This window comes from Paenibacillus sp. TSM33 (genome assembly GCF_056099025.1).
Genome location: NZ_JBLZXB010000017.1, coordinates 115344 through 1038089, shown reverse-complemented (window position 1 = coordinate 1038089; position 922746 = coordinate 115344). Strand labels below are relative to the sequence as shown.

817 protein-coding genes, 3 tRNA genes, 1 other RNA gene, 21 pseudogenes, 5 riboswitches and 3 other annotated features (2 of these 850 running past the window's edge) are annotated in these 922746 nt (G+C 45.0%); of the genes and pseudogenes, 674 read left to right on the top strand and 168 right to left on the bottom strand.

The annotated features are described in order from the left end of the window. The 10 genes from dcuR to ACN6NF_RS16505 form a co-directional block, all read left to right on the top strand. Nucleotides 1-220, top strand: partial view of a two-component system response regulator DcuR gene (dcuR, locus tag ACN6NF_RS16550; protein ID WP_474318645.1) — the end only. The gene continues 488 nt to the left of window position 1, outside the view; only the last 220 of its 708 coding nucleotides appear in the window; its start codon lies beyond the left edge, outside the window; its stop codon occupies nt 218-220. A gap of 120 nt (nt 221-340) precedes the next feature. Next, nucleotides 341-1687, top strand: a complete 1347-nt coding sequence (locus ACN6NF_RS16545; protein ID WP_474318644.1) for a 2-hydroxycarboxylate transporter family protein — start codon at nt 341-343, stop codon at nt 1685-1687. Between the two features lie 62 nt (nt 1688-1749). Then, nucleotides 1750-2946, top strand: a complete 1197-nt coding sequence (locus ACN6NF_RS16540; protein WP_474318642.1) for an NAD(P)-dependent malic enzyme — start codon at nt 1750-1752, stop codon at nt 2944-2946. A 182-nt stretch (nt 2947-3128) separates the two neighbouring features. After that, nucleotides 3129-3503, top strand: a complete 375-nt coding sequence (locus ACN6NF_RS16535; RefSeq protein WP_013372169.1) for a hypothetical protein — start codon at nt 3129-3131, stop codon at nt 3501-3503. A gap of 24 nt (nt 3504-3527) precedes the next feature. Further along, on the top strand, nt 3528-3713 hold the full coding sequence (locus ACN6NF_RS16530) for a YfhD family protein (protein ID WP_474318641.1): 186 nt from the start codon (nt 3528-3530) through the stop codon (nt 3711-3713). A 230-nt stretch (nt 3714-3943) separates the two neighbouring features. Continuing rightward, nucleotides 3944-4909 (top strand): 50S ribosomal protein L11 methyltransferase, encoded by a 966-nt coding sequence (gene prmA, locus ACN6NF_RS16525; protein ID WP_474318640.1) that lies wholly within the window; start codon nt 3944-3946, stop codon nt 4907-4909. A gap of 2 nt (nt 4910-4911) precedes the next feature. Beyond that, entirely contained in the window at nt 4912-5604 is a 693-nt protein-coding gene (locus ACN6NF_RS16520; protein ID WP_474318639.1) for a site-2 protease family protein, read from the top strand. Nucleotides 5605-5762: 158 nt separating this feature from the next. Next, a complete protein-coding gene (locus ACN6NF_RS16515) occupies nt 5763-6527 on the top strand; it encodes a 16S rRNA (uracil(1498)-N(3))-methyltransferase (RefSeq protein WP_474318638.1) in 765 nt (254 codons plus the stop codon). 1 nt (nt 6528) lies between these two features. Further along, nucleotides 6529-7872, top strand: coding sequence for a tRNA (N(6)-L-threonylcarbamoyladenosine(37)-C(2))-methylthiotransferase MtaB (mtaB, locus tag ACN6NF_RS16510; RefSeq protein WP_474318637.1), 1344 nt, complete (start codon nt 6529-6531; stop codon nt 7870-7872). Nucleotides 7873-7976: 104 nt separating this feature from the next. Then, complete coding sequence (locus ACN6NF_RS16505) at nt 7977-8411, top strand: NUDIX hydrolase (RefSeq protein WP_474318636.1); 435 nt, start codon at nt 7977-7979, stop codon at nt 8409-8411. Here the strand turns inward: ACN6NF_RS16505 and ACN6NF_RS16500 are convergent. Further along, on the bottom strand, nt 8401-9423 hold the full coding sequence (locus ACN6NF_RS16500) for a Na/Pi cotransporter family protein (protein ID WP_474318635.1): 1023 nt from the start codon (nt 9421-9423) through the stop codon (nt 8401-8403). The genes ACN6NF_RS16505 and ACN6NF_RS16500 overlap by 11 nt on opposite strands. Nucleotides 9424-9714: 291 nt before the next feature. Here ACN6NF_RS16500 and ACN6NF_RS16495 point away from each other — a divergent pair, with 291 nt between their 5' ends. The 21 genes from ACN6NF_RS16495 (at nt 9715) to era (ending at nt 39444) form a co-directional block, all read left to right on the top strand. Then, nucleotides 9715-11094 (top strand): class I SAM-dependent rRNA methyltransferase, encoded by a 1380-nt coding sequence (locus ACN6NF_RS16495; RefSeq protein WP_474318634.1) that lies wholly within the window; start codon nt 9715-9717, stop codon nt 11092-11094. Nucleotides 11095-11333: 239 nt separating this feature from the next. Then, complete coding sequence (gene addB, locus ACN6NF_RS16490; protein ID WP_474318633.1) at nt 11334-14900, top strand: helicase-exonuclease AddAB subunit AddB; 3567 nt, start codon at nt 11334-11336, stop codon at nt 14898-14900. Then, nucleotides 14897-18916 carry a helicase-exonuclease AddAB subunit AddA gene (gene addA, locus ACN6NF_RS16485; protein ID WP_474318632.1) on the top strand — a complete coding sequence of 1340 codons (4020 nt, stop codon included), beginning with the start codon at nt 14897-14899 and terminating at the stop codon, nt 18914-18916. Before addB ends, addA begins: the two co-directional genes overlap by 4 nt. A 28-nt stretch (nt 18917-18944) precedes the next feature. Further along, nucleotides 18945-20129, top strand: a complete 1185-nt coding sequence (locus ACN6NF_RS16480; RefSeq protein WP_474318631.1) for an exonuclease SbcCD subunit D — start codon at nt 18945-18947, stop codon at nt 20127-20129. Beyond that, the gene (locus ACN6NF_RS16475) at nt 20126-23521 is read left to right on the top strand and encodes an AAA family ATPase (protein ID WP_474318630.1); all 3396 of its coding nucleotides are present in this window, start codon (nt 20126-20128) and stop codon (nt 23519-23521) included. The genes ACN6NF_RS16480 and ACN6NF_RS16475 overlap by 4 nt, the downstream gene beginning before the upstream one ends. 262 nt (nt 23522-23783) lie before the next feature. After that, on the top strand, nt 23784-24194 hold the full coding sequence (locus ACN6NF_RS16470; RefSeq protein WP_474318629.1) for a hypothetical protein: 411 nt from the start codon (nt 23784-23786) through the stop codon (nt 24192-24194). Between the two features lie 350 nt (nt 24195-24544). Next, entirely contained in the window at nt 24545-25888 is a 1344-nt protein-coding gene (locus ACN6NF_RS16465) for an aminotransferase-like domain-containing protein (RefSeq protein WP_474318628.1), read from the top strand. A 162-nt stretch (nt 25889-26050) separates the two neighbouring features. After that, nucleotides 26051-26410 (top strand): histidine triad nucleotide-binding protein, encoded by a 360-nt coding sequence (locus ACN6NF_RS16460; RefSeq protein WP_013372152.1) that lies wholly within the window; start codon nt 26051-26053, stop codon nt 26408-26410. Between the two features lie 170 nt (nt 26411-26580). Next, entirely contained in the window at nt 26581-26754 is a 174-nt protein-coding gene (gene rpsU, locus ACN6NF_RS16455) for a 30S ribosomal protein S21 (protein ID WP_005547957.1), read from the top strand. Nucleotides 26755-26770: 16 nt separating this feature from the next. Beyond that, nucleotides 26771-27214, top strand: coding sequence for a GatB/YqeY domain-containing protein (locus tag ACN6NF_RS16450; RefSeq protein ID WP_013372151.1), 444 nt, complete (start codon nt 26771-26773; stop codon nt 27212-27214). 280 nt (nt 27215-27494) lie between these two features. Next, on the top strand, nt 27495-28862 hold the full coding sequence (locus ACN6NF_RS16445; protein ID WP_474318627.1) for an NfeD family protein: 1368 nt from the start codon (nt 27495-27497) through the stop codon (nt 28860-28862). Nucleotides 28863-28905: 43 nt separating this feature from the next. Beyond that, complete coding sequence (gene floA / locus ACN6NF_RS16440; RefSeq protein ID WP_474318626.1) at nt 28906-29907, top strand: flotillin-like protein FloA; 1002 nt, start codon at nt 28906-28908, stop codon at nt 29905-29907. Nucleotides 29908-29951: 44 nt separating this feature from the next. Next, complete coding sequence (locus ACN6NF_RS16435) at nt 29952-30530, top strand: hypothetical protein (protein WP_474318625.1); 579 nt, start codon at nt 29952-29954, stop codon at nt 30528-30530. A 419-nt stretch (nt 30531-30949) separates the two neighbouring features. After that, a complete protein-coding gene (locus tag ACN6NF_RS16430) occupies nt 30950-32359 on the top strand; it encodes an amino acid permease (RefSeq protein ID WP_474318624.1) in 1410 nt (469 codons plus the stop codon). 400 nt (nt 32360-32759) lie between these two features. Then, nucleotides 32760-33053 (top strand): sporulation protein YqfC, encoded by a 294-nt coding sequence (gene yqfC, locus ACN6NF_RS16425; RefSeq protein ID WP_474318623.1) that lies wholly within the window; start codon nt 32760-32762, stop codon nt 33051-33053. Further along, the gene (gene yqfD / locus ACN6NF_RS16420) at nt 33050-34243 is read left to right on the top strand and encodes a sporulation protein YqfD (RefSeq protein ID WP_474318622.1); all 1194 of its coding nucleotides are present in this window, start codon (nt 33050-33052) and stop codon (nt 34241-34243) included. Before yqfC ends, yqfD begins: the two co-directional genes overlap by 4 nt. Before the next feature lie 6 nt (nt 34244-34249). Then, a complete protein-coding gene (locus ACN6NF_RS16415; RefSeq protein ID WP_474318621.1) occupies nt 34250-35221 on the top strand; it encodes a PhoH family protein in 972 nt (323 codons plus the stop codon). A gap of 95 nt (nt 35222-35316) precedes the next feature. Continuing rightward, nucleotides 35317-37563 (top strand): HD family phosphohydrolase, encoded by a 2247-nt coding sequence (locus tag ACN6NF_RS16410; RefSeq protein ID WP_474318620.1) that lies wholly within the window; start codon nt 35317-35319, stop codon nt 37561-37563. Nucleotides 37564-37618: 55 nt separating this feature from the next. Next, on the top strand, nt 37619-38116 hold the full coding sequence (ybeY, locus tag ACN6NF_RS16405; protein ID WP_474318619.1) for an rRNA maturation RNase YbeY: 498 nt from the start codon (nt 37619-37621) through the stop codon (nt 38114-38116). Next, nucleotides 38116-38490 (top strand): diacylglycerol kinase family protein, encoded by a 375-nt coding sequence (locus tag ACN6NF_RS16400; RefSeq protein ID WP_474318617.1) that lies wholly within the window; start codon nt 38116-38118, stop codon nt 38488-38490. Before ybeY ends, ACN6NF_RS16400 begins: the two co-directional genes overlap by 1 nt. Nucleotides 38491-38541: 51 nt before the next feature. After that, entirely contained in the window at nt 38542-39444 is a 903-nt protein-coding gene (era, locus tag ACN6NF_RS16395; RefSeq protein ID WP_017428155.1) for a GTPase Era, read from the top strand. Between the two features lie 237 nt (nt 39445-39681). On the opposite strand, the gene ACN6NF_RS16390 is transcribed toward era, so the two are convergent. Next, nucleotides 39682-39807, bottom strand: coding sequence for a hypothetical protein (locus tag ACN6NF_RS16390; protein WP_474318616.1), 126 nt, complete (start codon nt 39805-39807; stop codon nt 39682-39684). A 91-nt stretch (nt 39808-39898) separates the two neighbouring features. Between ACN6NF_RS16390 and ACN6NF_RS16385 the strand changes: the two genes are divergently transcribed. The 12 genes from ACN6NF_RS16385 to rnpB all read left to right on the top strand — a co-directional run bounded on the left by ACN6NF_RS16385 (nt 39899) and on the right by rnpB (nt 51717). Further along, a complete protein-coding gene (locus tag ACN6NF_RS16385) occupies nt 39899-40036 on the top strand; it encodes a YqzL family protein (protein ID WP_474318615.1) in 138 nt (45 codons plus the stop codon). Nucleotides 40037-40078: 42 nt separating this feature from the next. After that, nucleotides 40079-40831 carry a DNA repair protein RecO gene (recO, locus tag ACN6NF_RS16380; RefSeq protein ID WP_474318614.1) on the top strand — a complete coding sequence of 251 codons (753 nt, stop codon included), beginning with the start codon at nt 40079-40081 and terminating at the stop codon, nt 40829-40831. A 405-nt stretch (nt 40832-41236) separates the two neighbouring features. Beyond that, nucleotides 41237-42124 (top strand): glycine--tRNA ligase subunit alpha, encoded by an 888-nt coding sequence (glyQ, locus tag ACN6NF_RS16375; protein ID WP_013372135.1) that lies wholly within the window; start codon nt 41237-41239, stop codon nt 42122-42124. Then, nucleotides 42117-44192 carry a glycine--tRNA ligase subunit beta gene (gene glyS / locus ACN6NF_RS16370; protein WP_474318613.1) on the top strand — a complete coding sequence of 692 codons (2076 nt, stop codon included), beginning with the start codon at nt 42117-42119 and terminating at the stop codon, nt 44190-44192. Before glyQ ends, glyS begins: the two co-directional genes overlap by 8 nt. Nucleotides 44193-44314: 122 nt before the next feature. Next, nucleotides 44315-44791 carry a YaiI/YqxD family protein gene (locus tag ACN6NF_RS16365; RefSeq protein WP_013372133.1) on the top strand — a complete coding sequence of 159 codons (477 nt, stop codon included), beginning with the start codon at nt 44315-44317 and terminating at the stop codon, nt 44789-44791. Then, a complete protein-coding gene (gene dnaG / locus ACN6NF_RS16360) occupies nt 44784-46658 on the top strand; it encodes a DNA primase (RefSeq protein WP_474318612.1) in 1875 nt (624 codons plus the stop codon). Before ACN6NF_RS16365 ends, dnaG begins: the two co-directional genes overlap by 8 nt. A 42-nt stretch (nt 46659-46700) precedes the next feature. Next, on the top strand, nt 46701-47834 hold the full coding sequence (rpoD, locus tag ACN6NF_RS16355; RefSeq protein ID WP_007431230.1) for an RNA polymerase sigma factor RpoD: 1134 nt from the start codon (nt 46701-46703) through the stop codon (nt 47832-47834). A gap of 87 nt (nt 47835-47921) precedes the next feature. Next, a complete protein-coding gene (locus ACN6NF_RS16350; RefSeq protein ID WP_474318611.1) occupies nt 47922-48761 on the top strand; it encodes a hypothetical protein in 840 nt (279 codons plus the stop codon). Next, nucleotides 48758-49519 (top strand): tRNA (adenine(22)-N(1))-methyltransferase, encoded by a 762-nt coding sequence (locus tag ACN6NF_RS16345; RefSeq protein ID WP_165079582.1) that lies wholly within the window; start codon nt 48758-48760, stop codon nt 49517-49519. The genes ACN6NF_RS16350 and ACN6NF_RS16345 overlap by 4 nt, the downstream gene beginning before the upstream one ends. After that, complete coding sequence (locus tag ACN6NF_RS16340) at nt 49495-50610, top strand: Nif3-like dinuclear metal center hexameric protein (RefSeq protein ID WP_474318610.1); 1116 nt, start codon at nt 49495-49497, stop codon at nt 50608-50610. The genes ACN6NF_RS16345 and ACN6NF_RS16340 overlap by 25 nt, the downstream gene beginning before the upstream one ends. A gap of 62 nt (nt 50611-50672) precedes the next feature. Further along, nucleotides 50673-51239 carry a flavin reductase family protein gene (locus ACN6NF_RS16335; protein ID WP_474318609.1) on the top strand — a complete coding sequence of 189 codons (567 nt, stop codon included), beginning with the start codon at nt 50673-50675 and terminating at the stop codon, nt 51237-51239. 79 nt (nt 51240-51318) lie between these two features. Further along, nucleotides 51319-51717, top strand: an RNA gene (gene rnpB / locus ACN6NF_RS16330) — RNase P RNA component class A. A 276-nt stretch (nt 51718-51993) separates the two neighbouring features. Here the strand turns inward: rnpB and ACN6NF_RS16325 are convergent. Continuing rightward, nucleotides 51994-53214 (bottom strand): aminotransferase-like domain-containing protein, encoded by a 1221-nt coding sequence (locus ACN6NF_RS16325; RefSeq protein WP_474318608.1) that lies wholly within the window; start codon nt 53212-53214, stop codon nt 51994-51996. Nucleotides 53215-53330: 116 nt separating this feature from the next. Here ACN6NF_RS16325 and pdxR point away from each other — a divergent pair, with 116 nt between their 5' ends. Then, nucleotides 53331-54806 (top strand): MocR-like pyridoxine biosynthesis transcription factor PdxR, encoded by a 1476-nt coding sequence (pdxR, locus tag ACN6NF_RS16320; RefSeq protein WP_474318606.1) that lies wholly within the window; start codon nt 53331-53333, stop codon nt 54804-54806. Between the two features lie 88 nt (nt 54807-54894). Next, entirely contained in the window at nt 54895-55125 is a 231-nt protein-coding gene (locus tag ACN6NF_RS16315; protein WP_013372124.1) for a hypothetical protein, read from the top strand. 58 nt (nt 55126-55183) lie between these two features. Here the strand turns inward: ACN6NF_RS16315 and ACN6NF_RS16310 are convergent, their stop codons facing one another. Then, entirely contained in the window at nt 55184-57064 is a 1881-nt protein-coding gene (locus tag ACN6NF_RS16310; protein WP_474318605.1) for a S8 family peptidase, read from the bottom strand. Nucleotides 57065-57249: 185 nt separating this feature from the next. Between ACN6NF_RS16310 and ACN6NF_RS16305 the strand changes: the two genes are divergently transcribed. The 6 genes from ACN6NF_RS16305 to thiI all read left to right on the top strand — a co-directional run bounded on the left by ACN6NF_RS16305 (nt 57250) and on the right by thiI (nt 62002). Further along, nucleotides 57250-57756 (top strand): YpuI family protein, encoded by a 507-nt coding sequence (locus ACN6NF_RS16305; RefSeq protein ID WP_474318604.1) that lies wholly within the window; start codon nt 57250-57252, stop codon nt 57754-57756. Between the two features lie 188 nt (nt 57757-57944). Next, nucleotides 57945-58172, top strand: a complete 228-nt coding sequence (locus ACN6NF_RS16300; protein WP_025365350.1) for a DUF1540 domain-containing protein — start codon at nt 57945-57947, stop codon at nt 58170-58172. 41 nt (nt 58173-58213) lie between these two features. Further along, nucleotides 58214-58609, top strand: coding sequence for a hypothetical protein (locus ACN6NF_RS16295; protein ID WP_474318603.1), 396 nt, complete (start codon nt 58214-58216; stop codon nt 58607-58609). A gap of 162 nt (nt 58610-58771) precedes the next feature. Then, nucleotides 58772-59470: a lytic transglycosylase domain-containing protein gene (locus ACN6NF_RS16290; protein WP_474318602.1), complete on the top strand. Its 699-nt coding sequence runs from the start codon at nt 58772-58774 to the stop codon at nt 59468-59470. 155 nt (nt 59471-59625) lie between these two features. Further along, nucleotides 59626-60774 carry a cysteine desulfurase family protein gene (locus ACN6NF_RS16285; RefSeq protein WP_474318601.1) on the top strand — a complete coding sequence of 383 codons (1149 nt, stop codon included), beginning with the start codon at nt 59626-59628 and terminating at the stop codon, nt 60772-60774. Between the two features lies 1 nt (nt 60775). Continuing rightward, a complete protein-coding gene (thiI, locus tag ACN6NF_RS16280) occupies nt 60776-62002 on the top strand; it encodes a tRNA uracil 4-sulfurtransferase ThiI (protein WP_474318600.1) in 1227 nt (408 codons plus the stop codon). A gap of 68 nt (nt 62003-62070) precedes the next feature. Here thiI and ACN6NF_RS16275 read toward each other — a convergent pair whose 3' ends face one another. After that, the gene (locus ACN6NF_RS16275) at nt 62071-62766 is read right to left on the bottom strand and encodes a TerC family protein (RefSeq protein ID WP_474318599.1); all 696 of its coding nucleotides are present in this window, start codon (nt 62764-62766) and stop codon (nt 62071-62073) included. Nucleotides 62767-62983: 217 nt separating this feature from the next. On the opposite strand from ACN6NF_RS16275, the gene ACN6NF_RS16270 reads away from it, so the two are divergent. From ACN6NF_RS16270 to ACN6NF_RS16250, 5 genes are all read left to right on the top strand, one after another. After that, nucleotides 62984-63643 carry a TerC family protein gene (locus ACN6NF_RS16270; protein ID WP_474318598.1) on the top strand — a complete coding sequence of 220 codons (660 nt, stop codon included), beginning with the start codon at nt 62984-62986 and terminating at the stop codon, nt 63641-63643. 162 nt (nt 63644-63805) lie between these two features. Beyond that, on the top strand, nt 63806-64297 hold the full coding sequence (locus tag ACN6NF_RS16265; RefSeq protein WP_474318597.1) for a hypothetical protein: 492 nt from the start codon (nt 63806-63808) through the stop codon (nt 64295-64297). 293 nt (nt 64298-64590) lie between these two features. Next, a complete protein-coding gene (gene typA, locus ACN6NF_RS16260; RefSeq protein ID WP_290409422.1) occupies nt 64591-66432 on the top strand; it encodes a translational GTPase TypA in 1842 nt (613 codons plus the stop codon). 125 nt (nt 66433-66557) lie between these two features. Further along, nucleotides 66558-67619 (top strand): LCP family protein, encoded by a 1062-nt coding sequence (locus tag ACN6NF_RS16255; RefSeq protein ID WP_474318596.1) that lies wholly within the window; start codon nt 66558-66560, stop codon nt 67617-67619. Nucleotides 67620-67920: 301 nt separating this feature from the next. Next, a complete protein-coding gene (locus tag ACN6NF_RS16250; RefSeq protein WP_474318595.1) occupies nt 67921-69252 on the top strand; it encodes a PhoH family protein in 1332 nt (443 codons plus the stop codon). 99 nt (nt 69253-69351) lie between these two features. Here ACN6NF_RS16250 and ACN6NF_RS16245 read toward each other — a convergent pair whose 3' ends face one another. Continuing rightward, the gene (locus ACN6NF_RS16245; RefSeq protein ID WP_474318594.1) at nt 69352-70437 is read right to left on the bottom strand and encodes a hypothetical protein; all 1086 of its coding nucleotides are present in this window, start codon (nt 70435-70437) and stop codon (nt 69352-69354) included. Between the two features lie 296 nt (nt 70438-70733). Here ACN6NF_RS16245 and ACN6NF_RS16240 point away from each other — a divergent pair, with 296 nt between their 5' ends. The 37 genes from ACN6NF_RS16240 (at nt 70734) to ACN6NF_RS16060 (ending at nt 112195) form a co-directional block, all read left to right on the top strand. Next, nucleotides 70734-71384, top strand: coding sequence for an RsfA family transcriptional regulator (locus ACN6NF_RS16240; protein WP_016821557.1), 651 nt, complete (start codon nt 70734-70736; stop codon nt 71382-71384). 103 nt (nt 71385-71487) lie between these two features. Next, the gene (locus ACN6NF_RS16235) at nt 71488-72468 is read left to right on the top strand and encodes a ketopantoate reductase family protein (protein WP_474318593.1); all 981 of its coding nucleotides are present in this window, start codon (nt 71488-71490) and stop codon (nt 72466-72468) included. A gap of 4 nt (nt 72469-72472) precedes the next feature. After that, nucleotides 72473-72862, top strand: coding sequence for a DUF3397 domain-containing protein (locus tag ACN6NF_RS16230; protein WP_013372105.1), 390 nt, complete (start codon nt 72473-72475; stop codon nt 72860-72862). 153 nt (nt 72863-73015) lie between these two features. After that, entirely contained in the window at nt 73016-74716 is a 1701-nt protein-coding gene (locus ACN6NF_RS16225; RefSeq protein ID WP_474318592.1) for a peptide ABC transporter substrate-binding protein, read from the top strand. Nucleotides 74717-74913: 197 nt separating this feature from the next. Then, nucleotides 74914-75846 carry an ABC transporter permease gene (locus ACN6NF_RS16220; RefSeq protein ID WP_016821554.1) on the top strand — a complete coding sequence of 311 codons (933 nt, stop codon included), beginning with the start codon at nt 74914-74916 and terminating at the stop codon, nt 75844-75846. A 4-nt stretch (nt 75847-75850) separates the two neighbouring features. Continuing rightward, nucleotides 75851-76801, top strand: coding sequence for an ABC transporter permease (locus tag ACN6NF_RS16215; RefSeq protein ID WP_016821553.1), 951 nt, complete (start codon nt 75851-75853; stop codon nt 76799-76801). An 11-nt stretch (nt 76802-76812) separates the two neighbouring features. Then, nucleotides 76813-77751 carry an ABC transporter ATP-binding protein gene (locus ACN6NF_RS16210; RefSeq protein ID WP_016821552.1) on the top strand — a complete coding sequence of 313 codons (939 nt, stop codon included), beginning with the start codon at nt 76813-76815 and terminating at the stop codon, nt 77749-77751. A gap of 121 nt (nt 77752-77872) precedes the next feature. Next, the gene (gene bshC / locus ACN6NF_RS16205) at nt 77873-79504 is read left to right on the top strand and encodes a bacillithiol biosynthesis cysteine-adding enzyme BshC (protein ID WP_474318591.1); all 1632 of its coding nucleotides are present in this window, start codon (nt 77873-77875) and stop codon (nt 79502-79504) included. A gap of 43 nt (nt 79505-79547) precedes the next feature. Further along, entirely contained in the window at nt 79548-80813 is a 1266-nt protein-coding gene (locus tag ACN6NF_RS16200) for an adenosylhomocysteinase (RefSeq protein WP_017428137.1), read from the top strand. A 330-nt stretch (nt 80814-81143) separates the two neighbouring features. Beyond that, nucleotides 81144-81581 (top strand): division/cell wall cluster transcriptional repressor MraZ, encoded by a 438-nt coding sequence (mraZ, locus tag ACN6NF_RS16195; RefSeq protein ID WP_013311099.1) that lies wholly within the window; start codon nt 81144-81146, stop codon nt 81579-81581. Nucleotides 81582-81598: 17 nt separating this feature from the next. Next, nucleotides 81599-82549, top strand: coding sequence for a 16S rRNA (cytosine(1402)-N(4))-methyltransferase RsmH (gene rsmH / locus ACN6NF_RS16190; protein WP_474318589.1), 951 nt, complete (start codon nt 81599-81601; stop codon nt 82547-82549). A gap of 24 nt (nt 82550-82573) precedes the next feature. Continuing rightward, nucleotides 82574-82954, top strand: a complete 381-nt coding sequence (locus ACN6NF_RS16185) for a hypothetical protein (protein ID WP_474318587.1) — start codon at nt 82574-82576, stop codon at nt 82952-82954. A 60-nt stretch (nt 82955-83014) separates the two neighbouring features. Next, nucleotides 83015-85369: a penicillin-binding transpeptidase domain-containing protein gene (locus ACN6NF_RS16180; protein WP_474318586.1), complete on the top strand. Its 2355-nt coding sequence runs from the start codon at nt 83015-83017 to the stop codon at nt 85367-85369. 81 nt (nt 85370-85450) lie between these two features. Next, the gene (locus tag ACN6NF_RS16175; protein ID WP_474318585.1) at nt 85451-87367 is read left to right on the top strand and encodes a stage V sporulation protein D; all 1917 of its coding nucleotides are present in this window, start codon (nt 85451-85453) and stop codon (nt 87365-87367) included. A 55-nt stretch (nt 87368-87422) separates the two neighbouring features. After that, nucleotides 87423-88910 carry a UDP-N-acetylmuramoyl-L-alanyl-D-glutamate--2,6-diaminopimelate ligase gene (locus ACN6NF_RS16170; RefSeq protein ID WP_474318584.1) on the top strand — a complete coding sequence of 496 codons (1488 nt, stop codon included), beginning with the start codon at nt 87423-87425 and terminating at the stop codon, nt 88908-88910. Then, the gene (locus tag ACN6NF_RS16165) at nt 88910-90313 is read left to right on the top strand and encodes a UDP-N-acetylmuramoyl-tripeptide--D-alanyl-D-alanine ligase (protein ID WP_474319071.1); all 1404 of its coding nucleotides are present in this window, start codon (nt 88910-88912) and stop codon (nt 90311-90313) included. The genes ACN6NF_RS16170 and ACN6NF_RS16165 overlap by 1 nt, the downstream gene beginning before the upstream one ends. Before the next feature lie 22 nt (nt 90314-90335). Beyond that, nucleotides 90336-91304 (top strand): phospho-N-acetylmuramoyl-pentapeptide-transferase, encoded by a 969-nt coding sequence (mraY, locus tag ACN6NF_RS16160; RefSeq protein WP_013372092.1) that lies wholly within the window; start codon nt 90336-90338, stop codon nt 91302-91304. Nucleotides 91305-91308: 4 nt separating this feature from the next. After that, nucleotides 91309-92730: a UDP-N-acetylmuramoyl-L-alanine--D-glutamate ligase gene (gene murD / locus ACN6NF_RS16155; protein WP_474318583.1), complete on the top strand. Its 1422-nt coding sequence runs from the start codon at nt 91309-91311 to the stop codon at nt 92728-92730. 49 nt (nt 92731-92779) lie between these two features. Then, complete coding sequence (spoVE, locus tag ACN6NF_RS16150; RefSeq protein ID WP_031461775.1) at nt 92780-93877, top strand: stage V sporulation protein E; 1098 nt, start codon at nt 92780-92782, stop codon at nt 93875-93877. A gap of 6 nt (nt 93878-93883) precedes the next feature. Beyond that, on the top strand, nt 93884-94993 hold the full coding sequence (gene murG, locus ACN6NF_RS16145) for an undecaprenyldiphospho-muramoylpentapeptide beta-N-acetylglucosaminyltransferase (protein WP_474318582.1): 1110 nt from the start codon (nt 93884-93886) through the stop codon (nt 94991-94993). A 146-nt stretch (nt 94994-95139) separates the two neighbouring features. Beyond that, nucleotides 95140-96045, top strand: coding sequence for a UDP-N-acetylmuramate dehydrogenase (gene murB / locus ACN6NF_RS16140; RefSeq protein ID WP_474318581.1), 906 nt, complete (start codon nt 95140-95142; stop codon nt 96043-96045). Then, the gene (gene murA / locus ACN6NF_RS16135; RefSeq protein WP_474318580.1) at nt 96035-97345 is read left to right on the top strand and encodes a UDP-N-acetylglucosamine 1-carboxyvinyltransferase; all 1311 of its coding nucleotides are present in this window, start codon (nt 96035-96037) and stop codon (nt 97343-97345) included. The genes murB and murA overlap by 11 nt, the downstream gene beginning before the upstream one ends. Nucleotides 97346-97401: 56 nt before the next feature. Continuing rightward, complete coding sequence (locus ACN6NF_RS16130) at nt 97402-98166, top strand: cell division protein FtsQ/DivIB (RefSeq protein ID WP_017428129.1); 765 nt, start codon at nt 97402-97404, stop codon at nt 98164-98166. 199 nt (nt 98167-98365) lie between these two features. Beyond that, entirely contained in the window at nt 98366-99637 is a 1272-nt protein-coding gene (ftsA, locus tag ACN6NF_RS16125; protein WP_474318579.1) for a cell division protein FtsA, read from the top strand. 67 nt (nt 99638-99704) lie between these two features. After that, on the top strand, nt 99705-100829 hold the full coding sequence (gene ftsZ, locus ACN6NF_RS16120; RefSeq protein WP_019688024.1) for a cell division protein FtsZ: 1125 nt from the start codon (nt 99705-99707) through the stop codon (nt 100827-100829). A gap of 191 nt (nt 100830-101020) precedes the next feature. Beyond that, nucleotides 101021-101998, top strand: coding sequence for a sigma-E processing peptidase SpoIIGA (gene spoIIGA, locus ACN6NF_RS16115; protein WP_474318578.1), 978 nt, complete (start codon nt 101021-101023; stop codon nt 101996-101998). A 113-nt stretch (nt 101999-102111) separates the two neighbouring features. Then, entirely contained in the window at nt 102112-102852 is a 741-nt protein-coding gene (gene sigE, locus ACN6NF_RS16110; RefSeq protein ID WP_044785336.1) for an RNA polymerase sporulation sigma factor SigE, read from the top strand. 96 nt (nt 102853-102948) lie between these two features. Further along, nucleotides 102949-103731 carry an RNA polymerase sporulation sigma factor SigG gene (gene sigG, locus ACN6NF_RS16105; RefSeq protein WP_474318577.1) on the top strand — a complete coding sequence of 261 codons (783 nt, stop codon included), beginning with the start codon at nt 102949-102951 and terminating at the stop codon, nt 103729-103731. Between the two features lie 112 nt (nt 103732-103843). Then, a complete protein-coding gene (locus ACN6NF_RS16100; RefSeq protein ID WP_474319070.1) occupies nt 103844-104188 on the top strand; it encodes a YlmC/YmxH family sporulation protein in 345 nt (114 codons plus the stop codon). A gap of 82 nt (nt 104189-104270) precedes the next feature. After that, nucleotides 104271-105155: a peptidoglycan editing factor PgeF gene (gene pgeF, locus ACN6NF_RS16095; RefSeq protein WP_474318576.1), complete on the top strand. Its 885-nt coding sequence runs from the start codon at nt 104271-104273 to the stop codon at nt 105153-105155. Nucleotides 105156-105163: 8 nt separating this feature from the next. Further along, complete coding sequence (locus tag ACN6NF_RS16090; RefSeq protein WP_474318575.1) at nt 105164-105859, top strand: YggS family pyridoxal phosphate-dependent enzyme; 696 nt, start codon at nt 105164-105166, stop codon at nt 105857-105859. Beyond that, nucleotides 105856-106308, top strand: coding sequence for a cell division protein SepF (locus ACN6NF_RS16085; RefSeq protein WP_474318574.1), 453 nt, complete (start codon nt 105856-105858; stop codon nt 106306-106308). The genes ACN6NF_RS16090 and ACN6NF_RS16085 overlap by 4 nt, the downstream gene beginning before the upstream one ends. Nucleotides 106309-106315: 7 nt before the next feature. After that, nucleotides 106316-106573, top strand: coding sequence for a YggT family protein (locus ACN6NF_RS16080; protein WP_013372075.1), 258 nt, complete (start codon nt 106316-106318; stop codon nt 106571-106573). A gap of 8 nt (nt 106574-106581) precedes the next feature. Continuing rightward, nucleotides 106582-107364: a YlmH family RNA-binding protein gene (locus ACN6NF_RS16075; RefSeq protein WP_474318573.1), complete on the top strand. Its 783-nt coding sequence runs from the start codon at nt 106582-106584 to the stop codon at nt 107362-107364. A 172-nt stretch (nt 107365-107536) separates the two neighbouring features. After that, on the top strand, nt 107537-108046 hold the full coding sequence (locus ACN6NF_RS16070) for a DivIVA domain-containing protein (protein ID WP_474318572.1): 510 nt from the start codon (nt 107537-107539) through the stop codon (nt 108044-108046). A gap of 169 nt (nt 108047-108215) precedes the next feature. Beyond that, nucleotides 108216-108495: a binding site (T-box leader), on the top strand. Nucleotides 108496-108572: 77 nt separating this feature from the next. Beyond that, nucleotides 108573-111662 (top strand): isoleucine--tRNA ligase, encoded by a 3090-nt coding sequence (ileS, locus tag ACN6NF_RS16065; protein WP_474318571.1) that lies wholly within the window; start codon nt 108573-108575, stop codon nt 111660-111662. A gap of 140 nt (nt 111663-111802) precedes the next feature. Then, nucleotides 111803-112195: a DUF5665 domain-containing protein gene (locus ACN6NF_RS16060; RefSeq protein WP_026065489.1), complete on the top strand. Its 393-nt coding sequence runs from the start codon at nt 111803-111805 to the stop codon at nt 112193-112195. A 12-nt stretch (nt 112196-112207) separates the two neighbouring features. On the opposite strand, the gene ACN6NF_RS16055 is transcribed toward ACN6NF_RS16060, so the two are convergent. Further along, nucleotides 112208-112948, bottom strand: a complete 741-nt coding sequence (locus ACN6NF_RS16055; RefSeq protein ID WP_474318570.1) for a TraR/DksA C4-type zinc finger protein — start codon at nt 112946-112948, stop codon at nt 112208-112210. 234 nt (nt 112949-113182) lie between these two features. Here ACN6NF_RS16055 and lspA point away from each other — a divergent pair, with 234 nt between their 5' ends. From lspA to ACN6NF_RS15995, 12 genes are all read left to right on the top strand, one after another. After that, the gene (gene lspA / locus ACN6NF_RS16050) at nt 113183-113674 is read left to right on the top strand and encodes a signal peptidase II (RefSeq protein WP_013372070.1); all 492 of its coding nucleotides are present in this window, start codon (nt 113183-113185) and stop codon (nt 113672-113674) included. 1 nt (nt 113675) lies between these two features. Then, nucleotides 113676-114647 (top strand): RluA family pseudouridine synthase, encoded by a 972-nt coding sequence (locus ACN6NF_RS16045; RefSeq protein WP_016821530.1) that lies wholly within the window; start codon nt 113676-113678, stop codon nt 114645-114647. A gap of 509 nt (nt 114648-115156) precedes the next feature. Continuing rightward, the gene (gene pyrR / locus ACN6NF_RS16040) at nt 115157-115717 is read left to right on the top strand and encodes a bifunctional pyr operon transcriptional regulator/uracil phosphoribosyltransferase PyrR (protein ID WP_474318569.1); all 561 of its coding nucleotides are present in this window, start codon (nt 115157-115159) and stop codon (nt 115715-115717) included. Between the two features lie 2 nt (nt 115718-115719). Further along, a complete protein-coding gene (locus tag ACN6NF_RS16035) occupies nt 115720-116634 on the top strand; it encodes an aspartate carbamoyltransferase catalytic subunit (protein WP_474318568.1) in 915 nt (304 codons plus the stop codon). Between the two features lie 60 nt (nt 116635-116694). Next, nucleotides 116695-118032 (top strand): dihydroorotase, encoded by a 1338-nt coding sequence (locus tag ACN6NF_RS16030; RefSeq protein WP_474318567.1) that lies wholly within the window; start codon nt 116695-116697, stop codon nt 118030-118032. A 46-nt stretch (nt 118033-118078) separates the two neighbouring features. Then, the gene (gene carA, locus ACN6NF_RS16025; RefSeq protein ID WP_016821526.1) at nt 118079-119215 is read left to right on the top strand and encodes a glutamine-hydrolyzing carbamoyl-phosphate synthase small subunit; all 1137 of its coding nucleotides are present in this window, start codon (nt 118079-118081) and stop codon (nt 119213-119215) included. A 1-nt stretch (nt 119216) separates the two neighbouring features. After that, complete coding sequence (gene carB / locus ACN6NF_RS16020; RefSeq protein WP_474318565.1) at nt 119217-122432, top strand: carbamoyl-phosphate synthase large subunit; 3216 nt, start codon at nt 119217-119219, stop codon at nt 122430-122432. A gap of 64 nt (nt 122433-122496) precedes the next feature. Next, nucleotides 122497-123291 (top strand): orotidine-5'-phosphate decarboxylase, encoded by a 795-nt coding sequence (gene pyrF / locus ACN6NF_RS16015; RefSeq protein ID WP_474318563.1) that lies wholly within the window; start codon nt 122497-122499, stop codon nt 123289-123291. Beyond that, nucleotides 123288-123929 carry an orotate phosphoribosyltransferase gene (gene pyrE, locus ACN6NF_RS16010; protein WP_040103340.1) on the top strand — a complete coding sequence of 214 codons (642 nt, stop codon included), beginning with the start codon at nt 123288-123290 and terminating at the stop codon, nt 123927-123929. Before pyrF ends, pyrE begins: the two co-directional genes overlap by 4 nt. 149 nt (nt 123930-124078) lie before the next feature. Then, nucleotides 124079-124243 (top strand): hypothetical protein, encoded by a 165-nt coding sequence (locus ACN6NF_RS16005; protein ID WP_010345444.1) that lies wholly within the window; start codon nt 124079-124081, stop codon nt 124241-124243. A 122-nt stretch (nt 124244-124365) separates the two neighbouring features. Next, nucleotides 124366-124439 (top strand) — tRNA-Ile (locus tag ACN6NF_RS16000). A 337-nt stretch (nt 124440-124776) separates the two neighbouring features. Beyond that, nucleotides 124777-125880 carry a fibronectin type III domain-containing protein gene (locus tag ACN6NF_RS15995; protein WP_474318562.1) on the top strand — a complete coding sequence of 368 codons (1104 nt, stop codon included), beginning with the start codon at nt 124777-124779 and terminating at the stop codon, nt 125878-125880. A 102-nt stretch (nt 125881-125982) separates the two neighbouring features. Here the strand turns inward: ACN6NF_RS15995 and ACN6NF_RS15990 are convergent, their stop codons facing one another. Together ACN6NF_RS15990 and ACN6NF_RS15985 are read right to left on the bottom strand one after the other, a co-directional pair. After that, a complete protein-coding gene (locus ACN6NF_RS15990) occupies nt 125983-126315 on the bottom strand; it encodes a hypothetical protein (protein ID WP_474318561.1) in 333 nt (110 codons plus the stop codon). A 288-nt stretch (nt 126316-126603) separates the two neighbouring features. After that, nucleotides 126604-128100, bottom strand: coding sequence for a GDSL-type esterase/lipase family protein (locus ACN6NF_RS15985; protein ID WP_474318560.1), 1497 nt, complete (start codon nt 128098-128100; stop codon nt 126604-126606). A 165-nt stretch (nt 128101-128265) separates the two neighbouring features. On the opposite strand from ACN6NF_RS15985, the gene ACN6NF_RS15980 reads away from it, so the two are divergent. Then, complete coding sequence (locus ACN6NF_RS15980) at nt 128266-130527, top strand: helix-turn-helix transcriptional regulator (protein WP_474318559.1); 2262 nt, start codon at nt 128266-128268, stop codon at nt 130525-130527. On the opposite strand, the gene ACN6NF_RS15975 is transcribed toward ACN6NF_RS15980, so the two are convergent. Beyond that, nucleotides 130524-131423, bottom strand: a complete 900-nt coding sequence (locus ACN6NF_RS15975; RefSeq protein WP_474318558.1) for a carbohydrate ABC transporter permease — start codon at nt 131421-131423, stop codon at nt 130524-130526. The two genes, ACN6NF_RS15980 and ACN6NF_RS15975, sit on opposite strands and share 4 nt — an antisense overlap. A gap of 269 nt (nt 131424-131692) precedes the next feature. On the opposite strand from ACN6NF_RS15975, the gene ACN6NF_RS15970 reads away from it, so the two are divergent. From ACN6NF_RS15970 to ACN6NF_RS15940, 7 genes are all read left to right on the top strand, one after another. Beyond that, the gene (locus tag ACN6NF_RS15970) at nt 131693-132658 is read left to right on the top strand and encodes an ABC transporter permease (RefSeq protein WP_430185114.1); all 966 of its coding nucleotides are present in this window, start codon (nt 131693-131695) and stop codon (nt 132656-132658) included. A gap of 21 nt (nt 132659-132679) precedes the next feature. Further along, nucleotides 132680-133303, top strand: a complete 624-nt coding sequence (locus tag ACN6NF_RS15965) for a YesL family protein (RefSeq protein ID WP_474318557.1) — start codon at nt 132680-132682, stop codon at nt 133301-133303. Between the two features lie 28 nt (nt 133304-133331). Beyond that, nucleotides 133332-134852 (top strand): extracellular solute-binding protein, encoded by a 1521-nt coding sequence (locus tag ACN6NF_RS15960; RefSeq protein ID WP_474318556.1) that lies wholly within the window; start codon nt 133332-133334, stop codon nt 134850-134852. Nucleotides 134853-134985: 133 nt separating this feature from the next. Beyond that, nucleotides 134986-136347, top strand: a complete 1362-nt coding sequence (locus ACN6NF_RS15955; RefSeq protein ID WP_474318555.1) for a glycoside hydrolase family 28 protein — start codon at nt 134986-134988, stop codon at nt 136345-136347. Between the two features lie 24 nt (nt 136348-136371). Continuing rightward, nucleotides 136372-137256, top strand: a complete 885-nt coding sequence (locus ACN6NF_RS15950) for a dienelactone hydrolase family protein (protein ID WP_474318554.1) — start codon at nt 136372-136374, stop codon at nt 137254-137256. A 25-nt stretch (nt 137257-137281) separates the two neighbouring features. After that, nucleotides 137282-138259 carry a pectinesterase family protein gene (locus tag ACN6NF_RS15945; protein WP_474318553.1) on the top strand — a complete coding sequence of 326 codons (978 nt, stop codon included), beginning with the start codon at nt 137282-137284 and terminating at the stop codon, nt 138257-138259. Then, nucleotides 138256-139833: a glycoside hydrolase family 43 protein gene (locus ACN6NF_RS15940; protein ID WP_474318552.1), complete on the top strand. Its 1578-nt coding sequence runs from the start codon at nt 138256-138258 to the stop codon at nt 139831-139833. The genes ACN6NF_RS15945 and ACN6NF_RS15940 overlap by 4 nt, the downstream gene beginning before the upstream one ends. 31 nt (nt 139834-139864) lie before the next feature. On the opposite strand, the gene ACN6NF_RS15935 is transcribed toward ACN6NF_RS15940, so the two are convergent. Continuing rightward, a complete protein-coding gene (locus ACN6NF_RS15935; RefSeq protein ID WP_474318551.1) occupies nt 139865-140776 on the bottom strand; it encodes a LysR family transcriptional regulator in 912 nt (303 codons plus the stop codon). Between the two features lie 118 nt (nt 140777-140894). Between ACN6NF_RS15935 and ACN6NF_RS15930 the strand changes: the two genes are divergently transcribed. Further along, the gene (locus ACN6NF_RS15930; protein ID WP_474318550.1) at nt 140895-141920 is read left to right on the top strand and encodes a YeiH family protein; all 1026 of its coding nucleotides are present in this window, start codon (nt 140895-140897) and stop codon (nt 141918-141920) included. Nucleotides 141921-142156: 236 nt separating this feature from the next. Further along, complete coding sequence (locus ACN6NF_RS15925; protein ID WP_474318549.1) at nt 142157-143704, top strand: GH25 family lysozyme; 1548 nt, start codon at nt 142157-142159, stop codon at nt 143702-143704. Between the two features lie 71 nt (nt 143705-143775). Here ACN6NF_RS15925 and ACN6NF_RS15920 read toward each other — a convergent pair whose 3' ends face one another. Next, nucleotides 143776-144042 (bottom strand): DUF2642 domain-containing protein, encoded by a 267-nt coding sequence (locus ACN6NF_RS15920; RefSeq protein ID WP_474318548.1) that lies wholly within the window; start codon nt 144040-144042, stop codon nt 143776-143778. Between the two features lie 169 nt (nt 144043-144211). Between ACN6NF_RS15920 and ACN6NF_RS15915 the strand changes: the two genes are divergently transcribed. Then, the gene (locus ACN6NF_RS15915) at nt 144212-144340 is read left to right on the top strand and encodes a hypothetical protein (protein ID WP_016821506.1); all 129 of its coding nucleotides are present in this window, start codon (nt 144212-144214) and stop codon (nt 144338-144340) included. A 190-nt stretch (nt 144341-144530) separates the two neighbouring features. Here the strand turns inward: ACN6NF_RS15915 and ACN6NF_RS15910 are convergent, their stop codons facing one another. Then, nucleotides 144531-144758, bottom strand: a complete 228-nt coding sequence (locus tag ACN6NF_RS15910) for a hypothetical protein (protein WP_474318547.1) — start codon at nt 144756-144758, stop codon at nt 144531-144533. Nucleotides 144759-144873: 115 nt separating this feature from the next. Then, nucleotides 144874-145539: a cupin domain-containing protein gene (locus tag ACN6NF_RS15905; RefSeq protein ID WP_474318546.1), complete on the bottom strand. Its 666-nt coding sequence runs from the start codon at nt 145537-145539 to the stop codon at nt 144874-144876. Nucleotides 145540-145993: 454 nt separating this feature from the next. Here ACN6NF_RS15905 and ACN6NF_RS15900 point away from each other — a divergent pair, with 454 nt between their 5' ends. The 6 genes from ACN6NF_RS15900 to ACN6NF_RS15875 all read left to right on the top strand — a co-directional run bounded on the left by ACN6NF_RS15900 (nt 145994) and on the right by ACN6NF_RS15875 (nt 150589). Beyond that, complete coding sequence (locus ACN6NF_RS15900; RefSeq protein ID WP_474318545.1) at nt 145994-146647, top strand: cell wall hydrolase; 654 nt, start codon at nt 145994-145996, stop codon at nt 146645-146647. A gap of 185 nt (nt 146648-146832) precedes the next feature. Then, complete coding sequence (locus ACN6NF_RS15895; protein ID WP_016821502.1) at nt 146833-147183, top strand: hypothetical protein; 351 nt, start codon at nt 146833-146835, stop codon at nt 147181-147183. A gap of 31 nt (nt 147184-147214) precedes the next feature. Then, nucleotides 147215-148201 (top strand): ketoacyl-ACP synthase III, encoded by a 987-nt coding sequence (locus ACN6NF_RS15890; protein ID WP_474318544.1) that lies wholly within the window; start codon nt 147215-147217, stop codon nt 148199-148201. A gap of 216 nt (nt 148202-148417) precedes the next feature. Continuing rightward, nucleotides 148418-148951, top strand: coding sequence for a GNAT family N-acetyltransferase (locus ACN6NF_RS15885; RefSeq protein WP_474318543.1), 534 nt, complete (start codon nt 148418-148420; stop codon nt 148949-148951). Nucleotides 148952-149084: 133 nt separating this feature from the next. After that, nucleotides 149085-150185 carry a glycerol dehydrogenase gene (locus tag ACN6NF_RS15880; RefSeq protein WP_474318542.1) on the top strand — a complete coding sequence of 367 codons (1101 nt, stop codon included), beginning with the start codon at nt 149085-149087 and terminating at the stop codon, nt 150183-150185. Between the two features lie 188 nt (nt 150186-150373). Further along, nucleotides 150374-150589, top strand: coding sequence for a hypothetical protein (locus ACN6NF_RS15875; RefSeq protein ID WP_474318541.1), 216 nt, complete (start codon nt 150374-150376; stop codon nt 150587-150589). Between the two features lie 71 nt (nt 150590-150660). On the opposite strand, the gene ACN6NF_RS15870 is transcribed toward ACN6NF_RS15875, so the two are convergent. After that, entirely contained in the window at nt 150661-151692 is a 1032-nt protein-coding gene (locus ACN6NF_RS15870) for a glycosyl hydrolase (RefSeq protein ID WP_474318539.1), read from the bottom strand. 662 nt (nt 151693-152354) lie between these two features. On the opposite strand from ACN6NF_RS15870, the gene ACN6NF_RS15865 reads away from it, so the two are divergent. The 3 genes from ACN6NF_RS15865 (at nt 152355) to ACN6NF_RS15855 (ending at nt 153155) form a co-directional block, all read left to right on the top strand. Beyond that, nucleotides 152355-152537 (top strand): hypothetical protein, encoded by a 183-nt coding sequence (locus ACN6NF_RS15865; protein ID WP_430185152.1) that lies wholly within the window; start codon nt 152355-152357, stop codon nt 152535-152537. Between the two features lie 43 nt (nt 152538-152580). Further along, entirely contained in the window at nt 152581-152907 is a 327-nt protein-coding gene (locus ACN6NF_RS15860; protein WP_474318538.1) for a YnfA family protein, read from the top strand. 95 nt (nt 152908-153002) lie between these two features. Then, on the top strand, nt 153003-153155 hold the full coding sequence (locus ACN6NF_RS15855) for a hypothetical protein (RefSeq protein ID WP_019688000.1): 153 nt from the start codon (nt 153003-153005) through the stop codon (nt 153153-153155). 32 nt (nt 153156-153187) lie between these two features. Here the strand turns inward: ACN6NF_RS15855 and ACN6NF_RS15850 are convergent. Together ACN6NF_RS15850 and ACN6NF_RS15845 are read right to left on the bottom strand one after the other, a co-directional pair. Further along, a pseudogene (locus ACN6NF_RS15850) lies at nt 153188-153379 on the bottom strand (hypothetical protein). Between the two features lie 126 nt (nt 153380-153505). Beyond that, entirely contained in the window at nt 153506-153664 is a 159-nt protein-coding gene (locus ACN6NF_RS15845; RefSeq protein WP_013311032.1) for a hypothetical protein, read from the bottom strand. Nucleotides 153665-153912: 248 nt separating this feature from the next. Between ACN6NF_RS15845 and ACN6NF_RS15840 the strand changes: the two genes are divergently transcribed. After that, nucleotides 153913-153998: transfer RNA gene (locus ACN6NF_RS15840), tRNA-Leu, on the top strand. A gap of 75 nt (nt 153999-154073) precedes the next feature. Here ACN6NF_RS15840 and ACN6NF_RS15835 read toward each other — a convergent pair. The 3 genes from ACN6NF_RS15835 to ACN6NF_RS15825 all read right to left on the bottom strand — a co-directional run bounded on the left by ACN6NF_RS15835 (nt 154074) and on the right by ACN6NF_RS15825 (nt 156320). Continuing rightward, entirely contained in the window at nt 154074-155384 is a 1311-nt protein-coding gene (locus ACN6NF_RS15835) for a tyrosine-type recombinase/integrase (RefSeq protein WP_474318537.1), read from the bottom strand. Between the two features lie 75 nt (nt 155385-155459). Continuing rightward, nucleotides 155460-155873, bottom strand: coding sequence for an ImmA/IrrE family metallo-endopeptidase (locus tag ACN6NF_RS15830; protein ID WP_474318536.1), 414 nt, complete (start codon nt 155871-155873; stop codon nt 155460-155462). An 18-nt stretch (nt 155874-155891) separates the two neighbouring features. Beyond that, complete coding sequence (locus ACN6NF_RS15825) at nt 155892-156320, bottom strand: helix-turn-helix domain-containing protein (RefSeq protein ID WP_474318535.1); 429 nt, start codon at nt 156318-156320, stop codon at nt 155892-155894. A 77-nt stretch (nt 156321-156397) separates the two neighbouring features. Here ACN6NF_RS15825 and ACN6NF_RS15820 point away from each other — a divergent pair, with 77 nt between their 5' ends. From ACN6NF_RS15820 to ACN6NF_RS15780, 9 genes are all read left to right on the top strand, one after another. Then, complete coding sequence (locus ACN6NF_RS15820; protein ID WP_474318534.1) at nt 156398-156619, top strand: hypothetical protein; 222 nt, start codon at nt 156398-156400, stop codon at nt 156617-156619. Continuing rightward, nucleotides 156594-157091: a phage holin family protein gene (locus tag ACN6NF_RS15815; protein WP_474318533.1), complete on the top strand. Its 498-nt coding sequence runs from the start codon at nt 156594-156596 to the stop codon at nt 157089-157091. The genes ACN6NF_RS15820 and ACN6NF_RS15815 overlap by 26 nt, the downstream gene beginning before the upstream one ends. Beyond that, nucleotides 157060-157836: a M15 family metallopeptidase gene (locus ACN6NF_RS15810; protein ID WP_474318532.1), complete on the top strand. Its 777-nt coding sequence runs from the start codon at nt 157060-157062 to the stop codon at nt 157834-157836. Before ACN6NF_RS15815 ends, ACN6NF_RS15810 begins: the two co-directional genes overlap by 32 nt. A gap of 2 nt (nt 157837-157838) precedes the next feature. Continuing rightward, on the top strand, nt 157839-158393 hold the full coding sequence (locus tag ACN6NF_RS15805) for a phage holin, LLH family (RefSeq protein ID WP_474318531.1): 555 nt from the start codon (nt 157839-157841) through the stop codon (nt 158391-158393). A 339-nt stretch (nt 158394-158732) separates the two neighbouring features. Then, entirely contained in the window at nt 158733-159941 is a 1209-nt protein-coding gene (locus ACN6NF_RS15800; protein WP_474318530.1) for a hypothetical protein, read from the top strand. Beyond that, entirely contained in the window at nt 159910-160566 is a 657-nt protein-coding gene (locus tag ACN6NF_RS15795) for a hypothetical protein (protein WP_474318529.1), read from the top strand. The genes ACN6NF_RS15800 and ACN6NF_RS15795 overlap by 32 nt, the downstream gene beginning before the upstream one ends. Further along, nucleotides 160559-161065, top strand: coding sequence for an SLATT domain-containing protein (locus tag ACN6NF_RS15790; protein ID WP_474318528.1), 507 nt, complete (start codon nt 160559-160561; stop codon nt 161063-161065). Before ACN6NF_RS15795 ends, ACN6NF_RS15790 begins: the two co-directional genes overlap by 8 nt. Before the next feature lie 293 nt (nt 161066-161358). After that, nucleotides 161359-161667 carry a DUF2500 family protein gene (locus ACN6NF_RS15785; protein WP_474318527.1) on the top strand — a complete coding sequence of 103 codons (309 nt, stop codon included), beginning with the start codon at nt 161359-161361 and terminating at the stop codon, nt 161665-161667. Nucleotides 161668-161795: 128 nt separating this feature from the next. Beyond that, nucleotides 161796-162245: a NucA/NucB deoxyribonuclease domain-containing protein gene (locus ACN6NF_RS15780; protein ID WP_474318526.1), complete on the top strand. Its 450-nt coding sequence runs from the start codon at nt 161796-161798 to the stop codon at nt 162243-162245. 140 nt (nt 162246-162385) lie between these two features. Here ACN6NF_RS15780 and ACN6NF_RS15775 read toward each other — a convergent pair whose 3' ends face one another. Further along, complete coding sequence (locus tag ACN6NF_RS15775; RefSeq protein WP_016822009.1) at nt 162386-162550, bottom strand: hypothetical protein; 165 nt, start codon at nt 162548-162550, stop codon at nt 162386-162388. A gap of 22 nt (nt 162551-162572) precedes the next feature. Continuing rightward, the gene (locus tag ACN6NF_RS15770) at nt 162573-163181 is read right to left on the bottom strand and encodes a hypothetical protein (protein WP_474318525.1); all 609 of its coding nucleotides are present in this window, start codon (nt 163179-163181) and stop codon (nt 162573-162575) included. A gap of 273 nt (nt 163182-163454) precedes the next feature. On the opposite strand from ACN6NF_RS15770, the pseudogene ACN6NF_RS15765 reads away from it, so the two are divergent. Next, nucleotides 163455-164869, top strand: a pseudogene (locus ACN6NF_RS15765) (helix-turn-helix domain-containing protein). Nucleotides 164870-165047: 178 nt separating this feature from the next. Further along, nucleotides 165048-165281, top strand: coding sequence for a hypothetical protein (locus tag ACN6NF_RS15760; protein ID WP_474318524.1), 234 nt, complete (start codon nt 165048-165050; stop codon nt 165279-165281). Between the two features lie 22 nt (nt 165282-165303). On the opposite strand, the gene ACN6NF_RS15755 is transcribed toward ACN6NF_RS15760, so the two are convergent. Beyond that, nucleotides 165304-166179, bottom strand: coding sequence for a hypothetical protein (locus ACN6NF_RS15755; RefSeq protein WP_474318522.1), 876 nt, complete (start codon nt 166177-166179; stop codon nt 165304-165306). A 200-nt stretch (nt 166180-166379) separates the two neighbouring features. Between ACN6NF_RS15755 and ACN6NF_RS15750 the strand changes: the two genes are divergently transcribed. The 7 genes from ACN6NF_RS15750 (at nt 166380) to ACN6NF_RS15720 (ending at nt 172812) form a co-directional block, all read left to right on the top strand. Beyond that, nucleotides 166380-166805, top strand: a complete 426-nt coding sequence (locus ACN6NF_RS15750) for a NucA/NucB deoxyribonuclease domain-containing protein (protein ID WP_474319069.1) — start codon at nt 166380-166382, stop codon at nt 166803-166805. Nucleotides 166806-166980: 175 nt separating this feature from the next. After that, nucleotides 166981-168114 (top strand): fibronectin type III domain-containing protein, encoded by a 1134-nt coding sequence (locus ACN6NF_RS15745; protein WP_474318521.1) that lies wholly within the window; start codon nt 166981-166983, stop codon nt 168112-168114. Between the two features lie 466 nt (nt 168115-168580). Next, nucleotides 168581-170275, top strand: coding sequence for a DNA/RNA helicase domain-containing protein (locus ACN6NF_RS15740; RefSeq protein ID WP_474318520.1), 1695 nt, complete (start codon nt 168581-168583; stop codon nt 170273-170275). 246 nt (nt 170276-170521) lie between these two features. Next, nucleotides 170522-170782: a hypothetical protein gene (locus tag ACN6NF_RS15735; protein WP_474318519.1), complete on the top strand. Its 261-nt coding sequence runs from the start codon at nt 170522-170524 to the stop codon at nt 170780-170782. A 296-nt stretch (nt 170783-171078) separates the two neighbouring features. Beyond that, on the top strand, nt 171079-172221 hold the full coding sequence (locus tag ACN6NF_RS15730) for a hypothetical protein (protein WP_474318518.1): 1143 nt from the start codon (nt 171079-171081) through the stop codon (nt 172219-172221). A gap of 14 nt (nt 172222-172235) precedes the next feature. Continuing rightward, nucleotides 172236-172625, top strand: coding sequence for a hypothetical protein (locus tag ACN6NF_RS15725; protein WP_474318517.1), 390 nt, complete (start codon nt 172236-172238; stop codon nt 172623-172625). 103 nt (nt 172626-172728) lie between these two features. After that, complete coding sequence (locus tag ACN6NF_RS15720; RefSeq protein WP_223822117.1) at nt 172729-172812, top strand: putative holin-like toxin; 84 nt, start codon at nt 172729-172731, stop codon at nt 172810-172812. A 215-nt stretch (nt 172813-173027) separates the two neighbouring features. Here the strand turns inward: ACN6NF_RS15720 and ACN6NF_RS15715 are convergent, their stop codons facing one another. Then, complete coding sequence (locus tag ACN6NF_RS15715) at nt 173028-173630, bottom strand: bZIP transcription factor (protein WP_474318516.1); 603 nt, start codon at nt 173628-173630, stop codon at nt 173028-173030. A gap of 152 nt (nt 173631-173782) precedes the next feature. Here ACN6NF_RS15715 and ACN6NF_RS15710 point away from each other — a divergent pair, with 152 nt between their 5' ends. From ACN6NF_RS15710 to ACN6NF_RS15695, 4 genes are all read left to right on the top strand, one after another. Further along, entirely contained in the window at nt 173783-174118 is a 336-nt protein-coding gene (locus tag ACN6NF_RS15710) for a YolD-like family protein (protein WP_474318515.1), read from the top strand. A 113-nt stretch (nt 174119-174231) separates the two neighbouring features. After that, entirely contained in the window at nt 174232-175287 is a 1056-nt protein-coding gene (locus ACN6NF_RS15705; RefSeq protein WP_474318514.1) for a thermonuclease family protein, read from the top strand. Between the two features lie 26 nt (nt 175288-175313). Next, the gene (locus tag ACN6NF_RS15700; protein WP_474318513.1) at nt 175314-176786 is read left to right on the top strand and encodes an NUDIX domain-containing protein; all 1473 of its coding nucleotides are present in this window, start codon (nt 175314-175316) and stop codon (nt 176784-176786) included. A 20-nt stretch (nt 176787-176806) separates the two neighbouring features. Then, nucleotides 176807-177541 carry a hypothetical protein gene (locus ACN6NF_RS15695; RefSeq protein WP_474318512.1) on the top strand — a complete coding sequence of 245 codons (735 nt, stop codon included), beginning with the start codon at nt 176807-176809 and terminating at the stop codon, nt 177539-177541. Between the two features lie 759 nt (nt 177542-178300). Here the strand turns inward: ACN6NF_RS15695 and ACN6NF_RS15690 are convergent. Beyond that, nucleotides 178301-178777, bottom strand: coding sequence for a carbohydrate binding domain-containing protein (locus ACN6NF_RS15690; RefSeq protein WP_474318511.1), 477 nt, complete (start codon nt 178775-178777; stop codon nt 178301-178303). A 545-nt stretch (nt 178778-179322) separates the two neighbouring features. Here ACN6NF_RS15690 and ACN6NF_RS15685 point away from each other — a divergent pair. The 20 genes and pseudogenes from ACN6NF_RS15685 to ACN6NF_RS15590 all read left to right on the top strand — a co-directional run bounded on the left by ACN6NF_RS15685 (nt 179323) and on the right by ACN6NF_RS15590 (nt 250075). Beyond that, nucleotides 179323-179958 carry an MBL fold metallo-hydrolase gene (locus tag ACN6NF_RS15685; RefSeq protein WP_474318510.1) on the top strand — a complete coding sequence of 212 codons (636 nt, stop codon included), beginning with the start codon at nt 179323-179325 and terminating at the stop codon, nt 179956-179958. A 327-nt stretch (nt 179959-180285) separates the two neighbouring features. Further along, on the top strand, nt 180286-180807 hold the full coding sequence (gene loaP, locus ACN6NF_RS15680) for an antiterminator LoaP (protein WP_474318508.1): 522 nt from the start codon (nt 180286-180288) through the stop codon (nt 180805-180807). 133 nt (nt 180808-180940) lie between these two features. Beyond that, nucleotides 180941-181702: a 4'-phosphopantetheinyl transferase family protein gene (locus tag ACN6NF_RS15675; protein WP_474318507.1), complete on the top strand. Its 762-nt coding sequence runs from the start codon at nt 180941-180943 to the stop codon at nt 181700-181702. Between the two features lie 25 nt (nt 181703-181727). Then, nucleotides 181728-181967 (top strand): acyl carrier protein, encoded by a 240-nt coding sequence (locus ACN6NF_RS15670; RefSeq protein ID WP_474318506.1) that lies wholly within the window; start codon nt 181728-181730, stop codon nt 181965-181967. After that, nucleotides 181945-183192, top strand: a complete 1248-nt coding sequence (locus ACN6NF_RS15665; RefSeq protein WP_474318505.1) for a beta-ketoacyl synthase N-terminal-like domain-containing protein — start codon at nt 181945-181947, stop codon at nt 183190-183192. The genes ACN6NF_RS15670 and ACN6NF_RS15665 overlap by 23 nt, the downstream gene beginning before the upstream one ends. A 15-nt stretch (nt 183193-183207) precedes the next feature. Next, nucleotides 183208-184470 (top strand): hydroxymethylglutaryl-CoA synthase family protein, encoded by a 1263-nt coding sequence (locus ACN6NF_RS15660; RefSeq protein WP_474318504.1) that lies wholly within the window; start codon nt 183208-183210, stop codon nt 184468-184470. Next, nucleotides 184467-185228 (top strand): enoyl-CoA hydratase/isomerase, encoded by a 762-nt coding sequence (locus ACN6NF_RS15655; RefSeq protein ID WP_474318503.1) that lies wholly within the window; start codon nt 184467-184469, stop codon nt 185226-185228. The genes ACN6NF_RS15660 and ACN6NF_RS15655 overlap by 4 nt, the downstream gene beginning before the upstream one ends. Nucleotides 185229-185274: 46 nt before the next feature. Then, nucleotides 185275-186024: a polyketide synthase gene (locus ACN6NF_RS15650; RefSeq protein WP_474318502.1), complete on the top strand. Its 750-nt coding sequence runs from the start codon at nt 185275-185277 to the stop codon at nt 186022-186024. Nucleotides 186025-186257: 233 nt separating this feature from the next. After that, nucleotides 186258-197393, top strand: coding sequence for an amino acid adenylation domain-containing protein (locus ACN6NF_RS15645; protein WP_474318501.1), 11136 nt, complete (start codon nt 186258-186260; stop codon nt 197391-197393). Continuing rightward, nucleotides 197377-217140 carry an SDR family NAD(P)-dependent oxidoreductase gene (locus tag ACN6NF_RS15640; RefSeq protein ID WP_474318500.1) on the top strand — a complete coding sequence of 6588 codons (19764 nt, stop codon included), beginning with the start codon at nt 197377-197379 and terminating at the stop codon, nt 217138-217140. The genes ACN6NF_RS15645 and ACN6NF_RS15640 overlap by 17 nt, the downstream gene beginning before the upstream one ends. A gap of 50 nt (nt 217141-217190) precedes the next feature. Then, the gene (locus tag ACN6NF_RS15635) at nt 217191-230588 is read left to right on the top strand and encodes an SDR family NAD(P)-dependent oxidoreductase (RefSeq protein ID WP_474318498.1); all 13398 of its coding nucleotides are present in this window, start codon (nt 217191-217193) and stop codon (nt 230586-230588) included. Between the two features lie 31 nt (nt 230589-230619). Beyond that, nucleotides 230620-239544 carry an SDR family NAD(P)-dependent oxidoreductase gene (locus ACN6NF_RS15630; protein ID WP_474318497.1) on the top strand — a complete coding sequence of 2975 codons (8925 nt, stop codon included), beginning with the start codon at nt 230620-230622 and terminating at the stop codon, nt 239542-239544. Nucleotides 239545-239603: 59 nt separating this feature from the next. Then, a complete protein-coding gene (locus tag ACN6NF_RS15625; RefSeq protein WP_016822429.1) occupies nt 239604-240479 on the top strand; it encodes an SDR family NAD(P)-dependent oxidoreductase in 876 nt (291 codons plus the stop codon). Between the two features lie 62 nt (nt 240480-240541). Then, entirely contained in the window at nt 240542-241495 is a 954-nt protein-coding gene (locus tag ACN6NF_RS15620) for an acyltransferase domain-containing protein (protein WP_474318495.1), read from the top strand. A 31-nt stretch (nt 241496-241526) separates the two neighbouring features. Next, complete coding sequence (gene fabD, locus ACN6NF_RS15615; protein ID WP_474318494.1) at nt 241527-243878, top strand: ACP S-malonyltransferase; 2352 nt, start codon at nt 241527-241529, stop codon at nt 243876-243878. Between the two features lie 166 nt (nt 243879-244044). After that, nucleotides 244045-245814 (top strand): aspartate--tRNA ligase, encoded by a 1770-nt coding sequence (gene aspS / locus ACN6NF_RS15610; protein WP_474318493.1) that lies wholly within the window; start codon nt 244045-244047, stop codon nt 245812-245814. 225 nt (nt 245815-246039) lie between these two features. After that, nucleotides 246040-246701 (top strand): annotated as a pseudogene (locus ACN6NF_RS15605) (S-layer homology domain-containing protein). Nucleotides 246702-246960: 259 nt separating this feature from the next. Continuing rightward, a complete protein-coding gene (locus ACN6NF_RS15600; RefSeq protein WP_474318492.1) occupies nt 246961-247629 on the top strand; it encodes a uracil-DNA glycosylase in 669 nt (222 codons plus the stop codon). A gap of 16 nt (nt 247630-247645) precedes the next feature. Beyond that, the gene (locus ACN6NF_RS15595) at nt 247646-248068 is read left to right on the top strand and encodes a YolD-like family protein (protein ID WP_474318491.1); all 423 of its coding nucleotides are present in this window, start codon (nt 247646-247648) and stop codon (nt 248066-248068) included. 120 nt (nt 248069-248188) lie between these two features. Then, nucleotides 248189-250075 carry an Ig-like domain-containing protein gene (locus ACN6NF_RS15590; protein WP_474318490.1) on the top strand — a complete coding sequence of 629 codons (1887 nt, stop codon included), beginning with the start codon at nt 248189-248191 and terminating at the stop codon, nt 250073-250075. A gap of 77 nt (nt 250076-250152) precedes the next feature. Here the strand turns inward: ACN6NF_RS15590 and ACN6NF_RS15585 are convergent, their stop codons facing one another. Both ACN6NF_RS15585 and ACN6NF_RS15580 read right to left on the bottom strand, forming a co-directional pair. After that, on the bottom strand, nt 250153-250455 hold the full coding sequence (locus tag ACN6NF_RS15585) for a hypothetical protein (protein ID WP_013371923.1): 303 nt from the start codon (nt 250453-250455) through the stop codon (nt 250153-250155). A gap of 385 nt (nt 250456-250840) precedes the next feature. Then, nucleotides 250841-251035 carry a hypothetical protein gene (locus tag ACN6NF_RS15580; protein WP_016822421.1) on the bottom strand — a complete coding sequence of 65 codons (195 nt, stop codon included), beginning with the start codon at nt 251033-251035 and terminating at the stop codon, nt 250841-250843. Nucleotides 251036-251176: 141 nt separating this feature from the next. Between ACN6NF_RS15580 and ACN6NF_RS15575 the strand changes: the two genes are divergently transcribed. Beyond that, on the top strand, nt 251177-251614 hold the full coding sequence (locus ACN6NF_RS15575) for a NucA/NucB deoxyribonuclease domain-containing protein (RefSeq protein WP_474318489.1): 438 nt from the start codon (nt 251177-251179) through the stop codon (nt 251612-251614). On the opposite strand, the gene ACN6NF_RS15570 is transcribed toward ACN6NF_RS15575, so the two are convergent. Then, nucleotides 251607-251783: a hypothetical protein gene (locus ACN6NF_RS15570; protein ID WP_474318488.1), complete on the bottom strand. Its 177-nt coding sequence runs from the start codon at nt 251781-251783 to the stop codon at nt 251607-251609. The two genes, ACN6NF_RS15575 and ACN6NF_RS15570, sit on opposite strands and share 8 nt — an antisense overlap. Nucleotides 251784-251897: 114 nt before the next feature. On the opposite strand from ACN6NF_RS15570, the pseudogene ACN6NF_RS15565 reads away from it, so the two are divergent. The 7 genes and pseudogenes from ACN6NF_RS15565 (at nt 251898) to ACN6NF_RS15535 (ending at nt 262375) form a co-directional block, all read left to right on the top strand. Beyond that, nucleotides 251898-253719 (top strand): annotated as a pseudogene (locus ACN6NF_RS15565) (sensor histidine kinase). Further along, nucleotides 253694-255319: a response regulator transcription factor gene (locus ACN6NF_RS15560; RefSeq protein ID WP_474318487.1), complete on the top strand. Its 1626-nt coding sequence runs from the start codon at nt 253694-253696 to the stop codon at nt 255317-255319. The pseudogene ACN6NF_RS15565 and the gene ACN6NF_RS15560 overlap by 26 nt, the downstream one beginning before the upstream one ends. A 120-nt stretch (nt 255320-255439) precedes the next feature. Beyond that, the gene (locus tag ACN6NF_RS15555) at nt 255440-257122 is read left to right on the top strand and encodes a type 2 periplasmic-binding domain-containing protein (protein ID WP_044785295.1); all 1683 of its coding nucleotides are present in this window, start codon (nt 255440-255442) and stop codon (nt 257120-257122) included. A gap of 189 nt (nt 257123-257311) precedes the next feature. After that, nucleotides 257312-258202, top strand: coding sequence for an ABC transporter permease (locus tag ACN6NF_RS15550; RefSeq protein ID WP_016822416.1), 891 nt, complete (start codon nt 257312-257314; stop codon nt 258200-258202). 27 nt (nt 258203-258229) lie between these two features. Further along, entirely contained in the window at nt 258230-259108 is an 879-nt protein-coding gene (locus tag ACN6NF_RS15545; RefSeq protein ID WP_016822415.1) for a carbohydrate ABC transporter permease, read from the top strand. A gap of 28 nt (nt 259109-259136) precedes the next feature. Continuing rightward, nucleotides 259137-261224, top strand: a complete 2088-nt coding sequence (locus tag ACN6NF_RS15540; protein ID WP_474318486.1) for a beta-galactosidase — start codon at nt 259137-259139, stop codon at nt 261222-261224. Between the two features lie 98 nt (nt 261225-261322). Further along, nucleotides 261323-262375 carry a glycoside hydrolase family 53 protein gene (locus ACN6NF_RS15535; protein ID WP_474318485.1) on the top strand — a complete coding sequence of 351 codons (1053 nt, stop codon included), beginning with the start codon at nt 261323-261325 and terminating at the stop codon, nt 262373-262375. A 95-nt stretch (nt 262376-262470) separates the two neighbouring features. On the opposite strand, the gene ACN6NF_RS15530 is transcribed toward ACN6NF_RS15535, so the two are convergent. The 4 genes from ACN6NF_RS15530 to ACN6NF_RS15515 all read right to left on the bottom strand — a co-directional run bounded on the left by ACN6NF_RS15530 (nt 262471) and on the right by ACN6NF_RS15515 (nt 268959). Then, complete coding sequence (locus ACN6NF_RS15530) at nt 262471-264234, bottom strand: methyl-accepting chemotaxis protein (protein WP_474318484.1); 1764 nt, start codon at nt 264232-264234, stop codon at nt 262471-262473. A 325-nt stretch (nt 264235-264559) separates the two neighbouring features. Continuing rightward, the gene (locus ACN6NF_RS15525; protein WP_016822411.1) at nt 264560-265519 is read right to left on the bottom strand and encodes an AEC family transporter; all 960 of its coding nucleotides are present in this window, start codon (nt 265517-265519) and stop codon (nt 264560-264562) included. Between the two features lie 100 nt (nt 265520-265619). Next, nucleotides 265620-267338 carry an NAD-dependent malic enzyme gene (locus ACN6NF_RS15520; protein ID WP_474318483.1) on the bottom strand — a complete coding sequence of 573 codons (1719 nt, stop codon included), beginning with the start codon at nt 267336-267338 and terminating at the stop codon, nt 265620-265622. 379 nt (nt 267339-267717) lie between these two features. Beyond that, complete coding sequence (locus ACN6NF_RS15515) at nt 267718-268959, bottom strand: nitrate/nitrite transporter (RefSeq protein WP_474318482.1); 1242 nt, start codon at nt 268957-268959, stop codon at nt 267718-267720. Between the two features lie 430 nt (nt 268960-269389). Here ACN6NF_RS15515 and nirB (ACN6NF_RS15510) point away from each other — a divergent pair, with 430 nt between their 5' ends. Continuing rightward, nucleotides 269390-271570, top strand: coding sequence for a nitrite reductase large subunit NirB (gene nirB, locus ACN6NF_RS15510; protein WP_474318481.1), 2181 nt, complete (start codon nt 269390-269392; stop codon nt 271568-271570). 81 nt (nt 271571-271651) lie between these two features. Next, a complete protein-coding gene (nasC, locus tag ACN6NF_RS15505; RefSeq protein ID WP_474318480.1) occupies nt 271652-273832 on the top strand; it encodes an assimilatory nitrate reductase catalytic subunit NasC in 2181 nt (726 codons plus the stop codon). A 134-nt stretch (nt 273833-273966) separates the two neighbouring features. On the opposite strand, the pseudogene ACN6NF_RS15500 reads toward nasC, so the two are convergent. Continuing rightward, nucleotides 273967-275042 (bottom strand): annotated as a pseudogene (locus tag ACN6NF_RS15500) (anthranilate phosphoribosyltransferase). A 19-nt stretch (nt 275043-275061) separates the two neighbouring features. Next, on the bottom strand, nt 275062-275664 hold the full coding sequence (locus ACN6NF_RS15495; RefSeq protein WP_474318479.1) for an ANTAR domain-containing response regulator: 603 nt from the start codon (nt 275662-275664) through the stop codon (nt 275062-275064). Nucleotides 275665-276110: 446 nt separating this feature from the next. Here ACN6NF_RS15495 and nirB (ACN6NF_RS15490) point away from each other — a divergent pair, with 446 nt between their 5' ends. Together nirB (ACN6NF_RS15490) and nirD are read left to right on the top strand one after the other, a co-directional pair. After that, nucleotides 276111-278543: a nitrite reductase large subunit NirB gene (nirB, locus tag ACN6NF_RS15490; RefSeq protein WP_474318477.1), complete on the top strand. Its 2433-nt coding sequence runs from the start codon at nt 276111-276113 to the stop codon at nt 278541-278543. A 12-nt stretch (nt 278544-278555) separates the two neighbouring features. Further along, the gene (gene nirD / locus ACN6NF_RS15485; protein WP_474318476.1) at nt 278556-278885 is read left to right on the top strand and encodes a nitrite reductase small subunit NirD; all 330 of its coding nucleotides are present in this window, start codon (nt 278556-278558) and stop codon (nt 278883-278885) included. Between the two features lie 277 nt (nt 278886-279162). Here the strand turns inward: nirD and ACN6NF_RS15480 are convergent. Beyond that, nucleotides 279163-279234 (bottom strand) — tRNA-Val (locus ACN6NF_RS15480). A 140-nt stretch (nt 279235-279374) separates the two neighbouring features. Here ACN6NF_RS15480 and ACN6NF_RS15475 point away from each other — a divergent pair. Further along, the gene (locus tag ACN6NF_RS15475; protein ID WP_474318475.1) at nt 279375-279818 is read left to right on the top strand and encodes a GNAT family N-acetyltransferase; all 444 of its coding nucleotides are present in this window, start codon (nt 279375-279377) and stop codon (nt 279816-279818) included. Nucleotides 279819-279903: 85 nt separating this feature from the next. Then, nucleotides 279904-280140: a DUF3892 domain-containing protein gene (locus ACN6NF_RS15470; RefSeq protein WP_013371899.1), complete on the top strand. Its 237-nt coding sequence runs from the start codon at nt 279904-279906 to the stop codon at nt 280138-280140. Nucleotides 280141-280268: 128 nt separating this feature from the next. Here ACN6NF_RS15470 and ACN6NF_RS15465 read toward each other — a convergent pair whose 3' ends face one another. Continuing rightward, entirely contained in the window at nt 280269-281027 is a 759-nt protein-coding gene (locus tag ACN6NF_RS15465) for an MBL fold metallo-hydrolase (protein ID WP_474318473.1), read from the bottom strand. 200 nt (nt 281028-281227) lie between these two features. On the opposite strand from ACN6NF_RS15465, the gene ACN6NF_RS15460 reads away from it, so the two are divergent. Both ACN6NF_RS15460 and ACN6NF_RS15455 read left to right on the top strand, forming a co-directional pair. Continuing rightward, nucleotides 281228-281785 (top strand): hypothetical protein, encoded by a 558-nt coding sequence (locus tag ACN6NF_RS15460; RefSeq protein WP_013371897.1) that lies wholly within the window; start codon nt 281228-281230, stop codon nt 281783-281785. 79 nt (nt 281786-281864) lie between these two features. Further along, nucleotides 281865-282170: a DUF1292 domain-containing protein gene (locus ACN6NF_RS15455; protein WP_007431055.1), complete on the top strand. Its 306-nt coding sequence runs from the start codon at nt 281865-281867 to the stop codon at nt 282168-282170. 114 nt (nt 282171-282284) lie between these two features. Here ACN6NF_RS15455 and ACN6NF_RS15450 read toward each other — a convergent pair whose 3' ends face one another. Then, nucleotides 282285-283760, bottom strand: a complete 1476-nt coding sequence (locus ACN6NF_RS15450; protein WP_016822391.1) for an aminotransferase class I/II-fold pyridoxal phosphate-dependent enzyme — start codon at nt 283758-283760, stop codon at nt 282285-282287. A 187-nt stretch (nt 283761-283947) separates the two neighbouring features. On the opposite strand from ACN6NF_RS15450, the gene ACN6NF_RS15445 reads away from it, so the two are divergent. Further along, nucleotides 283948-285234: an MFS transporter gene (locus ACN6NF_RS15445; protein WP_474318472.1), complete on the top strand. Its 1287-nt coding sequence runs from the start codon at nt 283948-283950 to the stop codon at nt 285232-285234. 39 nt (nt 285235-285273) lie between these two features. Here the strand turns inward: ACN6NF_RS15445 and ACN6NF_RS15440 are convergent, their stop codons facing one another. Beyond that, nucleotides 285274-285906 (bottom strand): YktB family protein, encoded by a 633-nt coding sequence (locus tag ACN6NF_RS15440; protein WP_474318471.1) that lies wholly within the window; start codon nt 285904-285906, stop codon nt 285274-285276. A 279-nt stretch (nt 285907-286185) separates the two neighbouring features. Here ACN6NF_RS15440 and ACN6NF_RS15435 point away from each other — a divergent pair, with 279 nt between their 5' ends. Together ACN6NF_RS15435 and gndA are read left to right on the top strand one after the other, a co-directional pair. Further along, nucleotides 286186-286785 (top strand): hypothetical protein, encoded by a 600-nt coding sequence (locus tag ACN6NF_RS15435; protein ID WP_474318469.1) that lies wholly within the window; start codon nt 286186-286188, stop codon nt 286783-286785. A 173-nt stretch (nt 286786-286958) separates the two neighbouring features. Next, a complete protein-coding gene (gndA, locus tag ACN6NF_RS15430; protein WP_474318468.1) occupies nt 286959-288365 on the top strand; it encodes an NADP-dependent phosphogluconate dehydrogenase in 1407 nt (468 codons plus the stop codon). A 244-nt stretch (nt 288366-288609) separates the two neighbouring features. On the opposite strand, the gene ACN6NF_RS15425 is transcribed toward gndA, so the two are convergent. Beyond that, the gene (locus ACN6NF_RS15425; protein ID WP_474318467.1) at nt 288610-288915 is read right to left on the bottom strand and encodes a rhodanese-like domain-containing protein; all 306 of its coding nucleotides are present in this window, start codon (nt 288913-288915) and stop codon (nt 288610-288612) included. A gap of 267 nt (nt 288916-289182) precedes the next feature. Here ACN6NF_RS15425 and aroA point away from each other — a divergent pair, with 267 nt between their 5' ends. The 4 genes from aroA (at nt 289183) to ptsP (ending at nt 294868) form a co-directional block, all read left to right on the top strand. Beyond that, on the top strand, nt 289183-290475 hold the full coding sequence (gene aroA, locus ACN6NF_RS15420; protein ID WP_474318466.1) for a 3-phosphoshikimate 1-carboxyvinyltransferase: 1293 nt from the start codon (nt 289183-289185) through the stop codon (nt 290473-290475). 33 nt (nt 290476-290508) lie between these two features. After that, nucleotides 290509-290943 carry a CoA-binding protein gene (locus ACN6NF_RS15415; protein WP_474318465.1) on the top strand — a complete coding sequence of 145 codons (435 nt, stop codon included), beginning with the start codon at nt 290509-290511 and terminating at the stop codon, nt 290941-290943. A gap of 299 nt (nt 290944-291242) precedes the next feature. Beyond that, nucleotides 291243-293126, top strand: coding sequence for a glucose PTS transporter subunit IIA (locus ACN6NF_RS15410; RefSeq protein WP_013371886.1), 1884 nt, complete (start codon nt 291243-291245; stop codon nt 293124-293126). After that, nucleotides 293123-294868, top strand: coding sequence for a phosphoenolpyruvate--protein phosphotransferase (gene ptsP / locus ACN6NF_RS15405; RefSeq protein ID WP_474318464.1), 1746 nt, complete (start codon nt 293123-293125; stop codon nt 294866-294868). Before ACN6NF_RS15410 ends, ptsP begins: the two co-directional genes overlap by 4 nt. Before the next feature lie 140 nt (nt 294869-295008). On the opposite strand, the gene ACN6NF_RS15400 is transcribed toward ptsP, so the two are convergent. Next, the gene (locus ACN6NF_RS15400) at nt 295009-295545 is read right to left on the bottom strand and encodes a type 1 glutamine amidotransferase domain-containing protein (RefSeq protein WP_474318463.1); all 537 of its coding nucleotides are present in this window, start codon (nt 295543-295545) and stop codon (nt 295009-295011) included. A 336-nt stretch (nt 295546-295881) separates the two neighbouring features. Between ACN6NF_RS15400 and ACN6NF_RS15395 the strand changes: the two genes are divergently transcribed. The 4 genes from ACN6NF_RS15395 (at nt 295882) to ACN6NF_RS15380 (ending at nt 298699) form a co-directional block, all read left to right on the top strand. Next, the gene (locus ACN6NF_RS15395) at nt 295882-296328 is read left to right on the top strand and encodes a hypothetical protein (RefSeq protein ID WP_474318461.1); all 447 of its coding nucleotides are present in this window, start codon (nt 295882-295884) and stop codon (nt 296326-296328) included. A 101-nt stretch (nt 296329-296429) separates the two neighbouring features. Continuing rightward, nucleotides 296430-296771, top strand: a complete 342-nt coding sequence (gene ytxJ, locus ACN6NF_RS15390) for a bacillithiol system redox-active protein YtxJ (protein WP_474318460.1) — start codon at nt 296430-296432, stop codon at nt 296769-296771. Between the two features lie 107 nt (nt 296772-296878). Next, nucleotides 296879-297886 carry a catabolite control protein A gene (gene ccpA, locus ACN6NF_RS15385; protein WP_013371881.1) on the top strand — a complete coding sequence of 336 codons (1008 nt, stop codon included), beginning with the start codon at nt 296879-296881 and terminating at the stop codon, nt 297884-297886. Between the two features lie 114 nt (nt 297887-298000). Further along, the gene (locus ACN6NF_RS15380; RefSeq protein ID WP_474318459.1) at nt 298001-298699 is read left to right on the top strand and encodes a 5'-methylthioadenosine/adenosylhomocysteine nucleosidase; all 699 of its coding nucleotides are present in this window, start codon (nt 298001-298003) and stop codon (nt 298697-298699) included. A 13-nt stretch (nt 298700-298712) separates the two neighbouring features. On the opposite strand, the gene ACN6NF_RS15375 is transcribed toward ACN6NF_RS15380, so the two are convergent. Continuing rightward, nucleotides 298713-299345, bottom strand: coding sequence for a GNAT family N-acetyltransferase (locus ACN6NF_RS15375; protein ID WP_016822378.1), 633 nt, complete (start codon nt 299343-299345; stop codon nt 298713-298715). Between the two features lie 245 nt (nt 299346-299590). Between ACN6NF_RS15375 and acsA the strand changes: the two genes are divergently transcribed. Beyond that, complete coding sequence (gene acsA / locus ACN6NF_RS15370; protein WP_474318458.1) at nt 299591-301306, top strand: acetate--CoA ligase; 1716 nt, start codon at nt 299591-299593, stop codon at nt 301304-301306. A 122-nt stretch (nt 301307-301428) separates the two neighbouring features. On the opposite strand, the gene ACN6NF_RS15365 is transcribed toward acsA, so the two are convergent. After that, on the bottom strand, nt 301429-304452 hold the full coding sequence (locus ACN6NF_RS15365; protein WP_474318456.1) for a transglycosylase domain-containing protein: 3024 nt from the start codon (nt 304450-304452) through the stop codon (nt 301429-301431). A gap of 135 nt (nt 304453-304587) precedes the next feature. Next, nucleotides 304588-304855: a binding site (T-box leader), on the top strand. Nucleotides 304856-304919: 64 nt separating this feature from the next. Between ACN6NF_RS15365 and tyrS the strand changes: the two genes are divergently transcribed. Then, on the top strand, nt 304920-306173 hold the full coding sequence (gene tyrS / locus ACN6NF_RS15360; protein WP_474318455.1) for a tyrosine--tRNA ligase: 1254 nt from the start codon (nt 304920-304922) through the stop codon (nt 306171-306173). A 195-nt stretch (nt 306174-306368) separates the two neighbouring features. Then, on the top strand, nt 306369-307235 hold the full coding sequence (locus tag ACN6NF_RS15355) for an AraC family transcriptional regulator (RefSeq protein WP_474318453.1): 867 nt from the start codon (nt 306369-306371) through the stop codon (nt 307233-307235). 78 nt (nt 307236-307313) lie between these two features. On the opposite strand, the gene rpsD is transcribed toward ACN6NF_RS15355, so the two are convergent. Beyond that, nucleotides 307314-307913 (bottom strand): 30S ribosomal protein S4, encoded by a 600-nt coding sequence (rpsD, locus tag ACN6NF_RS15350; RefSeq protein ID WP_031461729.1) that lies wholly within the window; start codon nt 307911-307913, stop codon nt 307314-307316. Nucleotides 307914-308349: 436 nt separating this feature from the next. On the opposite strand from rpsD, the gene ACN6NF_RS15345 reads away from it, so the two are divergent. The 5 genes from ACN6NF_RS15345 (at nt 308350) to ACN6NF_RS15325 (ending at nt 313286) form a co-directional block, all read left to right on the top strand. After that, on the top strand, nt 308350-310335 hold the full coding sequence (locus ACN6NF_RS15345; protein ID WP_474318452.1) for a sensor domain-containing diguanylate cyclase: 1986 nt from the start codon (nt 308350-308352) through the stop codon (nt 310333-310335). Nucleotides 310336-310504: 169 nt separating this feature from the next. Continuing rightward, nucleotides 310505-311329, top strand: coding sequence for a hypothetical protein (locus tag ACN6NF_RS15340; RefSeq protein ID WP_474319068.1), 825 nt, complete (start codon nt 310505-310507; stop codon nt 311327-311329). A 76-nt stretch (nt 311330-311405) separates the two neighbouring features. Further along, nucleotides 311406-312521: an aminopeptidase gene (locus ACN6NF_RS15335; protein ID WP_013371870.1), complete on the top strand. Its 1116-nt coding sequence runs from the start codon at nt 311406-311408 to the stop codon at nt 312519-312521. Nucleotides 312522-312612: 91 nt separating this feature from the next. Beyond that, nucleotides 312613-312855 (top strand): HPr family phosphocarrier protein, encoded by a 243-nt coding sequence (locus ACN6NF_RS15330; RefSeq protein ID WP_474319067.1) that lies wholly within the window; start codon nt 312613-312615, stop codon nt 312853-312855. Nucleotides 312856-312995: 140 nt separating this feature from the next. Next, a complete protein-coding gene (locus ACN6NF_RS15325) occupies nt 312996-313286 on the top strand; it encodes an Fpa/YlaN family protein (RefSeq protein WP_007431028.1) in 291 nt (96 codons plus the stop codon). Between the two features lie 231 nt (nt 313287-313517). Here ACN6NF_RS15325 and cax read toward each other — a convergent pair whose 3' ends face one another. Then, entirely contained in the window at nt 313518-314588 is a 1071-nt protein-coding gene (cax, locus tag ACN6NF_RS15320) for a calcium/proton exchanger (protein WP_474318451.1), read from the bottom strand. 192 nt (nt 314589-314780) lie between these two features. Here cax and ACN6NF_RS15315 point away from each other — a divergent pair, with 192 nt between their 5' ends. Beyond that, nucleotides 314781-315146, top strand: coding sequence for an Asp23/Gls24 family envelope stress response protein (locus tag ACN6NF_RS15315; RefSeq protein ID WP_013310912.1), 366 nt, complete (start codon nt 314781-314783; stop codon nt 315144-315146). Between the two features lie 226 nt (nt 315147-315372). On the opposite strand, the gene ftsW is transcribed toward ACN6NF_RS15315, so the two are convergent. Beyond that, entirely contained in the window at nt 315373-316635 is a 1263-nt protein-coding gene (gene ftsW / locus ACN6NF_RS15310; protein ID WP_474318450.1) for a putative lipid II flippase FtsW, read from the bottom strand. Nucleotides 316636-316882: 247 nt separating this feature from the next. Here ftsW and ACN6NF_RS15305 point away from each other — a divergent pair, with 247 nt between their 5' ends. The 9 genes from ACN6NF_RS15305 to ACN6NF_RS15265 all read left to right on the top strand — a co-directional run bounded on the left by ACN6NF_RS15305 (nt 316883) and on the right by ACN6NF_RS15265 (nt 326118). Beyond that, nucleotides 316883-318088 carry a M20 family metallopeptidase gene (locus ACN6NF_RS15305; protein WP_474318449.1) on the top strand — a complete coding sequence of 402 codons (1206 nt, stop codon included), beginning with the start codon at nt 316883-316885 and terminating at the stop codon, nt 318086-318088. 84 nt (nt 318089-318172) lie between these two features. Beyond that, complete coding sequence (locus tag ACN6NF_RS15300; RefSeq protein WP_474318448.1) at nt 318173-318601, top strand: CBS domain-containing protein; 429 nt, start codon at nt 318173-318175, stop codon at nt 318599-318601. Between the two features lie 160 nt (nt 318602-318761). Beyond that, nucleotides 318762-320585, top strand: a complete 1824-nt coding sequence (locus tag ACN6NF_RS15295; RefSeq protein ID WP_474318447.1) for a DNA repair helicase XPB — start codon at nt 318762-318764, stop codon at nt 320583-320585. A 6-nt stretch (nt 320586-320591) separates the two neighbouring features. After that, on the top strand, nt 320592-322577 hold the full coding sequence (locus ACN6NF_RS15290) for a helicase-associated domain-containing protein (protein ID WP_474318446.1): 1986 nt from the start codon (nt 320592-320594) through the stop codon (nt 322575-322577). Between the two features lie 107 nt (nt 322578-322684). After that, on the top strand, nt 322685-323125 hold the full coding sequence (locus ACN6NF_RS15285) for a YlbF/YmcA family competence regulator (RefSeq protein WP_474318445.1): 441 nt from the start codon (nt 322685-322687) through the stop codon (nt 323123-323125). 34 nt (nt 323126-323159) lie between these two features. Beyond that, the gene (locus ACN6NF_RS15280) at nt 323160-323420 is read left to right on the top strand and encodes a YlbG family protein (RefSeq protein ID WP_017427798.1); all 261 of its coding nucleotides are present in this window, start codon (nt 323160-323162) and stop codon (nt 323418-323420) included. 229 nt (nt 323421-323649) lie between these two features. After that, nucleotides 323650-324087, top strand: coding sequence for a hypothetical protein (locus tag ACN6NF_RS15275; RefSeq protein ID WP_013371860.1), 438 nt, complete (start codon nt 323650-323652; stop codon nt 324085-324087). Nucleotides 324088-324290: 203 nt separating this feature from the next. Continuing rightward, nucleotides 324291-325247: a selenium metabolism-associated LysR family transcriptional regulator gene (locus ACN6NF_RS15270; protein ID WP_474318444.1), complete on the top strand. Its 957-nt coding sequence runs from the start codon at nt 324291-324293 to the stop codon at nt 325245-325247. 1 nt (nt 325248) lies between these two features. Next, complete coding sequence (locus ACN6NF_RS15265; RefSeq protein ID WP_474318443.1) at nt 325249-326118, top strand: PHP domain-containing protein; 870 nt, start codon at nt 325249-325251, stop codon at nt 326116-326118. A 93-nt stretch (nt 326119-326211) separates the two neighbouring features. Here the strand turns inward: ACN6NF_RS15265 and ACN6NF_RS15260 are convergent, their stop codons facing one another. Beyond that, nucleotides 326212-327960: an Rqc2 family fibronectin-binding protein gene (locus tag ACN6NF_RS15260; RefSeq protein WP_474318442.1), complete on the bottom strand. Its 1749-nt coding sequence runs from the start codon at nt 327958-327960 to the stop codon at nt 326212-326214. 230 nt (nt 327961-328190) lie between these two features. On the opposite strand from ACN6NF_RS15260, the gene ACN6NF_RS15255 reads away from it, so the two are divergent. The 20 genes from ACN6NF_RS15255 (at nt 328191) to spoVM (ending at nt 350762) form a co-directional block, all read left to right on the top strand. Continuing rightward, complete coding sequence (locus ACN6NF_RS15255) at nt 328191-330989, top strand: calcium-translocating P-type ATPase, SERCA-type (RefSeq protein ID WP_474319066.1); 2799 nt, start codon at nt 328191-328193, stop codon at nt 330987-330989. 109 nt (nt 330990-331098) lie between these two features. Next, the gene (gene dapF, locus ACN6NF_RS15250) at nt 331099-331932 is read left to right on the top strand and encodes a diaminopimelate epimerase (protein ID WP_016822359.1); all 834 of its coding nucleotides are present in this window, start codon (nt 331099-331101) and stop codon (nt 331930-331932) included. A 205-nt stretch (nt 331933-332137) separates the two neighbouring features. Next, nucleotides 332138-333163, top strand: coding sequence for a hypothetical protein (locus ACN6NF_RS15245; RefSeq protein ID WP_474318441.1), 1026 nt, complete (start codon nt 332138-332140; stop codon nt 333161-333163). Nucleotides 333164-333319: 156 nt separating this feature from the next. Further along, nucleotides 333320-335206 (top strand): bifunctional homocysteine S-methyltransferase/methylenetetrahydrofolate reductase, encoded by a 1887-nt coding sequence (locus tag ACN6NF_RS15240; RefSeq protein ID WP_474318440.1) that lies wholly within the window; start codon nt 333320-333322, stop codon nt 335204-335206. A gap of 35 nt (nt 335207-335241) precedes the next feature. Next, entirely contained in the window at nt 335242-336129 is an 888-nt protein-coding gene (locus ACN6NF_RS15235; protein WP_318300558.1) for a YicC/YloC family endoribonuclease, read from the top strand. Nucleotides 336130-336185: 56 nt separating this feature from the next. Continuing rightward, nucleotides 336186-336446, top strand: coding sequence for an extracellular matrix/biofilm regulator RemA (gene remA / locus ACN6NF_RS15230; RefSeq protein WP_005548256.1), 261 nt, complete (start codon nt 336186-336188; stop codon nt 336444-336446). Nucleotides 336447-336460: 14 nt separating this feature from the next. Continuing rightward, nucleotides 336461-337033, top strand: a complete 573-nt coding sequence (gene gmk, locus ACN6NF_RS15225) for a guanylate kinase (protein ID WP_013371851.1) — start codon at nt 336461-336463, stop codon at nt 337031-337033. Between the two features lie 125 nt (nt 337034-337158). Next, a complete protein-coding gene (gene rpoZ / locus ACN6NF_RS15220; RefSeq protein ID WP_013371850.1) occupies nt 337159-337362 on the top strand; it encodes a DNA-directed RNA polymerase subunit omega in 204 nt (67 codons plus the stop codon). Between the two features lie 90 nt (nt 337363-337452). Beyond that, entirely contained in the window at nt 337453-338757 is a 1305-nt protein-coding gene (coaBC, locus tag ACN6NF_RS15215; protein WP_474318439.1) for a bifunctional phosphopantothenoylcysteine decarboxylase/phosphopantothenate--cysteine ligase CoaBC, read from the top strand. Beyond that, entirely contained in the window at nt 338757-341333 is a 2577-nt protein-coding gene (priA, locus tag ACN6NF_RS15210) for a primosomal protein N' (RefSeq protein WP_474318437.1), read from the top strand. The genes coaBC and priA overlap by 1 nt, the downstream gene beginning before the upstream one ends. A 132-nt stretch (nt 341334-341465) precedes the next feature. Continuing rightward, nucleotides 341466-341963 carry a peptide deformylase gene (gene def, locus ACN6NF_RS15205; protein WP_474318435.1) on the top strand — a complete coding sequence of 166 codons (498 nt, stop codon included), beginning with the start codon at nt 341466-341468 and terminating at the stop codon, nt 341961-341963. A gap of 6 nt (nt 341964-341969) precedes the next feature. Continuing rightward, the gene (fmt, locus tag ACN6NF_RS15200) at nt 341970-342929 is read left to right on the top strand and encodes a methionyl-tRNA formyltransferase (protein WP_474318434.1); all 960 of its coding nucleotides are present in this window, start codon (nt 341970-341972) and stop codon (nt 342927-342929) included. Then, complete coding sequence (gene rsmB / locus ACN6NF_RS15195; protein WP_474318432.1) at nt 342926-344341, top strand: 16S rRNA (cytosine(967)-C(5))-methyltransferase RsmB; 1416 nt, start codon at nt 342926-342928, stop codon at nt 344339-344341. Before fmt ends, rsmB begins: the two co-directional genes overlap by 4 nt. A 186-nt stretch (nt 344342-344527) precedes the next feature. Beyond that, complete coding sequence (gene rlmN / locus ACN6NF_RS15190) at nt 344528-345568, top strand: dual-specificity RNA methyltransferase RlmN (RefSeq protein ID WP_025675760.1); 1041 nt, start codon at nt 344528-344530, stop codon at nt 345566-345568. Nucleotides 345569-345574: 6 nt separating this feature from the next. After that, nucleotides 345575-346351 (top strand): Stp1/IreP family PP2C-type Ser/Thr phosphatase, encoded by a 777-nt coding sequence (locus ACN6NF_RS15185; protein WP_016822348.1) that lies wholly within the window; start codon nt 345575-345577, stop codon nt 346349-346351. Then, nucleotides 346348-348627 carry a Stk1 family PASTA domain-containing Ser/Thr kinase gene (pknB, locus tag ACN6NF_RS15180; RefSeq protein ID WP_474318429.1) on the top strand — a complete coding sequence of 760 codons (2280 nt, stop codon included), beginning with the start codon at nt 346348-346350 and terminating at the stop codon, nt 348625-348627. The genes ACN6NF_RS15185 and pknB overlap by 4 nt, the downstream gene beginning before the upstream one ends. Before the next feature lie 73 nt (nt 348628-348700). Next, a complete protein-coding gene (gene rsgA, locus ACN6NF_RS15175) occupies nt 348701-349618 on the top strand; it encodes a ribosome small subunit-dependent GTPase A (protein ID WP_474319065.1) in 918 nt (305 codons plus the stop codon). 4 nt (nt 349619-349622) lie between these two features. After that, the gene (rpe, locus tag ACN6NF_RS15170) at nt 349623-350291 is read left to right on the top strand and encodes a ribulose-phosphate 3-epimerase (protein WP_474318427.1); all 669 of its coding nucleotides are present in this window, start codon (nt 349623-349625) and stop codon (nt 350289-350291) included. 20 nt (nt 350292-350311) lie between these two features. Continuing rightward, nucleotides 350312-350539 carry a hypothetical protein gene (locus ACN6NF_RS15165; protein WP_474318425.1) on the top strand — a complete coding sequence of 76 codons (228 nt, stop codon included), beginning with the start codon at nt 350312-350314 and terminating at the stop codon, nt 350537-350539. Nucleotides 350540-350681: 142 nt separating this feature from the next. Then, complete coding sequence (gene spoVM / locus ACN6NF_RS15160) at nt 350682-350762, top strand: stage V sporulation protein SpoVM (protein ID WP_010345573.1); 81 nt, start codon at nt 350682-350684, stop codon at nt 350760-350762. A gap of 222 nt (nt 350763-350984) precedes the next feature. On the opposite strand, the gene rpmB is transcribed toward spoVM, so the two are convergent. After that, complete coding sequence (rpmB, locus tag ACN6NF_RS15155) at nt 350985-351173, bottom strand: 50S ribosomal protein L28 (RefSeq protein WP_013310881.1); 189 nt, start codon at nt 351171-351173, stop codon at nt 350985-350987. 498 nt (nt 351174-351671) lie between these two features. Between rpmB and ACN6NF_RS15150 the strand changes: the two genes are divergently transcribed. From ACN6NF_RS15150 to ACN6NF_RS15135, 4 genes are all read left to right on the top strand, one after another. Beyond that, the gene (locus ACN6NF_RS15150; RefSeq protein ID WP_474318423.1) at nt 351672-353456 is read left to right on the top strand and encodes a DAK2 domain-containing protein; all 1785 of its coding nucleotides are present in this window, start codon (nt 351672-351674) and stop codon (nt 353454-353456) included. Between the two features lie 48 nt (nt 353457-353504). After that, entirely contained in the window at nt 353505-354371 is an 867-nt protein-coding gene (locus ACN6NF_RS15145) for a DegV family protein (protein WP_474318421.1), read from the top strand. A 1-nt stretch (nt 354372) separates the two neighbouring features. Beyond that, a complete protein-coding gene (gene recG, locus ACN6NF_RS15140) occupies nt 354373-356421 on the top strand; it encodes an ATP-dependent DNA helicase RecG (protein ID WP_474318419.1) in 2049 nt (682 codons plus the stop codon). 111 nt (nt 356422-356532) lie between these two features. Continuing rightward, nucleotides 356533-356820 carry a stage VI sporulation protein F gene (locus ACN6NF_RS15135; protein ID WP_013371835.1) on the top strand — a complete coding sequence of 96 codons (288 nt, stop codon included), beginning with the start codon at nt 356533-356535 and terminating at the stop codon, nt 356818-356820. 379 nt (nt 356821-357199) lie between these two features. Here ACN6NF_RS15135 and ACN6NF_RS15130 read toward each other — a convergent pair whose 3' ends face one another. After that, nucleotides 357200-358564 (bottom strand): glycoside-pentoside-hexuronide (GPH):cation symporter, encoded by a 1365-nt coding sequence (locus tag ACN6NF_RS15130; RefSeq protein ID WP_474318417.1) that lies wholly within the window; start codon nt 358562-358564, stop codon nt 357200-357202. A 288-nt stretch (nt 358565-358852) separates the two neighbouring features. Between ACN6NF_RS15130 and ACN6NF_RS15125 the strand changes: the two genes are divergently transcribed. Together ACN6NF_RS15125 and ACN6NF_RS15120 are read left to right on the top strand one after the other, a co-directional pair. Further along, nucleotides 358853-359692 carry an AraC family transcriptional regulator gene (locus ACN6NF_RS15125; RefSeq protein WP_474318415.1) on the top strand — a complete coding sequence of 280 codons (840 nt, stop codon included), beginning with the start codon at nt 358853-358855 and terminating at the stop codon, nt 359690-359692. Nucleotides 359693-359828: 136 nt separating this feature from the next. Next, a complete protein-coding gene (locus ACN6NF_RS15120; protein WP_474318413.1) occupies nt 359829-360686 on the top strand; it encodes a GRP family sugar transporter in 858 nt (285 codons plus the stop codon). Nucleotides 360687-360688: 2 nt separating this feature from the next. Here the strand turns inward: ACN6NF_RS15120 and ACN6NF_RS15115 are convergent, their stop codons facing one another. The 3 genes from ACN6NF_RS15115 to ACN6NF_RS15105 all read right to left on the bottom strand — a co-directional run bounded on the left by ACN6NF_RS15115 (nt 360689) and on the right by ACN6NF_RS15105 (nt 361820). Next, the gene (locus ACN6NF_RS15115) at nt 360689-361060 is read right to left on the bottom strand and encodes a hypothetical protein (RefSeq protein WP_474318411.1); all 372 of its coding nucleotides are present in this window, start codon (nt 361058-361060) and stop codon (nt 360689-360691) included. Nucleotides 361061-361341: 281 nt separating this feature from the next. Beyond that, nucleotides 361342-361497, bottom strand: coding sequence for a helix-turn-helix domain-containing protein (locus tag ACN6NF_RS15110; RefSeq protein WP_474319064.1), 156 nt, complete (start codon nt 361495-361497; stop codon nt 361342-361344). Further along, the gene (locus tag ACN6NF_RS15105) at nt 361470-361820 is read right to left on the bottom strand and encodes a hypothetical protein (RefSeq protein WP_474318409.1); all 351 of its coding nucleotides are present in this window, start codon (nt 361818-361820) and stop codon (nt 361470-361472) included. Before ACN6NF_RS15105 ends, ACN6NF_RS15110 begins: the two co-directional genes overlap by 28 nt. Before the next feature lie 155 nt (nt 361821-361975). Here ACN6NF_RS15105 and ACN6NF_RS15100 point away from each other — a divergent pair, with 155 nt between their 5' ends. The 4 genes from ACN6NF_RS15100 (at nt 361976) to ACN6NF_RS15085 (ending at nt 365828) form a co-directional block, all read left to right on the top strand. After that, nucleotides 361976-362146, top strand: a complete 171-nt coding sequence (locus ACN6NF_RS15100) for a hypothetical protein (protein WP_474318407.1) — start codon at nt 361976-361978, stop codon at nt 362144-362146. After that, nucleotides 362124-362675, top strand: coding sequence for an SDR family NAD(P)-dependent oxidoreductase (locus ACN6NF_RS15095; RefSeq protein WP_474318405.1), 552 nt, complete (start codon nt 362124-362126; stop codon nt 362673-362675). Before ACN6NF_RS15100 ends, ACN6NF_RS15095 begins: the two co-directional genes overlap by 23 nt. 317 nt (nt 362676-362992) lie before the next feature. Continuing rightward, nucleotides 362993-363748 carry an NAD(P)-dependent alcohol dehydrogenase gene (locus tag ACN6NF_RS15090; RefSeq protein WP_474318403.1) on the top strand — a complete coding sequence of 252 codons (756 nt, stop codon included), beginning with the start codon at nt 362993-362995 and terminating at the stop codon, nt 363746-363748. Between the two features lie 811 nt (nt 363749-364559). Further along, the gene (locus ACN6NF_RS15085) at nt 364560-365828 is read left to right on the top strand and encodes a DNA polymerase IV (protein ID WP_474318401.1); all 1269 of its coding nucleotides are present in this window, start codon (nt 364560-364562) and stop codon (nt 365826-365828) included. A gap of 935 nt (nt 365829-366763) precedes the next feature. On the opposite strand, the gene ACN6NF_RS15080 is transcribed toward ACN6NF_RS15085, so the two are convergent. From ACN6NF_RS15080 to ACN6NF_RS15045, 8 genes and pseudogenes are all read right to left on the bottom strand, one after another. Next, nucleotides 366764-367372 carry a TetR/AcrR family transcriptional regulator gene (locus ACN6NF_RS15080; protein ID WP_061830913.1) on the bottom strand — a complete coding sequence of 203 codons (609 nt, stop codon included), beginning with the start codon at nt 367370-367372 and terminating at the stop codon, nt 366764-366766. 160 nt (nt 367373-367532) lie between these two features. Continuing rightward, nucleotides 367533-367724, bottom strand: a complete 192-nt coding sequence (locus ACN6NF_RS15075; protein WP_029515917.1) for a hypothetical protein — start codon at nt 367722-367724, stop codon at nt 367533-367535. Nucleotides 367725-367753: 29 nt separating this feature from the next. Further along, nucleotides 367754-369142, bottom strand: coding sequence for an amidase (locus ACN6NF_RS15070; protein ID WP_474318399.1), 1389 nt, complete (start codon nt 369140-369142; stop codon nt 367754-367756). A 45-nt stretch (nt 369143-369187) separates the two neighbouring features. After that, nucleotides 369188-369760 carry an MFS transporter gene (locus tag ACN6NF_RS15065; protein ID WP_474318397.1) on the bottom strand — a complete coding sequence of 191 codons (573 nt, stop codon included), beginning with the start codon at nt 369758-369760 and terminating at the stop codon, nt 369188-369190. A gap of 24 nt (nt 369761-369784) precedes the next feature. Next, nucleotides 369785-370510: an MFS transporter gene (locus tag ACN6NF_RS15060; RefSeq protein ID WP_474318395.1), complete on the bottom strand. Its 726-nt coding sequence runs from the start codon at nt 370508-370510 to the stop codon at nt 369785-369787. 14 nt (nt 370511-370524) lie between these two features. Next, nucleotides 370525-371283: a quorum-quenching N-acyl homoserine lactonase AiiA gene (aiiA, locus tag ACN6NF_RS15055; protein ID WP_474318393.1), complete on the bottom strand. Its 759-nt coding sequence runs from the start codon at nt 371281-371283 to the stop codon at nt 370525-370527. 454 nt (nt 371284-371737) lie between these two features. Next, complete coding sequence (locus tag ACN6NF_RS15050) at nt 371738-371899, bottom strand: hypothetical protein (protein WP_474318392.1); 162 nt, start codon at nt 371897-371899, stop codon at nt 371738-371740. Between the two features lie 219 nt (nt 371900-372118). After that, nucleotides 372119-372540: pseudogene (locus tag ACN6NF_RS15045) on the bottom strand (Y-family DNA polymerase); the annotation flags it as partial. A 180-nt stretch (nt 372541-372720) separates the two neighbouring features. Between ACN6NF_RS15045 and ACN6NF_RS15040 the strand changes: the two are divergent. After that, complete coding sequence (locus tag ACN6NF_RS15040) at nt 372721-375246, top strand: transglycosylase domain-containing protein (protein ID WP_474318390.1); 2526 nt, start codon at nt 372721-372723, stop codon at nt 375244-375246. A gap of 96 nt (nt 375247-375342) precedes the next feature. Here the strand turns inward: ACN6NF_RS15040 and ACN6NF_RS15035 are convergent, their stop codons facing one another. Together ACN6NF_RS15035 and ACN6NF_RS15030 are read right to left on the bottom strand one after the other, a co-directional pair. After that, the gene (locus ACN6NF_RS15035; RefSeq protein ID WP_474318388.1) at nt 375343-375630 is read right to left on the bottom strand and encodes a hypothetical protein; all 288 of its coding nucleotides are present in this window, start codon (nt 375628-375630) and stop codon (nt 375343-375345) included. Nucleotides 375631-375744: 114 nt separating this feature from the next. After that, nucleotides 375745-376146: a YhjD family protein gene (locus tag ACN6NF_RS15030; protein ID WP_474318386.1), complete on the bottom strand. Its 402-nt coding sequence runs from the start codon at nt 376144-376146 to the stop codon at nt 375745-375747. A gap of 303 nt (nt 376147-376449) precedes the next feature. On the opposite strand from ACN6NF_RS15030, the gene ACN6NF_RS15025 reads away from it, so the two are divergent. Next, a complete protein-coding gene (locus ACN6NF_RS15025; RefSeq protein WP_474318384.1) occupies nt 376450-377376 on the top strand; it encodes a DMT family transporter in 927 nt (308 codons plus the stop codon). Between the two features lie 422 nt (nt 377377-377798). Beyond that, complete coding sequence (locus ACN6NF_RS15020) at nt 377799-378503, top strand: YitT family protein (protein ID WP_474318382.1); 705 nt, start codon at nt 377799-377801, stop codon at nt 378501-378503. Between the two features lie 189 nt (nt 378504-378692). Here ACN6NF_RS15020 and ACN6NF_RS15015 read toward each other — a convergent pair whose 3' ends face one another. Continuing rightward, a complete protein-coding gene (locus tag ACN6NF_RS15015; protein ID WP_404301997.1) occupies nt 378693-378881 on the bottom strand; it encodes a DUF2188 domain-containing protein in 189 nt (62 codons plus the stop codon). 151 nt (nt 378882-379032) lie between these two features. Between ACN6NF_RS15015 and ACN6NF_RS15010 the strand changes: the two genes are divergently transcribed. Then, complete coding sequence (locus ACN6NF_RS15010; protein ID WP_474318380.1) at nt 379033-379836, top strand: lipid II flippase Amj family protein; 804 nt, start codon at nt 379033-379035, stop codon at nt 379834-379836. Between the two features lie 94 nt (nt 379837-379930). Here ACN6NF_RS15010 and msrA read toward each other — a convergent pair whose 3' ends face one another. After that, nucleotides 379931-380902, bottom strand: coding sequence for a peptide-methionine (S)-S-oxide reductase MsrA (gene msrA, locus ACN6NF_RS15005; RefSeq protein WP_474318378.1), 972 nt, complete (start codon nt 380900-380902; stop codon nt 379931-379933). A 179-nt stretch (nt 380903-381081) separates the two neighbouring features. Beyond that, nucleotides 381082-381699, bottom strand: a complete 618-nt coding sequence (locus ACN6NF_RS15000) for a TVP38/TMEM64 family protein (protein ID WP_474318376.1) — start codon at nt 381697-381699, stop codon at nt 381082-381084. Nucleotides 381700-382051: 352 nt separating this feature from the next. Here ACN6NF_RS15000 and ACN6NF_RS14995 point away from each other — a divergent pair, with 352 nt between their 5' ends. From ACN6NF_RS14995 to ACN6NF_RS14975, 5 genes are all read left to right on the top strand, one after another. Further along, nucleotides 382052-382741, top strand: a complete 690-nt coding sequence (locus tag ACN6NF_RS14995) for a TerC family protein (RefSeq protein ID WP_090890093.1) — start codon at nt 382052-382054, stop codon at nt 382739-382741. 163 nt (nt 382742-382904) lie between these two features. After that, nucleotides 382905-383849 carry a Gfo/Idh/MocA family protein gene (locus tag ACN6NF_RS14990; protein ID WP_474318374.1) on the top strand — a complete coding sequence of 315 codons (945 nt, stop codon included), beginning with the start codon at nt 382905-382907 and terminating at the stop codon, nt 383847-383849. A gap of 55 nt (nt 383850-383904) precedes the next feature. Beyond that, entirely contained in the window at nt 383905-384225 is a 321-nt protein-coding gene (locus ACN6NF_RS14985; RefSeq protein WP_474318372.1) for a hypothetical protein, read from the top strand. 96 nt (nt 384226-384321) lie between these two features. Further along, the gene (locus tag ACN6NF_RS14980) at nt 384322-384600 is read left to right on the top strand and encodes a DUF6171 family protein (protein WP_474318370.1); all 279 of its coding nucleotides are present in this window, start codon (nt 384322-384324) and stop codon (nt 384598-384600) included. Nucleotides 384601-384937: 337 nt separating this feature from the next. Next, nucleotides 384938-386422, top strand: coding sequence for an alpha-N-arabinofuranosidase (locus tag ACN6NF_RS14975; protein ID WP_474318368.1), 1485 nt, complete (start codon nt 384938-384940; stop codon nt 386420-386422). An 80-nt stretch (nt 386423-386502) separates the two neighbouring features. On the opposite strand, the gene ACN6NF_RS14970 is transcribed toward ACN6NF_RS14975, so the two are convergent. Further along, nucleotides 386503-387321: an AraC family transcriptional regulator gene (locus ACN6NF_RS14970; protein WP_013371816.1), complete on the bottom strand. Its 819-nt coding sequence runs from the start codon at nt 387319-387321 to the stop codon at nt 386503-386505. Between the two features lie 307 nt (nt 387322-387628). Here ACN6NF_RS14970 and ACN6NF_RS14965 point away from each other — a divergent pair, with 307 nt between their 5' ends. The 6 genes from ACN6NF_RS14965 to ACN6NF_RS14940 all read left to right on the top strand — a co-directional run bounded on the left by ACN6NF_RS14965 (nt 387629) and on the right by ACN6NF_RS14940 (nt 392037). After that, entirely contained in the window at nt 387629-387817 is a 189-nt protein-coding gene (locus tag ACN6NF_RS14965; RefSeq protein ID WP_474318366.1) for a hypothetical protein, read from the top strand. Next, nucleotides 387810-388577 carry a sugar phosphate isomerase/epimerase family protein gene (locus tag ACN6NF_RS14960; RefSeq protein WP_474318364.1) on the top strand — a complete coding sequence of 256 codons (768 nt, stop codon included), beginning with the start codon at nt 387810-387812 and terminating at the stop codon, nt 388575-388577. The genes ACN6NF_RS14965 and ACN6NF_RS14960 overlap by 8 nt, the downstream gene beginning before the upstream one ends. Beyond that, nucleotides 388570-389652 (top strand): Gfo/Idh/MocA family protein, encoded by a 1083-nt coding sequence (locus ACN6NF_RS14955; protein WP_474318362.1) that lies wholly within the window; start codon nt 388570-388572, stop codon nt 389650-389652. Before ACN6NF_RS14960 ends, ACN6NF_RS14955 begins: the two co-directional genes overlap by 8 nt. A gap of 77 nt (nt 389653-389729) precedes the next feature. Beyond that, entirely contained in the window at nt 389730-390698 is a 969-nt protein-coding gene (locus tag ACN6NF_RS14950; RefSeq protein WP_474318360.1) for a sugar phosphate isomerase/epimerase family protein, read from the top strand. 20 nt (nt 390699-390718) lie between these two features. Further along, complete coding sequence (locus ACN6NF_RS14945) at nt 390719-391450, top strand: ThuA domain-containing protein (RefSeq protein ID WP_474318358.1); 732 nt, start codon at nt 390719-390721, stop codon at nt 391448-391450. Between the two features lie 242 nt (nt 391451-391692). Continuing rightward, nucleotides 391693-392037, top strand: coding sequence for a winged helix-turn-helix transcriptional regulator (locus ACN6NF_RS14940; RefSeq protein WP_013371810.1), 345 nt, complete (start codon nt 391693-391695; stop codon nt 392035-392037). An 88-nt stretch (nt 392038-392125) separates the two neighbouring features. Here ACN6NF_RS14940 and ACN6NF_RS14935 read toward each other — a convergent pair whose 3' ends face one another. Continuing rightward, a complete protein-coding gene (locus ACN6NF_RS14935; RefSeq protein WP_474318356.1) occupies nt 392126-392362 on the bottom strand; it encodes a hypothetical protein in 237 nt (78 codons plus the stop codon). A gap of 380 nt (nt 392363-392742) precedes the next feature. Between ACN6NF_RS14935 and ACN6NF_RS14930 the strand changes: the two are divergent. Next, nucleotides 392743-393177: pseudogene (locus tag ACN6NF_RS14930) on the top strand (dioxygenase family protein). A gap of 42 nt (nt 393178-393219) precedes the next feature. On the opposite strand, the gene ACN6NF_RS14925 reads toward ACN6NF_RS14930, so the two are convergent. After that, entirely contained in the window at nt 393220-393936 is a 717-nt protein-coding gene (locus ACN6NF_RS14925; protein ID WP_014599995.1) for a Crp/Fnr family transcriptional regulator, read from the bottom strand. 259 nt (nt 393937-394195) lie between these two features. Here ACN6NF_RS14925 and adhE point away from each other — a divergent pair, with 259 nt between their 5' ends. The 8 genes from adhE (at nt 394196) to ACN6NF_RS14885 (ending at nt 407016) form a co-directional block, all read left to right on the top strand. Next, nucleotides 394196-396808 carry a bifunctional acetaldehyde-CoA/alcohol dehydrogenase gene (gene adhE / locus ACN6NF_RS14920; protein WP_474318354.1) on the top strand — a complete coding sequence of 871 codons (2613 nt, stop codon included), beginning with the start codon at nt 394196-394198 and terminating at the stop codon, nt 396806-396808. Nucleotides 396809-397135: 327 nt separating this feature from the next. Next, nucleotides 397136-399397 (top strand): formate C-acetyltransferase, encoded by a 2262-nt coding sequence (gene pflB, locus ACN6NF_RS14915; RefSeq protein ID WP_016822312.1) that lies wholly within the window; start codon nt 397136-397138, stop codon nt 399395-399397. Between the two features lie 64 nt (nt 399398-399461). Continuing rightward, nucleotides 399462-400220 carry a pyruvate formate-lyase-activating protein gene (gene pflA, locus ACN6NF_RS14910; RefSeq protein WP_474318352.1) on the top strand — a complete coding sequence of 253 codons (759 nt, stop codon included), beginning with the start codon at nt 399462-399464 and terminating at the stop codon, nt 400218-400220. 218 nt (nt 400221-400438) lie between these two features. After that, on the top strand, nt 400439-402658 hold the full coding sequence (locus ACN6NF_RS14905) for a copper amine oxidase N-terminal domain-containing protein (protein WP_474318350.1): 2220 nt from the start codon (nt 400439-400441) through the stop codon (nt 402656-402658). 255 nt (nt 402659-402913) lie between these two features. Beyond that, the gene (locus ACN6NF_RS14900; protein ID WP_165079678.1) at nt 402914-403405 is read left to right on the top strand and encodes a Fur family transcriptional regulator; all 492 of its coding nucleotides are present in this window, start codon (nt 402914-402916) and stop codon (nt 403403-403405) included. Nucleotide 403406: 1 nt separating this feature from the next. After that, nucleotides 403407-403697, top strand: coding sequence for a membrane protein insertion efficiency factor YidD (gene yidD, locus ACN6NF_RS14895; protein WP_474318348.1), 291 nt, complete (start codon nt 403407-403409; stop codon nt 403695-403697). A 415-nt stretch (nt 403698-404112) separates the two neighbouring features. Continuing rightward, a complete protein-coding gene (gene metG / locus ACN6NF_RS14890; RefSeq protein ID WP_474318346.1) occupies nt 404113-406131 on the top strand; it encodes a methionine--tRNA ligase in 2019 nt (672 codons plus the stop codon). 168 nt (nt 406132-406299) lie between these two features. Continuing rightward, the gene (locus ACN6NF_RS14885; protein ID WP_474318344.1) at nt 406300-407016 is read left to right on the top strand and encodes a cytochrome c biogenesis CcdA family protein; all 717 of its coding nucleotides are present in this window, start codon (nt 406300-406302) and stop codon (nt 407014-407016) included. Here ACN6NF_RS14885 and splB read toward each other — a convergent pair. Further along, a complete protein-coding gene (gene splB / locus ACN6NF_RS14880; RefSeq protein WP_474318343.1) occupies nt 407009-408073 on the bottom strand; it encodes a spore photoproduct lyase in 1065 nt (354 codons plus the stop codon). The genes ACN6NF_RS14885 and splB overlap by 8 nt on opposite strands. 252 nt (nt 408074-408325) lie before the next feature. Between splB and mntR the strand changes: the two genes are divergently transcribed. The 3 genes from mntR (at nt 408326) to ACN6NF_RS14865 (ending at nt 411715) form a co-directional block, all read left to right on the top strand. Continuing rightward, a complete protein-coding gene (gene mntR, locus ACN6NF_RS14875; RefSeq protein ID WP_044647270.1) occupies nt 408326-408751 on the top strand; it encodes a transcriptional regulator MntR in 426 nt (141 codons plus the stop codon). A gap of 137 nt (nt 408752-408888) precedes the next feature. After that, complete coding sequence (locus ACN6NF_RS14870) at nt 408889-410631, top strand: family 10 glycosylhydrolase (protein WP_474318342.1); 1743 nt, start codon at nt 408889-408891, stop codon at nt 410629-410631. Between the two features lie 94 nt (nt 410632-410725). After that, on the top strand, nt 410726-411715 hold the full coding sequence (locus ACN6NF_RS14865) for a patatin-like phospholipase family protein (RefSeq protein WP_090890111.1): 990 nt from the start codon (nt 410726-410728) through the stop codon (nt 411713-411715). A 118-nt stretch (nt 411716-411833) separates the two neighbouring features. Here ACN6NF_RS14865 and ACN6NF_RS14860 read toward each other — a convergent pair whose 3' ends face one another. The 3 genes from ACN6NF_RS14860 to ACN6NF_RS14850 form a co-directional block, all read right to left on the bottom strand. Continuing rightward, nucleotides 411834-412154, bottom strand: a complete 321-nt coding sequence (locus ACN6NF_RS14860) for a hypothetical protein (RefSeq protein WP_170973184.1) — start codon at nt 412152-412154, stop codon at nt 411834-411836. Between the two features lie 7 nt (nt 412155-412161). Further along, nucleotides 412162-413154, bottom strand: coding sequence for a DUF1385 domain-containing protein (locus tag ACN6NF_RS14855; RefSeq protein ID WP_013371793.1), 993 nt, complete (start codon nt 413152-413154; stop codon nt 412162-412164). A 269-nt stretch (nt 413155-413423) separates the two neighbouring features. Next, on the bottom strand, nt 413424-414425 hold the full coding sequence (locus ACN6NF_RS14850) for an ABC transporter substrate-binding protein (RefSeq protein ID WP_474318341.1): 1002 nt from the start codon (nt 414423-414425) through the stop codon (nt 413424-413426). A gap of 262 nt (nt 414426-414687) precedes the next feature. Between ACN6NF_RS14850 and ACN6NF_RS14845 the strand changes: the two genes are divergently transcribed. The 33 genes from ACN6NF_RS14845 (at nt 414688) to ACN6NF_RS14685 (ending at nt 444782) form a co-directional block, all read left to right on the top strand. After that, nucleotides 414688-415278 carry a YqhR family membrane protein gene (locus ACN6NF_RS14845; RefSeq protein WP_474318340.1) on the top strand — a complete coding sequence of 197 codons (591 nt, stop codon included), beginning with the start codon at nt 414688-414690 and terminating at the stop codon, nt 415276-415278. A 74-nt stretch (nt 415279-415352) separates the two neighbouring features. Continuing rightward, nucleotides 415353-416426, top strand: coding sequence for a M24 family metallopeptidase (locus tag ACN6NF_RS14840; RefSeq protein WP_040103444.1), 1074 nt, complete (start codon nt 415353-415355; stop codon nt 416424-416426). 33 nt (nt 416427-416459) lie between these two features. Further along, nucleotides 416460-417017: an elongation factor P gene (gene efp, locus ACN6NF_RS14835; protein ID WP_013371789.1), complete on the top strand. Its 558-nt coding sequence runs from the start codon at nt 416460-416462 to the stop codon at nt 417015-417017. A gap of 196 nt (nt 417018-417213) precedes the next feature. Further along, nucleotides 417214-418467: an aspartate kinase gene (locus ACN6NF_RS14830; RefSeq protein ID WP_013371788.1), complete on the top strand. Its 1254-nt coding sequence runs from the start codon at nt 417214-417216 to the stop codon at nt 418465-418467. A 391-nt stretch (nt 418468-418858) separates the two neighbouring features. After that, complete coding sequence (gene spoIIIAA / locus ACN6NF_RS14825; protein ID WP_474318339.1) at nt 418859-419854, top strand: stage III sporulation protein AA; 996 nt, start codon at nt 418859-418861, stop codon at nt 419852-419854. Then, a complete protein-coding gene (gene spoIIIAB / locus ACN6NF_RS14820) occupies nt 419847-420365 on the top strand; it encodes a stage III sporulation protein SpoIIIAB (RefSeq protein WP_474318338.1) in 519 nt (172 codons plus the stop codon). The genes spoIIIAA and spoIIIAB overlap by 8 nt, the downstream gene beginning before the upstream one ends. 12 nt (nt 420366-420377) lie before the next feature. Then, nucleotides 420378-420581, top strand: a complete 204-nt coding sequence (spoIIIAC, locus tag ACN6NF_RS14815; protein ID WP_010345636.1) for a stage III sporulation protein AC — start codon at nt 420378-420380, stop codon at nt 420579-420581. A gap of 8 nt (nt 420582-420589) precedes the next feature. Continuing rightward, nucleotides 420590-420979, top strand: coding sequence for a stage III sporulation protein AD (spoIIIAD, locus tag ACN6NF_RS14810; protein ID WP_013371785.1), 390 nt, complete (start codon nt 420590-420592; stop codon nt 420977-420979). A gap of 12 nt (nt 420980-420991) precedes the next feature. Then, on the top strand, nt 420992-422182 hold the full coding sequence (gene spoIIIAE, locus ACN6NF_RS14805; RefSeq protein ID WP_017427498.1) for a stage III sporulation protein AE: 1191 nt from the start codon (nt 420992-420994) through the stop codon (nt 422180-422182). 38 nt (nt 422183-422220) lie between these two features. Then, complete coding sequence (locus tag ACN6NF_RS14800; protein WP_474318337.1) at nt 422221-422988, top strand: stage III sporulation protein AF; 768 nt, start codon at nt 422221-422223, stop codon at nt 422986-422988. Between the two features lie 16 nt (nt 422989-423004). Then, nucleotides 423005-423646 (top strand): stage III sporulation protein AG, encoded by a 642-nt coding sequence (spoIIIAG, locus tag ACN6NF_RS14795; protein WP_264215815.1) that lies wholly within the window; start codon nt 423005-423007, stop codon nt 423644-423646. Nucleotides 423647-423708: 62 nt separating this feature from the next. Next, complete coding sequence (locus ACN6NF_RS14790; RefSeq protein WP_474318336.1) at nt 423709-424530, top strand: SpoIIIAH-like family protein; 822 nt, start codon at nt 423709-423711, stop codon at nt 424528-424530. A gap of 138 nt (nt 424531-424668) precedes the next feature. Next, nucleotides 424669-425160, top strand: coding sequence for an acetyl-CoA carboxylase biotin carboxyl carrier protein (gene accB / locus ACN6NF_RS14785; protein ID WP_016822291.1), 492 nt, complete (start codon nt 424669-424671; stop codon nt 425158-425160). Nucleotides 425161-425221: 61 nt separating this feature from the next. Further along, the gene (gene accC, locus ACN6NF_RS14780; protein WP_474318334.1) at nt 425222-426565 is read left to right on the top strand and encodes an acetyl-CoA carboxylase biotin carboxylase subunit; all 1344 of its coding nucleotides are present in this window, start codon (nt 425222-425224) and stop codon (nt 426563-426565) included. Nucleotides 426566-426690: 125 nt separating this feature from the next. Beyond that, the gene (locus ACN6NF_RS14775; protein ID WP_013310820.1) at nt 426691-427104 is read left to right on the top strand and encodes an Asp23/Gls24 family envelope stress response protein; all 414 of its coding nucleotides are present in this window, start codon (nt 426691-426693) and stop codon (nt 427102-427104) included. 73 nt (nt 427105-427177) lie between these two features. Further along, nucleotides 427178-427717: an alkaline shock response membrane anchor protein AmaP gene (gene amaP, locus ACN6NF_RS14770; protein ID WP_013371778.1), complete on the top strand. Its 540-nt coding sequence runs from the start codon at nt 427178-427180 to the stop codon at nt 427715-427717. A 15-nt stretch (nt 427718-427732) separates the two neighbouring features. Then, nucleotides 427733-427966, top strand: coding sequence for a DUF2273 domain-containing protein (locus ACN6NF_RS14765; protein WP_013371777.1), 234 nt, complete (start codon nt 427733-427735; stop codon nt 427964-427966). Nucleotides 427967-428101: 135 nt separating this feature from the next. Continuing rightward, nucleotides 428102-428551 (top strand): transcription antitermination factor NusB, encoded by a 450-nt coding sequence (gene nusB, locus ACN6NF_RS14760; protein WP_474318333.1) that lies wholly within the window; start codon nt 428102-428104, stop codon nt 428549-428551. A 37-nt stretch (nt 428552-428588) separates the two neighbouring features. Further along, nucleotides 428589-429446, top strand: coding sequence for a bifunctional methylenetetrahydrofolate dehydrogenase/methenyltetrahydrofolate cyclohydrolase FolD (gene folD / locus ACN6NF_RS14755; RefSeq protein WP_474318332.1), 858 nt, complete (start codon nt 428589-428591; stop codon nt 429444-429446). A 66-nt stretch (nt 429447-429512) separates the two neighbouring features. Beyond that, entirely contained in the window at nt 429513-430826 is a 1314-nt protein-coding gene (gene xseA / locus ACN6NF_RS14750; protein ID WP_474319063.1) for an exodeoxyribonuclease VII large subunit, read from the top strand. After that, nucleotides 430816-431076, top strand: a complete 261-nt coding sequence (gene xseB, locus ACN6NF_RS14745; RefSeq protein ID WP_013371773.1) for an exodeoxyribonuclease VII small subunit — start codon at nt 430816-430818, stop codon at nt 431074-431076. The genes xseA and xseB overlap by 11 nt, the downstream gene beginning before the upstream one ends. Continuing rightward, nucleotides 431048-431971: a polyprenyl synthetase family protein gene (locus ACN6NF_RS14740; protein ID WP_474318331.1), complete on the top strand. Its 924-nt coding sequence runs from the start codon at nt 431048-431050 to the stop codon at nt 431969-431971. The genes xseB and ACN6NF_RS14740 overlap by 29 nt, the downstream gene beginning before the upstream one ends. 107 nt (nt 431972-432078) lie before the next feature. Beyond that, nucleotides 432079-433977 carry a 1-deoxy-D-xylulose-5-phosphate synthase gene (dxs, locus tag ACN6NF_RS14735; protein ID WP_474318330.1) on the top strand — a complete coding sequence of 633 codons (1899 nt, stop codon included), beginning with the start codon at nt 432079-432081 and terminating at the stop codon, nt 433975-433977. A gap of 75 nt (nt 433978-434052) precedes the next feature. Then, nucleotides 434053-434904 carry a TlyA family RNA methyltransferase gene (locus ACN6NF_RS14730; protein ID WP_474318329.1) on the top strand — a complete coding sequence of 284 codons (852 nt, stop codon included), beginning with the start codon at nt 434053-434055 and terminating at the stop codon, nt 434902-434904. 154 nt (nt 434905-435058) lie between these two features. Further along, entirely contained in the window at nt 435059-435535 is a 477-nt protein-coding gene (locus tag ACN6NF_RS14725; protein WP_474318328.1) for a hypothetical protein, read from the top strand. Nucleotides 435536-435551: 16 nt separating this feature from the next. Further along, nucleotides 435552-436001 (top strand): transcriptional regulator AhrC/ArgR, encoded by a 450-nt coding sequence (ahrC, locus tag ACN6NF_RS14720; RefSeq protein ID WP_013371768.1) that lies wholly within the window; start codon nt 435552-435554, stop codon nt 435999-436001. 58 nt (nt 436002-436059) lie between these two features. Continuing rightward, a complete protein-coding gene (recN, locus tag ACN6NF_RS14715) occupies nt 436060-437778 on the top strand; it encodes a DNA repair protein RecN (RefSeq protein WP_474318327.1) in 1719 nt (572 codons plus the stop codon). Nucleotides 437779-437901: 123 nt separating this feature from the next. After that, a complete protein-coding gene (gene spoIVB / locus ACN6NF_RS14710; RefSeq protein ID WP_474318326.1) occupies nt 437902-439062 on the top strand; it encodes a SpoIVB peptidase in 1161 nt (386 codons plus the stop codon). A gap of 216 nt (nt 439063-439278) precedes the next feature. Further along, nucleotides 439279-440082 carry a sporulation transcription factor Spo0A gene (gene spo0A, locus ACN6NF_RS14705; protein ID WP_013371763.1) on the top strand — a complete coding sequence of 268 codons (804 nt, stop codon included), beginning with the start codon at nt 439279-439281 and terminating at the stop codon, nt 440080-440082. Nucleotides 440083-440645: 563 nt separating this feature from the next. Then, nucleotides 440646-441395 (top strand): class I SAM-dependent methyltransferase, encoded by a 750-nt coding sequence (locus ACN6NF_RS14700; protein ID WP_474318325.1) that lies wholly within the window; start codon nt 440646-440648, stop codon nt 441393-441395. A gap of 248 nt (nt 441396-441643) precedes the next feature. Beyond that, nucleotides 441644-443344, top strand: coding sequence for a methyl-accepting chemotaxis protein (locus tag ACN6NF_RS14695; RefSeq protein ID WP_474318324.1), 1701 nt, complete (start codon nt 441644-441646; stop codon nt 443342-443344). Nucleotides 443345-443514: 170 nt separating this feature from the next. After that, complete coding sequence (locus ACN6NF_RS14690) at nt 443515-444018, top strand: hypothetical protein (RefSeq protein ID WP_474318323.1); 504 nt, start codon at nt 443515-443517, stop codon at nt 444016-444018. 359 nt (nt 444019-444377) lie between these two features. After that, complete coding sequence (locus ACN6NF_RS14685; protein ID WP_474318322.1) at nt 444378-444782, top strand: hypothetical protein; 405 nt, start codon at nt 444378-444380, stop codon at nt 444780-444782. 121 nt (nt 444783-444903) lie between these two features. On the opposite strand, the gene ACN6NF_RS14680 is transcribed toward ACN6NF_RS14685, so the two are convergent. Both ACN6NF_RS14680 and ACN6NF_RS14675 read right to left on the bottom strand, forming a co-directional pair. Continuing rightward, nucleotides 444904-445680 (bottom strand): sporulation protein, encoded by a 777-nt coding sequence (locus ACN6NF_RS14680; protein ID WP_474318321.1) that lies wholly within the window; start codon nt 445678-445680, stop codon nt 444904-444906. 167 nt (nt 445681-445847) lie between these two features. Then, nucleotides 445848-446444, bottom strand: a complete 597-nt coding sequence (locus ACN6NF_RS14675; protein WP_185156523.1) for a thymidine kinase — start codon at nt 446442-446444, stop codon at nt 445848-445850. A 207-nt stretch (nt 446445-446651) separates the two neighbouring features. Here ACN6NF_RS14675 and ACN6NF_RS14670 point away from each other — a divergent pair, with 207 nt between their 5' ends. The 6 genes from ACN6NF_RS14670 to lipB all read left to right on the top strand — a co-directional run bounded on the left by ACN6NF_RS14670 (nt 446652) and on the right by lipB (nt 452801). Beyond that, complete coding sequence (locus ACN6NF_RS14670) at nt 446652-446885, top strand: hypothetical protein (protein ID WP_474318320.1); 234 nt, start codon at nt 446652-446654, stop codon at nt 446883-446885. A 121-nt stretch (nt 446886-447006) separates the two neighbouring features. Beyond that, nucleotides 447007-448428 carry a dihydrolipoyl dehydrogenase gene (gene lpdA, locus ACN6NF_RS14665; protein ID WP_474318319.1) on the top strand — a complete coding sequence of 474 codons (1422 nt, stop codon included), beginning with the start codon at nt 447007-447009 and terminating at the stop codon, nt 448426-448428. 140 nt (nt 448429-448568) lie between these two features. Then, on the top strand, nt 448569-449597 hold the full coding sequence (locus ACN6NF_RS14660) for a thiamine pyrophosphate-dependent dehydrogenase E1 component subunit alpha (RefSeq protein WP_013371751.1): 1029 nt from the start codon (nt 448569-448571) through the stop codon (nt 449595-449597). Nucleotides 449598-449599: 2 nt separating this feature from the next. Beyond that, entirely contained in the window at nt 449600-450586 is a 987-nt protein-coding gene (locus ACN6NF_RS14655) for an alpha-ketoacid dehydrogenase subunit beta (protein WP_016822271.1), read from the top strand. An 88-nt stretch (nt 450587-450674) separates the two neighbouring features. Next, nucleotides 450675-452057, top strand: coding sequence for a dihydrolipoamide acetyltransferase family protein (locus tag ACN6NF_RS14650; protein ID WP_474318318.1), 1383 nt, complete (start codon nt 450675-450677; stop codon nt 452055-452057). Between the two features lie 45 nt (nt 452058-452102). After that, nucleotides 452103-452801, top strand: a complete 699-nt coding sequence (gene lipB, locus ACN6NF_RS14645) for a lipoyl(octanoyl) transferase LipB (RefSeq protein WP_474318317.1) — start codon at nt 452103-452105, stop codon at nt 452799-452801. Between the two features lie 123 nt (nt 452802-452924). On the opposite strand, the gene prli42 is transcribed toward lipB, so the two are convergent. Continuing rightward, a complete protein-coding gene (gene prli42 / locus ACN6NF_RS14640) occupies nt 452925-453029 on the bottom strand; it encodes a stressosome-associated protein Prli42 (protein ID WP_016822268.1) in 105 nt (34 codons plus the stop codon). Nucleotides 453030-453114: 85 nt separating this feature from the next. Here prli42 and ACN6NF_RS14635 point away from each other — a divergent pair, with 85 nt between their 5' ends. Continuing rightward, nucleotides 453115-454248 carry a tripeptidase T gene (locus ACN6NF_RS14635; protein WP_474318316.1) on the top strand — a complete coding sequence of 378 codons (1134 nt, stop codon included), beginning with the start codon at nt 453115-453117 and terminating at the stop codon, nt 454246-454248. Nucleotides 454249-454316: 68 nt separating this feature from the next. Here ACN6NF_RS14635 and mciZ read toward each other — a convergent pair whose 3' ends face one another. Continuing rightward, a complete protein-coding gene (mciZ, locus tag ACN6NF_RS14630; RefSeq protein WP_474318315.1) occupies nt 454317-454460 on the bottom strand; it encodes a Z-ring formation inhibitor MciZ in 144 nt (47 codons plus the stop codon). Nucleotides 454461-454593: 133 nt separating this feature from the next. Between mciZ and ACN6NF_RS14625 the strand changes: the two genes are divergently transcribed. The 7 genes from ACN6NF_RS14625 to ACN6NF_RS14595 all read left to right on the top strand — a co-directional run bounded on the left by ACN6NF_RS14625 (nt 454594) and on the right by ACN6NF_RS14595 (nt 460216). Further along, nucleotides 454594-455205 (top strand): NUDIX domain-containing protein, encoded by a 612-nt coding sequence (locus tag ACN6NF_RS14625; RefSeq protein ID WP_474318314.1) that lies wholly within the window; start codon nt 454594-454596, stop codon nt 455203-455205. A 4-nt stretch (nt 455206-455209) separates the two neighbouring features. Continuing rightward, nucleotides 455210-456406 (top strand): endonuclease Q family protein, encoded by a 1197-nt coding sequence (locus tag ACN6NF_RS14620; protein ID WP_474319062.1) that lies wholly within the window; start codon nt 455210-455212, stop codon nt 456404-456406. 201 nt (nt 456407-456607) lie between these two features. Beyond that, nucleotides 456608-457261 carry a stage II sporulation protein M gene (gene spoIIM, locus ACN6NF_RS14615; RefSeq protein WP_474318313.1) on the top strand — a complete coding sequence of 218 codons (654 nt, stop codon included), beginning with the start codon at nt 456608-456610 and terminating at the stop codon, nt 457259-457261. Nucleotides 457262-457362: 101 nt separating this feature from the next. Further along, a complete protein-coding gene (gene fur, locus ACN6NF_RS14610) occupies nt 457363-457860 on the top strand; it encodes a ferric iron uptake transcriptional regulator (RefSeq protein ID WP_016822262.1) in 498 nt (165 codons plus the stop codon). 167 nt (nt 457861-458027) lie between these two features. Then, on the top strand, nt 458028-458270 hold the full coding sequence (locus ACN6NF_RS14605; RefSeq protein ID WP_474318312.1) for a YqzK family protein: 243 nt from the start codon (nt 458028-458030) through the stop codon (nt 458268-458270). Between the two features lie 104 nt (nt 458271-458374). Beyond that, a complete protein-coding gene (xerD, locus tag ACN6NF_RS14600; RefSeq protein WP_474318311.1) occupies nt 458375-459319 on the top strand; it encodes a site-specific tyrosine recombinase XerD in 945 nt (314 codons plus the stop codon). Between the two features lie 72 nt (nt 459320-459391). Next, nucleotides 459392-460216 (top strand): purine-nucleoside phosphorylase, encoded by an 825-nt coding sequence (locus tag ACN6NF_RS14595; protein WP_474318310.1) that lies wholly within the window; start codon nt 459392-459394, stop codon nt 460214-460216. Nucleotides 460217-460360: 144 nt separating this feature from the next. Here the strand turns inward: ACN6NF_RS14595 and ACN6NF_RS14590 are convergent, their stop codons facing one another. Then, nucleotides 460361-461551, bottom strand: coding sequence for an O-antigen ligase family protein (locus ACN6NF_RS14590; RefSeq protein WP_474318309.1), 1191 nt, complete (start codon nt 461549-461551; stop codon nt 460361-460363). Between the two features lie 202 nt (nt 461552-461753). On the opposite strand from ACN6NF_RS14590, the gene ACN6NF_RS14585 reads away from it, so the two are divergent. From ACN6NF_RS14585 to ytfJ, 20 genes are all read left to right on the top strand, one after another. Then, complete coding sequence (locus ACN6NF_RS14585) at nt 461754-463394, top strand: glycosyl hydrolase family 28-related protein (protein ID WP_474318308.1); 1641 nt, start codon at nt 461754-461756, stop codon at nt 463392-463394. 221 nt (nt 463395-463615) lie between these two features. Next, a complete protein-coding gene (locus ACN6NF_RS14580; protein WP_474318307.1) occupies nt 463616-464809 on the top strand; it encodes a D-alanyl-D-alanine carboxypeptidase family protein in 1194 nt (397 codons plus the stop codon). A 96-nt stretch (nt 464810-464905) separates the two neighbouring features. Further along, nucleotides 464906-465259, top strand: a complete 354-nt coding sequence (spoIIAA, locus tag ACN6NF_RS14575) for an anti-sigma F factor antagonist (RefSeq protein WP_016822255.1) — start codon at nt 464906-464908, stop codon at nt 465257-465259. After that, the gene (gene spoIIAB, locus ACN6NF_RS14570) at nt 465256-465711 is read left to right on the top strand and encodes an anti-sigma F factor (protein WP_013310781.1); all 456 of its coding nucleotides are present in this window, start codon (nt 465256-465258) and stop codon (nt 465709-465711) included. The genes spoIIAA and spoIIAB overlap by 4 nt, the downstream gene beginning before the upstream one ends. An 11-nt stretch (nt 465712-465722) precedes the next feature. Further along, entirely contained in the window at nt 465723-466478 is a 756-nt protein-coding gene (gene sigF, locus ACN6NF_RS14565; RefSeq protein WP_107733408.1) for an RNA polymerase sporulation sigma factor SigF, read from the top strand. 180 nt (nt 466479-466658) lie between these two features. Further along, a complete protein-coding gene (locus ACN6NF_RS14560; RefSeq protein WP_474318306.1) occupies nt 466659-467312 on the top strand; it encodes a stage V sporulation protein AA in 654 nt (217 codons plus the stop codon). Continuing rightward, the gene (locus ACN6NF_RS14555; RefSeq protein WP_474318305.1) at nt 467309-467731 is read left to right on the top strand and encodes a stage V sporulation protein AB; all 423 of its coding nucleotides are present in this window, start codon (nt 467309-467311) and stop codon (nt 467729-467731) included. The genes ACN6NF_RS14560 and ACN6NF_RS14555 overlap by 4 nt, the downstream gene beginning before the upstream one ends. A 26-nt stretch (nt 467732-467757) precedes the next feature. Then, the gene (locus ACN6NF_RS14550; protein WP_474318304.1) at nt 467758-469452 is read left to right on the top strand and encodes a spore germination protein; all 1695 of its coding nucleotides are present in this window, start codon (nt 467758-467760) and stop codon (nt 469450-469452) included. 110 nt (nt 469453-469562) lie between these two features. Next, the gene (lysA, locus tag ACN6NF_RS14545; RefSeq protein ID WP_474318303.1) at nt 469563-470930 is read left to right on the top strand and encodes a diaminopimelate decarboxylase; all 1368 of its coding nucleotides are present in this window, start codon (nt 469563-469565) and stop codon (nt 470928-470930) included. A 162-nt stretch (nt 470931-471092) separates the two neighbouring features. Further along, entirely contained in the window at nt 471093-471527 is a 435-nt protein-coding gene (locus tag ACN6NF_RS14540; protein WP_013310775.1) for a peptidylprolyl isomerase, read from the top strand. 255 nt (nt 471528-471782) lie between these two features. Continuing rightward, entirely contained in the window at nt 471783-472796 is a 1014-nt protein-coding gene (locus ACN6NF_RS14535; RefSeq protein ID WP_474318301.1) for a 2-oxoacid:acceptor oxidoreductase family protein, read from the top strand. Continuing rightward, on the top strand, nt 472796-475084 hold the full coding sequence (locus tag ACN6NF_RS14530; protein WP_474318300.1) for a thiamine pyrophosphate-dependent enzyme: 2289 nt from the start codon (nt 472796-472798) through the stop codon (nt 475082-475084). The genes ACN6NF_RS14535 and ACN6NF_RS14530 overlap by 1 nt, the downstream gene beginning before the upstream one ends. A gap of 218 nt (nt 475085-475302) precedes the next feature. Beyond that, nucleotides 475303-475770 (top strand): IDEAL domain-containing protein, encoded by a 468-nt coding sequence (locus tag ACN6NF_RS14525; protein WP_474318299.1) that lies wholly within the window; start codon nt 475303-475305, stop codon nt 475768-475770. A 68-nt stretch (nt 475771-475838) separates the two neighbouring features. Then, nucleotides 475839-476011: riboswitch (FMN riboswitch) on the top strand. Nucleotides 476012-476343: 332 nt separating this feature from the next. Next, entirely contained in the window at nt 476344-477009 is a 666-nt protein-coding gene (gene ribE / locus ACN6NF_RS14520; RefSeq protein WP_474318298.1) for a riboflavin synthase, read from the top strand. Nucleotides 477010-477083: 74 nt separating this feature from the next. Continuing rightward, on the top strand, nt 477084-477767 hold the full coding sequence (ribB, locus tag ACN6NF_RS14515) for a 3,4-dihydroxy-2-butanone-4-phosphate synthase (RefSeq protein ID WP_474318297.1): 684 nt from the start codon (nt 477084-477086) through the stop codon (nt 477765-477767). A 29-nt stretch (nt 477768-477796) separates the two neighbouring features. Next, the gene (gene ribH, locus ACN6NF_RS14510) at nt 477797-478261 is read left to right on the top strand and encodes a 6,7-dimethyl-8-ribityllumazine synthase (protein ID WP_025366264.1); all 465 of its coding nucleotides are present in this window, start codon (nt 477797-477799) and stop codon (nt 478259-478261) included. Nucleotides 478262-478434: 173 nt separating this feature from the next. Beyond that, the gene (locus ACN6NF_RS14505) at nt 478435-479229 is read left to right on the top strand and encodes a segregation and condensation protein A (protein ID WP_474318296.1); all 795 of its coding nucleotides are present in this window, start codon (nt 478435-478437) and stop codon (nt 479227-479229) included. After that, nucleotides 479198-479806 carry an SMC-Scp complex subunit ScpB gene (gene scpB / locus ACN6NF_RS14500; RefSeq protein ID WP_013371722.1) on the top strand — a complete coding sequence of 203 codons (609 nt, stop codon included), beginning with the start codon at nt 479198-479200 and terminating at the stop codon, nt 479804-479806. The genes ACN6NF_RS14505 and scpB overlap by 32 nt, the downstream gene beginning before the upstream one ends. 150 nt (nt 479807-479956) lie before the next feature. Continuing rightward, a complete protein-coding gene (locus ACN6NF_RS14495; protein WP_447249036.1) occupies nt 479957-480670 on the top strand; it encodes a DUF2953 domain-containing protein in 714 nt (237 codons plus the stop codon). 98 nt (nt 480671-480768) lie between these two features. Then, nucleotides 480769-481257 (top strand): GerW family sporulation protein, encoded by a 489-nt coding sequence (gene ytfJ / locus ACN6NF_RS14490; protein WP_016822238.1) that lies wholly within the window; start codon nt 480769-480771, stop codon nt 481255-481257. A gap of 90 nt (nt 481258-481347) precedes the next feature. Here ytfJ and ACN6NF_RS14485 read toward each other — a convergent pair whose 3' ends face one another. Beyond that, nucleotides 481348-482070 carry a protein-glutamine gamma-glutamyltransferase gene (locus ACN6NF_RS14485; RefSeq protein ID WP_474318295.1) on the bottom strand — a complete coding sequence of 241 codons (723 nt, stop codon included), beginning with the start codon at nt 482068-482070 and terminating at the stop codon, nt 481348-481350. Nucleotides 482071-482280: 210 nt separating this feature from the next. Here ACN6NF_RS14485 and ACN6NF_RS14480 point away from each other — a divergent pair, with 210 nt between their 5' ends. From ACN6NF_RS14480 to ACN6NF_RS14455, 6 genes are all read left to right on the top strand, one after another. After that, nucleotides 482281-483543, top strand: coding sequence for a serine hydrolase (locus ACN6NF_RS14480; RefSeq protein WP_447249034.1), 1263 nt, complete (start codon nt 482281-482283; stop codon nt 483541-483543). 63 nt (nt 483544-483606) lie between these two features. After that, complete coding sequence (locus tag ACN6NF_RS14475) at nt 483607-484350, top strand: nucleoside recognition domain-containing protein (RefSeq protein ID WP_447249033.1); 744 nt, start codon at nt 483607-483609, stop codon at nt 484348-484350. A gap of 7 nt (nt 484351-484357) precedes the next feature. Next, entirely contained in the window at nt 484358-484888 is a 531-nt protein-coding gene (locus tag ACN6NF_RS14470) for a spore maturation protein (RefSeq protein ID WP_447249032.1), read from the top strand. Nucleotides 484889-484966: 78 nt separating this feature from the next. Further along, nucleotides 484967-485725, top strand: coding sequence for a pseudouridine synthase (locus ACN6NF_RS14465; protein WP_013371714.1), 759 nt, complete (start codon nt 484967-484969; stop codon nt 485723-485725). A gap of 109 nt (nt 485726-485834) precedes the next feature. Then, nucleotides 485835-486551 (top strand): response regulator transcription factor, encoded by a 717-nt coding sequence (locus tag ACN6NF_RS14460; protein WP_013371713.1) that lies wholly within the window; start codon nt 485835-485837, stop codon nt 486549-486551. Between the two features lies 1 nt (nt 486552). Continuing rightward, entirely contained in the window at nt 486553-488007 is a 1455-nt protein-coding gene (locus tag ACN6NF_RS14455) for an ATP-binding protein (protein ID WP_447249031.1), read from the top strand. Between the two features lie 204 nt (nt 488008-488211). On the opposite strand, the gene serA is transcribed toward ACN6NF_RS14455, so the two are convergent. Next, the gene (gene serA, locus ACN6NF_RS14450) at nt 488212-489804 is read right to left on the bottom strand and encodes a phosphoglycerate dehydrogenase (RefSeq protein ID WP_447249030.1); all 1593 of its coding nucleotides are present in this window, start codon (nt 489802-489804) and stop codon (nt 488212-488214) included. 261 nt (nt 489805-490065) lie between these two features. Continuing rightward, nucleotides 490066-490316, bottom strand: a binding site (T-box leader). Nucleotides 490317-490502: 186 nt separating this feature from the next. Between serA and ACN6NF_RS14445 the strand changes: the two genes are divergently transcribed. Together ACN6NF_RS14445 and ACN6NF_RS14440 are read left to right on the top strand one after the other, a co-directional pair. Next, the gene (locus ACN6NF_RS14445) at nt 490503-491090 is read left to right on the top strand and encodes a CPBP family glutamic-type intramembrane protease (protein ID WP_447249029.1); all 588 of its coding nucleotides are present in this window, start codon (nt 490503-490505) and stop codon (nt 491088-491090) included. After that, complete coding sequence (locus ACN6NF_RS14440) at nt 491087-491428, top strand: hypothetical protein (RefSeq protein WP_474318294.1); 342 nt, start codon at nt 491087-491089, stop codon at nt 491426-491428. Before ACN6NF_RS14445 ends, ACN6NF_RS14440 begins: the two co-directional genes overlap by 4 nt. A gap of 134 nt (nt 491429-491562) precedes the next feature. On the opposite strand, the gene ACN6NF_RS14435 is transcribed toward ACN6NF_RS14440, so the two are convergent. Then, on the bottom strand, nt 491563-492456 hold the full coding sequence (locus ACN6NF_RS14435; protein ID WP_447249027.1) for a polysaccharide deacetylase family protein: 894 nt from the start codon (nt 492454-492456) through the stop codon (nt 491563-491565). A 93-nt stretch (nt 492457-492549) separates the two neighbouring features. Here ACN6NF_RS14435 and ACN6NF_RS14430 point away from each other — a divergent pair, with 93 nt between their 5' ends. The 21 genes from ACN6NF_RS14430 (at nt 492550) to ACN6NF_RS14330 (ending at nt 510834) form a co-directional block, all read left to right on the top strand. Next, nucleotides 492550-492927 carry a hypothetical protein gene (locus ACN6NF_RS14430; RefSeq protein WP_013371707.1) on the top strand — a complete coding sequence of 126 codons (378 nt, stop codon included), beginning with the start codon at nt 492550-492552 and terminating at the stop codon, nt 492925-492927. 196 nt (nt 492928-493123) lie between these two features. Beyond that, entirely contained in the window at nt 493124-493738 is a 615-nt protein-coding gene (locus ACN6NF_RS14425) for a genetic competence negative regulator (RefSeq protein WP_474318293.1), read from the top strand. Nucleotides 493739-493823: 85 nt separating this feature from the next. After that, the gene (gene prsW, locus ACN6NF_RS14420) at nt 493824-494519 is read left to right on the top strand and encodes a glutamic-type intramembrane protease PrsW (RefSeq protein ID WP_474318291.1); all 696 of its coding nucleotides are present in this window, start codon (nt 493824-493826) and stop codon (nt 494517-494519) included. 263 nt (nt 494520-494782) lie between these two features. Then, nucleotides 494783-496168, top strand: a complete 1386-nt coding sequence (gene ypeB, locus ACN6NF_RS14415; protein WP_474318290.1) for a germination protein YpeB — start codon at nt 494783-494785, stop codon at nt 496166-496168. A 165-nt stretch (nt 496169-496333) separates the two neighbouring features. Next, complete coding sequence (locus ACN6NF_RS14410; protein WP_474318289.1) at nt 496334-496993, top strand: flagellar brake protein; 660 nt, start codon at nt 496334-496336, stop codon at nt 496991-496993. A 129-nt stretch (nt 496994-497122) separates the two neighbouring features. Then, entirely contained in the window at nt 497123-497830 is a 708-nt protein-coding gene (gene cmk / locus ACN6NF_RS14405) for a (d)CMP kinase (protein ID WP_474318288.1), read from the top strand. Continuing rightward, complete coding sequence (locus tag ACN6NF_RS14400) at nt 497827-498420, top strand: lysophospholipid acyltransferase family protein (protein WP_474318287.1); 594 nt, start codon at nt 497827-497829, stop codon at nt 498418-498420. Before cmk ends, ACN6NF_RS14400 begins: the two co-directional genes overlap by 4 nt. 119 nt (nt 498421-498539) lie before the next feature. Further along, nucleotides 498540-499766 (top strand): 30S ribosomal protein S1, encoded by a 1227-nt coding sequence (gene rpsA / locus ACN6NF_RS14395; protein ID WP_474318286.1) that lies wholly within the window; start codon nt 498540-498542, stop codon nt 499764-499766. A 147-nt stretch (nt 499767-499913) separates the two neighbouring features. After that, the gene (gene der, locus ACN6NF_RS14390; protein WP_013371698.1) at nt 499914-501236 is read left to right on the top strand and encodes a ribosome biogenesis GTPase Der; all 1323 of its coding nucleotides are present in this window, start codon (nt 499914-499916) and stop codon (nt 501234-501236) included. A gap of 11 nt (nt 501237-501247) precedes the next feature. Beyond that, nucleotides 501248-501856, top strand: a complete 609-nt coding sequence (gene plsY, locus ACN6NF_RS14385; RefSeq protein ID WP_016822223.1) for a glycerol-3-phosphate 1-O-acyltransferase PlsY — start codon at nt 501248-501250, stop codon at nt 501854-501856. After that, nucleotides 501849-502889 carry an NAD(P)H-dependent glycerol-3-phosphate dehydrogenase gene (locus ACN6NF_RS14380; protein WP_474318285.1) on the top strand — a complete coding sequence of 347 codons (1041 nt, stop codon included), beginning with the start codon at nt 501849-501851 and terminating at the stop codon, nt 502887-502889. Before plsY ends, ACN6NF_RS14380 begins: the two co-directional genes overlap by 8 nt. Before the next feature lie 167 nt (nt 502890-503056). Next, nucleotides 503057-503332, top strand: coding sequence for a stage VI sporulation protein F (locus tag ACN6NF_RS14375; protein WP_474318284.1), 276 nt, complete (start codon nt 503057-503059; stop codon nt 503330-503332). A gap of 177 nt (nt 503333-503509) precedes the next feature. Further along, the gene (locus ACN6NF_RS14370) at nt 503510-504160 is read left to right on the top strand and encodes a hypothetical protein (protein ID WP_474318283.1); all 651 of its coding nucleotides are present in this window, start codon (nt 503510-503512) and stop codon (nt 504158-504160) included. 42 nt (nt 504161-504202) lie between these two features. Then, complete coding sequence (locus ACN6NF_RS14365; RefSeq protein WP_017427539.1) at nt 504203-504553, top strand: 2Fe-2S iron-sulfur cluster-binding protein; 351 nt, start codon at nt 504203-504205, stop codon at nt 504551-504553. A 248-nt stretch (nt 504554-504801) separates the two neighbouring features. Next, the gene (locus ACN6NF_RS14360) at nt 504802-504939 is read left to right on the top strand and encodes a hypothetical protein (RefSeq protein ID WP_013371690.1); all 138 of its coding nucleotides are present in this window, start codon (nt 504802-504804) and stop codon (nt 504937-504939) included. 38 nt (nt 504940-504977) lie between these two features. Beyond that, nucleotides 504978-506456, top strand: coding sequence for a stage IV sporulation protein A (gene spoIVA, locus ACN6NF_RS14355; RefSeq protein ID WP_017427540.1), 1479 nt, complete (start codon nt 504978-504980; stop codon nt 506454-506456). Between the two features lie 168 nt (nt 506457-506624). After that, complete coding sequence (locus ACN6NF_RS14350; RefSeq protein WP_474318282.1) at nt 506625-507740, top strand: sugar ABC transporter substrate-binding protein; 1116 nt, start codon at nt 506625-506627, stop codon at nt 507738-507740. A gap of 72 nt (nt 507741-507812) precedes the next feature. Further along, nucleotides 507813-509330 carry a sugar ABC transporter ATP-binding protein gene (locus ACN6NF_RS14345; RefSeq protein WP_474318281.1) on the top strand — a complete coding sequence of 506 codons (1518 nt, stop codon included), beginning with the start codon at nt 507813-507815 and terminating at the stop codon, nt 509328-509330. After that, complete coding sequence (locus ACN6NF_RS14340; RefSeq protein ID WP_474318280.1) at nt 509327-510313, top strand: ABC transporter permease; 987 nt, start codon at nt 509327-509329, stop codon at nt 510311-510313. Before ACN6NF_RS14345 ends, ACN6NF_RS14340 begins: the two co-directional genes overlap by 4 nt. A gap of 76 nt (nt 510314-510389) precedes the next feature. Further along, nucleotides 510390-510521: a hypothetical protein gene (locus tag ACN6NF_RS14335; RefSeq protein ID WP_258013985.1), complete on the top strand. Its 132-nt coding sequence runs from the start codon at nt 510390-510392 to the stop codon at nt 510519-510521. A 40-nt stretch (nt 510522-510561) separates the two neighbouring features. After that, nucleotides 510562-510834, top strand: coding sequence for an HU family DNA-binding protein (locus ACN6NF_RS14330; protein WP_014599981.1), 273 nt, complete (start codon nt 510562-510564; stop codon nt 510832-510834). A 71-nt stretch (nt 510835-510905) separates the two neighbouring features. Here ACN6NF_RS14330 and ACN6NF_RS14325 read toward each other — a convergent pair whose 3' ends face one another. Further along, nucleotides 510906-511115, bottom strand: coding sequence for a hypothetical protein (locus ACN6NF_RS14325; protein WP_474318279.1), 210 nt, complete (start codon nt 511113-511115; stop codon nt 510906-510908). A gap of 120 nt (nt 511116-511235) precedes the next feature. Here ACN6NF_RS14325 and mtrB point away from each other — a divergent pair, with 120 nt between their 5' ends. The 21 genes from mtrB to ACN6NF_RS14220 all read left to right on the top strand — a co-directional run bounded on the left by mtrB (nt 511236) and on the right by ACN6NF_RS14220 (nt 530172). After that, nucleotides 511236-511466, top strand: a complete 231-nt coding sequence (gene mtrB / locus ACN6NF_RS14320; protein WP_013371682.1) for a trp RNA-binding attenuation protein MtrB — start codon at nt 511236-511238, stop codon at nt 511464-511466. Between the two features lie 98 nt (nt 511467-511564). Beyond that, on the top strand, nt 511565-512116 hold the full coding sequence (locus ACN6NF_RS14315) for a hypothetical protein (protein WP_474318278.1): 552 nt from the start codon (nt 511565-511567) through the stop codon (nt 512114-512116). A gap of 116 nt (nt 512117-512232) precedes the next feature. After that, nucleotides 512233-513102: a heptaprenyl diphosphate synthase component 1 gene (locus tag ACN6NF_RS14310; RefSeq protein WP_474318276.1), complete on the top strand. Its 870-nt coding sequence runs from the start codon at nt 512233-512235 to the stop codon at nt 513100-513102. Between the two features lie 9 nt (nt 513103-513111). Then, on the top strand, nt 513112-513840 hold the full coding sequence (locus ACN6NF_RS14305; protein WP_447249021.1) for a demethylmenaquinone methyltransferase: 729 nt from the start codon (nt 513112-513114) through the stop codon (nt 513838-513840). After that, entirely contained in the window at nt 513833-514705 is an 873-nt protein-coding gene (locus ACN6NF_RS14300) for a UbiA-like polyprenyltransferase (protein WP_474318275.1), read from the top strand. Before ACN6NF_RS14305 ends, ACN6NF_RS14300 begins: the two co-directional genes overlap by 8 nt. Further along, nucleotides 514705-515364 carry a UbiX family flavin prenyltransferase gene (locus ACN6NF_RS14295; protein ID WP_474318274.1) on the top strand — a complete coding sequence of 220 codons (660 nt, stop codon included), beginning with the start codon at nt 514705-514707 and terminating at the stop codon, nt 515362-515364. Before ACN6NF_RS14300 ends, ACN6NF_RS14295 begins: the two co-directional genes overlap by 1 nt. Next, complete coding sequence (locus ACN6NF_RS14290; RefSeq protein ID WP_474318273.1) at nt 515321-516187, top strand: menaquinone biosynthetic enzyme MqnA/MqnD family protein; 867 nt, start codon at nt 515321-515323, stop codon at nt 516185-516187. Before ACN6NF_RS14295 ends, ACN6NF_RS14290 begins: the two co-directional genes overlap by 44 nt. Next, nucleotides 516184-517158, top strand: a complete 975-nt coding sequence (locus ACN6NF_RS14285; protein WP_474318272.1) for a polyprenyl synthetase family protein — start codon at nt 516184-516186, stop codon at nt 517156-517158. The genes ACN6NF_RS14290 and ACN6NF_RS14285 overlap by 4 nt, the downstream gene beginning before the upstream one ends. A 110-nt stretch (nt 517159-517268) precedes the next feature. Then, a complete protein-coding gene (gene ndk / locus ACN6NF_RS14280) occupies nt 517269-517712 on the top strand; it encodes a nucleoside-diphosphate kinase (protein ID WP_013371674.1) in 444 nt (147 codons plus the stop codon). Between the two features lie 30 nt (nt 517713-517742). Continuing rightward, the gene (locus ACN6NF_RS14275; protein WP_013371673.1) at nt 517743-518543 is read left to right on the top strand and encodes a CheR family methyltransferase; all 801 of its coding nucleotides are present in this window, start codon (nt 517743-517745) and stop codon (nt 518541-518543) included. A 232-nt stretch (nt 518544-518775) separates the two neighbouring features. Further along, nucleotides 518776-519945, top strand: coding sequence for a chorismate synthase (gene aroC, locus ACN6NF_RS14270; RefSeq protein ID WP_474318271.1), 1170 nt, complete (start codon nt 518776-518778; stop codon nt 519943-519945). A gap of 1 nt (nt 519946) precedes the next feature. Then, nucleotides 519947-521041 (top strand): 3-dehydroquinate synthase, encoded by a 1095-nt coding sequence (gene aroB, locus ACN6NF_RS14265; protein WP_474318270.1) that lies wholly within the window; start codon nt 519947-519949, stop codon nt 521039-521041. Between the two features lie 2 nt (nt 521042-521043). After that, nucleotides 521044-521418, top strand: a complete 375-nt coding sequence (aroH, locus tag ACN6NF_RS14260) for a chorismate mutase (protein WP_016822205.1) — start codon at nt 521044-521046, stop codon at nt 521416-521418. A gap of 384 nt (nt 521419-521802) precedes the next feature. Continuing rightward, nucleotides 521803-523353, top strand: a complete 1551-nt coding sequence (gene trpE, locus ACN6NF_RS14255; RefSeq protein ID WP_474318269.1) for an anthranilate synthase component I — start codon at nt 521803-521805, stop codon at nt 523351-523353. Between the two features lie 34 nt (nt 523354-523387). After that, nucleotides 523388-524434, top strand: a complete 1047-nt coding sequence (gene trpD / locus ACN6NF_RS14250; RefSeq protein ID WP_474318268.1) for an anthranilate phosphoribosyltransferase — start codon at nt 523388-523390, stop codon at nt 524432-524434. Beyond that, nucleotides 524424-525218 carry an indole-3-glycerol phosphate synthase TrpC gene (gene trpC, locus ACN6NF_RS14245; protein WP_474318267.1) on the top strand — a complete coding sequence of 265 codons (795 nt, stop codon included), beginning with the start codon at nt 524424-524426 and terminating at the stop codon, nt 525216-525218. Before trpD ends, trpC begins: the two co-directional genes overlap by 11 nt. Next, complete coding sequence (locus ACN6NF_RS14240) at nt 525215-525901, top strand: phosphoribosylanthranilate isomerase (RefSeq protein ID WP_474318266.1); 687 nt, start codon at nt 525215-525217, stop codon at nt 525899-525901. The genes trpC and ACN6NF_RS14240 overlap by 4 nt, the downstream gene beginning before the upstream one ends. Beyond that, complete coding sequence (gene trpB, locus ACN6NF_RS14235) at nt 525898-527094, top strand: tryptophan synthase subunit beta (RefSeq protein WP_013371665.1); 1197 nt, start codon at nt 525898-525900, stop codon at nt 527092-527094. The genes ACN6NF_RS14240 and trpB overlap by 4 nt, the downstream gene beginning before the upstream one ends. After that, nucleotides 527091-527897 carry a tryptophan synthase subunit alpha gene (gene trpA / locus ACN6NF_RS14230; protein WP_474318265.1) on the top strand — a complete coding sequence of 269 codons (807 nt, stop codon included), beginning with the start codon at nt 527091-527093 and terminating at the stop codon, nt 527895-527897. Before trpB ends, trpA begins: the two co-directional genes overlap by 4 nt. 56 nt (nt 527898-527953) lie before the next feature. Beyond that, entirely contained in the window at nt 527954-529057 is a 1104-nt protein-coding gene (gene hisC / locus ACN6NF_RS14225) for a histidinol-phosphate transaminase (RefSeq protein ID WP_474318264.1), read from the top strand. 26 nt (nt 529058-529083) lie between these two features. Beyond that, nucleotides 529084-530172, top strand: coding sequence for a prephenate dehydrogenase (locus tag ACN6NF_RS14220; RefSeq protein WP_474318263.1), 1089 nt, complete (start codon nt 529084-529086; stop codon nt 530170-530172). Nucleotides 530173-530458: 286 nt separating this feature from the next. Here ACN6NF_RS14220 and ACN6NF_RS14215 read toward each other — a convergent pair whose 3' ends face one another. Next, on the bottom strand, nt 530459-531073 hold the full coding sequence (locus ACN6NF_RS14215; RefSeq protein WP_474318262.1) for a class I SAM-dependent methyltransferase: 615 nt from the start codon (nt 531071-531073) through the stop codon (nt 530459-530461). Nucleotides 531074-531749: 676 nt separating this feature from the next. Here ACN6NF_RS14215 and ACN6NF_RS14210 point away from each other — a divergent pair. The 8 genes from ACN6NF_RS14210 to ACN6NF_RS14175 all read left to right on the top strand — a co-directional run bounded on the left by ACN6NF_RS14210 (nt 531750) and on the right by ACN6NF_RS14175 (nt 537482). Next, a complete protein-coding gene (locus tag ACN6NF_RS14210) occupies nt 531750-532346 on the top strand; it encodes an RNA polymerase sigma factor (RefSeq protein WP_013310707.1) in 597 nt (198 codons plus the stop codon). Next, the gene (locus tag ACN6NF_RS14205) at nt 532343-532969 is read left to right on the top strand and encodes an anti-sigma factor (protein WP_474318261.1); all 627 of its coding nucleotides are present in this window, start codon (nt 532343-532345) and stop codon (nt 532967-532969) included. The genes ACN6NF_RS14210 and ACN6NF_RS14205 overlap by 4 nt, the downstream gene beginning before the upstream one ends. A 69-nt stretch (nt 532970-533038) precedes the next feature. Next, on the top strand, nt 533039-533623 hold the full coding sequence (locus tag ACN6NF_RS14200) for a histidine phosphatase family protein (RefSeq protein WP_474318260.1): 585 nt from the start codon (nt 533039-533041) through the stop codon (nt 533621-533623). 183 nt (nt 533624-533806) lie between these two features. Then, nucleotides 533807-534916, top strand: coding sequence for a hypothetical protein (locus ACN6NF_RS14195; RefSeq protein ID WP_474318259.1), 1110 nt, complete (start codon nt 533807-533809; stop codon nt 534914-534916). A gap of 54 nt (nt 534917-534970) precedes the next feature. Beyond that, nucleotides 534971-535477, top strand: coding sequence for a gamma carbonic anhydrase family protein (locus tag ACN6NF_RS14190; RefSeq protein ID WP_474318258.1), 507 nt, complete (start codon nt 534971-534973; stop codon nt 535475-535477). A gap of 22 nt (nt 535478-535499) precedes the next feature. After that, entirely contained in the window at nt 535500-535679 is a 180-nt protein-coding gene (locus tag ACN6NF_RS14185; protein ID WP_013371655.1) for an IDEAL domain-containing protein, read from the top strand. Nucleotides 535680-535853: 174 nt separating this feature from the next. After that, nucleotides 535854-536504: a DUF1405 domain-containing protein gene (locus ACN6NF_RS14180; protein WP_474318257.1), complete on the top strand. Its 651-nt coding sequence runs from the start codon at nt 535854-535856 to the stop codon at nt 536502-536504. A 132-nt stretch (nt 536505-536636) separates the two neighbouring features. Further along, nucleotides 536637-537482, top strand: a complete 846-nt coding sequence (locus tag ACN6NF_RS14175; protein WP_474318256.1) for a sporulation protein YpjB — start codon at nt 536637-536639, stop codon at nt 537480-537482. Nucleotides 537483-537558: 76 nt separating this feature from the next. On the opposite strand, the gene ACN6NF_RS14170 is transcribed toward ACN6NF_RS14175, so the two are convergent. Beyond that, entirely contained in the window at nt 537559-538428 is an 870-nt protein-coding gene (locus ACN6NF_RS14170) for a YitT family protein (RefSeq protein WP_474318255.1), read from the bottom strand. A gap of 216 nt (nt 538429-538644) precedes the next feature. Here ACN6NF_RS14170 and ACN6NF_RS14165 point away from each other — a divergent pair, with 216 nt between their 5' ends. The 27 genes from ACN6NF_RS14165 to ACN6NF_RS14035 all read left to right on the top strand — a co-directional run bounded on the left by ACN6NF_RS14165 (nt 538645) and on the right by ACN6NF_RS14035 (nt 565043). Next, nucleotides 538645-538974, top strand: coding sequence for a nucleotide pyrophosphohydrolase (locus ACN6NF_RS14165; protein ID WP_007430805.1), 330 nt, complete (start codon nt 538645-538647; stop codon nt 538972-538974). Between the two features lie 50 nt (nt 538975-539024). Beyond that, nucleotides 539025-539543 (top strand): tetratricopeptide repeat protein, encoded by a 519-nt coding sequence (locus tag ACN6NF_RS14160; protein ID WP_016822188.1) that lies wholly within the window; start codon nt 539025-539027, stop codon nt 539541-539543. A 31-nt stretch (nt 539544-539574) separates the two neighbouring features. Next, nucleotides 539575-540378 carry a 4-hydroxy-tetrahydrodipicolinate reductase gene (gene dapB, locus ACN6NF_RS14155; protein WP_474318254.1) on the top strand — a complete coding sequence of 268 codons (804 nt, stop codon included), beginning with the start codon at nt 539575-539577 and terminating at the stop codon, nt 540376-540378. Nucleotides 540379-540434: 56 nt separating this feature from the next. Then, nucleotides 540435-540872, top strand: a complete 438-nt coding sequence (mgsA, locus tag ACN6NF_RS14150) for a methylglyoxal synthase (protein WP_013371648.1) — start codon at nt 540435-540437, stop codon at nt 540870-540872. Further along, entirely contained in the window at nt 540869-541561 is a 693-nt protein-coding gene (bshB1, locus tag ACN6NF_RS14145) for a bacillithiol biosynthesis deacetylase BshB1 (protein WP_474318253.1), read from the top strand. Before mgsA ends, bshB1 begins: the two co-directional genes overlap by 4 nt. A gap of 85 nt (nt 541562-541646) precedes the next feature. Further along, a complete protein-coding gene (gene bshA, locus ACN6NF_RS14140; RefSeq protein WP_474318252.1) occupies nt 541647-542810 on the top strand; it encodes an N-acetyl-alpha-D-glucosaminyl L-malate synthase BshA in 1164 nt (387 codons plus the stop codon). 53 nt (nt 542811-542863) lie between these two features. Continuing rightward, on the top strand, nt 542864-544186 hold the full coding sequence (locus tag ACN6NF_RS14135) for a CCA tRNA nucleotidyltransferase (RefSeq protein WP_474318251.1): 1323 nt from the start codon (nt 542864-542866) through the stop codon (nt 544184-544186). Beyond that, nucleotides 544179-545153, top strand: coding sequence for a biotin--[acetyl-CoA-carboxylase] ligase (locus tag ACN6NF_RS14130; RefSeq protein ID WP_474318250.1), 975 nt, complete (start codon nt 544179-544181; stop codon nt 545151-545153). The genes ACN6NF_RS14135 and ACN6NF_RS14130 overlap by 8 nt, the downstream gene beginning before the upstream one ends. Nucleotides 545154-545498: 345 nt before the next feature. Continuing rightward, complete coding sequence (gene panB, locus ACN6NF_RS14125) at nt 545499-546407, top strand: 3-methyl-2-oxobutanoate hydroxymethyltransferase (protein WP_016822182.1); 909 nt, start codon at nt 545499-545501, stop codon at nt 546405-546407. Continuing rightward, nucleotides 546404-547342 carry a pantoate--beta-alanine ligase gene (gene panC / locus ACN6NF_RS14120; RefSeq protein ID WP_474318249.1) on the top strand — a complete coding sequence of 313 codons (939 nt, stop codon included), beginning with the start codon at nt 546404-546406 and terminating at the stop codon, nt 547340-547342. Before panB ends, panC begins: the two co-directional genes overlap by 4 nt. Beyond that, nucleotides 547335-547718: an aspartate 1-decarboxylase gene (gene panD, locus ACN6NF_RS14115; protein ID WP_013371641.1), complete on the top strand. Its 384-nt coding sequence runs from the start codon at nt 547335-547337 to the stop codon at nt 547716-547718. The genes panC and panD overlap by 8 nt, the downstream gene beginning before the upstream one ends. An 82-nt stretch (nt 547719-547800) precedes the next feature. Continuing rightward, the gene (locus tag ACN6NF_RS14110; RefSeq protein WP_474318248.1) at nt 547801-548433 is read left to right on the top strand and encodes a tetratricopeptide repeat protein; all 633 of its coding nucleotides are present in this window, start codon (nt 547801-547803) and stop codon (nt 548431-548433) included. Nucleotides 548434-548592: 159 nt separating this feature from the next. After that, complete coding sequence (dinG, locus tag ACN6NF_RS14105) at nt 548593-551475, top strand: ATP-dependent DNA helicase DinG (protein WP_474318246.1); 2883 nt, start codon at nt 548593-548595, stop codon at nt 551473-551475. A 27-nt stretch (nt 551476-551502) separates the two neighbouring features. After that, on the top strand, nt 551503-552156 hold the full coding sequence (locus ACN6NF_RS14100) for a redox-sensing transcriptional repressor Rex (protein WP_257125975.1): 654 nt from the start codon (nt 551503-551505) through the stop codon (nt 552154-552156). After that, the gene (locus ACN6NF_RS14095; RefSeq protein WP_090890206.1) at nt 552143-553444 is read left to right on the top strand and encodes an amidohydrolase; all 1302 of its coding nucleotides are present in this window, start codon (nt 552143-552145) and stop codon (nt 553442-553444) included. Before ACN6NF_RS14100 ends, ACN6NF_RS14095 begins: the two co-directional genes overlap by 14 nt. A gap of 37 nt (nt 553445-553481) precedes the next feature. Further along, nucleotides 553482-554006, top strand: coding sequence for a cell wall elongation regulator TseB-like domain-containing protein (locus tag ACN6NF_RS14090; protein WP_474318245.1), 525 nt, complete (start codon nt 553482-553484; stop codon nt 554004-554006). Nucleotides 554007-554476: 470 nt separating this feature from the next. Next, the gene (locus ACN6NF_RS14085; RefSeq protein ID WP_013371633.1) at nt 554477-555010 is read left to right on the top strand and encodes a hypothetical protein; all 534 of its coding nucleotides are present in this window, start codon (nt 554477-554479) and stop codon (nt 555008-555010) included. Continuing rightward, complete coding sequence (locus ACN6NF_RS14080; RefSeq protein ID WP_474318244.1) at nt 555003-556505, top strand: AAA family ATPase; 1503 nt, start codon at nt 555003-555005, stop codon at nt 556503-556505. Before ACN6NF_RS14085 ends, ACN6NF_RS14080 begins: the two co-directional genes overlap by 8 nt. Nucleotides 556506-556641: 136 nt before the next feature. Then, complete coding sequence (locus tag ACN6NF_RS14075; RefSeq protein ID WP_013371631.1) at nt 556642-557514, top strand: 3-hydroxyacyl-CoA dehydrogenase family protein; 873 nt, start codon at nt 556642-556644, stop codon at nt 557512-557514. Further along, entirely contained in the window at nt 557511-558707 is a 1197-nt protein-coding gene (locus ACN6NF_RS14070) for an acetate/propionate family kinase (RefSeq protein WP_013371630.1), read from the top strand. Before ACN6NF_RS14075 ends, ACN6NF_RS14070 begins: the two co-directional genes overlap by 4 nt. Before the next feature lie 132 nt (nt 558708-558839). After that, on the top strand, nt 558840-560135 hold the full coding sequence (gene asnS, locus ACN6NF_RS14065) for an asparagine--tRNA ligase (RefSeq protein ID WP_016822173.1): 1296 nt from the start codon (nt 558840-558842) through the stop codon (nt 560133-560135). Nucleotides 560136-560138: 3 nt separating this feature from the next. Continuing rightward, nucleotides 560139-560867, top strand: a complete 729-nt coding sequence (locus ACN6NF_RS14060) for a DnaD domain protein (protein WP_474318243.1) — start codon at nt 560139-560141, stop codon at nt 560865-560867. Between the two features lie 169 nt (nt 560868-561036). Beyond that, nucleotides 561037-561669: an RNA polymerase sigma factor gene (locus tag ACN6NF_RS14055; protein WP_474318242.1), complete on the top strand. Its 633-nt coding sequence runs from the start codon at nt 561037-561039 to the stop codon at nt 561667-561669. Further along, nucleotides 561666-562136 (top strand): hypothetical protein, encoded by a 471-nt coding sequence (locus tag ACN6NF_RS14050; RefSeq protein WP_474318240.1) that lies wholly within the window; start codon nt 561666-561668, stop codon nt 562134-562136. Before ACN6NF_RS14055 ends, ACN6NF_RS14050 begins: the two co-directional genes overlap by 4 nt. Nucleotides 562137-562218: 82 nt before the next feature. After that, nucleotides 562219-563484: a multi-tm2 domain protein gene (locus ACN6NF_RS14045; RefSeq protein WP_474318239.1), complete on the top strand. Its 1266-nt coding sequence runs from the start codon at nt 562219-562221 to the stop codon at nt 563482-563484. Between the two features lies 1 nt (nt 563485). Continuing rightward, on the top strand, nt 563486-564268 hold the full coding sequence (locus ACN6NF_RS14040; RefSeq protein WP_474318238.1) for a hypothetical protein: 783 nt from the start codon (nt 563486-563488) through the stop codon (nt 564266-564268). A gap of 163 nt (nt 564269-564431) precedes the next feature. Continuing rightward, nucleotides 564432-565043, top strand: a complete 612-nt coding sequence (locus ACN6NF_RS14035; RefSeq protein ID WP_474318237.1) for a flavin reductase family protein — start codon at nt 564432-564434, stop codon at nt 565041-565043. 515 nt (nt 565044-565558) lie between these two features. Here ACN6NF_RS14035 and ACN6NF_RS14030 read toward each other — a convergent pair. From ACN6NF_RS14030 to ACN6NF_RS14000, 7 genes are all read right to left on the bottom strand, one after another. Next, the gene (locus ACN6NF_RS14030; protein ID WP_474318236.1) at nt 565559-566215 is read right to left on the bottom strand and encodes a methylthioribulose 1-phosphate dehydratase; all 657 of its coding nucleotides are present in this window, start codon (nt 566213-566215) and stop codon (nt 565559-565561) included. Further along, nucleotides 566215-566892, bottom strand: a complete 678-nt coding sequence (locus ACN6NF_RS14025) for a 2-hydroxy-3-keto-5-methylthiopentenyl-1-phosphate phosphatase (RefSeq protein WP_474318235.1) — start codon at nt 566890-566892, stop codon at nt 566215-566217. The genes ACN6NF_RS14030 and ACN6NF_RS14025 overlap by 1 nt, the downstream gene beginning before the upstream one ends. Further along, on the bottom strand, nt 566889-568100 hold the full coding sequence (locus tag ACN6NF_RS14020; protein ID WP_090890212.1) for a 2,3-diketo-5-methylthiopentyl-1-phosphate enolase: 1212 nt from the start codon (nt 568098-568100) through the stop codon (nt 566889-566891). Before ACN6NF_RS14020 ends, ACN6NF_RS14025 begins: the two co-directional genes overlap by 4 nt. After that, nucleotides 568097-568963, bottom strand: coding sequence for a pyrroline-5-carboxylate reductase (gene proC, locus ACN6NF_RS14015; RefSeq protein WP_474318234.1), 867 nt, complete (start codon nt 568961-568963; stop codon nt 568097-568099). The genes ACN6NF_RS14020 and proC overlap by 4 nt, the downstream gene beginning before the upstream one ends. A 38-nt stretch (nt 568964-569001) precedes the next feature. Then, entirely contained in the window at nt 569002-570294 is a 1293-nt protein-coding gene (locus ACN6NF_RS14010; protein WP_474318233.1) for a glutamate-5-semialdehyde dehydrogenase, read from the bottom strand. A gap of 12 nt (nt 570295-570306) precedes the next feature. Continuing rightward, nucleotides 570307-571512: a glutamate 5-kinase gene (proB, locus tag ACN6NF_RS14005; RefSeq protein ID WP_474318232.1), complete on the bottom strand. Its 1206-nt coding sequence runs from the start codon at nt 571510-571512 to the stop codon at nt 570307-570309. 241 nt (nt 571513-571753) lie between these two features. Next, nucleotides 571754-572935: an aminotransferase class I/II-fold pyridoxal phosphate-dependent enzyme gene (locus tag ACN6NF_RS14000; protein WP_474318231.1), complete on the bottom strand. Its 1182-nt coding sequence runs from the start codon at nt 572933-572935 to the stop codon at nt 571754-571756. 176 nt (nt 572936-573111) lie between these two features. Between ACN6NF_RS14000 and ACN6NF_RS13995 the strand changes: the two genes are divergently transcribed. The 5 genes from ACN6NF_RS13995 to ACN6NF_RS13975 all read left to right on the top strand — a co-directional run bounded on the left by ACN6NF_RS13995 (nt 573112) and on the right by ACN6NF_RS13975 (nt 576978). Next, nucleotides 573112-573930 carry a carbon-nitrogen family hydrolase gene (locus tag ACN6NF_RS13995; protein WP_474318230.1) on the top strand — a complete coding sequence of 273 codons (819 nt, stop codon included), beginning with the start codon at nt 573112-573114 and terminating at the stop codon, nt 573928-573930. Between the two features lie 21 nt (nt 573931-573951). Continuing rightward, nucleotides 573952-575232, top strand: a complete 1281-nt coding sequence (locus ACN6NF_RS13990) for a helix-turn-helix domain-containing protein (protein ID WP_474318229.1) — start codon at nt 573952-573954, stop codon at nt 575230-575232. Nucleotides 575233-575467: 235 nt separating this feature from the next. After that, nucleotides 575468-575887, top strand: a complete 420-nt coding sequence (locus ACN6NF_RS13985) for a hypothetical protein (RefSeq protein ID WP_474318228.1) — start codon at nt 575468-575470, stop codon at nt 575885-575887. Nucleotides 575888-575959: 72 nt separating this feature from the next. Continuing rightward, nucleotides 575960-576796: a hypothetical protein gene (locus tag ACN6NF_RS13980; protein ID WP_474318227.1), complete on the top strand. Its 837-nt coding sequence runs from the start codon at nt 575960-575962 to the stop codon at nt 576794-576796. A gap of 41 nt (nt 576797-576837) precedes the next feature. Further along, nucleotides 576838-576978, top strand: a complete 141-nt coding sequence (locus ACN6NF_RS13975; protein WP_474318226.1) for a hypothetical protein — start codon at nt 576838-576840, stop codon at nt 576976-576978. A gap of 336 nt (nt 576979-577314) precedes the next feature. Here the strand turns inward: ACN6NF_RS13975 and ACN6NF_RS13970 are convergent, their stop codons facing one another. Beyond that, a complete protein-coding gene (locus ACN6NF_RS13970) occupies nt 577315-578232 on the bottom strand; it encodes a LysR family transcriptional regulator (RefSeq protein WP_017427573.1) in 918 nt (305 codons plus the stop codon). Nucleotides 578233-578471: 239 nt separating this feature from the next. Here ACN6NF_RS13970 and ACN6NF_RS13965 point away from each other — a divergent pair, with 239 nt between their 5' ends. From ACN6NF_RS13965 to hydG, 3 genes are all read left to right on the top strand, one after another. Next, a complete protein-coding gene (locus ACN6NF_RS13965; protein ID WP_474318225.1) occupies nt 578472-580088 on the top strand; it encodes an alkaline phosphatase in 1617 nt (538 codons plus the stop codon). Nucleotides 580089-580341: 253 nt separating this feature from the next. Continuing rightward, complete coding sequence (gene hydE, locus ACN6NF_RS13960) at nt 580342-581394, top strand: [FeFe] hydrogenase H-cluster radical SAM maturase HydE (RefSeq protein WP_474319061.1); 1053 nt, start codon at nt 580342-580344, stop codon at nt 581392-581394. A gap of 49 nt (nt 581395-581443) precedes the next feature. Then, the gene (hydG, locus tag ACN6NF_RS13955) at nt 581444-582856 is read left to right on the top strand and encodes a [FeFe] hydrogenase H-cluster radical SAM maturase HydG (RefSeq protein ID WP_474318224.1); all 1413 of its coding nucleotides are present in this window, start codon (nt 581444-581446) and stop codon (nt 582854-582856) included. Nucleotides 582857-583007: 151 nt separating this feature from the next. Here the strand turns inward: hydG and hydF are convergent, their stop codons facing one another. The 7 genes from hydF to ACN6NF_RS13920 form a co-directional block, all read right to left on the bottom strand. Next, nucleotides 583008-584261 (bottom strand): [FeFe] hydrogenase H-cluster maturation GTPase HydF, encoded by a 1254-nt coding sequence (gene hydF / locus ACN6NF_RS13950; protein ID WP_474318223.1) that lies wholly within the window; start codon nt 584259-584261, stop codon nt 583008-583010. Continuing rightward, a complete protein-coding gene (locus ACN6NF_RS13945; protein ID WP_474318222.1) occupies nt 584248-585696 on the bottom strand; it encodes an aspartate ammonia-lyase in 1449 nt (482 codons plus the stop codon). Before ACN6NF_RS13945 ends, hydF begins: the two co-directional genes overlap by 14 nt. 1 nt (nt 585697) lies before the next feature. After that, a complete protein-coding gene (locus ACN6NF_RS13940; RefSeq protein WP_474318220.1) occupies nt 585698-586288 on the bottom strand; it encodes a 4Fe-4S dicluster domain-containing protein in 591 nt (196 codons plus the stop codon). 70 nt (nt 586289-586358) lie between these two features. After that, nucleotides 586359-587825 carry a [FeFe] hydrogenase, group A gene (locus ACN6NF_RS13935; RefSeq protein ID WP_474318219.1) on the bottom strand — a complete coding sequence of 489 codons (1467 nt, stop codon included), beginning with the start codon at nt 587823-587825 and terminating at the stop codon, nt 586359-586361. Between the two features lie 68 nt (nt 587826-587893). Then, complete coding sequence (locus ACN6NF_RS13930; RefSeq protein WP_474319060.1) at nt 587894-588277, bottom strand: 4Fe-4S dicluster domain-containing protein; 384 nt, start codon at nt 588275-588277, stop codon at nt 587894-587896. 242 nt (nt 588278-588519) lie between these two features. Next, nucleotides 588520-590682 carry a formate dehydrogenase subunit alpha gene (gene fdhF, locus ACN6NF_RS13925; protein ID WP_474318217.1) on the bottom strand — a complete coding sequence of 721 codons (2163 nt, stop codon included), beginning with the start codon at nt 590680-590682 and terminating at the stop codon, nt 588520-588522. Between the two features lie 128 nt (nt 590683-590810). Beyond that, entirely contained in the window at nt 590811-591347 is a 537-nt protein-coding gene (locus ACN6NF_RS13920; protein ID WP_474318216.1) for a hypothetical protein, read from the bottom strand. Nucleotides 591348-591738: 391 nt separating this feature from the next. On the opposite strand from ACN6NF_RS13920, the gene ACN6NF_RS13915 reads away from it, so the two are divergent. The 24 genes from ACN6NF_RS13915 (at nt 591739) to ACN6NF_RS13800 (ending at nt 625247) form a co-directional block, all read left to right on the top strand. Then, nucleotides 591739-594588 (top strand): alpha-amylase family glycosyl hydrolase, encoded by a 2850-nt coding sequence (locus tag ACN6NF_RS13915; protein ID WP_474318215.1) that lies wholly within the window; start codon nt 591739-591741, stop codon nt 594586-594588. A gap of 301 nt (nt 594589-594889) precedes the next feature. Beyond that, entirely contained in the window at nt 594890-596314 is a 1425-nt protein-coding gene (leuC, locus tag ACN6NF_RS13910) for a 3-isopropylmalate dehydratase large subunit (RefSeq protein WP_474318214.1), read from the top strand. A gap of 21 nt (nt 596315-596335) precedes the next feature. Then, nucleotides 596336-596938 carry a 3-isopropylmalate dehydratase small subunit gene (gene leuD, locus ACN6NF_RS13905; protein ID WP_474318213.1) on the top strand — a complete coding sequence of 201 codons (603 nt, stop codon included), beginning with the start codon at nt 596336-596338 and terminating at the stop codon, nt 596936-596938. Between the two features lie 231 nt (nt 596939-597169). Next, nucleotides 597170-598744 (top strand): N-acetylmuramoyl-L-alanine amidase, encoded by a 1575-nt coding sequence (locus tag ACN6NF_RS13900; protein ID WP_474318212.1) that lies wholly within the window; start codon nt 597170-597172, stop codon nt 598742-598744. Between the two features lie 295 nt (nt 598745-599039). Further along, nucleotides 599040-600539, top strand: coding sequence for an N-acetylmuramoyl-L-alanine amidase family protein (locus tag ACN6NF_RS13895; protein ID WP_025678589.1), 1500 nt, complete (start codon nt 599040-599042; stop codon nt 600537-600539). A 49-nt stretch (nt 600540-600588) separates the two neighbouring features. After that, nucleotides 600589-601239, top strand: a complete 651-nt coding sequence (locus tag ACN6NF_RS13890) for a GerMN domain-containing protein (RefSeq protein ID WP_474318210.1) — start codon at nt 600589-600591, stop codon at nt 601237-601239. Between the two features lie 213 nt (nt 601240-601452). After that, the gene (gene nth, locus ACN6NF_RS13885; RefSeq protein ID WP_474318209.1) at nt 601453-602127 is read left to right on the top strand and encodes an endonuclease III; all 675 of its coding nucleotides are present in this window, start codon (nt 601453-601455) and stop codon (nt 602125-602127) included. Nucleotides 602128-602194: 67 nt separating this feature from the next. Next, nucleotides 602195-602467, top strand: coding sequence for a hypothetical protein (locus ACN6NF_RS13880; RefSeq protein ID WP_013310628.1), 273 nt, complete (start codon nt 602195-602197; stop codon nt 602465-602467). 177 nt (nt 602468-602644) lie between these two features. Then, complete coding sequence (locus ACN6NF_RS13875; protein WP_474318208.1) at nt 602645-603190, top strand: glutathione peroxidase; 546 nt, start codon at nt 602645-602647, stop codon at nt 603188-603190. 180 nt (nt 603191-603370) lie between these two features. Continuing rightward, complete coding sequence (locus tag ACN6NF_RS13870; protein WP_474318207.1) at nt 603371-607039, top strand: dynamin family protein; 3669 nt, start codon at nt 603371-603373, stop codon at nt 607037-607039. A 256-nt stretch (nt 607040-607295) separates the two neighbouring features. Continuing rightward, on the top strand, nt 607296-609071 hold the full coding sequence (locus ACN6NF_RS13865) for an ABC transporter ATP-binding protein (protein WP_474318206.1): 1776 nt from the start codon (nt 607296-607298) through the stop codon (nt 609069-609071). Continuing rightward, the gene (locus tag ACN6NF_RS13860) at nt 609068-610906 is read left to right on the top strand and encodes an ABC transporter ATP-binding protein (protein WP_474318205.1); all 1839 of its coding nucleotides are present in this window, start codon (nt 609068-609070) and stop codon (nt 610904-610906) included. The genes ACN6NF_RS13865 and ACN6NF_RS13860 overlap by 4 nt, the downstream gene beginning before the upstream one ends. A 129-nt stretch (nt 610907-611035) precedes the next feature. After that, the gene (purT, locus tag ACN6NF_RS13855; protein WP_474318204.1) at nt 611036-612220 is read left to right on the top strand and encodes a formate-dependent phosphoribosylglycinamide formyltransferase; all 1185 of its coding nucleotides are present in this window, start codon (nt 611036-611038) and stop codon (nt 612218-612220) included. Further along, nucleotides 612213-612674 carry a GNAT family N-acetyltransferase gene (locus tag ACN6NF_RS13850; protein WP_013371586.1) on the top strand — a complete coding sequence of 154 codons (462 nt, stop codon included), beginning with the start codon at nt 612213-612215 and terminating at the stop codon, nt 612672-612674. Before purT ends, ACN6NF_RS13850 begins: the two co-directional genes overlap by 8 nt. A 205-nt stretch (nt 612675-612879) precedes the next feature. Then, nucleotides 612880-613617 carry a CAP domain-containing protein gene (locus ACN6NF_RS13845; RefSeq protein WP_474318203.1) on the top strand — a complete coding sequence of 246 codons (738 nt, stop codon included), beginning with the start codon at nt 612880-612882 and terminating at the stop codon, nt 613615-613617. A 226-nt stretch (nt 613618-613843) separates the two neighbouring features. Continuing rightward, nucleotides 613844-614524, top strand: coding sequence for a TIGR00266 family protein (locus tag ACN6NF_RS13840; protein ID WP_474318202.1), 681 nt, complete (start codon nt 613844-613846; stop codon nt 614522-614524). Nucleotides 614525-614699: 175 nt separating this feature from the next. Beyond that, on the top strand, nt 614700-615647 hold the full coding sequence (locus tag ACN6NF_RS13835; RefSeq protein ID WP_474318201.1) for a GDSL-type esterase/lipase family protein: 948 nt from the start codon (nt 614700-614702) through the stop codon (nt 615645-615647). Next, nucleotides 615647-616723 (top strand): ABC transporter ATP-binding protein, encoded by a 1077-nt coding sequence (locus ACN6NF_RS13830; RefSeq protein ID WP_474318199.1) that lies wholly within the window; start codon nt 615647-615649, stop codon nt 616721-616723. The genes ACN6NF_RS13835 and ACN6NF_RS13830 overlap by 1 nt, the downstream gene beginning before the upstream one ends. Continuing rightward, a complete protein-coding gene (locus ACN6NF_RS13825) occupies nt 616716-617705 on the top strand; it encodes an ABC transporter permease (RefSeq protein ID WP_474318198.1) in 990 nt (329 codons plus the stop codon). The genes ACN6NF_RS13830 and ACN6NF_RS13825 overlap by 8 nt, the downstream gene beginning before the upstream one ends. Before the next feature lie 98 nt (nt 617706-617803). Next, a complete protein-coding gene (parE, locus tag ACN6NF_RS13820) occupies nt 617804-619783 on the top strand; it encodes a DNA topoisomerase IV subunit B (protein WP_474318197.1) in 1980 nt (659 codons plus the stop codon). 22 nt (nt 619784-619805) lie between these two features. Then, nucleotides 619806-622268, top strand: coding sequence for a DNA gyrase subunit A (gyrA, locus tag ACN6NF_RS13815; RefSeq protein WP_474318196.1), 2463 nt, complete (start codon nt 619806-619808; stop codon nt 622266-622268). Between the two features lie 275 nt (nt 622269-622543). Next, nucleotides 622544-623014 carry a MarR family winged helix-turn-helix transcriptional regulator gene (locus tag ACN6NF_RS13810; protein WP_474318195.1) on the top strand — a complete coding sequence of 157 codons (471 nt, stop codon included), beginning with the start codon at nt 622544-622546 and terminating at the stop codon, nt 623012-623014. A 261-nt stretch (nt 623015-623275) separates the two neighbouring features. After that, on the top strand, nt 623276-623761 hold the full coding sequence (locus ACN6NF_RS13805; protein WP_474318194.1) for a MarR family winged helix-turn-helix transcriptional regulator: 486 nt from the start codon (nt 623276-623278) through the stop codon (nt 623759-623761). Next, the gene (locus ACN6NF_RS13800; RefSeq protein WP_474318193.1) at nt 623745-625247 is read left to right on the top strand and encodes a DHA2 family efflux MFS transporter permease subunit; all 1503 of its coding nucleotides are present in this window, start codon (nt 623745-623747) and stop codon (nt 625245-625247) included. Before ACN6NF_RS13805 ends, ACN6NF_RS13800 begins: the two co-directional genes overlap by 17 nt. Nucleotides 625248-625339: 92 nt before the next feature. Here the strand turns inward: ACN6NF_RS13800 and ACN6NF_RS13795 are convergent, their stop codons facing one another. Then, nucleotides 625340-626086 (bottom strand): RluA family pseudouridine synthase, encoded by a 747-nt coding sequence (locus tag ACN6NF_RS13795; protein ID WP_474318192.1) that lies wholly within the window; start codon nt 626084-626086, stop codon nt 625340-625342. Between the two features lie 8 nt (nt 626087-626094). Continuing rightward, a complete protein-coding gene (locus ACN6NF_RS13790; RefSeq protein WP_013371574.1) occupies nt 626095-626958 on the bottom strand; it encodes a class I SAM-dependent methyltransferase in 864 nt (287 codons plus the stop codon). A gap of 448 nt (nt 626959-627406) precedes the next feature. Here ACN6NF_RS13790 and ACN6NF_RS13785 point away from each other — a divergent pair, with 448 nt between their 5' ends. From ACN6NF_RS13785 to ACN6NF_RS13740, 10 genes are all read left to right on the top strand, one after another. After that, the gene (locus ACN6NF_RS13785) at nt 627407-627865 is read left to right on the top strand and encodes a flavodoxin (protein ID WP_016822119.1); all 459 of its coding nucleotides are present in this window, start codon (nt 627407-627409) and stop codon (nt 627863-627865) included. A 20-nt stretch (nt 627866-627885) separates the two neighbouring features. Then, nucleotides 627886-628698, top strand: a complete 813-nt coding sequence (locus ACN6NF_RS13780) for a hypothetical protein (protein ID WP_017427599.1) — start codon at nt 627886-627888, stop codon at nt 628696-628698. 357 nt (nt 628699-629055) lie between these two features. Then, a complete protein-coding gene (locus ACN6NF_RS13775) occupies nt 629056-629709 on the top strand; it encodes an HlyD family secretion protein (RefSeq protein ID WP_474318191.1) in 654 nt (217 codons plus the stop codon). Between the two features lie 15 nt (nt 629710-629724). Continuing rightward, on the top strand, nt 629725-631242 hold the full coding sequence (locus ACN6NF_RS13770; protein WP_474318190.1) for a DHA2 family efflux MFS transporter permease subunit: 1518 nt from the start codon (nt 629725-629727) through the stop codon (nt 631240-631242). 71 nt (nt 631243-631313) lie between these two features. Further along, entirely contained in the window at nt 631314-632780 is a 1467-nt protein-coding gene (locus tag ACN6NF_RS13765) for an efflux RND transporter periplasmic adaptor subunit (protein WP_474318189.1), read from the top strand. A 223-nt stretch (nt 632781-633003) separates the two neighbouring features. Further along, nucleotides 633004-633846 (top strand): STM4015 family protein, encoded by an 843-nt coding sequence (locus tag ACN6NF_RS13760; protein ID WP_474318188.1) that lies wholly within the window; start codon nt 633004-633006, stop codon nt 633844-633846. A gap of 68 nt (nt 633847-633914) precedes the next feature. After that, entirely contained in the window at nt 633915-635249 is a 1335-nt protein-coding gene (locus ACN6NF_RS13755; RefSeq protein ID WP_474319059.1) for an STM4014 family protein, read from the top strand. Further along, a complete protein-coding gene (locus ACN6NF_RS13750) occupies nt 635249-636031 on the top strand; it encodes an STM4013/SEN3800 family hydrolase (protein ID WP_474318187.1) in 783 nt (260 codons plus the stop codon). Before ACN6NF_RS13755 ends, ACN6NF_RS13750 begins: the two co-directional genes overlap by 1 nt. A 70-nt stretch (nt 636032-636101) precedes the next feature. Then, complete coding sequence (locus tag ACN6NF_RS13745) at nt 636102-637529, top strand: STM4012 family radical SAM protein (RefSeq protein ID WP_474318186.1); 1428 nt, start codon at nt 636102-636104, stop codon at nt 637527-637529. Next, the gene (locus tag ACN6NF_RS13740; RefSeq protein ID WP_474318185.1) at nt 637526-638395 is read left to right on the top strand and encodes an STM4011 family radical SAM protein; all 870 of its coding nucleotides are present in this window, start codon (nt 637526-637528) and stop codon (nt 638393-638395) included. The genes ACN6NF_RS13745 and ACN6NF_RS13740 overlap by 4 nt, the downstream gene beginning before the upstream one ends. Nucleotides 638396-638492: 97 nt before the next feature. Here the strand turns inward: ACN6NF_RS13740 and ACN6NF_RS13735 are convergent, their stop codons facing one another. The 4 genes from ACN6NF_RS13735 to ACN6NF_RS13720 form a co-directional block, all read right to left on the bottom strand. Further along, complete coding sequence (locus ACN6NF_RS13735; RefSeq protein ID WP_017427605.1) at nt 638493-638771, bottom strand: YxcD family protein; 279 nt, start codon at nt 638769-638771, stop codon at nt 638493-638495. A 3-nt stretch (nt 638772-638774) separates the two neighbouring features. Next, a complete protein-coding gene (locus tag ACN6NF_RS13730) occupies nt 638775-639230 on the bottom strand; it encodes a hypothetical protein (protein ID WP_013371562.1) in 456 nt (151 codons plus the stop codon). A 160-nt stretch (nt 639231-639390) separates the two neighbouring features. Then, nucleotides 639391-639957, bottom strand: coding sequence for a PadR family transcriptional regulator (locus ACN6NF_RS13725; RefSeq protein WP_474318184.1), 567 nt, complete (start codon nt 639955-639957; stop codon nt 639391-639393). Nucleotides 639958-640199: 242 nt separating this feature from the next. Further along, nucleotides 640200-640763 carry a beta-class carbonic anhydrase gene (locus ACN6NF_RS13720; protein ID WP_016822107.1) on the bottom strand — a complete coding sequence of 188 codons (564 nt, stop codon included), beginning with the start codon at nt 640761-640763 and terminating at the stop codon, nt 640200-640202. Nucleotides 640764-640936: 173 nt separating this feature from the next. Here ACN6NF_RS13720 and ACN6NF_RS13715 point away from each other — a divergent pair, with 173 nt between their 5' ends. From ACN6NF_RS13715 to ACN6NF_RS13695, 5 genes are all read left to right on the top strand, one after another. Next, nucleotides 640937-642454, top strand: coding sequence for a carboxypeptidase M32 (locus ACN6NF_RS13715; RefSeq protein ID WP_474318183.1), 1518 nt, complete (start codon nt 640937-640939; stop codon nt 642452-642454). 142 nt (nt 642455-642596) lie between these two features. Then, a complete protein-coding gene (locus ACN6NF_RS13710; RefSeq protein WP_474318182.1) occupies nt 642597-643685 on the top strand; it encodes an ABC transporter substrate-binding protein in 1089 nt (362 codons plus the stop codon). After that, on the top strand, nt 643682-644494 hold the full coding sequence (locus ACN6NF_RS13705) for an ABC transporter ATP-binding protein (RefSeq protein WP_474318181.1): 813 nt from the start codon (nt 643682-643684) through the stop codon (nt 644492-644494). The genes ACN6NF_RS13710 and ACN6NF_RS13705 overlap by 4 nt, the downstream gene beginning before the upstream one ends. Nucleotides 644495-644502: 8 nt before the next feature. After that, nucleotides 644503-645336, top strand: a complete 834-nt coding sequence (locus ACN6NF_RS13700) for an ABC transporter permease (RefSeq protein WP_474318180.1) — start codon at nt 644503-644505, stop codon at nt 645334-645336. A 116-nt stretch (nt 645337-645452) separates the two neighbouring features. After that, a complete protein-coding gene (locus ACN6NF_RS13695) occupies nt 645453-646409 on the top strand; it encodes an aromatic acid exporter family protein (RefSeq protein ID WP_474318179.1) in 957 nt (318 codons plus the stop codon). Between the two features lie 21 nt (nt 646410-646430). On the opposite strand, the gene ACN6NF_RS13690 is transcribed toward ACN6NF_RS13695, so the two are convergent. After that, a complete protein-coding gene (locus tag ACN6NF_RS13690; RefSeq protein ID WP_474318178.1) occupies nt 646431-647747 on the bottom strand; it encodes an amino acid permease in 1317 nt (438 codons plus the stop codon). A 115-nt stretch (nt 647748-647862) separates the two neighbouring features. On the opposite strand from ACN6NF_RS13690, the gene ACN6NF_RS13685 reads away from it, so the two are divergent. The 16 genes from ACN6NF_RS13685 to glnA all read left to right on the top strand — a co-directional run bounded on the left by ACN6NF_RS13685 (nt 647863) and on the right by glnA (nt 668145). Continuing rightward, nucleotides 647863-648759 carry a LysR family transcriptional regulator gene (locus tag ACN6NF_RS13685; RefSeq protein ID WP_474319058.1) on the top strand — a complete coding sequence of 299 codons (897 nt, stop codon included), beginning with the start codon at nt 647863-647865 and terminating at the stop codon, nt 648757-648759. A gap of 126 nt (nt 648760-648885) precedes the next feature. Continuing rightward, the gene (locus ACN6NF_RS13680; protein ID WP_013371552.1) at nt 648886-649443 is read left to right on the top strand and encodes an outer spore coat protein CotE; all 558 of its coding nucleotides are present in this window, start codon (nt 648886-648888) and stop codon (nt 649441-649443) included. 125 nt (nt 649444-649568) lie between these two features. Then, the gene (locus tag ACN6NF_RS13675; RefSeq protein ID WP_474318177.1) at nt 649569-650804 is read left to right on the top strand and encodes a putative amidoligase domain-containing protein; all 1236 of its coding nucleotides are present in this window, start codon (nt 649569-649571) and stop codon (nt 650802-650804) included. Between the two features lie 109 nt (nt 650805-650913). After that, nucleotides 650914-653733 (top strand): DNA mismatch repair protein MutS, encoded by a 2820-nt coding sequence (gene mutS / locus ACN6NF_RS13670; protein ID WP_474318176.1) that lies wholly within the window; start codon nt 650914-650916, stop codon nt 653731-653733. Between the two features lie 77 nt (nt 653734-653810). Beyond that, nucleotides 653811-655985, top strand: coding sequence for a DNA mismatch repair endonuclease MutL (mutL, locus tag ACN6NF_RS13665; RefSeq protein ID WP_474318175.1), 2175 nt, complete (start codon nt 653811-653813; stop codon nt 655983-655985). Between the two features lie 11 nt (nt 655986-655996). Then, on the top strand, nt 655997-656848 hold the full coding sequence (locus ACN6NF_RS13660) for a class I SAM-dependent methyltransferase (RefSeq protein ID WP_474318174.1): 852 nt from the start codon (nt 655997-655999) through the stop codon (nt 656846-656848). Then, the gene (gene miaA, locus ACN6NF_RS13655; protein WP_474318173.1) at nt 656832-657812 is read left to right on the top strand and encodes a tRNA (adenosine(37)-N6)-dimethylallyltransferase MiaA; all 981 of its coding nucleotides are present in this window, start codon (nt 656832-656834) and stop codon (nt 657810-657812) included. The genes ACN6NF_RS13660 and miaA overlap by 17 nt, the downstream gene beginning before the upstream one ends. A gap of 20 nt (nt 657813-657832) precedes the next feature. Further along, nucleotides 657833-658075, top strand: coding sequence for an RNA chaperone Hfq (gene hfq, locus ACN6NF_RS13650; RefSeq protein ID WP_474318172.1), 243 nt, complete (start codon nt 657833-657835; stop codon nt 658073-658075). A 190-nt stretch (nt 658076-658265) separates the two neighbouring features. After that, nucleotides 658266-660926: a PBP1A family penicillin-binding protein gene (locus ACN6NF_RS13645; protein WP_474318171.1), complete on the top strand. Its 2661-nt coding sequence runs from the start codon at nt 658266-658268 to the stop codon at nt 660924-660926. Nucleotides 660927-661091: 165 nt separating this feature from the next. Next, nucleotides 661092-661649 (top strand): ribonuclease FAU-1 family protein, encoded by a 558-nt coding sequence (locus tag ACN6NF_RS13640; protein ID WP_013371544.1) that lies wholly within the window; start codon nt 661092-661094, stop codon nt 661647-661649. After that, nucleotides 661646-662341: a YdcF family protein gene (locus ACN6NF_RS13635; RefSeq protein ID WP_474318170.1), complete on the top strand. Its 696-nt coding sequence runs from the start codon at nt 661646-661648 to the stop codon at nt 662339-662341. The genes ACN6NF_RS13640 and ACN6NF_RS13635 overlap by 4 nt, the downstream gene beginning before the upstream one ends. Before the next feature lie 114 nt (nt 662342-662455). Continuing rightward, a complete protein-coding gene (locus ACN6NF_RS13630) occupies nt 662456-663439 on the top strand; it encodes an AAA family ATPase (protein WP_016822094.1) in 984 nt (327 codons plus the stop codon). Nucleotides 663440-663551: 112 nt separating this feature from the next. Continuing rightward, a complete protein-coding gene (gene hflX / locus ACN6NF_RS13625; RefSeq protein ID WP_013371541.1) occupies nt 663552-664838 on the top strand; it encodes a GTPase HflX in 1287 nt (428 codons plus the stop codon). Between the two features lie 111 nt (nt 664839-664949). Beyond that, a complete protein-coding gene (locus ACN6NF_RS13620; protein WP_019687521.1) occupies nt 664950-666203 on the top strand; it encodes a methionine gamma-lyase family protein in 1254 nt (417 codons plus the stop codon). Nucleotides 666204-666286: 83 nt separating this feature from the next. Beyond that, nucleotides 666287-666700 (top strand): MerR family transcriptional regulator, encoded by a 414-nt coding sequence (locus tag ACN6NF_RS13615; RefSeq protein ID WP_007430683.1) that lies wholly within the window; start codon nt 666287-666289, stop codon nt 666698-666700. A gap of 116 nt (nt 666701-666816) precedes the next feature. Next, entirely contained in the window at nt 666817-668145 is a 1329-nt protein-coding gene (gene glnA, locus ACN6NF_RS13610) for a type I glutamate--ammonia ligase (RefSeq protein WP_013371539.1), read from the top strand. A 325-nt stretch (nt 668146-668470) separates the two neighbouring features. Here glnA and ACN6NF_RS13605 read toward each other — a convergent pair whose 3' ends face one another. Then, entirely contained in the window at nt 668471-668692 is a 222-nt protein-coding gene (locus ACN6NF_RS13605) for a DUF6199 family natural product biosynthesis protein (protein WP_474318169.1), read from the bottom strand. Between the two features lie 118 nt (nt 668693-668810). Further along, nucleotides 668811-669245 (bottom strand): hypothetical protein, encoded by a 435-nt coding sequence (locus ACN6NF_RS13600; protein WP_474318168.1) that lies wholly within the window; start codon nt 669243-669245, stop codon nt 668811-668813. Between the two features lie 822 nt (nt 669246-670067). On the opposite strand from ACN6NF_RS13600, the pseudogene ACN6NF_RS13595 reads away from it, so the two are divergent. After that, nucleotides 670068-670513 (top strand): annotated as a pseudogene (locus ACN6NF_RS13595) (MerR family transcriptional regulator). Nucleotides 670514-670831: 318 nt separating this feature from the next. On the opposite strand, the pseudogene ACN6NF_RS13590 reads toward ACN6NF_RS13595, so the two are convergent. From ACN6NF_RS13590 to ACN6NF_RS13580, 3 genes and pseudogenes are all read right to left on the bottom strand, one after another. Continuing rightward, a pseudogene (locus tag ACN6NF_RS13590) lies at nt 670832-671098 on the bottom strand (DMT family transporter); the annotation flags it as partial. Nucleotide 671099: 1 nt separating this feature from the next. Next, nucleotides 671100-671288, bottom strand: coding sequence for a DMT family transporter (locus tag ACN6NF_RS13585; RefSeq protein WP_474318167.1), 189 nt, complete (start codon nt 671286-671288; stop codon nt 671100-671102). A 12-nt stretch (nt 671289-671300) separates the two neighbouring features. Beyond that, a complete protein-coding gene (locus tag ACN6NF_RS13580) occupies nt 671301-671711 on the bottom strand; it encodes a DMT family transporter (protein ID WP_474319057.1) in 411 nt (136 codons plus the stop codon). 165 nt (nt 671712-671876) lie between these two features. Here ACN6NF_RS13580 and ACN6NF_RS13575 point away from each other — a divergent pair, with 165 nt between their 5' ends. The 9 genes and pseudogenes from ACN6NF_RS13575 (at nt 671877) to ACN6NF_RS13535 (ending at nt 678112) form a co-directional block, all read left to right on the top strand. Next, on the top strand, nt 671877-672827 hold the full coding sequence (locus ACN6NF_RS13575; RefSeq protein ID WP_474318166.1) for an AraC family transcriptional regulator: 951 nt from the start codon (nt 671877-671879) through the stop codon (nt 672825-672827). A gap of 349 nt (nt 672828-673176) precedes the next feature. After that, the gene (locus tag ACN6NF_RS13570) at nt 673177-674130 is read left to right on the top strand and encodes a FecCD family ABC transporter permease (RefSeq protein WP_474318165.1); all 954 of its coding nucleotides are present in this window, start codon (nt 673177-673179) and stop codon (nt 674128-674130) included. Further along, complete coding sequence (locus ACN6NF_RS13565) at nt 674130-674585, top strand: iron chelate uptake ABC transporter family permease subunit (RefSeq protein ID WP_474318164.1); 456 nt, start codon at nt 674130-674132, stop codon at nt 674583-674585. The genes ACN6NF_RS13570 and ACN6NF_RS13565 overlap by 1 nt, the downstream gene beginning before the upstream one ends. Beyond that, nucleotides 674578-675060, top strand: a complete 483-nt coding sequence (locus ACN6NF_RS13560; RefSeq protein ID WP_474318163.1) for a FecCD family ABC transporter permease — start codon at nt 674578-674580, stop codon at nt 675058-675060. The genes ACN6NF_RS13565 and ACN6NF_RS13560 overlap by 8 nt, the downstream gene beginning before the upstream one ends. Nucleotides 675061-675088: 28 nt before the next feature. After that, nucleotides 675089-675550, top strand: a complete 462-nt coding sequence (locus ACN6NF_RS13555; protein ID WP_474318162.1) for an ABC transporter substrate-binding protein — start codon at nt 675089-675091, stop codon at nt 675548-675550. A gap of 458 nt (nt 675551-676008) precedes the next feature. After that, a complete protein-coding gene (locus ACN6NF_RS13550) occupies nt 676009-676425 on the top strand; it encodes a hypothetical protein (protein WP_474318161.1) in 417 nt (138 codons plus the stop codon). Nucleotides 676426-676722: 297 nt separating this feature from the next. After that, nucleotides 676723-677224, top strand: a pseudogene (locus tag ACN6NF_RS13545) (phage holin family protein). Next, nucleotides 677202-677607, top strand: a pseudogene (locus ACN6NF_RS13540) (glycoside hydrolase family 25 protein); the annotation flags it as partial. The pseudogenes ACN6NF_RS13545 and ACN6NF_RS13540, both read left to right, overlap by 23 nt. A 298-nt stretch (nt 677608-677905) precedes the next feature. Then, nucleotides 677906-678112 (top strand): hypothetical protein, encoded by a 207-nt coding sequence (locus ACN6NF_RS13535; protein WP_474318160.1) that lies wholly within the window; start codon nt 677906-677908, stop codon nt 678110-678112. Between the two features lie 48 nt (nt 678113-678160). Here ACN6NF_RS13535 and ACN6NF_RS13530 read toward each other — a convergent pair whose 3' ends face one another. Further along, complete coding sequence (locus ACN6NF_RS13530; RefSeq protein WP_474318159.1) at nt 678161-679027, bottom strand: hypothetical protein; 867 nt, start codon at nt 679025-679027, stop codon at nt 678161-678163. A gap of 308 nt (nt 679028-679335) precedes the next feature. Here ACN6NF_RS13530 and ACN6NF_RS13525 point away from each other — a divergent pair. Beyond that, a pseudogene (locus ACN6NF_RS13525) lies at nt 679336-679652 on the top strand (NucA/NucB deoxyribonuclease domain-containing protein); the annotation flags it as partial. A 322-nt stretch (nt 679653-679974) separates the two neighbouring features. Here ACN6NF_RS13525 and ACN6NF_RS13520 read toward each other — a convergent pair. Further along, complete coding sequence (locus ACN6NF_RS13520; protein WP_474318158.1) at nt 679975-680466, bottom strand: hypothetical protein; 492 nt, start codon at nt 680464-680466, stop codon at nt 679975-679977. 337 nt (nt 680467-680803) lie between these two features. Here ACN6NF_RS13520 and ACN6NF_RS13515 point away from each other — a divergent pair. The 3 genes and pseudogenes from ACN6NF_RS13515 (at nt 680804) to ACN6NF_RS13505 (ending at nt 683729) form a co-directional block, all read left to right on the top strand. After that, nucleotides 680804-682221, top strand: a pseudogene (locus ACN6NF_RS13515) (transcriptional regulator). Next, nucleotides 682184-682306 (top strand): hypothetical protein, encoded by a 123-nt coding sequence (locus ACN6NF_RS13510; protein WP_260846422.1) that lies wholly within the window; start codon nt 682184-682186, stop codon nt 682304-682306. The pseudogene ACN6NF_RS13515 and the gene ACN6NF_RS13510 overlap by 38 nt, the downstream one beginning before the upstream one ends. A gap of 382 nt (nt 682307-682688) precedes the next feature. Then, nucleotides 682689-682861: riboswitch (M-box (ykoK) riboswitch) on the top strand. Nucleotides 682862-683174: 313 nt separating this feature from the next. Next, the gene (locus ACN6NF_RS13505; RefSeq protein WP_474318157.1) at nt 683175-683729 is read left to right on the top strand and encodes a DUF1003 domain-containing protein; all 555 of its coding nucleotides are present in this window, start codon (nt 683175-683177) and stop codon (nt 683727-683729) included. A gap of 151 nt (nt 683730-683880) precedes the next feature. Here the strand turns inward: ACN6NF_RS13505 and ACN6NF_RS13500 are convergent, their stop codons facing one another. Next, complete coding sequence (locus tag ACN6NF_RS13500; protein ID WP_474318156.1) at nt 683881-684093, bottom strand: galactose oxidase; 213 nt, start codon at nt 684091-684093, stop codon at nt 683881-683883. A 662-nt stretch (nt 684094-684755) separates the two neighbouring features. Here ACN6NF_RS13500 and ACN6NF_RS13495 point away from each other — a divergent pair. From ACN6NF_RS13495 to ACN6NF_RS13480, 4 genes are all read left to right on the top strand, one after another. Beyond that, complete coding sequence (locus tag ACN6NF_RS13495; RefSeq protein ID WP_474318155.1) at nt 684756-684980, top strand: hypothetical protein; 225 nt, start codon at nt 684756-684758, stop codon at nt 684978-684980. A 209-nt stretch (nt 684981-685189) separates the two neighbouring features. Further along, a complete protein-coding gene (locus ACN6NF_RS13490; protein ID WP_474318154.1) occupies nt 685190-686107 on the top strand; it encodes a prenyltransferase/squalene oxidase repeat-containing protein in 918 nt (305 codons plus the stop codon). 462 nt (nt 686108-686569) lie between these two features. Next, a complete protein-coding gene (locus ACN6NF_RS13485) occupies nt 686570-687532 on the top strand; it encodes an ABC transporter substrate-binding protein (RefSeq protein ID WP_474318153.1) in 963 nt (320 codons plus the stop codon). 105 nt (nt 687533-687637) lie between these two features. Beyond that, complete coding sequence (locus tag ACN6NF_RS13480; protein ID WP_474318152.1) at nt 687638-689305, top strand: AraC family transcriptional regulator; 1668 nt, start codon at nt 687638-687640, stop codon at nt 689303-689305. Between the two features lie 340 nt (nt 689306-689645). Here the strand turns inward: ACN6NF_RS13480 and ACN6NF_RS13475 are convergent, their stop codons facing one another. Then, a complete protein-coding gene (locus ACN6NF_RS13475; RefSeq protein ID WP_474318151.1) occupies nt 689646-690209 on the bottom strand; it encodes a TetR/AcrR family transcriptional regulator in 564 nt (187 codons plus the stop codon). A 154-nt stretch (nt 690210-690363) separates the two neighbouring features. Between ACN6NF_RS13475 and ACN6NF_RS13470 the strand changes: the two genes are divergently transcribed. Beyond that, nucleotides 690364-691044, top strand: a complete 681-nt coding sequence (locus tag ACN6NF_RS13470; protein WP_474318150.1) for an SDR family NAD(P)-dependent oxidoreductase — start codon at nt 690364-690366, stop codon at nt 691042-691044. Between the two features lie 305 nt (nt 691045-691349). On the opposite strand, the gene abc-f is transcribed toward ACN6NF_RS13470, so the two are convergent. Next, nucleotides 691350-692837, bottom strand: a complete 1488-nt coding sequence (abc-f, locus tag ACN6NF_RS13465; RefSeq protein WP_474318149.1) for a ribosomal protection-like ABC-F family protein — start codon at nt 692835-692837, stop codon at nt 691350-691352. A 603-nt stretch (nt 692838-693440) separates the two neighbouring features. Here abc-f and ACN6NF_RS13460 point away from each other — a divergent pair. Both ACN6NF_RS13460 and ACN6NF_RS13455 read left to right on the top strand, forming a co-directional pair. Continuing rightward, the gene (locus tag ACN6NF_RS13460) at nt 693441-693623 is read left to right on the top strand and encodes a hypothetical protein (protein ID WP_474319086.1); all 183 of its coding nucleotides are present in this window, start codon (nt 693441-693443) and stop codon (nt 693621-693623) included. After that, nucleotides 693598-693749, top strand: a pseudogene (locus tag ACN6NF_RS13455) (phage holin family protein). The gene ACN6NF_RS13460 and the pseudogene ACN6NF_RS13455 overlap by 26 nt, the downstream one beginning before the upstream one ends. Before the next feature lie 453 nt (nt 693750-694202). Here ACN6NF_RS13455 and ACN6NF_RS13450 read toward each other — a convergent pair. Then, a complete protein-coding gene (locus tag ACN6NF_RS13450; RefSeq protein WP_474318148.1) occupies nt 694203-694655 on the bottom strand; it encodes a hypothetical protein in 453 nt (150 codons plus the stop codon). A 266-nt stretch (nt 694656-694921) separates the two neighbouring features. Here ACN6NF_RS13450 and ACN6NF_RS13445 point away from each other — a divergent pair, with 266 nt between their 5' ends. The 4 genes and pseudogenes from ACN6NF_RS13445 to ACN6NF_RS13430 all read left to right on the top strand — a co-directional run bounded on the left by ACN6NF_RS13445 (nt 694922) and on the right by ACN6NF_RS13430 (nt 697411). Then, nucleotides 694922-696316, top strand: coding sequence for a helix-turn-helix domain-containing protein (locus ACN6NF_RS13445; RefSeq protein WP_474318147.1), 1395 nt, complete (start codon nt 694922-694924; stop codon nt 696314-696316). Between the two features lie 182 nt (nt 696317-696498). Then, entirely contained in the window at nt 696499-696621 is a 123-nt protein-coding gene (locus ACN6NF_RS13440; RefSeq protein ID WP_474318146.1) for a hypothetical protein, read from the top strand. 93 nt (nt 696622-696714) lie between these two features. Next, nucleotides 696715-696943 (top strand): annotated as a pseudogene (locus tag ACN6NF_RS13435) (hypothetical protein). A 48-nt stretch (nt 696944-696991) separates the two neighbouring features. After that, complete coding sequence (locus tag ACN6NF_RS13430; protein WP_474318145.1) at nt 696992-697411, top strand: hypothetical protein; 420 nt, start codon at nt 696992-696994, stop codon at nt 697409-697411. A gap of 119 nt (nt 697412-697530) precedes the next feature. On the opposite strand, the pseudogene ACN6NF_RS13425 reads toward ACN6NF_RS13430, so the two are convergent. Then, nucleotides 697531-697836 (bottom strand): annotated as a pseudogene (locus ACN6NF_RS13425) (SPRY domain-containing protein); the annotation flags it as partial. 461 nt (nt 697837-698297) lie between these two features. Here ACN6NF_RS13425 and ACN6NF_RS13420 point away from each other — a divergent pair. Further along, a complete protein-coding gene (locus ACN6NF_RS13420; RefSeq protein ID WP_474318144.1) occupies nt 698298-699101 on the top strand; it encodes a discoidin domain-containing protein in 804 nt (267 codons plus the stop codon). Between the two features lie 50 nt (nt 699102-699151). On the opposite strand, the gene ACN6NF_RS13415 is transcribed toward ACN6NF_RS13420, so the two are convergent. Continuing rightward, the gene (locus tag ACN6NF_RS13415; RefSeq protein ID WP_474318143.1) at nt 699152-699364 is read right to left on the bottom strand and encodes a hypothetical protein; all 213 of its coding nucleotides are present in this window, start codon (nt 699362-699364) and stop codon (nt 699152-699154) included. Nucleotides 699365-699571: 207 nt separating this feature from the next. Here ACN6NF_RS13415 and ACN6NF_RS13410 point away from each other — a divergent pair, with 207 nt between their 5' ends. Next, entirely contained in the window at nt 699572-700117 is a 546-nt protein-coding gene (locus ACN6NF_RS13410) for a GNAT family N-acetyltransferase (RefSeq protein ID WP_474318142.1), read from the top strand. A 268-nt stretch (nt 700118-700385) separates the two neighbouring features. Next, nucleotides 700386-700810, top strand: a pseudogene (locus ACN6NF_RS13405) (transcriptional regulator); the annotation flags it as partial. A 68-nt stretch (nt 700811-700878) separates the two neighbouring features. On the opposite strand, the gene ACN6NF_RS13400 reads toward ACN6NF_RS13405, so the two are convergent. Next, a complete protein-coding gene (locus tag ACN6NF_RS13400; protein WP_474318141.1) occupies nt 700879-701199 on the bottom strand; it encodes a hypothetical protein in 321 nt (106 codons plus the stop codon). Nucleotides 701200-701756: 557 nt separating this feature from the next. Between ACN6NF_RS13400 and ACN6NF_RS13395 the strand changes: the two genes are divergently transcribed. Then, nucleotides 701757-702140, top strand: coding sequence for a hypothetical protein (locus tag ACN6NF_RS13395; protein WP_474318140.1), 384 nt, complete (start codon nt 701757-701759; stop codon nt 702138-702140). Between the two features lie 284 nt (nt 702141-702424). On the opposite strand, the gene ACN6NF_RS13390 is transcribed toward ACN6NF_RS13395, so the two are convergent. Then, the gene (locus ACN6NF_RS13390) at nt 702425-702739 is read right to left on the bottom strand and encodes a DMT family transporter (protein WP_474318139.1); all 315 of its coding nucleotides are present in this window, start codon (nt 702737-702739) and stop codon (nt 702425-702427) included. Beyond that, on the bottom strand, nt 702736-703074 hold the full coding sequence (locus tag ACN6NF_RS13385; protein WP_474318138.1) for a DMT family transporter: 339 nt from the start codon (nt 703072-703074) through the stop codon (nt 702736-702738). The genes ACN6NF_RS13390 and ACN6NF_RS13385 overlap by 4 nt, the downstream gene beginning before the upstream one ends. Before the next feature lie 86 nt (nt 703075-703160). Then, nucleotides 703161-703261, bottom strand: a riboswitch (guanidine-I (ykkC/yxkD leader). A 215-nt stretch (nt 703262-703476) separates the two neighbouring features. On the opposite strand from ACN6NF_RS13385, the gene ACN6NF_RS13380 reads away from it, so the two are divergent. Both ACN6NF_RS13380 and ACN6NF_RS13375 read left to right on the top strand, forming a co-directional pair. Beyond that, nucleotides 703477-703572, top strand: coding sequence for a hypothetical protein (locus ACN6NF_RS13380; protein ID WP_016821962.1), 96 nt, complete (start codon nt 703477-703479; stop codon nt 703570-703572). 463 nt (nt 703573-704035) lie between these two features. After that, nucleotides 704036-704140 carry a YjcZ family sporulation protein gene (locus ACN6NF_RS13375; protein WP_430208195.1) on the top strand — a complete coding sequence of 35 codons (105 nt, stop codon included), beginning with the start codon at nt 704036-704038 and terminating at the stop codon, nt 704138-704140. A gap of 199 nt (nt 704141-704339) precedes the next feature. Here ACN6NF_RS13375 and ACN6NF_RS13370 read toward each other — a convergent pair whose 3' ends face one another. Further along, entirely contained in the window at nt 704340-705803 is a 1464-nt protein-coding gene (locus ACN6NF_RS13370) for an FAD-binding protein (protein WP_474318137.1), read from the bottom strand. A gap of 572 nt (nt 705804-706375) precedes the next feature. Here ACN6NF_RS13370 and ACN6NF_RS13365 point away from each other — a divergent pair. The 3 genes from ACN6NF_RS13365 (at nt 706376) to ACN6NF_RS13355 (ending at nt 709254) form a co-directional block, all read left to right on the top strand. Further along, nucleotides 706376-707257, top strand: coding sequence for a glycosyltransferase family 2 protein (locus ACN6NF_RS13365; protein ID WP_474318136.1), 882 nt, complete (start codon nt 706376-706378; stop codon nt 707255-707257). 77 nt (nt 707258-707334) lie between these two features. After that, a complete protein-coding gene (locus ACN6NF_RS13360; protein ID WP_474319056.1) occupies nt 707335-707409 on the top strand; it encodes a YjcZ family sporulation protein in 75 nt (24 codons plus the stop codon). 432 nt (nt 707410-707841) lie between these two features. Then, on the top strand, nt 707842-709254 hold the full coding sequence (locus ACN6NF_RS13355; RefSeq protein WP_474318135.1) for a helix-turn-helix domain-containing protein: 1413 nt from the start codon (nt 707842-707844) through the stop codon (nt 709252-709254). An 843-nt stretch (nt 709255-710097) separates the two neighbouring features. On the opposite strand, the gene ACN6NF_RS13350 is transcribed toward ACN6NF_RS13355, so the two are convergent. Continuing rightward, nucleotides 710098-710976, bottom strand: a complete 879-nt coding sequence (locus ACN6NF_RS13350) for an SDR family NAD(P)-dependent oxidoreductase (RefSeq protein WP_474318134.1) — start codon at nt 710974-710976, stop codon at nt 710098-710100. A gap of 153 nt (nt 710977-711129) precedes the next feature. Here ACN6NF_RS13350 and ACN6NF_RS13345 point away from each other — a divergent pair, with 153 nt between their 5' ends. Then, the gene (locus ACN6NF_RS13345; protein ID WP_474318133.1) at nt 711130-711585 is read left to right on the top strand and encodes a MarR family winged helix-turn-helix transcriptional regulator; all 456 of its coding nucleotides are present in this window, start codon (nt 711130-711132) and stop codon (nt 711583-711585) included. Nucleotides 711586-711840: 255 nt separating this feature from the next. Then, complete coding sequence (locus ACN6NF_RS13340) at nt 711841-712341, top strand: DUF2798 domain-containing protein (RefSeq protein WP_474318132.1); 501 nt, start codon at nt 711841-711843, stop codon at nt 712339-712341. Nucleotides 712342-712525: 184 nt separating this feature from the next. Here ACN6NF_RS13340 and ACN6NF_RS13335 read toward each other — a convergent pair whose 3' ends face one another. From ACN6NF_RS13335 to lexA, 3 genes are all read right to left on the bottom strand, one after another. Continuing rightward, a complete protein-coding gene (locus ACN6NF_RS13335) occupies nt 712526-712666 on the bottom strand; it encodes a hypothetical protein (protein ID WP_430189867.1) in 141 nt (46 codons plus the stop codon). 41 nt (nt 712667-712707) lie between these two features. After that, complete coding sequence (locus tag ACN6NF_RS13330) at nt 712708-712872, bottom strand: hypothetical protein (RefSeq protein WP_016821950.1); 165 nt, start codon at nt 712870-712872, stop codon at nt 712708-712710. Between the two features lie 422 nt (nt 712873-713294). Further along, nucleotides 713295-713921: a transcriptional repressor LexA gene (gene lexA, locus ACN6NF_RS13325; RefSeq protein ID WP_013310545.1), complete on the bottom strand. Its 627-nt coding sequence runs from the start codon at nt 713919-713921 to the stop codon at nt 713295-713297. A gap of 189 nt (nt 713922-714110) precedes the next feature. Between lexA and ACN6NF_RS13320 the strand changes: the two genes are divergently transcribed. The 4 genes from ACN6NF_RS13320 to ACN6NF_RS13305 all read left to right on the top strand — a co-directional run bounded on the left by ACN6NF_RS13320 (nt 714111) and on the right by ACN6NF_RS13305 (nt 716372). Beyond that, nucleotides 714111-714479: a LysM peptidoglycan-binding domain-containing protein gene (locus ACN6NF_RS13320; RefSeq protein ID WP_474318131.1), complete on the top strand. Its 369-nt coding sequence runs from the start codon at nt 714111-714113 to the stop codon at nt 714477-714479. A gap of 108 nt (nt 714480-714587) precedes the next feature. Continuing rightward, a complete protein-coding gene (locus tag ACN6NF_RS13315; protein ID WP_474318130.1) occupies nt 714588-714794 on the top strand; it encodes a DUF896 domain-containing protein in 207 nt (68 codons plus the stop codon). A 117-nt stretch (nt 714795-714911) separates the two neighbouring features. Then, complete coding sequence (locus ACN6NF_RS13310) at nt 714912-715421, top strand: hypothetical protein (protein ID WP_013371492.1); 510 nt, start codon at nt 714912-714914, stop codon at nt 715419-715421. A gap of 156 nt (nt 715422-715577) precedes the next feature. Next, nucleotides 715578-716372 carry an HAD family hydrolase gene (locus ACN6NF_RS13305; RefSeq protein WP_474319055.1) on the top strand — a complete coding sequence of 265 codons (795 nt, stop codon included), beginning with the start codon at nt 715578-715580 and terminating at the stop codon, nt 716370-716372. A gap of 97 nt (nt 716373-716469) precedes the next feature. Here the strand turns inward: ACN6NF_RS13305 and ACN6NF_RS13300 are convergent, their stop codons facing one another. Continuing rightward, on the bottom strand, nt 716470-717012 hold the full coding sequence (locus ACN6NF_RS13300) for a cupin domain-containing protein (protein ID WP_474318129.1): 543 nt from the start codon (nt 717010-717012) through the stop codon (nt 716470-716472). 281 nt (nt 717013-717293) lie between these two features. On the opposite strand from ACN6NF_RS13300, the gene metH reads away from it, so the two are divergent. From metH to ACN6NF_RS13170, 26 genes and pseudogenes are all read left to right on the top strand, one after another. Further along, complete coding sequence (gene metH / locus ACN6NF_RS13295; RefSeq protein WP_474318128.1) at nt 717294-720734, top strand: methionine synthase; 3441 nt, start codon at nt 717294-717296, stop codon at nt 720732-720734. A 79-nt stretch (nt 720735-720813) separates the two neighbouring features. Then, nucleotides 720814-721746, top strand: a complete 933-nt coding sequence (gene rnz, locus ACN6NF_RS13290) for a ribonuclease Z (protein WP_474318127.1) — start codon at nt 720814-720816, stop codon at nt 721744-721746. A 502-nt stretch (nt 721747-722248) separates the two neighbouring features. After that, the gene (locus tag ACN6NF_RS13285; protein ID WP_474318126.1) at nt 722249-723058 is read left to right on the top strand and encodes a TIGR01457 family HAD-type hydrolase; all 810 of its coding nucleotides are present in this window, start codon (nt 722249-722251) and stop codon (nt 723056-723058) included. A gap of 66 nt (nt 723059-723124) precedes the next feature. Next, nucleotides 723125-723943, top strand: coding sequence for an Fpg/Nei family DNA glycosylase (locus ACN6NF_RS13280; RefSeq protein ID WP_474318125.1), 819 nt, complete (start codon nt 723125-723127; stop codon nt 723941-723943). Further along, on the top strand, nt 723933-724781 hold the full coding sequence (locus ACN6NF_RS13275) for a deoxyribonuclease IV (protein WP_474318124.1): 849 nt from the start codon (nt 723933-723935) through the stop codon (nt 724779-724781). The genes ACN6NF_RS13280 and ACN6NF_RS13275 overlap by 11 nt, the downstream gene beginning before the upstream one ends. A 72-nt stretch (nt 724782-724853) precedes the next feature. Further along, nucleotides 724854-725192: a cyclic-phosphate processing receiver domain-containing protein gene (locus tag ACN6NF_RS13270; RefSeq protein WP_474318123.1), complete on the top strand. Its 339-nt coding sequence runs from the start codon at nt 724854-724856 to the stop codon at nt 725190-725192. After that, the gene (locus tag ACN6NF_RS13265) at nt 725189-725503 is read left to right on the top strand and encodes a thioredoxin family protein (RefSeq protein WP_474318122.1); all 315 of its coding nucleotides are present in this window, start codon (nt 725189-725191) and stop codon (nt 725501-725503) included. Before ACN6NF_RS13270 ends, ACN6NF_RS13265 begins: the two co-directional genes overlap by 4 nt. Continuing rightward, nucleotides 725500-726273 carry an ABC transporter ATP-binding protein gene (locus tag ACN6NF_RS13260; protein WP_474318121.1) on the top strand — a complete coding sequence of 258 codons (774 nt, stop codon included), beginning with the start codon at nt 725500-725502 and terminating at the stop codon, nt 726271-726273. Before ACN6NF_RS13265 ends, ACN6NF_RS13260 begins: the two co-directional genes overlap by 4 nt. A gap of 22 nt (nt 726274-726295) precedes the next feature. After that, on the top strand, nt 726296-727354 hold the full coding sequence (locus ACN6NF_RS13255; protein WP_474319054.1) for a 23S rRNA (cytidine(2498)-2'-O)-methyltransferase RlmM: 1059 nt from the start codon (nt 726296-726298) through the stop codon (nt 727352-727354). A 180-nt stretch (nt 727355-727534) separates the two neighbouring features. Continuing rightward, nucleotides 727535-729025 (top strand): serine/threonine protein kinase, encoded by a 1491-nt coding sequence (locus ACN6NF_RS13250; protein ID WP_474318120.1) that lies wholly within the window; start codon nt 727535-727537, stop codon nt 729023-729025. Between the two features lie 41 nt (nt 729026-729066). Continuing rightward, entirely contained in the window at nt 729067-730026 is a 960-nt protein-coding gene (locus ACN6NF_RS13245; protein WP_474318119.1) for an SAF domain-containing protein, read from the top strand. Nucleotides 730027-730064: 38 nt separating this feature from the next. After that, a complete protein-coding gene (locus tag ACN6NF_RS13240; RefSeq protein ID WP_474318118.1) occupies nt 730065-730778 on the top strand; it encodes a hypothetical protein in 714 nt (237 codons plus the stop codon). Then, nucleotides 730775-731632 (top strand): hypothetical protein, encoded by an 858-nt coding sequence (locus tag ACN6NF_RS13235; RefSeq protein ID WP_474318117.1) that lies wholly within the window; start codon nt 730775-730777, stop codon nt 731630-731632. Before ACN6NF_RS13240 ends, ACN6NF_RS13235 begins: the two co-directional genes overlap by 4 nt. Next, complete coding sequence (locus ACN6NF_RS13230) at nt 731632-733467, top strand: pilus assembly protein CpaF (RefSeq protein ID WP_474318116.1); 1836 nt, start codon at nt 731632-731634, stop codon at nt 733465-733467. The genes ACN6NF_RS13235 and ACN6NF_RS13230 overlap by 1 nt, the downstream gene beginning before the upstream one ends. After that, nucleotides 733457-735541 carry a hypothetical protein gene (locus tag ACN6NF_RS13225; RefSeq protein WP_474318115.1) on the top strand — a complete coding sequence of 695 codons (2085 nt, stop codon included), beginning with the start codon at nt 733457-733459 and terminating at the stop codon, nt 735539-735541. Before ACN6NF_RS13230 ends, ACN6NF_RS13225 begins: the two co-directional genes overlap by 11 nt. A gap of 49 nt (nt 735542-735590) precedes the next feature. Further along, the gene (locus ACN6NF_RS13220) at nt 735591-736070 is read left to right on the top strand and encodes a hypothetical protein (RefSeq protein WP_016821930.1); all 480 of its coding nucleotides are present in this window, start codon (nt 735591-735593) and stop codon (nt 736068-736070) included. Between the two features lie 40 nt (nt 736071-736110). Then, on the top strand, nt 736111-736506 hold the full coding sequence (locus tag ACN6NF_RS13215) for a hypothetical protein (RefSeq protein ID WP_474318114.1): 396 nt from the start codon (nt 736111-736113) through the stop codon (nt 736504-736506). 1 nt (nt 736507) lies between these two features. Beyond that, nucleotides 736508-737062, top strand: a complete 555-nt coding sequence (locus tag ACN6NF_RS13210) for a hypothetical protein (protein WP_474318113.1) — start codon at nt 736508-736510, stop codon at nt 737060-737062. After that, nucleotides 737049-738038: a hypothetical protein gene (locus ACN6NF_RS13205; protein WP_474318112.1), complete on the top strand. Its 990-nt coding sequence runs from the start codon at nt 737049-737051 to the stop codon at nt 738036-738038. The genes ACN6NF_RS13210 and ACN6NF_RS13205 overlap by 14 nt, the downstream gene beginning before the upstream one ends. A 183-nt stretch (nt 738039-738221) precedes the next feature. Further along, nucleotides 738222-739775, top strand: coding sequence for an ABC-F family ATP-binding cassette domain-containing protein (locus ACN6NF_RS13200; RefSeq protein WP_013371468.1), 1554 nt, complete (start codon nt 738222-738224; stop codon nt 739773-739775). Between the two features lie 85 nt (nt 739776-739860). Next, nucleotides 739861-739969: riboswitch (TPP riboswitch) on the top strand. A gap of 326 nt (nt 739970-740295) precedes the next feature. Beyond that, a pseudogene (locus ACN6NF_RS13195) lies at nt 740296-740883 on the top strand (thiamine phosphate synthase); the annotation flags it as partial. A gap of 62 nt (nt 740884-740945) precedes the next feature. Beyond that, nucleotides 740946-742094 (top strand): glycine oxidase ThiO, encoded by a 1149-nt coding sequence (gene thiO, locus ACN6NF_RS13190; protein WP_474318111.1) that lies wholly within the window; start codon nt 740946-740948, stop codon nt 742092-742094. Beyond that, complete coding sequence (gene thiS / locus ACN6NF_RS13185; RefSeq protein WP_013371465.1) at nt 742091-742294, top strand: sulfur carrier protein ThiS; 204 nt, start codon at nt 742091-742093, stop codon at nt 742292-742294. The genes thiO and thiS overlap by 4 nt, the downstream gene beginning before the upstream one ends. A 2-nt stretch (nt 742295-742296) precedes the next feature. After that, entirely contained in the window at nt 742297-743064 is a 768-nt protein-coding gene (locus ACN6NF_RS13180) for a thiazole synthase (RefSeq protein WP_474318110.1), read from the top strand. Next, entirely contained in the window at nt 743061-744122 is a 1062-nt protein-coding gene (locus ACN6NF_RS13175; RefSeq protein ID WP_474318109.1) for a ThiF family adenylyltransferase, read from the top strand. Before ACN6NF_RS13180 ends, ACN6NF_RS13175 begins: the two co-directional genes overlap by 4 nt. Before the next feature lie 147 nt (nt 744123-744269). Continuing rightward, on the top strand, nt 744270-744962 hold the full coding sequence (locus ACN6NF_RS13170) for a response regulator transcription factor (RefSeq protein ID WP_474318108.1): 693 nt from the start codon (nt 744270-744272) through the stop codon (nt 744960-744962). A gap of 65 nt (nt 744963-745027) precedes the next feature. Here the strand turns inward: ACN6NF_RS13170 and ACN6NF_RS13165 are convergent, their stop codons facing one another. Next, nucleotides 745028-745528: a C40 family peptidase gene (locus ACN6NF_RS13165; protein WP_474318107.1), complete on the bottom strand. Its 501-nt coding sequence runs from the start codon at nt 745526-745528 to the stop codon at nt 745028-745030. Nucleotides 745529-745808: 280 nt separating this feature from the next. Beyond that, the gene (locus ACN6NF_RS13160) at nt 745809-746450 is read right to left on the bottom strand and encodes a thiamine diphosphokinase (RefSeq protein WP_474318106.1); all 642 of its coding nucleotides are present in this window, start codon (nt 746448-746450) and stop codon (nt 745809-745811) included. Nucleotides 746451-746596: 146 nt separating this feature from the next. Here ACN6NF_RS13160 and ACN6NF_RS13155 point away from each other — a divergent pair, with 146 nt between their 5' ends. Next, nucleotides 746597-747061 carry a low molecular weight protein-tyrosine-phosphatase gene (locus tag ACN6NF_RS13155; RefSeq protein WP_474318105.1) on the top strand — a complete coding sequence of 155 codons (465 nt, stop codon included), beginning with the start codon at nt 746597-746599 and terminating at the stop codon, nt 747059-747061. A gap of 143 nt (nt 747062-747204) precedes the next feature. Here ACN6NF_RS13155 and ACN6NF_RS13150 read toward each other — a convergent pair whose 3' ends face one another. Next, on the bottom strand, nt 747205-747939 hold the full coding sequence (locus tag ACN6NF_RS13150; RefSeq protein WP_016821912.1) for an alpha/beta hydrolase: 735 nt from the start codon (nt 747937-747939) through the stop codon (nt 747205-747207). A gap of 255 nt (nt 747940-748194) precedes the next feature. Here ACN6NF_RS13150 and pdhA point away from each other — a divergent pair, with 255 nt between their 5' ends. The 8 genes from pdhA to ACN6NF_RS13110 all read left to right on the top strand — a co-directional run bounded on the left by pdhA (nt 748195) and on the right by ACN6NF_RS13110 (nt 759648). After that, nucleotides 748195-749262 (top strand): pyruvate dehydrogenase (acetyl-transferring) E1 component subunit alpha, encoded by a 1068-nt coding sequence (gene pdhA / locus ACN6NF_RS13145; protein ID WP_474318104.1) that lies wholly within the window; start codon nt 748195-748197, stop codon nt 749260-749262. Nucleotides 749263-749363: 101 nt separating this feature from the next. Continuing rightward, nucleotides 749364-750344, top strand: a complete 981-nt coding sequence (locus ACN6NF_RS13140) for an alpha-ketoacid dehydrogenase subunit beta (RefSeq protein WP_017427718.1) — start codon at nt 749364-749366, stop codon at nt 750342-750344. A gap of 34 nt (nt 750345-750378) precedes the next feature. Further along, nucleotides 750379-751992: a 2-oxo acid dehydrogenase subunit E2 gene (locus tag ACN6NF_RS13135; protein WP_474318103.1), complete on the top strand. Its 1614-nt coding sequence runs from the start codon at nt 750379-750381 to the stop codon at nt 751990-751992. 3 nt (nt 751993-751995) lie between these two features. After that, nucleotides 751996-753417: a dihydrolipoyl dehydrogenase gene (lpdA, locus tag ACN6NF_RS13130; protein WP_016820706.1), complete on the top strand. Its 1422-nt coding sequence runs from the start codon at nt 751996-751998 to the stop codon at nt 753415-753417. A gap of 250 nt (nt 753418-753667) precedes the next feature. Then, entirely contained in the window at nt 753668-754462 is a 795-nt protein-coding gene (gene thyA / locus ACN6NF_RS13125) for a thymidylate synthase (RefSeq protein ID WP_474318102.1), read from the top strand. Nucleotides 754463-754479: 17 nt separating this feature from the next. Beyond that, complete coding sequence (locus tag ACN6NF_RS13120) at nt 754480-754968, top strand: dihydrofolate reductase (RefSeq protein WP_474318101.1); 489 nt, start codon at nt 754480-754482, stop codon at nt 754966-754968. 237 nt (nt 754969-755205) lie between these two features. Then, nucleotides 755206-756693 (top strand): glutamate synthase subunit beta, encoded by a 1488-nt coding sequence (locus tag ACN6NF_RS13115; protein WP_474318100.1) that lies wholly within the window; start codon nt 755206-755208, stop codon nt 756691-756693. 603 nt (nt 756694-757296) lie between these two features. Beyond that, nucleotides 757297-759648, top strand: a complete 2352-nt coding sequence (locus ACN6NF_RS13110) for a type IA DNA topoisomerase (protein ID WP_474318099.1) — start codon at nt 757297-757299, stop codon at nt 759646-759648. 26 nt (nt 759649-759674) lie between these two features. Here the strand turns inward: ACN6NF_RS13110 and ACN6NF_RS13105 are convergent, their stop codons facing one another. Further along, nucleotides 759675-760439 carry an HAD family hydrolase gene (locus ACN6NF_RS13105; RefSeq protein WP_474318098.1) on the bottom strand — a complete coding sequence of 255 codons (765 nt, stop codon included), beginning with the start codon at nt 760437-760439 and terminating at the stop codon, nt 759675-759677. Between the two features lie 66 nt (nt 760440-760505). Beyond that, nucleotides 760506-761423 carry an ArsR family transcriptional regulator gene (locus ACN6NF_RS13100; RefSeq protein ID WP_474318097.1) on the bottom strand — a complete coding sequence of 306 codons (918 nt, stop codon included), beginning with the start codon at nt 761421-761423 and terminating at the stop codon, nt 760506-760508. Between the two features lie 454 nt (nt 761424-761877). Here ACN6NF_RS13100 and ACN6NF_RS13095 point away from each other — a divergent pair, with 454 nt between their 5' ends. From ACN6NF_RS13095 to ACN6NF_RS13075, 5 genes are all read left to right on the top strand, one after another. Further along, nucleotides 761878-763035, top strand: a complete 1158-nt coding sequence (locus ACN6NF_RS13095; RefSeq protein WP_039276071.1) for an MFS transporter — start codon at nt 761878-761880, stop codon at nt 763033-763035. An 81-nt stretch (nt 763036-763116) separates the two neighbouring features. Beyond that, entirely contained in the window at nt 763117-763842 is a 726-nt protein-coding gene (locus tag ACN6NF_RS13090; protein WP_025365016.1) for a phosphonate ABC transporter ATP-binding protein, read from the top strand. Beyond that, on the top strand, nt 763839-765173 hold the full coding sequence (locus tag ACN6NF_RS13085; RefSeq protein ID WP_165080702.1) for a hypothetical protein: 1335 nt from the start codon (nt 763839-763841) through the stop codon (nt 765171-765173). Before ACN6NF_RS13090 ends, ACN6NF_RS13085 begins: the two co-directional genes overlap by 4 nt. 1 nt (nt 765174) lies before the next feature. After that, nucleotides 765175-765873: a response regulator transcription factor gene (locus ACN6NF_RS13080; protein ID WP_016820715.1), complete on the top strand. Its 699-nt coding sequence runs from the start codon at nt 765175-765177 to the stop codon at nt 765871-765873. Beyond that, the gene (locus ACN6NF_RS13075; RefSeq protein WP_165081196.1) at nt 765870-767300 is read left to right on the top strand and encodes a sensor histidine kinase; all 1431 of its coding nucleotides are present in this window, start codon (nt 765870-765872) and stop codon (nt 767298-767300) included. The genes ACN6NF_RS13080 and ACN6NF_RS13075 overlap by 4 nt, the downstream gene beginning before the upstream one ends. Nucleotides 767301-767379: 79 nt before the next feature. Here the strand turns inward: ACN6NF_RS13075 and ACN6NF_RS13070 are convergent, their stop codons facing one another. Then, entirely contained in the window at nt 767380-768606 is a 1227-nt protein-coding gene (locus tag ACN6NF_RS13070; protein ID WP_165080700.1) for a glucose-1-phosphate adenylyltransferase, read from the bottom strand. A 235-nt stretch (nt 768607-768841) separates the two neighbouring features. Here ACN6NF_RS13070 and glgB point away from each other — a divergent pair, with 235 nt between their 5' ends. Then, nucleotides 768842-770767 (top strand): 1,4-alpha-glucan branching protein GlgB, encoded by a 1926-nt coding sequence (gene glgB, locus ACN6NF_RS13065; protein ID WP_474318096.1) that lies wholly within the window; start codon nt 768842-768844, stop codon nt 770765-770767. A 21-nt stretch (nt 770768-770788) separates the two neighbouring features. Beyond that, nucleotides 770789-772231 (top strand): glycogen synthase GlgA, encoded by a 1443-nt coding sequence (gene glgA, locus ACN6NF_RS13060; protein WP_474318095.1) that lies wholly within the window; start codon nt 770789-770791, stop codon nt 772229-772231. A gap of 84 nt (nt 772232-772315) precedes the next feature. Here glgA and ACN6NF_RS13055 read toward each other — a convergent pair whose 3' ends face one another. Together ACN6NF_RS13055 and ACN6NF_RS13050 are read right to left on the bottom strand one after the other, a co-directional pair. Further along, complete coding sequence (locus ACN6NF_RS13055) at nt 772316-773386, bottom strand: glycine-rich domain-containing protein (RefSeq protein ID WP_165080695.1); 1071 nt, start codon at nt 773384-773386, stop codon at nt 772316-772318. Nucleotides 773387-773424: 38 nt separating this feature from the next. Continuing rightward, nucleotides 773425-774603, bottom strand: a complete 1179-nt coding sequence (locus tag ACN6NF_RS13050) for a M20 family metallopeptidase (protein ID WP_474318094.1) — start codon at nt 774601-774603, stop codon at nt 773425-773427. 149 nt (nt 774604-774752) lie between these two features. Here ACN6NF_RS13050 and ACN6NF_RS13045 point away from each other — a divergent pair, with 149 nt between their 5' ends. From ACN6NF_RS13045 to ACN6NF_RS13035, 3 genes are all read left to right on the top strand, one after another. Beyond that, the gene (locus ACN6NF_RS13045) at nt 774753-776216 is read left to right on the top strand and encodes an ABC transporter substrate-binding protein/permease (protein ID WP_474318093.1); all 1464 of its coding nucleotides are present in this window, start codon (nt 774753-774755) and stop codon (nt 776214-776216) included. Continuing rightward, nucleotides 776203-776925, top strand: a complete 723-nt coding sequence (locus ACN6NF_RS13040; protein ID WP_013371435.1) for an amino acid ABC transporter ATP-binding protein — start codon at nt 776203-776205, stop codon at nt 776923-776925. The genes ACN6NF_RS13045 and ACN6NF_RS13040 overlap by 14 nt, the downstream gene beginning before the upstream one ends. 243 nt (nt 776926-777168) lie before the next feature. Further along, a riboswitch (cyclic di-AMP (ydaO/yuaA leader) is annotated at nt 777169-777337 on the top strand. 6 nt (nt 777338-777343) lie between these two features. Continuing rightward, nucleotides 777344-778012: a 3D domain-containing protein gene (locus ACN6NF_RS13035; RefSeq protein WP_474318092.1), complete on the top strand. Its 669-nt coding sequence runs from the start codon at nt 777344-777346 to the stop codon at nt 778010-778012. 201 nt (nt 778013-778213) lie between these two features. Here the strand turns inward: ACN6NF_RS13035 and ACN6NF_RS13030 are convergent, their stop codons facing one another. Then, entirely contained in the window at nt 778214-779020 is an 807-nt protein-coding gene (locus ACN6NF_RS13030) for a polysaccharide deacetylase family protein (protein WP_474318091.1), read from the bottom strand. Nucleotides 779021-779322: 302 nt separating this feature from the next. Between ACN6NF_RS13030 and ACN6NF_RS13025 the strand changes: the two genes are divergently transcribed. From ACN6NF_RS13025 to ACN6NF_RS13005, 5 genes are all read left to right on the top strand, one after another. Next, the gene (locus ACN6NF_RS13025; protein WP_474318090.1) at nt 779323-780345 is read left to right on the top strand and encodes an NADH:flavin oxidoreductase/NADH oxidase; all 1023 of its coding nucleotides are present in this window, start codon (nt 779323-779325) and stop codon (nt 780343-780345) included. An 86-nt stretch (nt 780346-780431) separates the two neighbouring features. Beyond that, entirely contained in the window at nt 780432-781100 is a 669-nt protein-coding gene (locus ACN6NF_RS13020; protein WP_474318089.1) for a PspA/IM30 family protein, read from the top strand. A gap of 129 nt (nt 781101-781229) precedes the next feature. After that, nucleotides 781230-781637: a DUF350 domain-containing protein gene (locus tag ACN6NF_RS13015; protein WP_013371429.1), complete on the top strand. Its 408-nt coding sequence runs from the start codon at nt 781230-781232 to the stop codon at nt 781635-781637. 24 nt (nt 781638-781661) lie between these two features. Next, complete coding sequence (locus ACN6NF_RS13010; protein WP_017427734.1) at nt 781662-782168, top strand: DUF4178 domain-containing protein; 507 nt, start codon at nt 781662-781664, stop codon at nt 782166-782168. A 13-nt stretch (nt 782169-782181) separates the two neighbouring features. Then, nucleotides 782182-782937 carry a DUF4247 domain-containing protein gene (locus tag ACN6NF_RS13005; RefSeq protein ID WP_474318088.1) on the top strand — a complete coding sequence of 252 codons (756 nt, stop codon included), beginning with the start codon at nt 782182-782184 and terminating at the stop codon, nt 782935-782937. A gap of 194 nt (nt 782938-783131) precedes the next feature. On the opposite strand, the gene ACN6NF_RS13000 is transcribed toward ACN6NF_RS13005, so the two are convergent. Beyond that, nucleotides 783132-783365, bottom strand: a complete 234-nt coding sequence (locus ACN6NF_RS13000) for a helix-turn-helix transcriptional regulator (RefSeq protein ID WP_474318087.1) — start codon at nt 783363-783365, stop codon at nt 783132-783134. Between the two features lie 263 nt (nt 783366-783628). Between ACN6NF_RS13000 and ACN6NF_RS12995 the strand changes: the two genes are divergently transcribed. Genes ACN6NF_RS12995 through ACN6NF_RS12980 form a run of 4 tightly spaced genes read left to right on the top strand, consistent with a single transcriptional unit; the run spans nt 783629 to nt 785685 of the window. Beyond that, the gene (locus ACN6NF_RS12995) at nt 783629-784342 is read left to right on the top strand and encodes a hypothetical protein (protein WP_474318086.1); all 714 of its coding nucleotides are present in this window, start codon (nt 783629-783631) and stop codon (nt 784340-784342) included. Next, nucleotides 784293-784841: an accessory gene regulator ArgB-like protein gene (locus ACN6NF_RS12990; protein ID WP_474318085.1), complete on the top strand. Its 549-nt coding sequence runs from the start codon at nt 784293-784295 to the stop codon at nt 784839-784841. Before ACN6NF_RS12995 ends, ACN6NF_RS12990 begins: the two co-directional genes overlap by 50 nt. Next, nucleotides 784814-784945, top strand: coding sequence for a hypothetical protein (locus tag ACN6NF_RS12985; protein WP_474318084.1), 132 nt, complete (start codon nt 784814-784816; stop codon nt 784943-784945). The genes ACN6NF_RS12990 and ACN6NF_RS12985 overlap by 28 nt, the downstream gene beginning before the upstream one ends. A gap of 5 nt (nt 784946-784950) precedes the next feature. After that, nucleotides 784951-785685, top strand: coding sequence for a hypothetical protein (locus ACN6NF_RS12980; protein WP_474318083.1), 735 nt, complete (start codon nt 784951-784953; stop codon nt 785683-785685). A 269-nt stretch (nt 785686-785954) separates the two neighbouring features. Here ACN6NF_RS12980 and ACN6NF_RS12975 read toward each other — a convergent pair whose 3' ends face one another. Further along, entirely contained in the window at nt 785955-786170 is a 216-nt protein-coding gene (locus ACN6NF_RS12975; RefSeq protein ID WP_474318082.1) for a helix-turn-helix transcriptional regulator, read from the bottom strand. Between the two features lie 523 nt (nt 786171-786693). On the opposite strand from ACN6NF_RS12975, the gene ACN6NF_RS12970 reads away from it, so the two are divergent. Together ACN6NF_RS12970 and mobB are read left to right on the top strand one after the other, a co-directional pair. After that, nucleotides 786694-787971, top strand: coding sequence for a molybdopterin molybdotransferase MoeA (locus ACN6NF_RS12970; protein ID WP_474318081.1), 1278 nt, complete (start codon nt 786694-786696; stop codon nt 787969-787971). Further along, on the top strand, nt 787968-788513 hold the full coding sequence (gene mobB, locus ACN6NF_RS12965) for a molybdopterin-guanine dinucleotide biosynthesis protein B (RefSeq protein ID WP_474318080.1): 546 nt from the start codon (nt 787968-787970) through the stop codon (nt 788511-788513). Before ACN6NF_RS12970 ends, mobB begins: the two co-directional genes overlap by 4 nt. Before the next feature lie 14 nt (nt 788514-788527). Here the strand turns inward: mobB and xerS are convergent, their stop codons facing one another. Then, nucleotides 788528-789628, bottom strand: a complete 1101-nt coding sequence (gene xerS, locus ACN6NF_RS12960; RefSeq protein ID WP_474318079.1) for a tyrosine recombinase XerS — start codon at nt 789626-789628, stop codon at nt 788528-788530. A gap of 111 nt (nt 789629-789739) precedes the next feature. On the opposite strand from xerS, the gene ACN6NF_RS12955 reads away from it, so the two are divergent. The 3 genes from ACN6NF_RS12955 to ACN6NF_RS12945 all read left to right on the top strand — a co-directional run bounded on the left by ACN6NF_RS12955 (nt 789740) and on the right by ACN6NF_RS12945 (nt 795190). Continuing rightward, nucleotides 789740-790252 carry a GNAT family N-acetyltransferase gene (locus tag ACN6NF_RS12955; protein WP_474318078.1) on the top strand — a complete coding sequence of 171 codons (513 nt, stop codon included), beginning with the start codon at nt 789740-789742 and terminating at the stop codon, nt 790250-790252. 228 nt (nt 790253-790480) lie between these two features. Then, nucleotides 790481-791653 (top strand): M20 metallopeptidase family protein, encoded by a 1173-nt coding sequence (locus tag ACN6NF_RS12950; RefSeq protein WP_474318077.1) that lies wholly within the window; start codon nt 790481-790483, stop codon nt 791651-791653. A 465-nt stretch (nt 791654-792118) separates the two neighbouring features. Beyond that, nucleotides 792119-795190: a X2-like carbohydrate binding domain-containing protein gene (locus ACN6NF_RS12945; protein ID WP_474318076.1), complete on the top strand. Its 3072-nt coding sequence runs from the start codon at nt 792119-792121 to the stop codon at nt 795188-795190. 284 nt (nt 795191-795474) lie between these two features. On the opposite strand, the gene ACN6NF_RS12940 is transcribed toward ACN6NF_RS12945, so the two are convergent. Then, nucleotides 795475-796392: an AEC family transporter gene (locus tag ACN6NF_RS12940; RefSeq protein ID WP_474318075.1), complete on the bottom strand. Its 918-nt coding sequence runs from the start codon at nt 796390-796392 to the stop codon at nt 795475-795477. A 237-nt stretch (nt 796393-796629) separates the two neighbouring features. On the opposite strand from ACN6NF_RS12940, the gene ACN6NF_RS12935 reads away from it, so the two are divergent. Beyond that, nucleotides 796630-797541 (top strand): copper amine oxidase N-terminal domain-containing protein, encoded by a 912-nt coding sequence (locus tag ACN6NF_RS12935; protein WP_474318074.1) that lies wholly within the window; start codon nt 796630-796632, stop codon nt 797539-797541. A 155-nt stretch (nt 797542-797696) separates the two neighbouring features. Continuing rightward, a complete protein-coding gene (locus ACN6NF_RS12930; protein ID WP_474318073.1) occupies nt 797697-798485 on the top strand; it encodes an SDR family oxidoreductase in 789 nt (262 codons plus the stop codon). Nucleotides 798486-798574: 89 nt separating this feature from the next. Here ACN6NF_RS12930 and ACN6NF_RS12925 read toward each other — a convergent pair whose 3' ends face one another. Further along, entirely contained in the window at nt 798575-799303 is a 729-nt protein-coding gene (locus tag ACN6NF_RS12925) for a DsbA family oxidoreductase (RefSeq protein WP_474318072.1), read from the bottom strand. Nucleotides 799304-799513: 210 nt separating this feature from the next. On the opposite strand from ACN6NF_RS12925, the gene ACN6NF_RS12920 reads away from it, so the two are divergent. The 11 genes from ACN6NF_RS12920 (at nt 799514) to ACN6NF_RS12870 (ending at nt 811620) form a co-directional block, all read left to right on the top strand. After that, complete coding sequence (locus ACN6NF_RS12920) at nt 799514-800542, top strand: LacI family DNA-binding transcriptional regulator (RefSeq protein WP_474318071.1); 1029 nt, start codon at nt 799514-799516, stop codon at nt 800540-800542. After that, a complete protein-coding gene (rbsK, locus tag ACN6NF_RS12915) occupies nt 800535-801413 on the top strand; it encodes a ribokinase (protein WP_474318070.1) in 879 nt (292 codons plus the stop codon). The genes ACN6NF_RS12920 and rbsK overlap by 8 nt, the downstream gene beginning before the upstream one ends. Then, nucleotides 801413-801847 carry a D-ribose pyranase gene (gene rbsD, locus ACN6NF_RS12910; protein ID WP_474318069.1) on the top strand — a complete coding sequence of 145 codons (435 nt, stop codon included), beginning with the start codon at nt 801413-801415 and terminating at the stop codon, nt 801845-801847. The genes rbsK and rbsD overlap by 1 nt, the downstream gene beginning before the upstream one ends. Before the next feature lie 30 nt (nt 801848-801877). Continuing rightward, entirely contained in the window at nt 801878-803359 is a 1482-nt protein-coding gene (locus ACN6NF_RS12905) for a sugar ABC transporter ATP-binding protein (RefSeq protein WP_474318068.1), read from the top strand. Between the two features lies 1 nt (nt 803360). Next, nucleotides 803361-804329: a ribose ABC transporter permease RbsC gene (gene rbsC / locus ACN6NF_RS12900; protein WP_263560369.1), complete on the top strand. Its 969-nt coding sequence runs from the start codon at nt 803361-803363 to the stop codon at nt 804327-804329. 34 nt (nt 804330-804363) lie between these two features. Continuing rightward, entirely contained in the window at nt 804364-805284 is a 921-nt protein-coding gene (gene rbsB, locus ACN6NF_RS12895; RefSeq protein ID WP_017427750.1) for a ribose ABC transporter substrate-binding protein RbsB, read from the top strand. A 221-nt stretch (nt 805285-805505) separates the two neighbouring features. Then, on the top strand, nt 805506-806513 hold the full coding sequence (locus tag ACN6NF_RS12890; RefSeq protein WP_474318067.1) for an ABC transporter substrate-binding protein: 1008 nt from the start codon (nt 805506-805508) through the stop codon (nt 806511-806513). Between the two features lie 31 nt (nt 806514-806544). Beyond that, nucleotides 806545-808260 carry an ABC transporter ATP-binding protein gene (locus tag ACN6NF_RS12885; RefSeq protein WP_474318066.1) on the top strand — a complete coding sequence of 572 codons (1716 nt, stop codon included), beginning with the start codon at nt 806545-806547 and terminating at the stop codon, nt 808258-808260. Nucleotides 808261-808297: 37 nt separating this feature from the next. Continuing rightward, nucleotides 808298-809275, top strand: a complete 978-nt coding sequence (locus tag ACN6NF_RS12880; RefSeq protein ID WP_474318065.1) for an ABC transporter substrate-binding protein — start codon at nt 808298-808300, stop codon at nt 809273-809275. 232 nt (nt 809276-809507) lie between these two features. Next, the gene (locus ACN6NF_RS12875) at nt 809508-810572 is read left to right on the top strand and encodes a FecCD family ABC transporter permease (RefSeq protein ID WP_474318064.1); all 1065 of its coding nucleotides are present in this window, start codon (nt 809508-809510) and stop codon (nt 810570-810572) included. 1 nt (nt 810573) lies between these two features. Then, nucleotides 810574-811620, top strand: a complete 1047-nt coding sequence (locus ACN6NF_RS12870; protein WP_016820754.1) for a FecCD family ABC transporter permease — start codon at nt 810574-810576, stop codon at nt 811618-811620. Nucleotides 811621-811699: 79 nt separating this feature from the next. Here ACN6NF_RS12870 and ACN6NF_RS12865 read toward each other — a convergent pair whose 3' ends face one another. Continuing rightward, nucleotides 811700-811867, bottom strand: a complete 168-nt coding sequence (locus ACN6NF_RS12865) for a hypothetical protein (RefSeq protein ID WP_474318063.1) — start codon at nt 811865-811867, stop codon at nt 811700-811702. A gap of 449 nt (nt 811868-812316) precedes the next feature. Then, nucleotides 812317-813072, bottom strand: coding sequence for a quorum-quenching N-acyl homoserine lactonase AiiA (aiiA, locus tag ACN6NF_RS12860; protein WP_474318062.1), 756 nt, complete (start codon nt 813070-813072; stop codon nt 812317-812319). 469 nt (nt 813073-813541) lie between these two features. Here aiiA (ACN6NF_RS12860) and ACN6NF_RS12855 point away from each other — a divergent pair, with 469 nt between their 5' ends. The 6 genes from ACN6NF_RS12855 (at nt 813542) to ACN6NF_RS12830 (ending at nt 819346) form a co-directional block, all read left to right on the top strand. Further along, nucleotides 813542-814498 (top strand): tyrosine-type recombinase/integrase, encoded by a 957-nt coding sequence (locus ACN6NF_RS12855; RefSeq protein ID WP_474318061.1) that lies wholly within the window; start codon nt 813542-813544, stop codon nt 814496-814498. Nucleotides 814499-814741: 243 nt separating this feature from the next. Further along, complete coding sequence (locus ACN6NF_RS12850) at nt 814742-815743, top strand: ROK family protein (protein ID WP_474318060.1); 1002 nt, start codon at nt 814742-814744, stop codon at nt 815741-815743. Between the two features lie 33 nt (nt 815744-815776). Then, a complete protein-coding gene (locus tag ACN6NF_RS12845) occupies nt 815777-816997 on the top strand; it encodes an MFS transporter (RefSeq protein WP_474318059.1) in 1221 nt (406 codons plus the stop codon). A 351-nt stretch (nt 816998-817348) separates the two neighbouring features. Further along, nucleotides 817349-817516 (top strand): hypothetical protein, encoded by a 168-nt coding sequence (locus tag ACN6NF_RS12840; RefSeq protein WP_474318058.1) that lies wholly within the window; start codon nt 817349-817351, stop codon nt 817514-817516. A 48-nt stretch (nt 817517-817564) separates the two neighbouring features. After that, a complete protein-coding gene (locus tag ACN6NF_RS12835; RefSeq protein ID WP_474318057.1) occupies nt 817565-818371 on the top strand; it encodes an HAD-IIB family hydrolase in 807 nt (268 codons plus the stop codon). A gap of 81 nt (nt 818372-818452) precedes the next feature. Beyond that, a complete protein-coding gene (locus ACN6NF_RS12830; RefSeq protein WP_474319053.1) occupies nt 818453-819346 on the top strand; it encodes an ROK family protein in 894 nt (297 codons plus the stop codon). A 144-nt stretch (nt 819347-819490) separates the two neighbouring features. Here ACN6NF_RS12830 and ACN6NF_RS12825 read toward each other — a convergent pair whose 3' ends face one another. Further along, nucleotides 819491-821452 carry an endonuclease MutS2 gene (locus tag ACN6NF_RS12825; protein ID WP_474318056.1) on the bottom strand — a complete coding sequence of 654 codons (1962 nt, stop codon included), beginning with the start codon at nt 821450-821452 and terminating at the stop codon, nt 819491-819493. 717 nt (nt 821453-822169) lie between these two features. Then, nucleotides 822170-823384, bottom strand: coding sequence for an MFS transporter (locus ACN6NF_RS12820; RefSeq protein WP_474318055.1), 1215 nt, complete (start codon nt 823382-823384; stop codon nt 822170-822172). A 331-nt stretch (nt 823385-823715) separates the two neighbouring features. Here ACN6NF_RS12820 and ACN6NF_RS12815 point away from each other — a divergent pair, with 331 nt between their 5' ends. After that, nucleotides 823716-824819, top strand: coding sequence for a DUF3900 domain-containing protein (locus ACN6NF_RS12815; RefSeq protein WP_474318054.1), 1104 nt, complete (start codon nt 823716-823718; stop codon nt 824817-824819). Between the two features lie 122 nt (nt 824820-824941). On the opposite strand, the gene ACN6NF_RS12810 is transcribed toward ACN6NF_RS12815, so the two are convergent. Then, nucleotides 824942-825871 (bottom strand): L-lactate dehydrogenase, encoded by a 930-nt coding sequence (locus tag ACN6NF_RS12810; RefSeq protein WP_474318053.1) that lies wholly within the window; start codon nt 825869-825871, stop codon nt 824942-824944. Between the two features lie 232 nt (nt 825872-826103). On the opposite strand from ACN6NF_RS12810, the gene ACN6NF_RS12805 reads away from it, so the two are divergent. The 11 genes from ACN6NF_RS12805 (at nt 826104) to ACN6NF_RS12755 (ending at nt 836459) form a co-directional block, all read left to right on the top strand. Then, nucleotides 826104-827495: an amino acid permease gene (locus ACN6NF_RS12805; RefSeq protein WP_474318052.1), complete on the top strand. Its 1392-nt coding sequence runs from the start codon at nt 826104-826106 to the stop codon at nt 827493-827495. A 163-nt stretch (nt 827496-827658) separates the two neighbouring features. Continuing rightward, a complete protein-coding gene (locus ACN6NF_RS12800) occupies nt 827659-828909 on the top strand; it encodes a YCF48-related protein (RefSeq protein ID WP_474318051.1) in 1251 nt (416 codons plus the stop codon). Nucleotides 828910-829061: 152 nt separating this feature from the next. After that, nucleotides 829062-829244 (top strand): hypothetical protein, encoded by a 183-nt coding sequence (locus tag ACN6NF_RS12795; RefSeq protein WP_013371387.1) that lies wholly within the window; start codon nt 829062-829064, stop codon nt 829242-829244. Nucleotides 829245-829432: 188 nt separating this feature from the next. Further along, nucleotides 829433-829828 carry a DUF2500 domain-containing protein gene (locus ACN6NF_RS12790; protein ID WP_013371386.1) on the top strand — a complete coding sequence of 132 codons (396 nt, stop codon included), beginning with the start codon at nt 829433-829435 and terminating at the stop codon, nt 829826-829828. Between the two features lie 132 nt (nt 829829-829960). Then, on the top strand, nt 829961-830710 hold the full coding sequence (locus tag ACN6NF_RS12785; protein WP_474318050.1) for an SDR family NAD(P)-dependent oxidoreductase: 750 nt from the start codon (nt 829961-829963) through the stop codon (nt 830708-830710). Between the two features lie 118 nt (nt 830711-830828). Beyond that, a complete protein-coding gene (locus ACN6NF_RS12780; RefSeq protein ID WP_474318049.1) occupies nt 830829-831251 on the top strand; it encodes a cell wall hydrolase in 423 nt (140 codons plus the stop codon). A gap of 56 nt (nt 831252-831307) precedes the next feature. Next, nucleotides 831308-831787: a spore coat protein GerQ gene (gerQ, locus tag ACN6NF_RS12775; protein ID WP_474318048.1), complete on the top strand. Its 480-nt coding sequence runs from the start codon at nt 831308-831310 to the stop codon at nt 831785-831787. Between the two features lie 387 nt (nt 831788-832174). Continuing rightward, nucleotides 832175-833476 (top strand): hemolysin family protein, encoded by a 1302-nt coding sequence (locus tag ACN6NF_RS12770; protein WP_474318047.1) that lies wholly within the window; start codon nt 832175-832177, stop codon nt 833474-833476. Nucleotides 833477-833673: 197 nt separating this feature from the next. Further along, complete coding sequence (gene bioB, locus ACN6NF_RS12765) at nt 833674-834681, top strand: biotin synthase BioB (RefSeq protein ID WP_474318046.1); 1008 nt, start codon at nt 833674-833676, stop codon at nt 834679-834681. A 36-nt stretch (nt 834682-834717) separates the two neighbouring features. Then, complete coding sequence (locus ACN6NF_RS12760) at nt 834718-835836, top strand: glycerol dehydrogenase (RefSeq protein WP_474318045.1); 1119 nt, start codon at nt 834718-834720, stop codon at nt 835834-835836. A gap of 131 nt (nt 835837-835967) precedes the next feature. Continuing rightward, nucleotides 835968-836459, top strand: a complete 492-nt coding sequence (locus ACN6NF_RS12755; protein WP_123797261.1) for a hypothetical protein — start codon at nt 835968-835970, stop codon at nt 836457-836459. 75 nt (nt 836460-836534) lie between these two features. Here ACN6NF_RS12755 and ACN6NF_RS12750 read toward each other — a convergent pair whose 3' ends face one another. Beyond that, entirely contained in the window at nt 836535-837767 is a 1233-nt protein-coding gene (locus tag ACN6NF_RS12750; protein ID WP_474318044.1) for an aminopeptidase, read from the bottom strand. Nucleotides 837768-837931: 164 nt separating this feature from the next. Here ACN6NF_RS12750 and ACN6NF_RS12745 point away from each other — a divergent pair, with 164 nt between their 5' ends. From ACN6NF_RS12745 to ACN6NF_RS12700, 10 genes are all read left to right on the top strand, one after another. After that, nucleotides 837932-838228, top strand: a complete 297-nt coding sequence (locus tag ACN6NF_RS12745) for a hypothetical protein (RefSeq protein WP_013371376.1) — start codon at nt 837932-837934, stop codon at nt 838226-838228. A 126-nt stretch (nt 838229-838354) separates the two neighbouring features. After that, the gene (locus ACN6NF_RS12740; protein WP_474318043.1) at nt 838355-839158 is read left to right on the top strand and encodes an MBL fold metallo-hydrolase; all 804 of its coding nucleotides are present in this window, start codon (nt 838355-838357) and stop codon (nt 839156-839158) included. Between the two features lie 136 nt (nt 839159-839294). After that, entirely contained in the window at nt 839295-840314 is a 1020-nt protein-coding gene (locus ACN6NF_RS12735) for an aldose epimerase family protein (protein WP_474318042.1), read from the top strand. Between the two features lie 156 nt (nt 840315-840470). After that, on the top strand, nt 840471-841181 hold the full coding sequence (locus ACN6NF_RS12730) for a FadR/GntR family transcriptional regulator (protein ID WP_474318041.1): 711 nt from the start codon (nt 840471-840473) through the stop codon (nt 841179-841181). 99 nt (nt 841182-841280) lie between these two features. Next, nucleotides 841281-842825, top strand: a complete 1545-nt coding sequence (locus ACN6NF_RS12725) for a 2-isopropylmalate synthase (RefSeq protein ID WP_474318040.1) — start codon at nt 841281-841283, stop codon at nt 842823-842825. A 163-nt stretch (nt 842826-842988) separates the two neighbouring features. Further along, nucleotides 842989-844377: a class II fumarate hydratase gene (gene fumC / locus ACN6NF_RS12720; RefSeq protein ID WP_474318039.1), complete on the top strand. Its 1389-nt coding sequence runs from the start codon at nt 842989-842991 to the stop codon at nt 844375-844377. Nucleotides 844378-844576: 199 nt separating this feature from the next. After that, a complete protein-coding gene (locus tag ACN6NF_RS12715; protein ID WP_474318038.1) occupies nt 844577-846043 on the top strand; it encodes a potassium/proton antiporter in 1467 nt (488 codons plus the stop codon). 221 nt (nt 846044-846264) lie between these two features. Continuing rightward, nucleotides 846265-847386, top strand: coding sequence for a phosphodiester glycosidase family protein (locus ACN6NF_RS12710; RefSeq protein WP_474318037.1), 1122 nt, complete (start codon nt 846265-846267; stop codon nt 847384-847386). Nucleotides 847387-847427: 41 nt separating this feature from the next. Then, nucleotides 847428-847826, top strand: coding sequence for a stalk domain-containing protein (locus ACN6NF_RS12705; protein ID WP_474318036.1), 399 nt, complete (start codon nt 847428-847430; stop codon nt 847824-847826). Between the two features lie 13 nt (nt 847827-847839). Continuing rightward, nucleotides 847840-848433, top strand: a complete 594-nt coding sequence (locus ACN6NF_RS12700) for a hypothetical protein (RefSeq protein ID WP_474318035.1) — start codon at nt 847840-847842, stop codon at nt 848431-848433. 117 nt (nt 848434-848550) lie between these two features. Here ACN6NF_RS12700 and ACN6NF_RS12695 read toward each other — a convergent pair whose 3' ends face one another. After that, nucleotides 848551-849090 (bottom strand): helix-turn-helix domain-containing protein, encoded by a 540-nt coding sequence (locus ACN6NF_RS12695; protein WP_474318034.1) that lies wholly within the window; start codon nt 849088-849090, stop codon nt 848551-848553. A gap of 269 nt (nt 849091-849359) precedes the next feature. Here ACN6NF_RS12695 and ACN6NF_RS12690 point away from each other — a divergent pair, with 269 nt between their 5' ends. Both ACN6NF_RS12690 and ACN6NF_RS12685 read left to right on the top strand, forming a co-directional pair. Beyond that, nucleotides 849360-849773 (top strand): DoxX family protein, encoded by a 414-nt coding sequence (locus tag ACN6NF_RS12690; protein WP_058830848.1) that lies wholly within the window; start codon nt 849360-849362, stop codon nt 849771-849773. Nucleotides 849774-849823: 50 nt separating this feature from the next. Further along, on the top strand, nt 849824-850690 hold the full coding sequence (locus tag ACN6NF_RS12685; protein ID WP_474318033.1) for a VOC family protein: 867 nt from the start codon (nt 849824-849826) through the stop codon (nt 850688-850690). Between the two features lie 70 nt (nt 850691-850760). On the opposite strand, the gene glsA is transcribed toward ACN6NF_RS12685, so the two are convergent. Beyond that, nucleotides 850761-851699 (bottom strand): glutaminase A, encoded by a 939-nt coding sequence (gene glsA, locus ACN6NF_RS12680; RefSeq protein ID WP_474318032.1) that lies wholly within the window; start codon nt 851697-851699, stop codon nt 850761-850763. 176 nt (nt 851700-851875) lie between these two features. Between glsA and ACN6NF_RS12675 the strand changes: the two genes are divergently transcribed. Next, the gene (locus ACN6NF_RS12675) at nt 851876-852085 is read left to right on the top strand and encodes a hypothetical protein (protein ID WP_474318031.1); all 210 of its coding nucleotides are present in this window, start codon (nt 851876-851878) and stop codon (nt 852083-852085) included. A 109-nt stretch (nt 852086-852194) separates the two neighbouring features. Here the strand turns inward: ACN6NF_RS12675 and ACN6NF_RS12670 are convergent, their stop codons facing one another. Beyond that, complete coding sequence (locus tag ACN6NF_RS12670) at nt 852195-852515, bottom strand: hypothetical protein (protein ID WP_474318030.1); 321 nt, start codon at nt 852513-852515, stop codon at nt 852195-852197. A 291-nt stretch (nt 852516-852806) separates the two neighbouring features. Between ACN6NF_RS12670 and ACN6NF_RS12665 the strand changes: the two genes are divergently transcribed. The 5 genes from ACN6NF_RS12665 to katA all read left to right on the top strand — a co-directional run bounded on the left by ACN6NF_RS12665 (nt 852807) and on the right by katA (nt 857528). Beyond that, entirely contained in the window at nt 852807-853712 is a 906-nt protein-coding gene (locus ACN6NF_RS12665; protein ID WP_474318029.1) for an NUDIX hydrolase, read from the top strand. A gap of 30 nt (nt 853713-853742) precedes the next feature. After that, the gene (locus ACN6NF_RS12660; protein ID WP_016820795.1) at nt 853743-854225 is read left to right on the top strand and encodes an NADAR family protein; all 483 of its coding nucleotides are present in this window, start codon (nt 853743-853745) and stop codon (nt 854223-854225) included. A 5-nt stretch (nt 854226-854230) separates the two neighbouring features. Further along, the gene (locus ACN6NF_RS12655) at nt 854231-855130 is read left to right on the top strand and encodes a TIGR02452 family protein (protein WP_474318028.1); all 900 of its coding nucleotides are present in this window, start codon (nt 854231-854233) and stop codon (nt 855128-855130) included. Between the two features lie 49 nt (nt 855131-855179). Beyond that, nucleotides 855180-855782, top strand: coding sequence for an adenylyl-sulfate kinase (cysC, locus tag ACN6NF_RS12650; protein WP_474318027.1), 603 nt, complete (start codon nt 855180-855182; stop codon nt 855780-855782). 288 nt (nt 855783-856070) lie between these two features. Further along, the gene (gene katA / locus ACN6NF_RS12645) at nt 856071-857528 is read left to right on the top strand and encodes a catalase KatA (RefSeq protein WP_474318026.1); all 1458 of its coding nucleotides are present in this window, start codon (nt 856071-856073) and stop codon (nt 857526-857528) included. A 121-nt stretch (nt 857529-857649) separates the two neighbouring features. On the opposite strand, the gene ACN6NF_RS12640 is transcribed toward katA, so the two are convergent. The 7 genes from ACN6NF_RS12640 to ACN6NF_RS12610 form a co-directional block, all read right to left on the bottom strand. Then, entirely contained in the window at nt 857650-858960 is a 1311-nt protein-coding gene (locus ACN6NF_RS12640; protein ID WP_058830840.1) for an MATE family efflux transporter, read from the bottom strand. Beyond that, the gene (locus tag ACN6NF_RS12635) at nt 858927-859769 is read right to left on the bottom strand and encodes an ABC transporter ATP-binding protein (protein ID WP_474318025.1); all 843 of its coding nucleotides are present in this window, start codon (nt 859767-859769) and stop codon (nt 858927-858929) included. The genes ACN6NF_RS12640 and ACN6NF_RS12635 overlap by 34 nt, the downstream gene beginning before the upstream one ends. Continuing rightward, on the bottom strand, nt 859762-860598 hold the full coding sequence (locus ACN6NF_RS12630) for an ATP-binding cassette domain-containing protein (protein WP_474318024.1): 837 nt from the start codon (nt 860596-860598) through the stop codon (nt 859762-859764). The genes ACN6NF_RS12635 and ACN6NF_RS12630 overlap by 8 nt, the downstream gene beginning before the upstream one ends. A 7-nt stretch (nt 860599-860605) precedes the next feature. Then, the gene (gene nikC, locus ACN6NF_RS12625) at nt 860606-861460 is read right to left on the bottom strand and encodes a nickel transporter permease (protein ID WP_474318023.1); all 855 of its coding nucleotides are present in this window, start codon (nt 861458-861460) and stop codon (nt 860606-860608) included. Further along, nucleotides 861457-862401: a nickel ABC transporter permease gene (gene nikB / locus ACN6NF_RS12620; protein WP_474318022.1), complete on the bottom strand. Its 945-nt coding sequence runs from the start codon at nt 862399-862401 to the stop codon at nt 861457-861459. The genes nikC and nikB overlap by 4 nt, the downstream gene beginning before the upstream one ends. A 1-nt stretch (nt 862402) precedes the next feature. Further along, the gene (nikA, locus tag ACN6NF_RS12615) at nt 862403-863938 is read right to left on the bottom strand and encodes a nickel ABC transporter substrate-binding protein (protein ID WP_474318021.1); all 1536 of its coding nucleotides are present in this window, start codon (nt 863936-863938) and stop codon (nt 862403-862405) included. A 203-nt stretch (nt 863939-864141) separates the two neighbouring features. Beyond that, the gene (locus ACN6NF_RS12610; RefSeq protein ID WP_474319052.1) at nt 864142-865605 is read right to left on the bottom strand and encodes a DHA2 family efflux MFS transporter permease subunit; all 1464 of its coding nucleotides are present in this window, start codon (nt 865603-865605) and stop codon (nt 864142-864144) included. A 137-nt stretch (nt 865606-865742) separates the two neighbouring features. Between ACN6NF_RS12610 and ACN6NF_RS12605 the strand changes: the two genes are divergently transcribed. The 3 genes from ACN6NF_RS12605 to ACN6NF_RS12595 all read left to right on the top strand — a co-directional run bounded on the left by ACN6NF_RS12605 (nt 865743) and on the right by ACN6NF_RS12595 (nt 867003). Further along, complete coding sequence (locus ACN6NF_RS12605) at nt 865743-866312, top strand: TetR/AcrR family transcriptional regulator (RefSeq protein WP_025364963.1); 570 nt, start codon at nt 865743-865745, stop codon at nt 866310-866312. Nucleotides 866313-866507: 195 nt separating this feature from the next. Further along, nucleotides 866508-866759: a YolD-like family protein gene (locus tag ACN6NF_RS12600; protein WP_025364962.1), complete on the top strand. Its 252-nt coding sequence runs from the start codon at nt 866508-866510 to the stop codon at nt 866757-866759. A gap of 37 nt (nt 866760-866796) precedes the next feature. After that, the gene (locus ACN6NF_RS12595) at nt 866797-867003 is read left to right on the top strand and encodes a hypothetical protein (protein WP_017427005.1); all 207 of its coding nucleotides are present in this window, start codon (nt 866797-866799) and stop codon (nt 867001-867003) included. A gap of 126 nt (nt 867004-867129) precedes the next feature. Here ACN6NF_RS12595 and ACN6NF_RS12590 read toward each other — a convergent pair whose 3' ends face one another. Then, nucleotides 867130-867459: a DUF3817 domain-containing protein gene (locus tag ACN6NF_RS12590; protein ID WP_016820809.1), complete on the bottom strand. Its 330-nt coding sequence runs from the start codon at nt 867457-867459 to the stop codon at nt 867130-867132. Nucleotides 867460-867789: 330 nt separating this feature from the next. On the opposite strand from ACN6NF_RS12590, the gene ACN6NF_RS12585 reads away from it, so the two are divergent. Next, nucleotides 867790-869829 (top strand): fibronectin type III domain-containing protein, encoded by a 2040-nt coding sequence (locus ACN6NF_RS12585; RefSeq protein WP_474318020.1) that lies wholly within the window; start codon nt 867790-867792, stop codon nt 869827-869829. Between the two features lie 110 nt (nt 869830-869939). Here ACN6NF_RS12585 and ACN6NF_RS12580 read toward each other — a convergent pair whose 3' ends face one another. Continuing rightward, nucleotides 869940-870695 (bottom strand): AraC family transcriptional regulator, encoded by a 756-nt coding sequence (locus ACN6NF_RS12580; RefSeq protein ID WP_474319051.1) that lies wholly within the window; start codon nt 870693-870695, stop codon nt 869940-869942. Nucleotides 870696-871007: 312 nt separating this feature from the next. Between ACN6NF_RS12580 and ACN6NF_RS12575 the strand changes: the two genes are divergently transcribed. Together ACN6NF_RS12575 and ACN6NF_RS12570 are read left to right on the top strand one after the other, a co-directional pair. Beyond that, nucleotides 871008-872039 (top strand): quercetin 2,3-dioxygenase, encoded by a 1032-nt coding sequence (locus tag ACN6NF_RS12575; RefSeq protein WP_474318019.1) that lies wholly within the window; start codon nt 871008-871010, stop codon nt 872037-872039. Nucleotides 872040-872049: 10 nt separating this feature from the next. After that, the gene (locus tag ACN6NF_RS12570; protein ID WP_474318018.1) at nt 872050-873387 is read left to right on the top strand and encodes an MFS transporter; all 1338 of its coding nucleotides are present in this window, start codon (nt 872050-872052) and stop codon (nt 873385-873387) included. Between the two features lie 222 nt (nt 873388-873609). Here the strand turns inward: ACN6NF_RS12570 and ACN6NF_RS12565 are convergent, their stop codons facing one another. The 5 genes from ACN6NF_RS12565 to ACN6NF_RS12545 are packed head-to-tail and all read right to left on the bottom strand — an operon-like array spanning nt 873610 to nt 877886. Beyond that, complete coding sequence (locus ACN6NF_RS12565; protein ID WP_474318017.1) at nt 873610-874998, bottom strand: HAMP domain-containing sensor histidine kinase; 1389 nt, start codon at nt 874996-874998, stop codon at nt 873610-873612. Then, entirely contained in the window at nt 874989-875648 is a 660-nt protein-coding gene (locus ACN6NF_RS12560; protein ID WP_019687345.1) for a response regulator transcription factor, read from the bottom strand. Before ACN6NF_RS12560 ends, ACN6NF_RS12565 begins: the two co-directional genes overlap by 10 nt. Before the next feature lie 37 nt (nt 875649-875685). After that, nucleotides 875686-876444, bottom strand: a complete 759-nt coding sequence (locus ACN6NF_RS12555; RefSeq protein WP_474318016.1) for a lantibiotic immunity ABC transporter MutG family permease subunit — start codon at nt 876442-876444, stop codon at nt 875686-875688. A gap of 1 nt (nt 876445) precedes the next feature. Next, on the bottom strand, nt 876446-877177 hold the full coding sequence (locus tag ACN6NF_RS12550) for a lantibiotic immunity ABC transporter MutE/EpiE family permease subunit (RefSeq protein ID WP_474318015.1): 732 nt from the start codon (nt 877175-877177) through the stop codon (nt 876446-876448). A 1-nt stretch (nt 877178) separates the two neighbouring features. Next, nucleotides 877179-877886: a lantibiotic protection ABC transporter ATP-binding protein gene (locus tag ACN6NF_RS12545; RefSeq protein WP_474318014.1), complete on the bottom strand. Its 708-nt coding sequence runs from the start codon at nt 877884-877886 to the stop codon at nt 877179-877181. A gap of 150 nt (nt 877887-878036) precedes the next feature. Between ACN6NF_RS12545 and ACN6NF_RS12540 the strand changes: the two genes are divergently transcribed. Then, on the top strand, nt 878037-879164 hold the full coding sequence (locus ACN6NF_RS12540) for an NAD(P)/FAD-dependent oxidoreductase (protein ID WP_474318013.1): 1128 nt from the start codon (nt 878037-878039) through the stop codon (nt 879162-879164). Nucleotides 879165-879278: 114 nt separating this feature from the next. Here ACN6NF_RS12540 and ACN6NF_RS12535 read toward each other — a convergent pair whose 3' ends face one another. Next, on the bottom strand, nt 879279-880442 hold the full coding sequence (locus tag ACN6NF_RS12535; RefSeq protein WP_474318012.1) for an MFS transporter: 1164 nt from the start codon (nt 880440-880442) through the stop codon (nt 879279-879281). Nucleotides 880443-880553: 111 nt separating this feature from the next. Between ACN6NF_RS12535 and ACN6NF_RS12530 the strand changes: the two genes are divergently transcribed. Continuing rightward, entirely contained in the window at nt 880554-880859 is a 306-nt protein-coding gene (locus ACN6NF_RS12530) for an ArsR/SmtB family transcription factor (protein WP_474318011.1), read from the top strand. A gap of 109 nt (nt 880860-880968) precedes the next feature. Here the strand turns inward: ACN6NF_RS12530 and ACN6NF_RS12525 are convergent, their stop codons facing one another. Continuing rightward, nucleotides 880969-881835: a MurR/RpiR family transcriptional regulator gene (locus ACN6NF_RS12525; RefSeq protein WP_474318010.1), complete on the bottom strand. Its 867-nt coding sequence runs from the start codon at nt 881833-881835 to the stop codon at nt 880969-880971. 180 nt (nt 881836-882015) lie between these two features. Here ACN6NF_RS12525 and ACN6NF_RS12520 point away from each other — a divergent pair, with 180 nt between their 5' ends. The 3 genes from ACN6NF_RS12520 (at nt 882016) to ACN6NF_RS12510 (ending at nt 884289) form a co-directional block, all read left to right on the top strand. Continuing rightward, a complete protein-coding gene (locus tag ACN6NF_RS12520) occupies nt 882016-883035 on the top strand; it encodes a Gfo/Idh/MocA family oxidoreductase (protein WP_474318009.1) in 1020 nt (339 codons plus the stop codon). A 1-nt stretch (nt 883036) separates the two neighbouring features. Next, complete coding sequence (locus tag ACN6NF_RS12515) at nt 883037-884032, top strand: Gfo/Idh/MocA family protein (protein WP_474318008.1); 996 nt, start codon at nt 883037-883039, stop codon at nt 884030-884032. A gap of 134 nt (nt 884033-884166) precedes the next feature. Continuing rightward, entirely contained in the window at nt 884167-884289 is a 123-nt protein-coding gene (locus ACN6NF_RS12510; protein ID WP_474318007.1) for a hypothetical protein, read from the top strand. A 138-nt stretch (nt 884290-884427) separates the two neighbouring features. Here ACN6NF_RS12510 and ACN6NF_RS12505 read toward each other — a convergent pair. After that, nucleotides 884428-884925 (bottom strand): annotated as a pseudogene (locus ACN6NF_RS12505) (AraC family transcriptional regulator); the annotation flags it as partial. A 113-nt stretch (nt 884926-885038) separates the two neighbouring features. Between ACN6NF_RS12505 and ACN6NF_RS12500 the strand changes: the two are divergent. Beyond that, nucleotides 885039-885173, top strand: coding sequence for a hypothetical protein (locus ACN6NF_RS12500; protein WP_474318006.1), 135 nt, complete (start codon nt 885039-885041; stop codon nt 885171-885173). Nucleotides 885174-885303: 130 nt separating this feature from the next. Here ACN6NF_RS12500 and ACN6NF_RS12495 read toward each other — a convergent pair whose 3' ends face one another. After that, nucleotides 885304-887538, bottom strand: coding sequence for an alpha-galactosidase (locus ACN6NF_RS12495; RefSeq protein WP_474318005.1), 2235 nt, complete (start codon nt 887536-887538; stop codon nt 885304-885306). Between the two features lie 540 nt (nt 887539-888078). On the opposite strand from ACN6NF_RS12495, the gene ACN6NF_RS12490 reads away from it, so the two are divergent. The 19 genes and pseudogenes from ACN6NF_RS12490 (at nt 888079) to ACN6NF_RS12400 (ending at nt 907617) form a co-directional block, all read left to right on the top strand. Continuing rightward, nucleotides 888079-888936 carry a GRP family sugar transporter gene (locus ACN6NF_RS12490; RefSeq protein WP_474318004.1) on the top strand — a complete coding sequence of 286 codons (858 nt, stop codon included), beginning with the start codon at nt 888079-888081 and terminating at the stop codon, nt 888934-888936. Nucleotides 888937-889039: 103 nt separating this feature from the next. Further along, nucleotides 889040-890101, top strand: coding sequence for a LacI family DNA-binding transcriptional regulator (locus tag ACN6NF_RS12485; protein WP_474318003.1), 1062 nt, complete (start codon nt 889040-889042; stop codon nt 890099-890101). 52 nt (nt 890102-890153) lie between these two features. After that, the gene (locus ACN6NF_RS12480) at nt 890154-891326 is read left to right on the top strand and encodes a Gfo/Idh/MocA family protein (protein ID WP_474318002.1); all 1173 of its coding nucleotides are present in this window, start codon (nt 890154-890156) and stop codon (nt 891324-891326) included. Between the two features lie 36 nt (nt 891327-891362). Beyond that, nucleotides 891363-892091, top strand: a complete 729-nt coding sequence (locus ACN6NF_RS12475) for a ThuA domain-containing protein (RefSeq protein ID WP_474319050.1) — start codon at nt 891363-891365, stop codon at nt 892089-892091. 72 nt (nt 892092-892163) lie between these two features. Continuing rightward, on the top strand, nt 892164-893270 hold the full coding sequence (locus ACN6NF_RS12470) for a Gfo/Idh/MocA family protein (protein ID WP_474318001.1): 1107 nt from the start codon (nt 892164-892166) through the stop codon (nt 893268-893270). A gap of 358 nt (nt 893271-893628) precedes the next feature. Continuing rightward, nucleotides 893629-894000 carry a hypothetical protein gene (locus ACN6NF_RS12465; protein WP_474318000.1) on the top strand — a complete coding sequence of 124 codons (372 nt, stop codon included), beginning with the start codon at nt 893629-893631 and terminating at the stop codon, nt 893998-894000. A gap of 58 nt (nt 894001-894058) precedes the next feature. Beyond that, nucleotides 894059-895240 carry a DUF4272 domain-containing protein gene (locus ACN6NF_RS12460; RefSeq protein ID WP_474317999.1) on the top strand — a complete coding sequence of 394 codons (1182 nt, stop codon included), beginning with the start codon at nt 894059-894061 and terminating at the stop codon, nt 895238-895240. 703 nt (nt 895241-895943) lie between these two features. Then, nucleotides 895944-898334 (top strand): cellulase family glycosylhydrolase, encoded by a 2391-nt coding sequence (locus ACN6NF_RS12455; RefSeq protein ID WP_474317998.1) that lies wholly within the window; start codon nt 895944-895946, stop codon nt 898332-898334. 568 nt (nt 898335-898902) lie between these two features. Beyond that, nucleotides 898903-899352 carry an RrF2 family transcriptional regulator gene (locus tag ACN6NF_RS12450; RefSeq protein ID WP_474317997.1) on the top strand — a complete coding sequence of 150 codons (450 nt, stop codon included), beginning with the start codon at nt 898903-898905 and terminating at the stop codon, nt 899350-899352. Nucleotides 899353-899623: 271 nt separating this feature from the next. Beyond that, nucleotides 899624-900283, top strand: a complete 660-nt coding sequence (locus tag ACN6NF_RS12445; protein WP_474317996.1) for a nitroreductase family protein — start codon at nt 899624-899626, stop codon at nt 900281-900283. Between the two features lie 102 nt (nt 900284-900385). Next, nucleotides 900386-900496, top strand: coding sequence for a DUF6254 family protein (locus ACN6NF_RS12440; RefSeq protein WP_014599788.1), 111 nt, complete (start codon nt 900386-900388; stop codon nt 900494-900496). A gap of 170 nt (nt 900497-900666) precedes the next feature. Beyond that, nucleotides 900667-902196: a right-handed parallel beta-helix repeat-containing protein gene (locus ACN6NF_RS12435; RefSeq protein ID WP_474317995.1), complete on the top strand. Its 1530-nt coding sequence runs from the start codon at nt 900667-900669 to the stop codon at nt 902194-902196. Nucleotides 902197-902579: 383 nt separating this feature from the next. Continuing rightward, nucleotides 902580-903542 (top strand): zinc-binding dehydrogenase, encoded by a 963-nt coding sequence (locus ACN6NF_RS12430; protein ID WP_474317994.1) that lies wholly within the window; start codon nt 902580-902582, stop codon nt 903540-903542. Nucleotides 903543-903659: 117 nt separating this feature from the next. Beyond that, complete coding sequence (gene trxA, locus ACN6NF_RS12425; RefSeq protein WP_474317993.1) at nt 903660-903977, top strand: thioredoxin; 318 nt, start codon at nt 903660-903662, stop codon at nt 903975-903977. Nucleotides 903978-904152: 175 nt separating this feature from the next. Next, complete coding sequence (locus tag ACN6NF_RS12420; protein ID WP_474317992.1) at nt 904153-905259, top strand: flavin monoamine oxidase family protein; 1107 nt, start codon at nt 904153-904155, stop codon at nt 905257-905259. Between the two features lie 230 nt (nt 905260-905489). After that, nucleotides 905490-905964 (top strand): annotated as a pseudogene (locus tag ACN6NF_RS12415) (rhodanese-like domain-containing protein). Between the two features lie 28 nt (nt 905965-905992). Beyond that, nucleotides 905993-906319 carry a thioredoxin family protein gene (locus ACN6NF_RS12410; protein ID WP_474317991.1) on the top strand — a complete coding sequence of 109 codons (327 nt, stop codon included), beginning with the start codon at nt 905993-905995 and terminating at the stop codon, nt 906317-906319. 333 nt (nt 906320-906652) lie between these two features. Further along, entirely contained in the window at nt 906653-906940 is a 288-nt protein-coding gene (locus tag ACN6NF_RS12405; protein ID WP_474317990.1) for a hypothetical protein, read from the top strand. A 191-nt stretch (nt 906941-907131) separates the two neighbouring features. Beyond that, the gene (locus ACN6NF_RS12400) at nt 907132-907617 is read left to right on the top strand and encodes an OsmC family protein (RefSeq protein WP_474317989.1); all 486 of its coding nucleotides are present in this window, start codon (nt 907132-907134) and stop codon (nt 907615-907617) included. A 172-nt stretch (nt 907618-907789) separates the two neighbouring features. Here the strand turns inward: ACN6NF_RS12400 and ACN6NF_RS12395 are convergent, their stop codons facing one another. Further along, a complete protein-coding gene (locus ACN6NF_RS12395) occupies nt 907790-908452 on the bottom strand; it encodes an ArsR/SmtB family transcription factor (protein WP_474317988.1) in 663 nt (220 codons plus the stop codon). 649 nt (nt 908453-909101) lie between these two features. Here ACN6NF_RS12395 and ACN6NF_RS12390 point away from each other — a divergent pair. From ACN6NF_RS12390 to ppsA, 10 genes and pseudogenes are all read left to right on the top strand, one after another. Further along, nucleotides 909102-910808: a sensor histidine kinase gene (locus ACN6NF_RS12390; RefSeq protein WP_474317987.1), complete on the top strand. Its 1707-nt coding sequence runs from the start codon at nt 909102-909104 to the stop codon at nt 910806-910808. Between the two features lie 2 nt (nt 910809-910810). Then, a complete protein-coding gene (locus ACN6NF_RS12385) occupies nt 910811-912241 on the top strand; it encodes a response regulator transcription factor (protein WP_474317986.1) in 1431 nt (476 codons plus the stop codon). A 23-nt stretch (nt 912242-912264) separates the two neighbouring features. After that, nucleotides 912265-913923: an extracellular solute-binding protein gene (locus ACN6NF_RS12380; RefSeq protein WP_474317985.1), complete on the top strand. Its 1659-nt coding sequence runs from the start codon at nt 912265-912267 to the stop codon at nt 913921-913923. 324 nt (nt 913924-914247) lie between these two features. Further along, entirely contained in the window at nt 914248-915984 is a 1737-nt protein-coding gene (locus ACN6NF_RS12375; protein WP_474319049.1) for a type 2 periplasmic-binding domain-containing protein, read from the top strand. Nucleotides 915985-916047: 63 nt separating this feature from the next. After that, nucleotides 916048-916962, top strand: coding sequence for an ABC transporter permease (locus ACN6NF_RS12370; protein WP_474317984.1), 915 nt, complete (start codon nt 916048-916050; stop codon nt 916960-916962). Between the two features lie 13 nt (nt 916963-916975). After that, on the top strand, nt 916976-917869 hold the full coding sequence (locus ACN6NF_RS12365; protein ID WP_474317983.1) for a carbohydrate ABC transporter permease: 894 nt from the start codon (nt 916976-916978) through the stop codon (nt 917867-917869). 64 nt (nt 917870-917933) lie between these two features. Further along, nucleotides 917934-919571 (top strand): glycoside hydrolase family 13 protein, encoded by a 1638-nt coding sequence (locus ACN6NF_RS12360; protein ID WP_474317982.1) that lies wholly within the window; start codon nt 917934-917936, stop codon nt 919569-919571. 588 nt (nt 919572-920159) lie between these two features. After that, nucleotides 920160-920303 (top strand): annotated as a pseudogene (locus ACN6NF_RS12355) (carbohydrate ABC transporter permease); the annotation flags it as partial. A gap of 288 nt (nt 920304-920591) precedes the next feature. After that, nucleotides 920592-921299 (top strand): alpha/beta fold hydrolase, encoded by a 708-nt coding sequence (locus tag ACN6NF_RS12350; protein WP_474317981.1) that lies wholly within the window; start codon nt 920592-920594, stop codon nt 921297-921299. Between the two features lie 730 nt (nt 921300-922029). Then, nucleotides 922030-922746, top strand: partial view of a phosphoenolpyruvate synthase gene (gene ppsA / locus ACN6NF_RS12345; protein ID WP_474317980.1) — the 5' end (the start) only. It continues 1902 nt past the right edge of the window; 717 of the gene's 2619 nt are visible here — the first part of the coding sequence; it begins with the start codon at nt 922030-922032; its stop codon lies off the right edge, out of view.

The window sequence follows — 922746 nt, the reverse complement described above, 5'->3', positions numbered from 1 at the left end:
GATATGGAGTTGTATCCAGCAGCATCATAAGGCTCTATTTTCCACCGAGGATATTGCGGAGAGTGCAGGGATCTCCAGGGTATCTATGCGCAAGTATCTGGCTTTTATGACAGAGATTGAAGTCCTTTCTATGGAAACCATATATGGCACCATTGGACGTCCTGTTTACCAGTACCAGGTTTTGCCGCAGGCAGAAGCAATCATGAACAGTTATATTTAACCTTCCTTCTGATTACTTTAGTTACAAAAGTTGGTTCTTAGTTTTAAAACCAAATAAAGCGTTTTCCATAGTGTAGAATGGGAACATGATCATCATTCTTCACTTTATGGAGGGAGATTTATGGAAAATGCTACGAACCAGCCTGTCATGCAAAAGGAGCGAAGTTGGAGTAAAAATACGGTAGACGGGTTTAGGATGCTGGGCAAGGTAAAGGTGGGAGTGATTCCTCTTCCGCTGTATGTTGTGATCGCGCTGATTGTTTATGCGGCAGCAATTACAGAAAGACTTCCGAACGATCTGTTGGGCGGGTTTGCCGTCATCATGATTTTAGGTATACTGCTCAGTGATCTGGGGGTCAAACTTCCATTACTCAAACATATAGGCGGGCCAGCCATTCTATCCCTTATGGTTCCTTCGTTAATGGTATTTTGGAATATGTTCAGTCCCTCTGCCGTGGGGGCTGTGCATACGCTTATGAAAACCTCGAATTTTCTTTATTTCTACATCGCATGTCTCGTAACAGGAAGCATTCTTGGTATGGATCGCAAAATGCTGCTGAATGGAATTGTCAAAATTTTTGCCCCCATTATTATAGGATCTATTGCTGCGGTTGCCGTTGGTATGGTGGTGGGGATGACTTTTGGCTATAGTGCTTATCATACATTTTTTTTCATCATCATTCCTATTATTTCCGGTGGGATTGGAGAAGGCATTTTACCGTTATCCATTTCGTATGGAATGGTACTGGGCAAGGATTCTGCGGTGTTCGTATCCCAGTTTATTCCGGCTGCCATTATCGGTAACATTGTTGCAATTATAGGTGCAGGCGTCTTGAAGAGACTAGCGGAGAAAAAACCAAAAACTTCTGGTAACGGGAGGTTGTTAAAACTAGAAAATTACGAAGACAAGTTAGGTCCGGTAAATTTGGGGCAATCCGTTTCTTTTCCATTAATGGGTGGTGGTCTGTTATTGGCCTGTACTTTCTTTATTGTGGGTAAGCTGCTGGAGCCATATCTCCATATTCCAGGACCGATTCTCATGATTCTGGCGGCAGCATTAATTAAGTGCATTCAGGTCATGCCGAACTCATTGGAGCAGGGAGCTTTTCATTTGTACAAATGTATAACCGCTAGTTTGACGTGGCCCTTGATGGTGGGGTTAGGCATTTTGTATGTGCCATTAGATAGTGTAGTTGGGATTCTAACGCTACCCTATGCGATCACCTGTGCATCTGTAGTGGTTGCATTGATTGTTACTGGCTACTTCACAGGAAAATGGATTCACATGTATCCCGTAGAAGCTGCTTTGGTGACTAGTTGTCGCGGCGGGTTAGGGGGCACGGGCGATGTAGCCATTCTGTCTGCATCCAACCGAATGGAGCTAATGCCTTTTGCCCAAATTGCAACACGGATTGGCGGGGCGGGTACGGTCATTTTAGCCACCTTGTTACTCCAATTATGGAGCTAATGAGTTTTAGACCAAGCTATAAAATTCATATCATATACAGTCATGAAAGGATGGAGAAATATATGAGCAGTTTAAGAGATGAAATCAGAGAATTACACGAAGGTGGGAAAATGGAGACCTTACCCAAGAAGCGAATTGAAACGATGGAGGGATTGTCCAAAGTTTATACGCCGGGTGTGGCTCAAATTTGCATGGAAATTGCCAATGATCCAGCCAAAGCGTTTCAATTAACGATCAAAAAAAATACAGTAGCAGTCGTTTCAGATGGAACAGCGGTACTTGGATTGGGAGATATCGGGCCGGAGGCAGCTATGCCTGTGATGGAGGGGAAGGCAGTACTGTTCAAACAATTTGCAGGTGTTGACGCATTTCCCATCTGTCTCAATACGAAGGACCCTGATGATATTGTTCAAATTGTCAAGATGATCGCTCCTGCCTTTGGTGGCATTAATTTGGAAGATATATCTTCGCCACGCTGTTTTGAGATCGAGAGACGGTTGAAGCAGGAACTCGACATTCCAGTATTTCATGATGATCAGCATGGTACGGCAGTCGTGGTATTAGCGGGTTTGGTCAATGCACTCAAGGTATGTGGCAAAAAAATGGAAGATGTCAAAGTAGTTTTTGCCGGGATCGGTGCGGCGGGTATGGCCTGCTCGCGTATGCTGCTCAAGGCAGGGGTACGCAATCTGATTGGCGTGGATCGGCAAGGAGCCATTCACCGAGATGTGGAATACAGTAACCCGCATTGGACAGAGTATGCGAACATGACTAACCCGCATAATCTAAGGGGGAGTTTATCCGAGGTGATTGTGGGAGCTGATGTGTTCATCGGTGTGTCGGGTCCAGATATACTGACTGTGGAAGACATACAGAGCATGGCAACTGATCCCATAGTGTTCGCCATGGCGAATCCGAAGCCAGAAATTGATCCGGCTATAGCCTCACCTTATGTACGTGTGCTTGCTACCGGTCGCTCCGATTTTCCTAATCAGATTAATAACGTGTTGTGCTTCCCGGGAATTTTTCGGGGCGCTCTGGATTGCCATGCGAAGACGATTAACGAGGAGATGAAACTGGCTGCCGGGCTTGCCATCGCTGATGCAATTTGCCCTGAGGAGCTAAGTGAAACTTATATCATACCGAATGTTTTTAATCCAAAGGTGGTTCAAAAGGTACGGGATGCTGTTATTCGCGCAGCCTGGGAGACAGGAGTAGCCATGTCAGGTGAAGCTCCAGCTGCTACTTTACATCCGTAAAAGTTATGTTCTTCACAAACTTTAGTTCACAGTCTTGCCCTGCTGTTCTCGATAACGCCTGTATCCGTTTAGCCTTTCGTGGAGAATATAATGTCTTGCCAATGAGCAGGCTATAGCAAAGCGTAACGATCCATATTCTCAAACAAGAGTTGCGCTCAATTACTACACAGGGGGATTTTGGAATGGGCGAAAAAAATATTTTGGCGTATTTCAAAAGTCCTGAGGAAGCACAGGGAGCCGCGAGAAAGCTGGAAGCTCTCCGGGTAACGGATATGTCGATAGATCGTTTTAGCCGGTATCCGCGGCAGTCTACGGGTAACGCCGGACTGCCTGTGTTTTCGGGACAGATTAACAGCTTGTCTTCACTAACGCAGGGAGTGGAATTTACAGATCGCAGTCCGGCGATACTGGCTGCAGCTGATCCTGCTGCCAGCGGTATGAGTGATGGAGGACAAGGTGGACCGACCGGCCGCGATATTTTGTTGACTGCGGTGGTAGATGAATCCATTCATCATCAGGCAATGTCCATTGTGGAACAAGCGGGTGGAATGCTGTGACAAGTTTGGAAGGAGCAGTGACCGATGTCTAAAAACAAACGGTTCGATAAAGTGCTGACCAAAACCGAGAAAATCAAACGCATGCAATCTGCCAAAAACGAGGATGTTGAGTTCTCGGCAGAGCTTGCAGATGCTGAGGATCTGGAAGCGATCCGGCGTAGTGAAGTAGCTGACCGCCGTCAGCAGCGTATCATAAACGACAGCGAGTAGAATACAATAAGGCGGGTATCCCACCTATAAAGGTGATTTTTGGGATAACCCGTCTTATTTGTGTTTGTCCCTTGTTCTATTCATTAGTGGATTTATATCATGATGATAGGTGTAACAATACTAGCATTATAATCTAATACTGTCTTTGTCATACTGGCTTTTTTGAACTCCTATGCGAGTATATAGTACAATGTAATGTATGCATGTGAAATGAGGAGGAAATGTAAACCATGTTGTGGAATGAAATTACAATACATACAAGCGAGGAAGCCGTCGAAATGATTTCGAATTTTCTGCACGAAGCAGGTGCGGGAGGGGTTTCCATTGAAGAATCCGGTTCGCTCAACAAACCGCGGGATACGTCTTATGGACAATGGTACGATCGCCCTTTGAACGATATTCCTGAAGGACAAGCGGTCATCAAAGGCTATTTTGCCGAAGAAGTAGACATGGACGGCGTGCGTGCACAAATTGAGCCGCGGGTTGAACAATTGAGAACATTTGATATTGATCCTGGCGAGGTACGGTATGAGCTGAAAACGGTCAACGAGGATGATTGGGCTAATGCTTGGAAACAATATTTCAAGCCTTTACGTGTATCGGATCGTTTGACCATCAAACCGACTTGGGAAGAGTATGAGCCTGCGAGCGAAGCTGAAAAAATCATTGAGCTCGATCCAGGTATGGCCTTCGGCACTGGAACACATCCGACGACATCTCTTTGCCTAAGAACGCTGGAATCCGTGATTCAGGGTGGAGAAGAAGTCATTGATGTTGGTACAGGCTCCGGTATCTTAGCCATTGGAGCGGTAAAGCTGGGAGCAAAGCATGTACTTGCCCTGGATCTTGACCCGGTGGCGGTATCGAGTGCGCGTGAAAATACGCGCTTGAACGGGCTGGAGAAACGCATCACCATTAAAGAAAGCGACTTGCTCTCTGTGCTCAATGCAAGCGATCCAACACTGGGGATTCAGCTGCCGGTCAAGCTGGTGGTAGCTAATATTTTAGCCGAGATCATTTTGCTGTTCATTGATGATGTATATAATGCCCTAGAGCCAGGTGGTATTTATATTGCTTCAGGGATCTGGAAGAACAAAGAAGAGGCTGTCGAATCTGCGTTGAAAGCAGCTGGCTTTGAAATTGCTGAAATCAACCGAGATGAAGATTGGCTGGCGTTTGTGGCGAGAAAGAGGTAAGCATGGATTTTTTACAAAGTATTTTTCGTGTAAATTTAAATGTCCTTCCATTTTACTTGTTGGCTGTGATCATATCGTTTACGGTGCATGAATTTGCGCATGCGCATTATGCCAATAAATTTGGCGACCCTACTGCCAAGCTACTGGGGCGCGTGACTTTAAATCCGGCAGTGCATATTGATCTGTTGGGTACACTATTACTGTTGATCGGAGGCTTTGGCTGGGCCAAGCCCGTCCCGGTCAATCGTGACAATTTTAGCCGCCCGCGCCTCATGGGTATTATTGTATCGGCTGCTGGTCCGCTGAGCAATCTGCTGCTTGCATTTGTGACTACGCTGATCTATGCTGTGCTCCTTCATTTTCAGGTATTGCCGGGAATGGAGAACCAGCGAGTGGCTCAGGCAATCTATTTGTTTATTAATGCGCTGATCAATTTGAATCTGTTTTTGTTTATCTTTAATTTGATCCCACTGCCTCCACTTGATGGCTATCGGATTGTGGAGGATGTGGCCCCCACTCCTGTGCGCCGCAAGCTGCAGCAGTTTGAGCAATGGTCGATCTTTATTTTTTTGCTTATTCTGATCATTCCGCAGGTACGAGCTGTAACGATTGAACCTCTTTATACACTGTCTCAGATGATTTATATACAGTTTTTGCAGTTCTCTTTTTACATTACCGGATTGTTCGGAGCCTAAGGGCTCCTTTTTTTACGAGAATTAGTATAACGTGAACGGAAGAGGGAACAGACTGGTCATACAGGCGCAAAAGATGATATGATGGTGCTTGGTGATTTCATCGGATTTTGTACGGAACGTTAGTGGATAATAGTTATTTTTAGAATAGGTGTGAGAGAATGCAGCGTTATTTTATTCCGGCAGAGCAATTTCTAGAAGATCACGTCATTGTTACGGGTGAGGACGCGCGACATATCGCCAAAGTCATGCGGGGTCGTAGTGGTGACAAAATTATAGTCAGTGACGGGGTATCCAGGGAAGCGCTGGCTGCATTGGATACGATTGAGCAGGACCATGTGAAAGCGACGATTATCGAACCGCTGGAGATGTCCTCTGAACCGCATGTTCAGATCACCATCGCGCAGAGTCTTCCTAAAGGGGACAAGATGGAGACGGTGATGCAAAAATGTACAGAAATCGGAGCTACCGGGTTCGTACCGTTTTTATCCGAGCGTACGGTTGTACAGTATGATGCCAAAAAGGAAGGCAAGCGACTGGAGCGTTGGCGCAAGATTGTGAAGGAAGCGGCTGAGCAAAGCCATCGTAACCGGATTCCGGAAATTAGCGCACCCCTGACGTGGAAAGAACTTCTGGCTTCTTTTGCTGGGTATGATTTGATATGTTATTGTTATGAAAAAGAGCAGGGTCGGCAGCTACGGGACGTAATTCGACCTTTCGCAGTACAATGGGCTTCCACAGACAAGCCGCGTGTGCTGGTAGTGGTGGGTCCGGAAGGCGGCTTTACTGAAGCGGAAAGCCTGGAGGCCGAGCAGGCCGGGGCACAGTCTACAGGACTGGGAAGACGTATTTTGCGTGCTGAGACCGCAGGTATGGTTGCATTGGCATGCATTTTATATGAGACAGGAGAAATGGGAGGGGTTTAATATGCCATCAGTGGCATTTTACACATTAGGTTGTAAGGTAAACTTTTATGATACAGAAGCGATCTGGCAACTGTTCAAAAAAGAAGGTTATGAGCAGGTGGATTTTGATGAGCAGACTGCTGATGTCTATCTGATTAATACATGCACAGTAACGAATACCGGTGACAAAAAGAGCCGTCAGATCATTCGTCGCGCGATTCGCCGAAATCCAGATGCCATTGTGGCAGTGACGGGCTGCTACGCTCAAACTTCTCCAGCTGAAATTATGGATATTCCAGGTGTTGATCTTGTTATTGGTACGCAGGATCGGGATAAGATTATTCCGTTTGTGAAGGAGATCCAAGAGTCGCGCCAACCCGTAAACGCTGTGCGTAATATAATGAAGACGCGTGTATTCGAGGAAATGGATGTGCCTGATTTTGCGCATCATACCCGTGCGTTTCTAAAAATTCAGGATGGCTGCAATAACTTCTGCACCTTCTGCATTATCCCGTGGTCACGCGGTTTATCTCGTAGCCGTGATGCCGCGAGCATTATTGCACAGGCTCGTCAATTGGTACATGCAGGCTACAAGGAAATTGTACTCACAGGTATCCATACGGGTGGTTATGGTGACGATATGGATAACTATGACCTGTCCGATTTGTTATGGGATCTGGAGAAAGTGGAAGGGCTTGAACGTATTCGGATCAGCTCGATTGAAGCCAGCCAGATTGATGAAAAAATGCTTGACGTGCTGAAACGCTCCAATAAGCTGGTTCGCCATTTCCACATACCGCTTCAAGCAGGGGATGACACTGTGTTGAAACGGATGCGCCGCAAGTACACGACAGAAGAATTTTATAACAAAATGCTTATGATTCGGAAAGCGATGCCGGATGTAGCGATTACGACAGATATAATTGTCGGATTCCCTGGGGAAACGGACGAAATGTACCGCAATGGCTATGAGCTGATGAAAAAAATCGGTTTTTCGGAAATGCACGTGTTCCCATATTCCAAGCGTACTGGAACGCCTGCAGCACGTATGGAGGATCAGGTTGACGAGGACGTGAAAAATGCGCGTGTGCGTGAGCTGATTGAGCTGTCGGAGCAAATGCAGTTGGCGTATGCTGAGAAGTTTGTTGGTGAGGTGCTGGAGGTTATTCCGGAAGTAGCCCCTAAAGGGACTGAAGATAGCGGTATACTTTACGGTTATAGTGACAATTACATTCAACTGGTGTTTGAAGGTAATAAGGATCTGGTTGGCAAGGTGTGCCGCGTGAAGCTGACAAAGGCCGGCGTTAATGAAAGTGAAGGTCAATTGGTCCGTGTATTGGAAAATGGACTACAAACAGCTTTGTAAAAATAAAAAGAGCCTGAACAGGCAATAGCGATGGCCAACAAGGATTTCGCCTTTCCTTACAGAGAGGACGGAATCCTTGTTGCGCAAGGAAAGGAGATTACAGGATGGCAGCAAAAAAGGAAATTTCCGCAGGTGGCGTTGTGTTTCGCAAACAGGGGGAACAGCTTGAAATCCAACTGATTACTGACCGATACGGCAAGATATCTTTGGCTAAAGGCAAAATGGAGCCGGGTGAAACGATCGAACAAACCGCTCTACGTGAAATTCTTGAGGAAACAGGGCTGAACGGCCGGATTATTCAGCATGTGGATATGATTGCTTACACGTACCAGCACCCAGAATATGGAGAAGTGGACAAGGAAGTTCATTATTATCTTGTAGAGGCACTGGATGGAGATTTACAAGCACAGATTGAAGAAATCAAAGGCGTCGCCTGGTATACGCCCGATGAAGCATGGCGTCTTCAGCGCCAAGGTGGATATGATAACAACGATGTCATTCTGAGCAAGGCGCTGTCCATGCTAGGAATTAACGTTTGATTATATGGAGAGACATATGCTTCTCCAAACGTGTCCATACAGGTAAATAGCAAATGGGCAGGGCAAGCAGAGAGCTGATGACGTTAAACAGGGTTTGGGCATGGGCTACCTTGGCACCGGGCTCGGTAGATATCCAGGTAGCTGCCACTTCTAGTCCGGGGATCAACGGCATAAAGAGCAAGGCCCCACCTACGTTCAGCAGCACGTGGGACCAGGCCACAAATTTGCCGGATACGCTGCCGCCAACAGCGGCAATCAGAGCAGTCACGCAGGTGCCCACATTGGAGCCGATGACGATGGCGATCCCCACATCGACTGGCAAGGCACCTGCAGCAGCAAGGCTAATCGCCATACCAATGACGGCTGCGCTGCTGTGTACCAGTGCGGTCAGGCAGGCTCCGGCAGCAAAGGCCCACCACATGTTGGCTGCAGCGTGGTCAAGAAACCAGCGGAATAGTCCGGCCTGCTCAATCCAGGGGCCGACGGCTTGCATCACGCGGATACCTGCCAGAATCAGCGAAAATCCGGCAAAGACGAGGCTGATAAATTGTACAGCCTGTGGGCGGCTGAGTCCATTGGAGCTGGGTGAAGCTCCGGCAGATGCATACTGATGGCCAGCGACAGTTTCCCCCCACAAAACGGCAGTGCCCCAGCATAGTAGTGATCCACATAGCAGTGGAACAGCCAGCTTGCCGAGCTGGAGGCCCATCAGCTCGGTCGTCAGGCAGGTGCCAATATTGGTGCCAAGGATGATGCCAAGCGTGCGACCGTAGGTCAACAGCCCGGCGTTGACCAGTCCGATCGTTAGCACCGTTACGGCGGTGCTGCTTTGTAGTAGGGCGGTAATGCCTGAACTAAACAGCATACCCCGCCAAGGGGAAACCGTAGCCCGGTTCAGCCAGCGGGTAAGGAAGGGGCCAGCCAAATGCCGGAGGGCAGCTTCCATCAGCTTCATTCCGCCCAAAAAAATAAGCAGCCCACCGCACAGCGGCAATATAACATGTATAAACACGGCTTTAGCCCCCTTTTTCTAGGTGAAAATACTTATGTAACAGCCTATGATCTATCGAGGACAGCCATGACAAGCATGGCGGTGCTCTTTTTTTACGAAACGATAATTTTGTAGTATTCTCACAAGCTTTAAAAGTGTGACGTTCGATATACAGGTGGGCAATAGCGAAGCGGTTCATTTGAATCTGGAGAAGCGCCAGCGATCGTAAGATTAAATGAATCGTGGACCGCGCCCCTATCGAACTAAACGTTTTTACCACTTTGAGTAATCCAAGAATAGGAGTGAAGGATTTTGCCTTCAGTAATATTAGAACGCAGCCGTAAAAAAAGGCTGGAGCAAGCACACCCTTGGGTGTTTAAAAATGAAATAGCTAAGGTTGAGGGGAATCCGGAAGCCGGTGATTTGGTCAGCATCCTTAATCATCAGGGGCGCTATTTGGCGACAGGCTACTATAATCCAGCTTCACAAATTACAGTGCGTGTGATGTCCTATGAGCCGCTGGAAGTGATGGACCAAAGCTTCTTTGCCCAACGTTTCCGCAATTGCCTGGAGCATCGCGAACGCTTTGTGACCGGGGGGAACGCTTATCGTTTGGTGTACGGCGAGGCTGATTTTTTGCCTGGGCTGATTGTAGACCGTTTTGGTGATGTGTTGGTCGTTCAGCTGTTAACGCTTGGCATGGATCGGCGCAGGGAAGAAATCAGAGATGCACTTGTTGAAGTAATGGGACCAGTTGGTATATATGAGCGTAGTGATGTATCCATCCGCGAGCTGGAAGGGTTGGAACAGACGAAGGGGTCTTTGTACGGCGATTGCCCACGCCATGTGGTGGTGACGGAAAATGGCTTACAAATCAAGGTCGATATCGAAGAGGGTCAAAAGACAGGTTATTTCTTTGATCAGCGTGAAAATCGCGCGGCCATCGCGCCGTTGATGACAGGTTGGGGAGCGCGTAGCGGAATTACGTTACAAGAAGTAGCTGCAAACCCAGGTGATGATGGTACAACGATCATGAAGCCTGTGAATAAAAGTGGTAAGGTGGTTGAATTCCCGTTCTGGGACGGTGCAACTGTTTTGGAATGTTTTTCACATACAGGTAGCTTTACACTCAACGCGTGTAAACATGGTGCGAAAAAAGTAACTTGTCTGGATATTTCTGAACATGCGATTGAAAGTGCTCGGGATAATGTCAAGCTGAACGGTTTTGAGGATCGCGTCGAGTTTGTCGTCGACGATGCTTTTCAATATTTACGTAATCAGGTTAAGGGTGTAGAGGAACGCACCGCGCGAGCGGGGGGCAAAGGAGATACATCTAAGCCGCTGACTGCGGGTGGCGGACGCACCTTTGACGTAGTTATTCTGGATCCGCCGGCTTTTGCCAAAACGAAGAGTGCTGTCAAAGGAGCTACACGTGGATATAAAGATATCAACCTTCATGGGATGAAGCTCGTCAATGAGGGCGGTTATTTGGTAACGGCGAGTTGTTCATTCCATATGCGGCCGGAGCTGTTTTTGGACACGATTAAGGAAGCAGCGGCAGATGCTGGCAAAATCCTTCGACTGGTAGATTGGAGAGCAGCAGGAAAGGACCATCCTCAAATTTTAGGTGTAGAGGAAGGCCATTATTTGAAATTTGCCATCTTTGAGGTGCGTAGCCGAACACAGCTGTAAGATTTCATCCCCATGTCAAGGTTAATCGACTTATAGGCGATAAAGATAATAGGTGAAACAAACTCATTTTTAGTATAAATCAGTCCTGTAGAGAAGGCTTACACCAAGCCATCTGCGGGACTGTTTGTTTTTGAGAAGAGCTCAATTGCTACAACATGGCAAACGTACGTTCTTTTCTCCTTTGCCTGATATGCTATACTGTTTAATAGAATGTTGTTGGTTGGAAAGGAGGCCGCATCATGTCGGTCCGCTTATTGATTGGCCGCTCTGGTAGTGGTAAGAGTACGTTAATCCGTAATGAAATGACCTCTATGTTACGCGAGGAGCCGCTAGGTAAGCCTATGCTGTTACTTGTGCCTGAGCAATCGTCATTTGCTTCAGAACATGCGTTGCTTACAGAAGACGGAAACGGTATTCAGGGGTCGGTGCGCGCCCAGGTGATGGGATTCCATCGTCTTGCCTATTTAGTCATGCAGGAAACAGGGGGTTCAGCACTGGTGCCTGTAACGGAAGAAGGCAAGAAGATGCTTTTATATAAAATTATTCGTCGTCGCAAGGATGAACTGAGTTTGTTTAAGGATTCGGGAGATCAACTCGGTTTTGTAGATCGGTTGAATACGTTGTTTACAGAGCTAAAGCAGTACGGAAATGATGCTCACTCTGTACCAGAGCAACTGGAAAGAATGCATGCTGCGGGGCAGTCCGCTCCGATATTAAGAGGCAAGCTCAAAGATATCAGTCTAATCTATGAGGATTTTGAACGGGAACTGACGCTTAAATATATCGATGGTGAAGATACGCTTCGTATGCTGACAGAACAGATTGCTGAGTCTTCACTTGTGCGCGGAGCAGACATTTGGATGGATGGCTACCGAAGGTTTACACCGCATGAATATAAGGTGGTGGAGCAGCTTATGCTGCACGCCTCCTCGCTGACAGTGGCGCTGACCTGTAACCGCAGCTACGATAGCGGACAGCTTCCACATGAGCTGGATTTGTTTCATCCTTCAGCGGCTACCTACGTCAAGCTTAAAGGAATGGCAGAGGAGCTGATGATTGAAACGCAGACACAGTTATTACGCCCCGATCCGATGCCTAGGTTTAAGGAACGTCCAGCGTTGGCGTATTTGGAGGCTAATTTCGAACATCGCACAGGGCTGCGGAATCAGGAACAACGGCTGCGGCTACAGCAACTGCGAGAACAATGGACAGATACACGACCGGAGGGCATAAAACTGTATGCTGCGGCAAATCGCCGCGCCGAGCTGGAAGGAGCCGTACGCGAAATGCGCCGCCTGGCCCGCGAAGAGGGCGCGCGTTATCGGGAGATGGCCCTGTTTGTGCGTCATATTGAAGATTATGAGCCATGGGTGGAACCGATATTCAAGCAATATGAAGTTCCGGTATTTTTGGATCAGCGGAGAAGTATACTTCATCATCCCTTGGTGGAATTGATTCGAGCTTCACTGGATATCGTGCAGCGACGCTGGCGATACGAGGATGTATTTCGTGCGGTCAAAACAGACCTTCTATTGCCGCTGGACGGTCGAGTGAGCCGCGAGCAGATGGACCGTCTGGAAAACTATGTGCTGGCCTGCGGAATACAAGGTAGCCGTTGGACAGATGGCCGGGCATGGCAGGCTGTGCCCAGTTTGTCGCTGGAGCTGGAGGAACAGGAACGTAACCGTCAACGGGATGAAACGCTGGATTTGATGGAGTTGTGCCGAGATGTGATTGTGACGCCTTTGCATGCGTTTGAGAAGCGTATAGGTAAGGCACGAACGGCGCTTGAGAAGAGCGAAGCCGTATATCTGTTGCTGGAGGATGCAGAAATCGGTCACAAGCTGGACGCCTTCATTCATCAGGCAGAAGAAGCTGGAAATCCCGAGCAGGCGAAGGAGCACCGTCAGGTATGGGATGCGGTGCTTGAATTGCTGGATCAAATCGTCGAAATGATGGGTGATGAGCGACTGGACACTGCTTTGTTTGCGGGTGTGCTGGAAACGGGATTGGCTGAGTTCCGTATGGGGCTTGTTCCACCGGCTCTGGATCAGGTGCTGATCGGAAATACGGACCGTACACGTGTATCCGGCATTCAACATGCCTTTGTGCTAGGGATGAACGAAGGAGTAATGCCGGCTGTGTTCCATGAGGATGGTGTGCTGAATGAGCAGGAGCGTACGGCATTAAACGAACAAGGCGTAGAGCTGGCGCCAGATATGACAAGACGTCTGTTGGACGAACGGTTTCTCGCTTATACGGCCCTGACCTCAGCCGGTAAAAGCCTATGGATAAGCTATGCGGTGACTGATGAAGAAGGCAAGCCATTGCTGCCGTCAGAGTTAGTGCGACATGTGCGGCAACTGCTTCCTGGTCTGGATGAACGTCCACTGGCTGGATACCCTTTGCCTGAAGACACTTGGACATCGCAATGGGAGTATGCTTCCCATCCGTCTGAGGCATTGCCGCAGCTCATTGCGCAATTACGGCATTGGCGGCGTGGCGGTGATATTTTATCTCCCTGGTGGGAGGTATATAACTGGTATGCCAGCCAGCGGGGACGTGAGAAGGATAAGCTGCGTCAGCTGTTGACCTCACTTTTTTACGAAAATCATGCTGAAATGCAGAAGGAAACGAGCCGCCGTCTGTACGGCAGTAAGCTGCGTACCAGTGTATCTCGTATGGAACGCTTTGTCGCATGTCCATTCTCTCACTTTGCCTCTCACGGTCTTCGTTTGAAGGAACGTCAAATGTATCGTCTGAAGGCTCCAGATATCGGACAATTGTTCCACGCGGCGCTTGGTGAGATGGCGATCAATCTGCGTGAACGCAATGTCAGCTGGGGAAGTCTCAGCACCGAGGAATGCCGCCAAGAGGCGGAAAGTACGGTGGAGCGTTTGGCTCCACGCCTGCAAGGCGAGATTTTAATGAGCTCCAAGCGCTATGGCTATATTTTGCGCAAGTTAAAAGACATCGTGAGCCGTGCTTCATTAATTTTGGGTGAGCATGCACGGAGAGGCAGCTTTGAGCCAATTGGGCTGGAGTTGGACTTTGGACCGGGTCAGCCGCTTCCTCCATTAAGCTTCCGGTTAGATAACGGCGTTGTGATGGAAATTGTCGGACGGATCGACCGTGTGGATGTGGCAGAAGGAGAAAAAGGATTGCTTTTGCGTGTCATTGATTACAAGTCCAGCCAAAAGGATCTTAAGCTGCATGAGGTGTATTATGGCTTATCTCTGCAAATGCTCACGTACCTGGACGTGCTGCTGAATGCGGCGGAGGAATGGTTGGGTGAGACTGCTTATCCGGCGGGTACACTGTATTTCCACGTTCACAATCCGATGCTGCAATCGCCTAACGGTCTTAGCGCAGAACAGGCGCGTCAAGAGCTTTTGAAACGGTTTAAGATGAAGGGATTGTTGCTCGCGGATCGGGATGTGGTTGGGCAAATGGATACAGCTTTGGACAAAGGATATTCCTCTATTTTACCTGTTGCGGTGAAAGCAGACGGCAGTTTTTATAGCAGTGCTTCCGTTGCTTCGCCTGAACAGTGGGATAGCCTGTTAACTTCGGTGCGCAACAATATTCGGACGATTGGCACACGGATGACAGAGGGCGATGTTGCCATTGAACCTTATCGCATCCAGCAAGAAACGGCATGTACCTTCTGTTCTTTTAAGCCTGTTTGTCAATTTGACGACAGTCTGGAAGGCAGTGGTTACAACCAATGGGGGAAACCGGGCAAGGATCAAGTCTGGGATCTGCTCAGCCATACACAGGAAGGGAAAGGAGGAATGAAGCAATGATAGGCACGTCAAACATTAAAGGTTTGCCGAAGCCAGAAGGAAGTATGTGGAGTGATGACCAGTGGCGTGCCATTTCGCAATCCGGTAACAACATGCTGGTTGCGGCAGCGGCGGGGTCTGGTAAAACAGCGGTGCTCGTAGAGCGTATTATTCGCAAAATTGTCGATCCTCAGCTCGGCTTCAGTGTGGATCGGTTACTGGTAGCCACCTTTACGAAGGCTGCAGCCGCTGAAATGCGTCAACGGATACGCGAAGCGCTGGAACGTGTGCTGGAACAGGAACCGGAAAGTGAACATGTACGCCGCCAGCTATCGTTGCTGAATCGGGCCTCGATTACGACGCTTCACTCTTTTTGTATGGAGGTCATCCGCAGGCATTATCAGGCCATTCCTCTTGATCCCGGCTTTCGGATTATGAATGAGCATGAAACAGAATTGCTGCGCCAAGAGCTATTAGAAGAACTGTTTGAGGAGAAATATGAGGCCCATGATGAAGGCAGCACATTTCGTAGACTGGTCGACTGGTTTAGTGGGGAACGCACCGATGATGCCATGTATGTGCTTGTTCAGCGGTTGTATGATTTTTCGCAAAGTCATCCTTGGCCAGAGCATTGGCTACGGGAGACGGCAGCAGCATTTCGTGTACAGGATGTAGCGGCTTTGGGGGAGACTCCCTGGGTTCGCAGTATTTTAACAGATGCTGCCCTTTCGTTGCGTGGAGCAGCGAGTTTGCTGGAACAGGCGCATGAAACAGCCATGCAGCCTGGCGGTCCTGCACCCTATGCCATGACATTGCAAGAGGATACGGCGATGGTGAATGAATTGCTGCAGGAGCTGGAGACACAACCGTGGGCATCCTTGTATGATCATTTTCAGGCTGCGTCCTTTGGTAAGCTCAAGCCAGTCAAAAAAGATCAAACCGAGCCTGCATTGCAGGAACGGGTTAAGACGCTACGCGAGGCTGCCAAGAAAATGATTACAGATATGAAAGCCTCTCTGTTCGGTAGGAGAGCAGAAGCTTATTTAGAGGAACTGCATGCGGCGGCTCCTCTGATGGATGAACTGGTGGAGACCGTGATTACCTTCGGGGAACGATTTCAACAGCACAAGCAGTCAAAAGGACTGGTGGATTTCGGGGATTTGGAGCATTATTGTCTGAAAATATTAAGACACCCTGACTCTACTCCGTACAAGCTGCTACCTTCCGATGCTGCACTTGAATACAAGGCGCAGTTCGACGAGGTGCTGCTGGATGAGTATCAAGATACGAATACCGTACAGGAAGATATCGTTAGACTGGTATCGCGCGAGGAACCGGGTAACCGTTTTATGGTGGGAGACGTGAAACAGAGTATTTATCGGTTTCGGCTGGCAGAGCCAGGGCTGTTTTTGAATAAGTATCAACGGTACGGCATGCAGGAGCAGGAAGATGGCTTTTTGATTGATCTGGCGCGTAATTTCCGCAGTCGGGAGGAAGTTGTCGATGCGGTCAATTTGGTGTTCCGCCAGATTATGAGTGTGGATGTAGCGGAAATTGAGTACGATGAACGAGCGTGGCTGGTACATGGTGCATCCTATCCGGAGAAGGCAGAGAAGGGTGCTACATCTGCATACGCACCTGAGCTGCTGCTAGTCGATAAAGGCGGGCGCGGTCTTTCCGAGACTCCGGAGCTGTCTGAATTAGGGGACGAATCGGCTTTACAGGAAAGTGAGCTGGCTGAGCTTGCGGAGCTCGAAACGGCACAGTTAGAGGCTCGTGCGATTGCGCAGCGGATTAAGGAGCTGACTGGAGATACTGGACAACCACTGTTGATTTACGACAGAGGTTTAAAAGCGATGCGTCCAGCAGTCTACGGTGACATTGTCATTTTGCTTCGTTCAGCAAGCGTATGGGCTCCCTTAATTGTCGAGGAACTGCGGCTTGAGGGCATTCCAGCCTCTGGAGAGCAGACGACAGGCTTTTTTAAAGCAACGGAAGTTGAGGTGATGTTGTCCCTGCTGCACATTATTGATAATCCGCAGCAGGACATCCCGCTTGCATCCGTGCTTCGTTCGCCAATTGTTGGCTTGAGCGAAGATGAATTGGCACAAATTCGTCTAGAGAAGCCGGATGGAATGTTTTATGATGCATTGCTGGCGGCGGCACAGACTGAACAAGTTGAGGAGAGTTTAAAAGAGACCTCTGCTGATGTTATGGAGATGGATCTTTTCACTGAGGACCCGCTATCTTCACCTGACCCAGTTCATAGGAATGATGGGAACACGTTGTCTGCCCGACTACGTTCATTTTTGCGTATTTTGGAGGCATGGCGACAGGAAGCCAGACAAGGCAACTTAAGTGAATTGATATGGAATGTACTGGAGGAAACAGGATATCTGGATTGGGTGGGTGGATTGCCTGGCGGCTCACAGCGTCAAAGCAACCTAAGGGCCTTATATGACCGAGCGAGACAGTATGAGACTTCTACGTCCAACCGAGGCTTGTTCCGATTCCTGACTTTTATTTCCCGTCTGCGGGAGCGAGGCGGTGATTTAGGAGCGATCAGCGGTGGGGCTGAACCGGATCAGGCTGTCCGCATTATGACCATTCATAAAAGTAAAGGACTTGAATTTCCTGTCGTGTTTATTGCGGGGACGGCAAAAATGTTCAATCAGCAGGATCTGAATGCGCCATTTCTGATGCACAAGGAGTTGGGATTTGGTCCTAAATATGTGGAGGAACAAAACCGCGTTAGCTACCCTACGCTGCCTAATTTAGCGATCCGTCGACGCTCACAGCTGGAGCTTTTGGCTGAAGAAATGCGGGTGCTATACGTGGCGCTTACGCGTCCGCGTGAAAAGCTGATTATGACCGGAACCGTGAAGGATCTCGCTTCCCGCGCAGCAGGTTGGGCACGTGCCAAGGAACATGCGGAAACAGTATTACCAGACTATATGCTGGCGGCAGGTCGTAGCTATCTGGACTGGGTAGGTCCTGCATTGATTCGGCATCCTTCTGCAATTTCGCTGAGGGAAGCGGCAGGGGATCAGGATGGGTATTATCACAGGCTGGAACACATGCCGGGGGCAGACTGGTTATTTAAAATCGTAGCCTCTGAAACACTTTCTGGCTCTCGTGTGAACTCGGATCGTGAAGAAGAGGTATCAGCCGAAGAACGACAAAAGAAAACAGAAGCGCTGAGAAATGTCGAGCCGATCGAATTGAACGAAGAGAGTGAAACGGATATTGCTGCGGCTCTTTCCTGGACCTACCCGTATGAACGGGCGGGCAAGACAGCAGCCAATACATCGGTCACAGAGATGAAAAGATGGCTGGAGATGCAGGAGATTGGCTCCGACGATTGGCTCAACCTATCTTCTATCTCCCAACAAGCAGGCTTAACGAAGGATCGCGAAGATTCTGACACTGGGGGCAGTCAATTACACTTGCGCAGACCTAAGTTTATGGGGAATCAGCGACTAACTCCTACGGAACGAGGGACGATCTATCATACGTTGATGCTGCATTTGCCCCTAGATGGAGTCATGAGCGCTGAGGTTATTGAGGAAACAAAGGCTCGTTTGCTAAATCAACGCATTTTGCTGGATGTTCATGCAAAGGCGCTGGATACGGATAAAATATTAAGATTTTTCTCTAGTGAGCTGGGGATCAGAATGCTGGGTTCATCCCGTATTCTGCGTGAGCTTCCGTTTACTTATACCATGCGGGCAACCGATTACTGGAACCACAGTTTACCTAAGATGCTGCCAGAACAGAAGACAGTTACGGAAGGCGGGCAGGACGATAAAGTGCTGATGAACGGGATCATTGACTGTTTGTTTGAAACTCCCGAAGGGCTTGTGCTGCTGGATTATAAAACAGATCGGATCTCCGAATATCGTACGCTGTCACACTTAACGGACCAATATCGTTTTCAATTGGAGCTGTATGCCCGTGTGATTGAAGAGATTACAGGCAAAAAGGTTGCTGAGAAATGGTTGTATTTTATAGAAGCTGGAGAGAGTGTGCAGCTGTAGTGATATAGATAGGGAGAGGGGGAATAGCATGCGGATTTTGCATACAGGTGATTGGCATTTGGGCCGCACGTTGGAAGGGCGAAGCCGCCTGAAGGAGCAGGAGGCGTTTTTGGAAGAATTGGTGAAAATGGCCGACGACCAGCAGGCTGATTTGATTATGATGGCTGGGGATGTGTACGACTCAGTCAATCCTTCGGCCGCCGCAGAGCAATTGTTTTATGAAGCATCTGCGCGTCTTACAGCTGAGGGAAGACCGCTCGTCGTCATTGCCGGCAATCATGATCAGCCAGAAAGGGTATCCTCGGTCACCCCGCTGGTGAGCGGACGCGGAATTACATTGCTGGGACTGCCTCATGGGGAAGCTGTGCGCGTTCGTACACCGCGAACGGGCGATATGGCATGTATTGCTGCCTTGCCATATCCCTCTGAGTCTCGTCTGAATGAGCTATTGTCTGAAGACGGGGATGAAACCATATTACGCGAGGCATATAGCCGTCGTGTAGGGATGCTAATGTCACAGCTGGGTACAGCGTTTCGGCCCGATACTGTTAATTTGTCGATGAGCCATATATATGTGCTTGGCGGGCTGGAGTCGGATTCGGAACGCCCCATTCAGGTCGGGGGAGCCTATACCGTAGATCCGTCTGCTTTGAGCATTGGAGCGCAGTATACAGCCCTGGGACATTTGCATCGTCCCCAATATGTGAAGGGCGATGGGCTGATGCGTTATAGCGGCTCTCCGCTGGCTTATAGCTTTTCCGAAGCTGGACAAGCCAAATCAGTTACGTTAATTGACGTGATTGCTGGCAAGCCAGCACAGGTTGAGGAACTGTATATTACCAGTGGACGCCCATTAGTGAGATGGCGCGCACGGGGAGGTCTGGAGGAGGTATATCGCTGGCTGGATGAAGGACTGGATGCTGATGCTTTTATTGACCTGGAAATTACGCTGGATGAAGCGATGTCGATGGGAGATATTCAACGGCTGCGCAAAAGCCGTGAAGGCATCATTCATATTCGTCCCGTGTACCCAGAAATGGCTGCGGCACAGTTGGAACACCAACGTTCAGAATTGCCGGTTCATGAGCTGTTCCGGGCGTTCTATCAACGACAGACGGGCGGAGCACAGCCGGATGACGGATTAGTACAGTTATTTCTGGAACTGGTAGAACAGGATGATGCAAGAGACCACGCTGAGGAGGATGAAGTATGAAACCGATCCTTCTGAAACTGGCGGGGTTGCAAAGCTACCGGGAGTCGCAGGAAATTCGCTTTGACGATCTGACCGAAACGGGACTGTTCGGAATTTTTGGTCCAACGGGTAGTGGTAAATCAACGTTGCTGGATGCTATTACGTTGGCCATGTACGGTAAAGTGGAGCGGGCGGTGAATGGTACACAAGGCATTATGAATCATGCCGAGGACACGTTGTCTGTAGCATTTACGTTTGAATTAATGTCAGCTCAAGGACCTCGCCGTTACCGTGTAGAACGACGTTTCAAACGCGCAGGAGGCGTATCGGTTAATAATACGCTTAGCCGTTTTATTGCATATACAGAAGACGGCGAGGAAGTGCTTGCTGACAAGGTTCAGGATGTGACACGCTGTGTGGAAGAGTATATCGGCCTGAAAATGGACGATTTTACCCGCGCGGTCGTATTACCGCAGGGAAAGTTTGCGGAATTTTTGTCTTTAAAGGGCAGTGAGCGCAGACAGATGCTTCAGCGTTTGTTCCATCTGGAGAAGTACGGAGATCAACTTGCTCAGAAGCTGAGCCGCCGTGTGAAGGACAACGACATCGCCCTGAAATCGTTGGAAGCGGAGCAGCAAGGGCTGGGGGATGCGAGTGCTGAAGCGCTTGAGCTTGTAAAGCTGCGCCTCCAAGAAGCGATTGACCATGCAGAGGCCTCGCGCCGCGAGCTAGAGCGTGTTTCGCGGGAAGCGGAGACGCTGAACAAAACACGGGAACTGGTCATCGAGCTTAGCCAAAGAGTGAATGAGTTGGAGGAGATAGCAAGACAGGAACCAGGCATTGCTTTGCTGGAGCGCAAGCTGCGACAAGCATCTGCAGCGGAGGCGTTGTTGCCTGCACTGACGGATTGGAAGGAAGCCGTTGCCGAAGCAGAAAAACGGCAAAAGAATGCTGAACAAATGGCAGTCCTGGCTACCTCCGCAGCGGAGGCGGCGCTTGTATCTGTGCAAGCAGACGAGCAGGCCCGGCAAGCACTCAGTGCCGAAGAACCAAAGCTATTGCTTCGGATCGATCAACTGGAGCAGGCACTTCAACTGGAACGTGATACGGAAGTGCTGCGGACTGAACGGGAACGTTTGGCGGCCGAACTGGCGCATAGCGAACAAACCCTTGCAGAGCATGCCGCAGGTCTCGCAAAGGAACAAGAGTTACAGACACGAGGTTTAAAGCGGCAGCAGGAGCTTCAGCAGGAGTTGAAGCAAAATGAAGTGCGTGCAGATGAGCGGGGTATGCTGCAGGAGGCTGTGCAGCGGCTACAACAGCTGGAGACAGCGCATGAGCAATGGCGTGAAGCTGAACAGGAGTATTTGGCTCAGGAGAAACGGCTTGCACTAGCAGACGAACGTCTAAAGCTAATGGAGCAGGAGACACAGGAGACGGAGGCACGGCGTTCTGTCTTTGCTGCACAGGTGGCTGAAGGCATTGAGGCGTTGCTGGCGCTGGATGCGGAAATTACAGCCGATGTGTCGGCACTGGTTACCGAGGAGGAGCAGCTGCGTCACGAGCTCCGTGCCGATGAGCTCGCGCGTCTCGCACAGCATCTTGCTGCCGAGCTGCGTGAAGGAGAGCCATGCGCAGTGTGTGGCTCTCTGCATCACCCCGCACCAGCCGCTGGTGCGGCCCATGGCGCGGATTCAGCCGCGCCAGATGAGCTGCACCGCCTGCGGCTCGGCTTACAGGAGCTGCGTCTCACGCTGCGCCAGCAGTTGCACGAGCAGCGCAGCCTGCTGGCGCAGCCCGCAGCCACAGACAGCGGCGCTGCCGCCACGGGCGAGCCTTTTACGCCTTCTGCTGCGGCTGCTGTGCCACGCGGTGTCGCCGAATGGGCGGAGCGCTGTACAGCGCTGGAGCATGCTGCGGCTGAGCTGGCAGCTCGTGCGCATACGCTGCCTGCCGAGGCACAGGCACTGCGCGAGGCAGACGCCGCAGGACAGCAACGCCGTATCCGTGCAGCCGCCGAGCAGGAGGCGGCGGTTGCAGCACTGGCGCAAGCGCGGAACAAGCGCGAGGCATGTACCACGCGCAGCGAGGGGCTGCGAGCCGAATGGGCGGTACAGCTGCCAGATGTCGGCCCGGACCAAGCTGCCGAGCGTTATCGCGCTATGCAAGAGCGTGACCGACGTGCGGAGGAGCTGCGATCCCGCCTGGAGACGAGCGTGACCTTCCTCGAAGAAAAGGCAGCGCGTGTACAGCAGATACAGCAAAGCATCATCGAGGAAGACAAAATCATTATTGCCCGTCGTACAGGGCTTCAGAGCAGAGATGATTTGCTGCGTGAAAAGCTGGAACAGCTCCGAAAGTGGGTTGGAGAAGGCCAAGCAGCCTCATTGCTGGAAGAAGCGACCTCACGCTTGTTGGGACTGAAAAACGGAGCCGAAGCCGCTGCACGCCGCCGTACCGAAGCGGAAGAACGCAAGCAGCAGGCTGTTCATGCTTCACTAATAGCGCGGCAGGCCTCCGACTCGGCAGAAGAAAGACGGCAGACGGCAGAATCCCGTTGGAGCAACCGTCTGGAAGCTTCCTCTTTTGCTACGGAGGCAGAGGTCATGGAATGCTGCTTGGAACCAGAAGAAGCCGCACGCTATGAACGTGAAGTGAATTTGCACCGAGAACGGGAGAAGGAGCTGTCTTCGCGCTTAAAACATGTCCAAGAGCAGCTGAATGGAGCAACACTAACAGAGGAACAGTGGGAAACGATCACTGCGAGGTTGCGTGATTGCCGTGCACGCGATGAAGAGGCGCTTCAGAATCGCGCCAAGGCTGAGCGTGATTTAGAGGACTTGCAGCGTCGGCATGTCCGCTGGATGGAGCTGGAGTCCAATCGTTTACATCTGCGTAGCGAGGCAGAAAAAATGTCCAAGCTCCAGTCTGTTTTTCGAGGCAATGCCTTCGTTGAATATATTGCCGAGGAGCAGCTCATGCAGGTCAGCCAATCCGCTTCACGCCGCCTGCGTTTTCTGACTAAGCAGCGTTATGCGCTAGAAGTAGATTCCAGTGGTGGTTTTGTCATTAGTGATGATGCCAACGGTGGTGTCAAACGTCCGGTATCGACCTTGTCCGGCGGCGAAACGTTCCTGACCTCTTTGTCGCTTGCGCTTGCGCTGTCGGCTCAAATTCAATTGCGGGGCCAATACCCTCTACAATTTTTCTTTCTGGATGAAGGTTTTGGAACATTGGACCCTGAACTGCTTGACACAGTGATTACCTCGTTAGAAAAGCTGCATCACGATCAATTATCTGTTGGTGTGATTAGCCATGTACCCGAGTTGCGGGCCCGGCTCCCACGCAAGCTGGTCGTTCTTCCCGCAGAGCAGGCTGGTGGGGGTTCTCGTGTAGTTATGGAAACATTTTGAAACAATGTGATACGGATCACAGATACAGTTTCAAACTATTGTTATAATACAGCTAAGCCGACAAGTTAATCATACAGCACCCCGGCGGACGTATGCTGCGGAAGAAATCTTCCCGTCATACGTCCGTTCAGAGGGGCTCTGCCAAGAGCTCCCGGGGTGCTTCTTTTTTTTTGCAATCCGGAATTCGCCCAATTTGATGTAGCACATAGCCCGTTTTTGAATAACATACGGTATACATGTAAGAGCCTAGGAGGAAACGACCATGGAAAAAAGCATGACAACCGAAAATGTTGCAGCACCGAAACAGATGGATGCTAAAACACTATGTCAACAGCATATGCATCGTTATGTATGCGTATGGGTGAAGGACGGGACAATGTATGACGGAATTGTAGAGCATGTGGATGATGAAAAGATATACTTAGCCGTTCCTATGGGTGGAGAAGAAATGGAAAATGTTAATCTCCCATATCCGCCCAACAATTGTGGATGTGGCTCCCGTGCTTATAGCGGTTATGCATCTTATCCTCCATACCCTTATCCGTACCCTTACCCTTACCCAGTCCCAGTACCCGCCTATGCGTACGGATTTCCATACGGACGTCGCCGCTTTAATCGTTTGATTCTGCCACTTGCTGCGTTGACAGCGATTAGCTTACTGCCTTACTACTAATCCGATCTCCTTCGTTGCCTGACCATCGTTCTACTCTCTCCCGCCTACAGCTCTTGTACAGTACAAGTGGCTATATAGGCGTATCCATACATCATCACTAAGTAAGGCTGCTTCTTCCAGCATGAAGAAACAGCCTCTTTTTCACATCTACCGTCTCAATATGTAAATGAGCTATAAGGTTACAGCCTTCGGTGAGGTTACAATGATTTATGGATGACAACTGTATGGGTACAGTTTAATGAAAAGAGGTATCCTGTTTATCTATAAACCATGTTAACATCAACCTTGTACAGAAATATAAGAATGAATAAGCGTATAAAGAGGATGTACAGAACAGGCAGGAGGGTGTCGTGAAAAAATATGTTTCGGTTTTATTAGATATAGAGCTTAAAATTCGCGAGGGACAATATAGATCTGGTTACAAGCTGCCATCGGTCCGTGATGCTTCGGAGCTATACAAGTGCAGTAAAAGCACAATTCTGCGAGCTTATGCTGAGCTTGAAAGAAAGCATGCCATTTATTCCATACCGCAAAGCGGATACTATGTAGTGGAAAACCCCAGCGATGTACACCATAGCCATATTTCAGACTACGTTGATTTTGCTTCAGCATCCCCGGATTTAAACGTATTTCCATATCTGGATTTTCAGCATTGTCTAAATCAGGCTATTGATACCTACAAATATCATCTGTTCACTTACGGGGATTCGCAAGGATTGGAAACATTACGACATACGCTCGTCTCTCATTTGGCTGATACTCAGGTGTTTGCAAAAACAGATCGAATTATCGTTACCTCAGGTGTTCAACAGGCATTAGAGATACTCGCAAAAATGCCGTTTCCCAATGGCAAAGAAAAAATTTTGGTCGAACAGCCCAGCTACGATATATATTTGCGTTTTTTGGAGGAAGAGAGCATACCCGTCAATGCAATTGCACGGACAGCGGAAGGTCTGGATTTTCATGAGTTGGAGAACCAATTTAAGCGGGAGAATATCAAATTTTTTTATACCATGTCAAGGCATCATAATCCTCTGGGTATCTCATATAACACGGAGGAACGAAAAACGATAGCTGCCTTGGCTGCCAAATATGATGTGTACATCGTAGAAGATGACTATATGGCTGATTTGGGAGTTGATCATCTTGTTGATCCCATTTATGCATACGATCAGACAGAGCACACTATTTACTTGAAAAGCTTCTCAAAAATCATTTTCCCTGGCTTGCGATTAGGGGTTGCGGTACTGCCAGAAATGCTATTAAAGACGTTCAGTACCTATAAAAGATATGTTGACACATCCATTTTGTCTCAGGCAGCACTTGATATCTATATTAAAAATGGAATGTATGAACGTCACAAACACACGATATCCAAACTGTATTCGGAGCGCGTTCGTATTCTGAACAAGGCGGTGGAACGATACAATCAGTCCGGGTACATTCAAACTCCAGCTGTAACCTCAGGTGTTTATACGCAGTTTAAGCTGCCCAGGACGGTAAATTTGGAACGTTTGATACACAGTCTTAACGCGAGTAACATCCAAGTTGTAGCGGGTAAAGGCTTTTATTTATCAAGCTACAGGGAACAAGAGAAATTTTTGCGCATAAGTATTTCGCGTGCACAGCCAGATCTAATTGATAGAGGAGTTAAATCTATAATAGAAGAAGTTAGTAAGGGAAACTGGTATTAAGCCCCATTTTCCGTTATGATGTATATAGAAACATAGGTATAACCAATCATGATTGAATATGTTTCTGTTTGGTGTGGAAAATACATAACTTTGAATGCCGAGAGCAAGGACTGCTTGTGTTTAATTGCTTATGATCGGCTCACTGCCAAAGGAGGGTTTTGAATGGACGATCTGTTTTTGAAAATTGTGGATGGAAGCATCCCCAGTAAAAAGGTGTTGGAAACCGACAATGTGCTCGCATTTCATGACATCCAGCCTGCGGCGCCAGTACACGTGCTCATTATTCCAAAAAAATACATTCCTTCAATGAATGCTGTAACGGAGGAGGATCTTCCTCTTATTGCGGAGATTCATCGTGTTGCGGTTGAGGTTGCGAAAAAGTTGGGAATCGCTGAGTCTGGTTATCGGTTGATTAACAACTGCGGTCCGGATAGTGGACAAGCGGTAGGGCATCTGCATTATCATTTGCTGGGCGGCGCCAAATTAGGTGCCCTGACAGGTATTTCGGACTCGCATTCTTAAAAATGACAGAGCTAGTCTTTTCAGTAATGCGGAAGTGACGGGAAAAAAAGTTTCTTCTATGTACTCATTTTTTCTTATAGGTTGACACCTGGTTTCTGTTTCACCTATAATAAAATTTGATGAACCGTGTTATTGCTCTTGGACGGTCTGGTCGGAGGGAGGGAAAACTGGTGTCTGAAACTAAAGTTCGCAAAAACGAGACAATTGATGCTGCACTTCGTCGCTTTAAACGTTCCATTGCTAAGGATGGCGTATTGGCTGAGGTGAAGAAACGCAAGCATTATGAAAAGCCAAGCGTAAAGCGCAAGAAAAAGTCCGAGGCTGCTCGTAAGAGAAAGTTCTAGGAGGATCTAAGTAATCATGAATTTGAGCGAACGATTGAACGAAGATATGAAGCAAGCAATGAAGAGTAAGGACAAGTTCAAACTCTCCACCATTCGAATGGTTCGTTCTACGATTAAAAATCTTGAAATAGATTTGAAACGGAATTTGGACGACAACGAAGTGCTTGATATTCTGAGTCGTGAGATCAAACAGCGAAAAGATGCCCTCCATGAGTTTGAAAAAGCCGGTCGTGATGAACTTGCGACAAGCACTAAAGCAGAAATAGAGATCATCGCTCAGTACCTTCCTGAACAACTTTCTGAAGAAGAAATTAAAGTTATTGTACAGCAGACCATCCAGGAAACCGGTGCTTCTTCAAAAGCCGAGATGGGGAAAGTAATGACGGCCTTAATGCCTAAGGTAAAAGGTCGTGCTGACGGTAAGCTCGTGAACCAGGCGGTTCAGCAATTTCTGCAATAAACCCTGCGACAAACAGGAAAACACAACACCCTCTGTTTACAGAGGGTGTTATTTCTATATGTGTGATGCCTGCCATAAAAGATAATGGTGAAAAACGCCTTCATGAAAGTGCTTCCCATAATTGTGTGAAACGTGATGTCCATTAGGGGCGTAAAGTATTTGACAGGCGTCAGGATTAGCAATATACCCAATAATTTCACATTAAATCCTGAAAACTGTATAGTTTGTCTAACGAAGTTTGGTATGCTGTAACAAGGAAAGATCGAAAGGGGGGGATGAAATGCATAGAGAACATCACCACTCCAGCCGCAAATTGGTCTTTTTAACGTTGTGGATTATGATATCCGTTCTGTTGTTACCCTTAGTTCATTCTGGATCGGCGACGGCTCAAACAAAGGGTGGAGCTGTGTTTGTTATACCAATTGATCAGGAAATTGAACAGGGTCTGGGCAAATTTATGGAGCGTGGATTTGCAGAAGCAGTTGATTCCAAAGCAGGTCTGATTTTACTGGATATTAACACTCCCGGCGGACGGGTAGATACAGCGGAGAAGCTGGGCAAACTGATTAAAGACAGTCCCATTCCGACCGTAGCCTATATAAAGGGCGAAGCGGCCTCAGCGGGTAGCTATATTGCGTTGAGTGCTAACAAGATTGCTATGAAACCGGGGAGTATTATCGGAGCAGCAGCGTTAGTAGACGGCAGGGGGAATGCTATTACAGACCCAAAAACGATAGCTTGGTGGAAGAGTAGCATGGCATCTGCCGCAGAAGCTGGCGGGCGCAATCCGGATATTGCTAGAGGCATGGTCGATTCCAAAACGACTGTATCTATCCCGGAGATGAACTTTAATAAGGAAAATGGCCAGATCATTTCTTTAACCAGTGAGGAAGCGCTGAAATTGGGGTATGCGGATCACATCGCGTCTTCGGAACAAGAAGTTATCCAGTGGATGGGCTACAGTACGGATGATGTAATCCATGTAGAGCGCACATGGGGTGAAAAAGCAGCCGAAATATTGACCAATCCGATCGTGCAGACCTTGCTTTTATTTATTGGTATCGCGGGTCTAGTTGTTGAACTGCTTGTACCTGGCTTTGGTGTGCCGGGAATTTTAGGTGTACTTGGATTTGGTTTGTATTTCTTTGGTAATTATATCGCTGGCTTTGCAGGTTCGGAGACGTGGCTGTTGTTCATTATCGGTCTGGCACTGCTTGTACTTGAAATGTTTATTCCAAGCTTTGGCATTCTGGGTATTTTAGGTTCCATCAGCCTTGTCGCGGGTGTAGTCCGTGCTGCATACAACATGCAGCATGCGTTTATATCGTTGGGGATTGCTTTTGCAGCGGCTGTTGCCGTGGTGGCGATCATCGCGGTTGTCTTTAAGGACCGAGGGATATGGAACCGTTTTATACTTCAGGAACGTTTAACGGCTGACCAAGGGTTTTCTTCGGTTGTGAATCGGGAAACGTTACTAGGTCAGAGGGGTGTCAGTCTGACCCCATTACGTCCAGCTGGAACGGTGCTAATCGCTGACGAGCGAGTGGATGTCGTAACGAATGGGGAGTTTATCGCCCCGGATATGCCGATTATCGTATCCAAAGTAGAAGGCGGGCGAATTGTAGTCAAAGCAGACGCAAGTGTCTAATCAAGCAAACAACGAAGAATCAGATTAATGGAGGATGATGCGAGTGTTCGAATCGGGTATTGTCAGCATTTTGCTGATTGCCGTAGTAGTGATTATTGTATTGAGTGTGTTTTTCAGTTTCTTCCCGGTAATGCTGTGGATTTCGGCGTTGGCTTCAGGTGTGCGGATCGGTATCATTACGCTGGTAGCTATGCGATTGCGGCGCGTCACGCCAAGCCGAATTGTCAATCCCCTCATTAAGGCTACCAAAGCTGGTCTAGGCTTGAATATCAATCAGTTGGAAAGTCATTTTCTCGCAGGGGGGAATGTAGACCGAGTGATCAATGCGTTGATTGCCGCGCAGCGCGCTAACATTCCGCTTGAATTTGAACGTGCGGCTGCGATTGATCTGGCGGGACGGGATGTCCTGCAAGCGGTCCAAATGAGCGTTAATCCGCGTGTTATTGAGACGCCTATTGTTGCTGCGGTCGCCAAGGATGGTATCGAAGTGAAGGTTAAAGCTCGTGTTACGGTGCGTGCCAACATTGATCGACTCGTCGGCGGTGCTGGAGAAGAAACGATTATTGCTCGGGTTGGTGAAGGTATCGTAACAACGGTTGGTTCCAGTAACTCGCATAAAGATGTGCTGGAAAATCCAGATTCCATTTCGAGAACCGTATTGTCCAAAGGTTTGGATGCAGGGACAGCATTTGAGATTCTATCGATTGATATTGCAGACGTTGATGTAGGTAAAAATATCGGTGCCTTCCTGCAAACAGAGCAGGCGGAAGCAGACAAACGTATTGCGCAGGCAAAAGCCGAAGAGCGGCGTGCGATGGCTGTAGCGCAGGAGCAGGAAATGAAGGCGCGTGTTGTAGAAATGAGAGCACGCGTGGTGGAATCCGAATCCGAAGTGCCTCTGGCAATGGCTGAAGCGCTGCGTAGCGGTAAACTTGGCGTTATGGACTATATGAATTTAAAAAATATTGAGGCAGATACGCAAATGCGTAGTTCCTTAGGCAAACCGAATGAGAACTCGGGGAATGATAACAAGAGCCGGGATTAACTGACGGGACGTAGCCAATGAATTAGGCGGTTAGGCGGTGAGTGATGAACTTTATCAGCTGGATCTTTGACCATTTGTATATCTTGATCGTGATTGGCTTTGCGCTGGTGTCCTTCTTGGGGAAAAGCATTCAAGGCGGAGGACGGAAATCTCCCCCGCGGCAAGGTATGCCTACCTTTGGTGGTGATCATGGTTCTCGCGGGTCCTCGACGTCGTCCAGACCTTTCACAACGGAACCTGAGCAAGAGCAACGTCGACAGGAGATTACTGGGGAACTGCAACGTCAATTTCCGAATGAACGACGGGCGGTAATGGAAGCTCGTCGCATAGAAGAAGTGGAAGAAGGGCTGGAAACGGAAAAACCGATGAACCGGGATGTATTAGATAACGGTTCGACTCTAGAGGATCGGATTCGTACTATGGAAGAAGAGCGGAGGATGGTTTTAGCCCGTCTCGATCGTATATCCAATGCGAGAGATTCGGGGGAAATCACAGATGGACTAGATCAAACTTCGCAAGAGCGTGGTACAGTGAATGCGGCTGACCTGCGTAGAGGTGTAATCTGGGCAGAGATATTAGGGCCTCCGCGTTCCAAGCGTTCCATGGGTGGAGGAAGACGTTAGAATGATAGTGATCCGTCACGGCTTTGGCTGTGGCGGATCTTTTTTTACGATGTTTTTAGCGATATAAACGTGCTGGAATAAAAAAAGACTTAACGACAAATGCTCTAATTACCTGACAACGAATGTGATGATCTCATATACACTACATATTTCTTACATTTGCTGTCATCTAAAAAGACGGCATATTGTCTAATTTGGAATCTCATTTGTGAAAATACGTATGTGAAAAATGATCAAATGTAACAATATGAACGAAGCTTTCCGAAAGTTGTTTTCATTATTTCTTTTTTATATATAATGTTCTCAACGATAGAACTTATGAAAATTTACTCCATATTTAGCTAAAATTTGATTTATATCGAGGTGATATTACAGGGGTATACAAAAAATAAAAATTTATGTTTAGGAGGATGGGGTGGATGGGGAATAGCTTGTTCAGAAAGAAGAACATTGATCAACTGATCGCTGCTACACATGGAGAAAAAGCACTTAAAAGGGAATTGGGTGCATTTGATTTAACAATGCTTGGGATTGGAGCGATTATCGGAACGGGAATTTTTGTTTTGACAGGTACGGGAGCAGTTACGGCTGGTCCGGGTTTGGTAATGTCTTTTGTGATTGCAGGGCTCGCTTGTTTGTTTGCAGCATTGGCTTATGCCGAGTTTGCTTCCACCGTTCCAGTATCCGGTTCGGTTTACACTTTTACTTATGCTACGATGGGAGAGCTATTGGCTTTTATTATCGGATGGGATTTAATTTTGGAATATATGTTGGCCGCCAGCGCCGTTTCTGCAGGTTGGTCGGGTTATTTCGTATCCTTTTTGAAAGGAATTGGTCTTCATATTCCGGTTGAATTCACTGCTGCGCCAGGAGCTTTAAAAGACCAAACTACTTATTTTAACCTTCCAGCTTTTTTAATTTTAATGGCTATCACATTCTTGCTTTATTTTGGGATAAAAGAATCAAAACGAATTAACAACATCATGGTTATTGTTAAAATTGTTGTTGTTTTACTGTTTATCATTGTTGCTGTTAAATATGTAAAGCCAGACAACTGGACACCATTTATGCCGTTTGGGTTCAGTGGGGTGTTTGGAGCCGCAGCCCTTGTGTTCTTTGCTTTCATTGGCTTTGATGCCGTTTCATCAGCCGCTGAAGAAACCAAAAATCCAGCTCGTGATTTACCGCGTGGCATTATTTTTTCACTTGCTATTTGTACGCTTTTGTACGTGATTGTTAGCGCGATTATGACAGGTATTGTACCGTTTATGCAATTTGATGGTATCTCCCATCCAGTGTCATTAGTTTTGCAGGTTGCCGGTCAGAATTGGGTGGCGGGTATTGTAGATATCGGAGCCATCTTAGGGATGACAACGGTCATGCTGGTAATGCTATATGGTCAAACCCGTATTATGTTCGCGATGTCACGTGACGGATTAGTCCCTAAAGTATTATCGAAGGTTCATTCCAAATATAAAACACCCTATATTAACACATTGTTTTTTGGTACTTTATCTGCATTAATGGGCGGGGTGATTCCGCTGGATGAGTTAGCAAGCTTGGTGAACATTGGAACCTTATCAGCATTTATTCTAATTTCGGTCGCTGTCATAGTGATGAGAAAAACACAACCCGATTTACCAAGAGCCTTCCGATGTCCTGGTGTTCCATTTATTCCAATTCTGGCTATCATTTCATGTGGGGTGCTTATACTTAATTTGAATGGTCAAACGTTTATTCGTTTTATCATTTGGCTTGTTATTGGTATGGCTATTTACTTTGTGTACTCCCGAAAAAACTCTCTTTTGAATCAGGATTCCGAAAACTAACCATTGCATACTGTGAAACTAAAAAGACAACCTTGTTTTGATATGAAAACGAGGTTGTCTTTTTTTATGTGAATTTTTAGAGAGTTATGGTCTTTTCCTCTTTAATATCGCAGTTGCTACGATTTGTAAGTTTAGCCTCATAAATGCGATGACTGGATCATAAAATGTACAGTACAGATATCTGTGACGCTGGTGTAACAGCGTTCAGGTTGATCGAGACATAGGATGAAACCGAATGGTAATAACAAGCGATAAAAAAGCAGTGTAGCTGCCGTCAAACAACTATGGAGTGCTTAATGGTAATAACAAGAGATTAAAAAAAGCAGCATAGCTGCCATTAAAACAACTATTAGCCGTTGGATAACAGTTGTTTTAATGACAGGAAAGGAGATTTCGCCGTATGAGCCGGATGAGCCGCAAACTGCGAAAGTGGGCCAGCGAAACATTGGAGCTTCCGCAGGACATTCTATTTGACCTGCCGCGGTTAACCCTCATCGGCAGCCGCCAGCTTTATGTAGAGAATCACCGGGGTGTGGTGGATTTCACGCCAGACCAGCTCGTACTTGCACTTGCGCAAGGCAGGCTAAGAGTATCAGGCCATGATCTAATCATTACGTCTATCCTGTCAGACCAGGTAAGTGTAGAGGGACATATTACGGATATTCAATTGGAAGGAACGGAGGAAGGCTCGTGAAACATCCCGCTTTAGCAAAGCTGCGTGGCACGGTTACCCTAGCTGTCGAGGGCGAAAGTGTGGAAGCTTTCATTAATTTACTCACTGATCACCATATACCTGTTTGGAACGTGCGGCCAATGGGTACTAGACTTGCAGAAATGAACCTTCTGCTGCCGCACGTCTTCCTGTTGCGTCCGTTTTTGAGAAGGACAGGCTGCAAAATGCATGTTCTCAAACGTCAAGGACTTCCCTTCACTGCAGTACGACTCGCCAAACGCAAATTTTTTCTCGCAGGACTGGCCTTGTTCTGGATAGGCCTCCTGCTGATGTCATCGCTCATCTGGGACATTGAAGTGAAGGGGAATGACAAGCTTCCAACGGAATCTGTTCTGAAAGCAGCCCGACAGGAGGGGCTTTATCCGTTTCAATGGAGCTTTCGTCTTTCCAGTCAGGACAAGCTTTCACGCGCACTCATGCAGAAACTGCCAGAGGCATCCTGGATCGGTGTGGAAAGGCAGGGGACCTTGGTGACAATTCAGGTCGTTGAAGCTTCACAGCCTACTCCCCCGCCGCTCTACAGTCCACGTCATCTCATCAGTAAGGCGGACGCGGTGGTCACTGAAATTTTTGCCGAGCAGGGTCGTCCTGTTGTGCATAAAAATACGCGGGTTAAAAAAGGAGATATTCTGATTTCAGGAACGCTTGGAGATGAGGAGAATCAGCAACAGGTTGTAGCCAAAGGGGAGATTAAAGGGCTTGTGTGGCATGAATATGAAATTAGTAGTCCCATGGTACGACGCAGCAGCACATATACGGGTAATAGTCATGATCGCTTGTATCTGGTGCTAGGCAATCATGCGATACAATTATGGGGATACGGGAAAATACCTTATTCTACACATAAAACAACCGTTGAGCATGATCCGCTAACATGGCGTTCTTACAAACTTCCGATGGGCTGGATGAATGAAAGTGTAAGGGAGACCAAGATACAAGAGCAGAAGTTAACGGAAACAGAAGCCAAAATGTCAGGTATAGAAGGCGCACGCGCGGATATTTTAGCTAAATACGGCAAAGGAACGAAAATAATGAGCCAAAAAATTTTGCATGAGAAGAGAGAGAATGGTAAAGTTTATATGAAAGTACTGTTTGAAGTGGAACAGGATATTGCGGAAGAACTTCCGTTAGTTCATAACCAAGGAGAATGAGGCTATTTGGCAGAACAACAACGCAGCATACAAATTGCATTGAACAGTGCGGGAGAAGGTCAGGCGTTATTCGGCCCGCAGGATTCCTTTTTAAAATTGATTGAAGCAGCTATTCCTGCAAAAATAGCATCTCGTGAGGCAGAAGTTAATGTTTTTGGTGATGCTCACGAAGTGGAAATGCTCGAACAATTGTTCGATGTTTTGCTCCAGTTAATTCGTAATGGGTATATACTGACCGAAAGGGACGTCCATTATGCGATTGAGCTGGCAAAAGATCTGCGCGCTGATCAGTTGCTTGATTTGTTCAAGGGAGAAATTACGACGACGTTTCGCGGCAAACCGATTCGTGTCAAAACGATTGGACAGAAGCACTATGTAACCACGATTAAGAAACGCGATATTGTATTTGGGATTGGCCCGGCGGGTACTGGTAAAACCTATCTGGCTGTAGTACTAGCCGTAGCTGCTCTGAAAGAAGGTTCAGTCAAGCGTATTGTGCTGACTCGTCCTGCGGTAGAAGCTGGTGAGAACTTGGGCTTTTTGCCTGGGGATTTACAGGAAAAGGTTGATCCGTATTTACGCCCGTTGTATGATGCTCTATACGATGTGATGGGGCCAGAGCAGACGGCAAAAGCGTTGGAGCGCGGGTTGATAGAAATTGCTCCACTGGCTTATATGCGGGGTCGTACGCTGGATGATTCATTTATTATTTTGGATGAAGCCCAAAACACTACACCAGAGCAAATGAAAATGTTTTTGACTCGACTTGGCTTCGGTTCCAAAATGGTTATTACCGGCGATGTTACGCAAATTGATTTACCTCGTGGCAAAAAATCCGGTCTGATTGAAGCGAATGCGATTTTAAAAGGGATTGAGGAAATAGGCTTTGTCCAGTTTGCGGAAGAGGATGTTGTCCGTCATTCCCTGGTTCAAAAAATCATTGTCGCTTATGACCGTGTTGCTGAAAATCAAGCATAAGACCCTAAGCACAAGTATAGTGTGTATGATCAGAAAATGAATAAAATGAGCAGCATAGCTGCCTTGAAAAAGATGATGGAGAGGGATTGTTTTAGATGACCTCGAAGGAATTATCTAAAGGAAAAACGTTCCAGCATAGAATGAATGGATGGAAGTATAGCGTGGCGACACGCTATCTTCTGTTTTTATTTTTGGTGGTTCTTTTTTATGTGGGTTTTGCGTCCAAGCTGCTTCCCGAACGCTATGACATCCGGGTGAATCAACCGAGTGAAAAGGAAATTGTCGCTCCAATGCAGCTTCCTAACAGCAAGGCGACTTTGAAGGCCCAAGAGGAATCTGCTGAGCGCGTACAGCCCATGTATACCATTGTACCGATCCGCAATGATAACCTGATTACTGGTATTTTGGACCGAATTGAACGGCTTAATCAGGATGATCAGGTATCTAGAGCGGACAAGATTTCGATTTATAAGGATGAGATTCCACAACGTGCACGGGAATTCGTGCAAAATTTTGTGAATAACAGCCGCAATGCAGATGCCTATCCAGATAAGCTGCTGGATGAGGTGCTGGAAAAAACGAAAGAGCAAACGTACCGAATCCCAGAAGAGACATACATCAAAATTCCGCGACTTACTTCTGAGGATATTGCCGAAATGCGGCCCGTAGCCCGTGAGATTGTGACAGGATTGATGAATGATCAAATTACGGATGCCCAGACGGCCCGAGCCAAGGTAGCTGAACGGGTGAGTACAAGCTCTCTTACTAAACGTACCTCCCGGGAGGTTGTTCAGGAACTTGCAAGGCTTGTGATTACAGCCAACAAGTTTTATGATGATACAGCTACGAAGGACGCTAAAGTACAGGCTCGTGAAGATACACCGACAGTTTACATTAAACAGGGTGAAGTACTCGTTAAAAAGGGTGAGATTATTACCCAGGAAATCTATACCCTACTTGATGAGAACGAGCTACTCAAAGATAAAATCAACTATTGGCCACAATTCGGCCTGCTGATGTTGTCTATGATGCTGGCATTGGGTCTGTTTATGTATATTCGTCAATTTCAATCACGAACACGAAACTTCAAGTATAATAATGCACAGTTGCTCATGTTGGTGTTAATCTTTGTGATTACAGTGGGGGCCATGCTGTTAATTTCTATACTGCAGACTAGTGAACGATCCTACCTCGGCTATCTGGCGCCTATCGCACTTGGAGCTATGCTTGTAACGTTGTTGCTTGATATGTCGCTGGCATTCGTATGTGCCATTATATTCAGTATATTGGCAAGTGTTATTTTGAATGTCCGTCAGGGACAGATTTTTGATTTTAATTTTGGTTTTTTTGCCCTTGTGGTCTGTCTGGCGTCGATTTTTTCTACCCACCGGGCCAGCCAGCGTTCAACGCTGTTCAAGGGATCTATTATGGTATGCCTGTTCGGGGCTCTGGCTGTTTTTTCTCTGGCGCTGATTGACCAAGGAAATTGGACTCAAACAACGACACTGTATGGGGTAGCCTTTGCTTTTGCAGGCGGTCTGGTTACAGCGATCCTTGTTATAGGGCTAATGCCATTTTTTGAATCCACCTTTGGCATCTTGTCGGCACTGAAGCTTGTCGAATTGTCAAATCCCAATCATCCATTGCTCCGCAAGCTGCTTACTGAGACTCCCGGCACATATCATCATAGTGTAATGGTAGGTAATCTGTCGGAGGCCGCAGCGGAGGCTATAGGAGCAAATGGGTTGTTGTGCCGGGTTGGTTCGTATTATCATGACATTGGTAAAACCAAAAGGCCTTCGTACTTCATTGAAAATCAAAATGGGATGGAAAATCCGCATGATACAATAGAGCCCAAGCTGAGTAAATCCATTATTATAGCCCATGCTCGTGACGGTGTGGAAATGCAATTGGATTACAAGCTACCCAAGCCGATTCGTGATATAGCCGAACAACACCACGGAACGACATTCCTGCACTATTTTTACCATAAGGCATTGCGTGAGGCGGAAGAACGGGGAGTGGAGCCTGACTTCACAGAGGATGATTTCCGTTATCCGGGACCGAAGGCTCAGTCCAAAGAGGCTGCTGTAGTAGGAATTGCTGATAGCGTGGAAGCAGCCGTTCGTTCCTTGCGAAAACCTACGGTGGAGCAGGTAGAATCCATGATTGAAAAAATTATTAAGAGCCGTCTTGATGATCACCAGTTTAACGACTGTGAACTGACCATGAGGGAGCTTGATATCGTGGCCCAAACTCTTAAGGAAACAGTAATGGGAATTTTTCATTCCCGTATTGAATATCCAGAGGAAAGACCTAAGCCCGAAAGTGGAAAAGCTTAGTATTACTTGTGCATGAAGCACAGCTAAAGCATTAGAATTAAAAGGAGCGGTTGGCATGGGCCTTCAATTAGCTTGGAATAATGAACAAAACGATATGGTAATTAACGAATCGTTGATCACACTACTGAACACCTTATTAGAGGAGGCTGGCAAAGCGGAAGGGGTTACAGGCGGTGAGGTTGCTCTTACTTTCGTTAATGATGATCAAATTCATGAGTTGAACAGGGATTATCGCGGGATTGATCGTCCTACTGATGTGTTGTCTTTTGCTATGAAGGAAACACTGGATGAAGAGCTTGAAATTATCTACGAACCAACGGAAGAAAATCCTTTAAATGATGTACCGGATGTTCTGGGGGATATTATTATCTCTGTACAAACAGCCCAATCTCAGAGCGAAGAATATGGACATTCAATTGAGCGCGAAATTGGATTTTTGTTTGTTCACGGTTTTCTGCATCTGTTAGGCTATGATCATCAGGACGATGCAAGCGAAGCGGAAATGATGGGTAAGCAGGAAGCTGTGCTGGCTCAAGTGGGGTTGACACGGTAATGAGACGTCAGCCTTGGAGAATGACCTTTCGCTATGCCGCAGAAGGCGTGATATACGCTCTGCGTACGCAAATAAATATGCGGATACATGCGGTCGTGGCGCTCCTTGTCATTGTGGCAGGGTTAATTCTGCACATCTCCCGGCTGGACTGGTTATTCGTGTGCATGGCCATTGCCATAGTCATGGTAGCCGAACTGATCAACACCGCTGTTGAAGCAGCGGTGGATCTGATCTCACCTGATATTCATCCGCTGGCCAAAGCGGCTAAAGACACCGCCGCCGGAGCCGTGCTCCTGGCAGCGGTTTTTGCTGTAATTATTGGCATATTTGTATTTTATAGACCTTTGTTGACGTTAATGAGTCAGCTGCTTTAATGAAAAGAGCAAAATAAAAATTAGGTGCTTAATCGCACTGGAGGAAATAAAATGGCTAAGAAACACTTTAAATCCGGCTTTGTTGCAATTGTGGGCAGACCCAATGTCGGAAAATCAACATTGATGAACCATGTCATTGGGCAGAAGATTGCCATCATGTCAGACAAACCCCAAACGACACGGAATAAAATTCACGGTGTATATACCACAGAGGACACACAAATTGTATTTTTGGATACACCGGGGATTCACAAGCGGCAGTCAAAACTAGGCGATTATATGAATCAGACCGCTTTTAATACGTTGGGTGAAGTAGAAGCGGTACTTTTTCTGATTGACGCTGCTGAAGGTTTAGGCGGAGGCGACCGTTTTATTGCGGAACAGCTTAAACAAGTAAAAACACCCGTTATATTGGTATTGAATAAAATTGACCGCATTGAGCCGGAAGCATTGTTGCCCCTGATTGAGCAGTATCGCAAGTTATATGACTTTGCGGAAATTGTGCCGATTTCAGCTAAAATGGGCAATAATGTAAACACCCTATTGGATCAGATTCAAAAATATTTGCCAGAAGGTCCGCAATATTACCCTGATGACCAAATTACCGACCATCCAGAGCAGTTTGTCATTGCTGAGCTGGTACGGGAAAAGATTTTGCACATGACACGTGAAGAAGTACCTCATTCTATTGCGGTTATGATTGAAGACATGAAGGTGCAGGATAATGGTGTGGTGCATATTATGGCTGTTATTTTTGTAGAGCGTGATTCCCAGAAGGGGATCATTATCGGCAAACAAGGAGCTATGCTCAAAGAGGTAGGCAAACAAGCTCGTCAAGATATCCAAAACTTACTAGGCTCCAAAATTTTCTTGGAACTTTGGGTTAAAGTCAAAAAAGACTGGCGCAATCAAGAACGTGTCCTTCGTGACCTGGGCTTTCATCGCGACGCCTAAAAACCGATATCGATATCTACGATCACTTTGGTCGTCAAAGGTTTATTGAGGTTAAATTGATATTAAATAATATGTATAGTTGTTGTAAGTATCATAAAAAAAGCCGTCTCGACCTCTACCACTGACATAAGTATTAAGTCTTTCGGTCACTCCAAGCGCCGCGCATAAGCGGCGCTTAACTTCTTGCTATCCCACCCTTTTCTTCCAGTAATGAATTAAGGAGTGCTTTTAAAAGAGTTACTGTAACTGTATGCACGTTGGAGCGGAGCGAAGAATTTGAACCTGAAGAAGCGTCAGCGTTCGTAAGATCAAATCATTTGCGAAGCGGTATTCCAGACCGCATACAGCAGTCTTTTTCAACATAATCCATTAATTTCATCGCATACTTCTTCCCTCTTCGCACCATCCTAATTTTGAGATGCAGACGTCATTTCCGAAGAAAGGATGAATACGATTGCGAGATTTTTCGTGGAAGTATTTTGCGATGACTGGAGATGTCGGTGCGTATCTGTTATACAGGGAGAGCGCCGTGATAGGGGAGCAAGACACGGATGAAGGAGAGTCGGACGAGCATGAAGAAGCCCGTGAATAGTGCAAACCACTGGCTTCTTCGCGAATGTTTGGGGGAAGAAGCATGCTTTACAGGATGGAAGGAATCGTCATCCGCAGCATGGATTACGGTGAAGGGAACAAAATTATTACGCTTTGCACCGAAAGCGGCGGTAAAGTAGGCGTTCTGGTCAGAGGCGCGAAAAAATCCAAAAGCCGTCATGCTGCTTTAACGCAGCCGTTTACGTACGGTGAATTTGTTTTTTTTCGTAACACAGGCTTAGGCACACTGAATGCCGGTGAAATTATCCAATCCCACCATACACTGCGCGAGGATATTACAAAGGCTGCTTACGCTTCCTATGCTTGTGAACTGCTCGATCGGGTGTTACAGGATGAGGAAACAGGTGCGTTTTGGTTTAAGCAGCTTAAAGCCTGTTTGGAGGCACTGGAGAGTGGCAAAGATCCGCTGATCGTCATGAGTATTTATGAATTTAAAATATTGCAGGCGGCCGGATATGCACCTCAGCTTGATGCTTGTATTTCAAGCGGTCAACAATGTGCTGATGAAGATATGTTTATCAGTCCAAGGCTAGGCGGGGTTTTGTGTCGGGGCTACAAGCATTTTGATCCAGCTGCATTGAGTGTTGCTCCACGTACGTTGAAGTTGCTGCGCTTGTTCGCTCAAATGGATTTGAATCGACTCGGCAATATCGACGTGAAGGAATCCACCAAGCTGGAGATCAAACATGTCATGCGTCAGTTCATGGATATGCAGTTGGAGGTCAAGCTGAAATCCCGTAATTTCCTGGATCAGCTTGATAAGTACGACATGTGAAAATACAGTGTTCTCTTGACTGCATCCCTCAAAACGTGTAATATCCTACTATATATCTCCTTTAGGAGCAGATGCATTGAACGAGAAAGTAACGGGATGTATTCTCTGTAATTAGCGAGTTGGGGACGGTGTAAGCCCAGCGGGAATTGTTCGTGAACATGGCACTCGGGAGCGTCTGAATGGACACGGAAAAGCGGATTACGATCTGACTGGTGATGTAGGATCTTAATCAAGTAGGGTGGAACCGCGGGAGTCAGCTCTCGTCCCTACGTCTGTACAGGCGTAGAGGCGGGGGCTTTTTGCTGTCTCTAGCAAGGCTTATGGGATAAATTAGCCCTGTACATATGAGTTTAATGGTTAGAAATCACCAACATTTTATGAAAATTGGAAAGGAAGCGTGTACCCATGAATTTTCAGCAGATGATTTTAACGCTGCAACAATTTTGGTCTGAACACAACTGTATTATTGTACAGCCTTATGATACGGAAAAAGGGGCAGGTACAATGAACCCAATGACGTATTTACGTTCAATTGGACCTGAGCCATGGAACGTAGCTTATGTTGAGCCTTCTCGCCGTCCGTCTGACGGACGTTATGGTGAAAACCCGAACCGCCTGTATCAGCATCATCAGTTTCAAGTGGTTTTGAAGCCTTCGCCTGATAACATTCAGGAATTGTATCTGGAGAGTTTGAGCCGTTTGGGCATTAACCCACTGGAGCATGATATTCGTTTCGTGGAAGACAACTGGGAAGCACCGACGCTGGGAGCCTGGGGGTTAGGTTGGGAAGTATGGCTGGACGGTATGGAAATTACCCAATTCACGTACTTCCAGCAAGTGGGTGGTATTGATGCCAGTCCGGTTGCGGTTGAAATTACGTATGGTATGGAGCGTCTTGCTTCCTACATCCAAGACAAGGAGAATGTGTTTGATTTGGAGTGGGTCAATGGAATATCGTATGGTGATGTTTTCCACCAACCTGAATTTGAGCATTCCAAATATACGTTCGAAGTATCTGATGTCAAAATGCTATTTACTCTTTTTAATATGTATGAAGAAGAGGCGAATAAAGCAATGGCGCAGCATCTTGTATTCCCAGCCTATGATTATGTGCTGAAATGTTCTCACACGTTCAACTTGCTGGACGCTCGCGGAGCAATCAGCGTAACGGAACGGACTGGCTTTATTATACGAGTACGCAATTTGGCGCGCCAGGTCGCTGCGACCTATCTAGAGGAGCGCGAGAAGCTAGGCTTCCCGCTGTTGAAGAAAGGAGGTGCGGCAAATGTCTAAGGATTTATTATTTGAAATCGGATTGGAAGAAGTGCCTGCACGTTTTATCCCGAATGCGATTCAGCAGTTGAAGGAACGTATGACAGCGTGGCTCGACAGCTCGCGTATTGCTTACAGTGCTGTAGAGGCTTACGCTACACCTCGTCGTTTGGCAGTACTTGTTAAGGAAGTAGCGGAGAAGCAGGAAGATATCAACGAAGAAGTTAAAGGACCTTCCCGCAAAATCGCACTTGATGAAGCTGGTAACTGGAGTAAGGCTGCTCTAGGCTTTGCCCGTAGCCAAGGTGTTGATCCTGAACAGTTCACGTTCAAAGAACTTGGAGGCGTGGAATATATTTACGCGACCAAGAGCAGCATAGGTGTACCAACGGCAGATGTGCTGTCCGAAGGTTTACTACACATTTTACATGCCATGACATTCCCTAAATTTATGCGCTGGGCGAGTTATGACTTTAAATTTGTTCGTCCAATCCGCTGGTTGGTAGCCTTGTTTGGTAGCGATATTGTTAATTTGGAGATTGCTGGCGTACAGTCAGGGAATGTGACAAGAGGACATCGCTTCCTTGGACAGGAGGCCGTTGTAAAAAGTCCAGCTGACTATGTCGAAGTACTTCGCAAGCAGCATGTCATTGTGGACATTGAGGAACGTCAGTCGCTTATTGTGAAGCAGATTGAAGCACTTGCAGCCGAAAAAGATTGGACGATTGCGGTCAAGGATGATTTGCTGGAAGAAGTGCTGTATTTGGTGGAAACTCCAACAGTACTGTTCGGAGGTTTTGACCCTGCGTTTTTGAACATTCCGAAGGATGTATTGATTACTTCCATGCGTGAACACCAACGCTATTTCCCAGTGCTGGATCGCACAGGAAAGCTGCTGCCATACTTTGTTACGGTACGTAATGGTGGCAGTCAATCGCTGGAAGTCATTGCAAAAGGAAACGAAAAAGTATTACGCGCGCGGCTGTCTGATGCCAAATTCTTCTATGAAGAAGATCAGAAGCTGGAAATTAAGGATGCACTCTCCAAGCTGGAAAGTATCGTTTTCCACGAAGAGCTGGGAACAGTTGGAGACAAAGTGCGCCGAATTCGCCGCATTGCCGATGCTCTGGCAGAGAAGCTTCGTGTTTCCCCAGATACTCAGGAATCGGTTAGCCGAGCAGCAGATATTTGTAAATTTGACCTTGTAACACAAATGGTCTATGAGTTTCCGGAACTGCAAGGTGTTATGGGTGAGGATTATGCTCGTAAGGCTGGAGAGAAGGAAGAAGTGGCAAGAGCGGTGTTTGAGCATTACCAGCCACGATTTGCAGGAGAAACGGTTCCTTCAACGAACGCTGGAGCGATTGTGAGTATCGCAGACAAAATAGATACCATTACAGGCTGCTTCTCCATCGGTATTATTCCGACAGGTTCACAGGACCCTTACGCGCTTCGTCGCCAGGCAGCGGGTATCGTGCAGATCCTGTTGGATCGTAAGCTTTCGGCTACGTTGTCTGATGTGTTTAATATCGCGCTCGATGTGCACAGCAACTTTGGAAATATGAAACGTTCCGCAGATGAAATACGTAAAGAATTACATGAGTTTTTCGGATTGCGTGTGAAGAAACTATTGTCCGAGACACTTCGTTATGACGTAGTGGATGCTGTGCTTTCAGCTGGATATGACGATGTTGCTTCCGTTGTTAACCGCGGAGCTGCGTTAATGACTGCTGTACAAACGGGTGATGTCTTCAAGGCAACAGTTGAGTCTTTTAATCGCGTAGGTAATCTGGCTGCTAAAGCAGTTCATAAGTCAGTGAATACGGGTGAATTTACGGAACAGGGCGAGAAAAACCTATACGAAGCATGGTATGGCGCCTATGAGTCTTATTGTACAGCTTTACAGGAAGGTGATGCGACACTAGCATTGACGCTTGCTTCATCTATTACGCCTGCGGTGACGGCGTTCTTTGACTCCGTTATGGTTATGGCTGAGGATGATGCTGTACGTAATAATCGTTTGGCATTGCTGGCTGCTATTGACTCAGAATTGAAGCGTTTTGCTGATTTTTCCAAGCTAGTAGTTTAAACGTCAGTTGTGGTAGTATGAACAACTTGAAAAAATGGGTATAAATATACGGAACGGTGTAAGAGTGATCTTGCAACCGTTCCGTATTTTACTCGAATACGGATGCGAGATGGGGGATGCTCATGGGAGGGTCCGGAAATTTCCCGGATGTACGGATCGTTGTTGACGGGGACGCTTGTCCTGTTAAAAGTGAAATTGCAGAGACAGCTTCCCGTTTTCATATTGACGTTATTATGGTATCTTCGTATGATCATCTCATTCAGGGCAGTAAAGGCGTAAGCGTTGTTAAAGTAGACCGAAGCGACCAGAGTGCCGATCTCTATATTGCCAATCATATCCGCCGCGGAGATATTGTAACAACCAATGATTATGGTCTTGCTGCACTTGCCTTGGCAAAAGGTTGTGAAGTGATGTCTTTTCGCGGAACGATGTATCGAAACGATTCGATAGACTTCATGCTGGACCGACGCCACACTTCTGCCAAAGAAAGGAAAAAAGGACGTTATGGAAAAGGTCCTAAACCGTTTACATTAGAGGATCGTGAAGTTTTTCAACATAAACTGACAAAACTTTTACTTCGCTTGCAGGAGAATGAGTAATGGTATCGAATTATATTTACGTGCTAAAGAGATGAAGGTGGTTAATATGAGTGCCGGACAAGGTAACATACCGGACGATATCATCGAGTCAGTTTTACAACATCATGATATTGTTGATACGGTAAGCAAGTACGTGCATTTGACCAAGCAGGGGAAATATATGAAAGGCCTCTGTCCTTTTCATTCCGAAAAAACCCCTTCATTCACCGTGACACCGGATCGTCAGATTTTTTACTGCTACGGCTGCGGCGCGGGAGGCAATGCCATCAAGTTTATGATGGAAATCGAAGGACTATCCTTTCCCGAAGCTGTCAGGACAATGGCAGAAGAAAGTCATATTCCGCTCGGCGAATGGCAGGGACGTGATTCATCGCATCAGCATCCTGAGTTGGACAGGCTGTTGCAAGCGTATGAACTAACTTCTAAGATGTACCATTTTTTGCTTAAAAATACGGAGCACGGCAAACCAGCAATGGAATATCTACGTTCACGGGGATTCAGTGACAAGATCATTGATCAATTCCAAATTGGCTATGCACCCAATCGATGGGATACGATCGTTCAGTTTCTAGAGAAGCGTTCTTTTGATCCTGTCGAGATGGAAAAGGGAGGGCTCATTTCTCCCCGACATGAGGGTGACGGATATGTAGATCGATTCAGAGATCGTATCATGTTTCCCATTTGGAATCGAAACGGAAAAGTTATTGCCTTTGCAGGCCGTATACTTGGCGAGGGGCAGCCGAAGTATTTGAACTCACCGGAGACCAAGCTATTTAACAAAAGCCGAACGCTGTATAATCTCCATCATGCTAAAACCTCAATTCGCAAGCTTCGTCAAAGTGTTCTTTTTGAAGGCTATGGCGATGTCATCTCGGCATGGGAAGCTGGCGTACAAAATGGAGTGGCCGCCATGGGGACTGCTCTAACAGAGCATCATGCTACGATGTTAAAGGGACTGTGCGACGAGGTTATTATTTGTTATGATGGTGACCGGGCAGGACAAGCGGCAGCGCTTAAAAATTTTCCACTGTTGGAAAATGCGGGACTTCACGTAAAAGTAGCGTTGGTTAGCGACGGTATGGACCCGGATGATTTTATCCGGCAATACGGCGCCGAACGATTTCAACGCCAAATTATCGAAAGTGCTGTTTCAACGGTGAAATTTAAGCTTATATATCTGAAAAAAAACCATATACTGCAAGAGGAAGAAGGAAGAATCGCGTATTCCCGCGAAGCATTAAATGTCATTGCACCTCTGTCATCCCCGACTGAGCGGGAAGTGTATCTGCGCGAAGTATCGGCCGAAGTCAAGGTGGATTTTGAAACCTTAAAGCAAGAATGCAATTTACTCCGCCAAACCCTGCAAAAAAAACAGAACTTTGGGGATAATAACGAAAATGGGTGGAATAATGGTAGGCATAAAAAAGGGCAGGTATCTACGCCCAATCTGTTGCCTGCTTACCATGTGGCTGAACGCAGGCTGCTTCACTGGATGATGCAGGATCTAGAAGCTGCAGAGTATGTAGAAAAGCATCTGGGGGACGCCTTTAATATTGAGGATCATGCAGCAATTGCTGCTTATCTATATGCCTATTACGCGCAAGGGAAGTTACCGGATACAAGCCGTTTTATTTCATCTTTGCAAGACGACCGACTGGAGAAGAACGTAAGTTCGATCATGATGATGGATGCTCCAGGCGTATGGGCACCGCACATTTTGGATGATTATATTCGTCAAGTGCGAAAATTTCCATTGCAGGAGCAACTGGATTTGAAGAGGGAAGAAATGAGAACCGCTGAGCGCTCAGGTGATTTTTTGCGTGCAGCACAAATTGCAAGCGAGATTATAGCCCTAGAGAGACAATGAACACACAGAGGTCGGATGTTTCTAGGAGGAGGGAGTCGAAAGATGGCGAATGATCAGCATACTGAACTGGAGACGGAATTAACACTGGATCAGGTTAAAGATCAACTGATTGAGTTGGGTAAAAAAAGTTCCTCTCTGAACTACAAAGATATCATGGAAAAACTGTCGCCGTTTGATCAGGACCCCGAGCAAATGGATGAGTTTTATGAGCAGCTGGGTGACTTGGGGATTGAGGTTGTGAATGATAACGACGAAGAAGTTACCAGATTGCGTCAAAATGACGACCCGGAAAACAATGACGGGGATGATTTTAATTTCGATGACGATCTGAGCCTGCCTCCCGGTATTAAAATTAATGACCCGGTCCGGATGTACTTGAAGGAAATTGGTCGTGTACCGCTGCTTTCTGCTGATGATGAGGTGGAGCTTGCCAAACGGATCAATAACGGCGATGAAGAAGCTAAGCGTCGGTTGGCTGAAGCTAACTTGCGTCTGGTTGTAAGTATTGCCAAACGTTATGTTGGTCGCGGCATGCTTTTCCTGGATCTAATTCAAGAAGGTAATATGGGTTTGATTAAGGCAGTAGAAAAATTTGATTACGAAAAAGGGTTTAAATTCAGTACCTATGCAACCTGGTGGATTCGTCAGGCGATTACACGCGCAATTGCCGATCAGGCGAGAACGATCCGTATTCCAGTGCATATGGTGGAAACGATCAACAAGCTGATTCGCGTATCGCGTCAACTGTTGCAAGAGCTGGGGCGTGAACCTACGCCGGAAGAAGTGGCTGCCGAGATGGAGCTGAGCGTGGAAAAAGTACGGGAAATTATGAAAATTGCCCAAGAACCGGTTTCATTGGAAACACCAATTGGTGAAGAGGATGACTCACATCTGGGGGATTTCATTGAGGATCAGGAAGCATTGGCGCCTGCAGATGCAGCTGCCTATGAGCTTCTGAAGGAACAACTCGAGGATGTACTGGATACGTTGACCGAACGGGAAGAGAATGTTTTGCGTCTCCGTTTTGGTTTGGACGACGGAAGAACCAGAACTCTTGAAGAAGTGGGAAAAGTGTTCGGTGTTACACGTGAACGTATTCGTCAGATTGAGGCCAAAGCGCTGCGTAAGTTGCGCCATCCAAGCCGCAGTAAGCGACTGAAGGATTTCCTCGAATAGAAGCGTAACATTGCGGACCTTCTGCGGCTTGAAGCGCGCAGAAGGTCTTTTTTTATCTCATGGCAGCCTTGGTGGAGGGGAAGAAGCTTGGACCAGGAGAAAAAACGGACAATACTGTTACATGAAATTGAGCATTGGCGGCAAAGTCGACTGCTCCCTGAGCAATATTGCGATTTTCTATCCAATCTGTATCGGGACGATGAAAATCCGGCACAAAGCCAGAACCGTAACAACACCGGGCTGCTTACATATCTTAGACACGGGCATGGGATCGCCTGGCTTCTTGGTTTTGTCATTATTTCCTGCATTTGTTTGATCGGTTTTTATTTTACCGCTTTTCCGTTGGCAATGCAAATATGCTCGGCAAGTGCAGCTACTGCGATTTGCTATGGAATGGCTGCGGTTTGGCGGTCTTCCGAAAAGAGTATGAGTGCAATGTTGAGCACTTTAGGCAGTGTAATTATGCTAGGTTCAGGTGTATGGATCATTCAGCTTCATCAAGGTGAAGCTAAGGTTTGGTTTTTAGTGCTGGTGGGTCTATGTGGTTTGATATGGTGTCTCGTAGGATTAACTTTGCGCATCAGCTTGCTTCATTACTGTGGTCTTGCTGGGCTGCTTTTAGTGTATGCGGTGCTTATAGGCCGCTATTGGCCTACAGCTACTTTAGTGATGCTTGAGGTATTTTGGATTTTACACGCAGTGTTGTTGATTGGATTAAGCTGGTGGGTACATCGCCGCTTTCCACGTCTTGCGTTGGTTTATTTTGCTATAGGCATAACCCTTGTGTTTATGGCGGAAGCAGACACGGTCGTCCTGCGCCATCAAGCAGCAGGGGAAGTGATGTTTTTTAGCATACTGAAGTTGGCTATTGTCGTAGGGATTTTATTTTGGACTCGAAAAAAATGGATTACGTGGGTGACGTCATGAAACTTTCTCAGCGATTACAATATATTTTGGAACAAATTCCTGCCGGTAGCAGATTGGCTGATATTGGCTCGGATCACGGACTACTCCCTGTGGCTGCAGTGCGCTCCGGCAGAGTATCGCAAGCTGTAGCGGGTGAGGTCAACGATGGACCATTGCGTGCGGCTCAAAAGCAGGTGGCTGAAGCAGGCCTTACAGATCGCATTGCGGTTAGAAAAGGGGATGGCTTGGCTGTAGTTAAGGTCAATGAGGTAGATGTTATTACGATAGCGGGTATGGGTGGTGCCTTGATTGCTTCCATTTTGGAACAAGGGAAAGACAAGCTTGCTTCAGTGAAACAGCTTGTTTTACAGCCCAACGTGGGCGAGGATATTTTACGACGCTGGCTAATTAAGCATCAATGGGTATTAAAAAATGAACATATTATGGAGGAAGACGGTAAAATATATGAAGTTCTGACGGCAGTACCTGCTTCTGAAAGCTCACTGAAACAGGATGAGCTGTATCGGGCATGGGAACTTCCTGGTAGTTCGCTGGTACTGACAGAGGACTTGTTAATGCAACTCGGACCGTTATTGGTCAAAGCACCAAATGAAACCTTTTTTTCGAAATGGCAATTGGAGATTCGCAAGCTTCAGGATGTACTGGCGCAAGTGGCACGGTCAGATCAGGAATCAGCGCAGCATAAGCAGGAGCAATTGCGCAAGCAAATTGAGCAGCTGGAGGAGGTACTTGCATGTTTGCCAAAGGACAGACAGTAACTAGCTATATGGAGCAGCTGGCCCCGAAATACTTGGCAGTTCCAGACGATAGAATTGGCCTTCAACTGGGTAGCCTACAAAAGGAAATCAAAAGCATATTAGTAGCCCTGGATGTCAATGATGAGGTTGTTGAAGAAGCGATCCGCATAAAAGCTGACCTCATTATTGCACATCATGCGATTATATTTCGCCCACTTAAAGCTTTGAACACGGACCAGCCTGCGGGCAGATTGTATGAAAAGCTGATCAAGAATGATATTGCTGTCTACATCAGTCATACGAATCTGGATACGGCTGAGGACGGCATGAATGATTGGATGGCAGAAGCACTGGGTATTCAAAGTGAAGATACGCTAGAGAATGTTCACACCGAGCAATTATTCAAGCTTGTCGTTTTCGTACCCAAAACACATCATCAACGTGTTCTGGATGCCGTACTGAATGCGGGAGCTGGACATATCGGCAACTACAGCCATTGCAGCTTTAATATTGATGGCTATGGAACTTTCGTACCAGGTGAAGGCACACAGCCATTTTTGGGTGAGCCAGGTAAAATGGAACGTAGTGAAGAGGTTCGTATTGAGACTATTGTACCGCAGGGGGTACGCAATAAAGTTGTCCAAGCGATGCTGAAGGTTCATCCTTATGAAGAGGTGGCTTATGACCTATACCCTATGGATTTGAAAGGCCGTACCTTTGGTTTGGGACGAGTGGGTAAGCTCAAGGAAGCCCGCACGTTACGGGAGTTTGTAGATGTTGTGAAAAACGGTCTCAACGTTAAGCATGTACGTGTGGTGGGTGACTTGGACCGTATGATCAAAAAAGCAGCCGTGCTTGGAGGCTCTGGCAGTCGCTATGTGAATAAATCGCTTTTCAAAGGCGCTGACGTATTAGTGACGGGGGATATTGACTATCACACGGCTCACGATGCCCTGATGGCAGGCATTGCTATTATTGACCCTGGACATAACGCAGAAAAGATTATGAAGCCTAAAACCGCAGAATGGATGCGCAAACGCTTGGCAGAAGGTCGATACTCAACGGAAGTATATGTATCTGAAGTGGACACCGAACCTTTTCGATTTTTGTAAAACCTGCACATCTATGAGAAAATAAAGGTGTACTAATACATTTTTTCGTAGGGAGAGGTTGTATGCGAACGTTGATAGCCGATTCTGCGATTCATGCCTATCCGGGCATGGTTGCAATTGTTACTTCCCGTTATGAGGGAGTAAATAATGTAATGGCCTCAGGCTGGCATACATATATCGGATCATCACCGGGCATGTATGGCATTTCATTGAGGAAGGAAACGTATTCTCAAGGACTGATTAAGAAAAGCGGAGGCTTTGGTGTTCAGTTTCTGCCTGCGCACAGATCGGAATGGATTCAGGCTGTAGGTACCTTTAGTGGTAGAGATGTAGATAAGTTTCAGCAGTTTGGGATTGCATATGAAGACGGGATTTCAGTGGATGTGCCTATATTGCTGGAAGCGTATCTCGCTTATGAGTGTAAAGTAGTGGATATTCATACCTACGGAGATCATGACTGGATTGTTGGCGAAATACAGCAGACCTACCGGGATGATGATCTATTCCTAGATGAGGACGTTCCTGATTTTAGTAAGCTTTCAATTCCGTTATACGTGGGAAGGTCTGCTTATTACGTGGCAGATGATTCATTACAGAGAAAGGTACATCCGTTTTATGTGAGCAAGTAAAAAGAGTGCTCTATAATTTACAATATTTACAGGGTTGTATCATGCACGCGTTCCCTGTATACTATGTAATGTTGTTCGGAAAGTTTAACAGACAATCGCTGGTGGCGTAAGCCACGAGAGGAAAGTCCGGGCTCCATAGGGCAGGATGCTGGATAACGTCCAGTCAGCGCGAGTTGAAGGATAGTGCCACAGAAATGGACCGCCGATGGCCGCTTGCGGCACAGGCAAGGATGGAACCGAGGTGTAAGAGACCCCGAGGAACGCTGGTGACTTCGTTCCTGGTAAACCCCATCTGGAGCAAGACCTAAAGGGACACAGCTTCTTCGCGAAGCAGCCTTAGCCCGAGGCGTGTCTAGGTTGGTCGCTGGAGCTGGATAGCAATGTTCGGCCTAGATAGATGATTGTCGCTTTTAGTGGGAGGGTAGTTCCCGTCTGTACCACGAATAGCACAGAACCCGGCTTACGGAAAACTTTCCCCACTGCAACACCTTAAAATGTATGAATCTATTTTATTAATGACCTGTTTGCATGAGAAATCTTTAATCCAAATGTATTTATTGCATTAAAAAGGGTGCGTCATATTCCTGTTGGAATGATGAAGCACCCTTTTTAATGTACAGCCGGATTACGCAAAATCCGTACATTTATAGAATGAAGCCCCCAGCATAGCACTGGAGGCTTCATTCTGTTTTTTTGACTTACAAATCCTGTGTCGTATAAACGTGCGAGGATGAGGTGTGCAATCAGCACTCTATTAACGCGCGTTTCTTACTACATTTTCCTCCATATACATCTTCAACGCCCGATCCAATCGGTCAACTGCTTTTGGAAGCAGGCTAGGATCGGTATGCGTGAAGTTGATTCGCATATGGTTGCTGCCGCTCAGGTCAGCATAGAAAACTTGTCCAGGCACAAATGCGACTCCTTCCTGAATCGCGAGTTGCAGCAACTGCTCAGAACGGAAACCTTCAGGTAAGGTAACCCACATAAACATGCCACCAAGTGCATCATTCCAAGTGATTCCTTCCCATTGGCGTTCTTTCATTAACGATGTAAGACGCAGCATACGAGTGTGATACTCAGCGGACACGGTACGTATATGTCCCTCCAAATCAAAGAAGTCCAACAGTTCATTCAAAGCACGCTGGTCAATACTGCTGGAGTGCAAATCAGCAGATTGTTTGGCATTCGCGGTTTTAACGACGATCGCTTGATCGGCCACCAACCATCCAGAGCGAACACCTGGAGCGACAGTTTTAGAGAATGTAGAAGTGTACATAACATGACCGTCGCCACCTAGCTGTTGATCAATAGAAAATAGGGATGGGAAGTTAAGGTTCTCATCAAATTTGAGTCGCCCGTAAGGATCGTCTTCAAAAATTAAAGTTCCGTATTTACGGCATAGCTCAACAACGCCTGTTCTGCGTTCCATACTCCATACACTTCCTGCTGGGTTAGAGAAGGTAGGGATGACATACACAAATTTTGGCTGATGCTGTTTGATCTTGGCCTCAAGATCATCTAATTGCATACCGTTAGCGTCTGTATTTACACTTACAATGTTAGCGCCATAGGAATTGAATACCTGAAGAGCTGCCAAATAAGTAGGGGACTCCACCAATACAGTATCCTGTGGATCAAGCAACACACGTGAAACTAGATCAATGGTCTGCTGCGAGCCTGTAGTCATGAGGATGTTATCTCTGGTGACGGAGATGCCTTGGGATGACATGATTGCTGCCAAACGTTCCCGTAGAGGAATGTATCCCTCGGTTAGGCCGTATTGAAGTGCGGTAGTACCGTCGAGGCGGAATACCCGCTCATAGGCTTTAGCAACTGCTTCGACGGGAAAGAAGGCATCGGCCGGAAGGCCACCTGCGAGAGATAATACATCTGTTCCCTGTGTCAGCTTCAAAATGTCCCTTACCATGGACGAGCCCTGAGTACGAGCCATACCCGAAAATTTGTATTCCAATCCAATCATCTCCTGTGTTCTATACTGTGCTAAGAAATTTGTTGTATTATATCGATAATGAAGTATAACAGTAAACGTCTAAATGTAACAGTTGATTTTTGGAGGGAAGGGTTCCGATGCATATTGATCTCAGCCGTAACAGCAGTGTCAAATTATATTTACAGATTACCAAAACATTAGCGGATCGCATTCAGTCAGGGCTACTACCTCAAGGCACCAAGCTTCCCTCTATCCGTCATCTGTCCAGTCTGCTTGCGGTGAGTCCTGTAACTGTAAGCAAAGCGTATGCCGAGCTGGAGTCCATGAATCTGGTTACGTGTACACAGGGAAAAGGTTGCTATGTGGCGGAAGCTTCAGTACCGATTTATCGTGAGCGGACGCAGGATTTGTCTTGGCAGATGTCGCTCATCGATTATTTGCCGCGCGCGCAGTTATGGAGAAACTTTAATCATAGCCGAAAGGCTATCTATTCTTTTCATATAGCCGCAATACAGCCGGAGCTTCTTCCGACGCGCGAAATTATTGCAGATACCCAACGTTTATCCTCTGAACATTCCGATGTAATGGCTGCATATGGGACTTTTGAAGGTGATTTAGAACTAAGAGAAGTGTTCGCAGACCACCTGAGTGAACGCGGTATACGTATAGTGGCAGAGCAACTGCTTGTGACCAGCGGAGCTCAACAGGGAATTGACCTGGTGGCGCGTACGTTTGTTGGTCCAGGAGATGTGGTCTACATGGAAGCCCCTACCTATACTGGGGCCATTGATGTGTTCACTAGTCGTGGTGCCAAAGTAATTATGATTCCTATGGACGAGGAGGGGATGCGGATTGATATTTTGACACGTCTCTGTGATACCCATCCCCCAAAATTAATCTATACGATACCTACCTTTCATAATCCTACTGGTGTAACTTTGACGATGGCCAGACGCACACAATTACTAGATCTGGCTCAAAGTTATCACTGTCTCATTGTTGAGGATGATCCATTTTCCGACCTGTATTACAAAACAAAACCACCGCTTTCTATCAAGGCGCATGATCAATCCGGGCATGTTGTCTATATCAAAAGCTTCAGCAAAACTGTTGCTCCCGGCTGCCGTATAGCTTGTGTAGCGGCAACTGGGAGTGTAATGGATCGTTTAGTGGCTGCCAAGTCAACTACGGATTTGGGAAGCCCTCTATTAACGCAAAAAGCACTGCTACCCTTTATCAGAAATCGATTTGATCAGCATCTTGTCTCATTGCGGGAACATATTCGCGATCGTCTGACAGTCACATTGAATACGCTCCAGCGCTATGCTCCACCCGAGGTTGCCTGGTATGCCCCTGAAGGCGGTCTCAATCTATGGATTAAACTTCCCTCTACGGTGGATATTCCAGAATTGGAGCGAATGGCTGACCGTGAAGGCATTTCCTTTTTACCTGGGGCGGTGTGCTATGCAGGTGGTATGGACAGTAATCATATCCGTATTTCTTTTTCGTATGCAGAGAAGGAAACACTTAAATCAGGTTTGCGCAAGCTATGTCGTATGTTGGGCGAAATTCTTGATCATTCGGTCATTGTGGAACGAAAGCCTATTTTATAAGGGATAAATGTATTAGGGGGTAAACATCCAAGCACAGCATACGCCTTCTTAATATGCTGTACTAATTCACCGAAAGGAGTTGCACATCATGAGTCATTGCCATTACGACCCAGTCGTGTGCCCGCCGATCCAATTTGTAAATCATCAATTTTACCCACAGGTGGTGCCTGTTGTTCATCCGATTGAAATCATCAATCAGGCGCATGTTATACCTGTGCCCCACCACGTATTTCCGGTGGTTGTTAAGGACCCTGGTGATCCATGCTGTCATACTCGCAGTCATGGAAAGCGGCCTGTCCGTACCAGTTCCAAGCGTTAAGAAAGCCCAAAAAGGCAGCCATGGAGCAACATGGCTGCTTTTTCCAAAAGGAGGTATCCTAGGCTTCCAGTTTCTTTAATATGGATTTCAACTTGTCACTGAAATGCTGTGGATAGAATTGCAGGGGAACATAGGGACGTTGTGCTGCTTTCAATGCTTTATACACGTCGATTTGACCATATCCAAAATATTTGTCATGCCCTGGTGTGCCCAAATCAATTACGCTGTCTCTCATTAAATCCATTACCTCTTTATTGGTTAGATCAGGGTTAACGGATCGAATCAGGGCAGCTAACGCTGATACATGTGGACTGGCCATTGAAGTACCCGACAGCGCAGCATATTGATTCCCAGGATACGTACTGGCAATACTTGCACCTGGAGCCATGACGTCCACATAATCGCCGTAGTTAGAAAAGGATGCACGGTGCATAGAAGAATCTGTAGCGGAAACGGCAAATACTTCAGGGTACGCTGCTGGATAACCAGGTCGCTCTGTATTATCATTGCCTGTGGCTGCAACTAATACAACATCTTTGTCATAGGCATATTTGATCGCATCATGCAAAAATGAAGCTTGTGCATAGTTACCCAAACTCAAATTGATGACTTTGGCCCCGTGATCAGCTGCCCATATAATACCTTCTGCAACCGAGTAAGTTGTACCGGAGCCAGATTGGTCAAGTACCTTGATCGGCATGACCTTGTTGTACCACGTCATACCGGCGACTCCCTCACCATTATTTACGAGCGCAGAAATGATGCCCGCGACATGCGTTCCGTGACCGACGTCATCATAAGGCTTTTCGGACGGGTTTACCACGTTATACCCAGAAAGAATTTGGCCTTTTAGATCAGGGTGATCCAAATCGACTCCCGTATCTACAACCGCGACAATTACATCCTTGCTGCCTTTGCTTAGTTTCCAACCTCTGTTGGTTTCGGTAGCAGGTAGGTTCCATTGATAACGAGAAAAAAGCAGATCATTGGGTACAGAGCTGTCTGCATCGGCCGTCGTTTTCTCATTGGTTAGATACATATAGTGTGGCTCAGCATAAAGCGGGTTCCACTTTCGTGAAAAGTATTGTTTTAGCTCTTTAAAGTTCATCTTATCCGAATGAAATACATAAGTATAACCAAGCTTGCGACCTGGCTCACATTGCAAGTCTGCTGCAATTTCCTGTAGTTGTCGTGAATCAGGATTGTGACGGAAGCGAACGACAATTTCATTTTCAAAATAATGGCTTGCATTTTCGTTGTCGTGTCCCGTTTTGACCGTGATATCGTGCAATGTGTCGGGATGTACGGATTCGATTTTGTAGCTACCCTCTTTTGGATAGGGAATTAAACGCAAATTTTTTCGCTGGTGCTTCTCCACGTCACGCAATACTTGTTGACTGACTAGGGCAGCAACACCGCATGTTCCGTCAGCCGATGGTTCAGCCATGACGAAATATTTACCGCCCTCCACCTGAAAAGCAGCGGATTCATAGGATTTATTTTGCATGACGGAACGACGAGCTGCAGCCAAGCTGCTTTGGATTTGAGGATGAGCCAGCAGATTTGTCTGTGCTTTGTTGCCTGTGTAGGTGTTAGTCTTTCCGTCTCTAATGTGAATCCACTGGAGCGTATGAAGATGACTATGTGATTGCTGCAATGTATGGGTGAACTGTCTTTTCTGATCGGCAGTTTTACCATTTAGCTCCCGCATTACGTATTGAATATCCTGTCTTGCGTCCATCCGTGTGAGAGTATCCGTAGCGGACAGGTCCAAAGCCAACATTCCTTTTTTAAGCTGCTTCTCCTGCTGTGGTACCATCTTGGTCGTATATTCGGGCTGTGGTGTGTGGCGATGATCGCGTGAAGGCAGCATCAGTGTGATCAGAAGCACCCCGGCAGCTGCTCCGAGCAGGGGTTTTAACCATTTTCGCCGAGACATGGAACCGTCCTCCTTGAGTATTCATAATTTTATGGTTTAGCGTGAGGAGGTTGGCATGTTTTTATACCTTTCAATGCTTATTTGTGGTAGGATAAATACTGAAAATTACAGCTCTTTCGGTTAGAAGGGACTATTTTCGGGTAACCAATTGATGAACAAGCAACAAATAAGGGGGAGCTGCCTTGATGTCAGCAGTCAACGTACAAAAATTATGTGAGTCGGCGCAGGAGAGACTGAAAACTGCCGTAAAACGTGTGGAAACATTCCTCAATGAGCATGCTCTGCCGCAACTGGCTGTGGATGGTAATGAGGAGTCTATACTTTTTTACAAAGGTTTTTTGTCGGATCTCCGCCATGTCCTTGTTTTTTCCGAAGTATCCTATGAAAAGCTGGGTGTGGCTTTGCGCCGTGCCAACTTTGACGTCGATTTTGCGGAAAAGGCATTGTATAACGTATACCATGACTGCGTGAACAGCTTTTTTTATCCCAAAAATGAATCTTACGCAGAGGACGGACGCTATGCTTATACGGGACAAGATGCTATCCGCTTCCGTAAAACGCCAGTGCCAGCCGCACGCGAAGTGATCATGGACATTACGAAAAACTTTGAAGAATTGCGTGATGATCTGACTTATTATGAAAGTGATTATTTGACACAGCGCCGGATGCAGACTCGCCGTACTCATGCCTAAAGCATTCAAACAAGAAATTCATTTCTAATCAAAAACTAAAACAAGACAAGCAAGCCGTTTTCTACTTGTTTCCTGCCAGTTTGGAGGAGGCGAAGGGAAGCGGCTTTTTTCGTATGTCACCAACTGCCATATGCCATGAACGCATAGGTGCAGACGTGCGGGGGGACAATGAATCCGAGGTGATGATCATGAGCCAAGAGGCCAAACCAATCGTAAAGTGCAGCGTAGCCAATTGCCATTATTGGGGAGAAAACAACTTTTGCAAGGCAGATTTGATTATGATTGAAGTAGATGGTCATGCCGGGAAAAAATTTAAAGAAGAATACGCGGGCGAAAGCTTTAGTTCAGAAGAACGTGATAAGGCTGCAACGTCTGCCGCAACTTGTTGCCACACCTTTAAGCCGAAGTCTCTGTAAATTTATAACGCGATTCATTTCCATTTGGAGGTGCAGGAATTATGGAAGATCAGGAAAACGATAAGCATAAAAATAAAGAGCATGTTAGCCGTGAACGTGTAGATTATCCCCGTCACATTCAGGAACGCTCTGCCAAGCGCCGCCATCATCGTGAGGAATATGCAGCAGAGGTTGCTCCTGGCTCGCCAGCTGTGACCAGACATGAGAATAAGGGTGAAGAGCAGGTTATTAACAATAGTGGTCGTATTTCCGGCTATATTGGGCTGGCTGCTGGTATCGCATCATTGTTTATGTGGTCTATTGTGCTTGGACCCATTGCGGCAGTTTTAGGATTTTTTGCTTATGTAAATGGCAGTAAAACAACCGGTATTTGGTCGATTGGTCTTGGCGCACTGGCAACATTGAGTTATTTTGCTTTTATCCCGTTTGTGCGCTAATCCTGTTGGGTAACGGTTCCGTATCTTAGCTCCGCTGTCTTTTCGACAGAAACGGAGCTTTTTTTCATTAAAAAGTATGGAAGTACATAGTAAAAAGTTGTATCATAGCAATAACCACAAGCTATTTGGGATATAACAACTATAGAAAGTTGGGAACACCACATGCAAATTGATCCGCGCGTGTCCAAATCCATGTTAGACATGCAGCTGTTAAATAATATGAGTGCTACGACCCAGACGGGTACAGCGGATGCTTTTTCTGGATTGCTGGAACAAGTAGGTCAGCTGGAAACGGATGATGCTGTCACTCAAGAAAATTCAGGTGATGTTACCAGAGATGAAAACGGATTGCTCTGGCTTCAATTGGGACCTTCGAGGGGAACGGCATCACCATTGGCAGTCTATCCTGCTTCTTCCAATACGGCAACGGATGGACCTACAAAAGCTACAGCGTATGATAGTTTGATTAATGAGGCTAGTCAGAAGTACGGCGTTCCGGTAGCTTTGATTAAAGCAGTTATTGATACAGAATCTTCGTTTAATCCATCGGTTACTTCTTCGGCCGGAGCCAAAGGACTTATGCAGTTGATGGACGCTACAGCTCAAGGTTTGGGAGTTAGTGACCCCTATGATCCTGCACAAAATATAGATGCTGGCGTACGCTATTTGTCTTACCAGATTAAACGTTTTAACGGACAGGAAAATATGGCGTTGGCTGCCTACAATGCAGGTCCCGGACGGGTACAGCGGCTTGGTGTAAGTAATGATGAGCAGTTGATGTCAGTACTGGACAAGCTCCCTGTAGAAACGCAAAGATATATTACCAAAATTCAGAATGCACGTGAAAAATATACCATCTAAGCCCTATAGCTTATAGCATAAAAGTGCGTAATTTCAATTCGATTAGGTCCGCAGACAGGATCAATATGGGGAAAGGATGTCGCTGTAATGAAGCGGCCTTTCCCTGTTTTGGTCTTTTTTTGTTGTAGCAGTTGTGGGGCAGAAAGGGGAGTTTAATGAAATATTTTGATTATGCCGCGACAACTCCGCCTTTTGAAGAGGTGATTACAACCGTTGCCGAGGTAATGAGGCGCCATTATGGCAATCCGTCTTCCATGCATCGGTATGGAGAGGACGCGGATAAGTTGATTAAGCGCTCGCGCGAAGTATGCGCTGCAGCTTTGGGAGTATCTCCTTCGGAGATTGTCTTCACATCCGGGGCAACGGAAAGTAATAATCTTGCCGTTAAGGGAGCGGCTTTGCAGTATCAGACCAGAGGCAAACATATCGTTACTGTATCGACAGAGCACCCGTCTGTGTATGAAGCTTGCAAACAGCTAACAAATTTAGGTTTTGAGGTTACTTTTTTACCTGTGGATGAGGAAGGTCATGTGAGTGCCGAACAGGTTTGTGCAGCTGTTCGTAAAGATACGATTTTAGTCAGTATTATGCATGTCAATAATGAGACGGGAAGAGTGCAACCGTTGCATGATATCGGAGCTGCGCTGAAGAAACAGTTCCCTCGTGTCCTATTTCATATTGATGGTGTACAGGGGTTTGGAAAGCTGCCGGTTGATATCCGGGGGTGGCAGGCTGATCTGTATAGCCTTTCAGCGCATAAGCTACGTGGACCCAAAGGTGTGGGGTTGCTATTCGTTCGAGAAGGTGTAGAGCTTTTCCCACTGCTTAGTGGTGGCTCTCAGGAGCAGGGGGTTCGTGCGGGTACCGAAAATGTACCATCGCTTGTCGGTATGTCCAAGGCGGTACGGCTGGCGGGCGAACGACAAGCAGAGACAGCACAGCGCATGATTGAGTGGAGAGAACGGGTGGCTGAAGAATTGAAAACAATCCCACAACTGCGGCTGAACAGTGGGAAAGAAGCGCCGCATATTGTCCACTTTTCGTATCCGGGCATGAAGGCCGAGGTACTGCTTCATACGCTGGAGCAATTGGGTGTGGCAGTGTCCACCAAATCGGCTTGCTCTTCAAAATTAGCCGAGCCTAGCCGGGTACTGCTGGCGATGGGCCGCAATGAGTCAGAAGCAGCCGGCGGCATTCGTATCAGCTTTGGTGATGAACATACGGAACAGGATATCGACGAGCTCATACTCGCACTTCGACAGGCTGTAGCCAAGCTGGAATCCCTTGAAAGGTGGAAACGTTAAAATGCACTATGATATGCTGTTACTTCGCTTCGGCGAATTTACATTAAAAGGGAAAAATCGTGCTCGTTTTGAAAAGGCTGTACTGAAACACGTAAAGCTGTTGCTTAAGCCTTTTCCAAGTGCTTCTTTGCGCAAGGAATTTGGACGGATTTATGTGGTTCTCGGAGGAGAGCCTTATGAACAGATCATTCAAGTGTTGCAGAAGGTGTTTGGCATCACGACGATTAGCCCTGTCAAAATGGCGCCTGTTGAGTTAGATGCTATCATTGAGACGGCTGTAGCTTTAATGCATGAGCTGAACGTAGATGAGGGAACGACATTCAAGGTAAATGCCCGCAGAGTATGGAAGGGGTTTCCCCATTCTTCACAAGAGATGAATCATTTAATTGGATCTCCTATATTGCGGAATTTTCCGGCGCTGAGGGTCGATGTACGTCAACCTAATATTGAGCTGCGTGTGGAGGTAAGAGAGCAGGCGGCATATATTTTTAGTGATGTCATTATGGCTGTCGGGGGCTTTCCGTTAGGAACGAACGGCAAAGCTATGCTGCTGCTGTCCGGTGGAATTGACAGTCCGGTAGCAGGATGGTCATCCATGCGTAGAGGCTTGGAAATCGAATGTGTACATTTTTATAGCTATCCATTTACAAGTGAGCGTGCGAAAGAAAAGGTTATTGATTTGGCAAAAGTATTAGCAGGCTACGCGGGCCGCATCAAAATTCACCTTGTACCGTTCACAGAGGTGCAGACGGCCTTTACTCGCACTGGGCAGGATAATTTGATTATTACGCTAATGAGGCGGTCTATGCTGCGAATTGCAACGATGCTGGCAGAGCGTGAAGGAGCATTGGCACTCGTGACGGGCGACAGTCTGGGTCAAGTTGCTAGTCAAACGCTATCCAGCATGAATGTGATTGGTCGTTCGACGGAACTCCCCTTGCTGCGACCTCTCGTCATGATGGATAAGCAGGAGATCACAGAAATCGCTAAGCAAATTGGCACCTACGATTTATCCATTCTCCCGTATGAGGATTGCTGTACATTGTTTGTTCCCAAATCTCCCACGACCAATCCGAATTTGTGGGTAGTGCAGAAGATTGAAGCTTCTATTCGGGATTTAAATGCTTTAATCGATCAGGCTGTAGCTACAACGGAGACGGTTGTCCTTGAGGCAGGCGGAGCTATAGAGGGGCGTAAAGAGGAAGTTATACAGGAAGATTGGTTTTAATAAAAAGGGCAGACCCACAACAGTGTTGGGTCTGCCTTTTTATTTGGGTTGTGCTCTTGAAAACTCTTTTAGACGGCTTTTTCTCGACGGGCTACTGCTCTGCGATTTTGAAGATATCCTGTGAGCAAGATCCCAGCCATAACGGTGGCAATAAACAAGATACGCAGCGCCGGATGCTCCGTAAAATATGGTGCCAGCTTACGTTCTTCAGTGATCATATTAGAGGCTGTATAACCAAGCACAGCCGATCCTAAATAGATAATCCAAGGGAATTTGTTGATCAGCTTGATAAAAAGAGTGCTTCCCCATACAACAATCGGTACACTGATTAACAGGCCCAGCACTACAAGTATCAAATGCTGCTGGGCCGCGCCAGCAACAGCAATCACGTTGTCCAGACCCATTGCCGCATCGGCGACAATAATGGTGCGGATAGCACCCCATAGCGTTGTTCCTGCTTTAACTTCGGCATGGTCCTCTTGGTCCACGAGCAGCTTATACGCGATCCAGACTAGCATCACACCCCCGATGAGTAACAACCACGGTACTTGAAGCAACCAAAGTACCACAATAGTAGCTGCTATGCGGATGAGCAGGGCGCCCCCAGTACCGTATAGAATCGCTTTTTTTTGCGTTGCAGGAGGCAGCTTTCTGGCGGCAAGTCCAATGACAATCGCATTATCTCCTGCGAGCAGAAGGTCAATAAATATCACATTAAGCAGTAGCCAAAAGAACTGAATTACAGACATGTCAATCGTTCTCATCTCCCTGATTAAACATCCTCAAAAACATTGCATGTTGTTTATGTTAATACCCGTTTTTCGGAAATACGATTCATTATATTGCTGTTTGTTATTGAATTCAAGGTTTATACTCAACAAATTGGATATCAGTTATTAACAAATGATGACTTATTTGAAATGCGTGCAAGCATAGCCTCGTCCGATTTCGCATACATGTAGGATGGGGGTGTTTGTACATATGGAGCATATCATTTTGCTATTGAAAATATTAATGATTAATCTGGTGCTAAGCGGTGATAATGCAGTTGTTATAGCCATGGCGAGCAAAAACTTGCCTGCAAGGCAGCGAAGTCAAGCGATATGGTGGGGGGCAGTCGGTGCGGTCCTTCTGCGCTGTGTGTTGACTTTTGTAGCTGTCATTTTGCTAGGTATACCTTTTATTCAGGCGGCGGGAGGGTTACTTCTGTTATGGATTGCATTTAAGCTGCTATATGAAAATGATGATCATGTAGGAGTAAGAGCGGAAACAACCATATGGAAGGCAATACAAGTGATACTAGTAGCAGACTTTGTGATGAGTCTAGATAACGTATTAGCTATTGCAGCTCTAGCCAATGGGGATATTGCTATTATAGTCATTGGTATTGCAATTAGTATTCCGATTGTCGTCTGGGGCAGCAATGTGATAGCAATCTGGCTTCATCGGTTCCCGATCCTTGTTCTGCTGGGATCTGCCATTCTGGCCTTTACGGCAGGAGAAATGCTACTGCGTGATCCCAAATTGGGTATATGGTTAGCAGACATGGGTGAGCTTATACATGCATGGTTACCAGTCTTGTTGGCCGCAGCAGTAGTCATTGCAGGAATATATCGGCAGCTACGAGCCCGTCATATTTGAACGTGGTTTTTTTGGAAAACATCGGCTAAACTAGACATAGGGTTTTGCAGATGCCGGGGAGTCTGCTCGGTTTTTGTAAAAACTCTATATTCATAAAAGTGTACAAAAAAACAACTACATTTAATGACTCAAAAACAAATCCAGCAAACAAAGGAGACCACGATGAATTCCGGAAAAGAGCGTATGATCGGAGTAGGCATTGTTGCCGTAGGACTGATTATTTTGTTGGGGAAATTGGGGACGTTCTCCTTCTTGGGACGCAACCTTTGGCCCTTGCTGATTTTAATACCTGGAATCGTGCTGCATGCAATGTATATGATGCGCAAAGTATCACCCTTTATGTTGCTGCCGGCAGGGATTTTGTCGGTATACGGCTTCCTCTTTTTTCTCTGCAATACTTGGGGATGGCATTTAATGGTCTACTTATGGCCTATGTTCCTTCTAGGTGTGGCGGTTGGATTATGGGAGTATGCCATTAATGATATTTCGCTTTCTCGTAATGTATATACAGGGGGCCTGTTATTAGGCTTGATATCGGTGCTATTATTGATTATTACCTTGCTAAGTACAGGCATCATGTATATTATTGCCGTTTTACTGATCGGAGCTGGAATCTGGTTGGTCATAAACAACCGTAGCAAACGCAACTGGTAAACCGACAAGCTGTGCAGATTTCATGGCGGTAAATTACGGAACAGGCAATAATGTCTTGCTTTATGACATATTTCTACTATAATATAATGGATATGAAAAGAGCGTCGGAATGATTTCTGACGCTTATTTTAAGGTTTTCACGCGAATCGGAGAGAGAAGCTGTCTGTATAAAGCCTGAAACATATAGAAGGCTGGCAGGGAGTGGGCCTAAAGAACGATTGTTAGCCTTGAATGAGCATTGCTTCAGGATAGAGACACTATTTTGATATACGGAAAGGATATGGATACAAACCATGCATGCAAGAGAGAACATTCGCAATATTGCGATTATTGCCCACGTCGACCACGGAAAAACGACACTTGTCGATAAGCTGCTTCAACAGTCTGGAACATTTAGAGAACACGAGGCTGTTCAGGAGCGCGCCATGGACTCCAACGATCTGGAACGTGAACGCGGTATTACGATTTTGGCTAAAAATACAGCTATCACTTACAAAGATTACCTGATTAACATTGTAGATACACCGGGACACGCCGACTTTGGTGGTGAAGTGGAACGGATTATGAAAATGGTTGACGGCGTTTTGCTCGTCGTTGATGCTTACGAAGGCTGCATGCCGCAAACGAAATTCGTACTGCGTAAAGCGCTGGAACAAAATCTGACGCCTATCGTTGTAGTCAATAAAATTGACCGTCCGGCAGCTCGTCCGGCAGAAGTCATTGACGAAGTACTGGATTTGTTCATCGAGCTGGGTGCAAATGATGATCAATTAGAATTCCCTGTTGTGTACGCTTCGGCACTGAACGGAACCTCCAGCTTGGATGCTGAAAAGCAAGATGACAACATGCAAGCATTGTACGAAACAGTAGTAGAGCATATTCCATCTCCAACTGAGAAAGTAGATGAGCCTCTTCAATTCCTCGTAACACTGATGGACTATAACGAATACCTGGGCCGAATTGCAGTAGGTCGGGTGAACCGCGGTATCATCAAGCAGGGACAAGCGGTCACAGTTATCCAACGTGATGGCAGCAGTAAATCAGCGCGCATTGAGAAGTTGTTCGGCTTCCAAGGACTGAAACGGATTGAAACCGATCAAGCAGGTGCTGGTGACATTGTGGCGATCGCGGGGATTAAGGACATCAACATTGGTGAAACCATTGCCGATCCAAATCATCCTGAAGCGTTGCCTGTACTGAAAATTGATGAGCCTACACTGCAAATGACCTTTTTGGTTAACAACAGTCCATTCGCAGGTCGCGATGGTAAGTGGGTAACATCCCGTAAATTGCGTGAGCGTCTTCTGAAAGAACTCGAAACAGATGTCAGCTTGCGTGTTGATGAAACCGATAGCCCGGATGCCTTTATTGTATCTGGACGTGGTGAATTGCATTTGGGAATTCTGATTGAAAACATGCGTCGTGAAGGTTACGAACTGCAAGTGTCCAAACCGGAAGTTATCGTTAAGGAAATTGATGGTAAAAAAATGGAGCCAATCGAACGTCTCCTCATTGATATTCCGGAAGAAAGCATGGGCGCAGTTATGGAAAGCCTGGGCTCCCGTAAAGCCGAAATGGTCAACATGATTAATAACGGTACTGGACAGGTTCGCTTGGAATTCCTGATCCCTGCACGTGGTTTGATCGGTTACACTACAAACTTCCTGACTTTGACTCGTGGCTACGGTGTAATGAACCATGCATTTGACAGCTATGGACCATTTGTTGGCGGTCAAGTAGGTGGACGTCATCAAGGTGTACTCGTATCCACGGAAAACGGCACCTCTACATTTTATGGTATGCTGGGCGTAGAAGATCGCGGTATTTTGTTCTTGGAGCCAGGGACTGAAATTTACGAGGGTATGATCGTTGGTGAGCACACACGTGATAACGACATTGTCGTTAACATCTGTAAGGAAAAACAATTGACAAACGTTCGCTCCGCAACAAAAGATGATACAGTTAAATTGAAAACACCTGTTATCTTCTCTTTGGAGCAGGCGCTTGAATACCTGAATGATGATGAGTATTGTGAAATCACTCCTAAATCCATTCGTTTGCGTAAAAAGATCTTGAACAAAGGTGAGCGCGAGCGTGCGGAGAAACAACGTAAAACAGCGCAAGCAAATATGTAATTCATAGGATTGGTCTTCGGCCACAGCGGCGACGCCCGGAAACGGGATGCGCCGCTGTATGTGTTTTAGGATTGTAAACTTGGAGAAAGCTGTATTTCTCAAAACGCAGGAAAAGGTGTTGAAGCATGAGTAATCTTTCGAATGGATTGCCTCCCCGTACACAAAACGGGAAAAAATCCGCCAAACCGAAAAAAACGAAAAAGAAAAAAAACTTTTTCAGATCGTTTATGAAGTTTGTCTTATTTCTACTCATTATAGGTATCTTGGCAGCAGGGGGTTATACCTACTATATTTACAATCAGGTAGAGGAAGTTTTGGATACTGGAATCAACAAGGAAGTGCCCAAAACGCAATTGGCTGAGGCTAAGCCTTTGACTATCTTATTGCTTGGAACCGACTATCGCCCTGACCATCCGACGTATTTGTCAGATGTTATTATGGTAGCTACATTGAACCCTAGTACAAAATCGTCTACCATTGTGTCCTTGCCTCGTGATACGCGTCTAGAAATGGATGGGTATAAACCACGCAAGCTGAATGAGTATTATCCGGTGTTTAAGGCTAGAGAGAAAGAATCTGGTGAAGTTGCTGAAGAGCAAATGAAGAAGATGATCGGCAAATATTTAAACATTAATATTGATTATGTAACGGTTATTAACTTCCAAGGCTTTAGAGATGTTGTAGATAATCTAGGTGGCGTAGATGTGACGGTTGATAAAAATATGTGTTATCGAGACCGTGCTGATGGCACCGATATTAACTTGACAGCTGGGGCCAAGCATTTGAACGGTGACCAAGCTCTTGATTTTGTTCGCTATCGCAAGTCGAATTGTCGTCCGAGAACGGCAGAATCTGATGACTTTGATCGCAATCGTCGACAAAATCAGGTGCTTCATTCCCTAATTGACCAAATGCAATCCTTTAACGCTTTGACTAAGTTTAGTGCAATTATTAAATCGGTTGATAAAAATATGATGACTGATATCGAGTCACAGCAAATGAAAAATATCGTACAAACCTATTGGAATATTTCCAAGCAAAATGTAAAATACAATCCTGTATCAGGAACGTGGCGTAGCCCTTATGTGTACATTGATGAGCAACAGCTTGATTTGGCCAAACAAGCACTACAAGAGGAATTAGCCAAAAAAGCAAGCGACAGCACTGAAGCTTCTTCCAATTCCTGAGTATGTATCTTTTTCCCCGCTTATGTTATACTCGCAGCGAATAAAGCTCTTATATAGCATAAGGGGGTTGAGGTATGTCTAAATTTAAAGTGAGACCAGTTTAGGTCCAGTGAGCAATCACTGGGCCTTTTGTGTCTAATTTTAAAAATGTACAGGCTCTGAGGCTATCTTCAGCTACACTTTTCGTTGCATTATGCTGTTTTGGGGTTCTTTTTTCAGGGAATCAGCAAGTATTGGGTAGCTGGTGAATAGGTATAGGTATGAAACATGAGATTGTCCACGCCGCTTTGGAGGGGATTTAATGAAGAAAATTTTTGTGCTGGATACGAATGTGCTACTGCATGATCCGAAAGCCATTTTTACCTTCAAAGAACATGAAGTTGTTATTCCAGCTGTTGTTCTGGAAGAAATCGACTCCAAAAAACGCAACGCGGATGAGATTGGACGGAATGCCCGTAATGTATCGCGATTGTTGGACGGGTTGAGAGAAGTGGGGCATCTTCACAGTGGCGTTCCACTTCCCCAGGGTGGAAGGCTTAAGGTTGAGTTAAACCACCGGAGTTTTTTGAAAGTTCAGGAGATGTTCGGGGAAGTTTCGAACGACAACCGGATTTTGGCAGTCGCCTTAAATTATCATTTGGAAGAACAGGAGCAATCTGAACCGCGTTCAGTGGTGTTGGTTAGTAAAGACGTATTAGTCAGAATCAAGGCAGATGTATTGGGGCTGCTGACTGAAGACTACCTATCCGATAGAACAGGCGATCCAAGTGAGTTGTACCCCGGATACTCGGCGATACAGGTGCATCCGTCCATCATAGATGAATTTTACTCTAACCGTTTTTTACCAATCAAACCACTGAAACTACCTTATACGCTGTATCCACATGAATTTGTTATTTTGAAAGATGAAATGGGCACTGGAAAATCAGCACTGCTGAAAGTAAATCAGGAGGCAGAGCGATTAGAACCTTTGTACTTAAGTAACGAATCGGTGTGGGGAATCAGCGCGCGTAATGCTCAGCAACGGATGGCTTTGGAGCTTTTGCTTAATGATGATATTCCTCTTGTGACGATTACTGGAAAAGCAGGTACAGGCAAAACGTTGCTGGCACTGGCGGCGGGGTTACTTAAAGTAGAGGATGAGCATCGATTTAAGAAATTGTTAATTGCTCGACCTGTTGTTCCTATGGGCAAGGATATCGGTTATTTACCGGGAGAAAAGGAAGAAAAGCTTCGCCCCTGGATGCAACCAATCTACGACAATCTGGAATATCTGTTTGATGCCAAAAAATCAGGCGATATCGACAAAATTTTGATGGGCTTGGGCAGTATTCAGGTGGAGGCGCTCACTTATATTCGTGGACGTTCGATACCTGGGCAATTTATTATTGTCGATGAGGCGCAAAATTTATCTCGACATGAGATCAAAACGATTGTGTCTCGGGTAGGTGAGGGAAGTAAAATCATTCTGATGGGAGATCCGGAACAGATTGATCACCCTTACCTGGATGCAGCCAGTAATGGCTTGACCTATGTGGTGGAACGGTTTAAGCAAGAAGGGATTAGCGGGCATATTATGCTGGAAAAAGGAGAACGCTCCAAGCTCGCGCAGTTGGCAGCTGATCTGTTATAACTCCTGATTGTAATTACAAATAATGAAGACCTCGGGATCATCCCGAGGTCTTTTGTTTTGTTCATATCAAAAATCAGAACAATGTAGGTGAGCGTAAACTTACTTAAAGCTTAATTCGAGCTTAACTTCAAGAATACCTTTTAAAGCATGTACATCTGTGGCTTTGACATATGAAATAAGCTGCTGTGGATAGAAGCCGAGATCAAAATCTTCTTCCAGCTTGTTGCGAGTCGTGTCCGGCAATTCCAGTCCGTTAAATACCAGTCGATCTACATGAAATAGAATTGCATTTTTCGGTTCATTCTCTACCGTATAGTGACCTTCTACCCTCAATTTCATCGTTCCTTGCTGACCTTCTACCACAATCCGATCCTGCACGAAGGAGAAGTTGAAGCGATTAAACAATTCATTCTCTGACTTTAAAAAACGATTAAATTCCTCTTCACGAATGCTTATCGTAATGATTTTTCCATTTGTAATCATAGCACCTTGCTGTTGTTGAATGAATTGGGGTAAATCCTGCATCGCTTGAGCTAATGCTTTAAAGTGTTTATTTACCTCGTATACGCCTACATTCTCCCAATAAGCTGTCATTTCGCCAATTAGCTTACGTAGGATTTCAGGGTTATCGCTGGCGTTAACGCCGTCATCTACACGCGACTGGAGTTGGAGAATCCGTTTACGTTGCGCCAGTAGGTTTGTTTTAACCGCCTCCAATTTCGTCGTGGCTTGGGCGATTTGCTGCTCTGTTTTGCGCATAAATTGATAATTGGATTCGTATTCCTGAAGCACATCCTGATCGTGACTAATTAATAATAAGTAATAATCGTACAAAGAGAGCAGTTGCTTTATACTTTTAGCCCCTAGCACTACACTCAGCAACTTGTCCCTTTCTCCCATATAGTAAGATCGCAGCACAGAACCTGCACGCTTACGTTGTAGGTTCATTTGCTCCTGTTGATCAGCTAGACTACTACGCAGTTCCTGCTGACGCTGTAAAAGAGCCTGCTGCTCCTGACTAATTCGCTCGATTTCATGGTCGATCTCCACGATTGACAGACTATCTTGTAGAATTTGATTTTCTTCAGGAGAAGGAGCGGCCAAAGTAGGAAGTACATATATGGAAGTCAACATCATAATGAGGGCCAGCAGGGTGCAGATTGCGATTTTTATTCGTTTATTCATTTAGTTTCCCCTTTTATGTATTCCAGAAAAAGACTAATGGTAATGTATATGATCCTTTTTTATTCTTTAACCATTCATTTTATTGTACAGCAGTCAGAGCATGCTTGAAACCCGAAACTGTTTACTTCACGTATGAGTTCTGGCAGAAATGGAAATACAATTTAGTATCAAATAGATTCTATGAACTCTACGAGAGGCATAGGAATGAATAAACAGCTTTTATACCCTATTCAAATACCGGCAAGATCGGTTCATGAAGACGGTTATTTCAGGATGTTGTTAGGAGGGCTAGAGGCATGACTGCAATAAGACAAGATGCATGGAGTGCGGAAGATGACTTGATATTGGCGGAGGTGACATTGCGGCATATCCGGGAAGGTGGAACGCAGCTCGCTGCGTTTGAGGAAGTTGGACAAAAAATAGGTAGAACCTCTGCAGCATGCGGCTTTCGTTGGAATAGCTGCGTGCGCAAACGTTACGATGAAGCGATTAGCATTGCCAAAGCACAGCGCCAGAAGCGTAGTTATATTCGCAAGCAGAGCCCGGTAGGTGTATCGCAGGTAGCGGCCTTTGCCACACTCGATACAGTCGAAGGGGGATACAGAACAGATGGAACGAGTGAAGATACGTTATCTATTGATGCAGTAATTCGCTTCTTGCGTCAATGGAAGGGATCTGTGCAGGAGACTAATCGGCAGATTAAGATGCTGGAGAAAGATTTGCGGGAAAAGGAAGAAGAATTAAATCAGCTTCGCTCCATTAATGACCGGCTGTCCAAAGAAGTGAATGATGTACAGACCGACTATCGTGTTGTAAATGATGATTATAAAGCTCTGATTCAGATTATGGACCGTGCCCGGCGTTTGGCTTTAATCACTGAAGATGAGGAAGAGCTTAAATCCAGGTTTAAAATGGACGCTAATGGGAATCTGGAGCGCATTGAGTAGCAAGATTACAATAGCTATCTAAATAAAACGTCAACTATCGCTTGGTCGTAGTTGGCGTTTTTTGTTATTTCATTGGAGTGCATATGATATAGTAGAAAAAAAGATGGAAGCGAGACGATACAAAGTGATTGATATTATTGGAGCGGGTTCGCTGGGATTGCTGTTTGCCGGGAGATTGTCGGCCTCGGGTGCTACAGTAAGGCTATGGACACGAACACTTGAACAGGCACGCGTCATTGCTCGTGAAGGGATTACTGTGCTTGACAAGGAGGGGCAGGTGGCTGTTCATGTGGCGGGGGACCTATTAAAAGTAGCGCCATTGGCAGATTGGCAACGGTTAAATTCACAGGCTCCGGCACGGTGGATCATGTTTTTGACCAAACAGGGGGCGATAGAAGAAGTATTGGAACAGATTCAGCCTGTGGCTCAAACGGAAACAGGTACAGGGATTATTTGTTTGCAGAATGGAATCGGTCATATAGAACGCATCAGGCAGGCGTGGCCTAAAGCTATAGTATATCCTGCTGTGACAACCGAAGGAGCCAAGAAACAAGGCGTAGCAACAATTGTGCATGCAGGATCGGGCGTGACTGAAATTGGATATTCGGAGGAAGGAGAGGGAGGGCACAACACTGATTTCAAACAATATGTGCTAAATCGGCTGCTTGCAGCAGGATTTGACGTTTGCTTGTCGAAAGAAATCGAGAAAGGGATATATCGCAAGTTGTTAATTAACGCTGTGATCAATCCACTAACGGCCGTATGGCGAGTTCGGAATGGCGAGCTGCTATCGGAGCCTGTTCGAATACATATGATGCGTAAGCTGTACGATGAAGGCATTCAAGTGTATGAAGCTAATGGTATCCGCTGCGAAAGCGCATGGTGGGATCAAATTCTGGATGTTTGCCGGGCAACGGCAGAGAATCACTCGTCAATGCTAGCTGATGTACTTGCACAGTCCGTGACCGAAGTTGCTTCCATTAACGGGCAACTGGTGCAGATGGCAAAGCGAGCTGGGATTAGTGCGCCAACTCATGAGGTATTGTGGCAATTAATTGAAGGAATGCGGCTAAAAGAGGGGTGATCAGTTGAGTCTTATTCAAGGTACTATTATCACTTTCAGTATTCTTCCCTTTTTTCCGTTTTTGATCGTGTTTGCGGTTTGTCGCTACATTCTTAAAATGGAAAAGAAGAAATCATTGCTTACTTCTATGGATATTACCACTTTTTTTCTGATATTTTCCGTCGCAGCACTCTTTAATGTCCTATTTACATCCCGATTCGGTTTTTATTTGATTCTACTGCTCTTGTTACTGGCATTGGGTTTAATTGGAGGAGCTCAAAACCGAATAAAAGGAAAGGTTGATGGTAAAAGATTATGTAGAGCGGTCTGGAGATTAACTTTTATGGCGATGACATTGGCGTATACTTTGTTGACTGTTGTTGGTATATTTAAAAATATATTCAATTCTATGTGATGAAATATGACATGAAATGATGAAAAAATATGAATTAATCATGTTTTTTTGAAAAAAAAGCTCAATTTGAAGAAATGTAATGTAGATTTTTTTGACCGCTGGTTGTATAATCTATAAACATATACCACTTTAGAACTAGGGGGAAAACGCTAGATGAAAAGGAAAAGCTTTTTAGTCCTTTTGACACTCGTTCTTGCAGTTGGCGCACTGCTCGCAGGTTGCGGCGGCAAGAATGATACCAATGGTAAGGGCGCACAAGAAAACACCTCGACTACGCCGGCCCCGGCCGACAAGCAAATTTTGCGCGTTAACCTTTCTTCCGAGCCGCCAACCTTCGATCCGGCACAAGCTCAGGATAGTCAAACCAACGCGGTTCTGAAAACTTTGTATGAAGGTCTCGTACGTATGGGTCCTGACGGCAAAGAAATCCCTGGCGTTGCTGAATCTTGGAAAATCTCCGATGACGGCAAAACCTACACGTTCAAGCTTCGTGATACTGCAAAATGGAGTAATGGCGACCCAGTCAAAGCAAGTGACTTCGTATTCGCTTGGCAACGGGTATTGGACCCTTCGACGGCTCCTGCACCTCCATATGCTTACCAATTGTACTATATCAAAAATGCTGAGGGCTACAACCTGAGCACTTCGAAATCTTATAAAGGAACAAAAATTACAGACTTCAAAGATGTAGGTGTCAAAGCTGTTGATGACCATACATTGCAAGTAGAACTGGAACACCCAACTCCTTACTTCTTGGGATTGACTTCTTTCTACACTTTCTATCCTGTAAACCCTTCTATTAAAGGTAATGACAAGTGGGCAGTTCAGAAAGATAGCATGATTACTAACGGACCTTTCACATTAACGGCTTGGGATAGCGGTCAAAAGATCGAAGTTTCCAAGAACGAAAACTATTGGGGTAAAGACGAAATCAAGTTGAGCAAAATCACAATGTCCCTTGTAAACAGTGGTGCAACTGAACTGGCTTCGTACAGAAGTGGACAACTTGATTATTCAGGTATGCCAACGGGTGAAATTCCTACTGACCAAATTACGGCTGTGAAAAACGAATTGCCTAATGAATTTAAGGCTAAAGGAATTGCAAGTACGTACTACTATCTGTTTAATGTAACAGAAAAACCATTTAACAATGCTAAAATCCGTAAAGCGTTTGCGATGGCTATTCAACGCCAACCGATCGTTGAACGTGTAACAATGGGTGGTCAAATTCCTGCTTATGGCTTTGTACCTCCAGGTATCAAAGGAGTTTCTCAAGAATTCCGTAGTGAACATAAAGATGATTTCTTCAAAGAAGATTTCACTGAAGCGAAAAAATTGCTTCAAGAAGGTATGAAAGAAGAAGGCATCACTACGCTTCCTACAATAACTATGCTGTACAACTCCAGTGAAAGTCACCAAAAGATTGCTTTGGCAGTAGCTGATATGTGGAAGAAAAATCTTGGTGTAGATGTTAAAACACAAAACCAAGAGTGGGGCGTATTTATCCAAACACGTAACAAGCTGAATTTCCAAATCGCTCGTGGTGGTTGGTCTGCTGACTATAATGATCCGATGACATTCCTGGATATGTGGACAACAGGCAATGGTAACAACAACTCAGGTTATGCTAACCCTGCGTATGATGAATTGATTAAAGCTGCCAAAACAGAAACTGATCCAGCTAAACGCATGGAAGATTTTGCGAAAGCAGAGAAAATTTTGGTTCAAGATGATATGGTAATGCTTCCGATCTATTACTATTCAAATGTTTCTTTAACGAAACAGAATGTAAAAGACATCGCGCTTGACTTTAGTGGAGCAATTGATTTCACAAGAGCGTATATTACACAGTAACTGAAGCTTAATTCTGAAGTTTGATAGTTACTTCGGGATATATATGTGGATTGAACCATATATATCCCGTTTTTTTTGTGTGTCCTAGTCTTTTCCATCATCATGTAACCATGCAAATAAGTAGATTGGACAGTCCAATTCTATTTCGATAAAATCGAATGGTGTCGAAAATAATTTATGGGGGGTGTAAACGGGCAATGACGCGTTATTTGATCAGTAAATTTTTCTATATGTTGCTGTCTTTGTTCATTCTGATCTCTGCGACGTTTTTTCTCATGAAAGCAATTCCGGGTAACCCCTTCATGAGTGAAAAAGCGACTTCTCCTGAGATTCAAGCCCGGTTAATGGAGCAATATGGGCTGGATAAGCCTGTATATGTCCAATATTTTAAATACTTAGGTGATATTGCTTCAGGTGATTTTGGTATCTCTATGAAAAAACTGAATCAAAGTGTAACTGACATTATCGGACAAACGTTTACGGTTTCCCTCAAACTCGGTTTTGTTGCCATAATCGTGTCGATAATTGTCGGTATCTTGCTAGGAATGCTGGCAGCTTTGTATCATCGTAGGCTCATAGATAACGTCGCTATGGTATTAGCTATCATGGGGATTGCGGTTCCCAGCTTCGTTTTGGCATCGTTAATTCAATTTTTCTTTGCTCAACAGTTAGGCTGGTTTAATGTTATGGGCTTTGAAGGCCCGATGGATTACTTCTTGCCCGTTGCAGCTCTATCTGCTTCACCAATTGCGTTTATCGCTCGACTAACGCGTTCCAGTATGCTGGAAGTGCTTCATGCGGATTACATTAAGACTGCCAAGGCTAAAGGTTTGAAATCCATTACAATTATGTTCAAACACGTTATACGTAATGCCATTTTGCCAGTTGTTACCTATGTAGGACCAATGACAGCCAATATTATAACGGGTTCGGTTGTTATTGAACGAATCTTCGGGATTGGCGGTATCGGTAAGGTGTTCGTAGATAGTATTACAACCCGTGATTATACGATGATTATGGGAGTTACTATTTTTTACGGTATTTTGTTGATGGTGGCACGTTTTATTACGGATATTGCATATGGATTTATTGATCCGCGGATTAAGCTTACTGGCGGGAAGGAGGGATAACTTTATGTCTGTTAAAGATAATGCTGTGAACTTGGATAAACTTCAGGTGAAACCGGAAGATTTCCAGAGGGTCGGAGCGGATGAAAAGCAGTCTGAAGTTATTCAGCGTGAAAGCTTATCCGCTTGGCGAGATGCTTGGGAGCGTCTTCGTAAAAATAAATTGGCAATGACGAGCCTAAGCGTTTTGGTTCTCATTGTGCTTGCTTCAATTATTGGTCCGATGCTGTCGCCATACGATGACCGCACGAATGATTTGTTGAGCACCAATCTTCCTCCATCGGCGGAACATTGGTTCGGAACAGATGATCTGGGGCGTGATATGTTTGTACGTACTTGGATGGGCGCTCGGATTTCATTGATTATTGGTTTGGCTGCTGCAATGATTGACTTGATGATTGGTGTAATTTATGGTGGAATTATGGGTTACTTTGGTGGCCGCGTTGATGAAATCATGAATAAATTTTCTGAAATCTTGTATTCCATTCCTTATTTGCTTGTTACAATCCTGTTGCTGGTTGTATTGGAGCCAAGTATCACCACCATTATTATCGCGCTCTGTGTAACCGGGTGGATTAACATGTCGTGGATTGTACGTGGTGAAATGCTGCAACTTAAAAACCGAGAATTCGTACTTGCTTCCCGTTCAATGGGAGCTGGTGCAGGCCGCTTGTTGTTCCGTCACTTGTTGCCTAACGCGGTAGGACCAATCATCGTCACATTGACCTTGACGGTTCCAAGTGCTATTTTCTCCGAGGCATTCCTGAGCTTCCTTGGATTAGGGGTACAGGCTCCTCAGGCGTCGCTGGGTTCAATGATTGAATCAGCTCTGACCGGGTGGATGTATTATCCGTGGCGGATGCTTTTCCCAGCAGGTTTGATCAGTTTGATTATGCTTGCGTTCAACCTTTTTGGCGACGGCTTGCGTGATGCGCTTGATCCGAAGTTGAAGAAATAGGAGGTGAGATCATGGTGAGTAGCAACAATTTAATTGAGGTTGAAGGTCTTAAAAAGTATTTTAATGTTGGCAAAAACCGTGTACTCAAAGCGGTGGATAACCTGAATTTCTACATTCGTGAGGGTGAAACGCTGGGTATGGTTGGCGAATCCGGTTGTGGTAAATCTACAGCGGGTCGTACTATTTTGCGGTTATATGAGCCTACTGCAGGTAGCGTACGTTTTAACGGCACAGATATTTACAAATTATCGCCGGGTAAAATGAAAGCAATGCGTCGTGATATGCAGATGATCTTTCAAGATCCGTATGCATCATTGAACCCGCGTTTTACCGTGTCTGATATTATTGGTGAGGCACTGGATATTCACAATATGGCTGGTAGCCGTGCAGAACGTAAGAAACGGATTGAGGAGTTACTCGATCTGGTTGGTTTGAACCCTGACCATGCAACGCGCTATCCGCATGAGTTTTCTGGTGGCCAACGTCAGCGGATCGGTATTGCCCGTGCATTGGCTGTTAATCCTAAGTTCATCATTTGTGATGAGCCGATTTCAGCGCTTGACGTATCTATTCAGGCTCAAGTTGTCAACTTGTTGAAAGAGCTTCAAGAACGCCTTGGCCTGACGTACCTGTTCATTGCGCATGATCTGTCGATGGTCAAGCACATCAGTGATCGGGTAGCTGTAATGTATAGAGGCAGAATGGTGGAGCTTGCTGAAAGCTCTGAATTATATGCCAATCCGATTCATCCGTATACGAAAATGCTTTTGTCGGCGATTCCACTTCCTGACCCGGAAGTCGAAGCCAACAAAAAGCGAATTATTATGCCTGACGATCAAGGCGGACCGATTCATAATGCGTCCGATAATAAGGCAGGGGCTTATAACCTGGAAAATGCCACGCTTATCGAAGTGTCCAAAGGGCATTTTGTAGCTGAACCTTACGCTTGATTTTGTTCTATACACCAACCGCCGAGTTATTCGGCGGTTTTTTTGTAGGAAGCTTTGACGTGGACATGGGCTTTCGGTACAATCAAGCAGTAAGGTTTTGGTGGAGACAGGAGGCAGACCCATGAAAATAGTTCCGGAAACGCTTCGCGGAGGGTCGGCTTTGGCAGAAGACTACATACAGGGTACAGGGCGCGCAAGCGATTTGTATGAATATGATATTCTGCACGCCGATGCTTATGCCCAACGGGCGAAGTGGCTGGATAAGACGGAGCATCTGCGATTAAACCGTAAGGATGTCGTAGCATGTCTTCGTATATACAATGAGCAACACAATTCGCATGAGGCGGTTCATACTTCTCTGGACCGTTTGGAAAATCCAGATGCTTTAGTAGTCGTTGGCGGGCAGCAAAGCGGACTGTTCACAGGTCCGATGCTGGTCATTTACAAAGCCGCTACGATTATTAAAGCAGCTAGAGAAGCTGAGGAACGGCTTGGACGTCCGGTTATTCCGGTCTTCTGGATTGCTGGTGAAGATCATGATTGGGACGAGGTCAATCATACATATGTAATGGCAAAAGACCCGCAAGCAGTTAAAATCAAGCTGAATAAGCAGCCTGAACGTCGTTCTTCAGTTAGTGCTATTAAAGTGGATACGGTTGAATGGAAGCAAGCGATGGTGGATATAGAGCAATGCTTGCCAGATTCAGAGCATAAGACCGATATTATGCGCATGATTGAGCAAGGTTTGACAGAGTCATATGGACTAAGTGATGCCTTTGCCAAGCTGATGGGCCGTTTGTTTGGTACCTATGGATTGGTGCTCATGGATTCTGCAGATCCTTTGCTGCGCAAGCTAGAGGCATCCGTTTTTAGACAGTTGGTTCAGCACAATGATGAGTTGGAGACAGCGTACAGGACAACTGCTACGCGGATCGTGAACTATGGTTATCATTTACAAGCAGATGTGCATGAAGGTGGTGCGAACCTTTTTTACATTCATGAAGAGGAACGCCTACTGCTTTTCAAAAAAGGTGGATTATTCACAGATCGACGCGGTTTGGTGGCATTTACAGCGGATGAACTGCTTGAAGAGATAGATAGACACCCCGAACGGTTTAGTAACAATGTACTAACTCGTCCGCTCATGCAGGATTCGCTGTTCCCGGTACTGGGGTCTGTGCTGGGTCTAGGAGAAATTGCCTACTGGGCAATTACACGAGATGCTTTCGGAGTGCTCGGGATGCAGATGCCGATACTGCTGCCCCGTATGTCTTTTACATTACTGGAGCCGGGCGTGGAAAAGCATATGCTTAAGTACGAACTAACTTTTGGTCAAGTTAGAGACGGGCTTGAGGAACGAAAAAAGCAATGGATCGCCACTCAAGATCAGCTTGGAATGCAGGATCAGTTTTCCGAGGCTAAGGATGCTTTTGTCCGTATGTATAAACCGCTTATACAGCAGACAGGAATGATAGAAAAAGGTTTGCTACAGCTCGGAAAAACCAACTGCGAGAAAATTCTGGGGCAGATCGCCTATCTGGAGGCAAAGGTGGAGGAAGCGCTGCTTCGGCAAAACGGAACAGCACTTCGGCATTGGGACCATATCGAATGGTCGCTTTTCCCATTTGGACAGCCGCAGGAGCGTGCATATACGATCTATCATTTTCTGAATCGTTATGGTCTCGACCTGATGAATATGATTATGAACGTACCATTGGATCTGTCGGGAACGCATCGTGTGATTTATGTATAATGATCATAAACGAATTTAACTAATATTTAGGAGGCAATAACGTATGACTTCCCATTCTCTGCAAAATAGCATTATTCACGATCTTAACTTGGCCCCTGAAGGTCATTTGAAAATTGATTGGGTAGAAGCCCATATGCCGGTATTGAACCGTATACGTCAACAATTCGAGCAAGAGCAGCCTTTTGCTGGTCTGAAGGTAACGATTTGTTTACATCTGGAGGCCAAAACGGCTTATCTGGCTAAAGTGGTACAAGCAGGTGGAGCACAGGTCACCATTACGGGTAGTAACCCTTTGTCAACACAAGATGATGTTTGCGCCGCATTAGTTGAAGATGGCGTTACGGTATTAGCTAAATACAATCCAGATCCAGAGGAATTCAAGAATTTGCAAATCAAGGCACTGGAAACTAAGCCAGATCTCATTATAGATGATGGTGGTGACCTGGTTACTCTGTTGCAATCTGAACGGCCTGATCTGATTTCTACGATTCGTGGAGGAGCAGAGGAGACCACTACAGGGATTATTCGTTTGAAAGCCTTGGAAAAAGAAGGACAGCTTCACTTTCCGATGGTGGCTGTAAATGATGCATACTGTAAATATTTGTTCGACAACCGCTATGGTACGGGCCAGTCAGCTTTTGACGGTATTATTCGTACGACTAATCTGGTTGTGGCAGGAAGTACAGTGGTTGTGGTGGGTTATGGATGGTGCGGCAAGGGGGTTGCAATGCGTGCGAAAGGGCTGGGAGCCAACGTGGTTGTCACGGAAGTTGATCCAATCAAGGCTGTAGAAGCCCATATGGATGGTTTTCATGTATTGCCAATGGTGGAAGCTGCTAAACTGGGCGACTTCTTCATTACAGTAACTGGAAATAAAGCTGTAATTACAGGGGAACACTTTGATGTTATGAAGGATGGAGCTGTGCTGTGTAACGCAGGGCATTTTGATGTGGAGGTTAGCAAGCCTGAGCTTGCCAAACGCTCCGAATCCATTCGCACGGTGCGTCGCAATATCGAGGAATACCGCTTTAAAGATGGACGTAAAATGTATTTGCTCGCAGAAGGGCGTCTCGTGAATCTAGCTGCCGCTGACGGTCATCCGGCAGAGATTATGGATACGACATTTGCTCTTCAGGCACTTGGCTTGAAATATGTGAATGATCGTTACAACGAGCTGGGTAAAGCTGTGATTAATGTACCTTATGAAATTGATGAGCAAGTGGCTCGATTCAAGCTTGATAGTCTGGGAATCAAGATTGATACATTAACAGAAGACCAAAAGGTCTATCTGGACAGCTGGAACGCCTAATCTATTTTCGGTCACGATGTCCGCTGCAGAAATGGTGCATTTTTAAGCAAGTGCTTGTATAGGTTGACATAATGGATAGAGAATAAGCCCTTTATTCCGTGTTGTTTCGAAACCTGATGCATATTGTCGGGGGTTCGACTTCATGGGATAAGGGGCTTTTTGGCATCATGTGACGCGGGGCTACAATAACAGACACTATGCACTGAATCTAGAGTTTTTCACTTTTTCGTAATGAAAAAGAGGTCTTTGATTTTTTAAAGCGAATCTATTATGCTTAGGTGGTGGAAAGTGGGCCAAAGTGGGAGAATGGGGTAAGGGGTGACGAAACCAATGTTTATGGGGGAGTTCCAACATAGCATTGATGAGAAGGGTCGGCTTACTGTCCCGGCCAAGTTTCGTGAACTTCTCGGTGCCTCGTTCGTGGTTACCCGCGGGCTGGATCAATGCCTCTTCGTGTATCCTATGGATGAGTGGGCTGTCATGGAGAAAAAACTTAAAGCACTGCCTTTGATGAAGGCTGATGCGCGTGCGTTTACCCGGTTTTTTTTCTCGGGAGCGACTGAATGCGAATTGGACAAACAGGGCAGGGTAAATTTACCGGGGAATTTGTGCGAATACGCCAAGCTTACAAAAGAGTGCGTCGTATTGGGAGTGTCCACCCGGGTAGAGATTTGGAGCAAGCACACATGGGAGCAATATTTCAACCAATCAGAAGAAGCATTTAACGACATTGCTGAGAAATTGGTTGATTTCAACTTTGAATTGTAATTTAGGAGGTCAGCCGTTTGTTTCACCACATTACCGTACTCAAGGAAGAAGCAACACAGGCACTAAACATCAGGCAGGACGGGATTTATGTGGACTGCACGTTGGGAGGGGCAGGACACAGTTCCGTCATTGCATCACAGCTTGGCCCTGAGGGGAGGCTTATTGCCTTTGATCAGGACGACTGGGCATTGAACAATGCACGAGAGAAGCTGTCAGCCTATGAAGGAAAGATTTCACTAGTGAAATCCAACTTCCGCCACTTGCAGGACAAGCTGGCCGAATTGGGATTGCCCGAAAAAGACGGCGTCCCGCAGGTCCAGGGTATTTTGTTCGACCTGGGTGTATCCTCGCCCCAGTTCGATGAGGGGGAGCGGGGATTCAGTTACAATCATGATGCACCGCTAGATATGCGGATGGATCAGAGTAGCTTGCTTACGGCTTATGAAATTGTTAATGAATGGCCGGAAGCGGAGATTGCGCGAATCCTGTTTCAATATGGAGAAGAGAAGTTCTCCAGGCGGATCGCGAAGGTCATGGTTGAACGTAGAACGAACAAGCCTATTCACACAACGGGGGAACTTGTCGATATTATCAAAGAAGGAATTCCGGCTGCGGCACGCAGAACCGGGGGACATCCGGCTAAACGCAGTTTTCAGGCTTTGCGGATTGCTGTGAATGATGAGTTGGGTGCACTGGAAGATACTTTGCATCAGGCAGTAAGATGTCTGGCTCCAGGGGGCAGAATTTCGGTTATTACGTTTCATTCCTTGGAGGATCGGATCTGCAAGCATATTTTCAAGGAGTATTTGGCAAAAAGCATCTATCCGTCTGATTTGCCGATTCTGGATGACAAAATGGTAGGCGATCTAAAGCTGGTGAATCGTAAGCCGATTGTGGCATCAGAACAGGAATTGGAGCTAAATCCACGATCCCGGTCAGCCAAGCTGAGAGTTGTCGAAAAATTGTAAATTTAACGGAGAAGGAGAGGCGACATGGCTTATACACGCGGTAATTTGGCTGTAAAAGAAAGAGCCCGTCAGGAACAGGTTCAGCAACAACGGTATCGTGAGACCACCAAAGTCGTTACACGACGCAGAGAGCTGCCGATTCGAGAAAAGCTGCTGTATCTATTGACACTTGTAGCATGCATTGTCATTGCGGGGACGTTGATTGGCAGATATGCTCACATTTATCAAATTAATTATGCGATTAATACAGCCAGCAAGGACATTTCCAAATTACAGACCAATATCGCCCAATTGAAGATTCAGAAGGAACGTCTGGAGAATCAGATTGTGCCGACTGCGAAGGAACAGGGATATATCGAACCAACAAGAGAACCCATTCGTGTGGAAAAGCAGGTTGTTAAATAGTTAAGAGCATAGCATCAAGCTATGCTCTGACGTATATTTTTTTGCAGAGAGGTTTGAGCTATGGTCAAAAGAATAAAGCTTCGCACACTGCTGATAGGGGGATGTATTACCCTCTTTTTTCTTGTTCTGCTACTTAAAGTATTTTGGATTCAAGTTGTGAGTGGGGAATACTGGCATAATCAGGTAGTTACACAGATAGAAAGAGACCAGGTGATTCAGCCCAAGCGTGGAACCATAATGGACCGTAAAGGGAATGTACTAGCTACGGATGCACCGGCTTACACAGTGGTTGTCAACCCAGGCATCATTCAGGAGTATGACCTGGAGAATGAGGTTGTAGCCAAGCTGCATCAGCTACTCAAAACGCCTGAGGATGAGCTGAGAAGGCATCTATCTGCAAAGGATAAAGCGGGCAAATACTTAAAAAACCGTGAGATTCGTAATGGAGGCTGGAAGGTAGACCCTGAGGTGAAGGCACAGGTAGATACATTCAAAGAGTATTTGAAGGATAAGTATGAGGTAGTTGGAGCTGTGGACACTGTTCAGGAATCCAAACGGTATTATCCAGAAAATAAGTTGGCTTCTCATGTCCTTGGCTATTTGCGAAAAGATGGTACAGCAGGTATGGGGTTGGAAGCTTATTATAATAAAGAACTTTCGGGCACAGCTGGAAAGCTTCTATATCAGCGGGACCGAAAGGGAGTTCCTCTTCAGGGATCGGAAAGTGTCTATGAGCCGGCACAAAATGGTAAAAATTTAAAGCTGACGATTGATGATTCGATTCAGTATTATATAGAGGATGCCATGCAGGAAGCTATCGCAAAGTATAATCCCAAAACGATGACTGTGGTAGCAGCTGATCCCAAAACGATGGATGTTCTCGGTTTGGCGACTTATCCGAATTTTAATCCCAATACATATGGGAGTACACCTTTGGAAAATTTCCGTAATAATGCTACTCAGTCTATCTACGAACCGGGCTCCACGTTTAAGATAGTAACCTTGGCTGCTGCAGTTCAAGAAAAGGTATTTAATCCGAATGAGACCTACCAATCTGGTATGATTCGCGTCGGAGGCTGGGATATTCGTGACGTAAGCCGTAGCTGGGGAACGTTAACCTATCTTCAAGGGGTCAAGCGTTCAAGTAACGTCGGTTTTGTTCATTTGGGGCTGGATAAGCTGGGTGGCGAGAGGCTGAAGAGATATATCAATAACTTTGGATTTGGTGTCAAAACAGGTATTGACCTTCCGAGTGAGTCTACTGGTGCTATCACATTCCATACCCAGTACAAATCCGAAGTCGCGACGGCTTCATATGGACACGGACGTGTTCAGGTAACGCCAATTCAGCAGGTGGCAGCGATCTCGGCGATTGCTAACGGTGGGAAGTTGATGCAGCCTCATCTGGTGAAGGAAATTATAAACCCAGATACAGGCGAAGTGCAGACGATTCAACCGAAGGAAGTCCGCCAAGTGATTACTCAGGAATCTGCAACTCAGACAAGCAGCTATCTGGAGCAGGTCGTCTCTGACCAGGAAATTGGTACGGGACGTCTAGCTTATATTGACGGATATCGTGTTGCTGGTAAAACAGGGACAGCGACGAAAGTCGTCGGAAAAGTTTACGATCATTCGAAGGATGTCGTGTCTTTTATTGGTTTTGCACCAGTAAATGATCCGAAAATAGCTGTCTTGGTAGTTATGGATGAACCTAACAAATCGGTAGGCGGCGGTACAGCAGCAGCACCTGTGTTTAAAAAAATCGTGTCCCAATCGCTGCAATATATGGGGATTCCCAAAACGGGAACTAAAACGAATAAATCAGGTGGGGCTGCAGTAAAAACGGTGAATTTGCCAACGGTACCACAATTAACAGGCCAAGTGAAGAAGGATGCGCAAAACGCATTGCTCAAACAGGGAATTGCTTACGAAACAGTAGGCAAAGGCTCCAAAATTGTTCGTCAGTATCCTGAAGCAGGCGTCAAAATGAAACCGGGACAGCGCATTTATTTGCTGACTGAGGATAGTGCCAACATGACGATTCCCGATTTTACAGGTGTCTCGTTGCGTGACACACTTCAAGTTCTGACGCTTATGAAGGTTGGTGTTCAGGTAAGCGGTGAAGGGTATGTTGTCTCTCAAAAGGCACAAATGGTAAATGGCAAGCGGACCGTCAGTGTGACGCTTCAGCCGGCCAAAGAAACAGTGACCGGAGTCAAGCCGGAGGAAACACAAGACTCGACCACTGGAGTTGCAGCTAACGAGACAGGCAATGCAACGAAAACGGAGACCGATTCTAAAACCAAAACCGATACCACTGCGGATGCTGAAACAAATACGGGAACTCCTAAGGTAGGAATATCTGCTGTAGCAGATGAGAAAAGTGCTGCCGCGATAAAAGGCGAAGATAACTGATAGCTTGTTCTAATGTCCGTTCTTTTGAATATTCATGAGGTAAGACATGTCATGAGTATTTGAGGAACGGAGGGGGCGCGTTTGAAAAAATCTAACGTGACCATGCGGCGTAGGCTGGTATGGGGGCTACTGGGATTGTTTGTACTGTTTGTGGCTTTGACGATCCGGCTCGCCTATGTTCAATTAGGTAAAGGAGGCGAGCTTTCAGCCAAGGCTGAGGATTCGTGGCGCCGCAATATTCCTTTTGCCGCCAAGCGTGGCGAAATTTTGGATCGACAGGGTACTGCGCTGACCTATAATGTCAGTTCGCCGACTGTCATGGCGATACCAGTACAGATTAAGGAGCCGGAAGAAACGGCTCGCAGGCTGGCGCCGTTGCTAGATATGAGTGAGGATAAAGTGCTCAAGCTGATTACCAAACGAACAGCAAGCCAAAAACTTCAGCCCGGCGGACGAAAAATTACGATGGAGAAAGCCCAGAAAATTCGTGATTTGAAGCTGCCGGGTATCGTTGTTGCTGAAGACAACAAACGTTATTATCCTTATGGTGATCTAGCGGCTCATATTCTTGGATTTACCGGAATTGACAATCAAGGGCTGACAGGCGTAGAGAAGCAGCAAAACAGTAAGCTTCGGGGAATCGATGGAAGCATCGCGTATTTATCAGACGCAGGTGGCCGCCTGATGCCTGGTTCTTCCGAAAAGTACATTGAACCGAAGGATGGACTGAATTTACAATTAACCATTGATAAATCGGTGCAATCCATTATGGAACGGGAGCTTGACCAAGCCATGGTCAAATTTCAGGCGAAGTCCGCGCTGTCTATTGCGATGAACCCCAAGACGGGTGAAATATTAGGCATGGCTGGACGACCAAGCTATGAGCCAGCGCTTTACAAGCAATATGCGCCTGAAATTTATAATCGCAATCTGCCGATTTGGATGACATATGAACCTGGGTCTACTTTTAAAATTATTACACTGGCCGCTGCCTTGGAAGAAAAGAAGGTCAATCTCAAAAATGACCGTTTTTTTGATCCGGGATATATTGAAGTTGGTGGAGCACGTCTGCGTTGTTGGAAAAAAGGCGGGCATGGCAGCCAAACCTTTCTTCAAGTGGTGGAAAATTCATGCAATCCCGGTTTTGTAACGTTGGGACAACGTCTGGGCAAAGAAACACTGTTCAAGTACATTCGCAATTTCGGCTTCGGCAGCAAAACAGGAATTGACATGATTGGTGAGGGCAATGGCATTTTGTTCAAGCTACCTCAGGTCGGACCTGTAGAGCTGGCTACTACGGCTTTTGGTCAAGGGGTATCTGTCACTCCGATTCAGCAGGTTACGGCTGTGTCGGCAGCAATCAATGGCGGCAATCTTTATAAGCCTCACATTACAAAAGGCTGGATTCAGCCCGGAACCGGAAAGGTTCTAGAAAAAGTGGAGCCGCAACTGGTGCGCAGAGTTGTTTCAGAGGAAACCTCTCGACAGGTAAGGGAAGCGCTGGAAAGTGTCGTCGCTAAAGGTACAGGTCGTCCTGCCTTTATTGAGGGTTACCGGGTTGGAGGTAAAACGGGTACAGCACAAAAGGTGATTAACGGACGTTATTCTTCCTCGGAGCATATTGTATCCTTTATTGGTTTTGCCCCGGCGGATGATCCGCAAATCGTCGTCTATACTGCTGTCGATAACCCGAAAGGGATTCAATTCGGCGGTGTGGTTGCTGCGCCAATCGTGCAAAACATTTTAAAAGATGCACTGATTGCTTTGAAAATACCACCTCGTACCAATCAAATTGCCAAAGAGTACAAGTATGGCGAAAATCCGATTGAAACGGTGCCTGATCTGGTAGGTGCCACTGCAGCTGATTTATATGAAGATATGAATATGAACTTTATGCTCGTGAAATCTGGGTCAGGCAAGACGGTCGTAAGTCAGGCACCGAAGCCAGGCTCTCGATTGGAACGAGGATCAACGATCCGTATATATATGGGGGATTGATAGGTTCTTTTTATACCATACTATGAATAACGAGAGAGCAATGGAGGAATGTAAGATGCAGCTTCAACAATTGGCTTCACTGCTGGCCGTTTCCCGAGTGGTGGGTGACGGTACAGTGGATTGCCGAGGAATCGGGGCGGATTCACGTCGTGTCCAGCCGGGAGACTTATTTCTATGCTTGCCTGGTTTTACAGTGGACGGACATGATTATGCTGGGCAGGCCGTTGCGTCCGGGGCGGCGGCTTTGGTCGTAGAGAGGGAACTGGATGTGCCTGTTCCGCAGCTTATTGTCAAGGATGCGCGACATGCCATGGCGGTTTTGGCGGATTACATGTTTGATTCACCAAGCCGCCGCATGCGCATGATCGGCATAACCGGAACGAACGGGAAAACAACGATAACATACCTGATTGAAAAAATTATGAAGGACGCCGGGGTGAACACCGGGCTGATTGGTACGATTCAAATGCGTTATAACGGCCAGTCTTACCCTATGTCCGGCACGACACCCGAAGCAGTAGAATTGCAACGTTATCTCGGGAATATGGCAGAGCAGGGGGTTCAATGCTGTGTCATGGAGGTATCCTCACATGCTTTGGAGCAGGGCCGGGTCAAAGGAACAGATTTTCGTACCGCTATATTTACAAACCTGACGCAGGACCATCTGGACTATCACAACACGATGGAGGAGTACCGCGCTGCCAAGGGACTTTTGTTTTCCAGACTGGGAAATGCCTTCTCGCGTGATACATCCAATAGTAAATATGCTGTTCTGAATGCAGATGATCCGGCCTCTTCCTATTTGCAGGCTCAAACTGCAGCCCAAGTGATTACATACGGTGTGGAGAAGGATTCGGATGTGCAAGCGTCTCGCATCACTATAAGTGCCAAGGGAACCTCCTTCCATGTATCCACTTTTAAAGGAGAAACTGACATTGAGCTTCGAATGGTAGGCAAGTTTAATGTGTACAACGCACTGGCGGCCATTTCAGCTGCTTTGCTGGAAGGAATCTCGCTGGTGGATATCAAGCGGAGCCTGGAATCTATCGCAGGCGTGGATGGGCGCGTAGAGCCTGTTGATGCGGGTCAACCCTTTGCTGTAATTGTTGATTATGCCCATACGCCAGACGGATTGGAAAATGTCCTTCGCACCGTAAAGGAATTTGCGACTGGTAAAGTATGGTGTGTGTTTGGTTGCGGCGGAGATCGAGATCGTACAAAACGTCCGTTGATGGGGAAAATTGCTGCACAATACAGCGATCATTCGTTTATTACTTCCGATAATCCGCGAACTGAAGACCCGCTAGTGATTTTGAAAGACATCGAACAAGGGTTGATTGATGAAGGCGTACCTGCTGAACGTTATGAACTGATCGTGGATCGCAGAACTGCAATTCATAAAGCTGTTGAAATGGCAAGCCCTGACGATGTAGTATTGATTGCGGGAAAAGGTCATGAGACTTACCAGTTGATCGGAAAAACGGTGCATGAATTCGATGATCGCATCGTAGCCAAAGAAGCGATAAGGGGTTTATCCAAGTGATGAAAAGAACAATCGGTCAGATTGCATCCATGTGTGGAGGAACAATTCACGCTGAGGCGGATGCCGAACGGATGGTTGAGGGCGTTTTTACAGACTCACGCAGGCCGCAGAGCCTGGGACTGTTTGTTCCACTCGCGGGCGAACGATTTGATGGACATCATTATGTTCAGCAAATCGTAAGCGAGGGAGGGGCAACAGCATATTTATGGCAAAAGGATCATGGAGCACCTCCGACCGTCAATGCTATTGAGGTCGAGGAAACGTTAGAAGCCCTTCAGCATCTAGCGGCCGCATACTTGCGCGAAACTGACGTTTCTGTCGTCGGAATCACGGGAAGCAACGGCAAGACGACGACGAAAGATATTGTAAATGCTCTATTGGGCACGACTTTTAAAGTACACAAAACCGAAGGAAATTATAACAATCATATCGGGTTGCCTTTAACAGTCCTGTCCATGCCGCAAGATACAGATATCCTGATTTTGGAGATGGGCATGAGTGGGCGCGGAGAAATCCGTCTGCTGGCTAATATTGCCCAACCAGATGTAGCTGTCATAACTAACATTGGCGAATCGCATTTACTCCAGCTTGGTTCTCGCACTGAAATTGCTCGTGCAAAGCTGGAAATCGCAAGTGGGATTAAACCCGGTGGATTGCTGATCTACAATGGGGATGAACCACTACTTCCACAAGTGTTGGCGGAGCCTGAAACGGTCAAGCCTGAAGGATTAGAGTTATTCACGTTCGGGTTAGCTACGGACAATGATGATTATCCAACCGAAATTACTTCGGATGAAGAAGGTAGCTTATTCACAACAGCCCAATCCGGCCAAGAGGCTTTCCGGCTTCCCTTGCTTGGACAGCACAATGTTGTAAACGGATTGGCAGCGCTGGCGGTAGCACGTCATTTCAATGTGGATGCAGACCATATACGTAAAGGGTTGTCGTCTTTAAAGCTGACGGGCATGCGCATTGAGGTCGTGAAGTGTTCGGATGGACTTACCGTGCTAAATGACGCTTACAATGCCAGCCCTGCTTCAATGAAGGCTGCAATTCAGACGTTGTCTGCATATCAAACGGGTGGACGTAAAATTGCCGTGCTTGGTGATATGCTGGAGCTGGGCGCTGAGGAAAAGCAATTTCATGAGGGAATTGGGCGTTTTGCTGCAAAGCATAACATAGAGGCACTGTTTACCTATGGTGCGTTAGGCGCTTCGATTGCGCAGGGTGCGCAAGGGACAATGCCAACTGCTACCGTACACGCTTATACAGATAAGCAAAAGCTGATCCAGCATTTGCGGTCTTATCTCCATGCCGATGATATTGTGCTGGTTAAGGCATCCAGAGGGATGCGATTAGAAGAAATTGTGGATGCGCTGAAAAACGGTCCGCTACAGAACTGATGTTGACGAGAGGGAGACTCCCATGGATATTCAATTATTACTGCTGACGATCGTCGTATCGTTTATACTGGCGGTCATTGCCGCTCCACTGCTCATTCCGCTGCTGCGGCGAATGAAATTCGGCCAGCAGGTCCGGGATGACGGGCCACAAAGCCATCTTAAAAAGATAGGTACGCCTACAATGGGCGGTATCGTAATCCTGCTGGCTTTTACGCTGACCTTTCTTAAGTTTTCAGCTATCAAAAATACGGACTTTTACGTTCTACTGGTTGCTACGCTCGGTTTTGGGCTGATCGGCTTTTTGGACGACTATATTAAAATCGTATTCAAACGCTCGCTCGGTCTGACGGCGCGTCAAAAGCTGTTCGGGCAGCTATTGTTTGGCGCGATTATGTGCTGGCTTCTGATTAGCAATGATCACAGCACGGCAATCGGCATACCGGGCACTTCATGGTCATTTGATTGGGGCGGCTGGTTCTATTATCCGTTCATTATTATCATGATGCTAGCGATCAGCAACGCTGTCAATTTTACAGATGGGCTGGACGGGCTGCTGTCAGGTACAAGTGCAATTGCATTTGCTGCTTATGCCATTGTGGCGATTCAAGCAACCTCGCTTCCGGCTGCAGTTTGCGCAGCGGCCATGATTGGCGCTGTACTTGGTTTTCTCGTATATAATGCTCATCCTGCTAAGGTCTTTATGGGTGACACAGGCTCGCTGGGAATCGGCGGTGCCATTGGTGCCATTGCCATCGTTACGAAAAGCGAAATTTTGTTCCTCATTATCGGTGGTGTATTCGTAATTGAAATGCTGTCCGTGGTCTTGCAGGTAGCTTCCTTTAAAACCCGTGGCAAGCGTATTTTCAAAATGAGCCCGATTCATCATCATTTCGAGCTGTCCGGCTGGTCCGAATGGCGCGTGGTTATTACATTCTGGGCTGTAGGACTGCTATTGGCAGGACTCGGACTTTATCTCAACAAGGGGTTGTAGACAAATGAATCATCCAGACGCATACCGAGATCAGCAAGTCGTTATTATCGGTCTGGCCAAAAGTGGCGTACAAGTGGCCAAGGTGCTACATCAGGCCGGGGCCAAGCTCACAGTCAATGATAAAAAAGATAGGGAACAATGTCCCGAAGCTTCTGAATTAGAGGCTTTGGGAATTTCCGTTTTATGCGGGGGTCACCCGGAAGGACTGATTCATCCTGGAGTGAAGTTGGTTGTCAAAAATCCAGGAATTCCTTACACGGCCCCTCCTGTACAGAAAGCTGTCGAGCTCGGCATTGAGGTCGTGACCGAGGTTGAGGTCGCCTACCATCTGTGTAAAGCTCCGATTATCGGAATTACTGGCTCCAACGGAAAGACGACCACGACCACTTGGGTGGGCACGTTGTTGGAGGCATCCGGCATGATTCCGATCGTGGCTGGGAATATCGGTACGCCATTATGCGAGGCGGCTGTGGACGCCAAGTCGGACGAGTGGATGGTTGTGGAGCTGAGCAGCTTTCAGTTAAAAGGAACAAAGGATTTCAGGCCCGCTGTAGCATGCTTGCTTAATGTAGCTGAGACCCATTTGGACTACCACGGAGGCATGGAGGACTATGTTGCATCCAAGGCACGCCTATTTGCCAATCAAACAGCGTCGGATACCGCGGTGGTGAACTGGGATGATCCCGTCTGCCGTGAGCTTGTGCCCTATATTCAAGCGAAGCTGCTTCCTTTCTCAATGACGGAACGTTTGCAGGAAGGGTTGTTCGCTGACCCGCCATACATACCGGATGTGACGGATGATATTGAAAGAAGCATCGTATACCGTGATGGAAATGGGGTACTGCATCCCATTATAAGCGTGACTGATATTGGACTTCCGGGTCGTTTTAACGTAGAAAATGCTCTAGCTGCTTGCGCAATCGCCATAGCCGCAGGTGCAGAACCAGCAAAATTGCTGGAACCATTAAGCTCTTTTCGCGGTGTAGAACATCGGCTTGAATATGTTTTAGAACACGGTGGAGTAGCTTATTACAACAATTCCAAAGCAACCAACTCCAAAGCGACCATGATGGCCTTATCTTCCTTTAAGCAGCCCATCGTACTCATTGCCGGAGGATTGGATCGTGGCTCTGATTATGCGGAGCTTGTACCGTCCTTGCAGGATGGTGTGAAAGCCGTTGTGCTCTTGGGTGAGACACGGCATAAGCTGGCAGATCGGGCTCGTCAGGCTGGAATAGAGCATGTCAAGGTCGTCGATAATGGGGAGGATGCCGCCGCTACGCTCGTGGAGGCTGTGAACAAGGCAGCTGAATTTGCTGAGACGGGAGATGTGGTATTACTCTCACCCGCCTGTGCAAGTTGGGATATGTTCCAATCCTATGAAGAGCGTGGACGTATTTTTAAAGAGGCGGCGCATAAATTGTAAGTAGGGGGGTTGGATAAGCCCCTACTTTTATGCAAGGGGTGGCCTCCTGATGAAGCAATCTCGTCCGGCGCCAGATATATGGCTTTTCGTCTGTATTGTAAGCTTGTTAGCCATCGGCATGGTTATGGTATACAGCGCGGGCGCCGTCCTCGCTTTTCACGAGTACGGGGACTCCTACTATTTTGTTAAACGACAATTGCTGTTTGCGGGGCTCGGCCTTGTAGCCATGTACTTTACTGCCAGAACGGACTATCGGATTTGGCGGAAATATGCCAAGGTCGTATTGTTGATCTGTCTGGCTCTACTGGTTGCCGTTTTAATTCCTGGCATTGGTGTAGTAAGAGGAGGAGCACGAAGCTGGCTCGGTATTAGCTCTTTCGGCATTCAGCCTTCCGAGTTTATGAAGCTGGGAATGATTCTTTTTCTCTCTCAATGGCTCAGTCGTCCTGACTATGATATCAGCTCTTTTACGCGTGGGCTGCTGCCTCCGCTTGGGCTCATGGGACTGGCCTTTGGGCTCATTATGCTCCAGCCTGATTTGGGCACAGGCACGGTTATGATGGGAGCCTCCATGCTAATCGTATTTACGGCAGGCGCGCGCATGAAACATCTGGGTCTACTAGCCTTGTCGGGGGCAGCGGGTTTTGCTGCATTGATTGCGGCTGCCCCTTATCGACTCCAGCGTATTACCGCGTTTCTGGACCCATGGTCTGATCCGCTTGGCGCGGGTTATCAAATTATTCAATCGCTATATGCTATTGGTCCTGGCGGATTAGCGGGGCTGGGGCTCGGCATGAGCCGGCAAAAATACAGCTACGTTCCTGAGCCACAGACGGACTTTATCTTTTCTATACTGGCGGAGGAGCTTGGTTTTATCGGTGGAATGACGGTGCTGGGGCTTTTTTTGGTCCTTGTTTGGAGAGGGATGCGGGTCGCTATTACCATCCCGGATACCTATGGCAGTTTGCTTGCGGTCGGTATTGTCGGAATGGTGGCGGTACAGGTCGTTATTAATATTGGTGTTGTTATCGGTTTAATGCCAGTGACAGGAATAACACTGCCCTTAATCAGCTATGGAGGTTCTTCACTGACCTTAATGTTAACTGCTCTGGGCATTTTATTAAATTTATCACGTTATGCGAGGTGAACGTTTATGCGCGTCGTGTTGAGCGGCGGCGGTACTGGAGGGCATATATATCCAGCACTGGCCGTAGCCAGACAGTGCGAAGAGATAGATCCAGACGCTGAATTTTTATACATTGGCGGTCAACGAGGACTTGAAAGTAAATTGGTTCCTCAGGAAAAAATTCCATTTGAGGCTATTGATATCACAGGATTTCGTCGCAGCTTGTCTGTGGAAAATATAAAAACGATCATGCGCTTTCTCAAAGGTGTTCGCAGGTCCAAAGCATTATTAAAGAAATTTAAGCCAGATATCGTTATTGGCACCGGGGGATATGTATGCGGACCTGTCGTTTATGCAGCTTCCAAGTTGGGAATACCCAGCATTATTCATGAACAAAATGCAATTCCTGGGTTGACCAATGCATTTTTGAGTCGCTATGTGGATACAGTGGCTGTTAGCTTTGAAGGCTCGGAAGGAGCTTTTCCTAAAGCTAAAAATGTACTATACACTGGGAACCCGCGTGCTACAACAGTTCGTTTGGCTAACCGGGATCGGGGATTTGCAACTATAGGGGTTCCTATGAACAGCTCTGTGGTCCTGGTGGTTGGCGGCAGCAGAGGGGCGAAGGCCATTAACGATGCCATGATTGCAATGGTTCCGCAACTTTCGCAACTGAAAGACGTCCATTTTGTATATGTGACCGGCGAATCTTACTATGAGCAAACGCTGGACAGCATACGAAATCAGATCGGCTCATTGCCCAATCATCTACACGTGCTCCCTTATATTCACAATATGCCTGAGGTGCTGGCTTGTACCTCTTTAATTGTTAATCGTGCAGGTGCCTCCTTCTTGGCAGAGATTACATCGCTCGGCATTCCGTCCATTCTGATTCCATCACCGAATGTAACGAATAACCATCAGGAGGCTAATGCTCGTACACTTGAAAAGGCAGGGGCTTCTGTCATGATCACAGAAAAGGAATTAAGTGGCCCGGCTCTGTTTCAATCTATAGCGGAAATTATGAAGGATGAGGCAAGGCGGAGCCGCATGGCGGAGTTGGCATCTGCGCTTGGCAAGCCTGACTCAGCAGATATTTTAGTAAAAGAAATGGAGCGTCTTGCCCATAAAAGGTAGTCCGCAGCGCAGATTTGGGCGGTTGTCACACACCGGACGGTATTTACATAGGATACCCTATAGATTGTGACCATCACCCAGGCTGCCGGTTGTTAGGTGAGAGCCTTATAACGATGCGGGGCAAGCAATAAGGAGGTTTCAGTACAATGCAGCAATGGATGCCATTATTAGCGGAGCATGATATCGGAAAAGTGCTGAAGCATGAGCCGCTGTCCAAATATACGACCTGGAAGATCGGAGGCCCTGCGGATGCTCTTGTGATCCCGGACACCAAAGAGCAGTTGGCAAGGATTTTGAAGCTGGCTAGCGAGCACGGAATTCCCTGGATGCAGTTGGGGCGGGGCTCTAACATGCTCGTCTCTGACAAAGGGATTCGGGGACTGGTGATCAAGCTGGGACCAGGATTTGATTATGTTCGTTTCGAAGATGAACAGATCGTTGCTGGTGGAGGCGTTTCACTGGTCAAACTATGTGTTATGGCTAGCAAGCAGGGTCTGTCAGGCCTTGAGTTTGCTGGTGGTATTCCAGGATCGGTCGGTGGGGCTGTCTACATGAACGCCGGTGCCCACGGGTCTGATGTGTCACAAATATTCCAGTCCGCTGAGATTGTGCTGGATACAGGGGAATTGGCAGTGTACAATGCCGAGGAAATGCATTTTAGCTATCGTCACTCCGTGCTGCATGAGCAACGTGGAATGGTGACAGAGGCAGTGTTCCAAATGAAGCGGGGGGACCGAGAGCAAATCTCAGCAGCGCTTGCGGCTTTTAAAGACCGCCGTAGGCTGACCCAGCCGCTACAGTTAGCTTGTGCAGGAAGTGTGTTCCGTAATCCACCAGGAGACTATGCTGCCCGGCTTATTGAAAGCGCAGGTCTCAAAGGCTTGAAGGCGGGAGGCGCTGAGGTATCTGTACAGCATGCTAATTTCATTGTAAATACCGGTCAAGCGACAGCAGAGGACGTGCTTACCCTAATGAAGCATATTCAAAGTACAATATCATCTCAAACCGGCATCGAGCTAGTTCCGGAGGTTTTCGTAGTGGGTGAGCGGTAAACTCGGAGGTGATACATTGGACAAATTGGTGATTGAGGGAGGCCGTCCCCTGTCAGGCACCATACGTATCCATGGGGCAAAAAATGCGGCGCTACCTATTCTTGCAGCAAGTTTGCTTGCACAAGGTAAGGTGGAAATTCGGAATGTCCCCCATCTTTTAGACATTAAGGTCATGCTGCACATCCTTGAAAGACTTGGTTGCACATGCCGACATGAAGAGGAAACGGTATATGTGGATACATCGTCCGTCCGAACGTTCCAAATTCCTGAGGATTTGATGAAGCAAATGCGGTCATCTATCTTTCTAATGGGACCGTTGCTCGCTAGATATGGAGAAGTTTCCATTTACCAGCCCGGAGGCTGCGCCATAGGCGAGCGCAAAATTGATCTTCACCTGGAGGGCCTAAAAGCTCTGGGTGCAGAGATCGAGGAGAAAGACGAGCAAATTACGTTTCGTGCCCGCAAGCTGATTGGCTCGGACATTCACATGGATTTTCCGAGCGTAGGGGCAACAGAAAATATTATGATGGCTGCCGCGCTGGCCGAAGGACGAACAACGATTACCAATGCAGCGAGGGAACCAGAGATTCAGGATCTTCAAAACTTTCTGAACGCCATGGGAGCCCATATTATAGGTGCTGGAACAGACACCATTACAATCGTGGGGGTCAGCCAACTCAATCCATGTACGTATGAGGTCATTCCTGACCGCATAGTAGCTGGAACGGTTATGATCGCAGCGGCAGCTACACGAGGCAGTGTGTCGTTGACACACTGCAATCCTTCCCACTTGTCTGCTTTGATTCATGTCCTCAGGCGGGCTGGTGTTCAAATCGGCATCTTGAATGATATAATGACCGTAAGTTGTATGAGCCGTCCCAAAGCAGTAGAGAGGATCGTTACCTCACCTTATCCGTCATTTCCGACGGATTTGCAATCTCAGGTCATGGTTCTATTATCTTTGGCGGACGGCTTCAGTGTCATGAAAGAGACTGTCTTCGAAAGCCGATTTAAACATGTAGATGAACTAAATGTAATGGGTGCTGATATTACGGTCGATGCGAATGCTGCTTTTATAAGAGGGGTTTCTCGTCTGTACGGGGCTACAGTAGAGGCTACCGATCTGCGGGCAGGGGCTGCACTGGTTATAGCCGGTCTAGCCGCTCAGGGACGTACCATTGTCGAGCAGGTTCATCACATTGACAGAGGATATGACCGGATCGAACGTCTTTTCCAGGGATTGGGTGCCCGAATGAGCCGTCAGTCTCCGGTGCCCGAGCAGCTGGATTTCGTAAATTAATGCCTATAATGTCCCTCCGTTAACGGGGGGACAAAGGGCTTTTGTGGAGAGAAGCTATGCCAAATGCTCAAATACCTGTTCTTAAAAAGAACAGGACGAAAAAAAGAACAAGCCGGAAGATTGCTATTCTTCTCATTTTGTTGTTTATTGTACTGCTCGCTGTTCTCTTTTTCCGTTCTTCGTTGAGTCAGGTTTCTGAAATTCGTTTTGATGGTAATGTATTTTCGACCCGGGAGCAACTTCTCAATCGAAGTGGTCTCGCTGTCGGAGATCAATATTTCGGAGTCAGTGCTTCCGACGTCTCTGAGAAGCTGCGGGAAATTCAGTCGATTCAGCAAGTCACAGTGGACAAGCAGTTTCCGGGCATCATTACGATTCACATTAAGGAGTTTGCTACAGTAGCTTACGAGTTGCAAAGTGACGGTAGCCTGCGTGCTATTCTAGCAAATGGGACAAGCGTGGGCGTAGGAAGCAGTGGGATAGCGGTTGAAAAGCCTATTTTGACTAAATGGAAATCAGATGATCCCTACAAAGCGAAGCTGTGTGATGCTTTATCACGCATTCCGGGCGAATGGACAGCTGATATCTCGGAAATCATTCCCGCGCCGATTCCTTCTTTTCCAGACCGTATAAAAATGTACACGCGTTCCCAGTTTGAGGTTATTACAACCGTTTCACTGTTGAACTCTAAAATCAGCTATCTGAACCAGGTGCTGGAAACAGAAGAGCCTGGTGTGATCACAATGCTGGAGGCGGATTCCTACGTTCCATTCAAACCCGATACGAGCGAAGAGGGTCAAGAAAAAGATACTACTCAGTGATGTGAAAAAATGCTAGAATTGATTTTATGGGTAATAGACTTGCCTCCTTCTTTTTTCTTCAAATTTTTATGTGACTGCAACCATAAATTGGCTTCTAAAAAATTTGTAGAAAAAAGAGGGAAAGCATGGAGTATGTTGAATATGTACAGAGTGTGTTTAAAGAACGAAATTCATTTTGGAGTCAGGAGGTGCCACAGACTTGAGCAACAATGACATCATTGTTAGTTTGGACATCGGTACATCCAAAGTTCGGGCTATTATTGGGGAAATGAATAATGGAACCTTTAATATTATTGGAGTTGGATCTGCCGACTCGGAAGGGATTCGCAAAGGTGCAATTGTAGACATTGATCAAACCGTGCAATCAATCCGTAACGCCGTGGATCACGCAGAACGCATGGTTGGTATTCAAATAACAGAAGTGTATGTGGGGATCTCAGGCAACCATATTGGTCTGCAAAATAGTCATGGCGTAGTAGCCGTGTCCAACGAGGACCGCGAAATCGGTGAGGAGGACATTGAACGTGTACTGAAGGCAGCAGAAGTAATTGCCGTACCACCGGAGAGAGAAATCATTGACGTGGTAGCCAAGCAGTATGTCGTGGATGGCCTTGAAGGAATTCAGGACCCTCGTGGTATGATCGGTGTTCGTCTCGAAGTAGAGGCTACGATTGTTACTGGAGGCAAGACCCCAATACATAATCTGTTGCGCTGCGTTGAGAAAGCTGGCTTGAGGATTAAAGATCTCGTCTTGTTGCCTCTCGGAGCTGGACAGTTGTCTCTTTCGAAGGATGAAAAGGTGATGGGTTCCGTGCTGGTGGATATTGGTGCAGGTTCTACGAATGTGGCCATTTTCCAGGAAGGAACGATTGTTGCCACATCAACACTCCCAATCGGCGGAGAATTTGTAACCAATGATATTGCCTACGGACTGAGAACCCTTACCGATCAAGCCGAAAAAGTTAAACTCAAATACGGCTGCGCTTGGTATGATGATGCAGCAGCCGATGTCGTCTTTAAAGTGACTCGTATCGGCAGTAATGTAGATAAGGAGTTCAACCAACAGGATTTGGCTGCTATTATTGAACCGAGAGTACAGGAAATTTTTCAACTCATTCAGGCGGAAGTTAAGCGCTTGGGTTACACAGAGCTTCCGGGGGGTTATATACTTACCGGAGGCACCGTCTCCATGCCTGGTGTACTTCAGGTGGCACAAAGCGAACTGGCCGCTTCCGTAAGGATCGCTGTACCTGATTTTATCGGTGTAAGGGATCCGGGATACACGAGCGGAGTTGGTATCTTGCATAATGCTATTCGTTACTATCGCGGGAGATCGGCTAGTGTTAGCAACAGTGGCGGTAGTACCAAGAAGCCGACTAACCGAACCAAAAGCAGCAGTCCCGTTGCGGAAGGCGAGCAGAAGCAGGGGTTGATTGAACGCTTAAAAAATATGTTCAGTGAATTTATATAACGTTCATTGCTAATTATGCCAATCATGGACGGGCCATCCATGCACATTGAGGGGGAGATGGAATAGTATGTTGGAATTTGATTTTGAAATGGAGAGCTTGGCTCAAATTAAAGTGATCGGCGTCGGAGGCGGCGGCAGCAATGCAGTTAACCGAATGATCGAAAATGGAGTTCAGGGTGTAGAGTTCATAACTGTCAATACAGATGCCCAGGCGCTTCACTTGGCGAAGTCTGAGCATAAGCTTCAAATTGGCGATAAGCTGACTCGCGGTCTGGGTGCCGGGGCTAACCCTGATGTGGGTAAAAAAGCGGCTGAAGAGTCGCGTGAACTCATTATGAATACGCTCAAAGGCGCGGATATGGTATTTGTAACTGCGGGAATGGGTGGCGGTACAGGAACCGGAGCGGCTCCTGTCATTGCTGAAATTGCTAAGGAATGCGGTGCGCTGACTGTAGGCGTGGTAACTCGACCATTCACATTTGAAGGACGTAAACGTTCCAATCAAGCTGAACTTGGCATTGAGGGATTGAAAGAAAAAGTAGACACCTTGATTGTAATCCCGAATGATCGCTTGCTTGAAATTGTAGACAAGAAAACTCCGATGCTGGAAGCATTCCGTGAAGCGGATAATGTTCTGCGTCAGGCCGTACAAGGTATTTCGGATTTGATCGCTGTACCGGGTCTGATCAATCTTGACTTCGCTGACGTAAAAACGATCATGACAGAGCGTGGCTCCGCGTTAATGGGGATTGGCGAAGCTACAGGTGAAAATCGTGCGGCTGAAGCAGCGCGCAAGGCTATCATGAGTCCGTTGCTGGAGACATCCATAGAAGGTGCGCGTGGTGTCATTATGAACATCACTGGCGGCACCAATTTGTCTCTATATGAGGTCAATGAGGCGGCTGAAATTGTAACATCAGCTTCCGATCCGGAAGTGAACATGATTTTCGGTGCTATCATTGATGAAGACTTGAAAGAAGAGATTAAGGTTACCGTGATCGCCACTGGTTTTGAAGGTAAGCCGAGCCAGCCAGCACCGGGACGTAGACCGGCAGCTAACCCAGCGGCTTCCGAAGCAACGGAAAAGTCCTCTCCTAACCTGCGTCCATTCGGTAACTCTCAAAGCAGTGACCAATTGGATATTCCGACATTCTTACGTAACCGTTCACGCAATAATAATAACGATAACTAGTTTATATCTAGACAGCCCGCATTCTCCTTGGAGATGCGGGCTTCTTTCTGTTTTCTCCGCATCCCGTACGGCCAGTGCTTCTCCTCTTTCCGACAAAATTAGTCGGACACCGTCCCCACCGTTAGACAGACTTTGAACCGTATGGCTACTATACTTAATCCTATCCTGCAAAATGCTGGGCGGGTGAATCCTTGGTTGTTTATATCGATTTGATTTTCTTGGCCAATTTGTTCATTGATGCTGTGTTACTAATGGTCACTGCCTGGATGAGAAAGATCCGTCCAGTGTGGTGGCGATTGATGACTTCAGCTGGAATTGGCGCAATGTATGTGGTCATGATGTTTGTGCCGGAACTGTCATTTTTATTTACATTTCTAATCAAGCTAGCCTTATCGGTCATTATGCTGCTGGTGGCTTTTGGTTTTGGCAGCATGCAAAAGTATCTTCGTACAATGGGTGCCTTTTACATGATCAATTTTGTAGCAGCAGGTGGCATTTTGGGGATCCATTATTTTCTCCAAAATACGGGGGAATTGTTTAATGGCATCTGGTATACCGCATCAGGTGGAATGTCTTTTGAATTAAAAATCGCATTCTGGTTTATTTTATGCGCATTTGGCGGAGTGATGCTTTTCTTTCGTATTGTACAGTCCTCGAAGCAACGAACAGAAAGAATGAGCGGCTTTTTGGGGCAAGTACAGGTGTGGATTGGGCAGGATCATATTGAGTGTACAGGCTTATTGGATACAGGCAACCAACTGCATGATCCTTTAACCCGGACCCCAGTGATGGTCATGGAGGCTGCCTTGTGGGGATCGTATTTACCCGCCTCCTGGCTCCAAAAGTGTTCTGAAGGTAATGCGGATCAACTAGTGATGGATCTGGGGGAGGAATCGTTCAGCTGGCAGGATCGTGTTCGTCTCGTCCCCTATCGTGGGATTAATCGAAGTCATTCCTTTATGCTCGCACTCAAACCAGATCGAGTAGAGGTGGTGATGAATGGGATTCATTATGTACATCATCGAGTGCTGATTGGCTTGGACGGGGGAAAGTTGTCGGCAGAGGGCAAATACCGTGCCATCATCCATCCAGATGTGACGGCACACGAAGAAGGGAAAGCTGATTCAAGCCTAAAGCGAGAAACATATGCTAGTGATCATTTTACATGATCAGGATGATGGAGAAGAGTCAGGACAAGGTTTACAGACGAGGAGAAACTTTCGATGCTGAAATGGATGGAGCCCAGTAAGACTTGTACTATTTTCAAAAGGGGGAGAATGATATGAGGGAACAGATGAATTTAAAAATGAAATTTAGGCTGGCATTGCAACTGCAATATTATCGTATTTTATTTTTATTCGGGCTGAAAAGTGAAGAAATTTATTATATTGGCGGTAGCGAGGCGCTCCCCCCTCCGTTGACAAGAGACGAGGAAGAGTATTTGCTAGGAAAGCTTTCTTCTGGAGATGCAGCAGTGCGGTCGATGCTAATCGAGAGGAATTTGCGGTTAGTCGTGTATATTGCCCGTAAATTTGAGAATACGGGAATCAACATTGAGGATCTCGTATCCATCGGTGCTATTGGGCTGATTAAAGCGGTGAACACTTTTGATCCAGAGAAGAAAATCAAACTTGCCACCTATGCATCTCGATGCATTGAGAATGAGATTTTAATGTATTTGCGTCGTAATAGTAAAACGAGAACGGAGGTTTCTTTTGATGAGCCTCTGAATATTGATTGGGATGGTAATGAGTTGTTGCTTTCTGATGTGATGGGCACGGAAAATGATACCATTTATCGTAATATTGAGGAGCAGGTGGATCGTAAATTATTGCATAAGGCACTGGATAAGTTGACGGATCGAGAGCGTTTGATTATGGAGTTGCGCTTCGGCTTACAAGACGGAGAAGAGAAGACACAGAAGGATGTTGCTGACCTGTTGGGTATATCGCAATCGTATATTTCGCGTCTGGAAAAACGAATTATAAAGCGCTTACGAAAAGAATTCAATAAAATGGTATGATGCTTGGGGATATCCGGAAGCGATGGAAACGGCGAATAAAAAAATGCCCTCAGGAGATAATGTACATTAATGTTGCTCCTTGGGAGGTAAGACACGATGACCCGAAACAAAGTGGAAATTTGCGGTGTGGATACCGCCAAACTGCCGGTATTAACCAATGCAGAAATGCGCGAGCTGTTCACATCACTTCAGCAAAAAAATGAACGATCAGCCAGAGAAAAATTGGTCAACGGCAATCTCCGGCTCGTCCTGAGTGTAATTCAGCGTTTTAACAATCGGGGGGAGTTTGTGGACGATTTGTTCCAGGTAGGATGCATCGGCCTGATGAAGGCGATTGATAATTTTGACCTTTCGCAAAACGTAAAGTTCTCCACTTATGCGGTGCCGATGATCATTGGAGAGATCCGCCGTTATTTGCGGGATAACAATCCGATTCGTGTGTCCCGTTCGTTGCGGGATATTGCATATAAGGCGCTTCAGGTGCGGGACAGTCTGACAAATCTGAACTCGCGGGAACCAACGATTTTTGAAATATCAGAGGTGCTGAATGTGCCTAAAGAAGATGTTGTGTTCGCATTGGATGCGATTCAGGATCCAGTTTCGCTGTTCGAGCCGATATATCACGACGGGGGCGACCCAATCTATGTGATGGATCAGATCAGTGATGACAGAAATAAAGACGTCTCATGGATTGAGGAAATCGCTCTCCGGGAAGCGATGCATCGCCTGGGCCAGCGTGAAAAGATGATATTGTCTATGCGTTTTTATGAAGGAAAGACGCAAATGGAGGTTGCCGACGAAATCGGTATCTCTCAAGCCCAGGTTTCGAGATTAGAAAAGTCAGCTATCCAGCAAATGCAAAAACATGTAAAGTCCTGAATGAAATGAAAGCTTGATTGATCAGTGATAAAAACGATCCCGTGTGGATCGTTTTTGCGTTTGCAGGACATTTTTTGGGCTCTTCCACTCATATAGTGAAATAAAGGATGTGATGCGTGTGAGTGCACCGGAAACGTCAGTAAGAGCCATGAAAATTTCTGAGTTTCAAACCAAGGATGTCATTAACATTGTAGATGGACGACGTCTGGGACAAATCAGTGATCTGGAGATTGACGTACGTCAAGGGAAAATTGAAGCTATTGTGGTTCCGGGCAGCAGCCGATTCATGGGCTGGTTTGGAGGGGGAAGCGAATTGGTTATTCCGTGGCGCAACATTGTGAAAATTGGTTCGGATGTTGTGCTTGTTCGACTGGAGGGATTGCATGAGCCACTGGATGAGAGGGAGGAAAAGTCTTATATCGAACGTCAGGAGCGGAATGACCGACGGGGCTTTTGAACAGCAGGTACACGTAATTTAGTATGTTGTGAAGACACAGCGGCGGCTTTTTGGTACACTGGGCAGTAGAGGTGAGAACGAAATGGAACCGTTTATAGTGAATACCGAGGCTAGAGGGACTACGCCCATGCAAGATGGCGGACGTCCCGTGCCAGAGTTGTTATATATCCAATCTTGGGAGCGGCAGGTTCACGGATTAACAGTGGGGTTTACAGGGCGTCATGGCGGTGTCAGCGAAGCGCCATACAATAGTCTGAACTGTGCGTTTCATGTAGGGGATGACTCTGAGAAAGTCATTCGCAATCGCCAATTAATTGCTGAGCAGCTTGGTTTCGCTGCTGAAGCGTGGACGTGCGGCGAACAGGTCCACGGTAATCATGTTGCTGTTGTCCACGCTGCTGATCGTGGGCGAGGCTTTATGGATCGTGCATCAGCTTTTCAGGACACAGATGGACTTGTGACGAATATACCAGGTATTTTGCTGACGTCCTTTTATGCGGACTGTGTACCCTTATATTTTTGTGATCCCGTTCATCGTGTGATTGGGTTGGCGCATGCAGGCTGGAAAGGGACAGTTGCGGAGATTGCGTTGAAAATGGTACAGAGCATGCAAACTGAATATGGGTCTCAGCCGTCCGATATACTAGCAGCTATTGGTCCTTCTATTGGTCCTGAATCCTATGAGGTAGATGAGCATGTGATGAACCAAATTCGGGTTTTAGAGCATGATTGCCCGGGTAATGATAAATGGGAAGGTTCTGTTTATTTCCCCTTAACCGGCGGAAAAACACTACTCGACTTGAAACAATGTAATCGACACATTATGATGAAAGCAGGAATATTGCCGAGCCATATCGAATGTACTACCTTGTGCACGAGTAGCCGTAGCGATTTGTTTTTTTCATATCGCAAGGAAGGCGGCGTTACAGGAAGAATGGCGAGCTGGATAGGTCTGGAAGAGAGGTGAGTCCTCCCGTGTCTTTGGAGGAACGAATTAAAGAAGTCAACGCCCGTATCGAAGCGGCATGTGCCCGTAGCGGACGTTCACGTGATGAAGTAAATGTGATCGCTGTCACGAAATATGTTTCGGCGGCGGCAATGGCATCGGTATTGCATAACGATTTGGAGCATGTGGGCGAAAATCGCTGGCAGGATGCTGCGGATAAATGGAGCAAGTTGGGTGATCGGGGAACGTGGCATTTTATTGGTCATCTCCAAACGAATAAGGTTAAAGATGTAATTGGAAAGTTTAAATTTATACATTCGCTTGATCGCTTATCGCTTGCTCAGGAATTGGACAAGAAGGCAGCCGCTTTGGGACTGCGAGTCAAAGCTTTTGTGCAAGTCAATATTTCTGGAGAAATTTCAAAATACGGCTTATCCTCCGAGGCGGTTGCCCCTTTCCTGGAACAAATTCGCGAGTTGGAACATGTGGACGTAATCGGCTTGATGACCATGGCACCTCATGAGGAAAACCCGGAACATACTCGACCTGTGTTTCGGGGATTGCGTGAACTGCGTGATCGGTTAAATGGACAAGCCTTGACTAGAGAACCTATCGTTCACTTGTCTATGGGAATGTCTAATGATTTTGAAGTGGCGGTTGAAGAAGGAGCGACCTGGTTGCGGCTCGGTTCCGTACTGGTCGGACGAGAGGAGGATTTTCATTGAGCGTAATGAATAAGTTCATGAACTTTCTGGGGCTTCAGGAAGAAGAGGAAGTTATAGAGCGAGAGATTATGAATACGCCGGAAGATCAAGAAATTGAAACCCCAAGCTTCGATAAACGTAAGAACCAGAAGGGCACGAATGTTGTCAGCATCCATTCACAGAAAAATGTTAAAGTTGTTCTGTATGAGCCGCGTTCTTACGACGAAGCACAGGAAATCGCCGACCATATCCGTTCCCACCGCACCGTTGTGGTTAACTTGCAACGAATTCGCAAGGATCAGGCGCTACGTATCATTGATTTTTTGAGTGGCACTGTGTATGCACTGAGTGGTGGCATTTCCAAGGTCGGTAACAATATTTTTCTGTGTACACCGGATACGGTTGAAATTCAAGGCTCCATTACGGAGATACTAGCTGACACTGAACAAGAACTTAACAGAATGAGGTGAGCTTTTCTTGATCGAGGTAATTTACTGGTTATTTCAGATTTATTCGTACATGATCATTGCATATGTCCTGCTGTCATGGCTTCCTAATGCAAGAGAGAGTGTGATCGGTGACTTACTTGCCAGGTTTGTGGAGCCGTATTTGTCTCCTTTCCGCAGGTTTATACCGCCCATCTTCGGAATGATTGATATTTCACCTATCGTAGCGCTGATTGCTCTGCGTTTTGCATCGTACGGTTTGATTTCTTTAATTGGCAATTTCGTCTAGGAGGATTTATGCGAACTGAGATTTATGAGCATTTTCACCCGGATGAACGGGATTATGTGGATCGTGCTTCCGAATGGATCAGTCATGCGGGAGCTTATCATGAACAGAAGCTGACTGATTTTTTGGATCCGCGACAACAGTACATATTGGAGACACTTGCTTCGAAGGAAGACAAGGTCACGATTAGGATAGATGGCGGATACACAGCTTCGGAACGAAAGCGGGCGTTGATTGCGCCCGATTATTCGTATTTGGACGATGAAGAAATGGGAATTCAGGTCCTCTCCATCACATCTGATGACCATAAACTCAATACCCTTGAGCACGGTGATTATCTAGGTGCCATATTGGGACTTGGAATCAAGCGTGGAAAAATCGGGGACATTCACGTGCTGGATGATGGGTGTCATGTATTGGTGGCGTCAGAGATTGGAGATTTTATGACCATGCATCTGCAGCAGGTACATCGTGTTCATGTATGGACAGAACTGTTGCCAGTAGCAAGTCTCCGAACGAAGGAAGTTGCATTAGAGGCGATGGATCTGACGGTGGCTTCTTTGCGCCTGGACGGGATTGCTAGTGATGTCTACAAATTGAGTCGCAGTAAAATATTAACACCGATTCGAGCGGGACGATGTCGGGTAAACTGGAAGGTGGAGGAGAATCCATCCACTTCACTTAAGGTAGGGGACGTTATTTCCATGCAGGGATTTGGGCGTTTCAAAGTGCTTGAAACAGACGGGATGACAAAAAAGGGTAGATTCCGTGTCAAAATTGGGAAGTTTGTATAGCTGTAGGCAGGATTCATGAACTTTCTGTCGAAAGAATAAACCTATAGCGAAGAACTGGAACGATTTTGCTCTGTACAGTATTCACAAAACGGGGTATGATGACCGATAGATGATAATGAGCGTCGTGACGCGGAAAATGAATTTTTTGTCAATCTTATAGGAGGTGGACGGCATGCCATTAACGCCATTGGATATACATAATAAGGAATTTGCCCGCCGGCTTCGCGGTTATGATGAGGATCAGGTTAATGAATTTTTGGATCAGGTGATCAAGGATTACGAGGCCGTTATTCGTGAAAATAAAGAACTGAGCACCCAGTTGTTGAACGTACAGGAGAAGCTCGATCATTTTGCGACGATTGAGGATACACTGAGTAAGACAATTATTGTCGCGCAGGAAGCAGCTGATGAAGTCCGCAACAACGCCAAGAAAGAATCTCAACTGATCGTGAAGGAAGCGGAAAAAAATGCGGATCGTATTGTGAACGAAGCATTGTCCAAATCCCGCAAAATTGCGTTGGAGGTTGAAGAACTGAAGAAACAGGCTTCAATTTACCGAGCACGGTTTCGTACATTGGTGGAAGCACAGCTCGACTTGTTGAGCCAAGATGGCTGGGAAGCACTTGAAAACCGGGAACGTGAAGTGCTGGAGCGCGAGCGTGAAATGAAAGAAATTTACTAATTCTGATTTCTGACAAGCTTTTATTAGTTCTTGTTAGGGTTGACTTTTATCTTTAAACAGGCTATAACTGTAAATACTATACTGAATTCAATGATTATCCGTCTATCGGTTGATGGTTGCTATTCAAAGCAACGATGTTGCTGATTTAAAATTCGATGAATTTAACATGTTTAATTCGTTGATGGGAACGAGTACGTCATGATTTGTCCCTCAGAGAGTTGGCCTTCCGGTGCAAGCCAACGTTCAGAACATGACTGAAGATCCTCCCGGAGAAGTGAGCTGAAGCGCTTAAATTTATGGCGTGTGTAAGCAATCACCGTTTGCCATGCGTTATAATGGCGCCCTGCTGAAGTGGAGTAGGGCTCAGAGAGTCGTGACAAGATCGTCTTTTTTAGATTGGTCTGTTAACGGAATCAGGGTGGTAACGCGAGCACAGTCTCGTCCCTTATATAGGGATGGGGCTTTTTTTGTTGTTTTTTAAGTGCGCTAGAACAATCAATGATGAGCAGAAAGGAAGTATGACGTTATGAACAGAGTGGATGTTAAAGAAAAAGCACGGTCACGTGACCTACGTATCCTGAGCAAATGGAAACAGGAGGACACATTCCGTAAATCCATTACCAATCGTGAAGGAAAGCCTAATTTTGTGTTTTATGAAGGCCCACCAACAGCAAACGGCAAACCACACATCGGTCATGTGCTGGGCCGTGTAATTAAGGATTTTGTCGGCCGCTATCAGACTATGAAGGGATATCGTGTCGTACGGAAGGCGGGTTGGGATACGCATGGCCTCCCGGTGGAACTAGGTGTGCAAAAGCAACTGGGGATCTCCCACAAACCTGAAATTGAAGAATATGGCGTTGAGAAGTTTATTAAAAAATGTAAAGCGAGCGTGTTTGAGTACGAGCAGCAATGGCGCGATTTAACCGAAGCGATCGGATACTGGACAGACCTCGATCACCCTTACATTACCTTGGACAATAACTATATCGAGAGCGTATGGAACATTTTGGCGACGATTCATGAGAAAGACCTGCTGTATCGTGGTCATCGTGTGAGTCCGTATTGCCCGGATTGTCAGACGACGCTAAGTTCTCATGAAGTAGCACAGGGCTACAAAGATGTAAAGGATCTGAGTGCCACGGCCAAATTCAAGCTGCATAGCAGTGGTGAATATGTACTGGCCTGGACGACAACACCTTGGACCTTGCCGAGTCACGTGGCGCTCGCCGTTAACCCTGAACTGGAATACGCACGTGTCAAGCAGGAAGACGGTGTATATATCGTTGCTAAAAATCTGGTTGAGACCGTAATTAAAGGTGATTATGAAGTGATTGGCAAGTTATCAGGTTCTGAACTGGTAGGTCAAACCTATACCCCGCCATTTACTTATTTTCAGGTGGAGAAGGGTAACCAAATTCTGGGTGCGAAGTTCGTAACAGACTCCAGTGGTACAGGTATCGTTCATATGGCTCCGGCACATGGTGAGGATGACTATCGCGTATGCCGTGAAAATGGCGTTGGGTTTATCAACGTGGTGGATCTCCAAGGTAACTATGTAAAGGAAATCACTGACTTTGCAGGTCGTTTTGTGAAAGATTGCGATGTAGATATTGTTAGAATGCTGTCCGAAAAAGGTTTGCTGTACGGCAAGGAAAAATATGAGCATAGCTATCCGTTCTGCTGGCGCTGCGATACTCCATTATTGTACTACGCTATGGACAGCTGGTTTATCAAAACAACTGCAATCAAGGACCAACTGATTGCTAACAACAGCGAGGTTGAATGGTATCCGGGTCATGTACGCGAAGGACGCTTTGGCAAGTTTTTGGAGGAACTGGTGGACTGGAACATCAGTCGCGATCGCTATTGGGGTACTCCGCTCAATATCTGGGTTTGTGAGGAAACTGGAGAACAGTTCGCACCTCATAGTATTGCTGAATTGAGAGAACGTGCGATTGGGGACGTACCAGCAGATATCGATCTGCATAAACCATATGTAGATGATATCAAGGTTCGTAGCCAATGTGGTAAATACGAAATGACTCGCACACCAGAAGTCATCGACGTATGGTTCGATAGCGGTTCTATGCCGTTTGCACAGCATCATTACCCATTTGAGAATAAAGAAACGTTCGAGCAGCAATTTCCGGCAGACATGATCTGTGAAGGGATTGACCAGACTCGGGGCTGGTTCTATAGCTTGCTTGCGGTTTCGACGATGCTGACTGGCAAAGCTCCATACAAAGCTGTCATGGCAACAGGCCATGTACTGGATGAACAGGGGCAGAAAATGTCCAAATCGAAGGGGAATGTGATCGATCCGTGGGAAGTAATTGACGAGTACGGCACAGATGCTTTCCGCTGGGCATTGCTCTCCGATAGCGCACCATGGAATAGCAAACGTTTTTCCAAAGGCATTGTAGGCGAGGCTAAATCGAAGCTGGTAGATACGCTTGTGAATACACACGCATTTCTGACCTTGTATGCGGATATTGACGGATTTGATCCGGCACAGTACCCGTTCAAGCCATCGGCACACAAGTTGGATCGCTGGATTTTGTCCCGTCTGAACAGCCTGATTTTGGTCGTGGACAAAGCATTGTCTGCGAATGACTTCCTGAACTCCTCCAAAGCGATTGAGTCGTTTGTGGATGAGCTGAGTAACTGGTATATCCGTCGTTCACGCGATCGATTCTGGGGCAACGGGCTTACAGAAGATAAGCTGGATGCGTACCGAACACTGACGGAGGTGCTGTTAACGACGGCGAAGCTGCTTGCACCGTTTACACCGCTGCTTGCTGAGGATATTTACCTCAACCTGAGCAATGGGGAAAGTGTTCATCTGGATGACTATCCGTCTGCCAATGAATCCTTAATTGATCTCGAACTGGAGCGAGACATGGAAACGGCACGTCGTGTCGTTGAATTAGCACGTAATGTCCGTAACGAAACGGGTTTGAAAACGCGTCAACCGTTGTCTGAGTTGATTCTGTCTATGGATCAGGATTTTGACCTGAGCGGCTATGAAGAAATCATCAAAGATGAGATCAATGTGAAGCATATTCATGTTGAGACGGACGATAGCGGATTTGTAGATTTTACATTGAAGCTGAATTTGAAAGTGGCAGGCAAGAAATACGGCAAAAATGTCGGATTCCTACAAAATCTTTTCAAGGGAATGTCTGCTGAAGAAACTCGTTCTGTTGTAGAAAAAGGGGTACTGAACGTGGCTTCTCCAGAAGGAGAAGAGTTGCAAGTTACAGCTGAGGAATTGCTGGTGGAGAAAAAAGCGAAAGAAGGCTTCGCTTCTGCTTCTGGCTATGGCTTAACGGTAGCGTTGAACACAGACATTACACCGGAGCTTGAGCAAGAGGGCTGGGTACGTGAAGTGGTTCGTGCGGTACAAGACTACCGCAAAAAGCTGGATCTGCCGATTGAAAAGTATGTAGCATTGACGTTGGATGTAGACAACGATTTGCGTCAGGCGATCGAAAGCTTCGACTCTGTGTTGCGTGAGAACGTATTGGTAACCACGGTGACATTTGGTCAAGCCGAACCAGCGGAACATGTAGAAGTGAATGGCAAAACGATCGGCGTTCATATTGGGGAATAATTACAAGCCCCCTGTCCCATAATACAATAACAGGCAGCATATAAAAACGAGCCTAAGCATCGGAAACGGGTTTCCTCCGTTACGTGCTTCGGCTCGTTTGCTGCTTTCGGGGCAGCCATGGGAAAAGGGGGATTGTGCATATGACAGCACGGTCAAGGCGCAGACTGGGCAGGAGTCTCCGAGGGATGAACGGAGAAGGGGCCGCCATAGCCTCAGATAAGGGAATAGCAGGTGACCAGGCAGAGAAACTAAGTCGTGTGGAAAAGCTGGTGCAAGCTGTATCAGAGCAGATGGAACGAACACGTATTGCAGATTACGCTTTGCTGCTGAATAAGCCTTGGCGATTACTTTGGCTAAACCTAATATCAGGTGTTTCCCGTGGAATCGGCATTGCGCTAGGGTTTACTTTTTTTGCCGCTACCATAATTTATGTGCTGCAAGTGCTCGGAGCGCTGAATTTGCCGATTATCGGTGATTATATCGCTGATATTGTACGGATCGTACAGCGACAATTAGAGCTTACTACCTACTAGGGCGTTTCACTTTTAAGATTCCGATTCGTCCTCGTGCAAATCTGGCTCCAGCAGACCTTCACCCTCGCCATCTTCTATATAACGCTGATAAATAGAACTGCGGACAATGGATACATTTCTGCCATAAATGTCAGTAGCGACAAAGCTTTCATATGGCTCTACGAAGCCCATATTATCATCGCCAGCTTCAATTTCCATATCATCATAGCGGTGGATTTCACCACTTTCCGCCATGGCCGGGGTGTTAGAGGTTCCCCAATTTTCAACGATCTGCCAAGCATCTTCACCGTCAAAGCCGTTTTGTTCTTCACGCTCATCCAGGCTTGTTCTACCGAACGCGGGAGCGAGAAATTCTTCCTCCACCGGACGGTTGTTGGATACTTCTGTCTCAGGACTGTATTCTTTGCAATAAATGGTATAGGGAACAGCCAACAGGCGTTCATAGGGGATGGGTTTGCCGCTGGCGGCGCAAATGCCATAGGTTCCCTTATCCATAGCCATCAAGGCTGATTTGATACGTTCCAATTGAAACTCGTCATGCTCCAGTAAGGAAATATCTTTGGCTCGCTCATAGGTTTCGGTAGCTAGATCGCCTGGATGGTTATCGATGGGAGAAAGCTCACCGGTTTGGTCGCGTTGAGAATCGCCGAGTCCATAATGGTCGTTGTTTTGCAAACGATGCTCAATTTCCTTTTTGCGTTCCAGCAGTTCGTTACGCAAGCCCTGCAATTGTTGCTCCGTCAATGGGGACATGGAATCCTCTCCTTGTTCTAGATTTACATGCATGCAATGTGTCAGGTATGCTCCTTGTAGTGTGCACCGGGAAGACCTCTTTTACATAGGAAATTCTAATCAAATGTGATTGAGTTCATTCCATTTAAGGACTATGCTCGATAGCTTGCAGGACTCGTGGACGATCTGAGAAGGCTTATGCTACAATAAATGGGTTCGACAACGGATATAAGCGGATCGGAGTGACGAAGGACTGTGATTTATTTTGGTATTGCGCTAATTATTTTTTTGATTGATCAGGGTGTCAAATATTTGGTGGCTACGCGGATGGAATTGTACGAGCAAATACCAGTCATCGGCAATTTCTTTTTAATCACCTCTCATCGTAATCGCGGAGCCGCTTTTGGGATTTTGGAAGGGCAACGCTGGCTTTTTATCGTGATTACAATTGTAGTTGTGATCGGTATCGTATGGTACCTGAGAAAAACGGTCAGAGCTGGGCAAAAACTACTTCCTGTTGCGCTAAGTTTGGTGCTTGGGGGAGCGGTTGGTAATTTTTTGGATCGAGCTATTTCTGGAGAAGTAGTTGATTTTGCACAGTTCAATTTTGGAAGCTACACATTCCCGATTTTTAATGTGGCAGACTCGGCAATTGTCATCGGTGTTGCACTGATTATTTTGGATACATTGCTGGAATCGCGTCGGGAAAAAGGGAATGGCAATGATAGCGTTGAAGGGAAGTCATAGCATGAACGAAGTGAATGAAAACGGCGAAGCCATAGGTCTGTCTTATGAGGACGAACTGGAGGGTGAATCTCTGGAATGGACAGCGGATTCAGAGGATGTCAAAACACGTATAGATAAATACATCGCCGAAGAAATGAAGGAAGTGTCTCGTTCCCAGATCCAGCTGTGGATCGGGAATGGTCGGGTACTGGTGAACGGTGCGGCGGTCAAAGCGAACTACAAGCTGGCTGAAGGAGATCATATCGTACTATCGGTACCTGAACCAGAAAGTGTAGATATTATGCCGGAAAATATTCCGCTAGATGTCGTATACGAGGATTCGGACGTTATTGTCATTAACAAGCAACGTGGTCTAGTTGTGCATCCTGCACCAGGACACTCCTCGGGAACACTGGTCAACGCACTGATGTACCACTGCCATGACCTTTCCGGCATTAACGGGGAATTACGTCCCGGTATTGTTCACCGTATTGATAAGGATACATCAGGACTGCTGATGGCAGCTAAAAATGATCAGGCCCACGCATCACTTGCAGCACAGCTGAAGGATCATAGCGTGACTCGGAAATATATAGCATTGGTCCACGGTCATTTGAGTCACGATCAGGGAACCGTAGATGCTCCGATTGGTCGTGATTCAGGTGACCGTAAATTGTTCACGGTTACGGAACGCAACAGCAAGCATGCAGTTACCCATTTTCTCGTCATTGAACGGTTAGGTGATTATACCCTGCTTGAACTTCAATTGGAGACAGGACGGACACACCAAATTCGTGTTCACATGAAATTTATTGGACATCCATTGGTTGGCGACCCTATGTATGGACGCAGTAAAGGGGTTCGTATGGATGGCCAAGCGCTGCATGCAGCGGTTCTGGGATTTAAGCATCCAACTACTGGAGAGTACTTAGAATTTAGCAGACCGATCCCTCCTGATATGGAGGACGTATTAACGTCCTTGCGTAGTCGCTAAAATAATGATGATTTGCTCTGCTTTCCTATTCAAAAACTTGAATAAATTATTAAGTATAACCGCCTAAATGGCGGTTTTTTTATTGTCTGAATAGGAATGGGTAAAAACAACTATGGATAATTATACAATTATGATGTATAATTATTAAAGTGCTTCCGGTGGTTCCGGTTGAACGGGTGTTGACACGAGATTTTCAATCTGTCATACTTCTTGTAGTTGCGATGGACTTTGTCCGAGAGATGGTTAACCATCTCACACTATGAGAAACAGGACAAAGGAAATCCTGAATAGCACCTTTAAATCAGTCCCGTGAGGCTGGCAAGGTAACGTGAATGGATCACTGATCAGTGCATCCGCTGCGGCGGTATGTCTTCAGTGTGTCCGACAGATCGGAGAACAGTGGAAGACTGTTCATACGAGACTCCTTGCCAAACTTGGGCAAGGAGTCTTTTTTGTATCCGAACACGGGACCAGGTCTGAAGGGAACATCACCTGAGGAGGCTGGAAGCATGAGTAGTGAAACACATGTACTGATGGATGAAATTGCGATTCGTCGGGCATTAACGCGGATTGCACATGAAATTTTGGAGAAAAACAAGGGTATTGACGATTGCGTACTCGTAGGTATTCGAACACGCGGAGTTCATCTGGCGCAGCGCTTGGCTGAAAAAATTGCTGAAATTGAAGGCGCACCAATTCCATGGGGAGAGCTAGATGTCACAGCCTACCGGGATGACCGGAGCAGCGTTGCCGAGGCTAAAGGAAATGGAAAAGAGCTTTTGATGAATCCCGCTGACGTATCGGTTCATGATAAGAAAGTCATTCTCTTTGACGATGTGCTGTACACAGGCCGCACTATTCGCGCGGCGATGGATGCATTGATGGACTGCGGACGACCGCAAATGATCCAGCTGGCTGTGCTAGCAGATCGCGGACACCGTGAGCTTCCGATTCGTCCGGATTACATCGGCAAGAACATCCCGACCTCCAAATCTGAGGAAATCGTAGTTGCACTTCAGGAGACGGACGGTAAGGACGAAGTGACGATCATTCAGAACCGGGGGGAATAGGTATGATCACAACAGCCAGTCAACTTAGAGAACGTAGCCTGCTCGGATTAAAAGAACTTAGCCGAAATGAAATTGAGTCGATTCTGGATCGTGCTCAGTATTGGGAATCACAATCACAAAAGTTGATTCCAGTCCTACAGTCACGCTTCGCGGCCAACATGTTTTTTGAAAATAGTACACGCACACGCTTTTCTTTTGAAATGGCGGAAAAGCGGCTCGGCGCTCAGGTTTTGAACTTTTCCGCTGCGGCTTCCAGTGTGGAAAAAGGGGAGTCCATTTACGATACTGTGCGTACGCTTGAATCCATGGGCATTGATGCTGGAGTCATCCGCTTAAAGCCAGCCGGAGTGCTGCAAGAACTTGCTGAGAAGGTCAGTGTTCCGCTGGTTAATGCGGGAGACGGCAACAATGAGCATCCAACGCAGGCTTTGCTGGACCTCTACACCATGCGCAAAACTTTCGGTGAGCTTAAAGGCTTGAGAGTATCCATCATAGGAGACATTTTGCACAGCCGTGTAGCTCGCTCGAATCTGTGGGCCTTGCAAAAATTCGGAGCCAAGATTAGCTTCTGTGCACCGGACAATATGCAGGCACCTGATCTTGCAACGTACGCGCCTTATGTACCGATGCAAGAAGCTTTGCAGGCAGACGTAGTCATGATGCTGCGGGTCCAGCTGGAACGGCATGCCGAAGGAATGTTGCGCTCAGCGGATGAGTACCGAGAGCAGTACGGTTTGACAGAAGAAAGAGCAGCAAGCCTTAAGTCCGGAACAATTATCATGCACCCGGCTCCAGTGAATCGAAACGTGGAGATCGACAGTGCAGTTGTGGAAAGCGAGCAATCGCGAATTTTTCCGCAAATGGCCAACGGGGTTCCGATCCGCATGGCGGTTATGGAACGGGCAATGAAGCTGTAGAAGCTGTCAGCAGGATCGTAGGAAAAAGTTGCAAAAAACCTGAGCGGAGGAATATTTCAGATGAAACAATTAATTATGAATGCAAGCGTATTGAACGAGCAGGGCGAGGCTGAATTGAAATCCATCCTTATTGCCGATGGGAAAATTTTAGCTATCGCCAATGCGGATGCCGGAGTTAGCCTACTTGTGGAAGAAGGGGCATCTGGGCAAGAGCTCGATGTCGAAAAAATCGACGCCCAGGGAAAGCTGGTCATCCCCGGTCTAATCGACATGCATGTGCATCTGAGAGAACCTGGCTTTGAATATAAAGAAACCATTGAAACAGGTAGCCGCGCTGCGGTGAAAGGTGGATTTACCACGATTGCCTGCATGCCGAACACACGTCCGGTTACGGACAATGTAGACACGGTTCAGCTGGTGCTGAAAAAGGGGCAAGAGGCTGGGCTGGCCAAGGTACTTCCTTACGCAGCCATCACGAAAAACGAACTGGGACGAGAACTGACGGATTTTGAAGCGCTCAAAGCAGCAGGTGCAATCGGCTTTACTGATGACGGAGTCGGAGTGCAGAGTGCGCAAATGATGAAAGATGCCATGTCACGAGCCAAAGCGCTGGATATGCCAGTCATTGCACATTGTGAAGATAACACACTTGTTGTAGGAGCAGCGGTGACGGACGGTGAATTTGCCAAGCGTCACGGACTCAAAGGTATCCCCAATGAATCCGAGGCGATTCATGTTGGGCGTGACATCCTGCTATCCGAGGCAACCGGGGCACATTATCATGTATGCCATGTCAGCACAGAGCAATCGGTGCGGTTGATTCGCCATGCAAAATCTTTTGGCATCAAAGTCACTGCTGAGGTATGCCCGCATCACTTGGTACTGTCCGATGAGGACATTCCTGGGCTGGATGCCAACTGGAAAATGAATCCTCCACTACGTTCCCCGCGTGATGTACAGGCATGCATCGAGGGGCTGGAGGACGGAACGATTGATATCATCGTAACTGACCATGCAGCACACAGTGAGGAAGAGAAGGCAAAAGGGTTGGAGCTGGCGCCATTTGGAATCGTCGGATTTGAAACGGCCTTTCCACTGCTGTACACCAAATTCGTAGCTACCGGGAAATGGACGCTGGACTTTCTGGTGCGCCGTATGACGACTGACCCAGCGCGTGTCTTCCGCCTTGATACAGGACGTCTGGAAGAGGGAGCACCCGCTGATCTGACCATGATTGATCTGGAGCAGGAACAGGCAGTTGATCCACAAACGTTTGCCAGCAAAGGACGCAACACTCCTTTTACAGGCTGGAAACTCAAAGGCTGGCCGGTAAAAACTTGGGTAGACGGCAAACTGGTATGGTCGCTGACGAAGCAAAATAATACACAACTACTTTAAAAAATAGAACCTTATAGCAGGAAACAAAATAGAGGAGTGAGACGGGATGCAGGCAAGATTGTTACTTCAGGACGGCACGCTGTTTACAGGCACATCATTTGGTGCGGAAGGTGAAAAAACAGGCGAGGTCGTTTTCAACACAGGGATTACAGGCTATCAAGAGGTGCTGACGGATCCCTCTTATTGCGGACAAATCGTAACCATGACTTACCCGCTGATTGGTAATTATGGAATTACTCGTGATGATTTTGAATCGGTACGGCCTTATGTTCATGGCTTTGCTGTTCGACATTACGAGCCGGCGCCAAGTAACTGGCGTGCTCAATACAGCGTGGGCGATTTGCTGAAGGAATATGGCATCATTGGCATTAGCGACATCGACACCCGCATGCTCACCCGGATTATTCGCCATCACGGCACAATGAAGGGCATTTTGACGACTGGTTCCCAGCCGGTGGAAGAACTAAAAGAAATGATGTCCGACATGACCATAGAAGAACTGCGCAATCAGGTTCCTTTGACTTCTACACCTCATCCGTACAGCAGCCCTGGCAACGGAGAACGGATCGTATTGATTGACTATGGTGCCAAGAGCGGCATCCTGCGCGAACTGAATAAACGGGACTGCGATGTGGTTGTCGTTCCGCATGATACGACGGCCGAAGAAATTCGTCGCTTAGATCCAGACGGTATACAGCTGTCCAACGGTCCTGGAGATCCGAAAGACGTACCACATGCTGTCCGTACGGTGGCTGAACTGCTAGGAGAATACCCTATTTTCGGGATTTGCTTGGGACACCAGTTGTTTGCCTTAGCTTCGGGAGCGGATACGGAAAAGCTGAAATTTGGACATCGCGGTGGTAACCATCCGGTAAAAGAACTGGAGAGCGGCCGTTGCTTCATTACATCACAAAATCACGGGTACACAGTGAATGAGGATTCGATCCAAGGAACTGAGCTTGAAGTGACGCATATTAATAACAACGATAAAACGATCGAGGGTCTTAAACATACTAAATATCCTGCGTTTTCGGTGCAATATCACCCAGAGGCTGCACCTGGCCCTTACGATAATGGCTACCTGTTTGACCGCTTTCTGGATATGATTCGTGAACACAAAAGAAATCAACCAAAGCAACCGCGTCAGGCTGCTATCGCCGCCGCAGTGAGAGGAGAGCGCTAATATGCCGAAAAATACAGAACTTAAAAAAATACTCGTGATCGGTTCCGGCCCTATCGTTATTGGTCAGGCAGCAGAATTCGATTACGCTGGTACACAAGCTTGTCAAGCGCTCAAAGAAGAAGGCGTCGAGGTAGTACTGATTAACAGTAACCCGGCAACCATCATGACAGACACCAATATGGCAGACAAAGTATATATCGAGCCGATTACACTGGATTTTGTAACACAGATTATCCGTCAGGAGCGTCCAGATGGTCTACTTCCTACACTGGGAGGACAGACAGGTCTGAATATGGCAGTGGAACTGGCTCGCGCAGGGGTGTTGGAGCGCGAAAACGTTAAGCTGCTGGGAACTCAACTGAATTCAATTGAAAAAGCCGAAGACCGGGACTTGTTCCGCGACCTGATGCGTGAGTTGGAACAGCCCGTGCCGGAGAGTGTAATTGTAACGACATTGGAAGAATCGCTGGAATTTGCTAACGAAATCGGTTATCCCATTATCGTTCGCCCGGCTTATACGCTGGGAGGTACAGGCGGTGGGATCTGCGCCACAGAAGAAGAATTGCGTGAAACAGTAAGCTCTGGCTTGCGTTACAGTCCAATCGGACAATGCTTAGTGGAAAAAAGTATCGCAGGTATGAAGGAAGTCGAATATGAAGTCATGCGTGACGGTAATGACAACTGTATCGTGGTCTGCAATATGGAAAACTTCGATCCGGTCGGCGTGCACACTGGTGACAGTATCGTCGTAGCGCCGAGCCAGACGCTGTCAGATCGTGAGTATCAGATGCTGCGCTCCGCTTCTCTCAAAATTATCCGCGCCCTCAATATCGAAGGCGGCTGTAATGTACAGTTTGCACTGGATCCGCACAGCTATCAATACTACGTGATTGAGGTCAACCCACGGGTGAGTCGTTCCTCGGCACTGGCTTCCAAGGCGACCGGATATCCGATTGCCAAAATGGCGGCCAAAATTGCACTAGGCTACACACTGGATGAAATTGTGAATCCGGTAACGGGACAAACGTATGCTTGCTTTGAGCCGACATTGGATTACATCGTGAGTAAAATACCACGCTGGCCATTTGACAAGTTCATTTCTGCCAACCGCAAACTTGGCACACAAATGAAAGCAACCGGTGAAGTCATGGCCATCGGACGTACATTTGAAGAGTCAATCCATAAAGCGGTTCGTTCTCTGGAAATTGGTGTACATCGCCTGCATCTAAAGGGTGCCGATCAACTATCTGATGAGGTGCTTAAGGATCGTCTGAGTAAAGCAGATGACGAACGCTTGTTCTTGGTAGCCGAGGCATTCCGTCGCGGCTGGAAGCAACAAGATATTCAGGATATAACTAAAATTGATTGGTGGTTCCTCGACAAGGTAGAGGGAATTGTCAAATTTGAATCCACTATCGCAGAAGAGTCTGAGTTGACTTATGAAACACTCTATCAGGCCAAACGAAAAGGATTTACTGACCGCTCCATTGCTGAGATTCGCAGTATGGGTCAACGCAAGAGTATGACAACCGAACCCGAGGTTCGTGAATTCCGTCTAAATCAAAACCTGCGTCCTGTCTACAAAATGGTAGATACGTGTGCGGCCGAGTTTGAAGCCACAACTCCGTACTACTACTCCTCTTATGAGGTGGAAAACGAAGTGATTCCATCTAACAAAGAGAAAGTCATCGTACTCGGCTCAGGACCGATTCGGATCGGTCAAGGGATTGAATTTGACTACTCCACCGTACATGCGGTATGGGCTATTCAAAAAGCAGGTTACGAAGCGGTAATTATTAATAACAATCCAGAGACCGTCTCTACAGACTTCAACACGTCTGACCGTCTCTACTTTGAGCCACTTTTCTTCGAGGATGTAATGAATGTCATCGAACAGGAAAAACCGATTGGTGTCATCGTCCAGTTCGGCGGCCAAACGGCAATTAACCTCGCAGCTCCACTTAGTGCGGCAGGCGTAAATATTTTGGGTACGAGTCTGGAAAGTATCGATGAAGCAGAAGACCGGAAAAAGTTCGAACAGCTGCTGTCTCGCCTTGCTATCGCCCAGCCTAAAGGCAATACGGTCACGTCGGTAGATGAAGCGGTAGGAACTGCCCAATCATTGGGGTACCCAGTTCTGGTACGTCCATCCTACGTCCTGGGCGGACGCGCTATGGAAATTGTGTACTCGGATACGGAATTGCTGCGGTATATGGAAGAAGCGGTTAAAATCAATCCGGAACATCCTGTGCTCATCGACCGTTATATGCTGGGCAAAGAAGTTGAGGTTGACGCCATCTGTGACGGCGAAACGGTCCTGGTACCAGGGATTATGGAACATGTGGAACGGGCAGGGGTTCACTCAGGTGACTCGATCGCAGTATATCCGCCACAACACTTGTCTGACGAGCTGAAGCAAAAAGTCGTGGACATTACGATCAGCATCGCCAAGGAATTGAAAACGATTGGTCTGGTAAACATTCAGTTTGTCATTCATCAAGATGAGGTGTATGTCATCGAGGTTAACCCTCGTTCCTCACGGACGGTTCCTTTCCTGAGTAAAGTAACGAATATTCCGATGGCGAACCTGGCGACACAGGCCATTTTGGGCGGTAAGCTCAAAGATGCAGGCTATACAGAAGGGCTATGGCCTGAAAGTAATTATGTCTCGGTTAAGGTTCCTGTATTCTCCTTTGCCAAGCTGCGTCGTGTAGAACCGACACTGGGGCCTGAAATGAAATCTACAGGTGAAGTTATGGGACGCGATATCCAGTATGCGAAAGCATTGTACAAAGGACTCGTAGGCGCAGGTATGAAAATTCCATCTACTGGGGCGATCATCATCACGGTAGCGGATAAGGATAAAGAAGAAGCTGTCGAGCTGATGCAGGGCTTTTATAGATTAGGCTACAAAATTATTGCTACAGGTGGAACGGCAGCAGCCTTGGAACAGGCTAACATTCCAGTGAACACTGTTAACAAGCTAAGTGAGGGCAATCCGAATATTCTAGATATGATCCGCACAGGTGAAGCCAACTTCGTCTTCAACACGCTGACCAAAGGCAAAACGCCAGAGCGTGACGGATTCCGCATCCGCCGCGAAGCAGTTGAAAACGGCATTGTCTGCATGACCTCGCTGGATACAGTGCGTGCCCTGTTAAAAATGCTGGAGACGATTAACTTCACATCCGAATCGATGCCAGTTCTGAGCAACTAATGAGTTATGAAGATGAGCGTAATAAGTGGTAATGGGAAGGACATTCATCAGCTTTTGCTGACGGATGTCCTTTATCACGGGCAAATATACCCGAATTGATGTGAAAAGGGGCGGTAGAACGGTGAACGAAGCATTTCAGCAGATGGCAGGACGGCTGATGGTTGCGCTAGATTACCCGGATGCACAACAAGCAGAGCAGTTAATTCGGCAGCTGGAGGGAATTCCTTGTTATATAAAAGTGGGTATGCAGTTGTTTTATAGCGCAGGGCCAGCTTTTGTAGAACAATTAAAATCAAGAGGATACTCCGTATTTCTGGATTTGAAAATGCATGATATCCCTAACACGGTACGGGGAGGGGCAGAGAGCATTACCCGTCTAGGGGTGGATATGTTTAACGTACACGCTGCTGGAGGCCGCAGTATGATGTCGGCCGCCAGAGCCGGAGCTGAAGCAGCGATTTCAGCAGACAGCTCACTTGCCATGCCGCTAATTATTGCAGTTACACAGCTGACCAGCACGGATCAAACGACTATGAATACGGAGTTAGGCATTCCTGGCACAGTCCAGGATGCTGTCGTTCGTTATGCACAATTGACGCGTGAGGCTGGACTGGACGGTGTGGTCGCATCCCCATTAGAAGTGCCTGCGATTCGTGCGGTATGCGGATCTGACTTTAAAACTATAACCCCTGGCATACGTCCGGCAGGCAGCGCTACAGGTGATCAGTCGCGTGTGCTAACACCTGGACAAGCCATTGCCCAAGGTAGCAGCTACATTGTCGTTGGACGGCCGATCACGGCAGCATCAGACCCACGCGCCGCAGCGAAACATATTATTGAGGAGATGATACAAGTATGACTACACTAAACAATATCCCAGAGCAAATTGCATCCCATCTGTTACGCATTCAGGCAGTGGCATTGCGCCCACAGCAGCCTTTCACATGGACATCCGGTATTAAATCCCCTATCTACTGTGACAATCGCCTGACCATGTCTTACCCAGAGGTGCGTGAACTAATCGCAGATTCTTTTGCGGCTCTCATCCGTGAACAATACCCTGAAACCGAGGTCATTGCTGGTACAGCCACAGCAGGGATTCCTCATGCCGCCTGGGTGGCACAAAAGCTAAATCTGCCAATGGCTTATGTCAGAGACAAAGCTAAAGGACACGGGAAAGAGAATCAAATCGAAGGCCGCATCAGCGCCGGACAAAAGGTTATGGTTATCGAAGACCTCATCTCTACCGGGGGAAGCTCCATTAAAGCAGCACAGGCCGTAGAGCAAGCAGGCGCTCAGCCGTTAGCTGTACTGGCTATTTTCAGCTACCAGCTGGACAAAGCCACTCAAGCTTTTGAAGAAGCAGGTGTGAAGCTGCAAACCTTGTCTAATTACACCGCCTTGATGGAGGTTGCCTTGCGTGAAGGAACCATTCAGGAGGAAGAGATGGAACTGCTGCGTTCCTGGCGTCAGGACCCGGCTTCTTTTGGCAAATAAGGCTGAGTATTAGAGAGACAACGGAGCCAATAAGTAGTGCGCCACAGACTCATTGCCATCCAGTCCAGATTGTTAGAAATCAAGCTGTGTAAATCGAATTCGATCCGGTTACACTAACTCCTACCATCATGTGAAAAGAGGGAGTTCGGATGTATTGGGTTTACTATGGCAGACTGTACACGACTAAATTTCAGGCAGGATGTTTGGCAAAAAGGCTTGAGCATGACGGCTGGATGTATGGCTACAATGATCCCCGCGCAGTGGAGGTGTACCGCTCGCGCAAAGGTCGTTATGGTGTCCGATTTATTCCATAGGTGTACAAAAATAATTTTTAAAAAGAAATTTATAAAAACTATTGACGAAACACAAGAAAATGTTGTATATTAATTAACGTTGCTGTTACGGATATGTAACGTGAATATACATGTTTTTTTGAGGGCCCTTAGCTCAGTTGGTTAGAGCGGTCGGCTCATAACCGATTGGTCGGGGGTTCGAGTCCCTCAGGGCCCATTTCCTCAAAAACCCTTGCTAAGCAAGGGTTTTTTTGTCGTCTTTTTTTCTGTACTATAAGAGATGGAGAGTAGTTGCCTAAACTTAATTGCTTACATTTTAGTCATGTTGCTTTCTTTATAGAGACCGAGACCCTATGTAACTTTGTTCTAGCTTATGTAGGTTATTAAAACTGTTTCCTATTTTACTGAGTCTTATCGTTATTAGTATCCAATAAAAAATATTTATTCTAATATATGGATAATATTTATAAGTCAGTAAGTTTATGTTTAGATAATTTTTGAAGAACATGTTACCTTAGTGTCTGTACAAGAGATAGATTACTGGGGGAATATTTATGAAAAAGAATCTCATTAAGAAAACTTTTATATTGTTCAGCGCATCATTGTTTTTACTAATCGTATTTTCAAATTTAAGAACGTATGCAGCAGCATCAGTTGGTCAGGCATTACCTACTCCAGAGAGTGGGTGGCAACGATATGAAGAACTTGCACCTGGTTTCATCTTTGAAGGAAATGGATGGCAAACGCCAACTGCGGGAAGCTATTCTGGAGGAAGTGAAAAGTTTACACTTAATTCATCTCTACATACTGTTAAATTTCAATTTTGGGGTACGGATCTAAGATTAATTAGTTATAGAGGCGGAGATAGACAAACATCTATTCAAGTAAATATTGATGGTGTGAATTATAGTTACTCAGCAAATGGTCAAGCACAAGTGACTACCCTTTTATTTGAAAAAAGGAACTTAGAAAATAAATTACATTCCGTAGAAGTAAGTGCAAGCAACTCAAACGTTTATAATCTGTTCGAATTTGATGCTTTAGATATCAACGAGACTGGATATTTAGTAAATCCTAAAATCAGTGCTCCTTCAAATCTATCTGCAAAGGCAGAAGACGCCAAGGTAGATTTAAGCTGGACAGCAAGCCCCGATAAAACAGAATATACTATAAAACGAAGCACTACTTCTGCAGGACCGTATGATACAATTGCTTCCAACGTCAAAACTCCATCGTATTCTGATACATCTGTGGTCAATGGAACAACATACTATTACGTAGTTACAGCAGTAAGTAATAATGGCGAAAGTGAATTTTCTAAAGAGGTATCAGCTACTCCACAAGGAGAAAAGCAAACAGATTCCGATACAGAAAATCCATCTCAACCTAATCCTGAACCATCTGAGCCAGCTCAACCGACAGGTGATCGAGCAATTCTTGTAGTAACTATGACAAATGGCTTTGAGAAGGAATTTGATTTAAGTATGAAAGAAGTTAACAACTTTATAGCGTGGTATGATGCAAAAGATGCCGGCCGTGGTCAATCATATTATAAAATCGATAAACACAATAACAACAAAGGTCCATTCAGCAGTCGGAAAGATTATGTAATCTTTGATAAGATTCTAACATTTGAAGTAAGTGAATACTCTAAATAAATTGAAATCCCCTGCTATAACGGCAGGGGACTTTTCAGAAAATGCAATTATATTCTTGCTAATCATTGAACAAGTGTGCCAAGACCTTTGTCAGCTAAATAGTTAGTTTACCTTAACGGTATACACCATTCTCAATTTACCGTTACCGGCGTAAATCTCAACTCTTGCATTCGTTGCAGTGGTGGTGGTTACCACGCCGGAAGCAGAAACGGTGACATTTCCGCTGGCCACTTTATAAGTATCCCCAGGGTAATTTGACAACGCATAGGAATAATTACGTGGCAATGTAGCCGTTCTGTAGTATACTCCGTTTACTTGTACAACAGATGTAATTTCTGGAGAAGGGCCTACTGCTGCGGACGCACTAGGGACAATAATACTCCCAATGAGTCCCAAAGACATAGCTGTTGATAATAATATTTTCTTAGTATTCATAAAAAAATCCTCCTTATGTATGATATGAGCTCCTAAAATATACCATGTAAAATGGTTGCTTTCACTTCATTCGACAAATGTTGTCAAAATAATACAATAAAACAATTCTAAAGTCCTATAAGATACAAAATAATTAAAATATGACAATTAAAGAAATTTATTTAATATACTGTATTTTTGAGCTATTCTCTATAGCTAGGCCATCTTTGCACAACACAAAATAAAAACGGACGTCGGAGTGATTCGCCCGAGATCCGTTTTTCGTATGTGCATGTTTGGCACTTGATATCAGTTGACAAGTTGATGTGCAAGCTTCTTGCTACTATCTAGATTTCTTTCGACCATGCGTTGTTCTAATGCAGACAGCTCCGTATTTTGACGAATCGCTTCTGCTACCAGCTGGGCAATTTGCCTTGCTCCTTCGTCAGAAAAATGGGTATTATCTGCTACACCAGCTGGGTAATTAGGGTGCGTTTTTTCAGGCAAATGCATAAATAGAAGCTGGGACTCTTTTTCACCCATGGAACGATAAAGCTGCTGTGATGCTTCGAAAATATCGAGCAGCGGCGTCTGAGTTTCCATGGCTACTTGTCTCATGGCAGCAGGATAGGCACCTACGGCCAGCGGGTCAGGTTCACCGTTTGCGGTAAAGCGGCGGCGGCTGACCGAGGTCAATAGCACTGGAATTCCGCCACGTTCCCGAGCGGACTGAATGTATTGAATTAAGTTTAGACGGTACTCTCCATCAGGATCGGTGTAGCGCATGGGATCTTCTTTTTTCTCATCATTGTGTCCAAATTGAATAAACAGATAATCGCCAGCTTGAATATCTTTTTCAATATCAGCTAATCGCCCTTCTGCTATAAAAGATTTGGTGCTTCGTCCGTTGACGGCACGATTGTCCACATGAACAGTAGAGTCCAAATGAGCTTGCAAATGTTCGCCCCAGCCTGTCATCGGTTTTTCGGTTGCTCCTTTTTGAGCTGCAGTAGAGTCCCCTGCGATAAACAGTCGAGTTGTCATTTGCTGTCTTGCCTGCGCATATCCATGTTTTTGTAACCATTTTTCCGCCAGGTCGAGCCATTGCCTGCATTCAAGGTTGTCCTCAGACAGTCCCAATCCATGTCGTCCTTCCTCAAATACATGCAGTTCAAACGGAATACGCTCTCTGGATAATGAGAAAGCGAATAACAGGCTATTTTCTACCGGTACAGCGCCATCATTGGCCGTTGTCCACATAAAAGTCGGAGGTGTCTGTGCGGTCACTTGCCGATCGGATGAAAAGGCTTGAAGCTGCTCCGGGGCCGGCTGTTCACCTAAAAAATGCGTACGGCTTCCAATATGCGTATAAGGCTCATGAAATGAAATGACAGGGTATCCCAACATCAGAAGATTTGGCTTTTCCGCTCCAATCGTGGACACAATGGAGGCCAGGTGACCGCCTGCTGAAAAACCGATGAGACCCACTTGATCAGGGAACACTAGCCAGTCATGCGGTGTTTGGCGAACCCATTGCAGGGCATGTTGTACATCCTCCAGCAAGGAGGTAACCTCGAAATCGCCGACCTGATACTCCAGCACACCCGCATGAATACCTAGATCATTTAACCACCGGGCGATTGGCTCTCCTTCATGTGAGGCCAAATGCTCGTAGCCACCGCCAGGTAACACCAATACAAAAGGACGAGCTTCACTAGCTACTACGAGATAGAGGGAGAGAAAGGAAGTGTCTAACGGAAATTCTTCTTTTACAATCTGTTCTTTAGAACTAACGACATGTAACATAAGAGACCTCCAAATTTCTTTTTAACTGCCGCAAACCAAATAAAATCAACTTAAATTGGAATGATACGGATGTAAAAAATAATGCACACGTAAAAAAAATGATTTAAACCTTGTTATGAAAGCGCTATAATTTGGTGTGATACCAAGAACCAAAGGGGGAGCGCAATGAAAAAAGGAAGAATGTTCTACACTATTTTTATTACGATTCTGGTTTTGGGAATAGGATTGGTGGCCAGCTTTGGCAGCTACATCTATTTTACAACAATTAGCTCCGTTGTGGAGAGAGTTTCCAATACCAAGCAAAGCTACATGGCGCAGATGAGAAATAGCCTAGAACAGAAAATCCAAACGATTGAATACGCTTTTAATACGTATAGCACGACCAGTTCCTTTAATGAAGTTGTCAAAAATCCCATTACAGAAAAAGATTTTGTAGCGTATCGGAATGTGAATACCCAGCTCAACTATATTGCTACGATGGGATTAGAAGGAACGGAATATTCACTGATCAGTCTAAATCAGAATTGGAGAATTTCCAATGGAAGCCTGTCTTATTTAACGAAATCGGAACGAGAAAAGCTGATTAGTACCTATATCGACCACCAGGATAAGGGACTATTCTGGATTAAAACAGATAAAGGAATCCGTTTTGTGAATACCTTGCCTGTGTTTTCCAAAAAGAAGCAGTCCATTGCACTGTCTGATATTTCGTCGCAGACGTTAAGTCATACCATTCAAACAGAGGATCATATGCCTGTGTTTATTTTGAATAACAAAGGCGACTTAATGTACGAAACTGAGCCTGCTACTCCCTTATTGTCTACTCAGCAGCTTCAGCACATTTCAGAGGTTACTGCTAAATCAAACAACACGGGCATGCTGACATTGGAGAAAACGGAGCATCAGCCAGCACGGCAAATCATTTATGCTAAATCTGCTTACAACAATTGGACTTACTTAACGGTATTAGATAAAAAAGAGATTGCAAACGCGTTTCAAACGACCAAATTCGGGATTATCATGATGGGCCTTGTATTAACGCTTTTAATGGTGGTGGTGGCCTACATCATTGCCATTTACTTTACCAAGCCATTTCAGCAAATAAAACGCAGCTTGCCGAAAAATCCTAATTTCGCTATCAAAAATGAACCTTCTAAAAATGAAATTGAGTGGATTATTAATTCCATCGACAACATTGTAACGGAGAAGGAAAGCTTGGAAAGTCTCATTCAGTCCGAAATGCCACAGTTGGAAACGCAATTGATTCTCAACCTGTTTCGCAAACGTATTTCCGCAGAGGAATTGGCACGAAAAATGCCACGCTTGGGCTACAAGCAGATCGAATATCAAATGTATATTACTTTGCTAGTTCAACTGGATAATCTAGGAGATCGAGAACCTTCGGATAAAGATGTTTTACTGCTGGCTATTAACAAAATCGTAGAAGAAACGATTCCAGAGCAGCAGCGTATGCTTCCCATCATTTTGAACGATAACACCCAGGCTACCATATTAATTTTGGCAGGTAAGAGTGCACAGGAAATGAGAAAGCAAGTGCTGGATCATGCGACTCTTTTGATTCAGAATGTAAAAGAGTATTTGAATGTATCCATCAGCATCGGTATCAGCACAGTATATGATAACTTATTAGAAAGCAAAGAAGCCTGTGAGATGAGCAAGCAAGCATTGCATCACCGTTTAAATCTTGGTAAAGAGTCGATTATTTTTTATGAGGATATTTCCATGGTCATTTCAGGTCCGGTGCTGCTGCATTATCCTGCGGAATTGGAATCCAAACTGTTCGATGCCATCCGCATAGGGGATGAAGAGCAGGTATATCATACCGTGCACTCTTTATTGGCGGAAATGATGACAAAGAACAATCATTCCATGAACTTTGAAGTGCTGCTGGTACGCTTTGTCAATAATCTCATCCAATTAGAGCAGCTATTAGGGATTGAAGTACTCCTGACGCAAGACAATCATGCCTTGTATCATCGTTTGCTGGATATCCGTAACCCGGAGGAGATAGAACGCATGCTGTTGGAACAGGTTATTTTCCCCATGGTAAAAAGCATGAAGGAGAAGACCAACCAGCAATTCCGCTGTCTCTCTGAGAAAATTGCCGCGATTATTCGTGCTGAATATGACCATGAATTATCATTAGAAATCATTGGAGATCGACTGCATTACAATCCAAATTATTTAAGCAGTATTTTCAAAAAAGAATACGGAACGACGTTTAGTGAATATCTGATGGGCTATCGCTTGCAAATGAGCAAGAAGTGGCTCGTTGAGACAGATATGACGATTAAAGAAATCGCCGAGCGACTGCAATATCATAATTCGCAAAACTTTATCCGCTCTTTTCGAAAGAAGGAACAGGTTACGCCAGGGGCTTATCGAAAGATGAAGCAAGCCAATTAACCTTTAACCGCTCCCAACAAAGCTCCTTTGACAAAGTGCTTTTGCACAAATGGATACACGATTAGCATCGGAACGGTCGCTATAACAATGACCGCCATCTTAATCGTCTGCGCAGGCGGGATGACATCTACCGCAGTTCCTTCTGCCTGCATACCACTGGAGACGATAACAATTTGGCGAAGTAAGACTTGAATTGGCCATTTGGCAGAGTCATTGATATAGAGAATGGCGTGCATATACGTATTCCAATAGGCAACAGCGTAAAATAAAGAAATGGTTGCAATAGAAGGCAGGGCTAATGGCAACATAATTTTAAAAAAGATACCAAAATCGTTACACCCGTCCATCTTAGCCGATTCTTCCAAATCGTCCGGCAATGCCTGAAAAAAGTTACGCATGATAATCAGGTTAAATGCATTAATAGCCACGGGCAGAATCAAGGACCAATAAGAATTGATCAGCCCCATGCTTTTGACAACGAGGAATGTCGGAATCATCCCTCCGCTAAACAACATAGAAAACACAACAATGAAGTTAATCGTATTGCGGCCAAGCAGATATTTTCGGGATAATCCATAAGCCATAAAAGCGGTAAAAATCATACTTACAACTGTACCCACGATCGTTACTCCGACCGAAACCCCAAGTCCTCTAAAAATCGTTGGAGTGGATAAGATATAGCGATAAGCATCCAGTGAGAAAGTTACAGGGAATAAAATGAACTTCTTGGCCACTACTTCCTCAGTTGAAGCAAATGAGCTGGCGATGATATTCAAAAAAGGCAAGAGACAAGTGAGGGCAATGAGAATCAAAAGTGTACTGTTTACAATGTTGAAAATACGACTGCCCAGCGATTCTTTTTTTCGTGATTTTGGTTTGAGTAATGGTTGTTCCAATGTGGGTGACCTCCTTGTAATCGTTTACATGTAAACCTTATCAAGAGGAAAGAATTCCGTATATAATCATAACTTGAGGTGTTCTCTAAGGGTGGAAACAAGAGGATGATCATTAAGTTGTGTAGTAATCATTAGCTAAGGTGAAGAGGCTATAAAGTAGGCTATTAGCTCATTTTTGTAAACGCTATCATTTGATGATTATATGCGGAATGCCGAAAATAACGTACTCTTGAAAGCGTATACAGGAACGTTTGAAGGAGGTCGAACTAATGAAAGTTTCAAGTGTCCCCGCACCAAATATGAAGATGAAGATGAAAAAGAACAAAAGAACGACGGAAAGCCTTTTACGAATGCAGAAACACAAGCTGCTCTATCTGATGGTTTTACCCGGATTGGTGTACTTCATTATCTTCAAGTATTTCCCTATGGGGGGATTGGTAATTGCATTTCAGGATTATCAAGCCTTTCAGGGAATTACAGGCAGTCCATGGGTAGGAATGAAGCATTTTATTCGTTTGTTTACCGAGCCTACGTTTTTTATGTTGCTTCGCAATACGCTGGTTTTATTTGCACTGAATATTGTAATCTTTTTTCCATTGCCTATCATATTGGCGCTCATGCTGAATGAGGTTAGGAAGATGTTTTTCAAAAACATTATTCAAACCATTATCTACATCCCGCACTTTATGTCATGGGTCATCATCGTTTCGATTTCTTATGTATTCCTGACGGTGGACGGCGGTGTGCTGAATGAAATGATTGCCGCACTGGGCGGTGAGAAGATCAGCTTCTTGACATCTCCGCAGTGGCTGCGAACGGTCTATATCGGGCAAGTGATTTGGAAGGAACTTGGCTGGTCTACCATCATTTATTTATCTGCAATTACAGTGGTGGATACGCAATTGTATGAGGCAGCAGAGATGGACGGCGCCGGACGTTTGAGAAAGACATGGCACGTGACGTTGCCAGCGATCCGCCCGGTTATTATTACTTTGTTAATTTTGAAAATCGGCAGCACGCTGGATTTGGGCTTTGAGCATATGTATCTGCTATTGAACTCATTAAACCGCGAGGTTGCCGAAATCTTTGACACCTATATTTATACTGCAGGCTTAAAGAATGGACAATTAAGTTTCAGTACGACAGTAGGACTTTTTAAAGGCGTAGTAGGCTTAATTCTGATTATGTTCTCCAATCGACTCGCTAAGAAATTTGGTGAGGACGGCGTTTATTAATGACGACGGGAAGGATGCAAAATGGTACGTTTTGTAGAAAACATGAACAAATGGTGCATGCGCCTGCTACGCCTGGTCTACCTTAACTTGCTGTGGACGATTGCAACCATCCTGGGCTTGGGTTTTATAGGTGTAGGGCCTGCAACCGTTGCTATGCTTAGTATTTTAAGGCAGTGGATTCGGGGCAATGAGGAAGTCGCCATTTTCTCGACGTTTGTTCGTTACTTTAAAGAAAGCTTTAAGGAAGCAGCCATCATTGGCGGGCTATACAGCCTTGTGGGTTACGTGCTCTACGTGGATATCGTCAACATCTCATCCTGGTATGTTCGTGTGGTGACACTGATGGGTGCCTTTTTGTATCTGATCTCTTTGGCATACATTTTTCCGTTGCTGGCTCACTATGATTGGAAAGGCATCAAGCTGAAGATCAAGATGTCGATCATAATTGGATTTTCGTATTTACAATATACACTTGTTCTTTTTGTAGCCATTGTCGTGCTTTATGCATTGATTCTAGGCTTGTACCCAGGAATTCTAACTTTTGCCGGAGCGAGCATCATCGGTTATCTCGTGATGTGGATGACGCATCAGGTATTCAGCAAAATAGAACGAGAGGTTCTGGTGAAAGAGGAAGATATGGCATGAATATACAAACGAAAAAGGAGCAAACACGATGAAAAAAAGAACCGCGATGAAAAAGGGAGTGTCAGGTCTTCTTGCCGGACTTATGGTCATGAGTGTTTTTCTAACTGCTTGTGGTGACAAGGGGACTGAGGAGCAAGGCAGCCAAACCTATGATCCCAAATCCAAACTGGAATTTACCTGGCTAAACGTATTGCATACAGCCTCTCCGCCTACAGAAACGATTAAAAGCAAAATCGAAGAATACACCAATTCCAAAATTACGTTCAACTGGGTGCCGGATGCTTCCAAGGAAGAGAGAATTACCACCGCACTGGCTTCTGGTGAATTGGCAGACATGGTGACTTTGACGATGATGACAAATTCATCAGTGCGTAGTTCATTGAAATCAGGACTATTCTGGGATGTAGGCAAATACTTGGATGATTATGAAAATTTGAAGAAGATCCCGCCTGAAGTGCGCGAAGCTGCTTCTATTGAAGGGGTACTGTATGGTGTTCCGTTCCAGAAAAATCTGGCTCGGGCGGGTCTGGTCATTCGTCAGGATTGGCTCGATCGCTTAGGGCTGAAGGTGCCGACCACACTGGATGAGTTGTATGAAGTTGCGAGAGCGTTTACAGAAGATGATCCAGATGGCAATGGAAAAAATGATACGACTGGGTTTGTGGACAGATCGGATCTGCGCTATAGCAGCTTCAAAACGTTAAGTTCCTACTTTGGGACACCTAATGGCTGGAAAGTAGATGAAAACGGCAAGTTTACGCCGGAATTTGATACTCCTCAATATATGGAGACCTTAAAGTATTCCAATAAATTATACAAAAATGGATATCTCTCCAAAGACTTTGCCGTAACCGCTAAAACGGACCAGCAACAACAATTTGCACAAGGTAAAGCAGGGATTTATACAGGCATGATCGATATCTCTAACCTTCGAACCTTGTCTCAAGGCTTACAAAAAGGGCTGAAGCTGGTACCGGTTAACAAGATTTCGAATGGAGATGGCCAATACCACGTATGGTCTGAAGGAAGCGGGGTAGGAGGCTTGCTGGCATTTCCGAAATCTGAAGTAAAGACGGAAGCTGAGTTGAAGAGACTGCTGCAATTTGTAGATGATTTAATTGACAAAGATGTATATATGTACATGACCGGTGGTATTGAAGGTACTCATTATAAAATCGAAAAAGATGGTTCTTTCAAAATTACGAATACTGATTTGTGGCAAGCAGACGTTCAGCCATTTTCAAGCTCCAGACCAAGTGAAGTGACCTATAACTTAAAGGATGCCAATCCAGAAAAGGAAATGGCTAATGAATTAGTGCGAGAAAATAATAAATTTGCTGTGCTGGACCCGACAGTGCCGCTGGATTCAGCCACCGCTAATGAACAAGGAACAGAGCTGGAGAAAATTATTACCGACGCCTCCTTCAAATTTATTATGGGTGAACTTGATGAAGCCGGATTTAAAGCAGCTGTAGAAAACTGGAAAAAGTCAGGCGGAGCACGAATTACCACTGAGTATGAAGAAGCGTATAAGAAAACGAAAAAATAAAGATATAGGCTGAACATTAGTGTACATGAATTGCCACTACGCAGGCGGATGGTGCTTATCATCGTTGACATTGTCCAGCACCATTCCGCCTACTGCGTTTTATTCACAAAAAATAAAGACAGGAGAGAACGAAATGCAATTGTATAACATTGTAGATTATGGAGCAGTCCAGGATGGTACGACGATGGCGACAGAGGCCATTGCGGCTGCCATTGAAGCAGCAAGTAATGCTGGGGGAGGAACCGTTTTTGTTCCGTCTGGAACATACCTGACGGGTGCTATTATTCTGAAAAGTAACATTGAGCTGCATTTAAGCCCCGGCGCAATTCTTTCCTTCAGTACGGAACTGGCAGATTACCCTGTAGTAGAATCCAGATGGGAAGGCGTTCAGCGGGAAGTACATGCATCGTGCATTTATGGAGAGAACCTTGAGAATATTTCGATTACAGGCAGCGGAACACTGGACGGAAATGGTCAACCGTGGTGGGAAAAGCATCGGAATTACCCTGAAGAGCTGCAGTATCCAAGACCCAAATTAATCAGCTTTGACCGCTGTCAACGGGTGACCATTAAAGATCTCATGTTAAAAAATTCCCCCAGTTGGACTGTAAACCCCATTGCTTGCTATAACGTTACGATTGACAATTTGTCCATTCTTAACCCGGCAGACTCTCCCAATACGGATGGTATTAATCCCGAATCCTGTTCCAATGTTCGCATTAGCAACTGCAATATTGATGTAGGTGATGATTGTATTGCGATCAAAGCAGGAACCGAAGATACCCATGAGCGGATTCCTTGTGAAAATATTACGATTACCAACTGTACAATGGTGCATGGTCATGGTGCTGTCGTACTGGGAAGCGAAATGAGCGGAGATATTCGTAATGTTACGATCAGCAATTGCGTGTTCAAGCAAACGGATCGGGGCATACGTCTGAAATCAAGACGGGGACGCGGTGGAATCATCGAGGATATTCGTATCAGCAACATTGTGATGGAGGAGGTCATTTGTCCATTTATTCTAAACCTGTATTATTTCTGCGGACCTCGGGGCAAGGACAAATATGTGTGGGATAAAAATCCCTATCCAATTACTGATGAAACTCCGTGCTTTAGAAGAATCCATTTTTCCGATATCACGGCACGTCAGGTTCATGCGGCGGCTGGTTTCTTATACGGACTTGCAGAACAATATATTACTGAAATTACATTTTCCAATATAGATATTTCCATGGCTGAAAATGCGATTCCCGGTCGTCCGGCCATGATGACAGGGATTGAAGATATGAACAACCGTGGTTTTTATCTAGGTAATGTGAGGGATATTCGTTTTCAACAAGTTACGATTGAGAATCATGAAGGTCCTGCCTTTTACATTGAAAATGGGGAAGATGTTGAAATCAATCGTTGTCATTCGAAGAATACAGTTCAGCCTGAAAAGCTGATAGAACAAGTAACGATACAACCTTCTGAACAAAATGTTGTGAAATAGGAGGGGATGAGAGGAGCATAAAACGTGGATAAGTTGCAAGCATTGTTGGGAGACCTTCCGGCAGATCGCCCTATAACGGCAACTCTACTGAATCAAGAAGAGCGGGAGGGTTATCGACTGGAGTGTCTCCTGCTGGACTTGAACGGGATCGAGCTTGTACCCGCTTATGTAGCTACACCCTTACAAGGGGACGGTCCGTTCCCATTGGTCGTATTTAACCATTCGCATGGGGGCAACTATACGAATGGACGTAAGGAACTGCTTCATAGCAGTTCTTACCTACAGCAGCCCTCGTTTGCTACAGCTCTGACAGACATGGGGTATTGCGTATGCTGTATCGACATGTGGGGCTTCAATGAACGTGGGGGCAAAACCGAGAGCGAGCTGGTAAAAGAAATGCTCTGGCAGGGCCAGGTGCTGTGGGGGATGATGCTGTATGATAACCGTCGTTTGGTAGATTATATGTGCCAGCGCGAGGACATTGATGCTTCCCGTATCGCAACGATCGGCATGTCGATGGGTGGACTTATGGCATGGTGGATGGCTGCTTTAGATGAACGGATACAGGTCACGGTTGATATATGCGGACAGGTAGATGCCCACACGCTGATCGCCAAAAGGGGATTGGATCATCATGGCTTCTATTCCTATGTCCCCGGCTTGTTGAAGCATTTCACCACGCTGGATATTCAAAAGCGGATCGTACCTCGTCCACGGATGAGTATAACAGGTCAAAATGATCGGATGTGTCCTATAGAAGGAGTCGAGCATTTGGCCAAGGGGTTATTGGAAGCTTATCAGAAAGCAGGTCACCCTGAACATTGGCAGCCTGTGATTGCGGGCGGTGGCCATATGGAGACATTGGAAATGCGAACGGCTTGGCAGTCATTTTTAGCTGAACACTTGTAAATCAAATGAAAGGATTGGGGTAACCATGCTAGTCGGAAAAGAATCCTTTTGTGATTTCCACACCATTCAGGAGGCGATTCATGTATTGGAGCAATCGCCTTCCAACGAAATGGAAACGTTAACTATTTTATCGGGTACCTATGAGGAAGAAGTGCGGATTTACCGTTCAAATCTACATATCATAGGCATCGGGCAGGTAGAGATTCGTATGGACCGGTATGCCAAGGAGCGGAATGAAGCAGGTGAGGAAATAGGAACCTTTGCGACACCGACTTTATTTATAGGCGGCAGCCATCTGATCTTGGAAAATCTCATCATTTCCAACACGGCCGGACAGGGAGAACACATTGGGCAGGCCGTTGCGGTATACGCTCATTGTGATCAAACCGTCTTTAGAAACTGCACCTTTAAAGGGTACCAGGACACGTTATTTACAGGCCCTCTGCCTCCTGCACCCAAAGAACGATTAAAGTTTGGTGGAATTCCTTTGAAAGAACACCATGCACACTATCGCCAGCTTTATCAGCATTGTTACATCGAGGGTACGATAGATTTCATTTTTGGCGGGGCTACCGCTTACTTTGAAGATTGCGAGATTCGTAGTTTGCGTCATCATAAGAACCATACAAGCTACGTTACAGCCGCCTCTACACCGCAAGGACAAACGTACGGCTATGTATTCGATCATTGCTATTTAACCGCAGAGCCTGATATTACTCCTGTTTTTTTGGGCCGTCCATGGCGGGAATATGCCAAAACCGTATTTGTCGATTGTAAAATGGGCGACCATATCGACCCGCGCGGCTGGGACAATTGGGACAATGTCGCGAATGAGAAAACCGTCTGCTATCAGGAGTATGGCGGATCTGATGAAATAGCTTTATTACGTAAGCAGCGTGTTCCGTGGGCGGATTGCTTTGAAGCGAGGACAGAAGCATGGAGCAAGGAGCAGGTTTTTGAGGGAGTCACATTTTGGAAAGCAAGGAGAAGTGATGTCTCATGATGATCCAAAACCCTATATTAAAAGGCTTTAATCCCGATCCGTGTATTACGCGAGTCGAAGATACTTACTATATTGTAGTGTCATCATTTGAGTGGCTGCCTGGAGTACGGGTGTATCAGTCCAAAGATTTGGCTCATTGGGAGCACTGCACGGATATTTTGACTGACCAGGTTGATTTGAGAGGGAACCCGAAAAATTGCAGCATTTGGGCACCGCAATTGAGCTATGCGGATAACCTATTTTATCTGCTCTATACGGATGTGAAAAGCACCAAGCGTCCGTTCAAGGACGTTCATAATTTTGTGATAACGGCACCTACGATTCACGGACCGTGGTCGGAGCCCGTTTATCTGAATAGTAGTGGATTTGATCCATCTTTATTTCATGATGAGGATGGACGCAAATGGCTGCTAAACGCGTTATGGGATTACCGCATGTTGGAAAGCAATAAGTCATCGGGTATCGTTATGCAGGAGTATGACAGCGGTCAACAGCAGCTTGTTGGCGAGCCTGTTAAAATTTTTGATTGCACTCCATTGAAGAAGACAGAAGCGCCCCACATCTACAGGCAGAACGGTTATTACTATCTTGTTACAGCGGAAGGCGGAACGGGTACGGGGCATGCAGTTACCGTAGCACGCTCCAAGCAAATATCCGGCCCGTATGAAGTGGACCCGCATAATCCGATGCTTACGTCCCGTAATCAGCTGAATTTCCCGTTGCAATGCGCAGGACATGGCAGTCTTGTGCAAACACCGGACGGAGAATGGTATATGGCTCATTTATGTACACGTCCAGTGGAGGGGAAATACGCTATTTTAGGGCGCGAGACAGCTTTGCAGCAAGTATATTGGAATGATGAAGGCTGGCTGCGATTAACCGCCGGGGGCCATACACCCCAATTGGAGGTGCCTGCGCCTCAAGGAACAATCTTGGTTCAGCAAGAGCAGCAGAAGTATATTTTCGAAGACTTTTTCGAGGGTCCCACCCTTGACAAAACGTGGAACACATTGCGTATCCTGGCAGACGATAGCTGGTGTTCATTAAGTCAGCGCCCGGGCTACCTTCGAATCCATGCTGGAGAATCCATACAAAGTCTGTTCCAGCATCACGTGCTTGCCATTCGGCAAACGGATCATCATTTCCGGGTAGAAACAGCACTGGAGTATCAGCCAACCAGCTATTTGCAAATGGCTGGACTTATGCTGTATCTCAATGAAGAAGACTATTTATATGCGTATGTTAGCTATGAAGAGGGAGTGGGAAAAGTACTGCGCATGATGCGATGTGAAGCTAATTCATTTACGTTAGTTCCGCAAGTGATTGCGCTTCAGAATGATCTTACCGTACATTTGGCTGTAGAGGTTCATGCCTCTCATGCACAATTTTATTATGGAGTAGGAGATGGGCCTTCCTGGACGCGACTTTTTGAAATACAGGATATCAGCTTTTTGTCCGGAGGATTTACAGGGAATTTTGTAGGTATTGCAGCTCATGATATGCAACAATTCCAAGGGAGCTATGCTGATTTTTCCCATTTCTTATACCATGGTAAGGATCATCTCTCCTCATAAAAAATATCATACTGATTATATTGCAAGCACCTTAAGGGGTGCTTTTTTTCTGCACATTATCCTTCACATTATAGTCTCGCAAAATCTCCAAAAAAGCGGTGGTTGCTTTCGTCTCAAATACCGCAGAAGGGGTCAGAAAAGAAAATTTCCGAATAAACGGGAGATTGAGAATATCCAATACTTCTAATGTTCCCAAAGCAAGTTCCTTTTGAATTACCCATTGGGACAGCAAAGAAATCCCCAAGCCTGCTTCTACAGACTCTTTGATAATCTGTGTACTGCCAAAATTCATCATATGAGAAGGATAAAATCGAAGCTGTGCAAACATCTTTTCAGCCGCCTCCCGGGTTCCAGAGCCTTCTTCCCGCAGAATCCAGATGTCCTCATGCAATTCATTTATATCCACTTGAGATTTACCAGCCAAACGATGATTTTGCGGAACGACAATAACCATTTCATCATCGGCAAAGGATTCAATGTGTAAATGGTCATGCTGAAATTCTCCTTCGATAATGCCCACATCCAGTTGATTATGGATCACGAGCTTTTCAATTTCCAATGTATTGCCGATGGTAATGGAGGGCTGAATGAGTGGGTACTGAATTCTCATTTGCGCAATTACATGTGGTAATACATATTCACCATACGTGTAGCTTGCACCAATAGACAGGTTACCCTTTGCCGTATGCATTAGCTCATCTACCAAGTACTGCATACGTGTATGGAGTCGGATAATCTCCTGGGCATGATGATACACAATTTCACCTGCTTTAGTTAAGCGCACATATTTATTACTTCGCTCCAGGAGCCGGGTTCCTACACTGCGTTCCAGTGTTTGAATATATTGACTTACCGCAGGTTGGGTCATATGTAGTGCCTCAGCAGCTCGTGTAAAATTTTGTTTCTCCGCAACCCTAACAAAAACGACTAAAGATTGATCCAATGCTTATTCCTCCAATTTAATCATGCCTGTTTACTTATTATCATTATTATAATGATTTATTTTTCTTATGACAAAATACATATTAAGCTGTATGCATGTAGAATTGGAGGGAATCAGCATGAAAAGTCATAATCAACACAGCAAACTTTTATTGAACAAAGGTCGATTGTTTCGGTTTTTATTCGGCGTTCTGCTAACGATGATCTTTGCACTGGCAGGATACGTCCTGAATGAAGTACCAGGCTTTCATTATGTAGGTCCATTGGCATGTGCGATGTTTCTCGCTATACTATACCGACAATTGTGGGGATACCCTGAAGCTATACGCTCAGGAATTGAGTTTTCAGCCAAGAAAATACTGCGCGGAGCTATTGTGTTATATGGACTGAAGCTGAATATGGATGTTGTTATTCATCAGGGGCTGGGGTTGCTTTTACGTGATGTAGGCACTGTGGTGTTCGCCATTTTTTTTACGGTTTGGCTGGCCAAACGATGTAAGGCAGATGCTTCGCTTTCGCTACTTCTAGGGATTGGAACAGGAGTTTGCGGTGCAGCAGCGATTGCAGCTGTTTCTCCCTTGTTAAAGTCCGACGATGAGGATACAGCCATAGGAGTTGGACTCATTGCCTTGGTCGGAACGGTATTTTCCATTTTGTTTACAGTGCTTCGACCTTGGCTTCCTCTGACGGATATGCAATATGGAATCTGGTCGGGCATCAGCTTACATGAAATTGCACATGTGGCCTTAGCAGCAGCACCTGCCGGACAGGATGCTCTTGCCATGGGTTTATTAGCCAAACTGGGGCGTGTCTTCTTACTCATACCGCTTAGCTTTATTTTAATGTATTGGATGAAACGAACCGGAAAGATTCGTACAGATGCTAAAGTGGGATTCCCCTGGTTCCTCATCGGCTTTATTGCGGCAAGTATTTTGGGAAGTTATGTATTTGGAAAATATATTGTAATTCCACCTAATCTAATGAACGAACTTTCTCAGCTCACCACCTTTATGTTAACGATGGCTATGGTAGGCATGGGCCTGAATGTGAGCTTTAAGACTTTAAGAGAGAAAGCAATGCTGCCCTTACTTGTACTGTCTGTTACTTCAATCCTACTTGTAGGACTAACATTTGTAACTGTATGAATAGAAAGCATGTGGTTGTGATGAGCTAGCTGGCAATTGAGATTAGTAAAACTGGAAAGAGCTCTGCTTGCGTATAGCTGGCAGAGTTTTTTAGTGCTTTCGTATTATAAGGCTGAAATATATAATGAATGAATCGTAACTTTTTACATAGGAGTCGCGTCTATCCAAATGGAGGCTTCAGAGGGGCATGGAATGTAAAATTTCATAGTGAAAAATTAGAGATTGGTAGGGTACATATGAAGAAAATTAGTTTATTTGCTTTTTTGTTTCTGTTTCTACTAGCATTTCCAGGAGAAAGTCACGCTGCGTCTTCAAATTCACATATTCAGCTGGACGGTAAAGATATAAGTGTTAGCAAGGGGGCGCAGATTCAGGAAGTAAAGGGGAATGTGCTGGTTCCACTCCGTCTTATTGTAGAGGAATTGGGTTATCGTGTGAATTGGGAGTCTAAGACAGGGACCATAACTATACATAAGCAAAATCTCAACCTGAGCCTTCAGGTCAACAATCCTATTGCCTCAGTTAATGATCAACCGATGGGGTTGGCTGTAGCTCCTTTGCTTAACGGGGGGACGACTTATGTTCCGCTTCGCTTTGTATCTGAACAGACAGGAATGGAAGTGTCATGGAACAACGAACTTAAAACCGTATTTTTGACGACTCCGCCTGCTTCAAGCGGAAACAGCGTAACCACCAATGATCATTCTGCTACTCAAGCTGCTGCAAGTGATGCTACAGCCAGCGAACGTACGGCTATCAATCAAATTAGCTTCAATAATCACCAATTGATGATAACGGTAGATGGAAAGGTAAGCCCCAAAGTAACCACATTGACTCAACCAGATCGTATTGTTGTAGATATACCTGATTCGAAGTTTGGCGAGGAATTTTCAGCATCGCAATCTATTAACAATGGTGGACAAGGAAGTTTTTCGATTGCAGAGGATGCGGATGCTTCCAAGGTAAGATACTCCATGTTTAGCACAAACCCAGCCTCGGCACGTATTGTGGTAGATCTTGATCACAGCACACCCTTTCATCTAATCAATGCAGATGATGGTAAAGTGGTCATAGCGTTGGATCAGGCTTCGGAGGAGTCAGCATCTACCGATACTGTTATATCTACTATACCTGTTGAGCCTACGATTTCTTCTGATGGACACGCGCAGGGGATTGACGTCTCGCACCATAATGGCAATATTGATTGGCAGCAGGTGGCGGCGGCAGGCAAGACATTTGCTTTTATTAAAGCTACAGAGGGCACCAAGTATCAAGATAATCAATTTTTAGCAAATGTTCAGGGGGCCAGAGATGCTAACATCCTGGTTGGCGCTTACCACTTTTTGAACGCAACTACCGTGGATGGAGCTCGCCAGGAAGCAGCTAATTTTGCCAGAGCTATAGATTCGGCAGGAGGGCGGCTGGATCTGCCCCCTGTGATGGATTATGAAAATAATCCTAAAGGCCTTACTCCCGCACAGATCAATGAAGTGGCTCATGCATTTTTAGATGAAATGGAGAAGCTTACCGGGCGTGAGCCGATCGTATACACGGGAAACGTCTTTGCTTCCAAGTTTGATCCTACGTTTTCTATGTATAAATTGTGGGTAGCGCGTTACAGCACTACGCAAAAGCCGACCGCAGTTCCAGCTTGGAATAGCTGGTGGGCTTGGCAATACAGTAGCACAGGCAGTGTTCCAGGTATTAGCGGCCAAGTCGATCTAGATGAGTACAATGGAACGATAGATCAACTTCGTGCTTCACTGGCAGGCTCGCTTGATTAGCAGGTTCATGTCATGAATAATCCTCGCGAATCCGAATTAGGATCTGCGAGGATTTTTAATGTCTGATTTGTTTAGTTGGGCATGATCCATACGATTTCGCTGATTCGAACAAAGAATTTTTTTCCGTATACATCCAAGATGACATGGTCAGGCTTAGTATCCACTACACATCCATCAATTCTGCCACGTGTTGTTTCAAGTACAACGTACTTGCCGATCACCGATTTTAATGTCTCTACAACATACGGATCTACGGGGTGTACCACGACATGGTGGGAGGTAGGATGGTGAGGAAAAGGTTGATTAACGTTATAATTGAACATTTGATTTGAATTCAATTGCTTCACTCCTTCAGGATTAGTTGTGATATCCTATGCTCCTGCCTATGAAAGGTGTAGGCTAACGCCCATCAGCGAAAATATTCATAACATTGCCAAAAAGCCCGGTCCATAGGAGAGCTCAATACATAAGCTATGTTGTACCTTGAAATAAAGGAGGCAATGATCCATGAGTGAATGTGAAAGAGGTTGCGGTGGCGGTTCGGTAGGGGGCTACCCAGGCGTTTGGACATCGACAGGAGCTATTCTGGTATTGTTCATTCTGCTCGTTATCATTACTAAGTCTTTTTGGATCTAAATTAAATTGAGTAGCTTAACCCCCCATTGGTATATTACCGGTGGGGGGTTAAGTGTTCTAGAGAATGGATTGTATGATAATAAAACACCTCAAATAACAGCGTACAAGCCCTACACAAACTGTGCCGGGCTGGGCAGCTGTCAAATGAGGTGCTTTGGCATTTATAGATAGGAACAGAATGGAGTGGGGATTAAATTAAAGCAATCGCCAACAGGGTAAACAGGCTCAAAGTTAGGATTTGATCACCATACCCGTAAGGATAAAAGGCAGACGTTTGTACACGTCCGTTCCGTTCGGTTTTTAAGTACACATTTTTACGATCCACATCCGTAATAGTTCCTTCGTACTGTTTTCCGTCAATGGTGAGAATACGCACCTTTTTATTCATACAGCTCAAACAGTTGTAGTAAGCGTCCATTCAATCACCCCCTCTTATACACATTGGCATTTTATGAGAGGGAAAGTCTTATGGTAACGGCGAACATACAGCGAAGGGGGATTCTGTCGTATTTCAGTTCTGACTAAGGTTAATCTTATTCTTGATAGGGATTAAAGGAAAAACCAGGGTATCCATGAGCATAGGTGTAACCTCTTTGGGGGGCGACCTGACGATGTGATGAAGTATCGTTTAGCCTTACATGAATCCCTGGTTTTCGAGGTGGCTGCTGCTTGCAGTCATTGGGAGGACCGATGATCACAGGTTTTTTAATAGGGGCGAGCGCTTCCTGAACCTTTTTCTCATCCAGGCAGTAAGTATGAGCCATAATGTTACTTGGCGTTAGCCGCAAAACATCGGAGCCTAAAATGAATTCAGGGACTGGAGCGTTAAAAATCGCCAACAAGTGAGTGTTGTCCACCGTGGCGACTAGATAATGCCACCATCCCTGGGGGACGTTAGCCACCTGTCCAGGTGTAATCGGAAAATGTCGTAACTCGCGGGTAAAGGGATTGATCAGTGACACGGTCACTGCGCCAGAGATACAGTATATTAGTTCTGTGGCATTTTGGTGGTAGTGAGGCTCTACAACATTAGCCGTGCTGAGACGGATATCCAGTAGCGATACATTTGCTAATGTATTCAGCTGCTGGATCGACAGCTCGTGGATTGAGTTCTGAGCATCTTTCTGAAATAAAATATTGTCGCTTAAATCGTAGGTGAACTGTACAGTGGGAGAGGTGTAATCCATATATGAATTCACGTGTCCTTTCCTGCCTTTCTGTTACTCGAAATGAATGATCGTACGCTACCCTATGCATTCGCCTATATATATGTGCACAAAATGTGGTTTGAAAAAGCAAATGTAGGTTCAGGTCCTGGGTAGATTGAATCGAAAAATAGCGAAAAAAGTCACGTATTCAAGTGTAGTCAATATGTGACCGATTGCTTTTCATACACGTCAGCCCCTTAGGAATGGTGTTTTATTAGCTTGGGTATTCTTAGGACCAGAGCCGGATGATACGTAAATGCGGCTTATGGTATACTGCAACGGACGTGTGAACGCATTAATGTCCGATTCCATATGTAGCCACGTCTCATTTCTGCAGCTAGTCATAAGTTATGGCATAAGAAGCATCATCGGATAAACGTCCCTGGGTTGTACAGGCCGGAATGGTTGCACCGGACAGAACATGAAAGAGGAGGTTGTCTGGAATATGAAAAAATTATCTATTTTAATCCTGTCCTGCGCATGCATGTTAGGTACTGTATTGTCAGTTGCACCAGGACAAGCACAGGCACAATCGTCAACTTTAAAGAAAGGGATTCAAAGCGAACAGGTGCTGGAGCTTCAACAGCAGCTTCATTCACTCGGTTACTTCAAAGCTGGTTTTACGGGGTACTATGGCTCTTTAACTAGCAAAGCAGTGGCTCGTTTTCAGCGGGATCACGGTCTGACGCCTGATGGTATAGCCGGAGCGGCAACACAGACCAAGCTGGATTCATTCGGAAAGGTTCGTGTAACCGCGTTGGATCAATTGGCACGTATCATTTATTCCGAGGCGCGTGGAGAATCGTTTGAAGGACAAGTAGCTGTAGGCGCTGTCGTATTAAACCGTGTGCAGTCCGGCGAGTTTCCAAGCTCGATTCCGGACGTTATTTTACAACCGGGTCAATTCACCGCTGTACAGGATGGTCAATACCGCCTGAAGCCCAACAAGACTGCGTACCGAGCAGCCAGACAGGCACTTAATGGTGCTGATCCGACCAATGGGTCCTTGTTTTATTACAACCCAGCTATTGCCACAGCCAAATGGAGTAAAAGTCGTCCGGCTGTCATCTCACTGGGTCGTCATACATTTACGAATTAATTTCATATGAGCATTTGTAATTTTTTCAGCCGTCAGTAGCTTCTTGGAGAAGTGTGACGGCTTTTTGTGTATTCACAAATTTGTAATATATTAGGGATGATGTATCTCGGTTCATATTAAAAATTCTACCTATTATTCCGATACTCTTAATAGACAAAAAATGAAATCAAAGGAGTCTTTCTAAAATGAGTCAACATCCTTATACCATCGAAGTGGATCAAGTCATTAAAACGGTACATATGGCAGTGAATGGCGTTTTTAGCCAAGAGGAGTATGACAGCTTTGTAAAGGATTATATCGCCAAAACTTCATCTATTCAGGCATCGAGTTTTACACTCAAGGTAGACTGCACCCAAATGGCACTTTTGGGACCAGGTGAAGTAGAGAAACTGAAGGGCTCTTTTGCACGTTATAAAGAAACTGGATTTGCCAAAATAATTTTTGTTATCAGCCTCCAGCAAACGATTATCAAAATGCAGCTTGGTCGCGTAGCACGTGAAGCAGGATTAAACAACGTAGATATTGTAGTACAATAATGCGCTGACGTATGAGTAAGGGGGAAACCTGATGAGCCATATCAGAATAAAAGCACTGGGAGTGCATCATCCGTCCCATTCGTTGGATAACGAATATTATGTTCGCCATTTTGACGAGCAGGGAAAAGATATTCGACGCTTCATGGAGCATATGGGTAGAAAACAGCGTTATATCATTGATGACCCGAACGAAAACGGTCTAACCATGGGATTAGCAGCTGCGCAAAAAGCTCTGGAACAAGCCGGTATGACAGGTCGTGATGTAGATATGATCGTGTTCTCCACTCAAGTTCCTGAGTCGCTGTTTCCGATGAATGCCTTGTTTGTTCACCAGGCGATTGGGGCTAGACACGACGTGGCAGTGATGGATTCCAATGCGAATTGTGCAGGGATGACAGTAGCTGTCGATCAAGCCAGTCGGTCAATGTTATCTAATCCCGATGTGCGGACAGCGCTTATTATCGGCTCAGATTATAATTCGCTCATTTCCGATCCTGCAGATGAGATTACTTATGCGAACTATGGGGATGCTGCGTGCGCAGTTATTTTGGAGCGCACTGAAGAGGATACTGGATTCATAGATTCCCTGTATTATACGGACCCCGTCAATATAGATAAAATTTTGTACCCGGCTCAGGGGTTAGCGGCGACACTCCAAAGGAACGCACCCGGAAAATATATTCAGTGGCTTCCGTTCGACGCCAATATGGCCCTGCCTCCAACATTTGAGCTGCTTGAACGCATTATAAAAAAGAATGGGCTGACGCCTCAGGATGTACGGGCTTATTGTCTGTCTCAGTTTTCATTGGCTAATGTGTTGAAGATCCAGGAACATTTGGAGCTAGAGGATGACCAAATGATTTATGTGGGTGATCGTTATGGTTATACAGGCACCAGCAGCCCGTTTATTGCTCTATATGAAGGCATTGGATCGGGGCGTATCCGGCGCGGTGATTATGTGCTATTCTGGACGATCGGAGCTGGATATCAACTGGTTGCTATGTTGTTTAAATATTAGGAATACGAAGACCTTGCAGCTGCAAGGTCTTTTTGTATTTCCCACCATGATAATTGTAATGATTTGGTTGTGTTAGGTGTGATTATTTTGTAAAATTTAAACATTGAATTCATAAGGGAGATCTCATATTGCGGACATTGGCTAGCCTGACAATGATGACGGAAAACATCGTACACAATTCATAATAGGAGCTGAAGGGTCATTAAAATCGAAAATTTGTTTTACGGGGAACGAATAAAACTGGCGGCAGTGAGGGAAGAAGATGCTGAACTGATGTTCAAATGGGGTGAGGATGCGAAGTATTTGCGCAATGTGGATACGGATTTGGCACTCCCCTACACGTTGAAACAGATGGAATCGGAAGGATCTCCTAGCTCTAACGAGGTCTATTTTCGGTTAAGAACATTGGCAGACGATGTCTTGATCGGGTTTGTTGCTATTCATGGGATTGAGTGGAATAATCGCTGCGGTCAGCTGGCAGTAGGTATAGGGAATACAGACTACCGTGGCAAGGGTTTTGGAGCGGAAGCTATACGTCTCATTCTTCGTTATGCGTTTTATGAGCTGAATTTAAATCGGGTTGGCTTGGATGTGATTGAGTACAATACACAAGCGATCCGTACCTATGAGAAGGCAGGATTCCAGCTTGAGGGTAGAGTTCGTTCCGCTGTTCTCCGTGATGGCAACAGCTATGATCGTATTATGATGGGCATCCTGTACTCTGAATGGATTTCGACTCTTAAAGTATAATAGATACACAATTTGTTCATAAAATATTCCATAATAAGCCTTTTAATAATGTGAAAAGAGGTTTATAGTTAAGGGGTCACATGCCCAAATCATTATTAATTTGAGTATGAGTCAAAGCTGAGGAGGAATTTACATGGCAAACGTTGTAAGGTCCGTTACTTCACCCAAGAAATTTATTTCTGGACAAAATCTACTCTCGTCGTTAAATGACTACATCAAGGATTATGGCGATAAGGCTTATGTTATTTGCGATGAGTTTATCCTTGAAAGAGCCCAAAAGGAGGCAGGTGCTTCGATTGAAGCAGCTGGTAACCAGGTGGTCTTTGAGAAATTCCAATATGAATGTACAAAAGAAGAGATTGATCGTAACCGTGAATTAGTACGCAAACATGGTTCGAACATCATTATAGGGATTGGCGGGGGAAAAACGCTGGATACCGCCAAGGCAACAGCATATTATGAAAAGTTGCCGGTCGTTATTTTTCCAACCATTGCTTCTACAGATGCTCCTTGTACCGCGCTTGCGGTTATTTACAAGAAGGATGGTTCCTTTGATGAATATTTGTTCCTGCCTACGAATCCAGATGTAGTACTTGCTGATACAGGTATTTTGGCAGCGGCGCCTGCACGTTTCTTTGCAGCAGGAATTGGTGATGCACTGGCAACTTATTTTGAAGCTCGTGCCTGCTATCAGGCCAATGGGGACAATCTGGTGCTGAACAAGCCTTCCACTACAGGTCTGGGGCTTGCTCGCCTTTGTTATGATACATTGCTGGAGAATGCTGTGAAGGCCAAGCTTGCGGTGGATCGTAAAGTGTATACTCGTGCGGTTGAGGATACGATTGAAGCAACTATTTATCTGAGTGGTGTGGGAGCAGAATCAGGTGGATTGGCAGCGGCACATGCTATTCATAATGGTATGACGGCTGTTCCTTCGCTTCACAAAGCACAGCATGGTGAGAAAGTTACTTTTGGCTTGTTAACTCAGCTGGTGTTGGAAAACGCGCCAAAAGAAGAGCTGGAGACTGTGATTAAGCTGGTTAAGGATGTAGGGCTTCCATTAACTCTTCGTGACCTAGGTGTAGAGGAATTTGTTGAGGCTGAATGGCGCCAGGTAGCTGAAGCTGCTTGTGCAGCAAATGATACGATGATCAACATGCCGTTCCCGGTTAGTCCTGATGATGTGTATAATGCAATCATCGCAGCCAATGCGATTGCAGAATCCTATCAATAATAGTTTCTTTCTAATTCGAAAAGTGAATTTACAAAGACGGGTCTGTCATAACAATGACAGGCCCGTTTCGTTTACGTGCACTACCCAGTGAAACGAAGGAAGGGACCAGGGACTTATATCCTATCTTGTTCTGACCGATATAGATATAACAGGGAAATTAGGTTGGTCACACAGCAGGAGGAGATTTGATGTTGGTACATGGTAAAACACGTAGGGGCAGCTTGTACATCCATATGTCCAGCGGTTTTCACAAGATTGGGGATTTTCGGGAAGAATATTCCGTAGCACCAGGTGATCGGCTGATGTCAAGATTAACCAGGCGGATCTACACCATTGTATCTGTACATCTTGGTGAAGAGGCGTATGCCGATCTTGATCTTGAAGAGGTAATCAGAAATAGTTAGAGAGTTTCATTTGACTGGGTATGAAAAAAGCTTGTATTTCGCTCTAGGAGCAAAGTACAAGCTTTTTTCTTTCAGCGGAGGGACTCATGGAGAAGATCTCGTGTGATAATATTATTTTGGTTCATAAAATGTCTAATGGTTGCCTGCGAATTAGTTGCCGACAGTTCCTTTCCCCATGTCATAGCATAAGCCCAGGCTGGCTGATTCTGTAGCACTTTCGCACTCGGCAGAATATCACTTTCTCCGATTCCCATAGGCTTGCCCTGCGCAAGCTTTAGCAATTCAGTGTAGTAGGAGGATTTGTAATCATTATTATAGATATCGGCTGCAAGCACATCTACCCGGTTAATGCCTGGGAAAGACAGATTATAGGGAGTGCTATATGCGTTCGGGGCATTGGGACTCCAGACCCACAACAGGTTATCTAAATGATGGACGTGTACGAACCGATCATACATTAGGTCCCACAGCTTAGCGTAATTTTGTTTGTTCCCCCACCAAAACCAGTTGCCGTTCATTTCATGATAGGGTCTCCATAAAACTGGCACATCTGCGTCTCGTAAGGTCTTAAGGGACAGAGCCACCTCGTCCAAATCAGCGATGAGCTGTTTATATTGCGGGGTACCGGGCGTGATATAACGATTAAATTCAGCTTGAGTAATTTTTGCTTGTACGTTTTTCCATGTTTTTGGCTTGCCCGGTAACGCCTGATGAAAGGTGATAGCTACGATTCCGCCGTCCTGGCTCCATTCAATAGCACTATTCACAACACGCTGACGTTGCTCTCGTAAGGCAGTACGGGATTGATTAGCCAACCCTCCAAACTCATAGCCGTGAAGCCCTGCGTATTGCCCGCTGATTTGTTGCAGTTTGTTATTTTGTTCATCCGGTGCCTCTAAGTAATCATGCTGGCCGGAAATTAGCATACCATCCGGTACATTAGTTAGGTAGGCAAGTAATTGCCTGGCTTTGGCAGAGGCATGAGCATTAATTGGCGGGGCGGCATCGGCAACAATGAACGATTGTTGAGAGCCACTAAAAAGTAAAACAAGCATTAGCAGTAGCACCCTCTGTAACCAAAAGCGTGTTGAGTGAGATTTCATGGCGCTCCTCCTTTGATGCTGGTAATGGGTTAGTATTTTTCTTTTTGTTTTCTAAGTTGTATGTAGGCGCTAATTATGATTAATACCAGACTAATCAAGGTCCACCCATTGAGTTCCTGCAAGTGTATCCAATTGTCCCACACAAGGAAGCCTGATATAAAAACAAGCAAACCCACTGTAAGGTACATTTTAGTTTGTGCTGGACGCTTGGTATGTTTAGAAAACCAATGTATGATGCCCAAAATGATCGCTGACTGAAATAAAAATATGCCCATTATCATTAAACTAGCTATAAAATAGGGGACATCCGTATCCTCCTCCTAGGTCTACAAACAGAATATGCAGGTTGTAACCGCAGATGTGGATTCTTAGATGCAAGTTTTATGACAGGGTGAGCAACTGTTGTGCTCTGGTTATGATCTTGAACAAGTTGACTAAATTATACCATAACTACCGTCCTGCAATGAAAGGCGTCTAAATACCTACTCTACCTTGATTCGCCATCATACTTTATATTCAGTGAAATATCGACATATGGTTTGTACACTACATACATATGAAGCTCCTTTCGGAAAATGGCGGTAAAGTATAAGTATAAACTCAACGCGAAATCGACGGAAAAGTTTGGTATGATTAAATTGGATTACAAAGGAGGTTTTCATATGAATGAAGAAAACAGACCATTTTCTAGTCCAGCAGATGCTGAGGGAACCAAAGCAAACTTTGATGCCAATCAGCGGAAGCTTCACTCCGAGGGAGCACCAAGCCTTTGGCGTCAGGTCAGTAATCTGCTTATTCTGGTTGGCGTAATTGCATTGATTATTATTATAGGTCGATTACTTTAATGAGATGACTGAAAAGTCAAAAGGATTAGGGATGTGAAATGGTGTGTTAAAGGCAGCTTTACTTTTTATTTTGGCTGGCGTCGCTGAAATCGGAGGTGGATATTTGATCTGGCAGTGGCTGCGAGAAGGCAAGACATGGTATGTCGGACTTTGCGGCGGAGTGATTTTAGCTATCTATGGAGTCATTGCCACTTTTCAGGTCTTCTCCTCCTTTGGGCGTGTATATGCAGCATACGGAGGTGTCTTTATTGTTCTTTCCATTGCATGGGGCTGGTGGATTGATAAAAAGACACCTGACTTGTACGATTTCATTGGTGGATTGATTTGTTTGGTAGGTATAGCTGTAATTCTGTTGCCGCGCTCAGGGTAATAGGACAAAAAACCCTTTTTTATTTTTAAAAACATGACTATAGGTCTACAAAAATAAGCTTCATATTCCGAAATAGAACTTAAGGAGGGGGTTCTATGAACTGGAATCAAATGAAGCTTAGATTGAAATTTGGCAGTGCTATGCCGAAGAGTGAAGGTAATTTCTCTTTTGGTCTCTTGTGTGGACTCTTCATCAGCATTGTGCTTTGGATCTCGATTATTGGTTGGATCATGCTTATCTTCAAGTGATACTTAGCAGCCCGTGACCTATCATTCATGCTTTATTTTGTAAAATCATTACGTAGTTTGTCTATTCCACGTCCTACCGCTTCATCAATCATATCGGTAGCTGCAGGTTAATCGGCATCAGGGTCAGGAATCCGATCAAATCCTGGTTCACGCTTATCCAGAGATTGTTTATATTCGATTTGATCGTCAGTAGGACTCTTTTTTTCGGAGTTGTATTTTTTCATTGCGCATAACACGCTCCTTCTTAGGAATGATCAGTTCTACACTTTACATAAACGCTTATGCTCCATATTAAACGCTTATAAAATAAAACCGGGAAGGATAAATCCCGCCCGGTACTCTCCAAATAACTAGCGATGCTCAATTAAATCAATCGCTCCCAGAACAACATGAGCCAGTCCGAAACCGAGAATGCCTGTAGCTGCAAGTTTGTACTTACTGCTCAGCAACACAGCGCCTGAAGCCGATACTACCGTCCCAAGAACAGCTGGAATCATACCTTCACGCATTCGTAACACCCCTTCTGGTGGTTTGGAAAGACGTTTATTAGTGTAGTTCAAATGTGCACAAGTTATACAAAAAGAGAATTTTTATTATTTTTTTAAAAAAAACTTTACATTTTGATAAAAATATCGTATTATAAGTTGGTGCCCGGTTGAACGACATTTACATAGCGAGAACACTTCTTAGTAAGTAAGCTTCTCAGATACTTGTAAGACAAGGACAAGTAAGTGTAAAATAGCGTTCCCAAATGCTTGCCGGGGTGGCGGAATTGGCAGACGCACAGGACTTAAAATCCTGCGGTAGGTGACTACCGTACCGGTTCGATCCCGGTCCTCGGCATACTAGTTTATTGCATGAAGCCCTTGATACTCAAGGGTTTTTTGTTTTTTTAGGGGATGAGATCTAAAACCCATATCACAAGGGACGAGCGCCTTTTTTACTTTTGGGGACGGATTGGGGACGAACTTTAGGATCGAAGACGTCAAGGTGTGCTGTCGTTTTACGACTGAGCTTCTTGGTGACGTGAGCATAGGTATCTGAAGTCACCTGAGATGTGGAATGTCGCAATCGATGTTGAATCTCCTTGATAGATGCTCCCTGGCCAAGCAAATACGTTGCATTTGTATGGCGTAGACCATGAAGTGATACATTACGGAAACCGTGCCGCTCACACCAGTTTTTCCACTGCTGGGACGGTGTTGTATGGTAATAGGGTTTCCCTGTGCCTGAATGAAAAACAAAGTTGCGATTCCCGCCTTTCCATGTCCCATTTGCCTTTGCCTCAAACCTTAGTTTACGCATGCTTTTAACATGGACGTCCAGTTCCTCCATGTACCATTGTGGCATATCTACATAATCGTTAGATGCTTCATTCTTGGTATCTGAAATGTCCGCTTGTCCATTTTTGGTGCTTGAAATGCTCTCGTCAATCCTTAATCTGCTATTTTCAAAGTCGCAATCGTCTTCGTCTAAAGCAATTAACTCACCGCGTCGGAATCCTCCCATTATCGCCCCCAAGAAAAAAAGTCTCCATTTAGAATCTGTATAAAGTAATTTATCTATTACCTCGACTGCCTCATCTTCTTCAAAGTAATTTTTGCGATCTTTCCGGGCCTTTTTATCCTCTTTGCTAATTTGTGGACGTTTAACGCCTTCCAGGGGATTTTTGGTCAGTACACGCCATTCTAAGGCTCGTTGGAATATGCTATTTGTTACATCGTAAGCATACTGGATTGTACGCGATGCAAGAGTGGTCTTTTTACCTCTTTTATCAACACGGGCACCGGGCTTTCTCATATCAGCGAACAATTTTACTAACATCATGGTTGTAATTTCATCAATAGGCATATGACCAATTTTCGGCAGAACGTGATTATTGATTTTGGAGCAGTGAGATTCCAAGGTGGTTCCGTTCTTTAATTCTATTACGGCGTACTTCGGAATCCATTCATTTTCATAAAAGTTTTTAAACGTCAGCTTGCTGGGTTTGATGTAGTTACCGCTTAATACTTCACTTTTAAAAGCAGCTAATTGATCGTCCAGGTAATCCTTAAGTTTCCGTGTTGCGTCTTTGTACTTCGGACAGTTCTCAGAAAGCTTCATCAGGGGTGGGTCATCGATTTCATGGACCTTATTAGGCCGGTTTCGACTACCGTCAGCGTGATACCCAAGATCAACCCGAAGCCTCCATGTATACTTTCCTCTTTTTTCAATACTTCCTTTCAAAATAATCCCTCCTATAAAACATATGTTCGATATTTATTTATAATTAAACAGCCTTGCGGCTGGAAAGCGCAAAGTTTAATAAAAAATATGAAATATTTCAGGAATCCCACATCTAAGTAGAAATTGTTGTTTCGTCTCGCCTTGTTCCGGCGCATTAAAACCGATTAGCAGGTGTACAGCTAATCGATGCGCTTGCCGTTCCAACTTGTCCACTGAATAAAAAGTGTTGCTTCTAAGGAACGGCGTATTTATACCTGGGTGAAGAATTGCATGTCCAAGCTCATGCGCACTTGTGTAAATGGCTTGTTCTCGACTAAGTCGATTGTTGATGTGTATGACAGGTATGCGATTAGTATTAGAATAATACCCCCATGTGTGTTTCCCTAAATGTTCAAAAAGAACCACAATTTTTCTCTCAGTTGCAATCTCTAAAGGTGAATTGGTTCCGTGGGTTAGAATGAGTTCGCGAGCTTTTTTCTTTTCTATCATCTCGGTTCCCCCGGAAGTTCATTTTCTATATTTTTTTGGTGTGAATTTCTTCTTCGCCATCTCACGCGACATACGAAGAGTATTCTCTAAAGAAATTCGAAGCAGCTCTCGATCCTCTTCGTCCATTGGTTCCCCCATAAAAGATAACGACGAATCAGAATCAAGGTCGTTCATCATTGCCTCAAGTTTTTTAGCGACGTCACGTTCGTCTTTGTCTGTTAGAGCGTAATACGGATCGCCCTTTACGTCATTTGTCCTACCCAACAAATAGTCTGTTGTCGTATCGAGGATATCCGCAATCTTTTGAAGATCTGCACTTGAAGGTGTAACTCTGTCATTTTCTATGTGACCGAAGTTCGAGCTCCCCATCTCTAATTGATCTGCAATTTGTTTTTGAGTCAATTTTGCCTGTTTACGTAAGGCTTTTATTCTTTGACCAAGTAACAAAACCAATTTAAGATATAAGTATGAAAGCCTCTGATAAAAAGGGGCTTATTTTGCGTCTTGAGGGGGTGACGAAACCCATGGCAAAGATAAAATCTACATTGGATATACAACTGGATCTAACCAGACCTGTTGAAGAATTGACTGAGGTTATTTCTGCTGTAATTGCTTCACAGCCACATAAACGTAAAGAAATACTTGAGGAAATGGATATAGCAGTAGGAAATGCATTAGCAGAGATACAGACCCAAGAGGAAAAGGATCAGAAAACAGACGATGATAGCTCAGGAAAAGTTTCCTGAGCGAAGAGACGGGGGAAGCATGGTGGATAAGTGGGAGGTTTTTAAGTTCAGCACTGCTTTAGGGAGCAGCGCTGTGACGTATTTTTACGGTGGGTGGTCAGGAGTATTGGGGGCGTTGCTTGCTCTGGTCATTATTGACTACGTAACTGGATTATTCGCGGCTGGCGCTGAAGGTAAGAAGGGAACTGGACCAGGTTTAAAAAGCAAGATCGGCCTTATCGGAATCGCTCGAAAAGTATTTATTTTCGCAATGGTAGCAGTATCCCATCTCATTGATGGTGTCTTAGGCGATTCGCATCTTTTCAGAGATGCGGTCGCTTATTTTTATATGGCAAATGAGCTGCTTTCGATTCTTGAGAATGGAGGCAGGCTTGGAGCGCCAATACCACCAGTGATCCGGCAAGCAGTAGAGGTTCTTAAAGGTAAAGGGGGTAACAGTAATGACAATAACACTGGAGTTGGTAAAGAGTAAATCTGCCACGCGTTTACAGGGTCTTTTGCCAGTCATTCGTACAGCCGCGGAGCGCCTTATAGAGCGCTCCTATTCTTTGGGAATACCGATAGTCATTACGCAAGGTTTACGGACCATAGCGGAGCAGGACGCGCTGTACGCGCAGGGGCGAAATGGAGATAAGCGTCCCAAAGTAACCAAAGCACAGGGCGGGTACAGCTACCACAATTTTGGTGTAGCCGTGGATTTTGCCCTGTTGTTGCCAGACGGGCGATCCGTAAGCTGGGATACCAGACGGGACGGCAACTCTGACCATAAAGCCGACTGGATGCAAGTTGTGTCTATCGCTAAGGATTTGGGATTCGAGTGGGGCGGAGATTGGCGAACGTTTACGGATTTACCACATTTGCAAATGGTGTTTGGCTTAAGCACAGCGCAGTATCGGGCTGGTAAGCGCCCAAGTCGGGCGCAGCTTAACGTAGTTTTAGCAAAGATTAAAAAAATGGAGGATGATGAACCAATGACGGCAGAGGAAAAAGCAGCGTTTAAGGAGTTACAAACAACAGTACAAAAGCAGGCTGACCGCATCAAGACATTGGAGGCGGCAGCTAAGTTGCATGAAGTGCCCGCGTGGGCTGAGCAAGCTTGCATCAATGCCAAGGCCGTTGGGGTACTGGACACGGCGAATGACAGTAGCTACGACTTTTACCGTATGGTCACACTGCTTGATCGATCCGGGATTTTCAAAACGAAAGGGGATAAATAATCATGCAAACAATTATCGAAACCGTACAACCATATGTAAGTACCATTGTCACAGCCGCTGCGGGTGTGCTTACAGCGTTTGTTTTAGGAGGTCTGAACAAACTCAAAACTAAGGTTAACGTGTGGCTAGAAGCGCGTACCACGGCGGCACAGAGGGAAGTAATCCATAAAATTGCTGGGGAGGGCTTTGCTTTTGCTCAAACAGCATTTAAAGAAGCTGGAGGAGAACGTAAGCTTCAGGAGGCTTTGCAGTATGCTTCACTTACTCTTTCCAGGCAAGGTATCGTAGTATCCAAAGTAGAGTTAAAGTCTGCAATTGAGAAGGCATATCTGGAGTATAAGGCAAAGACAAAAGCGATACTCGCTACTGAAGCACAGCCGGACGAGGATGCAGCACAGGCTGCTGCTAAAGAAGCTGTATCGGGTCTGGCTGCAAAGTTGAATGATTTCTTAGCGCAGGCAACGGCTGAAGTAGAACCTGTTGTTCCTGCTCAGGTGCAACCTGAGCCTATTAAAGCACCGATAGAAGCAACACAAACACCTATAACTACTGGATAAGAAAATGGAAGTAAAGTCCCTACTAGCATATGTTAGTAGGGTTATTTATTTGATTGATATACGAACGTTTGTTCTGTATAATATTTTTATAAATTCTAATGCAATGTTGATTTATGTTGTCAATAAGAAAAAAGAGCAATTTTTCTGTGTAAATACTACCAAAATTCAACAAAATAACCTAGAATAAAGGACAGACATGAAGGAGGCTGGAATGTCTGTTGAAATTAAGTGTTTTTCTTTCTCCATATACTCAAACCGATATATGGCTTGTTATGTCAGGAAAATAGGTTTCAATTTAGACAGGACCCTCATTGCTATTTAATAATAGGGGGAGAGAAAGTGGTCGTAGAAAGAACACTAAAGAATATTCATATACAAGATTTTTATGAATTTTTCAAAAAACATGAGGTTCCTAGAAGATCTATAAGGATACAAGCTGGAAGTACTCCGGTAAAGTACACTAAGATTCTGGAGATCATAGAGCAGGAACTTGCCCCAAATGATGGAAGCTTTACGAATGAAGATTTAGATGATTTTTTATTTGAACAATTATATTACAATAACAATGACCATCACTATTTGTACAATTTAAATGATATATTTCTTACTGACGAGTTAATGGACAAAGATGGGATCATTAATCATTTTAGCAGTAATCCTTCATTAAAATACAACCAAAGTTTATCTGATTGGGAGGACAATACAGACACTATTAATTTATGTACATCTCGACTTGAATTTAATGAAAATAACGAACTTGAAAAAATACACCTTCTGTTAAGGATAGGAGTTATAACAGGGGAGAATGGTAGAACTAATGTATTTTGTGGGGTAGTTATTTGTGTGAGTGCCAACACAGTTGTACTAAAATTTCGTCAAGGTCACATTCAAGAAATGAACGAAAGTCAAATTATAATAAACAAATCCATTATTAGTTCATTAAGTGGTGAAGGTAAAGATGGGGTACAATTTAGAGATTTAGGGCTTTACATCACTACTTTAAATGAAAATAGTGTTGAGGCAATGATATATAAATTATTCGCTGAATTAAGTAAAGAAGCTGAAAATAAACTTAACAGTGAACTTGATGATTCTGTAGAGTCTAAAATTGAGGACTTTTTAGAAAAGGAATTAAATATAGTGAAAAGTGAAGAAAATTTTGAAGATTACATCGAACAAATAAAAGCCGTTGTTTTCCAAGATATAAGTAGCAGAATGACTCATACATTATTTAAAAAGGGTTGGGTTTTTAAATTTGTATTTAGAGAAGGAGATCATAGTAGGGCATCTTCAAATGCTGAAAAAAGATCTCCTGTCTATAGTTATAAATCTTTCTGGCAACTCAAAGAGTTAATTCATTCCCTCGGCGAACTTCAGGAGGCTGGATTTCACTGGAACTTAAACGAAGTTGAAAGTGACAGTAAATTTGTAGATGTAAGATTTGAATCTAGAAGCGGAACTATGTTAATGCACTATTATTATAAAACTCGCTCAGGCAGAAAGGAGAAGGAGGAATATGTTATACAAAAAATTACAGGAAATTTATGATCAAAGTGATTGTAATAAATTTTTTCATAGATCATTGTTAATAAATTTAAATGATTTAATAGTCTGGAGTCTGAAAAGAAATAGGAGAAATCTAAGCCCTTTTAAATTCGCTAATTTGAGTAATATCGAGACACGAGAAGCCATTAAATTCTTTATGTACTTTTCTTCGATACCACATGGAGTGTTTGAATTGGAATTCTTTTTTGAGTGTACTAATCATAGGTGCGACAAAAGGATATACCTAGAAAATAGCGATCTCACTAAGAATAGCAATGTTATTACGTGTGAAGAATGTAAGAAAAGTTACCTTGTTGGAGAGATCAGGGAATTTATTAAAGTGTACTTTAGGTTGAAAGATGATATGGTGATTCTTGCTAGTAAATCTAACGTAGTGGAAAAACAAAGAACTGACCCGAACTCGACGTTTGATGCTCTAATTGGGATGTCTGATAGTTTAAAGCCCCACTCCCCTTCATCTTTAAGTAATACAAATATTAGATTGGATGAAGGAGATGCTGACTCTTCAGTAGATTTGAATATAATTGTAGATATTGACAAACATGCGTCTAATCCTATTTTTAATGAGGGTTTATTAGCATCTGTGATGGAATATATGCATGACTAACAGAGAGGTAGAGCAAAACATTCCTGATGTGAATGAGCACAAGCAAGCACTCGCTAAACTGAGTAGATTAAATGGGTTTATCGAGATGGAGATGAAGGGGAGCAAAAAATCAGGCGTTAGTTTAAAGAAGAAAGCTCGACGACATGAAATTTGGGTGATCTGTTTATCAGCTATAGTTACAATATTGCTTGGGATAGATTTGAGCGAACACAAACTAATAACACCTTGGATAAAAAATGCTGCTGTAATATTCAGTGCCACAGTTACAGCATTCCATACTTGGAATGCTTTTGCTAATTACAATGCAAGATCTGTCCAAGAACAAATGATGGTTAATAAGTTGTCTTTACTGTATAAGGATATAGTTCTATATACTGAAGGAAATAGCATATGTACAATATCCGATTATGAATTATTTAAAGATCGTTATGATAAGGTTATGGAAGAATATTTACAAGAGAGAACTCCTAATGACAAGGAGAAAGAAAAGAGTGAGTAAGATCGCTTTTTTTGAATTGAATAGAGAAATCTGTTCGTTATTTATCATTGGATTTCTCTATTCATAAGCTAGTTATCTGTTTCAGGTGATAGTGATGATCTTACATATAAATTATAAAAGTAATTCTAATACATACGGAAGCACCGTTATGCAATCCGAAAGCATCGGTGATACCCTGCTGGCATACGCTGGTGGGGTGTTTTTTTATATTCATTTTTCATTGGCTATCAAAATAAACAGTTGAAAAGCCGATATCTTAATTACCAACGAATGAATATTTAGGAGGATTATAGATGGTCTTTTGGATTCTTTCAGCTTTGGTAGTGGGACTTATTCTTTCAGTGGTCATAGGTGCAGATATTACAGCCAGAAAAAATCGTAAGCAACCGAAAATAGAACGGATAGGTGAAGTGGTTGATAAACGAGTTAATTGGACCGAAGGATCGTCTTCAAAAACATTCTATATAACCTGCGAGTTTGAAAACAATGAGCGAAAAGAAATTATAGTTAGGGAAGATAAATACGGTCTTTTTGTTGTAGGAGATAAAATAAAAGTAACAAGTCAAGGTACTTGGGACTGGGTAGAACGTGTAGTAGCGTAAGGTCATCAGGATATTTACAGAATCAACCAAGCGGTATATACTTTCTATATAAATTCGAAAGCATCGGTAGCACTCCGCTGGCTCAAGCCGGTGGGGTGCTTTTCTGTTTTATAGGGGGAGGAATACATATGTTTAAATGGATATTCACCGTACTCATTACAATCCTATTAGCTGGATGCAGTGTACAAGAGACAGCCAAGACGAAGACAACAAAACACGAATCGGTACCCGTAGCTGTAACACAGGTATCTGCCGATACGGTCAAGCTGGAATTTCCGTCAGACCGCTATCCTGAAACAGCACTGCACATTAAAGAGGCCATTGCAGCCGGAAAGTCACCAGTGTGCACCATAGACCGTGAAGGAGCCGACCATAACCGTGAACTATCTCTGAAAGGTGTGCCCACTAAAAAGGGCAAGGATCGCGACGAATGGCCTATGGCGATGTGCTCTGAAGGTGGAGAGGGTGCAGACATTAAGTACATATCACCCAAAGATAATCGTGGAGCTGGATCGTGGGTAGGTCACAAGCTGGACGAGTACGCTGACGGAACAAAAGTTGAATTTATCGTGAAATAGAAACTCTCCGCTAACCTTAATCGGTCGGCGGGGGAGTCTTTTTGTCATTGCTCATATGGGATTTACACCAAAAGATTTGGTATGTAATATAAAAGCCCTCCATTAAAGGAAGGCTATATAAAAATCATAAAATTGTTTGATTATAAATATGAACTAACCAAAGCGATTGCTAAAATAACAAGAATAACCATAAAAAATATTTTATAACCAGGTTGTCCGTGTGTATTTTTTTTCTTCTTAATGTAGTAGACAGCCATATAACTTATTCCCCAAATAATCACTAAAACAGCTAAAATACTGGTCATAGAGTCTCCTTACTGTGTCGTATTACAAAGGTTCAACATCAAACACTGCCGCCCATGAAACAGAAACATAAACTCCGTTACCATTGTTATTAGCACTCATACGTGCAGCAAACAATGCAAAGTATCCTGCGACTGATCCTGAAATACCTGAAACAGGAGGATACCAAGCCGTTGCCCCTGAAATGAGTGTGCCGCCACCTGCCACAGTATTATAGTAATCTATCGCTTGTTTAGTTTGATAGTCAGTGAATTTCCGATCATATCCCCACCAGTGGTAAGTCCAAGATCCGTATTCTGCATTAAGCGAGATGGTATTGTCCTTTATGCTTAAATCGCTATTAACAGTAATTTTACCTGATTTTGATAACTCATTTAATTCATCAAAATGCTTTTGCAAATCCGATAAATTATACTGGTTATAAATACTTTCAGGAACGTCTTTTAGGGACAATACCCCATCCTTAACTTGTACATAGGGTTTTACTGCCTCAACTGCACTCTTTTGAGTTACACTTGAACTTGAATTTTGTGTGATTTGTTCTGTGGATGATTCAGCAGATGCTGCAATTGGAGCAACTGCTGTAAGAGCCAATACACCTGAAAGAATGATTGCTGTGTTCTTTAACTTCATCCAAAACCGTCCTCTCGAAATGGTATTATTTTGAACTACCAATCCAGTGTACCACAAAATAAGGAATAATTTGTGTGTTTTAAATAGTTAAATGGAAAATGACACTATAGAACTATTTGTCTTACAGTAGTCGACAATATTCAAAAAATATAATTTAGTCGAATATCGAATGACAAAAATTTCAAAACTTATTGACAACTGTTAAATTATGAACAACAATAGAATGCAATAATATATAAAGTTTGGAATTTCTGTATGAAGGGTGGATATGATATGAAGCATACACCTACGATTAGAGCAGAATTAGACAGATATCTAGAACAAAAGGGTTTGAGCTTAGCGCAATTTGGACAACTTGCAGGCATGAATAGGGGGATAATAAGTGCTATTGTGACAGGGAATAAGTCAATGTCTGTTAACCAGCTTGACCGAATCACTGAGGCTATGGGTTTACCAGAGGGAGAATTTTACGATCTATTTATAGAAAACTTCATCATCGACCATCCCCCGAATATGAGGCGAATCGAGCCGTTTTTGTTTCGCTGTGCGGAGTTGGACAGTTAGATGCGATCCGTCGAGTGGTAGGAGCCATCATGGACAATCTACTGTATTCACCCAAGCTATTCGAAATTGCAGAAGAATTATTGTCGCAGGGACGAAATGAGGCTGCTTTGCTGCTTTATGAGGGTGTAGCTGAAACGGAGAGGTATCAACATTCTGAACGCTTGGCAGTCTGCCAATATCGCATATTCACGATTCAGATTGGAGACGATCAGAGCCAGAATCTCAAGGCAGCCACATTATTTGAACCCTTCGTGGAACGTCTGGATGAGAAAGACCAGCTTGACGCATTAAAGGATCTAGCTAACGTGTACAGGTCTTTGCGTAAATGGGACAAGGTTGACGAAATGGCGAGGAAAATGAGGGCCAAAGCGGAAATCCAATATTCAATGAAACATGAACAACGGGGTCGAGAGCGGGATGAGTCTGTCAATAAGCTAAGTCGCCCGTTGTTTGTATATATTTCCTATGCTGACCTATTGTGTGCTAGTGTCTGTGAAGCCCAAGGCGATTACCACCAAGCTCTACAATATACATACGCCTATGCTGATTTAGATTGGGTTAAAGAGACGGACGAAGATACCCAACACTGGATTGGTTTGTTTAAGCACTGGGCAGAAGCTAATATTATTGTCAATAAGCTTTTATCCGGAGACATAAAGGTGCTGCAAGAATATATTGAATACATCGATGCAGCGAAGGATACAACTCAAGAAGATCGGATTATTCAACTACTGAACATTATGATAACGGCTAACCGATATGATATCGACGTTAGTGATATAATTAAACGATTTGAAACTGACATTGTATCATTATCACAACACTCATCAAGTGATATATATACTCAACAAGTGGTACCAGATTATTTTGCGTGGTGTGGTTATGAGTTGGCCCATTATTATTTACATCGAAGTTCTTACGATGATGGTTTTAAACATTTGATGTATTCTATGGTAAGTTATCATACACTAAATAATGAGACTTATTTCATAAATTGTATGGGGCTCTTTTTACATTTTCGAGAACATGCGAGTCTTGAAACCAAAGCAAATTTTTTAAATCTTATTGAAAAGGTGTGGATGAACAATGTTAAAAAAAATGGCACTGGTGATCGTCGCGGCTAGCTTTTTGTTAATTGTTACTGTACCTATTCATTCGCATGGCATAGAGCCTCAAGTACAGCACGGAGGGGCTTAAACGTAAGTAAAGCAAATTCCCGCTAACCTTAACTGGTTGACGGGGATTTTTTTTATTGAAGGAATTACTACAACGTTCAGCGAAAGAATTATCGAGGTGATCAGCATGAACCATACATATAAAGTGTTAAAGTCGGATATCGAACTATTTGCTGCTGCATTAAGCCAGGTAAGAGTGTACGTTGTTCAGTCGTTGAGAGAGGATATAGTGTCGGTTGTAGATTATGGTGGCACTATAGAAAAGTTTTCGCCTGATTCGGTCAAGATTGCCGGAGCTTATTACATACGGAATCAATTTGAATTTAGAGTAGATGTGAAAAAGGACTCCGCTGGTATGTAACCAGTATGGAGTCCTTTGTCGTTTATTTAGCTGAATACTCACTTACTTCAAACGTAAGGATTTTGTTGAAGATTACGTAGTCTTTACGGTTACTGAATGGACCTTTGTTATTATTGTGCTTATCAATGGCAAAGAATGAAGGGCCTCTGCCAGCATCTTTAGCGTCATACCAAGCAATGAAAGCATTCAATTCTTTTTTACTCAAATCGAATTCTTTATCAAAACCATTGTCCATTGTTACAGTCAGAATAGCACGGTCACCGGTAGGTTGTGATGGTTCAGTTGGCTCCGTAGGTTCAGAAGGATTAGGCTCAGGACTTGGTGTTGGATTTGGCGTTGGTGTTGGTTCAGGCGTCGGTGTTGGTTCAGGTGTCGGTTTAGGATCTGGTGTTGGAGAAGGTTCGGGTGCTGGTACTATGTCTTTACTGTTAAAAAAGTCGAGTTCGCTTATATTTATGTCTTCACCACTCATAGTGTATAAAGTGATGAATCTTACATTACGTACTATTTTTTCCTTAGGAAGCGTTTTGAGATTTCCATCACCTACATTGGTTTCAAATGCATCTTCATAACCTGTACTTCGATTATAAAAGTTTATTCTCATAGGCTTTAAATCGCCTTTAAGTTTATATGAATCAATTGTTCTATCTGTACCTAAATCAATCATAATCATCTTATTTTTAGGAAGTAGGTAGCTTGTTTCTTCATTGTTATCTGTTACAAGTGTTGTACTCGTTGTGCTTGCATGGGATCTCCCTATAAAATATATATCAGGGATCATTGCATCAACACTTTTTCCGTTGGCATAACCTCCAGTATAGGCACTCACTGAGGAGAGTGGGATAAAAATAGTGATAAGTAAGGTGAAGCATAAAATTAGATTGAGCTTTCTTTTCATGTATAAATCCCCTTTTTGTTATATTTGCTCAGTAATCATACAAAAACAAAATAGGAATGTTTAAACATTTATGTCTATATATTCAAAATAAAGTTTAATGGTGGATTTTAATTTTTATTATGCGACAAGCTATGCGATACTTCGACATGTCTCCCAATATAGTATTGAGAAGATTTGAAATACTATGGAGGTGTCGTATGATAAAAGGATTTGTAAGAGGACTAGTTGTATTTTTACTAGCTGCTATTTTCTCGGTACAAGGCGTTTATGCTGAACCAGCAGCAATCAGCCAACAAGCAGCAGCTGGGTATACGTTGGAGTTCCCAAGTTCACGTTACCCTGAAACTGGAGCACACATTAGAGATGCAATAGCATCCGGACATTCTGCTGTATGTACCATTGATCGGGATGGGGCAGAGGAGAATAGGAAGGAATCTTTAAAGGGTTATCCGACTAAAAAAGGATATGACCGCGACGAGTGGCCAATGGCAATGTGTGCAGAAGGTGGCGCAGGCGCTGATATCAGATACATAACCCCTAGTGATAACCGGGGAGCAGGATCATGGGTAAGCCACCAGTTAGATAAGTATGCTGATGGTACAAAGGTAAAATTTATAGTGAAATAAAAACAAGGACTCAACTAGTATGAAAGCTAGTATGAGTCCTTTTTAATGCCCAATAAAAAATAAATATGCAAATATTTAGATTATATTTATAGATTAGCAAGTTTATGTTTAGACAATATGTGAGTGTCAATCTATCTTTATAGATATACAAGATATTCATAGGGGGCTAATAATCATGTCAAAGAAATTTTTGACTACCGTTCTAACTTTTTTTCTAATTAGCATCATGTTACTACCATCAGCTACACATGCAGCAACATTGAATAAAACAGTTGAGGGAATGCTAGGATTCTCACCTCCAACAGGTACTACAGTAAAAGGAAGTACCACTTGGTACAATTTAGTCGCAAGCAATGCAATAGACGGAAGTATTAAAACAACATGGAATGCCGGAGGGGAAAATGGAAATATTGAGTTAAGATTCCCTAGCCCAGTCGAAATAAATTTTATTCATATCTCTACTAATGCTACGCCACCACGAGATATAAAATATACAATTTACGGATTCGTTGAAGGAGAATGGAAAAAAATAAGCGAACAAGTTACTCAATCTTTATCTGCTACAAATACAATAACGCCGCCTATTAAAGTTCAACAGGGTACATATGATGGTATCAAAGTTGACGCTTTGGGAGGTGCGTCTTGGTTGGCAATTAACGAGATAACACTTGGCATCAATGAACCAATCGATCTTAAAGGTCAACCACTTGATTCATCAGCAAAGTTGAATTGGAATCCAATTAAAGATGCTGCTAAGTATAAGATCAATTACGGCACGCAATCGGGTAAATATTCAGAGTCTATTACAGTAACCAAGGATGTGGATGGCAATTATGTGGTCCCGAATCTGACTAATGGAACAGTATATTATTTTCAGGTTATAGCTATTATTAACGGAGCTGAGATGGTTATCTCTAATGAAGTTGCAGTTACACCAAATGAACCTAAAACAACTGAGCCGACAACTCCTGACAATCCTTCTACAGGAGAGCCAAGTAATCCGAGCGAACCTGGTACAACAAATCCTGGTGAACCATCGACTGGTGAGCCTACTAATCCTCAATCACCATCAGGCAACCGCGCAATCCTTGTAGTTACTATGACAACTGGCTTAGAAAAAGAATTTGACCTAAGCATAAAAGAGGTCAATGACTTTATCTCATGGTACAACGGCAAACAGGCTGGTTCTGGATCGGCTTCATTCGCAATCAATAAGCATGATAACAATAAAGGTCCATTTAGCAGTCGCAAGGACTACATGCTGTATGATCGTATCCTTACGTTTGAAGTAAGTGAATACTCTAAATAAAGCAATCCCCGCCGGCCAGTTAATCGTTAAATAGTGAAAAGCCCAGCTAATCCCATTAAGGTTAGCTGGGCTTTTGCTAGACAATAAGTATGGCATCATTGCTCCGTAAATAAAGAACATATTTAGTAACAATTTTCGGCGGGTGTGCTGAAGCTATATGACTTGATGCTCTCTGAGGTGCGACAGTGGGTGGGTTTAGATCAAAACCCGTTAAACTAACGATATAGTTAAATCTTTGGGTTGCGAAATTGTTTCCAATTTCGTTCATCTCTGAATTGAACTACTTTTGACATTAAATCTTTTATCTGATCTTCGTAGGGTGACATAGCTCTTTCTCCGCTCCCTGTTTTATTTGCTGAACTCTATTGACATCAACCGTAATAATCACAAATAATTAATTTAGATTTACTAACATTGTAATATAAATAGATACAGAAATGAGTAGATGTCTTTGAAATACGGAATAATGAATCTGCCTCTATACGTAAATAGTAGCAGCACAAACCAAAATTGTATTCATGATCTCTGTCAAAGTGAACAAGATATATTAGATAAAGGCTTTGTCACTTATATCTACTATAATCTAAAGAAAAAAACAGTATACATAGGCGAAACAAAGCATTTTTGGGTACGTCACGACCAGCACATTCATGATAGCCATTTCAATGATGGCGAATTTACCAATTGCTTAATTGTTTACAATGCAAGCTTCTTTACCGAGTCCCATATCAAAGATTTGGAGTTCATGATAATTAACCATATGCTTGCGGAAACAGACGAAACGAAGTTCAAGATATATAACCGAAATAATGGACAACCTCAACCGCAATACAACGAGCATCACAAAGTGGAGCAAGAAGTATTTGTGAAGCTGTGGGGAAACGAATTATATAATCAAGGATTAGTACATACAAACGATCTAGAAAGAATTAGGCAGAAGATTATTTTCAAATACTCCCCTTTCACTCAACTGAGTAAACAACAATCTGATATTGAGGAAAGAGTAATTCAAGATCCTCGTAATAAGTATCTAATTGAGGGTGGAGCTGGAACTGGAAAAACAGTTCTCATGATGTCGCTTATGTATAGGTTGATCAACAAATATCCAGATATGAAGATAGGTTTGATCACTACAAGCAACCTACTCGACAAGTTTAATCGAATTTTAAAGCAATTGAATTTGAAAAATAAACTTACCTTTGTTCGAGCTGGCAAGGCTATTGAGGAAGCACGCAAGAGTAATAGTCACTACGATATCATCTTAGTTGACGAAGCACATCGTTTGCAAAGATACTACCCCAAAGGACACCCAGAATCTAAAAAACATTTCGACAAGAGTCAGCCTGAGATTAACGAAATCCACATGCTTCAAGAAATCACAGATGGACTTGTTCTCTTCTATGACCAGTTCCAGAGCATACGTCCACAAGATGTTCTTAGGGCTAACTTCATCAAGCTCACCCAAGGATATGTAAAAGAATCTCTAAGTCAACAATATCGAATTAAGGGTGACGGTTCCTTTAGTGGCAACGATTTTCTCAATGGCATCCTGTATGCTTTAGACATTGTAGATGAAATTGAATTTAATCCTAATGTCTTCGCATATCGCAACAAGGACTCTTATTTTGGAATCGTTGATTCCATTCAAGACCTATTTAAATACATTGGAGAAATTGAACTCCGTCATGCCAATACTACAAATCGTGTTATTGCTGGTTATACTAGAGAGTGGATTTCAAACCCAAAATCATCGCGAAATAAAGGAATAGACAAGTTTAATCTGCCTTATGATTGGGTTGAGAATGAATGCAAGTGGCGATGGAATAGCCAGTATGAAAAATGGGTTGAGATTGAAAGTAGTAAGAATGAAATAGGCTCTATCCATGCCATTCAAGGCGCGGATATTGACCATGTCGGAATTATTATCGGCAAAGATATCGCTGTTGGTGAAAACGGAAAACTTAGAGCTATAAAAGGGAACTATAAAGATACTGGTGGTACTCCACTACTGAACGAATACAATGAACAAGAACTTACTAGTTTCATACTGAATATATATTACGTGCTCCTCACTAGAGGAATTAGTGGATGTAGGGTTTACTTTGAAGACTCTAAAGTAAGAGAATATTTTGAAGAGAAATTATCGTCTAAATTCATTTAATTGTTGATATACTGCCGATCTTTAAGGTCGGCTGTTTGGACTACATCTGTTCTTGGGTTTAGCAATGGTGTGTAATCCTGATGCATGGAGGGTTCTTGATACGGGCTACACTTGTAGGGAACACCTGGACATTGCCCGTTAACCTAGCTAATGAAAATAAGAAAATTTTAAATATCTCTCTCATGGAAGAACAGAAAAAAGAAATTAAAGAACAAAATTGGGTGAAATCTGTGCGTCCACAATCTAATGACACATCACTTCAAGAGGTTTGTAACAGAAACGAATCTTAAAAAAGAGACGGTAACCATTGATACTAAAACAGGGCTCCCGGTAAAGAGAGAGGTCTTTGTGAAAGATAAAGAGGGGAATTGGACAGAAGACTCTGTTAGGGTCGAGGAATACAAATATTTAGACTCCATGCCAATGAACTTGCAAAAAATGAATAATGAAGTGGAGATCAAAGAAATTAATGCTCCGATTAGAGAAGATAAGTTATTAAAAGGATAATCCGAACAGTATAAGAACAAAAAGTGAACAACAATAGTAAGAGGAAAAAGTAGTACTTAAAAAGCTCTGCTAACCTTAATCGGTCGGCAGAGCTTTTATCGTTTCTAACAGGTCCGTGTTAGCTGGTTTATATTTCGTTTTAGCTTCTTCATATAATTTTCCGAGGTTACGAAACTCTATTGTCGTCCTTTACCATGTTGAAAATATGTTTACTATTTAATATTTTTCGTATATATTAATATTTGGAAATTAGTTTTTAACAAATATTCCCTACAAAACTAGAGGAGATTATTACAATGAGCATTTCATTAAGAATAGAACGCAAATCCGGTGGGGAACCAATCGAGTTTGTAAAAGGTGAGGTCATTGGCTTTACTTATAAGAATAATAGTTCCATAAACCTTTCAGCTAAGTCTCCAAACTTAACTCATTCGCTACATATTCGAAGCAAAATTCCGCTTCATTCGCTTCCTTCAGTTATAGACAATGCGGATAAATCCAACATGCTGTATACATGGGCAAACACAGAATATAAACCTGATAGTGAGGATTACTATCGCAAATGTAATATCCAAATCGTTAGAAATGAAAACACAATCCGAGATATTACGTTTACACACGCTTATGTAGATGAGTATCAAGAACAGATTGATACCAGCAAAGAGGTTCTTGAGTTTGAACTTGTTTTAAAACAAAAAGAAGATCAATTGGGAAAAATTCAATACAGTCCTCAGTTAGAACCTAAGGAAACAAGGGAAAAGGATCAGTCTGATGTCTCGCAAAAAGTACTGGAAGGCGCATATAGTAAGAATATGTTAGTGTATGCAGGGAATAATACTTTTCCGTTTGAAAATCCGATGGTAGAACTAGAAAAGACTTGGGTGCGAGGCGTAGAGAAGGTAAAGAATTCAACAGATACTGTAATACATTATCCTGATCGTAAAGCATTTGCATTAGTAGCTGTTCCTATAGCTCGAAAGAAGTACGGGGACATTACAGCCAATTTACTTCAACATTCACTTGATTACAACCCAGGAAATTTACACTTTAACGAATGGTCATATGAGGCGCAGCAAATTAAAAAATCTAAAGAACACATCGCAATAGTTAATGATGAAGTCAAAAAAGCTAATGCTAATAAAGCTAAAAGTTTTTCAAATAATGAATCTAAGGGATTAGAAAGTGATAAAGATTTATATAATGCTTTTCACAAGATGTATTATAAAATAAATGGAAACTACGTTGACGGGCAATGGAAAATTACTACAATATATTATGATAAATATAATTTTGAGTATAATTTTAAACAAATGTTTACTGGGAACAACAAACTTGGTTGGGCTGCAGCAAACCTAACAAATTTAATGGAATCATGGGGAACACTAAATGAGTATACGTCTTATGTAACAGTAGCTGATACAAGAAAAGCTTGGAAGTGAGGTGTGAATTGCGGATGAAGCGTAGATATATCTTTATTTTGATCTTGCTCTCTCTACTAGTTATAACAACTACTATAATTTTTTTAGTGAATTTGGGGGATGATACGAAGTATAAATACCCATCAGGCAAAGATACCGTAGAATATTTTGGTGACGGGACTTTTCAAATTTTTAGAGGGGGGCCGGACGACCCTTTAATACTTTATAATCATCTTGCTGATCCAACGGAAAATACTGTTGATAATGTTGTGTCATATAAGATAAAAAACAATATCGTATATGTGGTTGGTGAAAATAGCTTCATTAAGCTGGATTCAAGTACCAACACATACAAGCAAAAGAAACGGATTTCCGACTTTACTTCCGAAGATAGAGAAATATTTAATGAATTAATGGAAAAATAAAAGTAAAGCCTCCAGACTTACCTAGAGCTTTGTATAATCTGGATTGTGCGACAAAACGGCTATAAAGGGCGATCGGCTAATCTCCCGGAAGGGAGGTGACGCCATGGAAGTTAAAGACACGCTGATGTTGATGATTCAATTCGCAACGTTGGTGATTCTGATACTTTCTTTCCATAAACGGAAATAGACCGCCCTGGCGAGGATACGGTCTATTTCTGGATCAAACCTCAGTTGCTGACCGCTCTTATAGCGGTAAGTCGTGCAGGGGACGGTGGCTGCCGTTCCCTTTTTCTATTCTTATGTTATCATATTCATTTTATTCAGGCAATGGAATTACCTTTGTTGACAATAGTCATAATGGTTATAGAAATACTAAAACCCCGGATTGCTCCGGGGCTTTTTTTATCTGATCGTATATTCGTAAACTTTATCCCGAATCTTTATCTCTGCTTTTAATGGCTTCTCACTTTTAGCCACCTCATTGGGTATCTCTGAAAGATAGTACAGTGTTCCCGTTTTAAGTGGGTCAACGCTGGTTATGTTGGTGTAAGTAAAGTCTTCACCACCACGTTCCTCAATAGTGCTGAATGTATCATAATCATATTTGTTATCGAATTTTAGGTTTACTTCCGCTATTTTATCTGCTTTAATTGCTTCTGCCCCAAGATTTTTGGCTTTAATGATTAGAGCAAAGAAGGTGGAGTCTGTTTCTTTGGATTCGTATAGTGTGTGGAAGTCTCCCGGTTTAGAGGGTTCGATTTTTTTCGAAATCTTATTTCCCGTTACTGTTATATCAGCGAAATCTTGTATTGTAACTGTCTCGCCCTTTTTAATAGGTGTAACCGTATCTTCTTGCTTTTGTTCCACTGGTTCTGCTGGTGTAGTAGAAGTCGTTGCCGTAGAAGTAGCTTGTTTGGTGTCATTTGTTGTGGCAGATTGTTTAGGTGAGCAAGCTGCAAGCGTTAGAAACGCGGCAGCCACCAATATACCTGTTACAAATTTCATATTATCCCCCTGAATTTGTATTTTCGTTTAGTCTATCAGACCTAGGAATATTTTTCTAGCATAAAAGTTTTAGATCCAGGAGGCAAAAAGTCTTGTCTAGAACGTATGTTCGGAATATAATTTCTACATAAATACATCAGGAGGCTACATACATGTCGAAAAAATTAGAAGGTAACGGCTTATGGGAAAGCAGCCGGATTATCATACCAGAACACAAGGAAGCATACTTAAAACTCATGAAAGACCGTCAGCGGAGAGGCAAGCCGGAACTTGATGATCAGGAAGTCCGGTTGATCGAGCAAGCGCTTATAGAGTCCTACAACACACGTCAACCTATAACACTGGTGGTTTTTAGCCCGTTCGATGACGAAGAACTCACAGGTGTAATCACTTCTATAAATACTGCTCGCAGGGAAGTAAAACTGTTTCGTGGCGAGGATGATTTTAGTTGGATCAAGTTGGAGGATATCATTTCAGCAAGTTTCTAGCGGATAAATCTAGAGAATAGCAAAATAATCGTGCGATTTTTGTGATAAAAGTATATATATTGGAAAATGTTCATGGTATATTTATCCTAGAACTAAATACCTAGGAGGATATCATGAGAAGTAATGGAAAGGGAAAGATCATAGGAATTATCTTTGCATTAATTGTAGTTGTTGCGATTATTAAATATTTAGGATTGCTGATTATCGCGGGAGGGCTTGGTTACTGGGGTTATAAAAAATATCAGAATGCTAAGAGAGAAAATCAGAAAAGTAAACTAGCAATAGTTTTATTTTCACTTGCCGGGATTTTCTTTTTAGCGTTCATCGGGAATCTAACGAATGTTAAGCAGCAGGAATTAGTGAATAAAGCACCAGCTGTTCCAGCTAAAGTAGAACAAACTTCTGTGGTACCTACTACAACTAAATCTGAGCAAACTTCAAACATTGTTTCTACCTCAGCATCTAACGAAAAGGCGGATTCTGAACAACCAAAACGTATTCCTATAACTTTAATAGCAGGAACGGATGGAGATACATTTAAAGCATCAGTTCAAGGGAAAGAGGAAAAGATTCGACTACTCCTAGTGGATACACCTGAAAGTGTAAAACAGGGTACACCGGTTCAACCGTTTGCAAAAGAAGCTTCTGCTTTTACTCTAAAGCAATTAAAGCAGGGTAATCTTTCCCTAGAGCTTGATGTTTCAGAACGAGATAAGTATGGTCGTCTACTTGGTTATGTATGGGTTGGAGATAAGATGTTAAATGAAATGTTGATCGAGAAAGGATATGCTCGGGTGGCCTACATAAATCCTCCAAACGTTAAATATGTCGATCAATTCAAAGAGATTCAAGCCACTGCTCAAAAAAGTGGAACAGGTATCTGGAGTATTGAAAACTATGCACAAGAAGATGGATTCAATCAGAAGGCAACTGCAAAGACTGAATCTAAAAGTAATGATTCAAGTGTAAAAGAATCTAAGCCTAAAGTAGTTACTCCTAAAAAGGAAGTCGTCCAAACTTATTCTGAACCAAGAGAATCAACAAGCAATGTATACTATAAAAACTGCTCTGCGGTTCGTGCTGCTGGCGCCGATCCAATTTATGAAGGTGAACCAGGTTATAGTAGGAAACTGGACCGTGATGGTGACGGAGTGGGATGTGAAAGATAAGAATTTTAGTTAATGGAGAGTGTTATATGTCAAGAATTCAACAAGCTATAAACTTTGTTATCCGCGAAGTGGAGGCGCCTGCCCTAGATCATCCTGAACTTGAAAAAGAGTTTAAAAACAAAGTTATACGTTCTAGAACTGTCGTTCGAAATATGAAACGAGTGGGCGATCTTAAAAGATATCTTCAACGTTTCGAAATTGTACAACCTTCAAGATCACCAGGAACAGCGCTATATGAACGGTTTAAAAACCTTGGCTTAGAAACGTATGAAGATCTATATCCTCGTTTTTGTGAAGAATTTAAGGATGAACTAGATGATGTTACCGTTCTTAACGATTTCGTGATCGGGGCTGACTATACCTCATGGGATATATCCATACTTGCTCGTACTTATGACCCACAGTCAGGTATTTATCTTATTGGCAATAATGATAGATTACAGGCTATCTTCATAAAATCAACTTTCTCAGATGGAAAGTATCCGAATGAATGGATTGTAGAGGATGAAAAGATAAAATATTATTTCTACAGCTTAAGAGGCAATTTCGATCCAAATTACAAATATAATGCTTCAATAATTAACTCCGCTCAAAACAAGACACCAATATACTTGTTTACCAAAGATGGAACTGTTCTTAATTTGAATGGCTTATATGAGTTTGAATCACACCATTACAACTCTGAAGATGGTTCAAGATGGTTTATCCTGAATAAGTTAAATTCCTTAAATATGCAGAGTTCGGTAACTACAAAAGAATATTTACATGAAGTTGATAAGCAAGTTAAGAAAGCCAAAAGATCCACTGATCAGGATCGTAAAGCTAGGTTAAATAATGCTCCTAAAAAACCCGAAAGTGTACCTGTTATCACAACAGCATATAAAAGGAATCCGGATGTAATTGTTGAAGTTTTAAAGCGAGCTAATGGTATTTGTGAAATATGCTACCAACCTGCGCCATTTCTTAGAGCGAGCGATTTATCTCCATATTTAGAAGTACATCATAAAGTCCCTTTGGCAGACGGAGGAGACGATACAGTAGAGAATGCATTTGCTGTTTGCCCCAACTGTCACAGAGAAGAACACTTTGGTGTACAAGCAAAAATTGTTACTGCTGCTCTTATAGTAGATAGAGGAAAGATACTTATCGCTAAGCGAGGAAAAGGTATGAAACTTGAGGGGAAATGGGAGTTCCCTGGCGGAAAGCTTGAAGCTGGAGAAAGCTTTGAAGAGTGTTTAAAAAGAGAAATTTATGAGGAATTAGGAATGCATATTGATGTAATTCATCATTTTGATAACAGCATTTACAAGTACTCTGACGGTGTTATTAAATTAATTGCCTACTGGGCAAAATGGAGTGGTGGAGAAATTGTTGTAAATGAACATAGCGAGATTAAATGGATTGATTTTGCAGACTTAGGTTTGTATGATTTTTCACCTGCTGATATACCTTTTATAGGCTCCTTACGTAATTATAATAATTTTTTTACTACTGAATAGAAAAGAAAGTAGGGTAATTTGTGAACAATGAAGATTTTGGTGCATTAACAGATGGTTTATTAAGACGTTTAGAAGCTTTGGATTTTTATACTGAAGGTTTCCTTAAAGGGAAGTATATAGAAGCGGGAGAGAAAATAAATGATATTGAAAAAATAGTAAGCAGAGCGAAAGATTTAATACGAAGGCTAGAGGCAGCAACTCAAATGCTTACACAACATATAGAATCTGATGAGACCAAAAAAATATTACCTGAAGAGTATATTGTATCACATATTGATGAAACAGTTCTGAAAATGCAGAATTCAACTATAGAAATTAAAAGAAAAGTTGCAGAATTTAATGATTTTCTAAGAATTCAAGAGACTCTACCCGATTATAAAATTCATAATTATACTATTTATATTTATATTGTATCCATTTATGAAGTATATCTTCAAAGAGTTATAGGAAAAAAAGATAATTTAGAAAAACTTATTAAACATATGCCAAATAACATTGAATGGAATTTATGGAAAAAGTCTGCTAATGAAATTAGAAGCATTAGAAATGTTATTGTACACAATGAAGGTGTTAATGATAAGGAGTATATTAAGGATAAATGGACAATTGGTGAAGAGATAAAGCTAATCAGAAGAATCCATATGAATGATTTGAAAAAAAACATTAACAAATTTATAGAGTTATTTTCAGGACAAAAAGGTTATGAATATGACTTAAAGTACGCCCTGACGAGGATACGGTCTGCTTCCGAATAAACCTCAATTGCTGACCGCTCTTTTAGCGGTAAGTTGTGCAGGGGGCGGCGGAGCCGTTCCCTTTTTCTAATTATGTTAATCAAAACATGTTTATTCATGGCAATTGGATTGCTTTCAATATGGAATTGCCAGCAGAAGTTGGAACGGAGTCCCCTAATCCGTGTATCATTTTTTTAATTCCGGAATAATTATCACGGTTCATAATAAACTGGCTTTTTCCCAGGATGCGTTGGAGGATAGAAATTAGATTAAGATACAATAAACGATAATAGTGGCATAGAGGTAGGACAACACATACGGCAAAAGTGTAGATGGAAAAAAGAGCAGTAAGGAATTAATCCTTCTGCTCTTTTTATTGGGGACAAATTGGGGACAGACTGTAGTATTTTGTGTAGAATACAGTTCAAATGAGAACATATACGAACACATAAAAGCCTTGAGGATACTGGATTTTGGAACTGTATGCTACTATAGTATATTAAAAACTCATGTCTTAAAATCCTGCGGTAGGTGACTACCGTACCGGTTCGATCCCGGTCCTCGGCATATTAGATTTATCACGGTCACATCAGCTTAAATGAACGAAAATAACGCGAGGTCCTGTGTAGCTGTAACGGAGCAATCCGCAGGTACACTGGACCAACGAAGCGCCTCACCGTTAATATGCGGAGAGGCGCTTTTATTTTGGGGAAATTTCATACTATAAAGTTCAGTTTAGTTTTGTATTTTGTAATGATAATTCTGCTGCCAAATGATTCATTATCTTAATCTGGATATAGATACATCATCCAAAAGAATGGTGGCAAAAGCATCCTGTGCTGTAACGCGGAACACTAAATCTCTGGAGACTGTCCCTGAATTCCCTGAGATTGAGAAGGTACGGGAGACTCTCTCATATTGTGATGAAGGTAGCGAGTTAAGCTGAATCGTGTAGGTTTGCTCTCCTAAACTAATTTGAAGCCGACCACCGAAAGGCCTGATCAAATTACGTACCCAGAAGGTCACACGGTATCTTCTTCCTCTTCTCAGATCGGAAATCGTCTGTCTAAGCGAGACGCTGTGCCCCGGGTTAGCTGAGATTCTGACGGCTTGACTGCCACTATGCGGGTTGGTTCTGGTTATAAAGATTTGACCTGTCACGTTGCTGACGTTTGCAATCCAAGGTGTTAAATCCTGATCTTCAAAGCCACCATTTCTAACAACAGCCTGAGTAGGCAAAATTCTTTTTTTCTTCAATGCGTGAGGTTGTATGGGGGATCTATTTTTCCCTCTACGGACAGCAGTTGTACTTTCTCCAGTTTTTTTAGGTTTCATTTTCATATAGGCAACTCTCTTTCTGTAAAAAATGTATTTTATATTAGTAGTTTATGAAAGTGTGAATAATAGTGTTCATATTAAAAGAAACCAAAAATACCGTCGTATGACGGTATTTTTGGTTACATAATTACAGCGAAGAAAGGGTTTTGCGACTGTATAGAGCAAAATCTTGTAACAGAGAGTCGAAGCCTTTCTATTGCATAAGTTGGTATAATCATTGGTACAGCAACTTTTGACAGAAAGACATCGGAGACGAGGATTATCCCGAAAAGTGCAGGAAGGCTTGTTATTCAGGAACTCTTAGTAAAGATTGAAGCATAGCAAACGCATAGTGATGTAGACCAATTCAGCCGCATTTGAACAGTGAATTTGACGCACAAATTTGGATTTGGCCATAGAAAGGTGGGTTCAGTGAAGCTGATATGAGTCTGACATACCAAATGGAACAGTTAAGAGTCCGTTTTATGAATTTTATTAACTATGTATATATTGTAATGGATAAGAAAACAGGAGACATTGCTATTGTCGATCCGTCATGGGATTTATCGAAAATAGAGTCATATCTTCGACAGTTGAATGGTAATCTCAGAGCCATACTATTAACCCATTCACATCTAGACCATGTTAATTTGGTAAATCCACTCTTGGAAAAGTATAGACCGCACGTATTCATGTCAATACAAGAAATCGATTATTACCATTTTAGATGTAAAAATTTACATCCTATTAAAGATGGGGACTTGATCAAACTTGGAGAAACAGAAATTAGAAGTCTTTTGACTCCAGGACATACCTTGGGTAGTGTATGCTATCTTTTTTCCGGTCACTTATTCACAGGGGATACCATTTTCATTGAAGGTTGTGGCTTTTGTGATCCGAATGGAGGAGATCCGAAAGACTTATATCATAGCGTTCAAAAAATAAAACGAGAGGTTGATAGCTCCATTCAAATTTATCCTGCTCATTCATATGGTAAAGTACCTGGGTTCCCACTCAGTCACCTTCTGGATGAAAATATTTATTTTCAATTTACGAGTATGAAGCCGTTTATTAATTTCAGAATGCGTCCCAACCAAAAAGGTTTATTCAATTTCAAATGAGTTGGTAGAAGGGGGCAGTTCTAAAGGGTGATGGGGCCTCTACCCCCTTAAAGATAGACTGGGTTGTTGCCAAAATGGCAATTGACACTGTTTGAGCAGAGGATTATAATGGAAATATACTATTCCAATTATATCTTTATATGAAAAATAAAGGAACTTGTTTGCGGTTAATCGCTGGCGGGTCACGTTAACCACTGATGAGGGACATATCGTGAGAGAATGTAGCTTATCAAGCAGGATAAGTGAAAGGGCGAAGCTATGCATACACTGGCTGCAGACATTATAGGAATTGATTTTGGCAGTATGTTTTGTTAGGAGATGAGCGGAATGAATTGGTACGTGCTTTTTGTGCGAACGGGTAAGGAAGAAAGGGTTAAACAACTTTTTAATAAGTGGTTTGATTCTGAAGTTTACAAACCATTTATACCGCTCCAAGAGAGACTTTTTAAAGTAGCAGGAACAGTCAAGAAAGAATTAGCCCCTCTGTTCCCCAGTTATGTATTTATTGAGTCGAACTTACCTGACTTGCAGTTCGTAACAAGTACAAATTCAATGATTTATACTTCCAGTGATATCATTCGTTTATTGAGATATTCGAAGTTAGAAGCTTCCATGCGAGATTGCGAGAGACAAGTTTTAGAGAGTTTGTGCAATGATAGATATTGTATAGAATGCTCAACTGGAATTATTGAAGGAGACAATATACGTATTATAGAAGGACCGCTTCAAGGAAGAAACAGCATAGTTAAGAAGATAGACAGACATAAAAGACAGGCGGTTATTCAGCTAGAATTTATGGGTGACATCAGACTAGTGAACGTAGCTTTGGAGATTATTAGTAAAGTTTAAATAGAACAATCTTGGGGATATTCTTCTCCATGTGGAAGCTTTCAGAGCCCTTAAGGGATTTGAAGGTTTTTTTTGGTTTGAACGTTTGATCCCATATTGGTAAGAAGCTGTCTACTCATAGGGGGATATGTACGTGGTCTTGTATACGGAACAGCTCATGTTGAAGCGGGAAGATACCGTGCTGGAGGCGGCTGTCAGTTTTTTACATGCAGTTTGCCGTGACGATGCTGCTCTCGATCCGGAGATTTTTCATTCAGATGAGTGTAGCTACTTTGAGAGCCTGCTATTCCAGCGCCGAAAATCCAACTTTCTGCTCGGCAGGCTAAGTGCAAAACAAGCAGCATCCGTGCTGTTAAGGGAGCAGAACCTACGCAACATAAGCGTGGAGACAGGTGTTTTCGGCCAGCCCTTGCTTCGAACTACCGGAGTCCCTGGCTACCAAGTGAGCATCGCCCACTGTGATGATATCGGGACCGCTGTTGTTTTTCCAGAAGCGCATCCTATGGGGATTGATATTGAGAGGATAAGTCCTAACCGAAATAAGACTATGGAAAGCCAATTGACGACGGAAGAAAGGGAAAAAATCGCAGCCGTGCGAGGAGTAGAGGAATACTCTGTTTTATTGACGGTTTCTTGGACGGTAAAGGAGGCGATTTCAAAAATATTGCGCACAGGCTTTACCGCATCGTTGCAAGTGCTTGAAATTAACGAGATCAGATTTAAAAGTGGATGCTTTCAGAGTACATTTTCGCATTTTCCACAATATGCCGCCCAGTCGTATCGGTTGGGTAACTACATCTTTACTATTGCAGCGCCAAGGAAGACGGAATGGAGTATCAATATGTCTCAATTGTATGAGCAATTTAATCCGATTTTCCATCCAAGCTGTTTGTAAATAACCCAATTTTAGGAGGATATATATGCGTAAAGAAGAAGTATTCGAAATCGTTAAAGGTTGTATTTGTGAAGTTCTACCGGAATTAAACGATCACCAGTTTCAGTATGACGATCGCTTGGTAGATTTGGGTGCGGATTCGGTAGATCGAGCCGATATTGTAATGAAGACTATGGAAGCATTATCTCTTAATATTCCGCGCGTTGAGTTATCTGGCGTGAAAAATGTAGGAGAGTTGGCAGATGCGCTCTATGCCAAATTATAAAGAGCCTGAGTTAGTTATTACGGGAGTTGGTGTTACTTCGTCGATTGGGCAAGGGAAGACTGCCTTTGCTTCGGCGCTGTTCAAAGGGCAACATGCATTTGGAGTTATGCAACGTCCAGGCAGAAAGGGAGAAGCTTCATTTATAGGTGCGGAGCTGCCATCTCTGTCTTATCCAGAGACCATTTCCAAACGAATGTTAAGAACCGCATCATTATCGGGCCAGGTGGCAATGGTTACCCTTCAAGAGGCCTGGGATGATGCTCAATTGGATGACGTCGACCCTAGCCGCATAGGACTGGTGATTGGAGGCTCCAATTTTCAGCAACGGGAATTATTTCAAACCTATGAGGCTTATCGGGAAAAAAAGCATTTTGTACCTCCAACCTATGGGCTTTCCTTTATGGATACTGATTTGTGCGGATTATGCACCGAGCAATTCGGTATTCAAGGGTTAGCGTATACTGTCGGCGGGGCTTCCGCGAGCGGACAAGTCGCCATCATTCAAGCGATTGAGGCGATTCAAGCGAATCGGGTTGATGTATGCATTGCAATGGGGGCGTTGATGGATATTTCGTATTTGGAATGCCAGGCATTGCGGTCCTTGGGAGCCATGGGAAGCGACCGATACGCCGATGAACCGGCAAAGGCTTGTCGCCCTTTTGATCAGATGCGCGACGGGTTCATATATGGGGAATCTTGCGGAGCTATTGTCATAGAACGGTCGGATTTTGCAATGAAGCGTCAGGGGAAACCTTATGCAAAGCTTACAGGTTGGGATATAGGGATGGATCGGAACCGGAACCCCAATCCTTCTTATGAGGGCGAGGTTCGAGTGATTAAAAGGGCCTTGGAGAAAGCGAAACTGTCGCCGGAAAAAATTGATTATATTAATCCCCATGGGACAGGCTCTGTAATTGGGGACGAGATCGAAATAAAGGCCATACAGGATTGCCAATTATCACATGCTTACATCAATGCAACCAAATCCATTATCGGGCATGGTCTGAGCGCAGCCGGGACGGTTGAAATTATTGCTACTCTTCTACAAATGAAAGAGTCGATACTTCATCCTACCCGCAATTTGGAGGAGCCGATCAGAGTGGATTGCAACTGGGTGAAAAATGAGTCCATCCCAGCGGTTATTCACAATACTATGAATTTGAGCATGGGGTTTGGCGGGATCAATACGGCCATCTGTATGCAAAAGTATGAGTCGGGCATTTAAGAAAGGGGGAGCATTATGGTATTGGTAGGAATTGAAGCAATGAACGTTTTTGGGGGCTCAGCCTATCTAGATGTCATGCAATTAGCGCAGCACAGACAGTTGGACCCTGCGAGATTTGAAAATTTATTAATGAAAGAAAAGGCTGTTGCCCTGCCCTATGAAGATCCGGTTACCTTCGGAGTCAATGCGGCAAAACCGCTGGTGGACGCCCTCTCTGAAGCGGAAAAGAACCGCATCGAAATGCTCATCACCTGTACAGAATCAGGAATTGATTTTGGCAAATCAATCAGTACATATATTCACCACTATTTGGGACTGAATCGGAATTGCAGGCTATTTGAACTCAAGCAAGCCTGCTATTCAGGTACTGCCGGACTCCAAATGGCGGTGAATTTTATTTTATCCCAAGTCTCGCCAGGGGCCAAAGCGCTTGTTATTGCCAGTGATATCTCACGATTTATTGCCGCTGAAGGCGGGGATGTTCTGAGTGAGGATTGGTCTTACGCTGAACCAAGCGGAGGGGCAGGGGCTGTGGCCATGCTGATTAGTGAAAATCCTCATATATTCCAAGTCGATGCGGGCGCTAATGGATATTATGGCTATGAGGTGATGGATACTTGCCGTCCGATACCAGATAGCGAGGCCGGAGATGCGGACTTGTCTTTAATGTCCTATCTGGATTGCTGCGAGCAAGCATTTTTGGAATACCAGAAACGGGTACAAGGAGTGGACTATAAAGATACCTTCCAGTATCTTTCCTTCCATACTCCATTCGGTGGAATGGTAAAAGGAGCGCATCGCACGATGATGCGAAGGATTACTCAGGCCAAGCCCAATGAGATTGAGGCGGATTATGTACAACGTGTCAAGCCAGGATTGGAGTATTGCCAACGAGTCGGCAATATTATGGGCGCGACCTTGTACCTTTCCTTGGCTGGTACGATTGATAAGGGCACATTTGATTCTCCGAAGCGGATTGGTTGCTTTTCCTATGGATCAGGCTGCTGCTCGGAATTTTATAGCGGGGTAGTGATGCCCCAAAGCCAGGAATATCTGCGTCGGTTTGAGATCGAGCGTAATTTGAATGAGCGCTACCAATTATCCATGGATGAATATGAATCCTTGCTGAAAGGCAGTGGCGCTGTACGTTTTGGAACCCGCAACACCAAACTTGATTTTCAATTGGTTCCGGGAGTGATCGATTCCGGGAAAGGGAGACAGCGGTTATATCTGGAGGAAATCTATGAATTCCACCGCAAGTATCGGTGGGAATCATGAATTACCAAACAATTCAGGTTCGGTTTCAAGAATCGATTTGTTATATACAGTTTTACCGACCAGAGGCAAATAACACGATTAATAACACCCTCATTGAGGAATGCATGCATGTGCTTGCGCTGTGTGAGGAGTCGGTTACGATCGTTGTGTTGGAAGGCCTGCCGGAGGTGTTCTGTCTTGGAGCGGATTTTCAAGGAATGTACGAAAAAATGGCAAATGAACATGAGCATGCACAGAATCCAGAACCTCTATATGACCTGTGGTTAAAACTGGCGACGGGGCCTTATATCACGATTTCTCATGTGCGAGGGAAGGCAAACGCTGGTGGTATCGGATTTATTGCTGCCAGCGACATTGTGATAGCAGATCAGACAGCACAGTTCAGTCTGTCAGAATTGTTATTTGGGCTTTTCCCTGCTTGTGTTCTGCCGTTTTTAGTACGTAGAATTGGATTCCAAAAAGCGAATTATTTGACATTAATGACACAGCCGATTATGGTTGAGCAGGCTTTTACATGGGGATTGGTCGATGCGTATGATGCCCAGAGCGATACGGTGCTGCGCAAGCATTTATTACGCCTCAGACGATTGTCCAAAACGGGTATTTTACGCTACAAACGCTTTATGGACGAACTCAGCGATTTGCGTCAGTATAAATCACTGGCGCTGGCGTCCAATCAAGAGGTGTTTTCAGACGCTCAAAATCTTAAGGGCATTTTCCGGTATGTCGAAACAGGTCAATTTCCGTGGATGGACTGATGGGCGTTGCCACAAGACGGGATGCTGAGGGGGGAAGTAGGTCATCATGTCACAATCTGTGGTTGAGTTACTTGAGATCGAGCGAGGGATTATTCAAGTAACAATGCAAGATAGAGTTCATAAAAATACATTTACACTTGAAATGACGCATGGACTTAGAGAAGCGTTCCATGCGATCCAGAATGACTCGACCTGCAAAGTCGTAATTCTAACAGGGTATGACAACTACTTTGCCACGGGTGGGACGCAAGAAGGACTATTGGCTATACATGAAGGAACATCGAAGTTTACTGATGAAAATATTTACTCTCTGGCATTGAACTGCAAAGTTCCAGTGATAGCCGCCATGCAGGGCCATGCGGTTGGTGGGGGCTTTGTCATGGGGCTATTTTCTGATTTCGTAATCCTAAGTAAGGAAAGTATATATACGACTAATTTTATGAGATATGGATTTACACCAGGAATGGGCGCGACGTTCATTATTCCCCAAAAACTAGGGTTCAGCCTGGGAGAAGAATTATTGTTAAATGGGGGGAATTATCGAGGTGCAGAACTTGAGAAGCGGGGAGTGCCGTTCCCGGTTCTGCCTCGCAAAGAAGTGATGAGCTATGGATTGGATCTTGCTAGACAGCTGGCCGAGAAACCCAGATTTTCATTAATCACGTTAAAGGATCATCTGGTTGCTCCACTCCGTGCTCAGCTTCCCAAAATCGTAGAACAAGAGCTGATTATGCATGAGAAGACCTTTCATCAAGCCGAGGTTAAAGAACGAATTATCAACCTGTTTGGAAAATAATGAATTTTTTATAGCTTAATTTATTGAGATTTGTTGGACGTTTTTACGGTTGTTCGTGGGAATCTGGAAACGAGTGTGAAAGGGGCCTTAGCCTTTCTCATCACTCATTTTTTCTTTGCTACTTCCGATTAGGCAACGTTTCAAACGTGAAACAGCAGCTCAAAATAGACATCGTGATAAGCATTTGGCTCATGTTGTATTTAAATTTTGTGTTTTGAGGAGTTGGTTGATGAATGACACATAAACATGATCAAAGATCAGACCTTAATATCCCAATCGTTTCTTTTATGGAAACTTGCCGACAATTTCCTGAAACAGAGTTGTTTACTTTTGAGAATGAAGGAGAGCATCCTCAAGTTCTTACGGGAACCACGCTTTTGCTGCAAGTGCAAACTTTAGGCAATATTCTAATGAAAGAACTGGCTGCGCAGGAAAAAGCGCTCCTTGTATTTCCTCAGGGCCTGGGATATATCAGCAGCATGCTGGCATGTTTCTATGCAAACATCGTAGCCATCCCTACACCCATTACAGCAGCTGAGCCAGATGAAAAAATGCTTGAGAAAATAAAGCCTATTCAAACGGATTCCGGGGCTGTATGTATCATAACCAATACTGCCTTCAAAGCCTTTCTCCAAACACAACCGGAGTATAGGACGTTTCGTATCCTAAATATTGATGAGATTCTTAAAAAGAGCGCTGCCCACGTAGATATGAAGATGAGAATACCAGCACCTGAAGATATGGCCCTTTTGCTGTACACATCAGGCTCTACATCCCTGCCTAAAGGCGTAATTCTCAGCCATAGATGTTTAATGAATCAGGTTAAGGCTGAGCAATGGAGAATTGACCAAAATAGCCGTATCGTTTCCTGGATGCCGCAATTCCATGCTTTTGGACTGCAAAACAATATTTTGGTACCGCTATTCAATGGCGCCTCAAGCATTATTCTCCCGCCAGAAAGCTTTGCTAAAAATCCGGAACACTGGATTCAGATGATTGACAAGTATCAGGCTACCCATACGGCTGCGCCAAACTTTGCATTCGATTACTGCTGCTCCACCTTGGATGTAGCTTCACTACAGGAATATTCTCTACACCATCTTCAAGCTATTATATGTGCAGGTGAGCCCATTCGGAAGGAAAGTTACGAAAATTTTGTCCATCATTTCCGGACATTAGGGCTTAAAGAAGATATATTTTGTCCTCTTCTTGGCTTATCTGAGCTGTGTCCTGTTACCAGTGTAAAACCGGGCCAGTCGATGAGATTTCTTAATTTGGATATTCCTAGCTTGGAGCAAAGAAGAGTCCAATACACAGATGAGAAGAACCCATCGAAGTCCGTTATCAGCTGCGGGGAGATCGAAGCTCCGACAGTAATACGGATTGTTCATCCTGAAAGTCATATGCCATGTCTGCCAGAGGAAATCGGAGAGATTTGGATTAAATCCGATCGGATGGCAGAGGGCTATTTAAATAGGAAGCAAGAAACGGACAGCACTTTTGACGCGGTACTTTCCACTACACAAGAAGGCGGTTTTTTCCGTACAGGTGACCTTGGCTTTATTGAAGACAATCATATTTATGTCATCGGTAGAGAGAAGGAAGTCATTATCATTCACGGCAAAAATCATCATCCTGTCGATATTGAATGGACCATCCAAAAGAATATACCGGAGCTGACCTTGCCTATCGCTGTGTTTGCCTCTGAAGTCAAAGGCCAGGAAAAGGTAATCGTCGTACAAGAGATTGAAACGTCCCTTCATGAGCAGGAATATAAACGACTGGTCGAAAAGATGTTAAATGCCGTATCTGGGACACATCAACTTGAGATTTATGATATATATTTGCTGCCAAAAGGTAGTATTCCCAAAACGGGGAGCGGGAAAATTCAAAGAAAGGTCTGCCGTAATGCTTACATCAAACAAGAGCTTAGTGCGCTTTATCAATATCGGAGCGCCCTCTCAACATCGCATTCAGAGTTTGGAGAGGCGGATGATACTTCAATAAACGACGTTTCGAGAGTACAGCTGAAGATTCAGGAATATATGGTGCAATTTTTACATCGGGAGCTGAATCTGGAGTCCGGGGCAATGGATTTGAATAAAAATATTCACGGTTATGGCATCGATTCCATTCTTATCATGAAGCTCATACGCGGCATTGAAAAATCTTATCCGATCCAGGTTAATGCAAGAGAAATTCTAGAGTATCCGACGATTCAACTACTATCGGCTTATCTAGCCAAAAAGATTGAAAAAGATAAACCGGTTGTAGAGATCAAGATCGAAACAATCCTGCATGGTGTTCAACGGAATCCACTTTCTGAAGTTCAAAAAGGGTTGTGGTTATTACATAAAATGTCTCCCGAAATAAATGCTTACAATGTACCAATATGTCTCCGATTTAATACGAAAGTTGAGATAGAGAACGCTAAACAGGCTTTCCACACCGTTTTAGAGCAATATCCTATTCTAAAAAGTGTGATTGAAGAGGCAAACGGGACACCTTATCAAAAGCTGGAGTCTGCTCAGCCGTTCAATATGCAGGTAGAGGACATTTCAAGCTTGAAAGTAGATGAAATCATTCCCTTGATTCGGAGCAAGGCAAAACAGCCATTTGCGCTGGAACAGGACCCTTTGATGCGTGTTTATCTGATGTCCAGATCCGAACAAGAACATTTTATACTGGTGGTCATTCATCATATTATTTTTGATGGTAGTTCTTTCGTCCTTTTTATTCAAAGCTTTTTAGATGCATATAAAGACTTGGTACAAGGAAAGAGACCGGTCGTTTTACCACCTGCCGCGAGCTATAACGATTTTGTGGAATGGGAACAAACGATGTTGGCGAGTGCAGAAGGGGAGAAGCATTTTTCCTATTGGAAGCAACAGCTGTCGGATGCATTACCGACTCTAGAGCTTCCATATAACCGCTCAGGTTTTCTGACTCCGAGCATGGAAGGACAAACATACACCAAGCGGCTTCCAGTTGATTGGGTCAACCAGGTAAAATCTTTTGCCCGTACACAATATATGAGCTTGTCTACCGTCTTGCTAGGTATGTATGTGATATTGCTAAACCAGTATTCAAGACAGAAAGATATTATTGTTGGCCTGCCAGTTATGGTACGACCAGAGGAGCGTTTTGACCAACTAATCGGATATTTTGTCAATATGCTTCCAATACGCAGCCAAGTGTCGGAAACAGAGACATTCCTGGATTTCATGAAAAAACTGCAAATGACCGTAGTCAATGGGATAGATCATGCTCCTTATCCTTTTCCGGCTCTGGTAAGAGCATTAAATGTGCCGCGTCTGCAGGCGAGCTCGCCTGTGTTTCAGACAGTATTTTCTTATCAAAATTTCCTGCAAACTTCAAGCTTGCAGCAGCTTTGTGCGCCGTATAGCGATAGTTTTAGCGTTGAATTGGTAGAAGAAATTCACCAGGAAGGTGAATATGAGCTGGTATTGGAGCTGCTGGAGCAGGAAGAAGAGATGACATTAAATATCAAATACCGTTCCGGTTTGTTCGATGAAGCGACCATCGTACAGATGGCTGAGCGTTACATCGGATTAGCGGATGCACTTATAAGCAATCCTACGGGCGCCCTAAAGGACTATTCATTACTGTTGCAAGAGGAAAAGAACAGCATCCTTTATGACTGGAATGCGACCGAAACAAGTTATCCAGATAAATGCTTCCCTGAATTTTTCATAAAACAGGCAAGGAAAACGCCTGACGCTATTGCAGTCGTGTATGAAGAGCAATCCCTTACCTATCGGGAATTAAAAGAAAAGAGCACTTTGCTCGCTCTATATTTGCAAAATCAGGGCGTTACCCCTGATACGCTGGTAGGGATTTGCATGGAACGGTCATTAGAAATGGTCATTGGGCTGTTGGGAATCCTTCTGGCAGGCGGAGCCTACGTACCGCTTGATCCAGAATATCCAAAAGACAGATTGGAATATATGCTTCAGGACTCCAATGCTTCCCTTGTCATTACACAATCGGGATTGCTGGAAAAAGTATCTCGGCTGGCAGGGAGTCATGTGAACTGCATTGTTCTTGATAACGATTGGGATCTTCTTACAAGTAGTATAAAGGGGAGAAAGACACTCAAACGGGAAGTGCAGCCTAGCCATTTGGCATATGTGATATATACCTCTGGAAGTACAGGGAAACCCAAAGGGGTCATGATCCCGCACAGAGCGTTAACCAACTTTCTTCTTTCTATGGGAGAAAAGCCAGGCATAACAGAGCAGGACAAACTGCTTGCAGTGACAACGTATTGCTTTGACATCGCGGGACTGGAATTATATCTGCCTTTGATTAAAGGCGCCCAGTGCTATGTTTGCAGTTCTGAAAAAGCCAAGGATGCCGAAAGACTCAAGCAGGAGATTCAAAAAATAAAACCGACAATGATGCAGGCAACGCCTGTGACCTGGACCATGCTCTTTCAAACTGGCTGGAAGAACGAAGAAAACATGAAAATGCTCTGTGGCGGAGAAGCACTTTCGGAAACATTGAAATCTTATTTTGTGCATAGCAACGGTGACGCATGGAATATGTTCGGTCCGACTGAGACGACGATTTGGTCCACAATTCAAACGATTACCGCCGACAAGCTGGTTTCGATCGGTAAGCCTATTGCCAACACCCAGATGTATATTTTGGATCAGCACCTTAGACCTGTGCCTATCGGACTTCCGGGTGAGCTTTTCATCTCGGGCAGTGGCTTGGCCAGAGGTTATTTGAATCAGCCGGTGCTTACGGATGAAAAGTTTATTGACAACCCATTCAAGCCCGGAACTAAGCTTTATAGAACCGGAGATTTATGCAGGTGGCTTTCTGACGGCTCTATTGAGTATTTGGGGCGGATGGATTTTCAAGTGAAAATTCGCGGGTTTCGGATCGAGCTGAGTGAAGTTGAAGGTCAGGTCAGAACCTATCCAGGAATTGATGAATGCGTTGTGGTTGCCAAGGAACAAGGAGGGGATAAGCAACTTGTTGCCTACTATTTACGGAACAACTCCGAGTTCGGGAAGTCTCCACTTGACCCGAAAGAAGTGCGAAATTATTTAAAAGCATTTTTGCCTCATTATATGATTCCAGCATTCTTTATCGAACTGGACAAGCTGCCATTGACCCCGAATGGCAAAATAGATCGGAAGGAATTAATGAGTCGCAGGGTCGAGCTGGCGACAGCTACAAGAAAAATCCATTTGCCGCAATCAGATGTTGAGCATCAAGTTTTAACAATATGGAAAAATATTCTGGATATCGACCATCTAAGTACGGATGATGCCTTCTTCGACGTAGGCGGAAATTCTTTTTCAGCCGCAGAGATGGTTAGAAGGATCAAGGACAAGCTGGAATGCGATATTTCGGTGACAGTACTATTCAAGTATCCAACTGTTAGGGAGCTTAGTGCCTACATTACGAAAGTAAAAGGCGAGGATCTAGCTTCTACGTCTGAACAAACAGATACTGCTGAGAATACTAATTCACTGGGAATTGAATCAAAGGAAGATGAACGTATGCCATCCTACCCCGATTATTATGAAGATAGTATCGCAATTATAGGAATTTCATCCCATTTCCCGGGTGCAAAAAACCACGTTGAGTTTTGGAGAAATTTGAGGGCAGGGGTGGAAAGTGTCCGATACTTTTCCGAAGAAGAACTAGCCCTGTTAGGGCTAGAGAGAGAGATTATCGAGGATCCAAACTATGTGTCCGGACAATGCACGATTGAGGGGAAAGAGTATTTCGACCCTGAGTTTTTTAATTTGTCCCAGAAAAATGCAGAATTTATGGATCCTCAGATGAAATTGCTGTTACAGCATGCATGGAAGGCTGTTGAAGATGCTGGTTATGTTTCCAAGGAAATTCCTGAAACCAGTGTGTATATGTCGGCGAGCAGCAGCTTTTATCAAGCATTTATTCCTAATTTGGCATCGCAATCACCAAATGTTCTGAAGAATGCGGATGAATATGTAACCTGGATTTTGGCACAGGGCGGGACCATTCCTACTATGATCTCTCATAAATTAGGATTTAAAGGTCCCAGCTTATTTGTGCATTCCAACTGTTCTTCTTCGTTAGTCGGACTGCGTCTAGCTTCGCAGAGCCTGTTGTCCGGTGAAGCAAAATATGCGTTGGTTGGAGCGTCAACAATCTTTCCTTTCAACAGCTTAGGTTATGTATATCAGCCTGGTTTGAACTTTTCTAGTGATGGCCATATTAGAGCTTTTGATGATTCGGCCGATGGAATGATTGGCGGAGAAGGGGTTGGAGTTGTTCTGCTGAAAAAAACGCTGGATGCCGTTAGAGACGGTGACCATATTTACACGATTTTACGAGGGGTTAGCGTGAACAACGATGGGACTGACAAACTAGGGTTTTATGCCCCAAGTGTTAAGGGTCAGTCTGAAGTTATTCAGAAGACGATCGAATCAACCGGAATTCATCCCGAAACGATCAGTTATATTGAGACACATGGAACCGGAACCAAATTGGGCGATCCAGTTGAATTTGCTGCCCTGAATGATACATTCAGGCAGTATACAGCCAAAAAACAGTTTTGTGGTATTGGATCGGTCAAAACCAATATCGGGCATCTGGATACCGCAGCAGGTTTGGCGGGGTGTATTAAAGTCGCTTTAAGCTTATACCATAATGAGATTCCTCCAACGCTCAATTACGATACACCCAATACCGATATCCATTTGTCTGAATCGCCTTTTTATGTTGTTGATAAACTGCGGAAATGGGAACATGCGTCAGTTCCCCATCGAGCGGCACTAAGCTCCTTTGGCATAGGCGGAACGAATGCTCATGCCATTTTTGAACAATTTGTAGCTAATGATGAACCCGAACGTTCTAAATCCAGTTTGGTGAACGATGCTGCTGAATATCTTGTTCCTTTGTCTGCCAAAAATATTCAGCGCCTTAAGGCATATGCTGGGGACCTCTCGGCTTTCTTGACAGCTTCTCAAGAAATCAATTTGTCGGATGTGTCTTTTACGCTTCAAACAGGGCGAATGGCAATGAAATATCGGATAGCGTTTATCGTCAAGAATACGAGCGAACTGGTGCAAAAACTGGAAACGTTCGCGAATGGACAAGAACATATCGAGAATTGCTGGAGGGGAGAAAATAATCAGCAAGATTCAATGCAATGGTTCGAACAGGAAGAAGTGTTCAAGGAATTAGTAAGCAAATGGATCTCAAATCGTGAAATGAACAAGCTGGCAGAGCTATGGGCCAAAGGCTTCTATATCGATTGGAAATTGCTGTATTACGATATCCAACCGAAAAGAGTCAGTCTGCCTACGTATCCTTTTGCTCAGCAACGCTGCTGGGCTCCTGAGGTTGAGGCTGGGGCAGCAAGGGTCAGAGCAGCGGTGGAAGCACCTGTGACTGCAGCCAGCCATACCCTGATGTTTGAGCCAGCCTGGAAGGAGCAGGACGTAGCGCCGGAGGTCGAAGCCCCTGTCTATGACCGCCGTATCATCTTGTTGTGTGAGCCGGACGAAGCTTTGCCTGAACAGCTCGAAGCGCAAATGAACGGAGCGGCGCAGGTCTTGGCCTTCTCATCCGGGAAGGGCCGGGTGGATGAGCGGTTTCAGGCCTATGCAGTACAGGCCTTTGAGAGCATCCAAAGCATTCTAAAAGACAAGCCTGCGGGAAGGGTGCTGGTTCAGCTTGTCGTGACGGCGGCTGGAGAAGGACAGCTCTTTTCAGGGCTTTCGGGTCTGCTGAAGACCGCCCGTCTGGAAAATCCGAAACTCATCGGCCAATTGATCGAAGTGGAACAGGGAGAATCTGCGGTAAGCCTGCTGGCGAAGCTGGAGGAAAACAGCCGCAGTCCGGTGGATGGATGGATTCGCTATGAGGGTGGTCAACGCAAAACCGCTTGCTGGAACAGGTTCGAGCCATCCTGGCCGGATGAGAAGCTGCCATGGAAGGACGGTGGCGTGTATCTCATCACTGGCGGCGTTGGTGGTCTGGGGCTACTTGTTGCCGAAGAACTGGCTGGGCACGCCCGAGCAGCGACCTTGATCCTGACAGGGCGGTCGCCACTGGACGGCAACAGACAAACCCGACTGAAGGAACTGGAGTCCTTAGGGGCTAGAGTGGTGTATAAGCAAGGGGATATCACCGACAGGAACACGGTTACCAGCTTGCTGGAAAGCATTCAGGAAGAATTCGGGCGTGTTCACGGGATTATTCACTGCGCTGGGGTCATTCACGATAACTTCATTCTCAAGAAAAGCAGGGAAGAATTTATCGAGGTGCTGGGGCCGAAGGTTAAAGGGCTGGTTCATCTGGATGAGGCGAGCAGTGGTCAGGAGCTGGACTTCTTCGTGCTCTTTTCCTCCATTTCGGGCAGTCTGGGCAATCCGGGACAGGCCGATTATGCCACCGCCAACGCCTTTATGGATGCGTACGCAGCCTATCGGAATACCTTGGTGGAAGCTCAGCAACGGCGGGGCCGGACGCTATCCATCCGCTGGCCGCTGTGGAAAGAAGGCGGGATGCGGATCGATGCGGACACGGAAAAGCTCATGAGACAGAACATGGGCATCACGCCTCTACAGACCGAGTCGGGTATTCAGGCGTTGTACCAATGCCTGACCTCAAGCAAGGAGCAGGTGATGGTCCTGGAAGGAGAGCCCGAGAAAATCGAGGCCTACCTATGGAAATCCGTCTCGCAGGCCGATGTCCGAGCGGTGGAGGCAGCTGGATTGAAGCTGGATGCGGGTTTACTGTACGAGAAAACCTTATATCGCCTCAAGGTGTTGTTGGGAGAGGTGACCCGGCTGAGCGTTGGGAGCATTGAAGCCCAAGAACCGCTAGAGCGTTATGGGATGGATTCGATTATGATTACCCAGCTTAATGCCAAGCTGGCAGAGTCTTTTGGGGAGCTATCCAAGACGCTATTTTATGAGTACCAGACCTTGCGTGCCCTGGCGGAATATTTGGTGTCAGAATACGCACCGGAATGCATGCAGTGGGTTGGAATGAGCACTGACAAGGAACGGGTAGAGGGAACGGCTGCGATGGCCCGGTACGCTGAGGAAGAAAGTAGACCAGTAGCGGGGCAGACAATTGCGGAGACGGCAACAGCGAAGCCCAGCCGTAGCTACGTGAAGTCAGTTCGAAGCTACGCGGAGCCTGGCGCAGAGGAAACACGAGAACCAATCGCCATCATTGGCATGGCAGGAAAGTATCCAGGTTCGAGGGATATGAACGAATATTGGGAAAATCTCAAAGCAGGGAAGGATTGTGTCAGCGAAATCCCGCAGGAACGCTGGACGCTGGAAGGGTTCTTCCAGCCTGACAAGCAGGAAGCGGTGGCTGATGGCAAAAGCTACAGCAAGTGGGGCGGCTTTATCGAAGGTTTCGCGGACTTCGACCCCCTGTTTTTTAATATTGCACCGCGTGAAGCCCTCAGTATGGACCCTCAGGAAAGGCTGTTTATTGAAGCCTGCTGGGAGGCGATGGAGGACGCGGGGTACACCAGGGAACAGCTTGCCGTACAGCATAATAGCCGGGTAGGTGTGTTTGCGGGGATTACCAAAACGGGCTACGAGCTTTATGGGCCGGAATTATGGAAAATGGGAGCTAAAATATTCCCCCAAATATCTTTTAGCTCGGTAGCCAACCGAATTTCGTACCTGTTCAATTTGCAGGGACCGAGCATGCCGGTGGATACGATGTGTTCATCCTCGTTGACCGCGATTCATGAAGCGTGTGAGCATCTGTATCGCGGAGAATGCGAGCTGGCCATGGCAGGAGGAGTCAACCTGTATCTGCATCCGCTGAGCTATGTCGGACTTTGCGCAAACCAGATGCTGTCCGTAGACGGACAGTGCAAGAGCTTCGGAAAGGGAGGCAACGGCTTTGTCCCAGGCGAAGGTGTGGGGGTCGTGCTATTGAAGCCGCTGTCCAAGGCGATAGCAGATGGAGACCCGATCCATGCGCTCATTCGGGGAACGAGCATCAACCATGGGGGCAAGACTAACGGGTATACCGTGCCTAACCCGACTGCTCAAGGGGAGCTGATTCGGTCGGCCCTGGAACGAGCCGGGGTACATGCCCGGACCCTCAGCTATATCGAAGCTCACGGAACCGGCACAGAACTGGGAGATCCGATTGAAGTAACCGGTCTGACCCAAGCCTTCAGGAAGGACACGGCAGACAAGGGATTTTGCGCCGTGGGCTCTGTGAAGTCCAACATCGGACATTTGGAGGCGGCGGCGGGCATCGCAGGGATTGGGAAAATTGTCCTGCAGATGAAAAACCGGACACTGGTTCCCAGCCTGCACGCCCAGGAACTGAATCCGAACATTCCTTTTGAGCAGACGCCGTTTATCGTCCAGCAGGAGCTGGAGGAATGGAAGCGGCCGGTGGTTGAGCTCGATGGAGAGACCCAGGAGTACCCGAGAATGGCTGGAATTTCATCGTTTGGAGCAGGAGGCGCCAATGCCCATGTCATCATTGAAGAGTACGTTTCGGAAGAAAAGGCGCCAATTCGTGTGACAGTTCACAATCCTGTGATTATCGTGTTGTCAGCCAAAAATGAGGAACGACTGAAACAGCAGGTCGAGAGATTGCTGTCTGTGATCGGGAAAGGGGAGATCACCGAAAGCAATCTGGCCGATGCAGCCTACACGCTCCAGGTAGGACGTGAAGCGATGGAAGAACGCTTGGCGGTAATTGCTGAATCGATGCCAGCACTGGTGGAAAAGCTGGAAGGATTTCTAGAAGGCCACGATGGGATCTCCGAGCTGTACCGAGGACAGGTCAAGCGGAACAAAGAGGCATTGTCCGCACTGTTAGAAGATGAAGATATGGAAAAGACGATCGCTGCCTGGATCGGGAAACGGAAATATGCGAAGATAGTGGATCTTTGGGTAAAGGGACTGGCGATGGATTGGAGCATGCTTTATGGAGATGTCAAGCCGCAGAGAATAAGTCTGCCAGCCTATCCTTTTGCAAAGGAGCGGTATTGGATCACGGATATTAAAACCAAGCAGGCTTCCATTGAATCTACCAAATCTGTACAGCCAGCGGATATATTTGTTGATCAAAAAACACCTGAGACGGCGGCAAATATTTCGCAAATGAATGGAAAAGAAAGCGACGATCCAAATTCCGAAGCTATTCCTTCGTATATCCAGAATATTCAGAGCCACATTTCCACCAGTGTCAAAATGAAGAAGATGCCAGATATTTCTTATCTAGCGGCTGAATACGAAAGAATTCCTTCGACTATGGTCGACAACCAAGCTTACTCGGAACAGGATGGGGCGACGCGAGGGACTAATCGGATGAGGAGGCTTACAGATGAAGGAAATGAATGATGTCTTATGCAAATTGCTATGGGGGTATTTGCAGTTGATGGGATTAGGCCCCTATGCACAAATGGACAAGAAAGCTATGATTAATGATTTTAAAACCAAAACAGCAATGCTGGATTTATACGATCGCTGGCTTGAAGAAAGCATAGAGGTATTGGCACGGAATCATTATTTTTACCGTAAAGGAGACTCTTATAGCGTAACGGATACCACTTCGGTTGATCTGCAGGCTGTATGGAAGGAATGGGAATTGAAGAAAGGGGAATGGCTGAAAAACCCGGATCTCTCGGCCTGGGTTGTACTCGTAGAATCAACATTGCGCAAGCTGCCGGAAATTTTGACCGGAATCATACCTGCCACCGACATTGTTTTTCCTCAGTCCTCCATGAAGCTGGTGGAAGGCATATATAAAAATAGTCCTGCAGCAGATTACTTTAATGAAGTGCTGGGAGATATTGTAGTTTCCTACTTGAATGAACGGCTTAAGCATGACCCGTCAGGATCAATTCGAATCATTGAAATTGGTGCAGGCACTGGAGGAACCAGCGCTATGCTCTTCCGGAAGCTTCGACCTTATCAAGAGCATATTCATGAATACTGCTATACCGATAAATCCAGAGCATTTTTATTACATGCGCAAAAAGAGTATGGTCCACAAAATCCTTATCTGACTTATAAAATTTTCAATGTGGAAGAGTCGGCTGTGGGACAAGATATCGACTTGGGCGGATATGATATTGCGATTGCAACCAATGTCCTGCACGCTACGAGAAACATACGGCATACGTTAGGCAATGTCAAAGCAGCGCTGCGAAAAAATGGCCTGATCCTAATTAATGAAATCAGTGGAAACTCGCTGCTAAACCACCTAACCTTTGGTCTATTAGAGGGATGGTGGCTCTATAATGACCCCGAGCTTCGTATTCCAGGCTCTCCCGGATTATACCCTGAACGTTGGCAGGAGGTATTGGAAAGCGAGGGGTTCAGGTCGGTCTTCTTCCCCGCTCAGGAAGCGCATGAAGTAGGCCAGCAAATTATTGTAGCTGAAAGCGATGGGATGCTTCGGGATCAACAGAAGCTTGAACATGGTAAGCCTCCATTGAAACAGCGTGACACAGAGATTCTATCAGCTGCTGATGTGACTGATGAGATGGCTGAAGAGCATGTCAGGGAGCTCATTGTAGAGAAGTTGGCAGAAGCCTTGAATGTGGACATTTCAATGATTGATGTCCATGAGTCATTCGCAGATTATGGCTTGGATTCTATTCTTGGCGTCAACTTTGTACAGGATGTTAATCAGGGGCTGGGCATTCATTTGCAGACTACAGACATCTTTGATTACAGTTCGGTCAAACAACTGACGGTATACATTTTGGGCCAATTCGGCGACACCGTTTTACAAGTCTTGGGACACAATGCTGATCCAATAGAGGATGGGAAAGATACAAGCCGTGAAACCCAAGCGCCTAAGGAAAAGGAATTTATGTTTAATCCGGTTCAGACGGCAAGTGTATCCATTGAGCCAGAGAGACCCAAACAGGAAAATAAAGGTAAGGCTTTAGCTGGAAGAGAGCCGATTGCGATTATTGGAATGAGCGGGCGGTTTGCCGAGTCTGACAATGTAGATGAGCTTTGGAATCACCTTAAGAATGGCGACGATTTAGTAAAAGAGGTGACTCGCTGGGATCTTTCGAAATATCAGGAAAAAAACGCGAGTTACTGCAATTATGGGAGTTTTTTAGAGGATATTGATAAGTTCGATCCTCTTTTTTTCAATATATCGGGACTGGAAGCAACTTACATGGACCCGCAGCAACGGTTGTTTCTCGAGGAAGCATGGCATGCTCTGGAGGATGCGGGCTATGCGGGTACAGGGATGGAGGGGCGTCGGTGTGGAGTTTATGTAGGCTGTGCCGAAGGAGATTACCAGCGACTGCTGGGTGAAGACCTGCCTCCGCAAGCACTGTGGGGCCATATGGGTTCCGTGATTCCCGCCAGAATTTCCTATTACTTGAATCTTCACGGACCAGCAATAGCTGTAGATACAGCTTGTTCCAGTTCGTTAGTTGCTGCCCATCTTGCTTGCCAAAGCTTATGGTCTGGAGAAACGGATATGGCTTTAGCTGGCGGGGTGTATATTCATACGACCCCTCGTTGCTATTTATACGGTGACAGGGCAGGAATGCTGTCTCACACTGGGCACTGTTATACATTTGATGACAGGGCGGACGGAATGGTTCCAGGAGAGGCTGTTGGCGCGGTTGTGCTCAAACGGCTTGACGAAGCAGTTGCCGATGGTGACCACATTTATGGGGTAATTTTAGGCTCAGCAATCAATCAGGACGGTACCACGAATGGACTTACTGCACCAAGCCAGAAGTCTCAGGAGCGACTGGAGCAATATGTGTACGATACTTTTCATATTCATCCAGAGCAAATCCAATTGGTGGAAGCACATGGGACAGGTACCAAATTGGGAGATCCAATTGAATATCAGGCATTGACGCGAACATTTAGAAAGTATACGGACAAGAAGGAATATTGCGCGATCGGGTCCATTAAAACAAATATCGGTCATACGCAAATTGCGGCAGGAATCACAGGAGTAATTAAGCTGTTATTGTCATTAAAACATGAGCAGATTCCGCCTTCACTTCATTTCCGATCAGGCAATTCCAATATTCAATTTGCGGACAGTCCTTTTTATGTCAATACGCAGTTGCAGAATTGGCTGATTGAGCCTGAAGCCAGACGCTGTGCTGCGGTCAGTTCCTTTGGTGCCAGTGGTACTAATGCCCACATGGTCATCGAAGAGGCTCCACATACGAAACGAAGACATTCCGAAAAGCCGGCTTATTTCATTCCGCTGTCCGCCCGGACTTCACAACAATTACGCCGTCAGGTGGAGCAACTGATTGCCTATTGCGAACAGGAGCCTGAGGCAGACTGCGGTAACATGAGCTACACATTATTGCTTGGGAGAAAGCACTGCAATCATCGGCTTGCATGTGTTGCCCGCAATCAAGGTGAGCTTGTCATGTCCCTTAAAAGGTGGCTGGAAAAAGGCAGTGCTTCTCAAGTTTATTATTCTGAACTACACGAAAAAGACCAACGCATTCAAGCGTCCTTGAAGAGATATGGGAATGAATGTATTCAAAACTGTCAAAATGCAGGTGAAGTCCGCGAGTATTTGGAGTTTTTAACTACGATTGCGGATTTATATGTTCAGGGATATCCGTTAGACTTTGAGCGTTTGTTTTCAAATGAACCGTACTCCAGGATTCCGCTACCGACTTATCCTTTTGCAAAAGAGCGGTATTGGGCGCCTGGGAATGAAACCCAAATGACTAAGAGCATAGGGATAGAAAGTGCAACCAAATCAACGATTTCCAGAGCAGAGGCAAAACCTGTGGCTACAGCTAGTCATACCCTACTGCTGGAGCCAGTTTGGAAGGAGCAGGACGTACCGTCGGAAGCCGAAGCCCCTGCTTATGACCGCCGTATCATCTTGTTGTGCGAGCCGGACGAAGCTTTGCCTGAACAGCTCGAAGTGCAAATGAACGGAGCGGCGCAGGTCTTGGCCTTCTCATCCGGGAAGAGCCGGGTGGATGAGCGGTTTCAGGCTTATGCAGTTCAGGCCTTTGAGAGCATCCAAAGCCTACTCAAAGACAAGCCTGCCGGAAGGGTGCTGGTTCAGCTTGTCGTGGCGACGGCTGGAGAAGGACAGCTCTTTTCAGGGCTTTCGGGTCTGCTGAAGACCGCCCGGCTGGAAAATCCGAAATTCATCGGGCAATTGGTCGAAGTGGAACAGGGAGAATCTGCGGGAAGCCTGCTGGCGAAATTGGAAGAAAACAGCTGCAGTCCGGTAGATGGATGGATTCGCTATGAGGGCGGTCAACGCAAAACCGCTTGCTGGAGCAGGTTCGAGCCGTCCCGACAGGATGAGGAGCTACCATGGAAGGACGGTGGCGTGTATCTCATCACCGGCGGCTCTGGCGGCCTGGGGCTGCTTGTTGCCGAAGAGCTGGTTCGGCACACCCGAGCAGCGACCTTGATTCTGACAGGCCGATCGTCACTGGACGAAAATAGACAAGCCCGACTAAGGAAGCTGGAGTCCTTAGGGGCCAGAGTGGTGTACAAGCAGGGTGATATCACCGACAGGAACACGGTGTTCAGCTTGCTGGAAAGCATCCAGGAAGAATTCGGGCGTGTTCACGGGATTATTCACTGTGCTGGGGTCATTCACGATAACTTCATTCTCAAGAAAAGCAGGGAAGAATTTATCGAGGTGCTGGGGCCGAAGGTCCAAGGGCTGGTTCGTCTGGATGAGGCAAGTAGCGGTCAGGAGCTGGACTTCTTCGTGTTCTTTTCCTCCATTTCGGGCAGTCTGGGCAATCCAGGACAGGCCGATTATGCTACCGCCAACGCCTTTATGGATGCGTACGCAGCCTATCGGAATACCTTGGTGGAAGCTCAGCAACGGCGGGGCCGGACGCTATCCATCCGCTGGCCGCTGTGGAAAGAAGGCGGAATGCGGATCGATGCGGACACGGAAAAGCTCATGAGACAGAACATGGGCATCACGCCTCTACAGACCGAGTTGGGCATTCAGGCGTTGTACCAATGCTTGTCCTCAGGCAAGGAGCAGGTAATGGTCCTGGAAGGAGAGCCTGAGAAAATCGAGGCCTATCTGGCGAAATCCGTCTCGCAGGCCGGTATCCGTGCGATACAGGCATCTACGCCGAAGCTGGATGCGGGCTTACTGTACGAGAAAACCTTATATCGCCTCAAGGCGTTGTTGGGAGAGGTGACTCGGCTGAGCGTTGGGAGCATTGAAGCCCACGAACCGCTAGAGCGCTATGGGATTGATTCGATTATGATTACCCAGCTTAATGCCAAGCTGGCAGAATCCTTTGGAGAGCTGTCCAAGACGCTGTTTTATGAGTACCAGACCTTGCGTGCCCTGACAGAATATTTGGTGTCGGAATACCCACCGGAGTGCATGCAGTGGGTTGGAATGAGTCTGGACAAGGAACGGGTGGAGGACACGAATGCGACATCTAAGCATACTGAAGAAGAAAGCACGCCAGTTACGGGGCAGACAATTGCGGAGACGGCAACAGCGAAGCCCAGCCGTAGCTATGTGAAGTCAGTTCGAAGCTACGCGGAGCCTGGCGCAGAGGAAACACGAGAACCGATCGCCATCATTGGCATGGCAGGAAAGTATCCAGGTTCGAGGGATATGAACGAATATTGGGAAAATCTCAAGGCAGGGAAGGATTGTATCAGCGAAATTCCCCAGGAACGCTGGGGACTGGAAGGATTCTTCCATCCTGATAAAGAGGAAGCGGCTGCGCATGGCAAAAGCTACAGCAAGTGGGGCGGCTTTATCGAAGGCTTTGCGGAATTCGACCCACTGTTTTTTAATATTGCACCACGGGAAGCCCTCAGCATGGACCCTCAGGAAAGGCTGTTTATTGAAGCCTGCTGGGAAGCGATGGAGGACGCAGGCTACACCAGAGAACAGCTTGCGGTACGACATAACAGCCGGGTAGGTGTGTTTGCGGGAATTACCAAAACAGGATTTGATCTATACGGTCTTGATCTGTGGAGGAAGGGAGCGCAAATATTCCCACACACTTCCTTTAGCTCGGTAGCCAACCGGATTTCGTACCTGTTCAATTTGCAGGGACCGAGCATGCCAGTGGATACGATGTGTTCATCCTCGTTGACTGCGATTCATGAAGCGTGTGAGCATCTGTACCGTGGTGAATGCGAGCTGGCCATGGCAGGAGGAGTGAACCTGTATCTGCATCCGCTGAGCTATGTCGGACTTTGTGCGAATCAGATGCTGTCCGTAGACGGACAGTGCAAGAGCTTCGGAAAGGGTGGTAACGGCTTTGTCCCAGGCGAAGGCGTGGGGGTCGTGCTATTGAAGCCGCTGTCCAAGGCGATAGCAGATGGAGACCCGATCCATGCGCTCATTCGGGGAACGAGCATCAACCATGGGGGCAAGACCAACGGGTATACCGTGCCTAACCCGACTGCTCAAGGGGAGCTGATTCGGTCGGCCCTGGAACGAGCCGGGGTACATGCCCGGACCCTCAGCTATATCGAAGCTCACGGAACCGGCACAGAACTGGGAGATCCGATTGAAGTAACCGGTCTGACCCAGGCCTTCAGGAAGGACACGGCAGACAAGGGATTTTGCGCCGTGGGCTCTGTGAAGTCCAACATCGGACATTTGGAGGCGGCGGCGGGCATCGCAGGGATTGGGAAAATTGTCCTGCAGATGAAAAACCGGACACTGGTTCCCAGCCTGCATGCCCAGGAACTAAATCCGAACATTCCTTTTGAGCAGACGCCGTTTGTCGTCCAGCAGGAGCTGGAGGAATGGAAGCGGCCGGTGGTTGAGCTCGATGGAGAGACCCAGGAGTACCCGAGGATGGCTGGAATTTCATCGTTTGGAGCAGGAGGCGCCAATGCCCATGTCATCATTGAAGAGTACGTTCCTGAAGAGCAGGCGCCAATTCGTGTGACAGCTCACAATCCTGTGATTATCGTGTTGTCAGCCAAAAATGAGGAACGATTGAAACAGCAGGTCGAGAGATTGCTGTCCGTGATCGGGAAAGGGGAGATCACCGAAAGCAATCTGGCCGATGCAGCCTACACGCTCCAGGTAGGACGTGAAGCGATGGAAGAACGCCTGGCGGTCATTGCCGAATCGATGTCGAAACTGGTGGAAAAGCTGGAAGGATTCCTGAAAGGCCAAGACGGGATCTCCGAGCTGTACCGAGGTCAGGTCAAGCGGAACAAAGAGGCGCTGACTGCACTGGTAGAAGATGAAGATATGGAAAAGACGATCGCTGCCTGGATCGGGAAACGGAAATATGCGAAGATAGTGGACCTTTGGGTAAAGGGACTGGCGATGGATTGGAGCATGCTTTATGGAGATGTCAAGCCGCAGAGAATAAGCCTGCCAGCCTATCCTTTTGCAAAGGAGCGGTACTGGATCACGGATATTACGATCCCATCCGTAGAAAGAATTCCTATGAAATCTCAGGAAAAAGCAGTTCTTGTTGAGTCTCAAGTAATGCAGCCTGCTCCTCCTGAAGTTCTAATGCGATCCGGTTTTACGGGTAGCTCTGAAAAACCAAGCGGGATTTCCTTACGGAATTTGTCGGACAATCAGCCACAGCTTAGCAAGTCTGCCAATCAGCAGACAGCACCGATTATTTTAACTTCCCCGGAAGGGGTAATGCGCGTGTCAGAGAATGACAACAAGACGGAAGAGCAGGTACCTGCTACTCCTGCTCTATCCATATCGTCGGAAATATTGCAGGAGGAGCTGACAACAAGTCTGGCGCAAGCTTTATATATAGATCAGGAAGAGATCGATGAGGATAAAAACTTTGTGGATCTTGGATTGGATTCCATTATAGGCGTAGAGTGGATTCGAAACATTAACAAGTACTACCATACATCCATAACAGCGACAAAAGTCTACGATTATCCGACCATACGGGAGTTCAGCAAATTTTTAGAAAAAGAATTGGGCGATCGTATGGCCCAATTCATCATGCCGCCTTCTGCTGCGTCTATTTCGGATCAGGCGCCTGCGAAGCATTTACCGCCGCTCGTATCATTGGAAACGGATAAGCAGACAGAGGCCTCACTTCAGATTAATTTAATGCCAATATCGCCTGAAAAGCAGCCGCAATTCGGCACGACTCCGTCTGGTGTCGCCACAGAGCAATTACGGGAAGAACTGACGGCAAGCCTGGCTGAAGCCTTGTACATGGAGCAAAGCGAGATTGAAGCAGATAGAAACTTTATTGATATCGGACTGGATTCGATTATAGGCGTAGAATGGATTCGAAATTTGAATAAGCGCTACGGCACATCCATTGCAGCTACCAAGGTCTACGACTATCCGACTATTCTGCAATTTACCGAGTTTTTGGCACAAGAAATCAATAAGCATGGGGGCAAGAAAAGCTTCGTTCAACAGCCCTTGAACACAGTCTCGAACACGGTCAAACCTATAGCAGAAGTCCATTTACCGCGACCAGACACGATCCAATGCTCTCCAGCGCAGCTCCCTAAGGAGGAAACGGTGCCATTGCGTCGGGTAAAAGCAGAAGAGGAAACGGTGCCAGCAACTTCTGAAAATCAAGATGCAATTGCAATTGTCGGGATTTCGGGAAGATATCCTGGTGCCGAAGATGTACAGCAATATTGGGAAAATCTTGCTCAAGGTCAAAACTCCATTATTGAAATCCCGAAGAACCGCTGGGACGTAGACCCATTGTATGATCCGCGCCCGGCACAAGAGGGAAAAGTAAATTGCAAGTGGCTGGGTGCCCTGAAGGATATAGAATATTTTGATCCGTTATTTTTTAATATATCTCCTACCGAGGCGGAAGGGATGGACCCGCAGCAGCGCATCTTTTTGCAGGAAGCCTATAAAGCCTTTGAGGATGCAGGTTATAGCGGCTCGCAGTTGGGAAATAAAAAATGCGGTGTTTATCTTGGTATTTTAAATAATGAGTATAGTATGATGCGCTACAAAAATGAAGCACAGTTCAGCAATACTACCGGGAACAGCAACGCTATTGCAGCGGCTCGTATTTCCTATTTCCTTAATTTGAAAGGACCCGCCATATCCGTAGATACGGCATGCTCCTCATCGCTGGTGGCAACTCACCTTGCTTGCCAGGCTTTATCCAATAAAGAGATTGAAATGGCGCTGGTCGGCGGTGTGTCCTTATACCTGACTCCTGAATCCTATTTAGGTATGTCTGCATCCGGAATGTTGTCACCAGATGGTCAGTGTAAGTCATTTGACAATAGTGCCAACGGCTTTGTTCCAGGCGAAGGAGCAGGGGTGCTGGTTCTGAAGCGGCTAAAGGATGCGGAAGCTGACCGGGATCATATCTATGGGGTTATTATCGGAACTGGGATCAATCAGGATGGAAAAACCAACGGAATTACCGCTCCAAGCACGAACAGCCAAATAGAGCTTGAGCAGGAGATCTACAATAAGTATCAGATTGAACCCGAAAGTATTAGCTATGTTGAAATGCATGGGACAGGCACCAAGTTGGGCGATCCTATTGAATTGGAGGCTTTATGCACAGCTTTCAAAGAAAAAACAGATCAGAAGAACTTTTGTGCCATAGGCTCGGTAAAGAGCAATATCGGGCATACTTCGGCAGCAGCAGGCGTAGCAAGTATGCAAAAAGTGTTGTTATGCATGAAACATAAGAAACTGGTACCGACGCTGAATTTCAAGAATCCGAACGAGCATTTTGATTTTGATGATTCTCCATTTTATGTAAACACACAATTAAAGGACTGGGAACCTTCTCGTGGGAACAAAAGGCGTGCCGCTGTGAGCTCTTTTGGTTTTAGCGGTACCAATGCCCATCTTATTATTGAAGAATATCGTCCTGAAGTTGGAAGATTACCAGCAGACGTCGAACCGCATAGTCCCGTTCTTTTCGTATTGTCTGCCAAAAATGAGCAGCAATTAGTAACCTATGCCGAAAATATGAGAAACTTTATTGCATCTCAGCCAAATCTTAACTTGAAAGATATCGGGTATACGCTGCAGGTAAGCCGTGAGCCGATGAACCATCGTTTGGCTTTTGTGGCAGATTCAAAAGAGAACCTGCTAAAAGCGCTGCATGGCTTTGTTCATCATCAACGGCCAGCTGGAGTCCTGACGGCTCAGGTGAAAAAGGGCAAGGACGGGATCGTGCTCTTTGAGGCAGATGAAGATGCCAAATCCTTGCTTGAAACCTGGATCAAGAAGAGAAAATTAGAAAAAATTGCGGAGCTGTGGGTACAGGGGCTAACGATGGACTGGAACAAGCTGTATGGGAACATCAAGCCTCGCCGAATTAGTCTGCCCACCTATCCTTTTGCAAAAGAGCGGTGCTGGGCGCCCGAGCTAGACAGTAACGCAGGCAAAGGCACGACTTCTGTCATGGCTGCTTCACTTCATCCTTTGTTGCACCAAAACACCTCCGATTTTTCGGAACAGCGATTCAGTTCTACTTTTACAGGTCAGGAGTTTTTCCTGAAGGATCATGTGGTGAATGGGCGCAAGGTGCTGTCTGGGGCCGCATCTCTTGAAATGGCCCGGGCGGCAGTGGAGCAGTCACTGGGGATGGATGAGGGCGACCAGGTCGGAATGTGCCTTAAAAACGTGGTTTGGGCACGGCCTATTGCCGTAAAGGATGGCCCAATACAGCTGCATATCGGGCTTTTCCAGAATGAACATCAAGAGATTTCATATGAGATTTATGGAAATAACGGAGCCGATGATACAGAGCTCATGATATATAGCTACGGCAATGCAGTACGGAGATCGGCGCTGGAGGTCCCTGCATTGAATATTAAAGATTTGCAGGATACATGCAGCAGAAGCTTCTATCCGGCAGCATTGTATAGCGTTTTCAGAGATTTAGGAATTGATTATGGCCCTGGCCATCAAGGGATTGAGATGGTATATGCGGGAGAAGGTCAGGTGCTGGCGAAGCTATCCTTGCCCTCCTCAGTCTCTGACACTCAAAGCCAATTTGTCCTGCATCCAAGCATGATTGATTCAGCTTTGCAGGCATCCATAGGCTTGACGCTGGGCTCTCGCGAGATTAAAGCCGCTCTGCCGTATGCCATTCAGGAAGTTGAAATTATAAAACATTGCAGCTCCACCATGTGGGCGCTGATTCGATACAGTGCAGACGGTAAAGCAGGGGATAAGGTACAGAAACTAGATATTGACCTGAGCGACGAAAGCGGAGAAATCTGCGTGAGGATAAAGGGTTATTCATCAAGAATTCTGGATATAGACTCTATTCCCTCAGACGCGCAGTCCAATTCTGGCACCTTGATGCTTGAACCCGTGTGGAAAGAGCAGGGAGTTACCATAGAGGGTGATTTACCTGTATATGATCGCCATGTCGTGATCCTTTGCCCGCCGTCCAGTATTTCCTGTGAACAAGTAGAAGCTCAAATAAGCGGCGTACAATGCATATTATTGCAACCTGATCAAAACGGAATCGGGGAACAGTTTCAGCATTACGCCGTTCAGATACTTGAGCTAATGCAAAGAATTTTCAGGGAAAAAACTAATGGCAAGGTGCTGATCCAGATTGTCACTACAGGGCAGGACGAGCAGCAGCTTGTATCAGGGCTCTCAGGTCTTTTAAAAACCTCCAGAATAGAACATCCAAAACTGGTGGGACAGTTGATAGAAGTTGAACAGGATGAGGCCCCGAGTGCAATCAAAGATATTTTAAAAGAAAACAGCTGGAGTCCTGAAGACATCCAGATCCGGTATGGCAAAGGCAAACGGTGGATTTCCAGTTGGAAAGAGGTTGTGTTTTCTCCGGAAATGGCGGACATCCCGTGGAAGGAGAACGGAGTATACCTCATTACCGGTGGTGCCGGTGGCTTGGGACTTATTTTTGCCAAAGAGATAGTGAATAAAGTCCATAATGTCGTGTTGATTTTAACGGGGCGTTCCGCACTGGATGAGGGCAAGCGGGCAGAGATAAAGAAATTGGAGTCATTAGGAGCACGAATAGCATATAAGCAGGCCGATGTGACCCGGGAGCAGGCGGTGGCTGATTTAATTCGGGGAATTGAGGCAGAATTCGGAAGCCTGAATGGCATCATTCACAGTGCAGGAGTAATTCGTGACAACCGCATACTCAAAAAAAATAGCGAGGAAATGCTGGAGGTTCTCGCTCCCAAAGTTTTAGGAGTAGTGAACTTGGATCAGGCGAGCAAGCACCTGCCTCTTGACTTCTTCATTCTGTTTTCGTCGGTAGCCGGAGGACTGGGCAATCAGGGACAGGCGGACTATTCTACCGCTAATGCGTTTATGGATGTTTACGCCAGATACCGAAATGCTTTGACAGGATCGCAGCAGCGCCAGGGGCAAACGTTATCTATCAATTGGCCACTATGGAAAGAAGGCGGGATGCATATTGATGAAGAGACAGAGAAGCTGGTAAAACAGCACACAGGCATAGGCAGTATTTCAACTTCTTCTGGCATTCAGGCCTTGTACCGTGCCATGCTTACAGGTGCTGATCAGGTTATGGTGATGGAAGGCAATCTCGAAAAAATGAAAAGAACAGTAGGTTTAATAGCGATTTCGGAAACCAGACAGCTTGAAAATAAGGCGGGTACTTCAGCGAGTATTTCAGCAATTTCTACTGAAAGGAATGCCGCACCGGACCTGCTGGACAAGGTGCAGACCGCCATGATACAGGCGGTATCGAAATTGCTGAAAGTCAAACTTGAAGATATTGATGCCTATGTAGAACTGAGTGAGTATGGCTTCGATTCCATCTTGCTCACGCAATTTGCCAACAACATCAATCACTTGTACCGACTTGAGCTGACACCTGCTGTATTCTTTGAATACACTACCCTTCATGACTTCTGCAGGTATTTAGTGGACGAATATGCCACCTTGCTTGGTGAGCAGTTTGTCGTCCAGACCCGGATTGAGCCTGCTGTGCAGAATGAAGAGGATGATAGGGAAGACTGCATCCGCAGTAGACGCCAGCGTTCCCGATTTGCAAACGAGAATGTGCTAGCTATGCCGCAACAGACCCAGGCTGGTTCTGAACCTATTGCAATTGTAGGCATAAGCGGTGTCTTTCCCATGGCCCGGGATGTAGATGAGTTTTGGAAAAATCTTGAGTTAGGCAGGGATTGTATCACTGAAATACCTGAAGATCGCTGGGATTGGAAGGCATATTACGGTGACCCTGCGGATGAGACCAATAAAACAAACATCAAGTGGGGCGGGTTTATTGACGGGATCTATGAGTTTGACCCTTTATTTTTTGGGATCTCACCGAGGGAAGCCGCACTCATGGACCCGCAGCAGCGTCTGTTGATGACTTATATTTGGAAGGCAATTGAAGATGCTGGGATTCCGGCAGCAGGGCTATCTGGAACCCATACAGGTATCTTTGCAGGAACCGCAAACAGTGGCTACAGCGGAATGATCTATCAGGGAAATGTTGGTGTCGAGGCATACTCCTCCAGTGGAATGGCGCCATCGGTGGGACCGAATCGTATGAGCTATTTCCTTAATATTCATGGTCCGAGCGAGCCTGTCGAAACTGCCTGCTCCAGTTCGCTGGTGGCCATTCACCGGGCCGTAAAGGCTATAGAAGATGGAAGCTGCGAAATGGCCATTGCAGGTGGTGTCAATGTGATTATCACACCTGAGCTTCATATCAGCTTCAATAAAGCAGGGATGCTGTGTGAGGATGGCCGATGCAAAACCTTCTCTGATCAAGCCAACGGTTACGTGCGCGGTGAAGGGGCAGGTATGCTTTTCCTGAAAAAGCTGAAGGACGCAGAAAAGGCTGGAGATCATATTTACGGTATAATCCGAGGCACAGCCGTTAATCATGGAGGCCGGGCCAATTCCCTGACAGCACCCAATCCGAGGGCACAGGCGGATTTACTGGTAGATGCATATACAAAGGCTGGTATCGACCCAAGGACAGTCTCTTACATTGAGGCCCATGGGACAGGCACCGAATTGGGCGATCCAATTGAAATTAACGGATTGAAAGCAGCCTTTAAAGAGCTATATGAGAGTGCAAAGGGACCCGGGATCAAAGAGCCCCATTGTGGCCTAGGTTCAGTGAAGACCAATATCGGACATCTGGAACTGGCTGCCGGCATCGCAGGTGTCATCAAAGTGCTGCTTCAGTTGAAGCATAAAAAGCTTGTTAAAAGCCTTCATTGCAATGCAATGAATCCCTATATCAAACTTGAAGACAGTCCTTTCTATATCGTCCAGGAGACGAGTGAATGGAAGCAGCAGCAAGATGCTTCTGGGAACAATATTCCTCGGAGAGCGGGAGTCAGCTCTTTTGGCTTCGGCGGCGTCAATGCCCATTTGATCATCGAGGAATATGTTCCAGAAAATCAGGTTAAAACTCCGGTAACCTTCACTACCCAAAAACCGGCTATTGTTGTGCTGTCAGCCAAGACTGAAGCACAGCTGCAAGATCAGGCGCGGCAATTGCTGGCTGCAATTCGGGAGCGTCAGTTCACAGACAGCAGCCTGGGAGACATAGCGTACACCCTGCAGACGGGACGCGAAGCAATGGAGGAACGCTTGGCCTTCACTGCAGTTTCGCTTTTCGAGCTTGAAGACAAGCTAAAGGGATTTGTGGAAGGCCGAGAAGATATTCATAGCTTATATGTGGGGCAGACCAAACGCTATAGAGAAGAGACTAGAGACCGGAGAACACGAGAGGAAGCAACCGCGACCATTGAGGCGTTAGTTAGTGAAAGCAGCTATGCCCAAATCGCACGTCTTTGGGTAAAAGGCGCGGTTTTTGATTGGGACGTGCTATACGGAAAGAATGAGCCGAACCGTATTAGCCTGCCTACCTATCCTTTTGCCAGAGAACGATATTGTGTAACTGATATCCATAACCTGAGGGGGGCCAACGATGTTGGGTTGAAGCAGGAGATGTCAGCTATCATTCATCCTTTGCTTCAGCGAAATACGTCTGATATTTATGGCCTTCAGTTCAGCTCCACATTTACGGGAAGAGAATTTTTCCTCGCTGACCATGTGATTAAGGGACAGAAGCTTTTGCCAGGAGTGGCCTACCTTGAAATGGCGCGAGCGGCATTTGAGGAAGTCGCTACATCTTCGGAAGAAAGTCGGATTCGTGTTCGTCTAAAAGATGTACTATGGCTCCGGCCTGTGGTAGCTGAGGAGCAGCCGATTGCTATAAATATCGGGCTTTATCCGCAAGATGGCGGAGAAATTGCCTATGAAATCTACAGCAAGTCTGAATCAGCGGATACAGAGCTAGTTGTGCATAGCGAAGGCAGGGCAGCGATTGCTCCGTTTGCTGAGATTCCTGCCATAGATATTGGAGCCCTGCTGGAGCAGTGCAATCTGGGTACCCATACATCCCAGCGGTGTTATGAGGCGTTTGCAGCCATGCAGGTTTCCTATGGGCCAGGGCATCAAGGAATTGAAAAGATCTACACTGGGGTGGATCAGGTACTTGCCAAATTGTCCTTGCCTACCTCTGTTTACCAGACCATGGGACAGTTTGTGATGCATCCTAGCTTGATGGATTCTGCTTTGCAGGCGTCCATAGGCCTGATTATGGAAACAGGCGGAGACCTCATGTCTGACGGTAAAGCTTCTATCAAGCCAAAGCCGGCTTTACCGTTTGCTGTGGAAGAACTTGAGGTGTTTAGCGGTTGCACATCAGAGATGTGGGCTTGGGTCCGTTATGGTGAAGGCAGCAGACAGGATGGTTCGGTGCAAAAGCTGGATATTGATTTGTGCGACGTGCAGGGGAAGGTTTGTGTAAGGATGAAGGGCTTCTCATCACGAATTGCAGAAGAAGGAACAAGGGAATCAGGAGAATCAGATGAGTTGACGATACCTGAGACTTTAATGCTTGAGCCTGTATGGGAAGAACAAGCGCTTGCCCCGAGAGGAGCAACACCTGAGTATCAGCAGCATCTGGTGATTTTATGTGAACCAGCACATATTTCCGGGGAAATGATTGAAGCACAAATGAACGGGGTGCATTGTCTCATCCTGCAATCCGAAGAGAAAAGCATGGATGCAAGGTTTAGAACTTTTGCAACTCAGGTGTTTGAGCAAATTCAACAGCTGCTTAAAACCCAATCCAAACACAAAACATTGATTCAACTTGTCGTTCCGGTACAGGATCACAAACAGGTATTCTCTGGACTTTACGGACTCTTACAGACAGCACAGCTTGAGAACCCCACACTAGTGAGCCAACTGATCGAAGTGGATATGGAGGAAGATGCAGCAGGTATTATAAATATCCTGCAAGAAAATAGCCGCAACTTCATGAGTACACATATCCGCTACCAGTGGGGCAGACGATATGCTACCGCATGGTCGGAAATCAAATCCTCGCAGGAAGTGAACCGTATTCCTTGGAAGGACAAAGGGGTTTATTTAATTACCGGAGGAACAGGTAGTCTTGGTTTGATGCTGGCAGAAGAAATCGCGCGACAGACCAAAGATGCTGCTTTAATTCTCGTCGGACGATCTGTGCTCCGCGGTCATGCCAAAGCAAGGATTGAGGAAATAGAGGCCCTAGGAGCAAGAGTTGTATTTCGGCAGGCCGATATCGCCGATAACAGAGCGGTTGAGGATTTAATCGGGGATATTCAGGAAGAGTTTGGGAAGCTGGATGGAATTGTTCATGCCGCAGGAGTGACCAGCGATAATTTTATTATTAAAAAAACAGAAGAGGAATTGCAGAAAGTTTTGGCGCCAAAAGTTTCAGGGTTAACGAATTTGGATCAGGCCTGCAAGGATATTCCGCTGGACTTTTTCATCCTGTTTTCATCTGTGGCAGGCAGTCTTGGGAATATAGGACAGGCTGACTATGCTGCTGCCAATGCCTTTATGGATGCCTATGCCAGATATCGCAATACACTTGTAGAACAGAAGCAACGTTATGGGCAGACGCTTTCAATCAACTGGCCGCTCTGGAAGGAAGGCGGAATGCGTATTGATAGTGAAACGGAACAAATCATGGAGGAAATGGGGATGTTCGCTATGGAGACCGACACAGGAATGCGGGCTTTGCACCAGAGTCTGGCTTCTGGAAAAGATCAAGTCATGGTATTGGAAGGGCGTGCCAGCCAGCTCAGAGAAACGCTCCTGCACCAGCCATCCCTGAAACAGGCTGAAGATGCCTCCTCTATGATCATGGAGAGCAGAAAGGAGTCGGGAATCGAACCAGACCTGCTTGCCGAAAAAGCAGCAAATTATTTAAAGCAATTGCTCGCTGCATCTATCAGACTGCCGGCAAGGCAGATTGAGGTTGATGCTCCTATGGAGAAGTATGGAATTGATTCCATTATGATCAGACAGTTGACACGTGAACTGGAGAAAACATTCGGAACACTACCCAAAACGTTGTTTTTTGAATACCAAAGTATCCGGGAGCTGACCCAATATTTTCTTGAAGTTCACCAGAAGCAGCTGATTCAACTGCTTGGAATGGAGGAAGAGGTCAACGCTGTCCAAGCGTTTACGTCTTCCATTGGGAAGGATAACCCGGGAAGGGCGCTTTTCGGCAGCCGAAGACAAGCTCATGAAATGCCGGCTCAGGCAAAATTGCCTGATCACAAAAAATTTCAGCCACAACCAGAAATAGCAGGCAGAACCGAAGATATAGCCATTATTGGCTTGTCGGGCATGTATCCTGAGGCCGAGAATGTTAGCGAATTCTGGAGTAATCTGCGTGATGGAAAGGATTGTATTACAGAAATTCCCAAAGATCGCTGGGATCACAGCATATACTTTGACGAGGAAGGGAACAAGTCTGGAAAAGCTTACAGCAAGTGGGGAGGCTTTATCAAAGGCGTGGATCAATTTGATCCGAAGTTTTTCAACATCTCTCCTAGAGAAGCAGAAATCATCGATCCACAGGAGCGCTTGTTCCTGAAATGCGTTTATGAAACGATCGAGGATGCAGGCTATACACGAGAAGGGCTTGGACCAGAAAGGAATGTAGGCGTTTTTGTCGGCGTTATGTACGAAGAATACCAGCTTTACGGGGCGCAGGAGCAGGCTAGAGGAAAAATGATTGCCGTACCAGGGAATCCGGCCTCCATTGCAAACCGTGTTTCTTATTTCTGTAATTTCCACGGGCCGAGCATGGCTGTGGATACGATGTGCTCATCCTCATTGACGACCATTCATCTAGCCTGCCAGAGCTTACAGCAAGACGATTGTGAGCTTGCCATTGCTGGTGGTGTCAATGTCTCCATTCATCCGAACAAATACCTGATGCTTGGGCAGGGAAGATTCGTATCAAGCAAGGGGCGGTGTGAAAGCTTCGGAGAAGGCGGAGATGGGTATGTGCCGGGTGAAGGTGTAGGGGCCGTGTTGCTCAAACCGCTGACCAAAGCAATTGCAGACGGCGATCACATATATGGGGTTATCAAGGGAACCGCCGTGAATCACGGCGGGAAGACCAATGGTTTTTCGGTTCCAAATCCTAAGGCGCAGGCTAGTGTAATTGGAAGGGTCTTTAAAAAAGCTGGAATAAACCCCAGAACAATCAGTTATATCGAAGCGCATGGCACCGGGACATCTTTAGGTGATCCTATTGAAATCGCTGGATTGCAAAAGGTTTTCCGCGAATATACAGAAGACACGCAATTCTGCGCCATTGGATCGGCAAAATCCAATATAGGGCATTGTGAGAGTGCGGCAGGGATTGCCGGAGTAACAAAGGTGCTCCTTCAGCTCAAATACGGGCAAATCGCACCTTCTCTGCATTCAAGCACACTCAACCCAAACATCGACTTTAGCCATAGTCCTTTTATAGTTCAGCAGGAGCTTGAAGAGTGGAAAAGACCGGTTGTCACTATAAATGGGAAGACCGTTGAATACCCGAGAATTGCAGGTATTTCCTCTTTCGGTGCTGGAGGCTCCAACGCACATGTGCTTATTGAGGAATACATCCCTGAGGTGCAGGAGACTAGACAAGCTGCTATGATATCGCAAAGCCCGGCTATGGTCGTGCTGTCGGCCAAAAATCAAGAGCGATTGTACGAGCAGGTACAAAGATTGCTTTCTGCACTCAGAGCGCCGGAATACGCGGAAGCCAGCTTGGAGGATATAGCATTTACCCTTCAGGTGGGACGGGAAGCCATGGAAGAACGGTTAGCAGTCTTAGCTAGGTCTACGAGGGAGCTTGAAGGAAAGCTGGAGAACTTCCTGGCGGGAAATGAGGATATCGACGGACTATATGCGGGTCAGGCAAAGAAAAATAAAGATATCCTGACTGTTCTTGAAGCAGACGAGGACATGGAACAATTGGTGGATATCTGGATAAGCAAGGGCAAGTATACAAAGCTGGCAGAGCTGTGGGTTCAGGGTCTGCTATTCGATTGGAACAGGCTTTACGGAAAGGTTAGACCTCGTCGGATGAGTCTGCCAACCTATCCATTTGCCCAGGAGAGCTATTGGATCTCTACGTTCGGAAGCCAGTTCAAGGAGATCGAGATTGAGCCTCCTGTAGTTGATATTCCGGCGCAAGAGCCCGTTTTCATCCCTCCTGCGGTCAACGCTAATGTGCAAGTACAGACATTGGCGAAGGTACCTGAAAAACCGCAGGGTATTTTGCTGCGCTCGGTTTCTGACATCGAGAAGGTAGCTGATACACCGAAAAAGGCAGGAGCCAAGCTCGCAGAATTGCAATCTGCTCCGCCGCAACCTAAAACTATCATTTCCTCACCGCAACCTGCTATCAAGAATGAGGTCGTCAAGGGGTCTGCTAATGGGCCTACGGCTGTACGGGTGGATACATTAGAGAAGGAACTAATTGAAAGTCTTGCGAAATCCTTGAGTATGGACGAAAAGGATATTGGTCGGGACGATAAATTTATCGATATGGGACTGGATTCTATTATAGGCGTAGAGTGGGTACAGGACGTGAATAAACGGTTTGGAACGGCTATTTCAGCAACCAGAGTCTATGACTATCCTAACATCAAAGAATTTTCAAAATATTTAGCAAAGGAATTAAGCAAATCGGCGGAAGCTTCAAACCAAGTGCCTGTAGAGTCAACTTCTATGCAGCCCATGCAAGCGTTGATCCAGAAGGTGCTGCAAGGTGAATTAAATGTTGAGCAGGCCGATCAGTTGTTCAAGCAATTACACTCGTAAATTGCCGACACGATATTCGTCCTATTTCATACGGCTAGGAGGGCATTTTTATGGATCCAAAAGATATTTTTCGTGCGGTACAAACAGGGGAAATAAATTCTGAAGATGCCGAAGAACGATTGCTCCAATTTATGAGGGGGCTCTCGGATGAATCTTTGGAAGAATCATTGGAAGTCCGATCACAGGAATCAACCTCAGAGGAATTGTCTCTTTCGCTACAGCCATTGGGCAGCTTTCACGGATCGGAGAAGGAGATCAACGGCGAAACGGAAGTACCGCCTGTGGTTCAATTGCAGGAATTTGAGCATGGCATTGTCCTGTTAACAATGAAGGATACAGTGCACAAAAATACATTTTCCGATGAACTGATTATGGGCCTGAACCAGGCGTTCGAGACGGTGCAGGCTAACGAGAATTATAAAGTTGTGATTCTGACGGGATATGACACCTACTTTGCCACAGGAGGTACACAGGAGGGCCTGCTGGCCATTCATGAGGGAAAGGCGAAGTACAGTGATACCAATGTTTACAAGATTGCACTGGATTGCAAGCTGCCGGTCATTGCTGCAATGCAGGGACATGGGATTGGCGCAGGATGGTGCATGGGGATGTTTTGCGATTTTATCGTGATGAGTAGAGAAAGCATCTACACCACTAATTTTATGAAATACGGCTTCACTCCCGGTGCGGGCTCAACCCTTATTTTTCCTGAAAAATTTGGGGTCAGCATGGCGCAGGAAATTTTATTCACAGGTACTAGATATAGCGGTTCAGAACTGGAGTCCAAAGGGACTCCTTTTCCTGTTCTGCCGAGAAATGAAGTGGTACCGTACGCAATGCAGCTGGCAAGGAAACTGTCCGAGTCGCCAAGAGAGTCATTGATTGAGCTGAAAAATCATATGGCTCAGCCGATTAGAGAAAAGCTGGCGGCTACGATTGAGAAAGAAATAAAAATGCAGGACAAAACGTTTGTGAACCAGCAGGAGGTTAAAGAGCGGATTCAAACAGCCTACGGACAGGTGCCGAATAGCGGTGATACGCATAAACCGCTCAAGCAGGCTGATATGAAAAAATCTGTACCCCGTATGCCGCATAGTCAGGAGAAGGATTCGATCGCAATTATTGGCATGGCGGGGCAGTTTCCCAAATCCAAGACATTGGCTGAGTTCTGGGATAACCTGGCTCAGGGCAGGGATTGTATATCGGAAATTCCTTCAACACGCTGGTCCATTGATGAATATTATGATACTGATCCCAAGGCTGAGGGGAAAACCTATAGCAAGTGGATGGGTGCGCTAGAGGATATAGATCGATTTGACCCGTTGTTCTTTAATATTTCTCCTGCGGAAGCAGAGATGATGGACCCTCAACAGCGTTTATTTCTGGAAAGTAGCTGGAAATGTATTGAAGATGCTGGATTGAATCCAGCCTCACTGTCGGGGAGCCGTTGCGGTGTTTTTGTAGGTTGTGCAGCTAGTGATTATGGAAGGTCCATGAGCGGACAGGGATTGAATGCGCAGGTTCTTATGGGAGGATCACCTTCAATTTTATCGGCCCGGATTTCGTATTTGCTGAATTTGAAGGGGCCTTCTCTGGCGATTGATACCGCATGCTCTTCCTCTCTGGTAGCTATAGCTGAAGCTTGCAACAGCCTTGTTTTAGAAACAAGCGATCTTGCTTTGGCGGGCGGAGTAATGATCATGGCAGGGCCAGGGATGCATGTCATGACCAGCAAAGCAGGAATGCTGTCCAAGGATGGACGATGCTTTACTTTTGACGCCCGTGCAAACGGGTTTGTCCCCGGAGAAGGGGTTGGCGTAATTTTATTAAAACGGCTCTCTGATGCAATCAGGGACAAGGACTCCATCTATGGGGTTATCCGGGGATGGGGAATGAACCAGGATGGGAAAACCAACGGCATCACCGCTCCAAGTGTAAATTCACAGATTTCGCTCGAAAGTGAGGTTTACCGGCGGTTCAATATTAATCCTGAAACGATCTCTATGGTAGAGGCTCATGGGACAGGCACCAAGCTGGGCGATCCGATTGAAGTGGAAGGGCTTACCGAATCCTTCCGATCCTATACGAACAAAAAGGGCTATTGCGCGCTGGGATCGCTGAAAAGCAATATGGGACATATGCTGACTGCGGCCGGAGTGGCTGGCGTAATGAAAGTGCTCCTCGCCATGAAACATCGGCAATTGCCGCCAACCATCAATTTTGAATCCCTAAATGAACATATTTCTTTGGAGGAAAGCCCGTTTTACATTAACACCGGGCTACGAAAGTGGGAGTCCAAATCGGGTACACCTCGACGTGCAAGCGTAAGTGCTTTCGGATTTAGCGGTACTAATGCGCATATGGTTATTGAAGAATATGTGCCTGTAGCCTCTGAGGTGGAGCTGAACCCAGTCGATCAAGACAACCCAGTGCTATTTGTACTTTCTGCCAAAAGCGAACAAGCCCTGAAATCCTATGCCGCCGACATGATGGAATTTGTTAAATTGCACGAAAGCACTAAACTGTCAGACCTGACTTATACCCTGCAAGTGGGAAGAGAGGCTATGAACTGGCGCCTCGCGTTTTTGGCGGATTCAAGAGAAAATCTGGTCGATGAGCTGGAACATTTTGTGAATGGCAACTCGTCAGACAAGGTGTTAACTGGACAAGTGGACGATGCTAGAGGCGAAATTGAACTTTTTGATTCTGACGAAGATACTGGAACCCTCGTTCGGACCTGGCTTCAAAATAAAAGACTTGATAAAGTAGCCAAATTATGGACTAATGGCGCAACTGTTGAATGGGATGCACTTTATGGAGCAATCACGCCCCAGCGAATCAGTCTGCCGACCTATCCTTTCGAGAGGGAACGCTATTGGTTGTCTGAGACAGACATGGGGCAGGAGAATATAAACACGGCTATGACCGCCCAAATTCACCCTTTGCTGCATCAAAATACTTCCGATCTCTCCGGGCAGCGCTACGACTCCACCTTTACAGGCCGGGAATTTTTCCTAGCAGATCACCGAGTCATGGGCCAACCGACATTACCTGGGGTGGCTTACCTTGAAATGGTGCGAGCGGCCGTAGAAGAAGCAGCAGGGGATGTCATGGAGGGTGAGACCCGTATTCAACTGAGAAATGTAGTATGGGCTCAGCCCATCGTTGTAGCTAACAAACCGATCAGGGTACACACCAGCCTATATCCTCAGGACGATGGAGCGATTGCGTTTGAAATATACAGCAGGGGGGAAGAAGACGCCGAAGGTATTATACACAGCCAGGGGATAGCTGTGTTGGAGAGAAGCGGTGAGCCGCAGTACCTCGACCTGAATGTCTTACAGGCAGAATGTATCCACAGTTCACTATCTTCAAGCCAATGCTATGAAGCTTTCAGAGCTATGGGAATAGACTATGGCCCGGGACACCGGGGGATTGAGACCATCTTACGGGGAAAGGATTTCGTGCTGGCAAAGCTGTCCCTTCCATCCAATGTATCTTATACCCAAAGTGAATTTGTATTGCATCCGGCTTTGATGGATTCAGCCTTGCAGGCCACAATCGGCTTGGTGATGGATCGGGAAGAAGATGTGTCTGAAGGCAAGCTCTCGGTACCCTTTGCCTTGCAGGAACTGAAAATATTCGAAAAATGCACTTCTGTGATGTGGGCACGGATTTCCAGACAAGCGAGTGAGGAGACACTAAATGGATTGAGCTTGGTACATATCGATCTCTGCGACGAGACCGGAAAAATTTGTGTGCAGCTCAAAGGGCTCTCATCCAGAGAACTGGAAAAAGGAGTAGGGCAAGCAGACTTCGTCGAGAATGTGGGTACACTCATGCTGGAGCCGGTCTGGGAGGAGGAGGCAGTCCCCGCAGGAGAGAACGCGTTCAACGATATACGGCATATTGTGATCCTGTGCGAATTTGAGGGTATTGCCAGAGAGGATATTGCAGCTCGCATGGACGGTACTCGCTGCATTGTTTTACAGTCATCGAGTAATGACTTGGATGCGCGGTTTGAAGATTACACTATTCAGATATTTGAAGAATTGCAAACTATGATGCTGGACATACACAAATCAAAAACTTTGCTGCAAATTGCAGTCCCTGCCCGAAATGACCAACAGGTTTATTCCGGGTTTTTTGCCATGCTGCAAACCGCCCAAAAAGAAAACCCGAACGTCATGGGTCAACTGCTAGAGCTTGATCCCAAGGATGGCCCTGAGGGGATTATTGCAAAATTACAAGAGAACCGTTACGGCCAGTACGGCGAACGGATACGATATCATGGTGACAAGCGACAGGCTTTAAAGTGGCAAGAAATTGAAACCTTGCGTGAAGATGCAGTCCGGCCATGGAAAGATGGAGGGACCTATCTCATCACTGGCGGTCTAGGTGGTCTAGGACTGATTTTCGCCAGAGACATCATGTGCAATGTGAAAAACTCCACCGTCGTACTGGCAGGACGATCACCTCTGTCAGCGGATAAACGGACCTTGTTAAGCGAATTGGAAGCGCTGGAAGGTCATATAGAGTACAGACAGGTGGACGTGGGTCAAAAGGAAGCGGTCATCGAGTTAGTTCATGGCGTCGTCGAGCAATTTGGCGGTCTTAACGGTATTTTGCACACAGCAGGAGTGATACGAGACAACTTCATCATCAAAAAGACGATAGAAGAAGTTAGAGAAGTGCTGACTCCCAAAGTCTCAGGGTTGATCCATCTGGATCAGGCTAGCAAATCCCTGCCTCTGGATTTCTTTATCCTGTTTTCTTCCGGCGCCGGAAGTCTTGGCAATGTAGGGCAGGTTGACTACTCTGCTGCCAATGGCTTTATGGATGCTTATGCTTCTTATCGAAATGCTTTGGCGGCAGGTAAGCAGCGTCAGGGGCACACGTTGTCGATCAACTGGCCGTTGTGGAAGGACGGGGGCATGCATGTCGATGGAGAAACGGAAAAGGCAATGCAAGGTCTGGGCATGATTGCCATGGAAACAGAGAATGGAATAAAGGCTTTGTATCGAAGCCTATCTTCCGGTAAAAGCCAAGTCATGGTTATCGAAGGGTATCCTCAAACGATCAAGGCGGCTATTCTTGGACAGCCTTCAGGAACAGAGATTTCAGACCGTTCCGAAATGGAAGAGGGTGAAGCCTCGGTTATCGGCGAAGAATGGCTAAGAGAAAAAGCTGAGGACTATTTGAAAACATTGCTTTCGGCTGTAATCAAGCTACCAGCTGAAAGTATAAATGTAAACGCACCTATGGACAGGTATGGGATTGATTCCATATTGGTCATGCAGCTGACAAATGAATTGGAAAAAACGTTTGGCTCCCTGCCGAAGACATTATTTTTTGAATATCATAATCTCCGCTCATTAACTGGATATTTTCTTGAATCGCACCATGGCCGGCTGGTAGACGTTTTAAAAGCTCAGGAGAAGAATGCGGCTCCTCATAAAGTGGCGAATGAACCTGCAAAAGCAGCAATAGAGCCTTTGGCTCCGATCGCTGCGAGTCGCAGACGTCCATGGCCTTTCCCGACAGGTACGCAGCCCCATCAGGAAGAGAAGGGCTTGGACATTGCCATTATAGGGATATCGGGAAGATATCCGGGGGCGGCAGATATCCAGGAGTTCTGGAAAAATCTAAGGGATGGGAAGGACTCCATCACTGAGATTCCCAAGGAGCGGTGGGACCACAGTCTCTACTTTAATGAAACTAAAGGGAAGCCCGGGAAAACCTACAGCAAGTGGGGAGGGTTCATCGAGGGGGTGGACTGGTTTGACCCGTTGTTTTTCAACATTTCGCCAAGAGAAGCGGAAACGATGGACCCTCAGGAGCGCCTATTCCTGGAATGTGTGTATGAAACCATAGAGGATGCGGGCTATACGCGCGAAACTCTTTGTACAGACCGGGGACTTGGCGGCATGGAAGGCAATGTTGGCGTTTATGTCGGAGTAATGTATCACGAATATCAGCTTTATGGAGCCCAGGAACAAGCCAAAGGGAATATGCTCGGGCTTCTCGGGAATGCTTCGGCGGTTGCCAACCGTGTATCGTATTTTTGTAATTTTCATGGACCAAGTATCGCTGTGGATACCATGTGCTCTTCGTCACTGACAGCAATCCATATGGCCTGTCACGGATTGCAGCATGGAGAATGTGAACTGGCAGTTGCAGGAGGAGTCAACGTTTCCGTTCATCCCAACAAATATCTATTACTCGGACAGGGAAGCTTTGCATCAAGCAATGGGCGGTGTGAAAGCTTCGGACAGGGTGACGGATATGTGCCAGGAGAAGGAGTCGGGGCTTTGCTGCTCAAGCCGCTGGCCAAAGCTATAGCAGATGGAGACCGGGTATATGGCGTCATAAAAGGTACTGCAGTGAATCACGGAGGAAAAACCAATGGATATACTGTACCCAACCCCAACGCACAGGCTAGCGTGATTGGGCAGGCTATTCAGAAGGCGGGAATCAACCCTAGAACCATTAGCTATATAGAGGCGCATGGGACAGGAACTCCTCTGGGTGATCCGATTGAAATTGCGGGCTTACAAAAGGTGTTCCGGGAATATACCAGAGACAAGCAATTCTGTTCAATCGGGTCTGCCAAGTCTAATATCGGACATTGTGAGAGCGCAGCCGGTATTGCCGCGGTGACAAAGGTGCTGTTGCAATTGAAATATAAACAATTGGTGCCTTCACTGCATTCAAGCAAGTTAAATCCCAACATCGATTTTAGTGATAGTCCTTTTAAAGTACAGCAGACATTAGAGGAATGGAAAAGACCTGTCGTATCCATGGATGGTGAAATCAAGGAATATCCAAGGTTGGCAGGAGTCTCGGCCTTCGGGGCAGGCGGGTCTAACGCGCATGTGGTAATTGAAGAGTACATTCCAGCAGAGACTGGTCAGCTGCAAGCTGCTCCTGCGTCTCTTCATCCTGCCATGATTGTGCTATCGGCCAAGAACAGGGAAAGGCTGAACGAGCAGGCGCAAAGATTGCTATCTGCCATTAGAGAGCTGAATGACCCGCGTATAGGTCTCACAGATATCGCCTACACGCTGCAGATCGGACGAGAAGCGATGGAAGAACGGCTTGCGATCATCGCCACATCCATCCAAGAGCTGGATTGGAAATTGGAAAGCTTTCTGCTGGAAAAGGAAGGTATAGAAGAACTGTATAGAGGACAGGTAAAGCGCAACAAAGGAGTATTGGTCACTCAGGAAATCGATGAGGATATGGCTAAAATGGTGGGTGCATGGGTGAGCAAAGGTAAATATGGAAAGCTCGCCGAGCTTTGGGTGACAGGACCGCTGTTGGACTGGAACAGGCTTTATGGGGAAAAGAAGCCTCGCAGGATTAGTTTGCCAACCTATCCTTTTGCCAGAGAAAGCTATTGGGTGCCCGTAAACCAGGTAAGGGGCGATGGCATGACAGCCGCTCTCGGTCAGTCTACATTTTTGTCCCCTTTACTGCATCACAACACTTCAAACTTCTTGAAGCAGCGGTTCAGCTCAACGTTTACAGGCGAGGAGTTTTTCCTCAGGGATCATATGGTAAAAGGCCAGCGGGTTCTCCCAGGTGTCGCTTATCTTGAGATGATACGGGCGGCTGTGGAACGCTCTATAGGAGATGAGGACAACTGCGCAACAGGAATCCGGTTGAAAAATGTAAACTGGATTCGGCCAATTGTGGTGGAAGATCGGCCATTTTCAGTACACACTGGACTACTCCTGGAAGACGCCGGAAAAATCAGTTTTGAAGTGTACAGTAAGCAAAAAGGAAACGATAGCGGACATACCGTGCACAGCCAGGGCTGTGCGGTGTTGTTTAACGTAGAACAAAAGTCAGTGCTTAACCTAGAGGCACTACGGGCAGAATTTGATCCACATGGATTTGAGGGAGCGCGCTGCTACGATATCTTCAAAAAAATCAGCATGGATTACGGCCCAGCCTTCAGGTGTGTGGAGAAAGTGTATACACGACCGGGAAAGATGCTGGCCAAGCTGGCATTGCCCTCCTCGCTCTCCAATTCGGCGGATAGCTTTGTCCTTCACCCTAGCTTAATGGATGCGGCCTTACATGCATCGATCGGATTAATCATGGATCAAGATGGAGGGCTGCCGGACAGCACAGTACCCAATACGCCTTCTATGCCATTCGCCCTGCAAGAGATCGAAATCCATGGGGCATGCACCCAGAATATGTGGTCGTTTATTCAATACAGCGAGGGCAGCAAGAGAGAGGACAAGGTACAGAAGCTCAATATCGACTTATGTGATGAGAAAGGGAACGTTTGTGTCAGAATAACGGGACTATCCACCCGAGCGCTGGACGGAGATATCCGCACTGAGCATGCACAAGGCGTAGTTGCAGGAGATCATGCCGCCGATCCGCTTGTAGGAGCCGTTATGCTCATCCCCAAATGGGACCCGGTTACGCTTAAAAAGGATACAGTTTACCCATCGTCGATAGACCGAATGGTTATTGTAGGTGGTACGGACAAAGATAGACAGGCTATCCGGGAATATTATCCGAAGGCGCATTTTTTGGAGCTGCAGGCGCAGGATTCCATAGAAACGGTTGCCTCAAAGGTTGAAGAATATGGAGCCGTTGACCATATACTGTGGGTTGCACCTACGATTTCTGTCGAATCGGTCACTGCTGAATCCTTGATTGAGGAACAGGAGCCCGGAGTCTTGCTCTTCTTTAGAATGGTCAAGGCGCTGCTCCTACTGGGGTATGGGACGAAAAAGCTAGGCTGGACAACTATAACCACCCAGGCTCAGTCGATCGATCAGGACGATACAGTCCACCCGGCCCATGCAAGTTTGCATGGGTTGGTAGGCACGATGGCCAAGGAATATCCGAACTGGAAGGTTCGTATCATAGACCTGCAATCCGACTATGACTGGCCGTTATCCCAACTATTTACGTTGCCTTCAGACCGTCAGGGTCGGATGTGGGTTTTCAGAGGCGGGCAGTGGTATCGCCAGCAGCTGATTCCGTTTAAACAGACTTCAGATTCAAAAGGACAGACGCTGTACAAAACCGGAGGCGTCTATGTGGTTATCGGTGGTGCAGGCAACATCGGAGTGGCGTGGAGTAAATATATGGCTTCGAGCTATCAGGCCCAGATGGTGTGGATAGGCAGAAGGCCAAAGGACGCGTCCATCCAGGCTAAATTGGACGAATTTAAAGGCCACGGACCTGTTCCATACTATATTACGGCAGATGCAGCAGATGAAAGGTCGCTGCAGGAGGCATATGAGGAGATAAAGCAGCGGTACTCCAAGATCAACGGCGTAGTCCACTCTGCGATTGCTTTTATGGAGAAGGGATTGGAAGACTTGACGGAGGAAGGGCTCCGGTCCGGGCTTTCGGCAAAGGTCGATGTTAGTGTGCGCATGGCTCAGGTCTTCCAAAATGAACCGCTGGATTTCGTGTTGTTTTTCTCTTCCATTATTGCCTATGTAAAAAATCCAGGACAAAGCAGCTATGCTGCCGGATGTACCTTTAAGGATGCGTTTGCACAGCGGCTCTCACAGGAATGGCGTTGTCCGGTGAAAGTCATGAACTGGGGATACTGGGGGAACGACGAGAACAATGCTTCCCAAGACAGGCAGCAAGAGGTGGAAAATTACTCAAAACTAGCGCAGATCGGCGTCGGACTTATTGAGCCTCAAGAGGGGATGGAGGCACTTGAGACGTTGCTTGCTTCACCACTGAATCAAGTAGGGCTGATGAAGACAACAAAACATTTAGATTTGGAAGGGACTAATCCGGCGGAAGCCATTGGCCTATATCCGCACAACACGGATCCCGATCTTCAGGATATACAAGAAAGTATGGCTGCAGTAATCAAATCAAAAGACCAGTTTGCCGAGGAGTATGCGGCAGAGGATGCTGGTAGCCAGCAGGAAAAGGAATTGGAACACCTTCTGGGTAAGTTGCTGCAGGAGCAGCTTTGGTCCATGGGGCTGTTAGGGACAGATCGTCAGTCTGTTGACGAGTTCAAACATAAGCATGGACTGTCTGAGTTATACGGCAATTGGCTAGGTGAGAGTGTAAAGATTTTGGCACGGCTGAATGATGCCCTTACAGATGGAAATGACTCCATCTCGACTTATCGAGAGGATGTCTGGCAGGAATGGGAAGAGCACAAGCATACATGGCTGAAATATCCGCAGATGCGGGCGAGGGTACATTTGGCTGAGACAACGCTGCGGGCCTTGCCTGAAATTATTACCGGCCAATGTCCTGCAACGGAAATCATGTTCCCCAATTCCTCGATGGAATTAGTGGAAGGGATTTATAAAGACAGTCTGGTAGCCGACTATTTTAATGAAGTTCTTTCCGATACGATCGCCGCCTATGTTCAGCAGAGAATTATGAGCAACTCCGCTGCAGAAATCAGAATTCTCGAAATCGGAGCAGGCACCGGAGGAACCAGCAATACCGTATTCCTCAAATTACGGCCATATCGCAAACACATTCAGGAATATTGTTATACCGATATTTCGAAGGCCTTTTTGATGCATGCGGAAAAAGAGTATGGGCCAAACAATCCGTACCTTAGTTATCGAATCTTTAATGTGGAAGAACCTATTGCTGGACAAGGTATTGATGCGGGTAAATATGACATTGTCATTGCTGCCAATGTACTTCATACGGCAAAAGATATTCGCCAGGCATTACGTAATGCGAAAGCGGTTTTGAAAAGCAACGGCCTGCTTCTATTAAATGAACTCATGGGCAGCAGCGTGTTTACCCATCTTACCTTCGGATTGCTGGATGGCTGGTGGGCTTATGAGGATTCGGAATTGCGTATTCCCGGCTGCCCTGGACTTTATCCTCACGTATGGAAAAGCGTATTGGCCAAAGAAGGCTTTCACACAGCGTTCTTCCCGGCGCAGGAGGCGCATGATTGGGGCCAGCAGATCGTTGCAGCCCAAAGCGATGGCTTGGTTCGGCAAAAGCGACAGCCAAAGCAAAAATCCCTATCGGTAGAGAATAGAACCGTTGAAGCAGGATCAATAAAACAATCAACTCAGCTCAAAAGAGAGGCAGTACAGGCGGAATCAGAAAATGTGCTGCGCAGCAAAAGTACGGCCTACTTTAAAAATTTACTTGGCGAAACCCTAAAAATGGAACCAGGAAGCATCGACTCTACGGTTGCCCTGGAAGAGTATGGGATCGACTCGATATTGGTTGTGCAAATCACCAATGTGCTGCGTGAAGTGATTGAGGATTTTGCCAGTACCCTGTTTTTTGAGTACAACACCATAGATGATCTGGTAGCGTACCTGCTTCAAACGCAAAGGGATTCGTTGAAGAAGCTGGTAGGTATGAAGGAGACAGAGATGAGCGAAGAAACTTCCAGAGTGGAAGAGGTCCCTGCTCCACAAGTGATCGATATTGCCCCCATGAGGTTTGCACAGGAAGGACGCTTCCTTAAGCCGTCTGTCAGCAAAGGTGAGAAGCCGAAGGAGCACTCCTCTAATATCAGAGATATTGCGATTGTGGGCTTGTCAGGGCGCTATCCAGGAGCTCGTAATGTAGAGGAGTATTGGAACAACCTAAAAGAGGGTAAAAACTGCATCACTGAAATTCCGAAAGACCGTTGGGATTGGAAGACCTACTTTGACGAGGAAAAAGGAAAGCGAGGTACCATCTATACGAAATCAGGCGGCTTTATCGATGGAATCGATTTATTTGATCCGCTATTTTTCAAGATTTCTCCTGCAGAAGCCGAAACTATGGACCCGCAGGAACGGCTCTTTTTGGAAGCTGCATACGCAAGTATAGAGGATGCCGGATATACCCCTGCCAATCTTTGTGAGAGTCGTAAAGTGGGTGTATTCGCGGGCGTGATGAATGGAAATTACGGTTTGGGACCTCAATACAATTCTATTTCCAATCGGATATCCTATCATTTGGATTTCCAAGGTCCAAGTATGACCATCGATACCGCTTGTTCCTCCTCATTGACAGCGATCCATCTAGCTTTGGAAAGTCTGTATAGCGGTATCAGCGAGTGCGCTATTGTCGGAGGGGTCAATTTGATCGTAGACCCAATCCACTATATCAAGCTGTCAGCGATGACGATGCTTTCAAAAACTGGCGAATGTAAGTCGTTTGGAGACCAAGCGGATGGATTCGTTGATGGGGAGGGCGTCGGCGCTATCGTGTTAAAGCCGCTGGAGAAGGCTATTGCAGACGGTGACCATATTTATGGTGTCATCAAAGGGAGCATGCTCAATGCTTCAGGTAAAACCAGTGGTTATACCGTGCCTAGCCCTCAAGCTCAATCTCAGCTGATCGAGGATGCGCTACGGCGTTCGAATGTTGATGCAAGAACCATCAGCTATATTGAAGCTCACGGAACGGGTACGGCTTTGGGAGATCCTATTGAAATCGCCGGATTGACCAGGGCTTTTGAGAAATTCACACAAGACAAGCAGTTTTGCGCCATAGGGTCGGTCAAATCCAATATTGGTCACACCGAGAGCGCAGCAGGCATTGCAGGAGTAACTAAAATATTGCTGCAGCTTAAGCATCGTCAGTTAGTACCATCCTTACATTCTAGGAAGTTGAATCCTGAAATTCATTTTAGCAATACTCCTTTTGTCGTTCAGCAGAGTCTGGAAGAATGGAAGAGACCGATAATTACAACGGATGGAATCACTCAGGAGTGTCCTAGACGGGCTGGAATATCGTCTTTCGGTGCAGGTGGAGCCAACGCTCATATCGTGATTGAAGAGTATATTCCCGAGGTTCAGGAGCCATCAGGAATAGAACCTGCTTCTCAGGGACCTGCGATGATCGTGCTATCAGCCAAGAGTGAGAAGCAGCTTAAGGAAAAAGGACGACAGCTGCTTGAGGCTCTTCAGGGTCAGCTATCCTCGGCCAGCATATTGGATATTGCCTATACGCTCCAGGTGGGACGCGAACCGATGGAGGAGCGTCTAGCCATGCTCGTGGATTCGATCACAGATCTTGAGGAGAAATTAAAGGAATTTGTGGACGGACGCCACAGCATGCTCAACCTGTATAGAGGTCAAGTAAAACGCAACAAAGAAGCGTTGTCCATTTTTACGGGGGACGAAGACCTGCAACAACTGATTGAACATTGGATTTCCAAAAGGAAATATACAAAGCTTCTGGAGCTGTGGGCCAAAGGGATAAATTTGGATTGGAAAAAAATTTATACGGGGAAGGTACCTCACCGTATCAGCCTGCCAACCTACCCATTTGCAAAAGAGCATTATTGGACTTCGGATAGCAAGGATCAATTAAAAGCCCATGCATTACTGCCGCAAAATGAAAGCAATGTAGAATTTGATGATCAATTGTGCGGCAGACTCTTGGACGAAATGATGAACGACGCCATGTCTGTTGATGAGGCCGCCAACGAAATCTTCAATATATTCATACGTAAATGAGAAGTTTCTACATGCTGGGAGGCAATCGAAGATGAAGGACTTTTTTCAAACTATTCTGGGCGAGGTAAAAAGCGGACGGATGCAGAAAGAGGAGGCTCTCCTCAGAATACGCCAAATTCAAGCTCAAATGGCTTCAGATGGAACTCTGCACAGCAGAGCAGGGAACACGGAGGGGGCTCTAGCGGATACAGGAGTCCTTATGCTTGAGCCTTCATGGAAAGAGCAAGCTGCGCTCCAAAAAGCGGCTCTCCCTGAATTTAGCCAGCATTTGGTGGTGCTTTGCGAACTGGATCAGATCTCAGAGCGAAGTATTGAAGCGCTCATGAAAGGAACCCGATGCATCAAGCTCCCTGCCGGTCAAACCGGCAGGGATGAACGCTTTCAAGGCTATGCCCTTCAACTGCTTGCGGAAGTACAAATGCTCTTCAAAGAGAACTTGAGGGGCAGCGTGCTGGTACAGATTGCTGCTTCCTCACAAAGCGGGCAGCAGCTCTCTGCTGGGCTTTTGGGATTGCTGCAAACAGCCGAAAAAGAAAATCCAAAAATCGTAGGGCAATTTGTTGAATTGGAAGCTACAGGGTTGGAAGAGATTGTTGAGAAATTGAAAGAGAACAGCCAACACCCCAAGGACAAAAGGATAAGGTACGAGAACGGTAAACGTCTGGTTCTCAGCTGGAATGAAATGAAAACCCCTGAAACTCCGGGAAGAGTACCCTGGAAGGATCAGGGGATTTATTTGATTACGGGCGGTGCAGGAGGTTTAGGGCTTGTTTTTGCGAGAGATATCGCCCGGCGAGTCCGAGAAGCTACGCTAGTCCTTGTAGGACGCTCAATGCTTGATGAAGGCAAGCAGGCCATAGTAGAGGAGTTGAAGGCGCTGGGAGCCCGCGTAGAGTACAAACGAGCGGACGTATCCCGAAAGGAAGAGGTCTCGCAACTGGTCCTAAAGATCCGAGAGGAGTATGGGGGGCTTGATGGTATCCTCCATAGTGCAGGAGTGATACAGGATCGTTTTATGATTCATAAGACGCAGGAAGAGTTCGAGGAAGTGATGGCGCCCAAAGTAGCCGGGGTGGTCAACCTGGATCAGGCGACGAAGGAGCTAGATCTTGATTTCTTCATTTTCTTCTCTTCCATCGCAGGGATTATGGGCAATCCTGGTCAGGCCGACTATGCCGCAGCGAATGCGTTTATGGATGCCTATGCCTTTTATCGAAACAGCCTCGTCTCTTGCAAGGAGCGCAAAGGGCAGACGCTGTCTGTCAATTGGCCTCTCTGGAAGGATGGAGGAATGCATGCGGATGCTGAAACGGAGAGGGTTTGGCGAAGTATTGGCATGGTGGCCATGCAAACTTCAAACGGCGTTAAGGCTTTATATGATAGCCTGGCCTCTGGCCAGAAGCAGGTGCTGGTGATAGAGGGGGATTTGTCCAGATTGCGGAAGCATCTATTGGAGCCTCAGCCACAGGAGAAAGTATACGTTGAAGAAATAGCGTCTTCACCAATAAAGCCTGAGCTACTTCTGGAAAAAACCTTGCACCAGCTTAAAGTGTTGTTTGGAGAAGTGACTAAGCTGAGCATTGAAAAGATTGATGTCAGTGAGCCTTTGGAGAGCTACGGCATAGACTCCATCATGATTACAAGGCTTAACCAAAAGCTTCAGGGAGTTTTTGGTGAAATCTCGATGACCCTATTTTTTGAATATCAGACGTTGGAAGCGGTAGCGGAATATTTTATTGCTGACTACTATGAGGAATGCGTACGGTGGACAGGACTTGGCAGACGGCTGAAGTTGGAAGAAAACTTCGTCCCTGCATCCTTGCATGTTAATAGCGAATTATCATTGCCGACCCTGCCAAAGGAAGAAAAACATCGCACCAGCAGCGCAGCTATGGATACAGGCAGTGCGAAACACGAGCAAATAGCCATTATTGGCATAAGCGGACGATTCCCACAAGCAAAAAATATGGAAGAATACTGGAGCAATTTACAACAGGGCAAAGATTGTATTACCGAAATTCCCGCGGATCGCTGGAAGAGGGAAAGATTTTATTCTCCCGACATCAAGGAAGCTGTGGAGAAGGGCAAAAGCTATAGCAAATATGGGGGATTTGTAGAGGATTTCGCAGATTTTGATCCTCTTTTCTTCAATATATCTCCCCGGGAAGCGATGAGTATCGACCCTCAGGAGCGGATATTTCTAGAAGAATGCTGGAAGGCCTTTGAGGATGCTGGGTATAGCAGAGATCAGCTTGCAGCGCAATATAATGGGCGAATCGGCGTCTTTGCAGGCATTACCGCAACAGGCTTCAATTTATATGGGCCTAAGCTGTGGGAGCAAGGCAAGCCGATCTTTCCTCGCACATCCTTCAGTTCGGTAGCCAATCGAATATCGTATCTCTTAAATTTGAAGGGGCCGAGCTTTTCGGTCGATACTATGTGCTCTTCGTCATTAACTGCAATCCATGAGGCTTGTGAGCATATTCATAACGGAGAATGCGAGATTGCCATTGCAGGAGGAGTCAACTTATATCTTCATCCTTCCAACTATGTTTTTCTAAGCACAATGCGAATGCTATCGCCAGAGGGACGTTGCAAGAGTTTTGGCGAAGGGGGGAATGGATTTGTCCCTGGTGAAGGTGCAGGCGTTGTACTGCTCAAACCTTTATCTCGGGCCATTGCTGACAAGGACCATATTTATGCGGTTATTCGGGCTACTAGTATCAATCATGGTGGAAAAACGAACGGATATACCGTTCCTAATCCGGTAGCACAAGGAGAATTGATCCGAGAGGCTTTGGATAAAGCAGGCGTCAATGCTCGAACAGTCAGTTATATTGAAGCCCACGGAACAGGGACAGAGCTCGGTGATCCTATTGAAATTACCGGACTTACCCAGGCTTTCAAGAAGGATACACAGGATACAGGGTTCTGTGCGATTGGCTCGGTAAAATCAAACATAGGCCATTTGGAGGCGGCCGCAGGGATTGCGGGTGTCGCTAAAATTATACTGCAAATGAAAAACCAGAAAATTGTCCCAAGTCTGCATGCCAAAGTATTGAATCCCAATATAAATTTTGCCAAAACGCCATTTACAGTTCAGCAGGGACTTGCTGAATGGAAACGTCCGATTCTGGAGGAAAATGGCGAGCAACGGGAATACCCGAGAATTGCAGGAATATCTTCCTTTGGAGCTGGAGGATCTAATGCCCATATCGTTCTAGAAGAATACATTCCAGCAGAACAGGCTGCCTCTGCCTCTACTCCGCAAAAGCCAGTTGTCATCGTATTGTCGGCCAAAAGTGATGAAGCATTGAAAGAGCAGGCTGTTCAATTGACTGCTGCAATGGATAAAAATGACTTCTCGGATAATGACCTGATAAATGTGGCTTATACCTTGCAGACAGGGCGTGAGGCGATGGAAGAGCGCCTTGCCGTGGTCGTTCAGACAGTGGAGGAACTTGGGAACAAGCTGTGGGAATTTATTGGAGGAAGACAGAATATTGCGCAGCTATATCGGGGACAGGTCAAGCGGAATCAGGAGAGCTTGGATATAGTTTCGCGGGAGGAAGCGCTGGATGAATCCTCTGATGTCTGGAATCTAGCAGAGAAATACGGTAGGCTAGCGGAATTGTGGGTCAAGGGTATGCACGTTGACTGGAACAGACTTTACAGTAATGTCCAGCCTTTCCGCATCAGTTTGCCCACATATCCCTTTGCTAGGGAACGCTACTGGATATCATTGGATGAAGAAAAGCCCGCTAGCGTCACTCCGGCATATCTGCACCCCTTGCTGCACCACAACACCTCCGTTCTTTCTGAGCAAAGATTCAGCTCAATCTTTAACGGTCAGGAGTTTTATCTGAATAACTCCGTCGTTGACGGAAGACTTGTCCTGTCGGATGGGGCATGTCTTGAAATGGCACGGGCAGCGGTTGAACAATCGTTAACAGTACAGGAGAAGGGTCAGGCAGGCATCACACTCACAGACATGGTATGGACACATGCTCCCGTCATAGGAGATCAGCCGGAAATACATATCGGACTCTTTCCGGGAGATCAGGGTGGAATTGACTTCAAGATTTATAGCAAACGAACCGAAGCAGGAGATCCGGTTTTACACGGTGAGGGAAGTGCCGAGCTGGAGGCTTTAAATAGAACGGAAACATTAGATATTCAGGCTTTGCAGTTGGAGTGCATTGATCATATTTCACATGAGGGAGACGATAAAGCACTGCGCACGTTTGGAGTCAACTACGGTTCGGGATTCCAGTCCGCTGAGCAAGTTTATATAGGTCAGGGCTTGGTACTGGCCAAGCTATCACTGCCTTCCGGTATTGCGAATACTGGGGGGCAATTTGTTTTGCATCCCTTCATGGCAAGTGCTGCCCTGCAAATGCCGTTATACCTGCTTTCGAATAATGATAATGTCATGCAGTTCAATGGCATTGGTTCTCTGAAAAAAATACTGCCGACTGCGATAGATAGGCTTCAAATATTTCGGGAATGTCCGAGCGACATATGGGCGTTGGTTCGGCATGGAAGAGGAAATCAGATTAATCATAAGACGCACAAGTATGACATTGATTTGTGCGACGAGGCAGGCAGAATCTGTGTGCGCATAAAAGGGGTCTCCTACAAAGAAGCGGAAACTTGTGAACAACCGCTCGGTGCAATGATGCTACAGCCATTCTGGAAAGAACAGGCGGCTAATGAGGAAACCATAGCAACCGACTACGAACGGCATGTGGTCATACTTTGTGAAACAGATGCCATAACTGCGTTACATGTCGAGGCTTCCCTGACAGGCGTGGAATGTATCACCCTACAAGCCCGCATGGAAGAGGTCGACCGACGCTTTGAAACATATGCCGTTCAGGTTTTTGAGAAAATTCAAGGCATCCTAATTGACAAGCCTAAAGGCAAAGTGCTGGTACAAATAGTAACGATGTCTGGAAATGAGAAGCTACTTTTCTCCGGGCTGTGCGGCATACTCAAAACGGCCCATAAGGAAAATCCAAAGTTTTACGGGCAACTGATTGAAATAGGGGAAACGGAAAAAAATGAAGAGCTCATTGAAATATTAAGGTCGAGCAGTCAGCGTCCAGAGGACAGCCGCATCCGGTTTGTAGAAGGTAAACGTTGGATTCCTGCCTGGAACAAGGTTGAAATGCCAGCGGTATCAGAAATTCCATGGAAAGATCATGGGGTTTACCTGCTTACTGGAGGTGCCAAGGGCCTGGGTCTAATTTTTGCCAAAGAAATTGCGCGCCAGACCAGGGAAGCAACCTTGATTCTAACTGGGCGGTCCCTGCTGACCGAGGACAAGCTGGCCCAATTGGAAGAATTGAAGGCTTTGGGCGCCAAGGTGGAATACAGACAGGTGGATGTCACGCAGAAGAAAGCGGTGGTTGGCCTGATTGAGGACATCCAAATGGCACACGGCGTAATTAACGGCATTCTGCACAGTGCTGGAATCAACAAAGATAACTATATTATCAAAAAGACGAGCGCAGAATTCAGGGAAGTACTGGCACCGAAGGTGGCCGGACTAGCCAATTTGGATCAGGCGAGTAAGGACATGCCCCTAGATTTCTTTATTCTTTTCTCATCAGCTGCTGGAGTGGGCGGAAATGCGGGTCAGTCTGACTATGCCACCGCGAATGCATTCATGGATGCCTATGCTTGGTATCGTAATACTTTGGTATCCTCCTGGGAGCGTATGGGCAAAACGCTGTCGATCAATTGGCCGTTATGGAAAGATGGCGGTATGCGACCTGACCAGGAGACGGAAAAAGCTTTACAGAATGTAGGCATGTTTGCGATGAGGACAGAGACTGGTATTCGTGCGTTGTATCAAAGTATAGCTTGCATATCGAATCAAGCGATGGTGGTAGAAGGAGACATTGAGCTGATCAGCAGAATGATGATTATGGAAGGACAGCTTGAAGACAGCGGAGAAGCAGTCCGGGATCAGAGACTCGGATCAGAAGACAACATCGTTCCTTTCTCAGCAAATAAGGCAGTATCTGTCCAAGATGAACATCTGCTGCGTGAAAAGACGGACCATTACTTGAAGACTTTGTTGTCTTCCTCAATCGAACTGCCTGCATATCGAATTGAAGAGGATACACCGTTGGAAAATTACGGGGTGGATTCTATCAAGTCCATGGAACTGACTGACCAGTTGGAAAAAACGTTCGAACAGGTGTCGAAGACGATATTTTTTGAATATCCGAATATTCGGAGCTTAACCGAGTATTTTCTGGAGTTTCACCGAGACGAATTAATCGCTCTGTTTGGTCTGGAACAGGCAGTAACTGTAGGTGTAAAAGCCGCCACCACTACGACAGCAATGGATACAGAACTTCGACCAGGAGAAGAACAGTTGCGTGATCAGGTGACAAGTTATCTAAAAGGCTTGCTTTCTTCGTCTACCGGACTGCCGGAACAGCGCATTGAAGAGAATAAAAACCTGGAGAACTATGGAGTTGACTCCATAAAGTCTATGGAAATAACCGATCAGCTGGAAGAAACGTTTGGATCACTGTCCAGAACCTTACTGTTTGAATATCCGAATATCCGAAGCTTAACCGAATATTTTCTGGAATCTCACCGAGACGAATTAAGCACTTTGTTTGGTCTGGATCAGGTAGCGACTGTAAGTGCAATAGCTGACACGACTTCTGTAGCCAATGAGACAAAATCCCTGGCTGGAAAAGGGCGGTTGCGTGATCAGATAACAGGTTATCTAAAGGGCTTACTTTCCTCATCCACTGGACTGCCGGAACATCGAATTGAAGAGGATAAAAACTTAGAAAACTACGGGGTTGACTCCATAAAGTCTATGGAAATAACCGATCAGTTGGAAGAAACGTTTGGATCACTGTCCAGAACCTTACTATTTGAATATCCGAATATCCAGAGTTTAACGGATTACTTCCTGGAATCTCATCGGGAGGAATTGAACGCTTTGTTTGGTGCTGAGCAAGAGCTAGTCGCGGCAGCCAGCACGAAATCCATGGGCATCGTAGAACATGCAAAAGCGCCCTCTCCTTTATTTCGGCACTCACCTATTTCGTCAGTGCGAGTAGGGCCTAAGGAGGAGGCAAAAGAATCGGAAACAAAAACAGAAACAAAAACAGAAACAGGAGCGATGGACATTGCTGTCATCGGGATGTCTGGAAAATATCCTGGAGCGGAAAATATTCAAGAATTCTGGAGAAATCTCCAAGAGGGCAAGGACTGCATTACCGAAGTTCCCAAAGACCGCTGGGATCACGATCTTTACTTTGATAAAGAAAGAAATAAACCGGGTAAAACCTACTGCAAGTGGGGGGGCTTCCTCAACCGAATAAATCCGTTGGATTCTTCTTTCTTCCACCTCACTCCTTATGAGGTGAGTTTGATGGACCCTATGGAACAGCTTTTCCTGGAAATGATATGGAGTCTGATGGAAAGTGCGGGATATACGCGAGAGATGCTACAGAAAAAACACCAATCCAAGGTTGGGGTCTACGTTGGTGCTACGTATCATAAATACTGCACCTGTGATACAAATACGGATGCCCCTCGGATCACATCCTTTGGTTCTGTTGCCGTCGCTAACCCCATGTCGCATTATTTCAATTTCCAGGGACCAAGCATATCCATTGATACGATGAGTTCTTCCTCTGCTGTGGCTGTCCATATGGCATGTGAAAGCCTGATCAGAGGAGAGTGTCAAATCGCAGTAGCTGGCGGTGGGAATCTGTTGACAAGCCCCAAAAAGTATATTGAATCCAGCCAGAACCAATTGATCGGAAGCCATGAAGAAAGTCGAAGCTTTGCGGATGGAGACGGATATCTTCCTGCTGAAGGTGTTGGGGCAGTTCTCTTAAAGCCGCTTCATAAGGCAGAGGAGGATGGAGACTGCATTTTAGCAGTCATCAAATCTACGGCCACTAATCATGGAGGACACAGCAATGGGTACACGGTCCCCAATCCCAATGCACAGGCACAACTTGTTGAAGAGAACTTTTTGAAAGCTGGCATTCATCCCCGGACAGTCAGCTATGTAGAGGCAGCGGCCAATGGATCTACATTGGGAGACCCAATTGAGCTAGTCGCCTTGAAAAAATCTTTCCAGAAATTTACGGACGAGCAGCACTTTTGTGCTATGGGTTCGGTTAAATCTAATATAGGCCATGCAGAAGCGGCCTCGGGGATATCGCAGCTTACCAAGACCATATTGCAATTGTGGCATCGAAAGCTGGTTCCCACCATTAAAGCGGAAAAGCTGAATCCCAATCTTACGTTCAGCAATACTCCATTTTATCTGCAGCGGGAGCTTCAGGAATGGAAGCGGCCTGTAATAGAGTTGGAGGGAGAAGAGCGAGAATTCCCACTACGGGCAACAGTAAGCTCCTTCGGTGCCGGGGGATCGAATGTTCATTTTATTCTGGAAGAATACATCCCTTCGCCAAAAGAAGCTGTCCAGTTGCAAGAGGCAGATCAGACAGAAGTAGTGGTTCTCTCCGACATAAACTGGGAGCGACTGAAGGTTCTTGCGAGTCAATTACTTGAATACGTGGAGCAGCAGAACGAGCTTTCTTTACATGATATTGCTTTCACCCTTCAGACAGGCCGCGAAGCGATGAAGTGCCGGACGGCAATCGTAGCGAGCTCCCGGGAGGAACTGCTCATGGGTCTTAGAGAGTTTATCGAGTCAGTCGGTCAGGGCAATGAGCCGGAGGGAGCGTCAATTCCGATATTTATTGGGGAAGGCGGAGAAGATTCAAATACAAGTGCACTTCTGTCAGGAAAAGTAGGCGAGAAAGTTTCTCAAATTCTTCTAGAGGAGAGAAACCTAGAAAATATTGCAATGTATTGGACCCAGGGAGGCAGAATTGCATGGGAGGCGCTCCATGAGGGACAAGCTGTTCGCAGAATTCCCTTACCGACCTCTCCCTTCTGAACACAAATTGGGGAACCAAACCCTGTCTAACGAAAAATACGATTATTCCGGAGGTAAACATGAGGGAGTTCAAAGATAAGGTAGCTGTGATTACGGGAGCTGCCAGCGGAATTGGCCGAGCTATTGCAGACCGATGTGTCAATGAAGGGATGAAGGTTGTTCTGGCGGATATTGAGGAGGGGGCTCTTCTAAGGACTGAACGAGAATTGCAAGAAATGGGCGCAGCTACACTATCTGTTGTGACCGATATTTCCAAAGAAGCTGATATTCGTTTATTAGCACAAAAAACAGTTCAGACCTTTGGCGCTGTGCATCTTTTGTTCAATAATGCAGGCGTAGATGCCGGCACAGGCCGCTTATTGTGGGAGAATACTGTGGCAGATTGGCAGTGGGTAATCAACGTAAACATTTGGGGAATTCTGTTTGCCACCGAAATTTTTGTTCCTATTATGGTGAAACAAAAAACTCCATGCCATATTGTAAATACAGCCTCTATTGCGGGTTTGCTGTCTGGTCCTGGAAATGGAATATACAGCGCGTCAAAGCATGCCGTTTTAAGCCTGTCTGAAACGCTATACCAAGAGCTCAGATTGATAGGTTCTAATGTGGGAGTGTCGGTTGTATGTCCGGGATTCGTCCGTACTCAAATTATGGATGCAGAGCGGAACCGCCCGACAGAGCTGCGTAAGCCAGATGGGAGTGGTAATCTTCCACCCGAAAGACAAGTCATTACCGAATTGGCTCGCAAGGCTGTCCAAAACGGAATACTTCCGGAGGATGTGGCCCATCAGATTTTTGAGGGCATCCGAAAAGGGCAGCTATATATCATCACAGAACCGAAATTCAAACCTGCAATCAGGCAGCATATGGAGAATGTCCTTAATGAAAGTAATCCTACGGCATCCCAAATGCAATTAGTGCGCAATTTGTTGTGAACTATGAATGATAGAGGAACGGCTTAGGAGAGTCTGATCAATACGTTGTGGGGGTTACTCGGATGGACAGATCAGTGGTTTTTATGTTTTCAGGCCAAGGTTCGCAATACTACGGCATGGGAAAGGAATTATATAGGTCCAACCCGGTTTTCCGAACATGGATGACCAGGTTGGATGAGATTCATACGGATATAACAGGCAGGTCTGTATTAAAAACGTTGTACGATGACACGCGTCGCAGGGGAGAAGAGTTTGACTCCCTGCTATATACTCACCCTGCAATTTTTATGGTTGAATATGCGCTCACTCAGGTGTTATTGGAAAAGAGAATATATCCTGATTATGTTTTAGGCTCTAGCCTAGGTGAATCTGTTTCTGTGGCTGTGGCTGACTGCATGAGCTATGGGGACACACTTCAATGCATTATCAAGCAAGCACAGCTGGTGGAGGCGTATTGTCCGAAAGGGGGCATGATGGCCGTCATGGGCGATCCCGGTCTGTATGACGAAGTATCCATATTGAATACCAACTCAGAGCTGGCATCCATCAACTTTGACTCGCATTTTGTCATTTCAGGCAGCTGCGAGGGTCTGACAGAGATTGAACATTATTTGAAAGCAAATGGAACGATCTATCAAAGGTTGCCAGTTCACTATGCTTTTCACGCTTCTTTAATGGATCCAATTGCATTGGAATATATGGCGTTCTTGAAGCTTAAGACCCTAAGAAGCCCTAGAATAAATGTGGTTTCATCTATGTACGGCGGGAAGACGACATGGCTTGACAGCCGTTTTCTTTGGGATGTTACTAGAAAGCCTATGCAATTTCAGAGCGCTCTAAAGTGTCTGGGAGACAGGGACGGGGTTGTCTATATTGATCTCGGTCCCTCGGGCACGCTTGCTAATTTTGTAAAGTATAATTTTGGCCCCAAGAAAAAGGCAAGCGTCTGTTCCATTCTCTCCCCTTTTCAACAGGACATAAAAAATTTGGATCGTCTGTTCGAAATATTTGACTAATATGCATCCATTACTAACAAGGAGGAAATCAATGATCGCATATCTGTTCCCTGGACAAGGAGCTCAAGTAAAAGGCATGGGCGAAGGACTGTTTGATGAATTTCCAGAATTGGTTGCCAAAGCGGATGCAGTTCTTGGTTATTCTATCCAGAAGCTGTGCCTTGAAGACCCTGCCAACCAGCTCGGGCAAACGGATTTTACCCAGCCAGCCCTATTCGTCGTAAACGCTTTAAGCTATCTGAAAAAAATAAGAGAGACCGGAAGAAAACCCGACTATGTTGCAGGACATAGCTTGGGTGAATATAATGCTTTATTTGCCGCGGAAGCGTTTGATTTTGAAACCGGCTTGAAGCTAGTCCAAAAAAGAGGAGAGCTGATGGCTCGGGCTACTGGTGGCGGAATGGCGGCAGTTTTAGGCTTGAAAGAAGAAGTGTTTCGGGAAGTAATGGAGAAAAATAAATTAATAGAGCTCGATGTTGCCAACTTTAATTCGCCAAGCCAGATTGTCATTTCAGGGCCAAAGGACATGATTGAGCAGGCGAAACCAATTTTTGAAAATGCAGGAGCCCGAAATTATGTGGTTTTAAATGTAAGTGGAGCATTTCATTCCAGATATATGGAAAATGCCAGACAGAGATTTGAGGCCTATGCGGAGCCATTCGAATTCGCGAAAACCCAAATACCGGTAATTTCAAATGTCCATGCCAGACCCTACAAGCAGCAGGACTTAAGAAGCACGCTGATCAACCAGATTGTAAGCCCGGTCAAGTGGTCGGAAAGTATACGGTATCTGATGGGTAAAGGTGTAACCCAGTTTATCCAAATCGGGCCTGGAAATGTCGTGGCAGGACTGGTTAATGCCATACAACGAGAAGCAGAGCCATTGATCCTGGCGGAGGTTGAAGAACGGAACGAGCAGATACAGGAGGGGATGTCGAAGGATACGTTGAGAAATGATGAGGCGATGTTCGCAAAACAGCAGGCTCTCAGAACAAAATCCGATCATGACATACTGGAATCCAGCAAACGATTTACTGCGGAGTCTCTTGGGCATAGCGAATTTAAACAAGATTACGGAATTAAGTATGCGTATCTTATAGGCTCTATGTACAAGGGAATCTCTTCAAAAGAGATGGTCGTAACAGCAGGAAAGGCAGGAATGATGGGGTTTTTTGGAGCTGGGGGAGTGAAGATTGATGCTCTGGAGGAAACCATTACGTATATTCAAAAGGAATTGAATCATGGCGAAGCCTATGGAATGAATCTCATTCATGTGCCGGACCACCCGGACATAGAAAATAACATCGTTGATTTGTACATAAAATACGGTGTTAGAAATATTGAAGCCTCCGCGTTTATGAGTATCACGCCTTCTTTGGTTAGGTACAGACTGAAGGGGCTGAGACGGAATGCAAAGGGAAACGTTACGCCACAGAACAGAATTATAGCGAAAGTATCCAGGCCCGAGGTTGTTGAAGCCTTCCTGAGTCCTGCGCCTCAGAATATTATAAATAAGCTGCTGGCGGAAAATAGGATCAGCCGGGAAGAAGCGATGATGGGGATGGAAATTCCCATGGTAGATGATTTATGCGTCGAGGCTGACTCAGGCGGGCATACCGACCATGCAGTTGCTTATGTATTGGTCCCGCTGATGCTTCAGATGAGGGATGAAGCGATTCGGAAGTATAAATATAATAAAAGCATAAGGGTAGGGGCAGCCGGAGGAATAGGGACTCCACAAGCTGCAGCGGCGGCGTTTATACTGGGTGCTGATTTTATCATGACGGGTTCAATCAATCAGTGCACAGTTGAAGCAGGGACGAGTGATGAAGTAAAAGATTTGCTTCAGCAGTTAAACATTCAGGATACGGACTACGCTCCAGCAGGGGATATGTTTGAAATGGGCGCAAAAGTTCAGGTTATGAAAAAAGGAGTGTTTTTCCCAGCCAGGGCGAATAAATTATATGATCTTTACCGTAATTATAATTCCATAGATGAAATTGATAGAGAAACAAAACATTATATTGAAGAAAAGTATTTTAAGAAGAGTATTGAACAAGTCTACGAAGATATTAAAGCATATTACCCGCCTGAAATCATTGAAAAAGCTGAAAGAATCCCGAAACGGAAGATGGCCTTGATATTTAGATGGTACTTTACTTATTCTACCCGACTTGCCATTAATGGCGACAAAAATAACAGAGTCGATTATCAAGTACATTGCGGACCAGCCCTCGGCGCTTTTAATCAATGGGTTAAGGGGACAGCTCTTGAGGATTGGAGGAATAGACATGTTGACGATATAGGACAAAAAATAATGGTTGAGACTGCAGAGCACCTGAATGAAAGATTTAAAGCTTTAACTGCTAGTCTTACAATCTAGTTGGATTCAAGCTAGGGCAAGAAGCTAATAATGAAGTGCAGTATATTCTAACCGAATAAGCCCATGGCCGGATTCATGCAGAATAGAGTAACAATATATGCAATCAGACCATGGGTTACATCATTGAAACATGTAGATACTAGGGTAAAAGAAAGAGGGTGTTTCTGTGCATAGATATAGAACTCATAACTGTGGAGAACTGGATCAAACGCATGTCGGGGAAATCGTGAGAATTGCAGGTTGGATTAAAAATATGCGTAACCTTGGCGGGATTGTTTTTATTGACCTTAGGGATCATTATGGGGTTACGCAAATCGTTGTCTCTGATCCTAATGAGTTAAAAGATTTTGCATCCAAGATCAGCAGGGAATCAACCATCTCTGTCGTTGGAACTGTATGTCACAGGTCTGCAAGCACGATCAGTCCCCAAATGAAAACCGGATATATTGAAGTCGTTGCCAAGGAGATCGAAGTGTTAGGGAAGGTCATGAACCCCTTGCCTTTTGAAGTATCTTCAGCACATGAAGCCCGGGAAGATTTAAGATTAAAGTATCGTTTCTTGGATCTACGCAATGAAAATCTGCATGATAATATTGTGCTTCGCTCTAAAGTTATTCAAAGTATCCGAAAAAAGATGATTGATTTGGATTTTTTAGAGATTCAGACACCGATTCTGACAAGTTCATCTCCAGAGGGCGCCAGAGACTATTTAGTTCCTAGTAGAGTTCATTCAGGTCAATTTTATGCCTTGCCTCAGGCACCTCAACAATTCAAACAACTATTAATGGTCTCCGGCTTTGATAAATATTTTCAAATTGCTCCGTGCTTTAGAGATGAGGATGCAAGGGCAGACAGATCACCCGGCGAATTTTATCAGCTGGATTTGGAAATGGCTTTTGCTACACAGGAAGATGTCTTTAATGTCGTTGAAAATATGCTATATGAAGTTTTTTCTGAATTTACACATTTTAAAATTTCAAAGCCTTTTAGTAGAATTCCCTATCAAGAAGCCATGCTCAAATATGGGAGCGATAAACCTGATTTAAGAAATCCATTAATTATCCATGATGTTACAGAGCTTTTTACAGAGACTGATTTTAAAGTGTTTAAAAATAAAACGATACGAGTTATTGCCACTCCTGGTTGTGAAGCACAGCCAAGAAGCTTTTACGACGATATCGTGAACCTTGCTATGGAGGCTGGAGCGAAAGGTCTTTCATGGATTAAGTTTAATGATGATATGTCTCTCAGCGGCTCGATTGCAAAGTTTATACCGGAGAAGGTAAAAAACGAATTGATCGATGTAACGCAAGCCGGTCCGGGGTATGCACTGTTTTTTGCTGCCGATGAGCTTAAAAATGTCGGAAAAATAGCCGGTGCTGTCCGAAATCAATTAGGCAAAAGGCTGGATTTATTAGAAAAGGATACGTTTAAGTTTTGCTGGATTGTTGATTTCCCCATGTTTGAATTGGACCCGGATACTCATAAAATAGAGTTCAGCCATAACCCGTTTTCGATGCCGCAAGGTGGTATGGATGCGCTGCTGAATATGAATCCTCTGGATATCCTGGCGTACCAATATGATATTGTATGTAATGGAATTGAGCTGTCCTCGGGTGCCGTCCGTAACCACGATACAGAGATTATGGTAAAAGCCTTTGAGATCGCGGGTTATACATATGAAGAGATCAAGAGTAAATTTCCTGCACTCTTTAATGCTTTTCAATTTGGGGCACCTCCTCACGCAGGTATAGCACCTGGAATTGATAGGATTGTGATGATCCTTGCAAATGAATCGAATATTCGAGAGGTTATTGCTTTTCCAATGAACAGCAAAGCACAGGACGTATTGATGGGAGCTCCTTCGGAGGTTACTGACAAACAATTGAGAGATGTTCATATAAAATTGGCAAATGCTCAGCCACAAACAGAATAAACGGGTTTAACAAGATCCTGAAAGCAAGTCTGAATCCAGTACGCAATTAAATCCGATTGAGTGAGCTTAAAACTCTCCCTGCTAGAAGCAGAGGAGAGTTTTTTTATTTAGCTTAGATTGTGCACTTTAGGGTAGTAGCGTCTGCTGCAACCTTTCTAGCTTGAACCACGTCAAGAAGTTGTTAACGGCCAAGCGGCCTAATTCAACTACAAGGTGGAACTTAACATGAGCATGAGAAAAAGTGCAATCGCAGCCCTTACGACTGTAGCTCTGCTGTCCTTCTCGATTGGAGGTCATTTGTCTGCGGCAGACAGTCCATTCAAGGATTTGGACCATGTAAATGGCAAAGAAAAAATCATAACCCTTAAAGATCGGGGGTTACTTAAAGGTGCCTCTGCCACGCAGTTTCTCCCCTCATCTAAAGTGACCGCTCCCAGGGGATTCAGTTGATCTCGGGCGGATTTCAGCTCAGTTTGGCCGCCATTGATTTGAACCAGGCGCCACAGGCGAGTGGACTGTTTACCCAGGTTAGGGATACCGCCTGGTACGCTGAAGCTTTTATCAACGCATATTATAACGGTGTAGACATTCCAAAAGATATCAATCCTGCCAAAGCACTGACCAAGGAAGAGTTCACCCACATGCTAATTCAAGGTATGGAAAAAGCAGGTGGTCTTCCCATGATTAAAATCGCACCTGCAAATATTGCGGATGACAGCGAACTGGAGCCTTCTTACCAAGGTAGTATTCAACGCTCGCTAGTGTACAAGGTTAATGTACTGGATGGGAAGGGAGAATTTCATCCCAAGAGTGTAATTACACGTGCCGAAGCTGCTGTTATGTTATACAATGCATTGGAATACCTGAATGCACATCCAAAGTCGTAACCAATACAGCAATAAAGAGCTTTTCTTCTGAGGAATTTAAGCTTTCAGTTACTTGACATCAATACCGTGAATGCTATAATAAGGAAATCGAATTTAGACCCTGCGGTAGTTGACTATCGTAAGAATACTTTTCTGGTCCTTCGGCATAGAAACACAAGTAACGAATAAATAAGCTGGCTCCGGATGAGGGGTCAGCTTTATTTGTTTGGACAAAAGTTTACAGCTTTCACAGATTTACATATTGAGAGGAGACAGCGGTATGTTCGGGAATGACTGGGATGAGGTACTACGAGAAGAGGTCGAAAAGCCTTACTTTGATGAATTAAGGTATACGTTAGCCCGAGAGTACAAGTTACATAAGGTATATCCTCCAAAAGAGGACTTGTTTTCAGCACTCAAATTAACGCCATATCATCTGACCAAAGCGGTTATATTGGGACAAGACCCATATCATGGAGAGGGACAAGCTCACGGTTTGAGCTTTTCGGTTAGACCCGGTGTGCGCACACCGCCGTCTCTACAAAATATATACAAGGAGTTGCGCGATGATGTCGGCACTCCGATTCCGAATCAGGGATATCTTGTTCCTTGGGCTGAGCAAGGCGTACTGCTGCTGAACAACGTGCTGACCGTGCGTGAAGGACAACCGCAATCTCATCAGGGAATAGGTTGGGAACGTTTCACGGATGCTGTCATTGAAGCGATTAATGAACGTGAACAGCCGGCAGTGTTCATTTTGTGGGGGAGCCATGCTCAGAAAAAAGCAAGCTTCGTAAACACCAGCAAGCATTTGGTGCTGAAATCCGCTCATCCGAGTCCATTGGCGGCTCACAGAGGTTTTTTTGGCAGCAAGCCTTTTTCGCGTACCAATGCATTTTTGCAGGAGCATGGAATGGAACCGATTCGATGGGAGATTCCTAACCGCTAGCACGGGAGGTGAGGACATGCGTCAATGGAAGGGACGTCAGGTCATTTTATATCATGGCAACAACGGTCATACCCAGAAGGTGCGCGGCACACTTGAAAAATGGGATGATATAAGAAAATGCGTTATTTTGGGCCCGAAAATGCTGGCTATTCCTTTTGAAAATATTACGCATATTACCATGCTTCCTCCGGGGCGTGAGCGTAAAAGCCGCAATCCAGCTAAGCTGAACGCTTTCGGTTATGTAATGAACGTTCCATTACAGTTTGATAATGCCATTCATTTTCAGTCGGCGGTGACGATTTGGAGAGATGATCAGCTGATTGCTTACAATGTAAGGCTGGTTAGTCACTCGGCAGACCATGTGACTCTTGAGGATGGACAAACCTTATCCAAGGCAGGGCATTTATTTGTAGTGAGATCACTGCGTGGAGAGCTTTAACTGTTATAATTCACCTTTTTTTGATGAAGGGTTCAATTTAGTTAGCTGCTTACCGATAAAAGATAATGGGATTGTTAATAATATCCTGTTTTATAGAATGAAACCAAGGGAGAGAAACGAATGGAGCGTATGAAACGTATGAGCAAACGGAGTACCTTCTTACTTGCTTTGCTGATGTTTGTATTCGCAGCATGGCCAGCAGGTTTGATCCGGGCTGAGGAGAAAACGACCTCTACGGTACAGTGGGACAGTCAAAATCCAACCACAATCAATCTGGGTGGAAGCCCCGCTCAATTAAAAGTGTGGTCTGTGACGGAGACTGGTAAAACGGATGTAACCGAAGAAGCTGAATGGATCTCCGGGGACTCAAGTATTTTAAAGGTAGAAAAGGGACTCATTACCCCAGTGTCCAAAGGGCAGATTAAGATTGTTGCCACATATGGTCAGAAAACGGTAAGTACAACGATTACGGTAAAATCGCCTTACAGCAAGCTGCAATTCAATCCGACGGGTCCTCTGAATCTGACTATTGGCGGAGAATCGAAGCAACTGACTGCTCAAGGTGTGCTTAGCGGAGGTGGCACGGAAAATGTGTCCGGCGTGGAATGGACATCCACGAATGAAGCCGTTGCTACCGTAGAAAATGGACTTGTACATCCTCTTGCCAAAGGCGTGACTTACATAAAAGCCGCCAAAGATGGCCTTAATGCTCAATTGATCGTGTATGTGCGCTCTTCATCCCAGGCACTGGCACTGAGTGCATCTGGCTCCAAATCAGTCTATCTGGGTAGCTCCCCAATTCAGGTTACTGCAACCGATGTGAACCTGACTGGCGGCAAAACAGATGTGACGAACACGGCAGAATGGACTTCCTCTAATTCGTTGGTTGCCACTGTGGAGCAAGGTAAAATCACACCGATGGATGTAGGGAATTCAACGATTACAGCTTCCTATCACGGTTTGAGCAAGACTCTGAAGATCAATGTACTTCCGACTGTCGAAAAATTGGTCTCAAGCAAAGCCAGTCTGACTCTCGAAACTGGAAGCAAAACTTCCCTTCCGAGTATATCTGCCTATTTGGTCAATGGAGCCAAAAAAGCAGTTCAATCCGATGTAAAATGGAGCTTAAGCAGTGAGAGTGCAGTCAAAATTGCAAATGGTAAACTGGTTGCAGTAAACCCAGGTAGTGCAACATTGACAGCGACAGTAGGTGCACTCAAGCTGGACATTCCAGTGACCGTACAATATAAGGTTCTCAAGCTGACGGCTTCTGAGAAAAAATATGTATTGGTTGCAGGCCAAGAAACGAGTATTCCGACTGTAAAAGCACACATGGCTGGTGGCGGAGTACTGGATGTTACCAACCAGGTAAGCTGGGTAGCTACAACAGCTGCAGTTACAGTAGGAAATGGAAAAGTAAAAGCGGTGAGTGGTGGAAACTCGGGAATCAAGGCAATGTATATGAATAAATACGTGAAAGTGCCTGTCATTGTGGAGGGAGCCATTTCTACATTGACACCAAGTTTTTCGAATGCTGAGATGAATTTGAAGGGAAGTAAGTCCATCAAAGTCGTCGGCAATTATACAGATGGTAAAAAAGTTACTCTGAGCAGCAAAGTGAAATGGACAACATCGAATGCTTCTGTAGTGGTCGTAAAAGGGTCTTCCATTAAAGCTGTTGGAATTGGAACGGCAACCATTACGGGTACGTACCAGGATAAGTCGTTTAACGTGGAGATTAAGGTTACACCTAAGCTGCTCAAGCTGGTATTGAGCAATAAAAACCTGAAGTTGCCTAAGGGCTCATCTCAAGTCCTTAGCGTGAGTGCAGTTTATGATTCAGGTGCGACTACAAATGTAACCAATTCTGCGGTATGGACATCCTCCAAACCGTCGATCGTACAGGTTACAGCTGGTCAGGTGAAGGCCTTGGATAGCGGAAGCTCCAGTATTAAAGTAGTCTATGGTGGTAAGAAGGTAACGACATCTGCCAAAGTGTTAAAATAGTCTACGTACATTGCCACATCTGGCGTATACCAAACAAATAAACCCCCGGTCCAAAGACCGGGGGTTTTATTTTCAGCTTATTCTACGCCGTCCTGATAATGATTTTTCCAGTGCTTATCGCCTTTGTGCGCGAAATCTTCAACTGTTTTCTCCAGAGTAGCTACCAGTTGGGCTTTAATTTCAGCGATTGTGTCGCGAAATAATCTTTCTTCCGTACCGTTGATTTTTTCACCATATAAAGCTTGAGCAGCTACAAATTGACGATGTTGTTCTACAAAACTGTCAATCGAATGCAATGCATGCTCCACGTATTGTGAAATGCTATGATGCTCGTTAGGCAGTTGTAATTTTAATTCCTTAACTCTGTTTAATAATGCCATGATGATCACCTCGTGCGTTTTGTTATGTCAATAATTATACATCATTTTCGGAAAAATTTCATTAAATTTCGGTTAAATTGTGACTTTTATTATGTCATGATTGCATTTTCAATGGTGATCAGGCCTAATTTCGGGATTCTGCGCTTTTTCCTTTGTATCATGATTTCAAAATTTGAAATATATGATACAAAGACAATGTAAGAGCAGGCTGCGACAGCTGTCTTTCTGACATGTTATAATGGGGAAAAAGCCCAGTCGGAAAGGTTGTCAGTATGGTATGAAGCTTTTTAAAGGTTTATTTTGGGGAATTCTGATTAGTCTTCTCCTGTGGTGCGCCTTGTTTGGGCTTGTCCGCTGGATGACTCATTAAGTCGTTCTCTGTATCTTATACAATAACTCTTGCGACTGTATCCACGTCATTAACGGAAATCGTATATACGTGTTCGTCATCGTAGAGCTTGAATTGCTGAGTTTCTTGATCAGATAGGAGCTTAGGCCAGCCAATTACGGTATTTCCATTCAGTAACCGGATTACAACAGCTTGCATTTGGCTCACGGCCAGTTTGATCTCATCGTTCATTCGTACAACCTCCTCTCTATACTATTTGTCGTCGGATATTTAACCTTTTTTTATAGTCGGTAAGGGGTTACAAAAAATAAAATCTGGGGATTACCTTAGCTGAAGGTCATTTACTGGAATAGCTTGAAAGGAAGAGGGAATTTGAAGAAAAAGTTGCTAAGTTTTATAGCCTTAGTGTTGCTAGCTGTGGGAGCGTACTGGTTTGAAGGAGACAATCTTCTTACGAAAATAACAGGAGAGAACCCGCCTTCATCAGCTCAGGTAACGCTACAGTTTCCGTCAGGTCGTTATCCTGAAACGGCGCAGCATATTAAGGAAGCTATTCAAGCGGGAAAATCACCAGTATGCACAATTGACCGGGAAGGAGCCGAGCAAAATCGTAAGCATTCGCTTGCGGGTGTTCCTACTCGTAAAGGGTTTGATCGTGATGAATGGCCGATGGCTATGTGCTCAGAAGGGGGCAAGGGTGCGAATGTCAAATACATAGCTCCTAAGGATAACCGTGGGGCAGGATCATGGGTCAGTCACCAGTTAGATCAGTATGAGGATGGGACTCGTGTAAAATTCGTTATTAAATAGTTTTTGATTTAGTGTTTTTACCTTTTAGCTCCTTAGATGTTTCCTGTTTGGCTTTAATCAGCGCCAGAAAATCAAAAAAATCACCTAGTGTATTGAAGCCCGCACCTAAAATGGCCAGGTCTTCAGCGGATAGTTGATTTAACCATTCCATTTGCTTAGCGTCAAACATATTATCACCGCCAACCCTTAATAATGTATAGTATGTAGTGGCGGCAACGAAGGTCAGGGCTCTGGCATACCTTTTGAGTATGCCTGTTTTTTGTGCAGAGGATGTGTAAAACTCATGTTTAAATTTAATTTTTATACTAAAATCGTTTCCATCGTTATCGTATTGCTGATACCTGTGCTGCTTCTGTATGTCTACTCTAATCAGACAACGACAGGCGTATTACGTGAGGAACTGAATCAATCCAATTATAATCAGCTGACTTTTTTTCAAAACCAGGTGAATACGAATATTGAAATGATTTCCTCCTGGCCGCATCTGCTGATTCATGATCCTGATGTAGCTAGTTTTCAAGCGATTTTTTTAAGGGACAAGACTCTCAACCTGGATGGAATTAACCTTGTCAAGCGGATTCAAACTAAGCTTGGGCTTCAGGAAAGCTCTTCGAACTGGAGAACAGGGCTGAGTATATATTCTCCTTCGCTTGGACGAGTTGTATCGGAGAATGGAGCCAGTTATTATGATCAGAAGGTTTTGAACCAATCAATTACAAATGGCTGGCAGGTATCTAAAAAAAGAGTGTACGGCAAGGATCAATTTATATTTTCATTGTATACCTTATCCCCGTTTTCCTCACTAGCTAATCCGGAAACCGCTAACACAATTATTAAAGTGGAATTCGATAGCAGCAACATTCAGGACATGCTTGACCGCTTTAAAGGCGATGGGCGAAAGGAGCCTTTTTATTATAAAAAAGGTGTAGGTGTGATTTATAATCGCTCTGCAAATGAAGAATTGTCAAGCCAGCTGATTGCAAAACTGGAGAAATTGGGATTGCATGAAGTTGATAATTTGACCATGAAAATTGGAGAAGAGAGTTACCTTGTTCACGTCGTTCTTTCGCAAACAACAGGTTGGTATTTGATTGACTACATGCCTTTGTCCGATATGATGTCTCCGATTTACTCATCTAACCGACTATTTTATATAACCGTTGTTGGCTCACTACTAGTAGGCATCATCGGTGCTTATCTACTTCACTCACAGGTACAAGTCCCGATTCTCCAGCTTGTGCGGGCATTTCGGAGATTAAAGGATGGAGATTATGCTGTTCGTTTAAGTCCTAAGGGTAGTCATGAGTTTGCATTTCTGTCACGTCAATTCAACCTGATGGTCGAACAGATTCAGGAGCTGTTTGAGAAGGTTTACGTTGAGAAGCTGCATGTGAAGGAAGCCCGTCTAAAGCAGCTCCAGTCTCAAATCAATCCCCATTTTTTTTATAATTGTTTTTCCTTTATTACGAGTATGGCAAAGCTGCACAATCATGAGGCGGTCGTGGCTATGGCTCATAATTTGTCCAAATATTATCGCTATACGACAAGACAGGAAAGAGATTTGGTTCCTTTATCGGATGAAGTCGAGTTTGTACAATATTATTTGAAAATTCAGCAGATGCGTATGCCACGGTTAACGTTCACTATTGATATTTCTTCACAGGCGAGTAGTCTGCTGGTTCCACCGCTTGTGTTGCAACCCCTGGTGGAAAATGCAGTGCTGCATGGAATAGAACCTCAGGCGGAGGAGGGGATCATCCGTATTATGACTGAGTGCATCGGCTCATCCATGTACTTGATTGTAGACGATAACGGACTCGGTTTGAGTGAAGAGGATATAACATCCTTGACATTAGCACTTGAGAAGCCTGTGGACGAGAAAAGTGGCTATGGTTTATGGAATGTGCATCAACGAATGCGATTACATTTTGGTGAAAACGCCGGGCTGGAATTCTCGTTGTCTCCGTTGGGAGGCTTGAGAGTGATTTTAAAATGGCCACTGTCAATGGAAGAAGGGCAGGAAGACGGGTTGTTCCATTCTTCATCAAATTCAAGAAATAGTTAAATTGGAGGATACTGATGGTTCAGATATTACTAGTCGATGATGAGAGCTATGTTACCGAAAGCCTGGCGGCTACCATACCGTGGGAGTCATTGGGAATTGAGAGGGTACATCAAGCAGCTTCAGCCTTGGCAGCAGTAGATGTGCTGGAAGCGCATGATATTGATATTCTGGTTACGGACATTCGTATGCCTGGCATGACGGGATTAGAGCTGATTGTTGAAGTAAACGAACGTTGGCCGCACATTCGAAGTTTATTACTGACAGGCTATGCTGATTTTGAATACGCTAAAAAAGCGCTCCAGCTTAAGGCTTTTGATTATATTTTAAAGCCGGTGGATGATGATGAGTTTATTAAATGTGTGTCAGCAGCCATGGATTCGCTAAAGGAAGAATGGGAAGCATTCGACAAGGTTCATCAATTACAATACAGTCGCAGGAACGATTACGGTGTGCTGCGCACTCATTTGATGCATGATTTGTTACTCGGGCGTGATTTGACTGTACAAAAAATAAAGGACAAAATGTCCGAGTACGAAATCAAGCTACGCACAGAACATCCTGCCAGTATGCTGCTTATTCAGCTAGGCAAGCATTTTTCTGATATGGATTATCACTCAGTGTCCTTAATTGAGTATGCGATTGGAAATATTGCTGAAGAAGTGTTCGCTCCTGATTTTCATGTTTGGCATTGCAAAGCGCCACATGATTGCCTCATCGTATTAATAGAAGGGAATTGGGGATTATTTGCTGAAAGGACTGTGGATGAGCACAATCATTTTTTACGTGCAGCGATTGAAACCTTTCGAAAAAATGTGAGCAATTACTTGAAAGGGGAAATTTACGTCACATTAACGAATTGGTTTAATTTTCCCAATGAGCTGCCTAAGCTATATCAGACAGCGATCAGATCCTTATACTGGAACCAACAAGAGGAGACGAATCCACTGCTATTTATAGAAGAGCAGACAGAACAGTCACACAGCTCAGTGAAGTCGCTGGAAGGGCTTTATACGCACCCTACGCTAACTCATCTGCTAGAGTCTAGGCAATGGGAAGAGGCCGAAGCAAAAATAAGCCGTGTATTTGGCAAAATGGAAGAGGTGGGGTACACACGCGAGCATTTATATGAGCTGTTTATTTCGGTAACGAGCGCCTTTATGTATACAGCTCACAAACAAGGACGTTTCATTACACAGATGGACCAAGTAGGCTTCGATCCGTTACATGCACAGAAATTAGTTCATTCGTTCCCCCACCTCAAAGAATGGATATTTTCCATGATGAACAAGCTTAAAGCCGAGTGGTCCGCAAGTGAGCAAAGCGCCAAAAGCTATGTGGTCAAGCAGGTTCAGGAGCTGATTGCCCAGGATAAAGGACAGGAGCTGTCTGTTAAGACGATTGCCGATCAGGTTTATCTTCATCCCGTCTATTTGTCCAAAATCTATAAAGCCGAAACTGGGGAAGGCCTGGGAGATTATATTATCCGAATGAGAATGGAACGGGCTCTTTATTTGCTCAAATATTCCAACAAAAAAATATATGAAATAACAACTGAACTCGGCTATCAGAATCCCCAATATTTCAGCAAGATGTTCAAAAAACATTATGGAATGACTCCGCATGAATTTCGGGACCAGTAAAGACGAATGAGTAAAGATCAGTTGGGAAAGGTGCAGAAATATTTATTTTGTGACATAGGCTGCTAAGAAAAGCCCTCTTATAATAAAAGAGTAGAAAATGATTTTTAGAGGGGGAACAAGATGCGAGTTCATTCGAAGAAAAAGCTTCTGTCGTTGCTCGCCGCAACTATGGTATTAGGGGTTGGCCTTGTGGGCTGCTCAGGTGCAGGAAATGATGGGAACGCGGACAGCACAGCTAAAACTGAAAACGTATACAAAGAAAAATACAACCCAGAGGTTACAATATCCACGGTATGGGGGGTAGATCCCGCCTTAAAATTTAAAAATGGCGAATCTATCGAAAATAACGTTGCGACGAAATGGGCCAAAGAGAAATTTGGTATTAATATAAAATCACTCTGGTCTGTCACGGATACAAACGGTGCGTTTGCTACCAAGCTGCGGTTGGCGATGTCCTCTGGTCAGGAGATGCCTGATGTCGTTGTACTGGGGACGGAGAATGAGCAGCTGGCCCAGGATATGATCGATTCCGGTATGTTCGCTGAAGTTGGCCCGTTGTTTGATAAATATGCTTCGGATTCTTGGAAGCAGGCCATGAGTCAGGATACGAATGTATGGAATCAGTATAGCCGGGATGGTAAAAAAATGGGTATCCCTGTGCTTGATTTCGCCTATAACCATGATTATGTATTGTGGGTACGACAAGATTGGTTGGATAAGCTGGGGATGAAGGCTCCTGAGACGATGGATGATCTGGAAAAAGTGATGGATGCCTTTAAAAACAAAAATCCGGACGGATTGGCTCCGGACAAAGTGACCCCGCTCAGCATCGGTTTCAAAACATCCATGAACACTTGGATGGGTGACCCATCCTGGATTTTCGGGGCTTATGGCACACTACCCCAGCAGTGGAACAAAGGTGCAAACGGCAGCTTGGAATATGGCTCTGTCCAGCCTGGCATGAAGCCGGGTCTGCAAAAACTGAGCGAGTGGCTCAAAAAAGGATATATCCCTCAGGAAGCAGCATTATGGGATGAAAATAAAACGACAGAACCTACAGTTGCAGGGACAGCCGGGATGATTCCTGGGCCATATTGGATGAGCGGATGGCCGCTTCAAGATACGGTTAAAAATGCGCCGAGTGCTGTATGGAAGCCGATCAAGATTCCAGCCGGACCTGACAACAAAGCTATGCGCCATGGAACGCAGTACACCAATGGTGTCGTACTCATCAACAAACAAATGCAGCATCCTGAAGCCTTCTTCACATATCAAAATTACTTGTTTGATCATTATGCAAATGCCAAACCGGACGGTGATTTGTCGAATGGGCTGTTTAAGGGCTACGATTATGATTTAGATGCCAATGGAAAGCTGGTGTCTATTGATAAAATACCGGGTGGTTATGTAAACTCTATTCGTTATTTGCTGGTTCGTGATGGTGCACGTATCCCTGATGCCCAAATGAAGGCTTTGTTAAGCTTGGCTGACGGTGCAGAACCGAAAACCAGACTGGAGAAAGATGTAATGGTGAATTACGGGAAAGACACTCCCGCAGCGGCCAAAGTGCTTATGGAACAAAAGGATATCTCTATGAAAGATCAGTTTACAGGACCAACCACGCCAACGATGAAGGCTAAAAAGGATTATCTCGATAAGATTGAAAGCCAGACGTTCAATGAAATTATTTATGGCAAACAGCCGATTTCCGCTTTTGATACCTTTGTACAGACGTGGAAAGCCGCTGGTGGCGAACAAATTACAAATGAAGTAAACGAATGGTATAAGAGCGTCGAAAAGTAAAAGTTGTCGATGGTGTAAAACAGATTGTAAAAGGCTGTCCCAAGGTGGACAGTCTTTTTACTTCAGCTTCATATGGATTAAATAAAAATGATTGCTTTTGTGCCATGTATGTTGGTTTTTTGAACTGTTGGGACTGCGAAAACGCTTTTATAATTGAGGTATACCATGAGAGTTACAGGAGGAACTGCAATGAGAAGTCTGCAACGTACGTGGCCATTTCATATCATGCTGCTGCCAGCCATCATTTTCTTAATTGTATTCAGCTACATTCCAATGGGCGGCATCGTGATGGCCTTTCAAAATTACAAGCCTTGGCTAGGCATAACTGGTTCTGAATGGGTTGGACTGGATAATTTTCGCTTTTTGTTCCAACGGGAGGACAGTCTTCAGGTCGTATGGAATACGCTGATTATTGCTGTGTTAAAGATGTTTTTCAATCTGCTGGTTCCGTTTGTTTTTGCTATCCTGCTGAATGAAATTCGCAAGGTCGGACTTCAGCGCTCCATTCAGACATTGGTGTATCTGCCACATTTTCTGTCCTGGGTAATCTTGGGCGGAATTCTGATTGATCTGTTGGCTACTGACGGATTTATGAACCGGATTCTTGGAAGTATAGGAATCCAGCCTATCTTCTTTCTGGGAGATAACAACTGGTTTCGTTTTACCGTCATTGTATCGGACATATGGAAAGAGTTTGGCTACAATACCATCGTATTCCTCGCTGCACTGGCGGGTATCAATCCTTCGTTGTATGAGGCTTCTGAAATGGATGGAGCGAGCCGGTGGAGACAGACGCTGCACATTACTGTACCATCATTGATTCCGATGGTGGTCGTTGTTGGGACGCTTGCCCTTGGTAATGTTCTGAATGCTGGTTTTGACCAGATTTTCAACCTTTATAATCCGCTGGTATACCAAAAAGGCGATATTATTGACACATTCGTCTACCGGACAGCATTGATCAATGGGGAGATGGGCTTTGCTACCGCCATTGGGTTGTTCAAATCCGTTATCAGTATGATTCTCATTCTGATATCTTATCGGCTTGCTTACAAATGGGCAGGTTACCGCATATTCTGATTCCACGAGGCTGAAAGAGGGAGAGTCATGTATCATAAAACAACGCCATACCGCATTTTTAATGTGTTCAACATTTGCTTGCTTGTGATATTGTCTATCATGTGTATCGTTCCACTGATCCATGTGTTGGCGGTATCGTTTAGTGCTAAATCAGCAGCAGATGCCAATCTGGTTGGACTGTGGCCAGTGCAATTTTCTTTAGAAGCCTATAAGAAGACGATGAATAACCCAATTTTTCTGCACTCCATCTGGATTTCCGTCTGCCGAACTGTCTTGGGAACCGGCTTGACGCTGCTGATTACCTTTTTAGCTGCTTATCCGCTTTCGAAGGAAACCACGGTGTTCCGTAGTCGCAACATTTATTCATGGCTGTTTGTATTTAGTATGATTTTTAACGGTGGTCTGGTTCCATTTTATATGGTTATTCAAAAGATTCATCTTATGGACAGCTTCTGGGTACTTGTATTGCCAGGAGCGGTCAATACATTTCTGGTCATTCTTATGCTGAACTTTTTCAGAGGTATCCCCAAAGAGATGGAAGAGGCGGCATTGATCGACGGAGCAGGGCATTTTCGGACATTGTTTAGTATTTTCTTACCGATATCCATGCCTTCCATTGCGACGATTGCGCTGTTCAGTATGGTATTTCATTGGAACTCATGGTTTGATGGTCTGCTCTATTTGAGCAATGCAAAGGATTATCCGCTGGCGACGTTCCTGCAAACTGTAATTATACAGAAGGATATGAGTTCCATGAGCATGAGTCCCAAAGAGATGGAGTTACTGTCTCAGACGACGGTTAATGCAGCACAAATTTTCATTGGTGCAGCGCCTATTCTTATTGTATATCCATTTTTACAAAAGTATTTTGTTAAAGGTATGACGTTAGGTTCCGTCAAAGAGTAACAGAACTAATACAAGGAGATGATTTACAGTGACATATCCAAACATAACCAAGTATCCACCCATTAGTGAGCGAGTTCCACGTATGCTGCATGGAGCAGACTATAACCCGGAGCAATGGCAGCAATATCCCGAGGTGTTAGCGGAGGATATCCGCTTGATGAAATTAGCCAAATGTAACGTGATGTCTGTCGGCATTTTCTCATGGGTTTCATTAGAGCCTGAGGAAGGTGTGTTTACGTTTGAATGGCTGGATCGTATTCTGGATTCGTTTGCTGAGAACGGAATCTATGCGTTTTTGGCCACTCCTAGCGGAGCAAGACCAGCCTGGATGTCGCAAAAATATCCCGAGGTGCTGCGTGTAGGGGCTAACCGTGTCCGTAACTTACATGGATTTAGACATAACCACTGTTATACGTCGCCTGTATACCGGGAAAAAGTACGTATCATGAATACGAAGCTGGCTGAGCGTTATGCTAATCATCCTGCTGTTATTGGCTGGCACATTTCCAATGAATTTGGTGGAGACTGTCACTGTGATTATTGTCAGGAGGCGTTTCGTGCTTGGGTGCAGGATAAATATGGTACGCTGGATCAGCTTAATCATTCATGGTGGACAACATTTTGGAGTCATACAGTTACAGATTGGAGCCAAGTCGAATCTCCGGCACCCCATGGTGAAACGCAGGTTCATGCCATGAATTTGGACTGGAGACGGTTTGTAACCGAACAGACGGCAGATTTTATCAAGCATGAGATTGTGCCGCTTAAGGCTGCGAATCCGGACATTCCAGTCACAACCAATTTGATGGAGTTTTTTGAAGGATTGAATTACTGGAAGTTTGCTGATCTGCTCGATGTTATATCCTGGGATAGTTACCCGACGTGGCATGACCGTGAAGGTGATGATAGCCGTCAGGCTGCGAGAGTGGCTATGATGCACGATATTATTCGCTCCATTAAAGGTGGGAAACCTTGGATGCTCATGGAAAGTACGCCAAGTTTGACGAACTGGCAAGACGTTAGCAAGCTGAAGCGACCAGGTATGCATCTGCTATCGTCTTTACAGGCTGTGGCGCACGGCTCAGACACCGTTCAATATTTTCAGTGGCGGAAAAGTCGCGGTTCGAGTGAAAAGCTGCATGGTGCAGTCGTCGATCATGTAGGACACGAGCATACTCGGGTATTCGGGGATGTGAAAGATGTCGGTCATGCGCTGGAAAAACTGGAAGAGGTGATCGGTACATCCGTACCGGCTGAGGCCGCAGTCATCTTTGACTGGGAGAATCGTTGGGGAATCAACGATTCACAGGGACCGCGGAACAAAGGCGTGAAATATGAGGAGACGGCTGAAGCACATTATTTGGCATTGTGGGAGCAGGGAGTGCCAGTAGATGTCATTCATATGGATGCAGATTTCTCCAAATATAAGCTTTTGGTAGCCCCAATGTTGTATATGGTCCGTAGCGGTGTAGGGGAGCGTATACAGAAGTATGTTGAAAACGGTGGCATATTCGTAGCAACCTATTGGTCCGGCATTGTGGATGAACATGATTTGTGTTTCCTTGGAGGCTTTCCAGGTCCACTTCGTAAGACACTGGGGATCTGGTCGGAAGAGATTGATGGATTACATGATCACGATCGTAACTACATTATACCGATTGAAGGCAATGAGCTGGATCTACAAGGGGAATATGAAGCTGTAGAATTGTGTGATCTTATTCATACGGAGGGTGCAGAGGTACTGGCTGAGTATGGGGCAGACTTTTATGCAGGCCGCCCGGCTTTAACGGTGAACCGTTTGGGACAGGGAAAAGCTTATTACATCGCATCACGCAACACCGGACTATTCCATAGTCATTTTTACAAAAGTTTAATTGATGATGCAGGTCTCAGTAAAGCACTCGATGTGCAGTTGCCACATGGGGTGAACACGGCGATTCGTACCGATGGAGTTCATGATTATATTTTTGTAATGAATTTTACGCATGAGCCGCAAGAGATTACACTGGATGGACGAACTTATGCGGATATGCTTGAAAATCATGTGCTAGCAGACAGCAGCGTTCAATTGGGTGCCTATACTGTAAAGGTTCTAAAGGCAGAGCGTAATAATTAGAACACGTTATACATGTGATCGCTGCCGATTCCCGAGTGAGGGTGCAGGTGGATTGGCCAGAGGCAATGTGAGTATACAATTTAGATAGGGGATGACTTATGAAAACAGGTAAACGTACTATGGTATTTGCGATGTTGATCTTGTTATCCAGCTTTTTGTACCCATTGGGCTCTGTGGGAGTGGGTGCGGCTTCGGCCGCCCCTGCTTTCGCCAAAGGAGCAGATATAAGCTGGGTCGCAGGGATGGAAGCCCAAGGTATGACCTGGAAGGATAAAAAAGGGGTTCGCCGGGATGTGCTGCAAATTTTACGGGACGATTATCAGATCAATTCGGTTCGTATTCGCGTCTGGGTAAATCCTGACATGAAGGATTATGCAAGCGGATACATGAATGCCGAGAAGGCAGCAGAACTTGCGCAGCGAGCTCAAAAGTTAGGCATGAGCGTTATGCTGACCCTGCATTATAGCGATTCCTGGGCTGACCCAGGACAGCAGAATAAGCCTTACGCGTGGCGCAATTTTACATTTACACAACTTATGGATGCGGTCTGGTCCCATACCGTCTATGTTATGAACACGATGAAGAGCAAGGGTGTGACACCGGATTGGGTGCAAATCGGCAATGAGACGAACAATGGCATGCTCTGGGATGACGGCAAAGCCTCAGTGAATATGAAAAACTATGCGTGGCTCGTCAATACAGGGAATAACGCTGTTAAATCAGTAAGCAGCAGCACCAAGACGATCGTACATTTAGCTAACGGGGATAACAGTTCCGTTTTGAACTGGAACATTGGTGGACTGATTGATAATGGAGCTCAGTTTGACCTTATTGGACTGTCTCTATATCCGTCTTCCTCTGACTGGCAGGGTAAGGTGGATCAGACGATTACCAATGCCAATAGTCTAATTACTAAATATGGTAAAGGCATTGTCATCAGTGAAATCGGAATGGAATATAATGAACCTGCTGCTTCCAAGGCATTTATTTCTGCAATCAAAACGAAGGTTCGGAGTATCCGAGGCGGTAAAGGCGTAGGCGTATTTTATTGGGAGCCGGCTGCAACCCCAGGTTATAATCAAGGTTATAACAAAGGTGCTTGGCAGGCTGACGGTAAGCCAACCTCAGCGTTGGAAGGCTTTTTAAACTAAAGAACGACGTAAGAGCATATCAAAGAACCTCTAATGCGCATTCTATGCAGATTAGAGGTTCTTTGTTGTTAATGATGGTTGGGTAGTTATAATTTTTAGACTTCCCGGTTTACTTTGAAGAATGAAATAAGCTCTTCCAGCTCCCCGGACATCAATGTAAGCTTGTCCGAAGCTTGGACAATCGAAGCCATAGACTCTGTCTGTTCCCCAATGGTTTGTTCAATTTGTTTGCTGCTGTTGACTGTTTTGCTAACTGTGGAAGACAACTCGTCGGAGGTAGCTGACATTTCCTGCGTGCTGGCCGAGATTTGCTCAGTTGCACTAGATACCTCCTGGATTTGTGACGACACTTTGTTGGACGCTTCTAAAATTTCAGAGAACATTTCGCCTGTCTGCTTCGTAACTTCCAGTCCGACGTGAACTTCTTTTGTACCCAGGCTAATGCCTTTTACAGTTTGTTCAATCTCTTTTTGAATTTCTTCAATAAGCTCTGCAATTTGTTTGGCGGATTCTTGAGACTGTTCAGCCAAATTACGCACTTCTCCAGCTACTACTGCAAAACCTTTGCCTTCTTCGCCGACTCTGGCAGCTTCAATCGAAGCGTTGAGGGCAAGCAGATTCGTTTGGCTGGCAATACCGGTAATGATGCTTACAATATTACTGATTTCGTTAGAACGGTTCTGCAATGCATTAACGGAATCCACTGTACTTTCCATTGTAGTGGAGATAGAGTCCATCTGAGTGGATAGCTTTTGGGCTACCTGATTGCCTTCAACGGAGCGCTTTTCCATGGAATAAGCTTGATCCGCAACAGAAGAGGAGCTTTCAGCGATGGTTTGGATCACTGTAGACATTTCATTCATAGCCCTGGAGCTTTCAAGTGCTGCGTGATCCTGAGCTTCAAGCCCCTGGGTTATTTCCCGGATATTGCTGTTAATGACGTTTGTATTCGTACTGTTTTTCTCGCTGATGCTTAACAATTCCTGGGCTGATCCAGTAACTTCTTGCGTCGTATCCTGTACTTTCACCATTGTATCGTTAAGGCGCTTGATCATAGAATTAAATTTTTGATTAATAATACCAAGGTCGTCTAGTCCTGTCTTAATTTTTACATTCAGATTACCCTCGCTGACTTCTTCAATTCCCTTCATCAAGGAACGAATTGGGGAGAGCGTGCGTTTTACCAGCAAGTATTGAATTGTCAAGAAGATAGCAAGAAACAGAATGAGCAGTGAAACACCATATACAAGCAGCTTATGAAGACCCGTAGGTACAGAGCTCGCATCTACGTCAAAGTAAATTGCACTTGTGACTTTACCGCTTGCATCTGTAATCGGGTAAACAATCGTAGTCCATGTGCCATATTCGTCCGTATAAAAGCTGCTCAATGCTGATTCATTGGATTGAAGCATTTTATTTACGGCTTCTGCATTTTCGTCAGGCAGAGTGTACATATCCCCAATATTCATCTTCGAGTCTTGGAAAGCTTGAACCAAATTAGTGGGAACGCCAATAATGGAGGTTTGATTTCCTTCTTTTAGTTCTGTCCCAAATATGTAAGCTTGGGCGACGTTAGGATAAAATGTGTGAATAGAATCTAGAAATTTGCGTAATTCCTGTTGAACAGAACCGTTGTAATCTCTTTCGCTTAATGCTTGTTGTACTTTTGTTTTGTCAACATCTTCTGCCCATTTTTTGGTCAGCACTTTAACCTGATCTTGCAGCTGCGTGGTGAGAATGTTCTTTTGAAGTATATAGCTAGATGTGATAAGAATAGCACCTATTAATACGATGTTAAGAAAAGATATTAATAGATTTTTACCAAAAAAGGACATAGTGCTCCACTTCAAGTTTTTCACAAGTTTCTTCTCCTTTAAATTTTAGTTTAATGCTACAGTTCAGCTATCCCTTATATATTTCGTCAATTTCCTTTATAAATGTTAGCGAATTATTACAATTGGGATATACTTACTGGTTTCACTAAAAACAAAAGCGGCAACCCACATGCAATAAATGTAGGTCGCCGCTTGCTAGCAAGACGGGATATCTGGTTTCAACTCAAAATACAATTAAATCACTTTATTGTTTGAACAATATTTAAAAAATAAGATAAATGAGGGCGAACGAATGCCCTTAATCATTATATATAACAGCCTTTCGCTGAACGTTGAAAGCTTTTTGTCCTTATACAAGTAGTGAAATGAGCAGAGGGAGCGAAATAAGTGATAATACTGAGCTTATAACAAATGCTGATGCCGCTTCTGTTTCCAGGGATTCATAACGGGTCGCGATCATAGCAGCTACAGCAGAACCAGGAAACGCGACAAGCAGTACGGCTTTGGTTACATCCTCAGGGGAAAGTCCGATCAGAACAGCAATACCGAGCATAACCATAGGCATCACGATTGCTTTCAGCACAGCGATACTAAGTGCTTTTGGACTGAACGTAATCTTTTTAATCCCAATAGTTACCCCGATAGCAAATAGAGCCGTACCCGCAGTAATATTGCCGATTTGGTCAAACATAGATTGCAAAAGTTTTGGAGCTTGGAATCCGCATAAAGTCAATACAACACCAATCAAGGGAACGCAAGCCAGCGGTTCGCTGAGTCCATGAAGGACAGATTTTATAGTGACTTTAAATAAATTGCCTTTAGTGTCGTCAGATTGTGTTGATTTACGCTGACCGACCGTTCCCAAAATACTTGCAAGCGGATCAAGAATCGCATTAACAACGATGCCGGTAATCGCAATAGGAATGGCCACTGCCGCACTTCCGAACAAGCTGCCCAAAACGGGAATCCCCATGAATGCAAAAGAGGGCTGTGTTGAATTCAATGCGAACATGGAGGATTCTGTCAGACCTTTTTTTGCGATTAAGCGATATAAGATGAGCAATACAATATAAAAGCCAATCACGCCAAGCAGCAAAGCAACAAGAAAGGGCCACTTTTGGATTAATGTCTCTCTTGGTGTCGTCGTAATACCAATAAACAAGTGTGCAGGTAAAGCAAATTTGGTTACCAGTGTATTTAGCCCCTTAGAAGAAGCTGGGTTAAAAGCTTTAAAAAAACCTGCAAAATAACCAATTAAAATGACAAAGAAAATAGGAATTAAGATAATAAAGATATGACCTGTAGCCATGATGTCGCCTCCAATAAAGATGTCCGCCAAAAATGGCGGACATCAGTTAAATAATCACTTTGCTTACAGCAAGTATAAATTTTGATGTTGTTCGCTATTTTTAAACCAGAACGGCTTCCTGTCCATACTGTTTGATGGGTTTATATTTGCATTCCCACATGGATTCCCGAACCGCTTGTACGATATCATCCGGCTGATGACGCGCTACTCCATCTTGAACGGCTGCCTTGGCGACGGCCACTGCTACAGCTTCAGATACTTCTCGCAGTTCGTTGATTTTTGGCAGCAGGGAAGCACCAGGCTGTGACAAATCAACCATTTGAGCTACTGCATGGGCAGCTGCTGCAAACATGCTATCTGTTATAATTTTGGATTTTACTACGATTGCTCCAAGACCAAGACCCGGGAATACAAAAGCATTGTTGGATTGTCCAATCTCAAACGTAATATTGTTGTAGATTACCGGCTCAAAAGGACTTCCTGTTGCAATAAGGGCTTTTCCATCCGTCCAGTGGATCAGGTCTTCAGGAGTTGCCTCCGCCAGAGGAGTCGGATTGGACATTGGCATAATAATAGGGCGTTCTGTATGCTTGGCCATCTCTTTCACGATTTCCTCACTAAATGCTCCAGCAACACCGGAAGTTCCGATCATAATCGTCGGTTTCACGCGGCGAATAACTTCAAGCAGAGGGATTTTGCCATCTTCAGCTTGTTCCCAGTCACGGCATTCGGCGGCATCACGCACATAAGGGACCTGGAATGGGAGAAGTCCTTCCGTTTCATTGGTAAGCAGGCCACGGTAATCATATGCCCAGAAGTTACGTCTTGCTTCAGCTTCTGACAATCCTTCCAGCATCATGGCCGCACTAATTTGGTCTGCATTGCCGATTCCGGCAGCTCCTGGACCAAACACTAAAACCCGATGCTTGCTCAGAGGGATTCCGGACAATTGGACACCAGACATCACACCTGCAAGTGTAACTGCACCGGTGCCTTGAATGTCATCATTAAACGTCAAAATATGATTTCCGTACTTATTAATAATATTGCGAGCATTGACGTTACCTAGATCTTCCCAGTGCAGCAGTGCGTTCGGGAAAGAAGAAAGTGCCGCTTGAACATAAGTATCAATAAATTGATCATATTGTTCTCCACGTACACGCTTATGACGATTCCCCATGTATAAAGGATCTTCTAACAGCTTTTCGTTGTTTGTACCTGCATCCAGCACAACGGCCAGTACCCGGCTAGGATCAATACCAGCAGCGGCTGTATATACAGCAAGCTTACCAATAGAGATGTTAATACCGCCAACTCCCCAGTCCCCAATTCCCAAAATACTTTCGGAATCTGTAGCTACGATCAGGTCGATATCATCAGGGCCCAAGTTCAAATTTTTAAAAGCTTCTTTGATGCCAGCAAGATTATCAATAGATAGATACATACCGCCCGGTTTATGATATTCATGACTGTATTCCTGAATAGCCTGACCGACTGTTGGTGTATAGACAATCGGAAGCATCTCGCTCAAGTGCTCGGAAAGCAAACGATAATAAAGGACAGTATTCCGATTAAAAAGATCATTTAATGCAACGTTTTTACGTAAATTATCCGGTTGGCTTTGAAATTGCTCATACACCCGTTGAACTTGTTCTTCAATCGTGAGTATGGTAGGAGGAAGGAGGCCGTCAAGTCCGAGCTGCTGACGTTCTTCCAGCGTAAAAGCCACTCCTTTGTTCAGCAGTGGGTTGGCAAGAAGATCTTTTCCGGTTAATTTGGTTTCGATCGTTCCATCTTCCGTAACATGAAAAGCACGCATTTCCAATTCCTTCTTTCTAAAAAAATACATTCGGTTAATCCTTGAACAATTCGTGAACAAGTATACGCCTTATTTTAAACCAAGTGAACAAGTATGTTGTGTGAAAAATGGTTATATAAGTGTTTACATAAGAAAAAATATGAAAATGAAAGCGATTTTCAATGATTTTCAACTGAAAAATTCATTTAATTTTCATAATTTTTTCGGTAAATATTCATTAAATGTGACTTTTTTCATAGCTTTTATGATTTGGTTGAATATATATACGAGGGGATAGCTTAACTCCTTTTTCTATAAATGAAGTTAAGCTATTTTTTATTATAAGGGATAATTGAGGCTTAAAATCTAAATGTTTTGTGGCTGTCTATTTCGTGGATAGTCAGATATTTAATTCTCCGATTCGGTTAACGGCTTCATTAGCGCCTGGAACAGAGCGTTGCATCCAGCTGTTGCGCCATTTCAATTGCATGATAATGACGAGGACAAAAGCACAGAATGTGATCAGACTTAGACAGATGAAGCCAGGCATGTAAGAACCCGTTAATTTGTACAGATGGCCCAGAATAAGGGGAAGACAGTATCCGCCTATGCCACCAGCAGCGCCGACGATGCCGGTCATAAGCCCGATTTCGTTGCCGAATCGCTGCGGCACAAGCTGGAATACGGAGCCGTTGCCAGCCCCAAGGCACATCATGCCTACGAACAGCAGAACTACGACTACGGCAAGTGGTGGCAAAAATGCAATGCTGGCGAGCATCATCCCGGCCCCGGCATACAAATACATTAACATGCGAGAACCACCAATTCGATCAGACAAAAAGCCGCCTACAGGACGAAAGAAGCTTCCGGCAATAACACAAACGGTCGCAAAATCAGCGGCATGCACCGCAGAGAGGCCGTATTGGGTATTGAAGAAAATGGTCAAATAATTAGAAAGGCCGACGAACCCGCCGAACGTCACGCAATAAAAGGCACAGAACACCCAGGCATCCCTCTGTTTGAGCACCGAAGCATATTGCGCCAGACTTTTTGGTGCTGGGCGATGAGGGCTGTTGCGGGCAAAAATACTGAACAGAACAAAGACGATGAAAATTGGGATAATGGCCAATCCAAACACGACCTCCCAACTGCCAAAATGCTGGGCAATGCGGTTGGCAAACAAAGTTGCGAGGACGGTCCCACTGTTGCCAGCTCCGGCAATTCCCATGGCCAGACCTTGATGCTCTTTAGGGTACCATTGGCCAGCCAACGGTAGTGCAGCTGCAAATGAGGCGCCGGCCACACCCAGAAGCAGGGCGACAGTGTACAACTGTTCCAGCGAATCAACCCACAGCCAGCCGAGCAGGAGAGGAATGATCGTGACAAGCATACCGATCTGTCCCGTGAGCTTCGGACCGATATAATCTGACATGAATCCAAGCACGAGTCGCAACAGAGAGCCGCTGAGTATCGGGAGAGCGACAAGGTTGGCTTTTTGTACAGGGTCCATTGGATAATCATTAGCAATGACAACGACCAACGGTCCAATCATTCCCCATATCATAAAGCTAATATCAAAATACAAAAAAGAGCCAAAAAGGGTGGGCTTGTGTCCGCTGTGCCAGAAACTTTTTTTCTTCATTCTCCATCTCTCCTGTTCTATTGTTGTTTGCAGAGCTCAGGCCTCAGTCTTCTGTTGAACATAAAAAAGCCGCAAATTGTTCCGACATTGGTATCTGGGAACGCTTTGCGGCTTCATTGCCGTGTTTGACACACCTCATTGTGTGTCGCTTGGGTATGATCACATTATTGTAGTGATTTTAACTCAAATTATAAAAAGACATTCTGATTGTGTCAATATATATTACATTAAAATTATGATGAATTAAAAATTTAGATTTAAACACAGGTATCATGTATTAAATATTGACATAGAACTCACAATTAAGTAATCTTAAGTACATATCGGTACAACGATGTGCCGACATTTACGGCAACGGTGCCCTTTTCCATCGAATGGAGAAGGGCTTTTTCTGTCTTATTTTAGTTCGGAGAATGGGGCTGGATTAATTATGACAAAAAGACTGGTCGTCATCGGTAATGGTATGGCAGGCATCAAATGTGTGGAGGAAATTCTCAGTCTGGAGCCGAACCTTTTCCGAATCACAATATTTGGTGCGGAACCGCGGCCCGGGTACAACCGTGTGCTCCTGTCCAAAATGCTCCAGGAGGAGAGCTCGTTCCAACATATCGTTACCCATAACTGGGACTGGTATGAAGAAAATGGGGTAAAGTTGCAAGCTGGTGAACGTGTGTGTCGTATTGATGTAGCAACCAGTATGGTGGAAACGGTATCCGGCATTCAAGAGCCCTATGACATTCTCATACTGGCAACTGGCTCTTTGCCTTTCATTCCTCCCATTCCCGGAGTCCGAAAAGAGGGAGTAATCGCTTTTCGTGATGTAAATGACTGTGAAACCATGGCCAGATATGCCAAAACGTACCGCAAGGCCACCGTCATCGGAGGAGGGCTATTGGGACTTGAGGCTGCTCAAGGCTTGCTAAATCTGGGGATGGAAACTGACGTTGTTCATAATGCGCAGTATCTGATGAATCGTCAGCTTGACCATACTGCGGCTGTGCTTTTACAACGGCGGTTGGAGCAGCAGGGCATGCGGTTTCATTTGGCGAAGGATACGGTCAATATTATAGGCCGCAATCGGGCACAAGGATTGATGTTTGCGGACGGGAACAGATTGGAAACAGACTTGGTCGTGCTGGCGGTTGGTATCCGGCCCAATATCGCTTTGGCTCAGGACAGTGGTCTGACAGTAAACCGTGCCATTGTCGTGGACGATTATATGCGCACGAGTATTCCTGGTGTTTACGCAGTTGGCGAATGTGCTGAGCACCGCGGGATTTCATATGGGTTGGTGGCGCCGCTATATGAGCAGGGCAAAGTGCTAGCAGAGGTGATTTGTGGTCGTGAAACGGCTCCTTATGAAGGAACGGTTCCCTATGCGCAGCTCAAGGTTGCGGGAATTCATGTGTTTTCGGCAGGAGACATTCGTGAAGAGGGAAGCGAGATTGCAATCATGGAGTATAACGGTATGCAGGAGATTTACAAAAAAGTGATGATGCGCGCCGGCGCTGTCACTGGAGCTATTTTGTTCGGGGATACGGCGGAAAGCACCTCTTTGCTTGGAATGGTACGCCGCGGTGTGCCAGCTACAGAGCTTACATTCCAGAATAACAGCAAAAGCAGAGCAGAGGATGCTGCGGAAGCACTGCCCGAAGGAGAGACGGTATGCGCATGCAATGGTGTGAGCAAGGGTGATATTTTGCGAGCAATCGCCACGGATAAGTTGAAAACGGTCGAAGAGGTGAAGAGTCGGACCAAAGCGTCCGGCTCCTGCGGTGGCTGCCGGCCGCTAGTGGCTGCACTGGTCAAAAATGCTTTGTCCCGAGCGGCAGCTTCTGGACCTGTGGTTACTCCGACTGCTCAAGAGGTTGTCCCTGTGTGTGGTTGTACACATTATGATCATGATTCTCTAAAGAAAGCGATGGCGGATGAAGTCTGTCGAACTCCAGAGGAAGTGGTGTCCCGTCTCGGTTGGACCAGACAGCAGGGGTGTGAATTATGTCGTCCGGCTGTACTTTATTATCTGGAAACTCTAGGTTTACGGAATGGATCTGCAACAAATCAACTGGGAACAGGCGTTGCGATTCAGTCCACCGTACCATACGGAGGGGAAGGGGAAGTGGGTTCTGTTGGCCTAAGTTTTACAAATTTGAATGCAGAGCATCGGGATTTTGTTGACCCTGCCCCGATGGATCAGGCTTTTGGTGGAGTGATCTGGTTAAGAGAGCGGCTGACGGCAGTATGGGGCAGTCTTTCATTACCGTCACCAGTTGCGGTTGCTGTTAGTCCGGGTTCAGAGTATCCCGGTGGCGTGCTTGTCCATGACATTGGAATCTCCCAATCACCAGCAGGTTGGGAGGTTTATGCTGGTGGTCATGCAGGGCATCCGGTTCGTCAGGGATTGCTGCTTGGATTGGAGGAGAATCTGGAAGAAGTGGTGCTGATGGTCGTAACCTGCTTGCAAATATATAGGCATAGTGCTAGGTATGGGGAAAAAATGTGGGAATGGATTGAACGGACTGGCGTTCTAGCGCTGCGGGAAAGTGTGCTCGACGCTACTCTGCGAAGTGAGCTGTTCGGTGACCTGCGGTCCACCATGCTGACAGGTTAACGGGTTGGATGGTAATTGTAGCGATAGATTAGTATGCGAAGATAATAACATTGCGGCGAGTGGAGAGGGAAGGTGACTTTTATGTGTCAGTCAGGAGAAAACAAACTGGAAGCCGGTCAATACGTCCTCCCTGTGGTGGAGACACAGTGCCCATTTTGCAGCGTGCAATGTAAGATGACCGTTAGTACGGAAACAGAGACACTCGCGGGTATCGTTCGAACGGTGTTTAAAGCGGAGGGGAAACCTAACGCAGCCTCGCAAGGCAGGTTGTGCATCAAGGGGATGAATGCGCATCAGCATGCAACTCATGCGGAAAGGCTGACACAGCCCCTTCTGCGCAAAGAGGGCAAGCTTGTTCCCGTCCAATGGGGAGAGGCGATGGATGCTGTAACTAGCAGTTTTTCTTCGCTGATGTCCACGCAGGGTCCTGATGGAATCGGTATTTATGGCGGAGGCTCGCTGTCGAACGAAACGGCTTATTTACTCGGGAAATTTGCCAGAGTGGCTATAGGTACACGCTATATCGATTATAACGGGCGCTTTTGCATGTCGGCAGCAGCATCTGCTGGTAGCAAAGTGTTTGGTGTTGACCGCGGACTGACCTGCAGGCTGGCTGATATTCCGTTGGCTCGTTGTATTGTGCTTGCAGGTACGAATATCGCTGAATGTCAGCCAACGTTAATGCCTTATTTTCACCAAGCGAAGGAAAATGGTGCGTTTATCATCGTAATTGACCCGCGCGCGACTCCCACAGCGGCAATAGCCGATCTGCACCTGCAAATCAGACCAGGTACGGATGCTGTGCTGGCCAATGCCATGCTAAAGGTCATCGTGGATAAGGGATTGGTTAATGAAGAATTTATCCGTAATCGGACCAACGGCTATGACCAGCTATTGATTCATTTGAATGGGCTGGATCTGAACGAATCGGCTGCGTTGTGCGGAATTGAGGCAGAAATGATCCGGCAGGCAGCACATGTCTTTGGCGGTGTGGAGGCTGGCATCGTCTTTACGGCCAGGGGTGTCGAACAGCAGACAGATGGGCATATGGCGGTGCGTGCATTTCTTAATCTCGTGCTGGCCACCGGAAAGATTGGAAGAGAAGGGTGTGGGTATGGTGCCATCACAGGTCAGGGAAACGGGCAAGGGGGGCGAGAGCACGGTCAAAAGGCTGACCAGCTTCCTGGCTACAGATCGATTGAGAATGAAGAAGACCGAGCCTATGTTGCTTCCGTTTGGGGAGTTGAACCAAGCAGTTTGCCGGGAAAAGGAGTGTCGGCCTATGAAATGATGGAGCTTGTGAATCAGGGAGAAATTCAAGCGCTATTCGTGATGGGCTCTAATCCTGTTGTATCTAACCCGAATGCACGGTTGGTGGAGGACGCGCTCAAAAAGCTGGATTTGTTGGTTGTGGCGGATATGTTTCTCACTGAAACCGCGCGGCTAGCCGACGTTGTTTTGCCTGTGACGTCATATTTGGAGAATACGGGGACGATGACTAATCTGGAAGGCCGTGTTTTGCTGCGGGAAGCGGTGCGTCTAGCGCCGGGCGAAGCTAGAGATGACTGGAGCATTTTATGCCAGATAGCTGCAAGGCTGAACAAGGGGAGGCACTTCGCATATAAGGATACAGAGGATATCTTTGAAGAACTGCGTCTCGCTAGCCGAGGGGGACTTGCTGATTATTACGGGATCACTTATGACAGGCTGCGTCGCGAGGAAGGGGTGTATTGGCCATGCCCATCTACGGATGAAGCTGGTACGGATACGATGTTTCGGGAAAGCTTTGCTCTTTCCGACCGAAGGGCTGTTTTTACAGTGGTTGAAAGCTGTGGAGCAGGAGAGGAAATATGCGAGGAATACCCGCTTACTTTGACGAATGGCCGTGTGCTGTCTCACTATTTGACTGGGGCGCAAACACGCAGAAGTCCTTCGTTGGCCGCGCGTGAGATTGAGAATTATGTAGAAATTCATCCGCATACAGCGCGGCGCTGGTATATCAGGGACGGGGAGTGGGTGGAAATAACATCCCGGCGCGGCAGTTTCACTGTCCGCAGCCGGATCAAGCCACATATTCGCGAAGACACGCTTTTCGTACCTATGCATTGGGGCGGGGCACAAAATGTAAATCGGGCGACCCGCCCTGACCTTGATCCGTTCTGCCGGATGCCTGGTTTCAAAACGGCTGCTGTACGCATCCGTCCCCTCCGCCTAGCTGTATCTGCAACCAGTGGACACAACAAGGGGTGGTCACAGATCTAGAACAGGAAGGTGTGAGTGCATCTTCTTTTTCCTTGCATAAAAGGTCCGCCCCCCCTTTGCATGAGCATGGGGGCGGACCTTTTTGAGTAGTTCAGTTTATGTCCCGATAAATGTTGGACTGTAGGAGGCGAGTTTTATAAATGAAAATGGGGTTCGGATGTGTTGGCACCTGTTTTTATTTCTTTTCTCAGCATAGCTTCACGCCAGCGGCAGTACAAATTCCAGGCACCCCCGTTTTCTAGCAGTGGTTTGCAGGTGTACAAGCCTTCCTCGATGGAGTCGACTCGCCCTGCAACGAACAGTCGTACTGCGCCATTGAGCAACACTTGATTCGAGAAGGCAGTAGGAGCTGTACCTTGCAGCACCTCCTCTGATATGCGCAGCTGTTCAGCGGGGGTCCAGTTGTGTTCTGGTACTACCGAATCCAGCCCGTACATTTCGGGATCTATAACCTGGAGTGACACCTCGCCGTCAGCAAACAGGTAAGTCCGGGTCGGTCGATCGATGAACAGGTCCTCCGATCCTTCGCTCCCCTGGATGATCAAAGCCCTGCGATAATTTAGATTCTGCATGACTTTCGCCGTCTTGTCGAATACGGTGTTGTGGAAAACACCAAATACAATATGCGGGGAGGAACCATAATCGACCAGTTTCTCGGCTGTGTTCAGTACTGTGCGAAGCCCCAACTCTTCGCGAATAGGCCGCAGATCCCGCAGGGGCGTGCACCATTGTTCGGAAACGACGAAAAGCACGCCTGTCTGCTTCGCAGCATGGATGGCGGTTTCGTGTGTCATGTCCGCAATCGCTACCCCCATCTCCTGCAACAAAAGTGGGAGTGTAACCCCCCCCATTTGGGAGGGAGGGGGGCACTGCCATGCATCGTTACAGGTATTCCATATGAGGCAAGTAGAAAGGCAGTTGCGAAGGTGGCAATAAATGATGACTTCCTACCGTCGTACGGACCAGCGAAATCAATGCCTTTCTTCATAGGGAAGCGGTGGGAATATTTACGACAGACATTAACGAATGCTTCCAGCTCGGCAACACTCTCCATTTTGATGCGTTCCGCGGCAAAGAAGGCTCCGATTTGAGCAGGGGTTGCCGACCGGGTCATAATCAGTTCGGCGGCAGCTTCGGCTTCGGCATAGCTCAGATCACGCGCGCCTCTTTTGCCGCGTGCGACTTCTTTTAATATTTCAATGATATTCATGTGCAGGCCCCTTTCAGATTTATGCTTTTAGCATTTGCTGTGCTTTCACAATGGAGATGGCCACATCAACGATTCGTTTGCGCTCATTCATCGCTTTTTTACGCAGCAGATCATATGCTTCTGCTTCCGGGATGCCGTTTACTTCGCCAAGTATCCCCTTTGCCATATCAATCCATTTGCGTTCTTCCAGCCGAGCGGTCAGTTGGTTGCGTTCACTTTGCCAATGCTGGCGTTCAAAAAAGCGTTTGGCGCTAAAATGAAGAGCCCAATTCAGCTCATGGGCTGCCATGGAAGGGGTTAGAATACCGTCGACAGTCACATCTTCTTCGCAAGCTTCCGTCGATGACAGCGCTGATGTCGCGCTGCACCACCAGAGCAACGGAATTGCTTTGGTTTGCTCCAACCTGCTGCTCCACATGCTGATTGTGCCGATAGGTATGTTCAGTACGGCCGCATCTGCATTATGGATGAGTTGTTTGATTTCAGATTCATGGCGGCAGGGCAAAGGCAGGTATCCGTTGGATTCTAAAAGGTGCTCAGGTCCTGCCTGCCATGATGGAATGGCGTCTGTCTGCTCGGATGCAGGGTTAGCATGTGAGTGAATTACCAACAAGGAACGCAAGTAGAATCCTCCTCTCTTTAACATGAAGGTTAATTAGCAATGGGGATTATATCCTTTGATAAGAAATATGACATCAGACTTTGTGAGATGGTTCTATCTTCCATCATAATGAAGTGGAAACGGACTTTTAAACCATTTTGGCGTGTTTTGGACTGAAAATCAATCCTAATTTTGTAGAAGAGTGATATTTTATACGTAATGAATATGTTACTTTGTGATAAAATATATTTTTTTCGCGAGATAATGCGTGAGGAATATTGACATGTGATTTGAATCGTTATATATTGGCTACAGTACTTTAAAATCATACTCTGATGGATACAACGGCGTATTCAATGAAACGGCAATGGAGCCTGTTTTCACATGGGGAGGGATGTTTTTGCATCCCCGTATGTGAAGCAGGCTTTTTATGTTTTAAGGATAGAAAATGGAGAGGGAGTGGCCTAATGAACTACATCCAAAAATTAGTGCTGGTTGGCAACGGAATGGCGGGGATACGCACTCTCGAACATTTGCTGAAGATTGCACCAGGAGCTTATGAAATTACGGTATTCGGAGCCGAGCCCCATCCAAACTATAATCGGATCATGCTGTCCTCTGTTCTGGCTGGAGGAGCTGGTTTGCAGGATATTGTCATCAACGATTGGAGTTGGTATGAAGACAATAATATCCGATTGTTTACCGATGATCCTGTCACAGCTATTGATACGGAAAAGCGGCAGGTGACTTCACGATCCGGTGTATGTGTCTCTTATGATTTATTGTTGTTGGCAACAGGTTCTAAAGCTTTCATCCTGCCGCTTCCAGGAGCCGACAAGGACGGTGTGATCGGGTTCCGGGATATCCGTGACTGCGAGACGATGATGGAGACGGCGAAGACGCGCAAAAAGGCGGCCGTCATCGGCGGCGGATTGCTTGGGCTAGAGGCAGCCAGGGGACTGCTCAATTTGGGGATGGACGTTACAGTTATTCATATCAACGGATATATTATGGACCGGCAGTTGGATGAGGCCGCTTCCCTTATGTTACGGCGCGAGCTAGAGGAACAGGGAATGACTTTTCTGGTCAATAAGCGGACGGCGGCTATCACCGGGCGTCATCGCGTGGAAGGGTTGAAGTTTGCTGATGGCAGCGAACTGGAAGCGGATCTGATCGTTATGGCGGTAGGCATCAAACCAGATATTGAACTGGCGATGTCGGCAGGAATTCCCGTAAACCGCGGCATCATCGTAAATGATCACATGGAAACGAATATTCCCGGCATATATGCTGTTGGAGAATGTGCAGAACACCGGGGAATCACATACGGTCTGGTTGCCCCATTATATGAGCAGGGGGGTGTCCTGGCTCAGCGACTCGCAGGAATGGAGACTCCTGGCTACAGTGGTTCCGTTACTTCGACAAGGTTGAAGGTATCGGGTGTCGATGTGTTTTCAGCAGGGAATTACAAGGATGAGCCGGAAACACGATCTCTGCGGTATCAGGATGATATTGGTGGCGTCTACAAAAAAATCGTCATCAAGGAAGAAAAACTGATCGGAGCCGTTCTATTTGGGGATACGTCTGATGGAGCCATGTTGTTTTCTCTGATTAAAAGTGGCGAGTCGGTGGTGGGTCGAGAGAAAGAGTTATTACTTGGTTTTAATCCCGGTCAACCAGAAGGTAGTGGCACCATGATGCTGGAGCAGATGCCTGAAGACGAAATTGTATGCGGATGTAATGGTGTATCCAAGGGTGACATTGGAGAGGCCGTTGCGGCTGGCTGCAAGAGTCTTGGGGAGATTAAGGCCTGCACGAAGGCATCGGCATCATGCGGCGGCTGCAAGCCAGTAGTCGAGGGGCTCTTACAGCTGTACGCAGGTGCAGAAACCGGAGAATCAATTAAAGAGGGGATATGTGGCTGTACATCACTTGATCGGGAAGCGATTATTGATGGGATCCGGGAAATGGGGTTGAAGAGCGTCAAAGAAGTGATGAACGTGCTGGGCTGGAACGAGCCTGAAGGATGCACCAAATGCCGGCCGGCCCTCAATTATTATCTAGGTATGCTGTGGCCACTGGATTATGAGGATGAGAAGGAATCCAGATTCACGAATGAAAGATACCATGCCAATATCCAGAAGGATGGCACCTACTCTGTGGTACCCCGCATTTATGGAGGAGTTACTTCACCTGCCGACCTGAAGAAGATTGCTGATGTCGCGGAGAAATACAATGTGCCTTTGGTTAAATTTACGGGGGGCCAACGTCTTGACTTGCTTGGTGTGAAAAAGGAGGATTTACCGGGAATCTGGTCTGAATTGGATATGCCGTCGGGATATGCATATGGAAAGACATTACGAACGGTCAAGACGTGCGTCGGTAACACTTTTTGTCGCTTCGGCACACAGGATGCTATGGGTATGGGCATCCGGTTGGAAAAGGCATTCGAACGTCTGAATGCGCCATCCAAAGTCAAACTGGCTGTGTCGGGCTGTCCGCGTAACTGCGCAGAAGCGACGATCAAAGACTTGGGTGTTGTCGCTATTGACGGTGGCTGGGGGATCTATATTGGAGGTAATGGCGGTATTAAGGTGCGGGCAGCAGAACTGCTGTGTACTGTAAAAACCGAGGATGAAGTGATGGAATGGACTGGTGCCTATCTGCAGTATTACCGTGAACAGGCGAATTGGAACGAGCGAACAGCACATTGGGTAGAACGGGTAGGCTTAGACTCGATCAAACAGGTACTAGCAAATGCGGAGACGAGGCAGCAACTGGTAAGCAGAATAGAGGAGACGTTAAGCACAACGACTGATCCGTGGCACGAAATCATTCATGACGAAGAGCTGCGCAAAAACTTTGTACAGCTGCCGGAGCTTAAGGCAGTAATGGAATAGGGGGCTTACCAAATGGAGAGCAATACGATAAGCAGTAGAATCAGGATAGCAGATCTGAACGAAATTGACCGACGTGGGGCAAGAACAGTTCGCATTCATAATGCAGAGATAGCCGTATTTCGCCTTAGTGACGGCAGCGTGCGTGCGATTGAGAACCGTTGTCCACACAAAGGGGGGCGGTTATCCGAAGGAATGGTATGTGGGTCGGTGGTTCATTGTCCGCTTCATGACTGGAAAGTCGACCTGTCTACTGGCCAGGTGAGAGAGCCGGATACTGGATGTGTGACCACTTATCCCACAGAGATTGACAGTGAGAGTGGAGCTGTTTATATCGTAATCTAGGGGTTCCGTGTATATTGTGCTTGGGGCTGGACTATTTGTTCTTCTATATAATAGAAGAGATACGTATTGCCGAACAATTCTCTAGAATTCAATCTTGCTGAAAAAAGAGATATTGCTGCTTAAGTGTAGTGTTAGAGTATATAAAAAAGTCAACCTTATTTCCGGTTGGCTTTTTTGTCGCTTAAATCTTAAACAATGACCAGTTTCTCGTCTCGGCACCATTTGCTTTATCTTCAAACAAACAAAAAAAGCCTTGAAAATCAAGGCTTCTGACGAATAGGACGGATGGGGATCGAACCCATGACCCTTACCCTGTCAAGATAATGCTCTCCCGCTGAGCTACCGTCCTGTAGTTACTAGATAATATCATGTATTAACCATATATGTAAAGTGAAAAAATAGAAATCAGCCTGTACTTCATGACTATTTATATATATAATTCAAATTTAGCGAGTTTACATTTGAAATTAAGGATAGGAGGAACAAATGATGGCCGCAGAAATTATAACTGTAACAACAGAAGAGCAACTGCAGAAGGCAATATCGATCCGTACCAAAGTGTTTGTCGAAGAGCAAAAGGTTCCTCTAGATCTTGAAATTGATCATTATGACAAGCTGGGAGATACCGCCCATCATTTGCTAATTTGTGAACATGGGGAAATGGTGGCTACTGGTCGGTTGACATATTATGATGAGGATACAGCTAAAATGCAACGTATTGCCGTTCTCAAAGAGCATCGTGCAGCAGGTTATGGACGTGTATTACTACTAGCACTGGAGGAACGTGCACGTGAACTTGGGCTGAGATACTCGTTGTTAGATGCTCAATGTCAAGCTGAGAAGTTTTACGAAAAGCTTGGCTATGAAACGATCTCCGATGAACCTTTTGATGATGCGGGAATACCGCACATACGTATGCGTAAAAAGTTGTAGTCGAGGCACAGAGTGTATACAAAGCTGTGCATTGCGCATGCTAGTAAAGTTCCTCCACTATACTATGGATAAGGAGCGATGCAGCATGGCTAATACAGAACGAGAACAAATTACGGCAGTACGTAAAAACGGGGATGGCGATCTTACGTCATTTCAAACATCTACTGGACGGATTTTGGATTATAGCCAAGCGTTGAACGAGATTGAAGCTGGCTCCATTGCAGGCGTCAACGTGTTCAAGGCCAAGGATGGAAGCAAACGAATTCGAGGGGATGCCGATGGAGACCCTTCTAATAACCTGGATCAACTGCCGTTGTTCTGACTTTGGCTCACAACATTAAGTTCCAATCTTATCATTGTATACAAAAAATATGCAGCAAGCCGCCAGGCTATCCTTTGTAGGAAAGCCTGGCGGCTTTTTGTTCATTGTTCAAGCTTCCTTTAGCTCGGTCACTCTGCTCGTTCCAATTCTGCTAGCGGATATACTCGTTGCTGCTCCAGAAAGGACATAATCCCTGCCTTATCTCTAAATTGTTCCATATCGTCACTATAGTGCATCAGATGAATTTGTTCTTGAAGAGGTGTTGTCAAGCTTAGCAGCTCATCTAACGTTGTATGGACTTCTCCAGCGCCTTGTAATTGAACCTCATGTAAAATGCTCCGACATCCCCGTTCATGCACCAGATGATGAAGTAAATCGGGATCAAAAACCATGTCCGCACTATAGAAAAGACGATCATTTATGAACAAAGAGTAACTGTTTTTACCAGGAATATGCCGTGTAGGGATCAGTTCTACCTGGATACCCGCTACTAAGGTGGTGGGTACGCCAGGGGTTATGACATTTACCTCAAATACATCCTCAAGCTTGTCAATCATACCTTGCTGTGACATGCCGCCCTTGAGCGTATGCTCCCATAAAGGGTGGATTAATGGTTCGGCGATATAAAGCAGAGGTTTACGACGATGGAGGATATTCATTTGAAAACCGAATTCCTCTAGGCCTCCGACATGATCTGCGTGAATATGTGTAATTAAAATAGCGTCAATATCAGGCAAAGGGACACCCATCTGGTGTAATGCTAGAGATGCGGTTGTACCGCAATCGATCAGCAGCTTGCCTTCCCCGCTATCCAGCAGCGCGTTGTTGTTGTAATAATGCTTGGCAAAGGCGCTACCTGTACCAAGCATTTGTATCGTTAGGCCCATTATGGATTCACCCTCCAGACGATGTGTAATAAGACAATCTACAATCGTATTTTAACATCTAGGCTGCGGGAACTAAAGATTTGGCTCCTTATGTAAAAACTTTGGACAATTTGTGAAACACAGCGCAACTTGTGCGGCTGAGCTAGGTATAAATGTACGACAGATGGTTTTTAACAGATAACGATGGAGGGATATGTAGTATGAAATGGAGAAAAGTGATGGCCCTAGTGATGGCCTTTTCAATAATGGGAGGGACCGTCATTTCGGCGGAGTCCGCCAAGGACCAAGTGCAGTTGATTATTAACGGAGAAGTGTCAAAAGATGGAGCAGTTGTCATTGATGGGAAAACTTATGTGCCTATCCGTGATTTTAATGGACTTGTAAATTTTGATCCCTCTGGTGGGAAAGTTGTTTTCGATCAGCCAAACGTGCATATGTTCCTGTTCAAGGGAGATACTGTGTTTGGTAACGTGAATAAAGGTAACAAAGTGAAGTTTAATGTTTTCAGCCAAATTGATACCCTGAAAACAGATATCTCCGGAGTAAAAGTAGCGATTACCGACCCTTCGGGCAATGTAAAGGATATTCAGTCCCAAGATATCAAAGGAGCGCAAAAGGATAACTTCTGGTTCCGTACGAATGACTTTACGTATGATTTCAAAACAGCAGGGAACTATCGGGTCGGTTTCTACATTAAAGAAAGTAAAGACGGTAGTTACACACTGGTATCCGAAAAAGTCATTACAGCGATAAATTAGGCATACCACAAATTGACCTGCACTCTTGATCATGTTACGATACGAGGGAAAATAAAACAATTTGAAGGTAGGTATTTCCATGAGTGATCACAAACATGAACACGGTGAAGCCTGCAACCACGATCATGACCACGAACATGAAGAAATGGTTCTTACGCTAACTGATGAAAATGGCAAAGATGTAGAAATGGTGCTGGTAGAGACCTTTGACGTAGAAGATCACGTGTATGCTCTGTTGCTTGAGCGTGGCAATCCTGAAGCGGATGGTATCATTCTTCGTATGGAAGAAGAAAACGAAGAAATGGTGCTTTACAATATTGAGGACGAAGATGAGTGGAAGCGTGTAGAAGCAGCTTATAGCGAGCTTGTTGCCCAATACGAATAAGATTGGATACAGCAGTTGCTCTTGCTCTTCAAAACACTAGAAAAGCCCCCAAATGGGGGCTTTTTTTGTTGACCATCAACTTTTTTTTGCATGCAGATGCTAACAGATCATTGTTTAAGAAATAGCGTCAGTTTCAACGATAACCTTCACCTGATGTACCGTTCGATCCTCAGGTCCTTTAACAGGCAGGCCTACTTCCACATGATCTACAATATAATCAATATTGTCCTGCGAAATAACTTCGCCCGGCAATAGGATTGGGATGCCCGGTGGATATACATAAATGAATTCTGCAATGATACGGCCAGCAGATTCCTTGAAGGGTACGATTTCCGTATCTCCGTAAAAAGCGTCTCTCGGAATGAGGGAGAGCTGTGGTATATCCGGTATCTTTACAACCAGCTCATGCTGCTGACCTGTGGAATAGTGCAGTGAAGCCAGCTCTCGCAGAGCTTTCAATAAAATGTCAATTTCCTCTTTGGTATCACCAGGGGTTACCAAACAGAGAATATTGTACATATCGCTAAGCTCAACCTCAATATTGTAGTGATCTCTCAGCCAATTTTCCACATCATATCCGGTAAGGCCTAAATGGCGAATATGAACTGTCACTTTCGTCGGATCATAATCATAGGTAGCTTCCGTGCCGAGAATTTCGCTGCCAAAGCAATATAGCCCTTCGATTTTGTTAACCTCTGCACGGCAATATTCAGCTAATTCCAGAGCACGTTGTGCGATTTCATGGCCGTTAAGAGCCAGATTGCGTCGGGATGTGTCCAACGAAGCCAGCAGGATATACGAAGTAGACGTCGTTGTCAGCATACTGAAAATAGTTTGTACACGCTGCGGATTAACGAATCCGTTTTTTGTATTTACGTTTAGAATCGAGCTTTGAGTCAAAGAACCACCCAGCTTGTGGACGCTTGTAGCTGACATGTCTGCCCCCGCCTCCATGGCGGACATCGGCAAATCTGCGTGAAAATGAATCAGTACTCCGTGAGCCTCATCGACCAGGACCGGCACATTATAGCTGTGAGCGAGATCTACAATTTCCTTCAAATCGGCGCACACACCGTAATATGTCGGGTTGATGACAAGGACGCCCTTGGCGTCAGGGTGACGTTCCAATGCCCGGCGTACGGACTTGGTTGTAACCCCGTGGTGAATACCGAGATTCTCATCACTGACCGGAGAAATGAATACCGGCTTCGCACCAGCGAAGATAATGGCAGACATTATGGATTTGTGTATATTTCGGGGTACAATAATTTTATCACCTGGCATGCAAATGGACATGATCATAGTGATAATGGCTCCGCTTGTCCCCTGTACACTGTAATAAGTATAATCAGCTCCGAAGGCTTCTGCTGCAAGCTTTTGAGCTTCTTCAATAACACCTGATGGCTGATGCAGATCGTCCAATGGAGCGATGTTGATCATATCTATGGAAAAAGCATTATCCCCCATAAATTCGCGAAATTCCCGATCTGCCCCCACTCCCTTTTTATGACCTGGGATGTGAAATTGAACCGGGTTGCTCTGAGCATGCTTTTTCAAAGCAGTAAAAAGCGGGGTGTTGCTTTGATTCATTAGTGTTGTCACAACCTTTCATGCAGGATTTCGACAATCCTGTGCAATTGATAATAGAACAAAATTGAGTATAGCAGTTTGAAGTAGGAATGCAAGCGATTGAAGGCGCATTTATTTGCGAAAGAGTGGAGCAGGCGGAGAACCCCGAGTGTATAGACAAAAAACGAAGGTGGAGGATGTGGGATAGATGAAGCAAATAAGACGAAAAAAAGCTTCGCAGCGGCTGTGGACTCCTTTTTTCGCCAAATTATGGATACTGGTGTTTTTGGTCGAATTTATGAAGGGATCTCTTCTGGTATCCATCCTGCCGGTATATATGGGAGAAACGTTGGGGCTGTCGGCCGGAATTATCGGTTTAGCCTTTTCGCTTCAGTATTTCGGAGACAATGCATTCCGGGCACCGGCGGGCTGGATGGCTGAACGGCTCGGTTACCGTGGAACGATGTCAACCGCGTTGTTGTTTACACTTGTAGCAATCATTATGCTAAGCGCACTGACAGAACCTGTGTGGCTCGTCATCGCGTGTCTGCTGCTAGGACTGGGGACATCTCCACTCTGGCCTTGTGTGATGACTGGAACGACTGAAATGTCCGGGCCAAATAACAATAACGGTGCAGCGATGGGGACACTGGAAATTGCGTCCATGGGCGGAACGGGCTTCGGTCCACTCGTTATGAACTTTGCCATATCCCACTATGGACACTCTTACGGTATGGTGTTCATGATGTTGATAGGATGCAGTATTGTATTGCTGCTGGTTGCTCTTATGCTACCTGGAACGAACAGGTCTGCTGGTAAAGGTGACCTTGAACAGAGCGCTCTCATATCTTCGGGTAGGAACTCTAAGCAGAAGCGGCAAGTGTTAAGAGGTATCCAGGAGACGATCAGCACGCTCAAAACAAAGCTTAATGTGAATCCGCTAATTTACCCTGCGCTGTTTTTGCAGTCCTTTGTTATCGGTTTGATCAGCCCTGTGCTAACGCTGTACGCGCGGACGGATCTTGGAATTTCACCGAACCTGTATAGCGTGCTTCTGATTGCCGGCGGTGGGGTGACTGTGCTGGCATTGGTCCCTTGCGGCAAGCTGGTGGATCGCCTTGGCACCAAGTATTTTTTGCACATCGGATTTTTGCTTGCCGGAACCACGCTATTTTTCTTTTCAACAGTACAGACCATTCCACTTGTGTTTGTATCCGTAGCAATTATTGGCTTGGGATATGCGCTCATTTTGCCTGCATGGAACACGTTTCTTGCCCAACTGATTCCGGAAAGTGAGCGTGCAACGGTATGGGGCTTTTTTTTAACACTCCAAGGCTCTGGCATGGTTATTGGTCCGCTCGTTTCAGGAGTGCTATGGGACCGTGCTGGACACACAGCTCCATTTATCATCAGTGGGATTGTGATGCTGCTCATGTTTGGCTGCCATCTGGCTTTGGCGCGCAATCCGCGGAGAAAAACTGTTGGTAAGGCTTGAAAGGTACTCTCAAAAGCGGGTCAGGGCCGCATTTGGGAGCTATTCCTTTGAAAAAGACATCCGGTACAGTGGCAGCAAATGCTCAAAGGTGGAACGCACCGTTTGCAGTAACGCAGCTCCGTCACTGGCAAGAGGGTCATTACGATCAATGCGGAGCCCGCACATGACCTCGGCTTTTTTCACCTGCTGCAGCTTGTTAATGATGGTTTGAAACTCTTCAGTGTCCATTTGCTGCTGTTCTGTACCTTCTGGAGCCATATGATCCATGGACCAGTAAAAATGACCCGGTAGGTTAGAGCGCACATCGCTCAGGTTGGCTTCAAGCGCCTGGGCAAACGTGATTTTATTCGGACTTTCATAAATGACTGCGAATATGACGAATATATGGGAAGCGAACATACCTACCTCAAAATGCGGCAACGCCTTATACCCGCGTTTATTTGCCGCCCAGGCTACCCATGTATCGATCGGGGGATTGACCTTGCGTCGTGCATGCTTGGCAACGTGAACGTGCATAGGCTCCCCGCATAAGTCCGTCAGGAAGGGAGCTAGCTCCTCGCCAATCGCCTCCAACTTGGGCCGAACCTGTTGAATCAGCACCTCCATACGAGGCTCCAGTCCCGGTATTTCAAAAACATCAAAGTCCTTTGCTGTAAATCCACTAAATGTCATTCCTATTCCTCCTGTATCTAGGCTAAGCCATATCGTGTGGCGTAATATGTCCGATTATAGCATAATGTCAGCGGGCTTGACCGACTTTGAGCCGGGCTCGGTACAAGCATATAAGGCAAAAGTAGGATTGTGCGTTGTTACTCATAAAAATAGGTCAAATAACCAAGTACCCTTACATAAAATGAAGTATAAAATAGAGCAAGGGAAGATCAAGCGGGAAAGCCGCAGGCTTGCTGTAGCCGGACTTCTTGAATCGGACTTGAAAAAGGAGGGAATGCCGTGAACAAGGGCTGTGAGGTAGAATATTGCAATCTAGAGCTCCGGTTTAGCCGTCGGCATATCCATAATCTGATCAAGGATTTGATATCGGAAGGGTATTCGCTGTACTGGAGCGAGGATGAGTCGTATCTGGTTTTGTCGGTGAGAACCGGGCGCAAGCTGGTGAAGCTCCGTTTTCAACAATTGCGCACAGGACACTACAAGCTGGCTGGAGATTATGTAATCCGCGATGCCAAGCTGGCTGAGTGGCTGGAGAAGCTGATTGGAAGCACCAGAGGTCATGCCATTGTCAAAAGAGTCAAGGATCATCATATTTTGGTGGAGAATATTTTGTTCGGCGAGGTCATTCGTCTGGTCGAGGTTACTGGCTTTAAGCAGCGTGTCATTTATCAGAAGGGACCGGTGCTGTCTGCTCAGGAAATGGAGGATATGTACGCTTCCAATGAAGGGGAAACCCGGCTGCTGCTGCTTAAGATGGAAGTAGACGATGAATTGGAGAAGCTGTTCACAGCAATGACGGAGAAAGATACGATTAAAATCGAGAATGGCCATAAACGCCTGCAAACGCTATCTCACCAACTGCTGATGATGGAAGCGTAGTACATCGGAACACCTCATGCAAATGGGGTGTTTTGATCTGCGATTAGACAGGGGTTCACTTCTGACACTAAAAACGTTAAAATAGAAGTGCACGTGTTCCGATTCACATAAAGTGTAATGCGGTAAAGCGGCGATATAGAACACAAAATATGTTGCAAAGGATGAGGAACCAGATGGCAAAACAGCAAATTGGTGTGATCGGCCTGGCGGTAATGGGTAAAAACTTGGCCCTTAATATTGAGAGCAGAGGCTTCACCGTTTCGGTTTTTAACCGCTCTCCAGAAAAAACGCACGATCTTATCAAAGAAGCAGAAGGTAAAAAACTGACGGGTACTTTCTCCATTGAAGAATTTGTGAACTCACTGGAATCACCCCGTAAAATCCTGATCATGGTTCAAGCTGGTAAAGCTACAGATGCCACGATTGAACAGCTTGTGCCTCATCTGGACAAGGGCGACATTATTATAGACGGAGGCAATGCCTACTTCCCTGATACACAGCGCCGCAGCAAGGAGCTGGAGGAAAAAGGACTTCGCTTTATTGGTACAGGCGTATCCGGTGGTGAAGAAGGTGCCTTGAATGGTCCTGCTATTATGCCGGGTGGACAAGAAAGTGCCTACAAATTGGTAGAACCGATTCTGACTGCAATCTCTGCTAAAGTGGAAGGCGACCCATGCTGTACATATATCGGTCCCGACGGTGCTGGTCACTATGTAAAAATGGTGCACAACGGTATCGAGTACGGCGACATGCAATTGATTGGTGAAGCATATCACTTGCTGAAATCTGTCCTGAATGTGAATGCAGAAGAGCTTCATGAAATCTTTACAGAATGGAATAAAGGTGAATTGGACAGCTACCTGATTGAAATTACAGCTGACATCTTCTCCCAGTATGATGCTGAAACAGGCAAGCCTATGGTAGATGTGATCTTGGACGCTGCAGGTCAAAAAGGTACTGGTAAATGGACAAGCCAAAGCGCGCTGGATCTGGGTGTGCCATTGTCCATGATTACCGAGTCCGTATTCTCCCGTTTCTTGTCTGCTATGAAAGATGAGCGTATTGCGGCAAGTAAAGTGCTGAGCGGTCCTAAAGCTGCATCCTTCAGCGGCGACAAAAAAGAATTTATCGAAAGTGTACGTAAAGCACTGTTCGCAAGTAAAATTGTGTCTTATGCTCAAGGTTTCGCTCAAATGCGTGCAGCTTCCGATGAATATGGTTGGGATTTGAAATACGGAAAAATTGCAATGATCTTCCGCGGTGGTTGCATTATCCGTTCGCAATTCCTGCAAAATATCAAGGATGCGTATGACCGTGATCCTGCTTTGAAAAACCTGTTGCTGGACTCTTATTTCAAAAATGTAGTAGAAACGTATCAAGATGCATGGCGTCAAGTGATTTCCGTGGCTGTATCTCAAGGTATTCCAGTGCCTGGCTTCTCCAGCGCGCTTGCTTACTATGACAGCTATCGCACTGAGCGTTTGCCGGCAAACCTGCTGCAAGCGCAACGTGACTACTTTGGTGCACACACATTCAAGCGTGTGGACAAAGAAGGCATATTCCATCATCAATGGTTCTAATGAACTGACGAATGTAAGAATGCAGTATGTAACACAACGGAAGCTTTTCGCCCTATGGGGTGAAAAGCTTCCGTTTTTTTTGATTTGGTATTTTAGATACGATGTTGGATACGCTAAAGGATTGTATAATCTTTTGACGCTATGGTATGATAGAAACACAAAATTTTAATGCTTTACCGCGTCTAAGCTTTGAGCTTAAATAAAAGAGACGGAAGGTTCCCGTCTCTTTTATAGACTAGCTGCTTTACTGCATCTGTGACCATTGCAGCATGCCACCAGTCATATTGGTGCAGCCCTCGTAACCTAGCTGCTGCAAATATTCGCAGGCACGTTCACTGCGATAACCGCTCCGGCAAATAAAGATGATTTCGCCGGTGCGTTCAATTTCCTCAAGGCGGCCCGGAATCTGTCCGAGCGGAATGTGCTTGGCACCTTCAATCATACCTTCCGCTACTTCTTCCGCCTCACGGACGTCGATCAATTGCAACTGCTCTCCTGCTTGCAAGCGTGCGCGAAGCTCAGAAGGTTCAATCAGAGCGATTTGCGTCATGGCTGGACCTCTTTTCTAATGTAAATGGGTACTACTTGTGTTGTTGTCGTGTGAGAAACGTCACACTCTCTATGTATGATAGCGAAGCGATCTCCAAGCTGTCAATTGGCCTAAATCTAAAAATAACTAAAGATTAGTCAATCAAGTTGCTAAACCTCGATAGAGCTAGATGAATATTCCTTATTTTTTAGGTGGAGAAATGAACGTTACAACTTGTATAATTAACGTAAACTAGGATGGTTTGAATCGAAAAGGAGCATGTATAATATGGATGTTATCGTTAGACCTACCCCTACCTTGCAAGGAGAGATTGGGGCTTTATCCTCCAAAAACTACACGACTCGTTATCTGCTCACAGCTGCACTTGCTGATGGGCAAAGTACCATTTATTATCCAGCTCATAGTGAAGACAGTGATGCGATGCGTCGTTGTATTACCGATCTGGGAGCAGTGCTGGAAGAGGATGATGAAAAAATAGTGATTACAGGTTTTGGTAGCCATCCTCAAGCTGTGAAGGAACTGAACGTGGGCAATGCAGGAGCAGTGCTCCGTTTTTTGATGGGAATTGCGTCCCTATGTCCGGATGTTACATTTGTGAATACATATCCCGACTCCTTGGGGAAAAGACCCCATGATGATCTAATTGATGCACTGGGCCAACTGGGGATTAAAGTAGATCATCGTGAAGGCAAGTTGCCAATACGTATTCAGGGTGGTCAGGCGAAGGGCGGTAAAATCCAGGTGTCCGGCTCGGTTAGCTCACAGTATTTAAGCGCTCTGTTGTTCCTTACACCTCTTCTGGAGAAAGACAGTGAAATTGAAGTGCTGCATGATTTGAAATCCAAAGTGGTCATTGGGCAGACGCTGGAGGTATTGCAAGAGGCTGGTATTACCATTCATGCAAGTGATGACTACATGTCTTTCCGTGTACCGGGTCGGCAATCCTATCAGCCACGTACGTATACTGTACAGGGGGATTATCCAGGGAGTGCTGCGGTGCTGGCGGCGGCTGCAGTAACGAATTCCGATGTAACCATCCATCGTCTTAAAGAACAGAGCAAACAGGGAGAACGTGCTATTGTAGACGTGCTGCGTATGATGGAAGTGCCACTGACACATGAGAACGATACCGTTGTCGTAAAGGGGAACGGTCGATTGAAAGCCATCGAGTTTGACGGTGATGCTGCGACAGACGCTGTGCTTGCCATGGTAGCTGCGGCTGTATTTGCCGAAGGTACGTCCCGTTTCTATAACGTGGAAAATTTACGGTATAAGGAATGTGACCGTATTACCGATTATTTGAATGAATTGAGCAAGGCTGGAGCTCGGGTGGAAGAACATCAAGCGGAAATCATTGTGCATGGTAGACCGGAGGGTGTCGAAGGTGGTGTGGAAATCAACGCGCATTTTGATCACCGTGTCATTATGGCATTGACGGTTGTAGGTTTGCGTGCGCAGAAGCCGCTAGTGATCAAGGATGCGCATCATGTCGCCAAATCGTATCCACAGTATTTCGACCATCTGACGACGCTTGGTGCTTCTGTAGAATGGGTAAAATAAAGGTAAGTTAAGATGCAGACAGGAGGAGAAAAAATGGCTTTTGAAAATCCGTCCAGAGAAGAGATTAAGAATATTTTGGAACAAGTAGGCAATATTGCGGTTGTTGGTTTGTCTGATAAATCAGACCGCACCTCATACATGGTTTCTTATGCTATGCAACAGCGGGGATACCGGATTATTCCGGTAAATCCTGCGGCCGCAGGACAAACGATTCTTGGAGAGACTTGCTATGCCAGTCTTGCTGAAGTACCAGAGGCCGTTGAATTGGTTAATGTATTCCGGCGTAGCGAATACTGCGCAGAGGTTGCGCGTGAAGCAGCTGCTATTGGAGCTAAGATATTGTGGCTGCAACAGGGAATTATAAGCCAGGAAGCCGCTGACATTGCGCAGGAGCATGGAATGACGGTTATTATGGATCGTTGCATTAAGGTGGAGGATTCAGTGACCCAAGCTGTACGTAAAGGATAATCACATCGCTGAATCATGCTATATGAGCATGAAAAAAACCTTCTTCCCTTATTTCATAGGGTTGAAGGTTTTTGGTGTGAAATCAGAACTATGATACAGTATATTATACTTTCAGGAATCCATATAATGTATGTATGCTTGGAATATGATAGGGTCTAGTTAAATTCATAGGGTTATCGCTGAGTAATAAGTTATATGACCTGTAAAAGCGTAAATAAATATTTTTGGCTGACGGAACCATTGCTTTGACAAAAGTATTTATTCGGCTTACCATCAGGGATAGAAGGGAGAGGAATGCCATGAATTGGCTCGGATCCTTACAACAGCTTGGTCGTGCTGTCATGCTCCCAACGATGGTGCTACCAGCAGCTGCAATATTGCTAAGTCTCGGCAGCCTTCCTTGGGCCACGTGGGGATTTCCTATGGTGTCTGATATGGCAAATGCGGCGGGACACGGGATTTTTTATTTTTTGCCGTATTTGTTTGCGGTGGGTGTTGCACTGGGTATGTCGAATCAAGCAGGTCAGGCGGGACTGGCTGCATTGGCTGGTATGGCTATATATGATCAGGTCACATTGAGATTTGGAAACGGACTCATTCAGCCAGCGACGCTCATTGGTATCATTTTGGGGATTATTTCAGGCTTGGCTTATAATCGCTTCAAAAGCATTAAGTTGCCCGAAGTGCTCCAGTTTTTTGGGGGAACCCGATTTGTTTTGCTGCTTATTGGCCTGTTCTCTGCAGTATTTGCAGGACTCATGTTGATTATTGCTCCGCTGATTCAGCGAGGACTGGAATTTATAGTAGGCCTGGAATCGAGCTTGGGCGGTTTTGGACTGCTTATTTACGGTATTCTATACCGATTATTGGCAGCTTTTGGTCTTCATCATCTGCTTAATAATATATTTTGGTTTCAACTGGGTACATATAAAACGCCGTCTGGCAACGTTGTGCAGGGGGATTTGCCCCGGTTTTTTGCTGGCGATCCGACAGCGGGCTATTTCATGTCCGGGTTGTTTCCCATTATGATGTTTGCGATCCCTGCGATTGCGCTAGCGATCATTCAGGAAGCTCGTGAAGATTTGAAGCCAAAGGTGCAGAAAACGTTTCTGACGGCCGCATTGGTCTGCTTTTTTACCGGTGTGTCGGAACAGATTGAGTTTGCCTTCTTGTTTGCAGCTCCTTATTTGTTCCTCGTTCATGCGGTTATGTCCGGTCTGGCCATGTGGCTTACCTTTGAGCTGGACATTCATCATGGCTTTTCATATTCGGCGGGTTTTATAGATTATGTCCTTAATTTCCATCTGTCACATAACGCCTGGTTGTTAATTCCAGTCGGAGTGGCATATGGGCTTGTGTATTATGTACTGTTTCGATGGGCAATCCGTCGGTTCCGTATTCCAACTCCTGGCCGTGAGGAAGGCTCGGTTCTGGAGGATTGGGCTGGTAATATTCCTTACAGTGCTCCGCTTATATTGGAAGCACTTGGTGGGAAGGAGAATATTGTGCAGGTAGAGGCCTGCATTACCCGTTTACGGCTGACCGTCCACAATGACAGGCTGATTGATACCGGAGCAATGAAGGCTTTGGGATCGGCTGGGCTTATTAATCTGGGCGGGGGTAATTTACAAGTCGTATTTGGAACATATTCAGAACTGATTCGTGAGGAAATTGCAAAGCTGATGGAGCGTGATCTTCCTCAAATTTTGTTCAATGCTCCTGTACATGGAAAAATGCTACCGATTCATGAAGTGCCTGACAAAATTTTTGCGACGAAGCTAGTCGGGGACGGCGTTGCTTTTGTCCCTGAACGCGGTGAACTTGTGTCTCCGGTGTATGGTACTGTGATGCATTTGTATCCGACCATGCATGCTTTAGGCATCTCCACACGAGAAGGACTTGAGGTTCTACTTCACATCGGGATTGATACTTCACAGCTAAAAGGGAATTTTACTGCTATGGTAGAAGCAGGCGATACGGTGGAACCGGGGCAATTGCTGATCAAATTTGATTTGCAGGCGCTGCGAGAGCAAGCTCCATCGCTGGTGACTCCTATGGTCATCACGAATCCGGATCGCGTCAAGTCGTGGAGCTTTGCTCCGTTTAAAACAGTGAAAAAAGGTCAGGCCTCGGTAATGTCCGTTGTGCTGCATGACAGGAATGTTGGAGGGGTAGAAACATGATAGAAGGCATCGGCGCCGCAGCAGGTGTGGCCATCGGGAAGGCATTTGTCCTGCCGAGCTGGGAATGGGATTTACCTGATCAAAAAATGGATACGGTAGATCTAGCGAAGGAATTTGAACGATTGTATGAAGGGATACGTACATCCAAAAGTGAAATCCAGTTTATTAAGGATGAGTTCCGAGAGATGGTTGGACCAGAGGAATCCAGCATTTTTGATGCTCATCTTGCAATATTGGAAGATCCGGAATTCATGAATGAAATTAGCGGAATTATTCAGCGTCAGTATAAGGCGGCTGAGGTGGCTGTGAAGGAAGCTATTGATCATTTTGTGACCATGTTTGATTTGCTGGATGATGAATACATGAAGGAGCGGGCAATCGACATCAAGGATGTGGGGAACCGACTGCTCAAGCATTTGCTAGGCGCACCGGAAGTGACTCTTCCCAAGGACACACAGCCCTATATCCTGGTAGCCAAGGAGCTCTCACCATCCCAATCGGCACACTTGAATCCCAGCTATGTGTTAGGGATTGTGACTATGAATGGTGGTAAAACATCGCATTCCGCGATTATGGCCCGCGCACTGGGCATTCCACTCGTTTCTGGATTGGAGAGCAATTTGAATTTGTCCGTTCAAACCGGAGATATGATGGTTGTGGACGGAGATCTGGGCAGGGTATATGTGAATCCAGAAAAATCTGTAACAGACCACTACATCATTTTGCGTGAAGAGCAGCGACGCAGAAAGGAACAGCTTCAGGTGCTCGCTTCGGTAGAAGCTGTGACCAAGGATGGAACCACGCTGAGGCTGGCGGCCAATATTAGCTCCGTTAAAGAGCTGGAGGCCGCATTGAAGCATGGAGCTCAAGGTGTGGGGCTGTTTCGCACGGAATTTTTATATATGGATCGCAAATCTGCTCCTGATGAAGAGGAACAGTATGAAGTATATCGACTAATAGCTGAAAAGGCAGGCAACCACGCCGTGGTTATCCGTACATTGGATATCGGCGGCGATAAGCCGTTGGATTATCTTCAACTCCCAGAGGAAGAAAATCCTTTTCTAGGTTATCGTGCGATACGTATTAGTCTGGATTGGAAAGAAATGTTTAAAACTCAGTTGACTGCAATTTTGCGAGCCAGTGCAACGGGGAATATCAAGGTCATGTATCCGATGATCTCATCCGTGGAGGAAGTCCGTCAGGCAGATGCTCTTCTGAAAGAGGCTATGGCGGATTTGGATGCAAGGGGGCTTGCCTATAATCCTAAAATTCAGCGAGGGATTATGATTGAGGTTCCGGCTGCAGCGATGATCGCGGATCTATTAGCAGCTGAAACTGACTTTTTTAGTATCGGAACGAATGATCTAGTTCAGTATGTACTGGCTGTTGACCGTATGAATGAGCAGATTGCGCATATGTATCATCCATACCATCCGGGTGTACTTCGAATGTTGCGAATGACTGCACAAGCGGCACATCAAGCCGGAATTGATGTGAGTGTCTGCGGTGAGATGGCTGGGGATGAACGATCCGTTCCGCTTTGGCTGGAACTGGGAATACATCAGCTCAGTATGTCCCCCCAATCTTTATTGCGGGTCAAGCATCGTGTGCTGAATACGACTGCAACTGAAGCAATGATAATCGCTCGTGCTTGCTTTGGCTTGTCTACTGGTGCAGCGATCGAAGACAAGCTGACTGCAGCTAATATCAGCTGCATCCCGGCCGGACCTGGGCGGCAGTAATACTTTAATAAACCACAAAGCTTAGCTTGGCTCGTACAAAAAAGCACCTTCAAAACCATGAATAAAGTGGTTTGAAGGTGCTTTTTCGATATTGTCATAGATAAGGGTTACTTAAGTCCTGAATGTGCGGACTACATATCTTATTTCCGAGCGCTATTAGCTAATACATCGCAGAACGCTTTTCCGTAAGGTGGAAGATCAGGCGGTCGACGAGCAGATACAATGTGTCCATCTGTCACAACAGCTTCATCCTTCCAGATGGCTCCTGCATTTTCCATATCATCACGGATACCTGGTGTGGAGGTGACCGTAACACCATCCAATATTTTAGCAGAAATCAGTACCCAGCCTGCATGGCAGATTTGTCCGATGGGTTTATGTGCGGCATGAAATTCCTGTACGAGTTGAATGACCTTGGGATAGCGACGCAGTTTATCGGGTGCCCAACCGCCAGGGACAAGAATTCCGTCATAATCGCTGCTATTCAGTTCTTCAAATGCATATTCTGCTTCAGCAGGTACGCCATATTTTCCAATATATTTTTTGCCCTTTTCAGCACCGGCTAAATGTACTTCTGCGCCTTCTTCACGAACGCGGTACACCGGGTACCATAATTCCAGATCCTCGAATTCCTCATCTACCAGGGCAATTACCTTTTTTTCGGTAAGTCTTGACATCTAACCATCCTTTCGCGCGTCGTATGATGACACCTATGTTTTGTAATCTGTACTTTTACATCTTAAGAAAAAGTACGCCCGAAGTCCATTCCTCTGCAGATTCTCAGATTAGGAGTCGCTCTTTAACAACAATCGTCGTCATTTTTTGACCCCCAAAGCCTTGGTAATTTGTTCATTGCTGCAATCCGTGGAAGGATTTGAGGCCCCAAAGTCGAAATAAAAAAAGGTATGATAGATTTTATAGAGTTAACAAATCTTTTATAGACTAGTAGATAGATATATCTGGATGCTGAAGAGGTCCTTATATAGTTTGATCCTACGTAATGAGGTGGTAAAGTGCAGAAGCAATGCCAATGCGGTGAACCGATGGGACTGGAATTGCGAAAGGTAATCTATGCGAGTAAGGTTGAGATTTTGCATGTTCCTGTATTCTCATGCCCGTCATGCTTTTCCAGTGAGGTTCTGCAGCATGTGACGAAGGACATTAAGGAACTTTTACAAAGTCTAGGGAGCAAACCTGCACCCCGGCGAATATCTTTTGCTCGCAACAATGAACTGGCAGAAATTATTCGCAAGCTTATACTGGAGGAAGCGGACAATCCAAATGTAGATTGGCAATCTGCTTTGGAGGAGCGAATGGAGCATCGGATTAATCTCTTGCTGGATCTTTATCGCTATGCGAGAAGCCTGGGAGATGAAGATTGGATGAGTGATGTAGAGAAAAGATTGCTTCAATTATCCGGTTTTACCAGTAAATCGGTATTAATGAATACAAAAAACTAAAAAATATGAAAATTTTCATGGTCACCATTGGATTTTACATGTTCTTTTTGTTACGATGAGAATAGGCCATACGACAAGACACAGAAAGGAATGTATATCCAATGGCGACGATGACGAAAATGACTACTATTCAACAATTAAATACGGCTCTGGAAGCGTCATCAGACAAACCGTTACTCCTCTTTAAGCACAGCACACGTTGTCCGATAAGTGCAGGCGCATATCAGGAAGTGGAGTCTTATTTGGAAGGTGCTCCCGACGAAAATATTGAATACGGTATCATTTATGTAGTGGAGGATCGGCCGGTGTCCAATGCGGCTGCGGACAAGCTTCAGGTGAAACATGAATCGCCGCAGGCCATTTTAATCAAGGACGGGGAGGCTGTCTGGCATACATCCCATTCGAATATTACAGCCCATGCGCTTCACGATCATCTCACATAGATAGAATGAGTGCTGTCGTTGCATAAAGTAGTATTTTGTCGTATCATGGTTCTAATTAGTTGATCTAGGATTCGGTTGAAAATTTATTGGCAATGGAGAGAAGGAATGTGACGGTAACGATCTATGATGTAGCTCGCGAAGCTGGTGTCTCAATGGCCACGGTGTCCCGCGTAGTTAACAATAATCCTAATGTAAAACCTCAGACCCGCAAGAAGGTGTACGAAGCGATTGAACAATTGGGATATCGCCCGAATGCGGTAGCTAGAGGTCTGGCCAGCAAGAAGACAACGACTGTTGGCGTGGTTATTCCGGATATATCGAACTCAATTTTTGCAGAAATTGCGCGTGGTATTGAGGATATTGCAAATATGTATCACTATAATATTATTTTATGCAATGCCGACAAACGTAAAGAAAAAGAGATCCGTGTTATCAACACATTACTTGAAAAGCAAGTGGATGGACTGCTATTCATGGGCGGCACAGTAACGGACGAGCATATTCAGGCGTTCCATACAGCTGCAGTTCCTATTGTTCTATGTGCAACGAGTGATGAAAAAGGTAGCTATCCTTCAGTTGATATTGACCATGAAGCCGCTGCTTTTGATGCAGTTAACACGTTGATCCGCCATGGACACCGTCAAATCGCAATGATCAGTGGTACGCTTCAAGACCCTGCAAACGGCTATGCACGTTTCCAAGGTTACAAGAGAGCATTGGAAACAGCTGGAATTGATTATCAGGAAGATCTCGTGAGAATCGGGAACTACCGCTATGAATCCGGTGTTGAAGCCATGAAATACTTCCTCGGTCTGAAGAAGAAACCAAGTGCTATTTTTGCCGCTACGGATGAAATGGCAATTGGTGCGATTCATAGTATTCAGGATGAGGGATTGAAAGTGCCTGATGATTTTTCGGTAATCAGTGTTGACAACATTCGTATGGCCTCCATGGTTCGCCCTCAGCTGACAACCGTCGCACAACCAATGTACGATTTGGGTGCGGTAGCAATGCGTTTGCTGACCAAGCTGATGAAGAAGGAAAACGTGGAGAACTCTCGCGTTATTTTGCCGCACGAAACAATTTTGCGGTTATCAGTAAATTATTTAGACTAGGCACAGTGCCGAATAGGATAACCCTTCGATGAAAGCTCCTTTGACGGAGCTTTTTTCGTAGATACATAGCTTCTTGTGACATCATTATCAAACTAAAGAAACGAGGGATGTGTAATGAGCCGACTTTATGGATTAATGGGTGCTATGGATGAAGAAATTGAATTGCTGCTCTCGGCGATGACGGAGGCAAGCAAGACGATCAAGGCGGGAATCCCATACACTACAGGAATGATTCACGGGCAAAGAGTGGTTGTCTGCAAGTCTGGGGTGGGCAAAGTCAATGCTGCGGTGACAACACAAATCCTGATTGATCATTTTGGCGTAGAACAAATTATATTCACGGGAGTGGCAGGGGCGGTACACCCGGATTTAAACATTGGGGACATTGTCATCTCATCAACATGTATGCAGCATGACATGGATGTAACGCCATTGGGTTATGCCAGAGGGGTCATTCCTTATCAAGACACCTCAGAGTTCGCGGCCGATCCCGAGCTTGTCCGCCTGGCTGAACAAGCCTGCAAAACGTATGGTGATCGATATATTGTCGGAAAAGTACTTTCCGGCGATCAATTTGTTGCAAATCGTGAGATAGTAACAGCATTGCATCAAGAAATGGACGGTGCTTGTACCGAGATGGAAGGCGCCGCAGTGGCTCAGACAGCTCATATGAACGCTGTGCCTTATGTTGTCCTACGATCTATGTCAGATAAGGCTGATGGATCGGCTCACGTGAATTATGCTGAGTTTACGGTAGAAGCCTCACATCGTTCGCACCGTATTGTGGAGTACATGCTCAAGCATTTGGGATAAGAGTGTAATATTTTTAATACATGAACCTTCGAACAAATCGGATACGGTCAAACTGTTCTCGTGATTCGAGGGGCACATCATCTCCCATTCGTACCATCAGACAGTTCGCAGGGTGTGAGCATATTTCAGGATCATCCGTGGCGTACCATACCATATTTACGGTTTTCATCAGGCGTTCCATCATGCGGCGGTATTCCCATACGGAAAGACCGCTTCCTTTTAAATCCCAGTGCCAGTAATATTCGGTCGTAAAAATAATATAGGATTCGAGCTGTCCGTCTTCAAAGGCAATCCGAATCATTCGGCTACCCAGGCCCAGTCCGCGATAGTCATCGGCTACCTCGACAGCTCCGAGTTCCAGTAAATCCTTCATGCCAGCTTCCGACCAGCGTTCCATCTCATCTGGATAGTGAAAAGTGACGTATCCCAGCAGGGTTTCTCCGTCATGGGCAATGATGATTCTGCCTTCTGGCAGTTCTGAAATTTCCACCAGCGCGTCGAATTGCTCCTTTGGTTTACGAAAGGCGTCCAATTGCGTATGCATTTGAAATGAACGCAATCGATCAGCGGATACCGGTCCTTCTACATGGATGGTTTGTCCGTTATGATCCAGTGTGTCCAAGTGGTACAATTTTAAATGCTGCATGTGTGCACCTCCTTGTTTGCCATCAGTAGCTCTTCATATCCCCTACTTATAACAAAAAAACAAATAAATGAAAAGGATGGTCGTCACATCCTCACCTATGATATACTGATTTAGACACGAAATGTTCACAATTAAATGTTTGAAACCAATCCACAAAGCAAAAGGTTTAATTTGCACCATTAATTTTGTAAGCGCTATTTTGTTCTGTGTAATTCTCATTATTCCATTGTGAGGAGGCTGAACGCATGAAGATTGAAGAACTCCAGGCTGTAGTTCCAACATCCAACATGGGCTCTTATGAACAAGCTTACAACAACTTTCAGTGGGAAGATGTAGAACGTCATTTTACGTGGTATGAAACAGGCAAAGTGAATATGGCACATGAAGCGATTGATCGACATGTAGAGGAAGGTCGGGGGGAGAAAGCAGCACTTTTATATTGTGACGCAAACCGCCATGAAACCTACACTTTTTCTCAGCTCCGTGCCAGCTCGAACAGGTTCGGAAATGTGCTGCGTAAATACGGTATTGGTAAAGGGGAACGGGTGTTTATATTCATGCCGCGTTCACCTGAACTGGTCATTAGTATGCTTGGGGTTTTAAAGGTAGGGGCAGTTGTCGGTCCACTGTTTGAGGCGTTTATGGAAACGGCGGTTAAAGATCGCTTGGAGGATAGCGGGGCGGTGGCTTTAGTAACTACACCTGCGCTTCTTTCACGGGTAAAACGTGAGGAGCTTCCTGAGTTGCGTCATATTTTTGTGGTTGGTGATATGGACGAACGGGAGCAGGGAATTATTGATTTCGAAACGGAAATGCTCACATCCTCAGAAGAACTTGAGCCCGAATGGTTGAGTCGTGAAGATGGATTGATTATTCACTATACATCAGGCTCAACAGGCAAGCCCAAAGGCGTGTATCATGTACAAAATGCAATGATTCAGCATTACTATACGGGTAAAACAGTGTTGGATCTGCGGGAAGATGATGTGTATTGGTGTACTGCGGATCCTGGGTGGGTCACGGGAACGTCATATGGCATTTTTGCTCCTTGGCTAAATGGAGCCACGAATGTTATCCGTGGAGGCCGTTTCAGCCCGGAGGACTGGTATCGCACGATTGAACGTCACGAAGTGACTATTTGGTATAGTGCTCCTACGGCGTTTCGGATGTTGATGAGCGCAGGAGAGCAGGTTGTTGCCAACTATGATCTCAGCAGCTTGCGGCATGTATTATCCGTTGGGGAGCCACTGAATCCTGAGGTAGTGAGATGGGGGTGGCGAGTATACACACAGCGTATTCATGATACTTGGTGGATGACGGAAACAGGAGGCCAGTTGATCTGTAATTACCCAGAGCTGCCGATTAAGCCGGGTTCGATGGGAAAACCACTTCCAGGTATTCAGGCTGCTATTTTGGATGACAGAGGCCAGGTGTTGCCTCCTAATAGGATGGGACATTTGGCGATTCGTACACCATGGCCATCCATGATGAACCGTATATGGAACAACCCAAATAAGTTTCAGGAATATTTCCGTTTTCCCGGTTGGTATGTATCCGGTGATTCAGCTTACATGGATGAGGACGGATATTTTTGGTTTCAGGGAAGAATTGATGATGTTATTAACTCCTCTGGAGAGCGTATCGGTCCTTTTGAGGTGGAGAGCAAGCTTCTGGAGCATCCTGCCGTAGCGGAAGCAGGAGTCATTGGCAAACCTGATACTGTACGAGGAGAGATCATTAAAGCTTTTGTCGCCCTGCGTGATGGTTATACAGCGTCGGAAGCGTTACAACAGGACATTTACCGCTTCGTCAAGGAAGGGCTGTCTGCTCATGCTGCTCCGCGTGAAATTGAATTTAAGGAAAGGTTACCCAAAACTCGTTCAGGCAAAATTATGAGACGTGTGCTGAAAGCCTGGGAGCTTAACCTGCCTACAGGTGACTTGTCTACCATTGAGGATTGAATTGATGCATGTTTGCATTAAAAAGGGAGTCTCCATAGCCATTATAGCTATGGAGACTCCCTTTTTCATTAGGGTGAACTCATTCATCTCACCCAAACTATCGCTTCTTGTTTTTATCTTGACTATGGCCGAACGGCTCCAGAAGGAGCTGATTCCCCCATGGCATTCATGGAAGTAACACGGAACCAGCCTTTGGGCTTGCTGCCTGGTTTATACTCAAAGCTGGTGTTTCCGGTAGAGCCTATGTTTTTAAAAGGCTCCCCACCGCTTTCACTGTAATATACGTTATAGGCTGTTATAGCGTCCGCAGGCTTTCCTGCACTCCATTGAAGGACTACGGACGTGCCTGCCGCTTTAGCTTGGGGCTGCCCAGGAGCAGTAGGAACTTCTGTAGGCTGCGCACCTGTTCCATCTCCCTCGCCCGGAATATCTGGTGACTCAGAATCTGTAGGTGGCACTACAGGTGCTGCATTTGCTTGGGTACTTGGTCCAGATTCATGCCCTCCCACATCAACAGCGGTCACATAATAGCTTGCACTGCTTCCACCAGGGCTGTCAGAGAATACCTTGGAACCATCAGCCATGACAACCTTACCAAGCCGTTGGAAGCTGCCCCCATCTGTAGAACGATATAGACGGTAACCTACAACATCACTGTTTCCGCTTGGGCTGAAGCTAATTATGGCTTTGCCGTCACTATAGCTTACGCTGACGCTAGATGGAGCGGTAGGAGCTGCCCCATCGTCCTTGCGTGGATCAATCTGAGTAGGAGCTTCTTTATCTGCATCTTGAGGCAGATAGTAGGACAACGAATTATGCCGTCTCATCACTGTAAAGGCTTGCTGAAGCTCTTTAATCAATTCTGAGATTGGCTTTTCCCGTTTTCTAACGGTCCGTTCATACAACATATCATCTGGCGTACCATCACGTGGAATGTAATTTACACCTTGATAGGTAATGTATTTCGCACGGGTAACACCATTTTCACTGTTTTTGGGTAAATATTTACTGTTATAAATGTCTGAACCATAGGCAGATGCTGTCCGGCTTACAATACCGTCAGGTCTCTTGAAACTGTCCGTTTGGAATAACTGAGAATCTTTAGCCGTTACTTCATTCATGATTAGAGCCCATAGACGACGAGCCCGCTCTTTTTGTGCTTTCGTTTCAAGCTTGTTGACAGGTTGCTTGTAACCAACCCATACTCCCAGCGTGACGTCAGGCGTAAAACCCTCGAACCACACATCGGTGTAGGATTGCGTAGTACCTGTCTTGCCGGCGATCGGAATCTTGCCGGATTGATTAAAGTTACGCTTCACCAGTCTGCCTGTGCCTTCCGATACGGCTGTACGTAACATATCTGTCATCAGGTAGGCGGTTTGTGGTGTGAAGGCCTGCACAGGATTAGGCTGATGCTTGTACACAATATTACCTTGCGAATCCACAATCTTTTCGATCATATAGGCATCATTAAACACACCGCCATTTGGAATGGCTCCATATGCATTGGTGAGTTCTTCAACGGTTACCCCGTGGGCCAAGCCGCCGAGTACACCTGTTTGGGCGTTGTTATCACTTGGTTCCAAGGTGGTAATACCCAGTTTTTTAGCAAAAGCCCAAGCTTTACTGATCCCTACCTTTTCGTTAAACAGCTTGAGTGCTATCGTATTTAGCGATTGATTCAGTGCATAACGGGCTGTGACCAATCCTTGGTAGCGGTTGTTGGCATTTTTCGGGATGTGATATCCATTACTGCCATCCTTCAAAATAATAGGAGCATCATCCACAATCGTACCAGGCTGTACGAGTCCGCTGTCCAAAGCAGGCAGATAAGCAGCAATCGGTTTCATGGCTGAACCCGGTTGGCGTACCATCTGGGTAGCATAGTTCATTTGCTCCTTTTGGAAGTCACGACCTTCCATCATGCCGAGAATGGCGCCGGTTTTATGCTGAATCAGAATGGCCGCCGCTTGCTCGTCACCCTTGGTTTTACTTGTAGCAGAGAAGTTGTCCTTATTTTCTGCAATTTGACGCATGGATTTGTACACGCTCTTATCAATGGTGGTATATACCATATAGCCGCCTGTGCGAAGCTGCTGTTCAGCTTCTTTGAGCATGTCGTTATCATCCTTGGTTTTGGTATCTGCACTGGCATTAGCTGCTTGACTCGGATTGGTGACAGACATGAGTGCCTGAGCAGCTTGCCGCTCTGTTTCCATCATAAGGTATGGATAGGTGTTATAAGCCTTAACAGTGCGTGGTGCGAGAGATTTTTTGATATCAAAAGCCATCGCTTCATCATATTGTGCTGTATTGATTTTGTTCTCCTCCAGCATTCGGCTGAGCACCAGGTGCTGGCGGTTAATCGCTCTTTTAAAGCCAGCTTCATTAAACTCGCCTTTACCGTTGTAAGCAGAATAAGAAGAAGGGAGTTGTGGCAGACCTGCCAGATAGGCAGCTTGGGCTACATTAAGCTTGCTCAAATCATTTTCATTAAAAATACCTTTGGCCGCTGCCTTAATGCCAAAGACGTTGTAACCGCTTGATCCGTTACCAAAAGGTACCTTATTGAGATAGGCCGTAATTATTTGTTGCTTGCTTAGGAAGCGCTCAAGGCGCAGAGATAGCAAAATTTCTTTGACCTTGCGGTCATCCGTACGATCAAGATTTAAAAAGACACGACGCGCAAGCTGCTGGGTAAGCGTACTCCCTCCAGTTTGTACGGATTCATGTAGTGCCTTTTGCTTCACAGCACGCAGCGTTCCTGACAAATCGACACCTTTATGTTCGTAAAAATGGTTATCTTCAATGGCAATGACTGCGTCAATGACGAGCTGAGGAATCTCCTTAAACGTAACAGGTCTTCGATCTTCCTCGGTCCGAAGCTGCCCGATGGGAGAGCCATCATTGAAATAAGCGAAGCCTGTAATTGCATTCTTATCTACTTCCTGTAGAATCGTAGATCTGGAACGCACGGGCTCGTTTTTTACAATAGAAGCAACATAGCCGGCGGCGGTTCCCCCTGCAAATAGTGCCCCCATAAAACCGATGATGACGACCCACTTTATGACACGGCCGAGCCTTCGCATGGTTCTCCGTAAGCGGGAAGGCTTTGGCTCTGATACATTGTTTTTTTCTTCAACCATTAAGTCTTCCTCCTTTATAACAGCCATTATTATAGCATAAAATTACAAAATGAACCCATATGCTAAAAAGCCTGTCTTTTGGTGTCGTTGACTACATAAAAACAGTGTGTTATAAATAGGTCAAAGTAAATATCGTGAAAAGCAGAGAAAGACTTCAGTAGAAGGCGGAATCACGTTGTGCAGAGAGCCGATGGGTGGTGTGAATCGGTAGCGTCCCTCCTTTGAATTACCGTCTGGAGCTGTCTGGATGAATGGAAAGCTTTTGCAGGTTTGCGAAGCTAACCATAGTAATCCAGTACCGGGTGTAGACCCGTTATAGGAATGAAGTGAAAGAAACGTTTGTTTTTTGCATACGTTTCTTTAATTAGGGTGGTAACGCGAGCAGCTCCTTCTCGTCCCTTGGGATGAAAGGGGCTTTTTGGTTTGTTTAATAGTAATTTTTGGATGAAAAATAGGAGGGATTCAGGATGAAGTGGGAAGAATTGAAGCCTGAGCAACAGGCAGAGGTAGAACGACAGCTAGAAGTGATCCGCCGTGGAGTAGCGGAAATTGTTCCTGAGGATGAGCTGAAGCGTAAGGTTATTAAATCGGTTGTTAGCGGCGAGCCACTCAAAATTAAGCTGGGTCTGGATCCGTCTGCGCCCGACATTCACATCGGACATACGGTTGTTATGCACAAACTGCGCCAGTTCCAGGAATTAGGGCATCAGGTGCAACTGATTATCGGAGATTTTACAGGCAGAATTGGTGATCCGACAGGTAAATCGGAGACCCGCAAGCAACTGACTGAAGAAGATGTACAGCGTAATGCACAAACATACAAGGAACAAATTTTTAAGATTCTCGATCCTGAAAAGACAAAGATATACTACAATTCCGAATGGTTAGGACCGATGTCTTTTGCGGATGTGGTAACCCTGTCTGCCAAAGTAACGGTTGCCCGTATGTTGGAGCGGGATGATTTTACAAAGAGGTACCAAAACGGCTTGCCGATCAGCATCCATGAGTTCTTTTACCCGCTGATGCAGGGGATGGACTCTGTGGCACTCCAAAGCGATATAGAATTGGGCGGGACAGATCAAAAGTTTAATCTGCTGATGGGCAGAACCCTGCAAAAGGAATACGGAGTAGAGCCGCAGGCAACTATTACATTGCCACTGCTTGAGGGGCTTGATGGCGTTCAGAAGATGAGCAAAAGTTTAGGTAACTACATTGGTGTGGATGAGGAGCCGAACGAAATTTACGGTAAATCCATGTCTGTTCCTGATGAGCTGATGCTGAAATATTTTGAGCTTGCAACGGATATTACCAATGAGGAGCTGGCAGAGCTGGCGAAAGGTGTTAAGGAAGGTTCAGTGCATCCACGTGATGCCAAAATGAAGCTGGCCGGAACATTGGTGCGCATGTACCACGGTGAAGAGGCGGCAGAAGCGGCCAAGCAGCATTTTGTGACCGTATTCCAACAACGCGCGCTTCCTGATGATATTGAAGAATTCACCTTAACAGCTGATCAGTTAGAAGAAGGCGGTATTCGTGTGATCCAGTTGCTGACTCATCTAGGCTTTGCAGCATCTAACGGTGAGGCTAAGCGTAGTATTCAGCAGGGGTCGGTCAAAATTAATGAAGAGAAGTGGACCGATGTGAACGAAGCATACAAGCCGCAGGAAGGCGACATTGTGCAGGTAGGTAAACGGAAATTTGCTAAAATTAAGCTCGGATAATTAAATTACATTTAAAAGCAGCGTTGAGATTGATCTTGTATCTCAGTGCTGTTTTTTTATTTCTGCCAAGTGAAAAGCCGTGGTAAACTTAGCACAAATAATCAAATAAGTAGGTAAAGAGTTTTACATAATGAATACATGAGTTACCCAATTTGGGTTTAGGCAAGATAAATTACGAGTGCGGGGAAGGGTTATATGGACTACTTTAAACGAATTCAGTATGCGATTGAGTTTATTGAATTGAACCTCCGGGAAGATTTAAAAATTGCCGAGATTGCTTCACAGGCATACTTTTCAGCTTTTCATTTCCAGCGGGTTTTTCAGGCCATTTCGGGTTTTACAGTTCAACAATATATAAGAAGGAGAAGATTGTCCGAAGCGGCTAAACGGTTAAAGCAATCCAATGAAAAGGTATTGGACATTGCTATTGAGTATCAGTACAATTCGCAAGAAGCTTTTACCCGCGCTTTTGAGAAAAGTTTTGGGATCACCCCTGGGAAATATCGCAACTGTGATATTGAGCTTTCCGGGCAAAGCAAAATCAATTTTTTGGATTATCAAAAAAACGCAACGGAGGAATTAGAGGTGAACAAGCCTGTGATATTGCAACTCGAAACGACCAAAATTGTAGGATATGAATATAAAACAAATCTGAATAATGAGCAACACTATAAAGAAATCCCAGGCTTTTATGAACACTTTGGCGCACATGAATATTATATGTGTATTCCGAATAAAATCGCACCGGGAATGTCATATGGGATTGCCTGTCAATTTGAAGACAACGGTGCATTTTCATTTGTGGTGGGAGAGGCAGTTGAAAAAGAGTCGAAAGAACTGGCTGAAGGTTTCATATATATGGAGATTCCAGCAGGCAAGTATGCTGAGTTTGACGCTTCAGGATCAAATGGACGAGTTCAGAATATACGAGATTTTATTTACGGCACATGGCTTCCTAATTCTAATTTTGAACGGAGGGAGGGGCCTGATTTTGAAATTACGGACGTGATGAATTCCTATCCTGATCATTTGAATATAAAAGTCTACATCCCCATTGAATAAAATTCTCAGGCTTAATGCGTGGGGAATATAAAAAAGCACCCGAATGAATTCGGGTGCTTTTCGGTGCTAATGCAAGGATTAGCGGTTGTAGAATTCGACGATTTGTTTTTCATCGATATCTTGGGACAATTCAGCACGCTCAGGCAAACGAATGTATTTACCTTCCAGAGCTGCGTCATTGTACTCCAGATAAGCTACCAAGTGGTTACGGTTTTCCAAAGCTTCTTTGATGGAAGACAGGGAACGACTTCTTTCACGAAGACCGATCACGTCGCCAATGCTTACTTGGTAAGAAGCGATGTCAACTTTTTTTCCGTTCACAGTAACGTGACCATGAGCTACCAATTGACGTGCGCCTGCACGGGAATTAGCAAAGCCAAGACGGAACACAAGGTTGTCCAGGCGGCTTTCCAGCAAGAACATGAAGTTCTCACCAGCAATACCGTGCATGTGTTGAGCTTTGTTGAACAGGGTACGGAATTGTTTTTCACCCAAACCGTACATGTGGCGCAGCTTTTGTTTTTCTTGAAGCTGCATACCGTAGTTACTGATTTTTCTCCGTTGGTTTGCACCATGTTGTCCCGGAGGGAAAGGGCGTTTCAATTCTTTACCTGTGCCGCTCAGGGAAATACCGAGACGACGGCTCAATTTAAATTTAGGACCAGTGTAACGTGCCATTATAGAGTTAACTCCTTCATAATTAAAATTTGAGTTGGGGCTCTCTTTGCGCTCCAATTTGTTCGGCGCTACCTAGTAAGGTGAGACGCACTACTGACAGAAAAGTTCAGCCGCTGTCCTGTCAGCAACAAATAAGATGAGGGTGACACAAACTGTTACGCCCAAAATTTAAGATCCGCACAGTAGATAGTTCTGCCGTACAGTCTTTTTCAATAATATATATTATATGTTATAGTGGGTCAATGTCAAGAAGAGAAAAAGAATGAAAACGTCAAAATTTGTCGATAGGGCTTTAGAACTAAAAAAGTGGGACGAATTTCTGAAAAATGGATGCAAATTTCTAAAGTTGAGAGTAAAATAGATCATATTATGAGCTATAGTGGTGTATAGCCGCTGTCTTGGTACAGCTAATTTTGCTGTGAAGGAGCGCCTTAATATGTCGGATTTTTCAACAACGGATCAGCAAACGCTTGACAGTAAAACAGTGCAGGCTAGCGGTGCTCCGCTGTTTGATGATAAAGGATATACGTCTTTTGCCTGGCTCCAGAACATGGATATGACACCCTATGATTACCCCTATATTAATCAGCTTCTCGTCCAAGGATATCGGAATTGGTTACAGCAGAGCAATGGTATATCCTGGATCAGTGAAGAGTGTACTGCTGTTTTCAATTTTACAGGTGTTCGGGTCGCTGGTAGGGAAGAGGATGATGACGAGGATTTAGAGTTGGTCGAGCGTTGTTGCATATCTAGAGAGATGGAAGTGAGCCAGCGTAAACTTCGAGATGGAAGCCTTGCATTTGTATACATGGTTCCCATACTATGCCGCAATTACAAGAGAGAGCCTTTCGCCGCTCTTCGTTTTACACGGCCTGCTCAACATTCTGTCTTGAATCAGGACGCATTGTTAGTGGCTTCTTTGCATTTTAGATCCTGCTTTTACTCGAAGTTTGAGTATATATTTATGGAAGATATACTAGGGATGCAGAATCGGAGCGAACGTGAAGGCAGACGCCGCTCTATTTTATTTCAGATTGTAAAACGGATGCATGACAAGATTGATGTGGAAGGCGTGCTGGATGAGGTATTTGGAAGTATCGCCTATTTGTTTCCTCATGTGGATATCACGTTGTATATGAGTCAGGATCGGCACAGTCGAAATCCTCAGGTCAAGCCTTTGTTGCTGCATGAACGGGACGAGGATGTATGTGTCCGTGCATTTATGAAAGGGCAAATGGCTGTGAATGAGCCTGCCGGTCCACAAGATGAAATAACTGAAATCGGTATCCCGTTACGTGGTAAGCAGGGCGTATATGGTGTTTTTCATATGATTCTTCCAGCAGGTGCGGATAGTATGGAAAAAGTAGACGTAGAGCTGATTGCGATGATGGCAGATACAGCTGGCACCGCATTTGAAAATGCGAAGCTGCTGGAGCAATCAAATGTACTTATCCATGAATTACGGCTCATTAATGAGCTGGTTCAGCGTTTGAATCAGAGTCTGAAATTAAATGAAATATTTGAGTTTGCCGTGCAGGAGTTATTAAAAATGTTCATGGCCGACTTTTGTTGTATTGTGCAGCTGGATCAGGATGGAAGTTGCTTTAGGGTGATGTCAAGCAATGTGGAAAGTTTAAAGCTGGAGAGTTACCCTCGTGAAGGTGGATTTGCTGGACTGATATGTAAAACAGGAGAACCCGTGATTGTGTCTGACTATAGAAAGGATGGGAAGATATCCTCTCGGTTTATGGATACGACGGACTCTCAGTCTTTGATGGCTGTGCCTATGAAGAACAGGGGAACTCCTAGAGGGGTTATATTATTGTCGAGCAAGCTTCCACACTTTTTTTCTTACGATAATTACAAGATGCTGCAAATGCTAGCTCCTCATATCGGGCTGGCCGTCACTAATGCTATGCTGCATGCCGAGGTGCGGCGTCTGGCTAATATGGACATGTTAACAGGTTTGTATGTGCGTCATTATGTAGACCGAATCATTCAGGAGCATCAGGAAAAGGATTTCTGTGGCTCTCTTATTTTAGTGGATATTGATCAATTCAAGCAGGTGAATGATACGTATGGCCATCAGACGGGGGACGAAATTCTGAAAAGCGTCAGCAATATTGTTCGTTCGGCGACCCGGGAAGAGGATGTATGTGCCAGATGGGGCGGAGAGGAGCTTGCCATTTATTTGCCGCAGCTGGGGGTTCAGCAGGCACTGGGATATGCAGAAAAAATACGGTACCGTGTACAGCATGAAACTAATCCTCAGGTGACTGTTTCTTGCGGGATTGCTGAATGGAACTGGCTGGACGAGCAGATCAGTATCGAATCTTTATTTTATAGGGCAGATATGGCTTTGTATGAAGCAAAGAATGAAGGACGTAATCGTATAGTTATTGATCATATAGGCGATATGTAGAGAATATTCCTTAGGGAATGTTCTCTTTTTGTTTTGCATAACCGATTGTAGACAGGTAATCCTAAGCGTAGCTATAACATGGATGTTCTGAAACAGAATTTTTATCATGATTTATAGTCATGTTTAGGATAGGACGGATGATGGTATGCATTGGAGAAAGCAATGGGTAATGCGGGGCTGTGTGTTTCTAATTATATGTGTGTTAAGCGGTTGTGGACTGGATCGACAATATACTCCTGAGCAGATTTTTAGAAGAGCTGTTGCAGGAATGGCTGGCAGAGAGGGGATAACATTTACCGGACAGACTGGAATTAGAGCTGACGGCGGCCTGCCTACGACTAAACAGTTTGAATATCGCGGGAAGCTAAGAAATCACGATGAACTGATCATGCACTGGGGATCTGCAGAGGCTTTCCGCAAGCAAGGCGACTATGTAGCACTGAAAGAAGATAAGTCCGAGCCTGGTGTTACACATGAACGGTTTCTTCGTCAAAATGGGAAATGGATTGTGCTGACATCTGGAGATACTTCTATGGTTCAAAATGGCATGTTAAATCGCTTCAATCCGATTCAGGAGCTTGAGGAGTTAAACACACTGAATAAGAGCATTCGTATGGAAAAGGGAGCTGCCCGGGGAACCTGGGTGGTCAGGATTGAACCGGAACCTGCCTCGGCAAAGCGTTGGTTGAAAGAACGTTTAATGGCAGAAATGAATACATTAAATCCTCAAATCGGGATGTTAAAAACGCAGCATACAGAAACGAACCAAGAGCTGCAACAAAAGCTGAGCCAGGTATGGAAGCAGAGTTGTGAGGATATGAACAACCAGTTGGAGCATTCCAGTGTGCAGACTGTGTACCATTTAACTATAGATCGCCAAACGGGTTTACCCTTAAAGCTGTCATCAGAATGCCGAATTTCCCGACAGATTGCGAATGAAGAGCTGCATCAAGAGGCTCTGATCACCAGAGTTACTTTTGAGGACTACAAGTAACGGAGCGGGCATGATACAATGGAATTTGAATTAACCGTTGTTCAAAAAGAGTAAAAGAAAGAAGGAGAGACACTACATGAAAGATCCTCGAATACTTAAGCTGGCGGAAAATCTAGTAGGTTACTCTGTTGAAGTGCAGCCTGGAGAAAATGTATTGATCGAAATGATTGGTACAGAGCGTGACTTGCTTAACGCCATCATTCATGAAGTTGGTAAAAAAGGCGGAAATGTTTTTGTTCAGCTTACAGATCGTAAGGTGCAGAGCGCTATGCTTCGCAATGCGACAAAGGAAATGCTCGAAACTTGGGCTGAAATTGACCTTAACCGGATGAAACAAATGCATTGTTACATCGGAATTCGTGCAGGTGAAAATGTAAATGATCTGTCAGATGTACCGGAAGATAAAATGAAAATGTATAATTCCATTTATCAGCATGCGGTACATAGCGAACAACGAGTGAAACACACAAAATGGGTAGTGCTGCGTTATCCGAATGACAGTATGGCTCAATTGGCCAATATCAGCACTGAAGCATTCGAAGATTTTTATTTCGATGTATGTAACCTGGATTACGCGAAAATGGACAAGGCTCAAGATGCATTGGCAGACCTGATGAACCGGACAGACAAAGTACGGATCAGCGGTCCAGGTACTGACCTGAGCTTCTCTATCAAGCAAATCGGAGCCATTAAGTGTTCAGGTCAATGCAATATTCCGGATGGCGAAGTATACAGCGCGCCTGTACGTGATTCAGTTAACGGAACCATTAGCTATAATGCACAAACCCTGTATAATGGAATTACCTTTGAAAATGTTAAATTCCGTTTTGAAAATGGTAAAATTGTGGAAGCGACAAGCAACGATACAAAGCGGTTAAATGATATTCTCGATTCCGATGAGGGAGCACGCTACATTGGCGAGTTTGCCATCGGGTTTAACCCACACATTTTACACCCAATGAAGGATATTCTGTTTGACGAGAAGATTGCAGGCAGCTTGCACTTTACACCAGGTCAAGCTTATGAAACGGCGGATAATGGTAACCGTTCTTCGATTCATTGGGATTTGGTATTGATTCAGCGTCCGGAATATGGTGGCGGTGAAATTTATTTTGATGATGTTTTAATCCGTAAGGACGGCATATTTGTGCTGCCTGAGCTGGAGCCTTTAAATCCTGAAAACTTGAAATAACGATATCTGTTCTTGCTGAGAAAGCGATTTCAATGTATCATAATGAATGAGCATTGATACACGACAATCCAGTAAAGCGAGGGATCTCACTATGTCCAGCAATAATGCGGCGGTTGTTGAAATTGCACAGACGGCGAGCAAATTCACTTCTTCCATCGTCCTTCATTCCGAAAATAAGTATATTGATGTGAAAAGTATACTGGGCTTGTTTACGACCTTGGTCAGCAGTCACAGCTATGAGCTGCATGTTCACGGGCCTGACGCCGAGGAAGCCAAAAAAGCGATTATTGAGGTGTTCCAGAAGCACGGGCTGCACATTTCAGTAGCCACCTAACTTATTGAGGAAGCAAAAGCATCCCTACCTGTAACTGTAGGGATGCTTTTTTTGTCAGGTTCTTGTATTAGCCTGCAATTTGGTCTAATATTAAGGTTAGGACGTCTTGTGCGACATTGAGACATAGGGGGGAAGAATCCATGACTTCATCTGATTTGCAGGAACAATTGAATATCAAGGCCATTAATCTGCTTCAGGAAGATGCAGATAAAATAAAGAAGCTTATTGAAGTACAGATGGAGAATCTGGCAACCCGTTATTGCCCTCTCTATGAGGAAGTGCTGGATACTCAGATGTACGGATTTTCCAAGGAAGTGGATTTTGCGGTTCGCGCCGGACTTCTTCCGGAAATGGTAGGTAAACAGCTGGTCAGTGAGCTGGAACGCAATCTGGCTATTCTATATGAGGCCATGAATAATAAGGCTAATTAGGAAGACGGTTGAATTGATGAGAGCATGCGAAGTTTGAGAGCATGCTTTTTTTGATGCCATTTTTTGAAAAAGGGAACGAGAGGTCGCTTATAGCGTTCACCTTTGCCCTTGAATTTTTACAGTTTAAGGGGGTATATTTCTCTTAAAAATTCAAGGGCATTAGTGATCAGAAGATGAATTGAAACGCGAAGCAGTCACTAGAATGTAATCTACATTTTAAAACTTTGAAAGCTACACCAGGAAGAAGGATACACCTAACAATACATACACTACCAGCAGCATGAGTCCCTCATACCAGTTGGTTGAGCCGTCCTGGGTGATGGATTTGGCGATAAATACAGCGACGGCAATGGCTACCAATTCGATGGTGGTGAAAACGATATTCATCGTGTTTCCCATAAAGTAACTGACAAAAATCAGCACAGGGGCAACGAATAGGGCAATTTGCAAACTGCTACCGACAGCAATTTCGACAGATGCACCAATTTTGTTCTTCATGGCCAGTAAAATGGCGGCGCTATGTTCGGCCGCATTACCAATAATAGCGACAAGAAATGCACCCACGAACAATTCGCTGAGTCCAAATTGAGTCGTAAATACTTCCAATGTACCTACCAGCCATTCGCTGACAAAAGCGACCATAACGGTAGCGAGTACCAAATAGACAATGGATTTATTTCTAGACCATACAGGGGCATGCTCATGCGGTAATTCTTCATCTTTTTGTTTGGTCACGTCAGCTAAATAGTCCTTATGCGTAATCATAGAAAAAATAAGCCATGCAATATACGCGACAATGAGCGTGCCTGCAACAATGAGACTGAGTGTATCTGACTCGCTATCCGTGATCACATGTGTGTTCAGAAAAACAGCTGGAACGAACAAGGCAATAACAGCCACAATCATCAGGGAGCCACTTAACCCAGCCAGCGATATATTGAAATTTTGTACTTTATATTTCAAACCGCCAGCGAACAGACTCGCTCCGAGCACCAGCAGCAGATTGCCGATGATCGAACCGGTAAGACTGGCCTTTACCATATCGTAAAGACCTTCTTTGACGAGAAAAATGGCGATGATCAGCTCAGCTGCGTTACCAAAGGTGGCATTTAAGAATCCACCTAAACGTTGGCCAGCATAATGAGCAACACTTTCAGTCGCCCTACCGAGAAAACCGGCTACGAATACAACAGAAATTGCACAAATGACAAATTGGGCTATGGCATTCCAATGTGTGTAATGAGCGACTGCACTAAGAGCAAATGTCGCTATAAGCAAAGCGGGAGATAACCATTTTTTCAATGAAGAGCACCTCGATATCAATAGATGTGTACAAGTTTGGTGAATACTGTCACTTGTATGGATTTTTCTAAATTAATATACCCAAAATGATATAGGTTGTAAACGAACGATGTTTTTATACGTAAGGTTTGCATTTGGAGTGTCTGAGGCTTTACAATACAAATAAAGGATGGATGAAGGGGGACATAGGTCATGGCAGAGCAAATTCAACAACTGGAAGCAGGAAACATCAAGATTTCCAACGATGTCGTAGGAAAAATTGCCGGAATGGCCGCATTAGAGACACCAGGCATTGCTGCAATGTCAGGCGGCTTATCGGAAGGCTGGGCCAAAAGGCTGAGCGGTAAAAATGTGCAAAAGGGCGTATCAGTGGAGGTTGGACAACTAGAAGCTGCCATTGATCTACGTATTATCGTGCTCTACGAAACACCTATTCATGAGGTGTCCCGAATTCTTCAGCAAAATGTGCGAGAAGCCGTCGAAAGCATGACGGGGTTGCGGGTCGTGGAAGTGAACGTTAAAGTGGAAGGTGTCGCATTCAAGGACGATGCAGTGTAATAAAACCATTGTATGCTAAATGATCATTTTTCACTCATGCCATAAATGCCGGGAATTTCCTGGGATAATCCGCATAAGAACACGAAAACTGGTGGTTTTAAAACGCCAGTTTTCGTTTTGTGAATCTGCTGGATAACATTTTGCAGACGGACCTGTAGTTATATACATATACAAAAAAAGAACTTCCAATGCCACCGTGAATAGTGGTCATATGGAAGTTCTTTTTTTAGCGGTAACGGTTGGCTCTACGAGTTTGAAAGCGAGTGGGGACTTCATTACGGACAGTTACCCCTGTAGTGCGTTCTTGCACTGCTTGTTTGGTGTTCTCACGAGAAATACTGAGCATGATGCCCATGGAAAACATCATGACGAGCAGGGAGGAACCACCAAAGCTAATAAACGGAAGGGTTACGCCAGTGATTGGAATCGTTTGTGTTACTCCGCCGATATTAATGAAGGCCTGAATGGCGATCAAACCCATGATGCCAGTGCCCACCAACGTTCCGAACGGATCATGGCAACGCAGAGCAATGATCATGCCTCGCCAAATGAAATACAAATATAGCATTAGGAAAATGGCTGTTCCGATAAATCCGAATTCTTCACCAATGACAGAAAAGATAAAATCATTAAACGAATTGGGCAAATAATGAAGCTTGATAATGCCTTTACCAAATCCTGATCCGTTTAAGCCGCCTTCGCCAATTGCTTGCAAGGACTGCACCAGATTGTATCCCGTTCCTTGTCTATACTTTTCGGGATTAAGAAAGGCTTGAAAGCGTCCGATTTTATAATCTTGCTTGGCAGCAGTAGCTTGTCCATTTGCGCTTTCGGAATCTCCTCCAAACAACGATCCAATACCAAATACGATGGAAGCCCCTAACACAAGCAGGATGATGGATGCTGTAATGTGTTTGACGCTGGCTCCCCCGGCATAAATAATCAGGCCACTGGTGGCTACCAAAATAAAGCAGGAGCCTAAATCCGGTTGAAGCATGATGAGTCCTGCGACAGAGCCTACAATGACAGTTACAGGTATGTAGCCAGTCCGCAAATCTCTAAATCGATCTCCTTTTTTGACAATCAGCGCGGATAAGTAAAGGATGATGGATATCTTTGCGAGTTCTGTTGGCTGGAAGCCAATACTACCAAATCTGAGCCAGCTTTTTGCACCATTCAGAGAGCCTGTAAAAAGAACGATGATTAGCAGTAATATGGTTATGAAAAATAAAGGCACAAAAAGCTTTTTATATTTTTCCATCTTAATATTCATAGCTACCAGCATAATAAAAAGTCCAAGTATAGCAAATGCGGACTGGCGCTTTACAAAATATAAAGAGTCAAAATTGTATTCTTTATTCAGCAGAGCTACGCTGGAGCTGGAGCTAAATACCATGATTACACCGAATCCAACCAGCAACAAAGTGAGGATCAGCAATTGGAAATCCGGTGTCCCTCTTCTTCGAGTCTCCGGCTTCGTATTTCTCATATCAGCTTCCCCCGGTATTCGCCGCAAGGTATATTCCTCGCAGACGTTTATCATTTTATCGTTTATCCATTTTATCATAGTATGTTTGATAGGCTTCTGCAACCATCTGGAGCAACAGATATCACAACAATTCCATATCTGCTACAATAGGATAAAAATAAAGACTTGAGAGAAACGGCGCGTATGGGTAAAGCTGCATGATTTATCGGAAACTTGCCCAATGTTTTAAAAGGAGAGGTGGAACATAATGACACAACAGGCGATGGACCAAACCTGGTTCGATCAATTACAAGAAAACATGGTGGAGTGGCGTAGACATTTACATAAGAATCCCGAAATTTCTTTTCAGGAAAGCAAAACTGCCGCTTTTGTAGCGGACAAGCTAGAGAACTGGGGGTTAGATGTTCGCCGACAGGTAGGGGGACATGGTGTTGTAGGTACCATTCGTGGTGCCAAACCTGGACCTGTGGTTATGTTGCGCGCCGATATGGACGCTCTTCCTATTCAGGATGAAAAGGAATGTGAATATCGCTCCAGCGTGGATGGGGCTATGCATGCTTGCGGACATGATGGACATACGTCTGTTTTGCTTGGGACAGCATACTATTACAGTCTGAACCGCGATGAGTTGGAAGGAGAAATCCGGTTTTTGTTCCAGCCTGCGGAGGAATTGTTGCCTGGAGGTGCGGTCAATGTCATCAAAGATGGTGTACTGGAAGGTGTGGATGTCATTTATGGCATCCATTTATGGACACCATTCTCGGTCGGGACCGCTGCGAGTTGTGCAGGGCCGTTGATGGCGGCGGCCGACGATTTTTATATTGAAATTGCAGGTAAGGGTGGGCATGGTGGTATGCCCCAGTCCACTAATGATAGTGTGGTGGCAGGTTCAGCTCTTGTTATGCAACTACAAAGTATCGTAAGCCGTTCAATCGACCCGTTAAAGCCTGCTGTGTTGACGGTGGGAACGATCCAAGGGGGCTCAGCGCAAAATGTAATTGCGGAAACCTGTCGCTTGAGTGGAACCATTCGTACGTTTGATGAGCAGACCCGGACGGTCATGAAGGAGCGACTGCATAAGGTAACTGAGCTTACAGCAGCAACATACGGGACATCAGCAAAGATTCGTTACATTATGGGATACCCGCCAGTTGTTAATGATACGCAAGAAGCATCTCGCTTTTTTAAGGAAGCAAAGCTTGTGTTCGGCGAGGGGAATGTACAGGAAGCGCCAAAGTTGATGCCTGCCGAAGATTTTGCGTATTATTTGGAACGTGTGCCAGGTTGTTTTATGTTCGTAGGGGCGGGTAATCCGGCCAAAGGTGCAATTTATCCGCACCACCATCCAAAATTTGATTTTGATGAGGCTGCCATGATTAATGCGGTTCGTTTATTTATTGCCATGTCTACCGGATACGCAGCGGAACGAAAAGCAGGGGCAATTAACGGCTAATATGAGTTGAATTGGGAACGGGTCAACCCGGAGTATGAGGTGAATGAAATGGGGTAACCTACTCTTGAAAAGGAGGGAGTACCCATGAAAAAGGTTCAGGAAGTTATGACTAAAAAATGTGTAACGGTGACCCCACAAGACAATATTTATGAGGTTGCAGTCAAAATGAAGGACAATGATACTGGTTTTATCCCAGTTGTGGAAAGAGAAGGCAGTGACAAGTTGATCGGTGTTATAACGGACCGTGATCTTGTCGTTCGTGGTTATGCGGACAAGCATTCCGGTTCCAGCTCAGTTGATGCGGTAATGACGACAGGTATTCGTACAGCTAGTGTGGACATGTCGGTGGACCAGGCAGCTGAACTGATGGCAGAGCAGCAAATCCGTCGTTTGCCCGTGACAGAAGGAGATCGTCTGATCGGGATTGTTTCGATCGGGGATTTGGCGGTTCGTAATATTTTTGCAGATAACGCTGGAGAGGCGCTTAGCCATATTTCCGAGCAGGTTCACTAAAAGGATAATATAGTAGGCACCAGTTTGGGACGGTCTCTATCCCGAGCTTCTGATCAGGAGTTCAACCCGAGTGTGGGTTGGACTCCTTGCTATTCCGGTTGATATCCGAATAAACGGATAAGCTATTTATTATAGAACTTTTGAGTGTCAGGAGGTAGTCATGAATCCCGATCATCCTTGTATTGTACAACGTGATTTTACCGTTTTGCTGGAAATGGGTTTGCCTGATTCGGAATGGGCTCGTTCACAGTTGCAGATTTATGCGGAGCTGGTAAAAAGTCCGTCCGCTTTTCATACATATCACATCACTCCATTGTCGCTCTGGAACGCAGCCGCTCTCGGGTGGAGTGCTGAGGACATTCAAAATAGTTTGCACGCTATGTCCCGTTGGGATATTCCGCGTGATTTGTTGAAGGATATTGAACAGCTTGTTTCTCGTTATGGGACGTTGACGCTGTCACGGGCGAGTGCAAAAGAAGAACAAACTTACGACACAGATACGATTGACGCGCATCGTGATGAGCAAGAGTCAGACAGAGATACAAAGGCGAGGAAAGCCAACACATACACAATAGGTGATCACTTGATCTTGGCAGTAGAGACTCCAACTTTACTGGATGAGCTATTGAACAAGAAAGAGCTAAAACAGCTTGGTTTGCTTCGCACCAATGAGACAAGCGCATCCGTACCGCCCGAAAATCGTGGTTTGCTCAAGCAGGAATTAACTCGCTTGGGATATCCCGTTGTGGATACGGCAGGTTATCTTGAGGGGAATCTGCTTCGTTTTACCTTGGGGAAGGGACAAACGGAGTTGCAGCTTCGTGATTACCAGGTGAAAGCTGCTGATGCATTTGAAGGCACAGACGGCTTAGGGGGGAGTGGTGTACTAGTGCTCCCATGCGGAGCCGGAAAAACAGTGATCGGTATGGCAGTGATGAATCGACTTCAGTGCGAGGTGCTTATTTTAACTTCTAATACTATTTCTGTGCGGCAATGGATCGAGGAACTGAAGCAAAAGACAAATATTCCTGTCGATTCTATTGGGGAATACAGTGGTCAGAAAAAGGAGGTGCGACCGATAACGGTGGCAACCTACCAGATTTTGACGCATCGGCGCACCAAAGATGGAGAGTTTGAACATATGAAACTGCTGAGTGAGCGGAAGTGGGGACTCATTATATATGATGAGGTACATTTGCTGCCTGCGCCAGTATTTCGAGCCACGGCCGATATTCAGGCTACCCGTCGTTTGGGATTAACAGCTACGTTAGTTCGAGAGGATGGGTGTGAGCGGGATGTGTTCTCTTTAATTGGACCCAAACGGTACGATATGCCGTGGAAGGAACTGGAGCGACAGGGCTGGATTGCACAGGTCGATTGTGTAGAACTGCGTTTGCCCATGACCGCTGACCTTTTGGAGAAAAGTATGCGTGCTGAAGGCAGACAGCAATACCGAATTGCAGCCGAAAATCCGGCTAAGATGGAGGCAGTACGCAGTCTGGTGGAGAAACACAAGGGGATACCAACACTTATTATTGGTCAATATTTAGACCAGTTACGTAAATTGGCTCAGGAGCTGGACGTCCCACTGATTACGGGTTCCATGACTCAGAGCGAGCGGGTGCGTTGGTTCGATGCGTTTCGCAAGGGTAATATTCAAACCTTATTAGTATCCAAGGTAGCAAACTTTGCAGTCGATTTGCCGGATGCAGCAGTAGCGATAGAGGTATCGGGCAGCTTTGGCTCCCGTCAGGAAGAGGCGCAGCGACTTGGCCGCATTTTACGACCAAAGCCAGGCGACAATAAAGCTTATTTTTATGCATTAGTGACGGAGAACAGTAAAGAGATGGATTTTGCAGCACGTCGTCAGCTGTTTCTGATTGAACAGGGCTATGAATATGCGATTCGCAGGTTTGATGGGACGATGGCTGGCAGAAGCCAGGAGGATGAGATTGAAGATGGCGGAAAGAAAAAGGAGGCCTAACCAAGGATGGACGTAATGAGTACGCAAGGCAACTGGAATGAGCTTTCAGCGGATGAGCTGCTGGTGCTTAGACGATGCTTTGTCCGGTATGCGGCACAGCCTATGAAGGAAGAGGAGCCTATGCAGCTTACCCAAGGTGCGTTAAGCGGAGTCGAAACAAAACTGGCACTGCATGGGCTTCGCTCTCGGGGGTGGCTGGAGGCAGTCACCAAATCGTGGGGCGAACGGATTTTATATATTCCGGTTGATCGGCTACCCGCTCTGTACGATATGTTGTTAGAGCAAACTCCAATGAACGGGATACATACAGATCATCCGATAACGGTACATGAAGCAATGACAGGACTGGAGTCAGAGTTACTGCATGTGTTGTCACGTATTGCGATACAGGGCGTTCCTTTGACGGCCAAAGGAACCATACATAAACGGTCATTGCAAAAATTGAATGAACTGACCCCCTTTCGTCCGGAGGACCTGGAGGGACTTGGGTTGCATTATGCGCATGCCGAGCTATATCCAGTACAAACGGTGGTCATGATCGATTTACTACTCAGTTTGGGGCTGTTAGTGAAAGAAACAGTGTCTTTTCGCATTCAGGAGGCGGAACTGGCGACATGGATTCGTTTGTCTGCGGGGCAAATGCGCAAGCATATTTTTGCCACTCTCATGGAAAGGTACGGCAAGGCTGAAGCGCCCATACAGCATTTTCGCTATATGCTGTGTGCCGTCTCGCAGTATGTAGGAACAGACGGATGGATATCTATTCAGTATCTGCTGCAATGGATGCTTCAGGTAGGCTTAATCCCGCAAAATCGTTTAAAGGGAGATGATTCCACAAACAGTACCCTTATAGACATTGTTCCTACAATCGCAAACCTCGATGGGCTTGCGGATGAAACAGTATCTGATTTTAATTTTAATGAACCTTTTATGGAAGATATAAAGGGTTGGTTGAAGGCCCTGACGGCTTTTGGAATGGGGGATTGGGGTCAGACCACATCAGGCGAATTGTGTTTTCGCTGGAATGTCTCTGCGACAGATCTGCTTCGTCCCTATCATGACGAGGATACTTATCAAGAGCAAGGTGCCTTTTATGTGCAGCCTGATTTTGAAATATTGGTACCGCCAGATGTCGCATATGATGTGCGCTGGCAATTGGAATGCTGCTGTCAGCGTGTGACAGGAGACCGGATGGTAGTATATCGGATCACCAGAGAGAGTATTACAGAGGCAATCGAGCTGGGCATGGAGGCCAAGGCGATTCCCGCTCTTTTGGACAAGTACAGTCGGACAGGGGTGCCAGAACATGTACGGCTGGCAGTAGAGCAGTGGTCAGGCGATGTCGGACGAACGGCTTTTGCAACGGTAACACTTCTGCGATGCGGTACTCAGGAGGATGCGGACATGGTTGCGCGTCATCCTGCACTGGAAGGATTACTGGAGCGACTCGGCGACAAAGATTTTATTATCCCGGTACGCTCTGCTGACAAAATACGAAAAGCGCTCGCTGCAATTGGATTAAGTCCGCGTCTTGAGCCAAAAGGTGCGGATGAGCCAGCTCATCATTATCCACTTTTGACGGAGACAGAGAACCTAGAAGCAGGTCGTTCCCTATTTTCGCAAGAGGGAAGAGCTGGTCTGGTTTACACAGGGCGCACGTTGCATTTTTATGAACAAGAGCACACCCTGCCTGATCCGTCTGACTATTTCCCGGAAAGATCTACAGTACCCTCTTCATGGACAAAAGAATGGAGGAGTTACCATACGTCCACTTCCAGGCAGTTGATGGAGCAAGCGATCCGTTGGCAGGCGGCGGTGGGATTGCGTATTAGTGGGAAAGAGGTTAAATGGATACCGGAATCGGTGGTTTCGGGCGATCCCTGGAGTGTCACAGGCTGGTACGCTTCAGGAATGGATGAGGAAACACCTTCTCGTGCGACCTTGCAGCCAAGGGATTGGTCCGATATGAGGTTGTTGGTTCCTTTTACATAGTCGTGTCAGGAAGTGCATGAAACTCCTTCTTCTCAAAAGAAGGATGTGGTATGATAAATGAGTCTACTTTTATTGGGTAGAACTTTATATAAAGTGAGATGACATTCATGAGCGTAGCCGAATTGAACACGGTCAATATGGCAGAAGTGCTTATTAACGCCTATGAATTGGGCGATATGGTCAACCGGTCCTTTGAGGTATCGGATTATTTATATTGGAAGCAGCGTGTGGAATTGAACCCGTCTATTCAGGCGTGTGTACGCAAGCTGGATGCCAAAAAGGAGCTTTTCGCTGAAACGGAGCGTTTTGGGCATTTTCATCCCAACTATCATGAAGCGAAGGACGCAGTGCAGGCCGTTGAACTTGAGCTGGAACAATTTGAGGCTGTTAAGGAGTTCAAGCGAGCCGAAAAGACGCTGGATGATATGCTTCATGCCATGTCTGAAACGATTGCATATTCCGTGTCCGAGACCATTAAGGTGCCGAGCAACGACCCGAATGTGAAAAAGGGCGGATGCGGCAGCGGAGGGAAATGCTCCTGCGGATAGGCCATAGGAATGATACGGAGGGGAGATGAAGCGAATGTTTGCCGAGCGGACAGGGTACATCATTTGGGTAAGCGATATCAAGGCTGCCCGCAATCTGGAGAAATACGGAAATGTCCACTATATTTCAAAGCGTATGCATTATGTAGTTATTTATATGAATGCGGATCGGGCAGAGGACACCGTTAAAAATATTCGCAGACTTTCCTATGTACGTAAGGTTGAGCGCTCTTTCCGAAATGAGATTAGGACGGAGTACAACGACGATAAGGAAAAGATGAAAGAATATGAAATATAAGCTTTGATTGTCTATACATTCAGAATTCTTAATAAAGGTCAGCCTACGGGCTGGCTTTTTTTTGTGAAGCCAGGACTTTTGCATACTAATCTTAATGCTGTTAGACCTAAAAAATCTTTAAAAAACACCCATAAACTTCAATTTTGTAACTTGTAGTCCCGGGTCTGTTGAGGTAACATATGAATATATTGGTAGATATAAAGACCTATCTGGTGGGGAGAGTGATCCCGTGCGTGACAAGGCAATGCAGCGATGGAGTACATACGAACCGTTCTACGTGGAGATGGGCGATAAGAAAGTCGCCGATATCGTGATTACAAATCATGCGAAAACACGTTATTTAGATCGGGTAGAGCAGAAACAGTCCGAGACGAATCATATCGCCGCCTGGCTTTGGGAGTGCCTGAAGCAAAACAGGATGGAGTCCTACTATCATAATGAAGAGGATGTATATTTAATTGATGGTGATCTGGTCGTTGTCGCCGAGTTTGGTGAGTTGCCAGGTGAGATGGACATTGCGGGAAATCCGCTTCATAAGATGATTATCATTACCTTTTTGGGTCGCATGTCAGAGACGATCGAATTAAGGGACTTGAAGTCCTACTATTCCTGGCTGCGCCATTCGCGGCGCATGACACTGATGAAAAGCACTCGTAAGCAAAAATAGACGGTGATTTGGCGGACGGTTCCATTAGAAAGCGTGCTTATTGACACCGTCGAGTTTGTGTAGAAGTATGCAGTTATCAGCTGCATGCTTTTTTTATTTTGCCAGCATATAACTCCCCAATTCGGTAAGTTTACTCGGAAATTATTCGCCAGACGTTTTTCTTGTGATAAAATAAGGAGATCAGAGGGGAGAGGGCTGTCAGTATGAACTTTCATCAGCTGCACATTTTTTATACCGTAGCGGAGCGCGGAAGCTTCTCGGCGGCGGCGCAAGCGTTGCATATGACGCAACCAGCGGTGACGATGCAAATTCAGTCTTTGGAAGATTATTTTGGCACGAAGCTACTGCACCGATCGACTAAAAAAATTGAGCTTTCGGAGGCAGGATCGACATTACTGCCTTTTGCCAAAAGAAGTATGCAACTGATCAGGGAAGCTGACGAAGCGATGTCTGCTTTTACTCACATGCTGGAGGGAAGATTGCATATTGGCGCCAGCCTAACGATTGGTGAGTATATTGTGCCAAGAATGTTGGGGCCGTTTGGTCAGGAATACCCTCACATACGCATGGCAATGAATGTAATGAATACGACTCAAATTATGGATGATATACTAAAACATCAGTTGAATTTAGGGCTGATTGAGGCTCCGGTTCAACACCCGGATATTGTAGTGGAATCTGTGATGCAGGACGAACTGAAGTTGATTGTTCCTTCGGGACATGTGCTGGCCAAGGCCAAAAAAGTAGTTTTAGAAGATGTATTCAAGCACCCTTTTGTAGCCAGAGAAAAAGGTTCTGGTACACGACAAGTTATAGAAGACGGACTGAAAAGTCGTGGTGCGGATGCTTCTCGACTTGATATCGTAATGGAAATGGGCAGCACTGGAGCGGTTAAATCAGCGGTAGAGGCAGGACTGGGGATTACTATGCTGTCACCTTCTTCAGTCAAACATGAGGTTGCGCTCGGGTTATTGAAAATTGTAAATATTTCAGATATTACCTTCAAACGAGAATTTTACGCAATTCATTTGAAATCAGCGTTGTTGCCGATCCCGGTAGTCACTTTTCTGTCTTACTTGCGTCGTCATGATCAGGGAATGGACGTATTTGAGGAATCGCTGGACAAGCATGCAGAGATGAAAGAGGAGGAGAATTTGTGAAATGAAGGAACGGATGAATTTACAACGATATGATTTACATACACACACCCAAGCATCTGACGGTATGCAATCACCTGCTGATAATGTGCGCTGGGCGAAGGAAAAAGGGCTGGCCGGTGTGGCTATTACAGATCATGATACGGTGGCCGGTTTGGAGGAAGCCTTGGAGGAGGGAAGACGCCTTGGAATGACTGTGGTGCCGGGTGTGGAAATCAGTACACGTGCTGGCGGCAAAGATATTCATATATTAGGTTATTTTATGGACTACCGTAATAAAATGTTTTTGGAGCGGTTGGAAAAGCTGAGACAGGCGCGGGATACCCGTAATGATTTGATTTTGAGCCGATTGCGTAGCTTGGGCGTGGAAATCACGCTAGATGAGGTGGTGGCTACAATGGGCAGACCACTAGCGCCAGATGAAAGCATTGGACGTCCGCATATGGCAGATACCCTGGTTCAAAAAGGGTACGCGAAGGACATGCGGGATGCGTTTGACCGTTACTTGGCAGAAGGTGCACCCGGATACGTATCTGTACCTCGTGTAGAGCCTGTGGAGGCTATAAGCTGGATTCGTGAAGCAAGAGGGGTGCCTGTAGTGGCTCACCCTGGCTTGTATGGAAATGATGAACTGGTACGCTCCATTATAGAGGCAGCGAAGCCTGTAGGGTTGGAGGTGCGCCATTCAGATCATGATGCTGAGGCTGAGAGCCGATACACTGCAATGGCGCTGCATTACCGGCTTATCGCAACGGGTGGCTCGGATTTTCACGGTGCACGCCAAGGTGTGATTTTCCACGGTGATTTGGGTAGCCGTAGTGTGGATGGTCAGGTTGTTGAGGAATTGAGAAAGGCTGCGGTTGGACAAAAGTAAATGAAAAGCCCCTTGCCTACCGCATGGAACACAAGAAGTGTACCGTGCAAAGGGCAAAGGGGCTTTTTTTTGGATTCCATATACTGGTGGGATCTAGCCGTTTTTGATGCGATTCGGCAGCTTTTTGACCAGTTCCTCATCAGGTGTGATAAAGAGCGTACGCTGATGATCGTAGATGACAAAGCCGGGCTTCGCTCCGCTGGGCTTGCGTACATGCCGAATCAAGGTGGCATCTACAGGTACGCTGCTGGACTGCTTGGCTTGGCTAAAATAGGCAGCCAGTTGAGCTGCTTCCTCCAATGTTGCATCTCCGAATTTCTCGGCACGAATAACGACGTGTGACCCTGGAATATCTTTTGTATGCAACCACGTGTCATTGGGTCCGGCCAGTCGGTTGGTCACATATTCATTCTGCAAGTTATTTTTGCCGACCAGCAGCTCGATGCCTTCGGATGATGTATATACGTGTAAGGTCGGACGGTCATTTTTCTTCTTTTTCTTTCCTTTTTTAACCCGATCTCTAAGATAGCCTTGCTGAACCAGTTCTTCACGTATTTCCTCAATGTCGTTGATAGAGGCATGGGCTAGCTGCTGAAGAAGATTGTCCATATAACGAATTTCTTCGTGTGTTTTTGCTAGTTGTTCGTCAATAACAGCCAGGCTGTTTTTATATTTGTTGTACTTTTTAAAATAACGTTGTGCATTATCTGAAGGGTTGAGTAGCGGGTCCAATGGAATGGTGATTGCACCCTGTTCCTCGTCATAAAAGTTAGTGAGTGTTACTTCTTTGTCCCCCTTTTTTACCTCATGCAGTGAAGCGAACAGCAGCTCTCCGTAAATCCGAAATTGATCGGCATCTTCCGCTTCGGTCAAATCCTGATGAAGATGATCGAGTTTTTTTACGTTTTTGCTCCGCTCGTTTTGCAGAAAGCGCAGGAGGTCGCTAACCTTTTGCTTAACCGTGTCCCTTTCTGCTTTTTCACCGAAAAAGTCCTCCATACACTCGCTGATGGTAGCGTATTCCTTACGTTCTCCTTGGATCAACGTCAGTGGGATGGCTGAAAATATTACTTTATCTTGTGCGTTCAGTCCAGATACCGGCTGAAAATGATGATTCCGCACGTCATCCATGATGTCACTGAATGCCCTCCACAGTCGACGATCCTTGTCACCAGAAGCTTCTTCATTAGATGCTCGGATTAGTATCTCTTCAGCAATGAGGGGACTAAGTCCGGTAAAAGTGTTCACGATCCAGCGTTTGGGAGCTTCTTCCGCCTCAATGGCTGCTTGATACGAGGAAAAGAAGGCTGCTTCTTCGACTTCTAGTGGATCTAGCTTGTTTTGTTCAGGAGGCTCTGTGTATTGAAAGCCTGGCATAACGACCCGATAGCTGCTGATAGAGGGTGTGACATGATGAATGCCATCCAGCATCACACCTGTTTCCGGGTCAAGCAAAATAATGTTGCTATGTCTACCCATTACTTCAATAATAATGCGCTTAAATGAAATATCCCCCAGCTCATCACGCTGACGTATATCCATATGAATTATGCGCTCCATGCCCACCTGCGTAATGTTCTCAATAATGCCTCCTTCGCAATGTTTGCGAAGAAGCATACAAAACATGGGAGCTTCTGTCGGATTGAGAAAACTTTGCTCTGTAAAATGTACGCGCGGAAATGTCGGATTAGCCGACAGCAACAGTTTTACACTCCCACCTTGTGCCCGCAGGTTCAGCACGATATCGCGTTCGTTTGGCTGATGTATTTTATTAATGCGCCCGCCCCGGATGGCTTGCAATTCGTGTACGATAGCGCGGGTTACAATTCCGTCCAATGCCATAATGTATGTTCTCCTTTGAAGCAAATGTATTTTCGCCTTCCTTCTATGATACATAACTTTGGGACAAAACTTAAGCGGCTTTGTGATATTTCGAGTCCTGTCCGAATAGATTGAATCAAGAAAGTCTGTCCAGCATATCAGCAATCGTGGCACAAAAATATAATAACGGGCAGCCATCCTACGCACAACCGACGGAAACGGACTATCTGACCGGGAGGGAATTGGGGAGAATGGAACAAGCACACTGGCACCAATTAAGCAATGAACAGCTTTCAACTAGTCTGGAAGTCGACCCGAAGCAGGGTCTTTCGGAGGAACAGATTGCGGAACGAAGAGAAAGGACGGGATGGAATGAGCTGAGCGAGGGGAAGCGTGTTTCGGCAATTTTGCTGCTGCTCAACCAGTTCAAGGATTTTATGATGCTTGTATTGATGGGTGCGACCCTGATATCTGGACTGCTCGGCGAGTATTTGGACGCGGTTACCATTATTGCTATCGTTGTGCTAAATGGAATTCTGGGCTTTGTACAGGAATTTAGAGCTGAACGTTCCTTGCGAGCTTTAAGACAGCTTTCTGCTCCAACCGCCAAGGTGCTGCGAGGCGGCCAACGAATACAGGTTCAGGCCAGAGAGCTGGTGCCGGGCGATATCGTGCTGCTGGAAAGTGGTGATCGTATCCCCGCAGATGTAAGGTGGTTGAGTACCAACGGCTGTGATGTGGAGGAGTCTGCTCTGACAGGTGAATCGGTTCCGGTGAGTAAGCATTGCCGCCCTATTCATGCCGCCGAAGTACCTCTTGGGGACCAAAAGAACATTGGTTTTATGGGCACCATGATGACCAGAGGCACCGCACAAGGCGTGGTCATTCGCACTGGCATGAGTACCGAAATGGGGAAGATCGCAGATTTGATCGAAAATACGGAGTCGCAGGAGACACCGTTGCAGCACAGACTGGAACAATTGGGCAAAATTTTGATTATCGTGGCGTTAGCGCTAACCGTGCTCGTAGTCGTAGCGGGCATTTTGCATGGTCAGCCAGCCATGAACATGTTTTTGGCCGGCGTAAGCTTGGCTGTGGCAGCTATACCAGAAGGATTGCCTGCGATCGTAACCATTGCACTTGCTTTGGGTGTACAGCGTATGATCAAACGCAAGGCCATTGTGCGCAAGCTGCCTTCTGTTGAGACGCTCGGCTGTGCGTCTGTCATTTGCTCTGACAAAACGGGCACACTGACCCAAAATAAAATGACAGTCACCAAGCTGTGGCTGGATGGTCGTTTCTGGGGAGTTACCGGGGAAGGTTATGATCCACACGGTCATATTATGGACAGGGATCTTCCGGCCGACCTAAAAAACGGACAATCCTTGCGTAGATTGCTGCAAGCCAGTGTACTTTGTAATAATGCGGAGATTGTTCAAGCCGATATAGATGAGCTGCGTTCGAAAAAGAAAACCAAAGAGCCTACGCCTTCCGCTGTTTGGGAGCTAAAAGGTGATCCGACGGAAGGAGCGCTGGTCACGTTAGCTGCCAAAGGCGGAGTCACGCGACAAGGGCTATATGAACTGTACACACGAGAGCGAGAATTCCCTTTTGACTCGGACCGGAAGCGGATGTCGGTACTCGTACGCCACCAGGGAGGACACATTGTATTTGCCAAAGGAGCGCCAGACGTGCTACTGGGCCAGTGCTCTTACATTTTATGGGAAGGGAATGTCGTTCCATTAACGGGTACGCTGCGCCAAAAGGTATTAGCAGCCAACGAAGGTATGGCATCGGAAGCGCTGCGTGTACTTGGCGTCGCTTACCGTGATATTCGCTCGCATGAGCGTGTTTCTACGGTTGAGGAGGCTGAAACACAGCTGATTTTTATCGGCCTGACCGGCATGATTGATCCGCCGCGCCGCGAGGTTCGCGAGGCCATTGGCAAGTGCCGTCGTGCTGGCATTCGTACCGTGATGATTACGGGCGATCACGGTACAACTGCGGAGGCCATTGCACAGCAGCTAGGCATCCTCCAACGCGGCTCACATGTGTTGACGGGACAGCAACTGTCTCTCATGGATGATACGGCGTTGGATAACGTTGTGGATACCGTCTCTGTGTACGCGCGGGTGTCGCCGGAACACAAGCTGAGAATCGTCAAGTCGCTGCAAAGACGCGGACACGTCGTAGCTATGACCGGAGATGGCGTCAATGACGCACCTGCGATCAAGGCATCGGATATCGGTATTGCCATGGGCATTACAGGAACAGACGTGACCAAAGAAGCAGCTGCACTTGTACTGAGTGACGATAATTTCTCCACGATTGTAGCGGCGATTGAGGAAGGGCGAAATATTTACGAGAATATCCGTAAATTCATTCGTTATCTACTCGCCTCCAATGTTGGCGAAATTTTGACGATGTTCTTTGCCATGATGGCTGGACTGCCGCTACCTTTGCTACCCATTCAGATTTTGTGGGTAAATCTGGTGACAGACGGTCTGCCGGCGATGGCTCTCGGTGTGGATCAGCCGGAAAAGGATCTTATGGAGCATAAGCCTCGCGGCGCAAAGGAAAATATTTTTGCCCGTCGACTGGGCTGGAAAATTATTAGTCGCGGTCTGTTGATCGGCTTATGTACACTTGCGGCCTTCTGGTTGACATTACGGATTGCTCCGAATGATGCAGGACAATTGATCAAAGCACAGTCGGTTGCATTTGCTACGTTAGTGCTGGCGCAGTTAATTCATGTATTTGATTGCCGCAGTTCCCGTTCCGTTTTCCATCGTAATCCGTTTCAAAATAGTTATCTCGTGCTTGCCGTACTGTCCTCCATTGTGCTGATGCTGGTTGTCATGTATGTGCCTGTGCTGCAGCCTATTTTCAAAACGGTACCCCTTGGTTTACGCGAATGGGCACTATCTATTGTCGCAGCTGGAATTCCAACGTTCCTGATGGGAGCGGGAAGTGTATGGGGCGGTCGACGTAACCGGCGTCACGGCGGAAATACACGATTTTCAGCGGGACGGACAAAGTTTTCAGCCTAGAATTCGAGTCATGCATATCGCATTGCTTTCCCGCTTTTGCCCTGTATGATATTATGGGATCAAAGCTTCAAGAGGAGCATGAGATCAGCAGCAACGGCGGGGGGAAGCTATGGAATTCACTAAAATGAATGGTCTGGGTAATGATTTTATCGTTTGGTACGGGCATCAGGAATTGCCGTCTGACGCCTCGGAATTAGCTGTTCGGCTATGTGATCGACATTTTGGTATTGGCGCCGATGGATTGGTATATATATTGCCGTCTGAAAAAGCAGATTTTCGCATGCGCATCATTAACTCGGACGGCTCGGAGGCCGAGCAATGCGGTAATGCTATTCGTTGTGCTGCCAAATACGTGTATGACCGTAAGCATATCAACCGTGAACAGATTACGATCGAGACGCTGGGTGCAGGTGTGCAGCAGGTTGAACTGACTGTGGAAAACGGAACTGTACGAATGGTGAAGGTAGATATGGGAGAGCCGATTCTGGAAGGATTGAAAATTCCAACTACACTCGATTTGACTAACGTAATTGATGAGCCCATTGAAGCTGGAGGAAGTGGTTTTCGCTTTACGGCTGTATCTATGGGCAATCCGCACTGTGTCATTTATGTTGAGGATGCGCCTAGCTTTGATCTGGAGGCCTGGGGGCCGAAGCTGGAGTGTCATCCATTGTTCCCTAAAAAAACAAATGTTGAGTTCGCCACGGTACGAAGTCGGAAGCATATAGATATGAGGGTATGGGAGAGGGGAGCTGGACCTACGCTAGCCTGTGGAACCGGAGCCTGTGCTACGCTTGTTGCTTCTGTACTAAATGGATACAGCGACCGCCGCGCCATGGTAAGCCTAAAGGGCGGCGATCTGGATATTGAATGGAGCGAGGATGATAATCACATTTATATGACAGGTCCGGCTGAGATTGTGTTCGAAGGTCGTTTGTTCTGAATGATGTGAACGATAAGAATAGCGCGCAACTGGCTAAGAATCACATAGAAGTGAGAGTGAAGAAGACCGTAGTAGGTCTTCTTTTTTATTCTTTTATGCCGCTGTTTAATAGGAATATGGTGAACAAAGAGATATTCTGTCTTTTTTTGACGTCTGAACGATGTATAATATAGAAAATGAGAAAACGATAAGGAGGCCGTTCAGAGTGCGGAAATTTCGTTGGATTTCAGCAGTTGCAGTCCTCATACTTGTAGCCACCGCGCTTCCGGTTCAAGCGGCGACTATTCCTGCTGCCACAGAAACGACGGACAAGCAGGTTGGCTCGCTAACTCCGACAGTCGTAAGCCGTTTAGAAAAAGCAGTACAAGAACTCATCGGTTCAAAAACTGCATTTCAATTTGACGATGTAACGGATATGGGGAAAACCTGGATTGTCGAGGGTGAATTGGAAGACGGAACAGCTACGTTGCAGACAGAATATAACAAAGAGAAAAACAGAGTAGATTCTACAACCATACGATATAAAATAAGTAGTTTGGGAAAGGCGATGGACGCGCCACTCAAGGCAAAAGTATTAAACAGTGCCAAAGCGTTTGACAGCAAGCGTCCCTTACAATTTGAAGCATTCTGGCGGGTCAAATCCCCCTATCAGTCCAACAAGCCTTCGAATTACTGGGTATTCTGGGGGGCAGGGGAAAAAGCTTCCTCATTGTATGTTGATGTGGATCAGGGTAATGCTATTACCGTCAATGCGGACTATGCGCTGAAGCAGGTGGACCCAGTGTTACTGAACCGTGCAATGAACGCATTTAAGCGAGTGAGTGGACAGCGAATCACAGTGCAGCATGCCTCTCGGTACAAGGATGAGAAAAATGGGCTTTCTTATTGGTCGTTCGAGGATGCAAGCGAGGCGAATGAGGTCAAAATTGGAGTGGTAACCGGCAAAGTGCTGGCTGTATCCACCTCTGGGATGGACTGGAATGATGACGCAGATTTCAAAAAATCTTTTGCAAGTCCAAAATATACCACTGCCGAAGCATTGAAGCTGGTCAAGCCTAAGGTTCAGTTGTTGTTTAATATCAATGTGTCCGGCTATAAAGTGAAAGTTCAAGGAAATCAATATACGTTCTCCAAGCAGCAAAAGGGGACGGATTCTATTGTGGCTAAAGTAAATAAAAAAGGGACTTTTTACGAGTTTTCTCTCCATTCTTCTAATGGGAAATTGCTATGAAGATGTAGTAGGAAGTAGAAAATAATAAATCAAGCTGCTTCACTCCTGATATCATATTGTCGGGGCGTGAGGCGGCTTTTTTTGTTTTTGGCTTATGTTTGTAGTCTCTTTATGTTACATTAGTATGAAAATAAAGAGCGGGGTGGAGCAGAGGACATGAAACCGGATTTGCGTACTGTGCTGAATCGTGAAATTATTGTCGGAGACGGCGCTATGGGAACTTTTTTGTCCCAGCTAGGATTTCCAGTAAATACGTCTTATGAAGAACTGAACATTACTTCACCTGATGTCATATCAGACGTTCATGGTCAGTATTTAAATGCAGGAGCACGATTGCTGGAGACGAATACATTCTCTGCAAATGATTATAAGTTGGCCCGCTTTGGACTGGAGTCTAAGGTAGAGGAGATCAATCGTGCCGGTGTGAGAATTGCCAGGACTGCGGCTGGACCTGAACATTATGTAGTAGGTGCGGTCGGTTCCATATGCGGAGGCAAACGTCTTAGCATATCCAAACTGGAGCTGTCAAGAAACTACGAGCAGCAGATTGATGCTCTTCTCTCCGAAGGGGTGGACGGTATATTATGCGAAACATTTTATTCACTGGACGAAATGCGCATTGCGCTTCACAGTGTACGTAAATACAGCGACATTCCGGTAATTTGTCAATTTGCGGTTGATCAGGTTGGTCGTACCCAAGATGGTTTTTTAGTAGCAGAAGCTTTTTCGATACTGCGCAATGAAGGAGCTGACATCCTTGGGTTTAACTGTCACTCTGGTCCGCAGGGAATTATGAGTGTAATGGAGCAACTGGACGGTCCCTTGTCCGTACCGCTATCTGTATATCCGAATGCGGGATTGGCAGATTATGTGGACGGTCACTATGTATATGGTGCATCACCTGAATATTTCGGAGAATGTGCCACGTCCTTCGTAGATCTCGGTACGAGGCTGATTGGTGGTTGCTGCGGAACGACACCAGACCATATTGCTGCTATTTCCAAAGCTTTAAACAATTTAAAACCGCCCCCGTTGGCTCCAAAAGAAGCCTTATCGACGGAAGTCATTCATGTGGTGGAGCAGACAGCAGATGAAGGGGAAAGAGGCAATGGCAGACATACCAGCGAACCCAACATTGTGGATCTGGTTAAGCAACGGCATACGGTCATTGTAGAATTGGACCCTCCGCGAGATCTCGACATTACCCGGTTTATGCAAGGTGCGCATGCCTTAAAGAAAGCCGGAGCCGATGCACTTACACTTGCTGACAATTCGCTCGCAGTCACTCGTATGAGCAACATGGCGCTTGGGCATCTGGTTAGTATTGAAACAGGCTTGCGTCCATTAATTCATATCGCATGCCGTGATCGTAATCTGATTGGTACTCAATCCCACATGATGGGTTTTGACGCACTGGGTATTGACCATGTACTGGCGGTTACTGGGGATCCGGCGCGGTTCGGTGACTTACCGGGAGCCAGTTCAGTGTATGATATGACATCTTTTGAAATCATACGCATGATCAAGCAACTAAATGATGGTGTCGCATTTTCCGGTAAGCCACTCAAGCAGAAAGCTAATTTTGTGGTGGGAGCTGCTTTTAATCCGAATGTTAAGCATTTGGGTAAAGCTGTACAGCGGTTGGAAAAGAAAATTGCCTCTGGAGCCGATTATATTATGACCCAGCCCGTTTACGATCCTGAGCTGATTACGGCTATCGCAGAACAGACACGGCATTTGGAAGTACCGATTTTTATCGGTATTATGCCGCTGGCTAGTGGCCGCAATGCAGAATACTTGCACAATGAAGTGCCAGGCATTCAGTTATCCGATGAGGTGCGTGCACGCATGTCGGGACTGGAGGGCCCAGAAGGACGAGCAATGGGCGTGTCTATTGCCAAGGAGCTGCTTGATACGGCCATGGAACATTTTAATGGGATCTATTTTATGACTCCTTTCATGTTCTATGAAATGACAGCTGAGCTGACTTCATATGTATGGCAAAAATCAGGCCGAGCACAGGCCCCCTTGTTTCGACTATAATAATCAATTACAATAGTATAATGGATGTGATGCCGATGTCATTGAGTATGACCGGATACGGTCAAGCCATCCTTCATCATGAGGGGTATAAAGTGCGCTTGGAATTGAAATCGGTCAATCACCGCTATTGCGAAGTGATGATGAGAATTCCACGTGAATGGACTCGTTATGAAGATGGCTTGAGAAGAACGGTTCAACAGCAGATTAAACGCGGTCGTATCGATGTTTTCATCCACAGGGAACGTGATGAAGAACAGATACCCGCCGCACGGTTGAATGACACTGTGGTGCAGGCTTACCTGCGTGCAGCGGAGCAGCTGGCGGATCGTTATGGCGTGAAAGGAACGTTAGGTATAAGTGATATCCTTGCTTTGCCTGATGTTCTGGGTGAGCCTGGAGAGGCTTGCAATGGAGACGAAGAGGACTGGGAAGAGCAGCTACAGCGAGCTTTGAACGAAGCTTTACAAGGATTGCTGGAGATGAGAAGGCGAGAAGGCGGGCATTTGGCGCAAGATGTGGAATCCCGTATTTTACGTCTCGAATCCTTTCATCATGAAATGACGGTGTTGGCTCCTCATGTTGTGAGCGACTACCGTAACAGGCTGAAGCACAGGCTTAAAGAGCTTCAGGACGGTTCATTTACGCTTGATGAACATAAGTTCGGAATGGAGATTGCGTTATTCGCGGATCGCAGCAATATTGATGAGGAGCTTACCCGGCTTCAAAGTCATTTTGGACAGTGCAAAAGGTTGCTGCTGTCGGACGAGCCGGCCGGTCGCAAATTAGATTTTTTAATCCAGGAAATGAACAGGGAAGTCAACACGATCGGCTCTAAGGCTAATCATCTCACATTAGTTAATTTGGTCGTTGAGATGAAAGCAGAGCTCGAAAAAATTCGTGAGCAGGCTGCAAATATTGAGTAGCTACCTGGTAGCGGCACGGCTGCAATAGTCACATGTATAGGGGGAAAGACCTGAATATGGCAATCAAATTGATCAATATTGGCTTTGGCAATATCGTGTCGGCCAACCGAATAATCTCCATCGTCAGTCCGGAGTCTGCTCCGATCAAGCGGATTATACAGGAAGCCAGGGACCGTCATATGTTAATTGATGCTACCTATGGCCGCCGGACACGGGCTGTTATTATTACAGACAGTGATCATGTAATCCTGTCTGCGGTGCAGCCGGAGACGGTCGCTCATCGCCTGTCCACTAAAGATGATGACAATGACGAATAAAAATGGAGTGTACTATGGCTAAGGGATTATTATTTGTAATATCCGGACCTTCGGGGGTCGGTAAAGGGACGGTAGGCAATGCATTGCGCGAAAAGCTACCTGAGATAACGTATTCCGTTTCTGCTACAACTCGAACACCTCGTTCGGGCGAGCAGGATGGAGTGACCTATTTTTTCAAAACACGTGAAGAATTTTTAGGCATGATTGAACGGGATGAATTGCTGGAGTACGCAGAGTATGTAGGTAACTACTATGGCACTCCACGTGATTTTGTAGACCAGACGCTGGCGCAGGGCAAAGATATCTTTCTGGAAATTGAAGTTCAGGGCGCGCTAAAGGTTAAAGAAAAATTTCCGGAAGGCATATTCATATTCTTGCTTCCACCTTCGCTGGATGAGTTGAAGGATAGAATTCGGGGACGCGGCACTGAAACTCAAGCAACCATTGATCACCGTATGTCGGTAGCTGTGGACGAGATGAATCTGTTGCGTCACTATGATTATGCGGTTGTCAATGATGAGATTGATTTCGCTTGTAAACGAATAGAATCCATTATTATCGCCGAACATTGTAAGGTTCGACCTTAATCGAGGGCTTTCTTTACATATGCCAAGCGTACCAAAAGAGAAATAATACTGTATAAGCTGAGCTTGAAGGTGTACACTGAAGTTCAGCTTATACAGCTTAAAACTACATGAAGAGGTGTCTATTCGTGCTGTATCCTTCCATTGATGAAATGATGAAAAAGGTAGATAGTAAATATTCGCTGGTTGTAGCGGCATCACGCCGTGCTAGACAGTTGCGTGAGGGCGAAAAGACGAGCTTGAAGAGTCCTAAATCCCACAAACAGGTTGGAGTAGCTCTGGAAGAGATCTATGCAGATCATCTTTTGCTTGAAAGCGGCGAAGAAGAATAAGAATTATAGACAATCATTATAACCAGGCGCAATGCCAATTCCTTTGACAACCGCAAGGTTGTTATTTTTTTCGGTCAGGGGGAGTTAACGATGTTGAAGGGGAAAGTTATTATTCTTGGTATAACAGGTGGAATTGCTGCCTATAAAGGGGCTGCGCTCTGCAGTAAGTTGACGCAAAAGGGAGCCGATGTTCATGTGATTATGACGGCTTCGGCCAAGGAGTTTATTACCGAGCTTACGCTGCAGTCACTCTCTCGCAATCCGGTGTACAGTGATACATTCGATGAGAGAGAGCCGTCCATCGTATCCCATATTCATCTGGCGGATGCGGCTGATTTGGTGCTAGTTGCTCCTGCAACGGCGAATATCATCGGAAAAATGGCGCATGGTCTTGCTGATGATATGTTATCAACCACGTTGCTGGCTACGACAGCGCCTATTATGGTCGCCCCTGCGATGAACGTACATATGTACACTCATCCGGCAGTCATGCAAAATATGGAGACACTGGTATCCCGTGGTGTGAAGATGATTGAGCCTGGTGAAGGATTACTGGCTTGCGGTTACGTTGGCAAAGGACGTTTGGAAGAGCCAGAAACTATTGTGCAAACGATTGAACGTTTTTTTGATCAGCAAGCTCATGAGCCTGGAGCCACAATCAAGTCTGAAGCACGGTGGTTTGGAGAAAAATCTACGGAGAATCAAGTAACCGAGCCACTTGTAAATAAGAATGAATTAGCGCTTTCAGGAAAAAAAGTCATTGTCACGGCTGGAGGCACGATTGAGCGAATTGATCCTGTCCGTTATATTACGAATGATTCATCTGGTAAAATGGGCTTTGCCATTGCGAAAGTGGCTCAGGAGTTGGGGGCAGAGGTACATTTGATTGCTGCCAATACCAGCGCAGAGCCGCCTTCAGGTATTTCGCTTGAAAGGGTCCGGTCAGCTGAAGACATGTACCAGGCTGTGCGAAAACAATGGGACACAAGTGATATGGTCGTTATGGCTGCTGCCGTTGCAGATTATCGACCACGTGAGGTGGCACAAACCAAGATTAAGAAAAAAGATAGTGTACTTACATTGGAGTTAGTGAAGAACGTCGATATTCTGGAATCACTCGGACGCAGCAAGAAACATCAATTTTTAATTGGCTTTGCAGCAGAAACGGGAAATTTGGAGACGTATGCAATAGATAAATTAGAACGTAAAAATTGTGATTTGCTTGCGGCAAACGATGTAACTGTGAATGGTGCTGGTTTTGGCGTCGATACAAATGCTGTTCAAATATATGACCGAAGCGGGATGGTAGAGCATATTCCTGTACAGTCAAAGGAAGAAGTTGCGCGTAAATTGCTTACTCTAGCCGCGGGACGCATGGGTGGGGTGCTGCATTAATGGAGACGGGCAATTTAGTTGCCAAGGTCATTGTCGATGTACCTGCCAAGGATACAGATCGTACCTTCGATTATCTCATACCGGATTCCATGAGGCCTTGGATTGAGCCAGGTAGTCGGGTAGCTGTGCCATTTGGCAAACGGACGGTGCAGGCTTTTGTTATCTCGGTAGTTCCAGCTGAGGAGCCGCCGAAATACAGGATGAGGGCGATTCAGGAGTTGCTGGATTTGGTACCGCCCTTATCTCCCGATTTGGTTGAACTGGGCAAATGGATGAGCGAACGTTATGCTTGTAATCAAATTATGGCACTGCAAGTGATGATTCCTACCGCCCTTAAGGGTAAGGCGGAACGTTATATCTCCATTGCCGAACAGCATGAGTTTACCAATCCACAGCAGACTAAGCTTCCTAATCAGGGAGATGAGATCGAATGGGCTCTTCTGACCGACGACGGTATGAGTGACCCGGCGGAGCGTCAGATTGTCAGCTTCATTCAGAATAAGGAGCAAGTCCCGTTGCAGCAACTCAGTAGGCGCTTTCCAGAAGAGGCGGAGGTTATTAAATCGCTGTTACGCCGTGGAGTGCTTCAGGAAAGTCAGGTTATTAAAGACAAGCTTGGCAAAAAGACGATGAAAGCTGTTGATCTGGCTATCAGCATAGATGAGGCCTCCATAGCACTGGAGCAATTTTCTGCCAAGGCGCAGCGTCAGCGGGAGGTACTTGCTTTTTTGCTGGAACGTAGCGAGTTTCTGCCTCTGCCGCTGAAGGAAGTTATGACCTCGTTAGGTGTATCGGCTGCGACGGTTAAGGCACTGGAAGATAAGGGCTATGTGTTACAGGAAGATGTAGAAGTGTTCCGCGATCCCTACCGGGGCAGACACTTCAAGCCTACAGACCCACTCCCTCTTACGGCAGAGCAACAGTCGGTGTATGAACGGATTGTTCGTCAGCTAGACATGCGGGAGCAAGGAGCTTATTTGCTGCATGGAGTCACAGGAAGCGGTAAGACGGAAATCTATCTGCAGACCATTCAGCGCTGTATCGAGCAGAATCGCCAGGCCATTGTACTCGTACCTGAAATATCACTAACCCCACAAATGGTCGAACGATTCAAAGGTCGTTTTGGCGACCAGGTCGCAGTGATGCACAGTAGATTGTCCGGGGGAGAACGGTACGATGAGTGGCGCAAAATACGCGAAGGCCGTGTAAAAGTAGCGATTGGCGCTCGTTCAGCGGTATTTGCCCCTTTTCGTGAGCTAGGGCTCATTATTATGGATGAAGAGCACGAAACGTCCTATAAGCAGGAAGAGACGCCCAAATACCATGCGCGTGATGTAGCCATTCGCAGAGCACACCAGCACGGGGCTGTCGTTATACTCGGTTCAGCTACACCATCACTGGAAAGCTATTATGCTGCTCGCTCCCAAAGCAACGACGAGTTTGCGCCGCTGCTGCTTGAAATGCCGACCCGCGCATTGGGGAACACGTTACCCGAAGTCCATATCATGGACATGCGTGATGAGCTACGGGCCGGCAACCGCTCCATGTTCAGCCGCGCGTTGCATAATGGGATCGCTGAGCGATTAGAGCGTAAGGAGCAGACGGTATTACTGTTGAATCGGCGTGGTCATTCCACGTTCGTCATGTGCCGGAGTTGCGGCTATGTGGCGGGATGTCCGGATTGCGATATTTCGCTTACCTATCATCAACGGTCGAACAATTTACGCTGTCATTATTGCGGCTATTCCGAGCCTGTACCTCAGACTTGCCCGGAGTGCGGTAGTGAGCATATTCGTTACTTCGGGACAGGTACTCAGCGAGTGGAAGAAGAGTTGGCTAAACTATTCCCTGGTATACGTGTTGTCCGAATGGATGTCGATACAACGACTGAAAAAAACGCTCATGAAAAGCTGCTTAAGCAATTTCGTGATAAAAAAGCAGACTTACTGCTGGGGACTCAAATGGTAGCCAAAGGGCTGGACTTTCCCGATGTAACGCTGGTAGGTGTCATCACTGCGGATTCTGCTCTTAATTTACCGGATTTTCGTGCTGCGGAAAAGACATTTCAGCTGTTAACGCAAGTAGCCGGGCGTGCTGGAAGGCATCAATTGCCGGGGGAAGTATTCGTACAATCCTACACTCCAGAGCATTATTCGGTGGTTCACGCAAGCCGTCATGATTATGCATCTTTTGTGAGGGAAGAGTTGAAACATCGCCGCAATCTACATTACCCGCCATATTGCCGACTTATTTTGGTGACCTTTTCTCATGAACAGCTCCCGGTGCTGGTCCGATTGGCTGAAAATTATTCAGCGACACTACAGGGGCGAGCCAGACAGCGGGGCTGGTTCGGAAATATGGACCGGCTTACATCGGATGTGCTGGACATTTTGGGGCCAGTAGCTTCACCCATTTCGAGAATCAAGAATAGATACCGATTTCAATGTATGATAAAATGGCGTGGAAATATTGACGCGATTGGTTTGGCTCAGCAAGTGGCTGATGAAATGGCCGAATCTGCGCAGGCACAAAAGTTGCTGATTAGTCTGGACGTTGATCCGCAAATGCTTATGTAGAGTGTTAACACTAAAGTTATTCGCACAATTGATGCGGACAAGCCGTCCGTACATAGGATAATGTAGCAGTCGCTTTTGTGATGAATACAGTAAAGCCTAAATGAAGGAAAAAGAGGAAGGTGTTCTGTTGTCATGTCAATTAGAATTATAGTGTTGGAGCCGGATGACGTATTGCACAAAGTAGCAAAGGAAGTTACTAAAGTTACGCCTAATGTGCAAAAGCTGCTGGACGATATGGCAGATACGATGTATGAAGCGGAAGGAGTAGGTCTAGCTGCTCCACAAGTAGGTATTTTGAAACGGCTTATTGTCGTAGATGCTGGAGATGAGCATGGCTTGATAAAAATGATCAATCCAGAAATTGTGGCCGAAGAAGGAGAGCAATTGGGACCTGAAGGCTGCCTGAGTATTCCAGGGTTGAACGGGGATGTACGTCGTGCCGAGAAGGTTACAGTCAAGGGACTGGATCGCGAGGGGAAGGCTATTACCGTTACAGCGACAGGGTTGCTTTCTCGTGCTTTTCAGCATGAAATTGACCACTTAAATGGAGTATTGTTCACGGATATTGCAGAAAAAGTATATGAGGTTGCTCTGGAACAGCCAGGACCGAACCGTCAGATAGGGGAGTGAGGTTCGATGAGTCAAGACATTCGTATTATCTTTATGGGTACGCCTGAATTTGCAGTCCCCTCGCTGAACATGTTGCTGGACAACGGATATAACGTGGTCGGTGTAATTACTCAGCCAGATAAACCACAGGGGCGTAAAAAAATATTGACGCCTACACCAGTCAAGGAAGCGGCTGAAAAGCGCGGATTACCTGTGCTGCAACCGACTCGCCTGCGGCAGCCGGAAGCAGTGGCTCAGGTGGCAGAGTTGCGTCCGGACCTGATCGTAACCGCAGCATATGGCCAAATTTTGCCTAAGTCCGTATTAGATTTGCCTCGTTTCGGCTGTCTGAATGTGCATGGTTCGTTACTTCCCCGATATCGGGGAGGTGCACCGATTCAGCGTGCAATTATTAACGGTGAAACAGTGACAGGTGTAACGCTAATGTATATGGCGGAAGGGCTGGACACCGGCGATATGATATCGCGGGTTGAGGTAGTTATAGAGCCGGAGGATACGTCGGGCACGATTTTTGAGAAGCTAAGCGTAGCCGGAGCGAGACTTTTGCAGGATGAGTTGCCCAAGTTGCTAGCAGGGCAATCAGACCGAACGCCGCAAAATGAGGACGAGGCGACCTATGCCCCGAACCTGAACCGTGATGATGAGCGCATTACATGGAGTGATAGTGCGCAGCAAATATACAACCGGATTCGCGGTCTGGTTCCTTTTTCTGGCGCGTTTACACTTTGGGAGAGCCATGTTTTTAAAATATGGGCTGCGGAGCAGCCTTCCATAAATAATGAAGCGAGTGGCTCAAATGCCCCAGCACCTGGCACGGTTCTTCAATTAACTGCTCGTGGCATTGAGGTGCAGACAGGCGAAGGCACCCTCTGGCTGACCCAGGTTCAACCGGCAGGCAAGAAGGTTATGGAAGCCGGAACCTTTGCGCGCGGCGGACAGATGAAGCCAGGCACGGTGCTCGGATGAGCGGGGGACACTCCCGTCAGGGAGACCAACGCAAGGGAGTGGGGGCCAGGTCCGGCAAAACTGGCAAACAGACGGCGCGGGAAGTTGCACTGGATGTGCTGACTGGTGTAGAGCAAGAGGGCGCGTATAGCAATCTTGAGCTCAATCGCCGGCTTCAGCAGGCAGGTTTATCTGCAAGTGACGTTGGTTTGACGACGGAACTTGTATACGGTACAGTCGCACGCCGAAATACACTGGATTATTTTTTGAATAAATTTGTTCAAAAAGGAACGGCTAAGCTTCAGCCTTGGGTACGTTCATTGCTGCGGATGAGCGTATATCAGCTGGTGTATCTGGATCGAGTTCCGGATCATGCAGTTGTTAGTGAAGCAGTGACCATTGCCAAACGGCGCGGGCATCAGGGGATTTCCGGTATGGTCAATGGCGTACTTCGCAGCATGCTGCGTGAGCCGGACAAGCTGCGCATTCCTGACGATTTGTCAGCAGAGGAACGGATTTCTCTAGAACATTCCCATCCACAGTGGCTAGTTAAGCGCTGGATCAAGCAATACGGTGCCGATACAGCTGAGGCTATCTGCAAGGCTAATAACGAGCCCCCTGCGGTCAGTGTACGAGTGAATACGACGATGACCAGTCGTGATCAGCTGCTGGACGAGATGGTTGCAAAAGGGATTGATGCCGTTCCTTCGCCCGTTAGCCCCTATGGGATTGTTGTTCGTAGCGGCGGAAATATGGCGCTTACCTCGTGGTATACGGACGGATTGTTGTCTGTACAGGATGAAAGCTCCATGCTTGTTGCCGAAGCGGTCGCTCCTGAGCCTGGCATGACAGTGCTGGATTGCTGCGCAGCTCCAGGCGGCAAAACAGCTCATATGGCTGAGCTGATGAAGGATCGCGGCCGGATCGTTGCGAATGATCTGCATGCCCATAAGCATCAACTAATTCGTGAGCAGGCGAATCGGCTTGGTCTAGATGCTGTTGAGACGGTTACCGGTGATGCGTTGGATCTAAAGGAACGATATGCTCCGGCTTCTTTTGACCGTATTTTGCTAGATGCGCCATGCTCCGGTTTTGGAGTGATTCGCCGTAAACCAGATCTGCGTTGGAGCAAAACTGCGCAGGATGTTCGCGACATTACTCAACTGCAGCATGAGTTGCTGGATAGTGTAGCCGGACTATTGAAGCCGGGTGGTATTCTGGTATACAGCACTTGCACAATTGAGCCTGACGAAAATGAAGGACAATTGGCTCGATTTTTAAGTGAACATCCAGAGTATGAGTTGGCAAAAGATCATACTTTTCCAGAAGTGAGTCACGATTTGGATGGTATACAGAAAGGCTCGGTACAGCTGTTACCGCAGCATTTTCACAGTGACGGATTTTATATCGCGCGTCTGCGCCGGGTAAAGTAGCTCGGAAGAGAATTCCAGGTAGCTGCCCACCAGTATTTCCACAATCCGCCGGACACTTCCGGCGGTTTTTTGCATGAAGATGAAAAATTTTTACCCCCTCCGGGATTTGTGCTAAAATAGGAAGAATGAAAAACACTGTCTGCGATTAAACAGAACTTAATGAAGAAGGAATGGGTGCAAATATTGATGAAACCTTTTATATATGATTTAACACTGGAAGAGCTTCAGGACTGGGCCAAAAATAATGGCGAGCCTGCCTTTCGGGGAGGACAAATTTTTGACTGGCTGTATGTAAAGCGGGTCAATAATTTCAGTGAGATGACGAATTTGTCCAAGGCGCTGAGAGAAAAGCTGGAGGAGCAATTCAGTTTTGTGACGCTTCACGAAATTACAAAGTTGGAATCGAAAGATGGTACTGTTAAATTTCTGTTTGGTTTACACGATGACCATGCTATTGAGACGGTTATCATGCGACACAATTACGGAAACAGCATTTGTGTAACGACTCAAGTGGGTTGCCGGATTGGCTGTACTTTTTGTGCCTCGACGCTTGGGGGTCTCAAAAGAAACCTGACGGCTGGCGAAATTACGGCACAGGTGGTGCAGGCTCAGAAAATTCTGGATAAAACGAATGAACGAGTGAGCAGTATCGTGATTATGGGCTCGGGTGAGCCTTTTGAGAACTATGAAGCGACAATGACGTTTTTGCGTACAATGATTCATGAAAAGGGCCTGAATATTGGTCAACGTCATATTACGGTGTCTACCAGCGGCATTGTGCCCAATATTTATAAATTTGCTGACGAGGATACACAAATTAATCTGGCCATATCCATTCATGCGCCTAATGATGCGTTGCGTTCGAAGCTGATGCCTGTAAATCGGCGTTATCCTTTTAAGGATGTTATGGATTCTCTTCGTTATTATCTTGCTAAGACGGGGCGGAGAATTTCGTTCGAATATGCCTTGATTGGTGGAGTAAACGACCAGGCAGAACATGCTGAAGAGCTTGCGGATGTGTTGAAGGACATGCTTTGTCACGTCAATTTGATTCCAGTCAACCATGTGCCTGAGCGCAAGTATGTGCGCACATCACGCAGCGATATTTTTAATTTTCAACGTATTCTTGCCGAAAAAGGCGTCAACGTGACGATCCGGCGTGAACAGGGTCACGATATTGCCGCTGCCTGCGGTCAGTTGCGTGCAAAGCATATGGAGTTGGGGTGAAACCATTTGATCAAAACAGTTCATGTCAGCCATGTCGGACGTGTGCGTTCGGTAAATGAGGATTCTGCCTGGATCAGGCACTTGGAGCAAGGCTATATTCTTGGAATTGTTGCCGATGGAATGGGGGGGCATCTGGCCGGTGATACGGCCAGCCGCCTTGCGGTAGAGACACTTGCCGCTGATTTGGCGACGCTGGAGAGCGGATTATCCGCACATTCTTTGACGGCGGCGCTCAGCGACGCTATTTTGCATGCCAATGAAGTCATCTTCCAAACGGCTGCGCGTGATGATCAGTATCATAATATGGGAACGACGGTTGTTGCCGTGTTGCTCAACGATGCATCTGGAATTATCGGGCATATTGGTGACAGTCGTGCCTACGTCATATCCAAAGGAACGGTACGTCAGCTTACAGAAGACCATACTTTGGTTAATGAGTTGTTCAAAAACGGTCAGATCAGTAAGGAAGAACGGGAGAACCATCCCCGTCGGAATGTGCTGACACGGGCATTGGGCACTGATTCTGAGGTGAAGGTGGACATTGACACCATTACGCTGGAAAAAGGCGATGTACTATTACTATGCAGTGACGGATTAAGCAATTTGGTAACTGAAGAACAGATCAGTAAGGTAGTAGGTGCCGCAGAAAATCCTTTGGAAGAACGTGCGGACCGTCTGCTACATCTGGCGCTGCTTGCCGGTGGAGACGATAACATTACTGTAGCTTTGTTTGAATTGCCCGACAACACGGTTTCATTGAGTGAAAAGGGGTGTGAAGCATGATCGGGCACCTGCTTGGGGGAAGGTACGAAATTATTGAGCGCATCGGTGGCGGCGGAATGGCACTGGTGTATAAGGCTCAAGACATTTTGCTGAATCGCAATGTCGCGGTTAAAGTGTTGCGTCAGCAATTTGTTCATGATGAGGAATTTATTCGCCGCTTTCGGCGTGAGGCACAGTCAGCGGCCTCGCTTTCTCATTCGAACGTGGTCAGTATTTATGATGTCGGCCAAGAGGATGAAATCCATTATATTGTAATGGAGTGCGTTGAAGGCAAAAATTTGAATGAGATTATTAAAGAACGTGCGCCATTACAAGTGGATGAAGCAGTGCGTATTGCTTCCCAGATTTGTGATGCGCTGGAACATGCCCACCAAAATCAGATTATTCACCGGGACATTAAGCCTCATAATATCTTAATTGGACGTAATGGACGGGTTAAGGTAACTGATTTTGGGATTGCCCGAGCTGTTACGTCAACGACAATTACCCAAACAGGTTCTGTTGTGGGTTCTGTTCATTATTTTTCACCTGAGCATGCAAAGGGTGTTATTACCGGCGAAAAATCGGACTTATATTCTTTAGGTATTGTCTTATATCAAATGCTAACGGCACAGCTTCCTTTTCTGGGAGAAAGCCCAATTAGTGTGGCACTCAAACATTTGCAAGAAGAATTTGAGGAACCGCGTAAAATTAACCCGTTGATTCCGCAAAGTGTAGAAAATGTCATTTTAAAATCGATGCGCAAAAATCCGGAGGAACGTTATCAATCGGCAGACGAAATGCTAAGGGACTTGGAAACCTGTCTGCTACCGGGGCGGCGCAATGAATCCAAGCTGGAGTTTACACATTTGGATGATGATGACCAAACGCGGGTTATCCCGGCTATTAAGCCTCAACAATTAGGCGTGTCTTCCAGTGGTGACGAGATGCCTGTCCAACCTCGTGAGTCTGAACAGCTTCCGAGCAAGCAATCGTCTAAGAAAAATAGAAAAAAAACGATTTTCTGGGTAACACTAGTATTGGTACTGCTTTTGTGCATGGGCGGCGTGGTGTACTATGTGCAAAGTGTGCTTGTCGTGCCTGAGGTGAAAGTACCAAGTGTACTGACACAAACAGAAGACCAAGCGAAGGTCACTCTAAGTAAAGCAGGACTAGTCATTGACGATCCAATCCAGCATGAATATAAAGAGGGGATTGCACCGGGAGTTGTTTTTTATCAAAGCTACCCTGAAGGTTCTTTAGTCAAGGAAGGAACGGAGATTAGTCTGAAAGTCGGGATTGCCAAGCCGCTCACCCCGATGCCAGATGTCAAAGGGCAAAGCTACGAGAATGCTGTCAAGCTACTGACCGCCCAGCAAATTAAGGAAACGCAGATTCAGCAAAATGAGCAGTTCAGTGATCAGGCTGAAGGAACCGTCCTTAGTCAGACACCCGCTGCAAATGAGCCATTTGATAAGGATTCGGTTCAGGTAGTGCTCACAGTCAGCAAAGGCGCTGCCACTGTGAAAATGCCGAATCTGGTAGGGATGACGCAGAGCCAGGCGGAAAATGAAGTCAAAAAGGCGGGGCTGAGGGTTGGCTCGATTAAAGAGGAATTTAGCTATGAGCAGGATAAAGGAAAAGTAACCAAACAATGGCCTTCAGAGGCGGGCAGTGATTTGCCTCCAAATACGGAAATTACGTTTTATGTAAGTACGGGTTATCCGCCAGAAGCGATTACGTTACCGTTTAATGTACCTGTAGCGCCGAAGGAAGAGGGCAAGAACAGTAAAATTCGTATCACTTATACAGATGCACGTGGAGAAAATCAGGAGTGGGGCAGCCGTACGATTAATACGACACAGGTGTTTACTATTAACCTGCTGATGGCCCCTAACAAAGACAGTGTCGTCTCTGTATTTAGAGATGGTGCTTTTGTTGATACTTATCCTGTTTCTTATATTGATGCAAAAAATGGAACGGTGACGATGCCTCAAATTGCTCCGCCTGCGGGAACATCACCGACTGATACATCTGGTGGTACTTCCTCGCAGAATGGAAGTGGAAACGGTGAGGAAGGAAACAGCGGGGAATCTTCTAATGATAGCAGTAATGGTGGAGGCGACTCTAACAACCAGGAGGGCACAGAAGGTGATGGTGATCCTTCTGCCTTTGCCCCAGGAACTGATTCTGCAGGAGTTACGCGTAGTGAGTTAGCGATCAGCAAAAAAAACACCCCCGGTCACGGTGCCCACAAAAAGAAGGACAAAGTGATCGAGGCTGTGCAGCATCAGTAAACTTACTAAAGAAAGAAGCTTAACCTGTTCCATAAAATGAAACTTGAACATTATGAAGGAGGACATCTTACACATGCCTGAAGGTCTGATCGTCAAGGCGCTTAGCGGATATTATTATGTCTCCAGCCTGGATCAGGATGGGCGTCCGGTATCCGGCGAAGCTACGGTACAATGCAGAGCACGTGGCCTTTTCAAGAAAAAAGAGATTACGCCCCTTGTCGGTGATCGGGTTGTTTACGAACTGACTGAGAACGGGGAAGGTATGGTCAAGGAGATTAGAAAGCGTACGACGGAGCTAATTCGCCCTCCAGTGGCTAATACCACGCTGGCCGTACTTCTGTTTTCCCTGCGTGAGCCGGATTTAAACCTGCCTTTACTGGACAAATTTTTAGTCCATATTGAGCACGCCGGACTGGATACGATTATCTGTCTGACCAAGCGCGATTTGTATGAAGGCAGCCCTTCAGAGGATGATACGGTGCTGATGGTGCAGGAAATGTATCGGAAGATCGGTTATGAGGTGTTGGTAACCAGCGCCCGTACTGGTGAGGGTACAGCTGAGCTTAAGAAGCTGCTGGCCGGCCAAATCAGCGTGTTTTCCGGTCAGTCAGGTGTAGGAAAGTCCTCCATGCTTAATGCTTTGGAGCCCGGGTTAACGCTGGAGACGAGCGCCATAAGCAATAAGCTGGGACGAGGAAGACATACGACTCGCCATGTGGAGCTGATTCCTTTAGACAACGGTGGGTTTGTAGCAGATACGCCGGGATTCAGCCAACTAGATTTTTTAGAGCTGGGTGTGGATGAGTTATCGCCTTGTTTTCGAGAATTCCAACAATATGCGGAAGGATGCAAATTTCGGGGTTGTACGCATATTCACGAACCTGGCTGTAAAGTAAGAGAGGCCTTGGAAGAAGGACATATTTCACAGGGACGATATGATAGCTATCTGCAGTTTCATCAGGAATTAAAAGAAAAAAAGCGGAGGTATTGAGCATATGTTAAAAATAGCACCGTCGATTTTATCCGCTGATTTTGCTCGTCTGGGCAGTGAAGTTGCGGAAGCCCAAGCAGCAGGAGCAGACTGGATTCATGTGGATGTTATGGATGGCCATTTTGTATCCAATATTACACTGGGTCCCCCCATCGTTCAGGCTATTCGGCCGCATACAACTCTCCCACTGGACGTTCATCTAATGATTGAGCAGCCTGAACGTTATATTAGTGATTTTGTAAAGGCAGGAGCTAATATCATCACGGTTCATGCGGAGGCCTGTGTTCATTTGCATGGTGTCCTTCACATGATCAAGCAGCAAGGCGCTCTGGCGGGAGTGGCTCTCAATCCGGGGACTTCACCATACGCGATCAAGGAAGTGCTGCCCAATGTGGATATGATTCTTGTGATGACGGTTAACCCTGGTTTTGGGGGCCAGTCCTTCATTCCAGAGACGTTGAATAAAATCAGACAAATCCGTGCTTGGTTGAACGAATTGGGTCGTCCAGACGTACATATCGAGGTGGACGGAGGTATTGCGGAGGAGACGGCACCAGCCGTATTTGAAGCGGGTGCTAACGTGTTAGTGGCAGGCAGTGCAGTGTACGGCAAAGCAGACCGTGCAGCGGCTATTGCTGCTATTCGCGATAGTGTCGCTCATTTGTCCAAGTGAAGCTAACTGAAGCACTGTGGATGGCCTTAGCGAGCATGCTGACCGGTTTGACACTCAGTTGTTTCTCGCTAGTGAAGACGCCTTGGAATGCCATACTTTCACTTTTGGCTGTTCTTATTGTTCTGTTTTATTTTCGTAAAAATGAACGGCGTGGTTTGCGTATCGGTTTTGTGGTGTGCAGTGTGCTTTATTATATTCTGTTTATTTTTATACTCTCAGCATATCTCTATGTTCGAGGACTTGTCTGATGGTATAGCCTGGGATGGTTGTGCATAAATATGGTTACATGAGCGGGATTCTCATGTAGCCTTTTTTTGTGGGGCAACAACCCTTGACAGGTTGCATAAACTACAGAGAACGGATGCAGGAGGATGATGGGGAGGGTGAGGCATGAAGTTTTACACAATCAAGCTGCCAAAATTTCTGGGTGGATTCGTCAAAGCCATTTTGAATACATTCCAGAAGAACTGAAATCAAAGCAACATTAACACAGGTTGTAGGATGAAAACCAAAGGTACACAGGGGCACGCTTCCCGAGCATAGCAGATAGATAGCTTGGCAATAAACGACAGGAACGCGCGGGAAGGTGCCTGACATTTTGTCCTCCTGAATCAGTGGGATATTATTCGAATAATCAAAAAAGCACCCGTTTAAAACGAGGTGCCTTTTGTTTATAACGATATTTTTTTACGACTACACGCGAGTCACTTTACCGGCTTTCAATGCACGAGTGCTGACATAAACGCGTTTCGGTTTACCGTTAACGAGAATGCGAACTTTTTGTACGTTGACGCCCCAAGTACGGCGATTACGGTTGTTAGCGTGAGATACGTGGTTACCGCTGCCAGGCTTTTTGCCTGTTACAGAACATTTACGAGACATGATTCCACCTCCTATTCTGAAAATAACCAAACTCCATATGGAATGGGTCGCTCTTCAGGCCGACTGAGTCAGCCGGACTTTATAAGTCACTAACCTGAACAAAACAATACTTAAATATAATATCATAGTCAAAAAAGCTCCGTCAACTGATTCAAAAACTTTATTTATTTCTCTTTCGCATTATAGTACAATATGGGATAGCTATTGCTGCGACTATCTTGTTTTTTAATGGAATGTGAATTCTTATTCCAGTCATGCCGGGCAGTTCAGAGGCGGGACCATAATCATCATTCCGGCCAATGATTTTTTGTTGGGCAGTTGACTGGTTTTTCATATTATATGAGCTGTGGAAAGAAACCAGGGGATGGTTACGGAAGCTTACGAAAGGGTGACATTCGTATTCGTCGCCTGGCTTTAGTATAATTCAATTAAACCTTGAACAAGTGTTGTGAAGATGGATTGTAAAACAATTGTATTAAGCTAGGAAGGGGAATTCTCTTGAGTAATCGTTCTTTGAATGGAACAGACTTTACCGCGATGGTTTTAGCCGGGGCGGAACAATTACAGCAGCATGCGGAGCATGTCAATTCACTAAATGTATTTCCGGTGCCAGATGGTGATACGGGAACCAATATGAATCTGACGATGAGCGCGGGCGTAACGGAATTGAAGAGGGGAGATTCTTCCTCCATCGGTGTCATGTCCGGCATCTTATCCAAAGGCTTGCTGATGGGGGCCCGCGGCAATTCAGGGGTTATCCTGTCTCAATTGTTCCGCGGCTTTAGCCGTTACGCTGCCCCATACGAGGAATTGAATACCCTTCAGTTCGCATCGGCATTGCAGAGCGGGGTGGATGCGGCCTACAAGGCGGTGGTTAAGCCGGTGGAGGGTACAATTCTTACCGTGGCGAAGGAAGCGGCCAGACATGCTGTGTTTTTCTCGCGCCGGACGAACGACATCACAGAACTGATGGAAGAAGTGCTTGCCAAAGCAAAGGAAATACTTGCTATGACGCAGGACATGCTCCCTGTACTGAAGCAAGTAGGGGTTGTAGACTCGGGTGGACAAGGGCTTGTGTATATTTATGAAGGGTTTATGCAGCATCTTGGAAGCGGCTTGGTGACATCTCCAACTTCAAAAGGCGATAGTGTACGCCCGGTTTTTGCTCCTCATGTATCGGAGAGACCTACTGCTGCGCCTGTTGCTCCTTCCCCAGATGCGCCGATTTCTGCGCAGGCGAAGCTCGAAACGGAGAATATTGAATTTTTGTATGATATGGAGTTTTTTATTAATCGACAATTGGGCGAAGTGCAAGGTACAAATTTTGATGAGGAAGCTTTCCGGAAAGCGTTGTCAGTAGATGGTGATTCGATTATCGTTATATCGGATGATGATGTCATCAAGGTTCATGTGCATTCGAAGGCTCCAGGTGAAGTCTTGAATCTTGCGCTGCGTTACGGGGAAATTACACAGATTCGAATTTTGAATATGCGCGAGCAGCATCGTGATTTGTTGTCGGCAGGTATGGATGGTGCTCCTGAGCCTGAGTGGTTTGCTGAAATACCAACAGAGCCTGTACGTGAGGAGGAGCCATCTGAGCCTCCAGCTCATGAGCTGGCACCCTTTGGCTTTATAGCTGTGGCTTCTGGAGAAGGGATTGCTGATATTTTCAGAAGCTTGGGTGTTGATGTTGTCCTTTCGGGTGGTCAGACGATGAATCCGAGCACAGAGGACTTCGTTAATGCGGCTCGCTCGATTGCGGCTCAACATATTTTTATTCTACCGAATAATTCCAATATAATCCTGGCGGCTGAACAAGCGCGTGAATTGCTAGAGGTGGAACGTTTGGTGTCGGTTATTCCGAGCAAAACAATTCCTCAGGGCATTGCAGCAGCATTTGCTTTCCAAGAGGAAGAAGCTTTTGAGGTAAATCAAGATAATATGCGGGACGCAGTTACCCGTGTGAAGTCTGGACAAGTGACCTATGCAGTACGGGATACGACACTTGATGATCTGCATATTACAGCGGGCCACTACATTGGTATTCAGGATTCTAAAATTGTGGCGACTGCGGAGCAATTAATGGCAACATCCCGTCTTTTGCTGGCAAAAATGCTGGTAAATGGCGATGATATTGTTACGATTCTTACAGGTTCGGACGCAAAACAAGAAGAGACAGATCAGCTTGTTGCATGGCTTCAAGAAAATTATTCGGATGTTGAAGTGGAAGTTCATGAAGGTGGTCAGCCGATTTATCCTTATCTGTTCTCAGTGGAAACCTGATGTGCTTTAGCACGCCCATGGTAGTCCACTACAAAGGAGGTCTGACTGATGAGAACTATCATTTTGACAGATAGCACGGCTGATATTCCACAGGAATTAGCAGATCGTCTCGGCATAGTCATTGTACCACTGACGGTGATGTTCGGTAGCACAGCTTATCTGGACGGTATTGAGATGTCAGCTGCACAGTTTTACAGCGAACTGGTACGGGCTGATGAACTGCCTACAACGTCACAGCCATCACCAGCCCGTTTTTTGGAGACGTACACGGACCTGTTAGAGCAAAACCCCGAGAGCCAGGTTATCTCTATCCATTTATCCTCCGGTGTGAGCGGAACGTATCAGTCCGCTCTGCTGGGCAAATCGATGTTGGAAAAGCATGAAGATAGAGTGACCGTTATAGATTCCAAGTCGGCCTCGTACGGATACGGTATGCTCGTGGTTTACGCCGCAGAGCTGGCAGCTGCCGGGCAATCCCCGGCTGAAATTATTCAGGGTGTGGAACGTCTTGGAGAACGCCGTTGTTTGTATTTCCTGGTGGATACACTGGAATACTTGCAAAAAGGTGGACGAATTGGCAAGGCAGCGGCTATGGTTGGTACTTTGCTTAACATTAAGCCAATTCTTTCGATTGACAAAGAAGGTATTATTTATTCGGCTGATAAGGCGAGAGGGCATAAAAAAGCGACAGCACGAATTATTGAACTGCTGGAGCGGGATTTAAAAGGCCAAAAAATTAATATTGCTGTGGGTCATACGGCAGATCGCTCAGCGGCAGAAGCGTTCGTGGCTCAGCTGGCAGAGCATTTTGAGTTGGGAGATCAAATATATACTGAACTTGGCGCTGTGATCGGAACACATGTGGGACCAGGAACGATTGGTATTTTTGCATGGCCGGCCGGAGATGAGAGGTAATATGCTGCAATTGGATCAAATACCATTAAAACAAATACACGGCGTGAGTGCTCTCAAAGAAGGGGAGCTTCACGCTTTTGGCATTTCTAACGTGCAAGATATGCTGGAATATTATCCGTTTCGGTATGAAGATTACCGACTGCGCTCGCTAAGCGAAGTGAAGGACGGAGATAAGATTACAGTACAGGCAAAAATTATGGGTCTACCAGTGCTTCAGCGTTACGGACGCAAATCAAGGTTGACTTGTAAATTGATGGCTGAGGATTGGATGTTTACTGCAACATGGTTTAATCGGCATTTCTTGAAGGATCAGCTAACCTCAGGTCGTGAAATTGTGGTGACTGGGAAATGGGATCTTAAGCGAATGCAGATGACTGTTGCAGATTCTGAGTTCCCTGATAAAGGAGTGGCCCGTTCGGGGACACTTCAACCGGTGTATTCTATAGGTGGCAAGATTACGCAAAGCTGGATGCGAAAAACAATGAATCAGACGCTCCAACAGTTTGGTGAAATGATTCCCGAGATATTGCCAGATCTGCTGGTACGCAAGTATAGTATGATGCCGCGCAAGCAGGCCATTGCGGGTATACACCAACCTCAGGACAATCGAGAGGGACAAGAGGCTAGGCGACGGATGGTGTATGAGGAGCTATTTTTATTCCAGCTGAAAATGCAGGCATTCCGAGCGTTAAATCGTGGTCGAGCGGACGGGGTGGTGCATACGGTGGATAACGCCACGATCCGTGAATTTGTGAGGGCTTTGCCCTTTGAATTAACGGATGCACAGAAGAAGGTTGAGCTTGAAATACTGCATGATCTACGCTCACCTTATTGTATGAACCGTCTGCTTCAAGGGGATGTTGGATCGGGGAAAACAGTCGTTGCCGCCATTGGTTTATTTGCAACAGTACGATCCGGTTTTCAAGGAGCGCTGATGGTACCAACCGAAATATTGGCCGAGCAGCATATGCGGTCGCTTCACAAGCTGTTTGAACCCTTTGGAATCAGCGTGGGGTTACTGACAGGAAGTACATCTGGGAAGAAGCGTAAGGAGTTGCTTGCCGCTCTTCAAATGGGTCTGCTGGATATTGTGGTGGGCACGCATGCTCTTATTCAGGAGGATGTGTATTTCCGCCATCTTGGACTTGTTGTAACGGATGAGCAGCACAGGTTTGGAGTCAACCAGCGTAGTGTATTGCGCCGCAAGGGCTACAATCCCGATGTGCTGACCATGACGGCCACACCGATCCCGCGTACGCTGGCGATTACTGCTTTTGGTGATATGGATGTTTCTACAATATCAGAGCGGCCAAAGGGACGGATTCCAATTTCTACGTATTGGGTGAAGCACGAGCTGATGGATCGAGTGCTTGGTTTTATTTCTCGTGAGGTAGATCAGGGACGGCAGGCTTATCTGATTTGTCCGTTGATTGAAGAGTCAGAGAAGCTGGATGTACAGAATGCCATTGATCTGCATATCCAAATGCAGCAGGCTTTTCCACATTATCGCGTTGGGCTGTTGCACGGACGAATGACTCCTGCAGAAAAGGAAGAAGTTATGCGTTCCTTCTATGCAAATGAGGTTCAGCTACTCGTTTCAACTACGGTTGTAGAGGTGGGGGTAGATGTGCCCAATGCGACGCTAATGATCATTATGGATGCAGATCGCTTTGGATTGTCCCAGTTACATCAGTTACGTGGACGTGTCGGAAGGGGCGCACATGCCTCGTACTGTGTACTGATCGCTAATCCTAAGTCGGAGGTTGGCCAGGAGCGAATGAAGGTTATGACCGATACAGACGATGGTTTTGAGGTTGCTAGACGCGATCTGGATTTGAGAGGACCGGGGGACTTTTTTGGTACCAAGCAGAGCGGGTTGCCCGAGTTCCGGTTAGCAGATATGGTAGCGGATTTTGAAGTGCTGGAAAAGGCACGTGAGGATGCAACTGATCTAATCAAGGAGTCCTCTTTTTGGACATCTCCACAGTATGAAGCACTTCGCAGTTATTTGCAAAAAGAGCAGATTTTCCAAGGGGATCTTATCGACTGACTCACCATGAATGATGAGGATGTTCTAAACGTTTCTAACAGATAGGTACAATGGACAGGCTAGCCGTCATATATTTGGGAATGACCGAATGATATGGGAGGTGTGGCAACATTGAGCTATCAGCAATATGGAATTAGTCCGCAACTGGTGGAGCGGATTAAGTTAAAAATGAAAAATCGTGTGCTTAAGGAGCGAGTTAAGCAGCAGATCGAGGGCGTGACCAAAGCAGATCTGCAAAACAAAGCTAAAGTGCGTCATCTTGTGAAGACCACTTCTGCTATTTTAAACGAGCGATTGACGGCTACACAGGAGGAGCAACTGACCGCTTTCGTATTGGCACAAAAAATTGATCCGTCCAATACGTTCCATCTGATCAAGCTATGGGGGATGTTCCGTTGATTGCTGTTCGAAGTGGGGCTTCAAAGCACTTTCTATGTTTTATGTGAAGCATAGATAAAAAAAAGGATTGCCTGATGTTAGGCAATCCTTTTTGGCTTTATTTTAGGTTTTTGTATTTCATTCCCCGGGTAATAGGCAGTAGTCTTGGTATGAAAACCTATTTGTAATGACCGCCAATCTTGATAGACCGTTCCATGGCCTAACACCTGGACGTACCGTTGTTCAGTGCAGAGAATGCTCTCTGCCCCGTCTCCTGATAATTGAAATTCGCAGATAGACACAGGGCGGTGGTTACGTTCGATAAAACGGTCAAATTGGTCTAGGTATGCAGTTCAGCTTCTGTTCAGACTTGGGTAAGTTCATAAGGACTAGAATCCGGTTACTGTACGGATGGTTCACCTTGTTCCCGTCTTGCCCGAACCTCTTGGACAATTTTTCTGTTCATTGTTTCCGTCAGCTCATAGTTCTTCATTGGAAATACGGAGAGAAATGTTAGAACCCCCGGAATAATCGTAAATAGTAGTGTGAGCCAAATAAGGGTTGTATTTGTTTGGACTATATTGGGTTGATAACCCGCCAACGCTAGCGCATAACCACCCACGGCGCTACCGATTGCGGCCGCCAATTTGGCCCGAAAAACGTTAGCTGAGAAAACCATCCCCTCTGATCTGTTTCCTGTTTTCCACTCTCCATAATCGACGCAATCTGCTAGCATTGTGGACATGACAACATAGTTCAGCCCCACGCCAAAAGAAATGATACAGCTGAGAATAAAAACAAGAACAATAGAGTTGCCGCAGAAGAAAAGAGCTATCATGGATATGGAGGTGATTAGCACTCCTGCTATGCTAGTGCCTTTTTTACCGATCCACTTGGCAATGAACGGAACTGCGACGTTGCCTGCGATTTGAAAGCCTACGGTTAGTCCCATAAACAGTGGAATGAATGCTTCAGCACCTAGGTTGTATTTGAAATAATACAGAGTAAACGCATTACGGATGTTGGCGGTCATTTCGATAATAAAAAACGAGATGATCAACAGCCGCAAAGGTCGGTTTTCAATAAAGAAAAGGCGGAGTACTCCTTTTAACGTTTGTTTTTCATGTCGAGGTACTACGTGTTTTTCTTTTACGCCAAATACCGTAAACATCATGCAGACGAAGAACAGGCCACAAAGTACAGCAACCGCTCCAGCCCAGCCGTTGAAAAAATGGACGAGAGGAAGCGCTACGACATTGACCGTCCACAAGCCAGCACTTGCAACCGTACGAGGGACAGTCACGACTTTGGTTCGTTCTGCAGCATCTTTGGTTATGGCGGCGGACAGTGACCAATACGGAATGTCCAATATGGAATAACTAATGCTCCAAGCGATATAGGTAACATAGGCATAAACTAGCTTCCCCGCGGAAGAAAGATCCGGACTAAGGAAGAGCGCCAAGGTGGTGAGTGTTACCAAGAAAGCCCCGATGAACATGTAAGGCCTAAATTTCCCCCAACGCGTATTCGTGTTGTCGACTGCAATGCCGATAAAGATGTCAACTACCGCGTCAATCACCCGTGCCACCATCAGCAATGTCCCGACTGCAAGCGCATTCAATCCAAAGCTGTCAGTGTAGAAGAACATAAGATAAACGGCGGTCAAATTGTAAATAACATTCATCCCATAACTACTCAGTGAGTAAGAGATTAGTGTTTTTAAACTGACTTTGTCATTACTTTTTACAGATGCAGAAGTAAGCATGTTTTAACCCCTTTCAAAAATTGACGATCATAACAGGCTGTGATGATGTTTTGTAATGAAAACTTGTAAGCGTTATCTTGAGGTGCTTGAGATACAGAATAACAAAAGCTGTGGCATGAGTACATGATTTTTCTAAAGTAGAAGATAGTAAAAACAAAGATTATTGTATACATTTACGGACCAAGGTTTCATTTTAGGCCTTATGATATGTTTCTTAATTTATGCTATATTTGTTACGAGGACACCGCCCTTGGTTAACTATAAAATTCTGAAGCATGGAGGTTAGGGATGGGTGACAATATGATTCAATTTGTAGATACACGTACCAGTTCAAAACATAAAAATATTACAGATTTAATTCTGTATAATTGTGGCTCGGAGCCTTGTTCTCCCAACCAGGATTTCGGGCCTATCGCCAGGGATTTCAATCTTATTCACTTTGTATTAAAGGGTAGAGGCAAGCTGGTGTTAGATAAGGAAACATATAACATAGAGAAGGGACAGGCTTTTTTAATCCCTGCCAATAAGGCCGCTTATTATCAAGCTGATGAGTACGAGCCATGGGAGTACAGCTGGGTGGGGTTTATGGGGATCAAATCCGAAATGTACTTGCAGAACATCTCCCTTGTTCAGGATAATCCGTATGTGGTAAGTATCGGAGACATCACTTTTTTTCATTCGACCATTCTTGAAATGCTCCGTATAGGGAATAATACACTTTCTTCATCCTTGGCTATTCAGGGATATTTGTACCATATTCTCGCCAAGCTGGTCCATGAATCAGGTGAAACGATGCCTGTGAAAGAAGAGCTTCCTTATTCAGTTCAAGCCATCAACTATATGGAGAAAAACTACAACGGTGGCATTCAAATCAGTGAGGTGGCAGAGTATCTCGGGCTTCACCCGAATTACTTGACCTCTGTTTTTAAGCAGGAAATTGGAGAAACACCGAAGCAGTATTTAATGAACATTCGGATTAAAAAGGCATGCGAGCTGTTACAGGATACCAGTTACTCCATTCAAGTAATCTCCAATTCGGTCGGTTACTCGGATCAACTGACCTTTTCGCGGGCATTTAAAAATATGATGGGCATTTCCCCCAGCGCTTATCGTGAAAATATTCTTTGATTTTGCTATATATATCTTCTAAAAATACTGGTGATTCAGGTGGGAGTATTTTGATATCGTAAAGCTGTTGGTTTTTCCTGCATGGTATTTTAAAGGATTGCATGGAAAAACTCACTTTACGAGAGGGGAACTGTATGTGGATACACTCATTGCCTTTATTCCAGCCATAGGCTGGGGATTCATGCCAATACTGGCGCAACTGACAAAAGCCAGTCCTCGCGAGCAACTGACGGGGACGGTCATCGGTGCCGTATTGTTCGCACTATGCCTGTATTCGTACTCACCTGTTAACTTTCAAGTCACACCATTTGTTGTGAGCTTTGTCTCTGGTGTGTTTTGGTCCGTAGGACAGTTGCTTCAATTTCAGGCTTTTCAGAAAGTAAACGTTTCAACGGCCATTCCTATTATTTGCGGGCTGCAGCTCATGGGAACGACGCTTTTTGCAGCGCTGATCTTGAGCGAATGGACGACCGGGTACCAATTTGGTATTGGATTAGCAGCGCTTATATTTATTTTGTCTGGCATCTTGCTGACGAGCTATCAGGGGAGATCAAGTGGTTTGTCCAAGCCTTTACCCCTTCAAATTCTTGTCATGTTGGTTTGTTCGGGTATAGCCTTAACCTTGTATGTTATTATTAATCAAATCTTTCATGTCTCCGGTCTGTCGGTCATCTTACCGCAATCACTTGGCATGCTGTGTTCAGCGCTTTTAATGAACTGCAAGGGAGGGCAGAAGCTCCATCTGATTCAGGTGCTGCGCAATTTGTCTACGGGTTTGTCGTGGAGCTTAGCGAATTTGGCGTTATTTATTTCGAATGGGCTTATTGGGGTCGCTGCCAGTTTTCCGATCTCTCAGGCGAGTATCGCTATCTCCTGCGTTGGCAGTATTCTGATTTTCAGGGAAAAGAAGAGTCCCCGAGAATGGCTTCGTCTACTGGCCGGAATTACGGTAATCATGGTCGGGGTGGGATTGATTAGCCTGGTCAAGCTCTGAGATTAGTAATTGAATATTAGCGGGATACGCTGATTAAAAAACTGTACCTTTTGAAATAGCTTGTAGCGTACCCGTTCTCGTCCAGCGCTGCAAGCTACAGATTGCGGCTGACCGAGGCGGAAATATTGAGAAATATTAAAAATATTGGCTTTCGCAAGTAAACGATAATGAGAAAACTCTATGTGAATGGTTAACCATTTGCATAGAGTTTTTGGAATTTTGTGTTTAACAGCGGTCATAGGACGCGCAACCACTGTCAAAGGAAGTAGTTTTCTGGTGAGTAGCTTTTGAGATTGAAATAACATCTCCCGCTGTAAAAGCAGTTTTATAAATAATAGAAAGGTCATCGGTTTGCTGTACTTTACTACAGTCATAAATGTGGTGCATAAATATATGTGACAGACCAGCTTTGTACATGGCGGAAATTTCATTGCGCATACTTCCTGATTACAGGTATTTAAGATAGGTGTGTTATTCGGACAAGCTTATTTAGTTGTGTTTTGTAATAATTAATAAATTCGATGATGGTCTACAGTTTTGAGAGGCCCAAAAAGTGTCAACATAATGTTTTTATTCTATTTCAATGGATAGGATGAACATTAGGAAAAAGGCTTGCCTCAAATAAACATAGGGGCAAACCCTTCTTTAATTTTATTCATACCAAATGCTGCCTTCTGAACTCCATTGGACTCATACCTAAGTGCGTTTTTATAAATTTTGTGAAGCTAGAAGGCTGTTCAAATCCAAGCTTCTCAGCAATTTGATGAATAGGCTCTTTAGTCGTTAAAAGCAAGTTTTCTGCAAGTTCCAGTACCCTGGATTTGATAAAATCCTGAGCTGTTCTACCGGTTTCTTTTTTAGCATGTCCGAAAGATAATTAGGTGAATACCCCATTGCTTGAGCAAGGCCTTTTACACTCGGTGTACCTGATCTTTCAATAATATCCACTGTACACTGTTCATTTAAAAGCTCTTCGAACTTGGTGACGGCGTCTTTATAAACCATTGTTCTAGTGATAAATTGCCTGCCATAAAAGCGTTTAGCGTAATTTAAGAGTAATTCTAAATTGGACACAACGAGTTCTTTCGTGTAAAGGTCTATATTTTTACTGTATTCATCCTCAATATTCTTCACTATACGTTCAATCGTCTCTCTCTTGTTCAGAGAGCTGCAAGGCTTCATTTGCTTCGTATTCAAAAAAGCTGTACTCGGATATTTTTGACCATAGCGTGGTTCCTCTGATCATGTCAGGATGAACACAAAGCATCCAGCCATCAGGCAACAATAAGGTGGACATTATAACAGGTGATTTGTTTTCTCTTGCTGAGGTCAAACACATGGCTGTAGCTTTTAAACAGAAATACGATCGGTTGGATGCCCTGATTAACAATGCTGGTGCTATATTCAGTAAAGAGAGGGAGCTAACCAAGGAGGGACTTGAAAAAGACAATGACCCTTAATGTATTTTCACCATTGCTCTTAACAGAGTTATTATTAGATGTTCTTTCAAAAAGCCCCTCAGCAAGGATCATTAATACCTCTTCCGCAACACATAGGATTGCCAAAAAACCAGATTTCAGCGATTTACAGTTGGAAAAGAACTACACCTCATTCGGTGCGTATGCATCCTCCAAATTGTATACGATTTGGATCACAAGACACTGGTCAGCTGAACTAATGAGAAGGGGACTGAAAAATATAACTGCGAACGTGTTACATCCTGGTGCAGTTGCGACTAGATTTGGACAATACAACGATAAAGGTTTTATTAACAATATGGTGTTTAAGTTGGTATTTCCATTCATGAGTACCCCTGAAAAAGGGGCGGCTACAACCGTATATTTGGCCACCTCCCAGGAAGTTGAAAAAGTTAACGGAAAATTCTTTGGTAACATGAAGGAGGAAAAAACACGGGATCGATATTATTCTGTAGAAAACGAAATAAAGGTTTGGGATTATTGCCAAAAGGTTATTAGCCCATATATATAATGAATACGTATGGAAAAATATTATTTGCCCCCTCTGCTTCCCTGAAGTTGAGGGGCTTTTTGTATTCATCTTCTTTCCTAATAATCAGTAATAGGGACAACTTTATCTGTAATCAGGCTATGTTAACCATAGATCTGGAGTTTTAAACTATTAGTATCCATTAAGACAACCTAGATGCGTTTTCACGCTGTACCTAAGTGTAGGCTGGAATTAGTGTATGAAGGGGGATGAGGTAGGGATACGAATACAATTCAAATACAACAATTTAGCTGATATCTGAAATATATAATATGAAAAATGAAAGGGGTATAACAAGTATGTGTAAAGTTCATGCATTGAGTGTTCCCAGTGCGAATGCGCCATTTGAACGGACGATGATTGAACGGAGGGAACTGCGCCCAGATGATGTTCTAATCGATATTAAGTATAGTGGTGTATGCCAGCAAAATTACGTTCTCCAGATCCCAGATAGTTTGGGCTTAGATGTTGCCAGTCCACTACTCTGTGCAGGAGCTACGGCTTACTATCCTTTGAAACATTGGGGAGTAGGCTCAGGCAAAAAAGTCGCTATCGTTGGTATAGGAGGTATCGGCCACCTAGCTATCAAATATGCCCATGCATTAGGAGCTGAAGTTACAGCCTTGAGTCAGACAATGGATAAGAAGAGCGATGCGCTAAGTTTTGGCGCTGATCATTACTATGCAACGAACGATCCTGACACATTCTCGACGCTAGCTAGTCAATTTGATGTGATTTTCAACACGACCTCTGCAAGTCTTAATTTAGATGCTTACGTATCTATGCTTAATATAAATGGTACGTTTGTTATCATTGGTGATTCCGGCAAGCCGAACCAATTTAACACGCTTAGTTTGCTTATGGGTCGTCGCAGAATTGCAGCAACGCCTGGAGGCGATCTTCTTGAAACCCAAGAAATGCTTGATTTCTCCGCAGAACATGGTATTGTCCCTGAAATTGAGGTAATTCACACCAATCAAATCAACGAAGCTTTTGAGCGACTTATCCGAAATGATGTACGATATCGATTTGTTATTGATACATCTACCTTTTAAGTCGTATTTTCGAGGATAACTCAATAGACCAAACATCATCAAAAGCACCTTATCTGCAAGACAGGACTTACAATAGAGCGGACGAATTGCTGTTCGTCCGCTTTTCTAATTTATAAATACGCAAGTAAATTAGCTTATAAGAATTTAAAAAGAGAAGAAGTGAATTTGCATTGATAACATTGGTCATAGTTGGTGCAGATCCCGGATTGGACTTTTCACTGGCTAAGACGTTGGTAAACACGGATTTCGTATCGCTATGATTTCAAGAACATAAACGAAACTTGACCAGTATACTGAGCAATTAACTAAATTGGGAATTGAGGCTCAAGGTTTTGCTGCGGATATTACTAACAAAGCACAGCTTACTAGAGCTTTTCAAGAAATTAAAAGTACACAGGGAACTATAAATGTCATGGAATTCAGTCCATACAGTGGTAATGTACCTACGACATCGTTGAAGAAAGTCTTTTTTAATTGAATTTAAATGTGTACACCAAGTTTCCGCTTTTTCAAGACAAGATAAAATGTTATACATTGGTACTTTATTTATGTTCTTGAATAAACTTTATTAACATTTAAAAGATGAAGCCCAGCCAACCAGAATTCCGTCCGATCCTCATCCCCTGATTGTAAATGTCTAGAACAAGGTTCAAATCCATGTGATTATCCACGCTCGTACCAAATACCCAATCTTTGATGAATAATTTACATAATCCTATAAATTACCTGAATACAGAACTAATGTTTGGTCTTATAATAAATAAGAATATATGTTCGTGTGTATATGATCGCTTTTTTTGGAGGGTGCAGCATGACTAAAACAACTGAGCGGACAATTCTTTTGGCGGATTGCCAGTCTTTTTATGCCAGTGTAGAAAAAGCTTCCTACCCAGAGTATAAAAATAAACCGCTTGCGGTAGCAGGCGATCCTGCACGCAGGTCTGGAATTATTTTAGCAGCATGTCCTATGGCCAAAAGTTTCGGGGTGTCTACAGCAGAGCGGCTCGGTGAAGCCCTCAAGAAGTGCCCTGAGCTTGTGATCGTCCGTCCCCGTATGAAACACTATATCGATGTCTCGTTAGCAATTACGGATATATACAAGGAATACACCGACCTGGTAGAGGTGTTTAGTATTGATGAGCAGTTTCTGGACATTTCGGGTAGTTTTAAAATTTTTGGAGATTCTTTAACCATTGCAAGAGAAATTCAAAAGAAGGTTCTTTTACAAACCGGCGTTTGGGTACGAATAGGAATCAGTTCCAATAAGGTTCTTGCCAAAAGCGCAACCGATATTTGGGCTAAAAAAATTAAAAGCGGTATATTCACGCTGCCCAAGGCAGAATTAGAGCAGCTGCTCTGGCCACAGCCAGTTAATAAAATGTTTGGGGTAGGTTCGCGGATGTCGTCCCATTTTGAGCGGCTTGGTATGACAACCATTGGTGATATCGCTAGAACGTCTCTACCAGATCTTAAGTCTAAATTTCGCGCTCGTTTTGGAAAACAGTCGGATATACAGGCGGAGGTCATGTGGAAAACAGCCAATGGTGTAGATGAGAGTCCTGTAGCTCCGTATACCTTCAGTTCTCCACAAAAGTCGGTAAGCCATATGATGACCCTCCCCCAAGATTATTTGGAACCAAATGAAGTAGAGACCGTCCTGCTTGAACTCTCGGAAGAAGTTTGTCGAGACAGTCGTCGTAAGGGGTGCATGGGCTCTGTCGTGACTGTTAGTTGTACATGTAGCCCATATGAGGCTCCCACCGGATTTTCCAGGCAAATGAAGCTTACAGATCCGACTAGCAATACGAATAAAGTGTACAACGCAGCAAAAAAAATATTTTATAATTTTTGGAATGGTATGCCGATACGACGCTTAGGTGTCACTTTAAGTGGGTTGGTTGACGACCAAACTTATCAACTTTCCTTCTTTGAGGATCATGAGCGTATCCGCTCCCTGGAAGAAGCAACAGATAAAATTAAAGAACGCTATGGTAGCGCAGCTATCGTAAGAGCGTCCTCTTTGACCCAAGCTGGTCAGGCACTAGAGAGATCCCTAAAAATCGGGGGGCATTATAAATAAACAGTCCGGGATAAGTAAAAAACCAGTATCTATCACTAAGCATATAGAATGCTACTTTAGGGATAGTGCCATAAATCAATAATTTAAAAGTAAGTTACGTCTAAATGTGAATAATGCCCACCAGTTGGCTCTAGTAATTGTGAGTAACGGTAATAATTGAGACTGATTTGGTTGATAACTGAGACATTTTTGGGTATATGTTTGAGACATTTTTAAACCAGTAGAAAAAAGTCTTGTTTCTATTGGTTTTTTTGTGTTTCTATTTACTATATCTATCCTATATATGAAGAAACTAAAGAAAAACTAAGACAGGAAAGAATCAACAAATATAAGGCTGATGTAGACTTCGTGATTTCCGATTTGCTCCAAAAGCCGGCCGGATAACAGTTTGTACAGTATTAGAATACACGGGGGGATTTTACCATACTTTATATAAATCTATACCCGAAGTATTACTGTATATCCGTAAGGAGAAAGATAGACTAAATTTTAATAAAATCCCCAAGTGCTGTACAAATCTCTTCAACTGCAATTTTGGAATACATAAGATGAAAACCTGCTTGTTCTCCATGGATTCTCAGGCTACTAAGCCTGCTGCTACGAAGCCTACAGGAAGTAGACGAAAGAGCGCTGCTGATGATAAGAAGACCGAATAAGGAGAGCGTGCCATGGAAGTCCGATCCGGACAATTCGCTTAGCAGCCATTGGCAGAAAAAAAGGGTTGTCCCATAAGTCATAAAAATGACTAGGGACGTCCTGTTCTCCAATTGTAAAACAATAAGAAAAAACCGTTCCTGGTAGAATGGAGGTACCACCCGACCATTTGAAAGGATATGGTTTCTTTGTACATTCAATATACCATTATGAGATAAAAAGAGGAGTTACGCAGGACTATCCCTCATCCATGTTATGTGGCTTTGTGGCCAGCCCCTCAATTAATGTCTATTAGCTCTTAAACCTTCAATAAATATGCGGTGTAATCCATCAAGAACTCGTTGGCTTGTAAAGCCTTCATCTTGGAGATGGTAATCGATATTGTGAAGCACGGCCAGCAGGGCTTCAATAGTATATGAAATGTCCACCCCGGATACGTCTCCCTGTTCAACGGCCTCATTTAGCAGATTTCTGCTTATATTGCGCATCCATTGACATAACGGAGATTGTAACGGACGATGCCCGGTTGAGGCCCGGCTGACCTCACAGAGCCAAGGAACTTTCGCCTCTAAAAAAGAGACATATCTTACGATTACATGGTAAAGCCGATCCAAGGCAGCGGTTTCTGGGGATTGATCAAGAAATGCTTGAACTTCATCAAACAAAGGTTGGTATTCTTCATACGCGATCTCCTGACATATGTCGCCCTTATCCGAGTAGCGGCGGTATAGGCTTGCTTGTCCTACTCCAGCAGTCTTCGCAATCTGATGCATATTGACATTGTCAACACCGTTTTTGATGAAAAGTTCTCTAGCCGCCGCCAAAATTCGTCTTCGGTTTAACTCCTCTCTGGGAATTTTCAGAGAGACAGATTGCGATTCTGAATTCATCATAAACATCTCCCTTCATCATTAATTTAACTGTTATTTAACACGAAAAACGGACAATATGTCCGTTTTTCGTGTATAGGACATGTTGTCCGTCTTCATATTATAATACATTTCGTGAAAAATTAAAAATACATTCATTTAGGTGACCGATGAGCTTTTTTTATTTCTTGGTATAGTGCTTTTTGTAAATTGGAGGCAAATGCGGTTCAATGCCCGATAGGTCCAGTTCCTTTAAACTTGCGATCGTATGAATAAACTGCTCGTATGCTTTTTTCTTGTCACTCGTCGTATCTGTTCCGGTTTCGGTTGATGCTTTCCTGCTAACTTCAGAGTTAAGTTGCTTTTGATCCATAGATTACCCTCCATCCAATATAGTCAGGCTTACAAATCCGGATGTCTCTTGTGCCAGTCTGTATTCATTTCATAAGTATTGCCGATACCTAGTACTGTCGCTTCTTCGAAGGGGCGGCCAATCAATTGCATATTAATCGGCAGACCGGAAGGTGAGAAGCCGCAAGGCATGCTCAGGCTAGGCAAGCCAGTCAAATTGGTCGGAACCGTAAATGAGTTCAATCTGAATACACTAGCATCATCATCTGCACGCGGCGCAGTGATCGGTGTTGCCGGCGTCAACAAGATGTCGATTCCGGACAATGCATTCAAAAAATCATTGACAATTAGTTGCCGGGCCCGCTGAGACTGAAGGTAAATGGAAGCCGGAATATCTTTACTGCTTTCAAGAAACATTCGGACGTCCGGTCCATACTGTTCCAATTCTGTCTCAAGCCACTTCTCGTGGTTCGAGTACATTTCCGTCATCATAATGGCCATCGTCGCACTTCTAACATGTTTGATCAGGGGAAGGCTAACTTCGATGATTTCTGCTCCCAGTTCTCGGAATTTATTGATAGCGGCCTTCATCGCAGCTTCCACTTCCGGCATCAAATCCTCGTAATAGTAGCTTGTCGGTAATCCGATACGCACACCCCTGAGACCATTCGGATACATCTTGATACCTGGCGCAGGCAGATCGACAGTCGATTCATCCTTTGGATCGAAGCCAGACATCACATCCAAGCACAGGGATGCATCCATGACACAGCGGGTCAACGGACCCGAGTGGTCCAATGACCAGGCCATTGGAATGATACCATACCGACTGACCCGACCGTACGTCGGCTTCATCCCTACGACACCGCACAAAGCAGCGGGTATGCGGATCGAACCACCGGTATCCGAGCCTGTGCCCAGATAAGTAAGTCCAGCCGCTAAAGCAGAAGCCGAGCCGCCGCTTGAACCTCCCGCTACAAGTTCAGTGTTCCACGGATTGAGGCAAGGACCGAAGTGCGGGCTAGTTGTTGTCAATCCCGCAGCGAACTCGTGAGTCTGTACTTTGCCTAGCAGAACTGTTCCAGCCTCATGTAGCTTAGCTGCAACCGTTGAATCGTAATCGGGGACGAAGCTGTTCAATATTTTTGAACCGGCAGTTGTTCGGATCCCTTTAGTGTAATATAGATCCTTATGAACGATGGGAATCCCGTGAAGAGGCCCTTTGTACCGACCATGCATAATATCGCGTTCCGATTGCTTCGCTTGTTCAATCGCCAGTTCGGACGTTTGGGTAACGAAAACGTTCAGTTTCGGATTCAAACGTTCGATGCGGTGAAGCGCATGTTCTGTAATCTCTACCGGGGATATTTTCCTTGTTCGGATCCCTTCGGCCAGCTCATGAATAGCAGCAAAGGACAGTTGGAAATTTAATTTACTCATCTATTCATCCTCCGTATCTTTCGGACATGTCGTAAGTCTACCAAACTAATTACCATAGCTTCCGCTAGGATTTGCTTTTCTTGCGAATAAGTATGTCAGGATTGCCAACAGGGAAATGGTAAAATAAACAACAAAAAAAGGCATCTTTAAATCAATCAGTCGGCCGACCAGCGCAGGGCCGAATGCTCCGCCTAGGAGATAGGCCAGTGTGAAAATACCCATCCCCACACCCAGCTCAGCCGAACGGAGTGTCGTCGAAACTAAATTGCTGCTAGAGGTGAGGACACCGTTGAATCCAATCATAAGGATAATGATCAATAAAGCGTCGATCCATGGCGGCAAATGTACGGATACCCCCAGTAGTATAAATCCGCTAATGACGAGACTTTGCGATATGACAAGCACGCGGGAGCTTCCGAAACGATCTGTCCAACCTCCGATCCGGGATCCGAGCAAGGCTGCACAGGCGGCACCGGGAAGCATCAGCAGACCGATTTTACTAGTTGGTAAATGAAAGGAATTCTTCATCATGACAGGAAGAGTAAAGGTTAACCCCGTGTTGCATACGAAGGTAAGGAATCCAATCCCTAGAATTCGTCGGTAAGGAGCATTTTTCATGAAAGATGCATCGATAAATGGATGTTATTTTTTCTGAATATGAGTACCGAACCATAGAAGAACTGCTGCTCCTGCAATGAGCATAAACCAATAGTTCGTAACCCCTAGCAATGCCAACGCCAGTCCCGCGGAGAACAAAACAGCTCCGAGAAAATCGAATGAACCGCGGTCGTGTTTCTTGTCAGGAACATACTTGAATATCAAAGGGATAACAAATAGGCTCAGACTGGACACGATGAACAAAGCACGCCAGCCAAAGTATTGCTCCACGAAACCGCCGAACACAGGCCCGAAGCCGGAAGCAAAGGCAATTGTGGCGGATAAGGTTCCCAGCACCCGTCCCTTGACTGTAGGCTTAAAATACAGGGTTACTGCCGCATAAGACAGGGGAGAGATGGATGAGGCCCCTGCTGCCTGCAGCAGTCTTCCAATGATGACTTGAAGGTATGAAGCTGCAAAAAAGCCGATCATAGAGCCGAAAGCTAAAAGGATTAAACCAATGACATACAGCTGGCGAAAGGAAAAGGACTCCGTTAACTTGCCGTAAGTACCGGCGCTGATAGCCATCAAAATGCTGTAACCGACCATAACCCAGCTCACCTGCGAGGAGGTCAGGGCAAAGTCAGCGGAAATCGAAGGTATAGACAAATTAAACATGGTCATATTGATGTTTCCGAAAATAATGAGCAAGCAAAGTGTCCCCATTAATTTCCGCTCATTGCCGGATAAAGCCATTGATTGAGTATCCATAGCCTGTCCCTCCATTACAGGAAGTCAGGAAAGGTGCGGCATTTTTGCGCCTGATCTCTATCGTGTCCCAAGAAAACATAGGACGGCCGAACATCCTGAATTAACTCCTGCATGCGAGTAATCGATTTGGCAGCCATCTCTTGATCGAATGTCAAGAACGGTACGCTATTCTCGAAGTTCTCCCGAGTATAAGCAACATCAATTGTCAGTAGCACTGGACCCGACTTTTCCGTTGTGACAAGGACTGATTGATGGCCAGGGGAATGACCCGGAGTGAATAAAATTTGAACCCCCGGAATCAATTCATGGTCACCCTCAATGATTTGATATTGTAAATCGGGCAGCCTGCACTCTAATGGAGAGTAATCCTCATTGTTTATGGCCGCATCATACTCTGCCCTTTGAATAAGGATCGGCGTATTGCGGAAATGCCCGTTTCCCCCAGAATGATCCAAGTGTAAATGGGAGCTAATGACCATTTGAATATCGTCAGGTCGATAACCGACACGCTTTAACACATTTACGATCGAGTCGCCGTCAGACATGTTGGGGACGACGCGCCCTTCACGTCTAGTCCCCTTGTAGTAATCGGGATTGTTGATAAAAGCGTCGGGCATTCCCGTATCGATGAGTATCGGCCCGCTGGTCGTTTCCAATAGAAAAGACCACACAGGCATTCCGACTAATTTCCCGGGGGCAAGGGTTCGATTAACTGCCGATTGATCTAGGAAACATTCACCTACAGGTAAAAAATACAACCTTTTGATATACATCCCAGTTTCACCCTTCATATTATAAATTCGGACAGTTTGTCCGTTTTGTTTTGATTATATCGGACAAATTGTCCGATGTCAATTTGTCATCGGCGGTTGGGCTTCGGCAAAAGCCTTACACCTGCAACAATACGCCAAGCTAAGAATGTCGCCTAGGTGGAGTGCAAAGAAACAACGGGGCTGCGTTAAAGCCGCAGTGTACAAAAACCAAGGGGATCGCGATATCAAAGTGAGCAAGAGTATTTGCGGCTAAAGAGCCACGCAAGACAAAAGCCAAGGAGCTAAGCGAAAACAGACCGCTTAGTCCTTGGCTTTTTACGATTATCATTCTATTTTTCTGGTGAGGGCGTTCAATTGTTTAGTTTTGGGACAGCCTCTTTTAACAAACTACCCGTTTACCCCGTGGTTGAAAGGTACAACTGTTTCAGTAGGGGAAGTAATTGGAACGATAGCGCTAAAAAGCGCAACTGCTAGGCACATAGCCGCCAATGCTTTTTTCATTTGTCAGCACTCCCTTTATAATATTTTCATATTGTTGTTGCTGCTCAGTTGTAGCTAATTTTCGCCCTTTTTCATACATAGCAGTGGTTGTAATGAATTCCTTATATACATTCATATGAACTGCTATTGATAGTATTCCAGTATATAATTTATTGTGTCATGATAGGAACTTTGGTTGAGTTTATAAATTGCTAATTGATGCAACTTTTCCATTCAGTGAACCAGAAGTGACCGTATGTCTGATCGTGATCGTTTTATTGAACAGATCAATGGCAGACCATTTTAGACCTACAACCTCACCCAATTAAAGATTTAGATATATTTTTAGAAAAAAGGAAAAACTCACCGGATCTCCGAACAGGGAGAAACTTCCGCTCATATCCAGAAATTGTTCGTCAATGCTGAAAACCTCAACCAAATCCGTATACTCATTTTAGATTTCTGTTATTTTTAATGAGACATCGATATAATGCTGCATGCGCTGGCGTACAATGATAAGGTCAGGACATTTTTTACAGCTTCCCCCAGACGTTCTGCAGTGGATATACCATGTTTTTTGGCCAGCGGACACGCAGCTAAAATAATGCCTGAACGAAGTGCAGGGTCACCGGCCACAACGAGCGGCTTATTTTGGTATGCGGGATTATCCGCTTTTTCGACGCTGGTGTAAAAGCTTTGGCAGTCCGCCAGAAATATGGTTCTACTTCCACGCTCTTTCAAAATGTTGACCTCCTCTCCTGATATGTAATTGATCATATTCTCAAATATTCTTGAACGTATACTCTTATAGTAGTATTATATACAGAACAAGTGTTCCTAATAAAAATGTATTTTTTGGAACATTACAGTTTACGGGAAACCTAGCATGGCGTATCATATTATCTTGAACAAAAACAAGTGGAAATGAATGAATATTGAGGGGAGAAAACCATTTTTATGAACCCAAAACGTCGACCATCACCTCAAAAACGCAGTAGGTGGCGCATTTTTGGCAGAGTTTTGCTTATTAATATCAAGTGGTTCTCGCTTGCGGGTGTACTTGGAGTGCTGTTTGCCGGAGGTCTTGTATCCGGTTATGTAGCGGCACTGGTTCATGATGAACCTGTACGATCACGTCAATTGATATATGAAAAGGTAAATGAGAATGCTCTGACCAGTTTTGTATTTTTTAATGATCAGGTAACTCCGGTTGGAAGAATGCGCATGGAGGAGGACCGACAGCTCGTTGATCTGAAGGATGTCCCTCAGTCCATTGTGGATGCCCTCATTTCAACGGAAGACAGCCAATTTTATGAGCACCATGGTGTAGATTTAAAGGGGACGGCTCGTGCTGTCAAACAGAAGCTTTTGAATGAAAACCGCCAAACTGGCGGCAGCACACTGACGCAGCAGGTAGCCCGAAGAGTTTTCCTCAGTCTGGATAAAACGGACAGCCGCAAGGTGAAGGAAATGCTGTTGGCACTACGTATGGAGCGTTTTATGAGCAAAGACAAAATATTAACGGCTTACTTAAACAAAATGCCTTTTGGTAATGGTTCTGCTGGTTACAATTTATATGGAATCAAGTCTGCTTCGTTAGGGATTTTCAATGTAAGTGACCTACATAAGCTTCATACTGCACAAGCGGCTTATTTGGCAGGTCTTCCACAGCTGCCATCTGTTTATTCCGCTTTTGATGGTAAAGGGAATTTTGATGAAGAAGGTTTCAACAAAGCGATGGAGCGCCAACGCGTCGTGTTGGGAAGAATGTTGGAAACAGGCAAACTCACGCTGTCCGAATATAACGAGGCGCTTCAATTTGACGTGAAAGCGACTCTTGCACCACATCGCGAAAAAAGCTATAACACATTCCCTTATTTGATGCTGGAAACAGAGCGGGAGGCCGCTCAGTTGTTAGCACTCCAGCAAAATCCGAATCTCACGGCAGCCGAGATTTCTAAGCCTGAGCATGCTGAGCTTCTTCAAAATACGCGAGAAGAGTTGCAACGGTCCGGCTATCGAATTTATACAACGATAAATAAAAAAGTGTATAGCAATATGCGACAGATTGCAGCCAATCCACAAAATTTTTCTCCATACAGTAAGAAGAAGGGACTGGAACAGATTGCAGCAATCATGATTGATCATAAAACAGGGGCTATCCTAGGTATGATCGAGGGCCGGGATTTTAATACCGAGCAAATGAACTATGCAACTCAAATGACACGTCAGCCCGGTTCCGCCATGAAGCCTATTGCTGCTTATTTACCCGCTTTGGAGAAGGGTTACACTCAGCCTGCCGGTCTTATTGATGATTCACAAATTATATTGAAAGACGGACGTAAGGGTTATCATATTCCTAAAAATTATAACAGAAGGTATGAGGGGCTTATGACAGCCCGTGAAGCACTCAATCGGTCAATCAACATCCCTGCACTGAGGTTGTTTTTATATGAAGTTAAAATTCCAAACGCTTGGAATTTTGTGCGTTCTCTTGGCATTACAACGATTCAACCACAGGATGAACATGCTCAAACAGGAGTTCTAGGTGGTCTTAGTAAGGGGGTATCCGTCGAGGAACTGACCGCAGCATATGGGACAATTCCCAATATGGGCGTGTATAATGCACCTCACTTGATCAGTAAAATTACAGATGCCAACGGTAAGGTTGTATATGAATTTAAACCACAGACGAAACGTGTATATTCGCAGCAAACCGCATTTTTGATGACGGATATGCTCAAAACCGTTATATCAGACCCGAGAGGAACTGGCAAACGTCTGCAAAAAGCTTTTAGGAGCTACGGTACCATTGATATTGCAGGTAAAACGGGTACGACACAGAACTTTGGTGATGTGTGGTTTATGGGATACACACCTGACGTTACGCTAGGCGTATGGGCTGGTTATCGCCAACAGGTTAATACATTATCTCAAGAAGGTCACACCAGAGCACAGTCGGTGTGGGCGTTGATCATGAATGAGGCGGTCAAGGACCAGCCTGAGCTTTTTAAGAATAAGCATTTTATACAGCCGGAAGGAGTTGTGAAAGTTACGGTATCTAGTCTTACAGGTAAGCTGCCAGGACGCTATTCCCGCCAATCGGGTCACCTCGTGACTGACTGGTTTAACCAAAAGTACGTGCCGACCGAAGTCGGAAGAGAACAGCTTCCACGTTCTGCTAGACCAGTAGTTCCGTCCAAACCAGATATCAAGAAAGAAGATGTCCCTGAGATTAAGGTACCAGCAACAGATCAAGAGGAGGTTCCACCAGAGGAAACAGCTCCTGCTGTTCCTGACACAGATGCAGAGATCGAACCGCCTGATGAGAATAACGATGTGCCATCAACTGATACTTCGCAACCTTCTATTGAAAACGAGCCGGAGACACCTTCTGAATCAGAGAACCAGAGTGGTGCTCCAAAAACTCAGCCTAATGAGGTTATCGATCCTGAACCAACGACTGATCAATCCAACGACTAAGCAACCTGGACGATCTAGTTTAGTACACCGTTTCCAACAATATTGACAGTGACCTGCGGATGAAAACGGAACATTAGGATACTCCCCATTCCAACGCTATTCCATTACAATAGCTACCTTGATATGGGAAGTTGGATAGTCAGGCTCCCGGTACATCTGTCGGACAGAATTCTCGGTGTCTGAATAAACTTCATTGATACTTTTACCTTCATTGGTTTGAGATTCATCTACAACTTCTAGTGTTTGCTGGAGTAGGCCCTTAGGAGTAAAATCATAAGTCGATGTATTTGCCAATCTGCCATCCTTTAAGCTGTCCTGATCCCAGCAGCCTGTTGTAATTATGAGTAGAGCCAGCATTTTATGGGGCTCTGCTCTTTTTTTCATACTTTAGATTTCTCCTTATTGAGAATACGAGCCAAATTATTTGCTATGTAGCCAATGGGCTTTAAAATCTTCTCTTTGTTTAGGCAAGTAGGCAAGGCGAGATTATAAGGGGGCTTAGTCTTGAGTCAGATCAATTCCCAGATAGGATCCGAGTTTACGCCGAACTTCACTGCGGGCAAAGGAAGAAAGCATGAAAAATCGTCTTTGGTAACCTCGGCATACATACAAAACCTCTACGCCTTCATGATTTCGGATTTCGCTGTATATTTTCACTCCCTGTCTTTTCATTCGGTCTTTTGTTTCTGCTAATTGAACAGTTACGCGTTGTTGCACTCCAGTCAGGCTACGGATATACAAATCGGGCATTTTGAGAGGAGAGATATTCATAATACGAATGTCTCGTTCCAGCACATCCAGTACAAGTGTTAGAAGTACACACATTTTGATCAGTCCTGCGTCTTCTTCAGAAGGCAGAGGAGCTGTATGCTTGTTAGCAAGTACCTTTTTGTTTGTCATAAATATCTCCTTTACGCGGAGTGAAAGTACAATATATAATAAGTATATAGAACATATGTTCTTGATATACCTCATCATAGGGATTTTTCTGTTGCCAAAGCAATCATCAATTATTGGAAAAGTGGCAGGAAGTCTTAATTCCATGTGCCATTGTGGTAAAGATTCTTTCGTATATGACCGATGACAGTCAAACAAAATTTGTGTTAAGCTAATGGATAAAAAACTTACATAGAAGGGATAGCGTTCTGATAGCGGTCGTTTTCTACTTTTAACTTAAGAAAGTCGAGAAAGAAGGTTTACATATTGTCACGTTCGTTATATGCAGCTTTATTATTGTTGAGCCTTATTTGGGGCGGTTCCTTTATGTTTATTAAGGTATTATTGCTACATCAAGTAGGACCGTGGACTATTGTATTTCTGCGATCCAGCTTTGGTCTTATTTTTATCGTCTTATTAATGCTTCTTATGCGCAGGCCGTTTAAAATCAAAAGCATCCCGTGGAAATCGGTTATTCTGGTAGCATGTGTCAACATGGTTTTACCATGGACATTGATTGGTTTTAGTGAGACCAGAATAGCTAGCAGCATGGCTTCTGTATTGAATGCCACCACACCAATATGGACTATGTTAGTGGGGCTTGCCTTCTTCGGGGCTATATTTCATCGCCTGCAGTGGTTAGGAATGGGTCTAGCATTTATAGGAATTATTATTTTATTGGGTATTAATCCTGCCTCTATTATTTCTGTTGATCCTGTAGGTTTTGGATGTATGCTACTTGCGACTCTCTGCTACGGATTTGGAACACAGCTCTCCAAACGTTTTCTCTCCAATCTTTCCATGTATCAGGCTACCTTTGCGACACTGTTTGGTGCGGCAGCAGTGGGTGGTATTATGATGGCAATTGTAGAGAAACCAGACTTGTCGATCATTTCTGTTCCAGGAGTATTAGGTTCTCTAATAGGACTAGGAGTTTTGGGGTCAGGGGTAGCATATATCTTGTTCAACTATATGATTTTGCGAGGGAGTGCGGAATTCGCTTCTTCGGTAACGTATTTTGTACCAGTGAGTGCCATCGTATGGGGCTTTTTACTTCTGAATGAGCATATCGGCTGGAACGTGCTGACCGGACTGGTTCTTATACTCGGGGGTGTATTTATGGCCAATCAGCGCAGAACAGCTAAACTAAGGGTAATAGCTCCAAGTGAAAATAAAACACACTCAGGTCATTAAGTGTGTATTCGCCAAACCTTTGGTATAATGCGTCAACTCGCACATACAATAAAGCATGCTCACACATAAAATAAAATATGATGCAGCAAAAAAAGCAAGCTGTTTAGCAGGTGACAAGGTGTGGTATAATAAATTATAGAATTATATGCACCACAGAAATGTCGGAGTTTTTATTCCACAAAAGAAAGGATCAGGATACCATGTGTCCCCGAAGGATACTTCCCCAAAGGACGATTTGGAAACGATTTGATCTGTCTTATACTTAGCTTTTCCGCGGAGTAACGTCAAGTTGCGAAAGCCAACTCTGCGGAAGAGGGGATTGTACATGCGAAGGACCAAGTCCTCCAGGCACATCTTATCCGGTTGCTTCCGTAAGAGTGGGTTCATCCACATCAAACTTACGAGAAACCGAGGGAGCCTGTATGAGGAAAACTTACGAATCTATCGTGAACAATGGAGCACTGAGACAGATTGCTGTCATGTTGCTCGGAACATGCATTTTAGCTTTTACGTACTATCACATTAATGCCCAGAATCATTTGTCAGAGGGCGGATTTGCAGGGTTAGCTCTGCTGGGTCATTATGCGTTTGGCATATCTCCAGCATGGAGTATGCTGATGCTGGATGTTCCCGTCATATTGCTAGCATGGGTACTGAAAGGCAAAAGATTTATGGTGTTAGCATTAATCGGAGCCGTCGCCTTTTCACTGTTTTATGCAGGATTTGAGAAATACTCGACTTTGGTTATAGACCTGCATGGAAATCTGCTAATAGCAGCTCTACTTTGTGGGGTGCTCACAGGTTTAGGAGCCGGAATCGTACTGCGATTCGGTGGAGCAACCGGGGGCGATGATATTTTGTCTCTGCTGATCAGCGAGTGGCGCGGATGGAAAATCGGCAACGTGTTTATCGTCAGTGACATTATCGTACTGGGATTATCGCTGTTGTATCTGCCTGTGAAGGAAACAATGTTTACAATACTGGCTGTGTGGCTTGCCGGAAAAATAATTACATGGACGACCACGTTCCAATTGTACCGACCTGTGAAAAAGGTACTACCAGCGGCTATTCCCGCTAAAAAGGTAGTTGCCAAAACAGTGCCGGTCGTCCACAGCCTTCGTCAATAAGGAAAGGGTGTTACGTCAGGAGAGAAATCTTCTTACGTAACACCCTTTCGCTGTATTCAGCTTCATCTCCCTCTTCTTTGATCGCTCGGCAATTCACATTCAGCAACACATGAATGACTCTTTAGAATTAGAAAAAGCAAAATTCTGGTCATATCCATTGTAACTTGAATGCTGTTTTTTATATTTTTTCTACTTCTTATCTTGTTCGGCTGGATGATTATCGTTCCATTCCTCAGCTTGAGCGGTGGCAATCGCAATAGCACGCCCTTCTTCATAGCCTTCGCGGAGTAGAGCGTTAGCGATATCAACGGCTTTTTCTCGCACACGAGGTTCCAGATTTTTCATGGATGGCGGGTAATCATGTTTGTTCCAAGGCATCGTTGCACACTCCTTTTTAGCAGGTGATGTATTATGTATTAACCGTTGTTGGCTTAGACAAACAAAATTAAAGTAATGAAGATATTGTAAAATTTATCTTAAGAAAAAGCGTATAATGGTGTGCAGAATACCAGAAAAAGGAGTGAACCATTTGCTTGCCTGGGGTTTCGTTTTTTTACTAACCATCATCATTCATACGACCGATAGCTTGTCCTATGCTCTTCGGCTTGGTGGTTTGCGAGCACGTCGGATTGGATTGGCCCTAACTGTGGCTGGAATGCTGCTGTTGGTTTCACGCACCTCCAATATGGCACAGGGACCTTTACTGGGAGGGATGGTCGATCAGGCTAAAGAGGCAGCACAATTGGGCAGAACGGATATGAGACTGGAACTGTATATGCACGGGGTACTGCTGGCCGCCACCGTTGGAACTATGCTTGCTATATTACTGTATCCAACAGTGGTGCGCATGTCAGCCAGATGGATTGTGCATTTGGAGCATACTGGATCTATTCCGGCTTTAATACGCCATTTAATAAAGCGAAGTCGCTGGAAGCATGCAGGCTACTACATAAAGCGCCCTAGCTGGTCCATGCTTACCTCCCTGATCAGTGGAGTGATTCCCAAGCGTCTAATTATTTTAAATCTTGCCGTTACTGCAATTTATACAACCGGAGTGGTATCTGCCTTGTATGCGTCATTCCTATGGCCCGCTCAAGGTACGGCAATGTCAATGTCGTCAGGCTTAATCAATGGCGTCGCAACGGTATTGTTGACCTTGTTAATTGATCCAAGATTGGCGGTGTTGTCAGAAAAAACGCTACGAGGAGAGCTGCCCCTAATCCAGATGAACAGCGTGTACGGTTGGATGATCATCTCGCGTTTGGCAGGAACTTTATTAGCTCAGCTATTGCTGGTACCGCTAGCCATTTGGCTTGGGTGGGTGATGAGCTAGATCAGTAAAGATGTGCTGCCATATCAAAAAAAGCTGATCCGTGACCATCTAATAAAGATAGATTACGGGTCAGCCCCAATGATTTTACGGCTGCTTACTTTTTAAATAATGACTTATATGCTCCATATCCTTCACGCACCAAGTCTTCCTGAGGCACAAAACGAAGCGCGGCAGAATTGATGCAATAACGCAGACCGTCTGGACCTGGACCATCATCGAATACGTGCCCTAAATGGGAGTCTGCTTCGCGACTTCGCACCTCGGTACGGATCATGAAATGGCTGAGATCGGTCTTTTCTTTGACATTGTAACTGCGCAACGGACGGGTAAAGCTAGGCCAGCCACAACCCGCATCATATTTGTCCAGTGAACTAAACAAAGGCTCTCCTGATACGATATCCACGTAAATACCCTCAGCTTCATGATTCCAAAACTCATTTTGAAATGGACGCTCGGTCGCGTTATTTTGTGTTACTTCGTATTGAATAGGCGTCAGCCGATCTTTAAGATCAGATTTATCAATCTTGGCGGACCAATTTTGCTCAATAAAATCTTCACGTCCCGAGCCTTTGCGGTAGCGTTTGTAGTGAGCGGGGTTCTTCTTATGATAGTCCTGATGATATTCTTCTGCTTCATAAAAAGTTGCCGCAGGCAGAATAGATGTTGCAATGGGCTTGTCAAAGCGGCCACTTTGAGCCAGAGCTTCTTTGGAAGCCTCTGCCTTGATGCGTTGTTCATCATTATGATAGAAAATAGCCGTTTGGTAGGATGAACCTCTATCGTGGAACTGTCCACCTTCATCCGTTGGATCAATCTGTTGCCAAAATAGCTCCAACAGTTTTTCATACGGGAACACTTGGGGGTCAAATGTAATCTGTACGGCTTCCACATGTCCCGTTGTTTCAGAGCATACCTCTTCATAGGTAGGATTTTCGGTGTGTCCTCCTGTATATCCAGATCTAACCTTCAAAATACCGGGCATTTCCTCAAAAGGGGAGACCATGCACCAGAAGCAGCCACCCGCAAAAGTTGCCTTTTCTACCGTGTTTGGATTGTTGGTGCTCATATTTATCACTCCAATCTGAGAATGTTTAATTAGTTGTTATTTAAATAGCTTACAATTAAATTATATACATGATTTTTGCAAAATCCAACGAAACATTAGAAAGTACTCAGCTGCGTAGCTTAGTGTGTCCCAAAAACTGCATTGAGACATTCTACAGAACCGATACAAACTCACTGGTATTATGTTTTGTTGACGCGCCTAACTTTTTTTCGGTAAAAGATAAACCCGCCACCTACCATTGCAGTATATAGCAGTAAAATAAGCAAACCCGTGATTGGATGCTCTGCAAAGGTGCCACCAGCATAAGCATACACTGCAATTGCGGGAAGCTTGCCGATCGCTGTACCTAGCATAAAGCTCCAGAACGGAAACCCCGCTACTCCGGCATATACATTTACAGCTGCCTGAGGGATGACTGGAATCAGGCGAGCCAGTAGCACAGCAGTAAAAGGCTCTTTCTTCAGGACCTGATTGAAGCGCTCCAGTGCGGGAACACGCTCCAAATAAGCACGTCCTTTGTCAAGAAGCAGGGTACGTACGGCACTGTAAACGACCAACGCAGCCAAAGTAGTACCAAGCCAGCAAATCAGAGCACCTTGCCAGGCGCCTGCTGCATAAGCAATGGAAGCGATAATCAACTTGTAAGGGATAAACGGAATTAACGCGAATAAAAATGCGAGCAGCAGCAAAACCGGAAAGGAGGTTTGCTTGTCTGCCCATGCGAGCCAATCATATCTGTAGATAAACGCGATGCAGAGCAGCGAAACATAAGCCGCGGGGAGTAACCATTTTTTCATTTACATACCTCTTTCAATATCCCTGTTCGGCTTATTGCTTATACAGAAAAAAATAGGGTTCACATTCCCAAAAATGTATGCTATACTGCCACTAACAGAATAGTTCCCAAAGGGGAGTAGCTCAGCGAGTAAAGTCGTCATTACGGGATTCTTTAATCCCCGGCTTTATTGGCAACGTAATGTTGTAAGCGAGACCTTTGCCAGGATTCAAGGAATCCGGGTAAACGGTCTTTTTTTGATGCCAAAATTGGGTCAAGCGCCGTTTCCGGATTCCGCGAAATGGCGCTTTTTTAGTATAAAGCGCTGAACTATGTACAGTATAACAAATAAATAAAGAAGGTGGGAGAAACGTATGGATTTTTTGTCAATTGAGTTTTTAACCGCATTATTGTCCATCATTGTCATTGATCTGGTGTTAGCTGGTGACAATGCGATCGTAATCGGCTTGGCGGCGCGGAATGTTGATAAGGCCAATCAAAAGAAGGTCATTATCTGGGGGACGGTGGGAGCAGTCATCATTCGTGTGATTGCTACAGTGCTGGTCACATACTTACTGCAAATATATGGATTGCGTTTGGTTGGGGGTCTGGCCCTTATCTATATCGCCTATAAGTTGTTGGTCGAAGAGAAAAAACATGAAATTTCAGCTACAAATCAGATGTGGGCAGCGATTCGCACCATTATTATTGCGGATACAATGATGGGACTCGATAATGTGCTTGCTGTTGCGGGAGCCGCTCATGGGGATATGCTACTTGTTATTCTCGGTCTGGCAATCTCCGTTCCGATCATGGTATGGGGAAGCACGATTATTCTGAAACTGACAGAACGTTACCCGATAGTGATTACGATTGGAGCCGCAGTATTAGCGTATACCGCTGCTAAAATGGTGGTGGCTGAGCCATTAATTGCACACTGGTTCGCAAATGGAGTCGTTAAATACGGCTTTGAAGCCTTGGTTGTAGTTTTGGTTGTAGCCATTGGGATGCGTGTTAAAAAAATAAAAAGTGAGAAAACAAAAAAGGAAGCATTGCACGCATAAGCTAACTTGTATTGAAGTAATCTGGCTGAAGCTGGGTACTCAAGTTTTAGAGGCTGTTCCGTCAGGTCCACCTGGATCGGGGGTAGCCTCTTTTCTTTGCTTGTCAGCGGACTTCCATGTAAACTAGACAACAGATGAAATGAGTGATTAGAGGTGGAACGATATGGACAAGCAAATCAAGACAAGAGTAGCTATTGCAGGATTGGGTGGAATTGCTCGTAAAGTGTACCTGCCGTTACTGGCTGCACACCAAGGCGTAGACATCGTAGGTGTCATGAACCGTTCACAGGAGCCGGTTAGTTCTACTATGGAGCAGTATAGACTACCAAGAGGAACGACGGATGTGAAGGAAATGCTGGCATGGGAGCCGGAAGCTGTATTTATACATGCGGCCACCGAAGCTCATTTTGACCTAGTCATGGCGTGTATTGAAAAAGGGATAGCGGTGTACGTGGATAAACCATTGTCCTATGATGTTCGTCAGAATCTGGAAATGACTGCTTTCGCGGAGGCACAGGCTGTACTGCTGGCGGTAGGTTTTAATCGACGTTTTGCTCCGCACTATGTGGCTGCAAAAGCTTGGCTAGAGGAAGTGGGCGGTTTCAGTCAATGTGCGGCGATTAAACACCGAACTGGATATGATCGTAGACCGGCGGCACAGACGGTTTATGATGATTTAATTCATATGCTTGATTTGCTATTGTGGCTGGGTAGCGATGATTATGAGCTACTGCATAGTAGTCTGAATACAACGAGTGAAGGGTATATGGAAGCTGCGTTCGGGACTTTACGCTTGGGAAATGCCGCTGGTACATACAGTATGAGCAGACAGGCAGGGGCTGACATAGAGAAGCTGGAGCTTCACGGGGCAGGACGGTCTGTTGAAGTAACGAATATGGAACAGGCTGTTTTCATGCAAAAAAATCATTTATCAAGAACGCAAACTTTTGGAATCTGGGAGACAATATTGGAAAGACGGGGATTCACCGGGGTGGTGAATCATTTTCTGGAGCATATTCATCGTCCGGAGGAGTGTGCTATACAAGCTGGAAAAGTGTTGGAAAGCCATATGCTGGCGGAAGAACTGATTAATCGTTTGAGTGATTAATATCGAACTATGACGATCCAGACATCAAGAATTAGGTTGAAGGAGAAATGTATCAATGGAAGAAGACAACCGCGGTAAACAGCTAGAAGAAGCCATCATTGAAAATTATAAGCAAGAAGAAGATATGATGATCCTTGTGTTTGCTCAATGGTGCATCAATAACAGCTTGGAACCAGAGGAATTATATCGTGCAGCGTACCCGCAGCAGGACAGCAACGAGCGCCTGTTGCGAATACGCAAGCTGACTGTATCGCGCGAAGAAGCGGGTGATATTCCGCTGGATACGGTATTAGGTGTACTGTCCATGTTCGGAAATGAGGACTTGGCGATGGTCGTATCCGAGGCGGCTGCCCAGCTTCCGTCGGAACGGAAATAAGTCCAACTAAAATAAAGCATCTGGCAAAATCATTCATAGCATCGTAAAAATAAACTATTTACTGAGGATATTGTTGATCGGGAGGGTAAGCTGACGATGGAAGATATACCTGTGCCAAGTACTTGTAAAGGCTGTGAAAGAGATATCGCTTTATCGGAAGAGCAAATTTCCAGAATTCTAAACAATATGAGACCCAAAATGGAATGTGTAAACGATGAAGTGTACGAAGCCAGACTGTTGGCCTGTGCACAATGCGATGAGTTAATGTCCGGTCACACATGTGGCATTAGCGGAAGTATTGTTCGTATACGTGCTTTGGCAGCAACTCAAAATTGTCCCAGTTACCACGGTTCACGTTGGCAAGGATCAGCTTGAAAAAGTGTAAAGCCCAGATTCAGTTAAACCTGAAATTACGGGCTAAAGTAATCATACCTTGGTCTGCCTTAATGGCAGACCTTTTTGGTTTGCTTGGATTTTGTTGTTAGCAATTGACAAATTGTAGCCAATAAAATATATTAAACACGTAAAATGTTTTTGTTTAATTAATTATTAATATTTATATTAATAAGGAGATATAAGGTGCAAGTGTGACAATGTGTAACATTAGAGTCAGAAAAAAGATAACGGAAGTGAGAGTGCAGTTTATACCGTTATGAAAGCGCGATCATTTTTGTGATGCTCCAACAATCTTAATGTTTTGGGAGGGTTTGTTGTGAAGGGTTCTGTTATTGTAAATACCGATTGGGAACAGGGCGTTATTAATAAAAATATTTATGGACAATTTGCCGAGCATCTTGGGCGATGCATTTATGAAGGCTTATGGGTGGGACAGGACTCTCCAATCCCTAACACTGACGGAATTCGAAATGATGTGGTGGAAGCGCTCAAGAAGCTCAACATTCCTGTGCTGCGCTGGCCTGGGGGCTGTTTTGCGGATGAATATCATTGGAAAGATGGGATCGGGCCGAAAGAAAACCGCAAAAGAATGGTAAATACGCACTGGGGCGGTGTGGTTGAAAATAACCATTTTGGTACACATGAGTTTTTCCAACTGTGTGAGCTATTGAATGCAGAGCCGTATATTTGTGGGAATGTAGGCAGTGGTACAGTGCAGGAAATGTCGGAGTGGGTAGAGTACATGACCTTTGACGGGGAGTCCCCTATGGCTGCATGGCGTCAGGAAAACGGTCGTGAGAAACCATGGAAGCTCAAATATTTTGGAGTCGGTAACGAAAACTGGGGTTGTGGCGGTAACATGCGCCCGGAATATTATGCCGACCTATATCGCCGCTATCAGACATATGTCCGTAACTATGGGAAGAATCGCATTTATCGAATAGCTGGTGGGGCGAATGTAGATGATTATCGTTGGACCGAAGTGCTGATGCGAGAAGCTGGGCACCTTATGGACGGTTTGAGTCTGCACAACTACACAATTCCGGGGAGTTGGGAAGGGAAACGACACGCAGTTGGTTTTGATGAAGCAGAATGGTTTGAGACGATGAAAAAATCATTGCACATGGATGAATTGATTACTCGCCACTCTGCCATTATGGACCAATATGATCCTGACAAACGGGTAGGGCTGATCGTCGATGAATGGGGAACTTGGTTCCTGACCGAGCCGGGTACCAATCCTGGCTTCCTGTATCAGCAAAATACAATGCGGGATGCGTTGGTAGCCGGACTACACTTGCACATATTCCATAATCATCATGATCGAGTGCAAATGACAAATATTGCTCAAATGGTCAACGTTTTGCAAGCAATGGTTCTGACTGAAGGCCCTGCTATGCTGTTGACCCCGACATACCATGTATTTGAAATGTTCAAAGTGCATCAGGATGCACAAGCATTGGCTATTCATGCGAAGGTAGGCAATTATGAGTATGATGGAGATTCCATTCCACAAGTAAGTGTGTCTGCCTCTAAGGCGCAAGATGGCTTTATTCATATAAGCTTATGCAACGTCCATCCGGGCGAATCGGCAAATTTGAGCCTTGAGCTAAGAGGGCTCGAAGAGGTTAAGGAGATCAATGGTGTTGTCTTAGCCAGTGACGATATGCAGGCACATAATACATTTGATCAGCCAGAGCGTGTGAAAAAAGAAGCTTTTACATCTTATCAGCTGCAAGGTCAGCATCTGGATGTTACACTGCCACCGATGTCGGTTGTGATGCTGACGATTGCTCCGTAAAAACAGATGGTGGTATGTAAGTAGTATCCATGTAGTATTGTTATAAAAAAGAGAGCGTTCAGGGGAACGCTCTCTTTTTCCTACAATTGCTCGCGGTGAATCAATCTGAATTCTTTGGGCGACATGCCAAAGCGGGAACGAAATACACGGTGAAAGTATGTGTAGTTCGCAAATCCTGATGATTCGGCGGCTTGTTCCAGTGACATGGGACTGAAAATGATACGCTCCCTTGCCATGTTAAGCCTGATATCCAGTGTGTATTGCATAATGCTCGTATCGAACGTTTCCTTAAACAGGTGTACCGCTCGGGATACACTGATCCCGACGTGTGAAGATACATCATCCAGCTTAAAATTAGATGATGCATTTTCTTCAATATAATTTTTAATTTGATAAGCAAGATAGTTATGATGAGTAGCAATGGGTTGCTCGGATAGTATACGGTCAAACTCCAAACATAAAATGCGTATGTAATAGCTTGATATTTCCGGGTAAGGATTAGAAATACGTCGCTGCTCCAACACGAGCTGACGAAATAGACCAAGCAGGGCTTCTGTGAGCTGAACCTTAATTCGGTTGGGACGTTTGTGATGATTCCACCACTCATCTACCCAGGGGCCACCGAAAAAAATGTGATAATCCCCACTCTCTACAACCTGCTCTCCCATGGGGTTTAACTCACTGTGAATATCCAGTTCATAAGGCTCGGTCGGATTGAACAGCAGCAGGTCACCTGCCTCAATCCGTGTCATTTTCCCGTCAATGCGTGCTTGACAGCGTCCATCTGTTTGCAGACGGAATAAATAATTTTTGATTCCATCAGGCTGGTTCGAGTAAAAGGGCTTACGGTGGAAGGAATAGCCTGCGGTAAGAACCTGGCAAGGTTCAATGATAGACATGATGATGACTCCTTTGGGCACATGGTTGTTTCAAATATTGACCAGATTGTTCATGTTTTAATCATATTATTCATTTTAAACGAAAGCAAAATAGAATACCATGTGAACTGTAAAGCTTACATGTTAGATGAGAAAGTACATGTTAGAGGCCAAGGAGTGTGAAGACATAGAACGAATCAAGGCCGGGATTATCGGCTGTGGTAACATTAGCTCGGTATATCTTTAAATTCTCCAAACCAACCCGCACTTTGAAGTAGTGGCCTTCAATGATCTACTGGATAAGAGGGTCAAGGAGAGGGACGATAAATTGAGTATTGAAAACGTATACAAAATGGGTGAATTGCTGCATCAACCTGAGATGGAGCTTGCATTTTATCTGTTAGTGCCTGGCAGCCATGCACTGGCAGATGTGCACTATCAGAGGCAGGCGAGCATGTGTAATGAAACAGCTATAACGGAAGTTCATCCTAACGAAGAGGTGAAGGAGAATGACTAAAGTAGGATTGCAATTATACACAGTTAGGGAAGAGCTTGAACAGGATTTTGAAGGTACATTGCGCAAGGTAGCTGAGCTGGGCTATAAAGGTGTTGAGTTTCATAGCTTTTTCGGACGTAATGCCAAGGATGTCAGGGCGCTTTTGGATGAGCTGAATCTGGAAGTTGTCGGAACCCATATACAATACAGCCGCTTGCTGCATCATTTGGATGAGGAAATCGCATATCACAAAGAATTGGGCAATAAGTATCTCATTGTTCCTTATTTAACCGAAGAAGAACGGGAGTGGGAAGACCTTTTTGTTAATCTGAATCGTATTGGTAAAAAAGCAAAGGAGCATGGATTGATACTGGCTTATCATAATCATGATTTTGAACTAACAGAGAAAATCAATGATCGCCCGGTATTCGATGCTCTATATGATGCGGTTTCCGATGATTTGTTACAGGTCGAAATGGATACTTGTTGGGTATACTATGGAGGCTATGATCCAGTGGAATACATCGGACGATATCGTGGACGCCTGCCTATCATTCACTTAAAGGATATGGCACGTGACGAGCAGCAAAAGGCAGTTACTGTAGAGTTAGGCAAAGGAGAAGTGCAGCTTCAGGCCATTACAGACGCTGCTATTGAAGCAGGCGTGGATTGGGTTGTTGTGGAACAGGATTTCAGCTCAAACCCTCCAATCGAAAGCATTGAAACTAGTATGAAGTGGCTCCAACAATACGTAGCTCAAGGAGGAAATATTCATGTCTAAAACACTCAAGATCGGGATTATCGGTTGTGGGGGCATTGCCAACGGCAAACACTTGCCGAGTCTTGCCAAGCAGAAGAGAGCAGAAATTATTGCTTTCTGTGACATTATACCAGAACGTGCTGAAGAGGCTGCTGAAAAGTATGGTGCTGAAGGATCGCAAGTTTATAGCGATTACCGTCAGTTGCTTGAAAATAAAGACATTGAAGTTGTACATGTATGTACCCCTAACGACTCGCACTCGGAAATTACGGTAGCGGCGCTTGAGGCAGGTAAGCATGTACTATGTGAAAAGCCGATGGCTAAAACTGCTGAGCAGGCACGGGAAATGCTTGATGCGGCCAACCGTACAGGCAAAAAGCTGTCCATTGCTTATCAAAATCGTTATCGTGATGACAGTCTGTATCTGAAGCAATTGGTCGAGCAAGGAGAGCTTGGTGAGATTTATCTCGGTAAAGCCATTGCTTTACGCCGCCGTGCGGTTCCAACCTGGGGAGTGTTCTTGGATGAAGAGAAACAGGGCGGTGGCCCGCTTATTGATATCGGCACACACGCACTCGATCTGACACTCTGGCTGATAGATAATTACAAGCCTAAAAGCGTACTAGGTTCAACCTTCCATAAGTTGGGGGACCGAAAAAATGCAGCAAATGCTTTTGGACCATGGAATCCTGATGAATTTAAAGTAGAGGACTCAGCTTTTGGGTTCATCACCATGCAAAATGGAGCTACCATTGTATTGGAATCCAGCTGGGCATTAAATGTTGTAGAGTTTGGTGAAGCTAAGACGTTGTTATGCGGTACCGAAGGCGGAGCAGATATGCAGGATGGATTGCGTATTAACGGAGAAAAGAACAGCCGTTTGTTTGATACGAAAATAGATCTGAATGCAGGAGGAGTGGCCTTTTACTCCGGTGAAACGGAAAATGAAGCAGACCGTGAAGCTCGTCTGTGGATCGAATCTATTCTGGACGACAAAGAACTCCTTGTGAAGCCGGAGCAGGCATTGGTTGTTACTGAAATTTTGGAAGCCATCTATGAATCGGCCCGCACGGGAAAAGCAGTCTATTTTGACTGAGCCTGTAATTATCCCGAATAGACAATCACTATAATGAAAGCAGCTTTTTTCACATATGATACAGGGAGGGATTTCTTTTGAAACTTGGAGTATTTATGGTGTTGTTCGGTGGACGTTCGCTGGAGGAGGCGCTGGATTATGTGGCTTCTCAAGGATTGGATGCTGTAGAAATTGGAACAGGCGGCAACCCGGGAGATAAGCATTGCAAGCCGGATGAGCTGCTGGAGAACGATACGGCGCTCAAAAATTTCAAAAAAGCAGTAGAGTCCCGGGGACTGACGATTAGCGCGCTTAGCTGTCATGGTAATCCGCTTCATCCGCAAAAGCATTTGGCACAGGCTGATCATGATGCATTTTTGAAGACCGTCCGATTGGCAGAAAAGCTGGAAGTTCCTGTCGTGAACACTTTCTCAGGCTGTCCGGGGGATCACGAGGACGCGAAGTATCCAAACTGGCCCGTGGCTCCGTGGCCTAATGATTTTCAGGAAGTGTTGAAGTGGCAATGGGAAAATAAAATTATTCCTTACTGGACCGAAACGGGTAAATTTGCAGCAGATCACCATGTTAAAATAGGACTGGAATTACACGGGGGCTTCTCCGTTCATACACCAGCAACCTTGCTTCGTTTGCGTGAAGCGGCAGGAGAGGTCATTGGTGCTAATCTGGACCCGAGCCATATGTGGTGGCAGGGAATTGATCCAGTGCAGGCGGTTCAAATTTTGGGCCGAGAGGGAGCCATTCACCATTTCCATGCCAAGGATACGACGATTGATCCGATCAATGTTAATAAATACGGGCTTACCGATATGCAGGAATATACGAATATGTTAGATCGAGCATGGCAGTTCCGCACCGTAGGCTATGGACATGATGTAAAAACCTGGGCGGATATTATCAGTGCACTGCGTCTGGTGGGTTACGATTATGTAGTGAGTATTGAGCATGAAGATGGTTTGATGTCTGTGGAAGAAGGCTTTACTAAAGCTGTCCATAATCTTCGCCAGATCCTGATTGAGGAACCGCTGAGCGAGATGTGGTGGGTCTAACCTAATAGGGGGAACTATGGATGATTAACGTCACCATTTGGAATGAATTTCTAAACGAGAAGTTAAATGATGAAGCCAAACGAGTTTATCCTAATGGCATACACCAAGCATTGGCGGATGGCTTAGCAGATGAGAGTTTTACCATTCGAACAGCTACCCTGCGTGACGATGCCGATCATGGTTTGGGAGAAGAAATCCTCAATTCTACAGATGTGCTGCTGTGGTGGGGACATAAAGCCCACGATCAGGTGAGCGATGAAGTTACAGCGCGTGTCGTCAAGCGTGTGCAGGAAGGAATGGGCCTTATCGTACTGCACTCAGGCCATTTTTCCAAGCCATTTAAAGCTCTGATGGGCACCAGTTGTGATTTAAAATGGAGAGTTGCAGGCGAGCAGGAGATTATTTGGTCGGTACATCCGTCACATCCCATTGCAGAAGGGATAGACGCCAAAATTCTCTTGGAGCACGAAGAGATGTATGGCGAGTTCTTTGATATTCCTGCGCCGGATGAACTGGTCTTTATCAGTAACTTTGAAGGCGGCGAAGTATTTAGAACGGGATGCACCTTCCATCGAGGCAGTGGTAAAATATTTTATTTCAGACCAGGACATGAGACCTATCCAACTTATTACCAACCTGATATTTTGAAGGTCATTGCTAACAGCATCCGTTGGGCTTCTCCAACAAGTAATAAAAAACCAATATATGGTAGAAGTGAACCGGTAAGGCCTCTTGGTGGAGTGTTGGTATAGTTACAATAATCACATTATAATGAATTCTATAAAGAACAGATTTACAGGCGGAACCTCTTGGGATCCGCCTTTTTGTATTTAACGAATTAGACATATACCTGCCGTATTGGTTTGTTGTATAATCAATTTTGGTCATGGCAACTTTATCAGCGCAGGTATTAAATTAAAGAAAGTGTTTTCTTTCGGGATAAAGTATGCTAAAATGATATATACTAACAAAAGGAAAGCTTTATCAAACCGAAATGCAAAAGAAGGTGAAAAATTTGGAGAGTCAACCGCAATTTACAAAAATGTGTCCGCGTTTTGAAACCGCCTTTTCATGTCTGGGTAAGCGCTGGAATGGATTGATTATTCAATCTATGATGAGCGGTCCCAAGCGGTTTAAGGATATTTCCAATCTGATTCCCACAATGAGTGACAAAATGTTATCAGAGCGGATGAAGGATCTGGAAAATGAAGGGATTCTTACACGCCATGTATATCCGGAAACTCCTGTCCGCATTGAATATGAGCTAACCACTAAAGGTCGTGCCCTTCAGCCGGTTATGGAGCAGATTCAATTTTGGGCTGAGGAATGGATTAGATGATCACCAAACTCATTAAGTGTTTTTCATAGCAAAACAGCCTTTTCCTAGGAAAAAGGCTGTTTTTTTATTTTGTGGTAAGTAGTACGGCTTAATAGCTTTTAGCACGCCCTGCTACTGAGAATACTCCGGTTGTTGTACGGCGGGGGACACGGGATTGAATATCCAGTGCAGCTGACCGAAATGTGCCTAGGCAGGAGTGGCAAAGTCTTCCTGCATAAATGGGAGAACGGCAGGACTCGCAAGGATAATCAAGCTGACTGTATGTGGAGGGAAATTTGCCTGCTCTTACCCAATCTGTGAGCAAATCCATAGGTGTACCAGTCATATCACTGAGTTGGCGGGTATGAGTAGAAGGATGCTTCCACAAATAGTTAGAACAGCGGTCAAAGAATATATTTTCTTCTTGAAGACAAGTATTACACAGGTTTCTAAGATTTTGACGGAAAACGGAACCGCATTTTGGGCAATTCGAAGTATGTATCTCCATAGAAACCAGTCCTTTGTATCGGAATATAGTAATATTTTTAAATTTATTAGTTACATATTACTATGACTTTATACCTACATCAATCTTTATTTAAAGAATAGTTGATCTTTCAGTATATGCTGGCATCTATATTGACATTACTCTATTACTTATGCACTATTACTTACATAAAGTTGCTATATGAATAAAATAAATAGTATACGATTAGGGGATTTTTAATGATACCATCTTTATTTTTAGCCCACGGATCACCTATGCTTGCTATTGAACAGACGGACTATACTGCATTTTTAGAACAGTTGGGGAAAAGCCTTCACCCTAAGGCGATAGTAGTTATCTTTACAACTCATTGGGAAACGCAAGTGTTAACGATTAGTTCAATGGATGAGATTACGATACAATTTATGATTTTGGAGGTTTAGTGGTGTGACTGTCCATAATCTGCGCATTGTCAATTGGGGAGAAACGATAACGGAGCCTTGGGCAATTGATTTTGATGACTGGATTATCGAAAAAGTGCAAAACCGAGATATAGGGGCTTTGGATCACTATGAAAGCGAAGCGCTCGCCAGGCCGTACCTAGAGCAGAACACTTTGTACCGTTGTTTATTGCAATGGGGAGTGGAATAAAATTAGGGAGTGTTATAAGCTAATAATGGCTTACAGCACTCCCTTTTACATTAAAAAACAATTTATTATATCCGGCAAATCTCACGTGGGCACAATTCACAATGACATACACCTTGCAGCATTTCCAAATCCTTGACAACAATCATACCATTATCGTATTCGACTGCATTTTTCTTACGCAGATCACTGAGCATCCGATTTACACTTTCCCGGGTAGCACCGATCATATTTGATAAGTCAGTATGAGTAATCTTTTTATGAATCAGAATGTAGTCGCCGTGAGGCTCACCATAAGTGTTGCATAGTCGGATGAGTGTGGAACAGAGAGCGCCAGGCTTGCCGTACATCATCAAATCGCGGAACTTGGTCTGAGTAATGCGGTGATGCGATCCCATCCATTTCATAAAGTCAATCGCAAAATCACAATGCTGGCAAATAAGCAGCTCCAAATCTGTATGATCGATTACGCCAATATCACTGTCCTCCAGAACCTCAGCAGAAAAGGAATGTTTGGTGCCGAAGAAAGGATCAGCTTGACCCACAAGATCGCCGCTTTGATACATATATAGAATAAGTTCCTTACCCTCATCCGTTGTTTTGGTCACTTTTACGCGTCCACGCTTAATATAAAACAGCTTATCCGCTGTATCTCCTTCCCAGAACAGATGCGAACTTTCTGGCATGACTCGATCTTTCATCATCACTTGCAGCCGGTTGAAGCTGGCCTCCGAGAAGCAACAGGTGTTGCCGCGGGCTTCCATTACATTTGTAGGGTTTCTCATCGTCCATTTCCCCTTTGTATCCTATGTTATTTTATCTGCAACTTGATCAATTCAAATTCATTATATACCTGTGCAATGCGTTTTTGGGGCAAGAAGAGGGGGTAAAAGTGGCAGAATTCCAAACTTTGTGATTTAATTCACTTCATAAAATAAAATTTTAAATAGATTGTGAAAAAAATCACAAAATATCTTGGAAAGCTGTGTTACGATCAGTGCGTGAACAAGAGATAGTACACGAGATAACAGGAGGATGAGGGAAATGGCTGTTAAAAACGAGGTTATCCAAAAAGAGCAAAGCGCAGAGCAGTATATTCAAACGCTGATTGACCGGGCGAACCGGGCACAGCAAGCTTTCATGAGTATGAATCAGGAGCAGATTGACGAAATCGTACAAGCTATGGCACTCGCAGGGATGGATAAGCACATGCACCTCGCGAAGTTGGCTGTTGAAGAAACAGGACGCGGTGTGTACGAGGACAAAATCACCAAAAACATGTTTGCAACAGAATATGTCTACCATAGCATCAAAAATGAGAAAACCGTCGGTGTCATTGAAGACAATGACTTTGATAGTTTTCAAAAGATAGCCGAACCCGTTGGTATTATCATGGGGATTACTCCAGTAACAAACCCGACTTCGACTACGATGTTCAAAGCGTTAATTGCCATTAAAACACGTAACCCAATCATTTTCGGCTTTCATCCATCTGCTCAATCGTGTAGTGCGGAAGCAGCCCGCGTCTTGCTTGAAGCAGCTGTTAAACATGGTGCTCCAGCGGATTGTATTCAATGGATTGAAGCACCTTCGATGGATAAAACAAATGTACTGATGAACCACCCTGATGTAGCGTTGATTTTGGCAACTGGTGGATCAGGCATGGTTAAGGCAGCTTATAGCTGTGGTAAACCTGCACTTGGCGTAGGTCCTGGTAACGTACCTTGCTTTATTGAAAAAACAGCCGATATCAAACAGGCCGTGAACGATCTTATCCTTTCTAAATCTTTTGATAACGGTATGATTTGTGCTTCGGAACAAGCCGTAATTATTGAAGAGCCTATCTTCGAGCAAGTGAAGAAATTGATGATTGCTAATGGTTGCTACTTTGTAAATAAAGAAGAGGCAGCTAAGCTCACTCAAGGAGCTATGAATGTAGAAAAATGTGCAGTGAACCCGGCCATCGTCGGACAGTCTGCTGTAAAAATCGCTGAAATGAGCGGCATTACAGTACCGGCAGGAACAAAAATTCTGGTCGCTGAAATTGAAGGAGTAGGAACCAAATTCCCATTATCTGCGGAAAAATTGAGTCCGGTATTGGCTTGCTACAAAGTAAAAAATGCAGAGCAAGGTATCCAACGTGCTGCTGAAGTCGTAGAGTTCGGCGGTATGGGTCACTCGTCAGCTATCCATTCTCAAGATGAGGATGTTATTGCTCGCTTCGCAGACCGTTTGCAAACAGGACGTATCATTGTAAATGCACCTTCCACACATGGCGCAATCGGTGATATTTACAACACCAACCTACCTTCGTTGACACTTGGTTGCGGTTCGTACGGTCGTAACTCGACTTCGTCGAACGTATCTGCAGTTAACTTGATTAATGTGAAAAGGGTGGCGAAACGGACGGTGAATATGCAATGGTTCAAAGTACCTTCCAAAATCTATTTTGAAAAAAATTCGACACAGTATCTTGCTAAAATGCCTGATATCTCACGTGTAGCCATTATCACTGACCCTATGATGGTGAAACTCGGATATGTGGATCGTGTCATTCATTACTTGCACCAGCGTCAAACACCTGTTGCGATTGAAGTATTCTCTGAAGTAGAACCAGATCCATCGACAGTTACGGTAGAGCGCGGTACTGAAATGATGAGACGTTTCCAACCGGATTGCATCATCGCACTCGGCGGCGGTTCGCCAATGGATGCTGCTAAAGGCATGTGGATGTTCTATGAATATCCGGATACTGATTTCAATAACTTGAAACAAAAATTCATGGATATCCGTAAACGGATTTACAAGTACCCACGTCTGGGTCAAAAAGCACAATTTGTGGCTATCCCTACAACTTCGGGTACAGGTTCGGAAGTTACATCGTTTGCAGTTATTACGGATAAAAACCTGGGCAACACGAAGTACCCGCTGGCTGACTATGAGTTGACTCCTGATGTGGCAATTATTGACCCTGTGTTTGTATATTCGCTGCCTAAAACTGCTGTAGCCGATACAGGTATGGACGTTCTGACGCATGCTATCGAGGCTTACGTGTCTGTAATGGCCAATGATTACACAGATGGTCTGGCAATTAAAGCCATTCAACTGGTATTCCAATACCTAGAGCAATCGGCTCTGACTGGTGATAAACTGGCTCGCGAAAAAATGCATAATGCTTCTACACTTGCAGGTATGGCGTTTGCTAATGCATTTTTGGGTATTAACCATAGTCTTGCACATAAATGGGGCGGACAATACCATACAGCGCATGGCCGCACGAATGCTATCTTGCTGCCGCACGTTATTCGCTACAATGCGAAAAAACCGACAAAATTTGCTTCGTTCCCTAAATATTCGCACTTTGTTGCAGATGAGCGCTATGCAGAAATCGCACGCATACTGGGACTGCCTGCACGTACCACTGAAGAAGGGGTTAACAGCTTAATTGACGCGATCCGTAAGTTGAACAAAACACTCGGTATCGAGGAATCGTTCCAACAACTTGGTTTCGATCCAAAAGACTTTGAATCACGTGTAGATTATTTGGCTGACCGCGCTTTTGAGGATCAATGTACAACTGCAAATCCAAAGCTGCCGCTGGTTACTGAATTGGCTGATGTATACCGTAATGCCTTCTACGGACGCTTTGATCAATAATATAATAGTATGAAGAGGCTTGTAACTAAGCATTTTCCTATACAATACCAATGCAGGCTCTCTATATAGAGGGCCTCTTGGTTTGGGAAGGGAGGTGAACGGCAAGGCTAGAGGTATACGCGTGAAGCTAGGGAAAATAAAGTGACAAAAATCACTCATATTGTGATTTTTGTCACATACTACACTCTATCATTATTCTACAATAAGAGTGTAAGAAAGGTCCCGACACTGAGCGTAAGGCATCGGTGAAAAGGCCGGGCTCAAGAAATAGTTTAAACGTGAAAAAAATCACAAGTCCGGAAGACCAAACAATTTGGAGGGATTTACATGTCGGTGATTGAGAGAGAATTACAAGAGCAACAATCTGGCTGGAGAGGTTTTAAAAAAGGAAAATGGACTAAAGAAGTTAACGTCAACGATTTTATTGAAACAAATATCTCACCTTATGTTGGTAATGAAGAATTTTTGGTTGGTCCTACCGCCAATACAACTGCATTGTGGGAAATTGTATCTGATCTTACTAAAAAAGAGTTGGCAAACGGCGGCGTGCTTGATGTAGACGTAAATACGCCATCCACCATTATTTCACATAAACCAGGATATTTGGACAAGGACAAAGAACAAGTTGTCGGCGTACAAACAGATGCTCCATTCAAACGTTCTTTGCAGCCGTTTGGTGGAATCCGGATGATGATCGATGCTTGTAAAGCCTATGGTTTTGAAGTGCCACAAAGCATTGTTGACATTTTCACTCATATCCGTAAAACACACAACCAAGGTGTATTTGACGCTTATACAGATGAAATGAGAGCAGCTCGTAAAGCTGGTATCATTACTGGTCTGCCAGATGCATACGGTCGTGGTCGTATAATCGGCGACTATCGTCGCGTAGCTCTGTATGGTGCAGACTTCTTGATCCAAGATAAAAAACTTCAATTGAAAAGCCTTGAAGTTGATTCTATGGAAGAAGACGTAATTCGTCTGCGTGAAGAAATTTCTGAACAAATTCGTGCTTTGAATGAATTGAAACAAATGGCTGCTGAGCACGGTTTTGATATTTCTAAACCAGCTAACAATGCAAAAGAAGCTTTCCAATGGGTATATTTTGGATATCTCGCAGCGATTAAAGAACAAAATGGTGCAGCAATGTCCTTGGGACGTGTATCTTCATTCCTTGATATTTATACTCAACGTGATCTTGAGGAAGGTGCGATGAACGAAGAACAAGCTCAGGAACTGGTCGATCATTTTGTTATGAAACTGCGTATTGTTAAGTTCCTGCGTACACCTGACTACAACGAACTGTTCAGTGGTGACCCAACTTGGGTAACAGAATCCATTGGTGGTATGTCTGTCACTGGAGAAACTCGTGTTACCAAAAACAGCTTCCGCTTCTTGCACACACTGTACAACTTAGGACCTGCTCCAGAACCTAACTTGACTGTACTGTGGTCAGAAAAACTGCCTGAGGGCTTTAAAAAATATTGTGCAAAAGTTTCTATTGAAACTAGCTCCATTCAATATGAAAATGACGATTTGATGCGTCCAATCTACGGCGATGATTATGGTATTGCTTGTTGTGTATCCGCTATGAGAATCGGTAAACAAATGCAATTCTTTGGCGCTCGTGCCAACTTGGCAAAAGCTCTGCTGTATGCCATTAACGGCGGTAAGGATGAAAAATCCGGCGTTCAAGTAGGACCTGAGTTCCCAGCCATTACAAGTGAAGTGCTGGATTACGAAGAAGTGTTGAGCCGTTTCAAACCTATGATGGAATGGCTGGCAAAACTGTACATGAACACTTTGAATGTTATTCACTATATGCATGATAAATATAGCTACGAACGCATTGAAATGGCGTTGCATGACCGTGATATTCTTCGTACCATGGCTTGTGGTATTGCGGGTCTGTCAGTTGCTACCGACTCCTTGAGCGCCATTAAATATGCAAAAGTTAAACCAATTCGCAACGAAAAAGGAATTGCTGTTGACTTTGAAATCGAAGGCGAATATCCTTGCTACGGTAACAACGATGACCGCGTAGATACTATCGCTGTAGAACTAGTAGAAAGCTTCATGAGCATGATCCGCAAACATAAAGCTTATCGTAATGCGGTTCCTACTCAATCAGTACTGACCATTACTTCCAACGTGGTATACGGTAAGAAAACAGGTACAACACCTGATGGACGTAAAGCAGGCGAACCATTCGCACCAGGTGCAAACCCAATGCATGGTCGTGATAAAAAAGGTGCTCTGGCATCTCTGAGTTCTGTAGCCAAATTGCCTTATGAACACAGCTTAGATGGTATTTCGAATACCTTCTCCATCGTGCCTAAAGCACTGGGTAAAGAAGAAGAAACACGCAAAACAAACCTTGTTTCGATGATGGATGGCTACTTTGGAAGCCACGCACATCATCTGAATGTCAATGTGTTTGCTCGTGAACAACTGTTGGATGCAATGGAACACCCAGAAAACTATCCACAACTTACGATTCGTGTTTCCGGTTATGCCGTTAACTTTATCAAGCTGACTCGTGAGCAACAATTGGATGTTATTAACCGTACATTCCACGGTACAATGTAATAAGTTTTACGTATCAAATAATACACTGACGCACGCATAGCGGATGCGGGAAGGATGATGCAACATGTTGAAAGGTCACATACACTCATTGGAAACCTTCGGGACCGTCGATGGTCCCGGCATCCGCTTCGTGCTCTTTATGCAAGGATGCTTGTTGAAATGTCAATATTGCCATAACCCGGACACTTGGGCCTTGAACGAAGGTAATCCGATGACGTTAGAAGAAGTATTGGCTGAGATTGAGCCGTATTTAACTTATTACCGTTCTTCGGGAGGCGGATTAACCGTATCCGGTGGAGAACCGACATTACAAGCTCATTTTGTAGCAGAGCTGTTCAAAGAAGTGAAACGTCGCTGGAATTTGCACACGACATTGGACAGTAACGGCTTTAATGATGCAGGTCGTATCCATGATCTACTGGACGTAACGGATTTGGTACTACTAGATATTAAGCACATCGATAACGACAAGCATATTAAGCTTACAGGCAAGTCCAACGACCGTATGTTAAGTACGGCCCGCTGGTTGTCTGAGCAAGGGCGCAAGATGTGGATTAGACACGTATTTGTACCGGGTATTCATGATGACGAGCAAGATCTACTAAATTTGGGACGGTTCATTGGAACGTTGAACGGAGTCGAAAAATTCGAAATTTTACCTTACCATCAAATGGGTGTTTACAAATGGGAAATGCTCGGTAAGGCATATCCGCTGGAAGGAGTTCCGTCTCCTACAGATGAAGAAGTTCAACGTGCTTACCGACTCATTGAAGAGGGTCGTCTGGAGACTGCAGGAACGAATACTGCTTACCGACCATCATAATGTAAATGGATCAGAACTACTTTCAGGTTATAAAGCCGCCGTCACATCAGATCAGATGGACGGCGGTTTTTTTGTTGTTGAATTTTTGCAGTCACAGGAGAAAGTTCCCTTTTTTTCATGATCGTCAAAATTTCCAGAAACTTTTTGACAACTGTCGCGTCTAATAGTATGACTTTTCACGGGAATGATAATAATTTGGGGATAGAAGGAGACAGACAATGAATTTCAAGAAATGGACCATGCTCACCGCCTTGGCGGTAGCTCAGGTGGCTGCAGTAGCCCCTGTAGGAGCAGAAGCAGCATCAACAAGCGTTCAATCCACCGATTCGGTTAGCGCCCAGCAGACGACCAATGTTGCTGATTCCGGCGTTCAGAATAGTATCGGAGATCAAAATGGAACAAGCACACCAGCTAATACGGTAACACCTGATAACACGGGTGTATCCAATGATCCATTGACTGGGCTGCCTACAGATACCACTAACGGATCGAACGTAACCAATGATGTATACGGTGGAGACGGAACGATCACCAATCCTGGTGGAGCTCCAACATCCATGAATGCGAATCAACTGATTTTGTATTTGAACAGTGCTAAAATGGAACAAAACGGACAGGTATATACGGCAACTCAGCCGATGACAGTCAAAGACGGAGTTTCCTATGTAGCTATCCGTTCTCTTGTCAGCCGTGTCGGATTGCAGTTTAGTTATGACACTGCCACCAAAGAAACCGTAATCACCCAAGGAACGAATGTCCTGCGCTTCAAAACAGATAGCAAGGTTTATACGGTTAACGGTGAAGCTAGACAAATGAAGGGACCGGCTTACCAACAAAAGAACGTATTTATGGTACCGTTGACCTCGATTACACAGGCCTTAAATATTCCTTATACTGTGAATAATACGACTAAACAAGTTATCATGGATTTGAATCAGAAGCCAAAAGCTTCTTTCACGGTTCAACAAAAGGATATCTATGCGGGTGAAACTCAAGTTACGTATTTGACCAAGGAATCTTCTCCTACAGGTCTTCCGATTGTGAACCAACGTTGGGAAGGTAAGCAGGACGTATTTCAGGAGCCGGGTACATATGTAGTTACCTATTCCGTTCTTGACTCTGCTGGGAACTGGAGTGATCCTTACTCAGTAACTATTACAGTAAGACCGCCAAACCAGCCGCCAGTAGCTCTGTTTACAACGGATAAAAAAGAGTACAAGATGGGTGAAAAAATCACTATTACCGACCTGAGTACTGACGACGAGAATGCGATCACTAAGCGTGATTGGGAGAACAAGAAACTTGCCTTCTTCCAGCCAGGTGATGTAACCATTACACTGACCGTGACTGATAAGCATGGCGCAACAGGTACCAAAAGTGAAACAATTAAAATTACGAATGAACTGCTATACAACGAAGATGATTTCAATAAAATTTTCACGCCATATGGCGATAAATACAGTGTAGATGGCAGTCAGGTGCCTGCTATGGCTACTATTCCAGTGACAAGTACTTCTTCCCCACGTCTATTGATCCGTGCTAACAGCCCAGAGCGTGTGTTCCAGGATGGTATCGTGTATCAGGAAACCGGATCAGGCAGTACGCGTATTCTTGTCCATCATGTCAATGAAACGGGTCGAGATGTGAAGATGTATGTGATTGCGACCAACAACAATATCACGCCTACCAATATAAATGTCGAAAATTCCGGTTTTGCTGGCCCATCTGAATTTGCCACAGCTGCGGGTAAAGTTTCGATTCAAAGGTACTTTCAATCTATGTTGGATGGAAGCAAGCATTCCAGCACAGTTCTAAATCCGGGTGAGAGCCGTGTTATTTTACAAGATTTGAACGCGCAAAAAATCAAGCAAAAACAAGTTATTTCTTTGTTATCCGATCTGTACACGGATCAACCTATTCAATACACGGTAGTTGTGCTAGATGCTAATGTAGATCCGTTGACTGCGTTGCCTACTCTGGCAAAACTGCCTAAGGACGGTATTCATAACCGTGGAACGTACGCAAATTCGGATATCTCGCTCAATTATACCGAAGAGGTTGGTAAAACAGCCCAACGTATCGTTCTTGGTGATAATAAGGTAGACCCGAACCTGATTGGTACCGACGGTCTGGACGGTTCTTCTGCTTCCAATGCCGGTAACTTTGGTGTTGTATATAAGGTTAAGTTGGACCATGTAGCGCCGTATTCACTGATTACGTTTAACCCGCGGGGAGGCGAATATTCCGGCTATGCGATGGTGAATAATCAGGTTGTGGGTATACCAACAAATGGTTCTGTATGGGCTCCGAATGAGATGAGTGTGCTGTATCGCACAGGTCATATCGAAGAAAGTGTAGAGATGTATTTCACTGCAGCTGCTGGTAGTAATCTGCCGGTTTCCGTAGTAGTTATGCCTTTACCAGCTATTAAAAACTAATTTTAAATAATCGGTGCTGTTTACCGGTATAGACCACTTGAGTCTCATCATTCACCGTTTTAAAAGTCGATGTCACTTTCAGAATATAGGCGTTCTTCCGTTGCAAACTTGGATGCAGCACTGGAGAACGTCTTTTTCTTATGAGTAGTACGAATATCTCTTATAATATTGACTTTAATCGTGGTATAATGAATAGATGCAAGCCTAAGCCTGCATTAGAAAACCTGAAACTATAGACAGGGGAGGGTGAAACGCATGCTGACAAAGGATGAGATTATCGCAACGATGTCCGCTCAAGGGCTGCGTATTACAGATCAGCGCAAGACGTTGGCCACGTTATTTTCCGAGAATGAAGGGTATCTGTCCCCTAAAGACGTTTATGAATATATGGGTAAGAAGTACAGCGGACTTAGCTTTGATACAGTTTATCGCAATCTGCGTGTAATGCAGGAATTGGGTGTACTGGAGCAGGTATCTTTTGAGGATGGGATGAAGTTCAAGGTGAGCTGTAATGAACATCATCACCACCATCATATGATTTGCTTGAGCTGTCAGAAAACATTGCCGATTTCTTTTTGTCCAATGCAAATGACAGATACGACAGATCAATTCCAAATCGTCGAGCATAAGTTCGAAATTTTTGGTTATTGCAAAGACTGTCAGCAGAAGAATGGGCATACTGAGAGTAATTCGGATGGGGGTTTCAGACAGACGAGCAGTCACACTCACAGCCACGGGGGCTACTGAAATGAAAATCACCACACGCAGAGTGGTACAGGCTCCGATTCAGTTTTATCGTGCTTACATTTCACCATTAAAGCCGGCTACCTGCAGGTTCTATCCGACGTGTTCGGCGTATGCGCTGGAGGCGGTAGAAGTGCATGGTGCGCTCAGAGGCTCATGGCTAGCTGCAAAGCGTATAGCTAAATGCCATCCATTTTATCCCGGCGGTGTAGATTTGGTCCCTCCTGCAAAAAAGGGGTTAGATCAGTCTGACAAAGATCGTTTGGCTACCCATACTGAGAAGGGTCTGACTTGACAGCGCCATGCCGATTTGGTTATATTTTGGTTAATATTGTTTTCCTGTGAAAGGATGAGTAAGGTAAGTCGTCCAGTACAGAGAGCCGGAGTTAGCTGAAAACCGGTCTGGAGTGAAGCCTGAATATGGTCCTGGAGGAACCTTTTTCGAGCGTATTTGCCACAGTGAAGAAGCTATGTTCAAGAGGCAATCGTAAGAAGGAGGCGTGATCCAGCGTTAATGGGCGGTCAGATGTGACCGGTGAAGCCTGTATTCTGCGAGGGTACAGGGAATTTGGGTGGTAACGCGTGAGGTGACTCTCGTCCCATAGGGACGAGGGTCTTTTTTGTGCCCAATTTGTGTCGAATTCATGAATTGGAGTACCTATCATGATAGCAAATCTTTTGCTGTCGTGAACAAAACAGGAGGAATATACATGTCTAGTGAGAACACATTTTACATTACAACACCGATCTATTATCCCAGTGACAAGCTCCATATAGGACATGCCTACACGACGGTAGCGGGTGATGCGATGGCTCGCTACAAGAGGCTACGGGGCTATGAGGTTCGTTATTTAACCGGAACGGATGAGCATGGTCAGAAAATTGAGCAAAAGGCAAGTGCAGCTGGCAAAACACCGCAACGTTTCGTAGATGACATTGTGGCAGGTATCCAAGACCTGTGGCGGAAGCTCGACATTTCCAATGACGATTTTATTCGTACTACGGAGGAACGTCATAAGGCTGTCGTACAGGAAATCTTTGATCGCTTATTAAAACAAGGAGATATTTACAAGGGAGAATACGAGGGTTGGTACAGCATTCCTGACGAGACTTACTACACAGAAACTCAGCTCGTTGACGTCGTGAAGGACGCTGAAGGCAATGTGACTGGAGGTAAGAGCCCGGATAGTGGACACCCTGTAGAACTGGTCAAGGAAGAGAGCTACTTTTTCCGCATGAGCAAGTATGCTGATCGGTTGCTGCAATTTTATGAAGAGAACCCGCAGTTTATCCAACCGGAATCCCGAAAAAAAGAAATGATTAACAACTTCATCAAGCCGGGGTTAGAGGATCTGGCTGTTTCCCGTACAACTTTTGACTGGGGTGTTAAGGTCAAGGGGGACCCGAAGCATGTCGTATACGTGTGGATTGACGCACTTTCCAACTACATCACTGCCTTGGGGTATGGCTCTTCTAATACTGAGCTGTACGATAAATTTTGGCCAGCAAATGTGCATATCGTAGGTAAAGAGATTGTACGGTTCCACACGATATATTGGCCAATCATGCTGATGGCACTGGACCTTCCGTTGCCTAAAAAAGTATTTGCGCATGGTTGGTTACTCATGAAAGATGGCAAAATGTCGAAATCTAAAGGCAATGTGGTAGACCCGGTAACGTTGATTGACCGTTATGGTCTGGATCAACTTCGCTACTACTTGCTGCGCGAGGTGCCATTTGGAGCGGATGGAACATTCACACCTGAAAGTTTTGTAGATCGTGTAAATTCGGATTTAGCCAATGATCTGGGCAACTTGTTGAATCGTACGGTAGCGATGGTAGACAAATATTTTGACGGCAAAGTTCCCGCTTATGAAGCCAATGTAACCTCATTCGACGCAGCTTTGGTAGATATGGCAACATCGACTTATAGTAAAGTTGAAGAAGCCATGGAAAACATGGAATTTTCCGTTGCTTTAACGGCGATTAGCCAATTTATTAGCCGTAGCAACAAGTATATTGACGAGACGCAACCTTGGAATCTGGCTAAGGATGAGGCAAAACGTCGCGAATTGGCATCTGTAATGGTGCATTTGGTAGAAAGCTTACGTATTGCTTCCATTTTACTTCAGCCTTTCTTGACGCGTGCACCTCACCAAATTTGGGAACAACTCGGTATTCGTCAAGGGGAGCTGACTACATGGGATAGCGGCAAGCAATTCGGACGTATTCCAGAAGGAACGCAGTTGGTCAAAGGTAACCCGATCTTCCCTCGTTTGGACTCTGAGCAAGAGGTTGCTTTTATCGTAGAAGCAATGACTGGAGGTAAGAAACCGGAGGAAGCTGCCACACAAGCTCAAAAGCTGAATGCATCTGAGGAGAGCCAGGAAGCACCAGAGGCGAAAGAAGAGATTGGCATTGAGGATTTTGCCAAGGTAGAACTGCGCGTTGCTCAGGTTGTCGCCTGTGAGCCTGTGAAGAAGGCCGATAAACTATTGAAGCTTCAGCTCGATCTTGGTTATGAGCAGCGACAGGTGGTATCAGGAATTGCGAAGTTTTATACACCTGAGGATATCATTGGGCGTAAGGTAATCTGTGTGACCAATCTTAAGCCAGTAAAACTCCGGGGTGAGCTGTCGCAGGGTATGATTTTGGCAGCATCACATGGGGATCAGCTTACATTGGCCGCTGTACCGGAAGGTATGCCGAATGGTGCGATTGTAAAATAAGAGGCTATATAAAATAAAAGAACGTAAAAAGCGTATGCTTGAATATTATTCTCCCAGGCATACGCTTTTTGGCTTGCATCATATTTTCCTCTGTCTATACGTATGTTTTAGTAAGTAGGGCTTGTATTTGCTCTGCGTGTTCACTGAGACAGGTGGGAGGAAATGATGATGTCAGATGTCAACGCGGGGTTGGCCATCGTTGCCGGGTTAGTTTCTTTTTTTTCACCGTGCTGCTTGCCACTATATCCATCCTATTTATCGTATATAACAGGAATGTCGGCACGTGAACTGGCTGAAGGACGGCACAGGGCAGAGGTTCGCTATCGTACGATGGGACACACGCTTGCTTTTGTATTAGGCTTTTCGGTTGTTTTCTATTCACTGGGAGCAAGTGTCGGGTTGCTTGGAGAATGGTTTGCCAATTATGGGGATACGCTAAGAGTTGTAGCTGGACTGCTTGTTATACTCATGGGTCTGGTATCTCTTGGTTTCGTGCGTCCATTGTTTCTAATGAGAGAGCATAAGCTGCGATGGACATGGAAGCCTGCCGGATATGCCGGTTCCTTTGTAGTCGGAATTGGGTTTGCGGCAGGCTGGTCGCCCTGTATCGGTCCTATGCTAACAGCTATTATCGCTTTGGCGGCAATAGAGCATCACATTTGGTTCAAGCTAATTACTGGCTACGCGCTTGGTTTTGCGATTCCGTTTTTTGTATTGGCTTTGCTGGCAGGCTCTGTTAAGTTATCATCCCGCTATACTACCACTATTATCCAAATAGGTGGCGTGCTGCTTGTGATCACTGGCGGACTGCTGGTAACGGATCATATGACAGATGTAACGCTTTTTTTACAACGGATTACCCCGGATTGGATGCTAGTTATGTGAAATATTCGATACGACTTAAAGGAAAGTGTTCAAAGATGCGTTCTGTGATAAACTCTCGCAGTGCATTTTGTTGTTCATCGGGATAAACATATTTATTCTGGCCCCAGCGGCCCCATTTTTTCTTACGTTTCTCTATGTCCATTTCCAGTTTGGTTTTCGGGTAACGTTTCTCGATCACAGCTTTGGATGTTTTGGTAAAACGATGCTGAATTAATTCGAATGTCAGATCCTTCGTAGCATGCTGGGGTAAGGTTTCTCCCAATCTACGCAGCAGTTCTCCGTAACCTTCTTCCCAGCCGTCATACCAAATGATGGGAGCAATGATGAACCCAAGTGGATAACCAGCCCGTGCGATTTTGTCCGCTGCTTCAATACGTTCCTCAAAGCGCGAAGTTGCAGGTTCAAACTGTTTAATAACATAATCGGAATTAATGCTAAAGCGGATGCGAGTATGACCATTATGTTTAATATCCAGCAATGGATCAACATGATGATATTTTGTAACAAAACGAAGTCGGCCAAATTCCTCATCTGCCATGAAACGAATCAAGTCTCCAAGTGAGCCGGTGATATGCTCCAAACCAACCGGATCAGAGGTACAAGCTGCTTCAAAACGAGTAATTTCAGGCGCGCGTTCCTCAATATAAGCTTTAGCTGCTGATATGATATCGTCAGTGTTGACATAGATGCGAATATACGGCTTTGCTCCCAATGTTGTTTGTAAATAACAGTAGTGACAGTGCCCCATGCAGCCGGTTGAAATAGGGATCGCATATTCGGCAGAGGGCTTGGATTGGTCAAATGTCAATGTTTTACGGATACCGACAACCAGTGTCTTTTTTGCCATTCGGTACTTTTCAACTTCAGTTTCACCTGGTAAATTGGTAATTCGGTTGTGAGAGGTCGTCATACGATACGGAATATCCTTGGCTTTGACCCAATCCATAATGCGTTGCCCTTTGGGATAATTTAGGGCATCTGGCTCAAAAAACACTAGATCAGGCATGAATGGCTTGGTTCCTCTGGTTTGGACAGGAGTACGCTCAAGCGTAGACATGGCTAACGCTCCTTTCGAAATAAATCCTCTGTGCTCTGGTGTCCAACTCTAAAGTATGTCCGCAGAAAGCAACGATACAGGGGCGACAACATTAGTGTGCCCTGCTTAAATTGAACAAATCGTGGCAATAGATGTGAGTGGAGGGACGAGACTTGCCAATGAGCGATGATAACATGTATCATTACATAGTAGGTTTAACGCAGGAAATGAAGGCGGTAAGCGCCCGTTCAATAACAGAAAAGAGGGAAACAAGTGCCAACGCCAAGCATGGAAGATTATTTGGAGCGCATTTACCAACTGATCGATGAGAAGGGATATGCTCGTGTCTCGGATATCGCAGAGGGTTTGGAGGTGCATCCTTCGTCCGTCACCAAGATGATTCAGAAGTTGGATAAGGATGATTATCTTGTATATGAGAAGTATCGGGGACTGATTTTGACACCGAAAGGGAAAAAGGTCGGCAAACGGTTGGTTGATCGCCACCAGTTACTAGAACAATTTCTGGATATGATTGGGGTTGACAAGGACCTAATATATAAAGATGTGGAAGGTATCGAACACCATTTGAGCTGGGATTCCATCACCCGTATCGAGACATTGGTTGAATATTTCCGCCGAGATGAAGATCGCTTGCGCCAGCTTTATGACATACACAAGGAATTGAGTGGGGATTCCTAAAAGCATCTGTCCTTACGGACGATGCTTTTTTTATTTGTCCTGACCGCAACAAATATCCGGTTATTAGCGTCTATCCATTATATAGCAGGACAAGATAGGGGTTAAAATTAACAGGGGTAGCGGAGGATTATAAAGATATGAATCGGAAGAAAATAGGGCTCATGGCTGCGGGTCTACTCTTAGCAGTACAGACTGCCATCGTGCCTGGAGTTCAAGCGGCACCAACTGGTGAGATTGAGATTATATTGGACGGACAGTCCCTGCAAAGTGATGCGTCACCGTACATTGTACAGGGAGCGAATGTCACGATGGTTCCTTTGCGGGTGATTAGTGAGGGATTAGGCGCACAGGTCAACTGGTCGGCATCGTCTGGTACGGTAACGATTACAGCACAGAACAAAAATATATCTATGAATAATGGTGCACAAAGCGTTACTGTGAATGGCAAGTCGGTTCGATTGGACGCATCTGCCCGTATGTCAAGTGGGAGAGTCATGGTACCACTGCGCTTTGTTGGGGAAGAGTTGGGGTTAAAAGTAGACTGGCAAGCCTCAGAGCGGGTCATTACGTTAAGCAGTGGTAAAGAAGGTACCTCTACTGGTGAGAACACTTCTGCGGGAAACAGTAGCTCAACATCAAATAACTCAGCATCTGGCAATCAGGAGAGTGTTAGTACGGATCAGGGAGCCAAGGATGATGGACAGGACGCTGTTACCTCACCGTCTACCTCTACTAATGAGGAAGGTTCAGGTTCCTCACAGGGGGATGTGGCTCAGGTGAAGGCTACAAGCTCTATGCGTGGAGCATGGATTTCCACCATTAATGGAGATTGGCCTTCTTCATCTGCGCGAAGCAGTTCCGAAAAGCAGAAGCAGGAGTTTACAAAAATGCTCGATGATTTGCAGGGCATGGGCATTAATGCGGTATTCGTTCAGGTTCGTGCCAGCGGTGATGCGCTTTATCCATCTGATCTTGTGCCATGGAGCAAGTATTTAACGAATACCCAAGGTAAAAATCCAGGCTATGATCCCTTGAAATTTATGATTAGCGAATCACATAAGCGAGGGATGGAATTCCATGCCTGGTTTAATCCGTTCCGTGCTAATTCTACAGGAACAACTAGCGGTTTGGCAGCAAACCATGTCGCTAATCAACACCCAGATTGGATCGTTAAAAATGGTAGTCAGTTGTACATCAATCCAGGAATTCCTGCTGCACGTCAGCATGTCATTGCTGCGATTATGGAGGTCGTAAACGGATACGATATAGACGGTGTCCATTTGGATGATTATTTTTATCCTTACAGCGGGACTTTTGATGATGACGCGACTTTCAAAGAATATAACGCCAACAAAATCTCTAACAAAGGTGACTGGCGGAGAGATAATGTAAATAGTTTTGTTCGCGATTTGGGCAAAAGCATTCATGCCAGCAAGTCGAAAGTTCAATTCGGGATTAGTCCTTTTGGGGTGTGGCGCAACAAGTCTCAGGACTTAACGGGTTCAGAGACCAAGGCAGGCGTTACTGCTTATGACACGACATTTGCAGATGTAAGAACCTGGATTAACAAAGAATGGATTGATTATGTAGCTCCACAAATTTACTGGAGTATCGGTTTCCCAGCGGCTGGATATGACAAGCTTGTCGCATGGTGGTCTAATGAGGTCAAAAACTCAGATGTTAAGCTGTATATCGGTCATTCCCCTTATAAAATCGGCACCCCAGAAAAAGGGTGGCAATCAGCTCAAGAATTAATTAAACAGCTTGAACTGAATGAGAATTATAAGCAGGTTAAAGGGGATATTTATTTTAGTGCACAGCATTTGCGCAAAAATCCATACGGACTCATTCAACTTCTTCAAAATTATTATCAATTATGATATAAATTGGATCATTTAGGTTCTATATGGACCTCCGTTCTCATACATAAGCAGTAGAACTGCTACTCCCAAGAGAACGGAGGTTTTTTGATCTATGCTGATCAATGCTGTGTTCCAGGGTGGAGGGGTTAAGGGAATATCGCTGGCGGGTGCAGTTAAGGCTGCCGAGGAGCATGATATTGTATTCAATCGTTTGGCAGGTACATCATCAGGTGCTATTGTAGCTGCTTTATTGGCTGCGGGATATACGGCGGATGAAATGAAAGCCGTAATTGAGAAAACTCCCTTGGTCAAGTTATTACGACGTTCTCCAGTGTTCAATATTAAGTGGGTTGGGCCAGCAGCACGTATCTTTCTTAAAAAAGGGCTCTACTCAGGGGAGGCACTGGAGCATTGGGTACGCGAGCTGTTACGAGCTAAAGGAGTGCGTACGTTCGCGGATCTACCTCCTGGCAAGCTGCGCATTATTGCATCAGACATTACGAATGGACGCATTCTGGTGCTTCCTGAGGATATCAAACGTTTTGGTATAAACCCTTCTTCACTAGAGGTAGCCAAGGCCATTCGGATGAGCACGAGTATCCCTTATTTTTTTGATCCTGTTATGTTAAGACTTGATTCTGCACTTGCCAAGGGAAAAACCTTTTCCCAGCAATTTGTATTTGTTGTTGATGGGGCATTACTCAGCAATTTGCCTCTATGGCTTTTCGACGAGCCTGTAAATGAACGTGAGGCCAAAACGATTCCAACGGTAGGATTTCAAATGGTGGGCAAAACAGGGACGGAGACCAAGGTTTCTTATATACGAGGTCCATTGACCATGCTGCAGGCTATTTTTGATACCATGCTATCGGCACATGATGAACGGTATATTGAGCAGGAGAATCGGTATCGGACCATTAAAATTCCAACTTTGGGTATCCGCACTGCACAATTCAGCATTTCACCAGAGCAAAGTGATTTGTTGTATGCTTCCGGTGTGCAGGCAGGAGAAGCTTTTTTCCACAAATGGAGCATCACTTCTTACCAGCAGCAGTATAGTAAGTATCAATTGATGAAAGATACCATGTACGCCATGAAATAAACACCACTTACTGGCAGTTCAAGTATTTCAAAGGAAGTAAAAAAGGAGCCTTTTCCCGGTCATATTGCAAAACACGGGTGATGGCTCCTTTGTGCTACATTTTAAAGGTTGATAATTATTAATGATATTTGGGTTGTTCCTCTTCATTTTTACCCTTAGAACCCTCAATAACATGAAAAGGATAAGTTTTGCGTTTGCTTGTAGTTTGCTGCTTACGTGTGCTGGCTGTTTTGGCCATGGTGCGCACAGAGGGCTTAATTTTGGGAGTTCGCTTGCGTTGTCCAGGCTGGTATTTGTACAGCAGAAATATAACTGCAAAAATAAAAACAGGGATTAGTAAACTAATGAGAAAGCCCCAGCTACCTTTCCATAGCATATCTATAATTCCATATGCGCCCAAAGCAAGGGTAAGCCAGAAAATAACGGCATGTCTGTACATCATTCACTCATCCTTTCACAGGATCAAGGACCGGACTGTTGAGGGTCTCCTTTACAGGTACATTTTCCAACTCAGCATCCAATTCAAGCATACGCTTAAATGAGGCAATCGATACCTCCACTTGATCATCGGTCGGTTCTTTGGTGGTAAGCAACTGCAGCCATAGGCCGGGGTAACCTAGATAACGAAGCACTGGAATTTCCCGAAGTGCATTGGTCAGCTTGAGGAATTCAAAAGAAAGACCCAATACGATCGGAAGCAGTAAAAGACGTTGCCCCATGCGCTCCCACAGATTATCGTAGGTAAACAGGGAATAGACAAGTACCCCGATAATCACGGTGAGCATAATAAAGCTGCTGCCGCAGCGGTAATGCAGTCGACTATATTTTTGTACGTTGGCTGGAGTTAGTTCTTCCCCTGCTTCAAATGCAGTAATCACTTTATGCTCCGCGCCGTGATATTGAAACAGTCGCTTGATTAACGGAGTCTGGGAAATACCCCATAAATAAGCCAGCAGCAAAATCAGCTTAATAGCTCCTTCAGCGAGATTATGCAAAATCTGGTTGTGAAACAAACCGTCAAACAGGAAACTCTCCACAACAACTGGAACGAGGGTTAATACAATTTTGCCAAAGAGGAAGGACAATATACCGACCGCAGCCACGCCGATCATCATGCTCAGGCTCCAACGGGATTCCTCTTTTTTCTTTTGTTCAGCGCGTTCTTCTGGATCTACTTCATCATCAGCATACGCATCGGCTGAATAGTTCAAATGCTTGGTACCCTTGGCACTGGAGTCGATGATGCTGACAATCCCCCGCAATAACGGAATTCTGCGGAATTTGGACACCCAGGATTGCTCCTTGCGTGGTACTTCCAAATATGTGATTTCGCCAGATTTGCGGCGAACTGCCGTGACATTGACACGCTTGCCGCCGAACATGACACCTTCAATGACTGCCTGACCGCCGTAGCTCACAGGCTTGGATGCTTGTGACAACCGTCTCACCTCTCTTAATACATGCTTTTTTGTATATTGTATCGAATTTGGAAGGGAATATCTAGTTAGACGAAAATGGGATGTAGTGACCAGCTAATTTTATCCTTCGAAAAGGATATTTAATCATAACGGAGAAGATGGAAATCCTTGTAGTATGGGGGAATTATCATGCCGCAGGTTTAAAAAAGCATTTATGAGAGCGATCAGACTGCCCCCATAAATGCTTATTATCGCCAGTTATAAAACCAGACGGAATCGCCGGATCAAATTTATTGCGTAATTGCCCCGACAACCTCATCAACCAGTCCCTTTGACGAGAGCGGGCCGCCAAACGTCCATGTTGTACTGGCCAACGGATAGGTGCGTTTTTCTTTGACAAATTTCAAACCGTTCCAAACAGAATTATTTTTCATAGATGAGCCGAAAACATTATCGTCTGGCTGCACAATATAGATAAAGTTACTGTCCTGAACGGCTGACAGAGCTTCAATGCCCACAGTTGAAAAGCCATACGATTCAACCTTGCTTGGCTTCCAATCGTTAACCAAACCGATTTTCGCCAGTGTTCCTATGACGACTGAATTATCTGAAAACATACGCAAACTGGCTGCATTTTGCGAGGTGAAAGCCTGTGTCAGTATAAAATGAAAATCCGACTTGTCTGCAGCGGCGAGCTTTTGTTTGGCTTCGGCATAATGCTGATCCAGATCGGCAAGCACTTGCTTAGCTTTATCCTCTTTTCCAAGAGCGACTGCGATACTATTAAAAATCTCTACCATCTTATCATAGTCGTAGCCGTTACGATCGTTCAGATTATATTCAATCGTCGGTGCGATGGCCTTGAGCTGCTCATAGATTGCTTCATTCCCATCAAAGTTGGATATGATGAGATCCGGCTTTAATGCAGCAATCGCCTCCAAATTCGGTTCGTTGCGTGTACCGACATCGACCACGTTACTGTCCAGAGCTGCCTCTGGAGTCACATACACCTTATAGTTGGCATTGTCCGCATTACCAACCGGCTGCACGCCCAATGCAATCAAATCCTCCGTAAATGTCCATTCCAGCACTACGACACGCTGCGCGGGCTTGTCAAGCGTGAGCTCACCACGATTATGCTTTACTGTCACAGGACCGGTCGCTGCTTCAGTGGGTTTGCTGCCCGACTTAGCCGTCTGACCTTTATCCGCTGCATGGTCAGTTGCTCCACAACCTGCCAGTGTGAGCATAAAAGTCAGTAACAATAAGAATCCGATAAATCCCTTTTTCATAGATTGCGTTCTCCTGTATAAACGTATTATAAAATGATAATGATTATCATTTTCATCATTATATTATGAAACAGGACTGAAATTTTGTCAATGCAAAGATTATTAATTCCACTCTTCAACTTCATTGTTAAACTACCCCTCATTGGAGCATACTACCTCTCAAAATGGATAGGCATGAATCTGGTGGAAGTACATGCTTTCCTTATAACATGAGTCCTTACCATGAGAAAATTTATGCATATTTGAAAGGAGATCCAACCACATGAGTGAAACTTACTCTATACCGAAAATAGGTCATGATCAGGAACAGTCCCGTGAATCTCAAGATCAACGTAATCATCATGACAACAGTAATAGAGGCAGACAACAGTCAGGCAAGGTACATACACCGCTCATTCCCTTTGCACTTGAGCTGGGTTTTTTTGCGGGTTTGCTCTGGGGATTGCTTCGCTGGCTATTTTATACGCTGCACTTTACAGTAGTGGCGCCCGGCTTTCTGGCAGAGCCGTTTTTCAAGCATTCGTTCATGAACACCATGGCAGGGCATTTGGTAGGGCTGCTGTTTTTTATTGCATTGTCCGTGGTAGCGTCATTGGTGTACACTCTGATTTTGCGCAGGTTTAATGGTCCTATACCCGGCATTATATACGGGCTGATTTGGTGGGTTGTTTTATTTGTGTTAACAGGTCCTAAGTTAGGGATGATGAACCCTCCTTATCGGTTAACATGGAATTCCATATATACAGAAGTTTGCGTATTTATACTGTGGGGACTATTTATCGGATATACCGTTGCTGTCGAGTATACGGATGAAAGAATGCGCGAGCCTGAGAAGGCTGGGGACAGAACGTAACAAAAACTTCTCAAGCGCCTATCCCCTGTGTTAAAATAGCATTTGGTTATTTGACAGAGGGGAGCGGAATGAAGATGAAGAATGACCGGGTGCTAAAGTTGCGGCAGGCGCTGGGCGAGCATAATCTGCGGGCTATGCTGATTACTAGCCCTGTCAATCGTCGATATTTGACAGGCTTCACAGGTTCAGCTGGCTATGTGCTGATTACAGAATCCCATAGCTACTTGCTGACTGACTTTCGTTATATGACACAAGCGACCGAACAAGCCCAAGGCTTTACGGTAGTGCAGCACGCTGCGCAGGTCATGGAAACAGTAAAAGAATTGCTGTCTTCCCATCAGATTAGCGAAACAGGCTTTGAGCAGGATGATGTAACTGTCGCGACACATAAAGCTTATAGTGAAGATTTGTCACCTATTAAGCTGGTTCCGGTATCGGGCATTGTGGAAAAGCTGCGGGTGTACAAGGATGCGGAAGAGCTGGAAGTGATGCAACGGGCAGCGGATTTGGCAGATGCTACATTTGCACACATTTTACCTTACATCAAACCAGGAGTCAGCGAGCGTGAGCTGGATCTGGAAATGGAATTCTTCATGCGCAAGCAGGGAGCTACTTCTTCTTCATTTGACACGATTGTGGCATCCGGAGTTCGTTCGGCATTGCCTCATGGGGTAGCCAGTGCAAAGTTAGTACAAGCAGGTGAGCTGATTACGTTTGATTTTGGTGCGTTGCTGGATGGTTACTGCTCCGATTTGACTCGTACGGTGGCTACACAAGGAGATTTGGCGCCTCAGCTGCGTGAGATCTACGATATTGTACTTAAGGCACAGCTTCACGCACTCGAACATATTAAGCCGGGCATGACAGGCCGTGAAGCGGATGCGCTGACCCGGGATATTATTGCGAGCCATGGCTATGGAGACAATTTCGGACACAGTACAGGTCATGGTCTGGGTCTTGAAGTGCATGAATCTACACGTCTGTCGAAGGCAAGTGATGATATTCTGGAGCCGGGCATGGTTGTAACGGTCGAACCAGGTATCTATGTGCCTGGATTGGGCGGTGTACGGATCGAGGATGATATCGTTATTACAGATAGCGGCATCAAAGTATTAACGCATTCGAGCAAAGAATTTACAGTCGTTTAATAACGATAACAGTCCTGTAGGAGGGGTATTTTAGTGATTAACGTTAATGATTTTAAAACAGGTTTGACCGTCGAGGTAGACGGAGATATTTTTACAGTTCTGGATTTTCAACACGTAAAACCGGGTAAAGGCGCAGCATTCGTACGCTCCAAGTTGAAAAACCTGCGTAACGGTAATACGGTTGAACGTACGTTCCGTGCGGGTGAAACAATCGGCCGGGCGCAAATCGAAAATCGTGGTGTATCTTATCTGTATGCTAGTGCAGATGATCATACATTCATGGACAACGAAACATATGATCAATTTACATTGTCCAGCGATCAGCTGAAATGGGAGCTTAACTTCCTGAAAGAAAACATGAATGTAAATATCATAAGCTACAACGGAGAAATCCTGGGTATCAACCTGCCTACCAGCGTGGAACTCAAAGTTATTGAAACAGAACCAGGCATTAAAGGGAATACAGCTACAGGTGCAACCAAAAATGCCAAACTGGAAACAGGCTTGAATGTTCAAGTTCCTCTGTTTATTAACCAAGACGACGTATTGTTAATTGATACTCGTGATGGCAAATACATGTCTCGCGCATAGAATTTACATTTTCCGGTATCCTCTGTCCTTATTAAGGGCAGGGGATATTTTTATATGTACGAATATTAAAAAACATTGGCTCCACACAGCACTTTCGTATTATACTGTACTAAAGTTATGCCGCAGGATGTCACGTTCCAATCGTTTGGTGCCATCTCAAGGTTACATACTGTTGAGTCTGAGGGAGTGAATATCGTTGTCTTTGTATGTCATGAAATTCGGAGGCAGTTCCGTCGGTGACACGGAGCGCATGAAACGCGTGGCAAAACGCGTTGTTGAGAAGCAGAGTGAAGGGCATCAATGTGTAGTGGTCGTTTCCGCAATGGGAGACACGACAGACGAATTGATTGACCAGGCCAAATTATTAAATGAGCAGTTGCCTGCACGTGAGCTGGATATGTTGATGACGACAGGCGAGCAAATTTCAATCGCATTGTTGTCGATGGCTATTCAGCAGCTGGGTCATGAAGCGGTATCGTTTACGGGATGGCAGGCAGGCTTCCGTACTGAATCTGACTTTGGTCGGGCTCGGATTACGGATATTCAACCTCAGCGTGTGCTGGATGCACTGAGTAGCAACAAGATTGTTGTTGTAGCAGGTTTCCAGGGGATGTCTGCAGATGGAGATATTACGACGCTGGGACGTGGTGGTTCTGATACGACGGCCGTTGCGCTGGCGGCGGCAATTCAAGCGGATGCCTGTGAAATTTACACGGATGTGGACGGCATATATTCAACAGATCCACGGATCGTGAAGGTGGCACGTAAGCTAAAAGAAATTTCTTATGATGAAATGTTGGAATTAGCCAATTTAGGTGCGGCTGTTTTACATCCCCGTGCGGTAGAGTATGCCAAACATAACCGGGTACCGTTGATTGTACGGTCTAGTTTTAACCATAATGAAGGAACAGTCGTAAAGGAGGATGCAGTAATGGAGCAAGGCGTTGTAGTCAGTGGAATTGCATATGATAAAAATGTAGCAAGAATTAGTATTTTGGGCGTTGCAGATATCCCTGGTGTACTGGCGAAAGTTTTCGGAACACTGGCAGCAGCCAAAATTGATGTAGACATTATTGTACAGAGCGGGGTTGAAGCTGGAAAAGCAGATTTCTCCTTTACGGTAGCTCTAACGGATCGTGAAGCCGCACTTAAGACGCTGGAAGGTATTCGCGGGGAGCTTCCATACCGTGAAGTAACGTCTGAGGAAAACCTGGTAAAGGTATCCATTGTAGGTGCGGGAATGGTTAGCCACCCGGGTGTTGCAGCGCAAATGTTTGCTGTGCTGGCCGAGCAAGGCGTTAGCATTAAAATGGTAAGCACATCCGAAATCAAGGTATCGTGTGTAATTGAAGCTGGAAAGCTTCATGAGGTTATTCAAGCGTTGCATACAGCTTATAATCTGGATACCGAGGAGCAAGCGTTTGTGGGCGGACCTAAAGACCGTCGTTAATAACATCAAATGATTTAGAGAAATGCTATGACGGGGAGAGGTCGATATATTATTCGCTCCCTATTTATAGATGGTTAAATCATAGAATACAGCAGTAGGTTAAGAGGTTGTTCCATCAGTGAGAGTCAGACTATGGAGCAGCCTCTTTTTGCTCTAAAACTAGCATTTTTATTCAAGGGTATCCCTTAGCCGCCAAGGCTTTAAGGGAGCCTTTTTTTATTATACAAAGCAGGGAAAGATGCTTGAATGAGTGGGCGAAAGGTCTACTGGACGCGGATAGAAGTGAGCAAATGTTCGACTGAATTTTCAATATATTTTCGGCATAAAAAGCGAGAGTCAGCCATAGACTTGTCTTAAAGAAAAAGGACAACTGTGAGGGGGCGGCACTGGTATGGAATGGCTGGAGTTATTTCCGGAACCGTTGCACGGTATACTCGGAAAGCTTCCAGAAACGGTATTTAAGCAACTGGAAGAAATCCGGGTCCGGGAAGGAAGGCCGCTGGAAGTTAATGCGAATGGTGATCATCATTTTGTAACGACTGCTGGCCAATTGACTTTGAATCCTGTTGAAGCCTATAAGCCTAACCGCGAGGATGCCCACCGATTGCTGGATTTTATCAGTAATCATTCCCTGTACACCATGGAGGAGGAGCTTCGCAAAGGGTTTATTACGATCCCTGGCGGTCATCGTATTGGCTTGGCAGGGAGAACCGTGCTCAACCGAGGGCGAGTAGAGCATTTGCGAGATATAAGCAGCTTTAATGTACGCATCGCTCGGGCCATTCCTGGCATAGCTGATCGGATATTGCCTTATGTAGCGGATCGAAAATCCGGGATGATACGGCATACGCTCATCTTGTCACCACCTCAGCATGGCAAGACAACGTTGCTCAGGGACTTAGCTCGGCAACTGAGTTACGGAGGGATGCAAAGCAACGGAGGGCGACGAAATGGACTTAAGGTGGGCATTATAGATGAACGCTCTGAGATTGCTGGCAGTCACAAGGGCATCCCCGGTTTTGATGTCGGACCTCGCACCGATGTATTGGACGGATGTCCGAAAGCAGAGGGCATGATGATGATGATTCGCTCGATGTCACCTGATGTCCTGATTGTGGATGAAATCGGGCGACCAGAAGATGCAGAGGCGGTACGTGAAGCACTTCATGCAGGCATCGCAGTCATTGCTTCCGCACATGGCCGCGATTTGGCTGATATGGCAAGCCGCTCTGCCTTTACCGGATTAGCTACAGGACAGGAGCTGTTCCAGCTCTACGTCATGCTGGAGCGGACGAGCCGGGGCGTCTCTTTTCGCCTGGCAGATGCCAAGCAGCGCAGGCTGACGCTGCCGGGGGAAGGGCAGAATGGGGGCATCTCCTATGCTTAAGCTGCTGGGAGCTGTCTTGGTTATACTAGCCACCACACTGGCAGGTTGGCAGCGGGCAAGGCAATTTGCCATGAGGCCGCGGCAAATCAGAGAGTTAATTCTCGCGCTGCAAAGACTGACCACCGAGGTTACTTACGGGGTGTCTCCGTTACCAGATGCTTTCGCCAAAACAGGAGAGCCCTTGCGAGAGCCGCTGCGTACTCTGTTTCAGCAAGCCTCACGCTGGATGCACCCCTCTTTTGGCCTGACCGCCAGAGAAAGCTTGCACAAAGCGATTGAAGTCTCGTGGAGCCGTTCCTCTATGAAGCAGGCCGAAAAGGAAGCAATGCGGCAGCTTGCTTACAGCCTTGGAACCAGCGACCGTGAAGACCAGATCAAGCACATTGCGCTGACCATCCAGCAGTTATCCCATGAAGAAGCGCAGGCGCAGGCAGATCAGGTGAGATACGAGCGTATGAGCAGAAGCCTGGGACTGCTGATCGGAGCATTGATCGTCATTTTGATCTATTAGCGGGGTGCTCGAATGAATTTAGAAGTGAACGCAATTTTTCAGATTGCCGGAATTGGCATTATTATCGCTATGATTCATACCGTACTAAAGCAAATGGGCAAGGAAGACATGGCTCATTGGGTGACGGTCATTGGTTTTGTTGTCGTGCTGTTCATGGTGGTGCGAATGCTGGATAACCTTCTGCAAGAGATCAAATCTATTTTTCTTTTTCAGTAGGTGAACACATGGAAATCATACAAGTGGTGGGCTTCGCCCTCGTTGCCACAGTTCTCATCTTAGTAATCAAGGAACAGAAGCCGATGTTTGCCTTTTTGATTGCAACAGCTGCGGGAATCGTCATTTTTTTACTGCTGATTGGCAAGATCGGATCTGTGGTTGCTGTACTGGAGCGATTGGCCAGGTCTTCAGGGATGGACATGATTTATTTTAAAACCGTATTAAAAATAATCGGTATCGCTTATATTGCTGAATTTGGAGCACAGATCGTACGGGATGCGGGGCAAGACGGTATAGCTTCCAAAATAGAGCTTACTGGAAAGGTACTTATCATGGTACTCGCAATCCCGATTATCAGCATTATTATTGATACCATTCTGAAGCTGATGCCCGCCTGAGGGGGTGATGCCATGAAAAGGCTGGGGGGCATGCCGAATCTCAAAGTCATTGTGATTTTGCTGCTATGTCTCTGGTGCGCCTCGGCGGCGGTCCTCTTCGCAGATACACCTACAAACGAATGGATCAGACAACAGGCGGAGCAAATGCCCAAAGATGATGTTGAACATTATTGGGACGGACTTATGAAGCAATACGGCGGATTTTTCCCTGACCAGAAAACGCCTTCTTTCATGGACATGCTGCTTCCGGGTGGTGAAGGATTCAGCATAAAAGGTGTGTTGATGGCCATAGCTGATTTTTTCATCCATGAAATCCGGGTGAATGCCAAGCTGCTCGTCACCATCGTCATGCTCAGCATTATGAGTATGGTGCTGGAAACGCTGCAAAGCGCTTTTGAAAGCAAGCAGGTCAGCAAAGTTGCTTACGCTATCGTGTACATGGTCATTATCATTCTGGCGATTAATAGCTTTAGTGTAGCGATTGGTTATGCCAAAGAAGCAATTGACAGTATGATTCACTTCATGATGGCGATGTTGCCCTTGCTGTTTACCATGTTGGCCTCGATGGGTAACGTTGTCACGGTTTCGGTGACCCACCCGCTGATTGTATTTATGATCAACACGGTCGGAACAGTCATTCATACGCTTGTATTCCCGCTGCTGTTCTTCTCGGCTGTGCTGTACTTGGTTAACTCGCTTACGGGCAAATATAAGCTGACCCAGTTAGCTGATCTACTGCGGAACGCTGGTGTTGCCGTGCTGGGAGTGCTTCTGACTATTTTTCTAGGAGTTATTTCGGTGCAGGGGTTAACCTCTTCGGTTACTGACGGATTAACGATCCGCACAGCTAAATATATTACAGGTAGCTTTGTTCCGGTGGTAGGCAAGGCGCTGGCAGATGCGACGGATACGGTCATTTCGGCATCACTGCTCGTTAAAAACGCCATCGGCCTTGTGGGAGTCATCATTATTTTGTTCCTGTGCGCTTTTCCTGCTCTCAAGATTCTGACACTAGCTCTCATTTATAAAGTGACCGCAGCAATCATGCAGCCTTTGGGAGATACGCCTATTGTGGAATGTCTGGATGCCATCGGCAAGAGTATGATTTATGTTTTCGCGGCACTGGCGGCCGTGGGATTAATGTCCTTTCTTGCGATTACCGTCATGCTCGCAGCAGGCAACATGACGGTCATGATGAGGTGAATACATGCACACAATCCAACGAGAGGGAGGCGAGTGACGTGACCTGGCTGGGAGGCTGGCTCAAGGAACTGGTGCTAATCGTGCTGCTGGCTTCTTTTGTCGATATGATCTTACCGAGCCGATCTATGGAAAGGTATGTCAAACTCGTACTCAGCCTGCTTGTATTGCTGACATTGCTGTCTCCGATTGTGCGCTTGCTGAGCAGCAGTCCCTCAGAGATTTTGGGGCGAGCATTGGATCTGCAACGCCAGGCAGAGACAGGTAACAGGGAACCGACATTGGAGGAGATCTTAGCCAAAGGCAACAAGCTAAAGCAACAGCAGGAACAAAGCTCCATGCAATGGGCAGGCAAAGAGGTAGCTAAGGAAATGAAAGGACAATTGGAGCAGTACACCGGGTTAGCAATTCAGTCGGTCCAGGTGACCCTTGCGCAGATTCAGCAGAAAGAATCGGGGCTAGAGGCAGGAACGGGTGTTCAGTCAGTAGTGGTCAAACTGGCGGAGCAGAAGGCAGAAAAAGAAGAAAACACAAGCGTCCTGCCGGGTACAGATGTCAAGCCGATTATGGTGGAGCCTGTAGCTGAAAAGACAGTGAATATTCGTGTGGAGCCGACACCGTCAAAAACCTCTAATCATAATGAAGAAACGCGAGAAGATGCTCGTAGTTCTGACGAAACCACAGAGGATGGCAAACCTGCGGATCAGAAAGCTTTTGGCTTAATCACAGGAATTCTACGTGAAAAATGGGGGATCGACAGCACACATGTTCAGGTGATTAATTCGCAGGATGGAACACATGAATGGTAACAGGAGGTGAACCGAAATGGACAAATGGAGGAAAAAGCTGGAGCAATGGATGGGTGGAGGGGGGGACGGAGCGAAAAGGTTCAATTCATTTCGTTGGCTACTTATTCTTGGCCTTATCGGTGTAGCGATTATGCTCTTTAATTCATTCGTTAATGTGAAAAAAGTCGACCCGGAAAACGTAGGGAGAGAACCGCCAGGCGTAATGAAAAATGAGCCTGCGTTAGAAACAACAGTAGGTGAGGACAGTTCCTTTGCCGGAATCGAGAAGGCTTTCGAGGACAATATGAAACAGATGCTGGAGCAGATTGTTGGCGTAGGAACCGTCGATGTGATGGTGACTGTAGATTCTACCGAAGAAGTGATCGTGCAACGGAATGTGAAGGACATGCAGGAAGAAAATAACGAGTCGGACGCCAATGGTGGACAAAGGCACACTACTCAATATACACGCGATGGTGAGATTGTCACCTATGAATCATCGGGCGGTCAGCACACCCCGATTGTTACCAAAAAAGTAAAACCACAGGTAAGGGGAGTGCTTGTTGTGGCTATGGGGGCAGAAAACCCTACGGTGAAGCAGCTCATTGTGGATGCAGTGCAGAAGGGACTAAACGTACCTTCATACAAAATATCAGTCGTTCCGCGTAAGCAGGGATAATATGGAATTGGGGAACAAAGAAGTTAATATTGCAAACTACTTATGAATATGGAGGACAGAACATGAATAATAAAAGACAAACCGTTTGGCTGGTGTCCATGCTGAGTTTAATGGTGGTACTGTCTGCATATTATTTGTTTACGGAGGACTCAAGCCCGGCAAATCCGCCTGTGGCAAACAGCGAGCAGGTGAGTAAGGTTAAACAGGATGCTGCCCAGGAAGCAACGACAAAGGCTGAAGAACAAATGAATGAGCTGAAAGTAAATGAAGTGGTAACAAATGGAGAAGTAACTGACGGAACAGCAGATACTTCCACAAAGGACACAGCTTCTACAACTGATCCAGCAACTGAACCATCCAAAGGTGATAAAGACACAGCGGCCGCCCCTGCTACTGAATCGAATGCATCCGATCAAAACACAACTGCAGCTAAGACAGACACGACAGCTAAAAGTGATGACAAAGCAGCTTCTAGCACTAAAACCGACAAGCAGGTACTTGATCAAGTGGCAAGCGAACAAGCAGCCCAACCAACAGCGGCAGCTGTAATTGACAACTATTTGCTGGAGCGGGATGTGGAAAATCAAAAGAAAAATGACGAGCTGACTACAGCAATGAATGATAGTACACCTCAGAAAGCTGCAGAGGCGCAAAAAGAATTACATGTACTTGAAGACAAACAGGCCAAAATTACCGGCATCGAGGAAGAGCTACAGCAGCAGTTCGCCAATGCGGTAGTCCGCGAGGAAGATGCTGATAAATACAAAGTAGTGGTTCTGAGTGAAAAATTGGATGCTAAGCAAGCGGTAACGATTGTCGATAAAGTCATGAAGGAATTAAACGTTACGCAGGACAAGATCAGTGTCCAGTATGTTACACAATAAGACAAAAAACGCGAAAAAGCCCGGATTTCTGCATAATCCCGGGCTCTTTCTATTTTTAATGATTGTGATATAATACATAAAGCTGTTTCAAAAATGTTATCAGCAACCGGCAAAATGCTGAAGGAGTGATTAATAGAGATGTTTAAATTAAGCGAGATTAAGGAATTGATCAAGCTGGTGGATGAAACGTCTGTGCATGAGCTTGAAATTGAAAATGAAGGAACTCGCCTCATGATCCGTAAACCGGGCAAAAGCGAGATCGTTACGGTACAGGCTCCTGTAACAGCACCTGCTTATACAGTGGCGCCACAAGCTGCAATTCCGAATCCACAAGTACAGTCCGATGTTGGACATGCAACTGCTGGGGAACCGAAGGAATATGCAAGCAATCTACATAAAATCGTATCTCCGATGGTAGGCACTTTCTATAGTTCTTCATCCCCGGATACGGCCCCGTATGTGAGTATCGGCAGTAAAGTAGGCGATAAAACAACGGTATGTATCATTGAAGCGATGAAGTTGATGAACGAGTTGGAAGCTGAAGTGAAGGGCGAAATTGTGGAAATTTTGGCCGAAAACGGACAGTTGGTTGAGTATGGCCAGCCATTGTTCCTTGTGAAACCGGAGTAAGAAGCTTGTTTGTCCCCTTTTTTGAGGGTTCGGCAAGACTGCTCCCAGGGAGGATAAAGTCATGACATTTCAAAAAGTATTAATCGCGAACCGTGGAGAAATTGCAGTTCGTATCATTCGCGCTTGCCGCGAAATGAATATTTCGACAGTTGCCGTATATTCGGAAGCTGACAAGGATTCGTTGCATGTGCGTCTCGCAGATGAGGCTTACTGCATCGGACCGACGTTGTCTAAGGACAGCTACCTTAATTTTACAAACCTGATGAGTGTTGCTACATTGACTGAATGTGATGCCATTCATCCAGGTTACGGTTTTTTGGCGGAAAATGCAGACTTCGCTGAAATTTGCGAATCGTGCAATATTACGTTTATTGGACCTTCTCCTGAAGCAATTAACAAAATGGGAGATAAGGCTGTAGCCAAGCAGACCATGAAGGATGCTGGGGTTCCGGTAATTCCAGGTTCAGATGGACTGGTTGAGGATGTGCAGGATGCAATCAGCATCGCACGTGATATCGGATATCCGGTCATTATCAAGGCCACGGCAGGTGGTGGCGGTAAAGGTATTCGTATCGCCGAAGATGAGGATAACCTAATCCAGCAGATCACGACTGCTCAGCAGGAAGCGCAAAAGGCCTTTGGCAATGCGGGTGTGTACCTGGAAAAATATTTGACAGGTATGAAACACGTGGAAATACAGATCATAGCGGACAAGCATGGTAATGTTGCCTATTTGGGCGAACGGGACTGCTCTGTGCAGCGTCGTCGTCAGAAGTTGTTGGAGGAAGCGCCATGTCCGGTACTATCACAGGATGTTCGTGAAGAGATGGGACAGGCAGCTGTTCGTGCAGCTTTGGCCGTTCAATATTCTGGCGCAGGAACGCTCGAATTTTTGCTTGGCCCGGACAATAAATTCTATTTCATGGAAATGAACACACGTATTCAGGTGGAACATCCAGTAACAGAAATGATTACTGGTGTAGACCTGATTAAAGAAATGATTTCGGTCGCTGAAGGACATCCGCTTTCCTTTACGCAGGAAGAAGTCACGATTAATGGCTGGGCAATAGAATGCCGTATTAACGCTGAGGACCCGGATCGTAATTTTATGCCTGCACCGGGTAAAATCGGATTTTATCTGCCTCCAGGCGGGCCTGGAGTGCGGGTAGACAGCGCTGTTTATCCAGGTTATAGCATTCCTCCTTATTATGACTCTATGATTGCCAAGCTGATTGTATGGGCACCTACACGGCAGGAGGCGATTGCCAAAATGAAGCGGGCTTTAGCTGAGTTTGCTATTGAGGGCATACCCACAACGATTTCTTTTCACCAGCGCTTGCTAGAGCATCCGACCTTTATTGAAGGCGATTTTGATATTAAATTTTTGGAGGAAAACGAAGTTTAATCGGTATATTTCCTCAGTTTGTCATAATGAACGCCAAATGATATAGTATGGATAATAAGTGAGCATGTCTGCTTTGATATCCAAAGCTGGAATGAAACTTATTTTGACCGAAAGGTGTTGAAGGTATGAGCACAGTGCCAACCGAATTCGAACGTACAGAAATTGGGGAGATTCAAATTGCCCCAGAAGTGATTGAAGTCATTGCCGGACTGGCTACCGTTGAGGTACCGGGCGTAGCGGGAATGAGTGGCGGGTTTGCTGGCGGATTTGCCGAACTGCTAGGCCGCAAAAATTTATCTAAAGGTGTAAAGGTGGAAGTCGGACAGCGTGAAGCTGCTGTAGACGTCTCCGTCATTATTGAGTATGGTAACCGTCTGCCTGAGGTGGCTGCTGCTATTCAGCATAATGTTAAGCGTTCCATTGAAAACATGACAGGTCTTAACGTGGTAGAAGTGAACGTGCAAATTCATGATGTTCAATTCAAAAATGCTGAAAAAGTAGAAGAGCCGGAAGTGCTGGGCGCCGGACGGGTTAAATAGAGCGATACTTTGTACAAACCCCCGACCCTTATGGGTCGAGGGTTTACTCTAATTTAAGGAGGCTGTGCGTTTCGTGGCTAAAGTTATGGACAGACTTCTGCTGTTTTTGTACAGCTTAAGTATCGGAATTATCTCCATTCTCGCCATCCTCCTCCTGAGTGGGGCCATTCCGTATGTTTTAAGTATTGAGGATGAGCGAGTGGTGTGGTTTACCAGCTTGATTATTGCAGGTGTTCTGTTGTTATTGAGTCTTCGGGTTTTTTATATCTCTATTCGACGGAACCAAACCGTACAGCATTCTATTGATCAGCGAACCGAATACGGTGATATTCAGATTTCGGTGGATACCATCGAAAACCTGTGCCTCAAAGCGGCTTCCCGATTTCGCGGGATGCAGGATCTGAAAGCACGCGTTCGTGTGTTGGAATCGGGACTTGATATTACGATTCGGGCGATTGTTGACGGGGAAAGCTCCATTCCGGTGTTAACCTCCGAGGTACAAAAGGGGGTACACGACCATGTGGAAGAGATTACAGGAATTCCAGTATCCAATGTGTCGGTGTACATCGCCAATGTTTCTCAGTCACCAAGCTTTAAGAGTCGTGTGGAATAGAGGTGATTTTCCCTGATGCCCTGGAAAGAAATATGGGGAAGTTACAAGGGCCGGATCATGGGGATCACGGCCGGTATTTTTTTCGGTTTTATTTATTTGTGGGCAGGCTTTTGGAATATGTTGTTCTTTGCATTGATGGTGTTCATCGGATATACGCTAGGAAGACGTAGCGATTCAGCGCTTGGTTCATTCCTCCCTTGGAAAGAATGGAGCGAGTGGTTGTCGCAACGTTGGCGTCCTTTTAAATGAACCCTGTGATACGTGTTCTCCAAAATACAGCTGTAGCTATTTGCGCCCAACGGTTTTGGAGGATGCGTTCACAGGTTTTTTTGTGGAAATTGGTTAGAATGAAAAATAGATATAGGCAAGCGTAGGAGGCAGGGCATGAAAAGACGTCTGGCGAGGGAATTAGCGGTACAGAGTATGTACCATATGGAAATGAATGAAGTGGAAGCAGCGGCAGCTGTGGACATGCTGCTTCAGGAAGCGGCTGAGGAAAATGAAGCCGAAGTCGTAATTAAAAACGCGGCAGTGTTAAGAGCATACGTTTTGGAACATGTGCATGGCACATGGGAACACAAAGAAGCCATTGACGGGTTGTTGGCGGATTACCTGAAAGGCTGGCAGATTAGCCGACTTTCACGTGTGGATCGTCAAATTTTGAGGCTTGCGGTATATGAAATGATTTTCCGCGAGGATGTTCCAGCCAAGGTAGCAGTCAATGAAGCCATTGAGTTGTCGAAACACTTTGGCACCGAGGAATCGGGTAAATTTGTTAATGGTGTGCTGGGACGAGTTATACAAGAGCTGGAGCAATTGAAAGCACGTTTCTAATTAGAGACTACTGAATCAGGTTGGGGAGTGGTTAAACATGTCAACACCGATCATTGATGGTAAACAAATCTCTCAGGATATTCGGGCAAGCATTCAGCAAGAGGTCATTCGATTGAAAGAACACGACTTTCAACCCGGACTGGCTGTTGTACTGGTAGGCGAAGATCCTGCTTCTCAAGTGTATGTTAAAAATAAGGAAAAGGCGTGTCATGATCTCGGCTACTACTCAGAGGTTCATCGATTGGCGGCAGATACTTCGCAGGAAGCATTACTCAAGCTGGTGGATAAGCTGAATCATCAAAGTAATATCCATGGGATACTGGTGCAACTGCCGTTGCCAAAGCATATTCAGGAAAAAGCTGTTATTGATGCGATTGCAGTGGAAAAAGATGTTGACGGATTTCATCCGGTAAACGTAGGGAACCTGGTCATCGGCGATGATAGTCTATTGCCTTGTACTCCCGCTGGAGTCATTGAGTTAATCAAGCGCGCTGGAGTGGAAATAGCTGGTAAACATGCAGTGGTTATTGGTCGTAGTAATATCGTGGGCAAGCCGGTCTCTTTATTGCTGCAGCGTGAAAATGCTACGGTTACGATGTGTCACTCTCGTACAGCGAATATTGCCGAGCTCAGTAAACAAGCGGATATTTTGGTCGTTGCCATCGGTAAAGCCAATTTTATTGATGCTTCGTATGTAAAGCCGGGTGCAGTAGTTATCGATGTGGGAATGAACCGTCTGGAGAACGGAAAGTTGGCGGGTGACGTTGATTTTGAGAGCGTAAAGCAAGTGTCTGGTCCGATTACGCCTGTTCCCGGCGGAGTAGGCCCAATGACGATTACAATGCTGATGCAAAATACGCTCGTAGCGGCCAAGCGGTCGCACGGTTTGGCATAAAGGCAGCTGCCGGTGGCTGAACAACAACGTATTTATTCTATAAAGGACCTGAATCGCTATATCCGGATGAAACTGGAATCCGATCAGGTGCTGTCTGATGTATGGATACGCGGGGAAATATCTAACTTTACGCATCATTCGAGTGGTCACATGTACTTTACGCTCAAGGATGAGGGGAGCCGGATACGTTCGATTATGTTTGCGACCCATAATAGACGGCTCCCTTTCGTACCGAAAGAAGGTACGCGTGTTATCGCCCGGGGAAACGTATCTGTGTATGAACGGGATGGACAATATCAATTTTATGCGACTCAAATGCAGCCTGACGGTATAGGCAGCCTTTATCTGGCTTATGAACAACTCAAACAAAAGCTTGATGCAGAAGGGCTGTTTGATACCACTCGCAAACGGAATCTACCTGCCCACCCGGCAACCATTGGCGTAATTACGTCACCGACCGGAGCGGCTGTGCGTGATATTATCACCACACTTCAACGGCGATACCCGCAGGCTGGAATCGTGTTATATCCAGTTCTTGTGCAAGGAAAAGGTGCTGCCCCCTCGATCGTTAAGGCGATTGAAGCCATGAATCGTATGCAGGAGGTTCAGGTGATGATTGTCGGACGGGGCGGTGGCTCCTTAGAGGAGTTGTGGGCGTTTAATGAGGAAGTGGTTGCGCGTGCCATTTACGCATCGGTCATTCCTGTGATTTCGGCAGTTGGACACGAAACGGATTTTACCATAGCCGATTTTGTGGCTGACTTGCGCGCAGCGACGCCGACCGCAGCAGCTGAGCTGGCTGTGCCTCACCAGGGAGAGCTTCGGGATCAGCTGCTTCAGCGGGAGCAGCGGTTACGCAATGCCCTTAGGCAGCGGCTGGAAGCCAGTCGTGAACGCTTGATGAGGCTTCGGCGTTCGCCAGTGCTGTTGCATCCGCGCCGCTACATGCTCCAGCATGCAGAGCGGATGGACATGCTGCATCAGCGTCTGCTCCGCGCAGCGGCTAACCGTTCACATTTAAACGCAGAGAAAAACGCGCGTATGCGTCAGGTACTAGAGCGTTTTAATCCGCGTGAACAAATTCGTTCGGCGCGCAAGCAGACGGATATGGCACAACGTCAGCTGGAGTCTGCGATGCGTGCGATCACAAAAACGGGACGACAGCAGCTGCATACCGGGATCCGTCAGCTGGACGCGCTGAGTCCGCTCAAAGTCATGGCCCGAGGCTACAGCTTGGTATACGATGAGCAGGAGAAACGGCTAATCAAGTCGCTCAAAGATGTACAACCGGGAGATTCCATCAAGATAAAAGTGAGTGACGGGCAGTTAGACTGTCAAGTATGGGGAATGAAGGAGGACGCGAAGCACGGTGGCGAATGAAGCGGAATTGAATTTTGAAGCGGCCATGGCTGCTCTTGAAGAAATTGTCGGACAACTGGAGCATGGAGACGTTCCTCTGGAGCAAGCCATTGATTTGTTCCAGCGGGGGATGAAGCTGTCTCAGCTTTGCAGTCAGAAGCTGGAACAGGTCGAACGAAAAATTGAAATGATCGTGGAAGAGGATGGAGATTTGCGCAAGAAGCCTTTCGGCGGCGGATTGGATGAAAACGGCGGTGAAGGGCTTGAATAGACTGTCGTTCAAGGAATATTTGACTGTGACGGCGGATGCAGTTTCGTCTGCATTGACCGAGCAGTTTCCGGCGCATTGGGACATTCCAGATGTTCTTCGAGAATCTATGAACTATTCACTGACCGCAGGCGGAAAACGGCTGCGGCCTCTGCTTGTGATCGCCGCTGCGGAAGCATTTGGTGGAAGCAGGGAAGCAGCGTTGCCAGTAGCATGTGCGGTAGAAATGGTACATACGTATTCCCTCATTCACGACGACTTGCCGGCGATGGATGATGATGATTATCGGCGAGGAAAGCTGACGAATCATAAGGTATACGGCGAGGCAGTTGCTGTTCTTGCGGGCGATGCTTTGCTGACCCATGCGTTTTATAGCATCGTGCAGGCGGGGCGTCGTCACGGGGTTTCTTCCGATGCGCTATTGTCCATAGTAGAGGATTTATCGGAAATGAGCGGTGCCAGAGGCATGGTAGGTGGACAGGTCGCAGATATGTCAGGCGAGCAGGGAATGACAGGGATCGAGGAACTGGAATATATCCACCTTCACAAAACGGCTGATTTGATCATTTTCTCACTCTTGGCAGGTGGACGGATTGGTGGGGCAGACAAAAGTCAACTAGAGGCGCTTCGCCGTTTTGGACGAGATCTGGGCCTGGCCTTTCAAATTCAGGACGATATATTGGATCTCGTAGGCGATGAAAGCAAAATGGGGAAAAAAACACAGAGTGATGTTGAACAGGAGAAGGTTACCTATCCGTATTTCATCGGTATGGACGCATCTCTACAACAAGTGGAGGAACTCACAGCGTCTGCCAAAAAAGTGATTGCAGAAGGTGGTATTCCCGATTCTTCACGCTTGCTGGAGATAGCGGATTACCTGATGAAGCGTGATCATTAGTAGCGTTAGAACTGGTTTGACTTGTCTGCGTTTAAGCACAGTCCAAAAGTGTGATATAATACTTGTTAACTTTACACACAAACTTGAAGGAAAGCGGGGAGATATGCGTGCTGCTTCCACACATAAAGCAACCAGGCGATCTGAAATCACTGTCGGTTGAGGAGTTGGCTTCTCTAGCCGAGGAAATCAGGAGCTTTTTGATTGAGAAGCTGTCCGTGACTGGGGGGCATCTGGCATCGAATCTGGGAGTGGTTGAGCTCACGATCGCCCTGCATTATTGCTATAACAGTCCAAAGGACAAGATGATTTATGACGTTGGGCACCAAGCCTACGTGCACAAAATATTGACAGGGCGAATGGATCGTTTTGATACACTTCGTCAGCGTGATGGACTTTGTGGTTTTGTAAAAAGAAGTGAGAGCGAGCATGATGTTTGGGAAGCTGGACATAGCAGCACTTCCCTTTCGGCTGCAATGGGGATGGCCCTGGCACGTGATTTGAAGGGCGAGGACAATAAAGTTATTGCAATGATCGGGGACGGTGCGTTGACTGGGGGCATGGCCTTCGAAGCATTAAACCATATTGGTCATGAACGTAAAAATTTAATGGTCATTCTGAATGATAATGAAATGTCCATTGCCCCGAATGTAGGGGCCATGCATAATTATTTGAGCAAAATTCGCTCGGACCGTCACTATTTGCGGGCAAAGGATGAGCTGGAAGTTTTGCTGAAAAAAATACCCGCGATAGGCGGTAAACTTGCGAAATCGGCTGGCCGTGTCAAGGACAGTCTTAAATATATGATGGTGCCAGGTGTGCTGTTTGAGGAGTTGGGACTTACGTATCTTGGCCCGGTGGACGGACATGATTTGTCCAAGCTAATTGAGACTTTTCAGCAGGCTGATAACGTTACTGGCCCTGTATTAGTGCATGTCGTAACCACCAAGGGTAAAGGCTATAAGCCTGCGGAAGCTGATTCGCACAAATGGCACGGCATCAGTCCATACAAAATTGAATCAGGTCAGGTACTCAAAGCTGTAGGCAATCCGATGTATACGGAGATTTTCGGTAGAACGCTGATTGAGCTTGCTGAGCAGGATGAGCGTATCATTGCGGTCACCCCTGCAATGCCTGGTGGATCAGGACTAGTACCTTTTAGTAAAGAGTTTCCTACACGTATGATCGACGTCGGCATTGCTGAGCAGCATGCTGCAACCATGTGTGCAGCGTTAGCAATGGAAGGGATGAAGCCGGTATTTGCGGTGTATTCCACTTTTATGCAGCGTGCATATGACCAAATTGTGCACGATATTTGTCGTCATAATGCCAATGTGATGTTCGCGATTGATCGTGCTGGTTTTGTTGGTGCTGACGGTGAAACTCATCATGGCGTGTTTGATGTAGCATTCTTGCGTCATATCCCGAATCTTGTGCTTATGATGCCAAAGGATGAAAATGAGCTGCGCCATATGATGAAAACAGCACTTGACTACGAAGACGGTCCAATTGCTTATCGTTACCCACGTGTTAATGTGGTTGGTGTGCCGTTGGATAAAGAATTGCGGGCTATTCCCATCGGCAGTTGGGAGCTTCTGCGTAAAGGTGAAGGCTTTGCTGTAATCGCTTCAGGACCGATGCTTCAAGTGGCGACAGAGGCTGCGGAGGCAATGAAACGTGAGGGGATGCAAGTGGGGGTTGTGAATGCTCGCTTCCTTAAGCCTTTGGATGATGAGATGTTGCGTGAGCTGGCCCGCCAGCATACGAAGCTGATCGTATTGGAAGAAGCTTCTGAAGCAGGAAGTTTGGGTAGCGCTGTACTGGAATTTTACGCTAAAGAAGAAATACAAGATGCACAGGTGCGCTTAATGGGGATTCCCGATTTGTTTGTGGAGCACGGCTCCATCAAAGAGCAGCGCGCTGAAGTGGGACTTACCGTTGAGGCTGTGTGCTTAAAGCTGCGTAAGTGGTCCGCTGAGCCAGCATATGGCATGGGGCAATCTGTATAGGATAACTTAAAGTAAACAACATGATATTATAAAAAGTATGACAAGAGCAGCCTGGCTGCCTAAAGGGAGATTAACATGTCTGTTCCGAAGGAACGCATTGATGTATTGCTTGTAGAACAAGGTTTTTTTGAAAGTCGTGAAAAAGCTAAAGCCGCGATCATGGCAGGTCTAGTGTTGGCGGACAGCGAACGGATCGAGAAAGCAGGAATGAAGGTACCACGTTCCAGCGAGCTTAAAGTTAAAGGTTCGGTGCATCCGTATGTAAGCCGTGGAGGGTTGAAGCTCGAAAAAGCCATCCGTCAATTCGAGCTGAACATGAAGGGCAGGACGATGCTGGATATCGGTTCATCAACTGGAGGCTTTACGGATTGTGCGCTTCAGCATGGAGCTGAGTACGTGTATGCCATTGATGTGGGGTATAATCAGCTGGATTGGTCACTTCGTAATGATGAACGTGTATGCGTTATGGAGAAAACGAATTTCAGATATATGACACCTGCGGATTTGAGCGGCCCTGTGCCTAATTTCGCAAGTATTGATGTTTCATTTATTTCGTTACGAATTATTTTGCCGCCGTTGCTTGCATTATTGCATCAACCTGCTGATATTGTAGCTCTAATCAAGCCTCAATTCGAAGCTGGTCGCGAAAAGGTTGGGAAATCTGGCGTGGTTCGAGATCCTGCTACGCATAAAGAAGTGCTGCAGACCATCTTGATGTTTGCACATGAGCTTGGACTAACGTTGCAAGGCTTGGCCTATTCCCCTATTACAGGTGGCGAAGGAAATATTGAATTTTTAGCGCATTGGCGTTTGGATGGGCTCCCAGCCGCAGAATCGCAGTTGGAGAAGATGGATTACAGTCCACTGATTGAACAAACTGTTCAGGAAGCAGGTCAGACTTTTAATAATGGCCCATCGCGTAAGTGACATTCAGGGGTTCTCCATGAGTTCTGTGAACTTAAGAGAACCTCTTTTTGGTGTGAGGGATTGCTTGTAGAACTCACGTTCGCCTATAATGGATGTACAGATGAAAAGGAATTTTACGTCATGTCCTAGAATATGTCCATGAGGTGATCGGTTCATGGACACGCGATACGATACGGTTATCATTACTGTGATCGGGGTGATATTAGGGATATGGGCTTTATATAGCCTGCGTGCCTGGTTAAAGGAGCCGGGACCGCTTGTGCTAAAAACGATACCGATTAACGAGGATTTGAACGAAGGACCTGCTGTGGACCAACTAGAGGAAGCAGGATATGAAGTGGTGGGCGGGAAAATGAAAATACCGCTTGCTTTTGAAGTAAATGGACATACCGTGTATAGCCGTTTGTTTATTGACTACGTAGCTGTACGTAACGGTTCGACATATATGGTCAAAACGTCACGCCGCAAGAAACCTATGGAGTGGAACGGTCCTGATTTAAGGGACAGGCTTATGCCATATTTGCTGCTCTATCCGGGCTGTGCGGGGGTATTGTACGTTGATACGGACGAGAAAAGTATTCGCCTTATTACATTAGTGGAAGACCTCGAAGAAGAGGAATATGAAGGTTAATCCATAGGAGGATTATATGAAGGGTCAACGACATATTAAAATCAGGGAAATTATTTCACAACATGAGATTGAAACGCAGGATGATCTAGTTGAAGCATTGCGTGAGGCTGGTTTCCAGGTCACACAGGCAACTGTATCCCGGGATATCAAAGAACTGCTGCTCATAAAGGTTCCAATGGACGACGGCAGATATAAATATTCGATGCCTTCAGACCAGCGTTACAATCCGACGCAGAAACTGAAACGTACATTGGTTGACAACTTTTTGCATATTGACTACACAACCAATCTGATTGTGATGAAATGCCTGCCAGGAACAGCTAACTCGATTGCTGCTTTGTTAGACAATATTGAATGGTCTGAGGTCATGGGTACGATTAGCGGGGATGACACCATTTTGATTATATGCCGATCGGAAGAAAACAGTGAAACTATCGTGAATCGTCTTATGGGCTACATTTCCTAATTATAAAGGCTACGCATATTAGGCGTTTTAATTTGTACATCATAGAGGTGAAAGAACGATGCTGGTCACTTTGTCTATACGGAATTTGGCAGTCGTAGAGACTGTCGATGTTCATTTTTATAAAGGATTTCATGTATTGAGCGGGGAAACTGGTGCTGGTAAATCCATTATTATCGACGCACTTGGGCTGATTGCGGGTGGCAGGGGCTCTGCTGACCTTGTGCGTTACGGTTGTGATAAAGCAGAAATGGAAGCCTTGTTTGAATTGCCGATCAAACATCCCGTTTGGAATACGTTGGAGGAACAAGGGATTAAGGCCAATCCAGAGGAACATTTGCTAATTCGTCGAGAACTTACGGTTCAAGGGAAAAGTTCATCTCGAATTAACGGTCAGATGGTTAATTTAACGATGCTGCGTGAGGTAGGTGAGCAACTCGTTAATATGCACGGGCAGCATGAGCATCAAAGCTTGCTGCGTGCTGATCGCCATCTGGCGCTGCTGGATACGTTCGGTGATTCAGTCATCGGTCCAGTCAAAGCGCTTTACAGGGAGCGCTACAATGCTTTTGTCAAAGCGGAAAAAGAAGTAAGGGAATTGCAAAGCTCCAGTCAAAAGGCTTATCAGCTATTGGACATGTATCGTTTCCAATTGGAAGAGATCGCTGCGGCAGAGTTAAAATTGGGTGAAGATGAATTATTGGCAGAGGAACGGGTCAAGCTATCCCATAGTGAGAAAATGATGGATGGAATATCAGGAGCATATGAGCTGTTAAGTGGCAGAGGCGGGCTGGATACGATCAATAACGTGTTGTCCAGATTAAATGATGTTCAGAGCTATGATAGTAAAAGTCTTCAGCCCATTGCGGAGCAGATTCAGTCTGCTTTCTATCAGTTGGAGGATGCAGCGTTTCAATTACGTTCTTATCGTGAAGATATTGAATTTAATCCAGGCAAGCTGCATGAGGTGGAGCAACGTTTGAATCAAATTACCGGACTACAGCGAAAATATGGTGATAGTATAGAACAGATTTTGGAATACTATAGCCGTATTGAGCAGGAAACCGATCTGTTGGAAAATAAAGATGAGCGGCTGGAGCAGCTCATTGCAAAGCGGGGTGAGTTGCTTTCGGATTTACTGGAGATTGCTGAAGAGCTTACAGAGGCGCGTGAAATTTGTGCCGAAGAGCTTGCAGAGCAAGTAGAGCAGGAATTAAAAGATCTTCAAATGGAAAGAACGTCACTCAAGGTACGCATTGATCCAATTGAAGATCCACGGGGATATGAATATAAGGGTCTAAAGGTACGACCTACCAAGCAAGGGATAGATAATGCGGAATTTCTGATTTCGCCCAATCCAGGTGAGCCACTTCGCCCACTCGGTAAAATCGCTTCTGGTGGTGAGTTATCACGTATTATGTTGGCAATGAAAAGTATTTTTGCGCGTCATGATCAAATACCGGTGCTCATTTTTGACGAGGTGGATACCGGGGTAAGTGGTCGTGCAGCTCAGTCTATAGCCGAGAAGCTGTATCGTTTGTCTTCCGTTTGTCAGGTGTTTTCCATTACTCATTTGCCGCAGGTGGCGTGTATGGCAGATCATCAGTACCTGATTGAAAAAAATGTGCATGACGGACGAACCATGACTCAAATTGAGGGACTGACGGAAGAAGGTCGTGTCAAAGAATTGGCACGGATGCTGGGCGGCGTAGAAATTACCGAAAAAACATTGCATCACGCACAGGAAATGCTTAATTTGGCGGAAGGAAAGAAAGCCTGAAAAGAGCGGCTGGCGTAATGATTAACAGTTATAAAAGCCTGGGGGCAAGGTTACCTTATAGGTACGCAATTGGCGACCACCTTTACTCGTCAAGCGAAAGAAGCAAAGGGAGCGTGACAGCCATTGAATTTTTTCTCCAGGATCAAATTGCTCGGTCTTTTGCTTGTTTTTCTTATGTGTTCTCTCGGTAACGCTCAGCATGTGCAAGCAGCGCTGCCTCTACAAGCTTCTTTGGATTTGTTCGGCTCTAAAAGCATGAAAACAACCCAGGAAAGCGTGGTTCCCGATTTGAAAGTATACCCAGGGGGCCAGACGATCGGGGTCAAAGTAAAATCTTCAGGAGTGCTTGTCGTTGGTCACCATATCATTCAGGAAAGCAATGATCGTAAGGTTTCACCTGGTGAGACAGCTGGTATTCGCCTAGGGGACCGGATTACACACATGAATGGCAAACCCCTCAATAGTCTTGCCAGGGTAGCGGAAGCCGTGGACGAGGCAGGTAAAAACAAAAAGCCGCTTGACATTACGCTTTGTCGAGGCGAGCAGACGATCTCCACCAAGTTAACCCCAGCATATGATCAAGATGATAAAGCGTGGCGACTCGGGTTATATATTAGAGACTCGGCTGCAGGTGTAGGCACATTAACGTTTTATGCGCCAGATCAGGGGGTTTACGGGGCCTTGGGTCATGTAATTACGGATATGAATACTCAAACGCCTATTGTCGTGGGTAGCGGAGAGATTGTACAATCCAATGTGACGTCAATTGCGAAGAGCCAAAGTGGAGAACCAGGAGAAAAGCGTGCTCATTTTCTCAAAGATCATCGGATATTAGGAAATATTGAACGAAATACAAGCTTCGGTATATTTGGGAAAATGTCAGATGAGCCGCAAAATGGATTGTATTCGACGCCTATTCCGGTGGGACTTGCGAATGAAGTAAAAGAAGGACCAGCAGAAATTTTGACTGTACTGGAAGGTCAACAAATTCAGCGTTTTCAGGCAGAAATTGTACACATCTCTCAGCAGGATAAGCCGGCAACCAAAGGGCTTGTGATTCGGGTTGTAGATCCAAAGCTATTAGATAAGACCGGCGGAATTGTGCAAGGAATGAGTGGGAGTCCGATAATCCAAAATGGTAAGCTGATTGGAGCTGTAACACATGTATTTGTTAATGATCCTAAATCAGGTTACGGATGTTTTATCGAATGGATGTTGCGTGACGCAGGAATCATGCATAATAAACTGAGCTTGAAGTCATCCTCTAATCTTAAGGCGAGCTAGTGGCCTTAAGATTTTTTTGTCGAAAAGGAGAGGAATAACTCAGATTTGCAAGATAAAAATTCAATTATAATTGAATTTATAAAAAAAATAAATAAAAATAATTTTCGACAGAAGGAATTCATAATTCGATGTCGAAATCATATACTCCGACAAGAAATATTTATTTAATGCAAACAGATGTCCCAATGGAATAACACTCACTAAGGAGGAAGTACATTGCAAAAAATTGAGGTATTGTTGGCTGATGACAACCGGGAATTTACGAATTTGCTTGCTGAATATATTTCCGATCAGGAGGATATGGAAGTTACAGGAATCGCCTTCAACGGTGAAGAAGTACTCCAACGCATCGCAGAATCCCGCAACATACCTGATGTACTTATTTTAGATATTATTATGCCTCATCTGGATGGTCTCGGTGTATTGGAGCGTTTGAGAGAAATGAACCTAACTCCACAACCGAAAATCATTATGCTGACTGCATTCGGTCAAGAAAATATTACACAGAGGGCCGTTCAACTCGGGGCATCTTATTATATTTTGAAGCCGTTTGACATGGAAGTGCTTGCTAACCGTATACGCCAATTGGTAGGACCGCAATTAGTCAGCAACAGCCCGGTAACCGTTTCATCCATGCGGTCCAACGTTGTGCCTATGGGTAAGACGAAAAACCTGGATGCCAGCATCACGGCTATCATTCATGAGATTGGCGTACCAGCTCACATCAAGGGCTATCAATATCTACGTGAAGCCATTACCATGGTGTACAATAATATTGAAATTTTGGGAGCCATCACTAAAACTCTATATCCGGCAATTGCCGAAAAGTTCAAAACGACGGCATCCCGTGTAGAACGCGCCATTCGTCATGCTATTGAGGTAGCATGGACCCGTGGAAATATCGACAGCATCTCTCACCTGTTCGGTTACACTATTAATATCAGCAAGTCAAAACCAACCAATTCAGAATTTATAGCGATGGTGGCAGATAAGCTGCGGATCGAGAATAAGGTGTCCTGAAAGGATCAGGATGATTAATGGATTCCGACTTTGACATTTGTCAGCGTTAGAATGAAGGGATGGTTAATAATGTCCCAAACAACCGTCCTTATACGAATAAACTTTTGAATTGTAAAACCAGCAAATACCGCTTGTTTATTGGTTCATCCAGACCGATAAATAAGCGGTATTTTTTTACGAACAATTTTGAATTTTAACCTAACAATCTATTTGCCTCTACCTGTACTGCTGTCTGCTACCCTTAAACAAAGTCTCTAACACTAAGGAGGGCTTTAATTCTAGTGAATATACGCTTTCCATATAGGGAGAAGGGGGCAAAGAAGTTTAGCGACTAATATCATTCTTGATTGGTATGTCTGATTAGAAATATAATAAAAGCAAACTTTCAAATGAGGTGAATCGGATGTCTTTCCGTATTGTTCGAAGTATTTAGTTTCCGGGCTGGAAAAAACGCGTACCAGCTGTTAAGGGGTAAGTCTACCCTGTTGACTACAAAACTAAAATTTCGAATAATTTCGGTTTGCCATTCTGTAGTTGATTATCTTATTTGAAGGTGGATAAAAATGAAATCAATTGAATATAAAGAGTTTTATGATAAGGTTGGAAAAACCAACGGATGGAATTTCAGTAATGTGAAATGTAGCTCTGAAGGAGTAAAATGGGACTTCTACAATGAAGTATCAAAGACGTGCGAGAAGTCGGACATATTGCTTGATATCGGCACGGGTGGTGGGGAAGCTATTTTAGCAATAGCGAATTCTGCATTACTTTTAGTCGGGATTGACCAATCTACTGGAATGATTGAAACGGCAACAAAGAATTCTACTGAAGCAGACATAGCGAATGTTCGTTTTCTTCAGATGGATGCTGAAAATCTGAATTTCCCCAAGGAATTCTTTAATGTAGTCTCTTCTCGACATTCGTGTTTCTGTGCAAAAGAAATAGTTAAGGTGTTAGTTAAGGGTGGTATATTTTTAACACAACAAGTAAGCGAAAATGACAAATTAAACATTAAAGAAGCGTTTGGAAGAGGGCAGGCATTGGGTACTAAGAAGGATTCATTGAAAACTCAATGTATTACAGAACTAAATGAAGCAGGCTTTAACGACATTCAGTCATTCGAATTTAGTGCAACTGAATATTATCAGACTCCTGCAGACTTAGTTTTTCTTTTGAAACACACTCCTATTATTCCTGACTTTGGACAAAAACAAAATGATTTTGAAATACTCCAACAATTCATTCTGGAAAATCAAACTCCAAAAGGAATTAAGACAAATGCAGAGCGATTTATGATTGTGGCTAGGAAGTAAAACATAAAGGGATACCCGCTTTGGGGTATCTCTTTTTTGCTTGCAATGCTTCAAAGGATGAATTAGATGGGTGAAAAATAATACTCTCACGTGGTTTATAAAATAAGCCTCAATCAGTTCTATAACTGTCACCGAGAAAAAATTCCCTTTTGTAAACAGTTCTGAAATTCTCTTTAATTTTGATATAAACAATGTGTCGATTCTTGTCGATATAATATCTATTATATAGAGAACTAAGGAGCGAATATATGAAATTTAACATTCGAACAAAATTGTTATTGGGTTTCCTTGCGGTAATAATCCTGTTGGTTGTGATTAGTGCGGTATCGATCTCAAGAATGAAAAAGTTAGGCGATACTTCAATGGAAATTGATAGCCATTGGATGCCAAGTGTGACCATCCTTGGAACACTAAATGGCGATGTATCTGATGTAGAGCGGCTTTCATTAAATATTATTGTAGAACGTGACCCGGAGGAAATGGAGAAGGTTCAGGTCGAATATGATAAGGTTTTAAAAAAAGTTGAAGAAGGCCGAAAAACTTACGAAAAATTAATTTCTACCCCTAAGGAACGTGAAATGTATGAAAAATTCTCCAAAACGTATACAGAGTATTTGGATAAGTTGCCAGAAGTGATTGCAGCCGGGAGAGCTAATGATTACACTCAGTCAAGCATCCTTCACCAGGAATCCTATAAGTTATGGTATAGTTCAAACGATATGATCGGTCAGCTTATTAAGTTGAATGCAGATGGATCAAAACTGACTACAAAAGAAGCTGTTGATAACTTTATTTCAGGTAGACAATTAGTAATTGTTTTGAGCATTGCAGCTGTTATACTAGCATTGATCATGGCGATCATTATAGCCCAAATTATTTCTAAGCCTATTTTGCGCATCAGTCGTGCTGCTGAAAGCATTGCGTCCGGTGACCTTACTGGGGAAGCTATTGTCGTGAAGGGCAAGGATGAGATTAGCACGCTGACGCATTCCTTTAATACGATGGTTGAAAACCTTCGTCAACTGATTCAGTCTGTAAGTAATACGACTGAGTTGGTTACCACTTCCTCGGAAGAATTAACGGCCAGCGCAGAGCAAAATAGCCAAGCAACTGCACAAATCACCGAAACAGTGCAAGAAGTAGCTACAGGGACGGGCGATCAAGTAGATATGGTGACCAAGTCATCCCAGGCTATTGAGGAAATGTCCATTGGCGTGGAACAAATTGCAATCCGTGCGCAAAATGTTTTTGCATCAGCTCAGGATGCAGCTCACAAATCAGCTGAAGGCAATCAGTTGATCCAGCAGGCTGTTGTCCAAATGAATAGTGTGAATGACTCTATGAATAGCTTGGCTGATCTTATGGCTGGATTGGGAGAGCGTTCAGATGAAATCGGAAAGATTATTGATGTCATCACCAATATTTCAAGTCAGACCAATCTTCTTGCCCTGAACGCTGCCATTGAAGCAGCCCGCGCAGGAGATCACGGTAGCGGATTTGCTGTAGTTGCAGGTGAAGTGCGTAAGCTGGCTGAACAATCGGCTCATTCTGCTCAACAAATTACGGAGCTGGTGGGATTGATACAGAAGGACACTTCGCATGCTATTGAGGCGGTAGCATCCAATGGGCGAGATGTCATGACAGGTCGGGAAGTCGTGCAAAATGCAGGTGCATCCTTTGAGCTTATTCAGGAAACTGTTAATAAAGTGGCCAGTGAAATTGAAGAGGTCTCTGCTGGATCGGAGCAAATGTCTGCAAGTACCGATGAGATTGTTGGCTTTGTTAAACAAATTTCAGCGATTGCTGAAGAGGCTGCAGCCGGGACACAGCACGTATCTGCCGCGACTCAAGAACAACTGGCATCGATGGAGGAAATTGCTTCCTCTGCAAGAAATCTGTCCCAAATGGCAGAAGACCTACAAGGACAAATTGGTAAATTCAAGGTATAATTCGTATACCGTTTCTATATTTCAGGAGAAAAAGCCGCTCTATTATGAGGGGCTTTTTCCCTATTCATTTTTTAATTAATATATTGCGATTTTACCGTGGAGATATGCGGAGTCTGTAATTGGAAAGATATGATATAATGGTGGGAAATTCTTTGAGTTGGAGTGATATCATGGACAATAAGACTGAACTTAAAGCAAGTGACCTGCGTCAGTTTGCGATAGACAAAATCATAGCTGCACCATTTTTGAATGATTTTAAATATCTGAAAAGCAGAAAAGTTTTGAAAAAAGAAAACAAGGAATTTATATTTGAAATTTGTTTCGGCGCGACCAAATATAGTGCATTAAAAATTTACATTACCGTGGAATCCAAAAGTATAAAAAAGAATTATAGTACAGGAGCTTGTTTTCACAGTGAGTTGATCGCTTTAACTAAGAAATATACGGGCAACAGGGATTACCTTGTGTCCACAGAAGCAGAAAGAGAACGAGTGATCCAAGAGATTGTTGAAGATATCTGCACTTTCGCGTTGCCTTTTTTCAAGCGATTTGAACATGTAGAAACACTAGCAGAACAAGTACATAAGTCAGGCTTTTTACCGCATCGCAAACGCTTTGATAAATTTAATCCGTTGACGAAAAGGTTCATTGATTTTTATTATCAAGGGGAGTAATGTAGCCATCCGGGACATTTTTGTTCCCACCTTTGGAAAGTAGATAAGCATTATGATAAGGAGCACAATGTCCATAGAGTGGATATTATCGTTTTTCAAAAGGATGATGTACAATTTGTAAAAAGGGTCAATATACTCCTCGGCATAACATGTTTTCCCTAACATGATCAATGTCTCGTTAAGAGGCGAGTCGGATGTTGCACTGAAGGGTAGATTTTTACATGGGAAGCAATCGAATGAACAACATAGAGGCTATACAGGGATATATATACAAATGAAATGTTATAGGCTAAGTCATCGTATTGAACGGGCTAGTGGTATTATGCAAAAGATTCTAACGCAAAGGCGGGGATGAGAGCATGTGGAATAGTCTGACTTGGGTGATCGTCGGCGTGTTGTTAGTGGCGTTGGGTTGGATTGTTATGGCATGGCGTGGACGTAGCAGCAATAAACAAGTGAATGAACATCGGGGTAATAATGTCATTGAATTTCGTCCTCGTAAGCCTGCCCGACAATCCCGCATCGCAAATGAAATGAAGTCAAAAGTGTCTTCTGGGACACGCACGAATACAAAAGCGACAGATATTCAGGCCCAATCTGGATTTGGACTGTCTGACTCAATCCAGAGCACAAGCAAGCAAAAATGCTCCTTTTGTAAAAAAGAAGAAAAATTAACCTTTTATGCTGATGATAATGGTTCGCTGTATGGAGTATGTAAAGAGTGTAAGCATAAGGCGGAAAGACAGGATATGCTGCCACTTTAGTCTATACAAACTATTGAGGACCATCATTAAAGAAATCTTATAATTCATAAAAACTCCCAACCATATGTAAATAATTTGGTTGGGAGTTTTTTGTTAGTATTTTACTATATTTACTACATTGTTAGCGAATTTGCCTGTCAATCAATTCCTCTAGCGCATCAGCTATATGGTCTGGTCCGTAAGATAGCTCTTCCCTGCTTAAGCTCAACCAGGCATGACGCTCATCCATATCAAAAGCTGTCTCCAGCCAACCGGACAAGCCCCTGCCTCTCCGATCTACTTCTACAAGCACATGTACCCCCTCGGGTTCCAACTGCATAATCAGCTCTAGCTCCTCGATATCCCGTGCATACTCCGAGCTAGGCGTAAACTCAAACTCCTGCACAAATGGAACACCGCGTCCAAGCTTGGGGTGACGTTCGCAGGTGGAGGAACGGAATCGGAAGCCTAACAGGTGAACCGCCTCAAACACCGTACTCATATAAGGATGCGGCTCGATTTTAAGTGAATCACGATCGGTCGGGTCCAAAGCCATGCCAATATCCAATGCTGTTTCCAGCCAGACAGGCTGTTTGGCATGAGTAACAGGGGTTTCCAAAGGCAATCTGAAGGAAAAGGGGATTTCAAGCTCCTGTCCTTGCTTTAGATGAAAGCCATCAGATACCTTGATCCGCGCAATGCAGCAGGTGGTGACGTTTTTTTTATCATCGTGCTCTCCGATATATTCAGTCTTGAGCTCAATATCAATTTTGCCGATTTCCTGGTCAATTTTACCGCCCTTGATACGTATGATGCCGCTAAGTTCTTCTCCAGGCACATATACAGTTTGATCCACTAACGTATCGACTTTGGCTGAACCGATTCCTGCACTTGCTAAGATCTTGTTAAAGAAACTCATCATTCCGTCCCCCCGATAATCTTATGGTTATGGTATACACTCGAAAACTAAAACTTGTACAGCTTAACCGGATATACGGGAGAATAGCTTGAACCGTTCCAAAAAAATGCAAGAAAAAAGTAATGGAAAACAATTAGGCGCATGGAGTTGCCGACCCATGTAGCTTACTAATCGCAGTTCACTTTATGGGGAGGTATAAAACATTTACGACAACGAGGTTCATAAGCCTCAGAATCGCCGATCATCACGATAGGTCCTACAGTGGAAGGTTTTCCATTGACCATACGTTGTGTAAATACTGCTTCCGAGCTGCCGCATACAGCGCAGAAGGAAGTCAGCTTCTCGATGTCATCTGCCATAGCGAGCAGACCACCGACATAGCCGAACTCCTTGCCACGGTAATCCAGATTCAGCCCATCGGCAATGACATGCTTTCCGCAATAAGCTAACTCTTGTATGAGCGACATAATATGCCGACTGAAAAACTGGACTTCGTCAAAGGCAACCACATCGGCATCTTTCGTTTCTTGCAAAATACGCTGAACGAGCTCATCCGTAAGTTTTCTTGGAATAGAGATAGCGGGCAGCCGATATCCGATCCGGCTTACAATTTCGTCCTCGGCATAACGGTTATCTTCAGCTGGTTTGTAAGCGACCACCTTGCGATGCCCGTATTGGATTAGTTTCTGACAACGGCGAATCAATTCGCCGGATTTTTCGCTGAACATGGGGCCTGTAATAATCGTAATTCGTCCTGTAGGCAAAGCGAATTCCCCTCTCTTAACATGTACATAACGGTGTAAATCTTCATCTCCGAAAGAAAACGCCATTATAGATTACCATAACGAGCCACATACAGACTAGAGAAAATATATTGTTTTTCGACATGTTTTTGTATGTCTATTCTTAAAACGTAAATGTGGTCGTCATTGCTCTGCCGCCGCGGGCATGATATGGTGAAGCATAGTGGAATGAAGGGAAGAGTGGAAGGCATGGATGAAAAAAACACGGATTATAGTGCCAAAAAAAGAGCATTACTGGAACAAGGACTGATTAGCCCGCAAGCTCTGGAGCTAATCATTGAGCTGGAGACAGAGCTTGATCTTCTGAGCAAGCAAAATGAATCGTTTCGCAAGGCGCTGCGGGCCAAATCGCTACAAACTCCAAGGATGTCTACCAAATTACGAGATGCGCTGTATGAATGATATGGAGGGATATCTAGATTAGGTAGATGATTTGCAGCCTATGCCTAAACGCTATATTTTGTACAGTGAAATAAAGAGAGTACAATAAGCTATATATAATCAATGTTAATGGAGGAGAAACATGACTATACATTGTGATGTCGCTATTTTGGGTGGAGGAACCGGAGGGTATGTAGCAGCTATTCGCGCAGCCCAGCTCGGCAAGGAAGTGGTGATCATCGAAAAGGACAAGCTTGGCGGAACCTGTCTGCACAGAGGTTGTATTCCGAGCAAGGCTCTGCTGCGCAGTGCGGAAGTATATGCAACGATTAAAGAAAGTGCACAATATGGTATCGAGACATCGGGAGCACAGCTTGTATTTCCCAAGGTTCAGGAACGTAAGGAAGCCGTTGTGGAGCAGCTACACCAAGGCGTTCAATTTTTGATGCGTAAAAATGAAATTATGGTGCTAAGCGGTAAGGGACGCGTGATTGGACCGTCTATATTTTCTCCTAAAAGCGGCGCAGTGGCTGTGGAACTAGAAGATGGTGAGATGGAGACGATTGTTCCTGCACATCTCATTATTGCAACAGGATCACGCCCGCGTGTGCTGCCCGGACTGGAGCCAGATGGCGAATTTATTCTGAGCAGTGACGAAGCGTTGATGATGGAGAAGCTGCCAGCATCCCTGATTATCGTGGGTGGTGGTGTCATTGGCGTGGAATGGGCTTCCATGCTGAATGATTTTGGCGTGGAGGTTACGGTGGTTGAGGCCGCGAATCGACTTATTCCTACGGAAGATGAGGACGTTTCGCGTGAAATGCAACGTTTGTTAACCAAGCGTGGTGTCAAGGTGCTGACAGGGGCACAAGTGTTGGCTGAAACCTACGGCAAGGATGAGGAAGGCGTACAGATTGACGTGCAAAAAGGAGAAGAAACCGAAACCCTCAGTGCTTCCAAACTGCTCATTTCTGTAGGTCGTCAGGCGAATGTGGAAAATATCGGTCTGGAAAATACAGATATCCGCGTGGAGCGTGGTTTTATCTCGGTTAATGAGCATTTGCAGACGAATGAGCCACATATTTACGCCATCGGGGATTGCATCGGCGGCTTACAGCTGGCGCATGCGGCAAGCCATGAAGGTTTGCAAGCAATTCATCATTTGGCGGGCGAAGAGTTTCACAGCGTACCCAACTATATGATTCCGCGGTGTATTTACACACGTCCTGAAGCCGCAAGCGTCGGCTTGACGGAGCAAGAAGCCCGTGAACGTGGACACCAGGTGAAAACAGGGAAGTTCCCTTTCCAAGCGATCGGAAAATCGTTAGTATACGGTAGTCGGGACGGCTTCGTTAAAGTGGTGGCGGACCAGAAAACCAATGATATTCTCGGTGTACATATGATCGGTACACATGTAACGGATCTGATCAGCGAGGCCGCTCTTGCGCAATTGCTGGATGCTACGCCGTGGGAAGTCGGACAGCTTATTCATCCGCATCCAACGTTGTCAGAGATTTTGGGAGAAGCGATGCTGGCCGTTGATGGACAAGCGATAGGCATATAAACGTTTCAAATAAATCGGTACTTTTCTTTTTGGGGCGAAAAGGATTATAATGAGGTTAGTCAGAGTTTAGTACCAGGTTTTAAGACAAGATGGTACTAGGTACTGAAAGTAGGATGTTTGACATTTAAGGAGGTGCCTCAATGAGTTCTAAAGGCGCTGTAGACGCTGGCTTCAGACATGAACAGCTGGGACTTACTCACGGACAAGTAATTGATATGTACAGATATATGTTGCTCGCAAGAAGATTTGACGAGCGCAACATGCTCCTGCAACGGGCAGGAAAAATTAACTTCCACGTTTCCGGTATTGGGCAGGAGGCGGCACAAGTAGGTGCAGCTTTCGCTTTAGACCGGGAAAAGGACTATTTCCTTCCCTATTACCGGGATTACGGATTCGTGCTTGCAGTCGGCATGACACCGCGCGAATTGATGTTGTCGGCATTTGCCAAGGCAGATGACCCCAATAGTGGAGGTCGCCAGATGCCGGGGCATTTTGGTAGTAAACGACTGCGGATTGTGACAGGCTCCAGCCCAGTGACCACACAGGTACCGCATGCAGTGGGTGTGGCGCTGGCTGCCAAAATGCAGAAAAAGGATTTTGTATCGTTTGTTACGTTTGGGGAAGGTTCCAGTAATCAGGGAGATTTCCACGAAGGCTGTAACTTTGCGGGTGTACAGAAGCTGCCAGTCATCATAATGTGCGAGAATAATCAATATGCGATTTCGGTTCCCATTCATAAGCAGTTGGCAGGCAAGGTAAGCGACCGAGCATTGGGTTACGGATTCCCTGGTATTCGTGTCGATGGTAATGATGCGCTAGCCGTATATGCCGCGGTGAAGGAAGCACGTGAACGTGCTGTCCGTGGTGAAGGTCCTACGCTAATTGAAGCGATGATGTACCGTCTGTCCCCTCACTCCACTTCGGATAATGATCTGGCTTACCGGACCAAGGAGGAAGTGGATGAGAACTGGGCCAAGGACGGCGTAGCCCGCATGAAGAGTTACTTGATTGAATGCGGCATTTGGGATGAGGCCAAAGATGCAGATCTGTCGGCCGAACTGCTGCTCGAAGTCAAGGAAGCCATTGAATATGCAGATAATGCGCCTTTTCCTAAGCCCGAAGATACGCTACTGCATGTGTATGCTGATAGCGATGGGGAGGGTCGGTAACTATGGCGATGATGGAATATATTGATGCGATACGTCTTGCTATGAAGGAAGAAATGGAGCAGGATGAAACGGTTTTTGTATTAGGTGAGGACGTCGGCGTAAAAGGCGGTGTTTTTACAACGACTAAGGGGCTCATGGACCAATTTGGTGAGCAACGTGTCATGGATACACCATTGGCAGAGTCGGCGATTGCAGGGGTTGCAATTGGTGCGGCAATGTACGGAATGAAGCCGATTGCCGAAATGCAATATTCGGACTTCATGCTGCCAGCGACGAATCAGATCATTAGTGAAGCGGCTAAAATCCGCTACCGCTCTAACAACGATTGGAATTGTCCGGTGGTGATCCGCGCACCTATCGGTGGCGGTATTTTTGGTGGTTTGTATCACTCTCAGTGTCCGGAATCTATCTTTTTTGGTACACCGGGTCTAAAAATTGTTGCTCCATTTACACCTTATGACGCCAAAGGATTGCTGAAAGCAGCCATTCGTGACCCTGACCCAGTGCTGTTTTTTGAAAATAAAAAATCCTACAAGCTGATTAAGGGTGAAGTGCCTGAGGATGATTATATCGTTCCAATCGGCAAGGCTAATCTACTGCGTGAGGGTGACGATATTACGGTCATCGGTTATAGCCAGCCGTTGCATTTTGTTATGCAGGCCGCTGAGGAATTGGAGAAGGAAGAGGGCATTACCGCACATGTTGTGGATTTGCGCACACTCCAGCCATTGGATCGTGAAGCCATTATCGAGGCTGCAAGACATACAGGCAAGGTCTTAATCGTTCATGAGGACAACAAAACGGGCGGTATCGGTGCCGAGGTATCGGCTATTATTAATGAAGAGTGTTTGTTCGAACTGGATGCCCCGATTGAGCGTCTGTGCGCTCCTGATGTGCCAGCGATGCCGATCAGCCCACCGATGGAGAAGTTTTATATGTTAAACAAGGATAAAGTGAAGGAAGCCATGCGCCGTCTCGCTATGTATTAATATAGAGCAGATTCGGGAGAAAGTATTCCAAAAGTGTAGTGGGGCAGCGATAAAACGCGCCCTTCTATGATGTTAAGGAGTTGAAAAAATGTCAGACCAAACACAATGGAACGACGTGACCATGCCGCAATTGGCTGAATCGCTCGTATCGGCAACAATTGCCAAATGGCTGAAACAACCTGGTGACCCAGTAGAGCAATTTGAGCCAATTTGCGAGGTTATTACAGATAAAGTGAACGCAGAAATCCCATCCACATTGGATGGCATTATGGGTGACCTGTTGGCGGAGGAAGGTCAGACGGTAGCGGTAGGCGAGTTGATTTGCCGTATTCAGACGAAGTCGGCTGCACCTACAGCATCAACAGGAGCGACACCTGCGGCATCAGCATCTCAAAGCAACGTGCAAGCACAATCCCAGCAGAGTGCTGGATCGGATCAGTCCATGCGAGGACGTTTTTCTCCAGCGGTCCAAACACTGGCTGCTGAGCACAATGTGGACTTAAGCAGAGTGCCAGGAACAGGCATGGGGGGAAGAATTACTCGCAAAGACGTGCTGAATTTTGTGCAGCAGGGCGGCTCAGCTCCAACTGGTCAGACGAGTGGGACCACGGAAGGACAAGGATCTCCTTTTACAGGACTACAGCAGTCTGCTGTTCAGCATAGTGCTCCAGTTCAAAATATGGACCCTGCGATTCCGGTGCGCAACAGTGGTATTCATTTAACAGAGGCGCCAAAAGTTCCTATGATCGAAGTTGAGGGTGGCAACAATAACAGATCCGAGTATTTTATTGATGTTACACCTATTCGTAGTGCAATTGCCCGTAATATGCGGCAAAGTGTTTCGGAAATTCCTCATGCCTGGACGACGATTGAAGTGGATGTGACCAATCTGGTGATGCTCCGCAACAAGATCAAAAACGAGTTCAAGCAAAAAGAAGGCATCAATATTACGTATCTGGCTTTTCTCATGAAAGCAGTCGTGAATGCAATCAAAGAATATCCGATCATGAATTCGGTGTGGGCAGTCGATAAAATTATCATCAAAAGAGACATCAATATTTCGTTGGCCGTAGGCACGGAGGACTCCGTTCTTACTCCTGTTATTAAAAAAGCCGACCAAAAAAATATTGCTGGTTTAGCTCGTGAAATTGACGATTTGGCACGTAAAACTCGCGAAGGTACACTCAAACTGGACGACATGCAGGGTGGAACGTTCACCGTCAACAACACCGGTTCCTTTGGTTCCATTTTATCTTATCCGGTGATTAACTATCCGCAAGCTGCAATTCTTACCTTTGAATCCATTGTCAAAAGACCAGTGGTCATTGATGATATGATTGCGGTGCGCTCTATGGCTAATCTGTGTCTGTCGCTGGATCATCGTATTTTAGACGGAGTGATTTGCGGACGATTCCTGCAACGGGTTAAAGAAAATCTAGAAGGCTACACCTTGGATACGAAGCTGTACTAATCATCCGAACAGTTAGGTAAATGGACGGAGAGGAAGTGACAGGCCGTGAACAGACGACCGCTTGATGTAACCTATACGAATAGGATGGAATATGCCCATGCTTGGGATGTTCAGAAGGAGATTGTGGGAAAGCTGGATGCGGGGGAGGCGAGAGAAACGCTTATGCTTCTCCAGCATCCGCCAACCTACACCATTGGTTCTCAGAGGCATCCTGAGCATTTGCTCCTCACACCAGAGCAACTGAAAGAGCAGGGCATCAGCGTCTTTCAGATTGATCGTGGGGGAGACATTACATATCATGGACCAGGGCAACTTGTCGGATATCCCTTACTTGTGCTTGGCAACCGAGAGGCGTTAAATCTGCACGGATACCTTCGAAGTTTGGAAGAAGTGATCATTCAGTTACTGGCATCTTATGGGATTGAAGGGAGTCGTAAGCCTGAATATACGGGGGTATGGATCGGGAATCTTAAAATTGCGGCCATTGGTGTCAAATTTAACAAATGTAAGCACCGTCGGGGCTTCGTAACCAGCCATGGCTTTGCCTTTAACATCAAGTCAGGAATACAGCATGAAGGCTTTGAAGGCATTGTTCCATGCGGAATTCAAGAATACGGTGTGACATCATTAGAGGACTGTACACAGCAGTCTTTTTCGGTAGAGCAGATTGCGAGGGAAATTGTACCGTACTTTGAACAGCAATTTTCATTTGCTGCGCAATGGCAAACGCATTCCTTCCTATAAAAGGTCAGGCGGGCAATTGTGTGATTGACACGGGAGCCCGCCTGTTTGTTTGCTTGTGCAGCAGCTCGTCCACACATAGCTTGTAACGGATCTTGGGTAGCCCAATCTTGAGCGGTGTAGTTGTTATAGTGGCATAATAAACGGCTCAATCACCATGAACAGCGTAGAACCAATCATAGCTGCGAGCATAACGTAGACGAAAAAACGAACCCATTTTTTGTTAGACATGTGTAACTCCTTTAGGATAGGTTTAAGTCATAGATAAGAACATCTATCCGTATTGTAACGTAATCGGGAAAGAGAGGAAAGTTTAATGACAGTAGAGATAGTAAAAGATCGAATCGTACAGGAATTTATGGAACTCGTACAGGTGGACAGTGAAACAAAGCATGAACAGGAAATATCACGTGTTCTGAAAGAAAAGTTTAATGCACTTGGACTGGAAGTCGTAGAAGACGATTCCCGCGAAAGAACGGGACATGGTTCGGGTAATTTGATTGTTACCTGGAAAGCGGAAGGTGTGGAGCAAGCACCCAAAATATTTTTTACCTGTCACATGGATACCGTAACTCCAGGTAAGGGTATCAAGCCGCAGTTGGGTGAGGATGGCTGGATTCGCAGTGATGGTTCAACAATTTTGGGTTCGGATGACAAGGCTGGGATTGCTGCTTTGTTCGAGGCGATTCGGGTTGTGCGCGAGCAGAACATTCCCCATGGTCAAATTCAGTTCGTGATTACGGCTGGCGAGGAATCTGGTTTAATGGGTGCACGGGCGATGAAGCCGGAAGTGCTGGATTCTGACTTCGGATACGCTTTGGATTCGAACGGTGAGGTGGGTTCTATTTGTATAGCTGCTCCCACACAGGCACGTATTGAGATGGGAATTACTGGGAAGTCTGCACATGCGGGAGTTAATCCTGAAGATGGCATCAGTGCCATTCAAGTCGCTTCTAAAGCAATTTCTAAAATGAAATTGGGACGCATTGACAAGGAGACAACCGCTAACATCGGCAGTTTCGAAGGCGGCGGCGCGACGAATGTGGTCTGCGATTTTGTATTGATCCGTGCGGAGGCTCGCAGTATTGTACAGGAAAAGGTTAATCATCAAATTCAGCATATGCGTGAAGCGCTCGAAACCACTACGCGTGAATTTGGTGCCCAGGGAGAGTTCCGCAGTGAAGTCATCTATCCAGCATTCAGCTTTACGGAGCATGATGAAGTTGTACAGGTTGCTCAGCGTGCCATTCAAGGGCTGGGACTGGCAACATCCACCTTCCATTCGGGTGGCGGCTCGGATGCTAATGTATTCAACGGGCTTGGAATTCCAACGGTGAATTTGGCGGTGGGCTACCAGAACATCCACACAACAGAGGAAAAGATCAAGGCTGATGATCTAGTGAAGGTTGCTGAAGTAGTCGTAGCTCTGATTCAAGAAACTACAAAGTAAGACTTACCTTTTACATTTACAATATACCGAAAAGGGTTCAGGCTAAAGACAGGAACGGTGTTCCTCCTTTAGATCTGAACCTTTTTTGGAACAGTTAGCGAAGCAATAGTGGCTGTAGGTCCATGTTCCTTTTGCCATTGACGTAGGAGGGCTTGAATCTGCCAGGCTTTGCCGACGATATGGAGGGTGGTTTCAGTTCGATAGCTCTTCATATTCTGAAATCTCCTTATAGCAGAAGTTTTGATATACTATCCCCAGCATATGTTCCAAGTGGACAAGTTAGACTCATGTTGGAGATAATTAATAATGAAAGAAAGATAGAAAACGAAGGAGGAAACATGCCTGATGAACGACCAAACGAAAGAACAAGTGAACAATCCAACAAGCCATGCACTTCGCAAGCCTTATTCCAATCCTGCGCTGGAGGAAAAGACCGTATCCACACAGACTATCTTTGAAGGAAAGGTCATTACGGTACAGGTAGACACGGTAGAGCTTCCCGACGGCTCAACTGGAAAGCGTGAAATCGTCAAGCATCCAGGTGCAGTGGCAGTTTTGGCTCTGCATGAGGGGAAAATGCTGGTCGTAGACCAGTACAGACAAGCTATGGGGCGTTGTGAGGTTGAAATCCCTGCAGGCAAGCTGGAGCGAGGTGAAGACCCAATGGAAGCAGCGGGACGTGAATTGAAAGAAGAGACAGGCTATACATCCAAATCGTTGAAGCTGCTTCACTCTTTTTATACATCTCCTGGCTTTGCGGATGAAATCATACATCTGTATGTGGCCGAAGAACTGGAGCGAGGTGAGATGAAACCGGATGAGGATGAATTTTTGGAGCTATTTGAGGTGACGCTGGAAGAAGCACACACACTTATTCGTGAAGGGCGCATTAGTGATGCCAAAACGATTCTGGCTGTCTATGCGTGGCAACTTCGCCAACAAACAGGGAGCTTCTAAGCGGATGGACACAAATATAATAGAACTTAACAACTACTTTGCAGACCTGCATATTCATATTGGCAGAACGGAGAAAGGAGCTCCAGTCAAAATTAGTGGTAGCCGTGATCTAACGTTTGCCAATATAGCCAAGGAAGCCTCTGGTCGCAAAGGGATTGGGCTCATTGGGATTATTGACTGCCACGCGCCTAATGTACAGGAGGATATTCGTAGCCATTTGCATACAGGTGAAATGGAAGAAATCAGCGGTGGTGGTATCGCATACAGGGATACAGTGATTCTACTTGGCACGGAGCTGGAAATACGTGCTGAAGGTCGTCCCGAAGCACACGTACTGGCCTATTTTCCTGATCTGGCGGCGATGGAGGATTTTACCCAATGGCTGACGAAGCATATGAAAAATGTCAATCTCAGCTCACAAAGGATCTACGCACCGCCACGTGAGTTGCAGCAGCAAATTTACGGACGTGGAGGCATTATGGTGCCTGCGCACGTGTTCACTCCGCATAAGGGCATTTATGGCAGTTCTGCAGACCGTATGGAGGAACTGCTGAATATGGAGCTCATTAGTGGAGTGGAACTGGGGCTGAGCGCAGATTCATCTATGGCAGGCTTGATTTCGGAGCTGGATCGTTTCAGCTTTCTCACGAATTCAGATGCCCATTCCCTTGGGAAAATTGGACGAGAATACAACAAATTATCACTGGCGAAGCCGTGTTTTGATGAATTCAGGATGGCTTTGGAGCGGCGTGAAGGACGACGGGTGTGTGCCAACTACGGATTGAATCCCAAACTTGGAAAATACCATCGCTCTTACTGTCAAAGCTGCGGTACGATTATTGACGAGCAACAGATGGCGGACGAACGCTGCCCTAACTGTGGCCATACCAAGCTGGTGCGGGGTGTGCTTGATCGAATCTGGAGCATTGCCGACCGTGAACAGCCCGTAATTCCCTCTCATCGTCCTCCGTACATTTACCAGATTCCGCTGGAATTTATTCCAGGCCTGGGTAAAGCCAAGCTGAACCAGCTATTAGCAGCCTTCGGAACAGAAATGAATATTTTACATGAGGTTACGCAGGAGGAACTGTCAGAGGTCGTCGGTAAAGTGTTGGCAGAGCAGATTGTGCTTTCACGCGAAGGACGGCTGGCGCTTGTATCCGGTGGTGGTGGAACCTACGGAAAAATAGCGAAATCCTAGTAAAGTGTCCTAGTCAAGTCTTGTCTCGTAAAAAGGTATATCAGCGTCTGCTTGTTCATAACCATAAAATATCTCTGCCGTTGGCTTGGCGCATCATTCGTGATGTTAGAATTGCAGCAAAAGCTGCCCTATTTCTAGCCATCAGCCGTCGGATTACGGTTGTTTTTTGGACAAACAAGCAGATGAAAGGGGCAGGACCAGATGCAATGGTTTCGTCATACATTAAAGGATCAGACGCCGTATTATGTTTTCTTGGCTGTACTGTTTCTAGTGGGAGTTGTCTTTGGCGCACTCATGGTAAATGCACTCTCCCTGGAACAGTTGCAGGATTTGTCCCGTTATCTGAAGGATTTTTTTGTGACGGTCAATCAAAACAAGCAGGGCTTTGCTGATTCGCAAGCGGCCTCGACCTTTTGGGACAGCGTATCTTTACATCTTAAATGGGCGGGTCTCATTTGGGTATGCGGACTTTCGGTTATTGGACTCCCAGGTATTCTTGTGTTAAATTTTCTCAAGGGTGTGTTGATCGGATTTTCTGTAGGTTATATGGTAGGGCAATATTCGTGGAAAGGACTCTTATTTTCATTGGTTTCCGTTGCTCCACATAACCTGCTCGTGATTCCGGTACTACTCGTCTGTAGTGTGGCAGCGATGACTTTTTCCATTCATATGATCAAAACCAAAATACTTGCTACTCGGCCATCAGACGGCATGTTGCGTCCGTTGCTTTCTTACGCAGGATTGACTGCTGTGATGATGGTGCTGCTTATCGGCAGCGCGTCCTTTGAAACCTGGGTCACCCCGGTTATGATGCAATGGGTCACTCCCATGTTGACGGCTTCCGTGACATCTTGATCTCATTTCAAAATGTTTGACTTTATTTGTATAGACCCCCTATAATAATAGGAGTGAAAAAAAGTGCAGTAGGCAGTAGCTTTGCAGGGGGAGGGAGACACATGGAAGCACGGATCGAAAAAATTAAGCAGCAACTACAATCCCAGGGCTACAAACTAACGCCTCAGCGGGAAGCCACCGTCAGAGTTTTACTTGAGAACGAAGATGATCATCTGAGTGCGGAAGATGTATTTATGCTCGTCAAAGAGAAAGCTCCCGAAATCGGTCTGGCAACCGTATACCGTACCCTAGAACTGCTAAGTGAACTGCATGTCGTGGAGAAAATTAATTTTGGCGATGGCGTTGCGCGTTATGATTTGCGCGGCGATACAACCAAACATCACCACCACCATTTGATATGTGTGCAGTGCGGCAGTGTAGATGAAATACTGGAAGATTGGCTTGGACCGTTAGAGGAGCGTTTGGAACGGGAATATAATTTTACTGTAGTGGACCATCGATTGGACTTCCACGGTATTTGTTATCGTTGCAAGGCGAAGAACGATACGACCGCCCAGAAATCCTTGGGCAAAACCAAGAAAAACAAATCACAGGATTAATAAGCTGACTACCCAAGCTCTCACCGACGAAGACGCGTTCGGGGGAGCTTTTTTGGTTCAGAATTTGCTGTATGAGATCAAGTGGTATAAAACGGAATAGCTTGTCATACCCTTCCATAGAGAGCCCTAAATAGGGACTATATTTTGGAAAAAGGCGGCTGATCCACATGGTATTATCATTGCGGAGAGGACTACAATGGCTGCGCTTGCTGATCTTATTCGGGGTGTTGGCATGTATGTTCTATTATAGCCTCAGGCTGTTTACAGATTGGATATCACCTGTAGATCATTACCGAATACCGGAAGGACATGCAGTTAAGGTATTTGGCGGACAAACAGTGAATGAAGGGTCCGAGCAACGAATAGCGGTGTTGGAACGTTTACGTTTCTTTTATTGGTATGGTGAGTAGGCTATGTAATCTTCTTGATGAGATGATGATTTGAAGTCCGTACACAAAGAAGCAAGCGCAACAACGGAATCGCTGTATGCAGGACAAGGAGAGTTTTGGAGCTCATGAAAATGTATATTCAACCTTTCGTTCAATATATGGAAGAGGAAAAGGGTTTGTCGCGCAGCACATTGGAAGCGTATCAACGGGACGTACAGCAGTTTGCCGAGTTCGCAGAAAGCTGTGGTCTTGAGCAGCCGGACAATGTACAGCGGTCACATCTGGTGCTGTATTTGGGGCGTCTGAAGGAAGAGGGAAAAGCCGCGGCGACCATTTCACGTAGCGTCGCCTCTATACGCTCCTTTTTTCATTTTCTCATTCGGGAGGGAATCGCGGACCATGATCCGTCCGTTCTGGTGGAGCTGCCCAAAGCCGCTAAAAAAAAGCCCTCGGTGTTAACACAGGATGAAATAGAGCGTTTACTGGCAGCGCCGGATGTGAGTACCCCGCAAGGGGGGCGAGATAAGGCCATGCTAGAGTTGTTGTATGCGACGGGCATCCGCGTATCAGAGCTGATTGCCCTGAACGTGCGTGATGTGCGCATCGATTTGCGTTTTGTACACTGTGGCGGCGAGGCGGGCAAGGAGCGTGTTGTACCGATCAGCCGTGAGGCATCACAGTGGGCACAAGCCTACTTGGACGAGCAGCGTCCAGCGTTGCTGCGACCCGGGCAGGGTGAAGAGGCTCAGACAGAGCAGGAAGCCTTGTTCTTGAATGTATCGGGTCAGCGGCTCAGTAGACAGGGCTTCTGGAAAATAATTAAGAAGTACGCTCAGGAGGCAGGCATAAGCAAGGATATCACGCCCCATACGCTGCGACACTCCTTTGCGGTACATATGCTGGAGGGCGGAGCGGACTTACGCTCTGTACAGGAAATGTTGGGTCATGCTGATCTGTCAACGACGCAGGTATATGCGCAGACCGCTAGACGGAACATGAAGGAAGTATATGAAATGCATCATCCGCACGGCGGCAACCGCACTTCTCATGAAAGCAAGGATCAAACGTAACGTCGCTTTGCTATCATAGAAAATGTGATAATGACTATAACTTTACGATTGTACAAGTCAGGAGAGATATTTATGTCAACAGCCAACCAAGCTACAATTCAGGAAGCAGCAGACTATATCCGTGCTAAGAGCGGAATAAGTCCAGAGATTGGTCTTATTCTGGGATCAGGCCTCGGTATTTTGGCCGATTTGATTCAAGATGGAGTTAGTATTCCTTATCAGGATATTCCCCATTTTCCCGTATCAACGGTAGAAGGCCACGAGGGGGAGTTACTGTTAGGCACTATTGAAGGTCGCGCTGTCGTCATGATGAAGGGGCGCTTTCATATGTATGAGGGCTATGGTCCACAGCTGACTGCTTTCCCTGTTCGGGTGATGAAGCAGCTGGGGATTCAAAGCCTGCTGGTGACGAATGCCGCAGGTGGTGTGAATACTTCCTACAAAGCGGGCGATCTGATGGTCATCTCGGATCATCTGAATTTGACTGGGCAAAATCCGCTGATTGGCCCGAACGATGCTGCCCTGGGTGTTCGTTTCCCAGATATGTCGGAGGCGTACAGCCGCCGCTTACGTGAAATTGCCAAATATACGGCTACCCAACAAGGCTTCAGCCTGCAGGAAGGTGTATATGCCGGATTGCTGGGACCCAACTATGAGACGCCTGCTGAAATCGTTATGCTGCGTACACTAGGGGCAGACGCAGTAGGGATGTCGACCGTGTCTGAGGTTATTGTAGCTCGTCATGCGGGGATTGAGGTACTAGGCTTCTCCTGTATCACCAATATGGCTGCAGGCATCTTGGACCAGCCTTTGTCCCATGGTGAAGTGATGGAGACGGCAGAGAAGGTACGTGAACAATTCCTGAAATTGGTATTGGCGATTATTCCACAAATGTAGATGGAGTATAATTTTCCATTCGAAACGGTGGGCATCTCCAAAGAACCCCATATCCGAGCGCCTTTTAATGGCGTGGGATACGGGGTTCTTTTTACATACCATGGTTGAGCTGAGTATGATCGCCTAGTGAAGAGGACGTGTGCTTCATGCAGCTGTATTCGCTTTTTCTGCTACAGTTAGTCTATGTCGCTCTTGCACCTTGATCACAATGACCATGAAAATAATCCAGTAAATGGCTAATGAGTTTAGAAAACGACTATCCGTTATATTGTTCAATACGATGAACAGGAAAAAAACGGCTGCCGTCAGCCAAGTATACATATCTGTTTTGCCGATTCTGATTTTAAATAAGGTAGTTATGACGAGTATAACCGTTGCAAGTAGTCCTATAAGACCCACGTCGATCCATAGATCTCGAAAGCCGCTATGGCTGCTCGTCAGATCAAAACGGATGCCGTTCGCATAAATGCTGGGTCGGGCTGCCCAGAAGGAGCCGTAACCATGTCCGAACCAGTAGTGGCTCTGAATAGCACCATCAATTCCCTGCCAAATTTCCGTTCTTCCGGTTAAGGTTGTTGTTTTTCCGAATTCCGAGGCAATCGCATCTCTATAGGTAAAGGTAAGTGCCAAACCCAACAGAACAAGTAAGCAGGAACAGCTAACAAAGAACCCCCGCAACGCGATGCTTCGAATTCTTTTAAATAACAATATAAATAAAATAAATACGAAGAGTGAAGATGTCAGCACCAATGAGGTGGTAGACTGGCATTCGATGAGCAATAAGGCATTGAGTAAGATGAAGCCAATATGTAAGGCTTTGCGTGTGCCCCTGAAAAAATATATGACATGTGAAACAAAACTTAACAGCGAGAGGGTTCCAAGTGTATTTTTATGACCGGAGATTCCCTTCCACAGTCCAGTATGTTCCACACCGCCATGAATGGCAAAGGAAGGAACGAGCACAACGGCGAGTAGATTGAGTATGCTCAGAATACTTAATGTAACGACTAAGAGGCGTATGCAGCCCTGTGCTGTATAATGGGTGACCAGATAGAGTCCAAAGGTAGAGAAGGCAATAAATTTGAGAACCATTAGCACAGAAGAGGTCTGCTCTTGTTCAGCCCATATACAGGAGGCGGCGATGTACATCATGAGTAAAGTCAGCAAAGGATTATCAGCTAGGATCGCGATCAATGATTTGAGTGAAGGCAGAAGCATGATATAGCTAAACAACAAGATAAGCAGAGAAATCGTGATCACTCTGGGAGACAAACCCTGACAGGCAAAGGGAATCGAGAAAGCCAGTAAACCGGCTACTGTGAGTATGTGTTTCACGGTTTCACCGCCTAGATACGTTATGTATCTATAATATACAAAATGTATCTTCTTGTACAATCATAATAAAATATTTATTTTCATTTTTCGCGATCCTAGAGCAAGCCTTATTGTGCATATACTCAGTCCATGCTAAGAAAATGAAGAATTCTTCGGTATAGTCTGAAAGTATTTTCACGTTTTTAACAATGGGGGTGTTTGGGTGGCGGATTTTACAGATCGTTTGAAGTTGAATTTGAGTGGTACGGGCCAAGAGTTAACGCCTCAGCAATTAAATGACAATTTTAAAGCCATTGAAAAAGAATTCATGGAACGCAGTGTAAACGTAAGCTGGTTTGGAGCTGCGGGTGATGGTATTCAGGACGACACGGCAGCTTTGCAAGAATTGATTAACAAGACCCCCGATTACTCCATTCTTCACATCCCCAGCGGCCGATACAAAATAACATCTACCCTTCAGATTCGCAAGCAGGGTATGCGCATTTTTGGGATTCATAAGGGCAGATACCGACAGGGTAAGGGAGTTACATCGATTGAATATTATGGCACGGGCCCTTGTTTCCAAATTGGTGACGAAAGTCTGCCATCGTTTAGTGGCTTTCAAAATGTGCAGTTCCATGACTTATCGATCCGGTACGAAGGGACCGACAGAGCCACTTTAAATAATCCTTTTTCGCAGTCAGTGAAGCGCGGGTATTATGGCAAAGGTACTATGGGCATTCAGGATTGGAAGGGCGGCGGCGTTGTTCTGGATAACGTCTTGATTGAACATTTTGAAACGGCTTTTTGGGGCTATGAAAGTGATGTGAACTTATTTAAATGCACGGAGATAAATTACAATAAAATAGGGATTCACTTGCAGAACAGAAGTTCACAGTTTACAAGCATTGCGCTTTTTACGCTCGGGAACGATACGGCGCTGGATCTGAATAGTTCTAACGGGGCGAGATTTATGGCTAGCCAGCACATTAAGGATGGGAGTTCCAGTGATATTCCTATTCTAATAAATGATTTTATGAATGCAGAATTTATAGGATGCTGGTTCGAGGGACTAAGCAGAGAACACAAGATGACAGTACCTTCTTTTATCCAAATTGGTGCTACGAAAGAAACCAAAAATGTTGCCTTGCGCGACTCTATTTTGGCGATAGCAGACAAATACGATGACACCCAATCGGTGTGCAATTATTTTGTGGATGTGGTCATTGGCAAAAAAGTTTTGGTGGACGAGGTGGGTGGATATCCCCGTAATCTAAAACAGCTTATTTGTTTCTCTGGCAGTTCTTCCACACAGCAGGTGACACTTCGCTCACATTTGGATTTTAGCTATAGCAATAATCGTTATGACGAGAATAATGGGACAGGGCAAGCTTTGTTGCTTGTAGAGAAATATTCGAATAACGGTATTGAACATTTAAATGAAACCTTTGTCAAAGCCTATCTTGGTTCAAGGCAAAATATCCCTGCAGGTAGCTGGCAGAAAGTAAGGTTCAATCAAATCAATCATGATGAGTTGACCGAATTCGATGGTTCGAATAGTCGATGGCGAGCCAAGCGAGCTGGGAAATACAGAATACAAGTCTACATTTCGACCGATCCCCAAGTAGATGGCAACCGGACACGGCTGGCACTTCACCTGAATGATGAGCAGCTTGCCGGAAGTTCTGCCTATGCATATCTCGATGACAGGGTGATTGGCGGACTGAACTATAGTGCATTGAGTGGAGCAATGGAACTTAGACTCGAAGCGAATTCTTTTATTGATATACGGGTGTTTAGTCAAAATGCGGTGGATATTTTACCAGGTGGAGGTATTACATATCTCACCGTTAGCCGAATTTAAACAATTTTTATAGATTAATTTACAGACGATAGATGTTGTGTCGTTGATATATCGGGAAATACGCACCATGCTGGCTCAGCTTGGTGCTATTTGACGTTTTTATTCATATGGAATATTTTTCTTTCATTCTGACGACAATGGTTAGCAGCACGCGAATAGCCGGAGAGTTCAGTAAAAGGGCTCCGGTGCTTTACGCCAATATGTTGAGGAGGGAACCGATTGTGAAGAAAAAAGTGGTGGCGTTCATCCTGGCTTGTCTGGTAGCCTTGACTGCCGTCCCTGTCGGCGGTTGGGCCGAAGAAAGCAGACCTGAAAGCAAAACCAAAGAAGGGTCAGCAGCTGAGCTGGCTCCCGAGGCTCTTTCGGCGATCTTGATGGATGCAGATACAGGCACAGTCATCTATGAAAAAAACAGTCGTGAAAAGCTTCCTCCAGCAAGCATCACCAAGATTATGACGATGCTGCTGACAATGGAGGCCATTCATGACGGCAAGCTCAAGCTGACCGATAAAGTGCGGGCCAGTGAGTATGCGTCTTCAATGGGAGGTTCGCAAATTTTCCTGGAACCAGGAGAAGAAATGACGGTCGATGAGATGCTGAAGGGAATTGCGATGGCTTCGGGCAACGACGCCTCTGTAGCGATGGCAGAGAAAATCGCAGGGTCTGAACAGGCTTTTGTCGAGATGATGAACGCCAAGGTGCAGCAGCTTGGACTCAAAGATACGCATTTTGCCAATTGCAACGGTTTACCCGTAGAAAATCACTATTCCTCTGCGCATGATATTGCGGTTATGAGCCGGGAACTGTTGAAATATCCGCAAATTACGAAATATACGGGAGCCTATCAGGACTATTTGCGCAAATCCTCGGTCAAGCCCTTTTGGCTGGTGAATACGAACAAGCTTGTTCGCTTCTATACCGGAGCAGACGGTCTGAAAACGGGGTATACGTCAGAAGCAAAGTTCTGTCTTTCCGCTACGGCGAAGCGTGATGGCTTACGTGTCGTAGCTGTTGTCCTCGGTGAGCCGAACACGAAGATACGCAATAATGAGGTTTCTTCCATGTTCGACTACGCATTTTCTCAATATACAATGAAATCCATATATAAGCCAGGTGAAAAGCTGGGCAGTGTAAAAGTTGAAAAAGGTGTATTACCAGAACTGGAAATTCAGGCTGATCGGTCTTACAGTGTGCTAGTGAAAAAAGGGGGCAACAAACAAACGCTGCGTCACGAGCTGCAACTGACCCCAAGTCTTAAAGCTCCTGTCCGGGTGGGGGACCCCGTTGGTAAGCTGGTCGTCTATCAGGATGGACAACGTCTAAAGGAGTTTAATATCACTTCGCCTGTGGCTATCGAAAAGGCCGGCTGGTGGAAATTGTTTAAACGTACCATGTCGAACCTATTTTCTTTGTAGATTTTACGGGGTTTTCTTCTAGTTTTGTCGGAGGGCAGGAATCGTCTGCGACTACGTAGAAATCCTTGTCCAAGACCGGGAGGAGAGTGAGTAAGCATGAACCTGCAAATTGAAATGGAGCATCACCGGGGAGTACTTATTGTAAGGTTGTCTGGTGAACTTGATCACCATACGTCGGATATGGTCCGTATGCAAATGGATGAGGCGATTCAGCGCCGGCAATGCGAGCATATCGTGCTCAGCCTGAAGAATCTTCAGTTTATGGATAGTTCCGGCCTTGGCGTTATCTTGGGACGATACAAACTGATCAAGCAAAAGGGCGGGAAAATGGCAGTCTGTGATGTCAATCCGCCAGTACATCGACTGCTGGATATGTCAGGCTTGTTTAAAATCATGCCCATTTATGACAACGAGGTAAATGCGCTCACGGAACTGGAGGTTGTGTCATGAGAGAAGGCACGGGGAACAATTTCATGAGCTTGCAGTTTGCCGCCAAATCGGAAAATGAAGCTTTTGCCCGCGTGGCTGTGGCGGCCTTTATTTCCAGGCTTGATCCCACAATGGATGAGCTTAGCGATTTGAAGACCGTCGTGTCTGAAGCGGTGACAAACAGTATTATTCACGGTTATGACAGCGATCCATCAGGTGTCGTAACGATTAAAGTCGGGATTGAAGCGGACGTGATTACGTTGGTCGTTGAGGACGCAGGACGGGGAATTGAAGATCTGGAGCTGGCCAAGCAGCCCCTCTATACGTCCAAGCCTGAATTGGAACGCTCCGGTATGGGCTTTACGATTATGGAAAATTTCATGGATGAGTTCGAAGCAGTCAGTGAGCCGGGCGGAGGCACGTCGGTCCGGATGAAGAAAAGGATTGAATCCAAGAAAGCTTTATATAATTAGGAGTTGATCCTATGGAAGCAGGAGGAAAAAAAACTTCGCACAGCTATTTGGAGGATACAGAAGTCAAGCGGCTTATTGCACTGAGCCAATCTGGTGATAATGAAGCTCGTGAGACACTGGTCAATAGTAATATCCGGCTCGTCTGGTCTGTCGTGCAGCGCTTTATGAACCGGGGGTATGAACCTGATGATCTTTTTCAAATTGGTTGCATCGGATTGTTAAAATCGGTGGATAAATTCGATCTCAGCTACGAAGTCAAATTTTCAACATATGCGGTACCGATGATTATCGGTGAGATTCAACGTTTTCTTCGAGATGACGGTACACTCAAGGTTAGCCGTTCCTTGAAGGAAACAGCCAATAAGGTCCGCAAAATGAAGGACGAGCTATCCAAACGGCTCAATCGCCTGCCTACAGTCAAGGAGGTTGCTGATGAGCTGGGGGTGACACCGGAGGATGTTGTTTTTGCGCAGGAGGCCAATAAGCCTCCTACCTCGATTCACGAAACGGTGTTTGAAAATGACGGGGATCCGATTACACTTATGGATCAGATTGCCGACGAATCGCAGGAAAGATGGTTTGACAAGCTGGCGCTGAATGAGGCCATTGACGGATTATCTGAACGGGAGCGATTGATTGTGTACCTGCGTTATTACCGGGATCAGACTCAGTCAGAGGTTGCAAGTCGTCTTGGTATTTCTCAGGTGCAGGTATCACGATTGGAAAAAAAGATTTTACAACTGATTCGCGATCAGATTGCTCAATAATGAAGGGCAGGATTTTAGTGAGTCAAATCCTTATGCTTACGCATTTTAAAGGGTATTCCAAAGCCATTGTAAGTGGCCAGGAGTACTCTTTTTTGCGTGTGACAAAAAACAATACACAGAATAGGTTTGCTTGCTTCGCTCCATACTAATCGGTAATTACGAGGATAAGGAGGGAATCGGATGAATCATAGTCCGGCTCCTACAGTGGCTCCTATTGTCTACCTGCGGCTCCGCAGCCGTGTGCGCATGATACAAGGCCAGGATTTACGTTTGGGCGATGTAGCCCACCTGTTGGCGGATCCCGAATGGGAAAAGGATCTGCTTGAGATTGTTCTCAAGCGGCCGCAGAAGCAGGACGGTAATTTGATACTGGTAGACATGCTTCAGATCATCTCAAAAATTAGAGATCATATTCCCGGAGTCGTCGTTGAATCTCTCGGGAAACCCCATGTACTTGTGGAACTTGTGGAGAAGCCCCGTAAGCCATCCAAGATACTGTTTGTGTTGGTATGGTTGCTTCTATTTTTTGGCTCTGCGCTGACGATTATGAACTTTCATGCTGACGTTAGCATGATGGAAGTACAGGTTCGGATTGTGGAAATGATTACGGGACAAAAGGATGAGCATCCGTACTTGTTCCAAATTGCTTATTCGATCGGTATCGGCTTTGGCATGATCGTATTTTTTAACCACTTGTTCAAGAAAAAATGGAATGAGGAGCCGACACCACTGGAGGTGGAAATGTATCTGTATCAGGAAAATGTGGATCAGTACGTTGTGGCAGAGGAGTACGAAAAGATGGCTCGTCTGCAGACAAAGGATAAGAAGCCATGATATTTGTACAGGCTACACTTCAGATTATTTTGGGTATCGCTGGGGGGCTGGCGGTAGGTAGCGGTGTGATTGCTTTTTTTATTGTGCTGGATATCATGCCGAGATTAGCACAACTCACCCGGACGTATAAAAAATCACGTGCATACGAAAAGGCGATGGTTTTAGGTTCAGTGGTGGGAACTGTGGCCGATTTTTGGAACATTTGCTTGCCATTACCTGGCATGTTTACATGGATACCTGGGCTGTTTTGCGGAGTGTTTATTGGCTTGCTCGCCGCAGCTCTAACAGAGGTGCTGAATCTCCTGCCCATACTGGCCAAGCGACTCCATATGACCGTATACATGTTCGGTCTGTTAATGGCAATGGTGCTTGGCAAGGTAACGGGTTCCTTATTTGATTGGTTTGTATACAACCGTTAATAGCGAAAGAGAAGGGGGCAAGAGATATGGATCACAGAACGGATCACGATCAGCAGGAGCATTATCATGGAGACGGAGCAATTGGAAGGAATAATGATACTGACGGGGAAAGATTGGGTTCCTGGAAGCAAAAGCAGGAGCAGGAAGCCGCTCGTTTTAAGCACAAAAAAGAAAGCGAGCGTTCTGATAATGTAGAGGAATCCATTCGTTATTGGCAGATTGAGGATGATATTTCGCCAAAGATGAAGGAAAATCGTGAAACCCTAAAAATGGTATTGGGTTTGGGAGAGACCTTTGATGTTGTATTCAGGGAAATGACAACTGGTGGTCGCCACATTGGGTATCTGTTTCTGAATACCTTTGCCAAAGATCAGATCATGCTTGAGGTGCTAAAGCGGCTTACCTATCTGACGCCGGATGACATAACTTCAGATGGACTCCAAGCATATTTTGAAAATTTTATTCCACATATACAGGTGGAGAAGACAGATAAGATGTCCGTTGTCATAAACAAGGTGCTGACGGGAATGAGTGCCCTCTTCATGGAAGGCGAGCGTTTTGCTGTTATTCTGGATACTCGTAATTACCCGGTACGGAGTCCAGAGGAACCTTCCTTGGAGAGAGTCGTGCGCGGTGCACGCGATGGTTTTACGGAGACAATGCTTACGAATGTAGGTTTAGTGCGTCGGCGTTTGCGAGACCCCGGACTTAAATTTGAGGCTATGCAGGTCGGACGCCGAACCCGAACAGATGTATGCTTGGGCTATATCGATGATATTGTGGATAAGGTCATGGTGGATACCGTACGAGACAAAATTAAAAATGTCAATCTGGATGGTATTCCACTGGCTGATAAGCAATTAGAGGAGACGATTATCAATAAAGGTTGGAATCCATATCCACTAGTACGATATTCAGAGCGACCAGATGTTGTGGCTTCGCATATTATGGAAGGAAGGCTCGTTATTTTCGTTGATACCTCACCCAGCGTAATGATTTTGCCTACCACATTTTTTGACCTGTGCCAGCATGCAGAAGAGAATCGGCAAACCGCTTTTATGGGTAGCTATCTGCGCTGGGTACGTTTTATAGGCATATTTGCCTCGATGTTTCTGCTTCCGATGTGGCTGCTAATGGTTATCAATCCCGAATTAAAACCGGCGTTTCTCGATTTTATCGGCCCTCAAAAGGAAGCACATTTTCCGCTGATTGCCCAGTTTATCATTGTGGAACTAGGGGTCGATCTTATGCGAATGGCAGCTGTGCATACCCCGACACCACTGGCTTCCGCTATGGGATTGATTGCAGCCATTCTGGTTGGTGATATAGCGGTTAAGACAGGACTGTTCGTAAATGAAGTCGTATTGTACATGGCTGTTGCTGCTATAGGAATGTTCGCAACACCGAGCTATGAGCTGGGACTCGCGAATAGACTGATTCGACTATTCCTGCTAGTTGCTGTTGCTATTTTTCACGTGCCAGGCTTTGTCGTGGGCACGACACTGATCATTTTGATGCTAACGCTGCATCGGTCATATAATTCTTCTTATTTATGGCCGTTTATCCCTTTTAATGCTAAAGCGTTAGCTTCCATCTTGTTCCGTATGCCTGTACTTGATGCGCCTAACCGCCCGTCATTTAATAAAACGAGGGACAATACGCGTATGCCCCATACGGATGCCAACACAGATTCGAACTCAGGCAATGGACAGGAGCATTAATATAAATGATCTGCATAAAAATCCATTGTTCTTGATGTTTTTTTTGCTATACTGGTGTAAACATTCGATGGAATATGACTAGCTTGTTCCAGAAAGAGAGGCGCCAGAACATGTATTTGCATGGAAGCAGTAAAATTAACAGCAATGGACATTTGGAGATTGGTGGATGTGATACCACGCTTTTGAAAGAGCGTTTTGGCACGCCACTATATATTGTAGACGAACAGTTAGTCCGCCGGCGTTGCCGGGAATTTATAGAAGCATTTCGTGAGACCGGTTTAAAGTTTCAAGTGGCTTATGCAAGCAAAGCATTTTGTGTTATGGCCATGTGCGCTTTAGCTGCTGAAGAAGGAATGTCGCTCGACGTTGTTTCTAGTGGAGAACTGTTTACAGCGCTCCAAGCAGGGTTCCCGGCAGAACGAATCCATTTTCATGGGAATAACAAGACGCCGGAAGAAATTGAAATGGCGTTAGAGGCGCAAATTGGCTGCTTCGTCGTTGATAGTAAGATGGAATTGCATTTGTTACAGGCTCTCGCCTCTGAAAAAGGACAACAGGTCAATATTTTACTGCGGGTTACGCCAGGGGTTGAAGCGCATACGCATGAATATATGGCCACAGGTCAAGAAGATTCAAAATTTGGTTTTGACATTGCGAATGGTACGGCCCGTCAAGCGGTGGAACAGGCTATCAAGCTGGATCATCTTAACCTGCTGGGCGTACATTCTCATATCGGTTCGCAAATCTTCGAAGTCAATGGCTTCCAAATGGCTGCCGAGCGGGTCGCAGCTTTTTGCAGAGAGATTAAGGAGCAGCTTCAGTTTTCCTTCAAGGTGATTAATCTTGGTGGTGGATTTGGCATCCGTTATACAGAGGAGGACACACCGCTGAAACTATCCACCTATGTACAGGCTATCGCTGAAGCGGTGAAAACTCATTTTTCAGGACTTTACGATGAGCTTCCAGAAATTTGGATTGAGCCGGGACGCAGTATTGTAGGTGATTCAGGTACAACCTTGTATACGGTAGGAAGCATCAAGGATATTCCGCAGGTTCGTAAATATGTTTCCGTAGACGGCGGAATGACAGATAATCCACGTCCTGCACTGTATCAGGCCAAGTATGAAGCGATGCTGGCTAATCGAGCACAAGATGCGAACGAAGAGACAGTGTCTATTGCAGGCAAATGCTGTGAAAGCGGCGATATGCTTATTTGGGATGTAGAACTGCCTCGCCCGAATAGCGGAGACTTGCTAGCTGTAGCCTCAACCGGAGCTTATAATTACTCCATGGCGAGCAATTATAACCGGATACGCCGACCAGCAGTTGTATTTGTCAACAACGGTGAGGCTGAGCTGGTAGTGCGTCGGGAAACCTACGAAGATATTGTACGCAACGATGTTTTGCCACAGCGCTTGGTTCGTGATCAAGCCAGCTCAGTGGTTCAGCCCAATGCCAAGATTACGGTTTCGTCCTGATTGTGGAATTCTAAAATCAAGCAGGCCATTGCGTCGGTAATCATAGACCGGGGACAATGGCCCCTTTTTTTGGACAAGGCTTTGCTAAGCGCGCCAATTCATAGTAAACTGGAACTTGATGTTATTTAGTTCTCAAAACAGGTTGAAAAGGAGATACAAACAATGAAAAAAGGTAGAATAGATCTTGAAAACGGCGGTATCGTCGAAATTGACTTTTTCCCAGAAGAAGCTCCAAACACCGTTGCTAACTTTGAAAAGCTGGCAAACAGCGGTTACTACAACGGTTTGAGCTTCCACCGCGTCATCCCGGGCTTTGTTGCTCAAGGTGGTTGTCCGATCGGTAATGGTACAGGCGGTCCTGGCTACACCATTGACTGTGAAACAGCTACGAATACAACCAAGCATGCCAAAGGCGTTCTGTCCATGGCTCATGCAGGTCGCAACACAGGTGGCAGCCAATTCTTTATTTGCTACGCTCCACAGCCGCATTTAGATGGAGTACATACTGTATTTGGTAAAGTAACCAAAGGTATGGAATTCATTGATGCTGTAAAACAAGGCGACAAAATGAAAGAGGTTAAAGTATTTGACGTGTAATTTACCATTACATGTATGATATGAATTCCTTTAAATAGCGTTGCATCTAAGCCGTTCTGTCTTTGGACAGAGCGGCTTTTGTTGTCTTTTGTTTGACGGTTTGCTGATTTTTACTATCACGTAGGTATTACAGTGCGTAAGATCACATTCGAAAAGTAAGTGTTGTGATAGCCTTTTCATAAGAATGCATTTTCCATTTATTTTATATGAGTATTTAAGCTCAGTAAGAGTTGGAAAAGAAGGGGGCTCATCACATTGTCTATTTTAACGCGCACAAATCGACTCGGATTCTTTGAAATCCGGCTGGAATCCATTGGTGGACTCGGCGCTAATCTGGCTGGCAAAATGTTAGCCGAAACCGGGGTGCTTGGTCTAGGGCTGAATGCTTCAAATTTCTCATCCTATGGTTCGGAAAAGAAGGGAAGTCCGGTTAAAAGCTTTGTTCGCTTTTGTGAGCCAGAGGTGGATATTCGGGATCACAGTCCGATTGAGCAACCGCATGTGGTAGGCATTTTCCATGAAACATTATACAAAACGGTAAATGTGATCAGCGGACTGCCAGCGGATGGGATTGTAGTGGTCAATTCCACGCGTCCGGCAGAAGAAATACGGGCTGATTTGGGACTGGTATCCGGTACATTAGCCGTGGTCGATGCAATGGGGATCGCACTGGAAGAGCGAACCAAATTAAATACGTCCATGCTGGGTGCCTTGTTCCGTGTCTGTGATTTCTTGGACCCGGAAGCAATGAGATCGGTTATACGCAGTACCTTTGAAAAGAAAAATCCACAATTAGTGGAACCTAATCTGCGTACGTTTAACCGAGGTTTTGAGGAAATGGAACTGCACGTATATCCGGTTACGGATGACGCGCAGGATCGGGTTTTTGAACGTCCACAGCCTTTGCTGGGGTACGATACGCAATTACTGGGGGGCGTTATTGCGACTCAGGGAAACAGTATGACGAGAGATGTTAGTGGTTCACGTCAGGGTTATGTGCCTGAATATGAAGCTGATAAATGTACCCATTGTGCCAAGTGTGATTCGATCTGCCCGGATTACTGTTTTGTATGGGAAGAGCAAGCAGACAAACGCGGAAGAATGATGCCGTTTTTGCAAGGGATTGATTACCAGTATTGCAAAGGATGTCTGAAATGTGTAGATATTTGCCCGTCGGGGGCGTTAAGCTCGCGTCGAGAGCAATGGGGCTGGGCGGAGCAGCATCGGGTTGCTCACCAATTTCCGATATATGAAGGAGGGCGTGCGTAATGGCAAAACTGGAAGAGGAACTCAAACAGACGGGCGCCGCACAAGTGACAACCTTCGAATCCGGTAATGAAATGGCAGCTACGGCGGCTGCGCAGATCAATTATCATATGATGGGATATTTCCCGATTACTCCATCGACCGAGGTAGCACAGTATCTGGATCAAATGAAAACGCGTGGTCAGCATAATATTAAGCTGGTTGCAGCAGATGGGGAACACGGCTCGGCAGGGATTTGTTATGGAGCTGCGGCAGCTGGAGCGCGGGTTGTGAACGCCACCAGTTCGCAAGGCTTCCTATACATGCTGGAACAGTTGCCTGTTCAGTCAGGCACCCGTTTTCCTATGGTTATGAATCTGGTGACAAGAGCTGTCAGTGGTCCCTTGGATATTCGCGGGGATCATTCGGACCTGTATTATGGTTTGAATATAGGCTGGGTCATTTTGACGGCAAGTACGCCACAGGCTGTGTATGATATGAACATCATGGCCCTGAAAATCGCAGAGCATAGCGATGTACGGTTGCCTGTAATGGTCGCATACGACGGTTTTTATACATCCCATCAAAAACGTAAAGTGCAATATTTTGCCGATGCAGAGACCGTGCGCGATTTTGTAGGCCCCAACCCGAACTTAAATTATCCGAATATTACGGATTTTGATCATCCTGTCACTGTGGGTGCGCATATGAACGGTGATGATCTGACGAATAATCACGTTCAACTGTCCGAAGCGTTGAAGCTTTCAGAAGGAGTATATGAGCAGGTAGCAGCAGAATATGCCGCTTTATCCGGTCGGGAATATCCGATTTTGGACCTGTATCATATGGAGGATGCTGAGGTTGCGGTATTTCTGCTGAATTCGGCGGCTGAATCGGCCAAGGATGTGGCGGATCAACTCCGCGCGCGCGGCATTAAAGCTGGTGTGATTCGTCCGAATATCATCCGGCCGTTCCCAGCCGCACAACTGCGGGAGGCGCTGCGCCATGTCAAGGCGCTGTTGGTGGGTGAACGTGCAGATTCATACGGGGCGGATGGCGGTAATTTAACCCACGAAATTAAGGCGGCGTTGCAGGAGGACCCACTGAATCAAACCCTCGTATTGAGCCGTATCTTTGGCTTGGGAGGAAAGGATTTTTATGCGGAAGATGCAGAGGCGTTCTTCCAGCTTGCGATTCAGGCGGCAGAGGCTGGACGAGTGGAGAAGCCCTTTGATTATTACGGGATTAATCCGGGTTCAGCGGACAAGGTGATGCCGCAAGTCATGCAGCCACCACGTGGCAATGCATACCGTACGGGTCTGATACAGGTTACGCCGGACGAGGCGACCGGGAAGCTTAAAGTCAAGGTACCCCCTCTGCGTTCGTTAACAACCAAACCACGCCGTCTTACACCAGGGCATGGGGCTTGTCCTGGTTGTGGAGCCTTGTCTGCGCTTGAGCTATTTTTTAAAGGGATTGAAGGCGACATTGTTGTACTGTTCCAGACTGGCTGCGTATATGTGGTGACGACAGGTTACCCATACACATCACACAAGCAACCGATGATCCACAATCTTTTTCAAAACGGGGCCGCTACAATTTCAGGAGCGCTGGAAGCTTACATGGAGATGAAGCGACGTAATGAAATTGAGATGTCGGATGATCCGACCTTTATCATGATCAGTGGTGACGGCGGGATGGATATCGGTATGGGGTCTGCAATTGGTGCGGCTCTGCGTAACCATAAACTGATTATGCTGGAATATGATAACGAGGGGTACATGAATACAGGTTCGCAGCAATCGTACTCCACTCCAATGGGGCATATGACCAGTACGTCGGGTGTAGGAAAAATGCAAAAAGGGAAGCAAGGGCATCATAAGGATACCGTGCAAATTATGGCCGCCTGCAACATCCCGTATGCCTTTACAGCAGCCGAAAGTCATCCGCAGGATATGCTGCGCAAAGCCGCCAAGGCTCAATGGTATGCCAACAACGTGGGTACGGCATATGGTAAAATTCTGTGCGCCTGCCCGCTGAACTGGAAATCTGAAGACAGACTGGGTACTAGCATCGTGGGCGCCGCAGTCGAGTCTTGCTTCTTTCCTTTGTACGAAATCGAGCAGGGAAGTACGACGATTACGTACAATCCGGAAGACAAGGGAAAACGGATTCCAGCTGCAGAATGGCTAAAATTAATGGGTAAAACGAAGCATCTTCTCAAAGAGGAAGCAACGCTTGCTACCTTTGAGCAGGAGATTGAGCGTCGCTGGACTATCCTGAAAAAGAAACATGAAATTTCGGAGTTATAATTCTGTTTTTTGCATAATAATCGTGTAACATTGTTAGCCGATGTTTCGGCACCGGTTCGGTTGAGATTCCTTACGCTTGCTGCGCAAGGAATCTTTTTTTGCGTTTATGGGTTGAAGCATAAAAAAACAGGTAATGATTTCCGATATAGGAGTGGAGGCCTATAGAAGGCATGTTATAAATTTTCTTCTGAATTTTAAGATGCAATGAGGTGCAGGTAATGATTAAGCTGAATACAGTTGAAATAATTGAAATTATAAAAAAACAAATCCCCAAGGTTATGAACATCACGCCAGTGGAACTCAAGTTTACGGATGATTTTGGACGGGCATCCCTGGCGGCAACTGAACACAAATTCACGCTGACGAACCAGCATTATTCTGCCAAGGTGATGGATTGCGTGTTAGAAACACAAGTGCGCCCTATTTTAATGTGTGAAATTATTTATTTTCTAAAATGCGAGTTTATTGATGGGCATGTGGATGTACGACTGGATTATGAAGCATGCTCTGAGGGAGAACGAGGACCTGTGGCTTCAGCCATTATTACCTTTGACCATGATACACAGCTTGGAGTCGACGAACTGGCCGATCTGATTGATCTGGCGCTTCATATGAATGATAAAACCTGGTTTGAAGAACTCTCCAGCCAATATGTCAAAACCAAAGCAGGAGCTTCGATTAGATAACTTGCTTTTTTTTGAAGTCGGTGCTAATATACGTAACAAGTTTAATGTTAATTTAATTAAATAAGAGCAAGATCCTTCGGGGCGGGGCGAAATTCCCCACCGGCGGTGATGACATGTTTGTGAATCGCTTCTGCGAACACAGCATGGCTTAGTCCGTGACCCGGATGCTGATCAATCAGCAGAAGGTGGACCTGGTGCAATTCCGGGACCGACAGTATAGTCTGGATGGGAGAAGGATACGAAGCGCATGTGCATGACGTGACATGTGCCAATTTTTAGCATACGTAAAAGTACGTACGGCTTATTTCGTTGCAGGACAGCATCGGACGACAGCTTTTATTAAGCTTTCTTTTCGATAGGCGTTCTGAGCGTAATTGGCTGTATTGCAAACATGCTTTCTATTGGTAAATCTGTGATTTCATGTCATCATTTAAGAAGTAATGTACTGCGCTTGTATACTACATATGTGACTCTCATCACCCCCATGACGGATTGATTCCCGACTGGGGGTTATTTGCGCTTACAGCTGATGAATTAGGGATAAACTGAAATGTAGTGGAAAGGAGTGAAAGCATGTTTACCGGATTGGTTGAGGAAGTGGGTCGCATTCAAAGTATTTCCAAAAGCGGTGAAGCGATGGTGCTGGGGATTTCGGGTTCTGTGGTATTGGGCGATTTGAAAATAGGCGACAGTGTCTCGGTGAATGGTGTTTGCCTGACAGCAATACAGATAGGTACTAAAGATTTTAAAGTTGATGTGATGCCGGAGACTTTTCGCAGCAGTAATTTGAGGGAACTCAGATCCGGCAGTCGAGTCAATCTGGAGCGGGCGATGGCAGCGAGTGGAAGATTCGGAGGACACATCGTACAGGGACATGTGGATGGGACGGGTACGATTCGTGGAGTGTCATCAGATCAGAATGCGGTTGTGTTCGAAGTTGAGCCTTCTGATCAAGCATTATTTAAATATATTCTCCTCAAAGGTTCAATTACAATTGATGGCATCAGCCTCACAGTCGCGCAGCGGACGAGAGATAGCTTTGCCGTATCCATTATCCCCCACACCTTAGCGGAAACGGCCTTACAAGCCAAACGTGAGGGAGACACCGTAAATATTGAATGCGACATATTGGGCAAATATGTGGAGCAACTTTTACATTACAGAGGTTCAGCATCAATGGAGAAAGCCGATCAAGCCCCACTTAGTTTGGACTATTTGGCGAAACACGGCTTTGCCTGAAAGAGCCTATTACAGAATAATAGAAAAAATGGTTCAGGAGCATTCGTGACATAAGACATAAGGAGGAGAGGGTTATGGATAGAGGCATCCAAACAAGTGTAACGGCAAACATCATGGAGCAGGGTGAGTTACACCACGACGAAGAGATTCGATTGGATTCCATCGAAGAAGCATTGGACGATTTAAAGAACGGCAAAGTCGTTATTGTAGTGGATGATGAACAGCGGGAAAATGAAGGCGACTTTATTGCTTTGGCTGAAAAAGCATCGCCCGAGGTGATCAATTTCATGATTACAGAAGGTCGCGGGTTGGTCTGTGTGCCGATCACACAGCACAGAGCTGAGGCATTGCAATTGCATCCTATGGTAGAGCAAAACACAGATTTTCACGGTACCGCCTTTACGGTATCGGTAGATCATATGAAGACAACAACGGGGATTTCAGCGGCCGAGCGCTCTTTGACTGTTCGCGCCTTAGCCGACGAAGCAATCACGGGAAGCGATTTCCGTAAACCGGGTCACATGTTTCCGCTAATTGCTCGCGATGGTGGTGTCTTGCAGCGTGCTGGTCACACTGAAGCGGCTGTTGATCTGGCTCGACTCAGTGGCTTCAAGCCTGCCGGGGTCATATGCGAAATTATAAAGGAAGATGGCTCGATGGCCCGCTTGCCTGATTTGGCTGAGATCGCTAAGAGACATCAATTGAAGCTGATTAGCATTCAGCATTTAATCGACTACCGTCGTCGTTTGTCCTTGTAAAAAATTCAAAAAAAGAGAGGTTGATAAGCATGGCACGTTTTCTGGAAGGTAATCTCGTATCGAATGGTTTAAAGTATGGTATTGTGGTGGGCAGATTTAATGAGTTTATTACAAGCAAACTGTTAAGCGGTGCCCTTGATGCACTTCAACGACATGGTGCACAGGAAGATGAAATTGATGTAGCATGGGTACCGGGTGCATTTGAAATCTCGTTGATTGCACAAAAAATGGCCGCAAGCGGAAAGTATGATGCCGTCATTACGCTTGGCACGGTTATCCGTGGTTCTACTTCACACTATGATATCGTCTGCAATGAAGTGGCCAAGGGTGTGGCGGCAAGTAGTCTGAAAACGGGTGTCCCTATTATTTTTGGTGTAGTGACTACGGAAAATATTGAACAGGCTATTGAACGGGCAGGTACGAAGGCTGGTAATAAAGGTTGGGATTCTGCGCTGGCTGCGATTGAAATGGCCAATCTCGGTAAGCAGTTTTAATTATATAAATGGATGAAAGAACGGCATAAACTGCAAAGTGGAAAAGGGATTAGATTGTTAAGCAAGGCGATGACGTATATACTACAGAAAGAGGGATTGATAACGTAGAGCATAAGTGCTAATGGGGAAAGGTATTGTTGAATGATGATTGGAGTAAGGCAGGGGGAAGCACATTGACAGTCGTAAATTACAAGCTGGAAACATTCGAGGGTCCGCTGGATCTACTGTTGCATCTGATTGATAAAGCCGAGATCGACATTCAGGATATCCCGATTAGCGATATTACTGATCAGTACATGGCTTTTTTACACAGTATGCAGGAGTTGGAGCTGGACATTACAAGCGAGTTTCTAGTGATGGCGGCGACGCTCTTATCCATTAAGAGTAAATTGTTGCTTCCCAAGCCACCTGTGATGGAATATGACGATTTGGATTTTTATGAAGAAGAAGACTATGATCCACGCGAGGAACTGGTTCGCAAGCTGGTGGAGTATCGTAAATACAAAGGGATTGCTCGCCATCTGAGCGAACGGGAGTGGGAACGTAGTCTGATTTATGGCAAGGAGCCGGAAGATTTGAGCGCATTCCTGCCAACCGAACCTGCAAATCCGGTGAATGGGCTGCATGCGAGCGATTTGGTCGCGGCCTTTCAGCGTGCATTGCGCAAAGCTGAACGACGTACGACGGTAACCCGTGTTCATCGGGACGAAATTTCAGTTAAGGACCGTATCCGGCAAGTTATTGGGGCGTTAGAGATGGTGGGGACTGGAGGAAGGCTGCTGTTCTCCAAGCTGATGCATGAGGATATGTATCGGCATGAGGTGGTTGTAACCTTTTTGGCTATCCTTGAATTGATGAAAATGAAGCAAATCTTCTGTTATCAAGAGAAGCTTTTCGATGATATTGTAATGGAGTGGAGAGGGGATTTACGGGTTAATGGATTATCTGAAGCTGAAATCAATTATTGAGGGGCTGCTGTTTCTCGCGGGAGAGGAAGGGTTGTCCACCAAGCAGATCGCCGACATTGTAGAGCAGCAGCAAGAGCTGGTTGAAAAGTGTCTGGAGGATATGAAACAGGATATGGAGCAGGGAGGAAGAGGTCTGCAGCTTGTCCGTATTGCCGGTCATTATCAGCTTGCAACTTTATCCGAACATGCACCTTATTTTGAAAAGCTCGCCTACTCTCCGGCACGTGCCTCATTGTCTCAAGCTGCTTTGGAGACATTGGCCATTGTGGCCTACCGCCAGCCCATTACAAGAGTTGAAATCGAAGAGATTCGAGGGGTCAAATCCGAGCGGGCCATACATACACTGGTCAACAAGGAGCTCATTGAAGAGAAGGGTCGAGCTGAGGCCATCGGACGACCAATATTGTATGGAACGACGAAATCATTCTTGGATTATTTCGGTCTAGGGTCTCTCGAAGATCTACCGCAACCAGAGCAGTTCGAGGATTCAGACAATTTAGAAGAAGAGACACAGCTGTTGTTCGAGCGTCTGGAGAGTAGCCAGCCTGCGGAGAACGATTCGGATCTGGAATCCTAAATTCAAAAAAACAAAAAAATTCAAAAGACAGCCAGTCCTTACGTCATTGAGGGCTGGCTGTTTGGCATTTTAAGATGCATGATTTTCCGCTGAAAGGTCATACTATTTTTGCCATGGTATTCTATAGAAAAGGGTAGGGAGGACTCGCCAGTGTGGAAATGGATCAGTATCGCCATCATCATTCTTATATTCATTGTACTGGCTATTCTGCTCTCTCGTATTCGATTGAAGCTGGAAATTGCCAAGCATGACAATGATGATCGGGCGCATCTAGAGATCAGATTTCTATACGGCTTGATCAAAATGAATTACGATATTCCAGCCATTCTCATTACAGGTTTGAAAAAAGGGCTTCTCTATCGGCTTGACCGCAATAAAAACATACATAAAACGGATGCTTCTGTGGATAGCGGAAATATTGATACCGAAAAAATCAAGCAATTTATACATGATATACGGGTTTTGCTCAAGGGTACACAATCCTTACAGCGATGGCTGAGACATACATTGGCCCATGTAACGGTGTCGAAAATGGAGTGGTCTACCAATATTAGTCTGGCTGACGCAGCTTATACAGCGACCTCAACTGGTATGTTGTGGGGGTTAAAAACGACCTTGATCGGTTTTGCCTCCAGCATTGTGCGCATGGAATGTACCCCAAAGGTGTTTGTGGTGCCTTATTGGGTGGACCGGCTACGTTTTACTACCATTTTGAATTGTGAAGCAAAAATATCGTTCGGTTATTTAATCTTTTCCATGCTCAGATTAGCTTTCCGCATATGGCGCGTTCCGGGAGGCATAGAGGCATGGAAGCGAGTTATTTCCAAAGCTCCTGAGAATCATCAAGCCAACAGTAAAGAATAAACAGTGTAGAGTATTGACATACATATTTCCTGAACCTTTGCGCACAATAGCGAAAGAAAAGCAGTCTACGCTTGAGATAAGCAGAGGAGGAATAAAACATGTCAGATCATCCGATTCAAGGGCTCATGCAAACCGCGATGGAGAACATCAAGGCCATGGTGGACGTGAATACGATTGTGGGAGACGCAGTGGAAACACCCGATGGTTCCGTTATTTTGCCAATCAGCAAGGTGGGATTTGGCTTCGCAGCCGGCGGAAGTGATTTTAACGTAGATGAAGAGTCGCTTCATACTTCCTCATCGGGGAATCATAGTGGGAAGGAAGTACATCCTTTTGGTGGCGGTAGCGGTGGTGGTGTATCTATTCATCCCATTGCCTTTCTAGTTGTCGGCAAACAGGGAGCACAAATCGTTCCGTTGGACAATCAAACGCATCTGTTTGAGAAAATCATCGACTCCACACCATACCTGATCGATAAGGTGCAGTCTATCTTCCAGAATTCAGGCAGCAACATGCAGACTCCACCTCCACAGGTACCTGCAAATGCTAATACGGATCAAAGTCAATCTGGACCGGCTTACTTGTAAAAGTTATTGAAATTAAAAGTGTTCTCTTAAGAAGGTATCCCCAAGCCGAGCGCGGCCTAGGAATACCTTCTTTTTAATATGCACTCGGCCCTATTCCTGAATATACTGCCTTCCGCCAATGACAGCATGTATACAGTGACTGAATTCTTGGCAATAAAATGTATTCACTGATAGTTCATTTTCTCGGTTTTCTTCGGGTGCGAACTGTGATAGGTAAACGAAGTCAGGGTAGATCACTTCATTTGTCAAATAAGCAGATACCGTGGCATCGGGGCGACGATGTCGATTAAGAGAATCAATAATACCTTGAGCCGGCAAGATGCCAATCCCATGTCCATAGAATGAATCTTCCTTCAGTTTGACGACATTTTCTCCCTTCCATTCCAATGAATCTGACGACACATCTGGATTGTTGAAATACAGGATGTCCCCAGGAACTGCTTTATGACTGCCTTGCTGCTGTATAAGCCTGAGATCACTGTCATAGTGCCAATCATACAACAGCATATCTGCAAAAATCTGATTAAACTCACTTTCTAGAATGGAATCCAGTACTCCTTTGTACAGCACAATAACCATTGCTGTTGCACATTCAAAAGCGTATTGTTGACCGTTTATAAAGATATCTCTGATCCCCTGTGCGGGAGTAACACCTGCTCTGATCTGAAAACCGCCTTTGTCCGTTAACTCCCAAAATTGCGGGTTGCAACGCGCGGTAGCAAAAGTGGCAAAGGATACACCGCTTTGATGCAATGCTTGTGCGGACTCTACAATCCGCGATCTTAAAATCATTTCAAACTGTAATTGCTGCATGTTGTAATCCTCCGATTTCATATTTAACGTTAGTAACTAATATTATATGTGTTCAGGAGTGTAAGTTGCTTGGTTAACGTATAAAGAAAGCAAAACAGGAGCGGCTAATGACTGTCCTGTATAAGGAATTTTCTGTTATAAAGGTGGACATACTTTGAACAGCTTGGACATAGAATGGTACAAGACTTGCTCAAATCCGGAGGAATCCAAATGTTTAAAAAAAAACAACATATCCATGCGGACCATAGCCATTTTAAGAATAAGGCACGCGCATTTGTTTTGCCGCTAGCGCTTATGCTCATTTTGTCATTGCCGCTTACATTGCTAAGTCCACAGCCTGTTCTGGGAGCAATAAAAACAGAAGCAGCTCCGCCCGCGTTAGGAACTCATGCACAGGCTGCTTCTTTGATTGATGTCACATCAGGAAGGATCATATATTCAGCCGAAGGTGACCGGGAGCTCCGTATAGCTAGCCTAACCAAAATTATGACTGCGATCGTAGCCATTGAACATGGACGCTTGCAGGACCGAGTAAAGGTGAGTTCGACAGCGTATGCCAAAGAAGGATCTTCGCTTTTTCTGCAAATGGGTGAACAAATGACGTTGGAAAATATGCTGTACGGCTTAATGCTCCGTTCGGGTAATGATGCGGCTTCTGCCATTGCCGAGCATGTGGGGGGGACAGAAGAGGGGTTTGTCCATTTAATGAACGACAAGGCTGTTCAGCTTGGGCTAAACCATACACATTTTGCTAATCCTCATGGGCTGGATGCCGAAGGACATTATTCCTCAGCCAACGATCTGGCCCGGCTCACCGCTTACGCGCTGCATAATCCAACTTTTGCCCGTATCGTGAAAACGGAACTGAAAAAAGCACCGAACCCCAACGATTCCTGGGACTACTCATGGCATAATAAAAACAAAATGTTGCGGCTGTATGAAGGAGCTGACGGTGTTAAAACAGGCTTTACTAAAAAAGCGTTTCGCTGTCTGGTCAGCTCGGCCACACGTGAGGGGCGTCAGCTTGCTGCTGTTACCTTGAATGACGGGGACGATTGGAATGACCATGCCCGTATGCTTGATTACGGCTTCCGATATTATCCCCTTATTCCGATTACGGACAAGCAGCAGCCTATTGATGGTTACCCCCTCTTGACAGGTGCGAGTTTTTCTTATCCTTTACATGATGGTGAGAAGACTCAATTGCACAAAAGACTGGTGTTGTTTAAAAATTCCGCTTCGGCAGATAGAGTTGACGTGTCTTTTGGTTTACGAGGACGGGTCGAATTTTTACTGGAAGGTAAATTGATCGGTTCCGTTCCTGTATATGAAAAAGGTAGTAAGCTGCCTGCCCAAACTACTGTACAGCCACAGCAGGAAGCGCCGACTGCACAAGTTCCTGCAAACCATACTCAGCAACGAGGTTGGACGAGTAAATGGAATGAAATCCTTAAGAATCTGTTCGGAGCATAAAGCAAGTAGGCTTGATGCTATAAAACTGCGGTGTCACATCATTGGGAAAAGGGGGAATCAGTCATGATTCATCTCATATGGGTGGCTTTGATTTGTATAGGATTTGTATTTGCAGCCGCACAGGGAAATATAGAGGTGGTGACGAAGGCGGCTTTTGACGGGGCAACTACGGGTGTTACAGTGTGCTTTGGACTGATAAGTGTGCTGGTATTCTGGATGGGCATGATGAGGCTGGCTGAAGACGGTGGGCTCTTGCAGAAAATATCTAAACTGCTTTCTCCGTTGGTCGCCTTTCTCTTTCCTGATGTGCCTCGTAATCATCCCGCTATGGGCTACATTTTGTCCAATATGAGCGCCAATCTGCTCGGACTGGGGAATGCAGCAACACCAATGGGGATCAAGGCGATGCAAGAGTTACAAACACTCAATCCGGATAAGCAAACCGCTACACCCGCCATGTGTACGCTGCTCGCGCTGAATACAGCCAGCATTACGCTTATTCCTACAACGTTGATCGCCATTCGGTTAAATTTTCATTCTGCACACCCGGCAGAAATCGTCGGAACGACATTGGTGGCGACCGCAATAGCCACCTTTGCTGCCATTGCGGCGGATCGTTGGTATCGTAGTCGAGAATTGCGCCGCCGTCCTCCAGTCAATCCACCGTTCCAGACCTCCTTGGCGCCAATCACCTCACCAGCACCAACATCTGCGGATTCTTCACCTGTACCACCCGTATCTTCACCCGCCGTACCGCGAACAGGAATCACAGCTACCAAGGGCAGGGACACCACTTGGAAAGGATGAGGGAGGCATGCTGAATTTTATTAACCTCGTATCGACTTGGGCCATCCCGGTTATTCTCGCTTTTATTCCTTTATATGCATATGCCAAAAAGGTCCCTGTCTACGATTCTTTTGTAGATGGAGCCAAAGACGGCTTTTCTACCGCCATCAGCATCATTCCTCATCTTGTAGGTATGATGGTGGCGATTAGCATTTTTCGAGCATCCGGCGCCTTGGACTATGTAATATCCTGGGTAGCCCCGTGGATTAAAAACTGGGGCGTACCTGGCGAGGTGCTGCCTTTAGGTTTGCTCCGTCCATTGACGGGCACTGGTTCACTTGCGTTCACGACGGATCTAATTCGCACTTATGGTCCCGATTCCATGATCGGTCGGATTGCCTCAACGATTCAGGGCAGCACAGATACAACGCTGTATGTATTAACTGTATATTTTGGTGCGGTAGGTATCCGCAATGGACGATATGCCTTGAAGGTGGGACTATTTTCTGATGTGGTTGGTTTTGTGGCGGCTATTGCCATTTGTTTGCTTGTATTCTGAAATTTGCACCGTTTTTTGAACGGGGGTTGTGATTTTGCTCATGGATGGGTATCATTAGCATGAGGTGAATTAGCGAACATGGAAAGATTGCAGAAAATATTGGCCCAAGCTGGTGTAGCTTCCAGACGTAAATGTGAGGAGCTTATTCAGGCGGGCAGTGTAGAAGTAAACGGGGTTACCGTAACTGAGCTGGGAACGAAAGCAGACCCTGATCAAGATATGATTACAGTAAAGGGACGCCCGATCAAAACTGAGAAAAAAATCTATTTGATGATGAACAAACCCAAAGGGGTCATTACAAGCGCTTCTGATCCGGAAGGTCGCAAAATTGTGTCTGACTATCTGAAAGGCGTCAAAGAACGCGTATATCCGGTCGGGCGTCTCGATTACGACACCGAAGGGTTGCTGTTGCTTACCAATGACGGAGAGTTCGCCAATCTGCTCACCCATCCCAAGCATCATGTGCCGAAGACGTATGTGGCTACAGTCAAAGGCGTTCCGCACGGTACTGAGCTGGACAAGCTAAAAAAAGGAATCGTGCTGGAGGATGGCATTACTGCACCGGCCGAGGTAGAATATAAGGATGTAGATCCGGACGGTAAGGAATCTGTGATCCAGATTACCATTTATGAAGGCAGAAATCGTCAGGTAAGACGGATGTTTGAGGCCATTTCGCACCCAGTCATCAGACTCAAGCGGATTGCCTTCGGGGATCTATTGCTGCAAAACTTGAAGCGTGGTCTTACCAGACCCCTAACCAAGGACGAAATCAACCGTCTCATTCAACTTGCCAAATCAGACAACACGAAAAAGAAACGGACAGGACGGGGGTCATAACCCCGGCCTTTTTGGCGTAAAGAGGCTGTTGGATGAGAGTAAAGTTTGACCAAGCACGGGAAAATAGTAAAATAGAGAGAATGCTTTTTTTAGCGAAGGGGCTGGGAATATGTCAGAACAAAGCAACCGCATATTAATTGTAGATGATGAAGAACGCATTCGCCGCCTTCTGCGGATGTATCTGGAAAAAGAAGGATACGAAATTGAAGAAGCTGAGGATGGGGAGATTGCTCTCCAAAAAGCGACTGCAAGCGATTACAGTATTATTTTGCTCGATGTGATGCTTCCGGGTATGGACGGGATTGAAGTGTGTACACGGCTACGTCAAACCAAATCTACACCCGTGATTATGCTGACAGCCAAAGGCGAGGAAGTGAACCGCGTGCAAGGCTTCGAAGTCGGAGCTGATGATTACGTGGTCAAGCCCTTTAGCCCGCGAGAGGTCATCTACCGGGTAAAGGCAATTTTACGACGGTCATCGGAGACTGCCTTTTTAACGAAAGAGGCGGTGCCGAGCAATAGTATTGTTTTTCCAAATCTTATTATTGAGCATGATGCACACCGGGTAACTGCAGGTGGAATTGAAATCAGTCTAACGCCTAAAGAGTACGAGCTATTGCATTATTTGGCTGTATCGCCAGATAAAGTCTTCTCGCGCGAAGAACTGCTTAAAGATGTTTGGAATTACGAATTCTTTGGTGATCTGCGCACCGTGGATACGCATGTGAAACGGCTTCGTGAAAAGTTGAATAAGGTATCGCCAGAGGCAGCGGCTATGATTACGACCGTATGGGGCGTAGGTTATAAGCTGGAGGTTCCGAAATAACGTGAACTTCTGGAGATCGCTGGTAGGTAAGCTGTGGATCACCATCATTTGTCTTGTAGGTTCTGTGCTTATTTTTCTGGGGCTTTTTTTATTGCCGTATATCAATAGAAATTTTGCAGCACATGAATCGACGGAAATCAAGCATTTATTCACCTATACATGTATCGTCGGATTTTTATTGACGACCTTTTTTGCTCTATTTCTTTTTACTAAAATCACACAGCCTATGCAGCTGTTGATTCAGGCGGCGAATGCCATCCGTGAGGGAAGGTATGATACTCGGCTTTCGCTGGTGACCAGCGATGAGATTGGAGAGCTGGCGAAAACTTTTAACCATATGTCTACGGAACTGGAAGCGACGATCCGCAGTCTGAATGAGGAGAAAAACCATTTATCCAGTGTACTGCGAAGTATGTCTGATGCCGTAATTACGTTCGACAGAAGTGGACAAATCATTTTGACGAATCCGCCTGCACAAAGTTTGCTGGATATTTGGGGAAAGCTGGAGAGGCAGGGGCGTGATCTGGAGGAATTCGGAGCTTCTGTGCCAGAGCCTTTGCTGTCTTTGTTCCATACGGTTATGGACAGAGGCGAGGATGTCGGAGACTACATCCATGTCAAGAAAGGCTCCTGGTCAGTGCAAATGGCGCCGCTGTATACAGATAACGCTATTCGTGGTGCAGTAGCCGTACTTAGAGATATTACGGAAGAAGTAAAACTTGAGAAGATGCGTAGCGATTTTGTAGCCAACGTATCCCATGAAATTCGTACACCCTTATCTATGATGCAGGGATACAGTGAGGCTTTGCTGGACGGCATGGCAGGTTCACCGGAAGAATCTGAGGAGCTAGTACAGGTCATCCATGATGAATCATTGCGTATGGGAAGGTTAGTCAAGGATCTGCTTGATTTGGCCCGAATGGAGGCAGGTCATACAGACATGTACCGTCAGGAAGTAGATGTGAATGAACTGATCGAGCGTGTTCACCGGAAATTTACGGTTCGTTCCAAGGAACGGGGACTGACACTCGATTATTATGAGCCAGGTCAACGCTTGCTGTTGCCTGAGGCAGATGAAGACCGACTGGAGCAGGTGTTGACCAATTTGCTGGATAATGCGTTCAGACATACGCCCTCTGGGAAAAAAGTTACCATTGCGGCGGATCAAATTCTGGGAGAACGGAATGAGTTAATCCGCATTCGGATTAAGGATGAAGGTGTGGGCATTGCCAGCGAGGATCTACCTTATATCTTTGACCGCTTCTACAAGGCAGACAAGGCCAGAGTACGTGGTGAGGACAAAGGGACTGGACTGGGGCTTGCTATTGTTAGAAACATCGTAGAGGCTCACGGAGGCTCTGTCTCAGCTGCTAGCGTACTGGGAGAGGGGACGGAGTTCACTATTTTGTTGCCAATTTCCAATAAAACAAGGCTGGGCTCTGTAACAAGCTTATAACGACGGCTTGTTTACCCTAGTTTGCAGGCATCCTCGGAAGAGGGTGCTTTTTGTTGAAAAATCAACATTTATCTTGTTCAACGTGGAACATTCTGATTCAAATGTATGCTTCTATGTTAGATAAGGAGATAAGAAAAGGCGCCTCGGTAGCCGGGCGCCTCTCTTTATAAATAAAACCAAGAAATTTCTCAACACTGACTGAAACTAATCCAGCACTACTTCTTGGGCAGTATTCAGTTCTGGTAAGCCAACGAGTTGAATCAGCACTTCTTTAGGTACGGCTTTATCAACGGTCAGAATCATGATCGCTTCGCCGCCAACAATTTTACGCCCTACTTGCATGGAGGCGATATTGACGCCGTTCTCCCCAAGCAAGGTGCCGACACGGCCGATAATGCCTGGTTTATCATTATGGGAGATGAGCAAGAAATGAGCCTCAGGTGCCACGTCTACCGGGAACTGGTTCAACCGAACAATACGTTCACCATAGCCTGCGAGCAGGGTGCCAGATACACGTTGTTCTTCGCCGCTTTGCGTTTTTAGCGTAACGGTGATTAGGTTGGTAAAGCCCTTAGTGGCAGGCGCCTGAGAGACGATGAGATGAACGTCACGTGTTTTGGCAAGATGCACAGAGTTTACGATATTCACATCGCTGCCTAGATGACGGCTAAGTACGCCTTTCAAAATATAACGTGTGAGCGGCTGTGTATCCACAGAGGACAAATCGCCAGCATAATCCACTTGGATTTCGCGTACAGCTTGGTTTGTAATCTGAGCGGCAAAGCTGCCCAGCTTCTCTCCGAGCGAGAAATATGGTTGCAATTGCGTCATAACATTGGATGGTACTGGAGGCATGTTGACCGCATTTTTAAACGGCTCATCACGTAAAATATGCAGCACCTGCTCAGACACGTCGATCGCCACGTTCTCCTGAGCTTCGACAGTCGATGCACCCAGATGTGGTGTAACGATAATTTTTGGATGGCTCAGGAATGGATGATCCTGTGCTGGTGGTTCAGACTCAAATACGTCAAAGGCTGCACCGGCAACGATACCTTCATCAATGGCTTCAACGAGAGCCATCTCATCGATAACTCCGCCTCGGGCACAGTTGATGATGCGCATTCCTTTTTTCATTACTTCAAACTGCGGACGAGCAATCATATGCTTGGTTTCTGGTGTTAATGGCGTGTGTACAGTCATGAAATCTGCGTTGCGGATAATTTCGTCCACGCTGGCCAGCTTGATGCCCAGCTTCTCAGCGCGCTCTTCGGTCAGAAACGGATCATAACCGAGGATGCTCATGCCAAATGCTTTGGCGCGTTTAGCCACCTCACTGCCGATACGTCCCATGCCGAGGACTCCAAGTGTTTTGTTACGCAGTTCGACACCTAGGAATGTTTTACGATCCCATGTACCACCGATGGTTTTAGCGTAAGCCTGTGGAATATGGCGAGCCAGTGCCATCATCATGGCAAAAGTGTGCTCACATGTCGTAATTGTATTGCCGTCAGGAGCATTAATAACGATAATCCCGCGTTGTGTTGCTGCTTCAAGGTCGATGTTGTCCACGCCGACCCCGGCACGTCCGACAACCTTGAGGTTTTTACCTGCCGCCATGATGCGTTCGGTTACCCGGGTTTGGCTTCGGACGAGTAATGCGTCATAATCACCAATAATTTGAACCAATTCATCCTCGCTGAGACCTGTGTTCTTGTCCACCGTGACATCGTCTGCATCCATCAGCTGCTGAATGCCCAGGTCACTGATTGGATCGGATACTAACACTTTAAACATTTGGTTTCCTCCTCAAAGTTAACTTCTTTTATGGACAGGATGTACTTCAAACTGAAATACATTCCATAAAGAACATGAAAAAACTTGAAATGCTTCTAAAAAGTACAGGAGAGCGGTCTAAACACCAGTGTGATAACGCATTGACGCAGAAAAGGAATAAAATAGCACTTTGCACCAAACAGACAACCAAAGGCCTTATGTGGAGTCGCTTTACGGTTTTCGGGCATCAAAAAAACTCCCGAATCACATACTATCTCCATAGTAAGGGACGAGAGTTATCGTGGTACCACCCTAATTCGCAGCCACTTCGCAATGGACTGCCTTCAGCGGTCATATAATGACCGAAAGGATAACGGTTTTCTGCCGATTGCATCTAATGTCGGGAAAAGATTCCCTAGACCTCGATGCAATAACTCAGGAGTGCTGAAAGTAGTTACTTCGCCACCGGCTTCCACCCAAACACCGGCTCTCTGAGGACGAAATCAATACCTTTTCTCCATCATTGTTGTTGTCGCTAATAATTTTTTCATAATGTATCATGGCTTACATGGGCATGTCAATAGGACATGCGACATGTGTGGATAGACGACTAGATACATAGCTACAGAATGCGGAAAAATTAAGATTTAAGTCTTCTTGAATCCGCCCGACTTTTTGGCTATGATGCTAAAGAAGACTAAGCAGAGGACTAACTAACTATGAAAAAGCTTAAAGTGAAATGGAAAAGAGCGCAAATTCATGAATTGAATGACCGCTTGCTGCTTTACAATTTGTATCTAACTCAGGGGCTGACCCTGCTGATTGGCGCAATCTGGATTATATTGCAGAAAAGAAATGTGTTTGAACTATTTGCATTGCCCAGCACTCTACACGTCTTGTGGTGGGGATTGGGACTGGCGGCCGCTATGCTATTAGTGGATCTGCTGCTATCTCGGATCATGCCTGAGGATGCCATGGATGACGGTGGTATTAACCAAATGCTGTTTCAAAATCGACCGGTTTGGCATATTATTTGTATAGCTGCTATCGTTTCGATCTGTGAGGAACTTTTGTTTAGAGGTGCGATTCAGTACAGCTTTGGTCCTTATTGGACAAGCATTTTGTTTGCGGTTATTCATATCCGATATTTACGGCACTGGATTCCCACGGGCTGGGTTTTTCTTAGCAGTTATGGATTGGGATATATATATGTGCAGACAGGCAGCCTGTGGGCACCGATCATTTGTCATTTTGTGATTGACCTTATATCTGGCTTAGCGTTACGTTTTCGGAGGTATGAAGAATGAATCAGGAACTTAGCAGAGTGCAGACCTATGGTAGCCGCCGAAATGGTCGTAAAGGCAAGGAGGAGGACAGGTCAAAGCCAAAACTGGTTCGCTCCCGTGCTTCACGACCCATGCCAGAATTGGCAGACGTTGCCGCTGCGCCAGAAGTTGCTGTGACAATGGAGGAGGACACTCCTGCCAGTGAGTACCGAACACGGACAGAAATGTTTCCGTCCCGCCGTATTCGGGTAAGTAAATGGTTTTTGAATTTTTTGAGCACTCTTTTTGTGCTTATTACAGCAGCATTACTATGGTGGGGAATTAAAGGTGCGCCACCCATTAGTGAAATGTTTTGGTGATTAAAGGCATTGTGACAGCTTGCGTCTAGTACGTGCGTGCAATATTACGCTAAAAAAGCCTCCATCTCCCACAAAATGTGTGAAGATGGAGGCTTTTTTACATCATCTACATTTGATCTATGCGCAAGTGATTATTAACTGGAAGGAATCTCAATGCTTTGTGGATCAACAAATTGATAGCCCTTCTGCTCAAGGCGCGTCAATAGACTGTCCAGCGCCTCCGCTGTCCATGGCAATTCATGCATCAAAATATTGCTGCCTGGATGAAGTTGTTCAGTTACGTTTTTCAGAAGTGTCTCCGTTTTATGAGGTTGATTTTTTTTCATGGTCCAGTCCAGAGAGCCTACGGACCATGTCATATACAAGAGCCCATTTTCCTTAGCCACCTTGCGACCTACGTCTCCACCAGCACCATGAGGCGGACGGAAGAACACGGGTGCTTGGCCTGTAGTGTCTTTAACGATTTTTTGTACCGTTTCAATCTGTTTTTTGACCTCAGCCTCAGACTTGTTCTTGAGAACGATGTGGTCCCAGCTATGGTTGCCAATGGGCTGTCCACGGTCATGGATAAGCTTGAGCAACTCAGGATGTTCTTTTACACGATAACCGTTTACGAAGAAAATCGCTTTTGCCTTGTGCTTATCCAATATATCTATGATTTTGTTAATCATGACCGCTTCCTTCGGACCATCATCAAATGTCAGCAACACCACTTTTTTTTCGGCACCTTGTTGATTAGGAATTACATTGTAAGCTTTGTCCAAGTGATACATTTTGTTAGTGGTAGCCGCTGATGTCGAAACTGTAGTGTCGTTGCTCTCAACGGCGGTTTTGTCATTTTGTGTATTTGTTGTACTCGCTGATTTTTGCTCATCACTGTCTGCTTGCTTATTGCTTCCTTGGAGGGAAGACATACTGCTCTGATCTTTGGCACTGTTACCTGAATTCGCTGATTCCGGCTTCGTCGCAGTGCAAGCACTAAGCAGCAGACATGCTGTTAGCAAAATGGCTGCTGTTTTTGTACCCATTAATTCATCTCACCTTCCTGTATTTATACCGTATGAGTTTGTCTCTGATGACGAACACTATGCTTGATTCTACCACAAAGGGAGGTTCTAATTGTGAAAACATCTTCATTTTTCCTGGGAATCGTCTTGGGGGCTGTCGCAAGCTCTCTGATCTCTCGTAACCGCAATGCGTTGGGTTTATCCATGGACATGGGCGGAAAAAAAGGCGGAAATTTGGTGCAGAAAGCTCGTACAAAAATGATGGACGCCGCATTTCCAGGCATGGGTGATATTGCGCTAAATACACAAGACACCCACAAGGATCATGATCATCGTTCACAAGCAGATAAAACCGTTCATAACGCCCAAACTGCCAAGAGCAAAGAAGAGAATATGAAGTTGATTAAAGAGTTTATTAGCACCAGTCCCGATGTTAAACGTGAGGTCGAGCAAATACTGAAAGAAACTCATACAGCCGTACCGGGATTGTAACCCGAAACCTCTATTCCGAATCATTTTGCGGCTTTTTTGTTAAAGCCGTTCAAATGATTCTTTTTTTTATCATTTTTATTCGTGCATTTACGATTATAAAATGATAACATGATTACATAGAACCATTTTCATCACAGGCATCATATTTGTATCATAATCTGCTAATAACACTCGGCTGCCAGGAGGAGGGTCCAGTATGAAAATAGAAAGATTAAGTCAGGACAAGATACGGATTTTCCTTACCTTTGACGATTTGAGCGAACGGGGTATCCAAAAAGATGATATGTGGCAAGAAATCCCAAGAGTTCATGAGCTGTTTACTGAAATGATGGATCAGGCATACAGCGAACTGGGCTTCGATGCCACGGGACCGTTAGCTGTTGAAGTCTTTGCGCTTCCTGCTCAGGGAATGGTTGTTATCGTCACTCGGGGAAAATACGATCACCAGCAGTATGGTTCGGGTCCCGATGAGGAGCTTCCAGAGGAAGTCTACGAAATGGAAGTCACAATGGAACACAGTGATTCCATCGTTTACGCGTTTAGCGATTTCGAAGTACTCATAGAAGCGGCTCATATGCTCCGCAGCAACACTACGGAAGCAGGTAAGCTGTATCATTATAGAGGAAAATGGATTTTGCATTTGGAGCCAGAAGAAGTAGAAGAGTCCAAGCTCGCGGCCTTAATTGCGATTCTGGCTGAATTCGGAGAAGGTTCATCCGTAACACCAGCTATGCTGGAAGAGTATGGCAAACTGGTTATTCCTGAACAGGCAGTTGCTGTCGTCTGCACCCATTTTGACAGCCGTTCTTAATTTTGGTTTAGAAAGTGATAAGGAAGTTAATTTGTCGGCTCTGCGCTGAAAGCAGGGCCGACTCATTTTTATGGAGGGATGATCGGTGCTTCTGTTTTCTGTTTTAGCGGCAGCTACAGCGCCGGGTCTCGCCTTATTGATGTATTTTTACTTAAAGGATCGATATGATTCGGAGCCCCTGCACATGGTTATCAAAGTATTTTTGCTCGGTTTTTTGGTGGTGCTTCCGGTCATGATTTTTCAACGTGGGTTGCTGCTTTGGCTAGGAGATGACACTTTAATTCAGGTGTTCGGTATTTCCGCTGGAGTGGAGGAGTTTTTTAAATGGTTTCTGCTGTATCACATCATCTATAACCATACAGAGTTCGATGAGCCTTATGATGGTATATTGTATGCAGCCGCAGTTTCACTCGGATTTGCCACCGTTGAAAATCTGTTATATGCCTGGGCGGGGCATGCTTCGATCAGCATGCTGTTAATGAGATCATTGCTGCCGGTATCCGGTCATGCAATGTTTGGCGTTATGATGGGCTACTATATGGGGAAAGCCAAGTTTTCGAAAGACCTGAAGAGTAAATATATGCTGCTTCTGTCATTACTGCTTCCATGGTTTTGGCACGGAATATATGATTTAATTTTGACGAAATTTTCACACGACTGGATCTGGTTTATCATTCCGCTGATGGCATTTCTATGGTACGGAGGGATGGCAAAAATCAGCCGAGCGAATAATCGTTCTCCTTTTCGAATGTTAAAACGGGAAGAAAAGGTTAATATGTAACGAAATGGGACACACTGATCTGACAAACCTGTTAGAGAAAGAGGTGTCTTTTTTGCGTATAAAAGTAAGAATTCATTGTAAAAGATGCGGAGAACGCTTTGTGCTGAGAGGGCGAATGGAGCAAGGACAGATTCAAACCGGCTTTAAACGCTGTATTTGCGATAACTGTGAGTTTATTGTTGAAGTCATGGAAAACCATGCATAAGAGAGCTTTCTTCTTGTCACACTATCGGTAGTGTATTTGAAGAAAGGAGACTCCCAATATGTATAAGCGACTTAGTGCCGTATTGTTCCCGGTGGTTACCCTGATTATGATAGGAGCATTTGTGTGGGGTTATCAGCAAAACCAGATGAGAAGAGAGGTGTCTTCTCAGGCAAATAGCATGTCGATTAAGGCGGAAAATCAATATCAGCGTGCATTTCACGATTTATCGTTTCATATGGATCAGTTGCATTCCCAACTCGGGAACGCGGTTGCTGTCCATACTACTTCACACGCGATGCACCGCAAATGTTTGATGAACGTGTGGAGGATTGCAAGTGAAGCCCAAAACGAGGTTAATCAGTTGCCTCTCAATGTAATGCCTTTTAATCATGCTAAAGATTTGCTGTCACATCTATCTGCATTTTCGTATCAGACCGCAATCCGTGATCTGGATCACGAGCCTTTAAACGAGAAAGAAATTTCGAATCTGAAAACGTTATATAACAATTCCAAGGAAATTTCGAAAAACATGCACGAGGTACAGCAAAAAGTCCTTAGCAAAAATTTGCGCTGGATGGATGTTGATATGGCGGCAGGTTCTCAAACTGGACCGAAGGACAACACCATTATTGATGGCTTCAAAACCGTGGACAAAAAAGTAGAGAACTACAAAGAACTGGATTGGGGACCCTCTGTTGCGAGCATCTATGATAAGCGCTCAGTGAAAAAGTTGAGTCTCCCCGCGGTGGATGCAGGACAAATTAAGCGAAATGCCTCTGAATTTACAGGAAAACCAGAAAGTCAGATTCGTGTGAACGAAAACGGCAAAGGAACAGAATGGGCGTCTTATACGGCTACTTTGTTGAATAAACAGCAGCCGGTGGCCACGATGGATTTTACAAAAAAAGGTGGCAAGCTCATTTCTTATCATGACATGAGAGCAGTAGGTCCTAAAAAAGCAACTCGTAACGAAGCGGTTCGCTATGCAAGTGAGTATCTTGAACAAAAGGGCTACAAAGGAATGAAGCCCGTAGCATATGATGAAAGCGGAAATTTAGCCAACATTACATTTGCAAGCCAACAAGGGGATGTGATTATCTATCCAGAAAAAATCACAGTCAGATCAGGCTTAGATAACGGACAAGTGATTGGCTTCCAATGCAGCGATTATGTCTATGAGCACAGTCACCTCCGTCGTATTCCCCAGGCAAAACTGAATTTAAATGAAGCACGAGCGAAATTGAATCCTGAGTTTCGCGAAACTTACCACCGCAAAGCACTAATTGAAAATGAACTGTCAAATGAAGTTCTGTGCTATGAATTTGGTGGTAAAATCAACGGTTCCATTTATCGAATTTACATTAACGCGAACACGGGAATGGAAGAAACGATTGAACAGGTAAAAGATTCAGATGAGCCACAGGTTACGGCAAGTAATGCCTAGTTGATTACACTAAAATGAATCTACAGTCACTCTAAGCCTCCTTTATTAAGGAGGTTTTTTGTGCTTTAGTCATGGTTCTAGCAAATATAATGCTTAATATAGGCACAAAGTCGTGGTATTATATACCTTAATTATAGTTTTGAATGGACAAGGATGGTGAATCGTTTGTTTCCGAAAATTAATGATGTGTTATACATACAAGTTGCCGGTACCGATCAGAAGGATGAATCTTTTGAATATAAGTCGCGTATTGCGGAAGAGGACCCACAGAACTTTTTAATTGAAATTCCCATGTCACAAACAAGCGGGCACTTGAAAAAGCTGTTTCTTGGGGAAGAACTGTCTATATTTTTTATGAGCGAGGGTGGGATTAAAAACTATTTTAATACCCACGTTACGGGCTTTAAAGAAGATGTTCTTCGGATGGTTCGCATTCACAAGCCTGCTCCGGACAGCATCAGCAAAATTCAGCGTCGAAACTTTCTCAGGGTAAAGGCCAACTTGGAAATTGCGGTTAAACATGGTGTAAACGAATCTAGATTTGTAGCAGAGACGCATGATGTAGGGGGTGGAGGCGTATCCTTTCAGACTCAGGGCTCCCATCATCTTGAAGAAGGAGAATCGTTGTCTTGCTGGATTTTGGTTCCATATAAAAACGGCACTCAAGAACATGTTCCGTTCCAATCTGAAATTGTACGCATTCAGCAGATGGGAAATGGCCGCAAACTCATTATGCTGAAATATGAGAAAATCGCTGACCAGGAGCGCCAAAAACTGATTAAATATTGTTTTGAAAGACAGTTGGAGTTCCGGGAGAAATCGTAATCATCCGAAGATTTTCTTTTTTAGTATACCTGTCGCTTATTTTGCATCGCCTATAAATGTGTGGTATAATTTTCACGTCGCAGGCAATGCCTGCTTTTTTCTTGAGGTTAGGTTAGGAGGAATTCCCTGTTGGCAAGGCAACATGCATCTTCAATTAACAAAATAAATGTAGCCATTGATGGACCTGCTGGTGCAGGGAAAAGTACAGTGGCCCGCCTGGTGGCGAAAGCACTTTCCTATGTATATGTAGATACCGGAGCCATGTATCGAGCAGCAACGTGGTACATGATGTGCAAAGAAATTCCTGCAGGAAATGTACAAAAAGTGCTTCAGCATGTACCTGAGCTGGTGATTGAATTAGTACCGGACCCCACAGGCCAAAAGGTTTATTGTAACGGGGAAGATGTAACCACTGTGATTCGTTCGATGGAAGTGACTAGCAATGTGTCACAGTATTCGAGTATTGCTGGTTTACGTACACGCTTGACCGAATACCAGCGTGAAATGGCTGCGCGTAAAGGTGTAGTCATGGACGGACGCGATATTGGAACAACTGTGCTTCCCGATGCCGAAGTCAAAGTGTTCATGACCGCAAGTGTTCAGGAACGTGCTTCACGTCGTTTTAAAGAACTGAGCGAAACTGATGATATCACTCTGGAACAGCTTGAACGTGACATAGCGGCACGTGATAAGTTTGATGAGGAGAGGGAGGTATCCCCGCTTCGTTGCAGTGAGGACGCCATCGTGCTTGATACGACCCATATGGGCATTCAGGATGTCGTGGATACGATCGTATCTTATTGCTTAACGGAGAAGGATGGAGAGATCAGCCAATGATATATACTGTATGCGCCAGTATTTTGCGTCTCATTTACCGCGTTCTGTTTAGGCTTGAGGCGGTAGGCAGGGAAAATGTTCCTGCTGAGGGTGGAGTGCTGTTGTGTTCTAATCATATTAGTAATCTTGACCCTCCTACAGTTGGCATTTTGCTGAAGCGCAAGGTTCACTTTATGGCCAAAGCAGAGCTGTTTAATGTTCCTGTACTGGGGCCACTGATCGACAAACTGGGAGCTTTTCCAGTCAAACGTGGTGGTGTGAGTAAGGAATCCATTAAGCTGGCATTGAACATTTTGCGTGACGGTAAGGTTATGGGGATTTTTCCCGAAGGCTCCAGAGGAGCTGGGGGGATTGGTAAAAAGGGTGCTGCCAGTTTTGCACTGCGTAGTGGAGCGGCTGCCGTTCCGGTCGCCATTATTGGTGATTACAAGCTTTTCCGTAAAACGAAAGTGATATACGGTAAACCTGTTAATTTGGACGCTTACCAAAAGGGTGCCGATATCGAAGGAGATCCTCTTGAATTGGCAACAGAAGCAATTATGTCACGTATTCGCACAATGAAGGAAACGGGTAAGCCAACGAATGATTGAAAGGCTTGCATGAATTGTGTCTAAGCTTGGAAAACTAGAATAAAAATGTATTTTGTTTTGAACTCTGCTATTGCGCAGGTTTAAATAAATGGTTTTTTTGAATTGAGGAGGGTATTGACATGTCGGAAGAAATTAAAAATCAAGAAGCTGCTGAAGCGGCAAATCAAGACGAGCTCGATCAAATCGTTTCCCTGAAAAAAGGTGATACCGTTAAGGGTACAATTGTGAAATTGGAAGATAACCAAGCGGTAGTAAGCATTGGATATAAATACGATGGAGTTATTCCAATTCGCGAATTGTCTTCTGGTCTGGACAATGCAGAAGAAGCAGTACAAGTAGGCCAAGAGGTTGAAGCTAGAATTATCAGCATCGACGACGGCAAGGAGAAACTTGTTCTGTCCAAACGTGCAATCGACAGTGAAAATGCTTGGGAAAAGTTGGAGCAACTGTTCGAAAGCAAAGAAGTATTTGAAGTTGTTGTGAATGATGTTGTTAAAGGCGGCATCGTAGTAGACGTGGGTCTGCGCGGATTCATCCCTGCATCCATGGTGGAACGCCATTTTGTTGAAGATTTCAGTGATTACAAAGGCCGCACATTGCGTGTTATTGTAAAAGAACTGGATCGTGAAAACAACAAAGTGATCCTTTCCCAAAAAGACGTTCTGGAAGCAGAATTTGAAGCTAACAAGCTTAAAGTAATGGCTGAGTTGAAAGAAGGACAAGAAATCGTTGGTACGGTTCAACGTCTTACTCAGTTTGGTGCTTTCGTAGATGTTGGCGGAGTAGACGGTCTGGTTCACGTATCTGAAATTGCTTGGACTCATGTTGATAAACCTTCTGATGCTGTTTCCGAAGGAGATCAAGTGAAAGTGAAAGTCTTGAAAGTAGATCCTGAAAAGGGAAAAATCAGCCTGAGCATGAAAGCTGCACAGCCTGGTCCTTGGGAATCGGCTGCTGGACAATTCAATAACAATGACATCGTAACTGGTGTTGTTAAACGTCTGGTTAACTTCGGTGCATTCGTTGAAATCGCTCCTGGTGTGGAAGGTTTGGTTCATATTTCTCAAATTTCCCACAAACACATTGGAACTCCACAAGAAGTTCTTGAAGAAGGACAAGAAGTTAAAGTTAAAATTCTTGAAATGAATCCTTCCGAAAAACGTGTAAGCCTGAGCATTAAAGAAACTGAGGAAGCTCCTGAAGCTGCTCCAAAAGCAGAAAGAGCGCCACGTGCATCTCGCGCACCTCGTGAGGAACTGAATAATCCTAACGTTTCCCTCAACAATTCCGGACTGAGCATTACGCTTGGTGAGCGTTTTGGCGATAAGCTGAACAAATTTAAATGAGTTTAAATCAATACATTTTATAATAAGCATAACGTACACCATCGGCGGACCCAGAGGGTTCGCCGATTGTTGTTACGTCACTATATCGCCAATAGGTATGTTTTTTGCTATGATGAAAGCGGAAGAATTGACAGGAGGAGTGAATTTATGGCAAGACCCGTTGTGGCTATCGTTGGTCGTCCGAATGTGGGTAAGTCCACGATTTTTAATCGGATTATCGGGGATCGTTTGTCCATCGTGGAAGATAAACCGGGAATCACTCGTGACCGTATTTACGGTATATCGGAGTGGAATGGTAAATCCTTCAGTATTATTGATACCGGCGGCATTGAGATTGATGGTGAGGATGTTATTCTGAAGTCCATCCGTATGCAGGCCGAACTCGCAATAGAAGAAGCAGATGTTATTGTATTCATGAGCGATGCAAAAGCTGGAATAACGCAAGCGGATGAAGAGGTAGCTCAAATGCTGTATCGTTCGGGTAAACCGATCATCGTAGCAGTAAACAAGGTGGACAACCTCAGTCGCGCCGATCTGATCTATGAGTTTTATTCTTATGGATTTGGTGATCCAATTGCTGTTTCTGGTAGTCATGGCACAGGGATCGGTGATCTATTGGATGCAATTACGTCCAATTTACCTGAGCTAGAAGAAGATCATTATGATGAAGACGTTATACGTGTCGCTTTGATCGGACGTCCGAATGTAGGTAAATCTTCACTCGTTAATGCCATTCTAGGAGAAGAACGGGTTATCGTCAGTGACATCGCAGGCACAACACGTGATGCAATTGACACGCCTTTTGAAAAAGACGGTCAAAAGTATGTACTGATTGATACGGCAGGTATGCGTAAACGTGGTAAAGTGTACGAAACGACTGAAAAATATAGTGTAATGCGTGCGATGCGTGCCATTGAGCGTGCAGATGTTGTACTGGTTGTTATTAACGGCGAGGAAGGCATTATTGAGCAGGATAAACACATTGCTGGCTATGCTTATGAAGCGGGTAAAGCATCACTGTTTGTGGTTAATAAATGGGATGTCGTAGATAAAGACGATAAAACGATGCACCAGTTTGAGACGAAAATCCGTGACCATTTTCTATTCATGACCTATGCTCCGATTGTGTTCTTGTCTGCAAAAACCAAGCAACGTCTGCAAAAGTTGCTTCCAGTTGTACAGCATGTGGCACAGCAGCATGTCATGCGTATTCAGACACATTTGCTGAATGATGTCATTTCCGATGCGGTTGCTATCAATCCACCACCAACAGACAAGGGCCGACGTCTGCGTATTAACTATGTGACTCAGGTTGCTGTTAAACCGCCTACGATGGTTGTATTCGTAAATGATCCTGAGATAATGCACTTCTCATATGAGCGTTATCTGGAGAACAAAATTCGCGCCGCCTTTAATTTTGAAGGAACTCCAATTCGTATATTTACACGGCGCAAGTCTGACGAAAGTTAGGAGCGAATAGGTTGATTTTACAGATCGTTGCCATCGTACTCAGTTACTTGCTTGGCTCTGTCAGCTTTAGTTTGCTGTATGGAAAATTAAAAGGAATCGACATTCGCCAGCATGGAAGCGGCAATGCCGGTGCGACGAATACGCTGCGTGTGCTTGGAAAAGGCCCAGCTATTCTGGTACTGCTGCTGGACGTACTCAAAGGGGTTATTGCGGTGCTGATAGGGCACTGGTTGGGTGGAGAATCATCCTGGTTACCGGGTTTGTGTGGCATTGCGGCGATTGCGGGCCATAACTGGCCGGTATATTTTCACTTTCGCGGAGGTAAAGGGATAGCGACTGCCATTGGTGTATTGGCATCGCTTGCCTTGCTGCCGGCCTTATATGCCGGAATCATTGCGATACTTGCGATCGTAATAACGCGTTATGTATCCTTGGGATCACTAATTTTTGTCATTTTGACCCCTTGGATATTACTCGTACTTGGTTTTGCTTGGCCGTTATTTTGGACGGCTTTAATCATTTGCCTGTTCGCTGTGTGGAGACACCGTACTAATATAGTTAAGTTGGCACGGGGAAATGAGAATAAGCTTGGCTCCAAAGGAGGAGATCGTCTTGTCTGAGAAAATAGCTGTGCTGGTGGCAGGGAGTTGGGGAACAGCCCTAGCTTCCGTACTTGCGACCAATAACAACGATGTCTCTGTCTGGACGAGAAGCGAACAGCAAGCTGCTGAGATCAATGAGAAGCATACGAATGAGCATTATTTACCAGGCTCTATTTTGTCTGATCGCATTTCAGCTACAACGGATATGCAGACTGCGGTATCTGGAGCTAAAGCGGTGATCATCGTATCCCCTTCGTCTGCCGCTCGGCAGGTTGCACATAGTTTGAAGGCTCATTTCACCAAGGATATGCTGGTAGTACATGCCATTAAGGGCTTTGAAACAGAGACACTCAAGCGTATGTCCACGGTGATCTCGGAAGAGCTGGAAATCGCGGAGGATGATATTGCCGTGCTGTCAGGCCCGAGCCATGCGGAGGAAGTGGTGAAGAAATGTCCTACAACGGTTGTTGTAGCTTCTGCCAATGAGAAGGCTGCTAAGGCTGCCCAGGGACTGTTCATGAACTCCTATTTCCGCGTCTATACAAATCGTGATTTGCTCGGTGTAGAACTGTCCGGTGCTTTAAAAAACATTATCGCACTGGGCGCGGGAATGTCGGATGGACTTGGCTTCGGTGATAATGCCAAAGCGGCTCTATTGACCCGTGGATTGGCTGAGATTACCCGTGCCGGAGTTGAGATGGGGGCTAATCCACTAACCTTTGCCGGACTCGCTGGTATAGGCGATTTAGTTGTGACCGCAACGAGTCGTCACAGCCGCAACTGGCGTGCAGGGTCATTATTGGGGCAGGGCCAACAGCTTGATGCCGTACTGGAATCTATGGGTATGGTCGTAGAGGGGATTCGTACGACAAAAGCAGCATACGCTATCTCGCAAAAATTGGGTGTTCAAATGCCTATTACAGAAGTGCTGTATGGAGTGCTGTTTGAAGGACGTGATGTCCGCAAAGCCGTTGAGGCATTAATGGGTCGCGATCCGAAAACCGAGATGGAAGTCATGCCGCTTCAAACTTGGGAGCAATGGCATTCATAAGAACACAGAGCCAGCTTCTAAATTATAAAGGTTGTCTCATGAGTAGATTTTTCTACGATGAGATAGCCTTTTTTAGTTAGGCATTTGGCATGTCTTTTGTATGCTTAATCACCTTTTGTCTCCGCCACTCATAGACTGAGTTGAGCAATGGCGGAGGAGGGGAGATTGTGAGTAAAAACTTTCCGAAAGATGCATTGAAGGCCATTAACAAAAAAGGCGGCAAAAACATATCCGAAAATGCAGTGAAAAAGCTGGCAGGCACGGTAAAGCCGGACACGCTTCAAAGTGAAGCGCAGTTGCGTCAGCTTATAAAACAGGTGTCTGCGATGGCTAACATTCCGGTATCGGAAGATACAATCAGGGATATTGTCGGAGCCGTCAAAAAGAGCGGAATGAATCCTTCCAATATGGAAGCGTTAATGAAAATGATGATGAAAAAATAAAACACTGGCCGTGCGAGGGTTTGTTTTATTCACCGTGAACCGGGAAGGTTCGCGGTTTTTTTATATTTTCAGGCAGTAAAGTGCTTTTTCAGTACACAAAATGTCGAACTGCCATGTCGAACATGTTATAATGATGCCCATCAGGAAACGGGAGGAAAGACAGCAAAGGAGGAAATGATGTTGAAGGAGGCAATATCATCAGTGTTAGTGGACAGGTTTCCTCACGATCTGGCAGTTGCGCTGGATAGCTTGACTGAGAGCTGGTCAGCGGTGTCAGTTCCGTGGATACTGGGGGGGAGCTGTGCACTACTTGTGCAAGAAGTTGAACTGGATCGTCTGCCTCGGGACATTGATATTTATGCGGATATTCATGCCGCCAAGCTATTACACGCGCACTCGCCAGGTGTGAGTATAGACCAACAGCAGGTTGACCGTAGCGGATCTTACGTTTCTTTGCTAAGCCACTATGAGCTGGAGGGATTTCCAGTCGAATTGGTGGGAGGATTTGAGGTTTTATGTGATGGAGCTTTATACCGCTTAGAGGTCGAGCGGCTACTCTGGTCGGCTGGGATACAGCTTGATCTGGAAAATACCTCATTGCGTTTGATGCCTCTCAGTCACGAGTTGCTATTCAATCTGTTGCGAAATCGCCCCGACCGCTATCAAGCGATTGCAGATGTCATGAAGCGAGACCCGCAACGACACATAGGGATACTAACACAGCTATTGGTCAGTAACATTTGGAATAAGGAGCAGTTGAGCAAGCTCGGAGAGCTTCTCCCTTGGCCAGAACTACACTCCTTAATCCAGATGAGCAATGAAATATAAGTTGCACGCGTATTAATAGGAAAGGTGAATGGAGGACCGTTCATGAATGTACAGATTACGTTCCAGCCGTCAGGCAAGCGTGTTCAAGTCGGTCAGGGCACGTCATTGCTCCAGGCTGCCCGTAAAGCAGGTGTGTATATTCCCACTCGTTGTGATGGAAAAGCAGCCTGTCTGATGTGTAAAGTGCAGATAGCACCGGAACGGGCTGAGCTCGCAGGTCACCCTAATGATGCAGAACAGCGTAAGCTGGGACCTTTACTGAATGAAGGAATACGTTTATCCTGTCAGGCCCGCGCTCAAGGTGATGTAGAGGTAACCATACCGGAGGATAGACTCAAGGCAGCTATTAGGCGGCAACTGGAGCGTCAGGCGCTGGATGACGAACTGTGGTAATATCGATTTTAATAATTAGAACAAAAAACAAAGGATATTTCTCGACGGCTAGAACCGGTCAGAGAAATATCCTTTTTTTATTTAAGTCTAGCAACAAAGTCATGTGGAAATCTTGCTGTGCATATATTAGGTGAGTGGACCCAAACGTAAAATATCGTTCCTGCAATGATCATGGTGACGTAATCTATTTTTAAAAAACTAAACATATTTTACGGAGGGGATACATATGATGGTATCAGTCCAAATGCATGTACGAGTTTACGCCGTTTCGCCGATTCCATCAGTCTCCTGAATCTCGGCGGCGGACGACTTCCGGGCATTTTAAAGGCTGTTCTGCCGCATCTGGGATCAAGCAGTTGGTTGAACACGAAGCGGATGCTCTTTAAGCATTTTTCCTTCGGAGACTTTTGAGGAGGGGATTTCATTGGAGAAAGTGGACATTTTTAAAGACATTGCCGAACGCACCGGAGGAGACATCTATCTTGGGGTCGTCGGCGCGGTCCGAACAGGAAAATCAACGTTTATCAAGCGGTTTATGGAAACGATTGTACTGCCCAACATTACGAGTGAGGCGGACCGTGCCCGCGCCGTAGACGAGTTGCCGCAAAGTGCGGCAGGGAAGACGATCATGACGACGGAACCTAAATTCGTACCGAATAATGCCGTCCAGATCAAAGTAACGGAAGGACTGGACGTGAATGTACGTCTGGTTGACTGTGTGGGATATGCAGTAGAAGGTGCAAAAGGCTACGAGGATGAAAATGGTCCAAGGATGATCTCTACACCATGGTTTGAAGAACCCATTCCTTTTCAGGAAGCGGCAGAAATCGGTACACGTAAGGTTATTCAAGAACATTCGACACTCGGTGTGGTAGTCACCACAGACGGCACCATTGCTGAAATCCCGCGTAGCTCTTATGTAGAGTCGGAGGAACGCGTCATTGAAGAGTTGAAGGAAGTTGGCAAGCCATTTGTTCTGGTTATCAACTCCACGCATCCACGCAGTGATGAAACACTTCAACTCCGCAGTGAACTGGCTGCCAAGTATGATATTCCAGTCATGACACTCAGCGCGGCGACCATGACGGAAGATGATGTTACGGGTGTACTTCGTGAAGTATTGTATGAATTCCCGGTGCATGAGGTGAATGTGAACCTGCCGAGCTGGGTTATGGTATTGAACGAAAATCACTGGCTGCGTAGCAACTATGAAAATTCCGTTCGTGATACGGTTAAAGATATCCGACGCCTGCGTGATGTAGATCGGGTGGTCAGCCAGTTTATGGAGTATGAGTTCATCGACAGGGCCGGATTAAGCGGAATGAATATGGGGCAGGGCGTCGCGGAAATCGATTTGTATGCGCCTGATGAGCTTTATGACCAGATTTTGGTTGAAGTCGTCGGGGTAGAGATTCGCGGCAAGGATCATTTGCTGCAAATGATGCAAGATTTTGCCCACGCTAAAAGGGAATATGACCGCTTTGCCGAGGCTCTGGAAATGGTCAAGACAACAGGATACGGTATTGCTGCTCCGTCACTGGCCGAGATGGCGCTGGACGAACCACAGCTGATTCGACAGGGTACAAGATTTGGTGTGAGGCTTAAAGCGACAGCCCCTTCCATTCACATGATCCGTGTCGATGTGGAATCGGAATTTGCTCCGATTATCGGAACAGAAAAGCAAAGTGAGGAGCTCGTACGCTACCTGATGCAAGACTTTGAGAATGATCCAATCAAAATTTGGGAATCAGACATTTTCGGACGTTCGCTGCATTCCATTGTGCGTGAAGGTATTCAAGGCAAGATCGCCATGATGCCGGACAATGCACGCTACAAGCTTCAGGAAACGCTGGGTCGCATTATTAACGAAGGTTCTGGTGGTCTTATTGCTATCATTCTTTAAGGCTAGGCCATGACCAAAAATATACAAGGAAAATACCGTAGAGGGCTGACTGCTCTTTGCGGTATTTTTCTATATTTAATAAAACCTATTTACATACTTGGTTTAACGCGATATATTAAGTATCAAATTTGAAACATATTAGTGCTTGGAACGAGGGGGAAACAAATCATGTATATCCAAAAAGGGCTCCAAAAAAACAAGAAGCTAGGGCTCGGAGCCATCATGCTGCTGGTGCTGATTATACTGGTCACAGCATGTGGCGCGCCGAAAACAGAAAGCGGCGCTCAAGGGACAGGCACTGCAGGAACGAATACAGGAGATGGAAAAACGGATAGTTTAAATTTAAAGGGTAAACGGTTTGCTTTGATCATGGAGTTTAACACAGGTACATTTTCGCAGCAGTATGTGCAAGGTGTGGAAAATGAGGTTAAGAAATTTGGCGGTACACTGACCAAGTTTGTTGCCAATAACGATAAGGCTAAAATGGCTTCTTTGCTAGATAGTGCGATTAACCAGCAGTTTGACGTCATTTTGACTGACCATGGTGACGCATTGCTGGAGCCAGGACTCAAAAAAGCAATTTCCCGCAATATTCCAGTTATCGTCTTCGATGCTGCGGTCAATGTACCGGGCGCGGTAGTGCTTTCACAGGATGACCAAAGCATGGCGGAGCTGACGTTGGAGCAAATGAAAAAGGACATCGGTGGCAAAGGAAACATTGTGAAAGTATGGGTTGCAGGGTTTGCTCCAATGGAGCGTCGTCAGGTTGCTTATGATGCATTTTTGAAATCCAATCCAGATATTAAAGAGATCGCGACTTTTGGTTCGGCTCAGAATCCTGCTTTGGATACGCAAGCCAAAATGGAAGCAGTGCTAAAGCAATATCCTAAGGGAGAAATTACAGCAGTCTGGGCGGCTTGGGATGAATTTGCCAAAGGTGCAGCTCGTGCGATACAACAAGCTGGGCGTACGGAAATTAAAGTTTACGGGATTGATATGAGTGATGAAGATTTGCAAATGATTCAGGACCCGAAAAACCCTTGGGTGGCTTCAGCAGCCGTAGATCCAACAGATATCGGGCGTGTACAAGTGCGCTATGCATACCAGAAGTTGCATGGGGATAACCCTGAGGAGAAGGTTGTGCTGAAGGCAGTATATGTGCAGCGCGAAGAGTTACCGGATAAGCAAATTTCCACATCCGAGTTGTCTCAATATGTGAAAGGATGGGGCAAGAGTGAGCAGGGCTACAAGGATTGGATGAAGGAATATGAAACGTCCAAATAAAATTGCTGCATAACGCAAATGTAAAGGCGCGCTTCGGCGCGCTTTTATCATAAGCAGGAGTGAGGAGGCACCATGAGTTCACAAGTATATACATTGGAGATGAAGAAAATCAGCAAACAGTTTGCTGGTGTAGATGCGTTGCGAGCCGTGGATTTTACGGTGCAGGGTGGCGAAATTCACGCTCTGCTGGGTGCCAACGGAGCAGGGAAAAGCACATTAATGAAAATCTTGTCCGGTGCGTATCGTTTCGATCAGGGAGCTATCGTCGTGGATGGCAAGGAACTGATCATTAGTTCACCGTGGGAAGCCAAAAGAGCCGGAATTCACTGTGTGTATCAAGAAGTCGATTCAGCGCTTGTGCCTCAGCTAACCGTCGCTGAGAATATTGTAATGGACGATTTGTCTGCACCTGATGGTCGATGGTGGGCTGCACCAGCGTCCATGCGTAGGCGGGCACGTGAGGCATTAGCGCGTTTGGAGGTTGATATAGATGTACGACGATACGTGTCAGAATTGACATTGGCAGAAAAACAGCTTGTACTCATCGCACGGATTTTGACACAGCAGGCGAATACTATCATTTTTGATGAGCCAACGGCACCGCTGAGCGAGGAAGAAACGAGGCGTTTGTTCCGCACAATCCATACCCTCAAGGATGAGGGAGTAGCATGTATTCTTATCACCCACCGATTGCCAGAGGTCATCGAGCACAGTGACCGTGTTACGGTGATGCGTGATGGTGAACGCGTGTTCTCGGGGCCTGCTTCTGATTTAAATGTAAGTGGCATTGTCACATATATGCTTGGGAAAACATTTGATGAGGAATTTCCTAAAAAAGAGGTACCTATTGGTGAAACGGTATTGGAAGCAAGAGGGCTCCGTAAGGGATTGCGAGTTCACGGCGTTGATTTGCACGTCAGACGCGGTGAAATTCTCTCTATTGTGGGTTTGGTCGGTGCGGGCAAGACGGAGCTGTCACGACTTCTTACAGGGGCAGACAAGCCTGATGTGGGAGAGCTTACCTTCAAGGGGCGCTTCATTCGTATGCGTGAGCCAGCGGACGCGGTAGCCCAAGGAATTGTGTCTATACCCGAGGAGCGACGTAAGCAAGGGATTTTGATTGAGGAGAGCGTGGAACGAAACCTTAATCTTCCGCTCTTGGGCAAGCTGAGTGTCTTTGGTTTCATCAGTCGGCATAAAGAACGTAATAACGGCAATGGTATTGTCGCCTCTCTTGGTATTAAGACGCCTTCACTGCGTCAGCCTGTTAAGTATTTGAGCGGTGGGAATCAGCAAAAGGTTGCGATAGGAAAATGGCTTCATTCTGGTGCGGATATATTTGTTTTTGACGAGCCAACCAAGGGTGTGGATATAGGGGCAAAAAGTGATATTTTCCGTATTATTGGAGACTTGGCTGCGCAAGGAAAAGCGATCATTTATCTTACCTGTGAATTTGCTGAAGGTATTGGCATTGGTGATCGGATAGCAGTCATGTATGATGGCAAAATAATAAGGGAATTTGCGCGGGGCGAAGTCGAACAGGAACAGCTTCTGTTATACGCCAGCGGTGGGAAAGCGGTGCAGTCATGAAGGAAAAATGGTTAAATGTCTCGTTTCGTTACGGTGCCGTAGTTGTCATTATAGGTGTATTGGCGTTCTTCTCAGCCACATTACCTTATTTTTGGACATATGATAATTTAATGGATATTCTCGGCTCCATTGCGATTGTTACTTTCGTTGCCATTGGTGTGACGTTGTCACTTATTGTGGACGGCTTTGACCTATCGGTTGGTGCAACGGTATCTTTGACAACGGTCGTCTCAGCTTCGTTGATGGTCTGGTATGAACAGCCTGTTGCAGTGGTCATTATTGTATCTCTGATTGTTGGAGCTTTGGTTGGTCTATTAAATTCACTTTTAATTATTAAACTGCGTATCCCCGATTTGCTCGCAACTCTAGCCATTATGTATATTGTAAGCGGTATTCACCAAACGTACGCACAGGGCTACACCATTTACAATCATATGCAGTTTCCTGATGGCAGCAAGGCTCCAGGGGAGATATCTCCAGCATTTCTTTTACTGGGACAAGGTAAATGGTTAGGTGTCCCAATTTCGGTTATTTTACTGTTGTTAGCTGTGGCGGCGGTGCATGTCTTCTTAACCTACACGAAGCATGGACGTCAAATGTATGTAACTGGCGGGAATGAGGAGGCTGCTCGTCTGTCGGGTATACGGGTAAAAAAAGTCCGTACGCTGGCCTATATTGCCTCAGGCGTATTTGCGGCAATTGCCGGTATTTTGTATGCCTCGCGTGTAGGCTCGGGTCAAATTGACGCTGGCTCTTCCTTACTTATGGAGGCGGTAGCTGCAGTATTCGTCGGCTTTTCAGTGTTTGGTGCTGGCAAACCCAATGTTATTGGTACATTTATTGGTGCGGTGTTAATCGGCGTATTAGTTAATGGACTGACTATGATGAATGTGCAATATTTTGCCCATGACATTGTCAAAGGAGTAGTGCTGGTGCTTGCGCTGGCTGTTACTTTTTACGTACTGAACCGTCGTCGTACTTGAAATTGTCTGTCGACTGTATTACTATAAACCTTGTTCCACGCAAGAAGGGTGCCATAAAACGCCAGTTTCGGCCTATATGGCGGTGGTTAGGTATATTCTATGTATATTTAACGACGAAACGGAAACAGATGATAACATTATGGAAGGCAGTATGCCGCCCGGGTTATTTTATACAGGCGACTTCATTATCGGCGGAGCACACCGATAACCTTAATGCTGGACTACACTTGAATTGGGAGGTGAATATATTGAATAAAACGGATTTGATCAATCAGGTTTCTGAAAGCACTGAATTGTCCAAAAAGGACGTAACGAAAGCAATCGATGCAGTATTTGAAGCGATCGCTGGAGCACTGCAAAACGGAGACAAGGTACAACTGGTAGGTTTCGGGAACTTTGAGGTTCGTGAACGTTCTGCACGTAAAGGACGTAACCCGCAAACAGGAGAAGAAATCGAAATCCCTGCGAGCAAAATTCCGGCATTCAAACCGGGTAAAGCGCTCAAAGACGGAATTAAATAAGATTTCTTACATATTCCCAATGCGCTGAGAGGACCGTGAATTTGATTCACGGCCTTTTCTTTTTGTTCTATTTACTTTGTGGTAGAGGCGCCATGGACTGAAGATGAGGGATTTGTCCTGCCGTTTTGCGAGGCATAAGCGATCAGCACTAAGGGTTCACCTGTCAGCTCGACAAATTCATGTTCCAGCCGTTGAAGCTGTTCAATCTGAGCAGGACTGAGATTGGCGGGACGATAGTTTTCCATCAGATCCGTTCCTTTCGTTAATAGATGGGACTGCACAGATAGTATGGCACAGGAAGCACTAATTGTTGCAGGCAGCGTGGGAAGCAGGTAGTTGACAAAACAAGCTTAAATCTCCATCATAAAAATATAGCTTCGGCTCTCAGGGAGGAAAAGGACATGGAAGATAACGTGACGGGCAGCAGTGAGTACGTCGTAATTAAAGCAAAAAGCAATGGATGTCAGGTTTTTGGTCTGACGAGAGGTCAGGATACACGCCTGCATCACTCAGAAAAATTGGACAAGGGCGAGGTGATGATCGTTCAATTTACGGATCATACTTCTGCCATCAAAATTCGCGGCAAGGCCGTGGTGATGACCAAGCACGGAGTTGTAGATACGGAGGAGTAAAATGCAGGCATAGCCTGCTTTTTTTTGTTGTACAATGAGAGTGAGGACCTTTACCGTAGCAAACCCACATTATGGGGTAGGGGTCAGGGGAGGCTCTGATGAAACCTTGGATTGTACTCGGTGGTTCCATTCTCATAACCACCGCAGCAGCAATATTGCTGCCGTCCTTACAGATGCTGGACTCGGGTACCGCAGCAGTTCGTGAAACACAGGCAACAATCTCGCCCCAGCAACGAGTGTTGCTGACGGATGACAATCTGGTAGATACACTGAACGAGCTTCCATTGACCACACCGATTGCAAGTGCAAGCTGGGAACATTCTGTCCTGACCCTGGATGTTAAGCTGTCCAAGGAAGAAACCACACCTCTGGAGATTTATCAAAACATGGCGGAGCTTGCCGCCTTTAGCTTTTACGGAACGACGAATGTACGGCAATTGCTGTTGCGGGTGGTGACGCAGGATGAATGGTCAGGAGAACGCCATTTGCTGCTGGCATCCGATATACGCCGGAACGAGTGGACGAACGAGGCATTGGAACAACTTAGAAATCGGGAAGGCGCTGAACTGCCAGAAGCTTTGAAATCTCGTTTCCGCATTACAGTAACGCCCATGTGGCAAAACAGGTTTAGCGGTGTATATACAAACTAGATGTTTCTACCGCTGGACCTACAGTACTTTAGTCGCGAATCATTTTAAATTGTGATATAATATAAGGCATTGCAATTATTTGAGTATACCAGAAAGTCATGGCTCGGAGGCTTAGGATGAAACCGTATCGCGTACCTCAATTAGCAAGGAAATATGTGGAATACGACATGATTCAACAACATACGGAAATGCCGGCTTTTCCTGACAGCCGTACCCGTTTGCTGTTTGAGTTTTTGAACCGGAATGCGCAAGGGCTGCATGCCAGTGAGGATGAACTGTACGCTTTAGTTACATCACTTGTGCAGATGGGACTGGATACGCATGATATGATTGATACTCTATCCGGTATACGAAGCCCGGAAGAGATGCGTTCCAGACAACTGAAAGTGTTAGCTGGTGACTACTTCAGTAGCCGTTTTTATCAGCTACTCGCAATGGCAGGTCGAATCGAGGCCATTTCGAAGCTGAGTGATGCTGTATGTGAAGTGAACGCAGGGAAAATGAGCTTGTACTGGGAGATGAAGCGTTTTCGATTGGATGCCGCTCAGTATTTATTTCAGATGGTTCGCTTCAAACAGGAGCTTTTTTTATCATTGACTTCCCTTATTGCAGAACAGGATCAGGAAGTCTGGAGGCAGCTTCTTAACGAATTCGCTCTCTGTGATACCTTAGTGGAGGAATGGGAGAAGCGGGCAGAGCCGGACAAGTCCCGTTTCGGATATATCTTCTGGCATATTTACGGTAACGGAGACCAGCATGAGCAGGTGCTGCTTTCAGAGGCTGGTACTGAAACAGAAGTTTGGCGTAAGCTTATGCTGAAATACAAAGCCGAGGATGCGATACTGGACAAGCTTCGCACGGCTGTTACACACATCCGGCAGACCCTGTCAGATGAACAAAACACGGGGATTGAGGAATTTGAATGCATGCTTGAGCCTTTCCAGAAGCTGCTAAACAGTTCGCACCCGGTTGTGAGGGAAGGTTAGGTGAACGTCATGGGATCAAGCGACACCAAGCCGAAAGAGCAATTCGTTCATGGCGTGTTTGAAAGTATAGCCGGTAAATACGATTTGATGAACGATATACTGAGCTTTCGTAGACATAAGGCTTGGCGGAAATTTACGATGAAAAAAATGAACATGCATCACGGCGATACGGCAATCGACCTTTGTTGTGGGACATGTGACTGGACGCTTGCGATGGCGCGTGCAAGTGAAAGTGGTCACATCGTAGGATTGGATTTTAGCCAGAACATGCTAAATGTTGGCGAGCGAAAGATTACATCGGAATCCCGTGAAAAGCAAATCAAGCTTGTTCAAGGCAACGCGATGGATCTACCTTTTGAAGACAATTCATTTGATTATGCGACGATTGGTTTCGGTCTACGCAACGTACCTGATTTGCGCCGCGTGTTGCAGGAAATGCAACGAGTCGTCAAACCAGGTGGGCAGGTTGTATGCCTGGAGTTGTCCAAACCTACTTGGCAGCCGTTCAAGGGAATTTACTACGCATATTTTCAGCACATCTTGCCCATGCTCGGCAAATTGTTCGCCAAACGTTATGAGCAGTACAAATGGCTCCCTGATTCGTTGGCGCTTTTTCCAGGAAGGGATGAACTGGCTGACATCTTTCGTGAAGTCGGATTGAAGGATGTTCAGGCTCATTCTCTCACCGGAGGCATTGCGGCATTGCATATTGGAATCAAGGAGAGTCAGCATGTTTAAGAAAATTGCTATTTTTTTGGAAATGATTAAAATTGAACATACTTTATTTGCGCTCCCATTTGCATTTATGGGGGCTGTATTGGGGTCAGTTGTCGTGACGGACAACCTTCCCTCATGGCCGCAGATCGGTTGGATCTTGCTGGCTATGGTTGGCGCACGTAGCGCAGCCTTCGGCTTCAATCGTATGATTGACCGTGTGATTGACGGGAAAAATCCGCGTACAGCAGGACGCGCCATCCCGGCAGGGCTGCTCAAATCGAGCGAAGTGGTGATTTTTATTATCGTTAGCTTGTTGTTGCTATTCTGGGCCTCATTCAAGTTAAGTCCGCTGGCGTTCAAGCTGTTCCCGCTGGCCTTTTTTATGCTTGTTTTTTACTCTTACACCAAGCGTTTTACTTGGCTGTGCCATGTTGTACTCGGTTTGACCATTGGTTTGGCGCCGCTAGGCGCGTGGGTTGCAGTGACGGGACAAATGGACTTGACTGCAATTGTACTTTATCTCACGATTGCATTTTGGACCGCTGGTTTTGATGTTATTTATGCTTGTCAAGATATTGATTTTGACCAGAACGAAGGGGTTTATTCTATTCCTGCCCGTTTTGGTATAGCAGGTGCTCTGAACATTGCCCGGGCGTTCCATGTTATTACAGCGATCGGATTTATCGTACTGTTCTTTATTGCAGATTTAAGCTGGTGGTATCTGGCGGGCATGATTATTTCATACATTATTTTATTTTATGAGCACTATATCGTTTCTCCAAAAGATTTGAGTCGTTTGCAGACGGCATTCTTTACTATGAACGGTGTACTTAGCATTGTCGTATTTGCTTTTACACTGATTGATTTGGTGGTGCGTCAATACTAATGAATAATCAGGTGAGCAACCATCAAGGCAAACGAATCGTTATTGGCATTACAGGTGCGAGCGGAAGCATTTATGGTGTACGACTGGTAGAGACACTGCTGGACTTGCAGTATACAGTTCACCTGATTGTTTCTAATGCTGGCTGGCGGGTATTGAAAGAGGAGCTGGGCTGGAATGTGACTGACCGGGAAGGAGCTTTGAATGAACAATTCGGAGGCCGTCCCGGTTCTCTTGTATACCATCCGTTTACAGATATTGGAGCTTCTATTGCAAGCGGCTCTTATTTGGTCGATGCCATGATTATCATGCCATGCTCGATGGGGACGTTGTCAGCGGTAGCGCACGGTTCGTCTGATAATCTCATGACGCGTGCAGCAGATGTGATGATGAAGGAAGGTCGTCCGCTAATCCTTGTGCCTCGTGAGACACCGCTACATGCTATTCATTTGGAAAATATGCTTAAGCTTGCGAGACTCGGCGTCAAAATGATTCCGGCCATGCCAGCTTTTTATTTTCATCCAAAGACGCTGGATGATATTGTACTGTTCCTCGTAGGCAAAGTATTAGACAGCTTGCGTATAGAACATCAACTGTTTACGAGATGGGGGGATTCCGATGTCGATACCGGACACCAAGACAATCACAATCGGAAAAATTAAATATACAAACGCTTGGCCTATTTTTCATTACTTTAATCCTTCAGAGCTTCTCCATTCGGCGGAGATGGTTTCCAAAGTTCCGGCTGAATTGAATCGAGGCATGCTGAATGGGAGTTTGGATATGAGTGCGATGTCCTCCTTTGCGTATGCATCGGGTGCTGAGGAAATGCTGCTGTTGCCCGATTTATCCGTTAGTGCAGACGGTCCAGTCCAATCCATATTACTATTTTCACGCAAGCCGCTAAACGAAATCATTAACGGCACCATTGCACTGACGAATACTTCAGCCACATCGGTGAACTTGTTGAAAATTTTGATGCAAAAGGCATGGGAAGGCCAGCCTACTTACTTTGACTGTGAACCAGATCTTGATTTGATGCTGGAACAGGCGGATGCAGGGCTGCTGATTGGAGATCACGCGATCAAGGCATCCTGGCGAAGTGAGGGCCTGTATGTAACCGACCTCGGGGAAGAGTGGAAACGCTGGACGGGCTACAGTATGACTTTTGCTGTATGGGCAGTTCGACGTGCTGTTGCTGCTCAGAATCCCGCTGCGGTGGCTGAAATTGCGAGTGCGTTCCGCGTAAGCAAGCAGCGTGGTCTGTCTGACCTAGCACCTGTTATTTCTGAAGCTTGCAAGGAAATTGGAGGTTCGGAAGATTATTGGGAGCGCTACTTTACGAATCTGTGTTATGATTTTGGAGAGAAGCAACAACAAGGTTTAGAGCTTTATTTTCAGTATGCATATGAACTGGGGCTGCTTGACCGACGAGTGAAGCCGCTTCTCTGGAGTGACAATACGCTGACACGGGTGAAAGAATGAAACGATTGGATTTGTTCGGTTTATTAAAAAAGGATATGAACTTCATAGAAGAAGAGCTGTACCGTAGCATTGACAGTAGGGAGCCGTTGATTAATGATACGTCGCTTCATCTACTTAAAGCAGGGGGCAAGCGTTTGCGTCCCGTATTTGTATTGCTGGGGGGCAAGTTCGGAGAATATGATCTGGACAAGCTCAAGCGCATAGCGGTACCTCTGGAACTGATTCATTCTGCCTCTCTCGTTCACGACGATGTGATTGACGATGCAGAAACGAGACGCGGCCAACCCACCGTGAAGTCCAAATGGGACAATCGGGTGGCTATGTACACTGGAGACTACATATATGCACGCGCACTATCTATTGCTGCTGGACTGCCGAATCCCGATATTCACCGAGTGCTGTCTAAGGCGTTGGTACAGATGTCGATTGGTGAAATGGAACAAATACGTGATTTTTTTAATGTGGATCAGAGTGTGCGCAATTACTTGCTTCGTATACGGCGCAAAACGGCATTGTTGATTGCAGTCAGTTGCCAGTTGGGAGCTATGGCCGCAGGAGCACGGGAAAGAGTCAACTCTCTGTTGTACAGCTATGGCTATAACGTAGGTATGGCTTTTCAAATTCAGGATGATTTGCTTGATCTGTGTGGAACAGAAAAAAAGATAGGCAAGCCGCCAGGCAGCGATATGAGACAGGGCAATATTACGCTTCCGGTCATTTATGCGCTTGAACAACCCGAACTACGAGATGATCTGCTGGCTGAAATCCGGCGAATTCAGGATGGGGACGGGCAAGGAGACGCACGTAAAGCGGTGGATATGATCAAAAAAAGTGAAGGAATCGCTAAAGCTGAAATTCTCGCTGACCGATATATTAATAAAGCGCTGAACGCGCTGGACTTACTACCAGATGTCAAAACAAAAAAGACGCTGCGCGATATTGCTCATTTTGTGACACGCCGTTCCTACTAAAGTTGTATTTTAGGTTTGCTGTGACAAAATACTTTAACCGTTTCCAATCTTTCTGTTACAATACAGATTAGTACTGTATAAATACATTAGATTGGATTGGGAGTGAGCCGATGGATCGTACGTTTTTGATGGTTAAACCGGATGGTGTACAACGCGGACTGATTGGACGTATTGTCAGTCGTTTGGAAGACAAGGGCTTCAAAATGGCGGCTGGCAAGCTTGTGCAGGTATCTAGAGAACAAGCAGAGCGGCATTATGCGGAGCATGTGGGCAAGCCTTTTTTTGAAGAGCTTGTAGGCTTTATCACATCAGGACCTGTATTTGCCATGGTTTGGGAAGGGGATAACATTGTTACGCTTTCCCGCTTGCTGATTGGTAAAACACAAGTAACAGAGGCTCTACCAGGCACCATTCGTGGAGACTTTGCTGCACATACACCGTTTAACCTCATTCATGGTTCAGATTCACCGGAGAGCGCAGAGCGCGAGATTGCAAATTTTTTCACACCGGAAGAATTGGTTCGGTATGAAAAAACTGTAGCGACCTGGGTGTAAGTTTAATTACGTATGAAGAAGGATGGTAGCATGACGGATCTGGAACTGGGTCAGACGGACCCCGATTACACAGCGTTTATCCGCAAAATCAAGGACAGCACAGGTATTGATCTTGCACAATACAAAGAAGCACAGATGAAAAGGCGGTTAACGACGCTTCGCAACAAAAACGGGTTTCCCAGTTTTGTTTCTTTTTATGATGCCATGATGAAGGAAAAACCTCTATTCTATGAATTTCTGGATCGTATGACGATCAATGTTTCCGAGTTTTGGCGAAATCCCAATCGGTGGGAAGTGCTGCGGGATATCATTTTGCCACAGTTGCTTGTGGGAAAGCAGAAGCTTAAGCTGTGGAGTGCGGCCTGCTCGACTGGTGAAGAGCCCTATAGCTTGGCTATGGTTCTCGACGGTAAAGGAATTTTAGGAAATTGCTCTATTACAGCTTCCGACATTGATGATGGTGCATTGGCTAAAGCCAAGGAAGGTAAATATTTGGAGCGCTCACTCAAGGATGTACCTGAGCAGGTAGCTAGCAAATATTTTAAACCAGATGGTGCCATGTATCGGATTGATGACCGTTTAAAACAGGCTGTGAAATTTCAAAAGCAAAACTTGCTGCTGGATCGATTTGAGGATGGGTACGATCTCATTATCTGTCGAAATGTTATGATTTATTTTACTGAAGAGGCCAAACATGCGTTGTATCAAAAGTTTGCTGCCAGCCTTCGTCCCGGCGGTGTTCTATTTGTCGGCAGTACCGAGCAAATCTTTTCTCCTAACCAATATGGTCTGGAATCGACTGAAACCTTTTTTTATCGCAAAAAAGCATAAGCCTGTACATATCATCCATCGTTTCGTAGGAACTTATTTCTATTCTTAAGTAATGGATGGCTGGCTTATCAACAGTGCACGTCCTTTAGCTCTTCTGACTGAGGGACGTGTTTTTTTGTTTATCTGCCTCAGACGTGGCTTTTCTTGTCAAAGAAAGGTGCGTATACTATAATGAAGCACAGTTAAAGATTTTAGCGATGCACAGTTTAACAGTTTAAAGGGGGAACGCGTCATGAGTTTACGTTATTTAACCGCGGGGGAAACGCATGGTCCCCAGCTAACTGCCATTGTAGAGGGTATGCCGAGTAATTTAAAATTGGATTTTGAGGAATTGAATTTTCAGTTGCACCGTCGTCAGAAAGGATATGGACGGGGGCGGCGTATGCAGATTGAAAAAGATACGGCGAAGATTGCTGGTGGCGTACGTCACGGATATACCACAGGTGCACCAATTGCACTAGTTGTGGAAAATAACGATTGGAAGCACTGGCAGAATATTATGAATATTGAGCCTATTGAAGGCAGTGATGAAGAAAAACGTCGGGTTCATCGGCCGCGTCCGGGTCATGCGGATTTGAATGGCGGAATGAAATACAACCTGAAGGATCTTCGTAACGTGTTGGAACGCTCCAGTGCACGTGAAACAGCAATTCGTGTGGCATGTGGCGGTTTGGCTCGTCAATTACTGGCTGAGTTCGGAATTAAGGTAGCAGGTCAGGTCATCCGCATTGGTGAAATCGAAGCTCCTTATCGCGATTTGCCGATTGATGAACTGATTGCCGTAACAGAAGCTTCTTCGGTAAGAGTAACCGATCCAGAAACGGAGAAGAAGATGGAAGCATATATTGACCTGATCAAGCAAGAAGGTGACTCCGTCGGCGGGGTAGTGGAATGTATCGTGGAAGGTGTTCCGATTGGTCTGGGCAGTCATGTACAGTATGATCGGAAGTTGGATGCACGTATCGCACAAGGCGTCATGTCGATCAATGCATTTAAAGGCGTGGAAATCGGCATTGGATTTGAAGCAGGAGAATTGCGTGGTTCACAGGTGCATGACGAGATTTTATATGATGAGGAACGTGGATATCACCGTCGTACGAATCGTTTGGGTGGTTTTGAGGGTGGTATGACCAACGGAATGCCAGTGGTGGTTCGTGGCGTTATGAAGCCAATTCCCACACTTTATAAGCCGCTGCAAAGCGTTGACATTGATACGAAGGAACCGTTCACTGCACAGGTTGAGCGTTCGGATGCATGTGCGGTACCAGCGGCAAGCGTAGTCATGGAGCATGTGGTAGCTTGGGAGCTAGCCAAAGCTTTACTAGAGAAATTCGGCGGGGATTCAATTGAAGAAATCCGCGCGAATATTGCATCCTATGAACAACAACTGGAGCAATACTAAGATGAGTACGCTGACGGTACAGCTTGGCGAACGTTCTTATCCTATTCTTATCGTCCGTGGGTTGTTGCATCAAGCCGGAGAGTCGTTGAAGGAACGAGGAATTGCACAAAAAAGCCCATTATTGATTGTTTCAGACGAAAATGTAGCGGGATTCTACTTGGCAACATTGGAAAGCAATCTTCAAGAGGCGGGGTACAAAACGGTAACATTTGTTGTTAAGCCAGGTGAAACATCCAAGTCGCTTGCTGTATTTGAGCGGGGTATAACAGCAGCCATTGAGGGCGGTTTGGATCGCAATTCAGCTGTTATCGCTCTTGGTGGTGGTGTGGTGGGTGATTTGGCTGGATTTGTGGCGGCATCTTATATGAGAGGCATCAAGTTCGTACAGATTCCTACTACAATCCTTGCGCATGACAGTAGTGTAGGCGGTAAGGTCGGCATTAATCACCCTTTGGCGAAAAATATGATAGGGGCCTTCCACCAGCCGGAACTCGTACTGTATGACGTAGATACGTTATCAACATTACCTCCTCGCGAGGTATCTGCGGGGCTTGCTGAAATGATCAAGCATGGCTTGATCTGGGATGCTGATTTTGCTCAGTGGTGCCGTGAGCATGCGACGGATTTGCTCGGACTGGATGCGACGGCATTGGAGTACGGACTGGAGAAGGGATGTTCCATTAAAGCCGAAATTGTGTCGCGTGATGAACGAGAAAATGATTTGCGCGCTATTTTAAACTTAGGCCATACGATCGGTCATGCGATTGAAGCGATTGCTGGGTATGGTGAGTTTTTACACGGGGAAGCCATTTCTATTGGTATGGTTGGCTCCGCAATACTGGGTGTGAAGCTGGGGGCAGATCCTTCTTTGGTAAACGAAACGAAGGAAATGCTATCATCGCTGCGCTTACCGACTTCTCTTCCGTCACATCTCGATACAGACCAACTGCTCGAAGCGATGATGCATGACAAAAAATTCAAAGAAGGCAGCATTACTTTCGTTGTCCCACGCAGTATAGGGCGTGTGGAGGTTGTGAAGGATATTTCCGTCTCTTACATCCGGGAAGTCATTGAACAGTTAAAAGAGGAGGCGTAACGATGTACAATCGTGGAATTCGTGGCGCGACGACCGTGACGAATAATGAAGCAAACGAAATTTTGGAAGCAACAAGCCAACTACTGGAGGAAATTGTATCCTATAATGAAATTCAGCCGGAGGATATTAGTAATGTATGGATAACGGTGACCCATGACCTGGATGCTGCCTTTCCAGCTATGGCCATCCGTCAGCTTGACGGCTGGGACATGGTTCCGCTCATGTGTGCATTAGAAATTCCTGTAGCTGGTAGCTTGCCCAAGTGCATCCGTTTGATGGTGCAGGTGAATACCGATAAATCTCAGCGTGAAATGAAACATGTATATTTGAACGGAGCACAGATGTTAAGACCAGATCTGGCTTCCCAAGGGAAATAATCGTCCATTTTTTAAGTTGATGGTTGCCAAAGTAACATTCCATGAGATATAGTGTGTGTAGCAGAGTTGAGTAGAGTAGAGTTAGCCAGAGCAGAGTTGAGATGAGAAGAGTGTAGCCTAGCCAATTCCATATGAGATTACAGAGACCAGCGGTAGCGGGTAAGCTTTTGTCCGTGAAGAGACCTTCTTCATAAAGAGAAGCTTATTTGAGGTAACCTGCGCGGTTATGCAAAAGGGATAAGTGTATGCTTTTCTATTTGCTGTAATCATTTTACATATGGAGCATTCTTATAATTTCAATAACTGACAGCCTCTACCTTACGGGTAGAGGCTTTTTTATTCTCTCCATTGGGTTCTGCGCCAATTTGGAAAGGAAGTGATCTCATGTTAACGCCGCATGTGGAGCAAGTGATAGCGATGGCGAATGAATTTAACCTGATTCCTGTGTACAAAAAAGTGCTGGCTGATATGGAGACGCCGATTCGGATTTTCCGTCGGTATGCTGAGCGGGACCGTGCCTTTCTGCTGGAGAGCGTAGAGGGAGGCGAACAGTGGGCGCGACATTCCTTCATCGGAACAGACCCGTTTCTTATGGTTTCGGGAAAAAAAGGTCGATTGATTTTGGAGCAACATGGAAAACGTCAAATATTAAGCGATAAGCCGCTTGAAGCGCTCAAAGCATTGCTTCGTAAATACCGTAGTCCGAAACTGAAAGAAATGCCTCCATTTACAGGCGGGGCTATCGGATTTTTTGGATATGATCTACTTCAATACTATGAAAAACTGCCAGAGCACTCGGTAGATGATTTGAATATGGATGATATTCGTTTTATGTTTTGCGATCAAGTCATTGTCTTTGATCATGTGAAACAGCAAATTTTGCTGGTTGGCAATGTTCATATAGGTGAAGGGTACCGCGAGGAGGACATCCGTGCTGCTTATGAAGATGTGGAACGCAAGTTGGAGAACACGGCGCAGTATCTGCGCAAGCAGGCCCCGCCGGAGCGATTAGGAGCTGCGTCCATTCCTGATGATGTGGAACTGGGTGAGATCCAATCCAATGTGACAAAGGAACAGTTTATATCAAACGTAGAGCAGGCAAAGAAGTATATCCGCTCCGGTGATATTTTTCAGGTTGTACTGTCGCAGCGTTTTCACATTGATACAGAGGCCTCTCCACTGCAGGTATACCGCGTGCTGCGTACGATGAACCCGTCGCCATATATGTATTATTTGAAAATGGATGACGAGATCATCGTAGGCACTTCGCCAGAGGCACTCGTCAAGGTGGAAAACGGCCGCGTAGAGACCCGACCGATTGCAGGAACGAGACCGCGTGGCGTAACGGAAACCGAAGATGCGACGCTTGCTGAAGAATTGTTGAAGGATGAAAAAGAACGTGCAGAGCATCTGATGCTGGTCGATTTGGGAAGAAATGATCTGGGACGTGTATCCCAGTTTGGCACCGTAAAATGCGATACATTCATGGAGATTGAACGCTATTCCCACGTGATGCACATTGTATCGAATGTGTCGGGTGAACTGCGTGAGGATAAAGATTTCTTTGATGCTTTCCTGTCTTGCCTGCCTGCCGGCACCGTATCGGGAGCTCCAAAGCTACGGGCCATGGAGATTATTGCCGAGCTGGAGCGGGAAGCACGCGGAACCTATGCAGGAGCAATTGGATATTTGGGCTTCTCAGGCAATATGGATGCTTGCATTACGATTCGCACGATTGTGTTTAAAAAGAACCGGGCCTATGTCCAGGCAGGGGCTGGAATTGTGTGGGACTCAGTACCGGAAAGCGAGTATCAGGAGACGGTGAACAAAGCAAAGGCACTGCTGAAAGCAATCCGCACGGCGGAAGCGATGTTTCCAGCAACGACACAGCCTTACAACAGCGTCATCAATCAAGATTATTTGTACACTCCGTAACACACAAAAATCTGATTCTGAGGAGGAGACGACAATGGAACGACATGACATGATGCAAGTAGGGTTAAGCCGGATCATTGAGGGACAGCATCTTTCGCGTACGGAAGCCCGTAGCGTGATGGAACAGATTATGAGTGGGAGTGCTACACAGGCACAAATCGGTGGGCTCCTGACAGCTCTTCGCCTGAAGGGAGAGACGGTAGATGAAATCACTGGTTTTGCCGAAGCAATGCGCAATTACGCTAGTCCAGTGCAAGCTGGGGAAGGGAATAGTCGTCTACTGGATACATGCGGCACCGGGGGTTCGGGTATTCACAAGTTTAATATTTCCACGATATCTGCTATTATCGCGGCTTCGGTTTCCGTACGGGTAGCCAAGCATGGCAACCGTTCTGCAAGTGGCCGTGCCGGAAGCGCTGATGTCCTGGAGGCGTTGGGAGTCAACATTCATTTGACAAGTGAGCAGGCGCGATCGTGTCTAGACCGCATCGGCATCTGCTTTTTATTCGCACAGCTGTATCATCCGTCTATGAAGCATGCCGCCGCGCCGCGCCGCGAGCTAGGTGTGCGGACGGTATTCAATATGCTTGGTCCATTGACGAATCCGGCTGGTGCGGATCGGCAGCTGTTAGGCATTTATGACGCTGGCAAAACGGAAGTGATTGCCGAGGTATTGAACCAGCTTGGCTCCAAACGAGCCATGGTTGTCAGCAGTTTGGATGGACTAGATGAAATCAGTATTTCGGCTGCGACACGAGTATCCGAACTCAAGGAAGGCAAGGTTCACACGTTCGAGCTTCATCCGTCCGATCTGGGCTTGCAGACACATTCTCTAGATCAGGTATTGGGCGGCGATGCACAGGTTAACGCAGATATCATCCGGCGAATTTTGAACGGAGAGCATGGAGCTTATCGTGATGTCGTGTTAGCGAACGCAGGAGCATGTATTTATGTATCGGGCGCAGCAGCTACCTTGACAGACGGAGTAGCGCGAGCGGCAGAAGCTATCGACTCTGGACTGGCACTTTCCAAGCTGGATCAATTAATACAGGCAACGGGGGAATATCAATATGTATCTTGATAAAATTGTGGTGACGAAGCGACAAGAAGTGGAGCATCTTAAGCAGCATTTTGAGATTAATAAAGCCGAACGCTTAATTGCGGATTTGCCTGTGACGAGAGGATTTGAAAATGCGATCGCTAGCGGACGCAAGCGTCCGCTCGGGCTGATTGCTGAAGTAAAGAAGGCTTCTCCGTCCAAAGGGTTGATTCGACCCAATTTCCATCCGGTGGATATTGCGCGTGCATATGAGGGAGCAGGAGCCGATTGCATTTCTGTACTGACAGATATTACGTATTTTCAGGGGAGTCCTGAATATTTACAGCAAATTCGCGATCAAGTGAAAATTCCGCTGCTGCGAAAAGATTTTATCATTGATGAACGGCAAATCTATGAAGCTCGTCTATTGGGAGCGGATGCGGTACTGTTAATTGCTGCGATATTGGAACCCCATGTTTTAGGGTCATTCTTACAAATCGCCAAGGATCTTGGGCTGGATGCGTTGGTAGAGGTGCATGACAGTGAGGAACTTAAAGCAGTGCTGGATCTGGGTACAGCGACCTTAGTTGGTGTGAACAATCGCAATCTTCAGACATTTGAGACCCGTCTCCAGACGACAGAGGAGCTGATCTCCCTGATCCCAAAAGGGGTTACATTCATCAGCGAAAGCGGCATTGCAGGACCGGAAGATGTTAAGTATCTGCATTCGGTAGGTGCGCACGGCATTCTTGTAGGGGAGCATCTGATGCGTAAGGAAGATGTAGGACAGGCTGTAGTCGAATTGATGGACGGGGTTAAAGCATGAACAAAACGGGCGTAAAAATTTGTGGACTTCAAAGCGTTGAAGTGCTAAAATCGATGGTAAACTTACCGGTCGATTATATAGGTTTTGTGTTTGCTGACAGCAAGCGCCGGATTGACGGCGCACATGCTGGAGAGTTGCTTCGCGTATTGGATGAATGGGCCTCGGGCAGCAGACCACGCAGCGTGGGCGTATTTGTGAACCCTGACGATGTACTGTTAAACGATGTGATGGAGAAAGCACCATTGGATGTCATTCAGTTGCATGGACAGGAGAGTCCGCAGCGTTGCCGGGAGCTTAAGGAACATTTCGGCATACAGGTATTCAAGGCTTGGTCTGTGCACAATCAAGAGCAGACGGTGAAGGGCCAGGCAGAACGCCGGGCGGACGAACTGGAGGCCTACGTTGGGACGATTGATGCTTTACTGCTGGATACCTATGATCCCCTGTATGGTGGCGGTTCTGGAAAAACGTTTGCGTGGGATCGAATTCCTGCCTATCAGGTTTGGACTCATCAACATGGAATTCCTCTGTTTGTAGCAGGAGGGCTGACTGCCGATAATGCAGAAAAGCTGATTAACGAGTATCATCCCGAAGGGCTGGATGTGTCCAGCGGTGTAGAGACGAACGGAGTCAAGGACATTGCAAAAATCACAGCATTCGTAGAAAGGGTGAAGCAGGCATGACACAATTACCTGATAACAACGGACGTTTTGGAACTTTTGGCGGACGTTATGTACCGGAAACGTTGATGAACGCACTGATTGAATTGGAGGAATCCTACCGAAAATATGCGGATGATCCTGAATTTAAAGCAGAGCTGAACGGACTCCTGAAAGACTATTCGGGTCGGGAAACGCCGCTTTATCATGCGGAGCGTCTGAGTCAACATCTGGGCGGGGCTAAAATTTACTTGAAACGCGAGGATTTAAACCATACTGGCGCCCACAAAATTAATAATGCATTGGCTCAGGGATTGCTGGCGAAGCGTATGGGAAAACAGAAGGTCATTGCCGAAACAGGTGCAGGACAGCATGGTGTCGCAACGGCTACCGTAGCTGCATTGCTCGGATTGGAATGCAAAGTGTTTATGGGCGAAGAGGATACGGTTCGCCAGCAGTTGAACGTATTTCGGATGCAGCTTTTGGGTGCGGAAGTGATTCCGGTGACATCGGGTACACGTACACTTAAGGATGCCGGAAATGAAGCTTTACGTTATTGGGTGAGCCATGTTCATGACACGTTCTATATTTTGGGTTCGGCTGTCGGTCCGCATCCGTATCCGATGATGGTGCGGGATTTCCAGCGTGTGATAGGCGATGAAACACGCCGTCAGATCTTGGAGAAGGAAGGCAGACTTCCGGATGTTGTTGTGGCAGCGATCGGTGGCGGAAGCAATGCTATCGGTATGTTTTATCCTTTCATTGAGGATCAAGGTGTTGCTTTGATAGGCGTGGAGGCTGCTGGAAAAGGCGTCGAGACGGAATTCCATGCAGCTACCATGAGCAAGGGGACGCAAGGAGTCTTCCAAGGCTCTATGAGTTATCTGCTTCAGGATGAGTACGGACAAGTGCAACCTGCGCATTCCATCTCGGCTGGACTGGATTATCCAGGTGTTGGACCGGAGCATTCATACCTAAAAGATATTGAGCGGGCCCAATATGTCCCGATTACCGATCAGGAAGCGCTAGATGCACTTCAGCTCCTTTGCCGTACCGAAGGAATACTGCCTGCATTAGAGTCGGCACATGCCGTTGCACAGGTCGCCAAGCTGGCACCTACGTTGACTGCAGATGATATTATCGTAATTTGTTTGTCTGGGCGCGGGGATAAAGATGTGGACTCCATTATCAAGTATTTAGGGGGAAATCCGTCATGAATTTAATTGATCAGGCGTTTGAACGCCTTAAACATGAAGGCAAAACGGCATTAATTCCTTTTCTGACGGTGGGCGACCCGGACGTGGATACTACGATAGAGATCATTCGGCAGTTAGAGTCGGCCGGAGCCGATATATTGGAACTAGGCGTACCTTATTCGGACCCGTTGGCTGACGGCCCTGTGATTCAGCGTGCGTCTGAACGTGCACTGAAACGGCAAATTTCAATCCGCACCTGTATGGAGACAGCGTCTCTGGCTAGGGCGGCAGGTTCAAGCCTGCCTTTTATTCTGTTCACGTATTATAATCCTGTATTGCAGATGGGGATGGATGCTTTCTTTGCAGGCTTGCAGGAGCACGGTATCAGTGGTCTGATTATTCCGGATCTTCCGCTTGAAGAAGCAGAGGAGCTGGGAGGACGGGCAGCAGAGGTAGGTGTGCATCTGATTCCACTGGTAGCCCCAACGTCTGAACAACGGATCGAACGGATTGCCCGTCAGGCCCGTGGATTTGTGTACTGTGTGTCTTCGCTGGGTGTAACCGGAGAAAGAGCTTCTTTTTTTGAAGGTATAGAGGGCTTTATCGCGCAGGTCAAACGGCATACGAAGGTTCCGGTGGCGATAGGTTTTGGTATTTCGAATCGTGAGCAGGTCGTCCGGTTTTCAGACATTTGCGATGGAGTTGTGGTTGGCAGTGCCATCGTGCGTCAGGTGGAGGAAGCCATTCCATTACTGGAGGATTCTGCACGCAGAGAAGAAGGGCTTTTGCAAATTCGTGATTTTGTGGCACAATTAAAGCAGTAATAGGTGTCAAAATAGAAATTTTAAATTAGTTCTGATGGGATAGAGGAGGTAAGGGCATGCAACCTAAACCGCATATTGTACATTTGCCAGTATATCAACCCGGTAAACCGATTGAGGATGTGAAGCGTGAGCTGGGACTCGATGAAGTCATCAAGCTTGCCTCAAACGAGAATCCGTATGGCAGCTCTCCTAAAGTGTTGCAGGCCATTCAGCAGGAGTTTGCTAACATCAGTGTATATCCTGACGGAAGTGCAGTTGCTCTGACACAGGCACTAGCTAAACGGACGGGTTTAAAAGAAGATCAGTTTATCTATGGCTGTGGCTCTGACGAAATTATTGCGTTGATTACACGTGCATTCCTCCTTCCAGGGGAAGAAAGCATCATGGCTGATCAGACATTTTCCGTATATAAAAGTAACGTGGAAATTGAGGGAGCAGTTGCAGTTGAGGTGCCTTTGCGTGACGGTGTCCATGATTTGGATGCCATGCTGTCTCATATCAATGACCGTACAAAAATTATTTGGATCTGTAATCCGAATAATCCGACGGGAACGATTGTACCTGAAGCTGAGCTGATTGCGTTTTTGAACCAAGTACCAAAGCATATCATGGTGGTGCTGGATGAAGCCTACGCTGAGTTTGTAATAGATCGTTCGTATCCAGACGGCATTCGCTTGTTGTCAGCTTATGAGAATTTGGTTGTACTGCGTACCTTCTCCAAAATCTACGGTCTGGCTTCGTTACGTATCGGATATGGTATGGGGGCCGAGTCAACCATTCGCTTGATCAATCAGGTTCGTGAGCCATTTAATACTTCACGGGTAGCGCAGGCTGCGGCCATTGCTGCCTTGGAAGATCAGGAATTTGTTCAGGAATGCCGAGATCGTAATGCAGAGGGTAGAGCTTATTTGCAAAATGAGTTGAAACGTCTGGGATTGGAGTCTTTCCCGGCACATGGTAATTTTATTATGCTGAATGTACGTCGTCCATCCGGTGAGGTATTTCAAGAGTTGCTTCGTAAAGGTGTGATTATTCGCGCAGGTCATCACAAATATCCGACATATATTAGGGTATCGGTTGGATCACAGCCGCAAAATGAGTTGTTTATTCGCGCGCTGGAACAGGTCCTGGGGGCGGAAGCGGCGAAAGTACGCCTATAATTTCCGCAGATGGGATTTGATAATAGATGAAGATTGCTATTTTCGGCGTGGGACTGATTGGCGGGTCCCTCGCACTTTGTTTTAAAGGGAAGCCGGATATTACTGTAGTCGGCCACGCTCATCTCCCTGAACTGATAGAACCAATGCTAAGCCGTGGTGTCGTGGACACCGCGACTCTTTCAATTGAAGAGGCGGCAAAGGATGCCGATTTTATTTTTTTATGCGTACCAGTTGGTTTACTGGAGCATTATCTCGAACTGTTAAGCAAGCTACCGCTTAAAGCGGGATGTATTATTACCGATGTAGGCAGCACGAAATCGGCAATTGCCAAAAAGGCAACAGAAATTTCTTTGCGCAATGCTTATTTTATCGGTGGACATCCGATGGCCGGCTCGGAGCGTTCCGGTGTCAAGGCCGCTTCTGCGTTGCTGTTTGAAAACGCATATTATGTGCTTTCCCCTGCAGAGGGTGTGCCTGAGGAAGCATACAGCTCGCTGGAGCGTTTGTTGAAATATACCGGTGCTCATGTTGTGCGTGTCCAACCTGATATGCATGATGATATTGTCGGTGCGATTAGCCATCTTCCGCATATTATTGCAGCAGCGCTGGTGAATCAGGTACGAAAGCACAATGATGAAAATCCGTTGTACCGTACATTGGCTGCTGGTGGGTTTCGTGATATTACACGGATAGCCTCTAGTGATCCGGTTGTGTGGCGGGACATTTTGCTGAGTAATCGTGAAGTTTTACTGGGCCTGTTGGAAGAATGGAATGGGCAGATTGAGCGTTTTACTCACTTGCTGAGAACACAAGACGGAGAGGGAATTGCTGACGAATTTTTGACAGCTGGGCATTTCCGTAGTGAACTGCCAGAGCGTCGTAAAGGAGTTATTGTCTCTACGTTTGATCTGTATATTGATGTACCGGATACCCCAGGGATTATCGGAAGAATTGCAATGGAACTAGGAAATCACAGCATTAATCTGAGCAATATGCGAATCATTGAAAGCCGGGAGGATGTTCCTGGCATCATGAGGCTTTCCTTCCGTCAAGAGCAGGACTGGGAGCGTGCCAAAACCTTGCTGGATTCGATGGGCTATAAAGTGGTTGTATAAAGGGTGAAGAAAGTATGTGTGTTTGTTAAGGAGGTACTCCGCTCCGCGATTCATTTGATCTTACGATCGCTGCTGTCTGCGGATTTTCTGAATATATGTACAAAGGGGAAAATCCGCAGGCAAAGGCGAAGGCTGCGCTTCTCCAGATTCAAATGAACCTCTGCGCTATGAACCGCCTTAAAAGCATCACACTTTCTGGGAGTGAAGTAGTAAGAAAAGATCTAAAGCGATCGAAGGTTCTCTTCTTTCGCTTTTTTGTTACTTGAAGAGGTGGTGGAGCTACGTGTTATTTTGTAATCACTATCTTTCTATACATACCTTTGAACATTATAGGTGCATCTTCTTTGATACGCAGTTTTGTTTTTTGGGTTTCAAACAGTTCTTCAAAATTCAACCCTATATCGGTTCCTAACACCTTAATAACGGGTCTTATCGTTTTTTTGAATAATGAGGGCTTTTTTCCTTTAGGAGAAAACTTATCGAAAATAATAATTTCCCCGTCTTTTTTCAAAACTCGCACCATCTCATCAAAGCATTTATTTGCGTTAGGTACTACCGAGAGAATTAGACTCCCCACTACTATATCAAATTGATCATCCATAAAATTCATTTGTTGAGCATCCATTTCCAAGAATTGTATGGTGGTATTGGTAAATTTATTTTTAGCTTTGTTAAGCATTTCAGGTGAATAATCTATAGCAGTAATATCCAGCTCATAGTGATTTATTAATTGTAAATCTGCTCCAGTTCCTACACCTACAAAAAGTATTTTTTGCTCGCTATTAAAAGACTTTTCTTGAAATATGATTTTTCTAGAATTAAGGAAGCTACCTGAATTGAAAAACTTATCATAAATTGGAGACCAAATCTTATATATTGCCTTGTTCCACTTATTATTCATTTCTTGCCCCCTGCCTATTGAAAAATTTATTATATAATAATGTGTTTTAATAGGATAATCAACTAATTGGTAAATAACTGATATATTTTATCAGCCCACATATGGGGAGGTGAGTAAGGTAAAGAGGAGTATTGGAAAACAAAAAAAGACCACCCAGGTAAAGCCCCGGGTGGTAGCTACTTTCAGTAAAGTAGCTGAGTAGGATAGGAGTGGAGAGAAACCATACTGTACTTTTATTATATGTATACGTTTTCATTTTGTCAATGCTTTTTTAAAGCGTTTTCTTTTTTGGGTATTATCCTTATTGATGCTTTAAATGAAACACTTTGATTGGGTTTGTCATTTATCTTGAATAAACTTAAAATCCATCGAAAAGCTGCTTAAATGAATTAGCTGCCAGCGTTAGGGAGCCTTTGATGGAAATCGTGGGGATTTTGGACTTTTTTACTGGCGGCCATTTTGTGGTACAATGGGTAAGTCCATTTTGGATATTGAATATTGTTGGGGATAGCACCGTTAATGTTGGCACTACATAGGGTAAGAAAATAACAAATGTTCCATGATGCTGTTTCATCCATTTGCGCAGAGGGCGCAACTTTTTTTGACCTGTTCGGTATATATAGACAGAATCGGACGGGGAAACAGCACATGTATGGGCGAGGAGGGTCTCACTCGGATGATGACAGATTCCCAGATGATTCAGGAAATCAAACAAGGTAATGTTGAGGTTTATTCAGAATTAATGAGGCGGCACCAACGTAAAATTTTAGCTTTTGTTTATCATATGCTGAAAAGTTCGAACCTGGAAATGATTGCTGAGGACTTATGCTCGGAGACGTTTTATAAAGCGTATCGGAGCCTGCATTCTTTTCGCGAGGTAGATGCATCGTTCTCCACTTGGCTATATACAATTGCACGCAATACGGTGCTAAGTGAGCTTCGCAAGCACCGTAGTGGTCAGGTTCCATTGGAAGAGAGCGGTTATGTACCGGTAGCTCCATCGGATGTAATTCCGGAGCAGGCTGTTCTTCGTGGTGAGAAGGTAGAGATGGTTCGTGAAGCAATCAACAGATTGCCTGAAAAGCAGCGATCTGCGCTGATTTTGCGTGAATATGAGCAATTGGATTATCAGGAGATTGCGACTATTTTAGGACAGACGGTCAGTGCGGTGAAGTCATTACTTTTCCGGGCAAGAACCAGTGTGAAGACGCAGTTGGAGCCTTATTTTTTTGAGCCTCTCTATGAGGAAAACGAAGGGATGAGCAGCCAATGAAATCCAGGGACGCTGAGGATTTGTTCGCTACAGGCAAAAATGTATCGAAACAAGACTCGGAGCGCAGACGGGCCAAAAGCTCGTCTGCCGGGTGGGAGCATGGTTCGGAAGAGAATGATTGGAATTTATCAAAAGAAAGTCGATCGGCTATTCGTGATATTTCCTTTGAAATACCAGATGATAAACTAGAGGCAATGAATCGTAGAGTCATGGATCGAATTTATGAAGAATCACCGTGGCTTGTTCCGGGCGAGCATCGACGTGCGCGTGTGAACCCAGCAGCCCGTAAGTATATGTCTGTATGGATCGCCGGCTTTTTGGCCGTATTTTTGTGCAGCTTTTTGTTTTTGAACTGGAATGGAAGCTCCTCTCAGGAAAATCCCCCCCAAGCGGCTCCTGTCATGGACACGGGTATTTTACCGACAGGCCTGCTGGAAACTACAAGTACGTCTCCACAGTATCAATACCACATTAAAGATGTGAATAGTGGCATTATGGACCCGCTGGTTGCAAGCATTGTTCCTACTTATCCGCAATACTGGATGTTGTTGTCTGTATTGGCACTTGCGCTTGCTTTATTTTCTCTGGGCTGGATCCATCGGACAAGAAGAGTTAGAAATTAGCTGACAGATGGGCTCCATATAAAATTTATAATAATGCCTGAATAACAACAACAGCGGAGGACTGACACCATGCTTATTGGCTTGATCAGACATGGATTGACGGATTGGAATGCGGTAGGTAAAATCCAGGGCCACAGTGATATTCCGTTGAATGAGGAAGGGCGTCACCAGGCACGTTTGCTGGCAGAACGATTGAAGGAAGAGCCTTATCATTGGGACGGGCTTATTACTAGTAGTCTCTCCAGAGCAAAAGAGACGGGGGATATTATTGCCTCAGCCCTGCATTTGCCGTTGCTGGAACCTGATGATCGACTAAGAGAACGTGCTTATGGTCAGGTTGAGGGGATGACACAGGCCGAACGCGAAAAAAAATGGGGAGTCGACTGGCATCTGCTGGATTTAGGGCAGGAGAGCGATGCAGATCTTCAGCTTCGCGCGCTAGCTTTTATGGAGGCTCTTTGGACGGAAAATCAGGACAAGAATCTGCTGGTCGTTTCCCACGGCGGTTTTTTGGCTAATTTGTATAAGGCTCTGTATCAGGAAAAATTCACAGAACGAATTGGCAATTTGTCACTAAGTGTACTCCAGCGCGAGGATGCGGACTGGGAACCGCTTTTGTATAATTGCACGAAGCATTTACAAGAGAAAAAGTGAGTGCAACTCAAATACTTTGTGAAAGACCACGGCTTCTACTCATCGTAGAGTCGTGGTCTTTTTGTTTTTTAATTATACCTTTGCAAAAAAAGAGGTTTAGAGTCTGAAGATTCCGTCAAAGCTGTGGGTACAACAGGTAAGAATCATTTCCGGATGACAGTCCAGTGACGAGGCGATGGAACAATGAATCTGGCGGATATGCTGACATTTGCGGATATTGTGCATTTGAACAGAATCGCAGTGTATTACGATTGTGACTGCAAACCTAATTCCAAACATGAGTTGATCCAAGGGATTTTGACAAAGCTCGGCAGTAGTAGTTTCTTTGAGACGCAGGTCAAGGAGCTGAGGTTGTCAGAGGTAAGGTTTTTGAATGCGCTATTGTTCGATGACCGACCTTATTTCAGTATGGAGGAATTGACTGCGATTGCCAAACAGTCTGTCGAGCAGGACGGAGATGCCGGTGAGCGACCACGAGATATTGTGACCCGTCTGCGTTCTAGCGGCTGGTTGTTCAACGGTTCAACGCACAATACGAGGTATTTGTATCAAATTCCGTCGGATATGAAGGAACGCTTTCGGCGTGTTATGGTACATGACTTTCAAAACGGCATGGTCCGAGTAAGCGAACCGCCGTCGTACCGGGATGAAGGGCATCTACTGGCGGAGGATTTACGGCTTTTCCTTCAATATATGAGACAGCATGAGGTTCTGCTTAACCCTGAAGGAGCTTGGTACCGTCGCAATCAGCAGCAGCTGATGGAGCATTTGCACATTGCCGAGCCGTTATTGGGTAAAGGAGGATGGCGTTTTGGATATGGTTCCTCTTTTAAGTTTTATCCGGATCGAATGGCATTAATGTATGATTACGCCCGTCACTCTAAGTATATTGAGGAGAAGGGAGACCGGGTTGAGCTGACCGCAAAAGGGGAGGCACAACAGGAACTCGCAATTGAGGACGAAATGATACAGCTATTCAGGTTTTGGTTAAGATTGTATAAAGGAGCCGTACCCAATCTGCTTTCACTAGTCTACTGGATTGGAGAATGTGCTAGGCCATGGACATCCTCAGAGTCGCTTTTCGTGCATATAGGACCACTGATCCGACCGTTTTACTATGACACCCCGCGTTCGGTCTTTGATCAGAGGATTATACGAATGATGCTTCACTTGGGTATGCTTCGACAAGGTGAGCATTCGACGGGACCCTCTGTACAAATGACGGCCTGGGGGCAGAAGCTGGCGGGAGAGTGCCGCCTTGGGCGAAATGACTCGGGTATACGGTTCCATTGACAAGCAGTACACAGGTTGATAGAATTTCACCCAAAATGTGAGAGGGTGAAGTTGATGCTAATTCACTACAACGGAAACATGCCACAACTCCATTCATCTGTCTATGTGGCAGAAGGAGCAAAAATTGTCGGTAAAGTAACGATCGGCCAAGAGTCCTCCGTATGGTTTAATGCCGTACTGCGCGGGGATATGGCGCCTATCATCATTGGTGAACGCTGCAATATTCAGGACGGTGTCGTGGGACATGTAAACACGGATCAGCCCCTGTTGCTGGCGGATGATATTTCGGTAGGACATGCTGCCATTATCCACGGTTGTACGATAGGCAAAGGCACTTTAATTGGTATGGGGGCCATTGTACTCAACGGAGCGGAGCTTGGTGAATATGCTTTAATAGGAGCAGGGTCGGTCGTTACGGAAAATACCAAAATACCACCCTATACTCTTTCTATCGGTACACCTGCCAAAGTGGTGCGCGAATTGACAGATGCAGATTTGCAGCGGATGTCACGAACGACACTCAGCTATGTGGCGAAAGGAAAAGAATATAGGATCTCTTAAACTCATGTTGGAGGTGCATCCTATGGATAAAATGAAGGTTACTTATGAGGTAATGTTGGGCCTGTCTGCTGAAATGGTTTTGGACGAGGCATTACGTAAACACCGGAGTGAAAAACTCTACAAGGATATTGATGAGGCGTTAGCCTCCGGAGATGAAGTAGCTTTTCGTCATCTTACGGATGAGCTGAAAGCAATGAGTTAGAACGCTTTTGAAAAGCTTAAGTTGGTCATTTTAGACCAAGCGCCAGTTCAAGATTATATCATCAAACCTGACCGTAACGGCGGTCAGGTTTTTTTGACACGCTTGGATATGATATAGTCTTTGTAGGATAGTGCCTGTACAAGGCAACTGTCGTATGAACGGAGGATGAAGAACGTGTCGTTATCTTATTTGTGGAGCCGGTCGTTCTTGACGAGCCGGCCTTTTTTGTGGCTGCTGTTCTGGTGTAATTTGGTTGGGACGGTATATGGGTACATATGGTATGAGGGACAGCTGGAATATACACTGAATTATCACCCGGCGTGGCAGATTGTATTTGTGCCTGATAGTCCAACGGCCAGCCTATTTTTTTCGATTTCTATAGCATTTTTGCTCTATCCTCCACATCTCAAAAGCTTGAAGGTCATTCGTCAGATTATGGAAGCGTTAGCTGTCGTGACGAGTGTAAAGTACGGTATTTGGGCTTCGGCTATTATTTTGTGGGGAGTTGCGCAGGGGGGACCTATGGTATGGCAGGATTGGATGCTGATAGCATCTCACACAGCAATGGCGGTCGAAGCTTTACTGTTTGTACGTTTTTTTAGCTGTAGATGGATTGCTTTAGGTCTGGCCGCACTGTGGACGTTATTAAATGATACGATGGATTATACCTATGGCATATACCCCTATCTTCCCAGGACGCTAACGGATGATGTGACGCAAGTGCGTACTTTTACTTATATGCTGACCCTTGTTAGTATTGCAGCGGCATGGCTTGCCATGCTGGCACGCAATCGGAAGGTATCGTCTTATCGTGAACTAGCTTGAGTACGGGCGACTTCCTTTAGATGATATTTTAGTGGCAGTGCTGAAACAGGAAGATACTGTTCAAACGATTGCCCTAAAGCAAGTTCTAGTCCCGTTAGCCTTGCCATACAGTAAGGTGAGGAGGGATGTCCTATGATTAGGGGTCGGGGGGGTCATATTACGTTACGTGTGGTTTCGAGTATTGTGTTATCCATGGTCCTGCTGCTGTCCGTCTGCGTCCCTCCAGGTATGGCAGAAGCACGCGAGCAGACTAAACCTGTAGGTTCTACTAAGGAAATTGAAGAACTGGATCATGCAGCTGCGACACTGTACCGTGACGTAATGGACGGGAATATTGAAAAAGCGCGTGCGGATGTAGCCGAGGTGAGCAGAGGGTTCAGCACTGGACAGGTGCAGGCCGCGCTATCTGTAGAGGCCATTCATGCTCTATCCGGCAGCATCCTGGAGGTGCAGCAAGCCACACAGTCGGTTCAAGCATCACCGGATGAATGGGTGAAGGCAGCGGCCAATTTACGGCTTGCGACAGATGCGCTTGCGCACCCGCGCCAGCCTTTATGGCAGCAGTATTATAAGATTTTAAGAGAAGATGTTAGCGGCTTGAATAACCAGTTTGCTAAAGGGAATATGAAGGGATTCAAAGCTGGAACCGCAGTTCTAGAGGATCACTATGAAACGATCCGTACAGCAGCATTGATCCAGGGCAGAACAACCGAGGTCGTGCGGACTGATTCCTGGATTTCCTACGTCAAAGGATTGGGGGATCAGCAAAATGCAGATGCCTCAGCGATTAGAGGAGCACTGGACCAGGGCAACCCGACGTTGAATGCCTTGTTTGGACGTGAAAAAGACGCTACCGCACTGGCGCCATTTATCCCGCGTGAGAGTGAACGCCGGGCTGAATTGGCTATCGGCATGATTGTGCTGTTGACGCTGGCCTATGCAGGTTATCGTAAATATCGGGCTGGTTTCACTGGGTAATGATGAAAGTTTGAACATTCGCATCGCTGGCTGTGGAGCCATCTATATATGTCAGCCCATTGCCCGGATTACCGGGCTATTCTTCTTTGAACCCTTCGCCATGTACATCATGCACATCTTGAATGATGATAAAAGCCCGCGGATCAACCGATTTAACAATTTGATGCAGTCGCCGTATTTCTTGACGGGACACGACACAATAGGCAACATGCTTAGCCTGTTTGGAAAATGCACCTACAGCCGGAATAATGGTAACTCCGCGATCCATATCCCTGGTAATAATATCTGCGATATCCATCGTGTGGTCGCTGATAATCATAAAGGCTCTGGCAGAGTACGCCCCTTCTTGTATAAAATCAATAATCTTGGACGCGATGAACACAGCCACTAATGTATATAGAATTTTTTCTTTGGGTATGTAAAGTAATGAAGCGCCGATAATGACAATATCAATGACCAGCATAATCCTTCCCATACTCCAGCCAAACTTCCGGTTTAAAATACGAGCGATAATATCCGAGCCTCCAGTAGTGCCGCCAAAGCGGAACACAATACCTAACCCGGCCCCAAGCGTAACCCCCGCATATAATGAAGAAAGTATAAAATCGTGTTCAGTCTGAAAGGTCCCCATCCATCCGAGATGAATCATTTTTTCAAACAACCACAGAAAGAATGTGAGCGACCCGATACCAACCCCCGTATATATAATCTGCTTGCCCCCAAGCATTTTCCATCCAATTAAAAATAATGGAATGTTCAGAAACAAAGTGGAGAGAGAAGGTGAAATCGAAAAAGCATAATTTAGCAGCAGGGTAATCCCTGTAATACCGCCTTCCATCAGTTTACTGGGTATAATAAAATAAAGCAGACCGAATGCATAGATGGCGGTGCCAAATACGATGGGCAAAATCAATTTAAGCTGTTCCATGGACTTGGATATTTTCATATGATCCCTCACAGTAGCAGTTTAAGGCTGTGCGACTACATACAATTTTTTTGCTAAATCGCAGACCCTTATGTTTAGTATACCTTTTTGCGGCATCTTTAAAAGACAGATGACTGCAAGTTGGTATCGCTAGTTCACAATTAAAAAAAATTTGTTTTAAAATGTGCTTTACGATAACATATGAATAAACCTGCACATGGGGGGATGGCGTGTTTTATGGAAAAATCGTTAGATGAAATTCAACGTGAGGTAGACCAGTACATCTCTCAATTTAAGGAAGGGTACTTCAGTCCTTTGGCCATGTTGGCCAGGATGTCCGAGGAAGTCGGTGAACTGGCGAGGGAAGTCAATCACTCCTTTGGTGAGAAACCGAAAAAAACGGATGAGGCGGACAATTCCATTGAGCTGGAGCTGGGGGACATTTTGTTCATCACTGTTTGCTTTGCGAACTCACTGGGTATCAATTTGACTGAGGCACATGATAAGGTTATGCATAAATTTAACACGCGTGACGCGAATCGCTGGACCAAAAAGGACACCGATTAGGCGTTTTGTACATATGCTGTACCAAACCGGTTACCCGGAGGTGCAGTGTCATGAAGGCGGAGGAATACGTTCAGAAAGCTTATCAGTGTATTTTGCAGAACGATTTTGAGCAGGCGGTGGAATGGTTTGAAAAAGCGATTTCAGCCCAGCCTGATCATGCGGAGCATTATTTCCGTTGCTCGGTTACCTATGCTCGCAGTGGACGATTGGAGCAGGCCCTGGCATATGCAGAGCATGCGGTCCGTCTCGCTCCACAGCAGGATGAATATGTTCTCCATCTGCATGCGCAGGAAGCCAGGCAGTATACAGAAAAGGCCAGAAAAATGCTGGAGGTCGACAGAGCTACGCCACAGATGCGCCAGGATGCGATTTTGCTGCTCGAACGGGCAATTTCCCTTGATCCGTTATGTGGTGACGCATTTTTACTGCTCGCTTTGATTTATGACGAATTGAATGAATATAAGCTGGCTGTGCAGGCTGCTCGTGAGGCTGCAGCGCTGTTTCCTCACAATGTGCAGCTTGCCAACCTCATGAAGAAATTATGCCAGCAGATGAATGAACAAATCTAGCACAAATGGATGCATAAGGAGTTGTAGGGATATGTCAGAACCAATAAAAGTGGCTGTCGTTGGAGCAGCAGGACGTATGGGCCGTGAGGTGGTCAAATTGGTTCTTCAGGATGAGGAACTACAGCTTGTAGCCGCAGTGAACAGAACACACGCCGGCAGTGATGCCGGCCTTCTCGTCGGACTACCGGAAGCTGGTATCGCTATTATGGAGGATGTAGAGCAGGCTTTACTGGAGAGTCGAGCCGATGTCATGGTTGACTTTACGGGGCCACGTTTTGCGTATGCACATACAGCGCTTGCTATTAAGCATGGAGTTCGTCCAGTTATCGGGACGACAGGGTTTACTCCTGAACAAATTGAAGAACTGGACAAGCAATGTCGTGAGCAACAAATTGGTGGTCTGATTGCGCCCAACTTTTCGATTGGCGTCATTTTGATGATGCGGTTTGCGGCTCAGGCAGCGAAATATTTCCCACATCTGGAAATCATCGAATATCATGGCGACCAAAAATTGGACGCGCCCTCAGGTACAGCCATTAAGACTGCTGAACTGATCGCCGAGCAGCGTGAGGAGCTACGACAAGGCAACCCGGAAGAGGAAGAAACGCTAGAAGGATCGCGTGGCGGTTACTATCAAGGTTTCCGCATTCACAGTGTCCGTCTTCCCGGTGTGTTCGCACAGCAAGAAGTCGTATTTGGAGGATTTGGACAATCTCTGAAAATTCGTCAGGACTCATACGAACGGGCTGGATACATGCCTGGTGTTAAAATCGGTATCCAGAAGGTAATGAAGCACCCAGGGCTTGTATATGGTTTTGAGCATTACATCGATTAAGAATATACGAATGAATTAATGAATGGAATTATAGAATGAGGCAGGAGGAATTTCGAATGTTAAAGATTGCATTTATAGCGCATGATCGCAAAAAGGATGAAATGGTAAATTTTATAACGGCATATGAGCATGTTTTTACAGATCACCAATTGTATTCAACAGGTACAACAGGTCAGCGCATTATGGAGCAAACCAAGCTTCAAATTCACCGCTTCATGTCTGGGCCGCTTGGTGGAGATCAGCAAATCGGGGCTATGGTTGCGCAAAATGACATGGACTTGATTATATTTTTGCGTGATCCACTCATGGCACAGCCGCATGAGCCGGACATTAGCGCATTATTACGTCTGTGTGATGTACAGGGGATTCCTTTGGCAACTAACGTTGCAACTGCTGAAATACTGGTTAAAGCGCTGGATCGTGGCGATTTTGCTTGGCGTGAGCTGGTACATAAATATAAACCGGGCATTGATCAGCAGGGTGATGTAAAATGACGCTGGACATCCTGATTTTCGGAGCCCATGCCGACGATGCAGAAATAGGAATGGGAGGCACAATTGCCAAGCATACAGCCGCTGGGTTGAAGGTGGGAGTGTGCGATTTGACACGGGCTGAAATGTCATCTAATGGTGATGTGGACACTCGTATGGCAGAAGCTGAACACGCTTCGAAAGTGCTTGGGCTTGCTGTACGGACGAATTTGGGTCTGCCTGATCGTGGGTTATATATAACTCCTGAACATGTAGCTGCAGTTACAGCAGAAATCAGACGCCATGCACCAAAAGTTGTATTTGCTCCTTATTGGGAGGATCGGCATCCGGATCATGTCATGTGCAGCAAGTTAGTAGAGGAAGCTGTGTTTAACGCCAAGTTGAGACGTTTTATGCCAGAAAGTCCTGCGGTACAGGTAGAGCAATTATATTTTTATTTCATTAATGATATCGGCAGAACAGACTTGATCGTGGACATTACGGAGCATTATGAAGCCAAGGAACAGTCGTTGTTGAGTTATGCTTCGCAATTCCAGGCAACGCCTGGGAAGGATACGGTATCCACACCACTGAATCAGGGGTATGTGGAACGTGTAAAAGCTCGGGATTCGTTGTTGGGTCAACGTAAACTGATTTCATATGCAGAAGGATTTGCGTCCAAAACGCCATATCTGGTTAAGCTATTCACATAACGATTATATACTTACGCATGTTGTAGAATGCTGAAATACATGGGCATACGAGTGAATATGGATGGACGGAAGGAGGCAGCTTAGCTTGAATGACAAACTGAAAATTGGGATTACCTGTTATCCGTCGCTGGGTGGCTCTGGCGTTGTGGCTACGGAACTGGGCAAGTTGCTGGCAGAAAAAGGGCATGAGGTCCATTTTATTGCCAATAGCATTCCGTTCAGATTAGGCGGGGCGTTCCAGAAAAATATTTTTTATCACGAAGTTGAGGTTAACGATTATTACGTGTTTAGATATCCGCCATATGATTTGTCGCTAGCGACAAAAATGGCCCAGGTGGCTCAAATGAAGAATTTGGATGTACTTCATGTCCATTATGCTGTACCGCATGCAGTATGCGCTTATTTGGCGAAGGAAATGGTGGGCGATCATTTGAAAGTGGTTACCACTCTGCACGGTACAGATATTACAGTGTTGGCACAGGATGAATCATTAAAGGATCTGATTCGACTGGCTATTAACAAAAGCGATGCTGTAACAGCGGTCTCCAAGGATTTGATTCGGGAGACAATTGATGCGTTGGAAATAACACGACCTATTGATTTGACCTACAACTTTGTAGATAAACGAGTATATTATCCGCGAGATGCTGCTGCGCTTAGGAGAGATTTCGCCCAACCGCACGAAAAAATTATGATGCATATTTCCAATTTCCGTCCTGTTAAAAGGGTGGGGGATGTGCTGGATATATTCGACAGAGTGCAACAAAAGGTACCTGCGAAGCTGCTGTTGGTAGGAGAAGGACCGGATCTACCAAAAATTCGTTGTAAGATCGAAAGTTTAGGATTGCAGGACAAAGTCTTCTTTTTGGGTAAGCAGGATCAAATCGCAGAAGTGATTTCTATGGCGGATGTGCTGTTGCTTCCGTCGGAGAAAGAAAGTTTTGGTCTAGTTGCGCTGGAAGCCATGGCCTGCGGAGTGCCAACAATTGGCTCTCAGGCAGGAGGAGTACCTGAACTCGTTGTACATGGAAGTACAGGGTATCTTGCTGAAATTGGTAATACAGAGGCGATGGCAGAATATGCAGTAGAACTGTTGTCCGATGAAGCAATAGCGGAACGTTTCCGTGAAGCGTGCCTGACACGCGCACGTACCGTATTCTGTAATGAGCTGATTACTCGTCAATATGAAGAGATTTATTACCGTGTGTTGGGACGCGAGGTGCCGGATCTTAAACCGATCAGCGTTTAAGGGGGCGGACTCGCGTCCGTTTTTTATTGAATACTTGCAAAGGGGGAAACCCTGTGAATACAAATACTTGGCAACATGCTGACCCAGAGATGGCTCTTCATGGCAGAGAGGTCATACATACACTAACCACAGCAGGCCACGAAGCTTATTGGGTCGGTGGCTGTGTGCGGGATGAGCTATTAGGACGTGCTATTCATGATATGGATCTGACCACCTCGGCTGAGCCTGAAGAGGTTTTAGCGCTATTCCCTCATGTTATTCCGACAGGAATCCAGCATGGGACGGTAACGGTCATGCAGAATGGTCATGCATTCGAGGTGACCACTTTTCGTACGGAAAGCGGTTATACCGATCATCGCCGTCCAACGGAAGTATTCTTTGTGAAGGACATCCGTGAGGACCTGATGCGGCGCGATTTTACGATGAACGCGATTGCAATGGCTGAACACGGGGAGCGAGTGGACCCGTTTGGAGGGGAACATGATTTGCGAGCCGCTCTTGTTCGTTGTGTGGGACGAGCTGAGGAACGCTTTGAGGAGGACGGGCTGCGAATGCTGCGCTGCATCCGTTTTGCCTCTGTATTTCGGTTCCGAGTGGCCTACAATACCTGGAAAGGTATGATTCGTCGCAGAGAGGGACTTCGATTCATAGCCATGGAACGGGTACGAGTCGAGTTAGAAAAGATGCTAGCGGGACCTGACCCATTACGTGGACTGGAGATGCTGGGCCGTAGCGGATTGCTGGGCTGTACGAAGGTTCCGGTTCCCTGGAAACAATGTGACGCTCAGGCGCTCCAGGAGATCGTGCAGCTGCCAGCAGAGCTGAGGTGGGGTTTGCTTCTTATGTCTTGTAGACTTAGCTCAGAGGCAGCGGACGAGCTTTTAAGAGCTTGGACTTTCTCCAACGCTGTACGTCTACGTTTGGTTCATTTATTGGAATGGGAGACTGAGCTCATCAGTCATGCTGTTGCCATAGCTGGCAACTCAGTTTCGAGCGATTCCGACCGTATCAACGATGAGGCGCTGCGTCGTAGCTGGATTCGTTTGTTAATTAAGCTGGGAAAGGACACAGCTACAGACTGGCTGGAGCTTCACAAGACACTGCCTTCACCGTTCCGCGAATTACCGCCATGGGTAGAAAAACATGTGAAGAAAATTGCCGAACTGGCAAACTTGTGGACTCAGCAGGCAGGAGTCGTTCGGATCAAGGATTTAAATATTACTGGAAATGAACTGGTTCAGGCAATGAATCGACCAGGCGGACCTTGGCTGGGACAGATGATGGAACGGCTTTTACAAGCGGTCGCTTGCGGAGATATCCCGAATGAAACAGAAACATTGCTTCAGGAAGTGAAACGGGTGATGAGTAGTGAATAATCATGAAAGATTGTTAGGCATACTGGAGGAAGGTTCATCTGATTACGTATCCGGGGAGGAGATTAGCCGAAGACTGTCGGTTAGTCGTACAGCGGTATGGAAGCAGATCAACAAACTGCGTGAGCTGGGTTATAATATCGATGCCTCCTCACGTCGGGGCTATCGGCTGATATCTCAGCCAGACCGGCTGGAAGTTTCTAAATTGGCAGATATGTTAACTACTCAATCGTTTGGTCAGCGTATCGTTATTCTGGACTCAACGGTATCCACTCAGCAGGATGCAATGCGTTTGGCAGAAGAGGGGGCGCCGGAGGGGACGTTAGTGCTTGCGGAGGAACAAACGGCAGGTCGGGGACGTCTGGGGCGGAAATGGTATTCCCCTCGCGGCAAAGGTATCTGGATGAGCATTGTATTGCGCCCCACCCAGCCCTTGGCCTTTACCCCCCAGCTAACGCTGCTTACAGGTGTGGCGGTGTGTAGGGCTATTCGCCGACTGACAGGTGTAGAGGCAGGTATCAAATGGCCCAACGATCTGCTGATTCATGGTCGCAAAGTATCCGGTATTCTGCTGGAATCTGCAACAGAGGATCAACGGGTTCGATACTGCATTGCAGGGATTGGCATTGACGTTAATTTGAATGTAGAAGATTACCCGGAAGAGTTATCCCATGTAGGGACATCTTTGAAAATAGAGGCAGGGCTTGAAGTTGACCGTACTGGGCTGATTGCTGCTGTTTTGGAAGAAATGGAGCAGCTAAGCAAGCTATATGCCGAGCAGGGGTTCCAGCCTATAGCCATGCTGTGGGAGGCGTTATCTGTGACGATGAACCGCAGCGTCCGTGCACATACGGGACAAGGGAAAGCGGTAGAAGGTACAGCGGTTGGCTTGGACCCTTCAGGAGCACTCGTTATAGAAACGGACCAGGGTGAGCGAATTCAGGTCATTTCAGGGGATATACAATTGTAGAAGCGACCTTAGCTGAGTATACGACCACAATTTTTCTGTTTCCTGTGTAAAACTTCACGTGAAAAAGCTGATATTTTTTGTTATACTGTGCAGGAGGCGGCATCGGACGGTCCGAGCTGCACTCCAAGGGCACATGCTCTACTTTAGCAAGTTTGTAAGACCATCATAACTTCATTTGAAGGTTACGTTGGATTCTGCTCTGAGCCGAACAGGACCGAGACAGAAGGGACGATCTCAAAATGAGTGTCTTTTTTGGCTGTTCGGACCTTTTGATGACGCATATGTACAGGCGTTCATAAAAGGTTATTTTTTGTGCCAAAAAAAGATGGAAGGGAGCCATTCACAATGGCAGGAAAACAAGCACTGAATATTGTAAAAATGAAAAAAATGAAGCAAGAGGGCATTCCGCTCAGTATGCTGACCGCCTATGATTATCCATCGGCTAAAATAGCCGAGGAGGCGGGAATTGATATCATTCTCGTGGGTGACTCGCTGGGTAACGTAGTTCTTGGTTACGATTCGACCATCCCTGTGACCCTGGATGATATGGTGTACCATTCCCGGACAGTGGCAAGAGGCGCCGAGCATACGTTTATCGTAGCGGACATGCCTTTTATGACATATCACGGCAGCATATCCGAAAGTCTTCAAGGCATCCGCCGTTTGATGCAGGAAGGGCATGCGCATGCTGTTAAACTGGAGGGCGGAGCTGAAATTGCCGATGTCGTAAAAGCGACTGTTCAGGCAGGTGTGCCTGTGCTGGGACATATCGGACTTACTCCGCAATCGGTTAATCAGATTGGCGGTTATCGCATTCAAGGTAAGGACGAAGCAGACGCACGCCGCTTAATGGCTGATGCCAAGGCGTTAGAGCAGGCCGGTGCCTTTGGTATTGTGCTGGAATTAGTGACTGAGGAAGTGGCAACGGCGATCTCTAAAGAACTTTCCATTCCAACCATTGGAATCGGTGCAGGACGTGGATGTGACGGTCAGGTACTGGTTTATCACGATCTGATTCAATATGCATCGCCATATTTCAGTAAACGTTTTGTTAAAACCTATGCCGATGTAGGCGGCTTGATCCGCAGCAGCATTGAGCAGTATGTGAGCGATGTGAAAGGGCGGGCATTCCCGGCCGCAGAGCATGTGTTCAGCGCGGATGATCGCGTTGTGGAGTCCCTGGAGTCCTTGTACGGTCAGGCAAAAGGACAAGCGCAGGAACAAGCTAAGGAAAAGGTGGAATCACAGTCATGATCATCGTAAGAGAAGTGGCTCAACTGCGTAAGGTTATTGCCGAACGTCGGCAGCTTGGGGCCAATGGAGCAAAAATGGTACACGATTCTGCCTCTGTACAACAACATAAAGTCGGCTTTGTACCAACAATGGGATACCTGCACGAAGGACACGCGAGCTTGATGCAAAAGGCGCGTGAAATGGCAGATACGGTCGTGCTTAGTATTTTCGTTAATCCGATCCAATTTGGACCTACCGAGGATTTGGACAGCTATCCTCGCGATGAAGCTCGTGATTTGGAAGTAGCACGGCGGGAAGGCGTGGATATTGTATTTTTGCCGACTGTAGCAGAAATGTATCCTCAGCCAACTCAAACCAAAATTCGCGTATCAGCTTTGACAGACCGCTTGTGCGGTGCTTCCCGTCCTGGCCATTTTGATGGTGTGACTACAGTGGTAGCCAAGCTTTTCAACATGATAGGTCCTGATTTGGCCTTCTTTGGCATGAAGGACGCGCAGCAGGTTGCTGTGCTTCAACAAATGGTGACCGATCTCAACATGAATGTGACCCTCATACCTTGCCCTATTGTTAGAGAGGCCGATGGTTTGGCCCTTAGCTCCCGTAATGTCTATTTAAGTGCAGAACAGCGAGAGCAGGCGTTAGTGCTGTCCCAGTCACTGCGCAAGGTGCAAGAAGTGAGCGAAGATATTGTACAGAGCACCATTACGATTGAGCAGTTACATCAAATGGTGGAGTCGACCATCGCCTCATCTCCATTGGCAGATATTGACTACATTGAAATATTAACATTTCCTGGCCTGGAGCCCCTTCGCCCTGAGCAGCGCCTATGTGATGTGCAAGAAGATGTCATTGTTGCGCTAGCCGTAAAATTTGGGAATACCCGACTGATTGATAATATAAGAATACAGAAAGTGGAGGTACTTTCCCATGTTTAGAACCATGATGAAATCAAAAATTCACCGCGCGACGGTTACCGAAGCAAACCTGAACTATGTGGGGAGTATTACCATAGATGAAGATTTAATGGAGACATCGGATCTGCTGGAGAATGAAAAGGTTCAAATTGTAAACAATAACAATGGAGCTCGACTGGAAACCTATGTGATCCCCGGACCGCGTGGGAGCGGTGTGATTTGTCTCAACGGTGCAGCAGCCCGTCTGGTCCAGCCCGGTGACACAGTCATTATTATTTCCTATGCTTCCATGTCGAATGAAGAGGCCAAAACATACAAACCAACTGTGGTATTTGTGGATGAACATAATAAACCAGCTCAAACGATGAACAAGGAAGTACATGCAACGATCATGTAATGAATGGGAGTGCGGATGAAACCCGTCTTTTAAGCGAAAAATGTGAGTGTATTAATCCATCTTTCGTAAGGGCGGGATGCACATGTTCCAGCATGTATTCGCAGAAATGAACAGCATGTTAGATGATATCGTGAAGCATTACCCATCAGCCCAGGGCCCCCGCAGACAGGAGCTGCTACAGCACTGGAGTCTGCTGCGGAGAATGAGTGACGGAATTATGGATGAGTGGCTGGCCTTTGAGGAAAAAATGGTTTGCCTGCGTGCAGCCGGCTTTTCCACAGAGACCGACATGTCTGACGCCGAACTGCCTGAAAAGGAGCTACCCGCATTTAACCGGGGGCAAGGGTATTATCGATTACTTATGTACCCGGAGGCAATCCAGCAATTTGAGCAGGTGCTACAGCATTTTCCAAACAGCTGGCAGAGTCGCTTGTATATGGGGATGGCGCATTTTCAACTGGATGATCCAGCAGAGGCTATAAGCCAGTTTCAAAAGGTGCTACACCTGACTGAACAGTCAGGGCTAAAAGCGGTCATCTATAATGCGCTAGGCTGTCTGATGGCAAAGCAGGCTGACGTAAAAGAGGCGCAAAAATATTTTGCTCTTGCTCATCAGTTCGATCCAACGCTGTCCGAGCCACTGCACAATATGCAAGCCTGTTTGTCTGGTGCCGAAAAGCTTCGCTACGACAGTTCCTTGTTGACCTGGATGTAGTTGTCAGACACCGAGTAAGACGATGCATGCCCACCTCCTTAGGCGGCGTATATGCATCGTCTTTTTTGGCTGTCTTAATTTCCAAATAGACAATCTTCTGCTATGCTATTATACAGAGTTATTATTTTTGTATGTGTCATAAGAAAGGATTAAGCTCGAATGAAATTTGCGGTATTGGATTTTGAAACGACAGGCACCCAGTCCGCGGATGATATCATTCAAGTCGGACTTGCAATTATAGATCATGATAACAGCATTTCCCGTGTTTACGGCTCTTATGTAAACCCTGGAAGATCTATTCCACCTTTTATCACCGGGTTGACCGGAATTACAGACGATGACGTCAAGGATGCACCTGCACTCGAAGAAATGATGATGGAACTCGTGCCTATGCTGGACGATGTCGTACTCGTCGGTCATAACGTGGCGTTTGATTTCAATTTTTTGCAAAGCGCTTTGGACCGATGTGGATACTTACCCTTTAGCGGTAGAATTTTAGATACGATGGATTTTCTGAAAATTATGTTTCCATCGTTATCCTCTTATCAGCTAGGTTTTGTTTCCTCTGAGTTTGGTCTGGCGCATGACCGCCCTCATCAAGCAGACAGTGACGCGTTGGCTACGGCTGAGGTGTTTTTAAAGTGTCTGGGTGAGCTTCAGGCATTACCTCTGATAACGATACAGCGGCTTAGCGATTTGTTCGCAGAGGAAGACAGTGACCTGGGATGGTTTCTTGACGGCGTACGAGAAGAGAAAGAGTTAGACCCTATTCAGGATTTGGAGAAACATCAGTTTTTTCGTCAGCTTGCGCTTAAAGTGGAAGATTGGACTGAACTGGCTGCTCCACGCAGAGAAGATGATCCGAATCCACTGTCAGGCGTTTCCTTTGAGGAGTATATGGATGATGTACGGGACAATTTGCGTTCATCCTTGAGCCAATATGAGGAGCGCGAGGCGCAGATACAAATGATTGAGGGTGTAAATCAAGCCCTGAGTCAAGATAAGCATTTGTTGATCGAGGCGGGTACAGGAACAGGGAAGTCCCTGGGCTATTTGCTTCCGTCACTGTATCACAGTGTAAAATATGGGCAGAGGGTCACCGTAAGCACGCATACCATTAATCTGCAGGAGCAATTGCGAGAGCGTGATATTCCGATGCTGACAAAAGTGATTCCGTTCCCGTTCCGTGCTGCCATCTTTAAGGGACGGGGGCATTATTTGTGTCTGCGTAAGTTTGAACATAAAATAAACAGAAGAGACTTCGCGACACCAAAGGAAGACTTGATTACAGCGGCTCAAATGATTGTCTGGCTGACTCTGACAGAAACCGGTGATGATGAGGAACTAAACCTGAGCAACCGTGGAGGGGATTTTTGGGAAACGGTAGCTAGTGATTCCGAGTCCTGTCTTGGTCGTTCTTGTCCATGGTTCCGCAAATGCTACTATCATCGTGCACGTCATGAAGCAGGAACAGCGGATGTGGTTATAACGAATCACTCCAAGCTGTTCACCGACGTCAAAGCAAGTCATCAACTGCTGCCTAGCTATGAACACTTGGTGATTGATGAGGCACATCATCTAGAGGAAGTAGCTGGTAAGCACCTGGGCATGCATATGAAATATTTCACACTCGTGCATACGCTGACTCGATTGTTCAAGGACAGCAAGAATGGGCAATTGCCTTCGTTACGTCAGCAGTTGGCAAAGTCGGGGCATGAGAAGTCGACGGAATGGGCCTCGGTCATTGATCAGTTGTACCCACTTGTGTTAGAGGTTAAGGAAACTTGGGACTTACTAAGTGATAAGCTGTTTGGCATGTTGCCGGAGCGAACTGATGCTACACCAGGTGAAACGGGGCAATTTTCTTCGCGTCTCAAACCGTCAGCCAAGCCTGCAAAGTGGGATCAGGCGGCGGCATTGGAAAATCAGCTTTATGTAACATTGAGCGAAATTTTGCGCAAGGGCGACAAGCTGATGCTGGATGTCAAGGAAGAACATGACGATTATGCGGCGGATAGTCTCATTACAGATATCACGGGTCTGCTTAAGGATTTGGCGGGGATTAGGGAAAATTTGCGCTTCTTTATACGACTCGATGATGAAACAACCGTATATTGGCTTGAAGCGAGTGGACAATTCCGTAGTAAATCATTGCAATTTTATGCGGTGCCCGTCGATGTGAGCCGCCAGTTGAAAGAAATGTTTTTTGACAAAAAAAGAAGTATTATTCTGACATCTGCTACTTTATCGGTAGATAAATCGTTTCAGTACATGACCGATCAACTCGGTTTGCAGGAGGCCGCAGATCAAGGACGATTAATGACGTCACAGCTCCCATCACCCTTTAATTATAGGGATCAGGTGTTGCTGGTCATTCCGCGAGATTTTCCGAGTGTGAAGGGCAGTGTAGGAGATGCACATTTTGTAGAGATGCTCGTTAGCTCTCTAGGAGCGACTGCCCAGGCGACGCGGGGGAGAATGCTCGTTCTGTTTACTTCCTATCGGATGCTCCGGCAAGTGTATGAGCCGCTCAAAGAGGCGTTAGCGTCCAGCGATATTACCGTGTTAGGACAAGGTGTGGACAGTGGGAGTCGCAGCAAGCTAACCCGCCGTTTTCAGGAAGCCAAAGCTTCTGTATTGCTTGGAACCAGTAGCTTTTGGGAAGGCGTCGATATTCCAGGGAAGGCTTTGACTTGTCTGGCCATCGTTCGCTTGCCGTTTCAACCGCCCAATCACCCGTTACTGGAGGCCAAAAGCGAGTTGCTCCAGCAGCAGAAGAAGAATCCATTTATGAAGCTGTCTGTACCACAAGCAGTTATTCGCTTCAAGCAGGGATTTGGGCGATTGGTACGTACAGCGAGCGACCACGGAGTCGTCATCGTTTACGATACGCGTGTGATCGAATCCTATTACGGAAAGCACTTTTTGTACTCGTTACCGGGACCAAAAATGGAGCATATGCCATCGGAGCAAATGGTGCCTCGCATCGCCGAATGGCTCCAATCCGCCCCGGAGACAGAGGCACAACGGACGGACACCTAAAGTCCGTTACAATTAGGGGGAGCAAGTATGAAATCAGATAAAATTTCAGAGGCTGTGGTACGGAGATTACCCGTATATTTACGTTATCTGAATGCACTGCACAAACGGGAGGTGGCTACGGTCTCTTCTCAAGAGCTGGGGCAGAGGTTAGATTTGAACCCGGCCCAAATTCGTAAAGATCTTGCTTATTTTGGCGATTTTGGTCGGAAGGGCATCGGTTACGATGTTTCTTATCTAATTGAGAAAATACGCCATATCCTGAAAATCGACCAGCAAATTAACGTAGTATTGGTCGGAGCGGGTAATCTGGGTCAAGCCCTATCGAACTATAATGCTTATTTAAAAGACAATATGAAGATTGTGGCGGTATTTGATGCGTTCCCGGATAAGGTTGGGACCAGAATCAATACCTTGGTCGTACAGCCGATGGATGAACTGGAAGCGACTGTGAAAGAAAAAAATATCCGAATCGGGATTATTACTGTTCCTGATTTTGAGGCACAACATGTAGCTGATAGGCTCATTGAGAGTGGAATTGGAGCGATTTTAAACTTTGCACCTATCATTCTCAAGGCACCAGCTAACATTCGGATACATGCCACAGACTTTACAACTGATTTGCTTAGCCTCGCTTATTATCTGGAGGACGGAAAGGAAGAAGTACAATATGACAGTGAATAAATGGATGATTAAAAACGGTTCTTTTGCCGTCAATGGACCCGAAGCTGGGGTAATTCATGGTTTTATGATTGTGGAGGATAGCCGTATTACTTACATTGGCGAGACTTTGCCTGCGGGTGAGGAAGAGACAGAAGCAATCGACGGTAAGGGGTTATTGTTTTTGCCTGGTCTGATCAATACTCATGGCCATGCGGCGATGTCTCTGCTGCGAGGGTATGGAGATGACTTGGCACTTCAAGTGTGGCTTCAGGAAAAAATGTGGCCTATGGAAGCCAAGTTTACATCTACAGATGTGTACTGGGGAACATCCTTGTCAGTGCTGGAAATGCTGAAAGGTGGAACTACGACTTTCCTGGACATGTACGATCATATGGATGAGGTGGCTCGTGTAGCTGAAGAGTCGGGTATTCGTGCAAGTCTGATGCGTGGAGCCATTGGACTCTGTTCAGAAGAAGAACAGCGGATCAAGCTGGCTGAGGCCGTGACTTTTGCGCGTAACTGGCATGGAAAAGCAGACGGTCGTATTACAACGATGATGTCTCCGCATGCACCATACACATGCCCGCCTGCGTTTATTGAGAAATTTGTTCAAGCAGCACATGATCTCGACTTACCATTGCATACGCACATGTCCGAGACGATCGCCGAAGTTGAACAAAACGTACGCGACTATGGTTTGCGTCCAGTTGCACACTTGGATAAGCTTGGCTTTTTCTCCCGTCCTTCACTGGTTGCCCATGGCGTTCACTTGAACGACGAAGAAATAGCTTTATTGGCGGAACGGGGTGTGGCGGTTTCACATAATCCAGGCAGCAACTTAAAACTGGCAAGTGGTGTAGCAAGAGTGCCTGAATTGCTGCGTGCAGGAGTGACCGTTTCTCTCGGAACAGATGGTCCTGCCAGCAATAATAACCTGGATATGTTCGAGGAAATGCGTCTGGCGGCACTCATCCACAAGGGAGTATCTGGCGACCCAACGGCAGTTCCTGCAAATGAAGCACTGCGTCTGGCAACAGAGTATGGTGCAAAGTCGATTGGTTTAAAAGAGGTAGGAGCGCTGGCAGCAGGCAACAAGGCTGACTTTATCGCGCTAGATCTGAATCAGGCCCATTTCTTGCCGCGTACAGATCTTATTTCCCATGCCGTTTACTCTGCAAGTGCCAAAGACGTGGCTCATGTGTGGGTAGACGGCCGTCAGGTTGTGAAAAATGGCGAATGCCTGACGATGGACGAGGAACGTATCAAACATGAGGCACAAGCCGCCTTTGAAGGGCTGCTGTCGCGCTAATTCAGGTGTCACATCCCCTTAGAGAGGAAGCACAGGTTTGAAAAATAAGAAGAAATGGATAGCGGTCGCCATTTTGGCCGTAATACTGATCCTGGTCAGCATTTTCTGGTATTATTCCTATGTTACTCAAGACCAGGTGGCTGAGAAAAATGCCGCTATCATGAAGGCCAAGCAATCAGGTGGTCTGGTTAGCACGACTCAGACATGGAAGTCTGTGTGGGATCAGATATATTGGGTGGTTCAAGGAAAAAACGCACAGAATGAAAATATAATGGTGTGGGTTCCTTTCCAAAAAATGGAGGGTAAACCTAACGTACCTGTCGCAGATCCGAGCGGTGTTCATACCGAGCTGATGAAAAACGGAGTCGACGAGCAAAAAATGACAGCGATAATTCAGCAGCAACTTCCGAATGCAAAAATTGTAAGGCTCCAACCGAGTGTGTTCAATGGCGAATATGTATGGCAACTGTTTTACGATGATGAAAGCCATCACAACTATACCTTTTACCGTTTCTCAGATGGAGCATCGACGGGGATAAAGTATACTTTACCTAATTACTAGCAATGAAGTTAAGTGTGGGCATGGTGGTTTGGAAGTGCCCAAAAGCATTAGGAGTGCTGCGTAGTTCATTTGATCTTACGATCGCTTCACTTCTTTAGTTTCAAATGGGCCACTCCGCTGGCTCACCGCCATAGTCACTCCAAACAACTTTTATACTCAGTCTTTATAGCTTGAAATGATTGAAAATAAAAAAAGACGCAAATACGACGAAATTCGTATTTGCGTCTTTTTTTATTGCTACGCCGTAAAGCTGGACTGAAAGCCAGCGAAGCATCTTTTTGCCTTATCACAACTCCTCCACACATTGCCTTCGATATTAGATTCACGTTATGATATACTATATTTTATAAGTGATAGACAAAAATGATAGAAAAATGAGTTGCTGATCACTATACGATCATGCAATTTGGTTGTTTGTTGACATTCGTCCCGTTTCTTCTAGGTTTTACATTTTGAGAGGAGGATGTTGTTTGAAATTGCGTGCAGTTCCTATTGTTGTGGCGGCCGTATTGGCAGCCTTGTTGATGTTTGGGGGATGGTTCATTTACCGTCAGGTTACAATGCAAAGTCCTCTGGAAAAACTGGTATCTCAATATCCAGGCGTGACAAGCGCTCAAATAGATATTAAACAGGATCAGGTCGTTTTGAAACTAGATCTCAAACCGCAGGCGGATGTGGCCGGATTGGTTGATGTGGTTAAGCAAAAAGGGCAATCTATCATTGGCAGCCGCACTATTAAGCTGGATATCGCAGATCGTTCCAATTCAGCACTGAATCAATGGTGGTCTGAAGCTATGTTTCCTGTTGCCGAAGCGATGGAAAATAAAAAATATACTCAAATTTCATCTACTGTTGAACAGATGAAAAAGAAAAAAGCAGGTATCAAGGCTGATACCGATATGGATTCGAACAATGTCTATATCCGACTCAGCGAAGGCAATGCGACAAAGTTTATCGTTTTGCCACGTCAATCTCAGCAAATGGGGGTATGGCCTAATGCCTAGATGGATCAAGGAAATATTAATCGGTATTGTGCCGGTGGCCATTATATTTCTCGTTTTTATTGGGGTGAATATTATCCCTCTTCTGGTTGCGGGCGTGATGCTCAGTGGCTTGTTAATGCTCATGCATGCTCGTGGCGGCTTGGCCGTAGGTGCCGGGCAAGAGCGCAAACGTAAAAAAAATGGTCCGGACAAGCTGACTTTTGAGGAAATTGGTGGACAAGAAAGCGCTAAACAGGAATTGCGTGAAGCCTTGGATTTTTTGAATCGACATGATGAAATTTCCAAGTTTGGCATTCGACCATTGAAAGGCGTCTTGCTCACTGGCCCTCCGGGAACAGGGAAAACGCTGATGGCGAAAGCAGCTGCACACTATACCAATTCTGTGTTTGTTGCAGCTTCAGGCAGTGAATTTGTTGAAATGTATGTGGGTGTTGGTGCAGGTCGTGTCCGTGAGTTGTTTCGGGAGGCTCGCACTCGTGCAGCCAAGGAAAAGAAAGAAAATGCAATTATTTTTATTGACGAGATTGATGTTATTGGCGGTAAGCGTGAAGGTGGACAGCAACGAGAATATGATCAGACTTTGAATCAGTTGCTGACAGAAATGGATGGCATTTATTCGGCAGATACACCGCGGATATTGCTCATTGCGGCAACAAACCGCAAAGAAATGCTGGACAGCGCCTTAACGCGTCCAGGACGTTTTGACCGTCATATTCAAGTAGATTTGCCTGATAAGAAGGGCCGTCTTCATATCCTTAAAATTCATGCCAAAAACAAACCGATTCAGGAAGATGCTAATTTGGACAAAATCGCAGAGGAGTCTTACGGTTTTTCCGGTGCACAGTTGGAGAGCGTCATGAATGAAGCAGCTATTTATGCAATGAGACAGGATCGGCAAATGATTGCGCAGAGTCATCTGTCCATGGCGATTGACAAGGTGATGATGGGTGAAAAAACAGACCGAGAATCGACATTGGAAGAGAAAAAACGTGTAGCGATTCACGAGCTGGGACATGCTATTATGGCTGAAATCGTCCGTCCTGGTAGCGTAAGTCAAGTAGCGCTCAGCCCGCGTGGGAAAGCGCTCGGTTACGTGCGTCACAACCCACAGCAAGAGCATTACTTATATACCAAGCAGTACCTGGAGGAGCAGATTATGATCTCACTCGCAGGGGCTACTGCAGAAGAAATGTACTACGGTGGTCGAAGTACTGGCTCAAGTAATGATTTTGAACAGGCGCTGAACATCGTTCATACGATGATGACCTCCGGTTTGACCTCACTTGGCATTATTAATATGGACATGGTAACAAAAGAAGAACTCATGCGGGAAAATGGCGAGATTATGAATGACCTGCATAACCGGACTTTGGAGTTGCTGGAAAAGCATCGTCCTGTGTTCGACAATTCTCTTGACATCCTGATGAAGGAAGAAACGCTGTCCGGAGATCAATTTAGATGTCAATTTAGTGAAAATGCTTTATTACCAGCATAATTTTTTATGCTGGTTATTTTTTTTTACTTTTAGTCCGTGCTAAGATATTATTATCTATTGGGACATAAACATGTATTTTTCGACAAAGAAGGATACAATATATGAGAGTGACCAGGAAAGGGTGGAGTTAAGAACCATGCAATTTAAAAAAATCGGCGTCATTGGCGGCGGCACCATGGGACAAGGTATTTCTGAAATGCTAGCGTCCAAAGGAATCGATGTGCTGCTAGTAGAGCAGACACCAGAGAAACTAGACTACGCTTATAATATGATTGAAACAAGTCTAGACAAGCAACTGGAAAAGTGGGCAATTACCCAAGCAGAGAAAAAACTGATTTTATCTCGCATTGAAAAAGTATCCCATCTGGCGGAGCTCGCTAGCTGTGATATGGTCATTGAAACCATTACAGAGAATCTGGATGAGAAGAAAGTTGTTTTCCAAGAGCTGGATCATGTATGTCCAAGCAACATCATCCTTGCAAGTAATACATCCACGCTGAGCCTGACCGAGCTTGCCAGCTCGACCAAGTATCCAGAGCGTGTTATTGGTATGCACTTTATTTATCCAGTATCCCGTATTGATCTTGTAGAAATTATTCGTGGTTTGAAAACTTCAGATGATACCTTTGAAAACACGAAAATGTTCGTGGAAGAAATCGTGGAGAAAAAAGGAGTCATGATTTATGAATCTCCTGGCTTTGTAACTAGCCGGATTATCTGTCTGCTGATTAACGAAGCAGCTCATGTACTTCAAGAGGGCGTAGCTTCTGCGGAAGATATCGACGATGCTATGCGCATCGGCTACAACTTCCAAAACGGTCCTTTGGAAATGGCTGACCGCTTTGGACTGGATTCCGTTTTGGCGGCTCTGGAGCGGATGTTCCGTGAATTTGGCGAACTGAAATACCGTCCGTCCATCGTCCTGAAGAAAATGGTGCGTGCAGGTAATCTGGGCGTGAAATCGGGCGAAGGCTTCTTTAAGTATGACAAGGATGGTGACCGGATATGAAAATTCTCGTAATCAACGCAGGGAGTTCTTCCCTGAAATACCAATTGTATGATATGACGGACGAGTCCGTTTTGGCAAAAGGATTGGTAGAGCGTATTGGTATGGACTCTTCGATTCTGACGCACAAACCAACCAATAAGGAAGAATACACTGAAGTTAGCGAAATTTTGGAGCATACTACTGCCATCCGTAAAGTACTGAATGCACTCACAGATGCAGAGCATGGTGTTATCTCCAGCATTAGCGAAATTCAGGCTGTGGGTCATCGTGTGGTTCATGGCGGCGAAATCTTCAAACAGTCAGCGCTCGTAACACCTGAAGCGAAGAGTGAAATCCGTCGCTTGTTCGACCTGGCTCCACTGCATAACCCGGCATCCATGATGGGGATTAAAGCGGCTGAATTGAATATGCCAGAAGTACCGCAAGTTGTGGTATTTGATACTTCGTTCCATCAAACCATGCCAGAAAAAGCTTATATGTACGCCATACCGAGAGTGTTGTACAATAAGTACAAGGTTCGTCGTTACGGTGCACACGGTACTTCCCATGACTTTGTAAGTAAGGAAGCTGCCAAATTTGTCGGCCGTCCTTTGGAAGACCTGAAGATTATCACTTGCCATATCGGTAATGGTGGTAGTGTCACAGCAGTACAAGGTGGTTTGTCTGTAGATACTTCCATGGGTATGACTCCGCTGGAAGGACTTATGATGGGTACTCGTAGTGGTGATTTGGACCCAGCAATCGTGCCTTATGTGATGAACAAAGAAGAATTGACTGTCAATGAGGTCAATTCGATGCTGAACAAGCATAGTGGACTTCTAGCTATTTCTGGGATCAGCAGTGATATGCGTGAAATCACTGAAGGTATGGAAAAAGGCGAAGCTAATTCTACATTGGCATTTGAAATGTATGAATACCGTCTGCGCAAGTATATTGGTTCGTATGCTGCCGCAATGAACGGAGTAGACGTAATTGTATTTACAGCAGGCGTAGGCGAGAACTCCATCGTTCTGCGTAAGAGAGTGTTGGAACAACTGACATTCCTCGGTATTGAGCTTGATGAATCATTGAACGCTATTCGTTCTGGCGAGATTCGCCGGATTACAACTGCAAATTCGAAGGTAGAAGTACTGATCATTCCAACAAACGAAGAACTGGTAATTGCCCGTGACACGTTCCGTCTGGTTCAGTAGTTCGGTCCGTAAGTGTAAACTTTATACATGTGGTACTATGGTTTAAGTACCACATGCACCAAACAGCGAGAGCAAACAGCCTAACCCAAGGGGGAGGGCTGTTTGATTTTCGGTTCAAGGAGAGAGACGGTCATGACAAATAAAAGTACGATTGCCCAAGTGGGCCGCCATGTAGGGGAAACGGTTACAATTGGCGCTTGGGTAAACAATAAGCGGTCTAGCGGTAAAATTCAGTTCCTGCAACTACGTGATGGCAGCGGGTATATTCAAGGGGTTATCGTAAAAAGCGAAGTGTCTGAGGATATTTGGAATGATGCCAAATCCTTGACTCAAGAAAGCTCCCTTTATGTAACTGGAATCGTGCGAGAGGAGCCGCGCAGTCAATCGGGTTACGAATTAACGGTTACAGGTATTGAAATCATTCATTTGACCGAAAACTACCCGATTACCCCAAAAGAGCATGGTGTAGATTTCCTGATGGATCATCGCCATTTGTGGCTGCGTTCCGCCAAGCAACGTGCGGTTCTGATCATACGGGCGGAAATTATCCGTGCTGTACAGGAATTTTTTAACGGCAACGGTTTTACGAAGGTAGACCCGCCTATTTTGACACCTTCTTCTGCTGAAGGCACAACAGAGTTGTTCCACATCAAATATTTTGACGAGGATGCTTATTTGACACAAAGCGGACAGCTGTACATGGAAGCTGCGGCAATGGCGTTGGGTAAAGTATATTCCTTTGGTCCAACCTTCCGTGCGGAAAAGTCCAAAACACGTCGTCACCTGATTGAGTTCTGGATGATCGAGCCTGAGATGGCTTTTGTGGATCATGAAGAATCCTTGCGTGTTCAGGAGCAGTTTGTAAGCCATATCGTGCAGTCTGTTCTGAAAAATTGTGCGAAGGAGCTTGAAGCTATCGGACGCGATGTTTCGAAGCTGGAGCAAATTCAAGGCGAGTTTCCGCGGATTACGTACGATGAGGCGATTGCCTTCCTTCAAGGTGAAGGATTCGATATCCCGTGGGGGGAAGACTTCGGTGCTCCTCATGAAACAGCTATTGCCGAAAGATATAACAAGCCTGTGTTCATTACGCATTGGCCGACTCACATTAAAGCATTCTATATGAAACCTGACCCATCCCGCCCAGAGGTTGTTCTGTGCGCCGATATGATCGCTCCTGAAGGTTATGGCGAAATTATCGGGGGTTCCCAACGGATTGATGATCCAGCATTGATGGAAGAACGTTTTAACGAGCATAACCTGGCACGTGAAGCCTACCAATGGTATATGGATCTTCGCACCTATGGTACCGTTCCGCATTCTGGCTTTGGATTGGGACTGGAGCGTACAGTAGCATGGATTTGTGGACTCGATCATGTACGTGAAACGATTCCGTTCCCACGTATGCTGTATCGTTTGTATCCATAATCAATGACAGGATCATTTGATAAGACATCAGCGGCAGAATGGGCGGAGGGAGTAGCCTATGCTATGGAAACCGGAATGGTTCAAATTCCCTACGCTCTGCTCAAGCATTATCGGACGCTTCGGCTTACGGATGGTGAAATGCTGCTACTGATGCAGTTACTTGCATTTAAACAAGCGGAACGTAATGAATTTCCGACATGGGAGCAATTGCAGGCTCGTATCGGGTGTACTGCAAACGAAATCGCGCTTTATTTCAGTAAGCTCATGAAAGAAGGGTTTTTGCGAATAGATTCCGTGGAAGACCGCAGCTCATCTGTCCAATTTGAACGTTATAACTTGGCGGGTCTGTATCGCAAGCTGGCTGAATGTATGATCGCCGAGCGTTCGGAGCAGCACGATGAAGATGACATTTTGTTTGCGGGGAAGCCGGATGTACTGAATGGAATATCAGAATCCCCCATTACAGAAGAACGAAATTTATTCACGATTTTTGAGAAAGAATTCGGCCGACCATTATCACCGATGGAATATGAAACGATCAGCAGTTGGGTGGATCAGGATCGATATCCGGAGGAACTGATTTTGCTGGCTCTGAAGGAAGCAGTGTTTGCTGGGAAGGTACATTTCCGGTATATAGATCGCATTCTGCTAGAGTGGAGCCGAAACCGGGTTCGTAATGCACAGGATGCGAAAGAATATGCCCAGCGATTCCGTGGTGGCGGTCGCAATTAAAGTAGCAGACTGAGCCATTTAGGTAGTAAATTGATGCGCTATGGCTGTCACGTTGAAATGGCGATACATGGACAACGCGGAGTATCGCCTGTGCAACATGTAGGGCAGAAATTTAAAGTGAGTAAGTAGACTTTAAGGATAGAGGACACACCCTTCCGATTTTGAGGGTGTGTCCTTTTTAAATTTTTTTTTCGAAATGTGCAGGGGGAGAAAAATTCCTGGCGTCTATAGTATTGGGAAGGGGGAGAGCGTCATTGATATAGAGAAAATCATTGAACGAATCCGGTCCGGTGATCGGCAGGCGTTCCGTGAGATCGTAGAGCTGTACAGCAAGCATGTATTCCATGTGGCCTATTCGGTACTGCATGACAGCAAGGAAGCGGAGGATGCCGCGCAGGAGGCGTTCGTTCAAGTGTACAAGTCTCTCCCCCAGTACCGGAACGAAGGATTTAAAACGTGGCTGAGCCGAATTGCGCTCCATAAAGCGCTGGATATTAAACGCAAACAAGACAGGCGACCCGCAGATCTTATAGACGTGGCACAATCCCTTGTGCAGCTCCCTTCCCCGGATGAAGATGTATTGGCCCGTCTCATCCGCGAAGAGCAAACGGTAGAACTATCACAAAAAATCGCCCAGTTACCCCAGCAACATCGGGATATTATTCAAGCCTACTATATGCAGGGCAAAACCTACGATCAAATAGCACAAGAGACGCAGGTAGCTTTAAAAACGGTAGAGTCCAGACTCTATCGGGCACGACTATGGATACGAAATCACTGGAAGGAGGAGGAATGGCAATGACTGACCAACAGGATAGACCGTGGATGGAAGGACAAACGAATGACTGGCATGCATACATTACAGGAACTTGTACGATAGAGGAAACTACACGGCTGGAAAAGCTCTTGTTGGAAGATGAACAAGCACTAATGTCATATCTTGCCGCACTGGAGCAATTAGAGCCAACCCTGAAAGTACACTCTGCCTGGATGGATACGGAGCACTTCACAGATCAGGTAATGGCCGTTCTTTCCGATATAGAAGCTGAACCGAGTCAAATTATGTTCAAAAAACGCCGCTGGTTTGAAAAACCTGTGTTTCACTATGTTGTTGCCGCAAGTCTGACGTTGATTTTGCTATCCAGTGGAGCCTTTGACAAAATGATGCCGCAAACAGGCGATAAGCAGTTTCCTCCCAAAGAACACGTCTCTTACAGTGAAGAAGTCATGCAAGCTACGACAACCTGGCTCGATAAATTAAAGCCCTAAATAAGTTAAGGGTAAGACGAACAAGTTTAAACTTCAGTTGGGAATTTTACCAAGATTCCATAAATAGAAAGGAAGTGTAGCGATGCCTTATACGGAACGAAGCAAGCTATTGGCATTTCTATTGAACATCATTCCGGGTGTAGGACACTATTACTGGACCAGAAAAGCCAATGCGTTTGTCTATACCATTTTGTTTTTCGGATGTCTGGCAGGGGGAATATTTTTGTCAGTGGTAGCAAGTGACGGAGCGTTTTTTTTGGTGGGTATGTTTATTGCTGCCCTTTTATGGGGACTCTGCATGCTGCATATCGTGATTAGCTTGTTACGTTATGATCCTCGTGCGGTCGCTGCTCCATATCCTCCTCATGCAGGTTCTAATCCATATGGCTTTTACTCTCCAAATGGGTCTTATGGACAGACTGGGTTATCAGGAGAGATACCGGAGGGGGCAACAGACATAGACACGAATACCCCGGGAGCAGGTATGGGATCTGACCCAGGGTATAACCATTATCAACAAGGGCACTATGGTATGGCAGGATCACCTACTTTTCAAAAAGGATCAGACAATGAACGCTTTTTTACGATTTTGCTGTCATTCATTCCGGGATTGGGACACCTTCATTTGGGGCTGATGCAACGTGGCTTGTCTTTTCTGCTATCCTTCTTTGGCTTTGGCGCGATCCTTGTCTTTATTACTAGCATAACGAATGAATCCGGATTTTTGGCGTTTGCGGGCGTGTTGCCGATTATTTGGTTGTATTGCATGTTTGATGCGGTGCAGCATGTACATCGTAAACAAGCTGGGGACATTCTTCAGGACCGGACTTTGTTTGAGGAACTGGAGCATGGAAGAGTTGAGGGACGTCGTAGTAAAATGCTGGCTACCATTTTATCGGTATTTCCTGGTGCTGGACATATGTATATTGGTTTGCAAAAACGTGGACTCCAGCTCATGCTACTGTTTTTAGGATTTATTTATATACTGGACGTGCTGCATCTTTCACTCTTTTTGTTCCTAATCCCGGTGGTCTGGTTTTACAGCTTTTTTGATGCATTGCAGCAGGTAAGCCGTTATGGGCAGGAGCAGCTGATCGACAAGCCTGTGATCGCTATGTTTGCTCAATATCACCGCTGGGTAGGCTTGGGATTACTTCTGCTGGGTGCATACTACATCTTGATTAACGTACTTGTTCCGACACTGGACCGTCTGTTCCCAGATGGACAAATTTACAATTTAGTTGACATGTATTTAAGAACCATTATTGTCTCTTTCCTATTAATTGGCGGCGGTATTTGGATGATGATCGGTAATTCCAAATCTAAGCGAGCAAAGGAGAAAAGATAAAATGGATACTGAATTTTCAAAGAGTGAGGCTTCCTTTAAGGGAGCCCATCACTCTCAGAGCGACGTGACTGGTGCAATAGGCTTATTGGGTACTTCATCCCATAAGAATGGCAACACCAAGAGCTCAAACGCTCCAGCAGGAGTGTGGAAAGTTGGAAGGCTGTCCATGGGACTTTTTCTGGTACTGCTGGGCGGCGTAACGTTTGCCTCCAAATTTTGGGGAACGGGCATACTGGATCAAGCGTTGACGTGGTGGCCTGTTGTTTTTGTTTTGCTGGGACTGGAGATTTTAATGTATACCGCTTGGAAAGGGACACGTGAGCGCATTCGCTATGATCTGTTCAGTATGTTTATTACGGCGATATTGGTTTTTTGTTGTATCGGATTTGCCTTAGTCAGCTCATTGGGCATCACTCCGCAAGTCAGAGAAATGATGAGTTCAGTTCAGGAAACAAGGGTTCTTCCAGACTGGCATGAAAAACTGCCTGCCGGAGTGACCAAGGTGATTGTACAGGGAGAAGATCCCTATGCGGTCAAAATTGACGCTACCACCTCACCGGAGGTGCATGTATTTGGAAGTTATGTATATACAGGCAGTGAGGATGATTTCAAAGATGAGGAGCTCTATCAAACCAAGCATATTGGAGATACGTTATATGTGCTTCTCAGCCAGATTCCCACACGTTTTATGCAGACACATCATCAGCTTGACGTTACCATTGCCGTGCCTGAGGGAATAGCGGTTACTGTGCGTGACAGTCAGGGAAATGTGATTGAAAAATAGAGAGAGCTTCTAGCTTCAGCTTTACATTTTGTATCATTCACGCGATACTTGTTAAGGAAGCCTGGATTTTCACCATGTCACTAGTTATAAGATGTAGTTGCTTACCAGGCGTGACTTGATGATATGCATTCGAAGCGAATGTAATCGGAAAAGAGGGGGAAAAATGATTACATTAAATCCTGACACACTTACAGAGCGTGAAAATTATAAGCTGTTGACCGGGAGTATTATCCCAAGGCCGGTAGCGTTTGTAACGACTTTGAGCAGCGAAGGGGTGCTGAATGGTGCTCCGTTCAGTTATTTTTCCATCGTTGCCGCCGAGCCGCCACTTTTGTCTGTATCCGTACAGCGTGTCAATGGAGTTTCCAAAGATACAGCACGTAATGCGATGGAGCACCATGCTTTTGTCGTACATATTACAGACGAAGACAATGTGGGGGCAGTGAATGTGACGGCTTCTCGTCTGTCGCCGGAGGAGAGTGAGGTTACACTGGCAGGTCTCACCCCAATAAAGAGTACAAAAATTGCAGTTCCCGGTGTGACTGAAGCGAAAATACGTATGGAATGTGTTTTGGAGAAGGTGATACCGCTGGGAGGCAAGGAGGACACACCTGCCTGTGACCTATTAATTGGGCGCGTAGTGCAGTATCATTTATCAGAGGAAGCGTACCAAAATACATATGTGATTGCCAAGGAGTTGCGTCCGGTGAGTCGGTTGGCTGGAAACAACTATGCAAAGCTAGGAGAGCAATTCACGCTGGAACGTCCCCAATAGGGGACGTTGTTTTTTTACTTCTTAATGATTTAATTCCGGTATCATTCGACTCAGTACAGTAGTTGCATGCACCATTTCTGAAGATAACAACCTTATGTTAAAGTCAGTAATTATAAATGGGATATGGTTCAATGGAGGCCTACTCTTTAAAAAGGTTAATTGCATTGACTTGTCGTACTTTCTACCCGACGAGCCATACTCAATATAGTCATGAGCTAATAGTTTTTCAAAATCCTCTCTTCGAGCATGCATTAACTGCTTTTCTAAATTAATATTATATCTTTTAATTCTTTACTCAACTTATCACCCCAGTTGCCTTTTAATTTGCAGTGATACCTTCATGGGATTAAAAAACTTCATTTGAGAAAAACAGGGTAGTTTTTAGGTAGCCAGTAGGATAGGTTGCTTTTTTAAATAAAAAAAGAACGTTCCGTGCTTTCGCTAGGTTCCGTTCTCGATATTCAATGATCACTTTTACCATTCAATGATACGCATCTTTAATATATACGATTTATTCATTTTGAAGTTTTCAGTAGCAAGGAGCGATAGGTCGTTTCAAACAGAAATTCAAACGCCTCCAGATGCTTTTTAGCTTCAAACACATCACGACCCCATGCATAAATGCCATGATTACGCAATAAAATGCCTGGAACCTGATCATTCAGCACGTCTGGTACCAGCTTGGCAATCGAGGCGATGTCAGCATAGTTTGGCAGTATGGGAATCTGAATGGCTGCATTTTCCTCCCAAATGTTAAAAGCCTTAATGAGCTCGATGCTTTGCACAGGTACAAAGCCCTGCTCGCCGTAATATTCGGAAATCAGGTTGTTAAATACGGTATGCACATGAAAAACTGCTCCACAGCCTGTCAGGCGGTAAATTTCGCAATGGATGAGTGTCTCTGCACTTGGCTTGAGGTTTGTGGCTTCTGCCGCTTTTCCGTATTGGTCTACGAACAGAAAATCCTCAGGAGTACGTTTGGTCTTATCCTTGCCGCTAGCGGTGACTGCAAAATAAAATTGTTCTGGGTGAAAATTACCGATTCGGATCGACAGATTACCGCTTGTACCTGGGAACCAGTTGCGAGAGGCGAATAGCTCCTTGACATCAGCGAGTTCTTCCAGTGAACGGCGTTTTTCCTCAAACGAAATGTCTGCCAAGTTAAAACTCATTACAGTACCCCCTGCTCCTGTTTTTGCTTTAAATCCTCGATAATATCGTCAAATGTCTCAAAGGGTACATGCGGTACGCCAAGCTCTTGACACTTTAATGTCAGATGTGAGCGGGAGTACACAAGGTCGGCAATTTTAGCTCCTTCAAAATCCGTCAGGCTGTCGCCAATCAAAATCCGTTCGTATTGCTCGGGAGGGTATTGACGAATGACGGTCGTTTTGCACATGCCACAGTCATTCTTACACGGCTCCTCACACCGATGCGGCCACGTGATCTGGATGTGAGCCCCGGAAAAATCCGCTCCGTTGCAAAAAATGTGATCCTGCGGGATGCCGAACGGTTCGAGCAATGGATCAATAAAAAAATCAATGCCGCCGCTAGTAACGAAAAATTCAATCTGCTGCTCTCGTACAAAGTCCAAAAAGCGTGCAAAGCCCTGACGTATACCCGCTTGTCCAAGTACATATGAGATAACGTCTTCCTTAAGCTTCGAAGGCATCAAGGCGAACATCGCACCTACGCCTTCACGAATGGACATATGCCCGTTCATGATTTGATGCATGATGGGCTCATAGCCCACAGGCTTAAAATGCTTCATAATAGCGACAATATTATCACTGTTCGTAATGGTCCCGTCAAAATCACAAAAAATGACAGGCTTCTTGGCTGTGCTCATCGTTCGCCTCCCCACGTGTCGAGCGCAGATTGCAACTCAGGATGAGTGCGGGCGTATTGGGCCAGCGGGACATTCTGCTGCACCGCCTCAATCGCCTGCACAAAAGCGCGCCCACCAGCTTCCGTACCTAGTGGATGTCCGTGAATACCGCCCCCGGCGTTAACCACCACATCAGTACCAAAGTCGCGTACAATGAGTGGCACCAGACCGGGGTGTATCCCTGCGGAAGGGACAGGCATGCTGGTCTTCAGCGGTAGAGCAGGGGTGATCAGCTCGTCGCGAATCGCCATGTTTTCCTTACGCGGCATTGTCACTGAGCCATAGGGGGAAGGGAAGAGAACGAGATCAGCACCAGCTAGCCGCATAAGCTGACCAAGCAGGACGGACGCCGATATACCATAATGAGGTGATGGGTATGCAGCACCTGCTAATGAAGGATGGGCTGCAATCGGTACCGAAACCGCGGGATCGCTGCTAAGCTCATGCAGCACATCATAACCATAGGCCAGCACGTTAAATAGTAATGCGTTCGCACCTGCGCCGATAGCCTTGAGGGCTTGCGCTTTGAGCTGCGAGGTTGGACCGGTTAAATTAGCGGCATACAGCAGCTTTTTACCAGTTTCACGTTCAGCCGCTTCGGCAGCTCGGATACAGGCTTCGACACGTTTTTCAATCGGCGTCAGCGCATTTTCAAACAAGATCTCATCGTCCTTAATCAGATCAACGCCGCCGAGAGCCTGACGGGTAAACTGTTCACGCAGTTCGTCCAAATTGAGCCCAATTACGGATTTGAAAATGCTCATGAGCAGAGGCCGGTCATACACGCCAAGTTGCTCACGCAAGCCGCTGATACCGAATTTCGGACCTGAAAAAGCAGAGAGGAATGCTTCCGAGAAACCCAGCTTCGTCAGCTTAATTCGGCCGTCCATCGAAATTTTGCCGAAGACCGTAACTAACAATGCGGGAATATCACGGCTGAAATTGACATCCGGGTAAGCGATCGTTAAGTCGGCGTACCGCTCACCGGGACCTCCATCGTGAATATCCACAGATTGAACAGAGCCGAGATGCTTCTGCATCGCATCCCGCTTGGCCTGCGGGAGCTCAGTCCAGCTGCCCACCGTCATGCCGATGGCAATAGATTGGGCCTTTTGCTTAAAATCAGCTTTGTCATCGTATATTCGGTAGGTCGCCAGGCAATAGCTCACTCAATTCCCTCCTTAAGTACAGCTCCCATCTCGCGGGATCGTTCAGCGCAGCGCTGCACCGCCGCAATCACTGTTTCGTAGAAGTCACCTTTGTCCAGTGTTTCCAATGCAGCTACCGTGGAGCCATTAGGAGACATGATTTTATGACGAAGGGCAGAAGGCTCCTCTCCGGTTTGCTGGACCATGCGTGCTGCGCCAAGCGCAGTTTGCACTGTTAGTTCATGCGCTTGTTCAGGAGTCAAGCCACCGCGGATTCCCCCGGCAATCATGGCCTCCATTAAGTAGTAGACATAGGCAGGGCCGCTTCCGGAAATGCCGGTCAGTACATCCATTTTCTCTTCCTCTATAACCGTTACTGTACCTACGGATTCGAACATCGTAAGCACGTTTTTACGTTGACTTTCGCTGATCTCCTTGGAAAAACTGATGCCTGTGGCTCCCAGTCCAATTGAACTGGATGTGTTGGGCATCGTCCGTGCGATTGGCTGTTTGCGACCAAGCAACGTTTGTATGGTACGAATAGACAACCCGGCGATGACCGAAATGATCAGCTGTTCATCTGAGAGAAGGGGACCGAGCTGTCCAAGGGCCCCGGCAGCATCTTTAGGCTTCATGGCAAGCACGATCACTGGAGAATGACGCAGCAGTTCCGTTTTGGCTGCATCCTCAGTTTGGAACAATACTCCGTATTGCTGTTGGAGTTCCTCAAGACGAGCCTGATTACTGCGGTTGATGACGGTAATACCGCCACGTTTAACGACAGAACGATTCGTCATCCCACGAATAATAGCCTCAGCCATTGAACCTGCCCCGAAAAACGTAATTTGCTCGTTAATTAACACCTTTGTTTGTGATTCACACATGGATTCATACCTCCAAAGATACAAATTGATTTATGATATTATTCCCTGATTTGTCCAGTACCGTACACGCGGTATTTGGTTGAAGTCAAGGCAGGCAATCCCATGGGGCCGCGGGCATGTAATTTTTGTGTGCTGATTCCGATCTCGGCACCAAATCCAAACTCGAAGCCATCCGTGAAGCGGGTGGATGCATTGTGGTACACGGCCGCCGCGTCCACTTCTTGCAGAAAACGCTCGGCATGAGCTTTATTCTCAGTAACAATACATTCTGAATGCATCGTGCCATACCGGGCAATATGCTCCAGTACTTCGTCTAAATTGTTTACGACTTTGACATTCAAAATGTAATCATTGTACTCGGTGCCATAATCCTCTTCCGTGGCAGGAATAGCCCAAGGCGCTAGTTCTCGTGTCCGTGCACATCCGCGCAGCTCAACCCCAGCATCACGAAAACGTTCAGCCAATCCTGTTAAATATGTCTGTGCATAATCCGAGTGTACGAGCAGTGTTTCCATCGAGTTGCAGACGGACGGTCTTTGTACCTTCGCATTGAGTGTAATCGCTTCGGCCATTTCTGCATTCGCTGTAGCGTCCAAGAACGTATGGCAGACACCAGCTCCGGTTTCGATGACAGGCACGGTAGCATTTTGCACAACATTTTGAATGAGTGAACGCCCGCCGCGTGGAATAATCACATCCAGCAAGCCGTTCAAGGTGAGCATTTCGTTGACGGAGGCACGGTCTGAATCTTCAATGAGTTGAAGCGCCTCGCGTGGCACGGCTGTTGCGTCTAGCGCCTGCTGGAGCACTTCAATGATCTTGCGGTTGGAGAAAAGAGCAGCCGAACCACCGCGCAGCACAACCGGATTGCCTGTTTTCAAGCACAGGCCCGCAGCATCCACGGTCACATTTGGACGCGCTTCATATATGATGCCGATGACACCCAGCGGAACACGTATTTTCTCAATTCGCAGACCGTTCGGACGTTCAATTTGCTCAAGCGTGTCGCCGACCGGATCAGGTAGTGCCGCAATTTGCCGCAATCCTTCAGCAATAGCCCCGATTCGCTCCTCGGTCAGTTTGAGGCGGTCGAGCAGTGATTCCGACGTTCCCAGTTCCCGTCCACGTTTCAGGTCATTATGGTTTGCTGCAATCAGCTCTTCTGTATGGTTCACTAGAGCTTCTGCCATAGCAAGCAATGCTTCGTTTTTTTGTGTTGTAGTTAGTCGGTTCATAACCCCGGTACTTTTTTTCGCAAGACTTGCTTTGGTTCGTACTTCACTGAAGGGGTTATCCTCTGTTATCGCTATGTTTGTCGTAAAATCACTCATATTATGGCCTCCCTACATACATAATGTAATCCATTCATCCCTGTGGATCACCTCAAGCCGATGGATGGGACCAATTTTGCCCACAACCTCGCCGCTAGGTAAACCTTGTACCATTCTAAGCTGTTCATCATCATAATTGACGATGCCTCGTCCTAACACCTTATTTTCCGGTCCCAGCACCTCAACGACATCTCCGGCATGAAAGCTGCCCTCGACACGTTGTACGCCAACCGGAAGCAGACTATGTCCTCCGTGTACCAATGCTTCTTCGGCCCCTTGGTCTACATGCACCGAGCCCAGAGGGGTGGACATAAAGCCAAGCCATTGTTTTTTCATCGGCAGTGAAGAGAGGTGAGTATCAAAATAAGTGCCCGGTCCGTGCCCCTCGACGGCTGCGTCCAGATCACCATTTTCGCTTACTCGTCCCACATATACAGGCACACCGCCACGTGTAGCCACTTTAGCAGCCTCGATTTTGGATCGCATTCCGCCAGTTCCTACTGCTGATCCAGAACCTCCGGCTAATGCATAAATCTCCTCTGTAATTTCCTCGATACGTTCAAAACGTACAGCGTTTGGATGCTTGCGCGGGTCAGCCGTATATACGCCATCGGTATCCGTAATGATAATCAAATGCTGAGCTTTGACCAGATTGGCAACCAGTGCAGACAGCATATCGTTATCGCCGAATTTCAATTCGTCAATCGATACGGTGTCATTTTCGTTAAAGATCGGGATAACCTGCTGGCGCAGTAATTCTTCTACAGTCATTCCGGCATTGTTCATCCGTTTGCGGCTCAAAAAGTCACTACGGGTCAGCAGAACCTGCGCGATTACGAGGTCAAAATTTTTAAAAGCCTGCTCATAGGCTTGCATGAGAAGAGCCTGGCCGACGGCAGCTGCCGCTTGCTTTTCATGCAGCAGTTTGGGCCGAAAGGGATACCCAATCTCCCGGAACCCGGCGGCTACAGCGCCTGATGTAACCAGCAGCACTTCATGGCCTTTTGCACGAAGCAAGCTGATTTCCCTAGCAAAATAAGCGATGGCTTCCCGATTCAGACCACCTTCCACTCCAGTCAGGGAGCTGCTACCGATTTTAATGACGATACGTGTTGACAAGACGTCCACTTCCTTAATTTTACTCTTTTTAATGCAAAAAAACTTCCATCCTTTGTATGCAAAGGACGAAAGTTTGTGCTTCCGCGGTACCACCTTCATTGATGATTCATGATCATCCGACTTAAAACCTGTTAACGGCAGGAACCGCCTGATTGCGCAGGGCGCTCGGGGATAGGAGTTGGGAGAGAGTCCAGGTAAATTCTCGCAGCCTATCGGAATTTACTCTCTGAACAGGACTGAGCCTCTCTTAGTAGTCCCTTCAACGCGCTAAATGATATTGGATACAGAATACCACGAAAAGACCAGGTTTGGCAAAGAAGTTGTAGCTGGAAAATACGGCTTAACCAAACAGGTTTAGTTTGCCGATTCGATCAGCCGCCTCGGCCAGTCGAGCTTCTGAGCTCAGAAGCCCTGCTCGCACATATCCTTCGCCGCTGCTACCGAACCCAATCCCTGGAGCGACAGCTACCTTGACTTCACGCAGCAGCAGATCCGCAAAGGAAGCCGAAGTATAGCCCTGCGGCACAGGCAACCAGCTGAAGAAGGAGCCGCTTGGACGCGTCGCCTTCCAGCCTATTTGACCAAGGGCATCATAAAAAGCGTTGCGGCGTGATTCATAGCGAGCAACCAGCTCGGTTACGCATTCCTGTGAGGACGTCAGAGCTGTCGCCGCTGCCGCCTGAATACCGCCAAACAGACTTACATAAATATGGTCCTGTAGCAAATTAATTAGCGAGATGATCTTGGCATTACCGAGCGCGAAACCAACACGCCAGCCGGCCATGTTGTATGTTTTGGACAAGGTATAGAACTCAATCCCCACATCCTTAGCCCCCTCGGCCTGAAGGAAGCTTACTGGCCGTTCGCCATCGTATCCAATAGCACCATAGGCAAAATCACTGGCAACCACAATACCGTTACGTAGCGCAAATTCAACCGTATCCTCGTAAAAGGAGAGTGGAGCAGTTGCCGCAGTGGGATTATTCGGATAATTAAGAAACATTAATTTGGCGCGGCGGCGATCTTCTTCGGAAATGGCCTCATAATCGGGCAGAAAACGATTCTCTTCCTTTAAGGGGAGAAATGACATTTCCGCTTTAGCCAAGGCTATGCCAGACCAGTAATCCGGGTAGCCGGGATCAGGGACGAGACACACATCGCCGGGATTGAGCAAAACTTGCGGTAGCTGAACCAAGCCTGTTTTTCCGCCAAACAGGATGGCGACCTCGCTTTCCGGGTCAAGCGTCACACCGTAATCCTCCTGATAGCGCTGGACAATGGCTTCTTTGAGAAAGCTGTAACCACGAAAAGGTGAATACTTATGATACAGCGGGTTATCCGCCGATTCCTGCAAAGCTTTTACAATATGAGATGGAGTAGGAGTGTCCGGGTTTCCCTGTCCGAGATTAATGACATCATGCCCTGCTGCAATTTCACGGTTTACATTTTGTACAAGTGTGGCAAAAAATTGAGTGGGTAACTGTTTCATGACGTCAGCCGAGGGAATAGAAAAATGAGTCATCAATGTACACGACCTTTTGGAATAGTTTATGAAACAATCTATCACGATTTTACCGAGTTGTATAGGGGGAATTGAGCTTGTATGGTTGCGTAATCCAGATTAATCGGGCTATGATGGGAGAAAATACCGGACGACAGGACACGGGAAGTTCCGGCTCACAGAGAGGATGAAGGACTTTGACGTATCAGGAAGCTCAGCCATTCGGTGTGGCACTTATACAAGCTCATATAGAGATAGGAAATCCCCCCGAAAACCACAGTCATATCCGATCTTTAATGGAACAAGCGGTGAAGGCCGAACAAAAGCCAGATCTGATTGTTCTACCGGAAATGTGGAATACGGGTTATGCCTTGGATCGCATTCATGAGCTGGCGGACGAAGAAGGGACGGAGACTCGGGCATGGATAGCAGCATTTGCCGCCACCCATCAAGTGAATGTAGTAGCAGGGTCAATCGCAGAGAAAAAAAGCGACGGTCATGTGTATAATACGATGCTCGTTTTTGACCGTACAGGCAAAGAGATAGCTTCGTACTCCAAAATTCATCTGTTCCGACTTATGGATGAAGAGAAATATTTACAGCCTGGCGAGGAAAAGGTTGTATTCGCCCTGGATGGCGGAATACAGGCTGGGGCGTCAATTTGTTACGATATCCGTTTTCCTGAGTTGGCTCGCAGTCTGGCCCTGTCTGGCGCAAATTTGCTGATCGTACCTGCAGAATGGCCTCATCCCCGGCTTCACCACTGGCGTACCTTGCTGACCGCACGGGCTATTGAAAATCAGATGTATGTCATTGCTTGTAACCGGGTAGGCCGTAGCGGAGATACCGATTTCTTCGGGCATTCGCTCATCATTGATCCATGGGGAGAAATTATTGCAGAAGGCGGAGAGCAGGAGGAAATTCTCACAGGATCAATTGAATCAGCCTTGGTTCAGGACGTGCGTAGACGTATTCCGGTGTTTGAAGATCGGCGTCCCCTGCTGTATGACCGATAATCAGTGTAGAAAGGATAATCTATGCTTAAGGAACGCATTGAATTTTTGTGTAAAAAGAAAAACCTATCCCGTAAAGAGTTGGTAGACGGATTGGTTACACCTGCACATTTTGCGAATATACTGGCTGACCGTTACCCGCTGGCTGAGGATTTAGCTGAGCAAATTGCTGAGCGTCTAGGTGTACAACCTTCCTACCTGTTGCGCGCATCGGCAGAGGACGAGGAGACGCTGGCTACAGCAGATAAGATTTTCACAGAACTGTCCAAGCTGGCTAGTCCCACTACGGAAAGCTATGTGGATCAGTTGGAGGATCGCAACGATTCGCTCGTGGTGGAAATGACGACTTATTTGATGAAGGCTGTTTATTTTCAGCAGGTAAATGACCCAACAGCCTATGAATATTTACATCAAACCTATTTGAATTTTTATTTGGAGAAGTTTGGTCGCTCGGATGAGGTGGAGTTGCCCGCACCGCTAAAAAAAGCAATTTTATTTTATAAAATTCAATATTTCCGCTCTAAAAATCATTATTATGATGTACTAAATAACGTTACACAGCTCATCCGCCTGGTGAAAGAGGGAACGGAAAATTGGCTCAATGCGCAAAACATTATGATGGAGGCTTGCATTCAGGTCAAGCAGTTTGATCAGGCCAAGCAGGTATTTGAGCAGACGATGCGCAGGGTATACGATGACCGACTATTTCATCGTTTGACGGGCCTGTACGTGGCTTATAGCGGGTATTGTTTTGCTATGGGTTCTGTACAGGAAGCACTATTAACGTTGTCTATGGCGGAGGCCAACTTGGTCTATTTGGAAAATGCGGCAGATATGCTTACGACGATCCTGAACAATCGGATTATTATGCTGACATCAATTGGCGAGCTGGATAAGGCCTTGGAGGAAGTAGTGCGTTTTGAAGCACTGGTGAGTCGGGAGCGAGAGGAAATGCAACAAATGATGCTGCCCGTTACGCTGATATACCGTTGTGAGATTGCATTTGCCCGAAAAAACTGGGGACTGCTCTCACAGCATCTGGATCAGCTGCGTAAAACTAATCTGACAACGGATCAGCAAATGGGGCTTGATTTTTATGAAAGCCAGCTTGCGCTTGCCCAGGGAAAACAGGATGCTTTTTGGACGCATGCTCTGCAATGTTTACCTTATTTTGAAGCCCTTCAGCATCCAGCGCGGCTTGAGCAGCTATATGAAACGCTGGCTGTAGTGTCCGAGGATAGTCGTCGCTATAAAGAATCATCAGTGTATTATCGTAAACTGGTCTATCTTTTGCGTAAAAAATAGGCTGAATGTACTCGTTTTTCACAAAACAATCAGATGATCGTGCAAATGAATGCTCTGAAGTGCGCAAAATTTTGTGCAAACCGCCCCAAAGCTCAAAACTAAACCGACAAAAAACAGTTTAAAGCTGCTGTTCTTTCGGTTTTTTTGTATGCGCCAAAACGTATTGTGATGCCGGATACTGTCTTTTATACTGGATTCATAAGGTACAACAATACAAAATATGAGGTGCAACCACATGATGAACTTTTTCGGTAAGAAGAAAAAACAACAGGATGCGATAGAACATGCAGATCAACTGATGAATAAGGGCTTATCTGGATTATTTATGAAAGGTCTGGTCCCCAAAGAGCATCGGGAACAGATCAATCAGAGCTTAAACTCGGCAAGACAAGCCCAAACGGCGGCTAACGGCGGATTGTCGATGGCAGCGACTGCGGTTGTGATATCGGTAACAGATACCGGGAAGCTCGTGAATTTTGATCCGATTGTGGTGCTTGTACTAGATGTGACGGAAGTTAGCGGCAATCGGTACCAAAAAACGCTGGAAACGCTCGTATCTAAGCTGCAAATTCCGCGACCTGGAGATGTGGTGGGTCTGGGTAGCAATCCGGTAAATCCATCAGAGCTGATTTATATGGGGCTGGTGACAGCGTAAATGATTGGCGGGCCTTTCACCATTCTTGTGAGCACATTTTTAAATAAATGATTGAAAAAGGGGTTTTGAAGAATGAAAGGATTTTTGAGTTTGATCGGGGTACTTCTGGTGTTTGGCGTAGGATTTTCGCCTTTTCTGGCTGAATATTTATGGAATGATCCATTTTTGATTATGGATGCTCCGTGGTATCGACCGTTAATTTACACAGGCTTTGCGCTTATATTTCTACCGGGTATTTTAGGTTTGTTTTTTGGTGGCGGTAAAGTCAAGAAGGGTGTTCCGGGGGTTGGAATCATTACAAGTGTTCAACAAACAGGGACTTATGTAAACAATCAGCCGCAGGTAAAGCTCGGGTTGACCGTAACCAAACAGGGTGAAGATAAATATGATACTGCTTTGACAACGATTATTCCTTTGACCTCCATGGCTCAATTTCAGCCGGGCTCGATCATTCCGTTGATCGTATCTGAGAAAGATAAAATGAAGGTAGGTCTTGACCTGAAAGGTCAGGTGTCGCAAATGGATTTGCAAGCGTTAATGAATGAGCAGATGGTCAAGCAGGGCGTATCGCCTGAGCTGATGGAAATTGCCAAAACCGGTGAGCAGGCCTATGCAAAGATAATGGATGTCACACCCACGGGGGAAGCGGGGCCCAATAAAATCAAGCTTCAGTTTACACTGACAGTAACGAAAAGCAACGGCGAGACATTTAATGTAACCACGCAAAAGGATGTTTTCTCTTCCCAACTATCCAAACTGCAGCAGGGAAGTATTATAGAGGTTATATATTCGCCTCAAGATCCTTCGAAACTGGTTTTTAAGACACAAGTGAGTGAAGCTGACGTGCAGCAAGCTTTTGGTTCTTCCCGAAAAAAAAATTGTTCCGCCTGTTTCAGATACAGCCTATAGGTGTATTATAATAGTATCCCGACACCAGGAGGTTGATAACGATGGATAACCAAAGTAGATCCGAACTGGCGAATAGGGATGGCCTGTCACGGCCGAAAGGCTTAAATAGACAGGTTGTCGGAAACAACTATGAAATGGGCTATGATCAGGACAAAAGTCCACCGCATCTAGGGAGACCCTGATCACAACAAGGCGAGGACAGACACTTTGGGATCACACAGCACATTGGAACTGAGGTAGGACATTCTTGGATACCAAGACTAGAGACCTTAAGGAAAGAAGTGATGCGGGATGGATAAAGTGGAGTTTCCGAGCAAGCGTAGAGTAATCAGGCGAGGCTGACATGAATTTCAAATGAACATGAAATGTGGTTCGTTGAAGACAAAGGGAAGCAATCGCAACAGTGTAATCGAACCCGTGATCTAAATGCAGTATTGAAAGTATAGGGGCGAAGCCCCAGGACCGTCTTCTTCTCTGGCTTGGGCTGGGGAGGAAGACGGTCCTTTTCACGTTCGATGCTACTTTTGAGAAAGTTGCTTGACCGTTTCTCGGAAGGTATCAATAAAAGCTTCGGCAGCTTTAGACAAATAACGTCCGTTCCGGTAAGCAATCGCCAGAGTACGGCTGGGGGTAGGTTCGGCTAGTGGCAGCAATGCTGGAACAAACTCGCTGCTGGCGGCCCGGGCGATAAAACGGGGAACGAGTGTCACTCCCATACCTGTCGCTACGAGCGATTGGAGTGTCTCCATATTGGTGCTTTCAAACACCACATTGGGTTCAAAGCCTGCCTGATGACACAGATCCATCGTCAGCTTGCGAAAGCCTTGCCCTTTTTTCAGGACGACAAAAGGCTCGTCTTTAAGTTCTTCCATGTGCACTGGCTGCGGCTGGTTACCGTTTTTACGCAGGGCTAGAGGATGACCCGGAGGAACAGCAAGATCAATCCACTCTTCACCGATGGGTACATAAGAAAGTGTAGGTTCTACTAGGGGAAGAGAGAGCAGGCTGAGATCTGTATCGCCACTTGCCGTTTTTTTCTCCAGATTCATGGATGAATCTTCGACTAACACGATTTCAATGTCTGGATGAGCCCTCTTGAATACAGGAAGCACATGCGGCAGCAAATGGGAGCCCGTGATAGGCATACTGCCAACGACGACCTTCCCTTTTCTCAGCTGAGAGATATCGTCCATTTCTTGTCGGAGCTGCTCCACCGCGTCGACTATTTTTTTTGCCTTTTCCACAAAGCTTGCTCCGGCATGTGTTAATTCCACCGTGCTGGTGTTGCGTTGAAATAACAGCACCCCAAGCTCTTTTTCCAGTTTGGATAATTGCTGGCTCAATGAGGGCTGAGCAATATGCAGTTTTTCTGCTGCGCGGGAGAAGTTTTTTTCCGCTGCAATTTGCAGGGTGTATTGAAGCTGTCTGAATTCCATTGAATTTCATGCTCCTTATCTTATAAGCTTTTCCTATTACATCATAGACTGATTATACAATAATAAAATTAAATGCCCAATCTTAACAAATCTCATGTGTCATAAGTTTTATATAGATGAAGCGTTTTTTCAGAAATAGAGTCTTTTAATATAGATAATTAATTCTCTTAACATTCTCCTGATAAAACATAATTAATCTTAGTTCTGGTTGTACAAAAAAAGGTCTGGGAGGAAAATGAATGCTAAAATGTTGGGGGATACATACGAAAAAATCGGTGGCTGCACTCGTAGCGACGATGATGCTAACTGTAAGCGGCGGGACAGCGATGGCAGTCGAGAAAGACACGTCAATTAAAAATGTAATTATTCTGATTCCAGACGGTATGGCTAATGACGCTACTGCACTGGCTAGATGGTACAAAGGATCATCCTTAACGTTAGACAGCATGGCAAGCGGCATGGTGCGTACACACTCTGCGGATGCACCAATTGCCGATTCTGCTCCGGCGGGTACAGCTTTTGCTACAGGACATAAATCACATACTGGGTATGTAGGCGTTCTTCCAGATGAAGCAACGATGCCTGGACAACAACCAATCGCAGCGGGTGATGCCAAAAAGCCTGTAGCTTCCATTCTGGAGGCTTCCAAGCTAGCAGGGAAATCGACCGGAATTATTGCTACTTCGGAGATTATGCATGCGACACCAGCTGATTTTACCGCACATTATCCTGACCGCAAGAATTATGATGCACTCAGCATGCAACAAGCCTACAACGGAGTTGACGTTGTGTTAGGTGGAGGCGGCAAGTTTTTGGAGCCAGCAGGGCGTAAGGACGGCCAAGATTTAATTGCTCAAATTAAAGACCAGGGCTATGATTTTGTCACAACACCTGAAGGGATGAAAAATTCGACCTCCAGCAAGCTCTGGGGCAGCTTTTCTCCCGAAGCCCTTGCATATGACCTGGATCGCGATGCATCGAAGGAACCTAGTCTGGCAGAAATGACAACAAAAGCCATTGATGTGTTATCCAAAAATGATAAAGGCTTTTTCTTAATGGTAGAGGGCAGTAAAGTGGATTGGGCTGCACATGCTAATGATCCAACGGGAATTATTAGTGACGTGCTTTCATTTGACGATGCAGTGAAGGTTGCTCTTGATTACGCCAAGCAAAACCAAAATACTGTCGTCGTAGCAGTGACAGACCACGGAAACGGTGGATTGACGATTGGTAGCAGTGATACAACTAGCAATTATGATAAAACGCCTTTAGCTTCTTTTATAGACCCATTGAAAAAAGCAAAGCTGACGGGTGAAGGCTTGGAAGCCAAGCTGAATGCAGATCGCAGCAATATTAAAGAGGTGCTTTCCACGTATTTTGGCATCACCGATCTGACAGACGAAGAAGTAAATACAATTAAAGATGCCAAAGAAGGCAGCATGAACTATGCCGTCGGACCGATTATTAGCAAACGCGCCAATATTGGCTGGACTACAGGTGGACACACAGGAGGCGATGTCGTGTTGTACACGTATGCGCCGAACGGAGACCGTCCATCCGGTGTCATCGACAATACAGATGTAAATAAGTATATGACACGTGTACTTGGACTGGATTTGGATACAGTCAGCAAGCAACTGTTTGTTCCTGCAAAAGCCGCTTTTGAAGCTAAAGGAGCCAAGTTTACTGCGGACACGAAAGTCATTACGGTGACCAAAGGCAGTAACAAGCTGGAGCTTCCAGTATACAAAAATATTGCTACACTGAATGGTAAAAATTCTACGCTCAATGGTGTAGTTGTATTTAACGGTGTTGATTATTTTGTACCCCAGCAGGCGATTGATTTGATTCAGTGATAAGCAGAACCATCGAGAGAAGCTGTTTCTTCCATAAGGGAGGAGGCAGCTTTTTTTGTGTAGAGATGAATGTGTAGTTTTTAAGTCGAGAATGAAATTAGTTTTCAGAAAATGGGATTTTTTGTGAAACTAGTCACGTTATATTCTCTCTGATGTTGCTAGAATAATACATGTACGATATAAGCCGCTGATGATGTAAAGTCCGGATGGACGAGGGAAGAAGGGATGAGTCACGGACGAATTATTACTGCGTCTGGCTGATGGCAAGGAATGGACGCATACGGAAATGACGGAGCTGCTGACACGTCTGGATAGTGAGCCGACGCTACGAGCACAACTGCGTCAACTGGCAGCTCGTACCAAATTGGAGCGTTATGGCAAAGGTGTTTTTTTACGAGGATTAATTGAATTCTCAAGTATATGTCGTCAGGATTGCATGTACTGTGGGCTGCGTGCTTCGAATAAACAGGCAGACCGTTACCGTTTGCAGCCGGAAGAAATTCTGGCCTGCTGCGCGGAGGGGTATGAACTGGGTTATCGGACCTTTGTTTTGCAAAGTGGGGAAGATTACTGGTTTACGGCTGCCCGGCTGACGAAACTAATTCGGGAAATTAAAAGCCGTTTTGCAGATGTGGCGGTTACATTGTCCATAGGTGAACGGGATGACGAAACTTACGAGCAACTATACGAGGCGGGCGCGGACCGTTTTTTGCTCCGGCATGAGACAGCTTCACCCAGTTTGTACGCCAAGCTGCATCCGACGATGACGATCGAAAGCAGGCGTAGCCGGCTGCTGGCTTTGCAACGGATCGGCTTTCAGATTGGGGCTGGATGTATGGTGGGATTGCCGGGACAAACGAACAGTGAATTAGCAGACGATTTGGTCTATTTGCACAGCCTGTCGCCAGATATGATCGGGATTGGTCCTTTTTTACCACATAGCAATACGCCGCTTCGTGAGGCCAGGCAGGGGAGCATGGAAAAAGCACTTGATATCATTTCATTATCCCGATTGGTCGTTCCAGATGCGCTTATTCCGGCATCTACGGCCATGGGAACGATTCATCCCCAGGGAAGGGAGAAGGCGCTTCAGGCGGGAGCGAATGTGGTGATGCCTAATTTGTCGCCACTGGCGGTGAGGCCCAAGTATGCGATTTATGAGAATAAAATATGTTTGGGCGATGAGTCTGCCCAATGTAGACATTGCTTGGAGCTGCGAATCCGTGGAGCGGGATTTGAAGTCGATATGGGGCGCGGCGATAGTTTGAGAGTGCAACGACAGCTTATGAGACAGGGGACCGTGTGAGAACGTGACGGAAACATTGCAGTAACCATAAATAAGGAGATGGGTATACGTGAGTGGAGTACGGGAGAAAGTGTCGGCAGATTTTATTAATGAAGCAGAGATTATGGCCGCAGTGGAGCAGGGGAAACAAGAGGCAACAAATCGACAACGTATTTTGGAAATTTTGGAAAAGGGTAGAGCCTGCCGCGGGCTGAATGCAAGTGAAGCGGCGGCTCTTTTGCATGTAGATGATCCTGAATTATTGGAAGAGATGTTCAAATCTTCGCGGGCAGTCAAAGAGCAGATTTATGGCAACCGGATTGTGCTGTTTGCTCCTTTATATGTAAGCAATCACTGCGTTAATAACTGCGAATATTGTGGGTATAAGCATACCAATGATAGCTTTACGCGTAGCCGCCTGACCCCGGAGGAATTGGTGGAGGAGGTCAGAGTACTTCAAGAACTGGGACACAAACGGCTCGTACTGGAAGCGGGGGAAGATCCAGTCCATTGTCCCATTGACTATATCGTCGATTGTCTACGCCAGATCTATGAGGTCAAAGTAGATAATGGCAGCATTCGGCGGATCAACGTGAATATTGCATCCACAACCGAAGAGGACTATCGGAAGTTGGCAGAGGTGGGTATTGGAACGTATATTCTATTTCAGGAAACGTATCACCGAGAAAGCTATCGCAAATTTCACTTACAAGGACCAAAACGGGACTTTGATTGGCACACCACCGCAATGGATCGAGCCATGCGTGCAGGAATAGATGATGTGGGGATCGGTGTGCTGTACGGCCTGTATGATTTCCGCTATGAAACTGTAGCCATGCTGAAACACGCCGAGCACTTGGAAGAAGTCTTTGGCTGTGGGCCTCACACGGTCTCGGTTCCACGCTTGCGTCCGGCTGAAAATGTAGACCTGGAGCGATATCCGTACCTGGTCAACGATGATGATTTTATGAAAATTGTATCCGTCCTTCGACTGGCTGTCCCTTATGCTGGGATGATCCTGTCTACACGCGAGGAGCCGGAATATAGAGACCGTGTCATTGGTTTAGGCGTGTCACAGATTAGTGCTGGATCAGCTACAGGCGTAGGCGCCTATGCAAAACAGGAGACAGAAGATAAGCCTCAATTTGAGGTGGGAGACCATCGCTCCCCATCGGAAATTATTAAGAGTTTGTGCCGTGGCGGATATATGCCAAGCTACTGCACAGCTTGCTACCGTGAGGGACGAACTGGAGATCGCTTCATGGAACTTGCCAAATCCGGCCAAATTCATAATGTGTGCCAGCCGAATTCTCTACTGACCTTCCAAGAATATCTACTGGATTATGGGGATGAGGAGGCACGTGAGCTGGGAGCTGCTGCTCTGCGAGAAAATCTGGAGCGTATACCACGTGAATCGACGCGCCGTTTGACGCTTGACAGACTTGAACGATTGGAAGCAGGCGAGCGTGATTTGTATTTTTAGCAATTTATATTATTGACGGTATCCTTTCATGTTACGCTATGATAATTCTTATTATTTATAATAATAGCATCCGAAAATACAAAAGCAGTCGCGTTGGAATCAGCGCGGCTGCTTTTGTATGTCTAGAGAAAAGAATATTAATGACGAGATTTTAAGAATAACTTCCTGCTTCAGCGGCTTGCTCCCAGGCCAGCATAGCAGATGGAAAGCATTCAATAGCACGGGGGAAAACCCCCTGGACATAAGCGATGAACACACCATAGTTCACAATCGGCACCCCTGCAGCTTTCGTTTCAGACATTCGGTGAAGCATCGTACGCCGATTGAGCATACAGGCACCGCAATGAATAACCAATGCATATTCACTCAAATCATCAGGAAAGCTGGAGCCGGATGCATGCTCGATAATGAGGCGTTTGCCTATCGTTTGACGGAGCCAACGTGGAATTTTCACTCGACCAATATCGTCAGATTGGCATTGGTGAGTACAGGCTTCGGCAATGAGTACACGGTCTCCATCCTTGAGACGATCAATGGCTCTTGCCCCTCGCACCAGTTCGTCCAGATCGCCTTTATGACGGGCAAACAAAATGGAGAAAGAGGTAAGAGGTACATCCTTGGGCGTGTCGGCCGCGACTTTCATAAAGACCTGTGAATCGGTAATGACCAGGCGAGGCTTGCGTCCCAGTCGCTCCAGCGTCAAGCGTAGCTCATGCTCTTTGGTCACTACAGCGATGGCATCGCTCTCTAGCGTATCACGGATCGTTTGCTGCTGCGGCAGAATCAATCGCCCCTTTGGTGCCGCTTTATCGATGGGAACCACCAGCACGACCAGATCGCCGGGTGACAATAGGTCACCTACGATACGGAAGCGATCTTCGTTTTGGGGGAGTGTATTCGTGATGGCCTTTTTCAGTTCTGTGTCCCCCTGGAGCATAGATGCACTGAAAGGAATCAGGGCGAGATTCAATTCGGTCTCCAGGATTGTAACCATTGGATCTGATTCAGCAAGGGCATCTATTTTATTTAGTACCCCAATGACAGGAATCTTTTTAGTGCGTAGCTTTTCGAGCAGCTCGTGCTCGAATGGTCCGACGCCAACAGTGGCGTCGATGACCAGCAGAGCCAAGTCTGTACTATTAAGTATTTCTAGCGTTTTGTTGCGGCGCAGCTCCCCGATCTCACCCTCATCGTCCAGTCCGGCGGTATCCACCAGAACAATGGGACCCGCAGGAAGTAGCTCCATCGGTTTGAAAACGGGGTCCGTAGTCGTTCCTCCTACAGGAGATACCACAGCGGCGGGCTGGCCGGTCAAGGTGTTCAGAATGCTGGATTTGCCTGCATTTCGGCGACCTAGCAGGACGATATGTGGTCGGTTACTTCGCGGAGTATCATTCATTCCCATGGTGAGTTCCTTCTTCCTGCCCCGGAATTCCGGGCTTGGTTACAGTATAGGGATGGCACAATTGGTCAATACGCGCACGGGTCAGCTGACCGCGATCCTCAGCAATATCCTCTGGTGTGCGACCCTGTGCAATGGCTGCTGATGCAATGGAAGCAGCTTCATCATAGCCAAGCTCCGCGACCAGTGCGGAAGCCATGACAGCTGAGCTCCGCAGATTAGCAGAGCAGCGTTCCTCCTGTACGATCAAACCGCGCACACACCGTTCCTCGAACAGTTGAACAGCATTGGTGAGAATGTGTAGCGATTCCAGCAGCGATTCGGCAATCAACGGCAGGAACGCGTTCAGCTCCAGCTGTCCGGAGGCAGCAGCCATCGTGATAGCGGCATCTTCGGCCATCACGCGCATCGCTGTCAATCCGGCCATTTCTGCCATCACCGGATTGACCTTGCCAGGCATAATAGAGGAACCAGCTTGGACCGGAGGTAGCATGTATTCACCGATACCACCGAAAGGACCAGAGGCTAGCAGACGAAAATCGCCAGATATTTTGAGCAGATTTACGGCGGCGGATTTAAGTAGACCCGATACCTCGACGAAGACATCCATATTTTGAATGGGGTCCATGGGGTGGTCGCTACGGCATAGCCCTAATCCAGTCTCGTCCGCCAGCTTTTCGACCATTCGGTAGCTATAAGCCCGAGGCGCATTCATACCTGTGCCAATCGCCGTACCTCCAATAGGGATTTCTCGTAGCCTCTCTTCGGCTTTATAGAGGCGCCAACGGTCACGCCCTATAGCTTTTGCGTAGGCGCCAAAGCCTTGCCCAGCCATCATAGGCAGGGCATCCATTAGCTGTGTGCGACCTAGCTTGAGCAGGTCGGCATATTCTATTTCTTTTTGCTGTAAAGCATTTTGTAACGAAGACATCGTGTCACATAAAGGACGCAGCAGGCGTATCGCTGCAATTCGTAGCGCCGTCGGATAGACATCATTCGTAGACTGGCAGCAGTTCACATCATCCAGAGGATGTACAAGCTCATATTGTCCTGGCTGCCCCCCTAGCTGTACAATGGCCAAATTAGCAATGACCTCATTTACATTCATATGGGTACTGGTGCCTGCGCCGCCTTGCATGGCATCCACGGTAAACATATCTTGATATCGCCCTGCGAGTAATTCATCACAGGCATTTACAATGGCAGAGACCCGGTGGGCAGGTAATCGTTCCTGCTCACCATTCACTTGAGCGGCGGTTTTTTTTACCAACACAAGAGCGTGGATCAGATTTCTGTTCACGGGCCTGCCGCTGACTGCAAAATTGTTCATCGCACGTGCGGTATGAATACCGTACAAGGCATCCATAGGAATTTCCATGTCTCCTAGTGCATCCCGTTCGGTCCGCATAACTTTGACCAGAGGAGAAGATGGAGTCATGTCATAGACCCGTAGCCGGAATGCGTGTCATATGCAGCAGCTGACGTGCACTTGCAGCACGTTTTTCCTCAACCCGGGCATGAACCAGATCTGGTTCGACCAGCTTGAGAGCTTGTGTTGGACATTTTCCAATGCAGGCTGGTCCGCCGTCGACACCTTCGCACAAATCACATTTGCTGGCAATCATGCGTTCTTTGGGTTGCAAACGACCCGACATATTAGTGTACAGTCCGTCTTGCACGACCGGCTGCCCATCTTTGTATTGAGGCACCATGGTAATCGCGCCGTAAGGACAGGCGATCATACAGGTCTTACAGCCAATGCAGCTTTCGCTATTAATAAGAATGCAGCCGTCTGCGTTCGTAATGGAGCCGTTCGGACAGGCATTAGCACATGGAGCATCCTCACAGTGACGACACTGAACAGGTGCAGTGACTCCAAATGATTTGATCACCTGTAGGCGAGGGTGAAAATGAAACTCGTCATCTGGCGAGATAAAAGGGTTCTCCGGCGAATGTGCGATAACACAGGCGATTTCACAGGTGCGACAGCCGATACACTGATCGGGATCAGCTAAAACAAAGCGATTCATACTAACTCGACTCCTCTCTAACTAACGGCAAATTATAATTTCTAATGATCATACTTATATATTGAGCGTACTAATGAATGGGATAATCGTTATGTCCTTTGACGGACATATCATTGCTGCGGCTTTGCTTGCCGGGTCCACGCTTATGAAAGGTCGTGTGCAGCAGATGGTGCGATACATGACCTAGCGGCTCACCCAGAAATTCATCGTACAGCTTGATGATAAAAGGGTTCTCATGCGATTTGCGCACCTGAGATGCAGCATCGTGTCCATAGATGGACGATTTACGTGCACGATAGGCCTCGATTTTTTGTTTCTCCAACATGAGCTTGGGTTGCCCGCCTCCGCTGATACATCCGGCTGGACAGCCCATAACCTCAATAAAATGATAATCACATTCACCCGCCTGCACACGATCCAGGAGTTGGTAGGCATGCTGGAGTCCAGCGACGACCGCTACCTTTAGCTGTAGCTCGCCTACCTGTACCTCTGCTACTCGAATGCCTTCCTCGCCACGGACAAAATCCAGCTGGAGCTTTGGTAGCTTCTCATTCGTCAGCAGTTCATAGCCTGTGCGGATGGCAGCTTCCATAACTCCCCCAGTTACCCCAAAAATAGTACCTGCTCCTGAATATTGTCCTAGCGGTGCATCAAATTCTTCATCAGGCAGGTTCATAAAATCAATGCCGCGCTGCTTGATCCAGTATGCAAGCTCACGCGTGGTCAGCACCTCATCCACATCACGATAACCGTCGGATTCCATTTCGGGACGATCGCATTCAAATTGTTTACAGGTACATGGCATGATCGCGACACTATAAATATTCGCAGGTTCCACTTCATCCAGCTGTGCACCATAAGTCTTGATCAGCGCTCCCACCATTTGCATTGGCGATTTGCAGCTGGATAGATGGTCTAGCAGATCAGGGTATTCAATCTCGGCAAAACGGACCCAAGCTGGACAGCAGGATGTGAACATCGGTAACGGTCCACCTTGGGTTACGCGGCGAATCAGCTCAGTGCCTTCTTCCATGATGGTTACATCAGCTCCGAAATTCGTGTCATATACTCGATCAAAACCGAGGCGACGAAGGGCAGCGGCCATTTTGCCGGGCGTCAGGGTACCAAACGGCATACCAAATTCCTCTGCGAGTGACACGCGAATGGCTGGGGCGCACTGAACGATTCGAAGCTGCCCTGGCTTCTTCATCATGTCAGCTACCTTATTCAGGTTATAGCTGTAATAGGCAGCAAATAGCGGTTCGCCGAAGTCGGCAGGCATATCGCGTTCACGTATACGTTCCTGTCGTCTGATAGCGGCTGCCTGTGGAGATGAATCTGCCCAATCTGAGGCGTACACGCTGCATATTTGTACACATTGACCGCAAATAACACAGCGGTCTGCGTTCACGGTTTGAGGTTCTCCAGGCAGTCCCTCTATGGCATCTACCGGACAAACACCCGCACAGCGTCTGCATCCAGTGCAGAGTGTTGGGTCAATATGAATGACGGGGTCTGTAGAATCAGACGTCCTCATACAAGGAGGCGAAGAGATCTTGTCTGTTGTTGACATGTTTTTCTACCTTTCTGCGGCTGATTTTGACCTTACAGGCGTGGGAAAAAGACTTCCCGCCGAGGCTCTGGAGGCGAGTCGGATATACCATTGGCCAGCCGTAGCACATGATTTGGACAGGCTTCTACACAAGCAGGCTGTCTGTTCTCTGTTTCCGCGCACAGATCGCATTTGCTTGCCGCAGTGCGGGGAAGCGCGGTTCGATTTGCACGGTGAGTCAGGCCGGACTGCGTGATAACGTGCCCGGCTCGATAGACCGGAGACACCTCGATTGCCCCGAAGGGGCAGGCCAAAACACAGGAGGTGCAGCCGATGCATCGTTCCTCATCAATCATGACTACGCCGTCTTCCTGACGAATGGCCTGCACCGGACAGGCATGTGCACAGGGGGCATTCTCACAATGCCGGCATTGCACCGGCACATACGTATCCCCAGCTCGCACCACATACACCTTGGGCACCACAGGCACGCTGACGGTTCCGACCGAAGCGCCTACGCCGCTCGCCTGACCGTGAACGGCAAAACACGCCAGTTCACAGGCTTTGCAGCCAATACATTGCCCGCCATCCGCAACAACGAAAGAGGAGGCAACAGCACTTGTTCTATTGGCTGAACCCATTCTGCTCGTTGAACGGTTTAACGTGTTTCGTGCGCCGCTCATCTTGTCACCTTGTCAGCTAGAACGGCTTCCTGGACGTTCATCTGTCTGCGAATCTTTTGGTACGATTCATGCACATCACGTTCAGCCTGCGCTTGGTCGGCAATCCGTTCCAACCGGATGGCGCAGTATTTCAATTCTGGGGTTTTGGATACCGGATCGAGAAAATCGGCGGTCAACTCGTTACATGCTCCGACCCACCAGTGATAGGTCATGTAGGTCGCACCTTGTTGCACACGGTCACTGATTTGTGCCCGCGCCATGATGCGTCCCCGACGGGAGGAGATGGCAACAATTTCGCCATCCAAAATATTCAGATCTGCTCCGTCTTCTGGGCTAATCTGAATAAATCCAGGCTCATCAGACAACTGGCGCAATGCACGGCAGTTGCCAGTCATAGTACGCACGGAGTAATGACCTACCTCACGGACTGTAGATAAGACAAGCGGGAATTGCGCATCCGGCTGTTCTTGCGGCGGGCGCCATTCGCAGGCGAATAATCGACCTTTACCACTAGGTGTGGAAAATTGATTGCCTTTGTACAAATATGGTGTACCTGGATGATCCTCTGTAGGACATGGCCATTGTACGCCGCCTTGTTCCTCCATTTTCTGGTAGCTTGCACCAGCGAATAGAGGACTGAGGCTCCGCATTTCATCCCAGATTTCCTCTGTATTCGCATAGGACATAGGGTAGCCCATGGCGGTAGCAACCTCACTAATAATGGCCCAGTCAGGCTTTACATCACCCTGCGGATCGACGGCCTTACGGATACGCTGAAAGCCTCGATCTGCCGAAGAATACACCCCGTCATGCTCGCCCCAAGAGGTAGAAGGGAGGATGACATCCGCATGCAGCGCCGTTTTGTTCATGAAAATATCCTGCACTACGACAAATTCCAATTTTTCCAGTGCTTCACGCAGCTCGGCAGCGTTCGGATCACTTTGTACAGGGTCTTCGCCGAAAATATAATAAGCCTTCAGCTTGTTCTCTTTTAGGATGAGATGCGGTACCTCCGTAAGTGAATATCCTTTCTTACGCGGCAGCTCAACACCCCATGCTTTTTCAAACTTTTTGCGAACTGCAGTGTCGGTGACATCCTGATAACCAGGATACACATTGGGTAATGCACCCATGTCGCAGGACCCCTGAACATTGTTTTGTCCACGTACAGGTCCAATGCCTACATTCGGCTTGCCCAGATTTCCGGTCAGTAGGGCAAGGGAAGCGAGCCCTTTTACCACATCAACTGCCTGTGAAAATTGGCATACGCCCATTCCGTACAGAATTGTAGCGGTAGGGGCTTTGGCATATTCCCGCATAGCCGCCCGAATGTCAGCCGCCTTGACACCTGTGATGCCTTCTGCATATTCGGGCGTATATTTTTTAATGCTATCTACGTATTCGGCAAAGCCCTCTGTATTTGCTTCCACATATCTTTTGTCGTACAGCCCTTCATGCACTAGCACATGACCAAAAGCGTTCACCAAAGCCATGTTCGAGCCGCCTTTTAGAGGTAGCCACATATCTGAAATGCGTCCAGTTTCAGTCATGCGTGGATCACAAACAATAATTTTGGCACCTCTTTGCTTGGCAGCTACAATGCGTCTTGCGACGATTGGATGCGTTTCGGGTGCGTTGTATCCAAATACGAAAATGAGATCAGAGTGTTCAATTTCAGGAATAGAGTTGGACATAGCTCCATCCCCGAGCGAGTAAGTCAAACCTGCTACAGAAGGGCCGTGGCATACACGAGCGCAATGATCAATATTGTTGGTGCCAATGACTGCCCGCATGAACTTTTGCATGACATAATTGGCTTCATTTCCCGGACCGCGCGCGGAGCCCGTCCCCATGATAGAGTCAGGTCCATACTTTTCCTTAATTGCTGACAGTCTTTCGGCAGTATACTGAATGGCTTCATTCCATTCCACTTCCTCCATGACCCCGTTTTTGCGAATCATCGGCTTGCGCAAGCGTGCAGTCAGAATCTGTGGATCATTCAGAAAATCCCACCCATAATGTCCTTTCAGACACAATGTTCCTTCATTTGTACGACCATTAGCCGGCTCTGCGCCAATTACCTGTCCTTTGTCTACTAGCAAATGAAGCTGACAACCGCTTCCGCAGTAGGGACATACTGTTAATACCTTGTCTGCCATGTGTGCAGCACCTCTTTTTATATGAAATAGATGAAACTCGTAACATAAAAAAAGCCAATACAAAAATGCCGCTTTACGCTGCATCCTGTACTGGCTTATCCGCGAGCGAGGAGCTAATCTCCTTCCCGCTAATCCAACCGGGGTATGTGTTGTAGTTCAAGAGTAATGATAATATGTCCGTCTCCATGGACGGAGGGGCAGACCTCCCAAGTGTAGTTGAAGGGACTGCCAAGTGTTTTTTCGGCTTCCCTCATAAACTCCTTTTCCAGATAAGGACGAAGGACATTCCAGTAATCACTGACCTTTTCCACAGCGCCTTCATGAACGAGAATTTCGGACAGATTAGACAAAGTACCCTGGATCTCTACTGTAACTCGGAGTGGTGAGTTCAGAGAAACCTTAACGTTGTCCGGTCCTTTTCCTCGGTAATGCTTGACAATACATACGGCCAGCTTCCTGATGCGCTCACGGTATTCCAATTCGGTATTCAACATCTGGACACTCCGCTTCGAATCAAAATAAAGGCGTACTTGCCGCACATGCCAGACAGCCTCTGTAGCTAATTTAGAACAGGAAGTAGACGTCCCGACCAAAATGGTCTGCCCAGCACGGCGTATCACTCTTCTATGGTAGAACAGGTTGACCCGGAAAGATGTGAAATTCATTACACCTAACCAAAATTTTACATAGTTTAGATTGGAGATAGGTATGCTGGGAATTTAGCGAGCAGGGGAGTTCTGGAAAAGCAGCCATTGGTTTTCAAAAAGAGTTGATTATGATGAGAGGAAATCTACACACTAGCAAATACATTGACCGAGGAAAAGTATGGATGATATAATCAAAAAAGGAAAAATCATTGGGTCTTATTGAGCCTTATTTAAATGGGCTTTTCTAAGTGCTATTTTTGTAAGCGCGTACAATAGTTGTTTTCCTTACATAACACGGAGGAGGCGATCAATGGATTCATTTTATCCAAATAAGTGTCTTTCTTTTTTTTTATTTTTATGCAACCGGTTGCACGATCTACCCACTAAATTTTATCAGGAGGGTGTTAACTTGCTAAGAAAAAAAACAGGGAGTTTTATTTCTTGGTTGATTATATTGTCGCTTTGCTTGAACTTCTTCGGTTTATCTGGTGGTGCTTCGGCCAGTAATACCGATTATACAGCAACCTATACAAATTCCACAGTGAATGCTCTTCCATTGCCAACAGCATCGGCCACTTCTACCGTTACTGCAACGTATGCACCAACAGCAACACCTACAGCAACTCAAAACGGATTAACGGTTCACTTTAAGAAGCCTTCAAACTGGAATTCAGCGACTCGAATCCATTACTGGAACTTGAATCCGGCAACCGTTCCGATTAGTGGGGCGTGGCCAGGAATTCTGATGAAGTCGGACGGAAACGACTGGTATAGCTATACCATTGCCGAGGCGATAGGCTCAAGTCTCATCTTTAATGACGGTAGTGGCAAACAGACGGCCGACTTGTCCCGCAGTGTGAAAGAGGGCTGGTATTACACGGATAACGTATGGTATGATGCCAACCCGGAAACTCCGAAAATTCCGGCCGTTTCCATCTCTCCTGTGCCGAAAACATACGATTCGGCCCAAACGGTAACGCTTTCCAGCACCAACAGTGGCGATAAGATTTATTATACGATAGACGGTTCAACACCTACGACCTCCTCGACCTTGTATACCACTCCAATCCAGGTTGCTTCCTCTTTGACTATCAAGGCCATCGCTGTTAATTCAATCGGTCAAACCGGTAATGCATCCTCTTTCGATTATGTAATAGACCTGAATAGCGATCTGCAAGCTCCGACAATCACAGCGAATTTGCCTGCCGGGCATTCCGGTTCCTCTGTGACTGTGTCCTTCAACCTGAAAGATAACAAGGCAGCAACGACCAAGGCATACTACACGGAGGATGGTACGGAACCGACCACAAGCTCAAAAGTCTACCTCCTCGGTAACGCACTGGACGGCTTGACCGGACCCTCCATCCTTATCTCCAAGACCACGACATTAAAATTTCTTGTTATAGACGGTGCTGGGAATCAAACCAAACAGAGCTTTGTTTATAATATTGGAGACAAAGGTGATTTTCGGGAAGACACTATTTACTTCGTGATTACTTCCCGGTTCTATGACGGTGATCCAAGCAACAATGTGCACGCATGGGATGATGCCAAGGCGCGTAATCCAGATTCGGACCCTGCTTGGAGAGGAGATTTTAAGGGGCTGATTCAGAAACTCGATTATATCAAAGCCCTCGGATTTAGTGCCATTTGGATTACACCTGTTGTGCAGAATGCCAGCGGTTATGATTATCATGGTTACCATGCTATAAATTTTGCCAAAGTAGACCCAAGGTATGAATCGGCGGGAGCTTCTTATCAGGATTTGATCAATGCGGCCCATGCCAAAGGGCTGAAGATTATTCAGGACATCGTCGTCAATCATACCGGTAATTTTGGTGAAGAGAATCTGTACCCCATGTTTAAGAAAGATCCGGCTAAACCGGATACTGGTAACAACTTGGTGAAAACTACGGATAAGCTGCCGTCAAACTATGATTCCATGACACCCGATCAGCAGTATCAGGCAAGGCTCGCTTTAATGAAGACCGCCGAAACGAATAATAATATTTACCATACAGAGAAAAGTCTTTCCTGGGAGTCCTATACTGTTCAGACTGGTCAGATAGCGGGAGATTGCGTGGATTTGAACACGGAAAACCCTGCAGTTAACAAATATTTAATTGATACCTACAATCACTATATAGACATGGGCGTTGACGCTTTCCGTGTCGATACAGTGAAGCATGTGAGCCGATATATTTTCAATAAATACTATATTCCTGCCTGGAAGACAAGAGGCGGCTCGGATTTCTATGTTTTTGGAGAAGTAGCCACCCGGTACAGAGATGTTTGGAACAGCGGAATTCCAGCGATTTCAACGCCATTCTATACTTGGAAGGCTTCAAAATCGTATTCGGGCGATGGGAAAAATGACTATGCCTCTAATAAAATGTCGGTTGAACAAGAGTGGGCGGATAACTCTACTACAGCAGGACAGCCAACTTCGAACAATGCTTTCTTAATCGGCAATACCTATCATAAGCCTGACTATTCGATGAAATCGGGTATGGATGTGATAGATTTTCCTATGCATTGGGCGTTCAAGACCGCGCATGAAGCCTTCAATATGAGAAGTGGAGATCAATACTACAATGATGCCACCTGGAATGTAACCTATGTCGACTCTCATGACTATGCGCCCGACCAGGCTCCGGAAAATCAAAGATTTGCGGGCACACAAGATACTTGGGCCGAGAATCTCGATCTGATGTTCACCTTCCGCGGAATACCTGCCATCTTCTATGGCTCCGAAATCGAATTTCAAAAGGGGGCAGTCATTGATCCGGGTCCAAATGCACCGCTAAGCAAAACGGGACGGGCTTACTACGGCGATCACATAGAAGGCAGTGTTATGGTACAAGATTATGGCAAATACACAAATGCTACTGGCACGCTTGCGGAATCACTCAACCATCCTCTGGCGAAACATATCAGACAGCTAAATTTAATTAGAAGAGCTGTTCCTGCCTTGCAAAAAGGCCAGTATTCTACAGAAAATGTAACGGGTAATCTTGCGTTTAAGAGAAGATATACCGACAGCGCCAAAGGCATTGACAGCTTTGCGTTGGTCACGATTTCGGGAAACGCAACGTTTTCCGGAATTCCGAACGGAACCTATGTGGATGCAGTGACCGGTGATTCCAAAAAAGTTACGGATGGCAAAATTACCTTGACTTGCTCCGGTAAAGGAAATGCAAGGGTATATGTTTTGAATGGCAGTGGTGGAATTGGAGAAACGGGAACCTATTTGAAGTAAGCAGTCATCGGAGATTGACGGTGTACGGTATGGTGATGCACTCAATCTCAATGTTTTAGCGCAAAACGATAATGATATAAAAATAGAGTCATACCAAAGGTCAAAAGGAAAAATAACCTTCGGCCTTTGGTGTTTAGTCTTGCCTCAATATTTTCTTAAGCGCGCTTATAGGTCAAGACTATCACTTCTATAGATATCATATCTTAGACCAATCAGACACGTCGTGGTATATTGTTGACATCCAAGAGAGAGCCGTACAGCTTCTCTCCACTAGGTTCGAAAAACACAGGGGTGAATATTGATGAGTAAAAAGACCATGTTCGAGAAAATTTGGGATAACCATGTCATCTATCAGGAAGCGGGCAAGCCGAGTATTTTGTACATTGATCTTCACCTCGTACATGAGGTAACTTCGCCGCAGGCGTTTGAGGGACTACGTCTTAGCGGTCGCAAGGTGCGTCGTCCAGAGCTGACGTTTGCCACAATGGATCATAACGTACCGACAAAAGATCGTTACAACATTACGGACCCGATTTCCAAGCAGCAGATTGATACATTAACTCAAAATTGCCGCGATTTCGGTGTCACACTATATGATCTGGATACGGTGGATCAGGGTGTCGTTCACGTTATGGGGCCTGAACTGGGGCTGACTCATCCGGGAAAAACGATTGTTTGTGGTGATAGCCATACCTCCACACACGGGGCGTTCGGAGCGCTCGCTTTTGGTATCGGAACCAGTGAGGTAGAGCACGTATTGGCAACGCAATGTCTCCAGCAAGCAAAAGCAAAAACGATGGAAGTTCGTTTTGTAGGGCGTCGCAAACCTGGTGTGACGGCAAAGGACATGATTTTGGGTGTCATCGCCAAATACGGTACAGATTTCGCTACAGGCTATGTTATTGAGTACACGGGTGAATCCATCCGCGAGTTGAGCATGGAAGAGCGCATGACAGTGTGTAACATGTCTATTGAAGGCGGAGCCAGAGCAGGTATGATTGCGCCGGACGAAACGACCTTCAACTACTTGCGTGGACGTCAACATGTAGCCCAAGGTGACGCATTTGAGCAGGCGGTTGCTGAGTGGAAAGAGCTTGTCACCGATGAAGGCGCCGAGTTTGATGTCGTGCTGGAGTTTGACGTGGATTCCTTAATTCCACAAGTAACGTGGGGCACCAGTCCCGGTATGGGCACAGATATTTCCTCAACCGTACCCTTTCCGGCAGAATTGCCGACAGAAAACGAACGTAAAGCAGCTGAAAAAGCGCTTGAATATATGGATTTGAAGCCAGGCACACCGATCACGGATATTGCAATTGATTATGTGTTTATCGGCTCCTGCACCAACGGTCGGATTGAAGATTTGCGCGCTGCAGCCGAAGTAGCCAAAGGCTACAAGGTTTCTGACAAAGTCACGGCAATCGTGGTACCAGGTTCGGGTCGTGTGAAGATTCAGGCTGAAGAAGAAGGGCTGGACGTCATTTTTCAAGAAGCAGGATTTGAATGGCGCGAAGCGGGTTGCAGCATGTGTCTTGCGATGAATCCAGATGTGCTTCAACCAGGACAGCGTTGTGCATCAACTTCTAATCGCAACTTTGAAGGTCGTCAGGGACGCGGAGGACGTACTCACCTTGTATCTCCAGCAATGGCAGCCGCTGCGGCGATTCATGGACATTTTGTCGATGTACGGGATTGGAAATTCAAGCAGGAAGAAGTTGTCCGCTAGGATACGGAGGAGGAATTAACGATGGAAGCTTTCACAACTTTAAAAGGAATTGTAGTGCCTGTGGATCGGGTCAACGTGGATACGGATGCTATTATTCCTAAGCAATTTTTGAAACGAATCGAGCGTACAGGCTTTGGGCAGTTTTTGTTTTACGAGTGGCGGTTTGATGAAGAGGGCAATATTAATCCTGAATTTGAACCGAACAAGCCTCGTTATGCAGGGGCATCTGTTCTGATCTCTCGCGCCAACTTTGGTTGCGGCTCCTCCCGTGAGCATGCGCCGTGGGCAATCATGGACTACGGGTTTCGTTGTGTAATCGCACCGTCTTTTGCGGATATCTTCTATAATAACTGTTTTAAAAACGGTATTTTGCCGATCAAGCTGTCTGAAGAGCAAGTAGAGGATTTGTTCCAGCGCACGGCGAAGCATGATAATTACCAATTAAACGTAGACCTGAATGAAAAAACGATCACTGACGATTACGGCCTGCGTATTGAATTTGATCTGGATGAACATCGCCGTCAATTCCTGCTGCAAGGTTTGGATGATATTGGCTTGACCCTCCAGCACGAGTCTGAAATTCTGGCTTATGAGCAAAAACGTGCTGCTAAACAAGGCGCATAATGTTCATCTCCAGTCCAGCTCCATTATGAAGAAATATAGTTGATTTATTTGATAGACAAACAGCCCGTACTGGCAACTCTTTTGCCTGCGGGCTTTTATCATGTTTAGAAAATAAATTGGTAAATAAGGGGTTGACGGTTCGACTCATCATGGTATTGTAAATGTAAAATGGTTGAAGGACTATGTCTGTAAGTAGCACAAAAAATACATATATAAGTTAGGGGAATGAGGATGAAGAAATATGGTTGGGTGATACTAGCGGCTATTTTGATTTGGTTGTGGCCGTCCTCCCCTCATGTGAATGCGGCTGGAGCAGAATTGTTTTTGGATGGCAAAAGGGTGGAAGCGCCTGCAGATGCCAAGCCTGAAATGGTCAATGGTAAAGTCATGGTACCGCTCAGGGTGGTGGGGGAGCAGCTTGGATATCAGTTTAAGTGGGAACCTCAAGCCTATAAAATTTCAATACAAAAAAACAGTACCGATATGTCTATGTATGTAGGCCGTACATCGGCTGATGTGAACGGAAAAACAGTTAGTTTGGATGCACCACCCGTACTGCGGGGCAGCTCGACCATGGTTCCATTGCGTTTTGTTGGGGAGCAAATGGGGTTAAAGGTGGATTGGAATAATGAAAATAAATCCGTAAATCTCAGTCAGAAGACTGCAACTCAACAAGCGAATAAACAGTCTCAATCCCAACAACCGTCGCAAACGTCAACACAGAGTCCAAAAAGCACAAATAAAACGTCTACAGCAACAGCGACGACATTAACTCCAGTTGAAGCAGACAAGCTTACGGAAGTCGTACCGTCAATATCCAAGGAGCAAAATGTAGAAAAGACCACTGCAAATGCGGTGCTTGTACAAAACATTTCTTTTGAGAATGAAACGCTAAAGGTTTCTCTAAACAAAGACCTAACTCCTAAAGTATCCAAAATGACGGGACCTGACCGCATAGTTGTAGATTTACCGGAGGCTTCACTGTCGACAGATCTTCTCCAGTCGTTCCCGGTTCGCAAGGATGGCACGCGGGCGTTGACGAATAGTGACAGTGAGGATGTACAGGAAATCAGATTTGCTCCTGCGGATGGAACAAAAGGAGGAGCACGTATTGTCATTGCTTTGAATCAGACACGTGATTACGATCTTTCGACTAATGGCATAGGCGATATCACCCTTCAGTTGCGTGAACGTAGTACAAATCCAGAGATGGTAGCATCAACGAATGTCGAAGGACGGCGAATCGTCGTAATAGATCCAGGACATGGTGGTAAGGACCCTGGAGCAGGCAGTGTGACTGGACGACATGAGAAGGAATTTACGTTGGCGGTAGCGTTAAAAGTCCAGCAGCTTGCCCAAAATGATCCTGATATTCAAATTGTATTGACTCGCAATGGAGATACGTATCCCACACTGGATGAACGGCCACAGCTCGCTAATAATCAGCAGGCTAGCGTGTTTGTTTCCATTCATGGTAACAGTATGCCAACTTCTAATAACGGAAAAGCTAATGGGTCTGAAACCTATTATGCACGTCAGGAAAGTTTGAGCCTGGCCACGATCATGCACAAGCATCTTGTAGCAGCAACCGAGTTTAAGGATAACGGTATTAAGGTGGCAAACCATGTGGTGACGAGAAAATCACAAATGCCCGCTGTATTACTGGAATGTGGCTACCTTAGTAATCTGTCAAATGAAGCGGCCATGTTCACAGAAGAAACACAGCAGAAGATTGCCGAAGGTATTGTCGATGGCCTGAAAGAGTACCTTGGAACAGGCACAGGAGTAACTGAATCACTCAACTAAGAAAGTTTGCAATAAAAGCTGCTTTTTCACCTTTTAATGAAAATTCATGAGGGTAAAATAGTAGCTTTTTTTATTTTTTTGCTGTGACTTTTGACGGGAAGCAAATGGTCCATATTTTTAGTCAAAATTCGACAAAAATAGTTCTTTGGCACGTTTATTTCTGTTATGATGGAATATATTCGCAACTTTTGGTGTGAGATAACGTCTATAAGGTTGTCTGATATTACATAAGCGCGTATATCAGGTCGCCGCACCGGAGCATGTGGCAAAAAAATTATGAATGGAAGGGTGACGAATGAAGAAATTTGGTTTTTTGTTGTTATTATTTGTCTTCATGTGGGCGGTTCCGGGTTATGGACATGCGGCTTCGAGTGGAACACAAATCTATCTCGACGATCAACAGTTAAGTGTCCCTAGTGGTGCTAAGGCACAAGTAATTGGCGGAAGTACGATGGTTCCGCTACGCGTAATTTCTGAAAATTTGGGATATGACGTGACATGGAAGCAGCAGGCGCGAACCATAACGATTGAGAAGGACAGTACCTTGATCCGAATGATAATCGGAAGTAAGACGGCGACTGTCAATGGAAGCGACATTAGTCTGGATGCTTCGCCTCTGCTGCGTTCCAATTATGCCCTTGTACCGCTTCGTTTTATCGGCGAGCAAATGGGACTGGACGTAAAATGGGACAGCAGCACCAAGTCCGTAAAATTATATACCCGCAATAGTGGGTCTGGAAACGGGGAATTTACACCTCCTAAGTCCGGAAATAACAGTACAGGTACAGGAAGTGTAACTGCGCCAACCAATAATGCGAGTTCAGGTGTGACGCAGGTGCAGGGAGTCAGTTTCAGCCAAAACCGCTTAACCATCACAACAGCGGGTGCTGTCAAGCCGAAAGCGTTTACGATGACAGGCCCTGATCGGGTAGTGGTGGATTTGCCAGCGACTGCATTTGCGGACAATTTTGGAGACCAGCAGAAGCTGGATAGCAACTTAAATGGTTCGCTGGACATTGAGAATGAAGCGGATGTGTCCGGTATCCGATATGCTTTATTCCAAAAGGAACCATCAACGGTGCGAGTTGTTATTGATTTGAAACATGCCATGAATTATACCGCATATAATGATGGATCGAATCGTGTTATCGTCGATCTGGCTTCCAAGGATTCAGTGAATACAACGCCAGACGCAACGTTACCGGATGGGTCAGAGCCGGACGATACGCAGACATCTCCAGTTAATAGCAATGGTAAAAAAGTCGTTGTTATTGATGCTGGACATGGAGCAAAAGATTCTGGGGCAGTTGGTATTTCAAGAAAAAATTATGAAAAGACCTTCAACCTGGCGATGGCTCTGAAAGTAGAAAGCATATTAAAACAAAACCCCAAGCTTGAGGTTGTGTTAACACGTAGCGATGATACATTTTTGGAGCTTAAACAGCGCGTAAAAGTGGCTGAAAATCTTAAAGCCAACGTGTTTGTGTCCATTCATGCTAACAGCAGCGGTAGCTCAGCTTCCAACGGCACAGAGACGTATTACCAGCGTAGTGCAAGCAAAGCGTTCGCCAACGTTATGCATAAGTACTTTGCTCCTGCGACGGGTCTGACAGACCGCGGCATTCGTTATGGAAATTTCCATGTAATTCGGGAAACGACGATGCCAGCTGTTTTGCTTGAAGTAGGATATCTGAGTAATGCAAAAGAGGAAGCAACACTGTTTGATGAAGATTTTCAAAACCGGGTAGCTCAAGGGATTGCAGATGGAATCACAGAGTATCTCGACGTAAAATAAATCTTCAACAAATCGCTTGCCAACGTCAAGTAAGGAGGGGGACAGACATATGAACAAGAAAATCGTAATTGCAGGTCTGCTGGCACTGTTTGCCATTGCAGGTGCAGGGTGTGCCTCTAAGCAAACATCGGCTCCTGCGACTCCATCTCAGGAAACACAAACTTCAGCTGCACAAAATAGTACACCCGAACAGACGACCCCTGATCCATTAGCTCAGTCTGCTGAAAATAATGGAGCGAGTCAAACACCTGCATCTCCGTCGACGGAGCCTACAAAGACCAAAACAGACACGGAAAAGTCAGGAGATCGTCAAACACAGCAGATCACGGTGTACTACACGGATACACAAGAGAACGGCTTGAAAGAACAAAAAAAGGAAATTACCTATCCAAGCGAGCTGGAAAAATTCCAAAAAGCGTTTGAAGCTCTACAAAAGAGCGGTGATTCTGCTTTGGTTCCGTTGTGGTCGGAGAAAATTACCGTGCATAAGATCAAATTGGATAACGGTGCATTGACCTTTGATATTTCCCTGCCGGATGAGGCTCGATTGGGAGCTGGCGGTGAGGAATTGGCTATCGATGCCTTGAAGCAAACCATGTTCCAATTCAAGGAAGTCAAAACGCTTGATTTGCTCGTAGATGGTCAATCTCTAGAGTCCTTAATGGGACATGTAGATTTGGAGCATCCTATCAGCCGCTAATTGATCAGACTGTATGAAAATTTCTTGGGAATTTACACACTTTTCACGTGCAATCTGTGACAGATAATGATAATATAGGAGTGTATTTCTCGCCTATGTAGGCAGTCATGCACAAATAGTATTCGTTTCTTTCCGGATGATTATTTAGAGTGACCGTCTTGATGCGGGCTATCCCGTATCAAGACGTTTTTTTTGCTAGGAGGTAGGATTTCCGTGAATGCAGCAACCGCACGTCATATATTGGACACCATCGGTACGATGTTTCCGGATGCCCATTGTGAGCTGAACCATGACAATGCTTTTGAATTAACGATTGCCGTGTTATTGTCTGCTCAATGCTCCGATCAGATGGTCAATAAAGTAACGGCAGACCTGTTTCAAAAATACAAGTCACCTGAGGATTATTTGGCTGTTCCTCTTGAGGAACTGGAGCAGGATATTCGTAGAATCGGCTTGTACCGAAACAAGGCCAAGCATATTCATAACCTCTGCCGGATTTTAATAGACCAGTACGGGGGAGAGATACCTTCGGAGCATGATCAACTGGTCAAGCTACCTGGTGTTGGCCGCAAGACGGCTAATGTCGTAGTATCTACTGCCTTTGATGTACCAGCTATTGCGGTAGATACGCATGTAGAGCGCGTTTCCAAACGGCTCGGCTTAGCAGGTTGGGATGATTCAGTGCTTGAGGTGGAAAAAAAGCTGATGAAAAGGGTACCTAGGGATGAATGGTCTGTGACCCATCACCGACTCATTTTTTTCGGACGCTACCATTGCAAAGCTCAAAACCCTCAATGTCAGGTATGTCCCTTGCTTGATGTATGCAGGGAAGGCAAGAAACGTATGAAAACGTCTCTTATCAGAAAAGATAAGAAACGTAGAGCTTAAAGACCCGAAAGACCTATAAAGGTAATAGAGGGTTTAACCATTTATGTGTAGAAAAGGATGAAGAGTAATGAAGTGCATTTCGGTATATACAGACAATTTTGAGGCGTTCTCCGATATTTTTGAGCAAATTGTAACAACAGAGTTTGCTGAAAACGAAGAGCGCGAGCTAGAGGGAATCACAGTTAGTCATTCTGGTGATGTACCCGAGCATTACCTGGAGCGTATGTCACAAAAGCCAGAAGTGGTCGTAATGAAGGATAAATCCCGTGGGATTACAATCTTACAGCATGGTCAAGTATTTGAAATTTTGCTGCCAGTACTTGAGACTGCAGCTAATTAAGTGTAATTAGCGGACGACATGCATTGCATGTTCCGGTGTAGGCGGCTCGGCTGGTCTAACCAGCCCGAAGGCGCATATTTACGCGAACCTTGAAGACCGTCATAAAACGCTGGATGTGGACGATTTCATATGTTTAAATATGAAATCTTCAATTACATTTTCAGAGGAGTTTCTTAAATGAGCATTTATGATTATTCAGCCATTGCGATGAACGGCAAGGAGATTGCCCTTAGTGATTATAAAGACAAAGTAGTATTGATTGTAAATACGGCCAGTCAGTGCGGGTTTACATTTCAATATCAGGATTTGCAGCGTCTATATGATCAGTATAAGGATAGAGGCTTGGTCATTCTCGGTTTTCCATGCAATCAATTTGCCGATCAAGAGCCGGATTCCAATGAAAATGTGCAAACATTTTGTACTCTGAATTATGGTGTCGCATTCCCCATGTTCCAAAAGGTGAATGTACGTGATGAGCAGGCTCACCCGTTGTTTACATATCTTGCTTCGTCGTTGCCCTTTGAGGGCTTTGATGAGACGCATTCGGTTGCCAAAATACTTATTCCTTTAATTCATGAGCGTCATCCTGAGTACTTACCAGGAGATTCAATCAAATGGAATTTCACGAAATTCCTGATTGATCGGAACGGGAAAGTGATCAAACGATTTGAAGCAACGACAGACCCTCTGGATATGGAAGAATATATTGAAGCATTATTGTAATGATCTGTTTTGGACATTATAAAATACACACTTATGGTTGCCATTTACAAGATTAGCGTTCCCGAAAGCCAGGGAGCGCTTTTTTTGTTTTTTTTAATGTGATGATTCTCACAGTGGCTTAGGAATGCTACAATATAGCTATTTGGTGCAGATAAGAGACAAGGAGTGGAACCGTAGCTTATGATGCAAACGATTACAGGAGATCCGGAAAAGTGGTTGAGTACGATAGAACAAATACAGGATACCTTGCGTAAAACGGGGGATGAAGCGGGAGCGAAGGCCGTAGGGGATTTGCTGGAAAAAGCGCATGCGCAAGAGCTGACCATCGCCTTTTGTGGACATTTTTCAGCAGGTAAATCGAGCTTGATTAACAGCTTGTGCGGTAAAACCGTGCTGCCATCTGGACCGGTACCTACGAGTGCTAATGTAGTGTCCATCCGTCATGGACGTTCGAGAGCGCTTATTCATCCAGCCCGATCGGCAGAAAACCCAGAGCCGGAAATCGTGGAAGCTTCCCTATCTGAGCTTGCTGAGTATTGTAAAAATGGTGGGGCCTATGAATCCGTTGAAGTATGGGAGGATATCCCGACATTATCTGGCGGAGGAGTGCTGCTGGATACCCCCGGCGTAGATTCCACAGACCACGGACACGCGATGGCGACGCATTCAGCTTTACATTGGGCTGATATTGTTTTTTATGTGATGGACTACAATCATGTCCAATCTGAAAATAATCTGTCCTTTGCCAAAAGTTTGTCGGATTGGGGCAAGCCGTTATATTTGATCATCAATCAAATCGATAAGCACCGAGAGCGGGAGCTATCATTTTCACGTTATCGTAATGAGGTGGAAAGCAGCTTTCATGCCTGGCAGGTACATTACACGGACATCCTGTTTACTTCCTTGAAGGAGCAAAAACACCCCTGGAACCAGTGGGAACAGTTGACGTGCTTGATTCCGAAATTGCTGGAGCGCAAAACAGAGCTTTTGGCTTATAGTTTAGTGTCCTCTATGCACCATTTGGTAGAGCAGCATGTGGAGACAGTGCAGGCTGCTGAAGAAGAGGAACTGAACGTATTGCTCAAAGAAGCAGGTGGAGAAGAAGCCATTTTGCGCCTGGACATAGAGCAGAAAACCTTGCAGCAAGAAGATGAACACTGGAGGATGCTTCCAGAAAAGGAGCATAAACGGCTGCGTCAAGAGCTGGATCATCTATTAGAACATGCTCACCTCACGCCAGCGGAGCTACGTGAAGCGGCTGGCGAATATTTAGAGAGCCGTAAGCCGGGCTTTAAAACAGGGCTATGGTTCATCGGAGGAAAGACAGAGCGAGAAAAGGAGCGCCGTTTGGACCAGCTGGCAGGAATGCTGGCTGATCAGGTAGAGGGACAGCTGTTGCCTCATGTGCGTGAGTTACTCAGGTCTTGGGGAGAAGGTCAAGGTTTGTGGACCGCTGCGATGGAGCAGGAGCTGGATGACATCCGCCCTGTAATGGACCGGCAACTGGTAGAGCAGACAGTAAAGGAAAATGCTTTGTCTCCGGAGTATACGTTGAACTATTGCAAGGACCTACGCGCTGCTGTGACCGCTGATTGCCGCCGCAAGGCGTTGGTGCTGGTAGACCACCTGCTGGCCCTGCTTGCGGTACGGGTCGAATCCCACCGCGAGGCTCTCGCGGATGCGCGCTCTGCGTTGCTGGCGCAGGCGGACGCGGCGAGCCGCTACAGCACTCGCGTGCAAGCCTCGGCTTCGCACGCCGATCTGCTGCGTAGCTTGCTGCCGCAGGCTTCCGCGCCTGGCGGTTTGCCCCGTGTGAGCACGCCTGCTCCTGCGGCTGAGACCGCCGCTGCTGCCCCGACAGATACGGCATCAACAGGTGCCGTGCGTCCAGACATTGCTGGCTCGCGTAATGCAACGGTACAGCCACAAGCAGGCACGTCGACAGCGCAGTCTGCCGCCGGAGGCCGCCGTACGCGGCTGGATGCAGCAGCGACACGATTGAAGGCGGCGGCTGCATTGGTAAGCCCGTACCCTTCCATGCAAGCGGCTGTTCGGGATTTACATGTGCGAGCTGCTGCACTGGAGGAGGGACGTTTTACACTGGCGCTATTCGGAGCGTTTAGCGCCGGGAAATCCAGCTTTGCCAACGCTTTGCTGGGCGAAGCGGTATTGCCCGTATCGCCGCATCCAACGACAGCGGCGATTAATCGCATTATGGCGCCTACAAGTCATGAGCGCCATGCCACGGCTGACGTCCACATGAAATCAGTGGATGCATTGCGGGAAGATCTTAAATACTCATTTCGGTTATTAGGATTGGGAGAACCAGCATTCGTGGGCTGGCAAGAAGCCGTAAATTCGTTATCACCAGAAGGTATTCATCCTGCGGGAAGGCCTCATTACAGCTTTTTGAAGGCTGCTGCAGCTGGATGGGAAGAAGCTGAAAGCTTGCTAGGACAACAGCTTCAGGTGAATCTAGAGCAATATCGAGATTTTGTCGCATCCGAGCGCAAATCATGCTTCGTGGAGCATATCGACCTTTATTATGATTGCACTTTGACTCGTCAGGGTATCGTGCTGGTGGATACGCCAGGTGCCGATTCTGTGAATGCACGGCACACAGGTGTGACCTTCAATTATATGAAGCATGCAGACGCTCTTGTATTTGTGACATATTATAACCATGCGTTTACGCAAGGGGACCGACAGTTCTTGAATCAATTGGGCCGAGTCAAAGAGACATTGGCGCTGGATCAAACATTTTTTATTGTCAACGCATCCGATTTGGCTTCTTCAGAAGAAGAGCTACATTCTGTGACCCAGCATGTACAGGAACAACTTCAAGCGAACGGAATCCGAAAGCCGCGTATTTATCCGCTTTCCAGCATGCTGGCGTTGGAAGCAGCCGAGCAGGGAGAGGCTTCGCTGCGTTCAGCTTCACGGTTTGATGCGTTTGAAAATGATTTTTCGGCATTTGCAGCCGAAGAGCTGGCAGGTTTGTCCATTGCATCTGCTATGCAGGAGCTGGGACGGCTGCAAAACCGAATAGAACAACATGCTGCTGATGCTCGGTACAGCGTTGAAGAGCGTGAGATCCGAATAGAGCAATTAACTCGAATTCGTAGGGAGCTGGAGGAGGTGCTCCTTGGTTCGACTGGCAGCAATGGTGGATCTGTGTTGTCAGACGAAACCGATGAACTGCTGTATCATGTACGTCAAAGGCTTGCCTACCGAACGGGTGAATTTATGGCAGAAGCGTTTCATCCTTCTGTTCTGCGTGAAGGAGTAGGTGATCTTCGTTCGGCTTTTGCATCTTGTGGTCGTGAACTGCTGCGATTGATCGAACTGGAGCTGTCTCAGGAATTACTAGCAACCACACTCAGACTGGAAAAAACCGGGCAAGCTTTAGTGCGTAAGGCTATCCAACAGTGCGTAGATCACATGAACCATCAGTTGAATGGATTAGATTGTACAGTTCCTGAATTCAGAGAATGGGCTGTTCCCGAGCTGATGGATATTTCCTTGCAGGAGTCCATTCAGTGGAAGGATTATTGGAATAGCTTTAAGAATCCAAAGCTATTTTTTGAAGGAACGGGACGCGCGAATTTACAAACCAGATTAGAGCCCCTATTACGTCAGCTAATCGGGGAAGCTGTGGATCAGCAGCGAGAGCGAATGTCTTCTTTTTACATTGCTATGATGCAAGAAGAACAAACATGGCAGAAAGCACAGCTTCGCGAGCAAATGCTGGAGACAACTCGTGGTATGGAGCATGCACTTAAGGGCGGTGAGGAGCCACAAGTTTGGGAAGAGCTTGCTGGTCAGCTCGCGAATTTAGAGTCCATATAAATATGTTCACGATTGCTTTAAGGTCAGGACACCGGGTTGTGGGACAATCCGGTGTTTTAAGCATACTTCAAAAAGAAAGGAAAACTGAGGAAATAGCCATATTCAATGATAAGAAAGCGATTTAATTTGTCTAATCACCTACCAATTGGGAACCTGCCTGAAAACGGCCCGTTATCCTCTTTGCCGCCTTGGAACACGGATGGTAAACTTCACTAAGCCATATAACAACGTCGTGCAACTAATGGAGGGACTTGACATGGAAGTGCTCAGGCAACTGCAAGTTTTTTTTCGAGAGAGGAGACATTATCTATTTCTTTCCATTCTATGCCTTGCGATAGCGACGGCCTTGGGACTGGTGTATCCGAACCTGCTCCAACGGCTCATTGATAACGCTATCATTCCCGGTGACTTCGAGAAAGTTCCGGTTCTGGCTCTGACTGTACTGGGAGTCGTGATCATCAAAGGGTTTATGCAATTTTTACATGGTTTTTTTGGTGGACGGCTAGGTAACTACTTGGCGTATAGACTTCGCAATGCCTGTTACGAAAAGCTGCAATTTTTGTCCTTCAGATATTATGACACTGCCAAAACGGGGGATCTTATGTCCCGTCTGACGGGTGATTTGGAGGCGATCCGCAACTTTATCGGGTTTGGTTTTGCCCAGCTCCTCAATGTGCTACTGATGGTCGTATTCGGCTCTATCATGATGCTGTATATTAATTGGCAGCTCACCCTCTTTACGATGATCAGCATGCCGTTGCTACTCTTCGTCACATTCAAGTTTGAATCTCGAATTCATCCCACCTTTCAGGAAATGCGAATTGCTCTCAGCGCCCTGACGACGGCAGTACAAGAAAATATAACAGGTGTGCGAACCGTAAAATCTTTTGCTCGCGAATCCTATGAAGTTGAAAAATTTGCCGTACGTAATGAGCAGTACAAGAGCAACCAGATTCAGGCTGCTTCCTTATGGAGTCGATTTTTCCCGGCGATGGAACTGATTGCCTCGGTCAGTGTGGTCCTTCTCCTAGGGATGGGTGGATATCTGGTTATACAGAACTCAATGACCTTGGGGCAACTCGTCGCCTTCTTTAGCTTAATTTGGTATATTATCGGTCCCATCTGGAGCATTGGCTTTCATATCAATAACTATACGCAATCCAAAGCTTCCGGTGAAAGGGTTTTAGAGTTGCTAAACCAGTCTGTAGATGTAACTGATGAAGCTAATGCACTTACACTCAACGCCGATCAGGTGAAGGGACATGTGACGTTTGAACATGTTACCTTTGCTTACGGAAATAAGCTACCTGCTGTTGTTGACATCAATCTGGATGCGCCACCGGGATCGGTCATTGGGATTTTAGGAGGAACAGGGTCCGGGAAGTCGACCATAATTCAACTCCTCATGCGAGCCTATAATGTGAATGCAGGCAGCATCAAACTGGATGGTACGGATATACGTCATTTGAAAATTCGTGATTTACGTGCCCAGATTTCTTCTGTATTTCAGGAGACTTTTTTGTTCTCGTCCTCTATACGCAACAATATTGCATATGGATTAAGTCATGTCAGTATGGATGACATCATTCGCGTTTCCAAGCTGGCTCAGGCACATGAATTCATAAGTGAATTACCACTGGGTTACGACACTGTCGTCGGTGAACGTGGATTGGGATTGTCTGGAGGGCAAAAACAACGGATTGCCATCGCGCGTGCACTACTCAAAAATCCAAAAATCCTGGTTCTGGATGATGCAACCAGTGCGGTCGACATGGAGACGGAGCATGAAATTCAGTCCGGTTTTCAAGAGGTTATGCGTGGACGCACAACGTTTATTATAGCTCATCGTATCTCCTCGCTTCGTCATGCCAACGAAATTGTGGTGCTTGAGGAAGGACGAATCGTCCAACGTGGAACACATGAACAGCTCATTGCTACTCCAGGTCCATATCAAGATGTGTATCATATTCAATACGCCGATTACATAGCGGAGGCTCCAGACGGTGTATCCGAAGGGCAGGTGAGACCATGAATATTCCAGTAGAAAAAGCCAAACTGTTAAAGAAGCCGACCAATGAGCGCTTTGTCTATCAAGATGATGAGGTCATTGATAAACCGTTTAACTGGGCGGAATTCAAACGTTTGCTAGCATACATGAAACCTTATGCCCGTCAGATTCTGCCGATTCTTCTGGTCATGATGATTCTCGGCACGATTACTAAGCTGACGGTTCCATATTTGATCAGTCTGGCCATTGACAAGGCCATTGCTCCCGCATGGCCTGCACAGCCGAGCGTAAAGTTATTGTTGCTCATTACGGGTGCCGTGCTCTTGTTATATTTAATTCAATGGGCAGCCAGTATGTACCGCATTAAATTCACCAATATTATTGGTCAGCGGGTTATTTACGATTTGCGTGAAGATTTGTTCAAGCATATTCAGAAGCTTTCCTTTAACTTTTTTGATAAAAGACCGGCGGGGTCTGTATTAGTACGTGTGACGAATGACATTAACTCGCTACAGGATTTATTTACGAATGGTGCAGTGAATGTCCTGATTGACTGCGTACAGCTTTTCGGAATTATTGTTATTTTGCTGCTTATTAACTGGAAGCTCGGTTTGGCAGTGATTGTGACCGTTCCGATCATGTTTTTGATCTCGACCAAGCTGCGAGTACGCATCCGTCGCGCCTGGCAAGAAGTACGCATGAAGAACTCGCGTATCAATTCTCATTTGAATGAATCTATTCAGGGAATTCGTGTGACACAAGCGTATACGCAGGAGCAGGAAAACATGGCTTATTTCGACGATATGAACAGCTCCAGTAAAAAATCGTGGGATAAGGCTTCTGCTATGAATCAGGTCTTTGGACCACTTATTGATATTACCGGAGGATTAGGTACGCTTGTGCTGTTCTGGTTTGGAGCGCATTTAATTCAGACAGATCAGCTTACGGTGGGGCTGCTGGTTGCATTCGCCAACTATGTAGGGAACTTTTGGGAGCCAATCAATCGGCTGGGTCAAATGTACAATCAGCTACTGGTTGCGATGGCTTCGTCAGAAAGAATTTTTGAATTCATGGATGAACAGCCGAATATTGCAAACAAACCAGGAGCAAAAGCTTTGCCGCCTATTCGGGGTGATATTCAATTTGATAAAGTCATTTTTGAATATGAAAAGGGACGACAGGCGCTTAAAGGTATTAATCTTTCTGTCAAGGCAGGTCAATCTATAGCGCTTGTAGGTCATACTGGATCAGGTAAAAGTACAATTATTAATTTGCTCAGCCGTTTTTATGACATTACGTCAGGGCGACTTACTATTGATGGTTATGATGTGCGAGATGTCACAGTGGAGAGCTTGCGCAGCCAGATTAGCATCGTGCTTCAAGATACATTTATTTTTTCGGGGACGATACGCGACAATATCCGATTTGGCCGTTTGGATGCAACGGACGAGGAAATTGAAGCGGCTGCGAAGGCGGTCAATGCTCATGAATTTATTGTTCATTTGCCAGATGGTTATGAAACAGAGGTAGAGGAGCGCGGTGGTATGCTGTCCATGGGTCAGCGACAGCTCTTATCCTTTGCTCGTGCCTTACTGGCTAATCCGCGAATTCTTATTCTGGATGAGGCGACAGCCAGCATTGATACGGAAACGGAGTTGAAAATTCAGGAGGCTCTTCAGGTGCTACTGGAAGGCAGAACTTCTTTTATGGTCGCTCACCGTTTGTCCACCATCCGAAATGCTGATCATATCGTTGTACTGGATCATGGGGAAATCCAGGAAAGTGGTAATCATGAACAATTGATGAAAAAACATGGAATATATCGGGGGCTGGTGGAAGCACAGTTCAGATTTTTGTAAAAAAAAGATCAAAAAATCGCGTTTTTTGTAAATTAAAATGCCGAGCACTATTGCATTCTTGGAGCTAAACCCTGAAAATAAAGATGAAAAGAGATCAGAGCAATATCGTCAGAGGGGGAAGAGTTCAAGATGTGGGGTGCTCCTTTTTCTGCCAAGGCTAAGAAGATGCTACTGCTGGGTAGCGGCGAATTGGGAAAAGAAGTCATTATTGAAGCTCAGCGGCTTGGCGTGGAATGTATTGCTGTAGATCGCTATGAGCTGGCTCCAGCAATGCAGGTGGCCCATCGCTCTCACTGTCTGGATATGCAGGATGCTGAGGCGTTGAAGGCACTAATTCGCAAGGAACAGCCCGACATAATTGTACCTGAAATCGAAGCTATTGCTACGGGTGCTTTGGAGGAATTAGAGCAAGAGGGATTTCACGTAGTACCAACGGCCCGGGCCGCCCGTCTTACGATGGACCGGGAGGGTATTCGCAGGTTGGCTGCCGAGAAATTACAGCTTCCGACTGCTGCCTACCGTTTTGCAGATCATTTTGAGCAGTTACGGTCGGCAGTTCAAGAGCTGGGCACGCCATGCGTGGTCAAGCCCTTGATGAGTTCGTCGGGTAAAGGGCAGTCTGTATGCCGGACACTCGAAGACGCAGAATCCTGCTGGAATACGGCGCTGGAAGGCGCACGTGCCAAAACGACACGTGTCATTGTTGAAGCTTTTGTCCCGTTTGAGAGCGAAATCACCTTATTGACCGTCAGATCGGAATCAGGCACGACTTTTTGCCCACCGATTGGCCACATTCAAAAAGATGGGGATTATGTCGAATCCTGGCAGCCTCATGGCATGACGGACAAGCAGCTTTCGGAGGCGCAGCACATTGCCCGTACGATTACGGATGAACTGGGTGGTTACGGATTGTTTGGCGTAGAGCTGTTTTTAACGGCTGATAGCGTCATATTCAGTGAAGTATCCCCGCGTCCGCATGATACAGGTATGGTGACCATGATCACGCAGGATTTGTCTGAATTTGCGCTTCATGTACGGGCGATTCTTGGATTCCCGGTGCCATCCGTCACGCTGCTTACACCAGGAGCTTCAGCTACCTTGAAGGCAGAAGTGGCTACGCGCGATTTCGCAATAAGCGGTCTGCATGATGCACTATTGCTACCCCGGACACAGGTGCGAGTGTTCGGGAAGCCTGAAACCAAGCCGGGACGCCGGATGGCTGTAGCGCTTAGCGCTGCAGAAGATGTGGAAACAGCACGGAAGACAGCCAAAGAAGCTGCCAATATGCTGAAAGTGGAGGTAAATCATGTCTAACAGTGTGATGATTCCAGTACTGACAATTCGTTCCGTAGAGCTTGGCGATTGCGAAGCTGTAACTGGGCTACTCAGAGAAGTCGGATACCCGATGACTTGTGGTGTTATGAAAGAAGTTATGGGAACAGCGCAGGAGGACAGTCAAGCGAATATGATGGTTGCAGAAATGGATGGTTGTGTAGTCGGAGTAATCGGCATGCATACGGCTCAAAGCCTGGCCTATCCTGATCCTGCTGTACAAATCACCATGCTGGTCGTGAGCGGGGAGTATCGCGGCGAAGGCATTGGCAAGCGGTTGGTTGCTTGTGGTGAGGAGTGGGGACGCGCGCAAGGATGCTATCATTTATTCATTACTGGAGCGAATAACCGCATCAAACAAGTAGAGGCCCGTGCTTTCTACAACCGAATCGGCTTTGAGAAGCAAGGCTACCGTTTCAGCAAGAAGCTCAGATAATCAGCTTGCCACAAACAATCTAATACTTAAAGCCTCACTATTTTTAATTTAGTCTTGTTCGCCATTGCCGAGCAGGACTATTTTTTTTCCAACTTTTATACCATTGATGATGCTATAAAACATGATATACTGCTAGAGTAAAGTTTACAAAGTTGTAACCTGAGACGTTCACACCAAGGCACTTATACAACAAGGAGATGACGAAATGAAGAATATGTTGAAAAAAACACTGGTGATGGGAAGCCTAAGCGCCATTTTATCCGCAGGATTCATCGTTCCGGCATCAGCTTCACCAGCTGACGATTTGTCTGCCCAATTACAACAGTGGTTTCAAAATAACGGATACACAGTCAATATGTCCAACGGGACGACGACAATAACAAAGACTGTCATTAAGGATTATTCTGAAAAGGACAAGGCTAAAACAAAAACGGCAAATCCTTCTTCTGGCAAGCAAACGACGAATCAGGGGAGCCAAAAGGCTTCAAAGTCTGTTACCAAGCAACAGACCCAAACACAAAACACCAACTCAGGTGCAGGCCAGTCTACAGATTCTAATGCACAACTCAGCAAGTCTCAATTTGCAGCAGAGGTTGTAAAGCTTGTAAACAACGAGCGCAGTCAAAAAGGTCTGAAGCCCCTCACATCTAATGCGAAGCTTACAGAAGTAGCCTTAGCGAAGGCGAAGGACATGAGCACGAATAATTACTTTTCCCATACATCTCCGACTTACGGTTCACCCTTTGATATGATGAAAAAATTTGGTGTAACTTATACGTATGCGGGTGAGAATATTGCAATGGGACAAAAAACACCACAAGAAGTGATGAAGGCCTGGATGAATAGCCAGGGACATCGTGAAAATATTTTGAAGGCAGAATATACACAAATCGGTGTGGCTTACTACAATGGATATTGGGTACAAGAGTTCACACGTAACTAAGTTGATAGAGAAAACGTTCTAAACGTCATTTCTGTTTATAAAAAGATAGTGACGTACGTAATGTAGAGACCCGCTGACATCGTTCAGCGGGTCTTTTTATGTCGCTCATGTCACTTCAGGCATAAACCATTGCTCTATACCAGAAAAGACATAAGGGACGTGCTTATAGTATGATGACAGTAAGCTGAATGGATAACAGACTACTTTTGGAAGGCTAGGTGAACAAATGAGCTACGAAATCGTGCATGAAGGTGCTTTTGCAATGCTCAAGGTGCAGTTGAACCCCGGAGAAACCATTAAAGCGGAAATGGGAGCGATGGTTTCCATGTCTTCCAGCGTAGATATAAAGGGGACGGTAGACGGTGGATTGTTACGTGGTTTAGGCAGAATGCTGAGCGGAGAAAAATTCTTTTTTCAAGAGCTGATGGCGGCCCGAGGACCCGCTGAAGTACTGTTAGCCCCCGCAAGCATAGGTGATGTACAAGCAGTGGAACTGGATGGCACGTATAGGCTGTTGGTCCAAAAGGACGGTTTTTTGGCCTGCACGGAAGGGATTGAGGTAAGTACCAAAATGCAAAACCTGATGAAAGGTTTATTCTCCGGTGAAGGTTTTTTTATTGTAGGAATCAGTGGACGGGGCACAGTATTCCTATCCTCTTATGGAGCCATTCACCCCATTTATATCGCGCCAGGAGAGGAGCGTATTGTTGATAATGCTCATCTAGTGGCATGGCCGGATTATATGGATTATAGAATTGAAAAGGCATCTAAAGGCTGGTTGTCCAGCGTAACGAGTGGGGAAGCTCTTGTATGCCGTTTTCGCGGTGAAGGAACGGTACTGATTCAAAGCCGAAATCCGGGTAGTTTTGGACAATGGATTAGAAGTTTCATCCCTGATAGCAAATAGTTTCTTTCGTCTGGCTGCTGATGAGAGGAAGGGCTATTCGCACAAAAAAGTATGATAGCAGGATGGGAGTCTGCCATCCTTTTTTAGTATGTTCATGGAAAATTATGCGGGATTATAATCATTGATTTTCGCTTGAGCTAGAACGGTTTATTTGCAAAATGACAGGAGAAGCTTTATGTTTATTTCACCAAGCTATCAGGAGGGAACACGAGTGAATTCATCAGAATGGATTTGGCGGTCTGTCGGTTCCGTTTCCATTGCCGCCACACTGCTATTATTGTACGGATTTATTGCAGCAGTACGAAGTATCACGGCTCCAGAGCCATTGGTAAGTACTCAACCTGTACAATCCGGTTCATCGCAGACACAAACTGCACCATCGGCTACTGCTCAGACGGGAGAGTTGCGCGTAGCTGCCATTGGCGACTCGCTAGCCAAAGGAACGGGGGATGACTCCGGAAGTGGTTTTGTGCGCCGGTCGGTGACTTTGTTAAATGATCAGGAGGGACATAAAGCTCAGCTCATAAATAATCTAGGGATTAATGGACTGACGACTCAAGGACTATTAACGAAGCTGGATGAGCCTGGTGTGTCTTATGTACTGAAGAAGGCTAATGTGATTATAGTTTCGATTGGCGGAAATGATTTGTTTCAGGGCGCGCAGGCGGCCCAAACCGGCAAAGAACCGCCTACACTCAGCGGATTGCGCAAAGCTCTGCCTGATGCAGCCAAAAGTTTGCAAAAGGTGCTGACAAAGGTAGGAACAATCAATCCGAATGCTAAAATTGTCTATGTTGGATTGTATAATCCATTCAGTGATCTGCGGGAAATGAAAATTCCCGGTAATCTTGTGGTAACCGAATGGAATATGGCTGCCATGGCAATTACCAACCAAAACAGTAATATGACGCTGGTTCCAACTTTCGATTTATTCGAGCAAAATTTGCCCGTCTATTTATCATCCGATCATTTTCACCCCAACGGACAGGGCTATCAGGCCATCGCTGAACGTATCGCACAAGGATTTGCTGTTACCACGACGAAGGATTCCGATCAAGTGAATCCTAAACAACAGTCTATAAGTAGCCAACCTACAGAAGCGAAAAAGGGAGGGAACAAGTAATGAGCATCCAACCTGCTGACAAGACCGAGGCTGGCGTGACCCAAGATTCGGCATTCACGGATGCAGTGTCCAGTCTTCATTCCTCCAATCAGGTTGGTAGCGCAGACAGAGACAGCAGCAATAATGAAATTGTGCTCTCTGTTCAGCATGTTAAGAAACGAATTAAACGCAAAATGATCATTCATGATGTAACATTCGACGTTCGCGCAGGTGAAATTTTCGGATTTCTTGGCCCCAATGGAGCTGGAAAAACGACGACTATACGTATGCTGGTTGATTTAATTAAGCCTACGGAAGGGACAATAACCGTATGCGGTCATAATGTAAATCGTGACCCTGAGCAGGCTTTACGGCATGTTGGTTCTATTGTGGAAAATCCAGAGGTGTACAGCTACCTGACAGGATGGGAGAATTTAGAGCATTTTGCCCGGATGCAGCCTGGTGTAGATGAACAGCGCATCCGCGAGGTGGTTGAGTTGGTTCGGCTCGATCGTCGCATCCATGATAAGGTAAGTACATATTCACTGGGGATGCGCCAGCGTCTTGGTATAGCTCAAGCCTTGCTTGGCAGACCGAAGCTACTCATTTTGGATGAGCCGACGAACGGGTTAGACCCCAAGGGAATCAAAGAAATGAGAGCCTTTATTCGTTTGTTAGCGGCAGAAGGCATGGCTGTATTTGTTTCTAGCCATTTGCTCAGCGAGATCCAGCTGCTATGTGATCGTGTGGCAATTATAAGTCGAGGCAAGGTGCTAGCTGTTGGTGGGGTACGGGAACTGGTTGAGACACACTCACATATGGCTGTATGGCAGCTGGAGCCCCGTGATCAGGGCCTTGCCCTATTGCAAAATTCTCCGAATGTGCAAATCATTACGAATGCCGATGAATTAATTGATGACAGCATTGTTGCAGGTAGCGGAGTGGATGCTATTTTTACAGAAATGGACGAAGAGCATATTGCGGGGCTGGTCGCACACATGACAGCTTCCGGTATTTCCGTTAAAGGTGTAACCAAAATCAATCCTACACTGGAGCAACTATTCCTGAAAATGACGGAAGGTGAGATACTTGAATAATATTTTACCGCTCGTACAAAATGAAACCCTGAAAATTATCAAGAAGAAACGATTTTATGTCATTTTACTTGTTTTGCTTGTGCTTGTGCCGATTTTTACGTACGCTCAGATGAAAGTGGCAGAAAACAATCGCGAAAAATTCGGCAATGATTGGCGCCTTGAACTGCGTCAGGCCATTACCGATAACCAAAACTCGCTGGGCAGCGATAGGGTTCCCGAGGAATGGAAGACCTATCGGCGGGTCTTTGTGCAGCAGATGCAATATTATCTGGAAAATGACGTGAATCCTAATGAGCCGAGTGGCGTCACTTTTACCAGAGAGTTTATGGATAATTCCATAAATCTGTTCGTTCCGTTGTTGATCATGGCGATTGCTTCGGACTTGGTTTCAGGAGAAAGGACGACAGGCACGATAAAAATGTTGCTGACTCGGCCGGTCAGGCGGTGGAAAATACTGCTGAGCAAGCTTCTGACACTGTATATGTTCGTTTCGCTCATCATTTTGTCCGTATTTGTCATTAGTTATCTCATATCAGGCTTTTTTTTTGGTTTTCGTGGTTTTAATGTTCCGGTATTTACTGGCTTTCAAATTGTTGGATCGACAGTGGATTTGTCTGCTGTACATGCCATTCCACAATGGCTTTACCTGATGCTGCAAGCCGGATTAATCTGGTTTGTGAGTCTTGTGGTTGCTTCGTTAGCTTTTATGGTATCTGTTCTGGTACGTAGTACAGCAGCAAGTATCGTGGTCATGATGGCTGCGCTTATTTCGGGCACTATACTGACCAACATGGCTTCATCTTGGCAGAGCGCCAAATATTTATTTATGGTTAACCTCGGATTAACCGATTATTTATCTGGAAGCCCTGCCCCGATTGAGGGGATGACCCTGCCGTTTTCTTTAGCTGTACTGGGCATTTGGGGGGCTGCGGCGTTGATTGTTTCATTCGCCGTCTTTACGAAACGGGATATATTGAATTAAAATGGACAAGGTAAAAGAAAACATCTGTTTGCATTTTTGGTGAAAATCATCAAGAATAAGGCAAAACACGGTTATGATTAGACAAAGGGGGAGCATGAATGGTCGACAAAATCGACTTGTCTGCGGGAGCTTCCGGTACACAGAACGGAGCTTCAGAATATGGCGCGGACGACATTCAAGTGCTCGAAGGGCTTGTGGCAGTTCGCAAACGGCCGGGCATGTACATCGGGAGCACCAGTTCTTCGGGACTGCATCATTTGGTATGGGAAATTGTAGACAACGCGGTGGATGAACATCTCGCCAAGTTTTGCTCTCGCATTGATATTACAATGCATAAGGACGGTTCAGTTACAGTATCAGACAACGGGCGCGGTATTCCTACGGGAATGCACAAAATGGGAATTCCTACGCCTCAAGTTGTATTCACCATTTTGCACGCCGGAGGTAAATTTGGCGGTTCGGGATATAAAAAGTCCGGGGGTCTGCATGGGGTAGGTGCGTCTGTAACGAACGCTCTTTCGGAATGGCTTGAAGTGGAAATCTACCGGGACGGCAAGATTCACCGTCAGCGGTTTGAATATTGGCAGGACAAGAAGGGCGTGGAGCATGTCGGTGAACCGACCACAGGCCTTGAAGTGCTGGGCAATACTAACAAGACGGGCTCGAAAATTACATTTAAACCGGATATTCGCGTTTTTCAGTCAGGAATTCATTTTAACTACGATACGTTGGCTGAGCGCCTTCAGGAAATTGCTTTTCTGAATTCCGGCCTTCGTATTCAGCTTAAAGACGAACGCAGCGGAAAGTCAGATGAATATTTTTATGAGGGTGGAGCGAGTCAGTTTGTTGCTTTTTTGAATGAGGGCAAGGATGTACTTCATGATGTTATTCACTTTAATGCCGAGAAAGAAGACATTGAAGTGGAGATTGCCATCCAATACAATGCCGGCTACACAGAGACGATTGCTTCGTTCGTTAACTCCATTCCGACACGTGGCGGGGGTACGCATGAAACAGGCTTCAAAACCGCTTACACTCGTATCATGAACGACTATGCACGCAAAACAGCGATGTTGAAGGAAAAGGATAAAAACCTGGAGGGTAACGATCTACGTGAGGGTATGATGGCTGTCATCAGTGTCAAGATGGCCGAGGTTGAATTTGTCGGTCAGACAAAGGATCAGCTGGGTAGTGCTTCGGCGCGGAGTACAGTGGATGCCATTGTATCTGAACAAATGCAGCGCTTTTTGGAGGAAAATCCACAGATAGCGCAAACCTTAATCAGAAAGGCAGTTCAAGCATCCAAAGCGCGTGAAGCTGCACGTAAGGCTCGGGACGAAATGCGTTCTGGCAAGAAACGCAGTGAAAGTTCTAATTTGAATGGCAAACTGTCGCCTGCGCAGTCTAAGGATTTTACACGTAATGAGTTATTTATCGTGGAAGGCGATTCGGCTGGTGGATCGGCCAAACAGGGACGGGATTCCAAAATCCAGGCGATTTTGCCGCTAAAGGGCAAGCCGATGAATCCTGAAAAATCAAAGTTGGCGGATATTATGAAAAATGATGAGTACCGTGCTATTACGGCAGCGATTGGCGCGGGGGTAGGAACAGAGTTCACGCTGGAAGACAGCAATTATTCCAAAATCATCATTATGACCGATGCAGATACGGATGGCGCGCACATTCAAGTGCTGTTGTTGACGTTCTTTTATCGGTACATGAAAGAACTCATTGATGCAGGACGAATATTTATTGCTCAGCCGCCATTGTATAAAATAACCCGCAAGTCGGGTAAGCTCGAAACGGTTCGTTATGCCTGGACTGACGAGCAGCTTGATAATTACTTAAAAGAGTTTGGACGGAATTTTGAGCTTCAACGTTATAAAGGACTCGGGGAGATGAATCCTGATCAGTTATGGGAAACAACAATGAATCCCGAGTCACGTACCCTGTTGCGCGTTCAGATTGAAGATGCTGCCAAAGCTGAGCGCCGTGTGTCCACATTGATGGGTGATAAGGTGGATCCGCGTAAGCGCTGGATCGTGGAAAACGTGGATTTCACGGAATACGTAGAGTAGTGCTATTAAATGAGGTGTAGACATGAGCTTATCGGAGCAATTTTTGCCAGCTTATCTGGAGGAAATGGTCGGTGACCGCTTTGGCCGATATTCCAAATATATAATTCAGGATCGGGCGATACCTGATGTACGGGATGGATTAAAGCCTGTGCAACGCCGAATTCTGTACGCGATGTACGATTCGGGTAATACCCCGGAAAAAGCATATCGCAAATCCGCCAAAACCGTTGGGGACGTTATGGGTAATTACCATCCTCATGGTGATTCATCTATTTACGATGGAATGGTACGGATGGCGCAGCCTTGGAAAATGAGCCACGTACTGGTGGATGGCCACGGCAACTGGGGTTCTCAGGACGACGATCCTGCGGCAGCTATGCGTTACACGGAGGCACGCTTGTCTCCGATAGCAATGGAAATGCTGCGTGATATCGAGAAACGTACGGTTTTGTTCAAGGATAACTTTGATAATTCGGCAAAGGAGCCTGTTGTACTGCCCTCCCGTTATCCTAATCTGTTGGTAAACGGATCTAGCGGGATTTCAGCGGGGTTTGCAACGGAAATTCCAACCCATAGCTTGCGTGAGGTGATTGACGCCACCATCGCAGTGATGGAAAAGCCGCAGATCGAGCTGGAAGAGATTATGACCTTTATAAAAGGTCCAGATTTCCCGACTGGCGGACTCATTATGGGTGGCGAAGGTATCAAGGATGCATACAGAACAGGCAAAGGACGCATTTATATCCGTTCCAAAACGGAGATTCAGTCTTTGCGTGGAGGCAAGCAGCAACTGGTTATTACAGAGATTCCATACCAGGTTGTTAAATCCAGACTCGTAACCGCTATGGAGAACATCCGTCTGGAGAAAAAGGTAGAAGGAATTGCCGAGGTTCGTGACGAGAGTGGGCGTAATGGCCTGCGTATTGTTGTCGAGCTGAAGAAGGAAGCGGATGCGGAAGGTATTTTGGCATATTTGCTGAAAAAAACCGATCTCCAAGTGGCTTATAACTTCAATATGGTAGCCATCGTAAACAAAGCACCGCACCAGCTTGGATTAAAATCCATTTTGGAAGCGTATATAGCTCATCAGCGTGAAGTTGTCACAAACCGTATCAAGTTTGAACTAGAGAAGGCGGAGGACCGTGCACATGTACTGGAAGGTTTAGTCAAGGCGCTGAACATTCTGGATGAGGTCATCGTAGCTATTAAAGCTTCTAAAAATCGTCAGGATGCACAAAATAATTTGCAATGGATGTTTGGCTTTAGTGAACGGCAGGCGGATTCCATTTTGACTCTGCAATTGTACCGTCTTACAAATCTCGAAATTACCACCCTCGAAAAAGAGCTTGCTGACATTCAGAAGAAAATTACTCAATACCGTTCGATTCTGGAAAGTGACCGCAAGCTGATCAGTCTGATCCGCAAGGAGCTGCTGGAAATTCGTGAAAAGTACGGCATAGACCGTCGCTCGGAGATACAAGGTGAGGTAGAAGAGATTAAGGTAAATCTGGAGGTCATGGTTGCGGCAGAGGATGTATTGCTAACCCTCTCGAAAGATGGCTATGTGAAACGTACGAGTATGCTATCGTTCACTCGTTCTGGCGGGGACCGTTCAAATTCCGGAGTTAAAGAAGGGGACTACATTACCCAGTTCCTTGACGTCAATACACTCGATGTGCTGCTCGTCTTCACCCAGCGTGGACAATACTTTTTGCTGCCTGTGCATCAGATACCGGAGTATAAGTGGAAAGAGCCGGGAACTCCAATTGTCAATGTCATTTCGCTATCGAAGGAAGATCGTATCGTAAGCGTTATTCCGATCAAAAACATGGAGGAAATCGGTAAAAGTTTGGTGTTTGTAACCAAGAAAGGGCAAGTCAAACGAACAGAACTTACAGAATATGCCACAAAGCGTTCCAGTGCTGTAGCAGCCTGCAAGGTGGCTGGCGACGATGAGATATTATCAGTAACGTTAAGCGACAATAGCAAGGATATAATGTTGATTACCCGTGCAGGGATGAGCATACGCTTCAAGGAGCAAGAGGTTAATGCCATGGGCCGCGTTTCAGCGGGTGTCAAAGGCATACAACTGGCGGAAGGCGATGAAATTGTCGCAGCGCTATGGGTAGAAGAGGATGAAGGAGAGGTGCTGGTACTGACCGAATCCGGTTACGGTAAGCGTACGCTTCTGCTGGATTATCCTTCTCAGGGGAGAGGCGGTAAAGGAATCAGTACCTTCGAATTCAAGGAAGGCAAGCGGGTTCGTTCGAACGGAACTCGAATCGTGGCTGCCTTCTACTGTCGTGAAGCTGTTCAATTATTTGTCATCACATCAGAAGGGCAGACGATGTCCTTCCTTTCGGAAAAAGCTCCTTTAACTGACCGCAAGGATACAGGCAAACTGCTGGCTCCGGTGGAAAAGAAAGACGAAATTGTAAATGTGCTGCCGCGTAGTGAGCCTCAGAGTTCGCAGACAGTAGAATAATTGTTAAGTCAAGCGTTTTTTAGCTCGAAAAAGAGAGGTCCTCACGTGCCATTCCGGCACGAATGAGGACCTTTTTGCCGTCATGCTGTCGAACCTTGACCTGCCTCCAAATCCGAAGTGAGACTTCCTTCCCCTTTTCATTTGATGCTCCAAAAATGGCAGGAAACTGGGGGAGAATGGCGAAAATTTAATGTGATGAAATACAATCCGGACGGTGGCCCATACGGTAACTTTGATGCTTTTACTGACCCTGTTATTCAAAGGAGTGAGGCAAAATGCAAACGACCGAATTTGCAAAAATCTGGTCCAGAATGGCTAAGGATTACAAGGTTCATATGGAACAGCAACTAGCTCCATCACTAACTGAGGCTCAACTCACGGTGCTGGAGGTTCTGAACGAATACGGCCGCATGAAGCCGTCTCAACTAATCCCATATCTCGCCACCACACCTGCGGCAGTTACGATGCTATTGGATCGGATGGAGCGAAATCGACTGGTCACCCGGTTCAGAGACGCAAAGGACCGTAGAATTGTATGGATTGTTATTTCAGATCAAGGCAGAGAAGAAGTGGAGCGCGGATTGCAAATTCGGGACGATTTTCTGGGTTCTGCGCTTAACCGAATATCTCAGCACAATCAGAATTTGCTGGTTTATTTGTTGGGGAAAATTACAACGAAGACGAAAACGGCTGTATCAGCCAGTGAAGATGAGGGAATAAAGGAACAAATAGAGCGAGCAGAATAGCTAGTTAGTGGATACATGGAATGTAGCTGTACACAGCAGATTGGCTTTCTAAGTTGAATAGAAATGCGCGGATAGATGCCGATCGTGGTATCATTTCCGCGCTTTTTTGTGTCCCACTATAGGTAGTGTTTGGAGGGATGTTGACATTTACATAAGAGATGATAAAATAATAGTTATAAATAAATAACAATTCGTATACAAATAGTTACTAGTTTATGTTATATGGGTAATGAATATGTATGGGGAAGAAGGATGGTTCTAGTGAGCGACAGAGAGGAAGACAGACTAGAGGTGTACCGGATTATTCAATCGGTAAGGGAGGTTAACAAGACGATATTTTATGCTTTCTGGAACGAGGAGCAGCATTTGGATCTGACGGCCATTCAGCACATGGCTTTGGCGATTCTGAATAAACGCCCCAATATTGGGTTATCCGAGCTGGCAGAGATAGCTCATGTGGGAAGCAGCTCTATGAGCGGGGTGGTTGACCGCTTGACCAAGGCGGGATATCTCGCTCGCGGACGGCATGAGCATGATCGCAGATCTTTAGTACTGACGCTTACGCCAGAAGGAAAAGATATAATGCAAAAGGTAGACGCCATGTGGATGGAGCGCGTCTTGCCAATTCTGGATATCCCGAAGGAGCAGCTAGAGTTGCTCTTGGATGTTCATAAACAAATGATCATGAAATTAACACCGAAGGGAATGAATCAACTTGAGCAGTCCTCAAATGACACTACCAGGTAATGTCCGCAGAGCACCCATTGTGGCCGCTCTGTTGATTGGCGCAATTGTTGCAATTTTAAACCAAACATTGATAAGTGTGGCTTTACCGAAAATGATGAGTGATCTGAATGTAGATGCCAATATAGCTCAGTGGCTTAGCACAGGCTTTATGCTCGTGAACGGGGTATTGATCCCGGTGACCGCATTCCTGATTGCCCGTTTCTCTACTCGTAAATTGTTTATTAGTGCAATGACTATTTTTTCAATCGGCACGCTGTTATGTGCAATAGCGCCGAGTTTTAGTATATTGCTGATCGGTCGGCTTATTCAGGCTGCGGGTGCAGGGATTATGATGCCATTAATGATGGTCGTTATCTTGAACATTTACCCAATAGAGCGTCGTGGCCGTGCAATGGGAACGCTGGGGCTTGCGATGGGGTTTGCTCCAGCCATTGGACCAACCTTATCTGGTTATATAGTCCAGCATTATGACTGGCGAGTATTGTTCTGGATCATCTTGCCGATTTCCGTGATTTCGATTGTGATCGGATTTATTTTTCTGAAAAATGTAACCGAGCAGTCCAAGCCTAAGCTGGACATACTCAGTGTTATTTTGTCTACACTCGGTTTCGGTGGGCTGTTATACGGCTTTAGTGATGCTGGAACATCGGGTTGGGGGAGTATTCCAGTGCTGTCTACACTCATCGTCGGGACGATTGCGCTTATTTTATTTATTGTCCGACAACTGAATGTAGATGAGCCTATGCTGGAGTTTCGTATCTTTAAATACGATGTGTACAGCTTGACGACAATCATTAATGTTATTGTGACGATGGCTCTGTACGCCGGTATGATATTGCTTCCAATTTATTTGCAAAATATTCGCGGATTTACACCACTCCAGTCTGGTATGCTAATGTTACCAGGAGCGATTCTGATGGGGGTCATGTCTCCTGTGACGGGGGCTATTTTTGACCGAATTGGAGCGCGCTGGCTGTCTGTAATTGGGTTGTTGATTATGACTGTAACGACTTGGGAATTTACACGTTTAACCGAATCAACCACCTATATGACACTGTTAATCAATTATACGGTACGAATGTTCGGGATGTCATTACTGATGATGCCGATCCAAACGGCCGGACTGAATCAGCTTCCGCAACGATTGAATGCCCATGGTACGGCGATGGGCAATACGCTGCGTATGATTTCAGGCTCGATTGGGACAGCAATTCTAGTGACGGTGATGTCTACTCAAACCAGCAATCGTTTGACCACGATGGTGGCATCCGAGGGACTGAGCGTTACGGACAAAGCGGGAATGCTGGCTGCTAGCAATCAAGCTACGATCTACGGTATTAACTCGGCATTTATCATTGCAACACTATTGAGCGTGACAGCTTTGGTTTTGGCGTTTTTCATCAAAAATACAAATGCACAAAACGCTCGTCACCGCCAACAGCTGGTCAACAGCGAGAAGGGGCAGACTGTGGCTTCCTCATCATAAGCATGGATACATTTTCATTTGCTTTTGTACAAATAAGAACCCGCACTACATGTTTGTTTACATGTAGTGCGGGTTCTTTGTGGTAAGTCTGCTCAATTATCCGATGTAATCATTTTATCATAAAGCGACAAGGGCCACTCACTCCAAGGAAATTGAACGGGAGGCAGTGAATGGAAGCTCATCGCTTCCTTACTGACCGGATGCGGTGCTCCAGCGAGCAAGGACCAGAGGGCCAGCTGTTGACCGGGGCGGCTCAAATTGCCGCCATACTTTTGGTCCCCATAGAGGGGACAGCCGATTGCCTGCATCTGTACGCGAATTTGGTGCGAGCGTCCGGTGTGCAGCTTGATTTCCACAAGACTAAGTCCAGCAGCTTGTCCGATAACGCGGTATTCCAAAATGGCTTCCTTGGCACCAGCCGTGCCGGGGCGAACCGTTTTGACCGTGTTGGTACGGCTGTCCTTAAGCAGGTAATGGGTTAGACGGCCTTGGAGAGCCTCAGGAACGCCATTCAGAACAGCTGTATACAGTTTGTGAAAATGACGGCTTCGAACCGACTCTGACAGACGAGAAGCCGCTTTGGACGTCTTAGCAAAAATCATAGCTCCGCCTACAGGTCGATCCAGCCTGTGCACTAAACCCAAAAAGACGTTACCAGGCTTATTGTGTCTGATTTTCAGATCTTCCTTGAGTAAAGACAGCAGATCGGGATCACCGCTGGCATCCTCCTGTGTCGGAACATTGACAGGCTTTACAACCGCCAGGACATGATTGTCCTCATACAGGACAGGAATATTCGGATGTGTATGCTCTTGCCGAGTAAGTTCATCTTGATTCATAAGAGGAATTAAGCCTCCCAGCGTCCGAGAATACCACAAGGCAAATTCAATCCAGAGCGTGTGATCGGCAATCCGATTTCACCGGCGCTAATTTGTCCGCCATACTTTTGTTGCATCGTCATGCTCAGCATGTTACGCAATACAGTAGGTGAAATACCTGTCGTGTAGGAATTGATCAGCATGAACAAGGGTTGGTCCGAAATGATGCTCATGCAGGATTCGAGAAACGGATATAAGCTTTCTTCCAGCTTCCAGGTTTCTCCGTTAGGTCCACGTCCGTAAGAAGGAGGGTCCATAATAATGGCATCGTAACGGTTGCCCCGACGTTGTTCCCGTTGCACGAACTTGAACACGTCGTCTGTAATGAAGCGTACCGGACGGTCAGCCAGACCGGACAATTGAACGTTTTCCTTTGCCCACTGCACCATACCTTTGGCTGCATCCACGTGAACTACACTGGCTCCGGCATACGCTGCGGCAGTAGTGGCTCCTCCCGTGTATGCAAACAAATTCAATACGGAAATGGGTCTACCTGCGCCTTTAATTTTATCCATCATCCAGCTCCAGTTGGCGGCTTGCTCTGGGAAAAGACCAGTATGCTTAAAGCTGGTCGGTTTAATGTGGAATTTAAGCGGTCCATAGCTAATCGTCCAACGCTCGGGGATAGGCTTTTTCATATCCCATTGGCCGCCCCCGGAAGAGCTGCGGTGATAATGGCCATGAACATTACGCCATTCAGCTGTTTCCTGGGTCAAAGGCCATATGATTTGCGGATCGGGACGACGCAGGACAATATTGCCCCAACGTTCCAGCTTTTCACCACCGCCTGTATCCATTACTTCATAGTCTTTCCACTCTTGTGCTACATACATGTACAATCCATCCTTCAGCAGTCAATTCAGGATTTAGGCAGCAAGCTGCACAAAATCCCCACATGGAGTCTATTGTACAACAAACCTTAGCAACAATCGAATGGTTCCATGAATAAGTAAGTAGTGAGATGGAACGAAAATATTTTTTTCGGATATACTTGTAATTAGAGCGCTTCCATATTAAAATGAAATCAATCCCACTTGTACGTACAACTATCCGGTTTTTATTCTATTTATAAAAAAGAGATTTGGTTGTACGTACATAATATTTTCATAACTATCCATAGATTTAATAGTGAAAAGTCGCATAAAATGCGACTTTTTTGCGTATAGGTTTACCAAAATACACCTCATGATTGAAATTTGTATTTGACAATGAGAATCATTATCAAATATTATTTGAGTAATAGGGAATGAAAGCATCCCATATTTCAAATAAAGGTGAGGGATGAACTTGGGTAAAATCATGATTGCTTATGCTAGCATGACCGGTAATACAGAGGAAATCGCGGAATTGATCGCCGAGGGTGTTCGTCAGGCAGGGCATGAGGCAGAGTTGAAGGCTTCGTATGATTGCAGCGCGCAAGAATTGCTCGCATATGACGGATTCCTGTTGGGTGTATATACATGGGGAGATGGTGAGCTTCCTGATGAATTTTTAGATTTTTACGAGGAACTAGACGAGCTTGATCTGTCTGGCAAAAAGACTGCTGTATTTGGCAGTGGAGATACATCTTATACACAATTCTGTGGCGCAGTGGACTTGGTAGAGGAAAAAGTCAAAGAACGCGGCGCATCAGTCATTCAGGAGAGTTTGAAGATTGAATTCAATCCACTCGATGATGAGAAGGAGAATTGCCGAGCTTACGGAAGACAATTTGCGCAGGCTGGCATTGGAGTGTCCTGAGAAGAGAGTGAGGGATAGGTATGCGCAATAGCGATAGCTTAAGCGGCTTTCCTCTTCTGCACGACTATCAGCTTGAAGAGATGTGGAGAACTCCGCAGTCAATCCATCAATCACAGAGAAAACGAGGGCGTGAGGGTTGGAATTGGCGGCAAAGGGTTCAATATGCGATAGGGCATGCGCTGAACGAATACTTTGGAATGGAAGTAGAGGTACGGCGAGAAGTCCCTGTTCAGTATGTGCTGGAGAAGTGGTGGCCTAAGCAGTCGAACAGTTTTGAATCTTTGTTCCATTACTGGGATGTCAAAAATAAAGTATCAGGCGAGTTGTCAAAAATATGTGCCTTAAATAATGACTTATTGGTGCCTGTGATGTTGTATGAACAATTTTGTACAGCGGTACCTGAGTTGGAGGTCGATATTTCGCTGATTATTCAGGCAGCCTGGCAACAATCAGAACAAGCGGATTCATTGCTGATTCAAAAGTATATGGTGGACTACAACCCTAACGTTATTAGTACATTTCATCATTTAACAAATGTATTTTGTTATTATGCATTTGGAGCTCTTCCTCAGCTTATCGAAGTATACTGTCTGCTAGAAGGGAAGAAGGTTCGTTTTCTTCCTGGTTCGGCTTCTTTACAGCAATCTTTGGATTACGTACGATTACTAAAAGACTCCAGAGAGGATATGCATGGTATGGCAGAACGCTGTCGTTGCAGGGGATGTATGGGGCAGCAAGCTTCTCAGCAGAACAGAGCGAATAAGGACAAAAAGGAAGAGCGGGAGGCGAAAAACTGTAGGGATCGGTCAGTTGGATCTACGCTTTTCTCTTAGGATTATTGCGTGAACCTTTAAATGTAAACTATCCCTTTTCATGAAAGAGCCTTGGAAACAAGGTTCTTTTTTGTGAAAAAAAATTCTGAAAAAACTGAAAATTTATATTGCCTGAATAGATAAATATATCTATAATATTTCAATGTACAATAGTTATATGAAAATATTTAAATATAATAAAGACGGTTTGTGGACTATGATCAGCTTGTCCTACGTACATAAATAAGTCCTGTCTTGTGCATGGCTTGCTGCCATGTGTTTATTTATGCTCTACATTTGGTTTAATGGCCTAATATTTCAATTTTAAAATATTAGCGTTGAATAATAAAAATTTTTTGGACAACAGGGGTGGAACAAGTGAGTAAGAAAACTGTATTGCCGATTCTCATCGTGCTGCTCATTCTGAGTGGTGGAGCGATTGGCTACTATTATTGGTATCAGGCAACACACTTTGTTAAAAGTGACGATGCGCGCATTCAAGCCGATCAGTATAAGGTGATGCCGCAAATCTCTGGTGAGATTAGCCACATTGATGTTGAAGAAGGCGATGTGCTGCAACGCAATGAACCGATTGCTGAGCAAGATGTATCAGGACTGGATGCAAGCATGATTAGCAAGTCTGTCCTGCGTGCGCCGATTAACGGAACTGTCATTAAGATTTATTCGAAAGAGCATGAAATTGGAACACCGGGTAGCGCTGTAGCGACTATGGTTGATATGAACAACCTGTATGTATCCACAAATATTGAAGAAACCGATATTAACCGTATTAAACCAGGACAGCTTGTTGACATTACGCTTGATGCAGCAGGCAATCAGGTCATTCAGGGTAAGGTCCGTAAAGTGGGCGAAGCTTCCAATGCAGTGTTTTCGCTCGTTCCTGCTGTGAACACAAGTGGTAACTTTAATAAGGTGACTCAACGTGTACCTGTAGAAATTGCTGTGAACAAGCCGAAGGACATGAAGCTTATCCCTGGGACGAACGTGGAAGTAAAAATTCATACATCTTAAAAAGGAGGGGTCCATGTGGCTGCCAATGAAACTGCTGCTGCTCCTTCGACAGATTCTTCCAAAGAACGCTGGCTTGCCTTTTTTGCTATCGTTTTAGGCGCCTTTGTCGCCATTCTGAACAACAGTCTGATCAACGTCGCCATTCCACGATTGACGACGGATTTAGGGTCAACAACGACACGTATTCAGTGGGTTATTACAGGTTACACGCTTGCATCCGGCGTAATCGTCCCGATTACCGGATATATGGAGCAGCGTATCGGGTACAAAAAGTTTTTGATTCTTGCGCTCAGCGTGTTCTCGCTGGGAACAGGAATATGTATTTTTGCATGGAGTGATTCTTCCCTGATTGCAGCGCGTGTACTGGCTGGTCTGGGCGGCGGTGTCATCATGCCGCTGAGTATGACGATTATTTACAAAATCATGCCGCGTGAACAAATCGGGATGTCCCTTGGTATATGGGGGATCGCCGCAATGGCCGCACCAGCTGTAGGGCCTACGCTGAGTGGCTACTTAATTGAATGGTTTAACTGGCGTTTCTTGTTTATTGTCAGTCTGCCGGTTGCTTTATTTGCCATTTTAATGGTCATCCTTCTCATCAAGGAGCCGCCTAAGGTAACGCCGAAACCGTTTGATCTGCCAGGATTCTTACTGGCGGCAACCTGTGCAGGAACACTATTGTACGCACTGACAAACGGTCAACGTGATGGCTGGACTTCGTTTGGGATTGTATCCCTGCTGTTTGTTGCTTTCTGGGCACTTGTCTTTCTCATCTATGTAGAAAGCGGCAAGGATAATGCTGTAATTGAAATTTCATTATTCAAAAATTCAAAATATACGATTAGTGTTATCGCCTCCAGTCTGGTCATGATGGGGATGTACGGAGGAACGTTCCTTACACCGTTGTTTTTGCAAAATATTCAGCGCGTGTCACCGATTGATACTGGTATTATCCTCATTCCACAGGCCATTGCCATGGCGGCCATGATGCCTATCGCCGGGAAGCTGTTCGATAAGTTCGGCATTGTGCCTTTGGGACTTGTAGGCCTGACACTAACCAGCTTTATGACCTATCATCTCCATCAGCTTACGCCAGATACTTCGCATGCCTGGTTGGAAACCGTAATGGCATTGCGGGGTCTGGGAATTGGCATTTGCATGATGCCATTGTCCACGGTCGGCATGAATGCCGTTCATCCGAGTAAGGTAGCCAATGCGTCTACAGCGTCCAATCTGGTACGTACCGTGGCTGCATCTATGGCGATTGCAGTACTGACCGCCATTATGCAAAGCCGTTCAGCTGCTCATGCCCAGCAAATTTCGGAGTCCATTACACAGGACTCAGCTCATACGCTACAGGCGACATTGGGTAGCTCATGGATGTCATCCATAAGTAGTTTAATCACACTGGATGCTACATCGAGAGGAATTGGGGATACGTTCCTCATTTCATCTATACCGCTGTTTTGCACGATTCCACTCATCTTTTTGTTTATTCAGAGGAAGAAAGCAAAGACACAGCCGGAAGCTTAATAAAGAGAAATACAAAAATATCGACTGGATGGCTTACATTATTTCCACGGACAGAAAGAAAGGGAATTATCATGAAAATATTGAGAGTAGAAAGTACATTAGCGGCTTTAGTCCTCGGCGGCGCAGTGCTGGCAGGCTGCTCCAGTAATAGTGGAGCGGCTCAGGACATGGTCGTTCCAGTTAAAATTAGTCAAGCACAGCAGGGGATTATCGGACAGGGAAATATTTATACAGGTACGGTAACACCTTCGGAAACCGTCAATATTGTGCCTAAAGTAGGCGGTAAAGTGGTTGAGCTGCCTGTGGATATTGGTTCTGAGGTTAAAAAGGGTCAGGTCTTGTTCAAGCTGGACGATAAGGATATGCGTAACAATGTTGCAAAAGCTCGCGCAGCCGCAGCCGCAGCAGCAGCTGGCGTAAGTACCGCTCAAGCATCCCATGAATCAACGATGGTTCAAGCAACTTCGGGCTTAGTGCAGTCCAAGAGCGGTGTGATTCAATCCCAAAGCGCAATCAATCAGGCTCAGGGGGCTATTAATCAAGCAACCACAGCCGTAGAACAAGCGACACATAGTGTCTCATCTGCAGCCAATACGGTGAAACAAACACAGCAAGCTTTGGCAGATGCACAAAAGAATGTAACACGTACACAAAGTCTGTTTGATGCTGGTGCGAGCACCCAAGCACAATTAGAACAAGCAAAAACCGCAGTTGTGAATGCAGAAGCGGCTTATAATAATGCACAAAATGCGCAGGCTAATGCAAAAGATCAATTGATAGCGGCTCAAAAGGCCCTAACTACAGCCCGCAACAGCTATGAATCAGCAAAAAATAGCTATAGTAATGCTAATAGCGGCTATAGCAATGCACAAAATCAGCTTAAAGTATCTCAAAATACGGCTGGCATCGAGTCTAGCCAACAATCTCTTAAGCAGGCACAACTGAATGTAAACATTGCTCAGGATGCATTGGATGACACCATTGTTAGATCACCGATCAATGGTATTGTGGGTACGAAAAATGCAGAAGTGGGCGAAATGGTATCCGCTCAGTCTCCTGCGCTAGTCATTGCTAACCTGAGTACGGTTAATACATTGATCTATGTCCCTGCAGAACAGATCAACAATGTGAAAGCAGGTGACAAGGTACAGGTTCGTGTTGCAGCTTCCAACATTGTAACAACAGGCACAGTAAAAAATGTAAGCCCGTTGGATGCAAGCGGAAAAGGTTATCCTGTAAAAATCTCAGTAGCCAATCCAGACATGAAACTGAAATCTGGCATGTTGGCTGATATCAGCTTTGTCGCTGCCAATGCGCAAGAAGGCATTGTTGTTCCTACTGCGGCAGTTCAAAAGGATCAAGGTAAAGAATATGTATATGTAGTAAACGGTGACCATGCGAAACGCAAGGAAGTGAAGACCGTTCAAACGACAGGTTCACAAACACTCATTACCAGTGGCTTGAGCAAAGAAGAGAATGTGATCGTGAATAATCTGGCATTGCTGTCCGATAACTCACCGATTACAATTACCCAATAAGTTGGTTCTAAACTTGCGTTCTTTATAATAGTAGAAATTTATTATGGATACGTTCCAAGGCAGCCCCTAAGTGGGCTGTCTTGTTTTTATTTCATTAGCACATTTTACATAGGATTAATGTCGATCTGGGACTTTTTTTGACGAACATTGGTAGAATAGGATAGACTAAATTGGAAATAGATAGTTTACGAGATCTGAGACAAGCGATCGGAGGAATTGTGAGATGGAAGTGAAATTGGTTGTGGACTATGAAGCTTATGAGAATGGCCAAACGATGGCCAAGTCTATTGAAGAACTGGCAGCCAAGCCGGAGAGTGCCCAAGTTACGGATCTGATCATTGGAGATTGGGGCGGCGCCTATGAAAATTCACCAGATGATTTTATACCGGTGTTAGTGAAGCTAAAAGATCAATTTCCTAAGGTGCGCAAGCTGTTTATTGGTGATATGGAATATGATGAATGTGAGGTTTCATGGATTAACCAAACGAATCTTTCCCCGCTATTAGAAGCGTTTCCAAAGCTTGAATCCTTATATATCAAAGGAAGCCAGGACCTGAGTCTGGAACCACTTCGTCATAATCATCTTCAGGAATTGGTTATTATTTGTGGCGGTCTGCCTGTGAGCGTTCTTCAACAAATCCGTAATGCCGAACTGCCTGAATTGCGCAAGCTGGAGCTGTATTTGGGTGTCGAGGACTATGGTTTTGACGGTAATCTGAAAGATATTTTACCGTTTTTGGACAGCAATCCTTTTCCCAAACTTACATACTTGGGACTCAAAGACAGTGAAATACAGGATGAAATTGCAATTGCTGCTGCTAATGCACCTGTGATTGGACAACTGGAGGTGCTGGATCTCTCACAAGGTACATTGTCCGATCAAGGTGCAGAAGCGTTGCTGGCTAGTGAAAGCATAAAAGGGCTAAAGCATCTGGATTTGAGCTATCATTATATGTCTAGTGAAATGATGGAGCGCTGGAAAAGCTCAGGTTTATCTGTGAACGTAGAGGATCAACAAGAAGCAGATGAAGAAGATGATTGGCGTTATCCTTCACTGACAGAGTAATCTGCTCCAATGGATTTATAAAACGGGATGATTTTAAAATTAATAAGAAATTAAAGTGAGGCGGCTCTATAGTTATGATGTGGGATAGAAATGTCAACGAGCCGTTTATCTTGTTCGGTAATCCGGGGAATCGTCGAACTACAGGGATTCAGGAGGCGCGAAGCAGATTAAAGCTTCCGTCCGCTCTGGAGGTTTCATATATAGATGTATTAAGAGCTATTAGCCAGAAACAGAGTCTGAGCGAGCTGATGGTCAGGATAGCTGCACAAGCTGCGCAAGATAGCGTGAATGACAGTATCCATGTGCAAAAGAGCATTGATCAATTACTGGCAGGAAGGGCAGACAGAGGCCCGCTGCTACGCCTGGATGCACCGGGCGAAAACTTTGAGGTAGAGCGAGAGTTGATTGCTCTGGGCGCCCCGGATGCCGAGGGAGACGATTCTCTGTTGCCATGGCCGGAATGGGCACATGGCACAGGTATACTGGCGGCAGAAGCGACCCGTCTACAGGAGCAGCATGGTCGCATTTGGCACCCGGCACAATGGTTCCGGGGCTATTGCCGTCTGCTGGCTTGGCTGCGGCATGAAGTAGATCGGCTCTGGCCATCGTCACGCTGGATGAACGATCCTGCGGAAGTGGCTGTGATGTTTGACAAACGGCGTTGTAGCGCTGTATTAGACCAGGCAGACATTAGGGTCCCGCCTGTGCTTACAGCTTCAGGCGGTGCATTGCGTGATGCTGTCGATCTGCATACAGCTATGAAAGAGAGTGGGTTTCACCGCGTATTTGTGAAAATATTTTGCGGGTCGGGTGCTTCTGGTGTTATGGCATATCAGGTACATCCCAAGACAAATGCAGAGCTGGCGGTAACTACGATTGGAACAGAGATCATACACGGACAGCGTGTGTACTATAATGCCGGACGATTGCGTCGTTATACGGACAAGCAGGACATTCATGCCATCCTTAACTGGCTATGTTCGGAAGGGGTACATGTGGAACGCTGGATTCCCAAAGCGACCCTGAACGGACGCATTTATGATGTGCGTCAACTCGTGTGTGAATCAGAGGCTTGTCATGCGGTTTTACGTTTGAGTCACAGCCCTATTACAAATCTACATTTGCGTAATGAGCGACTCTCGCTGAACGAAGCCGGACTACCACAGAGTACGATAGAATCGGTCCAGCATACTGCAAAAGCCGCCATGAGAGTTTTTCCAGCGTCCATGGTTGCTGGACTGGATGTGCTCGTTCCGGCTCACGGTGGGCGTCCCTATGTATTGGATGTTAATCCGTTTGGTGATTTACTGTACCGGGTTGAACATCAGGGTTGGAATCCATATGAATGGGAAATGCTGCACCTTGCTAATAGGAGCGTAGTTTTGGAAAGGAAAGACAGATAATGACTGATATGAATCAAATTGTCGGCTCTCATGATATTGTCATGATTACGCTGGATACCCTGCGTTATGACGTAGCCAAGCTGGAGGAAGAAAACTGTCCGAATTTATGTGGCTCGGGGTCGTGGGAAAAGCGCCATACACCAGGGAGCTTTACATATGCTGCACACCATGCTTTTTTTGGCGGTTTTTTACCGACTCCGGCCAATACGGATAAGGCTTCACATGTCAGGCTGTTTCACACAAAGGATACGGGACTGCGTACGCATCCACATACCTGGCTGTTTGATGCTTCGGACATTGTGTCCGGGCTGGAGAACGAGGGCTATCGGACCATCTGTATCGGCGGCGTTATTTTTTTCACGAAGAAGAACAAGCTGGCCAAGGTGCTGCCCGGATATTTTCAAGAGAGCTACTGGCGCATGAACTTTGGCGTTACCAACCCCCGTTCAACAGAACATCAGGTGAATCACGCTTTGAAGCTGCTGGAGAAGGCAGACCCTGCAGAGCGCTTGTTTTTGTTTCTGAATGTATCAGCCATCCATGGGCCTAATCATTATTTTATAAAGGGCTCTTCAAAAGATTCAGTAGAGTCTCAACGAGCAGCTTTGCGGTATGTGGATGGTGAACTTGGACGTTTGTTTGATGCTTTGCGGAAGCGGGGCAAGACGTTTTGCATGGCTTTTTCCGATCATGGTACAGCTTATGGGGAAGACGGCTACGAAGGGCATCGCCTGGCGCATGAGGTAGTGTGGAATGTGCCTTACCGCGAATTTATACTGTAGAACAAAAAAGAAACGTAGATTGCACTGGTAAAATATCAAGAATCCAATCCAGCGCGAGGAAGGAGCAGAAATGAAAGCCATGAATGTGAATCACCTGCATCCAATGGGCGCAGCAACCCAGACTTCTCCGGGAATGGACACAAATTTAATAACGTCTGGATTTCAGTGGCCGGATACTCCTGTAGAATGGGCACGCACAATCCGAGAGGCTCCCTATCGCTCCTATCTTTACTCTTACCCGCATAAAACGGCCTATCGTTCGTTCGATACACCGCTCTCATTGCAGGAATTGTGGGAGAAAGAAGAGTTGGAAAGCTATTTTTTGTATATGCATATACCGTTTTGCGCAGCTCGCTGTGGATTTTGTAACCTGTTCACTTTGCCGGACAAGCGTCAGGATGTGCACAAGGAGTATGTGGATGCGCTAGAAAGACAAGCTCGGCAATGGGCCCCAATTATGGGAGGTCGACCATTTTCGCGTTTTGCGATTGGCGGCGGTACACCGACCTTATTGGAGGCTCCTTTGGTAGAGCGTTTATTTGACATTGCGGAAAATATTATGGGATTGGACCCCAAACGAGCTTCTATTTCAGTCGAAACCTCTCCCGACACTGTAACTGAGGATAGGCTGGAAGTGCTCAAGCGCCGGGGTACAGATCGTGTCAGCATGGGAATCCAGAGCTTTGTGGAATCAGAAAGTGCCGCCATATACCGACCTCAGAAGCCCAAGCTTGTTAGAGAAGCACTTGAGCGGTTGGTAGAATACAATTTTCCTTTGCTCAACGTGGATCTAATTTATGGTCTGCCTGGTCAGACGGTGGAAACCTGGCTGTATTCTCTCGAGGAAGCCCTGTCCTATTCGCCAGGAGAAATCTTCCTTTACCCTCTATACATTCGAGAAAATACGATCTTAAAGCCCGGCTATACTGGGCTGGATCATGATATTCGCCTTAGCTTGTATGAAGTAGCACGCGAACGACTCAAACAGGCAGGATATGTACAATATTCCATGCGCCGTTTTGCAAAAAATGAGGATACATCCAGCAAAGAGCTTTTACCCTACAGTTGCCAGGAGGAGGGTATGGCTGGACTGGGGTGTGGTGCGCGTTCTTATACACGCGATGTACACTATGCGAGCCGGTATGGTGTCAGTACAGCAGCTACACGTAGTATTATCGCGGATTATGTGGCGGCGGAGCGTCATGATCTGGCTGACTACGGCTTTATTTTAAATGCGGATGAGCGTAAGCGGCGCTTTATCCTGAAGGCGCTTCTTCATCGGGAGGGATTGGAGCTATGTACCTATGCAGAACGCTTCGGTGTATCCCTGGAAGACGATTTTACAGGAATGTCGCTGCTGCTGGAATCGGGTATGGCTGTGGTCGAGGAGGGCACGCTTCGACTTACGGAGGAAGGAATGGCCTATTCCGATGCGATTGGAGATTGGATGATCTCCACATCAGTACGTGAGCGTATGGAAGGATATGTAGGCGTATGAGAGCGACCTTATACTATCGTGGCTCGTTGACCTCGTGCAACTATGCATGCCCTTACTGCCCATTCAGTAAAAACGTCGATAGTCGGGAAACGTTGAATAAGGATCGGGCGCAGTTGGAGCATTTTGCTGATTGGGTACGGGAGCAGGGAGCTTTGGGGCACCAGCTCTCCATTTTTTTTAATCCGTATGGAGAAGCCTTGATTCATTCTTGGTATCGTAAGGCTATGATTGAGTTTTCTCATATGGCGCATGTGGAAAAAGTGGCGGTACAGACGAATCTATCGGCTAAGCTGGATTGGACAAAAGAACTAAATCCAAATACGGCTGCGCTGTGGGCTACATACCATCCTGGAGAAACCAAAGAGCAAGCTTTTATATCGCAGGCTCTGAAGCTATATGAACTTGGCATCTCCTATAGTGTCGGTACAGTCGGATTAAGACAGGCGTTCCCGGCTATTCGTTCTTTGCGAACACAACTTCCAAAAGAGGTTTATATGTGGGTCAACGCCTACAAGGACCGACCCCATTATTATACGGATGCCGAGGTTGCTGAATTAACCGCGATAGATCCCTATTTTCAATGGAATTTAAAAGATTATAGCAGTCAGGGACGAGCATGTCGCGCGGGAGAAGATGTATTTTACGTCCAAGGCGACGGGCGAGTAAAACACTGCTATCAGGATCGACGTGTGATTGGGCACCTGTACAGAGACGGTCTGGAGGGGCTGAGCGCCCAGCGTCCGTGCCGGATGAAAGAATGCGGGTGTTATATCGGTTATATCCACATGGAGGAGCAGCCATTTCGGGAAATGTACGGCAGCGGCTTGCTCGAAAGGGTGCCGCATGCAACTATGATGACCTATTAGAGAGAAACGAGCAAAAAAAGAACCGACCCTTGCCATCAGGCAAAGGTCGGTTCTTCTGTTTTGAAATAAGTTTGTACGATTGGCCTATGCAATTTAATTAAGTTTGGACAATAGCAGTAATTTCTTCATCCAGATCCAATCTAACCTGCTCGCGATAGGCACGAATATTGTATTCGGAATGAAGATATCTCAGAATAGCTTCAATCATATTGGCTTCCACCAGATATTGACTGCGTCCCTGGACATGAACTTCGGCAGTATAGCCTGTGTCCTCATCCCAGCTTAGCTCCACAACCACATCTGTGGGTTGTACGCCCTTGCGTTCAGCCATGTGCAGGCAAATGGCATTGACAATCTCATCCATGCTTAAAATCATAACTTAGTAACGTCCTCCACGAGAATCATCTGGTCTACGGCGATTTTTGATAGCTCGGTAGATACCTACACCAACCATAATCAGGACATAAATAGCTAGAACGTTAACGGCTAGGCCAAGCAAGCTACCCAATGCACCCATGTTGCCGAACAATCCGCCGAAAAGCATACCTGCCAAGCCACCCAGCATCATACCTTTGAGGAAGCCACCACCGCCACCGAGGAATCCACCAGTTCTGCTTGTGTTGCCTGTAGCAGCACTAGATTTAGTTCCACTATCAGACTTATTGATGCCGCTGCTGTCATTCGCCTTGCTTGGTGTAGATTGGTATGATTTTGGTCCGGATTTAAATCCGCCACCACGCCTTGCATCAGCTGTAGATGGTGCGATCATAGCAATGAGTAGGGTGAAAGCCATCATTAGCATCATCATATTTTTCAAAGTGAATGTCTTTTTCATGTAAATATAATCCCCCTTAGTAATTTGCGTTATAGGTCAAACAACCGCTTACCCGTAATACGATATAACATGGAAAAGGGTTTCAAAGAATTTTAAATTTTAAAAAATTAAACGATAACATACATAAATCCTACACACGGGTTGATAAAAGCACTCAGCTTTAGGGTTTAAGTAAAAACGGATTAGTGTCCGCTCTAACATCACCGGCTAGCAGCATGCGCAGCACCATTTGGCACCATTCCAGGCCTGCTCTAGCATTCAAAAGCCCTTTTTGCACTAAAATATAGTCACCAAAGTTCTTACTGCCAAAGTGTAAATTTTCTGCGGGAATGTCGTTCAGAATATCCTCCAGATGCCGGATTTTCTGAATAAAATAACGTTTCCGTTCCTCCAACATACGATTGGCACTCGTTTTGTCCGTCAACCAGAGACAGAATAGTCGAAGGCTTAATTCGTCCCGCGTAACCGGAGCAGCCAACGTTTCCTGAGACCATTGCTGAAGCATATGGATTCCCTTGTCGGTAATGGTATACATTTTTTTATCTGGCTTGTCGGACTGCTGAATCCATCGGGAGGCTAGCAGTTCCTTGCTCTCCATACGGGCCAGTAGTGGATAGATCTGACTGTGCTTGGCCTGCCAAAAAGGCTGGATACGCAACATCAGATCATAGCCGGAGGATTCCTCTCTGGCGAGAAGCCCCAACAGACCATACGATAGTAAATTCATATATCTTATCTCCTTCATCCATCTTAGTAACGGTTGTAACAGCTCTGCGGCAGGTAATATGCGGCTTCATAAAAAGTGTACACTGAAACTGTATGGTTTGACAACTTTCACACTGGTCGTTCACAGGTTAGCCAAAAATAGCTGGGGTCATTCGGTATGTATATGTGCTTTTTTTCATAGAAACAGGGTAGTTTAAGCACGTATGTACGCGCCTGAACTACCCTGGTAACTAGACATAGTGTTTACTGGTTATTCCCATCAACAACAAGAGTTAACGCTCCTGTATCTGGATGTATTACCATACCATGGACGGGCGTATTTGGAGGGAGAAGGGGGTGGTTCTTAATAAGCTTCACTGTAGTCTGCACCCCTTCTTCAATGTTGTCAAAACCTTTCAACCATTTATTCAGCTTAATACCTGAGTTCTCCAATGTACTCAGCACTTCCTGCGAAATTCCGCGATCAAGCATTTCATTAACCATGTGATCAGCATTCAATGCAGCCATGCCGCATTCATAATGACCTACAACGAGTACTTCGTCTGCTCCTAGCTCATATAGAGCGACTAGCACACTGCGCATTACACTTCCAAAAGGCTGTGAAATAATGGCACCTGCATTTTTGATAATTTTGACATCACCGTTACGCAGGTTCATGGCTTTGGGGAGCAACTCCGTTAGCCGTGTATCCATACAGGTTATGATGACCATTTTTTTATTAGGGAACTTGCCTGTTCTATAGGCCTCGTATTCTTTGTTTTCTACGAAAACACGATTGTACTCTAAAATTTCTTGGATGTGATCCACGATTGTTCCCTCCAGATTCTAATAAAGTTTAATATGTACAGCCCAACGTTTGATTCAGGTATTAGGAGCTGGTCGTACATGTTGTGTGTTGATTATACTTTTTAATATAATTATCATCAAGTATAGGTAATGTAAAGTTTTAACCATTTTAAGTTAAAGAGGTGACCCTAATTATGGAGCAACAGACGTTGGATCAATGGACGGCTTTAAAAGAAATTGCACACAAAATCAGCGGTTATGGCGAAGCTGTCGGCTTGCTGCACTGGGATTTACGGACAGGCGCTCCACGCAAGGGCGTTGACATTCGGTCGGAGACGTTGGGCATGCTATCCACGGAAATGTTCAAGCTGATGATCTCGGATGAAATGGGGCAGTTGCTGCAATTTTTTGCTGCAAAAGACAAGCTGGAGCAACTGGAGGACAATGATCGCAGATTGGTAGAGGAATGTCGCAAAAATTATGATCTGAATTGTTCGGTTCCGGCAGACCGCTACCGGGAGTATAGCATTTTAGCGGCTCAGGCTGAAAGCAAGTGGGAGGAAGCGAAGGAACATAGCGACTTTGCGGGATTCGAACCGTACTTGTCTAAAATCGTAGACATGAAGCGAGAGTTTATCGGCTACTGGGGGGTTAAGGATACAGAGTACGACACGCTTTTGGATCAATATGAGCCAGGGATGACGGTTGAAAAGCTGGATGCTGTCTTTGATCGTCTTAAAAAGCGCCTTGTACCCCTATTGTCTAAAATTCAGGCTTCACCCAACCAGCCGGATAAGAGCTTTTTAGACGGTGTATTTGATGTGGAGCAGCAGGAAAAGTTCAGTCTGTTTATTTTAGAACAGATGGGCTATGACTTTGACGCAGGTCGTTTGGATGAGAGTGTGCATCCCTTTGCGACAGGGTTAAATCCTGGTGATGTGCGCATAACAACACATTATTTGCAAGACGATGTAACCAGTGCTATTTTCAGCTCCCTACATGAAGGAGGCCATGCACTGTACGAACAAAATATTGCTCCTGAGCTGGCAGGATCACTACTGTCCGGAGGAACATCCATGGGGATTCATGAATCCCAGTCCCGCTTGTGGGAAAATAAAATCGGACGCAGTCGTGCTTTCTGGGATCGGTATTACGATGAATTGCAAAAGCACTTTCCTGATCGTTTAGCGAAGGTCACGGCAGAGCAATTTTACCGGGCAGTCAACCGCGTGGAAAATTCATTGATTCGTATTGAAGCGGATGAGCTGACATATAATTTACATATCATTGTCCGTTATGAAATTGAGAAAATGCTGTTTAATGAAAAGCTGGATGTAAAGCGTCTCCCCGAGGTGTGGAATGCAAAATATAAAGAATACCTGGGGATTCTTCCCCCGAACGATGGGCTGGGCGTACTTCAAGACGTTCACTGGTCCGGCGGTGATTTTGGTTATTTTGCTTCTTACTCGCTTGGCAATATGTATGCAGCACAAATTTTGGCGACTCTGCGCAAGGAGCTGCCGAACCTGGATGAGCTAATTGCTGCTGGTGAGCTGGAGCCGATCAAGCAATGGTTGACTGAACGGATTTACCGTTACGGCAAGAGCCGGACGCCGTCTGAGTTGATTGTAGCCATTACGGGTGAGGATCTGAACCCTGATTATCTTGCTGATTATCTGGAAGAGAAATATACATCCATATACAAGTTGTAATTTAGAAGTTCTCATATATTGCATACAAAAATCCCGCGTTCTTAGGCAAATGCGGGATTTTTGTATGCAATTAACCATTATATCGACAGCCGCATAACAATATATGAAGTCAACGATGCAAAGAGGTGGGGAGGGAACAAGGATGAAAAACGGCGCTCGTTTCAAAGCAGTGGTGGCTGCGGCACTACTCGGATTACTGTTGCTCAGTGGTTGTGCCCCTAAGGGAGAGCAAACGATTGAGATCAGACTTGGCGAGGTAGCCCGTACGGTCTTTTATGCGCCGCAGTATGTAGCCTTGAGCCAGGGGATGTTTGCTCAGGAGGGACTGGATGTCCAACTGGCTACGATCCCCGGGGGAGACAAGGCGATGACGGCGTTGTTGTCCAATCAGGCAGATATCGCGCTGATCGGCGCGGAAACATCTATTTATGTGTATCAGCAAGGAGCAGAGGACCCTATCATTAATTTCGCTCAGCTGACACAGAAGGACGGAACCTTTTTGTTTGCTCGGCAAACAAAGGATAGCTTTGACTGGGAAAAGCTGAAACAACAAAATTTTTTGGGACAACGCAAGGGCGGAATGCCACAAATGTCACTTGAATTTACGCTTCGCAAACACGGCATTGATCCTCATAAGGATCTGAAGCTGATTCAAAATATTGATTTTGCCAATGTCGCCTCTGCTTTTGGTTCGGGTACAGGGGATTATGTGCAGCTGTTTGAGCCACAGGCATCTATTTTTGAAAAGGAAGGTCGAGGTCGGGTAGTTGCCTCTATCGGCGTAGAGAGTGGCGAGTTGCCGTATACGGTATATATGGCGAAGCAAAGCTATCTAAATACCAATAGCGAAGCCGCACAGAAATTTACAAATGCCATATATCGGGCACAGCAGTGGATTGCTGCGCATTCACCTGAACAGATCGCCGAAGCCATTACACCTTATTTTAAGGATACAGAATTAGCTGTTTTGACGAGTAGTATCAAGCGATACAAGGAACAGAGTACCTATGCTATGAACCCGATGATTGAGGAAAAGGAATGGAAGAACCTACAGGATGTCATGGCCTCGGCGGGTGAGCTGAAAAGCCCAGTTGCACTAGATAAGCTGGTAAATCCAAGCTTTGCAAAACAGGCGATCTCCTCCAACTCTATCGGGAATACTGAGACAGATGTGAAAAAGAGCACAACTAAAGCTACGGATACAGCTGTCGATGCTGGGGGTTCACCATGATGGAGAAACAGAGTGGTCTCACTGCGGATGTGACGATCCCGATGGTGAGAATGAAGCAAGTGACCCATGTGTACGTGACGGATCGGGAAGCTTCACTTGCGGTTGAGAATATCGATTTTTCCGTAAATACAGGGGAATTTGTCAGTTTAGTCGGTCCAAGTGGCTGCGGTAAAACGACGATCCTGTCTATGATCGCCGGGCTGCTGCGTCCAGCGGCAGGTCAAGTTATGCTACAAGGTCAGCCGGTAAGTGGCCCGAGCCCTGAGGTCGGTTACATGTTGCAGCAGGACTACCTCTTCCCTTGGCGGACGATAATGGATAATGCGTTATTAGGTCTGGAACTAAGCAACAGAGTAGATGAAGCTGCACGTGAGCGGACACGATTATTGCTGGAAGGCATGGGTTTGGGAGGAAAGGAGCATTTGCATCCATCCCAGTTGTCTGGAGGAATGCGCCAGCGTGTGGCGCTGGTACGGACGCTGGCGACTAATCCGGGACTGCTGCTGCTGGATGAGCCGTTCTCCGCGCTGGATTATCAAACCAAGCTACAACTGGAGGACCTTGTTGTGCAAACCTTGCGTGAGCGAGAGAAAACGGCGATTTTAGTCACGCACGATTTGGCCGAGGCGATTGCAGTCAGCGACCGGGTTATAGTGATGGGGCGAAATCCTGGTCATATCCGGCGTACCTTTGAAATTCCGGATTCCATACGGGAAGCCCAACCTTTTTATGCACGCGAGCAGCCGGGCTTTAATGAGCTTTTTCATGAAATATGGGGGGAACTGGAGGCTTCGGGAGCAAAGGAGTGAGTTAACGTATGAAGAACGAAGCTGATCAGCTTGAGCAACGATGGATTCAAGGACTGCATCAGACGTATTTGCGTAACAGGCGTTTGCAAAAGTGGTTAGTAACAGGTGTGCAGACAGCTATTTTGCTGCTTTTATTTGTATTGTGGGAAATTGCAGGTCGTTTGAAGTGGATTGATGTACTGTTGTTTAGCTACCCTAGCAAAATTTTCACACAGATTGGTAAGGATGCGGTCAGCGGTGAATTATGGGGGCATGTAGGTGTCACTGTTGGAGAAACGATGGCAGGTTTTTTACTTGGCACACTGCTCGGTACACTGCTGGCGGTACTTATTTGGTGGTCGCCGTTTTTGTCGAGGGTGCTTGACCCGTATATGGTCGTGTTTAACAGTATGCCCAAGGTAGCGCTGGGTCCGATTTTTATCGTCATGTTTGGGGCAGGTTTTACCGCAATTCTGATGACGACCCTCTCCATTACGGTTATCATTACGACACTAGTGGTGTACAACAGCTTTCAGGAAGTCGATTCGAATTTGATCAAAGTGGTTCGCACGTTTGGAGGTTCACGCCGTGATACGTTTCAAAAGGTAATTTTGCCTGCATCCTTTCCCGCAATTGTCTCTACGCTAAAAGTGAATGTCGGCATGGCGTGGGTTGGCGTGATTGTTGGTGAATTTTTGGTGGCTAAAAACGGCTTAGGCTATTTGATTATTTATGGTTTTCAGGTATTCAATTTTACGCTGGTCATGTCCAGTTTGTTGATCATTGCTGTCGTAGCTACACTGATGTATCAGGCAGTCGTGTATGTGGAGCACCGCCTGCTTTCGGGTCGCCCACATCGATAATTATTAAATTTCTGAATATTTGTGTAAAACGTGAAAATAAAGTACCATGAAAATGAAATGCTTAATATTTATGAAAATGAAAAACAGATTTCATCTAGAGGGGACAGAATTTTTTCATGGGCTTTCGTACGATTAAAACGGCTATTGCCGCATTAATGGCCGTACTTATTGCGGAGGGAGTGGGCATTCACGGAGCCACCTCGGCAGGGCTTTTAGCAATTTTGGGGGTGGATGTCACACGCAAGAGAAGTCTCCGTACCATTTCGGCGAGATTTTTTGCATCCGTCGTGGGGCTTCTTTTTGCTTGTGTTTTGTTTGTAGTATTTGGATTCCATGATTGGGTACTTGCCTTATATATTTTAACAGCGTTTCCAGTCATTGTACGGGTAGGCTTTAAGGAAGGTATTGTCACGGGTTCAGTCGTGGTTTTTCGAGTATTCAGCGGCGGCGTGATTGATATGCAGGTACTGCTGACCCAACTGGCTCTGCTGGTGATTGGACTGGGTTCTGCGATGGTTGTCAATTTAGCTTATATGCCGCGTTCTGATAATACAATGCAACAAATCCGGCAGGAGGTAGATCGGACATTTTCTGTTATTTTCAGAAATATGGCCAACACGCTGCGTAGTCCGGCATACATATGGGATGGCAAGGAAGTTATTGAAGCGGACAGCGTGATCACCAAAGGGGTCACTGAGGCAGGTCGTTCATTGGAAAATCAAATGCTTCGTCCCCAAGAGGGCTGGAATGTGTATTTTTATATGCGCAAAGAACAGCTGGATTCGATTCAAAACATGATGCAGTTGATCGCACAAATGTATCAGCATATGCCGCAGGCCAAGCTTTTGGCCGAGCTGTTCGACCAGCTTAGCAACGACGTTTTGGCTGGACATTATACGGGGCAGACTGAGAAGCTGTTAGAGCAGGTTCGTGAAGAATTTAAAGCGATGGAGCTTCCTGCCACACGGGAGGAATTCGAGATCCGTTCGGCATTATTGCAGCTTACACATGAGCTTCATCAGTATTTGAAAATCGCTAAAAAGGACAAGGCCCCTACTCCAGTGAAAAATTAGAGTAAAGACCTTGAGAGGCTACTATCCATGATGGACAGTAGCCTCTTCTTGTTCGGTGATGGCAGAAGTCGGATGAGTAAAAGTTCTATTATGCCGAATTCGATCTGTAATCCATAAAACAGCTGTGATCAGGCAAGGGTACAGCATAGCCCACCCAACAAAAGGAAAGACAACTGCCGTGGAGATGAAGGAAATCCAACTAATGGACACTCCCCAACGACTCCCGCGTAGGAGCTTAATCCCCGCTGCACAACCTCCTAGATAGGTCAGAATGAAGGTGGCGTTCGGGAATTGGATCAGGTTGGTGAGTGAAACTGCACCGCTACCGTACAACACCATAATGATCACGAAGCAGACACTAAGAAAAGCAATGCCCCCGATGGGTGTATGGAAACGTTGGGATAACATCCCCATCCAGCGAAAGGCCTGTCCTTGTCGGGATAAAGCATAAGCGACACGTGAAGCGGCACCCACGTAAGCAATAATAGTAGCGGTACAAATAAAGATACCCGTCAACCCAGCAATGATCGCACCCCACGGCCCGATAGCCCGGCTAATCACCCATACGAGCGAAGCATCTGAACCCCCTGCAAGATAACTTTGTGTGCCCACCGTAGCAAGCGCAGTAAGGAAATAAAGCAAACCGACAATGACGGCTGCAATGGTCACACCTCTAACGGCAGACCGCTCGGGATTGGTAAATTCCTCTGACATATGAGACACGGCCTCCCAGCCGATAAAGCACCAGAACAGAATCGCAGCTGCTTGGCCGACAGAAAGCCAGCCATGTGGAACAAACGGCGTAAAGTGAATGGTTTTCATCTGAGGGAGTGCTGCGGCAATAGCGAATATCAGGACGGCAACGATGGCTATAACGACGGCAATCTGAATACGTCCGGCAACCTTCATACCGATCCAGTTGATGATCAGGCCCACCGCCAGCATAGCAGCGGCTAACATAATGCGACTTTCCTCTCCCCAGCCCATAGCTGTGGTCATATAGCCGGCTCCGGTAAGTGCGGCAACAGGTGCCCCAATTGGAACCGACATGAGAAAAAACCACCCGATATAAGCACCGGCACGTGGGGAAAAGGCCAACGTCACAAAATGCGATACCCCTCCCGCATTCGGGAATTTCGCGGATAAAAGCCCCATCGAAAGCGCCATTGGCAGAATGAGCAGGGTCATGAATCCCCATGCCAGCAACGATGCTGGACCCGCCATTTGGGCGGCAAGGCCAGGCACAATCAATACCCCCGAACCCAGCACAGCTCCGATATAGAGCGCAATGGCCTGTGGAAGACCAATAGTGGATTGAAGTTTATTTTCATTCGTCATGCAGAAATGCCTTCTTTCTCTTGTTATTTCCTCCAGCTTATCAGATAATCAATCTATCGGAAAAACGGAATATTACGATTGCTTGCATCGGAAAAATCGATTGAAGGAGCGGATTATGGAATCGCGGCATTTGTTTACCTTTTTAAATGTGGTGGAGGCAGGCAGTTTTACGCGAGCAGCGCGTATACTGGATTATGCACAGTCAAGTATTACTGCTCAAATTCAAACACTGGAGACAGAATTGGGTACGCCGCTGTTTGATCGCATTGGCAAGAAAATCATGCTGACCGATGCCGGACGACGCCTGCTGCCCTATGCGCAGGAAATTTCCAAGATGCACGCTATGGCCAAGGATGCGCTTCGTTCAGAAACAGAATTAGCAGGGACGCTAAAAATAGGAGCGCCAGAGTCTCTGGCTGCTTTTCGTTTGCCGAGTCTGATCCGTGAGTACAGGGAGCGGTACCCGAAGGTTAAAATTGTACTTAAACCCGGCGAATGCTGGGAATTACGTGATTTGATCCGTTCCGGTGAACTGGATTTGGCTTTTTTGCTTCAACCTGAGACGGAGGACAGGGAACTGAATATCACCACGCTTATTCATGAGCCGATGGCACTGGTTGCGCCACTGAAGCATTCGCTAGTTGCCTGTACACAGGTAGAGCCTGCCGACTTGAAGGACGAAACCATTTTGCATACGGAGGCTGGATGTACGTACCGAATCCTTTTTGAGCAGTATTTGAACAAACACGGTATTTTTGCAGACCCTAGTCTGGAATTTTGGAGCATTGAAGCCATCAAGCAATGTGTCATGGCAGGACTGGGTATTGCTCTGCTTCCGCTGGTTACGGTACAAAATGAGCTGCGAGAAGGGAAAATGGCGCGTCTAGCTTGGGATGATAGTGAACAGCAGGTGGCTACTCAGGTTGCTTATCACACGAAAAAGTGGAAATCGCCAGCTCTCAGCGAATTTTTACAGATCGTTGAGCAGCATGTAACACATTGGCGTGCATGAGTTCAAGCCATGGCGGCATATGCTTATACAAATAATATTTTTTCCTTTTCGCCTATTCACTCAACATTCGCCCACAACCTGCATACATATGTATGGAATGATTGATTGTATGGAGGAGGTTCAAGAATGGCATTAAGTCATAAAAATCGTAGAGAGATTATTACCAAAGCGATCTGTGGTAAAGGTCGCAGATTCTCTACCGTAACCCATACCGTAACTCCGCCGAATAATCCGACCAGTATTTTGGGGGCATGGATTATCAACCACCAGTATGAAGCTGTGGCGGCTGGAGACGGCATTGAGGTCATCGGGACGTATGATATCAATATTTGGTACTCATACGATAAAAACTCGCAGACCGATGTGGCTAAGGAAACGGTGTCGTACGTGGAAAATGTGCCGCTCTCGTATCTTGATCCGAAGCACCGGGCGTCTACAGTGGAAGTATCCGCCGAAGCTACACAGGAGCCAAGTTGCGTTGAGGCCAGTGTGTCTTCTGGAGGTGGCAGCGTAATGATCCGGGTCGAGCGGGAATTTGCGGTGGAGCTGGTGGCGGAAACGAAGATTGTTGTAGAAGTATTCCCGTATGGCAGCAGTGACGATTTTGACAAGGACTTTGATTTTGGAGCGGAAGAGGGGGACTATGAGGAGCTCGACCCCGACCTCATTGACGACGAGCTCTGACAGGAGTGACCAAAAAGAGGGCCACTTTACTCTTTGCGCCGGCTGATATTGCGCAGGGGGCAAAGGCCCTCCTTTTTTGTCGTTTTGGATCGTTGAAGTCCGTACGTAGAACGGTAAGGGGGAGTATGATGCGGCAACCGGGACAGGCGCTCAGACGCTTCAGAGAGATGACGGATGATGAAAAAATGCGCAGACTGGTGCGTTCAGGTATATCGGTTCATTGGCTGGATGAGAGTACAGCCGATTTTGCGATCGGTTATGCGGTGCAAATTCATCAATTGCAGGTGCTGGAAATCCGCAGACGTGCCCTCGGAGGTTCTACCAAAGTTAGCACATATGATCTGTCTGAACTAGATCCTCAATCACCGCTCTATGTCCGGATGGAGCGGTTGGCTGTACGTACGTTGTATACACTCGGTTTGGACAGTGGTGAGGTAGTGCTGACGCCGCTGGGAGAGCGCAATTGTCAGGTTCGCCAAGTCTTGGCACAGCCCTGGCTGAACGATAGACGTTTGGCCACGCTATACGAAATTGCTGCTAGTGAAGAGGATGCTCCGGGAGAAGAACTTTCAGCGAAACGGGGGAGCGCGCGATTATTAATCGGAATGGACCCCGAATTTGTGCTGGTACGTATGCCAGAGGGGAGGGTTGTTCCGGCTTCTAGATTTTTGGGTCGACTAGGCGTAGCCGGCTGCGATGCCGTTACCCGCCGAGGGCGAACGCTGTATCCGGTCGCTGAGCTTCGTCCTGCCCCGAGCGAAGATCCGGCTCGTCTGCTGAGGCACCTGCGCCAAGCTTTTGCAACAGCAGCTCGGCACATTGACGACCGCACGCTTATCTGGCAGGCGGGCGGAATGCCGCAGCCAGGTTTTCCCCTGGGCGGACACCTGCATTTCAGCGGTGTTCCGCTAAATGGTGCCCTACTTAGGGCACTAGATAACTATTTGGCGTTGCCTCTGGCGCTGCTGGAAGACAAGCGCTCGGTTCGGCGCAGACCGCATTATGGCAATTTGGGCGATTTTCGCCGTCAGTCGTACGGAGGTTTTGAATATCGTACACTGCCTAGTTTTCTAATCTCGCCACAGCTGGCGAAAGGTGTGATTGGGATGGCGTTTCTGATCGCTTCCCAATATTCACGTTTGCAGCGTAGGCCGCTGGGAGAAGAAGAGGCTCACAGAGCTTTTTATGAAGGAAACCAGGTTGTACTTAGAGAGTATATGGAACCACTTATTTTAGATATGATTTCACTAGAGATTTATTCTCAATATGAAGCTTATATAGCGCCATTGCTAGACAGTCTTCGCAAGGGAAAGCAATGGGATGAAACACGGGATTTGCGCCCGTACTGGAAACTTTCGTAAAATCAAGTTCAACACCCGAGATGGTTTCATGTTATCGACTGTCATTTTTGATATAATGAAAGGTAATTGTAAATTTAAACGGAACAAATTGTGGGGGTTAGGAAACGGTATGTCTAAATATACACCGATGATCGAACAATATTTATCTATAAAAGAGCAGGCTAAAGATGCATTTTTGTTTTTTCGTCTTGGAGATTTTTACGAGATGTTTTTTGATGATGCAATTCTTGCATCCAAGGAGCTGGAAATTACACTGACTGGTCGCGAGGGTGGCGTCGCGGAGAAAATTCCGATGTGCGGAGTGCCCTATCATTCAGCAGAAAATTACATACAACGCCTCATTGAAAAGGGTTATAAGGTGGCCATCTGTGAGCAAATGGAGGAAGCCTCAGCTACCAAGGGAATGGTGCGGCGGGATATCGTCCGTGTGGTGACCCCGGGTACGGTCATGGAGGGCAAGGTGCTGGGTGATAAATCCAACAACTACATGGTATGTGTCACAGAGACGGACGGGATGCTGGCGCTGGCGGCATGCGACTTGTCGACAGGTGAACTTTATGTGACTTCCGTACCTGATTCGAAAGAATGGCTATTAGATGAAATTAACATTTATGAGCCATCCGAAATGTTGGGAGATGGTCATTTGCTCGATTTCGTGACCTCTCGTATGTCCCCTGTTGGACGGCGTGTTGTGTATACGGCCTGGGACAAATCCAAGGATGATCTGGTACGGGATCAATTCGGTGAAGCCACATGGGCAAGGCTTACGGAGGAACGCAGACGTTGCGTATCGCGCCTGATTGCCTACTTAAATGAAACACAAAAAAGATCGTTAGGTCAACTGACCCAAATCTCGGTCTATGAGCCCAATCATTTTATGATTCTGGATCCATTTACCCGCCGGAATCTGGAACTGGTGGAGACGGTGCGTGAACGCTCCAAGAAGGGATCGCTGTTGTGGCTGTTGGATCGGACAGAGACATCCATGGGCGCACGTTTGTTGCGTCGTTGGATCGACAAACCGCTGTTGAGCAGCAATTTAATTGAGGAACGATTAGAAGCGGTAGACAAGCTATACCACCAGTTTATTTTCCGCGAGGATGTACGTGCTCAGCTTAAAGAGATTTACGACCTGGAGCGTTTGGTAGGACGGATCGCTTTTGGTAGTGCTAATGCACGAGATTTGATCGCCCTCAAGCTGTCTTTGGCCCAAATTCCGTCGTTACGTGAGCTGTGCGCTGAATCTCCGTCGAATACACTGAGACGGATTGCACAAACACTGGACAGCTGTACAGACCTGTGTACGCTGATTGAGGAAGCAGTGGCCGATGAACCCCCGATTTCCGTAAGAGATGGAGGGCTTATAAAGGAAGGCTACCATCAGCATCTGGACGAACTGCGTGAGGCAAGTGTGAACGGTAAGCGTTGGATTGCTGAGCTGGAGGCCAAGGAACGTGTAGCAACCGGCATTCGGTCGCTCAAAATCGGATATAACAAAGTGTTTGGTTATTACATCGAGGTGACCAAATCTAATTTGGCTTCATTACCGGAAGGCCGATATGAACGCAAGCAGACGTTGGCGAATGCAGAACGGTATATCACACCGGAATTGAAGGAAAAGGAATCACTGATTCTGGAAGCTGAGGATAAAATGGTGGATCTGGAGTACACGCTTTTCTCCGAGCTTCGCAATAAACTGAACGCTGAAATTCCTCGCCTGCAAAAGCTGGCAGAGCAAGTTGCTGAAATTGACGTGTATCAGTCGCTGGCAACGGTTAGCGCGGAACGTGGATTCGTGAAACCTGAGCTGACAGCAGGATATGATTTTGTTGTGGAACAGGGACGGCACCCTGTTGTGGAGGCCGTAATGAAAGATGGCAGCTTTATCGCCAACAACACTGTATTGGAAGAAGCCGATGCGCATATTCTACTCATCACTGGTCCGAATATGGCTGGGAAAAGCACGTATATGCGTCAGGTTGCACTCATTGCGATTATGGCTCAAATTGGCTGCTTTGTCCCGGCTACACGTGCTAAAGTACCGATGCTGGATCGCATTTTCACACGGATCGGCGCTGCGGATGATCTCATCGGCGGGCAGAGTACGTTTATGGTGGAAATGGCAGATATTCAAGTCATGACGGACAAGGCAACTCCACGAAGCTTGATTATAATTGATGAACTGGGGCGAGGAACGTCCACCAGCGAAGGAATGGCAATTGCACAAGCGGTCATCGAATTTGTGCATGATACGATTGGTTGTAAGGCGCTGGTATCTACGCATTTCCATGAGCTGGCCCATTTGGAGCAAGGTCTGTCTTCGCTGCGAAATTACTCCATGGCTGTGCAGGAAAGCGGCGATAAGGTGAATTTCCTACGCAAGCTCATACCAGGCGCGGCTAGTAGTAGCTATGGTATTTATTGTGCCCGGCTTGCAGGTTTGCCTAATAACATTATTGAGCGAGCGAATGGTCTGCTGTATGGTTTTGAACAGGCGGCAGCTCAAGTAACGGCGGGCACCGAGGCAGTAGGAGGAGCGAAGGAAGGGACTGATCTTCGTACAGCGTCAGGGACAGAAGAGATTTCTCCAATGTCCGCAAAATATGCAGGCCAGACATTGCGAGCAAACGGAGAAACGGCGCCACAAGTCCAGTCTGGATCACAGCAAGCCACCCTGGTAAAAGAAGATACTCTACAGATTGTGGAAGATTCAAGCACGTCACAGCAAGCAGCTTCTGACGTGGTACAGCTGTCCATTTTCGGAGAGCAGGACCTTGCCCCTTCCAAGCCACGAACAGAGACAGAAGAAGCTAATCCGGTCGTGCGCCAAATTTTGCGGAAGGTGAAGAATGCTGATGTCATGAACATGACACCCTTACAGGCGATGCAACTGTTAAATGAATTAAAAAACAAGGCCAATGGTCTGTAATTAAAAAATACTAGACACTATTAATTTGCTTATTTTTCATCTTCATCACACTTTGAAGTCAGGAGGAGGTTAAAGGGATGTCTAAAATTCGAGTGCTAGATGAGCATATTGCGAACCAGATTGCTGCCGGTGAGGTCGTGGAACGTCCAGCCTCCGTCGTGAAGGAGCTGGTGGAAAATGCGATTGATGCGGGCGGTACACGAGTGGACGTATGGGTAGAAGAGGGCGGCCTGCAAAGTATTCGGGTGACGGATAATGGCAGTGGGATAGAGCCTGAAGACGTGGAAACGGCATTTTATCGGCACGCGACAAGCAAAATCGGACATGGCCGCGACCTATTCCAGATCACAAGTCTCGGCTTCCGGGGAGAGGCATTACCAAGTATAGCGGCTGTATCAAAAGTAGAACTGCTTACAGCAGCAGGAGATGACGGCCGTGCCCGTAAATTGGTGATTGAGGGCGGTAAACTGGTACTTCACGAAGATGCTGCGGGTAGGCAGGGAACGGATTTTACTGTACGTGATCTGTTTTATAATACACCTGCACGGCTAAAATATATGAAAACAATTCAGACAGAATTGGGACACATTTCGGATGTATTGTACCGAATGGCGCTTTCGCACCCGGAAGTGGCCTTCACATTGCGGCATAATGGTAATACATTGTTGCAAACGCTGGGCAATGGTGATTTGCTCCAAGTGATTGCTGCTATTTACGGAACTTCTGCAGCAAAATCAATGTTGATGGTGGAAGGAGAAAGCCTTGATTACCGAATAAGCGGCTATGTCAGTCGCCCAGAGTGGACACGATCGAATCGAAATGCAATTTCGACAGTGGTGAATGGACGATTTGTGCGAAGCTATGGGCTCAATCAGGCACTGCTCAAGGCGTATCATACTTTGTTGCCGATCAATCGTTATCCGCTGGCTGTGATCCAACTGGACATGCATCCTTCTTTGGTGGATGTTAACGTCCATCCAGCCAAGCTGGAGGTGAGGTTCAGTAAAGAAGCTGAACTGTTTCAACTGGTTGAAGATTCGGTAAAAGCTGTTTTAGGGCAGCAAGTGCTGATTCCAAAGGCAGTTAAACGTGAAATTGGTGGCAAGGATAGCGGATCGTTTGTACAGGAGCAGTTTCACTTCTCGAAAGGAAATGGTGCGGAACTAGATGCTTCTTCAGATAATGATCATAGTAGAACGTTACCTCTTTCTATGGCTTCGCCGCAGGTCCGGGAATCTTTTCAATCCAATCAAACAAGCAGAAATGAAAGTAAAGAAGTGAGTAAGAAGATTAGCCAGGAGCGTGAGCAACTTCCGAATAGGGAGAGCCATTCAGTCATTGGAGAGGCCAACACACTCGCTCATCAAAGTATCAGTGATGATGAACTAGATGCAGATTTTGTGGAAGAAAAGAACGGGAATGATGCTAGAGAAGGCGTGTCGCTGCCTGATGGAACGACTATACAGACGTCGGCAGGAGATCATGCAGAAACTGACGCTTCTTCCTTGTACAGCGAAGGGATACAGGAAACGGCTGCTTCTGCTGCTTACCGTTCTTCTGTTTCACCAATTACAGACAACACTACTAAATTCACGGATCAGAAACCGCACCAGGAACGTTTGAATACAGAGCAATTGGCTGCGTTGTCGGGGGCAACCCCTGAGGTGCCTACTTTTCCTGAGCTGAATTTAATCGGTCAGCACCATGGAACCTATCTGATTGCGCAGAACGACCAAGGATTGTATTTAATTGATCAGCATGCCGCCCATGAACGGGTCAATTACGAATTTTATTACGAAAAATTTGGCAATCCTGAATCAGTATCACAGGAGTTGTTATTGCCAATTACATTGGAATTTACGCCTTCCGAGACGGAAAAATTGAAAACAAGGTTGCACTGGTTTGAACAGGCTGGGGTGTATTTGGAGCATTTTGGCGGGCAAACCTTCCGTGTCAGCTCCTATCCATACTGGCTCCCCAAAGGTGAAGAAGCGGATGTCATTGAGGAAATGGCCGGATGGGTGCTGGAGGAAAAAGCCATTGATCTAGCTAAACTGCGGGAAGCAGCCTCAATTATGTGTTCCTGCCGGGCTTCGATTAAAGCAAATCAGAAGCTTACTGACCGGCAGGCTATCGTGCTGCTAGAGCGTTTGGCAGCCTGCAAACAACCCTATACCTGCCCCCATGGGCGCCCCATCGTTGTTTCCTTTTCCACATATGATTTGGAGAAGCTGTTTAAAAGAGTAATGTAAGGAGTATAAATATGTTGCAGGATTGGGAAAACCGTGAAGAAGAAAAGCAAAAGATGCTTCGTGAGAAGCAAGCTGAATTGCTGGTCACGACAGGAGATTCTCCCTCGGACGAGGTTGTGGAGCGCGCGAAGCTCCTTGCAGCCGAGCTTGGGGTGCTGTATGCTCCCCGTCGTGGTATATCAGTAGCTAAGCTAATTGCTGCTCACAGAGTCCGTCAGGCTCTGGTGCTGGTGCAGAGCGGAGTGAGACTGATTGGTCTGGAACAACCACCAATGGTTTTTCATCCAAGCATGGGATTCATTCGAGCCAAAAGGGTATTAAAGGGCGAGGCTGACCCAATGTTGACGGCTGCTCGACTTGCCCCGGGTGATACCGTGCTGGATTGCACGGCAGGGCTTGGTACGGATTCTCTTCTATTTTCCATTGGAACGGGAAGTTCTGGACAAGTCACAGCTGTGGAGAGTTCCTTCCCTGTCTATGCATTAATCAAGGACGGGATGAGACATTACCGTTCCGGTAACGCTGCAGTAGATAGAGCCTTTTCCGACATTGACGTTCGTTTTGGTCATCATCTGGACTATTTGCGTAGCTTGCCGAACCGCAGTGTAGATATTATTTATTTTGACCCGATGTTCCGTGATCCGTTGCTTGATTCCAGTGCAATCGGTCCATTAAGAGGATTGGCCAATCCAGATGCATTGAATGAAGAAAGTATTGCTCATGCGAAAAGGGTTGCAAGAAAAACAATTGTATTGAAAGAAAAAAGGGGTAGCGGAGAGTTTGCCCGCCTCGGCTTCCGTGTAAAGCAACGGGGCACAACGAAAACAGTGTACGGAGTGATTGATATTGACAGTGGCATCTAAGCCTAAACTACTTGTTCTTGTTGGCCCGACTGCGGTTGGCAAGACGAAACTAAGCATCGAAACGGCTCGACAATTTGACGCGGAAATTATTTCCGGGGATTCCATGCAGGTATACCGTCATATGGACATTGGAACTGCCAAAATTTCCGAACAGGAAATGAAAGGAATCAAGCACCATTTAATCGATATTCATGAGCCTGAATACCCATATTCAGTAGCCCAATTTCAGGAAGACTGTCGTCGTCTCATACCTGACATTCAATCTAGAGGAAAGCTACCTTTTATCGTAGGCGGAACGGGTTTATATGTAGAATCGGTTTGCTATGAATACCAGTTTTCTGAGGTAGGGGCTGATGAAGCTTTTCGTCAGGAGCAGCTTGACTATGCCGACCAGTTCGGAGCCGACGCGCTTCATGCGCGACTACAGGCAGTTGATCCCGAAAGTGCACTTCGTCTGCACCCAAATGATCGTCGTCGAGTCGTGAGAGCACTGGAAATTTACCATGTTAGCGGAACAACTCTTAGCTCTCAACTTGCCAGTCAAAAAAAGGAATCTCCCTACCAACTCTGCATCGTAGGTTTGACAATGGATAGGCAAATGCTATATAAACGTATTGAAGACCGAATTGACGGGATGCTCGATCAAGGGCTTGTTGCTGAGGTAACCTCCTTAATGGAACGGGGAGTGCGAAGCGATGCCATCTCCATGCAAGGTCTAGGCTATAAAGAGATATCCTCCTACCTGCGGGGAGAGGTGTCTTTGGAGGAGGCGGTGACTTGGCTAAAACGGGATACGCGTCATTTTGCGAAGCGGCAGCTCTCGTGGTTTCGCCATATGAAGGATATCCAGTGGGTAGATGTCACTGATTTCGAAAATTTTTCTGCTCATGCAGCCCGAATACACGAAATTATAGCAGGAAAGTTCCGGACAGACCTTGAATATACTTCAAAACAATCCAAATGATTATTGGGGGTACGGCTAAAATGAACAAGTCTATTAATATCCAAGATACGTTTCTGAACCAATTGCGCAAGGATTCTATACCTGTGACGGTATACCTCATCAATGGATTTCAGGTGCGAGGAACGATTAAAGCGTTTGACAATTTTACAATCGTTATTGATTCGGATGGGAAGCAACAGCTGATCTACAAGCATGCCATCTCCACCTTCACACCGCAACGCAACGTATCGCTTGTACAACAAGATAACGCTGGCGATAACTGATTACGGCTTGACGGTCGCCTGGATAATGAAACTTTTCAGGCGTCCGTCTCGTCTAACTGTATAGGAATGTGACCGGGAGCAACCTGATCAGGGTTGTTCTTTTCATTCCGTTTACTTTTATGCTGCCGACAGCTAGCTTTAAGCCTATGCTCGGTGACATTATGATTATTCGCGAAAGGGAGTCAGGGGAATGCCAAACGATTCATTGTCCAGATCCGGCAATCGCAATAGAAACACATCTAAAGAGAAGCCGAAGGGCAAGAAAAAGAAAATAACAGGTAAGCGAGTTGGGTGGACGCTGTTTATTACAGCAGCATTAGCCATATTTTGCGCACTTGGTGGTTATTTATTTGTCATGGTTAATGGCGAAAAAATCTACAAAGCCAACAAGGACAAAATTACTGTGAACGAGACATCAAAGGTTTATGACCGCAACGGTGTGCTCATGGGTGAGCTGTCTGTGCAAAAAAGTGATCCAGTGAAAAGTGAAGAAATTCCACCGTTGCTTAAAAAAGCTTTTATCGCAACCGAGGATAAGCGTTTTATGGAGCATCAAGGAGTTGATATTTGGTCGATCGGTCGGGCGGCCGTGAAGGATATCGTTGCTCGTTCTGCAGTGGAGGGCGGCAGTACGCTGACTCAGCAGTTGGCCAAAAACTTGTTTTTGACACGTGACAAAACCTTTTTCCGTAAAGCAACAGAGGTATCCATCGCAATGGCGCTGGAGCGAAATTTGACTAAAGATGAAATTATTACGCTATATCTGAATCGGATATGGTTTGGACGCTCATATTCTGGGATTAAGGCAGCTTCGGAAGGCTATTTCGGCGTGTCAAACTTAAACGAATTAAAGTTGTGGCAAGTCGCTACACTGGCGGCTATTCCGAAAGGGCCATCCAAGTATAACCCGATCAGTAACCCGGAAAACTCAAAGGCCCGGCGTGCTGTGGTTCTCCAGCTGATGTTTGAGCAGGGAATGATTGGCAAGCAGGAAATGGAAGAAGCCAAAGCTATAAATTACGATTACAAACAACCGGAAAAAGTGCAAAAGTATCAAAATTTTATGGAATATGTCATGGATGAGGCAGAGGATGCCTTGCCAGGAGTCAGCGGCAATGATCTGATTATTGGCGGTTATAAAATTCATACGACAATGGATGCTCAGGCTCAAAATGCATTGGATCAGGCGATGGCGGATGATGATATGTTTGAAAAAAGTCCAGACGATCAGCCTGTCCAAGCTTCAATGGTTATTATCAATAACCAGACTGGCGGAATTGCCGCAATGGCTCCTGGACGGGATTACAAAAAGGGAACCTTCAATCGTGCGACACAGAGCCGCAGACAGCCAGGGTCGGCCTTTAAGCCGATTGTAGCTTATGCGCCAGCACTTGAGTCTGGTAAATTTACGATAGATACTCCATTGAGTAACGAACGGCAAAGTTTTAACGGATACAGCCCTAAAAACTTGCATGGTTACTCTTCGACCATCAGCATGATAGATGCCATTACGAAGTCTGAAAATATACCACCTGTATGGTTGTTGAACCAAATCGGTGTGGAAAAAGGGGTTCAATTCGCCGAGAGCGTTGGTATACCGATGGACAAAAATGATCACTCTCTTGCTATCGCATTGGGGGGACTAAGCAAAGGAACAAATACCCTTGAAATGGCGCAGGCTTATAGCGCTTTTGCCAATAAAGGACAATTCCAAAAAGCTTACTCTATTAAGCAAATTAACAATAGTGATGATCAAGTGGTGTATACTCATAATGAGGAATCCAAATCAGTCATGAGTGAGAAAACGGCTTATGAAATGACAAAAATGATGCAAAATGTGGTTAATAGCGGTACAGGTCGCAAAGCACGTATCGACTGGCCTGTAGCTGGTAAAACGGGTACGACCCAAAGTGGAATCAGCGGCAACAGTGGTAACCGGGACATTTGGTTTGTCGGTTATACGCCGGAATATACCGGAGCGGTATGGATGGGGTATGACAAACCGGACAGCAAGCATATGTTGAGAAACTACAGCGGCCAGTCGGCAGCCTTCTTCGGAAGGGTTATGGGTGAAGCACTCAAGGGACACCCAGTGACGCAATTTAGCGAGCCGAAGGGATATGAACCACCGATTGAGGAGAAGCCAGAAGAGCCGGTTCAGGCCACCGCTCCAAGCGGACTGAGCGGGTCGTATAGTCAGGATACCCAAATTGTATCGTTGTCTTGGAATGCGGCTGAGGGAGATAATGTGCAATACCGTGTTTATCGTAAAGAATCTTCTGAAGGAAGCTTCCGGACGATTATGGAGGCGATGAGAGGCACGAGTGGTGAAGATACGTCGCCCGTAGCTGGAAAGACGTATCAATACTATGTCGTAGCTTATGGAGCAGATGGTAAAGAATCCGCAGCTTCCAATACGATTAGCGTAGAAATTCCAGCAGAAACTACTCCGATAGATCCGCAACCAGGAAACGATCCGAATCAGGATGGAACCGTACCGGATAATGGCGAGAATATAGATGGTCAGAATGGCACGGACCAGGGGAATACAGTTCCTGGAGGAACCGATAATGGTACTGGTTCTGACCAACTTCCAACGTCTCCTGGAGTTAACAATGGAAATGGTGCTGAAGGTACAGGTAACAGTAACGATAATCTAGGTAACGGAAACGATACAAATCAGGGAAATGGTCAGACGACTACACCGGATTCAGGTGTCACTAATGAAGATACTATGACCAATTCAGAAAATACAGATTCATCTACTACAGGGGCTATAACGGATGGAAGTCAGGAAGGGAAAGCCAACGGCCATTCGAACTCCAATCGTGGACGTCACAACCGGGATTAGCAAAGAGGTTTTTGGTAAGTTGAATTGGCTTCAAAATCAAAGGTATTTTCGGACTGTTTTGACAGTCTGAAAATACCTTTTTTGCTGTAATACAGGGGTTATTTTTGAGTGTATAGTTTAAATATGGTAAGCTGGTTTTACCAATGTTGGAGAGGAACATCATTTATGAAGCGCAAATTCGGAGACCGGGCCAACTGGCGAAGAATCACCAATCGCAAGTTTGCTTGCCGGTATGTAGAAAGTGATGCGTTTACAGGATATGTGACCCTGTATACTATTTTGAGTCTCAAGGAGCCATTATGGAAAAGTTATGGTGGTCATACGTTTTGCATAGCCGATAAAGGTTATTCCTGGTTGCAATATTATCCCAAAGGTAAGCATTATGTAGTGACTGCTATGTTTGACAATCGAGAACAAATCGTCGAATGGTACATTGATACCTGCCGAAATCAAGGAGTAACCGATCAAGGAGTTCCTTGGTTTGATGATTTGTATTTGGATGTTGTTGTGCTTAAAAACGGTGAAATCTTTCTGGTGGATGAGGATGAACTGGAGGAGGCGCTACAACGGGGGCATATTTCTACGCAAGAAGCAGAATTGGCTAACCGAACAGCGGCTGACCTGCTACATCAGATCGATGCTCACATGTTCCCCTATTTTAAAATGTCGCTGAAACACCGGGCCGAATGGTTTCATAACGGTGATTTCAAGAGAGAACGGTGAAATTTTTGCAGTGGATGAAAAGCACTGGGCCCCAACGCCATGAGCCAAAAAGCGGGCAAAGTCGTAATGGGGAAATATTTATGGTATCGAAGCGTCTCATACTTGGTTTGATGATTTTCATTTTGATCGGATTGGTATGGGCAGGTATCCGAGTATGGAATATGAATACAGCTGCCTCTACCACTCCGCTTCAGCATGCACAAATTGGTATCGTACTAGGTGCCTCTATGTGGGGAGCTGAGCCCAGTCCTGGTTTAAAAGAAAGATTAGAAGAAGCCTTGCGGTTATATCGTAACGGGATGGTGCAGCGACTAATTGTAAGTGGAGGACTGGATCAACCTGATTTTCCGTATACGGAGGCCGAGGGGATGCAACGCTACTTGGTAGATAGAGGAGTCCCTGTACAGCATATTGTGTTAGAAAACCAGGCAACCAGTACTTACGAAAATTTGCTCTACAGCCAGCGTATCATGGAGGAATATGGCTGGCACTCCACGGTAATCATCACACATAGCTATCACGGTCCTCGCGCGTTGGAAATTGCTCAATTTTTGAATTTTGATCATCCCCAGTTGGCTCTGACCGAATCCAAAGTGCTGAATATGCCATTTCATCAATCAAGAGAAGTATTGGCTTACGCTAAATGGACGCTACAACGGTGGTTGATCAGTGCACAAACTTGGATTGGCTGAATTGAGAGAAGGCTTTGTACACGTTCTCGTTGCTTTTATGCTAATAAGGACATGCTGGACCGAATACATTAATAGGGTAAGCTGTGCCTGAAGAAATGTTGAGGTGATGGATGCATGAACGGACGGGGAATCGCCGCGGGCAAGCGGTCGGAGGAGAGACCTTCTAGACAAATCAATGTCGTGCTGCGTAGCCCGGAGCCGATCGCTTCGGTGACTGTGGACGAGACGGAAGCAGTGGCTTCGACCAAGTCGCAGGCGCTACCGCAGTATCTCAGTCTTTATCAGGAAATTCAGAAAGAACTCGATCATCTCGTCGGCTTGGATAACATCAAAGAGCTGGTATTTGAGGTATATGCCTTTTTACAAATCGCCCACATGCGAACTGATGCGGGTCTGTTAAGCAACGCACACGTATATCACATGATCTTCAAAGGAAATCCAGGTACGGGGAAAACGACAGTGGCCCGCATTATCGCTAAAATGCTGCAAAAAATGGGCGTACTGAGCAAGGGCCATCTAATTGAGGTGGAAAGGGCTGATCTGGTAGGTGAGTATATCGGCCACACCGCACAAAAAACGCGGGACCTGGTAAAAAAATCTCTGGGCGGCGTGTTGTTCATTGATGAGGCTTACAGTTTAGCACGCGGAGGGGAAAAGGATTTCGGAAAAGAAGCGATTGATACCTTGGTGAAGGCCATGGAAGACCAAAAAAATCAATTTATTTTGATCCTCGCAGGGTATTCGGGAGAGATGGACTTTTTTTTACGGACCAATCCTGGTCTTCCTTCTCGTTTTCCAATCCAGCTAGATTTTCCTGACTATACTGTGGATCAGCTCATTCAAATTTCGGAGATGATGGCTAAGGAACGGGATTATATTCTCATGCCTCAGTCTATACTCAAAATGAAGGAACATTTACTAAATGAGCGAAATGACAGTCTCCATGCATTTAGTAATGCACGTTATGTTCGTAATGTGATTGAAAAAGCGATTCGGCACCAAGCTGTCAGGCTGCTTAATCAGTACAGGAGTGGGCAACCCGGCAAGCAGGAATTGATGACGTTGCGACCAGAGGATTTGAAAATGGACAAAAGATAGGCGATAATAGGAATCTGAATCATATCGAATTGTATGACATCGAACGAGGGCCGGCCTGACATCAGGTCGGTTTCTGTTCGAGAGTTGACATGAAAATAAAGGAGCAAACAATATGGCGAACTCCACTCATGATACACAAACAGAAATGCAGGATAAGGCGGTGCTGGTCAGTCTAATTACGGATGAAGTCAAACGATCTGGCATCAATACGGAATATTCATTGGAAGAACTGGTGAAGCTGGCTGAAACAGCGGGAGTTGAAGTGCTGAGCGTCCTCACACAGAATAGGGAATCCAAGGACTCCAAATGGTTTATTGGCAAAGGAAAAGTAGATGAATTGCGTGCCGTTGCTGAAGAATTGGGAGCGAATACAGCTATTTTTGATCAGGAGCTCTCGGGCGCTCAAGTACGAAATCTTGAAGAGAGCCTGGATCTCAAAATCATTGACCGGACACAGTTAATTCTGGACATTTTTGCTCAACGTGCAAAAACACGGGAAGGTATTATCCAGGTTGAACTGGCGCAGTTGTCATACTTACTCCCCCGACTGTCTGGACACGGTAAAAATCTTTCGCGGCTCGGTGGCGGAATCGGAACACGTGGTCCTGGTGAAAGCAAGCTAGAGACGGACCGTCGTCACATTCGTGACCGAATCAGTGATCTGAAACGCCAACTTGAGGAAGTGACGCGTCATCGGTATTTACACAGGGAGCGTAGACAAAAGGCCGGCATCGTCCAGGTGGCACTCGTTGGCTATACAAATGCCGGCAAATCAACACTGTTGAAGCAACTGACAGCTGCCGATGTATATATTGAGAACCAACTATTTGCGACGCTTGATCCTACCTCTAGAACAATGGAACTGCCGAGTGGCAAAGAAGTTATTCTCACAGATACAGTAGGATTTATTCAAAATCTGCCTCATGATTTGGTTGCCTCTTTCCGGGCCACTTTGGAGGAGGCCAATGAGGCTCATCTCATTTTACATGTCGTGGACGCCTCCTCAGACATGCGTGACGAACAAATGAAAGTTGTAGAGTCAATCCTGCAACAGCTTGGGGCTGCGGACAAGCCTCAGATCGTATTGTTTAACAAAAAAGATGCTTGCACCCCTGAGCAATTGGAAATGCTCCCTTCTGGGGAAGGCTATTTGAAAATCAGTGCTTTTGATGAAGCAGATTTGCTACGCATTCGCGAACTGGTTCAGGAGCATCTGAGCGGTGACACACTGAGATTTCGTATTCCTGCGGAACGTGGGGATTTAACATCGGTGCTTTATCGAATTGGAGATGTACTGCTGACAGAGTATGATGGCAATGATGTCATTTATGAGGTAGAAATTCAAAGAGGAGAATACGAAAAGTATGGTCATGCGCTTAGTGAGTTCACAGAAAGTTAACATCTAATGATGTTTTTGGGTCCATAAGATGATAATGCTCATCGTTCGAATTGAATAATAATATAACATGATTAGCCTAAGGCTGCGGAAGAGAGAGGGTCAAGAAGGTAAATGGTAGTTTTTAGTCCGGAAATCCAGCAAATTCAGGAAACAGTAGAACATAAAATACAAGAACGTATACAGCACATAGATCATATTGTGGATGCAAATCAGTGGAAGGTCATTCAGGCCTTCCAGCGCAAGCAAGTGAGCGATTTTCATTTTGCAGGTTCAACGGGATATGCATACAATGACCGGGGGCGTGAAGTGCTGGAAGAAGTCTATGCAGATGTGTTCGGTGCGGAGGCAGCGTTGGTGCGTCCGCATTTTGCCTCGGGAACGCATACCATCGCTACGGCTTTATTTGGTGTGCTGCGTCCAGGGGATGAGTTGTTATACATTACAGGGCGACCTTATGATACCTTACACAAAGTGATTGGTAAGCCCGGCGATGGAACAGGATCATTGCAGGACTTTGGTGTTACTTATGGAGAGACAGCGCTGACAGCAGAAGGTAAGGTGGACTGGAAAGCGGTGGAGTCCGCAATCCATGCCAATACCAAAGTGATCGGTATCCAGCGTTCACGCGGCTATGATTGGAGAGCATCCTTTAGTGTGGCAGATATTGAAGAAATGACGGCCCGAGTGAAGAAGATAAAGCCTGATGTTATTGTCTTTGTGGACAATTGCTATGGGGAATTTACTGAGAAACTGGAACCTACTCAAGTTGGTGTCGATCTGATGGCAGGTTCGTTGATTAAAAATCCCGGTGGTGGCATTGCAGAAACGGGTGGATATATCTGCGGCAAACATCAATACGTGGAGCTGGCATCCTACCGATTAACAGCACCTGGTATTGGTGGAGAAGTAGGAGCGATGCTAGGTACTACACGTGGCATATACCAGGGACTATTCCTTGCTCCTACATTGGTAGGGCAAGCGGTTAAAGGAAGCATATTCGCAGCTGCAGTCTTTGAAGAAATGGGGTTTGAGACCAAGCCTGCCTGGCATGAAGAGCGTACGGATTTGATTCAGGCGATTTCTTTTAGCGGACCAGAACATCTAATTGCCTTTGTACAGGGCATTCAGCGCGCAGCCGCCGTGGATAGCCACGTGGTGCCAGAACCGTGGGATATGCCGGGTTATGAGCATCCGGTTATTATGGCAGCAGGTACGTTTATACAAGGTGGAAGTTTGGAGTTATCCGCAGATGCTCCGATTCGGGAGCCTTATATTGGTTACATGCAAGGGGGCTTAACCTACTCTCATGTCAAATATGGAGTACTTATGGCTCTGCAAACGATGAAAGAACGTAAATTATTGTGAGTTTTTCTAACATATCATTGACACTTTGCATCAGCTAAATGTACAATAAGGTGAATAATAGATCACTGGAAGGTTGATGACAAATGGGCGACGAAATTCGCAGAAATATGGCCTTATTTCCAATAGGTATTGTCATGAAGCTAACGGACTTGTCAGCACGTCAGATTCGTTATTATGAGCAGCATAATTTGATAGTTCCTGCCCGTACATCAGGTAACCAACGTCTTTTTTCATTTAATGACGTAGAGCGTCTGCTTGAGATTAAGGCGTTGATTGAGAAGGGTGTTAACATTGCAGGAATTAAACAAGTCATGAATCCGGTTACCAAGGAATCGGAGGAAGCCACAGTTATTACTGCAGATACAGAAGTCAAACGCCGTGAAATGTCCGATACTCAGCTTCATCGCTTGTTGAAACAACAACTTGTTGCAGGCAAAAGACCAGGACAGGTATCTTTGATCCAAGGCGAATTATCACGGTTTTTCAACAAAAGATAATGCTGTGACTTACCTTTTGGCATATGGTTATTTTACTTAAAAAATGATCTCATCATTTAAGTCATTTATGATACAGCCGATTTGCATATAGTCGTTACAGAAAGGGAGAGGTTAGTGTGAGTTATACCAGAGAAGATATCATTAGAATTGCGAAAGAAGAAAATGTTCGTTTTATTCGTTTGCAGTTCACAGATTTGCTGGGCACCATTAAGAACGTTGAAATTCCTGTTAGCCAGCTGGAAAAAGCATTGGATAACAAAATGATGTTCGACGGTTCTTCCATAGAAGGCTATGTACGTATCGAAGAATCTGACATGTACTTATATCCAGATTTGGACACTTGGGTTGTATTCCCTTGGGTAACCTCAGATCGTGTAGCTCGTTTGATCTGCGATATTTACAAGCCAGACGGCTCTCCATTTGCAGGTGACCCGCGGGGGATATTGAAACGTGTGCTTAAGGAAGCCGAAGAAATGGGATACACTTCGATGAATGTCGGACCAGAGCCTGAATTCTTCTTGTTCAAAACCGATGAAAAAGGCGATCCTACGACAGAACTGAATGACCAAGGGGGATATTTTGACCTGGCTCCGATGGATCTGGGTGAGAACTGTCGTCGTGAAATTGTTCTTAAGCTTGAAGAGATGGGCTTCGAAATTGAAGCATCTCACCATGAAGTTGCACCTGGTCAGCATGAGATTGACTTTAAATACGCAGATGCAGTTAAGGCTGCCGATCAGATTCAAACGTTCAAGCTCGTTGTAAAAACGATTGCTCGTCAGCATGGTTTGCATGCCACCTTTATGCCAAAACCTTTGTTCGGCGTGAATGGTTCCGGTATGCACTGCAACCAATCGTTGTTTAAGGACAATGAGAATGTATTTTATGATGAGACGGATGAACTCGGATTAAGCCAGACAGCTCGCCATTATATGGCAGGCATTCTTAAACATGCACGTGCAATGGCAGCGATCACGAATCCAACAGTAAATTCCTACAAACGTCTCGTACCAGGTTATGAAGCGCCTTGTTATGTTGCTTGGTCTGCAAGCAATCGGAGTCCGATGATTCGGATCCCTGCATCCCGTGGCCTGAGTACTCGCGTCGAAGTTCGGAACCCTGACCCGGCAGCGAATCCTTATCTAGCCCTGGCCGTAATGCTGAGAGCAGGTTTGGATGGTATCAAACGTCAGATGGCTCTGCCAGCACCAATCGATCGCAACATCTACGTGATGTCCGAGGAAGAGCGAATTGAAGAAGGCATTCCAAGTCTGCCTGCAGACCTGAAAGAAGCTTTGTCTGAGCTTATTCGGAGCGAGGTTATCTCTGACGCACTGGGTGATCATGCTCTGGCTTACTTCTATGAGCTTAAGGAAATTGAATGGGATATGTATCGCACCCAAGTACACCAATGGGAACGTGATCAATATCTGACGCTTTACTAAAATTAGAAATCCCTTGGCGCTCTAAGCGTTGAGGGATTTTTTGTTTGAGGATAATGCATCATTTTCTTGGACTATGGTAGAACTCCCCACAATTTCCCCACAAAAAATTAGTGAATTAAGAAACTTCTTCAGTTCTGGGTAGAGACCTATAGGGATTGCTACGGAAAGTACTTTTGGTTTCACGAAGTAGACTGGGGAATACAAACGCCAGCAGGGCGCGAAGAAGTGTCTAGAAACCAAAAAAGAAAAGTATGAAATCTATGAAGCCAGTTATGGAACTGCTACTACATTCGCTGGTCGAGCTTTGAAGTTTAAGGAAGTGCGATTACAGTAAGATAACCAAGAGTCCACATGCTAAGAAAAAGAACCCAAAGAGAATAGATACAGAGCCCCTAAATTTCATGTCATCAATGTAAGCGTCGCTTGGTTCTGAGTCCCCTTTAATCTTCCAGGCTTCGTTTGCGCGCCATCCCCAAGTGGGATTTCGTTTGCTTAAAATACCAAGCGAGAAAAAAATAATAGAAATAAGAATAAGCATGATTCCCATTTGATCACCCCTCCCTTAAGTAAATTATACCAAAAATGAACGATAGATAGAAATGATTGTTCCTAAGAGCAAATGAAACAAAAATAAGAGGGCTTTGCCCTCCTTGTTACGGTGTATTTTAATCTGAGTAGGCAACAGCATTAAAACTTTCTATTCCTATTCGGGTAGCATCTGCTGTGCAAAATATATATAAGGTATATACCAATTCATTTGATGATGGTAGAGGGATATTGTAATCGGAAGCATTGATGGTGACGACTTGTACAGCGTTTGGGTTTGTTTCAGAAACACTCACAGAGTAAAGGGCGTAAGCAACAAGCGAATCGACATCACCTCTTACGATGGAAAAAGAAATAATGGAGTCAAATGGTGGAGTGGTAGGAAATGCAAGCTCGGCTATCCCTGATAATTGTACGCGCATGTTTTCCCCTGCGCCTGTTACATCTAAACCAAGCTCCGCGATGGCAACAGCAGTATTGGCCGGCAAGGGAATTGAGATCGTATTACCGTAACTTGCGTTTTGAGATGTTCGAGCATCTAACAATCTAGTCATGTTCTCACCTCCTTTTTGATAGTCTATGCAGAACATATTCATTGTTGAGGGCAGTGAGGATATCAGCGTGACAAGGCTGTCACTGTGTTTGTAGATGTATTGGTGAACCGTGGGTATGGTGCAATAGCTTATCGGCAAATGGATTGATCATATCGTTTGAATACACGACATGATACTAAAGCAGGATATATTAATGGGTGAAGGTTTCTGTCCACCTTGTTTTTATGAAAGAAACTTTCATTAAGTATTAAAGTATTTTTATAGTCTTCAAGATATCTACGAGTTCATCATACTTGGCAGCTTTTGAAAGCAAAATTGTCTTAAGCATAGAATTAAAATTGATGTGAAGTATGTTAGGACAAATGCGATAATTATCATAAAGAGAAACGCTCCTAAGCCTTTCTCAATTTGCTTTCCGATGAACTCACTCCATAAAGGAAAAAGTATTAAACCAGCTAATATTATTGGCCACCAACGCTTGTTTTTAATGTTTCCGCTTTTTCGTGAATAGTACTCAATTAGGTCATCAAAATCAGTATCCTGAAAACCTAGACTAAAGATTTTATTACGTATTTTGTTACATCTGTAGGCAAATAAAAAATTCGAGTCGTATTTTAGTTTGATTTTCTTGCTAGTAATAAACGATGCGTAGTCAAGGTATTTCTTTTTAGCGAACGAATGTGAAAAATAAATGATGAATTTACGGTTTAATCAAGGTTTATAGATCGACTTTCCTAGTCCCCATTATCTACTAAGCTTAGAACCTTTTGAGCTATACGAAGTTAAACTGTTTCAAAAATTTTTATCCAAGGAGGATTTCACGTGCATACGGTCAAAGAAGCTGCCCTAATAACGGGGCTTACCGAACACGCAGTATGCTTTTACACGGATAAAGGTCTGGTGCCAAGTACAGCGTAATCAAAACAATATTCGGATGTTTGACGAAGATTCGATCAACTGGTTGCATGGTATTAAATGCCTCAAGCAATCTGGGATGCCGATTGTAGTTGTTAAAAATGTACGTAAATCTCTGTCTCGAAGGAAATTCGACCATTCCGCAATGCTACGCATTCATGAAGGAGTACGAAGAAGGCGCTCGTTAAGCTCGAAGAAGCCAAACAGCACGTTGCCCATTTGGAATAAAAAAACGCTCTATACCAGGCCATTCTGGAGCACCGCTCTTTAGACACGACCAATCCTGGCAACTGGGACAAAATCAAGTATATACATATGTCGTATTTTACTCGCCCTCTGTTCAGAAGGCGTGAGAGATCTACGTGAGACACAATCTCTGAAGTAAATACTCGGTTTTAAGCTTCACAATGAAACTTTGAAGGCAACCGATCAACGTGATCGGCTGCTTTTGTTTGTGTACTTATTTACATGTTGAGGGAAAAGAACTTTGTTCCTTTGACGAAAAGGACAAAACATTGTGTCACAGTTATTAGATGTATATCTAATTTATTGACTAGACATAGAGGAATCGATTCTTTCGAAAGGTAGCTTTCAATGCAACTTTGGGTATGAGCTTTCATAGTCTACTTTAACAAGGTTGTTCTCTAGGCATTATTTAATCTGATTTGTTTCTAATGCTGCGCTGTTTTTTCGCTAAATATTAAAGAAAGAGCGGTTAACATCAGTATTACTGAGGTTCCACGCTGCCACGAGAACTCGATGACCGCACTATCAATTAAACCAAGAGCATCAATAATAAACCCAGCAAGGATCTGGCCTACAATGGCAGTAAGATTAGCAGGAGTTACACCAAGCCTATTTACATTAAAACTGGATAAAAACAAGTAACCAAACCCTAAGAAAACAGCGGCAAGTTGTAGTTTGGGGGCATGGACTAGGTCAAATAAATGGCCGGTACCAAAAAAAGCACACTAACACCCCAAGAATTAAAGTGCCACTACCCAATGAGAAGAAAACAGTCTCTAATAAACCAACTGTTCCACCGACTTTGCCATTGATAGAGGATTGCGAGCTGACTGCCGCGCCTCCGAGCAGAGTAATTAATACAATTACGAATAAAGTTCCCATAGCGATACTCCTTTAAAATATAGTGAAAGTTAGGGCTCCCAACATAAGAATTAAAGCGGCTATTCTTTTTCTGCCAACTTTCTTTCTGGCTCTACCAAGCCAGCCGTAGTGATCAATAAGAATGCTTGTCACCATCTGTCCTACAACAACAGTAATCATGGATATCCCCACACCTACAAGGGGAACGCCAATAACAATTGAAAGCATATAGATGACCCCTAAAACACCTCCGAGAAGATTCCATTTTGGCAATTTCATAATTCTTGGAAGATTACCTTTCCCAAAAAATATTAAAAGAATTAACGAGATGATTGCGCCCATAAAGAAGTTATAAAAGTTAGCTTCTAATTCACCGACTTGTTCTCCTAGTTTTCCGAAAAGTGAGCCTTCAAAGCTTAGACAAGTTCCAGTTAATATTGCAATGATGTAAAATATTTTTTTTTCAATTTCATTCTAACTCCTCCTTTTCAATGGTTCCTGACTTTGCAACTCAAGTGCTCATGGAATAGAATTATATCATCGGTTTAATAATTAAAAAGGTATATTATTCTCGAAAGATAAAACTATCTTCCCAATAAGGAGAGTCTAATGAGAGCTGATACAATGCCTCTTAACCATACGTTGTTTGAAAATATTCAACATGGGCATCCTGATTTTCCGATTCAGTACTATGTTGATGAGTTGCATACATTTTTGGATAGAAGAGTGCCTTTACATTGGCATTTTGAACCACAATTTTATGTGGCTATGGGGGGAGTAGTCCGAGTACAGATCGGGACCCAGATTGTGTTATTGAATGCAGGCGACGGAATATTTATAAACGGTAATACTTTACACGGGTTTGAACAAGTAAGTGAAATGGACAAGTGTGAATGCCCGAATATCATTTTCTCCCCGGAGTTAATTGCTCAACATTCGAGTATTATGTTTCAGAAGTACATGAAGCCTATCCTCACAGATCAAGATTTACCTTATATTATTTTGTCTTCTGTTATTTCATGGAACAATGAAATTCTTAAAAAGCTGTTTTGTATTTTTGATTTATTACAACGATATGGGGCTGAGAGTACTTATGGTTCATTTCCTAAGTTGAAATTTGATACTGGTAACCCTCTGGAGATATGTTTCGAGCTGCAGATTCAGTGCTTACTGAATCAAATATGGCAGACTATTGTAATGAACTTAGATCAGATACCCAAATTAAAACTCGACAAAAGGGAAATACAGTATCAAGTACGGTTGCAACATATGGTCTCTTATATAGAGCGCAATTATAAAAAAACAGTAACACTTGCTGATATTTCAACGGCGGCAAACATAAGTAAAAGTGAAGCATCTCGTGTATTTCAATCTTATATGCACTGTTCACCTATCGAATTTTTGCTTCAGCATCGTATAGAGACAGCCCAACGCTTACTAAACATGACTGATTATAATATCCAAGATATATCTTTGGAGTGTGGCTTCAATACAACAAGTTATTTTATTAAAGTGTTCAAAAAGAAAGTAGGAGTGACTCCTAGAGAATATAGACAATAAACCTTAAACTCTCTTGCCTTTTAAGTGGAATGCACTTGGAAGCTGAGAGAGTTTTTTATTCCATCTTTGTAGAAGTGGATTGCTTTATTAGGAGCTATCTCATTACTCAAGAATGAAACTAATTACATAAACATATAAACTATTCGGATATTTCATATCTACTTCGGTACTTCTTATAGATGTTGATTCATGTGAATTTACAATGTTAATCATTATCAAATAAACTAACCTAAGCTGAGAACTTGATAACGATGAAGGGGAGACGTACCAGACTTGAAAGGTGCACGAGCATCACGTCATTACCTAAAAAACAAACCGTAATTGCAAGTACTATTTTTTTGTTGGTGGTTTGCTGCTAGTTCTTGGATTGATTTTATCGATGATTTATGGAACTTTGGGCGCGAGTTGGAGAGACGGCTGGCAAGCTTTATTCTCATACAATCATGAAGTGGACGTTCATATGTTAATTCATAAATTACGATTACATCGCGTTTTGGGTGCGATGCTAGTGGGAGCATGTATGGCCGCATCTGGAGCTATTATGCAGGGAATTACGCGAAATCCAATGGCCGATCCATCTGTTCTTGGCTTGTCGCAAGGAGCCGGTCTTGCTTTGTGTATCGCCATGGTCTTTTCACCATTATTAAATCACTTGCAATTAATGATCGTGTCTTTTGTTGGGGCAGGCATTAGTATTATCCTTGTTTATATCATTAGTATTTTTTCTCCAGGTGGAATGACCTCCGTTAAGATGATACTGGCGGGCACGGTGATTAGTTATTTATTCGGTTCATTAAGTTCTGGACTTGCTATATATTACGAAATCTCTAAGGATGTAGCCTTTTTTTATGCAGGAGGGCTATCCATGGTGCGCTGGCCGGAAGTAACACTCATTCTACCGATTGGTATAGCTTGTTTGTTGATCACGATGTTTCTTTCCCGCTCAATCAGTATTCTCAGTTTAGGAGAAGAGATAGCAACAAACTTAGGTCAGCGAACATTTCTTATCAAATCCATAGCAATTTTATTAGTGGCTTTAATGACAGGAGTCTCAGTTTCAATAGCTGGGGCGATAGGTTTCATTGGACTTGTAATCCCACATATTGTACGGTCTCTTGTTGGCCAGGATTACCGATTAATTGTTCCTTGTTCGGCTATGTTAGGAGGAGTACTGTTAACCTACGCAGATTTAGTAGCTCGGTGGGTTCAGTTCCCTTATGAAACACCAGTAGGAGCAATAACTGCTGTCCTCGGTGTTCCATTTTTCTTATATATGGCCAGAAAACAATGGAGGGGAATGTGATGCGATTCGCTCGGAGAAAACATACCCCACTTCTTGCCTTCATCATTTCAATTCTAATTGGTATTGTATTTGTTTTAAGTTTAAATTCTGGTTCGGTTTTTATGTCACTGCAAGATGTCTGGTTAACACTATTAGGAAAAGGGACACGGGAGCAGGTTCTTACTTTATTTGAGTTACGCCTGCCACGAATGATCATAGCACTTCTCATTGGGTGTGGTTTAGCTATTTCAGGAGCTATTATGCAAGGTTTATCCAGAAATGATCTAGCTGATCCTGGATTGATGGGTGTCCATGCTGGTTCGGGACTTGCCGTTGTTTTACTCATGTATCTGGTATTTCAAAACGGTACAATCACATCCTACAATGCGATGAGTATACCATTATTCGCTTTTTTAGGTGCTCTAATCACCTCTCTCATCGGCCACATACTTGATACTATCATTAAAATTGAGTGATGAAATTTATATGGGGGCAACCGTTTGGTTGGCTGGAAGTCTGGCTGGGACGGGATGGCCCATTGTGATTGCAATCCTGCCATGGATCACAATTCTATCACTCTATGCTTTCTATAATTGTCGCTATTTAGACGCCCTGAGCTTTGGAGAAAGTACGACTACAAGTATTGGTGTTAGGGTCAATCGGGAGAGACTGAAGTTTCTGCTTATAAGTGTCGGTTTAGCTGGAGCATGTGTCGCTGCTGGTGGTGGCATCGGGTTTATTGGCCTGATGGCTCCGCATATTGTGAGAAAAATGGTGGGCAGTAAATACAAATCCATTATTCCAATTTCAGCACTAATAGGTGCATTGTTGCTATTACTCTGTGATTGGCTTGCACGAACAATCATGCCGCGTTTAGAAGTACCTGCAGGTATTCTTGTTTCTTTAGTTGGTGCACCTTATTTCTTGTACCTGTTGTTCAGATCCAAATAAAGCATTGTGAAGAAAGGAGGATACATGGATGAAGAAATGGAGCGTGTTTTTAATTCTTCTGTCTGTTTTCATGTTGCTTGCTGCTTGCAATGGTACAAACGGACAATCGGCATCACAAGTTGAGTCTACTACATCTAATACTAAAAAAAATTATTTTATGGAAGGAAGCGAATTTCGAACGATCCAAACGGTAAAGGGAAGCGTTGATATACCAGTGAATCCGAAACGAATTGTTGATTTGGCGTATACCTCGGAGCAGCTTCTTATCATAGGATATACACCAGTGATATCTTCCACTGGTTTAAACGGAAAAGCACCAAATTATCTGAATGGAAAATTGGATAATGCCGTTTTTGTTTCGCCGCATACGGTTAAAATTGAAGGTATTGTAGCTGCTAAACCAGATTTGATCATCAGCAAAGCGTCACTGAGACAGAGAAAGAATTACAAGAATCCAAAGACGGTTTATTTGAGTACAAAAAAGAGCTAGAACAACTTAAAGCAGCATTAGCTACTAAATAAATATGTAGAAATCTAGTAGTAAACAAAAATTATATACTATATACACAAAAGCCCTTTTAAACGGAGGGCTTTTTTTGTATAAAGGAGATTGAGAACTCATTCATTAATTATAACCATTAATATCCTATTATTATAATAAAATTAAGAAAACACATTGTTTCTCTATTGAGAAAGATATACCATAACTCTTGTACAAATACATTTGCGGGAGGGGTACAATTGTTTCTACTTCATGCAAAATTTTTGCCACCTATTTAGTAATACTAATACTACTTCTAGACACATATAAGTAGACTTGTTTCTGATGCTACTATCAACTGGAATGTGAAATTTGGAACAATGCTAATGTTTTACTGGTATTCTTGTTCGTAGGGATAAGCAAACAATTATTCATTCCATTTAATTTTCTAAAGGAGATGTTTGATTATGAAAAAATTTCGAAAAACAGCTATTGCAGTACTTTCTACCATGGCCATGCTCTTAGCACCTATCCAGGCTGCTTTCGCCGACGAGGCTGTTATTACAACTAATCCTCCTTCGCAGGAAGTACAAGCACAAGCAATTGATCTTTTTGCGCAAAATCCATTAAAAGGATATTTCGAAGGTGGATATAGCACTGATATATATCTGAGAGGGAATGTTACGATCCAATTTTATAATAACGCATTAGGTGAGTATGTTATTAACTTTGAAAACATGACCGGAAACGTAGTGAAGAGCGCGAGAGTAGTAGCATCTAATTACGGGCTGCAAAGTGTAACTATTGGACCTCTTAATGGTTATCACAAGGTTGTAGCATACTCACCAACTGGTGGCGGCGGAGAATACAAAATTTACTACTAATAGTTTGCCACTCTCTATCCAAATTTGCTTTTAAAATCCGCAGCGTTACAGTAACAGAACCAATCTAAGATATAAGTATGAAAGCCTCTGATAACTCAGGGGCTTATTTCGTGTTCTAAGGAGGTGATTATAAAGGTGGAAAAAAAATCAGCATTGGATATACAATTGGAGGTTATTTCTGCTGTCATTGCTTCGCAACCAGCGCGCCGGAAAGAATACTTAAAGGTTTAGATATAGCAATAGGAGATGCATTAGCAGAGATACAGGCCCAGGAAGAAAAGGATCAGAACACAGACAATGATAGCTCAGGAAAAGTTTCCTGAACGGAGAGACGGGGGAAGAAAGTTGGATAAGTGGGAGGATTTTAAGTTCAGTACTGCTTTAGAGAAGCAGCGCTGTGACGTATTTTTACGGTGGGTGGTCGGGAGTATTGGGGGTGTTACTTGCGCTGGTCATTGTTGATTATGTGACCGGATTGTTTGCCGCTGGCGCAGAAGGTAAAAAGGGTACTGGGCCAGGTTTAAAGAGTAAGATTGGTCTTATCGGTATCGCTCGAAAGGTATTTATTTTTGCAATGGTAGCAGTGTCCCATCTGATTGATGGAGTCTTAGGCGATTCGCACCTATTCCGGGATGCGGTCGCCTATTTTTATATGGCAAATGAGCTGCTTTCTATTTTGGAGAATGGCGGTAGACTCGGCCCCCCTATCCCGCCTGTGATCTGACAGGCCGTAGAAGTTTTGAAAAGTAAAAGTGGTAAGGAAGGAGAGAAAGAGGATGCAACGACGAAACAGCCGTAATGCCCAAGGAATAGACGTATCCCGTTATCAAGGAAGGATTGATTGGAAGGCGGTCAAGGCAGATGGCATTTCATTTGCCTTCATCAAGGCCAGTCTGGGGCAGCGTTACGTTTATCCGACATTCACCACGAATGCAAAAGGAGCCAGAGCAGCGGGGTATTGTTGGGAGCATACCATTTTGTAGACGCAATCAGCGTTGAGGCAGCCAAAGCGGAAGCGCGTCATTTTACTGAGGTATTGGAACAAGTAGGTGGGGAGAAATCGCTGGATTTGCCGCCTGTAATGGACTATGAAACAATCCCTGGAACCTATCTAAAACGCTTAATAGTGCTGTAGCGTTGGCCTTCTTGCTCGAGCTGGAGCGACTTACAGGACGCAAGCCCACTAACAGTCGGGATACTACCATTAATGATAGCTAGAGTGATCAGCATTGCTGCTACAGCTTATACAGTTAGTCTTCTATCGAAATTTGCCAGCATACATTGAAAAATCCTACGGGTATAAGTTATTTTTGTTCGGACTCAGAGTTGCCGTGAATTTCGGTTATTTGTGGCTTTTTTCAAGTATATATTTAACATTGGCCGCAGCATGGGTGAGAGTTATTAATAGATTATATGATATCTTAAATATGGCAAGTAGTTTATCATTTTAGCTTCACACTGTAAGATATGAGGTGTTGGATTGGAACCGTATAGAACTTTACATACAGATAACGATTTCTTCATGGCTGCTTTGTCGCAATCCCGAGTTTATGTAGTGAACGTTCTTAGCGAAGAAATGATGGGAATCGTCGACTACGACGGTCCAATCGAGAAATACACACGGAGTCGATTAAAATTAACGGATCTTATTTCTTCCGTAATCAGTTTGAATTTAGAGTGGATGTGACAAAGGACTCCTCTGGTATGTAACCAGTATGGAGTCCTTTGTTGTTTATTATTTAGTTGAATACTCGCTTACTTCAAATGTAAGGATTTTATTGAAAATTACATAGTCTTTACGGTTACTGAATGGACCTTTGTTATTATTGTGCTTATCAATGGCAAAGAATGAAGGACCTCTGCCAGCATCTTTAGCGTCATACCAAGCAATGAAAGCATTCAATTCTTTTTTACTCAAATCGAATTCTTTATCAAATCCATTATCCATCGTTACAGTCAGAATGGCGCGGTCACCAGTTGGCTGTGATGGTTCGGTTGGTTCAGTTGGCTCCGTAGGCTCAGACGGATTAGGCTCAGGACTTGGTGTTGGATTTGGTGTCGGTATTGGTTCCGGTGTCGGTTTAGGATCTGGTGTTGGAGTAGGTTCCGGTGTTGGTATTGTATCTTGACTGTAGAAAAAGTCCAACTCGCTTATATTTAAATTTTCAGCACTAAGTGAATAAAGAGTGATAAATCTAACACGATCTACTTTTTTTCCCTTTGGAAGCTTTGTCAGTTCCCCATTACCAACATTGGTTTCTAAAGAGTCTAACCAACCAGTATCTTGGTCGTAAAAAATGATCCTTAAATTTTTAGAATCACTTTTAAGCTTATACGAATCAATTGTTCTATTTGTACCTAAGTCAATCATAATCATCATACCTGCAGGAATTGAGTAGTTTGTTTCTTCATTGTTATCAGTAATAAGCGTTGTATTTGTTTTACTTGCATGTGGCCTATCTATAAAATATTTGTCAGATATCATTGTAACTACATTTTTCCCGTTGGCATAACCACCAGTGTAGGCATTCACAGATGATAATGGAATAAAAATGGTAATAAGTAAGGTGAAGCACAAAATTAGATTGAGATTTCTTTTCATGAATAAATCCCCTTTTTGTTTTATTTGCTTAGTAAGCATACAAATAATAAAAAGGGATTTCTAAACATTTATGTCTATATATTCAAAATAAAGTTTATCGATGGATTTTAATTTTTATTATGTGACAACATATGCAATACTTCGACATGTCTCCCAATATAGTATTGAGAAAATTTGAAATACTATGGAGGTGTCAGATGATAAGAGGAATCGTAAGAGGATTAGTTGTATTTTTACTAGCTGCTATTTTCTCGGTATAAGGCATTTATGCTGAACCGACAGCAATCAGTCAACAAGCAGCAGCTGAGTATACGTTGGAGTTCCCAAGTTCACGTTACCCTGAAACCGGGGCACACATAAGGGATGCAATAGCGGCCGGACATTCTGCGGTATGCACGATTGATCGGGACGGAGCCGAAGAAAACAGGAAGAAGTCGCTTAAGGGCTATCCAACTAAAAAGGATAAGACCGCGATGAGTGGCCAATGACAATGTGTTCAGAAGGTAGCGCAGGTCCTGATATCAGATACATAACCTCTAGTGATAATAGGGGAGCAGGATCATGGGTAAGTCATCAGTTAGATAAGTATGAGGATGGAACGAAGGTTGAATTTATCGTGAAATAGAAACTCTGCGCTAACCTTAATCGGTCGGCGGGGAGTTTTTTGTCATTGCTCATATGGGATTTACACCAAAAGATTTGATATGAAATATAAAATCCCTCCATTAAAGGAAGGCTATAAAAATCATAAAATTGTTTGATTATAAATATGAACTAACCAAAGCGATTGCTAAAATAACAAGAATAACCATAAAAAATATTTTATAACCAGGTTGCCCGTGTGTATTTTTTTTCTTCTTAATGTAGTAGACAGCCATATAACTTATTCCCCAAATAATTACAAAACAGCTAAAATACTGGTCATAGAGTCTCCTTACTGTGTCGTATTACAAAGGTTCAACATCAAACACTGCCGCCCATGAAACAGAAACATAAACTCCGTTACCATTGTTATTCGCGCTCATACGTGCTGCAAACAATGCAAAATATCCTGCGACTGATCCTGAGATACCTGAAACAGGAGGATACCAAGCCGTTGCCCCTGAAACGAGTGCGCCGCCACCTGCCACACTATTATAGTAATCTATCGCTTGTTTAGTCTGAGAGTCAGTGAATTTCCGATCATATCCCCACCAGTGGTAAGTCCAAGATCCGTATTCTGCATTAAGCGAGATGGTATTGTCCTTTATGCTTAAATCGCTATTCACAGTAATTTTACCTGATTTTGATAATTCATTTAATTCATCAAAATGCTTTTGTAAATCCGATAAATTATACTGGTTATAAATACTTTCAGGAACCTCTTTTAGGGACAATACTCCATCTTTAACTTGAATTTTGTGTAATTTGTCATGTGGATGATTCGGCAGATGCTGCAATTGGAGCAACTACCGTAAGAGCTAATACACCTGTAAGAATGATTGCTGTGTTCTTTAACTTCATCCAAAACCGTCCTCTCAAAATGGTATTATTTTGAACTACCAATCCAGTGTACCACAAAATAAGGAATAATTTGTGTGTTTTAAATAATTAAATGGGAAATGACGCTATAGAACTATTTGTCTTACAGTAGTCGACAATATTCAAAAAAATAATTTAGTCAAATATCCGAATGACAAAAATTTCAAAACTTATTGACAACTGTTAAATTATGGACAACAATAGAGTGCAATAATATATAAGTTTTGGAATTTCTGTATGAAAGGTGGATATGACATGAAGCATACACCTACGATTCGAGCAGAATTAGATAGATACCTACAACAAAAGGGTTTGAGCTTAACGCAATTTGGACAACTTGCAGGCATGAATAGAGGAATAATAAGTTCTATTGTGACAGGTAATAAGTCAATGTCTGTTAACCAGCTTGACTTAATCACTGAGGCTATGGGTTTACCAGAAGGTCACTTTTATGATCTATTTATAGAAAACTTCATCATCGACCACCCCCCGAATATGAGGAGAATCGAGCCGTTTTTGTTTCGCTGGCTGATTTGGACAGGTTGGATGCGATCCGTCGAGTGGTGGGAGCTATCATGGATAATCTGCTGTATTCGCCCAAGCTATTTGAAATTGCAGAAGAATTATTGTCGCAGGGAAGACATGCGGCTGCATTGCTGTTATTTGAGGGGGTAGCTGAAACGGATAGATATCAACATTCTGAGCGTTTGGCAGTCTGTCAATATCGTATATTTACGATTCAAGTTGGAGACGACCAAAGTAAAAATCTTAGTGCAGCTACGATTTTTGAAGTTTTTGTTGAGCGCCTTGATGAAATAGACCAACTTGACGCATTGAAGGATTTAGCCAACGTGTATAGGTCATTACGTAAATGGGACAAGGTTGATGAGATAGCGAGGAAAATGAGAGCTAAAGCCGAAATCCAATATACACTGAAACATCAACAGAACAGTCGAGAACATACTGAATCTACTGATAAGCTAAGCCGTCCATTGTTTGTATACATTTCCTATGCTGACTTGTTGTGTGCAAGCGTTTGTGAAGCCCAAGGCGATTATCAACAAGCTCTAGAATATACATCCACCTACGCTAATTTAGATTGGGTAATGGAGGCTGACGAAGATACCCGGCACTGGATTAGCTTGTTCAAAAGTTGGGCAGAAGGTAATACTTACGTGTATAAACTTTTATCAGGAGATATAAATGTGCTGCATGATTATGTTGAATATATTGTAGCGACATCAGCGACTAACGAAAACGAGAAGATATCAAAACTGCTCAATGTTATAATTGCCGCAAACCAATATAGCATAGATGTAGACGATATACTAAAATGATTTGAATCGGAGATTAATTCGTTTTCTGAACAGCCTCTATCCGATGATATGTATACACAACAAGTGATACCGGACTATATCGCGTGGTTTGGTTACGAGTTAGCTTATTATTATTTACATCGAGGCTCCTACAATGATGGTTTTAAACATTTGATGTATTCAATGGTAAGTTATCATACACTAAATAATGAGACTTACTTTATAAATTGTATGGGGCTATTTATGCATTTTCGGGAACATGCGTCTCATGAAACCAAAGCTAGTTTTTTAAATCTTATTGAAAAGGTGTGGATGACTAATGTTGAAAAAAACGGTACTGCTGATCATTGCGGCTAGCTTTTTATTATTTATTGTTACTGTGCCGGATCAAGCCTTTAACCACCATAGTATCCAACCTCAAGTTACTATTGGAGGGGCTTAAACGTAAGTAAAGCAAATCCCCGCTAACCTTAATTGATCGGCGGGGATTTCTTCAGTGTAGGAATTACCACACGTTTTACCCGAATATCTATTTCTGAGGTGATCAGTATGAACCATACATATAAAGTGTTAAAGTCAGATATAGAACTATTTGCAGCTGCATTAAGCCAGGAAAGAGTATATGTAGTAAAACCGTTGAGTAGTGATATGGTGTAAGTTGTAGACCACCTGTTGCCGCACCTGGGGCACAACGACTTTTTATTTTTGCATTATATGGGGGAGTGCCAGCGTCGCTGTCACCAGGCGCAAACACATGTAAAATATAGTAAATATATTTGGGTTGACAGCACATTTGGACAGCAGTATGCTTGCTAAGGAAATATTGATGTCCTCGTTAGGTGAGGCTCCTATACGAACATAAGCCACTGCCCGGAAACATCGAAAGATGCCAATGGGTATAACAGGAATTGCCGGATTAAGGCTCTTCTTAATGTGGCTAAAGAACTTTGGTTCTTTTACGTCGTATAGTGCTAAAGCTGGACTTGGGGGAATCGGATATTTGCATGCTTTATCTTGCATGCAGAACGACGCCCTTCAGTTGAGCTGAGGGGCGTTTTTATTTCAATGTGTTAGGTATTGGCAGTGATATGGTTCCAGTGTGATCAGTAAAATATGGAGCCCACAACATGTTAAGGAGAGAGGGGTTGAACCATTCAATGAGTAGTCGAAGTTCGTCTGAACCGGATCCAGAACCAGGGAGTCTATTGGCAGTCGGGTTAAAACTAGATACCGTATTTGAGTATGGTTGCTACTCCTCTCCTATGGGTTAGTATTGGGCCTGACTGCCTTAAAACAAGGAGGCAGTTGACATGTCAAAAATAAATTTTTTTCAAAAAAAGCAGCAAAATAAAAGTGCTGCTCATATTCAAGGCTTTGATATTGAATTGAATCAGGAAAATACTCGTCGTATTGATCGGCTAGTCGATAGTTACGAAAATAGCATTCTTTCTCATTTAGATGAAGCTTATCAAAGAACGACAAGCTGGCAAGATCGTCTTGCGGATCGGATTGCATCATTCGGCGGTAGCTGGAGATTTATTACTTATTTTTCTATCTTTCTGACCCTCTGGATACTGTTGAACAGCTTGCCGTTTACTCGCTTTCATTTCGATGAACCTCCATTTATCTTGTTGAACTTGTGTTTGTCCTTTATCGCAGCATTCCAGGCTCCGGTCATTATGATGAGTCAGAACCGCCAAGCTGCAAGGGATAAGCATGAATCGATCATTGACTTCGCGATCAACTACAAAGCCGAACAAGAGATTGACGATATGCAGAGCCACCTTCATCGGATCGAAGGCGAACTGATTGAGATTAAAAAACTCTTACTTGTTCTAAAACAACCGAATGAAGAACACAAATGACTCTTTGGATTATATAGAGGCCCCGTAGAAAAGTTTTCACCTGAAGCGGTTCAGATTAACGGATCTTATTTCTTTCGTAATCAGTTTGAATTTAGAGTAGATGTGAAAAAGGACTCCGCTGGTATGTAACCAGTATGGAGTCCTTTGTTTTTTATTTAGTTGAATACTCACTTACTTCAAATGTGAGTATTTTATTGAAAATTACATAGTCCTTACGGTTACTGAATGGACCTTTGTTGTTATTGTGCTTATCAATGGCATATGATGCAGTTCCTGTTCCAGCTTGTTTGCCTTCATACCATGTGATAAAGGAATTTACTTCATCCATTGAGAGATCAAATTCTTTTTCAAGACCAGTGTTCATGGTCACTGTAAGTATTGCACGATTCCCCGTTTCGGGTATATCCGGAGTTACTGGTTCTTTATAACCGAATAACTGCAGCTCACCAATACAAGTATATCCAGCAGTTCCCCCATTATCTGCTGTTATATATAAACGATATTTTGAATAGCCTTTGCTATTTATGATAGCGAACTCTCTAATTTCTCCTCTTTTCCAGTTTATTTGATCTTGCTGTTTATCTAAATCTATCCATTGAGTCCCATCCCAACCTTGAAAAGCCCAAGTTTTAGGTATGCCATTTACATATGTATCTGAATCAGTAGGATTTAAAGTATATTTTGTAACTACTGCGTTCTCCTTAAAGTCATTTTACGCGCTCAATCTGATGAAGACTCATCTGATACACAGAAAATAGTCCAAGTAAACTTCTTTGACGATGTAGATAAAGTAGTTATAAGAAAAACAAAGTGGCTACATATGATTTGCTTTCGGCAGAGGGATCGGTTTCTAAACGAGTTTCTGGTCAAGAACTGACAGCAGATGTGACAGCCAACACCGCTTTAGTTAAAGACCAGCGCCATGTAAATTATAAATTTTATCAATTCTCACGAGTAACATTAATTTTTCAATAAATAATATGCGTGATAAGCACGAGGGATTGATAGCAAAGCTGCTATTTCTGGATGGAACAAAACACCTCAAAGTACCAACAGTACTTAGAAAAAGGATCTCGTAAAGACATACCGGGTATTTCAGCTACTACATCCGCGGATAAGCGGCACAGAGCAATTGTGAACATAGCAAACAGTTTGAAGATCAATCGCACCTTAGATTTTGTCACGATCGACTATGGACAAGGACGAAACAAGGAAGGTGAAATTGGACTAAGAATGCCAGAAGTAAATTAGACCGTAAGGGTTTAAGCCTTTGCGGTCTTAATTGTAGGTGTCTAAGATCCTAGACTGTAAAACAAAGTAATAGTCTGACAATGCTCCATTAAGCTAAGGGCAGGATAGTTTAATAACAAATCGAATTTCTTAAGAGTGGAAGGGTATACGAGATGACGCGCTGCTTAACTGAAGCGTAAAGTAGATGTAATCAAAAAGGAGATACTCAGATGGAAGCAAATCCAAATATTCGTTTAGCAATCGAAGAATCTATACAGTTCCTTAACTCTACTTCGCATTTGGGGAAGACTCACGGCGAGTGCAGCCGTCGAAAATGGGATGGAGCTTGGTGGCATATGGCTGCTCTTTATGAAATGGGAGAAGTGAAACTAATTCCCGAGTCTGCTATTGTCAAAGCAAAATATTTACTCGAAACTCAGGTCTGGCCGACCTTCATTATATCCGCCGATGACCATCCAACAAGTGAAAGTGATAAGATGAAGATGGATTGCTGCCATTGTGAACTTGCCGTATACTATATGATTCTAGTGGCGTATGGCTGTGATTTGGACAAGGAACTGCCTTGGATTCGCGAATGGCTCTTAAAGCATCAGTTACCTGATGGCGGGCTGAACTGTGACCCTGAAGCTTATACTCATTCTAAAAAGAGCTCTATTGTTTCAACACTTCCTCCGCTTGAAGCTATCTTATGGCATACAGACCGTGAATTAACTGAACAGGAAGCCGTTTTCTTAGATGAGGGCGCACGTTATTTAATTGAGCATCGTCTTGTATGTTCTAAACAAAATAGAAGCGTCATTGATATGGAATGGCTTAAGCCTTGCTTTCCGAGGTTTTTTGAATATGATATATTACGCGGCATGTCCTTCTTGGCAGAATGGTCCCGACGTAGGAACAAAACGCTTCCGGTCGGGCTGCTTATTGAAGGATTGGAACGATTGAACATCTTCAAGGAATCAGGAGGCTTGCGAATCGGTAGACAAGTCTTTGATCCACAAGGCCCGTGGGGTGGGCAACCCTTTCCATTGTTAGAAGCAGTGGCTGGCATTGGTGACGTTTCGCCTTATCTAACCAGACAGTTGGATCGAGTTATCGAACGATTGGGACCGGAGTATACCTATACATAAAGACTTCCTTTGGAAGGAATATCGTGTTGGAAGAGGAGCGGACCATCACTAAACTAAACCATGAGGCTGTCGTGGATTGAATGGCAGCCTTGTTACGCTAACGGCAGGTTAGTTGAACAGCTTCTCAAGATGTTCTGATGGGAAATTTGAAGGCGTCCCAGGCATTGTGGATGAACATTTTTTTGCTTGCTACGGTCGCATACTATCGGGATGCCAACGCCGGTGAATTGGAATAGGATGAACTAATCACTTGCATGTATTATCGGCGAGTGATTCACATTCCGTAATTTTGTATCGCTTATTGTAGTGGAAATGCCCAATGATCTTTTGATACGATCATTGACATTTATCCAAATAAACCGTTGCGTTTTTTTCATTGTTTCCCCTTTTCACACAATCTATAATAATGCCTTAAATGATAATCATTTTCAATTAATAGAGAGAAGGAAAGGGGCAACAAGTGTGAAGAAACAACGTAGAAAGCAAATTATACTCTGGGTAGGGAGTTTCCTCCTATTGTTGATAATATCGGCATGCAGTACTTCTAATGCTAATAGCAGCGTGTCCGATGAACAGAAAGAGGAAAGTGAGAAAACTGTTCAATATACAACGATAACAGGTGAACAGGTTGAAATACCTGCAGATCCAAAACGAGTGGTTTATATTGGCCAGACAATTGGTGATTTCTTGGCTATGGGTATTCCAATTGTTGGTAATAACCTTCCCAAAGATACTCCTAGTTACTATGAAGGTAGATTTGAAGGGATCGTTGATGTTGGAAATCCTGGTGACTTAGAGACGATTCTGAGTTTAAAACCCGATCTGATTATTAATGGTTATTACAAGGCAGAAGCAGATCATAATGAGGCATTGTCGAAAATTGCTACTACTATCCCCTTTAACCCAGCCCTTCCTTATACAGAACGTGTAAAGGAGATGGGAAATATCTTTGGCAAACAGGAAGAGGCAGCTCAATTGATTGCTAAGTTTAATGCACAGTCGAAAGAAATGTTTGATAAGTTTCAATTAGCAGACGGGGAGACAGCGACAATTTTTTATCAGTTGGGTAAAACACTTTATGTTATGGGCAATCGTAGCCTGGGTGCTATTATTTATGGGAAGAACGGTTTTGCCGTCCCACCAGCTGTACAGAAGAATATTCTTGATAAAGAAGGCGTGTCTTTCGTTAATATTTCAGAAGAAGTGCTTTCAGAATTTGCTGGTGATCATTTGTTTGTAGTTGTACAAGATGATGGTGAAAGTAAAACAGAAGCTGACCGACTGCTACAAAGACCAATATGGGGAACTTTGCCTGCAGTTCAAAAGGGAAATATTCATATTGTTCCCAGTAAATGGAATACAGATAATTTGTTAGCTTTGGAACAATTGTTTAAACAGATGCCACAATGGATGGATCAACAGTAAGACTCCAATTATTAAAAGCTGAACTATAGTTTATAGTTGAAAGCAAGTCATTATATGTTATAATAACGATAATGATTATCATTTTCAATTGTTGGAGAGTTGCTTATGAATCTAGCATCCTTGTATATTAGGCTGCAACACTATGAGAGATTTCAAGTTGACCAGATAATTTCAGCGAATGGCCACAATGTGGGAATGAATGACATTGAAACAAACTTATGCACATTATTGATAGCACTCAGTCACGGCATACGGCTGTATGTAGACAACATTGCAATCGATCTGCGACAAGGAAGCTGTATTCTGGTTTTACCTATACAGCGCTACACGGTGGAATCAAGCAACAAAGAGGCACAGCTTGCCCGCTTTACCTTTGAAACCTTTAAAGTAGAAGGAATCACTTTGAATCCGGTTGCTCATCCACCTTTGCTTTGTGGTTACCCCTATAATCTGTTGATTTCTCATGTCAACCGAGTATTAGGAATCGAAGCATGGATAAGCAACCAATATTGTTCCTCTCTATCCACATCAGAAATGGCTATGATGCAAGGTAGTCTTCAGCTCATTCTGGGGTTGATGGCTCAGTTCGATGAGCAAGTTTCCCAATTGCAGAACAATGAAAAGATAAACTTGGTTCAACAAACTGTGCAGTATATGGAACAGCATTATGATGAGGACTTGACAGTTGAAAAACTTGCTATTATGGCTGGAATGGTCAGATGGCAATATAGTCAACAGTTTAAAATAATGACCGGCAAAAAGCCAAATGATTATTTGGTCCAATTACGTATAAACCATGCAAAAGAACTTCTGTGTAATTCAACCGAGACATTGAGCAAAATATCTCGGCAAATTGGATTTAAGGATGAATACTATTTCAGCCGGTGCTTTCATAAATTAACTGGACACACTCCGCGTGATTATTCGAATATTCATTTTCGTACTCGGCAAAGAACAGTTATCGATTCATTTGGCAGAAAAATTCATGTTCCTAAAGATACAACACGTATCGTGACTGATGGCAAATTTACGCTTGGAGAATTACTCGTTTTAGCCATGCCCCCTATAGGAGCGGCCATCTCTATCATGAAAAAGAACGTGATTTATCACAATAAATTGCGAAATATTTATAATATTGGGCATTGGGCAGATCCAGATAAAATTGCACAACTACAGCCGGAGTTATTATTGCTTAGCTATGTTCATCCCGAACAAGATCTGCAGAAACTAGATGCGATCGCTCCTACTGTTATATTGAACAGTAAGTTTAGACTATTTGAGCGGTTACGGTATATTGCTAAACTAGTTGAACGTAGTAACGCTGCGGAGAAGTGGATTACTAGATATGAGAACAAAGTAAGATGGGTACGAAGGCAATTAGCAGATGCATATGTTGCTGGAGAGACAGCTGCTGTTTATCTCAAGATTGGTGCAAAACTTTATATTATGGGTCAGAACGGATTGGCTGCCACCTTGTATGAATCTCTTGGCTTTCGTCCTTCTGCCAATGTGATGCATCTAATCGAACAAGGGCAAGCATGGATAGAAATTCAGCAGCATCAGATGAATCACTATGCTGGAGATCGTAATTTCGTCTTGGCTTCTCGCCAGGAATTGCAAACTGTTGCTCACTGTCCACATATAGGGGCTTTAGCTGATCTAAGTAACAGTAAGACTCATTTTGTGGATAATGCATGGAATTATGATGATCCCATTACACGCGGACGGTTTCTAGAGGTGTTACCGTATATTTTTAATAAGAAAATTAAGTGATTAGGGGAGGCTTAAAGCCTAATCACTATTAACTCAACTTTCGTCACAGGCTACGCGCAACTTTCAAGGCGTTTTCGTCTGATCGCGGACAGCGCTTAACCAGCATAACTCGACTAACGAGGAATGTACTCAATCTAGCGCAGGGAGCCTCGCAAAAAACAGTGGCTGAAGAGCACGCTTAAAACCACTTTTGACGAATTGATGAAAATGGCTAAGAAAATTCGAGAGTAATCTGATAAGGGCCGTATCAAAACACAAGCATTGCGCTTGTGTTTTTTAATTGCTTCTAATCTGTTGGAAGGAGGATGAGCAATATCAAGAAAGTGAGCAAAATTCAACATTAAACAGAGTTCTGCCCACCTAATACGAATAACGAAATTTTCTTAGCTATTTCTTCTTTGTTTAAATTTACTTTTCCGGATGCCCATAAAAAACCAGTCTCATGGATTATATTCGCATAAATAGATGCGAATAAATCTTTTTCCATATCTGTATATAAGTTTTCTATGCTCTTAAGAAAATACAATTTCAACTCACTCAATATTTTTTCTTTCAATTGGGGTATTACTAAACTTATATTACTTTGGCGACATTGTAATCTCGGTTGTTGGTAAAAATCACAAACAGCTAAAACAAGCTGGCTTATACTTTCTTGATCAATTATCATTGATCCTGTTGTCCGTTTTGCAATAGCATTTGAGGCGGAATTTTCCATAATATAATCCAATAAATCGTACTTATCGTTAAAATGTGCGTAGAAAGTAGCTCGATTTACTTGCGCTTCCTCTGCTAAATCTGCCACTGTTATTTTTTCAAACTCCTTCTTACTTGCTAAACTAAAAAAAGCGTTAACTAAAGATTCTTTAGTATAAGTTGTTCGTAAATTTCTTACCTTTGTCCCCATTTGATTCACTCCTAACCCAATAATTCTTTAATATTGTTGCTATAGCAACATTGGTAACTATATTGTTGGTTGTTCGTTTTGTGTATTGAATTTAAGATGTTAAAACAACACGTGTTGTTATATGTATACCACAAAAAAAGGAGTTTGTATAAAAATGAAGACTATTGCAATTATTGGTGCAGGACTTGGATTAGGGTTGTCCCTTGCAAAAAAATTCGGGGAGAAAGGATTTACAGTTGCTGTCATTTCGCGTAACCCTAAGAAATTGGCCGTTATCATGAACGAACTAAAGAAGCTAAATATTGAAGCGAAATCTTATGTAGCGGATGTCAGGGAATTGACTGCACTAAAACAAGCATTAGATGCTGTTAAACAAGACTTTGGTCATATTGATGTTCTGGAATTCAGCCCCTATGCAGGACCAACGCATTTCAAGCATGTGTTAGAAACAACACCAGAAGATGTGTTAGAACAAGTAAAAGGTTACTTGCTCCCTGCCGTTCTTTCTGTGAATGAAGTAATACCAGATATGATAAATAATGCTTCGGGTGCAATTCTATTGACCACAGGATTATCTGCCATGGTTTCCTACCCGTCTGTTGGAAATGTTGGTGTGGTAATGAGTGGTGTTCGTAATTATGCTACAAATTTGCATTTTGAGTTGAAAGAAAAAGGCATATATGTCGGTCATCTTTCAATAGGCACTGTCATACAAGCAGGTACGGCTGGAGATCCAGATCTTATTGCTGAGGCTTGGTACAATTTATATGAGAAAAAGGATTGCTTTGAAGATACTTTCCCACAAGAGATCAACCCAACCAAATTGTCAAAGTAAAACTAATATAATAAAAGAGATAAGTGGATTTCTTATCAATCTTATAGGATTGACAGTGAGAGTAGAGCAGAAGAAGCAAATCCCACTGTAAATTAATATAAGCTACTCAGTCTTAGTGAGATAACTATTAAACTGTCTTCAATAAAAACATCGGCAGCCATGGACTAAAAATAAAATCCTAGACTGCCGATGTTCGGTTTAACTATCGCGTGCCTTTAATTCAAACTTTTCTCTTTTCATAAAAGTTGTGGTGCTAAGCTTTCAGCGGTTGAAATCATGTCTTACTCCAAGTCGCTTGTATAATTCTAATCCGCACCGAGTTCAATCGTTTTCGTGGCGACGCGGTCATGAAATTCCCGATCATGCTCCACGAAGACAATGGTCGGCGTGTACTCAAGCAGCAGTTCCTCAATTTGCATCCGGGAAATCACGTCGACAAAGTTGAGCGGTTCGTCCCAAATATGCAGATGAGCCTCCTCACATAGGCTTCTTGCGATCAGAACCTTCTTTTTCTGCCCGCCGCTAAACGCCGATATATCCTTCTCAAACTGGATGCGGGCGAAATCTAGCTTACGCAACACGGCTTTAAATAAACTTTCGTCAATTTTGTGCTCTGCTGCATAATCGGAAAGCGTACCTCGCAAATGAGAAGTATTCTGGGATACATAGGAAACGCGAAGCTGCGGGTCCCGTTGAAACGTACCTGTATAGTGCAGCTCCTCAGCGTTGAGCAGGTGAAGCAAGCTAGACTTACCTGAACCATTTGGACCTGAAATTGCAATCCGATCTCCTGGTTCAATCGTCAGACTAACGTTCTTGCAAACTGCTCTTTCCCCGTAGTAAATCGTGACATGATCCAGCAGCGCCAGTTCCGATTTGGGATACACAAGCTGAGAGATCGCAAGGCTTTCTGACTGTTCGATATTTCGAAGCAGTTTCGATTTTTCCTCTATAGCAGTGTGTTGCCGCTGTTCGATGGATTTTGAGCGTTTCATCATTTTGGCTGCCTTATGCCCGACGTACCCCTTGTCAAGCTTGGAACCGGAATTTCGTGTGCCGTTTTTCGATTTTTCGGTCTCGAAAGACCAGCTACTAGTACGTTTAGCGGAAGCTGATAAACGCTGTATATCTTTGTACAGCTTTTCGTTTTGTGCCATTTCAAATGTATCCTGGCGAGTTTTGTTCGTCCACCAGCTGGAGAAGTTGCCTTTTTGGATTTCGATATTCGTTTTGTTGATCGCTAGAATATGATCCACACAGCGGTCGAGAAAAGCCCGGTCGTGTGAAACAAGAATGAAACCGCGCTTCGTATTCAGATAATCGGCGACAAGCTTGCGTGCGTGCAAATCGAGATGATTGGTCGGCTCATCGATGAGCAGAAATCGATTGTCCTGGATGAAGAGCACGGCTAGCAATACCTTCGTCTGTTCTCCTTGGGACAGCGATTCGAATGGTCGGTACAACACGTCTTCTGAAACCTTAAGCAGGTTCAGTTCACGCATCAGCTTCCAGTTCTCATAGTTTGGCACGATCTCTTCGACGACATCTAAGGTCAAATACTCCGGGTGTTCAACGGGAAACGGAAAATAATCAAAGGCGACTGGCGCGGAGATCGTACCGTTGTATTCATACTTCCCCTGCAGCAGGTTTAAGAACGTCGTTTTACCCCGACCGTTTCGCCCCGTAAAACCCAGCTTCCAGTCTGTATCAATTTGGAAATGAACATTTTCGAATATAGGGTCATAGCTGCCTGGATAGGCAAAAGTAAGATTGGTTACCTGAATGGCTGGCATGGCAATCATCCTTTCGTTTGGAAATAAAAAGAGCCGCAAGAAAGGTGCTTTCTTGCGGCTCTAATCCATACGAGGAAATACGGCCCCATTCTAAAGGGCCGTATGACTGTCCGGAGAGGGGGCGCAAACGAAACGCAGACCTTTCTTGCAGAGATGAAATAAAACGACCACAGCCGATCGCTGCGTCCGTTCTTTTTCGTGATCTCGAAGCAAGAAAGTTCTACATGTATCCGTTCAACTCCCATCATCAAATTACATCCAGTTTATCACAATAGTAATTTAACTACAACCTGCGTTAGTTCCATTTAGGCTGAAGCTTCGCATAGGTCGACATGCTCCTTAGATTGATTACTGTTATTTGACTATCTTCTGCTGTCATTGCTTTGCAACCAGCAAGCCAGAAAGAAACACCTAAAAATTTGAATATAGCGCCAAGAAATGTATTAGCAAAGATAAATACACAGGAATAGAAGGATAAGAAACCAAACGAAGAGGGGGCAGGATAATTTTCCTGAGCAGAGATGGGGAAAGAAGGCTGGATAAGTGGGAGATTTTTAAATTTAGTGCCACTTTAGGTAGCGCGGTGGCGTATTTTTACTATGGGTGGTCGGGAGTATTGGGGTGGTACTTGCTCTGGTCGCTATTGATTATGCGATTGGATTATTTGCTGCTGGTGCAGAAGGTGAGAAGGGAACCGGACCAAATTTAAAAAGTAAGATTGGTCTTCGTCGGCATCGCTCGAAAAGTATTTATTTTTGCAATGGTGGCAGTATCCCATCTAATTGACGGAGTCTTAGGCGATTGCACCTATTCCGGGACGCGGGCGCCTATTTTTATATGGCAAATGAACTGCTGTCCATTTTGGAGAATGGCGCCAGACTCGGCGCACCTATCCCTCTCGTGGCCCGATAAACCGTAGAAGTTTTGAAAAGTAAGGTATTGCATTTGCCTTCATTAAAGCAAGTCAGGGACAACGATACATTGCTCAAACATCATATAAAGAAGCTGGGGGGAACGTAAGCTTCAGGAGACTTTGCAGTATGCTTCACTTACTCTTTCCATTCAAGGTAGCGTAGTATCCCAACTAGAGTTAACATCGTAATTGAGAATACATATCATGATTATAAGGCAAAGATGAAGGCAGTACTTGCTACTGAAGCACATTGTGCAGGCACGTGCAGATTATTAGCAGCCCATAAAGTTAACAAATAACAGACAAGGATGAATGCCAAAATAACACCTACTATAGTAAAATAGTTTTCTTTTTCATGTTTAGTTAAACACTCCGTTGAGATTACCGTACAAAATTGAAACATAAAGCGACTTCGATTTAATTCCAAGACGCTCCCCTGCTTGTAGTATTGGTTAGTGAATGTCTGAGGGGTACTGACCAGTAGTACCCCAAGCTTCGCCTTCAACTTTGTTACCGTTGGCTCTGAATTGAATTACGTATTCCCCTGAAGGCATCCCATTAGGGAATGAATTAAGACTAGTCCACGTCAATGTGTCACCTTTACCAACAGTTTTATAGACATATTCTCTCCCGTTACCCTGCAAGCTCCAAGTGAGATTTGATGCTCCTTCATTCCGAACTTTAATCTTTACATGTCCATAACCTTTTTTAACAGTTAAGTCCATCGTCGGACTTGTCCCGCCAAGAACCTCATGTACCTCTTGACCAATTGATTGGATAACTATACCTCCATGATCCTTCGATACTTTAATCCCCGTAGCTGGTGCGGCAGAAGCAGCCAATGGAGCTATTGCCGTTAGAGCCAATACACCTGAAAGAATGATTGCTGTTTTTTTAAACTTCATCAAAAACCGTCCTCTCGAATGGTATAATTTGTACTACTGATCAAGTATATCTTATAAAAAGGAATAAAATGTACATTTACGCTAACTAGATGGTAAAAAATAGAACTATCTTCATTACAGTACCGACAATATTCGAAAATACATATTTCATTTGAATATTACATGACATATATTTCAAAACTTATTGACAACTGTTAAATTATGGACAACAATAGAATGCAATAATATAAAAGTTTTGGAATTTCTGTATGAAAGGTGGATATGACATGAAGCATACACCTACGATCCGAGCAGAATTAGACAGATATCTAGAACAAAAGAGTTTGAGCTTAGCGCAATTTGGACAACTTGCAGGTATGAATAGGGGAATAATAAGTGCTATTGTGACAGGTAATAAGTCAATGTCTGTTAACCAGCTTGACCTAATCACTGAGGCTATGGGTTTACCGGAAGGGTATTTTTACGATCTATTTATAGAAAACTACATCATCGACCATCCTCCGAATATGAGGCGAATCGAGCCGTTTTTGTCTCGCTGTGCGGAGTTGGACAGGTTGGGTGCGATCCGTCGAGTGGTGGGAGCCATCATGGATAATTTACTCTATTCGCCCAAATTATTTAAGATTGCAGAGGAATTATTGTCACAAGGACGGCATGCAGCTGCATTGTTGCTCTATGAGGGGGTAGCTGAAGCAGAGAGATATCAACATTCTGAACGTTTGGCAGTCTGTCAATATCGTATATTTACGATACAAGTTGGAGACGATCAAAGCCAAAGCCTCAAGGCAGCAACGCTATTTGAACCCTTTGTGGAACGTCTAGATGAAATAGAACAGCTTGACGCATTGAAGGATTTGGCTAACGTGTACAGGTCTTTGCGTAAATGGGACAAGGTAGAGGAAGTAGCTAGAACAATGAGAGCTAAAGCTGAAATCCAATATACTTTGGAACATCAACAGCAGAGTCGAATGCGTGATGAGTCTTCCAAGAAACTAAGTCGTCCGCTGTTTGTGTACATCGCTTATGCTGATTTGTTGTGTTCAGGTTCTTGCGAAGCTAAAGGCGATTACCACCAAGCTCTACAGTATACATACGCCTATGCTAGTTTAGATTGGGTAAAGGAGACTGACGAGGATACCCGACACTGGATTAGCTTGTTCAAAAGTTGGGCAAAAGGTAATACTTACGTATATAAGCTTTTATCTGGGGATGTAAGTGTGCTAAACGATTATGTTCAATACATTATTGCATCAAGTGATAAAGTCGATAAGGAAATGATTGTAAAGCTTTTAAACGTAATGTTTGCAGCTAACCGATTTCAATTAGACGTGAATGATATACTTAAACGGTTTGAAATGCTTATTGATTCTTTTGTACAGCAACCATCATCGGATATGTATACTTATCAGGTAGTACCAGAGCAAACAACACGTTTTAAGTATGAACTTGCTAAATACTACTTGAACAGAGGCAATTACTCTTATGGCTTCAAGTACCTGCTAGACGTTTTATCTAAATCATTAGCCAATAACAAAGAATCCTTTTTCATTAGATGCATAAGATTATTTGAGCAGTTTAAACAATTTGCTGACGTTAGAACTTTTATAAAGTATGAAAGTTTAGTTAGTGTGGGGCAAAGAGATAGATTATTTTACTATTAATATTCATGCCCTCTTTTTTAGAATGCATGGTTAGACAATGTTAAAAAAAATGGTACTGCTAATCATTGCAGCTAGTTTTTTGTTTATTGTTACTGTGCCTGTTCAGTCGAATAGCCATCAGGTTACGCCATACTATGATCCAATTGGCGGGGCCTGAACCCTGTTTGAGGAATGAATGACCAATGTTGAGAAAAATTGTACTACTGACCATCGCAGCTAGCTTTTTGTTTATTGTTACTGTGCCGGATCAAGCCTTTAACCACCACCATAGTATTCAGCCTAACGTTACCATTGGAGGATTTTAAAGCTAAAGCTCTGCTAACCTTATGGTTGGTAGAGCTTTCTTTAGTGCAGGAATTACCACACATACGGCAGAATAATTATCTAAGGTGATCAGCATGAACCATACATATAAAATGTTAAAGTCGGATATTGAACTATTTACAGCTGCATTAGGACAGTAAGAGTATGTGTAGTACAGCCGTTGGGAGAGGGTTTGATAGATATTGTGGACTACGGTGGCGTAGTAGAGAAGATTACACTGGGGTCGGTTAAGATTAATGGATCGTATTTTTTTCGTAATAGTTTGAATTTAGAGTAGAAGTGAAAGGACCTACCAGATTGTAGATGGTGTCACTTTAAGGTAGACCATATCAAAAATAGGAGGGGAAAATGATGAAGAAAAGAATATTTCAGTTCTTGATTTTATCTTTATCTATAGCAACTACGGTAGGTGCAGTTCCAGCTTCACCCAGTAAAACTAGTGGAAACAACATAATTTCTCAAAGATCGGGCGGAAGCGCAACTGTAAAAGAAGCCTTTAGTGTCCCTAAAGGATGGGGTCATGTTAAACTTTGTATGAAGAATCACTCTGATCATCCAGTAAGAGTAAGTTTAACTCACAGTGGTTCAAACAAACTATATATTGAAAGTTTAGTAATCGCTCCTCACGACACAGTGACTTGGAAATCTACAGACCAAGGTTTTAGCGACGGATTGCGTTCTGGAGACTACATACTTCAGTGGAGAGGCAGCGATTATAAAGTTGACGGAGAAACATGGGGAGTAGCTCATTCACAGCCTGGAAACCTCTAAATTACCCTAGGAATACAACTGGTCCTTCTGGCAATTTGATGTGGAAGGTTAAATATGTGTTTGTTCAAGACAGCAAGTGAATTAATCCCCTTAATTGGTGGTAGAGCTTTTTTCGTTGATCAATTTGAACTTAGAGCAAATGTGAGAAAGGATTCCGCTGGTATGTAACCAGTATGGAGTCCTTTGTTATTATTGTGCTTATCAATGGCAAAGAATGAAGGGTCTCTACCTGCATCTTTAGTGTCATACCAAGCGATGAAGGTGTTCAATTCTTTTTTACTCAAATCGAATTCTCTATCAAATCCATTATCCATTGTTACAGTCAAAATAGCGCGATCACCAGTTGGTTGCGATGATCTATCTGTATCCGATGATCCAGGTGTTGTAGACAGATCGGGCTTTGTTGATGGATCAGGTGTTGTGTTTAAATACTATGAAGCTATCGTATGATAAAAGAAATCGCAAGAGGATTAATTGTATTTTTAAAAGAGTGGAAACAAGTGTATAAAGGTTTTCAGGTGGTGCAGGTCCACGGTTGTTCCAACCTTTAACACCAACACAGTTCACACCCTTGACTTTCCCCTATGTGTGCAGAAGGTGGCGCAGGTGTTAATATTCGATACATAACCCTTAGTGATAACCGGGAAGCAGGATCATGGACAATCATCAGTTAGATAAGTATACTGATGGAACTAAAATAAGGTTCATCGTGAAATAAAAACAAAGACTCACGCAGTTTAGAGCTGGCATGAGTCTTTTTAATACCCAATAAAAAATAAATATGCAAAAATATAGAACATATTTATAGATAAGCAAGTTTATGTTTAGACACATTTCCTCAATTAAATTATTCTTAGTTCTATTAAACATATTGGAGGATTATTTAATGAAGAAAGCATGTATAACAATTTTATTTTTAGTTCTTTTATCTCTTCCCTTGTCAAATGTTTTTGCAGCTGAAGCAGAGTATTCAGAAAATCTAGTTCCACATATGACAACTAACATTTTGCCATCTGGAGTAGCAAGCGCAAGTAATGAATATTCATACGCATATGAGGCGTTTAATAAGGAATTTGCTACTATTGCTAGTTCGTGGACATCAAGTACAACTTCTGCTTGGCTAAGATATGACTTTCCTAAAGCCGTAGTTATTGAGCAATATGTGATATATCCACAGACAACGGCAACCGACCGCGCCCCTAAAGATTGGACTTTCGAAGGCTCAAATGATGGGGTTACTTGGAATGTGCTAGATACTCAGTCAAATATCACTGGATGGGTGGATAGTACTCCCAAAAAATTCACTTTCTCTAATTCTAATTTATACAAGGATTATAGAATTAATATTACAGGTAATAATGGAAGTCAGTATCTAGCTCTTAGCGAATTAGAAATGATGTCTAAAGTATCAAGTTCCACTCCTAACCCAGGAACAGAGGAACCGACTCCAAACGGGGATCGTGCAATTCTAGTAGTCACCATGACAACTGGCTTGGAGAAAGAATTTGACCTAAGCATGAAAGAGGTCAATGACTTTATTGCATGGTACGAAGGCAAACAAGCTGGTTCTGGATCAGCATCCTATGCAATCAATAAACATGATAACAATAAAGGTCCATTCAGTAGCCGTAAGGACTACATGCTGTATGATCGTATCCTAACGTTTGAAGTAAGTGAATACTCTAAATAAATTAAAAAGCTCTGCCGACCCATTAAGGTTAGCAGAGCTTTTTAACGTCATCACTTCATTGCACTGGTTCGGCGGTAATCTTTATATATCTCCGTTAGTCCCAAGACTTCTTCCAGTGTCAGGTTATTACGAAGGTGATTCAGCGCTTCGGCGATATACAACGCTACCACTATTTGCTTTTGTTCATCAGTTCGTGGCCGTTCCTCTTGTAATTTGTCTTGTATGTTCCTGCGATGTATTTCTAGAAATCTTTCTAAATTCATAATCATCGCTCCTTTTTTGTTAAGCTGGATGTTTCTCGTTTAGCCTCTTCAAATAGTAAACCAAGATCACTATACATATATGTCTAGCAGGAGGGAATATGAACAGGCGAAAGGAATGAAGTGAAGTAAACTGAAATTATATTCGAGACAGACATGCTATAATTGAATCCCATCAAGTATTAAAGTCCAGCAATAAGGAGAGATATTTTGGAGCAATTTAGAGGAATTGAAATTGTTGAAATGACATTTGATAACAAGGATGATTACGAATGCAAAGATCAACCTTTCATGGTCATAGGGAGACTTATCCCCAAACTAAAAAATGGCATATGGAGTTATCATGAAGAACTTTATGAACAACCTTATGAGTCAAAATACCCGGAACACGAAGATCTTGATGAATATATTAATAGCAATGACAGTATTGCTTTCTTATACTATTCCGGAAGGAAATGCTTGGGACATATAAGACTGGGGACAGTAGAGGAAACTAAATTTGCTTCTATTGACAGACTTATTATATTAGAAAGTAGCAGAGGAAAAGGAATTGGAACTGCCTTGTTAAACAAGGCAAGGGAATGGGCATTACAAAAAGGAATGCAGGGATTTACGCTTGAGACGCAGGATGTTAATTTACTCGCTTGTCGATTTTATTTGAAAAATGGGTTTGAAATTGGAGCAGTGGACACTATGCTTTATTCAAACTCAAAATACAAAGATGAAAATGCGGTATTTTTCTATTCAAAATTCTAATGCATCATGATAATTTAATGTATTGTATTTACAGAATTCCGTTGTGCCTGAAAGTATCGGTCATACCCTACTAGCCAAAGCCAGTGGGGTACTTTTAGGTTTAGTGAGATATTATTGTGGCTTTTGATTTAATTCCATCTAGCTACTATGCTAATTATTCTTACCTATTGTTGGCGGAATGCTATTATTTGAGATCTCCTGCGAAAAAATAGAATGTTATATTAGTTGCATAATATATTGACAGATGGTTTAATTATGGTGAAAAATGTTTGGGCATATCCCAGGCATTAATTGGGAATAGTAAGTGCCATTGTGACAGGTAATAAGTCTATGTAGTCTGTTAATCAGCTTGATCTAATGACTGAGGCTATGGGTTTAACAGTGGGCTGCATTTACGACTTATTTATAGATAACTACATCATCTCCACGTCCCCGAATATGAGACGAATCGAGCCATTTTTATACCGTTGTGCAGAGTTGGACAAGTTGGGTGCGATCTGTCGAGTGGTGGGAACCATCATGGACAATCTACTCTATTCGCCCAAACTATTTGACATTGCGGAGGAATTATTGGCACAGGGACGACATGCGGCTGCACTGCTGCTCTATGAGGGTGTAGCTGAAGCGGAGAAATACCAACATTCTGAACGTTTGGCAGTTTGCCAATATCGTATTTTCACGATTCAAATTGGTGGATTCTAAAGTAAAAGAAAGCTCTGCTAACCTTAATGGGTCGGTAGAGCTTTAATTGTTCACGCTTCTTATAATGTATCAAGGTATTCTTTCTGGAATTTGATAAAATCTTGCACACTATCGTGATAGGTAAATCTACCGCCATTTTTGTCAATAATCCACTTGATCTTCTCGTCATTTAACAAGACTCCATACATGCAATGATGAAGCAGTTCAATTTGCTTTTCATCCCTAATTCGGATCAAGTGTTTTTCTTGTTCGTCAATGAGGTACCATTTTGTTTCTGTTTCATCTACATCCGCATCCACATACAGTATTGATACCGACAAGGGGAATGGCCAGTCAAACCAATGTTCTCGCTTGTCTTCTCCATAACCTTCAAATGCCATGGTTATTTCCTCCTACTTGGATAATTTCCTGATTAGTTTAAATGTATCTAACGTGTTGCGATTGTACGCTTTATTGATAACTGTTTTTTTGGGAACTCGCAGCTATTCTCAGTCTTTGGCATCTTGGCACCAATGCGGTAAATGACCTGCCGTTTGAGATTGGCCCGAACTGCGATGCGTTTGTTTAGGCTGTGCTTAGCGAAGACGGATACGCTCTATATTGTAATCATAGAGGGCTGGGATGGTGCCAAAAGATCATTACATTTCCTCGTCTGGAAATAGGCATTATACGGTATTAAACCTCCGATGATCTGGAGTTTATTTTTTGTACTCAGAATATAATTTGTGTATAACACAACAGGAGGTTACATACATGTCATGTCAATAAGACTCAAAGGTAATGGACTATGGGAAAGCAGACGCATCATACCAGAACATAAGGAAGCGTATCTAAAGCTCATGAAAGAAGTCGAATTTTAAACAAATGTTTACTGGGAATCATTTTATGCTATAGTAACTGATACAAAGAAGGCTTGGAAGTGAGGAATAAATCGAAGATGAAGCGTAGGTACATCTTTATCTTGATTGCTATGCTAATTACAACTACTATTCTAATTTTCCTGATGAATTCTGGGGATAATACGAAGTATAAATACCCATCAGGCAAAGATACCGTAGAATATTTTGGTGACGGGACTTTTCAAATTTATAGAGGGGGGCCGCACGACCCTTTAATTCTTTATAATCATCTTGCTGGTCCACTGGAAAATACTGTTGATAATATTGTGTCATATAAGATTAAAAAAAATATCGTATATGTGGTTGGGGAAAGTGGCTTCATTAAATTGGACTCAAGTACCAACACATACGAGCAAAAGAAACGGGTTTCCGACTTTACTTCCAAAGATAGAGAGGTATTCAATAAATTAATAGAGAAGTAGAGGATAGCATAAGCAAATATGGTAGTAGGGAGCTTTAACTTGTTCACAAATCCTATATGCACACAAGAAGAATTTTATCAAAAGTATATACAAGTAAACAAGCTTCGGGTGCTCCCAGGCGATGTTGGTTTCTGCAATTCAATTCTAAACTCTCGTAGAATTTTATATCAACGGCAGCCTTGGATAAGGAAATAAAGTCCCGGACTGCCGCAGCTTTTTTATAAAATTAACATTCATCGTTAGTTGGCTCAGGAAACGAACTGCAGGGCTGCACTAAAATATTTTTAACTGACTAGTTTTAGCCCCATAGCAGAAACAAGGACCAACCCTATACACAAAATGCGCATTAAACCGCGTGGCTCACTATAAAAGATCATGCCGAGGATAGCGCCTCCAGAAGCGCCAATTCCAGTCCATACAGCGTAAGCTGTTCCCATCGGGAGTGTTTGCATTGCCAACGACAAAAATATAAAACTGAGGCCAAAACCGGTAATCAAAAGAGTCAGCGATTTCCAACTGCGGGTTTGATTGAACTTGTTGATAAGCAAAACCCCGATCATTTCAAAAATGCCCGCTAAAATCAAATATACCCAATTCATAATCCACTAACCTCCTCTTTTTTCTTACTAAGAATTTTCAGTCCAATCACTCCAATAAGCAGCAGCCCGATCAATGCTACTTTTGAAACACTTATGTCTGCGCCAAACAATAGAATTTCAGCTACTACAGTTCCTGCCGTCCCTAGCCCGACAAATACAGCGTATACCGTTCCAACCGCTAATGAACGAGCCGCCTTGATCATCAAATAAAAGCTGATGTAAATAGCGATTACTGTACCACTCCATTCCCAAAAACTATCCGCATGCTTTAACCCACTAACCCAAGCAACCTCAAATATAGCCGCCACAATGACTGAAATCCACGTTTTGTTCATAACATGTTCCTCCTTAAACTTCTTATTGAAATTTGGCCATAAAAGAAAAAGATAAAAGCCTGGGAAATAAAACGCACAATGCGTTTATCTCCCAGGCTTTTATCCCTCCGTGTCACAGCCATCTGGCTGTGCGTTTTCTCTCGGACCAGACCAATCTTGCGATTGCGGAACCCTAGAAAACGTTTTTATTCAGTTAATGGTTAAAATCATACTAACACGCGATGTAACGTGAGTCAATTTACAATTTCCCCACTAACTTGCTAGTTAGTTTAACGCCAATGTTTAGTCTGCAAATACATTTCCATTTGAATTCGCCGGGTCGGATGTTTAACTGAACGCCCGGTCACAGAGTCGTAGCTATACATATATTAAGGTGAAAACAATTAAAGGAGGGCTAAAGCTATGAGTGGATGTGCAGGTGGTGTGTGGACTTCTACAGCGGCAATTTTGGTGCTCTATATCCTTTTGGTTATCATCCTTAAATCGTGCTGGGTTTAATGTTGTGAAGAAAATTGTATAGACCCCATCAATAAAGTTCAATGCCCTTATTTCTTTGGTAAACTACCCGAAATCAAATTAGATAACAAGCTCTGCCGACCGATTAAGGTTAGTAGAGCTTGTTTTATTTGAACATTTTCCCGATCTGCTTAATCATCTCAAATGCACTACGATTATGCACCTTATTGTATGCAGTCTAGGAAGGTTCTAGAGAGTGGATCAATTAATTATTGGCATAATCCGAATCAACAACAATAGGGTATCGAATAATGAAGGGTATGCTATTTGTATCAATGGTGCCTGCTCTAACGGAGAGGTTGCGTCCAATATCAATGAAAACGGGTTAAGAGTCAAAATAAAGGGGAAATGTTTCTGTGATGTTTTTTTAATTACCAGCATGCCCTATCACAGAATGTATTTTTACATATATTAAGGTGACGACAGATAAAGGAGGTTAAAAGGCATGGGTGCATATGAAGGTAATGGCGGCGGTGTATGGACTTCTACAGCGGCAATTTTAGTGCTCTTTATTCTCTTAGTTATCATCACTAAATCACTTTGGGTTTAATTGGTGAAAAGAGCTGCTGGATAATATCACTTCACTCATGGATTGTAAAAGGTTGATCCCAATAAGCGCATAAGCTATTTGGCAATAGCCACAGCATTCGCTGTTCTTTTGGTGGGTGCCTGCTGGATTCCTGTCATAATAGTTATGCGCTTATTGAGTGTTGTCGGAAGGGGAATGTCTCATTGAAGGGTTTATGAAGCTATACCAATGCCTTTTCTTCAAGATCTTTTATAATTTCTAACGCAACAAAATATCCAAAAAATAATGTTAAAATATTCTCATATCGTTTTCCTGATCCTCTTGCTCTACTTAATATTATGTTTTGACTTTCTTGTATTTCTCTTTTCTGGAGTGATAGAGAAACCACAGATGAATTGGGAGCGATCAGATCCACCATTAGAGTTGACAACTTTTTCTGAAACTCTTCAATTGGAAAGTCATTATTTTCTTTTGAGTACAGCTGCATAGTCTCAGGTGGATCTTTAAATGTAATCGGGTATTGATCGTTGAAGACACCTTCATTAGCAATTTTGTCAGCAATTAATTTACCGAAAACGATACCCGCTGCAAATGCTTGCCCAGGGATTCTTCCCATACCAAGATCACCATTAAATTGAGCTTCTCCCGTAGCAAAAACACGATTCAAGTTTATAACTTCAGCATTAGCATTGATTTCGATTCCTCCTGAAGAATAGTGCATTGTTGGTGTGATTTTGATTCTTTTATTTTTAACCACATTAGTGCTAAATCCATATTTTTTAAATCTTTCATTTAAAATATTTTCATCAGCATGGCTCATATCCAAGTACATATTCTTTTTTTGCTTGATGCAATCTAGTTCAAAATGTAAAATCTCGTCAATCATTTCGTGGTAATCATCTCGAGCTATGGCATCACATATATATTTATCTTTTAATAGTTGAATTCCTTCCTCATCTACTATTTTCCCTTGACTTAAAGATACAACTCCGCCTAATAAAATTTGTCTTCCATTGTATATTGACCAAGGATGAGACATTACTGTAGACATTCCCTTTAATCTTGCACCTATTTTTTTAGCTAAGATAAGCGTTTCTCCAGTCGAACCCGGTGAATTATCATTGTAGTTAAACTGTCCTGCATATCCTCCTGTAGCTAATATCAAATAATTAGTATATATCCTGAAAAATTGATCTAATTGTATGTCATAAAATAATGCAATAATTCCATCCTCATACTTTTCCAAATGAATCAAAATTTTATTACACAGCGGTTGTTCAATATGTTGTAATAAACAATTAATTAACTTCTTTCCTCCCTGTGATTTAATCAAACATTCAGGCATAATACCAAAAGATGTTTTCTCATAAGAGATTCCTAATTCCTCGAAAAAATTTATAACTATGTTGGAGTTTCTATATAGCGTTTCAATAACCGATCGATCTGCTCCACATTTATCAATCGTAAGATTAATAATATTATTAATATCATTCTCTGATGGAACACGTGTATTTGCGGCTGCAAGAAAGGAGTTGCTCTGTTTGGGCGCATTCTTTTTTGTTGTAATCGTGTACTTGATATTGTTTTTTGATAAATAATAAGCAACAGCAAGCCCCGAGATACCCGTACCAACAATCAAAATTGGAGTGTAGTGGTGTTCAACAGATGTTACATTTCGTTCCATCTTTCTATCTCCCTTTTTAAGATGCAGATATTATCTTCGGCTGAATCTCACAGTCCGTTTTCCACTTATATATAGATATACAATAGTAGATACAGTAATACATACAGTGATACATGCACCGTGATCTAATCTCCTTACGATAAATTGAACACGAGCGCCTTTGCAGAAAAAAGAGCCATTATACCCATCGCTAAGAAAATCTTACCGTTATTTACAATATGTTTGTTACCGATGAAGAATAGGATCTAAGTAGAATATTTTTCCTGATTGTACAAATGTATTACTTATTTTGTCAATCTAATCTGAGAAGTATTTAAACTGACTTTGAAGCATGGATATCCAAACTAATCAATCTTGGATGCCCTTAGCTTCTAGGACTGGAAGTTTCTGAATTTTTAAAAGGGCGTATTATATTACCCGGAAGCCGCTTCGAAATATATTTCAGAACATATCTTAGAGCATGAGAATATAGAAGGAACCATTATCAAAAAATAGGGAAGCTGCCTTGTGATTTTATTACTGATTCCATTTGTAAAATATGAATTTGTAAAATATGAAATGGAGGGAATGTTGTGCCACGAGCTTCGGTCATACTGCCAGTTTACAATAATGCGGCTTTTGTCTTGGAAGCAATACAGAGTATTTTGTCTCAAACTTATTCGGATTTTGAATTAATTGTTATTGATGATGGTTCGACAGATGGGTCTACCTTTCTTATTTCACAAATATCAGACCCTAGAGTGATAAAAATCTTCCATAATACTAATCGAGGGTTGATCGCTTCTTTAAACGAAGGGTTAAAAAAGGCTAATGGTGAATACATCGTTCGTATGGATAGCGATGATATTTCTACGCCAGATCGACTAGCTATACAAATCGCATATATGGATCAAAATCCATTCATTGATGTATGCGGTGCTGCTTTTACTTCAACTAGTGGAGGATCAATAAAGGTTAATCCAGCAAGTCATGACGAAATAAAAACATGGTTGCTATTTCATTGTTGTATCTGCCATCCTGCTATAATCATGCGCAATAGCATGATTCATCGGCTTGGCGTTCAATATGATAGTAATTATCCTCATGCCGAAGACTACGAACTGTGGAACCGACTAGCTTTCCAAGTACAAATGGCGAACCTCCCCATAAACGTATTGTATTATCGTCAACATAATGGACAAGTGTCCAATCAGCACAAAGCTATACAAGATGCTACCGCTCGGAGAATTCGTCAAAGACAGTTTAGCAAGTTGGGCTTGGAATTATCAGATGAAGAGAATCAGATTATGCTGGATATTCTTGAGTTTAAAATTAATCCCTACGATTATGATAGTTATATCAGAGCTTTAGGTTTTGCCAACTGGGTACTGGACCAAAACAGTAAGTATTTAGTTTATAATCAGGAACTATTAAACATGGCGTTTTCACGGTGTATATCCCATATTCCTTATTGACACGAAGATAAGCAAGTGATTCGATTGGATCGATTAAAGGAGGTTAAAACCATGGGGCATATGAAGGCGACTACGGTATGTGGACTTCTAATGCTGCAATTTTGGTGCTTTTTATCCTCTTGGTTATAATTACTAAAGCATTTTGGATTTAATTTTATGAAAAAATTGTTATGCAACACACTTTACTTTTTTTAAGGATGGTAAAAGTTGAACCCAATGGTGCATAGGTTATTTGGCAGTAGCCATAGTATTCTCTTCCTTTTGGTTAACTAAGTTTTTACAGCGTACTTAGGGAACCCTGCCATAATAGCTTGTTGCGCTTATTGGGTTCTGCTGTCAGTGATCAGCATGGACTATACATAAAAGTGTTAAATGTTAGATATAAAATTATATGCTACCATTTTGTCAGGTAAGATTATATGTTGTTAAGGATGCTTAGCGAAAAGTTATCTGTTTTATTTTAAGTTTAAAAATTGAAATCTTGCATTATTCACATAATATATTGACATATGGTCAATTTTAGAGAAAAATAGATTACAACAATATAAAAATTTTGGAATTTTTATGTGAAGGGTGGATATGACATGAAGCATACACCTACGATTCGGGCGGAACTAGATAGATACCTAAAACAAGAGGGTCTTAGCCTAACGCAATTCGGGCATATTGCAGGCATTAATAGGGGAATAGTTAGTGGCATCGTAACAGGAAATAGTTCTATGTCTGTTAACCAAATTGATAGAATCACTGAGGCTATGGGTTTACCAGAAGGCTATTTTTACGACTTATATGTAGAAAACTATATTATTGACATTCCCCCCAATATGAGGCGAATCGAACCATTTTTATATCGCTGTGCAGAGTTGGACAAGTTGGATGCGATCCGTCGAGTGGTGGGAGCTATCATGGACAATCTACTCTACTCACCCAAACTATTTGACATTGCAGAAGAATTATTAGCGCAGGGACAACATGATGCTGCATTATTGCTCTATGAGAGTGTAGCAGAAGTGGAAAAATATCAACATTCTGAACGTTTGGCCATCTGTCAGTATCGGATTTTCACGATTCAGATTGATGACGATCAAAGTCGCAATCTTAGGGCAGCCATACTTTTTGAGCCTTATGTCGAGCGCCTAGATGAAATAGAACAACTTGATGCATTGAAGGACTTAGCTAATGTGTACAGGTCTTTGCGTAAATGGGACAAGGTTGAGGAAATGGCGATAAAAATGAGAGCTAAAGCGGAAATCCAATACACTTTGAAACATCAACAGAACAGCCGAGAACGCACTGAATCTACTAAGAAGCTAACTCGCCCTATGTTTGTGTACATTACCTATGCCGATTTATTGTGTGCAAGTGCCTGTGAAGCCCGAGGCGACTATCAACAAGCTTTACAATATACATACGCCTACACAGACTTGGATTGGGTCAAAGAGACTGACGAAGATACCCAATACTGGATTAGTTTGTTTCAGCATTGGGCAGAAGGTAACACTTATGTTAATAAACTTATGTCCGGAGATACTAGTGTGCTGCTAGACTATGTTGAATATATAGGAACAACCTCCAATGAAAGTGAGAAGCTCTCAAAGTTGTTGAACATTATAATAGTAGCTAACCGATACTATTTGGATGTAGATGGTGTACTTACAAGGTTTAAAATAGACATTGATGCCTCTACTCAACTCTCGACATCTACTGATATGTACACCCAACAAGTGGTACCTGACTATATTGCATTGTTTTGTTATGAAATGGCCTATTATAATTTAAATAGGAAGAAGTACAGTGATGGTTTTAAACAATTATTATGTGCAATGGTAAAAGCACATATACTAAACAATGAAACATATTTTATAAACTGTACAGGTCTCTTTGCACATTTCCAAGCATATGCGTCTTTAGAGATCAAAGAAGAGTATTTCAAACTATTAGAAAAGGTGTGGTTAGACAATGTTGAAAAAAATGGCACTATTAATCGTTGCGAGTAGCTTTTTATTTTTTCCTGTCCTGACGCAACAAATTCAGATCCTTGTACAAATTGGAGGTGCTTAAGCACAAAGCTCTGCTAACCTTATGGTTGGTAGAGCTTTTTGATTAAAGGAATTGTTACACTATGCCCCGAATGAGTCACTACTTCAATGACCTAAATATACTGATGCTTGATAATCCAAGATGTTGCTAGTCATGATTGCTGCTTTTCTAATGTTTGCTACAAGCGTTTCAGCTTCCAGCTATGTAACCACAACTAAGTGGAAAAACGAAACCTACGCCCAAAGTGACATCATTCATACAAATGGCGGAAAAGTTAGATTACGTGGTGGTTATACTGGTTCGGGTAAAGCTACAATAATGTTTATGTACTCTGTTGATGGCACATCTAGGTAATTACTGGAGATGAAACTGCAGAACCATACGGGGAGAATAGACAACAAAAAATAGATTACTTTAGAGAAATATAATATATTATATGAAATGACAAGACTGACACAAGGCATATCGCAATAACAGTGAGCTGGGGTCGTGACCCAAAAATATTACACCGTCTGGAGTGTGAATGGTACAATATGGAACTCTGAGCCTCAGATTAATCTGAGGCTTATTTTTATGTGGACCAATTTACGAACTTATCAGAGTCACTGATAACGTGTGAACTATCAACGTTATAGAGAACGAAATCCACAAAGTTGAATGGGTTGGTGGCTGCTTTTGGTGACTCATTCCGTTCAAGGATTTAGCAAATGATTGAAGATATGCGTGTATGTAGTGCGGTCTGATGTTATTGATGGTTAATGTTTCATTCATTGCGGTCTTATCCCTTCACCAATCATTTCTTATGGAAGGAATCCTTTCCGTTCCAGCAAATCCTCTGTGGCCTTCCACAGTTTTTGCTGCATCTTGGGATCTCCTCCAGGTGAGACTGGTTTAAGAGATTTCCCGGTTCCAACGTTAAAGTATCCACCAGTTTTGTGATGGTATTCCGGCTCTACAATTAATCGGGTAATGATATCTGCTCCTCTTCGTGGATCTCCAAGACGGAGGACTTTCAATAATCGTTCTAATAGGGGGGCAAACCAAAGTTCTCGTCCCAATCCGGTAACATTGAATCCTGGGTTTAGTGCATTTACGCTGATTCCCGTATCCGACCATCGTCTTGCCAGTTCAGCAGTGAACATAATATTCAATAATTTGGTTTTTCCATAGATGGGCGATGAGCCACGAGCGGTAAAGGCAGTTGTATCCGTTAAGTCCTCGGGAAGCTGCAAAACTCCATGACGGCGTGAAGCTTCGGAGGCAACATTGACAACTCTGGCCTTGTCTACGTTCTGCAGACATGGTTTTAGTGTATGTGTTAACAGCCACGGCGATAAATAATTTATGGCAATCATTTCAGGAAACCCCTCGGGAGTGACGCGTTGCTCAAAAGCATGAATTCCTGCATTGTTTAACAGCACATCAATATAAGGGTACGCGGCGGCTATCTCACCCCCGACCCGTTTAACATCCTTCAGTACCGATAAATCTCCATAAAAAAAGTCAACCTTCGCTGATGGGCTAACCAGCTCAATCTGTTTTCTTGTAGCTTCAGCACGTTCCTTACTCCTGGCAGTCAAAACAAGATCAAAGCAGCCGCGTTTTCCCAATTCTACTGCGACTAGCTGTCCAAGACCACTGGTGGCACCTGTTATGACAACAGTAGTATTTTTAGACATCGTCATTTCTCCTTCATGTGTTACAATTTTATTGGAGTAGCTAATCCGGTGAGTTAGCACATTTGATTGACATATGCCCACTATAATGATTTAGTTGATATATGTCAACTAAATTGAGTTGTGGTTTTTTGATCGAGAGAAAGGTGATTGAGGATGAAATATAAGGAAGTTAAAATTGAACCAAGGGAGAAATTGGAAATTGAGTTGGGCGAGCAGCTTAACGCACTTATCAGTGCTTCACACGCCCTGAATGTCAGAGCTGCTGCGAAATTTGACTCCTCCTTACAACCTGCCGCCTTCCACATTGTTCGTTGGCTGTATTCTTATGGCCCGACTAATGCCGCCACTTTAGCGGAATCAACTGCGATGGATCGAAGTTCAGTGAGTCGTCTTGTCAAACAGCTCCAGTCTTTGGGGTATCTGAACAGAGAGGCTTCCCAAAGTGATGGACGGGGAGTTGTATTGTCTCTTACCGAGCATGGACAGCAAAAATTAATTGATGCGCTTAAGGAGAAAGAGAACGTTTTCTATGAACGAATTTCGGACTGGAAAGATGCGGAGCTTCATAATTTTATCCAAATGCTCAAGCAATTTAATGGACTTAATTAGAATTCAAAGAGTGGGCTAAAGCAGGATCAGCTATAATCAATTATTAGAAAATTATTGATGTGTAGTGTAATTGAATAGTCTAAATAAACGAAATCCCCGACGACCAGCTAAGGTAATGGGGATTTTTCTGTTGTTATTTCAATGTCAGCTCAAAAGAATGATATGTTCCCAACGATATGTTCATAAAAAGTTCACTTACATGAAACTATTGTTACAGCTAAAATAATCACATCCAAAAATGAAAGGTTGAATTAAATGCCAACAACTAAAAAGGAAAGCTTTTACTTCGGGGTTATTATGTGTTTCGGAATGGTCATTATTATGACCTTCTATAATCTTTTGATTAACGGATTGATTGGAAAAATTAGCTCGATTACCATTGCTGTTGAATTTCTAATTGGATTTATTATAGCGCTCGTATTAGATTTATATATCGTGGGTCCTATAGCAAAAAAAGTTGCTTTAAGTCTACCTTTTGATAAATCTAAAAAAATATTTTTAGTTATCACGATTTCAACATGCATGGTGATCGGAATGGCCTGTTCTATGTCTTTCTACGGTTTATTAACTTCAATTCTGAGTCATGGTATTGGCGCTCATTCATTATTTGAAGCATACATAGAAATTTTTATAAAGAACTTTCTTGTGGCCTATCCATTACAATTATTAATTATGGGTCCAGCTGTTCGAGCCTTGTTTATAAAATTTATAAAGAAAAGCGGGCAAGTGGGACCTTATAAAAAAGTGTTAAATTAAATAATAGAGCAAATCTATTACAGCGGTGTTAAGCTAATGAATGATGTACACCCAGAAATGCTTAAGTTATGAAAAGCTGATACAAGTGTGAGGAAGCTATAACTGGCGGATTGGTAGTTTGGTGTATCATTTAACACAAAAAAAGCAGGAAGAATTCTTCCTGCTTTTTGCTTGAAAATAATTATTAACGTCTGCGTTGTCTATCATTCACGCTAAACAGATTAACAGCCAGTGCGTTACCTCTTGCGCGCGCATTGGCTCTTTGATTGGAACGGATGTTTAATCTTCTTCTTCTCAATTCACGGTTGCAGTGTCTTCTGCTCATAATATCACCTCCCTTCAAAGAAATGAAGGTATGGTTAAATCTTAATGATGTTTATGCTTACGCTTGGAAATTTTGATATTTAATGCGTTAGTTGCGAGTGCATTTCCGCTTCCTGTTTTAGCAGCTGCGGCTTGAAAGACTTTAACGACCAGATATCTGTTTTTCCCGATGCGATGCTTATACGTTTTAACTCTATTTCTGATCATCTGCATATCTCCTTTGCTTTAGGTCTGCTATATACATATGTCAATTGTGCTAGTAATGTATCAGCATAAATCTACTAAAGATAAAAAGAAGCTAGTACCTATGTTCCTAAACGTTTAACAAAAAAAAGCTCATGCTAGCCTGCGTTTGACTTCCCGACTTTACGTTATAGGGGAAGGCTACAGTAGGTCACATGAGTTCAATTTCCATTTGTTTAGCTAATAAAAGTAAACAATTCAAGATCAGAGGGGGTACTATCTCGGATAATGGGGCGGATATGATAGTAGAGACAATATAGGTTGCTGAAAAGGAAAAGATAGTTGGAGACACACACCTAGTAAACATAAGAACAATATAAAACCGGCTCGCCTAGGCGGCCGGTTTTATATTAGCGGTAGTATAACGGGGAAGAAAGCACGATAAATCAGTGGAAGTCCCGGAAGAGTCCAACAACCTTGCCCAATATGCTGACGTGTGTCAGTCGAAGCGGTTCAAAGGCTGGATTTTCAGGTTGAAGCCGGATATGATCTTTTTCTTTGTAAAAGGTTTTAACCGTAGCCTCGTCTTCATCTGTCATAGCTACTACAATGTCTCCGTTATCAGCGGTCTGCTGCTGACGTACGATTACATAGTCTCCGTTAGCAATACCAGCTTCAATCATGCTTTCGCCTACAACAGATAACATGAATATTTTATCCTCACCAACAAAGTGTTGGGGAAGAGGAAAGTAATCTTCAATATTTTCTGTCGCCGTAATAGGAAGACCAGCGGTTACTTTGCCGACGACGGGAACACGACTAATGGAGTAATTAATCAAGTTGCTGTTATCCGATTCGTCTTGACCGAGTAATTCAATAGCCCGTGGTTTCGTAGGATCGCGGCGAATGAGTCCTTTTTTCTCCAAACGATCCAAATGACCATGAACCGTAGAACTGGAGGCCAATCCGACTGCCTCGCCTATTTCGCGCACAGAAGGGGGGTATCCCTTTAGACGCACTTCATTGCGGATAAATTCAAGAATGGCCTGCTGGCGGCTCGAAATCTTAGACATACCGTATCAACCCCATTTAGTAACGTTTGGGAAAATTATAGCATAGAACCTCCGTTCGTACAAACATAAGTTCTAAATAATCCCTAAAAAAATTCACGAACTTTTGTTCTCTTTTCTATTGAACAAAACAAACGTTCGTGTTATATTGTGAAAAACATAAGAACAAACGTTTGGAGGACGCAGCCAATTATGAAATATAGCACTTATCAAAGTATTTTCCCGATGAGTTTAGAGAATTTACAGGAGAGCCGAAAAGAGGGTAAGGTGCGTTTGCTACAGGTTATTACCAATACTCTTTTAGTCAAGCTTCTTATTCTAGTAATTATCGTTTGGGTTGCAGGGGCAGGTGTACTTACGGTTTTCGCAGCACCTTCTGTTTCTAATGAAGAAGTGATTAAGCTGACTGTACAACCTGGAGATACATTATGGCAGATTGCCGTGAATCATAAACCGGAACGAATGGATACACGGGTATATATTGAAGGAATTGTGCGTATTAACGGTTTGGAGGATCGGGGAGTGCAGGCAGGTCAGGTACTTAAGCTCCCACCCTTCTGAACGATAAGGCTATAGAGCTTGTCAGGGAGCACAATGCGGGAGCCTTGACAAGCTCTTTTCTACATGTCAAAGTGTATTATATCTTTGCTTTTATGGAGGGGACACAATTTGGATATAGACAGCTTGGTACAGCGCATTAATGAATTAGCGCGCAAAGCAAAAGCCGAAGGATTGACGGAAGAGGAAACCACGGAGCGCGCTAACCTTCGGGAAATTTATTTAGGCAACATTCGCCGTAATTTTCGGCAGCAGCTCGAAACCATTGAATTTGTAGACGATGATACGCCGAAGGGAAATGGCGGGCTGAAGCATTAATGTCGCTAAAGCCTGCATTATTTGCCTTTTGTTTTTAGGTATCTTTCTTGGTATCTATATAGATCAGCTTTAGGGCAATTGTTTTAATGTAATATTTATTGGGAAGGGAATTGAGAAATGGCCCGATCATTTGAAAGAAAAGTACGCAAAAACACAGCGCATTTAAATAAAACGCGCAAGAAACAAGGCATTCAAACCATTAACGGCGCAGGTTCAGCAATGGACATTTTCCGTGGCCGTAATATTACTGTGCCAATCATGCTGGCTGGTCTTGCTGTATTGTACATGCTTATGAGTTACTTTTTGACGAAGACTGGCATGCGGGGAATGGACTGGCTCGTATTTGGCTTGTACTTGATGCTGGCTGTGATCTTCTTCATTCGCCGTCCTTATTTAAAAGTGGGAAAAGATACCCTTTATATGTTAAAAGGTGGCAGAGAACGGCCGATGACGGCAGGGGACATGAAAGCCATCAAAATTGAAAAGGGTTACGTTACCGTTGAAAGAAAAGGGAAGGGCGGTAATTTTATTTTCACAAAATCACTAGGACGCTATGATACAGATGCCATCGCAGAGCGCCTTGAAAAGTTTGCACTATCCAATCAGATACAGGTAGATAAGAAATAACCGATTTAGCCTGTAGCTCAGTAAGAAGGCCGTATGATGTTATTTTTTCATATAACATGGTGCGGCCACTTGCTTAATATGGGCACACATAACGATCTGATTCCTGACCAAACAGACAAGCTTACATATACAGTGGAAAGAGAGTGGATAATTCATATGACGATTCAGGCGATAATGTTTGATCTTGATGATACCCTTCTGTGGGATGAACGTAGTGTAGAAGAGGCTTTTGATGCAGCGTGTCAAACAGGCTCCCGAGAAGCAGGCGCTGATCCGAAAAAGTTGGAAGAAGCCGTACGCAAGGAAGCGCGTGCTTTGTATGAGTCCTATGAAACCTTTAGTTTTACTCAAATGATTGGCATTAATCCGTTTGAAGGACTGTGGGCGAATTTTACAGCAGGTGAGCAACCTGAATTCCGCCAATTGGAACAGTTGGCTCCTGTTTATCGTAAAGAATCCTGGCGCAGAGGGCTTCAGCAACTGGGGATAGATAATGAGGAGTTGGCGGAAAAGCTAGCTGCCCAATTTGCTTCGGAAAGACGTGCACGTCCACATGTATATGAAGAAACGTTTGAGATTCTGGAACAATTGAAGGAGCAATACAAGCTGTTATTGCTGACAAATGGTTCCCCTGATCTACAACAGGAGAAGCTGGATGGAGTTCCTCAATTGGCTCCTTTTTTTGATCATGTTGTCATTTCAGGTTCTTTTGGTCGGGGCAAGCCTGATCCTTCTATATTCCAGCATGCTTTGGGACTTCTAGGAATTGAACCTGAACAAGCTTTAATGGTAGGAGATAAATTGACGACTGATATTCAAGGAGCTTTGGGAGCAGGTGTACATTCCGTGTGGGTAAATCGGAACGATAAAATCAATACTACAGAGATCAAGCCAAAGTTCCAAATCAAACATTTGTCTGAGTTGCATGGAATTATTCAATCTTTAAAGTAAGAAATCTACAGTCTTCTAAACAAGTATCAAGAAAACTCCCTTCGCTCGATATGCTACAGAGCAGAGGGAGTTTTCTTATGGACACAATACATCGTAATTATGCTGTAGTGAATGTTGGATCTTCGAACGGTTCGGCAATCCAGCCATTTTCTTCGATGAACAAGCGAACTGCGACGATCTTTTGATTTTCCATTAAAGTGAAGAAGTGAGGAGTATTTTCAGGAACGGAAATAACGTCACCTGGTGAAAGCTCTACATTAAAATAGCCGATCTCTTCAGAGCCTTTAATGATAAAAATTCCTTTACCAGCAACAATGGCACGGATTTCATCCTCGGTATGGGTGTGAATTTGTTCGAACTTGGCCAGCAGCTCCTCCAGATTCGGCGTTGCTTCAGATAAAGTGATAACGTCCCAGATTTTGTATCCGCGACGTGCGGCTAAATCTTTGATTTCAGGTTCAAATGTTTTAAGAACAGCGGCTTTTTGATCATTTGTCAGAGTAAAGTTTTCTTGCAGCTCCCTAGGCAGCTTGGAAGCATCCCAGTGTTCATACAATACCTGGTGGTTCTCCAAAAATTCACGTACTCGCTCTTCACCGCTAATTCGCTCATTCGTATTGCGTATAAAAATTTCTGCCATGTATAAATCACTCTTTTCCACTTGGATTAATGTTATATAAAGAATACCATGTCTTATCCAGTTGTACAATACAGGCTGAAACATTTATATGGGAACGACTATAGCTAAAAGATACAGTTTAAAGACGTTCGTCTATAACGATGCATACTACAAAAATAGATCAGCAATGCCGTTTGTGAAGAAGATTACCCTGCATAAAACGTATGTTTTTACTTCAATCTATCTAAATGATACGGTTTCTGCTAAACTAGGATTTAACGTTTTGCGGGGGTGAAGAAATTTTGGATAAAGTTAGCTTGCAGGATGCGTTACAACGAAGAATACTCCTTCTTGATGGGGCTATGGGCACTATGATTCAGCAGGAAGACCTTTCTGCCGCTGATTTTGGTGGGGAAGAGTTGGAAGGCTGCAACGAGATGTTGGTCTTAACAAGACCGGACGTCATTCAAGGGATTCATGAAGCATACTTGGAGGCCGGAGCAGACCTGATTGAAACGAATACATTTGGAGCGACATCCGTCGTTTTGGCGGATTACGATATACCAGAACGTGCCCGTGAAATTAATCTGGTGGCGGCCAAACTGGCGCGTAACGCGGTGGATAAATACAGTACTGCGGACAAGCCTCGTTTTGTTGTAGGAGCTATGGGGCCAACTACGAAAACCTTGTCTGTCACAGGCGGTGTTACATTTGTAGAGCTGATTGAAAGCTATCAGGAGCAGGCTTTGGCGCTTATTGAAGGTGGGGTAGATGTTCTTCTGTTGGAGACCTCACAGGATACGCTTAACGTCAAGGCAGGTAGCATTGGAATTCGTCAAGCTTTTGAGCAGACAGGGATTGAGCTTCCATTAATGATTTCTGGCACGATTGAGCCGATGGGAACAACGTTGGCCGGACAAAACATTGAATCCTTCTGCATATCACTCGAACATTTAAATCCAATCTCGATTGGACTGAATTGTGCTACAGGTCCAGAGTTTATGCGTGATCATATTCGTTCTTTGTCTGAAATGTCCTCTGCAGCTATTAGCTGTTATCCAAATGCGGGCTTGCCCGATGAAAATGGTCAATACCATGAATCGCCAGATTCATTAGCTCGTAAAATGGCTGCTTTCGCTGAAAAAGGCTGGTTGAATATTGCAGGAGGCTGTTGTGGTACTACACCAGAGCATATAAGGGTAATGAGTGAAAGTATGGCGCAGTTTGAGCCTCGTCAGCTCGTAGGTCATCATCCTCCTGCCGTATCAGGCATTGAGCCTGTGTATATTGAACAGGATAATCGTCCGTATATGGTTGGTGAGCGAACGAACGTTCTGGGTTCTCGAAAATTCAAGCGTTTGATCGTGGAAGGCAAATATGAAGAGGCGTCTGAAATTGCTCGTGCTCAGGTAAAAAGCGGAGCACATGTCATTGATATTTGTGTGCAAGATCCTGACCGTGATGAAATGATAGACATGGAAGCGTTCTTGAAACTGGTTGTAAACAAAGTGAAAGTACCATTGGTGATTGATACCACAGATATTAAAGTTATCGATAAAGCACTTCAATATTCGCAGGGTAAGGCCATTATTAACTCCATTAATTTGGAGGATGGTGAAGAGAAATTTGAGAAAATGGCTCCAATTATTCATAAATACGGGGCTGCTGTTGTTGTCGGAACGATTGATGAACGCGGACAGGCAATTGCGCGTGAGGATAAGCTTGAGGTAGCTAAACGTTCTTATGATCTGTTGGTGAACCGTTACGGTCTGGCAGCGGAGGATATCATTTTTGATACGCTCGTATTCCCAGTAGGAACAGGGGATGAGCAATATATCGGTTCGGCTAAGGAAACGATTGAGGGCATACGTATCATTAAAGAAGCGCTTCCTGGGGTCCATACCATATTGGGCATCAGTAACGTATCCTTTGGTTTACCGGAAGCGGGTCGTGAAGTGCTCAATTCTGTCTATTTGTACGAATGCACCAAAGCGGGACTGGATTATGCAATCGTAAATACGGAGAAGCTTGAACGCTATGCATCGATCCCCGAGCATGAACGGAAATTGGCGGAAGACCTGATCTATAAAACAAATGACGATACGTTATCTGCATTTGTAGCAGCTTTCCGTAACAAGAAAGTGGAGAAAAAAGAGAAGATATCAAACCTTTCGCTCGAAGAACGGCTGGCTTCCTATGTAGTGGAGGGAAGTAAGGAGGGACTGATCCCGGATCTGGAGCAAGCGCTCGCTAAATATTCTTCTCTGGAGATTATTAACGGACCGCTAATGAAAGGGATGGAAGAAGTAGGACGTCTGTTTAACAACAACGAGCTGATTGTTGCGGAGGTTCTGCAAAGCGCTGAAGTGATGAAAGCATCCGTGGCTTATTTAGAGCCGTTCATGGAGAAAAATGAATCCTCAGTAAAAGGTAAGATTTTGTTGGCTACGGTTAAAGGTGATGTGCATGATATAGGTAAGAATTTGGTGGAGATTATTCTATCCAACAATGGTTACCATATTGTAAATCTGGGTATAAAAGTACCACCAGAACGCATCATTGAGGCTTATCGTGAAGAAAAGGCTGACATGATCGGCCTGTCCGGTCTGCTTGTTAAATCGGCACAACAAATGGTGCTAACCGCGCAGGATTTGAAAAATGCGAATATTGATATTCCAATAATGGTTGGTGGAGCTGCCTTAACGCGTAAGTTTACTAAAAATCGTATTCGCCCTGAGTATGATGGGCTAGTAGCCTACGCGAAAGATGCTATGGATGGACTGGATATTGCCAATAAGCTTATGGACCCTGAGTCCCGTAAAAAAATGGCGGAGGACATGAAGGCTGAGCAGGAGGCGGAAGCGGCAACGGTCGTGGAGGCCAAGCCGCTCCCTAAGCTAACTCGGGCTGTACGCTCTAACATTGCTCAGGATTTGCCCGTCTATATCCCGCCGGATACGGATCGCCATGTACTGCGTAACTACCCCCTGAATTATATTCTGCCTTATGTGAATATGCAGATGCTGATGGGGCATCATCTTGGATTAAAAGGCAATGTTGAGCAACTGCTAGCTTCGGGGAACCCGAAAGCGATTCAGTTGAAGGAAACCGTGGATAGCATTATGTTTGAAGCTGTTACAGACGGAATTATTCAGGCGCATGCTATGTATCGGTTCTTCCCGGCTCAGTCTCAAGGAAACCAAATTCTAATCTATGATCCGTTGGATGTAAGCAAGGTACTGCACACATTTACGTTTCCACGTCAGCAGGTAGAACCTTATCTATGTCTGGCTGATTTTTTGAAATCAGTGGAATCAGGGGTTATGGACTATGTGGGTTTCATGGTTGTTACCGCTGGTCATGGCATTCAAAAGCTATCTACCCAATGGAAAGACAACGGAGATTATCTGCGCTCACATGCACTTCAAGCAGTAGCGCTCGAAGTGGCAGAAGGGTTAGCAGAACGGCTTCACCATATTATCAGGGATAGCTGGGGTTTCCCAGACCCTGCCGATATGACGATGAAACAGCGGCACGGCGCCAGATATCAAGGTATACGGGTATCCTTTGGCTATCCGGCATGTCCGGATCTGGAGGATCAGGGACCGTTGTTCCAATTGTTAAAACCTGAGGACATTGGCGTTGAGCTAACGGAAGGGTTTATGATGGAACCGGAGGCTTCAGTATCAGCCATGGTGTTCAGCCACCCTCAGGCGCAGTACTTTAACGTCGAAAAGGTTTAACACCTTTATCAGATGGGATAGCAAATACCCTCCGAGCTTCGGAGGTTTTTTGCTGGTCAGCAGGAAGAAGGTAAATGTCATGGAATTATATTTTCTCGGTACAAATGCAGGGGTACCTACAATTCAGAGAAACGTAACATCCATTGCTCTTCGTTTACTGGAGGAACGAAGAAGCATGTGGTTGTTTGACTGCGGTGAAGGCACTCAACAGGAAGTGTTGCGTTCGCCGCTCAAGCTGAGCAGACTTGAAAAAATATTCATCACTCATTTGCATGGGGATCATCTTTTTGGTCTGCCGGGCCTTTTGTCGAGCAGGGCATATCAGGGAGGTACTGCACCTCTGACGGTATATGGACCGCCTGGGCTTCAGCAATATATTGAGCTATCTTTAGGGATCAGCCAATCTCGTATCAATTACCCACTACATATTGTGGAGCATACGGGCGGGGTTATGTTTGATGATGGTCAATTTCGGGTGGAATCAGCTTTGCTGGACCATAGGATCGACAGTTATGGCTACCGAATTGTAGAGATGGATAAGCCCGGTAAGCTCAACCAAGAATTGCTGGAGCGATACGGGATCAAGCCTGGCCCAGTGTACGGTAAATTAAAGCGTGGAGAAAGCGTGGAAGTAGAGGGTGGAGTTATTTTGCATCCCCAGGATGTATTGGGTTCACCTAAAAAGGGGCGTATCATCACTATTTTAGGGGACACAAGACCTTGTCCGAATACAGTGCTGCTGGCACGAGATGCAACTGTCGTCGTTCATGAAGCCACTTTTCTACATGACCTGGCGGATACGGCGTATGAGTATCATCATAGTACGGCGCTTCAGGCAGCGGAAGCAGCCAAAGCCGCAGGCGCGGGGCAGTTAATTATGACGCATTTTAGTTCTAGGTATAAGGATCAAGAGCAGCTTCAGCCTTTGCTGAAGGAAGCGCAGAGCCTCTTCCCCAATTCATTGCTTGCGGAGCAGCATGTGTTGTTACCGGTACCTGATATCGGTCAATAAACGATTGGAGAGAAGATATGTGCATAGGTGCCGGGGCTTGCTCCGGCGCTTTTCTTTTTCACTATAAATTATTTTCCGGGAAAGCGCAGGATGCGACAAGAGGTGAGACGGCATCATTAAGGGGATGAATGAAATTGTTCTACCACATATGGAGGTATGTCATATATGAGTTTCTATATATCGAATTTAAAGGATTTAGTTGCTTGAGTATGCCCAGGAAATACAGGAAATTCCCTTTGAAGACGTAGCATCTTCGATGGATTTCGACGAAGAAATGATCTTGTGCTATGTGGAAGCCACGGCTTTTAGCGAGAGTTGACGCTATTTTGGTTGGTTTACCAGCAATTCATGGACTTCATAAGCATTTTTGACTTAAGATAGATGAGATGAATGGAAATGACCGATTATTTAATGTCCTAAGTCATTCAGGTGGTTAAATAAAAAGGAGAATACCATTCATGGGGTGAATTATTATTTTCAATGTTATGATGTATGAATTGAAGTGGGGGAGGGGATTGCGATAAAATCGTTACTAATTGATCTGGATGGAACACTTTATCATGGAAATCGGATGATCAAGGGTGCGGATCTGTTCATTTCGCGATTACGTTCACAGCAAATACCTTATGCATATGTCACAAACAATGCTTCACGTACACCCGAATCGGTGGCCGAGCATTTGATTGGTATGGGAATTGAAGCAGCTAGTTATGAAGTATATACTTCAGCGTTGGCAGCTGCACAATATGTTGCACAGCAAAGCCCTGGAGCTCATGTATATTGTATCGGTGAAACGGGATTACGCGAGGCACTCACAGGGGCTGGCTTGCAGCTTGTTCAGAATCATCCTGATTATGTGGTACAGGGGATAGATCGTCAATTTACATATGAAACGCTGGCAGCTGCCATGCGTTGGATTCGTGAGGGAGCTACATTTATTTTGACAAATCCGGATCTACAATTGCCTTCGCATGACGGACTTACACCAGGTGCAGGTACCATTGGAGCTGCCATTGAAGCTGCTTCACAGGTCAAACCGGTCGTCATCGGCAAGCCTTCAAGCGTGCTAATGAATTATGCACTGAATCGCTTGAACATTAGAGCGGATGAAGCTCTGGTTGTGGGCGATAATATGCTTACAGATATTGCGGCAGGTGCAGCAGCAGGTTGTAAAACAGCTCTGATTCTGACGGGTGTGACGACTCGCGCTAATTTGGATGAACATATTCGTGCCGTTGGAGTAAAACCTGATCTGATGTTTGAAAATTTGGACGAACTGCAGGAATGGATAAAAGAAGAACTGGAGTCATAAAAAATATATGTTTTAGAAATTTGCGAGAATTAAAAGCTATGTAGCTACGAAAGGAAAGATGTTGATATGCCGGAACTTCCCGAAATGGAAAACTACAGAATCTTATTATCGAAACAAATTTTGGACATTCCGATTACTGGAGTGGCGGTTAGCCGTGAAAAGTCCATTAATACTGAAGTGGAAACCTTTAAGAAGCAATTGATGGGTGCGACCGTTGTATATTTAGAGCGTCGAGGCAAGCATTTGATTTTTCATTTAAATACGGGAAAACGGCTTGTGCTCCATCTGATGTTGGGAGGACTGTTGTATCTGGGAACGGAGGAGCAACGTCCAGACCGCACAGTTCAGATCGAATTGGATTTTAGCGGAGTGAAGCTTTATTTTATCGGACTGCGCTTAGGTTATCTACACTTGCTGACGGCTAAAGAAACAGATGAAGCTTTGTCAGACCTGGGACCCGATCCGTTAGACCGTCGTATGACGTTGGAGAATTTTACAGCACGTCTAAAAGGACGACGGGGAATTTTGAAAACAACACTGGTAAATCAGCAAGTTTTTTCGGGGATTGGAAATTGCTATTCGGACGAAATTGCTTATATCGCTGGATTTACACCGGGTTCCAAGGTACAAAACATTGTACAGTCTCCAGAAAAAGTGGAAAAGCTATATCATGCTACTCAATCCGTACTTCGTGAAGCTACTGCGGAGGGCGGTTATATGGAAATGCCTCTAATGGAGGGAGACACGCTCACAGGTGGCTTTGATCATCAGTGTCGAGTATATGACCGTGAAGGAGAAGAATCTCCAAGCGGTGGGAAAATTGTAAGAGTCGAGCTGGCGGGGAAAAAAGCATTTTATTGCCCGGTGCAGCAGCATGATGCCTAAATTGCTTATCGGCTCCCACGTGAGTACGCGTGGTGGCTTTTCCAAAGCTGCTATACGTGCACGAGAGCAGGGAGGACGCTCATTTCAATATTTTCCGAAAAATCCTCGTAGTCTCAGGCTGAAGGAGTGGAGTTCAATAGATGCTGCTGCTTGCAAAGCTTACTGCTCAGAGCACCAGCTTCAATCCATTGCTCATTCACCATATCCCGTTAATCCAGCTTATGGTCGCGAACGCGGTCAGGAACTTTATGAGCTGATGGTTGCTTCATTACGCAATGATTTGGATATTGCTGAAGCCTGCGGATCGAAGGGGATAGTTGTTCATTTTGGGCATATGCATTCATCTGACCCGCTGAAGGGCTATCGTAATATTATTAACTGTCTGAATGATGTGCTGGAAGACTGGCAGGGAAATGCAAAAATATTAATTGAAAATCAGGCGGGGGATCACGGTCCCATGGGAACCACGCTGGAGGAAATGGTTCAAATTCGCCAGTTGTGTCGAGATCCTGACAGCATTGGATTTTGCCTGGATACTTGTCATGCGTATGCAGCGGGATTGTGGAACGGTAGAATGGACGAAGCTTTGCTTGAAAAAGGGGATCGCCTCGGCTATTGGTCAGCGCTGTGCGGAGTTCATTTGAACGATTCCAAATACCCGTACGGCTCTAAAAAAGATAGACATGCGCGCGTGGGGCAAGGTTACATTGGTACTGAAGGCATGCGCTGGATAACAGAACAAGAAGCCGTAAGAGGTATTCCTGTCGTTTTGGAGAGTGAGGCTGGACCTGATGGGACCCATCAGGAAGATATTCAAATGGTTCAAAGCTGGCAGTAAATTGTTCAGATGATAAAAGTTAACTAAGAGGTTTATGTAAGCTTACATTTTGGGAAGAAGGAGGAGAAGTTGATGTATTTGTTTATGGACGATTATCGACCTTGTCCTCCAGGTTTTAAACTGGCAAGGGACGCGGATGAGTGTCTGCTTCTGCTTCATGAATATCCTATTTCGATACTATCGTTAGATTATGATTTGGGCCCGGGTCAACCGACGGGAAAGGATGTTGCTGCTGCTATTGCAAGTAAACAGTTATATCCGCGTGAAATTTACTTGCATTCCTCCAGTCCGCAGGGGCGGCAAGCCATGTATGAACTGCTTTATGCGAATAAGCCGGAGGGAGTCACTGTTCATAACGGGCCGATTCCTGAGGTGCGTATGCAAGAGATCATAAACGAGTCTAAGCGATGAAAGAGATCGGACAAAAAGAGGTACGCCGTGCCACATGGGAGGGATGCAAGCTGGCTTTGTTTGTATACACTCCCATGTGCGGAACATGCGCGGCTGCCCGTAGAATGTTGGAGGTAGCAGAGCATTTGCTCCCCGAAGGAGCAGTGGCGCAAAGCAACATTAACTATATTCCTGAACTGGTGCAGGAGTATCGGATTTCCAGCGTCCCCGCGCTTCTTATATATAATGGTGAAAACAAAAATCCTGAAATCATCTACAAAATGGAATCTGTAGAACACTTGCTGAGCAGGATAAGGAGCGTGATGGAATGATATCCATGAAGAACATTACATTGCAGCGGGAAGAAAGACGTATCTTGGACGATGTAAGCCTAGAAATACGAGAAGGTGAACATTGGGCTATTCTGGGTCGAAATGGTTCCGGCAAAACAACATTGTTGGAAATGATGACAGGGTATATGTTTCCAAGTCGAGGTACGGTTGAGGTGCTTGGGCAAACGTATGGTCAATGTGATGTGCGGGAAGTTCGCAAGCAGATCGGATACATTAGCCAGACATTACTGGAAAAGCTGGCGCTAAAAGATCCCGTTTGGGAAGTGGTGGCTACAGGTGCGTATGCTTTTTTGCGTTTTTATCAGGAGATTCCCACGGAGGCAAAAGAAAAAGCCGTATCTCTTCTGGAGGGTATGAATTTAGGTGATCTGATTCATCACCCGTTAGGCACATTATCTCAAGGAGAGCGTAAAAAGGTAATGCTGGCCCGCTCACTGATGGCTGAACCTCGTCTGCTGATTATGGATGAGCCTTGTGCCGGGTTGGATTTATTTGAACGGGAAAAGATGTTGGTCGAGATTGATCGGCTTCGCAAGCGGAACTTATCAGTGATCTATGTAACTCATCACATTGAGGAGATTGTCCCCCTCTTTACACATGTTGCACTTATTCGGGATGGTCAGGTTGCAGCTGCTGGACCGAAAAGAGAAGTTTTAACAAAAGAATTGATTATGCACACTTATGAAGTTCCAGTTGAGCTGGAATGGGATGGTGAACGTCCCTGGATTCGGGTGTGCACTGGAGGGTAACGTTATTTTGGAAGAACTAAACGTGAATACAGATGAACAGAGTGAGTCCACTTTGTCGACATCAAGATTTGTTTGTACGGCCAACCATGGTTTTGCGCCCTATGCTCAAGAGGAGCTTAGAAGATTATTTGGGTCTGTAAAAAGTACGATGCTTCTACCTGGTGAAATTTTTCTAGCAACATTACCTGCGCAAGAAATTGAGGCAGTGAAGACGATTACAGGTCAGCCACCGATGTTTCTGCGTCACTTGTTTCCTGTTCATTTTCAGGAGGAAGGTACGGATCTGGTTCAAGTGCAAGAGCGTCTGGTTGCATTTATCCGTAACCGCAGGGAATTGATAGATCAACGTGTTTCTTTGCAAGTACGCAAAGGATCTAATAGTAGTTGGACTGAAAGCGCAGGTGCGCTCAAGCTAGCTTTGAGTGAACAATTAAATGATCTACCTATGGAGTTGGTAGTACAAGGCGCCGATGTTATTGTGTCCGTTTTTGCAGATACGGATGCGTGGTACGCAGGAGTATCACATCCTCAGGACAACCTATCGGATTGGAGCGGAGGTGCAGTTCGTTTTCAGAAGGAAGACGGACAGATCTCTCGTGCCAAGTTCAAGCTACTGGAAGCAGAAGCAACATTCGGCATTGATTTTAGCGCTTTCCATCAGGGACTGGATATTGGGGCAGCACCGGGGGGATGGACTTCCTTCTTGCTGGAGCGTGGACTGAAAGTTACAGCGGTTGATCCGGCCAAGATGGAGCCATCGCTGATGAAGTACGCCAATCTGACATTTTTGCGTAAAAATGCAAGTGAAGTCAAATTCAAAGAGAATTCGTTCGATCTGCTGGTTTGTGATATGAGCTGGAGTCCAAAACAGATGGCAAGGCTCGTTACTGATCTACTATATAGTTTGCGGAGTGGTGGTACGGCTATCGTAACAGTCAAGCTAATGCATAAAAAGCCCTTGGCGCTCATTCATGATGTGATTGCTTCATTTGAGGAGTCCGGCATGCAGATTCAGCGAGCTAAGCAGCTTTTCCATAACCGAGACGAGATTACCCTGTATATGATCAAGTATGGAAAATAATTCTTTACAATAGATACAGGTGTGCTATATAATAAAGCCAAATTGTTCCTTTAACAAAATAATTGTGTTAAATCAAGGGAAAGCATCCCGCGAAAATTGTTTTCATGTCAGCATGAAGACTTCATTTTGCGGTGGCTTTCCCTTTTTTGCGTTGTCTGCTTATAGAAGGGAGGTAAGAGAATGATGAATCAACCATCACAATTAGAGTTCGGGTCAATTGTCGGTGAGCGTTACCGAATTATTCGCACGTTAGGTTCGGGAGGCATGAGCCGCGTGTTCATGGCCGAAGATTTAAAGCTACCGGGCAAGCATTGGGCAGTGAAGGAATCGATTGCCGATCCAAAAATAATGAAGATTGTACGGACGGAAGCCGAAATGTTAATTTCGCTGAGCCATCCACGTTTACCGAGAATTGTTGATTTTTTTGAATATCCTCCATCTGGTGCGGTATATCTGGTTATGGACTACATCGAAGGAATTACACTGGAAGCATACATGAGGGGCTACCAAGGCTATATTCCACAGGAGCAAATCATTCCATTCGCTCTGCAGGTACTGGATGTTCTTGATTATTTGCATACTCGTCAATTGCCAGTCATTTATCGGGACCTCAAACCGGCGAATATTATGCTGACACCGGAAATGGAATTTAAGCTAATCGATTTTGGGATAGCGAGGAGTTATAAGTCCCAGCTGGATCAGGATACGATCAAGCTGGGCACAGTAGGCTTTGCTGCCCCAGAGCAATATGGAACAGGACAGACGGATGCTCGCTCGGACCTGTACAGTCTGGGGGCGTTACTATTGTATTTATGTACAGGTGGTAAATATAGCGAGTGGACAGCAGGAGTTGAAGGGTATATTCGCGGGGAGTTGCCTCGACATTTGATTCCGATAATTCGAAAGCTGCTGCGGCATCATCCTGAGGAACGATTTCAGTCTGCTGAGGAGGTCATTGGAGAACTGAGGCGCAGTGCTGATTTTAAGCCTGCTCAACCAGGAAAATCTATTAGTAATTCAATGGATTATGCTGGAACAAGGGTAGTGGCTGTGCTGGGTGTATCTTCCGGCTCCGGTGCTACGCACACAGCAATTGCGGTGAGCCACTATTTGGCTCGAAGGACCCACTCCGTAGCCTTGGTTGAGCTACATAGTACAGCTAAGGCATTTGCCCGACTGCAAGAAGTCGTGGAAGGCATACCTGTTGGTCAAGCGAGTTCAAGTCGGCGTTTTGAAGTCGATGGAGTCCATTATTGGCGGCAAACATCTCGTGCGGATGTCATTTCTTTGCTGGGCGGCTCCTACAGATTTATCGTACTGGACTTGGGGAATGGGCAGGACAATGAACGACTGGAAGAATTTTTGAGAGCCGATTACCCGCTAGTTGTTGGCTCAGGTGCCGAATGGAGAGTGCAGGATATAACGGGCCTAGCCCGATCTCTTCAGCGTCATCCGCAACACAAATGGAACTACTGCTTGCCATTGGCACCCTCGGGGGCTGTACGCAGGCTACGAAAGGAGCTAGATCACGATAAAGTATTTGCGCTGCCGTTCCATTCAGACCCTTTCGAACGGGATGATGAAATGGATCAGGTATTGGACGAGCTTTTTCGTGGAGTCATTACAGACACTCGGAAAAGACGTTTCAGATTCCTTAAACGGCAGCACTAAATAGACAGATATATACCAAAAAGAGGTAGGGGAGAAGCTGTGTGTCCAAGCTAAGAAAAAGCAGCAAACAAAAACTATACGCAGGTTGTATTGGCGCAGGAATTGTAGGCATGATCTTTGTGGGCTACCTTATGGTGAATATCCATCAAATGAGTGAGATTAGGAAACAGGCAGAGGTGGAGGCAGAGCAGAAATGGAAACTCTATGAACAAGAGCAACGGACCGCGAAAACAGGCTGGACGGTTGTTCGTGACATTTCAGCAGGCGAGAAGATTACATCTAATGACTTGAAGGGAATTAAGGTTCCTGGTTCTCAAGCCCCGACTAATTTGTTAGCAAATAAAAGTGAAGTTTCTGGCACCACAGCTAAGATAGAACTAAAAAAAGGATCTGTGCTTACATCGGCTATGATTACTGCTGATGAACCCACACCTAAGGATCTACGCAACCGTGAGTTAAAAGTGGTGGTACTGCCCAGCAGCCTGAAGTCAGGGGACGAAGTAGATATCCGCATTCAATTTCCAACAGGTCAGGATTACATTTTATTATCCAAAAAGAAGATTTCCCGGCTGGAAGGTTCAACCGTATGGGTTACTATGAATGAGCAGGAAATATTAGCGCTTTCGAGTGCAATTGTAGATGCCTATCTGCATAAAGCATCCATTTATGCTCTGACATATGTAGATCCCCAATTTCAGCCCAAGGCCATCCCGACCTATCCGCCTAATGCACAGGTGTTAGCGTTAATGAATAGTGATCCGAATTTAGTCCATGTTGCTGAACAAAAACTGTCCAAGCAGCTACGAGATTCTCTAGAAAATGCAATTAGTTCATCAAACAATAAGATTTCAACACCTGTGGAAAGAGGTCTAAGTGAGGAGGTTGCAGCTCAGCATGGAGGCGCATCTATAGAAGACTCAGCAAGAGGGATTGATGATACAGGAAGTGAAGAACAGGATCACATAGAACAAACGAAGATTCTAACAGGGCGGCAGCTCTGATCCGTATGCCAAATAAATGAGAGAAAAGGAACGGAAGTATGAAAACATGGATATTTGCCGGTCTTTGTGACAAAAGCGATACCTTATTATACATCAGCAGCGTATTGGCAGCTTCTGGTCAACAGGTACTGCTTGTGGATGCTACACTGCGGGGACAGTATCGGTATAGCATAGGAATGCTCGATAAACCACTACCCATTACGCAGTTTTGTGGATTTGATGTGGCGATTGGATTTACAGCATGGGAAGATCTGCATATCGGTATGCTGGCTGATCAAAAGGCAGAACAGACTTACGACATTGTTATTTTGGATGTAGAGCTACCTGATTTTTGTTCAATTTCTGTTTGGAAAACGGCGGAACTGCGAGTTTGGGTCAGTGATTATAGCCACATGCTAATGTACAACGGACAGAATTGGCTTAAGTATTTGTTTGACCAACCTGGATTCCCCCAAGATCTTGTATTTCACAAGCTATTTATACAGGCAGTGGATTGCGGTGTGGAGCAGGCGTACTTATGGGAATACATGAACCGCTTCCCTGCCTTATGGCAGCAAGAACCGTATGTACTGCCATGGGATGAGGGGCAGCTTGCTCTAAAGCTGGAAAATGAGCATAAGAAACAGCTTCTGCTAAAACCTCTATCCAGAATATATAAGAGAGAATTGTGCCGTTGCATTGGAGAATGGATGAGTTGGGAGATAAAAGAGAGTCGTCGTGCGCTAAAGCGTGCGGAAAGGAGGAGAGCATGAGCACCATTTTGTTTTGGAGTCCCATTAAGGGAGCGAGTGGAAGTAGCTCATTAGCAGCAGCAATAGCAATTACCATAGGTAATTTATATAGAGGAAGACTACTATTGACTCATTTGGGCCGTAGGCATACCGGTATTGAATCAGGATTTCCTTTACAGGAGTACGGTATGGACGATCCAAGTCTACAGATTCAGGAAGGGGGCTGGGATGCTGTTTCACGTTTAGTTCTGAGAGGGACGCTGTCAAGAGAAAATATTCGTAACTATACGACACCTGTGCTAGAACACACACTGGATGTACTTGAGGGAACCTCCGGTTTTGGAGCTGCACCGCCGCTACTTTCCCCTGATCTTGTAAAAGTGGTAATTGATACAGCAAATCAATATTATGATTTAACGCTGATTGATGCAGGGAGTGGAGTAGGCTGGGGGGCTGTACAGCATGAAGCATGTGCACAAGCCAAACTGGCCGTTCTATCGCTCACTCAGAATATGCGTGAGTTGGACGCTTATTTTGAATCTGTATCTCCGTTATCCACATATTCGTCATTACCCTTAATAATTGTCCTTGGAAAATATGATGTGCATTCACAAGCGAATGAAGCGAATATCCGCAGGAGATATGGCTACAAAGGTACTTTGCATACAGTCCCTTATAGCACCGAATTTATGGACGCATGGAACCGCAGGGATGTGATTGGCCATGTGCAGCGCGAGGTGCGAAGTGGAAAAGAGCAGCAACGTAAGTTTTTTATGTCTGTAGGATGGGCGCAGAGCGTAAGGCAGATTAGCAAAGCTATTCTGGAGGCGGCAGAGTCCGATCTTCGGCTCAAGGCTTTGGAGAGGGGCGTTTAATGCTGTCTGCTCATGTGATCAACGGATTAATTGTTACCTGCATTGTGCTGTTGTGCATCGTACTGATTATTGTTAAATATCGAGGGAATCTTCACTCGCAATATTCAGCTCTTCGGGTAGAACCAAAGAACGAAGATGCCACATTCGAAACATTGATAGAGTATATCAAAAATGCGCTTCATGAACTAAGTCATAGCCAGATGGCGGACGCCGGATTACATGAAGAGGAATATAGACGGCGTATCCATCAAAGGGCAGAACTGCGAAGAGCGTTAAAAGACTGTGCCAATGGCAGCAGTGGAGATAAACGTTTTGTTAAAAATCTGATGAGTGAGCTTCTGATTAACGGTTACGGTTTGAACGAGAAAATCGCTGATACTGTTATGCCATTCTCCAGACCTGAGTTGTTTAGCACACAGGATCAATTCGAAATTATTTTTTACCAATATCAGCAGAAGTTTGGCGCGAATGCACTATCACGTTTACTGGATACTTACGACTTAGCCGAAATGAGGTATTCACAGCAAGATGAAGAGAACGGAAGCTATTTCGTAACGACAGAGGATATCCGCTATATCTATGACTGTGAATACCGTCCCCTTTCCTTTATGGAGAAAGTGGATATTATTGTGCAGCGAATTTATCAAAATTACAAAGGCTTTTCTGTCATTGATGATATTCGCGACCAGAGGATCGATGGTGTAAGTGGGGGCGTAAGTGGTATGCCGGAAGGGAGTATTTCTTCTTCACCACAGTGGCCTTCAGATAAGTATGTATTTGAACAAACCTCTGCGCCTACTACGAATGGATATAAGAGCGTATGGATTTTCTACAAAGGTAAAACTATCCATCTTTCATTCCTTTCCTTCGGATCGGAACGTGAGCTTAAAAGGGTATGTCAAAATATTTACAAATACAATTATCCGGGGCAGCTTTCTGAAGCGAATGGTTATAAGGTCAATGAAATGAAGGATGGATCACGGGTAGTAGTAGTGCGCCCGCCTTTCTCTGAATCTTGGGCTTTCTTTGTTCGTAAGTTTGATATTCAAAGTGCTTCGCTAGAACAGTTAATTAGGGGACAAAACGCTGATTTTCCAATCCAGCTACTATCATATCTAATGAAAGGCAGCCGGATTACTGCGATTACAGGCGCCCAGGGTTCAGGTAAGACAACATTGTTAATGGCGATGATCAAGCATATTTACGCTTCGTATACGCTTCGCGTTCAGGAAATGGCCTTTGAACTGCATCTACGTAGCATTTACAGTTGCCGTAATATTCTTACCTTTCGAGAAACAGATCATATCTCAGGACAACAAGGTCTTGACTTGCAGAAAAAAACAGATGGAACCGTTAATATTCTAGGCGAAGTAGCGAGTGATGAAGTGGCTGCTTGGATGATTCAAATGTCGCAGGTTGCTAGTTTGTTCACTATTTTTACTCACCATGCTAAAACATTTCGTGATCTTGTATTTTCACTTCGTAATTCACTGCTCAAAACAGGAGTATTTCAGCACGAAGGTATCGCTGAAGAACAGGTAGTGCAGGTCATTAATTTTGATGTACATCTCAAACGTGATGCGCAAGGGCGGCGTTATATCGAACGGATCACAGAATGTGTGCCACCTAATCCAGAGCATACGGATGTAGGTCCCAATGCTTCATCGAGCTATAGCTATCACCATGTTATGGAATATCGAAATGGAAGCTATATACCAATGAAGCCCTTAACAGCTAAAAGTGTAGAAGAAATGTGCGAGCAGATGAATGCAAAGGATGCTGCAGATTTCCGCAGTTTTTTGACCCGTTATTGGGAGGAAGACTATGAGTCTTAAAGAAATTTTATTGTGGGTTTTGCTTATATCAGGTGGGGGATTTGCAGTTCTATATATAGCTTTGTATTGGTTGCATAAACATAAGAACCATGCAGTTCGCAAAGGTAGAATTCATTCTGTACAGGAAGGGCGAAAGGGAAAAGCGGTATTTCAACGGGAATTGCAAACTCTAATGCACAAATTGTACACGTTATGTATGAGGGTTCCTATCACATCCGGATACATCACGAGTGTACGTAAGCGACTAGCTGGTCAGCATGCATACGATGAGTATAAGCTTCGTCTACAGACCATGAAGATGATACTGTTCATCTGGGGAGCTTTTGTTTGCAGCGGGGGTGTGCTGTTGATGATGAAACCAGGAATAGAGTTTGCTGTATTGGCCGTTTTATGCGGAGTGGTAATCAACAGCCTTATTATAGATGTGGCCACTAGCCAAATGGAAAAAAGGCTACTTACACAAATGATCGAATTGTTCGCCAGTGTACGTCATCGCTACCATCAGCACGGTATGGTGGAAGAAGCCATATCCGAAGCGGCCGATTTAGCAGAGGCAGAGGCTGGGAGACATGCACGACTCATCCATGAGGCGCTGACAGATGCTGATCCGCACGAGTCACTCGAAAGATATTATGAATCGGCTCCAAATCGGTTTCTAAAAGCCTTTGCTGGTATTTCGTATATGGTCATGGAGTTTGGTGATCGGATTGAGGATGGTGGTTCGATTTATTTGAAGGGGCTAAGCAGTCTTGCACGTGAAATCCAGTTGGAGTTGCTAAGGAGAAATAAACTAGACTATCTGCTAAAAAGTTTAAACGTGATTACACTGGCGCCCGTTTTCTTTACTACCCCAATCGAGAGATGGGCGAGATCCAGTTTTCCATCCATGGATGAGTTTTATCAGGGGAAATTGGGTTATATCTCGAAATTGACCGTTTACATTGTTATCATCCTATCCTACTTTTTGTTACAGAAACTGCAACAGTCCGACGAAACAGGATATCGTGCAGGTAAAGGGCGAAGGGTGTGGGAGCAGAAGTTATATCGTCTGCCCATTATTCGTAATATAGTGGATTCTCTAATTCCCCGGCAGCATATGTCATCTTATTTCCAGATAACCCGACTATTAAAGGAAAGTGGTGCGGAGGTAAAGCTCGAGTGGCTCTACATACGCAGAATTGCTCTTTTTATCTTAGGATTAATGCTTAGTATCAGTTCTATATTTGTTTTACATGTAGCTGAAAAAACGCATACCCTTCACGCACCAGTACAATCGGGTCAAATGTTTGGACGTTTAAGTCCGATCGAGGAAAAGGAAGCTTTGAAGCAGAGTGAGATTGACCGCAAAATCATGCAAACGCTGAACATGAAAGCAGACAGCACATACGAGCGAACGTACGCTGCTTTAGAGCATTATGCTAATGGCACAGCAACTTCAGAGCAGCTATCCCTGAATACCCATCGAATCCTCCAAAAGCTGAAAGATTGGAATGAAGAATATATCAAGTGGTGGGAAGTACTGATTAGTATGGTTGCTGGGTATGTAGCCTATCAACTGCCCATGCTTTTATTGTATTTGCAACGGAAAATGCGTCATTTGGACATGAAGCATGAGGTGTATCAGTTTCAAACGGTTATCTCCATTCTAAGGGTTATGGAACGAATGTCTGTCGAGGAAATATTGGAGTGGCTGAATAGATTTTCAGTTATCTTTAAAAGACCTCTGCAAAAATGTCTGCTTCATTATGAACATGGGCCAGAGGCAGCTCTCGATTTGTTGAAAGAAGAAGCACCTTTGCCGGAATTTCAACGTCTGGTGGACAAGCTCCATTTGTCTTTGGGTAAAATTACCATTAGGGAGGCATTTGATGATTTGGAATCCCATATGTCCTACTATTTTGAACAAAGAAAACAGGAGTATGAAAAAATAATAGACAGCAAAGCGATCTGGGGGAGGATGATTGGTTTTGCCCCAATGTATGGACTTATCTTTTTATATTTGGTAATTCCACTGATTGGAATGAGCTTTGTTCAAATGGATAGCTATTATGAGCAAATACAAAAAATTCAGTAAGTAAGTTCAATAATGCTTAACCAATATTACAAGTTGAGGAGAGAAAAAGATGAATAATGCATCAACGGCATTAAAGGTAGCTGCTGGGATTTTTTTGACCATCGCACTAATTACGATTGTAGTTATACTGTTTATCTCAGCTCAGGAAGCCACTAAAACGGCACAAAACAATTTCGCCGATATCCAGACCGAATTGTCTCAGGCCTCCTTTACGGTATACGACGGCACGACGATTAGCGGCTCCCAGGTAACCAATGCGCTGCGGAAATTTCAGGGAAAGGACCAGTTCGGTATTCAAATTAAAACTGGCAAAAACATGTCAGGACAGTGGTACGGAAATGCTCTGAACATTAGTCCAGATAGTGAGCAGTATGGCGCTGTGAATGGCGGCAGTGATAAGACAGGAAAAATCGCGAATACACTGAATGAAAAGGAGAATGAATATGTAAATCCAAGTGGTAAATTCAAGGCTGAAATCGTTAAAGACAAATCTAACGTGGTACGTGGGTTGTTGTTTACCCAGTCTTAAGTAGTACAGCAAGAATAATAGTCATAAGGGAGATGTGAGCATGTCTGATCACGCTTCAAGTATGCTGCGGCTTGGTGTGTCAGTTATTCTATTTGTAACCGCATGTGCAGCAGCAGCAAACTTGTCCAGTCAACTGGATAGCGCACTGGAATTAAGGTCGCAGCAGGAGGAGCAATCTGAGGGACGGATCTCCCGTACTATAGGGGTTGAGACGCCGCAACGGATTAAAGGGACTCAAGTCATTCAGACCATTCGCTTGAACTTGCAGGAGGGGATTTCGGTTCAAGTTGACGGTTCAGAGTACGATGTATATTCTGAACCGTTTGAGCCTGATGTATCTTCCTTGGATGCTTCCTCTATATATGCCATGTACCCACAGCGTAATGGGAATGGAGACATAACATCTGTACGTTTTGAGAAATTGGGGGAGGACTGAAGTGGTTCAAACAATATCTAAGCTGTTGGCGGCGCTGCTAGCTGTATTGCTTTTGTACATCGTACCCGCAGCTCAAGCTGCTGAACGGCAAGATGATATATCCGGGTTAAATACATATCATTCGACTATACATTTTGTTGACATGGTAAGAACCAAAGGTTACATTACACCGACGATGTATAACGATTTTATGCTTGATCTGGAGCTGACAGGTAATACGTACGAAGTTGAATTGGAGCATATGCACAAAAAATATGTGCCGAATTATGCAGATGCGGCAAAGCCAGACAGTTTCCTGGGCGATTATGAAGCTGTATACGATGGTTACTATAACCCGCAAATTTTACCTGTACTGTTTCCTGATAATCAGCAGCCCAAGTCGGAACAGGCACGTCGATATACCTTGATGGCCGGTGATTATTTTACAGTACGATTACATAATACGAATCGGACTCCTGCGGATTTGTACAAATCATGGCTTCTGGGTGGAACAGATAACGAAAAGCCGGCAGTTTCAGCTTCTTACGGAGGCATGGTTTTGAATGAAGATTACTGATTTTGCAGTTATATTTATCTTACTCTTTTTGCCCTTTGGTGTGGTTAGTGATTTACGAGTGCAGAATCAGCGTGAAGCCCAGCAGCTAGAAATGAAATATACGTCTGCTCTCCGTACCGCTGTTCAGGATGCAGGTGTTGTGCTCTCACAGAATGAACGCCAGGAACGCGAGGCCGGATATGGATCAGATAAATTTTTTCGTGTAGATAAAGGAAAAGCACTGGCCACGTTCTTGCACACTTTCTTCACTAATATGGGCATTGATGGAGATACAACAGCACAACGTGCGTTATTGGATTACATACCAGTCGTTGTAATTCTGGATTATGATGGTTATTATACGTTCGCTTCAGCAACCTACAAAGATACGTATGGACAAGCGGTCATAGACCCCAAGTGGAGCGAAAAAAAGCCTTATGCCTATGTTGATGCAGCAGGCAATAGTGTGGGATTCACCCTGGACAATTATCTGCACGCATATGATGCGCGGAATCACAGATGGGTGGAGGGTTTCCAAAGGGAGCTTGAGGGTCAGACCCCTATTTCGTTACTGAATGATCCCAAAACATTTGAGCAAATGCGTCGTTCTACCATAGTTCGTAGCGTTCAGGAGGACTTGGCTCGAATGATTAATATCCACAACGAAAAGGCATCACGTAACGGCATATCTTATACGTTCACCCTACCACTTATTCCACAAGAGGAGTGGTATAACACGGTAGATGATGTGGGGATGATCGCTTTTGTCCAAGGTATTCCAGTTGGAGACAGGTATTACAATAACTACGGGTTTGGTGGTGGCAGAGTCGTTAGAAAGCAACCTATTATCGGTGGCATAGAACCAGACACTGGAATGAAATATTTTTATAGAGATTCATGTCCAGCTCCCTTTAAAGCGATTGAACATTTTACAAATGAAAAATCTGCGGCAGCTGCGGGGTACTTCGAGTATCAACATTATAATGACTTGAAATAATCACCCTCCGGGGTGGTTTTTCTTTTTTAGAATAATCTATATGAAAAACCTTAAATTTCGCTGTTTTCAATATTCCGATAAGGTTGCTGGATGTGCTACAATAAAACTTTGAAAGAAACGAAATGTAATATGAAATAAGAACAGTCGGCAGTGCCGATGACAATAAGGAGCCAAAAACAGCTTATGAGTTTATTGACTGTAGAAAATGTATCCCACAACTTTGGAGATCGTGCATTATTTAAAAATGTTTCCTTTCGATTACTTGCGGGGGAACGTGTAGGATTGGTAGGAGCTAACGGTGTTGGTAAATCGACACTCATGAACATTCTGACTGGAAAATTGCTTAAAGATGAAGGCAAAGTGGAATGGACTCCACGTGTACGTTATGGCTATCTGGATCAGCACACCAAGCTGACGCCAGGTAAAACAGTACGTGATGTATTAAAAGACGCTTTTCTTCCTTTGTTGGAATTGGAAAAGGAAATGATGCAAATTACTGACAAAATGGGAGAGGCTTCTCCCGAAGAGTTGGAAGTCTTGCTGGAACAGATGGGAGAAATTCAAGAGCAACTGGATATGGGGGATTTTTACCTCATTGATGTGAAGGTTGAAGAAATGGCGAATGGATTAGGTCTCTCTGCCATCGGACTGGATCGGGATGTAGCAGCACTTAGTGGGGGGCAACGGACAAAGGTGCTTCTTGCTAAGTTGCTGTTGGAAAAGCCGAATGTACTGCTGCTGGATGAGCCTACCAACTATTTGGATGTAGAGCATATTGAATGGCTTACGCGATATTTGAAGGATTATCCCTATGCTTTTATCCTAATTTCACATGATACTGAATTTATGAACCAGGTTGTTAATGTCATCTACCATCTTGAATTTGCTAAGATGACCCGTTATTCAGCTAACTATGAAAAGTTTCTTGAAATGGCGGATCTGAACAAAGCCCAGCATATTGATGCATATGAGAAGCAGCAGGAATATATTAAGAAACAGGAAGATTTTATTCAGCGCAATAAAGCGCGCGCATCTACATCAGGCCGTGCAAAAAGCCGTGAAAAGCAGCTTGATCGGATCGAACGTATTGATAAGCCTGAAGAAGCCGCAAAGCCAACCTTTCAGTTCAAAGAAGCCCGTGCAAGCGGGAAAACGGTTTTTGAGGGGATTGATTTTGAAATTGGCTACACTCATGCCCTTTTGCCTAAAATGTCTATGACGATCGAACGTGGCGAAAAGATCGCAATTGTTGGCTGCAATGGTGTTGGTAAGTCTACGTTGCTCAAAACCATTCTTGGGAAAATACCTCCAATCAGCGGAAAAACCTATCAAGGGGATTTCTTGCAGCCTGCTTATTTTGAACAGGAAGTAAAGGCGGAGAAAATTACACCGATTGACGATGTATGGAATGAATTTCCGCATTTGAATCAGCATGAAGTACGAGCGCATTTGGCGCGCTGTGGTTTGAAGAATGAGCATATCACCCGGCCTTTGTCTGCGCTTAGTGGTGGAGAACAGGCTAAAGTCCGCCTTTGTAAACTGTTAATGCGTGAGAGCAACTGGGTACTGTTTGATGAGCCTACCAACCACTTGGATGTCAAAGCAAAGGATGAACTCAAACGCGCTTTGAAGGAATACAAAGGGACCGTATTACTTGTATCCCACGAACCGGACTTTTACGAGGACTGGGTAACCAAAACGTGGAATGTAGAAGAGTGGTCTAGTAAAGTTAACTAAAATCCAGTTCTGACAAATTTCACACGACGTGGGGTTTGCAGAATTAGGAAAATATGCTAAGCTATCTTTAGCTGATACAATAAAATAGTCACACTAGGGGAGCCGCCCATGCGGCTGAGACGGAATAAATGGATTTCGGACCCTTTGTACCTGATCTGGGTTATGCCAGCGTAGGGAAGTGAGTTCCGTACAAACAAGGTAGCAGCTCTTTACTTTTGTTTGCGCGGGGAACGATATACGTCTACGGATATAATGTCCGTTTGATTTCGAACGTTCGTCAAACCACTTCCTTTGGAAGTGGTTTTTTGCATTTCAATCATCTTCATTTGTTCGAGCTTCCGTAGACGATTTTACATACGATCTCCTTTCATTATTGCTGGCACATGTGGCTGCTCCGTATGATATTACCTAATATGGGGCTGTAACTATATAGGTTCAGCTTATCCGATTATTTTATAACACTAGTTCAATTTTTTAGTCCAAGAGAGGTGAAAATGAGATCGAATTACACGTAATTACGATGGAAAGTGTCTCCTGCGTGAATGTACCCCAAGTGGCTGCTGCTATTTGTCCTTGTATTCATTATGTACACGCACGTTTGAAACAGAAGGGTGCCTCTGCTTTGCTTTCTTTGACTCGTAGCATGATCGAGCAGGGAGTTCCTTTGCAGCAAATTGTAGTAAATGACCGTGTGGACATAGCTATGCTTACCTTTGTAGGAGCTGTCCAGCTACCAGCTAATGGGTTATCTGTGGTGGATGCAAAAAGTCTAATTCCGAAGGGTACACGATGTGGAGTGTCTGTACATTCCTTGGAGGAGGCGCAGACTGCTGAGCAGGCGGGAGCAGACTATGTACTATTTGGCCATGTATATAAGACCCATTGTAAGAGCGGTCTTGTACCGCGGGGTGTAGCACAGCTTGAACGCATTTGCAGATTGTCGGACATTCCGGTGATAGCGCTGGGAGGCATACAACCTCACCATGTTCCAGAGCTTTATCATGCCGGAGCAAGCGGAATTGCAGTGATGTCTGGTATATGGGAAGCAGAGTCACCCGTTGCAGCAGCGATGGAATATAGGCGAATGATAGATCTTGTAGTTCACGAATCTGTAGCAAGAAACAAGACTAAAGAAAGCGGAATACTCACTGGAGAGGAGACACGGAACAAATGCCAAAGACACATACAGAGACAAAAGCGATAGGACACGCTGAATGCTTGGTCATAGGCGGAGGTGTGATCGGCAGTTCCATTGCTTATCATGTGGCTAAGGAGGGAAGAAGTACGATCATGCTGGAACGATGGATCCCTGGTGAGGGAGCATCAGGAGCAGCGGTGGGAATGCTGGCAGCGGAAAGTGAAGAGTTCGCAGACCATGAGCTGGCACGATTTGCCCGTACAAGTCGAGATGCATTCCCTGACCTTATCTGTGATTTGGAACGTTTATCGGGTATTTCAGTGGAATTTCGAACAGAAGGCTTTGTGACCCCCTTTCGTTCGGAAGCTGAGGGCCAAAAACGCTGGAATGCTGCCAATATGCGAGAGGATGATTGTCCTGTTTGGTGGGATGCCAGGGAAGTGGCCCGGCGGATTCCCGGCTTGGCAGATCAAGTAATTGGGGCTATATACCGATCAAAGGAGACACAAGTGGCCCCTGTTCAGCTTAGTCGTGCTTATGCAGGGGCAGCTGCGGTACTGGGAGCAACAATATGGTCCGGAACTCAAGCTGAGGAACTGGTCATACAGGACGGTCGAGTTTGCGGTGTGCAAACAGATAGTGGATTTTTTTCCTGCGATCAGGTCGTGATTGCCGCAGGCTTGGACAGCTTGAAATTGCTAGAACAGATTGGATTTGATTATCCACTTTATCCGGTTAAGGGCGAAGCGGTAGCAGTCTCCTTGAAGGATCATCCGTTGGATTATACCATTTATGCCGACGATGTTTACCTTGTGCCTAAACAGAATAACGAGCTTTGGATTGGTGCGACGAGTCTTCCGCATCAATATGACAAAGAGGTGACCGTAGGAGGCTTAGAAGGACTCTTAGCACGTGCATCTGCCTGGTTGCCCCGTGTACAAGAAGCTTCTTTTATACGTGCTTGGGCAGGCTTACGTCCGCAGGCAACTGCAGAGCGTCCTTTCATTGGCCCTATTCCTGGAGTAGAGGGTGCCTATGCTGCAGTCGGGCATTATCGCAACGGTGTCCTGCTTAGTGATGCGACTGGACGAGCGATGGCAGCCATGCTTAAAGGGGCTGGTGCGGCTGCACTTGGAATAAGCAAATTTTCTTCTGAACTCCTCAAGGAGGAAAGCTTATGAAGCTGACCATTAACGGACAGAGCATGACCATTTCTAATCGAATTACTCGTGTGGATCAATTGCTGCATGAACTTGATTTAAAGGTGAAAACCGTAGTGGTAGAGCTGAATCGGCATATATTGACCCGTGAAGATCATCATGAAACGGTACTTAAGGATGGAGATTGCCTGGAAATTGTACATTTTGTAGGAGGCGGTTGATCATGTTAACCATTGGAAAAGCAACTTTTACCTCAAGGCTGTTGCTGGGAACAGGGAAATTTTCGGATTTGGATATCCAATCCCAAGCCGTAGAGGCTGCTGAGACGGAAATATTAACGTTTGCCGTGCGTAGATTGAATTTAGAGGAACGGGATAAGCAGCATTTTCTTGATACACTGGATTTGAGCCAGTATACACTTCTTCCCAACACAGCAGGAGCAACAACGGCAGAGGAGGCAATCCGTATAGCCAAGTTGGCAAAAGCTTCCGGCTTGTGCGATATGATTAAGGTGGAGGTCATTGGGGATAGCAAGACGCTGTTGCCTGACCCTTTTGAAACGTTGAAAGCTAGTGAAAAGCTGCTAGAGGAAGGCTTTGTTGTACTGCCCTACATATCGGATGATGTGATACTAGCGAAGAGGTTGCAAGAGCTTGGAGTACATGCCGTTATGCCTGGGGCGTCACCGATTGGTACAGGACATGGTTTGCTCAATCCGTTTTCATTAGAGTTGATTATCGAGCAAGCGGAAGTTCCGGTTATCGTCGATGCTGGCATTCGCTCACCTGGTGACGCAGCAATGGCGATGCAGTTGGGTGCAGATGGTGTTCTGCTAAATACAGCTGTCGCGGGGGCGAAGAACCCTGTGAAAATGGCTGAAGCTATGAAGCTGGCTGTGCGTGCAGGCAGATATGGTTTTGAGGCAGGGATGATTCCTGTAAAACGGTATGCTTCGGCAAGCAGTCCAACAGAAGGCATGGTTCAAGGATGAGGATAACTGAAAAAAAATCCGGTGCTGGCACACCACAAAGTGACCGTTATTCCAGACAGGAAAGGTTTGCGCCCTTTGGGCCTGCAGGACAACGCCGGCTTGCTTCCTCTCACGTATTAATCATAGGTGTTGGAGCGCTGGGTACAGGTATTGCAGAAACGCTAGTTCGTGGAGGTGTAGGTACGGTAAGTCTCGTAGACCGGGATTATGTGGAATGGAGCAATTTGCAGCGTCAGCAGCTTTTTCAGGAAAGTGATGCTGTGCAAAGGTGTCCCAAAGCAATAGCGGCCCAGCGAAGATTAAAGGATATTAATTCGGAAACAATCATACATGCACATATCTTGGATGTTGGGGTAGAAGAGCTGGAAGAGTTAATCCAGGGTGTGGATCTCATGATGGATGCAACCGATAACTTCGATACCCGGCTTCTTATGAACGACGTGGCTCTCAAGCATCGTATTCCTTGGATTTATGGAGGATGTGTGGGTAGCTACGGTGTAACTTACACTTTTTTACCGGGTCAAACGCCTTGTCTACACTGTCTGATGGGAACTGTACCGTTTGGAGGAGAGACATGTGATACGGCCGGCATTATTCCGCAGGCAGTACAGATGGTTACCGCTAACCAGACTACAGAAGCCTTTAAACTTCTTGGTGGATATCCCGCGGACTTGAGAGGAAAGTTGCTTTCGTTTGATCTGTGGAAAAATGAGTATGTAGCAATAGCAGTGGATCGTCTTAAAAAGGCGAATTGTCCTTCCTGCGGTAGTCAACCGACGTACCCCTATTTATCAGCCTCTCATCGCCAGAAAACAGATGTTTTATGCGGTAGGGATACTGTTCAGATAAGACCCGCCATTCGGGCACATCTGAATCTCGCGGAGTTAGCAGATAGACTTGCAGCATTGGACGAGGGAAACGTAGAGTGGAATTCGTATCTGGTTTCTTTTAGTGTGGGCGAGCATCGCCTGGTTGTTTTTGCAGATGGCAGAGCGTTAATCCATGGAACAAGGGACGTGGCGAAAGCAAGAAGTCTGTATCATCGCTATTTGGGCTGAAAACCATAAACCTTAAAGCAGAAAGCCATTCGTCAGAGAATGATTTTCTGCTTTTTTGTTACACTAATACAAATAAGTTTAATGGCTTATAACAAACTTATTCGATCCAAATATGTAATGCGATGTCCAAATTAGGTGGGTGAAAAGATGAGCCCGTTAATTGTACTTGTGGATGAAAATGAAGCGTCCGCTGTAATCGTTCGTCCATTGGAGCAGGCAGGTTATCAGGTGGTTCATGTTCGTAATACGTCGGATGTAAGCCCTTATTTAACTCAGAATCCTGTGAGTTTGCTACTTCTGAACATTAAAGATGAACAGGCGGGCACTCAAGGCTTGATTCGCAATTTGCAGCAGAACCATCCTCATGTGCCGATACTTGCAATGATTTCTTCGGATGAGGAGGGATATATGGTTTCCTGCTTTGAAGAAGGGGCACATGATGTAATGGTAGTGCCTTTTTATCCTAGAGTTCTTCTGGCTAGAGTGGCTAATTTATTACGAATTTTTGGTATTGAACGTGATGTGAAAAGGGCAATCGAAGTGGGGGATTTACATATAGACACTGCAAGCAGAATGGTGAGCAGAGGGGAACGCGAACTGGAATTAACTCCGAAAGAATTTGATCTTTTGCTACATCTGGCGATACATCTTAACCAAGTTTGCAGCAGGCAGCAAATTTTAAGGGATGTTTGGAAACATGATTATATCGCTGATACGAATGTAGTAGATGTGTACATCAGGCATTTGAGGGTTAAAGTGGATAGGGGGCAAAAGTTTAAAATGATACGAACGGAACGAGGCATTGGCTATTCACTCAGAACGCCCATTGAAGCAAACTAGCATAGGTTATATAAAAAAAGCCGGAACTTTTCGTCCCGGCTTACCTATTTCAAATGAGTGTTACATTACAGCACGCGACGTGCTTTAATGTATGTTCTTTTCCAGTTGTCAGAGTTCAAATCGGAGATGGTCACCCCAGGTCCACCGTAAGTGTGTAAAATTTTACCCCCGCCCATATAGACTGCTACGTGAGTAATGTTGCGTCCTGTAGCGCGGCTACCACTTGAAAAGAACACTAAGTCCCCTTTTTTCAAATTGGCCTTGGATACGGCATGTCCGACTTTAGACTGTTGAACAGAAGTACGCGGCAAATCGACTCCGTATTTCTTGAATATGTGCTTCATGAAAGAAGAACAGTCAAAATTGCGTGTGGTGCTTGTGGAAGCTCCAAATTTATAAGGAGTACCCATATATTTTTTGCCGTAGTTAATTACTTTTTGACCTACAGTAGTAGTAGCAGTAGCAGCTTGTGCTGTATTTGTTCCCTCAATGGCAAAAGTACCAAAGCCAATAGTGGCAGCGACCCCTGCGATAATTACCTTTTTTATGATTTTATGCATATTCATGTTGTAAGTACCTCCAAAAATTGATTTGTGCAATATTTTGCTGAGTTGCTAACTAACTGACAGCGTTGAGTATAACAGGTTTGAAGCCGCCTAATAGTTGGAAAACTACTCTCAAATGCTTGAGTGACAAGGCTTAAGTCGTAATTATTAAAAAACGATTAAAAATTACAATTTGTAAAAAATAAATTGGTTCTAGAACCTGTGAAAACGAAAAAACCCTTGATAATCAAGGGTTTTAAGTGGGTAAACAACATTTGAAATAGTTACAACAATGTCATAATTAATCTTTGCTTTGAATAACGAGTAGTAGACCGCTTTTAATAGAAATAGTACCTTTTGCAGCCGTTAGCTTATTGCTGACACCACGTGATTGTCCCATTTTAAGAGTGGCATTATGGAGTGGATACATAAATCCTTCCAGTTGTATACCTGTTACTTCGGCGGTCATAGGAATCAGCGATGTATATGTATAGCCCATAGGCTGGATCTCGAGCGTTGATCCAGTAAGCTCGATATAATTATGTGCGTCCATGATAGCGCAACTAATATGATGCTGCATGGCCCGTACTAATATTTGAACATTGGCTAATGTGTGGTCCATCCGAGTACCAGTCACACCGAGCATGAGTACATGATCTGCTTGTTCGTCGATAGCGATTTCTAAAGCGAGCTCTGTATCTGTTAGGTCCTTAAGTACTGGATCACACGCAAGCATACGTTGGCTTGCTGATTTTACCCTTTCTTGTTCTTCTGAAGTAATCGAATCAAAATCTCCTACAGAGACATGAGGCGAAATACCGTGTTCTATCAGGAAAAGGGCCCCTTTATCTGCACCTATAATAAAATCATCGGGTTGTATTTGTTGTAAATCTTCTTCATTAAGACGACCGCCTGAAAATACAATGGCTCGTTTTTTCGTCATATCCAACATCCTTTCTTTCTGCATACAGTCCCATATATACGATCATTTTAAGTATACCGCGTTAAATATGGCTTGCACAATTTTGGAGGACTTGGCTACAATGGAACAGAAAAAAGAAGTGTGACGTGAAGAGGAAGGGGAACGAAATGATTAACGTCTTGTTTGTGTGTTTGGGCAATATTTGCCGCTCTCCCATGGGGGAGGCAATACTGAGACATAAAGCAAAGGAACGGGGATTAGACGCAGAAATCCGGGTGGACTCGGCTGGAACGGGCGACTGGCACATTGGAAATCCTCCGCATGAGGGAACGCTAAAGCAGCTTAAACTGCACGGAATCAGCGAACAAGGCATACAGGCACGGCAAATAACGGATCGTGATTTTGACGCGTTTGATTATATCGTGTGCATGGACGACTCTAATGAACGAAATATGCGTAAGCTTACAGGTGGAGCAGATGCTGATATTCTAAAATTTATGGATTTGCTTCCTCAAGAAAAGCTAAGAGAAGTACCCGACCCATATTTTACTGGGAATTTTGAAGAGACCTATCGATTAATGGACGCAGGATGCGAGGCCTTGCTGGACAAGATCATAGAAGAAAAGCTATAATGGGAACGACAGATGACGGCAATCATTGCCGTTTTCGTTATATATTTTTGAAAGCGCAACCAAGTTATAAAAAAAGAGGAAGGAGCCTTATGACCTCCTAGGTCAATGCTCCATTCCTCATCGTTGTCTTATATGTTTTTTACTCAGGCACGATCCAAAAAATACATTAGCGCGTCAGGCAACTCGTTTTGCCAAAAGCCCCATAAATGTTTGCCATCCTTTTCACGGTAAGAAACTTCAGCGTTCCGCTCGCGCAGTAAATCTGCGCATTGACGGTTCAGCTCTACAAAGTTGTAAATTCCGGTATCGCTCTCAAAAGCATCTTCCTGAAGGCCAACTGTCATCCATACATTTAGGTGCGACAGTTCTTTCTCACGGGCAATAATTTCTTGCGAAGCTTCATAGTAGGCACCTGAGAGGCTGATAATGCGATTAAACAGCTCAGGATACAATAGCGCCAAATGAAGAGACACACTGCCTCCCAGTGAATCCCCAGCAAGAATGCGGGAAGCTGCATCTTTTCTTATAGGATACTTTTGTTCTACATAGGGAATAATCTCTTCTGCAAAACAGGCAGTGTATGCTTCAAAACGATTGCCGAAGGGAGCGTACTCCTGAGTTCTGATTTTAGTGTTCACTTCCACGCCTACAATAATGAAGGGTTCCACGCCTTCATCCAGTATGAGACGGTTGGCGTGTGTTGCAATGCGTCCAAAGTTGAAGAATTCCTCTCCATCCTGACAGTAGACGACCGGGTAGCTCAATATTTCATTATAGCCGGGCGGCAAATAAATCCGAAGAATTCGGGTTTCGCCAAGTAAGCGGCTGTCTACTTCGTCTTTAAGGATGGTTCGTTTTAAATACCGAGAATCCGTCATTTTTCGTCACCTTTCTTGGGTATTATTTTGCATTCGGGATCACAATAAGTTAAGATTACCCTGATTGCAATAGATGTTTAAAATTTCAATCATGTACTAAGCTGTTATAGTAAAGAACATACCCTGTTACATACACAAAAATGTGGTAAACTCAAAAAAAATAACTAAATCTTTGACGCGAGCGATATAACAGGTGTATAATAGTCCTATAACAGCGGAACTTGATATTCAAATTTTTTTGTTGAGGTGAAGAAAATGAGCAAGGTTCCTTATGAAGTTTACACAGAGGAAGTTGAGGCTCTGTCCGTGCTTTCTCCGGATGGTGAAATTATCAATAAAGATAAATTGCCTAAACTTACAGATGATCAATTGAAAGAAATTATGTATCGTATGGTATTTACACGTACTTGGGATGACCGTGCTGTTAACTTGGGCCGTCAAGGACGTCTCGGCTTCTACGCTCCGGTATCCGGACAAGAAGCAACAATGGTTGGTAGTGAATTTGCGCTCCAAAAAGAAGACTTTATTGCACCAGGCTACCGAGATATTCCGCAACTCGTTTGGCATGGCCTGCCATTATATCAAGCTTTCTTGTATTCCCGTGGTCATCAACATGGTGGTCAAATTCCGGACGGCGTTAACGTATTGATGCCGCAAATCATCATTGGCGCGCAAATTCTGCACGCTATGGGGATTGCAATGGGCTACAAACTGAAAAAACAAAAACAAGTCGTCATTACATATACAGGCGACGGCGGTTCTTCCGAAGGTGATTTCTACGAAGGTCTGAACTACGCTGGTGTATACAAGTTGCCAGTTATTTTCTTTGTGCAAAATAATGGTTACGCGATCACAACGCCATTCTCAAAACAAACGGCTGCTCTTTCGATCGCTCATAAAGCAGTAGCTGCTGGTATTAAAGGCGTGAAAATCGACGGTATGGACGTGCTTGCAGTTATTAAAGCTGTTCAAGAAGCTGCAGAGCGTGGACGTAATGGCGAAGGTGCAACATTGATTGAAGCGGTTACTTACCGTTTCCGTCCACATTCCCTTTCAGACGATGCAACTAAATATCGTTCTAAAGAAGAAGAAGGCGAATGGAATGCGAAAGATCCAATTGCCCGCTTTGCGAAATACCTTGAGAAAAAAGGTCTTTGGACTGAAGAAGATACAGCTCGCGTAAAAGAAGAAGCTAAGGCAAAAGTGAACGAAGAGATCAAAAAAGCCGAGAAAACAGAAAAAATGACAATTCCTGGCCTGATCGATAGCATGTTTGAAAATACGCCTAAGCACTTGGAAGAACAAAAAGCTGATTTTAAATAATTGAACTTGAAAGAGACCGGGCGGCAACCCGATCCGGTCTGTTTTTTCGATTGACCTGAACTGAAATTGATCTGTCAATGTTTAAGGAGGAAATGAAGCAAATGGCACAAATGAACATGAAAGAAGCGATTCGTGACGCACTGCGCGTAGAGTTGAAACGCGACCCTAACGTCCTGCTTTTTGGTGAAGACGTAGGTCATGTAGGTGGCGTATTCCGCGCTACCGAAGGTCTGCAAAAAGAATTTGGCGAGGAACGTGTATTCGATACTCCGCTGGCGGAATCCGCAATCGGGGGTCTTGCTGTCGGTCTGGGTATTCAAGGCTTCCGCCCTGTAGCTGAAATCCAGTTCGTAGGTTTTATCTTTGAAGCGCTCGATCAAATGGCGATTCAAGCATCCCGTATGCGTTACCGTTCCGGTGGACGTTACAATTCTCCAATCGTATTCCGTACACCTTTCGGTGGCGGTGTTAAGGCAGCTGAGCTGCACACAGACTCCTTGGAAGGTCTTTTGACTCAAACACCAGGTATTAAGGTTGTTGTTCCTTCCAACCCTTACGATGCAAAAGGTCTTATGATCGCGTCTATTCGCGATAACGATCCAGTATTTTTCATGGAGCATTTGAACCTGTACCATGCATTCCGTGCTGAAGTTCCTGAGAATGATTACACTGTTGAACTGGGCAAGGCTAATGTAGTTCGTGAAGGTTCTGATGTAACGATCATTACTTACGGTATGATGGTACACACTTCAGTTAAGGCTGCTGAAGAACTGGAAAAAACTAAAGGTATTAAAGTGGAAATCATTGATTTGCGTACAATCAGTCCGATTGACATTGATACCATTGTTGCCTCTGTTCAAAAAACCAATCGTGCGATCGTTGTTCAAGAAGCGCAAAAGAGTGCAGGTGTTGCTGCTGAAGTTATTGCACAAATTAACGAAAAAGCAATCCTGCATCTGGAAGCACCAGTTCTGCGTGTAGCAGGTCCGGATACCGTTTATCCATTCGCTCAAATTGAAGATACTTGGTTGCCAACGCCAACACGTATCATTGATGCGGTTAATAAAGTAATGGAATTTTAATTAAAGCACACCGTAAATTTGGGAGGTTTTAAACGTGGCAAAATTTGAATATAAATTCCCGGAGCTGGGTGAAGGTCTTCATGAAGGCGAAATCATCAAGATGCACATCAAGCCCGGCGACAAAGTAACTGATGATGATATCATCATGGAAGTACAAAACGACAAGGCTGTAGTTGAAGTTCCATGTCCAGTTAATGGTACGGTTCAAGAAGTATTTGCCAAAGACGGAGACATCTTCAACGTAGGTCAAGTTGTAGCTATCATCGACGCAGAAGGTGAACTTCCTGAACAAGAAGATGCACCGGAAGCACCAGCTGCTAGCCCTGAGCCAAGTGCTGCTGCCCAAGGCGGAGCTGCAGGTACAGCTAGATTTGAATATAAATTCCCAGAGCTGGGTGAAGGTCTGCACGAAGGCGAAATCATCAAGATGCACATCAAGCCCGGTGACAAAGTAACTGATGATGATATCATCATGGAAGTACAAAACGACAAGGCTGTAGTTGAAGTCCCATGTCCGGTTAATGGTACGGTTCAAGAAGTATTTGCCAAAGACGGAGACATCTTTAACGTAGGTCAAGTTGTGGCTGTCATCGCTGCTGAGGGTGAACTTCCTGAGCAAGAAGAAGCACCAGCTGCTGTTAAACAAGAAGAGGATGCTGCAAAAGGTGGAGCGAACACTCAACCAGGTGCAACACCTGCTGCTTCGAATAAAGACGTACTGGCTACACCTAGCGTCCGCAAATTTGCACGTGAGCAAGGTGTTAACATCGCTCACGTGAGTGGCTCTGGCAAAAACGGTAAAATCACTAAAGAAGATGTAGAAGCTTTCAAAAATGGTGGAGGCCAAGCGGCTGCACCAGCAGCGAAAGAAGCTGCAAAAGCGCAAGAGCCAGCTAAAAAAGAAGCGAAAGCTGCAGCACCATCCGCACCAGCTGCAGATCCGCGTGCTGAGGAAGAACGCGTACCATTTAAAGGTATCCGTAAAGCAATTTCCAATGCTATGGTTAAGTCGGCTTACACGGCTCCACACGTTACAATTATGGATGAAGTGGATGTAACTGAGCTGGTTGCTTTCCGTACTCGTATCAAACCAATTGCAGAGAAGAAAGGCACAAAAGTAACTTACCTGCCGTTCATCGTAAAAGCTTTGGTTGCTGCTTCCCGTCAATTCCCGGCTCTGAATGCCTCGATCGACGAAGAAGCTAACGAAATTGTCTACAAAAAATACTACAACATCGGTATCGCTACAGATACAGACAACGGCTTGATTGTTCCTGTTATCAAAGATGCTGATCGTAAAAGTATCTGGATGATTGCTGATTCCATTCGTGATCTGGCTGTACGCGGTCGTGATGGTAAATTGGCTGCCAATGAAATGAGAGGAAGCACAATTTCCATCACGAACATTGGTTCCGCAGGCGGTATGTTCTTTACTCCAATCATCAACTTCCCTGAGGTTGCAATTTTGGGTACTGGCCGCATTAGTGAAAAAGCAGTCGTGAAAAACGGTGAAATTGTTGCCGCTCCAGTAATGGCTCTTTCCCTGAGCTTTGACCACCGTATTATTGACGGTGCAACTGCTCAAAACTTCATGAACTATATCAAACAGCTGCTCGCTAACCCTGAGCTGCTTGTAATGGAGGTGTAATCAATGGTAGTAGGAGACGCTTCTCTGGATATTGACACATTGGTTATCGGTGCGGGTCCTGGCGGCTATGTAGCTGCCATCCGTGCCGCACAATTGGGACAAAGCGTATTGATCGTTGACAAATCTGAGCTGGGCGGTGTCTGTCTGAATCGTGGATGTATTCCATCCAAAGCTTTGATCTCTGCAGCTCATCAATACGAAGCAGCTAAACATGGCGAAACTTTCGGTATTACGGCTGAAAATGTAAAAGTAGATTTTGCTAAAACGCAAGAATTCAAAAACGGTGTTGTTAAGAAAATGACTGGCGGCGTAAGCGGCTTGCTCAAAGGCAACAAAGTCGAAGTTTTCAACGGTGAGTGCATGTTCATCAACGAAAACGAAGCGCGTGTATTCAACGAACATGAATCACCACGTTACCGTTTTAAAAATGCGATTATCGCAACAGGCTCCCGTCCTATCGAATTGAAGCCATTCCCGTTTGGCGGACGCATTCTGTCTTCTACTGAAGCATTGAACCTGCCTGAAATTCCGAAAAGCCTGATCGTTATCGGTGGTGGATACATTGGTGCAGAGCTTGGACAAATGTATTCCAAATTCGGTTCCAAAGTAACGATCATTGAAGGTATGGATACTGTTCTTCCTGGCTTCGATAAAGATATGACTTCCATCGTTTCGAAAAGCATGAAGAAAACAGGTATCGAAATCTTCACTGGCGCTAAAGCGGAAAGTGCGGAACAAACTGATAAAGATGTAACAGTGAAATTCTCTGTGAACGGTGAAAGCAAAGAAGTAACTGCTGAGTACCTGCTGGTAACTGTTGGACGTCGTCCAAATACAGACGGTGAACTGGGTCTGGATTTGATCGGTGTAGAACTGGATGACCGCGGAATGGTGAAAGTTGACCACCAAGGACGCACAAGCATTCCTCACATCTTCGCAATCGGTGATATTGTTCCTGGTCTTGCTCTGGCTCACAAAGCTTCTTACGAAGGTAAAGTAGCTGCTGAAGTAATTGCCGGCCAACCATCTGTTGTAGACTACAAATGTATTCCGGCTGTTGTGTTCACAGATCCAGAATGCTCTAGCGTAGGCTACACAGAGACACAAGCTAAAGAAAAAGGCTACAATGTCAAAGTTGGTAAGTTCTCTTACGGAGCAAACGGTCGTGCTGTTTCCCTGAACGCTGCTGAAGGCTTTGTGAAAATCGTAGCTGACGCAGATACAGGTCTGGTATTGGGTACGCAAATCGTAGGTCTGGAAGCTTCCAACCTGATTGCTGAGCTGGGTCTGGCGATTGAAATGGGTGCTACACTCGAAGATATCTCCCTGACTATCCATGCTCACCCTACACTGGGCGAACTGGTGATGGAAGCAGCAGAAGTTGTAATGGGTCATCCGATCCATGCATTGGCGCCACGTCGCTAATTCCATTTCATTATCTTGTTTTTGGATTCATACATGAAAAAAGAGGCAAGGAGCGCTATATGTGCGCTCTTTGTCTCTTTTTTTCAAACTTTAAGATTATTGGACTATCATGAAAATTCACACAGTACATGGTCAAAAAAGTACCCTACATGATAAACTAAATATAGATTAATGGTGTAGATCGATAATTTTCAAAAATTAAAAATTGACGATGCTGTTTTTTTATTCATGTTCAAAGGAGAGAAACAACGTGCGCAACTACTTGGAATTGTTGGAGGATATTTTAGAGAACGGAGTGGAAAAAGAGGATCGGACAGGGACAGGAACATTATCTGTATTCGGAAGGCAACTTCGTTTTGATCTGGCCAAGGGCTTCCCGTTGGTGACCACTAAAAGAGTACATTTGAAATCCGTTATACACGAGCTGTTATGGTTTTTGCGAGGGGATACCAATATTGCTTATCTCAAGGAGAACGGGGTTAGCATCTGGGATGAATGGGCAGACGAGCAGGGGAATTTGGGGCCTGTATATGGATCGCAATGGCGCGCATGGGAAACAACGGACGGACAACATATTGATCAAATTGCGAATGTCATTGAGGCTATCAAAAACAATCCGGATTCACGTCGACATATTGTCAGTGCTTGGAATGTAGCTGAAATTGAATCGATGAAGTTGCCGCCATGTCATTTTGTATTTCAATTCTACGTAGCTGGAGGAAAGTTATCCTGTATGCTGACGATGCGTTCAGTGGATACCTTCCTTGGACTGCCGTTCAATATCGCTAGTTATGCATTGCTGACGCATATGGTTGCACAGCAGTGCGGTTTGGAGCCCGGAGAGTTCATTTGGTCAGGCGGCGATGTGCATATTTATTCAAATCATATACAACAAGTGCATACACAGTTGGAACGTGATCCTTATCCCTTGCCACAGTTAAAAATTCTGCGCAAGCCTGAATCCATTTTCGATTACACTTACGAGGATTTTGTTTTTGAGAATTACGAGCATCACCCAGGGATCAAGGCGCCTGTCGCCATCTGATTAGAGGAGTTGGAAAGATGAGCATTTCGATGATATGGGCTATGGCACAAAATGGTGTGATTGGCCGGGATAACAGTCTTCCTTGGCGCCTTCCCAGAGACATGGTCTTCTTCAAAGAGCAGACGATTAATAAAACGGTACTCATGGGACGAAAAACCTGGGAATCCTTTGGCGGGAAAAGCTTACCAAACCGTCGCAACGTCGTTTTGACTCGTGATGAGCACTATCAGGCAGAAGGTGCGGAAGTGATTCATACACTGGAAGAGGGGCTCCACCTTGCGCAGGAAGAAGAGCTAATGGTCATTGGCGGAGCAGAGATTTATTCACTGTTTTGGCCACATGCTGATCGGCTGATTGTGACTCGAATTGAGGAGACTTTTGAAGGTGATACGACGTTTCCTGAGCTGGATTGGAGCGGCTGGACTATAGTCAATGAGACGCCGGGTATCAAGGACGACAAAAACCTGTATGACTACCGTTTTGTTGTTTACGAGAGAACAGAATAACAATAGATGAATTCAACCTAGCTCATTTGAAAAATTAATAAACCATATAAAAAATCCTTTTGGCTGTAGATGCAGAAAGTTGCATAAGTTTTCATTACTTTTACGCTGTATTGTGATACAATAAATCAAATTCAACGAGAACAGACCCTTTCATAACACAAACAGACAAGTTCGAATTTGATTAGAATTCTGAATGGATGATCGGGGTTCATAAGCGAAGAGATGGGGGAACGTAACATGTCTACACCAACTGGATTTATGGAATACACACGACAGCTTCCTACAGACCGGGACCCGGCAGAGCGTATAAAGGATTGGGAAGAATTCCATAAGCATATGTCTGAAGAAGAGCTGCGTACCCAAGGGGCGCGTTGTATGGACTGCGGAACTCCTTATTGTCATACGGGGATGGATCTCATGGGAGCAACTTTAGGCTGCCCAGTTCATAATCTTATTCCGGAATGGAACAATCTCGTATATCGTGGTTTGTGGAAGGAAGCGTTAGATCGGCTGCACAAAACAAATAACTTTCCAGAATTTACGGGTCGTGTCTGTCCTGCGCCATGTGAAGGTTCATGTACAGTTGGCCTTATTGGGGAGTCTGTTACCATTAAGACAATTGAGGAAGCGATTATCGAAAAAGGCTTTGAGGAAGGTTGGGTTGTTCCCAACCCGCCGGAAAAACGTACAGGCAAACGAGTGGCTATTGTTGGCTCGGGTCCTGCGGGATTGGCTGCTGCGGCACAGCTTAACAAGGCAGGGCACAGCGTGACTGTGTATGAGCGTGCAGATCGTGTAGGTGGGTTGCTGATGTACGGAATTCCATCCATGAAGCTGGATAAGAAGGTTGTACAGCGTCGTGTAGATTTGCTGGAGGCTGAAGGTATCCAATTCATCACGAATACGGAAATTGGCAAAGATATCCCTACTGAGCAGTTGGTTGCCGACTATGATGCAGTTGTGCTATGCGGTGGATCTACAAAGCCGAGAGAATTCAATATTGAAGGTAGCGATTTGAATGGCGTTCATTATGCTATGGATTATTTGAATGGCACCATCAAGAGTTATCTGGATTCCAACCTCGAAGATGGCAACTATTTGTCCTCTAAAGGTAAAGACGTTATTGTTATCGGTGGCGGTGATACAGGTTCGGACTGTGTAGCTACTTCTTTGCGCCATGGTTGCCGGAGTGTCACTCAATTTGGTACACACACCAAAGCGCCACTAGAACGGGATCCGATTGCGAATCCTTGGCCGCAGTTTCCGAATGTGTACTCTCTCGATTATGCACAGGAAGAAGCGAAAGCGTTGTTCGGCGAAGACCCGCGTGAGTTTTCCATCATGACAACCAAATTTGTGGGCGATGAGAACGGCAATCTGAAAGAACTGCACACCATTCAAATTCAACGTATTGTTGATGAAACAGGACGTAAAATCTATCAACCGATTCCAGGTACGGAACGCGTATTCCCGGCTCAAATTGCGCTGATTGCGATTGGATTTGATGGGCCTGAGCAAACGATTGTGCAGGAAATCGGTTTGGAAACGGACCGTCGCTCTAATGTTAAGGCACGTTATGGAAAATATGTGACGAATGTGGATAAGGTGTTTGCTGCGGGCGACATGCGCCGCGGACAAAGTCTTGTGGTGTGGGCAATAAATGAAGGCCGAGAAGCAGCACGTGAAGTTGATAAATACCTCATGGGTGCTACCGTTTTGGTATAATTATAAATTTTATGTGACGAATCAAGTAAAGGCTCCATCTTAGGATGGGGCTTTTATTTATGTTTCAATCTTTATCACTAATTGCTGAAGCCAATTTTCTAGGGGATATACAAATTTTTTGTGAATTTTATGTTATATAAAATGACTTGAAATTGGCTTTCTAATCATGTGGTTGTTATCTATAGTGATCATAACATAAAAATGAGGGTCGTGTGTAGCCTTTTCATAGAAAAATACATTTATTTTACAAAAAAAATTAGGTGATAACTTAATAGTATGTTATATTAACTAACTTAAATGTAACTCGCGTTTGCTAAAGGTGTAGATTTAACTTGGATTTTCTATATCTATATTGCTTTAAAAGGAAGATGACATGATCTTTTCCAAGGTTACATAAAATCATGACCTGAGAGAACCATGATATCTATGGTATAATAGATGTATATTGTTGAAGCGCTAGACTAAAAGAATTTACAAAGGAGCTTTCGCTGGGAGAAGGCTCCTTTTGCATGAGGCCGGGATACCTGTGTTTTCATTTGCGTTCCATGTATATCTATGATTCATGGAGGAGAAACAGAAGGCCGTCAGGAAGGAATGGAATGAATGAAGACGTTGATTATTGCTGAGAAACCAGATATGGGGCGGACGATTGCCGCTGTTATGGAGCCGCGTGCTAAAAATAACCGTACCTATTTGGAAGGGGAGAAATACATTGTAACCTGGGCGATCGGTCATCTGTTGGGTTTGGCTGAGCCGGATGCTTACGATGCTAAGTACAAACGATGGAATATTCAAGATCTTCCGATTATCCCTGAACAATTCAAAATCGTACCTAATCCGAAAACAAAAGATCAGCTAAAAATGATTGGTGAGCTGGCCAAACGCTGCAATGCCATCGTGAATGCTTGTGACGCTGGACGGGAGGGGCAATATATTTTTGCGTTAATTCAGCAGCAGCTAAAGCTACGACAGCCAGTTAAGCGGTTGTGGATCTCGGACTTGACGGCGGAGAGTATTGCGACAGGCTTTGAACGATTGCGAGATGCCTCGGAGTTTGAATTCCTGACTCAAGCTGCGCGGGCACGAAGTGAAGCGGACTGGCTGATTGGCATGAACGCCTCCAGAGCGTTCACAACACGACATAACACACTGCTGTCGGTAGGACGGGTACAGACTCCCGTGCTGGCGCTGATTCATGATCGCGAAAAGGAAATTGAAGCATTTCAGTCTCAAACCTTCTATGACGTGTGGGCTGAGTTTAAGCAAGATCAGATTAAGTACAAAGGGGCATGGCAGGGAGATCGGCTGACGAAATCGGAAGAAGCTGAGGAGATCGCCGCTGCGGTACGTGGAAAAGAGGGGAAGATTACCAAATATGATACGAAGCAGACAAAGGAGTATCCTTTTAAATTGTACGATTTGACGCTGCTTCAACGCGAGGCGAATGCCAAGTACGGTTATTCAGCCAAAAAAACGCTGGATGTGGCACAAGCGCTTTATGAGCGTCACAAGGTCATTTCCTATCCGCGTACCAACTCTAATTATGTGACAGAGCAGAATATAGACGGCATGCATAAGGCATTACGGATGCTGGGGACAGGCCCTTATGCTGATCTAGTACAACAAGCAAACCCTAATTTGGTCCATAAACAGAATAAATCGGTCTGCAATCCGTCTCGTGTTGAGGATCACCATGCTATTTTGCCGACGTTAAAAAGGCCGGGAACCCTAAGCAAGGAGGAACAAAATGTATACGATCTGGTTATTCGCAGGTTTTTGTCACATTTTTTTCCTCCGGCTGAATATAAAATGCATACCGTAATGACGCAAGTGGATAAGCATCTGTTCAAAACCAATATTAAGGAGCTTCTGTCCTTGGGATGGAAAGTGGTTTTGAGCAAGGCTGATCAGGATAAAGGTAAAAAGAGCAAAACATCCAAAAAAGAAGATGAAGAAGAAACGGACGAGTGGACGGACAAGAAGTTTGAAATTGATGCAGGGCGTCTGGTAGATTGTGTTCGCGCTGAGATGAAAGAAAAGGCGACTCAGCCCCCTAAAAGCTACACGGAGGGCACATTGCTTAAAGCGATGGAAAGCGCGGGCAAGCAGATGGAAAATGAGGAATTACGCGAGGTTATGAAGGATGCTGGCTTGGGTACACCTGCGACACGGGCCGCCACAATTGAACGATTAAAGAAAGTCGGCTACATTGAAATGAAGGGCAAAAAGATTCTGATTACAGATAAGGGAAAGATGGCTATTGACTTGATCCGACATGCTGGGGTAGATCTATTAGCCTCACCGGAGATGACAGGTCAATGGGAACGCCGTCTTCATCAAATTTCCAAGGGTGAGGCAGCGCAGGAGAAGTTTATGGATAACGTTAAAAGATTCACATTGTCCATCATTGATAAGGTAAGGCAGCAGCCACCTGCTCCCGCAAATGCCTTTGGCGAGGAGGCAAGGAGCAATTCAGGAGGGAAGGGAAACGTCCGCAGTGCAGGTACGAGTGGACGTGCCACCACCGCCAAAGGAAGAGACCGCACAGCATCAGGAGGCGGTAGCAGTGCAGGAAGTGCTGCGCTAAAGCAAGCATCAGCGCCAATAAGTCGCAGTTCGACTACAAAAGCAGTGCGAAGCTCATCTGATGGACAGTCAGATACTTCAGCAAGCCAAAGGCAGGCGTTAGGCAGCTGCCCGTGCCCCAATTGCGGTGGAAGCATTATTGAAGGCCGCAAAGGGTATGGGTGTAGCCACTTTAAGCAGGGCTGTGGCTTTGTCATTTGGAAGGAATATGCGGGCAAGCAGATTACCGAAACGATGCTCAAGTCCTTGCTCGCGAAGGGGCAGACGCAATTGTTGTCTTTTAAACGTAAAGATGGTTCGACCGTCAAAGCGCGGATTGTTCTGGAGGTGCCGGGAACAGGGGAACTTAGCGTTCGTGAGGATTCCTGAGGTAGGAGCATCAACAAAAAAGGACCCTATCCAAGGGTCCTTTTTTGTTGATGCAATTGTATGCTTTCGTGGATTACCCGTGGCACTTCTGTTAGCTTCTGTATCGTATACATCACAGAGTTCACGTTTTTTTGCAATTCAACCATATTGTAAATCCATTCTTTGGGCTGCTTAAGATACACAGCGTGAATACCTGCCGCCAGGGCTGGAGATACGTCGGTACGTAAAGAATTCCCAATCATCCAGGTAATGCTTCGGTCTAAGTGATTCATTTGGATGATTTCTTCCAGTGCATCTACATTTTTATGCTGGCGAATGTAGATACGGTCATCAAAGTAAGTAGCTAGCTTCATTTGTTCAATCTTTCTTTCTTGAATGACCTGCTCACCGCCAGTGTAAAGGTGAAGGGAATGCCCTGCTTTTTGGAGTGAATTTAACGTTTCGGCCATACCTGGATACGGTTCGATTTCCTGCTCGTACACACTTCGGCCAAGCGAGCGAAGCTCCTGCTCTTCCCGAGAATCCGTACGGCGTCCAAATTGTTCCGAGAAAAATTGGTACGTATCTATTAGGGATTGTGGAAAATGCTCGCTGGCAAAACCCACCTGATGAACTCCAGCCACATCAATTTCGATTTGTTTTTCACGGATCGAATTTCTCGTTAGGTCATGAACTGCAAACCATTCCTGAAGCAAATCGAAAAAGTGGTTGAGAATAAGATCGAAATACTTGTTGCAGTGGACCAAAGTGTCATCAAGATCAAATAAAATGTGCTGCTTCGGATACGACATGATGCTTACTCCTTCCAAGCCAAAGCTTTAACGGTGTTCGGTTTATAACTAAAGTTGCGATTCAAATTACAATCCAATATAGGATTCCAAAAATACCTGCAAATCAGCCGCACCGTCCGGACGGATGCTGAATTTTTCCTTGTGATATCGTCCAATGTGTATGCGGAGCAAGCCAGCCACACGCAAAATCATCATATCAGACATAAGTGTATCTTCCAATCGGCTTAAATCATGGCGCATGTCTTCGAGAGACTTAGGACCTTGAGCTACATAACGCAGAATACGCAGCCGTTGCGGATCATTGACAGCACGAGTAAGCCGTAGTAGAAGCGTAGGCGGTTCTTCCTCGCTCTCCTCGGGGATATCTACCGGATACTGAATCAGCAGTGTGCGGGTATAAAAGCAGTATGAATTAATTGGGCGGTTATGGACGACCGGAAACAGCACCACTGTATCGAGATCTTCCATATGGGGCACAACTAGTCCAGCTGTCGCATATTCAACAAGTGCTTCCGGTTCCATTTTACTTAACAGCATGCGCTTTTCCGCAGCGTCTTCTTCTGCCAACACACGCAGTTCGCCTTCCAAGGCCCGAAAATAATCACGATCCCACAATCTGAGGAGTGGTGCATATACCTTACGAATCCGTAAAGATTCTTCAAAGGTTAAAAAAGGAATATGCGGAACAAGCAGCTCAAACATATCCTTATCCGGTCCGTGATCCAAGTAAGAAATATAGTCGGATATTTCATCTGATTCCGGTCGAAGCAACGCCCAGGCATAGAGTGCGTCATAATCGCTAAAAGGGCAATCCTGAGCTGTAGCTAGCTCAGCACGAACTTCCTGTTGTAATCGTGCATCGACCTTGTCGATCCATTCATGGCCCAAGTCCATATCTTGAACCCACTTTTTAGTTACATAGGCCATGAAGCTGCCGAGCAATTCATAAATTGGAGAAGTGTCTATTTTAATTTGATAACTCATGGAACCAAATGCCTCCTATTCTGTCTTCTAGCCCAGAGCGGTGAACGTAATTAAAGCCCGTCCATAAGCAAAACATGAGCATTCTGAAATTGCCCACTTATTTATTATGGCTTGTTCTGCCAGGCATTGTCCACTATAATATAAAATAGTGCGTTGTGACGTGAACTTGGTCGGATTGAACATACGAGGCTCTTCACCGAATGGAGTCGGATACATACCAGACTAGCTCTATCCGTAAAATCGTCATCTCAGATGGCGATTTTTTTCTTTCTCTCTTTAATACACTAAAATTAATATACTAAAAACATCTTAAAATGTAATATATCGATTTTTCAGATGGCATGGTACACATCGTGATAAGAATTATTATTGTTTATGGTATCAAATGCAAATTATTTCTAAGCATTCATTTTATGATGTTAATCATTTATTTGTTCGAGCAGGAGGAGCGAGGATGTCGTCGTCGTTACGTGTTCATTATTTTATCTTAATTGCAGTTATTATTGTTGCCGGATTATGTCAAGGGTTATTATTACCTATTCTGTCGATCTCTTTGGAACAAATGGGGGTTTCGTCTTCGCTAAACGGAATGAACGCGGCTGCACTGTACATTGGTTCATTTGCAATGACACTGGTGGCTGAACGGACTTTGGGATGGCTAGGGTTCAAAAAGCTGATGGCTGGTGGTCTTGTACTTGTGCTCATTACGCTGCTGCTGTTCCCGCTAATCCCTGATATTCGGATTTGGTTTGTACTGCGCTTGCTCGTAGGTATTGGAGACAGTGCGCTGCACTATTCTGCGCAGTTGTGGATATTGCTAGTAACTCCGCCAGAGAATCGAGGCCGCAACATTTCCTTTTATGGTATGTCTTACGGTCTGGGTTTTGCATTAGGCCCGTTGGGATTATGGCTACTCGATTATGGAATGCTGGTTCCATTTGCTGCGTTGGCTTTTTTGTGCTTACTTGTGTTGCTGCTGGTGTTAATCAAGCTACCTGACTCCAGACCGGAGAAGCAGGAAACTGAGGCGCGTCCCGCAAAAAGATTCCGGCGCAGCTATAGCTGGGCATGGTACGCTCTGTTGCCTGCATTTCTCTACGGTTATATGGAAGCGAGCCTGAACAGTAATTTTCCAGTCTATGGCCTCCGTATTGGCTTCCATACCGATGAAATTGCTGCTTTGCTGCCTTTCGTTAGTTTGGGGGGCTTAGTGCTGCAACTGCCTTTAGGTATATTAAGCGACCGTTGGGGACGTAAAAAGGTGCTAATGAGCGTAGGTATAGCGGGAGGATTGACCTTCATATTGCTACCATGGAGTGGTAATCATTTTATGTTCACTTTGGTATTGCTGACCATCGCAGGTGGATTGGTAGGCTCCTTTTTCTCACTTGGTTTGGCCTATGCAGCTGACCTGTTGCCCAAATCATTTTTAGCGGCTGCGAATGTGCTGGCATCCTTTCATTTTAATCTAGGAAGTGTGATCGGACCTAATATTAGCGGAGGATTGCTGGACATTGGAACTCAAGGCAGCATGTTTCTAGTCCTTGGAGGTAGTTACATTGTTTTTGGATTGTTAGGTTTGTTTTCCCGAATAAGAGTACCAGCTGTTTAAAACTGCGGTTTGCATGGTATTTGTTTCACAATTACTATAAAATATAAACATGTATTGATGGCGGACAAAGGGGAATCATAGATGATTAAAATTCGGAAGCTGACCAAGCAAGTGGGGCCTGAACGTACCCCGTTACTTCGAGGGATTGATACTGAAATTCATCAGGGTGAATTCATTGCTATAGTGGGGCCAAGCGGAAGCGGTAAAACAACACTTCTTCGCTGTCTTGCTTTACAGGAGCCTTGGGAAGAAGGCAGTCTGATTGTAGGAGGCAATGATGTACTGAAATCCGGGTGGACGGGCAAGATGAAATTAAAACGGGAATGGGCATATCTGGAGCAAAATCCGCATCTTAATATGAATCGGACCGCTCTTAAAAATGTGCTCATTGGCAGATCGGGTCAAACCCCCTGGTGGAGAATGGTAACTGGCATGGTGCGTTCTGACGATTATATGGGAGCGATGGACGTTCTGGAGGATTTGGGTCTGTTGGATAAGGCGCATGATAAATGCGACAAGCTCAGCGGCGGCGAACGTCAGCGGGTAGCGACTGCGCGTGCTCTCGTTCACGGAGCTAAGGTTATTTTAGCTGATGAGCCTGTAAATGGACTTGATCCTGCCTCAGCAGCGCATGTACTGGAAACCTTTCGCAAGCTGTGTTCTGACGAGCGAGTAACAATCATTACTGTACTACCGCTGGAAATGGCTGAACGTTTTGCTTCCCGAATCTGGGGTCTGAATGAGGGCGAGCTGGTGTTTGATATCCAGGGAAGACGATTGACACAGGCAGAAAAGAACAAATTGTGAAGGGGACGGCAAGAGAAGTGAGAATAATGCTGTTGAAAATGGTGGCTGGCTGCTGCTCCTTGCTGCTCCTTGCTGGATTTTTAAGCGGCTGTAATGTGATTAGCGATCCGATTTCGCTGATGCAGACACCAACGATGTCTGATGAGAAACAACAGCTGAATGGAGCAGTAAATACGCAATTAGGGGCGGTACAGCCTTTAAGGCCGAATGATCCGGATGATCCTACGCCAATTCGGACGGGAGATTTGAATAATGATGGTATAGACGAAGCGGTGCTTTTTTATGAAACACCAGATGAGAGCGTAAAAATACATGGTGCCTTGTTTGAAGATCAAGGAGGAACGTGGGTAAAGAAGCTCACATTTGATGGGGAAGGCACGGTGTTGGAATCATTTAAGCTTGTAGATTTAACGAATGACGGTACGCTTGATATTGTAGCAGGTTTTTCGAGCGGAGACAGTGGCGAGAACGGGGACCAGAAGGGTCTTATCGTATACTCTTATACTGGAGGAACGTTAGAAAAAATATATGCAACAGGCTATACGGACTTCGTTGTAGACGATTTTAACCATAAGAAGATGGATTTGAACGGGGACAATCTGAATGACTTAACGATTATCTTGCTCCGTCGTAATGAATTTTTTACCGTCAAAACATTCCAGTTCAGCGGAGGGACCTTTAAGGAAATCGGATCGTTGGAATTGGATAGTCAGGCTCTAGGTGTCTACAATGTCGTCGCTGGTAAGGTAGCTCAGGGTAGGCAGGGAATCATTATAGATACAAAGATTGCCCAGACGACTACAGTATCTAATGTTATCGTGATGGATCACGGCAAACTCAGAAAGCTCAATCTTATGGATGTTACCTTTAAGGATGCCACCATCGCCAGTGGTGATGTGGATGGTGACGGTATTCTCGAATTTGGGAATTTAGAGAAGCCTAAAGGCTGGAGCAACAGGCCGCTGGATGAAGTTCCGTATTTTGTATCGTTCTATCAGTGGGATGGGGTCAAAGGAACGATTTTCAAACAGCAGCAGTATCGTGATTCTAATGAACAGGTCTATTTCAGGCTGCCAAAAGAGTTACACGGCAAGGTGACTATTGATCCGAAGGTTTCAAGGAAAGACAGCTATTTGCGGTTTATTTTGGATGATACAGACAAAACGATAGCGGAAATTAAATTTTTCTCATTGTCACAATGGGAGCGAAACAATGAAGGCTATAGCCAATTGTGGCGAACGAACGCACAGGTAGTTGGTATCAAGCGATCCAGCGAGCTGGAACCACGTAAAACCATTAAAAACAAGATGGGGGAAAGGCAGGTAGAATAGAGTGAGTAAAGTTTTAATCATGGAAGACGAGGAATCGATCCGTAGCTTTATCGTTATTAACTTGAAACGTAACGGTTTTGAGGTGCTGGAGGCGGCAGATGGGCATGAGGCTCTGAATATTTTGAACACGGTGCGGGATATTGATATCGCGCTGCTTGACGTGATGGTGCCTGGGATGGATGGTTTTGAGGTTTGTCGGAGAATTCGGGAAACGAATGAGCGTATTGGCATTATCTTTCTAACAGCCAAGGTTCAGGAACAGGATAAAGTGTATGCCTTGTCTGTAGGGGCTGATGATCATGTGAGCAAGCCTTTCAGCCCGACAGAGCTGATTGCACGTATTCAATCGTTATTGCGTCGGGTGAATGTACATCGTGAAACAGCAGCCAAGGTGTCATTCCAGTCCGGTCCGTTTACGCTGGATTTGATAGCTAAACAATTTAAGAAAAACGGACAGCTGATCGAGCTGACACCGACAGAGTTTTCGCTGATTCAGTTTTTTCTGGAGAAAGAAAATACGCCGCTCAGCCGAGATGTACTACTTGACCACGTATGGGGCAAAGAATATATGGGTGATCCGAAAATTGTCGATGTGAATATCCGACGTCTGCGGCAGAAAATTGAAAACAATCCATCCGAGCCAGCTTTTTTACAAACTGTGTGGGGACATGGATATAAATGGAAAGGTCAGTCTCAATGATCAAAAAGGGGATTCGCCGACAGATTGTGCTTCACTATTTTTTCGTAGTGTTCTTGGCGCTTCTGTTAGTAGAGGTCATTTTTATGTTTGCACTCCGGTCGTATTATTATGACACCATTTATAAAAAGATCGAGAACCGTATCCAATCGGTAAGTGAATTTGCATCCAAATTTAAAGAGCCGGAGCAATCATTACAATCGTATTTGTTGGATACATTTTCTCTGCCCAACACTGAACTACAATTGCTGGATGAACAGGGGAATGTAATTGATAACTCGACAAATTTTGCTGCAGATCTAAGTGTGCAAACCAGTGATGTGACACAAGCCTTAGCTGGAGATACAGGCAAATGGATCGGAAAGCAACCGAGTACGGGACAACAGGTAATGGCGGTATCTCAAAAACTGGACAATATCGTCGGGGATCAGGTGTATATTATCCGGTATACGACTTCGCTGGAATTAGTAAATGACAAGTTATTTATCATTACATTATTTTCGGTCGGAATCATGGCGGCTGTACTGATTATTGTATTTGTAGTGAGCACGGGGCTTGCCAATTCCATTGTCAGACCGATTAACAATATTCGTGATGTATCTGCTCAGATGGCCCAGGGTCGATTTGATGCACGTATCAAAGGCGATTATCGCTATGAACTGGGTGAACTGGCATCGACGTTGAACTACATGGCACAAGAGATTGTCAGAACAAATCAAATCAAGGATGATTTTATTTCATCCATTTCTCATGAACTGCGTACTCCGCTTACTTCCATTAAGGGCTGGAGTGAAACGTTAAATTCTGGTGGGTATGACCCGGAAGAAACGAAGATCGGGATGCAGATTATTTCCAAGGAAACGGATCGGCTGATCGGTTTGGTGGAGGAAATTCTCGATTTTTCTAAACTGGAACAAAATGCCATGAAGCTCGTGATGGGAACAGTTGATCTTCGAGAGCTTTTGCAGGAAATTATGCTGAATGTATGGGCTAAGGCAGAAATGAAGCAGATTAAGCTCCAATTGGATTCGGAGGAAACGACATATCTTGTTCATGGAGACGGTAACCGTCTGAAGCAGGTATTTTTGAACATTGTAGATAATGCTATCAAGTTTTCGCATGAAAGTTCGATTATTTATCTGTCTCTTCAACGTACTAAGGGCAATATCGAGATATCGGTACAGGACACAGGGATTGGGATTAGTGAAGAAAACCTTGCCAGAGTAAGAGATCGCTTTTTCCAGGTAGACCACCAAAATGGGGGAACGGGTCTGGGATTGGCAATCTCGCAACAATTTGTTGAGCGTCATCACGGTCAGATGCTCATCAGAAGTGAATTGGGAGCTGGAACGACCATTACGGTTTCATTGCCTGCTCTGCAAGCAGAGCCATCCCCGGAATCACCACAACTCTCAGAAGGGCAAATTTAAAGTCAATTGTAAGAGATAATGATAAAAACAGCCAGTCCTCACTTATTGGAGGGCTGGCTGTTTGAAATTTTAGGGAGAGTTATGAAGTAAAGCCTTCTGCGCGCAAGCGTGTATTACGCTCATACACTTCTTTTAGCATACGTGTAGTTTGCGGCCGTACTGCCATTTTCCCAAATACTGTTTCGTTGGGGCCGATAACCATAATTTCGCTCGGATTACCTTTAATTATAGCGCCGTCACGAATCACAGCACCTTCACCGATAATTGCGTGCTCAATATGCACGTTGCGCCCAATACGTGTGTCAGGCATAACGATACTTTCCTTAATGGTTGAGCCTTTTCCCACCTCGACGCCACTAAACACTACGGAGCGCTCAATTTGGCCTTCGACTTGGCAGGAATCATGGAGGAGGCTATCCAATGACTGCATTTTACCACCAAGCACCTTTTGCGCGCTCAGCCTTGTCCGGCGTTCACGCGTATACATCGGCCAGTCTTGACGCTGAAGGTCAATCGCGCAATTTTCTTGCAGCAGGTCCATGTGGGAGTCCCATAGGCTTTTAACTGTACCTACGTCTTTCCAGTAACCCTGGAATTCATAAACGTATAGAGATTCTTGGTCCGCCAGCATTTTAGGAATGATATCCTTGCCAAAATCATGACTAGATTGAGGATCCTGTGCGTCTTCCAACAGGTAATTTCTTAAGTAATCCCATTTGAAAAGATAAATCCCCATAGATGCCAAATTACTTTCGGGTTTCTCCGGCTTTTCTGCAAATTCAGTGACGCGCAGATCCTCATCGGCGCTCATAACACCAAAACGGTGTGCTTCATCCCAAGGAACCTCCATAACAGAAATAGTTGCCGCAGCTCCTTTTTCCTTATGGTAGTTCAGCATTTCGCGATAATTCATATAGTAAATATGATCACCGGATAAAATAAGCACGTGCTCTGGATTTTGGCTGTCAATATATTCGATATTCTTATGAATAGCATCTGCCGTTCCTAAGTATTCAGCGTTACCTGTATTATAAGATGGAAGCAGGGTAATTCCTTTGTCATCCGTTTTTGTAAGTCCCCATGGAGTCCCATCCCCAATATGTTCGTGCAAGGATTCCGCCTCATATTGCGTCAGTACACCTACAGTATCAATGTTTGAATTTACGCAATTACTGAGAGGAAAATCGATAATCCGGTAATGACCGCCAAAAGGTACGGCGGGTTTTGCAATCGTTGAAGTAAGGGGAGCAAGACGGCGTCCCTCTCCGCCTGCCAGCAGCATGGCAATGCATTCTTTATTAAACATTTCGTTTCCCTCCCGGTTTAGTTGTCTGTTGTAGTACATACATAAACGGTATGGGGTACTCTTGAACCATCAGGTATATAAGATTCCCCAAAAACTAAGGTTTATTTTTTTCCTAGTCATTTTTCTGTTCATTGTGGCTAGAATGGGGTAATAACTCAAGTCAGCTTTGACCCAAAAGCGAATGCATTACCGATTCATACATTTTTACTTACAAACATAAAAGGGTGGTGACGTGATGACAGACCAAACTCTTCCGCAACAGACTATATCATCGGAAGATATTTATTTGTTTCATGAAGGAACGCTTTATCACAGCTACCGATCTTTGGGTTCCCACCTTACTGTGGAGAACGGAGAACAGGGCGTTCGTTTTACGGTCTGGGCTCCTCATGCTCTCCATGTCGGGCTTGCTACAGATCGCAACAACTGGAATGGGGAACAGGATTCCTTATATAGGGTTCCCAAATCCGGATTTTGGAGTCGTTTTTTTCCGGGGATATCCCAAGGAACATTTTACAAATACGATATTACAGGTCCAAATGGTGAACGATTTCTGAAAGCCGATCCTTATGCCGTACGTGCTGAAGTGAGACCAGCTACAGCTTCAGTGGTAGCTTCACTGGATGGTTATGTTTGGAACGATGCAGCTTGGCGCCGCAAACGTAGAGCACCTTATGGTAAACCTCTACATATATACGAGCTTCATCTAGGCACTTGGAAGCAAAAAGCAGATGGTACGTTTTATACATACAGGGAGATGGCTGAGCTTCTTGTGCCTTATGTAACTGATATGGGGTATACACATATTGAGCTGATGCCGCTGAGTGAGCATCCGTATGATCTTTCCTGGGGCTACCAACTCACCGGGTATTTTGCACTCACAAGCCGTTATGGTGAACCACATGATTTTATGTATTTGGTGGATCGTTGCCATCAGGCGGGAATTGGAGTGATTATGGATTGGGTTCCGGCTCATTTTGCCAAGGATGCTCATGGTTTGAGACGATTTGACGGATCGCCACTGTTCGAATACGCGGACCCGCTAATTGCGGAAAAGCCTGGCTGGGGAACGCTAACGTTCGATTATAGCAAGCCAGAAGTACGTTCTTTTTTGATCTCCAATGCATTGTTCTGGATGGATGTGTATCATATTGATGGCCTGCGTGTGGATGCAGTGACGAGTATGCTACGACTGGATTTTGAAAAGCAGGAAGGACAATATTGTCTCAACTCCAAGGGAGGGATTGAAAATGAGGAGGCTATCGCCTTCCTTCAACAGCTGAATGAGACGGTATTCCGCTATTATCCATACGCACTCATGATGGCAGAGGAGTCCAGCGCTTGGCCGATGGTGACCTCCCCAGTAAGCGATGGAGGGCTCGGTTTTAATTACAAATGGAATATGGGTTGGATGAACGATACACTTGATTATATGGAATCAGCGTTTGATCAACGACCCGATCGCCATAATTTGCTGACATTTCCCATAGCCTATGCGTACAGCGAAAATTTTACACTGCCATTGTCACATGATGAGGTTGTTCATGGTAAAAAGTCGCTGCTTGATAAAATGCCGGGCACCTATGAACAAAAATTTGCCGGGCTACGGGCGCTTCTTGGCTACCAAATGACCTCACCAGGTAAAAAGCTTTTATTCATGGGAGGGGAATTTGGTCAATTTATTGAGTGGAAGGATGAGGATCAGCTTGACTGGTTTTTGCTGGACTATGACAGTCATCGGTCTCTGCACGCATATGCGAAAGCACTGAATCATTTATATCTTCAGGAGAAGGCATTATGGGAATTGGACCATTCGTGGGACGGCTATCAATGGATTGAAGCTGAAGACCGTGGGCAGAGTGTGATTACGTATTTACGTAAAGGCAAAAAAACGGGGGATACGCTGGTTGTCCTCATTAATTTTCAGCCTGTGCAAAGAGAAAATTATCGAATTGGGCTGCAAAAGGCAGGAAGCTATATGGAATTACTGAACAGCGATCATAAGGACTTTGGGGGAAGGGGTCAGCTCAACTCAGGGGTGATACGTACTTCCAAAATCCCTTACCACGGCCAGCTTCACAGCTTGGAGGTGACGATTCCACCTCTAAGCATCGTTATACTCAAGAAGACACCACCACGTAGGTCTAAAAAAGCAGATTAACCACATAAGGAGGAAGCACATATGAACATTTTGTTTGCGGCAGCAGAAGCACATCCATTTATTAAAACAGGCGGGTTGGCTGATGTTATTGGCGCACTGCCAAAGGCACTTCATCAGGCAGGATGCGACGTCCGAATTATCTTACCTAAATATGCGGGCATTCCTGATACCTATAAGAAGTCTCTGCGTCCGGTAACGGTCAAGCATGTAGCTGTAGGCTGGCGTGATCAGTATTGTGGAGTAGAGGAGCTGACGTTGGACGGGATTAGAGTTTATTTTATAGATAATGAATATTACTTCGGTCGTGACGGCATTTACGGTTATATGGATGATGGCGAACGCTTCTCCTTCTTCAACCGGGCGATTTTGGAAGTGCTGCCTGAACTGAATTTTCGGCCGGATATTGTGCATTGTCATGACTGGCATACGGCGATGGTTCCCCTGCTTCTGAATGCTAATTATCAACATTTGCCCTTTTACAACGATATTCGCACGGTGTTTACGATACATAATCTGTTGTATCAGGGTGATTTTCCATATGAGGTCTTAACGGAGCTACTTAACTTGGATGGAAGCTATTTTACTTCCGAGGGTGTGGAGTATTATGGCAGACTTAATTTTATGAAAGGTGGGCTTACTTACTCGGATCATGTCACAACCGTGAGTCCAACCTATGCAGAGGAGATTCAAACTGAATTCTACGGATACGGACTAGAGGGACTACTTCGTAAATTAGGACAGCAGGGACGCTTAACGGGGATTGTGAACGGAATTGATACCCAAAGCTACAATCCTGCCACAGACAATCGTATTTATACGAAGTACCGCACAAGTCTGGCAAAGAAAAAGGAAAATAAAATTGCCCTGCAAAAGGAGCTAGGTCTGCCGGTGCGTCCGGACGCACCTTTGATTGCAATGGTAACTAGACTTGTGGATATGAAGGGGCTGGATCTGGTTACGAGAGTGCTTGACGAAATCTTGTATTATGACGATATCCAGTTTGTCGTGCTGGGAACAGGGGACCCGGCTTTTGAGCACTGGTTCCGGGAAGCGGCAGGACGATATCCTCTGAAAATGTCGTCCCAGCTTGCTTTTAGCGAGCCACTGTCACGAAAAATATATGCGGCAAGTGACATGTATCTTATGCCATCGAAGTTTGAACCTTGTGGGATTAGTCAACTGCTGGCGCTTCGTTATGGAAGTATTCCCATAGTGCGAGAAACTGGAGGGCTGAACGATACTGTGCAGGCTTACAATGAACTCACAGGTGAAGGAAACGGTTTTAGTTTCACGAACTACAATGCACATGACATGCTGCATACCATTCGTCGTGCTGTTCATTACTATCGCCAACCTGAGCATTGGAACAAGCTTACACAGACGGCCTTTGCAGGAGAGTACAGTTGGGATGTATCGGCCGAGGCGTATATGGATATTTACCGTTCGTTAGTAAAGACCGATTAAACAGGTAGGATATCATTTTGTGCTATTAAAAAAGGGAATGCCTTTAGCCAGTGTCCGGCTGAGGAATTCCCTTTTTTGCTGCGGTCAGTCGCCCCCGCCCCCACAACTGCTTCCACACGAAGATCCGCTGCTACATGAGGAATGACTCCCGGAATCGCCTGAATCGTGGTGAGAAGAGCCTCCACTATGAGAACTGTCATGGGAGGAATGATGGTGCGAGTGGTGTGTATCCCAGTTCGAGCAGCCGCTTGCGGAGCTACAGCCGGATGAGCTGGCTAGTGCGGCACTGCTGGTGGAATCTGGGTGCATGTGTATGGCAAATTCATCAGGCCGATACCATGAATACCACACAACAGCTAAGAGCAGATAGTCAACCTGCAAATAGTTGACCTTGGGGAGTTGCTTGCCCTCAGGATCATCTACAGCTTTATTTACTCGCTCACGAAGGTGTTGGACTATCTTATGAACCGCTTGTTGTGTCTGCTCTGAAATGCCCATATTCTCACGTATATTCCATCGGTCACCTAGTGGTTGCGCTGAAGCTGTCATTTTGTAATAGTGTGAAAGCTCATCGTTCGGTAATGGATGATTAAAAAAAGTTCCCCACAAACTGGCGCTATAGCGATTCCAGCCAAAGCATTCGACATATAACCAGTCAAACCACGCCCGCTCCTCTGGCATCGGCTGAGAGCCGCCCGAATGGGGTGCATGGTGAAGCATACGACCAAAAAAAGCATCCGAAAACTGCTGGTATTCGCGCGTAAACATTAACATTTCGTGCCATAGTTCATCCACATCACTACTGAACATAGGCACCCGATTCATAATGGCGCATAGCATGAAGTATCGCTTTAGCTCATGCCAACGCCAATCATATTCTTGTTCAGTCAGGCTAGGGTGGGCTTCCATGACACGTTGCTTTACGTTATGAGCATAGGAGGCTGGAATGGATCGCTCCAACAGTTGCTTCAGCTCCGTAATCTCTCGATGACGCTCCTGCGTAAGTGACGAAGGAGAGGGGGAGCTAAGGAAAAATGCATTCCGGCGCCGCGTACTTCTGTTTCCACGATTCCTGCGTATAGCACGGAATATAAACCAAAGAATGATGAGGTCAACCACAATAAACAACGTCCAAAAGCTACTCATACTATTCATGAGGGCACTCCTTTCTACCAGAAGACGGATCTCCGAATTTAGCTTTTGCTATTCAGCTGAGCGAATTCTTTTTTAATCTGTGCCAGCAGTTCAGAATTTGTGATTACATCGCAAGCCGTCCATGCCAAGGTCCTCGCCGCCAAGAGCATTCCTTCCATTGCGCGGTCCTGCATTGCCAAATCGCGGAATTCTGGTGTATGCAAGGCATGCTTCTCGTCAATAACTTGAATGTACGGGTGGATTGCAGGGCAATGAAGTGATACATTTCCGATATCCATTGAGCCATGATCTTCGCCTTCCGTAATATCTTCTTGCGCAATGCCAGCCTGCACCAAATTTGCAGTAAAGGTATCGGAGAGAACACGGTTAGTCACCATTTCATCGTAAGAAGTCTCATAATTGGATGTTTCCAAACGACACCCGGCTTGTAAAGCAGCTCCTTCAGCAATTTGAATAACACGACGGGTAAGCGGGTTCAGTTCCTGGCGTGTCGCGGCCCTCACGTAAAATTGGGCTGAGGCGTAATCAGGAATAATATTGGCAGCCTGCCCACCCTGATTAATGATGCCATGGATACGTACCGTACTTTTCACCTGTTGCCGAAATGCGTTAATCCCGTTAAACGTTTGAATCACAGCGTCCAAAGCATTAATCCCTTCGTGCGGACTGGCCGCAGCGTGAGCGGATTGACCAAAAAATTCGAACTGCACAGCATCAATCGCTAGCGATTTGCCTGATTTTTCGTAGCGGTCAAAGGGATGTGTCATCATAGCTATGTCGCAATCATCAAACAACCCGGCCGCCGCCATCGGAACCTTTGCACCGCGTGTTTCTTCGGCAGGTGTGCCGTATACACGTACTTCTCCACCAGTCTCGTCGATAATCGATTTGAGACCTACGGCAGCGCCTGTACTCATCATACATATCAAATGGTGCCCACAGGCGTGTCCTAGACCTTTCAGGGCATCGTACTCTGCCAAAAAAGCAACGACCGGCCCTGGCTTTGCTGCTTTGTAAGTAGCAATAAAGGCTGTTTCTATACCCAGTACGGGTGCCTGAACCTCAAATCCGTGAAAAGCAAGTTCTTCTTTTAAACGGGCAGAGGCCAGGAATTCCTCGTTTCCAAGTTCAGGGTTTGCGCCAATATATAACGAAATGTCCTTAAACCGCTCGGCATGCTGTTCAATGGTGTGTTGAATGGTCTGTTTAAAATTCATGCTGAAAACTCCTTTATAGATGCTGTAATGTAGGTACTGCGAATAAATATACTAAAATTGTACTATAACATTCATTGCATAATCATGCATATTCATTTATAATGACACAATCTTATTTATTATAAAGAATTTAAGGAGAGAAAAAAAGATTGAAAAAGGCATATCGTTTTACCGCCCTGGTTTTGTCGGCGGTTATCTTGCTGTTGGCTGGCCTTCCCATGCTCACTGCATACGGATCGGAAGAAAAGCCACAGAAAAAACTTGTAGTGGGCATGAGTGCTGATTTTCCGCCGTATGAGTTTCATAAGGTTATTAACGGTCAGGATACTATTGTTGGGTTTGATGTTGAAATTGCCAAGGAAATTGCAAAGGATCTGGATGCGGAGATGGTTCCAGAGGACATGAGTTTTGACTCTTTGCTGCCTGCTCTGCAAAGTGGTCGCGTAGACTTGGTACTGTCCGGTATGACACCGACGGATGAACGCAGAAAGAGCATTGATTTTTCGGATGTATACTATCGTTCCAAGCAAGTCATTATGGTACGCCCAGAGGATAAAGACAAATATTCAACGATGGCTGCTCTAAAAGGAGAGAAGCTCGGTGCGCAGAAGGGGAGTATCCAGGAAGAAATTGCGCAAAAAGTGCCTAATGCTTCTGTAACCTCATTGGATAAAATATCCGATCTGGTACTCCAGCTTCGGACCAAGCGTATCAACGCGGTTGTAATCGAAGATACCGTTGCTAAAGGTTACACGCTAGATGGTACCGTAACACTTGCCAAGGCAGTACCTGAGGATGAAGGAGCAGAAACTGCTGTAGGCATCCGTAAAGGAAATGCGGAATTGCTTGCTTCAGTAAATAAAACGTTGGCTCGCCTGAAAGCGGACGGTTCGATTGAGAAGTTTTCTACAGAAGCGAGTGCACTGTCTGCAGACCGACAAGTTTCTTCGAATAGCATTGTAGATATATTTTTGAAATATCGCAGTTTTTACGCTACGGGTATCGGCTACACCCTATTGCTGTCTGCGCTCGGAGTACTGTTCGGGTTCATTATTGGCCTGATCATATCCTTGCTGCGGATGAGTGGTATTCGTATTATCGAGTGGCTAGGTACCGCATATGTAGAGATACTGCGCGGCACACCTATGCTGGTGCAGCTTATGATCATTCATTACGGAGTTGCTTTGACGTTGGGTGTTAATTTTACGCCACTCCAGTCCGGTATAATTACATTGTCTCTGAATAGTTCGGCATATTTAGCTGAAATTTTCCGTGCTGGTATTCAGGCCGTAGACCGTGGACAGATGGAAGCTGCCCGCTCGCTCGGGATGGGACGAGGCAAAGCGATGCGACACGTCATTTTACCGCAAGCATTTAAATCTATATTGCCTGCTATTGGTAATGAGTTCATTACGATCATTAAAGAATCTTCTATTATTTCGACCATTGGGATGGTGGATATTATGTATCAAGCCCAGGTCATTAAGAATATTACCTACGAAGGCTTGAGTCCGTTCGTAATCGCAGCCGCTATTTATTTTGTAATGACATTCAGCTTATCTAAGCTGTTGGGTTTATGGGAAAGGAAGTTGAGAGCCAGTGATCACCGTTAAACAACTGCGTAAATCATTCGGTAAGAATGAAATTTTAAAAGGCATTGATATAGATATCGCCAAAGGTGAAGTTGTCGTCATTATCGGCCCGAGTGGTTCGGGGAAAAGTACGTTTTTACGTTGTATGAATCTGTTGGAACAGCCAACAGAAGGGGAAATCTTGTTTGAGGGTGAGCCGATTACGGCCCGTGGTCATAATATCAATGCGACTCGGGAGAAGATGGGGATGGTTTTCCAGCATTTTAATCTGTTTCCGCATAAAACAATACTGCAGAATCTGACGCTTGCACCAACGCAGGTGAAAAAGCAGTCGGGGAAAGAAGCGGAGAAAATTGCGCTGGAGCTCCTGCGGACCGTGGGTCTTGAGGATAAGAAGAATACCTACCCGAACCAGTTATCTGGCGGTCAAAAACAACGTATTGCGATAGCACGTGCTTTGGCCATGCAGCCGCATGTAATGCTGTTCGATGAGCCTACTTCTGCCCTTGACCCTGAAATGGTTGGAGAGGTTCTGGACGTGATGAAGAAGCTCGCTGAGGGCGGCATGACGATGGTGATCGTGACGCATGAAATGGGCTTTGCCCGTGAGGTAGGGGATCGAATCATCTTTATGGACAACGGTCAAATTATAGAACAAGGTACGCCTGAGCAAGTTTTCGGTACTCCAAGCCATGACCGTACCCGTGATTTTCTTGCTAAAGTGCTGTAAGAAAATGCTTTTATGAAATATTAACAAAGCCCTTCTCGTGATAATGTTTCACGGAGGGCTTTTCTCTTTTTGTCACCATATCTCCATATTTTCGTAACAAAAAACCGATTTTTGATGACAAAATTGTAATGAGTATAGTATGATGTTCAAGGTTCCCAACATTTTCATGCAGATAAGGTTACAAAATTGTGATATTATGCAGTAAGCCAAAACTTACCGGAGCAGCAGCAATGATAACAAATGCTCAATGCTGGGCTCAAACCATGGGAAGTGCGGGGGACGTAACAACGGCAATTATTCCAATGCGTCATAAGATGTTGTGGAATATGCCTAGGGGTGAATTGCACAAGCATAGGGCTTCTCCTGAGTCCGAATCCGACAGCTAACTTCGCAGGCATAACAGAGGAGGTACATAGCTTTGAAACATTTAAAACATATTGGAAAAACCATGAAATTTGCGGTACTTGCCGCAGCTATTGCAGGACTGGCCCAGACAGCTGGAGTAACAGATGCTGCTTCGCTTCATACTGCCAAAGAAGGCGATACCTTCTTTTTGCTTGCTCAACGTTATGGGGTATCGGTAGATGAGTTGACGAAGGCTAACCCTGATATTGCGTCCAACAACATATATGCAGGTCTGCAAATTAAAGTTCCAGACGAAAAAAGTGTGAAGGCGGCTTCGGATTCGAAGCCACAGCTTCTTACGGAGAAAGCACCAGCGAATGAGAGACCTACAATTGAAGCATGGGGCAAAACGTTCAATTACAGTAAAGTAGTTGATGTTAAAGCAACAGCATATTCAGCCGCAGCTGATGAAAATGGCAAATGGGGTGCAGTCGATTACTACGGCAATCCGCTTAAACTAGGTACAATTGCGGTAGACCCGAAAGTCATTCCTATGGGAACAAAGGTGCTAGTTACAGGCTATTCCCATCCGGGCTTGCCAGACCATTCTTTTGTGGCCGTTGCCCGTGATCAGGGCAGCGCTATTACCGGAAAGCGGATTGATATCTTTATCCCTGGCAACAAATCATTCGTGAACGATTTCGGTTTCCAAAATGTGAAACTGTACGTCATTGATAAATAGCAGTGTGCATATGTTTGATTTCATTAAACATAATAAATATTATGTAAACTTAATATTATAGCACACAACATATAACTGGGACGACTTCTTATCAGGTCTAGTCGTTTATCGTAAAAAAAAGGCTGTCTTACAAGCAGAAACATTCTGCTCGTTAAGGCAGCCTTTTTACGTTGTTGGTATATACGAGGCTTAGACATACTGTTATTTTCGTTCCGATGTGTGAAGTAGCCGGGGGACTGTGACAAACTTGTAGCCCTTAGCTTTTAAAGAGTGGATTAGACCCGGCAAAGCTTGGACAGTACCTTGCAAGTTGGAACTTTGACCTCCACCTGCATGCATTAAAATTATGGAGCCAGGTCCGGTAGCCGGGATCACGTTGCGCTGAATCTGTGTTTTGCTTAATCCCTTCCAGTCTAGAGAGTCCACATTCCAATTAACGATCATGTACCCATGACGACGTGCCCACTGGATTTGAGGCTCCGTGATTTCACCATAGGGTGGTCGTATCAATCTGGGTCGAAAACCTGCGCTGGCTTCTAAAATGCGTTCTGTTTTAGTAATCTGGTGGCGAAAGCGTTCTGGTGTGGCCTTCCTGAAATCCGGATGAGTATAGGAATGGTTTCCTATAGCATGACCCTCGCGGATGATGCGGCGTATGATCCCCGGATGCTTTTCCGCACGATGGCCGACGATAAAAAAGGTAGCTTTGATACCGTTTGCGTGTAATACGTCCAAAACCTGCGGCGTATACCTTGAATCGGGCACATCATCAAAGGTTAAGGCAATTTGGCGGGTGTGCGGGCCGCACATTTTAAAAATGTCCGCATGCTTTTTTCGTAGCATTGCTAATGTTGGAACAGCTCGATCTTTACTTTGATATACCGAAGTAGCGGCAGCAGCTTCCTTGGGATGGGGCGTTCCGATGTTGGGAGACGTATCCGCGTGAACGGGAAAACTTGAAAATGCTAGTAACAGTGCTAAACATGGCAACACTCCCCTGTACCGCATTTATATTCCCCCTTTCCGTGCGTGGTACCTAGTGGTGCTCTCAGCTATTATGTACCTGTCCTATTAAAATTATGCTGGTGATTGAGTGAAGCCCTACACGACTGAAGAGAAGCACATCATGAAGCGGATATCTGTGAAGATGACGAAGTAAACGGACATATTCTCTTAAACATGACCGAAAACTGAAGCATTTTCGCAAGTTTTAGCCTTACAAAGGATTCGGTATACCGTGACAGCTGGTGTATAATGGGGATGCTATTCATAATGATACAGACTTGGAATTGAGGGAAGGATGGATAAAAGTGACCGACTTGTTTACTCCTTATCAATTAAAGGGGCTTTCCTTAAGAAATCGGATTGTCATGCCCCCAATGTGCCAATACAGCGTGGAGGCCAAGGACGGCAAACCGACGGATTGGCATCATGTCCATTATGTGAGTCGTGCGGTAGGAGGGACTGGGCTCATAATTGTGGAAATGACAGCGGTTCATCCGGATGGGCGCATTACGGACCGCGATTTAGGCATTTGGAGTGACGAACATATTCCTGCTTATCGTAAAATTGTAGAGGAAGTCCACAAGTATGGTGCTAAAATTGCCATTCAATTAGGCCATGCCGGACGAAAGGCTGAAGATGCTGAGCCACCTGTAGGCCCATCCTCGATCCCCTTTAGTGAACGATTTAAAGAGCCGCACGCTTTGACGAGAGGAGAAGTCAAGGAACTGGTTCAGGCCTACAAAGAGGGAGCGCGCCGGGCAATAGAAGCTGGGTTTGACACGGTGGAGATTCATGGCGCTCACGGCTATCTGATCCATCAATTTCATTCCCCTTTAACAAATAACAGAGAAGATGAGTATGGGCAGGATTTGTCACTGTTTGGTGTTGAGGTGATACATGCTGTTAAAGATGTACTTCCAGCTGATATGCCTGTGCTAATGCGGATATCTGCCAAAGAATATGTCCGAGACGGATATGATGTTGAATACATAGCAGCCATAGGGGAACGATATCGTGATGCGGGTGTGGACATTTTCCATATTTCTTCTGGTGGTGAGGGTCCGATTGGCTCCAGCGGAGGCCCGTCTGCGCGTGCTGGTTATCAGGTGGATTTGGCTCATGCTATCCGTGAAAAACTGAATGTGCCTGTCATTGCTGTCGGCTTATTGGATGATTATGAGGATGCCCGCCGAGTCGTTCAGCAGAATGAAGCTGATCTGGTAGCCATAGGGCGTGCCATGTTGCGTGATCCCTACTGGGCGCTCCATGCGTCACGAGCGCTAAAAGTACAGGCGGATATTCCAGAGCCTTATTTACGCGGTTTTTAGATATTTTTGAAACCTCTTTGCAAAGCTTGCGTAAACATGTGTACAGAGCTTAAAATTTAAGCATTCAATTCTAGGAGGAACTTCACATGTCTATTTTCAAACGATTAAGAGATCTTACGATGTCTAACATTAACGCCATTATCGACAAGGCAGAAGATCCAGTTAAAATGACGGATCAATACATTCGTGATATGCAAGAGGACCTGGAAGACGCAGAGAAAGCGGTAGCTGCTCAAATTGCTATTGAAAAGAGATTTAAACAGCAATACGAAGAGCAGGCAGCTTTGGTGAAAAAACGCGAAGAACAGGCTCATACGGCTGCAAAAGCACAAAATGTTGATCTTGCTCGTCGTGCGCTAGAAGAAAAGAAATCTGCCGAACAAAAAATGAACGAGTTCCAAGCTGGTTATGAGCAAAACAAAGCTGCAGCTGACAACCTGCGTGGTAAGCTGGATGAAATGCGTAGACAGCTGACTGAAATGAAAAACAAGCGCGAGACACTGGTTGCCCGTTATAACGCAGCTAAAGCGCAAACTGAAATTAACAAAGCGATGAACGGTTTTAGCTCGGATACGGCAAACGCTGGATTGAAGCGTATGGAGGAAAAAATGCTGCAAGCAGAAGCACGTGCTGAAGCGAGCAACGAGATGGCTTCCAAGGAAAAATCGCTGGATGAAGAGTTTAAAGAGCTGGATAAGAAAAGTGCTGTGGACGACGAACTTGCTGCTTTGCTGAAACAATACGAAAACAAATAAGAACTTAAAAGCATTGCCGCTAGTGTGATGGTTCAGTAAGCGAAGGAGAAACGTTTTCTCCTTCGCTTTTCCCTGCCTGGAGGCGTAAATGAATATATGTAGTCAAGAAGATGTGGAGGATGGTACTAAATGCATTTTTTAGAAACGATGAAAGCGATGCTGGTATGGACAGGTGCGGGTGCTATTTTGCTGTTCGTATTAATGTATGTCGATTCTTTATTTACAAAGTATAAGGATTTTGCCGAAGTAAAAGCCGGAAATATGGCTGTAACGGTACGGATGATTATGAAGCTGATTGCACAAGGATATATTTTATCAGGTTCAATTGCCACAGCTAATAATTTGCTTGAAGCGCTTGTGTATTCTGTAATTGCCTTTATCATCTTGCTTGTTCTGGAAGTGATTGTGCGTCTGCTGTTGCGGTATTGGGCACAGTTTGATCTGGATAAAGGTACGCAGGAAGGTAAAATTGGTTTCGGCTTGTTCTCAGGAGCGCTGCATTTGGTTGGTGCCTTGATCATTACAGCATGCTTCTAGGCAAAGTAAGGAGGGAATATGACCATGAGTGTATGGAAACGAATTTCAAATCTATTTGCCAAGCCTGAACCGCCGAAAGCGGAAAAAAGCATGCTTCACTTAAATCCTGGTGATATTTGTGAAGTGTCGCTTGTCACCTATGAAGTGGTAGGTCGTGTACATAATCGTGCTCGGAATGCCGTTGTTTTGACGCTTCAGGATGGTAATCAGGTGAGTTATCTTCATATTGAGGAACGGGAAACACTGCAATTCGGACTATATCAGGCCATCGATGGCAGACTAGACAACCCCGAGGAAGTACCGACCATTTTAGAGCTGGATGATACAACGTATCATTTGGAAGAACAGTATTTTGGGCATGTTACTGTTATGGGCCGTGCTCCTTTCCGGCAGGGTGGAGAGCAACATGTTTGGCAGTACCAGTCTGATGATTACCATCTACTGCGGGTAGAGTGGCAGGACGGTCGCTTTATGCTTTATGAAGGAGAAGAAGTGATTACCGGAGACGTCAAGGTTATTCGGGCTAGCTAGGAGAGGGTTACACATGGGCAAACGCACCTGGCAATATGCATTAAAGGTCATTGTGGCGCTGAGCTTGTTCGTATCCGTGCTAAGCGGCTGCGGCGCGCCAAATGTGAAAGATACGTATCCGCTGGAATCCGTTAGTGGTAGCGGAAACTCGACCTCGTACGTGTATCGGGCGGCAGGCAAAACAGTTCCTGAAGTAGCGGAGGAATTGAAAGAACAGCGTACACCGGAACAAATATCGCCTCAGAGCAATGAGCGGATGTTTCTGGTATATAGCGATGAATGGTACCATTTGCAGCAAGATCCAGCTAAGAAGGAAGATACGCTCATTGAAATCGACAGTAAAAAGTATGTCGAGCAAAATTACAGTTCCAGCTTTCTAAAAGGATACTTAACTGCAACTGTGCTGGATGCTCTGTTCGATTCGTTGCGGGGGTCTGGCTCCTATCGAGGTTATTCAAGCAGAGATGTATACCGACCTTCACAAGGGCAATATCGTGCTCCAACAGCACAGGAGAAAAAAGCGATCCCGCCGATAACGGTGGAACGAAAAGGTTCAGTTACCCGTAGAGGAAAAAATTCAGATTCCAGCGTTGGATCAAGCGGAAGTATATTCGATAGAGGCTCCAGCAGTTCACCGAGTAGAGGCTCGATTTCACGTGACCGAGGCAGCAGCGGTGGTTCCAGCATATTTGATTCGCCGCGCAAATCTTATAGTAAGCCTAAAACACGCAGCGGCTCAGGTAAAATTAGCCGGCGAAGTCGACGATAATAGGTAATTCTATCGTGCTGCGGGAGATGCCAAAATGTAGTTATGTACTTCGCCGTTTCTTTTTCATCTATACTATTTGCATCTAAAGTTGTTTGCGGAACTGTGGAACTGTCTTGCACAGTTCCTTTTTTTGTTGTTTAACATTTACTAATGTAAAATGAATGGATGCTCCCTCACTTCGATTTTATTGCTGTCTACTTTGACCTGCGATCAGGGCTTATGCGCTCAATGCCATCTTCTTCAATGATATTGCTTTTTTTGATATGGAGATGACGGGCTATCTTTTCTATAGCACCCATCCGTGGTTCAGAAAGTCCGCTCTCCCAAGCTGAAATTGCTTTATTGGTAACCCCAGCGATCTCAGCAAGCTCTTGTTGAGTCAAATGATATTTTATACGTAATTTTTTAAAATTGTCACTTAAAGCCATTATAATCCCTCCACCCCAAATTAAGTAGATTATAACCTTGATATCGAAAAAAAACCAACATAATACATTGGCAAAAACAACATCATCCACTTGGGGAGCTTTTTTATTAGCACAAATGGATGTAGAATTTGAAGAAAAAAGTCAAATGGAAAAAAATTTACCTCACATTTCATAAAAATTACCAGTTTACTAGATTATTTCATTGCCACATCTATTAGTAAAATATACAATTACATCAGGCGAAATAGGAGGATGATGTAACTGTGTTATCTGCTTTTTTATATATTTCACTTGGATTTTTCGATGCTTTAGCGGCAGTTACTTTGGTATTGAAGCTTTATATGCTTCCCGTGTGGGAAAATCGAAGAAAAATACTTATCTATGCAATTGGCATAGCTTTGTTTTCCTATCTCATGAGAGAGGTTATAGGCATGCCTAAATTAGATTTTCCGCTTCAGTATTTGTTAATGGTTCTCTTTTTAAGATTTGGTTTAGGGATCAAAACATATCTTGCAGCTTTTTCTGCTGGTTCTGGTCTAACAGCTTACATTAACCTACAGCTATTTGTATATATATTTGCAAATTTTTTCGGAGTAGCACAACCTGATATTATCAATAATACTTCTGGCTCTTCTATTTACGTTATACAGTTAGCTTCTATTTTTACTGCGTACTTTATTTCTTTTGTCATGGGGAAATACAACTTTGGTTTCTCATTTATCATTCAGCCCCCACATGATTTTTTGAAAGGTGAAAATTACCTATCACCCCTTAATAAAATGTTCATGATAGGCTCCCTAATTTCATTTGTCACTATTCTTGTTACTTTGTATATGCTCTATAACTCCAATACGATAGGATTACTTTCCATCTCATTACTAACTTTTGGAATATCGTACTTCTTATCAGAGAAAGGAGATTACGAGGATGCTAGAAACGCTATCGAGGCACATCGCATCAGAAATAAAGAAAGCTGATCCTGATGGACCCACAAGTGTTGAAGTGATGGAGTATGCGATTGGTATAAAAATTACCGAAATTTCAGCAGTGCTTATGGTCGCAGTTATAGGATGGATAACAGGACATTTTTTGGGCGCATTATTAGCTCTGGTTACGATTATGCTTGTGAGGAGATTTTCAGGAGGGGTACACTTCAGCAACCTTACACTTTGTGTCTGTTTTACAACGGCAATATGTGTAACTATACCCTTCATTTCTTTGGATTTATCAACGAGTTTGATTATAAACGCTTGTTCATTACTCGTATTTGCTGCTTATGCTCCCAATCATTTTATTTATATTCATAAGACCAAATACCACAAATACTATAAAACGGTATGCATTTTGGTTTGCACATTAAATTTTTTTATACAATCACACATAATATGTTTAGCTTTAACTATACAAGCATTCAGTATCCTACCTTTATGGAAAGGAGGTGAGCGAAAATGGATAAGAAATTGGCGAGAGCTTTAAATATCAGCCTTGGGAAATACGCTAACGAATCTACCAAAAAAGAAAAAACAATATTTGGCGCTAAACCTGTACCAGCTGAGCTGAAGAAAACAGAAAAGAACTGAATTTAATGGAAGAGGGAAAGCGAATCCTAGCCACTCAATTGCTTGATGACAATTCACTTGGGGACTGCTCTTTTTTTTGTGAAAATCAGCTTGTTGCGATTGAATTGTGGAAGCCTAAAAGCAATTATCATATCCCGCTTTTTCATACTTCTCATGGTAGATTTACTGTTCCCACCACCCTCCATGAATGTTCTGTCGGCTTACCCACTTTTTGCAATTTGGATGGATCAAATTTGGTTAACATAACACAAGTGGACAAGATCGTTACGGGAGATTATGGAGGGGGGCAGGTTGTTTTTAAAAATCATGATATTAAGGAAAGTATAAATTCAGCAAATTTATCTCGGTGGAAACAAATATATGCAGATGCAATGAATGCCGATAGAGAAATTCGTTATATTTTCGGATCGGAAATTAAGGTAGTGGGTAAGGCAGCAGTGAGCGGTTTTTTTAAAGTAATGAATATGCATAGTGTGGACATGTGGGAACCTAAAAAAAATTATTATGTCCCGCGTTTCAACTCTGGAGATCGCTCTTATACAATCGGGCTAACCGCACAGGCTTGCAGGGAAGCTTTTCCGTATCTATATCCAGCTTATAAAGATACCCTGATAAATCTCGACTTGGTTTGTGAGATTGAGTCTAACGCATTTGGAGGTCTAGTACGATTCGAAGGATCTGACTTCACTTGCTCTATGTCTCATAATAAGCTTAAAGCACTTAAAAAATTATGGAAATGACCCATGAAAATTCAGGGGTCATTTTTGTTAGCATATTTAAATAAATAAGTCAATAATCAGTTAGACTAGGATAAGCCGGATAATTTCGATTTAATTCGACATATTTCCCGTTTTTAATCATTTTCCATGTGATAAAATTGATTATGAAAAAAATAACAATCTTTTAAATCAAAGTATAAACAATCTACATAAATGAAAAGGAGGGTAAAAGCAGGATATATAATGTAAATGCCGGCATGTACAATTGGCCCGAAGGAAATGCCTGTTTGTCAGGCAAGTTCCCACTCATATAAGTCCTCAGCTTTACACTCCAATATTCTAGAAATGAGGACTGCCGCCTCGAATGACATTTTGTCACGTCCCGCGATCCAGTTGGATATTTGTTGCCGCGAATATCCAGTTCGTTGGGCGAGCCAAGATTGAGTGCGTCCATGAGATTTGAGCTCCTCTTTCAAAAGGCATTTCCCCCGAGTAAGTTTTTGCACCTTACTTGCTCCTTACAGGGGAAAGTGTTTCGTTCAGAGTATACAGGTAAATTACTTTTTTATCAATTATATTGTGGAGTTGATTGGATGGTCGCAGATAAAAATAAAAATGTAACTTGCACTAGCTTTTATACAATAAAGATGGCACGACTCGCTTCAGGATATAGTGAGTTAATAGCTTGCAATATACTTGGTATGTCAATGAATGAATTAAAACATATAGAGGAAGATTCATCCGATTTAACAATAGCCCGAGCACAGCAAATGTCCTCGTTATATGAGGTTTCAATAGATTCAATCTATTTCGGGAAAATTAATATAAACTAATAAAAATTGAGAAATGATCGGATGATACGCAAAATTAAAAAATTGAAATCTACCAAAACAGCCGCGATATGATATCCAGGCTGTTTTTTGGCGGATAAAGACTTGGAGCAATTCAATAAATACCGTTCGGATTTGCCAGATAACGGTTTTAGCGTTATAACAGAAAGAGGGTATTTTAGAAGAACGGAGTGAGAACATGAATCAGACACCATTAAACACAGAAAAATTCCAACGTAAAGCAGTTAAGGTGGAAGAGGCACAAAGCAGGATAGCTAGCTATGTTCGACAGGGCGAAAAGGAGGACGTAGGGCTCGAGCAAGCACATGGTCGCTATCTGGCAATGGATTTGACTGCGCCACATCCGTATCCCCGCTTTCGTCGCTCTGGTATGGACGGCTATGCGATCCTTGCCTCGGACACTGAAGTTTGTTCGACCGGTCAGGAAATCTGGCTACACGTGATCGATGAAATCCCTTGTGGCACCGTATCGGACAAGCGGGTGGAGACGGGAATGGCAGCCCGCATCATGACAGGAGCACAATTACCTGAAGGAGCGGACACGGTGGTTATGCTGGAGGCGACACAGCTGCGTGAGGAAAACGGACAGATATATGTCGGCTTGAAGAAGCGTATGGATGTTGGAAAAAATGTGACACAAATGGGTCATGAGATTAAAGAAGGCCAGCTTTTGCTCAGTAAGGGAACTTGCGTGGGAGCGGGACACGTCTCGGTACTGGCTACTTTTGGTGTACATCGGGTGCCCGTTTACAGGAAGCCAAGGGTGGCCGTTTTTTCTACAGGGTCAGAATTGCTTGCAGTGGATGAGCCGTTACAACCGGGGAAAATTCGAAACAGTAATACATATATGTTGGCTTCTCAAATTAGGGAGGCAGGAGGAGAGCCGTTCATTCTGCGAGCCATTCATGATGATTTGAACCTTGCTCGTGCTTCTGTCCGAGAAGCAATAGCTGCCTATGATATCGTGGTTACGAGTGGTGGAGTGTCGGTAGGTGATTTTGACATTATGGGTGACCTCGTTCGACAGGAAGATGTGAATATGCTGTTTAACAAGGTTACGATGCGTCCAGGTAGTGTAACCACAGCCGCAGTGATAGACGGCAAGCTGTTATTTGCGCTCTCAGGCAATCCTGGCGCATGCTTTGTAGGCTGTGAGCTGTTTGTACGACCGACTATTCAAATGATGTTATCTTCGGCACATCCGTATTTACAAACCTGGACGGCGAAGCTAGGAGCAGATTATACGAAGGTAAACAACTATACCCGCTTTGTACGCAGTTCTCTGGAGATACGTGGTGGGCAAATATATGCGATTCCTGCGCGAGTAGATGAATCCAGTGTCATGGTCACGATTAAGGACAGCGATTGTCTGATCGTAGTTCCTCCCACAACAGAAGGCTTGCGCGAAGGTGAAGAGGTAAATGTACTGGTGCTTCAAGGCGGACAGGTGACGTGAAAACGAAACATCCATTTGTAAGTCAAATCGTCGGATTCAAAAATACAGGAAAAACAACCTTCCTCGGAGGTTTGATTCGGTATGCGCAGCAGTCAGGACTACGTGTAGCAGTGATCAAGCATGATGGTCATGAATTTGAGATGGATCATGAGGGAACAGATACGTACAAGCACCGACAGGCAGGCGCCGAAGGTGTAGCGATTGTCTCGGCAGGAAGAACAGCCATTTTAGAGGAATATAGTAGGCCTGTAGCCGAACTCATCCGGCATTTTCAGGCCTATGACTGTGTGTTGCTGGAAGGCTTCAAGAAGGAAAATTATCCGAAGCTGGTCATGGTGCGGGAACAATCGGATGCCCAGCTTGTTCAGGCGCTGACAAATGTACAGGGAGTGGTAGTTTGGGAGTATCAAATGGAGTGGGCTCAGGGCTACTACTCAGATGAAAAAACGGTGCAGATATTTCCTGCTGATGCCAGCGAACCGGCAGGCCGCTGGCTACTCGAACAGATTCAAAGACACAGAGCAGGATTCCAAACAGAGTAGGGCTGAGGTGACCATTAATCGGCTGAATCAGTGAGAGTATCTATCCGCCGTTCGATCGCCTGAGACATCGTTTTGTCAGTCAGGTGGGCATAGACTTCCGTAGTTTCTGTCGAAGCGTGCCCCAGCTGTTCCTTGGTTTTGTAAATATCATTTTGTAAATAATAGTCAGTAGCAAAGGAATGACGGAGCTTGTGAACGGTCAAATAGGGCTTGCCGAACCGCTTGGCATATTTGATGATCATTGCTTGAATCGCTCTTTTAGTCATCCGTTTTCCCTCAGTACTGCCGTTGGGACGCGCGACAAAAAGAGCTTTTTCTTTTTTTGGAGCGCGATAACGGGTATGTCTTAAGGATAAATAAAGTGCGAGATCATCTTTGGATTGCTCGCGGAAATATACTGGCGTTTTAAAAGTTTCATCGTTATTTCCTTTGCGGTACACATACAGCAATTTATTGTTTATATCGAGATCATCCATATTCAAGTTGACGATTTCGGATACACGAAGTCCCGAGTTTAGAATAAGACTTGCGATACAGGCATCCCGCTCCTTGTTCAATTCATAGGAGTATAGGGCTTGCTTGTTATCAGCCAAATCTTGCCCATAGCCTTCATAAATGTAGCCGATAAATTCAAGCAGCTCTTCCTCTTCCAGTATTTTTCCTTTGAGCTTGGCGGCCGTATCCTTGGGTTTATGTACGCGCTTAATTTCGACTTTGGCCATAATATTGCGTTTGAGCAACGGATAAAAATTTTCATCCTCAGCGATTTGACTCAAGTAATGAAAGAGTGAACGCAAGGACGATAGCTTACGTGAAATGGTGATGCGGGAATTGGAGCCTTCGCGTTTGGTAGACAGGAACAAGCGAAAGCCTGTAATGCTATCCATATGGAGTGTCTCTAATTCTTCCAGCGCAACTTGGGCATTCGTTTCTCCGGCAGACAAGCCTTCCGAACGAAGCCATGAAAAAAAAGTTTCGTAGTCCCGTACATATTCCAGCAAAGTAGAGGGGGACAGGTCGGGAAGCTTGTAATCCATAAATTGCTGTACGTACCATGGCAGATCCGGCAACTTTTCATCCAGTTTGCGCCGGTCGATGATCTTTTGTATGTTCATAGGGTTCACCTCGTCCGGTCATAATATATGTATTTTAGCATATTTTGAACAGCGCTGGATGGGAAGTCATCGAAGTAAAGAACGAACTGAACCGCCAAGAGAGGTGAAAGTATGGGATATAATATCAAATCAGAATTGAAGCTGTCTATAAAGAGTGTACCTGAGTCACAGAAGGACATTATTGTCCAGCTCATGCAATTTTACTTATACGATTTTACAGCCTATCTGCGAATTGATGTCACTGAGAAAGGGACATTCCCGGCTTATCCAGACTTGTATCAATACTGGACGAGCGGTGAACAGAAGCTACCTTTTCTGATCTGGAGACAGGATAATATTCCTGTGGGCTTCGCACTCGTTGACCGACTGTCTAGCAATCGAGAAGCTGACTATTACATGGCTGAGTTCTTTGTACTTCGTCCTTATCGACACAATGGCGTGGGCACTTGGGCGGCTCATGAGCTGTTTGGACGTTTTAACGGGCGATGGAAGGTGACGCAGATGAGCACGAATAGACCAGCCCAATCCTTTTGGCGCAAGGTCATTGGAAGCTATACGAATGGTGAGTATAGGGAGCAAACACATCCAGTACGAGGGAATATAAGTCAGTTTTTCAATACATGAAAAATTCATAATAGAAGAATCATCAGAAAAGAGCCGAGGAGAATATTCTGTCGGCTTTTTTTGTTGTCAATTCAAGTTTTCTATCCATAGATTGTCCCATTAGAATCTGCATCGACACATAAAAACGCAGGTATACAGTTATTTGGTAATTCATATATAACTTATTGAAATCATTTTATGGTAAGATAAGGATAGGAGTATATAAATTCAATAGGAAAAGAGGGTATTATGCTGGAGAAATGGGTTCAGGAACTAAAAGATGGTGAACAAGAACTGATTGCTTGGAGAAGATATTTGCATCAGCATCCAGAGCTTTCTTTTGAGGAAACGAATACATCTGCATTTATCGCCGATCAATTACGTTCTTTTGGTATTGAAGTAAGAACGAATGTCGGTGGTAACGGTGTGCTCGGTTTTTTAGAAGGCGGGCAGCCAGGTAGAACGATTGCATTTCGTGCTGATTTTGATGCACTTCCTATTCAGGATGAAAAGGATGTGCCTTATAAATCGACTGTTCCCGGTGTTATGCATGCTTGTGGACATGATGGTCATACCGCTGCGTTGCTAGGAGTAGCACGAGTGTTAAGCTACCACCGTGAGACATTGAAGGGAAAGCTTGTGTTTATTTTTCAACATGCCGAAGAAAAACCGCCTGGTGGAGCCAAATTCATGATTGAGGATGGTTGTCTGGATGGGGTGGAAGCAGTATATGGTATTCACCTTTCCTCGGAAATCCCACTGGGCAAAATCGGTTTAAAGAGTGGGCCGGCAATGGCTGCTGCCGATGCCTTTTCAATTCAAATCAACGGCAAGGGCGGACATGGCGCCAGACCGCATCAGACAGTGGATTCCATTGTTATTGGAAGTCAAATTGTGAACGGATTACAACAGGTCGTGAGTCGCAGAGTGGACCCTACGGAATCAGCAGTGTTAACGATCGGGGTATTTCAAGCAGGAACTGCCTTTAATGTAATTGCAGATAAAGCCAAAATTGAAGGGACCGTACGTACGTTTAATAAGGATATACGCAAGGAAGTCGAAAACGAAATTCGCAGTATCGTAAAAGGTCTAACGGATGCTTATCATGCGGGATACGAAATGGATTATTTGAATGGTTATCCTGCTCTGGTGAATTCCGAGGCCGAAACAGAACGGGTACGTGAGCTAGTCAGTAGGCTGTATGGAGCAGATGCTTTTGTGGACTTAAAACCGGCCATGGGAGCAGAGGATTTTGCCTATTATCTAGAGCAACGACCTGGAGCCTTTATTATTGTGGGCGCTCGTAATGAGGATGAACGAACCCATTTTGCTCACCACCATCCTCGCTTTGATTTTGATGAGCGCGCGTTACTCATCTCAGGACATATTTTTTTAGCGCTGGCGCTTGAGTATTTGCAGTAATTTCAACCTATTAATGAATAGCCATAGCATTACGGAAGCCCGAACCGCGCATAGCGCGGTTTTTTGCTGTAAATTAAAGTATTTTGGTAACTCGTTCGAATGAAATTTAAAGAAAATAATTCATTATATGAAAAATTCATATTAGTAATTTATAAGAGGTATCAACCGTAAGTGGAAGCCAACTCTTTTATTACAAGTTATCAAGCAGAAGATCCTATTACATTATCTTGATTTTTCACACAAGGAAATGAGAAAAAGATGACGAATCTTTTGAGCAGAACCAATGTAAGCGCTAACAAAGAGAAGTTGCAAATCTATTGGATTACTGGAGGTGAACTTGAGAGAACGCTTGTTTGATTGATGAATGGAATAATAACGATAGGAACGAATCCGCAATTGACTGCTTACTTTTAGCTCAAAATGACTTGCATTTTTAAATGATTACGGAGAAGGAGGTTGAATTCATTGACTAAGGCAAAAAGCAAGTTGAGAATTGTATATTTGGCGCTTATAGTTGCGGGTGCTTCCTGGACAGGCATGATTGCACCCACCCATGCTGCTCCAAGTGACGATTATACTTGGAAAAGTGTCGTTACAGGCGGTGGAGGTGGTTTTGTACCTGGTATTATTTTTAATGAAACGGAAAAAGATCTGATCTATGCCCGTACAGATATTGGAGGAGCGTACCGCTGGAATCCTGCGAGTGAAAGCTGGATTCCGCTGACGGATTCTGTGGGCTGGGAAGATTGGAACAAAAATGGTGTCGATGCACTAGCCACCGATCCTGTGGATCCGAATCGTGTATATATAGCTACAGGTACGTATACTAATTCCTGGGATAAACATAACGGGCAAATTATGCGCTCCACCGACAAAGGGAATACGTGGCAAACTACGAAGCTTCCCTTTAAGGTAGGAGGCAATATGCCCGGACGCTCAATGGGTGAACGTCTGACAATTGATCCGAATAAGAACAACATATTATTCTTCGGAGCTCGAAGTGGTAATGGACTATGGAAAAGCTCCGACTACGGGGCAACCTGGAGTAAGGTGAGTAGCTTCCCGAATCCGGGGACGTATGTACAGGACCCCTCAAATGAATATACCAGTGATATTGTCGGTTTAGCCTGGATCACCTTTGATAAAAAAACAGGTTCTTCTACCAAAGCAACACAAACAATCTATGTAGGTGTCGCAGACAAAAAGCAAAGTGTCTATCGCAGTACAGATGGCGGAACAACCTGGTCTGCTATAGCGGGCCAGCCTACAGGCTATTTGCCACATCATGGCATTTTATCGCCAGATGGGAACCTGTATATTTCTTACAGCGATGGAGCTGGACCGTATGATGGAACAAAGGGTGAGTTGTGGAAACTGAATACAGCCAGTGGACAGTGGACTAACATTAGCCCCGTTGCCAGCAGCAGCGCAGACAATCATTTTGGATATGGTGGACTGACAGTGGACGCCCAGAAGCCAGGTACAATTATGGTTGCAACGTTGAATGCCTGGTGGCCGGATGAAACGATTTACCGCAGTACTGATAGAGGGGCAACCTGGAGCCCTATTTGGGAATTTGATGGTTATCCGGCTCGTAAGCTGAAGTACAATCTAGATATATCCGGTGCGCCTTGGCTGACTTTCAATGCAAATCCTGCACCGCCGGAAGTATCGCCCAAGCTGGGCTGGATGATTGGAGATCTGGAAATAGATCCATTTAGTTCAGATCATATGCTGTACGGCACAGGAGCTACGATTTATGGCTCTAAAAATCTGACCAATTGGGACAAGGGAGGTAAGTTGGACATTTCGGTAGCCGCTAAAGGGGTAGAGGAAACGGCGATTCTGGATTTGGTGAGCCCTCCAACTGGAGCTCCTCTGGTGAGTGCAGTGGGTGATGTCTCCGGATTCAGACATGATGACCTGTTCAAGGCTCCTGCTAAAATGCTGGATAATCCAACCTTTACAAGCAGCGAAAGCATTGATTATGCTGAGTTAAGCCCTTCTTTTATGGCTCGGGTAGGTAAAGCGGACTATAAAAAAGATCCAAACGCCAAATCTATCGGATTTTCCAATGATGGCGGAGCGAACTGGTACAAAGCTAATAGCGAGCCTTCCGGTACAGCAGGAGGAGGCAGCATCGCGGTAGCGGCAAATGGTAATGGATTGCTGTGGAGTACATCGGACAAAGGTGTATTTTATTCCAAAACCGGAGGAAACTCATGGACAGCAAGCACGGGAATTCCAGCCAATGCAAAGATCGCCTCTGACCGAGTAAATCCTAACAAATATTACGCGTTTGCTGCTGGAAAAATATATGTAAGTGTTGATGGAGGCACATCCTTCACAGTATCCACAGTTACTGGTTTGCCAAGTGTAGGGAATGCAGATATTGGTGCTGTACGAGGAGCGGAAGGAGATGTGTGGTTTGCTGGAGGCTCCGAGGACGGAGGGCCATACGGCTTATGGCATTCCAAGGATTCAGGTGTTACATTCACCAAGCTTGATCATGTGCAGGAGGCGGATTTTGTAGGCTTTGGCAAAGCAGCACCCAATCGCACCAATGTAGCAGTGTTTATCGTTGGTAAAATTGACGGTACACGTGGATTTTATCGCTCGGACGATGCTGGCACAAACTGGGTACGCATAAATGATGATAAGCATCAATATGCTCGTGTGACCACCATTATTGGGGATCCTCGGGTTTACGGACGTGCTTATCTCGGAACGAATGGCCGTGGCATTCTGGTGGCAGATCGTGTGGGTGGTGATCAGCCATCTACCGGACAAGCAAGTATTACACCGACGGCTGCAACCTATGGAGTGGCTAACAGTAATACCGATATTACTGTCAAGCTTACTCTTAACGGTAATACACTAGAAGCGATCAAGCAGGGAAGTGTAGCACTGAACAAAGGTGAAGATTATACGGTTAGTGAAGAAACAGTTATTCTTACCAACAAGTATTTATCTAAACTTCCTAAAGGAGAGACAACGCTCAACTTCCATTTTAGTACAGGCAATGATGCGTTGTTCACGATTACGGTGAAAGGGGATATGCCAAGTGAGCCGGGAACAGGCGAGGGTGCTCTGAAGGTGCAATCCTTCAATGGGAATGTTTCTGCAACAAGTAATACGATCAGTTCCAAGTTTAAAATAACCAATACAGGAAGCTCACCCGTTTCCCTAGCAGACGTGACATTGCGTTATTATTACACCATTAACGGGGAGAAATCACAGAACTTCTTTACAGATTGGTCAAGCATCGGTACAGGGAATGTCATTGCTAACTTCAAAACATTAACCAATGCAAAGCCAGGTGCAGATTCTTATGCAGAAATTGGTTTTAAGTCGGCAGCGGGTTCTTTAGAGCCTGGTCAGAGTGTTGAGCTACAAACCCGGATATCCAAAGCGGATTGGAGCAATTATACACAAACTGATGATTATTCCTTTAACCCCACAGCAAACAGCTTACAAGATTCTACTAAAGTAACCGCATACCTGTCCGGGATCAAGCAATGGGGAATTGAACCCTAAATCTTCATAAAAATAATCTTAAGTCAGCCACTCTAATGAGCGAGCTGGCTTTATTTTTGGAGGAATCAGAGGTTTAAATTCAAACGCATAACTATTTCACTATATGAAAAATTCATAATAGAAAAAAGATTCCTTCTCGCATACCATCATCGTCAAACCAACACACCACTTGAAACGGAAAAAAGATATCATAAAGAACGTATGTTCCTATTTTAGTTAAAAAGAAACGCTCCTGTCCTCAGACCAAAAGCGTCACAAATCAAGTTTTATATTTATCATATCCCTCAAGTAAGATGGCGGGATATTGAAATTAACAGGGTCATCGTAATGACATTCACAATCGTAGAAAGCAATACTGTTTGTGCTGCAAAATCAGGTTCATTTTTATATTCTTCCGCTAAAATACTCGTGTTAACACCGGTAGGCATACCTGATGCAATGAGCAATGCTTGAGCGGGAATCCCCTTAAGACCTAGGAAAAACACGAGCATAAAGCCAACTATTGGACCTGCAATCAGGCGTAATACCATGCTGATGTACACGGCTGTCCGGCGCAAATGAAAAGGGTACTGCACAATTTGTGCTCCCAAAGTAAGCAGAGCCACTGCGACCATCGAATGGCTAATATAGTTTAGCGGCTCAGCTAGCAAATTGGGCAATGGACTGTGCAGTAGATTCAGGAGCAAGCCGAGCACAAGCGCGTAGGGTACAGGCATTTTTAAAAAATTAATCAAAATTCTTCGTGTTTTGGCCTTACCGTTCTGTACAACAAAAGTACCATATGTAAATGTAATAAAGCTTTGAAAAGTCATAATCAGAGCTTGGACAGAAATAGCCAGCGGATCACCTTTAAACACCAACTGATTAATTGGTAGACCATAATTCCCTGAATTATCTAGCATGACACTGTTTGTAAAAGCTCCACGCATTCCGGGGCTGTATTTCAGAGATCTGGCAACGGTAGTGCTGATTACATACAGAATAGCTATGTACAGGGCATAAAAAAGTGAAACCTCACCCATGAGAATTAAAGAAATTTCAGAGTTATAAAGACCGGTAAACACAACTGCAGGGGTGATATAATAAAAATTGATTTTAGCTAAGGTATACAAATCCAGTCGAAAATAATATTGCATGATACAGCCAAAACCGATAAGGACAAAAATAGGTAAAACAACGTCTAAAAGAATGGTGCCGAACATGTCTGTCTCCACTTCTTTCTATTATGCGAATGTAAACGTTAATCCTTAAAATGCACGTGCATTTCCCATTATACTGTGGAAATAGGTTCACGCATAATAAAATTTATTATATTGGATTAGCCATCAGTCCCTGCAAAAGCAACACTAGTAAAAAAGGGCTTCATATTTAGCTTATAGTAGCCGTTAATATATGTAGGTTATTAAACCTGGTCTTTTACTATAAGGAGGAATCGCATCATGAGAAACACATGGACAGCATTATTAGCGTGTATACTGGTCTTGGGACTGGCAGCGGGAACAGCCGAAGCTAAGCAGGGGCACCGAAATGATCAGGAGAACAAACAGGAAGCAAATACGTCTGATAAAGATCGGAATGAAAAGAGCAGCAAAATAGATAAACACAATGAAATCAAAAAGAACACCCCTGTTGCAGTAACGGATGATACATACGGGGAGTCCAAAGACCAAAAAGGTCGCAAGGGACACAACGGGTATAACGGTCTGCTACAAGCAGTAGAAAATACAAAAGATAAGCCGGCAGGAGCGGTTATTGCGAATCTGCTGCTTACAAAATACCCGGAACGTTTGACCCCGGAGCAGGTAACTGAACTTGAATTGATCCGAAATTCTGACAAAGCCTTAACTAAGGCTGCTGAGCTACTGGCTGAAAACGGAAATGTAACAGATGCCGTTTACATGCAGGAGGAGGCAGTATTGGCTGATGTGTCCAATCTTGATAGCTACAAAAAGCTGGATGTATTCTTGAGGAAGGCTGGACGGTCATCAGGTATGAAGCTGTTCGTGAATGGTGAAAAATACGATGCAAAGCCGATTAACCGCAATGGCACCACACTTGTCCCATTTAGAACAGCTTCCGAAGCTCTGAATGCCAAGGTTTCCTGGGATCCGAAAGAAAAGACTGTTACTGTCAGTCGTAATGGTGTGTCCGTCAAATTATTCGTGAATAGCGCCAAAGCATATATTAACGGCCAGCCGTATTCTATCGAGCAGCCAGCATCCGTAGTGGATGGAACGACAATGGTACCTGTAAGGGTAATCGGAGAGGCTTTGGGAGCAAATGTTAAATGGGAGCCTGAGAGCCAGTCCGTTGTTGTATATGAGCAGTCAACAATATCTGAAGCATTATAGTGCTATAAACCAAAAAAATAGTGTATAACAGAAAGGGCGCCTGACTGAATGTCAGGTCCTTTTTTGTGTTGCCTTGCTGCTTTGTACCGAGCTATTCGCATTATGTGCTGGTCATGTGTACAATTAAAGAACACTGAGAAAAGGGAGTGTCATAGATGGATTTAGGATTAACGGGAAAAACAGCCTTTGTTGCAGGTTCCAGTAAAGGACTCGGCAAGGCAAGCGCAAGGGAGCTGGCACGTGAGGGTGCAAATGTCGTCATTTCAGGACGGAACGAGGTAGAGCTTCAGCGGACGCAGGCAGAATTACTGGAAACAGCGAGTGGTCGCGTTGAATATATAGTTTGTGATGTAACCAAACCTGAGCATATTTCTCAGGCCATCCGCCGTACAGTTGATTGGTTTGGCACTGTCGATATTTTGGTTAACAATGCGGGTGGCCCTCCTGCGGGCACCTTTGACGATTTTACAGATGAAGTATGGATGCAGGCCTTTGAGCAAAATTTACTTAGTCATATCCGGTTGATCCGTGAGGCGTTACCTTATATGAAAAAACAACAAAGTGGTAGAATTTTAAATATCGCCTCCTCATCAGTGAAGCAACCTATTCCGGGCCTGATTATTTCTAATACACTACGTACTGGGGTTGCTGGATTGGCGAAAACATTGTCCATGGAATTAGCTCCATATAATATTCTGGTACATACTGTAGCACCAGGGAGAATTGCAACCGATCGCGTACGCAGTTTGGACGAGCATCGAGCCGAAAAATCCCACCAAACGACGGATCAAGTTCGCAAACAAGCAGAAGAGGGCATTCCGTTGGGACGGTACGGAGAGCCTGAAGAGTTTGGTAAAGTCATTGCTTTTCTGGCGTCATCGGCTTCATCCTATTTGACTGGCAGCACCATTCTTGTGGACGGCGGAATGATTAAATCACTATAAAAAATAAAGAAGCGTGCCGCATCAGGTTTAATTGGTGCAGGCACGCTTTTTCATAAGTTATCTAAAGAGAGGTTTAGTTCATTGACTGGTCAGCTCTCGCGGCTTGGAAGTTCGCACCCGTCATCGGTACATACACTAGTATCATCCTGTTTGGATGAGCTGCCGCTGATCATAGTGAAAGGTGAACGTTCATCCCATGCTTTTTGAAGCGCATCGTGAAATACCTCCTCCGGCTGAGCACCAGAAACAGCAAATTTACGATCAAATACAAAGAATGGCACACCTTGAACGCCTAACTTAGCACCTTCAGCTTCATCAGATCTAACTTCATCGGTAAAGCGGTCACCGGCTAATATGGCAGCGGCTTCGTTATGATCCAAACCAACCTCGGCTGCCAACGCTGCCAGCACCTCATGATCTCCAGTATGCTTGCCTTCCATAAAGACAGCCTGAAATAAACGCTCGCTCAATACCAGCATTTTGCCTTGTGTGTGAGCCCAATGCGTTAGGCGGTGAGCATCGAAAGAGTTTGTCGGCACCATGGCATGAATATTGTACTCCAGACCCGCAGAACGTGCGTTTTCGGTCATGCGATCATTCATGGCATGAGCCTCTTGCAGACTAACGCCATATTTTGCTGATAGTTCCTCATTAATCGTTTTACCACTATCTTTCACAGCATTCGGATTCAATTCAAAACTCTTGAATGTCAATTGAACCTCATCGCGATGTGGGAACTGCTGCAAGACTTGCTCCAAACGGCGTTTACCAATATAACAGAACGGACACATATAATCAGACCAAACTTCGATATTCATCAGGAAATGCCTCCATATATATATTTTATTGAGCAACTGAGAGTGAATCAGCATACTTTAGTATAAACGAAAAGGTGAAACTTCATCAGTTACAAAAAGAATTATACGGCTAATGCTTTCAACGTGCAAATAATTAATGCTTGTCAAAAAATGATTGCTATGATATTTTATATGTGTAACCGGTTACACAATTGGAGTTGAAACTACATTATGACAACAATTAAGCAGGTAGCGAGTTTTGCAGGTGTTTCCGTAGCGACCGTATCCAGAGTTATTAATGAAACCGGATATGTCCACGAGGATACACGGCGAAAGGTTGAAGCTGCGGTGAAGCAGCTAAATTACAAGCCTAATGAGGTTGCACGTTCTCTGTACAAAAAGAAATCCAGATTAATCGGCCTGCTGCTGCCGGATATTACAAACCCTTACTTTCCCTTGTTGGCTCGTGGGGTGGAGGATCGAATGCAGGAAAATGATTTTCGTATTATTTTCGGTAATAGTGATGAAGATCGCCAAAAAGAATTAGATTACATGGATACTTTTGTTCAGAATAATGTTGTTGGGGTTATTTCATCTACCAATGACCCTGCTGCCGACTGTTACGCCAAACTGAAAATACCAGTCGTTTTTCTCGATCGGACTTCCAGTGACAGTCTCTCCGTTTATGCGGATGGAGCTCATGGCGGTCGCTTGGCTGCTCAGGCCATGGTTGCCCGTGGCAGCACACAAATTACAGTCATGCAGGGTCCTGCTCATATTCGTCCAGCACAAGATCGTTTTTGCGGGGCGGTGGAAGAGCTTCAGCAATCCGGTGTTGCTTACCATGTCGTCGAGACAACGTCCTTTTCATTTGAGGAGGCAGAGTCGTGGGCCAAAGAGCTATTCAGCAAGTATCCGGATACAGACGGAGTTATTGCCAGTAACGATATTGTAGCTACAGCGGTGATGCATGAGGCACATAGATTAGGAAAAAAAATCCCGGAAGATGTTCAAATTATCGGGTTTGATGATATACCATTAAGCAGCTTGTTATTTCCGCCATTATCAACGATCCGGCAGCCTGCTTATGAAATGGGCTGGGAAGCGGCAGGTCTGCTCATTCAGTTAATTGAGCAGGCGCAAGCAACAAAGTCAAGTGTACCTAACCTTCATTCGAAAGTACTTACCTATTCAAGCATACAATTGCCTGTCAAATTTATAGAACGGGAAACAACGAGAAAGGTGGATCATCATGGCTAAAATTTCGGTTATCGGAAGCAGTTCGATGGACCTCGTAGTTACTTCGTCCAAACGTCCTGGTGCTGGTGAAACAGTATTGGGAGAGAGCTTTACAACCGTACCTGGAGGTAAAGGAGCCAATCAGGCAGTAGCCGCAGCACGACTTGGAGCGGACGTTACGATGATTGGACGTGTAGGAGATGACCATTTTGGACAACAGATTTTACGCAATTTTGAAGAAAATCATGTTTATATTAACTATGTGAAACCGGTTACACATATGGAAAGCGGTACAGCGCACATTGTACTGGCTGAGGGTGATAATAGTATTGTCGTGGTAAAAGCAGCAAATAATGAAGTTACTCCTGCTTACGTGGAAGAAGCGCTTGATGTCGTTCGAAGTTCGGATATTGTGTTAATTCAACAGGAAATACCGGCGGAGACGATTGTCTATGTAAGCGAAATTTGTGCGAAGTATCAGGTACCATTGTTGCTAAATCCAGCCCCGGCTCGTGAAGTTGAAGAAAGCGTAATTGCCAATGCAACCTACATTACCCCAAACGAGCATGAAGCTGCCATCATGTTTAAGGATATGAGTCTTCAAGAAGCACTGCGCAAGTATCCTAACAAGTTGTTTGTAACTGAAGGCAGCAACGGTGTACGATTTTTCGACGGAGAACAGGAAGTTGTGGTTCCTACTTACAAGGTAGAAGCCGTTGATACAACAGGTGCAGGAGATACGTTCAACGCTGCTTTTGCGGTAGCACTAGCTGAAGGGAAATCGCTGGCAGATAGTGTGAAATTTGCTAATCGGGCCGCGTCCTTGTCTGTTACCAAATTTGGAGCGCAAGGTGGAATGCCAACCCGTCGTGAAGTGGAGGAGCAATTATAATGAAGAAACATGGAATTCTTAACAGTCATATATCCAAAATACTAACGGATCTCGGCCACACGGACTTTATTGTCGTGGCTGATGCTGGATTACCAGTTCCTGAAGGCGTTACCAAAATTGATTTGGCGTTGAAACTGGGTGTTCCGTCTTTTCAGGACGTTGTTGATGTCATTGCCGCAGACATGGTGGTTGAAAAAGTAATACTGGCTGAAGAAATCAAACAAGAAAATGAACAAGCATTACAGTATATTATGCGCACCTTTGCTGGAGAGCAATTAGGGCATTCACAGATTATTGAGCCGACTGCCGTCATTGAGTTTTGCTCGCATGAACAATTTAAGACATTAACCCGGCAAGCCAAAGCTGTCATCCGTACAGGAGAGGCTACGCCGTTTGCCAATTGTATTTTACAGGCAGGAGTTCATTTTGGATAAATCAGTGTGGAATGAAAAGGGGGGGACAGTATGCAGATTCAAATGAAAGGAATTCACAAAGCCTTTGGTACCAACCAGGTACTGAGTGGGGTTGACTTTGATCTCCGTGAAGGAGAAGTACATGCCCTCATGGGTGAAAATGGTGCAGGCAAATCAACGCTGATGAATATTTTAATCGGACTGCATCGACGGGATGAGGGAACGATCATCATTGACGGTCAGGAAACCTATTTTGCCAACCCCAAGGAAGCGGAGCAAAAAGGAATTGCTTTTATTCACCAAGAACTGAATGTGTGGCCGGAAATGACGGTACTGGAAAATCTGTTTATCGGCAAGGAAGTGACTTCCAAGTGGGGATTACTAGATAGCTCTAAAATGAAAGCGCTAGCAAATGAGCAATTTAGTAAGCTTTCAGTAAACCTTCCTTTAAACGGTGAAGCAGGCGAGTGTTCAGTGGGGCAGCAACAAATGATTGAAATAGCTAAAGCACTCATGACGGATGCTAAAGTGATCGTAATGGATGAACCGACAGCAGCCTTAACCGAACGGGAAATACAAAAGCTGTTTGAGGTTATTACTTCCTTGAAAAAAGATGGTGTTTCAATTGTATATATTTCCCATCGGATGGAGGAGATATTCGCGATCTGTGATCGGATTACCATTATGCGTGACGGAAAAACTGTAGACACTCAAGCGATCCCCGATACGAATTTTGACGAGGTTGTACGGAAAATGGTTGGCAGAGAGCTGACTGAACGCTACCCGGTAAGAACGCCTGCTTTGGGAGAAGTGGTGCTAGAGGTCAAAAACGCATCACATAAAGGTCTATTTGAAAATGTGAATTTTACAGTGCGCTCTGGGGAAATCGTAGGTTTTTCGGGCTTGATGGGCTCGGGACGGACCGAGATCATGCGGTCGTTATTTGGACTGGATACTTTGGATCGTGGTGAGATACACGTACGTGGGAAAAAGGTGTCTATTCGCAAACCGGATGATGCAGTGAAACTAGGAATTGGCTTCATTACAGAAGACCGAAAAGATGAGGGCTTAGTGCTGGATTTTTCCATTCGGGAAAACATGGTGCTGACGAATCTGTTCAGTTTTACATCAAAAGGATTTATATCAGGCAAAAAAGAGATGGGTTTTGTTAATACATTAATTAAGCGCTTACAAATAAAAACCCAATCAGCCGAAGCAACGGTTGGCAGTTTGTCAGGTGGCAATCAGCAAAAGGTGGTTATTGCCAAATGGGTAGGTATCGGCCCCAATGTGCTTATTCTTGACGAACCGACGAGAGGCGTGGATGTAGGAGCCAAACGGGAAATCTACCAGTTGATGAACGAACTGACCGAACGTGGAGTCGCAATTATCATGGTATCCTCAGAGCTTCCCGAGGTACTTGGCATGAGTGATCGTATTGTCGTGGTGCACGAGGGAAAGATCAGCGGAGAACTGAGCAGGGAAGAAGCCACACAAGAAAATATTATGACGCTAGCTACAGGAGGACAGTAATATGACAACTATGAATGAAGCAAAAGGTAGCAAAGGCATTCAAATATCACAAATCACACAGAAGCTTGGCCCATTGTTGGGGCTCATTATTTTGGTGATCATTGTATCGGCCTTAAATCCCAGCTTTTTGGAACCGCTTAATATTTTGAATTTATTGCGCCAGGTATCTATTAATGCGTTGATTGCGTTCGGTATGACCTTCGTTATTCTTACAGGCGGAATCGATTTGTCCGTTGGCTCCATATTAGCACTATCCAGTGCGTTTGTCGCAAATATGATGTTGGCCGGCTTCGATCCGATTTTGGCTATAATCATTGGGTGTGCATTGGGTGGCGTGATGGGAATGGTCAACGGCTTGATGATTACGAAAGGTAAAATGGCTCCGTTTATCGCCACACTCGCAACCATGACTATTTTTAGAGGATTAACATTAGTGTATACCAACGGTAACCCTATTACAGGGCTCGGAGATAGTCTGGTATTTCAATTATTCGGTCGTGGTTATCAGTTTGGTATTCCGGTCCCGGCGATTACGATGCTCATTACCTTTGCTGCTCTGTGGATCATTCTGCATAAAACACCTTTCGGACGCAAAACGTATGCCATCGGCGGCAACGAGAAAGCTTCGATTGTTTCAGGTATTAAAGTACCGCGTGTGAAAATCTGGATTTACTCTTTGGCTGGAATGCTTTCTGCGTTGGCGGGTGCTATCTTGACCTCACGTTTGAACTCAGCGCAGCCAACAGCGGGTACTTCTTATGAATTGGATGCTATTGCGGCTGTCGTACTAGGTGGAACAAGTCTTTCGGGAGGACGCGGACGAATCGTAGGTACATTAATTGGTGTGCTTATCATCGGTACCCTAAATAACGGCTTGAATTTGCTGGGGGTTAACTCTTTTTACCAAATGGTCGTAAAAGGGATCGTCATTGCTATTGCTGTATTGATTGACCGTAAAAAATCCGCATAATACACCTAATCTGCATAGAAGGAGACACACAAATATGAAAAAGCTTACATTAATCATGACATCCTTGCTGCTCCTGCTCATGACAGGGTGTTCCCTGGAACCGCCTGAATGGGCGAAGCCTAAAGCGGCCGCAGATCTGAAGGACATAAAAATCGGCTTGTCGATCTCAACATTGAATAATCCATTCTTCGTTTCTCTCAAAGACGGAGTTGTTGCAGAGGCCAAAAAACAAGGGTTGCAGGTTATTGTGGTCGATGCACAAAATGATTCTGCGAAGCAAAGTAATGACGTGGATGATCTGATCCAACAGGGAGTAAATGCGTTACTCATTAATCCGACAGATTCGTCGGCTATCTCCACTGTGGTGCAGTCAGCGAATGCTTTGAACATTCCTGTAATTACGCTGGACCGTTCCGCTGACAAAGGTGATGTGAAAGCGCTTGTCGCTTCAGACAACGTCGAGGGAGGACGAATGGCTGCCAGATACGTGATTGATCAAGTCGGAAAAGGGGCCAAGGTCATTGAGTTGGAAGGCGTTCCAGGCGCATCGGCTACCCGCGAACGTGGGAAAGGCTTCCATGAAGTAGCAGATAAGGACCTGAAGGTTATCGCCAAGCAGTCGGCTGACTTTGATCGGACCAAAGGTTTGAACGTAATGGAAAATCTGCTGCAAGGCAACCCGGATGTTCAGGCGGTATTTGCCCACAATGATGAAATGGCGTTGGGTGCCATTGAAGCCATTCAAAGCTCTGGTAAGAATATTCCAGTCATCGGTTTTGATGGTAACGAGGATGCGCTTAAATCAATTAAGGAAGGGAAACTCACAGCCACCGTGGCTCAGCAACCTGAGTTGATTGGACAATTGGCAGTACAAGCAGCCAAGGATGTTCTTCAAGGTAAAACCGTGAAAACATCCATTCCCGCCAAACTGGAGTTAGTGGATCAATCCAAATAAGAATGGATATGTGAACCAACCTATATTAAACTTTCGAACTGATGCGTATTCTTGCATCAGTTCTTTTTTTTGGATATTCTCCCAAGATGATATATACACAAAAATGGAAGTTTTTAATTTTTGTATTGTAAGAAGGGATGGTAAAAGATAGAATAACAATTGTATGATAATGAGAATCACTATCATTTTGTAATAGCATATATCTAAGGAGGACGTTTATTGTGCAACAAAAGTACAGATTAAATAGGGGAATCATGCTTGGACTTGTCGTTTTTTTGATGGTTGTATTGGCTGCATGCGGAAACGCAGCTAGTAACAACCAGACCAATGAAAAGACTGGAACAGATACTCTTAACAGGCAATCCAAAGCGGTTGTCATGCGCGAATATACTGATGCTGCTGGCAATAAGATCAGTATCCCTTCAAATCCGCAGCGGGTCGTCACGACACAATATTTGGATGCTATGCTGGCCTTGGGAGTTAAGCCTGTAGGTGCTGCTTCCCATTTGTTGGAGGGCGACTATTTAAAAGATAAGATTGACGGAGTTGCGGATATTGGGAACCCGACAAATGTAGAAAAGGTGCTGGAGTTACAACCGGACCTGATCATCACAACAGAATATACCACGCCAGAAGTGAAGGAGCAGCTGGAGAAAATTGCTCCAACCGTGGTCGTTTCGTTTGGAGAGGGCGATGTATTTGAGCAACTGCGGAATGTCGCAGCCGTGCTGGGTAAGGACAAGGAAGCCGAGCAGTGGATCGCTAGTTTCAACAAAAAGGCTGAAGAAAGTCGAAAGAAGCTGGCTGGAAAATTCAAAAAAGATGAAACGGTTACGATTTACATGGCCTACGATAAGAATGTGTTAAGGGTTTACGGAGCGCGGAATGTAGGGCATGTTATTTACCGTTCACTGGAATTGAATCCCCCTGAGTACATACGCCAGAAGCTGGCGAAGGACCCGAGATTTAATTATGTTTATGATGTTATTTCAATGGAAAAGCTGCCTGAATTGTCAGGAGACCGAATTATTATGCTGGTTTACGATGAAGCGAGCAAGGACGGAATGCTTAAGCAAATTGAGCAAAGTGCACTGTGGAGAAATCTCCCGGCTGTCAAGAACCACAAAGTGTATTTCATCAAAGCCGATCCTTGGTTTACCTACTCACCACTGGCTATCGATCAATCACTGGATGAGGCCGTTAACATGTTTTCCGTCGAACCTAAATAATCAGCTCATTTAAATGGAAGGGAGAAGTCATATGCTGAGACGATTTTTTGAATATTACCGTCCATACCGGACTTTGTTTATCATTGATTTTACTTGCGCCATACTAGCTGCACTGCTGGAGTTAGCTTTTCCGCTTGCAGTCAATCGTGTGGTTGATGATTTGCTACCTAGCGGAAACTGGAAATGGATTTTATTTGCCTGTCTAGCTTTGCTTGGGATTTATGTCGTAAGTGCTGGATTGAATTATGTCGTTACCTATTGGGGACACAAGCTCGGAATTAATATTGAGTCAGATATGCGTAAAAAGCTGTTTGATCGCGTACAAAAGCAATCCTTTCGCTTTTTTGACAATAACAAAACAGGCCATCTGGTCTCCCGTATGACCAACGATCTGATGGATATCGGAGAGATTGCCCACCACGGACCAGAGGATTTGTTCATTGCACTGATGACTTTGGGCGGGGCTTTCGGTATCATGCTCAGCATTAACTGGAAGCTGGCTGTGCTGACATTCATTATTGTTCCACTGATGATCTACCTGTCCTTGTATTTTAGTCGCAAAATGAATGCTGCATTCCATCGTATGTTTTCTGATATTGCGGATTACAACGCCCGGATTGAAAATAACATTAGCGGTATCCGTGTTGTTCAAGCATTTTCCAACGAAGCACATGAAATGGATCGTTTTGCTGAGAATAATGGACGGTTTCGTAAAACAAAGCTGATCGCATATCGTATTATGGCATGGAATTCTTCAATTAGCTTTATTCTGATGAAGCTGGTCTCATTGTTTGTGCTTGTATGTGGAACATGGTTTGTTATTAAGGGGCAGATGTCCTATGGGGAATTTATCGCATTTGTAATGCTGTCCAATGTATTCCTTGCACCCATCAAACAAATTAACTCTGTCATTGAAACGTATCCCAAAGGAATTGCCGGCTTCCGGCGTTACTTGGATTTGCTGGAAAGTGAATCTGACGTAGAGGATCTTCCAGGTGCGAAGACCGTTAAGCATCTCAACGGAGATATTCAATTTGAAGGTGTAACGTTTGGCTATGAAAACAAAGACAAGGTACTTCGCAAAGTGGACCTTGCTATTCATGCGGGAGAAACTGTTGCCCTTGTGGGTCCTTCAGGAGCAGGCAAAACGACACTTTGCAGCTTGCTGCCACGCTTCTATGATGTCGAGGAAGGCAGCATTAAGATTGATGGCATGGATATCCGTGAAATGAAGCTGGATTCGCTGCGGTCCATGATTGGAATCGTACAGCAGGATGTATTCCTTTTTGATGGAACGATTCGTGAAAATATCGCTTACGGCAAACTTGATGCTTCAGAAGACGAAATCTGGGATGCTGCCCGTCGAGCCCAGATTGAAGAACTTGTTCGATCCTATCCAGAGGGGCTAGATACGATGATCGGTGAGCGAGGCGTAAAGCTGTCCGGTGGTCAAAAGCAACGTTTATCCATTGCCCGGATGTTTCTGAAAAATCCGCCAATTCTCATTTTGGATGAAGCGACATCAGCATTGGATACAGAGACAGAAGCTGCAATTCAGCAAGCCCTGACAGAGCTATCTCAAGGTCGCACGACACTCGTGATCGCCCATCGTCTGGCAACGATCAAAAATGCTGACCGTATTATTGTAGTTGCAGATCAAGGGATTGCCGAGCAAGGAAAACATGAAGAATTAATGGCTGTAAAAGGTGCATATAGCCGCCTGCACCAAGCTCAGTATGGAACGTAAGAGTCAATTGCGACTTCGTAAATAGAGAGAGGAATGAATGAGTTTGACAAAGAAAATGTGGATTGTGACGATGCTTTTGTCAGTCATTGTCATTCTTAGCGCCTGTAGTGGAAAGGTAAATCAGCCAGACGAAAAGCAAAATCAAGCTTCTGGTGAATCAAAGTCAGCTGCAACGAAAACAGTCAAGACGATTCATGGGGATATTCAGATTCCGGTTCAACCTCAGCGGATTGTAGTAGATATGTACCAGAATGATTTATTAGCACTAGGAATTAAACCTGTGGGAAGTGTTAAGTATTATCTGGATAATCCGTTTTCGAAGGATCTTGTACAAGGCATTGCAAGCATTGGAGACCGCGGTAGTGTATCCATTGAAAAAGTATTGGCTTTACAGCCGGATATGATTCTGATTGGTTCCAAAGATGCTCAAGAATATGAAAAATATAGTAAAATTGCTCCGACCATAGTCATTCCTTATGGAACATACAAGAATGTGCATGAGGAACTGACAGCTTTTGGTGAGCTGCTGGGAAAAGAGCAGGAAGCTAAAACGTGGCTTGCCCAATACGATCAGCGATTGCAAGCTGCACGTGACAAATTAAAGGGAATTGTTCAACCCGGGGATACTTTCACGGTAATGGAAGCCACAGAAAAAGAATACTATGTATACGGTGATAATTTTGGCAGAGGAGGACAGGCGGTTTATCGAGGATTGAATTTGACACCTCCACCACTTGTCCAAAAAGAACTATTAGGCGAGACTCAATGGAAGTCAATTTCCAAGGAAGTTATTAATCAATATGCTGGCTCTTACATTTTTCTGACGGTTAACAAGGATTTGAGCGGTTATGAAGGAGACAGCATATGGAAATCACTGAGTGCGGTCCGGAATGGGAAGGTTTTTGAGCTTCAGGAGGATCGATACTGGTACTTTGATCCTATCGCTATTGTGGGGCAAGCTGAAGAATTGGCAGATATGATCGTCCAGCGGAATAAAGAGAACGTCTCACAGTAGTAGTTGTTTCGGTATTATTGACAGCCCTTTGGTATTTTTGCCGGAGGGCTTTGTTTTTTCACAAAATAGCAGGGCATTAGAGAATCGTCGAAATTTTGCTATTGAAGCCGTTGCCACATTAATTTACAATAGTAAAGATTGCATGATAATAATTCTCATTATCAGACATTATCTCCACTACAGGTTTTCGTGATACCTACATACTATTCAACAGTAAGGGTGAACCATAGTTATGAAATTATCAGAATCTTCGGATAGTCCCGCTCAAAGTAATCACAATCAGCCGCCGACTCAATTCCACTCGCGGCCATGGGCGGCTTCGCTTATCCTGACAGCCGGATTAGCACTGTTAGCGTTCGGTATCGCTCTTTCTTTATCATTTGGTGCAGCCTCAATCAGATTGGAGGAGGTCTGGAACGCCGTCTTTCATTTTAATCCTGAGCTGCAAAACCATCAAATTATATGGGAAATCCGTCTACCTCGAATTCTGGGTGGTGTGTTAATCGGAGTTTGTTTTGCCGTAGCAGGGGCCATTATGCAGGGGATGACCCGCAATCCGCTTGCAGACTCTGGCTTGCTTGGGCTGAATTCGGGCGCCAGCTTGACGATGGCGATATGCTTTGCTCTTTTTCCGGGTACTTCCTTTTTGCAGTTAATGTTGTATTCCTTTGTGGGTGCAGCCTTGGCGGTTGTGCTGGTCTATGGTACAAGCGCTATGTCCAAATCAGGTATTACGCCAGTTCGTCTTGTATTGGTAGGTGCAGCTGTCACGGCGTTGCTGTCTGCCTTAGGAGATACGATCAGTTTATACTTTAATGTTGGACAGGACTTGGCCTTTTGGTACGCTGGAGGACTTAGTGGAACCAAGTGGGTTCAGCTAGGCATTGTTGTTCCATGGGTTGCGGCAGCTTTTATCGGTGCTCTCATGTTATCACGCTCTATTACTTTACTTAGTCTAGGCGATGAAATTGCGTTGAGTCTTGGTCAGCGAACTGGGATGGTAAAGATCGCCGGGATGATTCTCGTATTGATCCTGGCAGGTGCCGCGGTATCGCTGGTTGGTTCTATAGGCTTCGTGGGTTTGATTATTCCCCATATTACGCGCAAACTGGTTGGGGTTGATTATCGCTGGATTATTCCTTGTTCGGCTATAATGGGAGCTTTACTTATCGTGTTTGCCGATCTGGCGGCCCGTATGATTAACGCACCTGAGGAAACACCAGTGGGCGTACTTATTGCTTTAATTGGTGTTCCGTTCTTCCTTTATCTGGCACGTAAAGAAAGGAGGGCACTGTAAGATGAGTAACGTTACGAATGGGGCTATTGCCAAAGCGAGTCACCGTAAAAAAATCCATGATTGGGTCGTTGTTATCATATTGCTTGTATTGCTCATTACTGCATTCACCATAAGCGCGAATACAGGAACGATTCGGCTTTCGCCAATGGAGCTTTTTAGAACCTTGTTCGGACAAGGGACTCCACAGCAGGAATTAATTCTCTTTGAATTCCGGCTGCCGCGAATGGTTATTTCCATTCTGATTGGCGCAGGTTTGGCTGTTTCCGGTTGCATTATGCAGGGGGTATCGCGTAACAGCCTAGCGGACCCTGGTATTCTGGGGATTAATGCAGGCGCCGGGCTGATGGTTATGCTGTTTGTACTGCTTTTCCCATCGATGCAAACGATGAATTCATTATTTTTACTTCCCGCTCTTGCACTCATTGGATCGGGAGCGGCTGCTATTCTGATCTATGCTCTTTCTTACAAAAAAGGCGAAGGTATTTCTCCGACAAGGCTATTGCTGAGCGGAATTGGGGTAGCGGCGGGTATCAGTGCTGCCATGATCATTATGACTCTTAAGTTAACACCTGAAAGCTACACGTTTGTAGCTAATTGGTTAGCAGGAAGCATATGGGGTTCAAATTGGAAATTCGTAATGGCTCTGCTGCCTTGGCTAATTGTATTGCTTCCTTTCGCATACTATAAAGCAAATGTTATGAATGTGCTTAATTTGGGGGATCAGACGGCATCCGGGTTAGGTACACCTATCGAAAAGGAACGTATTCTTCTCCTCGCGGCTGCGGTCGGACTGGCTAGTTCAAGTGTGTCGGTTAGTGGCGGAATCGGTTTTGTCGGTTTGGTAGCTCCACATTTGGCAAGAAAGCTGGTGGGTCCGAAGCATAAAATGCTGCTTGTAACGTGTGCTTTAGTCGGAGCCCTTCTGGTACTCGTAGCGGATACGATCACACGAGCCTTACCTTTACAGAAAGAAATTCCGACAGGATTAATTGTTGCCATCATAGGTGCGCCATACTTCTTATATCTGCTGAGTCGCTCAAAAGGATAAAAAATGAAAAATAACCTTCAACACCACTAAGGAAGTGGAACTGAAGGTTATTTTTTATTTCTTGTAGTAACCTTTCATCTCAACGGGAAGTATTCAAGGCATGAGAGGTTTGATGCAACTCTCTGATCATTTTATTCAACGTGTAATTTTCCTGCCGTGTCACACCGTGTTGATTTTCCTGAACCAGCAGCTGATGAATGTTTCGTTTTAATATCTCACTTCGACGTTCCAGCATTTCGGTACTCATAAATAAATGAACACTCCCTTTGTCATGAAAAATCTACATTTTAGAAATAAGCATAGACTGAATATAAGGTTGCCTTTCGACTTCTTTAAGTATATCGTGCTGGATGATCAAGGGAAAACGGAACGAGACAGCAAAATACTTATCCTCATCATCCATACCGTGTCGACAGTTACTCACCCCATGAGTTCTTAGATATGCTTCCTTATGCTGGCGATAACAGGAGATTAGGGACAATTAGCTTCATTTATATGAAATCACCTATCAGTTGCTGAACGTTATGGGGAAGGAGCCGCGGTTCCCCATATGAGTATAAAGGCAAGGGAATGCGTTTGAAGAAAGGAATGGTTCTAACCATTAAGGCCTGAGCTGACATTGGGCAGTTGGCGTTCTTATGTGGAAGATGATGGTTGGACAGCTTGTACAATGAGGAGGAGTTGTTTTTACCATCATTATTTGTATTGTGGATATACCGGCTGAATAGCTGCTTGCTCAGGATCATGACCGAAGAACAACAGATTTGGATTGACCTCCTGTACAATCTGCTGAATGCGGGCGATTGACTGGCGTGCCTGTTCACGGTCAAAGCCGTCAAACGGCACGTCGTTTGCGTAATTCTCCTGTGTGTAGGCAACATCAATCGTCAGCATGATCGGACCCGATTCCTTTGTTGTGACCAGAGCGGACTGATGACCCGGGGAATGGCCCGGAGTATAGAGCAGTTGCAAGCCCGGAATTAGTTCATGATCCCCTTGTAGCAGGCGGTAATTCAAGTCCGTCTGTACACATTCCGGTGGCGCATACTCCAGATTACCGATCGCGGCGTCCGCTTCGGTCTGCTGTATATAAATGGGGATATTCGGAAAATGCGGATTGCCTCCGGCATGATCCATATGCATATGGGAGATAACGATGGCATGGATATCATCTGGTTGATAGCCAATCCGATCCAGTACTGTCACGATACTATCATTGGCTGTCATATGGGGGATGAAGCGTCCTTCAAACGGTGTACTTTTAAAATAATCCGGATTGTTGATAAACGAATCTGGCATACCGGTATCAATGAGAATCGGACCGTGATCTGTCTCCAGCAGATACGACCAGATTGGCAGACGCACCAGTTCACCGGGCTGTGCATGATGGTTGAGTGAGGAACGATCAATATCAAGCTGACCGACCGGTAACCAGTACAATTTGTTAATCATACATTCATCCTCCAATCTCAGTTTACATAATAAATATTATGTAGTAACAAGCAGCATTACAGCTGATAGAAAGTGATGTTTGTATTTTTGTTTGTAAGATGGGGCGATGGAGCCCCATGTTTTCGCTGTAATGCCGCTCTTTCAAAAATTAATTTTTAATAGTTTAAATGATAAGACATGTAGACGTCCAGCAGAAATTTGTCATCAGGCAGACCAGTTCGGGCAACTGTATAATCGGATGAACAAAAAAAGGGTAATCACATAGACTGGACAAGAGAGACACGCTTTATTTATACTTAAAAAGAGCTCAAAAAAACTGCGTATAATATAAATTATACGCAGTTTAGGTTTAAAACGACTTTTAGATGCTCTCCTGCATAAGATGTCGATTGGATTGTCGAGAAAAATCAGACGAAAATGATCGTTTTACAGCATTTTTTTGATTTTGAACTGAATGGAGGCAAGCGGGATGAAAAAAGAGCTGCGGGATATAGATCGGGATACTATAGACGAAATTGATGAAGTGTATACTGAAGAGCTGGAAGCGTTTTTGATTTGGATGAAGGATGCGGGATATACGATACATACGCAAAAGAATTACACAGGGGATGTAAAACAGTTTTTACGTACATTGCGCGATAAACCACTCGACCAGGTGAAAAAGATTCATGTGATGTCATATTTGTCTAAAGCGCGGGAGGGAGGCGCCGGAGATAGTACGCGGAACCGGAAGCATGCTGCGGTGAATAGTTTTTTTAGAGCGCTACAGGAATTTGAATTATGCAGCACGAATCCGGCAGCGGGAATTAAAAAAGCAAAGACTGAAAAGAATCGTATGCCCGTTTATCTGGATGAGAAGGACATTCAGCCATTTTTGCTTGCGGTGGAAGGGAAATATGCAAATCGTAATATGGCTATTTTTTTGCTCATGGTCTACATGGGATTGCGGGTGGGGGAGGTTCATTCTTTAAATCTCTCGGATTACAGCCGAGAAAGACGCACTTTGGATGTGTTCGGTAAAGGACGTAAGTGGCGCACTTTGCCAGTACCAGAGGCCGTATGTAAATTTGTGGATCATGCATTGGAGGAAAGATTGGCACCGTGGAGAGGTAAAGAGGATGCGATGTTTGTATCCCAAAAAGGTCGCCGTCTGGCAGTGCGTTCTATTCAACAGATTGCTACAGAAACGTTTGAACGATTCCAGCAAGAAAAGGGTATAGAACGTCGAGAGGCTTATTCCAGTCATAAGCTGCGACATACATTTGCGACGATGCTATTACGTAAGGGAGCAGACCTACGTACCGTACAGGAGCTACTAGGGCACTCATCCATCCAAACGACCACGGTATATACTCATGTTACAGATCGAGAAAAAGAAAAAGCGATGGATAAGCTGGATATTCAGATCCCAATAACGGGATTGTAAGCTTGTTCCACGAGTGTATTGTATAATGAAACAAATATGGTTTACATAAATATTATTACGTAAACCTATTAAAAGAATTAAACCTTGAATTGTAAATTGTAACCATGATTTTACGTTCTTATTTAATAGCCAGGTTCCTATGGTCTTGACAAAGGTAATATTTTGCTACAAAATTAGTGAGATCACTTTATAAATATGGTTTATGAAGTGGTCTCACTAATTTTGTAAACAAAGGAGCACTGTATGGAAAAAGCCAATACAAATTTAATTAAAGAAATAAACTTGAATCTGGTTCGCAAAGTATTGAAGCAGGTTAGCAAGGCCACAAAGCCCCAACTGGCCGCATTGACTGATTTAAGCGTGGTGACTATCAACACTCTTATGCAGGAATTGCTTAATAATGGAGAAATTTTTGAAGATGAAATCGTTCCTTCAAATGGAGGTAGACATGCGTTAACCTATCGTTTTAATTATGAGTATAGTCTGGCACTGATTATACACATTAATGAAAAACATGGAATTGATGTAGTATCGACCACGGTAGTTAATTTAAACGAGGACGTTCTCATGAAAGAAGAACATCCCTTTCAAATTTTTGATGCTGCCCAATTTTATTCCACAATTCAAGACATCATTTCTCTTTACCCTTCTATTAAGGTTATTGGTATTGGAATCCCGGGACAATCTGTAGATGGAGAGATTACAGTCAGCAGTCATGAAAGGTTGAATGGAATTCGGCTGGCAGAGGATGTGCAGAGCCAATTTGGTTTGCCAGTTATTGTGGAGAATGATGTAAATGCGGCTGTGTGTGGATACGTTTACAGAGAACAGATCGATGAAGATCAATGTGTGTTGGCTATCTATTTTCCTGAAAATTCTCCACCGGGAATGGGCATTTATTTGCGTAATGGGGTTTTAAAGGGAAAGCATGGATTGGCTGGTGAAATCAAATTCCTCCCGTCTATAGTTTGGGATGAAAGCAAGGGGAAAGAAATTTTTTTCAATAGTATATGTGAAATTATTCATATATTACAATCTGTATTTGATCCTGATCAAATTGTGGTCTATAGAGAGAATATAGAAGAAGGGTCTTTCTCTCATTTTTTGGAAACCTATAAAACCAAGCATAAGTTGCCTTTGTATCCTGACATTGTTATCTCGGATTTATTTTATGAAGATTTTAAAACAGGGTTGAGAGGGTTAACTCTAAAAGAATTAGAACGTCCTATTATTGTCTTTAAATAATGACATCTATCGTTTAAGCAGTGGAGGAGAGGAATGTTGGCAACCTGGTTTCTGATTATTATTTATCTAGCGTTTATTAGCTTGGGAATCCCGGATTCCCTGTTTGGGGCAGCATGGCCTGTGATGTGGCCGGAACTTGGGGCAGCTTTTGGGTCAGCTGGAATAGTATCCATGGTCGTTGCAGGCGGAACCATTGTATCAAGTCTAGCTAGCGGAATTATCATTGAAAAAATAGGTACAGGTAAGATTACTCTCATGAGCTGCTTTTTGACTGCAGGAGCGTTACTCGGGTTTTCTTTTGCGCCTTCATTATTTTGGCTTGTACTATTAGCAATTCCTCTTGGTCTTGGCGGGGGAGCTGTTGATGCAGCACTCAATCAGTATGTGGCTACTCATTATAAGGCACACCATATGAGTTGGCTACATTGCTTTTGGGGTGTTGGAGCTACGATGGGGCCGATAATTATGTCTTTCTACATTTCGAACTACAACTCATGGAGAAGTGGTTACACAGCCGTATCCATGATTCAGTGGGGCCTTGTTATTATTTTGCTCATTACACTCCCATTATGGAAACGTGTTACCGTGATACAAAATCCCATTATTTCTGAATCTCCATCAGACTACTCACAGATGGATGACAATATCGTACAAGCTGAGAACATACCCAAACAAAATCCAATTCGAATAAAAGGAGTTAAGAACACGCTTATTGCTTTTTTGTTTTATTGTGGTGTGGAAGCCACGGTGGGCTTGTGGGGAGCCAGCTATTTGGTAGGCGCAAGGAACATCACAGCCGACACTGCTGCTGGTTGGATATCTTTATACTACGGTGGAATCACGGTAGGCAGGCTCATTACGGGGTTTGTAACTATAAAAATAAATAATCGTATGTTGATCCGGATTGGCCAACTTACTGCTGTTGCAGGAGGGCTCATTTTATTGCTTCCTTTGCCTGTCGCTTTTTTATTACCCGGTTTTATTCTTATTGGTTTAGGGCTAGCGCCGATTTATCCTGGACTTCTTCATGAAACGCCAACACGGTTTGGTAAGGAAAATTCCGCCAAACTCATGGGATATCAGATGGCAGTTGCTTATACAGGAACAACTTTGCTCCCGCCCATTTTTGGCGTAATAGCTTCTCAGGTAAGTATTCATTTTTTTCCGGTTGCAGTCCTTGTTTTCCTTCTTATTATGCTGCTTAGTTCAGAACAAGTGAATCGTATACTGAATAAGAGAATTTTGAAGGGATAAGACAATTTATAACTTGACCTGAAACGCGTTTCATCAGCTAAAGTAAATATATACCCTAAAAGAGAAAGGAGAGCACTCTATGATCTCACTTATTTTTTTATGTTTAGTTATATGGGGTGGTGCTTATTGGTGCTTAGCATTATCAAGACAGCCTATGGAAGTAAAACCTTACCGCTTTATTGATGATTTTTTCGAGTAGTTGTGTAGCCACTTAATAAAGATACTTTTTTTACTATCTTTATTAATACGTTTTATTAAATGTTTTATGAAGTGGACTTGTCTTGTCTTGAGCTACTTAAATGGTTTAGATGTTGTATAAAAGTTGGAGTTACGACATAAGGGAGTGCGACAATGTGGGGGATTGAAGGTGTCTTATGCCTTACCGTTTTGTTTATTATGTATTTCATAATCAGTAGTTTGGCTCATTCTTCTTTTGTTCAAAAGCTTGCAGCACGGATGTTTGAGGATTTTTATAGAGATTTTGATGTTGACCCTTGGGAAGAAAATAAAAAACCATAAAAATGACCTGACAGCTAGAGATCTTTAACAATTAGAGGAGGATTATTTATGTTTAAACTGGTAGTAAGTGATTTGGATGGTACTTTTCTGAACAATAGTGGCACATTTGATATTGAATTATTCAATCAAGTGTATGAAGAAATGCAAGAAAATAATATCTCCTTTGTTGCTTGTACAGGTAAGCAATGTGAAAGAGTAGAAGAATTGTTTGGTGAACATGGAAAAGGGATCTGGATTTTAGGGGACAGCGCGACTCGCATTAAAAAGGATGGAGTCGTTGTAAAAGAGTTTACAATTGAACGTAATTTAGCATTACAAGCGATCAATCAAATTGAAGCTTTTGCTAAGGATTTTATTATCATCGCATGTACAACAGAAGCAGCTTATGTTCACTCTCATATTCAAGAGGAATATTACAAAATTGTGAAGGGCTCGTATAAAGAAGTAATAAAGATTGATTCATTTGATCACATAAATAGCGACTTTCTTAAAATAACTGTTTATGATCCATCAGGGAGAAGCTCCATATTAAGAAAACATGTTGAAAAGACGCTGCTAGACCAAATTTATATTGTAGATTCTGAAGCAAATTGGCTGGATATTACAGCCCTTCATACCCATAAAGGGGAGACGGTAAGAAAGCTCCAAGAGATATTGGGCGTTACTAGGGATGAAACCATGTCTTTTGGAGATGGTGAAAATGACGTGGAGCTAATGAGTATTGCAAAATTCAGTTTTGCTGTAAAAAATGCTTGTGAGAATACTAAAAATGCAGCAAGTTTTATCACCAAATCCAATGAAGAGAACGGTGTGTTATTAACGATAAAGAAAATGATGGATTTACAAAAGCATTAATATTAATTATTGTTGTTAAGAGATACACTCCAGATTTCTCACACTACCCAATGAGAGGACTATAAGCAGCATGAGAAATAAATACTGGTTTTTGATATTGGTGGTTCTTTTATTAAATTCAGTTTATATTTTCAAGGTAAATTTATGACAAAAGGTAAAGTTGCTACACCATTAGATTCACTAGAAAATCTGCTTATAGCCTTGAAGCAAATTCATAATCAGTTTATAGATGAATGTGAAGGAATAGCCGTCAGCATGCCAGGTATTGTGGACTCGGTCACTGGTCATATGGTGCATGGTGGTTCATTAAGGTATATAAACGATATCAATATGATCGAAGTTTTCAAGAAAGCGTTTTATTTACCTGTAGCTATAGAAAATGATGGGAAGTGTGCAGCTCTTGGAGAAGTATGGCGCGGCTCACTACAGGGGATCACTGATGGTGTAGTTTTGGTAGTTGGAACCGGAATGGGTGGTGGAATTATCTCTCAGGGGAAATTGCTGAAAGGCCATCATTTATCGGCTGGGGAATTCTCCTTCATCAGAACTAACAATGAGCAGGCAGACAATGTTGATTATCTGCTTGGTATGCAAGGGAGTAGTTCTGTTTTAGTTAAAACTGTTGCCAAGGCTAAAGGACTTCCTGAAGATGCTATAACAGGTGAAAAAGTATTCAAGCTTATTGAAGAAGGGGATCACACGGTAAAAAAGATTTTTCAAAAATACTGTAGGAACATCGCAACACAAATTATTAATTTACAATCAATTCTTGACCCTCAAAAGTTTGTGATCGGGGGAGGCATATCTGCCAATCCTTTACTGGTTGTTACCATTAAAGAAGAATTAGAGAAGCTTTACCTGCATTCGATCTTAAATTTTGTGCGTGCAGATATTGAACAAAGTAAATTAGGCAATGAAGCGAATTTGCTAGGTGCTATATACAGCTACATGCAGTCACACCATCTTGAGGTATAAGATAAAATGAAAGCAAAAGAGCGTGCCTTGAACTTAAGACACGCCTTTTTGCATTTATTGGGTTACATAATATATATTATGTTTACTTGATGCAAATAACATTCCGAAGCAACTTATTTTTCAATGAAGAATATGCACGTACGCTTACCGTTCATTTTCCGGGGGAGATTCAATTATCAGCCCCTGAACATGCTTGCGCGTTAGAAGCTTCCGCTTTTTGCGGTTTTCCTTTGTTTCTAACACAATATCCAAATCATAGTCGTCAGGATACAATTCTGTTGCAGCGATGTGAAGAGTGAGCCTCTTTTTGTTTATGATCAGCTTTTGTCCCTGAATCAAAATTCCAACATTGCCTCGTTCATCCTCAGTTTTGTAAACAATACCGGTTCGATCCAGGTAGCTGACATAAACACTATCTCCAAGAGCAAATGGCTTGGTTATGAGCGGATACTCTTGTTTTCCCTGTTTTGCGACTGTGCGGTCTGTAGATGCTTTTTTAGAGGCAGGTTTATATACATCGTCAGACTTTTTATCATCAAAAGAAGGGGGAATAACCAAAGGTTCCTGTGCATCCTGAGACGTTCTTCCAGCAGAAATGGCCTCAGAACGCTCGATAATGCGACTCCACATGCCTAGCTTCAAAGCAATTGCGTATGCGTAGCTTTCCCCGGCCTCGCCGATGCGAAGTCGGTACAAGGGTTGCAACGTTTCGGTATCAAACTCCATGCGAGCATTTTGGAATCCCGGTGTATTTTCAGCAAAATGCTTGATTTCGCTAAAGTGCGTGGTAGCCACTACTGTCGCTCGGCGACGATGAAATTCTTCCAGCAGCGCGATAGATAGGCCTACGCCTTCTCCCGGATCAGTACCAGAGGCCATTTCGTCGATCAGGATCAGAGTAGAGCTGCCTGCCGTTTCCAAAATACCAATCATATTGCGAATATGAGCAGAAAAGGTGCTCAAAGCATGTTCAATGCTTTGGCCATCGCCAATGTCTACCACAATGTCCTCGAATACAGCCATTCGGCTACCTTGCAAAACAGGAACCAGCAGGCCGGATTGCACCATGAGTGTTAACAAACCTACGCTTTTGAGAGCCATCGTTTTTCCGCCTGTATTCGGCCCGGTAATAATAAGTGAAGAATAACCTTCACCAATTGAGAAATCAAGCGGCACCATAGTATGGGCCATCAATGGGTGACGTGCACCATAGATATCTATTATCCCATCATCGTTAAGCTCGACAGAGACAGCATCCAGAGTCATAGCGTATTTGGCTTTAGCTAATAAAAAATCCAGTATGCCTACCGTCTCTGTATTAATGCTTAGTTCACGGTTGTATGACTCAGCCATTGCGGTCAGGTCTCCTAGGACTTTCATTTCCTCTTTTGATTCTTCTGCCATATTTGCGCTCTGTTCGAATTGCAGATTTATGATCTCGGCAGGTTCCACATAGACGGTCTGACCGCTACCTGACTCATCCAGTACATTGCCTTTCACCTGCTTGCGGAATTCTTTTTTGATCGGAAGGACGTAACGACCATTGCGCTGACTGATCATATTTTCCTGCATGATGGATCGGTGACGGCTGGTAAGAGAATCCAGTTTCCTTTTGATACGTTCTTCAGTAACTGCAATTTTTTTGCGAATTTTAGCTAGTTCTTTACTGGCATTATCCGTTACTCGACCCGAATAAATACATCTCTCGATTTCGGATAGGAGTGACTCCATGCCATACATGGAAGAGGCATAAGCACTGACGGTTGGAGCTGAATCCGCCTTGGCATGCATATATTTCATCAGCTGTATGCAGCTTCTGATGAATTGGGCCAAATGAGAAAAATCACGCTCGCTGAACATATAGCCAGTTCCCAAGAGGTGCAGAATGTGCTCCATTCCTTCCAATGAAGGAACAGGTACGCTAGCTCCGTGGCGAATGAGCTGTAAAGCTTCGCTCGTTTCGTTAAGACGAATTTTGATTGTACGGATATCTGTAATTGGCTGCATGGAAGCGGCATGCTGCTTACCTAGGTACGAAAAAGCACATTCAGACACTCTTGTTTTAATCTGATCATATTCCAAACGTAACATTGTAGTTTCATTCATGGATAAATCTCTCCTTTAGTTGTGTATTGACAGGATTTTTTAAAACCTTTCTGAAAAACAAAAAAGGGCGGAGAATGAACGAACGTTCATTCTCCGCCCTTTAAGGGAGAGGGAGTGTATCATCAAATAAGCCTATAATCCAGCATGTGCTCTCATCAATTCTGCGTTTTAATCCACAGGCCAACCAACATATCAGTTCATTGGCTTATGAATAGAAAAACGTGTAAAAGGAGTTCACAAAAGTTGGAAACAAAAAAACCGTGCTGAACACAGCACGGAATAAGGCCTAGATGAAAATAATCCCTAAGGCGATTTATGATATCCGCATGTTCTTAACTAATACCAGGGTAAAAACTCAGCAAGAAACAAACCTGTCCCTAAAGGGTACAAGCGCCTGATGGTCTTCCCTGAATATGCAATTGCTTAGTTAAGAACGTTCACCGACATTAAAATCTCTCCCTTAATTGAAGATATATCCATAATATACGATCATACAGGTAATGAAGTCAAGGCTGACTTCATCAATTTGATGAAAAAGTGATCATGAGAACAAGAAGTTAACACAATATATATTATGTTAACTAATTTCGATTAAACGATTTATGAAAATGATCCCACTCCAGCAGGAATACAGCATCCATATGAAACAGGTACTAACATTAAGAAACCGCCCTAGTAGCTTGCATATCATATCTCCCAGGGCGGTTTCTTGTGATCTTATTTAGAATCAACGGATGTGACAGCTTGTACAGGCAGTCTGTCACGAAGCAGCGGTAACAACAACATCGATCCGACTAAAAATAAGCCGGCGCTCACGATATATACGGTGTACAGGGAGGATTCGCGTTTGAGTGTACCGCCGATGCTCATACCGACGACCATCATCCCCGAGAACAGGGGAGAGAGGGCGCCACCGACGCGACCGATAAAAGCAGCTTCAGCATTTTTCATCATCATCGTGTTGATACCGATATGAATGCAAGGATAAAATAGACCGCTAAGTACTTGTAATGCCATTGTTAGCACAATATTGTGCGACCATCCGACTCCAAAGGTTGTCAGTGTGCTGACCATAAGTCCAGTCGCCAGCAGCAATTGCGGCTGAACTTTTTTGGCAATTCCCATAATCAGACCGCCGCCCAACAGCATAGCCGCTCCGTTCGCCATTAATGGCCATTGTAGAAATTCCTTGTTTTGCTCAAGGTTCTCGATGGCGACAAAAATCATTAATGGTTGAATAAGTCCGACCGCTAGCCCAATTATGGTAAATGTCCCCCCAAGCGTGCGAAGTGTACGGTTATTCCATACGTAACGTATTCCTTCTTTAAGCTCTTCAATAAAATGAGTTGGTCGATCTATCTCAATTACTTGTTCATCTTGTGGGATACGAGTCAGAACAAGCGCCGAGATGAGAAACAATATTCCTGTTATAGACAAAGAAATGAAAATTCCAAAGTGTTGATAAATAAAAGTACCGACGACAGGACCGATAACCATAAATAATGCCATAAGAGACTGAAAAAGAGCCATCACTCCCTGAAGCTGTTCTGGTGCTACATGCTGTTTTAATATTTTCATCGCAGATGGCTGAGAAAATTGAGATAGAATGGCCGAGAAGAAAGTGGATAGCAAAAGCACCTGCCATGACCCGTACCACAATGCGAGCAACACGATAAAAATAGACGCGGCCGACAGCAGATCGCAACTAACCATTGTCCGTTTAGGTCGCCAACGATCCGCAAATGTACCTCCAATGATGGCAAACAGAAAGATAGGCGCAAATTCAGCAACCGAAATGAGCGATACGTATACGGGATCATTATGGGTCAGATCTGTTACATACAACAGTATGGCAAAGTTTCGCACCCAGATGCCCAAATTTAGCAGTGCATTGGAGGCGATAATGGTCCTAATATATGGATTTTTAAACAACAACAAACTCTCCTTTCCAGTTTTCAGGGTGGGGAACCCTTAAGATCTTTTTTTATAAACAAAATTAAATTTTGTCTATATAACAATAGATAATATAATAAATTTACTACTATTTAGTCAAATCTTTTTTTGTGATTATGAACGAAGTAGAAGTAGAGCAGGAAAAAGGAAGTGATCAATCATGCTAAAGAATGCGGAAGGGGGACATAATAAAAATTATGTTAACCAATAAGCGCAACTTTATCTATCAGAATCTAAATCCGATGTACCTTTTAAAATCATAGTGATATAATTACGCGTACATGCCTGAAAAGGAGCGTATGGAACGTAGATGAACTTTCAAGTGGACTTTTTATCTTTTTTTGTGATTCAGGTAGACGGAAAAGAAGGACAAGGCGGTAAGTCCTATAAGCATTATGCTACTATGGATGACTATGATTACGACGAGAGTGATGTCAAAAAATTTCTGGATGGGGAATTTGCTCGCATTAGCAAGCGAAAGGTTGAAAAAAATCCCAGCACAGAGCAGGCACCGACCAAAATCGGCCGCTTTATCGTCGAACCGGAACATGAGCTGAGCAGTAATCCGAATTTCAATATGTTCGCTCGACTACGAGCAGCAGAGGATAAGGAAGATTTTAAAAATGCATGTGATGATCTGGTGCGGATGTATCTGGATACAAGCGCGGTACGGGGTGGAGCACTGATCATTGTACAGGCTACATTGAATACCCACTCTGACGACCCGTTTATTTTTGTACTCAAATGTGATTTTGAACCTAAAATTGCACGGATTACTGAAAGTAGTCTGGTCAGTGAGGTCGAAATGGCCATTTCAGCCCGTAATATGAAATCCATCATGTATCCCTACATGCTGGAGGAGGGTATGAACGATGAGTGGGAGCTTAAAATACACCAGTCTTCGCATGCGCGGTATTTTGAAGACTTTTTGAAATTCGTCACTTATGAGCAATCCATGCCGGAAATCGTTAATGAGCATGTCATGGGCTTTGTTCAGAATTATGTAGAAACCAAATGGCCGGATGCATCTAATGAGGAAAGACAGCAGGAAGAGCGCGATCTGGAGCTGTGGGCGGCCAGCGAAAAACGGGATCTGCAAGGAAAATGGGAACCTCTTCAGGTCGTAGAAGCTGCGCAGCATATTGTCGAGCTAAAACCGGAAATTGAAGTTCGTTTCAAACTGGATGATACGGCTGTGCGTGGGTTACTATCCGACTTTGGTGCCAAGTTGCATATCACGAAACTTCATGATAGATATGCAATTATTATAGAAGGTGACGCTTTTACGTTTGAAAAGGGATTTTCACCGATTGAGCTGCTACAACCTGAATCCTTTGAAACGGTGGCTGAGCGGCTTAAAGAGAAAAGGCAACATGAAAATGAGGGTGTGGATGGCGATACACCACCTTGGTAATTTGGAACGCATAGCAGGCGACAAACGAACGGAATTATATTATAAAAAAACGGACCTCTCAACGGATATATCCGCTGTGGAGGCCCGTTTTTGTTTAGCTTTTATATTCCTGACTTACTGAATTACATATGCACTTTACTAATTTGATCTTTCAGCTTGTCCGCAGATTGAAGCAACCTTTCACGCTCCAGTTCATTGAGTGGAAGATCTAGGATTTCACGTACCCCATTGTGATCTACGATACTTGGGACACCTAAATATACGTCAGATACTCCGTTATAATCTTCCAGCAATGTGGACACGTTAAGTACTGATCCTTCGTCCCCGAGAATAGCAGCTACGATCCGGTCAAGAGCCAGTCCGATGGCGTAGGATGTTGCGCCTTTGGCATCTATAATTTCATAGGCAGCATTCTTCGTATTCTCAAAAATTTCATTTTTCGTTCCCTCGTCCAACTCCAGTGTAGTTCCAGCCACGTTGGCTGTGCTCCATACAGGTAACTCGGAGTCTCCGTGTTCACCAATAATATGGGCGTGGATGCTCCGGGGATCGATGCCCTTTTGCTTTCCGATCAGATAGCGGAAGCGTGCGCTGTCTAGAAGAGTACCCGACCCAATAACTCTGCTTGATGGCCAACCACTGCGTTTCCAAGAGATGTAGGAGAGGATGTCCACCGGATTGGTTGCGATCAGCAAAATGCCATGGGTATTGACCTTGACAATATTATCAATAATACTTTCGAAAATTTCGGCATTACGCTTCAGCAGATCGATACGTGTCTCTCCGGGCTTTTGTGAAGCGCCCGCTGTAACAATGATGATATCTGCATCACGGCAGTCTTCATAATCACCGGCCCACACTTTAACACCACCGAGAAAGGGGAGCCCATGATTCATATCGAGCATTTCCCCTTTCGCCTTTTTGACATTGATATCAATAAAGACAAGTTCTGCCATGCGTTGGCGCAGCAGCAGGGTGTAGCCAGTTGTTGTGCCAACCGCTCCCATGCCGACAATAGCCACTCTACTTCGTTTGTAAGGTTTTAAGCTCATTAAATCCTCATCTCCTTCTCGGGTTGAATACCTTTTCATTTTGGGGTATTACTTTAAAATTTATGTTTCCAACTTATTGTACCGTATATATTTAACCACCGTAAAGAATTATGACATTTCTCCTTGACTTCAAAGGCGAGCTCGCTAATAATTAATCGAACGATAGGAACATGCACTAAAGCGTTGCAGCACCGATATTGACGTAAGAAATTATGGAAAGAGGATTAGGAATATGGACTTATTTCGAAAAAAAACAGGACTGCTCTCGCACGAGGAAAGCGGATCTACAGGTCGCCTAAAGAGAACAATGGGGCCTTTTGATCTCACCATGCTAGGAGTAGGCTGCATCATCGGGACAGGAATTTTTGTTATTACTGGCAAGGCAGCAGCAGAAAATGCAGGTCCCGGTTTGATGCTTTCTTTTGTTATTGCAGGGATTGCCTGCGTATTGGCAGCCTTGTGCTATGCAGAGCTTTCATCTACAGTTCCCGCGGCTGGGAGCGCTTATGCATATAGTTATATTGTTTTTGGAGAAGTTCTGGCCTGGGTACTGGGTTGGGACTTGATTCTGGAATATGGAGTGGCGGCCGCCTCTGTGAGTAGTGGCTGGTCTGCTTACTTTCAAGGCTTGCTGGCCGGATTTGATATGCATCTACCGTTAGCTTTAACCGCAGCCTTCGATTCGACCAAGGGGACCATAATTGATCTGCCAGCTGTGTGCATTATCATGCTTATCACACTATTGCTAAGTCTGGGAGCCAAGGAAACGGTTCGGTTCAATTTCATAATGGTTTGTGTCAAAGTTGGGGTTGTACTGTTGTTTATTGGAATCGGAATCTTTTATGTTAAGCCTGCCAACTGGACACCATTTTTACCATATGGATTTTCTGGTGTTTTGAGTGCTGCGGCAATCGTATTTTTCGCTTATCTAGGTTTCGATGCTATCTCAACTGCAGCCGAAGAAGTGCGCAATCCGCAGCGGAACATGCCTATTGGCATTATCTCCTCTCTAGCCATCTGTACGATACTGTATATTGCCGTTTCAGTTGTGCTAACAGGAATGGTACCTTATACGCAGTTGGGCGTTAGTGATCCGGTTGCGTTTGCTCTTCGCTTTATTCATCAGGATTTCGTAGCTGGATTAATTTCAGTAGGTGCGATTGCAGGGATGACGACCGTTTTACTGGTGCTGTTGTATGGCCAGACAAGATTAATTTTTTCTATGTCACGTGATGGTCTTTTACCCGTTTTTCTATCTAGGATAAATGCCAAAACTCAAACACCGATTCGAAGCACATGGCTGGTGGGCAGCATTATCGCATTGGCTAGCGGATTGTTCCCGTTGCATGCACTGACCAATCTGACGAGTATTGGAACTCTGTTCGCTTTTGCTGTAGTTTCGGTTGGGGTCATTGTTCTGCGTAAGACACGACCGGATTTGAAAAGAGGGTTTACCGTACCATGGGTTCCGTTGCTTCCGCTACTAAGTGCTTTGGTTTGCATCGGTCTGATGCTTCAGCTTCATATCAGCACCTGGATCGGATTTATCGTGTGGCTACTGCTTGGATTACTGATTTATTTCTTCTATGGATATCACAAAAGTTTGTTGAACCATAAATCCTAAGCAATATTAGATAAAAAAAGCCGGTATTCTTCATTTTTGTGAAGGAGCCGGTTTTTTTTGTCATTACGCGAAAAGTGTCACATAAGGTCGTTTATGGTATAATTCTGTTTCAGATAAGCTTTTGGCACGTGATTACCGCATGCCATCGAGGGAGGATTTTGATATGAAACTGCGCTGGCGTGCGCTCTTGGGAGGAGTAATGCTGTTGACGGGCATCCTGCTAACTGCCTGTTCTGCTGAAACCCCAAAAACTGTAACTAAACCTCCGATTGAGGAACCAGATGACCAGGGGCAGACGATAACTATTAATCCGCCAGTGACCCCAAAGGCGGGGGATCCAAACGCCAAATATGTGGTGCAGACACGAATCGCGGATTTCCATTTAATTGATAACAATAAAGGGTTGGTTTGGGGAGTTACCCATAATGAGTTTCGACTTTATGATACCCATGATGGTGGGAAAACATGGAATAATATTTCCCCTTCCGAAAACGTCCAATTTCAAGATAAGCTTGAATATGGCAAGGATATCAGTTTTACTGATTCCCGTCACGGTTGGGTGGTCCGTCAAAATCTGGATCAAACCGCAACGGTCATTCTAAGAACGGCAGATGGAGGGCAGAGCTGGGATGTTTCAGCGTTACCTAGCGGAGACCATGTAAGCTCGATACAATATGTAAATCCAACCACAGGCTGGATCATGGCTTATACCAAATTGAATGAGCAGGATCAACAAAAAATGTTGTATCACACCACGGACGGAGGAGCCACGTGGAATAAAGTTGCGCAGAGCTCTGGTATGACATCCAACAAATCAGGCTCAGGTTTACCCGATCAGGGCAGTATGGCGGGAATGAGCTTTTCTTCCAACAATCAGGGTTTTGTGGCGATTAACGTGGACAGCAGTGTGAAGTTGTATAAAACTTCGAATCAAGGGAAAACGTGGACTCCAGTCGTTAACAGCATGCAGGGGTGCCCTCAGGCTAAGGCAGAAGCTCAGCAGTCACTTGAGGGTAACAGTTCGTCATATTGGATTCCGGTTCTCTGCTATGGAGATAACGGTACAAAATATAACGGGCTGTTTACGAATAATACAGGAACTCAATGGAATGATGTGCCATTGGGTCTGAGTAGCAAGAATAATTCTATAACTCCCGGGCGTACCTTTCTAAGTGATAAAGAAGGGTGGGTTATAACCGCAAACGGAATGAGCCGTACAATGGATGGAGGGAAGACGTGGACAAGTCTCAAAGGCAACAAGGTGCTGCCTTCGAAGTTAAAAGACTACCCACGCTCAGTCAAGCTGCGTTTTGCTTCTTCATCGGTAGGTTGGCTGCTTTTAGAACGACTCGACGATAAGAAATCACTGCTGTTAAAAACAACGGACGGTGGTGCAAACTGGAGAATTTTATAACCACGATAAAGGAGATTGCCCTGGGAAGACATCCCAGGGCGTTTTATTTTTAAAAAATTTAAATTTTATACGACAACTTGTGAAAAAAATCACAAACTAACAAATGAGCCACTGTTATACTAAACCTGTAAACAACGATAGGAGTGATAATCATGAGAGCGAATCAGGATCATATGCTAACCCAATACTACCTTCAATTTTGCTACACTTGTCAGGACGCCTACGGTTGCACGACTGAAGAGGACTGCAAGCAATGTGCAGAGCGTTACGCCGAAGAAGAAGATCATGAAGTCCTGGATGAAACACAACGTTATCTCCAGCTTGTACATGTATAAATCAATGAGCTATTCTGATATCGCCATATCTTGAGCCTCCCGGATAATTCCGTGGAGGCTCTTGGCGTTCTTGAGGGTTGCTATCAAATTTGGGCAGCAACATACATATACTGTTATAGAAGGCTTGTGGCAGGTCAGGATGCCCGGTGGTTTCCCTGTGGAATGCCTGGCGGAGAGGAGTGCGGTGCATGGGATTTGAGTCATTATGGATGTTCGATTGGCTGGGTACGGTATTGCCTGTGTTTTTCGTAGTTGTGTTGGGTATTGTCGTGTTGTCTGCGGGCAGGGAAGTCATGGAATGGAGCCGGAACAAGCGACAGCCTGTGTTGACGGTGGGTTCCCGCATTACGGCCAGAAGGACCCATCTCCAACAGAGGCGCCAGGAGGAACAAGGGACTCGTACCTACACCTTTTATTATGTAACCTTCGAGGTGGAGAGTGGCGACCGGATGGAGTTCAAGGTATCTGGGGAAGAATATGGTCAATGTGCTGAAGGAGATGAGGGACGACTTACTTTTCAAGGTACAAGGTATATCGGATTTCAGCGTCTTAATCGCTATAGCTTGGAGCAGGTTAAAATGTAGGATTCAGTCAAAACGGTTGTGCTCATTTACAGCCTTCTGCGAGGAAACAGGGTAGGGGCTGTAAATGTTTCTTGTATAGCACTTTTTGGTACATATATACTAAAACAGAGTAGTTTAGAGGAGGAATAAGTCGTGTCATTTGAAGGACAAGTTGTTATTGTAACAGGAGCGGCGCATGGCATCGGGAAAGAGGTCGCTTTGGCCTACGCTGCTCACGGTGCCAAAGTCGTATTTGCTGACTACAATGAGGAAGAGGGCGCCGCAGCCGCTGCAGCAGCCCGAAACAAGGGCCATCATGCCATTTTTATTCCTTGTGATGTGCGTAAGGAAGAAGATATTGTAGCGCTGATTCGTGCCACGGAAGAAGAATACGGTACAATTCATACGTTGATTAACAATGCAGGCGTCTCCAGATGGAAATCTCCATATGAGTTAACAGTAGCAGAATGGGATGACATTTTGAATACAAACGTACGCAGCTGTTTTATTGCAACAAGAGAAGTGGCAAAGGTAATGAAGCGAAACGCAGAAGGGGGCTCAGTGGTTAATATGACCTCTACACGAGCCTTTATGTCAGAGCCGGATACGGAAGCCTACGCGGCATCCAAAGGAGCCATAGCCGCCCTTACACACGCGATGGCCATATCGCTAGGAAAGGATGGGATTCAGGTCAATTGTATTAGTCCAGGATGGATTGAAACCGGGGATTACGAGCAATTGCGTGCGGAAGACCATCAACAGCATCCAGCTGGGCGAGTAGGGACCCCTAAAGACATTGCACGAGCCTGTCTATATTTGACACAACCCGGCAATGATTTTGTAACAGGCACGAATCTAGTGGTTGATGGTGGCATGACGCGTAAGATGATCTACGAGCCATGATGAAAGATTAATGAGTAGTCCCAATCTTGGGGCTATTTTTTTATTTTTTGGACTGTCACTTATTGGGCATTTGTACCATAGGATAGGGTATGTGATGGAGAAGCAAGGAGGGGACGCGGTGGCTGTAATCAAGACCAACTCAGAAGATGTAAGGACCCTCGCCCGGCTGATGCGGGCTGAGGCTGAAGGTGAAGGAGAGATGGGGATGCTTATGGTTGGGAATGTCGGTGTGAACCGAATTTTATCCAATTGCCTGGATTTCCAAGGGATACGCCTCATGAATGACATGGTGTTTCAGAGCCCAGGAGGTTTTGAAGCCACTCAGAAGGGGTATTTTTATCAGAAAGCCCGTGATCGGGACATACGACTTGCCCAGCGTGTAATCAATGGGGAAAAAATACATCCTGCATCCAACGCATTATGGTTTTTCAGACCGGTTGGAGGCTGTCCGAGTACCTGGTATAACCAGAACAATACCGGACGTTTTAAAGCCCACTGCTTTTTTAGCCCAACTGTACAGGACTGTCCTAATGTATATTAGATACCTTTCAGAAGGCTTGAAGAATTAAAACCAAAACCATTTTAGGAGGAATTTACATGATTTCACAGCAAGCTTACCGTCCCGCATCTTATACTTCCGGTAATGGATATCCAGAATGGCCAAGAGGGATGGCTCCAGTCGGAACTATGCAACCTATGCCTATGCAACCTATGCAACCTGTGACTGGCTTTCCACCTCAAGTAAGTAGTGGCAGTCCTATGACACCAACGGGTACAGTGGTGCAGGTTCAGACTCCGCAATACGAGCAATCATACATCGAGAATATTTTACGCTTGAACTTAGGTAAAACGGGAACCTTTTATATGACCTATGAAAATAACCGAGAATGGAATGCTAAAATATTCAAAGGTGTTCTGGAAGCAGCAGGTCGGGACCACATTATTATTAGTGATCCGGCGACGGGAAAACGGACCATTCTACTGATGTTAAACCTGGATTATGCAACTTTTGATGAGCCGTTGTTGTACCAATATCCCGGCGTCATCGGGAATCCGGGCGCATCCCCGGTTCGCTGATGCCTTCATATATATGAGTCTACATCCTCTGCCAGGCGGCAGAGGATGTATTTTGTTTATATTCTTTCTCAAATATAGTTGCTTTCTTAGTGGTAAGAGGCGAAAACGAGAGCTTTCCGACTTAAATGATAGGGGAGTTGATTTTTCTGACATTGCTTGTAGTTTGACTGTATAGAGTATAGTTATATAATTAATATAAGCTGATGAATGATTTAATCATTTTTGCGGAATATGGCTTAGGAAGCCGGAAGGGGTGAATGTGTTGGGAAGTTGACGCTGCTTATGATGTGTTATCGTTCTGTCTATGATGAAACTATCCGAAGGAGGTGCGCCTGTCTGCCGTAATGACGGCTGATGGGGAGCATATTGAGTGACCCTTTACCGAGTATGTTTAACTTATTTATCGTTTTTGCATTAGTATTATTAAATGGTTTTTTTGTATCTGCGGAATTTGCCATGGTGAAGGTCAGGGGCAGCCGTATAGAAACCTTGGTGGAGGCTGGCAATAAAAAGGCTGTATACGCCGCCAACATGATACACAATTTGGATGCTTATTTATCGGCCTGCCAATTGGGCATTACCCTAGCATCGCTGGGACTGGGATGGATCGGAGAGCCGGCCATCGCACATTTGATCGAACCTGCATTTACAGCCGCTGGCTTGGGAGCGGTATACGTGCACGGTACTGCCGTGGTCATTGCATTTATTGTCATTACGATTCTGCATATTGTGTTGGGTGAATTGGCACCCAAAACGATAGCTATTCGTAAATCTGAGACTATTACGCTGTATTCGGCCATGCTGATGACTTGGTTTTACAAGTTGATGTATCCATTCATATGGGCGTTGAATGGAATGGCGAACAGCCTGTTGCGTTTATTTCGACTGGAGCCGGTATCCGAATACGATGATTCCGCGCATACAGGGGACGAAATACGCATTCTGATGAAAGAAAGCAATAAGAGCGGACTAATTGATAATACGGAATTGGCGCTTGTTGATAATATATTTGATTTTGCCGACACGACCGCCAGGGAAATCATGATTCCGCGCACGGAGATGATCTGTTTATACAGTAATGAGTCCACAGAAGAAAATCTCGCGATTGCGACGGAAAGCATGAGAACCCGTTATCCAATCTGTGCCGAAGATAAGGACCATATTATCGGTTTTATCCATATTAAAGATCTTCTACGTGCGAACACGCTGGATACCCGAACGATGATTCGGCCGATTCTTGCTGTTCCTGAATCAACGCAAATTAGCGATCTGCTCAAACGCATGCAGCGTAGCAAGACGCAAATTGCAATTTTGATTGATGAATACGGTGGCACCTCGGGTATGGTAACGCTGGAAGATATTATGGAAGAAATCGTCGGTGAAATTCAGGATGAGTTCGACCAAGAACGTCCGAGTTGTGAGCAGATTAATGACGAGGAATTTTCCATTGACGGTATGTTATTAATTGATGAAGTGAACGATCGCTTCGGGCTAGATCTTGATCATGACGATTATGATACAGTAGGAGGCTGGCTGTACTCACATGTAGAGGTTATTCCTCCACAGCCAGGCCAGTCTGTAGTGTTTGAGGGATGTATGTTCATTGTAGAAGAAGTTGAAAACAAGCGGATTTCACGTATTCGGCTAATCAAACAGCCTATCGTCGTGGAGGAAGCAGGAGTCTCATAATGGAATAAATATGGAAAGCGGCCTTCAATCATGTGGGGTCGCTTTTTTATTTTGTCTTCTTTACATAAAGGATATGAATTGATATGATGTTTGTATTATTGTCAACCTAATCGTGCATTTTTAAGTTGACAATAGAGTGAATTTCCTTACGCTAAAAATCTCATCTGGTTACATGATCATCTGAAGGAGGATGAAGTATGAATTTATTCAAAAAGGATGTAGACTGGGGTTCATTAGCTGAAAAAGCAATCCATTTCAGCAATCTGACGCTGGAAGAAGGTAAGGCGATACTGGAAGCGGACGATATTGAAATATTACCGATTATGCAAGCTGCATTTCAGGTACGGCATCATTTTTACGGAAAAAAAGTAAAGCTCAATATGATCATGAACGCCAAAAGCGGTCTGTGCCCGGAGGATTGTGGTTATTGCTCACAATCCATCGTTTCTACGGCACCTGTCAGCAAGTATAGTATGCTGGACAAGGAATCATTGTTGGCTGGGGCAAGGGAAGCCCTAGCACGAAAAGCGGGGACATATTGCATTGTAGCTTCCGGCAAAGGTCCGACAGATCGGGAGCTGGATCAGGTGATTGATGCTGTACAAGAAATTAGTCGTACCATGCCGCTCAAAATTTGCGCTTGCTTGGGGATTCTCAAGGGAGATCAAGCACGGCGGTTGGCAGATGCTGGGGTACACCGTTACAATCATAATTTAAATACTAGCAAGGCCAACTATCCCTCGATTACAACCACACATACATATGACCAACGCATCGAAACTGTGAAAATGGCTCAATCACACGGAATGTCTCCATGCTCTGGCGTTATTATCGGTATGGGGGAGACGAATGAGGAAATTGTTCAAATGGCTTATGCCTTACGAGAGTTGGATGCCGACTCTATTCCGATTAATTTCCTGAATCCAATCCCCGGAACCCCTTTGGGAGAAGCACAGCGGATCTCGCCGATCCAAGCTTTGAAGGTGTTGGCACTGTTCCGGTTCATCTGTCCATCCAAAGAAATACGCGTCGCTGGCGGAAGGGAATTGAATTTACGCTCATTACAACCGCTAGCCCTTTATGCAGCAAATTCGATTTTTGTAGGAGATTATTTAACGACAGCAGGTCAAGAAGTTACTGCTGATCATCAAATGATAGAAGATCTTGGCTTTGAAATTGAGATGTGTGCTCTTTCAGCCGTATAATAGAGATTGTACAAACATGGAAGGGAGAGTTGAATGATGAGCGAAAAAGTATTTATTAGTCCAGGTAAATATGTGCAAGGGAAAAATGTGATTGATAAAACAGGTGAATATGTTAAGCCATTAGGCCATACGGCTTTGGTTATTGCGGACAAGCTGGTTTGGGAGATTGCAGCCGATCGAGTGGTCAAAAGTCTGGAACAGGCTGATATCACTGCTATAAAGGTTGAGTTTCAAGGGGAAGCATCCAAAAATGAAGTAAACCGTATCGTTGATGAGGGACGAAGCGGCCAGGTCGATATTGTCATTGGTGTAGGTGGCGGTAAAACGCTGGATACTGCCAAAGCCGTTAATGAGCTCCTCGGTTCCTCGGTGGTGATTGTTCCAACAACCGCCTCTACAGATGCCCCTACCAGTGCTCTATCTGTTTTGTACACGGATGAGGGTGCATTTGATACGTATACCTTTTTCAGTAAAAACCCGAGCTTAATCCTGGTTGACACGAAAATCATATCTCAGGCACCGCCTTTGTTCCTCTCCTCAGGCATTGCGGATGCCATGGCAACATGGATTGAAGCCCGCGCAGTCATTGAAGCTCGTGCTACAACTATGGCTGGCGGCTTGCCAACCTTGGCGGCAGAAGCCATTGCGTCCAAGTGCGAGGAAGTTCTTTTCGATTACGGTCTCCAAGCTTATGAATCTGTAAAACGCAAAGTCGTTACACCTGCGCTTGAAGCGGTGGTGGAAGCCAATACGTTGCTAAGCGGTTTGGGCTTTGAAAGCGGCGGCTTAGCAGGCGCACATGCTATTCACAATGGTTTTACCGTACTCGAAGGAGACATTCATCACCTGACGCATGGTCAAAAAGTAGCTTTTGGCACCTTAGTACAGCTTGCCTTGGAAAAAAGACCTTTAACTGAGGTGGAGCGGTATATTGATTTTTACCTAAAACTCGATCTGCCGGTTACGCTGGAAGACATTAAGCTGCAGGAAGCTTCCCGAGAGGATTTGTACCGGGTAGCTCAGGCTGCTACCAAAGAAGGCGAAACCGCTCACAATTTACCATTTGCTGTTACAGCGGATGATGTGCTGGATGCGATTTTAGCGGCTGATCAGTATTCAGTTGCCTACAAGACTAAAATTGGACATAGAAACTAATCGCATACGAAATAAGTAGATTCAAAGGTCGCTGATAAGCGGCCTTTTTCCATTATTTAACTTGCAGCTTATGGTATGATTTTCATGGTACATAATTAGAAAATTATCTAAAATTTGAGAGGGGTTTAGCGATGGCCAAATGGAATGTAGAAGACCAAGGTATTCAATATAGTATTGAGTACAAGCGTGGCTTTACCGGAGGAAAAATCATTGTGAATGGTAGCGAGCAGAAGGTGAAAAGCCAGAACGCATTTTTGAACTTGATTGATTTTCCAATTAGACTGAAGGAGAAAGCTGTGAATGTTGTGGTTATTGGCAACAGAGCAGATTTAGCTGTGGACGGTGTATATCTTGGGTCCAATCAACCTTATGTTCCAGTAAGTAAGGTTCCGGGCTGGAGCTGGGCTTTTGTCGTGGTCAGCTTGGTTATAGGGTGGCTATTTGCAGGCATCTTTGGTCTGTGCTTGGGGATATTAGGCAGCATGTTTTATGTGAAATCATCTTTATCCTTACATCAAACCATTAATCGAAGAGTTGTAAGCTGCTTTATTGTCTTTTTCATCATCAGCGTAGTACAAATCGTATTTGGACTTGCAGCGAATTATTGGATTAATACACTGTAAATATACGTAATACAGCCTAAAGGATGAAGCAAGAAGGCTCTCCCGCATGAAGCGTTGAGAGCCTTTTTTGCCGTGTTAGATCGCCCAATTTCCTTTGCGGAAGATCGGTTCCTCAGTACCGTCTTCGGTAACGCCGTTGATGTCCATTTCACCTGAACCAATCATAAAGTCGACGTGAGTCAGACTGGAGTTCAGACCGTTGGCAGCCAACTGCTCTTGAGTCATATCCTTACCACCTTTAAGGTTGAATGCATAAGCATTGCCGATAGCCAGATGGTTAGAGGCATTTTCATCAAACAATGTATTGTAGAATAAAATATTTTTATCAGAGATTGGTGACTTATGAGGCACGAGCGCAACCTCGCCCAGGTAGTGTGAACCTTCGTCCATTTCTACGAGATGCTGGAGAGTCTCCAAACCGGTTTCGGCCTGTACGTCGACAATACGTCCATTTTCAAAGGTCAATGAGAAGTTGTCGATGATATTACCACTGTAGCTGAGTGGCTTGGTGCTGCTGACTTTACCGTTTACTCCCGTTTTGAGTGGGGCAGTAAATACTTCCTCAGTAGGCATGTTGGCTACAAAAGTATGCCCCTGTTGGTTGACGCTTTCGGCTGCTACCCATAGATGGTCTTTTGCCAGTTCGATAGTGAGATCTGTACCTGGCGCCAGATAATGCAGCTTTTTAAAGCGTTTGGAGTTTAAAATGTCAGCTTTGCTAGAGAGGGTTTTCAAATGCTCATTCCACGCCTCCACAGGGTTGTCCAGATCCACACGTACAGTGCTGAAAATGGCTTCCCACAGTTTATCCATTTGCTCGGAAGCTGGCAGATCAGGGAACACTTTGGCTGCCCATTCTGCTGAAGGATAAGCAATCAGAGACCAGCTGAACTTGTCAGCCATTTGGTATTCACGATATTGCCGTAATTCATGTGATCGCACGCGCTGGGCAGCGGTAATTCTGCTGGACGGAATCCCTTGAAGCAAATCAGGATTCTCGGCAATGACATGGAGCACTGCAGCGCCATTTTCGACTTCTTCAGTCATTTCGGCTGCGTACCATTTGGGAGCGATATTAAAAGTTTCATCAGGAGCTAGTTCATACTGTAATCGGGTAACCGTTTCATCACTCCATTTTACTTTTACCAGTTTGGCTCCGACAGTATACGCTGATTTAACGATAAGTCGTACGAGTTCGGCGGACAAGATTGGCGCATGAACGATAAGTGTCTGCCCTGGTTGGACATTGGCGCCCACTCGAACGGCTAATTCCGCATATTTCTGCAATTTTTGTTGAAAATCTGACATGTAACTTTCCTCCATTTCACGAAAAAGCCTCAAATAAGAATAGGGTAATTCGCACAGTTTTTTTGCAAATTCCACACATAGCTTATATATTGTACAATGTAACGAAAAGGTTCACAAATCAGTTTTGGTACTTTTTAGTGAAAAATGAAAGGGCGGATAAATAAATGACAGAGCAAAATTCTTCTCAGGAATTGAAAGAAGTACATATTCAGCAGGCACAAATGACAAGAGATGAGAACGGTGCCTATTTAGGCCAAGTGGTATTCGGAGTAGACGGACAGAGTTCTATATATGAAATCACCTTCCACAGTAAAAAGGGAAAGGAGTGGGATTATAGTCTCCATTTTGCAGGAGAGCCACGCTTGGAGGAAGAGATGCTACAGATGGATAGCTGGATTGAAGAGAACGATGATCTTTTCGACTATTTGCTGGATGCGGCATGGAGTAAATTACCCGAGTAATGTAAACATGGTCTATTTTCGTGACAAGCGGATTATATTTAGCAGTGTCCGCATAATCTGCTGACATGGGGGAAGCCTAAAGGTCGAGTATAACAGGAAATTCCATGTGAATAGGAGGGTGAAGCTTTGGCAAATCATCTGTTCACCGAAGGAATGACGGTAAATGAAGAGGCTGCTCCCGATCTCCTGAGCTTACGGACGCTGTTTGTAAATGTGTGTTTTATCGGAGAACCGGGAAGCCGATCCTGGGTGCTGGTGGATACGGGGATGGCAGGATTCACAGACTCGATTATACGCCTGGCTGAGGAAAGGTTTAAGGGTCCTCCGGTTGCTATTGTGCTTACTCACGGTCATTTTGACCATGTAGGCTCGGTTATTGAGTTGGTACAACATTGGGGTACACCTGTTTATGCACACCCTTTGGAATTACCTTATTTGACGGGAATGAAGGATTATCAGAAACCTGACCCTAGTGTGGGGGGAGGCTTGATGTCGGGAATTTCCTTCTTGTACCCCAATGATGCTATAGATCTCGATGATCGCATCACCTCCTTGCCCCAAGATGGCAGTGTCCCCGGCGCCCCAGGTTGGAAGTGGCTGCATACACCAGGACATACGCCTGGTCATGTATCGCTTTTTCATGAGCGGAGACGCTTAATGGTGGCTGGTGACGCTTTTATCACAGTAAAGCAGGAATCGGCCTTGGCTGTGCTTTTACAGGAAAAAGAAATCCACGGACCGCCTGCGTATTTTACAACAGATTGGCAAGCTGCACAGCGGTCAGTGAGGATGTTAGCCGGCTTAAAGCCTGCAATTGCAGTTACAGGGCATGGACATTTCATGCAAGGTAACGAGCTGACTGATCAGTTGGAACAGCTGGCTGGAAATTTTGAACACATGGCAGTACCCAAACAGGGACGTTATGTGTAATATGTGTGAAGGACGATGCCTTACGGGGCATCGTTTTTTTGTGTGGACGTGGAATTTTTTTGCTGGGCATGGTATAGTCAAGCCAAAAGCTAAACGCTTTCATTAAACATCGTCATTTCATCAAGGAGGATTTTTGATGACACAACAGCATACTGCAATTGGTGATCTTTATTATGGAATACCGGCGATTCGTCTTAAATTTGGACGATATGAAGCGGTTGCCCTGCCAGGAAATGGCGCAAATCTGATTTCTTTTCGTGACAATGAAACGGGATATTCTTTTCTACGTGAGCCGGATGCTGAGAGCATAGAGGCATTCAAGCAAAGCCCATCCGTTTACGGAATTCCTTTTCTGTTCCCTCCAAATCGGTATGAGGATGGAAAATTCCTGTGGAATGGTGTTACATATGAGCTGCCAATTAATGAAGAGGCTACCCATAACCATTTGCACGGCTTTTTACACACCGTTCGGTGGGAGGTTGAGGACTACGGTTCCGGGGAGCAAGGTAGTTATGTGGTAATGAATCAGCATGTAAGGGAAGGGCATCCCATGTTCCGTTATCTACCCTTCACCTTTACGATGAAGCTAACGTACAGCCTTGACGAATTTGGCTTGCATCAGCGTTATGTGATCCATAACGAGGGGGATCAGCCGATTCCCAACCTGTTTGCCTTTCACACAGCCATTCGGGTACCGTTTGTACCTGATAGCTCGCCTGAGGATTACAAGATTAAGGTTACGATCGGTGAGCGGCGTGAGCTGACAGATCGGTTATTGGCCACTGGACAGTTCCAACCATTATCACCGGAAGAGGAACTAATGAAGACAACAGGAGTTAGTCCTTATTTTGCCTCTATGGATAATCATTATACGGCGGCTCCGCAAAATGGACGTAACTACATGGAACTCACCCACAGTAAGACAGGTGCTACCCTTGTATACGATGTAGGCACTGCTTATAAGCACTGGATGATCTGGAACAACAAAGCGAGCCAGGAATTCATCTGTCCTGAACCGCAAATGAACATGATCAATGCACCGAATCGACCAGACTTGCCTGCGGAAGACATTGGGTTAATTGCACTGGCTCCGGGTCATATTTTTGAAACAACCAGCCGTCTGTATTGTGTTACTCCGAATAAAACGAAATCTTAATATGTTCTTTATCCGAATAAGCTTGCATCGTGGTGAACGGTGCAGGCTTTTTGGGCTGGTATGCTTACATTTAGAAGATCATAGGGTAGGAGAAGAGGAATTTAGGTTGCAGAAACGTAATATATCATAGTATGATACGAAACAGGAGATGATCAGATGAATTATGAAATGGTGCCTTTTCAAGCCGTCAAACGCAAGCAAATTGCTGATGAAGTGGCTGAGCAGCTGCAACGAAAAATTGCTGCTGGTGAATGGAACGTGGGCACTAGGATTCCAACCGAGCCCGAGCTTATGAAGCTATTTGGAGTCGGGCGATCTACAGTTCGTGAGGCGGTTAGCGTTCTGGTGCATGCCGGTCTATTAGAGAAAAAGCAAGGACACGGAACCTTTGTCTGCCAACCGACGACTTCTCAAGAACCATTGGATTACCGACTTAGCCGCGCTGAAATTATTGAGGTTTATGAAGTGCGGAGTGTGCTGGAACTGGAGATTGCCAGATTAGCTGCGTTACGTCGTAATGATGAAGACTTACGCTTGATGCGGGAGGCGCTGGACCGTCGAGCTGCGACATTGGCCGCTGGAGATATGGATGGGTACTTGGATGCGGATATCACTTTTCACTTGGCTGTTGCAGCAGCTACAGGCAATAAGGTGCTTACGGACGTATACCGCAGCTTTGTAGAGGCTATTCGCAAGGCGCTAAGCAATCTGATTACCGATCCGGCGATGCCAAATCATTTTACACTTCAGCATGAAAAAATTTATGAAGCGATTTTGGATCAGGATGGTAAGGCTGCAGAGCTATATAGTATTCAGCATTTGGACGGCACCAAGCTGGAGCTGCAAAAGCATATGGGAAGTTCCTAATTTTTTTAACCCTAAACATCAGATGATCAGATGAATGAAATGATGTATAAACCTTCTACTTTGAGCATCTCCTAAAATCAAACCAAAGGTGGTATCTGTATGCGCAAAATATGGGTGTTGGACACAACGTTAAGAGATGGAGAACAATCACCAGGAGTTAGCTTAACCAGCACAGAAAAGGTGGAAATCGCTCTTCAGCTTCAAAAATTAGGCGTAGATCGGATTGAAACTGGCTTTCCAGCAACCTCACCTGGTGAGATTATCAGCATGAAGGAAATTGCCAAACAGGTCACCCAAGCAACACTGGTTGGTTTTGCACGCTCGAAAGAGCAGGATATAGATGCGGTCAGAGAAGCTCTACGGGGAGCGGAGGACGCTTGTCTTCACTTGTTCCTGGCTACCTCACCTATTCATCGCCAGCATAAGCTACGAATGGATAAAGCGAAGGTATTAGAGACCGTTGCCGCTGCCATTCGTTATGGACGCAAGTATTTTAGCAAGGTAGAATTTTCGGCAGAGGATGCCAGTCGTACCGAGTTGGACTTTATTTGTGAAGTTGTAGATATGGCAATTCATGCTGGGGCGACCGTCGTCAACTTGCCGGATACGGTGGGATATGCCTCGCCAGATCAATTTGGAGAAATGTTTAGAATCGTAAAACAACAAGTACCAGGTATTGAAAAAATACAGCTTAGCACACACTGTCATGATGATCTTGGGATGGCAACAGCTAATACGCTGGCAGCTATCCGTAACGGTGTGGATCAATTTGAAGGTACCATTAATGGCATCGGTGAGCGAGCCGGAAATACACCTATCGAGGAGGTCGCACTGGCCCTTGACACGAGAACCGATCTCTATGGTGCACAAACGAGTCTGGTTTTGGAGGAACTGTATGCTACCAGCCGACTGGTAAGCAAACGTACTGGAATGTCGGTACCGGGGAACAAGGCTATTGTTGGGGCTAATGCATTTGCGCATGAGTCCGGTATACACCAGGACGGAATGCTGAAGGAGCGTACAACCTACGAGATCGTGTCGCCTGAGCGCATTGGTTTGAAGACCAGTAAACTTGTATTAGGCAAGCATTCGGGAAGTCATGCGTTTAAGGAAAAACTGGCGGACATGGGGTTTGATGTTTTGACAGAGGAACAGCTTCAAGATGCATTCCGCAAATTCAAAGCCTTGGCGGATAAGAAAAAACAGGTTTTGGATGAGGATTTGCTCGTCCTGATGGATGAAAGCCGCAATGCCTCACCTCAAATTTACACACTGAAATCCATTCAGGTGTCCTATGGTAATCAGTCGGTTCCAGTCGCCTCTATACGGCTGAATAATCAAGATGGCACATCAATTGATGAAGTTGCGATGGGTAATGGTTCTGTAGATGCGATTTTCCATGCGATTGACAAGGCTAGTGGTGAAGTGGTGGAGTTGGAGGATTACTCCATTCAGTCTGTAACGTATGGCAAAGATGCGTTGGGGGAAGTCCACGCTATTTTGAGGCAAGGTGAGCACACAGCACTGGGAAGAGGTACAAGTACAGATATTTTGGAAGCTAGCGCTAAAGCTTATATCGACGCGCTAAACAAGCTGCTGGGCAGAAAAGAAGTCCATGCCAAAAGAAACATCACCATTAGCTGAGGCTGGTATTCAAGCTCATTGCTGAATTTTTCTCTATCTCCTCTAACCTTATCGTAAAAAAGCGCTTGCAAAATATATGATAACATTTGAAATTTAATGTATAATAGGCAAAGAAGATCACCATATTTTGTCTGAATTACATAGGCCAAGAGGAGGAAATGAGTTGAACTACCGCATTGAAAAGGATACGTTGGGCGAAATCAAAGTACCGGCAGACCGTTTATGGGGAGCGCAAACACAGCGCAGCAAGGAAAATTTCCCGATTGGCTCGGAGAAAATGCCATTAGAGGTCATTCAGGCGTTCGCGGTACTCAAAAAGAGTGCGGCGATCAGCAATTATAAGTTGGGTAAGCTATCTCAGGAAAAACAGGATGCCATTATTTATGCAGCGGATGAAATTCTAGCTGGACGAGTCGATGACCATTTCCCATTGGTTGTATGGCAGACAGGGAGCGGTACGCAGTCCAATATGAATGTCAATGAAGTGATTGCTCATCTAGGCAGCCAATGGTTACAAGAACAGGGAAAAGAGGCGAAGCTGCATCCGAATGACGATGTGAATATGTCGCAAAGCTCAAATGATACATTTCCTACAGCGCTTCATGTAGCGGGTGTCATTGCTGTCGAGGAGCGTTTGTTGCCTGCCATTGATAAGCTGAAAGAGACTTTTCAACAGAAGTCAGAACAGTTCAAGGATATTATCAAAATTGGTCGAACCCATTTGCAGGATGCGACACCGCTTACACTGGGTCAGGAAATCAGCGGCTGGTATGCCATGCTGGACAAAAGCAAGCGAATGATCGTCGACATGGTTCAATATATGAAGGAGTTGGCGATTGGCGGAACAGCAGTGGGCACAGGAATTAATGCTCATCCAGAGTTTGGATCCCGGACCTCTGCGGAAATTTCCGGCTTCACTGGCAAAACGTTCACTTCTGCACCTAATAAATTTCATGCGCTGACCAGTCACGATGAAGTGGTGGCTGTACATGGAGCAATCAAAGCGCTAGCTGCGGACTTGATGAAAATTGCCAACGATGTTCGCTGGCTGGCTAGTGGTCCGCGGAGCGGCTTGGGGGAAATCACGATTCCTGCTAACGAGCCAGGGAGCTCCATTATGCCGGGTAAGGTAAATCCGACACAGAGTGAAGCATTGACGATGGTCGTTACACAAGTCATGGGTAATGATGCAGCTATCGGCTTTGCAGCAAGTCAAGGTAATTTTGAACTGAATGTGTTTAAGCCAGTAATCATATACAACTTTTTGCAATCTGTTCATCTGCTGGCCGATTCCATCATTGCTTTTAATGACAACTGTGCCGTTGGCATCGAGCCCGATCTCGCCAAGATTGAGCACAATTTGAATAATTCACTGATGTTGGTAACAGCATTGAATCCATATATCGGATATGAAAATGCCGCTAAAATCGCCAAACTTGCACATGCAGAGGGACTGTCTTTAAAGGAAGCAGCACTCCGTAGTGGACTGCTGACTGAAGAGCAATTCGACGAATATGTTGTACCTGCGCATATGATTCATCCTAAAGCCTAAAGCACAACGATTTTCGCAGCCTAACACCTATAAAAATGACAGACCAGCTTATGGAGTGCCAATTTAGCACAGACCATGAGCTGTTTTTTTTAATTTTCTCCTATTTTTTTTACCTAAGATTAGTATTCTGTGTGATTTGAGGGTATATAGTTAGAAGGCGAAAAAATGAACATTTATTTCTCAAGATAGGAGAAGCCGTATGGAACAGACAACCGTGATTAATTTGATTGTGCTTTTGCTGTCCGGCTTGCTGCTGGTCGGTGTGCTGACTACCAAGTTTTCCAGCCGTTTCGGTATGCCTGCGCTCGTTTTGTTTATTGCTGTAGGCATGGTGCTCAGTCAGTTTATTTATTTTGATAATGCCTTTATCACACAGCTGGTGGGCATTCTCGCGCTCATTGTAATCTTGTTTGAGGGCGGGATGCAGACAAAGTTTGCAGATATTAAGCCAGTAATTCGACCTGCGCTGTCATTATCAACGCTCGGGGTCATCATTACGACTGTAGTCATTGGCGTCTGTGCCAAGTTTATTTTAGGCGTAAGCTGGATGGAATCCATGCTGTTTGGCGCTATTGTCGGGTCGACGGATGCGGCAGCTGTGTTTTCCGTTTTAGGAGGTAAAAACATCAAAAAGCGAATTACCTCGACGCTTGAAGCGGAATCCGGAAGTAATGACCCGATGGCTGTATTTCTCACAGTAACCTTGATTGAGCTGATACATCACCCTGAGCAATCCATTTGGATACATATCTTGTTGTTTTTATGGGAAATGGGTTTTGGTTTAGCCGTTGGTTTTGTACTCGGACGCTTAGGTGTGTATGCGATTAATAAAATGAATTTTGATTCATCCGGTTTGTATCCTGTAATGGCACTGGCATTTGCGGTCTTGACGTATGCGGCGGCATCGTTACTGGAGGCAAGCGGATTGCTGGCTGTGTACGTCATGGCCATTGTATTGGGAAATTCCGACTTGACCTACAAGCGATCCATCATTCATTTTAACAATGGCTTCGCCTGGATGGTGCAAATTATGATGTTTGTCCTGCTCGGCCTGTTGGTCTTTCCCGATCAATTGCTGGGTATTGCGTGGCAAAGCTTGGCGCTATCCTTCATCCTCATGCTCGTGGCTCGTCCAATAGGCGTGTTCCTAAGCTTGCTTTTTTCCAGGTACTCTGTTCGCGAGAAGACACTGTTATCCTGGGCAGGACTGCGGGGAGCGGTACCCATTGTACTAGCAACTTATCCATTACTGGACGAAATGGATGTAGGACCTTTGTTTTTTAATGTCGTATTTTTCGTCGTGCTCACTTCTGCGGTTATTCAAGGTACCACGATCTCGTGGCTAGCAGTGAAGCTTGGCTTGATGGACCCTAACGAGACATCGTCGCCTTCACTGCTGGAATTAGTTTCTCTGGGAAAAACCACTTCGGAAATCAACCACATTCAGGTACAAAAGGGGATGTCGATAGCGGGCAAGGCGATTCAGGATATACAGCTGCCTGAAGACATCTTATTCACAGCCATTATTCGGAACGAGCAAATTATTGCCCCGAGAGGCACGACCGTGATTGAACCAGGCGATACTTTGTACGTGCTTAGTCCCAAACTCAAGCGACAGCAGATGAAAGAGCTGTTCATGTTGCTTGAACCGGAGGCTGCTCCGTAAATAGGATATCACCTCTATATTTACAGTCCTTCACATTTATGTGAAGGGCTTTTTGCTGTATTCTTGTTCAGAGTGGATGAATCTGTTAAAAAATTGACACTATCATTCTACAAAATTAGTTTATGATATTGTCGTTAGATGTCGCAGCCTATCGCTACTGATCATTTGATGGGCAATAGTGAAGAAATACGATAGAAGTCACCAAACAGGAGAGATGATGTATGAAACCGGAAGTCTTGCCACAGCGTGCAGCAGCTCGCAGGCAGAAAAATAAGAAAAAGAAACGAAAAGGAAGATTTGGTCGCTTTATGATGCGACTTTTTATTGTATTCCTGTTGGCGGGAATCGGGGGTGGTGCATGGCTGTTTTTAACCCCATCTGGCAAGGACATGCGCTATTTGGCTGCGGACACGCTGATAACGACTCAGCACCGTCACTGGGCGAAATATTTTATCGGTGAAGCAGAGGCGAAGAAGCGCGTGGCTGAATATTCGGCCCGGTTCAAAGAAATGGGTGAGGAAAAGGATAGACATACAATCAATCTGCCTGATCTGGTACCTACTAAAGTACAACAAACGCCGTTGGTTGAAGTGGAAGAGGTGTCGGGACGTAACTATCATGGCTATGTTATGACGGTGCATGACCCTACTAAAATTAGGCTCGGGGTCCCTGCTAAAGTCGGCCGGGGAGAACATGTATCTAGCATGGTCGAGCGTTTGGGGGCCGTTGCTGGTGTAAATGGCGGTGGATTCGCTGATCCCAACTGGAACGGGAATGGCTTTAAACCGATTGGTGTTGTCATTTCTCAGGGCCAAATATACTACAACGATATGGGTAAAAATGCCTCTGTTCAAATCGTAGGTATTGATAAACAGGGAAAAATGATAGCCGGTCACTATTCGTTGTCCGAGTTGTCCAAAATGAATGTGCAAGAAGCGGTTACTTTCCAACCACGCCTAATTGTGAATGGAAAAGGTCTGATTCGCAATGCAAGTGAGGGATGGGGCATTGCTCCCCGTACCGCGATGGGACAGAGAGCAGACGGGGCAATCCTTTTCGTAACCGTCGACGGTCGCCAGCCTGGGTACAGCATAGGTGCCAACTTGTATGATATGCAAAATATTTTACTTAAGCATGGAGCGGTTATCGGTGCTAATCTGGATGGAGGTTCATCAACGGTGCTCGTCAAGGATAACACCATTGTCAACAAGCCTTCCTCTGAATACGGAGAACGATATTTGCCGACTGCGTTTCTCGTATTTGAGCATCCAGAGACCGTCAGCATTCCGAACATATGGGCAGGGATGAGACCTGGAGACATTGATGCAGCCAAAAAGAGATAGAGCCGGAATAAACAAGTCTATTAAGTGAACGGAGACTCATCATGAAGCTAGATCGAACAGGATTTCAACGATTGTTCGTCGCCTTGTTGATGCTACCATTACTCTTGACAACATTGCACCAAGGAGAAGCCAAAGCGGCTGAACAGGGAACCACAGCACCTCAATCAACACAGTTAACAGATATTGTTATAGCCGGTCAACCTTTAAACAACAAGACCAAATCTCTATTGATTGACGGTAAGCTCATGGTACCGCTTAAACCTTTCGCTGAAGCTGTGGGTGCAAGCTACCATTGGGATGCTAAAAAAAAGCAGGTCACGCTGCAAAAGTGGGCAGAACCCTTAGTTCTTAAGGAGCGATTCCCTAAGAACAAGCAGCAGCTTACCTTTGAGGTTGTAGGTAAAGACGTTTATGTGCCTCTTAGAGAATCTATCGCTTGATTTAGGTTACACGTTGGAGAAGACAAATACACAGATTCAGATCCAGCCACCGATTTACGGTAAACTAAAAGAACAAATATATGAGGGAGATCTCGTGGCAGCACGTGAAGCGTTAATCCACTTACAAAGACGTTCTGTCCATCCTTATATAGAAGCACACCGTCCTAACACTGAGTTGCTGTCCAGTGTCTATATGTTCCCCCAAGGCGAAGCATTGCGGTATTTTACAGTGAACGGGGATGTGCTGAGTCTGGTTGAAGTGAAGGACGGTTTTCCGATTGTTACCTATGAAGGGTATGTGGGAGCTCCCTTTGATAAAACCTTTACGATGGAATACGATCCACTGGAGCTGTTTTTGGCCAATAAAGCCAAAGATCAGTGGGGAACCTATCCGAAATTAAATAAGCCGCTGATCTACGAGTATACTACAGGATGGGGGGACAGCAGCTCTACTTATTATGGGCGTATTACTACAGATAAAAAAGAAGAGCTGTTGGGTACGACGGGTGATCCGGTAAGCGGACTCCCAGCCAATGCCAAGCAGATCATGAAAACCTTCAAGCTGCCGTGGGAATCGCGTACAGATGCCCAGCAGGCGATTGAATAAGATGAGTTAAACAGCTACTACAAAAAAGCGTGTATCGTTGAAGTTAATGTAACTTCCCCGGTACACGCTTTTTGCAATGAAATGGGTAATTGATATTGTGATATACTCAAATCTTGTTTAGGCGTCATTTTCTGCTTCGAGAAACACGGAGATCAGAATACGCGCGTTGTTTTCTCCTATATTTTTGGCATAGTGGGGGATGGCTGCTCTCCAGCTAAAGGAATCTCCTGCTTCCAGAGTAGCTGAATCCTCACCTTGCTCTACGTATACCGTACCCTCCAAAATAAAATGAATCTCATCCCCTGCATGGGCATGTTCTTCTTCAGTGGATGAGCCTGGCGGCATGTCCACCAACATCATTTTGACGTTACCCTGACCACCTAAATGATCGACCTGGAGCTTGTTTTTACCATACAACGTTTTACGGCGCTCATCTTTGCGAATCACTTGCATTCGTTCCTCTTCTTTAAGAAGCAGAAAAGCGAGAGGTACGTTCAGCGCATTAGCGATGCTGTCCAATGTAGCGATGGAAGGGGAGGTTTTATTATTTTCTACTTGACTCATAAACCCTTGAGATAGACCGGTTCGTTCGCATATTTGCTGGATGGATAAATTTTTACGTTTACGAGCGGCGCGAATGTTGCATCCTATACCCATTGAGCGTTCCTCCTTTTAGAAAATATAATGTATACTAATTTATTATTCATCATACCAAATAACTTGTTGACAGACTATAGTTTCTTGTGCTAAATTCACATTACAAAATAATTATTACTATTACTAATAATTTGAGTTTGATTCACCGTTATGTGTTGTAGTATAGATTCGGACGTTAATATTTTTTTAACCAAATTATTAGTAATATAAATTAATTATTCATATACGCTTGTATGAGTGTAATAAACAAACAGAATGGAGAGATAAACATGAGTTCAGCAAGCAGAAATGTTTCTACAATTATGCGGGTGGCGCTCGGAATTTTGTTTTTGGTACATGGAATTGCTAAATTCCAAATGGGGTTGGGTAATGTTGCAGGCTGGTTTTCCAGCATTGGCGTCCCAGGATTTTTAGGTTATGTCGTTGCGGTGATTGAATTGGTCGGCGGGATTGCATTAATTCTTGGATTGCTTACTCGCTATGTATCCGGACTTTTAGTTATTGTATTGATCGGTGCCATTTTCACAGCCAAATTGTCCGGCGGGTTGATGGGGAATGGTCAAGGCGCTGGCTATGAGCTGGATATTGCTTTTATTCTGGTAGCTCTTCATCTCGTGTTTGCACCGACAACTCGCTTGTCTCTAGATTCTTTATTCAGCCGTCGTGGATCAACAGAACAATAAATTTCGTTTCAGCCTTAGTCCTCCAATCCATGTAGAAAGAGGGAAATCTCATGACAGCACATATTCATGACAACACTAAAATAGGGCAGGTTTCATTAAAAGTTAGTAACTTGGAGCGTTCTATTCATTTTTACACTGAGGTCGTTGGTTTAAAGCTTCTGCGTCAAACAGCGGATACCGCTGAATTGACTGTTGACGGAAAGCATACGCTACTGATCCTTAACCATATTGAAAATGCAGTTATTCTGCCGCGCCAGTCCGCAGCCGGATTGTATCACTTTGCTATTCTCCTGCCGAACCGTGTAGCTCTGGGTCTGTCTTTGCGTAATCTGCTGGCTCATGAGATTGAAATCGGACAGGGAGACCATGATGTAAGTGAAGCACTATACATCCACGATCCCGATAATAACGGGATTGAAATCTATGCGGATCGTCCTCGGGATCAGTGGAAAAAAGATGCAGATGGATTTTACATGATGGGAACAGACCCTGTGGATGCAGAAGACCTGATTGCCATTTCTGAAAATTTACCTTGGCAGGGACTGCCGCAGGGAACGGTAATTGGGCACGTTCACTTCCATGTATCTAATTTGCTCACTGCACAGCAATTTTATCGCGATGTGCTTGGCTTTGACATTACATGCCGATATGGATCTTCAGCCTTGTTCGTTTCCGCAGGTGGTTACCACCACCATATGGGCTTGAATATATGGGCAGGAGAAGGAGCACCACCAGCTCCCGAGGAGGCTGCTGGATTGGATTATTTTGAATTGATTGTTCCAAACCAACAAGAATTGGATGCCATTACTGCTCGTTTGACTGCGGCAGGTTATGGATTGCAAGAACGTGATGGGGCCCTGTATGTGGCCGACCCGTTCCGCATTCAAATCAAACTGGTTCGTGGTCAAACTAATTAACATAGCAGGATCATAAAAGAAAAGGGTATTCCTATAGGCCGTACAGGCTAGGAATACCCTTTTTTATATACTAAAACAAGCTCCAATCCAAATCCCGGGACATTGTCTCCAGCAAGTGTACACCCGCTGTACTGTTGCCCATACGATTCAATGAAGGCCCCACTAGCCCGATGCCGTATCGTCCGGGTACCATCGTCATTATACTGCCAGATACGCCGCTTTTGGCAGGGAGTCCGACTTGAATGGCAAATTCACCAGAGGCGTCATACATACCGCATGTTGTCATAAATGTTTTGGCGATCTGTACATAGCGACGGGGGATCAAAGGTATACCTGTGATCGGATCACGGCCGTTGTAGGCTAGTATGAGTCCCATACGTGCTAAATCTGTACAGTTTAATTTGACAGCACAATGTCTGAAATAGACGTCAAGCACATCCTCCACATGACCTCTTAAAATCCCCTTTTCCATTAGAAAATAAGCAAGGGAACGGTTCAAATGGCCTGTGGCTGATTCTGAATCGTAGACATCCTGATCATATTCCAATGTGTTATTATGAGTAAGCAGACGGAAAAATTGAAGAACACGGGCAAATCTCTCTTCTGGACTGTTTCCGCGAATCAGAGAGGAGACCGCGATTGCTCCGGCATTAATCAGTGGGTTAAATGGAATCCCCGGCTCGACTAGTTCTAACTTTAGCATGGAATTAAAACGGTCTCCGGTAGGCTCCATACCTACCTTAGAGAAGACAACGTCCTCTCCATTATCCATCAAGGCCAGAATGAGCGTAAATACCTTTGAGATGCTTTGCATCGTAAATTGGATTTCCGTATCTCCGGCTACCACGGTCTCACCCGCACCGTTCATGACCACAATACCCAGCGCGTCGGCCGGGGCCTTGGACAGTTCGGGAATATAAGCTGCTACCTTGCCATGAATATACTCATGACGGCTTTGTTCTACCCATTCCGGCAGTTTGGTCTGTAGTCTCTGCCACTCCGATGTCATTTCTTTTCCTCCAGTCGAGTAACCAATCTGTGGTATTTATTGTAGAGCAAGAAGTAGCTATATACTTATTTTAAAGAAATTATCAGTCGAAAAACAAGCTCTGATGTCATTTCTTTTTTTCCAGTTAAATCCCCAACCTATTGTAATATCCGGATTATGGCTGACAGGAGAAGGAGATGAAGTTGAGCATGTTACACGGTATGTTAGCGGATTACCCACGGGAGAAAACGATTCATCAGTTGTTTGAGGAGCAGGTTGAGCGCACACCGGACCACTTACATGATAAAAAGCTGTACTATATCGATACCGAACTTTATGTCAATAACTCAAAATCGTTTTTGAGCAGTCTACAGGAACTGCAAACAGATGATCTTTGGTACAAGTAAAGTGAAAGAGATCAAACAAAAACTGCCGACAGGATCGGCAGTTTAGTTTAAAGACCTTCTGATGGTTCAATTGGATTCATCAGAAGGTTATTTTGCTATGTACTTGAAATCAATAGTAGCTGCTGGAATTCAATGAGCTTATGATAGCAGGCAATAGAGCAACAGCCATAATGATATAGATCACAATTACAATAGCAGCCCATAGCAGGCCTGCCTTAGCGTAGTTCGCTTTGCTCGGATTTGTCGAGCCGCTAAAAGCCCACACAAACAGCATAACAAGTCCAACTACCGGTATAGCCATCAGGAGTAAACTAATCATCCACTCCTTGAATGAAACAGGTGGCGGGTAAACAGGTGCTGGTCTGGATGGTGCTCCTTGTTGATTGTATTGCGGGTTAAACGGGTTAGACGGGTTAGACGGGTTAGACAATTGGATCTTCTCCTTACGTGTTTAGTATGTTGTGTTTCCTATATTGTCCAAAACATCATACATGATATGACAATAAGCAACAAGTAAAATTCAGTAAACAGTCTAATAGTACTACCACATGACCAAATATAGGTCTATGCACCCTATTGACGAAGCGCTAATTATATATTAATGTATTGATATTAACATTTTGTTTTTATCAAATGATTTAAATTAAAATTTACATAGAGTATTTGTTGCTTTTGAAGCAAAAGCGATGATGCCCCAAATATGAGCAGGTAGGTGACACAAGTGACAGATAGATCGAAATACAACGACAGTGGCTTGACGGAGGAGCAATTTTTGGCCCTTTATGATCCGAATCAATATGAGCGTCCATCTGTAACGGTAGATATGCTGCTATTTACTGTAATGGATCAGCTCCAGCAGAATTACCGTAAGCTGCCGGAGAAGACACTTCAGCTTCTATTGATCCAAAGAGGAGAGCACCCTTTTATAGGACAATGGGCGTTGCCTGGTGGTTTTGTAGGTATGAATGAAAGCCTCGAAGAAGCTGCACGACGCGAGCTTAAAACCGAAACCAACGTGGATCAGATTTATATGGAGCAGCTATATACTTGGGGAGATGTGGCACGTGATCCGCGTATGCGGGTGATCAGCTGCGCTTATATGGCTTTAGTCGATCATGAATCCTTGGAGGTACAGGCAGGAGATGATGCCGCAGATGCTCAATGGTTTGAGCTGGATTACAGTGTGGCTCAGGAAACGCGGACGAATCAACAGGAAGGTTATACGTGGGAGCAAAACATTGACATTACATTGAAGCATGCGGACATCCTTCTGTCAGCCAAAGTGAAAGTAACTGAAATTCTTAAGGGGAAAACCATAGAAATCAAGCGAGAAGTGCTGGAGTCACAGGGAATTGCTTTTGATCATGCCCAAATTATTGCGTACGGTATTGAGCGTCTACGCAGCAAAATTGAATACACAGATATTGCGTTTCACCTGATGCCAGCTTTGTTTACACTGAGCGAACTCCAACAGGTATATGAAATTATTTTAGGTAAAGAGCTGTTGGCCGCGGCTTTTCGTCGTAAAATAGCAGATCTCGTGGAAGAAACCAATGAATACAGGAAGGCGGCCGGACATCGTCCGTCCAAGTTATACCGATTTAAGCCACGGTCACGTTTTATATAGCATAAAATGAAGAAGAAATGAGGATTAGTCATGGAGAAGTTTACATTTTTTTATCGCAGTCATTCACCATTTTCACAATGGTACCCTTGTGAATTTGTCGTGGATGGATTGGAGTTTAACTGTGCTGAGCAATATATGATGCTGAAAAAAGCGCAGCTTTTCGGAGATGAAGAGGCGGCCCTGAAAATTATGCAAGCCCCTACCCCGAGGGAGCAAAAAGCCCGTGGTCGCAGTGTGCGCGGATTTGACCAATCCTTATGGGAAGCAAATTGCCAGCAATTCGTGTATGACGGAAATTATGCCAAGTTCACCCAAAATACGAATTTGCTCAAGCACCTGCTTAAAACGAAGGGAACTACTTTGGTTGAGGCTAGTCCGACGGATACCATTTGGGGCGTAGGTTTAGCTGAAAATGATGCTCGTATACGGCACCGGAAGCTATGGCGGGGTACGAACTGGCTGGGGGAAATATTGACGAATTTACGTGAGGATCTATTGCAAAAGGAGGATTAGTCACCATGAAAAACACAATGAATTCCCGAAGTAAGCGGGATGCCAGGTCACATATGGCGCATGAAACACTGTCCATTTTAGAGAATGGGCATTACACCAATATCAAACAGGTACAAGTAAATATAGCAAAAGAGGTAGGGAATGCGGTCACAGGCTCAAAGTTATATAGACCTTCTCAACTGGTAGCTGTAAAGCAAGAGGCAGAGCAAAGAATAAAAAGTATATTGGGAGCTTCCTCCCATGTAGGCGAACAGGCGATCATTGAAAAGATGGAAGTTACGGGAGAAAGTACGTTGCAGGCCGTACATAGACTCCAGGTCGAGGAGAAGCAGGAACACGTAGCGTGTTTGAATTTTGCATCAGCCAAAAACCCAGGGGGCGGATTCCTCGGAGGCAGCCAGGCTCAAGAGGAAAGCTTAGCTCGTTCGTCAGCGCTGTATCCTTGCATTTCACAAATGGAGGAAATGTACCAACATAATCGGAAGCTGCGTAGCTGTTTTTATTCAGATTATATGATTTATTCTCCTCAAGTTCCTGTATTTCGGGATGATCAGGGAACATTGCTGGAAGAGCCGTATCTAGTCGATTTCCTGACCGCACCTGCTGTGAATGCTGGAGTCGTGCATGAACGGGAGCCAGAGCAGGTCAATCGGATTGGAGAAGTTATGTTGGAGCGCATTCGTTACATTTTGGGAATGGCCATGCAAAACGCTGTAGAACATCTTGTGCTTGGTGCTTATGGTTGTGGAGTATTTCGCAATAAGCCGGAAGAGGTAGCCAGTTGGTTTAAGCAAGTACTTGTAACTGAAGGATATGGATTCCTGTTTGAACGGGTTGTCTTTGCGGTATTGGACCACAAAGCAGAGCAGCGTACTTTAAACAGTTTTAAAAATGCTCTATCCTGATGTTAGAGACATATTAAACATTAATACTGATGAAATAGGAGAGTGCTGAATGAACCCATCTTCCAACATTACCTGGCATGTAGCAGAAGTGGATAAGCAAGCTCGACAGCTTCTGAACGGACATAAGAGTCCGGTGCTTTGGTTTACGGGGCTGTCTGGCTCGGGAAAGTCAACGGTATCCTCCACACTCGAAAAAGCGTTATATGCAAGAGGTATACGTACATTTATTTTGGATGGGGATAATGTTCGGCATGGTTTGAATCGCAATTTGGGTTTCCTGCCCGCTGACCGCAAAGAAAATATTCGTCGTATAGCCGAAGTGTCCAAGCTAATGGCCCATGCGGGTGTTCTAACGATTTGCGCCACCATTTCGCCTTATCGTGAGGATCGTGAAATGGTAAAGGACATTTTACAGCAGGAGGGCTGCTACGAGATTTATATCCAATGCAGTCTAGAGGAATGTGAACGTCGTGATCCAAAAGGAATGTACAAGAAAGCACGAGCTGGAGAAATTCAGCATTTTACGGGGATTGATGCTCCATATGAAGCACCGCTGGAACCTGATTTAATCGTATCCACTGAAGGCCGAGAGGTAAGTCAGTCGGTACAGGATATTCTGGATTTTCTCGATAGAAAGCAGCTCCTATTATGATTTTATGATGAATTCCATATGAATATTGTCTGAAAGTCTCTATGACAATACTTCAACAAGTATCAAAGTAATCATCACAGAAAGTAAAAATTGGAGCCCATTTATTTGTAAATAAATACAGCACTACATGATTGCAAGCCTTATAGGGCTTGCTTTTTTATTTGTGATTTTAAACTAATTCTAAATCCTAAATTATAATTATTACAAAAAAGTATTGATTTTTGTTTGTGCACAATTTATAGTGAAAGGCACATGGTCAACCAATTCAATCAAGAGGTGATTTCAATCATGAGTAACCAACCAACGAACCTGACTACAAGCTGGGGCGCTCCTGTTGGAGATAATCAGAATTCGATCACAGCGGGCTCACGTGGCCCCGCATTAATTCAGGATGTGCATCTGCTGGAGAAACTGGCGCATTTTAACCGGGAGCGTGTGCCGGAACGCGTTGTTCATGCTAAAGGTGCCGGGGCGCACGGATATTTTGAAGTCACTAATGATTTGTCTTCATATACAAAAGCAAGCTTCTTGTCCGAAGTGGGCAAGCGTACACCGATGTTTATCCGTTTTTCTACTGTGGCAGGTGAGTTAGGCTCGTCCGATACTGTACGTGATCCACGTGGATTTGCGGTAAAGTTTTATACAGAAGAAGGAAACTATGATCTCGTGGGCAATAATACGCCTGTTTTCTTTATTCGAGATGCCATTAAATTTCCTGACTTTATTCATACGCAAAAACGTCATCCCCAAACGCATCTAAAAAACCCGAATGCGGTCTGGGATTTCTGGTCCCTATCTCCTGAATCACTGCATCAGGTAAGTATCCTGATGTCTGACCGAGGTATTCCCGCTACACTTAGACATATGCATGGTTTTGGCAGCCACACATTCAAGTGGGTAAACGCCCAGGGACAGGCCGTATGGGTGAAATATCATTTTAAAACAGAACAAGGTATACAAAATCTTGATGTGGATTTAGCTGCGAAAATTGCCGGTGAAAACCCGGATTATCATATACAAGATTTGTTTAATGCGATTAAAAAGGGCGATTTCCCGGCATGGAAACTTTATGTGCAGATTATGCCTATAGAAGATGCGGATACGTACCGTTTTGATCCATTCGATGTGACCAAAGTATGGTCTCAAAAGGATTACCCGCTGATCGAGGTAGGACGCATGGTGCTGAATCGCAATCCTGAGAACTACTTTGCTGAGGTAGAGCAGGCGACATTTTCACCGGGTTCATTTGTTCCTGGTATTGAGGCATCCCCGGATAAGATGCTGCAAGGACGCCTGTTTGCCTATGGTGACGCACACCGCTACCGTGTAGGTGCAAACCATAATGCGTTGCCCATCAATCGGCCGCATGCGGAAGTACACAACTACCAACGCGATGGTGCATTACGCAGTGACAGTAATGGCGGGGGATCTGTCTATTATGAGCCTAATAGTCTCGGTGGGCCGAAAGAATCACCAGCTCACAAAATTGCTCCTTTTGAAGTGTCTGGCGAGGCACAAAGTGTAGCCTATGATCATCACGATCACTACACACAACCAGGGGACCTGTACCGCTTGCTGAGTGAAGAGGAGCGCTCACGCCTGGTCCGAAACATCGTAAATGCGATGAAGCCTGTAGAAAGTGATGAAATCAAACTGCGTCAGATCGGTCATTTCTATAAAGCTGATCCTGAATACGGACGTCGTGTAGCGGATGGTCTAGGCTTGACCGTTCCACAAGGCGAGTAGAAGGATTGGTATACTCCTAACCTGAAAGCTGTATGAATAAATAATAAAAGGATGTCCCCACACCACGTACATGGTGGATGGGACATCCTTTGTTTTTGAGATCGATGTAAAGCAGGTGCTGCTAAATCCTCTTCAACCGAGGCAAATAGATCACCAGAAACAGTGACCGTCCTAGGGCAAAGATGATAAAGGATAACCAAAGTCCATGATTCCCAAAATGTGGAACGCACCAGAAGAGAGCGATCAAAAAGCAGACCAGTGAAATCAGCATCGAATTACGGATCGGATACGTTACCGTCATCCCTGTAAATACACCATAGAATACCAGTCCCAGCCCGGCTGCTAGGGGAAAGACCACCAGCCACCCATTGTAAGGAGTTGTCAGGCTAATCACTGTAGCGTTCCCCGTAAATAGCGAGATCAGCGGCTCTTTCAGTGCAAGGTACAATCCTCCCGTCACTACACCGGTAACCAGTGTCCAAAACCAGGACAAATGAATAACTCTTTGCAGCATTTTACGATCTCCGGCACCACGAGCCTGACCCGTCATGATGCTACTGGCGTTGGCGAACCCATCAAAAAAGTAAGCCATAATGTAATGGATCTGCAACAAAATAGCATTTGCCGCCAACTGATCGGTGCCAAAGCTCGCACTGCGCGCCGTAAACAGATTAAACATCGTCAACAGGCAGGCTGTACGAATCATGAGATCAAGGTTCGTCGCCATGACACTTTTCAACTCTGAGGCACCGAACCATTCTCGCCAATTCCTCTGTCCACTGCGCTTCCATTCTCTCCAAATCGGTGAACGGAACACCAGTGCAAGACCCAATACACATGCAAGAGCTTCTGCAATCAGAGTAGCGCTTGCGACCCCAGTGACATTCCAATGCATGATCTGTGTAAATACAAGAGCTAATAGCATATTGATTACATTCATTGATATTTGTAAAAATAATGTAGCTTTCACGCGGGACAATCCCATCAGCCATCCGAGCAGCACATAGTTCACCAATGTAAGGGGTGCTCCCCAAATGCGGATGTTAAAATAAATTGCAGCTTGCTCTGCCACATCCTGAGCTGGACGGATAAGCTGGAGAGAAGCTAGCAGGATGGGCTTTTGCAAGACAATAAATACTGCACTGATGAGTAGAGCTATAGCCAGTGGGCGCATGAGAGCAGCTATGCCTTGGTCGTTATTTTGTGCACCTGCGGCTTGTGCTGTGAAAGCTGACGTACTGACTCGCAGAAAGCCAAACAGCCAATATAAAGTATTGAAAATAAGAGTACCGACTGCCACGCCGCCTAAATAGGCAGACTGGCTCAAATGACCGATTACTGCTGTATCCACCGCACCGAGTAGCGGGGTAGTAATCGTCGAAATAATTAAAGGGATTGCTAAAGCAAGATAGGCTCGGTGGGAAGGCAGCATGTTGAAAAAACCTCCAGTAATGATTGTGTATAGGGATGCCGATCCGAATGAAATAATGCTTCCTTGGAAAAATGCTCAAGCACACGGCCTTCTTTCATAACCATGATTCGATCACTCATAAAGTGCACAGCCGCCAGATCATGCGAGATAAACAGATAAGCCAGTCCAAACTCATCCTGCAAATCCTTGAGCAGATTTAAAACGGTGGCTTGTGTGGTCACATCCAAACTTGCAGTCGGCTCGTCCAATACGATAAATTCCGGTTCTGTACTAATGGCGCGTGCAATGGTTACACGCTGCTTTTCCCCACCGCTGAGCTGATGTGGAAACTTATCCAGGTAGCTTGCCGGAAGCTTTACCATACCTAGCAGTTGTTCTGCTATATTCCAACGTCCAGAGGGCATCCCCGCCATAAAGGAAGGAACATAGCATTTGAGCTGATCCAATGGCTCCAGCAGGGATTGCAAAATGGTTAGTCTGGGGTTCAAAGCTGCGGATGGATGTTGAAATACCGCCCCCAGTCTGCTGCGAATCCGTTTTAATTCACTTCGCTTTAATCCTCGAATGGACTGTCCATCCAGTCTAAGCTCACCTTGATCAAACGGGTCTAATGTTAAAATACAGCGAGCGAGTGTGCTTTTCCCACTGCCGCTTTCTCCGACAACACCCAGACATTCTCCGGGCAAGATCGATAGAGCAACATCGTGCAGCACAGTTTTGCCCCCAGTGTAAGCCTTCGTCAACCCGGAGACGGTAACAACAGGGTAGGGGCTGTCTTGCCACTGAGCGCAGGCGCCTTGATTATTCATGTAATATGCTCCTTTCCGGTGCAAGCTGTTCATCGGTGCTGTTGCATGGCAAACGTGAAGGAGCGTCTGGAGACAGCGGGGGAATAGCCGCCAGTAAGCGACGCGTATATGGATGGGCTGGATGGTCCAGCACCGCTTGCGTTTGACCAGCTTCAAGCAAAACACCTGTACGCATTACTGCAATTCGATCCGCATACTTCCGTACATGCCGTAGATCGTGAGTGATCCACAAGACGGAAATCCCCGTTTCCATCCGGATTTGGTCAATGAGCTGGAGTACTCGGCGTGCAGTGAGCGTATCCAGCGCAGTTGTTGGCTCGTCGGCAATGAGCAGCTTTGGCTCTAGAAGCAGTGCAGCTGCAATAGCTGCTCGCTGCAATTGACCGCCGCTGAGCTCGAATGGATAGCTGCGGTACACACGTTCGGCGGGAAGCTGTACGTGCTCAAGCACCTCGATACAACGCTGTTTACGCGCTTTACGGTCTTGCTTGCCGTGAGCACATATCAGCTCGTCGAGTTGGCTGCCTACACGTAAAAAAGGTGTAAAAGCCCCGTGATAATCTTGAAAAATGTAAGATATTTCACTGCCAAGCAAGGAACGTCTTTGTTTAACAGGTAGGGCAAGCAAATTCTCGTCATTCCACATGATGATTCCTTCAGCGCTAACAGAAGCGGGGAGGAGACCGCCAATAGCGAACGCAGTCATGCTTTTACCGCTGCCGCTTTCGCCTGCCAGAGCACACCATTCTCCTGGATGAATGGCAAGTTCCAGTTGTTCTACAATCGTTTTTGCTTTTGTCCGAATCGTTAAGCCTTCAATAGTCAGCATGTATAGTTCACTCCTCTGACCGGGTTCTAACATCATATCGGTCGCGGAGCTTGTCTCCAAACACGTTCGCCAGTAGCACGGTGAGTACGACAGCTATGCCGGGACCAAGCATTAAATGGGGTGCCATTTGAAAATATGCACGCCCTTCATTCAACATCGTGCCCCATTCGGGAATGGGCGGCTGAGGACCTAAGCCCAAAAAAGATAGAGAGGCGATCATTAAAATGATTTTGCCGATATCCAGCGTAGCCAGTACCAGTACATTCCCAATGGCATGGGGCAGAATATGCCGCATGACAATTCGCAGGGAGGAGGTACCCGCGAGTATGGATAACGAAATGTAATCCTTTTGCTTTTCAGCCAGAACGGTACTGCGCACCAGTCGGGCATAACCAACCCATTTTACTGCAGACACCGCAAATATAAGATTCCCTAAGCCTGGTCCGAGCAGGCCGCTTAGTACAATGGCAAAAATATAATCAGGCAAAGTCATGAAGGCATCGACCACACGTTGGAATACACGATCCATCCAGCCTCCAATAAATCCTGATAGCAGACCGAGGGGAACCCCGACAACCAGTGAAACGATCAAAATCAACAAACTGGTTCCGACTGTCGTCCGTAGTCCTGCTATGACCCTGGACAGCACATCTCTACCCAAATGATCGGTTCCCAGCCAGTGCATTGCACTGATCGGTTGAAGTCGACTCCCCATCTGGATATGATACGGATCTTGTGGAGCTAGGAAGGGTATGACTGTAATGGCTGTAAGAATGAACAGGATGGAGAGTGATCCAATCCATGCTTTGGACAATCGTGCCCTGGTGAACGGCCTGTTTTCCGCATGTACGGATTTTATCATGATAAACGTTTCTCCTTCAAAGCAATTTCAGGATTGACCCAACGGTAGGACAGTTCTACCAAGATATTGAGACATATAATGAATATGGCCATAAAAATTGTATAGCCCTGTATAATGGGATAGTCTCTCGCGGCAATTGCATCCACAATCCATTTGCCAAGCCCCGGATAGGCGAACAGCACTTCGATTACCACCGTACCTCCCAGTAGGCTGCCTATGCTCTCACTGAATACCGTAATAAGTGGAACTAAGCTGTGACGGAACATGTGTCTGAAAAAAATGCGAACCGGACTGATTCCACGGGCTTGAGCCGCTTTGATAAAATCCTGTCCCGAGCTTTCAATCAGACTTGCACGAATCATTCGTACATAAACAGCCGCCATTGCCAATCCGAGGGTAAGAGAAGGGAGGACTAAATGAAAAACGGTTCCATCCCCCATAGACGGCAAAATACGCAATTTAACTGCAAACCATTCGATAAACAAAAGCCCCAACCAAAAGCTGGGAATTGAGGAGCCAATTAAGGCAAACACACGACTGGCACTGTCAATCCAGCGGTTACGGTACAGTGCGGACATTGTGCCCAACGGGAGAGCTATCAGCAGCATAATGAACAGAGAGCCTCCAGTCAGGAGGAGTGTATAAGGCAGCTTTTCTATAAACTCTGTCAAGACTGGACGATGGGTTAGATAAGATTGTCCAAAATCCAACTGTAGCAACTGAACCAACCACTTACCATATTGCACAGGTAATGGTTGATCCAGCCCCAGTTGGCTGCGCATATCCGCAATTTGCTGATTGGATACAGCTACATCATCTACTCGGAGAATGCTCCGAACGGGATCGCCCGGAACAAGCTTAAGCAGACAGAAGCTCACAAAGGAAAGAATAAGAAAGAACAATATAAGCGTCAGAGACTTTTTGGCAATAGATTGAAGCATGCTAGTTCACATCCAAGTCCTGGGTCAACAGATAGTATTCACTTTGGCTGGTTACCCAGTTATGTACGTAATTACGATAGGCCACTACGTTGTTTGGATGAACTAGAAAGGATTGCAGATTTTCTTGATCAATCAGCGTGACAGCCTGCAGCGCCAGCTTGTTGCGCTGCTCCTCATTTACGGTTGTGTTCAGCTGCGTAATCATACGCTCGAGTTCTGGTACATGCACACGACCGTAATTCAATGCTCCCTCCGGCATATAGGCCGCATTCAGGAAATAGCTTGCATCGCCCCGCGGGGCTGTAATGTTACTGTAAGTCGCCAAATCCCAATCCTGATGAGCAGCCAGATATTCATCAATATTATCAACCTGACGGATATCAATCGTGATGCCAAGCTCCTTAGCGTTAGCCTGAATCAGCTGTGAAATGAGTGGAAGCTCCGCTCTCGACTGGTAGGTTAACAATGTAAGATGAAGGGAGGCGCCGTCAGGATTCGTAACTTTTCCGTTCTGCACTGTATATCCAGCCTCTTTGAAGCCTTCTCGTGCCGCATTCAGATCAAACTTTTTCATAATATATTCCGGTGAAAAAGGAAAATCCGGCAAGAACGGACCTTGCGCAGGGGTTCCCTGACCAGACATGATACCGCTCGCAATCTCATCCCGGTTGATCAGATTATCAAATGCTTTGCGCACAGCTGTTTTTTTCAGATCATGATTGTTCATATTGTAAATAAGTTGGTGCGTCCGCAGGCTAGGAAGTGAGTCAACTTTAACGGTAGAATCAGCTTTCAAGAGCTCCAGACTTTCAACGGGCGGACGATACACAATATCGGCCGTCTTAGCTTGAAAAGCAAGCTGACGTGCATTGGCGTCTTCGTTAAACATGAATTTGGCATGTTTCAATTTTACTTCACCGTTCCAATAGTCCTCGTTGCGATCCAGATTCAGTTCACTTCCGGCACGGAAACTAACAACTTTGAACGGCCCCGTTCCTGATGGGAAGTCACCTGCGGCTGTGGTGTCCATAATTGCGGTATTCGGATGAACCAGCTCAGATACAAATTCTGGGAAGGGCTTGTCCGTCGTAATGCTCAAGATCTGCCCTTCTGCATGAATATCACGGATATGTAGCGCATTTTTAACCGATGGATTGAGCTTTAGTGCTCTTTTCAAAGAGGCTTTGACAGCTGCGGCATCTACGGCTTTACCGCTATGGAATTTCACGCCTGGTCGGATGCTAAAGGTCCAGTGCTGCTCGTCCTTACTGTCCCATTTTTCTGCAAGCCAAGCTTCCAGCTTGAGATCCTTATTCACTTTGATCAGTGTTTCATTTACTCCAGCACGAACGGCTGTGTAATTTATATCTGCATGAGGATCAATAGAAGGGCTTTGCACGTTGAACAATAAGGTGACACTTTTATCTTGTGGTGCCGTAGAGGATGTGGATGAAGATGATGGAGATGTAGCACAGGCTGTCATCATCACCGCCATGACCGCAGGGATAAATAGTTTGAAATATGAACGTTTAAACAACAGGGAACCTCCTTAATAGTAATCGTAATTTTTACGCTTTACTCCGTGAGTCATATCGTAACCAAATGAGGAGGATTTGTAAATATGTAATTATATGAATACCTATCTAGATTCATAAAAAAAAGCTGCTTAACCATAAATGAGATGGTTAGCAGCCTTTAGGTTTATTCAGGTATTACATTTGGAATAAAAATAATAATTAATTAGTGCATGGGTGCTTTAGCAGTGCCATGTTCAACATGAACTCTGCGGATGAAAAACGCAAGGATCAGACCGATCACGCTGATGACCATTGCAAAGAAAAATGAATTCTGAGATCCGATTACCATGGCATTAGCCATTTCATTTACGGATTGAGGCATGTTGGATTGGCTCAAATAGCTGTCCATGCCTTTGGAAAGAATACTTACCGCTACGGCAGTACCGATTGCACCAGCGACTTGCTGGAGCGTACTCATGATAGCCGTTCCGTCTGGATATAGATCCATAGGAAGCTGGTTTAGGCCGTTTGTTTGAGCTGGCATCATAATCATAGAAATGCCGATCATCAAGCAGCTATGAAGCACAATAATGAGTACGAGCGTGGAAGTCGTTGTAATGCCGGACAGGAAAAACAACACAGCAGCCACGATTACAAGCCCTGGAATCACAAGCCATTTGGGACCGAATTTATCGAATAAAGAACCCATAATAGGCGACAAGAGACCGTTAATAATCCCACCGGGCAGAAGTACCAAACCTGCTGTTAGAGCGGACAAGGCCAGCCCTTTTTGCAAAAAGAGTGGAAGAATTAGCATCGTAGAAAGGATCGTCATCATACATAAGAACACCATAATTACGCCAATCACAAACATTGGATATTTAAATACACGCAAATTCAGCATAGGTGCTTTCATTTTCAACTGTCGTACAGAGAATAGAATCAACGATACCACACCGACAATCACAGGAAGCAAAACAACCAAGCTGGTCCAGCCTTCGCCACCTTCTCCGGATTTACTGAAGCCAAACACGACACCGCCGAAACCAATGGAAGATAGGATAATGGATAAAAGATCAATCTTGGGCTTGGTCGGTTCTGAGACGTTCTGCATAAACAAAATACCGCAGATCAGCGAGAGTACCAGGAACGGAAGAGAGATCCAGAAGATCCAGTGCCAAGATAAATTTTGTAGCACCAGCCCTGCAATAGTAGGCCCTACCGCAGGTGCAAACATAATAACCAATCCGATAATTCCCATAGCCGCGCCTCTTTTTTCAGCAGGGAAGATAATTAAGATGGTGTTAAACATTAACGGCAATAACAGTGCTGTACCAATGGCCTGCAAAATGCGTGCGATCAATAACACTGAAAAGGTAGGGGCAAGCGCCGCAACGAGACAACCAGCTATTGAGAACAGCAACGATGCCACAAACAGCTGTCTTGTAGTAAAGGTTTGAAGCAGCAATCCCGATACAGGCACCAAAATACCAAGTGTCAGCAGATAAGCGGTAGTCAGCCATTGGGCTGTTGCTGTTGTAATATGCAAAATCTGCATCAAATCATTCAACGCAATGTTAAGTGCCGTTTCACTGAACATTCCAATAAAGCCACTAAGGAGCAGGGCAATCATAATAGGTAGCACCTTGAACGTCTTGGGTTCAGAGGGTGAACTTGTTTGACTCATTGTACTCATGTTGTTTTTGTTCCTCCAATAAATTAATGGGTATTGAATTATAACGATCGGTCTATATATAATAAACATGCTATTATTTTTTTGTCAAAGTAAAAGTTTCAAATATTATATAATGAAGGATGCTGTATATGGCTGCTAAACCCGAATCATATGAGAATATCGTACAAACGGCGTCGAGACTCTTTTTTCACCAGGGGTATCATGCGACCGGACTGAATCAGATTCTTGCGGAGAGTGGATCGCCGAAGGGATCACTTTATTATTATTTTCCACATGGTAAAGAAGAGTTGGCTTTGGAGTGCATAAGAAGAGGGAATGAGTTTATTAAGCAAAAATTAAAACAGGCACTGAGCGGAAACGAAAATCCTGTAGTAGCCATTCAGGATTTTATTCGTCATACAGCTGAGGAGGCAGACCGTCTCGGCTTTGACAGCTTCATGCCGATTGGCTTCTGGGCTGCTGCGGAAACTTCCTGTATCAGCGAATCGCTACGTCATGCTTGTGTGAATACGTTTACAGATTGGCAGCACATTTATATGGAGCGTCTTCAGGAATCGGGCTTGGATGAGGAAAAGGCACACAGCCTGGCGGTACTGATCATTTCAATGCTCGAAGGTGCATTAATTTTGGCCGTTACGCAACAGAGCAGTGCACCAATTTATAACATCGTGGATTACATTCCACAATTGGTCAAATGACTTAGCTGGTCGGTTTCCAAGCGCCCCTAATGAGCTCCAACAAGCGACTTTAGAGAGTCGATGTTTTCATTTTTGAGAACTCGGCTTTTTGGTGCATCCTGGGATGTAATTTTACTCACATTACCAGCACCAAATGATGAAAAGTATGGTAAAATGGAATGAATTTGATTTTGCGCGAAAGGAAGAGTGATGCAAGTGGCAAAAGCGAAGGTACCCAAACGGCCTACTCGGGATGAATTTGTACTTGAGGAAATCGGGAATCAGCTTGTAGAAGCACAACAAGAGCAATCCGAAGTTGTATTGACTGTATGGGGACGCGAAGAAGCAACCCGCGGACAAATCGTTAAAATGGATCCGAGAACAGGCAAGGTTCATGTAGAGAGCAATGGAGAAACGGATAAAGTTCCTTTTATGGATATCATGAGTGTAAATTACCCGAGAGATTAGTTGTGATTACATAAATATAACAGAAAGGGATGAAAGAATGTCAAAGTTAGGCGTCTCCCTTACAATCGGTATTTTTATGATCATCTTTTCAATGATTTTCGGTTTTAAAGTATATATAGTTGTTTCTGCTGCTATGTTCGGACTTTTTGCTTATCTAGCTATAGCAGGATATCTCAAACGTAATAACCAGGATGATCCGTCAAATGATGGCTATTATGAATTTTTGGAAAATGTCAGGAACTAATAATTATTATTCATGAATAAAAAAACAACCGAGTGGTTTACAGCCATCGGTTGTTTTTTTATATTCTGCTATATAAGTGGTAAAGAGAACACCGCATGGCTGCGTTGACCTAGGCCTGGTATAGGTTTATGTAGCTTTGATCGGGCTGGCATGATTGGTGCGGGCTGCGGCTTTCTTAAGCACCTTACGATCGAAAATGAAGGGGCCGAACGGCAACAGCGAGGCAATCAAGGCTGCAAGCCCTTGCAGCAGCGTAATTTTACGCAATATCAACATGACTAACGTGGCAACCACATAAGCCACAAACAGTACCCCATGGATCATTCCCACCCAGCTTACCATTTGCGGCATTCCAGCTGCGTATTTTAGTGGCATGGCAATACATACAAGCAGCAAATAAGAAATCGCTTCAATATTACCAATGGCACCAAACGTTTTAAAAGCATTTTTGAACATAATAGACCTCCTTTTTCCGTTACTTAAAATTTAATATATCCTATAATGCAATGTTATTAAACGGTAGAAAGTTACGATATATCGAAAATTTACAGCTAGCTCTTAATATTTACTTAGATACTCGGGTCACAACGTCCGGGTTGTTTAGATTAACGTAAGAAAAAAATGAGGTCTAAACATTTGGTATGGAAATTCCGATAACAGTTAAATGAACGTCTGTACGTTATGGTATATATTTTAAAAGCTGGATTGCAGCAGAAGGGTTTGTGCGTTTACTTATTCGTTTTAACAAATAAAATTTCCATACTGGTATCAAGGAGAGCATAGCATATGAATAAAAAACGTCTGCGTCAATGGATGGCTCCGTTCGCAACGGCCACACTGATTTTGAATACGGGATATGGCATTTTGGGACCCGATGCAGTGGCTAGCGCGTTGCCGACTGAAAGGCATAACTCAAATCTGACAGGTTTGAATAATGCACAATCACATACGAAATTAGCAACCCTTCAAGGTCACCATATGCCGATCAATTCTGGCACGAAATTGACTTCGTTAACTGGTCAGAAGGCCACTCTTAACCAAATAATAAAGGTAATGTCTAGCCAACTGATTACTTCGAATATTGCGCCGGCAGAGGTAAGCAATCTGACTGCGACTCCTACTGAAACAACAAAAGTAAATTTGTCCTGGACTAATCCCACGGACATTAATTTTGACCACATAAAAGTGGTGAATGTCACTAACGATGTATATGTAGATAACATTCGAAGTAACTCTTATATGATGAGCGGTTTACAGCCGAACACGACATATACCTTTCGCGTGAAAACGGTGAACAAGAGCGGCAACGAATCTCTAGGTACGACAATACAGGCTAAAACGGCCTCCATTGATGGTCCTGTGGATAAGACACCCCCAGGAGAAGTAAGCGGGCTGACAGCGACGAATGTAGGTTATAATGGATTTACCATCAATTACATATTGCCTAAGGATACGGACTTAAACCAAGCGATTATCTATTTAAATGGTACAGAAATTCAGAGAACCACAGGCACGTCTTACACGTTTAATGTCTTAAATGCTGCTACAGCCTACACTGTAATGGTCAAAACGATAGACAAATCCGGAAACATATCTCAAGGAGTTAGTATTCCAGTTACAACGTCTTCAGTCTCTACCGATATCGTGCCCGATGTGACAGGTGCTTCAGTGACATCAGTTAATAACTATAGTGTTACTGTAGCCTGGACAAGACCTAGCGGAATTAGTACGGTCAGTCTGTATAAGGATGGACAACTGGTAACGGATTCAACAGGATCATCCTATACATTTAACAATCTTTCGGCAAGCCAGACATACACGTTCACGATAAAATCCAAGCGAAGCACAGGTGCGTTGTCTTCCGGTGTGAAACTGACTGCCACAACGGACAGTACATCCTCCAATTCGTCAGAAGTGTCCAATCTTGAAGTCGATAGCAAAAGCGACACCTGGATCAAAATCACCTATGATATGCCGAGTCGAGCAGAGAAAGTGAAAATTTATGTTGATGGTGATTATAAGGGAACTACATCCTCAGAGTCCTATAAAATTACGGATTTACGAGAAGGACGCTGGTATGAGATTAAGGTCATAACTGTAAATAGTAGTGGAAGGGAATCTAGTGGTGTAAAGATATCGGAACGCACGAATTCGGATGGTTACTACTCTTCGTCTTCTAGTTCATCGAGCTATGAGAAAGCAAGAGATTTGATGCGGATTGCAGAGAACAGTCTAAATGCTTCCGACTGGCGTTCTGCCAGAGATGCGATTAGTGATCTGCCAACCGGTACACGTAAAAGCGATCTGCTGGATCGATTGGAGGCTATTCGCAATAGGGCATTAGGCACCGGCAGTTCATCGTCCGGGACGAGTTCAACTACAACGACTTCCGGCACTACAACGAGTTACACGAACAGTGCGGTTGCTTCCTATTCAACGTCGTTCACCCTAACACCAGGAGCTAAAACAGCTTATGTGGATGGTCGGGCTACAACGATAGCTCAGGCGCCGAAAATCATAAATGGCGTAACGATGGTCCCGTTACGATTTATCAGTGAACGGGTGGGTTACGATGTAAATTATGAAAAAGGCACCAAAAAGATCATTCTGAATCGTCCTACAGACGGCAAACAAATAGTACTTCAAGTCAAGAATTCTACACTTGCTGTATATGAGTTAAACAACTCTCGGAATTATTCGACGAACATCAATGCTCCGGTTATTGTTAACGGCTACACGCTGGTTCCATTACGAGTCATCAGCGAGCTTTCGGGTTATCAGGTAAACTATAATGCAGCATCCAAACAAATTACGATTACCAAATAAATACTCCTAACAAAAAGAGTTCTAAAGTAAAAAACTTTAGAACTCTTTTTGTTAGGAAATGTATGCGAAATACGAAAAGGGCGCTTTTAGACGTCCGTAAGATCTACGCATTACTGTATATTGGAACAGGCATTAAAACGAAATTCATGAGGGGTTAATCCACATCGTTCCTTGAAGATTCGATAGAAATATTTCATATCATGAATACCGACTTCAAGTGCGATCGTTTGAACGCTCCAATGGGTATCTAATAGTAAGCTACAACTCTCATGAATACGAATATCCTGCAGCATTTTTGTATAGGTCATTCCGCTGGCCTTTTTAAATTTGCGTTGAAATTGCCGTGAGCTAATTAAAAATTGCTTGCAAATTTGATCAATAGACAACGGATTTTTATAATTTCTGGTTATATCATCAATCGCATACTGAATGGGATCGGTTATGATTGGCTTGGAAACATGAGCTATTTGTTGCATGGCATGGCTGATATGTTCTAATAAATCGATCAAGTATAAATAAAGTTTATATCTAAATCCGGTGGATTTACATTTTTGCTCCATTTCAATAGTGTACATAATTTTAGCAAATTCTTTTGCATTTTCACGAACTTGAATATAGTCAGTACATTCCCGAAAAAGAAGGGCCAAACGATAAAAATCCTCTTGAATTTGGCTATCAGAAGGCTCTCCGGGCAATGTTAGTATTTGCTTGTCAAAAAGACAGTTCATAACCTCAAGTGGTGTATGATCTGTTGTATTGCTCTGAACAAAGAGATGTTCTTTTCCGTAAGGGATAAAAATAATATCTCCCTTGGAGACGGGCAACGTTTGCGTAGAAAATTTTAGTGTACCGTTGCCTTCCTTGATATAAGATATTTCATAAAAATTATGAGCATGTTTTTGAATATTTCCTTCTATTTGGATAGGACAAAGAGAAATTAGAGTCCCATTTGTGAAACTTATGCTCTAAATAATATGTCTCTTCGCTAACCAATGCGATCCCCTCCTTTGTTGGTAGAAAGCACACCATTTTTTAGTCATAAATTTTATTATATCAATTTTTAAGATGTATTCAATTGGTACAGGTCGTAATTGCCCATAAGCTGTCGTTCATGACCATTTAAGTGAGAAATCGAAACTATTAAAATTTTAAATATAAATACAAAGGAGGATGACATGATGAATGTTAGTTTAACTACAGAACTTCCAGAAGAAAAAACGCCTTATTTGCTGCGTAGCGGGGATGGAAGAAAGTATGTATTTGGTCAACAGGTAGCTACTGTTATTGCCGATTTTAAAAGCACTGGGGATGTACTCGAATTAACGACGATTTCAGGTGGGAAAGGAGAAACCTTTCCGCTGCACAAGCATAAAGATGCTTTTGAATCTATCTATGTAATGGAAGGTAAAATTGAATTTAGGCTCGATGGAGTGAACTATTTGTTGACTGCAGGAGACTATGTTCACATTCCTCCTGGAATCGCACATGCATATCGAATGGCTGGACATCGAAATCGCTTTGCTTCCTATTCGATTAAAGGTAATCTCACGGCAATATATGAGCTTTTAGGAGAGCCATATTCATTTTTTGAACATCCAACCACAGCGATGAATTCGTATACCGAGAATCAATTGACGGAAGCTTCTAATAGAGCAGATATTGTATTCCTTCAAGATGCTGTTCAATGGGGGGAGTATAACTCGCCTGAAGAAAGCCATAATCCAAGATGCGTAGCCCCTTATGTTTTGGAAAATGGAGAGGGAGACCGGCTGCTTACTGGAGACCAGCTTCACAGAATTCTAGCTACTCAAGAAAATACGAACGGGGAATACATTTTTGTAGCATCTGATGGCCCGAAAGGAGACCCCATTGTTGAACATTTTCATAACCACCATACGGAAACTTTCTTCTGTGTGCAGGGACAAATGACGATGTGGGCAAACGGCGAGGAAGTAAAACTATTCCCTGGAGATTTTCTTCATGTCCCTGCAGGAACACTTCATTCATACAGACTGGACTCTCATTATACGAAAGTCGTAGGTATGTTGGTATCTGGATTGTTCGAACCTTTCTTCCGGGCATTGGGTGAGCCGCACGAAACGTACACCTTTCCAACAGAACCAGGCCCGCTCCGTATGGATCGTGTAATGGCTATTATCGACGAACTTGATCTGAACGTGGTGGCTAAATCTCCGCTCGATCGTAAGTAGGGAGGACGCAGTGTCAGCCAACAATCGCACCAAACAGTCTGAGTCCTATGCTATTATCTGGATACTCGCATTTGCAATGGTAATTTCAGTGATGAATTCCACCATGTTTAATGTCGCGCTACCTTCATTACGCCAAGAATTTCAATTATCCTCTTCCCAAGTAAGCTGGGTTGTAACAGCATATATTATTATTTATGCTATTGGATCAGTGGCTTACGGAAAATTGGCGGACATGTTTAGGTTGAAAAACCTAATTACCATTGGATTATGTTGCTTCGCGCTAGGATCTATAGTCGGCTTTTTTTCTTCTAATTATTGGATGGTTATTGTGAACAGAATATTCCAATCCATTGGGGCGTCTGTTGTTCCGGCCTCATCCATGTTGATCCCGATTCGCTATATATCTATCGCAAATCGTGGCAAGGCTTTGGGGATTACTTCTGCCGGAATGGCTTTAGGGACGGCAATAGGCCCAATTATTGCTGGTTTTGTTATTGGATTTGCAAGCTGGCGTTACCTATTTTTAATCTCATTTTTAATAATTGTTACCATTCCTCTTTTTAGAAGGTATTTAATCAATGAAGCACCTTCAAAAGGAAAAGCTGATCTCATAGGAGGTATTTTGCTTGCCGCTTCCATTACACTGCTGCTACTCTCCATTACTGGTCATAGCTGGAGCTATTTCGCGGCTACGATCCTCATATTCGTATTGTTCATTATTCGTATTAACAAAACAGATGAACCCTTTATTGAACCGACACTCTTTAAAAATACAAGATATACGATAGGGTTGTTTATCGCTTGTATGGTTCTTACCCTTAATTTATGTGTTCCGTATTTGATACCGCAGGTGCTAAGCTCAATACATCACTTATCTTCTGTAAATACAGGACTCGTAATGTTTCCCGGTGCTTTGATTGCTGCATTGCTTGGGCTGGTAGGTGGGAAAATCGCGGACGCAAAGGGGAATCGCTTTGTGTTTTCGTTGGCTTTCCTATTCCAAGTGATAACATATCTTATATTAGGTATTTTTATAAAGGCGGTTCCAGCAGTTATTGCGATCATTTTAATTCTAGCGAATACTGGGTTAACGTTCGCTCAGATTACAATGGCAAACACTATTTCTCGAACATTAAGCGGTAAGCAAACCGGAGTTGGTATGGGTATCTATATGATGGGAAGCTTTATGGCGGGGGCTATCGGAACGTCTATTCTAGGATCCGTACTTGATCAAGGAGCACAAAGTCAAAGTGTGTTCAGCGCTATTTTTTGGATTATGGGCATATGGATCATAGGATTTGCCATTCTTTATTTTTCAGTTTTCCGTAAAAAAGCAACATCCGTTTAGCAACATATACAGTAATCAAATAACCACGTTCCCTATAATAATCGCCATAGGCTACGCCAGGAGTGTTTTCATTCCGATGGCAAAATGATAAAACGCTACTGACCTTCATATGTCAGTAGCGTTTTATATCGTTTCAATAACAAACGAGGAAGAGGGGGGACCTTAGGAAATCGAATCAACCTAATAGCTAATACTTATTTTGGTGGTTTTAACATTAGGTCATTAATGCACCGATGGTATCTCAATGCTTACTTGTCCGCCGCCTGTCTGGGTGGAGTTTGCGATGATCAGCTGTCCGCCATGTAGGTTCACAATGGATTTTGTTATGTACAGGCCCATCCCGTAATGTCCACTTAATCTTCTGGACGAATCACCCATATAAAATTGCTCCGCTGCTTGTTTGAGGCCTTCAGGAGAGAAGCCTGGGCCATCGTCTACGATGCTGAACCGAATACATTCTTCCACAGACTCTACAGTCAGTCGGATTTCGCTATTTTCTGGTGCTTGATCTACTGCATTAGAAGCAATATTCATGATGGCTCGCTCAAGCAAAAGAGGGTCTACATACAACGTCTTAGGGAGGTTGTATGCAGCAAATGCAACGGATGTTTTTTTGACAGCAGCCAAGGCCTTTACCTGATCTCTCACCTTCGTTAAATAGTAGTCCGTATCTATCGTTTCCGCCTGCAGGGTGGCTACTGTTTCTGCTTTTGAAATTTCAATAAGAGTTTTGATATACTGCTCCATTTGCCTGGTGCTCTCCGCTATATAATCGGTATAGTTCTTTTGCTCTTCCGATTGATCGGTTTCGGACAGCAGCTCTACGTTTCCGCGAACGATAGTGAGCGGTGTTTTGACATCGTGTGCAAGCGCGGATATTTGCTCGCGGCGTGATTTTTCGAGATTCCATTGCTTCTGAAGCGAAGTCTTTAACGTTTCTTTCATTTTATCCATGGAATGGAGCACCTGATCGATCTCCATCACACCACTGAGCTGAATTGAGAAGTCCAGGTCCTGTGCCTGAATTTGCTTTGTAGCCTGCTGCAATCCACTCATTTTGCGCGTCAGCTTTCGTCCGAAGGAGGAAGCGAGCAGGGCTACTCCCCCCAGGAAGGCGATACAAAACACGGCAAAAAAGGACAATTCCGCGTTCGGCAGATATTGACGTAGAATAGGAAGTTCATACTGTGCCGAGACAGAGTAGCGCATAACAGTAACTTTATTATTATGTGAAACTTTTACATAGTTATAGGGAAATTGATAGGCAGTATTGCTCTGCTGTGTAACACTCCAAGCGGCTTGAGCCTGTTTTTCAGAAAGATTTCCCTCAATGTGGCGGCCTTCCGAAGTGAATAACGCGTATCTATATAGTTTCTGCCGAGAATCCGGCTGTAGGGTCTTGCCAGCTTCAATGAATGCCTTATCCTCCCGTACTTGATTCTCAGCATAGTTCGCGGGAAGAATGGTTCCACAAGACATCAGGACATAGAAGATGAGGACCAGGAACAGCGCGAGCGCAATCGTCCCGATACAGAACATAACTAAATAACCCAGGAAAATGGTTCGTAATTTGGTAGTTTTGTGTGCTTGCTGTACTCTGGTTACTTCCATCGGTATCCGATCCCCCAAACTGTCTCTACTGGCGAAACCTCTACTTTGCCAAGCTTGGCCCGGATATTTTTGATATGCTCCACGATGGTAGCGGAATCGCTGTCCCCGTCAAACCCGAAGACGGCTTCATAAATCTGCTCTTTAGAGAACACCTGGCCCCAATTCAGAGCTAGAAACTTACATATTTCATATTCACTTTTGGTAAACGGGATTACAACATTCTGAACAGTGATTTCCTTACCAGACAGATTGAAATGAACTTCCCCGATGCAGAATACATTTCGTCGTTCACGATGCTCCCGTCTGAGATGTGCGTTGATTCGAGCGCGCAGCTCTCCAGCCCCAAACGGCTTAACAATATAATCGTCAGCCCCTTCCCCAAGGCCCAACATCACATCGTTCTCCATGGATTTTGCTGTGAGGAACAGTATCGGACAGTCCACCTTGCTGCGAATTTCCCGACAGAGTGTGAATCCGTCCATGCTTGGCATCATCACGTCAAGCAGGATGAGGTCAAAGGCTCCAAGCTGCATGGTGAGAACCTGCGGAGAGGCGGAGACCACCGTGACAACATGGCCATCTTTCTGCAAAATATTTTGAAGGAGTGCCAAAACGGCGGGTTCATCATCAACGGCCAACAAGTTTGCCATGCTTAATTCACTTCCCTTGCTTTCTTTACTATAATCATTACTCCGATGAATTTTGTCCTTCCCAACGACAAATCCATAACCCTAATAATACCATCATGACTAAGGTCCCTACTACGCAATATCTGATTCCCCAATCGAGCTGTATAGTTTCAGGGATAGAATCTGCTGAGCTTACACCGTATTGTACCCAGATCGTGATGAACCGGGCAGCCCAAGCAGAGGGGATAAACATCCATTTATGATCACCCAGCCCTGTAAGAAGCAAAGCGGACAATAGACTCTCCAAGATGCCCAGACCGATAGAAGCTCCTTTGCCGAATCGCAAGCTAATGAAAAAATGTAGAATATAAAGGAATACACTGGACATAAACAGAATGCAGGCAGCCAACACATAAAACTTCAAGCCATACGGGGACTCTTTCATCAGATATATATAGCCAGCCCCAAAGCCGCCTGAGGCAAGCAGCACACTACCAAATCCCAAGCACAGAAGAAGGCTAAGTTTGCTCAAAAAAGGTAGCAGCCTCACTGGCGAGGTCAAGAGGTGTTGGAAATTTCCAGCGACTGACTCCTGCTCAACAGCAATGGAGCAGACAATACCAATCATGGTAGGAAGAGCCACGGCCAGAACCTGCAAATAGCCGTCCACCTTCGAAATCGGTGAGTATGGAGTAAAGGAATAGTAGGCTAGAAAGATTGCTATACCTAAGAAGGGCACAAGCAGCTGCACCAGCAACAAGGGCTGCCTCCTAAGTTTGAGCACATCAGATTTCAGATAGCGGAAGAAAGATATCATCTTACTTAGCCTCCCGTTTACAAAAGGACATGGCCGTCAGCACTGACAGAATCATGAATAGACATACTGTGATCAACAGACCGGGAACAATTACGCCGCTATCCAAAAGTGGATCTCCTGAAGGAACGGCAAGTCCATTAGGCAACACTTGAATGACGGCGCACATCAATCGGGCTGGAATAGCATAAGGTACCGCCCACCATACAGAAGACGTAGCGAACAAGACGGTGCAGGCAACGTTGCCCAGCATGTTGATGATTAGGGTGGCAAACATGCCTATTCGATCCGTTAGGAACAGACAAAGTGGAACTTGCCACAAAAAGGTGGTGAAAAGTATCAGAGTTGCAGCGACGCTTTCTGCTAGTGTCACGGAAGTTGAGAATACGAATCCACCAAGAATTATTCCTATAAATAGGATTATGGAGGAAACCATTAGGAGCCTTACGCAAACCCCGATTTTACCGTACCATACCCGAGCTAAATCTACAGACATACCAAGGACAGCACGGTATTTCAGCTTCTTGCCATCCTTTTGGGTCACTCCCGAGCACATTAAGGTGAGAGCACCTGGCAGCAGCATGAAATACCACCAATTGTAGCTGGCGCTTTGGAGCATACGTCCCCCCATGAGCACGGTACACAGAAGAAGAGTAACGATGGGGGCAAGCCAGACCAGCTTTTTCGTGAAGCTGCGCTTTAATTTTAGATGTTCAGCGGCTATGTATTGCTGCATCCTACTCACCTCCCTTTCGGTATTCCTGTGCAATCTGCATGAACAACGACTCCAGGTCTTGCCCTGGAGTGACTGCTTCTTGATAAGCTAATATGCCGCCGGCAATGATACCGACATGGTCAACGATTTGTTCGACTTCGGATAAAATATGACTGGAAAGAATTACGGTAATTCCTTGCTTCGGGAAGGAGCGAATCAGCTCGCGTTGTTCCTGAATACCAATAGGGTCAAGTCCATTGGTTGGCTCATCCAAGATCAGTAGCTTAGGATGGTTGAGGAGCGCAATCGCAATGCCCAGCCGTTGTTTCATACCCATCGAGAACTGGCCCGAGCGCTTTTTCCCGGTATGAGCCAAATCAACAATGTTCAGCACTTCATCAATCCGCGAATCAGGCAGCCCTAGCAACGTTGTACGAACTTTCAGGTTCTCTCTAGCTGTCAAATTTTCATAGAGTGGAGGGGATTCGATCAGTGCACCGATCTGAGCGAGATCTTTTCGGGACCAGGGTTTTCCTTGAAATAAAATCTCACCGGCCGTTGGGCGTAGCATACCGGTTAACATTTTTAAAGTAGTTGATTTTCCTGCCCCATTCGGACCGAGCAGACCATACACGGAATTCTCCCGAATAGACAATGTGACGTTGTTCACCGCTTGTTGTCGTCTGAAGGTTTTGCAAAGATTTCTAGTCTGTAAAATAATGTTATCCATATCAGTTCATCCTTTTCATTCGTTCTGACAACTACTTTACAGATCAATTCTAAGAACTTTATAAGGATTGAAATATTAATGTTTCAAACTTTATGCATTCATACAGTATTCGCTATAATGGATACAGTGATTTAGGAAAGGGATGTATTCATGAAGAAGGTTATCGTAATCGGAGCAGGAATTCTGGGGGCATCGACAGCATACCAGTTAGCAAAAATGGGCGCTGATGTCATTCTTGTAGACCGCAAAGATAAAGGACAGGCCACGGATGCAGCTGCTGGCATTATCTGTCCCTGGCTATCACAGCGACGCAATCAGGCTTGGTACCAGCTAGCCAAAGCGGGCGCACGTTTTTACCCCGGGTTGATTGAAGAACTCAAAAGCGAGGGGGAAACAGAAACTGGCTATGCTCAAGTCGGGGCTCTCAGTATTCATGATGATTTGGAGAAAATTAAAAAAATGCAGGAACGGGCACATTTACGACATACAGATGCATCAGAAATCGGCGAAATTACGCAACTTAATCAAAAGGAAACCCATGAACGTTTTCCTTTGTTAGGAGATCGCTATCATTCTGTTCATATTAGCGGTGCCGCTCGTATAGATGGTCGTGCCCTGCGTGATGCGTTGATCCGATCAGCACAAAGAAATGGGGCAACCCTTATCCATGGGGATGCTGTGCTTCAATATGATTCCAACCATGTAACCGGCGTAACGGTTGGTGAAAACAGCTTCTCATCTGACGAAGTCATTGTTTGTGCAGGTGCATGGGCCAATCAACTAATGCTACCGTTGGGCATCCGCTTTAAGGTTAGCTTTCAAAAGGCACAGATTATGCACTTGCAGGTTCCTGCCTGGCAAGATACAGGAACTTGGCCTGTAATCATGCCGCCTACTGATCAATACTTGTTGGCGTTTGATCAACAGAAGATCGTAATTGGGGCAACTCACGAGAATGAAATCGAAGGCTACGATACAAGAGTAACAACAGGCGGGATGCAGGAAATCCTAAATAAAGGTTTAGAATTAGCACCTGATTTAGCAAATAGCACCTTTCAGGAGGTAAGAGTCGGCTTCCGTCCTTTTACCCCGGGTTTTCTACCGGTAATTGGAGCTGTTCCTGGCTGGAACGGCCTTATCGTTGCCAATGGGCTTGGAGCATCCGGGCTGACCATGGGTCCCTTCATTGGAGATCAACTGGCAAAGTTAGCACTTGAAATGGTCCTGGATATTAACATTGATGATTATGATATTCGAAATGCAATTGATGAAAATTGATCCTTGAATGTGAACCGCAATATATAGCTTAAGAAGCCGCCCTACTGGCGGCTTTTTTTATCCATATAAGTTCTTTTTCTAGCCTAAACTTGTCAATATTAAGGTTATTTATTTCTATTTTAAACTTAGACTTAGCAAAACCCCGCTACGTAGGAACAAGATTAGTGACATACTGAAACAAATCACAGAGAACAGGCTAACGGAAATAAAACCACCGGCGTGCGCGTATAGTATTCCTGCTGTGAAAGAACCAACCATCGTTCCGAAATACATAGAAGAATTGGCAAGTGATGAAACTGTTCCACGTGCTGTGGCAGACAAGGTTTGAAGCATACTCATCATAAGCGGAAAAATCATTCCAAGGATAAGGAAGATCAGAAAATATGTAATTTCGACATAGGTTACACTAGGTAAATAGGGCAGAAGTAAATAAAGCAGGCCGATGAAAATTACGCCGTATATCAAAGATTGCTTAGGACCCACTTTGTGAACTAAGCTACTCCCAAACAAGCTGCTGATCGTATTTCCTAAACCAAGGAACAAAATCACAGTACCAATATTTGCAACATTGAGGCTGAATTTATCGGAGAGCCATGTACCAATAAAAGAGAAGGCAGCAAAATTTCCGAGTTGAAATAGGAAGTAGGCCAGAAAAGCGACCTTAGGCGCTGATCCCTGCAGTAATGAACGATATCTGTTCCCAATCGTGGGAGCCTTTTGCTTCTGTATAGACGGTGGTAAGTCGGGCAAAAGAACAGCAGCCAAAACAACGATCAGGAAGGTGCAACAACTAATCACAATAAATGGTGCTTGCCACCCGGCGGTAGCCAGATAGCTGCCAATGGGCACACCTAGCATTTGGGAAAAGGCTAATCCTGCGGTGGCAATTCCCATGGCTTTTAATACTTTATGTGGTTGAACCAACTGAGGAATGGCAGCCCAAACTTGAGGCGAGGCAAAAGCGGCACTAATGCCAGCCAATAAGCGAAAAGCAAACATGGTCCAAAAATCAACGGCAAAGCCGCAAAGTAAAGTGAAGATACCAAAACCAAGCAAGCCGAACAGTAGTACTTTTTTTCGATTCCATGCATCTGATAAAGGTCCAGCAATTAAGGCAACCACAGCATAACCTAAAGCATAGGCCGAAACGATCCAACCCGATTGCTCAATAGAAATGCCAAATGTTTCACGAAGAATAGGTAGAAGAGGCGACACAATGAATGTATCCGTACCAATGAAAAACATGATCAAGAAAAACAAGATGATAATTTTATTCAAAACAAATCCCTCCACATGTTCTATAGTTCGATTATTTTCGAACAATAGAAATATAGCACTCTAATATGATATAATGCAACTATAATTCTTTGTCAGGCAGGTGAACGGATCTTGAGAACACTATATCATCCTAACGTTAATGAAATTACTCTACCTACAGTTTTATATGCTCTAAGTGACCCCATTCGGCTTAATGTCATCCAGATTTTAGACAAAGATGGGGAGCAATCCTGCAGCTCGATAGATATTTCAGCCCCAAAGTCAACCTTATCCCATCATTTCAAGGTTCTTCGGGAATCAGGGGTCATTCATACGAGAATAGAGGGAACCCAACGCTTTATTTCTATCCGTTACGACGATTTGAATGAACGCTTTCCAAGCTTGCTGTCGGCTGTACTGATGGGCTTGAAGCGATAAAAAAAAGGTCTAGTTAGTATGATACTAACTAGACCTTATTTGCCGAAAAACAACCATATATACTTATAAGATTGCCGCTTATTTTGAAGTTAGAGAGAAGCTAATCTTTCTATACGTCATTCATCATGTCATTGAGATGCGAATTCTCCAACGATTGTGTCAGGGTTTGCATATTTTTCAAGTAGTCAATTTTATAGATACAGGAGTAAATCACGTTTAATACATAGTCAAAGGCAATTTGCGACGAAAATGTACCAATCTTAGCATGCTTTACTTCGTCATTAGGCACCTGGATACATATACTACTTCGTTTGGCCAACTCACTTTGATTGGTAGCTGTAATTGTGATAAAAGGAATGTTTTCACGCGTAAAATGTCGTGCCGCTTTTAAAAAAATCGGTGACTTACCGTGGTAAGTCAAGAAAATAGCGCAATCCTCTGAAGTTAGATTAGCCGTATGGTAAGCCCATTCAGACAGCTCCGTGGCTATAACCACATACTTGTTTATTTTTACTAATTTATTCTGAAAACTTTTCGCTCGGATTTGTGAATCGCCTAACGCATATATAAAGATCCTGTTCGCTTGATCCAGCAACTGAGCCGTTTGTGACAGCAAGTTATCATCCATGAATGTAAAGTTTTTTTCAATCGTTTCCTTCATTAATTCCGCAATTTCTTTCGCCACTTGAAGTGGGGTTTCATCAAACCCGAATGGATAGTTGGGGTCCACATTGGAAATATTCTGGGTATCTTGCTGAAATTCCCGAGCGAGTTTTATTATAAACTCCTTGAAGCCGGATAGCCCAAGTTTGTGAATTAATCGATTAATGGCGGAATGCGAAGTATACGTAGCTTTGGCAAGCTCCTGAATATTTAAGTGCAGGATCGCTTCCTTGTGGACCAAAATATAGGAAGCAATGCTTTTTTCGTTTGGTGTAAAGTTTTGCATTTCAGATAATTGCATCAGTATTTTCAACAGGTTCCCCCCGGTTCAATTGAAATAACGTTTTACAAAAGATACCAAATAAACATTTTGTTTAAAAACAAGCCGCTATGCTTACAAATATTCGGTTAAATGTACCATTTTGATGGCAAATTCTTTACGATCGACGTTCTTCTACTATAATAAATGAAAAAGAACTTAGGGGGAATTAATATGCTTACTATCGGTTATATTGGGAATGGCAAAAGCACCAATCGGTATCATCTTCCTTTTTCATTGACCAGAGATCATTTGAAAGTAAAGACGATCTACGCCCGTAATCCAGATAAAGGGGAGTGGGAGAAACCCCCTAACGTTCAGTATACGGATAATCTTGATTCTCTAATGAACGATAAGGAAATTCAGTTGATTGTTGTCTGTACACCTGTAGAATCTCACTACACTTATGCGAAAATGGCACTCGACCACGGAAAAAATGTACTTGTTGAGAAACCCTTTATGTTAACGAAAGAAGAAGCTGTGTCCATCTTCCAATATGCCAAAGAGAAAAATCTGATTATACAGTGCTATCAAAACAGACGTTACGACTCGGATTTTCTCACTACAAAGAAGGTTATTGAATCAGGAAAACTCGGTGATTTGCTGGAGGTGGAAATGCATTTCGATTATTATCGCCCTGAGACCCCCAACTCCACCTCTCATTTTTCCAAATATAATAGTTACCTTTATGGACATGGCGCTCATACCATTGACCAGGTTCTTTCCTATTTTGGGAAGCCTGACACGATCCATTACGATGTGCGCCAATTGCTCGGTTCTGGAAGAATGAATGATTATTTTGATCTGGATTTTTATTATTCTTCACTCAAGGTATCCATCAAATCCAGCTTTTTTCGTTTGAAAGAGCGGCCGAGTTTTGTTGTATACGGCAAAAAAGGCGTTTTTATAAAGCAGACAAAGGATCGTCAAGAGGAGCATCTTAAATTATACTATCTGCCTAAGGGACACGCCGATTTTGGCATCGACCAGCCTGAGCATTATGGTATTTTAACGTATCTTGATGATGATGGTCAGTATCATGAAGAAAAAATCGTTTCTGAAAAAGGAGATTATGCCCGAGTATATGACGATCTCTATCATTCGATTATACAGGGCAAAGAAAAAGCGATTACAGATGAAGAAACAATAACTTTAATGGAAATACTTGAGAAGGGTATAAAGGAGTGTAACTAGAATGAAATTGGGAATTGTTGGAGCAGGAATGATCGTAGGGGATCTATTGAGTTTTATTCAGGAAATCCCAACTATTTTATTAAAGGCCATTTGTTCTAGACCTAGCCATGAGGGGAAATTACTAGATTGGCAACGTAGATATGGAATCTCTCAGATTTATTCGGATTACAGCAAAATGCTGATGAATAATGACGTGGATACTGTCTATATAGGGTTGCCTAATCATCTTCATTATTCATATGCCAAAGAAGCATTATTGAGTGGTAAACATGTCATTTGTGAGAAGCCGTTTACATCCAATGTGCATGAATTTCTAGAGCTAAAAGAAATTGCTCAGCAAAGAAAACTGGTGTTGGTGGAAGCCATTACAAATCAATATTTAAAAAATTATTTGTCCATAAAGGAGTATCTGCCTAAACTTGGCGAGATTAAGATAGTGGAATGCAACTATTCTCAATATTCATCCCGGTATGAGGCTTTTAAATCGGGAGTAATTCAGCCTGCGTTTAATCCAGAAATGTCTGGCGGAGCCTTGATGGATATCAATTTATACAATATTCATTTTGTTGTTGGCCTTTTCGGAAGCCCTAAGAAGGTAGAATATTTGGCGAACATGGAACGTGAAATTGACACTTCAGGTATACTGCTGCTTGATTACGACGATTTCAAGTGTGTTTGCATAGGTTCAAAAGACAGTACGGCACCCAATGCAGTGAACATCCAAGGCAATAAAGGCTATATACACATGGCGAGTTCAGCTAATATATGCGATTATTTTGAATACACTCCTAATAAGGAAACGCCCATCCAGGTGGACCTGAAAGATCATTCGCATCGTATGTATGACGAATTCGTTGAATTCGACCGTATCATCCATGACAACGATTTGGAAAAAGTCTCGGATATGCTTGAACATAGCGAAAAGGTTATGAATGTCATTGAGGAGGCCAAACAGTCGGCGAATCTTGTGTTTGGTCCTGATAAACATAATCTTTAAAATGCTTGTACCTAAAATTGAAGAAGCAACTCGCTTGAGTTGCTTCTGACTCATTAATTTGAGAGTAGCAGATAGATACGTCTGCTACTCTTTTTTCGCCCAGATTCACAATTTCCGGTCAAAAGCATGCCAATTTGCCCGGCCATCTCTTTAATGTAAAGATGACTCCAGAGTGGCATGACGAAATTCCCAGACTTTCGGTGACTCCAGCACCTGCTACAGATTGGGGTGAAACGCTGCTGCCGAATTGGACCTGAAGACCGTCAAAACGATACTGGAGAAGTCAGCGACGCTCCCGGCTTATAGGAAACTCGCTGCGAAGTTAAACGAATCATTCTACAAAAAGGACGGCATTAGACCGTCCTTTTTGCTTCCTCGCCCATCAGCCCGAATGCTCAGTCATTCAGAACCCTATCGTATTTTCCCCTCAATCGTTTGATATCCGCTCTTGGGGGAGCACCGAACATGCGAGAGTATTCACGGCTAAATTGGGAAGAGCTCTCATAACCAATCCTGTAAGCTACATCGGCTGCATCCGCTGATTCGGCTATTAAGATACGACGGGCTTCCTGAAGTCTCAGCTGTTTCTGAAACTGAATCGGACTCATGGCGGTTACTTCTTTAAAATGCCGATGGAATGCAGAAATGCTCATACTGGCGGTCTCTGCAAGATCTTCGATCCGAAAAGACTGATCCCAATGTTGAACAATATAGTCGATAGCCTCCCGGATTCGATAGGTGCTGCTTCCTTCGACCGCAATCTGAGCCAATTTGGCTCCATAGGGGCCCTGAAGGAGTCTGTACAGAATCTCTTTTGTGCAGAGTGGGGCGAGAAACGGGATTTCTTCTGGAGTATCTAGCAGGCGGGCAAGTCTAAGCACAGCATCTAATAGTTCTCTTGACAGAATCGTAAGCCGATTAACTAAAGAAAGATAATTAACATCCATAATTACTTGCCCAAAAGCCGTGGATCGTTCCGATTCCGGGCACGCGGAAATGGAGTCGCTTGGAAGAAAATTTAGGTGCGGTAAGCCTTCAGTTAACGTCTGAAGATGTGCGGAACATTAGCAACGCAGCCTCGCAAATCACATTGATGGGCGCGAGATATACAGAGGAGTTGGAGAGAAGAACAGGTCTGTGATCTAATTCTAATTCTTTTAAGTCCTTCGTAGCTATGCAGATTGAATTGAAGGAATACCTTATTTTCAGAGAGTCGTACCGGGTAAAATCATCGGATTTTTACGAGAATGATTTTACCCGGTACGATATGTTTAAGAGGAAGTCTCTTTAGTTAAAGTAAATAATTGAGATGAAAAATCATATTTCTCCGCAATATTAAAATCCTGGTCGGCCTTATAAGGCGGGGTGAGTATAAGTCCGATGTTCATTAACTCGCTGCCTGTATAACGTCGGTCCAGTTCTTCCACGAAATATACTGCCATTTCATCCAGTCCGATGAGCTTTAGCCGTGAATAAGCTGCATTGGGACGCGAGAGCACCTGGTACCAGCCGACGAGAGCATGCTCGCGTCCTGCATCAATGGTCATCCAAGCTGTCTCATTTTTTTCGAAGGGACTTAGCAGACGGTAAAAGGTTCCCTGGGTAACTAATCGTTGGTGACGTTTATACGCTTGTATCTGCTTTTTGATTATACTGCACTCTTCCTCGTTCAAAGCCAATGGATCGAGTTCATAACCGAATACACCGAAGTAGGCGACATTTGCTCTGGTTTGCAGCGGTGCGGTTCTGCCTACCTGATGGTTCGGAATAGTTGAGACATGAGCACCCATGCTGCTAAGCGGATAAGCCATGGAAGTGCCATACTGAATCTTAAGACGTTCAATAGCTTCGCTATCGTCGCTCGTCCATGTTTGCGGAGCATAATAGAGCATTCCTGGATCAAACCGTCCTCCACCAGAAGCACAGGATTCAAACAAAATCTCAGGATATTTGGTAATCAGCCTCTCATATAAAGCATATACGCCTAAGACATAACGATGAAAAAACTCGCCCTGTCTTTCCTTCCCCAGAGATAAAGAATAGGCTTCTGAAATGCAGCGATTCATATCCCATTTTACATATTCGATATGAGCAGAAGAGAGCACGTCATCCATTAACTTGAACAGGTAATCCACAACAGGCGGTTGGGAATAATCAAGGACATACTGATGCCTTCCATGCTTGCGCTTACGACCGGGGGTTCCCACAACCCAGTCCGAATGTTCCTTCATAATATGAGAGTCGGAGTTAACCATTTCTGGCTCGAACCAAAGACCGAATTTCATACCGAGCTCATTAATCTTCTTTGCTAGATTCGAAATTCCGTTCGGTAGCTTTTCACGATTTTCAAACCAGTCTCCGAGTGAGGAGGTATCTGTGTTTCTTTGACCGAACCAACCATCATCCAGGACAAAGAGCTCGATCCCTAGTTCGCTTGCCTTTGTAGCCATATCTACTATTTTCTTCTCAGTAAAATCAAAATAGGTTCCTTCCCAGTTATTAATCAATACAGGTCGTTCCCGGTCGGCCCAGCTACTGCGAATTAAGTGTTTATTATACAGACGATGGAACGCCTGACTCATGCCGTTCAAACCGCTCTGTGAGTAGACCATAACTGCTTCAGGCGAATAAAAACATTCTCCAGGCTTCAGCGTCCAGCAGAATTTGTCAGGATGAATACCGATGATCAGTCGGGTAGTTGAGTAACTATCCACTTCCGCCTGGGCAAGAAAGTTCCCGCTGTAGACGAGATTAACTGCATATATTTCTCCTTGGTGTTCCTGAGATCCCGGTTTGGCAAGCGCCAGAAATGGATTGTGGATATGACTACTAATTCCTCGTGTACTCCCAATGGACTGAACACCTGGTCTGAGTGGTGTACGCTCCACGTGTCGTTCCCTGCCCCATGCCCCCGACAAATGAATAATTTCATATTCAGAGTCAGGAAGATCAAGGCTCATGCTCATTAGACGGTTGACTTTCAGAATACCACTTCCGGAATTCGTTATAGATACGGATCTCGTGATTACAGGCAGTTCACTGAAGATGGTATAAGCAAGCACGGCAACCGCTCCTGTAAGAGAGTCGGTCAGCGTGATCAGGAGTGTCTCTGCTTCATCTGCTTCCTTACAAAAGGTAGCAGGGAGATGGGGGATTTTAGGTTTGCCCGTGATGACCTCGTAACGGTCAAAAATGAACTCCATTACATGAGAACCGTCCTCCTGTATGATCTCAACTGCTGGTTCTCTAAAGTCTCCACTTCCTGAAGAAGGAAATTCCTGCTTAATGCTTTCCAATGATGTTACCAAGTCACCATCAAACTCACCGACAGACACGGAGCGGTAGCTTCGCTCAATAAAACGGTCATATTGACCTAGGTACTCCATTTTTTTGCCATAATATAAATGCTCCAATTGCCCGTTCTCCATGACACGGAAAAGATAGCTGCAGTATTTGTTCGTTAAGTGAAATGTTCGTTCCTTTGGGTTAACTTGTATACTTGCCATGTACTTAGCCCCTTTCAAAATATGACAACCAGTTGAAAGCGTTATTATTGAACTCAGCATAACAAAGCCAGTGATAGAAAATACATTGCTTTTTTTAAGCCAATTATGGGGAAAACAAAGAACCTTACGAAAAGGATTTATTTAAGTTCAACCTTTTTTCTGGGTATTTGTCATACTTAACTTATGCTATATTGATAAATTAACAAATATAGATCTATATTGTAGAAAGTTGTAGAAAGTACGGGGAGATTGCGGAAAAGGCCAGAGCCTCTACTTTTTCAAATCAGGATTGTAGCTCCATTATATATGACTTTTGCAGCCAAACTATATGTAATTGACAGTGGAGAGGTTATGATATTTTTTCAAAAATACTTGAGATGCTGCGGTTCGAGGGACAATTTCTTTGTTTTTGCCATATTAATCTATAAAAATATTAGTATTTGAAAGCGGTTTTTTTTGCTATCGTAAAATTGTTGTTTTTTCCTGCATGGTATTTTTAGCGATTGTAGGAAGAGTACTTTTACGGGAGGAGAACCGTACGTGGATTTCTTAACTGCTTTTATTCCAGCTGTCGGCTGGGGAGTCATGCCGATATTGGCGCATATGACTAAAGCCAGTCCCCGAGAGCAGCTGTCAGGTACCGTTATCGGTGCTGTACTGTTTGCCCTGGGGTTGTATTTCATTTATCCAGCATCAACTGAACTGGTTCCTTTTGTAGTAAGTTTTTTATCCGGTATTTTCTGGGCTGCTGGACAATTACTCCAGTTTCGATCTTTCCAAAAAGTAAGCGTATCCATCGCTATTCCTGTCATTTGCGGTCTACAGTTGATAGGGACGACGTTATTTGCCGCACTTATTTTGGGTGAATGGATAACAGGTTACCAATATGGGATGGGTGTTGGTTCTCTTCTGTGTATTTTGGCGGGAGTTCTATTGACCAGCTATCAGGGCATGTCTGCTGGGCTGTCTAAGCCTTTGCCGTTACGAATTATCATGATGCTGGTTTGCTCCGGGTTAGCGTTAAGCAGTTATGTGGTTATCAATCAGTACTTTAATATATCTGGGCTGTCCATTATTCTGCCGCAATCGCTAGGGATGTTATGCTCGGCCCTGGTCATGAATCTAAAAGGCAAACATCGGCTGCGATTCTCTCCAGTACTTCGCAATTTGTCTACAGGATTGGTTTGGAGCATTGCTAATCTAGCACTTTTTATTTCTAACGGTTTGATCGGCATGGCGGCTAGTTTTCCGATCTCTCAAGCGAGCATTGCAATTGCTTGTGTCGGTAGCATTTTAACATTTAAGGAAAAGAAAAGCCCTCAGGAATGGATAGTTATACTTGTGGGAATTACGGTGCTGATGATAGGAGTGGGAATGATCAGCTTACTTAAGCTCTAGAGGGAATTTGTGGAGAAAAAATCTTATATATCCATAGGGCACGCTTTTCGGGATTGACAGAGATATAGCAGCATGAGAAAATGTACGCGCGTACATAAAATGATTGGAGGTGGGCAATATCGTTTCGCGCAAGGAAGTAGCAGAACTCGCTGGCGTGTCTGAAGCGACAGTGTCTCGGGTATTGAACGCGACCGGTCCTATCAAGGAAGATACGCGGAAAAGGGTCCTGGACGTTGCCAATCAACTTGGATATGTTCCCAGTGCATTGGCCCGCAACTTTGCCCGAAGCAAGAGTGGCCATCTTGGTGTGGTTATGCCTTATGTCCCGAAGGCGCACCTGTTCTCTGCCTATTTTTTCTCTGAGATGCTGAGCGGCATCGGCAATAAAGCCAGAGACAGCGGGCTCGATCTACTACTATTATTCCGAAAACCGGGGGAACGGATGGATTACAGCAGTCTTTTCCGTCAGCAGAAGGTCGACAGTTGTATCATCCTTGGAGCAAGGGATGACCACGATGAGGTCGAGGCCCTGAAGAGACTTCAGGAAGAGGGGCGACCGTTCTGTGTTATGAACCACCATTTTGAAGGGCAGTCGTTCTGTGAAGTGGATGCAGACCATGTAGAAGGAAGCCGGGCAGCTGTAAGTCATCTCATTGAGCAGGGGTGCAAGCGGATTGTCTTTCTCAACGGTCCAGATATCTATTCCAACAGTACTGAGCGATTGAAGGGTTATCTCATCGCGCTTCAGGAGGCTGGTATTGAGTATGACCATGAGCTGATTCTCGAAGGCAATTACAGTCGCCGAAGCGGGCTCGAAGCGTCGGCTATAATTGCAGACAAATTGAATGATATTGATGCCGTATTTGCGGCGAACGACCGGATGGTCCTCGGCGTAATGCAGGGTCTCCGTGAGCGCGGCCTAGCAGTTGATCGGTTCCCATCATTTGTAGGCTATGACGATTCGGATGCGGCTGAGATGGCTGTTCCGCCACTAAGCAGTGTTCGTGTTCCTTTTTATGAGATGGGGGAGCTTGCAGCCTCGAAGCTTATACCCGACTCTCAGGACCTCATTCCGGCTCTGGAACTGACTGGGACTGGGTGCGACTCAATCAGAGAACTCCTGTCCACAGAGCTGATTATCAGGGCGTCATCCATTCGTCAATAACACCCTTCATCAATAATTCGTTGAAACTCATACCTATAAGGAGGATCACGACATGTCTAATCGTCTTCGTATTGGAATGGTTGGCTACAAATTTATGGGCAAGGCTCACAGCAACGCTTATCGTAGTCTACCCATGTTCTTCCCAGATGCCCCGCTGCAGCCGGAGATGTCCGTTATCTGTGGACGTAACGAGCAGGGGGTTCAGGAAGCTGCCCGCCAGTTCGGCTGGAGCGAGAGTGTTACGAATTGGCGTGATCTAGTGAAACGTAACGATATTGATCTCATTGACATTAACGCCCCGAGTAATGCTCATAAGGAAATTGTTATTGAGGCTGCCCTCCATGGCAAGCATCTGTTTTGTGAGAAGCCGCTTGCGCTTACACTGGCAGATTCCCGTGACATGCTGCAGGCAGCAGAGAAAGCAGGAGTCAACCATATGATTGGCTTCAACTATCGCTTTTCTCCGGCTGTCCAGTTGGCGAAACAGCTCGTCGAAAGCGGTCGACTAGGCAAGATTTATCATTTCCGTGCCTTTTTCCTTCAGGACTGGATTATGGACCCGTCTTTCCCGCTGGTATGGCGGTTGCAAAAAGAAGTGGCCGGTTCTGGCTCTCATGGCGATCTTGGCGCCCATTTGATTGATCTCGCTCGGTTTCTGGTCGGCGAGTTTCACGAAGTCATCGGCATGAGCGAGACGTTCATCAAACAGCGTCCGCTGGCTACGGAGATGAGCGGATTGAGCTCCAAAAGGAGTACCGAGGCCAATGCACCAATGGGAGAAGTGACGGTGGATGATGCCACGCTGTTCCTAGCACGTTTCGCTGGAGGTGCGCTGGGCAGCTTTGAGGCCACACGCTTTGCTGCCGGACATCGGAGCACAAATTCATTCGAAATCAACGGTAGTCTGTGCAGTGTGCGGTTTGACTTTGAGCGGATGAATGAGCTGGAAGTGTATTTCACACAGGATGAGGAAGGCGTTCAGGGCTTCCGCCGTGTGCTCGCAACCGATCCGGCGCACAAGTATTCCGAAGCCTGGTGGCCTGCAGGACATACAATTGGATTCGAGCATACCTTCACCCACGAGATGCTTGAGATGTTGAGTGCCATCTCCGAAGGACGGCAACCTTCGCCGAACTTCCACGATGGGGTCGCTTGTCAGGCTGTGCTTGAAGCAGTAGAACGATCTATAAAGGAACGCCGCTGGGTATCCATTGAAGAAATGTAGTATAACAACACATTCTGAAAGGTGAGTGGGTTACAGATGCGCAAGGCACTGATTGTATGGGGTGGATGGAACGGACATGAGCCGGAGCAGGTGGCGGCCATTTTTGAACGCATTCTGAAGGAAGAACGGTTCGAGGTGGAGGTGTCTAGTACCCTTGAAGCTTATCAGGATGCGGAGAAACTGCTTGACCTGGACTTGATCGTTCCAATGTGGACCATGGGACAGATTGAGCAGGAATTGGTCAATAATGTCTCAGCAGCAGTTCAAAGCGGAGTAGGTCTGGCAGGCTGTCACGGTGGCATGTGCGATGCCTTTCGGAACAATGTAGACTGGCAATTCATGACAGGTGGGCAATGGGTTGCACATCCCGGCAATGACGGGGTGGAATATATGGTGAACATAAAGCGTGGATCGAGCCCGCTGCTGGACCATATTGAAGATTTTCAGGTCAAAAGTGAGCAGTACTACCTCCATGTAGACCCTGCGGTTGAGGTGCTGGCAACCACACGCTTCCCGGTCATTCCAGGACCTCATTCGGCCAACGGACCGGTGGATATGCCTGTTGTATGGACAAAGCGGTGGGGAAACGGACGCGTGTTCTACAATTCGCTAGGTCATCACGCAGATATCATAGAGATACCTCAAGTGACCGAGATGATGCGCAGCGGGTTCCTGTGGACTGCGGCAGGCAAACAGGCGGCGACCAGCCGCGACAGCTCCACGGCAGAGGCATACACGGGTATGGCAGACAACCAGCAGCAGTAGCGTGAACATAGTATCTCATGTAATAAAAGAATGCCATTATCCATTTTTTATGAAGGAGAAGGGAGTCCAAGCATGAAAAAAATGAAAGTGGGCATTATCGGTTGCGGTAAAATCAGCGGAATTTATATGGAAAATTGTCATCGTTTCGACATTCTGGAGCTGTTCGCAGTAGCGGATCTGAACCAAAGTCGGGCAGAGGAGCAGGCGATAGCGTTCAACGTTCCGAACGTATATACGGTAGATGAGATTTTGGCTGATCCGCAGATTGAACTCATCATTAATTTGACCATTCCAGCCGTTCACGCCGAGGTGTGTGTCAGAGCTCTTGAGGCTGGCAAGCATGTCTATGTGGAGAAGCCACTTGCCGTCACTCGTGAGCAGGGCCAGGCTGTCTTGGATCTTGCTCATCAAAAGGGACTACTTGTTGGCTGCGCACCGGAGACCTTCTTCGGTTCCGGTATACAGACATCATTGAAGCTGATTGAAGATGGGGTCATTGGGAATCCGGTAGCCGCTACGGCTTTCATGATGAGCCGTGGACATGAACATTGGCATCCCGATCCTGAATTTTATTATGCAGTCGGTGGTGGCCCGATGTTTGATATGGGCCCTTATTATTTGACGGCTATGGTGCAATTGCTGGGGCCGATTGCCGCCATTTCGGGCATGACCAGCAAGGCGATGGATCAGCGAACGATTACGAGCGAGAAAAAGAAAGGACAGACCATCCCAGTCGATATTCCGACCCATGTAGCCGGATTGATACGCTTCAAGCAGGGAGCTGTCGGTACGCTGATTACCAGCTTTGACATCTTTGGTGGAAGTACTCTGCCACCGATCGAGGTATATGGTACGCATGGGACATTGCAGGTACCTGACCCGAACACATTCGGAGGGCCAGTTCGCTATAGACTGTTAGGCGAGCAAGAATGGACAGAGGCACCGCTGCTGCCGGGCTACAAGGAGAATACACGGGGTATCGGTGTTGCCGATATGGCCTATGCTATCCGTAATGGACGGCCTCACCGCGCCAGCGGAGAACTGGCCTACCATGTGCTGGATGCGATGTGGGCGTTCCATGATTCTTCCGATCAGCAGACCTTCTATACGATGCAGAGCACATGTCAGCGCCCGGCGGCTTTACCAGAAAACCTGCCCTTATATACGTTAGATGTGTAAACGAGTGCCAGCCTGAAGCTGACCTGCAGCATACAAGAATTATAAGACTGGAGAAGCTGTCCCAAAAATTCGACCTGGGATTTGCGCATTCTGCTTTGAGTATTTATTACTATAAAAAGAAGACTCCAGCTCCGCTTCGACTGTGGTTTTGGAGTCTTCTTAGTTAACTTTCGAGACATCATGCTACATCATTTCGCGCCTTGAACAAGATCGTAATACTATGAAACTGCGAGGAATGCGCTAGAATGGACCTTTTAGCTTGATTAGTTCTATAATGTCGTTCTAATATAAAAGAAACATCAGTTGGACAATGAGCAGAAAACCAGGCCAATTTTCAAATTTTGAAGGGGGTAAAAATATGTGTAGATATGCAATGTACGGTCCATACAAAGATATCTTTGCCTGCTTTACTTGTAGGAAGGTGTATAAGCAAACATCCCGCTTTGAGATGCCACGAGATGAATATGAGCGGCTTGTTCATGTCTGTCCGCAATGCCAGACGCCTATGCATGACATGGGTCATGATTTTCAGGCCCCGAAGCAAACGGATATCAAGCAGTGGAAAAAGGTAGAGCTTTTGTACCGGAACGGATACTCTTACCATTCCTGCGGATGTGACGGTCCTGGCTACAGACCTTCCCGACTACAAGATGTTCCTGAATTCCTGAAGGAACAGCGAAGGTTTGAGAATGAGGGAGAGGCATTGCTGCATCGGCTTTTGCAGAGTTAGTTGAATTGAGCTCGTAACAAACATGGGCTATTCGTAGTATGGTCATGAGGAGGACATCATGAGAAATTGCGCGCTTTACAGCTCAACCTTCGATCTGGATCAGGTTGAGAGACTATTAAAGTCGATTTATCCCAACAACAAGATACACGTGAATGAAAGCAAAACTAGGTTTGAGGTCAAAAGCCGGGGTTGGTTTAGTAGGAAGGTCAAAGGATTTAACATAATGACCAGCAAAACGAATCCGGAGGAGTTTGCCTCCATGCTTAACGGAATGATAAATTTTTCCAGTCAAATTCCTGCTGAAAACGAACAGTTGCAGCAAAAGCTGTTGATCAAAATGAGTACGCTAAATATGGTGATTGGTGTGGAGACTGAGGAGGATATATCTGAAGCCTTTTTTGCCGAATTACTCGATATCATAAATTCGCTGGACGGGCTGATGTTCTGGGGTGGCGGTGATTTGCTTGCACCTGACGGAAGTCTGCTACTAGATGTGAATGGACGTTCGGAAGTGGAAGATTATACAGTTACTGCTCATGTTAGTTATTTGTACGGAGAGGACCGAATTAGCGAATCCGGGATAGAGCGAAAGCTGCAGTCAGAAAAGATATTGCTCGATCAAGGCTTTACGCAAATGCCGCCGATCCCAGGAAGGCTAGGAGATGAAGCCGCAGACAGCATCCGTTCCCTTAAGGAAGTGGCTGGCCGAGCCGTTGCTTTGTGTATTGTAGCACTGAAAGGCGAGTGTATCGGTGCGGGTGAAAGCATAGATGATACGAACCGGATGATAAATCAAGTGACTGATCAGTATGGGGCGGACCGTTTCTTTTCACCGGAAGAGAAGAGATTCCTATCCAATGATTATGACGATGAGTCGGAGGGTATCCAGTTCTCCTGGCGTTATGAAGGCTTTTGGACTCTGTTATGGGCTTTGGGCCATCTTGAGAAGCTAGGTGACCCAACAGGGATTTGCGACGTGCCGTTGTCTGTTTCAAAGTTGCAGCAATTTGACTCATTTGAAGCTTTTCTCTCAAGCTCAAGGCTGCGCAGCAGCAAGGAAATTTTAGATGAAGCCGATTTAATCTGTCGTTACGACTGGATGTGTGTGGATAGTCGCATTCATAAACAGCCGGCCCCTGGAAATTTGAATGATGGTGTAGTGTATGAACGTCATCGTGTGCTAAATTGGCTGACCAGTTACATGGGACAGGATTGGGATGATGTGCGCACAGATACATAATAGAAAGCGTATGAAAGCATTTGTTAGGCGTGAATCCATGGAGTATGAATCCATATTAAATGTGACCACAACTACATTATGTGAATGGAAGTTTTTATGAATAAAGAAAGCAACAATCCTCTACCGATTAAGTAGAGGATTGTTTGGTGTGGGGCACTTTGCTAAAAATTCATGACGTTCAGATATATCATGCTTCAGGCAATCCGAAATACAAGGACTTTGTCGAAAATCTCTGAGCAGAAACTGGATGACTGGCTGTGATAAACAAAATTGCAAACCTGAGAATAACGAGTTTAATCGACAACTATATAAATAAAACAAAACTAGACAAGAGAACTTTTAAGAGAAAGTTGTCTTGTTTTGCACTTTTAGGACCCATGCCATGGAGTTAGGAAAACAGCTTTTAAAACTTTTTAATCATCAAGGCATAGTACTGGAAAACAAAAATATATATGCTTTAGGTCGCTTTGATAAAATTTCATCACTGGGGATGATACAGAAAATCTATTAAAGCGAATAAATTTTTAGTTGTAAAAGAAAGCGGTTACTTAAGGGTTGTTCCACGTTTGTTTGTTTTTGTCCCAATTATGAACGGAAAGGAGAAGACTTTACCATGTCTTAGGAATGGAGATTGGAATTGAAATCTATGAGAATGCAGGGGTAACCAATTAGCTGTTTATTATGGACAATAGGAGGTTTGGGAATGAAAAAAACCATAACATGCTTGATTTTGTTTGGACTGCTTATGAGTATGTTGCCGATCAAAAATGTGAGCGCTTCCGATAATGCTAAGCTTACCCAATCGGCAACCGCAAGCTCCGTTGAAGATTCGAGTAAAGCGGCTGATTTTGCGATTGACGGTGACCCGCTAACTAGATGGTCCTCACAATATTCAGATCCGCAGTGGATAAGTGTAGATCTCGGTAGCACCACCAAAATCAATGGCGTTACACTTAACTGGGAAGCCGCTTACGCGAAGTCCTACCAAGTTCAGACATCGACGGATGATGATCATTGGACTACCGTCTATTCCACCACGACTGGAGATGGAGGAGTCGATAAGATATCTTTCGAAGCAACAGACGCTAGATATGTAAAAATGAGTGGCATTGAAAGGGCTACCAGCTACGGATATTCCCTTTGGGAATTTGAAGTGCATTCAGCTGACCAGCCGGAGGATAACTCACCTCCAACAGCCCCCTCCAACCTGGCTAGTTCCTCTGTATCGGATACGACAGTAAGCTTGCAGTGGACGGAATCTACAGACAATGTAGGTGTTTCCGACTATGACATCTACAAAGGATCAGACCTCGTAGGTTCCAGTGCGTCGACATCCTTCATCGTTACCGGCTTAACAGCCAACATGGCGTACAGCTTTTACGTGAAAGCCAGAGATGCCGCAGGTAACGTGTCAGATGCAAGCAATGTGATTGATGTTACCACCACCACAGCTAACACAAATATTGTTTCAGGTGAAACCTATAAACTAACGGCACAGCATAGCGGCAAAAATCTGGAAGCAGGGGACTCAACTGCCGATGGAGCGAAGGTGCAGCAGTGGACGAACAACGGCAGCGCTCGGCAGAGATGGAAAGTCATTGATGTTGGCGACGGATATTATAAATTGATTGTACAATCCAGCGGTAAAGCATTAACAGTAGCCGGAGCCTCTTCAGAAGATGGTGCTAGTGTACAGCAATGGACAGACAGCGATTTGACTAATCAAAAATGGAAAATGATTGACGTCGGCGATGGATATTATAAGCTGCTTGTACAATCTAGCGGTAAAGCGCTGGATGTAATCGGGGGTTATACTAATGACGGGGCAAATGTGCAGCAATGGACGGATAACGGAAATGATCAGCAGAAGTGGAAGTTTACGCTTGTTGACTCAACCCCTGATACAACGGCACCAACGGCACCAGCAAACCTGAAAAGCTACTCCAAAACAAATACTTCGGTAAGTCTTGTATGGACAGCTTCAACAGACGATGTAGATGTTACCAGCTACGATGTGTATAACGGAACAACTTTGGTCGATTCAACCACCACGACAAGTTATACGGTGACGGGACTTACCGCTAATACAACATACAGCTTCACTGTAAAAGCCAGGGATGCAGCAGGAAATATTTCAGCAGCCAGTAATATCATAAAAGTTACAACGAATTCTACAACTGAGAATACAGGTTTTTATATTAACGGAACAACGCTTTACGATGCTAAGGGAAATCCGTTTGTTATGAGGGGAATCAATCACGCTTATACCTGGTATAAGGGGCAAGAGTCAGTAGCGATCCCTGCCATCGCGAAAACGGGAGCGAACACCATCAGAATTGTACTGTCGGATGGTCAGCAATGGACGAAAGATGATCTGTCTGCGATACAAAATTTAATCACTTTATCAGAGCAAAACAAATTGGTCGTTGTTCTTGAAGTCCACGATGGTACAGGGTCTGACAGCGTTGCTGTGTTGGATAATATTGCTAATTACTGGATTGAAATGAAAAGCGCACTCATCGGAAAAGAAAGCACCGTCATTCTCAATATCGCGAACGAATGGTATGGAACATGGGATGGCGGAGGCTGGGCGCAAGGTTATAAGTCTGTTATCCCTAAGCTCAGAAATGCTGGCATCAAAAATACAATCATTGTTGACGGTGCAGGATGGGGGCAGTATCCGCAATCTATTTTTGACTACGGAACAGAAGTCTTTAATGCAGATCCACTTAAAAATACGATGTTCTCCATTCATATGTACGAATATGCCGGGGGAAACGCCGCCACAGTAAAGAGCAATATGGATAATGTACTAAATAAAAACCTGGCTCTGCTGATTGGAGAATTCGGCATCAAACATACGAGTGGTGATGTGGATGAGGCTACCATTATGAGTTACGCTGAGCAAAAGGGCGTAGGTTATCTCGCATGGTCTTGGAAAGGAAACAGCCCGGGTCTCGATTATCTGGATATGGCCACTGACTGGCAAGGATCCAGCTTTACGGAACAAGGTCGTATTATCATTGAAGGCCCTAATGGTATTAGGGCGACATCCAAATTAAGCACGGTTTATAGCGATTCAGCCAACAAATAGTCATCCAGTAAACCATGAGTATTTAACGTTAGCCAACAGTGTCCAGTATGAAAACAAGCTTTTGCTGTACACATTAGCCGCCAAGTTGGCGGCTTTTTTGTTGCTGCATGAGCTGCCTGTTTACAAACAATAAAAGAATAAAAAACAAGTTATGTAGACGGAGACGATTGAAATTAAATTAACTTGAGAAAGCAGATACAATGTTCATTAGAGAAATAGCACCCTGAATTCCAGAGAACGTGTTAGAATCAGAGGGGCATATCAATCCAACTATTGGAGTTGTGCAAGAGATTATTTGCTGGAAGAATCTACGGTTTAAATTACATCATCTATGATTCCAGTACCCACGAAGGTCTATATTACGGGGTTCCGCTGATTATAATGTCGCAAAGCGTGGATTAGCCGATCATCGGAGGACAAGTCGACATTATGGGAGCAGGTATTAAGTTACAAATTATCATATTTAAATATATAAATTGTAAGTAAGCTCGTCTATTGCAGCAAATTAGGGAATTCGGTAGAATTTACTCATACTACTTAAGAATAAGCTGGAAGGAGAGAGTAAAGGTTGAAGCAGGAGTATTGTACGCCGACTCAGCACCCAAAATGGTTTGGACTGGCAGTTCAAGCGCTTGTTATATTGTCGCAGGAGGACAAAAGCATAGCTTGTCCTAGTATTGAACTTGCCAAATATCTTCAGTCGGAGCCTTCTTTGCTGCGCCGCATACTTTCCGTTCTCGCCAAGGAAGGGTTTATCGGGACCCGGGAAGGCCGTGACGGTGGGTACCATCTTAGGAAACCGGCAGGGTCTATACGACTGGTTGATGTATACGATGTATTTCGTTCAGGCAGCAGGCTTTCCTTCGGTATTACCGAGACAGCTGGCACGCATCCGCTCGGTAAATGTATGAAATCTACGCTTGAAGACATTACGCAAGAAATGGACGACAGCATACGCGGAGTATTAAGCAAGTACACGATTGCAGATCTCGCCAACCAACTGGAAGCAAAGCTTTAGATGGACCTGGAAAAAGACGGTTGACAGCGGCTTGCTTAGATTTTATACTGTGCAATATAAACCACAGTTAAACGCAAGCCGCGTGCAGCGTTAATTTTTAAGGTTATACTGTGCGTTAATGAACACAGTTATGACTGTGCGAAGAAGCGTAAATATTTTGGGATTTTTCAAGGTACTTCGTTTCAGTAGGAATTCAAGCTCCGACTAGCCGCTTAGTCTGAATTTAACTGTGCCTAATAAAAAACAGTATTTATTTCAAGGAGGATTCATAATGTCAACTTCAACTCATACTGGCCAGAGCTCCGCCTTGTTCGCCGATGTCATCCGCGAGCGCCGCTCTGTACGTCATTACGACAAATCGGTTCGTCTGTCTCACGAGGAAATTAAGGATATTCTGAAAGAAGCGACGCTTGCACCTTCTTCGAGTAATGTTCAGCCCTGGCGCTTCTTGGTCATTGAGACAGAGGAATTGAAAGCAAAGCTGCAGCCAATCGCCTATAATCAATCCCAGGTTACTGAGGCTGCAGCAGTGATCGTTGTGCTTGGTGATACGGAAGGATATAAGAAGCTCGATGAAGTTTTCGGCGAAGCAGTAAAACATGGCTATATAGCGGAAGATACCGCTAAATCGTTCGTAGAAAGTTCGATTCATACGTATGCTTCGTTACCAGAGGAAAGCCTTCACAAAGCTATTCATATCGATGGTGGTATTGTATCCCAGCAGCTCATGCTGGTTGCACGTGCTCACGGCTACGATACGGTCGCGATGGGCGGCTATAATGCGGCCGAGCTTAAGCAAACGTTCGGTATAGGAGACCGCTACATCCCAATCATGCTGATTGCACTCGGTAAAGCGGCACAACCGGGTCATAAGACAACTCGGCTGCCGATAGACGACATCACATTCTTTAACGAGATGCCCGCTAACTAAAAACAAAACCCAACGAATTTAATTTTATGAATGAACAGAGACGAGAAATGACAACTTAAGGAAGTAGTATACATTCACCATTTCCAAAGGAGGATATCTGTTATGGCTCACCAGAAGAGAAGGAAAGAAGCTGCATGGAAGTCACGAAAGCAAGAACAGCATCCCCATGGTAAAATCAAATCGCTCAAGGAATTGTCCAGCGAACAGGATTGAGGAGTATACTACTTGGAAAAGAAGGGCTGTCGATGAAATTTATCGGCAGTCTTCTCATGGTGTGTGATCATAAAGGCCCTTCATACAGGCGGCATCCAATATGTTTTCAGCCGTAAATTGATGATAACGTTAGCTTGACGAAAGCTAAATTAGGATGGGAGTTAAAATTATTGAAGAAAATCGGTAAAATTTTGCTTGTAGGTTTAAGCTTGGGGTTGGGCCTAGCAATCGGTAATGTGCAGACTCCTACCGCTTCTGCTGCTGGTACCGAATATTATGTGTCGACAAGTGGTAGCGATTCCAACGCGGGAACAAGCGAAGCACCGTGGAAAACGCTCCAGCATGCCGCTGACACAGTCCCTCCAGGCAGCAAGGTCTATGTCCGAGGCGGTGTTTACAAGGAGAAATTGAAAATCACCCGATCTGGCTCCGCCTCGCAAGGCCCCATCGTGTTCGCAAGCTATGGCACGGAGACGGCCATTGTTGACGGTACTGGCTTATCGGTCAGCGGGAACGAGGGGTTAATCGAATTGGCCGATGTCGATTACGTTACTATCCAGGGGTTTGAAATCCGCAATTTTACCACAGCTTCCAAGAACGCAGTGCCTACAGGCATTTACGTTCACGGTGCAGGGAACTTCATCAATCTGTCCGATAACAAAATCCACGACATTAAAAACACGACCACCCCAACTAGCAAAGATCGGCTGGGACGGGACGCTCACGGCATCGCTGTTTATGGCACGAAAGCTCCTGCATCGATTCACAACCTTACAATCAGCTGCAATGAACTATACAATCTCGTGCTCGGCTCCAGCGAATCGCTTGTTTTAAACGGTAATGTGGATGGCTTTGCAGTGACCAGCAACCTCATTCACGATAACGACAACATTGGAATTGATCTGATCGGCTTTGAAGGAACCGCACCGAATACTGCTTTCGATCAGGTTCGGAACGGGTTGGTAAAGGGCAACCGAGTGTACAATAATTCGGTTCGAAATAACCCATCCTACAAGAGTGATGACAACTCGGCCGGCGGCATTTATGTAGATGGGGGTAAGGACAGTATTATCGAGCAGAATTACGGCTATAACAATGACATCGGTGTCGAAGTTGCCTCTGAGCATGCCAGTAAAGCCACCAGCAATATTACGGTGCGCAGTAACGTGATATATAACAACCGATTGACCGGCATCGCTATGGGCGGCTACGATGACGAGCGTGGCTCAACGGTAAACTGCAAGATCGTGAACAATACGCTGTACAAAAACGATACATTGGACGACGGAAGCGGCCAGTTTTTGGTTCAGTATGATACACGAAACAACGTGATCAAGAACAATATTTTCGTAGTCAGTTCGACTGATGTATTGATCTACAATGGATATATCCAAAATTCCGGCAATGTTGTTGATTATAATTTATATTTTGCACCTGGTGGCAGTTCAGGGGCCAACTGGACCTGGAAAGATAAAGAATATACGGGATACTCCGCATACAAATCGGGAACCGGCAACGATGCGCATTCTCTGTTTGCCGATCCTAGATTCGTGAGTGCCACGAATGGCGACTTCCATTTGCAGTCTTCGTCACCAGCGATCGATTCCGGATCAACGGATAACGCCATCATCGGAACTGAGGATATCGACAGGGAGCCCCGCGTGAAAGGGATGGCCGTGAATATCGGTGCAGATGAGTGATGCAAAACCAGCCTCAAATGAATAGCTGATTTACCCCAAAAGCCCTCTAGATTCGAGGGTTTTTGTTTTTATACATATAACATTCATAATTTTGTGTATTTGCAATTTTTGTAGCTCTTGATACACTACAATTAATAATGATTCTCATTATCGATTAATTACACATATATTATTGCAAGGAAAGGACGCTATTTTAGCGTCTTTTTTGTTTCAACGGAAAAAGTTATTAGGAGAAAATCTTGTTTCTTTTATTATACCAGCTTGCCCAAAAATAAGCGGAATGCAACAAAAATAATTTTATTATTCAATTAAATAATTGAGTAATATTAAACTGTATCATATACTTAGGAAGTTCTATAACAGAATCTAAGGAGGTCAATCTTATGACTATGATGAGAGCGATACAAGTTCCTGCTAAAGGCGAACCCATGAAATTAGTTGAAATTCCTGTACCCGTACCTGAAGAAGGGCAAGTGCTTCTTCGTATTGAAGCATGCGGTGTATGTAACGGTGATTCAATGGCCATTGGTGGAGCTTCCCCAGAATATCCGCGGATACCAGGCCATGAAGTGATCGGAATCGTGACGGAGTTAGGGGCTGGATCTACCAGATGGGAAATCGGACAACGGGTAGGTATTGGATGGCATGGAGGACACGATCATGTTACCGGCCTGACTATGGATGGAGGCTATGCTGAATACATGGTAGCATTTGAAGATAGTCTGACTCACATACCTAATGAAGTGACTTCTGAAGAAGCAGCTCCATTGATGTGCGCAGGAGAAACTACATTTAGTGCACTGCGAAATAGTTCAGCACGACCAGGGGATCTCGTTGTGATTTCCGGAATTGGTGGACTTGGTCACTTGGCTGTACAATACGCAAAAAAAGCTGGGTATCAGACTGTAGCAGTATCTCGTGGTAGTGATAAAGAGAAGCTTGCTCGGGAACTCGGCGCACATTATTATATTGATTCCGAAAAAGAAGATCCTGCTAAAGCTTTACAAGCACTAGGGGGAGCAAAAGTCATTCTTGCTACAGCGTCAAATGCAAAAGTCATTTCCACATTAATTGATGGGTTAGGAAAGGATGGAGAGCTTATTATTGTGGCCGGTTCTGGAGAGCGTTTAGAACTGTCTGCCATGGACTTTCTGAAGGGACCACATACTGTTCGGGGATCGTTTACAGGACAATCCAAAGAAATTGATGCAGCAATTCGGTTTAGTGTACTGACCGATGTACGACCTATGATCGAAGTTTTCCCGTTGGAACAAGCTAGTGAAGCATATGAAAAAATGATGTCGGCTAAGACACGATTCCGTGCTGTGTTGAGCATGACCCAATGATAAATCCTTCACAAACTCTGTTCACTCTTGACAGATATAGACTACAGTTTTATAATTCAATCATCCAATTGAATATTAGATAATTGATAATAATTATATTTATCGGGGGTATTTCTAATGGGAGCAACTGCATTGACAAAAAATACGTTCTCAAATCAAATCCAGTCCGGTGTGACCTTGGTAGACTTTTGGGCTCCATGGTGTGGACCTTGTAAAATTCAGCTTCCTATTGTGGAAGAATTAGCTGATGAACTGAAAGGACAGGCGACGCTGGCAAAAGTTAATGTCGACCAGGAAACCGAATTAGCTTCACAATTTGGCATTCGAAGTATTCCGACTTTGTTGCTGTTTAAAGATGGTAAGCTCGTTGATACCATCGTTGGCGTGAATCAAAAAAATGTCCTTAAGGACAAAATTCTTAACTTGGTTAATTGATATGAAAATCGACAACATTATAATGAGATAATGTTGTCGATTTTTTCGTTCTTAGAGCGCCCCTTTCAACGTAGCGGATACAATTTGGGAGTGACTCAATATCATACATATAGAGAAGATAATCTTTTAATATATGTGACTCCCTGCTGAAAGGCATGAATGAAGGAGAGAAACAATGAGAAACCAAGTTAAAAAAAATGCTCCGGTGGTCATCGTTGGTGCAGGTTTGAGTGGACTTCGTGCAGCATCGTTACTCACCGCGCACGGTATAAAATGCTTTGTTTTAGAATCCAGAGATCGTATCGGGGGTAGAGTTTTGACTTTAGAGGTCTCAGACAATCCTGAACTCGGAAAATTCGATCTTGGACCTACATGGTTCTGGCCACGCTATGAGAAAATTATTACTCAACTCACGAAAGAGCTGGGTTTGGAGACATTTAATCAATTTAATGAAGGACGAATGCTCCTAGAACGATCCCAACATGAAACGCCACAACAGCTTTTTTTGCCAGAGGGGTCAATGGAGCCTTCGCTAAGATTTGTTGGTGGAGTACAGTCTCTGATTGAGGCGATTAGTGCTACTTTGCCATCAGGATCAATCCAGCTTAATACACGTGTAACTTCAATTCATCAAGAAGAAGACGGTACAATCTGCTTAGAAGCCAATGAAAAACAATTTTACACAACTGCAGTTATTCTCGCTATTCCACCACGGTTGGTTGAAAGAAATATTAAATTCGAGCCAGAACTTCCTTATGATCTGAAGTCATATTTAATTGATAAACCAACATGGATGGCCGGTCAAGCTAAAGTTATTGCCATTTACGACCGACCATTTTGGCGTGAAGCTGGACTCTCCGGTTTTGCATCAAGTTGGGTGGGCCCTTTACAAGAAATTCATGATGCTTCACCAGGTACAGGAACAGGTGCGCTTTTTGGCTTTTTTGGTTTACCGGCAAAAAAACGGCAGATTTTGGGGGAAGATAAACTCATGCAGCTTGTGTTGGAACAATTGGCTAGACTTTATGGGCCTGCTGCCGAGAATGTAAATACACTACTATTTAAAGATTGGTCATGCGATACCAATACAGCTGTTGAGGAAGATGCCGAACCACTTCGTGACTATCCAAATTACGGTCCTGTTTACGGAGATCATTGGGGAGAGGGCATATTTTTTACGGGCACCGAGACGGCTGATCAACAGGGAGGACATCTGGAAGGGGCAATTCAATCAGCTGATCGAATCGTCGCAAAATTTTTAGAACGATATGATGAAGCATAATGGGCTTTTAAAATGGGCAAAAACACAGGTAAAGAGCAATTGTTAAAGGAAAGTTACTTGTCGCTCACTGCACTGAGTTCAATGTACAGATGATGGCTGCGCTATATCCCGCCTAAGAATAATTAAATTGTATACACGCCTCAAACTGCGCATGAACGTTTAAATTACATACTTGTTTATTTTAAAGTGTAAAAAATGGACATGATTAGCTAGCTTAACATCAAAGACCGATATATCAACAATTTTCTCGAATCGTGAAATGTTTATCAAGTGATAAGCGCTTAGAGATTATGGACATCTTGTCCAATGGTCCAAAAGCAGTTGAAGGTTTAGCAACACATACGGGGATGAACGTTGCAAATGTTTCTCGTCATCTACAAATCCTACTAGATACTAACTTGGTCAAGTGCTGCAAAAAACATGATTTGTTAGAAAAATGAAAAAAAGACTGTTGTTCTTCTAGATATTCGTCCCACAGATGAATATGATGCTTCTCATATACCAGATGCCATTTCAATACCATTAGATCAACTTGAGAATTACCTGAAGACAGTTGATAAAAGTACTATAGAACTTGTCGCATATTGTAGAGGCCCATACTGTTCGTTGGCATCTCAAGCGGTAGATTATATGCTGAAGCAAGGGTATAGGGCCTATCGAATTGAAGAAGGAGTTCATGATTGGAATGTATGTGAGGAGTCATAAGTATCTTTAAGAGAGGAGCAGTTTTATTATGAGTGTAGTGGAACTGACATCAATACAAGAAATAGATTCCTTCATCGGTGGTAATCCTTTGAGTATGATATATGTATCCCAAGAAGATTGTAACGTATGCCACGCCATTTACCCTAAGCTCAAAACTATGCTTAATCTATACCCTAAATTGGCACTTGCACGTGTTAATGCGAATCAAGTGGAGGAAATCACAGGGAGATTTTTGATTTTTTCTGTACCGACAATCTTAGTTTTTCTTGGTGGGAGAGAATATCTACGCGAAGGTCGTTTTGTTCAATTTGAACAACTAAAAAAACATTTACAGTTACTGTCCGATGAAGTTTAAATTTTCGATTAAAAACAAACGGTGCACCTTCAGTATTATGTCCTTTTTTAGGCGTTTTATTGAAGGTGCATTTCAAGTAATTGTCGACACCCCAGCTAAATCAGCAATTTCCTGAATATTGGCTAACTCTACCCACCTCTTTGTGTCAGTATAGATGTTTTAATTCAAGAAACAAAAATTAATAAGACAAAATATAAATTCATATTACAAATATGTGAATGTGTTATTTGTAGGCTTGACGTTAGAAAAACCGTTTATTATAATTCAATTAATGGATTGATTAATTGATAATTTAATCGAACGATACATAACTTAATTGGAGGTTTGATTTCTATGGCAAAAGCATATCTTCAAATTACATTGAGAATTAATGCGCCAGAACGTGAGGCAGCTGCAAAGGTTTATACAACTTATAAAGAGCCTTTCCTGTCTGGTATTTCCGGTGCGGTTTCTAAAGAGTTGCTTGAGCGTGATGAGGATGTTCAAGTTTTGCATGGCTTTAACAGTGAAGCTGATGCTAAGGCTTATCTCGAAAGTGATCTATTTAATAATGATGTCGTTGTTGGGCTCAAAGACCTGCTTCAAGCTGAGCCAGAAATCAGGATTTATAGCACATTCTAAAAATTGATTTAGCACACTCTGACTATTTCAATTAGGTTTAAAATCAGGAAAGAAACCGACAGTGCACAGCTGTAATGTCGGTTTCTTTTGTTAACTAGAGCAAACTATAAGTTTTGGTAGATTTATGTGCATTGAGAGGATCTTAAACTTACGAAGTTTTGGACTTACAATACCTAACAGGGGATGTTAATATGGCTAAAAAAACAATTAACATGAATACGGTTTGGTACAAAGATGCACAGGGCGATGGACGCATTAAAAGTGACAATATCCAAACTCAAATTGCAATTCCAGTCTCCAAAGGGGGAAGTGGTAACGGGGCTGAACCACAACAACTTCTTATCTCTTCTGCAGTGGCTTGTTACACGATGACCTTAGCATATATGTTAGATAAAAATAAACTTCCTGTGACAGGATTCTTTATGGATACAGAAAGTAACATAACTCAAGGTGATCAATTAAGTATTACTCACCGCCCGCATGTTGTTCTGAATCCAGGAGCAACCCAAGACGTAAGCATGGTAGAAGATTTGATGCAAAAAGCAGAAGAAAATTGCCATATTGGTCAATTACTAATAAAGGCTGGCGTTTCCGTAGGAACTCAAGGAAAAATAACCATCGATTCTGGAGAGGATCTTACAAGTAGCTATATTGCAGAACACGGCTTGGATTGGTAAGTTTAAGCACCAAGCATTTTTAGCAGTAAGTTTTGGAGCTGTTGGCATTGTTTTGGTTTCAATCCGATAAAGTGACATAATGTGCAGGCTTACATTATTCGCAAAAAGACTTCAAAGCCACAAATATGCGGACTTCGAAGTCTTTTTTATATGATGATTAGATTGGTTACTGTTAGTGAAAATGTCCCTGCCACTCATTCAATCCGTCTTCCATACGATACGCCTTGAATCCCTCAACTTGCAATTTTTTCGTAGCAAGTGCCGAATAAACGCAAAATGGCCCTCTACAATAAGCGACCACTTCAGCTTCTTCTGGTAACTCTCCCATTAATACGTCTAGGTCTTCCATAGGCATTGAGATGGCTCCTTGAATATGTCCTGTTTCAAATTCTTCTTTGGGGCGCAAGTCAACTAAGATAATAGAGTTTTTATCTAGTTTTTTCTTTACTTCATCCATGGATAGGGTATGAATGTCATTCAAGTTGTTTAGGAAGTCATCCTTCATTCTCCTGATATCAGGAATTTGTTTTTCACTAATCTTCCACAGTGAAGAGAGAAAGTCAATGATCTCTGGATCTGCTAACGAATATATGGCGTAGGTTCCTTTCTTTGTAAACTTAACAAGCTTAGCGTCCAATAAGACCTGTAGGTGACGAGAAACATTAGCTATATTCATGTCTGTACATGCGGCTAATTTCTCCACTGTTCTGGGACTTTGTGATAGTACATTCAAGATTTCAAGACGTTTGTCACTTGATAGACATTTACCTATTCTAGCCAGTTGCTTATATAGATCTTCCTTGAAAAGCTTTGCGCACTTTAGCATATCTTCCATTCATTTATAACCTCATTTCAACTTGGTGACATATGTTAAGGATCCTACTTGAATCCAGCATTCTCCTCATAATAGGGCACTATATCAATTGATGAATAGAATTTTAACATGTGGAGAGACGAAGTCAAGGGCCCCTGAACTAATGGATAATATGAGGATGGGACACAAATGAACAGTGACGCAAAACGTGAACAGGTAGAGTGGTGAGGTTTGTGGATGTGCTGTTAAAAGTAGTTGACATTGGGGCTGGCTGAAGACTTTGCTTGGTAGCGGAAACAGAAGAAAACACGTAAAGACAAGAAAAAACCTTGGTTAGGATTTTGAACGATGTCGCTTTTTTTGATACGTAATGAACGGAATGACTACAATTAGCAATTAAAAAACGGCAAGTCGATATATGTAAAGAGGAAGGGAAAATAAATTCCATGTAAGCGTTTGACATATTGGAATATCAATCTATAATTATGAACAGACTTGGACCTCACCGAGAGGGAAGAATCCTGACTTTTCTCAGTCTGAATCGGATGAAGATATTGCCTGTTTTTTTAAATAGGTAGGAATACGATAATCGATAGAGCTGTTGTTCAATAAACAGCAAGCTCCATAATCAGGGGCTTGCTGTTTTATTTACCTAAGGAGAATGGTCGAAATGACACTAAAAAAAAGAATCTTTTTATTGTTTTTTCTCAGTGCGTTTATTCCCTTTATCAGTATATTTACAATTTCTTATTATACCATTGATTCCATTTTTGCGAATAAAATCAATGATGGAATTAGGAGCAATCTACAGCAGGTAACTTCATCACTGGAAAATTCAATTACCAACCTGAATCATGTTACTCAGCAATTATCATATAGTGGTACATTAGGCAAAAAACTGGATGAAGTCTTGAAGCCTTCCTCCAATATATTTGAATTGGTTGAGGCTAGAGATGAATTAAAGAATGAGTTAAATGTCGTAACGTTTACTAATCCGAATATAGGTCTAACCTTGTACTATTTCCAGAAAGAAGGCACTACACAGTTCGCTAACTTTCCCATCAAAGATCGTTTTTCTCCTGAGTCTTTGCCTGTGCTTTCCAAATCATATGGCATTGCGTACTATGGTCCCCATATGAGTATGAACCGATTTGATGATCAGCTTGTTTTATCTGCTATGCGAAAGGTACAGCTGCCTCAAAGGGACGATGTATATATTTACGTCGAATCCGGCTTTCGTCTTACACAGGATATACTGGGCTACAATCAATACCAAGGAGCTTTATCGCATTTGATCCTGAATGGTGAGGGCAAAATTGTGTACAGTGAAATTCCAGAAGTGATGAAAGTCGGGGAGAATTTCTCCAGCTTATCAAAAAGTGCTGCAAAAGATGGAATAGCCCGTGATTACCATTGGTTTAAGGAGGACTCCGCTCAGAATTGGAGCGTCATATCGGTAATTTCGCAGGCTAAGTATCAACAGGAGAAAAACCAGTGGTTGCTTCAAATATTACTGGTCGCTTTATTTTTTCTCGGCTTTACCGTATTCCTTGCTTGGCTTCTGTGGAAGATGGTCTACAAACCACTCGGTCTGTTCCATTCGGAAATTAACGGAATGTCTCAGAATCCACAAAAGGCAGGCAGCCAGACCCGCACTCAAATTCCTGAGTTTGACTTTCTGTTGGGGGAATTCTCAAATATGCAGCATCAAATCGGCGACCTTTTCAAGGAAGTGCAGCAGAAAGAGAAGATTCGTGCAGATTTGGAAGTGGAAAAATTGTTATATCAGATCAATCCTCACTTTCTGATGAATACGCTGGATACTGTACACTGGCTGGCCGTCATGAACGGACAAGAGGAGATTGACAAGTTGGTGCAATCCTTGAACAAGCTGTTGTATTACAACTTGGGTAAATTAGGGCAAGTATCCACGATGGAAGAGGAAATTGATGCGTTAAGACAGTATCTAATCCTGCAGCAAATTCGATATGACTTTGAATTTGACGTACGTATTTCAGCGGATGATCAAGTGCTTCAAATACCTGTGCCTCGTTTTATTTTGCAACCATTGGTTGAAAATTCACTTTATCATGGACTGAGTGACGAAGGTTTTATTCAAATTGAAGTTACACTTGCCAAAACGCTGAATATTTTAATACAGGATAATGGAGCAGGCATGACCGAGGAAGCGATTCAAAGACTTCTGAACAATCGTATAACTGAACATAAAAAAGTAGGGATGGGCATCGGACTCAATTATGTCCACCGCATGTTGAGGGCACAGTACGGAGATCAAGCACAACTGGTGATCGAAAGTGAATTGGGTACAGGGACAAGTATACTGCTCATACTTCCGATCAAAGGAGAAGATGTCTGAGGATGATTAAGGTATTGATAGTGGATGACGATAAATTAGTACGAAAAGGAATAAGCTCCGCGATGCCGTGGAACGAGTTCAATATGGAGGTTGTAGGAGAAGCAAGTAACGGGTTGAAAGCACTGGATTTTCTGAAATCCCAACCAGTCGATCTGATGTTGACGGATCTCGCGATGCCGGTGATGTCAGGTATTGAACTGATGCGAGCTGCAAGGCAGCTCTATCCAGAACTACATATTGTCGTATTAACACTGCATCAAGATTTCGATTATATCCAGGAAGCGCTCAGGCTTGGGGCCATCGACTATATAGCCAAAGTTCAGCTCGAGAAGGAGCAATTCGAACACGTGCTGCATCGAATACATACCCGGATTGACGAACTGGCGAATACAAGACCAAAGCTGCCACTGCTAAGTGAGACCAATGTCCATTATCGCCATGTGTATGCACTTGTATCACTGGATCGCAAGTCAGGACAGAGCTGGCCGATTGAACTGACATTCAATGTAGACGAGATCCGATGGGAGGTTGAACGGAACTGCTGGATGTGGGCGGCACCCATGGACGTAGAGGATCAGCTGTTCCATAAACTGAAGGAATCCCTGGATCAAGTTCCCCAAGGCGCCTTGCTGGTTATGTCCGATGTACAAGGCCGAACATGGTCGCAAATCCAAAACTGGATTATGAATTATACAGAAACGTCCTTATTCTATGCATACAACCCTTATGATCCTGTCATTACTGTTTCGATGAATGTGGAGGACTCATTTCCAATAGAACCGCAGGATGAAGACATGGATCGTATTAAGCAAAGTTGGTTCCTATCACCATGGACCCACAACGACAGTTATTACAACCAGCTGATTGAACAGCTCAAATCACTAAGACTGCATAAAGGCCAGCTGATGGGATTGCTATACTCGATAGTTATGGAATGGAATCACCTTTTTGCCCAGACTACGCTGGGTAGAATCTCAATGATCCATTCTTTTCAATCCTGGTACGAGGTAGAAGATTGGATCAAGCAGACCTCTGTGGGCATTCGTAGGTCAGATGAACAGACTTCGTATTCACAGGAAATTGTAGACGCCGTGAAAAAAGCGATTATAATCATGCAAAATGATTTGAGCCAAGCTTTTACAGCTTCTGGTCTGTCCCAGCAACTGAACATCAGTCGAAGCTATTTCAGTCAATGCTTCAAGGATCTGATGGGGAAAACCTTTAATGAGTACTCCCGATTTATACGAATAGAGAAGTCTAAAGAGTATTTATTGAATACAAACAACACGATTTTCTGGATTGCGGAGCGAGTGGGTTATACGGATGAAAAATATTTCAGCCGAATTTTTCGCGAATTGACAGGCCTGCTGCCAAGCGAATATCGCCAGCTCGGCAGAGGGGATAAAAAGCGTACTCTCCCAGATGACCAATAAACCGGGCGAAAGAAGGGGAAGCGATGATTAAGAAGATGGCTGCATGTGTTCTTATCGTCAGCTTAAGTGCAGTGACCGTATATTTCAGCAGCCCATACTTCCGTGAATCGCCAATGGGACCAACGAAAACAATCTCGGACACTGCCGCTGCTGATCCATTAGGGAAATATGAACATCCCGTTTCCATCCGACTGGGATATGTGGTAGACCCAACAGGCGCGGATCTCTCCGAAGGAGAAACGCTGGAGAAGAATATATGGAAAACGATGATTAAACAAAACCTTAACATTGATATCCAGGTACTATGGCAGGTATCGAAGGAAAATCTGAGTCAGAAAATCGATCTGGCTATCGCCAGCAATGATCTGCCGGATGCCATGATTGTAAATAAGCTGCAGCTGAACGAGATGATCAAGGCTGGAGAAATTGAAGATCTAACCGAGGCATATAATAATAGCGCATCACCGGAAATAAAAAAAATTATCGATAGCACAAACGGATTGGCTATGGAACAAGTGACCTTCGCTGGCAAGATAATGGCTGTTCCTTCTGTGACAGCGGAAGACTTCAGCATGCTCTGGATTCGACAGGATTGGCTGGACCGTCTTGGACTGAAGCCGCCGAAAACGGTAGATGATCTGGAAGCTATCGCCAAGGCCTTTGTGGAGAATGACCCAGATGGAAACAGTAAGCGGGATACGATTGGCCTTGCTTCAAGCACTGGACTGTATAACGATTTCAACAACAGTGCTTTTTCTTTTGATCTAACGCCAATCTTCGCAGCATATGGATCTTTCCCGGGATATTGGCTGAGCAAAGATGGAAAACCTGTATACGGTTCGGTTCTACCGGAAACGAAGGACGCCTTGGTCAAACTGCGTGAAATGTACGCCAAAGGCCTTCTCGATCCAGAACTGGGTATCCGTAAAGAAGCGGAAGAAACAGTTATTAACGGTCAGGCGGGGATGTTCTTTCAAGGTTTCTATGCTGGGTACTGGCCCCTTCCGAGCGCCTGGCAGAACGAGCCGGAGGCGAACTGGCAGGCATACGCACTCCCGCTGGATGCAAACGGAGCATACCATGTGAAGGTGGATAATCCATCTAGTTCATTCTTGGTGGTACGAAAAGGATATGCTCATCCCGAAGCGATTATTAAAATTAACAATCTGTACCTTCGTGATGAGTTCAAGTACGGTACGCGTTTTATGCTGGGCCGCAATTTCTTTGCTCCGGCAGATGAAGCACGATATGAATCGAAGGCCGCGCAGGACATTCTGATGGGAACCAAAACACCTGCCGATTTCAAGGACAAGTCTGAATACAAATTGCTGGAGAACTTGGTTTCGACAATAAAACAAACCAAATTGAAGCCTTATGATCAATATGGTATTTCCTATTGGAATAAACACAGCGACAGCTTTATGCGGGGTTACTCGCTTCTTGTAGGCGGAAGAAATTTTTTCGATCCAAACATTCATAAAGTTCGAAGCCTTACCTATATACGAACTCCAGCGATGGAGAAGGCGTGGGGTAAACTATCAAAACTGGAACATGATACATTTTTAAAAATTATTTTAGGCGCTGAACCGATCGATTCATTTGATCAATTTGTCGAGGAATGGAAGGAACAAGGGGGCGATCAAATGACTGTGGAGGTGACTGTACCCCATAATCATCGCTGAAGACCATCATGAATGTGATACGATAAATTCTATAAGACACTTTTATAATTCCATTAATCAAGCCGACAGATTTCTGTTTCAGGAGCTGCCGGTTTTTTGTTCTTCACTTTGATTAGTAAGTTTGGATAGACAGATGTATGTCGATAGGTAGGATAAATGATTACAAGCTAACTATGACCTCATGGTCTGAAATGAAACCGCATACATTTTTCTATCCAAACAGACGTTAAATCCCTATCTCGATTTGTCTTCAGCAAGCTTTATAATGAAAGCGCAAACAACAATGATAAAGAAATATTCACAACAAAGGGGAATCGAAATGTGATGAAAACTAATTGGTCCAAAAAAAGCAAACTGTTGACGAGACGTCTGGCCGTACTGTCGATATCTGCCCTGATGATTTCAACCCTTGCAGCCTGTGGGGCTTCATCCAACCCTCCCACTGCGAAGGAAGCAGGCAAATATGAGGTAACACCGGGAGACCCATTCAGTGCCTATAAGGACGAAATAACCGTCACGATGGGCCGTGTGACTACAGCCAACCCGAAACTGCCGGCTGGAGATTCGTATGAGAACAATGCGTATACTCGACTGGTCAAAAAAGCGTTTAACGCTCAGATTAAAGACCAATTTGAAGCCAACGGAGAAGATTACAGTCGCCAGGTTTCGCTTGCCATCGCCTCTGGAGAACTGCCTGATATGATGCGTGTCGATTCCAAGGATGAACTCAAAGAACTGGTTGATAATGATCTGATTGAAGATATGACGGAAATTTACAAACAGTATGCCACAGATAATATCAAGAATATTTACGACTCTTATGAGGGCCGGGCGTTAGACAATGCGACGATAGATGGACGTTTAATGGCGCTTCCAGCTACTTCCTTAGATTCCGCACCAACCATGGTCTGGGTTCGTCAGGATTGGCTGGATCTACTGGGAATCCAGCTTGACGCAGACGGAGATGGTGCCATCAAGCTGGACGATGTGGAGAAAACGGCCGAGGAATTCTTGAAAAGAGATCCGGGTCAAACCGGGAAACCGGTAGGTATACCCTTTGTGAACACCCTGAATACAACTGACTATAATGGTTCTGCCTATACCATGCTCGGAGTCGCCTCAACAAAGGGTTCATTCCCTCAGTACTGGATGAAGGGTAAAGACGGCAGCATTGTTTATGGCTCAACAACGGAGGAAACCAAGCAGATGCTAGGCGTCATGGCAGATTGGTTCAAGAAAGGCATCATCGATCCGCAATTTGGAACACGCACATTTGATGATATTACGGCACTGTACACCAACGGCCAATGCGGTATTGCTTTTGGACCATGGCATATTCCCGACTGGGGTCTGGGCAACGTGAAGCAGAAGGATAAGAATGCGAAATTCACGGCTTACACTTTGGAGGATGCAGATGGAAAGGTAAACGTGGCACACGCCAATCCAGCTAATCAGTTTATCGTTGTGAGAAAAGGGTATGAACACCCGGAACTCGCCGTTAAAATAGTGAACCTTTTCTACGATAAACTGGCAAATGATAAAAATGTGGGAACATCTATGCCAGAAGCTGCCAAGTATCAAGAGAACGGCGTAGACGGTTCTACCAGACCGTTTAATATTGAAGTCAACTCAGCGACCTCGTTACTGGATGACTACTCTGACATCGTTCGCGGGATTAAAGGAGAGATTAGTCTGGATCAGGTCCGGACAACAGAATCAAAAAACAATATTAAAAGTATCCAAACTTACTTGAGCAATATGGATACGGATAATGTAACAGCCTGGTCAAAATATCACTCGCGTATCAATGGAGTGGGACTCATTGACAAACTGACACGGGAAAACAAATTTGTATGGATGACACCTGCTTACTCTGGAACTACACCAAGCATGAAACAGACCTGGGCTAATCTGACCAAGATGGAGCAAGAATCCTTCATCAAAATCGTGACGGGTGCTGAACCTCTGAATTACTTCGATACATTCGTTAGCAATTGGAAGAAGCAAGGCGGTGATCAGGTAATTCAGGAAATTAAAGACGAGGTTGCATCCAAAAAATAAACAATCTTGAACTGTTTATAGGGCTGCGATACGCAGCCCTGCTTTTAGGAAAGGGGTCCATCCATGAAACAGGGAAATGATAAAGCAAAAAGCCCGTTCGGTACGGGTGCCATATATCATCTGATGATGCTTCCGGGTATTTTATTTTTGCTGGTATTCAGCTATGTTCCGATGGTCGGTGTCATTACGGCGTTTCAGGATTATATACCAGCCAAAGGAATGTTAGGCTCCAAATTTGTAGGACTGAAGCACTTTATTTATATGTTTAAGCTGCCGGACATCGCGCAGGTTTTTAGTAATACATTGGTGATTGCCATTGCCAAGATTCTATTGGGAACAATCATGGCTATCATTTTTTCCATTTTGTTAAATGAGATCCGCATCAAATTCGTTAAAAAATCCGTACAGACAATTGTTTATCTGCCACACTTTCTATCCTGGGTAGTTCTAGCGTCCGTGGTTGTTAACATGTTCAGTTTGGATGGAATTGTGAATCAAATTTTGGCTTTTTTCGGTCTGGAGAATATTAATTTTCTCGGCAGCAACACCTGGTTCCAGCCGCTGATTATTGGGACAGACGTGTGGAAGGAGTTCGGCTACAGTTCCATTGTCTATTTGGCTGCAATTACTTCGATTGATCCAGGCCTGTATGAAGCGGCAGGAATGGATGGAGCCAGCTGGTGGAGAAAAGTATGGCATATTACGTTGCCAGGCATGCTGCCTATTATCCTGCTCATGGGAGTGATGAGTCTGACCAATATTTTGAGTGCCGGCTTCGATCAAATTTATAATCTGTATAACCCAGTAGTCTATGAGTCGGGAGATATTCTGGATACTTATGTATATCGGATTGGACTCGTCGGGCGACAGTATAGCTTCGGTACGGCTGTTGGTCTGTTCAAGTCAGTGATCGGTATTGTTTTGCTATTGTCCGCCAACCAATTGGCCAAAAAATACACTGACCGAAAAATATTTTAAGGAGGCCAAGCCTGTGTCCTATTTTGTAAACCAAAAAGGTCGAATTGGCGGGTTAATCATCTATGCCATCGTCATTTTGCTGGCATTGATCTGCCTTCTTCCCTTGTGGAATATCGTTGCGATTTCATTTAGCAGCAGCGAGGCTGTGTCAGCTAATGCTGTAGGTCTTATACCGGTCAATTTTACAACCGCAGCGTATATGAAAATTATCGACGATGCTCAGTTCTGGCGTTCCTTTGGCATATCTGTTCTACGTGTTGTGCTCACACTTCTTCTTAACATGATTCTTATTGTTCTGATGGCATACCCGCTCTCCAAGTCGAAAAGAGAATTTAGGGGCAGAAACATTTATATGAACGTCATGATTTTTGCCATGCTGTTCAGCGGTGGGATGATCCCGAGTTATCTATTGATCAAAAACCTCGATATGCTTAATACAATTTGGTCGCTTGTTCTACCAGGGGCTGTTCCTATATTCAGTGTCATCCTTGTCATGAACTTTTTCTCTGCTGTACCTAAGGCCCTAGAAGAAGCAGCATTCATCGATGGGGCAAGTCCGCTGCAGGTCCTGTTCAAAGTGTATGTGCCCGTGTCCATCCCTGCGCTGGCGACGGTAGCACTATTCAGTATCGTGGGAACGTGGAATGATTTCTTCAGCGGTTTGATCTATATGACCCAAGTCAGCAATTATCCGCTAATGACCTATATTCAGTCTCTTAACGTAAATATTGCAGAACTTCTTCAATCCGGCACTAACTCAGCACAACTCAGCAACTTGACTGAAATTTCAAACAAAAATCTAAATGCGGCCAAAATCGTAGTCGCTGTCATCCCGCTGCTGCTGATTTATCCGCTGCTTCAAAAATATTTTGTGACTGGAATTGTTGTAGGATCGGTAAAAGAGTAATTGTATGATGTGACTTGATTAAGATAAAAACACTATTCGTCTATTGGAAAGGTTGTAATGAACAATGGAAAATAAAAATTGGTGGAAAGAAATTGTTGTATACCAGATATATCCACGGAGCTTTCAAGATAGTAATGGGGATGGAATCGGCGATTTGAAAGGAATTGTTTCCCGTCTGGACTATTTGCAGCAACTCGGTGTCGGTGCAATTTGGCTATCACCAGTTTGTAAATCCCCTCAGGATGATTATGGTTATGATATTTCGGACTATCGGGATATTGATCCGATGTTCGGGACTTTGGATGATATGGGGATGTTAATTCATGAAGCTGGGAAACGTGACATTCGGATCATAATGGATTTGGTGTTGAACCATACTTCCGATGAGCATCTCTGGTTTCAAGAAGCAAAAAAAAGTAAAGAAAATCCGTACCATGACTATTATGTCTGGAGAGATGGCGTTGAAGGAATGCCACCAAACGACTTGGGTTCCACCTTTGGTGGTTCAGCTTGGGAATGGGTACCCGAGATAGGACAATATTATTTACATCTTTTTTCTGTAAAACAGCCGGATCTCAACTGGGAAAACCCAAAAGTCCGACAAGAGATTTACGAAATGATCAATTGGTGGATAAGCAAGGGTGTAGGCGGTTTTCGGCTTGACGTAATTGACTTAATCGGAAAAGAACCAGATTTGAAAATTACCAGCAACGGGCCGAATCTGCATAAGTATATCAGGGAACTCAGCAAAGAGACATTTCAAAAAGCTGGAGACCTGCTGACGGTTGGAGAAACATGGGGCGCTACGCCAGAGATCGCCAAATTGTATAGCAACCCGGACGGCAGTGAGTTTTCAATGGTATTTCAATTTGAACATATTAGTTTGGATGAACAAGAGGGAAAAGGGAAGTGGGATCTTAAGCCTCTAGATTTTCTAGAATTAAAAAAAGTGTTGTCTAAATGGCAGACGGAGCTGAAGGGGGATGCCTGGAACAGTTTGTTTTGGAATAATCACGACTTACCCCGAATCGTTTCTCGTTGGGGAGATGACGGAGAATACAGGATAGAATCGTCTAAAATGTTGGCAACCCTTCTTCATGGCATGCGAGGCACACCATACATTTATCAGGGGGAAGAATTAGGAATGACGAATGTTCAATATCCAATTGAAGACTATCGGGATATTGAGTTACTAAACTTCTACAAAGATAGAATTGAGAAAGGATACCCTGAAGACAAAGTTATGGAGTCAGTCTTTGCAAAGGGGCGTGATAACGCTCGAACACCAATGCAGTGGGACGCTTCAGACAATGCTGGTTTTACATTAGGGAATCCTTGGATTAAAGTAAACCCGAATTATAAGGATATCCATGCACAAGAAAGTTTAAATAACCCTGAGTCCATATTCCATTATTATCGGAAACTAATCCGATTAAGGAAAGAACATGAAGTGATCATATATGGGGATTATGAGCTGATGTATCCCGAGAATAAAGATTTGTTCGCGTACACTCGAACGCTGAAAGGAGCTAAACTACTTGTAGTATGTAATTTTCAAAAATACACAACCGATCTCCCACTTCAGAAAGAGCTGGCAGAGACTAAACAGCTGCTAATATCCAATTATCCAAATAACATGTCCGATGTAGAAATGCGCCCTTATGAAGCGAGAATGTACCTTATCGATGCACTCAATAAATGAAAATGAATATCCCACAGAAGTATATGATCTTTATAATCTTAACGGGTTCTTCAATTTTATAAACAAATGATTAAATTTCGTAAAGAACAAATGACCCTTTGCAATGTGTAAATTAATGGTTATTCACACCCTATTCTGACGTTATTTGAGTAGTCCCCTGACGTCAGGTTGAAGTATAGTTTATTATGACAAATAGAAAGATTCATGTGGGGATTAAGCTAACTGGCAGATTAGCGAAATAACAATTCTTAATTCACACTTTAAATACTCCCGAATTGACCCTTTTGTGAGCCATGCACAGAAGGGTTTTTGATGTTTTATACGTTAGTCTTTTGGGTACCTCGTTTCCGCATTCACTTTTAGGGTTTTACTGGTCACGGGACAAAAATTTTCTTATCAGCTGTTGGAATCTTTGACACGATTAGTGCTTACGGTTGAAGCTTTCAGATTGTTCTGTATGATGTCAATCTTTAATCATACACTTTGAATGCTCTTTACAGTGGCGTCCTCTCTGCTAAAATGACAACATTCAATCGTCAACCATTAATCATCAATTATGGTTGACGATTGAAAGATCAAATCCGGGACCAACTCAGCAACTTGACTGAAATTTCAAACAAAAGTCTAAATGCTGCAAAAATCGTAGTCGCCGCCATCCCGCTACTGCTGATTTATCCGCTGCTTCAAAAATATTTTGTGACTGGAATTGTTGTAGGATCGGTAAAAGAGTAATTATATGCTGTGACTTGATTAAGATAATGCAGCAACTTCATATAAATGTAAGTTTTACCCGCCCAAGGATTTTGGTAAGAACTTCTGAGTTACGCAAAGTAGCTCTCCAAGTCGCAAATCACGTGGCATTCATAGAGATATTGTTTATATTTTCGATGTGGAAATCTTTTTATTATAGACTGTATGTTCAGTCATGATTAAAATGTTAATCAAGAAAATACTACCACATTGGGAGGGCAACAAGGTGGAACTCTTTTACGAAATCGAAGGGAATGGAGCCCCATAGTCATGATTCACTCGGGAGGTGTCGACTCAAGGGTATGGAGATATATGGTACCTGGACTGGCAAAATCATTCAAGATTATTACCTTTGATGGTCGAGGAACCGGCCGCTCGCCTACTATGCAAAAGCCGACTTCACTTGTGGAGGATTTGCGTAAACTTCTCGAACATCTCGGATTGGATCTTGTCACACTTGTCGGACATTCCATCGGTGGGCAAGTCGCGACTGATTTTGCGTTATCATATCCTTCTATGGTTGAGCGGCTAGTGGTGATTGCCCCTTCATTAACGGGATTTGCATATTCGCAAGAATTTACCAATTATATGGCGTCGGTGAATGCAGCCGCTCCCGATATTTCAAAACTAGTAGAGTTGTCCTTAGCCGCACCGATCTATCGGGCTACGATGGCCAGCCCTCATCGGAATTTTCTGAATGAAATGCATACTCAATACATGACAAGGGTATTCACCGAGTGGAGAAGCTTTGAGGTCCTTTGGCCAGAGCCGCCTTCGATTGAACGTTTAGAAAAAATTGCAGCGAGTACGTTATTTATACAAGGAACAATAGAATGGTCGGATATGTATAATATTGCTGAGCACTTCAAGCGTGTACCTGCAATTAGGTTTTCCGAAATCAAAGGGGCCGATCATATGCTTGTCCTTACTCATGCGGAAGAACTAGCAGCTAACATCCGACAGTTTTGTCACAAGTGAGAACCATGCGTGAATAGACTGGGTATCTCTTGAATCAAAAAAGAGTAACCCGGAAGAAACATCTTGGTGCTTGAAAGCGACGGGTGAGTAGAGAGCGGTTGTTTACCGATATGGAACAGCGACAGTCTAGGACTTTTATTTTCTCGTCCTTGGTTGTCGCTGTTTCAATTTCTAGGCTCAGTCGAAATAAAATCTGACGCTATGGTAATTCGAAAAAACGTGCGGAATAAAGTCATAGAACTAACTTATAACTTCCATGTAATAGAGGAAATAGAGCAGTTTCCTAGAAAGAAGTATCATCACTAACAAAACAATAATAGATCCAAAAGACAGTTGCGATAGATCATCAAGAAAGATTAACTAAACTAATATGATGGTTCAACTGAATACAAAAAGAGATGACCCTGATACATTCTAGGATCATCTCTTATTTAGATAAAGCGATTGAACACGAAGAAACGCTATGATATAATCGATAGCATCATTGACAAATTATATAAAAGACATAAAATTAATTATCCCTATTCTTATATTACATCTAGAACGGTGATTTGTCAATGTTTTTTTTACCCCCCAAAAAAACAGAAAGGATGGTGGAATGTGCGATCAGGCTGCGTACATCCTCAAGCGGTTTTGAGAAGAAGTACACGACGACTTACTTCAACGGTGACTAGGCATGATCATGATTGTTCGCTTTTTTCTCTATATCAATGGTTAGGAGAGATGTTAAATGAATTCACTAGTTCTTGATTTTCAAGAAATGGATAACACTCAGCTTTTGCTTGTTGGTGGAAAAGGGCTGAACTTAGGGGCATTAACCAAAATGGAAGGAATACAAGTGCCAGAAGGGTTTTGTGTTACAACAGTGGGATATCAAAAAGCCATCAAACAAAACGAAACGGTTCATGCTTTGTTGGATCGGCTAACTAGGCTTAAAGTAGAAGATCGAGAACAAATTGATGAAGTCAGCAAGAAGATTCGACAGGCCATTATGGAGGTAGCGATTCCTTCCGATGTTGTGAAAGCAGTTACTCACTATCTCTCCAAGTCTGGAGATGAATATGCTTATGCTGTGCGTTCTAGTGCGACTGCTGAGGATTTGCCGCATGCTTCTTTTGCTGGTCAACAAGATACCTATTTAAATATAATCGGCAAAGAATCCATCTTGGAGCATATCCGCAAATGTTGGGCTTCTTTATTTACGGAACGCGCGGTAATTTACCGAATACAGAATGGATTTGATCACAGCCAAGTTTATTTATCTGTTATCGTTCAAAAGATGGTGTTCCCACAGGCTTCAGGGATTTTATTTACCGCTGATCCCATCAATGGCAACCGAAAGCTGCTCTCTATCGATGCCAGTTTCGGACTTGGAGAAGCGATGGTCTCCGGCTTGGTATCTGCCGATTGTTATCAAGTGCAGGATGGGGTAATCGTCGGCAAGCGA

Bases quoted from the DNA above. Each gene is read 5' to 3' on its own strand.
- ACN6NF_RS14315 (WP_474318278.1), top strand. From the start codon at position 511,565: ATGAAACCTTGGATTGTACTCGGTGGTTCCATTCTCATAACCACCGCA.
- bshC (WP_474318591.1), top strand. From the start codon at position 77,873: ATGAAAATAGTTCCGGAAACGCTTCGCGGAGGGTCGGCTTTGGCAGAA.
- ACN6NF_RS14725 (WP_474318328.1), top strand. From the start codon at position 435,059: ATGGACACGCGATACGATACGGTTATCATTACTGTGATCGGGGTGATA.
- ACN6NF_RS14010 (WP_474318233.1), bottom strand. From the start codon at position 570,294: ATGAGTGATTTTACGACAAACATAGCGATAACAGAGGATAACCCCTTC.
- ACN6NF_RS13845 (WP_474318203.1), top strand. From the start codon at position 612,880: ATGAAGAATATGTTGAAAAAAACACTGGTGATGGGAAGCCTAAGCGCC.
- ACN6NF_RS15470 (WP_013371899.1), top strand. From the start codon at position 279,904: ATGGCTAATACAGAACGAGAACAAATTACGGCAGTACGTAAAAACGGG.
- mtrB (WP_013371682.1), top strand. From the start codon at position 511,236: ATGGAAGATAACGTGACGGGCAGCAGTGAGTACGTCGTAATTAAAGCA.
- dapB (WP_474318254.1), top strand. From the start codon at position 539,575: ATGTCAGAACCAATAAAAGTGGCTGTCGTTGGAGCAGCAGGACGTATG.
- ACN6NF_RS14025 (WP_474318235.1), bottom strand. From the start codon at position 566,892: ATGAGCACAGCCAAGAAGCCTGTCATTTTTTGTGATTTTGACGGGACC.
- ribE (WP_474318298.1), top strand. From the start codon at position 476,344: ATGTTTACCGGATTGGTTGAGGAAGTGGGTCGCATTCAAAGTATTTCC.
- ACN6NF_RS13620 (WP_019687521.1), top strand. From the start codon at position 664,950: ATGGTAGTTTTTAGTCCGGAAATCCAGCAAATTCAGGAAACAGTAGAA.
- ribB (WP_474318297.1), top strand. From the start codon at position 477,084: ATGGATAGAGGCATCCAAACAAGTGTAACGGCAAACATCATGGAGCAG.
- ACN6NF_RS15465 (WP_474318473.1), bottom strand. From the start codon at position 281,027: ATGGGCCTAACGATACAAATGCTTGGTACAGGTAGCGCCTTTGCCAAG.
- ACN6NF_RS14445 (WP_447249029.1), top strand. From the start codon at position 490,503: ATGAAAAAGCTTAAAGTGAAATGGAAAAGAGCGCAAATTCATGAATTG.
- ACN6NF_RS16045 (WP_016821530.1), top strand. From the start codon at position 113,676: ATGAACGAAGTGAATGAAAACGGCGAAGCCATAGGTCTGTCTTATGAG.
- ACN6NF_RS15380 (WP_474318459.1), top strand. From the start codon at position 298,001: ATGAGCCGACTTTATGGATTAATGGGTGCTATGGATGAAGAAATTGAA.
- ACN6NF_RS14935 (WP_474318356.1), bottom strand. From the start codon at position 392,362: ATGACTGGTACACCTATGGATTTGCTCACAGATTGGGTAAGAGCAGGC.
- ACN6NF_RS15845 (WP_013311032.1), bottom strand. From the start codon at position 153,664: ATGCGTGAAGGTATGATTCCAGCTGTTCTTGGGACGGTAGTATCGGCT.
- ACN6NF_RS13700 (WP_474318180.1), top strand. From the start codon at position 644,503: ATGAAGAACGAAGCTGATCAGCTTGAGCAACGATGGATTCAAGGACTG.
- ACN6NF_RS14290 (WP_474318273.1), top strand. From the start codon at position 515,321: ATGTCGATACCGGACACCAAGACAATCACAATCGGAAAAATTAAATAT.
- ACN6NF_RS13740 (WP_474318185.1), top strand. From the start codon at position 637,526: ATGAGAGCGACCTTATACTATCGTGGCTCGTTGACCTCGTGCAACTAT.
- ACN6NF_RS16480 (WP_474318631.1), top strand. From the start codon at position 18,945: ATGCGGATTTTGCATACAGGTGATTGGCATTTGGGCCGCACGTTGGAA.
- ACN6NF_RS13000 (WP_474318087.1), bottom strand. From the start codon at position 783,365: ATGGCTTTAAGTGACAATTTTAAAAAATTACGTATAAAATATCATTTG.
- ptsP (WP_474318464.1), top strand. From the start codon at position 293,123: ATGATAGAAGGCATCGGCGCCGCAGCAGGTGTGGCCATCGGGAAGGCA.
- rnz (WP_474318127.1), top strand. From the start codon at position 720,814: ATGGAATTATATTTTCTCGGTACAAATGCAGGGGTACCTACAATTCAG.
- ACN6NF_RS14480 (WP_447249034.1), top strand. From the start codon at position 482,281: ATGTTTAAAAAAAAACAACATATCCATGCGGACCATAGCCATTTTAAG.
- ACN6NF_RS12640 (WP_058830840.1), bottom strand. From the start codon at position 858,960: ATGCTGCCTTCCCACCGAGCCTATCTTGCTTTAGCAATCCCTTTAATT.
- ACN6NF_RS14190 (WP_474318258.1), top strand. From the start codon at position 534,971: ATGCTAATTCACTACAACGGAAACATGCCACAACTCCATTCATCTGTC.
- ACN6NF_RS13965 (WP_474318225.1), top strand. From the start codon at position 578,472: ATGCTAAAATGTTGGGGGATACATACGAAAAAATCGGTGGCTGCACTC.
- rbsB (WP_017427750.1), top strand. From the start codon at position 804,364: ATGAAAAAGCTTACATTAATCATGACATCCTTGCTGCTCCTGCTCATG.
- ftsW (WP_474318450.1), bottom strand. From the start codon at position 316,635: ATGAGAAATACGAAGCCGGAGACTCGAAGAAGAGGGACACCGGATTTC.
- ACN6NF_RS16100 (WP_474319070.1), top strand. From the start codon at position 103,844: ATGCGTGTGAGTGCACCGGAAACGTCAGTAAGAGCCATGAAAATTTCT.
- ACN6NF_RS13920 (WP_474318216.1), bottom strand. From the start codon at position 591,347: ATGAATTTCACATCTTTCCGGGTCAACCTGTTCTACCATAGAAGAGTG.
- spoIIIAB (WP_474318338.1), top strand. From the start codon at position 419,847: ATGCTTAAGCTGCTGGGAGCTGTCTTGGTTATACTAGCCACCACACTG.
- ACN6NF_RS15725 (WP_474318517.1), top strand. From the start codon at position 172,236: ATGAAGCGTAGATATATCTTTATTTTGATCTTGCTCTCTCTACTAGTT.
- aroA (WP_474318466.1), top strand. From the start codon at position 289,183: ATGGATGTTATCGTTAGACCTACCCCTACCTTGCAAGGAGAGATTGGG.
- ACN6NF_RS13030 (WP_474318091.1), bottom strand. From the start codon at position 779,020: ATGCGGTACAGGGGAGTGTTGCCATGTTTAGCACTGTTACTAGCATTT.
- aiiA (WP_474318062.1), bottom strand. From the start codon at position 813,072: ATGATTAACAAATTGTACTGGTTACCGGTCGGTCAGCTTGATATTGAT.
- ACN6NF_RS14220 (WP_474318263.1), top strand. From the start codon at position 529,084: ATGAAGATTGCTATTTTCGGCGTGGGACTGATTGGCGGGTCCCTCGCA.
- ACN6NF_RS15870 (WP_474318539.1), bottom strand. From the start codon at position 151,692: ATGAAATCTCACTCAACACGCTTTTGGTTACAGAGGGTGCTACTGCTA.
- ytfJ (WP_016822238.1), top strand. From the start codon at position 480,769: ATGTCAGATCATCCGATTCAAGGGCTCATGCAAACCGCGATGGAGAAC.
- ACN6NF_RS13215 (WP_474318114.1), top strand. From the start codon at position 736,111: ATGTCTGATCACGCTTCAAGTATGCTGCGGCTTGGTGTGTCAGTTATT.
- ACN6NF_RS13860 (WP_474318205.1), top strand. From the start codon at position 609,068: ATGAATATTCCAGTAGAAAAAGCCAAACTGTTAAAGAAGCCGACCAAT.
- ACN6NF_RS14240 (WP_474318266.1), top strand. From the start codon at position 525,215: ATGAACAAAACGGGCGTAAAAATTTGTGGACTTCAAAGCGTTGAAGTG.
- ACN6NF_RS16475 (WP_474318630.1), top strand. From the start codon at position 20,126: ATGAAACCGATCCTTCTGAAACTGGCGGGGTTGCAAAGCTACCGGGAG.
- ACN6NF_RS13730 (WP_013371562.1), bottom strand. From the start codon at position 639,230: ATGAAAAAGACATTCACTTTGAAAAATATGATGATGCTAATGATGGCT.
- ACN6NF_RS14200 (WP_474318260.1), top strand. From the start codon at position 533,039: ATGCTTATTGGCTTGATCAGACATGGATTGACGGATTGGAATGCGGTA.
- ACN6NF_RS14435 (WP_447249027.1), bottom strand. From the start codon at position 492,456: ATGGGTACAAAAACAGCAGCCATTTTGCTAACAGCATGTCTGCTGCTT.
- metG (WP_474318346.1), top strand. From the start codon at position 404,113: ATGTCTAGTGAGAACACATTTTACATTACAACACCGATCTATTATCCC.
- ACN6NF_RS15130 (WP_474318417.1), bottom strand. From the start codon at position 358,564: ATGCTTACTTCTGCATCTGTAAAAAGTAATGACAAAGTCAGTTTAAAA.
- ACN6NF_RS12980 (WP_474318083.1), top strand. From the start codon at position 784,951: ATGGAAGAGGGAAAGCGAATCCTAGCCACTCAATTGCTTGATGACAAT.
- ACN6NF_RS13355 (WP_474318135.1), top strand. From the start codon at position 707,842: ATGAAGCATACACCTACGATTCGGGCGGAACTAGATAGATACCTAAAA.
- ytxJ (WP_474318460.1), top strand. From the start codon at position 296,430: ATGGCGACGATGACGAAAATGACTACTATTCAACAATTAAATACGGCT.
- ACN6NF_RS16235 (WP_474318593.1), top strand. From the start codon at position 71,488: ATGGAAGCGAGACGATACAAAGTGATTGATATTATTGGAGCGGGTTCG.
- ACN6NF_RS15965 (WP_474318557.1), top strand. From the start codon at position 132,680: ATGGTACGTTTTGTAGAAAACATGAACAAATGGTGCATGCGCCTGCTA.
- ACN6NF_RS14860 (WP_170973184.1), bottom strand. From the start codon at position 412,154: ATGTACAGACATGCCGTTATTTTCTGGCTTACCCTTGCTTTGGGCGCA.
- ACN6NF_RS15720 (WP_223822117.1), top strand. From the start codon at position 172,729: ATGGAAGTTAAAGACACGCTGATGTTGATGATTCAATTCGCAACGTTG.
- ACN6NF_RS12730 (WP_474318041.1), top strand. From the start codon at position 840,471: ATGAATTATGAAATGGTGCCTTTTCAAGCCGTCAAACGCAAGCAAATT.
- trpB (WP_013371665.1), top strand. From the start codon at position 525,898: ATGACACAATTACCTGATAACAACGGACGTTTTGGAACTTTTGGCGGA.
- xerS (WP_474318079.1), bottom strand. From the start codon at position 789,628: ATGAACATACAAAAGATCATCGACCGGCGCAAACTGGATGAAAAGTTG.
- ACN6NF_RS14865 (WP_090890111.1), top strand. From the start codon at position 410,726: ATGCTGATCAATGCTGTGTTCCAGGGTGGAGGGGTTAAGGGAATATCG.
- ACN6NF_RS15815 (WP_474318533.1), top strand. From the start codon at position 156,594: ATGATAGCTCAGGAAAAGTTTCCTGAGCGAAGAGACGGGGGAAGCATG.
- ACN6NF_RS13875 (WP_474318208.1), top strand. From the start codon at position 602,645: ATGAGCATTTATGATTATTCAGCCATTGCGATGAACGGCAAGGAGATT.
- ACN6NF_RS12905 (WP_474318068.1), top strand. From the start codon at position 801,878: ATGCAGATTCAAATGAAAGGAATTCACAAAGCCTTTGGTACCAACCAG.
- ACN6NF_RS12990 (WP_474318085.1), top strand. From the start codon at position 784,293: ATGCTAGAAACGCTATCGAGGCACATCGCATCAGAAATAAAGAAAGCT.
- tyrS (WP_474318455.1), top strand. From the start codon at position 304,920: ATGAAGTGGGAAGAATTGAAGCCTGAGCAACAGGCAGAGGTAGAACGA.
- ACN6NF_RS15730 (WP_474318518.1), top strand. From the start codon at position 171,079: ATGAGCATTTCATTAAGAATAGAACGCAAATCCGGTGGGGAACCAATC.
- mciZ (WP_474318315.1), bottom strand. From the start codon at position 454,460: ATGAAGAGCTATCGAACTGAAACCACCCTCCATATCGTCGGCAAAGCC.
- splB (WP_474318343.1), bottom strand. From the start codon at position 408,073: ATGTCTACGCTTGAGCGTACTCCTGTCCAAACCAGAGGAACCAAGCCA.
- ACN6NF_RS13120 (WP_474318101.1), top strand. From the start codon at position 754,480: ATGAGCATTTCGATGATATGGGCTATGGCACAAAATGGTGTGATTGGC.
- ACN6NF_RS12540 (WP_474318013.1), top strand. From the start codon at position 878,037: ATGAAGAAGGTTATCGTAATCGGAGCAGGAATTCTGGGGGCATCGACA.
- ACN6NF_RS16270 (WP_474318598.1), top strand. From the start codon at position 62,984: ATGGAGCATATCATTTTGCTATTGAAAATATTAATGATTAATCTGGTG.
- dnaG (WP_474318612.1), top strand. From the start codon at position 44,784: ATGAGTAATGGTATCGAATTATATTTACGTGCTAAAGAGATGAAGGTG.
- adhE (WP_474318354.1), top strand. From the start codon at position 394,196: ATGGCTGTTAAAAACGAGGTTATCCAAAAAGAGCAAAGCGCAGAGCAG.
- trpA (WP_474318265.1), top strand. From the start codon at position 527,091: ATGAATTTAATTGATCAGGCGTTTGAACGCCTTAAACATGAAGGCAAA.
- ACN6NF_RS15700 (WP_474318513.1), top strand. From the start codon at position 175,314: ATGTCAAGAATTCAACAAGCTATAAACTTTGTTATCCGCGAAGTGGAG.
- aroH (WP_016822205.1), top strand. From the start codon at position 521,044: ATGTACAATCGTGGAATTCGTGGCGCGACGACCGTGACGAATAATGAA.
- ACN6NF_RS12380 (WP_474317985.1), top strand. From the start codon at position 912,265: ATGATTAAGAAGATGGCTGCATGTGTTCTTATCGTCAGCTTAAGTGCA.
- ACN6NF_RS13810 (WP_474318195.1), top strand. From the start codon at position 622,544: ATGCAAACGACCGAATTTGCAAAAATCTGGTCCAGAATGGCTAAGGAT.
- ACN6NF_RS16390 (WP_474318616.1), bottom strand. From the start codon at position 39,807: ATGTTGAAAAAGACTGCTGTATGCGGTCTGGAATACCGCTTCGCAAAT.
- ACN6NF_RS14980 (WP_474318370.1), top strand. From the start codon at position 384,322: ATGGAAGATATACCTGTGCCAAGTACTTGTAAAGGCTGTGAAAGAGAT.
- ACN6NF_RS13565 (WP_474318164.1), top strand. From the start codon at position 674,130: ATGCGATTCGCTCGGAGAAAACATACCCCACTTCTTGCCTTCATCATT.
- pknB (WP_474318429.1), top strand. From the start codon at position 346,348: ATGATCGGGCACCTGCTTGGGGGAAGGTACGAAATTATTGAGCGCATC.
- thiI (WP_474318600.1), top strand. From the start codon at position 60,776: ATGCACTATGATATGCTGTTACTTCGCTTCGGCGAATTTACATTAAAA.
- ACN6NF_RS16275 (WP_474318599.1), bottom strand. From the start codon at position 62,766: ATGAGAACGATTGACATGTCTGTAATTCAGTTCTTTTGGCTACTGCTT.
- ACN6NF_RS14365 (WP_017427539.1), top strand. From the start codon at position 504,203: ATGAATGTACAGATTACGTTCCAGCCGTCAGGCAAGCGTGTTCAAGTC.
- ACN6NF_RS12475 (WP_474319050.1), top strand. From the start codon at position 891,363: ATGCGCAAGGCACTGATTGTATGGGGTGGATGGAACGGACATGAGCCG.
- thiS (WP_013371465.1), top strand. From the start codon at position 742,091: ATGAAGCTGACCATTAACGGACAGAGCATGACCATTTCTAATCGAATT.
- ACN6NF_RS16240 (WP_016821557.1), top strand. From the start codon at position 70,734: ATGACTGCAATAAGACAAGATGCATGGAGTGCGGAAGATGACTTGATA.
- ACN6NF_RS13880 (WP_013310628.1), top strand. From the start codon at position 602,195: ATGAAGTGCATTTCGGTATATACAGACAATTTTGAGGCGTTCTCCGAT.
- ACN6NF_RS16215 (WP_016821553.1), top strand. From the start codon at position 75,851: ATGTCTGTTAAAGATAATGCTGTGAACTTGGATAAACTTCAGGTGAAA.
- ACN6NF_RS15665 (WP_474318505.1), top strand. From the start codon at position 181,945: ATGCGCTCTATGCCAAATTATAAAGAGCCTGAGTTAGTTATTACGGGA.
- ACN6NF_RS12545 (WP_474318014.1), bottom strand. From the start codon at position 877,886: ATGGATAACATTATTTTACAGACTAGAAATCTTTGCAAAACCTTCAGA.
- ACN6NF_RS15585 (WP_013371923.1), bottom strand. From the start codon at position 250,455: ATGGCATTATTAAACAGAGTTAAGGAATTAAAATTACAACTGCCTAAC.
- ACN6NF_RS14095 (WP_090890206.1), top strand. From the start codon at position 552,143: ATGACAGTGAATAAATGGATGATTAAAAACGGTTCTTTTGCCGTCAAT.
- ACN6NF_RS15145 (WP_474318421.1), top strand. From the start codon at position 353,505: ATGAGAACTATCATTTTGACAGATAGCACGGCTGATATTCCACAGGAA.
- ACN6NF_RS16460 (WP_013372152.1), top strand. From the start codon at position 26,051: ATGGACGATCTGTTTTTGAAAATTGTGGATGGAAGCATCCCCAGTAAA.
- ACN6NF_RS14040 (WP_474318238.1), top strand. From the start codon at position 563,486: ATGGATACTGAATTTTCAAAGAGTGAGGCTTCCTTTAAGGGAGCCCAT.
- bioB (WP_474318046.1), top strand. From the start codon at position 833,674: ATGAATTTATTCAAAAAGGATGTAGACTGGGGTTCATTAGCTGAAAAA.
- ACN6NF_RS12855 (WP_474318061.1), top strand. From the start codon at position 813,542: ATGAAAAAAGAGCTGCGGGATATAGATCGGGATACTATAGACGAAATT.
- ACN6NF_RS16520 (WP_474318639.1), top strand. From the start codon at position 4,912: ATGGATTTTTTACAAAGTATTTTTCGTGTAAATTTAAATGTCCTTCCA.
- ACN6NF_RS13865 (WP_474318206.1), top strand. From the start codon at position 607,296: ATGGAAGTGCTCAGGCAACTGCAAGTTTTTTTTCGAGAGAGGAGACAT.
- ACN6NF_RS13075 (WP_165081196.1), top strand. From the start codon at position 765,870: ATGATCAAAAAGGGGATTCGCCGACAGATTGTGCTTCACTATTTTTTC.
- ACN6NF_RS13550 (WP_474318161.1), top strand. From the start codon at position 676,009: ATGAAAAAATTTCGAAAAACAGCTATTGCAGTACTTTCTACCATGGCC.
- ACN6NF_RS12725 (WP_474318040.1), top strand. From the start codon at position 841,281: ATGCGCAAAATATGGGTGTTGGACACAACGTTAAGAGATGGAGAACAA.
- trxA (WP_474317993.1), top strand. From the start codon at position 903,660: ATGGGAGCAACTGCATTGACAAAAAATACGTTCTCAAATCAAATCCAG.
- ACN6NF_RS15040 (WP_474318390.1), top strand. From the start codon at position 372,721: ATGAACCCAAAACGTCGACCATCACCTCAAAAACGCAGTAGGTGGCGC.
- ACN6NF_RS14985 (WP_474318372.1), top strand. From the start codon at position 383,905: ATGGAAGAAGACAACCGCGGTAAACAGCTAGAAGAAGCCATCATTGAA.
- ACN6NF_RS15710 (WP_474318515.1), top strand. From the start codon at position 173,783: ATGTCGAAAAAATTAGAAGGTAACGGCTTATGGGAAAGCAGCCGGATT.
- coaBC (WP_474318439.1), top strand. From the start codon at position 337,453: ATGTTGAAGGGGAAAGTTATTATTCTTGGTATAACAGGTGGAATTGCT.
- era (WP_017428155.1), top strand. From the start codon at position 38,542: ATGGCTAAGAAACACTTTAAATCCGGCTTTGTTGCAATTGTGGGCAGA.
- ACN6NF_RS16535 (WP_013372169.1), top strand. From the start codon at position 3,129: ATGGGCGAAAAAAATATTTTGGCGTATTTCAAAAGTCCTGAGGAAGCA.
- ACN6NF_RS14960 (WP_474318364.1), top strand. From the start codon at position 387,810: ATGACTAAAGTAGGATTGCAATTATACACAGTTAGGGAAGAGCTTGAA.
- ftsZ (WP_019688024.1), top strand. From the start codon at position 99,705: ATGTTGGAATTTGATTTTGAAATGGAGAGCTTGGCTCAAATTAAAGTG.
- ACN6NF_RS13760 (WP_474318188.1), top strand. From the start codon at position 633,004: ATGGAAGTGAAATTGGTTGTGGACTATGAAGCTTATGAGAATGGCCAA.
- ACN6NF_RS16345 (WP_165079582.1), top strand. From the start codon at position 48,758: ATGAAACTTTCTCAGCGATTACAATATATTTTGGAACAAATTCCTGCC.
- ACN6NF_RS13205 (WP_474318112.1), top strand. From the start codon at position 737,049: ATGAAGATTACTGATTTTGCAGTTATATTTATCTTACTCTTTTTGCCC.
- ACN6NF_RS14295 (WP_474318274.1), top strand. From the start codon at position 514,705: ATGAATAATCAGGTGAGCAACCATCAAGGCAAACGAATCGTTATTGGC.
- ACN6NF_RS12675 (WP_474318031.1), top strand. From the start codon at position 851,876: ATGAAGTTGAGCATGTTACACGGTATGTTAGCGGATTACCCACGGGAG.
- gyrA (WP_474318196.1), top strand. From the start codon at position 619,806: ATGAGCTTATCGGAGCAATTTTTGCCAGCTTATCTGGAGGAAATGGTC.
- ACN6NF_RS13305 (WP_474319055.1), top strand. From the start codon at position 715,578: ATGACGATTCAGGCGATAATGTTTGATCTTGATGATACCCTTCTGTGG.
- ACN6NF_RS14670 (WP_474318320.1), top strand. From the start codon at position 446,652: ATGAAGGGAAGAGTGGAAGGCATGGATGAAAAAAACACGGATTATAGT.
- ACN6NF_RS15940 (WP_474318552.1), top strand. From the start codon at position 138,256: ATGATGATCCAAAACCCTATATTAAAAGGCTTTAATCCCGATCCGTGT.
- ACN6NF_RS15980 (WP_474318559.1), top strand. From the start codon at position 128,266: ATGAAAAAAGGAAGAATGTTCTACACTATTTTTATTACGATTCTGGTT.
- ACN6NF_RS14110 (WP_474318248.1), top strand. From the start codon at position 547,801: ATGTTCCAGCATGTATTCGCAGAAATGAACAGCATGTTAGATGATATC.
- rsmB (WP_474318432.1), top strand. From the start codon at position 342,926: ATGAGCGGGGGACACTCCCGTCAGGGAGACCAACGCAAGGGAGTGGGG.
- ACN6NF_RS15910 (WP_474318547.1), bottom strand. From the start codon at position 144,758: ATGGACGCTTACTACAACTGTTTGAGCTGTATGAATAAAAAGGTGCGT.
- ACN6NF_RS13095 (WP_039276071.1), top strand. From the start codon at position 761,878: ATGTCGTCGTCGTTACGTGTTCATTATTTTATCTTAATTGCAGTTATT.
- ACN6NF_RS14680 (WP_474318321.1), bottom strand. From the start codon at position 445,680: ATGAGTTTCTTTAACAAGATCTTAGCAAGTGCAGGAATCGGTTCAGCC.
- ACN6NF_RS13985 (WP_474318228.1), top strand. From the start codon at position 575,468: ATGATGAACTTTTTCGGTAAGAAGAAAAAACAACAGGATGCGATAGAA.
- trpD (WP_474318268.1), top strand. From the start codon at position 523,388: ATGGAACGACATGACATGATGCAAGTAGGGTTAAGCCGGATCATTGAG.
- ACN6NF_RS14540 (WP_013310775.1), top strand. From the start codon at position 471,093: ATGAAAAAAGGTAGAATAGATCTTGAAAACGGCGGTATCGTCGAAATT.
- ACN6NF_RS12770 (WP_474318047.1), top strand. From the start codon at position 832,175: ATGTTTAACTTATTTATCGTTTTTGCATTAGTATTATTAAATGGTTTT.
- ACN6NF_RS12585 (WP_474318020.1), top strand. From the start codon at position 867,790: ATGAATAAAAAACGTCTGCGTCAATGGATGGCTCCGTTCGCAACGGCC.
- ACN6NF_RS14275 (WP_013371673.1), top strand. From the start codon at position 517,743: ATGACGGATCTGGAACTGGGTCAGACGGACCCCGATTACACAGCGTTT.
- ACN6NF_RS13630 (WP_016822094.1), top strand. From the start codon at position 662,456: ATGAACGGACGGGGAATCGCCGCGGGCAAGCGGTCGGAGGAGAGACCT.
- ACN6NF_RS15325 (WP_007431028.1), top strand. From the start codon at position 312,996: ATGACTTCATCTGATTTGCAGGAACAATTGAATATCAAGGCCATTAAT.
- ACN6NF_RS15520 (WP_474318483.1), bottom strand. From the start codon at position 267,338: ATGCGTGCTTTTCATGTTACGGAAGATGGAACGATCGAAACCAAATTA.
- addA (WP_474318632.1), top strand. From the start codon at position 14,897: ATGATAGGCACGTCAAACATTAAAGGTTTGCCGAAGCCAGAAGGAAGT.
- ACN6NF_RS13105 (WP_474318098.1), bottom strand. From the start codon at position 760,439: ATGTCGTATCCGAAGCAGCACATTTTATTTGATCTTGATGACACTTTG.
- nikC (WP_474318023.1), bottom strand. From the start codon at position 861,460: ATGATAAAATCCGTACATGCGGAAAACAGGCCGTTCACCAGGGCACGA.
- ACN6NF_RS15625 (WP_016822429.1), top strand. From the start codon at position 239,604: ATGAGGGAGTTCAAAGATAAGGTAGCTGTGATTACGGGAGCTGCCAGC.
- ACN6NF_RS13015 (WP_013371429.1), top strand. From the start codon at position 781,230: ATGCATTTTTTAGAAACGATGAAAGCGATGCTGGTATGGACAGGTGCG.
- asnS (WP_016822173.1), top strand. From the start codon at position 558,840: ATGACAAATAAAAGTACGATTGCCCAAGTGGGCCGCCATGTAGGGGAA.
- ACN6NF_RS14940 (WP_013371810.1), top strand. From the start codon at position 391,693: ATGCAAAAGAAGGTGAAAAATTTGGAGAGTCAACCGCAATTTACAAAA.
- ACN6NF_RS16200 (WP_017428137.1), top strand. From the start codon at position 79,548: ATGACTTCCCATTCTCTGCAAAATAGCATTATTCACGATCTTAACTTG.
- yqfC (WP_474318623.1), top strand. From the start codon at position 32,760: ATGAGCCGGATGAGCCGCAAACTGCGAAAGTGGGCCAGCGAAACATTG.
- ACN6NF_RS15410 (WP_013371886.1), top strand. From the start codon at position 291,243: ATGAATTGGCTCGGATCCTTACAACAGCTTGGTCGTGCTGTCATGCTC.
- ACN6NF_RS13510 (WP_260846422.1), top strand. From the start codon at position 682,184: ATGTTGAAAAAAACGGTACTGCTGATCATTGCGGCTAGCTTTTTATTA.
- pyrR (WP_474318569.1), top strand. From the start codon at position 115,157: ATGAGTAGTGAAACACATGTACTGATGGATGAAATTGCGATTCGTCGG.
- ACN6NF_RS13180 (WP_474318110.1), top strand. From the start codon at position 742,297: ATGTTAACCATTGGAAAAGCAACTTTTACCTCAAGGCTGTTGCTGGGA.
- ACN6NF_RS14175 (WP_474318256.1), top strand. From the start codon at position 536,637: ATGATTAGGGGTCGGGGGGGTCATATTACGTTACGTGTGGTTTCGAGT.
- ACN6NF_RS12695 (WP_474318034.1), bottom strand. From the start codon at position 849,090: ATGGGTATAGGATGCAACATTCGCGCCGCTCGTAAACGTAAAAATTTA.
- ACN6NF_RS16255 (WP_474318596.1), top strand. From the start codon at position 66,558: ATGAGTAATCTTTCGAATGGATTGCCTCCCCGTACACAAAACGGGAAA.
- ACN6NF_RS15990 (WP_474318561.1), bottom strand. From the start codon at position 126,315: ATGAATACTAAGAAAATATTATTATCAACAGCTATGTCTTTGGGACTC.
- ACN6NF_RS16185 (WP_474318587.1), top strand. From the start codon at position 82,574: ATGGCTTATACACGCGGTAATTTGGCTGTAAAAGAAAGAGCCCGTCAG.
- fabD (WP_474318494.1), top strand. From the start codon at position 241,527: ATGATCGCATATCTGTTCCCTGGACAAGGAGCTCAAGTAAAAGGCATG.
- ACN6NF_RS13165 (WP_474318107.1), bottom strand. From the start codon at position 745,528: ATGAATATGCATAAAATCATAAAAAAGGTAATTATCGCAGGGGTCGCT.
- rpmB (WP_013310881.1), bottom strand. From the start codon at position 351,173: ATGTCTCGTAAATGTTCTGTAACAGGCAAAAAGCCTGGCAGCGGTAAC.
- ndk (WP_013371674.1), top strand. From the start codon at position 517,269: ATGGATCGTACGTTTTTGATGGTTAAACCGGATGGTGTACAACGCGGA.
- ACN6NF_RS13475 (WP_474318151.1), bottom strand. From the start codon at position 690,209: ATGGGGACAAAGGTAAGAAATTTACGAACAACTTATACTAAAGAATCT.
- ACN6NF_RS15955 (WP_474318555.1), top strand. From the start codon at position 134,986: ATGCAATTGTATAACATTGTAGATTATGGAGCAGTCCAGGATGGTACG.
- rpsD (WP_031461729.1), bottom strand. From the start codon at position 307,913: ATGGCACGTTACACTGGTCCTAAATTTAAATTGAGCCGTCGTCTCGGT.
- ACN6NF_RS13890 (WP_474318210.1), top strand. From the start codon at position 600,589: ATGAACAAGAAAATCGTAATTGCAGGTCTGCTGGCACTGTTTGCCATT.
- ACN6NF_RS12395 (WP_474317988.1), bottom strand. From the start codon at position 908,452: ATGGAAGATATGCTAAAGTGCGCAAAGCTTTTCAAGGAAGATCTATAT.
- ACN6NF_RS14370 (WP_474318283.1), top strand. From the start codon at position 503,510: ATGTTGAAGGAGGCAATATCATCAGTGTTAGTGGACAGGTTTCCTCAC.
- ACN6NF_RS12595 (WP_017427005.1), top strand. From the start codon at position 866,797: ATGTCAAAGTTAGGCGTCTCCCTTACAATCGGTATTTTTATGATCATC.
- ACN6NF_RS16070 (WP_474318572.1), top strand. From the start codon at position 107,537: ATGCCATTAACGCCATTGGATATACATAATAAGGAATTTGCCCGCCGG.
- ACN6NF_RS15685 (WP_474318510.1), top strand. From the start codon at position 179,323: ATGAATTTTATTAACTATGTATATATTGTAATGGATAAGAAAACAGGA.
- ACN6NF_RS15900 (WP_474318545.1), top strand. From the start codon at position 145,994: ATGAAAAAATTATCTATTTTAATCCTGTCCTGCGCATGCATGTTAGGT.
- ACN6NF_RS14035 (WP_474318237.1), top strand. From the start codon at position 564,432: ATGATTACATTAAATCCTGACACACTTACAGAGCGTGAAAATTATAAG.
- prmA (WP_474318640.1), top strand. From the start codon at position 3,944: ATGTTGTGGAATGAAATTACAATACATACAAGCGAGGAAGCCGTCGAA.
- ACN6NF_RS14050 (WP_474318240.1), top strand. From the start codon at position 561,666: ATGACTGACCAACAGGATAGACCGTGGATGGAAGGACAAACGAATGAC.
- hisC (WP_474318264.1), top strand. From the start codon at position 527,954: ATGCAACCTAAACCGCATATTGTACATTTGCCAGTATATCAACCCGGT.
- ACN6NF_RS16075 (WP_474318573.1), top strand. From the start codon at position 106,582: ATGCGAACTGAGATTTATGAGCATTTTCACCCGGATGAACGGGATTAT.
- ACN6NF_RS14285 (WP_474318272.1), top strand. From the start codon at position 516,184: ATGAAACGATTGGATTTGTTCGGTTTATTAAAAAAGGATATGAACTTC.
- gerQ (WP_474318048.1), top strand. From the start codon at position 831,308: ATGATTTCACAGCAAGCTTACCGTCCCGCATCTTATACTTCCGGTAAT.
- ACN6NF_RS13010 (WP_017427734.1), top strand. From the start codon at position 781,662: ATGAGTGTATGGAAACGAATTTCAAATCTATTTGCCAAGCCTGAACCG.
- ACN6NF_RS12940 (WP_474318075.1), bottom strand. From the start codon at position 796,392: ATGTTCGGCACCATTCTTTTAGACGTTGTTTTACCTATTTTTGTCCTT.
- aiiA (WP_474318393.1), bottom strand. From the start codon at position 371,283: ATGTATATCAAAAGGTTGTATTTTTTACCTGTAGGTGAATGTTTCCTA.
- ACN6NF_RS14080 (WP_474318244.1), top strand. From the start codon at position 555,003: ATGCCTAGATGGATCAAGGAAATATTAATCGGTATTGTGCCGGTGGCC.
- ACN6NF_RS15365 (WP_474318456.1), bottom strand. From the start codon at position 304,452: ATGGTTGAAGAAAAAAACAATGTATCAGAGCCAAAGCCTTCCCGCTTA.
- ACN6NF_RS15820 (WP_474318534.1), top strand. From the start codon at position 156,398: ATGGCAAAGATAAAATCTACATTGGATATACAACTGGATCTAACCAGA.
- pflA (WP_474318352.1), top strand. From the start codon at position 399,462: ATGTTGAAAGGTCACATACACTCATTGGAAACCTTCGGGACCGTCGAT.
- ACN6NF_RS13945 (WP_474318222.1), bottom strand. From the start codon at position 585,696: ATGACTCCATCTTCTCCTCTGGTCAAAGTTATGCGGACCGAACGGGAT.
- ACN6NF_RS16035 (WP_474318568.1), top strand. From the start codon at position 115,720: ATGATCACAACAGCCAGTCAACTTAGAGAACGTAGCCTGCTCGGATTA.
- ACN6NF_RS13160 (WP_474318106.1), bottom strand. From the start codon at position 746,450: ATGACGAAAAAACGAGCCATTGTATTTTCAGGCGGTCGTCTTAATGAA.
- ACN6NF_RS12660 (WP_016820795.1), top strand. From the start codon at position 853,743: ATGGAGAAGTTTACATTTTTTTATCGCAGTCATTCACCATTTTCACAA.
- ACN6NF_RS13660 (WP_474318174.1), top strand. From the start codon at position 655,997: ATGTTGCAGGATTGGGAAAACCGTGAAGAAGAAAAGCAAAAGATGCTT.
- panB (WP_016822182.1), top strand. From the start codon at position 545,499: ATGGCAGGAAAACAAGCACTGAATATTGTAAAAATGAAAAAAATGAAG.
- ACN6NF_RS15895 (WP_016821502.1), top strand. From the start codon at position 146,833: ATGAGTCAACATCCTTATACCATCGAAGTGGATCAAGTCATTAAAACG.
- ACN6NF_RS13050 (WP_474318094.1), bottom strand. From the start codon at position 774,603: ATGAATTTTAAACAGACCATTCAACACACCATTGAACAGCATGCCGAG.
- ACN6NF_RS15255 (WP_474319066.1), top strand. From the start codon at position 328,191: ATGGAACAAGCACACTGGCACCAATTAAGCAATGAACAGCTTTCAACT.
- ACN6NF_RS15785 (WP_474318527.1), top strand. From the start codon at position 161,359: ATGGTCTTTTGGATTCTTTCAGCTTTGGTAGTGGGACTTATTCTTTCA.
- ACN6NF_RS12735 (WP_474318042.1), top strand. From the start codon at position 839,295: ATGACACAACAGCATACTGCAATTGGTGATCTTTATTATGGAATACCG.
- fmt (WP_474318434.1), top strand. From the start codon at position 341,970: ATGAGTCAAGACATTCGTATTATCTTTATGGGTACGCCTGAATTTGCA.
- ACN6NF_RS15805 (WP_474318531.1), top strand. From the start codon at position 157,839: ATGCAAACAATTATCGAAACCGTACAACCATATGTAAGTACCATTGTC.
- der (WP_013371698.1), top strand. From the start codon at position 499,914: ATGGCAAGACCCGTTGTGGCTATCGTTGGTCGTCCGAATGTGGGTAAG.
- ACN6NF_RS15630 (WP_474318497.1), top strand. From the start codon at position 230,620: ATGAAGGACTTTTTTCAAACTATTCTGGGCGAGGTAAAAAGCGGACGG.
- ACN6NF_RS14195 (WP_474318259.1), top strand. From the start codon at position 533,807: ATGAATCTGGCGGATATGCTGACATTTGCGGATATTGTGCATTTGAAC.
- ACN6NF_RS13275 (WP_474318124.1), top strand. From the start codon at position 723,933: ATGATGCCTAAATTGCTTATCGGCTCCCACGTGAGTACGCGTGGTGGC.
- ACN6NF_RS15890 (WP_474318544.1), top strand. From the start codon at position 147,215: ATGAGCCATATCAGAATAAAAGCACTGGGAGTGCATCATCCGTCCCAT.
- def (WP_474318435.1), top strand. From the start codon at position 341,466: ATGTCAATTAGAATTATAGTGTTGGAGCCGGATGACGTATTGCACAAA.
- mutL (WP_474318175.1), top strand. From the start codon at position 653,811: ATGTCTAAAATTCGAGTGCTAGATGAGCATATTGCGAACCAGATTGCT.
- ACN6NF_RS14475 (WP_447249033.1), top strand. From the start codon at position 483,607: ATGATTCATCTCATATGGGTGGCTTTGATTTGTATAGGATTTGTATTT.
- ACN6NF_RS12870 (WP_016820754.1), top strand. From the start codon at position 810,574: ATGAGTAACGTTACGAATGGGGCTATTGCCAAAGCGAGTCACCGTAAA.
- ACN6NF_RS16295 (WP_474318603.1), top strand. From the start codon at position 58,214: ATGGAAGATCAGGAAAACGATAAGCATAAAAATAAAGAGCATGTTAGC.
- ACN6NF_RS14595 (WP_474318310.1), top strand. From the start codon at position 459,392: ATGTCAACAGCCAACCAAGCTACAATTCAGGAAGCAGCAGACTATATC.
- ACN6NF_RS13100 (WP_474318097.1), bottom strand. From the start codon at position 761,423: ATGAGTTATCAAATTAAAATAGACACTTCTCCAATTTATGAATTGCTC.
- ACN6NF_RS14900 (WP_165079678.1), top strand. From the start codon at position 402,914: ATGCTGACAAAGGATGAGATTATCGCAACGATGTCCGCTCAAGGGCTG.
- glgB (WP_474318096.1), top strand. From the start codon at position 768,842: ATGACAGACCAAACTCTTCCGCAACAGACTATATCATCGGAAGATATT.
- ACN6NF_RS14700 (WP_474318325.1), top strand. From the start codon at position 440,646: ATGAAATCAATTGAATATAAAGAGTTTTATGATAAGGTTGGAAAAACC.
- ACN6NF_RS15875 (WP_474318541.1), top strand. From the start codon at position 150,374: ATGTTGGTACATGGTAAAACACGTAGGGGCAGCTTGTACATCCATATG.
- accB (WP_016822291.1), top strand. From the start codon at position 424,669: ATGTTTAAATTAAGCGAGATTAAGGAATTGATCAAGCTGGTGGATGAA.
- ACN6NF_RS16515 (WP_474318638.1), top strand. From the start codon at position 5,763: ATGCAGCGTTATTTTATTCCGGCAGAGCAATTTCTAGAAGATCACGTC.
- ACN6NF_RS15545 (WP_016822415.1), top strand. From the start codon at position 258,230: ATGTATCATAAAACAACGCCATACCGCATTTTTAATGTGTTCAACATT.
- ileS (WP_474318571.1), top strand. From the start codon at position 108,573: ATGAACAGAGTGGATGTTAAAGAAAAAGCACGGTCACGTGACCTACGT.
- ACN6NF_RS16410 (WP_474318620.1), top strand. From the start codon at position 35,317: ATGACCTCGAAGGAATTATCTAAAGGAAAAACGTTCCAGCATAGAATG.
- ACN6NF_RS15090 (WP_474318403.1), top strand. From the start codon at position 362,993: ATGTGTAAAGTTCATGCATTGAGTGTTCCCAGTGCGAATGCGCCATTT.
- spoIIIAC (WP_010345636.1), top strand. From the start codon at position 420,378: ATGAATTTAGAAGTGAACGCAATTTTTCAGATTGCCGGAATTGGCATT.
- ACN6NF_RS13230 (WP_474318116.1), top strand. From the start codon at position 731,632: ATGCTGTCTGCTCATGTGATCAACGGATTAATTGTTACCTGCATTGTG.
- ACN6NF_RS12405 (WP_474317990.1), top strand. From the start codon at position 906,653: ATGGCAAAAGCATATCTTCAAATTACATTGAGAATTAATGCGCCAGAA.
- ACN6NF_RS14850 (WP_474318341.1), bottom strand. From the start codon at position 414,425: ATGAAAAAGGGATTTATCGGATTCTTATTGTTACTGACTTTTATGCTC.
- acsA (WP_474318458.1), top strand. From the start codon at position 299,591: ATGAAGATTGAAGAACTCCAGGCTGTAGTTCCAACATCCAACATGGGC.
- ACN6NF_RS15295 (WP_474318447.1), top strand. From the start codon at position 318,762: ATGAATCCCGATCATCCTTGTATTGTACAACGTGATTTTACCGTTTTG.
- ACN6NF_RS13765 (WP_474318189.1), top strand. From the start codon at position 631,314: ATGAAAATATTGAGAGTAGAAAGTACATTAGCGGCTTTAGTCCTCGGC.
- ACN6NF_RS15415 (WP_474318465.1), top strand. From the start codon at position 290,509: ATGGCTTTTGAAAATCCGTCCAGAGAAGAGATTAAGAATATTTTGGAA.
- ACN6NF_RS15650 (WP_474318502.1), top strand. From the start codon at position 185,275: ATGTCACAATCTGTGGTTGAGTTACTTGAGATCGAGCGAGGGATTATT.
- addB (WP_474318633.1), top strand. From the start codon at position 11,334: ATGTCGGTCCGCTTATTGATTGGCCGCTCTGGTAGTGGTAAGAGTACG.
- fur (WP_016822262.1), top strand. From the start codon at position 457,363: ATGGAAGCACGGATCGAAAAAATTAAGCAGCAACTACAATCCCAGGGC.
- ACN6NF_RS12850 (WP_474318060.1), top strand. From the start codon at position 814,742: ATGGAAAAAGCCAATACAAATTTAATTAAAGAAATAAACTTGAATCTG.
- ACN6NF_RS15085 (WP_474318401.1), top strand. From the start codon at position 364,560: ATGACTAAAACAACTGAGCGGACAATTCTTTTGGCGGATTGCCAGTCT.
- ACN6NF_RS13300 (WP_474318129.1), bottom strand. From the start codon at position 717,012: ATGGCAGAAATTTTTATACGCAATACGAATGAGCGAATTAGCGGTGAA.
- ACN6NF_RS15070 (WP_474318399.1), bottom strand. From the start codon at position 369,142: ATGAGTAAATTAAATTTCCAACTGTCCTTTGCTGCTATTCATGAGCTG.
- ACN6NF_RS12590 (WP_016820809.1), bottom strand. From the start codon at position 867,459: ATGTTCAAAAATGCTTTTAAAACGTTTGGTGCCATTGGTAATATTGAA.
- ACN6NF_RS14425 (WP_474318293.1), top strand. From the start codon at position 493,124: ATGAAAATAGAAAGATTAAGTCAGGACAAGATACGGATTTTCCTTACC.
- ACN6NF_RS15995 (WP_474318562.1), top strand. From the start codon at position 124,777: ATGAAAAAGAATCTCATTAAGAAAACTTTTATATTGTTCAGCGCATCA.
- ACN6NF_RS15960 (WP_474318556.1), top strand. From the start codon at position 133,332: ATGAAAAAAAGAACCGCGATGAAAAAGGGAGTGTCAGGTCTTCTTGCC.
- ACN6NF_RS15375 (WP_016822378.1), bottom strand. From the start codon at position 299,345: ATGCAGCATTTAAAATTGTACCACTTGGACACACTGGATCATAACGGA.
- priA (WP_474318437.1), top strand. From the start codon at position 338,757: ATGGAGACGGGCAATTTAGTTGCCAAGGTCATTGTCGATGTACCTGCC.
- ACN6NF_RS16180 (WP_474318586.1), top strand. From the start codon at position 83,015: ATGGTCAAAAGAATAAAGCTTCGCACACTGCTGATAGGGGGATGTATT.
- cysC (WP_474318027.1), top strand. From the start codon at position 855,180: ATGAACCCATCTTCCAACATTACCTGGCATGTAGCAGAAGTGGATAAG.
- ACN6NF_RS15125 (WP_474318415.1), top strand. From the start codon at position 358,853: ATGGGTGACAATATGATTCAATTTGTAGATACACGTACCAGTTCAAAA.
- ACN6NF_RS13505 (WP_474318157.1), top strand. From the start codon at position 683,175: ATGTCAAAAATAAATTTTTTTCAAAAAAAGCAGCAAAATAAAAGTGCT.
- ACN6NF_RS13110 (WP_474318099.1), top strand. From the start codon at position 757,297: ATGAAGACGTTGATTATTGCTGAGAAACCAGATATGGGGCGGACGATT.
- dinG (WP_474318246.1), top strand. From the start codon at position 548,593: ATGAAATTTGCGGTATTGGATTTTGAAACGACAGGCACCCAGTCCGCG.
- ribH (WP_025366264.1), top strand. From the start codon at position 477,797: ATGGCACGTTTTCTGGAAGGTAATCTCGTATCGAATGGTTTAAAGTAT.
- ACN6NF_RS15400 (WP_474318463.1), bottom strand. From the start codon at position 295,545: ATGTCAAGACTTACCGAAAAAAAGGTAATTGCCCTGGTAGATGAGGAA.
- ACN6NF_RS15830 (WP_474318536.1), bottom strand. From the start codon at position 155,873: ATGATAGAAAAGAAAAAAGCTCGCGAACTCATTCTAACCCACGGAACC.
- ACN6NF_RS13680 (WP_013371552.1), top strand. From the start codon at position 648,886: ATGGCATTAAGTCATAAAAATCGTAGAGAGATTATTACCAAAGCGATC.
- ACN6NF_RS13795 (WP_474318192.1), bottom strand. From the start codon at position 626,086: ATGAATCAAGATGAACTTACTCGGCAAGAGCATACACATCCGAATATT.
- ACN6NF_RS15635 (WP_474318498.1), top strand. From the start codon at position 217,191: ATGGATCCAAAAGATATTTTTCGTGCGGTACAAACAGGGGAAATAAAT.
- ACN6NF_RS12370 (WP_474317984.1), top strand. From the start codon at position 916,048: ATGAAACAGGGAAATGATAAAGCAAAAAGCCCGTTCGGTACGGGTGCC.
- ACN6NF_RS12795 (WP_013371387.1), top strand. From the start codon at position 829,062: ATGAGAGCGAATCAGGATCATATGCTAACCCAATACTACCTTCAATTT.
- ACN6NF_RS12705 (WP_474318036.1), top strand. From the start codon at position 847,428: ATGAAGCTAGATCGAACAGGATTTCAACGATTGTTCGTCGCCTTGTTG.
- ACN6NF_RS13430 (WP_474318145.1), top strand. From the start codon at position 696,992: ATGAAGAAAAGAATATTTCAGTTCTTGATTTTATCTTTATCTATAGCA.
- ACN6NF_RS14305 (WP_447249021.1), top strand. From the start codon at position 513,112: ATGGGATCAAGCGACACCAAGCCGAAAGAGCAATTCGTTCATGGCGTG.
- xseA (WP_474319063.1), top strand. From the start codon at position 429,513: ATGAAACTGGAATCCGATCAGGTGCTGTCTGATGTATGGATACGCGGG.
- ACN6NF_RS13900 (WP_474318212.1), top strand. From the start codon at position 597,170: ATGAAGAAATATGGTTGGGTGATACTAGCGGCTATTTTGATTTGGTTG.
- ACN6NF_RS13745 (WP_474318186.1), top strand. From the start codon at position 636,102: ATGAAAGCCATGAATGTGAATCACCTGCATCCAATGGGCGCAGCAACC.
- ACN6NF_RS14995 (WP_090890093.1), top strand. From the start codon at position 382,052: ATGGATTTTTTGTCAATTGAGTTTTTAACCGCATTATTGTCCATCATT.
- ACN6NF_RS15240 (WP_474318440.1), top strand. From the start codon at position 333,320: ATGAAACCGGATTTGCGTACTGTGCTGAATCGTGAAATTATTGTCGGA.
- ACN6NF_RS14170 (WP_474318255.1), bottom strand. From the start codon at position 538,428: ATGAAAATATCCAAGTCCATGGAACAGCTTAAATTGATTTTGCCCATC.
- ACN6NF_RS13235 (WP_474318117.1), top strand. From the start codon at position 730,775: ATGAGCACCATTTTGTTTTGGAGTCCCATTAAGGGAGCGAGTGGAAGT.
- ACN6NF_RS14470 (WP_447249032.1), top strand. From the start codon at position 484,358: ATGCTGAATTTTATTAACCTCGTATCGACTTGGGCCATCCCGGTTATT.
- ACN6NF_RS12385 (WP_474317986.1), top strand. From the start codon at position 910,811: ATGATTAAGGTATTGATAGTGGATGACGATAAATTAGTACGAAAAGGA.
- ACN6NF_RS16265 (WP_474318597.1), top strand. From the start codon at position 63,806: ATGAATTCCGGAAAAGAGCGTATGATCGGAGTAGGCATTGTTGCCGTA.
- ACN6NF_RS15345 (WP_474318452.1), top strand. From the start codon at position 308,350: ATGTCGGATTTTTCAACAACGGATCAGCAAACGCTTGACAGTAAAACA.
- ACN6NF_RS15060 (WP_474318395.1), bottom strand. From the start codon at position 370,510: ATGGATACTCAATCAATGGCTTTATCCGGCAATGAGCGGAAATTAATG.
- ACN6NF_RS12970 (WP_474318081.1), top strand. From the start codon at position 786,694: ATGAATCAGACACCATTAAACACAGAAAAATTCCAACGTAAAGCAGTT.
- pflB (WP_016822312.1), top strand. From the start codon at position 397,136: ATGTCGGTGATTGAGAGAGAATTACAAGAGCAACAATCTGGCTGGAGA.
- dapF (WP_016822359.1), top strand. From the start codon at position 331,099: ATGGAATTCACTAAAATGAATGGTCTGGGTAATGATTTTATCGTTTGG.
- ACN6NF_RS16030 (WP_474318567.1), top strand. From the start codon at position 116,695: ATGAAACAATTAATTATGAATGCAAGCGTATTGAACGAGCAGGGCGAG.
- folD (WP_474318332.1), top strand. From the start codon at position 428,589: ATGTCAACACCGATCATTGATGGTAAACAAATCTCTCAGGATATTCGG.
- ACN6NF_RS14485 (WP_474318295.1), bottom strand. From the start codon at position 482,070: ATGCAGCAATTACAGTTTGAAATGATTTTAAGATCGCGGATTGTAGAG.
- ACN6NF_RS13470 (WP_474318150.1), top strand. From the start codon at position 690,364: ATGAAGACTATTGCAATTATTGGTGCAGGACTTGGATTAGGGTTGTCC.
- ACN6NF_RS12610 (WP_474319052.1), bottom strand. From the start codon at position 865,605: ATGAGTCAAACAAGTTCACCCTCTGAACCCAAGACGTTCAAGGTGCTA.
- ACN6NF_RS15460 (WP_013371897.1), top strand. From the start codon at position 281,228: ATGAAATGGAGAAAAGTGATGGCCCTAGTGATGGCCTTTTCAATAATG.
- mtaB (WP_474318637.1), top strand. From the start codon at position 6,529: ATGCCATCAGTGGCATTTTACACATTAGGTTGTAAGGTAAACTTTTAT.
- ACN6NF_RS14060 (WP_474318243.1), top strand. From the start codon at position 560,139: ATGACAGGATCATTTGATAAGACATCAGCGGCAGAATGGGCGGAGGGA.
- ACN6NF_RS12630 (WP_474318024.1), bottom strand. From the start codon at position 860,598: ATGCTGACTATTGAAGGCTTAACGATTCGGACAAAAGCAAAAACGATT.
- ACN6NF_RS15970 (WP_430185114.1), top strand. From the start codon at position 131,693: ATGAAAGTTTCAAGTGTCCCCGCACCAAATATGAAGATGAAGATGAAA.
- ACN6NF_RS15655 (WP_474318503.1), top strand. From the start codon at position 184,467: ATGAATTACCAAACAATTCAGGTTCGGTTTCAAGAATCGATTTGTTAT.
- ACN6NF_RS12935 (WP_474318074.1), top strand. From the start codon at position 796,630: ATGAGAAACACATGGACAGCATTATTAGCGTGTATACTGGTCTTGGGA.
- ACN6NF_RS13785 (WP_016822119.1), top strand. From the start codon at position 627,407: ATGAACTTGGGTAAAATCATGATTGCTTATGCTAGCATGACCGGTAAT.
- ACN6NF_RS12690 (WP_058830848.1), top strand. From the start codon at position 849,360: ATGAGTTCAGCAAGCAGAAATGTTTCTACAATTATGCGGGTGGCGCTC.
- ACN6NF_RS12750 (WP_474318044.1), bottom strand. From the start codon at position 837,767: ATGTCAGATTTTCAACAAAAATTGCAGAAATATGCGGAATTAGCCGTT.
- ACN6NF_RS14870 (WP_474318342.1), top strand. From the start codon at position 408,889: ATGAATCGGAAGAAAATAGGGCTCATGGCTGCGGGTCTACTCTTAGCA.
- ACN6NF_RS13490 (WP_474318154.1), top strand. From the start codon at position 685,190: ATGGAAGCAAATCCAAATATTCGTTTAGCAATCGAAGAATCTATACAG.
- rsgA (WP_474319065.1), top strand. From the start codon at position 348,701: ATGCCTGAAGGTCTGATCGTCAAGGCGCTTAGCGGATATTATTATGTC.
- ACN6NF_RS14205 (WP_474318261.1), top strand. From the start codon at position 532,343: ATGAAATCCAGGGACGCTGAGGATTTGTTCGCTACAGGCAAAAATGTA.
- lysA (WP_474318303.1), top strand. From the start codon at position 469,563: ATGTATTTGCATGGAAGCAGTAAAATTAACAGCAATGGACATTTGGAG.
- ACN6NF_RS14990 (WP_474318374.1), top strand. From the start codon at position 382,905: ATGGACAAGCAAATCAAGACAAGAGTAGCTATTGCAGGATTGGGTGGA.
- serA (WP_447249030.1), bottom strand. From the start codon at position 489,804: ATGTTTAAAGTGTTAGTATCCGATCCAATCAGTGACCTGGGCATTCAG.
- ACN6NF_RS13895 (WP_025678589.1), top strand. From the start codon at position 599,040: ATGAAGAAATTTGGTTTTTTGTTGTTATTATTTGTCTTCATGTGGGCG.
- ACN6NF_RS16305 (WP_474318604.1), top strand. From the start codon at position 57,250: ATGTCAGCAGTCAACGTACAAAAATTATGTGAGTCGGCGCAGGAGAGA.
- rbsC (WP_263560369.1), top strand. From the start codon at position 803,361: ATGACAACTATGAATGAAGCAAAAGGTAGCAAAGGCATTCAAATATCA.
- ACN6NF_RS13750 (WP_474318187.1), top strand. From the start codon at position 635,249: ATGACTGATATGAATCAAATTGTCGGCTCTCATGATATTGTCATGATT.
- pyrE (WP_040103340.1), top strand. From the start codon at position 123,288: ATGACTACACTAAACAATATCCCAGAGCAAATTGCATCCCATCTGTTA.
- ACN6NF_RS13345 (WP_474318133.1), top strand. From the start codon at position 711,130: ATGAAATATAAGGAAGTTAAAATTGAACCAAGGGAGAAATTGGAAATT.
- ACN6NF_RS14070 (WP_013371630.1), top strand. From the start codon at position 557,511: ATGAAAATTCTCGTAATCAACGCAGGGAGTTCTTCCCTGAAATACCAA.
- ACN6NF_RS15440 (WP_474318471.1), bottom strand. From the start codon at position 285,906: ATGACATTTAGTGGATTTACAGCAAAGGACTTTGATGTTTTTGAAATA.
- ACN6NF_RS13350 (WP_474318134.1), bottom strand. From the start codon at position 710,976: ATGTCTAAAAATACTACTGTTGTCATAACAGGTGCCACCAGTGGTCTT.
- ACN6NF_RS14650 (WP_474318318.1), top strand. From the start codon at position 450,675: ATGTCAGACCAAACACAATGGAACGACGTGACCATGCCGCAATTGGCT.
- ACN6NF_RS15445 (WP_474318472.1), top strand. From the start codon at position 283,948: ATGAAGCAAATAAGACGAAAAAAAGCTTCGCAGCGGCTGTGGACTCCT.
- rpoD (WP_007431230.1), top strand. From the start codon at position 46,701: ATGGCGAATGATCAGCATACTGAACTGGAGACGGAATTAACACTGGAT.
- ACN6NF_RS13500 (WP_474318156.1), bottom strand. From the start codon at position 684,093: ATGAACACTGGTCTTGAAAAAGAATTTGATCTCTCAATGGATGAAGTA.
- leuD (WP_474318213.1), top strand. From the start codon at position 596,336: ATGGAAGCTTTCACAACTTTAAAAGGAATTGTAGTGCCTGTGGATCGG.
- ACN6NF_RS13605 (WP_474318169.1), bottom strand. From the start codon at position 668,692: ATGGGAATCATGCTTATTCTTATTTCTATTATTTTTTTCTCGCTTGGT.
- ACN6NF_RS12815 (WP_474318054.1), top strand. From the start codon at position 823,716: ATGAACTTTCAAGTGGACTTTTTATCTTTTTTTGTGATTCAGGTAGAC.
- panC (WP_474318249.1), top strand. From the start codon at position 546,404: ATGATCATCGTAAGAGAAGTGGCTCAACTGCGTAAGGTTATTGCCGAA.
- hydF (WP_474318223.1), bottom strand. From the start codon at position 584,261: ATGGGAATGAATGATACTCCGCGAAGTAACCGACCACATATCGTCCTG.
- ACN6NF_RS15285 (WP_474318445.1), top strand. From the start codon at position 322,685: ATGAGCGTAGCCGAATTGAACACGGTCAATATGGCAGAAGTGCTTATT.
- trpC (WP_474318267.1), top strand. From the start codon at position 524,424: ATGTATCTTGATAAAATTGTGGTGACGAAGCGACAAGAAGTGGAGCAT.
- ACN6NF_RS15600 (WP_474318492.1), top strand. From the start codon at position 246,961: ATGTTCGGGAATGACTGGGATGAGGTACTACGAGAAGAGGTCGAAAAG.
- ACN6NF_RS14525 (WP_474318299.1), top strand. From the start codon at position 475,303: ATGATTAAGCTGAATACAGTTGAAATAATTGAAATTATAAAAAAACAA.
- ACN6NF_RS13020 (WP_474318089.1), top strand. From the start codon at position 780,432: ATGTCTATTTTCAAACGATTAAGAGATCTTACGATGTCTAACATTAAC.
- ACN6NF_RS14030 (WP_474318236.1), bottom strand. From the start codon at position 566,215: ATGAGTTTTAACTTGGCAGACATTTCGTTTGAGGAAAAACGCCGTTCA.
- ypeB (WP_474318290.1), top strand. From the start codon at position 494,783: ATGTATAAGCGACTTAGTGCCGTATTGTTCCCGGTGGTTACCCTGATT.
- ACN6NF_RS13070 (WP_165080700.1), bottom strand. From the start codon at position 768,606: ATGTTTAATAAAGAATGCATTGCCATGCTGCTGGCAGGCGGAGAGGGA.
- ACN6NF_RS13090 (WP_025365016.1), top strand. From the start codon at position 763,117: ATGATTAAAATTCGGAAGCTGACCAAGCAAGTGGGGCCTGAACGTACC.
- accC (WP_474318334.1), top strand. From the start codon at position 425,222: ATGACATTTCAAAAAGTATTAATCGCGAACCGTGGAGAAATTGCAGTT.
- ACN6NF_RS14730 (WP_474318329.1), top strand. From the start codon at position 434,053: ATGTCTGTTCCGAAGGAACGCATTGATGTATTGCTTGTAGAACAAGGT.
- spoIIAA (WP_016822255.1), top strand. From the start codon at position 464,906: ATGAACCTGCAAATTGAAATGGAGCATCACCGGGGAGTACTTATTGTA.
- ACN6NF_RS15740 (WP_474318520.1), top strand. From the start codon at position 168,581: ATGAATCTGCCTCTATACGTAAATAGTAGCAGCACAAACCAAAATTGT.
- ACN6NF_RS13380 (WP_016821962.1), top strand. From the start codon at position 703,477: ATGAGTGGATGTGCAGGTGGTGTGTGGACTTCTACAGCGGCAATTTTG.
- ACN6NF_RS13585 (WP_474318167.1), bottom strand. From the start codon at position 671,288: ATGGGAACTTTATTCGTAATTGTATTAATTACTCTGCTCGGAGGCGCG.
- ACN6NF_RS12605 (WP_025364963.1), top strand. From the start codon at position 865,743: ATGGCTGCTAAACCCGAATCATATGAGAATATCGTACAAACGGCGTCG.
- ACN6NF_RS13395 (WP_474318140.1), top strand. From the start codon at position 701,757: ATGAAGCGTAGGTACATCTTTATCTTGATTGCTATGCTAATTACAACT.
- typA (WP_290409422.1), top strand. From the start codon at position 64,591: ATGCATGCAAGAGAGAACATTCGCAATATTGCGATTATTGCCCACGTC.
- ACN6NF_RS12885 (WP_474318066.1), top strand. From the start codon at position 806,545: ATGCTGAGACGATTTTTTGAATATTACCGTCCATACCGGACTTTGTTT.
- nirB (WP_474318477.1), top strand. From the start codon at position 276,111: ATGAACTACATCCAAAAATTAGTGCTGGTTGGCAACGGAATGGCGGGG.
- ACN6NF_RS15760 (WP_474318524.1), top strand. From the start codon at position 165,048: ATGAACCATACATATAAAGTGTTAAAGTCGGATATCGAACTATTTGCT.
- ACN6NF_RS16445 (WP_474318627.1), top strand. From the start codon at position 27,495: ATGCATAGAGAACATCACCACTCCAGCCGCAAATTGGTCTTTTTAACG.
- ACN6NF_RS12515 (WP_474318008.1), top strand. From the start codon at position 883,037: ATGAAATTGGGAATTGTTGGAGCAGGAATGATCGTAGGGGATCTATTG.
- ACN6NF_RS14620 (WP_474319062.1), top strand. From the start codon at position 455,210: ATGGACACAAATATAATAGAACTTAACAACTACTTTGCAGACCTGCAT.
- ACN6NF_RS13150 (WP_016821912.1), bottom strand. From the start codon at position 747,939: ATGACGGATTCTCGGTATTTAAAACGAACCATCCTTAAAGACGAAGTA.
- ACN6NF_RS16220 (WP_016821554.1), top strand. From the start codon at position 74,914: ATGACGCGTTATTTGATCAGTAAATTTTTCTATATGTTGCTGTCTTTG.
- ACN6NF_RS14310 (WP_474318276.1), top strand. From the start codon at position 512,233: ATGAAACCGTATCGCGTACCTCAATTAGCAAGGAAATATGTGGAATAC.
- ACN6NF_RS13225 (WP_474318115.1), top strand. From the start codon at position 733,457: ATGAGTCTTAAAGAAATTTTATTGTGGGTTTTGCTTATATCAGGTGGG.
- purT (WP_474318204.1), top strand. From the start codon at position 611,036: ATGTGGGGTGCTCCTTTTTCTGCCAAGGCTAAGAAGATGCTACTGCTG.
- ACN6NF_RS13555 (WP_474318162.1), top strand. From the start codon at position 675,089: ATGAAGAAATGGAGCGTGTTTTTAATTCTTCTGTCTGTTTTCATGTTG.
- ACN6NF_RS15595 (WP_474318491.1), top strand. From the start codon at position 247,646: ATGCGTCAATGGAAGGGACGTCAGGTCATTTTATATCATGGCAACAAC.
- ACN6NF_RS14530 (WP_474318300.1), top strand. From the start codon at position 472,796: ATGGCAAAACTGGAAGAGGAACTCAAACAGACGGGCGCCGCACAAGTG.
- ACN6NF_RS12560 (WP_019687345.1), bottom strand. From the start codon at position 875,648: ATGGCAAACTTGTTGGCCGTTGATGATGAACCCGCCGTTTTGGCACTC.
- ACN6NF_RS14000 (WP_474318231.1), bottom strand. From the start codon at position 572,935: ATGACTCATTTTTCTATTCCCTCGGCTGACGTCATGAAACAGTTACCC.
- ACN6NF_RS16545 (WP_474318644.1), top strand. From the start codon at position 341: ATGGAAAATGCTACGAACCAGCCTGTCATGCAAAAGGAGCGAAGTTGG.
- ACN6NF_RS15075 (WP_029515917.1), bottom strand. From the start codon at position 367,724: ATGGATCAAAAGCAACTTAACTCTGAAGTTAGCAGGAAAGCATCAACC.
- ACN6NF_RS15670 (WP_474318506.1), top strand. From the start codon at position 181,728: ATGCGTAAAGAAGAAGTATTCGAAATCGTTAAAGGTTGTATTTGTGAA.
- ACN6NF_RS13870 (WP_474318207.1), top strand. From the start codon at position 603,371: ATGATGCAAACGATTACAGGAGATCCGGAAAAGTGGTTGAGTACGATA.
- ACN6NF_RS12445 (WP_474317996.1), top strand. From the start codon at position 899,624: ATGTCAACTTCAACTCATACTGGCCAGAGCTCCGCCTTGTTCGCCGAT.
- ACN6NF_RS16540 (WP_474318642.1), top strand. From the start codon at position 1,750: ATGAGCAGTTTAAGAGATGAAATCAGAGAATTACACGAAGGTGGGAAA.
- ACN6NF_RS15660 (WP_474318504.1), top strand. From the start codon at position 183,208: ATGGTATTGGTAGGAATTGAAGCAATGAACGTTTTTGGGGGCTCAGCC.
- ACN6NF_RS15810 (WP_474318532.1), top strand. From the start codon at position 157,060: ATGACAATAACACTGGAGTTGGTAAAGAGTAAATCTGCCACGCGTTTA.
- ACN6NF_RS16130 (WP_017428129.1), top strand. From the start codon at position 97,402: ATGCCAAATGCTCAAATACCTGTTCTTAAAAAGAACAGGACGAAAAAA.
- ACN6NF_RS13780 (WP_017427599.1), top strand. From the start codon at position 627,886: ATGCGCAATAGCGATAGCTTAAGCGGCTTTCCTCTTCTGCACGACTAT.
- ACN6NF_RS14685 (WP_474318322.1), top strand. From the start codon at position 444,378: ATGTGGAATAGTCTGACTTGGGTGATCGTCGGCGTGTTGTTAGTGGCG.
- ACN6NF_RS16210 (WP_016821552.1), top strand. From the start codon at position 76,813: ATGGTGAGTAGCAACAATTTAATTGAGGTTGAAGGTCTTAAAAAGTAT.
- ACN6NF_RS14440 (WP_474318294.1), top strand. From the start codon at position 491,087: ATGAATCAGGAACTTAGCAGAGTGCAGACCTATGGTAGCCGCCGAAAT.
- ACN6NF_RS12805 (WP_474318052.1), top strand. From the start codon at position 826,104: ATGGACTTATTTCGAAAAAAAACAGGACTGCTCTCGCACGAGGAAAGC.
- ACN6NF_RS12430 (WP_474317994.1), top strand. From the start codon at position 902,580: ATGACTATGATGAGAGCGATACAAGTTCCTGCTAAAGGCGAACCCATG.
- ACN6NF_RS12810 (WP_474318053.1), bottom strand. From the start codon at position 825,871: ATGAGCTTAAAACCTTACAAACGAAGTAGAGTGGCTATTGTCGGCATG.
- ACN6NF_RS13645 (WP_474318171.1), top strand. From the start codon at position 658,266: ATGCCAAACGATTCATTGTCCAGATCCGGCAATCGCAATAGAAACACA.
- ACN6NF_RS13690 (WP_474318178.1), bottom strand. From the start codon at position 647,747: ATGACGAATGAAAATAAACTTCAATCCACTATTGGTCTTCCACAGGCC.
- ACN6NF_RS13400 (WP_474318141.1), bottom strand. From the start codon at position 701,199: ATGGCATTTGAAGGTTATGGAGAAGACAAGCGAGAACATTGGTTTGAC.
- ACN6NF_RS16300 (WP_025365350.1), top strand. From the start codon at position 57,945: ATGAGCCAAGAGGCCAAACCAATCGTAAAGTGCAGCGTAGCCAATTGC.
- ACN6NF_RS12755 (WP_123797261.1), top strand. From the start codon at position 835,968: ATGGCCAAATGGAATGTAGAAGACCAAGGTATTCAATATAGTATTGAG.
- sigF (WP_107733408.1), top strand. From the start codon at position 465,723: ATGGAAGCAGGAGGAAAAAAAACTTCGCACAGCTATTTGGAGGATACA.
- ACN6NF_RS15115 (WP_474318411.1), bottom strand. From the start codon at position 361,060: ATGACTGTAGTAAAGTACAGCAAACCGATGACCTTTCTATTATTTATA.
- ACN6NF_RS15455 (WP_007431055.1), top strand. From the start codon at position 281,865: ATGAGTGATCACAAACATGAACACGGTGAAGCCTGCAACCACGATCAT.
- ACN6NF_RS15555 (WP_044785295.1), top strand. From the start codon at position 255,440: ATGCGAGTTCATTCGAAGAAAAAGCTTCTGTCGTTGCTCGCCGCAACT.
- ACN6NF_RS13320 (WP_474318131.1), top strand. From the start codon at position 714,111: ATGAAATATAGCACTTATCAAAGTATTTTCCCGATGAGTTTAGAGAAT.
- ACN6NF_RS14165 (WP_007430805.1), top strand. From the start codon at position 538,645: ATGGAAAAATCGTTAGATGAAATTCAACGTGAGGTAGACCAGTACATC.
- ACN6NF_RS15015 (WP_404301997.1), bottom strand. From the start codon at position 378,881: ATGCCTTGGAACAAACATGATTACCCGCCATCCATGAAAAATCTGGAA.
- ACN6NF_RS14635 (WP_474318316.1), top strand. From the start codon at position 453,115: ATGACAGTAGAGATAGTAAAAGATCGAATCGTACAGGAATTTATGGAA.
- ACN6NF_RS13575 (WP_474318166.1), top strand. From the start codon at position 671,877: ATGAGAGCTGATACAATGCCTCTTAACCATACGTTGTTTGAAAATATT.
- ybeY (WP_474318619.1), top strand. From the start codon at position 37,619: ATGGGCCTTCAATTAGCTTGGAATAATGAACAAAACGATATGGTAATT.
- ACN6NF_RS16165 (WP_474319071.1), top strand. From the start codon at position 88,910: ATGAAAAGAACAATCGGTCAGATTGCATCCATGTGTGGAGGAACAATT.
- msrA (WP_474318378.1), bottom strand. From the start codon at position 380,902: ATGAGCACCAACAATCCAAACACGGTAGAAAAGGCAACTTTTGCGGGT.
- remA (WP_005548256.1), top strand. From the start codon at position 336,186: ATGGCAATCAAATTGATCAATATTGGCTTTGGCAATATCGTGTCGGCC.
- ACN6NF_RS12835 (WP_474318057.1), top strand. From the start codon at position 817,565: ATGTTTAAACTGGTAGTAAGTGATTTGGATGGTACTTTTCTGAACAAT.
- ACN6NF_RS15525 (WP_016822411.1), bottom strand. From the start codon at position 265,519: ATGGCTACAGGTCATATCTTTATTATCTTAATTCCTATTTTCTTTGTC.
- ACN6NF_RS14905 (WP_474318350.1), top strand. From the start codon at position 400,439: ATGAATTTCAAGAAATGGACCATGCTCACCGCCTTGGCGGTAGCTCAG.
- ACN6NF_RS12880 (WP_474318065.1), top strand. From the start codon at position 808,298: ATGAGTTTGACAAAGAAAATGTGGATTGTGACGATGCTTTTGTCAGTC.
- hfq (WP_474318172.1), top strand. From the start codon at position 657,833: ATGAACAAGTCTATTAATATCCAAGATACGTTTCTGAACCAATTGCGC.
- ACN6NF_RS15775 (WP_016822009.1), bottom strand. From the start codon at position 162,550: ATGACCAGTATTTTAGCTGTTTTAGTGATTATTTGGGGAATAAGTTAT.
- ACN6NF_RS13220 (WP_016821930.1), top strand. From the start codon at position 735,591: ATGAATAATGCATCAACGGCATTAAAGGTAGCTGCTGGGATTTTTTTG.
- ACN6NF_RS15780 (WP_474318526.1), top strand. From the start codon at position 161,796: ATGTTTAAATGGATATTCACCGTACTCATTACAATCCTATTAGCTGGA.
- ACN6NF_RS14690 (WP_474318323.1), top strand. From the start codon at position 443,515: ATGGACAATAAGACTGAACTTAAAGCAAGTGACCTGCGTCAGTTTGCG.
- ACN6NF_RS12555 (WP_474318016.1), bottom strand. From the start codon at position 876,444: ATGATATCTTTCTTCCGCTATCTGAAATCTGATGTGCTCAAACTTAGG.
- gndA (WP_474318468.1), top strand. From the start codon at position 286,959: ATGGCAAAACAGCAAATTGGTGTGATCGGCCTGGCGGTAATGGGTAAA.
- aroC (WP_474318271.1), top strand. From the start codon at position 518,776: ATGAGTTTACGTTATTTAACCGCGGGGGAAACGCATGGTCCCCAGCTA.
- ACN6NF_RS15035 (WP_474318388.1), bottom strand. From the start codon at position 375,630: ATGAAAAAAAGAGCAGAGCCCCATAAAATGCTGGCTCTACTCATAATT.
- ACN6NF_RS16225 (WP_474318592.1), top strand. From the start codon at position 73,016: ATGAAAAGGAAAAGCTTTTTAGTCCTTTTGACACTCGTTCTTGCAGTT.
- recG (WP_474318419.1), top strand. From the start codon at position 354,373: ATGCTGCAATTGGATCAAATACCATTAAAACAAATACACGGCGTGAGT.
- ACN6NF_RS12565 (WP_474318017.1), bottom strand. From the start codon at position 874,998: ATGGAAGTAACCAGAGTACAGCAAGCACACAAAACTACCAAATTACGA.
- ACN6NF_RS13725 (WP_474318184.1), bottom strand. From the start codon at position 639,957: ATGAATTTACTATCGTATGGTCTGTTGGGGCTTCTCGCCAGAGAGGAA.
- ACN6NF_RS13310 (WP_013371492.1), top strand. From the start codon at position 714,912: ATGGCCCGATCATTTGAAAGAAAAGTACGCAAAAACACAGCGCATTTA.
- ACN6NF_RS13390 (WP_474318139.1), bottom strand. From the start codon at position 702,739: ATGAATTGGGTATATTTGATTTTAGCGGGCATTTTTGAAATGATCGGG.
- ACN6NF_RS13175 (WP_474318109.1), top strand. From the start codon at position 743,061: ATGAGGATAACTGAAAAAAAATCCGGTGCTGGCACACCACAAAGTGAC.
- ACN6NF_RS13480 (WP_474318152.1), top strand. From the start codon at position 687,638: ATGAATCTAGCATCCTTGTATATTAGGCTGCAACACTATGAGAGATTT.
- ACN6NF_RS15080 (WP_061830913.1), bottom strand. From the start codon at position 367,372: ATGAATTCAGAATCGCAATCTGTCTCTCTGAAAATTCCCAGAGAGGAG.
- ACN6NF_RS13640 (WP_013371544.1), top strand. From the start codon at position 661,092: ATGAAGCGCAAATTCGGAGACCGGGCCAACTGGCGAAGAATCACCAAT.
- ACN6NF_RS15315 (WP_013310912.1), top strand. From the start codon at position 314,781: ATGGCAGAGCAAATTCAACAACTGGAAGCAGGAAACATCAAGATTTCC.
- ACN6NF_RS15880 (WP_474318542.1), top strand. From the start codon at position 149,085: ATGGCAAACGTTGTAAGGTCCGTTACTTCACCCAAGAAATTTATTTCT.
- ACN6NF_RS14775 (WP_013310820.1), top strand. From the start codon at position 426,691: ATGAGCACAGTGCCAACCGAATTCGAACGTACAGAAATTGGGGAGATT.
- ACN6NF_RS14970 (WP_013371816.1), bottom strand. From the start codon at position 387,321: ATGTCTATCATTGAACCTTGCCAGGTTCTTACCGCAGGCTATTCCTTC.
- ACN6NF_RS12400 (WP_474317989.1), top strand. From the start codon at position 907,132: ATGGCTAAAAAAACAATTAACATGAATACGGTTTGGTACAAAGATGCA.
- ACN6NF_RS13850 (WP_013371586.1), top strand. From the start codon at position 612,213: ATGTCTAACAGTGTGATGATTCCAGTACTGACAATTCGTTCCGTAGAG.
- ACN6NF_RS13240 (WP_474318118.1), top strand. From the start codon at position 730,065: ATGAAAACATGGATATTTGCCGGTCTTTGTGACAAAAGCGATACCTTA.
- ACN6NF_RS15300 (WP_474318448.1), top strand. From the start codon at position 318,173: ATGAAAAAGGTTCAGGAAGTTATGACTAAAAAATGTGTAACGGTGACC.
- ACN6NF_RS12950 (WP_474318077.1), top strand. From the start codon at position 790,481: ATGCTGGAGAAATGGGTTCAGGAACTAAAAGATGGTGAACAAGAACTG.
- ACN6NF_RS14885 (WP_474318344.1), top strand. From the start codon at position 406,300: ATGTCAGATGTCAACGCGGGGTTGGCCATCGTTGCCGGGTTAGTTTCT.
- ACN6NF_RS14695 (WP_474318324.1), top strand. From the start codon at position 441,644: ATGAAATTTAACATTCGAACAAAATTGTTATTGGGTTTCCTTGCGGTA.
- ACN6NF_RS15770 (WP_474318525.1), bottom strand. From the start codon at position 163,181: ATGAAGTTAAAGAACACAGCAATCATTCTTTCAGGTGTATTGGCTCTT.
- ACN6NF_RS12790 (WP_013371386.1), top strand. From the start codon at position 829,433: ATGGGATTTGAGTCATTATGGATGTTCGATTGGCTGGGTACGGTATTG.
- sigE (WP_044785336.1), top strand. From the start codon at position 102,112: ATGAGGGAACAGATGAATTTAAAAATGAAATTTAGGCTGGCATTGCAA.
- ACN6NF_RS12460 (WP_474317999.1), top strand. From the start codon at position 894,059: ATGAGAAATTGCGCGCTTTACAGCTCAACCTTCGATCTGGATCAGGTT.
- ACN6NF_RS15450 (WP_016822391.1), bottom strand. From the start codon at position 283,760: ATGAATCAAAGCAACACCCCGCTTTTTACTGCTTTGAAAAAGCATGCT.
- ACN6NF_RS14210 (WP_013310707.1), top strand. From the start codon at position 531,750: ATGATGACAGATTCCCAGATGATTCAGGAAATCAAACAAGGTAATGTT.
- xerD (WP_474318311.1), top strand. From the start codon at position 458,375: ATGAAAATGTATATTCAACCTTTCGTTCAATATATGGAAGAGGAAAAG.
- ACN6NF_RS12985 (WP_474318084.1), top strand. From the start codon at position 784,814: ATGGATAAGAAATTGGCGAGAGCTTTAAATATCAGCCTTGGGAAATAC.
- ACN6NF_RS14660 (WP_013371751.1), top strand. From the start codon at position 448,569: ATGAGTTCTAAAGGCGCTGTAGACGCTGGCTTCAGACATGAACAGCTG.
- ACN6NF_RS13975 (WP_474318226.1), top strand. From the start codon at position 576,838: ATGGATAACCAAAGTAGATCCGAACTGGCGAATAGGGATGGCCTGTCA.
- ACN6NF_RS15945 (WP_474318553.1), top strand. From the start codon at position 137,282: ATGCTAGTCGGAAAAGAATCCTTTTGTGATTTCCACACCATTCAGGAG.
- proC (WP_474318234.1), bottom strand. From the start codon at position 568,963: ATGTGTGAATCACAAACAAAGGTGTTAATTAACGAGCAAATTACGTTT.
- ACN6NF_RS13800 (WP_474318193.1), top strand. From the start codon at position 623,745: ATGACACTACCAGGTAATGTCCGCAGAGCACCCATTGTGGCCGCTCTG.
- ACN6NF_RS12375 (WP_474319049.1), top strand. From the start codon at position 914,248: ATGAAAACTAATTGGTCCAAAAAAAGCAAACTGTTGACGAGACGTCTG.
- ACN6NF_RS13675 (WP_474318177.1), top strand. From the start codon at position 649,569: ATGATGCGGCAACCGGGACAGGCGCTCAGACGCTTCAGAGAGATGACG.
- ACN6NF_RS15865 (WP_430185152.1), top strand. From the start codon at position 152,355: ATGAATGAAGAAAACAGACCATTTTCTAGTCCAGCAGATGCTGAGGGA.
- ACN6NF_RS12685 (WP_474318033.1), top strand. From the start codon at position 849,824: ATGACAGCACATATTCATGACAACACTAAAATAGGGCAGGTTTCATTA.
- ACN6NF_RS14465 (WP_013371714.1), top strand. From the start codon at position 484,967: ATGGAAAGATTGCAGAAAATATTGGCCCAAGCTGGTGTAGCTTCCAGA.
- ACN6NF_RS12760 (WP_474318045.1), top strand. From the start codon at position 834,718: ATGAGCGAAAAAGTATTTATTAGTCCAGGTAAATATGTGCAAGGGAAA.
- ACN6NF_RS13735 (WP_017427605.1), bottom strand. From the start codon at position 638,771: ATGATTTTAAGCATGGATGAGATTGTCAATGCCATTTGCCTGCACATG.
- ACN6NF_RS13790 (WP_013371574.1), bottom strand. From the start codon at position 626,958: ATGTATGTAGCACAAGAGTGGAAAGACTATGAAGTAATGGATACAGGC.
- lpdA (WP_016820706.1), top strand. From the start codon at position 751,996: ATGGTAGTAGGAGACGCTTCTCTGGATATTGACACATTGGTTATCGGT.
- ACN6NF_RS15620 (WP_474318495.1), top strand. From the start codon at position 240,542: ATGGACAGATCAGTGGTTTTTATGTTTTCAGGCCAAGGTTCGCAATAC.
- nirD (WP_474318476.1), top strand. From the start codon at position 278,556: ATGGAGAGCAATACGATAAGCAGTAGAATCAGGATAGCAGATCTGAAC.
- loaP (WP_474318508.1), top strand. From the start codon at position 180,286: ATGAATTGGTACGTGCTTTTTGTGCGAACGGGTAAGGAAGAAAGGGTT.
- ACN6NF_RS12800 (WP_474318051.1), top strand. From the start codon at position 827,659: ATGAAACTGCGCTGGCGTGCGCTCTTGGGAGGAGTAATGCTGTTGACG.
- parE (WP_474318197.1), top strand. From the start codon at position 617,804: ATGGTCGACAAAATCGACTTGTCTGCGGGAGCTTCCGGTACACAGAAC.
- sigG (WP_474318577.1), top strand. From the start codon at position 102,949: ATGACCCGAAACAAAGTGGAAATTTGCGGTGTGGATACCGCCAAACTG.
- ACN6NF_RS15305 (WP_474318449.1), top strand. From the start codon at position 316,883: ATGACACAACAGGCGATGGACCAAACCTGGTTCGATCAATTACAAGAA.
- ACN6NF_RS16310 (WP_474318605.1), bottom strand. From the start codon at position 57,064: ATGTCTCGGCGAAAATGGTTAAAACCCCTGCTCGGAGCAGCTGCCGGG.
- ACN6NF_RS14045 (WP_474318239.1), top strand. From the start codon at position 562,219: ATGCCTTATACGGAACGAAGCAAGCTATTGGCATTTCTATTGAACATC.
- ACN6NF_RS13375 (WP_430208195.1), top strand. From the start codon at position 704,036: ATGGGTGCATATGAAGGTAATGGCGGCGGTGTATGGACTTCTACAGCG.
- spoVM (WP_010345573.1), top strand. From the start codon at position 350,682: ATGAAGTTTTACACAATCAAGCTGCCAAAATTTCTGGGTGGATTCGTC.
- ACN6NF_RS15475 (WP_474318475.1), top strand. From the start codon at position 279,375: ATGGCCGCAGAAATTATAACTGTAACAACAGAAGAGCAACTGCAGAAG.
- carB (WP_474318565.1), top strand. From the start codon at position 119,217: ATGCCGAAAAATACAGAACTTAAAAAAATACTCGTGATCGGTTCCGGC.
- ACN6NF_RS16400 (WP_474318617.1), top strand. From the start codon at position 38,116: ATGAGACGTCAGCCTTGGAGAATGACCTTTCGCTATGCCGCAGAAGGC.
- ACN6NF_RS12745 (WP_013371376.1), top strand. From the start codon at position 837,932: ATGACAGAGCAAAATTCTTCTCAGGAATTGAAAGAAGTACATATTCAG.
- ACN6NF_RS14185 (WP_013371655.1), top strand. From the start codon at position 535,500: ATGGATAAAATGAAGGTTACTTATGAGGTAATGTTGGGCCTGTCTGCT.
- ACN6NF_RS15985 (WP_474318560.1), bottom strand. From the start codon at position 128,100: ATGTTACATGTCGTTAGTTCTAAAGAACAGATTGTAAAAGAAGAATTT.
- ACN6NF_RS13330 (WP_016821950.1), bottom strand. From the start codon at position 712,872: ATGATCAGAAATAGAGTTAAAACGTATAAGCATCGCATCGGGAAAAAC.
- ACN6NF_RS12635 (WP_474318025.1), bottom strand. From the start codon at position 859,769: ATGAATAATCAAGGCGCCTGCGCTCAGTGGCAAGACAGCCCCTACCCT.
- trpE (WP_474318269.1), top strand. From the start codon at position 521,803: ATGTTAACGCCGCATGTGGAGCAAGTGATAGCGATGGCGAATGAATTT.
- ACN6NF_RS14075 (WP_013371631.1), top strand. From the start codon at position 556,642: ATGCAATTTAAAAAAATCGGCGTCATTGGCGGCGGCACCATGGGACAA.
- ACN6NF_RS13615 (WP_007430683.1), top strand. From the start codon at position 666,287: ATGGGCGACGAAATTCGCAGAAATATGGCCTTATTTCCAATAGGTATT.
- ACN6NF_RS14765 (WP_013371777.1), top strand. From the start codon at position 427,733: ATGCCCTGGAAAGAAATATGGGGAAGTTACAAGGGCCGGATCATGGGG.
- mgsA (WP_013371648.1), top strand. From the start codon at position 540,435: ATGTTAAAGATTGCATTTATAGCGCATGATCGCAAAAAGGATGAAATG.
- ACN6NF_RS15735 (WP_474318519.1), top strand. From the start codon at position 170,522: ATGACACATCACTTCAAGAGGTTTGTAACAGAAACGAATCTTAAAAAA.
- ACN6NF_RS15645 (WP_474318501.1), top strand. From the start codon at position 186,258: ATGACACATAAACATGATCAAAGATCAGACCTTAATATCCCAATCGTT.
- mutS (WP_474318176.1), top strand. From the start codon at position 650,914: ATGTCTAAATATACACCGATGATCGAACAATATTTATCTATAAAAGAG.
- spoIIIAG (WP_264215815.1), top strand. From the start codon at position 423,005: ATGGACAAATGGAGGAAAAAGCTGGAGCAATGGATGGGTGGAGGGGGG.
- glsA (WP_474318032.1), bottom strand. From the start codon at position 851,699: ATGACATCGGAGTGGCAGAGACTACAGACCAAACTGCCGGAATGGGTA.
- ACN6NF_RS15330 (WP_474319067.1), top strand. From the start codon at position 312,613: ATGTCCAGCAATAATGCGGCGGTTGTTGAAATTGCACAGACGGCGAGC.
- ACN6NF_RS13715 (WP_474318183.1), top strand. From the start codon at position 640,937: ATGGAGCAACAGACGTTGGATCAATGGACGGCTTTAAAAGAAATTGCA.
- ACN6NF_RS13385 (WP_474318138.1), bottom strand. From the start codon at position 703,074: ATGAACAAAACGTGGATTTCAGTCATTGTGGCGGCTATATTTGAGGTT.
- pgeF (WP_474318576.1), top strand. From the start codon at position 104,271: ATGGAACCGTTTATAGTGAATACCGAGGCTAGAGGGACTACGCCCATG.
- ACN6NF_RS15030 (WP_474318386.1), bottom strand. From the start codon at position 376,146: ATGACAAACAAAAAGGTACTTGCTAACAAGCATACAGCTCCTCTGCCT.
- ACN6NF_RS14555 (WP_474318305.1), top strand. From the start codon at position 467,309: ATGATATTTGTACAGGCTACACTTCAGATTATTTTGGGTATCGCTGGG.
- ACN6NF_RS15020 (WP_474318382.1), top strand. From the start codon at position 377,799: ATGAGGAAAACTTACGAATCTATCGTGAACAATGGAGCACTGAGACAG.
- ACN6NF_RS13170 (WP_474318108.1), top strand. From the start codon at position 744,270: ATGAGCCCGTTAATTGTACTTGTGGATGAAAATGAAGCGTCCGCTGTA.
- ACN6NF_RS15915 (WP_016821506.1), top strand. From the start codon at position 144,212: ATGAGTGAATGTGAAAGAGGTTGCGGTGGCGGTTCGGTAGGGGGCTAC.
- mraZ (WP_013311099.1), top strand. From the start codon at position 81,144: ATGTTTATGGGGGAGTTCCAACATAGCATTGATGAGAAGGGTCGGCTT.
- ACN6NF_RS13695 (WP_474318179.1), top strand. From the start codon at position 645,453: ATGGGCTTTCGTACGATTAAAACGGCTATTGCCGCATTAATGGCCGTA.
- glyQ (WP_013372135.1), top strand. From the start codon at position 41,237: ATGAATTTTCAGCAGATGATTTTAACGCTGCAACAATTTTGGTCTGAA.
- leuC (WP_474318214.1), top strand. From the start codon at position 594,890: ATGAGTAAAAAGACCATGTTCGAGAAAATTTGGGATAACCATGTCATC.
- carA (WP_016821526.1), top strand. From the start codon at position 118,079: ATGCAGGCAAGATTGTTACTTCAGGACGGCACGCTGTTTACAGGCACA.
- spoIIAB (WP_013310781.1), top strand. From the start codon at position 465,256: ATGAGAGAAGGCACGGGGAACAATTTCATGAGCTTGCAGTTTGCCGCC.
- ACN6NF_RS14955 (WP_474318362.1), top strand. From the start codon at position 388,570: ATGTCTAAAACACTCAAGATCGGGATTATCGGTTGTGGGGGCATTGCC.
- ACN6NF_RS14400 (WP_474318287.1), top strand. From the start codon at position 497,827: ATGATATATACTGTATGCGCCAGTATTTTGCGTCTCATTTACCGCGTT.
- ACN6NF_RS13450 (WP_474318148.1), bottom strand. From the start codon at position 694,655: ATGAAGTTTAAAAAAACAGCAATCATTCTTTCAGGTGTATTGGCTCTA.
- ACN6NF_RS14345 (WP_474318281.1), top strand. From the start codon at position 507,813: ATGAGTTCACAAGTATATACATTGGAGATGAAGAAAATCAGCAAACAG.
- spoIIIAD (WP_013371785.1), top strand. From the start codon at position 420,590: ATGGAAATCATACAAGTGGTGGGCTTCGCCCTCGTTGCCACAGTTCTC.
- ACN6NF_RS16245 (WP_474318594.1), bottom strand. From the start codon at position 70,437: ATGAATAAACGAATAAAAATCGCAATCTGCACCCTGCTGGCCCTCATT.
- ACN6NF_RS12575 (WP_474318019.1), top strand. From the start codon at position 871,008: ATGAATGTTAGTTTAACTACAGAACTTCCAGAAGAAAAAACGCCTTAT.
- ACN6NF_RS14845 (WP_474318340.1), top strand. From the start codon at position 414,688: ATGAGTGAAACTTACTCTATACCGAAAATAGGTCATGATCAGGAACAG.
- ACN6NF_RS15560 (WP_474318487.1), top strand. From the start codon at position 253,694: ATGGTTCAGATATTACTAGTCGATGATGAGAGCTATGTTACCGAAAGC.
- ACN6NF_RS16055 (WP_474318570.1), bottom strand. From the start codon at position 112,948: ATGTCCCCATTGACGGAGCAACAATTGCAGGGCTTGCGTAACGAACTG.
- ACN6NF_RS14560 (WP_474318306.1), top strand. From the start codon at position 466,659: ATGAATCATAGTCCGGCTCCTACAGTGGCTCCTATTGTCTACCTGCGG.
- ACN6NF_RS15640 (WP_474318500.1), top strand. From the start codon at position 197,377: ATGAAGGAAATGAATGATGTCTTATGCAAATTGCTATGGGGGTATTTG.
- ACN6NF_RS14925 (WP_014599995.1), bottom strand. From the start codon at position 393,936: ATGAGAAACCCTACAAATGTAATGGAAGCCCGCGGCAACACCTGTTGC.
- ACN6NF_RS15260 (WP_474318442.1), bottom strand. From the start codon at position 327,960: ATGGCATTGGACGGAATTGTAACCCGCGCTATCGTACACGAATTGCAA.
- ACN6NF_RS14740 (WP_474318331.1), top strand. From the start codon at position 431,048: ATGAAAACGGCGGTGAAGGGCTTGAATAGACTGTCGTTCAAGGAATAT.
- ACN6NF_RS16335 (WP_474318609.1), top strand. From the start codon at position 50,673: ATGCGAACGTTGATAGCCGATTCTGCGATTCATGCCTATCCGGGCATG.
- scpB (WP_013371722.1), top strand. From the start codon at position 479,198: ATGGATTATCTGAAGCTGAAATCAATTATTGAGGGGCTGCTGTTTCTC.
- ACN6NF_RS13420 (WP_474318144.1), top strand. From the start codon at position 698,298: ATGAAGAAAGCATGTATAACAATTTTATTTTTAGTTCTTTTATCTCTT.
- ACN6NF_RS13260 (WP_474318121.1), top strand. From the start codon at position 725,500: ATGATATCCATGAAGAACATTACATTGCAGCGGGAAGAAAGACGTATC.
- ACN6NF_RS12550 (WP_474318015.1), bottom strand. From the start codon at position 877,177: ATGCAGCAATACATAGCCGCTGAACATCTAAAATTAAAGCGCAGCTTC.
- ACN6NF_RS13710 (WP_474318182.1), top strand. From the start codon at position 642,597: ATGAAAAACGGCGCTCGTTTCAAAGCAGTGGTGGCTGCGGCACTACTC.
- nirB (WP_474318481.1), top strand. From the start codon at position 269,390: ATGACAAAAAGACTGGTCGTCATCGGTAATGGTATGGCAGGCATCAAA.
- thiO (WP_474318111.1), top strand. From the start codon at position 740,946: ATGCCAAAGACACATACAGAGACAAAAGCGATAGGACACGCTGAATGC.
- ACN6NF_RS16505 (WP_474318636.1), top strand. From the start codon at position 7,977: ATGGCAGCAAAAAAGGAAATTTCCGCAGGTGGCGTTGTGTTTCGCAAA.
- ACN6NF_RS13970 (WP_017427573.1), bottom strand. From the start codon at position 578,232: ATGGAATTCAGACAGCTTCAATACACCCTGCAAATTGCAGCGGAAAAA.
- ACN6NF_RS12465 (WP_474318000.1), top strand. From the start codon at position 893,629: ATGTGTAGATATGCAATGTACGGTCCATACAAAGATATCTTTGCCTGC.
- ACN6NF_RS16430 (WP_474318624.1), top strand. From the start codon at position 30,950: ATGGGGAATAGCTTGTTCAGAAAGAAGAACATTGATCAACTGATCGCT.
- ACN6NF_RS13685 (WP_474319058.1), top strand. From the start codon at position 647,863: ATGGAATCGCGGCATTTGTTTACCTTTTTAAATGTGGTGGAGGCAGGC.
- prli42 (WP_016822268.1), bottom strand. From the start codon at position 453,029: ATGTCTAACAAAAAATGGGTTCGTTTTTTCGTCTACGTTATGCTCGCA.
- ACN6NF_RS13200 (WP_013371468.1), top strand. From the start codon at position 738,222: ATGAGTTTATTGACTGTAGAAAATGTATCCCACAACTTTGGAGATCGT.
- ACN6NF_RS12420 (WP_474317992.1), top strand. From the start codon at position 904,153: ATGAGAAACCAAGTTAAAAAAAATGCTCCGGTGGTCATCGTTGGTGCA.
- ACN6NF_RS13940 (WP_474318220.1), bottom strand. From the start codon at position 586,288: ATGAATCGCTTTGTTTTAGCTGATCCCGATCAGTGTATCGGCTGTCGC.
- ACN6NF_RS13370 (WP_474318137.1), bottom strand. From the start codon at position 705,803: ATGGAACGAAATGTAACATCTGTTGAACACCACTACACTCCAATTTTG.
- ACN6NF_RS14360 (WP_013371690.1), top strand. From the start codon at position 504,802: ATGTACGAGTTTACGCCGTTTCGCCGATTCCATCAGTCTCCTGAATCT.
- ACN6NF_RS13445 (WP_474318147.1), top strand. From the start codon at position 694,922: ATGAAGCATACACCTACGATCCGAGCAGAATTAGACAGATATCTAGAA.
- nusB (WP_474318333.1), top strand. From the start codon at position 428,102: ATGAAAAGACGTCTGGCGAGGGAATTAGCGGTACAGAGTATGTACCAT.
- ACN6NF_RS15550 (WP_016822416.1), top strand. From the start codon at position 257,312: ATGAGAAGTCTGCAACGTACGTGGCCATTTCATATCATGCTGCTGCCA.
- ACN6NF_RS14340 (WP_474318280.1), top strand. From the start codon at position 509,327: ATGAAGGAAAAATGGTTAAATGTCTCGTTTCGTTACGGTGCCGTAGTT.
- ACN6NF_RS13270 (WP_474318123.1), top strand. From the start codon at position 724,854: ATGTATTTGTTTATGGACGATTATCGACCTTGTCCTCCAGGTTTTAAA.
- ACN6NF_RS12470 (WP_474318001.1), top strand. From the start codon at position 892,164: ATGAAAAAAATGAAAGTGGGCATTATCGGTTGCGGTAAAATCAGCGGA.
- ACN6NF_RS15165 (WP_474318425.1), top strand. From the start codon at position 350,312: ATGGCCTTAGCGAGCATGCTGACCGGTTTGACACTCAGTTGTTTCTCG.
- ACN6NF_RS13600 (WP_474318168.1), bottom strand. From the start codon at position 669,245: ATGACTAGATTGTTAGATGCTCGAACATCTCAAAACGCAAGTTACGGT.
- ACN6NF_RS15790 (WP_474318528.1), top strand. From the start codon at position 160,559: ATGACTAACAGAGAGGTAGAGCAAAACATTCCTGATGTGAATGAGCAC.
- rbsK (WP_474318070.1), top strand. From the start codon at position 800,535: ATGGCTAAAATTTCGGTTATCGGAAGCAGTTCGATGGACCTCGTAGTT.
- ACN6NF_RS12865 (WP_474318063.1), bottom strand. From the start codon at position 811,867: ATGAGTACCGAAATGCTGGAACGTCGAAGTGAGATATTAAAACGAAAC.
- glyS (WP_474318613.1), top strand. From the start codon at position 42,117: ATGTCTAAGGATTTATTATTTGAAATCGGATTGGAAGAAGTGCCTGCA.
- abc-f (WP_474318149.1), bottom strand. From the start codon at position 692,837: ATGCCAGCCATTCAGGTAACCAATCTTACTTTTGCCTATCCAGGCAGC.
- proB (WP_474318232.1), bottom strand. From the start codon at position 571,512: ATGAAGGTGGTACCGCGGAAGCACAAACTTTCGTCCTTTGCATACAAA.
- murG (WP_474318582.1), top strand. From the start codon at position 93,884: ATGCGCGTCGTGTTGAGCGGCGGCGGTACTGGAGGGCATATATATCCA.
- ACN6NF_RS15515 (WP_474318482.1), bottom strand. From the start codon at position 268,959: ATGAAGAAAAAAAGTTTCTGGCACAGCGGACACAAGCCCACCCTTTTT.
- ACN6NF_RS12495 (WP_474318005.1), bottom strand. From the start codon at position 887,538: ATGGCAAGTATACAAGTTAACCCAAAGGAACGAACATTTCACTTAACG.
- ACN6NF_RS12925 (WP_474318072.1), bottom strand. From the start codon at position 799,303: ATGAATATCGAAGTTTGGTCTGATTATATGTGTCCGTTCTGTTATATT.
- ACN6NF_RS14945 (WP_474318358.1), top strand. From the start codon at position 390,719: ATGATTAACGTCACCATTTGGAATGAATTTCTAAACGAGAAGTTAAAT.
- nasC (WP_474318480.1), top strand. From the start codon at position 271,652: ATGTGTCAGTCAGGAGAAAACAAACTGGAAGCCGGTCAATACGTCCTC.
- ACN6NF_RS13830 (WP_474318199.1), top strand. From the start codon at position 615,647: ATGAGCATCCAACCTGCTGACAAGACCGAGGCTGGCGTGACCCAAGAT.
- yidD (WP_474318348.1), top strand. From the start codon at position 403,407: ATGAAAATCACCACACGCAGAGTGGTACAGGCTCCGATTCAGTTTTAT.
- ACN6NF_RS13005 (WP_474318088.1), top strand. From the start codon at position 782,182: ATGGGCAAACGCACCTGGCAATATGCATTAAAGGTCATTGTGGCGCTG.
- rpsA (WP_474318286.1), top strand. From the start codon at position 498,540: ATGTCGGAAGAAATTAAAAATCAAGAAGCTGCTGAAGCGGCAAATCAA.
- glgA (WP_474318095.1), top strand. From the start codon at position 770,789: ATGAACATTTTGTTTGCGGCAGCAGAAGCACATCCATTTATTAAAACA.
- ACN6NF_RS12840 (WP_474318058.1), top strand. From the start codon at position 817,349: ATGTGGGGGATTGAAGGTGTCTTATGCCTTACCGTTTTGTTTATTATG.
- murD (WP_474318583.1), top strand. From the start codon at position 91,309: ATGAATCATCCAGACGCATACCGAGATCAGCAAGTCGTTATTATCGGT.
- ACN6NF_RS13530 (WP_474318159.1), bottom strand. From the start codon at position 679,027: ATGAAAAGAAATCTCAATCTAATTTTGTGCTTCACCTTACTTATTACC.
- ACN6NF_RS15795 (WP_474318529.1), top strand. From the start codon at position 159,910: ATGTTATACAAAAAATTACAGGAAATTTATGATCAAAGTGATTGTAAT.
- ACN6NF_RS16340 (WP_474318610.1), top strand. From the start codon at position 49,495: ATGTTTGCCAAAGGACAGACAGTAACTAGCTATATGGAGCAGCTGGCC.
- ACN6NF_RS12360 (WP_474317982.1), top strand. From the start codon at position 917,934: ATGGAAAATAAAAATTGGTGGAAAGAAATTGTTGTATACCAGATATAT.
- ACN6NF_RS15290 (WP_474318446.1), top strand. From the start codon at position 320,592: ATGGACGTAATGAGTACGCAAGGCAACTGGAATGAGCTTTCAGCGGAT.
- ACN6NF_RS16530 (WP_474318641.1), top strand. From the start codon at position 3,528: ATGTCTAAAAACAAACGGTTCGATAAAGTGCTGACCAAAACCGAGAAA.
- ACN6NF_RS12410 (WP_474317991.1), top strand. From the start codon at position 905,993: ATGAGTGTAGTGGAACTGACATCAATACAAGAAATAGATTCCTTCATC.
- murB (WP_474318581.1), top strand. From the start codon at position 95,140: ATGCAGCAATGGATGCCATTATTAGCGGAGCATGATATCGGAAAAGTG.
- ACN6NF_RS14100 (WP_257125975.1), top strand. From the start codon at position 551,503: ATGAAATCAGATAAAATTTCAGAGGCTGTGGTACGGAGATTACCCGTA.
- ACN6NF_RS14215 (WP_474318262.1), bottom strand. From the start codon at position 531,073: ATGAATAATAAGTGGAACAAGGCAATATATAAGATTTGGTCTCCAATT.
- ahrC (WP_013371768.1), top strand. From the start codon at position 435,552: ATGAAGGGTCAACGACATATTAAAATCAGGGAAATTATTTCACAACAT.
- ACN6NF_RS15000 (WP_474318376.1), bottom strand. From the start codon at position 381,699: ATGAAAAAATGGTTACTCCCCGCGGCTTATGTTTCGCTGCTCTGCATC.
- ACN6NF_RS12390 (WP_474317987.1), top strand. From the start codon at position 909,102: ATGACACTAAAAAAAAGAATCTTTTTATTGTTTTTTCTCAGTGCGTTT.
- ACN6NF_RS15270 (WP_474318444.1), top strand. From the start codon at position 324,291: ATGAACTTTCATCAGCTGCACATTTTTTATACCGTAGCGGAGCGCGGA.
- ACN6NF_RS15425 (WP_474318467.1), bottom strand. From the start codon at position 288,915: ATGACGCAAATCGCTCTGATTGAACCTTCTGAGCTTCGCGCACGCTTG.
- bshB1 (WP_474318253.1), top strand. From the start codon at position 540,869: ATGACGCTGGACATCCTGATTTTCGGAGCCCATGCCGACGATGCAGAA.
- ACN6NF_RS13840 (WP_474318202.1), top strand. From the start codon at position 613,844: ATGAGCTACGAAATCGTGCATGAAGGTGCTTTTGCAATGCTCAAGGTG.
- ACN6NF_RS14605 (WP_474318312.1), top strand. From the start codon at position 458,028: ATGGTATTATCATTGCGGAGAGGACTACAATGGCTGCGCTTGCTGATC.
- ACN6NF_RS14350 (WP_474318282.1), top strand. From the start codon at position 506,625: ATGTATATCCAAAAAGGGCTCCAAAAAAACAAGAAGCTAGGGCTCGGA.
- ACN6NF_RS16170 (WP_474318584.1), top strand. From the start codon at position 87,423: ATGCAGCTTCAACAATTGGCTTCACTGCTGGCCGTTTCCCGAGTGGTG.
- ACN6NF_RS12710 (WP_474318037.1), top strand. From the start codon at position 846,265: ATGAAACCGGAAGTCTTGCCACAGCGTGCAGCAGCTCGCAGGCAGAAA.
- ACN6NF_RS13115 (WP_474318100.1), top strand. From the start codon at position 755,206: ATGTCTACACCAACTGGATTTATGGAATACACACGACAGCTTCCTACA.
- fdhF (WP_474318217.1), bottom strand. From the start codon at position 590,682: ATGGCAGACAAGGTATTAACAGTATGTCCCTACTGCGGAAGCGGTTGT.
- ACN6NF_RS14460 (WP_013371713.1), top strand. From the start codon at position 485,835: ATGTCAGAACAAAGCAACCGCATATTAATTGTAGATGATGAAGAACGC.
- ACN6NF_RS15050 (WP_474318392.1), bottom strand. From the start codon at position 371,899: ATGAATGTATATAAGGAATTCATTACAACCACTGCTATGTATGAAAAA.
- ACN6NF_RS13250 (WP_474318120.1), top strand. From the start codon at position 727,535: ATGATGAATCAACCATCACAATTAGAGTTCGGGTCAATTGTCGGTGAG.
- ACN6NF_RS15930 (WP_474318550.1), top strand. From the start codon at position 140,895: ATGAAAAGTCATAATCAACACAGCAAACTTTTATTGAACAAAGGTCGA.
- ACN6NF_RS15925 (WP_474318549.1), top strand. From the start codon at position 142,157: ATGAAGAAAATTAGTTTATTTGCTTTTTTGTTTCTGTTTCTACTAGCA.
- ACN6NF_RS15580 (WP_016822421.1), bottom strand. From the start codon at position 251,035: ATGAACGATGAGATCAAACTGGCCGTGAGCCAAATGCAAGCTGTTGTA.
- spoIIIAA (WP_474318339.1), top strand. From the start codon at position 418,859: ATGGAATGGCTGGAGTTATTTCCGGAACCGTTGCACGGTATACTCGGA.
- nikB (WP_474318022.1), bottom strand. From the start codon at position 862,401: ATGCTTCAATCTATTGCCAAAAAGTCTCTGACGCTTATATTGTTCTTT.
- ACN6NF_RS15065 (WP_474318397.1), bottom strand. From the start codon at position 369,760: ATGAAAAATGCTCCTTACCGACGAATTCTAGGGATTGGATTCCTTACC.
- ACN6NF_RS16365 (WP_013372133.1), top strand. From the start codon at position 44,315: ATGGGAGGGTCCGGAAATTTCCCGGATGTACGGATCGTTGTTGACGGG.
- ACN6NF_RS15855 (WP_019688000.1), top strand. From the start codon at position 153,003: ATGAACTGGAATCAAATGAAGCTTAGATTGAAATTTGGCAGTGCTATG.
- rlmN (WP_025675760.1), top strand. From the start codon at position 344,528: ATGAAACCTTTTATATATGATTTAACACTGGAAGAGCTTCAGGACTGG.
- ACN6NF_RS12455 (WP_474317998.1), top strand. From the start codon at position 895,944: ATGAAAAAAACCATAACATGCTTGATTTTGTTTGGACTGCTTATGAGT.
- ACN6NF_RS14625 (WP_474318314.1), top strand. From the start codon at position 454,594: ATGAACGACCAAACGAAAGAACAAGTGAACAATCCAACAAGCCATGCA.
- aroB (WP_474318270.1), top strand. From the start codon at position 519,947: ATGAGTACGCTGACGGTACAGCTTGGCGAACGTTCTTATCCTATTCTT.
- ACN6NF_RS15340 (WP_474319068.1), top strand. From the start codon at position 310,505: ATGCGGGGCTGTGTGTTTCTAATTATATGTGTGTTAAGCGGTTGTGGA.
- recN (WP_474318327.1), top strand. From the start codon at position 436,060: ATGCTGGTCACTTTGTCTATACGGAATTTGGCAGTCGTAGAGACTGTC.
- ACN6NF_RS14160 (WP_016822188.1), top strand. From the start codon at position 539,025: ATGAAGGCGGAGGAATACGTTCAGAAAGCTTATCAGTGTATTTTGCAG.
- ACN6NF_RS13835 (WP_474318201.1), top strand. From the start codon at position 614,700: ATGTTTATTTCACCAAGCTATCAGGAGGGAACACGAGTGAATTCATCA.
- ACN6NF_RS14655 (WP_016822271.1), top strand. From the start codon at position 449,600: ATGGCGATGATGGAATATATTGATGCGATACGTCTTGCTATGAAGGAA.
- ACN6NF_RS14550 (WP_474318304.1), top strand. From the start codon at position 467,758: ATGGATCACAGAACGGATCACGATCAGCAGGAGCATTATCATGGAGAC.
- ACN6NF_RS15265 (WP_474318443.1), top strand. From the start codon at position 325,249: ATGAAGGAACGGATGAATTTACAACGATATGATTTACATACACACACC.
- panD (WP_013371641.1), top strand. From the start codon at position 547,335: ATGTTTAGAACCATGATGAAATCAAAAATTCACCGCGCGACGGTTACC.
- ACN6NF_RS13155 (WP_474318105.1), top strand. From the start codon at position 746,597: ATGATTAACGTCTTGTTTGTGTGTTTGGGCAATATTTGCCGCTCTCCC.
- ACN6NF_RS16450 (WP_013372151.1), top strand. From the start codon at position 26,771: ATGAATTTGAGCGAACGATTGAACGAAGATATGAAGCAAGCAATGAAG.
- ACN6NF_RS12655 (WP_474318028.1), top strand. From the start codon at position 854,231: ATGAAAAACACAATGAATTCCCGAAGTAAGCGGGATGCCAGGTCACAT.
- pdxR (WP_474318606.1), top strand. From the start codon at position 53,331: ATGCATATTGATCTCAGCCGTAACAGCAGTGTCAAATTATATTTACAG.
- ACN6NF_RS13335 (WP_430189867.1), bottom strand. From the start codon at position 712,666: ATGAGCAGAAGACACTGCAACCGTGAATTGAGAAGAAGAAGATTAAAC.
- ACN6NF_RS15355 (WP_474318453.1), top strand. From the start codon at position 306,369: ATGGACTACTTTAAACGAATTCAGTATGCGATTGAGTTTATTGAATTG.
- ACN6NF_RS16250 (WP_474318595.1), top strand. From the start codon at position 67,921: ATGAAGAAAATTTTTGTGCTGGATACGAATGTGCTACTGCATGATCCG.
- ACN6NF_RS13440 (WP_474318146.1), top strand. From the start codon at position 696,499: ATGTTGAGAAAAATTGTACTACTGACCATCGCAGCTAGCTTTTTGTTT.
- ACN6NF_RS15335 (WP_013371870.1), top strand. From the start codon at position 311,406: ATGAAAGATCCTCGAATACTTAAGCTGGCGGAAAATCTAGTAGGTTAC.
- ACN6NF_RS12480 (WP_474318002.1), top strand. From the start codon at position 890,154: ATGTCTAATCGTCTTCGTATTGGAATGGTTGGCTACAAATTTATGGGC.
- lexA (WP_013310545.1), bottom strand. From the start codon at position 713,921: ATGTCTAAGATTTCGAGCCGCCAGCAGGCCATTCTTGAATTTATCCGC.
- pdhA (WP_474318104.1), top strand. From the start codon at position 748,195: ATGAGCAAGGTTCCTTATGAAGTTTACACAGAGGAAGTTGAGGCTCTG.
- ACN6NF_RS12520 (WP_474318009.1), top strand. From the start codon at position 882,016: ATGCTTACTATCGGTTATATTGGGAATGGCAAAAGCACCAATCGGTAT.
- ACN6NF_RS13495 (WP_474318155.1), top strand. From the start codon at position 684,756: ATGGAACAAAACACCTCAAAGTACCAACAGTACTTAGAAAAAGGATCT.
- ACN6NF_RS12350 (WP_474317981.1), top strand. From the start codon at position 920,592: ATGATTCACTCGGGAGGTGTCGACTCAAGGGTATGGAGATATATGGTA.
- ACN6NF_RS15535 (WP_474318485.1), top strand. From the start codon at position 261,323: ATGAAAACAGGTAAACGTACTATGGTATTTGCGATGTTGATCTTGTTA.
- ACN6NF_RS15235 (WP_318300558.1), top strand. From the start codon at position 335,242: ATGTCATTGAGTATGACCGGATACGGTCAAGCCATCCTTCATCATGAG.
- ACN6NF_RS12920 (WP_474318071.1), top strand. From the start codon at position 799,514: ATGACAACAATTAAGCAGGTAGCGAGTTTTGCAGGTGTTTCCGTAGCG.
- ACN6NF_RS12715 (WP_474318038.1), top strand. From the start codon at position 844,577: ATGGAACAGACAACCGTGATTAATTTGATTGTGCTTTTGCTGTCCGGC.
- ACN6NF_RS16005 (WP_010345444.1), top strand. From the start codon at position 124,079: ATGTATTGGGTTTACTATGGCAGACTGTACACGACTAAATTTCAGGCA.
- ACN6NF_RS15745 (WP_474318521.1), top strand. From the start codon at position 166,981: ATGTCAAAGAAATTTTTGACTACCGTTCTAACTTTTTTTCTAATTAGC.
- rbsD (WP_474318069.1), top strand. From the start codon at position 801,413: ATGAAGAAACATGGAATTCTTAACAGTCATATATCCAAAATACTAACG.
- ACN6NF_RS12875 (WP_474318064.1), top strand. From the start codon at position 809,508: ATGAAATTATCAGAATCTTCGGATAGTCCCGCTCAAAGTAATCACAAT.
- rpe (WP_474318427.1), top strand. From the start codon at position 349,623: ATGTTAAAAATAGCACCGTCGATTTTATCCGCTGATTTTGCTCGTCTG.
- ACN6NF_RS13265 (WP_474318122.1), top strand. From the start codon at position 725,189: ATGAAAGAGATCGGACAAAAAGAGGTACGCCGTGCCACATGGGAGGGA.
- spoVE (WP_031461775.1), top strand. From the start codon at position 92,780: ATGAAGCAATCTCGTCCGGCGCCAGATATATGGCTTTTCGTCTGTATT.
- ACN6NF_RS15755 (WP_474318522.1), bottom strand. From the start codon at position 166,179: ATGAAAAGAAAGCTCAATCTAATTTTATGCTTCACCTTACTTATCACT.
- ACN6NF_RS12440 (WP_014599788.1), top strand. From the start codon at position 900,386: ATGGCTCACCAGAAGAGAAGGAAAGAAGCTGCATGGAAGTCACGAAAG.
- ACN6NF_RS16470 (WP_474318629.1), top strand. From the start codon at position 23,784: ATGGAAAAAAGCATGACAACCGAAAATGTTGCAGCACCGAAACAGATG.
- ACN6NF_RS14840 (WP_040103444.1), top strand. From the start codon at position 415,353: ATGAAGAATGACCGGGTGCTAAAGTTGCGGCAGGCGCTGGGCGAGCAT.
- ACN6NF_RS12930 (WP_474318073.1), top strand. From the start codon at position 797,697: ATGGATTTAGGATTAACGGGAAAAACAGCCTTTGTTGCAGGTTCCAGT.
- ACN6NF_RS15715 (WP_474318516.1), bottom strand. From the start codon at position 173,630: ATGAAATTTGTAACAGGTATATTGGTGGCTGCCGCGTTTCTAACGCTT.
- spoIIM (WP_474318313.1), top strand. From the start codon at position 456,608: ATGCAATGGTTTCGTCATACATTAAAGGATCAGACGCCGTATTATGTT.
- ACN6NF_RS16315 (WP_013372124.1), top strand. From the start codon at position 54,895: ATGAGTCATTGCCATTACGACCCAGTCGTGTGCCCGCCGATCCAATTT.
- ACN6NF_RS13935 (WP_474318219.1), bottom strand. From the start codon at position 587,825: ATGAGGACGTCTGATTCTACAGACCCCGTCATTCATATTGACCCAACA.
- mraY (WP_013372092.1), top strand. From the start codon at position 90,336: ATGGATATTCAATTATTACTGCTGACGATCGTCGTATCGTTTATACTG.
- ACN6NF_RS15705 (WP_474318514.1), top strand. From the start codon at position 174,232: ATGAGAAGTAATGGAAAGGGAAAGATCATAGGAATTATCTTTGCATTA.
- ACN6NF_RS15590 (WP_474318490.1), top strand. From the start codon at position 248,189: ATGGAGCGTATGAAACGTATGAGCAAACGGAGTACCTTCTTACTTGCT.
- ACN6NF_RS16290 (WP_474318602.1), top strand. From the start codon at position 58,772: ATGCAAATTGATCCGCGCGTGTCCAAATCCATGTTAGACATGCAGCTG.
- ACN6NF_RS12845 (WP_474318059.1), top strand. From the start codon at position 815,777: ATGTTGGCAACCTGGTTTCTGATTATTATTTATCTAGCGTTTATTAGC.
- ACN6NF_RS13140 (WP_017427718.1), top strand. From the start codon at position 749,364: ATGGCACAAATGAACATGAAAGAAGCGATTCGTGACGCACTGCGCGTA.
- hflX (WP_013371541.1), top strand. From the start codon at position 663,552: ATGGCGAACTCCACTCATGATACACAAACAGAAATGCAGGATAAGGCG.
- ACN6NF_RS16435 (WP_474318625.1), top strand. From the start codon at position 29,952: ATGAACTTTATCAGCTGGATCTTTGACCATTTGTATATCTTGATCGTG.
- ACN6NF_RS15280 (WP_017427798.1), top strand. From the start codon at position 323,160: ATGTTTGCCGAGCGGACAGGGTACATCATTTGGGTAAGCGATATCAAG.
- ACN6NF_RS13280 (WP_474318125.1), top strand. From the start codon at position 723,125: ATGCCGGAACTTCCCGAAATGGAAAACTACAGAATCTTATTATCGAAA.
- ACN6NF_RS13990 (WP_474318229.1), top strand. From the start codon at position 573,952: ATGCTTAAGGAACGCATTGAATTTTTGTGTAAAAAGAAAAACCTATCC.
- pyrF (WP_474318563.1), top strand. From the start codon at position 122,497: ATGTCCTTTATCACGGGCAAATATACCCGAATTGATGTGAAAAGGGGC.
- lpdA (WP_474318319.1), top strand. From the start codon at position 447,007: ATGACTATACATTGTGATGTCGCTATTTTGGGTGGAGGAACCGGAGGG.
- ACN6NF_RS16060 (WP_026065489.1), top strand. From the start codon at position 111,803: ATGACAGCACGGTCAAGGCGCAGACTGGGCAGGAGTCTCCGAGGGATG.
- ACN6NF_RS13705 (WP_474318181.1), top strand. From the start codon at position 643,682: ATGATGGAGAAACAGAGTGGTCTCACTGCGGATGTGACGATCCCGATG.
- ACN6NF_RS13055 (WP_165080695.1), bottom strand. From the start codon at position 773,386: ATGAATAGTATGAGTAGCTTTTGGACGTTGTTTATTGTGGTTGACCTC.
- ACN6NF_RS13980 (WP_474318227.1), top strand. From the start codon at position 575,960: ATGAAAGGATTTTTGAGTTTGATCGGGGTACTTCTGGTGTTTGGCGTA.
- ACN6NF_RS13415 (WP_474318143.1), bottom strand. From the start codon at position 699,364: ATGAATTTAGAAAGATTTCTAGAAATACATCGCAGGAACATACAAGAC.
- ACN6NF_RS13340 (WP_474318132.1), top strand. From the start codon at position 711,841: ATGCCAACAACTAAAAAGGAAAGCTTTTACTTCGGGGTTATTATGTGT.
- ACN6NF_RS12955 (WP_474318078.1), top strand. From the start codon at position 789,740: ATGGGATATAATATCAAATCAGAATTGAAGCTGTCTATAAAGAGTGTA.
- spoIIIAE (WP_017427498.1), top strand. From the start codon at position 420,992: ATGAAAAGGCTGGGGGGCATGCCGAATCTCAAAGTCATTGTGATTTTG.
- ACN6NF_RS16285 (WP_474318601.1), top strand. From the start codon at position 59,626: ATGAAATATTTTGATTATGCCGCGACAACTCCGCCTTTTGAAGAGGTG.
- recO (WP_474318614.1), top strand. From the start codon at position 40,079: ATGCTTTACAGGATGGAAGGAATCGTCATCCGCAGCATGGATTACGGT.
- ACN6NF_RS12825 (WP_474318056.1), bottom strand. From the start codon at position 821,452: ATGAATGAAACTACAATGTTACGTTTGGAATATGATCAGATTAAAACA.
- ACN6NF_RS15570 (WP_474318488.1), bottom strand. From the start codon at position 251,783: ATGTTTGACGCTAAGCAAATGGAATGGTTAAATCAACTATCCGCTGAA.
- ACN6NF_RS14335 (WP_258013985.1), top strand. From the start codon at position 510,390: ATGGCGGTGGTTAGGTATATTCTATGTATATTTAACGACGAAACGGAA.
- katA (WP_474318026.1), top strand. From the start codon at position 856,071: ATGAGTAACCAACCAACGAACCTGACTACAAGCTGGGGCGCTCCTGTT.
- ACN6NF_RS14790 (WP_474318336.1), top strand. From the start codon at position 423,709: ATGAATAATAAAAGACAAACCGTTTGGCTGGTGTCCATGCTGAGTTTA.
- ACN6NF_RS14300 (WP_474318275.1), top strand. From the start codon at position 513,833: ATGTTTAAGAAAATTGCTATTTTTTTGGAAATGATTAAAATTGAACAT.
- gmk (WP_013371851.1), top strand. From the start codon at position 336,461: ATGGCTAAGGGATTATTATTTGTAATATCCGGACCTTCGGGGGTCGGT.